The organism is Sphingomonas sp. GW821-FHT10F09, from assembly GCF_058809195.1.
Window position 1 is genome coordinate 613,941 of record NZ_JBXASI010000001.1, and the last position, 902,193, is coordinate 1,516,133.

The following is a 902,193-nucleotide window of genomic DNA, read 5'->3' on the forward strand; positions in this document are numbered from 1 at the left end:
TGGCCGCGCAGAATCCGAACCTCGCGCAGGTCCGCCCGCTCAGCCTCGACGACGCGCCGCAGCTCAAGGTGCAGGTCGACGAGGACAAGGCCCGCGCGCTCGGCCTCGACCTCGCCGACGTCAATTCGACGATTTCGACGGCCTGGGGCGGCACCTACATCAACGACTTCATCGATCGTGGCCGCGTCAAGCGCGTCTACATGCAGGCCGATGCCCCCTACCGGCTCGCGCCCGATGACGTCGGCGACCTGTACGTGCGCAGCACCAGCGGCCAGATGGCACCGTTCACCGCCTTCTCGACGCTGGAATGGGCGAACGCGCCGGTGCAGCTGACCCGCTACAATGGCCAGCCGGCGATGCAGATCCAGGGTTCGCCCGGACCGGGGCTGAGCACGGGCGCGGCGATGACGGCGATGGAGGAAATCCATGCCAAGCTGCCCCCGGGCACCGCGCTCGAATGGACCGGCCTGTCGTTCGAGGAGCGGCTGTCGGGTGGGCAGGCACCGGCCCTGTACGGCCTGTCGCTGCTGATCGTGTTCCTGTGCCTTGCCGCGCTGTACGAAAGCTGGTCGGTGCCGATCTCGGTGCTGCTGGTCGTGCCGCTCGGCGTGCTCGGCGCGGTGCTGGCGGCGTGGCTGACCGGCCTGAACAACGACATCTACCTGCAGGTCGGCCTCATCACGACGATCGGCGTGTCCGCGAAGAATGCGATCCTGATCGTCGAATTCGCCGAGGAGCGGATCAACGAGGGGATGAAACCCTTCGAGGCCGCGGTGGAGGCTGCGAAGCTGCGCCTGCGTCCGATCCTGATGACCAGCCTCGCGTTCATCTTCGGCGTGTTGCCGCTGGCGCTGTCGACCGGCGCGGGTGCGGGCGGGCAGAATGCGATCGGGCGCGCGGTGGTCGGCGGCATGCTGTCGGCGACGGTGCTCGCGATCTTCTTCGTGCCGATGTTCTTCGTCGTCGTGCTGCGCCTGTTCGGCCATGGCGGCGAGGCGAAGCCGGTCGCGGAGGATCGGCCGCACGACGACCATGACGATGACGCGCGTGACGATGGCGGACGGGGTCCCCATCCCGCGCCGCAGGGAGCCTGAGTGGTGATGAACAGCAAGTGTGTCCTGGGTCTGCTCGCGGCCACCGCGCTCGCCGGGTGCAATCTGGCGCCCAAATACGTGCGGCCGGTGGGCGCGGTGCCGGCGGCATTGCCGCAGGGCGGCGTCTATCCGGCGGCGGCGACCGACGCGCCCGACGTCACCAGGATCGGCTGGCGGACGTTCTTCACCGACGACCGGTTGCGCAACACGATCGCGCTGGGCCTCGAGAATAACCGCGATCTGCGGCTCGCGGCGGCGAACGTGTTGCAGGCGCGGGCGCAGTATCGCGTCCAGCGTGCCGATCTGGTGCCGTCGACGACGCTGTCGGGGTCAGGGACCTACACCAACAACATCTTCGGTGGCGCGGGCGCGGCCGGCGGCGGTGCGGCAGCCGGCGGGGCCGGCGCGGGTACCGGAGCAGGGGCCGGCGCCGGCGCCGGCGCGAACGTCGGCAGCACCTCGTCGAACCTCGAATTCTATTCGGTCAACGCCGGTTTCTCGGCGTTCGAGCTCGATCTGTTCGGTCGCGTGCGCAATCTCAGCCGGGCGGCGCTGGAACAATATTTCGCGACCGAGGAGGCGCAGCGGTCGACGCGGATCAGCCTGATCGCAGAGATCGCGACGGCATGGCTGACGCTGGCGTCGGATCAGGACCAGATGCGGATCTCGCAGGATTCGCTCAAGTCGTTCGCGCAGACGCTGGAGCTGACGCGGGCGCAGTTCCGCATCGGCGTGGCGTCGGAGCTGGAGGCGCGGCAGGCGGAAACGACCTACCAGACCGCGCGCAACGACATCGCGGTGCTGAAAACGCGGGTGGCGCAGGACCGGAATGCGCTCGACCTGCTGGTCGGCGCACCGGTAACGCCCGAACTGCTGCCGCAGGGTCTTGGCAACGGTGATGCCGCGTTGCAGGTGCTGCCCGCGGGCGTCGCCTCCGACGTGCTGCTGCGGCGGCCGGACGTGCTGCAGGCCGAGCACCAGCTGATCGCGCAGAACGCCAATATCGGCGCGGCGCGCGCGGCGATGTTCCCGAGCATCTCGCTGACCGCGACGCTGGGAACGATCAGCACCGCGCTGAGCGGCCTCTTCGCGGGCGGCAGCTTCACCTATACCGGGTCGCCGGCGGTGTCGCTGCCGCTGTTCGACGGCGGGCGGCTGCGCGGCAACCTCGAATCGGCGCGGGCGCAGCAGCAGGGCGCGGTCGCGACCTATGAAAAGACGGTGCAGACCGCCTTCCGCGAGGTCGCCGATGCGCTGGCGCAGCGCGGCACGATCGACGAACAGATCGCCGCGCAGACGGCGCGGGCCGATGCCGCGAACGTCGCATTCCGGATCTCCGACGCGCGCTATCGGGCGGGGGTGGATTCCTTCCTCACCACGCTCGATTCGCAGCGGAACCTCTACACCGCGCAGCAGCAGCTGGTGACGACGCGGCTGTCGCGGGGCAGCAATCTGGTCGAATTGTACCGGTCGCTCGGCGGCGGTCTGGAATAAGCGCCCGCCGCGTCGGACGGTCAGGCCGCCTGCGCGGTGCAGGCGCGGATCGGCGCGAGGCTGTCGAGGAACTGGCGCGCGCTGTTCGCCCAGGTGAAGCGCGCCGCATAAGCGGCACAGGCGGCGCGGTCGCGGGTCAGCGCCAGCACGATCGCCGCCGCCAGATCGTCGTCGATCGCCCCGACGCTGCCGTCGAGCACGTCGACCGGGCCGGGCGCCGGCAGGGCGGCGACCGGGGTGCCGCAGGCGAGCGCCTCGATCATCACCAGCCCGAACGTGTCGGTGCGGCTCGGAAAGACCAGGACATCGGCGCTGCGATAGGCGGCGGCGAGTGCGTCGCCGAACTTCGGCCCGAGGAAATGCGCCGACGGATAGCGCGCGGCGAGCATCGCGCGGGCGGGGCCGTCGCCGACCACCACCTTGGTGCCGGCGACATCGGCCTCCAGAAACGCCTCGACGTTCTTCTCCACCGCGACGCGGCCGACATAGAGCAGGATCGGGCCAGCAAGCGCCGTGATCGCCGGATCGACCGCACCCGCGGTGGAGAAGGTGGCAAGGTCGACGCCGCGGCCCCAGCGGCGCAGCCGGCCGAGGCCGTGGCTGCGCAACACCGCATCGACCGAAGGGGTCGAGGTCAGGATCGCGTCGGCGGGGGCGTGGAACCAGCGGATATAGCGCCAGATCCATTCGGCGTTCACGCCGGTACGCGCGGCGACGTAATCGGGAAACTGCGTGTGATAGGCGGTGGTGAAGCGCAGCCCTTCGCCGAGGCACCAGCGGCGCGCGGCGAGGCCGAGCGGCCCTTCGGTGGCGATGTGGATCGCATCGGCGTCGAAGGCGCGGATCAGCCGGCCGATCGTGCTGCCGCGGGCGAGCGCCAGCCGGATCTCGGGGTAGCTGGGGCAGGGCAGGCTGGCGAAGCGGTCGGGCGAGACGACCAGCAGCTCATGGCCCTGCGCCTCCAGCTCGCGCTTGATCGAGGTCAAAGTGCGGACGACGCCGTTGACCTGCGGCTGCCACGCGTCGGTGACGAGCGCGATCCGCATCAGGCGGCGATCGCCGCTGCGGCCCGCGCATCCGCATCGCGCCGCGCGATCTCGTCGGCCCAGTGGAGCAGCTCCATTCGCCCGTCGAAATGCTCGACCAGCGCGGTGCAGCCCTCCACCCAGTCGCCGTCGTTGTAATAAGCGATATCGCCGATCTGGCGGATTTCCGCGGTGTGGATGTGCCCGCAGACGACGCCGTCGACGCCGCGCGACCCGGCGGCATGCGCGACGACCTCCTCGAAATGCGAGATGAAGGCGACGGCATTCTTGACCTTCGCCTTGGCGTGCTTCGACAGCGACCAATAGGGCATGCCGAGCCGGCGGCGCGCGACGTTGAGCCACTGGTTGACCACCATCAGCGCGGTGTAGGCGCTGTCGCCGACGAACGCGACCCAGCGGTGCGCCAGCGTGATCGCGTCGAATTCGTCGCCGTGCAGGACGAGCAGGCGGCGGCCGTCGGCGGTGGTGTGGATCGCCTTGCGCCGGATCTTCACGCCGCCGAAGTCGAGCCCCGCGAACTGGCGGAACACCTCGTCGTGGTTGCCGGGAATATAGGTGACGCGGGTGCCGCGCTTGGCGCGTTTCATCAGGCGCCAGACGACGTCGTTGTGCGCGGCGGGCCAGTAGAAGCGCTTCTTCAGCCGCCAGCCGTCGATCATGTCGCCGACGAGGTACATGTGCTCGCTGTCGACATGGTCGAGGAAGTCGATCAGCATCTCCGCATTGCAGCCGCGCGTGCCGAGATGGACGTCGCTGATCCAGATCGTGCGGAAACGGCGGCGGGCGCCGTCGGTGCGTTCCGGCACGGCCGGCCGCTGCGGCAGGAAGGCGAGGATGTCGGCGGTTTGGTCGCTCGTGCAATCTTTGGTGGTCATGATCGGCCCCCCGGAACGCGCTGTTCCTTGGGGATGCCTATGCCCGTGCGATGTTACGCGGCCGTCACGGGAGCGTGACGGATCTGTGGCGGTCGGCGGTGCCGCCATGGACGGCATGAACCCCTTGGTGAAAACGATCGACCCCGATCGTTTCCATTCCCGATACGATCCTTACCGATGAGGCAGATCCGTCGACGATGGCAGGGACGCTATCGAATGCCCGGCCGATCGACCGCCCCGCGGTTTCCGCCTTATCGCGCAGGGGAAGCCGCAGGCGGCGTCCAGTGCCCCTATGCCATCGCGGTGCGCAGCACCGTCAGCAGCAGCCAGTAGAGCGTACCGGCGAGCAGCATCGCTGCCGGCAGCGTCATCACCCAGGCGAGCGCCATGTTGCGGATCGTGCGCCATTGCAGCCCGGCGCCGTTCGCGACCGAGGCTCCGGCGACGCCCGACGAGAGGATATGCGTCGTCGACACCGGCATGCCGAAGCGTTCGGCGAGCAGGATCGTCGCGGCGGTCATCAGCTCGGCGGACATGCCCATGCCATAGGTGAGGTGCGTCTTGCCGATGCGTTCGCCGACGGTGACGACGATGCGGCGCCAGCCGACCATGGTGCCGAGGCCCAGAGCGATCGCGACGGTGACCTTCACCCACAGCGGGATGTAGCGGGTGCCGCGTTCCAGCGCGCTGCCATAGCCCTTGATCCCCTGGATCTCCTGCGCGGTGAAGCGGGCCTGCGCGCCCTCGTCGGCGACGACCATCTTGCTGGCGTCGAGGACGAGATACATGTCGCCGCGCAGGTTGGGCGTGGCGGCGGCGGGAACCTTGCCGAGCGAGCCGTAGCTGGCGAGCCGGTCGCCGACGTCGCGCGACAGCGACGACAGCGCGCCGTACATCGCCTGGCTGTCGACGCGGCGGGCGGCGAGGCCCTGCGTCACGGTGGCGCGGGCGGCGTCGATCGAGGTCGGTTCGGGCCCGGGCTGGCGCGCGAAGATCGCCTCGGCGGTGCGCGCCTGCTGGACGAAGGCCGGCGTGGCGCTTTCCGGCACGGTGCGGTTGAGCGCATAGGCGGTGGGCGCGCAGCCGATCAGGATGAGCATGATGAGGCCCATGCCCTTCTGCCCGTCGTTGCCGCCATGCGCGAAGCTGACCGCGGTGCAGGTGAGGATCAGCGTGGCGCGGATGCCGCGGGGCGGGGGCGCATTGGTGTCGGGCGCGCGGTACAGCTTGGGATCGCGCAGGAAGCGCTTCATCACGAGCAGCAGCAGCAGCGCGCCGCCGAAGCCGATCAGCGGGCTGACCATCAGGGCCGACAGCACCTTTTCCGCCTGATGCCAGTCGACGCCCGACGTGCCGCCGGTGTTCGACAGCAACTGGTTGGCGAGGCCGACGCCGAGGATCGAGCCGATCAGCGCGTGGCTGGAGGAATTGGGCAGGCCGACGTACCAGGTGGCGAGATTCCACAGCACCGCGGCGAGCAGCAGGGCGAAGATCATCGCGAATCCGCCCGCCGAGCCGATGTGGAGGATCAGCTCCACCGGCAGCAGCGTGATGATCGAATAGGCGACCGCGCCCGACGACATCAGCACGCCGAGGAAATTGAAGAAGCCGGACCAGACGACCGCGAGCGGTGCGGGCATGGCGTGGGTGTAGATGACCGTGGCCACCGCATTGGCGGTGTCGTGGAAGCCGTTGACGAATTCGAACCCCAGCGCGATCAGCAGCGCCAGCCCGAGGAACAGGAAGACGCCGGTCGCGAGCGTTTCGCCGACCTCCGCCGTGTCGGTGACGATGCTGACGCCCGCATAGCCGAGTGCGCCGACCAGTACGGCGAGGAACACCCAGCGGCTTGCGGGGTGCAGATTGCCGTCGAGACGCGGGCCGCGGGCAGCCGTGGGGGAAGGTGCTGCAGAGACCATGGTAGCCATGACGCTGCCGGTGGACCCGCAATGTGACGGGTTCGTGACAGGCGTGTTGCGGCGGTGGGATCGACAGGGCTTTCCGGCCGCGCTCTGAGGCGATGACTTGGCGCGCCGGCTCCCCTAGGATGGCGGGCGTGACCGCCCTGCGCCGCCTGTCGCTGAATCACCGTACGCTGGCCCTGTGGCTGGCGCTGGTGGTGCTCGGCGTGAAGCTGCTGGTGCCGGCGGGGTTCATGGTCGGCGTGGTCGATGGCCGCGTCGCGTTGCAGATCTGCAGCGGCTTCGGTCCGGTCGCGGCGGCGCCGATGGCGCATCATGCGATGGCGGATGATGCCATGGCGGGTGACGCGATGGCGGATCATGCCATGCCGGACCATGCCATGCCGAAGCACGCGGCATCCGGCGACCCCGCTACGCGGCATGGCGGGGTGGACCATCCCGCTGCCGACATGCCCTGTCCGTTCGCCGCGCTGGCGCATGGCGCGGCGATGCCGGTCGATCCGGTGCTGCTCGCCGTCGCTTTGGCATTCGTGCTGACGCTGGGCTTCGTCGCCGTCGTTCCTATCCGCCTGCGATCCGTGCCGTTCCTGCGGCCGCCGCTCCGGGGACCGCCGCTCCCCGCCTGATCCGCCCCTATGCACATTGACGGCGCCGTCCCTCCCAAGCGGGAACGCGCGCCCGGATCGGGATTCTCTCATGACCTATCTTCGAACCGCCGCGGCGGCAGGCCTGATGCTTGCCGTCTGTCCGGCGGTGGCGGCGCAGACCGCCCATACCGACCATACCGACCAGGACCACGACCCGCGCGCAGCGCGCGACACCAGCTTCTCGGTCGGCGACATCGTCGTCACCGCGCGCGACATGGCGGGATCGAGCGCGACCGTGCTGACCTCAGTCGACCGGCTCGGCGGCGACATCGCGCAACGGCAGAGCGTCGATAATACATGGGAGCTGTTCGCGCGGCTGCCCGGCGTGACGCTGACCGATTTCAACCAGGGGACGACGTCGGGGCGCTTCTCGATCCGCGGTTTCAACGGGGAGGGGGAGATCAACGCGGTCAGGCTGTCGATCGACGGCATCCCCGCCAACGCCAATGACGGCGGCATGGCCTATATCGATGCGGTGATGCCGCTCGACATCGCGCGCGTCGAGCTGGTGCGCGGCACGGCGGACCCGCGCTACGGCCTGCATGCGATCGCCGGCAGTGCCGATATCGCGACGCGGATCGGCGGCGACTATCTGGACGTGCGCGCGCTGGCGGGGGCGTTCGGCACCGCGGAGGGGCAGCTGTCCGCCGGGGTGGAGACGGGGCCGCTCAGCCAGAACTACTTCGTCGGCTATCGGCGCAGCGACGGCTTCCGCGACCATGCCGGGCTCGATCGGGTCAGCCTTGCGGGCAAATGGTTCTACGACCGGGGGGCGGTGCGGATCGGCGGGATCGCGCGCTATGCGGCGGCGGAGGCGGACGAGCCGGGCTATCTGACCGATGCCGACGCCTATACCGACCGGCGCCGCTCCTATGCGGTGTCGGCGAGCGATGGCGGGCGGCGGCGGTTGAGCCAGTACAGCCTGCATCTCGACGCCGACCTCGGCGACGATCTGGCGCTGAGCGCGAAGGGCTATGCCAACGGCTTCCACGACGACCGCTACGTCCGCTTCTCCGCCACCGTCGCGCAACAACGCCGCCTGACCCACGAAAACCACTACGGCGCGATGGCCGTTCTACATTACCACCCCAAAATCGCCGTCCTGCACCGCCTGATGCTGGAGGCGGGGGGCGACGTGCAGGTGCAGGACAATGAAAGCCTGCGCTGGCTGACCGCCGACCGCCGCATCACCAGCCGGACGCGCGACCAGGCGTTCGGGCTGACCGTGGCGGGCGGCTATGCGCAGGCGGTGGTCGAGCCGACCGGCTGGCTCAGCATCACCCCCGGCTGGCGTTTCGACATTGCGTCGGGAACATTGCACAACCGGCTGAACGGACAGCGTTATCCGATCAACGATTATGGCACGATCAGCCAGCCCAAGGTCAGCGTCGCGATCACCCCGGCGGCGGGAGTCACCGCTTATGCCAATTACGGGCGGACGTTACAGATCGGCGTCGGCGCGGGCGCATACAAGGTGCCGCCGCGGACCACCGACCTCGATTCGTCGATCAATGAAGGCTGGGAGGCGGGCGTCAGACTGGCGCGGGGGCGCTGGCTGGAGGCGCGCGTCGCGATGTGGAAACAGACCGCGAGCGGCGAGATTAAGCGGCGGCTCAACGACCCCTCGGGCGACAGCGACAATCTGGGCGCTACGCGGCGGTCCGGGCTGGACGTGCAGACAAGCGTGACGCTGGTCCGGGCGGCCAGCATGTGGGGCGCCTATTCCTACCAGCGCGCGCGGATCGTCACCCCCGATCCGGCGACACCGTCGCAGGCGGGCAACTGGATCGACCATGTGCCGCGCCATCTGTTCTCGGCCGGGCTGGACGTGGTGCTCCCCGAGCGCTGGCGCGTGTCGCTGTGGGGGAACGGCCAGTCGCGCTATGAGCTGACGCCGGCCAACACGCTGCCGCGCTACGGCGCCTATCTGGTCGTGAACGGCGAGGTCGCATGGCGGGTGCTGCCGCGGCTGGAGGTCGCGGCGCAGCTCAAGAACATCGGCGATCGCGCCTACGAATATGTCTGGTTCGACGGCAGCCAGGTGCTGCATGCGCCGGCGGACGGGCGCGCGCTGTACGGCAGCGTGCGGCTGACGCTGTGACGACGCCGGCGCAGCGGGTGCGCGTCATGGTGCGGCGCATCCATCTGTGGCTGGGGTTGGGCATCGGCCTGCTGTTCGCGGTCACCGGGCTGACCGGCAGCGTGCTGGTCTTCTACCCGGCGATCGACGGCGCGCTGCACCCGGGGCTGGCTCGCGTCGCAGCTGGCGCGCGGCCGCCGTCGTGGCAGGCGGTGTATGACGCGCTGCGGCGCGACAATCCGGGCCGCGACGGCGCTTGGCGGATCGAGGTGACGCCCGATGGCGGTCCGATCCCGATCCGCTATTACCAACCGGTCGAGACGCGCGGGCGGGACTTCGCGCCGCTGATGCTGTGGCTCGATCCGGTCGGGCTGCATGCCGTACGCCGCGGCTATTGGGGCGATTACTGGACGACGTGGATCTACGACCTGCATTACCGGCTGCTGCTGCAGAAGCCCGGCGGCATCGCGATGGGGATTGCGGGGATCGCCATGTTGGGGCTGCTGGTCAGCGGCCTGTGGGCGTGGTGGCCGCGCACCGGCGGCTGGCGCCGTTCGCTGGCGTGGAAGCGCGCCGCCGCGCGGTCGCGGCGATTGTACGACCTGCACAAATGGATCGGGATCGGTGGCGCGATCGTGCTGATCGTGGTGACGGCGACGGGGGTGATGCTCGACCTGCCCGACCAGGTGCGGCCCGTGGTGGCGCGCGCCTCGCCGCTGTTCGCGACGCCGGTGCTGGAGAGCGTGCCGCGGGCGGGCGGCATGCTGCCGCTGGACGGGCTGGTGGCGCGGGCGAGGGCGGTGCTGCCGGGGGCGTCGCTGGCGTGGATCGAGACGCCGGCGGGCGCACGCGGGGTGGTGCGGGTCAACCTGTCCGCACCGGGCGAGCCGAGCCGGCGGTTTCCGCGCAGCAACGTCTGGCTCGACCCCTATGGCGGGCGCGTGCTGGCGGTGCGCGACGCGCGCCAGGACGGCGGCGGCGACACGGTGCTGACGTGGCTGCACCCGCTACACGACGGCGAAGTGCTCGGGCTGGCGGGGCGGTGGCTGGTGTTCGCGTCGGGGCTGCTGCCGGCGGTGCTGTTCGCGACGGGGGTGTGGCGCTGGTGGGGGCGGCGGGGGGTGGTTCGAAATTAAAGAAAAGGCCGCCCGGTGTGATCCGGACGGCCCTTTCGTGCAGTATGCGGATCGGATCAGAGGCCGATGCGAACGCCTGCATAATAGCGACGGCCGAGCGCATCATATGTGCCGGCATCGGTATCTTGCCCTGCCGACGCGCCGATATCGGCGAGGTAGGGCGGCTTGTTGTTCAGCAGATTGTCGCCGCCGACATAGAATTCGAAATTGTCGGCAGTGCGGAAACGGATTTGCGAGTCGAGGTAGAATTGCGGACGGACGCGGTACAGCGGGTTGCTGCCCGGGCGGGCCCCGGTCAGCTGATCGTCGAGGCTCGACTGGCTGATCCATGTACCGGTCGTCGTGAGTCCGACCCCGTCGATATCGAACGAGCCGTTGATCGTGAACTTGTCACGCGGCGCGCCGATTTCCCCGGCGAAATAGTCGCGATCCGAATCCGGCAGCGGGATCGAATAGCCGCTGATGAGGTGCGTGTACGAGCCACGCAGTCCGAGCGTGCCGCCAAGACCCCAATCGGCCAGATTCTGGCGCCACGTCACCGTCGTGTCGATGCCCGACGTCTTCACACCGCCGCTGTTCGACGGACCCGAATTCACCTCGTCCAGCGAGCCAGCGCTGTTCGGACCGACCACGGCCGAGCGGCGGGTGACGAGGTCGCAATAGGACTGGATCGAGTTGGCGTAGCATTGGTTCAGGATGAACTGCAGCGGCGTCGAGACGATCGCATCCTTGATGCGGATGTTGAAATAGTCGACCGTGACGACGAGGTTGCGCAGGCCGCGGATCGAGCGAGGGTTGATGACCACGCCCGCGGTGAACGAATCGCCCTTTTCTTCCTGCAAGTTACGATTGCCGCCGGCGAAGCTGGTGATGCCCTGAAGATCGGCCTGGTTGGCGACGAACGCCCCGTTCGCGGCGATGTTCGCGTTGACCCCGGGTGCCGCGCGGCAGTTGGTCGACACGGTGCCGGTGCTCGTGGCGGTGACGCCGACGCACGGGTCCTGCAAGCCGGACGGGAAGTCCTGCTGCGGGGCCTGGAACAGTTCGTTGATATTAGGCGCGCGCACCGACCGTGCCTTGATGACGCGGAAGCGGATGTCCTCGATCGGCGCCCATTCGCCACCGTAATTGTAGCTGAACGTCGTGCCGACCGTCGAATAGTCGGACACGCGAACCGCGCCGCGCAGGCTGAGCGAATGGAAAAACGGCCGGTTCTGAACGATCGGTACGATCGCTTCGCCGAAGCCTTCCCAGAGGTCGAACTTGCCATAGGTTGACGGCAGCGCATTGTTGCCGTTCAGGCCCTGTTGGGTCAGCAGATCGAATACATTGCTGCTGGTTTCGCGGCGGTATTCGGTGCCGACGTTGATCCCGATCGGATCGGCGCCGAACAGCGAGAACAGCTTGCCGGTGACGTTGGCGCCGGCGACGGTCTGTGTCACCTTCGTATCCAGCGTCGTCGGTGCGGCCAGATAGGATGCGGTGTTGGCGAGCGTGCCGACACCGTAGATGTTGGCGGGGATGCAGCCGGCCGCACGCGCCGCCGGATCGGCACAGACGATCTGGCCGGTGGCGGGATCGCGGTAGGAGTTCAGCGCCTGCACGAAATTGGCGCTGTTGAACTGGCCGTTGCCGTTCTGCTTTTCCTTGGTCTCGCCGTAGATGCCATAGGCTTCGTAGCTGAAGCGATCCTCCAGGAAACTGCCGTTGATGCCGCCGGCGATGCGGAACAGGTCACGGCTGGCCGATTGCGTGCGATTGCCGAAATCGGCGAGGCGACGATCGAAATAGATATCGCGGAGGCCATCGCCATCGGTGTCGGTCGCGGCGTTGAAGATCGCGTCCGGGACGAAGGGGTTGCGATAGGTCACACCACCGACGACGGTCTGGATCGGCACCTGACCGCCCGATGCGATCGCCACCAGGTCAGAGCTGAGCGGGAACGGCTCGATGACCGTCTGTACCTTGGTCTTGGCGTAATTGCCCTCGAGCCACAGGTTGGCGGCGTCCGACACCTCGAAGTTGGCACGACCTGCGGCGACATAGCGCTCGACCGGGACAGCGAGGTAGCGGAAGTCGGACCGGTTGAACCCGCCGCAATCAGCGCCCGAGCAATTGACCAGCGAGCCCGTGTTGTAGCTGAACGTCTGGTCACCCGCGTAGATGCGTCCGCCCGGCGCGAAGCCCGACAGCAGGGTTCGCGGCGTGAACAGATCCTCGTCGCGACCGTTCGACAGACCCAGGCTGCTCGAATCGATCGCGCTGGAACCGGCCTCGGTCGAACGGTCCTTCTTGAGGACGGTGCCTTCCTTCGAATAGCCACCGAACAGCATGATGTTGCCGCGACCGTCGGCGAAGTTCTTGCCGGCGAGGATGTTCACCTGCCGGTCGAAACCGTCGCCCCGCTCGGAGATGCCGAGCTGACCGTCCATCTGGAGGCCGTCGAACTTGGTCTTGTAGACGAAGTTGACCACGCCCGCGACCGCGTCAGAACCGTAGACGGCCGAGGCACCGCCGGTCAGCGTGTCGATCCGCTCGATGAACTGCGTCGGAATGACGTTGAGGTCGACCGCCTGGCTGCCCGGCTGGCCGGACACGAACCGCCGGCCGTTGACCAGCACCAGCGTGCGATCCTCGCCGAGGTTGCGCAGATTGACCGTCGCTGAGCCGGCGCCCTGCGTAGCGAAGCTGGAATTGGTGCGGCTGATCCCCGGCGTGCCGAAGGCTGGGTTCTGCAACAGCACTTCCTGCACGTTGATCGCGCCCTGCTGCTGGATCTGCTCGGCACCGATCACCTGCAGCGGCGAGGCGGATGCCGCCGCGGGCGAGGCGATGCGCGAACCGGTGACGACGATGTCGGCCCCACCGGCATCCGCGCCGACGGCCGTGGCGCCGTCGCCGGCCGGCGTCACGCCGGTCGCGGACTGGCCGGCGGCCTGATCGTTGGTGGTCTGTGCCGGCGTGCAATCCGGGGGCGTGGTGTTCGGGGGACAAACCGTCTGCGGCGCGCCGGGCTGGCCGGCATCCTGGGCCACGGCAGGCGTCGCGAGCATCGCGGCGCCGACGAAGAGGGAGGTTGCCAGCAGCTGCCGGCGGTACGCGAGGGTCATAATCATCGTCCTGTCACTAGCGCTTCAGAAGGGCAGCAAACCTGTCCTGAGCCACAGGGCGGGTAGCTTCGCCAAATCGCGCCGACGAGGGCAAAGTATCCGATATGTTGCAGATTTCGCCTTGGTGTTGCGTCCGTGTAACAGCGACAGGAGAGGAGATTAGGTCAGTATCATTACAACGAGCAAATTTCCGAAGATGCGGCGAATGGAGGCCCTTCGTTCAGCTTTTCGCAAGGTTTCCAGTAGGGTGGATCACCGTTCGCAGTGTATGCCGCATATTGCTGCAAACGATGGGGCTGTTCCGACATTTTATATCCGGCAATCATATTGACCTAACATGATCGGTCCCGATGCGCTTTCTTTCGCGCCTGCAGCAAAGTTCGATCGCAACGCGGGACCCTTCGCCACCCTCAAGCGTGGTAGCGCGATGCACATCCCCTATCTCGACATCGACCTGCCCGGATGGGCGCAGCGGCTCGCCGGAGTCGCGGCGTTCGTGCTGGTGCTGGCGCTGCTGCACCGGGTGCTGCTCGCCGGGCTGCGGCGACTCGCGCGGCGGACGACGACGAAGACCGACGATATCCTGATCGACCGGCTGGGGCGGCCGTCGTTCTGGCTGGTGGTGGTCGTCGCGCTGGCGGCGTCGGGGCCCGGGCTGGACCTGCCGCGCTATTGGGAGACGATCTGGCAGCGGGTGCTCGGGCTGCTGACGCCCGGCGTGTTCGGCTGGATGCTGCTCGCGGCGCTGACCGTCTATCGCGACATCAGCGAGGTGCGGTTCGATATCACCGCGTCCGACAATCTGCGCGCGCGGCGGCGGCGGACGCGGATCAGCATCCTGCACCGGATCGGGGTGTTCGTTCTGGTCATGCTGACGGTGATGATGATGCTGATGAGCATCCCGTCGGTGCGGACGATCGGCGTCACACTGGCCGCGTCCGCCGGTGTCGCGGGCCTCGCGATCGGTGCGGCCGCGCAGCCGGCGCTGAAGAACGTGATCGCAGGGATCCAGATGGCCTTTACCGAACCGATCCGGATCGACGACGTCGTCATCATCGACAATGAATGGGGACGGATCGAGGACATCCGGCTGACCTATGTCGTGGTCCGCATCTGGGACGACCGGCGCCTGGTGGTGCCGGTGTCCAAATTCCTGGAGAACAGCTTCCAGAACTGGACGCGCGAGACGAGCGCGCTGCTGGGATCGGTGTTCTGGTATCTCGACCCCGCCGCGGACGTGCCGCGGATCAGGGCGAAGCTGGAAGAGGTGGTGCGCGCCAACCCGCGCTGGGACCAGCGGTTCTTCAACCTGCAGGTCACCGATTCCAAGCCCGACGGGACGATGGAGGTGCGCGGGCTGATGACCGCCAAGGACGCCTCGACCGCGTTCGACCTGCGATGCGACGTGCGCGAGGCCATCTATGCCTTCATCCGCGCCGAGATGCCCGAAGCGCTGCCCCGGGAGCGGTTCATGCGTGCGCCGTCTGGTCCTGCGGCGGTTCCATCTCCAGCGGACTGGCCATCAGCGTCTCGGTGAAGGTCTTGCGCCACCAGCCGATATCCTCACGCAGGATGGTATCCATCATCTTCTGCCAGCGCTCGATCCGTTCCTCGCGCGGCATGCGCAGCGCCAGCATGATCGCGTCGGACATCTCTTCGGCAGAATAGGGATTGATGAGCACCGCGTCGGTGAGCTGGCAGGCGGCGCCGGCGAAGCGCGACAGGATGAGGACGCCCGGGTCCTCCGGGTTCTGCGCGGCGACATATTCCTTCGCGACGAGGTTCATGCCGTCGCGCAGGGGGGTGACGAGCCCGATTTTGGCGGCGCGATAGATGCCGGCGAGGACGTCGCGCGGATAGCCTTGGTTGACGTAGCGGATCGGCACCCAGTCGATATCAGCATAGGCGCCGTTGATCCGGCCGGCAAGCCCCTCGAGATTGCTGCGGATCTTCTGGTAGCTGCCGACGGTGGCCCGGCTCGGCGGCGCGATCTGGAGGAGGGTGACCTCCTTGCGCTCTTCCGGATGCTCGACGAGGAAGCGTTCGTAGCCGAGGAAGCGTTCCTCGAGGCCCTTGGAATAGTCGAGCCGGTCGACGCCGACGATCATGTCGCGGCCGACCGCGGCATCGCGCATCTGGCGGAACGCGAGGCGCGCGCGCGTGCTGGTGGCGAGGTCGGCGAATTCCTTCGCATCGATGCCGATCGGGCAGGCCATCACCTTGACGCGGCGATCGTCGAGGACGAGTTCGCCGTCCTCCATATGGGCGCCGAGTTCGTGCGTTGCATAGTCGCAGAAGGACTGGAGCCATTCGTCGGTGTGGAAGCCGATGACGTCATAGGCGAACAGGCTGCGCACCAGCGCCTGCGCCTCCGGCAGGATCGCGAGCAGGCGGCGCGGCGGCCAGGGGATGTGGAGGAAGAAGCCGAGGCGGTTGTTGGCGCCGCGCTTGCGCAGCTCCTCGCCGAGCGGGAACAGGTGGTAATCCTGGATCCAAACCGCGTCGTCCTCCTCGATCAGCGGCTGGACGGTGTCGGCGAAGCGTTCGTTGACGCGCTGGTAGCCGCCGGCAAATTCGCGTTCATATTCCGCCAGATCGACGCGGTAATGGAACAGCGGCCACAAGGTCCGGTTGGCGTAGCCGTTGTAATATTCCTCGATATCCTGCTCTTCGAGGTCGACCGTCGCGGTGGTGACGCCTTCGTTGCGCTGGAAGGTGATCTGGCCGGTATATTCGTCGGTCTGCTCGCCCGACCAGCCGAACCACATGCCCTTGTATTCGCGCAGAGCCGAGGCGAGCGCCACCGCGAGGCCGCCCTGCGCGCCGGATTTGGAGCCCGACGGGGCGGATACGCGGTTGGATATGATGATGAGACGGCTCAGCGGATCGAACTCCAGGGTTTGGACAGCAGGGCGGCGCAGTTGATCATGCCGACCAGCGAATAGGTCTGGGGATAATTGCCCCACAGCTCGCCCGATGTCGGGTCGATATCTTCGGAAAGAAGGCCCGCTGCGGTGCGGCGTGCCAGCATCTCGTCGAACAGCGCGCGCGCATCGGCCTCGCGACCGGTGAAGTGCAGCGCCTCGATCAGCCAGAAGGTGCAGACGTTAAACGCGGTTTCGGGCAGGCCGAAATCGTCTTCCGTGTCGTAGCGGAGCATGTGGCTGCCGCGGCGCAGGCCCTTTTCCACCGCCTCCAGCGTGCCGATGAAGCGCGGGTCGCCGGGTTCGAAGAAGCGCAGGTCGAGCAGCTGGATCAGGCTGGCGTCGAGGTCGTCGCCTGAGAAGGTCGCCGACATGCGGTTGGTGTCGGGGCGCCAGGCGCTGACCTCGATATGCTTGCGGATCGTGTCGGCACGCGCCTGCCAGAAATCGCGGCGGTCGGGCAGGTCGAGGACGTGCGCGGCATTGGCGAGCCGGTCGCACGCCGCCCAGCACATCGCGCTGGAATAGGTGTGGACGCTCTGCCGGGTGCGCAATTCCCACAGGCCGGCGTCGGGCTGGTCGTGGAACTGCCACGCGCGCTCGCCGACATGCTCCAGCCGCTGGAAATCCTCGATGCCGGACTGGCGGAACAGGCGCTGGTCGAAGAAGGCGTGGACGCTGCACAGCACGATCTGGCCATAGGCATCGTGCTGGATCTGCTCATAGGCCTGGTTGCCGACGCGGACCGGGCCCATGCCGCGATAGCCGGGCAGGGCGGGGGCGAAGCGTTCCTCCAGCGTCGCCTCGCCGAGGACGCCGTAGAGCGGCTGGATATGGCCGCCGGCGGCGCTGTCGACGATATTGCGGAGATAGCCGAGATAGCCCTCCAGCACGTCGAGCGCGCCGAGCCGGTTGAGCGCCTGCACGGTATAATAGGCATCGCGGACCCAGCAATAGCGATAGTCCCAGTTCCGCTCCGACCCGGCATGTTCGGGGATCGAGGTGGTGAGCGCGGCGACGATCGCGCCGGTTTCCTCATGCTGGCACAGTTTGAGCGTGATCGCCGAGCGAATGACGACATCCTGCCATTCGAGCGGGATGGCGAGGCCGCGCACCCATTCCTGCCATTCGGTGGTGGTCTGGGCGAGCATCGCGTCGAGCGTCTCGGCGAGGTCGCCGCTGAAGCTCTCGTCCGGGCCAAGGAAGAAGTGGAGCGGGCGTTCGAGGCGGAAGGTGCGCTCTTCCTGCACCATGCCGATCGGGGCGGTGGTGGTGAGGCGCAGCTGCATCGAATCGAGCAGGATACGCAGATGGTTCGACCCGCCGATCTGTTCGCGGCAGGTGCCGCCCCAGCCGCAGGTCGTGCGCAGCTGCATCGTGACGCGGGGGCTGCCGCGCAGCGGGCGGACGATGCGGGCGAAGGCGACCGGGCGATAGGTGCGGCCCGAGCGGACGAGGCGCGGGCAGAAGTCGATGACTTCCAGCGCGTTGCCGGCATCGTCGGTATGGACGCTGACCAGGATCGGGGTGTTGCGGATGTAATGCTGTTCGACGCTGACCGAATTCTCGATCGCGATGCCCCAATAGCCGCTGTCGGGCTCGGCGCCGCCGATCAGAGCCGAGAACAGGGGATCGCCGTCGACGCGGGGCACGCAGGCCCAGACGAAGCGGCCGGCGCGATCGATGAGGGCGCTGACCTGGCAATTGCCGATCGGCCAGAGATCGACGCTGGTGGTCGGGGGCGTGCTGGTCGGCGCGGCGGTCATCGGGCAAGGCTTTCGGTTGCGGCGGCGAGCCAGGAGAGGGTCTGCGGCACGCCGTCGAGGCGCCAGGCGGCGGCGGTGGCACGCGGCGCGCCGATCAGGATGCCGGCGCCGCCGAGGTCGCGCGCAGCGACCATCGCGGGCTCGTCGGTGTCGTCGTCACCGAGGAAGACGGGCGTGCGGCCGGCGAAGACCGGTGCCTGCATCAGCGCATGCAGCGCGGTGCCCTTGTCGGCGCCCGGAACGCGGACCTCGATCATCATCTTGCCGGTCTGCAAATGAAGGCCTGCATCGGCGGCGAGGCCGCGGGCGAGGTCGGTCGCCGCCGTCTCTGCTGCGGGCGCGGCACGATAATGGAGCGCGGCCCCGAGCGGCTTTTCCTCGACCAGCACGCCGTTTGTTGCGGTTGCGAAGGTTTTCATCTGATCGACTATACGGTCGAGGGCGGCGGGACGTTCCGCACGGTCGTGCCGCCCGTCGGGCCAGGCGACCTCCAGACCATGGCTGCCGGAGATGGCGAAATGCGGATCGCCGAACAGCGCACGGATGCCCGCGACCGGCCGGCCGGAGATGATCGCGACCCGCCCGTCGAGCGCGGCGCTGAGCCGGTCGATCAGCGCAGCGAGATGCGCATCCACCGCGACGGCGTCGGGATGATCCTGCAGTTCGACGAGCGTGCCGTCAAAATCGAGGAACAGCGCGGCATTTTGCAGCAGGTCGGCCGGGGGCGGGAAAAGGTGCGTCACGCAGCGGCGTGTCGGGGATCGGGCCGGGAGGGTCAAGCCGGCTATGGTGCGAAGCCGACGCAGGCGTGCCCGCAGCGATCACGGCGCGGCAATCGATCCGACCGGCGATCGATGCGTGATGAACACGCCCTGCTGCACCCAGCGGTCGCGGGTCCGGCAGGTCGTTCCTGGGCCGCCGGGGCGGGGGTCTGCTGCCAGACCGTCGGAAAACAAGCGGATGCAATAGACGCCGCGCCGTGCGTCGTAGGAGGCGCGGTACGGGCGGTCGTCGGCCGGCTTGCGCGCGATGGACGGCGTCGCGGCGGCGAGGATGGCGGCACCGGCGACGACGACAGGAAAGGCGTTGCGCATGTCATTCTCCCTTGTCCGCAGCACGTGGCCGCTGCGGGTGTGGCGAATTCCATGCGAGATGTGTGACATTTGGATAACACACCCTGTCTGCCGGGCGGGCGGGGTGATGTGCCCGCGCCAAGCGCCAGATGTTGGCGTAGAGCGCCTGAAACTCGATCGTCAGCCCTGCCGCCAAGCTCCCGATTCCAGTCCGTCCAGCGTCCAGTCGCCGATGCGCCAGCGGATCAGGCGTAGCGTCGGGTGGCCGACCGCGGCGGTCATGCGGCGGACCTGGCGGTTTCGGCCTTCGGTGATGGTGAGTTGCAGCCAGGTGTCCGGTATGGACTGGCGGACGCGGATGGGGGGTGTTCGGGGCCAGACGGCCGGTGGGTCGATGCGGGTCGCCCCGGCGGGGCGGGTCGGGCCGTCGTTGAGGGTGACGCCGCGTCGCAGGCGGTCGAGCGCGGCCTCGTCGGGCAGCCCTTCGACCTGCACCCAATAGGTTTTCGGCAGTTTGAACTTCGGGTCCGCGATGCGCGCCTGCAGGCCGCCGTCGTCGGTGAGCAGCAACAGCCCCTCGCTGTCGCGGTCGAGGCGCCCGGCCGGATAGACGCCCGGTACGTCGATGTGATCCGACAGCGTGGCGCGGGTGGTCGGGCTGCCGCGGTCGGTGAACTGGCTGAGGACGTCGTAGGGCTTGTTGAACAGGATGAGCATGCGCCGCAGTTACGCCGCGAGTTTCGTCATCCAGCCCTCGGCGTGGGCGAATGCGGGGGCGTCGTCGACGTCGAGCCAGTCGAGGTCGCTGCAATCGACGATCCGGGCGTTGCCCTCGGCGGCGAGGATGCGGACGCCCTCGGTCAGCGACGGGCTGTCGAGCGTCGCGAGTGCGGCGAAGAAGGCCTGCGACACGGCGAAGATGCCGGTGTCGTAGCAGTCGTGCGGCTCGAGCCCCTTGCCGATGGCGGTGATCGCATCGCCGCGGGTCGCGACGCAGGTGACGTCGAGCGGATCGATCCAGGCATGGCCGAGCCGGCGGTCGATGCCGAGCCGCAGGCCCGCCCCCGCACCCGCCTTGGCGAGGCGGCGGTAGTGGCGTGGCTGGACGAGGTGGTCGCACATCGCGAGTACCGCGCCCTCCGGCCCGACCAGCGGCCGCGCGGCGAGCGCCGACACGCCGTTGGGCTGGAGATAGTCGGTCATCACCGTCACCACCTCCAGCGGCCACGACCGGCTCGCCAGATGCGCGGCGATCGCGTCGGCACCATAGCCGAGCGACACGATCGCGCGTGTCAGGCCCGCCGCGGCCATGCCGTCGAGCGCATGATCGATCAAGGCGCGCCCTGCGACGAGGCAGAGCGGCTTGAACGGCGTGACCGAACGGAGCCGACTGCCCTGTCCGGCGGCGAGCAGCAGGCCCGTGCGGATCATCAGGCGGCCTTGATGAAGTCCTCGACCGCGATCTGGGCGAGGTCGTCGGTCATCTGGTGCCGCGGATGCTTGCAGAAATAAGCGGATGCCGGGTCGATGACGCCGGCGATGCCGCGGTCCTTGGCGATCGCGGCGCAGCGGATCATGTCGATCGCGACGCCGGCGCTGTTGGGCGAATCCTCGACCGACAGGCGCAGTTCGAGATTCATCGGCACGCCGCCGAACAGCTGGCCTTCCATGCGCAGGAAGCAGACCTTGTTGTCGTTCTGCCACGGCACGTAATCCGACGGACCGATGTGGACGTTGTCGTCGTCCATGCGCTCGGCCGCGACAGACTGCACCGCCTCGGTCTTCGAGATCTTCTTCGATTCGAGGCGGCGGTGGTTCGACATGTTGAGGAAGTCGGTGTTGCCGCCGGTGTTGAGCTGGTAGGTCCGGTCCAGCTTGACGCCGCGCTTGGCGAACAGGTCGGTCAGCACGCGGTGGACGATCGTCGCGCCGAGCTGCGCCTTGATGTCGTCGCCGATGATCGCCACGCCGGCGTCCTCGAACCGCTTCGCCCAGACCGGGTTGGACGCGATGAAGACGGGGATGTTGTTGACGAAGGCGACGCCGGCTTCCAGCGCGCATTCGGCGTAGAATTCGGTCGCTTCCTGGCTGCCGACGGGCAAATAGTTCATCAGCACGTCGGTGCCCGATGCCTTTAGCTCGGCGACGATCTCCGCCTTCGATGCCTGGGTGTCGTTGGCGACGATGAAGGTACGGTCGTCCTTATAGTCGGCCATATGCTCGGCGACGCCGTCGAGCACTGCGCCCATCTTCACGATCGTGCCGGTGGCGGGCAGGTTGGCGGCGAAAACCGCGGTGCAATTGGGCTTGGCGAAGACCGCCTCGGCGACGTCCTTGCCGACCTTGCGCGCGTCGACGTCCCAGGCGGCGACGACCTTGATGTCCGACGGCTTATAGCCGCCGAGTTCCCAGTGCATCAGCCCGACGAGATCGTTGGCGCCTTCGCGATAATGCTCCAGCCCCTGGACGAGCGAGCTCGCGCAGTTGCCGATGCCGACGATGGCGATGTTGATGCTCTTCATGAATGACCCTGTTCGCTTGGAAGTAGAATGGAGTGCGGCGCGAGGCCGTGGACGAAGCGGCGCTCGATGCGCCGGTGACGGTAGAGGCCGACCGCGGTGACCAGCGTCAACGGGACGATCTCGAACCACCAGAAGATGCGCGGATTGCCCGCGAGGCAGGCGATGCAGATCGCCCAGACGCGCACGTTGGCGGTCAGCAGGGATTGCAGCCGCATCACCGGCACGGCGGCGGCGGCATAGGCGGCGGCGAAGGCGGTGCGATCCTCGGCCGCGCCGAACCGGCGCTCGAACGGCATCGAGATGCGATCGACGCTGCCGGCGACGCTGTCGTAGAGGCGGACGAGCACCATCCCGGTTGGCGTCGGCACCGCCGCCAGCGGCGTGCCGCGGATGCGCCGGTGGAAGCGGGCGCGCTCGCCCTCGTACAGGCTCGACTGGACGGCATGGCAGGCCGCGGCGGTAAGCGCGAGCACCCAGCCTTCGACCGTGCCGACGGTCCAGGCGAGCGAGAGATAGATCAGCGCGAAGACGCCATGGTCGCACAGTCCGTCCAGCGTGCGGCCAAGCGCGCTCGCGGTCTTGGTCGCGCGTGCGATCATGCCGTCGAGCCCGTCGGCGATCAGCCAAGCGACCGAGAAGACGAGGCCGACCAGCGCCAGCGCCGGCACCTGCCAATTGGCATAGGCGATCGCCGCGACGGTGCCGCAGGCGAGCCCGATCAGCGACACCGCATTCGCCGACACCCCATGCCGCAGGGCAAAGGGGAGCAAGGCGTGAGACGCGGGGTGGATCAGGTAGAGATTCGATGGGTCCTCGATCCGGCGATCGCGTGAGCCATCCCGGGGCGGCGGTGTCATCAGGCCTTCATATTGCGCCTCTATAGGCGCAAAGGCAATATTTATGGGGCGATCGCGGGAACGTTTCGCCGCAACTCGTCCAGCCATGGCGCTGCGGTGCCATCCGACGGTGCCCGCCAGTCGCCGCGCGGGCTCAGCGCCCCCCCGCCCGAGACTTTCGGGCCATTGGGGATCGCCGAGCGCTTGAACTGGCTGAGCTGGAAGAAGCGCAGTAGGAACCGTTCCAGCCAATGGACGATCGTCGGCAGGTCGTAGGCGACGCGCGCCGCCTCGGGGAAGTCCTCCGGCCATGAGCCCGCCGCCGCATCGCGCCACGCGTGCCAGGCGAGAAAGGCGACCTTTGACGGGGCCAGTCCGTAGCGGATGACGTAATGCGCGAAGAAGTCGTTGAGGGCGTAGGGGCCGATCATCGATTCGGTGCTTTGCATCGCGCCGGTTTCGGCATCGGCGGGCACCAGTTCGGGCGAGATTTCCTGCGCGAGGATGGTCGACAGGATGCGGTCGGTCGCCGCGTCATATTGCGCGGTCCGGATGCACCAGCGGATCAGGAACTGGATCAAGGTCTTGGGCACGCCGCTATTGACCGCATAATGGCTCATCTGGTCGCCGACGCCATAGGTGCACCAGCCGAGCGCCAGTTCGCTGAGGTCGCCGGTGCCGAGCACGATGCCGCCGCGCTGGTTGGCGAGGCGGAAGAGGTAATCGGTGCGCAGGCCCGCCTGCACGTTCTCGAACGTCACGTCGTAGACCGGCTCGCCCTGCGCATAGGGATGGCCGATGTCGGCGAGCATCTGGCGCGCGGCGGGGCGGATGTCGATCTCGTCCGCGGTGCAGCCGAGCGCGCGCATCAGCGCCCAGGCGTTGGCCTTGGTCGCGTCGCCAGTGGCGAAGCCGGGCATGGTGAAGCCGAGGATGTCGCTGCGCGGCCGACCGAGCCGGTCCATCGCCTTGGCCGCGACGATCAGCGCATGGGTCGAATCGAGGCCGCCCGAGACGCCGATGACCAACGTCTTAGATTGCGTCGCGGACAGGCGTTTGGACAGCGCCTCGACCTGGATGTTGAAGGCTTCGTAGCAATCCTCGTCGCGCCGGGCGGGGTCGTCGGGGACGAAGGGGAAGCGCGCGATCGCGCGTACAAGGCCGGTGTCGGCGAACGCCGGCGCATGGGTGAAGCCGATGCGGCGGAAGCGCGTCTCGGGATGGCCGGCGGCGGTCGCGGAATCGTTGAACGTGCCGTTGCGCAGCCGCTCCTGCACGATGCGTTCGAGGTCGATCTCGGCGGCGACTAGTTCGGGTTCGGCGGAGAAGCGGTGCGATTCGGCGAGCAGGTCGCCCAATTCGTGGATCATGCCCTGGCCGTCCCAGGCGACGTCGGTGGTGCTCTCCCCCGGGCCGGCGGCGGCATAGACATAGGCGCATGCAGCGCGGGCGGATTGCGCCGCGGCGAGCAGCATGCGCTCGCGGCCCTTGCCGATGACGATGTTGGAGGCCGACAGGTTGCAGCAGACCGTCGCCCCCGCCAGCGCGCCGGCGGTGGAGGGCGGGACCGGCGCCCAATAATCCTCGCAGATCTCGGCATGGACGACGAAGCCCGGCAGGTCGTCCGCGGCGAAGATCAGGTCGGGACCGAAGGGCACGTCGGCATCGCCCAGCCGGATCGTCAGGCCGTGCAGGCCAAGGCCGGGGGCGAACCAGCGCTTCTCGTAATATTCACGGTAGTTGGGCAGGAAGCTCTTGGGCACGACGCCGAGGATGCGACCGCGCGACAGCACGGCCGCGCAATTGTAGAGCCGGCCGTTGCGGACCAGCGCGACGCCGACGAGCAGCATGGGGGCGAGGCCGGCGGTCCGATCCGCCACCGCGAGCAGGGCGGCTTCGCTGGCACGCTGCTGCGCCGATTGCAGGTGCAGGTCGTCGATCGCGTAGGAGGTCAGGTTGAGTTCGGGGAAGACGACGAGGTCGATCCCGCGCGCATCGGCCTGCTCCGCCATGGCGACGGTCGCGGCGATGTTCGCGGCAACGTCGCCGACGGTGGCGAGCGGGGTCGCTGCGGCGACGCGGACCATCTGGTGGCGGTGGATCGAATAAAAGGCGTGCGTCATCGCCTGCGATGCTAGCCCGGTTGGTCGACGGGTGCCACCGTTGCGCGTGTTTGCACGGGAGACGATCGCCGGCGTGGGCGGAAGGAGAGAGGTGCGATCGCGCGAATCACCCATTCGGGTGTTCCCCGGCGAAGGCCGGGGCCCAGTTGGGAAGGCCGTTGCGGATCATCGCGACCATTCGCCCAACTGGGCCCCGGCCTTCGCCGGGGAACTGAAGGGCCGTTCCAGAAGGCGACACTTGTCCCGGCATGCACCGCGCGGCAGATGGCGCCTTTAAACCGCCCGCCGCACGCTTGCGGTGGGCGACGGGGAACTGGGCGATGACGACGCTGTACGGGATCAGGAACTGCGACACCGTGAAGAAGGCGCGCGCATGGCTGGATGCGGCGGGCGTCGCCTATGATTTCCACGATTACAAGACCGCCGGCGTCGATCCCGACCGGCTCAGGGGCTGGGTCGACCGGCTGGGGTGGGAAACGTTGCTCAACCGGGCGGGGACGACGTTCCGCAAGCTGCCCGACGCGGACAAGGCCGGGCTGGATGCGGACCGGGCGATAGCACTGATGCTTGCGCAGCCGTCGATGATCAAGCGACCGGTGGTCGAACAGGGCGGGACGCTGCTGGTCGGGTTCAAGCCCGATGCCTGGACGGTGCTGCGCTGACGGTCACGCCTTGTAGAGCGCGTCCAGCCGCTCGCCATAGACGCCGCGGATGACATGGCGGCGGATCTTGAGGCTGGGGGTCAGCTGTTCATTCTCGATTGCGAAGGGTTCGTCCGCCAGCACGAAGCGGCGGATGCGCTCGGTGACCGACAGATCCTTGTTCACCCGCTCCACCGCCTGCCCGATCACGGTGCGATAGGCGCTGTTCTCCGCCAGTCGTTCGAACTTGCACGATGTGCCGTTCGCGGCGCACCATTCCTGCGTCCAGTCGGGGTCGGGGACCAGCAGCGCCACCATATACGGCCGCCTGTCGCCGGCGATCATCGCCTGCACGATCTCGGGCTGCAGCGTCAGCATCCCCTCGACCTTCTGGGGCGCGACATTCTCGCCCTTGTCGTTGATGATGAGGTCCTTCTTGCGGTCGGTGATCGTGATCCGGCCGGCGTCGTCGATCTCACCGATGTCGCCGGTGTGCAGCCAGCCGTTCTTGAGCACGCGCGCCGTCTCCGCCTCGTTGCGCCAGTATCCGTGCATCACCAGTTCACCGCGGACGAGGATCTCGCCGTCGGGGGCGATCACCACCTCGGTATCGTCGAGCGCGGGGCCGACCGAATCCATGCGGATGCCCGCCTTCGGCCGGTTGCACGAGATCACCGGCGCCGCCTCGGTCTGGCCATAGCCCTGGAGGAAGGTGACGCCGAGCGACTGGAAGAACAGTCCGACCTCCGGCGTCAGCGGCGCGCCGCCCGACACCATCGCCTTCATCCGCCCGCCGAATTTCTTCGCGATCTTCGGCTTGAACAGCGTTGCCACCAGCAATTGCGCCGGACGGTCGGTCAGCCGCAGCGTGCCACCGTTCGCCTTCGCGCCGACGTCGAGCGCCCTGGCGAGCAGATAGGACGACATCCCGCCTTGTTTCTCGATCGCCTTGCTGATCCGCGTGCGTAGCACCTCGAACAGGCGCGGCACCACGAACATGATCGTCGGACGCACCTCCTCGATATTCGACGCGAGCTTGTCGAGACCCTCGGCGTAATAGATCTGGCCGCCGAGCCCGATTGGGAAATGCTGGCCGCCGGTGTGCTCATAGGCGTGGGATAGGGGGAGGAACGACAGGAACACCTCGTCGTCCCAGCCGAAATCCTCCGAGATCACGGCCGCGCAGCCCTTGACGTTGTGCAGGATCGCGCCGTGGTGTTGCATGACGCCTCGCGGCGCGCCGCCGGTGCCGCTGGTGTAGATGATGCAGGCGAGGTCGCCGCGCTCGAACGTCGCCGCCGCCGCGGTCACCGCCGGGTCGGTCGGGTGATCCGCGATCAGCGCGTGCCAGTTGTGGAAGTCGATGCCGGCGGACGGCGCGCGGATCGTGTCGATGCCGATCACCGGCTGGCCGCGGTTGGAGCGCAGCACCGCTTGCAACAGCGTCCGCGCCAGCTTGTCGGTCGAGACGATGACCGCGCAGGCACCCGAATCGGCGATGATATGCGCATGGTCGCGCTCGGTATTGGTGATGTAGGTCGGCACCGTGATCGCGCCCGCCGCCATGATCGCGAGGTCGCTGATGCACCATTCGGGGCGGTTTTCGCTGACCAGCATCACCCGGTCGCCCGGCTTGATGCCGATCGCCCTGAGCCCGGCAGCGAGGCTGGCGACCTGTCGCGCCGCCTCCGCCCAGCAGGTCGAGACCCAGGCGCCGTTGGTCTTGGCCCAGAGGAACGGCGCGTCGCCTTTTTCGCGGGCGCGCGTGAAGAACATCGTGACGAGATTGGGGAAATGTTCGAGGCTGCGGGGGCGGGACGCCTTGGGGCCGGTCATCATGTCTCTCCTGCCGCGGCGGGCTCATGGCCCGCCGTCGTCGTTCATTCCGAAGGGCGATTGGTGACCGGCGCCATCCGCGATACGTCGCTGACGCTGCCGTCCTCGCCGATCGCGACGCCTTCGCTGCGCGGATCGGCGGCGCCGACCCAGCGGCCGCGGCGCCATTCGATCGCATTGGCCTTCAGCCCCATCGGCGCGACCTGCACCCGCTCGCCGAGTGCGGCCAGCCCCGCCTGCAACGCGACGGCGGACGATCCGGTTTCCAGCGTCGCGCCCGGGCCCGGCGCATAGACGAGGCCGAGCGCGATCGCCTCCTGCGCCGACAGGTTCCAGTCGAGCACGCCGACCAGCGCCTTGGCGATCTGTGCGATGATCGTCGACCCGCCCGCCGCGCCGACCGCCAGCCGGACCTTGCCGGCGGCATCGTAGACGATCGTCGGCGCCATCGAGCTGCGCGGCCGCTTGCCGCCCTCGACCCGGTTGGCGACCAGATAGCCCGCATCGACCGGCACGGTGTCGAAATCGGTGAGTTCGTTGTTGAGGACGATGCCGTTCATCACCAGCCCCGACCCGAACGGCCCCTCGACCGTCGTCGTCACCTCGACGACATTGCCGTCCCGATCGGCGACGGCGAGGTCGGTGGTGCCGGCGACCTCGCTCACCGGTGCCGGCGTCCGCGCCGGCGCGCCGGGCGGTGTGCCCGCAGCGACGCGCGCCATCGTCACGGCGGGCGAGATCAGGGCGGAGCGCGATGCCAGATAGGCGGGGTCGAGCATGCCCGCGACCGGCACGCGGACGTAATCGGGATCGCCGACGTACAGGTTGCGATCGGCATAGGCGAGGCGCGAGGATTCGGCGAACAGATGCCAGGCGACGGGCGAATCCTTGCCGAGCCCGGCCATGTCGAAGCGTTCGAGCTGCTTCAGGATCATCATCACCGTGACCCCGCCCGACGACGGCGGCCCCATGCCGCAGATGCGGTAGCTGCGGTAGGGCACGCACAGCGGGTCGCGCGGCTTGGCATCGTAGCTGGCGAGGTCGCCGGTCGTCATCTTCGACGGGTTGCGCGCGGCGCCGTTGACCGTCGCGACCAGCGTCTGCGCCTGCGGGCCGACGTAGAAGCTGTCGGGGCCCTGCGCCGCGATCCGCCGCAGCAGCGCCGCCTGCGCGGGATTGCGGACGATGCCGTCGGCGGGGATGGTGAACGTCGCCTGCGCCTCGGGCGACAGGTGCCTGCCATAGGAGGAGACCGAGTTGCGGAACCGCGGCGTCGCCTGAAACCCGTCGCGCGCCAGCCGGATCGCCGGTTCGAACAGCCTGGCCCAGGGCAATCGGCCCGACTGGCGATGGGCCAGTGCCATGCCGCGCAGCGCGCCCGGCACGCCGACGCTGCGCCCGCCGGGAACCGCCTGCATATGGTCCATCGGCGTGCCGTCGGGCGTGTAGAACCAGCGCGTGTCGGCCGCGGCGGGAGCGGCCTCGCGCGCGTCGATCGTCGTCACCTTGCCCGTCGTCGTCGCATGGCTGACCCAGAAGCTGCCGCCGCCGATGCCCGAACTCTGCGGTTCGACGACGTTGAGCGCCAGCATCGTCGCGATCGCCGCATCGGTCGCGCTGCCGCCCGCCTTCAGGATCTCGACGCCCGCCGCTGATGCGCGCGGATCGGCGGCGCTGACCATGCCTGGGGCTTTGCCGGGCATGGTGCGGGCCGTCTGCGCGGCACAGGCGGTGAGCGGCAGCGTCGCGATGACGAGGGCGATCGACAGGGTCTTCATTGCGGCAAAGCCTAACGGCTGGCCCGGCTAGGGCAACCGATTATGCCGCTACGGCTTCGGCAACATTCGCAAAGCCGTCGCGCGCGAGCCGCGTGCCGAGGTCGCGCAGGATGCGGCGGGGCAGGCCCGGCCCCTCGAACACCAGCGCCGAATAGAGCTGGACGAGGCTCGCACCCGCCCGGATTCGCGCGTACGCCTCCGCGCCGCTGTCGATCCCGCCCGCGGCGATCAGCGCGATGCCGCCGCCGCCGGCGCTGCGCACGTCCGCCAACCGCTGGCGCGCGAGCATGGCGAGCGGAGCGCCCGACAGGCCGCCGGTCTCGCCGGCCTCCGGCGCGCGCAGGGCGGGGCGGGAGATGGTGGTGTTGCCCATGATGAGCGCGTCGATCCGGTTGCCGATCGCGGCGCGGACGATGCCGTCGATCGCCGCGGCGTCGAGATCGGGCGCGATTTTGAGGAACAGCGGCGTGTTCCCCCGCGCCGCGGTGCAGGCGGCGAGCAGGTCGTCCAGCGCCGCGCCATGCTGCAGGTCGCGCAGGCCGGGCGTGTTGGGCGAGGAGATGTTGATCGTGACGTAATCGGCGATCGGCGCGGCGGCGGTGACGCCCGCGACATAATCGGCGACGCGGTCCGCGGCGTCCTTGTTGGCGCCGACGTTGATCCCGAGCCGCCCGCTGCCGCGCGCCGCGACCCGCGCCCGCGCCAGCCCCGCTTCGAGCCCGCCGTTGTTGAACCCCATCCGGTTGATGACCGCGCGATCGGCGACCAGCCGGAACAGCCGCGGCTTCGGATTGCCCGCCTGCGGCACCGGCGTCAGCGTCCCCATCTCGACCGCGCCGAAGCCGAGCCCGAACAGGCCCTCGATCGCGACGCCGTCCTTGTCGAGGCCGGCTGCGACGCCGAGCGGATTGGCGAAGGCGAGCGCGCCGATCCGGGTGGCGAGACGCGGGTTGGCCTTCGCGGCGGGGTAGGGGAGTGCCGCCCGGACCGCCAGCGCCCGCAGCGTGAGGGCATGGGCGCGCTCGGCATCGAGGGCGAAAAGCAACGGGCGTAGGGCGTAGGACATGCGGGCGCCCATCGCATCGCGGTCGACGAAGGTCAAAGCGCGGCGTCGTTTCGCTCTGTTCACCCCCCCCTTTCGTAACACCTCGTCGTCATGCCCGCCTGCGCGGGGATGACGGCAGGCAGACTATCGATGGTCTCCTGCCACCCCGATCGCTCCCCCACCTTGACCGCAGCGCACAAAGGCTTATCTGGCAATCGGATCGAATTGATCCGATTTGCGAATTGCTCGCAACAACAGACCCGGAGCCGATGCGTCTCAGCAGCCTAGCCGATTATGCGGTCGTGATGATGTCCGCCGCCGCGCGCCATTGCGGCGGTGCGGCACGACTCAACGCGACCCTGCTCGCCGAGGAAACCGGGGTGCCGCTGCCGACCGCGCAGAAGCTGGTCAGCCGGCTGTCGGCGGCCGGGCTGATCGAGAGCGCGCGCGGCACCGGCGGCGGCTTCCGCCTCGCGCGGCCCGCGGCGGCGATCAGCCTTGCCGACATCATCGAGGCGGTCGAAGGACCGATCCAGATGACCTCCTGCGTCGAGGGCAGCCGCCACGATTGCGCGATCGAGGGCAATTGTCAGGTCCGCCCGCATTGGGGCGTGGTCAACGAAGCGGTCCGCGGCGCGCTCGCCGGCGTGTCGCTCGCCCGCCTCTCCCGCGCGCCCGCTCCGACCCACGATATCGTGTCCAGCCCCATTCCCGCCCTTCTCGGCGAACAGGTGTAACCATGGCGACCAAGAACGCAGAGGCCTATGCGGCCGTCTCCAAGACCTACGAATGGGGCTTTTCGTCCGATATCGAACAGGATTTCGCGCCCAAGGGCCTGAACGAGGACACCGTCCGCTACATCAGCGCCAAGAAGGGCGAGCCGGAATGGATGCTCGACTGGCGTCTGAAAGCGTTCCGCCTGTGGCAGACGATGGCGCCGCCGGACTGGGCCAAGCTCAACGTGCCCCCGATCGACTATCAGGACGCCTATTATTACGCCGAGCCCAAGGCTAAGCCCAAGCTCGGTTCGCTCGACGAGGTCGATCCCGAGATCCTGCGCGTCTACGAAAAGCTCGGCATCCCGATCGCCGAGCAGAAGATGCTGGCCGGCGTCGAGGACCTCGATGCGGAGGGCAGTCCCAGGCGCCGCGTCGCGGTGGACGCCGTGTTCGACAGCGTCTCGGTCGCCACCACCTTCCGCAAGGAGCTGGAAGCCGCCGGCGTCATCTTCCGTTCGATCAGCGAGGCGATCAAGGAATATCCCGACCTCGTCCGCAAGTGGCTGGGCAAGGTCGTGCCGCAGCGCGACAATTATTTCGCGACGCTCAACTCGGCGGTCTTCTCGGACGGCACCTTCGTCTACATCCCGGAGGGCGTGCGCTGCCCGATGGAGCTGTCGACCTATTTCCGTATCAACGCGGAAAACACCGGCCAGTTCGAACGTACGCTGATCGTCGCCGACAAGGGGAGCTACGTCTCCTACCTCGAAGGCTGCACCGCACCGATGCGCGATGAGAACCAGCTCCACGCCGCGGTGGTTGAGCTGGTCGCGCTGGACGATGCCGAGATCAAATATTCGACCGTTCAGAACTGGTATCCGGGCGACGAGAACGGTGTCGGCGGCATCTACAATTTCGTCACCAAGCGCGCGCTGTGTCAGGGCCGGAACAGCAAGGTGTCGTGGACGCAGGTCGAAACCGGCAGCGCGATCACCTGGAAATACCCCAGCTGCGTGCTGGCGGGCGAGAACAGCGTCGGTGAATTCTATTCGGTGGCGGTCACCAACAACCGCCAGCAAGCGGATACCGGCACCAAGATGATCCACCTCGGAAAGGGATCGCGCTCGACGATCGTGTCGAAGGGGATCAGCGCCGGTCGCAGCGACAACACCTACCGCGGTCTGGTACGCGTCGGTCCTACGGCCGAGAACGTTCGCAACTTCACGCAATGCGACAGCCTGCTTTTGGGCGACCAGTGCGGCGCGCACACCGTGCCATATATCGAGGTGAAGAACCCCTCGGCGCAGATCGAGCACGAGGCGACCACGTCGAAGATTAGCGAGGACCAGCTCTTCTACGCGATGAGCCGCGGCCTCGACCAGGAAGCGGCGGTTGCCCTGATCGTCAACGGCTTCGCTCGCGAGGTTCTGCAACAGCTGCCGATGGAGTTCGCGGTCGAGGCGCAGAAGTTGCTGGGGATCAGCCTCGAAGGCTCGGTCGGGTGATTGGGCCGATCGCCGTGGCGTTGTTGGCAGTGGCACAGGCTCCGCCCGCCGATGAGATCAGCGTCGTCGGCAGACGGCTTCGCAAGCTGCAACTGGACCTGAATTCCGACGCCGGGCACTTGCGCGGCTGTCGGGCGCGGGTGTCGAGCGGCGATCGATTTATCGATGAAGCGGCCTGCTCGGCTGCGCGCATCTGTGTCGGCGAACGTTCCGTCGCCCACACCGGATTGCTGAACTGCATTAATGAAGGCGTCTTCGCAGCCGTGGCTCGCGATCGTGCCAAGGAAGAAAGCCGCAATGCTCAAGATTGAAAACCTCCACGCCGAGATCGACGGCAAGCCGATCCTCAAGGGCCTCAGCCTCACCGTCAACGCGGGCGAGATCCACGCCATTATGGGCCCGAACGGCGCGGGCAAGTCGACGCTCGGCTATGTTCTCGGCGGCCGTCCCGGTTACGAGGTAACCGAAGGATCGATCACCTTCGACGGCCAGGACCTGCTCGAACTCGCCTCCAACGAGCGCGCCGCGGCGGGCGTGTTCCTCGGCTTCCAGTATCCGGTCGAGATTCCCGGCGTCAGCAACGTCCAGTTCCTGCGCGAGGCGCTCAACGCCCAGCGCGGCACCCGCGACGAAAAGCCGCTGTCCGGCGCCGAATTCCTCAAGCTCGCCCGCGAGGAAGCGCGTAAGCTCGACATGGATGCCGAGATGCTCAAGCGCCCGGTCAACGTCGGCTTTTCCGGCGGCGAGAAGAAGCGCAACGAGATGGTGCAGATGGGCGTCGTAAACCCCAAGTTCGCGATCCTCGACGAGACGGACAGCGGCCTCGACATCGACGCGCTGCGCATCGTCGGCGACGGCATCAACCGCATCATGCGCGCGCCCGACAAGGCAGTGCTGCTCATCACCCATTACCAGCGGCTGCTCGATTACGTGCAGCCCGACTTCGTCCACGTCCTCGCCGACGGCCGCATCGTCCGCTCGGGCGGTGCAGAGCTGGCGCACGAGCTGGAGCGCGAGGGCTATGCGGGGGTGGTGGCGGCGTGATGGTTCACGCGAAGACGCGAAGGTGCGGAGAGGGCCTCGCGCAGACGCTGCTCCCGCGCATCATCACGCCGATGTTCAACGCGCTGACGTGCGCGGTCAAGCCGCGCGCCGCAGGCATCGAAACTCCCCTTCTTCTCCGCGTCTCCGCGCCTCCGCGCGAAAAAAAGCCTACTCTTCGCCCCTTCGCGCCTTCGCGTGACACCATCATCCAGCGAGTCGCCGCATGACCCTCGACCTCCCCACCACCCGCGAGGAAGCGTTCCGCTGGGCCGACATGCCCGCGCTCGAAGCCGCCCGCGCGCTGCCCGCGGCATCGACCGGCACGCCCGATCCGATCCTCGCCGACGCGGCGCGACTGGTGTTCGTCGGCGGCGAACTGGTCGATCACATCGGTGACCTGACGATATCCGCCGAAACTGTCACCAGCGACCATGCGCTCGCCCGCTTCGTATCAGGGCCGGGCCACCGCATCACGCTCGCGCCGCGCACGGTTACGACGCTGGAGATCGCCCGCATCAACGCCGGTGCCGACTGCCAAATGCCGCTCGTCATCACCTTGGGCGACGACGCCGTCCTGACATTGGTCGAAAGCTATACCGGCGCGGGCTGGACCAACACGCTGACCCGGTTCGAACTTGGCAAGGGCGCGCGCGTCATGCGCGCCGTCCGCGTCGTCCAGACCGCGGGCTTCGTCTCGACCCGCGACGAGGTCGCGATATCCGAAGCCGCAAGCTTCGTATCGGTCGCGCTGGGCGCCACTGCCGCCGGCACGCGCTTCGATGCCGCGCTGACGCTCAACGGCGACGGCGCCTATGCCGAACTCGGCGGCGCGCTGCTGACCCGCGACGACCAGCGGCAGGAATGCGCGGTCCGCGTCCGGCATGCCCACCCCAACGGTCAGTCGCACCAGCTGTGGCGTGCGGTCGCCGCGGATCGCTCGACCGTCAGCCTCGCCGCCGCGGTCGAGGTCGCGCGCGACGCGCAGAAGACCGATGGCGAACAATCGCTGCGCGGCCTGCTGCTCCAGCGCACCGCGACGGTGAACCTCAAGCCCGAGCTCGAGATCTTCGCGGACGACGTCAAATGCGCGCATGGCGCGACGGTCGGCGAACTCGATGCGCGCGCGCTGTTCTACATGGAGAGCCGTGGCATTCCCGCCGCGCGCGCCAAAGCGCTGCTGACGCGCGCGTTCGTCGCCGATGCGATCGACCGCATCGCCGACGAGACGGTGCGGGAGGCGTTCGCCGCCGATGCCGACGCGTGGCTGGACGGGGCCTTGTGACCGCCATCGAAACCCCGCTCGACGCGCTCGCCGATTTCCCGGCCATCCCGCAAGGCTGGGCGTATCTCGACACCGCCGCCACCGCGCAGAAGCCGCAGGTCGTCATCGACGCGATCACGCGCGGCTATGCCGAAACCTATGCCACCGTCCATCGCGGCGTCTACCAGCGCAGCGCCGACATGACGCTCGCCTATGAGGCCGCCCGCGGCAAGGTGGCGCGCTTCATCGGTGCGACGACGCCGGACGAGATCGTCTTCGTCCGCGGCGCGACCGAGGCGATCAACCTCGTCGCGCACAGCTGGGCGACGACGCAGCTCAAGGCGGGCGACCGCATCCTGCTGTCGATGCTGGAGCACCACAGCAATATCGTGCCGTGGCAGATGGCGGCGGAGCGCGTCGGCGCGGCGATCGACGTCGTACCGTTGACTGCGGACCATCGCATCGACCTCGACGCGTTGGAATCGATGCTGACCGAGCGTCACAAACTGGTCGCGCTGGCGCATGTCTCGAACGTGCTCGGCTCGGTCCTCGATGCGAAGCGGGCGACCGATCTGGCGCACCGCGTCGGCGCGAAGATCCTGCTGGACGGCTGTCAGGCGGTGCCCCGCATCGCCGTCGACGTCGCCAAAATCGGTTGCGATTTCTACGTCTTCTCCGGCCACAAGCTGTACGGCCCGACCGGGATCGGCGTGCTGTGGGGCCGGGGCGATCTGCTCGCGCAGATGCCCCCCTGGCAGGGCGGCGGATCGATGATCGACCGCGTCACCTTCGCGAAGACCACCTATGCCCCCCCGCCGGGCCGGTTCGAGGCGGGGACGCCGCATATCGTCGGCGGCCTCGGCCTCGCCGGGGCGATCGATTACGTCGAGGGGATCGGCATCGACCGCATCCATGCGCACGAGACTGCGCTGGTCCGCGACGCCCGCGCCGCGCTGTCGTCGCTCAACTCGGTCCGCCTGTTCGGGCCGGAGGACAGCGCCGGCATCGTCAGTTTCGCGGTCGAGGGGGTGCATCCGCACGACGTCGGCACCATCTTGGACGAGGGCCGGGTCGCGATCCGCGCCGGGCATCATTGCGCGCAGCCTCTGATGGAGGCGCTGGGCGTTGATGCCACCGCGCGGGCGAGCTTCGCGGTCTATAACGGGCCGCAGGATATCGAGGCGCTGGTCCGCGGCGTCGAACGGGTAACGAGGATTTTCGGATGAGCGATACGATCCGTGTCGAGGAAGTGGAGGCGGTGACCCCGCCGCCGAGGGCGCGCGTCGAGGATGCGGCGGATGCCCAGAGGGCGGTCGGCCGCGAACGCGACTATCTGTCGGGCTTCCTCCAGCAACAGCCACAGGGCGACGCGCCGGGCGAACCCGGCGGCGCGCTCTACGAAGCCGTCATCGACGCGCTCAAGGAAATCTACGACCCGGAAATCCCGGTCAACATCTACGACCTCGGCCTGATCTACGGCGTCGAGGTCGGTGCGGAGGGGCAGGCGGTCGTCACAATGACGCTGACCACGCCGCATTGCCCGGTCGCCGAATCGATGCCCGCCGAGGTCGAGATGCGCGTCGCCGCGGTGCCGGGCATCGCCTTTGCCGACGTCAACCTGATCTGGGATCCGCCCTGGGACCCGCAGAAAATGTCGGACGAGGCGAAACTCGAACTGGGGATGCTGTGATGGCCACCACCCTGCGCCAGCGCCCCGCGCCGCTGATCCTCACCGCCGCCGCCGACGCACGCATCGCCGACCTGATGGCGCGCGCGCCGGACGGGGCGATCGGCGTCAAGCTGTCGACCCCGCGCCGCGGCTGTTCGGGCCTCGCCTATTCGGTCGATTACGTCACCGAGGCGAAGCCGTTCGACGAACGGATCGAGACGCCGGGCGGCACGCTGTTCGTCGACGGCGGATCGATCCTCTACCTCGTCGGCTCGACGATGGACTGGGTCGAGGACGATTTCACCGCCGGCTTCGTCTTCGCCAACCCCAACGCCAAGGGCGCCTGTGGATGCGGGGAGAGCTTCACGGTCTGACCCCGTCCCCGGCACGGGGAGCCGCCTACAGGTCCTTGCCGTAGACGTTGTAGACCTTGTTGACCTGGCTATCGAGCGTCGTCGCGATCGATCGCATGCCCTGATTATCGTCGAGGATCCAGCCGATCTCGCCGCGGCTCGCGCCATAATGCGCGACCGAGGCGCGGCGGATGTACTCGATCATCATGAAGGCCAACTGGCTCGCCATCCGTGATGCCTGCAATTCCTTCACCACGCCCATCAGCGGCACGCGCATCGTCCGCACCTTCGGTTTGCGCAGCCAGAGCAGCAGCTTCGCCCACCCGAACGGCAGCAGCGAACCGTTGAGCGGCTTCAGCGGCTCGTTGAGGTCGGGCAGGGTGATCATGAATGCGACCGGCTTGCCGTCGAGTTCGGCGATACGGATCAGGTCGTTGAACACGATCGGCTTCAGCTTGACGCCGACGTCCTTGATCTCTGGCGGGGTGAGGGGGACGAAGCCCCAATTGTCCGACCATGCATCGTTGAGGATCGACAGGATGATCGCCGCCTCTTCCGCGAACTTGCGCTTGTCGACCTCGCGCACGACGATGCGCGGGTTGCTTTCGCCCGACCGGATGATCCGCTTCACGATCGGCGGAAATTCCTGCGTGATGTCCAGCTCATAGGTGAACAGCTGCTTCACCGTTGCGTAGCCCGCGCGTTCGATCCAGCCCTGATATTCGGGCTTGGCATGGCCCATCATGATCGTCGGCGCATGGTCGTGGCCCTGCACCAGCAGCCCCGGCTCTTCCCAGATCGACTGCGAGATCGGGCCGAGCGCCCGCGTCATTCCCTGCTCACGCAGCCAGCCTTCGGCCGTCGCCAGCAGCGCGACGAAGATATCCTCACGCTCGGCATCCATCAGCCCCCATTGGCCGACGCCGGGGCCGAAGCCCTGTTCGACCGGCATCGTCAGCGCCAGCGTATCGATATGCGCGGAAATGCGCCCGACGACCCGTCCGCCCTCATGCGCCAGGAAAAGCTGTGCTTTCGCATGGCTGTACCAGCCGTTCTTCTCGGGCGTCAGCAGCCCCAGCGCCTCGCCCTTCAGCGGTGGCACCCAGGCCGGATCGTTCTTGTAGAGCCGGAACGGCAGGTCGACGAACGCCTTGCGCTCGCGCTTGGTGGTGACGGGCGTGATCGTCAGGTCGCTCAATTCGGGCCTCCCATTTGGGCTGCGATCTAGCACGCCGCAGCGGCGAAGCGAGTGACGATTCCGTCATCTGTGATCGGAACGTTGCTGCGGCGCGCAACCGCGCCGACCTGTAAATGCCACGCTGTCGCCACTATCTGGGGGCAATGGAACAGGCCATGGAACACTCGCTGACCCTATCGCGCGCGCCCGCTGCGGCGGATGCTCAGGTACGCGCCCCGCGCCAGCGCATCGCCGACGACAAGGCGATGCTGCGCACGGCCGCCGAGCTGACCCGCGACCTGATCGCGCCGCGTCCCGGCATCTATTGGGCCGACCTGATCGCCTCGGCGCTGGTCGGTTACGGCGCGCTCGCGGTGGCGGTGACCGTGCAGGGGACAGGCTGGGTGGTGCTCGCCGCAATCGTGTCGGCGCTCGCGCTCTACCGTGCGCTGAGCTTCATCCACGAGGTCAGTCATATGAAGCACAGCGCGCTGCCCCGCTTCCGCGGCCTGTGGAACGTGCTGGTCGGCGTGCCGATGCTGGTGCCGAGCTTCATGTACGAAGGGGTGCACAACCTCCACCACGCCAAGACGCGCTACGGCACGTCGGAGGACCCCGAATATCTGCCGCTCGCGCTGATGAAGCCGTGGACGCTGCCGGCGTTCGTGGTGATTTCCGCGCTCGCGCCGGTCGGGCTGCTGATCCGCTATGCGATCCTGTCGCCGCTGTCGCTGCTGTCGCCGAAGCTGCGCACGATCGTGATGGAGCGCTATTCGGCGCTGGCGATCAACCCCTCGTTCCGTCGCCGTGCACCGGAAGGCGCGGCGCGCACGATGTGGAACCGGGTCGAGGCTGCCGCCAGCCTGTGGGCGATCGCCGTCGTCGGGCTGACCGCGACCGGTATCTTTCCGCTGCGCAGCGTCCTGATCGCTCTCGGAATCGGCTCGGCGGTCGCCGTCGTCAATCAGGTGCGCACGCTCGTCGCGCATCTCTGGGAGAATGACGGCGAGGCGATGTCGGTCACCGCGCAATATCTCGACTCGGTCAACGTGCCGCCGCCGTCGCTGCTGCCCGCGCTGTGGGCGCCGGTCGGGCTGCGCTATCACGCGCTCCACCATCTGCTGCCGAGCCTGCCTTATCACGCATTGGGCGAGGCGCACCGCCGCCTCACCGCGGCGCTCGATCAGGCCTCGCCTTATCACAAGGCGAGCTATGCCGGCCTGCCCGGGCTGGTGAACAAGATCGTGCGGAGCACGTTGGTCGCCCGCTGACGCCCGGACCGGCGCGGGCCTGTTGGTCGAGGCCCGGCCTAACCCATTCCCATTCCTGCACGAAACAGTCGCCCCTGTCCTACGCACGGGAGGGCGGCTAGGCAGGGTGAACCCGATCTCCCGTTCGCCGTAAGCCTGTCGAAGGACTGGCATCGACGGGCGTCCAGCGCCAGGGTCAGGGTCAGGGGTTTGTGGTGACGCCCCGGTCTTTCTCATCGGTGCGGAAACGGAAACGATAGTCCGGGATCGTTTTCGTCAAGGTGTTCATGTTGTCCATGTTGCCCGCACCGGCGACGGGCGTGCGCCTTATTCCTCGGTCCGGATCAGCACCGCCTCGCCGATCAGCAGGAACAGCAGGAACGGCGCCCAGGCGGCGAGGAAGGGCGGGTAGGCACCCAGATTGCCCATCGCCAGCGCGAAATTGTCCGCGACGAAATAGGCGAAGCCCAGCCCCATGCCGATCACCGCGCGCACGAACAATTGCCCCGATCGGGCGATGCCGAACGCCGCGACCGCGCCGAGCAGCGGCATCAGCACCGCCGACAGCGGCCCCGAGAATTTGTGCCACAACGTGCCCTCGAGCGATTTGGTCGGCCGGCCGGCGTCGCGCAGGTCGCCGATCGCCGCCGCCAGCGCGGTGAAGTCGAGCCCCTCGGGATTGACCTTGCCGAGCGTGAACTGGTCGGGTCGCACCCCCGGCGCGACGTTGACCGTGCCGAGGCCGGAGAGCTGGCCGGTCGCGACGTCGAAGCGGGTGGCGGGGCCGATCGCCCAGCCGTCGCCGGCATGGCGGCCCTGCGGCGCGCGGATGATCGCGACCAGCTCGCCGCCGGTCCGGTCGTAGACGGTGACGGTGCCGAGCCGGGTCTGCTCGCCGCGTCCGCGCACCTGCTGCACCGCGATCAGGTCGTCGCCGTCGCGCACCCAGACGTTGGTCCGCTCGCCGCGATCGATCGGCAACGGGCCGTAATCGACATCCTTCCATTGATCCAGCGTCGCGGTGGCGCGGGTGACGATCCGTTCGTTGAAGACGAAGCTGACGGCGGCGACGCCGAGGCTCGCGACCAGCAGCGGCGCGAGCACCTGGTGCGCGGACAGCCCCGCCGCCTTGAGCGCGATGACCTCGCTGTTCTGGTTCATCGTGATGAGCGTCAGGATCGTGCCGAGCAACACGGAGAAGGGGAGGAGGAAGGCGACGATCTGCGGCGCGCGCAGCCCGACATATTCCCACACCTGCGACTGGGTGTTGCCCGGATGCGCGAGGATCGCGCCCGATTCGCTGAGCAGGTCGAGCGTCTGGAGGATCAGCAACAGCGCGGCGAGCAGGCCGAACGTGCGCACCAGGAACATCCGGCCCATGTAGATCGCGACGGTCCGCGACGGGAAGAAGCTGGTCATGCCGCGGCCCCCTTCTTGCGGCCGCGGCCGGGCAGGTAACGGGTCAGCAGCTTGGCGACCTTCGAGAAGGCCCGCTCCAGCGCGCCGATCGGCTGGCCGCCAGGGACATAGGCGATCTGATAATACATCCAGAGGATGATCCCGGCAAAGATGCAGAACGGCACCCACAGGGCGATCAGCGGGTCGATCCGGCCCAGCTCGCCGATCGACGCGGCATATTCGTTCACCTTGTGATAGGCGACGATCATCACGATCGCCAGGAATACGCCGAAGCCGGAATTGGATCGCTTCGGCGGCACGCCCAGCGCGATCGCGAGCAGGGGCAGCAGGAACATCGTCGCCACCTCGACCAGCCGGAAATGGAATTCGGACCGGCTGCTGTCGCGCTGTTCCTCGCTCGACGAGGCGTGGCCGAGCCGGGCGAGCTCGGGCAGGGTGAATTCGAGGTTGCGGCCACCGCGCGACCGGAAGTTCTCGTAGCGCGGCAGCGGGATCGGCAGATCGTGTGAGGTGAAGGTCAGCACGCGCGGCACCGCGAAATTGGGCGCCTTGTGCACCAGGGTGCCCTTGGTCAGGCGAAAGATGATCGTGTTGGGATCGTCGGTCGCGAGGAACTGGCCCGACTGCGCGGTGACCGAGTAGCTCGTGCCCTTGTCATTGTAATAGACGAAGATGCCGTCCAGCTTGCGGCCCTTGTCGTGGCTCTGCTCGATGCGCAGCGTCATGCGGTCGCCGAAATGGGTGAACTCGCCGACCTTGATCGACGCGCCCAGCGCACCGGTGCGCAATTCGAAGCGCAGCTGCTCGTAATAATAGCGCGCCTTGGGCTGGACGAAGCCGACGATCGCGATGTTGAGCGCGGCGAGGATCAGCGCGTACATGAAGGGGACGCGCAGCATCCGGGTATAGCTGACCCCGACCGCGCGCAGCACGTCGAGTTCGGAATTGGCGGCGAGGCGACGGAACGCCAGCAGGATGCCGAGCAGCAGCCCGATCGGGATGCCGAGGCCGAGATATTCGGGCAGCAGGTTGGCGAGCATCCGCCACACGACGCTGATCGGGCCGCCTTCGGTCGCGACAAAGTCGAACAGTCGCCGGATACGATCGAGCACCAGCAGCATGGCGGCGATCGTCAGCGTCGAAAACAACGGCAGCGCGATCAGCCGGGCCATGTAGCGGTCGAGGGATGTCATGCGGGAAGGGGCTCGGGCCGGGATAAGAAGAAGCCGGTATAGGCGCAGGGCGGGCGGGCGTCAGCTAGAAAAGCCGGGTCATTCCGCGGCGATCTGGTGCGGTGGCGCAGGGCGGTCGTCGGCCATCGCCCGGCCGATCGCCCGTTCCAGCCCGACGAGCGTGAACGGCTTGCGCAGCAGCTGGTGCGCGCCGAACTCGCTTGCATTCGCCTCGCCGGCGAAACCGGTGACGAACAGCACCGCGATATGCGGATATTGCGGGCCGAGGCTCGCGATCATCTCCGGACCGGTCTGCCCGGGCATCAGCACGTCGGAAATGATGAGGTCGACGTCGTCGTGCGCGGCAAGCAGGCCGGCGGCCTTCGCCGGTGCATCGCAGCCGATGCCGTGATGGCCCAGTTCCTCCAGTGCGCCCAGCGTCGCGGTCAGCACCCGCGGATCGTCTTCGACGACGAGCACGCGCAGGCCCGCGGCGGCCGGCTCCGCCGGCGTGATATCGACCACGGCGGTGCGGCCGATGCCGTCGGCCGCGGTGTCGCGCGGCAGGTAGAGTGCCACCGTCGTGCCCCGGCCGGGGGCGGTGTCGATCGTGATCGCGCCGAGCAACTGGCGGACGAGCGCGAATATCTGGCTGAGCCCCAATCCGGTGCCCTTGCCGGCCTCCTTGGTGGTGAAGAAGGGTTCGTAGACGCGCTCGACCACGTCGGGGGTCATGCCGGCGCCGTCGTCGGTCACCGCCAGCGTTACATATTCGCCCGCAGCGCACTGGTCGACCTGATGCTCGGTCAACGTCGCGGTGCCAGTCGCGATCACCAGCCGGCCGCGTCCGTTCATCGCGTCGCGCGCATTGACCGCGAGGTTGAGCACCGCATTCTCGAGCTGGACGCGATCCGCGCGCACCTGCCACCCGCGCGCATCGTCGCGGGTGACGACCGTGATCGCATCGCCTAGCGTCCGGTCGAGCAGCTCGGACATGCCCGATACCAGCTGCGCCGCCGCGATCGCTTCTGGCTTGAGCGATTCCTCGCGGCTGAAGGCGAGCAGCCGGCGGGTGAGCGCTGCGGCGCGGTTGGCACCGTCGGTGGCATTGTCCAGATGCCGCGTCACCGCGGCGGGATCGCCCGCGACCGAGCGTTTGGCGAGCTCGAGTCCGCCGAGGACTACCGCCAGCATATTGTTGAAATCGTGCGCGATGCCGCCGGTCAGCTGGCCGACCGCCTCCATCTTCTGCACCTGCCGCAGCTTGGCTTCCTGCACGCGCAGTTCGTCGGTCGCCTGCGTCACCGCGGCGGACAGCTCCTCGGCGCGCTCGCGTTCGGCATCGGCCTCGGCGCGGGCGAGCGCGCGCTCGCCGACCGCCTGGAGCGTGAACCAGCCGAGCACCAGCGCGCCCAGCACGATCAGCACGCCGAAGATCGCGAGCACGCCGGCGATCCGACTCGACCGGTCGACGGTCCGCATCGCATCCGCGGTGCGCGCATCGAGCAAGGCGCGTTCGCCAGAGATGATCTCGTCCAGCGTCCGGTCGATCGCGGTGAGCGTCGGCGACGAGCGCGACGCATAATAGCGCGCCAGCGCCTGGCTGTTCTTGCCATAGGTGGTGCTGAGCGCGGTCAGCGACAGCTCCTCGCCGCGCCGCATATAGGCGTTGCGCAACTGCGCGACGCGCGCGCTCTGCTCGCCGGTTGCCCGCGTCAGCCGTTCGAGCCGGCCGAGCTGCGTGCCCGCCAGCCGCCATTGGTCGAAATAGATCTGGCCGAGCGCCTGCTGCCCCTTGCCGCTGATGACGTAGCGGCCCAGCGACGCCTCCGATCGCGCGATCGTGCCCGACACGGTGCGCGCGAGGATCATCACGTCGTAGCTGTGCGCCTGCGCCTGCAGCGCGCGGTCACGCTGCCGGTTCGCTTCGCCGAGGGTCAGGATGAGCGCGACCAGCACCACCGCGCCGAGCAGACCCATCACGACCAGCGTAATCATCCGCCAGGCCGCGTCGCCTCCCAGGGCCCCCCCCGGGACCGTTTCGGCGTCATCCCGCATCATGGCAGCGATGCTAACGCGTTTCGCTACGCCTGGAAAGCGCCTGCGGGAAGCGTCAGCCGATCGCGCCCACGGCCTGTCCCGCGGCGCGGAAATGGGCGAGCACGGTGTCGAGCTGCGCGCTGCTATGCTCCGCGCACAGCGAACAGCGGAGCAGGAAGGTGCCAGCCGGCGTCGCGGGCGGGCGCGCCATGTTGACGTAGACGCCCGCCTCCAGCAGCCCCTGCCACATCGCGACCGCCTGTTGCTGGTCGTCGAGGATCACCGCGACGATCGCGCTGTCGGGCGCCTCGGTGCCGAGCCCGAACCCCATCGCCTTGAGGCCGCCGTGCAGCTGGCGTGCGTTTGCCCACAGTTGCTCGCGCTTGGCATGCGCGGTCTTCAGCTTGCGGATCGACGCGGCGGCGGTGGCGACCACCGACGGCGGCAGGCTGGCGGTGAAGATGTACGGGCGGCAGGCGAGGCGGATCGCCTCGAACTTCGGATGGTTCGACACGCAGAAGCCGCCGACGGTGCCCACCGATTTGGAGAAGGTGCCGACGACGAAATCGACGTCCGCCTCCAGTCCCTGCGCCTCGTACACGCCGCGCCCGTTGGGGCCGTAGAAGCCCATCGAATGCGCCTCGTCGCTCAGCACCATCGCGCCGTGCTTCTTAGCAACCGCGACCATTTCCCTGAGCGGCGCGATATCGCCGAGCATCGAATAGACGCCCTCCAGCACCACCAGCTTGGCCGGCTCCTTGGGCAGGCGGCCAAGCCGCTTGTCGAGGTCCTCGACGCTGTTGTGGCGGAAGCGGACGATCTCCGCATTGCCCTGCTGGCAGCCGTCGTAAATCGAGGCATGGCTGTCGGCATCGAGGATGACGTACTCGCCCTTGCCGGCGAGCGTCGAGATCATGCCCAGATTGGCCATATAGCCGGTCGAGAAGACGATCGCACCGGTCGTGCCGTAGAATTCGCGCAGCGCCGCCTCGGCGTCCATATGGTCGCGGAAGGTACCGTTGAGCATCCGGCTGCCGTTGGTGCCGGACCCGAACTGGTCGAGCGCGGCATGACCGGCGGCGATCACGTCGGGATCGAAGGTCATGCCCATGTAATTGTAGGTGCCGAGCAGGATCGTGTCGCGACCGGCGATCACCGCCTCGGTCGGGGACTTCACCTGATCCATCACGATCGCAAACGGGTCAGTGACGCCGGTGTCGATCAGCGCCTGACGTTCGGCGATCAGCGCGTCGAACTTGCTCATCAGGTCGCGTTCGGGCGCGATCGCCGGGGGATCGACGGGAAGCGCCTCGGCCTGCAGTCCGGTCTCGGTCATGTCAGCCCTTCAGTTTCTCGACGGCGTCGGTCAGTTGGCCGATATTCTCGATCTCGGCCTGCATGTTCATCGTGATGATGATCTCGAATTCGTCCTCGATCGCCGCGACGAAGTCCATCACGGTCAGGCTGTCCCATTCGAGGTCGCCCTGGAAGGTGGTGGTTTCGGTCAGCGCGACGCCCTTCTTGTTGAAGGGTTCGATCTGCGCCTTGATGGTGTCGAGGATCTGGGTGCGGTCGGTCATGATGCTTATCCGTCTGACGGCCAAATACGGCAGGGGTGCGGCGCTATAGCAGCCCGTTGGCGCGATACCATCGCGCGGTTGCGGCCAGCCCCTCCGCCAGCGGGATCGCCGGAGTCCACACGGCCGCGGGCGGTCGGCGGGCGGGATCCGCGGCCCAGTCGGGGTGGACCAGATAGGACACCCGGTCTTGCGTCAGCCGCGCGCCGTTGCCGCGCAGTCGCCGGTCGATGCGCGCACCCGCCGCGAGCAGCGCGCGTGGCAGGTGGATCGTCAGCACGCGCCGCCCGACCGCCGCACCGATCGCCCGATGGAAGGCGCGATGGCTCCACGCCCGCCCGTCGTCGACCTCGTAGATCGCTTGGGCGGCGGCGCCGTCCGCGAGGATTAGCAGCAGTCGCGCCAGATCGTCGACGTGGACCAACCCGACCTTGCTCGGCGGCGGCATCAGTGCCAGCCCGTAGCGCGCGACGCGAAAGATATCGCGCATGTCCATGTCGCCGGGCCCATAGACCCCGCTCGGGCGGACGATCGTCCAGTCGAGCCCGCTGTCCTTGACCCGCGTCTCCGCCTCCGCCTTCGACCAGCCGTAGTTGGACAGCTGTGGTTCGCGCGCGGAAAGCGACGAGACATGGACGAAGCGGCGGACCCCGCCGTGCGTCGCGGCGGCGAGCATCGCGCGGGTGCCCTCAATATTACCCGCGGCAAAGCCGGCGCGGTCGCGGGCGTTCACCACCCCGGCGACATGGACGATCGCATCGGCGCCGGAGACGAGCCGCGCAAGGCTGTCGGGACGATCGAGCGCACCCTCGACCCAGGTGATGCCGTCGCGCGGCGGCTGCGCGCGGCGGGTGAGCGCGCGGACGTGGTGACCTGCGGCGAGCGCCCTCGCGACGAGCGCGCTGCCGACGAAGCCCGTCGCGCCGGTGATGGCGAGAATGGTCATGCCCGTACGGTCACCCTGGCATCACCGTCGCTCGCGTGCCGGCGGGGAACCGGAACCGCGAACGTCAGTGCCGGGGTCGTATGGCCAACCCGTCTGGATCCCCGCCTGCGCGGGGATGACGGCCTCTTGATTGCCGTCGCCATCGTAACATCAGCGCCACGCACGGCGCGTAGCCAGCCATCAGCGCCCGCTCGCCCGGCCGCCAACCGGACAGACACACCGCCGCGTCGCCGCACCTCCCGATCTGTAGTTCCATGGCGAAGGCCGAGGCCCAGTTGGCAAACGGTCGTTGATAAAGCCGCGACGGCACCCCAGCCGGACCCTAGCCTTCGCCGGGGAACCGAAACGCCCGACGTCATCACACCAGCGCCAGATGATTGCGATGCACCAGCGCCGCGCGCGGTGCATAGCCGAGGATCGCCGCCTGCTCGTCCGACCGGGTGCCGATCAGGCGCACCGCCTCACCGGCATCATATTCGGACAGGCCACGCGCGAGCAGGCCGTGCGGTCCCTCGATCGTTACAAGATCGCCGCGAGCGAACCCGCCCTCGATCCGCGTCGCGCCCGCCGCGAGCAGACTGCTGCCCGCCGCCAGCGCCCGCGCCGCGCCGGCATCGACGTGGATCGCGCCCTTCGCGGTCAGCCCGCCTGCCAGCCACGCCTTGCGCGCCGGTGCTGCGCGTTCCGCCACGAACATCGTATGGCGTTGCTCGCCGGACAGCGGGTGGTCGAGCCGCCCGCTCGCGATTGCTAGATTCGCGCCGGCGCCGGTCGCGATCCGCGCCGCGGCAATCTTCGACACCATCCCGCCCGACCCCATGCCGGATGCGGATCCGGCATCCGCCATCCCCGCCACCGCGTCGATCCGCTCGACGGTCGCGATATGCCGCGCCGCCGGATGGGTGTGCGGATTGGCGTCGTACAGGCCGTCCACGTCGGACAGCAGCACCACGCCTTGCGCGCCCGCCGCCTGCGCGACGCGTGCGGCGAGCCGGTCGTTGTCGCCGAAGCGGATTTCCTCGGTCGCGACGCTGTCGTTCTCGTTGATGACCGGCACCACGCCCAGCCCGAGCAGCCGGTTGAGCGTCGCCGCCGCATTGAGGTAGCGCCGGCGATCCTCAAGGTCGTCGAGCGTTACCAGCATCTGCGCGGCGGTGATGCCGTGCGTGCCGAGCAGCTCCGCCCAGGTCTGGCTGAGCGCGATCTGACCGGTCGCGGCGGCGGCCTGCGCATCCTCCAGGCTGGCGCGTCCGCCCCTGGCGAGGCCGAGCCGCCGTGCGCCCAGCGCGATCGCGCCCGAAGAGACGATCGCGACCTGCTGCCCCGCCGCAACCCGCGCGGCGATATCCGCCACCAGCGTCGCCAGCCACGCCCGCCGCACCGCGCCATCGGGCGCGACGAGCAGCGCCGACCCGACCTTAACGATCAGGCGCGGGCAAGTGGCGAGCGGGAACAGCATCGTCACACGGGGGACCAGGTCAATTCGTCCTCGCCCTCGTCGTTGTCGGGGACGGTTTCCGGACCCGGCCCGATCGCCTCCAGCAGCCGGTCGAGCACCCAGTCGACGCCAGTGCCGGCCGCGCCGGACAGCGGGATCACGTCCGCGCCGCTTTCGTCTGCCAGTTCGGCCGACAGCGCCTCGATCAGCTCGTCGTCGAGCATGTCGATCTTGTTGAGCGCGACGATGTGCGGCTTGTCGATCAGGCCGCCGCCATAGGCGGCCAGCTCCTCGCGGACGATACGATAGCTTTCGGCGACGTCGTCATCATTGGCGTCGACCAGGTGCAGCAGCACGCGGCAGCGCTCGATATGGCCGAGGAAGCGGTCGCCGATGCCGGCGCCGTCCGCCGCGCCCTCGATCAGGCCGGGGATATCGGCGACGACGAACTCGCGCTGCTTGTGGCGGACGACGCCGAGCTGAGGGCGGGTGGTGGTGAACGCATATGCGCCCACCTTCGCCTGCGCGTTGGTGACGGCGTTGATGAAGGTCGATTTGCCGGCATTGGGCAGGCCGACGAGGCCGGCGTCGGCGAGCAGCTTCAGCCGCAGCCAGACCCACGCCTCCTCATAGGGCCAGCCGGTGCCGTGCTGGCGCGGCGTCCGGTTGGTCGAGGTCTTGTAGCTGGCATTGCCGCGACCGCCGTCGCCGCCGCGCAGGAACATCTCGCGCTGGCCGACCTTGGTGAAGTCGAGCAGCACCTCTTCCTTGTCCTCGGACAGCACCTGCGTGCCGACCGGTACCTTGATGAGCAGGTCGTCGCCGCCGCCGCCGGTGCGGTTGCTGCCCGAGCCGCCCGAACCGCGCGGCGCGCGGAAATGTTGCGTATAGCGGAAGTCGATCAGGGTGTTGAGGCCCGCGACCGCCTCGAAGATGATGTCGCCGCCCTTGCCGCCGTTGCCGCCGTCGGGGCCGCCATATTCGATGAACTTTTCGCGGCGGAAGCTGACGGCGCCGGGGCCGCCCGCGCCGGAGCGGACGAAAATCTTGGCCTGATCGAGAAAATGCATGGCGCCTCTTTAGCGCGATGGGCGGGAACGGCCACCCCCGGCGGCGGTGGAGCCCGCCAGCGGCGGTACGACAAGCCCGCTGGACCACGGGGCTGGCAACGTTATGAGGATATTAGTGAAGTACGCGCCCGAATCCATCGTGCCCGCGGGGCCACAGCCGGGGTCGCAGCCGCCTCTGGCGTGGGGACGGCTGTTCGAGAGCGACGTGTTGCCCGAATCGCAGCGCTACAGCTGCTGGCGCGATTCCGACGTGGGCGGGTATCGGCGGCGGTTCGATACGGATCCGCACGAACCGTTCGCGGCCACGATCGACGCGCTCGATCTGGGTGCGCTGGTGATCGGCCATGCGCGCTTCACCGCTCAGGACTGGATTCGCGATCGGGCCAATATCGTCGCGGACGATTGCGACGATCTGGTCGTCAACATCCGCCATCGCGGCGGCGCCGTGGGCGAGATGGAGGGGCGGACCGTCGTCGCCCCGGCCGGATCGATCGTACTCGCCGACATGGCGCAGGTCGGCCGCCATACGTCGGACGCGTCGGTCACCTCGGGCTTCGTTCTGCCGCGCGCGCTGGCGGAACGGATGCTGCCGTCGGTGCGCAGCCTGCACGGCCATGTCATCGCGCCGCAGCACGCTGCGCTGCTGGCGTCGCACCTGACGATGATCCGCCATCACGCGGGGCAGCTGCCGGCGAGCAGCGGGCCGCTGCTGGCGCAGACCATCCTCGACCTGTTCACCGTCGCCGTGACCGCCAGCCTCGGCGGCGTGCCGGCCGATGCCGGGCAGCATGACCGCGGCCTGCGCCACCAATTGTGCGCTTCGATCGAACGGCATCTGGGTTCGCCCTCGCTCAACACCGCCCGACTGAGTCGGATGCTCGGCGTGTCACGCTCGACGCTCTACCGCCTGTTGCAGGCGGAGGGTGGCGTGCAGGCCTATATCCGTGCGCGCCGGCTGGCCCGCGTCGCCGAGACGTTGCGCGGGGACGGCGATCGCGAGACGATCGCGGCACTCGCCGAACGGTGGGGATTCTGCGACGCGGCCTATCTCGGGCGGGCGTTTCGCGAGGTCTATGGCGTGACGCCGGGCGACTATCGGGCGCTGCACGGCGGCGGGCGATCGTAGCAGGCCGAGAGCGGGCGCAACGAGAAAACCGCCGGCCGACCCCGCGACCCCCATCGCGAACATCGACCGACGGCTTCTTCGGGCGGGCGCCGGGAGCACCCGCCGGTCCGAACATCCTCTCCCGATTGCGTCAGGCTGCGCTGACGTCGCGTTCGGCTCGAGCCGGGGGCATCCACTGGCGTGCCGTTCGGTCTGGAGCCGGTCATCGGCGCGCGATTCCGCGACCCGTCCGACCGGACGCGGCACGCGCACGCTTCTGACCGACAGGCCGTGAAACGACCCCTCTGCTCGAGCCATGTCCATAGCGCAGCGGCCATGGCAAAAGGAGGGGCGGGGCCATTGCCCCGGTGCCAGCGGCTATTGCCGACAGTTCAGCCGCATCCCGCGCCGTCCGCATCGCTGGTCAGCATCGCCACGGCGAGGTCGCGCGCCTTGCTGCGCGGCAGGTCGAGCGCCCGGGCCATCGGCGCACCGAGCAAGGTATCGCCGAGCGCGAGCAGGACGAGGTGCAGCGTTTCGTCCTGGATCGGCCGTTCCGCCGGCTGCATCCCGACCGCGAGTTCGTCGACCAGATCGTGCACCGCCGACAGGATGGGATCGAGCGCGTCGCGATTGCCGGACAGGATCATCCAGCTCGCCAGCGCGCCCGCGCCGCCGCTGTCGAACGCATCGAAGACGAGGTCGACGATCCGCCGTGGATCGGGATCGCCGTCGCGATTGCTCAGCACCGCATCGCGGATGGTCGAGGTGATATAGGTCGCCATGCGGGCGATCAGCGCGCGCTGCAGCCCCTCCGCTGAGCCGAAATGGTGGAGCAGGTTGGCGTGCGTCCGGCCGATTCGCGCGCCCACCGCCTTCAGCGTCACCGCCTGCGGGCCGCTTTCGATCAGCAATTGCTGCGCGGCCGTCAGCGCGGCATCGCGGCTCTCGCCCGGGGACAGGCGGCGACGGGGAGGTGCGGTGGGGGTTGCAGCGGACAGGGCAGGGGCCTATTTACAATGATGTCAGTAAGCAGTGTAGCCTTGTGTTCGGAGGATTCTATGGCGAAAGCAACCACCCCGCACGATCTGGTCATCACGCCGCGCGACCGCCGCTTCGGTCGCGGCGTCCGCATGAGCCGCTGGTGGCTGAACGACGACCCGATCGCGACTGCCTTTTACAACGCGTTGTCGGTGACCTTCCCCAAGGGCGAGGGTTATTTCGTCGACAGCGTCCGTAAATTTCGCGAGGGCACGCCGCTGCGACTGACCGCGGAGATCAACGCCTTCATCAAGCAGGAGGTGATGCACACCCGCGAACATGTCGCGTTCAACCGGCACGTCACCGATCAGGGCTATGACGTCGGCCTGCTCGACCGCGACGTCGACGCGGCGCTGGCGCTGACCCGCGACCGGCCGCCGATCGCCAGCCTCGCGGCGACCACCGCGCTCGAACATTTCACCGCGATGCTCGCCCACGAACTGATCGTCGATCCCCGCCATCTGCGCGGTGGCGAGGAGCAGGCCAAGGCGCTGTGGCTGTGGCATGCCGCCGAGGAGATCGAGCACAAGGGCGTCGCCTATGACACCTGGCTGCACGCAACGCAGGACTGGTCGCGATTTACCCGCTGGCGGATCAAGTCGCTCGTGATGCTGGTGACGACGTGGCGGTTCTTCGGCGGGCGGACGCGCGGGATGCTCGAACTGCTGCGGCAAGACGGGCTGACCGGGCCGAAGGTGTGGGCGCGGCTGTTCTGGTATGCGTTCGGCAATCCCGGCATGGCGCGCAAGGTCGCGGGGGTCTGGGCGGCCTATTTCCTGCCCGGCTTCCATCCGTGGAAGCATGACGACCGCGCGCTGATCGGTCTCGCGGAAAGCGATTACGAGGCGGCGGTGTTGCCCCGCGCCGCCTGATCGCGCCGTCGGGCTTCAATCGCCGGCGGCAAAGGCGCTAGGGTCGCGGCATGACCCGATATGCGAAACGCTTCTGGATCCTTGGTGCAGCGACGTCCGGCCTCGCCGGCTATGTCGATGCGATCGGATTCCTGAAGCTCGGCGGGCTGTTCGTGTCATTCATGAGTGGCAATTCGACGCGGCTTGCGGTCGGACTGGCGACGGAGGCAGCGGTGGCGGGCATCGCCGCGGGACTGATCGCGGCATTCGTCGGCGGGGTGGTGGTCGGAACGATCGTGTCCGCGATGGCGGGCCCGTGGCGCAAGCCTGCCGCAATGATCGGGGTCGCGATCCTGCTCGCCGGGGCGGCGGCGACCGATGCACGCGTGCCGGCCGGCGTCACCACCGCCTTGCTCGCCGCGGGGATGGGGATGGCGAACACCCTGTTCCAGCATGACGGCGAGGTGAGCGTCGGCGTCACCTATATGACCGGCGCACTGGTCAAGTTCGCGCAGCGGCTGGCGATGGCGGTGCTCGGCGGACCGCGCTGGGCGTGGCTGCCCTATTTGTTGCTCTGGTGCGGCCTCGTCGTGGGTGCCCTGGTCGGCGCTTTGGTCTATCCACGCTTCGGCACCGCGGCGATCGCCGCCGCCGCCGGCGGTGCGGCGCTGCTGACGCTCTATGCCGTATGGCTCGGCCCCGCCGACCGTCTTGCGGTACGGCAGGGCGCGGCCGCCTAGGCGGCGATCGGCATCGGTTCGCATCGGTCGACCAGGTCGAGGTCGTAGCTGACCGCCGGTGCCGCCTCGCGGCGTGCCGCCGATTCGCGCATCACCGTCTTGCCCGAAGCGCGGAAGCCGAGCTTGCGCAGGACTGCTCCGGATGCCGGATTGTCGGCGAAATGCCAGGCGGTCAGGCGGCGCAGCGGCAGCGCATGCCGTGCCATGTCGACGACCGCACGGCCCGCCTCGGTCGCATAGCCGCGTCCCCATGCGGATGGCGTGAGCCAATAGCCGAGCAGCATGTCGCCGCCGCCCTGATCGTCGATGGCGATGCCGCCGATCAATGCCGGTGCCGCACCATCGTGCGATTCGATCAGGAATCGAGGTTCGTGCGCCCCACGCGGCAGGGTGCAGAACGCCTCCGCGTCGGCGACGGCATAGGGGAAGGGCACGCGCATCAGCATGCGGGTGACCGTTTCGTGGCCGATCGCCCGCGCCAGCGCCGGCGCATCCTCTGGCCATGCGGGCCGCAGCGTCAATCTGTTGGTTCTGGCGAACATTCTTGCTCTCTCCTTGGCCACGCCGCTGCCACGCGCCTGTGACGCGGCAGGGACAAAGGGTTGGGGAGCAAGAAAAAAGGGAGCCGGGGCGGACCCGTCTCCCTTGTTGGCTGGTCCCTCGCTGCCGAGGAACCCGGGTCACCCTGGTGGGCAACCCGTCTGGTTACCCGATTATTCGGCGGCTTCCGCCATAATCTGCACCGAGCAGAATTTACGGCCGAGCTTGCCCTCGTGGAACGCCACGCGGCCGTCGACGAGCGCGAACAAGGTGTGATCCTTGCCGATGCCGACGTTGGCGCCCGGATAGAATTTGGTGCCGCGCTGACGCACGAGGATGTTGCCCGCGATCGCTTCCTGACCGCCGAACTTCTTCACGCCAAGACGACGGCCGGCCGAATCACGACCGTTGCGCGACGAACCGCCTGCTTTCTTATGTGCCATGCTGCTCTAACTCCTGTTCGCTGCGCTGGGCTCAGCCGACCGAAACGATCTTGAGGATCGTGTGGTTCTGGCGATGACCGTTCTTGCGGCGGTAATTGTGACGGCGACGCTTCTTGAAGACGATGACCTTCTCGCCCTTCGCCTGTGCGACGATCTCGGCGGCGACGGTCAGGCCCTCGACGCTCTTCAGCTCGGAGCCTTCGCCCGCGAGCAGGACGTCACCCAGCGTGATCGATGCGCCGGCTTCGCCGTCCAGCTTCTCGACGACGATTTTGTCTCCGGCGGCGACGCGATACTGCTTGCCGCCCGTGCGCACGACTGCGAACATGGCTCTAGTCACTTCCCAAAAAACTTGCGCCCGCTCGGGTAGACCCCGGCGGGATGAGGGGTGGCAGCTAAGGAAAAGCCGCCAGCCTGTCAACCTCCCGCCGCGGTGATTCTGCGGCGGGGGCGGATTTCGAACGACCTAGTGGCGATGCTCGCGACGCAAGGCGTACCGTCCGTCGGCGAATTCGTTGAACAGCCCGGGAATCGCGGGATGATCGATCGGCTCGTCGCTTTCATCCGGCACCAGGTTCTGCTGGCTGACATAGGCGACGTAGCTCGATTCCATATTCTCGGCGAGCAGGTGGTAGAAGGGCTGGTCCTTGTCCGGCCGCACCGCCTCGGGAATCGCCTCATACCATTCGTCGGTATTGGCGAAGACCGGATCGACGTCGAAGATCACCCCGCGGAAATCGAACAGGCGGTGGCGGACGACCTCGCCGATCGAAAATCGCGCATGCGCGATCGCAGGCGCGTCGATCCCGATATGGGGTGACGTGACGCCGGAGGACGTGCCGATAGGATCGTGGCGGGGCATGCTGGCAATTTAGTGGTCTTTCTGCGCTGCACAAGCGCAAGGGTGCTTGCCTCCTGAAAACGAACCCGTTAGAGGCGCGCCCTCGACCGACCGACCGGAGCCTTCGCGGCCCCTGGAAACGTCTTCTGCGGAGAGGTGGCAGAGTGGTCGATTGTACCGCACTCGAAATGCGGCGTGCCTTTGCGGGCACCGAGGGTTCGAATCCCTCCCTCTCCGCCACTTTCTTTACCGATCGGTAGATCCGGCGCGATGCGCCTCAGCGCGTCGCTGTGGTCTGCCCCGCGAGATAGCGCGCGACCGGATCGATCATGTCCTTGGGGATACGGCGCGCGATGACGGGCATCGTCGCCGCGCTCTTGCGCGCGTCGACGATCGTGTCATCGCCCTGCCAGTGGCGCAGGCGCTGCGCGATATAGTCGGCGCGCTGGCCCGCGATGACGGGGTAGGGCTTGCCCGGCGCGTGGCAGCTCGCGCAGGCGGGCAGCTGGATGCGGGCGATACCCTGCGTCACGATCCTGGCGGCGTCGGCGTTGCCGGCGGGTGCCGCGCCGAGGCCGGGCATCGCGGCGAAGCGGCGCGCGGTGTCGGCCATGGCGGCGGGTGCCATGCGCATTGCGACCTGTTGCATCACGGCGCTGGAGCGGGTGCCGTCGGCATAGCCCTTGAGCGCGGCGAGCAGATAGGCGGGGTCCTGGCCGCCGAGCACGGGAATGTCGGGCGCGCCGCGGCCCTTGCCGTCGGTACCGTGGCAGCCGGTGCAGGCGGCGAGGTCGGCGCCCAGGTTCGCCTCGTTCACCAGCGCCCTGTATTGCGCGGGCGTCATGCCCGGCAGGCTGCGAACGAAGGCGACCATGCGGCGCACCTCGTCGGGGCGGTCCTGCACCGCCCAAGCGGGCATGCCGGTGTATTTGACGCCGTGCTGAAGGATCCAGAACAGCTGTTTGTCGCTCCATTCACGTGCGTTGACGGCAAGGTCGGGCGCGGGCGGCGTGGCGGACTGCATCACCGGCGCGGGCTTCACCCCGGGCGCGCCGTGGCAGACGGCGCAGGCATTGGCGAAATGGCCCGCGGCGCTGACCAGCCCGGTCGCGTCGGCGGGATCGTCGGGGCTGGTGAAGGCGGCATGGGTGCGCACCGAATTGCGCATCGTCCAGTGCAGGAACCAGTCGGTGATCGGCCAATGTCCGCTGGACGCGGCGATATTGAACAGCCCGGACCAGGCGAACAGCAGGCCCGCTGCGCCGAGCCCGACCAGCGTGACGATGGCGCGCGCCCAGGTGATGCGGATCGTCATGCGGCGGGTGCCTCCGGGCGGGTCTGAAGCAGGCGGCCGAGCATCGCGAGCCCGCCGACGAGATAGGCGATGCCGCCGACCAGCAGCATGACGACGCCTGCAACGTGCTGGTCAGTGAGCGCGTCGGGGCCGTGGTGCATGTACAGGGGCCGGGGGGCGAGGCCGATCAGCGCGCCGAGCAGGGTCATGTGCATCGAGGTAACGAGCAGGGCGCCGACGCCGGCGGCGCGGTGGCGCGGGGAAAGGACGGCGGACCAGAGCAGCAGTCCTGCGGCGAGGAAGCTGGCCTGTTCAACGACCAGTGCCAGCGGATGATGCGCAGCGAGGCTGCGCAGTGTCGGTACATGCCAGCCCCAGACGATGATCGCCTCGATCAGCGCGGCGGGCAGGGGGGTGGCGAGTCGCGGCCAGCGCATGGCCGGATCGCACCGGCCGCCCTGCAGGCCGATCGCAATCAACGGAGCGGCGATCGCGACCGCGATCATATGCGCCGCCATATGGCCCGACATGCCGTAGCGGCTGAGCGTCCAGCCGATCGGCAGCAGCGCGAGGCCGGCGACGAGCATCGGCGGTTTCATCGGCAATCGCTCAGCACGATGACTGGCGCGGCGGTGAACAGCACCGCGATGAAGCTCAGCCCGGACAGCAGCAACGTCGAATAGGCGAGGAAGCGCAGGCGATCGATTTCGGTGCCCTCGTCGTGCGGGGCCGGTGCGCCGGGGGTGCGCGCCTGCTGCCACGCGATCAGCCCTGCCGCGACGATCACGAGCAGCGCCGCCACCGTCCCGATCGCGAAGGCGGTGGGGAAGCGCGCCCAACTGCCCAGCTTCGCGCAGGACACGGCCGCCCACAGATAGGAAAACAGGAAATGCACCGCCCAGGTCGTCGGCGGGACGATCAACGTCCACAGCGTGACGCGCAGGTCGCGCGCGCGCCGCAACCAGCGCCTCACAGCCCCGCCTCCGGGAACAGGCCGATCGTCAGATAGGCGACCAGCGCCGTCAGCGCGAAGAAATGCTGGTAGACGGTGATGTTGCGCAGGTCGGCGTCATGCGCGGGGTCCATGCGGCCGGCCAGGCTGCGCGCGAGCGTGTAGAGCTGCATGATCGCGCCGACCGCGGCATGGACCACGGTCCAGATCACCAGCACCCAGACGATCGCCGGATAGACGTTCGCCTTCGGATCGAGCCCGTCGAGGCAGCGCAAGCCCACGGCGAGGCTGGCGAACGCGGCGACCGCACCGGCGACCAGCAACGCGCGTGCCGGTTGCACTGCGCCGCGCGTGTGGACTTCACGGGCGGCGAGCGTCGCGGCCCAGCTGGTGAGCGACAGCAGGAGCGCGACGATCGGCCAATAGCTGCCCGGTCCGTCGAAGCCGGCGCCGAAATCGGGGTGGATCGTCCAGTAGAAGTAATAACCGAAGACGAGGCCGGAGAAGGCGGTGGCGTCCGCCATCATCGTGATGAACATCGCCCACCAGCCCGGCGCGGCGGGGCCGGAGATATAAAGCGGCATATGCATGCCATGGCCGATCGGCTTTTCGGGCTTTTCCGGGATCTCGGCCGTGTCCCACAGCCACCAGAGCACGCAGGCAAGCGTCACAACACCGCTGAGCGCCGACAGCAGGTAGAGGTGGTAGGTGGTGAGGATAAAAACCGCACCAAGCGCGACCGCGGTCATCATCGGCTTGACGCTGGGGGTGCCGAGCCGAATCACCGACACCGGCTTCGCATCGAGGACGGAGGTGATGATCGTCTCGCGACGCCCTTCCTCGGCATCGGGCAGGAAGAAGCGGCCCTCGTCGACCTTGGCGACGAAACCGGGCTGGTCCCAGATCGGGTAGCGGCTTTCGATCAGCGGCACCGACCGGATGCCCCAGTCCTCGTCGTCCGGATGCGCCAGCCATTCGAGCGTGCCGGCGTTCCACGGATTGCGGACTGCCTTCTTCCGCGTCGGCGACAGCGCGAGGTCGATCACCAGCACCAGCACGCCGGTGGCGAACAGATAGGATCCCGCAGTCGAGGCGAGGTTGAGCCAGCCGATGTTGAGGTCGGCGGGATAGGTGAAGACGCGGCGCGGCATCCCCTCCAGCCCCGACAGGTGCATGGGGAAGAAGGTCAGGTTCACGCCGACGAACATGATCCAGAAGGCGATGCGGCCGAGCCGGTCGCTCAGCTTCTTGCCCGTGATGAGCGGCCAGTAATAATACAGGCCGCCGAACAGGGGCAGCAAGGTGCCGCCGATTAGCACGTAATGGAGATGCGCAACGATGAAGTAGGTATCGTGCGCTTGCCAGTCAAAAGGCGCGATCGCGACCATCACGCCGGTCAGGCCGCCGATGACGAAGATCGCGAGGCTGCCCGAGGCATAGAGCAGCGGCGTCGACCATTTGACCTTGCCCGCCCAGAGCGTCGCGATGAAGGCGAAGATCTGTACGCCGGTCGGGATCGCGACGGCTTCGGACGCGGCCGAGAAGAAGGCGAGGCTGATCTTGGGCAGCCCGGTCGCGAACATGTGATGGACCCACAGGCCGAACGACAGGAAGGCGGTGCCGACCGCGGCGAGCACGATCCACGGATAGCCGAGCAGATGCCGCTGCGCGAAGGTCGGGATCAGCATCGCGAACAGCGCGATCGAGGGGAGGAAGACGATATAGACTTCCGGGTGGCCGAAGATCCAGAAGAGGTGCTGCCACAGCAGCGGATCGCCGCCCTTCGCCGCGTCGAAGAACGGCCAGCCGAGCAGCCGCTCCATCTCGAACAGCAGGTCGCCCGCGATCAACGGCGGGAAGGCGAACAGGATCATCACCGCGACGACGAGGATGTACCAGGCGTAGAGCGGCATCAGGTTGAGGCGCATGCCCGGCGGACGGCACTTCAATACGCCGACGATCAGCTCGACCGCGGCGGCGACCGATGACACCTCGATAAAGCTGAGGCCCAGCATCCAGATGTCGGCGCCAAGGCCCGACAGGTCGGTGCGCGTCGTCAGCGGCGGGTACATGAACCAGCCGCCATCGGGGGCGGCGTTGAAGAAGATCGATCCCCCGACGAAGATGCCGCCGAGCAGGAAGCTCCAGTAACCGAACGCCGACAGACGCGGGAAGGGCAGGTCGCGTGCGCCCAGCAACTGCGGCAGCAGGATGATCGACACCGCCTCGAACATCGGCACCGCGAACAGGAACATCATCATCGAGCCGTGCAGCGTGAACAGCTGGTTGAAGGTGTTCGCGGAAACGAGGTCGTTGTCCGGCACCGCCAGCTGCGTGCGCATGATGAGCGCGAGCACGCCGGCGAACAGCATGAAGCCGAACGCGGTCAGCGTGTACCAGACGCCGATCCGGTTGTTGTTGACGTCGGTCCAGCGGAAGAACCAGCCCGAGGGTGGCTTCCACACCTCGCGCAGGCGCGCTTCCTGCTCGCGGCGAAGCTGCGGATCGTCTTGCGCGTGGAGGCTCATTTCAGGCCCTGGAGATAGCGGGCGATGGCGGTGGCCTCACCTTGCGACAGTTGCGGGAAGGCGGGCATGCGCACGCCGGGTTTGGTCGCCTGCGGATGGCGGATGAAGGCCGCGACATTGGCGGTGGTCATCGGCAGGATGCCCGCGGCGAGCGTCGGCCGCGCGCCGAAATGGGTGAGGTCGGGGCCGATCCGCCCGGTCGCGGAGGTGCCGCGGATGGCGTGGCAGGCGTTGCAGCCGTTGGCGGCGAACAGCGCCGCGCCCTCGCCGGACGCGGTGGCGAGCCGGCGCTGGTCGGCGAGCCAGGCGTCGAAGGCGGCGGGCGGCATCGCGACGACGTCGAGCGCCATCAGCGCATGGCTCAGCCCGCAGAATTCGGCACATTGGCCGCGATAGCGCCCGGCCTTGTCGGCGCGCACCACGAGCGTGTTGGTGCGCCCGGGGATCATGTCCATCTTGCCGCCGAGGCCGGGTATCCAGAAGCTGTGAACGACGTCCGCTGCGCTCAGGCGGAAGGCGACGGTGCGCCCGACCGGGACGCGTACCTCGTTGGCGGTTTCCACCGGAGCGGCACCGGCCGGGCGATAGACGACGCGCCACCAGAATTGCTCGCCCTCGACCGCGATGGTGAGGTCGGCGGGGCCGACCGGCCGCGGCTTCATATAGGGGAGCGAATAGACGAGCAGACCGAGCAGTACGACCGTCGGCACGATCCCGCCCAGCCACAACACCAGCCGCATGCCGCCGGCGTGCGTCAGCTCCCCCTCGGGCGCGCGCACCGCATGCCGCATCAGCAGGGCGACGGCGATCGCGATCACCAGCGCACCGCCGAGCATGATGAGGAACAAATAACGGATATCGGCCGCGTCCGCGCCGAAAGGCGCGAGCGTCGATTGATGCGTGTTGCAGCCGGCAAGCAGCATGGCTGCGCCGCCGAGCGACGATGTTCTGAGCCCCCTCATCCGCATCGTAACGCGTCGGGTCCGGAACGGTTCGTTTTTTCCGGGCGTTTTGTTGTGACGAAGTGTTTCCGTCTATTGACCCGCGGCGGCAAGTTCCTCGCCGTTGCGGGTCGCGAAGTGCAGCGGCATGTCGTTCGCCCCGCCCGACGCGACCAGCGCAAGGTCGCTGGCGCCCTGCATCAGCCCGTCCTCGATCTCCGGTTCATGCGCCTCCGCGGCAGCGACCGTCGCGGCAAGCAGGCTGCGCGCCTCCGCCTCGCCATAGGTCATGGCGAAGGCGGTGTGGGCGATGGTGAAGCATTCGTGATCGCTCGCCGGTGCCGCGCTCTGGTGCTGGAGCGAGGCGCAGGCCGCGCCGAGAACATAGCCGCGCGACCATGCCGAGCCGGTCGGCCCGTCGTGCGGCAGTTCGCCGGCGGGCAGGTGCAGCCGCTCGAACTGCGGCAGCAGCAGCGCGCCGAGCGGCGACCGCAGCGTCGCGGCCAGCGTCTTGCGCTTCGGCCGCTTCGGCGCGATCAGATGGTCGAGGACCCCCATCGGTCAGATTCCCTATCAATGTGCTGGCGACTGCTGTGCACGAACGAGGTTAACCGACGCCTAAGCGGTGCCGCCGTCGCGACCATGGCATTCCGGTGCGGATCGCAATTCCTTCGCATCACCGCATCCTTCTTGTATAGCCGGTCGTATTTACCCCCCGGGATGAGGTGACGTTTTCCGTGTTCAAGGGCCTGAAGCCGATCGTGTACAATGGCCGTGAGGTCTGGCCGCTGGTCGAAGGAGGCAAGGGCGTCGCCGCGACCAACCACGCCTCCGCCGGTGCCTGGGCTGCCGCCGGAGGGATCGGTACGGTATCCGCCGTCAACGCCGACAGCTACGACCCCGACGGCAAGATCATCCCCCAGGTCTACAAGGCGCTGACCCGCCGCGAACGCCACGAGGAACTGGTCGAATATGCCATCGAAGGCGCCGTGCAGCAGGTGCAGCGCGCGCACGAGATTTCCGGCGGCAAGGGCGCGATCAACATCAACGTGTTGTGGGAGATGGGCGGAGCGCAGCGCATCCTGCACGGCGTGCTCGAACGCACCCGCGGCATGGTGTCGGGCGTCACCTGCGGTGCGGGCATGCCATACAAGCTGTCCGAGATCACCGCGTCCTACGGCGTGTCCTACCTGCCGATCGTATCCTCGGGCCGCGCCTTTCGCGCGCTGTGGAAGCGCGCCTATTCGAAGGCCGCGGACTGGCTGGCGGCGGTGGTCTATGAGGACCCGTGGCTCGCCGGCGGGCATAACGGTTTGTCCAACGCCGAAGACCCGCTGAAGCCGCAGGATCCGTTCCCGCGCGTCGCCGAGCTGCGCGCGGTGATGCGCGAGGGCGGCATCCCCGACACGACGCCGATCGTGATGGCGGGCGGCGTCTGGTATCTGCGCGACTGGAACGACTGGATCGACAATCCCGAACTCGGCACGATCGCCTTCCAATATGGCACGCGGCCGCTGCTGACGCAGGAGAGCCCGATCCCGCAGGACTGGAAGGACCGGCTGACGCAGATCGAGGAAGGCGAGGTGCTGCTGCACCGCTTTTCGCCGACCGGTTTCTATTCGTCGGCGGTGCGCAACCCGTTCCTGCGCAACCTCGAAGCGCGTTCGGAACGCCAGATCGCCTTTTCGACTCAGGAGGCGGGGGACCACGTCTTCCAGCTCGACGTCGGCGTGAAGGGCAAGAACTTCTGGGTCACGCGCAACGACCTGCTGCGCGCGCGGCAATGGTTCGGCGAGGGCTATACCGACGCGCTGAAGACGCCGGACAATACGCTGGTGTTCGTGTCGCCGACCGAAAAGGGCATCATCCGCAAGGATCAGGCGGATTGCATGGGCTGCCTGTCGCAATGCTCCTTCTCGAGCTGGGCGGATACCGAAACCAATTCGACCGGGCGGCTCGCCGACCCGCGCAGCTTCTGCATCCAGAAGACGCTGCAGGACATCGCGCATGGCGGCGACGTCGACCAGAATCTGATGTTCGCCGGCCATGCCGCGTACAACTTCAAGCGCGACCCCTTCTATTCCAACGGCTTCGTGCCGAGCGTGAAGCAATTGGTCGATCGCATCCTGACCGGCGACTGAGTGTGGCGGCGGTCGCACCGCCGGCATACTGGCGTGACGCCGGTGATTGAGACGGGTGTCGCGACGGCGCTGGCGGCGGTCGCTGCCGTGATGCGCGACGCCCGTGGTCCGTGGTGGGTGATCGGCAGCGCCGCGGTCGCGCTGCATGGCGCCGTGACCGATGTCGCCGATATCGATCTGCTGGTCGGCGAAAAGGATGCAGCTGACCTGGTGTCGCGATTGGGACTGAGGGCGGAGCGGCTTGATCCGCATCCGCTGTTCCGGTCCCGAATCTTCGCGCGCTGGCCCCGGTCCGACCGCACGGTCGAGATCATGGGGGGCTTTGCGATCTGCGAAGGCGGCGCTTGGCAACCGCTGGTTCCCGTCACCCGGATTGCCTTGGGTGACGTGTACGTGCCGGATCGCGATGAACTGATGGCAATTTTGACCCGGTTCGGCCGGGCCAAGGATATCGAGCGCAGGCGTCTGCTCGCCGCGCTGTAGATGTACGGGAGCGCCGGGTTGAGGCGCTCGACGCTCCCGAACCTCGTCAGTCGGCGACCGTGCCGACCACCGCGCCACCGGTGCCGCCGATCGCGGCGCCCTTTTCGACGCTGCCACCGGTCGCCGCGGCGACGCCCGCGCCACCCGCTGCACCGATCCCTGCGCCCTTCAGCGTCGAACAGGCCGACAGGCTGACGGCGGAGGCGAGCAGGAGGGCGGTGGCGGCGATGGGCTTGATGGACATGGCTAATTCCTTCGTTGCGGGGATGCGGGGGTAATGTCGCGGCGCAGCAAAGGTTTCCGTTCAGCAATCATTTATCACGAACGATGCGGGCGTTACGCCCAGCCTTCGAGCACCTGATCGGGCGGGCGGTGGCCATCCGCCCACATGCGGATGTTCTGGATCACCCGCTCGCCCGACGCCTGCCGCCCCTCCAGCGTCGCGCTGCCCATGTGCGGGGTCATCACGACGTTGTGCAGTGCGAGCAGGCGCGGATCGATGCGCGGTTCGTGCTCCCATACGTCGAGCCCCGCGCCGGCGAGGCGGCCGGCCTCCAGCGCGTCGACCAGCGCGGCTTCGTCGACGATGCCACCGCGGGAGGTGTTGATGAGATAGACGTGGGGCCGTATCAGCCCGATGCGGCGGCGGTCGATCAGATCGCGGCTGTCGGCGTTGAGCGGCGTATGGATGCTGACGATGTCCGCCGCCGCCAGCATCGCGTCGAGATCGGCGTGGAAGGTCGCGCCCAGCTCCGCCTCGACCACCGCGGGCAGGCGATGGCGATTGTGATAATGGATCGACAGGCCGAACGCGCGGGCGCGGCGCGCCACCGCCTGGCCGATGCGACCCATGCCGACGATGCCCAGCGCCTTCCCGCCGATGCGATGGCCGAGCATGCCGCCGGGGCTCCAGCCATGCCATTCGCCCGACCGCACCAGCTTCTCGCCCTCCGCCAGCCGGCGCGGGACGGAGACGATCAGCGCCATCGCCATGTCGGCGGTATCTTCGGTCAGTACGCCGGGCGTGTTGGTGACGATGATGCCGCGTGCGCGTGCCGCCTTCAGCGCGATGTGGTTCACGCCCGCGCCGTAATTGGCGATCAGGCGCAGCCGCTCGCCGGCGCCGGCGATCAACGCGGCGTCGATCTCGTCGGTGACGGTCGGCACCAGCACGTCGCAATCCGCCATCGCCGCGGCAAGCTGATCGCGGGTCAGCGGGGCGTCGCCGCGGTTGTTCGTGGTGTCGAACAGCGCCTCCAGCCTGTCCATCACCGTATCGGCGAGTTCGCGGGTCACGACGACCTTGGGGGTGCGGCGGGAATCTGACATGGCGCCACCGGCTTGGCGAAGCGCGCGGCGGGCGTCAACGGATCGTTGCTGTTCATCCGCGCCGCGCTAGAGAGGGCGCAGAGGAAAAGGACAGGAACGATGCGGTTTTGGGCTTTGGGCGCGATGGCCATCGCCGGACTGGCGATGGTGACGGCGGACGGCCGTGCGAGCGCCGCCGACGCCAGGAAGACGCTGCCCTATTTTGCGTCGATCAACGCCGGCCGCGCGCGGATGCGCACCGGGCCGGACAAGACCTATCCGGCGAGCTGGCTGTACCAGCGCGCCGACCTGCCGGTGCGGGTGATCGCGACGTTCAAGCAATGGCGCAAGGTCGAGGACCCCGACGGGACGCAGGGCTGGATGCTCGCCGCGCTGCTCAGCGAGCGCCGCACCGGGATCGTGCGGAGCGCGCAGCCGGTCGAGATGTATGCGCGTCCGTCGGCCGGGGCGAAGCTGTTGTGGCGCGCCGCGCCGGGTGTGGTCGGGCGCCTGTCCGAATGCGGCGGCGGATGGTGCCGGCTCGACGTGAAGGGGCAGGCGGGCTTCGTCGAGGTCGCCGACCTGTGGGGCGTCGAGGGCAGCGAACGGCTGCCGTGATCCGGGACCCTAACCGGATGTTAGGACCGGGACGGTAGCGATCGCGCTCCCCGTGCGAAGGGCCACGATCGTGACGCCAACCGAACCGTTTCAAATGCATCACAGCTGGCCGTTGGCCGAGGCCGACCAGAGGTTCGATCTGGGGCGCCTGCTCGACGATCCACCCGCCGCGGACGGTGCGGCCGTCCGGTTCGTTTCGCCGGATGCGACGCCGGGGCTATGGGCCTGTGATCTCGCCGACAATCGCCTCAGCTGGTCGCGCCAGGTGTTTCGCCTGTTCGGCCTGCCCGAGCATGCGGCGCCTGCGCGCTGTGCGACCGTCGCGCTCTATGCCGAGGCGTCGCGGGTGGCGATGGAGCGGTTGCGCGCGCACGCCATCCGCCATCGCCGCGGCTTCACGCTGGACGTCTCGGTCTTTCCGCACGACGCGGGCCAGCGGTGGCTGCGGCTGATCGCCGCGCCGGTGTGCGAGGGCGGGCAGGTCGTCCGCCTGCACGGCAGCAAGTCGGACGTCTCGCACCTGTATCGCCGCTGAGCTACTGCATCAGTTCCACCGCCATCGCGGTCGCCTCGCCGCCACCGATGCACAGCGACGCGAGCCCGCGTCTCTGTCCGGTCGTCTGCAGCGCCGACAGCAAGGTCGCGAGGATCCGCGCGCCGCTCGCGCCGATCGGGTGACCGAGCGCACAGGCGCCGCCATGGACGTTGAGCCGCGCCGGATCGAGGCCGAGGTCGTGGACCGCGATCATCGACACCGCGGCGAACGCCTCGTTGACCTCGAACAGGTCGATGTCGTCGCGGCTCCAGCCGGCCCGCTCCATCGCCTTGCGCATCGCGAACACCGGCGCGGTGGTGAACTTCGCCGGATCGTGCGCATGCCCGGCATGCGCGACGACGCGCGCGATCGGCGTCAGCCCCAGCCGCTCCGCCACGCTGGCGCGCGTCATCACCAGCGCCGCGGCACCGTCGGAGATCGACGAGGCGTTGGCGGCGGTGATCGTGCCGTCGCGCGAAAAGGCGGGCTTCAGCGTCGGGATCTTGGCGACGTCGCCCTTGGCGGGCTGTTCGTCGAGCGACACATTGGTGCTGCCCTTGCGGCCCTTCACCTCGACCGCGACGATCTCTCGGTCGAAGGCGCCCGCCCGTTGCGCCTTTTGCGCACGGTTGAGCGATTCGATCGCATAATCGTCCATCGCGGCGCGGGTGAACTGATAGTCGGCCGCGGTATCTTCGGCGAAATTGCCCATCAGCTTGCCGGGTTCGTAGGCGTCCTCGAGCCCGTCGAGGTACATATGATCGTAGAGCGTGTCATGGCCGATGCGCGCGCCGGCGCGATGCTTCTTCGATAGATAGGGTGCGTTGGTCATGCTCTCCATGCCACCGGCGACGAGCATCTCGACCGAGCCGGCGGCGAGCGCGTCCGCGGCGAGGATCGCCGCCTGCATACCAGACCCGCACATCTTGTTGACCGTCGTCGCCTCGACATGCGTGCCGAGGCCGGCACCGATCGCCGCCTGCCGCGCCGGCGCCTGGCCGAGGCCGGCGGGCAGGACGCAACCCATGTAGATGCGCTCGATCGCTGCCGCCGATGCGCCGGACCGGTCGACCGCGGCCTTCACCGCCGCCGCGCCGAGTTCCGTCGCGGATGCACCGGCGAGGGCGCCCTGAAACGAGCCCATCGGGGTGCGGGCATAGCCGAGGATGACGACGGGATCGGTGGACATGGGCTCTCCGGTGTTTTGGGTTGCCAGCAATCTAGGATGCGGGGCAGGGCGGGGCAATGAGCGCGCCGGCCCGAGTCTGTCCTGCACATAGGGAATCCCGCCGGATCGATCCGCAGCGCCGTGCGCTGGGCGAAGATGGAAGAATTTATCGAGCCAGTACGGTGGTTTGCATCGATCAGCGGGATGATCGCCGCCGGCGTGGTCGCGCTGGACTGGGGACGCCGGGATACCGGCTGGGCGATGGTGCTGTTCTGCCTGTCGGCGGTGGCGTGGATCACCGGCGCGGTCCTGATGCGCGACTGGGCGCTGGGGTCGCAGAACATCGTGCTGCTCGGCATCGATGTGCTGGGCGTCTATCGCTATCTGATCCGCGAACCGGACCCCGGCGAAGCCTGACATGAGCGCGGCCGTCGTCTGGCCGCTGGCGCTGGGCGTTGCGGGGGCGATCTTCGGCAGCTTCATCGCCGCGCTGGTGATCCGCTGGCCGCAGGGGCGATCGGTGATGCACGGGCGTTCCGCTTGCGATGCGTGCGGGCGGACGCTGGGCGCGGGGGAATTGGTGCCGTTGCTGAGCTTTACCGTGCAGCGCGGGCGTTGCCGGGGTTGCGGCGCGCGAATCGATCCGCGGCATGCGGGAATCGAGCTGGCCGCGCTGGGGATCGGTCTGGCTGCCGGCATCGTCGCACCCGATGCGGACGGGATCGCCGGGGCCGTGTTCGGCTGGCTGCTGCTCGCGCTCGCGGCGCTCGACCTCAGCGCATTCTGGCTACCCGACCGGCTGACCGGCCTGCTCGCCGCAGCCGGGCTGGCGGCGGGAGCCGCGGGACTCGACCCGCCGCTGATCGACCGGCTGATCGGCGGCGTCGCCGGTTACGCGAGCCTCGCGCTGATCGCATGGGGCTATAAATCGGCACGCGGGCGCGACGGCATGGGCGGCGGCGACCCCAAATTGTTTGGTGCCATCGGGCTCTGGCTCGGCTGGCGGATGCTGCCGGCGGTGCTGGTGATCGCCAGCCTGATCGGACTCGGCGTGGCGCTGTTCGCGCACCTGACCGGCCGGGGCATCGCCCGCGACACCGCTCTGCCGTTCGGCGCGCTGCTGGCGGTGGCGGCTTACCCTGCGTGGATCGCCATGATATCCCTCGCGTCATGATCGCGCTGTTGCTCGCCGTCGCGGCCCAGGCCGCCCCCGCCGCCCCGGTGTTGGGGGCGATCGGCCGCCAGCAACTGCCCGACAAGGGGTGCGCCGCCTATCTGTGGAGCGCGACCGACCGTCAGCTGGTCGCGATGGCGACCGCCGATCCGGCGACGATCCGCATCGCGATCGGCGGCCGGACGATCGATCTCGCGCGCAGCGCCGGCGACGGGCCGGGCAAGCTCGGCTTCGCCGACGCCGCCGAATATCGCCGCGACGACATCACCGCGCGGCTGACGATGGATATCGTCCAGCAGGAGGGGCTGACCGCGGGGGCGAAGGTGCCGACGGGGTCGTTGCAAATCGACCGGCCGGGGCAGGACGGCATCGTCGTCCCCGTCGCCGGACTGATCGGATGCCGCGCATGACGATGGACGCATTGCTGGAGGCGCAGCGCGCCGCCTTCATGGCCGAACTGCCGGTGACGCTCGCGGTGCGCAAGGACCGCCTCACGCGCGCGGCGGCGATGATCCGCGACCATGCCGTCCGCTTCTGCGACGCGTTGAGCGAGGATTTCGGCCATCGCAGCCGCGACCAGTCGATGCTGACCGATATCGGCGGATCGATCGCGCCGATCGCGCACGCGCTGAAGAAGCTCGATGGCTGGGCGAGGCCGGAGAGGCGTGCGGTCCAGTTCCCGCTCGGCCTGCTCGGTGCCCGGGCCTGGGTCGAATATCAGCCCAAGGGCGTCGTCGGCGTGATCGCGCCGTGGAATTTCCCGGTCAACCTCGTGATGGGGCCTGTCGCGGGCGCCTTTGCCGCGGGCAATCGCGTAATGGTGAAGACGAGCGAATTCACCCCGGCCACCGCGGCCTTGTTCGAGGAGGTCGTCGGCGGCTATTTCGCGCCCGACGAACTCGCCTTCGTGTCCGGCGGGCCGGAGGTCGGCAAGGCGTTCGCCGCGCTGCCGTTCGACCATTTGCTGTTCACCGGCGCGACCGGGGTCGGCCGCCATATCCTCCACGCCGCGGCGGACAATCTGACGCCGGTGACGCTCGAACTCGGTGGCAAGAGCCCGGCGATCATCGGCGCGGATGTCGACCTAGCCCGCGCGGCGGAGCGGATCGCGCTCGGCAAGATGCTCAATGCCGGGCAGATCTGCCTCGCGCCCGATTACGTTCTCGTCCCCGCCGCGCAGGAACGCGCGCTGGTCGACGGGCTGAAGGCGGCGGCGAGCGCGATGTATCCGACGCTGCTCGCCAACCCCGATTACACCGCGATCATCAACGACCGCCACCACCGGCGGCTGAGCGACTGGCTCGACGACGCCCGCGCGAAGGGTGCCCGGATCGAGACGGTCAATCCCGCCGACGAGGATTTCAGCAACTCGAACGGCCGGAAAATGCCGCTCCACATCGTCACCGATGTCACCGACGACATGGTGCTGATGCAGGAGGAGATTTTCGGGCCGATCCTGCCGGTCGTCCGCTACGACGGGATCGACGCGGCGATCGCGCGCGTCAATAAGGGTCCGCGCCCGCTCGGCCTCTATCATTTCGGCCGCGATGGCGACGAGCGCCGCCGGGTGCTCGACCGGACGATCTCGGGCGGGGTGACGCTGGACGATGTCGTCTTTCACGTGTCGATGGAGGACCTGCCGTTCGGCGGGGTCGGGCCATCGGGGATGGGCAGCTATCACGGCGTCGACGGGTTCCGGACCTTCAGCCATGCCAAGGCGGTGTTCAAACAGGCGCGGCTCGACGTCGCGAAGATCGCCGGCCTGAAACCGCCGTACGGCAAGGCGCTGGCAGCGTCGATAAAGCGGCAGATGAAGGCCTGATTCTACCGACGACAGCATGTCGTACAAATAGGCCGCCTCCCATCCCGTTGATCGCCCAGCGGAAATCCGGGCAGTTGCGACAAAAGTCCTCGCTGCGATGCAACCAAGATGCGGGCGGCGGCGTTATCGGCGTGCTTGGGGGTGGATTCGAACGCGAACGCTCTCACAAAGGGGAACGGACACGCGTGCGAGTATCGACCGGACGACATTACTGGCTTGCCATCGCTCTGGTCGCCGCGGCCCCGGCATATGGCCAATTCAACCAGCAGCAGGGCGTTGCACCGGCTCGAGGGCCGGATGCGCCCAAGGTAGAGCGCGACAAGGCGAAGGCCCCGGCCGATGGCGTCCAGACCGGCGTCACCGACCCCAATGGTAACGCGCCGATCGTTCCCGACAGCGAATTCAATGCCGCGCTGCCGCCGCTGAGCGGTGACATCAATGCGCCGCTCGAACCGATGCCGGCCCAGTCTTCGGCTGCCCAAACGACGTCCCCCGCCACCCAAACGACGCCGACGCCGGGATCGACCGTGGCGCAACAGCCGCTGGTCAACCCGGACGGTACGCTGCCGCCCCCCGCGGCGGAAAATCCGGAGCTGGCGCAGCCGCTCCAGCCGCTCGGCACCTTTGATTCGGCGCCGCTGCAGACGGTGGCCGACGTCAAGGACGCCGACGCGCCGCAAATCCGCTACGACACCGAGCTGAAGGGGCTGGAGAAGCTCGATCTCGCCTCGCAGTTCAAGTCGCTGTCGGCCTTGCAGGAAGGCGGCGGCAAGGCTGCCAATGCGACGCAGGTCGCCGCCCGGGCGCGCGAGGACGAGGCGCTGGCGGTGCGGCTGATGAAGTCGCTGGGCTATTATGACGGCACCGCGATCTCGATGGTCGAGACGGTGCCGAACGCCGATGCGACCAAGGCCGGTCGCCTGCGCGCGACAGTGACCGCAACGCCGGGCCGGCTCTACACGCTGTCGTCGGTGGTGATCGAGGCGCAGCCGGTGACCCCGCCGGACCTGCTCAGCCGCAATCTGCCGTTGCGCGTCGGCGATCCGATCGAGGCGGCGCGCATCCAGGGCGCGGAGGCGAACGTCAGCCTCGTCCTGCCGCAGCAGGGCTATCCCTTCGTCAAGCTCGGCGATCGCGACATCCTGCTCGACGACCAGTCGGAAAAGGCGACCGGCGCCTATACGCTGCCGGTCGATACCGGTCCGCGGTCCAGCTTCGGCAACCTCGTCACCACCGGCGACCCGGTGTTCGACCTGAAGCATCTCAACGTCTTCCCGCGGTTCGACGCGGGCGACCTCTACGACAGTCGCAAGCGCGACGATTTGCGCGACGCGCTGGTCGCGACCGGCCTGTTCTCCAGCGTTTCGGTCGAGCCGCAGCGGACCGGCCGCACCAATGCCGACGGCACCGAGGCGGTCGACCTGCTCGTCCGCCAGAGCAAGGGGCCGGCACGGACGCTGGCGGGCAGCGCGGGCTATTCGACCGGGCAGGGCTTCAAGGCCGAGGGTAGCTGGACGCACCGCAACCTGTTCCCGCCGGAGGGAGCGCTGATCGGCACGGTCGTCGCCGGTACGCAGGAACAGGGCGCTTCGGGCACCTTCCGCCGCTCCAACGCCGGCCGGCGTGACAAGACGTTCACCGCGATCGCCAGCGCGGTCCACCAGAATTACGACGCCTTCGACGCGTTCACCGGCACGCTGTCGGCGCGCTGGAGCTATGTCTCGACGCCGATCTGGCAGAAGCGATTCACCTATTATTACGGCGGCGAACTCGTCGGCACCAACGAGAGCGTCTACGATTTCACGGAAGGGCGGAACGTCCGCCGGACCTATGGCATCGTCGCGCTGCCGGGGCAGGTCGAATGGGACACGTCCGACAGCCTGCTCAACCCGACGCGCGGCTATCGCCTGCGCCTGAACGTCAGCCCGGAAGGCGCGGTGAGCGGCGGGTTCAAGCCCTATGTCCGTACGCAGATCGAGGGCACGCTTTATTATCCGGTGTCGAACAGCCTGGTGATCGCGGGACGCGCGCGTGCCGCGTCGATCCAGGGCATCGCGCGCGACGATCTCGCGCCCTCGCGCCGCTATTACGGCGGCGGCGGCGGATCGGTGCGCGGCTATGGCTATCAGCGGCTTGGGCCGTTCGATCCCAACGGCGATCCGGTCGGCGGCCGCAGCCTCAACGAATTCGCGCTCGAGGCGCGCTACCGGTTCGGCAATTTCGGCATCGTACCGTTCGTCGACGCCGGCAACAGCTATGAATCGAGCCTGCCCAAGGGGTCCGAACTGAAGTTCGGCGCCGGCATCGGCGGCCGCTTCTACACCAATTTCGGGCCGATGCGCATCGACGTGGCGACCCCGCTCAACCCGCGGCCCGGCGACGGCAAGGTCGCGCTCTACATTTCGATCGGGCAGGCATTCTGATGGCGCAGGACACGCCCGTGACCGAAACGACCGACGCCGCCGTCGTGGCCAGGCGGCCGCTGTGGCAGCGCATCCTCAAGTGGATCCTGTTCCTTGTCCTCGGCCTTGTCATTCTGGTCGGGGCGGTCGTGCTGGGGATCAACACCGATCCCGGCCGCCGCTTCGTCGCCAACCGGATCGGCGGCTATACGACCGCGTCCGGCCTTAACATCAAGGTCGGGCGGATCGATGGATCCCTCTATGGCCGGATGGTCCTGTCCGACGTGCGCGTCGCCGATCCCAAGGGCGTGTTCCTCACCAGCCCGCGGTTGAGCGTCGACTGGCGCCCGTTCGCGTTCGTGGACAATCACGTCGACGTGCGCGCGCTGTCGACCGAACTGGTCACGCTCGCGCGCCGACCCGAACTCAAGCAGACGCCGAGCGACCCGAACGCGCCGCTGCTGCCCGATCTGGATATCGACGTGAACCGCCTGCACGTCGGCCGGCTGGTGCTGGCCAAGCCGGTGACCGGTGAGACGCATATCGTCCGCATCGACGGCGCGGTGCATATCGCCGATCGCCGCGCGCAGCTCGTCACCGATGCTGCGGCGCTGCGCGGTGCCGGTGTCGCCGGGGGCGATACGCTGCACCTGAAGCTCGACGCGGTGCCGGAGCGCAACCAGCTCGACATCGACCTGAAACTGGACGCGCCGGTGGGCGGCGTCGTCGCCACGATGGGGGCGCTCAAGGCGCCGCTGACCGCGACCGTCGACGGCCGCGGCAGCTGGAAGGCGTGGCAGGGCAAGGCACGCGCCACGCTGGGCGGCGGGCAACTCGCCGACCTCGACGTCACCGCGCGCAACGGGCGTATCGCCGTGCGCGGCTTCGCGACGCCAGGCCTGTACCTGCAGGGGCCGGTCGAGCGTCTGACCGCGCCGCGCCTCGACCTGGCGCTCGATACCACGCTCAACGACCGCAAGGCGGATACGCGGCTGACGCTGAAGTCCGATGCGCTGGCGGTGGATGCGGGGGGGCTGATCGACCTTGCCAACAACACGTTCGGCAATTTCGCGGTCAACGCGCGCCTGCTCACCCCCGGGGCGATCGCGCCCAACCTGCGCGGCCGCGACGTGATGGCGCGTGTCGTGCTCGACGGGGCTTTCGGGACGCCGACGGTCGATTACAAGATCAACGCCGCGGCGATCGGCTTCGGCACGACGACGGTCGAGAACGTTTATGCCGAGGGCCTCGCCCGGGTGAACGCCGACCGCATCCTGGTACCGGTCAAGGCGCGCGCGCGTCGTATCACCGGCCTCAACGCCGCAGTCGGCGGGCTGGCGAACAACGTCCGTATCGAGGGCGACTTCGCCATTTCGATGCCGAACATCCTGTCGGACAATCTGCGGATCCGGTCGGACAATATCGATGCGACCGCGATCGTCGTCGCGAACACGCAGACCGGCCGCTACACCGGCGCGCTGAAGGGCCGGGTCAACAACTACCGGCTGGAGAGCATCGGCATCCTCGACCTGTCGACCGACGCCAAGCTGGTGCCGGGCGCCAATGGCGGGTTCGGCATCACCGGGCGCGTCGTCGCGCAAACGAAGCAGCTGTTCAACAGCGGCGTGCGCGATTTCCTGGGCGGCAATGCGATCGTCCGCAGCGACATCGGCTACAGCCCCGAGGGCATCGTCACCTTCCGCAACCTGCGGATGAACGCGCCGCAGTTCCGCATCACGCGCGGCGAGGGTCGGTTCAACCCCGCGAACGGCGGCGTGCTGGTCAATGCCGATGCCTATTCGACGCAATATGGGCCGCTGTCCGCGCGCGTCACCGGCAGCGCCGATGCGCCCGTCGTCGTGCTGCGCGCGGCACGCCCGGGCGTCGGCATCGGCCTCGTCGATCTCAATGCGCGCGTCGTCGGGCGGGGCGGGGCCTATGCCGTCACCGCAACCGGCGGCACCGACTACGGACCGTTCACCGCGGACGTGCTGGTGCGTCCGAGCCCGCAGTTGACCGTCGACGTCAATCGGGTCGTCCTCGCCGGCATCACCGCGCGCGGGCGCATCGCCGCCACCGCGGCGGGGCCGTTCGCCGGTGCGCTGCAATTCGCCGGTCGCGGCGTCAGCGGCAACGTGCGCCTCGGCAACCAGGGCGGCTACCAGCGTGCCGACGTCGCGGCGCGCGCCTACAACGCCAGCATCCCGGGCATCGCCGACTTCAACATCGGCCGCGCGATCGTCGATGCGAACGTCGTCATGTTCCCCAAGGCGCCGCAGGTGATCGCCGACGTGCAGGTCGCCGACACGCGCTACAATGCGTTCGTCATCCAGGCGATGCGCGCCAAGGTGAACTATGTCGGCGGCCGCGGCACCGCGCAGGCGCTGCTGACCGGATCGAGCGGCGTGCCGCTGCGGATCGCGCTCAACGCGCAGCTGTCGCCGGGCAATTACCTCGTCGCCGCGCAGGGGCAGGCGAACAACATCCCGTTCCGCACCGTCAATCCGGCGCGGATCACCGCGGCGGGCAATGCCTATCGCCTCGCCGCGACGCGGATCGATTTCGGTCAGGGGCCGACCGCCGGTTCGGCGCGGGTCGCGGGATCGTTCGGCGGCGGCGTGACCGCGGCGCAGGCGCGGCTCGATCGGCTCAACCTGTCGATGCTGTCGGCGTTCGTGCCGAACCTCGGCCTGTCGGGCGCGGTCACCGGCAGCCTCGACTATCGCCAGCAGGGCAGCGCCATTCCCGCCGCCGATGCGCGGATGACGATCGCCGGCTTCCAGCGCACCGGCCTTGCCGCGGTGTCGGAGCCCGTCGACGTCCAGTTCGTCGGCCGTCTCGTTCCCGACGGGGGCGAGGCGCGGGCGTTGGTCAAGCGTGGGCCGAACACGATCGGCCGGATGCTCGCAACGCTGCGGCCGCTGCCGCCGGGCGCCGGATCGTGGACGACCCGTCTGATGCAGGCGCCATTGTCGGGCGGCATCCGCTACAACGGTCCGTCGGGGGTGCTGTTCAGCCTCGCCGCGCTGCCCGAGCAGCAGCTGACCGGGCCGATCGCGGTCGCGGCGGACTTCTCCGGCCGGGTCGCGGCACCGCGGCTCAACGGGCTGATCCGTGCGGACAACCTCACCTATGACAACGAAACCTTCGGGACGCGCCTGTCGCAGATGAAGATCGCCGCCCGCTTCACCAACGACCGGCTCGACCTGACGAGCCTGACCGCGCGCGCCGGCAACGGCACAGTGCAGGCGCAGGGCAGCGTCGGGCTGGCGGCGGACAGCGGCTTCCCGATCGACCTGCGTGCGAAGCTCAACAATGCGCAGCTTGCCAAGAGCGACGCGCTGGCAGCGACGACGTCGGGTGACATCCGCTTCACCTATGGACGCGATGGTGGCCTGCTGCAGGGCAACCTGAACGTGCCCGAGGCGCGCTACCAGATCATCCGCCAGGGTTCGGCGGAGGTGCCGGAACTGACCGGCATCCGGCGCAAGAGCCAGCTGGTCACCCCGCGCCCGACCGACCGGGCAAAGCCGGCGCCGGTCAGCCTGATCCGGCTCGACCTGACGGTGCGTGCGGAAAACCAGCTGTTCGTGTCCGGCATGGGCCTCGAATCGGAATGGGAGATGAACCTGAAGGTCGGCGGCACTTCGGCGGCGCCGGTCATCACCGGCGGGCTGGACCTCGTGCGCGGCACCTATTCCTTCGCCGGCAAGCGCTTCGAGGTGACGCGTGGCACGATCCGCTTCCGTGGCGGCGCACTGACCGACCCGGATATCAACATCCAGGCATCGACCACGGTCAACGGCATCACCGCGCTGATCGCGGTCACCGGCACCGGCCAGCGTCCGCAGATCGCCTTCACCTCGACGCCGGCGCTGCCGCAGGACGAAGTGCTCAGCCGCCTGCTGTTCGGGACGAACCCGGAAAACCTGTCGGCGACCGAGGCGATCCAGCTGGCGAGCGCGCTCAACTCGCTGCGCGGATCCGGCGGCGGCGGGTTGAACCCGCTCGGCAAGCTGCGCTCGGCGACCGGTTTCGACCGGTTGCGAGTGCTGGGCGCCGACGAGGCTAGCGGGCGCGGCACCAGTCTGGCGGCGGGCAAGTACCTGACCGACGACATCTATGTCGAGATCGTCACCGACGCCCGCGGCTTTACCGCGACGCAGCTGGAGATCGCGCTGACGCGGGCGCTGAGCCTGCTTACCTCGACCGGTTCGGCGGGCGGGTCCGACGCCCGACTGAAATATTCGAAAGACTATTGAGGGCGATTAGGGTAGGTCTCTCCACTAAACCGAATAACGGGTATGGTGGAGGGGCCGATGGCCGAGCATGTCGATGTGGTCGTGGTGGGCGCCGGTATTTCGGGCGTGGGCCAGGGGTATCACCTGCAGACGCGGTGCCCGGACCGCAGCTATGTCATCCTCGAGGGGCGGGCGGCGCTGGGCGGAACATGGGACCTGTTTCGGTATCCGGGTATCCGATCCGACAGCGACATGCATACGCTCGGCTTCTCTTTCCATCCCTGGACGGCGGCCAGATCGATCGCGGACGGCCCGTCGATCCGTGCCTATGTCGAGGAGACGGCGCGGACGTACGGCATCGACCGTCACATCCGCTTTCGCCACCACGTCACCAGCGCCGCCTGGTCGACCGAGGACGCACGCTGGACGGTCGAGGTCACCGGACCCGACGGTGAACCGCTGACCTTTACCTGCAATTTCCTGTGCATGTGCTCGGGCTATTACAATTACACCAAGGGCTACACGCCCGAGTTCGCCGGTGCCGAGCGTTTCGGCGGCCGCATCGTCCACCCGCAATTGTGGCCCGATGATCTGGACTATGCCGGCAAGCGCGTCGTCGTGATCGGCAGCGGCGCGACCGCGGTGACGCTGGTGCCCGAGATGGCGAAGACGGCCGCGCACGTCACCATGTTGCAGCGATCGCCGACCTATGTCGTCTCCCGTCCCGGGGAGGACAAGATCGCCAACTGGCTGCGGACCAAGTTGCCCGCCAAGGCGGCGTACGGCGTCACCCGCTGGAAGAACGTGCTGACCAGTATGGTCTTCTATCGCATCGCAAAGAAGCGGCCGGAGAAGTTCAAGCAGCGCCTGATCGGCATGGTCCGCGACCATCTCGGCCCGGACTATGACGTCGATACGCATTTCACCCCGCGCTACAATCCGTGGGACCAGCGGCTGTGCCTCGTGCCGGATGCCGACCTGTTCGAAAGCCTCAAGCGTGGCGATGCGTCGGTGGTCACCGACACGATCGAGGGCTTCACTGAATCCGGCATTCGGCTGCATTCGGGCGAGGAATTGCCTGCGGACGTCATCGTCACCGCGACCGGCCTCGAACTGCAATTGCTCAGCGACGTGCGCTTCAGCACGGACGGTGTGCCGATCGATCTGTCCAAGGCATTGCAATATAAGGGGATGATGTTCTCGGACGTGCCGAACCTCGCCTATACGTTCGGTTATACTAATGCGTCGTGGACGCTGAAGGCGGACCTGGTGGCGATGTACGTCTGTCGCCTGCTCAACACGATGAAGAAGCGCGGCCTGCGACAGGCGACGCCGCACAACAGCGATTCGACCATGGCGACCGAGCCGTTCGTCGATTTCAGTTCCGGGTATATCCAGCGCGCGGAACACACGCTGCCGAAACAGGGTTCGCGCAAGCCGTGGAAGCTCAACCAGAATTACGCGCTGGACGTGCTGGCGCTACGGCTGGGGTCGGTGGACGACGATATGGTGTTCGGGAATCCGGCACCCAAGGCGGGGAGACTGGCGGCTTAGGGCTGGGGTCGGGGGACATCGCGTCCCCGATTCGCCTGCCTCATGCAGACAGCGTCAGCGCACCATGCGGACCGCTTGGTCGTGCCGCGAGTATATCACGGCAACAGGATCGGGAAGTGTGATTTCGCCCCTGCTCGCGCGAGGAATTCTCGCGCGAGCAGGGGCGAGCTAAAAAATGACGCCTTTACAGAGATTTCCGGCCCGGACGTCTTCAGCGGAGTCGCGTGACTCACGCATCGGAGAGACCGAGCCGGGATCGATCTCACCAGGGCTTGATGTTGATCGAGATGGCGGCGAGCACCAGAGCGAAAAGAACCGACATGCTTATCTCCCTATTTGGCATCTTTGGGATGCGTGCCAACGTTAACAGAAAATTAAGCATTTTCCAATCGCATTCCCCGGCAGTGGGCCCCGTCAGGGGGAGTTAATGCATTCTTCAACACTCGGGCTTAGTCGGGACGGGTCATGACCGTTGCGCAACGCCCGGAAACCGTGGAAAAGTCCGCCTCCCAGGCCCGGGGAGAAACCGCGCAGGCGGCGACGGACGCATGGCGATTTCACCTGCTGCTCGAAATCGCAAACTTCACCGATCTGCGTCGCTGCCTTGGCTGCCAGCGCGCGGACTTGCTGGTCGGGCTGGTCTCGGACCGGATCGGGCGGGTGGTTCCGGTCGCGAGTGTTGCTCCCATCGGACGGACGCAGATCGCCTGCGGGTTTCGCGATGCCCGACCGGATGCGGCCGACACGATCGTCGCTGCGATCAAGGGGGCTTGCGAACGGCCGTTCGTGATCGACGATCAAAACGTCATCGTTACGATCACGTCGGGCGCAGCCAGTGCGCCCACATCCAATGTCGACGAAGTGGCGATGGTCGAACAGGCGGAGGCAGCGCTGGCCGAGGCGCGTGCGGGATATCGTGCGGTGACGCATGCGCTCCCCCCACGCGCGCTGCCGGATGCGCTGCAACTGGCGAGTGAACTGGCGATTGCGATCGACGACGAACAATTGGTGCTGCATTACCAGCCCAAGGTGCATGTACGCCGGCAGGAGATCACCAGTGCAGAAGCATTGGTGCGCTGGCGTCATCCGACGCGAGGGCTCGTCATGCCCAACGACTTCATTCCGATCGCTGAAGACAGCAATCTGATCGGGGCGATGACGTTGTGGACTATACGTCAGGCTATAGAAGATCAGCGCAAGCTCGCCGCGCGGGGGCATCAGTTGCGGCTGTTCATCAACATCGCAGGGCAACTGCTTGGCGATGCGGCATTTGTGCGCGAGGCGTGCGACCTCGTCGGCGGCAGCGATGCCAAGCTGGGGTTCGAGATCACCGAGACATCGGTCATTCGCGATCCGGCCGGCGCGATCGCCAACCTCAACATCTTCGCCGACTTCGGCATCACCATCGCGATCGACGATTACGGCGCCGGCCTGTCGTCGCTCGCCTATCTCAAGCAATTGCCCGCGCGCGAACTGAAGATCGACAAATTGTTCGTGACGCAGCTGACCAGCTCCAACCGCGATCCGCTGATCGTGCGGTCGACCATCGATCTTGCGCATGCGCTGGAGATGGAAGTGGTCGCCGAGGGCGTGGAGACGCATGCGGCGCTCGCGCTGCTGACGGTGATGGGCTGCGACATGGTGCAGGGGTTCCTCATCAGCCGCCCGGTGGTGCTCGAATCGCTGTTCCAGTATCTCGAAGAGGGGCGGCATCGCGCGCCGACGCCCGACCCGCTTGCCGCATTCGCAGGTTTCGCCACGCCACGCCGCATGGCCTGAACGATGGCGTTGCGCATCGTGATGTTCGTGTGCGCCCTGCTGCTGCTGCCGACTGGCGCCGCCGCCCTGGACAGCCGGACCGCGGCGTTCGATGCCCTGATCGCCGATGCGAAAGCGGCGATGCTGACCGATCCGCGCGAGGCGGAGACCAAGGCGCATGCCGCCGAGCGTCTGGCGGAGCGCCAGCCGCCGACGCGGGGGCATGCCGTGCAGCGCGCGACGGCGATGTGGCTGCGGGGCGAGGCGCTGTCGCGGCTGAACGATCTGGCGCGCGCCGAGCCGTTGATTACCGGTGCGGTCGAACTGACATCGCGGGTCGCGCCCGGATCCAACCTGCAGGGTGACGCCTTGCTGGCGAGTGGGTGGATCAACACCGCGCAGGGCGATGTCGCGGCGGCGCTGAGCGCCTATCAGCGCGGCTATGCGATCTTCCGCGCGCTGGGCGAGACGCGCAGCCAGGCGAAAGCGCTCCAGTCGATCGGCTCGCTCTATGCCGATGCGAACGACTATGCGAATGCGCTGCGCTATTACGGGCAGGCGCTGGACGCGTACAAGGCCGATCCGATGCTGGCGATGACGTTGTACAACAACCGCGGCAATGCCTTCAAAGACCTCAAGCGCTATCGCGATGCCGAAGGACAATTCCGGCAGGCGCTGGCATTGACCCGGGAGATGGGCAGCCCGTTGCTGCGTATCGTCGTCCTCGCCAATATCGCGGAAGCGCGATTGCTGGGCGGCGATGTCGCCGGTGCGCAACAGGCGATCGACGAGGGGTTGCGGCTGGCGGAGCGGGGCGAGGCGGCGTCGTATCGCAAGTTCCTGATCGGCCTCGCCGCGCAGGCGGCCTATCAGCGCGGCGACCTGCGCCATGCCGCAACGCTGATCGACGAGCGCTTCGCAGGCGAGGATCTGGCCAGGACGACCCTGATCGACCGGACCGCCCATCAAAGCGCCTACACCATCTACAACGCCACCGGGGCGCATGACCTCGCGCTTCGGCATCTGGTCGCGTTGAAGCGGCTGGATGACGAGGCGACGACGCTGGCGCGGTCGACGGGGGCGGCGCTGATGGCGGCGCGGTTCGATTTCGCCAATCAGGAACTCAAGATCGCCAACCTGCAGCGCGACGAGGCGCGGCGGAACGTGGCGTATGAACAAACGCGGGCCCGGACGCAGCGCGATATCTTCCTCGGCGTCGCGGCGGCAGCGGTGTTGATCGTGGCGATGCTCGCCTTCGGCCTCGTCACGCTGCGCCGCAGCCGCAACAAGGTGCGTGCGGCCAACGCCGACCTCGCCGTGACCAACACCGCACTCGGCAAAGCGTTGGCGGCGAAGACGGAATTCCTCGCGACGACCAGCCATGAGATTCGCACGCCGCTGAACGGGATCCTCGGCATGACGCAGGTGATGCTCGCCGATCAGGGCGTGGCGGGGGCGACGCGCGACCGGCTGACCGTGGTGCACAGCGCGGGGGTGACGATGCGCGCGCTGGTCGACGACATCCTCGACGTCGCCAAGATGGAGACGGGCAATCTGGTGATCGAGGCGGCGCCGTTCGACCTCGATGCGATGCTGCGCGATTCGACGCGGCTGTGGGACGATCAGGCGCGCGCGAAGGGGCTGACCTTCGCGCGCGATCTGGACGACTGCCCGGGCATGATCGTCGGCGACGCGGTGCGACTGCGGCAGGTGGTGTTCAACCTGATGTCGAACGCGTTGAAGTTCACCGCGACCGGCGGGGTATCGCTGAGCGTCGCCGCCACCGCCGACGACCGGCTGCACATCGTCATCGCCGATACCGGCGTCGGCATCGCGCCCGACAAATGCGAGGAGATCTTCGAATCGTTCCGGCAAGCGGACACGAGCACGACGCGCCAGTTTGGCGGCACCGGGCTGGGCCTGTCGATCTGCCGCAACCTCGCGCGCGCGATGGGCGGCGACGTCACCGTATCGAGCACGCCGGGCGCCGGATCGCGCTTCACGGTCGACCTGCCGCTGGTTCTCGCGCCGGCCGCCGATGCGCAGGGCGCCGGGGCGGCGCCGACGCCGGCGCTGCTGATCGTCGATCGCAGCCCGATCACCCGCAGCATGCTGAAGACGCTGCTGGCGCCGCATGCCGGCGAGGTCGCGCTGGCGGCGTCGCTGGACGACGCGCTGCCGATCCTCGATCGCGGCGGCGTCGAGCGGATCCTGATCGACGCGGCGGTGCTGTCGGCGACCGGCGATGCCGCCATGGCGGCACGGCGGCTGGCGCAGCAGGGCGGCGGCGCGCGGATCGTCATCCTGTGGCCCGCCGGCAGCGATCCTCATTGTGACGGTATCGCAACGACCCCGTGTTTTACTAACGTTATCAAACCGGTCAGCGGCGTGTCATTGGTCGCATCCTTATATGCGTCGGGTGACGACGCCCTTGTATCGCAGGCGGCATGAAGCGTAGACGCAAGACCATGCTTCCGACGAAACCGCCTACCAAGCAGATGTCCGGGCGATGAACGTCCTGTTCATCGAGGACGACCGGATGAATCGGCGGGTCGTACGGGACATGCTGGACGTCGCCGGCGCCAGCATGACCGAGGCGGAGAGCGCCGAGCAGGGTTTGGCGACGCTCGATGCGCAGACGTTCGACATGCTGCTGATCGATCTGCGGATGCCCGGCATGGATGGCATCACCGCGATCGAGCACATCCGCGCCCGCGACGATGCCAAGGCGACGGTGCCGATCATCGTCATCACCGCCGACACCGCGCTCGACCTGCGCGAACGTTGCATAGTGGCGGGGGCGGACGAGGTGTTGTTCAAACCGGTTGCGATGGACGCGCTGTTCGAGGCGATGGGCCGTATCCTCGCGCGCGGTGCGCAGGACGGCATGATCGCCTGATCGTCAGTCCTGTGCGGGCGGTACCTGCAAGGCGGCGGCCAGCGAGGCGGTGGCGCTGCCGCGGCGTGCCGGCTTCGGCTGCGAGGCGTCCGGCGCCCAGCCGGTGACGAACACGATCGCAAACCGTTCGGTGGTGCGCCCGTCCGGGCCGGCGGCGTCGGCAAAGGCCGCGGCGGCGCGGGCCAGCGTGCCGCGCGTCATGCCCGACCGGCCGGTCAGGATATTGCTCGCCGCCATGCCGCGCAGGTCGTCGAGCAATCGTCCGAGATGCGCGTAGCGGACGTCGAAGGTTTCGACATCGGCGACCGGCAGCGCTAAGCCGGCGCGCATCAGCAGGTCGCCGGCGGAGCGGACGTCGATCTGCGGATGCAGCCGCGCCGCGGGACGATCGCCCTCGGCGACGCGTAGCGCCGCACGGAGCGCGGGCAGACTGCCCCCGCCGAGGAAGGCGCCGAGGAACAGGCCGTCGGGACGCAGCACGCGCCGGATCAGGGTCAGCGCGCCGGGCAGGTCGTTGACCTGATCGAGCACGCCCGCGCTGAGCACGCCGTCGAAACTGGCATCGGCGAAGGGTAGGCGATCCTCGTCGCCCTGCACCCCGCCGATGCCGCGCGCGAACCCGAAGCCGGGGTCGACGCGGGCGATCCGCGCGCCGGGTACGCGGAGGCCGGCATCGGGCGCACCGATGTCGAGCACGTCGTCGAAACTGCGTTTCACCGCGTCGAGCCGTTCGAGCAGCCCCTCGACCATCACGTCGCGCAGGAAAGCGTGGGCGGGATAGTCGCCCGCGGCGGCGCGGTCGCGGCGCCGGCGACGGGACGGGCGGTCGAAGATGTCGGCGGGAGTGGGGGCGGCGTTCACGGCGCGGCTTGTGCCTGCTCCGGCGGTGCGCGACAAGCGGCCATGCGGACGGGGGGCGGCGCGATCGGACGGGCGGCGGTGGTGGCGCGACGGGCCGTCGGCGCCGTATCGGGTGCCGTACTGGGCTGGGCGTTGCCGCCGCGCTGCCCCGGTTGCGGCACGCCGGTCGCCGCCGATCACCGCTTCTGCGCCGCCTGCTGGAGCGGGTTGCGGTTGCTGGCCCCGCCATGGTGCGCCGGCTGCAACCGGCCCTTCGCCTTCGACCGCGGTGAGGATGCGCGCTGCGCGGCCTGTATCGCCGAGCCGCCGCGGCATCGGGGCGTGCGCGCCGCGGTCGCCTACGGCCCGGTGGCGCGGCAGCTGGCGCTGAAGCTGAAATACGGGCGCCGGATCGGCGTCGCCGCGACGATGGCGGAGCGGATGGTGCCGGGGATGCCGGAGGGGCTCGACCTGCTGGTTCCGGTGCCGCTGCACCGCTGGCGGCTGTGGTCGCGCGGCTACAACCAGGCGGGGCTGATCGCGGCGGCGTTGCATCGAAGCATCGGCGTGGCGCACGATCCGTTCGCGCTGGTCCGCCATCGCCGGACCGTCGCACTGAAGGGGCTGGGCGGGCGCGCGCGGCGCAAGGCGGTGGCGGGCGCGTTCGCGGTTGCCGACCGCGACCGGGTGCGGGGCAGGGCGATAGGGCTGGTCGACGACGTCTACACCAGCGGCGCGACCGCGGCCGCCTGCACCCGCGCCTTGCTGGCGGCCGGCGCGGCGTCGGTCACGATCCTGTGCTGGGCGCGCGTGATCGAGGACGAGGCGGCGGCGGCCGATTGACAAGCCCGGTCACAGCCCACACTTCCTGACCATGGCAAAGGTCGAAATCTATACCAAGGCATTCTGCCCCTATTGCTCCCGTGCGATGCGGTTGCTCGCGTCGAAGGGCGTCGAGGCGCAGGAATATGACATCAGCATGGGTGGCCCGCAGCGGCAGGAGATGATCCAGCGCGCCAACGGCCGCACGACGGTGCCGCAGGTCTTCATCGACGGCAGGCATATCGGCGGGTCCGACGATCTCGCCGCGCTGGATGCCCGCGGGGGGCTCGATCCGCTGCTGACGGCGTGATGCCGGCATGAGGATCGCGCTGCTGCAGATGACGAGCGGGATCGACCCCGCCGTCAACGCCGCCGATCTGCGTCACGGCATCGCCGCTGCGGCGGCGAACGGCGCGGGCATGATCTTCGTGCCGGAAATGGCCGGGCTGATCGACCGCGATCGTACCCGCGCCGCCGCGGCGATCCATGCTGAGGCCGACGATGCCGTCCTCGCCACCGTGCGCGATGCGGCGGCGGCGGCGGGGATTTGGGTCCAGCTCGGGTCGCTCGCAGTGCGGCGCGCGGACGGACGGTTCGCCAACCGCAGCTTCGTCATCGATGCCAGCGGGGCGATCCGCGCCCGCTACGACAAATTGCATCTGTTCGACGTCGATTTGCCGACCGGCGAGAGCTGGCGTGAATCCGCCGCTTATGCCCCCGGCGACAGTGCGGTGGTGGCGGACACGCCGGCCGGCGCGCTCGGCCTGTCGATCTGTTACGACCTGCGCTTCCCGGCGCTCTATGCGGCGCTGGCGGAGGCGGGCGCGGCGCTGCTCGCCATTCCGGCCGCCTTCACGCGGCCGACCGGTGCGGCGCACTGGCATGCGCTGATGCGCGCGCGCGCCATCGAGAACGGCTGTTTCGTCATCGCCGCCGCGCAGGCGGGCGCGCATGAGGACGGCCGCAGCACCTATGGCCATTCGCTGGTCGTCGACCCGTGGGGCGAGGTGCTGCTCGACATGGGCACGGCGCGCGGGCTGGGTTTCGCCGAGATCGACGTGGCGCAGGTCGCCGAGGTGCGCGGCCGCATCCCGGTGCTGGCGCATCGTCGCGCCATTCCGCCGATCACGCGGGCATGATCGTCTTCGACCTGCGCTGCAACACGGGCCATGTTTTCGAGGCATGGTTCGCGTCGAGCACGGCCTATGCCGACCAGGCGGCGGCAGGGCAGGTCGCCTGTCCGTTCTGCGGCGACACCGCGATCGAAAAGGCGGTGATGGCGCCAAGCATTCCCGCCAAGGGCAACCGGCGTGGCGAGGCGCCGCCGCCCGCGCTGGTCAAGCAGGCGCTACACCAGCTGGCGGCGGCGCAGGCCAAGGCGCTGGAGGGGTCGCAATGGGTCGGCAATGCCTTCGCCAGCCGCGCGCGGGCGATGCATCAGGGCGAGGAAGACCATAAGCCGATCCATGGTCAGGCAAGCATCGCGGAGGCGAAGGCGCTGGTCGACGAAGGCGTGAAGGTCGCACCGCTGCCGCTGCCGGTGGTGCCGCCCGAAAAGACCAACTGAGGCCGGCGCGACGTGGCTAGACCGGCGCGGCGGCGGCCGGTATCATGGCGCTCGACGGCCCCGTAGCTCAGCAGGATAGAGCGCCAGATTCCTAATCTGTAGGTCGCGCGTTCGAATCGCGCCGGGGTCACCATCGTCTCGCGCGTGCCCGCGTCCGTCGCAGGCGAATCCCGCTGCGGTACAGCCGGTTAATTTTCCAGCAACACATTGGCTTGCCCTGGATCAGGATCGGGGTCATAGCTTTGCGGGCACGGCGGTCGGGTCTCCCCCCGGTGCTCCCGCCGTGCCACTGAAAGATCGCCGCAACAATCCGGTGCTAGGGCGCAGGTCAGGCTGACAGGATCATCGCCATGACGCGCGGCGCATTGCCGGGACCGAATTCGATTGCCACCACCCTCTCGGCCGCGCCGGTCGCGTGGCTGGGGTCGGGTGCGCGCCGATGAATCTGCGTCCGATCGGGTTCTGGCTCTATGTCGCGGCGGGTGTGGTGATGATCGTCGCATCGACGCTGGCGATGCCGTTCATGGCGTCGCGCACGCGCTGACGCCGCGTCGCGGAGACGATCCGCGGTAAATTACTCGAAATTTTGCGCAAGCGTAATGGCAGGCCGCTATCCTGTCGGGAGCATCGTCGGCCGGTCGCGGCGCGATGCTCCCGATGAAATGCCGTTTCGGGTCAGGCCTTCACGTGCTGCGAGATGTATTTGTTCATCTCGAACATGGTGACCTTGTCCCGGCCGAACACCTTCTGCAGCTTGTCGTCTGCGAGGATCTCGCGCTTGTTCTCAGGGTTCTGCAGGTTGTTGGACTTGATATATTCCCACACCTTGCTGATGACCTGGCTGCGCGGCAGCTTCTCGTTGCCGACGATCGCGCCGAGTTCGGGCGAGGGCTGCACGGGGGCGTGGATGCCGCCGGTTTTGGGTGGTGTCGTAGCCATCGCATTCCTTCCTGTCTGCGCCCGGTCCAGCCCGGACGCGCTTGAGTGTCACGCCTTTTTGAGCGCGGCCGCCTTGTGCGCCGCCTTTCCCCCGTTGTCACTCTTTACAATATATTGCGGCTCGTCCTCCGAGGCGCGGACGGTATGACCCTTGATCTGGGTGTCGCTCGTCTGTTTCTTCTCGACCTTGCCGTGGGTGGTGCCGCCGTGGCTTTTCCAGGTCACTTCGTCGCCTACCTTCACATCCGCCATCGTCCATCTCCTGCTGGCCCCCGCACGATGGAATCGCGCGGGGTGGCAAAGGGTTGCAGGGGCGGGACGGGGATCAGAACTTGAACCCGACCGCGGCGCCGTAGCGGCGCGGCTCGATCGTGAAAATGTTGGTGTAGAGGCCGGACGACTGGTCCGCCACGGCCTGGCCGGTGATCGCATCGTTGTCGGTCAGGTTCTGCACGAACGCACGCAGGTAGAAGCGGTCGTCGGGCGCGTTGACCTGAATCTGCGCATTGACTACCTCATAGCCCGGCACGCGGTCGACGTTGAGGTTGAACACGCTCGCCGAGAAATTGCCGGTATAGTTGAGGTCGGCGCGCGGCACGACTGTCCAGCCGCCGGCGAGATCGACGGTATATTGCGCGCCGATCGCCCATTTGTAGGTCGGCGCCTGGGGCAGCTTGTTGCCGTTCAGCCCGACCGGCACGCCATCGGTGACGGTGAACGGCAGTGCGCCGGTCGGCACACCGAACGCCGCGCGCAACGCCGCCGACGGCGATGCCGCGGAGGCGGCGAGCGCGGAGCAGATGCCGTACGCCCCGGTCGTGCCGGTCGCCGGGATCGCGGTCGGCGCGCGCAGCCCGATCGCGCCGTTGACCGCGCCGACATAGGCGTTCGCCGCTGCAGCGCCGCCCGCATTGGGGATGACGACGCAGTTGGACGCGTTGGTGATGTCCTTGATGATGACGGTGTCGCTGCGTCCGCCCGACGGCAGGCGCGGGTTGATGAGCGCCTTGTCGCCGGTAATCTCGGTCTTGAGGTAGCTCGCGTTCATGTTGACCACGAAGCGCGCGATCGGCGAGATGATCGCCTCCGCCTCGACGCCGTAGATGTTCGCATCGACATTGTCGTTCACTGCCGTGCGCGCGACGATGCGGCTCAGCTGCAACCCCTTGTACTTGTAGTAGAAGCCGGTGAGGTTGAGGCGCAGCGTGCCGTTGCCGAACGTGTTCTTCGAACCGATCTCGAACGCGTCGACCTTTTCCGGGGTGAAGGTCTGCGGTACCGAGAAGCTGGCGGCGACCGGCGGGTTGATGCCGCCCGATTTATAGCCGCGCGAATAGGACGCGTAGATCAGCTTGTCGTCGTCGATCTTGTAATCGAACACCGCGCGGCCGGTCAGCCGCCCGAACGCGACATCGCGCCGCGCATAATCCTGGATGCCTGCGGTAGTGGGGTCGAAATCGATTGCGGCGTAGTTCAGTCCGTTTTCGATGCCGCCCGCATTGTACGGCGTCAGCACGTTCAGCGTCAGGTTGCGCGCCTGCACTTCCTTTTCGTCGTGATTGTAGCGCAGCCCCAGCGTCAGCTTGGCCCGGTCGCTGAACGCGACATAGGTTTCGCCGAAGATACCGTAGGATTTGAGGCGGAAGCGCCGGGTGTCGTTGCGGTAGAAGGGTGGGCCGACGAAGGCGTTGCCGCCGACGCCGGGGATCGCCGCGGACGAGGCCGCGCCGAGGATGCCGGAGGCGTAATCGAGGCCGAAGGCGTTGACGAAATAGTCGTTGTCGCGGCTCAGGCTGTCCAGATAGATGCCGCCGAGCAGGAAGTTGAACGGGCCTTCGAAGTTGCTGTCGATATGCGCCTCGGCGGTGAATTGCCGGTTGCGGATCCGCGACCGGTCGAAATCGAGGCTCTGCGGGAAGCAGCCGATGCTGTTGCCGCCGAACACGCCGACGTTGCTCGGGTCGGCAGAGGACTGGCAGACGCCGCCGGCGGGGCCGTTGGGGATCAGCGTCTGGCGGACGCCGTTGAGGAACGGTGCCGCACCGCCGGGTCGCCCGACGGCGTTGAGGGCGGCCAGCCCCGGATTGGTGGCGAGCGATCCTTCGACCGCGAGGTTATAGTCGACCGTGCTGTCGACCGAATTGCGGGCATAGCCGCCGGTGAAATTGAAGCTCACCGGACCGAAATCGTGGAAGATCTTGGCGGTATATTGCTCTTCGTCGGCGAAATAGGTCGGGTTGTAGTCGATCCGCACGGTGCGCACGTCGGTCGGGTTGACCACGCCGGCATAGGGATCGGTGCCGTAGAGGCTCTGCAGCGCGAACGGCGCCAGCGCGGCATTGTTGACGCGGAAGAATTCGGTCGAGGTCAGCACCGCCGCCAGCGTCGACAGGCCGTTGGTCGTCTCGAACCCCTTGGTATCGGGCAAACAGCCGAGCACGCCGGTGGGATCGCGGTGGCACAATTGCTTCTGGATGCGGCTGCGATTGTCCTTTTCGCGGAAATAGTAACCGATCAGGTCGATGCGCGTGTCGGCGGACGGCTCCCACGACAGCGTGCCGCGGATCGAATAGAGGTCGCGGCCGTCGATCCGGCTGTTGTCGTAGGTGTTGAAGGTATAGCCGTCGCGCTTGAGGTAGGTGCCGGCGACGCGGATGCCGAGCGTGTCGCCGATCGGCAGATTGAACATGCCGCGCGCACGCTTCGAATCGAAATTGCCATATTCGAATTCGCCCGCGGCATGGACGCCGCTGAGGTCGGGTTTGGCGGTGATGAAGTTGACGACGCCCGACGTCGCGTTGCGGCCGAACAACGTCCCCTGCGGCCCGCGCAGCACCTCGACACGCTCGAGGTCGAAGAATTCGCTTTCGAACAGGCGAGTCGTCGACAGCGGCATGTCGTTGACGTGAATCGCGGTCGCCTGATCGCAGGTCGCGCCGACGCACAAGTCGCCGATGCCGCGGATCGTGAAGCTCGACGTCGTATAGCCGGTCTTGGTGAAGGTGACGTTGGGCAGTGTCTGCTGCAAGGCGATAGGGTTGACGATCTGCTGCTTTTCGAGATTCTGCGCGGTGAAGGCGCTGACCGCGATCGGCACGTCCTGCAGGCGCTGCGACTGGCGCTGGGCGGTGATGACGATGTCGCCGACGTTGCTGTCGGTCGCGGCGCCGGCGGGTGCGGAGGGCGCTTCCTGGCCGGGGCCGTTGGTGGGTGCCGTGTTCTGGGACGACGTGGTATCGGCCGTCTGTGCGGCGGCGGGAATCGCCGCCAGCATGACGAGGGCCGATGCCGCAAGCAGGTCGTACTTCTTCATGATGGCGTCCTCTCCCGGTCCCGCTCCTCCGGTCTGTCGCCGGTGATACGGAAGTTCCTGTTTTGGGTATGGCGAAACTAGCGTCGGAAATTTTCTCGCGTCAACCGAATTCTCCTACGCAAATGCGTAATGTCGGGCCGCGGCGTCAGGGTGGAACAGTTGCAGAATCGAACTTAAGGTCGGGTGCAATGCAGCGACGCGGTCGTATCGAAAGGCTTATCACATGATTGATCCCATCGCTTCGCCGGACGACGGCGACCTGATCGACACGGCCGCGGCAGGGACCGTGCCCGCGGACGTCGCCGAGGCGATCCGCACGCTGATCCGCTGGGCCGGCGACGATCCCACGCGCGAAGGACTGGTCGACACGCCGCGCCGCGTCGCCAAGGCGTGGAAGGAATATTGCGCGGGCTATGGCGACGATCCCGCCAGGCACCTCGAACGCGTGTTCGAGGAGGTCGGCGGCTATGACGAGATCGTGCTGCTCAAGGACATTCCGTTCCAGTCGCATTGCGAGCACCATATGGCGCCGATCATCGGCAAGGCGCACATCGCCTATCTGCCGAAGGACCATGTCGTCGGGATCAGCAAGCTCGCCCGTGTCCTCCACGGCTTCGCGCGCCGGTTGCAGGTGCAGGAGCGGCTGACCGCCGAAGTCGCCGACTGCATCTGGGACAATCTCAAGCCGCAGGGCGTCGCGGTGGTGATCGAGGCGAGCCATGCCTGCATGACCGCGCGCGGCGTCCGCACGCCCGGCGTGTCGATGGTGACCAGCCGGATGATGGGCGTGTTCCGCGAGGACGACCGCAGCCGCAAGGAAGTGCTGGCACTGATGGGATGCTGATGCCGGGAACGATCCTGGTCACCGGTGGCGCGAAGCGGCTGGGGGCGGCGATCGCGCGCGCCATCGCGGCGGCGGGCGCGCGCGTCGTGATCCACTACGGTCGGTCGGCGGCGGAGGCGGAGGCGCTGGCCGCGGAACTGGGCGGCGCGACCGTGCAGGGCGACCTTGCCGATACGGCGGGCGCCGCGGCGCTGTTCGCGCGGGCGCGGGCCGCCGCGGGCGGTCCGATCGCCGGGCTCGTCAACAGCGCTTCGATGTTCGAGTATGACCGGCCCGAATCGATCGATCCGGCGCTGGCGGCGCGTCTGCATGCGGTCAATGCGGTGACGCCCGCGCTGCTCGCCGCCGCGCTGGCGGCGCAGGACGACGTGGACGATGGCGCGGTGGTGGTCAACCTGCTCGACCAGAAGCTCGCCAATCCCAATCCGGATTTCTTCAGCTATTCGCTCAGCAAATATGCGCTGGCCGGCGCGACCGAGATGCTGGCGCAGGCGCTCGCCCCCCGGGTGCGCGTCAACGCCGTGGCGCCCGGCATCACCCTGCCGAGCGGCGACCAGAGCGAGGCCGAATTCGCCGCGGTCGCGCGCGACAATCTGCTCCGCCGCCCGGTCGGCGCAGCGAACGTCGCCGAAGCGGTGGTCTATCTGCTCGGCGCGCGGAGCGTCACGGGACAGACTTTGTATGTGGATGGCGGCCAGCGTTTCGTAAAGCGCGACGGCGACGTGATGTTCGAGAAGCGCGATGGCTGAATATACCATCATCCTCGAAGGGCTGGAGGTCGCGATGCGGCTCGGCATCCACCCGCACGAAGCCGTCCCGCAGCGCGTCCGCCTGTCGGTGTGGATGACGGTCGACTATGCCGCGCCGCCGGGCGCCGACCGGATCGAGGAGGTGCTCGATTACGACTTCGTCCGCGACGGCATCCGCGCGCTGGTCGAGGGGCCGGGCTTTGCGTTGCAGGAAACGCTGGTCGATGCGGTCGCCGCGCTCTGCCTCGCCGACCGTCGCGTCCGCGCGGTGCGGGTCCGGTCGATGAAGCCGGACGTCTATCCCGATGCCGCGGTGGGGTGCGAGATCGTGCGGGAGCGCAAGGCCGGGTGAGCGGCGGATCGGATCGCGGCGCCACCGGCCGGGACCGATAGCGCCGGTCCGGTCGAATCCTTATGGGCGCAGGAATCCCCGCCGGACGATGGCGTCCGCGGGGCGGGGGTGATTCGGTGATGCGCGGGATGATGACGGCAGCGATGTGCGGGCTGATGCCGCTGCTGTCCGGTTGCGGGGGCGGGGGAGCGGGCGACGATGTCGTGGCGGTGACGCCCGCGCCCCCGTCGACATCGGCACCAACACCCACACCGACGACGGCAGCGCCGCAGCCCGGCGCGACGCCGACGACTCGCTGGACGCCGCGCGTATCGGACACGTGGCAATGGCAGTTGAGCAGTACGATCGACGCGCGCCACGACGTCGCAATCTATGACGTCGACCTGTTCGATACGCCGCGTGCGACCGTGGCGGCGCTGCATGCGCAAGGACGACGGGTGCTGTGCTATTTCTCCGCCGGCAGTGCGGAAAACTGGCGGCCCGATTATGCCCGGTTCGCCGCTGCCGATCTCGGCAATCCGCTCGACGGCTGGGCGGGCGAACGCTGGCTCGACATCCGCCGCGCCACTGTGCGGAGCATCATGGCCGCGCGTCTGGTCGAGGCGGCCGGCAAGGGCTGCGACGGCGTCGAACCGGACAATGTCGACGGCTTCGAAACCGACAACCGGTCCGGCCTGTCGTTCACCGCGAGCGACCAGCTCGACTTCAACCGCTTCCTCGCGACCGAGGCGCATCGGCTCAATCTGGCGATCGCGCTGAAGAACGATCTGGCGCAGATCCCGGCGCTGGTCGGCGAGTTCGATCTGGCGGTCAACGAGCAGTGCCACGAATATGACGAATGCGGCGTCTATCGGGTGTTCGTCGCGGCGGGCAAGCCGGTGCTCAACGCCGAATATCGTGCCGGCTACCGGTCCAACGCCAGCGGTGAGCGGGACCGGCTGTGCATCGCCGCGCGGAGCGAGGGGTTGCGTACCCTCGTCCTGCCGGTCGCGCTCGACGGCAGCTTCCGCTTCGCCTGCGACTGATCAGCAAGGCCGGCGGAGCGGGGCGAGGGCGCCGCTCCGCCGGATGCATTTTACGCCCGGTTCGCCGCGCTGAGGACGGCGCGGACGCTGGCGGTGGCGATGTCGGTGTCGAGGCCGACGCCGAACACGGTGCGGCCGTCCGCGGTGCGGCATTCGACATAGGCGGCGGCCTGCGCATCGGCGCCATGGCCGATCGCATGTTCGCTGTAGTCGACGACGTCGAGGTCGGGTCCGGTTTCGCCCAGCGCGGCAATGACGCCGGAGATCAGGCCGTTGCCGCGACCGGAAATCGAACGTTCGACTCCGTCGACCGCGACGCGGCCGACGAACAGGCGCGCCCCGGCGCTCCCGGTTTCCTCATAGTCGCGCAGCACGAACCGGTCGCCGTCGCGCGGCAGATAGGTCGCTTCGAACCGGCCCCAGATGTCGGCGGCGCCGAGTTCGCGGCTGGTCTCGTCGGCGAGCGCCTGGACGTGACGGCTGAAATCGGCCTGCAGGCGCTTGGGCAGCTTCAGCCCCTTGTCCTGTTCGATCACCCAGGCGACGCCGCCCTTGCCCGACTGCGAGTTGACGCGGATCACCGCTTCGTAGCTGCGGCCGAGGTCGGCCGGGTCGATCGGCAGATAGGGGACTTCCCACAGGGCGTCGTTGCGTGCCGCCTGCGCGGCGAAGCCCTTCTTGATCGCATCCTGATGGCTGCCGGAAAAGGCGGTGAAGACCAGATCGCCGGCATAAGGCGTGCGCGGGTGGACGGGGATGTTGGTGCAATAGTCGACCGTCTTCACGATGGCGTCGATGTCCGACAGGTCGAGATTGGGCGATACGCCCTGCGTGTACATGTTGAGCGCGACGGTCACGAGGTCGCAATTGCCGGTGCGCTCGCCGTTGCCGAGCAGGCAGCCCTCGACCCGGTCGGCACCCGCCATCAGTCCCAGTTCGGCGGCGGCGACGCCGGTGCCGCGATCGTTGTGGGTGTGGAGCGAGATCACGACGCACTCGCGGTTGGGGATGTTGCGCGCGAACCATTCGATCTGGTCGGCATAGACGTTCGGCGTCGCGCATTCGACCGTCGCGGGGAGGTTGAAGATGATCGGGCGGTCCGCCGTCGGCCGCAGCACGTCCATCACCGCGGCGCAGACCTCGACCGAGAAATCGAGTTCGGCGGTCGAGAAGGTTTCGGGGCTGTATTCGAAGTGCCAGTCGGTGTCCGGGCGCTTGCCGGCTTCGTCGCGCAGCACCTTGGCGCCCTCGACCGCGATCCGCTTCACCTCGTCGCGGGTCATGCCGAACACGATCTTGCGCCATGCCGGCGAAACGGCGTTGTAGAGGTGGACGATGCCCTGCTTCGCGCCGTCGAGCGAGGCGAAGGTCGTCTCGATCAGGTCGCGGCGCGACTGGGTCAGCACCTGCACGAACACGTCGTCGGGAATGCGGCCGGTCTTCACCAGCCCGCTGATGAAGTCGAATTCGGTCGCGCCGGCGGAGGGGAAGCCGACCTCGATCTCCTTGAGGCCGGTCTTGACCAGCAGGTCGAAGAAGCGGGTCTTCTTTTCCGCATCCATCGGGTCGATCAGCGCCTGATTGCCGTCGCGCAGGTCGGTCGACAGCCAGCGCGGCGCGCGCGTGATGACGTTCGACGGCCAGCGCCGGTCGGGTAGATCGATGGTGGGGAAGGGGCGGTATTTGGTCGATGGATCGCGGAGCATGTGTCGGTCCCGTCTTGGCGCCGCGGACCATCGGGTCATACGCGGCGGGGGTGGCGCTGAAGCGTTATCCGGCCCTTAGGGAAGCGTGCACGAGCAATCGCCGCCCTAAGGGCGGATAAGTCGAAGCAGGGTGCAGGCGCGGTCCATAGGAGCGGGTTCATGGCCGAGCCGGTCCGGCTTGTCTACCCCCGGGCGGTGGCATGGCGGCGCGTGCGCCATGGCCGTGGTGACCAATGGTTAACCCGGCCGCGGTATCGGCAGCAGGGACGGTCGTTCGTCCCCTTAACCTGTGTTGGGAACGACTTACGATGCGGCAACTCGTCTATATCAGCAGCATGCGGCGTCAGGCGGACGTCGATCCGGCCACGATCCTTGCCCAGTCGCGCCGCAACAATGCCGCCGCGGGGATCACCGGATTGCTGTTTTTCGACGGCAAGCGGTTCCTGCAGGCGCTGGAGGGCGAGGAGGCGGCGGTCGACGCGACCTTCGCACGCATCCAGCAGGACGAACGGCATCACGCGCTCGTGCTGCTGTCGAACCGCGATATCGCGGCGCGCGAGTTCGGCGTCTGGGCGATGGCCTATAAGGCGCCGGGCGAAGAGGATGCCCCGGCGCTCGATCGCGTCGCGCATCTGACGGCGAACGCCGATCCGGCGGTGCGCGCCACGTTCGAGGGATTCGCCAAGGTCCGACGCGCGGCGTGATGCCGCGCGCCGGCGGGGATCATTGTGCGGCGAAGGCGGCGTTGATGTCGAGCTTCACCGAATCGGCGACGACCGGCGTCGCATAGCCGAGGCCGAAGTCGCTGCGCTTGATCGTCGCGGTGCCGCGGAAGCCGAAGTTGACCTTCTTGCTCATCGGATTGGTGCCGGCGCCGACGAAGGTCGCGTCGATCGTGACCGGCTTGGTCTGGTCCTTGATCGTCAGGTTGCCGGTGATCTTCGCGGTGTTGCCTCTGGCGACGACGCCGGTCGAGACGAAGCGCGCGGTCGGATAGGTCGCGGCGTCGAAAAAGTCCTTCGACTTCAGATGGCCGGCGAACTGCGCCGAGGTGACCGACAGCTGGTCGATCGCGAAGGTGACGTCGAGCTTGGTCGCGGCGGGCTTGGCGGGGTCGATCGTCAGCGTGCCGTCCTGCGCGCCGAACTGGCCGCTGAGCATGCTGAAGCCCATGTGATTGAGCGTCCACGTCACCTGCGTATGCGCGGTATCGACCTTGTAGGTGCCGGCAGTGACCGGTGCCTTGGTCTGCGTGCCGGGCAGGCCGGTCTGGGCGATGGCGGGGACCGCCGCGGCGGCGATGAGGGCGGCGAGGATGAGGCGCATGGTGGAAGCTCCGAAGGATTGTTTCGGAGGTTTAACCATGGCTTGGCGCGCGGAGGAAGCACTAAAGCCGAAACGGATCGTTCGAGGCGGACATCGCCCGGGACGGCGCGGTCCGGCGTGCGGTGTCGCCCTCCGATGGGAGGGCGACACGCGGACGGATTAGTTCTTGTCCTTGTCGACCAGCTTGTTGGCGCCGATCCACGGCATCATCGCGCGCAGTTCGGTGCCGACCTTCTCGATCGGGTGGGCGGCAGCCTGCTTGCGGCTCGCCTTGAGCTCGGGCTGGCCGGCGCGGTTGTCGAGGACGAAGTTCTTGACGAAGCGGCCCGACTGAATGTCGGCGAGGACGCGCTTCATCTCGGCCTTGGTCTCGTCGGTGATGATCCGCGGGCCGGTGACGATGTCGCCATATTCGGCGGTGTTGCTGATCGAATAGCGCATGTTGGCGATGCCGCCCTCATAGAGCAGGTCGACGATCAGCTTGGTTTCGTGGAGGCATTCGAAATAGGCCATTTCCGGCGCGTAGCCAGCCTCGGTCAGCGTCTCGAAGCCCGCCTGGATCAGGTGGGTGATGCCGCCGCAGAGCACGGCCTGCTCGCCAAACAGGTCGGTTTCGCATTCCTCGCGGAAGTTCGTCTCGATGATGCCCGAACGGCCGCCGCCGACGCCGCTGGCATAGGCGAGCGCGACGTCATGCGCATTGCCGCTGGCGTCCTGATGGATCGCGATCAGGCAGGGGACGCCGCCACCGCGGACGTATTCGCTGCGCACGGTGTGGCCGGGGCCCTTGGGCGCGATCATGATGACGTCGATGTCCTGCGGCGGCTCGATCAGGCCGAAATGCACGTTGAGGCCGTGCGCGAAGGCGAGCGCGGCGCCGGGCTTCATGTTGCCCTTGAGATCCGCGTCCCAGATCGCCGCCTGATGCTCGTCAGGGGCGAGGATCATGACGATGTCGGCCCATTGCGCCGCTTCCTTGTTCGACAGCACCTTGAAGCCGGCGTCGATCGCCTTCTTCGCGGTCGCCGAGCCTTCGCGCAGCGCGATCGCCACGTCCTTGACGCCGCTGTCGCGCAGGTTCTGCGCATGGGCGTGACCCTGCGACCCATAACCGACGATCGCAATCTTCTTGTCGGTGATGAGATTCAGATCGGCGTCGCGATCGTAATAGACCTTCATGTCATGTCCCTTTGCTTGTCTGCCTCTCCCGGGGGAGAGAATACGAAGGCTTGGCAGCTCGGCTGCCCAGCCGGAGTTGGTGAGGGCAGGGGCGTTCGTTGGCTGCCCTCACCCTTCCGGCGCGTCGCGCCGAGGATGTACTACGCCGCTTCCTTGCCGCGGCTGATGGCGACGATTCCGGTGCGGGCGACCTCGATCAGGCCGACCTCGCCCATCAGTTCGACGAACTTGTCGATCTTCTCGATCGAGCCGGTCACCTCGAACACGAAGCTGCTGGTCGTCGCATCGACGACGCGGGCGCGGTAGACGTCGGCGAGGCGCAGCGCCTCGATTCGGTGGTCGCCGGTTCCGCGGACCTTGATGAGCGCCAGTTCGCGCTCGACGTGCGCGCCCTGCGCGGTCAGGTCGGTGACCTTGTGGACCGGCACGAGGCGATCGAGCTGCGCCATGATCTGTTCCATCGTCGCCGGCGAGGCGCTGGTAACGATGGTGATGCGGCTGACCGATTTGTCCGCGGTGATCTCCGACACCGTCAGGCTCTCGATATTATAGCCGCGCGCGGTGAACAGGCCGGCGATCCGGGCGAGGATGCCCGGTTCGTTGTCGACGATCACCGCCAGCGTATGGCGTTCGGAAGCTTCGGTCTTGATGTGCATGTTCGTCTCTCGCTCCCCTCCCTTGCGGGGAGGGGTCGGGGGTGGGTGCCGTCTGGGGATGTACGGCCGGGCGGGTGCCATCGGCACCGTATCGCGAGCACGCCATCCACCCCCAGCCCCTCCCGCAAGGGAGGGGGCAGGTTCGGTCAGACCAGCGCCTTGGCCTCGTCGTCCATCGTGCCCGACACTTCGTTGGCCTGCAGGATCATGTCGGTGTGCGCCGCACCCGACGGGATCATCGGGAAGCAGTTCGCCAGCTTGGCGACGCGGCAGTCGACGATCACCGGGCCGTCGTGGTCGAGCATCGCAGCGATGCCGTCGTCGAGTTCGCCCATCGTGTCGATGCGGATGCCCTTCCAGCCATAGGCCTCGCCCAGCCGGACGAAGTCGGGCAGCGAGTCCGAATAGCTTTCGGCATAGCGGCTCTCATAGGTCAGCTCCTGCCACTGGCGGACCATCCCCATATATTCGTTGTTGAGGATGAAGATCTTGACCGGCAGCCGGTATTGCGTCGCGGTCGCCAGCTCCTGGATGTTCATCTGGATGCTGGCTTCGCCGGCGATGTCGATGACCAGCGCCTTCGGGTTGCCGAGCTGCGCGCCGATCGCAGCCGGCAGGCCATAGCCCATCGTGCCGAGGCCTCCGCTGGTCAGCCACTTGTTGGGCTTTTCGAAGCCGAAATGCTGCGCGGCCCACATCTGGTGCTGGCCGACCTCGGTCGTGATGATCGGATCGCGGGCATGCGTCGCCTCCCACAGCGCCCGGATCGCGCGCTGCGGCATGATCGCCTCGCCATTTTCCGGGAAGTCGAGGCTCTTGACCGCGCGCCAGCCCTGGATGCGGTTCCACCAGTCGCGCGTATCCGGCTTGGGATGCTGGCGCGATTTCCAGATGCGGACCATGTCCTCCATCGCATGGCCGGCATCGGCGATGATCGCGAGGTCGACGCGGACGTTCTTGTTCACGCTCGACCGGTCGATATCGATATGGACCTTGCGGCTGTTCGGGCTGAACGCGTCGAGCCGACCGGTGACGCGGTCGTCGAAGCGGCTGCCGATCGCGACGACCAGATCGGCCTGGTTCATCGCCATGTTCGCCTCATAGGTCCCGTGCATGCCGAGCATGCCGAGGAACTGGTCGGACGAGGCGGGGAAACAGCCGAGGCCCATCAGCGTCGAGGTGACGGGCGCACCGGTGATCCGCGCCAGTTCGCGCAGCAGTTGCGACGCCGCCGGCCCCGCATTGATGATGCCGCCGCCAGTGTAGAGGATCGGGCGTTCGGCCGCGGCGAGCATGTCGACGACCTGCTCGATCTGCGTCTGCGGCGCCTTCACCTGCGGGCGATAGGTCTTGTGCTGGATCGGGCCGGGCCGGGTGTAGCGCGCGGTCGCGACCTGCACGTCCTTGGGGATATCGACGACGACCGGACCGGGGCGGCCCGAGGTCGCGATATGGAACGCCTCATGGATCGTGTCGCCCAGCTTCGCCGGGTCCTTGACCAGATAATTGTGCTTCGAACAGTGGCGCGTGATGCCGACCGTGTCGGCCTCCTGGAACGCGTCGGTGCCGATCAGCGCGGTCGGGACCTGCCCGGTGATGACGACCATCGGGATCGAATCCATCAGCGCGTCGGTGATGCCGGTGACCGCATTGGTCGCGCCGGGGCCGGAGGTGACGAGCACGACGCCGGGCTTGCCGGTCGAGCGGGCATAGCCCTCCGCCGCATGCGTCGCCGCCTGTTCGTGGCGGACGAGGATATGCTTCAGCCGTCCCGACCGGAACATCGCGTCGTAGATCGGCAAGACCGCCCCACCGGGGTAGCCGAACACGACCTCCACGCCGAGATCGCACAGCGCCTCGACCAGGATGTCTGCTCCGCTCTTTTCGCCCACGGTTCGTCTCCACTCATGTTGCACGGGGTTGATGGCAGGGGCGGGTAGACGTGCCGCACCGCGGGGTCAACCCTGTTCTTGTAACAAACTTGCTATCGAGGCGTATAATTGGACTGAATCTGTCGTCCTTGTCCAATCGGGCGGCGGTTGGTTGCGGAACCATGTGTACTGCCGCTTGGCATAGCGGCGCGTGTCCAACTGCACCTGCGCAAGGGCGTCCGCGCGGGAGCAGGCGTCCGACAGCATCGCGGCGATCGGGGGGACGCCGATCGCGCGGCGGATCGGCGCGTCGGCGGCGATGTCGTCGCGCGCGAGCAGGGCCTCCACCTCCTCCACCGCGCCGCCGGCGAACATCGCTTCGCAGCGCGCGTCGATGCGGGCGAACAGCGTGTCGCGGTCGGGGAGCAGGATGGTCGGGGCGAGCGCGATGGCGTCGCCGATCCCGCCGACGCGCGCCTGTTGCCATGCGCCGAGCGGACGACCGGTGGAGCGCACGACCTCGAGCGCGCGGGCGACCCGCGTCGTGTCGGCGGGGGCGAGGCGGCCGGCGGCCTCCGGGTCCTCGATCGCGAGGCAGCGGTGTGCCTCGGCGACGGGGAGCGCCCGCACCGTAGCGCGGACGTCGGTGTCGATCGCGGGGACGGGGGCGATGCCGTCGAGCAAGGTGCGCAGGTAGAGGCCGGTTCCGCCGACGAGGATCGGCAGCCGGCCCGCCTCATGGGCCGCGGCGATGGCATCGCGTGCCTCGGTGGCCCAGCGCGCGGCGGAATAGCCGGCGTCGGCGGCGTCGACATGGCCGAACAGGCGGTGCGGCGCCTGCGCCTCCTCCGCCGCGTCCGGGCGCGCCGTCAGGATGCGGAGATCGGCATAGACCTGGCTGGCGTCGGCGTTGACGACGATGCCGTCATGGGCCCGTGCCAGTGCGATCGCCGCGGCGGACTTGCCGCTGGCGGTCGGCCCTGCGATGAGCGCCACCGGCAATTTTGGCCCCGGTTTCGGGTGGGAGGCAGCGATGTTCACGGCGACGCTCATAGGCGATGCACTTGCCGCAGGCGATATCCCGGCGGCGGTCGATCGGCTGGCGGCGGCCGGCTGCGCACCGGGCACGGGCGCGTGGCTGGAGGAGGGCGTCGCCGCCGACCTGCCGTTCGCCGCCGATCCCGCCGCGGCGCGGATCGCGCTGGAGGGGGTGTTCGCGGCGGTCGACGTGGTGGTCCAGCCGACCGCGACGCGGCGCAAGGCGCTGATCGTCGCCGATATGGATTCGACGATGATTACTGTCGAATGCATCGACGAACTGGCCGATTATGCCGGGATCAAGGCCGAGGTCGCGGCGGTGACGGAGGCGGCGATGCGTGGCGAACTCGATTTCGAGGGCGCGCTGGATGGGCGCGTCGCGCTGCTGGAAGGGTTGAGCGAGAGCGTCATCGCGCAATGCCTCGCCGAGCGGGTGCAAATCATGCCGGGCGCCAGGGCGCTGGTGCGGACGATGCGTGCGCATGGCGCGGAGGCGGTGCTGGTGTCGGGCGGCTTTACCCGTTTCGCCGAACCGGTGGCGGCGGAGATCGGCTTCGACCGGGCGATCGCCAACGTGCTGCTGATCGCGGACGGCCGGCTGACCGGCAAGGTCGCCAAGCCGATCGTCGGCTCGGCGACGAAGGAGGAGACGCTGCTCGCCGCGATCGATCGCCGCGGGATCGATCCGGCGGTGTCGCTGGCGGTCGGCGACGGCGCGAACGATCTGGCGATGATCCGGCGTGCCGGGCTGGGCGTGGCCTATCACGCCAAGCCGATCGTCGCGGCCGCGGCCGGTGCGCGGATCGATCACGGCGATCTGTCGGCGCTGTTATATGCGCAGGGGTACAGCCGCTCGGAATGGGTGGACTAGGGCCAATCGACATTCAGCCCTGACGGCCTGCAAACGGCGGTTTCGCGTGCTTCCGGTGGTCACGTACCGTCAGTACGCTGCGTTCCGGGTCACGCAAAACCACCGTTTTCGGCACGTCATCTTCTGTCGATCGGCCCTAACGGTCGGCGCCTGACCTCACCCTGCGCCGGCAGCGCCATCTCTCCCTCTCCCGATAGGAAAGGGAGATAAGCGCGCGGGCGTTATGGCGCGACCACGACGCACGACACGCCCGACGCGGTACATGCCTTTTGCGCCGCCGCCTTCGATGCGAATCCGCCCGCCTGCAGTCGGATGACGTTGCCCGCTTTGGCATAGACGGGCTGCGCGTTGCCGAGCTTGGCGCGGACGCGCGACCATTGCGTCTGGGCGTTCGCCTGCGTGCTGAAGGCGCCGAGCTGGATCTTCCATGCGCCGCCGGTCGCGGCGGGGGCGGGCTTTGCCGGGGTCGGCCGTGCCGGGGCGGGGCGCGATTCGTGTGCGGCGATACGATCGTTGACCGGGCGGTCGGGGGAGGGCGCCGGCACGCGCTCGGGTCCGCCGCGGGGCGGCAGCTTGACGGGGCGCGGCTGCGCGGCAGGGATGGTCGCGACCGGGCGGCGCGGAGCGGTGGACTCGATCGCCATCATGCCGCCGCGGCTGCCCTGCGCGGGTGCATTGCGCAGATCGGCGGCGTAACGCCGGGTGAGCGCGGTGCCGCGCTCGCGGTCGGCGGGGGTGATATACTGGTCCATCTGCGCGAGCGTTTCCGACGCGGACTTCAGCCCCGCCTGCGACGCCAGCGTCATCAGTGCATAGGCGCGGGGATAGTCGCGGGCGACGCCGTCGCCGTTGAACAGCATCGTGCCGAGCACCAGCTGGCCGCGCGGTTCGCCGCGCTGCACCGACTTTTCCAGCCACGCCGCGGCTTCGGATTTGCGACCCGCCTGAAACAGCGCGAGGCCGTAATTGTCCTCGGCCTGCTGGTGCCCCTGTAACGCGGCCTTGCGGAACCAGCTTTCCGCCAGCGCCGGGTCGAGCGGCACGCCGCGGCCGAGCTTGTACGCCTGCCCGAGGTTGAACTGCGCATCGGCATCGCCCGCCACCGCGGGACCGCGCCACTGGGTCACCGCCGCGTTGAAGTCGCCGCGCCCCCAGGCATCGACGCCCGCCTTGACGTTCTGCGCCGCCGCCGGCGCCCCTCCGGCGAGGCTCGCGGCGAGCATGGCGCCCGCGATCCAACCCGTATTCCGCATGCCTGTCACCCTTTTGACCGTCCCGGCCGCATCATGCCCCGGCTGTCCCCGCAGGCAAAGCGCGATCGCACGATAGCCCCCATTAACCGGTTCTTAGCGCCGGTCTGGCAGGTCTGCGTCCGGAAATAGCGATAATTTTTAAAGGGGGCCTATGCGCGTTCTCGCGATGGCATCGCAAAAGGGTGGATCGGGCAAGACGACCTTGTCCGGGCATCTGGCCGTGCAGGCGCAGCTGGCGGGGCATGGCCCGGTCGTGCTGATCGACATCGACCCGCAGGGCAGCCTGTCGGAATGGTGGAACGAGCGCACGGCGGAATATCCCGCGTTCGCGCAGACCACCGTCGCGCGCTTGCAGGCCGATCTGGAGGTGCTGCGTCAGCAGGGCTTCAAGCTGGCGATGATCGACACGCCGCCCGCGATCACCATGGCAATCCAGAGCGTCATCAACGTGTCCGAACTGGTCGTCGTGCCGACCCGCCCCAGCCCGCACGACCTGCGCGCGGTCGGCGCCACCGTCGACCTGTGCGATCGCGCCGGCAAGCCGCTGATCTTCGTCGTCAATGCGGCGACGCCCAAGGCGCGGATCACGTCCGACGCCGCGGTCGCGCTGTCGCAGCACGGCACCGTTGCGCCGATCACCGTCCACCAGCGCACCGATTTCGCCGCGTCGATGATCGACGGCCGCACGGTGATGGAGGTCGATCCGAACGGCAAGTCGGCGGGCGAGATCGCGCAATTGTGGACCTATGTCGCCGACCGGCTGGAGAAGAACTTCCGCCGCACCGTGTTCAGCGTGCCGACCGTGTCCGGCGGCCCAGGCTTCGGCCAGCGTCCTGCGGCGAGCGGCTTCGGCCGTCGCGTGGTGGGAGGGTGAGCATGTTCGGATCGTCCAAGCCGATGGCATCGCTGTCGTCGGGCCTGCTCGCCCGCAAGGGACAGGCGCGGCCGGCGATGCGCAGCCAGGGGTTCGGCGGCTTCGGCGGCGGCCAAGCGACCGACGATCTCGGCTGGAACGACATGGGGACCAGCGAGGCACCTGCGCCAGTCGCGGCACCTGCGCCGGTCGCGGCGCCCGTGGTCGCGGCACCGGTCGTGTCGACCGGCCCGGTGTCGGCCGGTCCGGTGCCGACCGTGCTCGTCCAGCGCGAATTGCTCGCCGCACAGATCGGATCGCCCGAAGCGACCAAATCGGTGTCCGTCGCCACCGCGACGCGCATCCGGCGCGAGACGCAGCATGGCGGCAAGGCGGCCTTCACATTGCGGGTCGATGCCGACCGGCACCTCCGGTTGCGGCTCGCCTCCGCGATCACGAACCGCTCCGCGCAGGACCTGGTGACCGAGGCGCTGGACGCGCTGCTCGGCGCCGTACCGGAGGTGGAGGCGCTCGTCGCGCAACTGCCGCCGGCCAAGGCCGCCCGGTAACCGACCGAGATCTGGGGAAACACCCGATGACACCACGTCTGATCCTGACCTTTGGCATGTCCGCGCTGGTGCTCGGCGGCACGATGGTCGGCTGCACCGGTTCGACCGGCCGCATCGCCTCGGCGAGCGACCGCAACGACGCGCAGGCGGCGAAGGCCGCGGCGCGCAACGCCGACAAGGCGGCGCGCGCGCTTGCCAGGCGCGACGTCGCCACCGCCGTGCGCTTCGCGGAGGATGCGGTGGCGCTGGCGCCGCGCGACGCGGGCTATCGCATGCTGCTCGGGCAAAGCTATCTGCAGGCGGGGCGTTTCCCGTCGGCGCGCGACACGTTCGCGGACGTCGTCCAGCTGTATCCGGCGAACGGCAAGGCGGCGCTCAACCTCGCGCTGACGCAGGTCGCCACCGGCGACTGGGCGGCGGCGCAGGCGAGACTGCACGCCAATGCGGCGGCGATTCCGGTCGGCGACCTCGGCCTCGCGACCGCGCTCGCCGGCAATCCCGCAGCCGCGATCGAAATCCTCAACGCCGCGGCGCGCGCGCCGGGGGCGAACGCCAAGATCCGGCAGAATCTCGCGCTCAGCTATGCGCTGGCCGGGCAGTGGAACATGGCGCGGGTCGCGGCGGCGGCGGATCTGTCGGCCGCCGACCTCGACGCCCGGCTGGAACAATGGGCGTCGTTCGCACAGCCGCGGGGGGCGTCCGATCAGGTCGCCGCGCTGCTCGGCGTGACCCCGGTCGCCGACGGCGGCCGTCCGGTCGCGCTCGCGCTCAACGCCGCGGTGCCGGTGACGCCGGTGCAGGAGGCGCCGGTGCAGGTTGCCGCCGCCGCGCCGGCGCCTGCCGAAACGGCCGAGGCCCAGTTCGCCAAGCTGTCGCTCGCCAGGGTGACGTTCGGACCGCGGAGCGAAATGGCGCAGCCGTTGCCCGCGCCGCTGATCCGCGCCGACTCCGCACCGACCCGCGTCGCGCTGGCGACCCCGGCCTCGTCCGCCCGGGTCGTGCAGATGGTGCCGGCCGCCAAGCCGTTCGTCCGCGCGCGTGCCGCGGCCGGCGGCGACTGGTTCGTCCAGATCGGCGCCTTCCGCAACGCCGCGGTCGCACGGTCCGGATGGGACAGCGCGACGCGCCGCTTCGCCATCCTGTCGGGTCATCAGCCGACCGGCACGACGGTCGCGGCGGCGCAGGGGGCGCTCTACCGCCTGTCGGTCGGGGGTTTCACCCGCGATGCGGCGGACCAGATGTGCCGCGCCTATCGCGCCAAGGGCGGCGCCTGCTTCGTCCGCCGCGAGGCCGGCGACCGCATGGCGCAATGGCTGCGCACCCCGGTGCAGCTGGCCTCGCGCTAGGCGATTTCCCGGCCCGCCTTCCACAGCCGCAGCACGCGGCCCTGGACGGGCAGGCCGTCGAACGGGGTGTTGCCCTCCGACCCGACGAAGGCAGTGCCGTCGATCTGCCATGGCGTGTCGGCGTCGAACAGCATCAGGTCGGCGGGCTTGCCTGCCTCCAGCGTGCCGGTGTCGAGCCCGAGCACCCGCGCGGGGTTGGCGGACAGCATCGCCAGCAGCCGTTCGAGCGGCAGCAGGCCGTCGCGCACCAGCATCAGCCCCAGCGGCAGCAACGTCTCCGCTCCCGCCATGCCCGCCGCCGAATCGGCGAAGGGCAGGCGCTTCTCCTCCGGTCCGTGCGGATCGTGGCCCGAGGCGAGCACGTCGATCGTTCCGTCCTTCACCGCCGCCAGCGCCGCCTGCCGGTCGCCCTCGCTGCGCAGCGGCGGCGAGAGATGGGCGTAGGTGCGAAAATCGCTCATCGCGATGTCGGACAGGTGGAGGTGCGCGGGCGTGATGGCGCAGGTAACGCGCACGCCGCGCCGTTTGGCGGCGCGGATCAGGTCGAAGGCGGCGGCGGTGGTCGCCTGACGGATATGCAGCCGCGCGCCGCTCTCCTCCGCCAGCATCAGGTCGCGCGCCACCGCCAGCGCCTCCGCCACCGCCGGCGCGGAGGGCAGGCCGAGCCGCGTCGCCGTCTCGCCATCGGTGGTCACCGCGCCCGCGGTGAGGCCGCCGTCCTCGGCATGCGCGACGACCGCGATGTCGAGGTCGCGGGCGTAGGCGAGCACGCGCAGCATCACGCCGCTGTCGGCGATCCAGTGCCGCCCGGTGCCGACCGCGCGTGCGCCGGCGGAGGCGCAGACCGCCATTTCGGCCATGTCTCGGCCCTCGAGGCCGCGCGTCGCCGCGGCGATCGGGTGGATCCACAGGTCGGGCTTGCCGATCAGCGCGGCGCGCTGGACGATGCCGGGATCGTCGAGCACGCGGTTGCCGTCGGGCATCAGCGCGACGCGGACGATGCCGCCGGCGCGGAAGGCGGCGCGATCGATCCGGAAGACGCCGAGGTCGACGATGCCTGGCGCGAGCGTCCGGCCGCCGCAGTCGACGGTCGTCGCGTCGGCCGGCATCTCGAACGTCCCCGATGCGAGAATCGCGCCGTCGCGGACCAGCAGTCCGCCGGGCGTGACGCCGGCGACCGGGCAGGCGAGGCGGGCGTTCAGGAAGGCGATCGTGCTCATGCCCAGCCCTCCACGCCGCGTGCCCGGCGGGTGAGGACATCCAGACACGCCATCCGCACCGCCACGCCCATCTCCACCTGTTCCGTGATCGCCGATTGCGGCCCGTCGGCGACGGCCGAATCGATTTCCACCCCGCGGTTCATCGGGCCGGGGTGCATGACCAGTGCATCCGGCAGCTTCGCCAGCCGCTCCGGCGTCAGGCCGTAGCGCATCCGGTATTCGCGGCTGGACGGGATGTAGCCGCCCGCCATCCGCTCGTTCTGGACCCGCAGCATCATGACGACGTCGGCACCGGCCAGCGCCGCGTCGAAATCGGTGAACGGCGTCACCCCCATCCGCTCGATCGCGGCGGGCATCAGCGTCGACGGTGCGCAGACCCGCACCTCCGCCGCGAGCGCGGTCAGCGCGAGGATGTTCGATCGCGCGACGCGGCTGTGCAGCACGTCGCCGCAGATCACGACGCGCTGCCCGGCGATGCTGCCGCGGCGGCGGCGGATCGTCAGCGCATCGAGCAGCGCCTGCGTCGGATGTTCGTGGCGCCCGTCGCCGGCGTTGAGCACCGGGCAATCGACCTTGTCCGCGATCAGCCGCACCGCGCCCGACGACATATGGCGGATCACGATCACGTCGGCGCGCATCGCGTTCAGCGTCTGCGCGGTGTCGATCAGCGTCTCGCCCTTCTTCACGCTCGACGTCGCGGCATGCATGTTGACGACGTCCGCGCCGAGCCGCTTGCCGGCGATCTCGAAGCTCAGCAGCGTGCGCGTGCTGTTTTCGAAGAAGGCGTTGATCTGCGTCAGGCCGGCGAGGCGCTTGTCCGGCGCGGCGTGGCTGCGGTTGGCGCCGACCCACGTCTCCGCCTCGTCGAGCAGGAACGCGATCTCATGCGGCTGAAGCCCGTCGATGCCGGTCAAATGCCGGTGCGGGAAGACGGCGCCCCCCTCGATCAGGGCGGCGGGGCGGTGGTCCGAGCGTTGCATTAGGCGCGCCGGGTAGCGCCCGGACGGGGCGGGGGCAAGCGGGGGACGGCCGGCGATGCGGCGGGCAACATGGACAACATGAACACCTTGGCGGAAACGATCCGTCCCGATCGTTTCGATGTCTGCGATGATAGGGGAGAGAGGTGCCGCGCCATCCCGGGCGGTGTGGCATATCCGGGGTGTGTAGGACAGAGCGGGAACGGGCGTTCCGGGGCGGGGGCGTGTTGCGGCGGCGCTATGGGGCCGGCGCCGCTGCCGGCGGGTGGGCGGACGGGCGATCCGCGTCGGTGAAAGTCGCCATCCGTTCGGAGCGGTCTTTCCCGTTTCCCTGTCTCGGGGCGGCGATGTCGAGAAAGCATAATCGGGAACGGGTTCTGAAAAAGATAAACCGTTTGGACGGTTGCGCGGCAGGTTGCCTGGACATTTTTCTCGGCATGGTTCCCGAACGGGATTTTGCAGCCACCGCTATTGGCCGGGGCCGATCGTCTTTCGGGATGGGAGCACCGCCGAGTTGGTTTCCATAGCGACACCTGCCTCTGAAAGACTCCCAAGTGGCGCCGAGCATGGTCCGACAATCGGGGTTGCCGGGAATGACGCCAAGCTGACCGCGTCGTTCAAACCAATGCATTCCCCGAAATCGATCTTGATAAGAAAAGCTCCGACCAGTTTAATCTCCGTTCCTTCGGACAGGAAGCCCCGCATGATGTCGGCTATCGACCAACAGCGGACACCCGAGACTCGGCGTGGATCGCAACTTGCGAAGGTTGGGCTAGTGAGCGATCACTCGCGGATGCGGTTGTCTTCTCACTTCGCGACCCATTTACGCCTGCGCACGGCAGCAATGCTGTTGGCCGTAACCGGTTTCCTTTCGCTAGGCGCATGCTCCATGGCCCCAGCCGATCGAGCCTCGGACTATGTCCTAAGGTCGCCCGTCTTCGTCAAAGTTGCCGATCAAGTATTCAAGGTGCGCGTGGCAGAGGTGCAGCTCGTAACGAAACGGGACGAATCCGGTGTAATGTCATACTACCCCCGAGATGAGGACACGGGGAAGTTTCAGGCTGAAAAGCTCGCGCGAGACGCCTCTAGATCATCAGCGCCTGTATCCGGCTATCTCCTAGTAATTGTTCCCACCTCAGTCTACGAAGGGCGACCTCCAAATATTGAATGTATAAGCTGGCGCTGCAGGTCAGGACGAGCTGGGGTTGCCAACGATCTTCCGGCACGCTTTTTCCTCGTAGACCCAATACATCTTAGGCAGTTAGAGTCTTACAAAAACGGAGACAAGAACGTTTTCGAACTTTTGTCCGTGGTTGAGCCGTTCGACATTAAGCCTAAAGTTTCGTGTCCGAAGCAGGATGGCGAGCCGTCGGTTCCGGCTGTCAAGGCGCCAATGATCGTTTCGTCTTGTTACGCGGTCATGAAGCTGTTTCCCCGTGTTCTGGCAGTCTGGCCGCTTTCTGTCAGAAGGCCAGAAACCGCTGAAGGGGCAGCGGCACGACAAGGTCGAGCCCTTGCACTCGCCTCTAAAAGGAAATCTTTATCGACGTACGAACGTCAGCTTACCCCCAATCCCGGGCATTCCAGCTCTCGATTTCGCTCGACAAAGGAGTAGGGCTGCATCCCGCCGAAATTAGGCTGATCGACATGGTCCGTCAGCGCCACATGCCACTGGACGGCGCGGCCGGCGGTCGTCCCGTATTGATCGAGTGTCGAGCGCGGCATCTTACGTCGTATCGTGGCGACGAGACACAGCTGCAGCCGTCTTGACCGCTCCCGATCCGGCCATAAAGTTGGGACGGTAGGGAGGCGCATATGCGGGATGGACGATGGGCGGCCGGGGTCGCGCTGGGGGCGATGCTTGCCGTGGCGGGCTGTGGTGGCGGGGACGGGTCGGGTGGCGGGGTGCCGGTGGCCGGCGTCGCACCTACGCCGACGACCGCGCCCAGCCCGGGGCCGACCTATGCGCGCGTCGCCGACCTGGCCGGGGATCAGCGCTTTGCGACCGCCTGTGCGTCGATCGCCCTCAACGGCGCGCCGCCGCAGCCCAGTCCGTCGAGCGCGTTCGGCACCGGGCTGACGCTCGAGTCCACCGCCGCCGCGGGCAGCTATTGGGTGAGCGGCGAGACGATCGATCTTACGTTCGCGGCCGCCGATCTCGATGCCGCGGCGCCGGCCGGCACGCGCAGCTATCTGCGGCGGATCGACGGCGTCCCCCATCGCCTGACCTTCGGCACGCCGATGGCGGGCGGCAGCGCGCTCGACTATACCCGCGGCTTCACGCTGGGGACGGTGCGCAGCGGGATCACGGTGCAATATGGCTGCGCCTATGGCGTGCCGACGCTGGCGACTGACCTGCCGGCCGGAGCCAGCGTTCCGTTCGGCAAGGTCGCGGTCAACGGTACGGCCTATGCCGTCGAGGGCGCGGGCGGGACGCCGCGCACCTATTCGGTCGCCGCGAGCACGGCGACGTTGACGCTGGAGCCGGCCCGCGGCGTGGCGACGTTGCGCGTCGTGCTGCTCGGCAACCTCCTTACCGCCACCGGCACGGCAGCGACCAGCACCGAACTCGGGACGTTCGAGGGATCGCTGCCGATCGACCGCAGCCTGCCGAGCGCCGCGGGGCAGCTCGGCAGCAGCAACCGGTCGACCCAGACCTCATCCGTCGCTGGCTGGTTCTTCGGCCCGCATGCGAGGGAGGCGGCGCTGCTGTTTTCGCTCTATGCGATCGATCCCCCCACCGATACGCGCATGACGGTGACCGGGCGCGTGCTCGCCATCCAGTGACTGGCGGCGCCGGGTTGGCGCCGCTAGGGCCAATCGACATTCAGCCCTGACGGCCTGCAAACGGCGGTTTCGCGCGCTTCCGGTGCTCACGTACCGTTAGTACGCTGCGCTCCGGGTCACGCAAAACCACCGTTTTCGGCACGTCATCTTCTGAATGGCGATCGGCCCTAGATCATCACCAGTGCGTCGATCGCGGCTTGCAGGATGTGCGCGGCGGCGAGGTTGTCGATGCGTTCGGCCCGCTTCGCGCGGCTCATGTCCTGTTCGATCATCGTGCGTTCGACCGCGACCGTCGACCAGCGTTCGTCCCACAGCAGGATCGGCAGACCGAGGTCCTGGCAGTTCCTGGCGAAGGCGCGGGTCGACTGGCTGCGCGGGCTTTCGGTGCCGTCGAGGTTGAGGGGCAGGCCGAGCACCCAGCCGCGGACGTGCTGCGCGGTGGACAGCGCGACCAGCGCTGCCTTGTCCTGCGTGAACTTGCTGCGGCGGACGAGGTCGGCGGGGCTGGCGAAGCTCCACCCGGCGTCGCACAAGGCGGTGCCGATCGTCTTGGTGCCGAGGTCGAGGCCGAGCAGCCGACCGCCCTGCGGCAGCGCCTCGCGAAAGACGGCGCGGTCGAGCGTGATCATCGTTTCGCCCCGAACGCCGCCAGCCGGCGCAGTGCATCGGCGCGGACGTTCGCCCAGAACAGGCTGTAATCGTAGACGTGGTAATTGTTGCCGGGCAGAACGTAGCCGCCGACCTCCGGCGCCTCGCCGATCAGCAGGATACCGCGCGGGCCGCAGCGGGCGGGGACCTTGCCCGGCGCGATCGTCGCGGTGGTGAGGTCTTCGGAGGGGTAGAGCGTGCCCTGGTTGGCGGTGGCGGGCGCGGCGACGCCCGGCGTGCCGGTCAGCGGATTGGTGCAGACCATGTCGGTGTCCTTGCGGGGGCGGCCGTCGAAGCCCCGCGTGCGGTCGTAGAGGTCGGTAATCATGCTCGGGTCGGCGGGCTCGGCGAAGCTTTCCCACGACAGCAGGCAGCGCGCCTCGTCGGGGCGGGTGCATTGCGGCAGGCCGAGCGCGGCGAGGTCGGTGCTTGCCGACACCGGCCAGCCGACCACGTACGCCGCGACCACCCGCTTCGCGATCGGCTTGCCGGCGACCTGCTCGCGCAGCAGGCGGGTGAGGTGGAGCGCGCCCTGGCTGTGGCCGGCGAGGATGATCGGGCGTTTCCGGTCGACCTGCTTGACGAAGGCGGCGAAGGCGGCGGCGACGTCGCCATAGGCGAGGTCGAGCGCGCGATTGGCGTCGGCGACGCTGGTGAGGAAGGCGCCGAACGTCGCCTGGCGATAGCGCGGCGACCAGATGTCGCCGGCGGCGTTGAACGCGCTCGCCTGCCCGCGCAGGAAGATCGCGGCGCGGGCGTTGGTTTCGGCATCGTCCAGCGCCGCGTTCCAGTGGTCGCGGCCGATATAGGAGGTCGGGTGGATGAAGAAGACCGCGGCCTTCGGCTTCGCCTCCGGCGTGTAGCCGGCGGGGGTCCAGAGCGCGGGGTTGCCGGGGATGTCCGGACGGGCGATCCACATCGCCTTGTCGGCATAGACTGCGGGATCGACGCCGGGCTGCGCCCGGAACGCCTCCGACGGGACAAGCGCCATGCGCAGGATCTCGGTGCCGTAGATCCGGTAGGCGAAGGCGCCGGCGATGACGAGCGCGATCAGGAACGCGAAGACGTAGAGGAATTTGCGGGCCAAGGCGTCGGGTTCCGGACGGGACGGGGAAGCGGCTCTGATGGACGAGGGGCGGGGAACTGGCAACATGCGGTTGCGCAGGGCAAGCCGCCGCTGCTAGGCGCAACCGCATGTCCGTAGACACCGCCACCGTGAAGAAGGTCGCCGCGCTCGCGCGCATCGCGATCACCGAAGAGGATGCGACCCGCCTCGCGCCCGAACTGTCCAACATCCTCGGCTGGATCGAGCAACTGGGGGAGGTCGATACGTCGGGGATCGAGCCGATGACCGCGGTCATTCCCAACCATCTGCGGCTGCGCGACGACGTCATCAACGCCGATCCGCTGACCGGCGGCGGCATCCGCGATGCGCTGATGGCCAATGCGCCCCAGGCGGAGCATGGCTTCTTTACCGTTCCCAAGGTGATCGAATAATGGCCGACGTAACCGATCTCGGCATCGCCGGCATCCGCGATGGCGTGCGCAGCGGCGCCTTCTCCGCGGTGGAGGTGGCCGACGCCTTCGTCGTGAAGGTCGCCAAGGCCAAGCCGCTCAACGCCTTTCTGGTCGAGACGCCCGATCATGCGCTCGCCGCAGCGCGCGCCGCCGATGCCGCGCGCGCGGCCGGCGAGACGCTGAAGCCGCTGGCCGGCGTACCGATCGGGATGAAGGACCTGTTCTGCACCAAGGGTGTAGCCACCACCGCGGCGAGCCATATCCTCGAAGGGTTCGTGCCAACCTACGAATCGACCGTCTCCCAGAATCTGTGGGATGCGGGCGCGGGGATGCTGGGTAAGCTCAACATGGACCAGTTCGCGATGGGATCGTCGAACGAGACGAGCGCGTTCGGCAATGTCATCTCGCCGTGGCGCAAGGCGGGCAGCAACGCTCCCCTCGCGCCGGGCGGTTCGTCGGGCGGCAGTTCGTCGGCGGTCGCCGCGGGCCTGTGCCCGGGGGCGACCGGCACCGACACCGGCGGCTCGATCCGCCAGCCGGCGGCATTCGTCGGGATCAGCGGGATCAAGCCGACCTATGGCCGCTGTTCGCGCTGGGGGACGATCGCCTTCGCCTCCAGCCTCGATCAGGCGGGACCGATGGCGCGCGACGTGCGCGACTGCGCGATCATGCTGGAGGCGATGGCGGGCTTCGACGCGAAGGATGCGACGTCCCTGAAGCTCGACGTGCCGCGCTGGGAGCAGGGCCTGTCGGCGAGCCTCGCCGGCAAGCGAGTCGGCATTCCGAAGGAATATCGCGTCGACGGCATGCCCGGGGAGATTGAGGCGCTGTGGCAGTCGGGGATCGACTGGCTGAAGGACGCGGGCGCGGAGATCGTCGAGGTGTCGCTGCCGCATACCAAATATGCGCTGCCGGCCTATTACATCATCGCACCGGCGGAGGCCTCGTCCAACCTCGCGCGCTATGACGGCGTGCGCTACGGCCTGCGCGACCTGCCCGAGGGGGCGGGGCTGCAGGACATGTATGCCGCGACCCGCGCCGACGGCTTCGGCGCCGAGGTGAAGCGCCGGATCATGATCGGCACCTATGTGCTGTCGGCGGGTTTCTACGACGCTTATTATACGCAGGCGCAGAAGGTGCGGGCGCTGATTGCGCGCGATTTCGAGGCGGCGTGGGCCACATGCGACGTGCTGCTGACCCCGACCGCGCCGTCGGCGGCGTTCGCGCTGGGCGAAAAATCGGCGGATCCGATCGCGATGTACCTCAACGACGTGTTCACCGTGCCGTCGAGCCTCGCCGGCCTGCCCGCGATGAGCGTGCCGGGCGGGCTCGACAAGGACGGGCTGCCGCTGGGGTTGCAGATCATCGGCCGGCCGCTGGACGAGCAGGGCGTGCTAAACGCAGGCCTCGCGATCGAGCAGCGCGCCGGCTTCGTCGCGCGGCCGGAGGCGTGGTGGTAGACCGACAGCGCCTGAAGTGTTACCTTGGTAACACTGGAGGCAGGCGATGAACGCACCGCTCGACAAACGCACCACCACCAACATGACCAGCAAGGGGCAGGTGCTGATCCCCAAGGACGTTCGCGATGCGATCGGGCTGGTGCCGGGACGTCCCGTCGATGTCGGCGTCAACGATCGCGGCGAGGCGGTGGTCGTACCCGTCAAGCGCTGGCCGGACGAAACGCCGGCGGAACGTCGCGACCGGATCGATGCGGCCTTCGCCTATATTCGCGCCAATCCAATGTTCACTCGACCGACCGACGAGATCATGCGCGAGCTGCGTGGCGACGAACCGCTGCCGTGATCGTGCTGGATACCAACGTTCTGATCGACCTGTTCGGAATCGACGATCACGATGGCGCGCGGTGGTCGCGGCGTACCTATAGCCGCATTGCCGGAGACGCGCCTTTCGGCTGCAATCTGATCGTGCTGGCCGAGGTGGCGGCGCAAGGCGGCGCGGTCGAGACATTGCTGGGAAATATGGAGCGTTTCCAAATCCAGCTGCTTGATCTGGACCTCGACGTCGCGATGGCCGCAGGCAAGGCGCATCGATCGTACCGCGAACGTGGCGGCAACAGGCAGACGATCTTGCCCGACTTTCTGATTGCGGGGCATGCCGCCGCGATCGGCGCACATTTGATGACTCGCGACCGCCGGCTCGCCAGCTATTTCCCCGACCTCACCCTCATCACGCCAGAGACCCATCCATGACCGACACCAGCTATCGCATCCAGGGCGCCACCGGCGAGTGGGAGGTCGTGATCGGGCTGGAGGTCCATGCGCAGGTCACTTCGAACGCCAAGCTGTTCTCGGGCGCGGCCACCGAATTCGGTGCGGAGCCGAACACGCAGGTGAGCCTGGTCGATGCGGCGATGCCAGGGATGCTGCCGGTGCCGAACATGGAGTGCATCCGTCAGGCGGTGCGCACCGGCATGGCGATCGACGCGCAGATCAACCGCTGGTCGCGGTTCGATCGCAAAAACTATTTCTACGCCGATCTGCCGCAGGGCTATCAGATCAGCCAGCTCTACCATCCGCTGGTGGGCGAGGGTTCGGTCGAGATCAGCCCGGACGACAAGAACCCCGACGCGACCAAGGTGATCGGTGTCGAGCGCATCCATGTCGAGCAGGATGCGGGCAAGCTGATGCACGACCAGCATCCGACGCGCTCCTATGTCGACCTCAACCGTTCGGGCGTGGCGCTGATGGAGATCGTCAGCCGGCCGGACATGCGGTCCCCCGCCGAAGCGGGTGCCTATCTGCGCAAGCTGCGTGCGATCCTGCGCTATGTCGGGTCGTGCGACGGCAATATGGAAGAGGGGTCGATGCGCGCCGACGTCAACGTCAGCGTGCGCAAGCCCGGCGACGACCTTGGCACCCGCACCGAAACGAAGAACGTCAATTCGGTGCGTTTCGTGATGGCCGCGATCGAATATGAGGCGAAGCGGCAGGTCGAGGTGCTGGAGGACGGCGGCAGGATCGTCCAGGAAACGCGGCTGTTCAACGTCGAGAGCGGCACGACCCGGTCGATGCGGTCGAAGGAAGACGCGCACGATTACCGCTACTTCCCCGATCCCGATCTGCTGCCGCTCGAACTGGAGGAGGATTTCCTCGACCAGTGCCGCGCTTCGCTGCCCGAACTGCCCGACGCCAAGCGCAAGCGGTACGAGGCGCTCGGCATTTCTGCCTATCAGGCGAACGTGCTGACTGCGGAAGTCGAGGCGGCGCGCTGGTTTGACGCCCTGTTGGAGGCGGGCGCGAAGCCGGTCGCGGCCGCGAACTGGACGACGTCGGAACTGTTCGGCGCGCTTAACCGGACCGGGCGCGATATCGCCACGTCGCCGGTGTCGCCGACGCAGGCGGCGGAGCTGCTCGCCCTGGTTGCGGACGGCACGCTGTCGGGCAGCCTCGCCAAGCAGGTGTTCGAGGTGATGCTGGAGACGGGCGACGCGCCCGCCAAGATCGTCGAGGATCGCGGCCTGAAGCAGACCAGCGACACCGGCGCGATCGAGGCGGTGATCGCCGAGGTGATCGCCAAGAACCCCAACCAGCTGGCGCAATATCGCGGCGGCAAGGAGACGCTGTTCGGCTTCTTCGTCGGCCAGACGATGAAGGCGATGGGCGGGAAGGCCAATCCGGCGGTGGTCAACGCGTTGCTCAAGAAGGCGCTCGGCTGATCGGTGACGCGGATCGAGCTGGATGCGGGCGGGTGGCGGACGCGGGCAGATTTCTACGCCGCGCTGCTGCCCCGGCTGGGGGCGCCGGACTGGGTCGGCGGCAATCTGGACGCGCTGTTCGATTGCCTCGGCGGCGGGATCTGTACTTTGCCTGTGCCGTTGCGAGTGACCGTCCGTAACAGCGCGGGCATGCCGGCGGACGAGCTCGCCTATATCTGCCGCGCCGAAACCGTGTTCGACGATGCGCGTGCGGAATTCGGGCAGGACGTGTATCTGCGCTTCGCATGACGGTGGGAGCAGGGATATGAGCGGATTGCGTTTGGGCCTGGCGCTGATGGTCGGACTGGCGGGCGGTGCGGTGTCGGCGCAGCAGGTCCCGCCCGCTGCGGCGCCCTTGCCGCGGGTGGCGCTGGAGACGACCGCTGGGCGGATCGTGATCGAGGCGGATATTGCGCATGCGCCGGTCACCGCGGGCAATTTCCTGAAATATGTCGACGGCAAGCGACTGGACGGGGTCGTCTTCTATCGCGCGGTCAAGGTCGCTGACCGGTTCGGCTTCGTGCAGTTCGGCACGAATGGCGAGGCCAAACGGGTGCTGCCGCCGATCAAGCATGAACCGACGACGCAGACCGGCCTGCATCATACCGAGGGCGCGATCTCCGTCGCGCGGTTCGGCCCGGGGACGGCGACCGGGGATTTCACGATCAGCGTCGGCGACCAGCGCGCCGCGCTCGACGCCGACCCGGGCAAGCCGGTCGACAACCTCGGCTATGCGGCGTTCGGTCGGGTCGTGGAGGGGATGGATACGATCGTCACGATCCTCGATGCGCCGGTGTCGCCGACCGCGACGGTGCGCGGATCGTTCAAGGGTGAGGTGCCGGTGACGACGGTCAAGGTGTTGACGGCGCGGCGGGTGGCGGCGAAGTAATTTGTCCGGCCGACTGCTCTTGCCGCTTCTTGCCTTTGTGAACTGAGCGTTTGCCGTCAATTGGGCGAAGGCCGGAAACCATAGTTTTGACGGCATGATGTAGCGGACTAGCAGTACCGTCAGCGCGTCCATGGGTCCCGACGTTCGTCGGGATGACGGAAGAGGGAGCATGGGCCGTCGGGATGACGGGCTTCTCTCTGCGTCCTCCGCGCCTCCGCGCGCGAAGAACAAGGGGCAGCCCGGGTACGGACCGCCCCTCAGTACGGGAACAACGCAACTATTGCTGCGTCAGGTCCTGGTTCTTCACTTCACCGCCGGTGCCGCTGTTGCCGTCGAATTCGCCGGTATCGGTGAAGCGGACGGGTTCGTCACCGCCTTCGCCGCGGGCGACGGCGTCGGCACGCGCCTCGACCGCCTGCTGGATGTCGGAGCGTTCGTCCTCCCGGGTGTCGTCGGGGTGAGGATCGGCTTTGGGGTCGGTATCGCTCATCGTCAGATCTCCGCAGGCTGCGAGGTGCCGGGGTCGCCGGCAGGCGTGCCGGGCGAGGGGATATCGACGTCCGGGGCGGGCGTCGTCACCTCGGGCGGCGGGCCGTCAGGCTGGACCGGCTGCGGCGTCGGTGCGGGCGTCTCGGGTGGGGGCTGGGTGGCCATGGTCGTCTCTCCTTCATTCCACCCAACGCCCGGGAACCGGCCGGGTTGCCTCTTTGCTTGCTAGACGACGCCACGCTGGTATAGACGCGCGCCCAAGGGAATGCCCGACGCATGTCGTGCAGGCCTACGGCGGGTCCTTCGTGCGGGCGTGGCGGAATTGGTAGACGCAGCAGGTTTAGGTCCTGCCATCGCAAGATGTGGGGGTTCGAGTCCCTTCGCCCGCACCAGTCCCGTCGCTTGCGGCGCGGGGCGGCAGCCTTAAAGAATTTTCGTCAGATTTCTCAAGATTGAAGGCCGGATATGCAGACTGTCGAGACGTTGAACGAGGGCCTGAAGCGCGCCTATACCCTGACCATCACCGCGTCGGATATCGATGCGAAGGTCGATGCCGAAGTGAAGCGCGTCGCGCCGCAGGTGAAGATGCCCGGCTTCCGCCCCGGCAAGGTGCCGGCGAACCTAGTGCGCAAGATGCACGGTGAATCGCTCGCCGCCGACGCGCTCAACACCGCGATCCAGCAGGGCGTGCAGCAGATGCTCGCCGACAACGCGCTGCGTCCGGCGATGCAGCCTTCGGTCGCGCTCAACGATGATTATGCGCCCGGCAAGGATGCGGTCGTCACCGTCGAGCTGGAAGTGCTGCCGACGGTGCCGGCTCCGGCGATCGACGCGCTGAAGCTCGAGCGCCTGACGGTGCCGGTCGCCGACGAGGCGGTCGACGAGCAGCTGCAGAAGTTCGCCGACCAGTCGAAGAAGTGGGACGACGCCGACGACAAGACCGCCGAGATGGGCGATCTGGTCACCGTCGATTTCGTCGGCAAGACCGCCGACGGCGTCGCCTTCGAGGGCGGCACCGGCACCGACATGGGCGTCGAGCTGGGTTCGGGCCGCCTGATCCCCGGTTTCGAGGAGCAGCTCGTCGGCGTGACGCTGGGTGAAGAGAAGACGCTCAACGTCACCTTCCCCGAGGATTACGGTGCCAAGGAACTCGCCGGCCAGCCCGCGACGTTCGACATCACCGTCAAGAAGATCCAGATCGCGGCCGAGAGCAAGATCGACGAGGATCTGGCCAAGAACCTCGGGCTCGAGAGCCTCGAGCAGCTGCGCGGCCTCATCAAGGGGCAGATCGAGCAGGAGCATAACGGCCTGACGCGCACCCATATGAAGCGCAAGCTGCTTGACCAGCTGGCCGAGGGTCACGATTTCGAAGTGCCGCCGTCGATGGTCGAGGCCGAGTTCGCGCAGATCTGGCAGCAACTGGAGCATGAGGCGACGCACGAGGAAGATCCCGCCGCGGCGCTCGCCGAGATGGAATCGGAGCGTGACGACTATCGCAAGATCGCCGAGCGCCGCGTGCGTCTGGGCCTGCTGTTGTCCGAGATCGGTCAGGCGAACGGCGTCGAAGTGTCGCAGCAGGAGATGAACCGCCTGATCGCGCAGGCTGCGCAGCAGTATCGCGGCGAGGACCAGCAGCGCTTCATCCAGTACGTCCAGCAGGAGCCGATGGCGGCCGCCCAGCTGCGTGCGCCGCTGTATGAGGACAAGGTCGTCGACTTCCTGTTCGAGAAGGCGGAAGTGACCGACCGCGACGCGACCCGCGAGGAGCTGGAAGCCGCGATCGAGAGCGAGGACGGTTTCGCGACCGGCACGCACAGCCACGATCATGACAATCACAAGCCGCGTGCCAAGAAGGCCAAGGCGGAGGGCGAGGCCAAGCCCGCCAAGAAAGCGGCGGCCAAGAAGCCGGTCGCGCAGGATGACAATGCCGGTGCCGGTGCCGAGGCCGAGCCGGCAGTGACGGCCGACGAGGCGCCCGCCAAGAAGCCGCGCGCCAAGAAGGCCACCGCGCCGGTCGAGGCCGAGACCGCGGTGACGGAATCGTCGCCGGTCGCTGCCGAAGCCGCAGAAGGCACCGAAGCTGCCGACGCACCGGCCAAGAAGCCGCGCGCGAAGAAGGCGGCTGCGAAGACCGAGGGCTAACACTGATGGGGGAGGGGCGTCGTCCCTTTCCCGCCATCGTCATCCCCGCGGAGGCGGGGATCCAGACGCGCAGCTCCCCGACGGAGCCGCAGCGTCAGCGTCCATGGATCCCCGCCTGCGCGGAGATGACGAACCGGGTGGTGCGGGCGGTCCCACACCCTTGCTGGCCCAAAGAGGACGGACGTGACGCAACCGACGATCGCAGTCCTGCTGCCCTGCTACAACGAGGCTGCGGCGATCGCGCAGACCGTCGCCGGCTTCCGCGCCGCGTTGCCGGATGCGACCGTTTACGTCTACGACAACAATTCGACCGACGACACCGTTGCGGTCGCGCGCGCCGCGGGCGCCGTGGTCCGCACCGAGCGGATTCAGGGCAAGGGCAATGTCGTCCGCCGCATGTTCGCCGATATCGACGCCGACGTCTATGTGATGGCCGATGGCGATGCGACCTATGACGCCGCCTCCGCGCCCGCACTCGTCGCGCGCCTGCTCGACGAGCAATGCGACATGATCGTCGGCAGCCGGATCAGCCAGGTGCAGGACAGCTATCGCCGCGGTCATCGCTTTGGCAATGCGGTGCTGACCGGCATGCTTGCGCGGCTGTTCGGGCGCAGCTTCACCGATATCCTGTCGGGCTATCGCGTCTTTTCGCGCCGTTTCGTCAAGAGCTTCCCGTCGCTGTCGTCGGGGTTCGAGATCGAGACGGAGATCAGCGTCCACGCGCTCGAACTGAAGATGCCCTGCGCCGAGATCGAGACGCCTTATTATGCGCGCCCCGAGGGATCGGCGTCGAAGCTCAGCACCTACGGCGACGGCTTCCGCATCCTCGGCACGATCCTGACGCTGTACCGGATCGAGCGGCCGCTGCTGTTCTTCGGCGCGATCGGCGCGCTGTTCGCCCTGTTCGGCGTCGTGCTCGGCATCCCGCTGGCGCTTACCTATATGCAGACGCATCTGGTGCCGCGCTTCCCGACCGCAATCCTCATCACCGGGCTGATGATCATCGCCGCTTTGTGCGTGTTCGCGGGTTTGATCCTCGACACGGTCGTCCGCGGCCGGCGCGAAGTGCGGCGTTTGGCGTATCTGGCACATCCCGCCCCCTCCAGCGGGGGTTGAACTCCCCTGCGGGAGCGCCGATGTTGGCGTCTCTGAGGGCATAAGAGAGACACCCATGCACAATCCGTTCGAGACCGGCGACTTCATGAGCCCCATCGCCCACGCCGGCCTTGGCTTGCAGCAGACCCAGTCGGGTCTGGTGCCGATCGTCATCGAACAGTCGAACCGCGGCGAACGCTCGTTCGACATCTTCAGCCGCCTGCTGCGCGAGCGGATCATCTTCGTGACTGGCGGGGTGGAGGACGGCATGGCCAGCCTCATCACCGCACAGCTGCTCTTCCTCGAGTCCGAGAACCCGAAGAAGGACATCTTCATGTACATCAACTCGCCGGGAGGCGTCGTCACGGCGGGCATGGCGATCCATGATACGATGCAGTACATCCGACCGCGCGTCGGCACGGTGTGCATCGGCCAGGCGGCATCGATGGGCAGCTTCCTGCTCGCCAGCGGCGAACCGGGCATGCGCGTCGCGCTTACCAACGCCCGGATCATGATCCACCAGCCCTCGGGCGGGGCGCAGGGCATGGCGTCGGACATTGAGATCCAGGCCAAGGAAATTCTGCGTATCCGGGCGCGGATGAACCAGCTGTACGCGCAGTATACCGGCCAGCCGATCGAGGAGATTGAGCGCCGCATGGACCGCGATACGTTCCTCGAGGCGCATGAAGCCAAGGCTTTCGGCCTCGTCGACGAGGTGTTCGACAAGCGTCCCGCGCCGACCGAGGACATGGCGAAGGCGGCGTAAAGGCGCTGATGCGCGCCCGGCCGTGTCCATTAAACACGTTTGGGCGTTGTGGTTTGCGTATCGGCCGGGCTACCATACCCGGCCTCACCGGCGGGTCCGATCCCGCGACAAGGAAGTGTGAATGACGAAACTGAGCGGTGGCGACTCGAAGAGCACCCTCTACTGCTCGTTCTGCGGCAAGTCGCAGCACGAGGTGCGCAAGCTCATCGCAGGGCCGACCGTGTTCATCTGCGACGAGTGCGTGGAGCTGTGCAACGACATCATCCGTGAAGAGACCAAGTCCGCACTTGTCTCCAAGAAGGACGGCGGCGTGCCGACTCCGCAGGAGATTTGCGACGTCCTCGACGATTACGTCATCGGCCAGAAGCAGGCGAAGCGCGTGCTGTCGGTGGCGGTCCACAACCATTACAAGCGCCTGAACCACGGCGCCAAGGGTGCGGACGTCGAGCTCGCCAAGTCGAACATCCTTCTCGTCGGCCCGACCGGTTGCGGCAAGACGTTGCTCGCGCAGACGCTGGCGCGCATCCTCGACGTGCCGTTCACGATGGCGGATGCGACGACGCTGACTGAGGCGGGCTATGTCGGTGAGGATGTCGAGAACATCATCCTCAAGCTGCTGCAAGCGTCCGACTATAACGTCGAGCGCGCGCAGCGCGGCATCGTCTACATCGACGAGATCGACAAGATCAGCCGCAAGGCGGAGAATCCGTCGATCACGCGCGATGTGTCGGGCGAGGGCGTGCAGCAGGCGCTGCTCAAGCTGATGGAAGGCACCACCGCGAGCGTCCCGCCGCAGGGTGGTCGCAAGCATCCGCAGCAGGAATTCCTGCAGGTCGACACGACGAACATCCTGTTCATCTGTGGTGGCGCGTTCAGCGGGCTCGAGAAGATCATCGGCGACCGCCTGCAGGGCAAGTCGATCGGCTTCGGCGCCTATGTCGCCGCGCCGGAAGAGCGTCGCACGGGCGAGATGCTGCGCCAGACCGAGCCGGAGGATCTGCTGAAGTTCGGGCTGATCCCCGAATTCGTCGGTCGCCTGCCGGTGATCGCGACGCTTGAGGACCTCGACATCGACGCGCTGGTCAAGATCCTGAAGGAACCGAAGAACGCGCTGGTGAAGCAGTACCAGAAGCTGTTCGAGATGGAATCGGTCGACCTGGGCTTCACCGACGACGCGCTGGTCGCGGTTGCCAAGAAGGGCATCGAGCGCAAGACCGGCGCCCGCGGCCTGCGGTCGATCCTGGAGGCGATCCTGCTCGACACGATGTTCGACCTGCCCGGCATGGACGGTGTCGACGAGGTAATGATCGACAAGGACGTGATCGAGGGCCGCAAGGAGCCGATCCGCGTCTATGCTGAAAAGAAGAAGGATGGGGCGGGCGCCGCCGCCTGATCTGTCCGCATGATATCGGGAAGGGGCGTCGCGAGAGCGGCGCCCTTTTTCGTGACGGCGGAGACGCGCTCCTCATGGGACGTTAACGCCGCGCGGGCGATGACCCGCCGGCAAGCGACAGGATGACGATGACAGCGACACGGATCGAACCGGCCCCGGAGATCAGTTCCGGCTGGCAGGCGGGCAGGGGACCGCTTGCGATCCTGCCACCCGCTCTGTTCCGCGATGCGCGGCCGTGGCTCGCGATCCTGATCGGCTGGGTGCTGACGATCGTCGGCAGCACGATGCTTAGCTATGCGATCGCCTGGCTGGTCCCGGACAATGCGGGCCCGGATTTGGCTGATGCCTCCGGGGCGATGAAGCTGTTTCTGATCGCGGGGTTCAGTCCAGTGGTCGAGACGCTTCTCATGGCCGCCATTCTCGCGATCCTGTTGCGGTTTCTTGCCGGCTGGCAGGCGGTGATCGCGAGCGCGGCGATCTGGGGCGTGTTGCACAGCCTCGCGTCACCCTTGTGGGGCGCGGTGATCTGGTGGCCGTTTCTGATTTTCTCGACGCTTTACGTCACCTGGCGCCCACGCGGCTTCTGGACCGCGGTCGGCATCGTCATCGCGGTCCACGTCCTCCAGAACCTCTTCCCCGCGCTCCTCATCGTACTGGGGCATTGACGCGGCGACCGTGATTCGATGTGCGGATCGTGTCAAAAGGTAAACCGGCCTGCGTGCCACGCCCGCAATGGACCTTTCGGTGCGCCGAAGCATTGGCTTTGCGTAACGATATCGGGGACAGGCATGACCGCAACGACGAACGAGGCCATCACGAGGCATGCGGCGCCGAAGGGCTGGATGGGGCTGCCGCTTTGGGCGATCCTGTTTCCGGCGCTTGGCGTGCCGGCGGTGTTGCTGTCGATCTACGCGATGGGCACCGTCGGCACGATCATTGCCGCGCTGGTGCTGATCGGGTCGGTCGTCGCAGCTGTCCACCATGCCGAGGTCGTCGCGCATCGCGTCGGCGAGCCGTTCGGCACGCTGGTGCTGGCGGTCGCGGTGACGGTGATCGAGGTGTCGCTAATCGTCTCGCTGATGCTGTCGGGGTCGGGCGACGTCGCGGCGCTGGCGCGCGACACGGTGTTCGCCGCGATCATGATCATCCTCAACTTCATCATCGGCCTCTGCCTGCTGACCGGCGGGATGAAGCATGGCGAACAGCGTTTCACGCTGCGCGGGATCAGCGCGGCGCTGGCGACTCTGGCGGCGCTGGTCGTGCTGTCGCTGATCCTGCCCAATTACACGACGAGCGCGGCGGGACCGACCTATGCGCCGTCGCAGCTGATCTTCGTCGCGATCGTCAGCCTCGTCCTCTACGGCACGTTCGTACTCGTGCAGACGGTGCGCCACCGCGATTACTTCCTGCCCGCGGGCGATGTGGAGCCCGAGGCGCATGCCGCCCCGCCGAGCGACCGCACCGCCTGGACCGCGTTCGGCATCCTGCTGCTCGCGCTGGTCGTCGTCGTGATGCTCGCCAAGGGCCTATCGGCGCAGGTCGAGGAGGCGATCCTCGCGGCGGGCCTGCCGCTGGCGATCGTCGGCGTGGTGATTGCCGCGCTGGTGCTCGCGCCCGAAAGCCTCGCTGCCTATAATGCCGCACGTCGCGACCGACTGCAGACCAGCCTCAATCTGGCGCTGGGATCGGCACTGGCGACGATCGGGCTGACCATCCCGGCGGTAGCGATCGTCAGCCTCGTGCTCGACCTGCCGCTAGCGCTTGGTATCGGCGCCAAGAGCATGACGTTGCTCGCGCTGTCGCTGTTCGTGACAACGATCTCGCTGGGGACGGGACGGACGACGGTGTTGCAGGGCGTCGTCCATCTGGTGATCTTCGCCGCCTATCTGTTCACCACCGTCATTCCCTGACGATCCGGAGATCGAAGCGGGGTCGGCCGGCGCCCGCGACGTTCAGCGCGGGCGCTGGCGGCTGGCGAGCCACAGCCCGGCGGCGATCTGTGCCGTCGCATACAGCCGCCGCCGCCCCGGCCGGTCGACGAACGGCGCGACCATCACCTCGGTGCCGAGCGCATCCTCCTTCCACAGGTCGACATGGCGGCGCGGCTGGGCGAGGCCGATCAGGCCGTCGCCGACCATGAAGATCGCCGCCATTTCGGCGGTGCGGGCGAACCAGTTCGCCATGATGTCCTTCTCCCGTCCGCCGCGATGCCCCGTCATTTCGCCGGCTTCTGTTCCGCCTTCCACGCCTGGAAGGCGTCGACGGCATCGTCCTGCTTGAGCAGCCGCGCCATCGGATCGACGACGACATGCGCGTCCGCCGGCACGGTGATCGTGGCGAGGCCACCGGTCATCGGGACCTTCTGTACGACGTCGTCGACCGCGACCTCGACCGGCAGGGGGAAGGGCTTGGGCAAGGGCGTCACCCATTTCAGCGTCAGCTGGGTCGCGTTGCGGTTCACCACCAGCTTGGGTAGCGCCGCCTGATAGAGGTAGACGTCGAAGAACCACTGCCAGTCCTGCCCGGTCACCTGATTGACGATCGCGATGAACTCCGGCGTCGTCCGGAACTGCGGCGTGAAGTTACCCGGGGCAGGATCGGGGCGGCCATAGACCTCGCGCCGCAGGATCTCGGCGAACGCCTTGTCGCCGACCGAATTTCGCAGCGTATGCAGGATCCACGAGCCCTTGGTGTAGATGTCACCACCGCGTCCCGGTGCGCGTTCGTAGACGTCTTCGGCGCTCTGCGGCTTGCCGGTCACCAGCGGCGAGGTGTTCTGGATGCCGGTGCGGCTCGCCAGCATCATCGCGGTGTAGCGCCCGTCGCCCTCGCGCCAGCGACCGTAGAGCGGCTGCATATAGGCGGTAAAGCCTTCGTGCAGCCAGAAATCGTCCCAGTTGCTTGCGGTGAGCTGGTTGGCGAACCATTCGTGGCCGAATTCATGCTGGAACAGCCAGTCGAACCCTTCCGGCGCCTTGGCATATTCGTTGCCGTAGGCGTTGATCGTCTGATGCTCCATGCCCTTGTGCGGGGTTTCGACGACGCCGACCTTTTCGTCCGCCCAAGGGTATGGGCCGACGACGCTTTCGTAGAAATCCAGCGTCGGTGCGAATTCGGCGAACAGCTTTTCCGCCTTGTCCTTCTCGCCGGGCAGGTACCAGTAGAACATCGGGATCTCGTTGCCGAACTTGCTCCTGTAGGTGCCCGTGATCTCCTCATACGGCCCGACGTTGAGCGCGATGCCATAGAGGTTCGGCCGCTTCACCTCCCAGTTCCAGGTGCTGCGCCCGTCGTCGAAGCGGTCGATACCGAGCAGCTTGCCGTTCGACGGCGCCTTCAGCCCCGCCGGCACGGTGATGTGCAGCGTGACCTTCTCGGGCTCGTAGGTCGGATAGTCGATGCACGGCCAGATCAGGTCGCACCCTTCCATCTGCACCGCCGTCGCCATCCAAGGCTTTCCGTCGCGTGTCTTCGACCAGACGAAGCCGCCATCCCAGGGCGCGCGCACCGCGGTGTGCGGACGGCCGCCATAGACGATTTTGACCGACAGCTTGGCATCCTTGGCGACCTTCTTCGCCAGGGTGATAGTCATCCGCCCTTCGGAATTGGCGAAGCCCGCATCGACGCCGTCGACCTGTACCGACGTCACGGTATAGTTCTTGTCGAGATCGACGACGATCCTGTTGGTCTTTTCCAGCGCGGTGAAGGCGAGGGTCGCCGTGCCGTTGATGACCTCGCGCACCGGATCGACCTCGATCTGCAGGTCGGCACTGTCGAACGTCACCTTCTTCTGCGCCGGGTCGAGGGGGCCGCCCGACATGGCGGTCTGCGGCGTGATCGGCGGCTGGCCCCTCTCCGCGGCGATCCCCGCGGTCGACAGCAGCAGCAAGGCGGCGAACGGCAGGCGAAGCGACATTCTGTACTCCCGATTGGGCGTTGCGGGTTTCGGCGCAAGCGCCGGGGCCGGTTTCGACGCTCGCCCCGGCGATGACAAGTCCCGCCGTGCCGTACGCGCGACGATTGATGGATGCCGTGGCATCACCATATAGTGTACCAAAGCCGCCCCGTTCGAAGCGGCACCGGAGTATCCATGACCACTTTCCCCGTTCTGCCGCTGCGCGATATCGTCGTCTTTCCGCACATGATCGTGCCGCTGTTCGTCGGACGCGACAAATCGGTCGCCGCGCTGGAAGCGGCGATGGGCGCCGACAAGGAGATCTTCCTCGTCGCGCAGCTCGATCCGGCCGAGGACGATCCCGGTCGCGAGGACCTGTACGAGGTCGGCGTCACCGCCACCGTGCTCCAGCTGCTGAAACTGCCCGACGGCACGGTCCGCGTGCTGGTCGAGGGCAAGGCGCGCGGCCGGCTCGGCGAGCTGAGCGAGGGCGAGGACTATCTGCAGTCCACCGTCGAGATGATGGAGGAGCGCGAGGCCGAGGGGATCGAGGTCGAGGCGCTGATGCGCTCGTCGGTCGAGCAGTTCGAGGCCTATGCCAAGCTCAACAAGAAGCTGCCGGCGGAAACCGCGGTGCAGCTGTCCGAGCTGACCGATGCCGCCAAGCTGTCGGATGCGATCATGGCGAACGTGCAGGTCAAGGTCGCCGACAAGCAGGCGCTGCTGGTCGAGCCCGATCCCGTCAAGCGGCTGGAAATGGCCTATGCGCTGATGGAGGGCGAGCTCGGCGTCCTGCACGTCGAGAAGAAGATCAAGAGCCGCGTCAAGCGCCAGATGGAGAAGACGCAGCGCGAATATTATCTCAACGAACAGCTCAAGGCGATCCAGCGCGAGCTGGGCAACAGCGACGACGAGAGCGACGGCGACGAGATCGCCGAGCTGACGCAGAAGATCGCGACGCTCAAGCTGTCCAAGGAAGCGCGGACCAAGGCGACGTCGGAGCTGAAGAAGCTCAAGACGATGGCGCCGATGAGTGCCGAGGCGACGGTGGTGCGCAACTATCTCGACGTGCTGCTTGGATTGCCCTGGGGCAAGAAGTCCAAGATCAAGAAGGACATCGCCGCCGCGCAGGCGGTGCTGGACGAGGATCATTACGCGCTGGAGAAGGTCAAGGACCGTATCGTCGAATATCTTGGCGTGCAGGCGCGCACCAACAAGCTGAAGGGGCCGATCCTGTGCCTCGTCGGCCCGCCGGGCGTCGGCAAGACCAGCCTCGGCAAGTCGATCGCCAAGGCGACCGGGCGCGAGTTCATCCGCCAGAGCCTCGGCGGCGTGCGCGACGAGGCCGAGATCCGCGGCCATCGCCGCACCTATATCGGCTCGCTGCCGGGCAAGATCGTCACCAACCTCAAGAAGGCCGGCACCAGCAACCCGCTGTTCCTGCTCGACGAGATCGACAAGCTCGGCCAGGATTTCCGCGGCGATCCGGCATCGGCACTGCTCGAGGTGCTCGACCCGGAACAGAACGGCAAGTTCAACGACCATTATCTCGAGATCGACATCGACCTCAGCGACGTGATGTTCGTCTGCACCGCGAACACGCTGAACCTGCCGCAGCCGCTGCTCGACCGGATGGAGATCATCCGGCTGGAAGGCTATACCGAGGACGAGAAGGTCGAGATCGCCAAGGGGCATCTGATCGAGAAGCAGATCGAGGCGCACGGGCTGAAGCCGGGCGAGTTCACGCTCACCGACGAGGGGCTGCGCGCGCTGATCCAGAAGTACACCCGCGAGGCGGGCGTGCGCACGCTGGAGCGCGAGATCGCGCGGCTGGCGCGCAAGGCGCTGCGCCAGATCCTCGAGGGCAAGGTGACCAGCGTCACGGTAACGCCCGACAATCTGGGCGAGTTCGCGGGGGTACAGAAGTATCGCCACGGCCTCGGCGAGACGGAGCATCAGATCGGTGCGGTCACCGGCCTCGCCTGGACCGAGGTCGGCGGCGAATTGCTGACGATCGAGAGCGTCACCGTGCCGGGCAAGGGCGGGATCAAGACGACCGGGAAGCTCGGCGACGTGATGAAGGAATCGGTGCAGGCCGCCTTCAGCTTCGTCCAGGCGCGCAGTCCAAGCTATGGCATCAAGCCGTCGCTGTTCCATCGCAAGGACATCCACATCCACCTGCCCGAAGGCGCGGTGCCCAAGGACGGGCCGTCGGCGGGCATCGGGCTGGTCGTGTCGATCGTCTCGACGCTGACCGGCGTGTCGGTGAAGAAGGACGTCGCGATGACCGGCGAGGTGACGCTGCGCGGTCGCGTGCTGCCGATCGGCGGATTGAAGGAAAAGCTGCTCGCGGCGCTGCGCGGCGGCATCACCACGGTGTTGATCCCGCAGGAGAACGAGAAGGACCTTGCCGACATCCCGCAGAACATCAAGGACGGGCTGGCGATCGTGCCGGTGAGCCATGTCGACGAGGTGCTGAAGCTTGCGCTGACCGAGCCGCTCGAGGCGATCGACTGGACCGATGCCGACGAACTCGCCGCTTTGCCGCCGGCAGGCGTCGCTCCGGCCGGTGGCGAGTTGCATCACTGATCGGGCAACCTTAGGATCGGGTCATTAACGTTTTGGAACCGCCGTGCCTGCCAAGGCGCGGCGGTATCCATTGACTCCGCCGGTCCGGACAGCATTACTTGCCGTTCTGGCTTGGTAACGATTCTTCTAAAGTATACGAAGGGGGCAGTATTTCCATGAACAAGCAAGAGCTGATCGCGACGGTCGCGGACACCTCGGGCCTCGCCAAGGGCGATGCGATCAAGGCGGTCGAGGCGGTGTTCGACGCGATCTCGGCGAGTCTGAAGAAGGGCGACGAGGTTCGTCTCGTCGGCTTCGGCACCTTCTCCGTCTCGAAGCGCAAGGCGTCGACCGGCCGCAACCCGCGCACCGGCGAGCCGATGACGATCAAGGCATCGTCGCAGCCGAAGTTCAAGGCCGGCAAGGGTCTGAAGGATTCGGTCAACTAAACACCCCGAGGCCCGCGAAATCCGGGCTGGACAGGCGAGGCGGCGCCCCGTAAAGGCCCGCTTCCCGACGGCTTATGTCACGGCGTGGCCGAGGATCGGGGGCGCGTAGCTCAGCGGTAGAGCACACCCTTCACACGGGTGGGGTCACAGGTTCAATCCCTGTCGCGCCCACCATGACAGCCCGCCAGGTCGATCGACCGGCGGGCTTTCTGGTTTCTGGGGCCGGTCGCATCGGCCGGCAGCCCGACCGTCTTCGTAGCCATCCCTATCAATGTTAACCGTGTGCGTCCGGCCATGTCCGCTTTGGTCGTTGCGGATCGGGAACAATCTGCTTTGATCGGGATTAAGTCTCTCACAAATCGATCAAAGGGAGAGTGAACATGGTGGAATATACGACCGACCGTAACGGCGACCGCGTGGTGGTGGAACGTCGTGGCGGCGCGGGCCGCGTGCTCGGGATCGTCGCCATCGTCGCCGTCGTCATCGTCGCCCTGCTGTTCCTGACCGGCTTCTGGAGCGCCGACGTCAAGAAGGGTGCACTCCCCGACGTCGATATCAGCGCCAAGGGCGGCGCGCTCCCCGATGTCGACCTCGATTCGAAGAAGGTCGTCGTCGGCACCAAGGAAACCACCGTCGAGGTCCCCAAGGTGCAGACCGAAAAGGAGACCGTGTCGGTCCCCGTCGTCGGCGTGAAGGACAATGGCGAGAAGTAATCGCCGCTCGACATTGCTGCCTGACGAAAGGGCGTCCCTCGCAGGAGGGGCGCCCTTTTTCGCGTGCCGCAACGGGCGTTGTCACAAATACGTCCCACGGGCGTAACGTGATCGTCTCGAAATCCTCACGCAGGCGTAATGTGCCGCTCCTAACGGCGGCATCAGGGATCGGCAGAGGGGGAGCCTTGGCCGGTCGCGGACAACGACGTCCGACCATCAGCAACGATCTTCGACCCGGGAGCTTTTCGACATGGCGAGCAACATGCGTATCGGCACATTCCTCATGGCCTCGACGGCCTGCCTCGCGCTGTCGGGCTGCGGCGGTGCCGACAACGTCGCCTCGCCGGGTGCCGGCAGCGTCGTCATCACCCAGCCGATCGCCACCCCGACGCCGACCGCGCCGACCCCGACGCCGTCCGCGATCACCGCCGCGCAGTTCGCTGCCGTCACCAGCGTCAACGGCATCTCGGTCACCGCCGACGAACAGCTCGCCATCGTCAATGCCGGCACCAACAACAACGTCAACGGCACCGGCGCCACCCTCAACGGCCTCTACCCGGTCGGCACCGCGCCGCTGACCACCGCGACCGACCCGTCGTCGATCAACAGCTTCTTTACCAGCACCAACTTCGTCGGCGCGCTGAACGGGCCGAGCGACACGAGTTTTCAAGGATGGACATGTAATTCGACCTCCGCGGAATTCGGCGGTTCGGGTGCGCGCTGCACGGCGGTGCCGAACGTCGGCGCCCGCGTCGCCGTCTCGGTCTGCCCGACCGGCACGACCACCAGCGACGTCGTCGGAGGGTTCCAGGGCTGCCTGATCCCGCAGAACATCACCACCAACCTGACGCTGCCGAAGATCCCGGGCGTCTATTACCGCCTGCGTGGCCAGACCGAGGTCGGCACCGATCTCGGCACCACCGGCGCGGCCGGCGTCACGCTGACGATCGAGCCGGGCGTCGTCATCGCCGCCGATTCGTCGGAGCCGACCAACGACCTACTGCTCGTCAACCGCGGGTCGAAGATCAATGCCGTGGGCAACCGCGACAACCCGATCATCTTCACCTCGCAGCAGAACCTCGCCGTCAACGGCGTGTCCGACGCGACGCAGGGCCAGTGGGGCGGCATCATCCTGCTCGGCCGCGCGCCCGTCGGCGTCTGCGCCGCCGGCACCGGGCCGAACAATGCGGGCGGCACCTCGACCACCTGCCAGCAGGCGATCGAGGGCGTCACCGGCCGCTTCTACGGCGGCCCGACCGCGGCGGATTCGAGCGGCCAGATGTCCTATGTCCAGATCCGCTATTCGGGCATCGCGATCAGCGACGGCAACGAATTGCAGGGCCTGACGCTGGGCGGTACCGGTTCGGGCACCGTGCTCGACCATATCCAGAGCCACAATTCGGCGGATGACGGCATCGAGATCTTCGGCGGCAACACCAACATCAGATATATCGCGGTCACCGGTGCGGACGACGACGGCTTCGACATCGACAACGGCTATCGCGGCTTCATGCAGTTCATGATCGCGGCGCAGCGCACGCTGGGCGCGACGCCGGACAGCTTCTCGACCGAGATCGACTCGAACAACGCCGAGGACCTGCTGCCGCGCACCTTCTCGACCTACGCCAACTTCACCTTCATCCAGACCGCGCTGGCCCCCGCCGCGATCCGCCAGCGTGGCGGTTCGGACATGCGCTTCGTCAACGGTGTCGTGAAGACGGTCAACACGGTCGCCTGCGTCAACATCATCGCCGGCGAACAGACCAGCGGCGGTCGCTCGACGGTCCGTCCGGCCGACTCGGCGCTGCAGGACTTCGGCCCGCCGTCGTTCAACTCGGTCTACTTCGCCTGCCAGGGCCGCTGATGACCGGGGGCACGCCGCCCCCGCTCACAGCATCGGGTCCGGGGTGGCGGCAGCGCCGCCCCGGATACCTTTATAACAGCCTCTTGATCCGGGATTGACGGTCATGCCGCAGCGGCTCGCTTTCGCCACCCTTCTACTGATGTCCTCCACCCTCGTGGCGCCGGCGGTCCTCGCGCAGGCCGGAGGCACCGCGTCGCCGGCCCCCGCCGCGCCGCCGCCCGCGCAGACCTCGACCCCCGCCACCGCCAGCCCGAACGGCGCGACCGATCCCCAGGCCGCCGAGCCGACCGCGGCCGACCAGCAGGACGCGCCGGTCGAGATCTCCGCGCCGGGCGCGAGCGGCGACGGTGCCGATATCGTCGTCGTCGGCCGCAACATCCCCAATGTCGTGCGCGCCACGCCGCAGATCGTCGCGGTGCTGTCGAGCGCCGACATCGCCCGCACCGGCGAGGGCGACATCGCCGGCGCGCTGACCCGCGTCACCGGCCTGTCGGTGGTCGGCGGCGGCTTCGTCTACGTGCGTGGCCTCGGCGACCGCTATTCGTCGTCGCTGCTCAACGGCTCGCCGCTGCCGTCGCCCGAGCCGCTGCGCCGGTCGGTGCCGCTCGACATCTTCCCGACCACGATCGTCGGATCGGCGCTGGTCCAGAAGACCTATTCGGTGAACTATCCGGGCGAATTCGGCGGCGGCGTCATCAACCTGACGACCAAGGCGATCCCGGACAAGAACTTCATCTCGGCCGGCGCGACCATCTCGGCGGACGACGCGACGACCAGCGAGCTGGGCTATACCTATTACGGCGGCGATGCCGACTGGATCGGCTTCGACGACGGCACGCGCAAGGTGCCCTCGTTCATCAAGAACGCGCCGACCGGCACCGGCATCATCCCGGCCACGCAGGTCGCGCAGCTGTCCAACGCCTCCACCACGCTGCTCCAGCGCAACAACCAGCTGCCGGCGAACTGGTCGGGCGAAATCAGCGGCGGCTCGGTCTACGACATCGGCGGGTCGCGTCTCGGCGTGATCGCCTCGCTCAGCGCCAGCAACACCTTCCGCACCCGCTCGGCGATCCAGCAGGATACGGTGTCGGCGGACGGCACGCTCCGCAACGACTATCGCACACTGCTGACCGACAACCGTATCGTCGCCAATGCGCTGATCGGCCTCGGCCTCGAATTCGGTGAGAACACGATCCGCTGGACCAACGTCTACATCCACGACACGCTGAAGCAGGGCCGCGGCTCGGCGGCGACGCTGTACAACAACGCCAGCGGCCTGCGTTTCCAGCAGAACACCAACTGGTTCGAGCGTCAGCTGATCGAGAGCCAGCTGGTCGGCGAATTCAAGCTGACCGACGCGCTCAAGCTCGACGGCCGCTTCGCCTATGCCAATTCGAAGCGCAACGCTCCCTATGAGCGCCAGTTCGACTATCTCTGTTCCGCGACCACGTCGAACGGCCTGCCGATCACCAGCGACGGCGGCCAGCAGGCCGAGGGCTTCCAGTGCAGCGGCGCCTATCAGGTGTCGCAGCGCTTCACGCCCTTCGCCTCGATCGTGTTCAGCGAGCTGAACGAAGACCTGTTCACCGGCCAGGCCGACGCGTCGTACAAGATCGACGGCGATCGTCCGATCACGCTCTCGGCGGGCTATTTCTACCAGGGGACGGATCGTACGTCGTCGCGCCTCCAGTTCAACTACCAGACCTCGGCCGGCGGCGGCACCGCGCCGGGCTATCCCTACAACCTGCTGCGCCCGGACTATCTGCTCAGCCCGGACGTGCTCAACAACGCCTGCCCGTTGCAGGGCACCGGCGCCTGCACGATCCAGCTGCAGTTCAACACGCCGCTCGGCGCCTATGCCTATGACGCGTCGCTCGACGTGCATGCCGGCTATCTGCAGGCGGAAGCGGAGGCGTTCGACGGCCTGCGTGCGGTGATCGGCCTGCGCTACGAGACCGGCACCGAAAAGGTGACGCCGGTGCAGACCGCGACCACCCGGCTGAAGAACAATTACTGGCTGCCGGCGGCGACGCTGACCTGGAACTTCGCGTCCGACATGCAGCTGCGCGCCAGCGCCGCCAAGACGATCTCGCGCCCGCAGTTCCGCGAGCTTGCGCCGCAGCAGTTCCGCGACCCCGATTCGGACCGCCTGTTCTTCGGCAACCCGCTGTTGCAGGACAGCGAGCTGTACAATCTCGAAGCGCGCTACGAATGGTTCTTCAAGCGCGACCAGCGCTTCACGTTGGCGGGCTTCTACAAGCGGATCGACAATCCGATCGAGCAGGTCGGCTTCTACACCGGCGCCGACGACCGGTTGCAGACCGGCTTCACCAACCTGCCCAAGGCGACGCTGTACGGCGGCGAGGTCGAGCTGCAGAAATACTTCCGCCTCGCGGACGTGTTCCAGGGCGACTTCTTCGCCACCCGCCGCGCGCTGTTCGTCGCCAACTACACCTACACCAAGTCGAGCATCACGGCGGACGGTTCGTGCGTCCCCAACGTGCTCAACCAGACGCTGGGCGGCTGCCGCACCGGCTTCGGCCCGGCCGCGCTCCAGTTCCGCGATGGCGCGCCGCTGACCGGCCAGTCGGACCATCTGGTCAACGTGCAGGTCGGGCTGGAGGACACCGCCTCGCTGTCGCAGATCACGATGCTGTTCAACTATGCCAGCGACCGCGTCACCAACCGCGGCCCGTCGAACCTGTCGGGCGTCGGCTTCCAGCCGGACGTGATCGAGCATCCCGGCATCCGCCTCGACCTCGTCGCGCGGCAGGGCGTCGAGCTGATGGGCGGCAAGTTCGAGATCAAGGCCGAGGCGCGCAACCTGACGCGCACCAAGTATCGCGAGAGCCAGACCTTCCCGAGCGGGAACGAGGTGTTCATCAACAAGTACAATCTCGGCCGGGTGTTCAGCCTCGGCGTCAGCGCAACCTTCTAGGTCATACGTCTCCCCGGTACGGGTAGGTGGCACCGCACGAGCGGTGACGGAGGGGGCTTTCCACGCGCGTGCCGCGGGTGGAAAGCCCCCTTTTCATGCCGGGGAGGTCAGCCCCAGGGCAGCTCGCGATACCATTTCGTAATCACGTATTTCACCCCCGCGCGCACCTTCATCCCCTGATGCAGCGTCGCCGGATTGAGCGATCCGTCCGGCCGCCGGTTGTTCCACGCGACCAGTTTGCCCGTTTCCGGCTGGACGATCTTGTCGACCGCCTTGAACCGCGTCGCCCCGCCTGCCTCGGGGGCGTTCAGATAGACCATGACCGTCCAGGTGCGGTTGCCCGCGACCGAGCAATAGCGTGCATAGTCCGCGCCCTGCGGCTCGAAATAATCGGTGTGGCCCTTGAACTCCTGCCCGACGGCATAGCGCTGGCCCTGCAACGGCTCGCCGTGCGCGGGGTCGAGGCCGGTGAACATCGCGAGCCGCCGTTCGACCGCCTGCACGACCGGGTCGCCCGCGAACAGGTCGCCCGTCTCGCTGGTCCGGAACGCCGAATCACCGTTGGCGTCGGCGATCGTCGACGGGCGGCGCACCGCGTCGATCCGCTCGATCAGGGCGGCGCACAGCTCGGGGCCGATGAAGTTGCGCGCCAGGAACAGGTCGAGCTTCGGGCTCGGCACCTTCTGCACGCCGGGCTGCGCGAGCAGGCGCGCGGCGATCGGGGCGGGGTCGAGCCCGCTGCCGAGGAGAGGGGGGTCATCCATGCGCCGCATCCTACCGCCGCTGATCCGCCCAAGGGAAGACGGCAGAACGGGGCGACGTGCATCTCACCCCTTTGACGCAAAAGCGTAACATGGCATGCGTAGGCGCTAGGGTGCGGGACGGGACTGATACATGCGCTTGAACATCGACGCGCGCACGCGGCGTATCCTGCGCCGCCTGCCCGTCGTGAACGTCTATTCGCTGGCCGAGCTGCTCCTGATCGCAGGGCTGGCGACGCAATGTGCGCGCCTGTTGTGGACGCTGGTGACGCCGGTGTCGCCGCTGGGCGACTGGCGCCCGGCGGAGATCAGCGTGCCGGGGCGCCCCTATGACGTGCTGGCGGGCTTCGATCCCTTCTTCCGGCTGGGCGGCGCGCAGCCGGGCCCGGCCACCGTCACCGCGCTGCAGCTGACGCTGTTCGGCATCCGCGTCGACGAGGCGTCGGGGCGCGGATCGGCGATCGTCGCGGGGCCCGACAACGTCCAGAAGAGCATTGCGGTCGGCGAGGAGATTCAGCCCGGCGTCCGGCTGAAGGCGGTCGCCTTCGACCACATCACCATCGATCGCGGCGACGCGACCGAGAACCTGTTCCTCGTCCAGTCCGACGCGCCGCAGGGCGTGCCGCCGCCCGGCGCGCCGTCCCCGGCGGGCGCGCCGCCGGTCGTCGGCCAGGCCGCGCCGCCGCCGATCGCCGCCAACCAGATCCGGGGCGAAATCGGCTTCATCCCCCGCATCGACGGCGGCCGCATCTCCGGCCTCGTCGTCCGCCCGCAGGGCACCGGAAACCTGTTCCGCACCGCCGGCCTGCGCGAAGGCGACGTCGTCACCGCGATCGGCGGCCGGCCGGTCACCGGCCCGCAGGACCTCGACCGCGTCACCGCCGATTTCGCCGGCGGCGGCAACATCCCCATCACCGTAGAGCGCGGCACGCAGACGCTGGCGCTCGCCATCACGATCGCGCAAAATCCATGACATTGGCCATGAAGACGCTCGCCCCCGCCCTGATGCTGTCCACCGCCGCGCTGACGCTGCCGGTGCAGGCGGTCGCGCAGACCACGCTCAACGTGCGCGATGCCGATATCCGCGCGTTCATCGCCGATGCCGCGCGGGTGACGGGGCGCACCTTCATCATCGATTCGCGGGTGCAGGGCAAAGTCACCGTCGTCACCGACCGCCCCTTGAGCCGCAGCGAATATTTCGAGGCGTTTCTGTCGACGATGCGCGCCAACGGCCTCGTCGCGGTGCCGACCGGCAACGGCGCGTTCCGCATCCAGCCGATCGACAATGCCGCCTCGCAACCGAGCCGCGTCGGATCGGCGGGCGCGAGCCGCAACAGCTTCGTCACCGAGATCGTCCGCCTGCGCGCGATCGACGCGACGCAGGCGATCGAGACGGTCCGCCCGCTAGTCAGCGCGCAAGGATCGGTCAGCGCCAATCGCGGGTCGAACGCGCTCGTCATCGTCGATTTCGCCGACAACATCCGCCGCATCCGCGAGGTGCTGCGCCGCGTCGACAGCGACAATGCCGCGACCCGCGTCGTCGCGCTGAAGAACGCCTCCGCCAAGGAGATCGCGGCGGCGTTGCAGGGCCTCGCCGCCGGCGTTCCGGGCGGGCAGGGCGTCGGCGCGCCGGGCGGTGTCGGCAGCAGCGTCACCGCGGTCGACAGCAGCAATTCGGTCATCATCCGCGGCGATGCCAACAGCGTCGCGCGCCTCGTCGCGGTCGCGCAGGACCTCGACCAGAAGGCGAAGAACGGTACCGAGATCCGCGTCGTCTTCCTCGAAAACGCCGATGCGGCACAGCTGCTCCCCGTCCTCCAGCAGCTCGTCGGGCAACAGCCGGATGCGGTGCAGGACACGCAGCTGTCGCGCTCGCAGAGCGGCTTCGGCGGCGCCAGCGGTGCGAATACCAACAGCGCCGTCCAGCAGCGCACCGTGACGCAGGCGCCCGCGGTCAGCACCGGCGGCGGCACCAACGGCAGCGGCCAGCCCGCGATCACCACGCAGGGCGGGCGCACCGCCGCGGTCGTCACCCGCTTCCAGGGGGCGAATGCGATCGTCATCGCCGCGCCCGCCGATATCCAGCGGCAATTGTCCGACGTCGTCCGCCAGCTCGACACGCGCCGCGAACAGGTGCTGATCGAGGGGATCGTCGCGGAGGTGTCCGACGCGACCGTCAACCGGCTGGGCGCGCAGTTCATCCTCGCCAACCCGTCGGGCGGGGCCTTCGCCGCCTCGACCTTCTCGAACAGCGCGCCCAACATCCTCCAGATCGCGGGCGCGATCGGCGCGCGCGAACTCGGCCGCAACACCACGACGACGATCGCCAACGGCGTTACCACGACGGTGACGACCAACACCGCCTCGGACCAGCTGACCCAGTCGGCAATCAGCTCGATCATCGGATCGTCGGGCGGGTTCGGCGGGTTCGGCGGCCAGATCGGCGATTTCATCTTCGGCGCGATCATCAACGCGGTGAAGAGCGACACCACCTCCAACCTGCTCCAGGTCCCGCACCTCGTTACCGTCGACAATCAGGAGGCGCACAGCCTCGTCGGGCAGGAGATCCCGATCACCACGGGCCAGGCGCTGTCGAACAATTTCGACAACACGTTCCGCACCACCCAGCGGGAGAATGTCGGCATCGAGCTGACCGCGCGGCCGCAGGTCAATTCATCCGGCACGGTCAAGCTCAACCTTCGCCTCGAAGTCAGCTCGATCGCCGGTCCGGTGTCGAGCGACAACAGCGACCTGATCCTCAACAAGCGCGAGATCGAGACGACGCTGACCGTCGACGAAGGGCAGATCGCGGTGATGGGCGGCCTGCTGAGCGACGAGGAGCGCCGCACGATCGAGAAGATCCCGCTGCTCGGCGATATCCCGCTGCTCGGCAATCTGTTCAAATCGAAGGCGAAATCGCGTAACAAGACCAACCTGATGATCTTCATCCGGCCGACGATCCTGCGCAGCGCCGCCGACAGCCGCAAGCTGGCGGAACAGCGCTACGGCTATCTCCGCCTGCAACAGGGGCTGCAGTCGCCGAACGAGGAGCCGTCGATCGACCAGCTGGTCCGCGACTACATGGGCGCCGCCCCGCCGATCCCGTCCGCGCCGATCCCCGGCAACATCGAGGACCCGCGCATCGCCGTCCCGATCCAGACCAACACCACCAAGGTCATCCGCCCGAGGGACCGGTGAGCATCGCCCTTCACCCATCGCTATCCCGCCGGTCATCGCGGCAAATGCCGGGAGCCATGGACGCGGTAAACCCGGCGTGCGCGCGCACCGTCAGCGTCCCGCAACCATGGATCCCCGCCTTCCCGGGGATGACGATCGAGCGGAGCGAGCGCGCATGATGATCCGCACCGGCGAGGAACTCGACGCGGCGCCCGTCCTGCCCGCGATCGACGTGCCTGCGGACCCGCTGCCGATGCTCGCCATCCCCTATGCCTTCGCGCGCCGGTTCGGCGTCGTCGTCCAGCATACCGACACCGACGCGCATCTGACCGTCGCGATGCGCGCCGGCGCGGATCCCAAGGCTCTGCTCGAGATCCGCCGCTACCTCGCCCGTCCGTTCGACATCGCGATCGTCGAGGCGCCCGCCTTCGACCGTCTGCTCTCCGACAATTATGCGATGGACGGGCAGGCGAACGCGCTCGCCGCGGTCGGCATGGGCGACGAACTCGACAGCCTCGCCGAGGGGTTGCCGACCGCGGAGGATCTGCTCGACACCGCCGACGACGCGCCCGCGATCCGCCTCATCAACGGCATCATCGCCGATGCCGCGCGCAACGGCGTGTCCGACATCCATATCGAGCCGTACGAAACCGGCCTGATCGTCCGCATGCGCATCGACGGCGTGCTGCGCGAGACGCTGCGGATGCCGCCGCACGTCGCCCCCGTCGTCGTCAGCCGGATCAAGGTGATGGCGCGGCTCGACATCGCCGAGCGCCGCGTGCCGCAGGACGGCCGCATGGGCCTGACGCTCGGCGGCAAATTGCTCGACGTCCGCGTCTCGACCCTGCCGAGCCGGGCGGGCGAGCGCGTCGTGCTGCGTATCCTCGACAAGGACAATGCCGGCATCGACCTCGACGCCCTGGGCATGGATGCGGGCATGTACGCGCTGCTGCGCGGTGCGCTGTCCGAACCCAACGGCATCATCCTCGTTACCGGCCCGACCGGATCGGGCAAGACCACCTCGCTCTACGGGGCGCTGCGCCTGCTCAACGACGGCAGCCGCAACATCCTGACGGTCGAGGACCCGGTCGAATATGCGGTGGAGGGCGTCGGCCAGACGCAGGTCAATCCGAAGGTCGGGCTGACCTTCGCGGCCGGCCTGCGCGCGATCCTGCGCCAGGACCCCGACGTCGTCATGGTCGGCGAAATCCGCGACCGCGAGACGGCGGAGATCGCGGTGCAGGCGTCGCTGACCGGCCACCTCGTGCTGTCCACCGTCCACACCAACGACGCGATCGGTGCGATCACCCGCATGCGCGACATGAAGGTCGAACCCTTCCTGCTCGCCTCGACGCTGCGCGCGGTGATCGCGCAGCGGCTGGTGCGGCGGCTGTGCCCCGTCTGTCGCCGGCCGGTCCCCGCCGCGGGCGGCGTCGCGGCGTTGCTCGGCATCGAGCCAGAGGCGATCGTCCACGAAGCGGTCGGTTGCGGCGAATGCAACCACACCGGCTTCAAGGGGCGGATCGGCGTGTTCGAGGCGGTGCGGGTCGACGACACGATTCGCCGCTTCATCAACGACGGCACGGATGAAACCGCGATCGCCGCGCACGCCTTCGCCCGCACGCCGAACCTCGCGCAGGCGGCGGAGACACTGGTGCGTCGCGGCCTGACCACGGCGGAAGAGGCGATCCGCGTGTCGAGGCGCGATGCGACCGACCCGGTGGTGGATGAGCCATCGGATGCGTAGACCTCCGCCTCGCACCGTGGACGGGTGCGGCGACCACCCCGCCGGGACCTGCATGTCCCGTCGTCATCCCCGCGCAGGCGGGAATCCGTCTCGGCGAAACGTGCGGCTTTATCCACGGCGTCGGCGTCCGGCGTTCCCAGCCTGCGCGTGGATGACGACGACATGGCTGGTGGGGACGATCGCCGACATGGTCCGGAGTTCGGACCGTGGCCGGGTGCGGCACCTTGAGGCGCTTGCCCTGCGATTGCGGATGGGCGGACCACGGGCGAGGTCCGGGGCGATGCCTCGAACGGTCGTCATGACCAGGGCCGGCACCCATCATGGCTGACTTCGACTATCTCGCCATCGACACTCGCGGGCAGGAGCAGCGCGGCCATGTCGCCGCCGCGACCATCGACGCCGCGCGCTCGACGCTCGACCGGCGCAAGCTCTACGTCGTCCGCCTCGAACCCGGGGCACCGCCCGCCACCACGACCCGGCCGCTGTTCGGCATCCGGCTCGGCCGCGGCAAGATGAGCAACAAGCAGCTGACGCTGTTCACGCGCCAGCTCGCCACGCTCAACCGCGTCTCGCCGCTCGAGGAATCGCTGCGCACGATTACCCGCCAGACGGAGCAGGACAGCGTCCGCACCATCGTCGCGCAGGTCCATGCCGGCGTCGTCGAGGGCCGCCGCCTCGCCGATTCGATGGCGCGCGAGGCGAAGAGCTTCCCGCCGCTCTACCGTGCGATGGTGTCCGCGGGCGAAAGCTCGGGCAGCCTGCCGACGATCCTCGACCGCCTCGCCGCGCTGCTCGAACGGCAGGCGGAAATCCGCGGCAAGCTCATCACCGCGCTCGCCTATCCGACGATCCTCGCGGTCGTCGCGCTGGGCGTCGTCACCGCGCTGATGATGTTCGTTGTGCCGCAGGTGGTCGAACAGTTCGACACCGTCGGGCAGGAACTGCCGTTGCTCACCCGCGTGGTGATCGGCCTGTCCGATATCCTCGTCGGCTATTGGTGGGTGATGGTGCTGGTCGTCGCGCTGGCGGGGGCAGGGGGCTGGTATGCGTTGCGCGATCCGGCGCTGCGCCTGTCGTTCGACACCGCGGTGCTGCGCATCCCGCTGCTCGGCCGTCTGTTGCGCGACCTTCACGCCGCGCGCATGTCGCGCACGCTCAGCACGATGGTGGCGAGTCGCCTGCCGCTGCTCGAGGGGCTCGCGCTCACCGCGAGCACGATCCACAACCGCCGCCTGCGCGCCGCGTCGGACGAGATCGTCGATGCGATCCGCGGCGGCGGCAGCCTGTCGGCGGCGATGCGCCGCACCAACGTCTTCCCGCCGCTGCTGACCTATCTGGCGGCATCGGGCGAGGCGGCGGGCCGGCTCGACGAGATGCTCGAACGCGCCGCCGATTATCTCGAACGCGAATTCGACCGCTTCACCGCCACCGCGCTGTCGCTGCTCGAACCCGCGATCATCGTCGTGATGGGCGGCATCGTCGCCACCATCGTGCTATCGATCCTGCTGCCCATCCTCCAGCTCAACACGCTGGCCGGACAATGAGGAAAGTCATGCGTACCGAAGCCAAGAAGCGCCATCGCAACGAAGAGGGTTTCACGCCCGTGAGGCGTTCCGCCGAGCACGGCTTTACGCCCGTGAGGCGCTCCGCCGAACACGGCTTCACGCTTGTCGAACTGATGGTCGTCATCGTCATCATCGGCCTGCTCGCCGCGATCGTCACCTTCAACGTCCTGCCCGCCGGCGACAAGGGCAAGATCACCAAGGCGAAATCGGACATCAGCACGATCGAGGGCGCGCTGGAGATGTACCGGCTCCAGATGAACAGCTACCCGACGACGAGCCAGGGCCTGCAGGCACTGGTGACCGCGCCCGCCGGCGTCAACGCCGCGGAATACCAGCGCGGCGGCTATATCAAGAAGCTGCCGCCCGATCCCTGGGGCCGCCCGTACCTCTACGCCTCGCCCGGCCAGCACGGCGAGGCCGACGTCTGGAGCCTCGGCGCCGACGGCAAGGACGGCGGCGAGGGCGTCAACGCCGACATCACCAGCTGGCAATAGGCATGCGCCCGCGCCGCAACGGTTCCACGCCCGTTCGGCGTTCTGCCGAACACGGCTTTACGCTGGTAGAGCTGATGGTGGTCGTCACCATCATCGGCCTCGCCGCGGCCGTGGCGGTGTGGAACATGCCCGATCCGCGCGGCCGGGTCGCGGACGAGGCCGCACGCTTCGCGCTGCGCGCCCGCGCCGCGCACGATGCCGCGATCGTCGAGGCGCGCCCGGTCAGCCTGTGGGTGACGGCCGGCGGCTATGGCTTCGACCGGCGCGCGGCGGGGCAATGGACCGCGATGGCGGAGAAGCCGTTGCGCGTCGAACGCTGGTCCGATGGCACGCAGGCTGCGACCGGCGAGGCGAGCGGCCGGCTGCGCATCGTCTTCGACCCCACCGGCCTCGCCGACCGCGATGCGCAGGTGACGCTGACCCGCAACGGCGCGCGCGCGGTGATCGACATGGCCGCCGACGGCACCGTCCGGATCGCGAGCTGATGCGCCGCAACGGCTCAGGCATCTGGGGGCGTTCCGCCGAACACGGCTTCACGCTGATCGAGATCATGGTTGCGCTCGCGGTGTTCAGTCTTGCGGTGCTCGCGTTGCTCCGGCTCGAGACCGCGACGATCCGCGGCGCGACGACGCTGGACGACAGCCTCGTCGCCGGGCTCGTCGCGCGCAACGTCGCCAACGACGCGATCACCGAGGCGCAGCCGCCCGTCGCCGGCCGCACCGCCGGCAGCGAGGTCAACGGCGGCAAGAGCTGGAACTGGGTGCGCAACGTCCGCGGCACCGGCAACGCCAGCATCGTCCGCATCGACGTGGCGGTGACCAACCGCAGCGGTCAGGTCGTCGGCAAGACCACCGCGATCCGCCCCGCGGACACGCCGTCGTGATGCGGCGCAACGGACACGATGTCATCCCCGGCAAGCGTTCCGCCGAACACGGCTTTGCCTCCGCCAGGCGTTCCGCCGAACACGGCTTCGCTTCTGTCAGGCGTTCCGCCGAACACGGCTTCACGCTGGTCGAGGTCATGATCGCCCTCATGATCTTCGGCATGCTCGCCGCGGCGGGAGTGGCGATCCTTACCTTCAGCGTCCGCGCGCAGACCGCGACCGGCAAGCGCTTCGACGATATCGCCGCGCTCAACCGCACCACTGCGCTGCTCTCGGGCGACCTCGGCCAGGCGATCGACCGCCCCGCGCGCGACGAGGGCGGCACCGTCCTTCCCGCCTTCACCGGCGAACCCGACGGGCAGATCCGCTTTGTCCGCACCGGCTGGGCCAATGTCGACGCCGCGCCCCGCGCCAGCGCGCAGAAGGTCGCCTATGCCGTTCAGGACGCCGCGCTCGTCCGCATCGCCTATCCGATGATCGACGGCGCCGCGCCGCTTCCCCCCGTGACGCTGCTGGGGAAGGTCGCCGGCGTCTCCGCCCGCTACCGCTACAAGGGCGCGTGGAGCGACCGCTGGGACGGCACCCAGGGCGCGAGCCTGCCGCAGGCCGCCGAGATCGTGCTGCGCCGCACCGACGGCAGCGCCTTTCGCCTGATGCTGCTGGTCGGCTCCGGCTACGGCCCCGCGGCCCAGCCCAACGGGCTCCCCGGCCCGCAACCCACCGCCACGGCCACCCCCAATGGTTCCTGAGCGCGAACGCGGCGCTGCGCTGCTCACCGTCCTGCTGCTGGTCGCGATGATCGCCGTGCTCGCCGGCACCGCGCTCGAACGGCTGCGCCTGACCACCCGCCTCGCCGGCAATGCGCTCGGCGGCGAGCAGGCGCGCGACTATGCCCGCGCCGCCGAGGCGCTCGCCACCAGCAAGGTCACCGACATGCTCGGACCCAGCCGCGATCGCGTCACGCTGGCGGGCGGCTGGAGCAACCGCCCGTTCGGCCTGCCACTCCCCGGCGGCGGCCTCGCCGTCGCGCGCGTCACCGACGGGGGCAATTGCTTCAACCTCAACAGCCTCGTCAGCCGCCAGGGCCCCAATGTCTACACGTCGACGCAGAGCTTCACCCAGCGCCTCCAGTTCGTCCGGCTGATGCGGCTGGTGGGCGTGCCGGCACAGGCGGCCGAGCGGATCGCGCCTGCCACCGCCGACTGGATCGACACCGATGCCGACCAGCAGGGCGGCGGCGCGGAGGATCCGGCCTATCTGGCCAAGGCGACACCCTATCGCACCGCCGGCACGCTGATGGCTGATCCCAGCGAATTGCGCGCGGTCGACGGCGTCACGCCGGAGATCTACGCGACGCTGCGCCCCTGGGTCTGTACCCTGCCGGTCGCGGAAACCTCGCCGATCAACATCAACACGCTGACCCCCGAACAGGCGCCGCTCGTCGCGATGCTGTTCGCCGATACCCTCTCGGTCGATGCGGCCCGCGGCATGATCCTGCGCCGTCCGCCGCAGGGCTACAAGGACGCCTCCACCTTCCTCAACTCTGCCGGCAACGGCGCCACGCCGGAGGGCGGCGCGGGCCTCGCCGTCACCTCCAAATGGTTCGCGCTCGGGATCGACGTCACCAACGGCACCGCGCGTCTGCAGGAAAGAGCCTTGATCGACGCAAGCATGCTTCCCGCGCGGCTCGTGGCACGGCAATGGGGCGACGAATCATGACGACGCTGCTGTTCCTTCCCGCCGCCACCCAGGGCTATCGCTGGCTGCGTATCGCCGACGACGGTGCGATCACCGAAGGCGAGGGCGTTCCCGCGCTCGCCGACGAGCCGGTCGTCGCCGTCGCGCCTGCCGAGGCGGTGACCCTGCACTGGGCGGACCTGCCCGCGCGCTCGCCCGCGCAGGCGAACGCCGCCGCCCGCCTGCTGGTCGCAGAGGCAAGCGCAACGCCGGTCGCCGAACTCCATGTCGCGGTCGGTGACGATGGTGAGGGCGAACGCCCGATCGCGGTCGTCGGCATGGGCACGATGGCGGGCTGGCTCACCGACCTCGCGCTGCACGGTATCGATCCGGCGGCGATCCTGCCCGCCGCATTGCTGCTGCCCCGCCCGGACGAGGGCTATGTCCGTGGTATCGTCGCCGGCGCGGCGCTGGTGCGCAGCCGCACCACCGGTTTCGCCGACGAGGCACGGCTGACCGACATGATCGTCGGCGACGCGCCGATGGCCACGCTCGACCGCGCGAGCCTCGACATCGCGGTCGCCACCGCCGCGGCGACGCCGCCGCTCGACCTGCGGCAGGGACCGTTCGCACGCCGCCGCCGCATCGGCATCGACTGGGCGCTGATCCGCCGGCTCGTCCTGCTCGGCGCTGCGATCCTTGCGGTGACGCTGGCGATCGACCTCGTCCGCATCGCCAAATACAGCTTCGGCGCCGATGCGCTGGAGGCGCGCGCCGAGGCGCTGGGCCGCACCGGCCTCGCCCGCGGCGAGACGGTGACCGATGTCGACCGCCAGCTCGACGAGCGGCTGTCCGGGGTGCGCGGTCCAGGTCTGGGGTTCAGCACCACCACCGCCGCGGTCTATGCCGCGGTGCGAGCGACGCCCGGGACGGAACTGACATCGCTCGATTTCCAGTCAAACGGCACGTTGCGCATCGGTGTCGGCGCGGCGCGCGAATCGCTGCCGACCGATCTCAAGCGGACGCTGGAGGCGGCGGGGTTCACCGTCACCGCCGGCACCTTCCAGTCCGCCAACGGCAGGGTCACGGGTGAGATGACGGTGGAGCGGCCATGACCGGATTGCGCACATGGTTCGCCGGCCGCGCGCTGCGCGAACGCCGGCTGATCCTCGTCATGCTGGCGCTGCTGGCGGTGACGATCGTCTGGGGCGGGATCATCCTGCCAGTCCGCGACGGCCTGTCGGGCGCGCGCGAACGCCATGCCGGCGCGGTGGTGCGGCTCGGCGCGACGCAGGCGGAGGTCGACCTGATCCGCGCCGCCGGCCGCCGCGTGCCGCTGACCGGGAGCCTCGCCGACACGCTTCGCCTGCGCGCGGAGGCGGCGGGCTTCGCGCTGGCGAGCGTCGAGGACAGCGCCGGCGGCCGCGTCCATGCGACGATCCAGGCGGCTCGGCCCGCGGTGCTCGGCCGTTGGTTCGCCGGGCTGGAGGCGAACGGCATCCTCGTCGAGTCGGCGGCATGGCGCGACAATGCCGACGGCAGCGTCGCCGCCGATTTCGTCGTCCGGGCGCGCGCGTCGTGAGGCGCATCCGCCTCGCCACCGGTCCCGCCGCGCTGTTCGGCGGGCTGATGCTGGTCGCATTGCTCGTCTTCCTGCCGATGCGGCTGGTGCTCGGCTGGGCCGGGCTCGGCGATCAGGGGTTCAGCGCGCGCACCGTGTCGGGCAGCATCTGGGACGGGCGGCTCAACGAGGCGCGCTTCGGCGACCTCGCCCTGGGCTCGCTCGACGCCAGCGTGTCGCCCTTCGCCTTGCTGATCGGCCGCGCACGCATCGCGCTCGATGGCGATCCCGGCCTGCTGCACGGCGCGATCACCCTCAGCCGGCACGGGCAGGGGGTGGACGACATGACGGCGACGCTGCCCACCGGCCGCGCCTTCGCGCCGCTGCCGGTGACCGAACTGGGCCTCGAGAACGTCACCGTCCATTTCGCCGACGACACCTGCGACAGGGCGGAGGGCCGCGTCCGCGCGAAACTGGTCGGCGAAGCGGCGGGGGTCGCGCTGCCGTCGGAATTGTCGGGCATCGCACGCTGCGACGGCGGCACCCTGCTGCTGCCGCTCGCCAGCCAGGCGGGGACGGAGAGCATCGAGCTGCGCATCACCGGCGCCGGTCGCTACACCGCCGCACTCCGCATCGCGCCCACCGACCCGACCGCCGCCCAACGCCTCGCCGCCGCGGGGTTCGTCGCCGGGCAGGGCGGCTACCGCCTGTCGATCGAGGGCCGGTTCTAGGGCCAATCGCTATTTAGCCCTGACGGCCTGTAAACGGCGGTTTGGCGTGCTTCCGGTGCTCACGTACTGATAGTACGCTGCGCTCCGGGTCACGCCAAACCACCGTTTTCGGCACGTCATCATCTGAATGTCGATCGGCCCCAGGGCGCGGTGACCGCACGCGACCTCGTCCTGCGCATCTATCCGTCTCCCGTCGGGCGCGCCGGGCAAACAGCGCGGAAGGGTGAGGCCATTGCCTCCTGTGTGGCTTGCCCTTCGTTTTTCTCCACCGCAACTCCGCCTTCCGTCTTGACGCGCCGCCTCCACCCCCGCTAGGGGCGCAGCCTTCGCGGCGACCGTAGTTCAATTGGTTAGAGCGTCGGCTTGTGATGCCGGAAGTTGCGGGTTCAAGTCCCGTCGGTCGCCCCATTTTTTCACCCGATTCCGGATCTTGCCGCCCGATGCGGCGCCGGTGCCGATCGGGACTAGCCAAAGCGGCTCTGAAATAATATTACCGCCGCTCGCAATATTCAGCCAAGCGGAGCAGGCCATGACCTCGGTGTGGGATCTTCCCGATTTCGACAGCCATGAAGGCGTCCATACCTTCACAGATCGCGAATCGGGCCTGCGCGCGATCATCGCGGTCCATTCCACCCATCTCGGCCCGGCTGCGGGCGGTGCCCGCTTCTGGCATTACGCCTCGGGCGATCAGGCGGTGACCGACGCGCTGCGCCTGTCGCGCGGCATGAGCTTCAAGAATGCGATGGCCGGCCTCGCGCTGGGTGGCGGCAAGGGCGTGATCCTCGCCGACCAGCCCGGTGCGGTGATCGGCGACGAACGGCTCAAGGCCTTCGGCCGCGCGGTCGAATCGCTCGGTGGCCGCTATGTCACCGCGGAAGACGTCGGCATGTCCGAAGCGCGCATGAAGGTGATCGCCGGCGAGACGAAATACGTCAGCGGCCTGCCCGTCGAAAGCGGCGCGGCGGGCGGCGATCCCGGCCCTTACACGGCGCACGGCGTCTACCTCGGCGTCCGCGCGGCGGCGAAGCGCGGCCTCGGCACCGACGACATGCGGGGCGTCCATGTCGCGATCCAGGGCGTCGGCTCGGTCGGCGGCGGCCTCGCCCGGCTGTTGGCGAAGGACGGCGCGCGCCTGACCCTCGCCGACGTCGATGCGGAGCGGGCGAAGGCGCTCGCCGCGGAGCTGGGGGCGGAAACGGTCGCCGCCGGTGCGATCCTCGGCGTCGAGGCGGACATCTTCAGCCCCAATGCGCTCGGCGCGATCCTCACCGAGGCGACGATCCCGACGCTGGTGGCGAAGGTCGTTGCCGGCGGCGCGAACAACCAGCTCGCGACGCGCGAGGATTACGACCGCCTCCACGACCGCGGCATCCTCTACGCACCCGATTACGTCATCAATGCCGGCGGCATCATCAACGTCGGCCTCGAATATCTCGGGCAGGGCGACGAGGCCGAGGTGATGGCGCGCATCGCCCGCATCCCGGCGCGGCTCGACGAGGTCTGGGACGAAAGCGAACGCACCGGCCGCCCCGCGGCGGAGGTCGCCGACACGATCGCGCAACGGCTGATCGGCCGCGGCTGAATTGGCCGCCGAAATCCTCCCTCGCACCGCAGCGGGGGAGGATCGACGGCCTGTTACGCTGCGAACATGCGCCACGGCGCACATGCGTTGGGCAGTCCGCCACGTAATGCCTTGGTATAGCGGCCGAAAGTCGCCACCGCTGTCCTATTCGACCCCGCCACACTATCGCGCGGAGCGCCACGACCGCCGCTCCTTCTCAGCGCGAATCGTCGCCAGAATCGAAACGATAGGTCCCGATCGTTTTCGCCAAGGTGTTCATGTTGCCCATGTCGGCGGTCATCGTCCCGCCGCGACCACCAACGCAGGTGACGCCGCCCATAAAGCTTCGTATGGCGGATGCAGCCGTGTCGACCCTTCATGCCCTTGCCAACCCTGCGCGATTCCTGAAGCTCGCCCGTCCGTTGACGCCGGCGCTGCTGATCGGCGGCTGGCTGCTGCTCGCGATCGGCTGCTGGGCGGGACTGACGCAGACGCCGCCCGACTATCTGCAGGGCGAGAGCGTCCGCATCCTCTACATCCACGTCCCCGCCGCCTGGCTCGGCATGGGCGGATGGAGCGGCCTCGCGATCAGCAGCATCGCCTTCCTCGTCTGGCGCCATCCGCTCAGCCATCTCGCCGCGCGCGCGATCGCGCTGCCCGGTGCGACCTTCGCCGCAGTCTGCCTCGTGACGGGGTCGATCTGGGGCCGGCCGACGTGGGGCACGTGGTGGCAATGGGACGGGCGGCTGACCTCGATGCTGCTGCTCTTCTTCGTCTATTGCGGCTATATGGCGCTCGCCCGCGCCGATGCCGATCGCGGCGGCGATGGCCGCATCCCGGCGCTCTACGGCATCGCCGGCACCGTGCTGCTGCCGATCATCCGCTATTCGGTGATCTGGTGGAACACACTGCACCAGGGGCCGTCGATCGGCCTGACGCGGTCGAGCATCGCCGGCAGCATCCTGTGGCCGCTGGGCTTCACCATGGCCGGCTTCACCCTGCTGTTCGCCGCCATCGTGCTGATGCGGATGCGCGCCGCGCTGGCGCGGGTGAAGGCCGAGGCGCGGCTGCGGCGGATGGCGCGCGCATGAACGCCTGGCCGTTCATCGCCGCCGCCTATGCCGTCACGATCGGCGCGGCCGCGGTGCTGACCCTCGTCAGCTATGTCGCGATGAAGCGCATCGAGAAATGAAGGCCAAGCATCAACGGCTGACGCTGGCGCTGCTCGGCGTCGCGGCGGTGGTCGCCGCGGCGCTGCTCGCCATGTCGGCGCTGAAGGATCAGGCATCGTTCTTCTACGCGCCCGCGGACGTGCAGCGGCAGGGCCTGCCGCTGGGCCGCGCGGTCCGGCTCGGCGGGATGGTGCAGGCCGGCTCGATCCGCCGTGCACCCGATGGCGTCACCGTCCATTTCGTCGTCGGCGACGGCATCGCGACCACCCCGGTCACCTTCGCCGGTATCACCCCCGACCTGTTCCGCGAACGCTCCGGCGTCGTCGCGGAGGGGCAGTTCAACCGCGACGGCAGCTTCACCGCGACCAACCTGCTCGCCAAGCACGACGAAAAGTACATGCCGCCCGAACTGGCCGGCAAGATGCACGAAACCAAGACGCTGGAGCCATGATCGCCGAAGGCGGCCTCGCTGCGCTGTGGTTCGCCGCCGCGCTCGCCGCGCTGCAACTGGCGATGGCGGCCCTGGGCCTGTGGCGCGGCCAGCCCGAGCCGGTCGCCGCCGTCCGCCCGATCGCGATCGTCCAGGGCGGGCTCGCCGCCGTCGCGATGGCGGCGCTGATCGCGCTCTTCCTCGCCAGCGACATGTCGGTGCGACTGGTGGTCGAGAACAGCCATGCGGCGAAGCCGTGGCTGTACAAGTTCGCCGGGGCGTGGGGCAATCACGAAGGGTCAATGCTGCTCTGGGTGACGATCCTCGGCCTCGCCGGCGGAGCGGTCGCGATCCTCGAACGGCGGCTGCCCGAACGGACGTTGATCGCCACCCTCGGTGCGCAGGCGGGGATCGCGCTCGGCTTCTACGCCTTCCTGCTCTTCGCCTCCAACCCCTTCGCGCGGGTCAGCCCGGCGCCCGCCAACGGCCTCGGCCTCAATCCGCTGTTGCAGGATCCGGGTTTGGCCTTCCATCCGCCGACGCTCTACATCGGCTATGTCGGCATCTCGGTCGCCTTCTCCTTCGCGGTCGGCGCGCTGGTGACGCGCGACGTCGGCCCCGCCTTCGCCCGTGCGATGCGGCCATGGGTGCTGGCGGCGTGGATTTTCCTGACGCTCGGCATCACCGCGGGCAGCTATTGGGCCTATTACGAGCTCGGCTGGGGCGGCTGGTGGTTCTGGGACCCGGTCGAGAACGCCTCGCTGATGCCGTGGCTGGCGGCGACCGCGCTGCTCCATTCGGTGACGGTGCTCGCCACCCGCGACGGCCTGCGCGCCTGGACGGTGATGCTCGCCGTGGTCGCCTTCTCGATGTCGATGATCGGCACCTTCCTCGTCCGCTCCGGCATCCTCACCAGCGTCCACGCCTTTGCCGTCGATCCCGAACGCGGCGCCTTCATCCTTGCGCTGCTCGCCATCTATATCGGCGGCGCGCTCGCGCTGTTCGCCGCCCGCATCGGCACCGTCCGCGCCGGCACCACCTTCGCCCTCGTCAGCCGCGAGGGCGGGCTGGTCGTCAACAATCTGCTGCTGTCGGTCATCCTCGGCATCGTCCTGATCGGCACGCTCTACCCGCTGGTCGCCGCCGGCTTCGGCGTACAACTGTCGGTCGGCCCGCCCTTCTTCAACAAGGCGGCCGGCCCGATCGCGCTCGCGCTCGTCGTGGCGATGGCGGTCGGACCGCTGCTGCGCTGGCGGCGCGACGATGCCGGCGCGTTGCTCGACCGGCTGATCTGGCCGATCGCCGCGGCCGGCTTCACCGGTGCGGCCCTGGTCGTCCTCGCGCCGCCGGGCGTGCTGCCGCTGTTCGGCCTGTCGCTTGCCGCCGGCCTCGCGGTCGCCAGCGTGCTGCCGCTGGTCGGGCGCAATCTGCGCCGCACGCCGCTGTTCACATGGGGCATGGTCGTCGCCCATCTGGGGATCGCCGTCAGCCTTGCCGGCATGGCCTGCGACAGCGCCTATACCAGCGAGACGCTGGTTGCTGCCGCTGTCGGCCAGCCGGTCCGCGTCGGCCCCTATGTGGTGAAGCTGGACGGCATCAAGCCGGTCGTCGGACAGAATTGGTCGGCGCTCGAGGCGCGGCTTAGCGCCACCCGCGACGGCGAGACGATGGTCCTGCGCCCGCAGTCGCGCTATTTCTCCGATCCCGTCACTACCACCAGCGAGAGCGCGATCGCGACCGAATGGGACGGCCAGCTTTATACGGTGCTCGGGCAGGCGGACGGGCAGGGGCGCTGGCAGCTGCGGCTGTGGTGGAAGCCGTTCGTGACGCTGATCTGGTTCGGCGGCGTGCTGATCGCGCTCGGTGGGGCGCTGTCGCTGGTCGGCCGCTGGCGCCGCGAACGCCGCACCGCCGCGCGGGAGGCCTACGCGTGAGGCGCTGGCTGATCTGGACGCCGCTGGTGCTGTTCGCGTTGCTGTTCGCGATCGTCGCGGGCGGCCTCTTCAAGCCTGCCGATCGCGTCGTCCGCTCGGCGTTGGTCGGCAAGCCGCTGCCCGATTTCACCCTGCCGCCGATCGCGCCCGGCAAGCCCGGCCTGTCGAGCGCCGCCTTCCGTCAGGGCCAGCCGCGCCTGCTCAACATCTTCGCCAGCTGGTGCATCCCCTGTGCCGCCGAATCGCCACAGCTCGTCCGGCTAAGGGCGATGGGCGTACCGGTCGACGGACTAGCGATCCGCGACACCGCGCCTGCGCTGGGCGATTTCCTGCGCCGCAACGGCGATCCCTACGACCGGATCGGCGACGATCGCCAGAGCGCGGTCCAGCTCGCGCTCGGTTCGTCGGGCGTCCCCGAAAGCTTCGTGATCGACGGCCGCGGCCGCATCGTCCTCCAGCATGTCGGCGACATCCGCGCCGACGACGTCGCGACGATCGCCGCCGCGATCCGGGACGCGAAATGAAGCGGCTGTTGCTCCTGGTCGCGCTTGCTGCGGCGACGCCCGCGTCCGCCGATCCGTCGACTCCGCCCGCGGCACTCGCCTATACGCAGTTGCGCGACCCGGCGCAGGAAGCACAGGCGCGCGACCTGATGGCGACGTTGCGCTGCGTCGTCTGCCAGGGACAGTCGATCGCCGACAGCGACGCCAGCATGGCCGGCGACATGCGCGCGCTGGTCCGCAGTCGCATCGCCGCGGGGGACACGCCCGAGGCGATCCGCGCATGGCTGGTCGAACGCTATGGCGATTACGTCACCTACGATCCGCCAATCGGTGCGGCGACCTGGCCGCTGTGGCTGGCACCGATCGCGCTGCTGGTGCTGGGCGTGGTGATCGCCCGGTCGAGTTTCCGGCGGACGCGGCGCTGATGGGCTGGTTGATGCTCGTCCTGATTGCGCTCGCCGCCGCCGCGGCGTTGGTGCTGCTGCGCGTGAACCGGCTGTTGTGGTCGATGATCGGTTCCGCGCTGATGCTCGGCGCGGCGGGCTATGCGTGGCAGGGGTCGCCGTCGCTGCCGGCGAGCGATGCCCGAGCCGACGCGCAGCGCCTCGCCGACGATCCGTCGCTGATCGACCTGCGCGAACGCATGCTCGGCCGCTTTACCGCCGATTCCGCCTATCTCACCGCGTCTGACGCGATGGCGCGCGCAGGTGACCGGCGTTCGGCGGTTCGCGCGATCCTCGGCGGGCTGAACCGCTATCCGCGCAGCGTCATGCTATGGACCGCTCTCGGGACGACGCTGGCCGCGCATGACGGCAACGTCCTGTCACCGCCGGCGCAATTCGCCTTCGATCAGGCGATCCGCGTCGCGCCGCTGCATCCCGCGCCGCATTTCTTTCTGGGTCTGGCCCATATCCGCGCCAACGACTACCGTGCCGCACGTGGCCAATGGGCCAAGGCACTCGCGCTATCGCCCGAAGGGGCGTCGTACCGCCGCGACATCGCGCTGCGCCTGCAACTGCTCGACCGTTTGCTCGCCGAGCAGGCGGGGTAAGGCGACGGATCGGCACCCGGTAAACCGTCCCGTCCCCACCGCATCGGCGGCGGGGACGGAGCGCCGGATCACTGACCGCGGCCGGTCTTGTCCTGCAGGGCATCGATCCGCTTCGACGCATCCGCCTTGGTCAGCGTGTCTTCGAACGCCTCGCCGGCTTCCTCGCTCAGCGTCTTGAGATAGCTCGCCTGCGCGCCGGTCATCGCCTCGTCGCCGGTCGTCCAGTCGTCCGGATCCTTCTCGGCGTTCGAGGTCGGGTGCGTCTTGGGGTTCTCGGGTTCGGACATGGTTGAAGCCTTCCTTGGTTCGAAGGCTTCAACCATCGTGTTCCTTATCCGTTCCACGCCTCGTACGGCAGCGACAGGTCGTCGGCGACCGCCTTGAACGCGATCTTGCCCTTGTAGACGTTGAGGCCGTTGGCGAGGTGCGGGTCGGCCTTCATCGCCGCTTCTGCCCCCAGATTGGCGAGCTTCAACACGAACGGCAGCGTCGCATTGTTGAGTGCGAATGCGGAGGTACGCGCGACCGCGCCGGGCATGTTGGCGACGCAATAATGGATCACGCCGTCGACCTCGAACACCGGGTCCTCGTGCGTCGTCGCATGGCTCGTCTCGAAACAGCCGCCCTGGTCGATCGCGATATCGACCAGCACCGCGCCGCGCTTCATCGTCCGGACCATTTCGCGCGTCACCAGCTTGGGCGCCGCGGCACCCGGCACCAGCACGGCGCCGATCACCAGGTGCGCATTCTTCACTGCCGCCGCGATCGCCGCCTTGCTGGCATATGCCGTCTTGATCTGACTGCTGAAGAACATGTCGAGCTCGGCGAGGCGATCGTTCGAGATGTCGTAAATCGTCACGTCGGCGCGCATGCCGACCGCCATCTGCGCCGCATTGACGCCCGACACGCCGCCGCCGAGGATCGCGACCTTTGCCGGCGCCACGCCCGGTACGCCGCCGAGCAGCACGCCGCGGCCGCCCTGCTCCTTTTCGAGGTAATGCGCGCCGACCTGCACCGACATGCGGCCCGCGACCTCGCTCATCGGCTTGAGCAACGGCAGGCCGCCGCGCGCCGCGGTGACCGTCTCATAGGCGATGCAGGTCGCGCCCGACCTCATCAGCCCCTCCGCCTGCGGCTTGTCCGCGGCGAGATGGAGGTAGGTGAACAGCACGTGCCGCGGTTCGAGCAGCGCGATCTCGCTCGCCTGCGGTTCCTTGACCTTCACGATCATGTCGGCGGCGGCGAACACCGCAGCGGGATCGGGCAGGATCGTCGCGCCGGCGTCGATATAATCCTGATCCTCGAAATCGATGCCGCTGCCGGCCTTCGTCTCGACGACGACCTCGTGGCCCGCCGCGACCAGCTCCGCCACCGACGGCGGCGTCAGGCCGACGCGATATTCGTGGTTCTTGATTTCCTTGGGAACGCCGATGCGCATGTTTATCTCCTCTTCCGCTGCGGGTCATACAGCGTGTCGGGCGGGAGAAGGTCGCAATGTCATCCAGCGGGCAGCATGCGGACAGGATATCCTCGCGCAGCAATCGGGTGTAGCGCGAAATCCATGCTCGACGCCCTCGACAACCGGATTCTTGGCCAGCTGCTCGCCAATTCCGACCTCACCAGTGCCGAACTTGGCGAGGCGGTCGGCCTGTCGCCCAGCGCGGCGCACCGCCGCGTCGGCTCGCTGAAGGAGCGCGGCTATATCGCCGGCTTCCGCGCGGTGCTGACCAAGGCGGCACGCGGCAATCCCAGCGTCGTCCTCGTCAACGTCACCCTGCGCGACCAGCGCGAGGAGACGATGGCTGCGTTCGAACGCGAGATCGCAGAGATCCCCGAAATCCGCGACTGTTTCCTGATGAGCGGCGAGGCGGACTATATGCTGCATGTCGAGGTGCGCCGCGACGACACCTTCGAACGCATCCACCGCGAAACGCTCGCCCGCCTGCCCGGCGTCACCCGGCTCGCCTCGCATTTCGTGATTCGCGAGGTGTTTAGGCGTCCCTGACCGGCACGGAACGTCCGCGCGATCGACGCGGATCGGCGGCGTCGGCGTTGCTCCCGTCGTTCAGCCCATGCTAAGGCACGCGGTTATGGAACAGGTTGGGAACAGCGCCGGTCTTCGCGTCTTGTCGGATCGGCCGGACCGCTCGTGAGCGCTCCCGTACCGGCCGCGCTCCCCGCCGCGCGCAGCGAAGAGGGGGATCACGGCCACCACGACGGCATGGTCAAGCTGGCGGTCGGCGCCATCGGCATCGTCTTCGGCGATATCGGCACCAGCCCGCTCTACGCGTTCCGCGAAACCTTTGCCGGGCATCACCAGCTCGCGCTCGACCCGCTGCACATCATGGGCGTGCTCAGCCTGATGTTCTGGTCGATGATGATCGTGGTGACGATCAAATATGTCGCGATCATCATGCGCGCCGACAACAAGGGCGAGGGGGGCAGCCTTGCCCTGCTCGCGCTCGTCTCCGGCCGGACGAAGAGCAAGCGCTGGTCGACCGGGATTATCCTGCTCGGCGTCTTCGCGACCTCGCTCTTCTACGGCGATTCGATGATTACGCCCGCGGTCACCGTGCTCAGCGCAGTCGAGGGCCTCGCCGTCGCCGCGCCTGCCTTCGCCGGGCTGGTCCTGCCGATCGTCATCGCCATCCTGATCGCCCTGTTCTGGGTGCAGAAGAGCGGCACCGCGCGGATCGGGCTGGTGTTCGGGCCGATCATGCTGGTCTATTTCAGCGTCATCGCCGTGCTCGGCCTCATCAGCGTGGTGCAGACCCCGGAAGTGCTCTGGGCCTTCTCGCCCCACCATGCGGTCGAATTCTTCCTGCTTGATCCGGTGCGCGCCTTTCTGGCGCTGGGGTCGGTCGTGCTCGCGGTGACCGGAGCCGAGGCACTCTATGCCGACATGGGGCATTTCGGCCGCAAGCCGATCGGCCTGTCGTGGCTGGTGTTCGTCCTCCCGGCGCTGATGTGCAACTATCTGGGGCAGGGCGCCCTGCTGTTCCGCGAGGGGCAGGAGGCGCTGAGGAGCCCGTTCTACATGCTCGCGCCCGACAGCCTGCAGCTGCCGCTGGTGATCCTCGCGACGATGGCGGCGATCATCGCCAGCCAGGCGGTGATTTCCGGCGCCTTCTCGGTGACGCAGCAGGCGATCCAGCTGGGCTTCATGCCCCGGCTCCGTATCGAGCATACCAGCGCCGCCACCGCCGGGCAGATCTACATTCCGCTCATCAACTGGATGCTGATGGTGATGGTGATCCTGCTGGTGCTGTTCTTCCGCACCTCGTCCAACCTCACTTCGGCGTACGGCATCGCCGTGACCGGCGCGATGTTCATCGATTCGTGCCTGCTCGGGGTCGCGCTGACCCGGCTGTGGAACTGGCCGCTCTACGCCGCCGCGCCGCTGCTGGCGTTGTTCTTCCTCGTCGACGGCGCCTATTTCTCGGCGAACCTCACCAAGGTGCCCGACGGCGGCTGGTTCCCGCTGATGGTCGGCTTCATCATCTTCACCTTCCTGACGACCTGGTCGAAGGGGCGGCAGCTGATGATGGACCGGCTGCGCGAGGCGGCGATGCCGATCAAGGTGTTCATCACCTCGGCCGCCAATTCCGCCAGCCGCGTGCCGGGCACGGCGGTGTTCATGACCTCGACCGCCGATGGCGTGCCGCACGCGCTGCTCCACAACCTCAAGCACAACAAGGTGCTGCACGAGCGCGTCATCCTGCTGACGGTGAAGATCGTCGCCCAGCCCTATTGGCCCGAGGCGGAGCGGGCGACGAACGATGCGATGGGCGAGGGCTTCTACCGCCTCGTCCTGCGCTATGGTTTCATGGAGGAGGTCGACGTGCCGGCCGCGCTGAAGCGGGTCCACGAATGCGGCGCCGACTTCAAGATGATGGACACCAGCTTCTTCCTGTCGCGGCAGACGCTGCTGCCGTCGGAACGGCCCGGCATGATGCTGTGGCGCGAAAAGCTGTTCGCCTGGATGCTGCGCAACGCCGAAAGCGCGATGGAATTCTTCCGCCTGCCCACCAACCGCGTGGTCGAGCTCGGCAGCCAGGTCGAGATTTGAGCGACGCGTCGGGGCCCGCGCCGATCCCTGCGCCGATCCCTGCGCCGATCATCGTCACCGCCGTCTTCGGGCGGCGCGATCAGGGCTGGTTCGACGCGCAGCGCGCCGCGCATTTTCCGCCCGAACGCAACCAGCTCGCCGCGCATTTGACGCTGTTCCACCACCTGCCGCCCTCCGCGGCGGACGAGCTGAAGCATCGCCTGTCGGCACTGACGCGCGGCGTGCGTGCGCCCAGGGCGCGTGTCGGCGGCCTGATGTCGCTCGGCCGCGGCGTCGCCTATCGGATCGAATCGCCGGAACTGGTCGCGATCCGCCGCGATCTCGCCGAGGCGTTCACCGGCCTGCTGACCCCCCAGGACGCCGGCGGCTGGCGTCCGCACGTCACCATCCAGAACAAGGTGCAGCCGAACATCGCCAAGCTGCTGATGACCGCGCTGGGCCGCGATTTCAAACCCTGGGACGTCGAAATCGCCGGCCTGGCGACCTGGTGGTATCGCGGCGGGCCGTGGGAGGCGCTTTCCCGTCACATGTTCGCTTGACGGACGCCGCATCCCCCACTTATAGGCGCGCCCTCACACGGCGGGGCGGAGTAGCTCAGCTGGTTAGAGCACGGGAATCATAATCCTGGGGTCGGGGGTTCAAGTCCCTCCTCCGCTACCATTTTTGGTAGTGCCGCCGTCGTGATCCGAACGATTTGGTAACGCTCGCCGTGCGAGGATCGGGACAGGTCCCGGTCGAGGCGCGACGATGTCGTATCATTTTCCCAACGAGCGCCGTCGCATCGAGCGGCGCGTCCTGCCCGCCACGGGCCATGGCGGACCCGAGCGTCGGCTGGCGCAGCGCCGCGCGACCGAAGTGAAGCTGGTCCGCAAGTCCGAACCGATGCACCGCGGCGTATTGTGGGCCGCCGTGCTCATGACGATGGTCCTCGCCGACAGCGTCTTCCTCGAGGGTGCCTATCGCCACATGGTGCTGGACTGGATTTCCGCCTGTGCCGCCAGCGTCCGCGAATGGTCCGCGCACGTCTGGGACTGGGGGCACTAGCCGAACACGCCCCAGGGGTCGTTCAGCGCCAGCATCGTATCCGCGCGGGCGAGCGCGACCAGCGTCAGGCCATGGGCGCGGGCGTGATCGATCGCGAGGCTGGTGGGCGCGGAGATGCCGACCAGCAGCGGCGTCGCCGATACCAGCGCCTTGTCGACCATCTCGAAACTGATCCGCGACGTCACCAGCGTGAACGCCGCCGCCTCCACGCCCGCGCGATGGCCGATCAGCTTGTCGAGCGCGTTGTGGCGGCCGACATCCTCGAACAGCGACAGGATCGCGCCTGCCTCGGACGCGGCGGCGGCGGCATGGACCGCGCCCGTCGCCGCATTCAGTCGCTGGTGGTCGCGCAGGTTGGCGAGCGCGGCGAAGATCGCGCCCGAACGCACGGCGGGGCGGGGCGGGCGGCTCGCAACGGGGCGGACCAGCTGTTCCAGACTGGCGATGCCGCACAGGCCGCAGCTGGTATCGCTGGTGCGGTGGCGGATGCGATCGCGGATGCGGTCGCGGCAATGGTCGGCGAGCGCGATGCGGACGATCCAGCCCGCCGGCGCTTCGAAGGCGTCGACGGCGATCACGTCCGCCGACGTATCCGCCAGCCGCTCGGTCAGCATGAAGCCGGTCGCGAACGCCTCCAGATCGGTGGGCGTCATCATCATCACCGCATAACCGAGCCCGTCGACCTCGATCGCTACCGGGGCCTCGACCGCGATCTCGCGGGTGCCGGGGGCCGTGGTGCCGTCGGGGTAGAGGATGCGGGTGGGTTCGGGGCGGGATGGCGTCATAGCGCCGCCAGATCCTCCGGCGTGTTGACGTTGGCAAGCGGTGCCGGCGAAGCAAGCGGCAGCGCGCCGATGCTCCGCGCCCAGCCCTGCACCGACCGGCGATCGGACGCAGCGATATGCGCGAGCAACCCGTCCGCCAGCGCCGCGGGCCAATGGCCGAGGATCGGTGCATCGATGCAATAGCTCGGCGCCCGCCGCAGCAATGCGTCGAGCAGGTCGGGCGGCAGGCGCGGCATGTCGCAGCCGATGGTCAGCACGGTGTTAAAGCCGTGACGCGCCGCATGATCCAACGCGCCCGCGATCCCCCCCAATGGCCCGAGGCCGGGGTCGGGCAAGTCGGCGACGCCGCCCGCACGCCCGACGACGATCACCGCATCTACCCGCGCGCCGACGACGTCCCGCGCATGCGTCAACAGCGCCTTGCCATCGAGCATCGCCGCCGCCTTGTCGCTGCCGAAACGGCTGGAGCGGCCGCCGGCGAGGATCGCGCCGAGGATCAGCCTGCCTTCTCCAGCCGCACCGGCACCGACTTTGCCGCCGGCACATGGCTCTGTTCGGCCTTGTGGGTGACGGGGATCAGCACGTTGCATTCCGGATAATAGCCGCCGACGCAGCCGCGCGGGATGTCGTACGGAACGACCAGCAGCTTGGCGACGCGGCGGTCGGCATTGGCACCGGCATCGCCGACCATATCGACATGATCATGCTCGGCGAGGCCCATCTCGGCCATGTCGGCGCGGTTCATCAACACCACGTCGCGGGTGCCCTTGATGCCGCGGAAGCGGTCGTGATACCCGTAGACGGTGGTGTTGAACTGGTCGTTTGAGCGCAGCGTCATCAGCCGGAACCGGCCCGGCGCCTCGTCGAAACCGGTCGCGTTCAGCGCGGTCGGCACGTTGAATTCCGCCCGGCCGCTCTCGGTCTCCCATTCGCGATGCGCCGCCGGCACGCCCTTCCAGAACCCGCCCGGCGTCCACATCCGTTCGTTGAACCGGTCGAACTTGTCGGGATAGGTCGCCTCGATCGCGTCGCGCACCAGCCCGTAATCGCCGACCCATGCGTCCCAGTCGACCTTGGGGTTGGGCGCCAGCGTCGCCTTGGCGATCCCCGCGACGATCGCGGGTTCGGACAGCAGGGTATCCGCCGCCGGCGTTGCCCGGCCGCGCGATCCGTAGATGCGGCTGAAGCTGTCCTCCATCGTCACCGCCTGCGCGCCGCCCGCCTGTTCGTCGGTTTCGATCCGGCCGAGGCAGGGCAATAGGTAACAGGTCTTGCCGGGCAACAGGTGCGTGCGGTTGAGCTTGGTCGCGATGCTGACGGTCAGGCCGAGGCGCTGCCACGCTGGCTCGATCGTCGCCGTGTCGGGAACGGCACGGGCGAGGTTGCCGCCGAGACCGACGAACGCCTGTGCGCTGCCGTCGATGATATGCTCGCACGCCGCGACCGTATCCCAGCCCTTTTCGCGGGGCGGTTCGAAATCGTACAGCGCCTTCAGCCGGTCGAGCGGCGCGAGCTCGGGCTTTTCGGTGATCCCCACCGTCCGCTGCCCCTGCACGTTGCTGTGCCCACGCACCGGTCCGAAGCCCGCGCCGGGTTTGCCGACGTTGCCGCGCAGCAGCATCAGGTTCACCAGCGTGTGGATATTGTCGATGCCGTGGACGTGCTGGGTCAGCCCCATGCCATAGACGCAGATCACCCGTTCCGACTTGGCATAGACCGCGCCCGCCGCCTCTAGGCCCTGTCGCGTCAGCCCGCTTTCATGCTCGATCGTCGCCCAGTCGGTCGCGCGGGCCTTGTCGGCGAAGGCCTCGAACCCTGTCGTGTGCCGGGCGATGAAGGCGTGATCGAGGATCGCAGGCGCGCCGATCCGCTGGCACTGGTCGTCCGCCTCGATGACATATTTGCAGATGCCCATCAGAGCGGCGATGTCGCCGCCCGCTTTCACCTGATGATATTGGCTGGCGATCGGGGTCGACTTGCCGGTCGCCATCTCGATCGGGTTCTGCGGATCCGTGAAGCGTTCTAGGCCGCGTTCCTTCAGCGGGTTGAACACGACGATCTTGACCCCGCGCTTGGCGCAGTCGCGCAGGGGATGGAGGAAGCGCGGGCTGTTGGTGCCGGGATTCTGCCCAAAATAGAAGATCGCGTCGCACGTCTCGTAGTCCGACAGGTGGATCGTGCCGACCGGCGACCCGATCGCCGACTTCAGCCCGACCGAGGTCGTCTCGTGGCACATGTTCGACGAATCGGGCAGATTGTGGCTGCCGTACATCCGCGCCATCAGCGCCCACATATAGCTCGTCTCGAGGCTGGCGCGGCCGGAGGCGTAGAAGACCACCTTGGTCGGGTCGTAACCCTTGAGGTGCGTGCCGATGTCGGCGAACGCCTCGTCCCAGCCCACGGCGACATATTTGTCGGTGGCGGCATCGTATTTCAGCGGATGGGTCAGTCGCCCGGCCTGTTCGAGGTCGAAGTCCTTCCAGCCGCGCAATTCGGTGACGGTGTGCTCGGCAAAGAAGGCGGGGGTGTTGCGGTAGTTGGTCAGCTCCCACGCAGTCGCCTTGGCACCGTTCTCGCAGAATTCGGCGATGTGGGGATGCGCGGGCTTTCCCCAGGCGCAGGACACGCACATCACGCCGCCCGGCTTGTTCAGCCGGGTAAGCTCGCGTGCGGTTTCCGGCCCGACCTTCTCGCGCAGCGAGATTTCCGCGAGGGATTTCATCGATCCCCAGCCCCCCGCCGCGCCGGTGTAGGGTTTGGTATCGATCGTATCGTCGCTCACGGTGCGCACCCTTTTCGTCATCGATCCTGCAACGCCCCGCGGACGGAGCGGTTCAAATCCGCGTCGCGATCTCCTAGATCATGGACCGAATCCCTTCCTGACGACAGGCACCCGTTTCCATGACGACTCACACCACGCGCATGCTCATCCTCGGTTCGGGTCCGGCCGGGCTGTCGGCGGCGATCTATGGCGCGCGCGCAGGGATGGCGCCGATCGTCGTGCAGGGCATCCAGCCGGGCGGCCAGCTGACGACGACGACGGACGTCGAGAATTATCCCGGCTTCGCGGACGTGATCCAGGGGCCGTGGCTGATGGAGCAGATGCAGAAGCAGGCCGAACATGTCGGCACGCGGCTGATGTGGGACACGATCGTCGACGTCGATCTGTCCGGCCGGCCGTTCCGCCTGACCGGCGACGGCGGCGACGTCTATGAGGGCGACGTGCTGGTCATCGCCACCGGCGCGCAGGCGAAGTGGCTCGGCATCGACAGCGAGGAGGCGATGAAGGGCAAGGGCGTCAGCGCCTGCGCGACGTGCGACGGCTTCTTCTATCGCGGCAAGAAGGTCGCGGTGATCGGCGGCGGCAACACCGCGGTCGAGGAGGCGCTGTACCTTACCAATCATTCCGACGACGTGACGCTGATCCACCGCCGCGACACCCTGCGGGCGGAGCGCATCCTGCAAGAGCGGCTGCACGCGCATCCCAACATCACCGTGCTGTGGAACAAGGAAGTGCGCGAATTCGTGGATGGCGGCGGCAATGCCGGGCTGGTCGCGCTTGCGCTTGAGGATACGGTGACCGGCGAGGCGTCGCGGCTGGACGTCGAGGGCGGCTTCGTCGCCATCGGCCACCATCCCGCGACCGAACTGTTCCGCGGCCATCTCGCGCTTGACGACGACGGCTATATCGCGGTGGAGACGGGATCGACCCGCACCAGCGTGCCGGGCGTGTTCGCCTGCGGCGACGTCGCCGACAAGATCTATCGCCAGGCGGTGACCGCCGCCGGCACCGGCTGCATGGCCGCGCTCGACGCCGAACGCTTCCTCGCCACAGCGGAGTTCGAGGAGATGGCCGAAGCGGCGGAGTGATTCGCGGTCAGGTTAGGGTTATTAGGATGGCATCGTACAACGCCTGCTGGTCCGTTTCGCGGGCGAAGCTGTGCGATGCCGTTTCGATCCGCGTCGCCGGCAAATGCCGCGCGGCGGCGGCATAGGCCTGGGCGGTCGCATCGCCGGTCGCGAGGATGACCTGCGCGGCGCCGTCCCATGTCGCGATCGCCTGGACGATCTGTGTGGCGAACGGTTGTTGCGAATCCTGAGATAGCTTGCGCAAGCCCCTGATCGCCTTGCCGATGGCAATCCTGCCGGTCAGCAGCCGCCGCCATGCCGCGGGACTGGTCAGCCGCTGGCGATAGGTGGCCCGGATCGCGGCGGCGGGCGGCAGGTCGTCGGTGTCGGCGACCGTCCACGGGTTGGCGAGCAGCAGCCGGTCGATGCCGGCGGCGCGGCCGTGAACCGCCAGCGTGCTCGCCGCATCGCAATTGCCGAAGCCGACCAGCGTCGTGACCTGCGGCGCGTGGCGGCGAACTACGTCGGCGGCGGCGATCAGGTCGGGACCGGCGGTCAGGAACCCCTGGTTCCGGCCCGTCGAATCGCCGATTCCGCGCCGGTCGTAGCGGAACACCGGATGCCCCGCCGCGGCGATCCGTTCAGCAAGCAGCGCCATGCCGCGATGCGCCCCGCAGCGGATCTCGTTGCCGCCGGACACGATCAGCAGCGCGGTGGAACCGGGCGCGGCATCGAGCGTGCCGACCAACGTTTCGCCTTCACACACAAAGGCGATCACGCTTCGCATGATGCGATCCATTCCGAAATATCGTCGGCAAGCTGTTGCACCAGCAAGGGATCGGTGTCGGGCTCGGCGCGATGCCACAAGGGGGCGGCGTCGATCTTGCGGTCGGCTCCGGCCGGATCGGCGGCGAGGCGGACGACCCGATCGGCCGGGCATTGCGCGGCGGACAGCGACGACAGCAGCCCGGAGGACAGGCGGTTGCCCGCGACCTCGACCGCGTTGGTGCGCAGCATGCCGTCGCGATCCCCGCTGTTGCCGGCGGCGCGCCACGTCCGGTGCAGGTCGCGAAGCAGCGCCTCGCCCGTCTGGGGACTGAAATGCCACCGGCCGTGGTGCGGCGTGGCATGATCGAGCAGCGCGCCGCTGCGGATGCCGACCGCATAGGTGCGGCGGTCCGGCGCGACCGCGGCAAGCGCCCCGGCCATGCGCGGCAGCGTCAGCCCGGCGAGCGGCGTCACGCTTTCGTTCTGGCCCGGCACGTCGGGCAGCAGGCCGGCGATGCCGCGTGCCGCCAGCGCGCGCAGCAGCGCGACGGCGAAGGTGCGGGTGCGGTTTGCCTCCTCGAACAGTGGCAGCGCGGCGACGACGGCGGGGCCGGTGTCGGGGCCGAAGCGCAGCAGCATCTCGCGGCCGCCGCTCCAGTCGTAATGATCGATCCGCGGGGCCATGCCGAAGGCAGGCTAGACGAGCGCCTTGCCTGCGGCAAATTCGGTGAGAGCGCCGAAGGTTTCGAGCATGTCGCCGTCGACCTCGTCGTCCTCGATCAGGATGCCGAGCCGGTCCTCGATCTCGGTCAGCACACCGGCGACCGCCATCGAATCGAGTTCGGGCAGCGCGCCGAACAGCGGGGTGGCGGGATCGAAGGCCGCGACGCGTTCCGCGCTGAGGCCGAGCACGTCGGCGAGCACGGCGCGGACGGTCGATTCGACGTTCTGATAGCCTTCGGGAAGCAAAGCGGCGGCCCTGATCGGTTGCGGATCGCGACCCGTTAGAGGCTGGGGCTGCATTCGGCAACGGGGTGGCGCTATGAGGGACCTATGGCGCCGCCCGACCCCCGTCCCGAACCGATCGATCACCTGCTGCGCGGACGCGCCGGCGACCCGGCGCTGATCGAGCGCGCACGGACGTGGAGCTTCGGCGAACTTGAGGCGGCGGTGGCGAGCGCGGCGGGGTGGCTGGCGGGGCAGGGGCTGACCCCCGGCGCGCGCGTCGCGACCTGGCTGCCCAAGACCGCGCTCGCCTGCGTCCTGCCGCTGGCGACGGCGCGGGCCGGGCTGGTGCACGTCCCGGTCAACCCTGCGCTGCGCCGCGCGCAGGTCGCGCATATCCTCGACGACAGCGGCGCGGCCATGCTGGTGACGCAGCCCGCGCGGGCCGCGACGCTGGCGCCGGGCGACGTGCCGGAGGGATGCCGGGTGGTCGAAGACGCCGCGGTGCCGCTGGCCGGTCCGGGGCCGGGCGCGTCGGATCACGACCCGCGGGCGCTGGCGGCGATCCTCTACACCTCCGGATCGACGGGCCGTCCGAAGGGGGTGATGCTCAGCCACGCCAACCTGTGGCTCGGGGCGGTGTCGGTCGCGCATTACTTGCGGATCGCGCCGGAGGATCGCGTGCTCGGCGTGCTGCCCCTGTCGTTCGATTATGGCCAGAACCAGCTCTTCTCGACCTGGTATGCCGGGGCGGCGGTCGCCCCGCTCGATTATCTGACCGCGCGCGACGTGGTGAAGGCGGTCGAGCGGGTCGGCGCGACGACGCTCGCCGGCGTCCCGCCGCTGTGGGTGCAATTGCTCGAGGCGGACTGGCCCGCCGAGACGGCGGCGCGGCTGCGGCGACTGACCAATTCCGGCGGCGCGCTGACCGAACGGCTGGTGCGGGCCCTGCGCGCGCGCTTCCCCGCGGCGGAGGTGGTGGCGATGTACGGCCTGACCGAGGCGTTCCGCTCGACATGGCTCGACCCGGCGCTGATCGATGCGCATCCCGATGCGATGGGCCGCGCGATTCCCTTTGCCGAGGTGATGGCCGTCGGGGCGGACGGATCGCGCGCGATCGGCGCGCCGGGGGAGCTGGTCCATGCCGGTCCGCTGGTCGCGCAGGGCTATTGGCGTGACCCGGAGCGGACGGCCGCGCGCTTCCGCCCCGCCCCCGACTGGTCGGCGAGCGGCGGCATGGCGGTGTGGTCGGGCGATACCGTTATCGAGGGGGCGGACGGGCTGTTCCGCTTCGTCGGCCGCGATGATGAGATGATCAAGAGCGCGGGCAACCGGATCAGCCCGCTCGAGGTGGAGGAAGCGGTGCTGGCAGGCGGGGAAGCGCGCGAGGCGGTGGCGATCGGCGTCGCCGATGCGCGGCTGGGGCAGGCGATCGTCGTCGCGCTGGCGGGCGATCCGGCGGGCGAGGACGCGCTGCGGGCGCGGCTGCGGACGCTGCTGCCGAGCTTCATGCAGCCGGTGCGCTACGACTGGCACGCCACGCTGCCGCGCAACGCCAACGGCAAGCTCGACCGCGCCGCGATTCGCGACGGGGTGCGCGCATGAAGCCGATGGGGCCGCTGCCCGCCGAATTCGCCGCCCAATCGGGCATGCTGACGATCGCCGGTACGACCGCGGCGGACTGGGCGACGACGACGCCGGTCTTCGTCTACGACGCGGGGATCGTCGCGGCGCGGGTCAACCGGTTCCGCGCCGCCTTTGGCGGCGTCGACCTCCATTATGCGATCAAGGCCAATCCGCTGCCCGCGCTGCTGGAGCGGGTGGCGCCGATGGTCGACGGGCTCGACGTCGCCTCGGGTGGCGAGCTGGAGACGGCGCTGGCGGTGAAACCGGCCGCCGCGATCAGCTTCGCCGGGCCGGGCAAGCGCGATGCGGAGCTGATCGGCGCGATCCGCAGCGGCGCCACGTTGAACGTCGAATCCGAAGGCGAGGCGGAGCGCGCGCTGCGGCTGGGCGAGGACCTCGGCGTCGCGCCGCGGCTGGCGGTGCGGGTCAATCCCGACATCGAACTGCGCGGATCGGGGATGAAGATGGGCGGCCGACCGTCGCCGTTCGGCGTCGACGCGGTGCGCGCGGCGGCGCTGGTGCGGCGCATCGTCGCCGCCGGCGCGGACTGGCGCGGCTTCCACATCTATGCCGGCAGCCAGGCGCTTGATGCCGGCGCGATCGCGGAAACGCAGGCGGCGACGCTGGCGCTGGCGGCGCGGCTGGCGGAGGAGGCGGGGGAGGCGCCGCCGCTGGTCAATCTCGGCGGCGGGTTCGGCGTGCCCTATTTCGCCGGCGACGTGCCGCTCGACGTCGAGCGGGTCGGCGCGGCGCTGGCGGTGGCGCTCGACGTGCGTGCCGACGTGCTGCGCGACGCGCGCTTCGCGATCGAACTCGGCCGCTGGCTGGTCGCCGAGGCGGGCGTCTATCTGACGCGGATCGTCGATCGCAAGCAGAGTCAGGGCGAGACGTTCCTCGTCACCGACGGCGGGCTCAACCACCAATTGGCGGCGTCGGGCAATTTCGGCACGGTGGTGCGGCGCAACTATCCGCTGGCGCTCGCCCGCGACATCGGCGGGGCGGCGGCGGAGACGGTGTCCGTGGTCGGGCCGCTCTGTACGCCGCTCGACCGGCTCGGCGACCGCATCGGCCTGCCCGCCGCCGAACCGGGCGACCTGATCGCGGTGTTCCTCGCCGGCGCCTATGGCGCCTCCGCCAGCCCCGCCGGCTTCCTCGGCCACCCGGCCGCGCTGGAGATCGTCGCCGGCTAGGGCCAATCGACATTCAGCCCTGACGGCCTGCAAACGGCGGTTTTGCGCGCTTCCGGTGCTCACGTACCGTTAGTACGCTGCGCTCCGGGTCACGCGAAACCACCGTTTTCGGCACGTCATCTTCTGAATGTCGATCGGCCCTAAGCAGTATCGACAGACAGGGTTCGCGCAGAGGCCGCAGAGGTGGTGCGCGCGCGGCACCGAACATGTCTCCCTCAACGATGGCGATGACAGGACCACGCCGCCCGGCGCGATACCTCCGCGTCCTCCGCGCCTCCGCGCGGACATCATCCTTTCATCGCGGCGCCCCGCCTCAGTCGATCGTGATCTCCGCGGTCAGCGTCTGGGCCGGCAGGTTCGCCGACATGTCCTGCACCGTCACGATCGTGCCAGGCGGCAGCGCGCCGAGGTGGTAGGTGGTCTCGACCCCCGTCGTGACCTCGCCCGGCCGGCACGCGCCCGCGGTCACCGCCGCGCCGCACAGGGCGCGGGTCGTCGATTGCGGCGCGGCCGGTGCGCCGTTCAGCCGCAGCATGCGCGCGCGGCCGATGCCCTTGCCGCGCACGACCAGCGTCACCGGGCCGCTGTGGCGCCGCGCAGTGGCGCTCTGGCCGGGCGCGATCCGCTCCGCCTGGCTGGCCGAGGTGACCGCGACGATCTGCAATTCGGTCAGCGGCGGCGCGGACTGGCCCGCGGCGGGTGCGGCGAGGATCGTCAGGGCGAGCGGCAGGATACGGGTCATCCGCCGATCCTAACGCCTTGTGCCGAGGGGGGAAGGGGCCCCCGGCGGGTCGTGGTGACCAGGCGTTCCTAACGCTATCTTCACCTCTCCCGCCGCATAGCGCGCTGGAAGCCCGTGCCGCGTTCAGGCGCGCCGGGCGGCCAGGAGAAGACTCAATGCGTTCCGGTGTTTCCGTCCGTGTCCTGCTTGCCGTCGGCGCCGCGGCGTCGGTGCTGTCCGGCTGTGCGGGCAGCAGCGGCCGCCCCGCACTGCCGCCCGCCTCCTATGTCGCGAGCAAGGAACAGCCGGGCGAGGAATATGTGATCGGCCCGCTCGACCAGCTCAACATCTTCGTCTGGCGCAACCCGGAACTGTCTGCGAAGATCCAGGTGCGCCCCGACGGCCGCATCACCACGCCGCTCATCAACGACATGCCCGCGGTCGGCAAGACGCCGTCGATGCTCGCCGCCGACATGAAACAGGCGCTGGGCCAATATGTGAAGGACCCGATCGTCTCGGTCATCGTCGAGAATTTCTCGGGCACCTACAGCCAGCAGGTGCGGATCATCGGCGCGACCGAAAAGCCGGCGTCGATCCCGTATCGCGCCAACATGACGCTGCTCGATGCGATGATCGCGGTCGGCGGCCTCAACCAATATGCCGCGGGCAACAAGGCGAAGCTGGTCCGGCACGACCGCGACACCGGCGAACAGCACGAATACAAGCTCCAGATCGCCGACCTGCTGAAGAAGGGCGATTCGAGCGCCAACGTCGGTTTGCAGCCGGGCGACGTCATCATCATCCCCGAATCGATGTTCTGAGGCAGCCGCGGATGAACGGCCTCTACGACGAAGCGCGCCTCGCGCTGCATGCGATCTGGACGCGGCGCTGGCTGGCGCTCGCCGTCGCCTGGGGCGTGTGCGTCGCCGGCTGGTTCGTCGTCAGCCAGATGCCGAGCCGCTACGAATCGCGCGCCCGCGTCTTCGTCCAGATGCAGTCGATCCTGCCCGCGTCGATGGATGCCCCCGCGCAGACGCAGCAGAAGGACGTCGACACGATCCGCCAGACGCTGATCAGCGCGGTGAACCTCGAAAAGGTCGTGCGCGGCACCGACCTGGCGCAGACCGTGTCGAGCGACCGCGACGTCGCCGACCGCGTCGCCGGCCTCGCCTCCGCGATCAAGATCGACAGCCAGCAGGACAATCTGTTCCAGATCACCACCACGGCCGCCTCGCCGAAGCTGGCGCGGGCGATCACGCAGAAGCTGATCGACATCTTCGTCGAACAGAATCTGGGCCGCGACCGCAGCCAGACGACGCAGAGCCTCGATTTCCTCAACAAGCAGCTCGACCAGTTGCAGAAGCAGCTTGCCGATGCCGACGCCAAGCGGTCGGATTTCCAGACCCGCTATCTCGGCTCGCTGCCCGGCACCGGCTCGGTGAGCGACCGGATGGGGGCGTCGCGCAGCCAGATGGCGCAGGTCGACGGCGATCTCGCCGCGGCGCAGTCCAGCCTCGCCGCGGTGCAGGGGCAGATGGCGGGCACGCCGCAGACGGTGCCGGGCATGGGCGGCGTCGCCGCCGGGCCGGCGCGCGCGGCGCTGAACGCGATCCAGGGCCAGCTCGCCGATGCGCGCGCGCGCGGCTATACCGACCAGCATCCCGACGTCGTCGCGTTGAAGCGCCAGCTCGCCGCCGCGCAGGCTGCGGCGAAGGGCGAGCCGATGGGCGGCGGCACGGCCGGTACACCCAACCCGCTGTACCTCTCGCTGCAGTCCATGCTCGCCGACAAGCAGTCGGCGGTCGCCGCGCTGCGCATGCGCAAGGCGCAGCTGCAGGGCGACCTCGACCAGCTCAATGCCAAATTGTCGGGCGATCCCGAGGTCGCAGCGGAGCAGGGCCAGATCGATCGCGACTATCAGGTGCTGAAGGACCAGTACGACCAGCTGCTCACCCAGCGCCAGCAGATCGCGCTGCGCGGTCAGGCGCAGACGCAGACCGACAACGTCAAATTCTCCGTCATCGACCCGCCGACGATGCCGCGCGCGCCGACCGCGCCCAACCGGATGCTGTTGCTGACCGGCGTGCTGATCGTCGGGCTGGGCGCGGGCGTCGGCGCGGCCTTTGCGCTGGGGCAGCTGCGCGCGACCTTCGCGACCGGCCCGCGGCTGGAAAAGGCGACGGGCATGCCGGTGATCGGCTCGATCGGCGAGGTGGTGACCCGCATCCAGGCTGATCAGCGCGCGAAGCGGCTGAAGCTGTTCCTCGGCGGGGTCGCGGGCCTCGCCGCCGCCTATGTGCTGCTGCTGGGCGTCGAAGTGCTCCAGCGCGGCATGGCGGCGTGAGCGCGGGGAAGGACGAGATGATGCACAAGCCGATCCGTCGCGATTCGCTGCTCGAGCGTGCGGCGAAGACCTATGATTTCGGGGCGCAGCTGGGCGCCCGTACGCCGCGCCACGCGCCGGTGCCGGATCTGCCCGAGCTTCGCGAGCAGCGCGCGGTCGTCGAGCCGGTCGCGCCGATCGACCGGCCCGACGCGCCGGAGATGGACCCGACCTTCCTCGCCATTCCGGCGGAGCTGCGCGCGCCGGTGGGGCAGGAACTGCCCGATTCCTTCTATGACACGCCCGAATTGAGCGACATCGCCGGGATCGACCGCGGCATGCTGGCCGAAGCGGGGATGATCGTGCCGGGTGCGCCGGTCGGGCCGCTCGCCGAGGAATTCCGCCTCATCAAGCGGCAGCTGCTCATCACGCGGGAGCGGGTCGCGCAGGCGTCCGGCGGACCGGGGCAGGCGGACAAGGCGCGCACCGCGCTGGTCTGTTCGGCGCGGCCGGGCGACGGCAAGACCTTCTGCGCTGTCAATCTCGCGCTGTCGCTGGCGGCGGAGCGGGATACCGAGGTGCTGCTGGTCGATGCCGATTTCGCCAAGCCCGACGTGCTGGCGCAACTCGGCATGGCGGAACAGCCCGGGCTGCTCGATGCGCTGGCGGATGGCAGGATCGACGTCGAGTCGCTGGTGATCCGCACCGATGTCGGCGGCCTGTCGATCCTGCCGGCCGGGACCAAGACCGCGACCGACACCGAATTGCTCGCCTCCGCACGCACCCGCACGGTGCTGGCGCGGCTGCTGGAGGCCAATCCGCGCCGCATCGTCATCTTCGATTCGCCGCCCGCGCTGGCGGCGTCGCCCGCGGCGGTGCTGGCGATGCTGGTCGGGCAGGTGATGCTGGTCGTGCGCGCCGATCGCACGCCCGAAAGCGAATTGCGCGAGGCGGTGCAGCGGCTGGACGGCTGCGACGAGATCGCGCTGGTGCTCAACGCCGTGTCGTTCGTGCCGGGGGGGCATCGCTACGGCACCTATTACGGCCAGGAGTCGGTCAAGTGAGGGGGCTTCTTGCCATCGGCGTCGCGCTCGGCGCGCTGGTCGCCGCCACCGGGGCGCAGGCGCAGAGCCGCCGCGTACAAGTGACGCCCTATATCGAGGTCGGGCAGGTGCTCGACGCCGATCTCAACAGCGGCGACGTGCTGACCTATTCGACCATCGCGGCGGGGATCGACGTCGCCGCCAGCACCGCGCGGGTGACCGGGCAGCTGTCCTATCGCTACGAACGGCGGATATCGTGGGACGACGATATCGGCGACGACGACATCCACACCGGGCTGGCGCGCGTCTCGGCACAGGTCGCGCGCGGTCTGACGCTGGAGGCGGGCGGCATCGCGACGCGCACCCGTTCGGACATCCGCGGCGCGGCACCGGGCGTGCTGGTCGGCAACGTCGACAACATCAGCCAGGTCTATGCCGTCTATGGCGGGCCGAGCTACGCCACCCATGCCGGCCCGGTCGCGGTCGCGGCAAGCTATCAAGCGGGCTATACCAAGGTCGAGAGTCCCAGCTTCGTCGCGGTGCCGGCGGGGCAGCCGCGGCTGGACTATTATGACGATTCGTTCGGGCAGGCGGCGGGGCTGAGCCTCGGCGTGCAGCCGGGGCAGATCCTGCCGGTCGGCCTGACCGCGAGCGGCGGCTGGGAGCGCGAGGATGCGGGGCAGCTCGACGGACGGTACGAGGGCTGGCGCGTGCGCGGCGACGTGCTCGCCCCGGTGTCGCCCTATGTCGCGCTGACCGGCGGCGTCGGTTACGAACGGATCGAGACGAGCGGCCGCGCCGCGCTGACCGATGCCGCCGGCGCTCCCGTGGTCGATCGCGACGGCCGCTTCGTCACCGACGAGGCGTCGCCGCGGCGGATCGCCTATCGCACCGACGGCGTCTATTACGATGCCGGCGTCATCTGGCGGCCCAACCGCCGCACCTCGGCGGAGGCGCATGTCGGCCGGCGCTACGGCTCGACCAGCTACACCGGCCTGCTGACCTATCGGGCGTCGGAGCATGTCGGCCTCGCCGCCGACGTCTACGACAGCGTGACGACCTTCGGGCGGCAGCTGCGCACCGGCCTGTCGAACCTGCCGACCAGCTTCATCGCGACCCGCGACGCCTTCACCCAGCAGTTCAACGGCTGCGTCTTCTCGACCAGCGGGGCGACCCCGGGCGGCTGCCTCAACGACGTGTTCCAGTCGATCTCGACCGCCAGCTATCGCGCGCGCGGCGCGGATGCGGTGCTGTCGGTGACGCGCGGGCGGTCGGTCTATGGCGGCGGCGTCGGCTATGCCAACCGCAAGCTGTTCAACCGCGACGACGTGCCGGGCGTGACGCTCTACGGGATCGAGGACGAGAGCTATTACGGGCAATTGTTCTTCAACCGGACGCTGACGCCGGTGTCGAGCGTCGACGCCAACCTGTTCGTCAACTATTACGAATCGGGCGTCGCGCAGTCGTTCGGCGTCTGGTCGTACGGCGGCACCGCGAGCTACGGGCACAGCTTCGGCCGCCTGACCACCACGGCGAGCGCAGGCGTTTACGCGTTCGATACCGGTGACGTGGATACCACATGGTCGGCGCAGGCTTTGCTCGCCGCGCGCTACTCGTTCTAGGGACGACAGGATGTACGACGAGCATTTCGGACTGACGGGCCGCCCGTTCCAGCTGACGCCGGACGCGCGCTTCTGGTATGAAACCGCGACGCATCGCAAGGCGATGGCCTATCTCGGCTACGGCCTCGCGCAGGGCGAGGGCTTCGTCGTCGTCACCGGCGATATCGGTGCGGGCAAGACGACGTTGGTCGGGCATCTGATCGCGCTGCTCGATCCCGCCGCGCTCAACGTCATCACCATCGTGTCGACCGCGATCCCCGCCGACGACCTGCTGCGCATCGTCGCGACCGGGCTCGGCGTCGATCCGGCGGGCCTCGCCAAGGCGCAATTGCTCACCGCGATCGAACGCGGCCTGCACGCGGTGGCGCGGTCGGGGCGGCGCACGCTGCTGATCGTCGACGAGGCGCAGGCGCTGCCGGTCGACGCGCTCGAAGAGCTGCGCATGCTGTCCAACTTCCAGGCAGGCGGCCATGCGCTGCTCCAGATCCTGCTGCTCGGCCAGCCCGAATTCCGCGAACGGCTTCACGGCTCCGAACGACTTGAACAGCTACGCCAGCGCGTCATCGCAATCCACCATCTCGAGGCGATGGAGCCGCACGAGGTCCCCGATTACATCGCGCACCGCCTGTCGGTGGTCGGCTGGCAGGGGCGCCCCGACTTCGTCGACGACGCGTTCGAGGCGCTGTACCAGGGGTCGGGCGGCGTGCCGCGGCGGCTCAACCAGCTCGCCGGGCGGGTGATGCTGCAGGCGGCGATCGAGGGGCTGGAGATCATCGACGGCCGCGTCGTCCGCAGCGTGCTGCGCGACCTGCATGCCGACCTGCCGATGCTGGCGGTGGATGCGCCGCCGGCTCCGGCGCCCCAACCAGAGCCCGAGCCCGAGCCCGAGCCCGAAGTCGAGGACACCACGGTGCGCCGCTTCGTCCCGCGCACGGTGCAATGGCTTGATCCGATCGCCGAGCCCGAACCCGAACCTGAACCCGCCGCCGACGACGCCCCCACGGCCGTCGATCCCGCGGTGACCGAGGATCGCATCGCCGCGCTGGAAGCGCGGATCGCCGAGCAGGAGGCGGCGTTGCGCCGCGTGCTGACCCTGCTGGTCGACTGGGTCGAGGCGGATCGCGGCGAGGTCGCCGCCGCCGCCTCCGCCATGGTCGCCGGCGTCGCCGACATGATCGAGGACCACGTCCCGATCCGCCCTCCGGCCGCGTGGGACCATGCAGCTTAGCATGCTCAACGGCCTGTCGGTCGATGTCGAGGAATGGTTTCAGGTCGGTGCGTTCGAACGCGTCATCGCCCGATCCGACTGGGATTCGCACGCGAGCCGCGTCGAGGCCAACACCGCCGCGGTGCTCGACCTGTTCGCCGAAAGCGGGGTGAAGGCGACCTTCTTCACGCTCGGCTGGGTCGCTCAGCGCCATCCGCGGCTGGTGCGCCGCATCGCCGACGCGGGCCATGAGGTGGCGAGCCACGGCTGGGATCATCAGCGCGTCTTCACGATGGATGCCGCCGCCTTCCGCGGCGACCTCGCCCGCGCCCGCGCAGCGCTGGAGGATGCGGGCGGGCAGGCGGTCACCGGCTATCGCGCGCCGAGCTTCTCGATCGACACGCGCAACCTCTGGGCGTTCGACGTGCTGGCGGAGGCGGGCTACGCCTATTCGTCCAGCGTCGCGCCGGTGCGCCACGACCATTACGGCTGGCCCGACGCGCCGCGCTACGCCTTCCGCCCGCTCAAGGATTCCGCGTTGATCGAACTGCCGGTGACGGTGGCGAAGCTTGGTGCGAAGCATCTGGCGACCGGTGGCGGCTTCTTCCGCCTGCTCCCCGCCGCGCTCACCGATTTCGCGGTGCGGCAGGTCAACGGCGAGGGGCATGGCGGCATCTTCTATTTCCACCCGTGGGAGGTCGACCCCGGCCAGCCGCGCGTCGCCGACGCGCCGCTGCGGTCCAAGGTGCGGCATTATGCCCGGCTCGGCGCGATGGCGGGCAAGCTGCGCGGCCTGATCGCGCGGCACGACTGGGGGCGGGTCGATGCCGTCGTCGCGCGCGAAGCGGCTTTGCTGTCGTGATGCCGCTGCTGGCGATGCCGCTCGGCGTGCGCGAGGCGCAGCTGTCCGACATCGGCGACTGCGGTGCGATCGACGCCTTCGTCCGCGGCACGGCGGGCGCGACGCCCTTCCACCTCACCGCATGGAGTCGCGCGGTCGAGCGCGGCTGCGGCCAGCGCGCCCGCTATCTGGTCGCCGAACGCGCCGACGGCGGTATCGCCGGCGTCCTGCCGCTGACCGAGATGCGATCGCCTTTGTTCGGCAAGGCGCTGGTATCGACCGGTTTCGGCGTCGACGGCGGCGTGCTCGGCGAGGGCGCGGATGCGCTGGGATCGGGCGCATGGGAACTGGCGCAGCGGATCGGCTGCCCCGGCGTCGAGCTGCGCGGCGGACCGGCACCGGCGGGATGGGAGACGGACGACACCGCCTACCTCGGCTTCGCGCGCGATCTCGCTGCGACCGAGGAGGGCGAGTTGCTCGCCATCCCGCGCAAGCAGCGCGCCGAGGTGCGGCGCTCGCTCGGCCTCGACCTGGAGGTGGTGACCGGCGGCGAACCGCTGCTCGCCGAACATCATCGCGTCTATGCCGAATCGGTGCGCAATCTCGGCACGCCAGTCTTCCCGGCGGCGCTGTTCCGCAGCGTCGCGGCCGCGATGGACGCCGACGTCCTCACCGTACGCCATCAGGGCCGGGCGGTGGCGAGCGTCCTCAGCCTGTATTTCCAGGGGACGGTCTTCCCCTATTGGGGCGGCGGCACCGCGGCGGCGCGGGCGTTGCGCGCCAACGACCGGATGTATTTCGCGCTGATGAACCATGCGCGCGGGCGGGGCTGCGCGCGCTTCGACTTCGGACGGTCGAAGACCGGCACCGGCGCGGCGGCGTTCAAGAAGAACTGGGGCTTCACGCCGGTGCCGCGCAGCTATGCGACGCGCAGCGCGGGCGCGTTGCGTGAGGTCAATCCGCTCAATCCGAAATTTGCGCTGATGGTGCGGACGTGGCAGCGCCTGCCGCTGCCGGTCGCCAACATCCTGGGGCCGTGGATATCGCGCGGGCTGGGGTGATGGACCTGCTGTTCCTCGCCCATCGCGCGCCCTTTCCGCCCGATCGCGGCGACCGGATCCGCAGCTATCACGTGCTGCACCATCTCTGCCGCCGCGCGCGGGTGCATCTGGTCGCGTTCGGCGAGAGCGCGGCGGACGTCGCCGTGCCGCCCGATCTCGCCGCACGACTAGCCAGCGTGGCGATCGTGCCGCGCCGCAAGGCGCAGCCGGTCGCGGCGCTGGAGGCATTGGCGCGCGGCCTGCCGGTGTCGCTGACCGCCTTCGGATCAGCGGCGATGCGCGCGGCGGTGGCGCGGGTCCGCGCCGATGCGGTCTATTGTTTCTCGGGTCAGATGGCGCAGTATCTGCCCGCGGGCGTGCCGGCGGTGATGGATTTCGTCGACGTGGATTCGGCCAAGTTCGCCGGCTTCGCCGACAGCGGCACGCCGCCGATGCGCTGGATGATGCGGCGCGAGGCGCGGCTGCTCGGCGCGTTCGAACGCCGCGTCGCGGCCGACGTGGTTGCTAGCGTCTTCGTCAGCGAGGCCGAGGCCGCGCTGTTCCGGGCCGGCGGTGCGACCGGTCGGATCGCGGCAGTGGAAAACGGCATCGACGCCGCCGCGTTCGATCCCGCCGCCGTCGCTGCGCGCGTGCCGAACGACCCCCCGGACGTGCCGGGGGCGACGGGCAGGGGCGCGGGACCCCTCGTCGTCTTCACCGGCCAGATGGATTACCGGCCGAATATCGAGGCGGTGACGTGGTTCGCCGCGACCGTGCTGCCGGATCTGCGCGCCATCCATCCCACGCTCCGTTTCGCGATCGTCGGCCGCGCGCCGACGGCGGCGGTGCAGGCGCTCGCCGGCGATGGCGTCATCGTCACCGGTGCGGTCGCCGACGTCCGCCCCTGGCTCGCCGCGGCCGATGTCTGCGTCGCACCGCTCCAGCTCGCGCGGGGTATCCAGAACAAGGTGCTGGAGGCGATGGCGATGGCCCGGCCGGTGGTCGCATCCGTCGCCGCCGCGGAGGGGATCGACCACGCCGGCACCCTGTGCGTCGCCGACACCGCCGCCGATCACGCCGCGCAGATCCTGACGCTGCTCGCCGATCCGGTCGCCGCCGCCGCGCTCGGCGCCCGCGCCCGCGCCCGCGTCCTCGCCCGCTACGACTGGGATGCGCGGCTCGCGCCGCTCGACGCGCTGCTGGGGCTTTCCGCTTGACCGCGGCGCGGGCGTGGCGGCGGCATGGCGTCGCGCTGGCGCTCGCCGCCGCGGCGATCCTGCTGCTGCTCCGCGACGACGTCGCGCATCTGCTGTCGATCTGGTGGACCAGCACCACCTTCGGCCATTGCCTGTTCATCGGCCCGGTGATCGCCTGGCTGGTGTGGCAGCGCCGCCGCGAACTCGCCGCGCTGACCCCGGTCGGCTGGTGGCCGGGGCTGGCGCTGGTCGCGCTGGGGGGGCTCGGCTGGCTGATGGGCGATGCCGGTTCGGTCAGCTTCGTGCGACAGTTCGGGCTGGTGGTGATGCTGCAGGGCGCCGTCGTCACGCTGCTCGGGCCGCAGGTAGCGCGCGGGTTGCTCTTCCCGCTCGGCTATGCGCTATTCCTCGTCCCGTTCGGCGAGGAACTGGAGCCGCCGTTGCAGGCGGTGACGGTGCGGATCGTCATGCCGCTGCTGCATCTGGCCGGTGTGCCCGCCACCTCCAACGGCGTGCTGATCCACGCCGGCCGCTATTGGTTCGAGGTGGCGGAGGCCTGCTCGGGCGCCAAGTTCGTGATCGCGATGCTCGCCTTCGGCGTGCTCGTCGCCAACGTCTGCTTCGTGTCGTGGCGACGGCGCGCCGGGTTCATGGTCGCGGCGATCGTCGTGCCCGTGCTCGCCAACGGCCTGCGCGCGTTCGGGACCATCTATGCAGCCGAGCTGACCAGCGTCGAGGCGGCGACGGGGTTCGACCATATCGTCTACGGCTGGGTGTTCTTCGGCCTCGTGATGGCGGCGGTGCTGGGCATCGGCTGGCGCTGGTTCGATCGCGCGCCCGATGCGCCGGCGTTCGATCCGGCGCGGCTGCCTGCGGTCGGGCGCGGTATCGTCGCGCTGCCGCTGGCGACGCTGCTGACGGTCGCGACCGCGGGCGTCTGGCCGCTGTGGAGCAGTGCGATCGCGCACCGCGCGGCCCCGCTGCCGGCACACATCGACCTGCCGCCGGTCGCCGGCTGGACCCGCGTGCCGCTCAGCCGCGCCGCGCCGTGGCAGCCTTATTATCCCGGCGCCGACCATGTCCTGTTCGGCCGCTACGCCCGCGACGGCGCTGCGGTCGACCTCGCCATCGCGCTGTTCGGCAGCCAGGGCGAGGGCCACAAGATCGGCGCGTTCGGTACCGGTGTGATCCGCGAGGAGGATCGCTGGGTCCGCATCGCCGACGACGCGCCGATCGCCGGTGGCGCGGCATTGCGGATGACCGCCCCCGGCGGCGCCGGACGATCGGTGGAGCGCATCGTCGCGACATGGTACGTCGTCGGCGACAGGATAACGGCGGACGAACGCGTGGTGAAGATCGAGACGATGAAGGCGAAGCTGCTCGGCGGTCCGCAACGCGCGGTCGCGGTGCATCTGTCCGCGGAGGTAGTGCCGGGCCGCGACGCGCGCGCCGATATCGCCGCGCTGGCGGCGGCGCTCGGGCCTGTTCCCGTATTGGGCGACCATCTCGCGGCACCGCGCTGATGTGCGGCATCGCCGGCATCTTCCATCCCGGGACGCCCAAGCCGGTCGATCCCGCCCGCATCGCGGCGATGATCGCAGTACAGGCGCATCGCGGCCCCGACGGCGACGGCATCTGGACCGCGCCGGGCGTCGGGCTCGGCCATCGCCGGCTGTCGATCATCGACCTCGCCGGATCGCCGCAGCCGATGCAGGCGGGCGCGCTGACCGTCACATATAACGGCGAGATCTACAATTTCGCCGAACTGCGCGCCGAGCTGGAGCTGAAGGGCGCGCATTTCGTCACCGCCGGCGATACCGAGGTGTTGCTGCACGGCTGGCGCGCCTGGGGGCCGGCGATGCTCGACCGGCTCAACGGCATGTTCGCCTTTGCGCTCCACGATGCGGAGACGGGAACGCTGTTCCTCGCCCGCGACCGGATGGGGGTGAAGCCGCTCCATTATGTCGAGCTGTCCGACGGCAGTCTCGCCTTCGCGTCCGAACTGAAGGGGCTGCTCGCGCACCCGCTGCTGCGCCGCGTGCCGGACGTCACCGCGGTCGAGGATTTCCTCGCTTATGGCTATGTCCCCGACGATGCCTGCCTCGTCGCCGGCGTGAAGAAGCTGCCGGCGGGGACGTTCCTGTCGGTGCAGCGCTGGCAGGGCGTGCCGCGGCCGAAGCGCTGGTGGGACGTCAGCTTCGCCAACCGGGCGACGGGATCGGCGAAGGTGCTGGGCGAGGAACTGCTGGCGCGGATGCGCGACGGCGTACGCAGCCGCATGGTCGCCGACGTGCCGCTCGGCGCCTTCCTGTCGGGCGGCGTCGACAGCTCCGCGGTCGTCGCGCTGATGGCGGAGGCGAGCAAGGCGGCGGTCAGCACCTGCACGATCGGCTTCGACGAGGCGGGACATGACGAACGCGCCTATGCCGCCGCGGTGGCGCAGCGCTTCGCCACCGATCACCATGCGCAGGTGGTGCGGCCCGACGATTTCGGCCTGATCGATACGCTGGTGCACCATTTCGACGAACCCTTCGCCGACGGCAGCGCGCTCGCCACCTATCAGGTCGCGGCGCTGGCGCGGCAGAGCGTCACCGTGGCGCTGTCGGGCGACGGCGCGGACGAGGCGCTCGCCGGCTATCGCCGCTACCGCTTCCAGGCGGCGGAAGAGCGCGTGCGCGGGCTGTTGCCCGCCGGATGGCGGAGCGCGGCGTTCGGAACGCTCGGACATTATTATCCCAAGGCCGACTGGGCACCGCGCCCGCTGCGCGCCAAGGCGACGCTGCTCGCGCTCGGCACCGATGGCGACGAGGCCTATGCGCGCGCGGTCGGGGTGACGACGCCGGAGCTGCGGTCGCGACTGCTGAGCGCGGAGGCGCGGGCGGCGCTGCAGGGTCATCGCGCCGAGGATCGCTATGTCGCGGCGATGCGGGCGGCGCCGGCGCGCGATGCGCTCGACCGCGCGCAATATGCCGACATCCGGATCTGGCTGCCCGGCGACATTCTGACCAAGGTCGATCGCACCAGCATGGCGGTGGGGCTGGAGGCGCGCGAGCCGCTGCTCGACCACCGGCTGATCGAATTCTGCGCGACGCTGCCGGCCGGCATGCGGCTGCACCGCGGTACGGGCAAATGGCTGATGAAGCGCAGCCTCGAACGCCATCTGCCCCGGGATATCCTCTACCGCCCCAAGATGGGGTTCGTGACGCCGATCAGTGCGTGGTTCCGCGGCCCGCTCGCGGCGGAGGCGGCGGGGCTGGCGCGGTCGCGGACCCTGGTCGACAGCGGCTGGCTCGACATGGCGACGGTGGCGCGGCTGGCGGAGGATCACCGCGCCGGCCGCGCCGATCACGGCCGGACGCTGTGGCAGTTGCTGATGCTGGATCGCAGCGCGAAGCGGCTGTTCGGGTGAAAAACCGCCGCTGTCATCCCGGTGTCACCAAACCCTAACCCGGGGTTTACCAGCCGCGGCCTAGCTGGTGGGCATGTTCTTCGATCTCGACCTGCTGCGGGACGGCTCCGTATCGCTCGCGGCGCGGCCACAGGGCGACGGCCGTTGCCTGCCGCGCAATGCGACGCTGGCGGCGGCGATCGACCTGTTCCGCGGTTCGCCGGACCTGCGCCTGCTCGCGATCGTCGACGAGGCACGGCGCCCGGTCGGCGTCATCCGCGAAAGCGACGTCCGCAGCATTCTGTTCAACCCTTACGGCCACGCCCTGATGCAGAACCCCACCATCGGCGGCTCGCTGGACGGGGTGATACGGCCGTGCGGCACCGCCGACGTCGGGCTGTCGATCGACGCGCTGCTGGCGGCCTATCTGCGTGCGCGCAGCGAGGGGCTGGTGCTGACGCAGGGCGACAGTTTCCATTCGGTCATGGATGCCATGGCATTCGAACGACTGGCGGCGGAGCGGCAGACGCAGATGGCGGCGGAGCGCGAGGCGCGGGCGGCACGGATCGACGCGGCGGGGCAGGCCTTTACCGCCGATGTCGCGGTGCTGGCCGGCGAACTGGCCGACGCCGCCGGCCGGATCGGGTCGATGGCGGCGCTGCTGGTCGAGCGCGCGGGCGCCTCGCGCGAAGATGCCGCCTCGGTCGCGGGGGCGACGGGGCAGATGGTCGGCGCGCTCGACACGATCGCCGGGCTCGGCCGCTCGCTGGCGGCGACGCTCGACGGCATCGCCGGGGATACCGCGTCGGCCGATGGCGTCCGCCGCCATGCGCGCGGGGCGATGCAGGTGGCGGGCGAACGCGTCGCCGCCCTCGTCGCCAGCGCCACCGCGGTCGACGACATGCTCGGCCTGATCCAGGCCATCGCCGCCAGAACCAACCTGCTTGCCCTTAACGCCAGCATCGAAGCCGCCCGCGCGGGCGACGTCGGGCGCGGCTTTGCGGTGGTGGCGAACGAGGTCAAGATGCTAGCGAACCAGACCAGCGCGGCGGCCAAGGACGTCGCGACGCGGGTCGCGGAGATGCATCATCTGCTCGGGGAGGTCGTCGGCGGGCATCACGTGCTCGACGCGGCGATGGCGACGATCTCCGACACCGGCATCTCGATCGAGGGCGCTCTGGCCCGGCAGAGCGACGCGACGCGGCAGATCGCGATGAACGTCGAACACTCGGTCGACGCCGGCGGCGACATCGGCGTTCGGGCCGCGGCGATCAGCGGTCAGTCGGCGGCGCTGGGCGCGGATGCCACGGCACTGGCGGAGGTGTCGCGCGTGCTCGCCGACACGACCGCGCGGCTCCGGACGCGGGCGCAGGCGTTCGTGGCCCTGGCCGGCAGCGTCTGATCGGTCAGCGCAGCTTGGCGATCGACAGGCCGTCGGCCTTGGCGCGGTCCTTGGTCGATTCCTCGCTGCGGGTCAGCGCCTTGGCGATCGCCTTCAGCGCCATGCCCTTCTTGGCGAGCGTATGGAGTTTCTGGATCTCGTCCTGCGTCCAGGCCTGGCGGTGACGCTCGAAGCCTTCTCCCCTGGCCATCAGAACGCCGCCATGGTGGCGAGGGGCGTCGGGGCGGCGAGCGCGACTATGGGGGCGAGATACGACATGGGCCGGGTTCTACCCCGTTCACCGCCGCCTGTACCAGCGAATGTCGCATGCCCACGCGACATAGATCGGCGGCAGGATCGCCATGCATGTCGGTGGAAACCGTGCAGACGATAACGACGGGGCGGAGTATCGTCTCCGCCCCGTCCCTTGGTGTTACTTGTCGAACAGCGTGCCCCAGCGGTGGACCGGGCGGTCCTTCCACAGGCCGCGGTGATAGGCGTCGGACGCCAACAGCGGCATCACCGAGCCGGCCTCCGCGAAGACCATCTGTTCGATGCCCGTGTTGACCTTGCCCCAGCTCGCCGCTTCCTGCAGCGTCGAGGACGAGCAGGCGCCGTCGCGCACGTCGGCGACGGTGATCTGCACCGCATATTTGTGCACCTGGACGTCGTCATGGCCGAGGATCTCGGCGCAGACGACGGTGTCCTGGATGAAGTTCTTCGGCACGCCGCCGCCGATCATCAGCAGGCCGGTGGTGCCGGCGGCGATCTTGATCTCGGTCAGCTCGCGGAAGTCGGCGACCGCGTCGATCATCAGATACGGGCGGCCTTCCTTGGCCGCATCGACCTGATGCTTGACGAGGCCGAAGCCGGCCGAGCTGTCGACGAACGCCGGGCAGAAGATCGGCACGTCATGCTCGTAGGCGAGCTTGACGAGGCTGTTGTCCTTCTTGCCGTGCTCGACCAGATACTTGCCCATCTCGCGGATGAAAGCGCGGCTGGAATAGGCGCGCGGTTCCAGGCTCTCGGCGATCTCGAAGATCGTGTGGTCGACGTTCTGGAGCGCTTCCTCGTCGATATACGTATCGTAGATGCGGTCGATGTAGAGCGAGCGCAGCGTGTCGTCGTCGGGGATCTCGAGCGCCTGATAATGCTTGTGGCCGAGGCCCTCGAAGAAATCCATGTCGACGATGGTCGCGCCGGTCGCGACGATGCCGTCGACCATGTTGTTGCGCACCAGCTCGGCATAGAGGTCCATGCAGCCGCCGGCCGAGGTCGAGCCCGCGATGACGAGGAAGATCGAGCAGTCCTTATCGGCGAGCATCTGATTGTAGATGTTGGTCGCGCGGCCGAGGTCGCGGCTGGTAAAGCTCATGTCCGCCATCGCATCGACGATCGGGCGCGCGTCGAAGCTCTTGATGTCGATATGCTTGACCTGCTTCGACAGCAGTTCGGCCTTGCGATTGTCGTTGATCGGCGCGTTGGCGCCGGCGGTCTTGGTCAGGGTGTCGGTCATGGTTCGCCCTTGGCTATCCAGAACCCGTCGTCATTCACCGTTGGGGACGCGGAAACCCAAAAACCGCCCCTCCCGCACTGTCGCGGGAGGGGGGAAGATCATCGGTATAGAGCAGGCGTTACAGCTTGACGACGTTGGTCGCGCGCTGGTCCAGCCGGTCGTCCTCGATATAGACCGACAGCATCGGCTCGTCGCTGACGATCACGGTCTCGCTGACGCCGAAGCCGTTGAAGGCGGTGCGCATCGCCGAGCCATAGGCGCCGAGCATGCCGATCTCGAAATAGTCGCCGGTGTTCGTGTCCGCGGGCAGCGGGAACGGACCCTGCATATAGTCGAGGTCGTCGCAGGTCGGACCCCAGAAGGCGAAGTCCATGTCCCGTGCGTCGCTGTCCGGCTGGCGGAGCAGCTGCACCGGATACTTCCAGCCGATATGCGCCGCATCGAACAGCGTGCCATAGGCGCCGTCGTTGATGTACAGCTCGGTACCGCGGCGCCGCTCGACGCGGACCACGACCGAGGCATATTCGGCGCACAGCGACCGGCCCGGCTCGGCCCACAATTCGGCCGAATAGCTGATCGGCAGGCTCTCGAACGCGCGATGGATCGTCTCGAAGAAACGCTCCAGCGGCGGCGGGGTCATGCCCGGATAGGCCGAGGGGAAGCCGCCGCCGACGTCGATGACGTCGACCGTCACCGCCGCCTCGACGATCGCCGCGCGGGCGCGCTCCATCGCGTTGGTATAGGCGTCGGGCGACATCGTCTGGCTGCCGACATGGAAGCAGATGCCGAGCGCATCCGCGACCTGGCGGGTCGCCATCAGCAGTTCCTTCGTCTCGCCCGGACCGACGCCGAACTTCGAACCGAGGCTCAGCTTGGCATATTCCGACGACACGCGCAGCCGGACGCAGAGCGTCAGGTCGCTCGCGCCACGGGTGGCGGCGACGATCTTGTCCAGCTCTTCCATGCTGTCGAGCGAGAAGGTCTTCACGTCGTGCGTGAAATACGCCTCCGCGATCGCCTCCTCCGACTTGACCGGATGCATGAAGCAGCAGGTCGCGTCCGGAAGGGTGGCCTTGACCAGCCGGACTTCGGCGATCGAGGCGGTATCGTAATGGGTGATGCCATTGTCCCAGAGCACACGGAGCAGGTCCGGGCTGGGGTTCGCCTTCACCGCATACATCGAGCGACCCGGAAACTTCTCGACGAAGAATCGGGCCGCGCGCGCGGCGGCGTGCGGACGAACGAGCGTGACCGGATCGACCGGTTTGCTCCTGGCGATGTCGATGCCCCCGCGGATGATAGCGGAACGGGCGGTCGAGAGGGGCGCTAACCCCAACGCGCTATGGTGCTTGGCCAATTCAAGGGACCTCCAATTGCCTTACGGCATACGGTGACAAAAGCTGCCTTGCGGTTGGAAGTCCCATGGGGCAGCGGAGGCGCGATCTATGGTCGCTGGCCGTTCATGTAAAGTGGCTTGGCGCACGAAAGGACGAAAAGTGACGATTCTGCGACAGCCGACACGGGCGGGGGTGCGCGACGCCGCCGAGAAAATCGCCAGGATCCTGCCGCCGACGCCGCTTTACGTACGGGAATTCAAGGGGATGGAGGTCGCTTTCAAGGCGGAATCGCTGCAGCCGATCGGCGCGTTCAAGATTCGCGGCGCATGGCATCGGCTGACTGCGCTGGACGAGGATGCGCGGCGTCGCGGGGTGGTCGCCTTCTCGTCAGGGAATCACGCGCAGGGGGTGGCGTGGGCGGCGAAGCGGCTGGGCATCGCCGCGACGATCGTGATGCCGGCGGACGCCCCGAAGGCGAAGCTGGAAGGGACGCTGGCGCTGGGAGCGGAGGTGGTCCGCTACGACCGCGCGACCGAGAGCCGTGAGGCGATCGCGGGCCGGTTGGCCGAGGCGCGGGGCGCGACGTTGGTGCCGAGCTTCGACGATGCGTGGATCATCGAGGGGCAGGGCAGTGCGGGGATCGAGGCGGAGGCGCAGATGGCGGCGCTCGGGCTGGGTCCGGTCGCGCGCGCGGTGGTGCCCTGCGGCGGCGGCGGCCTGTCGGCGGGGATCGCGCTGGGGCTGAAGGATGCGGCCGTCACCGTCGTCGAGCCGGAGGGCTGGGACGACATGCGCCGCTCGCTTGAGGCGTCGTGGATCGAGCCGGTGGGACCGAACCCGCCGCCGACCGCCTGCGATGCGCTCCAGACCACGCGCGTGTCGCCACTGACCTTCGACGTGCTGTCGCGGCGCGATGCGACCGGCGTCGCGGTGAGCGAGGCGGAGACGGCGGCGGCGCAGCGCTGGGCGGCGGAGCATCTGCGGCTGGTGATCGAGCCGGGCGGCGCGGTCGCGCTGGCGGCGCTGCTGGCGGGCAAGGTCGCGGTGGAGCGCGGGCTGCTCGTCGTGCTGTCGGGCGGGAACGTGGACATCGACGCCTATGCGCGGGCAATCGGGTAGGCGTTCGTGGTTCGGCGGCGGGTGGACGCTTCGACGCATGGCCGGACGGCGATGCTGGCGAGGACGGTCGCTTTAGCGCGCGGGCTGCCGGGTAGGGTCCGACGGTACTTTCACGTCAGTTCCCCGGCGAAGGCCGGGCCCCAGTTGGGATGTCGGGTTTTGGCTGATGCCGGGGGACGCCATGATGGTTCGTCCGACTGGGCCCCGGCCTTCGCCGGGGTACTAGGTGGGAGGGGTCGACTTTTGCGCACGACCGGGCGGCGATGCCGGCGAGCAAGGTCGCGTCAGCGCGCGGGCTACCGGGCAATGTCGCACAGGATCCATGGCACAGTTCCCGAGCGCAGGCCGGGGCCCAGTTGCGATGTCGGATCTTGAGTGATGCCGGGCGCGGCCACGACATCTCTCCCCAACCGGGCTCCGGCCCTGCTCGGAAACCGGAAACGGCAGCGCTCGACATCCCGCATCGGGCACGGCACACTTGCCGGATGGATGGCCCGCTCGGATCGATCGCCAATGCCGCCCCCGCCATCGCGATGCTGGGGTGTTTCGCCTGCCTGATCGGTGGCGGGGCGCTGATCGCGCGGGGTGGCGACCGGCGGAAGGGCGTGCTGCTGCTGGTGATGGCGGCGGTGCTGCTCGGCAACGTCGTCATCTGGCAATTGTGATGCGGGCCCCGCCTAGGGCCTGTGGGGATTCATCGTGAGTTGATGACTGCGGCGGCGAGGTAGATCATGGCCTTGAAGCTGCGGTCGGTCTTGCAAGCACGCATGGCGATGCGCTTGAACTCCTTAAGCCGGCAGAAGAAGTTCTCGATGAGATGGCGCCATGTATAGATGGCGGCGTCGATCTTGCGCGCGCCTATGCGCCGTGAGTGCTGCGAGATAATGACCGCCGCTCCACGCTCGTCGAGGTCGGCGATGATGGCATTGCTGTCGAATGCCTTGTCCGCGATCAGGCCATCGAAGGCGATCCCGTCGATCAACGGCGGAACGCCGACGGTGTCGAAACGGTGTCCCGGCATCAGGTGGAAGCGCACGAGGTTGCCCAGCGCATCGGTCAGCGCGAGGATCTTGGTCGTCATGCCGCCTTTGGAGCGACCAATGGCCTGGCTCTGAGTCCCCCTTTTGCGCCCTGACCGTGACGGTGGACCTTGACGATGGTGGCGTCGACCATGGCGTATTCGAGGTCCGGCTCGTCCGACAGCGCGTCAAATATCCGCTGGAAAACATCGGCTTCGCGCCAGTCGCGAAAACGCCGGAAGGCCGTACTCCAGTTGCCAAAGCGTTCAGGCAGATCGCGCCACGGGCTGCCTGTGCGCGCGATCCACAGCACCGCCTCCACAAACAGCCGATTGTCCCTGCCACTCCGGCCAGGGTCAGTCCGCTTGCCCAGACAATGCGGCTCCATCCTCGCCCACTGGGCGTCCGTCAGTACGTCGCGATCCATCCAAAGTGTGAATCACATCCATCACACTTTGTGAATCCCCCAGGCCCTAGGGCAGCGTGAGCGTCGCCGTCGCGGCGGAGGCGGGGTCGAAGCGTTCGGTCAGCGATGCCCGGATCGCGGTGGCGGTGCGCGGCACGCGGCCGGAGAAGACCTGCCGGCCCTCGACCGTGACGCGGACCGGCCGGTCGAGGTCGACCAGCCGGTCGGACAGGCGCAGCGTCATGCCGGCCGGAACCGCGCCGGTCAGCGCGATCGTCTGCCCGTCGACCGTCGCGTCGATGCGGTCGCCGGTCTTCGCCGCCGCCGCGTCGGGGATGCGCAGCCAGTAGAAGCGGTCGGCGGTGACGTCGTCCTGCACCCAGACGATGCGGCGTGGCCACGGATCGCGGGTGAAGCGCGCCATCCACGGCACCGCTTCGGCGTCGCGCCGGTTCATCCAGTGGGGCAGCCCTTCGTAGATGCGCGACAGGACGACGTAACCGCCCGGATGGGCGGCGTGGAGGCGGGCGAGGTCCGCGGTCTTCTCCGCCGCCAGCCGGTTGCGATCATAGGCGTCGTCGGCACCACCCATCAGGATCGCGAAGGGGAGGTTGCGCAGCGGCAGCAGCGAGGCGTCGCCGGGATGCCCCGCCATCATCGCGGCAGCGGCGAACCGGTCCGCCATCCGTGGCGCCAGCTGCCAGACGCCGTCGCCGCCCGCCGAATAGCCCATCAGATAGACGCGATCGGGATCGACGCCGTTGATCGCGACCTGCGCGTCGATCAATCGCTGCAGCAGCGGATCGATATGACGCTCATGCCACAGGTTCCACGTGTCGGTCGGCGCGCGCGGCGCGAGATAAAGGCCCTCGGCCGGCTGGTAGAGACGGATCTGGTTGTGCCACTGGTCCTCGTTGACCTCGGGCGGGGCGTTGCCGCCGCCGTGGAGCGATATCCACAGGCTGCGACCCTGCGCGGGGGCGGTGCCGAACGTGCGGTCGCCCCATTTCATCGTCTTGCCGCCGACCGTGATCGTCTTCGCGGCGATCGCCGGGCCATAGGCGGCGCGGATCGCCTGCCGGCGTTCGGCCGTGATCCGCCCCAGCGCCTGCGCCGCCCCGGCCCGGGTCAGGCCTCGCGTAGGGGACGGCGCGGACCGATGCCGGTCTGCCGGCTGGCGGGGCTGGGCGGGCGCAAAACCGGAGACGGCGGTCACCGACAGGCCGATAGCGGCCGATACGATCGAACGGAGCATATTGGTACCATACCAATATGTCCAATGCTGTCCATTCCCCGATCAGCGGATCGGCGAATTCGGGTCCAGCCGCATGTCGAGATAGCTGTCGACCGAGCGCATCAGCTCCGGCGTCTCGTTCTCGAAGAAGTGGTTCGCCTTCGGGATCGTGTCGTGGTGGATGGTGATGTGCTTCTGCGTGCGCAGCTTGTCAACCAGCTTTTGCGTCGCGCCCGGGGTTGCGACCTCGTCGGCCTCGCCCTGGATGATGATGCCCGACGACGGGCAGGGGGCGAGGAAGCTGAAATCGTACATGTTCGCGGGCGGCGCGACCGAGATGAAGCCGCGGATCTCCGGACGGCGCATCAGCAGCTGCATGCCGATCCACGCGCCGAAGCTCACCCCGGCGATCCAGGTGGTCGAGGCTTCCGGGTGGAAGCTCTGCACCCAGTCGAGCGCGCTCGCCGCGTCGGACAGTTCGCCGACGCCGTTGTCGAACGTCCCCTGGCTCTTGCCGACGCCGCGGAAGTTGAATCGCAGCGTGGCGAAACCGCGGCGCTGGAACGTCTTGTAGAGTTCCTGAACCAGCCGGTTGTTCATCGTGCCGCCCGCCGACGGGTGCGGGTGGAGGATCATCGCGACGGGCGCGCGGGGACGGGGAGCCGGGGCGAAGCGCCCTTCGAGACGGCCTTCGGGACCGGGGAAAATGACTTCGGGCATGAGCCTCGCCACATAAGAAGGGGCGCGCTGGTGGAGCGCAGAATGTTGCGCGCTATATAGGCGTGACGCTCCCTTGCGCAATTGGAACGAATCCTGCCCCATCGTATCTATCTGGATCATGCCGCGACCACGCCGATGACCGCCGCCGCGCGCGATGCGGTCGCGCGCGGGCTGGCGCTGTGGGCGAACCCGTCGTCGCCGCATGCCGAGGGGCGGGCGGCGCGGGCGGCGCTGGAGGCGGCGCGGCGGGCGATCGCGGCGGCGCATGGCTGGCGGGGCGAGGTGCTGCTGACCAGCGGCGCGAGCGAATCGCTCGGCATCGCGCTGGGGCGGACGACGCTGCCGCGGCGGCTCATCACCGCGGTGGAGCATGATGCGGTGATGCGCGCCGGCGCCGATGCGGGGGTGGTGCCGGCCGGTGGGGATGGGATCGTCGACCTCGACCGGCTAGCGGCGATGCTGGCGGACGGGCCGGCGCTGGTCTGCGTGCAATGGGCGAACAGCGAGACGGGCGTGCGCCAGCCGATCGCGGCGATCGCCAATGCCGTGCACGCGGCGGGCGGCATGCTGCTGGTCGATGCGGCGCAGATGCCCGCGTCGGACGAACTGGCGGCGGTTGCTGACATGGTCGCGCTGTCGGCGCACAAGCGCGGCGGGCCGCCGGGCGTCGGCGCGCTGCTGGTCCGCGATCTGGGGCTGCTCCATCCGAGCGGCGGGCAGGAGCGGGGCTATCGGCCCGGCACCGAGAATTTGCCGGGCGTGCTCGGCTATGCCGCGGCGCTGGCCGAGCCGGAGCCGGACCATGATGCGCTGCGCGCGCGGCTGGACGATGCGATCTTGCGGTCGGGGGGCGAGATTGTCGCCGCCGACAGCCCGCGCCATCCGGCGATCGGGTCGTACCGGCTGCGCGGTGCTGCGGCGGCGGCGCAGCTGATCCTGCTCGACGGCGCGGGCTTCGCGGTGTCGGCGGGCAGCGCCTGTTCGAGCGGCAGCATGAAGCCGAGCCACGTCCTCGCCGCGATGGGCTGGGACGAGGCGGCGGGGCGCGAGGTGATCCGGGTGAGCTTCGGGCGAACCACGACCGCCGCGGAGGTCGACGCCTTCGTCGCGGCATGGCGGCAGATGGCGCGCACGACGCGGCGTGCCGCATGATCTACCTCGACTATCAGGCGACGACCCCGCTCGCGCCCGAGGCGCTGGCGGCGATGCTGCCGTGGCTCGAATCGCAGCATGCCAATCCGCATTCGGCGCACCGGCCGGGGCGCGGGGCGAAGGCCACGGTGGAGGTGGCGCGCGAGCAGGTCGCGGCGCTGCTGCCGCCGGGCGGGCGCGTGGTCTTCACGAGCGGCGCGACCGAGGCGCTCAACTGGGCGATCAAGGGCAGCCGCGGGCCGCTGGTCACGCTGGCGACCGAACATGCCGCGGTGCTCGATACGGTACGGCATCTCGCCGCGAACGGTCGCCCCGCGACGGTGCTGCCGGTGGACGCACGCGGGCTGGCCGGGCCTGCGGCGATCGCGCCGGGGACGGGGCTGGTCGCGGCGATGCTGGTCAACAACGAGATCGGCGTGATCCAGCCGATCGCGGTGCTGGCGGATGCGGCGCATGATGCGGGGGCGCTCTTCCTGTGCGACGCGGTGCAGGGCTATGGCCGGGTCGCGATCCCCGACACGGTCGATCTGGTCGCGCTCTCCGCACACAAGATCCACGGACCCAAGGGGATCGGCGCGCTGTGGATCCGCGACGGGGTGACGCTCGATCCGTTGCTGCATGGCGGTGATCAGGAGGGCGGCCGGTCGGGCACGCTGTCGCCGGCGCTGTGCGCGGGGTTCGGCGTTGCGGCGCGGCTGATGGCGGAGCGGCGCGAGGCGGATGCGGCGCATGTCGGGCGGCTGTGGGCGATGGCGACCGAGCGGTTGCGCGGCTGGGCGGTCAACGGGCCGGTCGAGCCGCGCTACCACGGCAACCTCAACGTCCGGCAGGACGGGCTGGATGTGGCGCGGCTGATGTCCGACTGCCGCGACATCGCCTTTTCGGCGGGATCCGCCTGCGCCAGCGGATCGGGCCGGTCGAGCCACGTGCTGCGCGCGATCGGCCTGACCGAGGCGCAGGCGCGCTCGAGCATCCGGCTGGGGTTCGGGCGCTGCACGACGGAGGAGGCGCTGCGGACCGCACTCGACGCGATCCTCGCGGCGGCGGATCGGCAGCGATCGTGATCCGGGTGCGCTTCGTGGCGGCGGACGGCAGCGTGCGCGAGGCGGCGGGCGTGGCGGGCGTGCGCCTGCTCGACGTCGCGCAGGCGGACGGCCAGCCGCTGGAGGGGACGTGCGACGGCGATCTCGCCTGCGCGACCTGCCATGTCATGGTGGCGGCAGAGGATGTCGCGCGGCTGCCGGCCGCGGCGGAGGAGGAGGAGGACCTGCTCGACCTCGTCCCCGCCGCGACGCGGACGAGCCGGCTGGCGTGCCAGATCCGGCTGACCGCCGCGCTGGACGGGCTGACGGTGCGGGTGCCGTCAGCCTGACCGGCATGGTCCGGCAGTCAGTCTGACATTTCGACAACGGCGAATTCAGGAACCGTGCATGGCCGCGGCGCGATGGTGCGTCATGCCCGGTCCGCCGGGCGCGTGAAAGGAGTATCCATCATGAAGCTGATTGCACTGTTCAGCGCCGCCGCCCTCGCCGCGGGAACGCTCATGGCGCCCGCGCCGGCCGAGGCGCAGCGGCACGGTTACGAACGCGGGTACGATCGCGGCCATCATCGCGGCTACGATCGCCGGTGGAACCGCGGGCCGGACCGGCGCTGGGATCGCGGCCGCCATTATGGCTATGATCGCGGCCGGGGCTATGGTCGCGGGCGCGGCTATGGCCGCAGTCGGGTCGTCTGCCGGGTTCAGCGCGGCTATTACGGGCCGGTGCGGCGCTGCTTCCGCGTCTATCGTTGATCTGAACGCTTGATCCCGCCGCCCGACCCCGCCATATGGCCCGCGGGAGTCGGGCGGACGTGGTCGTCGCCAACCCGGTCAGGTCCGGAAGGAAGCAGCCGCAACGATTTCGCCGCGGGTCGTCCCGGCTCCCACCGCATCGCATCGGCAAGCCGATGCCAGCGGCGCACAGCGCCTGCTGACCCCCACCAAAGCCGTTACCGCTTGAGCCACGACCGCTCGCGGAACCACTTGGTCACGATATATTTCGTCCCCTCTACCACCGCGGTGCCTTCGTGCAGCGTCAGTGCGTTCGGCGTGCCATCCGGGTTCATGTTGTTCCAGGCGAGCAGCAGCCCGCGACGCGGCGCGATCTTGAAGCCGGCCTGCGGGAACCAGGTCGCGCCGCCGTCGGCGACGTCGTTGAGGTAGATCATCGTCGTCCACGTCCGCTGGCCGCCGGAGGCCTGCATCTGCTGCCAGTAGCTTTCGGTATCGTGGAAATAATCGTGATGCGCGCGGAAATGCTGGCCGGGGGCGTAGCGCTGGCCCTGCATCGTCTCGCCATGGTCGGGCGCCATGCCGAGCAGGCCGGCGATCGCCTCGTCGATCGGCTGCACCTCGGGAGCGTAGCGGTTCATGTCGCAGCTGTCGCTGGTACGGAAATCGGGATCCTGGCGATCGGACAGCAGCGACGACGGCCGCCGGTTGGCGTCGATCAGCGCGATCAGCGTGTCGCACTGGGCCGCGTCGAGGAAGTCGAGATGATAATAGACCTGCACGCCGGCGATCCCGGCCGCGATCATCGCCGGATTGGCGTCGAGCCGCGCGGCGACCCGTGCGCCGATCTGCTGGCGGAGAGGGGAGGCGGCGGGCGCTTTCTTGCGAGCGAACATGGCGCGAGAGATGCCGCCGCGGTTCGCCGATGACAAGGGGGCGATGACCGGGGGGCGATGACAGGGGGCGCAATGACAGGGGGCGCAATGACAGGGGGCGCAATGACAGGGGGAGGCCCGGCGCCGATGCCGGACCTCCCGCCCGATCAGTAGAAGATGCCGTAGACGCTATCGACGACTTGTCCGGTGCGGATGTCGACCAGCAGCGCGTCGTCGTAATAGCGCACCCAGCGATACGGGCCGTACGCCTCGGGCAGGCGATAGGTGTAGGGATCCTCGATCCAATAGTTGCGATTGAACAGGATCGAGGACAGCGAGACGCCGACCGAGAAGCGGCGATAGCCCTGGCCCCAGCCCGACGGCGCGTAATAGCGCGGCAGGCGATAGGCGCCGCGGTTCAGCTGGCGATTGCGGTTCCAGTCGTACCGGTTGTCGTTGCGCCAGCCCCGGTTCCACGCGCCGCTGCGGTTGTCGTAGCGGCGGCCGTCGTTCCAGTCGTTGCCGCGGCCGTTATTGCCGCGCCAGTCGCCCCGTCCCGGATCGAAGTTCTGGCCGTAGCCGGGACGGCGATCGTCCTGCCGGCCTTCGCGGAAGCCGGGACGGACCTGGTCGCGCCCGTTGCGGTCCGGCTGGCGCCAGCCGTTGCCGGCCTGTCCACGATCGCCGTTCCAGCGACGGTCGTCGCCACGCTCCGGCCGGTCGCTGCCGCGGTTCCAGTCGCGCTGGCTGCCATCGGGGCGATTGCCGTCCGCGCGGTTCCAGCCGCGGCCGTCGCGGTCGCCGCGTGGCGTGTCGGGGCGGGCTTCGGGAGCCGGCTGCTGGCGCCCGGCGCGGAATTCGGCGCGCTGCGGCCGTTCGGCGCGCACCTGCGCGTCGACGCCGACCTCCGCCGATCGATCCGGGCGGTCCGCGCGCTGGCCCCATTCGCCGCGACGGCCCTGGCCCCGTTCGCGGCCGTCCTGCTCCTGCGCCTGGGCGGCGATCGGCATCAGCATGGATGCCGCCAGCAGGGCCTTGATTACGCTCTTCATGACGATCCCGTCCTCAATCCGCCGGCGCACGAGCCGGCTCCGATGATGGGACCCGTCTACGCCCGCCGTCGTGTGCCGAAGCTGAATTGGTTCGTCAGCGTTCCGACAGCTATTCGCCCGTCGTCTCGCGCGGCGGCGGCACGAGCGCGGGGACGATGCGCGCCGCATCGGCGGGGTCGATGCCGGGGCGGGCGCCCGCGGCGATCGTCTCCTCGCCGCGCGCGGCGCGGCCGGCGCGCTGGATCGCCTCGATCAGGCGCGGATAGATGCCGCAGCGGCAGATGTTGCGGATCGCGGCGCGGATATCCGCCTCGCCGGGGTCGGTATTATGTTTGAGCAGCACCGACGCCGCCATGATGATGCCGGGGATGCAGAAGCCGCATTGCGGGACGCTGGCGGCGATGAAGGCGAGCTGGAGCGGATGGTTGCGCTCGCGCGACAGCCCTTCGATCGTGGTGACGTACGTGCCCTCGACGCTGCCGACCGGGACTTGGCAGGACAGAACCGCGCGGCCGTCGATATCGACCGTGCAGGCGCCGCAATGGCCGGTGCCGCAGCCGTATTTGGTCCCCGTCAGGTTCGATGCGTCGCGCAACGCCCATAGCAGCGGCGTCGCGGGGTCGAGGCGATATTCGACCGGCTGGTTGTTGACGGTGAGGCGCGACATGGCGCCCTCTTAGGCGAAACGCGGCGTTTCGATCCAGACGATTGCAGCAGGCATCGATCGCGCCGACCTTGGCACGATGACGCTTCCGACGCTGTTCGTGCCGCATGGCGGCGGCCCCTGTTTCTTCATGGACCCGGACGGCGGCCCGCCCGATCCGATGTGGCGGCCGATGCAGGCCTATCTGGCCGGGCTGATCGGGTCGCTGCCCGAACGGCCGCGCGCGATCCTGATGGTATCCGGTCACTGGGAGACGCAGGAGGTGACCGTGCATGTCGGCGAGCAGCCGGCGTTGTTGTTCGATTACCACGGCTTTCCCAACCACACCTACCGCCTGCGCTGGGACGCGCCGGGGGCGCCGGCGGTGGCGCGCCGGGCGGCGGACCTGCTGCGCGGTGCGGGCCATGCCGTCGCCGAGGAGGCGGAGCGGGGCTGGGACCATGGCGTCTTCATCCCGATGATGGTCGCGAACCCCGCCGCGGATATCCCGCTGGTGCAGATGTCGCTGCGCGCCGACCTCGACCCCGCGGCGCATATCGCCATCGGCCGCGCGCTGGCGCCGCTGCGCGACGAGGGGGTGCTGATCGTCGGATCGGGGATGAGTTTCCATAACATGCGCGCCCGTGGATCGCAGGTGACGCCGGTGGCGACGCAATGGGATGCGGCGCTGGCCGACGCGGCGACCGATCCCGACCCGGCCCGTCGGGCGGCGCGGGTCGCCGACTGGGAGTCGCTGCCGCATGCCCGCTTCGCGCATCCCGAGGCGGAGCATCTGCTCCCGCTGATGGTGGCGCTCGGCGCAGGGGGCGACGGGCCGGCGGTGCGCGACTATCGCGACGTGGTGATCGGCTGGGCGGTGTCCGGATTCCGCTTCGGCTGAACGGCTTGCCAGCGGCGGTGGACGCCGCCTATGCCGGGGCAAACGATCCCAAGAGGCTGCCTTTCCTATGGCCATGCACATCGATACCAGCACTGCCGGCGCGTCGGGCGACGCGAGCCACGGCTATGACGCCCCCGACCTGCGCGTGTTCGTCATCGCGCTGTTCTTCATCTTCGGCGGCATCACCAGCCTCAACGACATCATCATCCCGAAGCTGAAGGAGCTGTTCACGCTCGACCACGCGACGTCGATGCTGGTCCAGTCGGCGTTCTTCCTCGCCTATGCGCTGTTCTCGCTGCCGGCCGCGGCGATCGTGCGGCGGGCGGGCTATATGCGCACCGCCTCGATCGGCCTCGTCACGATGATGGTCGGCTGTTTGCTGTTCATCCCCGCCGCCAAGAGCGCGACGTTCGGCATGTTCCTGGTCGCGCTGTTCGTGCTCGGGGCGGGGATCACCATCGTGCAGGTGGTGGCCAATCCGCTGATCTCGCTGCTCGGCAAGCCCGAGACGGCGTCGAGCCGGCTGACATTCGCGCAGGCGTTCAACTCGCTCGGCACGACGATCTTTCCGCGCGTCGGGTCGGCGCTGATCCTCGGCGGCCTCGCCAGCGTCAGCGCGGCGTCGCTGTCCGGCGCGGCGCTGGTTGCCTATCGGCAGGAAGCCTCGCAGGTCATCGTCCACACCTATCTGGGCCTCGCGGTCGCGCTGGCGGTGATCGCCGCGGTGGTGTGGACCCGTCGCAACCGGCTGAACGAGGAACAGGATCACACCGGCAGCATCTTCCACGCCTTCACCCTGCTCAAGCGCCCGCGCTTCGCGATGGGGGCGGCGTGCATCTTCCTCTACGTCGGGGCGGAAGTGGCGATCGGATCGGTCATCGTCCTCTATCTGATGCAATCGTCCGTGTTCGGGATCAGCGATCAGGCGGCGGGCAATTACGTCGCTTATTACTGGGGCGGTGCGCTGGTCGGCCGTTTCATCGGGTCGTACGTGCTGACCCGCGTCGCGCCGGGCAAGGTGCTGGCGACGGTGGCGACCGGCGCGATCGCGCTGATCCTGATCTCCGCCAACACCACCGGCGTGCTGGCGGGCTATACGCTGCTGGCGATCGGGCTGATGAACGCGGTGATGTTCCCGACGATCTTCAGCCTCGCGAGCGAGGGGCTGGGCAAGCGCGCGGCCGAGGGATCGGGCGTAATCGCGACGGCGATCGTCGGCGGGGCGATCGTGCCGCCGCTGACCGGCCTGATCGCCGACATCACCGGGTCGATGCAGTTTTCGCTGCTGCTGCCCGCGGTCTGCTACGCGATCATCTTCGCTTACGGCCTCTACGCACGGCGTCCGGTGGTCGAGGCGGAGCGGGCGGCCTAAAGCCCGAGTTCGGCGATCTCCGCCGCCGAGAAGCCCAGATCGGCGAGCGCCGCGGCATCGTCGCGGGCGGTCGCCATCATCGGCGGGACGGTGGTGCTGGCGGAATAGCGCGGTGCCGGGGCGGGCTGGGTGACGCCGCCCGCCGTCGGCAGCATCGCGCGGTGCCGGTTGTGGGGATGCGCTGGGGCTTCGGCCGCATCGAGGACCGGCGTGACGCAGGCCTCGCTGCCCACGAAGGCCGCGACCCAGGCGTCGCGGCTGCGGGTCAGGAAGCGCGCGGCGAGCGCCTCGCGCATCGCGGGCCATGCGGCGGGATCGAACTGGCGGGTCCAGATCGGGTCGTCGAGCGCGAGGACGCGGCGGAGCGCGGCGTAGAAGGCGGGCTCGATCGCGCCGACCGCGATCCATTTGCCGTCGGCGCACGCATAGGTGTCGTAGAAGGGCGCGCCGCCGTCGAGCAAATTGGTGCCGCGCGCGTCGTTCCACCGGCCCATCGCGCGAAAGCCCCAGATCATGCTCATCAGCAGGGCCGACCCTTCGGTCATGGCGGCATCGACGACCTGCCCCTCGCCGCTGCGCTGCGCGTGGAGCAGGGCGGCGAGCATGCCGAAGGCGAGCAGCATGCCGCCGCCGCCGAAATCGCCGACCATGTTGATCGGCGGCATCGGCCGGTCGCCCGCCCGCCCGAAGGCGTGAAGCGCGCCCGACAGCGCGATATAGTTGATGTCGTGGCCCGGCTCCTGCGCCAGCGGGCCGTCCTGCCCCCAGCCGGTCATGCGGCCATAGACGAGGCGCGGATTGTCGGCGAGCAGCCGGTCGGGGCCGAGGCCGAGCCGCTCCATCACGCCGGGGCGGAAGCCCTCGATCAGGCCATCGGCGGTGGCGGCGATGCGGCGGACCGCGGCGATGCCCTGCGGCGTCTTGAGATCGAGCGCGATCGACCGGCGCGAGCGGAGCAGGGGGTCCTTCGTGGGATCGCTGAAGGCGGGCTGGATGCCGCGGTCGATGCGGATGACCTCCGCGCCGTGATCGGCGAGCATCATGCCGCAGAACGGGCCGGGGCCGATCCCGGCCATCTCGACGATGCGCAGGCCGGCAAGCGGGGGCGGGGCCATGGTGTCTCTCCCTGTTTTTCCGAAGAGACTAGGTCGGGTCGCGACCGAGCACAACAAATGTTATGGCTGGGGTCGATGCCGTGACGGACGCTGGCCGCGCTATGCTATCGGGACGTATCCAATCCCGTACGTGCCCCGGAATTCAGCGCCGGAGCGGGGCGGCCGGTGGCGAGGTCCGCGTCGGAGAAGCGGATCGGGGTGCGCAGACCCTTGATCGGTTCGAGGTCGAGAACCATGCCGCGGGCGACGACCTGCGGGTCGTGCAGGGCCTGTTCGACGGTGTTGATCGGGCCGGCGGGAACGCCTGCGGCCTCCAGCCGGGCGAGCAGGTCGTCGCGGTCGAAGCGGCGGGTGGCGGCGGTGATCGCGTCGAACAGCGGTTCGCGATGCGCCAGCCGGAGCGCGTTGGTGGCGTAGCGCGGGTCCGCCGCGTCGAGGCCGACGACGGCGCAGAAGCGGCGGAACTGGCCGTCGTTGCCGACCGCGAGGATGAACCATCCGTCGGCCGTCTCGAACACGGCATAGGGGCAGACGTTGACATGCGCGTTGCCGACGCGGGTCGGGGTAACGCCGCTGCCGAAGTAGTTCGCCGCCTGGTTGGCGAGGACGCCGGTCATCGTGTCGAGCAGCGCCATGTCGATCTGCTGGCCGCGGCCGGTCCGCTCGCGCATCGCGAGCGCGGCCTGGATGGCGATGACGGCATAGAGGCCGGTGGTGATGTCGGCCATGGCGACGCCGATCTTCTGCGGGGCGCCGGCGGGTTCGCCGGTCAGGTCCATCATCCCGCTCATCCCCTGCACGATGAAATCGTAGCCCGCGCGCGGGGCATAGGGGCCGTCCTGCCCGAAGCCGGTGATCGAGCAATAGACGAGGCGCGGATTGAGGGCGGAGAGGCTGGCGTAATCGAGGCCGTATCGGGCGAGGCCGCCGACCTTGAAATTCTCGATCAGCACATCGGCCTCGGCGGCGAGGGCGCGGACCTGCGCCTGCCCGTCGGCGGTGGTGAAGTCGATGACATGGCTGGTCTTGCCGCGGTTGCAGGCGTGGAAATAGGCGGCGTCCTGCGTCCCGTCCGCAGTGTCGACGAAGGGCGGCCCCCAGCGGCGGGTGTCGTCGCCGGCGGGGGATTCGACCTTGGTGACGGTCGCGCCGAGGTCGGCAAGGACCTGGCCTGCCCATGGCCCGGCGAGGATGCGGGCGAGTTCGAGGACCTTGAGGCCGGAGAGGGGGTGGTCAGGCATCGGCCGGCCGCCGTTCGTCATTGCGGGCGTAGCGCGGCAATCCAGCGCGTCTTGGTTCGGCTCCGGATTGCTTCGCTTTGGTCGCAATGACGGACACCGTCAGAACGCCGCGATGCCGGTGATCGCGCGGCCGAGGATGAGGGCGTGGACGTCGTGCGCGCCTTCGTAGGTGTTCACCGTTTCGAGGTTCATCGCGTGGCGCATGACCTGATATTCGCCCGAAATGCCGTTGCCGCCGTGCATGTCGCGCGCCATCCGGGCGATATCGAGCGCCTTGCCAACGTTGTTCCGCTTGACGATCGACACCATTTCGGGCGCGAAGCGGCCTTCGTCCATCAGCCGGCCGACGCGCAGCGACGCCTGCAGGCCGAGCGCGATTTCCGTCTCCATGTCGGCGAGCTTCTTCTGGTAGAGCTGGCGACCGGCGAGCGGCGTGCCGAACTGCTTGCGGTCCAGGCCATATTGCCGCGCGGCGTGGAAGCAGAATTCGGCCGCGCCGAGCGCGCCCCAGCTGATGCCGTAGCGGGCGCGGTTGAGGCAGCCGAACGGCCCCTTCAGCCCGGCGACGTTGGGCAGCAGCGCGTCTTCGCCGACCTCGACGTCCTCCATGACGATGCCGCCGGTGATCGAGGCGCGCAGGGACAGCTTGCCCTCGATCTTGGGCGCGGACAGGCCCTTCATGCCCTTGGTCAGGATGAAGCCGCGGATCGCGCCGTCGTGCGCGTCGGATTTGGCCCAGACGACGAAGACGTCGGCGATCGGCGAATTCGAAATCCAGGTCTTGGCGCCGGAGAGGACGTAGCCGCCCTCGACCTGGCGGGCGCGGGTGGTCATGCCGCCGGGATCGGAGCCGGCGTCGGGTTCGGTCAGGCCGAAGCAACCGATATATTCGCCGCTGGCGAGCTTCGGCAGGAAGGTGCGCTTCTGCTCTTCGGAGCCATAGGCATGGATCGGATACATGACGAGGCTGGACTGGACGCTCATCATCGAGCGATAGCCCGAATCGATCCGCTCGACCTCGCGCGCGACGAGGCCATAGGCGACGTAACCCGCACCGACGCCGCCATATTCCTCCGGCACCGTCGGCCCAAGCAGGCCGAGCTCGCCCATCTCGCGGAAGATTTCGGGGTCGGTGTGCTCATGCTGGAACGCCTCGACGATCCGCGGCGCGAGCCTGTCCTGCGCATAGCTGCGCGCGGTGTCGCGGATCATCCGTTCGTCCTCGCTCAACTGATCGTCGAGCAGGAAGGGATCGGCCCAGTCGAACTTGCCCATGCCGGCCATCGCATCGTCTCCTTTTGAAGATGCGGTACGGGGGAATGAGGGAGGGGGCAAGGGGTGCGTGTCTCCCGCCACCCCGGACCACGTCCGGGGTGACGGGGGTGTTCGGAGAGGCCTTACAGCCCGAAGCGGAGCGTCACGCGGATGTCGCGGCCGGCGAGCGGTGCGAAATCCTTGAGGAAGCTTGAATGGCGGCGCGCGACGACGTCGAACAGGTTGTTCGCCGAAAGCAGCAGGCTGGTCTTGCTGTCCTTGCCGAACGGGCTGATCGAGGCGCTGGCATTGACCATCGTGTAATCGTCGGTGCGCGTCTCGAACGCGGCGAGGCGGTTCTGCGGGAAGACGTGCTCGACCTCGACCCGGCCGCCGAGGCGGTCGCCCTGCGCCTCGATCCCGCCGAGCACGCGCGCGGGCGGGATGCGGGGAACGGGGCCGGAATCGACGATATTGGCGTGGACGTAATCGCCGAGCAGGTCGGCGTTGATCGCATAGCCGCCGATCTGCGCGAGGCGCACCGAGGCGTCGGCCTCGAACCCGTAATAGCGCGCGTCGCCCTGCTGATACTGGAAGCAGGGCAGGCCATCGAGTTCGTCGGTGCGGGTCAGGCAGACCGAGGGATCGACGCGGTTTTCCGAGATATAGTTGGAGAACCAGTTGTAATAGGCGGAGGCATCGAAGCTGTAGCCGTCGCCATGCGCGTGCAGCGTCGCCTCGAGGCCCCATGATTTTTCGAGGCGGAAGTCGGGGCTGCCAAGCTCATAGGCCTGCGTGCCGGCATGCGGACCGTTAGCGAGCAGTTCTTCTGCCGACGGCGCGCGTTCGGTGCGCGAACCGTTGAGGCCGATGCGGATGCCGTCGCTGATCGCGTAGGACGCGCCGATCGAGCCGGACAGCGCCTCGAAATGGCGGTTGCCGCCGAAGAAGCGGTCGTTGCCGGCCGGTACGCGCCCGGCGACGTCGGTCAGTTCGTAGCGCAGGCCACCCTCGGCGCGGAACGGACCCGCGCTATATTGTTGCAGCGTGAAGAAGCCGGTCTGGTTGGTTTCGTTCTTCGGCAGGAAGGCCTCGTCGCCGACGACGTTGAAGATGCGGTTGAAATACTGGACGCCGCTCGCGCCCTGCCAGCCGCCGCGATTGGCCTGGACGACCTCGAGCCGCCCCTCGAGCCCCTTGTTGTAGAAGGCGGTGCCGACGCTGCCGTCCTCCTCCAGCTCGAAATGGCGGTAGGTCGCCTGGCCAGCGCGAATGCGGATCTTGTCGAGGAAGCCGCCGCCGGTGTTGACCTCGCCGCGCAGGTCGACGCGGTTCTGGACGACGGAGAGGCGGGGGGCCTCCTGCTCCTGGCCGACCGCGGTCGCGTAGCGGATGGGGACGCCGTAGAGGCTGTCGTAATGGCTGTAGGAGACGCCGAGGTTGCCGGTGTCGGTGATGATCGACGCGCCCGCGCCCGCGGTCCACGTCTCCGCCGCCGAATTGGGCAGGCGGTTGCGCAGCGCGGCGGAGGCGGCGAAGTCGATCGGTTCGTCGCCCTCCTGCGGCAGGCCGACCTGGCTCAGCGCGGCGGCGCGGGCGGCGGGGGAGAGCAGATAGCCCTTGCCGGTGCGCAGGTCGTTCGCCTTGAGGTACGATCCGTCGGCGTGGAGGACGAGGTGCTCGCCGACCGCGACATCGCCGGCGGCACCGCCCGAGCGTTCGTCCGCGGCCGAGCCGTAATTGGCGATGCCGTTGAGGCGATAGCCGTTCTCGGGGACGCTGCGCGGGATGCGGGTGTCGATGACGTTGACGACGCCGCCGACCGCGGACGAGCCGAACAGCAGCGCCGACGGGCCGCGCAGCACCTCGATCCGCTCGGCGAGCAGGGGGTCGATGATGACGGCATGGTCGACGCTGGTGTTGCTGACGTCGATCGAGCCGATGCCGTCGGTCAGCACGCGGATGCGATCGCCCTGGAAGCCACGCAGGATCGGCCGCGACGCGCTGGGACCGAAGGACGTCGCCGACACGCCGGGCTGGCGGGCGAGCGTTTCGCCGATCGTCGGGCGCAGGTTGCGGGTCAGTTCCTCGCCCGAGATGACCGAGGTGCCCTGCAGCACGTCGCGCTCGCTCTGCGGCAGCGCGGCGGTGACGATGATGTCGCGGCCCTGCGGCGCGGCGGCGGTCGCCGGAGCGGGCTGTTCCGCAGTTTGCGCGACGGCGGGACTGGCGATGAGGGCGGCGCCGGCGAGCAGGGTGAACTTCAGCATCGATACTCCGGGAAACAGGCTGGGGTGCGAATGCGCCGTCTCTTACCGGTCATGTTACGTTATATCAAAATGAAATCCGCGTCATGTTGGGTGCAGTGCAGCACTGTGGTTTTCGGGTCACATGCCGGGGCGTCACAGGCTGGTGCGGACGTCGAGCAATTCGGGGAAGAAGCGCTGTTCGACGACGCGCGCGAGATAGGGCACGCCCGCGGTGCCGCCGGTGCCGGTCTTGAAGCCGATGACGCGCTCCACCGTCTTGAGATGGCCGAACCGCCAGAGCTGGACGTGATATTCGAGGTCGACCAGTTTCTCGGCGAGTTCGTACAGGTCCCACCAGGCGGACGGATCGCCGTAGACGGTGGCCCAGCATGCCTCGACCGCGCGCGACGGCGCGGCGATGGTGGCGAAGTCGCGGTCGAGCCGGTCGGGCGGCACCGGCAGGCCGCGGCGGGCGAGCAGGCGCAGCGCCTCGTCGTACAGGCTCGGCCGGGCCAGTTCGGCGGACAGGCGGTCGCGGACCTCCGCCTCCTCGAACACCGCGACCATCGCCGAATTGCGGTTGCCCATGATGAATTCGAGCTGGCGATACTGGTCGGACTGGAAGCCCGAGCTGGTGCCGAGGCTGCCGCGCATCGCCGCGTAATCCGCCGGCGTCATCGTCGCCAGCACCTCCCACGACTGGATCAGCTGCGTCTGGATGCGGCTGACGCGCGCCATCATCTTGAGCGCCGGCGGCAGGTCGTCGGCGGCGATGCGGCGGCGCGCCTCGCCCAGCTCGTGGAGGCAGAGTTTCATCCACAGCTCCGACGCCTGATGGATGGTGACGAACAGCAATTCGTCATGGACGTCGCTGAGCGGCGTCTGGACGGCGAGCAGTTCGGGCAGGCGCAGGTAGCTGCGATAGGTGATCGTCATGGCGGGCAGCTGTAGCGGGCCTTCTCTCATGTCTCCAGCAGCAGCACCTCCAGCGTCGCGGTGGTGGCGGTGGCGGCGACGACGGCGAGGTCGGCGACGAGCCGGCCGGGGACCGGCAACTCGGCCTCGGGCAAGGCGGCGAGCCATGCGGCGGGATCGGCGCCGTCGATCGCGAGGACGAGGTCGAGCCGCGCGCCGGTGAAGGTGGCGCTGGACCATGGCCGCTCGACGGCGTCGCACAGGGCCAGCGTCATGCCATGGGGCCGCGCGTCGGCAGCCAACGCGCGCAGGATCATGCCTGCCGCCCGGCCATGAAGCGTTCGATCCGCGCGACATTCTCCGGCCCGATCACCCGGCCGCGCATCATGTCGGTGACGAGGCGCGGATCGTTGATCGAAAGGCGGCCGAACTGGCTGCGCGACATGCCGGTGTGGCGGAGATAGCGGTCGATCTTGATGAGCAGGCACATCGATTCCCTCACGAGTCCATCTGTTCTGTTCGCGATCTGTTCCGGTCGATCCAACTTGTCTAGGAAAATTTCCTACGCTATCGCATCCCATGTGGAGACGATCGATCCCAGAGGCCGGTTGACGGCGCTGGCGGCGGCGCGGGGCGACAGCCTGGCGGCGCTGTCGGCGATGCTGGGGCGCAACGCGGCCTATCTCCAGCAGTTCGTCGCGCGCGGATCGCCGCGGCGGCTGGCCGACGACGACCGGCGCCGGCTGGCGGATTATTTCGGGGTCGACGAGGTGGAACTGGGCGCGGCGCCGGGGCGGCGGCCGTTCACGCTGCCGCGCCTCGCGATCGCCGCGTCGGCGGGGCCGGGCGCGTTCGTCGATGGCGAGATCGCGATCGGCGCGGCGGCGATCGACCCGGCGCTGGCGACGCGACTCGGCCTGCGCGAGGGGCAGGCGGCGATCGTGCGGGTGCGCGGCGATTCGATGGAGCCGGGGCTGGTCGACGGCGATCTGATCGTGGTCGACCGCGCGCGGCGCCTGCCCGATGCGCGTGGCGCGGTGTTCGTGGTGCGGATCGACGATGCGGTGATGGTGAAGCGCGTCAGCCGCGCCCGCGCCGGGCTTGCGGTGGTCAGCGACAATCCCGCGGCGGCGGCGGTCCCGGACGGCGCGGTCGAGGTGATCGGCCGCGTGGTGTGGCTGATGCGCGAACCGCGCTGATCAGCGACGCCGGTCGCGCAGCCAGATCGCCACAGCGCCCGCACTGCCGATGACGAGGCCGGCGAGGAAGCCGATCGTCACCTGGCCCTGGGTCAGGCCGACGACGGTGCCGCCGATCGTGCACAGCGCGATGAGGATGCCGCCCGCGGCGGAAGGAGGAGTGTCGGCCATGCCCGGCGCCCTGCCACGTCCCGTCGCGGGACGCCAGCGTGCCGCGACGGGACAGGCGGCACAAGGGCGGGGCGGGCATGGCGATGCCGTTTACCATCGATGCGCGCCGGGTGGGGGCGATGCGGTTGAAGTGGCACGGCAATTGTAGGATGGGCGACGTCCGTACCGTTCCCCGGGAGTATCGCATGTCCGCCCTTTATCTCGCCGACGCCCAGCAGGTCGTCGAGGCTGCGGAGCTGATCGCGACCTTCGGCGACGAGGCCCCGGTCGAGGCGGCGATCCGGGCGGGACGGATGCGCGACATCGGCAACCACCTGCATTTCTGTCGCTGGCGCCAGACCGAACGGTTGATCGCGCTGATGGCGTCGGACGAGGCGGTCGGCACGGTGCACTGATGGGCGGGACGGCGCGGAGTCCAGTCGCAGCCGCCGGCGGTCGACCCCAAAGCCCGTCACTGCCCCCTTGGAAGGGGAGTAAGTGGCGGCGCGCTGCGAGGCCGCCGTCGCCGTTGGACGGTCGCCGTGCCCGCTTGATCCGAAAAGGGTCTGATATGGGACTGTTGCGGCGGGATCGCGCACGCTAGGACCGTCGCCATGGTGGCGCGTGTGGGGTGGTTCGGGCTTGGCGCGACTGCCATGCTTCTTCTCTCCGGACCGGCCGCGGCGCAGACCATGCCCGCCGAGCCCCTTCCGCGCGACCCGGCGACGCCGCTCGATCCCAACGCACCGCTGGCGCCGCTGCCCGATATCGGCGTCGCCTGGCCCGATCTGGGCGCGGAGGCGGGCGCGACCGTCGCGACGCAGGCGACCGACGGCGCTGCCGAGACGCGCTATGCGTGGCGGATCGACGGGGTCGACGCGGCGGCGACGCCGCTGCTGCGCCAGCGCTTCGACGATCTGTCGACGCTCAACGCGAACGACGGCAGCGCCGCCAATGCCGCGCAGATCGACCGCCGCGCGCGCGAAGACGCGGACCTGCTCCAGTCGCTGCTGCGCGGCGAGGGCTATTATGATGCGCGGGTGTCGACGCGGGTCGAGCCGGGGGCGAAGCCGCTCGTCGTGCTGCAGGCGGAGCCGGGGACGCTGTATCGCTTCAAGGGCGTGACGCTGGGCGGGGTCGCGGCGGCGGAGGACAAGGCGGGGACGCTGCGTGACGCTTTCGGCGTGAAGGCGCAGGACGCGGTCAATGCCGATGCGATCGTCGCGGGCGAGGCGCGGCTGAAGACCCGGATCGGGCAGGAAGGCTTTCCCTTCGCCGATGTCGGCGAATCGCAGATCGTCGTCGATCATGCGACCAAGACCGCGACGCTCGACCTCGCGGTGGCGCCGGGGGCGGAGCGGCGGTTCGGCAGCGTCGTCGCGCTGCCCGGCAACGGCGTGTTCGACGCGCATCACGTGCAGGAGATCGCGCGCTTCGTGCCGGGCGAGACCTATGACGCCTCATCGCTCGACGACCTGCGGCGGGCGCTGATCCAGACCAGCCTCGTCTCGTCGGTCGTGCTGAAACCGGTCGAGGGGACATTGCCCGGCACGGTCGATATCGGCGTGAAGCTGGAGCCGGCGCCGCCGCGGACGATCGCGGGCGAGGTGGGGTATGGCACCGGCGAAGGCGCGCGTGCGGAGCTGAGCTGGACGCATCGCAACCTGTTCCCCCCCGAAGGCGCGCTGACCGTGCGCGGCGTGGCGGGGACGCGCGAACAACTGGGCAGCCTGGTGTTCCGGCGCAACAATTTCGGGGGTCGCGACCGGGTGCTGACCGCGCAGGTCGCCGCCGCGCACCTCCAGCGCGATGCCTATGAGGCCAACACCTTTTCGCTGTCGGCGACGCTGGAGCGGCAGACGACGATCTTCTTCCAGAAGGCATGGACCTGGTCGCTGGGCGGCGAGCTGGTCACCTCCGACGAGCGCGACGTCATCGCCGCGACCGGGCAGCCACGGCGGCGTACCTTCTACATCGCGGCGGCGCCGACCAGCCTCAATTACGACGGCACCGACGATCTGCTCGATCCCCGGCGCGGGTTCCGGCTGGGCGGGCGGATCAGCCCCGAATTCTCGTTGCAGGGCGCCGCCTTCGGCTATGCGCGCATGCAGCTGGACGGCAGCGCCTATCAGCCGGTGAAGAGCGGGCTGGTGCTCGCCGAGCGGATCCGGCTGGGATCGATCCTGGGGGCGTCGCGCGACAGCATCGCGCCGTCGCGGCGGTTCTACGCGGGCGGCGGCGCGTCGGTGCGCGGCTATGGCTATCAGGCGATCGGACCGCGCGACGTCAACAACGATCCGATCGGCGGGCGCAGCCTGGCCGAATTCTCGATCGAGGCGCGGGTCAAGGCGTTCGGCAATTTCGGCATCGTGCCGTTCCTCGACGGCGGCACGATCTATACCAGCGCGCTGCCCGGGCTGAGCGACTTCCAATATGGCGCGGGCGTCGGCGTGCGCTATTATTCCAACTTCGGGCCGATCCGCCTCGACGTCGGCACGCCGCTCAACCCGCAGCCGGGCGATAGCCGGGTGGCGGTCTATGTGTCGTTGGGACAGGCGTTTTGAGCCGCTGGCTGCGCCGGATCGGGCTGGCGCTGGCGGCGCTGGTGGCGGTGTTCGCCGCCGCGCTGCTGATCGTCGATACCGATATCGGCCATCGCTGGGTCGCGGAGCGGATCGGCGCGATCCGGACCACCAACGGGCTGCGCTTCACCATCGGGCGGATCGACGGGTCGCTGTACGGCCGGGCGCGGCTGAAGGACGTGCGCGTCCATGATCTCGACGGACTGCTGGTGCAGGCGCCGGCGGTGACGCTCGACTGGACGCCGTGGCTCTGGTTCCGCAACCGGCTGGAGATCCGGGCGCTGGCGATCCCGCAGGCGACGCTGTTCCACGCGCCGCGCACGCGCGCACCGGCGAAACGCGGGCCGATCCTGCCCGATTTCGACATCCGCATCGGCCGGCTGGCGATCGACCGGCTGGTGCTGGCGAAACCCGTGCTCGGCACCGAACGGATCGGGCGGGTCGCGGGCCGGGCGGATATCCGGCGCGGGCGGGCGCTGGTGCGGCTCGATGCGGCGGTGGCGGGATCGGACCGGCTGGCGCTGCGCATCGATGCCGAGCCGGACCGCGACCGGTTCGACATCGACGTGCGCGCGGCGGGCGCGGCGGGCGGCGTGCTGGCACGCAGCATCGGCGTCCGCCGCGCGCTGAGGCTCGATATCGGCGGCGACGGCAGCTGGTCGCGGTGGCGTGGCCGCGCGGTCGGGCGGGCGGGCAAGGTTCGCGCGATCGACCTCGCGCTGGCGGCGGACGCGGGGCGCTATACGCTGTCGGGGCAGCTGGCACCCGGCGGGCTGGTCGGCGGACTGGCCCAGCGGCTGGCAAGCCCGCGGGTGCTGGTGAACGGCAGCGCGACCTTCGCCGGGCGCCGGCTGGACGGCACGCTGTCGCTGCGCAGCCCGGCGATCGCGGCGGAGGCGACCGGGCTGATCGATCTGGGCGCGAGCGCCTTCCGCAACGTGCGGGTCCGGACGCGGCTGCTGCGCCCCGCCGCGGTGATCCCGGCGATGAGCGGCAGCGGCATCGAACTGCGCGGGGTGATCGACGGCGGTTTCGATACCGCGCGGTTTGATTATCGGCTGCGGGCCGACCGGCTGGGCGTCGACCGGACCGGGATGCGCGGCGTGCGGCTCGCCGGCAGCGGGCGGCTGGGGCAGCGCGCGCTGACGATGCCGGTGCGCTTCGCCGCCGCGGAGGTGACCGGCGTCGGCAATGTCGCGGGCGGTATCCTGCGCAACCTCAGCCTCGACGGGCCGCTGACGCTCAAGGGCTCGCTGCTGACCGGGGACGCTTTGCGGCTGCGCTCGGACAAGCTGGCGGGGCGGATCATGCTGGCGGTGGATTTCGCCACCGGCCGCTATGAGGTCGGGCTGAACGGCACGCTCAACCGATTGTATATCAAGGGGCTTGGCGTCGTCGACCTGCGCAGCGACCTGCGCGTCGTGCCGGGCGCGGGCGGACGCGGCACGCGGATCGTCGGGCGCGGCACGGTGCAGGTGGTGCGGCTCGACAACGGCTTCCTGCGCGCGCTGACCGGCGGCCTGCCGCGGATCGTCACCGGGCTGGAGCGGACCCCCGACGGCGTTCTCCATTTCGCGGACATGGTGCTGACCTCGCCGCGGCTGACGCTGCGCGGCAACGGGCTGCGGCGGCGCGACGAGACCTTCCATCTCGAGGCGGTCGGGCGGCACACGCAATACGGGCCGGTGACGCTGAAGCTGGACGGCAGGATCGACCGGCCGACGCTCGACCTGCTGCTGGCGCGGCCCAACGACACGCTGGGCCTGTCGCAGGTGCGCGCGCACCTCGACCCGACGGCGCAGGGCTTTGCGTGGCGGGCCGAGGGCGGGTCGCGGCTGGGGCCGTTCAGCGGCGCGGGCGCGATCCTGCTGCTGCCGCCCGGTGTCGACGACCTGATCCAGGTCGACCGGCTGGCGGTGAGCGGGACCAATGCATCGGGGCGGCTGGCGATCGTCACCGGCGGGTTCGCCGGGCGGCTGGGCGTCGCCGGCGGCGGCCTGTCGGGCGAATTGCTGTTCCGGCCGGTCGGGACGGTGCAGCGGATCGAGATGCACCTCGACGCGGCCAATGCGCGGCTGGATGCCGCGACGCTGCGGCGCGGGCGGCTGGATGCGACGATGCTGCTCGACCCGGCCGGCACGTCGATCGACGCGACCGCGACGGGGCTGGGCCTGCGGCAGGGGCGGTTGAGCCTCGCGCGCTTCGCGGGCAATGCGCGGCTGCGCGGCGGGATCGGCGAGGTGCGCGCGTCGATCGCCGGGTCGCGCGGGCGGGCGTTCGACATCCAGACGGTTACGCAGGTGTCGCCCGACCGCTATGTCGTCGCGGCGGAAGGCACGCTCGACCGGCGGCCGCTCAAGCTGCTGACCCCGGCGGAGATCGTGCGCGACGGCGACGGTTGGCGACTGGCGCAGACCAGACTGGCCTTCGCCGGCGGCGAGGGCGCGGTGAGCGGGCGGTTCGGGGCGGGAGGACTCGCGGTGGATGCGTCGCTGACGCGGATGCCGCTGGCGATCCTCGACATCGGTTTTCCCCGGCTGGGGCTGAGCGGCACCGCGTCGGGCACGTTCAGCTACGACGCGGTCGACGGGCAGGCACCGACCGGCAAGGCGAACGTCACCGTCCGCGGGCTGAGCCGCGCCGGGCTGGTGCTGTCGTCGCGGCCGATCGACGTCGGGCTGGCGGCGGCGCTGTCCGCGGACCGACTGGGCGTGCGCGCGGTGATGGCGTCGGGTGGCAAGACGATCGGGCGCGGGCAGGCGCTGCTGCGGCCGCTGGGCGCGGGCGACCTCGCCAGCCGGATCGTCGCGGCGCCGCTGTTCGCGCAGCTGCGCTATCAGGGGCCGGCGGATACCCTGTGGCGGTTGACCGGGGTCGAATTGTTCGACCTGTCCGGTCCGGTCGCGATCGGCGCGGACGTCAGCGGCCGGATCGGCGCGCCGGTGATCCGCGGCGTTTTGCAGGCGAGCGGCGCGCGGATCGAGAGCGCCAACACCGGCACCGTGCTGACCAACGTCGTCGCCAACGGGCGGTTCGGCGGATCGCGGTTGCAGATCGACCGCTTCGCCGCCGACGCCGGCAAGGGCGGACGGGTAACCGGCAGCGGCGGGTTCGACTTCGCCGCGGCGCACGGGATCGGCATCGACATCCGCCTCGCCGCCGATCGCGCGGTGATGATCAACCGCGACGATATCGGCGCGACCGTGACCGGGCCGCTGACCTTCACCTCCGACGGGTCGGGCGGGCGGATCGCGGGCGACGTCGTGCTCAACCGCAGCCGCTACCGGCTGGGACAGGCGACTGCGGCGACCGCGGTGCCGCGGCTCAACATCCGCGAGATCAATCTGCCCGACGGCGGCGAGGAGGACGAGGCCCCGGTCGCGCCCTGGACGCTGGCGATCCGCGCCAGGGCGGCGGACAAGGTGATCGTCAGCGGCCTCGGCCTGTCGAGCGAATGGTCGGCGGACCTCGAAATCGCGGGCGAACCGGCCAATCCGGCGATCACGGGCACGGCGACGATGGTGCGTGGCGATTACGAATTCGCCGGCCGCAAGTTCGAATTGAGCCGCGGCATCATCCGCTTCGCCGGCGAGGTGCCGGCCAATCCGGCGCTGGATATCGAGGCGAATGCGGACAGCACCGGGCTCAGCGCGTCGATCCGGGTGACGGGGACCGCGCTGAAGCCAGAGATCGGCTTTTCGAGCGTGCCGGCGCTGCCGCAGGACGAATTGCTGTCGCGGTTGCTGTTCGGCACGTCGATCACCAGCCTGTCGGCACCGGAGGCGTTGCAGCTCGCATCGGCGGTGGCGGCGCTGCAAAGTGGCGGCAATGGCCTCAACCCGATCAATGCGGTGCGGCGGGCGGCGGGGCTCGACCGCCTGCGGATCCTGCCGGCCGATCCGCAGACCGGGCAGGGGACGTCGATCGCGGCGGGCAAATATGTGACGCGGCGGCTGTATGCGGAGATCGTGACCGACGGTCAGGGCTATTCCGCGACCCAGGTCGAATTTCAGGTGACGCGCTGGCTGTCGCTGCTGTCGAGCATCTCGACGCTGGGGCGGCAGAGCGCCAACGTACGGGTGTCGAAGGATTATTGAGGGGGCGGGGATGGCCCGTTCGCGCGACGCGCTATGTCATGTGTGAGTCGCCACGCCTCCCGCGCATGATCAGTCACCGCGGAACGGGTGCGTAATGGCGGTTAGTGGGGTGACGGTCGTGGGTCCCGCGGCCGTACCGCGGGACCCGACGCACTGTCAGCGCTTGCCGACGCGCTGCTTGCGGGCGGCGTAGCGGGCGTCGCGGGCAGCCTTCATCTCGGCTTCGGTCGGGATCTTGGGCTTGGCCTTGGCGGCGGCTTCGGCAGCGGCGAGCGCCGCGGCTTCCGCGGCGGCCTTCTTCTCGGCGATTTCGCGTTCGCGGGCGGCCTGCTTTTCCGCACGCTTCTGGGCGAGCGCGGCTTCCTTCGCGTCCGCCGCAGCTTTGCGCTCGGCGACGATCGCCGGGTCGAGCGGGGGCTTGGCGCGCAATTTGTCGAGCGCGGCCTGCTTGGCCTGGGCGGAAAGGGCGGCGCGCTCCTGGAACGTCTGGGGCTTGTAGGCTGGCATGTGGGTAGTGAAGATCCTGTCGGTTTTATGCGGCGACCACGCGGCGTGCGTGGTCGTCCGGACTGTCCGTTAGAGCAAAACGCCCCATTCTCCAAAAACGTGCCATCGCCATGACGGATGGGGCGCGGTACGGGCGCGGTTACAGCACGAGGGAGTGACACGGGCATGACGCCGCGCGAATTGTTGGGGACGGCCGAAGTACCGGGCGGCGAGCCGCTGCGGCTGTTCCGGCGCGGGGGCGATTTCATGATCGTGCTCGAGCGCAACGAGTTGATGAACAGCCGGATGAGCGGGTCCGAAGAAGCGCTGGCGGTGATGACGATCGACCGGCTGCGCACGCCCGCGCCGCATCTGCTGGTCGGCGGGTACGGGATGGGATTCACGTTGCGCGCGGCGTTGGCCAGACTCGGCGGACAGGCGCGGGTGACGGTGGCGGAACTGGTGCCGGAAATCGTCGACTGGGCCCGCGGGCCGATGGCGGCGCTGACCGACGGCTGCCTCGACGATCCCCGAGTCGCGGTGGAGTTCGCCGACGTCGCCGAACTGATCGCGGCCGGGCGCGGCAGCTATGATGCGATCCTGCTCGACGTCGACAACGGGCCGGACGGGCTGGTGCGCGCGGCGAACGACCGGCTTTATTCCGCCCGCGGCCTCGCGACGGCGCGCGCGGCGCTGCGGCCGGGCGGCGTGCTGGCGGTGTGGTCCGCGGCCAAGGATGCCGCCTTCGCACGGCGCCTGCGCGAAGGCGGGTTCGAGGTGGACGAGGTGACGGTGTGCGCGCGCAGCAACGGCAAGGGCGCGATGCACACGATCTGGTTCGCCAAGGGGCGGTGACGACCCGATCGGCCCCCTCGGGAGAAAGGGCCGATCGTCGCGTCAGGCCGGTTCGCCGACGATCGTCTTCAGCTCCATGAAGTCGGCGATGCCGTATTTGCCGCCTTCGCGGCCGTTGCCGGACTGTTTGTAGCCGCCGAACGGGGTGCCGCTGGGGCCGCTCCAGGCGTTGATGGTGACCAGCCCGGCGCGCAGGCGCGGCGCGACCCGCGCGGCGGCAGCGGGGTCGCCGGAGATGGCGGCGGACAGGCCGTATTCGGTGGCGTTGGCGAGCGCGATCGCTTCGTCCTGCGTGCCGTAGCGGGTGATCGTCGCGACCGGGCCGAACGTCTCCTCGCGCGCGATCCGCATGTCGGGCGTCACGTCGGCGAAGACGGTCGGGCGGATGTAATAGCCCGCGTTGCGGCCGTCGGGCCGGCCCGGTCCACCGGTGACGAGCGTCGCGCCCTCGTCGATCGCCGACTGGATCAGCTCCTGGATCTTGTCGAACTGCGCTTTGTTGACGACGGGGCCGATGTGCGCGCCCATCTCGGCGGGGTCGCCGATCGGCGTCGCCTCGAAGATCGCCCGCGCGACCTGCGCCGCCTCGTCGGCCTGGCTTTCGTGGACGAGCAGGCGGGTGGGGGCGATGCAGCTCTGCCCCGAATTGGCGAGCACGCCCTGCAAGGTCGGTGGCAGCACCGAGGCAAGGTCGGCGCCCTCCAGCACCAGATTGGGGGCCTTGCCGCCCAGTTCCTGATGGACGCGCTTGACGGTCGCGGCGGCGGCCTGCGCCACCGCGATGCCGGCGCGGGTCGATCCGGTGAAGCTGACCATATCGACGTCGGGATGCGTCGACAGCGCCGCACCGACGGTGGGGCCGTCGCCGTTGATAAGGTTGAAGACGCCTGCGGGCACGCCTGCATCGTGCAGGATCTCGGCGAGGATCATCGCGCAGCTCGGCGCCTCCTCGGACGGTTTGAGCACGATCGTGTTGCCGCCGGCGAGGGCGGGGGCGACCTTGGCGCAAATCTGGTTGAGCGGCCAGTTCCACGGCGTAATCATCGCGACGACGCCGATCGGTTCATGGACGACGCGCGCCTTGCCGACCTGTTCGGAGAAGGTGAATTCGCGCAGCGCCTTCACCGCCCCCATGATGTGGCCGAGCCCGGCGGGCGCCTGCGCCGCCTGGGCGAAGCCGATCGGCGCGCCCATTTCCTGGCTGACCGCCTTGGCGAGATCGGGAATGCGCGCCTTATACGCCTCGACGATGCGGTCGAGCAGGTCGGCCCGCTCGTCCGGGCTGGTCTGCGAGAAGCTGTCGAACGCCTTGCGGGCGGCGGCGACCGCCTTGTCGACGTCGGCCTGCGTGCCGAGCGTGATCGTCGTCACCGGCTGTTCGGTCGACGGGTCGATGACCTGATGGCTTCGGCCGCCCTCGCTGGGAACCCAGGCGCCGTCGATGTAGAAGTCTTGGGCATTCATCGCATCGCTCTCCATATATGTTTGCCAGCGGTGTGCGGCGCGACGGGAACAGTTGCAACCCGAAACGCGTATGCCCGGACGAGCGAAAGGAAAAGCGGCCGATGAGCGAACGGGTAGCGCGGATCGAGCGGACGGGAGGTCCGGAGGTGATCGAATGGGTCGACGTCGATCTGCCGCCGCCGGGGCCGGGCGAGGTGCGGATGCGGCACCGCGCGGTCGGGCTGAACTATATCGATACCTATCACCGCCGTGGCATCTATCCGATCGACCTGCCCGCCGGGCTGGGCAGCGAAGCGGCGGGCGTGGTCGAGGCGGTCGGCGACGGCGTCGCGGACTTCGCGGTCGGCGACCGGGTCGGCACCTTCGGGCCGGCGCGTGGCGCCTATGCGACCGCGCGCAACGTCGCCGCGACGCAATTGCTGCACCTGCCGGACGACGTCGACGACGAGACCGCGGCGGCGCTGCTGCTGAAAGGCTGCACGACGGAGGTGCTGGTCGAACGCTGTGCGCGGGTCGAGGCGGGGCAGACGGTGCTGGTCTGGGCGGCGGCGGGCGGCGTCGGCCAGTTGCTGGTCGGCTGGCTGAAGGCGATCGGCGCGACCGTGATCGGGACGGCGGGATCGGCGGACAAGGCGGCGCACGCGCGCGATGCCGGCGCCGACCACGTCATCCTGCATCGCGACGAGGATGTCGCGGCGCGGGTGCGTGAGATCACCGGCGGGCAGGGCGTCGCGACGGTGTTCGACGGCGTCGGCATGGCGACGTGGCAGGCGACGCTGGCGGCGGTCGCGCGGCGCGGACTGATCGTCAGCTATGGCAATGCCGGCGGGCCGGTGAACGGCGTCGACCTGGGCATACTGGCGGCGAAGGGGTCGCTGTTCGTCACCCGGCCGACGCTGTTCGACTATTACGTCACCCCCGAGGAACGTCGCGCCGGCGTCGAGCGCGTGTTCGCGATGCTGCGCGACGGGGCGATCCGGCCGGCGATCGGCCAGCGGTTCGCGCTGGAGGATGCGGCAGCGGCGCACCGGGCGCTGGAGGCGGGCGAGACGCACGGGAGCAGCATCTTCACCGTCGATTGATCCGCCGGTCGTCACGGCCATTGCGGGATCGCCCGACGGCTGGGATAAGCGGGAACGTTGCGTCGGCGCGGGGGCGTCGGCGCCCTGCGATGGGAGCGGCGGGACATGGGCGTCTGGGGATCGATGCGGGTGGCGGCATTCGCCGGCGCGATGCTGGCGACGGCGGCGGCGGCGACGGGAGTCAGCGCGCAGACCGCGCCGCCGGCCGATCCCGGCACCGCCGCCGACCCGATCGTCGTCGAGGGCCGCGCCCTGCCCGACGAGGCGAAGATCCGGGCGCTGGCCCGCGCGATCTCGCCACGCGTCGGCTTCGACCAGCCGCTGGCGCGCTTCACCGATCCGGTCTGCTTCGCGACGGCGGGGCTGCCGTTGCCGATGCTGCGGACGATCGGCGCCCGGCTGGCCGAGAATGCCGATGCGGCGGGGATCGCGCTGGCCGGGGAGGGCTGCACGCCCAACATCCTCGTCATGGTCGTCGAGGACAGTCGGGCGGAAGCGGAGCGGCTGATGAGCCGCCGGCCCTGGATGTTCCGCGATTACCAGCCGAGCGAGATGCGCGAGATCCTGAAGGAACCCGGGCCGGTCCACGTCTGGAGCGTCAGCGAGGTGCGCAGCCGCGACGGCGATCGCCTGTTCCAGAGCATCGATGGTCCGCCGACGCTGCAGGTGCCGATCGCGACGCGGATCGCGCTGGCGATCCGCCGCGACATGCTGTCGACGGTGATGCTGATCGATCGCAAGGCGGTGCCCGGCCGCAGCCTGCAGCAGATCGCGGACTATGCCGCGATGCGGACGCTCGCGATGATCCGTCCCAAGGGCGCGACCGGCGGCGACACGATCCTGACGTTGTTCGATCCCGCCGCCGCGCCGCCGACGGAGATGACGGCGTTCGACCGCGGCTATCTGAAGGCATTGTACGACGGATCGGGTACGCAGCGCGGCGCGACCAAGGTGGCGATGATCGCCCGCAGCATCGTCAAGGCCGCGGATGCGGACCGGGCGGACGCACCGGCCGGCAAACCCGCCGATGGCAAGGGTGCCGGGGGCAAATGACCATCGGCGCGCCGGGCCAGATGACGGGCCAAATGACGTCCCCGAATGACGTCGCAAATGACGTCTTTGTCATCACGGTGACGTGATCGCGCCATCGGCCGCGGTGCAAGGCGGTCGGCGGAGTGTCGTCTATGTCTCAATTGCCCGTGTTCTTCGATGCCAGCGGTCGGCGCAAGCGGCGGTTCACGCTCGGCGTGGTCGCCTTCGTGCTGCTGCTGCTGCTGTCGGTCGCCGCCTTCGCGGTGTCGATCGGGGCGGTGCCGGCCGCGCCGCTGCTGCCGGTCGAGGCGGAGCACCATCTGCTGCACCGGCTGTCGCCACCGCATGGCGTGATCCGCCGCGCCAGGCGGGGGCTGGACTATTATGCCGGCCGTCTGTTCGGCACCGGGCGGGGCAAGGCGGGGGCGTCGGGCAATCCGGCGCTCGCCATCGCCTTCCACACCCCATGGGACCCGTCGAGCGCGGCGAGCCTCGAACGGCATGTCGAACAGCTCGACTGGGTGATCCCCGGCTGGGTGTCGGTGACGGGCGCGGATCATCGCATCACCGTGTTCCGCGATACCGCGGGGCGCAGCATCCTCAACCGCGCGGTACACCGGCCGGTGATCGTGCCGATGATCCAGAATGCGATCGGCGGGACGTGGGACGGCGCCGGCACCGCCGCGCTGCTCGCCGACCCGCGCGCGCGGGCCGCGCTGCTCGACCGGCTGGTGCCGTGGCTGGCGGCGAACCGCGCGGGCGGCGCCTTCTTCGACTTCGAGGACCTGCCGGCGGGCGCGCAGGGTAACTACCGGACATTCCTCGGCGAGGCGCAGCGGCGGTTCGCACCGCGCGGCTGGGTGGTGGCGATCGCCGCGCCGGTCGGCAATCCGGACTGGGACCTGCCCGCCTATGCGCGGGTCACCGACAAGATCTTCCTGATGGCCTATGACGAGCATGAGACCGCGGGGCCGGCGGGGCCGATCGCGTCGCAGCGCTGGTTCGCCGAACAGGTCGCGACCGCCGCGCGCGGCATCCCCGCGGCGAAGCTGGTCGTGGCGGTCGGCTCCTATGCCTATGACTGGCACGACGGGGGCGGCGACGCGATGAGCGTCGACGAGGCGTGGCAGGCGGCGCGCGATTCGGCGACGGTGCCGGCGTTCGACCGGGCGAGCGGCAACAGCGGCTTCGCCTATTCGGACGGCGATACGCGCCATGTCGTCTGGATGCTGGACGCGGCATCGGCCTACAACCAGATCGCCTTCCTCCACCGCGCCGGGGTCGGCAGCGTCGCGCTGTGGCGGCTGGGGTCGGAGGATCCGGGCCTGTGGGCGCTGTTCGGGCGCGACCACCGCACCCTGCCGCCGCCATCGGCGATCGACGCGATCCCCGCCGGCACCAACGTCGATATCGAGGGGGCGGGCGAGATCCTGAAGATCGGCGCGACCCCGGTGGCGGGCGCGCGCCACGCGGTAGCGGGGGCGGACGGGATGATCGCCGACGTCCGCTTCACCCGGCTGCCGTCGCAATATGAGGTCGACCGCACCGGCTATCGCCCCCGCCAGCTGGCGCTGACCTTCGACGACGGTCCCGATCCGACCTGGACGCCGCAGATCCTCGACGTGCTGAAGCGCGAAGGCGTGCCGGCGACCTTCTTCATCGTCGGGGAGAATGCGCTGACCCAGCGCCCGCTGCTCCAGCGGATGGTGGCCGAGGGGCATGAGATCGGCAGCCACACCTATACCCATCCCAATCTGGCGACGGTGTCGCCCGAACAGGTGCGGTTCGAACTCAACGCCAACCAGCGCCTGTTCCAGGCGTTCACCGGCCGGTCGCTGCGCCTGTTCCGCGCACCCTATTTCGGCGATGCCGAGCCGACCACCGCGGATGAGATCGTGCCGGCGCTGCAGGCGCAGGAGCGCGGCTATGTCTCGGTCGGGCTGCACGTCGATCCCGGCGACTGGAAGCGGCCGGGCGTGCAGGCGATCATCGACGCGACGATCGCGCGGGTGACGAGCGCGCCCGCGCAGTGCGACGGCGATTCGGACGCCGATTGCAGCCGCAACATCATCCTGCTGCACGATGCCGGCGGCAACCGCGCGCAGACGGTCGCGGCGCTGCCGGTCATCATCGACCGGCTGCGGGCGCTGGGCTACAGCTTCGTCCCCGTCTCGACGCTCGCCGGCATCTCGCGTGAGGCGGCTATGCCGGCGATCTCGTCGGGCGACCAGCTGGCGGCGCGCGCCGACCTCGCGCTGTTCACGACGCTGGGCGGGCTGGTGGTGGCGCTGCACTGGCTGTTCGCCATCGCGATCACCGTCGGTATCCTGCGCGCGCTGGCGCTGTCCGGCCTGGCGCTGGTGCAGGCGCGGCGCGAATCGCGCACCGTGTTCCCGGCGATCGATCCCGACCGGTTCGTCACGGTGATGATCCCCGCCTATAACGAGGAGCGGGTGATCGAACGCGCGGTGCGCGGCGTGCTCGCCAGCACCGAGGTGCGGATCGAGGTGATCGTCATCGACGACGGTTCGAAGGACGCGACCTCTGCCGTCGTCGCCGCCGCTTTCGCCGACGATCCGCGCGTGCGGCTGCTGACGCTGGTGAATGGCGGCAAGGCGCGCGCGCTCAACACCGGGCTGGAGGTGGCGAAGGGCGAGATCGTCATCGCGCTGGACGCCGATACGCAGTTCGAACCGACCACGATCGCGCGGCTGGCGCGCTGGTTCGACGATCCGGCGCTGGGCGCGGTCGCGGGCAATGCCAAGGTCGGCAACCGCGTGAACCTCATCACCCGCTGGCAGGCGCTGGAATATATCACCGCGCAGAATCTGGAGCGGCGCGCCTTCGCTCGCCTGAACGCGATCACCGTCGTGCCCGGTGCGGTCGGCGCGTGGCGGCGCGCGGCGATCGCGGCGGTCGGCGGCTATCCGCACGACACGCTGGCGGAGGATCAGGACCTGACCATTGCGATCCAGCGGGCCGGCTGGCGGGTGCAATACGACCAGTACGCCGTCGCCTGGACCGAGGCGCCCGAGACGCTGCGCGCGCTCGCCAAGCAGCGGTTCCGCTGGGCGTTCGGGACGCTCCAATGCCTGTGGAAGCATCGTTCGGCGATCGGGCGCAGCGCCCCGCGCGGGCTCGGCTGGGTCGGATTGCCGCAGGCGATCGTGTTCCAGATCCTGCTCGCTGCGATCAGCCCGATCATCGACCTCGCGCTGCTGGTCAGCTTTGTCGTGACCTATCTCGACGTGCAGGCGCACGGCTGGGCGCAGACCAGCCACGACGTCTATACGATGCTCGCCTTCTGGATCGTGTTCACCGCGATCGACCTGCTGGCGGCGACGATCGCCTTCGCGCTGGAACGGCGCGAGCGGTGGCGGCTGCTGTGGCTGCTGATCCCGCAGCGTATCGGCTATCGCCAGGTGATGTATTATGTGGTGCTGAAGGCGATCGCGCAGGCGCTGCGCGGCCCGATGGTGGGCTGGGGCAAGTTGCAGCGGACCGGGCGGGTGACGTCGGGGTGAGGGGGAAGGGGAATGAGGACACATATCGGTATCGCGGCGATCCTCGCCCTGGCCGCGCTGGCATCCTGCGCGACGACACCCGCGGAGAAACCGGTCCTGACGCGGTCGGCGGTGCAGTCGATCGCCCGGGACTGCCGGGCCATCAAGGGGGAGTTCCATCCCGACGGCAAGGCGCTGCCCTATGTCGTCTTCGTGGTTCGTGGCGAGGATGTTCGCGACAATATGGGCGACATGTGTTTCGCCAGACGACTGTCCGCCTACCGCTATGCGATGATGAGTTACCGCGAAGAGGGGCCTTCGCCGGTCGAGTGAGGCCGCCGCCAAAACGAAGGTCGCGTCGCGACGATGCGTCGTATACGACGGAATATATTCCCGATGTTGCGAGGCCAAGATGATCCGCCCCCTGTTGCTGGCCATGTCGCTGACGCTATCCGTCCCTGCCGCAGCGCAGACGCGGGCGCCGCTGGTGCTCGCCGCGGCGAGTCTGCAGGAATCGCTGACCGCCGCCGCGGAGGCGTGGGCGAAGACGGGGCATCCCAGACCGGTGATCTCGTTTGCGGCGTCGTCGGTGCTGGCGCGGCAGGTCGAGGCGGGGGGCGGCGCGGACCTGTTCGTGTCGGCCGATCAGGAATGGATGGACGCGCTGGCCGCCAAGCGGCTGATCGTCGCGAACACGCGGGTGACGTTCCTCGGCAACCGGCTGGTCGTCGTCGCGGCGAAGGGTAATCCGGTGCGCATCCCCGTCCGTCCGCGCGCCGCGCTGGCGCGGGTGCTGGCGGCGGGACCGCTGGCGATGGCGGACGCGCCGGTGCCGGCGGGTCGCTATACCGAGGCGGCGTTGCGCAGCCTCGGCGTGTGGACCGCCGTCGCGCCCAAAGTGGTGCGCGGCGACAGCGTGCGTGCGGCGCTGGTGCTGGTCGAGCGTGGCGCCGCGCCGCTGGGGATCGTCTATGCGACCGACGCCCGCGCGTCGCGGACGGTGCGGGTCGCGGGCGTGTTTCCCGTATCGAGCCACCCCGCGATCACCTATCCGATCGCGCGGATCGCCGGTTCGCGGAACCCGGAGGGCGAGGCGTTCCGCCGCTTTCTGGTCAGCGCCAAAGGCAAGGCGATCTTCGTCCGCTACGGATTCACCGCGCGCTGATGTTGTCGGCGGAGGAATGGACGATCCTGGCGGTGTCGCTGAAGGTCGGGGGCGTCGCGATGGCGGCGGTGCTGCCGCTCGCCTTCGTGCTCGCCTGGGTGCTGGCGCGCGCGCGATTCCCGGGGAAGCTGTTGCTCGATGCGGTCGTGCATCTGCCGCTGGTTGTGCCGCCGGTGGTGACGGGCTGGGTACTGCTGCTGGCGTTCGGGCCGAATGGGCCGATCGGCGGCGTGCTCGAACGCTGGTTCGGCGTCACCGTGCTGTTCCGCTGGACGGGTGCGGCGATCGCGGCGGGGATCATGGCGCTGCCGCTGATGGTGCGCGCGATGCGGCTGTCGATCGAGGCGGTCGACAGGCGGCTGGAAAGCGCGGCGCGGACGCTGGGGGCGGGACCGGCACGGGTGTTCTGGACGCTGACGCTGCCGCTCAGCCTGCCCGGCGTGCTGGCGGGCGCGGTGCTCGGGTTTGCGCGATCGATCGGCGAATTCGGCGCGACGATCACCTTCGTCTCCAACGTGCCGGGGCAGACGCAGACGCTGCCGCTGGCGATCTATTCGGCGTTGCAGCAGCCGGGGGCGGAGGCGATGGTATGGCGGCTGTCGGCGATCTCGGTGGCGCTCAGCCTCGTCGCGCTCGTCGCGTCGGAACTGCTCACACGGCGTGTGAGGCGGGGGCTGCATGTCCTTTGACATCCATGTCGAAAAGCGGCTGGGCGAGGCCGCGGTCGCGCTCGACCTGACCGCGGGCGCGGGGCTGACGGTGCTGTTCGGCCCGTCGGGGATCGGCAAGACCAGCATATTGAACATGGTCGCCGGGCTGCTGCGGCCCGACCGGGGGCGGATCGCGGTCGCCGGGCGGGTGCTGTTCGACGCCGCGGCGGGGGTGGACATCGCGCCGGAGCGGCGGCGCGCGGGCTATGTCTTTCAGGAGCCGCGGTTGTTCCCGCACCGGCGGGTGCGCGCGAACCTGCTGTACGGCGCGCCCGACGACGGCGCGCTGGCGGCGACCGCGGCGATGCTGGGCATCGGCCACCTGCTCGACCGCTGGCCGCGGACGCTGTCGGGCGGCGAGGCGCGGCGCGTCGCGATCGGCCGCGCGCTGCTCATCGATCCCGCTTTCCTCCTGCTCGACGAGCCGCTGTCGTCGCTGGACCGCGCGCGGCGGGGCGAGATCATGGACGCGATCCAGCGCGTCCGCGACGAGGCGGGCCTGCCGATCCTGATGGTGACGCACGACCCCGAAGAGGCGGAGCGACTGGGGACGCGGATCGTGCGGATCGACTGACCTCAGGCCAGCTCGAATTCCTTGCGCTCGCCGTTGGTCGAATCGGTCGCCACCCAGACATGGAACGTGCCGGGCTCGACCACCCACTGGCCGTCCATCCAGAAGCGCAGATCCTCGCGCGACAGCGTGAAGCGGACCTGCTTCGACTGGCCGGGCGCCAGCGAGACGCGCTGGAACCCCTTCAGCTCGCGGATCGGCCGGGTGTGGCTCGCGACGACGTCGTGGATGTAGAGCTGCACCACCTCGTCGCCGGCGCGCGTGCCGGTGTTGGCGACGGTCGCGGTCACCTCGATCCGGTCGCCCATCCGCGCCGGCACGACGACGTTCGACACGGCGAAGCTGGTGTAGCTGAGGCCGTGGCCGAACGGGTACAGCGCCTCGTTCTTGGTTTCGCGATAGCGCGCCTTGTAATCCTGCGCGCCGGTTTCAGGTGCGCCGCGGCCGGTGTTCTTGTGGTTGTAGAAATAGGGTTGTTGACCGCTGAAGTGCGGGAAGCTGGCCGACAGCTTGGCGGACGGATTGACCTCGCCGAACAGCACGTCGGCGATCGCATTGCCGCTCTCGGTGCCGAGGAACCAGGTCGCGAGGATCGCGGGCGCGTCCTTCACCGCGCCCTCCAGCGCGAGCGCGCGGCCGTGGCGCAGCAGCACGACGACCGGCTTGCCGGTGGCGGCGAGCGCCTCGGCCAGCGCCATCTGCGCGGGCGGCACGGTGATCGAGACGCGCGCCTGCGCCTCGCCCGACATCAATTGCGTCTCGCCGATCGCGAGCAGCACGACATCCGCCCCGCGCGCGGCGGCGACCGCGGCGTCGATGCCGCCGGGGATCGCCGCCTCGACCTCCGACCCCTTCACCACCGTCACGTTCGCCTTGCGGTTGCGCAGGCCGGCGGCGACCGAGACGTTCAGCTTCGCGTCCGACATGAACGCCCAAGTGCCGACGACATTCTCGACATCCTCGGCAAAGGGGCCGACCAGCGCAATTTTGGCGGTCTTCGCCAGCGGCAGGACATTGCCCTCGTTCTTCAGCAGCACGATCGAGCGCGCACCCGCCTCGCGGCTCAGCTTGAGCATCGCGGGGGTCGACACGCTGGTCCGCTCTGCCTTCTGGCTGACCGAGCGATAGGGATTGTCGAACAGGCCGACCTGTTCCTTGAGGTGCAGCACGCGGCGGACGCCCTCGTCGAGGCGTGCGATCGGCACCTCGCCCTTCTCGACCAGATCGGGCAGCCACAGATTGTAGAGGTTCGACTGCATGGCCATGTCCATGCCCGCCATGAACGCCTTCTTCGCGGCGTCGCGGCCGTCCTTCGCATAGCCGTGCGCGATCAGCTCCTCGTCGGCGGTATAGTCGCCGACGACCATGCCGCCGAACGTCCATTGCCCGCGCAGCAAGTCGGTCATCAGCCAGCGGTTCCCCGAGGCGGGCACGCCGTCGATGTCGTTGAACGCGCTCATCAGCGTCGCGACGCCGGCATCGACCGCCGCCTTGAACGGCGCCAGATGCACCTCGTGCAGCGTCGACGGGCTGATCTCGGTGAAGTTGTACTCCATGCCGCCCGACACCGCGCCATAAGCGGCGAAATGCTTGGCGCAGGCGGCGACGCGCGTCGGGTCCTTCAGATCCGAGCCCTGGAAGCCGCGGATGCGCGCGACGCCGAGCGCGATGCCGAGATACGGGTCCTCGCCCGATCCTTCGGCGACGCGGCCCCAGCGCTGGTCGCGCGCGACGTCGACCATCGGCGCGAAGGTCCAGTGGATGCCGAGCGCGGTGCTCTCCAGCGCCGCGGCGCGGGCGGTGCGCATCGCGAGGTCGGGATCGAAGGCGCAGGCCTCGGCGATCGGCAGCGGATAGGCGGTGCGCAGCCCGTGGATGACGTCGCCGGCGAAGATCAGCGGGATCCGGAGCCGGGTCTGCATCGCCGCGTCCTGCGCCGCCTTCGCGCCCGCATAGCCGACGCCGTTGAACAGCATGCCGATCGCGCCGGTCCTGATCCGCGCGAGCTGTTCGCTGGCGCCGCCGGTGGCGAGGCCGGGATTGAACGGCACGCCGATCGGGCGGATCTGGTCGGAGAAGCAGGACAGCTGCCCCGCCTTTTCCTGCGGCGTCATCCGCGCGATCAGGCTTTCGATCCGGTCGCTCTGCGCGAGCACGGGGGCGCCGAGCGTCAGCCCGGCGATGGTGGCGCCGCCGCTGAGGACCTGACGGCGATCGAGGATGGCGGGCATGACGGGGTCTCCTGGCGCGTTTCTGTCGTTGCGGAAACGGCTAGACCGCGCGTCCGGCGGGGGCAACCCGCCCGGGCGCATCGCCGAGCCCCAGTTGCTGCCGCATCTGCTCCAGCGGGACGCCCTTTGTCTCCGGGAAATAGAACAGCACGACGACGAATTGCAGCGCCATCATCCCCGCAAAAAACAAAAACGGCGCCCCGGCGGAATACGCGGCGACCGCGGGGAAGGCGGCGGCGATCACCGCGTTGAGCCCCCAATGTGTGCTCGCGCCCACCGCGCTGCCGCGGCTGCGGACCGAGGTCGGGAACACCTCCGAGATATAGACCCAGATGACCGCGCCGGTGCTGGGGGCGAAGAAGGCGATGAAGGTGATGAGGGCGGGCAGGAGGAGCCACGAGGGGATCGTGCCGAGCAGCGACAGACCGCCGACGAGCAGCGATGCGGCCATGCCGAGGCTGCCGACCATCAACAGCGTCCGGCGGCCCAGCCGGTCGATGAGGAGCATGCCGACGAAGGTGAAGATGCCGTTGACGATGCCGATGATGATCGCCTGCACGTCCGCCGACAGCGCGGTCGACGAGCGCGAGAAGATGTCGTTGAGATAGTAGAGGAAGGCGTTGATGCCGGAGAGCTGATTGAAGCCGGCGACGAGCATCGCGAGCAGGATCGGCTTGCGGTGCAGGCGCCACGACAGGCGCTCGCCCACCGGCTGTCCGGCGAGGTCGGCGTGGACGCCGGCGATCTCCCGCTCCGCCAGCGCGCCGGTCATGCCGATGCGGGCAAGCGAGCCCTTGGCCTCCGCATCGCGGCCGTGCATGACCAGCCAGCGCGGGCTGTTGGGGATCCGGAACAGCAGGCCCATGAACACGAGCGCAGGCACTGCCGAAATCCCGAGCTTCCACCGCCAAGCGACGTCGCCGGGCTCGACCGCGGCGATGATCGCGTTGGAGACATAGGCGAGCAGGATGCCGAAGATCACCATGAACTGGAAGGCGGCGACAAGCTGGCCGCGGCGCGACGGCGGTGCGATCTCTGCGATATAGACCGGCGCCAGCACCGACGATCCCCCGACCGCTAACCCGGCGAGGACGCGGAACAGCACGAGCGACCCCCAGTCCCAGGCGAAGGCGCAGCCGATCGCCGAGACGACGTAGAAAAGTGCGAGGATGCGCAACGTGTCGCGGCTGCCGTAGCGATCGCCGGGAATGCCGGCGAACAGCGCGCCGACCAGCGTCCCCCACAGCGCCGCCGAGACGGTGATGCCGAGCCAGCCGGGGGTGAGGCCATATTCGCGGGTCAGCGCATCGGTGACACCGGAGATCACTGCGGTATCGAAGCCGAACAACAGCCCGGCGAGTGCCGCGGTGGCGATACAGGCGAGCAGCCCGGGATTGAGGATCGAGGGCTCGCGGCCGGCTGTCTGCGTCGCCAAGGCGGGTTCCTTATGTCGTTGCTGCGGCCACAACGCGCGGGATCGGCGGTGGGGTCAACGGGGTTCGTTTTCGGCGTGACGGGGGCGGGCGGTTATGTGTGCTTCGTTGCCCCGGACCGGTTCGGGGTCCACGAGGCGCTCGGGATGGCTCATGTCGGAGCGCGCGTCGCCGCGCAGTGTACCCGGAACACGTCCGGGGTGACGGGGAGGGGTGAGCGCTGCCGGCCAGCGCATCGCGGTGCGCACATACGAGAAGGGCGGCCCGTTGCCGGACCGCCCCATCGTGGCTGTATCGCATGGGCCACGCCGTCGAACGTGGACGGCTTCGCCGCCCCCGCCGCCTGCCGTGGCCAGCCTCCGGATTGCTGTCGCGATCCGGAGTGCCCCGCACTTAGCGCTTCGAGAACTGGAAGCTGCGACGTGCCTTCGCACGGCCGTACTTCTTGCGCTCGACGGTACGGCTGTCGCGGGTCAGGAACCCGGCGGCCTTGACCGGCGCACGCAGGATCGGTTCGAAGCGGGTCAGCGCCTGGCTGATGCCATGCTTGACCGCGCCGGCCTGGCCCGAGAGGCCGCCGCCCTTGACGGTGCAGACGACGTCATACTGACCTTCGCGCTCGGTGATGCCGAACACCTGGTTGATGACGAGGCGCAGCGTCGGACGCGCGAAATAGACTTCCTGATCGCGACCGTTGATCGTGATCTTGCCCGAACCCGGCTTGATCCACACGCGGGCGACGGCGTCCTTGCGACGGCCGGTCGCATAGGCGCGGCCGAACTTGTCGAGGATCTGCTCACGCAGCGGCGTCGTCGGCAGGACCTGGACCGGCGCGGCAGGCGCTTCGCCGTCGGTGGTGACGGCCGGCGCGGCGTTCGCAGCCGGTGCCGGCTGCTGCGTCAGCGACGCGAGGTCGGAAAGGGACTGGCGATTGTCGGTCATTACGCGCCCACCTTGTTCTTGCGGTTCATGCCCGCGATATCGAGAACTTCCGGGTTCTGAGCTTCGTGCGGATGCTCGGTGCCCTTGAAGATGCGCAGGTTGCGCATCTGCTCGCGACCCAGCGGGCCACGCGGGATCATGCGCTCGACGGCCTTTTCGAGAACGCGCTCCGGGAAGCGGCCTTCGAGAACCTTGGCGGCGGTGACGCCCTTGATGCCGCCGGCATAACCGGTGTGCTTGTAATAGATCTTCTTCTCGGCCTTGTTGGACGTGAAGCGGATCTTGTCGGCGTTGATGACGATGACGTTGTCACCGCAATCGACGTGCGGGGTGAACGACGTCTTGTGCTTGCCGCGCAGGACGTTGGCGATGATCGACGCGGTGCGGCCGACCACCAGGTCGGTGGCGTCGATAATGTGCCACTTCTTCTCCACCTCGTGCGGCTTGGCCGACTTGGTGGTCTTCATGAGCGCCTTCATGGCGTGGACCTTTCGGTTTGAAACGATGCACGCCGCCCCAGGGGACGGCGTGATTGAGTGGCCCAATGATCGAACCCACCCGCGAAGTCAAGCAAACCGCGGCTTTGCTGACGGGTAAAATGATACCATGCGGGACGGGTGGGCTGGATCGAGGGGGGTGGCGATCAGGCGGTGCGGCGTCCGCAGGCATGGGCGGCGACGACGGTCGCGATCAGCAGCAGGGCGGCATTGGCCTGATGCGCGACGGCGACGTCGATCTGCACCCCGGTCATCAGCGTGGCGATGCCGAGGATGATCTGGAGCGTGACGAGCCCGACGACCCAGAAGCCGGCCTTCGACCCCGCACGGGTCGCGGCGACCGCGAGCCAGGTGAGCGCTGCGGCGGCGGCGAAAGCCCACCAACGGTGGATGAACTGGACGACGACGGGATTGTCGACGGCATTGCGCCACGCCGGATCGACCAGCGGCACGCCGGCGGGGAACAGCGCGTCGCCCATCAGCGGCCAACTGGCGAAGGCATAGCCGGCATCGAGGCCGGCGGTGAACGCGCCATAGACGAGCTGGACGAACAGCAGCGCCAGCGCCGCGACCGCGACTCGGGTGAGGCGCGCCGGGCAGGACAGCGGATTGCGATGGAGCGCGATCAGGTCGAGCGCGGTCCAGACGATGCCGGCGAGGATGGTCAGCGCGGTGAGCAGATGGACCGCGAGCCGGACGTGGCTGACGTCGGTCCGCTCCGACAGGCCGGAGGCGACCATCCACCAGCCGATCGCACCCTGGAACCCGCCGAGCGCGAGCAGCGCGACCAGCCGCCAGCCATAGCCTGCCGGGATCTGCCGGCGGACCGCGAACCACAGAAGCGGCAGGGCGAAGGCGAGGCCGATGATGCGGCCGAGCACGCGGTGCAGATATTCCCAGAAGAAGATGCCCTTGAACCCGGCGAGCGTCATGCCCTGGTTGAAGGCGGCATATTCGGGGATCTTGCGGTAATTGGCGAATTCCGCCTGCCAGTCCGCATCGGTCAGCGGCGGGACGATGCCGCTGATCGGCTTCCATTCGGTGATCGACAGGCCCGATTCGGTCAGGCGGGTGATCCCGCCGATGACGACCATCGCGACGATCAGCCCGGCGACGGCGAACAGCCAGCGCGCGCCGCTGCGCGGCCGGGCACGGGAGAGGAAGGCGGCGCTAGGCTGGAGCATGCGAGCGCGATACACCCGGCGCCGCCACGCGCCAAGTGTCAAGCCGTGCGCGGGGGGGAGAGAGCCGATGCTACCGGGATTGATCGCAATGATGTTGCAGGCGGCGACGAACGGGCGCGCGCCGCCAATACGCTTAGGGAATTGGGTGAATTTCGTGCTGCCGAGGCCATGCGACAGCGGGCGATCGCGACGTTTCGCGGCATGACGGACCCGGCGGGTTGGGACGGCTTCCTTGCCGAGCTGGGGCCGGCGATCGCCCGTCGCGACGCGACCTCGGAGCCGCTCGACCTTCTCCCCAAGTCCCAGGCGGCGATGCGATGCGCGGGCGAACCCGATCACCTCAGCGCCTTCGATCGTGGGGTCTGCGCGACGCCGGCAATAGCCGACATGGTGGCCACCTTTCGAAAGAACGACGCCGAGCGCAATCGGGCGGCGCAAAAAACGACGATGTGATGTTGTAACCTGCCGCGCCCCGGCCTAGATGGTCGCTACGGATGCCCCAGATGACTCACCCCGTACGCCGCCTCGGCTGGGCCGGCCTCGACCGCGCGGCGATCGCGCTGTCGGGTCTGTGCGTCGTGCATTGCCTGGCGAGCGCAGTGCTGCTGGCGATGCTGTCGGCGGCGGGCGGGCTGCTGCTCAATCCGCTGTTCCACGAGGTCGGACTGACGATCGCGATCCTGCTCGGCGCGATCGCGCTGGGGCGGGGCGTGATGGAGCATGGCTATATCATGCCCGCGTCGATGGGCGCGTTCGGCCTGGGGATCATGGCGGGGGCGATGACCCTGCCGCACGAGGGCGGCGGCGGGGCGGAGACGCTGTGGACGGTGATCGGCGTCGGCCTGCTCGCCTTCGGTCACGACCTCAACCGGCGCGCGGTCGTCTGACGCGGCTTGCCGTGGGCCGCGTGGCTCCCTAAATTTGGCCGATGGCCCATGCGCATCACACCCATCACGAACCGCAGGGCGACGACCTGACCAGGGCCGCGCAGGCGACGCTGGAAAAGTCCGGCGAGCAATGGACTCAGATGCGCGCCAACGTGTTCGAGGCGCTGGCCGGATTCGCCAAGCCCGCGAGCGCCTATGACATCGCCGAGGCGCTGTCGAAGCGTGAGGGACGCCGCGTCGCCGCCAACAGCATCTATCGCATCCTCGACGTCTTCGTCGCCTCCAACCTCGCGAGGAAGGTCGAGAGCTCGAACGCCTATGTCGCCAACGCGCACCCCGACTGCCTGCACGATTGCATCTTCCTGGTGTGCGATTCCTGTGGACAGACGGTGCATCTGGACGACGACGTGGTGACGCGCGGCGTCAGGAATGCCGCGCAAGCCGCTGGATTCTCTCCGGTTCGTCCCGTCATCGAGGTGCGGGGAAAATGCGCCGACTGTGGTTGATCGGGCGTTCGCCGACAATCGACACGTTCCGACTTAGCGCGTAGACGGGCCTGATGGCCGAACTACCCGAAACGCCGTTGCTCGATACCGTCAAGACGCCGGAAGAGCTGCGAAAACTGAAGCCCGAACAGCTCCGCCAGCTCGCCGACGAGCTGCGGCAGGAGACGATCTCCGCGGTCGGATCGACCGGCGGACATCTCGGGTCCGGACTCGGCGTGGTCGAGCTGACCACTGCGATTCATTACGTGTTCGACACGCCGCGCGACCGGCTGGTGTGGGACGTCGGCCACCAATGCTATCCGCACAAGATATTGACCGGGCGGCGCGATCGCATCCGCACGCTGCGCCAGGGCGGCGGCCTCAGCGGCTTCACCAAGCGCAGCGAGAGCGAATACGACCCGTTCGGCGCGGCGCACAGCTCGACCTCGATCTCCGCGGCGCTGGGCTTCGCGGTGGCGAACAAGCTCGCCGGCACGCCGGGGCGCGGCATTGCGGTGATCGGCGACGGTTCGATGTCCGCGGGCATGGCGTATGAGGCGATGAACAACGCCGAACAGGCGGGCAACCGGCTGGTCGTGATCCTCAACGACAACGACATGTCGATCGCACCACCGGTCGGCGGGCTGTCGGCCTATCTGTCGCGGATGGTGTCGAGCCGCGAATTCCTGGGGGTGCGCGACATCCTCAAGAAATTCGCCCGCCGCCTGCCGCGGCCGTTCCACCAGGCGGCGCGCAAGACCGACGAGTTCGCCCGCGGCATGACGATGGGCGGCACGTTGTTCGAGGAGCTGGGCTTCTATTACGTCGGCCCGATCGACGGTCATAACCTCGACCATCTGATCCCGGTGCTGGAGAACGTCCGCGACGCCGAGGAAGGGCCGATCCTGATCCATGTCGTCACCAAGAAGGGCAAGGGCTATGCCCCGGCCGAGGCGGCGGCGGACAAATATCACGGCGTCCAGAAGTTCGACGTCATCACCGGCGCGCAGGCCAAGGCGCCGCCGGGACCGCCGCAATATCAGAACGTCTTCGGCGACCAGTTGGTCAAGGAAGGGATGCGCGATCCGACGATCGTCGCGATCACCGCGGCGATGCCGTCGGGCACCGGCGTCGACCGGTTCGCCAAGGCATTCCCTGATCGCGCGTTCGACGTCGGCATCGCCGAACAGCATGGCGTCACCTTCGCCGCAGGGCTTGCCGCTCAGGGGATGCGGCCGTTCTGCGCGATCTATTCGACCTTCCTCCAGCGCGCCTACGATCAGGTCGTGCACGACGTGGCGATCCAGAACCTGCCGGTGCGCTTCGCGATCGACCGCGCGGGGCTGGTCGGCGCCGACGGGGCGACGCACGCCGGGTCATTCGACGTCACCTATCTGGCAACCCTGCCGAATTTCGTCGTGATGGCGGCGGCGGACGAGGCCGAACTGGTCCATATGACGCACACCTGTGCGGTGCATGACAGCGGCCCGATCGCGGTCCGCTATCCGCGCGGGGCCGGGACCGGCATCGCACTGCCCGAGGTCGCGCAGCGGCTGGAGATCGGCAAGGGCCGTATCGTCCGCGAGGGCAAGACGGTGGCGATCCTGTCGCTCGGTACGCGACTGGAAGAGGCGCTGAAAGCAGCCGAGGTGCTGGAGGCGAAGGGTCTGTCGACGACCGTCGCCGACCTGCGCTTCGCCAAGCCTCTCGACGAGGCGTTGATCCGCCGGCTGCTGACGTCGCACGAGGTCGCGGTGACGATCGAGGAGGGCGCGGTCGGCGGCTTCGGCGCGCACGTGCTGACGCTGGCGAGCGACGAGGGGCTGATCGACGGCGGGCTCAAGCTGCGCACGATGCGCCTGCCCGACACGTTCCAGGACCAGGACAAGCCCGAGAAGCAATATGCCGAGGCCGGCCTCGACGCCGATCATATCGTGCAGACCGTGCTGACGACGCTGCGTCACAATAGCGCGGGCGTGAGCGAGGGCGTGCGGGCTTGAGCGGACCGGTGAAGGCGGCGATCATCATCGCGCTAGCGGTGGTCGTGCTGGTGGCGCTGAACGTGCGCATGTATCGCGCGATGAAGGCGGCGACCGCGAAGGGGCGCGAGACCGAGGCGGGCGGTGACTGACCTGCCCGGCGCCGCTTCGCTCAACGAGGCGGAGCGGCGCGTGCTGGCGATGCTGGCCGAGGGGCACACGGCCAAGACGATTGCGGCGGTGCTCGGCACCAGTGTCCATGCCGTCAACGAGCGGCTGCGCGAGGCTCGGCGCAAGACCGGCGCGGCGAGCAGTCAGGAACTGGCGCGGGCGCTGGCAGCACAAGAAAATCGGGACGACAAAATCGGGGTGGCGACAACGCGGCCTGTCGAGGAGCGGGACCTGCCGCCGTCGCATGGTGCGACGGTCGGTCTGCGAAAGGGTCTTCATCCCATGACCGTCCTCATCAGCCTTGGCTTGGCGGGAGCGTTGCTCGCCGGTGTCATGACACAAGGCGGCCAAACGGCGCGCGATTCGCTGCTCGGCGATCTGGTGGAAGACAAGGGTGGCCAGCCGGGCGATCTGTACCGGAAGCTGCGTGGCGAACCGCGTGACGCGGTATGGGCGGGCGAGAGCGAGGCGGCGCTGCTCAACCGCTTCGGCGCGGTTCCGGGCATCGCCAGGCTGCGCGTCACCTGCGGGGCGACGCTGTGCGAGGTCGCGGGTGTGCTCAGGCCGGGATCGGCATCGGGTCCGGCGTTGCTCGCGGTGCAGGAGGTCGCCTTGCGCGGCCTGCGCGATCTGGGGTTCGCCGACGTCGCGAGCCTGGCCGCGGGCGGAGAAGGGGCCGGCGATGGCGCGCCCTTCGTTGCCTATCCGGTGCGCCTGCCCGCCGACGTGCCGCACGTCGTCGCCACCGTGCCAGTTGCCGGGGCCCGGATCGTACCGGGGCCATATGTTCTGTCGGTGACGTTCGATCGGGCGATGCGCCCCGGCAGCTTTTCGTTCGTCACCCGCGATCAGGGCGCCTATCCCGATTGTGATGGCAGACCGCGCCAGTCCGCGGATGGTCGTACCTTTTCGATGACGTGCACGGCGCGACCCGACACGGTCTATGCGATCGGCTTCAATGCCCCCCGTTTCCGCAACTTCGTAAGCGCGACCGGCGGTGTCGCAGCGGAACCGGCGATATTGTGGTTCCAAAGCGGGCGGTAGTGCCGGGTGCTGTCGGCCGCCGCTTGTGGGAACACGCCAACGCCCGTTGATCCGAGGGCTTCCACGCCGGCCTCCTGATCGACGGGCGCCCCGGAGCCGTGAACCCGTTCGCGCCCGTCGGGTGAGTTGTCACCGCCCGAGGTAATGGTCCTGCGCGGCGTCGGTGGCGTTGATCGCGAGGATCGAGCGGGCATCGCTGGCGGCGCGGGCATGACCGTGGCCGTCGGTGCTGGCGGCGATGACGCGGCCGAGCAGTTCCTGCCCCTCGTGCCACCAGCCGATGCCGCTCGCCGCGTTGAGATGGCCCTGCGGTCCGGCGTCGACGAAATGGCTGCCCCATTGCGCCGCGAGGCTGTGTGCGCGGTCGATGCCGATCCAGGGATCGTCGCTCGAGGCGACGACGATCGAGGGGAAGGGCAGGGGCGTCTTCGGCGTCGGCGCGAAGGTGCGCAGTTCGTCGGGCGCCTCGGGCCGGTCGACGTCCGCCGGCGCGACGAGCAGGGCGCCTGCCACCGGCCAGCCATAGGGCTGCGGGCTCAGTTCCGCCCACCACGCGACCGCGAGGCAGCCGAGGCTGTGCGCGGCGAGGATCACGGGCGCCTCGGCACGCGCGATCGCCTGGTCGAGCTTGGTCACCCAGGCGTTGCGGTGCGGCGTGTTCCACATGCCGAGTTCGACACGGACGGTGTCGGGGCGGGAATCCTCCCACAGCGTCTGCCAGTGCGAGGGGCCGGAGCCGCCCAGGCCCGGCACGGTCAGAATGGTCGGTTGCGCGGCGTCGAAACTGGAAAATCCGGTCATGGCTGCATCTCCTTCCGTCGCGGGAACCGTGTCGATGCGGCGGTCCGGGACACGCCGTTGCACACGTCCCTCAAGCCCCGAAGATAATCCTACTACGATGGTAGGCAATAGCGGTTGCGCCAGTCCGACGAGCGACAGCGGCGGACCGAATGGGGTGACGCGGCGGCATCATCCGGGATAGGGAGCGACGATGGCAAAGACCCGCGCAGACCAGATGCTCGTGACCCGCGGGCTCGCCGAATCGAAGACGCGGGCGCAGGCGCTCATCATGGCAGGGCTGGTGTTCGCGGGGACGCGCAAGGTCGACAAGCCGGGGCAGGCGTTCGCCGACGACGTCGTGCTCGACGTGCGCGGTCGCGACCACCCCTGGGTGTCGCGCGGCGGGATCAAGCTGGCGCACGGCCTCGACCATTTCGGGTGGAATGTCGCGGATGTGGTGGCGATCGACGTCGGATCGTCGACCGGCGGCTTCACCGACGTGCTGCTGACCCGCGGTGCGGTGCGCGTCTATGCGGTCGACAGCGGCACCAACCAGCTGGCGTGGAAGCTGCGGCAGGACCCGCGGGTGATCGTCCACGAACAGACCAGCGCGCGGATCCTGACCGCGGCGCATATCCCCGAACCGGTCGACCTGATCGTCTGCGACGCGAGCTTCATCGGCCTCGCCAAGGTGCTGGAGCGGCCGATGGCCTTCGCCCCCGCCGGCGCGCGGCTGATGGCGCTCATCAAGCCGCAGTTCGAGGCGGGGCGCGACGAGGTGGGGAAGGGCGGCGTCGTCCGCGATCCCGCGATCCGTGCGCGCGTCTGCGACGACGTGGTCGCGTGGCTGGCCGGGGCGGGCTGGACGGTGGCGGGCGTCGTCGAAAGCCCGATCACCGGGCCGGAGGGCAATGTGGAATATCTGGTCGCCGCGTCCCGAAACGAACCGTTGACGGAACGATAATCGGATCGGACGCTTTACGAAACCTGCGCGACGCGGCAAGGCGACGGCATCATGTTCGAGGAGCATCGGGTGGGCGGCATCGCATCCAGGGGTCAGTTGCGGATGTCGTTCCTGCGCTGGGCAGTGTTTACCGTACCGTTGATCCTGCTGCTCGGTTTCGCCTCGGGCCGCGCGGTGCCGTCGGGCAGCGAGAACGGCTGGTACATGGCGCTGCAGAAACCGGCACTGACGCCGCCCGGCATCGTCTTTCCGATCGCCTGGACGTCGTTGTACATTCTCATGGGTTTCGCAGCCGCGCTGATCCTGCATGCGCGCGGCGGCAAGGGGCGCGGGCTGGCGCTGGCGCTGTTCGCGGCGCAATTCGCGCTCAACCTCGCGTGGACGCCCTTGTTCTTCGGTATGCATCAGGTCGGTGCCGCGCTGCTGGTGATCGTCGCGATGCTGGTGCTCGCGATCCTGACCACCATCCTGTTCGGGCGCATCCGCCCGCTCGCGGCCTGGCTGATGGTGCCCTATCTGGTGTGGATCAGCTTCGCCGGCGTGCTGACGTGGCGGATCGGGCAATTGAACCCCGATGCGGAAACCCTTGTGCCGGCGGCGCATACCTCCCAGATGCTGTGACGCAACCAGACGCCGGGAAGAGAAATATGCAGTCCGACAACCGCCTGTTCGATGATTTCGTGAAGCTGGTGAACGGCGCCGCCGGCACGCTGGCGGGCGTCGGCCGCGAAGCCGAATCCGGGGCGCGGTCGCGCGCACGCGAATGGATCGGCGGCCTCGATTTCGTCAGCCGCGACGAATTCGAGGTGGTGAAGGCGATGGCCGTCGCCGCGCGCGACGAGAATGACGCGCTGAAGGCGCGACTCGACGCGCTCGAGGCCAAGGCGGGGGCATCGGCGCCCGTCGGCGACCCGGTCCCCACCGCCTGACCGACTTTTCCACAGCTTTATCGACACCTTTGTCCACGACGGGGTTGCCGGGGCCTTTTTGCCTCGGCAGCCTTGTCGTGCGATAAGAGGCGTAACGATGCTCGACCACGCTGAACACGACCAGGAACCCGCCGCCCCCATCGACATGCTCGAGGCGTATTACGCCGCGCATGGCTGGGAGTTCGAGCGCCACGACGATGAGATCGTCGCTACCGTCAAGGGCAGCTGGACGAGCTACGAATTGCGCGCGCTCTGGCGCGAGGACGACAGCGTCCTGCAGTTCCTCGCCTTCCCCGACATCAAGGTCACCGACGACCGTCGGAGTGCGGTCTATGAGGCGATCGGGCTGGTCAACGAACAGCTGTGGATTGGCCATTTCGAACTCTGGTCGACCTCCGGCGTCCTGCTGTACCGGCATGCGGCGATGATCGACGGCGAGGACGAGGGCACGATGTCGCTCGGCGCCACCGAATTGTTGGTCGAATCGGCGATCGAGGAATGCGAGCGCTTCTATCCGGTGTTCCAGTTCGTCCTCTGGGGCGGCAAGTCGCCCAAGGATGCGCTGGCGGCGGCGCTGATCGAGACGCAGGGCGAGGCCTGAATAGATGCGGCTGCTGATGGTCGGCGCCGGCAATATGGGCGGCGCGATGCTGCGTCGCTGGCTCGATGCCGGCGTGATCGTCCCTTCGGAGGTGACGGCGGTGAGCCCCAGCGGCCGCACGATGCCCGACGGTGTGCGCGTGGTGCCGACGATCCCCGCCGCCGCGGAGGGCGCATTCGACACGATCATGCTCGGCCTGAAGCCGCAGCAGCTCGCCACCTTGCGCGACGGTCCGCTGGCCGGCCATGCACCGAGTCTGCTGGTATCGATCCTTGCCGGGGTCGAGGTGGCGACGCTTGCCCCGCTCTGCGGCGCCGCGGCGGTGGTGCGGGCGATGCCCAACCTGCCGGTGGCGATCGGCAAGGGCGTGGTGGCGCTCCATTCCGCGACCGCGGATGCGCCGGTGCGCGCGGCGTTGACGACGCTGATGGAGCCGCTGGGCCACGTCGAATGGATCGCGGACGAGGCGCGGTTCGACGACGTCACCGCGCTGGCGGGCTGCGGGCCCGGTTTCGTCTTCCGCTTCGCCGATGCGCTGGCGCAGGCCGGCGCGGCGCTGGGCCTGCCCGGCGATCAGGCGGCGCGGCTGGCGCTGGCGACGCTGGCGGGTTCCGCGGTTATGGCGGCGGCGGCCGATGCCACGCCTGCGGTGCTGGCCGATCGCGTCGCCAGCCCCGGCGGATCGACACGGCAAGGGCTGAACGTGCTCGATGCCGACGATGCGCTGGTGGCACTGCTGACCGAAACACTCGCCGCATCGGCGCGGCGCAATCGCGAGATGGCGGCGGCGGCGCGCTGAACCGGCGCGCCGCGCCGGTCCGTCAGGCCGGGTGGATCAGGATCGCAGCCCTTCGACCTGCGCGCGATCCGGTTCGGGGATCATCCCCTCCAGCACCGCCCAATAGCCCGATACCGCATCCTGGCCCGCGGCCTGATAGGCGTGCGACATCTTGATCCGGACCGATTCGAACAGATCGCTCTCCATCCGCGCGCCATCCTCGGTCAGCCGCAGCAGCCGCTGGCGCCGGTCGCGCTCTCCGGGGCGGGTGGTGACCAGCTTGCGGTCGGTGAGTTCGTTGAGTACGCGGCCCAGAGATTGTTTGGTGATCGCCAGCAGATTCAGCAATTCGCTGACCGTCAGGTCGGGTTTGCGGGCGATGAAGTAGAGAGCACGATGATGCGCGCGGCCCAATCCCTGTGCTGCGAGCCCCTGATCGACGGAGCGGGTGAGATGGCTGTGGCCAAAATACAAAAGCTCCATGCCGCGACGGAGTTCGGGCTCGCGGAGGAACTGGGCGGAAGCGGTGGGAGCTGTGGCAGCCATGTTGACCGGTTTAGACACCGCCCGTACGCATCCGCAACCCCTGATGCCTGAGAGAAATCGATGAACGCCCCTTTCACGTCCGGTTCCGCCGCATTTCGTTTCGATCCCAGCACGTCGCCGGTCGACGCCAACGAGCGCGCCGCGCGCCTCGCCGACCCCGGGTTCGGGCGGGTCTTTACCGATCACATGGCGGTCGTCCGCTATAACGAGACGAAGGGCTGGCACGACGCCGCGATCACCGCGCGCGTGCCGATCACCGTCGATCCGTCGACCGCGGTGCTGCATTACGCGCAGGAGATCTTCGAGGGGCTGAAGGCCTATCGGCTCGACGACGGGGCGATGGCGCTGTTCCGGCCCGACGCCAATGCGCGGCGCTTCAACAACAGCGCGCGCCGGCTGGCGATGCCCGAACTGCCCGAGGAGCTGTTCCTCGAATCGTGCCGCCAGCTCGTGCTGACCGAGCGCGAGTGGTTCCCGGCGATCGACGGCGGCGCGCTCTACCTGCGCCCGTTCATGTTCGCGAGCGAGGCGTTCCTCGGCGTGAAGCCCTCGTCCGAATATCTCTACATGGTCATTGCCTCCTCGGTCGGCGCCTATTGGAAGGGCGGCGCGCGCGCGGTGTCGATCTGGGTCAGCCAGGATTACACCCGTGCCGCCCCCGGCGGCACCGGCGAGGCGAAGTGCGGCGGCAATTACGCCGCCAGCCTGCTCGCCCAGTCCGAGGCGATCCGGCAGGGCTGCGACCAGGTCGTCTTCCTCGACGCGGTCGAGCGCCGCTGGGTCGAGGAACTGGGCGGCATGAACGTCTTCTTCGTCTTCGACGACGGATCGATGGTGACGCCGCCGCTGACCGGCACGATCCTGCCCGGCATCACCCGCGATTCGATCATCCGTATCGCGCGCGACCAGGGCATCGAGGTGCGCGAGGAATTGTACGGCATCGACCAGTGGCGTGCCGACGCCGCCAGCGGCCGCCTGACCGAGGCCTTCGCCTGCGGCACCGCCGCGGTCGTCACCCCGATCGGCGAGGTCGCCAGCCCCGACGGCCGCTTCACGATCGGCGCCGGCGGCACCGGCCAGCTGACCCAGCGCATGCTCGACGTCCTGTCGGCTATCCAGCGCGGCCGCGCGCCCGATGCGCACGGCTGGCTGCAGCGTCTCGGCTGAGCTTTTGCGGGGCGGCGTGAAAAGACCTGTCGCCGGGGCTTTTCACGCCCGTGGACCCGGCTATAAGGCCGCCTCCGTTGGGGCGTCGCCAAGTGGTAAGGCAGCGGCTTTTGGTGCCGCCATCCGCAGGTTCGAATCCTGCCGCCCCAGCCAGTTCTGTAATCTCAGTTCCACCTTGATCGGCCGCGACCAGTTTGGTCATGACCCAGGTTGGGCTGGCCTGGACGGGTTCCGCAGCGGTCTGCCTCATCAATTCACCTGCCGATCGGTGCCGGTCCAATAGGCCTTGCGGAGTTCGGCCTTCTGGACCTTGCCGGATGCGTTGTGCGGGAGCCCTGCGACCACGTCGACGGACTTGGGCGTCTTGAAGTCGGCGATGCGGCACCGCACCCAGGCGATGACCGATGCCGGATCGATCGCGCGGCCGTCGACCGGTACGACGATCGCCTTCACCGCCTCGCCCCAATGCGGATCGGGCACGCCGATGACCGCGACCTCGGCGATGTCGGGATGCCCGGCGAGCGCATTCTCGACCTCGGCCGGATAGATGTTCTCCGCGCCCGAGACGATCATGTCCTTCACCCGGTCCTTGATGAACAGATAGCCGTCGTCGTCGAAATATCCCGCGTCGCCGGTCCGGTACCAGCCGTCCGCGCCGAGCACCTGTGCGGTCGCCTCGGGCATGTTCCAATAGCCGGTCATCACCGAGATGCAGCGGATCAGGATCTCGCCGACCTCGCCGGGCGGAAGCGGTCTGCCGGCAGGATCGATGATGCGGACTTCGGTGCCCGGCAGCGCGCGCCCGGCGGATCGCATGCGCGGCGTCGGGGTGACGGCGTGATCCTGTGGCGGCAACGCGATGCAGGTGCCGCTGGTCTCGGTCATGCCGTAGCTCTGCGCGAACTCGCACCCGAATACGGCGATGGCCTCGCGCAGCAGCTCCGCCGTGATCGGCGCGGCGCCGTAGACGATCGTGCGGATGCGCGCATAATCGACCGCGCGCGATCGTGGATGATCGATCACCATCTGCAGCGCGGTCGGGACGAGGCCGAGCTTGCTGATCCGCTGGTGCTCGATGGCGTGCAGGACGTCGCCCGGATCGAAGCCCGGCTGGATGACCACCTCGCCGCCGAAGAACAGCGTGCGCGCGAGCATCCCGAACCCGCCGATATGCGCGAGCGGGACGGGGACCAGCGTGACATCCTCCACGCTCCAGTCGTCCCATGCGACCGCGGCGGCACTGCGCAATGTGCTCGTACCGAAAAGGCTGCGGTGCGACAGCATGACGCCCTTGGGCAAGCCGGTCGTGCCCGAGGTGTAGATCATCAACGCGGTATCGGTGGGCGCGACGATCGTCGCGGGCGCGACGTCGTCACCTAGCCAACGTGCGTCGAACACGCGTTCGACCAGCAGCGTCGCGATACCGGGGGACGGCGTGTCGAATCCGTCGGCGAGGATCAGCAGCGCCGCGCCCGAATCCGCCAGGATATGCGCTATCTCAAGGGGGGCGAGACGCCAGTTCAAGGGCACGAAGATCAGGCCGGCCCGGGAGAGCGCCAGCGCGAGCAGCGGTATCGCGTCGTGGTTGCGACCGAGATAGGCGATCCGCTGACCCGGGGCGAAGCCGTCACGGAGCAGCGCGTTCGCCATCCGGTTCGCATGCGCGTCGAGCGCCGCGTACGTCCATGATCGCGCGCCGAAACGCAACGCGATCGCGTCCGGGCGCTCCGCCGCGTGACGCGATACGATCGCCCCGAACGTTGGCACATCGGTCCAGGGCAAGCTTTCCATCGCGCTCTCCGGTTTTCGCGATGCTTGACGACCGCTGAACTCCAGATATGATACGTAAGTGAACAATATGCAACAACACCGTATGTCGGGGGGATCATCGTTGGATGTCGCGCTGCCGCCTGATCCCGTTGCGTATCCGGGCGCGATCGGCGCGTTCATCGACCATCGCCGCGAACATGCGCGAAGCGATCGGGACAATGATGGTCTACCGCGGCTTACGTGAGAGCGCTGCTCGCCGGGGCCGCGGCGGCCGTTTTGCCGGACTGAACCGCGTCCATTGAGAACAGGGGACCGAACATGGGGATCGATTACGACGCGTTCATGGCGCTCCGCGACGACGGGCGGCGCTTCGCCTATGACGACCGCGACACGATGCTGTACGCGCTCGCGGCGGGCATGGGGCGCGATCCGCTCGACGCGCGCGAACTGACGTTCGTCTATGAGGGGCCGGGGTTCGTCGCGATGCCGACGCTGGCGGTCGTGGTGGCCCGCAGCATGCTGGCACGGACGTTGCCCATCGACTTCGCGCAGGTGCTGCACGGCGAGCAATCGCTGACGATCCACCAGCCGCTGCCGACCGCCGCCGAGCTTATCGCCGACACGCGGATCGTCCGGATCCTCGACAAGGGGGCGGGGAAGGGCGCGCTGATCTATCATGAGACGGCGGCGCGGCTGGCCGACGACGACACGCCGTTGTTCACCGTGGGAGGCAGCCTGTTCGCGCGCGGCGATGGCGGGTTCGGCGGGGCGGCGGGGCCTGCGCCCGTCGTCCACGCAATCCCCGACCGCACGCCGGATCATGTCCACGTCACCGGGACGCGTGCCGACCAGGCGCTGCTGTATCGGCTGACCGGCGACCGGAACCCGCTCCACGCCGATCCCGCGCTTGCCAAAAGAGCCGGGTTCCCGGTGCCGATCCTCCATGGGCTGGCGAGCTATGCGATCGCGTGCCGCGCGGTGCTGGCGACGGTGTGCGACTATGATCCCTCGCGGATCGCCGGGTTCGACGTGCGCTTCACCTCGCCGGTGTTTCCCGGCGACACGATCGAAACCGATATCTGGGTCGATGGCGGAATCGTGTCGTTTCGGTGTCGCGTGCCGGCGCGGGGGGTGACCGCGCTCAATAATGGTCGGTGTCTGCTGGCCTGAGGACATAGGGGATCTGACCAGGCCGCATTGCCGGACCTTTCTGGAGTATCGATGCGCTGCGCTCGCAGAAGACCGGATGGCCGCCGGAGCGCGCAAGGAGCGGGGTGCATCGACATCAGGTCCGTGACCTCGCCCATGCGCGATGCGGGTCCGGGGCCGCTGCGCGGCGAACCCGTCGTGGAGCGGGGCGAAGGATATCGCCGTGTCGTCGGGAGGCGACACGGCGATATCCTTCGGATCGGGGTCAGGCGGGGACGGCGACCGGTGCGGCAACGGACTTCCTGCTGACCGCTACAGTCTGCGCATTGGTGTAGGCGAGCAGGCCGTCGAGCGCCGATTCGACGCCGACCCCGGATGCTTTGTGTCCGCCGAACGGAGAATGGGCGTAGATGGCTTGGGTTTGGTTGATGAAGACGTTGCCCGTATCGAGCAGCGAGCCGATCTCCAGCGCCTTGTCCGCATCGCCCGACCAGACCTGACCGCCGAGCCCGTAGGGGGAATCGTTCGCGCGGCGGACGACGTCGGCGATGTCGTCGAACTTCAGCAGCGGCAGGACCGGGCCGAATTGCTCTTCGGCGACGATTCGCGAATCCTCGGGCGGATTGTCGATCAGCGTGAGCGGCAGGAAATAGCCCGGACGGTCCATCGCCTCGCCGCCGGTCAGGAACCTGTATCCGTTCGCCTTCGCATCCTCGATGAGTTCGACGACACGGTCATATTGCGCCGCATTCTGCATCGGGCCGAAGCGCGTGCCCTGTTCTGCGCCATCGCCGACCTTCGCCGCACGGGCGAGGTCGGTCAGCGCGGCGGCGAACCGGTCGTAGATGTCGGCATGGATGTAGAGCCGCTTCACCGCGACGCAGATTTGGCCGGAATTGCCGAAGGCCGCCGCGAACACCTGCTTGGCGACCCGGTCGACATCGACGTCTGGCAGGACGATCGCGGCGTCGTTGCCACCGAGTTCGAGTGTCACGCGCTTGAGCGTCGCGGACGCGCTTTCCATGACCTTGCGGCCGGTCGCGGTGGACCCGGTGAAGCTGATCTTGTCGATGCCGGGATGCGCGGTCATCAGCGGACCCAGCGCGTCGCCGCCGCTGATCACGTTGAACACACCCGCGGGCAGGATGTCGCGCGCCAGTTCGCCGATGCGCAGCGTGGTCAGCGGTGTGAACGGCGACGGCTTCAGGACGACCGTATTGCCCGCGACCAGCGCCGGCGCCGCCTTCAGCATCGCGAGGATGACGGGGAAGTTCCACGGGGCGAGGGCGCCGACGACACCGATCGGCGTCCGACGCACCTCGACACGGCGGTCCTCGCTGTCCTCCGTCACCTCGACGGGGATCGCCATGCGGCCGAACACCTTGCACCAGTGCGCGCCGCCCAGCACGTCGCCGAGCGCATCCTGATGCGGCTTGCCCTGTTCCTGCGTGAGCAGGCGCATCAACTCGTCCTTGTGCTCCGCGATCGCGGCGCTGAGGGCGAGGATCATCGTCTGGCGTTCGGCGATCGGCGTTGCCCGCCAGCCGGGGAAGGCCGCGCGTGCAGCGGCCACGGCGGCGTCGAGTTCGGTCGCGCCGCAATCCGGCGCCTCGGCGACGACCTGTTCGGTCGCGGGATTGATGACGGTCAGGTGCGCGGACGTGTCGACGGGCTTGCCGTCGATGGTGGCGGTAAAGGTCATGCGGGTTCCTTCGAAGTGGCGTGATGGTCGTCGATCAGGCGGCGGCGAAGAAGCTTGCCGTTGGGATGTCGCGGGAGTGCGTCGGTGAACCCGATGCTGCGCGGCGCCTTGAAGCCGGCAAGATGGACGCGACAATGCGCGATCAGCTCGGCTTCGGAGGGTGTCGGCGCGGACGGCAGGAGCTGGACGATCGCGCGCACCTGCTGGCCGAAATCGTCATCCGGGATCCCGATCACCGCGGCGTCGGCGACCGCGGGATGCGCCGTGAGGACGTTCTCGATCTCCTGCGGATAGATGTTGACGCCGCCCGACAGGATCAGGTCGGACCGGCGATCGGAGAGATAGAGATAGCCGTCGTCATCGAGATGGCCGACATCGCCGTGCGTGCCCCAGCCTTGCGCGCTATACGCGGCCGCGGTCTTGGCCGGATCCTTGTGATAGGCGAACGGCACTGGGTTCTCGAAATAGATCGCGCCGACCTCGCCATGGGGCAGCTCCATGCCGGTTTCGAGGTCGAGGATGTGGATCGCGCCGGTGCGGCTTCGCCCGACCGATCCGGGATGCGCGAGCCATTCCGCGCTGTCGATCGCGGTGAAGCCGGACCGCTCGCTGCCCGCGTAATATTCGAAGACGATCGGGCCGAACCAGTCGATCACCGCGCGCTTCACGTCCGGCGGGCAGGGGGCGGCGGCATGGACGAGGACGCGGAGCGACGACAGGTCGTAGCGCGCCTTCACCGCATCCGGCAGGCGCAGCATGCGGATCAGATGCGTCGGCACGAACTGTGCGTGCGTCACGCGGTGGCGCTCGATCGCGGCGAGTGCGGCTTCGGCGTCGAAGCCCGGCATCGTCACGATCGTCCCGCCGTTGACGAGGACGGTGCCGGTGAAGCCGATCGGGGACGCGTGATAGATCGGCGCAGGCGACAGATAAACCGTCGTCCGCTCGATCGCGTATGTATCCCGAAGCATGCGTTCGAGGCTGTTGGGCGTGCCGAAGCGGTCGTCGGTCAGATCGCGCAGGATGCCTTTGGGCTGGCCCGTAGTGCCCGACGAATAGAGCATCGATCCGCCATCGCGTTCGTTCGCGAGCGGCGTGTCGGAATGCTTCGCGAGCGCCTTCGCGAAATCCGAGAACCCGTCACGGTCCGCGCCGACCGCGAGCCGTACCGCGATACCGGGGAGCCCGTCGCTGGCCTCACGGGCAAGATCGAGCAGGCGGACGCTGGTGATGACCGCCCGCGCATCGCTGTTCCCGACGACGTAGCGGATTTCGGCGGGCGTCAGATGCCAGTTGACCGGTACGAAGAACATGTTCGCCCGACGAACGCCCCACATCGCGACGAACCATGCGAGAGTGTTCTCCATGATCACCGCGACCCGGTCGCCCTCGACCAGGCCGTGCGCGCGCAGCAGGTGCGACAGCCGGACCGACTGCGTTTCGAGTGCGGCATAGGACAATGCGTCGCCGGTATCCGACATGATCGCTGCCGTCCGCGCGCCTGTCTGCTCACCTCGGGGGGTGTTTCCAGTCATGCTCTCTCCTACCGCAAATCTAGACACCACCCAAACAGTACGCAAACGAATTATATTGATCATCACCACAAACTGCGCGATAACCCGTACGCAAGCTATCCAATGAGATGGCGGCGAAGGAGAGCCGAATGCTGAAAACGCGCTTCACCGAATTGTTCGGTGTCGAACACCCGATCGCGCAGGGTGGCATGCAGTGGGTCGGTCTAGCGCCGCTCGTATCAGCGGTCGCCAACGCCGGTGGCCTCGGCTTCCTGACCGCGCTGACGCAGCCGTCGCCCGGCGCGCTGTCGCAGGAGATCGCGAAGACCCGGGCGCTGACGGACAAGCCGTTCGGCGTCAACCTGACGGTGTTCCCGACGATCAATGCGCCCGATTACAACGGCTATGCGCAGGCGGTCATCGACGCGGGCATCACCATCGTCGAGACCGCGGGGACACCCGCTGTCGCCGAGCAGTGGGCGATGTTCAAGGCGGCGGGGATCAAGGTGATCCACAAATGCACGTCGGTGCGCCACGCCCTGTCCGCCGAGCGCAAGGGCGTGGATGCGGTGTCGATCGACGGCTTCGAATGCGCCGGGCATCCCGGCGAAGACGACATCCCCGGCCTGATTCTGATCCCGGCGGCGGCGAACGTGTTGACGATCCCGATGCTGGCGAGCGGCGGCTTCGGCGATGCCCGCGGCTTGGTCGCCGCGCTCGCGCTGGGGGCGGACGGCGTCAACATGGGTACGCGGTTTTGCGCCACGCAGGAGGCGCCGATTCACGAGAATTTCAAGACCGCGATGGTCGAGAACGACGAACGCGCGACCGACCTCGTCTATCGCAGCTATCGCAACACCGCCCGCGTCGCGCGCAACCCGATCAGCCAGCAGGTTCTGGAAAACGAACGCGCGGGCAAGCCGTTCGCCGACATCGCGCATCTGGTGCGAGGCGTGCGCGGCAAGGAGGGGCTCGACAGCGGCGATACCACGCACGGGATCTGGTCTGCGGGCATGGTCCAGGGGCTGATCGACGACGTGCCGACCGTCCGGGTGCTGATCGACCGGATCATCGGCGAGGCGGAGGACATCATCCGCAACCGCCTGACCGGGATGATCGAGCGGGAGGCCGCGTTCGCCGACTGAGACGGCGACACCACACGTCCACAAAGCAGCCCGGCATAGAATCGGGCGAAAGGGAGGATCATGATCGTGAAGACCTTGTTCGCATCGGCGTCGACCACCGCGCTCGTGGCGTCGATGGCATGGAGCCTGCCCGCCACGGCGCAGGTCTCGCCCGCGGAAGTCCCCGCGCGCGCCACGTCCGGCGCGGACCCTACGCAGAATGCGGACGACCAGAATTCGACCGCCGCGCCGTCGGCGACGGACCCGGCCGTGCCGGATACGCAGGTGGGCGACATCATCGTGACCGCGCAACGTCGTGCCGAGTCGCTGTCGCGGGTCGGCGTGTCGGTTACCGCGCTGGGGGCGGAGCAGCTGGTCCGGCAGCAGGTCAACGATCCGACCGACCTGGTCGGGCTGGTGCCCGGATTTCAGGCGACGTCGAGCTATGGCGGCGCAACCGTCTACACGTTGCGCGGGATCGGCTTCAACACGCGCAACCCGTCATCGACCGCACCGATCGGGCTGTATCTGGATCAGGCGGCGCTGCCCTATCCGTACATGGCGCAGGGCGTGTCGTTCGACATCGACCGGGTCGAGGTGCTTAAGGGACCGCAGGGGACGCTGTACGGCCGTAACGCGACCGGCGGGCTGATCAACTACGTCACCGGCAAGCCAACCTCGACGTTCACGGCGGGCCTCACGTTCGAGGCGGGCAACTACCAGACGGTCAATGCCAGCGGGTTCGTCAGCGGGCCGGTGTCCGACAGCGTCCGCGTCCGCGTCGCATTCGACAGCCAGCACCGGAACGAGGGGTGGCAAAGGAGCGTCACGCGCAACGAGCGGATCGGCAAGATCCATCAATACGGGCTGCGCTCGACGATCGACTTCGGCAATGGCGGGCCGTTCACCGCGACGCTGACCGGGACCGCCTGGGCGCGCTATGGCGACAGCCTCGTGCCGCAGGCGACGTTCTACATCTATGGCGGTCGCCCGGTGGCGAACCCGCTGACCGCGGCGAGCATTATCCCGAACCCGACCAGGAATACGCAGGCAGACTGGAATTCGATCGGCAACCAGCCGCAGGCGGACATCGGCATCCTGCATCCGGGGCCGCTGACCGATTCGCGGTTCGGCGCGGGCTCGCTCAACCTGTCCTATGCGTTCACCGATACGGTCAGGCTGGTGTCGCTCACCAGCTATAACGAACTGCACCACCGCGACGTGTCGGACGCGGGCGGCGTGCAGACCGAAAGCATCTTCCAGGACACGACCGGGCGGATCCGCTCGGTATCGGAGGAACTGCGCCTCGTCGGTGAGTCCGATCGGTTCAACTGGTCGGTCGGCGGCTATTTCGCGGACGATCGCGCGACCGAGCGGGACATCGGCTACAACGATCAGAACGGGCAGATCGCGACGCTGCGCGGCCTCGCGCAGATCCTGCCGCAGACCCGGTACACGCCAGCGCAGCTTCGCCGCAGCTTCGGCAACTACGACGTACGCGGAGCGATCAATTCTAACGTCTACGCGGGGTTCGCGAACGCGGAATACAAGTTCAACGACCTTTTCAAGCTGTCCGCGGGCGGGCGCTACACCAACGACAAGCAGGATTTCGAAGGGTGCGTGCGCGATTATCGCGGCGGCAACGTCGCGCTGGTCAACACCGTCTATCCGATCCTGACGCGGACGGGGGGCCGGTACGACCTGCAACCCGGGCAATGCTATACGCTGGCGACCGACCTGACGCGGTTCGTCGACATCGTCAGGCGCGACCAGAGCGAGACGAACTTCTCGTGGAACGTCACCGGCACCGTGACGCCGAGCAGCACGACATTGTTCTACGGTTCGGTCGCGCGCGGCTATAAGGCGGGGGTGTTCCCGATCTTCGCGGCCAGCGTCGAGACGCAGCTCAACCCCGTGCAGCAGGAAGAGCTGACGTCATACGAGGTCGGCACGAAGCTCGGCCTGTTCGACCGGCGTATCCAGCTGAACGTCAACGGCTTCTACTACGATTACAAGAACAAGCAGATCTTCGGCCGGGTCACCGATCTGATCTTCGGCACGCTGTCGCGCATCCGCAACGTGCCCAAGAGCCGGGTCTATGGCATCGAGGGCGACCTGACGTGGCGGATCGTCCCGGCGCTGACCTTCTCCGCATCGGGCGCCTGCCTCAATTCGAAGATCCAGAGCAGCTTCCCCGACTTCACCGAACTCGGCACCGCGACCAATTTCCAGGGTCGTCCGTTCGCCTACACGCCGAAATATCAGGGTACGTCGACGCTGGCCTATGATGCGCCGCTGACCGGCAATCTCAGCCTCAACGCGTCGGGGACGGTGATCTACCAGAGCAAGACCAACGCCGACTTTGCCGGGCTCGACCAGTTCCGGATCAGGCAGCGGACGCTGGTCAACGGCACGCTGGGGATCGGATCGGCCGACGGTTGGGCCATCTCGCTGTACGGCAAGAACCTGTTCAACAAATACTATTGGACCGGGGTGACCTCCGCGATCGACACGATCGTCCGCTATCCGGGCATGCCGCGCGAATACGGGCTGCGCACCAGCTTCAAGTTCTGAGCTCCTCCTGCGGGCGGTCGTTCCGGCGACCGCCCTTTTTTGCGCGACGTCGTCTAGAATGCGACGCGGTCGGCGCCCTTCAGTTGCAGTATTGCCCGGGCCTCGTCCGGGGTCGCGATCTCAAGGCCGAGGCCTTCGACGATCTGGCGAACCTGTCGCACCTGCGCAGCATTGCTCCCGGCGAGCTTGCCGCGGCCGATCCACAGCGAATCCTCCAGGCCGACGCGGACGTTGCCCCCCATCGCAGCACCCATTGCCGCGATCCCCATCTGGCTCTTGCCTGCACCCAGCACCGACCAGTGATAGGCATCGCCGAAGAGGCGGTCGGCGGTCCGCTTCATGTGCAGCACTTCCTCGGGATGCGGGCCGATACCGCCGAGCAGGCCGAACACCGTCTGGATGAACAGCGGCGCCTGCACGAGGCCCTCGGTGTAGAAATAATGCAGGTTGTGGAGGTGGCTGGTGTCGTAGCATTCGAACTCGTAGCGGGTGCCTGTCTCGTTCAGCGTTTCCAGAGCGTAGCGGATGTCCTTGAAGCTATTGCGGAAGACGAGGTCGTGGCTGCCCTCCAGCATGTTGGGCTCCCACTGGTGCCGGAAGTCGGTGAACCGCCTCAGCATCGGGAACAGCCCGAAGTTCATCGATCCCATGTTGAGGCTCGCGACTTCCGGCTTCCAGACCGCGGCGGGGCGGACGCGTTCCTCGACCGACATATAGGGCGAGCCGCCGGTCGTCAGGTTCACGACGACGTCGGAGGATTGCTTGATGACCTTCAGGAACGGCTCGAACGCCTCCGGACTCTGGTCGGGGCGGCCGTCGGCGGGGTCGCGGGCGTGGAGGTGGACGATCGCGGCCCCGGCTTCCGCCGCACCGAGCGCGGCGTCGGCGATCTCCTGCGCCGTGACGGGCAGGTGGGGCGACATGGACGGCGTATGGATCGATCCGGTGACCGCACAGGTGATGATGACCTTGGCCATGGTGGCTCCTTTGGGGCTGATATCAGGGGGACCCGTCGCGCCATGCGCGGGCCAGCGTCTCGCGATGATCCGGCGCCGCGACCGCGATCAGCGCCGCGGCGCGTCCGTCGTGGGTCAATCCGCGCAGGTCGGCGGCACCATGTTCGGTGACGACGATATCGATATCCATGCGGCCGAGCGACACGGGGCCGCGCGCCATGCCGGGGGAAACGATCCGGCTGCCGGTCCTGGCGGTGCTCGGCAGCGCGACGATCCGCACGCCGCCGGCGGCACGCGCACCACGCGCGAAATCGGTGGCGCCGCCTGACCCGGAAATCCAGCCCTGCCCGGTCGTTTCGGCAAAGGCCTGACCATAGAGATCGACCGCGATCGCCGCATTCACGGTGACGAAGCGGGGGATCCGCGCGAGCACGGCGGGGGCGTGCGTCTGCGAAACCGGATGGAAGCGGATGCCGCTGCCGGGCAGCGCATCGTACAGCCGCCGCGTGCCGATCGCGACGCCGGCGGTGACATGCGCGCCCTCGGCGATCGCGCCGCCGTCGAGCAGGTCGAGCACCGCGTCGCCGATCAGGCCGCTATGGATATGCAGGTCGCGGCGGTCCGCCAGCAGGCGCAGGACCGCACCGGGCAGCTTGCCGAGGCCGGTCTGGACGGTCGATCCGTCGCCGATCGGCGCCGCGACGTGCCTGGCGATCGCGAGGCTGACCGGATCGGCTTGACCGTCGGGGGCTTCCGGCACGGCGGCCTCGCCCTCGATCACGGCATGGATAGCAGCGAACGGAATGCCGGTCGGACCCGATGTCGGCGGCAACAGCGGGTTGATGTGGGCGATCCGGCGCGGGATCGACGGCCAGATCTCGGCGAGGAAATCGACGGTCGGGCCAAAGCTGCACAGGCCGTTCGCGTCCGGCGGCGACACGCTAAACAGCGCCGCATCGATCGGCGTCGCGCGCAGGTGGGACAGGATATCGGCGTAGCAGAACGGCAGGAATGTCACCGCGTCGCCGGCCGCCTGCAACTCGGGCGTCATGAAGAACGTCTCGAAGCGGCAGTCGGGATTGGCGAGCCAGTCGTCGCGGTTGATCCCGGGAACCTGGATACCGGTGAAGGTCATCGCGCCCAGCGCGTCTCCAGCGATCGCAACGGCTTCGGCCAGGATCGACGATTGCGCCGAACAGCCCTGCACGAACGTCCGTCCCCCCGGCGGCAGGACCGCAGCGAGATCGTAGATCGTGAACCGGGTCGGCGTCATGGCCGCACGCTAGGCGATACGATCCGGCGCGACAAGTCGTGATGTTAATAACGATATGCTTGCTTACTGATACGGGGGCGATAGAAAGGTGGTCGAGGATCGGCGACCGGAGGCGGCATGGACAGCCCGGCGTCGAACGACAGGAGAGCAGGATGCCCGGACTCTGGTTCGACGATTTCGAGGTCGGTCGCGTGTTCGACCATGAGGTTCGGCGCACCGTGACCGACATGGACAACATGCTGTTTTCGTCGCTGACCTATAATCCGGCGGCGATCCATATCGATCATGCCTATGCCGCCACGACGGAGTTCGGGCGTCCGCTGATGAACTCGATCTTCACGCTCGGCCTGGTGATCGGGTTGACCGTGCAGGATACGACGTTCGGCACCACGGTCGCCAATCTGGGCATGACCGATACGGTGTTTCCGAAACCCGTCTTTGCGGGCGACACGATCCGCAGCCGGACCGAGGTGAAGGCGCTGCGGCCATCGACGTCACGGCCGGGGCAGGGGATCGTCACGTTCGAGCATGTCGGGCTGAACCAGCAGGACGATATCGTATGCCGGACGACGCGCGCCGCGCTGATGATGGCGCGGCCGGCATGAGGCTGCGGTCGCTGCTGTTCGTCCCGGGCGACAGCGAGCGCAAGTTCGCCAGGGCACAGGGATGCGGTGCGGATGCGCTGATCCTCGACCTGGAGGATTCCGTCGCACCGGGCGCGAAAGATGCGGCGCGCGCGCATGTCACGAGCCTGCTGGCAAACGGGGGTGCGCGCAACTGGCGCTTTTTCGTGCGCATCAATCCGTTCGATACCAGGCTGACGCTCGCCGACCTCGCCGCGGTCGTCCGCGCCGGCCTCGACGGCATCCTCGTTCCGAAAGTCGACAGTGCCGCGGACGTCGTCCGCGTCGGGCATTATCTGGACGCGTTCGAACAGGCCGCCGGCCTGCCGATCGGGTCCGTGAAGATCGCGGTAGTCGCGACCGAAACGCCGCGCGCCATGTTTGCGCTCGGCTCCTACACGCCGGCGCATCCGCGACTGGTCGGAATGACTTGGGGGGCCGAGGATCTCAGCGCGGCGATCGGCGCGACCGACAACAGGGATACGGCGGGCGACTGGACGCTGCCCTACCGCGTCGCGCGGGCGCAATGCCTGTTCGCGGCGGCCTCCGCCGGGGTGGCGCCGATCGATACGCTGTACGCGGACTTTCGCGATACCGGGGGACTGGCCGCGGATTGCCGGGCCGCCCGACGCGACGGTTTCACCGGGCGGATCGCGATCCACCCCGATCAGGTCGCGACGATCAACGCCTGCTTCAGCCCGTCCGAGGAAGGCCTCGCACACGCCCGTCGCCTCGTTGCGGCATTTGCCGCCGAGCCGGGGGCGGGGACGCTCGGGATCGACGGGAAGATGTACGATATTCCGCATTTGAAGGCGGCCCGGCGCACACTTGCCGCGGCAGGGGAGGCATGATGGACCAGCGACACGAGAGCGACGATCTGGCCGTGATCCGCGAAGGCGTGCGATCGATCGTCACCCGCTTCGACGACGAATACTGGCTTGCCCGCGACGAGGACGGCGCCTTTCCGCGTGACTTCCACCGGGCGATGGCGGACGGCGGCTGGCTCGGCATCACCATGCCCGAAGCCTATGGCGGCGCAGGGCTCGGCGTCACCGAGGCGGCGGTGATGATGCACGAGGTGGCGAGCCACGGCGGCGGCATGACCGCGGCGTCGGCGGTCCACATCAACCTGTTCGGGCCGCATCCGATCGTCGTGAAGGGGACGCCCGAGCAGAAGGCGCGCTGGGTGCCGCGGCTGATCGCGGGCGACGACCAGGTGGCGTTCGGCTTCACCGAACCCGACTCCGGGCTCAACACCACGCGGATCAAAACCTTCGCCGAGAAGGTCGACGGCGGCTATCTGGTGAAGGGGCAGAAGGTCTGGACCTCGACCGCGCAGGTCGCCAACAAGATCATGTTGCTGACGCGGACCACGCGGTATGAGGACTGCGCACGCCCGACCGACGGCATCACCATCTTCTACACCGACCTCGATCGTAGCAAGGTCGACGTCCACAAGATTCCTAAGATGGGCCGCAAGGCGGTCGATTCGAATGCGATCTTCATCGACGGGCTGTTCATCCCGGACGAGGACCGGATCGGCGAGGAAGGGAAGGGCTTCAGCTATATCCTGCATAGCCTGAACCCCGAACGGATCCTGATCGCGGCGGAGGCGATTGCGATCGGTCAGGACGCGCTGCGCCGTGCCGCCGCCTATGCGCGCGAACGGGTCGTGTTCGATCGGCCGATCGGCCAGAATCAGGGGATCCAGCACCCGCTCGCCGAACGCTGGATGTATCTGGAGTCCGCATGGCTGATGGCGATGCAGGCGGCCAGGCTATACGATGCCGGGCTGGCCTGCGGTGCGGAGGCGAACAGCGCGAAATTTCTCGGCGCACGGGCGGGGCATGACAGCTGCTGGCAGTCGATCGCGACGCATGGCGGGTTCGGCTATGCCAAGGAATATCATGTCGAGCGGCTCTACCGCGAGGTCGCCGTCACCCGCCTCGCGCCGATCACCGAGCAGTTGATCCTCTCGTTCGTCGCCGAGAAGGTGCTCGACCTGCCGAAGAGCTATTGAGCGGTCCGGACCGTCAGCTCCTCGTGCCTCCCGCAGGCGGGGGAGGCATGCCGCTTCCTACTCCGCGGCGACCGGTTCGGCGGCGGGCTTGCGGCGCTTCCTCGGCACTGTGGAGGGCAGGGGGTCGGCGACCGTTTCGTCCTTCAGCGCGGCGCGGATATTGGCCTTGGTGCGCGCGAGTACGTCAGCGGCGGCGGCGAGTTCTTCGTCGGCGATCCCGTCGAACAGCGTGTGGTCGAGGTCTTCGCTGACCTTCACCATATGGTCGATCAGTTCGAAGCCCTTGGGCGTTATGAAGATCCGCTTCACCCGGCGATCGACCTTGTCCGCCTGACGGAAGACCAGACCCGCCTCCTCAAGGCGATCGATCAACCCGCCGACCGAAACCTTGCCGGTTTCGAGGATCCGCGCGAGTTCGGTCTGGATCATGCCGTCGTCGGCGTGGCGCGAGATGTTGCCGAGCGCCCACCATTGCGCGCGCGTGATACCGAGCGGTTTGAGCGCGGCATCGAAGAAGGTGCGACGCATCCGCGACACGTCGTGGATCAGGAACCCGAATTTCTGGTGCGGCGTCGCTGGACGCATGGACTGTACCTTCACGCTGCTTACCGTAAGCATTCGCACCATGCCGCATAGCGGTCAAGCAAGGGGGCCATCGGGCGATGCCCGCGCCTACGCCTGATACGCCAGCCGCAGGCCGGGGCGCGGCCAGCGCGTCCTGTAGAGCCGGCCGGTGCTCGACGCGGTGATCCAGGCATCCGCCATGTCGTGCCCGCCGAAACAGATGTTGGTCGTGGCGAGATCGGGGACGGGATAATGCGTGGTCGTGCTGCCGTCAGGTGCGAAGGCGGTGATGCCGCCGTTGATGAGCGTCGCGACGCAGACGTTCCCCGCGGCATCGACCGCAAGGCTGTCGAGCAGTTGATACCCGGGCAGCGGGCCGAGCACGTCGCCGGGCGTCCAGATATCGCCCGACGCGCCGATCTCTCCGGGCGCGACGATGGCATGGCACCAGACGCGGCCGGTCACGGTTTCGGCGAAATAGAGCCGGTCGCCCGCGGGGGAGAGGCCGATGCCGTTGGGGCTGTGCAGGCCGCCGCGTATCTTGCGAATGCCCGAGCCGTCGGCGCGCGCGTAATAGACGGCGCCCGCATCGTGTCCCGTCGGCAGCGTGCGGCCCATGTCGGTGAACCAGAAACCGCCATGCGTGTCGAACACCAGGTCGTTCGGGCTGTTGAGCGGCTGGCCCTCGCAGGTCGTGTAGAGCGTGGTGATGGCGCCGGTCGCGAGGTCGACGCGTTGGATCGAGCCGCCGGCATGATCCGCCGCGGCGCCGATCGGGATGCCCGCTCCGTCGGGCAGGTCGACGAACGCCATGCCGCCGTTGTTGCAGATATGGACCGCGCCATCGGGACCGATCGCGGCGCCGTTCGGCCCGCCTTCGAACTGCGCGACGACCGAATAACCGCCGTCCGCCGCGATCCGCGACAATCGCTTGGCACGGATCTCGACGAGCAGGACCGAGCCGTCCGCCATAGCGATCGGCCCCTCGGGGAAGCCCAGCCCTTCGGCGACCAGAGTCAGGTCGAGCGTGCCGGTCAGGTGCGCGATCACGGGTTCATCACCGTGTCGCGGTCCATGCCGGCATTTGGGCGGGCGGCGTCGAGGATCGCGTTCAGTCGCGGGCCGATCTCGGTCGGATCCTGCGAGGCGTCGGTCATCGGGCCGTGCTGCCACCCTTCGGCGACGCCGAAGCCATAGCCCCAGGCCTCGAACACGCGGCCGCTGACATGCGCGGCTTCGGGGCTGGCGAGCCATGTCACCAGCGCGGCGATCCAGTCCGGCGAGCGTCTGGTGCGTTCCTCGTCCGTCCATTCGCGCAGGCCTTCGGTCATCCGCGTGTTCGCGCGGGGTGCGACCGCGTTGACGGTCACGCCGATGCGCTGAAGCTCACGTGCGGCGACGATCGTGAACGCGGCGATGCCGCCCTTTGCCGCCGCATAATTGACCTGGCCGATATTGCCGAAGATCGCGGAATGCGACGTGGTGTTGATGACCCGCGCGTCGACCGGTTCGCCGGCCTTGCTTTGCCGTCGCCAGTGGTTGGCCGCGTGATGCGTCGGCGCGAATGTGCCCTTGAGGTGGACCCTGATCACCGCATCCCATTCGTCCTCGCTCATGTTGACGAGCATGCGGTCGCGCAGGATGCCGGCGTTGTTGATGAGGATGTCGAGCCGGCCGAACGTGTCGACGGCATTGGCGATCAGCGCCTCGGATGCCTTCCAGTCGGAAACGTCGGCGGTGTCGACGATCGCCTCGCCGCCCGCCGCGCGGATCGCGGCGACGACCTCTTCCGCCGGGGTCGTGTCGCTGCCCGATCCGTTGGCGGCCGCGCCCAGATCGTTGACGACGACTTTCGCGCCGTGTTTCGCGAGCATCTCGGCATAGGCCCGGCCGACGCCGCGACCTGCGCCGGTAACGACGGCCACCCGGCCTTCGCATAACCTCATCATCGTCTCCCATTCTGTTGACCTAAGCGTATCGTACGCTGGCGAACTATCAAGGGGCTTTTCGGGATGACCCGGGCAATCAAACAGGTAAGCCTCATTATCGTCAACATTATTATAGTTCGTGCTTGACGGTGTGACCCATCGATCCATAAGCAGATTGTACGCAACCGTCCTATCTCGAGAGACGGGCGCAGGAGAGAGGGCATGGCGAGGATGCTGGACGGCAAAGTGGTGATCGTCACCGGCGGCGGACGCGGCGTCGGTCGCGGGATCGCGCTGGAGGCGGCGCGAGCCGGCGCGGCGGTGGTCGTCAACGATCTAGGCGTGTCGCCGGGCGGCGATGCATCGGACGAGGCCCCGGCCGCGCAGGTCGTGCGCGAGATCGTCGACGCCGGGGGGCGTGCCGTCGAGAATACCGACAGCGTCGCGACCTACGAAGGGGCGCTCAGGATCGTGGCGTGCGCGATGGATCATTTCGGGCGCGTCGACGGCGTCGTCAACAATGCGGGGATCCTGCGAGACACGATCTTCCACAAGATGGACCCGGACGATTTCGACCTGGTGATCGACGTCAACCTGAAGGGGCCGTTCTACGTCGCGCGCGCCGCTGCGCCGCAGATGAAGGCGCAAGGGGCCGGCGCGTTCGTGCACATGACGTCGAGTTCGGCGCTGATCGGCAATCTCGGCCAGGCCAATTACATGGCGGCGAAGATGGGCGTGGTCGGCCTGTCGACCTCGATCAGCCTAGACATGGAGCGATTCGGCGTGGTGTCGAACTGCATCGCGCCGTTCGCGTGGACGCGGATGGTCGGCACCATTCCCAACGAGACTCCCGAGCAGAGAAAACGCGTCGAGGGGCTGATGACGATGGTGCCCGAGCGGATCGCACCGCTCGCGGTCGCGCTGATGTCCGATGCGGCACGCGCCAGCGTCAACGGCCAGATCTTTGGCGTGCGCAACAATGAGATCTATTTCTTCAGCAAAACGCGCCCGGTGCAGATCATGCACACCGCCGACGGGTGGACGCCCGAAAGCGTACTCGACCGCGCGATCCCGGCATTCTCACCGGCATTCCTGCCACCGACCAAATCGGGGCAGGTGTTTTCGTGGGATCCGGTCTGATGGCGTACGGGATTACCGGGTTCGGGGCCTATGTGCCGCGCCTCAGGATCGAACGCGCGGCGATCGCGGCGGCGCATGCATGGATGAACCCGTCGCTCAAGGCAGCGGGCAAGGGCGAGCGCGCCTTCTGCAGCTGGGACGAGGATGTCGTGACGATGGCGGTCGAGGCCGCGCGCGACTGCCTTGCCGGAAGGCGGCGCGATGCGATTTCCGCGATCAGCCTGGCCTCGACCACCTTTCCTTATGCCGACCTGTCGAATGCCGTGATCGTCGCATCGGCGCTGGGGCTGGATCACGACACGCGGACGTCGAACGCCGCCGGATCGCAGCGGGCGGGAACGACCGCGCTGATCCAGGCGCTGGAAGCGGCGGACGGCGATGCCCTGATCGTCGCCAGCGAAAAGCCGCGTGCGTTGCCGGCCAGCGTCGCGGAGATGCAGACGGGGGCGGGCGCTGCGGCGGTGACGACGGGCAGCGAGGGCGTGATCGCCACGCTGCTCGCGGCGAGCTCACGTCAGGCGCATTTCGTCGACCGGTTTCGCAGCGCCGACCAGCCGTCGGACTATGCCTGGGAGGAGCGGTGGATCCGCGACGAGGGCTATGCCAAGCTGGTGCCCGAGGCGGTGAAGGCGGCGCTCGCCGTCGCAGGCATCGCGGCGGCGGATGTCCAGCATCTGGTCCTGCCGGCACCGGTCCGCGGTATCGGCGCGACGATCGGCAAGCAGATCGGGTTCGCCGGAACCGTCGCGGGCGCGTTCGAGCCGGCCATCGGCTATTGCGGCGTCGCGCACGGGTTCCTGATGCTGGCGGAAACGCTCGCGGTGGCAAAACCGGGCGAGCGGATCCTGATGATCGGGTTCGGGCAGGGCGTCGACGTCCTGCTGTTCGAGGCGACCGACCTGTGCGGCCGACCGACGGCGGCGCGCGGCGTCGCGGGGGCGGTCGCGGACAAGATCGTCACGCGCGACTATCTGCGGATGCTCAGCTTCTACGACCAGATCGCGCTCGACTGGGGGATGCGCGGCGAGAAGACCGGCAAGGCGGCGCTGACCGAGCAATACCGGGTCTCCGACCAGCTCGATACCTTCACCGGCGGCAAGTGCGCAATGTGTGGCACCGTGCAGTTCCCGGTGCTCGCCTATTGCGTCAACCCGGCGTGCAACGCGCCGTCGGACGCACTTGCCCCGATCAGCCTTGCCGATGAACCGGCGGCGATCTTCACGGTGACGTCGGACTGGCTCTCCTATCACCCCGCACCGCCGCTCGCCGTCGGGTTCGTGGCGTTCGACAACCATGCGCGGCTGTTGATGGAGATCGTCGATGCAGCGCCCGAACAGCTCGAGACGGGAACGCCGCTGCGCATGGTCTACCGGATCAAGGAGCGCGACAAGGCGCGGGGCTTCAACCGCTATTTCTGGAAAGCGACACCCGTCGCGGAGGCGCATCATGGCTAGTGGCATCAAGGACAAGGTCGCGATCCTCGGCATGGGATGTTCGAAGTTCGGCGAGCGTTGGGACGCCGGGACGCACCAGTTGCTGGCGGAGGCGTTCGACGAGGCACTGGCCGATGCGGGCATCGAGCGCGGCCAGATCGACGCGGCCTGGTACGGGTCGGCGCTCGATTCGGTGAATGTCGGCAATTCGGCGATCCCGGCGGCAGTCGCGCTGAGGCTGGACGGCATTCCGGTCACGCGGCTCGAGAATATGTGTGCGACCGGCACCGAGGCGTTGCGCGGTGCCGCCTATGCGGTGGCGAGCGGCGCGTGCGATATCGCGCTGGCGATCGGTGCGGAGAAGCTGAAGGATACCGGCTATGGCGGGCTGCCGTCGCCATACAAGGGCACGTTCAACGACCTCTGGCTGCCTCTCGGCTCGGCACCCGCGGGGTTCGCCCAGCTGGCGGCCGGGTATCGCGGCAAGCACGGGACGAGCCGCGAGGATCTGAAGCAGGCGATCGCGCATGTATCGTGGAAGAGCCACCAGAACGGCCAGCACAGCCCGAAGGCGCATCTGCGCAAGGCGGTGTCGATGGAGCAGATCCTGGCGGCGCCGATGATCGCCGAGCCGCTCGGGCTGTTCGACTGCTGCGGCGTGTCGGACGGCGCCGCGTGCGCGATCGTGACGACGCCTGAGATCGCGCGCGCGCTGGGCAAGCGTGATCTGGTGACGATCAAGGCGATCCAGCTGTCGATCAGCTCGGGCACCGAGACGACGATGTCCGACTGGGACGGCAGTTACGTCCGCAACACGCGCAACGCGGCCAAACGCGCCTATGCCGAAGCGGGGATCGACAATCCGCGCGAGCAATTGTCGATGATCGAGGTGCACGATTGTTTCTCGATCACCGAATTCGTGACGATGGAGGACCTCGGCATTTCCGCCGAGGGCCGCGCGGCGACCGATATCCTCGACGGGTTCTACGATGCGGACGGCGGCGTTCCCTGCCAGATCGATGGCGGGCTCAAATGCTTCGGTCATCCGATCGCGGCGTCCGGGCTGCGGATGGCATATGAGACGTATACCCAATTGCTCGGTCGTGCGGGCGAGCGGCAGTTGAAGGACCCGTCGCTCGGGCTGACGCACAATCTCGGCGGCGTGCCGTATCAGGGGATCGCGGCGATCTCGATCCTCGGACGGTTGTGAGCGGCGTCGGCGCGCTCGATCGCGTCGGTGCGGTCTGGGGCGGTCATGCATTCGATCGGCCGGCGCTGGAAACCTATTGCCGCGGCGTGCTGGAGGGGTTCGTCGGACCGCTCGAGATCGCGCAGTTCCACGGTGGCGCGTCCAACCCGACCTTCCTGCTGACCGATACCGCGACCGGTGCGCGGTATGTCCTGCGCAAGAAGCCGCCGGGCGCGCTGCTGGCCAGCGCGCATGCGGTCGATCGCGAATACCGGATCATGGCCGCCCTGCGCGATACCGCGGTGCCCGTGCCCGAGATGCTCGCCTATTGTGACGATCCAGGCGTGATCGGGACGCCGTTCTACCTGATGCTGTTCCTCGAAGGGCGGATCTACAAGGACAATCGTTTCGCCGACATGGCCCGCGACCAGCGGGCGGCGGCGTATGACGCGATCGCCGCGACGATGGCCGCGCTTCACGCAATCGATCCGTCGAGCGTCGGTCTTGGCGATTTCGGGCGGCCGGGCAATTATTTCGAACGCCAGATCGCGCGCTGGTCGCGCCAGTATCGTGATGCGCAGACCGACGACATCGCCAGCATGGAGCGCGTCATGGCGGCATTGCCGACGCGTATTCCGGCGGACGAACGGGCGGGGATCGTCCACGGCGATTTCCGGCAGGAAAATATCATGTTCGCGCCCGCGGGGCCTGATGTGATCGCCCTGCTCGACTGGGAGCTGTCGACGCTCGGCGCGCCGCTGGCGGATCTCGGCTTCTTCTGCCTCTTCTACCATGCCGACTTCATGCACTGGGGCAGCAATGCGACGATCGACTTCGCCGCGACCGGTATTCCGACGGAAGCCGAATTCGTGGACGCTTATTGCGCGGCGAGCGGGCGGGGGCAGATCGACGATTTCGCCTTCTACCTCGGCTTTTCCGCCTTCCGTTTGGCGTCGATCGCGCAGGGCGTGCACAAGCGGACGCTGGCCGGCAACGCGCGTGCGCTGCATGATGGACGCAACGGCGCACGCGACTGGGCCGACCTCGCCGAACGACTGCTCGACGATCATCGATAAAAAGAACGCTTGCGAACTATATGCAGGCGTTGTTGTATGCGGCCAGGGCGGAACACCGCTGCCGACCTTGGAGAGAAGCATGGCCGACTATCTGATCGCGGACGTGACCGACGGCGTCGGGTCGCTCGTCATCAACCGTCCCGAGCGGCGCAACGCGTTCACTGCCGAGATGGCGCAGCAGATGACCGAGATCGTCCATCGCTTCGAGCGTGACGATGCGGTGCGCGCGGTGCTGATCCGCGGCGAGGGCGAGACCTTCACGGCTGGCGGCGACGTGCACGGCTTTCACGATGCGCTGACCGCGGATCGGTTCGGTCATGCGTCCGGCATGGAGCGGCGGATCGTCAGCGGGCATCTTACCTTTCACCGGCTGCGGCGGATGCCCAAGCCGGTCGTGGTCGCCGCGCAGGGCATCACCGCGGGGATGGGGATCAGCCTGATGTGCTGCGCCGATTTCGCGCTGGCGGCGGACGATGCGCAATTCACGCTCGCCTATCGGCATATCGGGCTCAGTCCCGACGGCGGGGTCAGCTATTTCCTGCCGCGGATCGTCGGCGAGCGCCGCGCGCTGGAGATCACGCTGCTGGGCGAACGGTTCACCGCGGCGCAGGCGGTCGAATGGGGGCTGGTCAACCGGACCTTCCCCGCGGACAGCCTGAAGGACGAGGCGATCGCGTTCGCGCGCAAGCTGGCCCGCGGGCCGACGTTGGCGATGGGGGGTGCCAAGCAGCTGATCCGCCAGTCGCTCGAATCGACCTGGGACGAACAGTCCGCGGCGGAGGCACGGACGCTGTCCGACATCGCCGCCAGCGACGACCATCTGGAAGGGGTCACCGCGTTCGTCGAGAAACGCCGGGCCGCGTTCACCGGTCGCTGAAGGGAGACGCGGGATGCGCGCCGAGGATTACGTCACGCTCGCCGACGTCGTGCGACCGATCGGGGGGGCGGTGCGCGACAAGACCGCGCTGATCGTCGAGGATCGCGCGTTCCCCTATGCGGAGATCGACCGCCGGACGTCGGCGATGGCGAACCGGCTCGTGCAGGCCGGTGTGAAGCCCGGCGACCGGATCGCCGTGCTGTCGAAGAACAATGCCGGCTTCGTCGAACTGATCTTCGCCATCGCCAAGGCAGGCGCCGTGCTGGTGCCGCTGAACTGGCGCCTGTCCTCGACCGAGATCGGCTATATCGTCGGCGACGCCGCGCCCTCGATGCTGTTCATCGAGCGCGGGCTCGAGGGCCTCGTTCCGGCCGACGCGATAGCGGGGCGGACGGTGATCGGGTTTGCGGACACCGATTTCGATCTGGGCGGCAGCGCGTCCGACAAGCAGCCGGACATCGCCGTGGAAGCGGACGACGTCGCGATGCTGATCTATACGTCGGGGACGACGGGGCATCCCAAGGGTGCGATGATCACGCACCGCAACTTCATCCGCCATTGCGGGCTCGACGCACCCGAAACCCCGTCGTGGTGGGGTATCTCGCGCGATGAAATCTGTCTCGTCGTGCTGCCGCTGTTCCATGTCGGCGGGCTGGAATTGCTGTTGCGGCCCTTGTTCACGGGCGCGACCGTCGTGTTGCACCGCGAGTTCGATATCGAGCGCATTCTCACCGACATCGATCGCCATAAGGTGACGATGACGGGCCTCGTCCCGACCGCGCTGCAGATGATGCTGGCGCATCCCAGGTCGGCCGAGGTGGATTTCACCAGCCTCGACAAGTTCCTCTACGGCGCCGCGCCGATCCCGGTCGGGTTGTTGAAGGAAGGGCTCGACCGGATGCGCTGCGACTTCGTCGGCACCTACGGCATGACGGAATCGAACGGCGTGATGGCGATGCTGGCACCGGCCGATCACCACGACCGCGATGCGGATCGGTTGCGCTCGACCGGCAAACCGACCTTCGCGACCGAAGTGCGGATCGTCGACGACGAAGGCGCGGATTTGCCGGCGGGCGAGATCGGCGAGATCCTGGTCCGCGGATCGGGCGTCATGAAGGGGTATTGGAACCGGCCCGACGCGACCGCGGAGGCGATCGATGCGGACGGCTGGCTGCGGTCGGGCGACGCGGGCTACCTCGATGCGGACGGGTTCCTGTATATCAAGGACCGCGTGAAGGACATGATCTGCTCGGGCGGCGAGAACATCTATCCCGCCGAGGTCGAGAGCGCGATCTACGGGCATCCGGCGATCGCCGAGGTCGCGGTGGTCGGCGTGCCGCACGATCGGTGGGGCGAATGCGTCCATGCGGTCGTCGTCGCCAAGCCGGGCATGGTCGTCGATGCGGACGACGTGCTCGCCTGGGCGCGCGCGCGGATCGCCAGCTACAAGCGGCCCAAGACGCTGGAAGTGGTCGACATGCTGCCGAAGAACGCGGCCGGAAAGATCCTGCGACGCGCGGTGCGCGATCGCCTCAAAACCCTGCCGGAGAGTGTGTGATGAAAGCTGCCGTCCTGTTCGAACGCGGCCAGCCGTTCCAGATCGAGGAACTGAACGTCGATACGCCGGGCCCCCGCGAAGTGCTGATCCGGGTCGCGGCGACCGGCGTTTGCCATTCCGACCTGCACATGGCGGACGGATCGTTCCCGGCGCCGATGCCGGCCGTGCTGGGCCACGAGACGGCGGGGGTCGTCGAGGCGATCGGCGACGAGGTCCGCGGGGTGAAGGTCGGCGATCATGTCGTCACCTGCGTCTCGGGCTTTTGCGGACACTGTCAGGATTGCGTGACGGGGCATCTGTCGATCTGTCAGGTCAAGGAGATCGACCGGCCGCGCGGTGCGCCGCCGCGGATGACCAATGCCGCAGGCAAGCGCGTCCATCAGGTCGGCGGGCTCAGCGGGTTCGCCGAGATGATGCTGGTGCACGAGCGATCCTGCGTCGCCATACGCCGCGACATGCCGCTCGATCTCGCCTCCGTGATCGGCTGTGCGGTGACGACCGGCTATGGCGCGGTCGTCCATACCGCGCGGATCGAGGCGGGGTCGACCGTCGCGGTGATCGGCTGCGGCGGTGTCGGGTTGATGATCGTCAACGCGGCGTTGATCGCCGGTGCCGCGCGGATCATCGCGATCGACCGGGTGCCCGGGAAACTCGCGCTGGCCCAGACGATGGGCGCGACCGACATCATCGACGGATCGACCGGAGACGTGGTCGAGATGGTGCGCGAGCTGACGGGTGGCGGCGTGCATTACAGCTTCGAGGCGATCGGCCTGAAGCCGACCGTCGAGCAGGCGTTTCGCATGCTGCGGCAGGGGGGCACGTGCACCGTCGTCGGTGTCGCGCCGATCGGGACCAGCTTCGATATCGGCGCGATGGACCTGCTGATGGAGCGCAAGCTGCAAGGCTCGTTCATGGGATCGAACCATTTCCCGGTCGACATGCCGCGACTGGTCGATCTGTACATGCAGGGCCGGCTGAAGCTCGACGCGCTGGTGTCCGCGCGGGTCCCGCTGACCGGCATCAACGATGCGCTGGCGGAGCTGAAGACGGGCACGCTCGCACGGTCGGTGGTGACGTTCTGACGTCCTTCGATCCTCCCCCCGGCGGGGGAGGATCGGACGTCCGCCCCTATGCGGCGGCGGCGAGTTCCTCGAACAACCGGTCCTTCCACGCCTGCGGGCTGCCGAGATTCAACGAGCAGTGATGCGCGCGGCGGTAGAACAGATGCGCGTCGTGTTCCCAGGTATAGCCGATCCCCCCATGCAGATGGATCGCCTCCTTCGACGCGAGCCAGCCCGCATCGCAGGCCGCGGCGCGCGCCGCCGCCGCCGCCTGCATCAGCCGGTCGGGCGCGTCGGTCATCGCCCAGACCCCGTGGAAGACGTGGCTGCGGGCCAGCTCGTTCGCGACGTAGAGGTCGGCGAGCTTGTGCTTGACCGCCTGGAACCGCCCGACCGGGCCGCCGAACGCCTGCCGTTCCTTCACATAATCGGTCGTGATCCGCAGCCAGCGATCGGCCGCACCAACCTGTTCGAAGCCATACAGGACGGCAGCGCGCGCCAGCACGGCCTCGATCTGCATGCGGTCCGAGGTGAGGCATTCCGCGGCAACGTCGGCGAAGTCGAGCCGCGCGACGGTCATTGAACCGTCGATCGCGTCCAGCGCGGTGCGCGTGACGCCCGCCTCGTCCAGATTCACCAGATACAGTCCGACCGCGTCGCCATCGCGTGCGAGGACGATCGCGGTATCGGCGATGCTGCCATCGACGACCGGTCGCTTGGTTCCGCTGAGGCGACCGTCGGCGACGGTGGTGGCGATCCGGGCGTAATCGAGGTCGCCCGGACCGTCGAACAACGCCGCGCACCCGATCATGCGACCCTCTGCGATGGCGGGCAGGATCGCGCGTTTCTGCTGTTCCGAACCGGCGAGCATCACCGCCTCGGCCAGCAGATAGAGCGTCGATCCGAACGGAACCGGGGCAAGCGCGGCGCCGATCTCCTCGGCGATCGCGCCCAGTTCGACCGCGCCGAGCCCCAGCCCGCCATGGCTTTCCGGGATGGTGATCCCGAGCCAGCCCTGCTCCGCGATCTGCTGCCAGAGCGCCGCATCATGCGTCGTGCCGGCGTCATCGAGGACCGTGCGGACGCGCGACAGCGGACAGTGCGCGGTCAGGAAACGACGCGCCTCGTCGCGGAGATAGCGCTGGTCCTCGCTATAGTCGAAATCCATCAATCCATCCCCCGTTGCGGTGTGCGGCAATTAGGTCGCTTGAATAAGGTACGCAACCAAACTAATATCTGATCAAACGGAGGATGCAATGGCCGAACGAGGCTCCAACACCGGCGACTTCGCGATCGCGCGCGACATGTTCCTGCCCGAGCACGATCAGTATCGCGACAGCGTGCGGCGCTTCGTCGAGGCCGAACTCGTCCCTCATCATGCCGAATGGGAAGAGGCGGGGATCGTCCCGCGCGAGGTCTGGCGGAAGGCCGGCGAAATGGGGATGCTCTGCCCCAACATTCCTGAGGAATATGGCGGATTCGGCGGCGACTGGCTCTATAACGTCGTGGTGATCGAGGAACTCGCGCGCGCCGGAATCACCGGGCCGGGCTTCATGATTCATTCCGATCTCGTCGCGCCCTATATCCTCGCCTGGGGCAGCGAGGAGGTGAAGCGCCGCTACCTGCCCAAGATGGTGACCGGCGAGATGATCGGCGCGCTCGGCATGACCGAGCCCGGTGCCGGCAGCGATGCCAAGGGCATCCGCACGCGCGCGGTGCGCGATGGCGACGACTACGTCATCGACGGGCAGAAGGTCTATATCTCCAACGGCCAGTTGTGCGACCTGATCGTGCTGGCGTGCAAGACCGACCCGGACGCCGGCGCGCGCGGCGTCAGCCTGATCGTCGTCGAGACGGATACGCCGGGCTTCGAGCGTGGGCGCAACCTCGACAAGATCGGATTGAAGGCACAGGACACGTCCGAACTGTTCTTCTCGGGCGTTCGCGCGCCGATCGGCAACCGTCTCGGCGACGAGGGTCGCGGCTTTGCGATGATGATGACCAAGCTGGGACAGGAGCGCCTGGCCCAGGCGGTCCGCAGCGCCTGCGTCTGCGAGGCGGCGATCCGCTGGACGGTGGAGTATACGCGCGAGCGGAAGGCGTTCGGCGGGACGATCGCCGACTTCCAGAATACGCAGTTCGTGCTGGCGCAGCTGGCCGCGGAGACGATGGCGGCGCGAATCTTCACCGACTGGTGCATCAAGCGGTTCGGCGAGGGCGAACTGACCGCGGTCGATGCCGCGAAGGTGAAGCTCATCGTCACCGACCTGCACTGCAAGGTGGTCGACCAGTGCCTGCAGTTCTTCGGCGGCTATGGCTACATGACCGAATATCCGATCGCGCGCGCCTATATCGATGCGCGGATCACCCGGATCGCTGGCGGAGCGGCCGAGGTCATGAAGCAGATCATCGGCCGGGACCTGTACGCATGAACTTCGACGATACCGCAGAAGAAGCCGGATACCGCGCGCAGGTACGGGACTGGATCGCGGCGAACCGCATCGCGTTGCCGCAGACCCGGCGCCGGCGCGATGCGACGCCCGAATGGCTGGCGCTCGCGCGGCAGTGGCAACGGATGAAGGCGGATGCAGGCTATGTCGGCATCGCTTGGCCCAAGGCCTGGGGCGGACATGAAGGCACCGTCGCGCAGGCGCTGATCTTCGATCAGGAGGAGGCTGCGGCGGGGCTGCATTTCCCGTATTTCGAGATCGGTATCGGCCTGTGTGTCCCGACCGTCGCGAGCTTCGCCGATCAGGCGACGATCGACCGGATGGCGACCCCGGCGATGCGCGGCGACGAGATCTGGTGCCAGCTCTTCTCCGAACCGTCGGTCGGCTCCGATCTGGCCGGCGTACGGACGCGCGCGGTTCCCGACGGTGACGACTGGATCGTCGACGGTCAGAAGGTGTGGACGACCGGCGGGCAATTCTCCGACTTCGCGATCCTGCTCACGCGCACCAACCCGGATGTGCCCAAGCATCGCGGCATGACGATGTTCTGGCTCGATATGCGGACCCCGGGCGTCGAGGTGCGACCGATCCGGCAGATGTCGGGGTTCGCCAATTTCAACGAGGTGTTCCTGAGCGGCGTTCGGATTCCGGACACGCAGCGGCTCGGCGCCGTCGATGCCGGCTGGGGGACCGCGATGACGACCCTGATGAACGAGCGCGTCTCGATCGGCGATGTCGGCGGGCCGGATATCGCCGCCGCGATCCGGCTGGCGCGGGCGACGCCCGGCCGGTTCGGGACGGCGGCGGATCATCCTGCGACCCGCAACGCGATCGTCGAGCATCATATCCGCTATGAAGGCGTCCGCCTGACCCGCAGCCGGCTGCTGACCGCGGTGTCGCGCGGCGAGAAGCCCGGCCCGGAAAATGCGATCACGAAGCTGGTGACCGCCAACGAGATGCAGGGGCTGGCCCGCGATACGTTGTTGTCGCGCGGGCCGATGGGGCTGGTGATGGAACGCGGCGACGATGTGGCCGAGGGGATATTCCACGACAGCTTCACCTGGGCGCCCGGCTACCGGATCGCCGGCGGCACCGATGAGATCCTGCGTACCGTGATCGCCGAACGCGTGCTGGGCCTTCCCGCCGAACCGCGCGCCGACAAGACCGCGCCGTTTCGCGCCAGGACGGAGAGCAGGGATGCGTGACGTCGATTGCGTCGTCGTCGGCGCGGGCTTTGGCGGGCTCTATATGCTCCATGCGCTGCGCACGGCGGGGTTCAGCGTGCAGGGGTTCGAACGCGGATCGGGGGTCGGCGGGACGTGGTTCTGGAACCGCTATCCCGGCGCGCGCTGCGACGTCGAGAGCTTCGACTACAGCTATTCCTTCGATCCCGCGCTGGAACAGGATTGGGACTGGAGCGAGCGGTTTGCGACGCAGCCTGAAATCCTGCGCTATCTGGAGCATGTCGCCGACCGGTTCGATCTGCACCCGCTGATCGCGTTCGATACCGAGGTGGCGGCGGCGGACTGGTCGGAGGCGGCCGGGCGCTGGCGGATCACGACCAGCGCGGGCGAATGGTCCGCGCGTTACCTGATCCTCGCGACGGGCAGCCTGTCGGCGGCGAAGACGCCGGATATCGCCGGGCTCGACGATTTCTCGGGCGAGACGGTCTCGACCGCCAACTGGCCCGAAGACGGCGTCGATTTCGCGAACAGGCGCGTCGGCGTGATCGGCACCGGATCGTCCGGCATCCAGGCGATCCCGTTGATCGCTGCGCAGGCGGAGCATCTCACGGTGTTTCAGCGGACGCCGTCGTTCACCGTACCCGCGCGCAACGCGCCGCTGGCGCCGGACCAGATCGCGACGCGCAAGGCGGCGTATCGCGATCACCGCGCCACCCTCCGGCAGACCGCGCCGGGCGTGATCTTCCGCATGACCGGAAAGTCGGCGTACGAGCTTGCGGAGGCCGACCGCATCGCCGCCTACGAAGATGCCTGGGCGCATGGCGGCGCCGGGTTCGCGCAGGTGTTCAACGACCTGATCCTCGACGAAGCCGCCAATGCGACGGCGGCGGACTTCGTCCGCGCGAAGATCCGCGACACCGTCGCCGATCCCGCAACCGCGGCGAGCCTGACGCCGGACGACTATCCGATCGGGTCGAAGCGGATCGCGGTCGATACCGACTATTACGCCACCTTCAACCGGCCCAACGTGACGCTGAAGGACCTGCGCAAGGACCCGTTGCTACGCATCGTCGCGCAGGGCGTGGAGACGGCCGAGGGTATCACGCCGCTCGACGTGCTCGTGCTCGCGACCGGGTTCGACGCGATGACCGGCTCGTTCCTGCGGATCGCGATCACCGGCACGGAAAGTACGCTCAAGGAGAAATGGAGCGCGGGTCCGCGGACGTATCTGGGCCTGATGACGGCGGGGTTCCCCAACCTGTTCCTGATCGCCGGGCCGGGCAGCCCGTCGGTGCTGACCAACATGGTCGTGTCGATCGAGCAGCATGTCGAATGGGTGCGCGATTGCCTGACGGCGCTGCGCGATCGCGGCGAAACCCGGATCGAGCCCCTGCGCGAGGCCGAGGACCAATGGGTCGACCGCGGCAACGCGATGGCCGCCCGGACGCTCTTCATGTCCGGCAACTCCTGGTATCTGGGGGCGAACGTACCCGGCAAACCGCGCGTGTTCATGCCGTTCATCGGCGGCGTCGCGGTGTACCGCGCGATCTGCGAAAAGGTGGTCGCGGACGACTATGCCGGGTTCGACCGGCGTGCCACAATCGAGGCCTGATCCGCACAAGCGGACGCGAAGGAGACGGGATGCGGATTCGGCGGGAAGCGCTCGGGCTGGTGTTGCTGGCCGGCTGCACGGTATCTCAGGACAAGGCGACGGGACCAACGGCAACCGGCGTCGGCAAGATCGACGGCGCGTTTCTGACGACCGGCGGCAACGGCAGCGACTGGGCGGCGACCGGGTATAATTACCAGGAGCAGCGCTTCAGCCCGCTGACCCAGATCAACGCCTCGAACGTCGGCAAGCTCGGCCTCGCCTGGTTCGCCGACCTTCCCGATGCGCGCGGGCAGGAGGCGACACCGATCATCATCGACGGCACGCTGTTCGTGACCGGACCGTGGTCGAAGGTGTTCGCCTATGACGCGGTGACGGGCAAGCCGCTGTGGACCTACGATCCCGGCGTCGACAAGGCGAAGGCCGTCGATGCATGCTGCGACGTCGTCAATCGCGGCGTCGCGGCGTGGAAGGGCAGATTGTATGTGGGCACGCTCGACGGCCGGCTGATCGCGCTCGACGCCCGTACCGGCAAGCCCGCCTGGTCGGTCCAGACCACCGATAATGCGAAGCCCTACACGATCACCGGCGCACCGCGCGTCGTGAAGGACATGGTCCTGATCGGCAATGGCGGCGCGGAGTTCGGCGTGCGCGGCTATATCACCGCCTATGACGCCGCGACCGGCGCGAAGAAATGGCGGTTCTACACCGTCCCGAACGCAACCGGGGCGGCGGATGGCGAGGCGTCCGACGCCGTCCTGAAGGCGAAGGCGGGATCGACATGGTCGGCCGGCGGGCAGTGGAAGCAGTCGGGCGGCGGCGGTACGGTGTGGGATGCGATCGTCTACGATGCCGAACTCGACCAGCTCTATATCGGGGTCGGTAACGGCAATCCGTGGAACCACGGCCTGCGCAGCGAAGGCAAGGGCGACAATCTGTTTCTGTCCTCGGTGGTCGCACTGAATCCGGCGACCGGCAAGTATCTCTGGCACTATCAGGAGACGCCCGCGGAAAGCTGGGACTTCACCGCGACGCAGCCGATCATCCTCGCGACGATCCCGATCGGCGGCGCACCGCGCAAGGTGCTGATGCAGGCACCCAAGAACGGCTTCTTCTTCGTTGTCGACCGCACCAACGGCAAACCGATCGCCGCGAATAAATTTATCAAGTCGGTGAACTGGGCGGATCGCTATGGACCCGACGGGCGTCCGGTCGAGACGGCGGCGGCGCGCTATTACCGGACGCAGAAGCCGTTCGTCGGCGTGCCGTCCGCGCTCGCCGCGCATAACTGGCAGCCGATGAGCTTCAGCCCGAAAACCGGGCTCGTCTACATCCCGGCGCAAGAGGTCGGGCTGGCGTATATCCCGCCGCTGACGCCGCAGGATGCCGCGCGCCAGCCGCTGGGGTTCAACGTCGGACTGAATTTCTCCGAAGGCATGTTGCCGCATGATCCCAAAGTCATTGCGGGGGCAACCAAGGCGACCGTCGGTGCGCTGGTGGCGTTCGATCCCGTCGCGGGGAAGGAACGCTGGCGGGTCGATTATCCGGTGCCGTGGAATGGCGGTACGATGGCCACGGCGGGCAATCTGGTCTTCCAGGGCACCGCGCTCGGCGAATTCCGGGCCTATGCCGCCGATACCGGCAAGCCGATGTTCGCCTATCCGGTGCAATCGGGCATCATGGCGGGGGCGAGCAGCTTCGCGGTGAACGGCGTGCAATATGTCGCGGTGACAACCGGGCGGGGCGGGTCGTTCCCGCTGGCGGCCGGCTATGCGGGCGGTGCCGCGCGGACCGTCCCGAACATCCCGCGCGTGCTGGTGTTCAAGCTCGGCGGCACGGCCAGGCTGCCGGCGCTGCCGGCGACCGCACCGGTCGAGTTCACACCGCCGCCACCCGCCGGAACACCGCAGCAGATTGCCGAGGGCAAGGCGCTGTTCGCGCGCAACTGTCAGGTTTGCCACGGCGGCAATGCGGCGGGCGGCGGGGTGACGCCCGACCTGCAACGTGCGGCCACGCTGGCCAATGCGGAGGCGTGGAAATCGGTGCTGATCGACGGCGTGCTGAAGGATCAGGGCATGGTCAGCTTCGCTCGCGTGATGACGCCGGAACAGGCGGAATCGGTGCGCTACTACGTCATCGGCGAGGCGAACTGGGCGAAGGCCAATCTGCCCGACGCAGCGAAGAGGTGACCGGCGGGCCGCCGGGAGGCGTCCGCGTCGTCGCGTCTGGCGCGATCGGCCCGGTGCCGCTGGCGGCGATGGGCTTTGCGGATTTCAGTTGAGATGTCGTTCGGACCGGCCGGCAGGGCGCCTCCGGTCCCAGCGCCGAGGGTCCTATCCCGGCAAGGGGGCGTCGTTACATCACCCCCGACCTCAGGAGCACGGCGGATCGCGACCTGATGCGCGTCGGAGCCCGATGTCATCTCCATGGGGCCAATTTTCATGCCGTCCGTTTCACCCGCATGTTCCGCCGCGTCATCTACACCAGCCGCTCTCTAATCGGAGCTGACCCGGGCGCGCTCGATGCGATCGTATCGACGTCGATCAGGCGCAATGCCGAAGCCGACGTCACCGGCATGATGTGGGCGGACGTCGAGAATTTCGCGCAGGTGATCGAGGGTGGCGCGGAGGTGGTTGCCCGGACCATGGATCGCATTCGCGCCGATCGCAGGCACACCGACATCGTCATGGTGCTGGATCGAGCCGTGTCGTCGCGGCAGTTCGGAAGCTGGTCGATGCGACGTGCCGGTCACGACGATGACAGCGCATCGGGCACCAGCTTCATGGTCGGCTTTGCGCTGGGCGAAGGGACGCCGGCCGCCAGACGCCTCTACGATATCGTTCTCGCGAACGGCTAAGCCTTTCAACGGCTTGACACCGTTCAGCGAAGTACGGCTTACCCTCAACCATGGCCGCCGGGGGGCGGGCGCACGAAAGCGAGACACAGGTGGGCAGCGAGCAGGACGCAAGGCGAGCGAGGGCTGTGGCAGGGCTTGTCGTGCTCGATACCCCAGAGGAGCAGGCGTTCGACGACATCGTCTTCATCGCCTCGCAGACGTGCGGCGCCCCGATCGCCCTTATCAGCCTGCTCGATACCGACCGTCAGTGGTTCAAGGCGAGGGTCGGCCTCGACGTGACCGAGACGCCGATCGACCAGTCGGTGTGCCGCGTCGATATCGACGATGCCGGTTTGCTCGAGATCGTCGATCTGACGCAGGACGAGCGTACCAGCGTCAATCCGCTGGTGACCGGCGCGCGAGCGTTCCGCTATTACGCCGGTGCCCCCTTGAAGCTGCGGTCCGGCGATGTCGTCGGCCGGCTCTGCGTCATCGATACCGAGGCTCGACCCGGCGGCCTGAGTGAAACCCAGAGAACCCTGCTGGGCGCGCTTGCACGCCAAGCGAGCGACCATCTGGAGCTGCGGCGGATCGCGTGTGCGAGTGAACGGCTGGCCGAACTGCAGACCGCCCTGGTCGAGATCGGCGAGTGTATCCGCAACAGCGCTGACGTCGCGATGATGACCCATCGGACTTCGGCCGTCATCGGACGGGCCCTCAAGGTCGATCGGGCCGGCTTCGGCTTCGTCGATGACAAGGTCTTCAGCGTCGAAATCGAGCAGGACTGGACCGCTCCCGGCGTCGACAGCATCGCCGGCCGGCATCGCTTCGAAGACTATGGCACCATTCGCGATCACCTTGCCAAGGGTGAACCCCTGGTCATCGAGGACGTGGCGACCGACTGGCGAACCGCGGACGATCCTTCTGCCATGCAAAACGTCGGGATCGGGGCGCTGGTCAACATGCCGGTGCGTCAGAACGGACGCACGATCGCGGTGCTGATTACCCATTCAGCCGTACGCCGCGTCTGGCTGCCGGAGGAAATGACCTTCCTGCGCAGCGTCGCCGATCGCCTGGAGGCGGGCGTGTCGCGCATCCGCGGCGCGCAGCAGCAGGATATGCTCAACGACGAGATCTCTCACCGGCTCAAGAACATGCTGTCGATGGTGCAGGCGATCGCCAGCCAGACCCTGCGGGACATCCCCGATCGCAGGCCGGTCGAGACGTTCGAGCAGCGGCTGGTCGCGCTCAGCGCGGCGCATGACGTGCTGCTCCAGCAAAGCTGGTCGAATGCCGATCTTCGCGCCGTCGCGGAAGCGGTGATCGACACCGTCGGATTTGGCGATCGCGTCAGCCTCGATGGTCCGGCCGTGGCACTCGGTCCGCGCGCGGCGCTCTCCTTCTCGCTGGTCATGCACGAGCTGATGACGAATGCGTGCAAATATGGCGCGCTGTGCCGGGGTGACGGTCGTGTGGCGGTGACCTGGTCGATCGACGCTGCCGACGACGAGGAGACGCTGTTCCTTCGCTGGCGCGAGCAGGGCGGTCCACCTGTCGTCACGCCATTGCGTCGGGGCTTCGGCTCCAAGCTGATCCGGCTGGGCCTGGTCGGAACGGGCGGGGTCGATCTTCGCTACGAACCTTCCGGGTTCGAGGCCGACCTGCGCGCGTCGATACGCCATCTGGCCGAAGCCTGAGCAGGACGTTGATGATACCCAAGCCTGTCGTGCTGGTCGTGGAGGACGAACCTCTCCTCCGGCTGTTTGCCACCGATATGATCGAGGATGCCGGATTCGAGGTGATCGACGTCGCGAACGCGGCCGAGGCGATCCTCGTGTTGCAGAGCCGGTTCGACGTCCGGATCGTCTTTACCGACGTCGATATGCCCGGTGGCATCGACGGCATCACGCTCGGTGCCTGCATCCGCGACCGCTGGCCACCGATCGAGATCATCATCACGTCGGGAAAACCCTGGCCGATCGGTGTCCGGGCCCCGGAAAGGTCTGTCTTCTTCTCCAAACCCTACCGGCAGGACAGGGTGATCGAGACGATCCGGCGTATGGCGGCGTGACGGCCTGCGTCCCGTCAGACCTGCGCAAGCCGTCGCCGAGGTCGTGATTGCGATCACCGCAACGGTCTGCCGATCTCGGGAGTGACTGAAACGGCGCAATGCCGTGCTCATTCTCTCGTGTCGGCACCGGGCATGTACGAACAACTGAGATCGGGGAAGCGAGCAGGCTGGCCCGGGCGTCCGCAATCGGCTCGCGTTGCAAACCATCAGGCAAACGTGGTGATTGATGTATGTCGACGCGTTAGCGCTTCACCCCCGTGCGCCACGACATTAGACACGATCGACAATTATCGGGGGATCACAATGCGCAAACTGCCCTGGCTCACAGCCGCCGCTCTCGTGATCGCCGTACCCGCCGGCCTTGCCGCACAGGCGCCAGCCGTCGCGCCAGCGCCGGCCGAGGATGCCCGGCTCTATGCGTTTCTGGACAAGGAGTTCGCCGAAGAGCTCCGCGATCGTCCGCAACTCGCCACGCAGCTCGGCATGAAGGACGGGCAGGACCGGCTGGACGACAACAGCGACGCCGCCGTGCTGCGCCGCCTCGAAGCGCGCCGGGCCAGCGTCGCGCGGATGAAGGCGGCGTTCGACCGGGCGAAGCTCTCGCCCGATGCCCAGGTCAATTACGACATCTGGGCGCTCGAACTCGACCGCGCCGAACTCGGCTATCGCTTCCGGCTGCAGACCCCGCCCTTTTATTCCTTCCTCTATTCGGCGCATGCCCAGCTGCCGAACTTCCTCATCAATACCCATACCGTGCAGGACGCGGAGGGCATGCGCGCCTATGCCGCGCGGGTGCGGGCGATCCCGGCGGTGCTGGACACCGCGATCCAGCAGAGCCGGGCGTCCGATGCCGCCGGCGTCCGCGCGCCGAAGTTCCAGGTCGAGCGCGTCATCAGCGGCAGCCGCGCGGTCATAACCGGCGCGCCGTTCGACAATGGTCCCGCGTCGCCATTATGGGCCGATGCGCAGGCCAAGGTCGCCAGGCTGCAGGCGGCAGGAAAGGTCGATGCGGCGACGGCGGCGACGCTGCTCGCCGATACGCGTGCGGCACTGCTGACGATCAAGCCGGCCTATGACCGCGTGATCGTCTGGGCGCAGGCGGACTTGCCGACCGCGCCGAGCGGCCGCGTCGGCGCGCTGACGCTGCCCGATGGCGCTGCCTGGTATGCGGCCGCGTTGAAGCTCAACACCACCACGGACCTCACCGCCGCCCAGATCCACAAGATCGGCCTGGCCGAGGTGAAGCGGATCGAAGGGGAGCAGGACGCGCTCGCCCGTACCGCCGGATTGAAGGACCGCGAGGCTTTCTATGCGGAGATTGCGCGCCGTTTCCCGGTGGTGCCGTGGACCGACGACCTGCGCGCGACATATCTGAAGGCCGCCAACGCCGCGCTCGCCTTCAACCGCACGTTGCTGCCGAAGTATTTCGGCAAGCTGCCGGTCCATTCGATGGAGGTCGTCCGCGAGCCCGCGTTCAGCGAAGTGGCCGGCGGCGCGGCCCATGCCGCAGGACCAAGCCGCGACGGCGCGCGACCGGGTCGCGTCTACGTTCACCTGCTCGGCACCACCGATGCGACGCCGCCATCGGCGCTACGCGACCTGATGTGCCACGAGGGGGTGCCCGGTCACGTGATGCAGGGCGATATCCAGGTCGGTCAAAGCGGCGGTCCGAAGTTCCGCCAGAGCACACGCTATGTCGCGTTCGGCGAGGGCTGGGGGCTGTATGCCGAGGCGCTGTGCAAGGAGATGGGCGCCTTCCCGGAACCGTCGGACGATTTCATGCGACTCGATGCGGAACTGTTCCGCGCCGCCCGACTGGTGGTCGATACCGGCATCCATGCCGAGGGGTGGACCGAGCAAAAGGCGATCGACTATCTCGTCAAGACCGGCCGCGCCGCACCCGATCAGGGCCGGTCGGAGGTGCGCCGCTACATCACCCTGCCGGGACAGGCGACGGGCTACAAGATCGGCATGCTCAAGATCGTCGAGCTGCGGCGCAAGGCGGAACGCGAACTCGGGCCAAAGTTCGACATCCGCAGCTTTCACGACCTGCTGATCGGCTCGGGCTCCCTGCCACTGCCGATCCTGGAGCGCCAGGTCGATGGCTGGATCGCATCGCGTCGCCGTATGTGACGAACGCGCGGCGATTGTTTGGGCGATGGCCGGTTCCGCTGTTCGACTGACCGCACCCGGACCGGTGAAGCCGGGCAAACGTCTGGCGTCGGAGGCGGGATGCGGCAGGCGAATGTCGGTTTCGGTTTGATGGCGTCCCGCAACCATGTCTTCGGGCAGCCCGCGCACCGGATCCGGCCACCGCAGTGATGTCCCGCGTGAAGCCGGCATTCGCGCGCTCGACTGTGTTTGTTACGTTTTATGTCGACGCGATGGCAATGGACATATGTCCGGTCCGGATAGTTCCGGGCTTACCAAGCCGGAGCTGTCATGACCAAGTCGACCTTTGCCCAACTCCTTCTCGTATCGACCTTTTTTGCGGGAGCGGCGCAGGCCCAGACCGCGTCGAACGTGGTCGGGCTTGCGCCCCAGCCCGAACCCTATGCGACGGAATCGGTGGTCCGCCACCCGCGCACGATCGGCTGGCCTGCCGGGCGCAAGCCGGTCGCCCCGCGCGGCTACGAAGTGACGCGATTTGCCGGAAACCTCGACTATCCGCGGCAGGCGTTGCTCCTGCCCAACGGCGACGTGCTGGTGTCCGAGGCCCGCACCAAGCCGAAGCTGGACGCCGATCCCGAGGTGCAGCGCGGTCAGGCGCTGTCGAAGACGACCGGCTTCAGTGCGAACCGCCTGACGTTGCTGCGCGACGCGAACCGCGACGGCATCGCCGAGCAGCGCTTCGTCCTGCGTGAAGGGCTCAATCAGCCGTTCGGCATGCAATATGCCGATGGCCGGCTTTATGTCGCCAACACGGACGGGGTGGTGAGTTTCCCTTACCAGCCCGGGCAGACGAAGATCACCGCCGCACCCAGGCCGCTCGTCACGCTGCCGGCAGGGGGCTACAACAATCACTGGACGCGCAATCTGCTGCTGAGCCCCGATGGACGCACGCTCTACGTCTCGGTCGGCTCGGCGTCGAACGTCGGCGAACATGGCATGGCGGAGGAAAAACGCCGTGCCGCGATCCTCGCGGTGGATATCGCGACCGGGCGCGAGCGGATCTATGCATCGGGCCTGCGCAACCCGGTCGGGATGGCATGGGCGCCGACCGGCGGCACACTGTGGACCGCGGTCAACGAACGCGATGAGATCGGCGACGATATTTCGCCCGACTACCTCGTCGGCGTGCGCGAGGGCGGCTTCTACGGCTGGCCCTACAGCTATTACGGCAAGCAGGATCCGCGACATGCCAACGAGCGGCGCGACCTGCTCGCGACCACGCTGATGCCCGATGTCGCAGTGGGGGCGCATGCCGCCGCGCTCGGCCTCGCGTTCGCCAAGGGCATGAATGGGCAGACCGCCTATGTCGCGCGGCACGGGTCGTGGAATCGCTCCAGCTTCAGCGGCTATGACGTTCTCGCGGTACCGTTTGCCGAGGGGCGGCCGACGGGGGAGCCGCAGCCGTTTCTGACCGGCTTCGTCGCCGATGCGAAGAAGAGCGAGGTCTATGGCCGCCCGGTCAGCGTCCAGACCCGTGAGGACGGCGCCGTGTTCGTCGTCGACGATGCGGGCGATACCGTCTGGCTGGTCCGCCGCACGTCGTGATCCGCCGCTACACTGCCGTGATACCGGTCGCCGCGATGCTGCTCGTCGCGGCGCCGGCCGCGGCGCAGTCGATTCCCTTTGCCGATACCGAGGACGCGACGCTGTCCGAGATCGATATCGCGGACCGACAGGCCGATTGGCATCCCGTCCTCTCGTTCGACCTGCGCAACGGCGACTATGCCCGTGGCTCGCTGGACGACGATGACGCCTCGCTCGGCCGCTTGCCCGTCCATGTCGCATTCGGCGGTGTCGTTATCGTCCACCGCGGGGCCGACGGTAGCGGCAGGCTGTTCGTGATCGGACAGAGTTCGAACGGCTTCCACGCGCCTTCGGCTGAGGAACGGACACGCCCGCGCGTCTGGTATGAGAGCAACAATCTGGTCGGTGTCGCCTGGCGTCCGGCCGACGGGCTCACCACGGCGGTGACCTATACGATCAAGACCAGTCCGAACGGCATCGCCCCGACGACCCATGAGGCGAGCCTGACCGGCCTCTACACCGCAGAGACGCCTTTGGGACGGCTGAAACCGCGTATGGCGGTGACGCGGCGCACGCAGGGGGAGGGAGGAATCTACACGATCGCAGGTATCGCGCCGTCCTTCGACCTGACGCAACGCGAGAACGGCATGACGCTGAGCCTCCCGGTTACCGTGGGGATCGGCTGGAATGGCTTTTACGCGGCCGGCAGCGGGGATCGGTTGTTCGGCAACGGCGGGATCACGCTATCACAGCCACTGCGTATCGCAGGCGCACTGGCAACCGTGCAGGCCGAATTGCTGGCCCTGATCCGTGACGAGCGGCTGCGCCGGCTTGACGGTCCGGACGGCACCACGGCGCCAGTGGTGCCTTATGCGACGCTTTCGCTGGCGCTGGCGTGGTGAGCGAATGACGGTCGGATCGCACTTGGGCGTTCGGTGATCGTCGGCTCAGATGACGTGGCCGGTTTTGCCGGATGGTCTGCGGTGCGCCGGGAGCGACGCCCGTCAGCTTACCCGTCGTGATCCGGCCCGAGCGTCCTGACCAGTGCGGCGATCGTCCGACTGCGTGGCAATGCGTCGTGGTCGACATGGGCGGCGTAGACGAGGCCGATGTCGCGAGTGAAGTCGAAGCCGTCCAGCCGGACCCGGGCGATGCCCGCATCCCGGAAGCTGTCGGGCATCACCGTGAGGCCGAGGCCGGCGCGCACATAGCCGAGCGCCTTGTCGTCGCTGGTCGTGCGGGCGGGAAAGAACGGCCGGATCCCCTGTGCGGTGAAGAAGCGGCTCGTTTCGGGCAGCAGTTCGCAGTGGCGGCGCACGATCATGGGATCGTTGGCAAGCTCCTCGGCGCCTACGCTCTTGCGGGCGGCGAGCGGGTGAGAGGTGCCGAGGGCGAGCGAATATCCCTCGGTCAGGAGGTGGTGCCCCCCACCGGCGCCGTCGCCGTCGCGCAGGATGGTCAGCGCCACGTCGATGCGGCCCCGGGCAAGCCGGCTGCGCAGATCCTGCTCCTTGCCCTCGACGATCTCGATGCGGTCGCCATCGGGAGCGGCGCGCTGGACCGCCAGAAACGCCTCGATCCACCGGCGCGGTGTCGTCGCCAGCACGCCGAGACGAACCGTGGTGAGCGATACCGAGCCCACCACCTCGCGCTCCGCCGTCGCGAACCCGGTCTCGATCATCCTGGCGTGCGACACCAGCCGGCTGCCGGCATCGGTCAGTTCCACGCGGCGGTTCGTGCGGTTGAACAGGGTCTTGCCGAGCGACGCCTCGAGCTTGGCGATACCGACCGACAGGGTGGGCTGGGAAACGTTGCAGGCGGTCGCCGCGCGCGAGAAATTGCCGCTGTCCACCACGGCCAGAAAATAGCGCAGATGGTAGCGATCGATCATAGACGATCTCTATGCCGTTCATCCGTTTATTTCAATTTTGCACCGGTCGCGCGCTGATCTACGATCGCGACAACGATAATCGGAGAGAGATATGGCGGACCTGGATTATGGTCTCGGCGAGATGGCGGACACGATCCGTGAATCGACGCGACGGTTCGCGCTGGAGCGGATCGCGCCGATCGCCGCCCGCGTCGACGCCGACGACCGCTTCCCGCGCGAACTCTGGCCTGAGATGGGGGCGCTCGGCCTGCACGGCATCACGGTGGAGGAGGCGGACGGTGGCCTCGGGCTCGGTTATCTCGAGCATCTGGTCGCGGTCGAGGAGGTCAGCCGCTGCTCGGCGTCGGTCGGGCTCAGCTATGGCGCGCATTCCAACCTGTGCGTCAACCAGATCCGGCGGTGGGCATCGCCCGAACAGAAGGCGAAATACCTCCCCGGGCTGATCTCCGGCGAACATGTCGGCAGCCTCGCGATGTCGGAGGCAGGCGCGGGGTCGGACGTCGTCTCGATGAAGCTGCGCGCGGACAAGGTCGACGGCGGCTATCGCCTCAACGGCACCAAATTCTGGATCACCAACGCCGCATATGCCGACACGCTGGTGGTCTATGCCAAGACGATCCCCGATGGCGGGTCGAAGGGGATCACCGCCTTCCTGATCGAAAAGGGCATGCCGGGTTTCTCGATCGGGCAGAAGATCGACAAGGTCGGCATGCGCGGGTCGCCGACTGCGGAGCTGGTCTTCGACGATTGCTTCGTTGCCGACGAACAGGTCATGGGGCCGCTGAACGGCGGCGTGAAGGTGCTGATGTCGGGACTCGACTATGAGCGGGTCGTGCTGTCGGGCATCCAGCTGGGCATCATGCAGGCCTGTCTCGACGTGGTTCTACCCTATGTGCGGGAACGCAGGCAGTTCGGCCGCCCGATCGGCGACTTCCAGCTGATGCAGGCGAAGGTCGCGGACATGTACGTCGCGCTCAACGCATCGCGGGCCTATGTCTATGCGGTGGCGAGGGCCTGCGATGCGGGACAGACCACCCGTTTCGACGCCGCGGGCTGCATCCTGCTCGCGTCCGAGAATGCGGTGAAGGTCGCGGGCGAGGCGATCCAGGCGCTGGGCGGCGCGGGCTATACCAGGGACTGGCCGGTCGAGCGCTATTGGCGCGACGCCAAGCTGCTCGACATCGGCGCCGGCACCAACGAGGTACGCCGCATGCTGATCGGCCGCGAGCTGATTGCCCATGACGCACCGCGCGCGCAGTAGGCCGGCATGACCACGCTACGCTCGCTGGCCGACACCGGGTCGGAGGCCTTCACCGCCAACGCCGCGCGCAATCGTGCGCTGGTCGAGACGCTGCGCGAGATGACCGCCCGGACCGCGCTCGGCGGTTCGGAGCAGCATCGCGCCCGCCATGTCGCCCGCGGCAAGCTGCTGCCCCGCGACCGGGTCGAACGGCTGCTCGATCCCGGCTCGCCGTTCCTCGAGGTCGGGGCGCTGGCCGCGAACGGCATGTATGACGACGGCGCGCCGGGCGCGGGGATGATCTGCGGCATCGGGCGCGTTTCAGGCCGCGAGTGCATGATCGTCGCCAACGACCCGACGGTAAAGGGCGGTGCCTATTATCCGATGACGGTGAAGAAGCATCTGCGCGCGCAGGAGATTGCGCAAGCGAACCGGCTGCCGTGCATCTATCTGGTCGACAGCGGCGGCGCCAATTTGCCGCATCAGGCGGAGGTGTTTCCGGATCGCGATCACTTCGGCCGGATCTTCTTCAACCAGGCGCAGATGTCGGCGGAGGGCATTCCACAGATCGCCTGCGTGATGGGCAGCTGCACTGCGGGCGGCGCCTATGTGCCCGCGATGTCGGACGAAAGCGTGATCGTGCGCGATCAGGGCACCATCTTCCTCGCCGGCCCGCCGCTGGTGAAGGCGGCGACGGGCGAGGTCATCTCCGCCGAGGAACTGGGCGGGGCCGAGACGCATGGGCGCCGGTCGGGCGTGGTCGATCACGTCGCGGAGAATGACGAGCATGCGCTGCTGATCGTCCGCGACATCGTCGCGACGCTCAACCGGCCGAAAGCGGTCGATATCGAGATCGCGACGCCGCGCCCGCCCACGCTCGACCCGCAGGAGCTGTACGGCATCGTGCCGCAGGACGTCCGCGCGCCATATGATGTCCGCGAAGTGATCGGACGTATCGTCGATGGCTCCGAGTTCCACGAGTTCAAGGCGCTCTACGGTACGACGTTGGTCTGCGGCTTCGCGCGCATCTGGGGCATGCCCGTCGCGATCCTCGCCAACAACGGCGTGCTCTTCTCGGAATCCGCGCTGAAGGGCGCGCACTTCATCGAGCTGGCGTGCCAGCGGCGGGTGCCGCTGCTGTTCCTCCAGAACATCTCCGGCTTCATGGTCGGCGGCAAATATGAGGCGGAGGGGATCGCCAAGCACGGCGCCAAGCTGGTGACCGCGGTCGCCACCGCTTCGGTGCCCAAGATCACCGTGCTGATCGGCGGCAGTTTCGGCGCCGGCAATTACGGCATGTGCGGCCGCGCCTATTCCCCGCGCTTCCTGTTCACCTGGCCCAACGCGCGCATCAGCGTGATGGGCGGCGAGCAGGCCGCAAGCGTGCTCGCGACCGTGCACCGCGACGCCGAGACGTGGACGCCGGAGCAGGCGGAGGCGTTCAAGGCACCGGTCCGCCGGAAATACGAGGACGAGGGCAATCCCTACTACGCCACCGCCCGGCTGTGGGACGATGGCGTCATCGATCCCGCGCAGACCCGCGACGTGCTGGGCCTCGCCTTCTCCGCCACGCTGAACGCGCCCATTCCCGAGCGCGCGCAGTTCGGCCTGTTCCGGATGTGACGGCGATGATCGAGAGCCTCCTCATTGCCAACCGCGGCGAGATCGCACGCCGCATCATCCGCACGGCGAAGGCGCTCGGCGTCCGCACCATCGCGGTCCATTCCGACGTCGACGCGGACATGCCCTTCGTGCGCGAGGCCGACGCCGCCGTCTGCATCGGCACGGCGCCCGCGAGCGACAGCTATCTGCGGCAGGACCGGTTGCTCGCCGCCGCGCGCGATACCGGCGCGGCGGCGATCCATCCCGGCTACGGCTTCCTGTCAGAAAATGCCGAATTCGCCGAAGCGGTGATCGCCGCCGGCCTCGTCTGGGTCGGTGCGCCGCCCGCCAGCATCCGCGCGATGGGACTGAAGGATGCCGCCAAGGAACGGATGATCGCGGCGGGCGTGCCGGTGACGCCCGGCTATCTCGGCGCCGACCAGAGCCCCGAGCGGCTCCGCGCGGAAGCGGATGCGATCGGCTATCCCGTCCTCATCAAGGCGGTGGCGGGCGGCGGCGGCAAGGGGATGCGCAAGGTCGATGCCGCCGGCGACTTCGCCGACCTGCTCGAAAGCTGCCGGCGTGAGGCCGCCGCCTCGTTCGGCAACACGCAGGTGCTGATCGAGAAGTATATCCTCTCGCCCCGCCACATCGAGGTGCAGGTGTTCGGCGACACGCACGGGCAGGTCGTCCACCTGTTCGAGCGCGACTGTTCGCTGCAGCGCCGTCACCAGAAGGTGATCGAGGAGGCGCCCGCGCCCGGCATGGACGAGGACACGCGTGCGGCGGTCTGCGATGCGGCCGTGCGCGCGGCGAAAGCGGTCGATTACGTCGGCGCCGGCACGATCGAGTTCATCGCCGACGGATTGGAGGGCCTGCGCGCCGACCGCATCTGGTTCATGGAGATGAACACCCGGCTTCAGGTCGAGCATCCGGTAACCGAGGCGATCACCGGGCAGGATCTGGTCGAATGGCAGCTACGCGTCGCCTCCGGCGAGCCGCTGCCGAAGCGTCAGGACGCCTTGTCGATCACCGGCTGGGCGATGGAAGCACGGCTGTACGCCGAGAATCCGGGTAACGGCTTCCTGCCGTCGACCGGCCCGCTCGACCGGCTGCGCTTTCCGCCCGGCGTACGGATCGACAGCGGCGTCGAGGAGGGTGGGGCGGTCACGCCTTATTACGATCCGATGATCGCCAAGCTGATCGTCCACGGCGCGACGCGGCGCGATGCCGCGGCAAGGCTCGCGGCAGCAGCGCGCGGCACGCAGGTGTGGCCGGTGCGCACCAACGCCGCCTTTCTGGCGCGTGCCGCAGCGCATCCCGACTTCGTCGCGGGCCGGGTGGATACCGGTTTCATCGAACGCCATGCCGATCGATTGATCCCGCCGGCGGAGCCGTCGCCCGCCGTTCTCGCCGCGGCGGCCATGGCGATCCTGCCGCCGCCGAGCGCCGATCCGTGGGGCAGCCTGCGCGGGTTCCGCAGCAACGCGGCGCCCTCGCTGACCGTCGAGGTGGAGGTCGCGGGCAAGCCCTATCTGGTCACCCCCGGCGTCGACGCCGCCGCATCCACCGCCGATGGCGTGCTGTTCCTCGACGGCGAGGCATGGCCGTTCGGTCCCCGTCGCGCGGATCACGTCGGCGGGGCGGGCGAGGGCGATGGCGCGGTGCTGTCGCCGATGCCGGGTCGCGTCATCGCCGTGCTCGTCGAGGCGGGGCAGACGGTGGCGAGGGGCGAGCGGATGCTCGTCCTCGAGGCGATGAAGATGGAACAGGCGCTGCTGGCGCCGTTCGACGGAATCGTCGCCGAGCTGCGGGTCGCAGAGGGCGCGCAGGTGCCCGAAGGCACGTTGCTGGTCCGCATCGACAAGGGAGAGGGGTGATGGCGGGCCGGTTCTTCGACGCATGGACGGTCGGCGATCGGATCGTCCACGACATCCGGCGGACCGTGACCGAAACGGACAATCTGCTGTTCACGACGATGACCCACAATCCGCAGCCGCTGCACCTCGACGCCGAGGCGGCGAAGGCGAGCGAATTCGGCCAGATCATCGTGAACGGCACCTTCACCTTCGCGCTGATGGTCGGTTTGTCGGTCGGCGATACGACGCTGGGGACGCTGGTCGCCAATCTCGGCTACGACCAGCTGGTCATGCCCAAACCCGTCTTTCTCGGCGACACGTTGCGGGCCGAGACGGAGGTCCATGCGCTGAAGGACAGCAGGTCGCGGCCGGACGCCGGCATCGTCACCTTCGCGCATCGGATGCTGAACCAGCGCGACGAGATCGTCTGCCGGTGCCTGCGCACCGCCTTGCTCAAGAGGTCGGGCGGATAGGTTCGCGCGTCCGCCGCCTCGGGCGGTTGCGTTGACAGGATTCAATCACGCGTCCCGAATTTCGGGCAACTGTTGCGCTCCGGCCACGAGGTAACCTCAAGGCCTGGATTGCTATTGTTTTGGTATCATCTTTGTGACAGCATCGTGCTGCCTACGTCGGGGGGATGGGGCATAACCGGCATGTCGGTATCGAACCGCGCGCATCGCGACGGGACGGACCGACCGGGAACAAGGCAGATCATGCCACGCCGATCCCTCCGACGCTTCAGGCGGGCTGAGGGGAGTAAGAGAATGCTGTTCAGGGGATTGTTGACCACCAGTTGTAGCGTGGCGGCGTTGTTCGCCTTGCCTGCCGCCGCGCAGACGTCCGCAGGTACGGATACCGATGCGCAGGCGCAGGACGCACCCGCCGTCGCCGGCGATCCGGTCGCCGCGGCGAGACTGTCCGCCTCCGCCGATCGCGCCGGCGGTACCGAAGGTGGCGACATCGTCGTGACCGGCACGCGCATCGTGCGTCCCAACAACCGGTCGGCGGCGCCGATCGTCACCACGACCTCCGCCGACATCGCCGCGCAGGGCGCGACGACGATCGAGGAGGTGCTGAACCGGCTGCCGCAGGTGCAGGTCAATTCGGAACAGAATTTCAGCGATTCCGAAGGGCGCCAGCGCATCAAGCTGCGCAGCCTGGGATATGAGCGGACGCTGACCCTGATCGACGGCCTGCGCGTCGGCCTCGCCAACACGGTCGACGTCGGCATCATCCCCAACGCGCTGGTCGACCGGATCGACGTGCTGACCGGCGGCGCTTCGTCGGTCTATGGCTCCGATGCGGTGTCGGGCGTCGTCAACTTCGTCCTCAAGAAGAACTTCGAGGGCATCCGTCTGGATGGCAATTACAGCCTGTACAACCACGACAACGGCAGGAGCGCGATTACCGACGCCGCCACGCGCGCCGGCTTCAACGCCGCGAACGGCCTGACCAACGATGGCGGGCGCAGCGAGATCAGCCTCGCGGCGGGCGTCAACCTGTTCGACAATCGCGTCAATTTCACCAGCTTCATCAACTACCGGCATTCCGACCTGGTCCGGCTGGTCGATCGCTCGAATTCGGTGTGCGAGGTGGTGCAGCCCACCAACCAGTCGCCCCTCGCCTGTTCGCGCGCCAGCTATACCCCGGCAGGGACGATCATACCGCAAGCGGGGACGCGGGCTGGCCAGCTCCTCGTCAACAACCCGGCCGGCAACGGCACCTTCATCCCGATCAACAGCGGGCCGGCGGGCACCTCCGCCAATCCGTATGACGACTTCGCCTATCAGCGGCCGTTCGACCGGGTCAACGTCGGCGGCTTCCTCACCGCCGAGATCAGCGACGATATCGAGCTGTACAGCAACGCCCTGTTCTATCGGGACAAGTCGTACAACACGCTGCTCAACCGCGTTTATTCCTATACGGCATTCGGCAGCGACCCGTACCGGGTGAACTGCGACAATCCGTTCCTGTCGGCGTCGCAGGCGCAGACCCTGTGCGGCGCCAATGCCGGACGGGCGGGTCAGTTCGCCCCGCTCGACGTCCGGTATCGCTTCGACGGCTTGCCGCTGGTGCAGCAGCGCTTCACCAACGAGGGCTATCGCATCGTGACCGGGCTGCGCGGGCGCGGGTTCAACGACGTCTGGTCCTACGATGTCGCGGGCATGATCTCGCGGGCGCGGCTCGACACGATCGACGTGCCGTTCGCGCCATATGACAACGTCAACCGCTCGCTGGACGTGGTCAGCGTCAACGGCACGCCGACCTGCCGCTCGGTGGTCAACGGCACCGATCCCCGGTGCGTGCCGTTCAACGCGTTCACGCCCTTCAATCAGGACGTCGCGCTGAACCGGTATCTCTACGGGGCTGCATCGGGCGGGATCAGCACGCGCATTCCGCGCCTGCTCCAGTTCGTCGGCACGGTCAGCGGCGATCTCGGCAAGTACGGGATCGTCTCGCCCCTCGCGCAGCAGGGCGTCGCGATCGCGCTCGGCGCCGAATATCGCGACGAGATGGAACGCACCGACGTCAACGACATCTACATCCAGAACAACGGTGGCCAGAACCAGCGCTTCACGCAGAATATTCTGGAGGCGAATGCCGAGTTGCAGGTGCCGTTGGTCGAGGACCGCTCCTGGACCAAATTGCTGCAGGTCAACACCGGCTATCGCGTGTCCAAGTACAACCGCCTCAACGGCAAGTTCGATACCTGGAAGGTCGAGGGGATCTGGTCCCCGATCGCGGACATCACGCTGCGCGGCTCCTACAACAAGTCGCAGGCCGCACCCGGTGTCGGAGCGGCGGCCGGTGCCGCCAACATCTTCTGGAACCAGGGCTTCTACGCCGATCCCTGCGCGCCGCAGATCAACTCGGCCAATCCGGGCGGCGCCCGCCTGGCACCGTCGGCCTCGCTCCAGCAATGCCGCAACACCGGTCTGCCCGACAATCTGTACGGCAGCGCATCGCTGATCTGTCCCGACGACCGGTGCACGGTGCGGGAGGGCGGGTTCAACCTGACGCCCGAAAGCGCCTATACCAAGACGTTCGGCGTCGTGCTGCGGCCGCGCTTCCTGCCGGGGCTGACGGTCTCGGTCGATCGCTACCTCATCGATCTGCGCGACCAGCTCGAATTCCTCAATCCGAACGACTGGCTCAACGGCTGCCTCACCACCGGCAACGATTATTTCTGCCGCGGCATCATCCGCAATCCGGGGACGGGCACGCTGTCCAGTTCGCCGGCGTCCAGCCCCGCGACCGGATGGGTCTCGCGCGGGTCGACCAACGGGTACAAGTCGCAGTCGCATGGCTGGGATTTCCAGGGCCAGTATAATGTCGGGCTCGGTTCCGTCGGCAAGCTCGACGTCGGCTTCAACGGCACGCTGACGACGCGCGTCGGTTCGCAGGGGGCACCGACCATCACGCCGCGCGACTGCACCGGCTATTTCGGCAACCAGTGCGGCGAGAGCCTGCCCCGCTGGGCGCACCAAATGCGCACGACCTGGATCCTGCCGGAGCGGTGGGCCAGCGTCTCGCTGAACTGGCGCCATCGCGCCGGCATGCCGCTCGACGTCTACGCGCCGGCCGACACGGGCATCCCCGCGCAGCCGGACAGCGCCCGTCGCGATCAGTATCCGGGCATCAAGGCCTATGACTGGTTCGATCTTGCCGTCACGTTCGACATCAACAAGCAGATGACGTTCAGGCTCGCCGCGAACAACATCTTCGATCGCGATCCCCCGATCGTCCCGGACAGCCGCGCCCGCATCGGGCTGCTGCGCGGCAACACGATCATGGGCTACGACCTTCTCGGTCGCCAGATCGTGGCGGGCGTGTCGCTCCGCATGTGACGCATGGCAGGGTTGCTCCCCGGGATATTCCTCCCGGCGGAGCAACCCCGCGTTTCCTTTATCGAGGTCCGGCCCCTCGAACCGGGCACCGGCATGGCGTGGATGGCCTCGGCGTGACAGGGCAGCCGACCGCCGCGTACGATCTCCCGCAAGGATGGCGTACGCCGCACGACGCCGCTAACGGCGACACCATGTCGTCCGACCCGCTGCATATCCTCGTCGTCCTGCATGATTTCGCGCTCGGCGGTACGGAGCGGGTGGCGGTTCGCCTCGCCGGCGCCTGGGCGAAGGCGGGCGCGCGGGTCACGATCTTCGCGGGGTCGGACGCGGGACCGTTGCGGTCGCTGGCGGAGAACGCGATCAAGATCGCGGTGGCGCAGCCGCCGATCCCGCGGCGGCGGGGCTCGCGCGTGCGGCTGGGGCGGGCGGCGCGCAGCTTTGCCGGGGTCGGCCGGTTCGATGCCGTCTTCGTGCCCGGCAATTACCATTGGCCGGTCGCCGCGGCGTTCGAAGGGGCGGGCATCGCGGTCGTCGCACAGGTGAGCGCCGCGCTCGACAAGCCGCAGCGCGGGCGGGTGCGGCAATGGGGGTTCGAGCGGCGGATGCGATGGCTGCTGCGGGATGTCGCGGCCGTCGCGACGCTGTCCGACGGGGCGCGGCGGCAATCGGATCGCATCCTGCGCCGGCCGGTCGCGACGACGATCGCGCTGCCGGCGCTGGGCGATGCCGTCGCACCGCCGGCGCCGGTGCCGGACGATGCGGCACCGATTGTCATGGCGGCCGGGCGGCTCGTGCCCGAAAAGGGCTTCGCCCGGCTGATCGCGGCCTTCGCCGCGGTGCCCCGACATGACGCGCGGCTGGTGATCGTCGGCGACGGGCCGCAGGCGCAGGCGTTGCGCGATCTGGCGGCGCGCGAAGGCGTGGCGGACCGGGTAAGCTTTCCGGGCTATGTCGCCGATATCCGCCCGTGGCTGGACCAGGCACGCCTGTTCGTGCTGCCGTCCGATTTCGAGGGGTTTCCGGCGGTACTGGTGGAGGCGCTGGCCGCCGGCCGCCCGGTCATCGCCACCGATTGCACGCCGGCGACGCAGCTGCTGACGGCGACGCCCGGTGCCGGCGCGGTCGTGCCGATCGGCGCGGTCGACGCCCTGACGCAGGCGATTGCCGCCATGCTCGACCGCGCGCCGCCCGATCCGCAGGCGCTGGCGGCGGTGGTGGCGCATCATCGGATCGGACCGGTGGCGCACGCCTATCTGGACCTGTTCGCCGCGGTCCGGCGATGACGGTGCGGGGCGTGCGCATCGCCTATGTCATCAATTCGGTCGAGGGCGGCGGGGCGGCCTCGCCGGTGCCGGCGGTGCTCGGCGTGCTGCGCGATGGCGGCGCGGAGGTCGCGGTCTTCGCGCTGACCGCGCGCGACCGGCGCGGCGAGGCGGCGATGCGCGCGGCCGGGTTGGCGGTGCACGTGCGCGACGGTGGCGAGCGCGATCATGTCGCCGCGCTGCGCTGGCTCGACGACGAGCTGCGCAGCTGGGCGCCGACGCACCTGTGGACGTCGCTGACCCGCGCGACCTTGCTCGGGCAGCTGATCGGATGGCGGCGGGGCTGGCCGGTTGTCAGCTGGCAGCATGCGGCGTTCCTGAAGCCTGCCAACCGGCTGCTGCTGCGGTCGATGCAGCGCGCGTCGCGGCTGTGGATCGGCGACAGTGCGGCGGTTACCCGGCTGACCGCGCAGCGCCTGCGCGTGCCCGCCGCGCGGCTGGTGCAATGGTCGATCTTCCGTGCCGATCCCGCCGCGCGGCAGGCGCCACCGTGGCGGCCGGGCGAGACGCTGCGGATCGGGACGCTCGGCCGGCTGCACCCGGTCAAGGGCTATGACGTGCTGATCGAGGCGCTCGCGCGGGTGACGACGGCCACCCCCTTCGAGGTTGCGATCGCCGGCGATGGCGCGGAGCGGGCGACGCTGGAGGCGCTGGCGGCGGCGCGGTCGGTCACCGGCGTCCGCTTCATCGGTTACGACGCGGATCCGGTCGCATTCCTCGCCACCTGCCACCTCTACGTCCAGCCGTCGCGATCGGAAGGGCTGTGCGTGGGCGCGCATGAGGCGATGCAGGCCGGGTTGCCCGTCGTCGCATCGCGCGTCGGCGAGCTGGCGGAGAGCATCGTCGATGGCGTGACCGGCCGGCTGGTGCCGCCGGGCGATGCCGCGGCACTGGCGCGCGCGCTGTCGGAATGCCTCGCCGATCCCGCAGCGCTGGCGGCCATGGGGCAGGCCGGGCGGACGCGCGTGCTCGAACGCTTCGGCCCGGACCGGTTCGAGGCGACGGGGCTGGCTATCCTCGACCGGCTCGCGGCGTTCGGACCCGGCGCGCGAGCTTCCTGACCTCGCGGATCGCCTCGATCGACAGGCCGTGCGGCGACAACTCGGTGCGCTTCATGTCGACCAGCGTCACCGGCCCGGCGGCGGCGAGCGTGTGCAGCCCCTCGACGTACGGCGCCGCACCCGCCGGGGCGACCAGCGCGGGGCCGGCGGTGGCGGCGAACCGGTCGGGGGTCAGCGTCGTCATCGTCAGCGGCCGGATCGCGCCGCCATAGGTCCGGCTGCAATCCTGCACCGGCAGCACGATCCGCCCGTCGACGACGATCGGCAGGCCGCCCGGCCGCGCGCTGGCGACATCGACGCGCACCGGATTGCCGGGATGCGGCGTCCACGGCCCCGCCAGCCGGTCGGCGAAGGCGACGTGGAGCGCGCTCATCTTGTCGGGCTCGCGGCTCGCCGAGGTGTAGAACAGCCACCAGTGCCCGTCGTGGAACACCGGCGTCGCATCGACCGCGACATGATCGAGCGCGATGACGTGCGCCGCCTCCCACCGCCGGGGAAAGTCGGTCGCGCGATACAGCGTCAGCCGGCCGGAGCGATGCGCCTCGGGCAGCATCCACGTCTCGCCCTCCGCCTCGAACACCAGCGGGTAGGAGAGGTGCCAGGGTTCGTTCAGCACCGGATGGCGTTCGATCAGACGCAGCGCGGCATCGTAGACCAGCACCTCGATCGCGCCGACGCGGACGCGATAGTCATAGGTCTCGACGAACACGTACAGGCGATCCTCGCGCCACAGGCCGAACGGATCGGCGAGGAAGCGGAAGCTGCCCATCGGCGGCAGCCAGTGCAGCGGCAGGCCCTCGATCGATCCGCGGGCGACGATCTCCTGCGCCGTCGCCTGCACGATCGCCGGGCGCCAGATGTCCTTGCGTAAAGCCACGGTCGTGCATCATCCCAAAGTGGCCGCCCGGTGCCGAGTCGGCGATGGCGCCCCTGTCGCGCCCGTTCAGGCGACGCGCAATCCCTCATCCGCACGCGGCGCGGCGACCGGCCGGTGCAGCGGTGCGTTCGATCCCGTATCCCCCAGCACGCTCATCACCGCGCGCGCGGCCCGCGTGGCGGAGCGTTCGTGGGTGAGTTCGAAGCTGCGCTGGAACAGCGCGCGCTGCACCGGGCGATAGCTCGCATGGCGCGCCACCGCGCGGTCGAGCGCGTCGCCGAGCCCGTCGGTGGTCGTCACCACCTCGCCCGCCTGCCAGTGCGCATAATTGGGATCGCCCGCCCAGGCGGTGGCATGCGCATCGAGGAACAGGCAGGGCCGCGGCCGGTGGAGGAATTCATAGACCTGGCTGCTGACGTCGCCGAGGTAGATGTCGGCGGCGGCCGTATAGGTCATGTCGGTCGACGCCGCGCTGCCGAGGTCGATGTGGATGTTGGGTGCGTCGCGCCACGCCTGCGCGATCGTGCCGGCGCGATCGATCCGGAACCGGTCGATGGTCACGACGAAGCGCCGGTGGAACAGCATGACGTGCGGCGCGAAGATCAGATTGTAGCGGTCGTCGCGCAGGAAATGGTCGAGCACGGCGCGCCCCTGCGCATACCATGACGACAGATGCGGCGAGGGGTGGGGGTTGTAGAGCACGGTCGGCTTGCCGTTCGCCTGGAACGGCAGGCGCGGCGCGGGATCGGGCATCAGGTCGAACTTCGGATAGCCGATCAGGCTCATCCGCTCGGGCGCGACGCCGGCGTCGTGGATCAGCCGCTGGCGGATCTTGCTGCCCGACACCAGCACATGGTCGAACATCGCGCTGTGCCGGTTGAAGCCGATCGCGCGGTCGCCGGCGCCGTGCCGGGTGTGGATGATCTTGAGATCGTCGAGCCCGTAGCGCGTCTTGAGCAGCAGCGACGTCTTTTCGGCGACGACCAGCGCATCGAGCGAGCGAAAGAAATCGAGGTTGTCGCGATAGATGCCGATCTTCGTCACCGGCAGGCCCCATTCCAGCGTCGCGGCGAGCGCCTTCGTCGACGGGCGGCGCAACCTCAACTGCACCAGCGGCACGGTGACGCAGAGCCGTGCGCACAGCCGCTCGACCTCGGCGGTGAGCCGGTCGTTGGTGGTGGCGACGACGATCTCGGCCTGCGGATAATCCTGCGCCATGGCGAGCGCGGTCGGCAGGGCGTGCGCGACCTGATGGACCTGGTCGTGATTGAACAAGAAACCGATCTTCATGCCGGTGAGACGCCGACGCCGCCCGCGACCCTCATTAAATTTTTTGTCATCTGGCGCGGCGGAGGGAACTTTCCGGTCGTCGCCGTAACACGGCTGTCTTATTGGCTGCGCGATGCGTCCTTCCTTCCGCAGGCCCGCCGATCGGCCCGATGCCCCGCCGCCCCCGAAGACCGGGGTATGGCTGGTGCTCGCCAATCTCGGCCATCTGCTCGGCGGCAAGGCGGCGGCGGGGGTGATGAGCCTCGTCTACCTCGTGCTGGTGACGCACCGGCTGGGGGCGGCCGATTATGGCGTGCTGGTGCTGGTCAACGCCTATGCGGTGCTGATCGGCAGCCTGCTGGCTTTCTCAGGGTTCCACGGCGTGGTCCGCTATGGCGGGATCGCGCTGGAAAGCGGCGACCCTGTAGGCTTCGCGCGGATCGTCCGTTTCATGGCGGTCGTCGAACTCGGCTGTGGCGCGGTCGCGATCCTGATCGCGGCGATCATCGCGCCGCTGGTCGGGCCGCGGCTCGGCTGGTCGGCGGATACGATCCGGATCGCGACGGTCTACAGCCTCGCGGTGATCGCCACCGTGCGCGCCACCCCGCAGGGGCTGTTGCAGATCGCCGGGCGGTTCGACCTGATCGGCCTGCATCAGGCGGTGTCGCCGCTGATCCGCCTGGTGGGCGCGCTCGGCGTTTGGGCCGCCGGTGGCGGCCTGATCGGCTTCCTCACCGTGTGGCTGGTCGCGGCGGTCGCGGAGGGGCTGGCGATGTGGGGCTTCGGCCTCGTCGCCTGGCGGCGGCTGGCGCAGGGCGAGCGGCTGCGCGGGCCGTGGCGCGGCGCGGCGCGGCAGACCGAGGGGTTCACCCGCTTCATCCTCATCACCAATTTCGACATCACGGTGCGCGAACTCGCGCCCAATCTGGCGCCGCTGACCGTCGGCTGGCTGCTCGGCCCCGCCGCCGCCGGGCTGCTCGCGCTCACCCAGCGCGCGACCGCATTGCTCGCGCAGCCGACGGTGCTGCTGAGCCAGGCGAGCTATGCCGTGCTGGCGGGTCAGGTCGCCCGCGGGGAACTGGCGGCGTTGCGCCATACCGTGTGGCGCAGCGCCGGCCTCGCGCTGGCGGTGGCGGTGCCGATCATGCTGGTGCTGGCGCTGCTCGGCGACCGGCTGCTGATCGCGTTCGGCGGCAGCAGCTTCGGCGGGGGGACGACGCTGCTGGTGCTGGTCGCGGCGGCGCGGACCGCGGGCCTCGCCAGCGCGCCGCTGGCGGCGGGGCTGACCGCGCTTGGGCTGCCCGGGCGGTCGATGGCGGTCGGGCTGGTGACCAGCCTCGCGCTCTATCCGTTGCTGCCGGTGCTGCTGTGGGTCGGCGGGACCGACGGCGCCGGTTGGCATGCCCTGCTCCAGAACCTGATCGCGATCCTCGCGCTGGCGGCGATGTTCCTGCGCGATGCCCGCGCGCCGGCGGCGGCGGTCGCGGTGTGAACGGCGCCGGGCACGAAAGCGGGCTACGCGCGGTGTTCCTCGCCGAACGGCCGGCGTTCCTGCGCATGCTGGTCGCGCGGCTGCGCAACGTCGACGAGGCGGAGGAGGTGCTGCAGGACCTGTGGCTGAGGCTAGATACCGCCGCCGGCGGTCCGATCGCCGATCCGGTCGCCTATCTGTACCGGATGGCCAACAACATGGCGATCGACCGCCGCCGGCGCGCGGCGCGGCGGCTGGACCGGGACGGCGCCTGGTCGCACAGCCGCCCGGGCGCTGCCGAGCACCCCGATGCCGAACGGATGATGATCGCGCGCGACCGGCTGGCGCAGGTCGAGGCGATCCTCGCGCGGCTGCCCGAACGCGTCGCCACCGCCTTTCGCCTGTACCGGTTCGAGGAGCTGCCGCAGAAGGCGATCGCGGAGCGGATGAACATCTCGGTCAGCGGCGTCGAGAAGCTGCTGTACCGCGCCTATGCGAAAATCCACCTGCGGCGGGACCCGGCGGGTGAGGATGACGGTCGGGCAGCGCGTCTTACCCATGAGGAGGACCGCTGCGATGGCCGTTGAACGCGAGGACGAGGCGCATGCCGCTGCGATCGCTTGGCATTTGCGGCTGCCAATGGCGACGGCGGCGGAGTGGCAGGCGTTCACCGACTGGCTGGAGGCGGACGCGGACCATGCGCAGGCCTATGACGCGCTGACGCTGGCGGATGGCGCACTGGACGCCGCGATCGTGCCGCCGGACTGGACGCCGGTCGCCCCCGCGCCCGCGCCGCAACCCGCGTCCCGCCGCCACCTTTGGGCCTATACCGGCGTTGGCGGGCTGGTCGCGGCGGGGATCGCCGCGGCGGTGATCGTCCCGCAGCTGACGACGCCGGCGGCAGGCCGGATCGTCGAGACGCGCGCGGGCGAACGGCGCGCGCTGACGTTGGCGGACGGCAGCCGGGTCGAAATGAACGGCGGCACCCGGCTCGCGATCGCCGGTGCCGGCGAACGGTCGGTGGTGCTGGAACGCGGCGAGGCGGTGTTCGACGTCGTGCACGACGAAGCGCATCCGTTCGTCGTCCGCTCCGGCGATATGCGGATGCAGGACGTGGGCACCGTCTTCGACGTGGCGCGGGTCGGGCCGCATCTCAGCGTGCAGGTCGCCGAGGGCGCGGTGCTGTTCCAGCCGCAGGAGGCGCGCATCATGCTGACTGCGGGCGCCGCGCTGTCGCATGTCGACGGCGGATCGGCGCGGATGGCAGGCGTGGCGGTCGAGGATGTCGGTGGCTGGCGGCGGCAGCGGCTGGTGTTCCGCGAGACGCCGGTGCGGCTGGTGGCGGCGGCGCTGGAGCGTGGCACCGGCGTCGCGGTGACGGTGACGCCCGACCTGCAGGACGTGCCGTTCACCGGATCGATCCGGATCGCCGGCCCGGCGGAGCGGATGATGCCGCGCGTCGCCGCGCTGATCGGCGCGCGCGCGGTCCGCAACGGCGGACGCTGGACGCTGGCGCAGCGGGAGACGCGCCTTCCCTAGGCGTCCGGTCATGACGATCCTCGTGGCGGCAGCGGCGCTCGGCGTGCCGGTGGCGGCGGCGGCGCGTGCCGGGGCGCGCCATGCGGTAAGCGTGCCGGCGGGGCCACTCGACCGCGCGATCGGGATACTCGCGGGACAGACGGCAAGCGACATCGGCAGCGCGGAGCCCGATCTGCGGCGCATCGTCGTGGCGGGCGTTCGCGGGCGGCTGACGGCGGCGGCGGCGCTCGACCGGCTGCTGCGCGGCACGCCGTTCGTCGCGCAGGATCTGGGTGGCGGCGTCTATCGGGTGATCCGCCGGCCGCGCGCGCGCGTCGTCCGGATCGCGCCGCGGCCGGCGCCGCCGCCGGTCGAGCCCGTCGAACTGCCGGCGGACATCGTCGTCACCGCCTCGAAACGCACGGTATCGCTGCTGCGCTTTCCCGGCGCGATCACCGTGCTGCGGTCGGGCAGCGGGCCGGGGTTGGGCGACACCGCCGGCGACACGATGGACCGCGCGCTGGCGGCGACGCCGATCCTGCAGGGGACGGCGCTGGGTGCGGGCCGCAACAAGCTGTTCGTCCGCGGCGTCGCCGACAGCAGCTTCACCGGCCCGACCCAGGCGACGACCAACGTCTATTTCGGCGAGGTGCCGGTCGCCTATAACGGCCCCGATCCCGGGCTGAGCCTGTACGACATGGACCGGGTCGAGGTGCTCGAAGGACCGCAGGGCGCGCTTTACGGCGCCGGTGCGATCGGGGGCATCATCCGGCTGGTGCCGCATCCGGTCGATCTCGATCGCGTCGCCGCCGCCCTGTCCGGCGGGGTCAGCGCGACGCGCGGCGGCGCGGCGGGTGGCGATATCGCGGGGATGGTCAACCTGCCGCTCGCGGATGGCGTCGCCGGGCTGCGCGCCGTCGCCTACCGGACGCGCGACGGCGGCTATATCGCCGACGTGCGCCGCGGCCGGCGCGACATCAATACCGCGACCGTCTCGGGCGGGCGTGCCGGGCTGCGCCTGCTTGTCGGGCCGGCATGGACGGTGGACGCCGGCCTCGTGTTGCAATCGGTCGCCTCGGCGGACCTGCAATATGCCGAACGCGGCGCGCCGCCGCTGGCGCGCGCGTCGCTGCTCGCGCAGCCGTTCGACCAGCGCTATCTGCTCGGGCGGCTGGTCGTCGCCCGATCGTGGCACGACGGCCTGCGCCTCGTGTCGGCGACCGGCGTCGTCCATCGCGATGCGGAGGGCCGCTTCGACGCAACGCGGCGCAACCGCCCGACGCAGCCGATCGCCTATGACACGACCGAGCGCAGCCGGCTGCTGTCGCACGAGACGCGCCTGTCGCGGACGCGCGACGATGGCGTCGGCTGGCTGGTCGGCGTGTCGCTGATCGAGGCGCGCGACGTCTACGAACGGACCTATGGCCCGCCCGACCGGCTGCGCGACATCGTCGGGGTCAGCAACCGCACGATCGATGCGGCGGTGTTCGGAGAGGCGGGGCTGGCGCCGACGCCGCAGCTGACGGTCACGCTCGGCGGGCGGCTGACGCATCAGCGCACCGACGGCGAACCGATCGCCGGTCCGCGCGCCAACGCCTTCATCCGCGGACGCAGCGTCACCCGGATCGACCCGACCGTCGCCGCATCCTGGGCGCTGCGGCCCGACCTTGCCGCTTATGCGCGGGTCCAGTCGGGGTTCCGCACCGGCGGGATCACCGTCGCCCCCGGCGTCGGCCGCGTCGCCGACCTGCGCCCGGATACGATCCGCGTCGCCGAAATCGGCATCCGCGCGGAGCGCCGCGGGCCGACTGGCGTCGCCGGATCGGCGGGCGTCTCGATCGCCGACTGGCGTCATGTCCAGGCCGACCTCGTCGACCGCAGCGGCTTTCCGTTCACCACTAACCTCGGCAACGGTCGCATCCACGGGCTGGAGGCGGCGGTGAACTGGATCCCGGTGCCGGGCCTGCGCGGCGATCTGGCGATGTTCCTCAACGACGCGCGGGCGCTGGAGCCCGATGCGACGATCGGCCGCGCGGTGCGCGTGCGGCTGCCCAATACGCCGCCCTTCGCCTTGTCGGCCGGCCTCGCCTATACCCGGCCGCTCGCCGGCGACCGCAGCCTCGGCCTCGACGCTAGCTGGCATTATGTCGGGCAGTCGACGGTGGGCACGCAGGCGCCGTTCGACGTCGCGCAGGGGGGCTATGGCACCACCCGGCTGGGCGGCGAGTGGCGGGACGGCCGGGTCCGCCTGACCGTATCGATCGACAATCTGTTCGACGTCACCGGCGACCGCTTCGCCGGCGGCAATCCTTTCGCCCAGGCGATGCGCGACGAATATACCCCCCTCCGGCCGCGGACGATCCGCCTGGGCGGCGCGGTGCACTGGTAGCGGTGCGCGATCTGGACAAGGCGGCGGCGATTGCGCACACCGCAGCCGTGCAGCGTGCGATGTCAACTGAGGAGCGCCTGCCGGTATCGCTCATGCTGCTCTACGAGCTCGCCGCGGCGGGCGGGGTGATCGGCTATGTGCCGCTGCTGACCCTGCTGCTGCCGATCCGGCTCGAGGGGTTTCCGGACGCCGTCCGCTATGGCGTGCTCGCCGCCTGCGGCGTGGCGGGGGCGATCGCGGCGGGGCTCGCGAACATCGCCTTCGGCTGGCTGGGGGACCGGTCGGTCGCGCGGGGCAGGGGGCGGCGCGGCTGGCTGCTGGCGGGTGCGGTCGCGACGATGCTGTCGTTCGGGATATTCCTGACGGTGCGCGACGCGGCGGCGATCGTCGTCGCGGTCGTGCTGTTCCAGATCGCGATCAACGCGATGCTGGCGCAGGTCGGGGCGCTGATCGCCGAGGAGATCCCGACCGCGCAGAAGGGCACCGCCGCGGCACTGCTGACGCTCGGCGGGCCGCTCGCGGCGGGCGCATCGGCGGTCGTCGTCGCCGCCGCGGCAACGGAGGGGTGGCGGCTCGCGATCGTCGCGACGCTGATGACGGGCTGCATCGTGCCGCTGCTGCTCGCCGGTACGCGCCGCATCGCCCCGGTCGCGGCGCCGGCGACGGTGCGCGTCGCGATGCGCCGCGACCTCGCGGTCGCATGGGCGGCGCGGCTGCTGATGCAGATCGCGGGCAGCGGCGTCGGCCTCTACCTCTTCTTCTATTTCGAGGGGCTGTCCGGCGGGCGTGGCGACATGGCGGCCGCGATCGCCCGCCTGCTCTTCGTCGCGACGCTGGTGCCCGTCCCCATCGCCCTCGTGCTCGGCCGCTGGTCCGACCGGATCGGTCGGCGCAAGCCGTTCCTCGCCGGCACCGCATTGCTGGCGACGCTCGGCCTCGCGGGGATGGGGATCGCCTCGTCGTGGACGATGGGGGCGATCGCCTATGTCGCCTTCGCCAGCGGCGTCGCCGCCTTCGTCGCGCTCAACACCGGCCATGCCATGCTGCTGCTGCCCGACGGCGCGAAGCGGGGGCGGGACCTCGGCCTGCTCAACCTCGCCAACACCATTCCGCAGATCGTCGCGCCCGTCCTCGCCTGGGGGGCGGGGCCGGCGAACGGATTCGGGACCGCGCTGGCGATCATGGCGGCGGTCACGTTGCTGGCGGGCGGGCTGCCGCTGCTGGTCGGCGACGGCGACCGCTGAGCCGCGCGGCCCGGATCAGGGCAGCGAGCGCGGCATGCAGGTGGACCGGACGATCAGCTCGTAGGGCAACTCGCGACACGTGTCGTCCGCGGCGGCCCGCGCCGGGTTGCGGCGGTCGATGAGCAGGTCGATCGCGGCGGCACCCATTTCGAAATTGGGCTGGCGGATCGTCGTCAGCTGCGGCCACGCCATGCGCGCGATCTCGGCATCGTCGAAGCCGACGATCGAGACGGACCGCGGCACCGCGATCTGGTTGCGCATCGCCGCGACCAGCACGCCGAGCGCCATCTCGTCGTTGCTCGCGAACACCGCTGTCGGATGCGGATCGGCCCCGAACAGCACGTCGGCCGCCTCCAGCCCCGAACGGAACTTGAAATCGCCCTGGATCACCCGCCGCGAATCGGGGGTGAGGCCGGCGGCGGTCATCGCGTCCTGAAACCCGAGCCAGCGCCGCTCGGTCGCGCTATGCTGCGGATTGCCGAGCACGAAGGCGATGTCGCGATGGCCGAGCGACAGCAGATGCTCGGTCATCGTCCGCGCCGCGGCGCGATCGTCCATCCGCACCTGCGGCGTCCGGTCGAGCGCCGCGCCGGGGGCGATGCGGACGACCGGCACGTCATGCTGTTCGAACGCCTCGATCAGGTCGATGCGGTCGCAGATCGGCGAGGTCAGGATCGCACCGTCCAGCCGCAGCCCCTGCACCGTATCCTCCAGCAGCCGCCGCCAGTCCGACCGTTCGAAGCTGACCGGCTCGATGACCAGATGGCGCCCGAGCGCCCGCGCCCGCTCCAGCGCGCCGCGCTGGATGCTGGCCGCATAGCCGGAGGCGGGATCGTCGAAGAACAGCCCGATCAGGAACGAGCGCGAGCTCGACAGCCCGCGCGCGAAGGCGTTCGGCCGATAGTTCATCTCGGCGACGACACGCGCCACCGTCTCGCGGATCTCGGCGCGGACATGCGCCTCGCCGTTGATGACGCGCGACACCGTCTTTGGCGAAACACCCGCACGACGCGCGACGTCCGTGATCGTGATCGCCTTCAACCGCCGTATCCCATTGAGAGCCTGCGCCGTCTCTCGGCCGATAATCGGGCGACGTCCAGCCCCTGATATGGCGTGCCGGGCATGACCGGGGCGGCGCTCAGCGGCAGTCGACCAGCCCCTCCGTCGCGCTGCCGAAGCGGACGGCGGAGATCGTCAGGTCGAGCGCGCCGGCGGTGGTCATCGCCAGCGGCCGGTCGACGGCGCGGGTGTCGCCGAGGCAGCGCAGCGGCACCGCGACCTTGCCCCAGCGCCCGGCGAGCTGGCGCAGCCGGTCGGTGACGACGACGCCGTTCAGCGTCACCGGTGCGGCCGGTGGGGTGTCGACGCGCAGGTCGACGACGAGCGCGACGTCGCCGTTCGCCTCGCGCGACAGGTCGACCGGCTGGCCGACGAACGCCGCGGTCGCGGGCGCGCGCCCGGTCCAGGCGATGCGCACGCTATCCTCCTGGCCGAGGCGATCGGCGGCACGCTGCGCGATCAGATCCGGGCCGGGGTTCGCCGCCAGCGGCTGGCCGGCCGCGCCGAGCAGCAGCCGCCGCCCGCCGGTCACCTTGCCGCGCGCGAACAGCAGGTTGCGATCCCCGCCGCCGCCGCTGCGCGTCTCGGGCAGCGCCGCAAGCCGGCCGTCGTCCCGCGTCGTCAGCCCGAATCCATAGGCGAAGAGCGGGTCGTAGCCGGGATCGCCGACGTTGAGCGGCGTCTGGTCGGAGCGGCGCGGCCAGCTGTAGGGCAGCCTGCCGCGGAACTCCCGCTTGCCGAACAGCACGTCGGCGACGCCCGCGCCCTCCGAGCCCGGCAGCCAGGCCGCGACGAAGGCGTCGGCGGCGTTGAGATAGGGGTTCACCCACAAGGGCCGACCCGACAGGAACACCGCGACGACGGGGATGCCCGCCGCCTTCAGCCGCCGCATCGTCGCGAGCGTATCGGCACCGTCGTCGAAGGCGACGTCGCTGCGGTCGCCTTGGAATTCGGCATAGGGCGTCTCGCCGAACACGACGATCGCGACGTCGGGCTTCGCCGCGAAGCGCCCGTCGGGGCTGAGGCGCGCCCGCCCGCCCGCGGCCGTCGCCGCCGCCTCGAGCCCGCGCCAGATCGTCGTCGCATGGGGGAAATCGGCCGGCCGGGTGTCGGTGCCCTGCCACGACAGCGTCCAGCCGCCGGACTGGCGCGCGACGTCGTCGGCGGCGTCGCCGGCGACCAGGATGGATGCGCCCCGCTTCAGCGGCAGCACGCCCGTGTTCTTGAGCAGCACCAGCGATTCCGCGACCGCGGTGCGGGCGATCGCCCGGTGCTCGGGCGAGGCGAGCAGGTCGAAACGGCCCGCATAGGGGCGTGCCGACGGCTTGACCGCCTCGAAGATGCCGGCGCGCATCTTGACGCGCAGCACGCGGCGGACGGCATCGTCGAGCCGCGCCATCGGGATCGTCCCCGCCTTCGCGCCCGCCAGCGTCGTCTCCCATATCCCCTTCCAGCTGTCCGGCGCCATATAGACGTCGAGCCCCGCCTTCAGCGCCGCCGGGCAGGCGGTGTTGGTGCAGCCGTCGACCTGGCCATGGCCGTTCCAGTCGCCGACGACGAAGCCGTCGAAGCCCATCCGCTGCTTCAGCACGCCGGTCAGCAGGCTGGCGTTGCCGGTCATCTTGGCGCCGTTCCAGCCCGAAAAGCTCGCCATCACCGACTGCACGCCCGCCTGCAGCGCGGCATAATAAGGCGGCGAGAACAGGTCGCGCAGCGTGCCTTCGGGCAGTTGCGCATCGCCCTGGTCCTTGCCGCCGGTCGTGCCGCCGTCGCCGAGGAAATGCTTGGCGGTGGCGATGACGTGCGGACCGCGCAGCCAGTCCCGGTCGCCGATGCGCCCCTGCAGCCCCTCGACCAGCGGGCCGGCATAGCTGGCCGCGATCTCCGGCGTCTCGCCGAACCCTTCGTAGGTGCGCCCCCAGCGATCGTCGCGGACCACCGCGATCGTCGGCGCGAACGTCCAGTCGATGCCGGTCACGCGCATCTCGACCGCGGTGGCGGCGCCGATACGGCGCATCAGCGCGGGATCGCGCATCGCGCCGAGCCCGATATTGTGTGGGAAGAGCGTCGCGCCGATCACGTTGGAATGGCCGTGGACCGCGTCGATGCCCCAGATCGCGGGGATGCGCGGCAGCGCCGGATCGTCGCCCGTGGAGGCGTCCCAGAAGGCGTCGGCGAGCGCCAGCCAGTCGCGCGCCGGGGCGTTATACTTGCCGCCCGGGTCGGAATTGCCGCCGTTGAACACCGATCCCAGGTGATAGCGGCGCACGTCGTCGGGGGTGATCGAGGCGATGTCGCCCTGCACGACCTGGCCGACCTTCTGTTCCAGCGACATCCGCGCGATCAGCGCGTCGATCCGCCGCTCCATCGCGGCATCGCGCGGGATCGGTGCGGTCGCGGCGGGCCATTGGCCCGGATGCGCGACCTGCGCGGCGAGCGGGGCGCCCATCGTCGCGGCGCCCAGCAACAGCGACAGTCTTCGGCAACGATCCGGCATACGCACCCCCTCACGACTCTTGTTGACATCGATGTCGGATATTCGGATCATTGCGTCAAGCAAGGTGAGGGGGGAGGATATGCAGGACAGCCGGATTCCGGCGGCATGCCATCGGCATCGCCGCGCGCCGTTCGTCCCCGCCGCCGTCACCATCCCCGCCGCCGCGCCGTCCCGGCCGCGCCCCCGGCGCGCCGGCCGTCCCGCAGGAGTCCCGATCATGTCGTTCAAGCTCGTCCTCGCCATCGCGCTGCTCGGCGGCGTCGCCCCCGCCGCGTTGTCCGCTCGCGAATCCGCCAGCAAGCCCGCCCCCGCACCGGCCGGCGCGGGGCCCCGCGGGGCGGCCGCGGCATGGCGCGACCCCCGCCTGCCCGCGGCGGACCGCGCGCGCGCTCTGGTCGCGGCGATGACCCGCGCGGAAAAGCTGCGCTACGTCCACGGGCTGTTTCCGCCGATGACGAAGGAACGCCATGCCGACATGATCCCGTCGGCAGGCTATGTGCCGGGGGTGCCGCGGCTCGGCATCCCGACGCTGCGCGAAAGCGACGCCAGCCTCGGCGTCGCCAACCAGATCGAACAGCGCAAGGGCGACACCGCCACCGCACTGCCCGCCAGCCTCGCCACCGCGGCGAGCTTCGATCCCGCCATTGCCTTTGCCGGCGGCGCGATGATCGGCGCGGAGGCGCGCGCCAAGACGTTCAACGTGCTGCTCGCCGGCGGCGTCAACCTGACGCGCGACGCGTGGAACGGCCGCAACTTCGAATATCTCGGCGAGGATCCGCTGCTCGCGGGGCTGATGGCGGCCGAATCGATCCGCGGCGTGCAGACCAACAACATCGTCTCGACGGTGAAGCATTACGTGCTGAACGCGCAGGAAACCGGCCGCAATATCCTCGACGCCCGGATCGACGAAAAGGCGTTGCGCGAAAGCGACCTGCTCGCCTTCCGCATCGCGATCGACGGCGGCCGGCCGGGATCGGTGATGTGCGCCTACAACCGGATCGGCGGCGACTGGGCGTGCGAGAACCGCTTCCTGCTCACCGACGTGCTGCGCGGCGAATGGCGCTATCCCGGTTTCGTGATGAGCGACTGGGGCGGCGTCCATTCGACCGAAAAGGCCGCGCTTGCCGGGCTCGATCAGGAATCGGGGCAGGAGCTCGACAAGGCGATCTACTTCGGCCAGCCGCTCGCCGACGCGGTCGCCGCCGGCCGCGTTCCCGCCGCGCATCTCGACACGATGGTCGAACGGATCCTGACCGGCGTCATCGCCAGCGGGCTCTACGACCATCCGACCCCCGCGACGGCGCAGCCGATCGACTATGCCGCGCATGCCGACGTCGCGCAGCGTGCGGCCGAGGCCGGCATCGTCCTGCTCAAGAACGACCGCGACGTGCTGCCCCTCGCGCGGACCGCCCGGCGTATCGTGCTGATCGGCGGCCATGCCGACGTCGGCGTGCTGTCGGGCGGCGGGTCGAGCCAGGTGCGGTCGGTCGGCGGCGTGCCGATCGAGATTCCGCTGACCGAGGGCGCCGCCGCCTCGTTCGCGCGGCTGACCTATCACAATTCCTCGCCGCTCCGCGCCATCCGCGCCCTCGCGCCCGGCGCCGACGTCCGCTTCGTCGACGGCCGCGATCCCGCCGCCGCCGCCGCGGCGGCGCGCGATGCCGACGTCGCGATCGTCTTCGCGACGCAATGGCAGACCGAGGCGCAGGACGCGCCCTCGCTGGCGCTGCCCGACGGGCAGGACGCGCTGATCGCCGCGGTGGCAAAGGCCAATCCCAAGAGCGTCGTGGTGCTGGAGACGGGCGGTGCCGTGCTGATGCCCTGGGTCGACGACGTCGCCGGCATCGTCCAGGCCTGGTATCCGGGGCAGCGCGGCGGCGAGGCGATCGCGCGCGTGCTGTTCGGCGCGATCGAGGCGTCCGGGCGGCTGCCGCTCAGCTTCCCCCGAAGCATCGCGCAACTGCCGCGGCCGCGGCCGGTGCTCCCGCCCGGCATGACCGTCTTGTCCGACGCCGCGAGCAACGCCGGCAGCGGCGATGCCGCGCCGTTGCCCTATCCGGTCGCCTATCAGGAGGGCGCCGACGTCGGCTATCGCTGGTATGCCGCCCGCGGCGAACGCGCGCTGTTCCCGTTCGGCTACGGGCTCAGCTACACGCGCTTCCGCTTCGCCGACGTCCGCTTTACCGGCGGCGCGCATCCGGGCGCCAGCGTCGCGGTGACCAATATCGGGTCGCGTGCCGGCGTCGCGGTGCCGCAGCTCTATGCGAAGGGGCCGGACGGTACGCCGCTGCGGCTCGCCGGCTTCCGCCGCGTGACGCTCGCCCCGGGGCAGACGACCCGCATCGTGCTCGCCGCCGATCCGCGCATCCTCGCCCGCTGGACCGCGGGGCAGGGCTGGGCGGTGGCGCCCGGCCGCTACCGGCTGGCGGTGGCGACCGATGCGACGCGCGAGGTCGCCGGCGGCGACGTCACCGTGGCGGGCGTCGTCGTCGCACCGCGCTGACGCGTTTCGTGCCGGCGCCGCAATAAGCGTTGACATCGATGTCGGTTTCGATACGAAGCACAACGGTAAGATAATATGCCACAACCAAGGCAGTCGCCGCGAAGAACGGCTGCCGGGTTACAAGGGGATGGATGATGAAGGGGATGAAGCTGTCGGCCGCGCTCGTGCGCTCGACGTCGGTGCTCGGCCTGGTGGCCGGGCTCGCGATCGCAACGGGAGCCGGCGCGCAGACGACGCCCGCCGATCCGCAGCAGGGGACGCCGCAGGCGGACACGACCAGCCAGGCGGCGACGCCCGGTGCGGCGAGCCCGACCAATGCCGTGCCCGACAATGGCCCCGACGAGATCGTCGTCACCGGCGTGCGCGCCTCGCTGGAACGCTCGATCGCGATCAAGCGCGAATCCTTCGGCGTCGTCGATGCGATCAGTGCCGAGGATATCGGCAAGTTCGCCAACACCAACCTCGCCGAATCGCTGCAGCGCATCACCGGCGTGTCGATCGACCGCCGCAACGGCGAGGGCTCGACCGTCACCGTGCGCGGCTTCGGCGCGCAATATAACCTCGTGACGCTCAACGGCCGCCAGCTTGCGACCTCGAACATCGTCGCGGTCGGCGGCGATCAGGGCGGTGACGGCGCCGGCGGCTTCGGTCGCTCGTTCGATTTCTCCAACCTCGCCTCCGAAGGCGTCAAGACGCTCGAAACCTACAAGACCGGGCGCGCGGCGATCCCCTCGGGCGGGATCGGCGCGACGATCAACGTCGTCAGCCGCCGCCCGCTCGATGCGCGCGAAAGCGGCCTGCTCGGCTCGATCGGCGTCAAGGGCAGCTACGACAACAGCGCCTCCGACTGTTTCGACTGCGGCGCGCGCGTGACGCCTGAGGTGTCGGGCACCGCCAGCTGGAGCGATCCCGACCAGCGCTTCGGCGTGTCGCTGTTCGGCAGCTACCAGAAGCGCAACTTCAGCTTCTCCAGCGTCGCGCCGGACAATTGGAACATCCGGTCGCTGACCGATTTCCTGAACCCCGCCAACGGCTTCATCAACGCGGCGACCAAGATCAACAACCGCCCGACCAACGCCAACGTCCTCGTCTCCGTCCCCAACGATTCGCGCTATCATTTCTCGGAAGCGAGCCGCGAACGGATCAACGGCCAGGGCATTCTACAATTCCATCCCACCGACACCCTAACCTTCACCGCCGATGGCCTGTATGCTCAGTTGCGCCAGTCGGAACGGCGTTCGACCCAGTCCAACTGGTTCAACCGCCCCTTTGGTGAAGTGACGTTCGACGACGCCAGCAACGGCATCGCCACCACCTCCTTCCTCGCCGAGACGATCAACGGCGTGAAGGACGAGGCGTTCGAACAGGCCTATCGCGCGCAGAAGAACAAGCTGTACGATTTCGGCGGCAACATCGAATGGAAGCCGAGCGATCGCTTCACCTTGGCGGTCGACGGCCATATCGGCCGCGCCGACAGCGCACCGGACAATCCCAACGGCCAGACCTCGACCACCGTCGCGTTCAACGCCCCCGTCGTCGCCGCGCATTCGCTGACGCTCGGCAAGAACGGTTTTCCGCAGCAGACGCTGACGATCAACGATCGCTCTCCGAGCGTGACACCGAGCGGGCAGGCGTTCATCAAGGGCAACAGCAATGGCGTGATCGACCTCGGCGACCTGTCGAGCGCGGTCCAGCGCCAGTTCGCCTCCAACCAGACGCAGCGGATCAAGGAATTGCGCGCCGATGCCGGGTGGGAATTCAACGACGAGCTGCGCCTTGACGCTGGCGGCAATTACCGCACCACCAAGACGCGCCAGACGCAGTATAACACGCGGCAGGTGCTGGGCGACTGGGGCAATTCCCTGCCGCCCGACGTCGCGCGGCTGGCACCGGGCCAGGTGTTCCAGTTCTGCAACGTCTGCAAGTTCGAGCACAACGATCCGAAGGCCGATGCCAACACGCTCGTGGCGTTCCGCACCGCCGATGCGACCAAGCTCTACAACACGCTCTACGATTATTACATCGGCGTCACCAACGACGGCGTGAACCACGCCAACAACATCGACGCCAACGACGACAACCGGGTCAAGGAAGACATCTGGTCGGGCTATCTGCAGGGGTCGTGGAGCGGCAAGCTGTTCGACCACAATGCGCAGCTCGTCGCCGGCGTCCGCTACGAGAATACGAAGGTGCGAGCGGTGTCGCTGCAGCCGGTGCCGACCGCGATCGTCTGGACGGCGGACAACGACTTCTTCGTCGCTAACACGACCGAACGGCAGACGCTGATCTCGAACGGCAAATACAGCAACTGGCTGCCCTCGGTCGACGCGAAGTTCGAGGTGTTCGACAATTTCTTCGCCCGCGCCTCGTACAGTAAGACGATCTCGCGTGCCGGCTATGGCGACCTGTTCGCCTCGACTGGGGTCAGCGGCCCGGGCCGTCCGACCGCGATCGGCGGTATCGCCACTGGCTTCGCGCACAACACTGATCTCGATCCGCTGTCGTCGAGCAACATCGACGTCTCGCTGGAATGGTATCCCCGCAAGGACATCTTCCTGTCCGCCGGTTTCTTCGACAAAAAGGTGAGCAACTTCATCGGTAACACGGTCGTCAACCGCAACCTGTTCGGCCTGCGCGACCCCACCTCGGGGACGGCGGGAACGCGGTCGGGTGTCGCCCGGCAGCAGCTGACCGGCACGTTCGGGGCGGACATCACCGACGTGAACCTGTTCACCTATACCGCGCTATTGCAGCAGAACAGCGGCAACGTCGCGGCGACTAACGCGCAGTTCGCGGCCAATTATAACATCCAGAACCGCGCGCTCAACCAGGGCTTCGTCGACCAGATCCTCGGGCAGTACGACATCACCGCGAATGCGCAGGACCCGCTGTTCAACTTCGCGGTCAACACGCCGATCAACAACCGCGACGCGCATATCTATGGCTTCGAATTCGCCGGCCAGTATTTCCTCGGCAACACCGGCTTCGGCGTCGCGGCGAGCTACACCCTAGTCCGCGGCAATATCGGCATCGACGTCGCCGCCGATCCGACCGTCAACACCTTCGCGCTGGTCGGCCTGTCGGACACCGCCAACGCGACGCTGATCTACGACAAGAGCGGTATCTCCGCCCGCCTGTCGTACAATTGGCGCGACAAGTTCCTCAGCGGCATCAACCGCGGCGGCGATCGCAACCCGGTCTTCACCGCACCCTATGGCCAGCTCGACCTGTCGGTCAGCTTCGACCTGACGCCGCGCTTCGCGCTCGGCTTCGAGGCGATCAACCTGACCGAGGAGGGCGTGCGCTCCTACGGCCGCGACGAAAACAACATCTGGTATCTGTCGGAAGGCTCCGCCCGCTACCTCGTCGCCGCCCGCTACCGGTTCTGACGGTACGAAGAAGGTCGCTCACACGGGCGGCCTTCTTCGGCTAAGAGGGTGTCATGGCTGCGGTTCTGCTCAACAACATCGATCATCGCGACCTGCGCGTCGCGGTGGGGCATCACGCGCGCTACGGCGACGCGATCAACCAGGCGCGCGTGTTTCCGGCCGAATATGAGGAATTGCAGCGCGACTATGCGATCTTGCTGCGCCGCGACGAGCGGGGCGACCTGTTCGCGACGGTCCAGCTCGGGCTCGATCCCGACGAAAACCTGTTCCTCGACGGCGAACGCTGGGACGCGCGCTACGTCCCCGCGACGTGCGCGCGCGGGCCGTTCTCGATCGGCGTCGACGAGCAGGGCGAGCCGATGATCCACGTCGAGCCCGACCATGTCCGGATCGTCGCGGACGGCGAACCAGTGTTCCTGCCGCTCGGCGGCAATGCGCCGCTGCTCGACCATGTCTCCGCGATGCTCCAGCGCATCTATCTCGGCCTTCAGACCGAACGTGCGATGTTCGACGCCTTCGATGCTGCAGGCCTGTTGGAACCGGCCACGCTGCAACTTGATCTGGGCGAGGGGCGGCGCTACAACATCCCCGATCGCTTCACGATCGACGCGGGGCGGCTCGCGGCGCTGGACGGCGCGGCGCTGGAGCGGCTGCACCGGCACGATCACCTGCGCCCGGCGCTGTGGATCGCCTCGTCGCTCGGCAATCTGCGCCACCTGATCGACCGCAAGCTACGGAGCGAGGCCCGTGGCTGAACCGTTGCGCGTTTCGCGTCCCGTCCGCGAGATCCACGAGGCGAACGTCTTCGATCCCGCGGCGCTGGTTGCCGCCGGCGAGCCGGTGATCCTGCGCGGGCTGGCCGCCGACTGGCCGCTGGTCCGTGCCGGGCGGCGCTCGGCGCGGGACGCCGCGAACTATCTGCGCGGGTTCGACATCGGCCGGCCGGTCACCGCCTATGTCGGCGATCCCGCGATCGGCGGCCGTTTCCATTATGACGCGACGGTCACGGCGATGAACTTCACCGCCGAACGCCCGACGCTGGGCGCTTTTCTCGACCGCGTCCTGGGCCATTGCGGCGACGACGCGGCGCCATCCCTGTACATAGGCTCGACCGACCTCGACACCTATCTGCCCGGCGTCCGGCAGGACAATGTGCTGCGCCCGGAGACCGGCTTGTTCGACGCCTATCCGCCGGTCGCGAGCATCTGGATCGGCAACCGCACGATCGCCGCGGCGCATCACGACATGTCGAACAACGCTGCGGTCTGCGCGGTCGGGCGGCGGCGCTTCACCCTGTTCCCGCCCGATCAGGTCGCCAACCTCTACCCCGGCCCGCTCGCGCCGACGCCCGGCGGGCAGGTGGTGAGCATGGTCGATTTCGCCGCGCCCGATCTCGCCGCCTATCCGCGCTTCGCCGAGGCGGTCGCGGCCGGATCGGTGGCGGAGCTGGAGGCGGGCGACGTCCTCGTCTATCCGGCGCTCTGGTGGCACCATGTCGAGGCGCGCGACGATTTCAACGTGCTGGTTAACTATTGGTGGAATGCCGCGCCGGCGTTCCTCGACACGCCGATGGACACGCTGCTGCACGCATTGCTCAGCTTGCGTGACCGCCCCGATCACGAGAAGCGCGGCTGGCGCGCGATGTTCGACCATTATGTGTTCGGCGATGCCGAAGCGGTCGCGGCGCATCTGCCCGCCGCCGCCCGCGGGCCGCTGGCGCCGCTCGACGAGGCCGGCGCCCGCCAGCTGCGCGCCTATATGCTCCACCGGCTGAACCGATGACCGACGCAAGCGACACCTCCCAGCCCACGCCCACCCGGGTCGTCGTCGCCGGCGGCGGCACCGCCGGCTGGATCGCCGCCGCCGCGCTGACCCGCCAGCTCGGGCCGCTGGTCGCGGTGACGTTGGTCGAGTCGGATGAGATCGGCACCGTCGGTGTCGGCGAATCGACGATCCCCACCGCGCGCAGCTTCCACGCCTTCCTCGGGATCGACGAGGCGGCGTTCATGCGCGCGACGCAGGCGACCTTCAAGCTCGGGATTTCATTCGAGAACTGGCGGCAGGTCGGCGAGCGCTATTTCCACCCGTTCGGCAGCGTCGGGCGATCGGTGATGATTGCCGACTTCCAGCATTTCTGGCTGGAGGCGCGGGGGCGCGGCTTCGGTGGCGATTACGGCAGCTATTCGCTGGAGCAGCAGGCGGCTGGTGCCGGGCGGTTCGGTCAGGACGCGGAACAGTCGCTGGCCTATGCCTATCACCTCGACGCAAACGCTTACGCCCGCTTCCTGCGGCAGGCGGCCGAGCCGTGGGGCGTGACCCGCGTCGAGGGGCGGATCGAGCGGGTCGAGCGCGATAACGACAGCGGCGATATCGCGGCATTGGTCCTCGCGTCGGGCGAGCGGATCGCGGGCGACCTGTTCATCGACTGCACCGGTTTCCGCGCGCTGCTGATCGAGGGCGCTTTGGAGACGGGCTTCGACGACTGGTCGCAATGGCTCGCCACCGACCGGGCGCTGGCGGTGCAGACCGAGGCGGTCGTCCCGCCGGTCCCCTACACGCGCGCGATCGCGCACCGCGCCGGCTGGCGCTGGCAGATCCCGTTGCAGACGCGCGTCGGCAACGGCCTCGTCTATGCCAGCCAGCATATGAGCGACGACGAGGCGCATGCGACGCTGGCCGCGGGGCTCGAAAGCCGTCCTCTGTTCGAACCGCGGCCGCTCCGCTTCACCGCGGGGATGCGCCGGCAGAGCTGGAACCGGAACTGCGTCGCGCTGGGCCTTGCCGCGGGGTTCATCGAGCCGCTCGAATCGACCAGCATCCACCTCATCATGAATGCGGTGACGCGCCTGCTGCAGCTGTTCCCGTTCCGCGGCGGCGACCATCGCGCGCTGGCCGGACGCTTTAACGCGCAATCCCGCCACGAATGGGAGCATATCCGCGACTTCATCATCCTCCACTATCACGCCACCGCCCGCGAGGATTCGCCCTTCTGGAGGGATTGCGCGAACCTCGCGATCCCGGACAGCCTCGCCGAACGCATCGACCTGTTCGCGGCCAGCGCCGGCGCGTGGCAGGGGCAAGACGACCTGTTCCGGATCGATTCCTGGGTGTCGGTGATGCTGGGGCAGGGGATCGCCCCACGAGACCATCACCGGATCGCCGGCGTCATCGGGACGCCGGCCCTGCAAGCGTCGTTCGACGACCTGCGCGGCGGCATCGCTCGGACGCTGCAGACCTTGCCGCGGCATGACGACTTCCTCGCGCGATATTGCCGGGCATAGGCGTTTCAGCCCAGCGGAAATCGCCATCGACCATCGGCAGTTGCGCAGAACCACGTTATAGTGGATCACGCTTCCGAAATATGGGAACTGCGTGGCAGGCCTTCGCTGCCGGATCGACAGGATCCCCGGGAGGATGACCATGCGCTTCCACTGGCTGGCGGCCACTGCCGCGACCGCTATCGCCCTCGCCGCACCGGCCGATGCGCATGATGCGTCCACCGTCGTGGCGTCCGGGCGCAGCAGCTTCAACCTCAACCCCGCGTGGCGGATGACGACCGGCGATCCGCAGGGGGCGCAGCAGATCGGCTTCGACGATCGCAGCTGGGGCGAGGTGACGCTGCCCAACGCCTTCAACGAAAAGGAGGCCTTCGCCCGCGACATCAAGGACCTGTCGACCGGCATCACCTGGTATCGCAAGCGCATCACGCTGCCCGCGGGCGCGGAGGCGGGCAAGGCGTTCCTCGAGTTCGAAGGCGTCCGTCAGGCGGCCGAGGTCTGGGTCAACGGCCGGTCCGTCGTTCTTTCCGAACGCGGCGCGATGGCGTTCGGCGCCGACATCTCGCGCGCGATCATGCCGGGGGAGAATGTCATTGCGGTGCGCGTCGACAACGACTGGCGCTACAAGGAGCGCGCCACGGGCAGCGGCTTCCAGTGGAACGACCGCAACTTCAACGTCAATTACGGCGGCATCACCCGCAACGTGAAGCTGCACCTGACCCCGCACACCTATCAGACGCTGCCGCTGTTCTCCAACCTCGGCACACTCGGGCAATATGTCTGGGCCGACGCCTTCGACCTCGCCGCCCGGTCCGCGACGATCCACGCCGAAACGCAGGTGCGCAACGAGCAGGCCGAACCGCGCAGTCTGTCCTACCGGGTCGAGGTGCGCGACCGTGACGGCCGGGTCGTCGGCCGGTTGGACGGCGGCACGGTCACGCTGGCGCCGGGCGAGACGCGCACGCTCGCCGCAGTGGGCCGCATCGGCGACCTGCATTTCTGGAGCTGGGGCTATGGTTATCTCTATCGCGTGACGACCAGTCTGGTCGAGCGGGGCCGGGTCATCGATGCGGTCGACACGCGTACCGGCTTCCGCGCGACGCAGTTCGGCGATGGCATGATCCGGCTCAACGGCCGCGTCATGCAGGTTCACGGCTATGCGCAGCGCACCTCGAACGAATGGCCTGCGGTCGGCGTGTCGATCCCACCGTGGATCAGCGACTTCTCCAACGCGCTGATGGTTGAGAGCGGCGGCAACATGGTGCGCTGGATGCACATCACGCCGTCGAAGCAGGACATCGAATCCGCCGACCGCGTCGGCCTGCCGCAGGCGATGCCCGCCGGCGACGCCGAGCATGACGTCGAGGGCCGGCGCTGGGACCAGCGCAAGGAGCAGATGCGAGACGCGATCGTCTACAACCGCAACAACCCGTCGATCCTGTTCTACGAAAGCGGCAACGAGAGCATCAGCGAAGGCCATATGGCCGAGATGAAGGCGATCCGCGATCTCTACGATCCGCACGGCGGCCGCGCGATCGGGTCGCGCGAGATGCTCGACAGCCGCACCGCCGAATATGGCGGCGAGATGCTCTACATCAACAAGAGCGCCCGCCTGCCGATGTGGGCGATGGAATACAGCCGCGACGAGGCCGCGCGCGCCTATCAGGACGACCAGACCCCGCCGTTCCACAAGGACGCGCCGGACTATAACCGCAATCAGGATAGCCAGGCGCGCGAGGACGTGCGCCGCTGGTGGGACTATTACCGCATCCGCCCCGGCACCGGGCGACGGGTGAGTTCGGGCGGCGTCAACATCATCTGGTCGGACAGCAACACGCACTATCGCGGCGACAACAATTACCGCCGCTCGGGCGAGGTCGATGCGATGCGGCTGCCCAAGGAGAGCTTCTACGCGCACCGGACGATGTGGACCGGCTGGGTCGATGCGGAGACACCGGCGACCCATATCATCGGCCACTGGAACTACGCTCCAGGCACGACGAAGGACGTCGCCGTCGTTTCGAATGGCGAGCGGGTTGAGCTGTTCCTCAACGGCCGGTCGCTGGGGCAGGGGACGCGATCGAGCGGCTTCCTGTTCAGCTGGCCCGGCTTGCGCTGGCAACCCGGATCGCTGCGCGCGGTCGCCATCGGCGCGGACGGCCGCCGGTCGGAACATGGGGTGGAGACCGCCGGCGCGCCGGCCGCGCTGCGGCTGGTGCCGCATACGGGGCCGCGCGGCTTCGTGATGGACGGCGCCGATCTGGCGCTGGTCGATGTCGAGATCGTCGATGCGAAGGGGCGGCGGGTGCCGACCGCCAATGACATGGTCACCTTTAGTCTGGCTGGGCCGGCGGAGTGGCGCGGCGGCATCGCGCAGGGCGACAGCTCCGGGAAGCCGCGCTCGGCAGTTGCGGTGCAGGCGGAGGCGATTCCCGGCACGACGCCGACCGCCGGCACCGCCCGGGGCGAGGACAATTACATCCTGTCGCAGCGGCTGCCGGTCGAGGCCGGGGTCAACCGCGTGCTGCTGCGCGCGGGCACGGCGCCGGGGCCGGTGCGGGTCACCGCCACCGTGGCGGGACTGAGGCCGGTGACGCTGACCATCCCGACCGTCGCCGCGCCGCCGGTGCGGGGCGGCCTGTCGCGCGTCTTCGCCGATACCGCGCAGCCGGGCCTCCTCGGCCGCGGACCGACGCCGCCGGGGCCGTCCTATCGCGTCACCCGAACGACCCATCTGCCGGCGCAGGTCGTCGCCGGCGCCAATCAGGCGGACAGCGCGAAGACGATCGACGACAACGAACTGACCCGCTGGGCGAGCGACGGCACGCCGAGCAACGCCTGGATTGAATATCGTTTCGCCACGCCGGTGACGCTCGACGCGGTCGAGCTGAAGCTCGTCGGCTGGCGCTCGCGCGCCTATCCGATCCGGATCACGCTCGATGGCCGGGAGGTATGGCGGGGGGAGACGGAGCGCCAGCTCGGCTATGCCCCGGTCGGCTTCCCCGCCGCCACGGGCCGAGTCCTGCGGATCACGCAGGTCGCGCCGACGCAGGACCGCGATGCGTTCGGCAAGATCGTCGAGGTCGGCAACGCCAGACAGGCGGGCGACACCGGCGCCGACGCGGTGCCTGCCGGCTGGCGCCTCGCGATCGTGGAGGCGGACTTCCACGGCCCCGTCGCCGCGGCCAGACCATGAGGGCCGCGGCCATCGCCTCGATCGCGCTCGCGCTCGCGCTGCCGATGTCGGTCGCGGCTTCGTCCCCCGGGACGGGGCCGTACGACGTCTATGTGCTGGCGGGGCAGTCGAACATGTCCGGCCGGGGCGCGCTGGCGGATCTGACTGCGGCGGACCGCGTCGCCGATCCCCGTATCCGCCTCTACGGCAACGACGGGCGCTGGCGGGTGGCGGTCGATCCGCTCGACGATGCCGCCGGGCAGGTCGATCCCGTCTCGGCCGACCGGCAGGCGGCGGTCGGTCCCGGCCTGCCCTTTGCCCGCGCGATGCTGCGCGGCCGCGGCCGCCCGATCGTGCTCGTGCCGTGCGCCAAGGGCGGCAGCGCGATCACCGAATGGACGCCGGCATCGGCAAGCAGCACGCTCTACGGCTCCTGCATCCGGCGCATCCGGGCGGCGGGCGGCCACCTTGCCGGCCTGCTCTGGTATCAGGGGGAAAGCGACGCGCGGACGCCGGTCGGGACGGCATGGGGCGAACGGTTCGCGACGTTGGTCGCCGCCGTCCGCAGCGACCTAGGAACCCCGACGTTGCCGGTCGCCTTCGTCCAGCTCGCCGACACGCCGGTGGCTGACGGCGCGCGCTATCCGAACTGGGCGGCGGTGCAGGCGCAGCAGGCGCAAATGGCGCTGCCATGCGTCGCGATGGTCCCGGCGGCGCGGCTGGCGCGCAATCCTGACGAGCTTCATCTGTCCACCGCTGCGCAACGCACGCTCGGCCGACGGCTGGCGCGGGCGATGACGCGGCTGATCCGCAGCGGCTGCTGAGCGCGGATCGGCATCAAGCCAAGAGGCGCATCGATCGAGCGCGGCTTTGGTTTGGACGCTGCAACGGCACCATCCTACGACAGGCTCCAAGACCCGCGATGCATCGTCGGCGAGAGAATGACAGGAGAGCCCGAGTGACTGACATGAGCCCGACCGATATGGCACGCCACCTTGGCGGGGGGCTGCTGTCGTTCCCGGTCACGCATTTCGACGAGGATGGCCAGTTCCTTGAGGCGCCCTATCGCGAACATTGCGCCTGGATGCTGCAGCATGAGCTGACCGGCCTGTTCGCCGCCGGCGGCACCGGCGAATTCTTCTCGCTGACCCCGGCGGAGGTCGCGACGGTGGTCGCCGCCGCGGTGGCCGAAGCGGGCGGCAAGCTGCCCGTCATCTCGGGCTGCGGCTATGGCACCGCGATCGCCACCGGCATCGCCCGCGACGCCGAAAAGGCGGGGGCGGACGGCCTGCTGCTGCTGCCGCCCTATCTGGTCGGTGCCAAGCAGGAGGGGCTGGAACGCCATATCGAGGCGGTGTGCCGCGCCACCGGCCTCGGCGTGATCGTCTATAATCGCGACAATGCGGTGGTGAACGACGAGACGCTCGCCCGCCTCTGCGATCGCAACCCCAACCTCGTTGGCTTCAAGGACGGCGTCGGCGACATCGAGCTGATGACCCGCATCTATGCGCGGATGGGCGACCGGCTGACCTATATCGGCGGGCTGCCGACCGCGGAGACGTTCGCGACGCCCTATCTGACGATGGGCGTCACCACCTATTCCTCGGCGATCTTCAACTTCATGCCGGAATGGGCGCTCGCCTTCTACAAGGCGGTACGTGCCGGCGACCAGCTGGAGGTGATTCAGCAGCTGCGCGACTTCGTGCTGCCGTATATCACACTGCGCAACCAGGGCCGCGGCTATGCGGTGTCGATCGTCAAGGCGGGCATGCGCATCGTCGGGCGCGATGCAGGTCCGGTCCGCTCGCCGCTGACCGACCTGTCCGATGCCGAGCACGAAAGCCTGCGCGTCTTGATCGAGCGGGTCAGCCCGAGAGCCCTCGCCGCCGCCGCCTGAGCCGGTTAGGCTGGGCCATGTTCGAACTCAGCCAGCTCCGCTGCTTCGTCGCCGCCGCCGAGGAACTGCACTTCGGCCGCGCGGCGCAGCGGCTCAACATGACGCAATCGCCGCTCAGCCGGCAGATCCAACTGCTCGAGCGCATTCTCGACGTCACCCTGCTCGAACGCACCAGCCGCAACGTGGCGCTGACCCCGGCGGGGCGCGTGTTCCTGATCGAGGCGCGGCGGATCGTCCGGCTGGCGGAAAGCGCGCAGCTGTCCGCGCGGCGCGTGGCCAAGGGCGATGCGGGCAAGGTCGCGATCGGCTTCACCGCGGTATCGGGCTACAATCTCGTGCCGCAGATCGTCGCGCAGGCGCGCGCGGCGCTGCCCAATATCGACCTCGAACTGCGCGAGATGGTGACGACCGATCAGGTCGATGCGCTGCTCACCGGGCTGATCGACATCGGCTTCGTCCGGCCACCGCTCGCCCGGCAGGAATTCGACACCGCTCTGGTGCTGCACGAACCGCTGGTGGTGGCGCTGCCCGCCGGCGATCCGCGTCAGGCGAAATCGGTGCTGGAGCCGGCGGATTTCGACAGCCAGCCGCTCATCATGTACGCGCGTCAGGGCGCGGGCTATTTCCACGACATGCTGATCCGGCTGTTCGACGAGGCGGGGGTCAATCCGCACTATGTCCAGCACGTGACGCAGATCCATTCGATGCTCGGCCTCGTCCATGCCGGGCTGGCGGCGGCGATCGTGCCGGAATCGGCATCGGGGCTGCACCTGATGGACGTCCAGTATCGCCGCTTCGCGACCGAGCCGGAGCGGCCGGTCGAACTCTACATGGCGTGGCGGCGCGACAACCATAACCCGGCGCTCGCACCGATGCGGCGGCTGTGTGCGGAGACGGCGGGATGACGATCGATCGGCGCACGGTTCTGGCCGGGATGGCGGTACTGCCCGCGGCGGCGGGGGCGCGCGGCACCGATCCGGTCGCGACGACGCGGTACGGCCGGGTGCGGGGGCTACGCGAGGACGGGGTGCTGGTGTTCCGCGGCATCCGCTACGGCGCCGACACCGCCCCCCGCCGCTTCCGCCGCGCCGTGCCGCCGCAGCCGTGGAGCGGGGTGGCGGATGCGACCCGCTACGGGCCTGCGGCGCCGCAGACCAAAGCGGATGAGCGGACGTCGGAGGATTGCCTGTTCCTCAACGTTTGGACGCCAGCGCTCGACGCCGGGCGGCGGCCGGTGATGGTCTATCTGCACGGCGGCGCGCATGCGCACGGATCCGGTTCGGATCCGCTCTACGACGGCAAGATGCTGGTACGGCGCGGCGATGTGGTGGTGGTGACGCTCAACCACCGGCTGGCGGGACTCGGCTATGGTTATCTCGCGCAGGCGGGTGGGCCGGCGGAGAGCGGCAACGTCGGCAACCTCGACATCACCCTCGCGCTGCAATGGGTGCGCGACACGATCGCGGCGTTCGGCGGCGATCCGGCGCGGGTGATGATCTTCGGCCAGTCCGGCGGCGGCGCCAAGGTGGTGACGCTGATGGCGATGCCGGAGGCGCGCCCGCTGTTCCACGCCGCCGCGACGATGAGTGGCCAGCACGTCACCGCCGCCGGCCCGAACCACGCCACCGCGCGGGCGAGGGCGTGGATGGCGAAGGCCGGCGCGCGCGATGCAGCGGAGCTGGCGACCCTGCCCGTCGAGCGGCTGGTCGCGGCGATGGCGATGACCGATCCGTTGGAGGGGAAGGGGGAGATCAGCTTCACCTCGACGCTCGACCACGGCATCCTGCGGCGCCACCCCTTCTACCCCGACGCCCCGCGCGAGGCGGCACACATCCCGCTCGTCATCGGCAACACGCATGACGAGACCGGCCTGTGGATCGAGGCGATGCTGAAGCGCGGCGACACGACATGGTCGAACCTGCCCGAACGGTTGCTGTCGCAGATGACGCGCGACGTCGGCGTCGACCACGTCATCGCGCGCTACCGCCAATTATACCCGCAGCGGACGCCGGGGCAGATCCTGCTGGCGGCATCGACCGCGGGGCGGTCGTGGGCCGGGCATCTGATCCAGGCGGAGGAGCGCGCGAGGATTGGCGCGCCGACGTGGATGTATCAGCTCGACTTTCCCGCGCCGGAGGCGGGCGGCGTGCTCGGTGCCTTCCATTCGCTCGACATCGGGCTGGTGTTCGACAACACCGCGGTCCCGAATGCGCGAACCGGCAACGATGCCGGGGCGCAGCGGCTCGCCGGGCAAATGGCGGACGCGTTCATCCGGCTCGCACGCACCGGCGATCCTAATGGCGCGGGCCTGCCGGCATGGCCGCACTACGATCTCGCGCAGCGGCGGACGATGATCTTCGACCGGCAGGTGCGCGTGGAGGCCGATCCCCGCCGCGAGGAACGGCTGCTGTTCGCGGTGGCGCCCTACGTCAAGCCGGGCGGCTGACGCATACTCGTCATTGATCTATCGTATATCCGTACCCTCACCGGTCCCACGGAAAGGCCAGCGTCGGCAGGTTGGCGTAGCGCGTCATCGCCAGCGTCAGCCGCGCGCCGCAGCCCGGCTCCAGCCGCACGGTAAATTCCCGCCCGTCCAAATCCCGCGTGACGTCGTCGACCGTCACCGCATCGATGCGATGCTCGGCATAGCTCCCGCCCTGCACCGTCACCGTTCGCGCGACACGGCCGGTGTTGACCAGCGTCACCTCGGTCGACCGGTCGCCGAGCGCGTGGACCAGCGCCGCAACATCCTCTGGCACCCCCGCGCGCCGTCGTTCCGCGTCGAAATAGCGCAGCCGGCAATGCAGTGGCACGCCTCCCTGTGGCGGGCTGGTCGGCGACCATGGCGGCCGGGCGATGTGCATGCCGCCGGTCATCGTCTGGATGAGTGCGGTCGCGCTCGCCGGATTGATGTCGATCGTCCAGTCGGCCAGCCGCTCGAGCCGCGTCGTGCGATCCGCCTGCCGCTTCGTCACCCGCGCCGCGACTCTGGCGAGGTCGGCGGTCAGCGCCTGCTCGGCATAGCCCTCGTTGCGGCCGTGGAGGAAGGCGATCCACGGATGGTCGCCCGCTGCCGCCAGATCGGCGGGATCCTGCGTCGCATACCAGATCTCGAACCCGCCCGTGCGGTACGGGCCGGGCTTCCACCCGTACCAGCCGTCCGCGCCATACATGGTCGGTGCCGCCATCGCGCCGTCGACCCGCTTCGACGCGGCGTTGATCCGCGCCGATTGCCGCCGCCAGAGGTGGATATACTCCCGGTCGCCGGTCAGCAGCAGCCCGTTGTAGAAAGCGGTGATCGATCGCGGCACGCGGTTGCGGTTCTCGCGCTTGCCGGTCTGCGGCACCTTGGGCGAGAAGCCCCAGCCATAGACGCCGCTCCACCAGTTCCTGCCGACCTTGCCGTCGAGGCCGACATGGCTCGGCACGATATCGCCATTGGCCCGCGCCCGCTCCATCCACGCATCCAGATAGTCGAGCGCCCAGCCGCGGAACCGCTCGCCCGCGCCGAGCGCAAAGGCGTTGAGGCCCAGCGTCGTCGCCTGCAGGTTCAGCGGATTGTCGCCGACCACGGCGCCATATTCGTCGTAATGGCTGAGGGTCTGCGCGTAATTCTGCTCGCCATGCTCCATGTGGAACGCGCTGGTGTCGAACGGATCGCCGGTCCAGTCGAGCGGCGTCGCCTGTCGCAGCATTGGCCCGCGGCTGCCGTTCAGTACGCTGCGGATCACACGCGCTTGTGGATCGTAGTTGGTAACCGAGCGGTCCCGCCCGGTGTAGAAATCGGCGTAGCGGCGGGTGCGCGCGATCAGCGTCGCGTCGCGCGGCGCGCTCAGCCCCATGACGTTGAAGCTGGTCAGCCCCTCGCTGTTGTGCTGCCAGTCCATCTGCACGGGGAATTCGCGATAATACATGCCGGCCCGCGCAATCGGCACCTCTACCGTGCGCGCCGCGGTATATTGCCGCAGGTGCCCCTCCCAGAAGCGCTGCGCCAGCGTCAGCAGCCGGTCGGGCGCGCCGAGCGCATGCAGCGTCACCCAGTCATTGGTCGCCTCCGCCGCATCGTCCGGCCCGTCGTTCGCGCCCCAGCGTTCGAACACCTGCAAGGCGTCGCCCGGCCCGACATATTTCGCGAAGAACGCCTCGCACGCCGCGGCATTGGCGGCGAGCAGTTGGCGTTGCAGCAGCGCCCAGCGCGGCGCGGCCATCGGCGTGGCGATCCGCAGCGGCGGCGCCTTCCCCCGGGCCGCGGCGGGCAGCAGCGTCAGCGCCGCCCCGGCGGTCAGCAGCGCGCGGCGATCGATCGTCATGCCAGCAGCTCCAGCCGGCGGATCGGCCCGACGATGACGAGGAAGGCAAAGATCGTCAGCAGGCAATGCGCGCCGACGAACACCAGCGCCCAGTCGAACGACCCGGTCGCGCCGACGATGAAGCCGACGACGATCGGCGTGACGATCCCGGCGATATTGCCGAACATGTTGAACACGCCGCCCGACAGGCCGGCGAGCTGCTTCGGCGCGACGTCCGCCATCACCGCCCAGCCGAGCGAGGCGACGCCCTTGCCGAAGAAGGCGACCGCCATCAGCACGATGACCAGCCATTCCGCCTCCACCCAGACGCAGGCGATGATCGCGGTGGCGAGCAGCATGCCCGCGACCAAAGGCCCCTTGCGGGCGAGGTCGATGTTGCCGGTCCGCTTCAGGATCGCATCCGATGCGAACCCGCCGACGAGGCCGCCGACGAAGCCGCACATTGCCGGCGCGGCGGCGGCGAACCCCGCCTCCATGATGTTGAGGCCGCGTTCCTTGACCAGATAGATCGGGAACCAGGTCACGAAGAAATAGGTGAGCACATTGATGCAATATTGGCCGAGGTAGATGCCCAGCATCATCCGGTTGGCGAGCAGCCGCCGCACGTTGGGCCAGGTGAAGCTGCGCGTCGTCGCCTTCGCCTCTTCCATCCGGATCAGCCCGCCGCCGGCCTCGATATGGTCGAGTTCCGTCTGGTTGATCGAGGGGTGCCGGACCGGGCTGTGGATGTAGCGCACGAACGCGAGCGCGGCGAGGATGCCGAGCAGCCCCATCGCCCAGAACACCGATCGCCAGCCGAAGCTGTGCGCCAGCCAGCCCATCAGTGGTGCGAAGGCGACCAGCGAGAAATATTGCGCGCTGTTGAAGATCGCCGAGGCGGTGCCGCGCTCCGGCCCCGGAAACCATGCCGCGACCAGCCGTGCGTTGCCGGGGAAGGACGGCGCCTCGGCGAGGCCGACGAGGAAGCGCAGCACGAACAGCGTCGCGACCGCGGAGATGATCGGAAACCAGCCGACGAAGCCCTGCATCGCGGTCATCAGCGACCAGAGCGCGATCGCGCCGGCGTAGATGCGCTTGGTGCCGAACCGGTCGAGCAGCGCGCCGCCGGGGATCTGCGCGAGCACATAGGCCCAGGCGAAGGCGGAGAGGATGAAGCCGGTCTGCACCGGCGACAGGCCGAGTTCGCCCGATGCCTGCGTGCCAGCGATCGAGAAGGTCGCGCGGTCGGCATAGTTGATCGAGGTGATGAGGAAGATCAGCGCGATGATCCGGTAGCGCACCCGCGTCGGGCGTTGCCCGGTCGCGGGGCTGGCGTCGGCCTTGATGGCGGCGGCGTTCATCGGGCACTCTCCTGTGCGGTGCATGCTCCCGTCTTGTCGCGGGTCGGACCGACGCTAGCGACGGCGGGGGGCAGGGTCCAAGTCGAAAAGCGGGATGATCGAGTTACGACGTGGCTGGATACGTGCCCGTTCGCCCACGATCCCCGCCGCCCCGGGCGGGTTCCGGGGTCTACGGTGCAGCATGGGAACGGCAGGCGCCTCCTGCGGCGCCCTTGCGGATGAGGGATCCCAAAACCGGTCCGGGGTGACGACCACGCCACCCATGCACGACCCGCAACGATCCATGCCGTTTTCAGGTTGGCTTTGCGCATCCCCGCGGCGCTACCCCAGCATGACAGAACCGACCCCGGATACGGCAAGGTCGGACATTTTAGTGAGGGGATCGATGATGGGCATGTCCGGCATCCGTGGACTGAAGATCGCGCTGGGGCTGACCACGGCGGCGATCGGCCTCACCGTGGCGCCCGCCTTCGCGCAGAAGGCGCCCGAGACGAATGCGGAAAAGGCCGCCCGCGCGCCGGGCAACCAGCAGGATACCGACGCACCGCCGGCCTCGCCCGCGGTCGCGCCCGTGGCCCAGGTCGCCGATGCGCCGCAGCTCGACGACGGCGCGCAGGACATCGTCGTCACCGGCTTCCGCGAGAGCCTGAGCAGCGCGATCAACATAAAGCGCAACCAGACCGCGACCGTCGACGTCATCAAGGCGGAGGATATCGCCGAATTCCCCGATCTCAACCTCGCTGAATCGCTGCAGCGCATTCCCGGCGTCGCGATCAGCCGGGTGAACGGCGAGGGCCGCAACATCTCGGTCCGCGGCCTCGGCCCCGACTACACCCGCGTCCGCATCAACGGCATGGAAGCGATCGGCACCACCGGCGGCACCGACAATTCGGGCGGCGTCAACCGCGGCCGCGGTTTCGACTTCAACATCTTCTCCTCCGACCTGTTCAACAGCCTCGCCGTCCGCAAGACCGCGACGGCAGACGTCGAGGAAGGCTCGCTCGGCGCGACCGTCGACCTCCAGACCTCGCGCCCGTTCGACTACAAGAAGCCGACCGCGGTGATCTCCGCGCAGGCGAGCTACAACGACCTGCGGCGCAAGGCGACGCCGCGCTTCTCGGGCCTCGTCACCACCTCGACCCCCGACGGCCGGTTCGGCGTGCTGCTGTCGGTCGCCTATGAAGAGCGCAAGCTGCGCGAGGAAGGCGCCAACATCACGCGCTGGACCTATGGCGGCTTCAACGGCGGCTTCAACGCCGCCTCGACGCTGGCGGGCTATACGCTCGGCCAGATCAACTACGGATCGACGGCGGCGCAGACCGATTATGCCGGGCAGGCGCTGTTCCACCCGCGCATCCCCGGCCTCGTCACCTATGAGATCGACCAGAAGCGGCTCGGCGCGGCGGGGTCGGTGCAGTTCCAGCCGACCGACGCGACGCTGATCTCGCTCGACGGCCTTTATTCGCGTCTCGACGGCACCCGCGCGGAATCGCAGATCCAGGCGATCAGCTTCAGCCGTTCGGGCACCGGCAAGCCGCAGACGATCATCCGTTCGGGCGTGGTGGACGAAAATCGCAACATCATCAGCGGCACGTTCGACAATGTCGATGTCCGCTCGCAGAGCCGCTACGACATCCTGCGTACCGATTTCTATCAGGGCACCGCCAACCTCGAACAGAAGTTCGGCGATGCGGTGAAGTTCGTCGGCACCGTCGGCTATGCCAAGTCCGAATTCACCAACCCGACGCAGACCACGGTGACGATCGACGCGGTCAATTCGAACAACTTCTATTACGACTTCTCCACCCGCTTCCCCACGATCCGCCCCGGGTTCGACGTCACCAGCGCGGCGAGCTACACCTTCACCAACGGCAACAGCGAGGTGCGCGTCCGGCCGCAGACGGTCGACAACAGCTTCAAGACCGCCAAGGGCTATCTGGAATGGACCGCGAGCCCGGTCATCAAGCTGAAGGCGGGCCTCGACTGGCGCGAATTCCAATATGCCTCGACCGAGGGCCGCCGCAACGCGGGCGAGACGGTGGTGCAGACGCTGACCCCGGCCCAGATCGCCGCCGCGACGACGCTGCACACCGACTTCGGTCGGGGGATCGACCTGCCCAGCGGCACGCCGACGTCATGGCTGGTGCCGGACATCAACAAGTTCGCCGAGCTGTACGGCATCTACACCAACCCGCTCTACGCGGTCGGGCGGCTCGACAATGCGACCGCGCGCGGATCGTACATCACGGTGCGCGAGCGCGACACCGGCGCCTGGGGCATGACCGAATTCAACCTCGCCGATGCGGGGGTGCCGCTGCGCGGCGATGCCGGCCTGCGCTACGTCCACACCAACCAGCTCTCGACCGGCTATGCGGGGCAGGGGACGTCGGTGAACCTCGTCACCGCCGAGCGCAGCTACAATCGCTGGCTGCCGTCCGCCAACCTCGTCTTCGACATCACCGATACGCTGCTGATCCGCGCCGGTGCGGCGAAGACGCTGGCGCGTGCCGGCATCGCCTCGCTGACGCCGGGCGGCAACCTCAACATCTCGGGCAGCAACCGCGGCTTCAGCTCGGGCAATCCGGATCTGAAGCCAACCGAATCGACCAATATCGACGCCAGCCTCGAATGGTATCCGACCAAGGGCGCGGTCTATGCGATCTCGGGCTTCCAGAAGGACATCGGCACCTTCGTCCAGTCGCTCAGCGTCAACGTGCCGTTCGCCGACCTCGGCCTGCCCGCATCGCTGCTGACCGGCAGCGCGGCGTCGCCGAACGACATCTTCACGGTGACGCAGCCGGTCAATTCGAGCGGCGGCAAGCTGCGCGGGTTCGAGGTGAACGTGCAGCAGCCGCTCACCTTCCTGCCGGGCTTCCTGCGCGACTTCGGCGTGCTGGCGAACTACACGTTCGTGAAGTCGGACATCAAATATCTGCTGTCGGCGACCAGCACCGCGACCGTGACGCAGCCGCTCGTCGGCCTCTCGCGCCACGCCGCCAACGCGACGGTCTATTACGAGACCAAGCGCTTCTCGATCCGCGGCTCGATCGCCTATCGCGACAAGTATCTGACCGCGGTGCCGGGCACCGAGGGCAACAGCTACAATGGCACCAATTCGACCACCAACGTCGATGCGCAGGTCAGCTACAACATCACCGATGCGCTGAAGCTGAGCCTCGAGATGATCAACCTCACCGACCAGTTCAACGACCAGTATGTCGATGCCACCAACCGCCTGAACGTCCTCACGCACAGCGGCCGGCAGTTCATCTTCGGCGCGCGCTACGCCTTCTGATCGACGCGCGGGGCGCGGTCAGTCCTGACGGACGCCGCGTCCCGCGACGGTTTCATACGCCGACAGTTCGTCGCCGATCGCCACCTTCGCCGCCAGATCGTCGGCCCGCGCCTGATCCTTCGCCGCCGCCTTCGCATCGTCGGGATGGCCGTCCGGATCGGCGGCGCCGACATTGGGGCTGGCGGGGACGTAGAGGATGCGGTCGTCGGTCTTCGGGTCGGCCATGATGGTATCTCCTTCTTGCCCAACCAACGCGTCGGCGAGGCGCCGGTGCCGCGGCGCGCGGGAGTCCGTCCGACCCACGGCTCGGCACGGCGCCATCGCCGCGCCGATCAGCAGCAGGGCGGGGTCTCGATCGCCGATCGTCCGCACCAGGAACGACAGCGCATCGAGCCGCCCGTGGATCAGGCGCTCGTCGGGCAGCGAGACGTTGACCGCGACCAGCACCGGCGTGTCGGGCGACAGGCCGGCGTGGATCAGGTTGCGTGCGACCTCCGCCGCGGCGGCGCGACCCATATAGACGCCGAGCGTCGCGCCGGTGCGCGCCAGCATCGGCCAGTCGAGGTCGAGCGGCTCGCCGGCGCGCGCATGCGCGGTGACGAGGGTCAGCGAGCGGGCCTGACCGCGCAGCGTCAGCGACAGCGTGGCGGAGGCCGCGGCGGCGCTGGCGGCGGTGATGCCGGGGCAGATGCGAACGGGGATGCCGTGCGCCGTGCAGGCCGCGATCTCCTCGGTCGACCGGCCGAAGACGGACGGGTCGCCGCCCTTCAGCCGGACGACGCGCCGCCCCGCGAGCGCCGCGGCGACGATCATGTCGTCGATCGTCCCCTGGTCCTTCGAATGGCGGCCGGAGCGCTTGCCGACGCTGATCCGCGCGATCCCGGCGGGGATCAGGTCGAGCACGCCGGGGCCGACCAGAGCGTCGTGGAAAACGACGTCGGCGGCGGCGATCAGCCGTTCGGCCTTGCGGGTCAGCAGCTCCGGGTCGCCGGGGCCGGCGCCGACCAGCCAGACGGTGCCGGGGGCGATGATGTCATGCGGCATGGCTGGAGCCTTCCTGGAGCAGCTTGGCGAGGGCGGGGCGGCAGGACCCGCAATTGGTCCCGGCCTTCAGCGCGATGCCGATCGCGGCGACATCGGTCGGGCGCTGGTCGGCGATGCAGGTCAGGATGGTCTTGAGCCCGACGTCGAAACAGGCGCAGACGATCGGCCCGCGGTCGACCTGCACGCCCGGCGCGCGGCCGGCAAGCAACGTCGGGGCGGCCTGTGGCTCGGCGAGTTGCGCGACCAGCCAATCGCGCGGCGGCAGCGTCCCGTCGCGGGTGACGAACAGTGCGGCGGCGAGGCGACCGTCGCGCAGGATCGCGATGCGGCGGGTGCCGCGCGCGGCGTCGATCGCCTCCAGCCGCTGGCCGGCGGGCAGCAGCGCGTCGAGGGCGGCGGGGTCGCCGTCGCCGGCAAGGTCCCAGGCGGTGCCGCACGGCACCGCGACGCGCGTCGCCCACAGGCAGTCGGGGCGGGCGGCAAGCTCCCCGGCGACGATCACGAACCCGCGCCACGCGCTCGCGACCGGGGCGATACGTGCCGGCGTCGCCTTGAAACCGGGCTGGCCCGAAATCGGGTCGGCGAGCGGGCGCGGCAGCAAGCCGGTGCGCCCGCCGGTGGCATTGCGATCGGTCCAGTGGATCGGGGCGAACAGCTCGCCGACGCGCTGGGTGGTCGCGACGCGCACCCGGAACAGGCTGTCGCCCTGCGGCGTGGCGACCCGGGCGAGGCCGCCGTCGGTCAGCGCCAGCGCGGCGGCATCGTCGGGGTGGACCTCGACCAGCGGCTCCTCGCGATGGCGCGCGAGCTTCGGGGACAGGCCGGTGCGGGTCATGCTGTGCCACTGGTCGCGATAGCGCCCGGTGTTGAGCGTCATCGGCCAGTCGGCGAGCGGTGGGGCGAGCGGTTTCTGCGCGACCAGCACCAGCCGCGCGCGCCCGTCGGGCGTCGGGAAGCGCCCGTCGGCGAACGGCGTGCCGCCCCAGCGGAACGGCGCCATCGCGTCATAGGCGGCATTGCCCAGCGCGGCATGGCCGGGGAGGGCGAACAGGCGTTCGCCGTGATTCTCATAGGCCGACAGGCGGCAATGCTCGCGCCAGATCTCCGCGGGGCGATCATAGGCGAAGGCGGTCTTCCACCCCATCCGCCGCGCGACCTGCGTGACGATCCACCAGTCGGGTTTCGCCTCGCCGGGCAGCGGCAGGAAGGCGCGCTGGCGGCTGATCGTGCGGTCGGAATTGGTGACGGTGCCGTCCTTCTCGCCCCAGGCGGCGGCGGGCAGGCGGACGTGGGCGTGGACGCTGGTATCGGTCTGCGCGATCACGTCGCTGACCACGACGAACGGGCAGGCGGCGAGCGCCTCGCGCACCCGGCCGGCGTCGGGCATCGACACGGCGGGATTGGTCGCCATCACCCACAGTGCCTTGATCCGGCCGTGGCCGAGCTCGCGGAACAGGTCGACCGCCTTCAGCCCCGGTTTGGCGGCCACGTCCGGCGCAGCCCAGAAGCGGGCGACGCGGGCGACGTTGTCGGGCGCGAAGTCCATATGCGCCGCCAGCGTCGAGGCGAGGCCCCCGACCTCGCGCCCGCCCATCGCATTGGGCTGGCCGGTGATCGAGAAGGGCGCCGCGCCGGGCTTGCCGATGCGCGCCGTCGCGAGGTGCAGGTTGACGATCGCATTGACCTGATCGGTGCCGGCCAGCGACTGGTTCACGCCCTGGCTGAACAGCGTCACCGTGCGCGGGGTGGCGGCGAACAGGTCGAAGAAGCGCCTGAGGTCGTCCGGCGGCACATCGCATGCGCGCGCCGTCGACCACAGGTCGCTGCCCTCTCCGAACGAATCCCAGAAGCGGTCCGGCACCGCGACGTAGCGCGCCAGATAGGCGTCGTCGACGACGCCCGCCGCGCGGCACCAGGCGAGCAGCCCGTGCATCAGCGCGACGTCGCTGCCGGGACGGATGGCGAGGTGCAGGTCGGCCTCGTCCGCCGTCTCAGTCCGGCGCGGATCGATGACCACCAGCTTCGTACCGCGGGCGGCGCGCGCGGCCTGGATGCGCTGATAGACGATCGGGTGGCACCAGGCGGTGTTGCTGCCGACCAGCACGATCAGGTCGGCGGCGTCGAGGTCGTCGTAGCTGGCCGGGACGATATCCTCGCCGAAGGCACGGGTGTGGCCCGCGACCGCGCTCGACATGCACAGCCGCGAATTGGTGTCGATGTTGGCGGAGCCGATGAAGCCCTTCATCAGCTTGTTGGCGACGTAATAATCCTCGGTGAGCAGCTGGCCGGACACGTAGAAGGCGACGCTGTTGGGGCCATGCCTGGCGATCGTGTCCCGAAACTTGCGGGCGACGAGGTCGAGCGCCTTGTCCCACGACGCGCGGCGCTGGCCGATCATGGGGGTGAGCAGGCGGCCGTCGAGGCCGATCGTCTCGCCGAGGTGCGTGCCCTTGGAACAGAGCCGGCCATGGTTGGCGGGATGGTCCGGGTCGCCGGCGATGGTGGCGGTGCGATCGCCGGTCGGGGTGGCGAGGACACCGCAGCCGACGCCGCAATAGGCGCAGGTGGTGCGGACTCCGTTCGCCCCGAGCGTCACGCCGCCGCTTTCAGCACGCTGGTGCGGCAGATCAGCACCCGCCCCGCCGATACCTTTACCGGCACGACCGGCGTGCAGCCCTTGTCCTCGCCCAGCGCCTCGCCCGTCGTCAGCGATATCCGCCAGTTGTGCAGCGGACAGGCGACCGCCCCGCCGTGCACGATCCCCTGCGACAGCCGCCCGTGCTTGTGCGGACAGCGGTCGAGCAGGGCGAAGACCTTGCCGTCGCCGGTGCGGAACACCGCGATGTCGTCGCCGCCGGTGACCTGCACCGTGCGGCTGCCGCGGACGGGGATCTCGTCGACCCAGCCGATGTCGAGCCATTCGCCGGTCATGCCATTTCCCTCCATGATTCGACTGGCGCGCTGTCCAGAGGTGTGAAGACCGCCATCGGCGCATGCTGTTCGCGCGCATCGCCGGCGGCGCGGGCGGCCCAGGGGTCGTCCTGCATGAAGGTCTGCGAATAGCGGAAGCGCGCGGCCAGCGCGTCGCGGCCCTCCGCGTCGTCGGCGATGCGTTCGCGGATATAGTCGACGCCGATCCGCTCGATCCACGGCGCGGTGCGCTCCAGATAGCGCGCCTCCTCGCGGTACAATTGGATGAAGGCGGCGCAATAGTGCATCGCCTCCTCCTCGGTGGCGACCTTGCACAGGAAGTCGGTGGCGCGGACCTTGATCCCGCCATTGCCGCCGACGTGCAGTTCGTAGCCGCTGTCGACGCAGACCACGCCGAAGTCCTTGATCGTCGCCTCGGCGCAGTTGCGCGGGCAGCCGCTGACCGCGATCTTGAACTTGTGCGGCATCCAGCTGCCCCAGGTCATCCGTTCGACCTTGACGCCGAGCCCGGTCGAATCCTGCGTGCCGAAGCGGCACCATTCGGATCCGACGCAGGTCTTCACCGTGCGTAGCGACTTGCCATAGGCATGGCCGCTGACCATCCCGGCGGCGTTGAGATCGGCCCAGACCGCGGGCAGATCCTCCTTCTTGATCCCGAAGATGTCGAGCCGCTGGCCGCCCGTCACCTTCACCATCGGCGCGTCGAACTTCTCGACGACGTCGGCGATCGCGCGCAATTCCTTCGGCGACGTCAGGCCGCCCCACATCCGCGGCACGACCGAATAGGTGCCGTCCTTCTGGATGTTGGCATGAAGGCGCTCGTTGACGAAGCGGCTCTGCTGGTCGTCCTTATATTCGCCGGGCAGTGCGCAGAGCAGATAGTAATTGAGCGCCGGCCGGCACGACGAACAGCCGTCGGGTGTGCTCCACGTCAGCTGCTGCATCACCTCCGGGATCGACCGCATGCCCTGCGCGACGATCTCGCGGCGGACGTCGTCGTGGCCGAAGCTGGTGCATTTGCACATCGTCCGCACGGTGCGCTCGCCGGAATAATCGTCGCCCAGCGTCACCGCGAGCAGCGTCTCGACCAGTCCGGTGCAGGACCCGCACGAGGCGGACGCCTTGCAGGTCGCGCGCACCGCATCCAGCGTCGTGTTGCCGGCGCCGATGCAGGCGACGACCTTGCCCTTGGTGACGCCGTTGCAGCCGCAGATCTCCGCATCGGCGGAGAGCGCCGCAACGGCCGCCCTAGGGTCCGCCTGCCCCCCTCCCGAGGCGAAGGCCTGACCGAAGATCAGCATGTCGCGGATCGCGGAGACGTCCTCCTCGCGCTTGAGCAGGTCGAAATACCAGCCGCCGTCCGCGGTATCGCCGTACAGCACCGCACCGACGACGCGGTCGCCCTTGACCACGACGCGCTTGTAGACGCCGCGGCTGGCGTCGCGCAGCACGATGTCCTCCGCCCCGTCGCCGCCCGAGAAATCGCCCGCCGAGAAGACGTCGAGCCCGGCGACCTTCAGCTTGGTCGAGGTGACCGAGCCGCGATAGCCGGTGTGGCGTTCGGTCAGCCCGTCGGCGAGTGCGCGGCACATGTCCCAGAGCGGCGCGACCAGCCCATAGACGTTGCCGTCATGCTCGACGCATTCGCCGACCGCGAGGATCGACGGATCGGAGGTGACCATATGGTCGTCGACCTGGATACCGCGACCGACCGCGAGCCCAGCGTCGCGCGCCAGCGCCACCGACGGGCGGATGCCGACCGCCATCACGACGAGGCTGGCGGGAATGACCGTGCCGTCCTTCAGCGCGACGCCCTCGACATGCGTGTCGCCGAGGATCGCGGCGGTATGCGCCTCGGTCAGGATCGTCTGCCCCCGCGCCTCCAGCGCCGACTTGAGCAGCCAGCCCGCCGCCTCGTCCAGCTGCCGCTCCATCAGTGTCGGCATCAGGTGGATGACGGTGACCTTCATGCCACGCAAGCTCAGGCCGTGCGCCGCCTCCAGCCCGAGCAGCCCGCCGCCGATCACCACCGCATCGCCCCCGCGCCCGGCCGCCGCGAGCATGTGGTCGACGTCCGCCATGTCGCGGAAGCTGATGACGCCGGGCAGGTCCTTGCCCGGCACCGGGATGATGAACGGATCGGACCCGGTCGCGATCAGCAGCCGGTCGTAGGCGACGCTGCGCCCCGATCGCGCCGTCACCGTTTTCGCCGCGCGGTCGATTCCCTGCACCGGATCGCTCGCGATCAGTTCGATCGCGTTCGCGGCATACCAGGCGGCATCGTTGATGACGATCTCGTCGAACGTCTTCTCGCCCGCCAGCACCGGCGACAGCATGATCCGGTTGTAGTTCACATGCGGTTCGGCGCCGAAGATCGTCACGCGATAGCGGTGGGGATCGCGGGCGATCAGTTCCTCGACGGCGCGGCAACCGGCCATGCCGCTGCCCACTACGACCAGATGTTCACGCGTGTCTGTCATATCGTCCAGTCCATTTGGAGCCAGAATTTGCGGGTGTTGGTGGCGAAGCGGTCCGCGTCATAATCGGCGTAGCGGACGCTGGCGGTGGTGCGGCCCAGCTTGGCCTGCGCGAGCAGGTCGATCTCGTTGCCGTAATGGCGGACCAGCCGGTCGCTCTCGAAGCGGTGATAGACCGCCTGCAGCGACACGTTGCGCAAGCTGCCGACCTGCTTCCAGCCCCAGCCGGCGCTGGCATAGAGGTCGCGGATGCCGTCGGCCGGGGTGGTGGTGAACTTGTCGGCCCAGCCCTGGAACTTGAAGATCGCCGACAGCGGCGTCTGGAAGCTGGTCAGCGCCGTGCCGCGGTCTGCGCCGAGCACCTCGTAGCCCGCACCCAGCTTCGGCCCGGCCCCGGGTCCGGCCCCCACTCCTGCAAAATCGATGCCGACGTCCACCAGCCAGTAATCGGCCTTATAGTCGTTGGGGTTGCGGTGGTAATCCGACTGGCGGGCGTGGCTCGCCTGCCAGCTCAGCGTCGGCCTGCCGAGCTTGCGCGATCCCGCCAGCCGCACGCCATAGCTCTGGCTCGACAGGCGAAAGCCCTGCACCGGCGCCTCGTCCTGGTCGACCAGATAGGCGAAGCCGGTCAGCGTGCCGATCGGCGAGGCCCAGCCCAGCGTCGCGAAGACGTTGTCGCCGCCCACCGCCTGCGGCCGCGCGCCGGCCCCGTCGATGCCCCAGATCGTCCGCAGGCTCCACGCATAGGTGACGTCGGCCTTGATCCCCGTCACCGGCACGACCTCGGCGCGAACCGCGTCGAAGGTCTGGCCGTTGTTGCGGATCGCCGCCGCGCCGACGAAGCGTTCGTCGTCGAGCTGGATACGCTGGCGCCCCGCGGTGAGCGTCAGCGGCGCGGTGCGATATTGCAGCTGTGCGCGGTACAGGGCGATGCTCTGCGGATCGTTGATCGACGGGCGCAGCGCCGCGGAACCGTGCAGGCCGTCGTAATAGTCGCCGACGATGGCGAGGTTGCCCTGTGCCTCCGCGAGCGCCGACCATGGTCCTTCGCTCACCTGCACGCCGGCGCGGATGCGCGCGGTCACCGCATCGGACCGGTCGGGCAGGCCGTCCTGCGCGACATGTTCGTGGCGCAGGCGGGCGTCGATCAGCGGCGTGATCGTCTGTGCCGTGGCCGGAACCGTGCCGACGAGCGAGAGGAGGGGGAGAGCGAAGGAATAGCGCATATCAGATCCGGACCGTATCGGCGGCGCCCCAGCGCGCCCGCCATCCGCGCTTCACTAGGGTCAGACCGGTTAAGGCCACCAGAGCGAGTGCGGCGAAGATCAGGAAGCCCGACGAAAAGCTGCCGGTCAGCTGCTTGGCGATGCCGAGCGAGGAGGCGAGGTAGAAACCGCCGATGCCGCCGGCGAAGCCGACCAGCCCGGTCATCACGCCGATCTCCGCGGCGAAGCGCTGCGGCACCAGCTGAAACACCGCGCCGTTGCCGGTGCCGAGCGCCAGCATGGCGAGGACGAACAGCGCCAGCGCCGCCTCGACGCTGCCCGCCATGCTGACCCCGGCGAGCGCCAGCGCGGCGACGACGAACACCGCGGTCAGCGCCTTGACCCCGCCGACCGCATCGGCAAGCGCGCCGCCCATCGGCCGCACCAGCGACCCGGCGAAGACGCAGGCGGCGGTGCAATAGCCGGCCTGGATCGTGGTCAGCCCGAACCGGTCCGTGAAATAGATCGGCAGGCTGGCGGCGAGCCCGACGAAGCCGCCGAAGGTCACCGCGTAGAAGCCCATCAGCGACCAGGCGTCGCCCGATTTCAGCGGCGTCAGATATTGCGAGAGGCTCTTGGGCGCGGGCGCGTCCGGCGCATCCTTCGCCATCAGCATATAGGCGACGAACACGAGGGTCAGCGGAATGCAGGCAAGGCCGAGCACCGCGTTCCAGCCGAACAGCTTGGCGAGCGCGGGCGCGAACAATGCGGCGAGCACGGTCCCGGAATTGCCCATGCCGGCAAGGCCCATCGCCTTGCCCTGATGCTGCGGCGGATACCAGCGGCTGGCGAGCGGCAGCGCGATCGCGAAGCTGGCGCCGGCGAAGCCCAGCACGACGCCCAGCGCGAGCGTGCCGGCGAAACTGTTCACCCCCAGCGTCCAGGCCGAGAACAGCCCGGCGATGACGATGATCTGGCTGATCGCGCCCGCCTTCTTGGGGCCGATCCGGTCGACCAGCAGCCCGTTGACGACGCGCAGGATCGCACCCGCCAGCGTCGGTGTCGCGACCATCAGCCCCTTTTCGGCCGGGGTGAGCGCCAGCGTCCGTGCGATGTCCGGCGCGAGCGGGCCGAGCAGCACCCACACCATGAAGGCGAGGTCGAAATACAGGAATGCCGCGATCAGCGTCGGCGTGTGGCCGCTTGCCCAGAAACCGGTCTTGTCGCTCGTTCGATCGTCTTGCCAGAGTGCCGTGGCCATATGCCGTCCCCCATCTGCGCTGGACAAAGAAAAAGCCGCCAGGACGTCGACCATCGCTGGTTGCATCCTGGCGGCTTCGTTGCCGTATAGGGGAGGGCGGTCGCCGACCCCTTGCCGTCGATCCCGCCCCCCGTTGGACAGTCCCGACGTCTATTTCGTGTCCGGCTTCATCGCCCGACCATGCGAAAAATGCCTGATTCGTATCGGCAGCGCAAGGGTATTTCGCGCATGCAGCAAAAGTGGTTCAGGCGCAGCGTACTAGCTATCCCCGCCGTCACGGGGAAGGCAACGACCTTACCCCGCCAACCCCTTCAGATAGGCCGGTATCTCGTCGGGGTCGAAGGCGCGCCCGTCGAAGAAGCGGTCGCTCCCGAGGATCAGCCGCCCCTGCGTCGCACCGACGCCGGTCGCCGAATCGATCGATCCTTCCATCTTCGAACTCGCCCCCGGCAGCGTCGCCGACGATCCGGCGAGCGCCGCGCGATAGAGATCGGGCCGGAACACGCCCTCCGCCGCCTTCGCCTCCTCGGGCGAAAAGGGGGTGCCGTCCCAGCGCGTCATCTGCGAATAGAGCCACGCCGCCTGGCTGCGCCATGGGAAGTTCGCCGCCTCGCGATACTGGAACATGAAATCGGGGATGTGCAGCGCCTCGGCATCCCGCGCCAGCCGCACCCGGTCGGTGATCGCGCGCAGAACCGTCGCGGCGGGGGCGGCGCAATATTCCGGTCGCGACAGGATCGCCGCACTGTCCTCCGCCGTGTCGGGCGCGACGAAATGCGCGGCCGCCCGGTGCAGCGCGCGCAGCAGCGCCGCGACCTCGTCGCCGCGCTCCGCCATCGTGTCGTCGCGCAGCGCCAGCACCTTCTCGACCCCGCGCCGCCAGATCTGCGCGGTGACCAGCGCGATGCGACCGACGCCGCGGTCGACCGCGATGCTGTTCCACGGCTCGCCGACGCAGATGCCGTCGACCTCGCCCGCGGCGAGCGCGTCCGCCGCGAAGGGCGGGCTGGTGACGACGATCTCGATATCGCGATCGGGCTGGATGCCGACCGCGGCCAGCCAGTAGCGCAGCATGTAATTGTGACTGGAATAGCGGTGGACGACGCCGAAGCGCAGCGGCGTTCCCGCCGCGAGCCGTACTGCCGCCACCACGCGCAGCCGCGCGCCGAGCGCCACCGGATCGGCGAGCCCGTCGCCCAGCTCCACCGCCTGGGCCAGCCCGGTCGACAGCGTCACCGCATTGCCGTTCAGCCCGAGCACGAACGGCACGCTCAGCGGCACCGCCGGCCGGCCGCGGCCGAGCGTGGTCGCGATCGCCAGCGGGGCGATCAGATGCGCGGCATCGGTATGGCCGTAGAGTAGCCGGTCGCGCACCGTCGCCCAGGTCATGTCGCGGACCAGCTCGATGCCGACGCCTTCGGCCGCGGCAAAGCCCTGTTCGTGCGCCAGGATCGGCAGCGCGGCGTCGACCAGCGGCAGGAAGCCGATGCGGAACATCACAAATCTCCCATCAGCGCGTCGCTGGTGACGATCGCCTCGGCGATCTCGGCGATGCGCCGGTTCGATTGCATCGCGTGGCTGCGCAGCAGCGCATAGGCGGCGGGCTCGTCCAGCCCGCGCCGTTTCATCAGGATCGCCTTGGCCCGGTCGACCGCCTGCCGGTCGGCGAGCGCGCTCTTCGCCTCGGCCAGTTCGTTCTGGAGCCGCGCGAACGCCTGGAAGCGGCGCACCGCGAGGTCGAGCACCGGCTTGATCCGCTGCTTGGCGAGGCCGTCGACGATATAGGCGGACACGCCCGCATCGACCGCGGCGGCGGTGGATTCGGCATCGCTCTGGTCGACGAACATCGCGATCGGGCGGGCGAGCGCGCGGCTCATCGCGAAGAAATCCTCCAGCACGTCGCGGCTGGGGTTTTCGAGATTGACCAGCACCACCTCGGGCCGTGCCGCCTCCAGCTGCGCGAGCAGCGGCCCGGCGGGATCGATCAGCGCGAGGTCGCCGAGACCCGCTTCGCGCAGCCCTTCGGAGATGATCGCGGCGCGCGTCGTGCTGGTGTCGATGATCGCGATCCGCATCGCGCCACTATGCTGCCCTGCGGCATAAAGCCAAGCGCGACGTGCGGCGACGGGCGACATCCGCGGTTCATCGGCGCGCGCTATGGCCGGACAGGCCGGTTGCTTTCGCCGGGCACCTCCCGGACAAGGACGCGCATGAACACTTCCGGTGCGACGATGATGACGGTGACGCCCCAGCGACGCGCCGGGCGACCGAGCCGCGAAGAGGCGCGCGCGCTCGAGACGCTGATCCTCGAACGGACGATCGACGCGTTGCGCGACGCCCGCTACGCGACGCTGTCGATCGATGCGCTGGCGCAGGACATCGGCGTCACCAAACAGACGATCTACCGCCGCTTTCCCAGCAAGGATGCGCTGATCGACGCCGCGATCCAGCACCGGATGGACGAACTCTACGCCTTCGCCCGCGATACCGCCGACAGTGCCGACGACCCGATCGCGGCGCTGCGGACCTTCACCCGGCACATGTTCACCCTGCTGCTCAAACCCGAGAATATCGGATTGAGCATCTTCATCAACCACACCGCCCTGACCAACCCCACCTTTGCGGTGCGGCAGCGGCACTGGCATGCGATGCTGATGGCGCCGATCACCTGCGCGATCGCGACGGCGCAGCGACAGGGGCTGCTAGCCGCCGGCGATCCGGGCTGCATGGCGCACATGCTGTTCGACCTCCTCTCCGGCCCGGTCAACCGGTCGCGGATCGCGCTCGACCCGCAGGCTGCGCTGGACGGATTGTGCGAGGATGGCGCGTTCGACCACCGGTTCCGCGCCTTCCTGACGCTGTACGGCGTGCCCGGCTAAGCGTCAGTGGTCGCGGGGTCCCGGTGCGTCTTTAGAGACGAGTTCCAGCCGCTGCGGCACGGTGCCGAGATCGACGCCTTCGCGGCGCATCCGGCGTAGCAGCTCGAGCAGCACGTCGCTCTTCGCCGCGCCGGTGTTGCGAGGGCTGGAGACGTGACCATAGCAATTGAACAAGATGCGTCCGTCGGCGATGCCGTCGAGCTGGACGAGCGGCGCGGGCGCGTCGAGGATCGCGGGTTCGTTGGCGAACGTCTCCAGCACCAGTGCCTTCACCCGGTCGGCATCGGTGGCGATCGGCACGGAAAACTGGATCTGGATGCGCCCCAGCGGGCCGGCGAGCGTCTTGTTAAGCACCGATTTGGTGATGAGCTCCGAATTCGGCACGATCAGCGTCGAATGGTCGCCCAGCTCGATCTCGGTCGATCGCACGCTGATCCGCTTGACGTCGCCCTCGTCGGTGCCGACGCGGATGAGGTCGCCGATCTTGATCGGCCGTTCGGCAAGTAGGATCAGGCCGGACACGAAATTCTGCGTGATCGCCTGCAGGCCGAAGCCGATGCCGACCGACAGCGCCGACAGCAGCAATGCGATCCGTTCCATGCCGATGCCGAGCGATGCCAGCGCCCACACCACCGCGAGCGCGATGGCGAGGTAGCGCGCCACCAGCCGGATCGAATTGCGGACCGATCCGTCGAGGTCGGTGCTCGGCAGATACCGTTGGTCGAGCCAGCCGGTGAACTGCCGGACGAGGAACAGGCCGAGCGTCAGCACCGCGACGAAGCGCAGGATGGTGCCGGGCGAGATCGAGACACCGCCGACCTCGACCCCGCGGGCGAGGCCGCCGACCCGGTCGAGGAACGACCCAAAGCCCGCCCCGAACGGATAGAGCAGCAGCCCGAGTGCGATGACGACGATCGCCAGCCGCAGCATCGCCGACAGCAGCACGCCGAACTGGTCGATCGCGCTCGCGCCGACGCCCATGCCGTGGCGCAGCGTCTGCCCGATCCGGCTGTCGCGCTGGAAGAGGCTGGTGGCGACGTCGTCGACCACGACCATCAGCAGATAGGTGCATACCGCCAGCAGCGTCGCCCAGACGACGAACTGCGCCACGGTGATGGCGAGGCCGACATAGCCGATCAGCAGCGACAGGCCGGCGCCCGCGACGACCAGCCACAAGGTCAGCGTGATCGCGCCGACACCGGCACTGGTGGCGGCCTCCCGCTCGCTTTCGCCGTCCGCGGCTTCGGCGGCACGCAGCCGCCCGACGATCAGCAGCGTCGCGCCGATCAGCAGCAGGTGGACGACGACTTCGGCGACTTCCAGTCCCAGCAAGGCGGTCGGGCTGGCGCCGATCGCGCTGTTGAACGCGCCGAGCAGGATGACGACGAAGGTGAGGGCGGCGAAAGCCCAGCCGACCGGCCGCAGCGCGGTCGCCGCAGCATCGGACAGGGGCACGACCCGCCACGACGGCTGGCTCGCCATCAGGAAGGCGGCGGCGACGGCGGCGGTGAAACCGGCGAACCCCGCCGCGCCGACGAAGGCGTCGGCCAGCCCGCTCCAAGACGGGGCGATCAGCGCCGACCAGCGCAGCCCCTGAACGAACAGAAAGGCGGCGGCGGTCGGCATCGCCGTGCCGATCAACACCCGCCACAGCGCATTGGCCGATCGCCGCACCCGATGGCCCGGCGCATCCGCGATCAGATACCGCTGCCCCATGCGCCGCAGCAGCTGCCGGACCGGCAGCAGCAGCGCGATCGCCAGCAACGTGCCCAGCAGCGCGCCCCAGGGCAGGCCGCCGCGCAAGCCCGTCTCGACCTGCGTCCATTCGCGGCCCATGAAGGTCGTGATCCGGCGCGCATCGCGGGGCAGGGCGGCGAACAGCTCGCTCCAGAACCGCGGCGCGAGCGGGGAGGCGGAGCGGACTGCGATCCGTTCGCCGATCTCCGCGGCGTCGGTCTGATCGATCTCGGTGACCAGCTGCCCGGCCTCAACCGCGATCAGCTGGCCGCGCTTCACCTTCGAATCGAGCGAGTTGCGCGCCAGCGCCAGCGCGCGGCGTTCATTGCGGATGTCGGCCGCCTCGACCACGCCGGCGACGGGTGGTCCGAGGCCCGCAATCCGGGCATCGACGAGCGCCAGCTGCCCGCGCAACTGGTCCGCCGCCTCGCGCGCGGCGCTCTGCGCACCCAGTGCGTCGTCGCGCAGCTTGCCGCGGGCGGCGCGGTCGGTGCGCGTGTCGAGTGCGCGGTCGACCGCGTTCAGCGCGGTTTCGGCCGTGGTCAGCTGGCCGGTGGCGGCATCGATCGGCGAGGGCTGCGCCGTCGCGGGCATCGCCAGCGCGAGCAGCAGCAGGACCCATAGCCGCGCCACCGTCGCCATCGCCCGTCTGCCCACGCTCAGCCTCTTTCGTCCATGCCGCTCATGCGAAGCGCCTTGGTCGAAGATGCGGCGAAAGTCACGGCCGGCGCGCTGGCCGTGGCTATCACCGCCAGCCGGCGTCCATCCAGTAATTGTGTGCGGTGCACATGCGCGCATCGTCGGCGGCGAGGAACAGTACCAGTGCGGCGACGTCGGCAGGTTCGATCCGGCCGTCGAGACATTGCGCCGCGACGATCTCCGCCTCGCCCTCCGGCGTGTACCATTTCTCCTGCCGCGGTGTCTTCACATTGCCCGGGATCACCGCGTTGACGCGGATATTGTCGCGGCCGAGATCGCGCGCGAGGCTGCGCGTCAGGCCTTCGATCGCCGCCTTGGCGGTCTGGTAGAGGATCAGGTCCTCAAGCCCGAGATGCCAGCTGATCGACCCGAAATTGACGATCGACCCGCCACCCGCCGCCTTCATCGCCGGGATCACGGCCTGCGCGGCGAAGAATTGATGGCGCAGGTTGACGTTCATCCGCTCGTCCCAATAGGCCGGGGTGACATCGGCGATGGCATGGCGATCGTCGTTGGCGGCATTGTTGACGAGCACGTCGACGCCGCCCAGCGCCGCCTGCAGGTCGGCGAAGGTGGTGGCGAGCGCCGCGATATCGGTGAGGTCGAGCCGCCGGAACAGCGGCACGTGATCGACGTCCGCAAGACGTTCGATCAGCGCATGGCTGTCCGCTTCGGCGATATCGACGAAGCCGACCTTGGCGCCCTGCCGGGCGAAGGCCTCGACCAGTCCGGCACCGATTCCCGATCCGCCGCCGGTGACGATCACGCGCTTGCCGCGCAACGAGGGGTATTGCGCGCGCCAGCCATCGGCAGCGGCGGTCGTGTCGTTCACATTCGTCTCCATCGTCATCATGCCCGGAGCAGTCCGCGGCCGGCGAGGTTGCGGATCAGCGCCGACAGGCCGAAACGCCAGGCGGGCGCATCCTTCGAGGTCGTCACGCGGTTGACGAGCCGGCCCAGCCCGGGCGTCGCGATCGCGACGGTGTCGCCAACCTTGTGCGTGAAGCCCTGTCCGACGACGTCGCGATCCTGCGTCGGGGCGAACAGGGTGCCGAGGAACAGGACGAAGCCATCGGGATATTGGTGCTCGCTCAGCGCCTGCCGCACGAGGTCTTCGGGATCGCGGCTGATCTGGTTCATCGCGCTGGCGCCGTCGAGCGTATAGCCGTCGGTGCCCTCGATCCGCAGCGTGATCTCGGCCCGCCGCACGTCGTCGATCGTGAAGCCGTCGTCGAACAGGCGGACGAACGCGCCGAGCGAACAGGATGCGTTATTGTCCTTCGCCTTGCCGAGCAGCAGTGCGGAGCGGCCCTCGAAATCGCGCAGATTGACGTCATTGCCCAATGTCGCCCCAACGGCGCGGCCGGTGGGGTCGGCGAGCAGCACGACTTCCGGTTCGGGATTGTTCCACGTCGAATCGGAGCGGATCCCGACGTCCGCGCCCCAGCCGACCGTCGCCAGCACCGGTGCCTTGGTAAAGATCTCGGCGTCGGGGCCGATCGCGACCTCCAGATATTGCGACCAGAGGCCTTCGTCGATCAGCGCCTGTTTCAGCGCGGCGGCCTCGGGCGATCCCGGCACCACCGCGCGCATGCTGCCGCCGATCCGCCCCTCCAGCCGCGCGCGCACCGCCGCTGCCGCACCGGCATCGCCGCGCGCGCGCTCCTCGATGACGCGCTCCATCGCCGATACGGCGAAGGTGACGCCGGCCGCCTTGACGCATTGCAGGTCGATCGGGCTGAGCAAGCGCATCTCGCCGTCGACGCTCAGGCCGATCGCGTCCAGCGCACCGATCGCCTCGCCCGCCGCAGGATCGAACGCTGCATCAGCCACCAGTTCGGCGACCGTCGGCGCGACGCGGCTCATGTCATGGACGATGCCGCCGACGACCAGGACCGGGCAGGGCCCCTCGCCGCGATCGATACGGCCGATCCAGCGCCCGGCGCGCCAGTCGCTGCCGAGCGCGTCGGCGGGATCGAAGGGTATCGGCATGGTCAGTATCTCCATCGAAGGGGGGCGGATGAGCGATGGCCGGCATGCGCCGTGATGCGGTCGCACCGGCACGGCGTCGGCCCGGACGTCCTCCGGCAGGCGATCGTCATGCTGCCCGTCATCCCCAGCTACGCCAGGACCTGCGCCCTGTTAGCGATACCATTGATCCCGGCGACGATCGCTGTCAATGTGACCACGGATCGTGTATCCCGCCTGCCAGGGCAACGGGATCTGCACGGGTTGCCAATCGCCGGGTGCGCTGCTAGGGGGCGGCGTTCATACGGCGCGGACCTATCGTCCGCGGCCGCTTTAGCTATTGACCGGAGTGATTGGGTTTTATGCAGATCGTCGTCCGCGACAACAATGTCGACCAGGCTCTTCGCGCGCTTAAGAAGAAGCTGCAGCGCGAGGGTGTGTATCGCGAGATGAAGCTGCGCCGTCACTACGAGAAGCCGTCGGAAAAGCGTGCGCGCGAGCGTGCCGCCGCGGTGCGTCGTGCCCGCAAGCTCGAGCGCAAGCGCGCCGAGCGCGATGGTGCGCGTTAAGTTCTTCTGATCGTCGCGACGGTCGCGCCTGCATCAGGGCGGCCATCGCGACGTTTCGACACAACCAACCGGTGACGGTCGGCCCGGCACCACAACTCCAGGTGCCTCGATGTCGACCGTCACTGCCGTCCCGCTGCAGCCCGTCAAACGCAGCTATCTCGTCTATCTCTGGGTCGGCATCGTGCTCGCCTGCGTCGCGGCCTTTCTGCTGGCGCGGCAGGGTGATGATTTCCTGACCCGCAATGCCCGCGCCAGCGGCGTGATGACGACGCCTTCGGGCCTTCAGTACAAGGTGCTGCAGCCCGGCCAGCCCGGGGCGGCCAAGCCGACCGACACCGACGTCGCGCTCGTCAATTACGAGGGCAAGCTGCTCGACGGCACGACCTTCGACAAGTCGCAGCAGCCGACGCCGATGCCGGTCGCGGGGGTCGTTCCCGGCTTTTCCGAAGCGCTGAAGCTGATGGCCAAGGGCGCGAAATATCGCGTCTGGATCAAGCCGTCGCTCGGCTATGGTGCAGAAACCAAGGGGCCGATCCCCGGCAATTCGACCTTGGTCTTCGATGTCGAGCTGATCGACTTCCTGCCCGAATCGGTCGTTCGCCAGATGCAGGCGCAGGCACAGCAGCAGGGTGCGATGGGCGGCATGCCCGGCGGCGCACTCCCGCCCGGCGCGCTTCCTCCCGGTGCCCCTGCCGGCCGCTGAACGCCCGACATCGCTTTGATCGAAAGCCGGCGCTGGTAACAGTGCCGGCTTTTTTCGTCTCCGTGGTCCTGAGAGGTGAGGGGGCGTCGCATTGCCGAGCATGGCGACTGCTCGACATTCGCCGCAAGGAGATCATGTTCGTGCGGAGGCGCGGAGGGAGATCTATGCGGCGACATCGGCCTGCGATGGCCGGAAGCGCCGCCGAGGACATGCGCGGTGAACCTCCGCGTCCTCCGCGCCTCATGTCTTCCTCGGCTGGCGCAGAGGCCTGCAGCGCCCGGACATCCACGACATGTCTGCGCTAAAATCCGCATCGCTTCGATCGGAGGGCAAAGCGCGGTAGCTCATCTGCGCCGGACAAAAAAATAGCGGCCCGAAGGCCGCTATTTCCTAGCCGAAGCTATCGGTCAGCTTAGTTGCTGTCCGCGTCGTCGTCGCTGTCGGCGACAACAACGATACCGGCGACAACGGCAGCAGCCGCGACCAGTGCGATGATGATGCCGCCACCGGCGAGCTCGTTCTTCTTCGACGACGCCGAACCGGTACGGACCGACTTCGACACCGACAGGCTGGCAGCCGGGTTTGCCGGAGCGGCAACCGCCGGAGCAACCGTCATCGTCGCGGCAGCAGCAGCTGCGAGATACTTCCCAAGACGCATAATGAACTCCCTCTTGTGCTCGTCACCGGTCGCCTTGCCAGAACTAGGTCAGCAGGACAACCGCTTATCGGCCGCGAACCCCGAATGATCCGCAACCGTTGCGGCGATGCAACATGGCACCGCCACGGCTCGGCATAGCATGACGGGTATCGCTGTGAAGCCCCAATCACGCCAGCACCGCTTCCTGCGAACGCGAAATTCAACCGGCTCGTATGGTCCATCGCGAAGTGCCTTCGAGCCCCAGCGCAGTCAAGCGCCCGGTTTCGTAGGCGCCCGTATCTACGCCGATGCGATGTGGCTGTATGTCCAAGTCTTGGCTGATCGTATGACCATGAACGACCATCTTTTCCAATGGACGTTCATGATTCAAGAACGGATTGCGTATCCATCGCAGATCCGCGCTGCGCTGGTTCGACAGGTCGGTGCCGGGCCGGATGCCCGCATGCACGAAGACATAATCGCCGATGACGATGAGATCCTCGAACTGTGCCAGGAACTCCTGATGCGCGATCGGGATCCGCTCACCCATGGCGGCGTGCAATTCCTCGTAATCCATCCGGTCGTAATCGGCCGCGTCGATGCCGTAGCTCATGATCGTCTCGCGTCCACCGATGCGGCAGAACATGCGCAGCGCCTTGGGTTCGCCCTTGAGCGATTCGAGGAACACCTCCTCGTGGTTGCCGAGCAGGAAACGGGTATCGGGGCGCGTCCCGGCCAGCTGGCGGAGCCGTTCGATCACGGCGGCAGAGGCGGGGCCGCGGTCGACGAGGTCGCCGAGGAAGATCAGCGTCGTCCGCGCCGGCCCGCGCGCCGCATCGTCTTCGGCGATCAGCGCCAGCAATTGCCCGAGCAGATCGTCGCAGCCGTGGACGTCGCCGACCGCATAGACGCGTTCGCCGTCGGGTATGGCGGGAGCGGGGGATGCCGACGCGCGGCGCGCACCCAGCAGCTTTTTAAGCATGTCATCCTGTCGATCGAGGCGGAGCATTCAGTTAGGCTCACAGGCCATAGGCCGCAACACCCTGAACGGCACGTGAAAGCGTCAGCTCGCCAGACGAAGCGCCGTCGGAACAGAGGCGGGGGCGGGCTGATCCGGCCAGATTCCGCGCGTGTCGAGCACGGCCTTGTCGCGCCGTTCCTCGACCGGCACCGAGCGGAACACGTCATGGTCGACCAGCACGACCATGATCGGGCACGTCTCGATCGCGGTGTCGATGTCGATCAACCGCGCGCCGGTGCCGTCGAAGGCGGCGGGTAAAGTATCGGCATAGGGCTCGACGATCCGCACGCGGTCGCCGAACTGCGCGGCGAGCCGCTGCGCCACCTTGAGCGCCGGGCTTTCGCGGAAATCGTCGATGTTGGCCTTGAAGGCGAGGCCGAGGCAGGCGACCGGTGCGCCGGGTCTCGCCTCGATCAGTGCGGCGGCCTGCGCGACGACATGGTCGGTCTTGCCGTCGTTGACGATCCGCGCAGTGCGGATCAGCGGCGTGTTGGCGGGATCGGCATGGACGAGGAACCACGGGTCGACCGCGATGCAATGGCCGCCGACGCCAGGGCCGGGCTGGAGGATATTGACGCGCGGGTGCCGGTTGGCGAGGCGGATCACCTCCCACACGTCGACGCCCATCGTATCCGCGATCAGGCTGAGTTCGTTGGCGAAGGCGATGTTGACGTCGCGGAACGCATTCTCGGTCAGCTTGGTCATTTCCGCCGCGCGGGCGGTGGTGGTGACGCAGGCGCCGCGGACGAAGCGGCGGTAGAAGGTCAGCGCCTTGCGCGCGCATCGCGGGGTGATGCCGCCGATGACGCGGTCGTTGTCGATCAGCTCGACGAGGATGCGGCCGGGCAGCACGCGTTCGGGACAATAAGCGATCGCGATGTCCGCCGCCTCGCCAGTGCGGCCGGGGACGCGGAGGTCGGGGCGCAATTGCGCGAGCAGATCGCGGACCTTTTCCGTCGTGCCGACCGGCGACGTCGATTCGAGGATGATCGTGTCGCCGGCCTTCAGCACTGCGGCGATGCTGGTCGCGGCCTGCAGGACATAGCCGATGTTGGGGGCATGATCGTCGGCGAAGGGCGTCGGCACCGCGATGACGAAGACGTCGGCGGGTTCGATCGTCGTCGAGGCGCGAAGCGATCCCCGCGCGACGACGCCGGAAACGAGGCCGTCGAGGTCGACCTCCTCGATATGGACCCTGCCCGAGTTGACGGTGTCGACCACCGATGCGGTGACGTCGACACCGAGCACGCGCGCACCGGTGCGGGCGATCACTGCCGCGGTCGGCAGGCCGATATAGCCGAGACCGAGGACGACGACCTTCAGTTCAGAGTCCGAAACCATCGGCGACGATCCTTGCGATCCGGTTGCTGGCCTGGCCGTCCCCGAACGGATTGTGGGCGCGCGCCATGGCGGAATAAGCCGCCTTGTCGTCCAGAAGCGTGAAGACTTCGGAAATGATGCGCGCCTCGTCGGTGCCGATCAGTTTCGCGGTGCCGGCGACCACGCCCTCGGGGCGTTCGGTGGTGTCGCGCATGACCAGCACGGGCTTGCCGAGCGCGGGGGCCTCTTCCTGGACGCCGCCCGAATCGGTCAGCGCGATATCGCACAGCTCCAGCACGCGGATGAAATGCGGATAGTCGAGCGGCGCGATCCGCGCGACATTGGCGGCATCGCCGAGCACCGCATCCATGACCGCACCGACATTGGGATTGGGGTGCATCGGGAACAGCACGGCGACATCGTCGCGGGCGGCGATGCGGGCGATGCCGCGCGCGATCGCCGCCATGCCGTCGCCGAAATTCTCACGCCGATGGGTGGTGACGAGGACGATCCTTTTGCCCGCGAACCGCGCGGCGAGGTCGTCGAGCCCGGCGGCAAGCGCCGGTTCGGCGGCGATCCGCCCCCGCGTCCAGTGCAGCGCATCGATCACCGTGTTGCCGGTGACGTGGACGCCGGCAGTGACGTTCTCGCGCGCCAGTGCTGCTGCCGCCGTATCGGTCGGCGCGAAGTGGAGATCGGCGATCGGCGCGACGATGCGGCGGTTCACCTCCTCGGGCCAGGGGTGGTAGATGTTGCCCGACCGCAACCCGGCCTCGACATGCGCCACCGGGATCTTGCGATAGTAACCGGCAAGCGCGCCGACCATCGCGGTCGCGGTGTCGCCCTGGACGACGATCCGGTCCGGCGCGACGCGGTCGATCACCTCGCCAAGACCGGTGAGCAGCCGCGCGGTGAGGCGGTCGAGCGATTGCCCCGGCTCCATCAGGTCGAGATCGATGTCCGGCGTCAGGCCGGCGATCGCAAGCACCTGGTCGAGCAGGCCGCGATGCTGCGCGGTGACGCAGGTGACGGTGTCGATGCCGCCCATATCCTCCAGCGCACGGATCACCGGAAACAGCTTGATCGCTTCCGGACGCGTGCCGAAGACGATCAGAACTTTGGGGCGCGATGGCGATGTCATGCCCGGGGGCTTAATCTGTTTGCCTTAATGTGAGACTAAGCACTGCATGTGCATGTTTGCTAGGGCGCGCGGCAGCCTCTACACGCCGACAGACTTACGAGAAGGGTGACAATGACGATCAAGCGGGTACGCAAAGCGGTATTTCCGGTGGCGGGTCTCGGCACGCGATTTCTGCCGGCGACGAAGGCGATGCCGAAAGAAATGCTGACGGTCGTCGACAAGCCGTTGATCCAATATGCGGTCGAAGAAGCGCTGGAAGCGGGCATCGAGCAGATCATCTTCGTGACCGGGCGCAACAAGCATGCGCTGGAGGATCATTTCGATATCTCCTACGAGCTCGAAGATACGATGCAGGCGCGCGGCAAGTCGCTCGACCCGCTGCAGGGGACGCGGATGAAGCCGGGCAGCCCCGTCTATATCCGTCAGCAACAGCCGCTCGGCCTCGGCCATGCCGTGTGGTGCGCCCGCGAGATCGTCGGCGACGAGCCGTTCGCGGTGCTGCTGCCCGACGAATTGATGGTCGGCAAGCCGGGCTTCATCAAGCAGATGGTCGAGGCCTATGAGCGGGTCGGCGGCAATATCGTCGGTGCGCTGGAAGTGCCCGACAGCGAGACGGACAAATATGGCATCATCTCGCCGGGTGCGATCGACGGCCGCCTGACCGAGGTGAAGGCGCTGGTCGAGAAGCCCGCCAGGGGCAGCGCGCCGTCGAACCTGATGATCCCCGGCCGCTATATCCTTCAGCCCGAGGTGATGCGCATCCTCGAAGGGCAGGACAAGGGCGCGGGTGGCGAGATCCAGCTGACCGACGCGATGGCGCAGTTGATCGGACAGCAGCCGTTCCACGGCTTCACCTTCGACGGGCAGCGCTACGACTGCGGCGACAAGGCGGGCTATATCCAGGCGAATCTCGCGCTGGCCCTCGACCGTGCCGATATCGGACCTGCGGTGCGCGATTTCGCGACGACGCTGTTGAAGTAAAGGCGATGCGCCGCTTTCCCCGACGGGAAGGCGGCGCCGCTCACGTTCGCGGCGCTTGGCCGCAGGTGTTGCAGCCCGGGTCCTTGGGCAGGCGCAGCGTCCGGAAACGCAGGCTCAACGTGTCGGCGAGTAGCAGTTTGCCCGCGCTGTCATCTCCGAACGGATGGACGGCGCGCAGCACCTCGAGCGCCGCGAGGCTGCCGATCGCGCCGGCCATCGGCCCCAATACGCCATCCTCGGCGCAGCTGACGCCGGCACGATCGGGATTGTCTCCGACGAAACAACGGTAGCAGGGCTTGTCCGCCTCCCAGCCGCGGAAGACACCGAGCTGGCCGTCGAACTGGCCGATCGCGGCGGATACGAGCGGGATATGTGCCGCATGAGCGGCATCGGCCACGCACAGCCGCGTCGGGAAATTGTCGCAGCCATCGAGGATCGCGTCCGCACCGGCGAGGATGTCGGTGACGTTGGTCGCGTCGATCCGGACGGCGTGCGCCTGCGCAACGATATGCGGATTGAGCCGCTGCGCCGCCGCTGCCGCCGCGTCCGCCTTGCCCAGGCCGATGTCACCGGTGGCGTAGATCGTCTGGCGTTGCAGGTTGGACAGGTCGACCGCGTCGTCATCGACGATCGTCAGGCGTCCGATCCCGGCGGCGGCGAGATACTGGATCGCCGGTGAGCCGATCCCGCCCGCGCCGATCACCACGACATGCGCGGCGCGGAACCGCTGCTGACCGGCGCCGCCGACCTCCTTGAGGACGATATGCCGGGCGTAGCGGGTGAGTTCGTCGTCGGAGAGCGTCACGCCGGCCAGGAGAAGGTCAGGCTGGTGCGATACCAGGTGTCGGGATCGGTCGCCGTGGCCGCGATGTTGCCGCGTGCCAGACTGGAGACGAGCCCGGCGGCATATTGCTCCACCGACGGGCAGGCGATCGCGCGCGGGACAACGCGGCGCGGCTGCGCGCCCGGTCCGACGAGCACAGCGAGATCGATCCGGAGCGTCCAGCCCTGCGCTGACGCCATCGCCGCGGTGCAGCGGCCGGCCTTTACCTCGGCACGGACGAAACCCGACAGGTTGGGGCTGTCATCCGCGCTCCGTATCAGCGGCAGGGGGCGCAGCACGCTCCAATCCTGCGGCGGCATCGGCAAGGGTGATGCGCCGGCCAATTGGGCCGCCAGTACGAGCATGTCGATCATCGGCCGGTCGATCCGAACCCTCCGCTTCCACGCGCAGTATTGTCGAGTGCGTCGACGATGGCCAGCGTGGCGCGTTGAACCGGGGCGGGGACAAGCTGGGCGATCCGCTCGCCGCGCGCGATCGCGAAGGGCGCTTCACCCAGATTGATCAGGATCACTTTCACCTCGCCGCGATAGTCCGAATCGATCGTGCCGGGGGTGTTGAGGCAGGTGATGCCATGTTTGAGCGCAAGGCCGGAGCGCGGACGCACCTGCACCTCGTACCCCTCGGGGATCGCGATCGTGAAGCCGGTCGCGACCGCGGCCCGCGCCCCCGGTGCCAGCGTCAGCGCCTCGGCGGCGACGACGTCCATCCCGGCCGCGCCCGCGGTGGCATAAACGGGGACGGGCAGCCCTTCGCCGTGCGGCAGGCGGCAGAGGCGGATGGCGATCGCTTCGGTCATTGTGCTGCCCTATCGTCGGTGTGGCGCATTTGTCGATCGATCATGCGCTACGGATTATGCACGATCGCCAGCTTGTTGCCCGAGGGATCGCGGACATAGGCCGCATACCAGTCCGGGCCGTAATGGGGTCGCAGACCGGGGGCGCCATCGTCCTGGCCGCCATGCGCCATAGCCGCCCGATGGAAGGCATCGACCTGATCGCGGGTCGTCGCCGCGAAGCCGGTCATCGCGCCATTCCCGGCACTCGCCGGTGCCCCGTCGAACGGCTTGCAGACCCACAGGGTCATGCCTTTGCCCGTGCCATCGCGCGAATAGGCGCGCCACCCGGGGAAGGCGACATGCGATGACCAGTCGATCGTGGCGAGCACGGCATCGTAAAAGGCGTTGGAAATCTCGGAGTCGTTCGCGCCGAGGGTCACATAATGGTCCATGACAATATCCTCCCTGCGGCAGGGGCTATCGCATCCACTAGAACATATCAAGAACTGCGAAGGGTGTCCGCGATCCGCTGCGCCAGCCGGCGGGCCACCTCGTCCTTGGGCAGACGTTCCCAATGTTCGACGCCGGTGGCGGTGGCGAGGTGAACGGTGTTGGAGTCGCCGCCGAAGACGTCGCCCGACACGTCGTTGGCGACGATCCAGTCCGCGCCCTTGCGCAGCCGCTTGGCGGTGGCGTGTTCGACCACCTGCTCGGTTTCCGCTGCGAAGCCGACGACGAGGCGCGGGCGCCGGTCCGAGCCCGCCACGGTCGCGAGGATGTCGACATTCTCGGTCAGGGTAAGGACGGGGGTGGCATCGCCCTTCTTGACCTTCTGCGGGGCGGCATCGACGCGCCAGTCGGCGACCGCGGCGACCATCACTGCGGCATCGGCGGGCAAGGCCTGCGCGACGGCGTCGGCCATGTCCTGTGCGGTGACCACGTCGACGCGGGTCACGCCGGCGGGGGTGGCCAGCGTCACCGGGCCGGCGACCAGGGTCACGCGCGCACCGAGACCGGCAAGCGCGCGGGCGATGGCGAAGCCCTGCCGCCCCGACGAACGGTTGGCGATATAGCGAACCGGATCGATCGGTTCATGCGTCGGGCCGGCGGTGACGAGCACGTGTCGCCCCGCGAGCGGTCCGGCGGGCGGTGCCAGCATCGCCTCGATCGCGGCGGCGATGGCGGCGGGTTCGGGCAGACGGCCGGGGCCATATTCGCCGCACGCCATCGCGCCTTCGTCCGGGTCGAGCACGGTGATGCCGTCGGCGCGCAGCCGCGCGACGTTCCGCTGCGTCGCGGGGTGATTCCACATCCGCACGTTCATCGCCGGCGCGGCGAGTACCGGCGTGTCGGTGGCGAGCAGCAGGGTGGTCGCGAGATCGTCGGCGATGCCTGCCGCCATCCGCGCCATCAGATCGGCGGTCGCGGGCGCGACGACGATCAGGTCGGCCTGGCGGCTGAGCTGAATATGGCCCATCTCCGCCTCGTCCTTGAGGTCCCAAAGCGTCGTATAGACCTTGTCCTCCGACAGTGCCGCGAGTGTCATCGGCGTGACGAAATGGCTCGCGCCCTCGGTCAGCACGCAACGGACCGCATGACCGCGCTTGCGCAGCAGGCGGATCAGCTCGGCGGCCTTGTAGGCAGCGATGCCGCCGCCGACGACCAGCAGGACACGCTTCATCTGACGATCCTCTTCACGGTGATCCGCCGCCGGTCCGACAGACCGGCGAACAGGTCGCGCACGCCGTCTGGTACGAACGCCAGCCCGACCAGCAGCAACGGCGCCACCAGCAGACCCCAATAGAAGGTGTCGAGCCGCCCGAACAGGCTGAGCACTACGGCATAGGCGGCGAGCAGCAGGGCGACGCGCAGGCCGAGCGGATCGCGCCATGCCGCCCAGCCGAACAGCGCGAGGCCGACGAGCGGCGCGGCGAGCCACAGGGGCGCCAGCGCCAGCGCGGTGGACACGGTCATCGTCCGCACGAAGAAGCCGAAGCCGAGCTGGCCCGACCAGCCGGGCGAGCTGGGATCCAGCGGGCGGACCACCGCGGCGACGGCATGCGCATGCGCCGCCAGCGCGAGCGCGAGGACCGCGCCGGCGACCAGCCAGCCGGTCGCCTCGCGCCGCTGCCCGCCGAGCAGGGCGAGGACCGCCATCAGCGCGAGATACAGTCCTGCCGTCTCGCGGATCAGCGCCGCGGCGAGCCCGAACGCGACCGACGGCAGCCATGCGGCGGGGCGATAGACGGCGAGCGACAGCGCGATGAACAGTCCGGCCCAGATCTCGTGAAAGGCGATCAGGTCGCGCTGCACGAACGCCATCAGCCCGCCGGCGAGCAGCGCCACCGCGACGATTCGTGGCGGCGTGCGGGCGAAAGCGGGGGCGAGCCGCACATACCAGGCGAGCGCCACCGCTGCGGCCAAGACGTAGAGCAGCAGGACGACGACGCCCTGCGGCACTGACGCCTGCACACGGGCCAGCGTCGGCAGGCGGAAGGTGACGAACGGCTTCAGCGGGTAATTGCCGCTGCGCATCGCGTCGGCGGCGACGGCGTAATATTGGCCACCGTGGCGGACATTCTCGACGATCGTTTCGTAGAGCATCACATCGGCCTGATCGTCCGCCCGGTTAGCAGCATCGCCGCTGGCCGCGGGTGGCGCCGGGGTGGAGAACACCAGCAATGTCGCGAGCAGCAGCGCCGCCAGCGCCGCCAGCGCCGCCCCGGCGTTGCGCGGCGACAGGCCGGCGAAGCGCGAGGGCCGGGTCAGCCACACCGGAGCGAGCGGCCGGCGCATCGGCTCAGTGGACGATCAGCCAGGTCGCCGCGACGCTGGCGACCGCGGTGACGACCGCGACCGCGGCATAGCGCCAGCCGCCACCGATCCGGACCACTTCGATCTCGCGCAGCGGTGGCGCGGGCGGTTCGCCGCCGGGAGCGGGATAGCGTGCCTCGATCCGGCGGAGCAGGTCCGGCAGGGCGGCGATCGTCCGCACGTCCCGTATCAGCCGGTCGGCGATCGCCGCTTCGGGACCGAGTTCGGTCCTGATCCATTCGCGGACGAACGGTGCGGCCGATTCCCACAGGTTGATGTCGGGATCGAGGCCGGTGGCGACGCCCTCGACCATCACCATCGTCTTTTGGAGCAACAGCAGGTGCGGCTGCGTCACCATGTCGAAATCGCGGGTGATCGAGAACAGACCGTCGAGCATCATGCCGATCGACATGTCCTTGACCGGCAGGCCGCGCATCGGCTCGCCGACTGCGCGCAACGCCGTCGCGAACTCGGCGACATTGTGATGGCTGGGCACATAGCCCGCCTCGAAATGGATCTCGGCGACGCGTTTGTAGTTGCCGGTTATGAGGCCATACAGGATTTCCGCCAGCCACACGCGGGCGCGGCGGTCGATGCGGCCCATGATGCCGAAGTCGATCGCGGCGATCTTGTTGCCGGGCAGGGCGAACAGATTGCCCTGGTGCATGTCGGCGTGGAAGAAGCCTTCCGCGATCGCCTGGCGCAGGAACGCCTGCACCAGGGTGTTGGCGAGCCGGGGCAGATCATACCCCTGCGCGACCAGCGTCGCACGATCGGACAGTTTGATCCCGTCGACCCATTCCACGGTCAGCACGCGCGCGGTCGAGCGCTGCCAGTCGATCGCCGGGACCATGAAATCGGGCTCGGCGGTCATCGATTCGGCGAGTTCGGAGGCGGACGCCGCCTCGCGCCGGAAATTGAGCTCGCGCGCCGTCCAGCGCTTGAAATTCTCGACCGTCAGGCGCGGGCGGAGGCGGCGCGCCTCGACGCTCATCCCCTCCAGCTGCGCCGCGGCCCATTCGTAGGTCGCGATCGCGCGCGTAAAATCCGCCTCGACTCCGGGTCGCAGCACCTTGACCGCGACGGTGCGGCCGTCGGTCGTCACCGCGCGATGGACCTGCGCGATCGAGGCGGCGCCGACCGGCGCTTCCTCGATACTGGCGAACAGGTCCGACGGCGGCCGGCCGAAGCTCGCCTCCATCGCCGCGGCGATCACCGCATAGGGGACGGGCGGCAGCTGGTCCTGCAGGCGCAACAGGTCGTGCGTCGCCTCGTCCCCGACGAGGTCGGGACGGGTGGCGAGCGTCTGGCCGAGCTTGATCGCGGCCGGGCCGATCGCCTGGAAGGCGTCGGCGTAGCGCGGCACCTTCGGCACGCGCGCGCCGAAGCGGGCGATGCGCGCCAGCCGGCGGACGGGGGCGGGGGTGTTGGGATCGCGTTCGATCCCCCGCAGCGCGCCGTGGCGAGCGAGGATGCGACCCCATTTCAGCAGGCGCCAGACGTGGACGACGGAAGCGGTCACCGGGAAAGCCCCTCCCCCTCAGGGGAGGGGTTGGGGGCGGGGCGTGTCTCACCGAGCGTGACGCCCGTGTCCCCCAGCCCAACCCCTCCCCCGAAGGGGAGAGGCTTGTCTGCACGCCCCATCAGATCTTCCAGCCCGAATGGATCGCGACGAGCCCGCCGAGGATCGGTTCGGCCTTGGTGCGCACGAAGCCGGCGTCGGCGATCATGCCCTTGAAGGTCGGCATGTCGGGGAAGCGGCGGATCGATTCGATCAGATAGCGATAGCTGTCGGCGTCCTGTGCGAGCAGCTGCCCGAGCTTCGGCACCAGTGTGTGCGAATAGCTGTCATAGACCTCCTTGAACCCCGGCCAGGTCGTGGTCGAGAATTCGAGGCAGTAGAAGCGCCCGCCGCGGCGCAGGACGCGATGCGCCTCGCGCAGCGCCCTGGGGATATCGGTGACGTTGCGGATGCCGAAGGCGATCGTATAGGCGTCGAAGAAGCGGTCGGGGAAGGTCAGCGTCTCGGCATTGGCCTCGGTCCATACCAGCCCGTCGATGCCGCGCTTGGCGGCGCGTTCCATGCCGACCTCGAGCATCTGCGGATTGATGTCGGCGACCGTCACCGATGCGCCCGCCGCCGCGAGGCGGAAGGCGATGTCGCCGGTGCCGCCCGCCATGTCGAGGATCTGCTGCCCCTCCTGCGGCTGGACGCGACGGACGAAACGGTCCTTCCACAACCGATGCATGCCGCCGGACATGGCGTCGTTCATCAGGTCGTAGTTCTTGGCGACGCTGGAGAAGACGCCGCCGACGCGGGCGGTCTTTTCCTCGGGCGCGACGTCTTCATAGCCGAAGGAGACGGTTCCGGTGGGGGCGGTGTCGGTCATGGGCTTGCCCTAGCGGCCGCTTGTGGCCGGGGCAAACGCAACCTAGCTGATCCGTGTGCCAGAACTTCCCGAAGTCGAAACCACCGTCCGCGGGCTGACCCCCGTCCTCGCCGGCCAGCGGCTGACACTGGTCGAGCCGCGCCGCGCCGACCTGCGCAAGGCGATCCCCGTCGATCTGCGCCAGCGGATGACGGGCGCGACCGTGACCAGGCTGGGGCGGCGGGCGAAATACGGACTGATCGACACCGATCGCGGCGATACGTTGATCTTCCACCTCGGCATGTCGGGACGCTGGCGGGTCGATCCGACCGAGCGGCTGGCGCACGACCATCTGCTGATCGAGACGGCGGAGGGGCGCAGCCTCGCGCTCAACGATCCGCGGCGATTCGGCTTCCTCGATCTGGTCGAGACGGCGGCGCTCGACGCCTATCCGCCCTTTGCCGCGATGGGGCCGGAGCCGCTGGGGGACGACTTCACCGGTGCCGCGCTGCATGCCGCGCTGAAGGGGCGGGTGGCGCCGATCAAGGCGATGCTGCTCGACCAGCGAATCGTCGCGGGGCTGGGCAACATCTATGTGTGCGAGGCGCTGCACGTCGCGCGGATCGCCCCGACGCGGGCGGCGGGGCAGATCGCGCTGCCGCGGCTCGAGCGGCTGGCGGTGGCGGTGCGCGAGGTGCTGCTGGCGGCGATCGATGCGGGCGGATCGACGTTGCGCGACTATGCCCGGCCTGATGGCGAGCTGGGCTATTTTTCCAAGCAGTTCCTCGTATATGGACGGGAGGGCGAACCCTGCCATTGCGGTGGCACGGTACAGCGGCGGGTGGATAGCGGGCGATCGACCTTCTATTGTCCCCGATGCCAGCGCAATTGAGCGGTCGTGGTTGACCCGCATCGCCACAATCGCTAAGGGCGCTGCCTTCGAGACGGCGTAGGGATGACCGGCGCCTCTTTATATCGACCACATTACTCGCAAGGACGTACCGAATGGCGAATACGCCGCAAGCCAAGAAGCGCATCCGTCGCAACCAGCGCCGTGCCGACATCAACGGTGCCCGCGTCGGCCGCATCCGTACCTTCATCAAGAAGGTCGAATCGGCACTTGCTTCGGGCGACAAGGCTGCGGCGACCACGGCGCTTGCGGCGGCTCAGCCGGAGTTGCAGCGCGGCGTCGCCAAGGGCGTGCTGCACAAGAACACTGCCAGCCGGAAGTTCTCGCGTCTGACCAAGGCGGTCACCACGCTCGCCTGACCCACGTCGCGCGTCAAATATTGCAACCCGTCGGGACCCGTCCCGGCGGGTTTTTTGATGTCCGGATCGGGCGCAAAAAGAACGAAAAGGGGAAAGGCAGGAGTCACCGCGATTCGTGTCCTCTCGATCACGGCGCGCTGGCGATAAAGTCAGCATAAACAGTGGCTTGTTCGATTTCTCGACGCATTTCTGCGGGCCAGGGGCTGTCAATCCCGTTTATTTCAGGAATGTGACCCGGCGGGGGCTTGATCGACTCGGCCTAGGCTTCATAACTCGCCCTCACCGCGGCGACATTCATCGCCATCGGGGACCTGAACAGCGTGGGCATGCCGAACGGCCATTGGCCGTAAGGGGGATTTGTCTGTCTTGAATACGACCGCCGGCCCGCCAGTGCGTGGTTCCGGCAACGGAGAGTTGTGCGTTGAACGATTGGCAGGCAGCGGTGGGGACGGAGAGCGAGGCGCATCGCGCCTGGGCCCGTGTCCGCAGCAACCTGCGTGAATCGGCGGGTGCGCGGTTGTTCGAGCAATGGCTGAAGCCGATGGAGCTGATCGAGGACGGCGATGCCGACACGATCCGGCTCGGCCTGCCGTCCGCGTTCATGACCAACTGGGTCCGCAACCATTATGCCGACCGGCTGATGCTCGAATTCCGCACGCTGCTGCCCAACGTGCGCGGCGTGTCGATCGAGACGCGCATCGTCGCGCCGGCCGCGGTCAAGCTGGTCGCCGAGGCGCCCGCGGCTCCAGCCCCGGCCGCGCCGGCGCCGGCGCCGACGCCGGTCGTCCAGCACGCGCTGCCGCTCGTCGCGGCGAAGCCGGCCGGCGAACGCCCGTCGCTCGATGCGCGCTTCACCTTCGACCGGTTCGTCGTTGATGCCGCCAACCGCGTCGCGTTCAACGCGGCGCGTGCGCTCGCCGAGCCGGGCGTGCCGCGGTTCAGCCCGCTGTTCCTCCATTCGGGGACGGGCCAAGGCAAGACGCATCTGATGCATGCGATCGGCCATGCCTTTCTGGCGCAGCATCCCGATGCCACCGTCATCTGCATGTCGGCCGAGCGCTTCATGTTCGATTTCGTCGCGGCGATGCGCGCGCGCGACACGCACAGCTTTAAGCAGCGGCTGCGCGGCGCCGACCTGCTGTTGATCGACGACCTCCAGTTCATCGCCGGCAAGGACGCGACGCAGGAGGAATTCTTCCACACAGTCAACGAGATCATGAGCGCGGGCAAGCGGCTGGTGATCTCCGCCGACCGCTGCCCGCAGGCGCTGGACGGCGTCGAGGCACGGATCGTCAGCCGCATGTCGGTGGGGCTGGTGGCGGACATCAAGGCGCCCGACCTCACGTTGCGGCGTGCTATACTGGACAGGAAACTCAGCGACCTGCCGGAGGCGAAGGTCCCTGCCGAGGTGCTCGACCTGCTGGCGGCGCGCATCCACGCCAATATCCGCGAGTTGGAAGGCGCGCTGAACCGCGTCGTCGCCTATGCGCAACTGACCGGGGACAGCATCGACATGGACTTCGCGGTGGCGACGCTCGGCGACGTGCTGCGCGGCGCGCAGCGGCGGGTGACGATCGACGAGATCCAGAAGCTGGTCAGCCAGCATTTCGAACTGAAGCCGCTGGACCTGGTGTCGGCGCGCCGCAGCCGCGCGGTCGCGCGCCCGCGGCAGATCGCCATGTATCTGGCCAAGCGGCTGACGACGCGGTCGCTACCCGAGATCGGCCGCAAGTTCGGTGGGCGCGATCATTCGACGGTGATCCACGCGGTGCGCAAAATCGAGGAATTGCGCGACCAGGATCGCGATATCGATGCCGCGGTGCGCACGCTGATGCGGGAGCTGGAGGCTTAGGCGGTTCGTCGGTGCATGGACGGATTGTTCATGCGAAGACGCGAAGATGTTTCGTTCGCGCGGAGGCGCGGAGAAGAAGGTCGGCTGCGCGAGCAGCTATTCTGCTCTTTGACGCAGGCTTGGCGTTGACGGGCGCTTTGCGCCGACTTGGCCCTCTCTACGCCGTCGCGTGATCCGAACGTCTTCGCGGCTTTGCGTCTTCGCGTGAACTCATCGTTTTAGAGCACCAGCCCCATCGCTTCCTGTGCCTGACGGAGGACCGGGGCGGACAGTTCGCGTGCCTTTTCGGCGCCCTTGTTCAGGATCGCATCGATCGCAGCGCGGTCGTCGAGCAGGCGGACCATCGTGTTGCGGATCGGGCCTAGCTTCGCGACGGCGAGGTCGGCGAGGTCGGGCTTGAAGGCGCCGAAGCCCTTCCCGGCGTAATCGCCGAGCACGTCCGCGGGTGTGCGATCGGCCAGCGCGGCGAAGATCGTCAGCAGGTTCCTCGCCTCCGGACGGTCGGCGAGTTCGTCGATCGTGTCGGGCAGGAAGCCGGCGTCGGTCTTCGCCTTCCTGAACTTCTCGGCGATGACCTCGTCCGGATCGACCAGCTTGACCACCGACTGTTCGGACGGATTGGACTTGGACATCTTCGCCGACGCATCGCGCAGCGACATGATCCGCGGCGCGGCGCTGCTGACCAGGGGCTCGGGGAGGGTGAAGAGGTTGGTTGCGTAGTCGTTGTTGAACTTGGTTGCGATATCGCGGGCGAGTTCAAGATGTTGCTTCTGGTCCTCGCCGACGGGCACGTGCGTCGCGTTGTAAAGCAACACGTCGGCGGCCATCAGCACCGGGTAATCGTACAGGCCGACGCTGGCGCCTTCGCGGTTCTTGCCCGCCTTGTCCTTGAACTGTGTCATCCGGTTGAGCCAGCCGACGCGGGCGACGTTGTTGAGCAACCACGACAATTCGCTGTGCGCGGGCACCCGCGCCTGGTTGAACAGGATCGAGCGGTCGGGATCGATGCCGGCGGCGACCAGCGTCGCGGTCATCTCGATCGTCTGGCTGCGCAGGTCCGCCGGCGCGATCCACTCGGTCAGCCCGTGCAGGTCGGCGATGAAGTAGAGCGTCTCGCCACCCTCCGCCTGGATCGCATCCTGCATCGCGACCCATTGCTTCACCGCCCCCAGATAATTGCCGAGGTGGAGGTTGCCGGTGGGCTTGATACCGGAGACGACGCGCTTTGCGGACATGAACGGGCTTTCAGGACTTTGAACGGAGGAGCTGGCGGATGTCGCGGGGCCGAAGCGCGCCGGTTGCGAACACCGCGAGGGCATAGACCAACATGCCGGTGCCGACCAGCACGACCATCGCGCCCCAACGCGCAAGGTTCGCGCCGGTGGTGTAGGGCTGGAACAGGTCGTTGAGGAAATACATGACGCCGCCCATCAGCAGGGCGGCGACCAGCAGCCGCGGCGCGCGGCGCCTGAGCTGCGCGTCGGGGACGAACTGGCCGCGGCTGGCCAGCGTGCGATAGAGGAGCGCGACGTTGACCGTGCTGGCGATCGCGGTGGCGAGCGGCGGCCCCATATGCCGGAGGGGAACGATCAGCGCGAGGTTGAGCGCGAGGTTCACGCCCATCGAGATCGTCGCGTAACGCACCGGCGTCCGGGTGTCGGAACGGGCATAATAGCCGGGCGTCAGTACCTTGACGAGGATGTAGGAGGGCAGGCCGATCGAGAAGGCGGCGAGCGCCTGCGCGGTGAACTGCGTGTCGGTGGCGTCGAACTTGCCGTGCTGGAACAAGGCGGCGGCGATCGGCGTGCCACAGATGACCAGCGCCACCGTCGCGGGCAGGGTGAGCAGCAGCGCAAGCTCCATGCCGCGGTTCTGCATTGTCATCGCCGCCGCCTCCTCGCCGCGGCCGAGCAGCCGCGAGATGGTGGGGAGCAGAACGGTGCCGAGGCCGATGCCGATCAGCCCGAGCGGCAGCTGGTTGAGGCGATCGGCGGCATAGATGTAAGACACCGATCCCGACGGCAGCAGGCTGGCGGCGAGCGCGGTCGAGACGACGAGGTTGATCTGCACCGCGCCCGCGCCGGCGGCGGCGGGGCCGATCAGCGCCATCAGTCGCTTGACGTCGGGTCCGAGGCGCGGGCGCTTGATCCGCAGCGTCACGCCGGCGCGGCGGCAGGCATACCACAGCCACAGCAATTGCAGCGCGCCCGAGACGGTGACCGCGATCGCCTGATTGCGCGCGGTGAGCAGGGGCACGTCGTCGTGGAAGAACAGCAGCGCCGCGATCAGCGTCGCGTTGAGCAGGATCGGCGCAGCGGCATTGACCCAGAATTTGTGCAGCGAATTGAGGATGCCGCCGAGCAGCGACACGAGGCTGATGAACAGCAGATAGGGGAAGGTCAGCCGTGCGAGTTGGACGGCGAAGTCGAACTGCTTCGGATCGACGCCGTTGAACCCGCCCGATAGCGCATAGGTGACGGGCCAGGCGGCGATTTCCATCACCGCGGTCATCACGATCAGGATCGGCAGCAGGATCGACAGCGCGTCCTCGGCGAAGGCGATGCCGTGGGCGAGGCCGGTGCCCTCCGCCGCCTTGTCACCCTCGGCCACCTTGCGGTTGAACATCGGGATGAAGGCGGCGGAGAAGGCGCCCTCCGCGAACAGCGCGCGGAACAGGTTGGGCAGGCGGAACGCGATCATGAACGCGTCGGATGCGAAGCCCGCCCCGACGAAGCGGAAGAACAGCGAATCGCGCAGCAATCCCAGCACCCGGCTGGCGAGCGTCAGTCCGCCCACCGAGCCGAGCGCCTTGGTCAGGTTCACCGGCGTCCGCCCCCCGCTTGATGGATCAGGCGTGGCCGACGTCGCCGACCGAGAAGGCGCCGCCGTTATTCTGTTCGGACTGCTGCAGGTACAGCTGCGCGAAGTCGATCGGCTCGAGCAGCAGCGGCGGGAAGCCGCCGTCGCGCACGCAATCGGCAAGCACGCGGCGCGCGAACGGGAAGAGCAGGCGCGGTGCCTCGCCGAGCAGGAACGGCTGGATCGCATCGGCGGGGACGTTGCGCAGGCCGAAAAGGCCGGCATAGGTCAGGTCGACTATGAACGCGGTCTGGCCCTCGGCCTCCGCCTTGACGTCGATCTTGAGCAGGACCTCGTGCACTTCCTCGCCGACCTGCGCGGTGCCGATATTGAACTGCACGTCGATCGCGGGCGGGTTCGGGTTCTGGAAGATCGCCGGCGCGTTCGGATTCTCGAACGACAGATCCTTCACATATTGCGAGATCAGGCCGGCCGCAGGCGCGGTGTCTTCGCCGTTCATCGGCTGCGTATCGATCGTGGTGCCGTTGTCCTGGTCGGCCATGCAAATGATCCTCGAATGAAGCGGAAAGGTGGGGACCGAAGCAGCCCGTCGGGCGTTCGATGCCGATGGCGCCCGCGCCTAGCAGCGCCTGCCCGGACTTTCAACGCCGGGCGGAAGGGCATGCGGACGAATAGTGTCGTCCGAATAGTGTGGTTTGAATAACAGGGGCTTTCGGCCTATGTATCGGTCAAGATCGGAGGCACGGTGTTCTACGTAGTTCTTCTCGCGATGGTGGCGGCCTTTCTGGCGCTCCGTCTCTACAGCGTGCTCGGCAAGCGCACCGGCCACGAGCAGCAGCCGTTGCCGCGTGCCGCCGAGGATCGGCCGTCGGCTCTGCCGGTCGCGCCGCGCGCGGTCGATGCGGCGCCCGAGGCGCGCGATCCCGTTAACCGCAACATCGAACCGCGCGCCGAAGCCGGCCTGCGCGCGATCATCGCGGGCGAGCAGGGCTTCGACGTCAACCAGTTCCTGGGTGGCGCGCAGGCAGCGTACCGGATGACGCTGGAGGCGTTCTGGCGGGGTGACGATGCCGCGCTGGCCGACCTTGCCGAACCCGATGTCGCGCATGCTTTCGGCGAGGCGATCACCGCACGGCGCGATGCCGGCGAGACGCTGGAGAACCGGCTGGTCTCGATCGAGCGGGCGGTGATTTCCGACGCGTCGCTGGACGGTCGCGAGGCACGGATCACGGTACGCTTCGATGCCGACATCGCCGCGGTGACGCGCGATGCCGAGGGGCAGGTGATCGCCGGGTCGCTGACCGACGCGGTCGAGACGCATGACGTCTGGACCTTCGCCCGGACGCTCAAGAGCCGCGATCCGAACTGGAAGCTGGCGGACACCGACGAGGAATAGGCCCGGCGGGTCGATCGGCCTGACCCGGCGGCGGAAAGGTGACGTCGCCGGCTTTCGCCGACGCCGGTAAACAGGCGATGTCGGCAAACAAGCGCTTGTCCCCATCGGCGCGCTTCGGCAGAGCTTCGCATCACGCCAGCCGCCGACGACAGCGGACCAACGGGGACCAGGATGACCGGTAATCGCGTACTTGCCAGCATCGCGCTGGCCCTCGCCCTCAATGCCTGCGGCGGCCGCGTCGTGCCGCTCGCGACGGGCAATGCGCCGACCGCGCAGCCGCCGCGCGGCAACGCCGGCCAGCCGGGCCGGCCTGCACCGCGGCCCATCGCCCCCGGTCAGCAGATCGCGAGCGGGCGCGGGTTCGATGGGCGCATCCAGCCGGCGGTGCCGTTGCTCGCCGCGCCGGTCGTCGCCAATCCCGGCGCGACCACGGCGGCGACCGCGGGGATCGTGCCCGGCCCGGCGCTCGACACGCTGCCGATCTCCGAGGCGCAGGCCGAGGCGGCACGGCGTGCCTTTCTGTCGAGCTGTCCCGGGCTGATGCGGCGCGCCGATACCTCCGGCCTGACGCGCGGGACCGACTGGCAGCCCGCCTGCGCCGCCGCGGCGAGCGTACCGCCGGGCGGCGCGCGCGCATTCTTCGTCGGCTATTTCGAGGCGGTGCAGGTCGGCGACGGCAAGGCCTTCGCCACCGGCTATTACGAGCCGGAGATCGCCGCCTCACGCGAACGGCGCGCCGGTTACGAGGTGCCGATCTACGCGCGGCCCGACGACCTGATCGACGTCGATCTCGGCCAGTTCAGCGAGGCACTGAAGGGCAAGAAGGTGCGCGGCCGCGTCTCGGGCAGCAATCTCGTGCCCTATTACGACCGTGCCGCGATCGACACCGGCGTGCTCGACGGCAAGGCGCCGGTGCTCGCCTGGGGCGCGGACGAGGCGGCGGTGTTCTTCCTCCAGATTCAGGGGTCGGGGCGGCTGCGGCTGCCGAACGGCGACATCATGCGCGTCGGCTACGACACGCAGAACGGCCGCGACTATACCGGCATCGGTGCGCTGATGAAGACGCGCGGGCTGCTCCAGCCGGGGCAGACGTCGATGCAGGGGATCGTCGCCTGGCTGCACGCGAATCCCGTCGAAGGGCGCGCGATCATGGCGGAGAACAAGAGTTTCGTGTTCTTCCGCGAACTCAACACGCCCCCGGTCGGTGCGATGGGTTATGTCGTCAATGGCGGGATCAGCGCGGCGGCGGACGTGAAATACGTGCCGCTCGGCGCGCCGGTCTTCCTGTCGATGGACCGGCAGGACGCGAGCGGCCTGTGGGTGGCGCAGGACACCGGTGGCGCGATCAAGGGCAGCAACCGCTTCGACACCTTCTGGGGCGCGGGCGCGACCGCGGAGGCGACCGCGGGCGGCATGGCGGCGCGCGGCACCGCGTTCCTGCTGCTGCCGATCGGCACGCTCGCGCGCACGCGGGCCGTCCCCTATGGAGCGGGGTCCGTTGCGCCAGCTCAACGCTGACGAAGCCGACCTGTGGGCGCGGGTGATGGCGACGGTGAAGCCGTTGCGGCCGGTGCCCGTCGCGGTGGCGAAACCGGTCGCCGCTGCGCCTGTGCCGGTGAAGGCGACCCGGCCATCCAAGGCGTTGACCCGTGCGGTCGCGGCGGCGCGGCCGATAGCGGCGAAGCCGGTGATCGCCGCGCCGTCGCCGCGGCAGAATACGCTCGACGGCAGCTGGGACAAGAAGCTGACCCGCGGCATCGTCAGCCCCGACAGCTCGATCGACCTGCACGGGCACACCTTGTCCTCCGCCCACGCGATGCTCGACGATGGCCTGTCGCGGGCGATCGCGCGGGGCGACCGCGTGCTGCTGCTGGTGACGGGCAAGCCGCCGCGGCCGGAGAGCGAGCGCCCGCATGCGCGCGGCGCGATCCGCGCGGCGATCGCGGACTGGCTGGCGGCCTCGCGGCATGCGGATGCGATCGCGGCGGTGCGCGGCGCGCATCCGCGGCATGGCGGGCAGGGCGCGCTTTATATCGTGCTGCGGCGGGGCGGGCGTTAGAGCGGAGGGGCTGAGGTCTCGGCGTCGAGTGGAAGAAGAGGTGGTTCGCGCGGAGGCGCGGAGGGCGCAGAGGTGTTGTAGATGCCGCGCGGGCGATACTTTCCCTCCATCATCGCGATGACGGCGCCGCGCCGGGCGGCCCCCCCCCCCCGCGAACCCGATAGTCGGATCAGGCGACCGCGAGCCGCGCGATCACGTCCGCGTAGATCGCGGTCAGCGTGTCGAGATCGGCGACGGCGACCGCCTCGTCCACCTGGTGCATCGTCGCGTTGACGAGGCCGAATTCCACCGTCGGGCAGAGCTTCGACAGGAAGCGCGCGTCGGAGGTGCCGCCGGAGGTGGAGAGCTCCGGCACCAGCCCTGTCTGCGCCTCGATCGCGGCGCTGACCAGGGCGGTGAAGGCGCCGGGTTCGGTGAGGAACGCCTCGCCCGATACCTTGCCGGTGACGATCGCGGCGGGGGCGTGTTCGTGGACGAGGGCGCGGACGCGTTCGATCAGGTCGGCGCCGCGCTGTTCGTCGTTGAAGCGGATGTTGAGGCGGGCGCCGGCGCGGGCGGGGATGACGTTGTGCGCGGGATTGCCGACCGCGATGTCGGTGATCTCGAGGTTCGACGGCTGGAACCACGCATTGCCGTGGTCGAGCCCCATCGCCTGCAGCGCCGCCAGCGCCTTTGCGAGCTTGCCCGCCGGATTGTCGGCGAGGTGGGGGTAGGCGACATGACCCTGCCGGCCGGGCACGTCGATCCAGATGTTGACCGAGCCGCGCCGGCCGATCTTCACCATGTCGCCGAGCCGGCGCACCGAGGTCGGCTCGCCGACGAGGCACAGGTCCGGCGCGATGCCGCGCGCCGCCATCCGTTCGATCAGCGCGGGGGTGCCGTAGGTCGCCGGGCCTTCCTCGTCGCCGGTGATGAGCAGGCTGAGCGTCGGGCCGGCGGCGCGCGAGGCGGCGGCGGCGAAGGCGGCGACCGCGCTCTTCATGTCGACCGCGCCTCGGCCATGGAGCAGGTCGCCGCGGATCGCGCCCGACCAGGGCGAGCCGGTCCAGCCGTCGCCGGGCGGGACGACGTCGACATGGCCGGCGAAGGCGAGATGCCGCCCCGCACCGGGCCGGAGCGCGATCATATTCTCGACCGGGCCATCGGGCGCCGTGCCGACGACGAAGCGATCGACCGCGAAGCCGATCGGCACCAAGGCGGATTCGAGCACGTCGAACACCGCGCCGCGCGCCGGGGTGACACTGTCCGCCCGCAGCAGCGCCTGCGCCAGCGCCAGACCGTCGATCACGCCGCCGGCCTCACGTCGAGGGCTGTTCGTATTGCTGGATCACCCAATCCTCTTCCTGCGCGCCGGCGATCCAGTCCTGCATCCACGGATGCTGGACGACCGCGTCGATATAGGCGGCGGCGAAGCGCGCGATCGGCAATTGGTAGGTGATGATCCGGGTGCAGACCGGCGCGAACATGATGTCCGCCGCGCCGAACTGCCCGAACAGGAACGCGCCGTCACCGCCCCAGCGCGCGCGGGCCTGCGCCCACAATTCCATGATCCGGCCCAGGTCGGCGATGACGTCTTCGTCGGGGCGGTTCGCGGGAAAGACCTGGCGGATGTTCATCGCATGCTTGCGGCGCAACGCGGTGAAGCTGGAGTGCATTTCCGCCGCCATCGATCGTGCCATCGCGCGGGCCGGTTCGTCCTGCGGCCAGAAACGGTCGCGCCCGACCTTGTCGGCGAGATAATCGACGATCGCGAGGCTGTCCCACACCACCGATTCGCCGTCCCACAGGATCGGCACCTTGCCCGACGACGGCGCGAACTCCGCACCTTCGCGGCGGCGATCCCATTCCGCGTCGTAGAGCGGCACGACGACCTCCTCGAACGGAAGGCCGGACTGTTTGCACGCCAGCCAGCCGCGAAGCGACCAGCTGGAATACGCCTTGTTGCCGATGATGAGCTTCATGCCGCCGACCTATATCGATTGGACGACGGCACGGAAGCCGCCTTCGTGGACTCAGCTTGATCGCTGGGCGAATTCCGTCCAGCGCAGGGCTGATTCCGCGAGATACGCTCGGACAAAGCTGGTTCCTGCCGTGGCCGGGAATGCCTTGGAGGTCGAGCATGCTGGGGCAGCTACCAGAAGGATTTTTACGGCCTGCCGTTCTTCGGCTGACCCATGCTTGCTCAGGAGGACCGAACGGGTAGCGCCCGGCGCTTGAACAACCATACAATTCGCGATGGCGGTGTAGGAGCGGTCATCCGGCAATCGTGCCTTGCCCCTCAGGAGTTCGTCGGCACGGAAGGCGTCCAGATCCGATTGGGTCGTCCCGGTGCTATGCAACGCCCGGCCGGCGGGCTGCCGTTTGTACAACGCTTCGGCAAGGCTGCCTCTCAAAAACACGACCGGTGGGCGATAGGCATAGGGGAGGCACGCCTTCGATACGCCTACGAGTTGGCGTAGTTCGGTAAGCTCGGTCCGGGTATTTGGTGGTGTTTCCAACACGGACCGCACACGGGCCGGGCTGACGTTTGCGGCGCAACGTCCGTATTGCTGCGCAAGCTCATACGTCTGTTGATAATATTTACTTTGCGCGAAAGGACCGGAGCCCGGGAAACCACCCAAGGGCAAGAATGACTGCGGTACGATCGGCAACCGCATCGGCAGTGTGGTTGGGACGACATTCGGGGTCGCAGGAATGGCGGACGGTGGGGCGGTCGGTGCCGTCTGTGCGAACGCGGCAGGAAGGCTGGCAGTGAACGCAGCTACAGATGCGAAACAGAACAGTGCCTTGTTCATCGACGTTCTCCCGGATCCGCCGTTCGTCACGGCGATATAATCATCAACGCTCGTGATGTACGAATCCTGAACCGATGAATTCAATCCGCTAGCCGATCGCTTCCATCACCGCGGCCCGGAGTTCGGGGATGCCCATGCCGCCTTCGCTCGAGGTGGCGAGGATGTCGGGGTGGGCGGCGGGGCGCTTGCGGGCCTCGGCGGCAACGCTGGCCATGACGTCGGCGAGCTCGGTCGCCTTCACCTTGTCCGCCTTCGTCAAGACGAGGCGGTAGCTGACCGCGGCCTTGTCGAGCATCTCGAGGATCTCGCGGTCGACGTCCTTGATGCCGTGGCGCGAATCGATCAGCACGAGGGCGCGCTTCAGCGTGTCGCGGCCGCGCAGGAAGTCGTTGACCAGGAAGCGCCATTTCCTGACGACATCTTTGGGCGCCTTGGCGAAGCCGTACCCGGGCATGTCGACCAGCCGGAACGCCAGCGGCGCGCCGACGTCGAAGAAGTTGAGCTCCTGCGTCCGGCCCGGCGTGTTCGACGTGCGGGCGAGGCCGTTGCGCCCGGTGAGCGCGTTGAGCAGCGACGACTTGCCGACGTTCGAACGCCCCGCGAACGCGACCTCCGGCACCACCGGCGCGGGGAGATGCTCGAGCGCCGGCGCGGACTTCAGGAAGCTGATCGGCCCCGCGAAGGTCTTGCGCGCATGCTCGATCAGCTCGGGGGTGAAGCCATCGTCCTCGGGGGTGGTGACGTCGTCGCTCACTTCGCGGGCGCCGTCTTGAGGTCGGGATGCCGGGCATACAGCACGCGCTGTTGCAGGATCGCGAGGAAGTTGGAGGCGATCCAGTAGACCTGCAGGCCGACCGGATAGCTCGCCATCACGAACATCAGCACCCAGGGGATGATCGCGAACACCTGCTTCTGGGTATCGTCCATCGGCGCCGGGTTCATCTTGAACTGGAAGTACATCGAGATGCCGAGGATGATCGGCACGACGCCGATCGCGATCATGTGCGGCGGGGTGAAGTGCAGATAGCCGAACAGGTTGAGCGGCGTCAGCGGATCGGGCGCCGACAGGTCCTTGATCCAGCCGAAGAACGGCTGGTGCCGCATCTCGATCGTCAACATCAGCACCTTGTAGAGCGCGTAGAAGATCGGAATCTGGAGCAGGGTCGGTAGGCAGCCGGCGACGGGATTGACCTTTTCCGTCTTGTAGAGGCCCATCACCTCCTGCTGCATGCGCGGCTTGTCGTCCTTGAACCGCTCCTGGATCGCCTTCATCTTCGGCTGGATCGCGCGCATCTTCGCCATGCTGGCGAACTGGCGCTGGGCGATCGGGAACATCAGTCCGCGGATCGTCACCGTCAGCAGGATGATCGCGACGCCGAAATTGCCGACCATGCGGAACAGCCAGTCGAGATAGGTAAAGATCGGTTTTTCGACGATCTCGAACCAGCCCCAGTCGATCGCCTTGTCGAGCTTGGTAACGCCGGCGTCGTTCTCGTAATGCTGGAGCGCCTTTACCTCCTTCGCACCGGCGAAGAAGCGGCTGGTCTGCGTGATCGCGCGGCCCGCGGGCAGCAGCTTGGGGGCGAAGGCGTAGTCCGCCTGATACGCCGTGTTGGTGCCGGCGCGGAACTGGCCGTTGAACAGCGCGGCCTGATCGGGGACCAGCGCCGTCAGCCAGTATTTGTCGGTGAAGCCGAGCCAGCCGCCGGTCGTAGTAAACTTCGCGGGTGCCTCGTCGAGGTCCTTGAACTTGGTGCCGTAATCGGCGCCGCCGCCATGAACAGACATCGGCCCGGTGTGGATCTGCCACGTGCCGGGGTCCTTCGACACGCCGACGCGATTGACATAGCCGTAGGGCGCGACGGGCACGGGCGCGCCGCCGGCATTCTGCACCGTCTGCTTGACGGTGAACATATATTGGTCGTCGACCGACAGCTCGATCGCGAAGCGCTGGCCGCTCGCATTGGCGGCAGTCAGCGTCACCGGGCGGCCGGGCGCAAGCAGCGGCGCCGAGGCGGTCCAGACGGCGTCGGCAGCGGGCGGCTTCAGCCCGTCGTCGCGCCAGCCGAAGCCGGCGAAATAGGCCTCGGGCGCGCCGGCTGGCGACAGCAGGCGGATCGGCGGCGAATCCTTGGCGATCGTTTCCTTGTACCGGACCAGCACGAGGTCGTCGATCCGCGCGCCCTTGAGGTTGATCGAGCCCTGCAGCGTCGGCGTCTGGATGCGGACGCGCGGGGATTCGGCGAGCACGACCTGCCGGTTGCGGACCGCCCCGGGATTGTCGACGGTGGGATCGGCGCTGTCGCGCGCCGGGATCGGCTGCGACTTGCCGTTGACGATCTTCGTCACCGGCGGGTTCGCGACGGGGAAGAACTTGCCCTGGATCAGCGGCCACGCGAACAGGATCAGCGCGGCGATGACCGCGAACAGGACGAAATTCTGGCGTTCTTTGTTCAAGGTCTTGCCCCGTCTTGGCTCAAGGGACGGGATCGGGTCCGTACCCGCCCCAAGGATGACAGCGCGCGATCCGCTTCGCCGCCAACCAGCCCCCTTTGGCCGCGCCATAGCGGCGAAGGGCGGTGATTGCATAGGCGGAACACGACGGCTGGTAACGACAGGTGTCGGGCATCAGCGCGGATGGCCCCAATTGCCAGCCGCGCGCGATGAGGATCAGCAGCTTCGCGATCACCGTTTCGGCTTTCGCGGGCCACGCGGGCGTGCCGGCGCGCTCTCGCCGCGGGCGATCTTCGCCAGCGCCTTGCCGAGTTCCGCCTTCAAGGCCGCATGGTCGCGCTCGATGCCGCCGTCGCGGCCGATCAGCACGTGATCCGCACCGCGGATGCCGGCGGCGGGCAACAGCTCACGCGCCAACGCCCGCAGCCGCCGTTTCATGCGGTTGCGGACGACGGCGTTGCCGACTTTCTTGGTGACGGTGAAGCCGACGCGCATAACGGGGTCACCGTCGTCGCGGTCGCGCACCAGCAGGACGAATCCCGGCATCGGTGCGCGCCGTCCCGCATTCGCCGCGAGGAAATCGCGGCGGACCGTCAGCGTCTGTATGTCGGCGCCGCCGACGGGAGGTCGAATTACGCCGACAGCTTCTTGCGGCCGCGGGCCCGGCGTGCGTGGATCACCGCACGGCCGCCGACCGTCGCCATCCGGGCGCGGAAGCCGTGGCGACGTGCACGCACCAGATTGCTCGGCTGAAAGGTCCGCTTCATGATTCATTCCCTGATCGTCTGAATAGAAAACGGCCGCCACGCGGGACGGCCTTGATGGGGAGCGCATACCGAGGGGGATCGCGGAAGTCAACGCGAGCCGATCCGCTTGTCGCGCGCGTGCCGCTTGTCGCGGGCATGGCGGCGCAACGCGCTCTGTCGCCGCATCGTCCGGTCGACCAGACCGCCGATCCGCGGCCAGCGCCGCTTCACCCGCGCGAACCGGACCTGCGCGGATCGCGAGTTGCGCAGGATCAGCACCAGCCCGCCGGCAAACAGGAAGATGCCGCCCGGTCCCGGCAGCGGCGCGACCGCCGCGGCGCCGAGGATCAGCAGGCCGCCGAGCAGGAGCTGCAACAGGCGACTGACGGGATGGCGATCCTGCATAACGCTCACTTGGGGGCTGTGTGTTGTTCGGACAAGGCAGTTGAGGAATGTTCGAAACGGACTCTTTCTCACCATGCAAAGCGCGCTATGAACCCGGCGTGACGCCGACGTGACATCGGGGGAGCGACTGGGGGGAATGACATGGTGGCGACCGTCCAGACGGTGGCGTATCTCGGTCTGGAAGCGCGCGGGGTCGAGGTGCAGGTGCAGCTGATCCCCGGCCTGCCGAACTTCATCGTCGTCGGGCTGGGCGACAAGGCGGTCGCGGAAAGCCGCGAGCGGGTGCGGGGTGCGATCTCCGCTTTGGGCCTCGCGCTGCCGCCCAAGCGGATCGTCGTCAATTTGTCGCCCGCCGACCTGCCCAAGGAAGGATCGCATTTCGACCTGCCGATCGCGCTGGCGCTGCTTGGGGCTATGGCGGTGATCGACGTCGAGGCGCTGGCGGACTATGTCGTCGTCGGCGAACTGGGCCTCGACGGGCGGATCGCGTCGTCGCCGGGCGTCCTGCTCGCCGCATTGCATGCCGCGGCGGAGGGCAGGGGGCTGATCTGTCCCGCGGCGCAAGGCGCGGAGGCCGCCTGGGCCGGATCGGTCGAGGTGCTCGCCGCGCCCGACCTGCTGGCGCTCATCAACCATTTCAAGGGCCATGGCCTGCTCTCGGCGCCGGCCGCGGGCGAGGTCGAGGCGGCGTCGCACGGCCCCGACTTGCGCCAGGTCAAGGGGCAGGAGGTCGCCAAGCGCGCGCTGGAGATCGCCGCGGCGGGCGGCCACAATTTGTTGATGGTGTGAAAGGTGTGTAACCGAGCGTTCGGGGTCGATCCGCACTCGGGTGACCCGTTTTGTTCTTACTTCAAACGCATGAAAGCCGCAGAAGAGCGGCGAAAACGGTCGGCACAAGCCGTGCTTCAAAAAATTTTCGTTCCCTCGTTGTTCCCTTGCGCTTTCCGAAACCCGCAGAAGTCCACGCGTCGTTCGGTCCGGCCTGCTGTCATAATCGAGGTTGTAAAGGAACGGCATCTACTGCGCATCATTAAGCCCCTTGCCTGCTGCGCCGCTTTGCCACAATTTGTGGGGGTTGAGTTCGGGGGCGGACCCGTTTGCTGGTAGGCAACGGAGCATTCGCCCACATCTCGGCATCCCACTCACGTGGGTGCGGTAGGAAGGGTCTCGCAAGGGGCGCAGCGATTTGGTTTCACCACCATCCGCGCACGCCTTTGGTTGGACGCCATGCCCTTCCTACCGTTGTGGGATGCTACTCCTGCTGACTGGCCAACCGCAAGTGAGATTTTGGCCAAAACGGTAAACGGCATTTACGGCACACGTGCCGCTGCTCACGCTTCCCGACGATCCTGACCGCGCGGTATGCTGAGAAAACCTCGGACGATCCATCCGATTAGGAATTGCAGGGCAAACAGTAAGCCGCACGCCAAAGCCGTGGTTCCGGCTACGGTTCCGAACCAGCTTCGGCGCTCTTTCCACCACTCAGAGCGTTCGAAGGCTTTGGCCTGCGCTTCCTCTTCGGGCAACAGGCTGAAACTCTTTTGCCGCTGGTCCATGTAGCGAGTGACTTCATCGGTCCAAGACGCGTAGCCTTGGCCATCGGCGCTAGTCACGATGATGCTGTCGCCGTTGGTTGCGGGGACTGCACGAAAGCACAAATCCACGTTTGATTTCATGCCGTTTGCGAAGTTATAGCCAAAGATTGTGCGTCTCTGATCATTAAACGAGCATTCGGTTTTAGACAGCCTGAAGGGCGCTTCAGCGCCCGACGCTTCGAAAGTGAGCGTTTGGCGATCTCCCGACCCGAATAGAAAAATCGCGCCGCCGATAAGCAAGACGCCAGCCCGTACAACGGTCCCGATCCGCCGCGCACCTTCGAATGCATTGAACGCCATTTGCTTCCCCCACCTTCGGGAAAGTCATCGCTTGTTGTGCTGGCTTTCGCAACGGGTCAGTCGTCTATCCCACGCTCTTCCATCGCCCGCGCCAACGCGTCCTGCCACGGGTCTCCAGCCTCTGCATCGCTCGCGATATATGCAGCCCGACCTCTTCATCTGACATGGTCGCGATACGATCCTGCAATTCCAGCGCTGTGGCCTCGTGGTCGTCGGGTTCCATGGTCATCCTCGCAATCTTCGCTGCACCGTTTGCCAGCCTCGATCATCGCGCTGGAAAAAGCCAGTGGTCGTTATGGCTGCTTCTGTTGGGTGGGCGCGCGCCGCAGGATTACCGCAGGCCATGCATCTGAACCGCCGCAGCGCTTCACCCTCCAGCGCGTCTGGCCAGCGATGCAGCAGGAACCATTTCAGCGCATCGTTCTTGTCGACCACGCCTTTGTGCCTACATGCGCCGCATTCCAGTTGGATGCGCATCTGGTGGCGTGAAAAGTCGCTGATGGATCGGAACGTCTTGCTGCCCATCGTCAGAAGGGAAGAGGAAGCTGCCCATCAGATGAAACGGGCCGACAAAGCGCGTCCTAAACGTGCTGTGCAAGCTGGCGCTGACCGTCTGCGCGTAGCCTATCCTGCGCCATCGTTAAGGCGATTTGCGCCCATGCAGGGGCGGTGCTGATCGCTTGCGCGATGGATTCGGGGCTGATGATCATGGGGCGACTCCGTGGCCGCCCGAGTTGGAACGAAACAGGAACGCGCCGCAAGCCTCCTACTCGATATTAGGCTGGGGGATGTTCCACACCTGCCGCTCACCCTTTTTGGGTTTTCCGGGCGTTATGTTAAAGTCGTCAGTCTTTATGAGTTTGACTTCGACATCCTTGGTAGCGACATAATAAACCTTGCCGTCCGTAAATATTGGATAGCCTATTACCTCGTCGTTTCCATACCGTCCGCAATTTTCGCACCCATTATCCGCATTGACGTTTAGCATGATCCGAGCGGCTGCTCGCTGGCCCTCTGCAAAAGCTCGCATGGGAACCATATAGACAGCCTGATAGAGTCCGAAGCTTATGGTAATCAAGCAAGCTACTAAAATACCACATATTATGATGGTATTTGCTAACTTGCCTTTTTTATCATCGAACTGTGGATTTCGGAGCCGAAATGCGAGTCCCACAATAACCCATGCTATAAAAAGATATGCCAGAATCGTCGGAAAAATGAAAATCATTAGACCCACGCTTTTCGAGGACTCTAAAACCGTAGAATAGCCGGTAGATAGTAGGTGTTTATCGTCAGGGGTAAATGTCCCCTCTGGCAGACCGAATGAGGTGCTTAAGCCGTCATGGAATCGAATTCCAAGGTCCATTAGCCAACCACGGATCGCGGTGGCTCCGCCAATCAGATTGACCAAACCAGCCACTAAAGCGGTGATGGTTACCTTGTCGAAGCCAAATCGGTTGCCCCCGGACGTATTAGATTCTGCTTCGTCCGACATCGTTCCTCCGAGATGCATAAATAGGCGGTGATGGCAAAGAGCAGTGGCATATGGGGCGAATACGATCCAGACACCAAGGTGATGACCGTCCATTTCCGAACGGCACCTACAACCTGCCCAACGTTTCTTTCTACGTTTGGAGTGGTTTCAACGGGCATGCATAAGGGGACGTACCGGAAGCAGTATCTGAAGGGAAACTACTGACGCGCGTCAATTAACCGCCAGCGCGAAATATGATGTCACCGCCGAGGTCCACCCTGTACGCACGTTGGCATTGCTCAATAATCAGCGCTCAGTAAGTCGCTTTTCCAAGGCTTGGAGGTCAGGCCCTTCGAGCCCGGCCCATTCGTCTTACGCTACCGCACTACGGACGGTTAAAACAATCGCCTCTGCCGCCTCCGCCCGGTTGCGCCAGTCGTCTGCCTCTGCCTGCATGGCCTCTGCTTCGCGCAGCCGCTGTTCTGCGGCTTCTGCACGACCCTCCAACGCCTGCATCTCCAAAACCGTCTTGCGACGGTCTAGCTGGACAGCACTGGCGACCAGCTTGGCGATATCCGCGTCCTGCACTTCGTCGAGTTGTTGCCGCAAGCTCACGACCTCCGCCTCCAGCCGCTGGACTTCATGGCGGAGGACGCGACCGCGTCCAGTGGACGCGGCCTGTGCCACTGGACGCAGGCTGACGTCGTGCAGATCAAGCTTAAATGCAGCCAGCTTCCGCAGGATCGCAGACCGGGCAGCGATGACTGCGGTACCATCCTCCGCGCGCAGCAGATTCGTCACCAGCTTATCGACGACGTTAAAGTCCGTAGCGTCGGTCATGCTGCTGCACTCCCAAGCTGCTGCGCGATTTCGCGCGGAATCGTCGTCAGGTCATCGTGGCTGTCGATCACGTCCCAAGCCCCGTGGCCGTCCGGGATGCATTCGATGATCGAGCGGTTCGGCGTGTAGGCGAACATCGCCACCTGCACGCCATGTTCGAGCAGAAAGGCAGGGGCGGGTTGTGCCTTCTGATCGTCGGCTTCCCGACGCGTCCAAGACGGCTCGCGATCCCGAAAGCGCCAGCCCTTCGTCGTCGCGGCGCTCCGCTTCGGATGCATCACCTGTTCGCGGTTCGCTTCCCACTCTTCATCGTTGATCGTCTGCACCCACGCATCGTAGCGCTGTTTCAGGTTGTCTATCCTCAGCTTCACGTCAGCCAACTGGCGCAAAGTGTGGCAAACGACGTGGTTGAGGGGTTCTGCAGACGTCACCAACGTGGCAAGATACACACCAAGCTGCGTCATGCGCTCCTTCCACGCTTCGATGACTTCATGGATTGCGACGCGGCTGTTTTCATACGGGCGCTGGCGCGACCCATCGCAGCCAGCCGTATTCATACCAGCTTGGCGCTTGAATCCATGATGCGCGATGAAGCCTTCAAGGCAGTTGTAGAGACCGCCGCAAATCTGACAGGTCAGGCCAGCAGGGCTGTTGAACGGCGTGATGATGCGGGTGGCGGAATCACATTTCGTGAGATTTTGCATTTGGGTACACCTCGGGCTTGGTTTCGAAAAACCGCCCACGTGTTCCGGAGCGCGTATAGCCTCTGGAACCGTCACGCCCGGCGACCCGGCGTTTTAGTTGGGTCTCTAAACCCCAACTTCGGTGGCTGCATTACCGCCACTCGCAAAGCCGCAGTACATCAACATCACTTTGGGTGCAATCCCCCTCCAAGCATCTTTTTTCAAAAGGGCATTACGAGCAGGGATGGTTGCTTGCTATCCCTACGAAATGTCAATCATGGCGGAAGGCGTATAGCAGATGAACTACAATGATCGCGCCTTGGCGGCGTGTTGGGGGAGAAACGGACTTCCTCGAAGTCTCCTAAAGGAGGTAGATCAGGCGCGTTGCGGTCAGGATGTTGGCGACACCTTGGGAGGTGACCACAGTAACATGAACGGGTCGTCAGGAATCTGACGGAAGCCAAGCCAGTACAGGATCAATTAAGTTTTGCGCTGGCTGACGGTCGCAACGATCGTCCGTCCAAGATGCACGTCGATCCACGCCAGCATATCCCGTGCGATTTTAAAACCGTCACGCCCCTCACGATCCGAGGCGATGATGAGGTAGGCCATGATCGGTGCGCCATATGGGTGCAGCAGGCACCACGATCCACCGTCTTCGCTAATCGGGTTAAGGTTATACTGTCGCAACCATGCTGGCTAGTTGATGGACTGCCATTCTCCATACGACGCTGCGAGGGCGCAGGTTGAGACTTAATGCACCGGGCTGCCCCTCGCATTGCAGAGCGATGCGCAAATGTGTCGTTTCGACGCTTCTCGTAGCGATTGCGACCTTCGCTGGCTGCAATGTAGATTTGGACATCATCTGAATGGAAGCTTCGGGTCGGGCTCTAGGCATATGGGCGGCGTCAGACATGGGCGTCCGTTGGTGCAAGGCGAAGGTTGGTGGTCAGGTTCCGCCCGACAAACGAGGTCACGCTCTGGTCCGGCCATATGATCCAGCGTTTGAGGCCGTCTCGTCGAACCGCTTCTCGAACGCACTCTGTCATCCACGCGCGAAGGGCTGGGGCAGGGTTGTTGGCGTCCGCATTGGGAAAGCGAAAGGCGGATCGGTTGGCATTTACCTCGGCGAAGGGTTCGCCCGGCTCGACGGTCGGGACATGCCACGCGATGGCTCCGGGTGCGGCGCGGACCGATATACGGATATGCTGCGAGATCACGATCCTCCGCTGATTGGGTGAGCGTCGTATGTGCTGTCGCAGGCGATGTTCGCGACGATCATCGTGACGGTGATGTTCGACGGTCCGGCGACGCTGGTCAGGATGGTGCCGTGGCAGCGTTGATAGAGGACAGTGCTCGGTAAACGCTTGCGCGACTGATCCCCATGACGGCTGCGATTTCGTTAGGTCTCATCCGCCCATGAAGCTGGCGAACACGATCAAGATCGATGGAGGACTTCCGACCTTCGTAGACACCCTTCCGCTTCGCGGCCTCGATCCCCTCCCGCTGGCGTTCGGCCCTGATGTCGAGTTCGAACGCTGCCACCGCCCCAAGGATCGAGATCGTCAACCGTCCCGTGCTGGTGGTCGTGTCGATAGCCTGATCGAGACAGCGGAAGCCGACACTCTTCTGGTCGAGACTGGCGAGGATGTTGTGCAGGTCGCGGACCGAGCGCGCGAGGCGGTCGAGCTTCGTGACGATTACGGTGTCGCCGTGGCGGGCGAACTCGATGGCAGCTTGGAGTTCGGGGCGATCGTCGGCGGATCGACCGGACTTCTTCTCCTCAAATAGCTTGTCGATGCCCGCTTTGGCCAGAGCTTCCCGTTGGACGTCGAGATTCTGGGTCGTATCCGACACGCGTGCATAGCCAATCAGCAAGCCGTTCTCCTGTTTAATCTGGGTGTCATCTCCGCGACCGTCTCAACAGGGTAGTTTCCGCTAACCCTCTGAGACAGTTCGAGGATTATACCACAGATCGCAGCAGAGCATACATGACGGACAGTCCCGATGAGCACGTGAGGATCGTCAGCGAAAAGACGGTAGGAGGCGAAGGCTGGAGCGGCACGCTCCAGGCGCTTCGCGCCTGCCACCGTCGCTGGTCACAATCCGGGAGATCAACGTAGAGCCGAAGATATGCCGTCAGGCGTTCTAAAAAACGCTTCAGTCACACCGAACCGGAGATCGCGCGAAAAGCGGCGGAAGGACATCTTTGGTAGGCCATCGCAGATAGACAGATTTGTAGTCTTGCGGACAACGCTGTTTATGTTAGCCTAATCTAACAGAAAAATAGGTTGAAGAACGCCTTTCAATTCTGTGATTCAATCTTAAATTTTGTATAAACTTATTTAGTAATTGCATGATATCGTTTTCTACTCGAAAGCTTTTAACATTGCGCGGGAGTTGTGCGTGAGAATCTTACAGATTTTTGTCACTGCGGCGGCGCTTGTTTCATGCTCATCCAACGAGAATCAATCAAACAGCGTGGCTGAGAGTTTCGAAGAATCGTCAAATGCAAAGGAGCATCGATTTGATTTGTTAAAACAAGGCGATGCAGAGCGAGCGAGGTCGCGCGCTCTTCGTGACAAGGAAGATCAACTTGCTCGGGATAATGCTCAAAGGGAAACCGATGAACTGGAAGAAAGCATCCGAAATTTGCTTTTGCCGATACCTAAAAATATAGTATCTTCAGTTCTTAATCACCCTGAAAAGCTTTTACATAACGATCTAATGATGAATCCTTCCTTCACTGTATGTAGGGCCGGTTCAGAAGATGGAAAAAGAACAATTGTTCTACAAATTGATGGTAATGGCGAGCTATACGTGGTTTACAATCTGGCGGGTAAGATTCAGATCAACCGAGGAAGTCAGGACCCAGTCGTCCGCGAGGTCGATAACCCTTTCATAGGAAATGCCAGCGTCGGGTTTACGGTCGGTGATAGGTTATTCAAAAACTTCACCTTGGATAAAATCCAATGGATCGAAGATACTGCCTATATACCAATTGTAGTTTCGCAAGACAGAAAGCCCTCGCTAATAAAGACTACATTGACGCAACTCGGAAGTTGCGAGCCATTGGCGTCACGTTCGGAGTAATAATGGCGGTTTGCGCGATAACACACGTGCTCTCAACGCAAACTACGGAATTAAATTAACTTTTAGTCCGTTATGTATCCAGTTCTCGAATGATGGATCATGTTGCCACGGAGTTCGGTCGTGCGCCGGTGGCAACGAAAGCCACCTAAACGACATTCTTCCCGCGCGTGCAGCACTGGTCGGCACGACAGGCGCTTCGCGCCTGTTCAACGGTTGCGCAGCGCGGGCGGCGCGACGATGCGAAAGCGTGCGATCCAAAGTGCCTCAAGCGGCTGGCAGATTCTGGTACACTGACGCCGCTCGTCGGAGGGCAACCTCGATTGGTTCCAGCGGCAGCTTGGCCAAAATCTGTTCGATCTCTGCTGCCGAACAGCGACGTGAAGTCAACCGTTGCCGGATGGCACGGGTCATCCGATCGAGGTAGTGCTGGTGCTCAGCGATGCGGTGCTGAAGGTCTTGGTTCATCATCGGGTATTTAGGTGGCGATGTTTGGCGGTCAGTCCGTATCAAAATCGATGTGGCCGGAGAGGCGGCGCATGCACGACCATTCTCGCTCGATGTAGCGAGACGCCCGTCGCGACACGCCGTGCCGTGCGAGATGCAGCATAACGCCAGACTCGACTGCGCCGTCCGGATGGCAGTTCGCCGCACCATAAAGTCCGTCGATTTCCCAGCCGTCACCGCTTTTCGACAGGTGAACCATCGCCTCGGCACCCTCGTAGAATGCGACCGCGAATGCCGAGCGCTGCTCCATAACCCTTGGAATGTAGTCGCGCGCGCAATTCCGTAGCCGGATCGCCGTCTCAATGAGCATCGCCCCATTGGTGACTGGTCGGTAACCGGGTGCAGCGGGGATCGGATGGTCCGGGAAGGTCACGCGCCTCCCCCATGAGCTTACCAACCGTCGCACGTCTGCCATGGTCTTGATCGTCGACATCGCCTGCGTCAGCGCGGATTGCTCTACACCTGCTCGGATTAGCAAGCGATAAAGCCGGGCGACGTCGCGTGCGTCATCGGCGCACCGGAGTGCTGTCACGAGACCGGACTTGCGCAGAGGCACGGGAAGTGCCCGCACGATCTGGAGACGCTCGGGTGTAATCTCATCCAACCTGTGAAGGACCGCACACATGCCGCTGCGTCCTTCACTCGCCAGCAGCCCGCACAGATAACGGTAGTGTCGGGGCGGGTGTGGAGCATCGCCGCTCCGGCGTAAGCACGAGCGAAGACCTAGCGGAACCTTGCCAATGGCGGCGCTCAGAATTTCGTCGTGACCTGCTTTCGTGAGGAATGCGCCCATAGCACCGTCATTGCTGAACGTCCTGACGGGGCCGGGTATGGACAGATAGGTGAAGATGACATGACGACGCTCTCGCGACGAGCGGAACAGCGCCCCGAGGAATCCGGGGTTCGCTGCATCAATCTCGCACGCACGATCGAGTGCCCAGCCGGTAAAACTTCTAATCATCCCACAAACTCCGATCAGCGTATTCGGAGGCGCGGAGCCTTTCTTGCGGATTTGGCGTGGATCATCATCATCGTATTATAGCACAAAGCTCGGCATGAAGGCGGCAATATCTCCGCTGACGTTTCGGTGGCGGCGCGAAGCGCCAGGCGCAAGCGCCTGTCAACTCGCCACCTAAGCACAAGTAGCTGGGAGAATTCGGAGGCGCGGTTTGGCTCGCGCGCACGCAGACGACGCATCTACCCGACGTTTACCTCCAGCGATGCCTACTCTCGTGAACGGCGGTAGTCTCGTAGAGCATCGGCTCGTTACTTGGCAGACACGGCTCGCACCCGAGCCGCGCGTTTGACACGGATCATATGGTTCGTGGTTGGCACTACCTGCGGGTCTAAATAGCTCCGGATGGGGGCGAGGAAGTGCGTGCGAATTTGTTGATCGTATCAGCACGTTGTGCCCTCCAACCGTTCGCCCGTCATCGTCTCGGTTCCGAAGACATTTTCGGATGCAACCGGAACTGCCCGGCAGTCGAGGTCGATCGTGCCTTTCTCGTCTGCTGCTAATTAATCGGTGCAGATGGAGCGACGAAAGTGAAGCCACTTTCATCCGGGAATCCGGAGGGCTCAAATTGTCGCGCCGCCCAGTCATGTCCAGTAACGTGACCACTTGCATCAAAGGTCACGGAGGAAATGTTCGCCAGATTGGTTCTGATGCACGGCTGGTTGACCGTTGCACTATTAAATGCATCAAGTTCTAACTAATTTTAGGATTATTTAACGAACTAAATCTAACTCATCGAAATATTTATTAGTGTATATTTTTTTATGGACAGTGTCTTTTGTTTCAGCGTAAATAGAGATGTGATTAGGGTAGCCGCAAGGCTCTTGTGGATGACCCGTCCAACAACTGCTGCCGATGGCTGTGTAATCACCGCTCTTAGATGAGGGGTTCGCCCGGACAGGAAGCCTCCCAAGATCAGGGAGCAAATTGGGATTACATGCCCGTCTCCCTTTTCTGGTGGGAGGATAAAATAATCAGAATATAGAAGGGACCTATGTGTCTAACAACTCACAAGTCCCTGTCCATCGCTTGTCGTGATAACAAGAGCTTGCGATGGATGCTTCGACGATAGTCGATAACCGCGATGCTCCACACAACGTAAGACTGAAATCCCCTCGGGTAGACGTAAGCAGGGAGCGGATAGTTGCAGTAAAGGCCGGTCACGGATCGCCACGAGCCAGTAGGGTAATGCCTACAAGCTGCATCTCACTGTCAGACCTAACCGCATGACAAACCTATCCCCCCGTCCAATACATCTAACTCTATGCAGATTCTGTCATTCAGATTTTCTTTGTGTTACGTCGTGTACTGGATGGGGGGAATAGAGTTGTGTCAACTTTCCTCCCGCAAAACAGATTCTAAATCGCTTAGCGATCAGATAAGCAAAACGCTTTAGCGTTGAGTGTTCTGATGCTAAGCTGGTGAGGCGTTAGCCTCGCCGTCTCATTGATCTATTCGATTATGAATCTCACAGATTTTGTATGTGAGTATCACGTTGCTGAGAGATATCCGATGACGGCAACCAGCACCAACAGAACACCAGCGATTACCAGTTGCTGTTTATCCAGCCCCTTGGCGGGTTCGTATGCAACTCGTTCTACCGGCTCCGCTGCATCCATGGATTTAACATGCGCTGGCGCAGCGTAGCGCCCATCCGATGCCTGCGGACGATCCCAACGGATGGCCGCGACGATCAACAGCGCCAGCCCCACGTGCAACGTCATCATCTGCTGTTGCAGAAGTCCAAGGTTGTGGGTCCCAGCGGGTGCCGTGTCAGTGACGAACGCTCCACCCACAGCAAACAGACCAAATATTAAGGCCAAAACCGGCATATTATACCCCCTAATGAAACGCGCTTAGAAATTTACCGGCGTGGGTTCGCTTTTAGGTGCGTTCGCAAGGTAGAAAAATTGGAAGTCGGAGTCGTCACGCGACGATCCCATAGATTTCAGAACAAGGTCCCCACCCTTGAAATGCCACGTCGAAACCATGTTGTCGTAAACTGCACCAGCTTTCGACTGCCACTTTTCAGACTTCTCGGACGCTGGCGATCCCCACTTGGCCTGAAATGCTGCACGCAATTCCGCGTAGTTGTCTGATTTCACTGAACCATCCACCGCGTATAGCTTTCCATCGTTGAATGAAAGAAGCAGGATGTACAGCGGAGCGTTGCCAAGTTTCATTTCTTGGCCATACGGCTTTGAACACTGGGTCTTCCCGCTTGCGTTCACAGCACAGGCGTTCGTCGCCACGTTCGCAGTCTGGACAGCAGCGTCCGGCGTCAGGCCAAGGAAGCTAAAGATAGGTCGTGCAGGCGCGGCCTTTGCTTGAGCATGTGCAGCCCGCTTCTGCGCCGCAGCAGGTGCCACAGCCATCAGGATGCACGCAGCACCTATAGCAAACTTCGTCATTAATCCCCCTGTATCAACATTGGACGCATCTACCGACGCGCCTACGCTTTATCTGTCTGGACGCTACGCCTTTGCAACCACGCAACTGACCGGCAGCATCTACGGACGCCAAACGCCTCGACGGCTGCGCCTATGACTGTTGGACCCACCATCACCTTGGTACGGCTCGCACGCAATGCCGTCGCCGTCGCCGTCCATTTGGATGCGATATCCGGGCTGACCTCGATACAACGGGGCTTTGCCTGCGGCTCGCACGGCTTTGCATCCTGTATAGTAGACGTCGTCTGTGATGGCGGTTGCAGCGCTGCGATCCTTGGGCAGCATCGCCAACGATACACCCCCGAACGTCGCGGCAGACAGAACGGCGGTCAGCATGACGAATTGACGGTCCATATGCGGGTCTCCTCACCCTCGCTGGTATCGATCACCGGTTGATGGATCGTTGACACGTCACGTGCCGGATGGTCGCATGGTGCTCATGACCGACGATCCCGGCAAACCATCTGCATTCAAACGGCTACTGGAGGCAGGTGCGGGACCGGCGATCGGCGTCCTGTTCTTCGCCATCGTCTTCATCATCGCGACGATCGCCACCGCACGAAGCAAATCGCCGTGGGATACTGCCATCGCAGCGATGGCCATGGGATCGCAGGCATTCTTCGCGTTCGTGGTCTGGCGATTGGGGCAGGCGCAATATGCATTCACGCAGCGCGTTACGGAACGGCAGCACAAGATTGACGCTTACCCACTGCGTGAGAAAGCGGCGAACGACCTTGCGGCATTAGGGGATACCTACGTCATTGCGGTTCGGCCATTGGATCGTGATGATGTGGAAGCTTTCCAGCTTCTGCACCAGCGAATATCACGTCTCTTTTCCTCCCGTGCGTCAGACCAATCTTTTGAATTGTATGGAATCATGCTGGAGGTGGAGACGCTGATCGCGCCGGTCCCGGCAGTTTTAGATGACGGCGGCAGCATAGTTGTTCCCGGGTTTGACGGTATCACCTCGGAGGTCAATGTGTTGTTCAACGTAGCCTTCGATGTCTACACCGATCTGCAAAACACTTTGGAAGAGGAAATTCACATTGGCTAAGCCTCCGTCTTCTATCGCCGCTGAGAAGCCATCCGAGAGAAAGAAGTGCTTTATCGTCGGACCCATCGGGGAAGAGGGCACGCCTGTACGCCAGCTTGCCGATTGGCTTCTTAAAGGTATAATCATGCCGGTCGTCGAGGACGCTGAATTCAACTACCTCGTCAAACGCGCAGATCATGATACGGACCCCGGTTCCATCACCAGCGCGGTGATCGATGATCTGGTCAACTCTGATCTCGTTATAGCGGACTTAACCGGATTCAATCCAAATGCTTTTTATGAACTTGGCATCCGCCATGCTATTCGTAAGCCCGCGATCCATATGATTGCGGAGTTCGTCAAACTACCGTTCGATAATGCTGATCAGCGCACCATCTTTGTCAATATCGCTGACTTTGAAAGCGTAGAGAAGGCCAAAGCACGGCTACGTAACGCGGTCCAAGCAGTAAATAAAGACGGTTATAAGGTCTCTAATCCAGTCGTGCAGTCAGCCGCAGTTAGTGCACTGAAAGATAGTGATGACCCGAGAGACCAACTTATTGCCAGACTGGAAGAACGACTGGCGCTCATTGAGCAGGACCGCACCTACGAGCGGGTTCGCCGTGCGCTGATTGGCAATGGAGCGAAAGCCATTACTTGGGAGCAGATTCAGAAATCGGTAAATCCCATCAATATGGATGATGAATCAGTTAATGATGCTTTGACACGTACAAAAGTAGAAGCGTTGATGGGTAAATCAACCGTGAATAAACTAAACGCAATTAGACTTAATAAGGCTGGTGAAATTTTATCCGCAACCCTAAATAATCCCGAAAAAGGCGGTTCCGGCGTTGAATAGTTTAAGACCCCGTCTCCGTATTAATAATGGATGACATCGTTCAGCAAGGCCACCCTATCGATCGGTGACGACCTTCAAACACTTACCAACGTCGACGCTCTTCCCAATCATCTGCCGCGCAACCTCCGCAATGGCCATTCCGTCATTGTTTCGGGTCAGATTGAACCCAGCGACGAGAATGACGGCATGTACATCTGGCAAAAGGGCAACACCAAAGACGATGATGGATTGAATGTCGTCAAGCCCGCCACGTCGGTCGCCTCGGGACGATAAATGCTGTCAGTGGGTCACTGCATCACCGGGCAGACCGGCGATAAGGGCGATCGTGAATTCCAAGGGATCAAGGGCGATCTCGGCGACGGTCTCGCCACGGTCATGGCACCCGGTGGCTCTGCGCTGGTTTGATTCAAAGCAAACTCCACAAGGGCCATTACTCGGACTGTTGCGTCCAAGCTTCGGGATAGCGCATCGGTCGCTGATTTTCGGGGCAGTGGGTGACGGTGGCACGAACAACGAGGTTGCGCTTGCCGCAGCCCTCGGATGGGCCGGTGAGCGTTCGACAGCCGGGAATACACTTAAGCTGCGTTGGTCAGCCGGTCGTTATGTCTATTCTGCTGAAGTCAATTGCGCGATCAACCGCCTTCATATGCGCGCAGATGGCGAAGTCTGATTGATCAGTACAAGCGTTAGCAACGCATTATTGCTCGACGGTGGAGCTACCGGACCCGGCGTTTACGAGATAGTCGCGTCCAATAATACTGCTTATCGGACAGTCGCATCGACTATTCAATAAGGGGTTCGCAAACATCATTTCGGCACGTCGCCAACGGAACTGTTGCGATGACTGTCAACCTCGTATGATTGTGCTGGAACCTATTTTTCAAAGGGTTGTTAGTTGTTGATACTGAATCAGAGTTAGCGTGTCGATAACTCCGTAAAAAAGCTTCCGTAATGCTGTTTACACAGATTTAAAGTATTTGGTTGTAGCTTTGGCGGACAGTGTAGCATGTTGCGCAACGATCTTACTCAGCCCGTAAGAAAATTACACCCACTAGTGGCATTTCCGTATCGGACTGATTCGAAAAAACGGCCAGTGCCAGCCTTTTGGCGAGGTATTTTTTTAGACTTTCCGGGTTAATCTGCATCCATGATCCGCACCACCATCGCAGCGATGATTGCCGCTACAGTCGTCGCGACACCGGCGAGTGCAGACCGTTTCGTTCCTCTCGGCGCAGATGCGGACAAGGGGACGTTCGTAGCGATCGATCTGGACACGATCCGGTTTGTCAACGGCATGCAGCGAGCATGGGTCATGACGGTCATTACGAAGGGTGAGGCGCAGGGTCTGCCGCTGTATGTCCAGTCCCTAAATGAATTCGACTGCCGTCAGGAACGTTCGCAAGTGCTTAGCCAGAGCGTTTACGACGCCAAGGGCAACGTCACCGGTAAGCTGCCTGCGGAAACGTGGGGGTATCCGCCCGTTGGAACGACTGCATCTGAAACGCTGGCGATCGCCTGTGGCCGGGTCGTAAAGGATGCGGACATCGGCCACATGACAGCGCTGGAGCTATTCCGCGTCGTCGTCTCCACGATGCGCAACAAGGGGCAAGTAGGGGGCTCGCAGAAATGACATGGCCATTCGTCCTATGCGTCGCGGTCGCATGCGCATTTGGTGGCTTCATCTGGGGATGGAAGCAGCGGGAAGAAAATACAAGATCGCGGAGCAGTTGCGTCTTCCGACCGCTGATAAAGACCACCGGGGTGACGCATGATCGTCACCGCGTCCAACCTTTCAGCCTACTCGATATGCATGCAATCGGCGCTGACGCTCCCGGTGGTTCCGGTACAATCCGGGATGCATCTATCGATCAGGACAACTCGGAAGTCACGATCGACGGCACCTACGATCTCAAAGCTGTAGCTAAAACGCTGGATGACGACCGTGCTGCGGAGTTGGCGGCCATCTTCGCAAGCCGGGGTACAGAACAGCATCGGATGCACAAGGTATGGTGTGGACAGCGGCAATCGTCTTTGCGGTCATGCTGTATTTGATCCTGCGGTAACCAACTACTTAATGCCCTCACTCAAAAGCGCGGCGAACGCAGCGTCGGTTTCACGTTCGGCAGCGGCTTTCGTCCGGTCGTGCTCTTCCTGCTCCAGCATCTGAAAGATGACAGCTTTTACCACCGGGAACAACTTCGTGCATTGTTCATCGGTAAGCTCATGTATGCCAACGCTCAGCACCGAAAAGACGGCTTTGTTGCGCACAAGTCGTTCCGGTAATTCGTTCTTCAATGCGGCGATTCTCTCGTCCATCCGCATGGTTTCAAAGCCGTCGATCACTCCAGAATGTTCCGCGTGCCGCTCGTGGGCGCGCCCGATCATTCTTTCGAATACTCGACGAAGATAAACGAACGCTCCGGACGCAGCATCGTGAGCAAACAGGCCGATAGCTTGTCCAAGCTCTTTGCGGTCCAGTGAGTCTAAGTGTTTGTCGAAGCTCTTGAGTTCACCAAAAGCAATATCAGCCATGGATGGATGTTGGCCGATTTTGATCAGCAGGTCGCCCACCTTATGGAATACATACAGGTATGTTGTTAGGTCACGCTGGCAGACCGCTTGAAGGCCGATAATCTGCGGAGGGTATAGAGGCGCGTCGCCATCTCGCAAACCACCGCCAACACTTGCGACCTCCTTAGATTTGATAAAGAACGGCGTCTCTTTCTTGCAGCCAACGCAGTAGCAGTCCAGTGTTCCAACACTCGCGTTCCGTATACGCGTTTCTACCGACGTGCCGATTACACCTTTGGTATCGACATAGCTGTAGAGCCCCTTGTTGAGCAACAGATCATGGATTCTGGCAATAACGATTTGGGCTTGCTCAACAACGAGAGCGTGGCGCTCCTGAGCATCATTCGGAATAACCTGCATCCAAGTAACGTAGCCGTATCAACTGCGGCTGAGAAGGGGAGGGCGCGAGCTCAACGCCTATCCCTTCCGCCGCTGGTATGCATCCACCACCGGTCCCGCGTCCGTGACCCACTCCGGCTTCATTTCCGTCCAATCCACGTCCAGACCCTTGGACCCATCCATGTTGAACGTCACCGTCCTGACGTGATCGACCAACGCCAGCGTCCACCGGCGCTTGCGGCCATTGAACGCGATCGTCTCCACCAGATCGTTCAATGCCAGTTTGACCCTCTGACGGGCCTTGTAGCGCGTGTCTGGATCATCGGCCTGCATCATAGCCCGGACCTCCGAAACGCGCCGTAAATGCTCTGTAGGCGTCACAGCGCCACGCAATGTCGCAACCTCACTCTCCAGCCGTTCAACCTCGACCTTGGCGGCTTTGAATTCATCCCGACGCTTTCGGTACAGCCCCTTGGCCATCTCATCGTCAGGGTCATCCTCGCGTTCCTCTAAGGCGACGCGCATCCGCTTTTCAGCGACGGTCAGCCCACGCTTGGCTTCCGCCAGCGCCTTTTCAACCGTTCCCCCCGCGCTTGGTGCAGCGAAATGCTGATCGTCCATCGCGAGGTGCAGCAGTTCGTCCAGAACCAAAGTTTCCACCATCTTGTAGCCAAAGCGGACCCGGTTCGTGCATCCATGGCTACGGTAGGCGCTTGTGCACATAAGGTAGCGGCGGCTGACCACGGTTCCATCGGCCAGCTTTTCCACCCCACAGTTGATGGCGGTCATGGCCTTTCCGCAGGCTGTGCAAGTAGTCAGGCCGGACAGAATATTAACCAGCTTTTCCCGCCCACCTTGGACTGCCGCGACAGCGCGCGCTTTCACGTCATTGACGCGTTCGAATTGTTCGATGGGCACGACGGCAGGAAAGTAGTCGGGGATGGCTTCACCCACCGGCGTCCGCGTCTCGCCTTTGGGCTTCGTATGGGGTTGATACTCGCCAATGACAGCCCGGTTGCAGAGTATTTTCTGCACATAACTGGCATACCAGCCGTTGCCCGTTCCGAACGTCTCGATGCGCTCCCGGTTGAACGTCGCGGCGATCGTGGCCTTACCTAAACCCTGTTCCGTCATATCGAAGATGCGTCGGACGATTGCGACACGTTCGGGGATGGGCTGGTAGGTCGCGGTCGCGTTGGTGCCGGATTTAAATCCGGTGTCTTTTTCGCTGATGGTCAGCCAGCCGGGGCAGCGAGTTGTCATGGGCGCTCCGCGTTCCCGCTTCTGCTGCCATGCATTAGCAACCCGGATCGATTTGGTTTCCGACTCTTCGTATCCCCGGAAAGCCTCGAAAATTAGCGACATATAAGTCATCGGGTTATCAAGCGCGGCTTCCGTCAGCACGTGGCGACCATCGCCGGTTGCGATCGTCAGCCCCGTTAAAACCATCGTTTCAATCCATCGCGCCATCACGCGCGGTTTCTGTCTGGACAGGCGATCGAGTTTTTCTACGATCAGCACCAGACCAGTCCCGCCATCGCGTTGGACCCGTTCAGCAAACTGGCCAAGGTTACCCACAGTCAGGTTTTCGCCGGTCCATGCAGAGCGTCCCGAGTCTACCAACCTTTCGCCAACGTCCCAGCCTTTCGCCCGCGCGAACGCCTCGCATAGTTCAAGCTGACGGGGCGCTGACGTCGTGCCGGACTGTTCAAGGCTCGACCAACGGCTGTAGAGAATGGCTTGCATAACGGTCTCTTACGATCTCCGACACCGCTAACATAACCTGCTGATGGTGGGCCCGCCCGGCGCCGGCAAGTCGCTGATGGCGTCATGCCTGCCCGGCATCCTGCCGCCGCTCGACGCGGCCGAGGCGCTGGAGGTGTCGATGGTGCAGTCCGTCGCCGGCACGCTGGCGGGCGGGCGGCTGACGCGCAACCGGCCGTTCCGCAGCCCGCATCACAGCGCGTCGATGGCGGCGCTGACCGGCGGCGGGTTGCGGGTGAAGCCGGGCGAGGTCAGCCTCGCGCATCTCGGCGTGCTGTTCCTCGACGAGCTGCCGGAATTCCAGCGCGGCGTGCTCGATTCGCTGCGCCAGCCGCTGGAGGCGGGCGTGGTCAGCGTCGCGCGCGCCAATGCCCACGTCACCTTTCCGGCGCGTGTCCAGCTGATCGCGGCGATGAATCCGTGCCGCTGCGGCCACCTCGGCGATGCCAGCCTCGCCTGCGCCCGCGCACCCCGCTGCGCCGCCGACTATCAGGCGAAGGTGTCGGGGCCGCTGCTCGACAGAGTGGACATCCATCTGGAGGTGAACGCGGTTTCAGCAGCGGACCTCATATTGCCGCCGCCGACCGAAGGATCGGCGGAGGTGCGCGCGAGGGTGGCGGCAGCGCGTGCTATTCAGACCACGCGATATGCGGGCTCCGGTATTCGCACGAACACCGAGGCAGATGGTGACTTGCTGGAGCGGGTCGCCGTTCTTGACGAGCCTGCGCGAAAGTTGCTCGCGCAGGCGGCGGACGGGGCTCGGCTGTCAGCGCGCGGTTTCCATCGCGTGATCCGCGTGTCTCGCACTATTGCCGATCTAGCTGGAACCGAGACGATCGGTCGTGTCCATGTAGCAGAGGCTTTAAGCTATCGCCGGAGGTCGCCTGTAGCGTGAGGAATAGATAATGAACAAAGATATGGCACGCATCATGGCCACTGCTGGCTTGCGAGCGGGACGGGAACTTGGCGAACTTGTTCGCCTTCTCAACGAGCACGAGCCCGATAGTAAGGACCTGAAATTAGGAATTGCGTCGGTCGTCGCCGAGATAGGGTTCGCGGTCATGGACCCTGCCTATGACGCAGATCCAGAGTTAAAAGCGGAGTTTGAAGGGCGCATCGAGCGATACGGCCGGGCCACCTGACGACTTGAAGACAATTCTCTTACACGATGACATCGGCGTGCACGTCGAGGTCGTCGCGGTGAGCGCCGCCGATCTGGTGCTGCCGCCACCGTCCGAAGGGTCTGCCGAGGTCGCGGCGAGAGTGGCAGCGGCGCGGAGGATCCAGACGGCGCGCTATGCCGGTCATCCGGTCCGCACCAATGCGGAGGCGGACGGCGCGGTGCTCGACACGGTCGCCACCCCCAACGCGGCGGGGCGTCAGCGGCTTGCACAGGCGGCGGAGGCGATGCGGATGTCGGCGCGCGGCTATACCCGCGTCCTGCGCGTCGCCCGCACCATCGCCGACCTCGCCGGTCGGGACGGGGTCGGCCGCGTCCATGTCGCCGAGGCGCTGAGCTACCGCCGCCGCGCGCCCACCGCCTGACCCGCGCGGGTTTTGCGGGCCGGCCCGTCACGCACCCTTGCGGGACCGCAGCCCGCCCGCTATCGGGCGATGCTTCGCTGCCCCTGTGGCGAAATTGGTAGACGCATTCGACTCAAAATCGAACGCCGAAAGGCATGCTGGTTCGAGTCCGGCCAGGGGCACCACATTCCCTCCCATTCTGTTCTGACTGACCCCGGAAGGGGCAGGGTCGTTCTGGTTGCAGGATTATCGGGTGTCTCACATCGTCGTCACTCAGCGCGAGGGTTCTGCGCGGCCCATCAGGCGCGCCATTTCGCCCGAATGTGAACCAATACAACCTGCCGCAAGGGGAAGCTGGCGAAAACGCACTACAAGCTGGGGCACCATTCTCCCGAAACTGACTGCCGGCAGGGCAGCGCAAAGCACCCGTCCACGAGCGATGCTATAGTCCGATCTTGACATTTCTGTGCGTGTTCTCTCTATGTTCGTGAGCTACAATCGGTGGGGCGGCATGACGGAGACATCTCGCGATAGGCAATCCAACGGTTTTTCCTTCTGGTTGCGGATGGGAAGGCCGCCACCGGCGCTCGTTCCCAGCGGTCTCGAATCAAATTCAATCACTCGCACGATCCCGGGGCCGGCCGGTTTATCTTCGCCGGCGGCGGCGCTGTCCAAGACCGCCGCATTGCGTCGACTGCGCATGGCGAGGCCGCGCCCGACCTACGATCCGCCGCAGATCGGCGGGTTAAGGAGACGACCAGAACCGCCAAACCCTGGAAGGCATATAACGACACGGCGGCCGGCGCACTTCCCAGCCAGGCGCCGACGTTGATGCGTACGATGGCCGATGGCTCAAAGCGACCCATGAAGTTCGATGGCATCCAAGGCAATTACGTGATCGATCGAAAATGGTCGGTCGTTGACAGGCCGGGCGCGGGCGCAGATCTTGCGTCAGTCGCAGGTGCTGGCAGAACATCGCCTGATCGGGACACGGGAGGTACCTATGCCTGTCCAGAAGCTCGAGGCTCTGAAGCTCAACATCACGAATATCCATGTAAAGGTCGTCAAGCCATAATTGCCATGCAGGTTGCGAGCATTATCGCGAAGTATGTCGTGTTCCTCGAGCTTACCTCCGAGGAGGAACTGAATCTCGATAGCGCTGTGAAGATGATGGAGGCTCTCGGCGGACAACTTGAAGACATGGACAAGGGATTTCTCCGCGAGCTGGTGGATGCATTTCCGGTTGTAGCGGAGGGATATAGCGGAGAGGCGCAGGAGGTAGTGCGCAATATCGCTTATGGTTTCTATCTTGAAGAGGCGCTTGCAGTGGACGATCCCGTGAGGATGGCCGAGTTGGAAGCGCTGCGCGACGCGCGAGATTGAACGGCAAACCAGCGCTGACCAATGTAAAGGCCGCGTAACATCGGTGTCGATTCATTTCTATCAACGACGACTGACCGGAGTTATTCGATGATCCGAATGCCCATCTTATAACTTGTGAGGCATCGGGCACGATCTCAACCCGTTTTAGGCTCGCCCCGGAAGGGGCTGGGTTGTCCTGGTTGATCCGTCAGCGATATGCCCAACGCGCGGGCCCTGAATTTGCGTCAGTCGGCGGTCCTGGCAGAACACCGCCTGATCAGGCTGTGGGAGGTTCAAGCCTGTTCAGAAGAACAAGGCCTTGAAGATATTTAGTAGGATGAACATCGCCAACATTCATGTAAAGGTCGTGAAGCCATGATCGCTATGCAGGTTGCGAGCATTATCGCTGAGTATGTCGTGTTCCTCACATTGACCGATGAGGATGAGCTCAATCTCGATACTGCTGTAAAAATGACCGAATCGCTTGCCGACCATCTTGAGGAGATGGACAAGGGATTCCTGCGGGAGTTGGTGGACGCATTCCCGATCATATCCGCAGGCTATAGTGATGAGGCGCGGGAGGTGGTGCGCGACATACCGTATGCCTTCTACCTCGAAGAGGCGATCGCGGCCGACGATCCTGTCAGACTGGCCGAACTGGAAGCGTTGCGCGAGGCGGGGGAGGAACTGGCGGTGGCATCACCCGGACATTCCTGAAGCCGTGCGAAATCGAAATAGATACGCTTCGATCACAGGCGGCTAATAGATTTGCCCATGATCTGAATGCCCGGCTTCGTCTGCCGCGGGGCCCCGTGCCGGGCCGGGCCGCGCCGCGCCACGCCCCGCATCCGCCGGTATCGCCGTTCACACGCAGGTCGTCCGGGCAGCGCCGGGACGCCGCCTAGTCGCGCTTGCGTAGCCGGCCGCGGAACAGGCCGCGCTGCGTCGTCGCTTCGAACATCTCGCCGGGGCCCTCGGGGTCGAGCACCTCGTTGTCCGCCAGCCATTTCTGGATGCCGTCGAGGTCCGGCACCTCATAGGGGCGCAGCGAACGGCCGGGGCCACGGAGGCGTTCGATCGTCTCGATCAGGGATCCCGTCTGCTCCATCAGCTGCGCGACGCGTTCCGGCGCGACGTCGAGATGTTCGGCCATCAGGTCGTGGCGGGTGGCAAGGATCCTGTCCTCCAGACCGGCGCCGGGATGGCGCTCGGTGTCGAGCACCACGTCGCATTCGGTGTCGAGCCGGAGCGAGCGGTTGTTGATGTTCGCCGACCCGATGCGCAGCTGCGTGTCGTCGATGATCGTGATCTTGGCATGGCAATAGATCGCCGTGCCGCCACGGGTGAAGGGATGGTAGAGGCGGAACCGGTCGTGCTTGTCGCGGCGGCGCAGCGTCTCGACCAGCCGCGCCCGCGCCGTGTCCATCGCCAGTGGCTCGAGCCAGCCCTGTGCGGTCAGCGGATTGACGATGACGATCTCCGGCCCGTCCGGTTCGTCGAGCCGCGCGGCGATCGCCTCGGCGATGCGGCGCGAGGCGAAATACTGGCTTTCGCAATAGATGTGGCGTTTGGCCGCCTTGATCTGGTCGAGGAACAGCGCCTCGACCTCGGTCACCGGCGCCTCGCCCGGCATCTCCGGCTGGCTGCGCGCGATGCCGAGGTCGACGTTCTCGAACGTCGGGTCGAGCGAGGCGGGCCAACAGCTGCCGCCGCCCTCGACCGGGGTCAGCGTGTGGCCGGCCGCGAGATGCCAGCGGTCGCGGCACAATTCGCCGAGCGCGGCGGCGGCCGGGCCGGTGATCGCGGTGGTCGCGTCGTGCCACGGCTTGTAGGGCTTGCCGCCGCCGGGCAGGCGGCGTCCCGGATCGTCGTCGCGGTGGGCGCGCGTGTCCCAACGTTCCGCGGTCATGTCGATGCCGCCGCAAAAGGCGAGGCAATCGTCGATCGAGACGATCTTCTGGTGATGCGACGAGGCGGTCGGATGATGGCCGTCGAGCTTCACGTGGATGCGCGGATGGCGCATCCATTTGAGCACGGTGAACATCGTGCTGCCGCGGAAAGCCGCCTTGACCGCGCCGACGTCCCAGCGGAGCAGGTAGAGCTCCAGCTCGGGATTGCGCTGGATCAGCCAGTAGAGGAAGTCGCCGACCGTCTCCGGCCCTTCGGTCATCCCGGTGCTGCCGACCAGTCGGATGCGCGCGTCGAAATCCCAGCCGACCAGCATGATCCGTTTCCGGGCTTGCAGGAACGCTTCGCGGGCGACCCCGAAATAGCGATCGGCATCGACGATCACCGACAGGCGGTCGGCACGTTCGATACGCCAGACGTTACGGGCTGGGTCGAGCATCGGGGGCGTGTGGTCCTTCTGTCGGTCGTGGGAAACGGTCGAGCACGGCATTGCGCACGAAGCACGCCGCCGCGGGGTCGAAACGGGGGGACCAGCAAGCTGTTCCGTGGGGAGGGGCGCCGACCGTCGCCTCGGAGGGAGGCTCGGCCCGCATGGCTGCGGTGCGTACCGGCGAAATGCGGCGCCGTGAAGTCATAGAAGGCGCGCGAGGCGGGGGCGGGGAGCCCGGGCTCGCACGATCGGCACCGATCCGGCGGAATAGGTCCGGGCCACGGAACGTTACGCGGCCGATCCGGGTTTTACCGTATCGATGAGAGACGATCCCGCACCCTCCGCGGCGCTTGCCGCCACCCTCGGCCGTTTTCCGATGACCGGCCGGTTCCTGCTCGGACGGGGCAGGGACCGCATGACCGACGAGGAACGCGACGTCCTCGAAAAGGCGGCTTATGCGGTGAAGGACTATCCCGCGCGCCATCACCTCGTGCGCCGCGGCGAGCCGGTCGACACCAGCATGATGCTGATCGACGGCTATGTCTCGCGCTACATGGACGACCGCGAAGGCTATCGCCAGCTGGTGTCGGTGCATATTCCCGGCGATTTCGTCGATTTGCACGGCTTTCCTACCGGGCGGCTCGACCATGATATCGGGACGCTGGGGCCGATCCGGATGGCACTGTTCGATCACCAGACGTTGGTCGGCATCACCGAACGGCATCCGCGGCTCACTCGCTTCCTGTGGTTCGCGACCCTCGCCGATGCCGCGATGCATCGCGAATGGATCTTCCGGCTGGGGCGGCTCGGCGCGGACGGGCGGCTGGCGCATTTCTTTTGCGAGCTCAACGCGCGGCTGGAACTGGTCGGCCTCGCGCGCGACGGAAAGTTCGAACTGCCGCTGACCCAGCCGGACCTTGCCGAGGCGTGCGGGCTCACCGGCGTGCACGTCAACCGCACGCTGCGCCGGCTGCGCGAAAAGGGCCTGCTCCTGTTCCGGAACGGACAGGTCGAGATCCTCGACCAGCGTGGCCTGTGCGTCGCGGCGGAGTTCAACAGCGACTATCTCTATTCGGATTTTGGTGCATGGAAGACGACGTGAACGAGCCCGCCGGCGGGCGTGCCCATGATCCGGAGACCCAGCCGGGGTCGGTGTCGCTGCAGGAGGGACAGGTCATGCTGGACGGGCCCGATGGCGTGGCCGTGGCGATGACCCCGGAGGCGGCGCTGGAGACCGGTCGCCGCCTGATCGCGGCGGCGGAACGCGCGAGCGCGCACCGACCGGGGTGACGTCGGCGGATCAGAGGCTATGCTGCGCATAGTCATGATCCGGAGAGTATCTTGTACCACATCCTTCTCGCCACCGGCGCGGTCGCGCTGATGGCCGGCAGCGTCGCTGCCCAGACCGGCCCTGCGGCGACCGCGCCGGCCGCCAATCCGCTGCTCGCCGACTGGACCGGCCCCTATGGCGGCGTGCCCCCCTGGGATAAAGTGAAGCCCGAGCTGTTCCCGGCCGCGTTCGAGGCGTCGCTGGCGGAGCGCGCCGCGGACTACCGCCGGATCGCCGACAATCCGGCGGCGCCGACCTTCGCCAACACCTTCGTGCCGATGCAGCTCGCCGGCCAGCGCTATGGCCGGGTGATGACGCTGTTCGGCGTGATGACCGGCAATATGAACACGCCCGCCTATCAGGCGCTCGACCGCGAATGGTCGCCGAAGTTCGCCGCGGCGTCGGATGCGATCACCTTCGATCCGAAATTGTTCGCGCGGATCGAGGCGGTCTATGCTGCTCGGGCGAAGCTCGATCCGCAACAGCAGCGCCTCGTCACCCGTACCTACGACAGCTATGTGCGGCAGGGCGCGAAGCTGACGCCGGCGCAGAAGACGCAGCTGTCCGCCTATAATCAGGAGCTGGCGAGCGCGTTCAGCGACTTCTCCAGGCGCCTGCTCGCCGATGAGAACAAGGCGATCCTCGTCACCGATGCCGCGCAGCTCGCAGGCATCCCCGACAGCGTCAGGGCGGTGGCGAAGGCCGCGGCGGCGGAGCGCGGCCAGACCGGCTGGGCGATCGTCAACACGCGTTCGGCGGTCGATCCCGTGCTCACCTTCGCCACCGATCGCGCGTTGCGCGAGAAGGTGTGGCGCGCGTTCGTCGACCGCGGCGACAATGGCGATGCGAACGACACGAACGCGACGATCGCGCGGATCGTGAAGCTGCGGGCGGATCGGGCGCACCTGCTCGGCTTCAAAACGCATGCCGACTGGCGGATGCAGGACACGATGGCGAAGACGCCGGCCGCGGCGATGGACCTGATGATGCGGGTCTGGCCGGCGGCGAAGGCGCGGGTCGGCGAAGAGGTGCGCGACATGCAGGCGATCGCGGACAAAGGCGCGACGAAGATCACGATCGAGCCCTGGGACTATCGCTTCTATCAGGAGCAGGTCCGCAAGAGCCGCTACGACCTCGATCAGGCGCAGCTGAAGCCCTATTTCGAGCTCGGCAACATCATCCAGGGGTCGCTCTACGCCGCCAACCGGCTGTACGGGCTGAACTTCAAGGAGATCACCGGCACCGTGCCGGTGTTCGAGCCGAACATGCGCGTCTGGCACGTCACCGACCGCACCGGCAGGGAGGTCGGCCTGTTCTATCGCGACGATTTCGCGCGGAGCGGCAAGAGGTCGGGCGCATGGGCCAACACCTATCGCGGCCAGCGCAAGCTGGCGCCCGCGCAGACGGTACTGTCGTCGAACAACAACAATTTCGCGCGTGGTGCGAAGGGGGAGCCGATCCTCATCAGCCTCGACGATGCGCAGACGCTGTTCCACGAATTCGGCCACGCGATCCACGCGATGCTGCAGGACGTCACCTATCCGGGCCTCGCCGGCACGCCGCGCGACTTTGTCGAATATCCCAGCCAGGTGAACGAGCATTGGCTGCTCACCCGCGACGTGCTCGACAAATATGCGCGCCATTACCAGACCGGCGCACCGATGCCGCAGGCGCTGCTCGACAAGATCGAGGCGTCGAAGACGTTCAACCAGGGGTTCGCGACCGCCGAATATCTGTCCTCGGCGATCGTCGACATGAAACTGCACACGGTGGCGGACGGCGTCGTCGACCCCGATGCGTTCGAACGCGCGACGCTGACCGGGATCGGCATGCCGAAGGAGCTGGTGATGCGGCACCGCCTGCCGCAGTTCAATCACCTGTTCTCGTCCGACAGCTATTCGGCGGGCTATTACAGCTATTTGTGGTCGGAGACGATGGACGCGGACACGTTCGCCGCATTCGAGGAGGCGGGCAGCCCGTGGGACAAGCCGACCGCGGAGCGGTTCGCGCAAATCCTGCTGTCGACCGGCAACGAAACGGACCGCGCCGCCGCCTATCGCGACTTCCGCGGTCGCGACCCGGACGTCAACGCGCTGCTGAAGAAGCGGGGGTTCCCGACCACCGCCGCCAAGTGATGCGACGGGCGGTGCGCCGGCGTCCGGTGCATCGCCCGCCGTCTCTGTCGGGAAGGGGGTTTATTGTCGGGCGGAGGCGCGGAGGACCCAGAGGTGTTGCGCCCGCGTCACCCGCATGCATCCCTGTCGAGCCGTGGAGATGGGAGGGCCACGCTGCCCGTATACGGAACACACCTCTGCGTCCTCTGCGCCTCCGCGCGAACCCTCTCTGCCTCTGGTGCAACCTTCAGCGCCGTCCGCGATCGCAATCCGGACGTGAAGAAGCGGGGGTTCCCGACCAACGCCGCCAGTGATGCGACGGGCGGTGTGCCGGCGTCCGGTGCATCGCCCCCCGTCTTCGTCGGGATCATGAAAACGGGTTTGTTTTCGCGCGGAGGCGCGGAGGCCGCAGAGATGCTGCGCCCGCCTTCCCCGCACGCATCCCTGTCGGGCCGTAGAGATTGCGGGGTGACGCGCCCCCTGTACGGTACACCTCTGCGTCCTCCCCGCCTCCGCGCGAACCATCTCCATCTCTAGTGCAATCTTCAACGCCGTAAGTCTGGTCAACGACGATCGGCGTTCATGCTAACGCGGCAATTCGATCGTCGCGCACAGGCCGCCGTCGGGGCGGTTCGCCAGCCGGACGTCGCCGCCCGCCTCGCGCACGATCGACCGCGCCAGCGCCAGCCCCAGGCCGATCCCGCCGGTGTCGCGGTTGCGCGAGGTTTCCAGCCGGGTGAACGCCTCGAACACGTCGGTCAGCCGTTCCTCGGGGATCCCCGGCCCGCGGTCCGCCACCTCGATCCGCACCGCCGCGCTGTCCGGCACCAGCCGCACCGCCGCCCCGCCGCCGTATTTCACCGCATTCTCGATGAGGTTGCGGATCGCGCGGCGGATCAGCGACGGGCGCAGCCGCATGCGCAGCCGGTCGGCCTCCTCGAAGCTGACGTCCTGCCCCAGATCGCGGAAATCCTCGACCACGGCATCGACCAGGGCGGCGAGGTCGACCTCGGTCAGCGGCTCGCTCGGCCGGCCGAGCCGCGCCAGCGACAGGATGTCGTCCAGCGTCCGGTTCATCTCGGCGATGGTTTCCGCCATGCGCGTGCGGTCGGTGTCGTCCTCGACCGATTCGACCCGCACGCGTAGCGCGGCGAGCGGCGTGCGCAGGTCGTGGCCGATCGCACCGAGCATCCGGTCCTTCTCGTCCAGCATCGCGGTGACGCGCAGCTGCAGCGCGTTGAACGACTGGACGAGGCTGGCGATATCCGCGGGGCCGCGCACCGTCACCGCCACCGGCGCGTCGCCGCCGCGGCCGAAGCGCTGCGCCGCCGCGGTCAGGTCGCGCAGCGGCCGCGAGATATGGCGCGCGATCCACAGCACCGGCAGCAGCACGACGCCGTAGAGGATCAGCGTCTGCGCGAAGAGGCGCCAGAACAGGCGGACCCCGCCATTGCCGCTCCATGGCACGATCACCGCCAGCCAGCCGTGCCCCGGCTGTTCGACCGCGATCAGCAGCGCCTGTTCGGGACGATCCTGCGCCCGGCGCTGGCGATTGCTGCGCGACGCATTGCGGTTGAGCACGGCATCGTCCATCGCCGTCCAGCCCCGCACGCCGGTGTCGATCCGTCCGACCTCGACGCCCTGTTCGCGCAGCTGGTTGCGCAGTTCGGCGGCGATCTCCGGCATCCGCGGCAAAGCGGCGGGGATGCCGTCGGCGTCGGCCCGGCGGATGCGGCCGCGGTCGCGCGGGATCGTGCGCAGCCCCTGCGTCTCGCGATCGATCGCGTCCGCCAGCCGGATCGCGACCGGCCGCGTCGCCTGCGCCAGCCGGAACTCCGCCCGGTCGCGCAGGGCGAGCGCGAAATTGACCATCTGCGCGACCAGCAGCGCCAGCGCGATCAGCACCGCCATCTGCCCGGCGAGGCTGCGCGGCCACAGCCGCAACGTCACAGCCGCACCCTCACAGGCGCGTCACCTCGGCGGCGAGCGTATAGCCGCCGCCCCATACGGTCTTGATGATCTCCGGCAGCTTCGCGTCCGCCTCGATCTTGCGGCGCAGGCGGCTGACCTGGTTGTCGATCGCGCGGTCGAAGGCGGCAGCCTCGCGGCCCTGCGTCAGGTCGAGCAGCTGGTCGCGGGTCAGCACCTGCCGCGGCCGCGTCACCAGCGCGAGGAGCAGATTGTACTCGCCCGTCGACAGCGGCACCGACACGCCCTCGCGGTCGACCAGCGCCCGCTCGCCCGTCTTCAGCACCCAGCCGGCAAAGGCGTAGGAGCCACTCTCGGGCGCATGCTGGCGCGCGCCGCCCGCGGTCAGCCGCCGCAGCACCACCTTCACCCGCGTCGCCAGTTCGCGCGGCGAGAAGGGCTTCACGACATAATCGTCCGCGCCCATCTCCAGCCCGACGATCCGGTCGGTCTCCTCCGCCTTGGCGGTCAGCAGGATCACCGGCGTGTCGCTGGTCGCGGCGATGTGCCGGCATAGCGACAGGCCGTCCTCGCCCGGCATCATCACGTCGAGGATGACGAGGTCGATCGCATAGGCGGCCAGCCGCGTCCGCGCGCTTTCCGCATCCGCCGCCTGGGTGACGCGAAATCCCTGTTTGCCGAGATATTGCGCCAGCGGCTCGCGGATCGAACGCTCGTCATCGACGAGCAGCAGGTGCGGCATGTCTCCCATCGGTTCGGCATTAGCCATGCGATCGCGCTCCTGCCAGACCGGACGGGGCACACCCGCCCCGCCGCGTCGTCACTGTGCCGGGGTCGGCGTGGGAAGCGGTGGGTTGCGGAGGCCGCGCATCGGCCGGACCGCGGCCAGTTCGGTCGCATCCAGCCTGCCGTCGCGGTTGGTATCGAGCCGGTCGAAGCGCGCGCCGGCCCGCTGTGCCGCCTCGGCACGGGTCAGCGCGCCGTCGCCGTCCGGATCGCCGCGCATGCCGAAGCCGCCACCACCGCGCGGACCGCCGCCGTTGCCGCCGCGCCGCTGCGCCCGCATCGCGTCGCGCGCCGCATCGCGTTCGGCCGCGGTCACCTTGCCATCCTTGTCGGTGTCCATCGCCACGAACCGCGCATCGGCGTCCGCGAGCATCTCCGCCCGCGTGATCGTGCCGTCGCGATTCGCGTCCGCGCGCATCAATCCGCCGCCTTGGGCGGGCGGAGGCGGGGGCGGGGCCACCGACTGCGCCAGCGCCGTCGTCGCGAGCCATCCGCCCGCCGCCGTCATCAAAGCCAGAGCCACACGCATCGTCGAACCTCCACCCGCAGGGCCGATCCCTGTACCGACCGATGCGACGTATGGGGCGTGTCTGTCGCCGCCATATGTCCGGCGCATACAAAAGTGTCGCAATCTGTCGCACCGAGCGCCTCGGGTGTGACGACCCCGGATCGTCAGGCGAACACCGCCACGCTCTGCATATGGTCGGCGACCGGCGTGCCGTCCGCCGCCCAGATCCCCATCCGCTGGCTCGAATGCCCCGCCCGCGCATAGTCGCTCGTCGCCTGCAATAGCCACCAGCCGTCGTCCGTCGCCGGCGCATCGCCGAGCAGGTTGAGCTGCCACGTCATCGAGCTGACCGGCGCCGTCCGCCCCAGCATCCTGAGCGCCACCGGCGGCAGGCAGTCCGCCACCGCCATCAGCTCGACCATCGGGTGCAGCCCGTCGCGCGCCTTCAGCCGGACCCAGCGCAGCCATTCCGCCCGTTCGGCCTGACGCCGCTCGACCAGTTCGAAATTCTGCGAAAAGGCGACCGCGGGGTGGCCGCGCAGCACCGTGTCGTCGGGCCCCGGCGGCGCGACCGACGGCGCAAAGCCGGTATGGACGTCGAGCGCCGATGCCACCGTGCCCATGAACACGAAGGTCGCGCGTAGCCCCAGCCCCGCCTCGCTTTCCACGTCCACCTGTACGAACGCCGCGTTGCGACCCCGGCGCAGCCGGCTCGCGCGGATCGTGACGTCGCCGCTCAGCGGACCGATGAACGCCACCAGCGCCGATCGCAGCGGCGGCAGATCCGTGTCCGATCCCATCGCGGCATGCAGCGCCAGCGCCGCGGACAGTCCGCCATAGGCGGTGCGCCCCTGCAACCAGCCATCGGGCACCCGGCCGCGCCAGCCGCCCTCGACCGGCTCCAGTCCGGCGATCACATCCCGCAACGCCGTCATGCGAAGGCCTCCAGCCGGTCGCGCAACTCGCGTTTCAGCACCTTGCCGATCGCGCTGCGCGGCAGTTCGTCGATCCGGTGCAAGGCCGACAGCCGCTGCGTCCGGCCGAGCTGGTCGTTGACCCAGGACAGGATCGTCCCGGCATCCTCGCCCTCGAACCCCGGCCGCGCGACGTAGAAGCCGACCGGCGTCTCGCCCCACGCCTCGGACGGCGCACCGATCACCGTGCCGTCGCCGACCGCCGGATGCCGCAGCAGCAGCACCTCCAGATCGGACGGGTAGATGTTGAACCCGCCCGAGATGATGAGATCCTTCTTGCGGTCCATCAGGATCAGGAACCCCTCCGCGTCGAAGCGGCCGACGTCGCCGTGGCGGATGTAGCGGTTGCCGTCCGCGTCATGCCATTCCGCCTCGCGCGTCGCCCCGTCGCGACCGTGATAGCCGGTCATCATCGTCGGCGACCGGCCGACGACTTCGCCCGTTTCGCCCGGCGGCACCTCCCGCCCCTCGTCGTCGATCAGGCGGATCTCATGGCCCGGCAACGGCTGGCCGACGGTGTGCAGCTTGTCGGGATGGGCGCTGGCGTTGAGCCCGCACGAGGCACCGCCCTCGGTCATGCCGTAATATTCGACCAGCAGTCCCGGCCAGCGCGCGACGACATCGGCCTTCAGCGCCGCCGAGAACGGCGCGCTGGTGCTGGTCTTGAAGCGGAAGTGCGACAGGTCGAAGGCGGCGAAATCGTCAAGCGCCATGATCCGCTGATATTGCACGGGGACCAGCATCGTGTGCGTCGCGCGATGCCGCTCGGCGAGCGTCAGATAGGTGCGCGCGTCGAACTTGCCCATCAGCACCGCGGTGCCGCCCCAGCCGAGGGTGGGGAGGAAACTGACCAGCGTCGTGTTCGAATAGAGCGGCGTCGCCACCATCGTCACCGCGGTGTCGAAGCCGGCGGCGGCGTTGCGGGCGATATGCGCCCAGCGCATCGCATGGCTCTGGACGATGCCCTTGGGCGTGCCGGTGGTGCCGGACGAATAGATGATGTTGAACGGATCGTCGGGCCGGATCGCCACGGGTGAGGGGCGGGCGTCCTCCGCTCCCAGCCACGCGGCGAAGCCGGCGCCGAACACGATCCGCCGCGCCGGAAACGCCTCATCCGCCAGCATTGCGGCATTGGCGTCGTCGAGGAACACCAGCGGCGCACCGCAATCGACGATCATCGCCGCGATCGCCGCCGGTGTCGCCGAGGGCGCGAGCGGCGTCGCCACGCACCCCGCGCGCAACGCCCCCAGAAACACGACCGCATAGTCGACGCTCGCCTGCGCCACGATTCCCACGGCCGCGCCCGGCGCCACGCCATCGCGTTGCAGCGCCGCGGCGACGCGGTCCATCGCGCGATCCAGCGCGGCATAGTCCATCGTCCCCCCGCCGTCGGCGAGCGCGACCCGCTCCCCCCGTTCGCGGGCGTGGGCGGCGATCAGGTCGGGAAGCGTCGCGAAGTCGGACGCGAGCATGTCGGCGGAGGTCTGCATCGCGCGACGCTAGGTGAACGTGCGCGGCGACGCCATACGCAATCTTCGAAACGCTCTGCGCCGACGCTGGTACGTTGGAAAAATGATTCACGCGAAGACGCGAAGACGCGACGATCGTGCATCCGGCGATTGACCGGTTCTCTCCATGCCATCGTGGCGAAGCAAGCTGACGCCCGCCAGGAACACGGCCTCTTCGCGCCTTCGCGCCTTCGCGTGAACTCGCTCCTGCGCCGCAGGCCGTCAGCTCCGGTTATGAAGAGCAAGAAGGGATTTCACGCGGAGGCGCGGAGACGCGGAGGTGTCACGCGAAAGGCGCCGCAGGCACTCCATCATGAACGGTGCAATCGGCGGCGTGCGGGGAGAGGATCGGTGCGCTCACCCCCGGCGCACCATCTCCGCGTCTCCGCGTCTCCGCGTCTCCGCGCGAGCCAACCCTTCTTACGCAGCAGCCACGCGGCCGTCGGCTCCGGGCATGAAGAGCAAGAAGGGATTTCGCGCGGAGGCGCGGAGACGCGGAGACGCGGAGACGCGGAGGTGTCACGCGAAAGGCGCCGCAGACACTCCTTTATCAATGGTGCAATCGGCGGCGTGCGGGGAGAGGATCGGCGCGCTCACCCCCGGCGCACCATCTCCGCGTCTCCGCGTCTCCGCGCGAACCAACCCTTCTTACGCAGCAGCCACGCGGCCGTCAGCTCCGGTTATGAAGAACAAGAAGGAATTTCACGCGGAGACGCGAAGACGCGGAGGTGTCACGCGAAAGGCGCCGCAGGCACCCCATTATGAACGGTGCAATCGGCGGCGTGCGGGGAGAGGATCGGCGCGCTCACCCCCGGCGCACCCCCTTCCGCGTCTCCGCGTCTCCGCGCGAACACACCCTTCTTACGCGGCAGCCACCCGCACCCGAGCCACCACGATTCCCGCGGCAGCCAACCCGAGCACCCCCGCGATCACGAACGCCGCCCCGGGAAAGCCATGGTCGATCCCCCACGCCAGCACCTGCGTCAGCAGCAACGGCGCGATGATCGCCGAGACGCTGCCCATCGAGCCGAGCCCGCCCTGCAACTGCCCCTGCCGCGTCGCATCGACCATGCGCGACATCAGCCCCTGCATCGCCGGCATCGCGAAGCCCGACAGCGCGCTGGTGCAGAACAAGAGATACACCTGCCAGCTCGCGCTCACCGCCGCGAACGCGAGGAACGAACCGCCGCCCGCGATCAACCCGATCAGCAGCGCCCGCCGCTCGCCGAAGCGGGTGATCGCCCGCCCGGTCAGGCCGCCCTGGACGATCGTCGACACCAGCCCGACGAAGGCGAGGCTCCAGCCGATCGCCTTGGCATCCCAGCCGAATCGCGCAGTCGCCCAGAAGCTCCAAGTCGCCGGATAGACCATGTGCGCCAGCTGCCAGAGGAACATCGCGAGCAGCAGCGGAGCGGCATGGCCGGCGTGGAACAGCGGCCGGAACGCGCCGACGACATGTGCGTCGCGCGGGCGGAACGGGCGCCGGTTCTCCACCGCCAGCGTCTCCGGCATCGCCACCAGCATCACCGCGGCGTTGACCAGCGCCAGCGCCGCCGCGGCGTAAAAGGGTGCGCGCGGTCCCCACAGGGAAAACAGCCCGCCCAGCGCCGGCCCGATGATGAAGCCCAGCCCGAACGCCGCGCCGATCAGCGCGAAGGTCGCGCCGCGCCGTTCGGGCGGCGTCACGTCGGCGATCACCGATCCGGCCGGGCCGTAGACCGCGCCCGCGATGCCGGCGACCGCGCGCCCGACGAACAGCCAGGCGACGCTGGGGGCGACCGCCATCACCGCATAGTCGATCCCGAAGCTCAGCATCGATGCGATCAGCACCGGTCGCCGCCCGAACCGGTCGGACAGGTTGCCGAGCACCGGCCCGGCGACGAATTGCGCCGCGGCATAGACGACCAGCATCCAGCCCGCGATCCGCGTCGCATGTTCGATGTCGGCATGGCCCAGGCTGGTCAGCAACGCCGGAAACACCGGCGCGACGATGCCGAAGCCGATCGTGTCGATCAGCACCGCCGCCAGCGCCATCGGCACCGCTTTATGCCCGAACCGCATGTCGATCTCCCGCCCAGCCCGGCAGGGTTGTGCCCGATCGTCGCGGCGGAGCCAATGGCGGGGCTTTGCATGTCCGATCTTTCGTGGCATGGCCTCCCACGACATACCCGATCTTCAGATTCGGGTTTCAGGAGATCCCGATGGCAACCGCCGCCGAACTCGACCCGCTCGCCGCCTTTCGCGAAGAGGCGCGGACCTGGCTCGCCGATCACTTTCCGAAAAGCCTCGCACATCGGGATGCCGGCCTGTCCGCGCTGGAAGGGCCGCACGATCCGACCCCGGACGAGGCCGCCTGGACGAAGGCGATGGGGGAAAAGGGCTGGGGCGTCCCGACCTGGCCCCGCGCCTATGGCGGCGGCGGCCTGTCGCGCGCCGAGGCGCGGGTGTTGCAGGACGAGATGGCGCGCATCGGCGCCGCCAATCCGATCGGCGGCATGGGCGTGATGATGTTCGGCCCGACGCTGCTCGAATATGGCACCGAGGAACAGAAGCAGGAGCATATCCCGGCGATCGCGCGCAACGCCGTGCGCTGGTGCCAGGGCTATTCCGAACCCGGCGCCGGCTCCGACCTCGCAAGCCTGCAGATGTCCGCCGAGGACAAGGGCGACCATTATCTCGTCAACGGGCAAAAGACGTGGACCAGCGGCGGGCAATGGGCCGACAAATGCTTCGCGCTGGTCCGCACGGACCGGACGAAGAAGCATGAGGGCATCAGCTTCCTGCTGATCGACATGGATTCGCCGGGCGTGGAGGTGAAGCCGATCCGCCTCATTTCCGGCGCGTCGCCCTTCTGCGAAACCTTCTTCACCGACGTGAAGGTGCCCAAGGGCAATCTCGTCGGGCGCGAGGGCGAGGGCTGGACGATCGGCAAGCGCCTGCTCCAGCACGAACGCTCCAGCCTGTCCGGCGGCGGCGGCTCGGCCGGGCGCCTGCTCGCCGGCAAGCCGCTCAGTCAGGTCGCCAAGGACTATCGCGGCACCGACGACGCCGGTCGCCTGTCCGACGCCGATCTGCGCATGCGCCTCGTCCGGCACGAGATGGACACGCGCGCCTTCATGCTCACCCTGCGCCGCGCCGCGCTGGAGGCGAAGTCCAATGCCGGCCCGTCGGCCGCGACCTCGATCATGAAGAACGTCGGCGCCCGCATCACGCAGGATCGCGCCGAACTCGGCATCGAGATCATGGGCATGAACGGCCTCGGCTGGGAGGGCGAGGGCTTCTCCGAGGCCGAACTCGCGCAGACCCGCACATGGCTGTGGGGCAAGGCGGTTTCGATCTACGGCGGCAGTTCCGAAATCCAGAACAACATCGTCGCCAAACGCATTCTCGGCATGCTGGACCACCAGTAACCGGGCACCCGTTGGAGAGGAGCGGGAGGACGGCGCAAGCCGATCCTCCCGCCAATTTTGCAGGAACAGACATGGCCGTCCTCACCGAAGAACAGACGATGCTGCGCGACATGGCGCGGGAATGGGCGGACAACGAATCGCCCGTCACCGCCTTTCGCAAGCTGCGCAACGCCGCGCCGGCCGAGGGCTATGACGCCGCCGCCTGGACCGAGATCGGCCAGATGGGCTGGGGCGGCATCGTCATTCCGGAGGAGCATGGCGGATCCGCGCTCGGCTATCTGTCGCTTGGCATGGTCGTCGAGCAGTTGGGGCGCAATCTCGCCGCCAGCCCGCTCGCCTCGACCGGGCCCGCCGCCAGTGCGATCGCGCTCGGCGAAAGCGATGCGGCGAAGTCCGACTGGCTGCCGCGCATCGCCGCGGGCGAGGTCGTCGCGACGCTCGCGATCGACGAGGGCCCGGTGCACGGCGGCCCGATCGCGACGCGCGTCGAGGATGGGCGCCTGACCGGCACCAAGCTGTTCGTTGCGGAGGGCGACAGCGCCGCTCTGTTCGTCGTCGCTGCTGCGGACGGCCTGTATCTGGTCGCCGGCGACGCGGGCGTCAGCCGTTCTCCGCGTCGGATGGCCGATGCGCGCAGCCATGCCGAGGTGCGCTTCGACGACGCCCTCGCGGTCCGGCTCGGCGGTGTCGATCTGACGGCGCGCGTGGTCGATTATGCCACGGCGCTGGTCACCGCCGAAATGCTCGGCCTCGCCGAACAGGCGTTCGCCACCACCAACGACTATCTCAAGACCCGCGTCCAGTTCGGTCAGGCGCTCAGCACCTTCCAGGCGCTGCAGCATCGCATGGCGAAGATGCTGACCGAACTCGAACTGATGCGCTCGGTGGTCGAGGGCGCGCTCGAGGCGATCGATTCTGGCCGCTCCGACCGCGATCAGGCGGTCAGCCTCGCCAAGGCGGTCGCCGGCGACACCGCGAAACTGGTGACGCGCGAGATGATCCAGCTTCACGGCGGCATCGGCATGACCGACGAACACGACGCCGGCTTCTACATGAAGCGCGCCGCGGTGCTGGAGGCGATGTGGGGCAACGCCGCCTTTCACCGCGAACGCTTCGCCCGCCTCAACGACTATTGATCGCGCCGCGGGTATTCCGTTTTCGCACGAACAAGGCAGATGTTCGCGCGAAGACGCGAAGGTGGACGACCGCGCGTCGCAGCAACATCTTCGCGCTTACGCGCCTTCGCGAGCCATCAAGCCGCCGGCAAAGCCCGATCATCGAACAGTCCGAACAGCAACGTCGAGGCATACATGCCGATCGCGCGCTCGCGTGGCATAGTTGCTGCCCATTTGCGCATATCGAAGGCCGCGTTTTGCAATGCCATCAGCGCCTGCGCCGCCACCAGCGCATCGACGGCGCGGATCGATCCTTCTGCAATCCCATCCATGATCGTTCCCGCGAACCGCCGCGCGATGCGGTTCGAGCGGTCGACCATCGCGGTGCGGACGACCCCCGGCAGGCCGCTCAGCGCGGTCGTCCGCAACAGCGGCGCGCGTTCGGCGAATTGGACGTCGAGCAGGGTCGCGATCGTGCTCGCCAGCCGCTCCCAATGCGAACCGCCCGCCTCGTCCGCCAGCCGCTGCGCATCGCTGATCGTGTCGAAGCTGCGGCGGTAGCAGGCGATCACCAGATCGTCCTTGGCGTCGAGATGGTGGTAGAAGCTGCCCTTGGTGACGTTCAGCTCCGCCGCGATCCGCTGCACCGACGCGCCGCGATAGCCCAGTTCGTTGATGAGTCGGGTGGCGGCGAGCAGGAAGGCGGCGCGCCCGGGCTCGATCTCCTCATGCTCCAGATCGATCGGCACCGGCGCCCAGCGGACGTCCGCCCCCGCGATGCCGCGCTCGAACACGTCCATTAGCCGCGCCTCGACCCGGCCATATTGGTCGGGCTCGTAGCGCACCAGCCACACCGGCAGCCAGAAGGTGTTCTCGAGCAGTACGTGCGCCCGCGCGCCGAACAGGTCCGTCTGCGCCCGCGACGTCGCCGGGCCCCACAGCGCGCGCGTCCGCCGGAACACCTCGCGCCAGCGATTCAGCAACCGGGTACGGTTCGGGTCCTCGGTGGCGCGCAGGTCGGACAGCACCGCCATCGCGCGGTCCTCGCCGCGCTGCACCCGCGCCAGCCGGTCCATGTTGAGCGACAGATAGCGGCGGACGCGCTCCCGCGGCGTCGGTGCCGCCATCGCCTCGTCGATCATCGCCAGCAATTGTTCGAGCGTATGCTCGAACGCCGCCGCCGCCAGATCCTCCTTGCGCTTGAAATAATAGGTGACGCTGGTGGTGTTCAGCCCTACCCGCCGCGCGACGTCGGCGAAGGTCATGCCCTTCGCGCTCTGTTCGTTGATCGCCTCCGCCGCGGCGGACAGGATCGCGTCACGCTTCGCCCGGAAGCGCTTCGTCCCCTGTTCTTCCCCGTTGCCGATCTCGCTCCCGCCGCTGCCGGCGTCCGCCCCCGTCTGGTCCATCCCGCCAGTGTATCGACTGCGCTTTCGAAGAAACAGTGTTTTCTAGCGAGGCATGCGTTCAGGGGTGAAAAAGCGGCCATCGACCGCTCTACGGGACTTTACCGAATGTACGGTACGGCCTAAACCCCCGGTCAAAGACGTTTGGAGAGAGCCACATGGACTTCACCCTCAGCGAACGCGAAACCTATTTCCGCGATCGGGTGCGCAGCTTCATCGACCAGGAGATCCGGCCCCGGATCCCCGAACATGACGCGCAGGAACATGAGGGCGAGCGCTGGAAAGTGATCCCGGTCATCGAGGCGTGCAAGGAAAAGGCGAAGGCCGCCGGCCTGTGGAATTTCTTCATGCCGCCCAATTCCGGCCAGACCCATGTCGATGACAGCTTTGCCTTCGAAGGGACGCAGCTTACCAATCTCGAATATGCCCTCTGCGCGGAGGAGATGGGCAAGGTCGGTTGGGCATCGGAGGTGTTCAACTGCTCCGCGCCCGACACCGGCAACATGGAGGTGTTCCATCGCTACGGCACACGCGCGCAGAAGGAGCAATGGCTCGGCCCGCTGATGCACGGGCAAATCCGCTCCGCCTTCTTGATGACCGAACCCGCGGTCGCCTCGTCCGATGCGACCAACATCGAGACCTCGATGGTCCGCGACGGCGATCATTACGTCATCAACGGGCGCAAATGGTGGTCCTCGGGCGTCGGCGATCCGCGCTGCAAGGTCGCGATCGTCATGGGCAAGACCGATACCTCGGCCAAGCGGCATGCGCAGCAGAGCATGATCCTGATGCCGATGGACGCGCCCGGCGTCACGATCGAGCGTATGCTCACCGTCTACGGCTACGACCATGCGCCGCATGGTCATGGCGAGGCGGTGATGAAGGACGTGCGCGTGCCGGTCGAGAACGTGCTGCTCGGCGAGGGGCGGGGGTTCGAGATCGCGCAGGGCCGGCTCGGGCCAGGGCGCATCCATCACTGCATGCGTACGATCGGCGTCGCGGAGACGGGGATCGAGGCGATGGCCAAGCGTCTGCTCGGCCGCGTCGCCTTCGGCAAGCGGCTCGCGGATCATTCGATCTGGGAACAACGGATCGCAAAGGCCCGTATCGACATCGAAATGACGCGCCTGCTTTGCCTCAAGGCGGCGGACATAATGGACAAGGCCGGCAATAAATCGGCGCAGCTCGAGATCGCGATGGTCAAGGTCGCCGCACCGACGATGGCGCTTCAGATCCTCGACGATGCGATCCAGGCGCATGGCGGCGGCGGCGTCAGCCAGGATTTCCACCTCGCCCACGCCTGGGCCGCGATGCGCACGTTGCGCTTCGCCGACGGCCCGGACGAGGTCCACAACCGCGCCATCGCCCGCGCCGAGTTCGGCAAATACAGCGATTATGCTGCGGAGCGGCCGGCCCGGTGAAGGGGGGCACAAGCTTTTTACCCGATCGTCATCCCGGCGAACGCCGGGACCCATGGACACGGTGCGTCGGCGACGGCGCGCAACCACGGCCCTCTGCAGCCATGGGGCCCGGCGTACGCCGGGACGACGGAACAGGCAGACGGGTCGCCCAGCAAGAAGGCTTGGTACGATGAAAGCCGCCGTCCTCTTCGAACCGAAACAGCCGCTCAGCATCGAGGAGGTCGCCGTCTCGAACCCGGCGGCGCATGAGGTGCTGATCCGCACGGTCGCGGTCGGCGTCTGCAGATCGGACCTGCACTTCGTCGACGGCATCTATCCGCATGCGCTCCCGACCATTCCCGGTCACGAGGCCGCCGGCCTGGTCGAGGCGGTCGGCAGCGAGGTGCGCACGGTCAAGGTCGGCGACCATGTCGTCACCTGCCTCAGCGCCTTTTGCGGCCATTGCGAATTCTGCGTCACCGGCCGCATGTTCCTGTGCGTCGATGCGGGCGTACGTCGGCCGAAGGGCGCAGCCCCGCGGCTGACGCTCGGCGACCGGCCGGTCGCGCAAATGCTCAACCTGTCGGCTTATGCCGAGATGATGCTGGTCCACGAACATGCCTGCGTCGCGATCGACCCCGACATGCCGATGGACCGCGCCGCGCTAATCGGCTGTGCGGTGACGACCGGCGCGGGCGCGGTGTTTAACACCACCGACGTGACGCCAGGCGAGACGGTGTGCGTCGTCGGTTGCGGTGGCATCGGCCTCGCCGCGGTCAACGCCGCGAAGATCGCCGGCGCGGGCAAGATCATCGCGCTCGATCCCGTGCCCGAGAAGCGCGCGCTTGCCGAGAAACTCGGCGCCACCCACAGCATCGATGCGCTGTCCGACACCGCGGCGGACGAGGTGGTCGAGATCACAAAGGGCGGCGTCCATCATGCGATCGAGGCGGTCGGCCGCCCGCAAAGCGCCGCCACCGCGGTCAAGGTGCTGCGCCGCGGCGGCACCGCGACGATCCTCGGCATGCTGCCGCCGACCGAGAAGGTCGGCCTGTCGGCGATCGACCTGCTGTCCGGCAAGAAGCTGCAAGGCGGGCTGATGGGCAGCAACCGCTTCCCGGTCGACATCCCGCGTCTGGTCGACTTCTACATGCGCGGGCAGCTCGACCTCGACACGATCATCGCCGATCGCATGTCGTTGGAGCGGATCAACCACGCCTTCGACGAACTGCGCAAGGGCGATGCCACCCGCAGCGTGATTACCTTCGGATGATGCTTTCCCATACCACGACCGTCATCCCCGCGCAGGCGGGGATCCATAGATGCAACGCTAGGGAACGATGTGAGACGCCAGCTGCTCCGGATCTCTGCCCGCGCGGGGATGGCGCCCTGTACGCAAAGACCCCGTCATGACCGATACCATCCCCGTCGCGGACAAAGACCGGCTGAACGAGGCAAACCTCACCGCCTGGATGGAGGCGAATGTCGCCGGCTTCACCGGCCCGCTCACCTACGCCAAGTTCGCCGGCGGCCAGTCGAACCCGACCTATCGCATCGACAGCCCGTCGGGCGCCTATGTCCTGCGCCGCAAGCCGTTTGGGCCGCTGCTGCCGTCCGCGCATGCGGTCGATCGCGAATATCGCCTGATCGCCGGCCTGTATCCGACCGGCTTTCCCGTCGCCAAACCCTATGGCCTGTGCACTGACGACACCGTCATCGGATCGATGTTCTACGTGATGGCACTCGCCAACGGGCGCAACCTGTGGGACGGCACGCTCCCCGATTATGCGCCGGCGGAGCGCACCGGCATCTATGACGCGATGGTGGATACGCTCGCCGACCTCCACAACACCGATCACGTCGCCGCCGGCCTCGGCGATTACGGCAAGCCGGGCAATTACTTCGCCCGGCAGGTGGAGCGCTGGACGAAACAGTATCGCGCCAGCGAAACCGAACATATGCCGGAGGTGGAGAGCCTCATCGCCTTCCTGCCGCGCACGGTGCCCGAACAGACGCGGACGTCGATCGTCCATGGCGACTATCGCATTGACAACATGATCTTCGCACCCGACCAACCGCGGGTTGTTGCTGTGCTGGACTGGGAATTGTCAACGCTCGGGGACCCGCTGGCGGATTTCAGCTATTTTTTGATGAGTTGGGTGACCGAACCCGAGGGGCGGTCGGGCGTGAAGGGGCGGACCGGGGCGGACACCGGCATCCCGACGATCGAGGCGATGACGCAGCGTTACTGCGCGCGCACCGGTCGCGACGGCGTGCCGGATCTCAACTGGTATTTCGCCTATAACCTCTTCCGCCTGACCGGCATCGTCCAGGGCATCAAGAAGCGGATCGTCGATGGCACCGCCTCCAGCGCGCAGGCCGAACGCTCCGCGGCGCAGGTCCATCGTCTCGCCGCCGCCAGCTGGCATTTCGCCCAGGCGGCCGGGGCATAATTCACCTATTCGAGAGGGTTACATGTCGCTCTTCGATCTGACCGGCAAGGTCGCCGTCATCACCGGTTCCTCGCGCGGGATCGGCAAGGCCAGCGCGGTCGAGCTCGCCCGCGCCGGGGCCCGCGTCGTCATCAGCAGCCGCAAGCAGGACGCCTGCGACGCGGTCGCGGCCGAAATCAATGCGGAGTTCGGCGAAGGGCGCGCGATCGCGGTCGCCGCCAGCATTTCCTCGAAAGAGGCGCTCCAGCATCTGGTCGACGAAACCCGCCGCGCGTTCGGCCGCATCGACGTGCTCGTCTGCAATGCCGCATCCAATCCCTATTACGGGCCGCTGGAGGGTATCGCCGACGACCAGTTCCGCAAGATCCTCGACAACAACATCCTGTCCAACCACTGGCTGATTCAGATGGTGGTGCCGGAGATGCGCGAACGCCGCGACGGATCGGTCGTCATCGTCTCGTCGATCGGCGGCCTGCGCGGATCCGACGTGATCGGCGCCTATAACGTGTCGAAGGCGGCGGACTTCCAGCTCGCGCGCAATTATGCGGTCGAATACGGCCCCGACAACGTCCGGGTGAACTGCATCGCGCCGGGCCTCATCAAGACCGACTTCGCCCGCGCCTTGTGGGACACGCCGGAGGCGGAGACGCGATCGAGCCAGCACACGCCGCTGCGACGGCTCGGCGATCCGATCGATATCGCCGGCGCGGTCGTCTATCTCGCGTCCGATGCCGGCCGCTACATGACCGGGCAGGCGATGGTCGTCGACGGCGGGGTGACGATCTGATGGCGCGCTTCACCGGCAAATCGATCGTCGTCACCGGCGCAGGCAGCGGCATCGGCCGTGCCGCGGCGATCCAGTTCGCCGGCGAAGGCGGGCAGGTCGTCGTCGCCGACCGGACGGACGGGGCCGACGAGACCGCGGCGACGATCGTCGCCAACGGCGGCACCGCCCATGCCATCCGCATCGATGCGGGCGTCGAAGAGGATGTCGTCCGCGCCATCGCCCTGGCATGCGACCGGTTCGGCGGGCTGGACGTGATGTTCGCCAATGCCGGCATTTCCGGGGGCATGGCCAATATCTTCGATACCGACGTCGCGCTCATCACCGACGTGCTGCGCGTCAACCTGATCGGGCCGTTCCTGGCGATCAAGCATGCCGCGCCGCGGATCGCCGAACGCGGGCAGGGCGCGATCGTCCTCACCGCGAGCGTCGCCGGCATCCGCTCGGGCGCAGGCTCTCCCGCCTATTCCGCGTCCAAGGCGGGGGTCATCAATCTGGCGGCGGTGGCAGCGCAGCAGCTGTCCGGCAGCCACGTCCGCGTCAACGCGATCTGCCCCGGCCTGACCGAGACGGGGATGACCCGGCCGACGTTCGACTATGCTCGCGACGCCGGCAAGATGGACCGGCTCGGCCGCCTCAACCCGTTGCGCCGTGGCGCCCAGCCCGAGGAGCTGGCGAAGGTCGCGCTCTTTCTGGCGTCGGACGATGCCAGCTATGTCAACGGACAGGCGATCGCGGTCGACGGCGGCCTGTCGTCGAGCCATCCGGTGACGCGGCAGGACTATGGCAAGACAGCGGTCTGAATGACTTGAAGCGGTAACCCATGCGGGTCAGGATGTCGGAATGAGCCTGATCCTCGCGACCGCCCTCCTTGCTGCCCCCGCCGTCCAGAGCGTGGGGCCGATCATGCTGGTTCCCCGCTCCGCTGGCCCGAACGCCGCTATCGCGGCACCGCCACGGCAGCAGCTCGGCCGTTGGGTGATGAGCCCGGTGCTTTGCGCCGATACCGCCGGCACCGCGCTTGCGGCGCAGGCGGTGGTCCGCGCGCCGGAGCCGCAGCGATTCCTCGGCTGGAGCGGTGCCAGTCCGCGACGCACGCTGACGCTGGACTTCCGCATCGACGCGGACGGACGCCCGTTGTCGATCGCGCGCCGCACCGTCGGCAGCGTGGTCTACATCCCCGACGCGGAGGACGTGGTCCCCGCCTTCGCCGCGAGCCGGTTCGCGCCCGGCGCGGCGCGGACGCGATGCACCGCGACGTTCACTGCCGATCTCACGCCGATCGCCGCGGCCCCGATCGAGGACGTGATGGCCTATTCGGTGTTTGCGGCGACGCCGAACAAGGCGATCTGGGATCGGTTGAAGGTGACCGGCGGCGATTGCACCGATCCCGCGCCCGACGTGCTGCTCCGCGCCTTTCCGGCGTTCCGGGCGATGCCGGACCAGCCGGGATACCGAACGTGGAGCATGACCGGCTATGACCTCGACCGATCGGGCAGGCCGCGCAACGTGCGGACGATCGGCGGCAGCGGCACGCCGGTGCTCGACCGCGCCTCGCGCGAGGCGGTGGCGCGCTCCCGGTTCGAACGCGGTGCGCGGACGGGATGCTTCTATCCCTATCGCAAGCATGCCACGATCCTCGCTGCACCGGCGGCGCCGACCGAGGACGAGATGCGCCCGGCCGGGGCGACCTGTCCGCACGACCATGTCTGGAACCAGGCGCCCGCGCTCCGCTATCCGGCGCCCTATTGGCGGCGCAGCATCGAAGGGTGGGCGGTGGTCGCCTATGACGTCGCGCCATGGGGGCAGACCGGCAACGTCCGCGTCCTGAAGGCGGAGCCGAGCGGGGAATTCGGCGACGCGGCGATGGCCATGATCCGCAGCGCCACGCTGAAGACGGCGGGCACGGGCTATGTCGGCTGCGTCGATCGCGTCCTCTACGTCATGCGCAAGCCGGGCGTTCCTGCAAACGCCGGCGTGCCGGACGTGGTCGTCGACTGACCGCTCAGTCCCGCGGCACGCGGCGGCGGATCAGCCCCTCCTGCGCGACGCTCGCCACCAGCCGTCCGTCGGCGGTGAAGATGCTGCCGCGGTTCATCCCGCGCGCGTGGCCGGCCCAAGGGCTCTGCGTCGTGTAGAGCAGCCACTCGTCGGCGCGAACAGGCTCGTGGATCCACAGCGCATGGTCGAGGCTGGCGGTCTGCATCTCCGGCATCAGCCAGTTGACCCCGTGCGGCATCATCGCCGTCGCCAGCAACGCCATGTCGGAGGCATAGGCGAGCGCCGCGCGGTGCACCGCCGGATCGTCGCCGATGGCGGCGGCGGTGCGGAACCAGGCGGCGTTGCTCGGCGGGCGCTTCTCCGGCGCGAACCAGCTGCGTGGATAGAGCGGCCGCATCTCGATCGCATTCTGTCGGCGCGTGAAGAAATCGCGGTACTTCTCCGGCACCTGATGCGCGACCGCCTGCCGCAATTCGCGCTCGGACCTCAGCGTTTCGGGACCCGGCACGTCGGGCATGACATCCTGATGGTGCAGGCCGTCCTCGGGCGTCTGGAACGAGGCCGCCATGGTGAGGATCGGCTGCCCCTGCTGCGTCGCGACCACCCGCCGCGTCGCGAAGCTCTTGCCCTCGAAATCGCGGGTGACCTGATAGACGATCGGGAAGTTCTCGTCGCCCGGCCGCATGAAATAGGCGTGGAGCGAATGCGCGTCCTTGCCCGCGACCGAGCGCTGCGCCGCCTGCAACGCCTGCGCGATCACCTGTCCGCCGAACACGCGGCCCCGCCCGCCGGGTTGACGCGAACCGCGGTAGAGATCGGTGTCGATCTCCTCGACGTCGAGCAAAGCGACGAGCATCGCCGCCAGCTCTTCGGGCGAGCGTTCGGTGAACGCCGCCATCAATAGCCCGCCGCTTTCGCCAGCCGGTCGGCGTGGAAGCCGACGTCGCCGAACATCTCGGCGAGGACGCGCGCGCGCTTCATGTAGAAGCCGATGTCATATTCGTCGGTCATGCCGATGCCGCCATGCATCTGGATGCCCTCCTGCACGCTCAGCGTCGTCGCCATGCCGGTCATCGCCTTGGCGATCGACACCGCATCCTCCGCGTCCGCGCCGCCGTCGAGCAGCTGCTGTGCCTTCAGCACGGCGGCGCGCGCCACCTCCATCTCGGCATAGAGATGCGCGGCGCGGTGCTGGAGCGCCTGGAAGCTGCCGATCGCGACGCCGAACTGCTTGCGCTCCTTGAGGTAGCCGACGGTCATGTCCATCGCGCCGCCACCGACGCCGAGCAGCTCCGCCGCCGCGCCGGTACGCCCGGCGCGCAGCAGCCGTCCGAGCGGGTCGCGCCCCGCATCGACCTCGCCGATCACCGCATCGGCATCCACCTCGACCCCCTCGAACGCGATCCGCGACGCGAGGCTCGAATCGGCGAGGCGTTCGGGCGTGGCGGTCAGGCCGGCGGCATCGCGCGGGACGGCGAACAGCGTGACGCCGTCCGCATCGTCGGGCGACCCCGCCGTGCGGGCCGCGACGATCAGCAGGTCGGCGACATGGCCATGGGTGACGAACTGCTTGGTGCCGGTCAGGCGAAAGCCGTTGCCCGATCGCGCCGCGGTCATCGCGATCCGATCGCGATGCTTGGCGCCCTCGTCGATCGCCAGCGCGGCGACGGTATCGCCCGCGACGATGCCGGGGAACCAGCGCTCCGCCTGCGCAGAGCCCTCCAGCGCGGCGACCGCCGCGACCGCGGTGGCGAGGAAGGGGGAGGGGGACAGGTTGCGTCCGATCTCCTCCAGCACCACTCCCGCCTCGACATGGCCGAGGCCGAGGCCGCCCTGCGCCTCGGGGATCAGGATGCCGTTGAGGCCCATCTCCGCGAACTGCTTCCACAGGTCGCGGCTGAAGCCGGTCGCATCGTCGGCATCGCGCAGCGCGCGCAGATGCGACACCGGGGCATGTTCGGCGACGAAGTCCTTTGCGGTATCGCGCAGCATCGTCTGTTCGTCATTGAGGTAGAGAGGCATTGATCGTCTCCTGAGCCCCCTCCGCGCGGGAGGGGGACCGATGGTCTACGCGCCCGGCAGCTCCAGGATGCGCTTGGCGATGATGTTGAGCTGCACCTCGGATGTGCCGCCCTCGATCGAGTTCGCCTTGGTCCGCAGCCAGGCGCGCGGGCCGGCGCCGGTGTTCGACCGCTCGCTTTCCCATTCCAGCGCGTCCGATCCGCCCGCCGCCATCAGCAGTTCGTGGCGATCCTTGTTCAGCTCGGTCCCGACATATTTCATCATGCTCGGCTGCGCCGGATGCGCGCGCCCCGCCTTCAGCTCGTCGATGAAGCGTTCGGACATCGCCGCGAACGCCTTGGCCCGCACCTCGAACAGCGCGATCTGCGTGCGCAGCACCGGGTCCGCCAGCCGTCCGTCGTGGTCCAGCCCGATCGTCGCGATCGCCCCCTCGATCAGCGGATTGCGCCCGCCATGGCCGAGGCCCATGCCCGAGATCATCTCCCGCTCATGGCCGAGCAGATATTTGGCGACGTCCCAGCCCTTGTTCTCGTCGTGAATGCGGTTCGCCTTGGGCACCTTCACATTGTCCATGAAGGTTTCGCAGAAGGGCGAATAGCCGCTGATGAGCAGGATCGGCTTGGTCGAGACGCCCGGCGTCTCCATGTCGAACAGGACGAAGCTTATACCGCCCTGCTTGGACGCCTTGCTGGTGCGGACGAGGCAGAAGATCCAGTCCGCCTTGTCGGCATAGCTGGTCCACACTTTTTGCCCGTTGACGATATAATGGTCGCCGCCATCCTCCGCGCTCGCCGCCAGCCCGGCGAGGTCGGAGCCCGCATTGGGTTCGGAATAGCCCTGGCACCAGCGGATCTCGCCGCGCGCGATCCTGGGCAGATGCTCGAGCTTCTGCTCCTCCGTGCCATATTTGAGCAGCGCCGGCCCGAGCATCGAGATGCCGAAGGAATTGAGCGGATTGCGCGCGCGGATCGCCGCCATTTCCTCGCGCAGGATCTTGGTTTCGGCCGGCGACAGCCCGCCGCCGCCATAGGCCGTGGGCCAGTCCGGCACCGTCCAGCCGCGCGCCGCCATCCGGTCGAGCCAGTCCTTCTGCGCCGGCGACGATGGCGTGAAGTGGCGTCCGCCCCAGCAGACGTCGGCGTCCGAGCGCACCGGCTCGCGCATTTCGTGCGGGCAGTTTTCCGCCAGCCATGCGCGGGTCCGGTCGCGGAAGGTGTCGAGTTCGGTGTCGGTCATGGTCACTCTCCGAACGGGTTACTTGATGCTGCCCGACTTCAGGCTTTGCGCAGGGGTGAAGCCATGCTTCTCAAGCCCTGCCACGACCTTTTCGTAACCCTCTGACTTCGCCCAGAACATCGGGCCACCGCGATAGACCGGCCAGCCATAGCCATAGATCCACACGACATCGACGTCGGACGCGCGCTGCGCCATCCCCTCCTCAAGGATCAGCGCGCCCTCGTTGACCATCGTGTAGAGCGTCCGCTCGACGATCTCCTCGTCGGTCACCGCATGCTGGGGCGTGGCGGTCTTCTCGCGCCATTCCGCGATGATCTCGGCGACGCGGGGGCTGGGGGAGGGGTTCCGCTTCTCGTCGTAATCGTAGAAGCCCGCCTGCTTCTTCTGCCCCCAGCGCCCTTCGGCGGCGAGCGCGTCGCGGACGTTCTCGATCCGGTTCGGGTCGCGATGCCAGCCGATGTCGACGCCGGCGAGGTCGGCCATCTGGAACGGCCCCATCGGCATGCCGAACGCGACATGGACGCGATCGATCTGTTCCGGCGTCGCGCCCTCCAGCAGCAGCTTGTTCGCCTCGACCTGGCGCGGCATCAGCATGCGATTGCCGATGAAGCCATAGGTCACGCCGGCGACCACCGCGACCTTCCGGATCGTCTTGGCGAGGTCCATCACCGTGGCGAGCACGTCGGGCGCGGTCTTTGCGCCGCGTACCACCTCCAGCAGTTTCATGACGTTGGCCGGGGAGAAGAAGTGCATGCCGACGACATCCTGCGGCCGGCTCGTGCAGGCGGCGATCTCGTCCACATTGAGATAGGAGGTGTTCGACGCGAGGATCGCGCCCGGCTTGGCGATGCCGTCGAGACGCGTGAAGATCTCCTTCTTCACGTCCATATTCTCATACACCGCCTCGATGATGAGGTCGCAATCGGCGAGCGCATCGAAATCCAGCGTCGGGTTGAGCGCGCCCATCGCCGCCGTGACCTGCTCGGGCTTCATCCGGCCCTTCGCCGCGGTCGCCTCGTAATTCTTGCGGATCGTCCCCGTACCGCGGTCGAGCGCCTCCTGCTGCATCTCGACGATCGTCACCGGGATGCCGGCGGACAGGAAGTTCATCGAGATGCCGCCGCCCATCGTGCCGGCGCCGATTACACCGACGCGCTTGATCGGGCGCCGCTGCGTATCGGCGGGAACGTCGTCGATCTTCGCGGCCTGCCGCTCGGCGAAGAAGATGTGGCGCTGCGCGGCGGACTGCGTCCCCATCATCAGCTTCATGAACTCCTGCCGCTCGAAGGCGATGCCCTCGGCGAACGGCGTTTCCGTCGCCTTGACCACGCAGGCGATGTTCGCGGCGGGCGCCTCGAAACCGCGGAAGCGGCGGGCGTTGTCCTTCTGGAAGGCGGCGACCGCCTCGGGATCGGGCTTCGCCTCCTTCTCGGACGCGCGCGGGATCGGCCGCGCCGCCTTGATTTCGCGGGCGAAGGCGATGGCGTCCGCCTCCAGACTGTCCTCGCCGACGATCCGGTCGATCAGGCCCGCCTCCTGCGCCTTCTTCGCCGGGATCGGATCGCCCTTGGCGGTCATCTCCAGCGCCATGCGGACACCGGCGATGCGCGGGATGCGCTGCGTGCCGCCCGCGCCGGGCAGCAGGCCGAGCTTCACCTCGGGCGTGCCGATCTTCGCCGAGGGGACGGCGACGCGATAATGGCACCCCAGGGCGACCTCGCAGCCACCGCCCAGCGCGGTGCCGTGGATCGCGGCGACTACCGGCTTGGTCGACGCCTCGATCAGGTCGACGACGGTCGGCAGGCCGGGTTCGACCATCGGCTTGCCGAACTCGGTGATATCGGCGCCCGCGAAGAAGGTGCGGCCGTCGCAGCGGATCACCATCGCCGCGATCGACGCGTCGGCAACGCCTTCCCGGATCGCGGCGTCCAGTCCCTGCCGCACCGCAGCGCCAAGTGCGTTGACGGGCGGGTTGTCGGAAATGATGACGAGCACGTCGTCATGGCGTTCGGTACGGATCGGCGAGGTCATGGGAAACACTCCGGTGACGAAGAAAGGGGAAGGGGTCAGTTCAGCACGGCGTAGATCATCGTCTTCAGCTCGCGGCGGATCGGGTACAGGCCGGACGGGCTCAGCTGGGTCATGAACACCATGTGGAGCCGCTCGACGGGATCGATGAAGAAGGCGGTCGAGAACATGCCGCCCCAGTAATATTCGCCGTGCGACCCCGGGATCATCGTCCGCGCGACGTCCTGCGTCACCGCGAAGCCGAGGCCGAAACCGGTGCCGGCATTCTGCGTCTCGCTGAACAGCGATCGCGACAGGCTGGCGAGGTCCTTGCCGCCGGGCAGATGGTTCATCGTCATCAGGTCGAGCGTCTTGCGCCCGACGATGCGCACGCCGTCCAGCGTCCCGCCATTCTCGCACATCCGGCAGAAGCGGTGATAGTCGAGCGCGGTCGACACCAGTCCGCCACCACCCGAAAGTAATTTCGGCCGGCGGCTCCACGCGCTCGCCGCGCCGGTGTCGTACATCACGCGGCCCTTGCCCTCGACCAGCGCGTAACAGTCGGTCAGGCGGTCGATCTTGTCCTCGGGCACCTGGAAGAAGGTGTCGTCCATACCGAGCGGCGCGAAGATGCGGCTTTGGAAGAAGACATCGAGCGTCTGCCCCGACACCCGCTCGATCACCGCGCCGAGCACGTCGGTGGACACCGAATAGTTCCAACCCTCACCCGGCGAAAATTCCAGCGGCAGTTTGCCGAGCGCGGCGACGAAGCCGTCGAGGTCGAGGTTGCCGTGCCAGTTCTCCATCTTCGATTCGCGATAGGCGGCATCGACGTTCGACCGGTTCTGGAAACCATAGGTCAGGCCGGCAGTGTGGCGCAGCAGGTCGAGCATCCGCATCGGCTCGCTGGTCGGCCGGGTGACGAACGGCACGCCGCCGCCGCCGCCATTGTAGACGCCGAGGCCCCTGAACTCCGGCAGGATGTGATGGACCGGGGTGTCGACCGCGACCTTGCCCTCCTCGACCAGCATCATGAACGCGATCGAGGTGATCGGCTTGGTCATCGACGCGATGCGGAACAGCGACCGCTCGTCTACCATCCCGCCGCCCTCGCGCGCCGCGCCCTGATGCGAGAAATGCACGATCTCGCCCTCGCGTGCGATCAGCAACTGCGCGTGCGGCAACAGGCCGGTGTCGAGGTAGCGCGCCTTCAGGAACTGATCGATCGCGGCCAGTCGCCCGCTATCCATGCCCTGAACGCTCGCGGCGGTGTCGGTCATCCTCTGCCATACCCCAGTTTCTAACTTTCCTATCCTATTGCCTTGAGCGGCAGCGGAATCAACTATAACCTTTCATCGAAACGCGGGTTTTCGACGACCCGCTCGACAGGTGAGAGAGGAAGCTGATTGTGGCGAGCGAACCGATCGTGGCCCTGCCGCCCTCGTGGCCGGCGATGTCGCTGCCGCAGGCGCAGGCGCTGCTGACCGCCCCCGGCGCGAAGTTCGAGATGGCACAGGCCGACATCCGCGGCGTGCCGACCCGCGTCTGGAAGAATGCGCCGCCGACGATGCGCGTCCTGCTGGAGGCGAGCCGCGGCCATGCCGATCGCCTGTTCGTGATCTACGAGGACGAACGGGTGAGCTATGAGGCGCATTATCGCGCCGTCGCCGCGCTCGCCGCGCATCTCGTGGCGCTCGGCATCGGCAAGGGCGACCGCGTCGCGCTGGCGATGCGCAACCTGCCCGAATGGCCGGTCGCGTTTTTCGCGGGCGTGTCGATCGGTGCGATCATGGTGCCGCTCAACGCGTGGTGGACGGGGGCGGAGCTGGAATACGGCCTGCGCGACTCGGGCGCCCGCGTGCTGATCGTCGACGGCGAGCGCCACGGGCGGCTGGAGCCGGTCTATGCTGCGCTGCCCGGGCTCGAACGGGTGATCGTCGCACGCGCGACCACGCCGCTGGCGGCGGGGACCGAGCGGCTGGAGGAGGTGATCGGTACGCCGCACGACTGGACGGCGCTACCCGAAGCGGCGCTGCCGGCGGCGGAGATCGCGCCCGACGACGATGCGACGATCTTCTACACCAGCGGCACCACCGGCGCGCCCAAGGGGGCGCTCGGCACCCACCGCAACTTCATGACCAACATCATGTCGAGCGGCTTCACCGCCGCGCGCAGCTATCTGCGCCGCGGCGAGACGCCGCCCGAGCCGACCCCGCGCGTGTCGCTCACCGTCATCCCGATGTTCCACGTCACCGCCTGTTCGGCGGGGATGATGGGGTCGATCGCCAGCGGATCGACGATGGTCTTCCTGCGCAAATGGGATGCGACGCGCGCGCTGGAGATCATCGAGCGGGAACGCGTCAACATGACCGGCGGCGTGCCGACGATCGCCTGGCAGTTGCTCGAGCATCCGGATCGCGCCAGCTACGACCTCTCGTCGCTCGACACGATCGCTTATGGCGGCGCCCCGTCCGCGCCCGAACTGGTCCGCCGCATCTATCAGGAATTCGGAGCCTTGCCGGGCAACGGCTGGGGCATGACCGAGACGACCGCGACCGTCACCCAGCATGGCGGCGAGGATTATCTCAACCGCCCCGACAGCGCCGGCGCACCGGTCGCGACGGCGGATATCGAGGTGCGGGGCAGGGACGGCGTCACCGTGCTGCCGCCGGACACGATCGGCGAGCTGTGGGCGCGCGGGCCGATGATCGTCAGCGGTTATTGGAACAAGCCCGAGGCGACCGCGGCCACGTTCATCGACGGCTGGGTGCGCACCGGCGACCTCGCTCGCATCGACGGGGAAGGATTCCTGTTCATCGCCGACCGCGCCAAGGACATCGTCATTCGCGGCGGCGAGAACATCTACTCGATCGAGGTGGAAAACATCCTCTACGCCCATCCGTCGGTCACCGACGCCGCCCTCGTCGGCATTCCGCACCGCACGTTGGGCGAGGAGCCGGCGGCGATCGTCCATCTCTGCCCCGGCTGCGAGGCGACCGAGGCGGAACTGCAGGCGTTCGTGCGCGAGCGGCTGGCGGGGTTCAAGGTGCCGGTGGCGATCCGCTTCCTGCCCGCGCCGCTGCCCCGCAACGCCAACGGCAAGATCCTGAAGAAGGACCTCAAGGCGCTGTTCGAGGACCGGGTCGCCGCCATCGCCTGACGCACCCTCAAGAAGCAGGATGGCGGGGCGCGAAAATGCGCTAGAGCATGGGGATGGCCGACACTCCCGATCCCGCGTCCAGCGCGCCTCCCATGTCTTCCGAAGAGCAGGTGGCGCTGGGTGCGCCGCTGCTGCCGGGGACGCGATCCGAGATCGGGCGGATCGCGTTGCGGCGCGACCGGCTGCTCGCCGCCTTCACGCTGATCTCGGGCGTCGGCCTCGCGCTGGGTACGCCATTCGCGCTCAAGTCGGGCGCGGAGTTCTTCATGCCGCTCACCGCCGCGCTGGTCATCGCCATCGCTCTGGTGCCGGTGCTCGAATGGCTGGAGCGCCGCCGCCTGCCGTCGGCGCTGGCGGCGCTGTTCTGCGTCCTCGTCTTCCTCATCATCGCCAATATCGCGATCGCGGCGATCGTGGTGCCCGCGACCGACTTCTTCCAGCTGCTCCCCAGCCGGATTAGTCGTATCCAGCATAATCTGTCGCCGCTGCTCGACCTCTATTCGACGCTCGAAAAGTCGGTGAACAAGATGTTCCGGCAGATCGCCTCGACCCCGGTCCGCCAGCCGCAGACCGCGGCGGTCGCGCCGCCCAGCTCGATTCTGGAATTGGCCGCCACCTCGGCGCCGACGGTCATCGTCCAGTTCTTCTTCGGCATCCTCATCGTCTTCTTCTTCCTGTCCGGCTGGACCGGCATGCGCAAGAAGACGATCACCGGTCGCACCAGCTTCGACGGCGCGATGGCGACCGCGCGGGTGATCCAGGACGTCGTCGACGACGTGTCGGCCTATCTCGGCACGATCACGCTCATCAACCTGACGCTGGGCGGCATCGTCGCGGGCGCGCTGTATTTCATCGGCATGCCCTCGCCGCTGATGTGGGGCGGCATCGTCGCCCTGCTCAACTACATCCCCTATTTCGGGCCGATCATCGCGATGTTCCTGCTCGCGATCGGCGGGATGATGACCTTCACCGACATATGGGTGGCGATGCTGCCCCCCGCGGTGATGATCGGTTGTCACCTGGTCGAGGCGAATGCGATCACGCCGCTGATCGTCGGGCACCGGCTGACGATCAGCCCGTTGATGATCCTCATCTCGATCAGCTTCTGGGGCTGGGTGTGGGGGACGGCGGGGGCGCTGCTGGCGGTGCCGCTGCTCATCATCATCCAGACCGTGCTCGGCGCCGCGGGCAAGCCCGATATCGCCGGTTTCCTGTTCGAACACGGCACGCTGGTGCAGCAGGAACGCGCGCGTCGGCGGCGAAACGACGGCGACGGCGAATAGGCCGTTGACACCCCCGATGCCCTCGCCTAGTTGGCGCGCCTCAACGCTTTCAGCGGGTGTAGCTCAGTTGGTTAGAGCGCCGGCCTGTCACGCCGGAGGTCGCGGGTTCGAGCCCCGTCACTCGCGCCACTTTCCTTTCCGGAAAGCGGGATAAGCTAATCGGAATATGCGGGAACAGCGCATCGCCGGATCGGCGAAGGTCGCGTTCCGACCGCTTTCAGCGGGTGTAGCTCAGTTGGTTAGAGCGCCGGCCTGTCACGCCGGAGGTCGCGGGTTCGAGCCCCGTCACTCGCGCCACCGGTCATCGACCGGGGCACTTCATCGAACATTCCCACGCATCGCTCAGCGCCAGCGCCCGGTCTCCATCCACAGCAGCAGCGGCCGCAGCGGCATGATCCAGACGATCCCGGTCACCAGGTAGAAGGGCAGTTGCAGCCACCACGGCCATGCGCCGACGATCGCCGACGCGCTGACGATCCCGATGCACCAGATCGCGATCAGCGCGAGGATGATGAACATACCGGCCGGCTTGCGCCACGAAGGGGTCATGGGACGATCCAGTCTGCTTCGGTGGCGATGGCGTGGAGAGGGACGTCCCAGGGATCGGGGACGAGCGTATCGACCTGCTGCACCGACCAGGCGATGCCGACCCGCCACGCCGCCGGATGCGCGGCGAAGGCGCGATCGTAATGACCCGCGCCTTGCCCCAGCCGGTTGCCGCGGAGGTCGAAGCCCAGCAGGGGCGTCAGGATGATATCCGGCCGGATCTCGGTCGCCGTCGCATCGGGCTGGCGCAGGCCGAACGGGCCGTCGCCGAGCGTGACAGCCTGGTCCCAGACGAGGAAGCGGAACGGCGCGGCGCGTGTCGTCACATGGGGCAGGGCGATCGTGCAGCCGGCGGCGCGTGCCGCGGCGACCAAGGGGGCGGGGTCCGCCTCGCTGCCGATCGGGATATAGCTGGCGACCACCGGCCGGTCGGCGAGCCGCGCGACGAATGCGTCCGGCACCATGATCGCTGTGTCGCGGGCGAAGCCGTCGCGGGCGGCACGCAGGCGGGCGCGGAGGGCGAGCTTGTCGGTCATCGCTCCGGACTGCGTGCGGGAGGGAAAAGCGGGTGGCGGGACCGCCGTGGCCGTGTGCCAAAGTATCCGCCGACGCCTGTTAACGTCAGGTGGGGACCATATGCATCGGACCAGGGTCCGGACAGGGACAGCCCCCTTGGATGATGAATAGCCTCAGGGATAAAGTAAGGCTCGTACCGGGCAGAACCCGCCACCGCCAATCTAGGGTGTCCGGGCTCCCGTGGCAATGCCCGGCGACAATGGTATCATCCCGCCGCGGGGGCATGCTCCAGCGCCTCGGCCAGCGCCTCCAGCCGGTCCGCGATGCGCGCCAGCGCAGGCTCGCTCACCGCGGCACCCTCGGGCGGGCGCTGCTCGATTTCCTCGAGGTCGTCGGCCAGCATCAGCGCGACGAACAGCATCGCCCGCTCGCCCGGCACCCCGGCCGCGGCGCGCAGTGCGGCAGGCCAGCGTTCCTCGATCATCGCGCCGAGCTTTTGCAGGCGTGCCTCCTCGCCGTCGCGGCAGGCGATCGTGTGGGGACGGCCGCCGATCGGGAGCGTGACGTTCGCCATCAGGACGCGGTGCCGCGGGCGATGACGTCGTCCAGCGCGCTGACCGCTTCGGCCATGCGTGCCTTCAGCGCGGCATGGCGGCGGGCGAGCGCATCGCCGGCCGTGGCGCGGGCGTCGATCGCGGTTTCGATACGGGCGATCGCGGCGTCGATACGTTCGACGGCGGTTGGGGTGTCAGCCATCGCGACGACGTAGGCGTGCGGCCGATGACCGGCAAGACGCCAAACCGGTGCGGCCATTCGTCTCGCCGCGGGAAGCCAACAAGTGAAGGCTGCGGTTGACAGAATGGGTCCCCCCCTCGCAAAGGCTGCGCGCCCGGCGCGGCCCCATTCCGTCGCGCACGCAGACCCACGCGAGGAGAGACCAGATGACGGTGAAGGTTGCGATCAACGGCTTCGGACGCATCGGACGCCTCGTGGCGCGTGCGATCATCGAGCGCAATTCGAGCGAACTCGAACTGGTCGCGATCAACGACCTCGCCGACGCCAAGTCCAACGCCTGGCTGTTCAGCCGCGACAGCGTCCACGGCAAATATCCCGGCACGGTCAGCGCCGAAGGCAACGATCTGGTCATCGACGGCAAGCGCATCCGCGTCACCGCCGAGCGCGATCCCGCCAATCTGCCGCACAAGGAGCTGGGCGTCGACCTGGTGCTGGAATGCACCGGCTTCTTCACCGACAACGTCGCCTGCCAGAAGCATATCGATGCCGGCGCGAAAAAGGTGCTGATCTCGGCTCCCGGCAAGGGCGTCGACCTGACCGTCGTCTATGGCGTCAACCACGACAAGCTCACGGCCGAGCATACGATCGTCTCGAACGCCTCGTGCACGACCAACTGCCTTGCGCCGGTCGCCAAGGTGCTGAACGATTCGATCGGGATCGAGCGCGGCCTGATGACCACGGTCCACGCCTATACCAACGACCAGAAGATCCTCGACCAGATCCACCCGGACCTGCGCCGCGCCCGCGCCGCCGCGATGTCGATGATCCCGACCACCACCGGCGCCGCCCGCGCCGTGGGTGAGGTGCTGCCCGAACTGAAGGGCAAGCTGGACGGTTCGGCGATCCGCGTGCCGGTGCCGGACGTCAGCCTGATCGACCTGACCTTCACGCCGAAGCGCGACACGACGCGGGACGAGGTCAATGCGATCCTGAAGGCCGCCGCCGACAGCGGCCCGCTCAAGGGCGTGCTGGTCTATTCGGACGAACCGCTCGTTTCGATCGACCTGATGCACAGCCCGCAATCCTCGACCGTCGACAGCCTCGAAACCGCGGTGCTCGACGGCAAGCTGGTCCGCGTCGTCAGCTGGTACGACAACGAATGGGGCTTCTCGAACCGCATGGTCGACACCGCGACCGTGATGGCGAGCTTCCTCTGAACCGAGGACGATCCCCTTGGCTCGTCGTTGCGAGGAAGGCAGCGACGCGGCAACCCAGGGCCGCGCGCACGCCGCTCTGGATTGCCCCGCTTCGCGCGCGATGACGATGTCGGATACCGGCGTGCTGGTCGGCATCGCCCGGCATGCCTTTCCGAAAGCGCCGATGGAGCTGGTCGACGCCGTCGAGGTGACGGTCGAGGGCGGGCTCCACGGTGACTTCCGGGGCGCCGTGAAGCCGGGCGGGCGCGGCAAGCGTCAGGTCACGATGATGGAGCGCATCGACTGGGATGCGGCGATGGCCGAGTTCGGCCATACGATTCCGTGGCAGGAGCGGCGGGTCAACCTGCTGCTCGACGGCATCGACATCCCGCAACTGCCCGGCACGCGCATCCGTATCGGCGCGGCCGAATTCGAGATCACCGTGGAGTGCGATCCGTGCAGCCGCATGGAGACGGTCGCCACCGGGCTGAAGGCCGCGCTGACCCCAGACTGGCGCGGCGGTGCCTGCACGCGCGTCAAGGTCGCCGGGCGGATCGCGATCGGCGATACCGTGGCCATTCTCCCCTGACATTTCAGACACGAAGGAAGACGACGTGACCAAGCCCTTCAAGACGCTCGACGATATGGGTGAGATCAGCGGCAAGCGCGTGCTGGTCCGTGAGGATCTGAACGTGCCGATGGCGGATGGCGCGGTGACCGACGACACGCGGCTGCGCGCGACGCTGCCGACCGTCACCGAGCTCGCCGACCGCGGCGCGATCGTGCTGATCCTCGCCCATTTCGGCCGGCCAAAGGGTGTGCCGAGCGCCGACATGTCGCTGTCGATGCTCGCGCGGCCGTACAGCAACGTCCTCGGCCGCGAGGTCCGCTACATCGACTGGGAGGGCGCCGACGCGGCAGTCGCGACATTGCAGCCCGGAGACATCGCGATCCTGGAGAACACGCGCTTTTTCGGTGGCGAGGAAAAGAACGATCCGGCGGTGGTCGCGCGCTTCGCGAAGCTCGGCGACCTCTACGTCAACGACGCCTTCTCCGCCGCGCATCGCGCCCATGCCTCGACCGAGGGGCTGGCGCGGGCGTTGCCCGCTTATGCCGGCCGCGCGATGGAAACCGAGCTCGACGCGCTCGAAAAGGCGCTGGGCAAGCCCGAGCATCCCGTCGCGGCGGTGGTCGGCGGCGCGAAGGTGTCGACCAAGCTCGACGTGCTAAAGCACCTCGTCACCCGCGTCGATCACCTCATCATCGGCGGCGGCATGGCCAACACCTTCCTCGCGGCGCGCGGGGTCAACGTCGGCAAGTCGCTGTGCGAGCATGACCTGACCGGCACCGCGGACGAGATCCTCGACGCGGCGGACAAGGCGAACTGCACCGTCCATCTGCCCTATGACGTCGTCGTCGCGAAGGAATTCCGCGCCAACCCGCCGGTCCGCACCGTCAACGTCCACGAGGTCGCTGCGGACGAGATGATCCTCGACGTCGGTCCAAGCGCGGTCGAGGCGCTGGGCGACGTGCTCAAGAACTGCCGCACGCTGGTGTGGAACGGCCCGATGGGCGCGTTCGAGACGCCGCCGTTCGACGTCGCCACCGTCAGCCTCGCGCGCACCGCCGCGGCGCTGACGCAGGACGGCAGCCTCGTCTCGGTCGCGGGTGGCGGCGACACCGTCGCCGCGCTCAATCAGGCGGGGGTCGCGGATCGCTTCACCTTCGTCTCGACCGCGGGTGGCGCCTTCCTGGAATGGATGGAAGGCAAGGACCTGCCCGGCGTCGCCGCGCTGATGGGCTGAGCGGGCGGCGCCGTTCAGGCGGGCGGCGCTTCCTTCAGCAGCGGAATGAGGGTGGCGTTCAGATCGTCGAGATCGAGCGCCGCCGCCTTGGCGTAGCGCACCACGCCGGCGCGATCGATGATGTAATTGGTCGGCACGGCGCCGTCGATCAGCGGATAGCGCCCCTTGATCCGCTTTGCTGGCGTGATCGGCAGCGCCGCGAACAGTGGCTTCATCCGGAACGCCGGCACCGAATCCTCCGTCGCGATGGCGAACACGCGGAGCCCGTATTGCTCGTGTGCCGGTAATAGCCGTCGAGCAGCGGCAGTTCGGCACGGCACGGCACGCACCACGTCGCCCAGAAGTTCAACACCACCACCTGCCCGCGCAGGCTCGCCAGCGTCACCTTGCTGCCGTCGATCAGCGTCACCTCGAAATCGGGGGCGGGCCGGCCGACCGGCGTTTCGGCCGGCGGCGTCGACGACGCGGTAAGGGTCCATAACGCCGCAGCGATCGCGGCGCGGAACAGGCTCATGATCGGTCTCCCTGTCGCCAGCAGGAGACGGCAGGGGCACGACGTCAAGCCTTGCTCCTAACCGGTTGATCCGGCGGGTCGACCGGGCTATGTTAAACGCGTTAAACAGGAGCCGACATGCTCGGAGTGCGACTCGACACCGAACTGGAAGAGCGGCTCGCCGCCGTCGCGCGCACCCAGGGTCGCAGCAAGAGCGACATCGCGCGCGAGGCGGTCCGCCGTTACGTCGACCTTCACGACGACGCCTATCGGCGTGAGGCGCGGCGCCAGTCGACGCGCGCCTCCGCCCGCGATTCCGCCAGCGATACCGCCTTCTGGCAGGATGCCGCCGCGTGGAAGTGAAGCATGGCGGCATCGTGCTGGTCGATGGACCCGATGGCGCGCCGGCGCGACCGTGCGTGGTCGTCCAGTCGGACCTGTTCAACGCGACGCATGCGACGATCACCGTCTGCCCGCTGACCGGCGTGATGGGCGGCGAGGCGCTGTTCCGCGTCGCCATGTCGCCGCGTGAACACAATGGCCTGACCGCGGAATGTGAGGTGCAGGTCGATCGCATCGCCAGCATCGCGCGCGAGCGGATCACCGCGGTGATCGGCCACGCCAGTCCCACCCGCATGGAGCAGATCGATCAGGCGCTGCGGCGCTGGCTGATGCTCTGACCCCAGAACTGTCCCCAAGGAGCCGACCCATGACCACCGTCACCCCCGCCGTAAAAGCGATCCTCGACAAATATGAAGCGACCAGCCCCGCGGTGAAGGCGAACCTCGCCCGCATCCTGATGCAGGGCGAGCTGGGCGGCACCGGCAAGCTCGTCATCCTGCCGGTCGACCAGGGCTTCGAACATGGCCCGGCGCGCTCGTTCGCGGTCAATCCCGCCGCCTATGATCCCCATTATCACTATCAGATCGCGGTCGACGCCGGCCTGTCCGCCTATGCCGCACCGCTCGGGCCGCTCGAGGCGGGCGCCGACACCTTCGCCGGCCAGATCCCGACGATCCTCAAGGTCAACAGCTCGAACAGCTGGGCCACCAGCATCGACCAGGCGGTGACCGCCAGCGTCGGCGACGCGCTGCGCCTCGGCTGCGCCGCGATCGGCTTTACCATCTATCCCGGCTCGGACGGCATCTTCGAACAGATGGAGGAGATCCGCGAGCTTAGCGAAGAGGCGAAGTCGGTCGGCATCGCCACCGTCATCTGGAGCTATCCGCGCGGCGGCAAGCTGTCGAAGGACGGCGAGCTGGCGCTGGATGTCGGCGCCTATGCCGCGCACATGGCGGCGCTGCTCGGCGCGCACATCATCAAGGTGAAGTTGCCCTCGGCGCATATCGAGCAGGACGAAGCCAAGAAGGCCTATGAGGGCACGGACTGGTCGAAGCAGTCCGATCGCGTCAAGCACGTCGTCCAGTCGAGCTTCGCCGGACGTCGCATCGTCGTCTTCTCGGGCGGCGCGGCGAAGGGCAGCGACGCGGTCTATCAGGACGCGCGCGACATTCTGGCGGGCGGCGGCAACGGTTCGATCATCGGCCGCAACACCTTCCAGCGCAATCGCGAGGACGCGCTGGAGATGCTCGCCAAGATCATCGCCATCTACAAGGACGAGGCGGCCTGATCCGATGACCGGGGCGGGGGACGGCCGCGGCAACGCGACCGACCTCCGCTTCGCCTATCATCGGTCCGTCGCGCCGATGGTCTGGATGCTGGTCGCGTGCGGGACGGTCGAACTGCTCGTCACCCATGCGCTGATCGCCTTCTGGTATCCGACCGCGGCGCTGATCGTCTCGTTGCTGACGCTGGGCGGGCTCGCCTGGCTGGTGCGGGGGCTGCTGCTGATGAAGCACCGGCCGGTCCTGCTTGGGCACGGCCGGCTGGTGCTGCAGGTCGGGACGATCCGCCGCGTCGATGTCCCGCTCGATGCGGTCGCCGGCATCCGGCCGTCGATCGATATGCAGGCGGTCAAGCGGCGCTCGGTGCTCAACCTCGCGCTGCTCGCCTATCCGAACATGGTCATCGATCTGGTCGCGCCGCTGCCCGGCCGACGGGGGATCGTGACGATCGCGCATCGTCTCGACGACCCGGCCGCTTTCGCAACCGCGCTGGAGCGGCTACGGGCGTCGTCATGACAGAAGACGATCCCCTCGGCCCGCTCGATCCCGATTTCGCCAGCCATTTCCAGCGATCCGATCGCCGCCCGCCGTGCCAGCTCTATCTGGTCTCGCCGCTCGACGTGACCGGCGGCTTCGCCGACCGGCTGGCGCGGGCGCTCGACGCCGGGCCGGTCGCGGCGTTCCAGTTCCGCGTCAAGGACGTGGACCAGCATGCCGCCGCGACGCTGGCGGAGCCGCTGCAACGCATCTGCGCGGATCGCGAGGTCGCGTTCATCGTCAACGACAGCATCGCGCTCGCCAAGCGGCTGGGGGCGGACGGCGTCCATCTCGGCCAGGACGACGGCGACCCGCGCGAGGCGCGCGATATCCTCGGGCCGGACGTGCAGATCGGCGTGACCTGCCACGACAGCCGCCACCTCGCGATGGAGGCGGGCGAGCGCGGCGCGGACTATGTCGCGTTCGGCGCCTTCTTCCCGACGACGACCAAGGCGGTGGAGCATCAGCCCGACCCGTCGATCCTGTCCTGGTGGGCATCGATGTTCGAGCTGCCGAGCGTCGCGATCGGCGGGATCACCCCGGTCAACGCGCCGGCGCTGGTCAAGGCGGGGGCGGATTTCCTCGCCGTGTCGGGTGCGGTGTGGGGCGGCGACGAAGCCGCGGCCGTGAAGGCGTTCGCCGGGGTGCTCGCCAGATAGGCGTCCCCGGCCCGCCGGTACCATCGTGCCGCTGCGACGAAACCTCCGCCCCCGCCGACCGTTCAGTCCGCAAGCGTAACGGTAAAAGGGACACGGCGGATGAAGGCGTTAGTCGCAACGGCACTCCTGGCGGGCGCCACGCTCGCCGCCCCGACGACGGCACAGGCGCCGCAGCCGGTCGATCGCAACATCCTCCACGTGCAGGTCATCCTCGATTCGCTCGGCTTCGGCCCGGGCGTGCTCGACGGCAAGGGCGGACAGTCGCTGACTGCCGCGTTGAAGGGGTTTCAGGAGGCCAAGGGTCTGCCGCGCACCGGCAAGCCCGACGCGGCGACGCTCCGTGCCCTCTATCCCTATCGCGCCAAGCGCCCGACCGCGCGCTTCGTGCTGACCCGCGAGGCGCTCGCCGGGCCGTACATCAACCCGCTGCCCAAGGATTATGGCGAGCAGGCGAAGCTGCCGACGATCGGCTATGCCACGCCGATGGAAAAGCTGGCGGAGATGTTCCACACTCAGCCCGCGGTGCTGATCGCGCTCAATTCGCCGACGACGCGGCTGAAGGTCGGCGACGCGATCACCGTCCCCAATGCGCTGCCGGCCTCGCGCGATTATGATCCCAAGTTGCCCGACCACTGGCGCCAGACGCTCAACATGCTCAACGTCGATGCGACCCAGCCGGTCGCCGATCACATCGTCGTCGACAAGTCCGACAGCGTCCTGCGCGTGCTCGACAAGGACGATCGCCTGATCGCGCAATTCAGCGCGACGATGGGGTCGAAATACGATCCGCTGCCGCTGGGCACATGGAAGATCAACGGCGCGGACTATAATCCGAAATTCCACTACAATCCCGCCTTGTTCTGGGACGCCAAGAAGGGCGACGAGAAGGAGATGCTGCCGCCCGGGCCGAACGGTCCGGTCGGCGTGGTCTGGCTCGACCTGTCGAAGGAGCATTACGGCATCCATGGCACGCCGCACCCGGAGCTGATCGGGCGGACCGAAAGCCATGGCTGCATCCGCCTGACCAACTGGGACGTCGCCCGCCTCGCGCAGATGGTGAAGCCCGGGACCAAGGCGGTGTTCCAGGCGTGATGCGAGCCGGGGAGGTGCGCCGATGACCCGCCTCGGCTGGAGCATCCTCGCGCTCGTGCTGGTCGTCGTCGCCGCCTTCCTGTCGATGACCAGCTTCGGCACCGCCTCCCGCCGGTCCGCCCGCGTCGAGGTCGCCGTCGGGGAGCCGCAGCCCGCACGCGACGGCGGGCCGCTCACCGTTCCCGTCGCGGGTGTCCCGCGCGGCACGATCGTCGACAGCTGGAACGACCCGCGCGGCGGCGGCAGTCGCGGCCATCACGGCACCGACATCCTCGCCCCCGCCGGAACGCCGGTGCTCGCCGCGGCGGCGGGCCGCGTCGAGAAGCTGTTCCAGTCCGACCTCGGCGGCACCACGGCCTATATCCGCTCGCCCGATCGTCGCTGGATCTATTATTACGCACATCTCGCAGGTTACGTGCCGGAGTTGCGGGAGGGAATGAGCGTCCGCGCCGGGCAGCAGATCGGCTATGTCGGGGATACCGGCGATGCCGGTCCCGGCAACTACCATCTCCATTTCGGCATGCAGCGGATGCGCCCCGATGAGCGCTGGTATCAAGGCGAGGACGTCAACCCGTACCCGATGCTTGCCGCCCGCGCCTCGCCACGATAAAGGACGCGGCACCAAGGCGCGCGCTGACCTGCGCGCCGCAATCGCTCTTTCCTATAGGTTCAGACCATGAAGATCAGCGGCGTGGACATCCGTCCCGGCAACATCATCGAATATGAGGGCGGCATCTGGCGCGCCGTCAAGATCCAGCACACGCAGCCTGGCAAGGGTGGCGCGTACATGCAGGTCGAGATGAAGAACCTGATCGACGGTCGCAAGAACAACGTCCGCTTCCGCTCTGCCGAGACGGTCGAGCGCGTCCGCCTCGATACCAAGGACTTCCAGTTCCTGTTCCGTGACGGCGAGGCGCTGACGTTCATGGACAAGGACAATTACGAACAGATCACGCTCGACGCCGGCATCCTCGGCGATGCCGCGGCGTTCCTGCAGGACGGCATGGACGTCGTGCTCGAACTGTACGACGAGCGTCCGATCTCGGTCGAACTGCCGAGCACAATCGAGGCGATGATCGTCGAGGCCGACGCGGTGGTGAAGGGGCAGACCGCCTCGTCCAGCTACAAGCCGGCGATCCTCGACAATGGCGTCCGCGTGATGGTGCCGCCGCATATCGGCGCCGGCACGAAGATCGTCGTCGACGTCTACGAACAGACCTACGTCCGCCGCGCGGACTGAGCTAACATCCCTCTCCCTGCGGGAGAGGGTGGCCGAGTGTAGCGAGGTCGGGTGAGGGCAGGGCCTTCGCCGATCCTCACCCTCCCACCGCCTGACCGCGGCGGGCCCCTCCCTCTCCCCATGGGAGAGGGGTAAAGAGATTGCCCCATGCCCAGCCATTCCGGCCTCTTCACCGTCATCGAACGCGCCGCCCGCAAGGCCGGCACGGCGCTGCGCCGCGACTTCAACGAGGTGCAGAACCTGCAGGTCAGCCGCAAGGGGCCGGCCGACTTCGTCTCGATCGCCGACAAACGCGCCGAACAGACGCTTTACGAGGAACTGAGCCGCGCCCGCCCCGACTGGGGCTTCCTGATGGAAGAGGGCGGCGAGGTCGCGGGCGATCCGAACAAGCCGCGCTTCATCATCGATCCGCTCGATGGCACGTCCAACTTCCTCCACGGCATGCCGCATTTTGCGATCTCGATCGCGGTCGAGGAGCCGACGCCCTCCGGCAAGCGCGAGATCACCACGGGCCTCGTCTATCAGCCGCTGACCGACGAGAGCTTCTGGGCGGAAAAGGGGCGGGGGGCATGGCTCACCGACCAGCGGCTGCGCGTCTCGGGGCGGCGTGACCTGTCGGAGGCGCTGATCGCCACCGGCATCCCGTTCCTCGGCCATGGCGATTTCGTCCAGTGGAGCCGTATCTTCGGTGCGATCGCCCCCGAAGTCGCCGGCATCCGCCGCTTCGGCGCGGCGGCGCTCGACCTCGCCTGGGTCGCGGCGGGGCGGTTCGACGGCTATTGGGAATCGGGCCTGAAGCCCTGGGACACCGCGGCGGGCATGCTGCTGGTCAAGGAGGCCGGCGGCTACGTCACCGACTTCCGCGGTGCCGATCGCGCGATGGAGCGCAACGAATTCCTCGCCGCCAACGACGGCCTGCACGTCAAGCTGCACAAGCTGGTGGCCGGCGCGCTGCGCTGACGCAGACGTCCCTGTGCCCTCACCCTTTCCGCGAAGCCGGTGCAGGGGTGAGGGCCGGGGGAAGGCCGGGCTAAGTCATTCACCCTCGCTTAATTGCGAGTGATTCTCACACCCTCCCGGCCTTGCCCGTGCCACCCCACGGGCCTAAAGCGACCCCACATCCTTCGCACCTGCGAGAAGCCCATTGGTCGATCTGTCGCAATACCTGCCAATCCTGCTGTTCCTGGGCATCGCCCTGGCGCTGTCGAGCACGTTCGTGTTCCTGCCCATGGTCGTCGCCCGCCTGACCGGCGCCGACAAGCCGAACGAACAGAAGCTGTCGGAATATGAATGCGGCTTCCCCGCGTTCGAGGACCCGCGCAGCCAGTTCGACGTGCGATTCTATCTCGTCGCCATCCTGTTCATCATTTTCGATCTCGAGGCCGCGTTCCTCTATCCATGGGCCGTCTCGGTGTTCAGCATCGGCTGGAGCGCCTGGATCTCGATGATGATCTTCATCGGCGAATTGGCCCTGGGCCTCGTCTACGCCTGGAAAAAGGGAGCGTTGGATTGGGAATGACACCCATGTCCGGACCCGTCGAACTCGATCGCCCGGCCACCGCCACGTCGCTGGTGCCGCCCGATCAGGGATTTTTCGATAGCCTGAACGGCGAACTGACCGACAAGGGCTTCCTCGTCACCTCGACCGAGGAGCTGTTCCAGTGGGCGCGTACCGGCTCGCTGTGGTGGATGACCTTCGGCCTCGCCTGCTGCGCGGTCGAGATGATCCACGTCAACATGCCGCGCTACGATCTCGAACGCTTCGGCGCCGCGCCGCGTGCGTCGCCGCGCCAGTCGGACGTGATGATCGTCGCGGGCACGCTGTGCAACAAGATGGCGCCTGCGCTCCGCAAGGTCTACGACCAGATGTCGGAGCCGAAATACGTCATCTCGATGGGCAGCTGCGCCAACGGCGGCGGCTATTATCATTATAGCTACAGCGTCGTGCGCGGCTGCGATCGCGTGGTTCCGGTCGACATCTACGTGCCCGGCTGCCCGCCGACCGCGGAGGCGTTGCTGTACGGCATCATGCAGCTGCAGCGGAAGATCCGCCGCGCCGGGAGCATCGAACGGTGAGGGCGCCCGCTCCCGCCTATGCGGCCGACCTCAACGGCGAGACGATCGACTCCGCGCGGGTCACGCTCGGTGCGGCGCTGATCGACGCTGTCGACCAGGTCGGCGAGGTCGCGCTCTATGTCGAGCGTGAGGCGATCGTGACCGCGCTCACCGCGCTGCGCGACACGCCCGGCCTCGAATATCAGCAGCTGATGGAGATCGCCGGCGTCGACTATCCGGAGCGCCCAGAGCGCTTTGAGGTGGTCTATTGCCTGCTGTCGCTGACGCGCAACCACCGCCTGCACGTCCATGTCGCGACCGACGACGTCAAGCCGGTGCCGTCGGTGACGGGCATCTGGCCGGTCGCCGGCTGGCTGGAGCGCGAAGTGTACGACATGTACGGCGTGCTCTTCACCGGCAACGCCGACCTGCGCCGCATCCTCACCGATTATGGCTTCCGCGGCCATCCGCAGCGCAAGGACTTCCCGCTCTCGGGCTTCGTCGAGATGCGCTATTCGGAAGAGCAGAAGCGCGTCGTCTACCAGCCGGTCAGCCTTGCGCAGGACTTCCGCAACTTCGACTTCCAGAGCCCGTGGGAAGGCGCGCAATACGTCCTTCCCGGCGACGAGAAGGGCATGGTGCCCGAGGCCAAGGGCGCGCCGACGCCGCTGAAGGCGGACGAGATCGTTAAGGCCGATGCGCCCGCGAAATCGCAGCCGGCAGCCGCGACGAACGAGCCGAAGACCACCGAAACCACCGCGCAGACCGGCGCCGGCGAACCCGATCCCGGCAACCAGCGGCAGGATAAGCCCAAGGATTCGGACGTCGTGCCGACTAAGGGTGGAGGACAGAACCAGTGAGCGACTATGTCGACGAACTGATGCACGTCACCGATGCGGCCGATCCGACCACCGGCGACGTCACCATATCGAACTATACGATTAACTTCGGTCCCCAGCATCCGGCGGCGCACGGCGTGCTGCGGCTGGTGATGGAGCTGGATGGCGAGATCATCGAGCGGATCGACCCGCACGTCGGCCTGCTGCATCGCGGCACCGAAAAGCTGATCGAATACAAGACCTATGCGCAGGCGATCCCCTATTTCGATCGGCTCGATTACTGCTCGCCGATGTGCATGGAGCACACGTTCGTGCTCGCGATCGAGAAGCTGCTGGATATCGAGGTGCCGATCCGCGCCCAGTATCTGCGCGTCTTCTTCGCCGAGCTGACGCGTATCTCGAACCACATGCTCAACCTCGGCAGTCACGTGATGGACGTCGGCGCGATGACGCCGAACCTGTGGCTGTTCGAGATTCGCGAGGATTGCTACAATTTCTTCGAGCGCGCGTCGGGCGCGCGCATGCACCACAATTACATGCGGCCGGGCGGCGTCCATCAGGACGTGCCGCTCAAGCTGTTGACCGACATTGCCGACTGGCTCGACACGCGCTTGCCGCGCCTGTTCGAGGATGCGATCAGCCTCGTCGCCGACAACCGCATCTTCAAGCAGCGCAACGTCGATATCGCGACGGTGAGCCGCGAGGATGCGATCGCCTGGGGCTTCTCGGGTCCGATGATCCGCGCGGCGGGTATCCCGTGGGACCTGCGCAAGTCGCAGCCCTATGACGTCTACGACCGGATGGAATTCGACATTCCGGTCGGCACCAAGGGCGATTGCTACGATCGCTTCATGGTGCGCGTCGAGGAGGTCCGCCAGTCGGCCCGGATCATGAAGCAGTGCCTGCGCGATATGCCGGAGGGGCCGATCGCCTCGACCGACCGCAAGGTGGTGCCGCCCAAGCGCGCCGAGATGAAGCAGTCGATGGAAGCGCTCATCCACCACTTCAAGCTCTACACCGAGGGCTATCACGTCCCCGCGGGCGAGGTGTATGTCGCGACCGAGAGCCCGAAGGGCGAATTCGGCGTGTTCCTCGTCTCCGACGGTTCGAACAAGCCGTATCGCTGCAAGATCCGCCCGACCGCGTTCAGCCACCTGCAGGCAATGGACTTCATGTCCAGGGGCCACATGCTGGCGGATACGACCGCGATCCTCGGCGCGATGGATATCGTTTTTGGTGAATGTGACCGCTGATGGCTGAAGCACCCCAGATCCCCGACGAAGCAGAGACCCGCGCCCGCTGGGGTGCCTTCGCCTGGAACGAAGAGAACCAGCGCAAGGCGAACGAGATCCTGTCGCGCTACCCCAAGGGTCGCGAACAGTCGGCGTCGATCCCGTTCCTCGACCTCGCCCAGCGGCAGGTGGGCAGCGAGACGCAGACGCAGGGCTGGCTACCCGTGCCGGTGATCGAATTCGTCGCGCGTGCGATCGGCGTGCCGTACATGCGCGTGTACGAGGTCGCGACCTTCTACACGATGTTCAACCTCGCGCCGGTCGGCCGCTATCACGTCCAGGTCTGCGGCACGACGCCGTGCATGCTGCGCGGGTCGGACGACGTGCTCGCCGCGTGCAAGAACCGTGGGCTGGTGAAGGGCGGTACGACCCCCGACGGCCTGTTCACGCTGACCGAGGTCGAATGCCTCGGCACCTGCGCCAACGCGCCGATGGTCCAGATCAACGACGACAATTACGAAGACCTCGATTATGACCGCACCGTCGCGGTGCTCGAGGCGCTCGCCAAGGGCGAGCAGCCGAAGACGGGGTCGACGATCGGTCGCCAGACCAGCTGCCCCGAGGGCGGCCCGACGACGCTGACCGCGATGGTCGATGCCAACCACGATTATCGGAGCGAATGGGCCTGATGCTCGCCGACAAGGACCGCATCTTCACCAACGTCTACGGGTTCCAGCCCTGGAATCTCGAATCGGCGTTGAAGCGTGGCGACTGGGACAATACCAAGGCGCTGATGGCGCTCGGCCAGGACGCGATCATCGACGTCATCAAGGCGAGCGGCCTGCGCGGCCGTGGCGGTGCGGGCTTTCCGACCGGCACGAAATGGTCGTTCATGCCCAAGGAGCCGAAGCCGGACCGGCCGAACTTCCTCGTCATCAACGCCGACGAATCCGAACCCGGCTCGTGCAAGGACCGCGAGATCATCCGCCACGATCCGCACAAGCTGATCGAGGGCGCGCTGATCGCCGGCTATGCGATGCGCGCGCGCGCGGCCTATATCTATATCCGCGGCGAATATATCCGCGAGGCGGAGACGCTGTTCGCGGCGGTCGCCGAGGCATATGATCGCGGCCTGATCGGCAAGAACGCCAGCGGCTCGGGATATGACTTCGACGTCTTCGTCCACCGTGGGGCCGGCGCGTACATCTGCGGCGAGGAAACCGCGATGCTCGAAAGCCTCGAGGGCAAGAAGGGCCAGCCACGGCTGAAGCCGCCGTTCCCGGCGGGTGCGGGCCTCTATGGCTGCCCGACGACAGTCAACAACGTCGAATCGATCGCGGTCGCGCCGACGATCCTGCGGCGCGGTGCCTCGTGGTTCTCGAGCTTCGGCCGCGAGAACAACAAGGGCACGAAGCTCTACCAGATCAGCGGTCACGTGAATAAGCCCTGCGTCGTCGAGGACGCGATGGGCCTGACCTTCCGCGAACTGATCGAGACGCATTGCGGCGGTATCCGCGGCGGCTGGGACAATCTGCTCGCGGTGATCCCGGGCGGATCGTCGGTGCCGCTGGTGCCGGCGAAGGACATCATCGACGCACCGATGGACTTCGACGGGCTGAAGGCGGTCGGCTCCGGCCTCGGCACCGCGGCGGTGATCGTCATGGACAAGTCGACCGACATCGTCCGCGCGATCAGCCGTATCTCCTACTTCTACAAGCACGAGAGCTGCGGCCAGTGTACGCCGTGCCGCGAGGGCACCGGCTGGATGTGGCGCGTGATGGAGCGGCTGCGGACCGGCGATGCCGACATCGCCGAGATCGACACGCTGCAGCAGGTGACCAAGCAGGTCGAGGGCCACACCATCTGCGCGCTCGGCGACGCGGCGGCCTGGCCGATCCAGGGCCTCATCCGCCATTTCCGCCCCGAACTGGAGCGCCGGATCAACGAACGTAGCGGCGGCGATCTGACGCCGATGCAGGAAGCTGCTGAATAATGCCCAAGCTGAAGGTAGACGGGATCGAGGTCGAGGTGCCGCAGGGCGCGACGGTCCTCCAGGCATGCGAAGCCGCGGGTAAGGAAATCCCGCGTTTCTGCTATCACGAGCGGCTGTCGATCGCCGGCAATTGCCGCATGTGCCTCGTCGAGGTGAAGCCGGGGCCGCCGAAGCCGCAGGCCTCGTGCGCGCTGCCCGCCGCGGACAACCAGGAGGTGTTCACCACGACGCCGATGGTGAAGGCCGCGCGCGAAGGCGTGATGGAATTCCTGCTCATCAACCATCCGCTCGATTGCCCGATCTGCGATCAGGGCGGCGAATGCGACCTGCAGGACCAGTCGATGGCCTATGGCAAGGGCCATAGCCGCTACACCGAGAACAAGCGCGCGGTCACCGAGAAGTATATGGGGCCGATCGTCAAGACGATCATGACCCGGTGCATCCAGTGCACGCGCTGCGTCCGCTTCGCCGAGGAAGTCGCCGGGGTCGAGGAGATCGGCGCGATCTATCGCGGCGAGGACATGCAGATCACCTCCTATCTCGAACAGGCGGTGACCAGCGAACTCAGCGGCAACGTCGTCGATCTGTGTCCGGTCGGTGCGCTGACCAGCAAGCCCTACGCCTATGAGGCGCGGCCGTGGGAGCTGAAGAAGACGCTGACGATCGACGTGCAGGATGCCGTCGGTACCAACATCCGCCTCGACAGCCGCGGCCGTCAGGTGCTGCGCTGCGTTCCGCGCATCAACGAGGACGTCAACGAGGAGTGGGCGACCGACAAGACGCGCCATCACGTCGATGGTCTGGTCCGTCGCCGTCTCGACCGGCCTTATGTCCGTCGTGACGGCAAGTTGGCACCGGTCAGCTGGGACGAGGCGTTCGCGGTCATCAAGGCGAAGGTCGATGCCGCCGGGTCGAACGTCGCGGCGGTGGCGGGCGATCTCGTCGACTGCGAAACCATGTATGCCGCCAAGGCCTTGCTCGCGAAGCTCGGTTCGTCGCTGCTCGAGGGGCGGCAGACGGGCATGGATTACGACACGTCCAGCCTTGCCGCGGTGAATTTCAACACGACGATCGCCGGCGTCGAAGAGGCGGACGCGATCCTGCTGGTCGGGACCAACCTGCGCTGGGAAGCGCCGCTGGTGAACACCCGCATCCGCAAGGCGATCAAGAAGGGCGCGAAGGTCTTCGCCATCGGGCCGGAAACCGAGCTGACCTACAAGGTCGAATGGCTTGGTGAAGACCTGTCCCTGCTCGGCAACCTGCCGGAGGCGGCCGCACAGCTGTTCACCGACGCCAAAAAGCCTTTGGTCATCGTCGGCGGTGGCGCGCTGAAGGGTGGCCATGGCGCAGCGCTGGCCTTTGCGCGGCAGTTCAACCTCGTCCGCGAGGGCTGGAACGGCTTCAACGTCGTCCACATGGCGGCGAGCCGGATGGGCGGGTTGATGCTCGGCTATGCACAGAAGGGCGGCATCGCCGACCTGACCGGCGCCGGCGTCACCTTATTCCTCGGCGCGGACGAGGTGGATTACCCCCGGTTCGCCGGGTTCAAGGTCTATATCGGCCATCACGGCGACACGGGCGCGCATCATGCCGACGTGATCCTGCCGGGTTCGACCTATGCCGAGAAGTCCGGCACCTGGGTCAATCTGGAAGGGCGCGTCCAGCGCGGCGAGCGCGCGGTGTTCGCACCGGGCGACGCGCGTGAGGATTGGGCGATTATTCGTGCCCTGTCCGACGTGCTCGGTCACACGCTGCCGTTCGACAGCCTTGCCGGGTTGCGCGAGGCGATGGGCGTGGATGTGCCGGCGCTGCGCGCGCCGGGTCTGGCCAGCTTCGACTGGAACCCGCCGGCGCTCGACGCGACCGGGCAGGGCAGCCTGTCGGGCTATCCGATCAAGGATTTCTATCTGACCAACGCCATCTGCCGTGCGTCGCCGACGATGCAGCGCTGTTCGGCCGAACTGGTCCATGGCGAGACGTTCGCGGAGGCCGCGGAGTGACCGACTTCTTCAATTCCACCGTCGGCATGTCCTACGAATGGGCGTGGTTCACCGCGACCATCGTCGGCATCCTCGTCATCGCGCTGCCGCTGATGCTGGCGGTCGCGATGATCATCTACGCCGATCGCAAGATCTGGGCGGCGATGGCGCTGCGCCGTGGCCCGAACGTGGTCGGGCCGTTCGGCCTGCTCCAGTCGTTCGCCGATGGCCTCAAGGTCTTCCTGCAGGAAACCATCGTACCTGCCGCCGCCAACCGCGGCCTGTTCCTGATGGCGCCGATCATTACCTTCACGGTCGCGCTGATCGTCTGGGCGGTGATCCCCTTCGGCGACGGCGTGGTGCTGTCGAACATCAACGTCGGCCTGCTCTACGTGCTCGCGGCGTCGTCGCTTGGCGTCTACGGCATCATCCTGTCGGGCTGGGCGTCGAACTCGAAATATCCCTTCTATTCCGCCCTGCGTGCCGCGGCGCAGATGGTCAGCTACGAGGTCGCACTCGGCTTCGTGCTCATCACGGTCGTGTTGTGGGCCGGCAGCTTCAACCTGTCCGCGATCGTCCTGGCGCAGCAGAACATGTACGGGCTGCCGATCAACGGCTTCGTGCTCAACCCGTTGCTGTTCCCGATGAGCATCGTCTTCCTGATCTCCGGCATGGCCGAAACCGGGCGTGCGCCGTTTGACCTCACCGAGGCGGAGTCGGAACTCGTCGCGGGCTATCAAACCGAATACAGCTCAATGAGCTTCGCGCTCTTCTGGCTGGGCGAATATGCCAACGTGTTGCTGATGTGTGCGCTCAACGCGACGCTCTTCTGGGGTGGCTGGTTGCCGTTCTTCAACTTCGCGCCGTTCACCTGGGTGCCGGGGATCATCAATCTCTTCATCAAGATCCTGATCTTCTTCTTCATCTTCAGCTGGGTGAAGGCGACCGTACCGCGCTACCGCTACGACCAGCTGATGCGGCTGGGGTGGAAGATCTTCCTGCCGCTGTCGCTGTTCTGGGTGTTCCTGGTGTCGGGCGTCCTGATGTGGATGCGGGTCGGGCTGTGAGCCACGTCTCCACCTGGCTGTCGTATCGCGGGTTCGACCCGCAGGCAGTGTACCGGCGTGCGCTTGGCGGCGTCGTCATCGGATTGACGGTCGTATCGATCGACCGAATATTGGGGTTTGGGTCTTGAGCGTCGCACAGATCATCAAGTCGTTCACGCTGTGGGAGTTCGTGAAGGCGCACGCCCTCACGCTGCGGTATTTCTTCAAGCCGAAGGCGACGATCAACTACCCCTACGAACGCAACCCGATCAGCCCGCGCTTCCGGGGCGAGCATGCGCTGCGCCGCTATCCGAACGGCGAGGAACGCTGCATCGCGTGCAAGCTGTGCGAGGCGGTGTGCCCGGCGCAGGCGATCACGATCGAGGCCGAACCGCGCGACGACGGCAGCCGCCGCACGACGCGCTACGACATCGACATGACCAAATGCATCTATTGCGGTCTGTGTCAGGAAGCATGCCCGGTCGACGCGATCGTCGAGGGGCCGAACTACGAATATGCGACCGAAACCCGCGAGGAGCTCATCTACGACAAGGCGAAGCTGCTCGATAACGGTGACCGCTGGGAAAGCGCGATCGCGGCGAACCTTGCCGCCGATGCGCCCTACCGTTAATGCGCGCCGCACTCGATTCAGGGCTTAGGGGGCCGACCCAATCGTGATTCAGGCAATTGCCTTTTACCTGTTCGCCATCGTGGTGATCGGATCGGGCGCGATGACGATCTCGTCGCGCAATCCGGTACATTCGGTGATGTGGCTGATCCTCGCGTTCTTCAACGCCGCGGGGCTGATGGTGCTCGTCGGCGCGGAATTCATCGCGATGCTGCTCGTCATCGTCTATGTCGGCGCCGTAGCGGTGCTGTTCCTGTTCGTCGTCATGATGCTGGATATCGAGGTCGCGCAGCTGCGTGCCGGCGTCGCGCAATATGCCGCTTTGGGCCTGGCGCTCGCGGTGGCGCTGGCGGCGGAAATCCTGATCGGCATCGGCGCCTGGAGCGCCGGCGGCCTCAAGATCAGCCAGCGTATCGCACCGATCGACACGGCGGTGCCGAACGTGCAGGCGATGGGGCAGCTGCTCTACACGCGCTATCTCTTCGTGTTCGAGGCGGCGGGCTTCGTCCTGCTCGTCGCGATGATCGGTGCGATCGTGCTGACGCATCGCCAGCGTGGCGGGGTCCGCGCGCAGTCGCCGTCCCGTCAGATCGCGCGCCGTCCCGAGGATGCGACGCGCAACGTCCAGCCGCCGGTCGGCCAGGGGGTCCAGCTGTGATCGGTCTTACCCATTATCTCGTCGTTGCGGCGGTGCTGTTCACGATGGGCGTGCTCGGCATCTTCCTCAACCGGAAGAACCTGATCGTCATCCTGATGGCGATCGAGCTGATCCTGCTCGCGGTGAACCTCAACCTCGTCGCCTTCTCGGCCTATCTCCACGATCTGGTCGGCCAGATCTTCGCGATGTTCGTGCTGACCGTCGCCGCCGGCGAGGCGGCGATCGGGCTCGCGATCCTCGTCATCTATTTCCGTGGCCGCGGCACGATCGCGGTCGACGACGTCAATCGGATGAAGGGCTAAATACCGGTGACCTCCATCCTCTTCATCGTATTCCTGCCGCTGCTCGCCGCGATCGTCGCCGGGCTCGGCAACAGGGCATTGGGCGTCGTCCCGGCGAAGGTCATCACGACCGGCGCCCTGTTCGCATCGTGCCTGCTGTCGTGGCCGATCTTCCTCGGCTTCCTCGCCGGCACCCACACGGCGAGCGTCGTGCCGGTGCTGACCTGGATCGTCAGCGGCGACATGGCGGTCGATTGGAGCCTGCGCGTCGATCAGCTGACCGCGATCATGCTGGTGGTCATCACCAGCGTGTCGGCGCTCGTCCACCTCTATAGCTGGGGCTATATGAGCGAGGACCCGGATCAGCCGCGCTTCTTCGCCTATCTGTCGCTGTTCACCTTCGCGATGCTGATGCTCGTGACGGCCGACACGCTGGTGCAGATGTTCTTCGGCTGGGAAGGCGTCGGCCTCGCCAGCTACCTGTTGATCGGGTTCTGGTTCCGCAAGCCGTCGGCCAATGCCGCCGCGATCAAGGCGTTCGTCGTCAATCGCGTCGGCGATCTCGGCTTCATGCTCGGTATCTTCGGCACCTTCCTGGTGTTCGGCACCGTCTCGATCCCCGCGATCCTCGCCGCCGCCCCGGGTATGACCGGTTCGACGATCGGCTTCCTCGGCATGCGCGTCGATACGATGACCGTGCTGTGCCTGCTGCTGTTCGTCGGCGCGATGGGCAAGTCGGCGCAGCTCGGCCTGCACACCTGGCTGCCCGACGCGATGGAAGGCCCGACCCCGGTGTCGGCGCTGATCCACGCCGCGACGATGGTCACCGCCGGCGTCTTCATGGTCTGCCGCCTGTCGCCGATGTTCGAAACCTCGCCGGCCGCGCTGCATGTCGTCATGTTCGTCGGCGCCGCGACCTGCCTGTTCGCCGCGACCGTCGGCATGGTGCAGACCGACATCAAGCGCGTTATCGCCTATTCGACCTGCTCGCAGCTCGGCTACATGTTCTTCGCCGCGGGCGTCGGCGCCTATGGCGCGGCGATGTTCCACCTGTTCACGCATGCCTTCTTCAAGGCGCTGCTGTTCCTCGGTGCCGGTTCGGTGATCCATGCGATGCATCACGAGCAGGACATGCGCTATTACGGGGGCCTCAGGAAAAACATCCCGCTGACCTTCTGGGGCATGATGATGGGGACGCTGGCGATCACCGGCGTCGGCCTGCCCGCGGTGTTCGGCAACCCGCTCGGCATCGGTTTCGCAGGCTTCCATTCGAAGGATGCGATCATCGAGGCCGGCTGGGCTGCGGGCGAACCCGGTGTGTGGTTCGTCGGTGTCCTCGTCGCTCTCATTACCAGCTTCTATTCGTGGCGGCTGATGTTCCTCACCTTCTGGGGCAAGCCGCGCTGGGCGGCCTCCGAGCATATTCAGCACGCGCTACACGATGCGCATGGCCATCACGGCCATGACGATCACGGCCACGGCCATGACGTGCATCATGCCGACGAGGCGCACGCCAGCCCGGCTAAGGCCGAGGACAGCGGCGATCATCCCTCGACGCATGGCGCGTCGCAGCAGGATCTGCCCGCCGGCACCGGCGGCTATCACCCGCATGAGAGCCCGTGGCCGATGCTGGTGCCGCTGATCCTCCTGTCGATCGGCGCGATCGCGGCGGGCTTCGTCTTCCACGGCTATTTCATCGAGCCGGAAGCGGGCGAGACCTTCTGGAAGGGCGACATCGCATTCCGCGAGCATCTGATGCACGCGATGCATGAGGTGCCGACGATCATCAAACTGTCGGCGACGATCGCGATGCTGCTCGGCCTCGGCACGGCGTGGTATGCCTATATCAAGGCGCCACGCTTCCCGGCCGCGGTCGCGGACCAGTTCCGCGTCCTGTACCGCTTCCTCGTCCACAAATATTATTTCGACGAGCTCTATCACCTTATCTTCGTCCGTCCCGCCTTCGCCATCGGCCGCCTGTTGTGGCACCGGGGTGACGAGCAGACGATCGACCGGTTCGGACCGAATGGTTCGGCCTGGGTGGTGCAGCTCTCCAGCCGTCTCGCCGGCCGGCTCCAGAACGGATATGTCTATACCTATGCCTTCGTCATGCTGATCGGTCTGACCGCCGTCGTCACTTGGGCGATCGCACAATGAGCGGGCTGCCCATCCTTTCGATCATGCTGCTGATCCCTGCGGTCGCAGCGATCGCCTGCCTGTTCGTCCCCGCGGCGACCGCGCGCATGGTCGCGCTGGCCGCCACGCTGGTCGATTTCGCCCTCGGCGTGCTGCTCTGGGCGAATTACGACATCGGCGGCGCGCAGTGGCAGTTCGTCGAGCAGGGCCCGCGGCTCGGCTTCTTCGGCTGGGACCTCGGCATCGACGGCTTCGCGCTGATGCTGATCATGCTCAGCGTCTTCCTGATGCCGATCTGCATCGGGGCGAGCTGGCGGTCGGTGACCAACCGCGTGCCGGAATATATGGCGGCGTTCCTGCTCACCGAAACGCTGATGATCGGCACCTTCGCGGCGCAGGACCTGTTCCTCTTCTACCTGTTCTTCGAAGCCGGCCTGATCCCGATGTATCTCATCATCGGAATCTGGGGCGGCGCGAACCGGATTTACGCGTCGTACAAGTTCTTCCTGTACACCCTGCTCGGCTCGCTGCTGATGCTCATCGCGATGCTCTACATGGCGCAGACCGCCGGTACGTCGAGCATCCCGGCGCTGCAGGCCTATGACTTCCCGGCCGGCGTCCAGACCTGGCTGTGGCTTGCCTTCTTCGCCTCGTTCGCGGTGAAGATGCCGATGTGGCCGGTCCACACCTGGCTGCCCGACGCGCACGTGCAGGCGCCGACCGCGGGGTCGGTGATCCTGGCGGGCGTGCTGCTCAAGCTCGGCGGCTACGGCTTCCTGCGCTTCAGCCTGCCGATGTTCCCGGAAGCGAGCGGCGAGCTGACCTGGCTGATCTTCGGCCTGTCGGCGGTGGCGGTGATCTACACCAGCCTCGTCGCGCTGGTGCAGGCCGACATGAAGAAGCTCATCGCTTATTCGTCGGTCGCGCACATGGCGATCGTCACCATCGGCCTCTTTGCCTTCAACCGGCAGGGGATCGAGGGTGCGATGATCATGATGCTCAGCCACGGGTTGGTGTCGGGCGCGCTGTTCCTGTGCGTCGGCGTCATCTACGACCGGCTGCACACGCGTGAGATCAGCCGTTACGGCGGGCTCGCGATCAACATGCCGCGCTACGCGCTGTTGTTCCTGTTCTTCACCATGGCATCGATCGGCCTGCCGGGAACCAGCGGCTTCGTCGCCGAATTCTTGGCGCTGATGGGCACCTATCAGGTGTCGACCTGGATCGCACTGCTCTGCACGACCAGCATCATCCTCGGCGCGGCCTATATGCTGTACCTGTATCGCCGCGTCGTCTTCGGTGAGATCAAGTCGGACGACGTGCGCGAGATGCAGGACCTGTCGCATCGCGAACTCTGGCTGCTCGCGCCGATCGCCGCTGTGGCGCTGTGGATGGGTGTCTATCCCGAAAGCTTCCTCAGCCCGATGCGCAAGGATGTCGGCGTGCTGCTCGCCCGGATCGACCGTGCGACCCCGCCGTCCGACTCGCAGCCGACCGCCGGCAAGCCCCTACCTGCGGCCCACGCCGCCGCCCACGGACAAGCGCACTGATGGATTACGCCGCCAATCTCGCCATGACCCTGCCCGAGGTGATCCTCGGACTGGGTGCCGTCGCCCTGATGCTGGTGTCCGCCTGGGGCGGCCCCGCCTCGACGCGCGCGGTGTCCTGGACCGCGGTCGCGATCCTTGCCGGTGCCGGCGTCGCATTGCTCGGCCCCGCCAGCTACGGTGGTTCCGCCTTCGACGGCTTATACCGGGCCGATGCCTTTGCGGCGTTCGCCAAGGTGCTGATCTTCATCGCCGCGGCGGTCGCGATCCTGATGGCGCCGGACTTCTTCCAGCGGACCAGCGGCGACGATCTGCGCCCGGAATATCCGGTGCTGATCTTGCTGTCGGCGGCCGGCATGGGCATGATGGTATCGGCGAGCGATCTGCTGACGCTCTACGTCGGCCTCGAACTGCAGAGCCTGTCGGCCTATGTCCTCGCCAGCTTCATGCGCCGCGACACGCGCTCGGCTGAGGCGGGCCTCAAATATTTCGTGCTCGGCGCGCTCGCCAGCGGTATCCTGCTCTACGGTATCAGCCTGGTGTATGGCTTCTCGGGCACGACGCTGTTCGGCGGCATCGCCGCGGCCTATGCGCAGGGCAATTCGCTTGGCCTGTTGTTCGGTCTGGTGTTCGTCTTCGCGGGGATCGCGTTCAAGATTTCGGCGGTGCCGTTCCACATGTGGACGCCCGACGTCTACGAAGGCGCGCCGACGCCGGTCACCGCCTTCTTTGCGTCCGCGCCGAAGGTTGCGGCGATGGGCCTCGCCGTCCGTGTCGCGGTCGAGGCGATGGGGCCGGCCACCGACCAGTGGCGCCAGATCGTGATCTTCGCCGCGCTCGCCTCGATCGTGTTGGGTGCGGTGGCGGCGATCGGCCAGACCAACATCAAGCGCCTGCTCGCCTATTCGTCGATCAACAACGTGGGCTTCGCGCTCGTCGGCCTCGCCGCGGGAACGCCCGAGGGCGTGTCGGGTGTGCTCGTCTATATGACGATCTACGTCGCGATGACGCTCGGCTCGTTCCTCGTCGTGCTGCAGATGCGCGATGACGAGGGCCAGCCGGTCGAGGAGATCGTCGCACTGTCCGGTATGTCGCGGACCCGTCCCGGCCTCGCCGCGGCGCTCGCGATCTTCATGTTCAGCCTCGCAGGCATCCCGCCGTTGTTCGGCTTCTACGCCAAGTTCGCGGTGTTCGACGCCGCGGTGCAGGCCGGCCTGTTCCCGCTGGCGGTGATCGGTATCGCCGCCTCGACGATCGGTGCCTATTATTATCTGCGCGTGGTCAAGACGATGTACTTCGACGAACCCGCAGCGGCCTTCCCCAAGGGCAACAGCTCGGTCGAGGGTGGCCTGATCGTCCTGACCGCGGCCTTCGTCTCGCCGCTCGGCTATCTCGCCATTCCGCTGCTCGGCGGCTGGACGATGGCAGCCGCCCGCGCGCTGTTCCCTGCGATTTGACGATCCGCACCGTCGCGGAGACGGGATCGACCAACGCGGACATGCTCCTTCTCGCCCGGCAGGGCGGGGAGGAGGGGCTCTGGCTTCGCGCCGAACGCCAGACCGCCGGGCGCGGGCGGCAGGGCAGGGCGTGGACCGCGCCGCCCGGCAATCTCTCCGCCTCGACGATCGTCCGGCTGCGGCGGGGTGATCCGCCCGCCGCGACGCTGGCGCTGGTCGCCGCGATCGCGCTCCACGACGCCGTCGCGGTGTTTGGCGTGGCCACGCAACTCAAATGGCCGAACGATCTGCTGCGCGATGGCGCCAAGCTGTCGGGCATCCTGCTCGAACGCAGCGACGATGCAGTGGTCATCGGAATCGGCGTCAATCTGGCGTACCATCCCGACCTTCCCGATCGTCCGGCCACCAGCCTTGCCGCCCATGGCGCGCCGGTCGCCCCGGACGCGTTCCTCGAGGTGCTGGCCGAGGCCTTCGCCCGATGGCTCGCGCGCTGGCGGGGCGAGGGGCTGGCCGCGGTACGCGCCGCATGGCTGGCCGCGGCGCATCCCGTCGGCACCGCACTGACCGCGCGGATGCCGGATGGCAGAACGCATGACGGCCTATTCGACGGGCTCGACGCCGACGGCGCGCTGATCCTGCGCTTGGCGTCGGGGCAACGGCATGTCATTCACGCCGCCGACGTGTTCCTCCTGTGAAGGATTGACGATGCTGCTCGCCGTGGATGCCGGCAACACCAATGTCGTGTTCGCGCTGGTGGAGGGCCGTACCATCAAGGCGCGCTGGCGTATCGCTACGGACCCGCGCCGGACCGCGGACGAATATGCGGTCTGGCTCAGCCAGCTGCTCGCGCTCGAGGGCTATGACCGTGGCCGGATCGATGCGGTCATCATCGCCACCGTCGTGCCCCGCGCGCTCCATAATCTGCAGGTGCTGGCGCAGAAGTATTTCCGGACGGAGGCGCTGATCGCCGGCCGTGCGCCGGTCGAATGGGGCATCACCATCGACGTCGACGAACCCGCCAGCCTCGGCGCGGACCGTGCGGTGAACACGATCGCGGCGCATGCGCTGCACGACGGCGACCTGATCGTCATCGACTTCGGCACCGCCACCACCTTCGACGTCAGCGACTATAGTGGAGCCTACAAGGGCGGGATCATCGCACCGGGCATCAACCTGTCGCTCGACGCGCTCGTCAGCGCCGCGGCCAAGCTGCCGCGCATCGCGATCGAGGCGCCGGCGACCGACAGCGTCATCGGCCGCAACACCGTCGACCAGATGGCCATCGGCGTCTATTTCGGCTATATCGCGATGATCGAAGGGCTGGTCGCGCGGATGAAGGCGGAAATCGGCCGCCCTGCCAAAGTCATCGCAACCGGAGGCCTCGCCACCCTCTTCGAACAGCATACCGACGTGTTCGACGTCATCGAGCCGGACCTGACTATCCAGGGGCTGGCGATCATGTACCAAAACGCCCATATCGAGTGAGACGCGCTCGCGCCATCAATCGGCCTGCGGGCGCCACGATATTCCTTGAAAGACATAAATGACACCTAAGAACAACGAGCTTCTCTTCTGCGCCCTCGGCGGTTCCGGCGAGATCGGCATGAACGTCAATCTCTATGGCCACGCCGGCAAATGGCTCATGGTCGATTGCGGCGTGACCTTCGCCGATGCGGCCTATCCCGGCATCGACATCGTGCTGCCCGACCTGTCGTTCATCGAGGATCGCATCGACGACCTCGTCGGCATAGTCCTGACCCACGGGCATGAGGATCATATCGGCGCGCTGCCGTATCTGGCCGAGGACCTCGGCGTGCCGCTCTATGCGACGCCGTTCACCGCAGGGCTGATCCGCGGCAAGCTGGAAGAGGAAGGCAACGCCAACCGCGTCAAGCTGCGCGTCATCCAGCCGAACAAGGATACCGGCGTCGCCGGCGTGCAGATCGGGCCGTTCGGCGTCAGCTTCGTCGAACTGTCGCACTCGATCCCCGAGCCCAATGCGCTCGTCATCGAGACCAAGGCCGGCCGCGTCTTCCATACCGGCGACTGGAAGCTCGATCCGACCCCGGTGATCGGCAAGCCGGTCAGTGCCGAGCATCTGACGCGGATCGGCGATGCCGGCGTCGACGTGCTGGTCTGCGATTCCACCAACGTCTTCAACAAGGAGGCGTCGGGCTCCGAGGCTTCGGTGCGGCAGGGGCTGGCCGAACAGGTCGCCAAGGCGAAGGGCCGCGTGCTCGTCACCACCTTCGCCTCCAACGCCGCGCGCCTCCACACGCTCGGGCAGGTCGCGCGTGAGACGGGGCGCAAATTGTGCGTCACCGGCCGCTCGCTCGACCGGATCCTGAAGGTGGCGCAGGCGACGGGTTACCTCACCGACTTCCCGGACACGGTCGATCCCGACACGGCGATGCGCCTGCCCAAGAACAAGATTCTGATCGTCGCCACCGGCGGCCAAGGCGAACCGCGCGCTGCCCTGGCCCGCGTGGCGGACGGATCGCACACGATCAAGCTCGACATGGGCGATACGGTGATCTTCTCGTCCAAGCAGATCCCGGGCAACGAGGTCGCGATCGGCAAGATCCAGAACACGCTGGCGGGCAAGGGCGTGGTGATGATCACCGAGCGCCAGGCGCATGTGCACGTCTCCGGCCATCCGGGTCGCCCTGAGCTCGCGCAGATGTACAAATGGATCCGCCCGCAGACGCTGATCCCCGTGCATGGTGAGATGCGCCACATGATGGAGCATGCCCGCTTCGCCCTGACCGAGGGCGTGCCGCAGTCGCTGGTGCAGAGCGACGGCGACGTGATCCGCCTGATCCCCGGCAAGCCCGAGAAGATCGGCAACGCCGGCGTCGGCCGGCTCGTGCTGGACGGCGACGTGATCCTGCCCGCCGACGGCTCGACGATCAACGAACGCCGCAAGCTCGCGATCAACGGCCAGATTTCGGTCGCGGTCGCGATCGGGCGCAATGGCCAGCCGCTCGGCCGGCCGCAGATCCGCGTTAACGGCGTACCGGTCGAGGAAGATCGCGCCGCCTTCGTCGAGGACGCCGCCGATGCCGCCGCCGAGGCGCTGAAGGGCCAGAAGCGCGAGATCGACCGGCGTCGCGAGGACGTGCGCCTCGCCGTCCGTCGTATCGCGACGCGCTGGACCGGCAAGAAGCCGATCGTCGACGTATTGATCGTCGAGGCCTGACGCCGCCATGAAGTGGACGTCGATGCTGGCGATCTACGTCCTCTTCTGGGCGTTTTCGGTGTTCCTCGTGCTGCCATGGGGCGTGCGCACCACGGATGAGGCCGGTGGCGACTATGTCGCCGGCCAGGCCGAGAGCGCACCGCACGAATTCCGGCTCGGCCGGCTTGCGTTACGGGTGACGATCGTAGCGACGGCTCTGTTCGCGCTGTTCGTCGCCAACTACCGGTTCGGCTGGGTCACGCCGCAGATGCTCGACCTGTTCAACCGCGACTCGGTCTACAATCAGGGCTGAGGCGCGTTACGGACGGCGTGAGGGCATTCGGCGCACGTGAGTGCGCCGCCTGCTTTACGATCGTCGCGCGATCGGTTGCCAGCCGGTAACCGGTATGAGGTTCGATAGCGGCGCAGTCCAATAATGTCCTTGGAAGGGTTGGTCGAACGTTCTGCTGATGGGCTTTCCCGTCAGCGCGCAAAACAGCAGCGTACCCACCGCACCATGGGCGACGATCGCAAGGTCGCCGCCATTATGCACTGAGATAATTTGCGAGACAGCGTCGTGAACGCGCGTCTGGGCGTCGACCGCCCGCTCCCACCCGCGGACGCCGACTGCCGGTTCCGCAAAGAACCTATCCGCGACCTGCTCGAATTCAGCCGGAGGTAGAAAGCCCGTCGCGCTTCGGTCGTTTTCGCCGAGCGCCTGGGAGACGGATACGCCAAGCCCCCAAACCGCCGCCAGTATGCCGGCCGCCTCGATCGCTTTCGTTTCCGTACTCGACCATATGGCACGCAGACCCGCGAGTTTCGGCAAACGGGAGAAGGTGCGCATGCGCTCGATGCCGGACGGGCTCAAGTGCCAGCGTTCGACGGGCTTTCGCGCATCGACCACCACCTCCGGGTGGGTGATGAAGTAGAGACAGCCATTCCGGTGTTCTAGCCGATTCTCGCGAAACGTGGGATCATGATGGCCCCCGTGTCGCTGCGGTTGCCTCGACGGGGTACGGGGCTCATCGCCGCGGCTGTCCGATTAGCGTAACCGCTCGATCGCCTGCGCAAGTGCCACGTACAATTTGCCCATATCCGACGACAGCAAGGTGACGCTGAGCGGCGAGCCGTCGCGCTGGGCGAGGATCGTGCGGAGCATGCTCTCGAAATCGTGGATGTAGCGGTTGACCGCCTCGCGGAAGCCGGTGTCGTCGTCGTAGAGCCGCGCGATGTCGCGGGCATCGCCCGGCTCCAGCACGCGCACGGCGCGCCTCGTGAACACGCCGCGATCGCCCTTCAGATAGGCCGCCCAGGCGCTGTCCGATACCTCCGGCGCGAACGCCTTGGTGATGTCGATCGAGGCGCTGTGAAGCGATTCGATCAACAGCGAGGCCCGGCGCGCGAAGGTGTCGCGTTCGGCCTCGTCGCGCTCGGTGCGCGTATCCTCGATCCGCGTTTCGACGATCGCGGTCTGGTCGAGGATCTGCTGTACCTGATGCGAAAGCCGTTCGGTCGCCCGCGTCGCGGCATCGACGGCGTGGCCGGTGGCATCGGCGATCGCGCGCACCTGTCGCTCGACCGTGTCGGTGGTCGCACGGCGCATCGCCTCCGCGCTTGCCGTCTCCAGCTGGCTGGCGGCATCGGGAATGACGGTTGCCAGCGTCTCGCGCGCCTTGTCCGCCGCCACCGCGGCGGTATCGCGGACGCGGAGCAGCGCATCGACCAGCCGCGGCGCGGCCTCTTCGGCGAAACGGTGCGTGCGGTCGATCGTCTCGTCGACCATCATCCCGAGCGCATCCGCCTTGGCGCGCCCGTCGGTCAGCGTCTGGAGCAGCGTGCCCGACAATTGATCGAGCGTGCGCCGCTGTTCGGCGATCACACCGGCGATCGCCTCGATCGCGTCGTGCGTGCTCTCCGCCGCGGTGACCAGCGCGAGCAACTCGGGCTTCGCCGCGATCACCACCTGCTTGCTGCCGGCGATCTTGGCGTCGAGCCGGGTCAGCGCGTCGGGCAGGGTCTCGTCGATCTCGCGTGCCGCGGCGTCGAGCGCGATCAGCAGCGATTCGGTCGTCCCGATCGTCCGCGTCGCCATCGCGTCGCCGGCGCGCAGGGCCTCGGTCATCGCATCGGCCGACCCACCGAGCGCGCTGATCGAGGCGGCGAGCAGCTGCGAACGTTCGACGCCCTGCGTATGGAGCGTGTCCAGCCGCGTCTCGACCCGGCCGATCCCGGCGTCGAGCCCGGCAAGCAGCGAATCGCTCGCCGAACGCTGCCCCTCGAGCCGCAGGGTGACGCGGTCGATCACGTCCTCCACCGCGGTGATCCGCTCGGCGAGGGCGTCTGCGCTGTCCCGCGCGGCACTGTCGAGTGCCGCCTGGTTGGCGCGCAGCATCGCGAGCATCGCATCACCCTGTGCGGCGATCCCCTTGCGTGCCTCGTCCACGGCGTCGGCGGTGCGGCCGAGCAGCGCGTCAACCGCGGACGACATGTCGCTGGTCACCGCCTCCAGCCGTGCGCCGGCGGTTTCGCTGGTCGCTTCCATCCGTGCGATATGCGCCGCGAGCTTCTGCGCGGCGCCGCCCGCGACCAGATCGGCGTCGCGGCCGCGTTCGGTGAGTGCGGCGAGCTGCGCTTCCAGGGCGGCGGCATGGCCGCTCGCCGACAGGCCGGTATCGTCGAGCAGGCGCTGGACCTCCGCCACCTCCGCATGCGCGCGCGGCAGCGAGGCGAGCAGCACGCCGAGGCTGCCCTGTGCGTCGGCCGCCGCACGCGACAGCGCGCCCGCATGCGCGTCGGCCTGACCGATTTCCGCGGCCAGACCACGCCCGATCCCCGCCAGCCGCTCGTTGGCGCCGTCGCCCATCGCCATCAGCGTGGCGATCTGTCCCGCGAGTTCGCGCCGGTTGGCATCCAGCGAACGCGACAACAGCGCCACGGTGCGTTCGAGGTTCGCCGCTTCGGCACGCATGCCCTGTGCGGTACCGCGGAAGCGTCGCGCCTCGCGGCGACTGGTCCGCATGCCAAGCAGGTAGACGATGCCGACCAGCGCCGGGACGACGGCGAGTGCCGCGAGGAACTGCACAAGCGCGACGGGGGCGAGCAGGGGGATCTGGTCGCGGGCGATCCATGCCATGCCGCCCAGCCAGGCAACGCAGACCAGCACCGCGATCAGCGGTGCGATCCAGGCGTTGGTGCGACCCGGCTCGGGCTCGACCGCCTCGGTCCACACATGCGTGCCGTCGTCTGCATCGGCGGCGGCGACCCCGTGATGGTCGCCATAACCGTGGACGTCGCTGTGTGCGGCGGCTTCCGCCCGCATGTCGATTATCATGGAACCCCCGTTCTTCGGCGGCGAACTTAACCGGCTTCGCCCCCACCATAAAGCGAAACCGCAACACTTGGTTAAGCACCGTCGCGTTACAGGCTCGTCATGGCTTATGATCCGGGAGCGATCGATGCGGCACTGGCCGCGGCAGTGGGGGACGAACCCGCGCTGATCGCGGAGCTGCGGCTGGCGTTCGTCGAAAGCGCGCAGCGGGCGCTGGCGGCGATGGAGGCGGCCGATGGGCGCGATGCGTGGCGTGAGGCGGCGGCGCGAATGAAGGGGCTGGCGGCGAGCTTCGGTGCGGTGCGCCTGATGGCGCTGGCGGCGCAGGCGGCGGACCTGCCGCACGACGGCGCGATCCTGGCGAAGCTGCGGCGCTCGGTCGCCCGGCTCTGACGGCGGACCGTCACGATCGCTCGGGCGAGGCTTCGTAATCACCTAGGCATCGGCCGCATCACCGCCTAACAGCGGCGGGATGCTCGCCGGCCTTCTCTTCGCCATGCACGATGCGGACGATCGGCCCGCGCTGTTGACCGCCACGCTGCCGTTCGGCGGCGTGACCCTGATCGAATATCAGGCGCGCCTGCTGATCGCGGCGGGGGCGTCGCAGATCGTCATCCTCGTCGCGCGTCTGACACCCGAACTGCTTGGTGCGATCAGCCGCATCGGCAAGCGCGGCGTCGCCGTCGACACGGTGCGTACCGCGGGGGAGGCGGCGGCGAAGCTGCACCCGCTCGCCCGCGTGCTGATGCTCGCCGACGGACTGACCACGACCGAGGACGTACTGGCGGTACTGGCGCGCGAGGGCGGCGATGCGCTGCTGGTGATGCCGGAGGATCAGGCGACCGGCGGTTACGAACGCGTCGGCAGTGGCATGGTCTGGGCGGGCGTCGCGCGGCTCGACCCCGCGCGGCTCGGCGAGCTCGCCGTCATGCCGCGCGATTACGACGTGCAATCGACTCTGGTCCGTCTCGCCTCGCAGGCACGAGCCGTGCACGTGATGTTGCCGCAGGAGGCCGTGCGCGGCGGTCATGGCGTCGGCCATGCCGGTGCGGCGCTCGAGGCGCGGGGCCGGACGGTGATGGCCGCGATGATCTCCGGTCGCAACGGCTGGTTCGAACGGTTCGTCACCGCGCCGCTGGCGCGTGCCGTCATTCCTCTGCTGGTGCCGCGGACGGTGCCGGTGGCCGCGGTCGCCGGCGGCGCCGGGGCGATCGGCGTGGCCGGACTGGCGCTGACCCTGTTCGATCAGCCCGTGGCGGGGCTGCTGCTGACGCTGTTCGCCGCGCTCGGCCTGTCGCTGGCCGCGACGCTGGCCGACCTGCGCGACGAATCGGCCAGCGCGCGCCTGCTCGATCTGTCGGCGAAGCTGCTGCCGGCGGGCGCGGCGATCCTCTACGGCTTTCAGGCGACGCAGTTCAGCGGCGACCGGGCGGCTGAGATCCTCGGGATCGGGCTCGTGCTGCTCGCCGTGCTCGGCGAACGCGCGCTCGGCACGCGGCCGCGCCGGTTGTGGTGGGGCAGTGCGCCTGCCTACCTCGGCTGCACATGGCTGGCCGCGCTGTTCGCCGCGCCGGTGGCCGGGCTGGGCCTGGCGGCGATCTATGCCGCCGCGACATTGACCGCCGCGATCGAACGATTGCGGCGGCAGCCTTAGCGCTGTCTTAATGATGGAAGGGTAGTCGTCAGGCCATGTCGGTCGGACCGGAACAGGCGGAGCGCGAGGCGCTCGGCATACGCATCACCGCTGCACGCCGGCTCGGCGGGCTGGCGGACGCGCGCCTGACCGGGGCGATCGCCGATTTCTTCCTCGCGGATGACGGCCGCCTCGACGAACGCACCCGGATCGATCTGGGGCGGGTGCTCGCTGCGGTGGTGCAGGGAATCGAAACCGCGATCCGCCGCCATGGCGCCCGCGTGCTGTCAGCGCACGGCGCGGATGCGCAGGCGGAGCGGCTGCTGCGCGGGCATGAGGACGTGATGCGGCGCCTGTCGCGCGCCGGCCTGCTGCGCGACCGGCAGCTGATGGACGAATTGATCGCGCAGGTCCGGTGCGAGCGGATCGCCGCCGAACTGCCGGCCGCGGCGGCCGCGCGCGAGCAGGCGAGCCTGCTGGTCCGCCTCGCCGAGGTCGACGACGGCGTCGTCGCGGCCGCAGCGCGCGCGCTGCTCGCCGCCGAGGCCCGTCGCCGGTCCGCGGCCGAACAGGGCCTGTTGCCGGCAGAATTGCATCACCAGTTGCTCTGGTGGGTCGCCGCCTCGATCCGCGAGGGGCAGGTCGCGGCGGGTGGCGAAGATCCGGCGGTGGATCGCGCGATCGTCGAGGCGGCGCAGCGCAGCCTCGCCGCGCACGACGAAGGCCAGCGGCCGGAGGCGATCGCGATGCGCCTCGCCTCGGCCATCGATGCGCGGGCGGATGAACTCGGCGACCTGCTGGTCGACGCGCTCGGCGATCGGCGCCTGCTGCTGTTCGTCGCGGTACTGGGCCGTGCCGTCGATCTCGATTTCACCGGTGCGCGGGCGATCGTGCTCGAACCGGAAGGAGACCGGCTGTGGCTCGCGCTGCGCGCGGCCGATCTCGACCGGCAGACGATCGCGCGCATCGCGCTGGCGCTCGCCGATGCCGATCCGCGCCGCGATATCGAAAGCTTCGCCGACGATCTCGATGCGATCGCCGCGATCGCGCCGGAGGCGGCGCGATCGGCGCTGGCCCCGCTGACGCTGCACCATGATTTGCGGCTGGCGATCGACGCGCTCGCGCGGGAGGCGGTGCGATGAGGGCGGACGGCATTCCCGACCTGCCGGTCAGTCACGCGACGCTGGATGCGGACGGGCGTCTGCTCACCGCCGACCCGGCACTGATGGCGCTCAATGACAATGCCGGCGGGGCGCCGGGTGCGATGCTGGCGATCCCGCAACTCGCGACGGTGGCGCGACTGGCACGGCGGCTCGGGATCCTCGTATCGCGCGGGGTGACCGTTGCCGATCTCGACACCGACCTCGACCTTTGGGTGCGCGTGCAGCCCGAGGGCGACGGTCTGCGCATGGCGGTGAGCGGATGGCGCGAGGTGCGCCCCCGCTTCGTCGCGACGGCTCCGGCCGCGCCGTTGGTCGAGGACGGCGATCTGACGTGGGAAACCGATGGCGCGTTGCGTCTGACCTTCGTCGCGATCGATCCCGCGCGGCGGCTCGGCATCGACGCCTTTTCGCTGCTCGGACAGCCCCTGACCGCGCTGTTCGCACTGGATGCGGCGGGCGATGGCGCGCTGCCGATCCTCGCCGCCGTCGCACAGCGCAAGGCGCTGCGCGAGCAACGGGCGACGCTGCGCCCGGATGGCGCGCCGATGCTGCTGACCGCGCAGGTCAGACAGGATGCGAGCGGCGAGTTCGCCGGCCTTTCGGGGATCGCCCGTGCCGCCGACGTACCGGCGCCAGCCGAGCCGCCCGCTCCGGCGATCTCCGCCGCGTTCACCGGGGGCCTCGACAAGGCGCTGCGCGCACCGCTCGCGCGGATCATCGCCCATGCCGATACGATCCATGCCGAGGCGGAGGGGCCCGTCCAGCAGGATTACGTCGCTTATGCCTCCGACATCGCCAATGCGGGGCGGCATCTGCTCGGATTGGTCGACGATCTGGTCGATCTGCAGGCGGTCGAACGCGAGGATTTCGCGCTGATCCCGGAAGCGGTCGATCTGGCCGATGTCGCGCGCCGGGCCGCGGGGCTGCTCGCCGTGCGGGCCGGCAACGCCGGTGTCGCCATCGCCCGGCCGCTGCCCGACCTGCGCGTCGGTGCGTCGGGGGACTTTCGCCGGGCGTTGCAGATCATGGTCAATCTGATCGGCAATGCCGTCCGCTATTCGCCCGAAGGGGGCGTGGTGACCGTCACCGCGACCCGGCTGGGCGACCGGGCGGAGGCGATCGTCGCGGATCAGGGCAAGGGCATCGCGCCAGAGGATCAGGCACGCATCTTCGAAAAGTTCGAGCGGGTCGATCCGTCGGAGGCGGGTGGTAACGGCCTCGGCCTCTATATCGCGCGGCGACTGGCGCGGGCGATGGGGGGCGATCTGACGGTGGAAAGCGTGCCGGGCGATGGTGCGCGGTTCACGCTGACGCTGCCGGTTTGAGGTTCTGCGGCCGGCGCGACATCTCACCCGCTACTGACTGAGCCGAGGGCGTTGCCCGGGGTAGCGGCTGCCGCCTAGCGGCGCATCCGCCGCGCGACGAGGATCAGCAACAGCCCGGCGACGGCCAATGCCGTGCCGCGGTCCGCCCATGGCCGCTGGTCGAGCATGAAGCTCGACTGCGGCCAATGGACGTAGCCGAGGCCCTGACCGATCCAGAGCATCCCCATCAGCGTCAGGAGGACGCCGATGGAAAGCAGGACCGGCCGGGCGCGGCGCATCAGCGCTGCTCGACCGGAACGTAGGACCGCTGCGTCGGGCCGGTGTACAGCTGGCGCGGGCGACCGATCTTCTGGTCGGGATCGGTAATCATCTCGTTCCACTGCGCGACCCAACCGACGGTGCGGGCGAGGGCGAACAGCACCGTGAACATCTCGGTTGGGAAGCCGATCGCCGACAGGATCACGCCCGAATAGAAATCGACGTTCGGGAACAGCTTCTTCTCGATGAAATATTCGTCGTTGAGCGCGAGTTCTTCCAACCGCAGTGCGGTGTCGAACAGCGGATCGTTGACCTTCAGCGCGTCGAACACCTCGCGCACCGTCTTCTGCATCACGGTCGCGCGCGGATCGTAGTTCTTGTAGACGCGGTGACCGAAGCCCATCAGGCGGAACGGATCGTTCTTGTCCTTGGCGCGGGCAATATATTCCGGGATGCGCTCGGGCGTGCCGATCTCGCGCAGCATGTTGAGCGCCGCCTCGTTTGCGCCGCCGTGCGCGGGGCCCCAGAGGCAGGCGATGCCGGCCGCGATGCAGGCGAACGGATTGGCGCCCGACGAACCGGCGAGACGCACGGTCGAGGTCGAGGCATTCTGTTCATGGTCGGCATGGAGGATGAAGATCCGGTCCATCGCCTTTTCGACCGCCGGATTGACCTCATACTGCTCGGCGGGGACGCCGAACGTCATGCGCAGGAAGTTGCCGGTGTAGCTGAGCGAATTGTCCGGATACAGGAACGGCTGGCCGACGCTATACTTGTAGGCCATCGCCGCGATCGTCGGGATCTTGGCGATCAGGCGGTGCGACGCGATCGTGCGCTGCACCGGATCGTGGATGTCTGTCGAATCGTGATAGAAGGCCGACAGCGCGCCGACGACGCCGCACATGATCGCCATCGGATGCGCGTCGCGACGGAAGCCGCGGAAGAAGGCCGCAAGCTGCTCGTGCACCATCGTATGGCGCGTGATCGTGTTGTTGAAGCCGCTCAGCTCGTCCGCGGACGGCAGTTCGCCGTTGAGCAGCAGATAGGCGACCTCCATGAAACTGGAATTCTCGGCCAGCTCGCCGATCGGATAGCCGCGGTGCAACAGCACGCCTTCGTCACCGTCGATATAGGTCAGCGCCGACTGGCACGACGCGGTCGAGGTGAAGCCCGGATCGTAGGTGAACGACCCCGTCTGGGCATAGAATTTGCGGATATCGACGACGTCAGGACCGACAGAGCCGGACATGACCGGATATTCGAGGTCCTTACCGTCCAGGTTAACTTTGGCGGCTTCGGTCATGTCGTTGTCCTTCCTATCAGGCTGCCATTTTGTCCGCGATCCGGCCGAGGCTTTCCTCTTGGCCGAGAAGCGCGAGCACGTCGAAGATGCCGGGCGATGTCTTGCGCCCGGTGAGAGCGGCGCGGAGCGGCTGGGCGACCTGGCCGAGCTTGACGCCCTGGCTGTCGGCCACCTGCCGTACCGCTGCTTCGGTCGCCTCCTGATCCCACTGCTGCACCGCGTCAAGCGCGGCGTGCAGTGCAGCGAGAACGCGGGGCGCGTCGCCGCCGAGCAGGTCCAGAGCGGGCTGATCCATATCGAGCGGGCGAACCGCGAACAGGAAGCGCGCACCCTCGCTCAATTCGTTGAGGTTGGCGGCTCGCGCCTTCAGCACCGGCATCGCGCGGGTCAGCAGGTCGATGTCGGGATAGCCGCCAATGGCCGCAATCAGGCCGGCAAGGCGGGCATCGTCTGCGGCGCGGATGTAATGGCCGTTCAGGTTCTCGAGCTTCTTGAGGTCGAAGCGCGACGGGCTCTTGCCGACACCGGCGAGGTCGAACCATTCGGTCGCCTGTTCGCGGCTGATGATCTCGTCGTCGCCATGGCCCCAGCCGAGGCGCAGCAGGTAATTGTCGAACGCCTCCGGCAGGATGCCGAGTTCGTCGCGATACGCCTCGATCCCCACCGCGCCGTGACGCTTCGATAGCTTGGCGCCGTCGGTGCCGTGGATCAGCGGGATGTGCGCGTAGACCGGCTCTGGCCAGCTGTTCGCCTTGTAGATCGGCAACTGGCGGAAGGCGTTGTTGAGATGGTCGTCGCCGCGGATGACGTGCGTCACGCCCATGTCGTGATCGTCGACCACCACCGCGAGCATATAGGTCGGCGTGCCGTCGGAGCGCAGCAGGATGAGATCATCGAGTTCGGCGTTCTGCACAGTCACCGAGCCCTGCACGCGGTCCGCAATCGTCGTCGCGCCCTCGCGCGGGGCCTTGAGGCGGACGACGAACGGCTGTCCTTCGGGATGGTCGGTGCGGTCGCGCCACGGCGAGCGGATGCGCAATGGCGCCTTCGCCGCCTGCGCCTCGGCACGCTGCGCCGCAATCTCCTCCTGCGTCATGTAGCAGCGATAGGCGTGGCCGTTCGCCACCATCTGGTGCGCGACCTCGGCATGGCGATCGGCGCGGGCGAACTGGAAGACGGCGTCGCCGTCCCAGTCGATGCCGAGCCATGTGAGGCCCGACAGGATCGCATCGATCGCCGGCTGCGTCGAACGGGCGCGATCGGTGTCCTCGATCCGCAACAGGAACTTGCCGCCGTGATGGCGCGCGAACAGCCAGTTGAACAGCGCGGTCCGCGCGCCGCCCAGATGCAGATAGCCGGTCGGCGACGGCGCGAAGCGCGTGACGATGCCATTCGTATCGGATGACGCCGGGGCCGCAGCCTGGTCGGTGCCGAGATTGTCAGTTGCGCCCAACCGCGCGTGCTCCCAAGGTTCGAAATGTGATGGCCAGTCCAGCCGCCGCGGCCCCTAGCACGCGCTCGGTGCGCCTTCAAATGCCGCGCGCGCTCCACGGGTTGCGCGACGGTATCGAAGCATGGCTGGAGGCGGAGCGCGACCAGATCGTCCTGTGGGCGCCGGTCGCGTTCGGTGGCGGCATCGCGATCTGGTTCCTGCTGCCCGATGCGCGCGGCTGGCTGGCGGCGATGCTGTCATGCGTCGCCGTCGCGCTCCCTGGTGCGGCGGCCGGTACGGGCGGACGACTGGCGCGAATGCTCGTTGTCGGCGGGCTCCTTTGTGCGGCCGGGATCGCGCTCGTCTGGTGGCGAGCGGACCGGGTCGCGGCGCCGGTCCTCGCGCGGCCGGCCGTCGTCGCCTTCACCGCCACCGTCGAGCGGGTCGAGGCACTGGCCGCCCGCGATCTCGTGAGGCTGACCGTGTTGACCGATACCGGGTCGGGCCTGCCGCGGCGGGTGCGGGTCAATCTGAAAACCGGCGACGTGCCGGCGGGGGCAGGCGAGGCGGCGCGGATCGCCTTGCGCGCCCGGCTGATGCCGCCACCCGCGGCTGCCGTGCCGGGTGCGCATGATTTCGCGCGCGTCGCCTGGTTCGCCGGGATCGGCGCGACCGGCCGTGGCTTCGCACCGGTCACGGTGATCGCTCCCGGCGCGGGGCAGGGCGGGCTGCGGACGCGGCTGACCGCGCATATCACGTCGCGGCTCGACGGCAGCCGCGGCGGCATCGCGGCGGCGCTCGCCACCGGCGACGAGGGCGCGATCGCGCCGGCCGATTCGGAGGCGATGCGCCGCGCCGGCCTCGCCCATCTGCTGTCGGTCAGCGGCCTGCACATCACCGCGGTGGTGGCGGCGACGATGCTGCTCGTCCTGCGGCTGCTGGCGCTGTCACCGTGGCTGGCGATCCGCCTGCGCCTGCCGCTGGTCGCAGCGGCGGCGGGCGCGCTGGCGGCGATCGGCTATACCTTGCTGACCGGCAGTCAGGTGCCGACGATCCGGTCGTGCGTCGCGTCGCTGCTGGTGCTCGTCGCGCTGACGATGGGACGCGAGGCGATGACGCTGCGGCTGGTCGCGGCGGGCGCGATGATCGTGCTGCTCGCCTGGCCCGAGGCGCTGGTCGGCGCGAGTTTCCAGCTGTCCTTCGCCGCGATCGCCGCGATCGTCGTACTGCACGAGCATCCCGTCGTGCAGGACTGGTTCGCGCCGCGGCAAGAGGGGTGGGGGCCGCACCTGTTGCGGGGGCTGGGATCGCTGCTGCTGACCGGGCTGGTGGTCGAGGCGGCGCTGATGCCGACCGCGGTTTATCATTTCCATAAGGCGGGCATGTACGGCGCGGCGGCGAACATCGTGGCGATCCCGCTGACCACCTTCGTGGTCATGCCGCTGGAGGCGGCAGCGTTGTTGTTCGACGCGGTCGGGCTTGGCGCGCCCTTGTGGTGGTTGACCGATCTGGCGCTGCAACTGTTGCTCGGTCTTGCCCATCTGGTGGCGAATGCGCCGGGCGCGTCGGTGGCGCTGCCGTCGATGCCGGTCGCCGCATTCGGGACGATGGTCGCGGGCGGGCTGTGGCTGGCGCTGTGGCGGACACGCGTGCGGTGGTTCGGCTGGCTGCCGCTGGTGGTAGGTGCATCCTGGGCGGTGCTGACCCCCGCGCCCGACCTGCTGGTGACGGGCGACGGGCGGCATCTGGCGGTGCGGGTGGATGGCGGGCTGGCGCTGCTGCGTGATCGGGCCGGGGACTATACGCGCACGATGCTGGCCGAGAATGGCGGGATCGATGGCGAGCCGGCGTTGCTCGCGGATCAGGCGGCGGCGCGCTGTACGCCGGATGCGTGCGCCGTCGATGTGCTTGCGGAAGGGCGGGCGTGGCGGGTGCTGGCGACGCGCAGCGGCTATCCGGTCGCATGGCGGACGTTGGTGGCGGCGTGCCGATCCGCCGACATCGTGGTGAGCGAACGCCACCTGCCAAGGGGATGCGTCCCGCGTTGGCTCAAGCTCGATGCGCCGATGCTGCGCACGACCGGCGGCGTCGCGGTGACGTTTGCCGGTGGCCGGGTGCGTACCGTGCGAGCGCCGGGCGACCGGCATCCCTGGATCGTGCCCGCGACGGTCATGCCGTTGCGGACGGCGCGGTTCGATGGCGGGCGCGAGGTGCGACGCCACGCGCTACAGCGACGCCGCGAGTGATCGGCCGTCGTTGCGAGCGCCGCGAAGCAATCCAGACCCGGGCTCAGGATGTCCTCGTTTCACTTGCGGCGCTCGCGACGACGGTTCGAGAGGCCGAGCTGTGTCCCTGACTATGCTCTCGATGAGGCGCGGTTGGGGGGGCGTCGGACGGTCGCAGGCGACGGTGGACGTGTGTCATTCCGGGGCAGGGGGATCCCGTGGGCGCTACCGCTAAGCTTTGTCCGGTAGGCTGGTGGATATGCGCTTCCGCCTGCCCGGGCGTGACATCGAATGCGAACCTCAGGACGGGTGTAGGGCGACGCATATTGCCCCGACGAAGACAGACCGGACGTCACCCCACCGTCGTCCTTGCGGGCGCGGCGAAGCAATCCAGAGCCGAGCTCAGGACGTCCGGGATTGCTTTGCGGCGCTCGCGATGATGGTTCGAGAGACCCAGCTGTGTGCCTGAGTGTGCTCTCGATGAGGCGCGGTGGGGGCGTCGGACGGTCGCAGGCGACGGTAAACGTGCGTCATTCGGGGGGGCAGGGGGATCTTCTGGGGCGCTACCGGTTCCGCTATATCCGGTGGCTGGTGGGTATGCGCTCCCGCCAGCCTGAGCGTGACGCTGAGGGTTACGGAGAGCGATCCATGCTATCGAATGCGAATCTCAGCACGGGTGTAAGGTAACGCGTATTACACCGACGGGGACAGACCGGACGTCACACATCGTCGTCTTTGCGAGCGCAGCGAAGCAACCCAGAGGCGGATCGGGACGCCGTGGATCGCTTAGCTGCACTCGCAATGACGATTCGCTGCCTGCGGGGCATCCTTGAGTATGGTCGCGATCCGGCGGATATGCGGTGGGTCGCGGCTATGATACGGGACAGACGATGAAGCATCTCGCCATTCTCGCCGCCGCACTGGCGAGCCTTTCGGTCGCAGCGCCGGCCGGGGCGCAGGATGCCGCGCAGCGGCGGCTGTGGAATGCGCCCGCTGCGCCGTTCCGTATCGTCGGCAACGTTTTTTATGTCGGGACGGCGGGGCTGTCGTCGTTCCTGATCGCCGATCCCGCCGGGCTGGTGCTGATCGACGGGGCGTTACCGGAGAGTGCGCCGCTCATCGCCGCGAACATCCGGCGCCTCGGTTTCCGGCTGCACGATATCCGTTACCTGCTCAACAACCATAGCCATGTCGATCATGCCGGCGGCCTCGCCGCGCTTCAGCGGGCGAGCGGGGCACGGGTCGTGGTGAGCGCGGGCGATCGTGCCGACCTGATCGCGGGGCGCACCATCGACCGAACGGACATCAGCGGCTTTCCGCCGGTGCGTCCGTCGATGACGATCCCCGACGGCGCGACGATCGCCGTCGGCAAAACGCGCCTCGTCGCGCATCTGACCCCGGGACATACCGACGGCGCAACCACCTGGAGCCTGCGCACCAGCGAGCGAGGCAAGCCGCTCGACGTGCTGTTCGTGTCGAGCCTCAGCGTCGCCGGCCGGCGGCTCGTCACCCGCCCCGACCCTGCCGACCCGGTCCCCGGCAGGCCGCCGCACGATACCGCAGCGGTCGCGCAGTTCCGCGGCACGTTCCGCCGGCTCGCCACGATGCATGCCGACGTGGTGCTGAGCTATCATGCCGAGCTGTTCGACCTCGCGGCAAGGCGCGAGGCGCAGCGGGCGGGCAATCCGACGAGCTTCGTCGATCGCACCGCCCTGCCGCGAATGGTCGCCGACGCCCGCACCTCCTTCGAACGCGCGCTGGCGGAGCAGCGCCGTTCGCCTCAATCGTAGCGGCGGAGGATACCCGACAACCGGCCCTGCACCCGAACGTGCGACGGGACGTAGCGCTGCGGCTCGTAGGAGCGGTTGGCCGGGTCAAGCCGGATCATCGCGCCCTCGCGGCGGAAGTATTTGAGCGTCGCCTCGGCATCGTCGATCAGCGCGACGACGATCTCGCCGTCCCGCGCCACCTCGGTCCGCCGGATCAACGCGTAATCGCCATCGAGGATGCCGGCCTCGACCATCGAATCGCCCGACACTTCTAGCGCATAATGTTCGCCCGAGCCGAGCAATGCCGCTGGCACGGCGAGCATCGAGCTGCCCTCGAACGCCTCGATCGGCACGCCCGCGGCGATCCGGCCGTGCAACGGGATCTCGATCACGTCATTGGCGGGCGAGGCGGCCGCGCGGACGTTGCCGGCCTTCGTCGGCGACGGCGTCGGTACGGGGGGCGCGACCTTGCGCTCCGACCGCTCCGGCATCCGCAGCACTTCGAGTGCGCGGGCGCGGTTGGGCAGGCGACGGATGAAGTGGCGTTCCTCCAGCGCGCTGATGAGGCGATGGACGCCGGATTTCGACTTGAGGTCGAGCGCTTCCTTCATCTCCTCGAACGAGGGGGAGATGCCGGTTTCTTCCAACCGGTCGTTGATGAAGCAAACGAGCTCGTGCTGCTTGCGCGTGAGCATAGGCGGTCTTCCCCGTCAGAACAGACGCGGAACTTCTAGGGAACGAAACTGCTCTCGTCAAGCGATGACGAGGATTTCCGCCGAGTCGCCCGCCCGCGCCGGCGGCGCATCGACGGGACGCACGATCAGGCAATGCGAGCGCGCCAGCGTCAGCAGCATCGAACTGTCCTGAATGGTCGAGGCGAAGGCCCGCCCGTCGCGCAGTTCTGCACGCAGATAGTCGGTGCGGGGGCCGTTGGCGGGCAGGTCCTCGCCGAGGATCGCGTGGGTGGTGCGCGGATGGGGATCGGCCGCCCCGCCGAGATGCGCGATCAGCGGCCGCACGAACAGAGTCGCGGTGACGAAGGCGGAGACAGGGTTACCGGGCAGGCCGAGCACGCTGGTGCGGCCGATCCGCCCGGCCATCATCGGCTTGCCGGGCCGCAATGCGATCCGCCAGAAATCGATCGATCCGCCGGCGGCCTCGAGTGCCGGGCGGACGAGGTCGTGGTCGCCGACCGAGGCGCCGCCGGTGGTGACCAGCAGGTCAGCGTCGACTGCGGCGAAGGCGTCACGCAACGTGTCGAGGTGGTCGGGCAATATGCCGAGGTCGATCAGCTCAACCGGCAGATCGGCGAGCATCGCGGCGAGCATCGCGCGATTCGATTCGGGCAGGGCGGCGGGATCGTGCGCGCGCCCCGGTTCGACCAGTTCGTCCCCGGTCGCGCAGATCGCGACGCGGACGCGGCGATTTACCGCCAGCGTGCCGACGCCCCCGGTCGCGGCGACCGCGATCCGGGCGGGGGTAAGTCGCTCGCCGCGGGCGATCAGAGGATCGCCCTGCGTGAAGTCCAGCCCGCGCCGCCGGGTGTTGCGTCCGCGAGCCGGCGGGCCTTCGCCGGTCAGGCAAATCGCGGTGCCGTCGGCGGCAACCTCTTCCTGGATCATCACCGTGTCGGCACCGGCGGGCATCGCGGCGCCGGTGAAGATGCGCACGGTCTGGCCCGGCTCGATCCTGCCGGCAAAGGCGCGTCCGGCGGCACTCTCGCCGATCAGCGTCCAGGGGCCGGGCAGATCGGCATGGCGGATTGCATAGCCATCCATCGCCGACAGGTCGGTCGCTGGCTGCGTGCGGCGGGCGTGGATGTCGGCGGCGGCCCAGCGCCCCCGCGCGTCCGCGAGCGCGACGTCCTCCGCGGCGACCGGCCCGGCGAGCGCGAGCAGGCGGGCAAGTGCGTCGGCGATCGGCAGCAGCGTCATGCGCGCCAGTCGCCGGATTTGCCCCCGGCCTTCTCCAACAGGCGGATGCCGGTGATCGTCATGCCGCGGTCCATCGCCTTAGCCATGTCGTAGATCGTCAGCAGCGCGACCGAGACCGCGGTCAGCGCCTCCATCTCGACCCCCGTCTTGCCGTCGGTAGCGGTCAGCGCGGTGGCGGTGACGCCGGTGTCGTCGAGCACAAGGTCGAGCGTCACGCGGGTAAGGGGCAGGGGGTGGCAGAGCGGGATGAGGTCCGCGGTCTTTTTCGCCGCCATGATCCCGGCGACGCGCGCGACGGCGATCACGTCGCCCTTTTTCGCGCTGCCCTCGCGGATCGCCTGCAGCGCGTCGGCGGCGATGGCGATATGGCCGATGGCGACCGCGCGACGGCTGGTCACCGCCTTGTCGCCGACATCGACCATATGCGCGGCGCCCTCGGCATCGAGATGGGTAAGGCGGCTCATGCGGCCGGCGCGATCAGTGCCCGGGTCGCTGCCTCGATGTCCGGCTGGCGCATCAGTGCCTCGCCGATCAGGAAACAGCGGACGCCGTGCGCGGCCATCGCGTCGAGGTCGGCACGCGTCTCGAGGCCGCTTTCGGCGACGAACGTGCACCCCTTGGGCGCCTTGCCGACGAGTTCGTAGGTGCGCGCGAAATCGACGCTGAAATCGCGCAGGTCACGGTTGTTGACGCCGATCAGCCGTGAATTGAGCTTCAGCGCACGGTCGAGTTCGTGCGCGTCGTGCACCTCGACCAACACGTCCATGCCGCAATCCGTCGCCGACGCCTCGATCTCGGCCATCTGGTTGTCGTCCAGCGCGGCCACGATGATGAGGATGGCGTCGGCGCCGATCGCGCGGCTTTCGGTCGCCTGCCACGGATCGACCATGAAATCCTTGCGGATCACCGGCAGGTCGCAGGCGGCGCGCGCCGCGATCAGATAGTCGTCATGGCCCCGGAACCATTGTTCGTCGGTCAGCACTGACAGGCACGCCGCGCCGCCCGCCTGATAGGCGCGGGCATGCGTCGGCGGATCAAAATCCTCGCGGATCAGGCCCTTGGACGGGCTTGCCTGCTTGATTTCGGCGATCAGGGCGTGGCCGGGCTTCGCGTCCAGCGCGGCGCGGAAGCCGCGTGGCCGGGTGACGGCGGCGATGCGCGCGTCGAGGTCGGCGAGGCTGGTCGTCGCCTTGCGCGCGGCGACCTCGGCCCGCTTGGTTTCGATGATACGGGACAGGATGGTCATCGATAGGCAATCCAGCGATCGAGCAGTGCGGCCGCGGCACCGTCGTCGATCGCGGTGGCGGCGGCGATCGCGCCTGCGGAGAGGGAGGGGCTGTGCGCCGCGACGACCAGCGCCGCGGCGGCGTTGAGCAGGACGGCGTCGCGATAGGCGCCGCGTTCGCCGTCGAGCAGGCGGCGCAGCGCAGCGGCGTTATAAGCGGGGTCGCCGCCCCGAATCGCGGCGAGCGGGTGACGCGGCAGGCCGGCGTCGTCCGGCATGATGCGGCGCGGCAGGTCGGCGCTGCCGACGTTGACCGCGAGGCTGGGACCGGCGGTGGAGAGTTCGTCGAGCCCTTCCTCGCCGGAGATAACCGCGGCGCGTTCGGTGCCCAGCTGTTCCAGCGCCTCGGCATAGAGGCCGGCGTAATCGGGGCGTGCGATGCCGATCAGCTGGCGGGTGACGCGGGCAGGATTGGCGAGCGGACCCATCAGGTTGAAGATCGTGCGCTTGCCGATGCGGCGGCGGATCGGGGTGATCCGCTTCATCACCGGATGATGGTTGGCCGCGAAGAGGAAGGCGATGCCGAGGTCGGCGAGGCTCCCCTCCGCGGTCGCGCCGGCGACCTCCATGTCGAGGCCGATCGCCTCCAGCGTGTCCGCCGCGCCCGCCTTGGAACTGGCGGCGCGGTTGCCGTGCTTGGCGACGGGCACGCCGCAGGCCGCGACGACCAGCGCCACCGCGGTCGAGACGTTGAGCGTGTGATGGCCGTCGCCGCCGGTGCCGCAGACGTCGATCGCACCGGCGCGGGCCGCGATCGGGATCATCCGTTCGCGCAGCGCGCGCGCCGCCTCGGCGATCTCGACGCTGGTTTCGCCGCGGTCGGACAGCGCGATCAGGAAGTCGCTGATAGCCTCTTCGGACACGCGCGCGTCGAGCACGTCGGCAAAGGCCTGCGCCGCGCTGTCACGCGACAGCGGCGCCGCCGGATCGGGCAGCAGCGTGACGACGGTCACGCGTGTTCCTTCACCGGGATGCCGGCGATGCGCAGGAAATTGGCGAGCATCGCATGGCCATGCTCGGTCGCGATGCTCTCGGGATGGAACTGGACGCCGTGGATCGGCAGGCTTTCGTGACGGAAGCCCATGACATTGCCGTCCTCCGCACGCGCGTTGACCACCAGCGGGGCCGGCACGTCATTGACGATCAGGCTGTGATAGCGAGTCGCGGTGAAGGGCGAGGGCAGGCCCTCGAACAGCCCGGTGCCGTCGTGCATGACGGGCGAGGTCTTGCCGTGCATCAGCCCGCCGCGTTCGACGCGGCCGCCGAAATGGTGGCCGATCGCCTGATGCCCCAGGCACACGCCGAGCAGTGGCCGGCCGGCATCGGCGGCGGCGGCGACGAGGTCGAGGCTGACCCCCGCCTCCGTCGGCGTGCACGGGCCGGGCGAGATCAGGAACGCCTGCGCGCCCGACGAGAGCGCCTGCCCCGCGGAAATGGCATCGTTGCGCACCACCTCGACCTCGCTGCCCAGCTCCATCAGGTAGTGGACGAGGTTCCAGGTAAAGCTGTCGTAATTGTCGACGACGAGGATCATGGGGACGCCATAGCCGATGACCGCTGCGGTGCAACGCCTGTTGCGCGCTCGCAATCCTGCGGCAATGTGGCGGGGGCTAATGTGATCTTGTGTGACACCGGGAGCAACGGTGTCGGCCGCTCGTTATCCCCACGAAGGAGATGCTTACCATGATCCGCCCGTTGCTTTTCGCCGCTCTGGTCGCACTGCCCGGCCTCGCCGGTGCGCAGACCGCCCCGCCGGCCACGGAGGGCGCGTCGTCGGGAACGCCGCCGCAGCGCGTGCGGAGCGTTACCCTTGGCGCTGGCCAGAAATGTCCGCAGAGCAGCGATACGGAAATCGTCATCTGCTCGACGCTCGACCAGCCCTATCGCATCCCCAAGCAGTTCCGCGACAGCGGGCCCATCCCGGCGCAGAACCAGGCTTGGGGCAATCGCGTCGCGACGGCGGATCAGGTCGGCCGCGTCGCCGGCGGCCTGCCCGATACCTGCTCCGCGGTCGGCAGCGGCGGCCAGAGCGGCTGCGCGCTGGCGACCAACCGGCAGTGGGCGGCCGAACGGCGTGCGCAGCGCGATGCCGAGTCGACGGTTCCCTGACGGGCGTATGCTTGGTCGTGTGGTGGCCGGATGACGTATGCAGATACGGATACGCCTGATCGACTTGAGCGCTCTGCACTTATCGGATGATGGGCTTACTGTTGTCCGGCTTTCGACCGGTAGCCCTGAGGGACACGGCACGACGTAGTCGATAATCGATTGTTATGTACGCGGAGACGCGGGTGAAGCGACTGCGGCAGAGTATTGCCTTAGCCCTTACCGTTTGATGGGGAGGCCGCAGCTGCGGCAAGCGCCACATCTCTGCGTTCTCCGCGCCTCCGCGTGAACCCAATTGTCTTCTGTTTCGCGGACCGCCGCGAGGGGGCAGGCCTTACCGAAGGCGCGGCACGCGCGGCTCTGCAAGACTTCGCCGATCATTGAGGCCGCGCTTTGCCTCTTCGTCTCGCCGTTGAAAACGTCCGCAAGCATGGGTCGGGTCACGCAGTGCGCCCTCGCGCACAGGCGATCTACTGACCGAAGCCGCCGGCTGCTGCGCGGGCGACCGCGTCGCGGGCGGCGGCGAGGATGGCGCCGGCCTTCGCCTCGCATTCGCGCTGTTCGTATTCGGCGACGCTGTCGGCGACGATACCTGCGCCGGCCTGGGAATGTACAATGCCGTCCTTCACCACGGCGGTGCGCAGCACGATGCACGAATCCATCGACCCGTCCGGCGAGAAATAGCCGACGCCGCCCGCATAGGCGCCGCGCCGTTCGGGCTCCAGTTCGGCGATGATCTGGCAGGCGCGCACCTTAGGCGCGCCGCTGACCGTGCCGGCCGGGAAGCCGGCGAACAGCGCGTCGATCGCGTCGGCCGAGGGCGACAGTTCGCCGACGACGTTCGAGACGATGTGCATGACGTGGCTGTAGAGTTCGATGCCGTAGCTCGCCGTCACTCGCACCGATCCCGGCGCGGCCGAGCGGCCGACGTCGTTGCGGCCGAGGTCGAGCAGCATCAGATGCTCGGCACGCTCCTTGGGGTCCGCGAGCAGGCTGATCCGGTTCGCCTCGTCCTCGGCGGCGGTCTTGCCGCGCGGGCGGGTGCCGGCGATCGGACGGATCGTCACCTGACCGTCGCGGACGCGCACGAGGATCTCGGGACTCGACCCGATCAGCGCAAAGCCGGGCAGGTCGAGGTGATAGAGGAAGGGCGACGGGTTGATCCGTCGCAGGCTGCGGTAGAGTTCGAAGGGTGGTAATGCAAATGGCGTCGAGAAGCGCTGCGCCAGTACCACCTGAAAGATGTCGCCGGCGGCGATATAGTCCTGCGCCCGGCCGACCATCTGCGCATAATGCGCCGGGGTCACCGCGGGTGTGTAGGCGAGGTCGCGGGCCTCGCCGCGCACCGGCGCGGGCAAGGCGGTGTGCGCGAGCCGGGCGGCGGTGGCGTCGAGGCGCTCCTCCGCCGCGGCGACCAGAGCCGCCGGATTGCGCGCCGCGTCCGGCCACACCGGCGCGACCAGATAGAGGGCATCCGCCAGCCGGTCGAAGACGCAGATCACCGTCGGGCGCACGAACAGCATGTCGGGCAGGCCGAGCGGATCGGCCGCCGGCTGATCGAGCCGCTCGACCAGTCCGATCGTCTCATAGCCGAAATAGCCGACCAGACAGGCGAGCGCCCGCGGCAGGTCCGCCGGCACGTCGCCGCGGCATTCGGCCACCAGCGCGCGCAACGCCGCCAGCGTCGGCTGCCCGGCGGGTTCGAACGCGTCGCGATCGGTCGCCCAATGCCGGTTGATCTCCGCCCGGTCGCCGGAGGCGCGAAAGACGAGGTCGGGGGCCAGCCCGATCAGGCTGTGCCGCCCGCGCGTCGCGCCGCCCTCGACCGATTCGAGCAGATAGTCGCCGCGCCCCGGCTCGATCAGCTTCAGCGCGGCGGCAACCGGCGTTTCGGTGTCGGCGATCTGGCGCCGCCAGACGAACGCCGGGCGGCCGGCGGCGACCGCCGCGATCGGATCGTCCATCGCGGCGCTCACCTCAATTGCCGTTGCCGGTCAGGTCGGCGCGGACCTTGGCGACGGCGGCGGCATCGGTCTTGACGCCGACCGCATTGCGCACCGCACGGGCGAACTGCTCGGCATATTCGCGGCCGACCAGCTGCGCGATGCTGCCCCGCGCCCCGGCGATGGCGGCGGGTGTGCCGGCGGCGTTGCCGGGCACGACGGTGTCGAGCTTGACGATCAGCCAGCCGGCATTGTCCGGCGCCTCGAGCAACTTGGCATTGCCCTTCGCCATGCTGAACATCAGTGCGAGCGCCGGCTGGACGTTGCCCTGCTGCTGCGCGAGCTGGGCACGCGTCGCGCTGGCGGGCTGGACCGGCGGCAGCGCGCGACCCGATCCGGCCAGCGCCTGCGCGAGCGGGGTGCCCTTGTTCACCTTCGCCAGGATGTCGCTCGCCAGCTTGCGCGCGGCGGCGCGGGCACGATCGGCGGTGACGTCGGCTGCGACCTGCGCGCGCACCTGCGCGAGCGGGCGGGGCGCTGCGGCGACGACGCGACCGATCGCGACCACCGCGAAGCCGCCGTCGGTGCCGACCGGCACCAGCTGCGCCGGGTCGCCCTCGGCCATCTGGAACGCCGCGGCGACGACCGGCGTCACCGCCGGATCGGGCTGCGTCGTCGGCGCATCGGGGTTGATGCCATTGGCGAGCAGCGCCGGCGTGGTCTGCGCCGACAGCTTCTGGTCGGCGACCGCCTCGTCGAAGGTCGCATTCTTGGCGAGCGCATCGTCGAGCTTGTCGTGGACGTCCGACAGCGCCTGTTGCAGCTTCTGCTTCGACAGTTCGGCGACCAGCTCCGGTCGCGCCTGTTCCAGCGTCTTGCCGGCGACCTGCTCGATCGCATCGACGCGCGCGACCACCCAGCCGAGCGGCCCGCGGACCGGCCCGATCACGCCGTCGCGCTGCGCGGCGAAGGCGGCATCGGCGATCGCCGGCGTCGTCGATGCGGCATAGGCCGCTTTGGTGACGCCGGTCTGTACCGCGGGCTCCAGCCCGGCGGCGCGGGCGGCGTCGGCGATCGACGTGCCGCCCTTCACCCTGGCGGCGAGCGTGTTGGCGCCGCCCTGATCGGCGATCACCACCTGGCTGATCGTGCGCTTCTCCGCCGCGGCGAAGCGGCTCGCCTGCTGCCTGTAGGCGGCCGCGACCTCCGCGTCGGTCGGCACCGCCCGCGCCTTCACCTGATCGGGCGCAACGAGCGCGTAGCGGACGACCCGGCGTTCCGGCACGGTATAGCGCGCGATGTTGCGGCGATAGAAGGTCTGGAGATCGGCGTCGGTCGGCGCCGCACCGGTATCCACCGCGCGGGCGGGAATGAAGCCGACCTGCCCGGTGCGCTTCTCGAGCAGCAGCGAGGCATAGGGGAGCGCGACCTTCATCGGCACCTGCGTCGCGCCCTGCGTCGGCAGCATCAGCTGCTGGGCGACGATGTCGCGCGCGATATCGGTACGGATCTGCGCGTCGGTCAGCTTCTGGTCGGCGAGCAGGCGCTGGTAATTGGCTGGATCGAACTGGCCGTTGGGACCGCGCAGGCCGGGGATGCTGGCGATCACGCCATCGATCGAGCGCTTGCTGACGACCATGCCCTGATCCTGGCCGAAGCGTTCGAGCGCGAGGCCGTTGATCGTACGGTCGAGCACCGACTGCAGCCCGCCCTGTGCGAGCAACTGCTCCATCGTCGCGGTCGGCTGCTGCTGGCGCGCCGCCTGCAATTCGGTCTGGACGCGGTTGCGCAGCTCGGCGGCGGCGACCTTCTGCCCGCCGACGGTCGCGACGCTGCCGCCCGACAATGCGCTGGTGCTGCCGCCCAGGCCGGTGATGTCACCGGCGGCGAAGGCGAGCGCGATGACGCCCAGCACGATGAAGGTGACGACGATGCCGGCCTTGGAATTGATGATCCGGCGAAAGAAGCTGAGCATGAAAAGGCCGATCGTCCCTTGAACAATTGGCCTCGCTTTAGGGGGGCTGCGCCTTGCCATCAAGCACGGGCGCGGGCATTGCGTGTTTAACGTGTAAAACAGGAGGCGGGATGACGCGGCGCAAGCTCGTGGCGGGCAACTGGAAAATGAACGGGTCGCGGGCCAGCCTCGCCGAACTCGACGGCATCGCCGCGGCGGCCGCCGCCGCACCGGGCGTCGACGTCGCCGTTGCCGTACCGTCGACGCTGATCGCCCCCGCGGCCGAACGCGTGCCGGGGCTGCAGATCGGCGCCGAGGACGTGCACGAGGCGGAAAGCGGCGCGCACACCGGCTGCGTCTCGGCGGCGATGGTCGTCGAGGCGGGCGCGCGCTTCACCATCGTCGGCCATAGCGAACGCCGGATGGACCAGGGCGAGACCAGCCACGACGCCTGGGCGAAGGCGGCGGCGGCGCGCCGCGCCGGGCTCCACGTCATCTCCTGCTGCGGCGAGACCGAGGCAGAGCGCGATGCCGACCGCGCCGAGCGCGTCGTGCAGGCGCAGATCGAGAAATCCGTGCCCGACAATGCCGACGGCAGCTGGTTCACGCTCGCCTACGAACCGCGCTGGGCGATCGGCACCGGCCGCACCCCGACGCTGGAACAGATCGCGGCGATCCATGCGATCGCCCGCGCCAAGCTGCGCATGCTGATCGGCGATGCCGCCGATGGCGTCCGCATCCTCTACGGCGGATCGGTGACGGGCGAGAATGCCGCGACGATCCTCGCCTGCGAGAATGTCGACGGCGCTCTGGTCGGCGGCGCCAGCCTGACCGCGGCGAAGTTCGTCCCGATCATCGAGGCCGCGGCAGGACTGTAGGGCGGGGGTACGCGCCCCGGTCAGCGTTGCGAAAGCTGTGGTGCGCCATCATCTCGGGATGGTGATCGCGCCCACACCCTTACGCGAACGGATCGGTGCCGCCGTGCTGACCGCGGGCATCGTCGCCGCGCTCGGCTATGCGCTGCTGCTCGGGCTGGCGTTCCACGGCGCCGCGGGGCCGGCGCAGCAGGCGCTCGCCACCTTCGACCTCGCGCCCGATCCCCCGCCGCCCGAGCGGATCGTGCCGCCGCCGCGCAAGGTCAACCGGCCGAGCGGCAAGGCATCGCCGCCCAACCTCCGCTCCAAGGCGACGGAGGTCACCGCGCCGGTCCCGATCATCCAGATCGCGCCACCGCCGCCGATCGTCGTCGCGCCGCTGCCCGATATCGGGGTGCAGGCGACGTCGGGCGCGTCGGATCGCGCCGGGCCGGGCACCGGTGCGGGCGGGATCGGCGATGGCCATGGGGCGGGAGGCGACGGCGATGGCGACGGCAGCGGTCTGGAACGCGTGCCGCGGCTCATCACCGGTCGGATCAAGGGTTCGGATATCCCCGATGCGATCCTCGACATCGGCTTTCGCGGCGTTGTCGGCGTCCGCTACCGGGTCGGAACGGACGGCCGCGTCACCCAGTGCGCGGTGGTGCGATCGAGCGGCAACGCGCTGATGGACCAGGCGACCTGCGCCGCGATCGAAAAGCGCTTCCGCTACGATCCGTGGCGCGATGCCGCCGGGCGGCCGGTGCGATCGACGGTGTTGCGCGACCAGCAATGGGACATCGATCCGCCGACGATCGACGACTGAGCGCGATCACCGCGGGTAGCGCTGCCTGAGCATCGCGTAGCAGGCGCGCAGGGCGTAAGCGTCGCCGCCCTTGGGACGACCCGGTTTGGCGCCCGGCCGCCACGCGAAGACGTCCATATGCGCCCATGCCACGCCCTTCGGCACGAAGCGGCGCAGGAACAGCGCGGCGGTGATCGCGCCCGCGAATCCGCCGTCCGGCGCGTTGACCATGTCGGCGATGTCGGATTTCAGCATCTCGTCATAGGCATCCCATAGCGGCAGCCGCCACAGGGGATCGTCGAGCGCGGTGCCCGCGGCGAGCAGGTCGGCGGCGAGGCCGTCGTCGTCGGTGAACAGCGGCGGCAGGTCGGGACCGAGCGCGACCCGCGCCGCGCCGGTCAGCGTGGCGAAATCGAGGATCAGTTCGGGCTTGCCCTCGCCGGCCCTGGTGAGCGCGTCGGCGAGGATCAGCCGGCCCTCGGCATCGGTGTTGGTGTTCTCGACGGTCGGCCCCAGCCGGCTGCGCAGCACGTCGCCGGGACGGAAGGCATTGCCCGCGATCGCATTCTCGACCGCGGGGATCAGCAGGTGCAGCCGCACCGGCAGCCGCGCGGCCATGACGAGGCCGGCGAGCGCCAGCGCATGCGCCGCACCGCCCATGTCCTTCTTCATCAGCCGCATGCCCGCCGACGGCTTGATGTCGAGCCCGCCGGTGTCGAACACCACGCCCTTGCCGACGATCGCGATGCGGGGATGCGCCGGGTCGCCCCATGCGAGCTCGATCAACCGCGGCGCGCGTTCCTTGACCGCCGCCTGACCGACCGCGTGGATCAGCGGATAGCCGGTGGCGAGCGCATCGCCGCGGGTCACCGTGACGGTGGCGCCATGCTGACGGGCGAGTTGTTCCGTCGCCGCCTCGAGCTCCGCCGGGCCGAGGTCGCCGGCACCGGTGTTGACGAGGTCGCGAACCAGCGCGGTCGCCGCGGCGATGCGCAATGTCTCGTCGATCCCGGCCGCGTCGGCGGTAAGCAGGATGCGCGCGGCGGGGTCCTCCGCCTTGCGGTAGCGTTCGAACCGATATTGTCCGAGCAGCCAGCCGAGCGCGGCCGGGCCGATGTCGCCGGCGACGCGATACGTTCCGGCGGGCAACGCATCGGCGACCCTCGCCAGCGTCCACGGACCCATGGCGCCGGCGACGACCACCGCCTGGACGTCGTCGTCGGCATAGACCGCATGGCTACCCGCCTTGCCGGTGAAGCGTTGCGCGGAAAGGGCGGCGCGCACCCGCGGCGGCTGGGTGCCGAGCCAGGCGTCATAGCCATCGGCTGCGACGAGGTGGATCGGATGCGCAGGCTGGCCGCGGTCGGGCTGGAGCAGGATGTCGGGCATGTCAGTTCGCCGGGCTCACGAGGAATTGTTCGTAGCGCTGCCGGCCGTCGGGCTCGGCGAAGGTGCCGATCGACAGCTTCCGCGGCTTCACGAACGAGACCTTGTCCCAGGGACGGTGGCGATCTGTGCCGGCGGCGGATAGCGCGTCGGCGACGACCTTGTCCGCCGCCCGCGATCCGGTGGGCGGCAACGTCTGCGACCTGGCGATGGGAGGGGCGGGGGAGAGCGCCAGCGCGACAGCGAACGACCGGAGAGACATCGGCCATAGCTGCCACATCGGACTTGCGGGATGATAGCGAAATCGTCGTCAGCGTGCGGGCCATTGCCACGACGGCCCTGACCGGTGCTGCGAACGGGTTTCGCCCATGTCCTTTTCCAGCGCCACGTCGCCGATATCCCCGCTGTCCCGCAACGCATCGAGCAGCGTATCGCTGTGCGAGACGACGAGGATCTGGCAGGTTCGCGCGCTGGCGATCAGCAGGCGGGCAAGCGCTGGCAGCAGCGAGGGGTGGAGATTCGCCTCCGGTTCGTTGAGGACCATCAGTTCGGGCGGACGCGGCGACAGCAGCGCCGCGACCAGCAGCACGTAGCGCAGCGTGCCGTCGGACAATTCGCTAGCGGTGAGGGGACGCAGCATGCCGGGCTGGCGCAGTCCGAAGGTCGGGCGCCCGTGCTCTTCCCCGACGAAGGCGATGGTGGACCCCCCGAACGCGTCGTCGATCGCTTCCGCCAGCGCATCGGCGTTGCCGAACGCTTCGATCGTCGCGATCGCGGCGACGAGGTCCGACCCGTCGCCCGCCATGACCGGCGTGTAGGTCACGACCTGCGGCCGCCGCACGGGGGCGTCCTGATCGGTGCGCAGATTGTCGTAGAAACGCCAGTTGCGCATGCGTTCCCGCATCAGCAGCAATTCCAGACCATCGACGGGATCGGCAGCATGGGTGACCATCGATTCGAACCCCGACAGGTCGATCGGCGTGCGCTGCCATTCGCCGCTCGCGGCGGCGCGCAGCCGGACCACGGAGCCCCGGCGTTCGGCATAGACGTTGCTGCGGCCGAGCCGTTCGCCGGTCCACATCGCCTCGACCTTGATTTCCGGGTCGCCGGCGAAGCCCGTGCCGGGGATCGGCGGGCCGATATCGATCGCGTAGCCGAAATCCGGCCCCGAAAAGCCGAGCCTGAGGCTGACGGGGCCGGTCCGGACTGTCCCCTGTACCGGCACGCGGCCGGCGCGCATGTCGCGGCTGATCGTTTCCGGGCCTGCCCACAGCACCGATGACAGGCCGCCGTCACGGGCAAGCGAGGCGATCAGCCGCCCCTGCGCGATATCTGCGAGCAGGCGCAACGAACGGTAGAGGCTCGACTTGCCGGACCCGTTCGGCCCCGTGACGATCGTCAGCGGCGACAGGCCCAGCGTCAGGTCGCGGATCGAGCGATAGCCGGCGATCGCCAGCCGCGTCATCATTCCCCGTCCCCCCGCAACCCGGCCGCCACCCTGACGCCATGGCGACCGGACGTAAAGTGTGGGCCGGCGACGTACTAGACCGGCACGCCGTACAGATCGTGCTCGTCGGCGTCCTCGATTGCGACCGGAACGATGTCGCCGACCGAGAGGTGGGCGGCGTCGCGGAGGAAGACCTGGCCGTCGATCTCGGGCGCGTCGGCCTGGCTGCGGCCGGTGGCGCCTTCCTCACCGACCTCGTCGATGATGACGGGCAAAGTGCGGCCGACCTTGGCGGCGAGCTTGGCGGCGCTGATCGCGGCGGTCTTGGCCATGATCCGCTGGTAGCGTTCTTCCTTCAGTTCCTCGGGCACATGGTCGGGCAGGTCGTTCGCCGCCGCGCCCTCGACGGGCTCGAAGCGGAACGCGCCGACGCGGTCGAGCTGCGCCTCGTCGAGCCAGTCGAGCAGATACTGGAAGTCCGCCTCCGTCTCGCCGGGAAAGCCGACGACGAAGGTCGAGCGGATCGCGATGTCGGGGCAGATGTCGCGCCACTGGTGGATGCGTTGCAGTACCTTGGCGTCGTTGCCCGGACGCTTCATCCGCTTGAGCACCGACGGCGCGGCATGCTGGAACGGGATGTCGAGATAGGGGAGGACCAGCCCCTCGGCCATCAGCGGGATGACCTGGTCGACATGGGGGTAGGGGTAGACGTAGTGGAGCCGGACCCATGGCGCGATCTTGCCGAGTTCGCGGGCGAGGTCGGTCATGTGCGGCACGACCTCCTGCCCCTTCCACATCCGCGGTTCCTTGCGGATGTCGATGCCATAGGCGCTGGTGTCCTGGCTGATGACCAGCAGTTCGCGGGTGCCCGCGGCGACCAGCTTTTCCGCCTCGCGCAGGATCGCGTCGGGGCGACGGCTGACGAGGTCGCCGCGCAGCGACGGGATGATGCAGAAGGAGCAGCGATGGTTGCAGCCCTCCGAGATCTTGAGATAGCTGTAATGCCGCGGCGTCAGTTTGAGGCCGGCGTCCGGGATCAGGTCGATATAGGGCGACAGGTTCGCCGGCGCGGCCTCGTGCACCGCCTCGACCACCTGTTCGTACTGATGCGCGCCGGTGACCGCGAGCACCTGCGGGAAGCGGGCGCGGATCACCTCCGCCTCCTTGCCCATGCAGCCCGTCACGATGACGCGGCCGTTCTCCGCGATCGCCTCGCCGATCGCCTCGAGGCTTTCCTCCTTGGCGGAATCGAGGAAGCCGCAGGTGTTGACCAGCACGACGTCGGCGCCGGCATAGTCGGCGGACATCTGATAGCCGTCGGCGCGCAGCTGGGTGAGGATGCGTTCGCTGTCGACCAGATTCTTGGGACAGCCGAGCGAAACCATGCCGACGCGCGGCGGGGAGGGGAGTCGAGTTGCCATGAGAGCGGCTCACATAGTCGTTTTCGCATGGTTTCGCCAGATGGTCCCGCTAGAGCACGCGGCAGGGAGTGCGCGACTATGCTGGCAGTGGGTCTGATGTCCGGAACGTCGCTCGACGGGATCGATGCGGCGCTGATCGAGACGGATGGCGAGGGGCAGGTCCGGCCCATCGCATTCCGCGGCGAGCCGTTCTCGGACGCGGCACGGGCGCAGCTGGAGGCGGCGACGGCGCTGGCGCTGACCTTCGACCGGCCGCGGGCGAGCCCGGATCTGGTCGCGGCGGGCGAGCTGATCGACCGGACGCATGCCTTTGCCGTCCACAAGCTGCTGCGCGAGGCGGGGGTCGAGGCGGCGGCGATCGATGCGATCGGCTATCATGGCCAGACGGTCGCGCACCGGCCCGACCGCGGCTGGACGTGGCAGATCGGCGATGGCGCGGTGCTGGCGCGGGCGACGGGCGCGACGGTGGTGAGCGATTTCCGCAGTGCCGACGTCGCCGCGGGCGGACAGGGCGCGCCGCTGCTGCCGGTCTATCACGCCGCGCTGGTTGCCGGGCTCGATCTGCCGGTGGCGGTGCTCAATCTGGGCGGCGTGGCGAACATCACCTTCGTCGGCCGCGACGGGGCGCTGGTGGCGTTCGACACCGGGCCGGCGAACGGGCTGATCGACAGCTGGGTCGCGGCGGAGACGGGCGCACGCTTCGACGACGGCGGCGCGCTGGCGGCGGCGGGCCGGGTCGACGAGGCGGTGCTGACCGGCATGCTCGACCATGGCTTCTTCGAACTGGCGCCGCCCAAGAGCCTCGACCGCAACGATTTCACCATGCAGCCGGCGCGGGGCCTGTCGGCCGCGGACGGCGCCGCGACGCTGACCGCCTTCACGGCGGCGAGCGTCAACGAGGCGATCGACCGGCTGCCCGAACGGCCGCGGCGGCTGATCGTCGCGGGCGGCGGGCGCCACAATCCGACAATGCTGCGGATGATCGCCGAGCGTAGCGGCCTGACGCCGGAACCGAGCGATGCGCTCGGCTGGAACGGCGATGCGATGGAGGCGGAGGGCTTCGCCTATATGGCGGTGCGGACGCTGAAAGGGCTGCCGATCAGCTTTCCCGGGACCACCGGCGTCGGCGCGCCGCTGGCCGGCGGGGTGGTCCACCGGCCGGCCTGAGGCTGCGACATGGACGACATGAACATCTTGACGGAAACGATCCGTTCCCATCGCCTAGGCTCCTAAACGAAGAGATAGAGCGGCAATGGTCGTACCCTGTCTGAGCGAATAGCCAAGGATAGGAAAGGGGCGACCGATCCACTTCCGATCAGGGAGTCACAGCGGGTGTCGGCCAACGGCCGATCCCCGGCTCGCGTCACCAGAAGAATTGCGACATTGGCCCGATCGTCCCGCCGAATGACGGCGCGATCAGTGCCGGCGGACGCTCACCGGAATGGGGCAGCCCTCGATCTCGCGGACGACGGTGTAGATCGGCGTGGCGGGCGGCATGTCGCCGAGCTTGCGGGCCGCCGGGGGTGGGAGGTCGCCGACGCGGCGGGCACCGGGCAGCACGCAGTCGGGCTTGCCCTTGTGGATGACCGGCGTGTTCGATGGAGGGATCGCACCGGGCTCTGCCAGCGCAGCGGCAGGCAGCAGGACGGCGAGGAGCGGCAGGCGGCGCATGGTATGTCTCCCGAGGGGGATTTATTATCCCATCGCGCCCGCCGACGCCAGGGCCGATCGCCATTCACCCCTCACGGCCTGCAAACGGCGGTTTCGGCACGTCATCATCTGAATGGCGATCGGCCCTACCGCTTCCGCGTCAGTTCGCGCATGGCGTCGTCGAGTCCGGCGAGCGTCAGCGGGTACATGCGGTCGGACATCAGCTCACGGAGGATGCGGGTCGACTGGCTGTAGCCCCATTGCCCGTCCGGCACCGGATTGAGCCACACCGCGGCGGGATAGGTGTTGGTCAGGCGCTGCATCCACACCGCGCCCGCCTCCTCGTTGAAATGTTCGACCGAGCCACCGGGATGGGTGATCTCATAGGGGCTCATCGCGGCATCGCCGACGAAGACCAGCTTATAGTCGTGGCCGTATTTGTGCAGCACGTCCCACAATGGCGTCCGCTCGGCGAAGCGGCGGCTGTTGTCCTTCCACACGCCCTCATAGGGGCAATTGTGGAAGTAGAAGAATTCGAGGTTCTTGAACTCCGCGGTCGCGGCGCTGAACAATTCCTCGCAGAGCCGGACCCACGGGTCCATCGACCCGCCGACGTCGAGGAACAGCAGCAGCTTGACCGCATTGCGCCGTTCGGGCCGCATGCGGATGTCGAGCCAGCCGGCGCGTGCGGTGCCGTCGATCGTGCCGTCGATGTCGAGTTCGTCCGCCGCCCCTTCGCGCGCGAAGCGGCGCAGGCGACGCAGCGCGACCTTGATGTTGCGGGTGCCGAGTTCGCGGGTCGAATCGAGGTTCTTGAATTCGCGCTGGTCCCAGACCTTGAGCGCGCGGCCGTGCTTGCCCTCGCCGCCGATCCGTACCCCTTCGGGATTGTAGCCCGCATTGCCGAACGGGCTGGTGCCGCCGGTGCCGATCCATTTGTTGCCGCCCTGGTGGCGCCCCTCCTGCTCGGCGAGTCGCTGCTTCAGCGTCTCCATGATCTCGTCCCACGAGCCGAGCGACTTGATCTGCTCCATCTCCTCGGGCGTCAGGAATTTCTCGGCGACCGCCTGCAGCCAGTCGGCGGGAATGTCCTCCGCCTGCGTGCCATAGGTGGTGGCGATGCCGCGAAAGACCTTGGCGAAGACCTGGTCGAAGCGGTCGAGCAGCCCCTCGTCCTTCACATAGGTCGCGCGGGCGAGATAGTAGAAGGCCTCCGGCCTGCGATCGATCACCTCGGCATCGAGCGCTTCCAGCAGGATCAGATGTTCCTTGAGGCTCGCCGGGATGCCGGCGGCGCGAAGCTCGTCGAGGAAGTTGAGGAACATCCCGGCATCCTAGCCGCGCCGGGCGGCGTGTCCAGCGCGTGACGACCGGATGATCGGTCCGTCCGGTGGCGTATATCCTAGCGCCCGGCGTCCGGGACGTAGGCGTCGATCAGCGCGCCGACGTAATCGGGATTGCGGCTGGTCAGCTGCGCCGAGGGGCGGCCGCCGTAGATGAAGCCTTCCACCGGATAGACGCTGCCGCCGAGGCCGTCGGCATCGCGATACCAGACCTTCACCTCGCTCCAGTCGTTGCGGTCGGAGACGTCGTAGAGCGTCACATCCTGTTCGGCATGGCCGCGTTCGCCGTTCTGGCGCGACCAGTTGGCGTGGGTCAGCATCAGCACGCGCTTCTCGACCACCCGGCTGACCACGGCGACATGGCCGAGCGGCAGGCGGCCGGTCTTCGAAAAGACGATGACCGATCCGATCCGCGGCGCGTGGCCACGATCGTAGCGGCCCTTCGCCTGTCCCCACCAGGTCCAGGCGTCGCCATAGATCCGGATGCCCGAGGCTTCGCGCGCGAAGGGGACGCACTGGCCGACGTAATCGAGCAGGCCGGCAGAGGCGCCGAGCGGAGCGGCAATCAGCGTTGCCGCCAATGTTGCCGCGGCCACACTGCCGCATCTGGGAAGAAAACCCCGCATGACTATGGGTTACCGCCGCAGCGATGACCACAGCATTGGCAGTTACGGTTAACGAGCCGTAAAACCGGCAATTATTTGCCGGTCGTTGCAGAGCCGAAACGGCTCGTCGTGGGATCGGTGGTATCGTGCGCGCGAAGCCGAATTGCTTCGCGTCGCGCGCAGTGATGGAGGGGGCGTGACGGGCCGGGTGTCAGCGCCCTTGTCGTTTTGCCATGAAGGCGAGGCGTTCGAACAGCATGATGTCCTGTTCGTTCTTGAGCAGCGCGCCGTGGAGCGGCGGGATCGCCTTGGTCGGGTCGCGGTTCTGCAGCACGTCGAGCGGCATGTCCTCGTGCAGCAGCAGCTTCAGCCAGTCGAGCAGCTCGCTGGTGCTCGGCTTCTTCTTGAGGCCGGGGACGTCGCGGACGTCGTAGAAGATGTCCATCGCCTTGCCGACGAGGATCTTCTGGATGCCGGGGAAGTGGACGTCGATGATCGCCTGCATCGTGTCGCGATCGGGGAACTTGATATAGTGGAAGAAGCAGCGCCGCAGGAAGGCGTCGGGCAGTTCCTTCTCGTTGTTGCTGGTGATGACCACGATCGGGCGTTCGACCGCGCGCACCGTCTCCTTCGTCTCGTAGACGTGGAATTCCATGCGATCGAGTTCCTGCAACAGGTCGTTGGGGAATTCGATGTCCGCCTTGTCGATCTCGTCGATCAGCAGCACGGGCGGCGTCGGGCGGGTGAACGCCTCCCACAATTTGCCGCGGCGGATGTAATTGGCGATGTCGTGGACGCGCGCGTCGCCCAACTGGCCGTCACGCAGGCGGGCGACGGCGTCATATTCGTACAGGCCCTGCTGCGCCTTGGTCGTCGACTTGACGTTCCATTCGATCAGCTCGGCACCGGTCGCCTTGGCGATCTCATAGGCCAGCACGGTCTTGCCGGTGCCGGGTTCGCCCTTGACCAGCAACGGCCGGCGGAGCGTCACCGCGGCGTTGACCGCGACCTTCAGGTCGTCGGTGGCGACATAGTCTTGCGTGCCTTCGAAGCGTTTCATGACCGTTCCCGTCAATCGAATGTCGGGTACGTCGTTGGCGGATCGAGGCCAGCCTTGCAAGGTCAGCCTTCGCGGGCGCTCGCCCTTGCTTCCAGCAGGTCCCACAGCGCGCGGTGCTGGGCGAGCAGCTGCTGCGCGCCGAAACTGACCGCGCGCTCGGTCGCCGGGGTGCCGCCGAGCATCGCGATGCTGGCGGCGGTTTCGGCGAGCGGCGGGAAGGCGGCGGGCACCGGCTCGACCCCGAACCGGGCGGCGGCATGGTCGAGCAGCAGGCGGATCGTCGACCAGTCCTGCACCAGCGCGGCGACCGCGCCGGTGGCGCAGCCGCGCCGTTCGGACTTGGCCAGCATCTCGATCGCATGATGGCTGGTGATGAGCGCGGCTTCGGTTTCGGCCTGGCCGGGGGTGGAGGGCAACGGGCCGGCGGCGGCGGCGAGCTGCGCGATATAGCTGCGTTCCGCGACGAACGCCTCGGCGACCGCATCCAGCCATTCGCAGGCGTCGGGCTGGACGCAATGGGTGCGCGCCTCCGCCGCGAGGCCGGGATGGTCGCCATGGACGGCGCAGAGCGCGTGTACGGCGTCGGACAGGTCGCGCGACGATGCGGCGGGGGAGATCAGGATGCCGAGATGCGGGTGCGCGGCACTGCCGTCGGCGTCACCCAGCTGGGTCACCAGGTCCCATGCGCTCGAGTGCCAGCCTGTCTGTGCCGTATCCAACATGTTACCCCGGAAATGATCCCTGCCGTCCCGCCCATCCGTCACGACATGGGCCTTGTCCGACCATGACCTATACCGAACCACGTAAAGACACGGTTTACGGCGCGTTAACCCCGGCGCAATCCACCTTTACGTCGCCGGAACGTGGCCTAAGAACGACGGCACGTTGATTGGAGCAAGGTGATGCGGAAATGGATCGTGGCGTTGGCGCTGGCATCGGCGGGGACCATGATGGTGGCCGGTGATGCGGGCGCGCAGGTGGCGAGGCCGGCCGCGGCGGGCGACCTGACGCTGGCGCGGGTGTTCGGCAGCCCTGACCTGTCGGGATCGCAGCCGCGCGGCGTGCGGCTGTCGCCGGACGGCACGTTGCTGACCTTCCTGCGCCCGCGTGCGGACGAGAAGGAGCGCACCGACCTGTGGGCGCGCGATACGCGCAGCGGCACGGAGCGGATGCTGGTCGACAGCAAGAAGGTCGGCAGCGGCGCGGAATTGACCGAGGCGGAGAAGATGCAGCGCGAACGCGCGCGGATCGGAGGGTCGAAGGGCATCGTCGCCTATGACTTCGCGCCGGACGGCGGGTCGATCCTCGTGCCGCTCGACGGCGACCTGTATCTCGCGACGCTGGACGGCACGGTGCGGCGGCTGACGCAGACCCCGGGCGGCGAACTCAATCCGGTGGTGTCGCCCAAGGGCGGCTATGTCAGCTTCGTGCGCGACCAGAATCTGTTCGCGCAGCCGCTGGCGGGTGGCGAGGCGCGCGCGGTGACGCAGGGCGGCGGCGGCACGATCCACTTCGGCGAGGCGGAGTTCGTCGCGCAGGAGGAAATGGATCGCCGCACCGGCTATTGGTGGTCGCCGGACGAACGCTTCATCGCGGTCGAGAAGTTCGACGAGGCGCCGGTCCATGTCTTCACCCGCGCCTCGATCGGCGCCGCGGGGACCAAGACCTACGAACAGCGCTACCCGGCGGCGGGCACGCCCAACGTGCTGGTCGAGCTGTATGTGATGCGGCCGGACGGGTCGGGACAGGTCAAGGTCGACCTCGGCAGCAACCCCGACATCTATCTGGCGCGGGTCGACTGGACGCCCGACGGCAAGACCCTGCTGGTGCAGCGCCAGAGCCGCGACCAGAAGACGCTCGACATGCTGCGCGTCGATCCGGAGACGGGCAAGGCGAGCGTGCTGTTCACCGAAAAGGCGGGCGCGAAGAGCTGGCTCAACCTCAGCGACGATTACAAGCCGATGAAGGACGGCAGCCTGATCTGGCGGTCCGAGCGCGACGGCTACGGGCATCTGTACCGCTGGACGCCGGGCGGCAAGTGGACGCAGCTGACCAGGGGGCCGTGGGTGGTCACCGGGCTGACGGGCGTCGACGAGGCGAAAGGCCGTCTCTACTTCACCGGGTTGAAGGACGACGTGCTCGAACAGCATCTCTATGCGGTCGATATCGCGAAACCCAACGTCATCACTAGGCTGACCGAGCTCGGCTGGACCAATGGCGCGAGCATGGATCATGCCGCGAGCCGCTTCATCGTGTCGCGCTCCAGTCCGTCGCAGCCGACGCAGGTCTATATGGCGGATACGACCGGCAAGCGGATCGCGTGGATCAACGAGAATGCGATCGTGGCGGGCCATCCCTACCAGCCGTTCCTCGCCAGCCATCAGCCGACGAAGTTCGGCACGATCAAGGCCAAGGACGGCACGACGCTCTATTGGGAGATGATCACGCCGCCGCTGGTCGCGGGCAAGACCTATCCGGTGTTCTTCGAACATTACGGCGGCCCCGGCACCGGGCAGCAGGTGACGCGCGGCTGGCAGGGCGCGCTGCCGCAATTCCTGGTCGATCAGGGCTGGATCTACTTCAAGATCGACAATCGCGGGTCGTACAACCGCGGCAAGGCGTTCGAGGACCAGATCTATCACGCGATGGGAACGGTCGAGGTCGAGGACCAGCTCGCGGGCGCCAATTACCTGAAGTCGCTGCCGTTCGTCGACGGATCGAAGATCGCCACTTATGGCTGGTCCTATGGCGGCTATATGTCGCTGAAGATGCTGGAAAAGACGCCGGGCGTCTATGCGGCGGCCGTCTCCGGCGCGCCGGTGACCGACTGGCAGCTCTACGACACGCATTATACCGAACGCTATCTCGGCGATCCGGCGAAGGATCCGAAGAGCTATGCCGCGTCGGCGGCGGTCGAGGAATCGGTCGGCATCCGCGACCCGCTGCTGCTGATCCACGGTATGGCCGACGACAACGTCTTCCTCGACAATTCGACCAAGGTCGCCGCCAGGATGCAGGGCGCGGGGACGCCGTTCGAGATGATGTTCTATCCCGGCTACACGCACCGCGTCGCCGGACCGGGGGTGAGCCAGCATCTCTGGGGGACGATCCTCGAGTTCCTCGACCGCAACGTGAAGAACAAACCGGCCAGGTGACGGCCCGCGGCGGGGCGGGGCCGCGGCGGGGCTTCGGCTCCGCCGCCGGGCGATGCTATGTGCGCAATAAAGCGAAAGCGGATGGACCTCGCCACGCAACGCCGATAGGGGGCGCGGCGTACGAGTGGAGGGTTTCATGGGTTATCGGGTGGTGGTCGCGGGCGCGACGGGCAATGTCGGGCGCGAGATGGTCAACATCCTCGCCGAGCGCGAATTCCCGGCGGACGAGATCGCGGTGCTGGCGTCGAGCCGCAGCCAGGGCGAGACGATCGAATACGGCGACACCGGCAAGATGCTCAAGGTGCAGAACATCGAGCATTTCGACCCCGCCGGCTGGGACATGGCGCTGTTCGCGATCGGCAGCGACGCGACCAAGGTCTATGCGCCGAAGTTCGCCGCAGCCGGCTGTACGGTGATCGACAATTCGTCGCTGTACCGGATGGATCCCGACGTGCCGCTGATCGTGCCGGAGGTGAATGCCGCGGCGATCGACGGTTACAAGGCCAAGAACATCATCGCCAACCCCAATTGCTCGACCGCGCAGATGGTCGTCGCGCTGAAGCCGCTGCACGACGCGGCGAAGATCACGCGCGTCGTCGTCTCGACCTATCAGTCGGTGTCCGGCGCGGGCAAGATCGGCATGGACGAACTGTTCGAACAGAGCCGCAACATCTTCGTCGGCGACCCCGCCGAGGCGAAGAAGTTCACCAAGCAGATCGCATTCAACGTGATCCCGCACATCGACAGCTTCCTGGACGACGGATCGACCAAGGAAGAATGGAAGATGGTGGTCGAGACCAAGAAGATCCTCGATCCGAAGATCAAGGTCACCGCGACCTGCGTCCGCGTGCCGGTGTTCGTCGGCCATTCGGAATCGATCAACATCGAATTCGAGAACGAGATTTCGGCGGAGGACGCCAAGCGCATCCTGCGCGAGGCGCCGGGCATCATGCTGATCGATAAGCATGAGGACGGCGGCTATATCACCCCGATCGAGGCCGCCGGCGACGACGCCACCTACATCAGCCGCGTCCGTGAGGACCCGACGGTGGAGAACGGGCTGAACCTGTGGTGCGTCAGCGACAATCTGCGCAAGGGCGCGGCGCTGAACGCGGTGCAGATCGCGGAACTGCTGGGCCGCCGGCACCTCAAGAAGGACGGTTGAGGCTGGACTTCGTCTGCATCCGCGTTTGTGCTATACAGCGTGGATGCACGACGGGTTTCACGATCGGATTGACGCCATTGCCGCCGACGCGATCGCGGAGCGTGCGTCCGCTTACGGTCATTCGATCGAAGAGGAGGTCGCCGCGGTGCGCCGCGGGGTGCGGCCGTTGACCATCGAGGAAAAGCTGGCCTTGTCGGCGAGACAGCGGGCGATGGCGCCGACGGATTGTCTGTCCGACGACAGCACCCTCATTATCCGCTGGTATCGTGACACCAATCATGGGCGCGATACCGACGATGGCTGGCCCGATGACGACGGTCGTTGACGCCAGCGTCGCGATCAAACTGTCGGTAGAGGAACTGGGGTCGGCGGCGGCGCTCGAGCTGGTAAGGATCGAGCCAGTTCTCGTCGCGCCCGACCTGATCCTGACCGAGGCGGCCAATGCCTATTGGTCTATGGTCCGCACCAGCCGTCTGCTGATGGTGCATGCCGAAGATAATCTGGAGGACCTGCCACGGTACTTTAGCCGCCTGTACCCAACCGGCGGCTTGATACAGGACGCCTTGCGCATTGCGTTCCTGCTGCGCCATCCGGTCTACGACTGCGTCTATCTGGCGCTGGCCGAACGCCTGCAATGCCGCCTGATAACTGCCGACCGCAAATTTCAGATCAAGGCGGCGGAGCGCTTCAACGTCGATCTGCTGCCGTTCGAGACGGACTGACCAGACGGGTCAATGCCCGATATACCGCCCCGGGCGATGCCAGGCGATGAGGATCAGGCTGATCGCCGCGGCGCTCAGGGCCGACCAGGCGAGCTGGACCGCGCCGATGACCGGGATCGACGCGCAGAGAATGACGACGTCGATCGCGATCTGGGTGCGGCCGGCGTTCCAGCCGCGGGTGTTCTGGAGCCAGAGCGTGATGACGCCGGTGCCGCCGACGCCGGCCTGATGGCGGGCGAGGACGAGGATGCCGAGCCCGATGACGGTGCCGCCGACCAGCGCGGCGAAGGCGGGATGGACGTGGACGACGTCGATCGACAGGCGCGAGACGGTCGAGAGTAATGCGATGCCGAGGTTGACCAGCAGCGACTTCACCGCGAACTTCGTGCCCATGACCCGGTGCGCGAAGACGAAAAACGGAATGTTGATGAGCGTGAACAGCACGCCCGCCGGGATCGGCAGCCAATAGGAGAGCAGCAGTGCGATGCCGGCGACGCCGCCGGTCACCAGCCCGGCCGTCTTCAGGAAGACGAGACCGAGCACCAGCAGGATGCAGCCGATCGCCAGCGCATAGGCGTCTTCGGCGACGCTGTGCGGACGACCGATCGGAAGGGCGCCGGAGGGAAGGGAATCGTCGCGGGGCTGCATCGGACCTCATGCGTGATGGGTCAGGCGCCTCTCCCGGTCCGCCGCTCTGCCGGCGGTGTTCCTGTCATACAGCAGTCGACGGCGAACGGAAGGCCGCCGTCGGGGTCCCGATCAGATGCGACGGTGCTTTCCGCCGTAATGCTGGCCGACATAGGTGCCGATCCGCGCCATCTCGCGCGCCGCCGCCTGCGTCGCCTCGGCGCAGCAGGGCAGGGGATCGCGCTCCGCCTGCGCCGCGCGCATCGCGACGCGATCGGTCAGTTCCTCGATATCGGCGCGACTGAGCAGGTTTTTCTCGCGCAGCAGGCACACCAGGCTCTGGAGGATCACCAGGCTTTCATCGCCGGCGCGGGATCGTAGACCATCGTCCATCATCGCTCTCCTTATGTCTTTGAATAGAGAGTATGCCGTTATTCGTCCGGTGAAAAGACCAAATCGGTCCTGCCCCGTCCGCCGATCGGACCACGGCATCCGCTATGGCTGGACATGCGCGCGCATTCGACCCAACGAGCGGGGCGCCGCCAACAGATGGAACGAGACCCTTGGCCGACTCTCCTACCGACACGCAGTATTTCGCCAGCTTCGACGGCACCCGCATCGCCTGGCGCGAACTGGGCGAGGGACGGCCGGTGGTGCTGATCCACGGCTATTTCTCGAATGCGGAGGTCAACTGGCTGAAATACGGCCATGCCGCCGCGGTCGCCGCACGCGGCTTTCGCGTCATCATGCCCGACCTGCGCGGCCATGGCGCGAGCGACCGGCCGCACGATCCCGCCGCCTATCCGCGCGATGCACTGATGCGCGACGGGCTGGCGCTGATCGCGCACCTCGGCCTGACCGACTATGACCTGGGCGGCTATTCGCTTGGTGGGCGGACGACGCTGCGGATGCTGGTCAACGGCGCGCGACCGGGCCGCGCGGTGCTGGCGGGGATGGGGCTGACGGGAATCCTGCAGACCTCCGGCCGCGGCGAATACTTCCGCAACATCCTGACCAACCTCGGCAGTTTCGAGCGCGGCACCAACGAATGGATGACCGAGGCCTTCCTCAAGACGACCAAGGGCGATCCGGTCGCATTGCTCAACGTGCTGGGGACGTTCGTCGATACCCCGCGCGCGGCGCTGGCGGCGATCGACGTGCCGGTCGCGGTCATCACCGGGGCGGAGGACGACGACAACGGGTCTGGCGCCGACCTGGCCGCGGCGCTGCCGCAGGCGGTGTTCCGCGAAGTGCCGGGCGGGCATATGAGTGCGGTGGCCAAGCCCGAACTGGGGCAGGCGATCGCGGACTTTCTGGGCGCCGACCGGCCCGCTTGACCTGCGGGGGGTGAGGCGCGCATCCTGACGGCAACACGATGTTTGTCAGGGGTTTTTCGTCCATGCGTCTCGTTTCCACCGCCGCGATCGCCGCGGCGCTGTTCGTCATGCCCGCCGCCGCCCAAGGTACGGGCCAGAATACGGGCCAGCCCGCGCAGCCGTCGGCAGCCGCGCCGACCGCTGCCGAGGCCGACGCCTATGTCGCCGCGGTCGAGAAGGAGGCGGCGGCCCTGTCGATCCCCGCCAACCAGACCGCCTGGGTCAACGCCACCTATATCACCGACGACACCGACGCGCTGGCCGCGAAGTCGGGCGCCGAGCTGACCGAAAAGGCGGTGCAATGGGCGAAGGGGGCGGCGCGCTTCAACGGCGTCGCCGGCGTGTCGGGCGACACCCGCCGCAAGCTCGACCTGCTCAAGAACGGCGTCGGCCTGCCCGCGCCGACCACGCCCGGCGCCGCGACCGAACTGGCGACGCTGACCACGCGCATGTCGTCGAGCTACGGCAAGGGCAAGGGCACGCTCGACGGCAAGCCGATCAACGGGTCGGATATCGAGGCGGCGATGGGCGAAACGCGCGATCCCGCCAAGTTGCAGGAGATGTGGGTCAGCTGGAACGATCATGTCGGCGCGCCGATGCGGCAGGATTACACCCGCATGACCGCGATCTCCAACGCCGGGGCGAAGGAGCTGGGCTTCGGCGACGTCGGCGCGATGTGGCGGTCGGGCTACGACATGACGCCGCAGCAGTTCGAGGCGCTGACCGACCGGATCTGGAAGGAGGTCGAACCGCTCTATATGTCGCTGCACACCTATGTGCGGTGGAAGCTCAACGAGAAATACGGCGATGCGGTGCAGGCGAAGACCGGGCCGATCCGCAGCGACCTGCTCGGCAATATGTGGGCGCAGGAATGGGGCAACATCTATGACATCGTCGCGCCCAAGGGGGCGGGCGACGTCGGCTACGACACCGGCGAACTGCTGAAGGCCAAGGGTTACGACCCGGTCAGGATGGTCAAGCAGGGCGAGGCCTTCTATTCCTCCCTCGGCTTCGCGCCGCTGCCCGGGACGTTCTGGCAGCGCTCGCAGATCACCAAGCCCGCCGATCGCGAGGTGATCTGCCACGCCTCGGCATGGGACATCGACAATGCCGACGATATCCGCATCAAGATGTGCACCAAGGTGAACGGCGACGATTTCGTCACGATCCACCACGAGCTCGGCCACAATTACTATCAGCGCGCCTACAAGGGCCAGCCGTTCCTCTACAAGAACGGCGCGAACGACGGCTTCCACGAGGCGATCGGCGATACGGTCGCCTTGTCGATCACGCCCGATTATCTGGTGAAGATCGGCCTGCTCGCGCCCACGCAGGTGCCGAGCTCGGACAAGGACATCGGCCTGCTGCTGCGGCAGGCGATGGACAAGGTCGCGTTCCTCCCGTTCGGCCTGCTGGTCGACAAATGGCGGTGGGACGTCTTTTCGGGCAAGATCGGATCGGGCGACTATCAGAAGGGCTGGGACGCGCTGCGCCTGCGCTATCAGGGCATCCGGCCGCCGGTCGCGCGCGACGAGACCAAGTTCGACGCGGGCGCGAAATATCACATTCCGGCGACGGTCCCCTACACGCGCTACTTCCTCGCGCGGGTGCTGCAATTCCAGTTCTACAAGGCGGCATGCGATCAGGCCGGCTGGAAGGGGCCGCTGCATCGCTGCTCCTTCTACGGCAACGCGGCCGTCGGCGAGAAGCTGAACGCGATGCTCGCCATGGGCCAGTCGAAGCCGTGGCCGGACGCGCTGCAGGTGATGACCGGCAGTCGGCAGATGTCGGGCAAGGCGCTGGTCGACTATTTCGCGCCGCTGAAGACGTGGCTCGACGCGCAGAACAAGGGCAAGCCGACCGGCTGGTGACGGCTGACGTTTCCTCCCCTCCCCGCAAGGGAGGGGAGGAGGGGGCTCAGATCTTGTCGGGGATCGTGTTCTCGTCGGCGATGCCGGCCTGGAACGACTTGGACGCATCCTGTCCGTCCGCGGTGTGCGCCTTTTTGCCGCCCTCCTTGGGCGTGCTGCTGCGGAGCGTCAGCAGCGCAGCCGCGGCAGCCGCGCCGACTGCAGCGACGCCCGCACCGACCGCGGCGATGCCCCATTTGCTGGTGCCGCCATCCTTGGTCGCCTTCTTCGGCGCCGGCTTCTTCGCGGTGGCGGCACGTGGCGTCGCGCGCTTGGTGGAGCGTGGCTTCACCGCCTTGGCGGCCGAAGCGACCGTGCCCTCGGCCTTGGTCGCCGCGGCCTTGACCCGGCGCGTCGTCTTGGCGGCGGTGTCGGCGACCGCGGTCTCGACCTTTTCCACCGTCGACGGCTCGGGCTTGGCGCGCGGCGTGCGCGGCTTGGCGGTGGCCGTCTTGGCGGGCGTGCTGCGCGTCGTGCTGGTCTTGCGCGGCGCGCGGCGGCGCGGCGTGGCGGCGGGCGATTCGGTCTTCGGCGTGTCGGTGGTGTCGTCGGCCACGGGCATGGACTCCCTGATTGGTTCGGGGGCGTAACGCATTGCCGACGGTTCGGCTCCGACTCCTACCGGAACGGCGGCTCGTCGAAGGCGCGCAGCTTGCGGCTGTGGAGTTTCGCCCCCTCCAGCCGCAGCTGTTCGCACGTCTCGATCCCGATCCGCATATGCTCGCTGATCGCGCGTTCGTAGAAGCGGTTGGCCTGTCCGGGCAGCTTCAGCTCGCCATGCAGCGGCTTGTCCGACACGCACAGCAATGTCCCGTAAGGGACGCGGAAGCGATACCCCTGCGCGGCGATCGTCGCCGACTCCATGTCGATGCCGACCGCGCGGCTGAGCGAGAAGCGCAGCGCCGAGGCGGAATAGCGCAATTCCCAGTTGCGATCGTCGGTGGTGACGATCGTACCGGTCCGCAGGCGGCGCTTCAGCTCCTCGCCCGACTGGCCGCTGACGATCTCCGACGCGCGGGCGAGCGCCTGCTGCACCTCGGCGATGGCGGGAACGGGGATCTCGGGCGGCAGCACGTCGTCGAGAACATGGTCGTCGCGCAGATACGCATGGGCGAGCACATAGTCGCCGATCCGCTGCGAGGGCCTCAGGCCGCCGCAATGGCCGATCATCAGCCACGCTTCGGGCCGCAATACCGCAAGATGGTCGCAGATCGTCTTGGCGTTGGACGGGCCGACGCCGATGTTGACCAATGTGATGCCGGTGCGGTCGTCCGCCATCAGGTGATAGGCGGGCATCTGGTGCCGCCGCCACGCGCTGTCGTTGACCAGCTTGTCGACGTCGCCCGGGTTGTCGATGACGATATTGCCCGCGCCCGACAGCGCGGTGAACCGGCTTTCCGGCCCCAGTTGCGACGCGCCCCAGCGGACGAATTCGTCGACGTAGCGGTGATAGTTGGTGAACAGGACGAAGCGCTGCGTATGCTCCGACGGCGTCCCCATGTAATGGCGCAGGCGGGCGAGGCTGAAATCGGTGCGCAGGGCGTCGAACAGCGCGAGCGGGCGGCTGCCGCCGTCCGAGATCCACAGGCCGTCGGCGATCTCGTCGCCGATATGCGCGAGTTCGGTCGCCGGGAAATGCCGCGCCAGCTCGGTCGCCGACACCGTGTCGAGGCTGAGCGCATGGCCGGGGTCGAGCACATAGGGGAAGGGGATTTCCTGCCGCCCCTCGATCGCCTCGACCGTCACGTCGTAATCCTCGAGCAGCAGGGTCAGCTGCTCGGTCAGATAGTCGGCGAACAGGGCGGGCTTGGTGACGCTGATCGTATAATCGCCGGGCGAGACGAGGCGGCCGAACGAGCGCAGCGGCGTCGGGCGGTCACCGACGGTGGCGTAGCGCAGGCGAATGACCGGATAGGCGAACGACCCGTCGATGCGGCTCTGCGGCGAGGGCGGCGTGCCATCGGTGAGATAGGCGGTCAGCGCGGCCTGAAGGCGATCGACCGAGGCACGGTACAGGCGGTCGAGGTCCGCGACGATCTGGGATGCGGTTGTCATTGCGGATGGTTACGCAATGGGCGTGACGGAGGCAAGACGGGGAGGCGCGATCCTCCCTCGCACGGCGAGGGGGACCGGCAGGTTGGCGCAGGGGGGCTCCCACAAACGGCCGTCGCCGGCGGAGCCCCCCCTCGTCACCGCGTCGCGATGCCACCTCCCCGCGCCGGGAAGGATCGGACGATTACAGCTCGCCGAGCAGATATTCGGCGCTGCTGACCTTGAACTCGCCGGGCGCCTCGACGTGGAGCTGCTTCACGACGCCGTCCTCGACCAGCATCGTGTAGCGCTGGCTGCGCTTGCCCATGCCGAACTTGCTGCCGTCCATCGTCAGGCCGAGCGCTTCGGCGAAGTCGCCGTTGCCGTCCGCCAGCATGGTGATGCCGTCCGCGTCCGCCGACTTGGCCCAGGCGCCCATGACGAAGGCGTCGTTGACCGAGGTGCAGGCGATCTCGTCGACGCCCTTCGCCTTCAGCTCCTCGCGCTTCTCGACGAAGCCGGGCAGATGCTTGGCGGAGCAGGTCGGGGTGAAGGCGCCGGGGACGGCGAACAGCGCGACGGTGCGGCCGGCGAAGAAGTCGGCGGCGCTGACCTGGTCGGGGCCGTCGGGCGTGACCTTCACGAGGGTGGCGCTGGGCAGGGTGTCGCCGACGGTGATCGTCATGGGGTCAGTCTCCGGATAGCAGCGGCCGCCGGTCGGCGGTGCGCCGCACAGGTCGGGCGGATCGATGGCGATTTCAAGCATGGCGTGTCGCCGCGCGGCGCCTATGTTGCATGACGATGCAAACGCCCGCTTATCTTTCTGGCCAGTTCCTCCTCGCGATGCCGGGTATGATCGATTCCCGTTTCGACCATGCGGTGATCGCGATCTGCGCGCACGACAAGGATGGCGCGATCGGCATCGGCGTCGGCGCGACGATCGACGGCCTCGGCCTGCACGACCTGCTCGACCAGTTCGAGATCGCGCATGGCGTCGCCCCCGACGCGCCGGTGCATTTCGGCGGGCCGGTCGAACCGCGCCGCGGCTTCGTCGTCCATTCGAACGACTGGGGCGGGCAGGACACGATCGACGTCGCCGGGCGCTGGTGCCTGTCGAGCACCGTCGACGTGCTGCGCGCGATCGCGGAAGGCAGCGGCCCGACCCGCTGGCTGGTGGCGCTGGGCTATGCCGGCTGGGGCGAGGGGCAGCTCGACGGCGAGCTGCTGCGCCCGGGCTGGTTCCACGTCGAGGGCGATGCCGGCCTGCTGTTCGACGCGCCGGCGGAAACGCGCTGGACCAGCGCCTTCGCACAGGCGGGGATCGACACTAGGCTGCTCGCGCCGACGACGGGCACCGCCTGATTCACATATAAAGATATCTTTATATTTGATCCGGGCGGCCGGGGCGGCTAAGGCCTGCGGCATCCATTATCTTCAGGAGCATGACTCGTGGCTACTGCGCTCGCGGTCGAAAACACCGATTACGTCATCAAGGACATCGCGCTCGCCGACTTCGGTCGCGCCGAGATCCGCATCGCGGAGACCGAGATGCCGGGCCTGATGGCGCTGCGCGACGAGTTCGGTGCGGCACAGCCGCTCAAGGGCGCGCGCATCACCGGCTCGCTGCACATGACGATCCAGACCGCGGTGCTGATCGAGACGCTGACCGCGCTGGGCGCCGACGTGCGCTGGGCGACGTGCAACATCTTCTCGACGCAGGACCATGCCGCCGCCGCGATCGCCGCGACCGGCGTGCCGGTGTTCGCGGTGAAGGGCGAGAGCCTGGCCGATTACTGGGATTATGTCGGCGACATCTTCTCCTGGGATCACGATGTCGACGGCCAGACCGCCAACATCATCCTCGACGACGGCGGCGATGCGACGATGTTCGCGCTCTGGGGCGCGAAGCTCGAGGCTGGCCACACGCTCGGCGAGCCGGAGAACGAGGAAGAGGTCGAATTCCAGCGCGCGCTCAAGGCGTTCATCGCCAAGAAGCCGGGCTATCTGACCGAGACGGTCAAGAACCTGAAGGGCGTTTCGGAAGAGACGACCACCGGCGTCCACCGCCTGTACGAGATCGCCAAGAAGGGCGAGCTGCCCTTCCCGGCGATCAACGTCAACGACAGCGTCACCAAGTCGAAGTTCGACAACCTGTACGGCTGCAAGGAATCTTTGGTCGACGCGATCCGTCGCGCAACCGACGTCATGCTCGCCGGCAAGGTCGCCTGCGTCGCCGGCTTCGGTGACGTCGGCAAGGGCTCGGCGCAGTCGCTCCGCAACGGCGGCGCGCGCGTGATGGTGACCGAGGTCGATCCGATCTGCGCGCTTCAGGCCGCGATGGAAGGCTTCGAGGTGGTGACGATGGACGAGGCGGTGAAGCGCGCCGACATCTTCTGCACCGCGACCGGCAACGCCGACGTCATCACCGCCGATCACATGAAGGCGATGAAGCCGATGTCGATCGTCTGCAACATCGGCCACTTCGACAGCGAGATCCAGATCGCCGCGCTGTCGAACTACAAGTGGACCGAAGTGAAGCCCGGCACCGACCTAGTCGAATTCCCGGACGGCAAGCAGATCATCGTGCTCGCCAAGGGCCGCCTGGTGAACCTGGGCTGCGCGACCGGCCACCCGTCGTTCGTGATGTCCGCGTCGTTCACCAACCAGACGCTGGCGCAGATCGAGCTGTGGACGAAGGGCGAGAACTACAAGAACGACGTCTACGTCCTGCCCAAGCATCTCGACGAGAAGGTCGCCGCGCTGCACCTCGAGAAGCTCGGCGTGAAGCTGTCGCAGCTGACCGCGAAGCAGGCGAGCTACATCGGCGTGCCGGTCGAAGGGCCGTTCAAGCCGGATCACTATCGCTACTGATCGGACGCGATCGGTTTCGATGAGACGAGGGGCGGTGCCGCGAGGTGCCGCCCTTTTTCGTATCGCGCCTCTCCCCTCCCGATCAGGGAGGGGAGCAGGAGGCCCCGGATCAACGACATTGCCGCTGCCGTATGTTCCGTTCTACAGCTTGGCGCGAGCATGCCGTCGGGAGGCATGACGAGGGGTAAGCGTTGATCCAGCTCTCAGTGATGGCGGCGGTCGTATGCGGTGCGATACTCGCGCTGCTGCTCGGCGGGGCCGGCTATGCGCTGTTCGTCGGCTGGCGCCTCCACGGCGAGGCGGCGGCGGTGCTGGAGCGCAGCCGCGAGACGGAGGCGCTGCGCAGCGTCTCGCCCGCCATGGCGATGCTGGTGCGTGCCGACGGCCGGGTCGAGATGCCGCCGCGGCTGGTCGACTGGTTCGGGCTGGATGCGGCGCCGCGTTTCCTGCAGGATCTCGCGGCGGACGGATCGGGGCTGCATCCGGTCGAGGCGCAGGCGCTCGCCAACGATATCAAGGCGGCGCAGCGGGCCGGCCGCGGCTTCGAACGCGCGCTGCATCCACAAGGGTCGGGCCGCGCGATCACCGTGCGCGGTAGCCGCGCGCCGGGCGAGCTGGGGGCGACCGGCGCGGTCGTGGTGTGGACGCTCGACGCGACCGACAGCGAATCGGAGATCACGCGCCTGCGCGACGAGGTCGGGTCGCTGTCGATCGCCTTCGACGCGCTGACCGGGCTGATCGAGGCGGCACCGCTGCCGATGTGGTATCGCGGGTCCGACCTGCGGCTGGCGATGGTCAACACCGCGTACGTGCGGGCGGTCGAGGGCGCGGACGCGGCCGACGTCGTGGCGCGGCAACTGGAGCTGGTCGAGGGATCGGGGCGCGGGGGGCCGCGTGCGGGTGCGCAGGCGGCGCGCGCGATGGGGACGCCGCAGCGCGAGGTGCTGCCCGCGACGATCGAGGGCGAACGCCGCTCGCTCGAGGTGCACGACGTGCCGCTGCCCACCGGCGGCGTCGCCAGCTTCGCGGTCGACATCGAAGATCTCGAACAGTCGCGCGCCGGCGCCAAACGCTTCGCCGAGGCGCAGCGCGCGATGCTCGATCGGCTGTCCGCGGGGGTCGCGCAATTCGGTCCCGATCGCGGTCTGGTGTTCTGCAACCAGCCGTTCCGCCGGATGTTCGCGATGCGCGCCGAATGGCTCGCCGACCGCCCCGAATTCGACCGCGTACTGGAGCGGATGCGCGAGGCGAGCCGGTTGCCCGAGGTGCGCGACTTTCCGAGCTGGAAGGTCGAGCGGCGGGCGTGGTTCGTCCCCGGCGATACCGCGATCGAGGAAAGCTGGCACCTGCCGGGCGGGACGCACCTGCGCGTCGTCGCCCAGCCGTTGCCCGACGGCGGGCTGCTCGCGATCTTCGAGGACCGCACCGAGCAGGTGCAACTGGCGAGCGCGCGCGACACGCTGTTGCGGGTGCGGACCGCGACCTTCGACAATCTGTTCGAGGCGTTGGCGGTGTTCGCGGCGGACGGCAAATTGCAATTGTGGAACAACCGGCTGCGCGCGGTCTGGGGGTTCGAGGAGGAATTCCTGGCGGGCCATCCCCGCGTCGATGCCTTTGCCGAAGCGGCCGCGTCGAAGCTCGCGACGCCCAACCGCGCGGCATTGATCCCGGAACTGGTCCGATCGGCGACCGGGGACCGGCAGCAGCGCGCCGGGCGCGTCGCCTTCGCCGACGGGCGGCATTTCGAATTCGCCGCGGTGCCGTTGCCGGACGGGAATGCGCTGTTGACGATGCTCGACATCACCGACAGCCGGCGCGCGGAACAGGCGCTGCGCGACCGCGCGAATGCGCTGGAGGCGGCGGATCGGGTCAAGACGCAGTTCGTCGCCAACATGAGCTACGAATTGCGCACGCCGCTGACCTCGATCAGCGGCTTCGCCGAGATGCTGCACGCGGGCTATGCCGGCCAGCTGAGCCCCGACGCCGGTGGCTATGTCGAGGCGATCCTGCAATCGGTCGAGCGGCTCGGCCTGCTGATCGACGACGTGCTCGACCTGACGCAGGGCGGCGACGATGCCGAGATCGAGCGGATCGACGTCGATCTTGCCGCGACCGCGCGGGCGGCGGCGGAGACGATCATGCCCGCGGCGAAGCGGCGGAAGCTCGATTTCGCGGTGGAGCTGGCGCGTTCGACCGGGCGGGTCAGCGGCGATCCCAAGCGGCTGAAGGAAGTGGTCGAGCATCTGCTGCGCCATGCGGTCGCCTCGACGCCGGAGGGCGGGCGCATCCTGCTGCACAGCGACGGCAATGCGACGGGCGCACGGATCATCGTGTCCGACGACGGTTTCGGGATGGACGCGGAGAGTGTCGCCCGCGCGTTCGACCGGTTCGGCGAGCCCGGCATGCAGCCGACCGGCGAGCGCGCGCTGGGGCTGGGCCTGCCGCTGGCGAAGCAGTTCGTCGAAGCGCACGGCGGGCAGATCGATCTGGTGTCGGAGCCGGGCGAGGGGACGCTGGTGACGGTCGAATTGCCGCGGCGGTGAGGCTATGACCCCCATCCATCTGCCAGACGCGGCGGCGACCGAGGCGTTCGGCGCGGCGCTCGCCGGCCATGTCCAGCCCGGCGACGTCATCACGCTTGCCGGCGATCTCGGCGCGGGCAAGACCAGCATCGCGCGCGGGCTGCTCGCGGCACTGGGCCTCGCCGGCGAGGCGCCGAGCCCCAGCTTCGCGATCGTCCAGCCTTATGACCGGCCCGAGGTGCGGATGCCGGTGTTGCACGTCGACCTGTACCGGATCGACGACCCGGGCGAGATGGCGGAACTGGGGCTGGACGAGGCATTGTCCGACACGCTGCTGCTGGTCGAATGGCCGGAGCGCGCGCCCGGTTACTGGCCGCACGCGCTGGCGCTCACCCTGTCGCCGGCACCGGACGGCGGACGAATCTTGACAGCGGACGTGCCGGCGGGTTGGAGGCGGCGATGGCCGATATGACCCCGCCCGCCGGCGCCCCCGCTTTCCTCGCGCAGCACGGCTGGGCCGGCGACCTGTCTCCGGTCGCGGGCGATGCCTCGTTCCGCCGCTATTTCCGGGTGGCGAGTGCGGGGCGGACCGCGATCCTGATGGATGCGCCGCCGCCGCACGAGGATCCGCGGCCGTTCATCGCGATCGCCGGATGGCTGCGCGATCACGGCTTCGCCGCGCCGGCGATCCATGCGACCGACCTCGACCAGGGACTGGTGCTGCTGGAGGATTTCGGTGACGCCCGGCTGCGCGAGGCGGCGGATGCGGACGAGCCGGCGGCCCTGCCGCTCTACGCTGCGGCGATCGACCTGCTGGTCGCACTGCGCGCGCATCCGGCCGAGGGGCTCGCGCCCTACGACCGTGCCGTGCTGCATCGCGAGGCGGGATTGCTGGTCGAATGGTATGCGCCGGCGCTGGGGCTCGATGTCGATGTCGCGGGCTATCACGCCGCCTGGGACGCGGTGTTCGACCATGCGCTGACCGACGAGCCGGTGACGGTGCTGCGCGATTATCATGCCGAAAACCTGATGCTGGTCGGCGCGGCGCAGTCGCTGGGACTGCTCGATTTCCAGGACGCGCTGGCGGGCCATCCGGCCTATGATCTCGTCTCGCTGTTGCAGGACGCGCGGCGCGACGTCGATCCGGGCGTCGAGGAGGCTATGCTGCAACGCTATCGCGCGGCGACCGGTGCGGGCGAGGATTTCATGGCGGCCTATCACGTGCTCGGTGCGCAGCGGAACGCCAAGATCATCGGCATCTTCACCCGCCTGTGGAAGCGCGACGGCAAGCCGCGCTATCCGACGCTCTGCCCGCGGGTCTGGGCCTATCTGGAGCGCGACCTGTCGCATCCCGTGCTCGGCCCCGTCGCGCGCTGGTTCGACGACAATGTGCCGCCCGAACTGCGCGGCGATCCTGCGATGCTGGCCGCCGCCGCGGAGGCAGGGGCATGAACCGGCAGAGGTCGCTGCGCCCCGATCCGGGCGGCGTCGTGCCGGACACGGCGATGGTGATGGCGGCGGGCCTTGGCAAGCGGATGCGGCCGCTGACCGCGACGCGGCCCAAGCCGTTGGTCGAGGTGGCGGGCAAGCCGCTGATCGACCATGTCTTCGACCGGCTGGCGAGCGCCGGCGTCAAGCGTGCGATCGTCAACGTCCATTACCTCGCCGACACGCTGGAGGCACATGTCACCGACCGGTTCGAGGGGATCGAGGTGATCGTCAGCGACGAGCGGCGTCAGTTGATGGAGACGGGCGGCGGGCTGGTGCAGGCGCGCGACCTGCTCGGCGATGCGCCGGTGCTGGTCGTCAACAGCGACAATCTGTGGCTCGACGGGCCGATCGACGCGATCCGGTTGCTCAGCCATCGCTGGGACGATGCGATCATGGACGCGCTGCTGCTGGTCGTCCCCTATGCCCGTGCCAACAACCATCACGGCCAGGGCGATTTCCGCGTCGCTGCCGACGGGCGGATCATCGGCCGGCGCAAGGAAGGCGCGACCGCGCCGTTCGTCTACACCGGGATCCAGATCCTCCACCCGCGCATCATCCGCGACTGGCCCGAGGGGCCGTTCTCGACCAACCTGTTCTGGAGCCGCGCGATCGAGGCGGGCCGCGCCTATGCGCAGGTGCATCAGGGCCTGTGGTTCGACGTCGGTACGCCGGCTGCCATCCCGAAGACGGAGGCGGTCATCGCCAATGGCTGAGGCGCGCAAGCCCCGGCTGTTCACGATCCCCTCGCACAAGGCGTTTGCCGATACGCTGGTCGCCGGACTGATGCGGCGGACCGCGGGCGACGCGATGGCGCTGGCCCGCGGGCTGGTGCTGTTGCCCAACAATCGTGCCGCGCGGGCGGTGACGGCGGCGTTCGTGCGGGCGAGCGGTGGCGGGCTGCTGCTGCCGCGGCTGGTGACGCTGGGCAGCCCCGATCTGGGCGAGGCGGTCGGCGCGGCGCTCGATCCGGTCGACGATCCCAGCCCGCCGCCGCCCGCGGTCGACCCGATGCAGCGGCGGATGATCCTCGCGCGGCTGGTGTTCGAGGAGCGGGCCCGCGCCGGTGCGTCGATCGACGCGGCGGAGGCGGTGCGGCTGGCGGGCGAATTGTGCCACACGCTCGACCAGCTGCTGGTCGAGGAGGTCGCGCCAGAGGCGTTGCGCGATATCGATCTCGCGCCTGAACTGACCGAACACTGGCAACGCGCGCTGTCGACCTTCGCGGTCGTGCTCGAACGCTGGCCGGTGGAGCTTGCCGCGCTGGGCCGGATCGATGCCGCCACCCGGCGGCGGCTGCTGCTCGACCGGCTCGAGCGGCGCTGGCGCGCGACGCCGCCGACGTGTTTCGTGTGCGCGGCCGGGATCACCGATCCGGCGCCCGCCGTCGCGCGACTGCTCCGCTGCGTTGCGGAGGCGCCGCAGGGGATGACGGTGTTCGCGGGCCTCGACCTCGCGATGCCGCAGGAGGAATGGGATGCGCTCGGGCCGCATCGGCCCGATCCCGTCACCGGCCATATTCGCCGTGCGATCGAGACGCACCCGCAATTCCACCTGAAGCTGATGCTCGACCGGATGAGCGTCGGTCGCGGTGAGGTGGCGAACTGGCCCGGCACCGCGGGTCCCGATGCGGGCGCGGCGCGTGGCCGGGCGATCGCCAATGCGCTGGCGCCGGCCGCCTTCACCGGCAAATGGACCGAGCTGAAGGCGGAGGACCGCCGGTTGACCGGCGTCGTCGCGGCGGAACTCGCGACACCGGCGGAAGAGGCGCAGACGATCGCGCTCGCGCTGCGCGGCGCGCTGGAGCAGGAGGGGCAGACCGCGGCACTGGTGACGCCGGACCGGGCGCTGGCGCGACGGGTGGCGGTGCATCTGAAGCGCTGGGGGATCGACGCCAACGATACCGCGGGCCGGCCGCTGTCGATTCTGCCGCCCGGGACGCTGCTGCTGGCATTGGCAGAGGCGGCGGCGCAGCGGTTCGCGCCGATGGCGTTGCTCGCGCTGTTGAAGCACCCGCTGGTACGCGTCGATCCCGAGGACCGCGGCGTGCGCGGCGCGTGGCTGGACGGGACGCGCAGTGTCGATCGCTGCCTGCGCGGCCCGCGTCCGGCAGCGGGGCTTGACGGGATCACCGCGCATCTGCTCGCCAACCGGCGCGATCACGCGGCGGCGTGGTTCGCCGAGCCCGTAGCGGCGCTGAAGCCGATCGAAATGGTGTTCGAACAGGGGATGCAGCCTCTGTCCGCGCTGCTGAGCGTGCTGCGCGAGACGGCGCAGGTGCTGTGCGGCGATGGCCTGTGGTCGGGACCGGCGGGGCGGGCGGCGGCGGAGTTCCTCGATGCGTTGGAGGCCGAAGCGCCGCTGGGGCCGCCGCGCGTTTCGCCCGACGGGCTGGTGCCGCTGCTGCGCGGACTGATGGATGAGGTCGCGGTCCGTTACGGCTCGCGTGTCGGCCATCCGCGCATCGCGATCTACGGCCTGCTCGAGGCGCGGTTGCAGACCGCCGACCTGATGGTGCTCGGCGGGCTGAACGAAGGCGTGTGGCCGGGGCGGCCGGCGCCCGATCCGTGGCTGGCGCCGCGCATCCGGGCGACGCTTGGCCTGCCGGGGCTGGAGCGCGCGGTCGGCGTGGCGGCGCATGAATTCGGGCAGGCGCTGGGCGCACCGCGGGCGATCGTGACGCGGGCACGCCGCGACGCCGCCTCGCCGGCGCTCGCGTCGCGATTGTGGCTGCGGTTGCAGGCGATGGCGGGCGACCGGTTCGTGCGGGCGCACGATCTGGAAGGCTGGGCGCGGGCGCTCGACGATCCGCAAGCGCACGAACCCGCCGACCGGCCGGCACCGATGCCGATACCGGCACTCCGCCCCAGAATGATTTCGGTGACCGAGATCGACCGGCTGAAGGCGGACCCCTATGCCTTTTACGCCCGCCGGGTGCTCGGGCTGATGCCGCTCGATCCGGTCGATGCCGATCCCAGCGCGGCGTGGCGCGGCACCGCGGTGCACGACATCCTCGAACAATGGTGGAAGCTGGATCGCTGCGCCGCCGATGCGCTGATGGATCGCGCGAACGCGATGCTGGAGGACGAACGGACGCATCCGATGATGCGCGCGCTCTGGCGACCGCGGCTGGTCGAGGCGATCGACTGGATCGCGCGCACCGTCGCCGAACAGGATGCGGAAGGCCGCAAGGTCGCCTCGGCGGAGGGACAGGGACATATCGAGATCAACGGCGTCAAACTGTCGGGCCGCTACGACCGGGTCGACCGGCTCGCCGACGGCAGCCTCGCGATCGTCGATTACAAGACCGGCAAGCCGCCCTCGTCCGCCGCGGTGCGGGCGGGTTACAGTCTGCAACTGGGGCTGCTCGGCGCCATCGCCGAACGCGGCGGCTTTCCCGACGTCGCGGGCCGGGCCGGCGGGTTCGAATATTGGTCGCTCGGCAAGAAGCGCGACCAGTTCGGCTATATCGAAAGCCCGGTCGATGCCGAGGGCAGGCGCGAGAAGATCGTGACGGGCGAATTCACCGCGATCGCGGTCGCCAATTTCGTCGATGCCGCGGCGAAATGGCTGACCGGCGACGAAGCCTTCACCGCCAAGCTGGTGCCGGAATATGCGCCTTATGCCGAATACGATCAGTTGATGCGCAGGGATGAATGGTATGGCCGGGACTGACCTCGCCACCCTGCCGCGGCTCAAGGGCGCGCAGGCCGCGGCCAGCGATCCCCAGGCGCACGTCTGGCTGTCGGCGTCGGCGGGCACCGGCAAGACGCAGGTGCTGGCCGCCCGCGTGTTCCGGCTGCTGCTGGGGGGAACGCAGCCCGGCGCGATCCTGTGCCTGACCTTCACCAAGGCGGGTGCGGCGGAGATGGCGCAGCGGATCAGCAACCGGCTCGCCGCCTGGGTGCGGATGCCCGGGCCGCAGCTGGCCGCCGATCTGGAGGCGCTCGGCGAGCGTGCGACGCCCGACCTGCAGGCGCGGGCGCGCACGCTGTTCGCGGGCGTGCTCGATGCGCCGGGTGGCGGGCTGCGCATCCAGACCATCCATGGTTTCTGCCAGAGCCTGCTCGCCGCCTTCCCGGTCGAGGCGGGGCTGACCCCCGGTTTCCGGCCGTTGGAGGCGCGCGAAGAGGCGGTGCTGGCGCGCGAGACGCTGGCGACGCTGCTGGTCGAGGCCGAACGCGACGGTCGCAGCCGCCCGATCGAGACGATCGGTGCATTGTCGTTGCGGATGGGCGAGGGCGGTGCCGAGGGGTTCCTGCTCGCCTGTGCCCGCTCGCTGGCGGCGCTGGAGGCGCTGCCCAGTGGCATCGGGCCATGGCTGCGCCGCGCGCTCGACCTGCCGCAGGGCGATATCGGCGAGGCGCTGGCGTCCGGCTGCGACGATATCGACGAATCGCTCGTCGAGCGGCTGGCGGCGGCGAACACGTCATGGGCGACCACGACCGGCATCGGCCATGCCGATACGCTGAACCGCTGGCTCGCGTCCGCACCGGAGGATCGCGCGCTGACCCTGTCCGATCTCGCCGGCGTGGTGCTGACCGGCAAGAACGAGCCGCGCAAGGCGTCGAAGAAGCTCGTCGATCTCGAGCCGGACTATGCCGAACTTGCCGGCGCGCTGGGTGCGCATTGCCTCGACCTGCTGTCGCTGACGCAGCGCGCCGCCTATGCCGACCTGCTCGCCGATGCGCTCGACGTCGGCCGCGATTATGCGCGCGCCTATGCGGCGGCGAAGCGGCGATCGGGGGCGGTCGATTTCGACGATCTGATCGGCGTCACGGTGCGCCTGCTCGAACAGCCGGGCATCGGCGAGTGGGTGCGCTACAAGCTCGACCAGGGGACCGAGCATGTCCTGATCGACGAGGCGCAGGACACCAACCTCAACCAATGGCGGATCGTCACCGCGCTGGCGGGGGAATTCTTCGTCGGGCGCGGCGTCCACGCGCCCTCGACGCGGACGCTGTTCACGGTCGGCGATTTCAAACAGGCGATCTTCGGCTTCCAGGGGACCGACCCGATCAACTTCCGCTGGGCGGAGGGGCATTTCGCCACCCGTGCTGCCGAGGTCGAGGGGGATGACGACTGGCCCGATCCGGAACGCGGCCTGCCGTTCCAGCGGCTGTCGCTGACCCACAGCTTTCGCTCGACGCGGCCGATCCTCGAATTCGTCGATGCCGCCGTCGCCGCGGCGGGCGAGCCGGGGCTGGGCGCGATCGGCGACGTGCAGGAGCATGCCAGCGAGGTGCCGGGTCCCGGCACCGTCGAATTGTGGCCGCCCGTCGTCGCCGGCGGTAGCGACGAGGACGAGGAAGCGTGGATCGACGACACCGTGCGCGAACAGGCGGTGCGCGTCGCCCGTGCGGTGTGCGACTGGATCCACGGCGGTCTGATGCTCGAGAGCAAGGGCCGTGCGCTCCGGCCCGAGGATGTGATGATCCTCGTCAAGCGGCGCGGCGACCTCGCCTCGCTGATCGTCGCGCGATTGTATGCGGAGGGCGTGCCGGTCGCCGGCGTCGACCGGCTGCGGCTCAACGCGCCGCTGGCGGTGCAGGACCTGCTCGCGGCGGTGCGCTTCGTGTTGCAGCCGGAGGACGATCTGTCGCTGGCGTCGCTGCTGGTGTCGCCGCTGATCGGCTGGACGCAGGATGAGCTGATGCACGCCGCGCCGCGTGAGCATGGCAGCCTGTGGCGGCATCTGACGCTGACCCAGCCCGACGAGCGGCTCGCGGCGTTGCGCACGATGCTGCTCCGCGCGGACATCGCCACCCCCTATCAGTTCCTCGAGGAGCTGTTGTCGGGGCCGCTCGACGGGCGCCGCAAGCTGTTGCGGCGGCTGGGGGCGGAGGCGCGCGACCCGATCGAGGAGTTGCTCAACGCGGCCCTCTCGTTCGAGACGAGCTCGACCCCGTCGCTGCAACGCTTCCTCGACTGGTTCGATCGCGGCGATGTCGAGATCGTGCGCGATCCGTCGGCGCCGCTGGATGCGGTGCGGGTGATGACCGCGCATGGGGCCAAGGGCCTGCAGGCGCCGCTGGTAATCCTCGCGGATGCGACGGTCGATCCGACCGCGGCACCGCGGGCGCTGGTGCGCTGGTCGCCGGAACCGGGCGCGCAGCCGATCCCGATCTTCCGCCCGCGTTCCGCCGAACGCGGCGGGCCGCTCGACGAGGCGATCGCGACGATCGAACGGCGCGAACTGGAGGAGCATTGGCGGCTGTTCTACGTCGCCGCCACCCGCGCCGAAGAGCGCCTCGTGATCGGCGGTGCGCTGGGGCCGCGCGCCAAGGGCGAGCCGCCGGTTTCCAGCTGGTATGCCGCCGCGGCGCGCGCGCTGACCGATCTGGGGGTCGCGGGCGAGGGCGTGCGCACCTTTACCGGCAGGGCGGTGCATGCCCCCGTCAAGCCCCGACCGGCCGCCAGGGCTTCGATCGTGGAGCGGGTCGCGCTGCCCGACTGGGCGCATCGCGACGCGCCGGTCGAATCGCGTCCGTCGCGACCGCTGGCGCCGTCGCAGCTCGGCGAGGACGAGGTCAGCGATCCGCCACCCGGCCCGGCGATGCGCGCCGCAGCGGAACGGGGGCGGCTGATCCATGCACTGTTCGAACGGCTGCCACCGGTACCACCACGCGATCGCCTGGCCGGCGCGGAGCGCTGGCTGGCGCTGGCGGGCGGCGTCGCCGATCCGGCCATGCGGGCGGAGATCGCCGGCAGCGTGGTCGCGATCCTCGACGATCCGCGCTTCGCCGATCTGTTTGGCCCGGAGGCGCTGGCCGAGGCGCCGATCGCGGCGACGCTTGCCAACGGGCTCGTCGTGTCCGGCACGGTCGATCGGCTCCTGATCGCCGACGACGATGTGCGCGTCGTCGATTTCAAGACCGGTCGCCGCGCGCCCGCGACGATGGCGGACATCCCGCCTTATCATCTCGACCAGATGGCGGCCTATGCCGCGGCGCTGGCGACGATCTTTCCGGGGCGACGGATCGAGGCGGCATTGCTCTATACCGCCGGTCCGACGCTTCACCCGCTCGACCCCGCGACGCTGGAACGGCACAAGCCGCGCTTTCGGCCACGGGAGCAAAGCTAGGCCGCGGACGGTTGAGCCGGGGTCCGCGCCATCCTAGATGGGCTGCAAAGGAGAACATTGATGGCTACCAAGGCAATTACCGACGCCAGCTTCGACAGCGACGTGCTCAAGGCCGAGGGCCCCGTGCTCGTCGATTTCTGGGCGGAATGGTGTGGCCCGTGCAAGATGATCGGACCGAGCCTCGAGGAACTGTCCGAGGAACTGGGCGAGCAGGTGACGATTGCCAAGCTCAACATCGACGAAAACCCCGATGCGCCGGGCCGCTATGGCGTGCGCGGCATTCCGACGATGATCCTGTTCAAGGGCGGCGCTCCGGCCGCGACCAAGGTCGGTGCCGAGCCCAAGGGGCGGTTGAAGGCGTGGCTCGAAGGCGCGCTGGCGTAATCACCGTCTGACAAGGGCGCCTTTTCTTCGGGGAAGGGCCCTTCGGGTGCAGGATGATCGGCCGATGAGTCCTGCACGCCCTCCTCCTATAGAGGAGGAACTTGTCCCGCGTTTACGCAAACAGCGCCTGCGCCGCCTGCTCCCATAAGGCGGGTGACGCCGCGGCGATCATGCCCTGGCGCTGGTCGCCGACGCGATAGTCGATCCCGTCGGGCCGACGCACGACACCGCCCGCCTCGCGGAGGAAAAGCGAACCCGGCGCGTGATCCCATGGCAACGTCTTCTGGAACAGCGCGACGTCGTTGGTGCCGAGCACCAGCCGCGGATATTGCTCCGCGGCGCAACGCGGCATCGGCGCGACCGTGAACGCCACCTCCGCCCGGGCGATCAGCGCGGCACGCGCCGCATCGTCGAGATGATAGGTCGCGATCACCGACGACGGCCGTGCCGCGCCGCTCGGTCGCGTATGGACGCGGACGCCATCGATATGGGCGCCACCGCCCAGTACGGCATGGCACAGCCGGTCGGTTACCGGATCGAGGATCCAGCCCGCCTGCGTCTCGCCGTCCGCGACCAGCGCGATCATGATGCCGAAGGTCGCGATGCCGCTCGCATAATTGTTGGTGCCGTCGATCGGGTCGATGATCCACACCGCGCCGCGATCGATGCCGTCGACCAGCGACGCATCCGCGGCCACCGCTTCCTCGCCGACGACCCGGATCGCGGGATCGAGCGCCGCCAGCCCCGCGGTCAGCGCCGCCTCGCTCATCCGGTCGGCCACCGTCACCATGTCATCCGCCGCCTTTTCCTCGATCTCATCGGCCGCAAGGTTGCGGAAGCGGGGCATGACGATGTCCGCCGCCACCTGCCGCATCAGCGCGACGACGGCGTCATGGTGCCGGTGCTGCATGTCAGCTCCTGTAATCGGCGTTGATCGCGATATAGCCGTGGGTCAGGTCGCAGGTCCAAACCGTGGCCTCGCCATCGCCGAGGCCGAGGTCGACGCCGATCTCGACCTCCTGCCCCTTCAGATGCGCGGCGACCGGCGTCTCCTCATAGCCCTCGACCGCGAGGCCGTCGCGCGCCACCTGCGTCTCGCCGAAGCGGATCGACAGCTGGTCGCGCTCGGCCGGTTCGCCCGCCTTGCCGACCGCCATGACGACGCGACCCCAATTGGCGTCCTCGCCGGCGATCGCGGTCTTCACCAGCGGCGAATTGGCGATCGACATGGCGATGCGATGTGCGCTGCGGTCGCTCTCCGCGCCGGTGACCGCGATTGCGATCAGCTTGGTCGCACCCTCACCGTCGCGCACCACCAGCAATGCGAGCTGCGCACACAAATCGGCGAGTGCCGCGGCGAAGGCGTCCGCGCCGTCGCTGTCCGGGCCGGTCAGCGGCGCATTGCCCGCCGCGCCGGTCGCGAAGGCGAGCACCGTGTCGCTGGTCGAGGTGTCGCCGTCGACGGTGATGCAGGAAAACGTGTTGCGGTTGGCCGCATTCATCGCGGCCTGCAGGAAGCCGGGGTCGATCGCGGCGTCGGTGAAAATGAAGCCGAGCATCGTCGCCATGTCCGGCGCGATCATCCCCGACCCCTTGATGATGCCGACCAGCGTCACCGTCCGTCCATCGACGATGGCCGTCGTGGAGGCGCCCTTGGGATAGGTGTCGGTGGTGCCGATCGTCTCGGCGGCCGCCTGCCAGTCGCACGGGCTGGCCGCATAGGCGGCATCGAGCCCGGCCTCCGCCTTGTCGATCGGCAGCGGTACGCCAATGACGCCGGTCGAGGCGACGAAGACGTCGGAGGGCTGGCAGCCGAGATGCTGCGCGGTGCGCGCGGCGATCGCCTCGACCGCAGTCCGCCCGCGATGACCGGTAAAGGCGTTGGAATTGCCGGCATTCACCACGAGCGCCCGGGCATGGCCGAGCGTCAGCGCCTTGCGGCACCATTCGACCTCGGGCGAGGGGCAACGGCTCTGCGTCAGGACGCCGGCGACGGTCGTCCCTTCGGCGAGCGTCACGAAGGTGAGGTCGCAGCGATCCCAGGTCTTGTAATGCGCGCGTGCGACATGCGGCACGACGCCGGGGATGGCGGGCAGGGCGGGGAAGGGAGTGGCGAGCGGCGAGATGGACGAGGACATGGCGGTGCCATAGGCCGGTTCCGAGACGCTTCCAAGACAGCTCCAGGACAGGGCAAGGACGGTGGATCGGGCAACGGCCGTGGCGAGCCACGTCGGCTGATCGCTCCATTGGGGCATCGTGGCGCTACACGCGCAGTGGACGCGCCCGCCGGTCCGCCTTATGGCCAGCCCTGTGAACCTGCTGCTGCTCCTGTCCGCACTGCTGTCCGCCATCACCGGCGGGGCATCGGCGATGCGCGCGCCGACGGCGGCGCATGCGGTGGCGAGCGCCGCTGCGGCGGTGCAGGCGGAGGTCCGTTCGGCGCGGATCGCCAGCCGTCCGCAGCAGCCGTTGCCGACGCGCGTGCAGGCGGCGGCGCTGTCCGCACCTGTCCTCCTGCCGCCCGTCGCGGTCGAATCGCTCTACGCGAGCCGCCGGCGCGAATAGCGCGCACCCGACGTTGCACCGGCTGCGGCCGATCCCTTAGTTCGTGACCAACGACGCTGCGCGCGCCCGTGATCGACCGGGCCGCGCGCGCTCTCCAGATCCAGGAATACGCTTATGTTCGGCGGCATTGCCAAATCCCTGTTCGGTTCGTCCAACGACCGGTACGTCAAATCCCTCAACCCGCTCGTGGCCAAGATCGCCGCGTTCGAGCCGACGCTGCAGGCACTGTCCGACGAGCAGCTCGCCGCGCAGACGACCAAGTTCCGCGAGCAGCTGGCGAACGGCACCAGCCTCGACGACCTGCTGCCCGAAGCCTTTGCGACGGTGCGCGAGGCCGCGGTGCGCGTGCTCGGCATGCGGCATTTCGACGTGCAGATGATCGGAGGCATCGTCCTCCACCGCGGCGAGATCGCCGAGATGCGGACGGGCGAGGGCAAGACGCTGGTGGCGACGCTCGCCACCTATCTCAACGCGCTGCCCGGCGACGGCGTCCATGTCATCACGGTCAACGACTATCTCGCCGCGCGCGACGCGGAATGGATGGGGCAGGTGTACCGCTTCCTCGGCCTGACCGTCGGCACGATCATCCCCAACCTGACCGACGAACAGCGCCGCGCCGCCTATAACAGCGACATCACCTATGGCACGAACAACGAGTTCGGCTTCGATTACCTGCGTGACAACATGAAGTACGAGCGCAGTTCGATGGTGCAGCGCGCCTTCGCCATGGCGATCGTCGACGAGGTCGATTCGGTGCTGATCGACGAGGCGCGCACGCCGCTCATCATCTCGGGGCCCACCGACGACAAGTCGGAGCTGTACATGAGCGTCGATGCGATCGTGAAACAGCTGAACGACGACGATTACGAAAAGGACGAGAAGCAGAAGTCGATCATCCTGACCGAGAGCGGCACCGAGCGGATCGAGCGGATGCTCGAGGCGGCGGGCCTGCTGGAGGGCGCGAACCTCTACGATTTCGAGAACACGCAGGTCGTCCACCACGTCAACCAGTCGCTGCGCGCGAACATGATGTTCAAGGCGGACACGGATTATATCGTCAAGGACGACAAGGTCGTCATCATCGACGAATTCACCGGCCGCATGATGGACGGGCGCCGCTGGTCCGACGGCCTGCACCAGGCGGTCGAGGCGAAGGAGGGGGTCAACATCGAGCCCGAGAACCAGACGATGGCGTCGATCACCTTCCAGAACTATTTCCGCATGTATCCGAAGCTGTCGGGCATGACCGGCACCGCGGCGACCGAGGCGGCGGAATTCTACGACATCTACAAGATGAACGTCGTCACCATCCCAACCAACGTCGGCGTCCGCCGCGTCGACGAGGAGGACGAATTCTACAAGGACACCAACGACAAGTTCCGTGCGATCGCCAAGAAGATCCGCGAGCACGCCTCGCTCGGCCAGCCGGTGCTGGTCGGTACGGTGTCGATCGAGAAGTCGGAGCTGCTCAGCGAATTCCTGACCCAGGAGGGCGTCGAGCATAAGGTGCTCAACGCGCGCTACCACGAGATGGAGGCGCATATCGTCGCGCAGGCCGGCCGCAAGTCGGCGGTGACGATCGCGACCAACATGGCAGGCCGCGGCACCGACATCAAACTGGGCGGCAACCTCGAATTCCGCATGCTCGACGAACATCCCGAATTCGACGAGGGCACGCCCGATTACGAGGCGATCGCGGCGCGCATCCGCGACGAGATCGAGGCGGAGAAGCAGGAGGTGCTCGCCGCGGGCGGCCTGTTCGTGCTCGGCACCGAACGCCACGAATCGCGCCGCATCGACAACCAGCTGCGCGGCCGTTCGGGCCGCCAGGGCGATCCCGGCCTGTCGCGCTTCTACCTCAGCCTCGACGACGACCTGTTGCGGATATTCGGTCCGGACACTTTGTTCGCCAAGATGATGCGCAACAATATCGAGGATGGCGAGGCGATCGGCAGCAAGTGGCTGTCGAAGGCGATCGAGACCGCGCAGAAGAAGGTCGAGGCGCGCAATTACGACGTCCGCAAGCAGGTCGTCGAATATGACGACGTGATGAACGACCAGCGCAAGGTCATCTACGAACAGCGCGCCGACATCATGGATGCCGATGCGGTCGGCGACGTCGTCACCGACATGCGGGCCGAGACGGTCAACGTCATCGTCGGCGGTGCCTGCCCGCCCAATTCCTATCCCGAGCAATGGGACATCGCCGGCATGAAGACCGGCCTTGCCGAGATCCTCAACCTCGACGTGCCGGTCGACGACTGGCTGAAGGAAGATGCGATCGACCCGGAAGTGGTCGAGGAGCGTGTCCGCGAGGCCGCCGATGCCGCGATCGCCACCAAGGCGACCGAGCTGGACCCCGAGACATGGACGCAGGTCGAGAAGTCGATCCTGCTCCAGAACCTCGACCATCACTGGAAGGAGCATCTGGCGACGCTGGATGCGCTGCGCCAGGTCGTCCACCTGCGCGCCTATGCGCAGAAGACGCCGATCAACGAGTATAAGCAGGAGGCGTTCTCGCTGTTCCAGCGCATGCTCGATGCGATCCGCGAGGATGTGACCAAGACGATCGCGCATGCACAGTTCCAGCTGCAGGCGGCGCCGGAACTGCCCGAACTGCCGGACTTCATCACCACGCACTTCGATCCGTTCACCGGCGAGGACAATTCGAACGACATCGACGCCGGTACGATGGGGCGGATCACGACGCAGATGCCGCCGCTGCAGATGATGCAGCCCGACGTGCCGAGCGAGCTCGGTGACAATCCGGAGCATTGGGAAGGCCGCGTCAATCGCAACGCGCCATGCCCGTGCGGGTCGGGCCGTAAGTACAAGCACTGCCACGGTGCGGTGACCGCCTGAGCCGGGGCTCACCTGACCGCATAACGAAAAAGGCCGGATCACCCTGCGGTGACCCGGCCTTTTTTATGCGGAACGCGTCTCGCTTACTTCGGCAGCACCACGGTCGGGCCGATGCTGTCGACGACCGCGCGGGCGTTGAACGCGCGCAAATTGTCGCGCGGGATCGGGCCCTTGCGCATCACGATCTCCGCGGTCGCTTCATAGCGGTCGATCGTGCGGATATCGAAGTCGTTGCCCCAGGGACCGAAGCCGCCGCCGAACCACGGGTCCCAGCTGCGCCAGCCGAACCCGCGGCCGTAATAGCGCCACGACGGCCCCCAATAGCCGCCGAACCCGCCATAGCCGAAGCCGCCGCCGCCCAAGCCCGGAGTGCTATAGGTGCGCGATTGCAGGTCGGTGTCACGATTGGCCATGACGAAATAATCATAGCCGCTCTGCAAGGTCAGCTCCGCGGCGCGGAACAGCAGATAGCGTTCGACGGTGTCGCGCGATGTAACGCTGTTGCCGGCGAAGCTGACGAGGAAGCGGTTGGGTTCGACCTGACGATCGCTGTAGCCGGTGCGGTTGAAGCCTTGTCCGGTGGCGGGGCGGTAGGTGGTTTCGGTCGCGCAGCCCGCGACCATCAGGGTGGAGGCGGCGAGGGCCGCGACCACAGCCTTGCGGCCTAGATGCATCATCACTCCAATTCTCCATTCGCTCGCGGATGCGGCGAACCATGCCGCGTCTAACCCATCACAGTGGAACGAGCGATGAACGACTTGGCTCCGTCAGGCAACGGCTCGCCGCGCGTCATTCGCCGATCAGGTGGAGCGCCAGCGTCCGGCGGTGCGGGCTGGTGCGGTGTTCGAAAAGATAGAGGCCCTGCCACGTGCCGAGCGCCATCGCGCCGTTCATCACCGGTATCGACAACTGGACGCCGGTCAGCGCGGTCTTGAGGTGGGCAGGCATGTCGTCCGGCCCCTCGTCGTCGTGCTGATAGGCGCGGCTTTCCGGGGCGAGGCGGTTGAAATAGGCCTCCATGTCGCGGCGCACCGCGGGCGCGGCATTCTCCTGGATCACCAGCGATGCCGAGGTGTGACGGCAGAAGACCGTCAGCAGCCCGTCGCTCAGGCCCTGTTCGTGTAGCCAGTTCCGGACCGTCCCGGTGATCTCCACCAGCCCCTGTCGTCGCGTGTCCACGGCCACCATGCCGAGCGCCTGTCGCATCACCAACCCTTTCGCTGCGTCGCGACGTCAACCCACGGCGGTACGGTCGCGATCCGTCGGCTGTTGAGGGTCCGTCAGCTGTCCAGAGCGAGGGCGGCGATCGCGGCGGCGTTGAGCGTGCGGCGCGCGCTCGGCTCCGGGCCTTCGAGCACCAGATAGGCGGACGCCTGTGCCGTACCGTCGAGCCGGCGCCAGCGTTCGACGCAATCCTGCACCGACGCCCGCCACGGCTGGTGGATCGAAGCGACGAGCTGCGCGGAAAGGGCGTGGGGATGCGGGTCCACCGGGCGGGTCCAGAGCAAGAGGGCGTGATCTGGTCACTGCCCTATACGGGAGCCGCTATCGTCCGGTTAACATCGCAATGGGGGAGGGCGGGTCAGCCCGACGGGCGCTCGCTGGCATCGCTTTTGCGGCCGGTCACTGCCATCAGCACCGGCACCGCCAGCAAGGCTGCGGCCATCGCGCCGATCGCCACTTCCAGAAAGATCATCATGCATCGCCCTCCAGCGGGAGCGTCAGCGCTCCTCGTCTTGGCGGCGATGATGTCGCGTTGGACGAAGGGCTGCAAGCGCAAACTGTAGCGCGAGCCGTAAGTCACTGACGATGTTGGAAAAAATGGCTCCCTGAGTAGGATTCGAACCTACGGCCGCTCGATTAACAGTCGAGAGCTCTACCGCTGAGCTATCAGGGAACGTCGTCGTGGAGGGGGTCTATACCCGGCAAAAATCGCGATGCAACCCCGTTGTCATGCTTTTTCGAAGGTTCGCGACCGGAAAGGCGGTCAGGCGACGAACTGCTCCATGGTGATGCGATCGTCGAGCGCGTGTTCGGGGTCGAACAGCAACGTGAGCTCGCGCGCGCGATCGATGCCGATCGCCACTTCGGCGACGTCGCGGAATTCGCGCTGGTCGGCGACGGCCGACACCGGTCGCTTCGCGCCGTCGAGCACACGCAGCGAGATGCGCGCCTTGTCGGGCAGGATCGCGCCGCGCCAGCGCCGCGGGCGGAACGGGCTGATCGGGGTCAGCGCGAGCATGTTGGAGCCGAGCGGCAGGATCGGGCCCTGCGCGGACAGATTATAGGCGGTCGACCCTGCCGGGGTCGCGACGAGGATGCCGTCGCAGGCGAGTTCGGGCATGACGATGCGATCGTTGACCGACACCTCCAGCTTCGCGGTCTGGCGCGTCTCGCGGAGCAGCGACACCTCGTTGATCGCGGGCGCGTGATGGATCCGGCCATCCATCCCGGTCACCGTTGCGGCGAGCGGGGTGACCTTGAAGGGCTTGGCACGGTCGAGGCGCTCGCCGATGCCGTGGCGGCGCCATTCGTTCATCATGAAGCCGACCGTGCCGAGGTTCATGCCGAACACCGGCACCGTCGGTCGGCGTCGGTCGAGCAGGCCGTGCAGCGTCTGGAGCATGAACCCATCGCCGCCAAGCGCGATGATGACGTCCGCGTCGGCGGGGTCGACCCAGTCGGCGGCGTCCGCCAGCTCGGCCGCCGCGGCTTGTGCCGGCGCGGTGGGCGAGGCGACCAGTGCCCGCCGCTCATACTGGCTCATCCGCCGGTGACGCTCATGTGCCGCGACACCGCCGGCGCCGCGCCCGCCTCGATCCGGAAATCGTGGCGAGCGGGCTTGCGGAGCAGGCCGCGGTCGATCGCCGCGTCCAGCCCGGCGATGCCGCCGTCGCGCAACGCACCCTTCAAATCGACCTGATCCTCATGGCCGAGGCACAGGTACAATTTTCCTTCGGTGGTCAGCCGCACGCGGTTGCAGCCATCGCAGAAATTCGCGGTGAGCGGGGAAATCAGGCCGAGCTTCGTCCCCGTCCCCTCGACCCGCCAGTACCGCGCCGGGCCGCCGGTGCGATGCGCGTCGCGGACCAGCGGGAACTGCGTCTTGAGATGCTCGAACACGCGGGTCAGCGGGACGAAGCGGTCGGTGCGGTCCTCGTCGATCGCGCCGAGCGGCATCGTCTCGATCAGCGACAGGTCGTGGCCCTCGTCGATGCACCATTGCAGCATCGCCGGGATCTCGTCCTCGTTGAGGCCGGCGAGCGCGACCATGTTGATCTTCACCGCCAGCCCCGCCGCTTTCGCTGCGGCGATCCCGCCGAGCACCTGCGCGACATCGCCGTGGCGGGTGATGTAGCGGAAGCGGTCGGCATCGAGGCTGTCGAGACTGACGTTGATGCGCCGGATGCCGGCGTCCGCCATCGCCTGCGCGTGCACGTCGAGCCGTGTCGCATTGGTGGTCATCGTCAGCTCGTCGAGGCCGGCGCCGACATGCCTGCCCAGCCGCCGCATCAGGTCGCCGACGTCGCGACGCACCAGCGGTTCGCCGCCCGACAGCCGGATCTTGGTCACCCCGCGCGCGATGAAGCGTTCGGCGATGATCGCGATCTCGTCGAGGCTCAGCAATTTGGCGCGGGGCAGGAAGGTCATCTGCTCCGCCATGCAATAGCGGCAGCGCAGGTCGCAGCGGTCGGTCACCGAAATGCGCAGATAGCGGATGGTGCGACCCTGGGGGTCTACGAGCGGCGGATCGACCGGACGGTCGACCAGCGGCTGATCGGATTGGGGAAGGACGCTGGTCATGTCTAGGAGCTAGGCAGTCAACCGTCCGCCGACAAGTCCGTTCCATCTGCGGTACGATGGCGACCGTCTCCATTGCCGGTTAACGGTCTGCCGCCTAGGTTCGGGCCGATGAAGGACCAGGCCGACCGCAGGACGCTGTTCATCGTGTCGGCCCGCGCAGGCGACGCGCTTGCCGCGTGCGCACGCGACGACGGATGGCGCACGATCGTCGACGGTGGCGGCGAGGATGTCGCCGCGCGCGCGCTGGCGAGCCGGGCGGAGGTGTTGTTGGTCGACGCGCGTCGCGACGGCGTGGACGACGTGCAGGCGCTGGGGGGGCTGGCCGCGGCGACGGGATGCGCGCTGATCGCGCTGACCGACGACAGCGCGGCATTGGATGAGGTGCATGCCGCCGGCGCCACCGATTTCCTGATCGATCGCGGCGATGCCGACGAGCTGCGCCAGACGATCCGCTTCGCCGCGCGCCCGTCGCTGCGCGACCAGAACGAGCGGCGCGGCCCGAGCTTCGGCGAGAGCGTCGATCCGGCGGACATGGGCGAATGGATCGATGCGCGGTTGCAGGCCGGCGAGCATGTCGGCGTCTCGATCATCGCGCTGTCGCGGCTCGATATCCTCAACGCCGCGCGCGGCCGGGCGGCGGGCGATGCGCTGATCGCGGAGGCGCGCGTGCAGGTGGAGGCGGTGGCCCGGGCGTTGCTCGGTCCCGCGGCGATCATCAACGCGCCCGGTGGCGGCGACATGATCGTCGCCTCCGCCGCGTCGCCGGCCGTCCTCGCCCGCCTCGCCGCCGCGCTGGATGCCGCGCTGGCGCGTCCGCTGGCGATCGCCGGACGGCAGGCGGTGCTGGGCAGCCGCTGGGGCATGGCGGAGAGCGGCGCGGCGGACGATGCCGCCAGCCTGTTGCGCCGCGCCGGCGAGGCCCTGGTCGCGGCCAAGGCGAGCGATGGGGCGACGGTGCGCGTCGCCGGTCCCGAAGGCGCCGCCCCGCTCGATTCGCTGGCGATCGACCTGCACCTCGCGATCGAGCGCGGCGAGATCGACGTGCTGTTCCAGCCGCAGGCGCCGATCGACGGCCGCCATGTCACGGGAGTGGAGGCGCTGGCGCGATGGCGGCACGGCCGGCTCGGCCCGCTCGGTGCCGATGCCCTGTTCGCCGCGGCGGACCGCGCCGATCTGGGCATCGCCTTGTCCGATCATATCCAGGAACTGGTGCTGGCGCGGGTCGCACGCTGGCCGCGACCGCTGGCGGGGTTGCGCATCTCGCTCAACCTCACCGCCAGCGACCTCGGCCGACCCGGTTTCGCGGCGCTGTTCCTCGACCGCGTCGCGGCGAGCGGCGTGCCGTTCGACCGGCTGACCGTGGAGATCACCGAGACCGGGGCGATCCGCAATCTGGAGGCCGCCGCGGCGGTGCTCGCCGCGCTGCGTCAGGCGGGCGTGCGGGTGGCGCTCGACGATTTCGGCACCGGCTATTCCAGCCTCGCCTATCTGACCGCCCTGCCGCTCGACTATCTCAAGCTCGACAAGGCGCTCGCCTGCGGGATCGAGGCGACGCCGCGGCATCGCGGCGTGATCCGCGCGGTGATGACGCTGGCGCGCTCGCTCGGACTGAAGGTGATCGCCGAGGGGATCGAGACGGAAGCGCAGCGCGCGCTGCTGGCGGCGGAGGGCTGCACCTTCTATCAGGGGTTCCTGCTCGCCCCGCCACTGGACGAGGCGGCGTTGACCGCGTTGATGGAGACGGAACGATGCTGATCCTGCCGCTGTTGCTGACGATCGTCGCGCCCGCGGCGCATGCGCCGGAGGCGGCGATCCGCGCGGCGATGGAGGACAGCGCGGCCGGCTGGAGCACGGGCGACATGCCGCGGTTCCTTGCCATCTATGCCGACGACGCCGTCTTCGTCACCAAGGACGGCCTCGTCCGCGGTAAGGCGGCGATCGCCGCGCGCTACGACCGGAACTATGGCGCGGACGCAGCCAAGCGCGGGCGGCTGTCGTTCCGGATGCTCGGCTTCCGCCGGGTCGATGCGACGCACCAGATGGTCTGGGCGCGCTGGACGCTGGATTACGACGGCGGCAAGCAGGTCGGCGGCATGACCTCGCTGCTGTTCGCGCGGCAGGCCGGCGGCTGGAAGATCGTCTCCGACCACAGCAGTTGAGCCGGCCTGCGCGCGCGGCTCACCCCGCCGCCTTGGCCAGCCCCTTCGACAATTGCAGCGCGCCGTGCAGCCGCGACTTCGCATCGGGCCAGGCGCGTTGCAGCACCAGCTTGCTGTCGGGGCGCAGCTTGGCGACGCCGTTCAGCCGGTCGACATAGGCGAGCAGGCCCGCCACGTTCGGCGGCGTATCGTCGTGGAAGGCGACGAGCACCCCGCGCGGACCCACGTCCATCTTGGCGATGCAGGCCTTTCGCGCGTTCAACTTTATCATGATGACGCTGATGAGGTTTTCGGTCGCATCGGGTAGCGGGCCGAAGCGGTCGATCATCTCGGCGGCGAACGCCTCGATCTCGCGATGCTCGTCGAGTTCGTTGAGGCGGCGGTAGAGGCCCATGCGCAGGTCGAGGTCCGGCACGTAATCGTCGGGAATCAGGATCGGCGCATCGACGGTGATCTGCGGGCTGAAGTCGCGCGGGCGGGTGGCGAGGCCGCCGGCCTTGGCGTCCATGATCGCCTCTTCCAGCATCGCTTGGTAGAGTTCGTAGCCGACCTCCTTGATATGCCCCGATTGTTCGTCGCCGAGCAAATTGCCGGCGCCGCGGATGTCGAGGTCGTGGCTGGCGAGCTGGAAGCCGGCGCCGAGCGAATCGAGGTCGGACAAGACCTTGAGCCGCTTTTCCGCCGTCTCGGTCATCTGGCGTTCGGGCGGGGTGACGAGATAGGCATAGGCGCGGGTCTTCGACCGGCCGACGCGGCCGCGCAGCTGGTACAATTGCGCGAGGCCGAAGCGGTCGGCACGGTTGACGATGATCGTGTTGGCGGACGCGATGTCGATGCCGCTCTCGATGATCGTGGTGGAGACGAGCACCTCGAACTTCTTGTCATAGAAGGCGCTCATCCGCTCCTCGACCTCGGTCGGGCTCATCTGGCCGTGCGCGACGACGTAGCGGATCTCGGGCACCTCGTTGCGCAGATATTCCTCGAGATCGGGCAGATCGGCGACGCGGGGGGTGACGATGAAGCTCTGCCCGCCGCGATAATGTTCGCGCAGCAGCGCCTCGCGCAGCACGACCGGGTCCCAGGGGATGACATAGGTGCGCACCGCGAGGCGATCGACCGGGGGGGTCTGGATCACGGACAGCTCGCGGATACCGCTCATCGCCATCTGCAAGGTGCGCGGGATCGGCGTCGCGGTCAGCGTCAGCATGTGCACGTCCGCCCGCAGCGCCTTCAGCCGCTCCTTGTGGGTGACGCCGAAGCGCTGCTCCTCGTCGACGATGACGAGGCCGAGCCGCTTGAAGTCGATGTTCTTTGCCAGCAGCGCGTGGGTGCCGATGACGACGTCGACCGTGCCGCCGGCAAGCCCTTCCTTGGTCGCCTTCGCCTCGCCCGCCGGCACCAGCCGCGACAGGCGGCCCATGTTCATCGGGAAGCCTTCGAACCGCGTGGTGAAATTGTTGTAATGCTGGCGCGCGAGCAGCGTCGTCGGGCAGACGACCGCGACCTGCTTGCCCGCCATCGCCGCGACGAAGGCGGCGCGGAGCGCGATCTCGGTCTTGCCGAAGCCGACGTCGCCGACGATCAGCCGGTCCATCGGCTTGCCCGCCGACAGATCGCCGAGCACGTCGTCGATCGCGCGGTCCTGATCGTCCGTCTCGGCATAGGGGAAGCGATCGACGAAGCTGGGATAACCGCTGGCGTCGGGTTCCAGCACGTCGCCCGGGTGGAGCGCGCGTTCGGCGGCGGTCTTGATGAGTTCACCCGCGATCTCGCGGATGCGCTCTTTCATCCGCGACTTGCGGCGCTGCCATGCCTCGCCGCCGAGACGGTCGAGCGACGCGCCTTCCTCGTTCGAGCCGTAGCGCGACAGGACCTCGAGGTTCTCGACCGGCACGAACAATTTGTCGCCGCCGGCATATTCGACCGCGACGCAATCGTGCGGGCTCTTGCCGACCGGGATCGACGTCAGGCCGAGATATTTGCCGATGCCGTGGTCGGAATGGACGACGAGGTCGCCCGGGGTCAGCGCCGCGAGTTCGGCGAGGAAGGCGTCGGCGGATTTCTTGCGCTTGGCGCGGCGCACCAGCCGGTCGCCGAGCATGTCCTGTTCGGTCAGTACCGCGACGTCGGGCGCGGTGAAGCCATGGTCGAGCGGCAGCACGACCAGCGCGACGCCGGCGCTTTTCGCCGTATCGGCGACGCCGAGCGCCTCCTGCCAGCTGTCCGCCGCCTTGCCGCCGTGGAGGCCATGGTCCTTCAGCAGATTGCCGAGCCGTTCGCGTGCGCCGACCGAATAGCTGGCGAGGACCGGCTTCCGGCCCGCCTTGCGCAGCGCCTTGAGGTGGTCGACCACCGCCTCGTAGACGTTGGCGCTCGCGGACCGTTCCGGACCGAAGTCGCGCGGGCCGTCGACCCCGAAATCGAGGACGGTCGTGCTTTCGGGCTCGTGGAACGGCGTCGTCAGATGCGCGCGACCCGCGTCGAGGCCGGCGGCCCATTCCTTGGCGTCGAGGTACAGGGATTTCGCCGCGAGCGGGCGATAGCTGCCGGGCTGCGCGGCCTCGGCGCGCTGGCGGTTCTCGTAATAGTCCGCGATCGATTCCATCCGCGCATCGGCGGCACCGGTCACGCCGAAGTCGCGGACGATGACGTCGTCGGAGGAAAGATGGTCGAACAGGGTGGCGAGCTTGTCCTCGAACAGCGGCAGCCAATGTTCCATGCCGGCGAGGCGGCGCCCGTCGCTGATCGCCTGATAGAGCGGGTCGCCGGTCGCGGTCGCGCCGAACTTGTCGCGGTAGCGAGTGCGGAAGCGCTTGATCGATTCCTCGTCGAGCAGCGCCTCGGAGGCGGGAAGCAGGGTGAAGCCCTCGATCCGCCCGGTGGTGCGCTGGTCCTCGGGGCTGAAGGTGCGGACCGTCTCGATCTCGTCGCCGAAGAAGTCGAGGCGCAGCGCCTGTTCCTCGCCGCTCGGATACAGGTCGACGATGCCGCCGCGGACGGCATATTCGCCCTGGTCGTGGACGGTTTCGGTGCGGACGTAGCCGTTCGCCTGCAACAGCCGGGCGAGATCGTCGCGATCGATGCGCGCGCCCGGTTCCAGCGTCGCGACCAGCTGGCGGATGCGGAACGGGGTCGGCACGCGCTGGGTCGCGGCATTCGCCGTCGTCAGGAACAGCTGCGGTCCTTTGGCCTTCTGTTGCAGGCGGTAGAGCGCGGCGATCCGTTCGGCCATGATCCGCAGCGTCGGGCTGGCGCGATCATAGGGCAGGCAGTCCCAGGCCGGAAAGCTGACGATGTCCAGCTCGGGCGCAAAGAAGGCGGCGGTGGCGGCGATCGCCCGCATCGCGGCGTCGTCGGGCGCGATGAAGACGGCGCGGCCGCCCTTGCCGGAATGCGCGGCGGCGCGCGCGAGATCGGCGAGCAGCGCGGGCTGGAACCCGGCGGGGACGCCCGACAGGGTGAGCGGGGCCTTGGCGCCGAGGATGGTCTTCAGGTCGGGCATGCTGTCTCCCCCCTCCGTGGAAGGGAGGGGTCGGGGGTAAAACGTCACCTCTCCCTTGCAAGGGAGTGGCTATCCTTGGCCTATCGCGCCACCGGCACGTAGCTCAGCGAGCGCATCGCTGCCATCATCGGCCCGTCCCATTCGGGCGGGCAGGGCAGCGATCCGATCGCCCAGCCCATGATGTCGACGTCCTGCTCCTCCAGCAGCGCCTCGAACCAGTCGAGCTGGTCCGGGGTCCAGCCGGCGCCATGCGCGTCGAAGAAGCCGCCGATCATCAGATCGGCCTCCTTGGTGCCGCGATGCCAGCTGCGGAACTTGAGGCGTTTCAGGCGGATGGCGTGATCCATACGGGCGTCCCATGCAAAGCGCCCGGTAACCGCTGGCGGCGGTTACCGGGTCGGGTATAGCGGTCATGTAGTCATGCGCCCCGATATCCTCAATCCGCTGTTCGCCGAAGTCACCGCCCTGAAGGGCGTCGGCCCCGCGCTCGCCAAGCCGCTCGACCGGCTGGGGCTGGCGCGCGTCGTCGATGTCGCCTTTCACCTGCCGAGCGGATGGATCGACCGGCTGCCGCGCGAGGAGCTCGACATGGCCGACGCCGGCCGGGTGATCGCGATCACGCTGACCCCCCGCGACTATCGCACCGGCAGCGGGCGCGGGCCGACGCGGGTGCAGGCGACCGATGCGCGGGGCAATGTCGTATCGCTCGTCTATTTCGGCGGGTCGTCGGGCTGGGTGAAGAAGCTGCTGCCGCTGAACGAGCCGCGCCGGGTGTCGGGCAAGCTCGAAAGCTATGGCGAGACGTTGCAGATCATTCATCCCGACATTGCCGGTGCAGGGGGGGGGGAACCGGACGAGCCGTTCCGCGAGCGCGAGGCGATCTATCCGCTGTCGGAGGGGCTGACCTCGCGCCGGCTCGGCGGGTTCGCCGCACAGGCGCTGGAGCGAGCGCCCGACCTGCCCGAATGGATCGAACCGGGGCTGAAGGCGAAGCGCGGCTGGCCCGACTGGCGCGCGGCGTTGCAGCGGATCCACGACGATCCGGCCGACAAGGTCGCGCGCGAACGGCTGGCCTATGACGAGATCTTCGCCAACCAGCTGGCGATGACCTTGGTCCGCGCCGACACGCGCAAGCGGCGCGGGCGGGCGCTGGTCGGCGATCGCCGGCTGCGCGACCTGCTGCGGCTGCCCTATACGCCGACCGGCGCGCAGTCGCGGTCGGTGGCGGAGATCGAGGGCGACCTCGCGCAGACCGCGCCGATGCTGCGGCTGCTGCAGGGCGATGTCGGTTCGGGCAAGACGCTGGTCGCGGCGATGGCGCTGCTGATCGCGGTGGAGGCGGGCGCGCAGGGGGCGATGCTGGCGCCGACCGAGATCCTCGCGCGCCAGCATTACGAGACGCTGCGCAAGATGCTGTCCGGCCTGCCGCTCAGCATCGCGGTGCTGACCGGGCGCGACAAGGGCAAGGTGCGCGAGGCGACGCTGATGGCGCTGGCCGCGGGCGAGATCGACATCCTCGTCGGGACGCATGCGATCTTTCAGGAGGCGGTCGGCTATCGCGATCTCGCGCTGGTCGTGGTCGACGAGCAGCATCGCTTCGGCGTCGCCGAACGGATGATGCTGCAGGCCAAGGGCAAGGCGCCGCCGCACCTGCTGGCGATGACCGCGACGCCGATCCCGCGCACGCTGACGCTCGCGCAATATGGCGAGATGGACGTCAGCCGGCTCGACGAGATGCCGCCCGGCCGCGAGCCGATCGAGACGCGGGTGGTGTCGGAGGACCGGCTGGACGAGGTGGTCAATGCGATCGGTCGCCACATGGCCGACGGCGGCCAGGCCTATTGGGTGTGCCCGCTGGTCGAGGAGAGCGAGAAGAGCGACCTCGCCGCCGCGGAGATGCGCGCCGAATCGCTGCGCGCGCGCTTCGGGGACCGGATCGGCGTCGTCCACGGGCGGATGAAGCCCGCCGAGAAGGACGCGGTGATGGAGGCGTTCGCCGGCAACCGGCTGAGCGTGCTGGTCGCGACGACGGTGATCGAGGTCGGTGTCGACGTGCCGAACGCCACGCTGATCGTGATCGAACATGCCGACCGGTTCGGGCTCGCCCAGCTTCACCAGCTGCGTGGCCGGGTCGGGCGGGGCGGGGGCCTGTCGCGCTGCCTGCTGCTGCGCGGCAATGCGTTGAGCGAGACGTCGCGGGCGCGGCTCGCGCTGATGCGGGAGACCAACGACGGCTTCCGCATCGCCGAGGAGGATCTGCGGCTGCGCGGCGGCGGCGAATTGCTGGGTACGCGGCAGTCGGGGGAGGCGACGTTCCGGCTCGCATTGCCCGAGATGCTCGGCGACCTGCTGCAATGCGCGCAGGACGATGCGCGGTTGCTGATCGATCGCGACGGCGGGCTGGAGGGGCCGCGCGGGCAGGCGGCGCGGGTGGCGCTGTATCTGTTCGATCGCGATGCCGGCGTGGCGCTGCTGCGATCGGGCTGATCCCCGATCAGCCGCCTCCCGGATCAGCCACCCATCGCGGCGAGCACCGCATGGTAGCGATTCGCAGGGATCGGCTTTTCGAGCTGGCAGCCGATCCGGCCGCCGAGCGCCCAGCGCACCGCCGCCTGTACCTCGCCCACCACCGGCAGCTGGATGCGCAACCATTCGCCCGCGCCGACCGGTAGGTCGCTGCGGATCATCAGCCCCTGCGGCGAGAGGTTGACGATCAGCACCGGCACCGTCCGCCGATCCGCGAGCGTCACGCGGCTGCGGTGATGCACCTCGTCGCGCGGTTCGGCACGATCATCGACCGAGAACGAAGCTCCTGGGGCCAACACGCAACTCCTTATGGTCCCGACGCCGGACCATTTCGGACTTTTTTACGTCCAACCCGTTTACAGAGACTTACCGGGCCGGGTTGAGCAGGCCATGGTTCTTCTTGCCGGCGGAGATCCGTACCGCGTCGCCGTCGACCGGGATCGCGAGCATATCGTCGTCGATGCGCTCGCCGTTCACCTTCGCCCCGCCGCCCGCGACGAGTCGGCGCGCCTCGCCCTTCGATTTGGCGAAACCCAATGCGATCAGCGCATCGACGATGCCGATCGATCCGCCGTCGACGGTGATCGCGGGCAGGGCATCGCCGCTGCCGCCTTCCTCGAAGGTGCGGCGCGCGGTTTCGGCCGCCTGGTCCGCCGCGTCCCGACCACGGCACATCGCCGTCGCCGCATTGGCGAGCACCTTCTTCGCCTCGTTGATCCCGGCGCCCTCGCGCGCTTCCAGCGCGGCGATCTCGTCCAGTGGCAGGTCGGTGAACAGCCGCAGGAAGCGACCGACGTCGCGGTCGTCGGTGTTGCGCCAGAACTGCCAGTAATCGAAGTGCGACAGCTGGTCCTCGTGCAGCCAGACCGCGCCGGCCATGGTCTTGCCCATCTTGCCGCCGTCCGCGGTGGTGATGAGCGGCGTGGTGACGCCGAACACCTCGGCCCCGTCCATCCGGCGCGCCAGTTCGATGCCGTTGACGATATTGCCCCATTGATCGCTGCCGCCCATCTGCAACCGGCAGCCGGCGCGGCGCGACAGCTCCAGGAAGTCATAGGCCTGGAGGATCATATAGTTGAATTCGAGGAAGCTGAGCGACTGTTCGCGGTCGAGCCGCAGCTTGACCGAATCGAAGCTGAGCATCCGGTTGACGCTGAAATGCTGGCCGACGTCGCGCAGGAACGGGATATATTCCAGCGCGTCGAGCCATTCGGCATTGTCGAGCATTACCGCATCGGTCGGGCCGTCGCCGAAGGTCAGGAAGCGTTCGAAGATCCGTTTGATCGACGCGACATTGGCCTTGATGCCCTCTTCGCCGAGCAGCTTGCGTGCCTCGTCCTTGAAGCTCGGGTCGCCGATCTTGCCGGTGCCGCCGCCCATCAGCACGATCGGCTTGTGGCCGGTCTGCTGGAGGCGGCGCAGCAGCATGATCTGGACGAGGCTGCCGACGTGCAGCGACGGCGCGGTCGGGTCGAAGCCGATATAGCCCGGCACGACCTGCTTCGCCGCGAGCGCATCCAGCGCGGTCGCGTCGGTCAGCTGGTGGATGTAGCCGCGCGAGGCGAGCGTGCTGAGCAGGTCGGACTGGTACGTCATGCGCGCCGGTTAGCAAGCGCAGCGGGCGACGTCACCTGTCGACGCGCGTGCGTCAGCGGCGCGGCAGCTGCCCGAGCGGATCGACCGGCGTGCGGCCTTTGCGCAGCTCGAAATGCACCTCGGGCCGGTCGGCGAAGCCGGAATCGCCCGACAGCGCGACCGTCTGGCCGCGCTTCACGCTCTGGCCGCGCTGGACGAGCAGCTTGCTGGCGTGGCCGTAGACGCTGGTCCAGCCGTTGCCGTGGCGGACGATGACGAGCCCGCCCAGCGCCGCGATACCGTCGCCGGCATAGGCGACGACGCCGTCCGCCGTCGCGTGGATCGGGGTCGCGACGGGCACCGCGATCTTGATCCCGTCGTTGCGCTCGCCGCTCTTGCCGGGGCCGAAGCGGCGGACGACCTGTCCGTCGGCGGGCCAGACGAAGCCGCCCTGCAACCGTGCCGGCGCCGCGACCACTGCGGTCGGCGGCAGCACCCGGCGCGGGCTCGTCACTGGCTTGGCGGGGGCCTGGCGCGGTGCGGGCGCCGGCTCGCCGCCGGTCAGGATGTCGTCGATGTCGAGGCGGAAGGCGGCGGCGCGATCGGCGCGGCTCGGCGGCTGCGCGGGATCGCCGGGGATCAGCACGCGCTGCCCGGCGCGCAGCACATAGGGTTCCGCGAGCTGATTGGCGCCGACGATCCGCGACCATTCGACGCCATAGGCCCGCGCGATGGCGATGCCCGTCTCGCCCGGACGGACGAGGTGGTAGCGGCCGCCGGGGATGGCCAGCGTCTGGCCGGTGCGGATGGTGAAGGGCGGCGCCAGTCCGTTGGCGCGCGCGATCGCCTCCGATGCGGCGCCCGTGCGCTCGGCGACGCGGCGCAGCGAATCGCCCGGGGTGACGGTGTAGGTCTGGCTGGCGACGACCTGCGCGTCCGGGCGCACCGGCCGCGCCTCCCACGCCGGCCGTGCGGTGCGCGGCATCGCGACGTCGCCGCGCTCGACCATGTCGCGGCCGGGGATGTCGTCCGCCGGCCGGTTCGGTGACGGCGTCGCGGCCGGGGGCGGGTCGCGCCGCGGCGGGGCCGCGCCATCATAGGCGGGCGCATAGTCGCCGCCCTCGATGCTCGGGATGCAGCCGGACAGCGTCAGCGCGGCCAGTGCCGTGCAGCCGATGATCCGCCAGCCTCGCATGCCCCGCCCTCCTAGCCGCGCGGTGCGAGCCGGGTCAGCCCGCCCAGATAGGGCTGCAGCACCGCCGGCACCGCGACCGATCCGTCCTCCTGCTGATAATTCTCCAGCACCGCGACCAACGTCCGGCCGACCGCCAGACCCGAACCGTTGAGCGTATGGACGAAGCGCGTCGCCTTCTCCCCCTCGGGCCGGTAGCGCGCGTTCATCCGCCGCGCCTGGAAATCGCCGCAGGTCGAACAGCTCGAAATCTCGCGATACGTGTCCTGCCCGGGCAGCCAGACCTCGAGGTCGTAGGTGCGGCGCGCGGTGAAGCCCATGTCGCCCGCGCATAGCAGCATGCGGCGATACGGCAGTTCGAGCGCGTCGAGGATGCCCTCGGCGCAGGCGGTCATCCGCTCGTGCTCGGCGTCCGACGCCTCCTCGGGAACGATCGACACCATCTCGACCTTGTCGAACTGGTGCTGGCGGATGTAGCCGCGCGTGTCGCGGCCCGCCGCACCCGCTTCCGAGCGGAAACAGGGGGTCAGCGCGGCGAAGCGCAGCGGCAGTTCGCCCGCCGGCAGGATCGCCTCCCGCACGATATTGGTCAGCGACACCTCCGCGGTGGGGATCAGCCAGCGCCCGTCAGTGGTGCGGAACAGGTCCTCGGCGAACTTGGGCAACTGGCCGGTGCCGAACACCGCCTCGTCCTTGACGAGCAGCGGCGGCGCCACCTCCTCATAGCCGTGACGCTGCGTCAGCGTGTCGAGCATAAACTGGCCGAGCGCGCGTTGCAGCCGGGCGGCGGGGCCGCGCACCAGCGTAAAACGCGCGCCGGCGATCGCGACGCCGGTTTCGAAATCGAGGCCGATGCCCGGGCCGATCGCGTCATGCTCCTTTACCGGGAAGGCGAACCGCGGCGGCGTACCGCGCTGATGGACGACGACATTGCCGCTCTCGTCCTCGCCCTCCGGTACGTCGGCGGCGGGACGGTTGGGAAGGGCGGCGAGCGCATCGCCGAGTGCCGCCTCCGCCGCGGCTTCCTCCGCCTCCAGCCGGGGCAGCGCGTCCCTGAGCGCGGCGACTTCGGCCATCAGCGCCTGCGCGCGCGCCTCGTCCTTCTGCGCCTTGGCCTGGCCGATCTGCTTCGACACGTCGTTGCGGCGAGTCTGCGCGTCCTGCGCGGCGGCGATGGCGGCGCGGCGCGCATCGTCGAGCGACAGCAGGCCGGCGGCCGGCGCGGCGACGCCCCGGCGGGCGAGGGCGGTATCGAAGGCGGCGGGATCGTCCCGGATGGCGCGGATATCGTGCATGGTCCCGCGGCTATGGCGGCGCGCCCGGGCTGGCGCAAGCCGGCAACCCTCTCGTGCCCCGCTGCGTTGAGCCCCCGATTGCAACGATCAGGAGTAAGCGACGATGCAGGTTCCCCATAACGCGTTCGTGCTGGTCGCGGATGGCCGCAAGGCGCTGTTCTTCCGCAACGAGGGCGATGCCGAATATCCCAACCTGCAGGTCGAGCATGCCGAGGAACAGGCGAACCCCGCCGATCGCGACCAGAAGACCGACGCCGCCGGCGCCGCATCCTCGACGCGCGGCGGCGGCCAGTTCTCGTCCGGCGGCGGTTCGATGGGCGAAACCGATTTCCACCAGCAGGAGGAGGATCGCTTCGCCGCCGAGACCGCGGACATGCTGAAGCGCCGCGCGCTCGCCAACGATTTCGAGGCGCTCATCATCGTCGCACCGCCCAAGACGCTGGGCGAGCTGCGCAAACATTACCACAAGGAAGTCAGCGACCGACTGACCGGCGAACTCGCCAAGGACCTGACCGGGCATCCCGTGCCGGACATCGAACGCGCGCTGCGTTCGGCCTGACCGCGACGCCGACGAAAAAGGGCTGCCTCACCCCCGGGTGCGGCAGCCCTTTTTCATGTTCATCACGTTCAGGCGGCTTGCGGTCTGGCGAGCCGCTTGCGGGCGACCAGTGCCGCCGCGGCGGCGCCGAACAAAAGCACCATCGGCGGTGCCGGCACCGGTGCGGGCGGGCCGCCCGACGATCCGGTCGAGCCCGTCGATCCGTGATGTCCGCTCGACGTCCAGCCGCCGTTCGACGACCAGCCGCCGCTGGTGCTCCAGCCCTTCGAACTCGACCCGTACGACGAGCTGCTCGACGAGGTCGAGCTGGAACCCGACGACGACCCGCTGCTGCTCGACGAGGAGGAAACGTTGCCGCTGGAGGACGAGGACGACGAGGAGGACACGTTGCCGCTCGACGAACTCGACACGTTGCCGCTGGACGACGACGAGACGTTGCCGCTCGAGGACGAGGTGCTGCTGACGTTGCCCGACGACGACGTGCTGCTGACGTTGCCGCTCGATGTGGAGGAGGTGCTGCTGACGCCACCGGTCGAGGTCGACGACCCGCCCGTCGACGTGGAGGACCCGCCCGTCGAGGTCGAGGACCCGCCGGTCGAGGTCGACGATCCGCCGCTCGACGTCGACGAGGACGACCCGCCCGACGAGGTCGAGGACGATCCCCCGCTGGAGGTGGAGGAGATCACGACGCTGCCGCTCGATCCCGACGATCCGCCCCCGAAGAAGCCGCCGCCGAACCCTCCGCCGAAGCCGCCGCCCCAGCCGCCGCTGCCGCCGACGACCACCGGCACCGCGCCGCCGCCACCGCTGACGAAGCCGTCGGCGGCGGGCAGGGGGATGGGAATCGGTGCGGCCTGGCTGGCGACGGTGACGACCGTCGGATCGCACGTCGTCCGCGTGGTGGTGACGATTCGCCGCTTCACGCCGTGGTGGACCGCGGCGACCTGCCGGCGGACGACGACGCGCTTTTTCGCCTGCTTGACATAGGCCGGGCGGTTCGGTCGCTCGGCGACATGGACGGCGCCCCCGCCGATCAGCGCTCCCCCACATGCGCAGGCGCACAGTTTTGCCAATGCCATCCGTACGGACATAACGTCACTTTCTCTTTGCCGGCGTCGCCGCCCGGATATGCCGGGTTTAGCGGAGCCTCGCTGCCTTACGACCAAGTGCAAAACAAACGGTGAAGCGCAACAGCGTTAATCATCTTCTGCGTTGATTCGTCCGCTTTTCTTCATGCGGCGGCGGGGTGATTGACGTTAACGTGCCAGAGTGGAACACAAGCCATGGCTATGGTTAACGGCCGCCGCAACCCGGGGTTTTGGTGCCGGTGGGACATAAATGACGCTAATCGCAACAAAAGGTCGCATCTTTGTTCGATTCGGCAACTCTCATCGCTTGTGGTTCTTTTCGCGCACGATTATAGGCGCCTTCACCATTTGGGGGCGGCCCCGAGGTCATCATGGGGCCGGAGGGAGAGTGGTATGGCAACGCAAGTCAGTCGCGTACACGATGTGAGTTCGAACCCGATGCCGGCAAACGATGCGGGGGCTTTCGACGACGACGGTTATCGGCCGGGTGCCGACGAACCGTTCATGAGCCTGCGTCAGCAGGCGTATTTCCGTAACAAGCTGCTGCGGTGGAAGGACGCGATCCTTCAGGACGCGGCCGGCACGCTCAACCAGCTCCAGCTCGATTCGCTGCGCGAATCGGATCTGACCGATCGGGCATCGAGCGAGACTGACTGGTCGATCGAGCTGCGCACCCGCGACCGGCAGCGCAAGCTCGTCTCCAAGATCGAGGCGGCGGTCCGTCGCATCGACGAGGGCGAATACGGCTATTGCGAAGTGACCGGCGAACCGATCAGCCTCGGCCGGCTGGAGGCACGCCCGATCGCGACGATGACGCTGGAGGCGCAGGAGCGTCACGAGCGCAACGAGAAGATCTCGCGCGAGGATTAGGCGGCGGCGCGCGGATTAAGGAATTCGCTACCGGTCCGCGGCTACGCGCGGACGCTATTGTCGGTGGCCCGGTGGGCGCCGACGATCCGCCCATGCCGACAAGCCGGCGAACGAGAGTGGCTTTGCTTATGGATAGCTTTTCCTACGACCCGTTCGCCAAGGTCGACGAGATCGGCGGGTCGCAGCGTAGCCGTTCGCGAGACAGCCTGTTCCTGATGGCCCAGCTTTGCTTCGTCGGCGATACGAAGGTCCGCGAGGTGCGCGTCCGCAACCTGTCCGAGGGCGGGCTGATGGTCGATTGCACCTCGGTCAAGGAACCCGGCACCGCGGTGTCGCTCGACCTGCGCGGGATCGGCGCGGTGTCGGGCAAGGTCGCTTGGTGCACCGAAGGGCGGATCGGCATCGCGCTCGACCGGCCGATCGATCCCAAGAAGGCCCGCAAGCCGGTCGTCCAGCCGCGCTGATACGAAAAGCCCCTCCGCGAAGGGAGGGGCCGGGTTAAGCCTAGAGGCCGGTGAGCGCTTCCTTGAGCTTCAGCTTCTGCCGTTTCAGGTCGGTGAGGATTGCGGAGTTGGGCATCGGGCGGTGGGCTTCGTCGGCGATGCGGCGGTCGAGCGCGGCATGCTTGGTTTCCAGTGCCTGTTGATGCGTCGTCTGCATTTCGGTGTACCTCCTGATGCATGCGTGTTGGGGGGAATGAGTAAACCACCGACGCGTCGAAAAGTCCTCATCGAAATCGCCCGAACGCGATTAGCCGAGGCATATCGTGCGACGACCCGGGGCCGGTCCGCGCAATCGCTCGACGGTGCCGCGACGCGCTTGGTCCGGCGCCGCGGCTGGGGTAGGGGGACGCAGGCTCTGGGGGTATTGGCATGGACGAAGCGCAGATCATCGCCCGGCTCGACCTGTTGCGGACCGAACACCGCGATCTCGACGCGGCGATCGACGCGCTGGCGACCAACGGCATCCCCGACCAGTTGCAGATCGCCCGGTTGAAGAAGCGCAAGCTACGGCTGCGCGACGAAATCTTCAATTGCGAGGACCAGTTGATCCCCGACATTATCGCCTGACGCCGGTGCCGGGCGGCGATCGGTTCGCTTTGGTACAATCCGCCGCGACGAGCCGCTGTGCAGCGCGGCACCGCTGTGCCACCAGCATCGCATGACCGGCCGCAGCACCGAATCCCGCATCCACCGTCGCCTGATCGACTCGCTCTATACCGAGGCGATGCTGCTCGCCGACGAAGCCCGCGCCTATTTCGACGAGGCGGGCCGCGCCGAGCGCGAATCACTCGATCCGCTGATCCGGGTCGGCTTTTCGTGCGAATCGCTGAAGGTGACGACGCGGCTGATGCACGTCATCGCCTGGCTGCTCACCCAGCGCGCGGTCGATGCCGGCGAACTGCGCCCGCGCGAGGCGCTCGACCCGGCGCGCCGTTTGGGTAGCGCCCCGCAATTCGATGCGAACCTGATCGACGCGCTGCCGCCGCGCGCCCGCACGTTGGTGGAGGCGAGCGCCAATCTCCACCGCCGCGTCGGCCTGCTCGACACCGCGCTCGAGGTGCAGCTCGCGCCCAGCCCGGTCCATCGCCTCCACGACCGGCTGGCGCTCGCCTTCTAGGCGGCGGGGGAGGCGATCACCCCCGCATCGTCACGCGGCCATCCGGCGCCGCCGACGTAGCGCCCCGATCCTCTCAGCCGAGCAGTCGCGCCTTCGCCGCCGCATATTCGGCGCCCAGCCGCGCGACGCGATCGGCGACGCTCTCCACGCGATCGACCACGCCGATCCCCTGGCCCGATCCCCAGATGTCGCGCCATGCCTTGGCCTTCGATCCCCCATCCTTGTTGGCGCCGCCGCCGAAGTTCATCGTCTTGAGGTCGCCCTCGGGCAGATTGTCGGGGTCCAGTCCCGATGCCGCGATCGAGCTGCGCAGGTAATTGCCGTGCACGCCGGTGAACAGGTTGGAATAGACGATGTCCGCGGCGCGGCTGGCGACGATCGACGCCTTGTAATCCTCCGCCGCATTCGCCTCGGTCGTCGCGATGAAGGGCGAGCCGATATAGGCGAAGTCCGCCCCCATCGCCTGCGCCGCCAGCACCGCGCCCCCGGTTGCGATCGATCCGGACAGCGCCAGCGGCCCGTCGAACCACTGGCGGATCTCCTGCACGATCGCGAAGGGCGACAGCTTGCCGGCATGGCCGCCCGCACCCGCCGCGACCGCGATCAGGCCGTCCGCGCCCTTTTCCACCGCCTTGCGCGCGAACCGGTCGTCGATGACGTCGTGCAGCGTGATCCCGCCCCAGCCGTGGACGGCGGTGTTGAGGTCCTCGCGCGCACCCAGCGAGGTGATGACGATCGGCACCTGCCATTTAGCGCAGGTTTCGAGGTCGGCCTCCAGCCGGTTGTTCGACTTGTGGACGATCTGGTTGACCGCGAACGGCGCGGCCGGCCGGTCGGGATGGTCGCGGTTGTGCGCGGCCAGTTCCTCGGTGATGCGATGCAGCCATTCGTCGAGCAGCGTCTGCGGCCGCGCATTGAGCGCCGGAAACGATCCGACGATCCCCGCCTTGCACTGCGCGATCACCAGATCGGGACCGGAAATGATGAACAGCGGCGACCCGATCACGGGCAGCGCCAGACGGTCGAAGATCTTGGGTATCATGGTGTCGGCGTCCTCTCGGGATCGGTTGTTTACCGAAACCGATCTGCCTGTCCAGCGCGTGCGAAGCCGGTTGCGAACCGCCGATCCCTTGCCGTTACGGAACAAAGGCGTATGGCCGCGGCCATACACGCGATCCGGAGTCGATCCCCCCATGAAGCTTGCCGTCGTCACCGCCCTTGCGCTCACCGTATCGACCCCGGCGCTCGCCGCGGGCAGCCTGCCGACCAATGTCGTCCCCGTCGTCTACGACATTTCGGTGACCCCGAATGCGCAGGCGATGACCTTCACCGGCAGCGAGACGGTCACGATCGACGTCAAGGCGCCGACCGCCACGATCACACTCAACGCCGCCGATCTGGCGCTGTCGGCGGCGACGTTCGACGGCAAGCCGGTCGCCTATGCGCTCGACAAGGACCGCCAGCTACTGACGCTGACGCTGCGCTCCGCCGCGCGCGTCGGCCGGCACACCGTCGGCTTCCGCTGGAGCGGCAAGATCGGCCAGTCGGCCGCCGGCCTGTTCGCGATCGACTACACTAATCAGGACGGGTCGAAGGCGCGGATGCTCGCCACCCAGTTCGAGGCGCCCGACGCGCGCCGCTTCGCGCCGATGTGGGACGAGCCGGCGTTCAAGGCGAAGTTCCGGCTGAAGGCGGTGGCGCCTGCCGGGCAGCTCGCGCTGTCGAACATGCCCGTCACCTCGGTCGCGAAGCAGGCGGACGGCACGCAGCTGTACAGCTTCGCCGAGACGCCGATCATGTCGAGCTACCTCCTGTACCTCGGCATGGGCGATCTCGAGCGCAAGACGGTGAAGGCGGGCAATGTCGAGATCGGCGTCGTCACCCGGCGCGGCGTGTCGGACCAGGGCGATTATGCGCTGGAGCAGGCGAAGCGACTGCTGCCCTATTACAACGACTATTTCGGCCAGCCCTATCCACTGCCCAAGCTCGACATGATCGCCGGCCCCGGCTCCAGCCAGTTCTTCAGCGCGATGGAGAATTGGGGCGCGATCTTCTATTTCGAGCCCGAACTGCTGTTCGACGCGAAGCGCGCCACCGAGAGCGGTCGCCAGCGCATCTTCACCGTCGTCGCGCATGAGATGGCGCACCAGTGGTTCGGCGACCTCGTCACCATGCGCTGGTGGGACGACCTGTGGCTCAACGAGGGCTTCGCCTCGTGGATGGAGAACAAGTCGGCCGCCGATCTCAATCCGGCGTGGCAGGCCGATGCCGCCGCGGTATCGTCCGACCGCGAGGCGGCGATGGGGATCGACGCGACCGCCGCGACGCATCCGATTATCCGCAAGATCGATACCGTCGACCAGATCGGCGAGGCGTTCGACGGCATCACCTATATGAAGGGGCAGGCCGTCATCGGCATGCTCGAGTCGACGTTGGGCGCCGAGGCGTTCCGCGACGGCATCCGCCGCTACATGGCGAAGTACAAATACGGGAATACGGTGACCGAACAGCTGTGGGCGGAGCTGTCCGCCGCGGCGGGGCAGCCGGTTTCCGATATCGCGCACGGCTTCACGTTGCAGGGCGGCGTGCCGCTGGTGACGCTGACCGGCGCGCGCTGCGTCGGCGGCACCACCACCGCGACGCTGGCGCAGGGGCGGTTCGGCCTCGACGCCGCCTCGAAGGCGCCGCAGACGTGGAAGGTGCCGCTGGTCGCCGGCACGCTCGGCGGCGGCGAGACGCGCAGCGTCGTCACCGGCCCCGCGACGACGGTGTCGGTGAAGGGCTGCGGCACGCTGCTGCTCAACAAGGGCAAGGGCAGCTACACCCGCGTGATGTACGACCAGCCCGCGCATGACGCGCTGGTCCGCGACTATGTCCGCCTGCCGCTGCCCGACCGGCTCGGCACGCTCGCCGACGATTACGCGCTAGCGGCGGGCGGCTATCAGGACCTGTCGCGCTTCTTCGCGTTGATGGCGAAGGTCGGGCCGGACGCCGATCCGCTCGAATGGTCGCTGGTGTCGGGTCGCCTCGGCGGCCTTGCCGGTACGTTCGAGGGCACGCCGATCGCCGCGCCGCTCGGCCGCAAGACCGCTGCGATCCTCGCACCGGTGCTCCAGCGGGTCGGTTTCGCCGCGACGCCGGGCGAATCGCCGCTGGTCGGCAATCTGCGCGAGGGGCTGATCGGTGGGCTGGGCCGCAACGGCGATCCCGTCGTGCTGCGGCAGGCGCGCAACTATGTCGCCAAACTGGCCACCGACCCTACCGCGATCCCGCCGGCGATCCGCCAGCCGATCCTCTCGACCTTCGCGATCCATGCGACCCCGGCCGAATGGGACCAGTTGCTCGCTTTGACGAAGGCGGAGACCAATCCGGTCGCGAAGAACCGCTTCGTTTCGCTGCTCGGCGCCGCGAAGGACGATGCGATCGCCACCCGCGCGCTCGGCCTGCTCAGGACCGACACGTTCACCGCCCCGCAGAAGGCGGCGCTGCTGCGCGCGGTCGCGGGCAGCCATCCCGACATGGCGTTCGACTGGGCGGTCGCCAATCGGCCGCTGGTCGATGGCTTCATCGAAGAAAGCAGCCGCTCGGGCTATATCGTCGGTCTGGGGGCGGGATCGAAGGATCCGGCAATGCCCGGGAAGATCGAAGCCTTCGCACAGACCTTGCCCGAAACGTCACGCGGCGCCGCTCGTCGGGTGATCTCGGGCATCGCGGTGCGTAAGGCGACCGCCGACCGGCTGCGCCCGGCAGTCGAGGCGTGGATCGGATAAGCCGCGGGGCCCGGGCTCCCGTCGCGACTGGAGCCCGGGTATCGGGGCGGGGCGGGCGATCAGCCCCCGCCGTTGCCGGGAATGCCGGTGACGTCGGCCATGCCGTCGTCCGCCAGCGCGACCAGCCAGGCGCTGTTGTCGACGCAGCGCACCGCCCACACTGGCTTGCCGTTGCGGTCGCTCTGCCGGGTCGCCTCGGCGATGCCCTGGCACGGCTGCTTGGCATCGTCGATCGCGCGATACAGCACGCCGTTGAGCTGGCGCGGGGGCAGGGCGAGGACCTTGGCGATATAGCCGGTCTCCGTCGGCGCGGCGGCGGTGGTGTTGGCGGCGACCGGCTCGGCGGGCTGCGATCCGCATGCCGCCAGCATCATGGCCAACCCCAGCCCCGTTCCCAGCCCCGTCATCGTCAACGCACGCATCGCCGTATCTCCCCTCGTTGCCACCGCCGGCATAACCGGCACCCGGATTGAACGACAAGCGCCGCCGCTCCGTTCCGGTTGATCTGCGCAGGCCGGCGATGGCAAGGACGAGGGATGGACTGGCAGCTATCGATCGAGCGGCATGGCGCGGAGCAACAGCCGGTCGTCGTCATCGACGGCTTCGCGGATGCGGAGCGGTTTCGCGACGATGCCGCCTTCCTGTCGTTCGCGCCGATCGGCCCGCATTATCCCGGTATTCGCGCGATCGTCGCCCCGGCGCTGCTGCGCGACCTGCTCGCCCGGCTGGAACCGGTCGCGGCGGAGGTGTTCGGCAGCGCCGGGCTGGAGGTGGTCGACGCTTTCTATTCGATAGTCACCACGCCACCGTCCGCGCTCGCCCCGATCCAGCGGTTGCCGCATTTCGACGAGGTGTCGTCCACCCGGCTCGCGCTGCTCCATTATCTGTCGCCCGACGAACGCAGCGGCACTGCTTTCTATCGCCATCGCACCACCGGGTTCGAATCGATCGATGCGGGGCGATTGCCGTCCTACCGCACGGCGCTCGACGCCGATCTGCGCCTACACGGCATACCCGATCCTCGATATATCGGCGGCGACACGCCGGTGTTCGAACGCGTCGCGCTCCACCGCGGCCGGTTCAACCGGGCGATCCTGTATCGCTCCAACACGCTGCACTGCGCGCATCTGCCCGAGGGAATGGTTTTCGATCCCGATCCGGAGACGGGCCGGCTGACCGTGAATACCTTCCTCGATTCACGCCATTAGCGGCGTCCTGTTGCACAAAAAGCACGTACCCCCGGGCGGTATGTGAATACGTATGTGGCCGACTTCACTCCTATCGGCCTCGCGTTCACAAGCCGGCACCACAGTCAGCCGATCATCCGCGATGGAGCGGGCGGGGGCATGGCGCCACGCAGGGGGAGGATCTTTCATGTCCCACATCGATACCACGTTTTCCATGCGCGCGCGGATCGCGCTGCGCTCCACCTCCGTCGCGATCGGTAGTATCCTGCTGGTGACCGGTGGCGCGGCGTTCGCGCAGGAAGCGCCGAACCCGCAGTCGCCCACCGCCAACCCGTCCGCCGCCGCCACCGTCCAGTCGCCCGCCCCCGCCGCCGAGCCGACCCCGAACCAGGACGCTGCCGCCACCCAGACGGTCGAGAATGCGGTCGCCGACGATGCCGACATTGTCGTCACCGGCATCCGCGCCAGCCTCGCCAATTCCGCCAAGATCAAGCGCAACTCGACGCTGATCGTCGACAGCGTCTCGGCCGAGGACGTCGGCAAGCTGCCCGACGTGTCGATCGCCGATTCGCTCGCCCGCCTGCCCGGCGTCACCGCGCAGCGGCTCGAAGGGCGCGACCAGCGCCTGTCGATCCGCGGCCTCGGCCCCGATTTCTCGACCACGCTGCTCAACGGCCGCGAACAGGTCACCGTCGGCGACAACCGCGGCGTCGAATACGATCAGTATCCGTCGGAATTCTTCCGCAACGTCAACGTCTACAAGTCGGCCGACGCCTCGCTGATCGCGGCGGGCATCTCGGGCACCGTCGACCTACGCATGCTGCGCCCGCTGGAACAGTCGGGCCGGATCTTCGCGATCAACGCGCGCGGCCAGATGAACGGCATCGACAATCTCAACCCGGATTCATCGCGCTACGGCTATCGCGCCTCGGCGACTTATGTCGACAAGTTCGCCAACGACACGCTCGGCATCGCGATCGGCGTGTCGGGTTCTCAGACGCCGACGCAGAACGAGCGCTACAACGCCTGGGGCTATAGCGGCACCGGCACGACCGCCGATCCGTTCCTGCTCAACGGCGCCAAGCCCTACGTGCAGTCGAACGAGCTGAAGCGCTACGGCGGCGTCGCGACGATCGAATGGGCGCCGTCCGACAGCTTCCATTCGACCTTCGACGCGCTCTATTCGGACTTCACCGAGGAACAGCGCCTGCGCGGCATCGAGTTTCCGCTTGCCGGGCAACTGGCCAATGCGACCAACCCGACCGGTACGGTCGTCAGCAGTGTCGCCGGCACCAACGGGTTCGTCGATTCCGCGACCTTCTCGAACGTCTATGCGGTTCAGCGCAACGACTTCAACCGCCGCAAGGCGAAGAACCTGTCGCTCGGCTGGAACAACGATTTCAAGCTGACCGACACGATCCACTTCAACGTCGATGCGAGCTGGTCGCGCGCCAAGCGCACCGATTTCCTGCTTGAAACGAACACCGGCACCGGTTTCGCCAAGAGCGGCGTGTCCGACACCGTCCGCATCACGCAGAACGGCAACGGCACCTATTCGATCGTCCCGACGCTCGATTACACCAATCCGAACATCTTCAAGCTGACCGACCCGCAGGGCTGGGGCAACAACGGCACGCAGCAGGTCGTCCAGTCGGGCTTCCTCGGCAATCCGAACTTCAAAGACGACCTGAAGTCGCTGCGCGCGAGCCTGAACGGCGAATTCGAGGGCAGCCTGTTGAAGGGCTGGGAAGTCGGCGCCAACTATAGCCGCCGCAAGAAGACCAGCGCCTACAAATCCTACTTCCTGTGCCCGCGCGGCACCGGCACGGGTTGCACCGTGACCAGCGGCACGCCGCTGACGGGGAACGTGCCCAACGAGGCACTGCTCGGCACCAACATCCCGCTCGACTATCTCGGCGTCCCCGCGATGCTGACCTACGATCCGCTGTACGTGTTCGATAACGCGCTCAATTCGGCGTTCGACAACCGGCCGTCGGCGCTGGTCCGCGACAATCGCGTGATCGAGGACGTCTACACCGGCTATGCCAAGCTCAGCATCGACGGCGATCTCGGCGGCAAGGCGGTCAAGGGCGCGCTCGGCGTGCAGGTCATCCGCTCCGAGCAGCGCTCGGTCGGCCAGATCGCCAGCCTCGTCGGCACCGTCGTGACGATCGCTCCGGCGGACCAGCGCGAAAAGTACACCAACGTGCTGCCGTCGGCGACGCTGTCGGTCGAGCTGATCCCCAACGGCTTCGTCAAGATGGGCGCCTCGCAGACGATGGTGCGCCCGCGCCTCGACCAGGAGCGCGTCACGCAGGACGTGTCGATCAATCTCAACAACATCGGCCTCCAGCCCATCGGCAGCAACCCGGTCTTCTCGTCCACCGGCGGCAACGTCGCGCTGCGGCCGTACCAGTCGACCAACATCGACCTGTCGTTCGAGAAGTATTTCGACGTCGGCGGCTATGTCGCGCTGTCGACCTACTTCAAGGACCTGACCGACTTCGTCGATCCGAACAATTCGCTGCCCTATGACTTCAGCGGCCTGCTCGGCGCGCTGACGCCGGCGCAGCAGGCGCAGGTGATCGCGTCCGGGCAGCAGATCGGCAACGTCAGCACGCCCGCCAACACCGGCCGCGGCAACATCCTGGGCGTGGAGGCGACGCTGTCGCTGCCGTTCAAGGCGGTGACCAGCGCGCTCGACGGCTTCGGCATCTTCGTCAGCGGCAACTACACCGAATCGACGATCAAATACGCCAACGCACCGACGCCGATCACGCTGCCCGGCCTGTCCAAATGGACCGGCAGCGGCACGATCTACTTCGAGAAATGGGGCTTCCAAGCGCGCGCGAACTATCGCTACCGTTCGTCGTTCCTGGCCGAGATCGCCGGCCTGTCCGCCAACCCGGATTATTATACGGCGCGCCCGGAGGGCATCCTCGATGCGCAGATCGGCTATGAATTCCAGGAAGGCTTCCTGCAGGGCCTGTCGATCCTGGCGCAGGCGAAGAACCTGACCGATCGCCCGTTCACGACCTACTTCAACGGCAACCAGCGTCTGGTCCGCGACTATCAGCGCTACGGTCGCGATTACTATGTCGGCATAACCTACAAGTTCTAAGGGTTTTCCAAGAGGTTCCTCCCCGAACCACCTCGGGCTGCCGTCGCAGGACGGCAGCCCATTTTCTTGTTAGGACCACCGCCATGACCGACCGGCCCATCACCACGATCGTCATCGCCGGCGGCGGCACCGCGGGCTGGATGGCGGCGGCGACCTTTGGACGGTTCCTCGAGAGCGGCTATCGCATCCGGCTGGTCGAATCCGAGGAGATCGGCACCGTTGGCGTCGGCGAGGCGACCATCCCGCAGATCCGCCTGTTCAACCAGGCGCTCGGGCTGGACGAGGATGCCTTCCTCCGCGCGACCGGCGGCACGTTCAAGCTCGGGATCAGCTTCGACGGCTGGCGCGTGCCCGAGCATAGCTACATGCATGCGTTCGGCGACGTCGGCCGTGATGTCGGGCTGATCGCCTTCCAGCATTACTGGCTGCGCGCCCGCAGGCTCGGCCTCGCCAAGCCGCTCGATGCCTATGCGCTCAACGACATCGCCGGGCGCGCCGGACGGATGCATCGCGGCGGGCCGCTGACCGCGGCGACGATCCCCGCGATGCCCTATGCCTTCCACTTCGATGCCGGGCTCTACGCCGCCTACCTCCGTCGCTTCGCAGTCAATCGCGGCGTCGAGCGGACCGAGGGCCGGATCGCCACCGTCGAGCGGGATGGCGAGAGCGGCGACGTTGCCGCGCTCGTCCTCGCCTCCGGCGAACGGATCGCGGGCGACCTGTTCCTCGACTGCACCGGGTTTCGCGGGCTGCTGATCGAGGGCGCGCTGGCCACGGGGTACGAGGACTGGACGCACTGGCTGCCCTGCGACCGTGCGGTCGCGGTGCCGAGCGCCAACGTCGGCGCGCCACTACCCTATACCCGTGCCATCGCGCGCGCGGCGGGGTGGCAATGGCGCATCCCGTTGCAGCATCGCGCCGGCAACGGCCACGTCTATTGCAGCGCCTTCACCAGTCAGGAGGCCGCGACCGACACGCTGCTCGCCAATATCGAGGGCGCGCCGCAGGCCGATCCCCGCCACCTGCGCTTCACCACGGGCCGGCGCCGGCGCGCGTGGAACCGCAACGTCGTCGCGATGGGGCTGGCGAGCGGTTTCCTCGAACCGCTGGAATCGACCAGCATCCACCTGATCCAGTCCGCCATCGCGCGGCTGGTCAAGTTGTTGCCCGCGCTCCCGGTCGCCGCCGCGCTACGTGACGAATACAACCGCCAGACCGATTTCGAGATCGAGCGTATCCGCGATTTCCTGATCCTGCATTATTGGGCGAACGGCCGGTCGGAGCCGTTCTGGCAGGCGTGCCGGTCGATGACGCTGCCCGATACGCTGGAGGCGAAGATCGCGCTGTGGCGCGAAGCCGGGACGATCACGCGCGAGCATGAGGAATTGTTCACCGAGGACGGCTGGCTGCAGGTGCTGGCCGGGCAGGGGGTGGAGGCACAGGCGCATCACCCGCTCGCGGACCAGATCGCGAGGGGCGACCTTGGCGAATATATGGAGACGCTCGAACTGCTCTACCGGCGCGAGGCGCAGGCGATGCCCGCGCATGGCGAGTTTATCGCGCAGCATTGCGCGGCAAGACCCTAGGCCGACCCGCGCACGATCAGCCGCGGTTGCAGCAGCGCCGTATCGGTCGGCTCCTCCGCGATCCGGCGCAACAGCGTGTCGACCAGCACCTCGCCCGCCTTGCGGTAATCCTGTGCGATCGTCGTCAGCGGCGGCTGCGTCGTCGCCGATGCGGGGATATCGTCGAAGCCGATGATCGCCACGTCCTCCGGCACGCGCAGCCCCGCCTCCGCCAGCGCCCGCACCGCGCCCAGCGCGATCAGGTCGGATGCCGCGAACAGCGCGTCGAACGGCAGGTTGCGCGCCAGCAGCCGCCGGGTCGCGTCATAGCCCGATTGCTCGACCGACAGCGCATCGGCGTGCAGCCCCGGATGCACCGGCAGCCCCGCCTCGCGCAGCGCAGCGCACAGCCCGCGATAGCGGTCGCGAAATTCGGGATAATGGTCGTCGGCATCGCCGATGAAGCCGATGCGCCTGGCGCCGCGCGCGATCAGATGCTCGCCCGCCATCCGCCCGCCCGCGACATTGTCGCAGCCGATCGTCACGCCGATATTGTGGCTGTCGACCGATCCCCAGCGGACGAAATGCGTGCCCTGCGCGACCAGCGCCTCCAGCCGCGCCTTGTAGAGTTCGTAATCGCCATAGCCGAGCAGGATGATCCCGTCCGCCTTGCGGCTGTCCTCGAAATCGCGGTGCCAGTTGGCCGACAATTGCTGGAACGAGGTCAGCAAATCGTATCCCCGCGCCGCGCAGGTGCGCAGGATCGATCCCAGCATCGACAGGAAGAAGGGGTTGATGAAGCTGCCGTCGTCGAGCGGGTCTTCAAAGAACAGCAGCGCCAGCGTCATGCTCTGTCCTCGGCGCAGCGAGGAGGCGTTCTTGTCGACCTTGTAGTTGAGCTGCCGCGCGATCGCCTCGATCCGCATGCGGGTGGCGCCGCTTACCGTCCGGTCGCCGCGGAGCGCGCGGCTGACGGTTGGTTGCGAGACGCCCGCGAGCGCGGCGATATCGAACGACGTCGGTTTGTCGCCGGCCCCCGACGCGCCCCGGCCTCTGGTTTTCACGGCCATCGCCCGATCCTACAGGAGAGCGGCGCCACGCGAAAGCGCCGCGACCACCGATGTGGAACCGCCGATGTGAATACGTATGCCCTATGCTTGGCTTGGCGCGCCGCTGTCCGCACAACGCCGCCACGGATGCGGCCGGCGAAGGATCGGACGCGCGGGACCCGAGGGGATCTATGCTGAAGCTGGCCACCAAGACCGCGACCGCGCTCGCGCTGCTGTTCGCCGCGCCCGCGGTGACGGCCCAGACCACCGACTATCGCGCGCGCCTGCCGCAGGACGAGGTGATCTATTTCCTCCTCCCCGACCGGTTCGAGAATGGCGACACTGCCAATGACCGCGGCGGGCTGACCGGCGGGCCGGTGACCACCGGCTTCGATCCCACCGCCAAGGGTTTCTATCACGGCGGCGACCTCAAGGGGCTGACGCAGCGGCTCGACTATATCCAGGGGCTCGGCGCGACCGCGATCTGGGTCGGGCCGGTGTTCAAGAACAAGCCCGTGCAGGGCGGCCCCGGCCAGCAATCCGCCGGCTATCACGGCTATTGGATCACCGATTTCACCGCGGTCGATCCGCACCTCGGCACCAACGCCGATTTCGACGCGCTGGTAAAGGCGGCGCATGCGCGCGGGATGAAGGTCTATATGGACATCATCATCAACCACACCGCCGACGTGATCCAGTATCGCGAATGCGCCGGAAAGCGCGAATGCCCCTACCGCAGCCGCGCCGACTATCCCTACCAGCGGCAATCGGGCGCGAAGGGCAGGCCGATCAATCCGGGCTTCCTCGGCGACGACGTCCGCACGCCGGCGAACTTCGCGAAGCTGACGCGCAGCGACTACGCCTATACCCCCTTCGTCCCCGCGAAAGAGAAGGGGATCAAGGTCCCGGCTTGGCTCAACGACGTGACGCTCTACCACAATCGCGGCGACACGACCTATCGCAACGAAAGCTCGACGATGGGCGATTTCGTCGGTCTCGACGATCTGATGACCGAAAATCCGCGGGTGGTCGCCGGGATGATCGACATCTTCGGCGGCTGGATCGATCGCTACGGCGTCGACGGCTTCCGCATCGACACCGCCCGCCACGTCAATCCCGAATTCTGGGCCGAGTTCGTACCCGCGATGGAGGCGCGGGCTAGAGCGAAGGGCATCCCCAACTTCCACATCTTCGGCGAAGTATCCGATCATGAGGTCCGCCCGGCGGTGCTGGCGCAGCATACCATCGTCGACAAGCTACCCGCGGTGCTCGATTTCTCGTTCCGGCAGGCGGTGGTCGAGACGGTCGCCGGCACGCGCGGCACCGACGCGTTCGAGGCCCTGTTCGACGGGGACGCGCTCTACGCCAGGGGCGCCGACACCGCGGCGATCCTGCCGACCTTTACCGGCAACCACGACGACGGCCGCTTCGCCACCTTCGTCCGCAAGGCGTTCCCGCAGGCGAGCGACGACGAGGTGTTGCGCCGCGTGATGCTGTCGAACGCGATGCTGCTGACCCTGCGCGGCGTGCCGACGATCTATTCGGGCGACGAACAGGGCTTCGTCAGCGACGGCAACGACCAGGACGCGCGAGAGGACATGTTCGCGAGCAAGGTCGCGGTCTATAACGACAACCGCCTGCTCGGCACCGACACCACGACCGCGACCGCGCATTTCGGCACCGACAACCCGCTGTTTCGCCAGACCGCCACGCTGGCGCGTCTGCGCGTCGCGACGCCCGCGCTGACCCGCGGCCGGCAGCAATTGCGCGCGCGCGAGGAGGCGCCCGGCCTGCTCGCCATCTCGCGCTTCGACCCCGCGACCGGCGCCGAGACGCTGCTCGCGTTCAACACCTCGACCGCGCCGATCGAACGGCAGGTGGAGGTCGGCGTCGATGTCGCGACCGCCACCACGCTCGCCGGCACGGGCTGCGCGGCACGTGTCACCGCGCCCGGCAGCCTGACCGTCACGCTTCCTCCCCTTGGCTATGCCGTCTGTGCTTTGAAGGCGACCCGATGAACCCGAATGACCGCCCGTGGTGGCACGGCGCGACCATCTATCAGATCTATCCGCGCAGCTTCGCCGATGCGAACGGCGACGGCATCGGCGATCTTGCCGGGATCACGCAGCATCTCGATCACGTCGCCAGCCTCGGCGTCGAGGCGATCTGGCTGTCGCCCTTCTTCCGCTCGCCGATGGCTGATTTCGGTTATGACGTGTCCGACTATTGCGACGTCGATCCGATCTTCGGCACGCTCGCCGACTTCGACGTACTGGTCGCCCGCGCGCATGCGCTGGGGTTGAAGGTGATCGTCGATCAGGTCTGGGCGCATACCAGCGACCAGCACCCCTGGTTCGTCGAGAGCCGGTCGAGCCGCGACAATCCCCGCGCCGACTGGTACGTCTGGCGTGATCCCAAGCCCGATGGCTCGCCGCCCAACAACTGGCAGTCGGTGTTCGGCGGCCCGGCATGGACGTGGGACGCGCGCCGCAACCAATATTACATGCACAATTTCCTGAAGGAGCAGCCGCAGGTCAACGGGCATCACCCCGACGTGCAGCAGGCGTTCCTCGACGTCGCGCGCTTCTGGTTGGAGCGCGGCATCGACGGGTTCCGCATCGATGCGATCAACTTCATGATGTTCGATCCCGACCTGCGCGACAATCCGCCCGCGCCGCTCGACGACGGCATCCCGCGCACGCGTCCGTTCGACTATCAGCTCCACACCTTCAACCAGAGCCATGACGCCATCCCCGGCTTCCTCGAACGCGTCCGCGCGCTGTTCGACAGCTATGACGCGCGCTTCACCGTGGCGGAGGTCGGCGGCGCGGACAGCGACCGCGAGATGAAGCTGTTCACCGCGGAGGGGCGGCGCCTGCACAGCGCCTATGGCTTCGACTTCCTCTATGCGCCCGACCTGAGCCCGCGCGTCGTCGCGGATGCGATCGTCAAATGGCCCGAACAGCACGGCGTCGGCTGGCCGAGCTGGGCGTTCGAGAACCATGATGCCCCGCGTGCGATCAGTCGCTGGGTTGCCGCAGACCGGCGCGATGCGTTCGCGCGGATGAAGATGCTGCTGCTCGCCTCGCTGCGCGGCAACATCTTCCTCTATTACGGCGAGGAACTGGGACTGACGCAGGTCGACGTGCCGTTCGAGCATCTGCAGGACCCGGAGGCGATCGCCAACTGGCCGCGCACCCTGTCGCGCGACGGTGCGCGGACGCCGATGCCCTGGCGCGCGGAGGCGCCGCAGCTCGGCTTCTCCACCGCCACGCCCTGGCTGCCGATCGGCAACGATCACGCCGCGCTGGCGGTCGACCGGCAGGAGCGCGACCCGCATGCGCTGCTCCACTGGACCCGCGACGTGCTCGCGCTGCGCAAGCGCCACCCGGCACTGCTGACCGGCGATATTCGCGTCATCGAGGCGAACGATACGATGCTCGCGATCGAGCGGCGGAGCGTGGGGGAGACGATGCTGTGCGTGTTCAACCTGTCTGCTGAGCCGCAGCGCTGGGCACCGGCGGAGCCGGACGCGTGGGAGCCGGTTGCCGACAGCGCGACGCAGGGCTGGCATTTCGACGGATATGGCGCATTGATCGCCACACAGACGGGACGAGGATAATGAAATACCTGCCTTATGGCGCCGCCATGGCGTTGGCGCTGCTGGCGACCGCCGCCACCGCGCAGACCGATGCCAATGCCGTCGCGCAGCTTCCGACGACGCAGTTCAAGCCGGTCGCCACCGCCACCTCGCCCGACGGGTCGATCGTCGTCACCATCGCCTTCGACAACGACGGTCGCCCAACCTATGCCGTCACCCGCAAGGGCAAGCCGGTGCTGCAGCCCGGCAGGCTGGGCGTGATGTTCACCGACGCGCCCAAGATCGAACGCAACATGACGCTGATCGGCCAGTCGCAGGCGAGCGCCGACAGCAGCTGGACGCAGCCGTTCGGCGAATGGAAGACGATCCGCGACCGTCACAACGAACTGACGCTGCGCTTCCGCGAAAAGGCGGGGTTGCAGCGCGAGATGGACGTCGTCTTCCGCGTCTTCGACGACGGCGTCGGCTTTCGCTACAGCTTTCCCGATCAGCCCAATCTGCATCAGGCGAACATCGCCGATGAACTGACCGAATTCGCCTTCGCGCAAGGTGGTACGGCGTGGTGGAAGCCCGCCTATCAGTGGAACCGCGAGGAATATCTGTACAACCGGACGCCGCTCGACGCGGTCGGCACCGCGCAGACGGTGATGACGGTGAAGCTGGCGGACGGCACCCACGCGGCGCTGCACGAGGCGGCGCTGGTCAATTATGCCGCGATGAACCTCGCACGCGGCGAGGGCAACACGTTCAGGGCGTCGCTGACCCCCGGTGCGGGGGCGCCCAAGGTGACGCGCATGGCGCCCTTCGCCTCGCCGTGGCGGACGCTGATCCTGTCGGACCATGCGCCCGGCCTCTACATGAGCCACCTCGAGCTCAACCTCAACGAACCGAACAAGCTGGGCGACGTCAGCTGGATCAAGCCCGCGAAGTTCGTCGGCGTGTGGTGGAAGATGATCAAGGGCGACTGGAGCTGGGCGACCGGGCCGATCCACGGCGCGATCAATGCCAACGTCCGCAAGTATATCGACTTCGCCGCGGCCAACCGGATTCCCGGCGTGCTGGTCGAGGGCTGGAACGTCGGCTGGGACGGCGACTGGTTCGGCAACGGCAATGCGATGCGTTTCGACACGCCGACGCCCGACTTCGATGCCGACGCACTCGCCGCTTATGCGAAGGCGAAGGGCGTCTATTTGATCGGCCATCACGAGACGGGCGGATCGGCCAGCCATTACGATGCGCAGCTCGATCGCGCCTTCGCTTGGGCAGCCGCGCATGGCGAACCGGTGGTGAAGACCGGCTATGTCACCGATGCCGGCCAGATCGAGCGCGTCGATGCCGATGGGACGAAGAAGCGAGAATGGCACGAGGGCCAGTGGATGGTGAACCACTATCTGCGCGTCGTGCAGGCCGCGGCGAAGCACAAGGTCGGCATCGACAGCCACGAACCGGTCAAGGACACCGGCCTCCGCCGCACCTATCCCAACTGGCTGAGCCGTGAGGGCGGGCGCGGAATGGAATATAACGCCTGGCCGGGCAAGAATCCGCCCAATCACGAAGCCAATATGTTCTTCACGCAATGGCTCGGCGGCCCCATGGACTTCACCCCGGGGATGCTCAGCCTCGAAGGGCAGGGCGGCAGCGCCTTGCTGTCGACCGAGGCGAAGCAGCTCGCGCTTTACGTGGTGATCTATTCGCCGGTGCAGATGGCGGCGGACACGCCCGAAAACTACGCCAGGCATATGGACGCCTTCCAGTTCATCCGGGACGTGCCGGTCGACTGGTCGGATACCCGCGTGCTGAACGGTGACGTCGGCGAGTTCGTCACCGTCGCGCGCAAGGACAGCGCGAGCAACGACTGGTATCTGGGCAGCGTCACCAACGAAGCTGGCCGGACGCTGTCGGTGCCGCTCGACTTCCTCGATGCCGGCCGCAGCTACACCGCCGAAATCTACCGTGACGGCGCGGGCGCGGATTACCGCACCGACGCGCGCCATGCGATCGCGATCGAGAAACGCCCGGTGAAGCGTGGCGACACGCTGTCGCTGGCGCTGGCGCCGGGCGGCGGACAGGCGATCCGCTTCGTCGCGGGCGGCGGGAAGCGGCGGCGGTAGGTGTCTTCTCGGTGACCGCCGCTCCCCCTCCCGCCAGCATCGCGATCCTCGGCGGCGGCACCGCGGGGTGGATGGCGGCATGTCTGCTGGCCAAGGCCTGGCCGCGCTGCGCCATCACCGTCGTCGAATCGCCGGAGATCGGCATCGTCGGCGTCGGCGAGGGGTCGACCCCGCAGCTGAAGGCGCTGTTCGACACGCTCGGCGTTGCCGAGGCCGCGTGGATGCCGGCGGCGGACGCGACCTACAAGACCGGCATCGCCTTCTACGGCTGGGCCGACGGCACGCCATCCTATTTCCACCCCTTCGCCGGGCAGATCGACCTGCATACGCAGGGAGCGTTCTTCGCCAGCACGCGCGCGCGGCGGCTGGGGGCGGACGTTCCGGCGCACCCCGATCGCTTCTTCCTCAACGCCCGGCTGGCAGTGGCGGGCAAGGCGCCGCTCGCACCGCCCAATTTTCCGTTCCACATCGGCTACGGCTATCATTTCGACGCGCATAAGGTCGGCGCGGTGCTGCGCGACCATGCGCTGGGGCGCGGCGTCGTGCACCTCGCCCGCCGCGTGACCGACGTCGCTATCGTCGACGGGCGGGTCATACGCCTCGATCTGGAGGGCGACGACGCCCTCGTCGCGGACCTGTTTGTTGATGCGAGCGGTTTCCGCTCCGTCATCGCGCAGGCGGCGCTCGGCGTGCCCTTCCGCTCCTTCGCCGGCAATCTGTTCGCCGATCGCGCCGTGGTCATGCCGACCCCGCGGGCCGGGCAGCTGCCGGTGCAGACCCGGGCGACCGCGCTGTCTGCCGGCTGGGCGTGGGACATTCCGCTGACCACGCGCACCGGCAACGGCTATGTCTATTCCTCGCGCCATCTGTCGGCCGACGCCGCGGAAACCGAACTGCGCAGCCATCTCGGCCTGCTCGACGCCGAGGTCGCCGCGCGGCACCTGATGATGAAGGTCGGCCGCGTCGAGACGACATGGACCGCCAACTGCCTCGCGATCGGCCTCGCCCAAGGGTTCATCGAACCGCTGGAGGCGACCGCGCTGCACATCGTCCAGGCGACGATCGAGGGCTTCATCGCCGCGCATGACGGCGGCGAGCGCGACGCGTTCAACGCCGCCATCGCCCGCCGCTACGAGGGGATCCGCGACTATATCGTCGCCCATTACCGGCTCAACCGCCGCTCCGGCGATTTCTGGCGCGAGAATGCCGCCAACGACGACCTGTCCGAAGATCTGAAGGCGATCCTGTCCGCCTGGTTCACCGGCCGCGACGTGGGCGACGTGATCGCGGCGCGCGACCTCGGCGGCTATTATGCGCCGATGTCGTGGGAGGTGCTGCTCGCCGGCTACGGCACCTTCCCCGACGCCGCCCGCCTGCGCGCGGCTGCGCCCGTCGTCGATCTCGCCGGGATCGACGCGCTGCTCGACGGCTGCCTACTTAACTTTCCGCCCGCCCGGAGGACATCATGACTGCGACCCTGACCCGACCGCGGCAGAGCTGGGCCGGCCTGTTCAACATCTCCTTCGGCTTCTTCGGCATCCAGATCGGCTTCGCCCTGCAGAATGCGAACATGAGCCGGATCTTCCAGTCGCTCGGCACCAGCCTCGACGATCTGCCCGCGCTCTGGGTCGCGGCACCGCTGACCGGATTGCTGGTGCAGCCGGTGATCGGGCATCTCAGCGACCGCACGTGGCTCGGCCGCCTCGGCCGGCGGCGGCCCTATTTCCTCGCCGGAGCGATCCTCGCCGCCATCGCGCTGCTGTTGATGCCGGAAAGCCCCGGGCTGTTGATGGCGGCGTTGCTGCTGTGGATGCTCGATGCGTCGCTCAACGTCTCGATGGAGCCGTTCCGCGCCTTCGTCGGCGACATGCTCGACAAGGACCAGCACGCCGCGGGCTATGCGGTGCAGACCGCCTTCATCGGCGCGGGCGCCGTGTTCGGGTCGATCTTCCCGTGGCTGCTCGAACATCTCGGCGTGTCGAACGTCGCGGCGGGCGGCGGCATTCCCGATACGGTGCGCTACGCCTTCTGGTTCGGCGGCGCGGCGCTGTTCCTCGCGGTGCTGTGGACGGTGCTGACGACGCGCGAATATTCGCCTGTCGAGATGGCCGGCTTCCACGGTGCCGTCGCGGACGATCAGGCGCACACGACGCAGGTGCTGGCGGCGCGCGGCTTCGGCGGCAGCCTCGTGTGGATCGTGATGGGTGGGGCCGTCATCGCCACCGTCGCGGCGCTGGGGCTGGAAAAGGAAGTGTATCTGCTCGGCGCGCTGCTCGCCGCCTACGGCCTTGCCAGCATCATCGCCATCGCGCGGGCGCGGAGCGGCCGGCCGGCGGACATGCTGGGGCATATCGTCGGCGATTTCGGCGGCATGCCGGCGCTGATGAAGCGGCTGGCGGTCGCGCAATTCTTCAGCTGGTCCGCGCTGTTCATCATGTGGATCAACACCACGCCGATCGTCGCCGGCGCCTTCTATGGCGCGCTCGACGCGCAGGGCCCGGCCTATCAGGCGGGGGCGAACTGGGTCGACGTGCTGTTCGCAACCTATAACGGCGTCGCCGCCGTGGCCGCGCTGACGCTGCTACCGCTGCTGGCGAAGCGGATCGGACAGGCCGGCACGCATATCGTCGGGCTGCTGTGCGGCGCAGCGGGGTTCGCCAGCTTCTTCGTCATCACCGATCCGCAATGGCTGTTGCTAAGCGAGATCGGCATCGGCATCGCCTGGGCGTCGATCCTCGCCATGCCCTATGCGATCCTTGCCTCCAGCCTACCGCAAGCCAAGCTGGGCATCTACATGGGCCTCTTCAACGTGTTCGTCGTGGTGCCGCAATTGCTGGTGGCGACGGTGATGGGGTCGATCACCAAGCATTTCTTCCCGGCCGAACCGATCTGGACGCTGGCCTTTGCGGCGGGCGCGCTGCTGCTGGCGGCGGTGGCGATGCTGCGGGTCAACGCCAGCCGGTAATCGCCCGGCCGCGGTCGACGTCATGTTCGACCATCTGCTGCGTCAGGCGCAGGAACAGGCGTTGCGCCTGCCGCCAGGCGACCAGCCCCGTGCCCCGGTCGCGCGGACGCTCGCCGACGACCAGCCGGCTGCCCCAGCCCGCGATGGTTGCGCCCACGTCCCCCTCCACGTCGGCATCCGCGCCGGGCTGGATGACGAGCGAGGGGAAGGGCAGCCGCGCCTGCGGGGAGGCGAACAGGTCGCCTGCCTCCGGCTGCGGGGCGAACAGCAGCGCGCCGGCGATCCGGCCGACGTCGTCGGCGGGCGACAGCCGCGCCCACCAGGCACTCGCCGCGCAGCCGATGCCGTCCGCGATCAGCAGCACCCGCGCATCCGCCTCGCGCACCGCCCGGTCGAGCCGCGCCGCCCAGATATTGCGCTCCCCGCGCGACCGCACGTCGATCGGCACCGCCGTCGCGCCCTCCGCGGGCCAGCCGAACATCCGTTCCCACGACGGCGCGGGTCGATGCGCCTCGCCGATGGTGACGACGGAAAAGAGGTCGGTCGGAAAGCCTCCGGCGATGACGGTCATGCGCGTCCCACTCCCTGTTGATCTCGGCCATCGTGATCATGCGCGCTTTTTCGCGATGCGCCAGCCAAGGAAAACTTCGCGCGGGGTGAGTGGAGGCACGGCCGTGTCGTGCTGCGGCCCGTTCCGCCGTCGGGGCTTTGCCGATAAGGCGAGGCGGCAGGCAGCATGGGGACGGAATGACGATGCCGACGATATTGGTGACCGGAGTGGCGGGCTTCATTGGCATGAGCGTCGCCGACGCCCTGCTGGCGCGGGGCGATACCGTCGTCGGGATCGACGTCCTCAACGATTATTACGATCCCGCGCTCAAGCAGGCGCGGCTGGCGCGGCTGACGGAGCGCCATGGCGAGCGCTTCACCTTCCTGCGCGTCGATTTCGCCGATGCCGCGGCGTTGCGCAGCGCGCTCGCGCCCCATGCCTTCGACCGGATCGTCCATCTCGGCGCGCAGCCGGGCGTGCGCTACTCGATCGATAACCCGGAGGCCTATGGCCAGTCCAACCTCGTCGGTCATCTCAACCTGCTTGAAGTGGCGCGGGCGCGGAACGTCGCGCATTGCGTCTACGCCTCCTCCTCCTCGGTCTATGGCGGCAACACCACGGTTCCGTTCCGCGTTGAGGATCGCGTCGACCGGCCGGTGTCGCTCTATGCCGCGACCAAGCGCGCGAACGAGGTGATGAGCGAAAGCTACGCGCATCTCTATCGCCTGCCGCTCACCGGGCTGCGCTTCTTCACCGTCTACGGCCCGTGGGGCCGGCCGGACATGATGATGTGGATCTTCACCAAGGCGATGTTCGAGGGCAGCCCGATCCCGGTGTTCAACCATGGCAGGATGGAGCGCGACTTCACCTTCATCGACGATATCGTCGCGGGCGTGGTCGCGGCGCTGGACAATCCGCCGCCTGACGACGGGCAGGAGAAAGCGGGCGGCAGCATCGCGCCGCACCGGCTCTACAATATCGGCAACAACAAGTCCGAGCCGCTGGGGCGGGTGATCGGCCTGCTCGAAGCGGCGACGGGGCGGCCGGCGGTACGGCAGAACCTGCCAATCCAGCCCGGCGACGTGGTCCGCACCGCGGCGGATATCGATGCGATCGCGCGCGATCTCGGCTATCGGCCGACGACGTCGATCGACGTCGGGGTGCCGCGCTTCGTCGACTGGTACCGCAGCTACCACGGGATATAGGCACGCGCTTCAGGGCGCTGCCGTCGCCCATGGCGCTCCCGCGAGCGTCCGCGCCAGATGGTCGATCAGCACCTGCACGCGCAGCGGCCGCAACGGACTGGGCGGGGTCATCAGGTGGAGCCCGAGCGCCGGCACGCTCCAGTCCGGCATCGCGACCTCCAGCCGTCCGTCGCGTATCTCGCGCCAGACGAGGAATTCCGGTTGCAACGCCAGCCCCTGACCGGCGAGCAGCGCCGGGTTGAGCAGGTCGGCATTGTCGGTCCACAGCCGCACCGGCGGCTCGACCGTCTCCTCGCCGAAGCGGGGATGACGAAAGCGCCACAGCCCGCGCGTCGCCCCGCCGGTATAGCCAAGCGCATGATGGTCCCTCAGCTGTGCCGGATGGCTGGGACGGCCGTGGCGATCGAGATAGGCGGGGGAGGCGACCAGCAGGATGCGCACCGTGCACAGCCGCCGCGCCAGCAGCGAACTGTCCTCCAGCGCGGCGATGCGCAATGCGATGTCGAACCCCTCGGCGACAAGGTCGACCCGCCGGTCGCTCAGCGCGAAATCGAGCGTCACCTCCGGATAGGCCTCGAGGAAGGCGGGCAGCGTCGCGCCGACATAAGCGGTGCCGAACGACAGGGGGGCGCTGATCCGGACGAGGCCGCGCGCGACGTCGGACTGTTCCGCCGCCTCGTCCTCCAGCGCCTCGCCGTCCTGCAGGATCCGGCCGGCGCGGGCCAGCGCGGCGCGCCCCGCCTCGGTCAGCGACAGTCGCCGCGAGGTACGCGACAGCAGCGCGACGCCCAGCCGCGCCTCGAGCCGGGCGATCGCCTTCGACACCGTCGGGTTGGACAGGCCGAGCGCCTGCGCCGCGCCCGCGAACGAACCGCGTTCGGCGACCTTCGCGAAGATCGCCCAGGCTTCGAGGTCGGGCAGGCGGCGTGTCATTATCGGCAATGATGAGATGCCATCATTGCTATTTCGTCAAGTGCCGTTCGCCCTCATCTAGGGCCCAACGGAACGATACGGAGACAGAGCATGATCGAACGTCGCCCCTTCGCCACCCTTGGCGGTGCCAACCACGGCTGGCTCGATGCCAAGCATCATTTCTCCTTCGCGAGCTATTACGATCCCAAGCGGATGGGCTGGGGGTCGATCCGCGTCTGGAACGACGACACGATCGCCGCCGGCACCGGCTTTCCGCCGCACCCGCATGCCGACATGGAGATCGTCACCTATGTCCGCAGCGGTGCGATCACGCATCAGGACAGCCTCGGCAATATCGGCCGCACCGAGGCGGGCGACGTGCAGGTGATGAGCGCCGGGTCGGGCGTGCGCCATTCGGAATACAATCGCGAGAGCGATGCGACGACGATCTTCCAGATCTGGATCGAGCCGAAGACCCGCGGTGCGGCCCCGTCCTGGGGCGCCAAGCCCTTTCCCAAGGGCGAACGGTCGGGCAGGTTCGTGACGCTGGCGAGCGGGTTCGAGGCGGATGGCGACGCGCTGCCGATCCGCACCGACGCCCGCATCGTCGGTGCGACGATCAAGGCCGGCGAGACGGCGGAATATGCGCTCGGCGCCGGCCATCACGCCTATCTCGTTCCCGCGACGGGGCGGATCGAGGTCAATGGCGTCGCGCTCGACGCACGTGACGGCGCGGCGATCGTCGATGAAAGCGTGATCCGCGTCACCGCCACCGAGGATGCCGAGATCGTGCTGGTCGACGCCGCCTGACCCCATCCTCCCGCCCGGATCGCTTGCGCTTTCTGGGCGGGACCACGAAGGTGACCCGATGAGCGACAATATCCTGATCTTCTACGGCTCCTACCGGTCCGACCGGCAGGGCATCCGACTGGCCGACTATCTGGTCGAGGCATTCCGCGCACGCGGTGCCAGCCCCGAGCTGATCGACGCCAAGGCGCTCGACCTGCCGATGCTCGACCGGATGTACAAGGAATATGCCCCCGGCGAGGCGCCGCCCGCGCTCGAGGCACTGGCGGGCAAGATCAAGGCGGCCGACGCGTTCGTTTTCGTCGCCGGCGAGTATAACTGGAGCGTCCAGCCCGGCCTCAAGAACCTGACCGATCATTTCCTCAAGGAATGGTTCTGGCGCCCCGCGGCGATCGCCAGCTATTCGGCGGGTCGTTTCGCGGGCGCCCGCGCCGGTCTGGCGTGGCACGGCATCCTATCGGAGATGGGGATGGTCGTCGTGTCAAGCACGCTCGCCGTCGGCGGCATCGGCAAGGCGCTGTCCCCCGACGCGGAGCCGACCGGCGACGGCGGCGCGAGCCTCGCCAGGGCGTTTCCCCGCTTTGCCGACGATCTGGCGTGGTGGACCGAGGCGGCGCGGATACAGCGCGCCGCCAAGGCCCCGCCTTACTGAGCGTCCGCCGCCTTGCGCTCGGCCCGGAAGCGGTGGAGCAGGGGTTCGGTATAGCCGCTCGGCTGCGCGATCCCGTCGAACACCAGCGCGTGGGCGGCGCGATAGGCGATGCTGTCCGCCTCGTGGCCGCGCATCGGGCGATACAACGGGTCGTCGGCGTTCTGGCCGTCGACCTTCGCTGCCATGCGACCGAAGGCGGCATCGACCTCGGCCGGCGTGGCGATGCCGTGGAGCAGCCAATTCGCCATATGCTGCGACGAGATGCGCAGCGTCGCGCGGTCCTCCATCAGGCCGATGTCGTGGATGTCCGGCACCTTCGAACAGCCGACGCCCTGATCGATCCAGCGGACGACATAGCCCAGGATGCCCTGCGCATTGTTGTCGAGCTCGGCACGCACCGTATCGGCCTGCCAGTTCCGCCCGGCCTCGGCGACCGGGATGGTCAGCAGGTCCGCCAGCGGCGCGACGGCTTCCGCCGCGCGCTCGCGCTGACGGGCGAAGACGTCGACGCGGTGATAATGCGTCGCGTGCAGCGTCGCCGCGGTGGGCGAGGGGACCCAGGCGGTGTTCGCCCCCGTGCGCGGATGGCCGATCTTCTGGTCGAGCATGTCGGCCATCCGGTCCGGCGCCGCCCACATGCCCTTGCCGATCTGCGCCTTGCCCGACAGGCCGCAGGCGAGCCCGATCTGGACGTTGCGATTCTCATAGGCGGTGATCCAGGCGGCGGTCTTCATCTCGCCCTTGGGGATCATCGGCCCGGCGTGCATCGCGGTGTGCATCTCGTCGCCGGTCCGGTCGAGGAAGCCGGTGTTGATGAACACCAGCCGGTGACGGACGGCGTGGATACACGCGGCGAGGTTGGCGCTGGTGCGGCGTTCCTCATCCATCAGCCCGACCTTGATCGTGTGGCGCTTGAGCCGCAGCAGGTCCTCGACCGCGTCGAACAGCCGGTCGGTGAAGGCGGCTTCGGCCGGTCCGTGCATCTTGGGCTTGACGATATATATCGATCCGGCGCGGCTGTTGCCGCCCTTGTCGTGCAGCGCGATCAGCGACGTGACGATCGCATCGAGGATCCCCTCCGGCGCCTCGCTGCCGTCGGGCAGGCGGATCGCCGGGTTGGTCATCAGATGGCCGACGTTGCGCACGAACAAAAGGCTGCGTCCGGGCAGCGGCAGCGTCTCGCCGGCGGGCGTGGTGTAATGCCGGTCGGGATCGAGCGCGCGGGTGACGGTGCGGCCGCCCTTGGCGAAGCTGGCGGTCAGGTCGCCCCGCATCAGGCCGAGCCAGTTGGCATAGGCCGCGACCTTGTCCTCGGCATCGACCGCGGCGACCGAATCCTCGAGGTCGCAGATCGTGGTCAGCGCGGATTCGAGCATGACGTCGGCGATGCCGGCGGGATCGTCGCGTCCGATCGGATGGCTGCGATCGATCACGACCTCGATATGCAGGCCGTTGTGGCGGAACAGCAGCGTATCGCCGGCGCGACCGACGAACTGCGCGGGATCGGCCAGATTGGGCGTGCCGCCGGTCCAGTCGGTCCAGCTGCCGCCCGCCAGCGGGACGGCGTCGTCGAGAAACACCTTCGCCCAGGCGATCACCTGCGCGCCGCGTGCCGGGTCGTAGCCGCCGGGCTGCGCCGTGCCGGGGAGGGCATCGGTGCCGTAGAGCGCGTCGTACAGGCTGCCCCACCGGGCGTTGGCGGCGTTGAGCAGGAAGCGGGCATTGAGGATGGGCACGACCAGTTGGGGCCCGGCCATCTGCGCGATCTCTGGATCGACGTTCGTCGGGTCGATCGCGAACGGGGCGGGCTCCTCGACCAGATAGCCGATCTCTTTCAGGAACGCCTCATATCCCGCCGGATCCGCACCATGGCCGCGGTGCCAGTCGTCGATCGCCGCCTGCAACCGGTCGCGTTCGGCGAGCAGCGCCCGGTTCTCCGGCGCGAACCGCGCGTAGATCGCGGCGACACCCGCCCAGAAGGCATCGGGGGCGATGCCGGTCCCGGGCAGGGCGCGATCCTCCAGGAACGCAGCGAGTTCGGGGGCGATCTCAAGGCCGGCGCGGTTCGTCATCAGTCTGTCCTCTCACAGTGACGCGACGATAGGGGGTGGATCATCCGTTCGCTAGCGGGCAAGATGTTAAAACACTTTGTCGTCAGGAGAACGAATGGCCTTCGATCCCGACTACGCTCTGTTCGTCGCGGTGGCGGAGGGCGGCAGCCTGTCGGCGGCGGCGCGGAGCCTGCGGATCTCGCCGGCGATGGTGTCGAAACGGTTGCAGCGGCTGGAGGGACGGCTGGGCGTCACGCTCGTCCACCGGACGACGCGGCGCCTCGCGCTGACCGAGGCGGGGGAACGGTTCCGCGGCGACCTCGGCGCGATCCTCGCCGCATTGGGCGAGGCGGAGACGCGGGTCACCGGCGCGCGCGGGGTCGCTACGGGGCCGCTCCGCGTGTCGGCGCCGACCTCGTTCGGGCGGCTGCACGTCGCGCCGCATCTCGCCGCCTTCCTGACCGCGCATCCCGCGGTGGAGCTGACCTTCGACCTCGGCGACGGCTTCGTCGACCTGCTCGGCGACCGGGTCGATTGCGCGATCCGGATCGCCTCGGCGGTGCCGCCGACCGTCGTCGCGCACCGGCTGGCGAGCAGCCGGCGCATCCTCTGCGCGGCACCCGCCTATCTGGCGGCGCGGGGCATGCCGATGGCTGTCGAGGACCTTGGAGCGCATCGCCTGCTGGCGGCGGCGGGGCAGATGCCGTGGCGGCTGGTCGCCGACGGGCGCACGCTGCAGGTCGAGCGCGACAGCCACGTTCGGACCAATTCGAGCGAGATGGTCCGCGAACTCGCGATCGGCGGTGTCGGCATCGCGCTGCGATCGTTATGGGACGTCGGCGACGCGCTGCGCGACGGCCGGCTGGTCCGGGTGCTGCCGGGCTGGGAGGGTTCGCAGGACGTCGGCATCTACGCCGTCCATCTGCGCAGCCCCGCGGTCTCGCCCGCGGTGGCGGCGTTCGTCGCCTTCCTGCGCGGCGTCGTCGACGAGGCGGCGTGGGACGGCTGATCCCGCGCATTCATCCCCGGTCGCGACCGCTCAGCTCCGCCCCGGCACGCGGATCGAAGCGCATGTTGACGAAGATCGCGAGCAGCGAGATCGCCGTCACCGTCCAGAAGGCGAAGGTGAAATCGGGGAACGCCACCGCCTGGCGGCCCTGCCACAGCATCGAGACGTGGAGCGCCGTCGCACCGATGCAGATGCCGAGCGACAGCATCAGCTGCTGGAAGGTCGAATAAAAGCTGGTCGCCGCGCTCATCCGCGCCTTGTCGATCTCGTCATAGGCGATCGTGTTGTAGGCGGTGAACTGGAACGACATCAGGAATCCCGACACGATCAGCACTGCGAAGACCGCCGGCAGTGGCCAGCCGGGGCGGAACAGGCCGCAGGCGGCGTAGCCCGCGGTGGCGCCGAGCCCCATCACGATCAGGCTGTTGCGAAAGCCAAAGCGTTTGAGGATGCGCCGCGCCAGCCCCTTCATCCCGAACGAACCGATCGCTGTGGCGACGGTCATCACCCCGCTCTGCGCGGCGGACAGACCGAAGGCGAGCTGCATCATCAGCGGCAGCAGGAACGGCTGCGCGCCCTGCGTGATCCGGGTCAGCGAACCGCCGAGCACCGACAGGCGGAACGTCGCGATCCGCATCAGCGACAGGTCGAGGATGGGATGCGCGGCGTGGCGGGCATGACGCCAATAGGCAATGCCGAACACCGCGCCGATCCCGACCAGCGCCGCGGCGAGCGTGCCCTCGCCCGGCCGGCTCGCCATCTCGAACCCGAACAGCATGCAGCCGAGCGCCGCGCCCGACAGGACGAAGCCGGCGGGATCGAACGGATGTGGCGCCTCCTCGCGGATATCGGCGATGAACCGGCCGACGAGGACGATGCCGAGGGTGCCGATCGGCAGGTTGAGCCAGAAGATCCAGCGCCAGTCGAGATAGGTGACGATCAGGCCGCCGAGCGGCGGACCGAGAATCGGCCCGATCAGCGCCGGCATGATGAGCCACGACATCGCCGACACCATGTCGCGCTTGGCGACCGATCGCAGCAGCACGAGCCGCCCGACCGGCATCATCATCGCGCCGCCGACGCCTTGCAGGAACCGCGCGACCGCCATCCATTCGAGACTGGGGGCAAGGCCGCAGGCGAGGCTGCCGAGCACGAAGACGCCGATCGCGGCGCGGAACACCGGCCGCGCACCGAACCGGTCCGCCATCGTGCCGGAGGCGGGGATGAACATCGCGAGTGCGAGCAGGTAGGAGGTCAGCGCGATGCTCATCGCCGGGGCGGCCACGCCGAAATCGCGCGCCATCGTCGGCAGCGCGGTGGCGAGCACGGTCGCGTCGAGATGCTCCATGAACATCGCGGTCGCGATGATGAGCGCGACGGTGCGGTAATTGCGGGTCGGCGTCGCGCCGCCCTCGTTATCCGCGGTCGTCGCGATCCCGTCGCCGGCGGGGACGATGCCGTCGCGAACCTCGGCGTTGACCGACGCTATTCCCCGTCGTCGCGGCCGTAGCAACTGGCGCGGATCGAGGGCGGCGGGGATGTAGAGATGCATGACGGGCGTAACGACTTTCTCGCGCGGATCGGGCCTCTCCGGACATGCGGGGGTCGATCGTTGTCATGGGGCCGTATCGCTGTCCTATCCCCATATAGGCATGATCGGCCGTCAGACGAGGGGCCCGACGCCTAGTGACGCGATCAGGACAGCGTCGCGGCCGCGGCGAGCGCGCGCTCCCGCGCCTCGCGATGGCCGATCAGCTTGGGCGGATAATCCTCCGGGCGGACACCGGCCTCGTCGGGATCGTGGATCGTCGCATCGGTAAGATCGCGCAGTTCCGGCACCCATTCGCGGATATAGTCGGCGGCATCGAACTTTTCCGACTGGCCGAGCGGCGCCATGATCCGGCCGAACATGTTGGCGTCGACGCCGGTGCCGGCGATCCACTGCCAGTTGACGGCATTGTTGCCGTAATCGGCATCGACCAGACAGTCCCAGTACCAGCGTTCGCCCTCACGCCAGTCGATCAGCAGGTGTTTGACGAGGAAGCTGGCGGCGATCATCCGCACGCGATTGTGGATCCAGCCGCTGGTCCACAATTGGCGCATGCCGGCATCGACGATCGGATAGCCGGTGCGGCCCTGTTGCCACGCCTCGAGGTCGCGCTTGGCCGCGGCACCCTTGCGCCACGGCAACGCGTCATATTTGGGCCGGCCGTTGACGTCGCCATAATCGGGCAGGGCGAGCAGCACGCCCGAGGTGAAGTCGCGCCACGCGAGTTCGCGCAGGAAGGCGCCGGCGTCCTTCCGGTTTCCCAGCGCATGATAGACGCTGCGGGGCGAGATCTCGCCATGATGCAGATGCGGCGACAGGCGCGACGTCCCTTCCTCCGACGGCAGGTTGCGGCGCCGGTCGTAGTCGGCGACGTCGTGCGGCCAGTCCTTCGCCTTGGCCAGCGCTTCCGCCTCGCCGGGCGTCCAGTCGCGCCCGAAGCCCAGCGACCAGTCGGGTGAGGTCGGCAGCAGCGCCCAGTCGCCGAGGCGGTCGCTCGCCGGCCATCGCGACGGCGCCGGGATGGTGTGCGGGACGGGCAGGGGTTCCTCGGGCAGCAGCTGGGTCTGCAGCGCCTTCCAGAAGGACGAAAAGACCTTGAATGGCGTGCCTGCGCCGGTGGTGACGTCCTCCAGCCGGACGAAATGGTTGCCGTCGTGCAGTTCGATCGCGTCGCCGAGCGCCGCTTCCGCCTTACGCCACCAAGGTTCGTAATGGCGGATGGCATGGATACGGGTCGCGCCCGTCTCCTCCATCAATGCCTTCAGCACGTCGACCGCGTTGCCGCGGCGGAGGATCAGGCGGCTGTGCTTGGCCTTCAGCGCCTTGTCCAGCGCGGCGAGACTGTGGTGCAGCCACCAGCGTTGCGCGCCGCCGATCGCCCATGGTCCGGGCGCATCGTCGTCGAGGATATAGACGGGGATGACCGCGCCGTCATGCGCGGCGGCGACGAGGGCGGGCTGGTCGTGGAGGCGAAGGTCCTGCCGTAGCCACAGGAGGGTCGGATCTGTCATGCGCCTGTCCAAGCGGCTGGCGGTCGGGGAAGTTCCTGTCGGTCGTCACACCCGGCTTGTTCGCGCGCGGCGGGGCGCGCAGGAGGGGGCATGACACGATCCCTGGCCTTGTTGCCGCTGGTGCTGGCGGCCTGTTCGCCCACCGCACCCGATCCCGCCCCGCCGCGCCTGCCGGTGCCGATCCGCGGGGCCGACGCCATGACGTTGGTGCGCGGTCCGGCGCTCGAACGGCTGGTGCGGGGCAGCGTGCAGAGGCGCACCGCGGTCGGGGCCGCGGCGCCGCCGACCGAACGGTTCGCCGCGACCGGCGATGGCTATACGCTGCGCTACGACCGGCCCGACACCAGCGGCCGTTACCGGATCACCCCCGACCGGGTCTGCCTGCGCTTCACCGGCGATCGCAGCGCCTATTGCCGCTTCTACCTCACCGATGCGCAGGGCAGGGTGTGGATGGCTGAGGACGACCGCGACTATCCGCTACACATTGCGGCGGTGACTGTTACCCGCGGGAGTTAGGACATGGCCCACCCCCGCGGGTGACGGTTACGCGACCATCGCGGCGCCCGCGATGATCTTGTCGAGGGTGATCGGATATTCGCGGACCCGCACGCCGGTGGCATTGTAAATCGCGTTGGCGATCGCCGCGCCCACGCCGCACAAACCCAGCTCGCCGACGCCCTTCGCCTTCATCGGCGACGACATCGGATCGACCTCGTCAAGGAAGATCACCTCCTGATGCGGGATGTCGGCATGGACCGGCACCTCATAGCTGGCGAGGTCGTGATTGACGAAGAAGCCGAAGCGCTTGTCGACCGCCAGTTCCTCCATCAACGCCGCGCCGACGCCCATGGTCATCGCGCCGATCACCTGGCTGCGCGCCGCCTTCGGGTTGAGGATACGCCCGGCAGCGCACACCGCGAGCATCCGCCGGATGCGGATCTCGCCGGTATAGGCATCCACCGCCGCCTCGACGAAATGACCGGCGAAGGTCGATTGCTGTTCCTTCTTGGCCAGATCGCCGAACTCGATCGCATCCTCCGCCGACAGGCCGGCATTGCCCGCCGCCTCGGCCAGCGGTACGCTGCGGTTGCCCGCGGTGACCTTGCCGTCGGCGAACTGGACGTCGGCCGAATTGAAGCCGAGCTTCTGCGCCACCGTCTCGCGCAGTTTCATGCAGGCGGCATAGACGCCTGCGGTCGAGCTGTTCGCGCCCCACTGGCCGCCGGACCCCGCCGCAGCCGGGAACGAGCTGTCGCCGAGCAGGACGATCACCTTGTCGAGCGGCACGCCCATCACTTCCGCGGCGGTCTGCGCGATGATCGTATAGCTGCCGGTGCCGATGTCGGTCATATCGGTGGCGACCGTCACCATGCCCTTCTTGTCGATGCCGACGCGTGCGGCCGACTTCATCGTGATGTTGTTGCGGAAGCCCGCGGCGACACCCATACCGACCAGCCAGCGGCCGTCGCGAACCGACCGCGGCTTCGGGTTGCGCTGCGACCAGCCGAACTTGTCGGCGCCGATCCGCAGGCATTCGACCAGCTGCCGCTGCGAGAACTTCCGCTCCGGCTTTTCGGGATCGACCTGCGTGTCGTTGACGATCCGGAACTCGACCGGGTCCATGCCCAGCTTCTCCGCCATCTCGTCCATCGCGACCTCGAGCGCCATCAGGCCCGGCGCCTCGCCCGGCGCACGCATGGCATTGCCTTCGGGCAGGTCGAGTACGGCGAGCCGCATCGACGTCAGCCGGTTGGCGCCGGCGTAGAGCAACCTGGTCTGCGCGACCGCCGTCTCGGGACCGCCGCCGGGCAGATCGCCCGAACCGCTCTCATGCGCGATCGCGGTGATCGTTCCGTCTTTTCCGGCACCCAGACGGATCCGCTGCCGTGTCGCCGGCCGGTGCGTAGCATTGTTGATCATCAACGGCCGCTGCAACGCCACCTTGACCGGACGATTGGCCTGTCGGGCGCCGAGCGCCGCAAGGATCGCGTCGGCGCGGACGAACAATTTGCCGCCGAAACCACCGCCGATATAGGGCGAGATCAGCCGGACGTTCTCCTTGGGGATGCCGAGCGTCTTGGCGACCTCGCCCTTGCCCCAGGCGATCATCTGGTTCGAGGTCCACAGCGTCAGCTTGTCACCCTGCCACGATGCGATGCTCGCATGCGGCTCCATCATCGCGTGGCTCTGATCGGGCGTTTCGTACAGCGCGTCGAGCTTGACCGGCGCACCGGCGAAGGCCTTCTCGAAATTGCCGACGCGATCGACGGGCGGCTGCCCCTCTTCCGCGGGCTTCAGCGGCGCGGTCTTGAGTGCCGCGTCGAGGTCGAAGCGGCCCTGATCGCGCGCATAGTCGATGCGGATCAGCGCGGCGGCGGCGCGTGCCTGTTCGAACGTCTCGGCGACGACCAGCGCGATCGCCTGATGGTAGTGATCGACCTGCGGGCCACCGAGCAGCTTGGCGGTGTTCATATTGCCCTTCGCGAGCGTTCCCGCGGTGTCGGCGGTCACGATCGTCAGCACGCCCGGCGCCGCCTGTGCCGCGCCGAGGTCCATGCTCGCGATCCGGCCCTTGGCGATGCCGGCACCGACGACATAGCCATAGGCCGCATTGGGGGCGACGTCATGGCGTTCATAGGCATAGGGCGCCTTGCCGGTCGTCTTGAACTTGCCGTCGATGCGGTCGGTGGGCTTGCCGATGACCTTGAGCTGGTCGATCGGGTTCTGGCCTGCGGGGGTGTCGAACTTCATGCTACGTCTTTCGCTTCGGCCATCACCGCGGCGAGCGTACGCTCGACGAGGGGGACCTTGAAGGCATTGTCCTGGGTCGGGCGGGCGCCGGCGAGCAATCGCGCGGCAGTCGCCTTGGCACCCTGCGGCAGGGCGGCCTCTGCCGCCTCGACCCGCCACGGCCTGGGGGCGATGCCGCCGATCGCGACATGGCCGGTGCCGTCGCGCTGGAGGATCGCCGCCACCGACACGAGTGCATAGGCGTAGGACGCGCGATCGCGGACCTTGTGGTAGATGTGCGTGCCACCGACCGGCTTGGGCAAGGTCACCGCGGTGATAAGCTCGCCCGCGCGCAAATTGGTGTCGACATGCGGCGTATCGCCCCACAGCCGGTGGAAGTCGGCGATCGGGATGCGGCGGGTCTGGCCGTCGGGCTGAACCGTCTCCACCGTCGCGTCGAGCACGCGCATCGCCACGGCCATGTCGCCGGGGTAGGTGGCGATGCAGGCGCTGCTGGTACCGATGATGCCGAGCTGCCGGCTGTAGCCGCCGATCGCCGCGCAACCCGAACCGGGCTTGCGCTTGTTGCACGGCTGGTTGGTATCATAGAAATAGGGGCAACGCGTCCGCTGGAGCAGGTTGCCCGCCGTGGTCGCCTTGTTGCGCAGCTGCCCGGATGCGCCGGCGACGATCGCGCGCGACAGTACGCCGTACTCGCGCCGGACGCGCTGATCTGCGGCGAGATCGGTGTTGCGAACGAGCGCGCCGATCCGCAGGCCACCGTCCGCGGTCGGTTCGATCTTGTCGAGCGCCAGCCGGTTGACGTCGACCAGATGCACCGGCTCCTCGATCTGGAGCTTCATCAGGTCGAGCAGGTTGGTGCCGCCCGCGATGAACTTCGCGCCCGGCCTGGCGGCAACGGCCGCTGCGGCGGCGGCGGGGCTTTCCGCCCGCTCATAGGTGAACGCCTTCATGCCTTGGTCCCCGCGACGTCGCTCATCGCCTCGATGATGTTGGAGTAAGCGCCGCAGCGGCAGATGTTGCCACTCATCCGCTCGCGCATTTCCGCAGCGGTGGCGGTCGGCTTGCCGGTGATATCCGCCTGCACATGGCTGGGAACGCCGCGCTTGATCTCGTCGAGTACCGCGACCGCCGAGCAGATCTGGCCCGGCGTGCAATAGCCGCACTGATAGCCGTCATGCTTGATGAAGGCGGCCTGCATCGGGTGCAGGTCGTCGGGCTTGCCGAGCCCCTCGATCGTCGTGATCTCGTCGCCGTCGTGCATCACCGCGAGCGTCAGGCAGGAATTGATCCGGCGGCCGTCCACCAGCACCGTGCAGGCGCCGCACTGGCCGTGATCGCAGCCCTTCTTGGTGCCGGTCAGCTTCCAATGTTCGCGCAACGCGTCGAGCAGCGTCGTCCGCGTGTCGAGGTCCAGACGGTTCACTCGCCCGTTCACCTTCAACGTCACCGGCATCGTCGGCGGTGCGCTGCGATCCTGCAGGGGCGGCGGCGCCGCCTCGGCGGGCAGCGCGGTCGCCGCCACACCGATCGTCCCGCCTGCGATCACGCCGCGGCGGGATAGTCGTAGTTCATCCTGGCTCATAAGAGGCCCCCTGATACAATTGAAAACGCCGCAGTATCGCGACCGCGGCGTTCACTGGCTTTGGAGGTGCTCTACCGTGCCGAATCCATCCAAAGCAAACGCTTGCTGGAGATACGCGGCGAGATAGGTCCGGGTTCCACCTATCGCAGGCGGAACCCGGAATTAGCCGGTCAGAAGCCGATATGGGCGCCCGCGGACACGATCAGCGCACTTGCGTCGCGCAGGAAGCCGTTGGTGACGATCGGCGTCTGCACCGCGGTGCCGGCGTAAGCGGCGGTCACGCGATCGATCGACGAATCGTCGATCTTGACGTAGTTCGCGGCCAGATCGATCCCGAAGCGCGGCGTCAGCTGGAAGGTGCCGCCGGCACCGTAGTTCCAGCGGTTGCCGTCCGGCACGCGCGCATCGCGCAGGCCGTTGCGGGTCGGCGTCGTGCCATGCTGGACGCCGGCGCGCAGCGTCAGCTGCGGCGACACGGTATAGTCAATACCGCCGGCGAGGCTGTAGCTGTCGCGATAATTCTCGGGCAGCGCGGTGTTGAGCGGCGCACCGAGGCGGATTGCGTCGAACTTGCTCCAATTGTAGCGGACGGCCTGGCCGTTGAGGGTCAGCGCCGGGGTTGCGCGGATGCGTGCGCCGACGATGACCTGCGCCGGGGTGTAGAAACTCGCCTCGACGCCATCCAGCGTGCGGTTCTGCGCGGCGAGCGGCCCCTGCAGCCCCTCGACCAGCAGGTCGCCCTTCAGCGTATGCTCGATGCGCGACTTGTAGCTGACGCCGACCGTCGCCCAGTCGTTGTGCATCTGGAAACCGGCGGTCCAGCCGAGATCCCAGCCGTCACCTTCGAGCCGCTGACGGCCGTCGGGTAGCGCCGCCGACAGGTTGGGCAGGGCATTGCCGAGGCTGGCATAGACGTGCTCGACGTTGGCGGCACCGCCGACGCGCAACCAGTCGGTCAGCGCGACCGCGATCGACGGCTGGATGTCGAACGTACGCAGCTTGGTGCGGGTCGCGCTGTAGCGGGTCCAGCTGGTCGAATCATAATCGGTGGTGAAGCTGTACGGCGACGTCACCGCGAGGCCGAGCGCGACCGGGCCGAACGGCAGCGCGATCTGGCCCGAGGGCAGGATGCCGTTGTCGATCGGGTCCTTGGCAAGCTGGTCGCCGCCGATCGGGGCGAACTGGCCACCGGGACGACGGATGACCGTGCCGTTGTTGACGACGTCGCCCTTGGGACGGATCACCGATGCGTTGATCGCGGCCTCGCCACGCTCCATGCCGGCGATCGAGGCCGGGTTCCACCACAGCGACTGCGGGCCGGTATCGGCCACCTCACCCGAAAAGGCACGGCCGGCGCCGCGCGCCGACTGTTCCTGCAGATAGAAGGCCTGGGCGTGCGCGACGGTGGCGAAGCCGAACGAACCGATGAGGGCGGAGGCGAGCAAGGGAGCCTTGAGACGCAATGACATAGTGACAGTTCCTGAATCTGGTTGGGAAATGATGGCGTGCGGACGATAGCGGGCTGCCGTGCCCGATCGACCGACCGGGCCGGACACGCCGGCAGACGGGGAGGCGACCGTTTAGCGGACGCGGGTCCAGGTCTGCGTCTTGCAAAGCGGGACGAACACGCAGCCGCGGACCTTCAACGTGTTGGCGTCGACCGGGGTTACCTTGGCCTTGTAGGTCTTGCCATCGTCGGGATTGTAGATCTGGCCGCCGGCCCAGGCATTGCCGTCGGCGGTAAAGCCGCTGATGAGCAGCAGGCCGCGCAGCGGGCGGTTGCGCTGGGCGGCGTTCTGGTTGTTGGCGTCCTTGAGGTCGGGCTGCTGGCGGAGCAGCTCCGAGGAGATCAGCCGGCCGCAGATGGAGGCGCCGCAGCGCTGGATCTCGACGATGCCGTTGCGGGTTTCCGTCTTCCAGCGGCCGATGGCGGTGTCGGGGGCGGGCGCCGGTGCGGCGGCGGCGAGCAGCGCGCCGAGGATAAGAATGGACATGGTGTAATCTCCTCTCCATGGCCCCGCTAACAGCCGCGGGCGCCGGTCCAGCCGGGGGTCAGCTTCGCGCCGTATCTGTACGGTCGCGGTTATGGGTCGATCATGACGCCGGCCACCTGAACGGTAACCTAATGGCGAGCGCCCTGCCGTATACGGCAGTTAGCGGCCCGCCTAAGCCGTCCAGCACATGTGTCAAGTGACATGACGTTCATCTGCGCCGTCCGGCACGGCGACTGCCCCCTTCGCGGGCCGCACGGGACGGCCGGCGAAGGGGAGGGCGCTCAATTGCGCAACGGCTTACCCGTGGTCAGCGTCTGCTGGATGCGCGCCTGCGTCCGCGGGTCCTTCACCGCATCCATGAAGGCTTCACGTTCCAGCGTCAGCAGATCGTCCTCGGCGACGATATCGACGACGTCGGCCTCGCCGCCGGTCAGCACGTTGGCGAGTCGGCTGGAAACGACCTCGTCATATGCGGTCGCCATGCCCTTCTTGCGGAAGCCGTCGACCACGCCGGCGATGCCCGTGCGGCCGCTCTCGCCGGGCAGGCGGAACGTCGGCTTCTCCGGCGCTGCATAGCCGGCGACGAGGCCGAGCGCCTTCGCCTTGGCGTCCGCCAGCAGGCGATCGCGATTCATCGTGATGCCGTCGGTGGGGCGCAGGAACATCATCTCCTTCGCCAGCGCCGCGGACTTGGACACCTGCGCGGTCGAGATCGTCTCGAACGCCTTGGCGACGGCGGGCATCGGCCCGCGCGGCATCATCGGCGCCTTCGATATCCGGTCGAGCATCTCGCCGTTGCCACCCCAGCCGGGCAGCAGGCCGACGCCGCATTCGACCAGCCCGACGTAGGTTTCGGCATGTGCCTGGACCGCATCGCTGTTCAGCAGCACCTCGCAGCCGCCACCCAATGCCATGCCGGCCGGCGCCGCGACGACCGGGAAGGGGGCGTATTTCAGCGCCTTCAGCGCCTGTTGTCCGCCCGCGACGAGCTTTTCGATCTCGCCCCACATTCCCGCGGCGACGGCGAACATCGCCATGCCGAGGTTGGCGCCCGCCGAGAAGTTCGAGCCTTCGTTATAGATCACCAGCGCCTTGAACCGCGCCTGCACCAGCGGGATGGCCTGATGGATCAGCGCCATGATCTCGCCGTCGAGCGCGTTCATCTTGGTAGTGAATTCGAGCGCGGCGACGCCATCGCCGACATCCCAGAGCGCCGCGGAGGCGTTCCGGAGCAAGGGTTCGGACGCCAGCTTGATATCCTCGAGCAGCAACACGCCCTCGCTGCGCACGACGTCGCGATATTCGCCGTCGAGGGTCAGGAACTGCCGCTTGCCCTCGACGACACGGTAGAAGCTGCGATCGCCGACGGTGTCGAGGATCGCCGGTACGGTGCGCCCTTCGTCCCGCAGCCGCGCGGTGAAGGCGGCGGCACCGATCCGGTCGAGCAGCTCGAACGGCCCGAACTTCCAGTTGTAGCCGAGCTTCATCGCGTCATCGATCGCGACGACGTCGTCCGCCGCCTCGCCGACCAGCATCGCAGCATAGGAGAGCGTCTTGCCGAGCACCTCCCAGGCATAGTCACCGACCTTGCCCGGCGTGGCGATCAGCGTGGCGAGGTCCTTCTCCGCCTTGGGCGGCAGCGCGGCGGGCTTCTGCCCCTCGCGATAGTCGCCGGTGGCGAGGTCGAGCGCCAGCTTGGTCTTCGTCGCCTTGTCGAAGCGGTAGAAGCCGCCCTTGCCCTTGCGACCCGTAAAGCCCTCGGCGATCATCCGGTCGACCAGCGGCATCGGCCGGACGGTGTCGAAATAGGGGTCGCCCTGCGGCAGGGTCGACGTCAGGCTCTTCGACAGCAGCGGCATCAGATCGACGCCGACCAGATCGACCAGCCCGAAGATCCCCGTCTTGGGCACGCCCATCGGACGGCCGCCGATCTGGTCGGCCTCCTCGACGGTCAACCCCTGGTCCATCGCTGCGTTGATCGCGACGGCGAGCCAGTAGGTGCCGATGCGATTGGCGATGAAGCCCGGCGTGTCCTTCGCCCGGACGATCCGCTTGCCCATGAAGCGATCGACGAAATCCTCGACGCGATCCGCGACGGCGGCGTCGGTATGCGCGCCGCGGACGATCTCGATCAGCCGCATGTAGCGCGGCGGATTGAAGAAGTGGGTGATGAGGAAGTCGGCCTTGAACTGGTCGGAGCGTCCCTCGACCAGATTCTCCAGCGGGATCGTCGAGGTGTTCGACGATACCGCCGTGCCGGGGCGCTTCAGCGCCTCCAATTTCGCATAGAGCGCCTGCTTGATGTCGAGCCGTTCGACGATCGCCTCGACGATCCAGTCGCATTCGGCGACGCGGTCGAGATGGTCGTCGATGTTGCCCGTCTCGACCAGCTTCGCCGCGCCCTTCGACATGAAGGGGGCGGGATCGGTCTTGAGCATCCTGGCGACCGCGCCCTTCGCCACGGCATCGCGATCGTTCCCCTCGCGGGGCACGATGTCGAGCAGCAGGACGGGCACGCCGGCATTGGCGACCTGTGCGGCGATGCCGGCGCCCATGACGCCCGCACCGATCACGCATACCTTCTTGATGGGATCGCTCATGTTATACGCGCTCCAGCACCGTGGCGATGCCCTGACCGCCGCCGATGCACTGGGTCGCCAGCGCATAACGGCCGCCCTCGCGCTCGAGCAGCGCCGCCGCCTTGCCGACGATGCGCGCGCCGGTCGCGCCGAGCGGATGGCCGATCGCGATCGCACCGCCGTCGAGGTTGATCGTCTCGTCCTTTAGGCCGAGGTCGCGGATGCAGGCGATCGCCTGGCTGGCGAAGGCCTCGTTGATCTCGACCACGTCGAGGTCGGCGACCGAGACACCGGCACGGGCGAGCGCCTTTTGCGACGCGCTGATCGGGCCGAGGCCCATCGTCGATGGCTCGATGCCCGACACGCCGACCGCCTTGATCCGGGCGAGGATCTTGAGGCCATGCTTCTTCGCGAATTCCTCCGACGTGACCAGCACCGCCGATGCGCCGTCGGTCAGCGGCGACGAGGTGCCGGCGGTCACCGATCCGTCCAGGCTGAAGGCGGGCTTGAGGCCGCCGAGCGCCTCGACGGTGGTGTCGGGACGGATCGTGCCGTCCTCGCTGACGGTGCCGGTCTTGGTCGTGATCGGCACGATCTCATCGGCGAGCCGGCCGTCGGCACGCGCGGCCGCGGCCTTCTTCTGGCTGGTCACCGCGAACGCATCCTGCTCGCCGCGGGTGATCTGATATTTGGTCGCGACGTTCTCCGCGGTTTCGCCCATGCCCATATAGGCACCCGGATTCGCCTTCGCGAGCGCCGGATTCGGCATCGGATTATAGCCGCCCATCGGGATGCGGCTCATCGATTCGAGGCCGGCGCAGATGAACGCCTCGCCCGCGCCGATCTGGATCTGGCCCATCGCGATATGGATCGCGCTCATCGACGATCCGCAGAAGCGGTTCACCGTCATGCCACCCACCGACAGCGGCAGGTCGGCAAGCAGGCCGATCAGCCGCGCGACGTTAAGCCCCTGCTCCCCTTCCGGAAAGGCGCAGCCGAGGATGATATCCTCGATCTCGGCGGCGTCGACGCCGGTGCGTTCGATCAGCCCGCGAATCGTCTGCGCGGCGAGATCGTCGGGGCGGACGCGGGCGAGCGCGCCCTTGCCGGCGAGATGAAAGGGGGAGCGCGCATATCCGGCGATGACGACGTTGGTCATGAAATCCTCTCTCTGATGGGCATTCGAGCTTGCGATATGCCGTATAGGTGCGATACCTTCCCATTACGTCAAGTAGCACGAGCGGACAATATGCTCGATGATCGACTTTGAGAGGAAGCATGGATGAGCGACACCGCCAAGGCAGACGTGGCCACCGCCGATGAGGCCGTAACGGCACCGCTGGCGATCAAGCAGGGCGTCGCGCTGTCCGCCCGGCCGCGCCTGCTCGGCGAGATGCTCGACCGGTCGGTGGCCCGCTTCCCGAGTCGCGCGGCGATCGACTTTATGGGGCGGGTGACGCGCTGGGGCGATCTCGGCGCGGCGGTGGATCGCGCCGCGGCGGGGCTGCAGGCGCTCGGCGTGGTGAAGGGGACGCGCGTCGCGCTCTGCCTGCCCAACACGCCATATTATCCCATCCTGTTCTACGCGACGCTGAAGGCGGGCGGCATCGTCGTCAACGTCAACCCGCTCTATGTCGAACGCGAGCTGACGCACCTGATCCACGATTCGGGGGCGGAGATCATCGTCACCTGCGATATCGCCGAGATCCAGGCGCGCGTGCTGAAGGTCGCGGGCGAGACGGGGCTGCGCCACGTCGTCACCTGTTCGATCGCGGACGCGCTGCCGACCGTGAAGAAATTCGCCTACAAGCTGGTCAAGCGCAAGGAGATCGGCCGCGCGCCGCGCAGCGCTCAGCATCTGCATTTCCCCGACCTGATGGCGCACGGGCAGCGGCAGACGCCGGTGCCGGTCGCGCCGGACGAGATCGCGGTGCTGCAATATACCGGCGGCACCACCGGCGTGCCCAAGGCGGCGATGCTGAGCCATGCCAATATCGTCGCCAACACCGATGCGATGCTGGTCCATGTCGGCGGCGAGAGCGCCGAGCAGGATCGCGTCCTCGGCGTGCTGCCGCTGTTCCACGTCTTCGCGCTGACCAACGTGCTGACCTTCGCCACCCTGGTGGGTGCGGAGATGATCCTGTTGCCGCGGTTCGAATTGAAGCAGCTGCTCGCTACGCTCAAGCGGACGCGGCCAACCTATTTCCCCGCGGTGCCGACGATCTACAATGCGCTCGCCAATCTGGGTACGAACCAGCGGCCCGACCTGTCGTCGGTGAAGGTCTGCATTTCGGGCGGCGCGCCGCTGCCGATCGAGGTCCGGCACGCGTTCGAGGCGAACACCGGCGCGAAGCTGGTCGAAGGCTATGGCCTGTCCGAAGCCTCGCCGATCATCACCTGCAATCCGTTCGAGGGCGTCAACAAGGAGGGGTCGGCGGGCCTGCCGTTCCCCGGCACGACGATCGAGATCCGCGACCGCGAGGATCCGACGCGGATCGTGCCGGCGGGCGAGAAGGGCGAGATCTGCGCCCGCGGGCCGCAGGTGATGGCGGGATACTGGCACAAGCCCGCCGAGACGGAGGCGGCGTTCGCCGATGGCGCGCTGCGCACCGGCGACGTCGGCTATCTGGACGCGGACGGCTATCTGTTCATCGTCGACCGGATCAAGGACCTGATCCTGTGCGGCGGCTACAACGTCTATCCGCGCGTGATCGAGGAAGCGCTGTACGAACATCCCAACGTGGTCGAGGCCGTGGTGATCGGCGTGCCCGATGCGCACCGCGGGCAGGCGCCCAAGGCCTTCGTCGTGCTCAACGAGCCGGGGGCGATCACCGGCCCCGGCTTGCGCGATTTCCTGCGCGACAAGATCAGCAAGATCGAGCTTCCCCGCGAGGTCGAAATCCGCGACACTCTCCCCAAGACTTTGATCGGCAAGCTATCCAAAAAGGAACTGGTCGAGGAAGAGTTGCAGAAGGCGGCACGTTAGACCGCGCGTCGGGAGTGGGTGATGGACGGTCCGGGGGACGACAGGGGAGAGTTGCAGGGAATCCAGGAGGTGGCCGACATGCTCGGCATCACGCCCCGGACCTTGCGCTTCTACGAGGACAAGGGGCTGATCGAGCCGTGCCGGATCGGGACGACGCGCGTCTACCGTCGGCGCGAGATCGCGCGAATGCAGTTGATCCTGCGCGGCAAGCGGCTCGGCTTCTCGCTGACCGACATCGCCGAATTCCTCGACCTGTACGATGCCGACCCGCAGCATCTGGAGCAGATGCGGGCGCTCGCCGAGCGGGTGCGGATGCGGATCGACGAACTGGAACAGCAGCGCGATGCGCTCGACCAGACGCTGGCGGACCTCGCTAAGCTGGAGGGCGAGGCGCTCGCCCGCGTCCATGCGCACGAACCCGAGGCGCAGCGGGCGGCGGGGTGAGGGGCGTACCGCGCCGGCTTGGTCTGGCCCCCTCTCCGCTGTAGAGCAAGGCGATGGCCGACCCCCGCGAAACCGAACTCCGCCTCGATCCGAAATATGACGCCGCCGGCCTCGTCACCGCGGTCGTCACCGATCGCGCGGGCGCGCTGCTGATGGTCGCGCACATGAATGCCGACGCGCTGGCGGCGACGCAGGCGACGGGGGAGGCGACCTTCTGGTCGCGCAGCCGGGCGCGGTTGTGGAAGAAGGGCGAAAGCTCCGGCAACGTGCTGCGCGTCGTCGAGATGCGGATCGACTGCGATCAGGATGCGCTGTGGATCATCGCCGATCCTGCCGGTCCGGCCTGTCACACGGGCGCGACCAGCTGCTTCTATCGCCGGATCGACGGCGCGCGGCTGGTCCCGATCGGGTGAGGCGCGTGCTGGTGCTCGCCGCGCTGTTGACCGGCTGCGGCGCGCCACCGCAAGCGGCGCAGGACAGTGCCGGTGCGCGGCTCGAGGCGGCGGCGGAGCAGGCGGGGCTGGTCGCCGATCCCGCGCGGGCGTCGCTGGTCGGTTCGTGGGCATTGGATACAGACCGGGTTTGCGTCGTGCCCGGCACGGACGGTGCGTACCGGATCGGCGTCGCGATCGACTATGGCGAGGGGCAGGGGTGCGCGGCGTCCGGCAGCGCGCGCCGCAGCGGCGACCGGGTCGCGGTGACGCTCGGCGCCTGTCGCTTCGATGCCCGGTTCGAGGGCGACCGCATCGTCTTCCCCGCGACGGTTCCCGCCGCCTGCGATCGGCATTGCACCGGACGCGCCTCGCTCGCCGCGCTGGCGGTCGAGCATCTCAGCGGATCGGTATCCGAGGCGGAAACGCTGCGATCGCCGGGCGGGAATCTACTCTGCGCCACACGTCAATAGATTGACGTTGACGTAAACGTGATGTAACCGCATCGCCATGGCCTCGACACCTGCCTATGCGCTGATCGAACCCCGCCACGATCGCGAGAATTTCAGCATATCGGATCTCTCCGATGAGTTCGGGGTGACCGCGCGGGCGCTGCGCTTTTACGAGGACGAGGGGCTGATCGCCCCCGAACGTCGCGGCACGCAGCGCATCTACTCGCACCGCGACCGCGCCCGGCTTGCCTGGATCCTGCGCGGCAAGCGCGTCGGTTTCTCGCTGGGCGAGATCCGCGAGATGATCGACCTCTACGACCTCGACGACGGCCGCCGCGTCCAGCGCGAGGTGTCGATCGAGCGCTGCCGTGCCCGCATCGCGCTGCTCGAACGGCAGAAGCAGGACATCGACGCCGCCATCGCCGAACTCAACGCCTTCGTGACGGTCGTAGAAGCCGTCCATACGTCTGACACACAAGGATAACAGGATGCCTCAGTACACGCCCCCCGTCCGCGACACCCGCTTCATCCTCGAGCATGTCGTCGGCCTGCAGAACTTCAACAACCTCCCCGGCTTCGACGCCGCCACCCCCGACGTGGTCGAGGCAGTGCTGGAAGAGGGCGGCCGCTTCGTCGCCGAGGTGCTGTTCCCGATCAACCAGTCGGGCGATCAGGAGGGCTGCACGCGCCACGAGGACGGCAGCGTCACCACGCCTGCCGGCTTCAAGGAAGCCTATAGCCAATATGTCGAGAGCGGTTGGGCGACGCTGGGCAATGCGCCCGAATATGGCGGGCAGGGTATGCCGCACGTCGTGTCGATCGCGTTCCAGGAATATATGATCTCGTCGAACATGGCGTTCGCCATGTACCCGGGCCTGACGCATGGCGCGATCGCCGCGCTGGTCGCAAAGGGCAGCCCAGAGCAGCAGGCGATGTACGTCCCCAAGATGGTGTCGGGCGAATGGGGCGGCACGATGAATCTGACGGAGCCGCAGTGCGGCACCGATCTGGGCCTGATCCGCACCAAGGCGGAGCCGCAGGCGGACGGATCCTATGCGATCACCGGCACCAAGATCTTCATCTCCGCGGGCGAGCACGACCTGACCGACAATATCATCCATCTCGTGCTGGCGAAGACGCCGGGCGCGCCGGACAGCTCGAAGGGCATCAGCCTGTTCGTGGTGCCGAAGGTGATGGTCAATGCGGACGGCTCGCTGGGCGAGCGCAACGCGGTGACCTGCGGCTCGATCGAGCACAAGATGGGCATCCACGCCAATTCGACCTGCGTCATGAACTATGACGGCGCGAAGGGCTGGCTGGTCGGCGAGGAAATGAAGGGCCTCGCCGCGATGTTCATCATGATGAACGCCGCACGCCTCGGCGTCGGGCTGCAGGGCCTCGCGATCGCCGAGGTCGCCTATCAGAACGCGGTCCAGTATGCCGAGGATCGCCGGCAGGGCCGCGCGCTGACCGGCCCGAAGGAGCCGGGCGAGAAGGCGGACACGCTGTTCGTCCATCCCGACATCCGCCGCATGCTGATGGAGGGGAAGGCCTGGACCGAGGGTCTGCGCGCGCTGTGCCTGTGGGGAGCGCTCCAGGTCGACCTCGAGCATCATGGTGCGACCGAGGAAGAGCGTGAGATGGCGGGCGATCTGATCGGCCTGCTGACCCCGGTCATCAAGGGCGTCGGCACCGACAAGGGCTATGAGGTCGCGACCAACGCGCAGCAGGTCTATGGTGGCCACGGCTATATCGCCGAATGGGGCATGGAACAGTATGTCCGCGATGCCCGGATCGCGATGATCTACGAAGGCACCAACGGCGTGCAGGCGATGGACCTCGTCGGCCGCAAGCTCGCCACCAAGGGTGGCCGTGCGGTGCAGGCGCTGTTCAAGATCGTCGCGCAGGAAACCGCCGCGGCCGAGAGCGTCGAGGCGACCGCGCAGATCGCTACCGCGCTGAAGAAGGCACTCGGCGAACTGCAGGCGGCGACGATGTGGTTCATGGCCAACGGCATGAAGAACCCGGAGAATGTCGGCGCCGGCGCGGTGCCCTACATGCACCTGATGGGGATCGTCGCGACCGGCCTGATGTGGCTGCGCATGGCGAAGGCCGCGGCCGAGCTGAAGACGGCGGGCGCCGAAAATGGGGGGAGCGATACCGCCTTCCTCGACGCCAAGCTGGTCACCGCGCGCTTCTTCGCCGAGCGGATCGTGCCGGATGCCGGCGCACTGCGGCGCAAGATCGAGGGTGGCGCCGAGAGCCTGATGGCGCTGCCGCCCGAGATGTTCCGCGCGGCATAAGCCGATGGAGGGGCGGCCGGCACGCAGGTTGCGGCCGCCCCTCGTCACCGACCGCGCGCGCTCGCTTTCCATGGCGCGATAGCGCATCTTTGCGTCCGGTTCGGAACCTTGCTGCATTGCAGGGGTTCGCCGCGCCATGACCGACAACAACGCCGCCAACACCGCCAGCAGATACCCCCTGCTCGCCTTCCCCCACATCCAGCTGCATGGTGTCGTCGACGACATGATGTACGCGCGGTTCAAGACCCAGCTGGCCGACGCGCCGCAGGACGGGCCGCTCGTTGTGTCGATCACGACGCTGGGTGGCGATCCGGAGATGGGGCGCGCGATGGGCGCCGACATCCGCCTGCTGCGCGACTATACCGGCCGCGAGATCCTGTTCGTCGGCAAGGTCGCGGTCTATTCCGCCGGCGCGACGTTCATGTCGGCGTTCCCGGTCGAGAAGCGCTTCCTGACGCGCGGGACGCGGCTGATGCTGCACGAACGGTCGATGACCAGCACCATCCAACTGTCCGGCCCGCTGACGACCCTGCCCGCCATGCTCAAGGCGAAGCTGCACGAGATCGAGGAATCGGTGAAGATTCAGGAGGAGGGATTCCGCGACATCGTCCGCGGGTCCGGCGTGACCTTCGAGGAATTGCAGAGCAAGGCGCCGTCCAACTGGTATATCGAGGCGGACGAGGCGCGCGACCGCGGCCTCGTTCTCGATGTGATCTGATCGCGGCTTTGTCGCTCCGGGGGTTGCGCCGCGCCCCCGAAAGGCATAGCCGCACGTGCAGCATTCAATAGGAGCGTTGCGGCGATGGCCGAGTTCACCCTGCCCAAGAACAGCAAGGTCAAGGCGAAGGGCAAGGTCCATAAAGCGACCGGGGACGCCAAGCGGATCAAGACCTTCAAGGTCTATCGCTACGACCCCGACACCGCCGAGAACCCGCGCTACGACACGTTCGAGATCAATCTCGACGAATGCGGCCCGATGGTGCTCGACGCGCTCATCAAGATGAAGGCGGAGCAGGATTCGTCGCTCACCTTCCGCCGCTCGTGCCGCGAGGGCATCTGCGGATCGTGCTCGATGAACATCGATGGCCGCAACGGTCTCGCCTGCACCACCGCGATCGAGGACGTGAAGGGCGAGGTGAAGATCACGCCGCTGCCGGCGATGGACGTCATCAAGGATCTGGTCCCCGACTTCACGCACTTCTACGCGCAGTACAGCTCGATCAAGCCGTGGATGCAGACGGTCAGCCCGCCGCCCTCGGGCAAGGAGCGGCTCCAGTCGCCGGAGGATCGCGCCAAGCTGGACGGCCTGTACGAGTGCATCCTGTGCGCCTGCTGCTCGACGTCCTGCCCGAGCTATTGGTGGAATGCCGACAAGTTCCTGGGTCCGGCGATCCTGCTCCAGGCCTATCGCTGGCTGGCGGACAGCCGCGACGAGATGACCGGCGAGCGGCTCGACCAGCTCGAGGATCCATTCCGCCTGTACCGTTGCCACACGATCATGAACTGCGCGAACACCTGCCCCAAGGGCCTCAACCCGGCCAAGGCGATCGCCGAGGTCAAGAAGATGGAAGCCGAGCGCATCCTGTAACCGGCGGTGACGGACACGCCCTCACCGGTCTTCAGCTACGAGGACGATTCGGAACTGCCGGGCTGGAAGCGCTGGCAGTTTCGCGACGCCACGCGTTACAATGCCTTCATCGAGCCGCTGCACGTCCGCGTCGAGGGCGACATCGCCCGCGTGCGGATGCTGCCGCGTCGGGCGCATTCCAACATGCGCGATAACGTTCATGGCGGGGCGCTGCTCGGCTTCATGGACGTCGCCTTGTTTGCGGCGGCGCGCGGCTTCGGCGTGCTGGGGGCAGGAGGCGCGGTGACGCTGGACCTGTCGGCGCAATTCATCGGCGGCGGGGTGGTCGGCGTGCCGCTGGAAGCGCGGATCGAACTGCTGCGCGAAACCGGGCGGATGCTGTTCCTGCGCGGGCTCGTCGTGCAGGACGACGTGCCGACGATCGCCAGCTTTACCGGGACCTTGCGCAAGGTGACCGAGCGGGGTTGATCCGACCCGCTTGCGTCCGGCCCTCACTCTCCCGGTGCGAAGCCTGCGCCGGGCGAAGGCAAGGCGGGGCCTGGTTTTCCCTATCCCGAACGCGCGCGGCCGCGTGCGCAGGAGCACGACGAATGACGAAAGTCCTCAACGCCTATGATGCGCTGGTCGCTGCGGGCGAACTGCGTACCGACCCGGAGCAGCGTGCCGCCGCGACCCGGCTGGACACGCTGGCGGCCGAACTGGAGGCGCCGAGGCGGGCCGGGCTGTTCGCGCGCCTGACCGGTCGCGGCGGTGGCAGTCCGCGCGGCGTCTACATGTTCGGCGACGTCGGTCGCGGCAAGTCGATGATGATGGACCTGTTCTTCGCGAACGTCGCCGTGGAGCGCAAACGCCGTGTCCATTTCTCCGAATTCATGCTCGAGGTCCACGGCCGCATCGCGATCGAGCGCCGCAAGGAAGCGGGCGATCCGATCGCCCCCGTCGCCGCGGCGCTGGCCGAGGAGACGCGGCTGCTCGCCTTCGACGAGATGATGGTTACCAACTCGCCCGATGCGATGATCCTCAGCCGGCTGTTCTCCGGTCTGCTGGAGGCGGGGGTGACCGTCGTCACCACCTCCAACCGCGCGCCCGCCGATCTCTACAAGAACGGCCTCAACCGCGAGCATTTCCTGCCCTTCATCGCGCTGATCGAGGCGCGGCTCGACGTGGTGACGCTCAACGGGCCGATCGACTATCGACGCGACCGGCTGGGGCAACAGAACACCTGGCTGGTCCCCAATGGTCCGGCGGCGACCGCGGACCTTTCCGCCGCCTTCTTCCGCCTGACCGATCACGAGGTGACCGAGCCGATCCCGGCGGAGGATATCGTCGTGCAAGGTCGCACGCTGCATGTCCCCAAGACGCTGAAGGGGGTCGCGGTCTTCTCGTTCCGCAAGCTGTGCGGCGAGGCGCGGGGGGCGGCGGACTATCTCGCCGTTGCGCGGCGCTATCACACCGTCATCCTCGTCGGCGTGCCCAAGCTCGGGCCGGAGAACCGCAACGAGGCGGCGCGGTTCGTCGCGCTGATCGACGCGCTCTATGAGCATAAGGTCAAGCTGCTCGCCGCGGCGGATGCCGAGCCGGACGCGCTCTATCCGGAGGGCGACGGGCGGTTCGAATTCCAGCGCACGGTCAGCCGGCTGGAGGAAATGCGTTCTGAGGATTACCTCGCGCAGGGCCATGGCAGTGCCTAATTGCACTTGCGAACCATTATCAACTAAAGGCTTAATCCTTGGCGATTAGCGGTTGCCGGGCGTCGAAAAGGGGCGTAGGCGGCATGGCCAATCAGGACCTGCCTTTACGGAGATGGATTGGATGGCTCGCAAGAAGATCGCGCTGATCGGCGCCGGCAATATCGGCGGCACGCTCGCGCACCTCGCGGCGCTCAAGAATTTGGGTGATATCGTCCTCTTCGACGTCGCCGAAGGCGTGCCGCAGGGCAAGGCGCTCGACCTGTCGCAGTGCGGCCCGGTCGAAGGCTTCGATGCGAAGATCATCGGTTCGAACGATTATGCCGACATCGCCGGCGCCGACGTCATCATCGTCACCGCCGGTGTCGCCCGCAAGCCGGGCATGAGCCGCGACGATCTGCTCGGCATCAACCTGAAGGTGATGAAGGCGGTCGGCGAGGGCATCAAGGCCAATGCACCCGATGCGTTCGTGATCTGCATCACCAACCCGCTCGATGCGATGGTCTGGGCGCTGCGCGAATTCTCCGGCCTGCCGCACCATATGGTCGTCGGCATGGCGGGCGTACTCGACAGCGCGCGCTTCAGCCACTTCCTCGCCGAGGAGTTCCAGGTGTCGGTCAAGGACGTCACCAGCTTCGTGCTCGGCGGCCACGGCGACACGATGGTCCCGGTCATCAGCTATTCGGCGGTGTCGGGCATCCCCGTTCCCGACCTCATCGCGATGGGCCGCTCGACGCAGGAAAAGATCGACGCGATCGTCAAGCGCACCCGTGGCGGCGGCGGCGAGATCGTCGCGCTGCTCAAGACCGGCTCGGCCTATTACGCGCCGGCGACCAGCGGCATCGCGATGGCGGAGGCCTATCTCTACGACCAGAAGCGCGTCCTGCCGGCAGCGGCCTATGTCGACGGCCAGTATGGCGTGAACGACCTGTACGTCGGCGTACCGGTGGTGATCGGCGCAGGCGGTGTCGAGCAGATCGTCGAGATCGCGCTGGACGACGAGGCGAAGGCGAACCTTACCGTGTCGGTGGATGCGGTGAAGGAGCTGCTGGTGGCGTGCAAGGGGATCGACGAGAGCTTGGCATAACACGTCGTGAGTTACGACCTGCTCGTCTTTGATCCAAGCGCTGCTCCCCGGGATCGGGCGCGGTTCATTGATTGGTATCGGCAACAGACCAATTGGTCCGCCGACATCAATGATGAGGGCTTGTTGTCGGAAGGCTTGCAGTGCTGGCATCGCGCCATGCTGCCAAACTGGCCCGACATGCAGACGGTCGATGACGAGCGGGTCGATGATCCTCACGTGACGGGCTACAGTTTCGGCAAGCATCTGATCTACGTCGATTTCCGTTGGTCGGTTGCAAAAGAGGCATATGAAGCGGTGCGACGTTTGGCGATCGAGCATCGGGTTGGATTTTATGACGTGAGCGGCGACGAGGGGGATGGAGAAATCTATTTTCCGGGCGACGCGCCAATGCCGCCATCGGGTGGCGTCTGGCGTGAGGTTGCCGATAAGTTCAGGTCGCTTGAAATTGATCCAGCGAAGCCGAAGGCGGGCTGGTTCAGCATATTCCGGAGAACGCAATGAGCATCCTCGTCAACAAGAACACCAAGGTCATCACGCAGGGGATGACCGGCGAAACCGGCAGCTTCCATACCAAGGCGGCGCTGGAATATGGTACGCAGATGGTCGGCGGCGTGACGCCGGGCAAGGGCGGGACCGAGCATCTCGGCCTGCCGGTCTACAACACCGTCGCCGAAGCGAAGTCGAAGACCGGCGCTGATGCGTCGGTGATCTACGTGCCGCCGCCCTTCGCTGCGGATTCGATTCTCGAGGCGATCGATGCCGAGATCCCGCTGATCGTCGCGATCACCGAGGGCATTCCGGTGCTCGACATGGTCCGCGTCAAGCGCGCGCTGTCGGGCAGCAAGTCGCGCCTGATCGGCCCGAACTGCCCCGGCGTGCTGACGCCCGGCGAGTGCAAGATCGGCATCATGCCGGGCAGCATCTTCAAGCAGGGCAGCGTCGGCGTCGTCTCGCGCTCCGGCACGCTGACCTATGAGGCGGTGTTCCAGACCTCGAACGCCGGCCTCGGCCAGACCACCGCGGTCGGCATCGGCGGCGATCCGGTCAACGGCACCAACTTCATCGACGTGCTCGAGCTGTTCCTTGCCGACGAGGCGACGCAGTCGATCATCATGATCGGCGAGATCGGCGGCGACGCCGAGGAGCAGGCCGCGCAATTCCTGATCGACGAGGCCAAGCGTGGCCGCAAGAAGCCGATGGCCGGCTTCATCGCGGGTCGTACGGCGCCTCCGGGCCGTCGCATGGGCCATGCCGGCGCGATCGTGTCGGGCGGCAAGGGCGATGCCGAGAGCAAGATCGCGGCGATGGAAGCTGCCGGGATCAAGGTCGCGGCGAGCCCCAGCGAACTGGGTTCGACGCTGCTCGAGGTGTTGAACGGTTAAACCATTACCCCTCTCCCATCGGGAGAGGGAGGGAGCGGCGGAGCCGCGGAAGGGTGAGGGCAGGTGGGCCTTCCCCTTCGACCCTCACCCTCCCACCGCCCTGCGGGCAGTGGGCCCCTCCCTCTCCCATCGGGAGAGGGAAATAGGAAGAAGACCATGGGCTACGAAGGTCAGGATTTCGGCGACATCGCATCCGGCGTGTCGCCTGCGTTCATCGAAGCGCTCTACGCCAAGTATCAGGCCGACCAGTCGTCGGTCGATCTCGGCTGGCGCGGGTTCTTCGAGGGGCTGGAGGGCGGCACCGGCGGTCCGAGCTGGACCAACAAGCGCTGGCCGCTGACCACGACCGACGACCTGACCGCGGGCCTCGACCCGACGCAGATGGAGCCCGCGCCCAAGCCCGCCAGGGGCGGCAAGTCCGCCGCGGCGCCTGCGGCTGCGCCGTCCAAGGACGATATCATCAAGGCGGCCGGCGACGCGATCCGCGCGCAGCTGCTGATCCGCACCTATCGCGTCCGCGGCCACCTCGCCGCCAATCTCGATCCGCTCGGCCTGTCGCACCGCGACATGCCCGAGGATCTGCGCACCGAATATCACGGTTTCACCGACGCCGACCTCGATCGGCCGATCTATCTCGGCGGGACGCTGGGCTTCGAATGGGCGACCGTCCGCGAACTGGTCGATACGCTGCGCCGCAATTACTGCGGCAACGTCGGCCTCGAATACATGCACATCGTCGATGTCGAGGAGCGCCGCTTCCTGCAGGACCGCATGGAGGGCAAGGACAAGGCGATCGAATTCAGCGTCGATGGCAAGAAGGCGATCCTCAGCAAGGTCATCGAGGCCGAGCAGTGGGAGAAGTTCCTCGGCAAGAAGTATGTCGGGACGAAGCGCTTCGGCCTCGACGGCGGCGAGAGCATGATCCCGGCGCTGGAAAGCGTCATCAAGTACGGCGGTCAGGCCGGCGTGCGCGAGATGGTGTTTGGCATGGCGCATCGCGGCCGGCTGAACGTGCTCGCCAACGTCATGGCGAAGCCGCTGCGCGTGATCTTCCACGAATTCGCGGGCGGATCGGCGCAGCCCGACGAGATCGGCGGATCGGGCGACGTGAAATATCACCTCGGCACCTCGACCGACCGTGAGTTCGACGGCCACAAGGTCCATATGTCGCTGGTCGCCAACCCGTCGCACCTCGAGGCGGCGGACCCGGTCGTGCTTGGCAAGACGCGTGCGATCCAGACGATCGCCAACGATCTCAAGGACCACACCGGCGCGCTGCCCGTGCTGATCCACGGCGACGCGGCGTTCGCGGGGCAGGGGATCGTCTGGGAATGCCTCGGCTTCTCGGGCATCCGCGGCTACAACACCGGCGGCTGCGTCCACTTCATCATCAACAATCAGGTTGGCTTCACCACCAGCCCGCAGTTCGCGCGCTCGTCGCCCTATCCGTCGGACGTGGCGAAGGGCGTGCAGGCGCCGGTGTTCCACGTCAACGGCGACGACCCCGAGGCGGTGACCTTCGCCACCAAGATGGCGATCGAATTCCGTCAGAAGTTCCACCGCGATATCGTCATCGACATGTGGTGCTACCGCCGCTTCGGCCATAACGAGGGCGACGAGCCGGGCTTCACCCAGCCGCTGATGTACAACAAAATCCGGTCGCACCCCGGGGTCAGCGAGATCTACGGCAAGCGCCTGATCCAGGAAGGCGTGATCGACCAGGCGTGGCTGGACGAGAAGGTCCATCAGTTCACGACCTTGCTCGAAGGCGAGTTCGAGGCGGGCGCGAGCTACAAGCCGAACAAGGCGGACTGGTTCGCCGGTCGCTGGTCCGGCCTGTCGGCGCCGACCGATGGCGGCACCGAACGGCGCAACGTCGAAACCGGCATCGAGCTCAAGCTGTTCGACGCGCTCGGCCGGACGCTGACGACGGTGCCGGAGGGTATCCAGATCCACAAGACGCTGTCGCGCGTGATCGACGCCAAGCGGCAGATGTTCACCACGGGCGCGAATTTCGACTGGGCGACCGGCGAGGCGCTGGCGTTCGGGTCGCTGCTGTCGGAAGGCTATGGCGTCCGCTTGTCGGGCCAGGATTCGGGTCGCGGCACCTTCTCACAGCGGCACGCGGTGTGGGTCGACCAGACCGACGAGCACAAATACGTGCCGCTGACGACGGTCGAGCATGGCCGCTTTGAGGTGCTCGACAGCCCGCTGTCGGAATATGGCGTGCTCGGCTTCGAATATGGCTATGCGCTCGCCGACCCCAAGACGCTGGTGATGTGGGAGGCGCAGTTCGGCGATTTCGTTAACGGCGCGCAGATCATGATCGACCAGTTCATCACGAGCGGCGAGTCCAAGTGGCTGCGCGCCAACGGCCTCGTGATGCTGCTGCCGCATGGCTACGAAGGGCAGGGCCCGGAGCATAGCTCGGCACGTCCCGAGCGCTTCCTGCAGAATTGCGCGCAGGACAATATCCAGGTCGCGAACTGCACCACACCGGCGAACTATTTCCACCTGCTGCGCCGGCAGATGCACCGCAATTTCCGTAAACCCCTGATCGTGATGACGCCCAAGTCGCTGCTCCGCCACAAGCTGGCAGTGTCGGCCGCAGCCGATTTCCAGGGCGACAGCCACTTCAAGCGCATCCTGTCCGACACCAACGGTGCGGCGGATGCGGAGACGAAGCGGCTGGTGCTCTGCACCGGCAAGGTCGCCTACGACCTGATCGAGGCGCGCAACGCCGCGGGCGATACGGATACGCAGATCGTCCGCATCGAGCAGCTCTATCCGTTCCCGGGCGATGCACTCGCCCGCCGGATCGCGCGGATGCCGCAGCTGCAGGACGTGGTGTGGGCGCAGGAAGAGCCGAAGAACAACGGCTACTGGTTCTTCGTCGAGCCGCTGATCGAGGAATCGCTGACGGCCGCGAACTGCGCCGTGAAGCGCGCGCGCTACGCGGGCCGGCAGGCGTCCGCCTCGCCCGCGACCGGCCTGATGAAGCGGCATACCGCGGAGCAGGGTGCGCTGGTCGCCGATGCGCTCGGCCACAATGTCCGCGAGGAAATCCGCCGCACCCGCAGCGAGAGTTCGACGACCACCGCCCGCCCCACGCAGGCGCCCAGCAGCTAAGAACGTTACCGACTACACCCCCTCCCCGGGGTAGAAGGATTGAGAGATGGCAACCGAAGTCACCGTCCCCGTATTGGGCGAATCGATCACCGAAGCGACCGTCGGCGAATGGCTGAAGCAGCCCGGCGACCCCGTGAAGGTCGATGAGCCGATCGCCAGCCTCGAAACCGACAAGGTGTCGGTCGAGGTGCCGTCCCCCGTCGCCGGCGTGATGGGCCAGCATGCGGTACAGGTCGGCGACACCGTACAGGTCGGCGCGATGCTCGCGACGATCGACGCCGGTGACGGCTCGGCCGCCGCGGCGCCTGCTCCGGCAGCGGCACCCGCTGCCGCCCCCGCGCCGGCTGCTGCGCCTGCACCGGCCGCTCCGGCTCCGGCTGCTCAGCCCGAGGCATCGAGCGATTCCCCCGCTGCGCTGTCGCCTTCGGTGCGCCGTGCCGTGCTGGAATACGGCCTCGACCCGGCGTCGATCACCGGCACCGGCAAGGACGGCCGGATCACCAAGGAGGACGTCGCTGCAGCGGCCGCGTCCAAGCCTGCCGCCGCACCGGCACCCGCCGCGGCACCGGCGCTTGCCGCCGCCCCGACGGGTGGTCGCAAGGAAGAGCGCGTCAAGATGACGCGCCTGCGCCAGACGATCGCCAAGCGCCTGAAGGAGGCGCAGAACACCGCCGCGATGCTGACGACGTTCAACGACGTCGACATGACCGCGGTGATCGAGGCGCGCGCCAAGTACAAGGACCTGTTCGAGAAGAAGCATGGCGTCCGCCTCGGCTTCATGGGCTTCTTCGTGAAGGCCGCGACGATGGCGCTGAAGGACATTCCGTCGGTCAACGCCAGCATCGAGGGCGACGAGATCGTCTATCACGATTATGCCGATATCTCGGTCGCGGTGTCGTCGCCCGGCGGTCTCGTCGTGCCGGTGATCCGCGATGCGCAGGACCTGACCGTCGCGGGGATCGAGAAGACGATCGGCGATTTCGGCAAGCGCGCCAAGGACGGCACGCTGAAGATGGACGAGATGAAGGGCGGCACCTTCACCATCTCGAACGGCGGCGTGTTCGGCTCGCTGATGTCGACCCCGATCATCAACCCGCCGCAGTCGGCGGTGCTCGGCCTGCACCGGATCGAGGATCGCCCGGTCGTCCGCGACGGCCAGGTCGTGGTGCGCCCGATGATGTACCTGGCGCTGAGCTACGATCACCGCCTGATCGACGGTCGCGAGGCGGTGACCTTCCTCGTCGCGCTCAAGAATGCGATCGAGGATCCGACGCGCATCCTGATCGACCTGTAACGCCCGTCCACGCACCAACCACCCCGGCGGAGGCCGGGGTCCAGTTGGGAAGGTGGTGGTGACGAAGCGCCACGCTCTTCCCATATGTTACCCAACTGGGCCCCGGCCTCCGCCGGGGATGTGAGAAGATCATGGCAGATACCTACGACTATGACGTCCTCGTGATCGGCGCCGGCCCGGGCGGCTATGTCGCCGCGATCCGTGCCGCGCAGCTCGGGCTGAAGACCGCCTGCGTCGAGAGCCGCGAGACGCTGGGCGGCACCTGCCTCAACGTCGGGTGTATCCCGTCGAAGGCGATGCTGCACGCGTCGGAATATTATGATGCCGCCGCGAACGGCACGATGGCCAAGATGGGCATCAAGGTCACCGCCGAGCTCGATCTCGACACGATGCACGCGCAGCGCCGCGATGCGGTGAAGCAGTTGACCGGCGGCATCGAATATCTGTTCAAGAAGAACAAGGTCGAATGGCTGAAGGGCCGCGCCAGCTTCACCGGCAAGGATACGCTGGACGTCGCCGGCAAGTCCGTGCGCGCCAAGAACATCGTCATCGCGACCGGTTCGTCGGTCACACCGCTGGCCGGGGTCGAGGTCGACCAGAAGGTCGTCGTCGACAGCACCGGCGCGCTGGAGCTGGCCAAGGTGCCGCAGCATCTGGTCGTGATCGGTGGCGGCGTCATCGGGCTCGAGCTCGGCAGCGTCTGGCGCCGGCTCGGCGCGAAGGTGACCGTGGTCGAATATCTCGACCAGATCCTGCCCGGCTTCGATGGCGACGTCCGCAAGGAAGCGCAGAAGATCTTCAAGAAGCAGGGCATGGAGTTCAAGCTGTCGACGAAGGTCACCGGCGTGACCGTGTCGGGCGACACCGCGACGCTGACGGTCGAACCCGCCGCGGGCGGCGAGGCACAGACGATCGAGGCAGACAGCGTGCTGCTCGCCATCGGCCGCAAGCCGAACACCGACGGCCTCAACCTCAAGGCGGCCGGCCTGGCGGTCAACGGCCGTGGCCAGGTGGAGATCGACCATGATTTCGCCACCAGCGTCCCCGGCATCTGGGCGATCGGCGACGTCGCGCCCGGCCTGATGCTCGCGCACAAGGCCGAGGACGAAGGCATTGCGGTCGCCGAGAATATCGCCGGCCTGACCGGCATCGTGAACCACGACATCATTCCGAGCGTCGTCTACACGATGCCCGAATTCGCCGGCGTCGGCCTGACCGAGGAAGCCGCCAAGGCGAAGGGCGAGATCAAGGTCGGCAAGTTCCCGATGATGGCGAACAGCCGTGCCAAGACCAACCATGAGCCGGACGGCTTCGTGAAGATCATCGCCGATGCCAAGACCGACCGCGTCGTCGGCGTCTGGGCGATCGCCAGCGTTGCCGGCACGATGATCGCGCAGGCCGCACAGGCGATGGAGTTCGGCGCGACCAGCGAGGATATCGCCTACACCTGCCATGCGCATCCGACGCATTCGGAAGCGATCAAGGAAGCGGCGATGGCGGTGACCGGCAAGCCGATCCACATCTGATGACTGCCGGCGCGGGTTCCATCGACCCGCGCCGGCCGCGAGCGCTCAGGCGGCGGCTTGCAGCATGGTGCCCCGGATCATGTCGGCGGCCTTTTCCGCGATCATGATCGTCGGCGCGTTGGTGTTGCCGCTGACCAGCGACGGCATGACCGAGGCGTCGATCACGCGCAGGCCGTCGATCCCGCGCACCCGCAGCGATCCGTCCACCACGGCGTTGCGATCGTCGCCCATCCGGCAGGTGCCGACCGGGTGATAGATAGTCTCCGCGGTGGCACGCACCCAGGCATCGATCGCGTCGTCGCTGCGCACGTCCGCCCCCGGTGCCAGTTCGGCGTCGCGATAGGGATCGAGCGCCGCCTGGGCCGCGACCTCGCGCCCGATCTTCACGGATTCGCGCAGCACGCGGCGATCCTCCGGCGTCGCGAGATAGTTCGCCTCGATCAGCGGATCGGCGAGCGGATCGGCCGATTGCAGCCCGATACGGCCGCGGCTTTCCGGGCGCAGCTGGCACAGGTGGAGTGAGAAGCCGTCCTCGGTCGCCTTGGCCTTGCCGTGATCGCGCATGATCGCGAGCACGGCGTGGATCTGGATATCGGGATGCTCAAGCCCGGTGCGCGAGGGGATGAAGGCGCCCGTCTCCAGGAAATTCTGCCGGCCGACGCCCTTGCCGGTGAGTGCGTAGCGCAGGCCGACGCCGAGCTGGCGCAGGCCCTTTACCTCGCTGAACACGGTCCGCAGGCCGCGGCTGCGCCAGTTCATGATGACGTCTAGGTGATCCTGCAGGTTCTCGCCGACGCCGGGCAGGTCGTGCACCGCAGGTACGCCCGCCGCGCGCAGCCGTTCGGGATCGCCGATGCCGGAGAGCTGTAGCAGTTGCGGCGACTGCACCGCACCGGTGGCGACCAGCACTTCGGCCCGCGCGTCCGCCTGAAGCAACGTCCGTCCGACGGCATAATCCACCCCGATCGCGTGGCCGCGCTCGATGCGGATACGGGTCGTCCGCGCACCGGTCGCGATGGTGAGGTTGGGGCGGCCGAGTGCGGGGACCAGATAGGCTTCGGCCGCGGTCCAGCGCCGGCCGTCGCCGATCGTCAGGTCATAGGGGCCGAATCCTTCGGGTGCGGCGCCGTTGAAATCGTCGGTGACCGGATAGCCCGCCTGCCGTCCGGCCTCGATGAAGGCGGCGTTGAACGGGCTGTCGCTCTCGCCCGCCGAGACGCGCAACGGGCCTGCGCTGCCGTGCAGGTCGCCGCCGCGATGATGGCCCTCCAGCTTGCGGAAATAGGGGAGGACGTCGTCCCAGCCCCATCCGGCAAGGCCCGCCTGTCGCCAGCGGTCATAGTCGCGCGGGTGGCCGCGCGAATAGATCATGCCGTTGATCGCCGAGCTGCCACCCAGACCGCGACCGCGCGGCCACCACAGGCGCCGGCCGTCCAGATGCGGTTCCGCGGCGGTCCAGAATCCCCAATTGTGCTTGCTCTTCGCCTTGATGAGTTCGCCGACCCCCGCCGGCATGCGCACCAGCAGCTCGCGATTGCGCCCACCCGCCTCGATCAGCAGCACGCTCGCCGCCGGGTCTTCGGACAGGCGCGCGGCGAGGACGCAGCCGGCCGAACCGCCGCCTATGACGATATAGTCGAAACTCCCTTTGGACATGTTCTCTCCTGTGCGGCCGTCGGGGCCGTCGTATCGGTGGGCGGGTAGCAGAGGAGGGCGATCATCTCCTCCATCAGCGTGGCGCGATCGAGCTCGGGCGCGTGGACCTTGCTGAGGCCGAGCGTCATCAGCGCATAGGCCCGCACCATCGCGTCATGCCGGTCGAGGCGATTGGCCTGCAGGCAAGCGACGAGGAAACCGATCACCTGTTCGTCGTGCCGTTCGACCGCGTCGCGGGCGCGCGGGTCGCTCTCCGCCCAGGCCCGCATCGCGATCGACAGGCGCGACATGCCACGCCGGCGGACGACGTGCGCGAGCAGGCGGATGCGGCCGACCGGATCGGCCTCCGCGCGAGCGATCGCGTCGATCAGCTCGGCAATCTGCGCGCCCGCGAAATAGTCGGCGAGTTGACCCTGATAGCCGTCGAAGTCGGTGAAATGGTGATAGAAGCTGCCGGTCGATACGCGCAATTCGCCGGCAAGCGGGCGCAGCTTCAGCGCCCGCAGCCCGCCACGGCGGAGCAGGGACTGCCCCGCCTCCAGCCAGTCGCGGGGCGACAGGTCCGCAGCGCGCGATGATACCGGGTCGCTCGTCACCATGACGAATGTTATGCCGGCCGGGACGGACGGTAAAGGGGCTGCCGGCTCTCGATGCCGGTACGGTGCAGCAGCGCGACGTCGCGCCGGCGCCGGTCGATCCGCAGTGCTACGTCGCCGATGCGCAGCTCGAACCCGTCGGCGCCGTCCCAGTCGGTCGCGCGCATCGGTTCGCCGTCGAGCCGGCGCCAGTCCGGTGCGGGATAGGGGGCGACGCCATCGAGGCGGTGGCGCGCGCGGAACTCCGCGAGTGCCACCACGAAGGTTTCCAGATCCCGGTCGCGCCGCTCCCAGTCGACCCAGCCGATCGCATTGTCCTGCGCGTAGGCGTTGTTGTTGCCGCGCTGGCTGCGGCCGAACTCGTCGCCGGCGGTCAGCATGATCGTGCCGCGCGAGGCGAACAGCGTCGCGAGCAAGGCCCTTGCGTCGCCATTGCGGCGCGACAGGACGGCTGGATCGTCGGTCGGGCCTTCGGCGCCGTTGTTCCAGCTGTGATTGTCGCCATGGCCATCGCGATTGTCCTCGCCATTGGCATGGTTGTGGCGTTCGGCGAACGCAACCGTGTCGACGAGTGTGAAGCCGTCGTGCGCCGCGATGAAATTGACGGTGCGCGTCGCGCCGGGGCCGAACAGGTCGTCCGATCCGGCAATCCGCGTCGCCAGCGCACCGGCGGCCCCGTCGCCGCGCCAGAAGCGGCGGACATCGTCGCGATAGCGGTCGTTCCATTCGAGCCAGTCGGCCGGGAACTCGCCGAGGCGGTAGCCGCCCGGCCCGATGTCCCAGGGCTCGGCGATCATGATGCGGTCGGCGAGCAGGGGATCGGCCGCGATCTCCGCGAAGATCGGCGCATGGGGATCGAAGCCGGGAGAGCGCGCCAGCACCGGCGCGAGGTCGAAGCGGAAACCGTCGACGCCCAGAGCGGCGAAGTGGCGCAGGCTGGCGAGGATCAGCGCGCGCACCTCGGGCCGGCCGCAATCGAGCGTGTTGCCGGTCCCGGTGTCGTTTATCAGCGTGCCGTCGGGCCCGTGAGCGTAATAGAGCGCCTCGTCCAGCCGGCGCATCGACAGCTTCGGGCCGTGTACGTCGCTCTCGCCCGTATGGTTGAACACGAGGTCGAGGATCACGCCGATCCCGGCCGCGCGCAGGGTGGCGACGGTGTCGCGCAATTCGGCGACGCCGCCCGGGGCAAGGCGCGGATCGATCGCCATCGGCACGACCGGATTATAGCCCCAGGCGTTGGTCAGCCCCAGCGCGGGCAGGTGCCGTTCGTCGATCCACGCGACGATCGGCATCAATTCGATCGCGGCGACCCGCAGCCGTTGCAGGTGCGCGATCACCGAAGGGTGCGCCAGCGCCGCGATCGTGCCGCGTTGTGCCACAGGCACGTCCGGATGCAGCATCGTGAAACCGCGGACGTTGAGTTCGTAGATCAGCCCGCCGGGTGCGAACAGCGGGGCGCCGGCCGGTTGCGGGACGGTTGGCGTGGGGACGATCGCGCGGGGGACGAGCGAGGTGGTGTCGACCCCGGCTTCCCCGAGCGCGGGACCGTATCGAAAGGGACGATCGAGTTCGACCGCATGGGGATCGACCAGCAGCTTGGCGGGATCGACTGCGGTACGGTAGCCGTAGCACTGGCCGGGACGGACGCTGGGGACGTCAGCCGACCAGATGCCGCCCGTGCCGGTCATGGCGATGCGCCGTTCGCCGCTGGCGTCGAACAGGCACAAGGTCGCTTCGGTCGCCGAACGGATGGCGAAGCGGGTGCCGGCATCATGGGCGTGCGCGCCGAGCGCGGGAACGGTGGAATCCTGGCTGGTCATGCTGTCCCCCGGCGCGCCTGTGCCGCCCGCGGGACTATGCGGGGCGGTGGCTCCCGGAACAAGTCCGGGGCCGGGACTCGGCAGAAACTGCGCTTACGTCACCACGTCCGGCGCGGTGCGGCCGGTATGGCGCGTAATGCCGGCGATCTCGTCCGCCGCCGCGACGATGTCGGCGAGCATGTCGCCCGTCTCGCGGTCGAGGTCCCCGGACGCGGGTTCGTAGCGTTCGAGGTAGACGCGCAGGGTGGCACCGGTGGTGCCGGTGCCGGACAGGCGGAACACGACGCGGTTGCCGCCTTCGAACAGGATGCGGACGCCCTGGTTGCGGCTGACCGAGCCGTCGGTCGGATCGGTATAGGCGAAATCATCCGCGCCGGCGATCGTCAGCCCGGACACCTGCACGCCCGCCAGCGTCTCGAGCTTGCCGCGCAATTCGGTCATCAGCGCATCCGCGCGCTCCGTCTCGACGCCTTCGTAATCGTGGCGGGCGTAATAGTTGCGACCATAGGTCGCCCAATGGTCGCGGGCGATCGCATCGACCGAGGCGCCGCGCGCCGCGAGGATGTTGAGCCACAGCAGCACCGCCCACAGGCCGTCCTTTTCACGGACATGGTCCGACCCGGTGCCGGCGCTTTCCTCGCCGCAGATCGTCACCATGCCGGCGTCGAGCAGGTTGCCGAAGAACTTCCACCCCGTCGGCGTCTCGAACACCGGCACGCCGAGCTTGTCCGCAACGCGATCCGCGGCGGCACTGGTCGGCATCGACCGCGCGATCCCCTTCAGCCCGGCGGCATAGCCGGGGGCAAGATGCGCATTGGCGGCGAGCATCGCGAGGCTGTCGGACGGGGTGACGAAGCGGCCGCGGCCGATGATGAGGTTGCGGTCGCCGTCCCCGTCGGAGGCTGCGCCGAAATCGGGCGCGTCCGCCGCCATCATCGTCTCGTACAACGCATGCGCATGGACGAGGTTGGGATCGGGATGATGGCCGCCGAAATCCTCCAGCGGCGTGCCGTTGCGCACGGTGCCGGCCGCGAAGCCGAGCCGCCGTTCCAGGATTTCCGTCGCATAGGGACCGGTGATCGCGTTCATCGCGTCGAACGCCATGGTCAGGCCGGCGGCACGGATCGCGGGAAAATCGAACAGTGTCTCCATCAGCGCCGCATAATCGGTGACCGGATCGATCACCTCGACCGTCATCGCGCCGACCGTCACCTCACCAAGGGCATCGAGATCGAGATCGTCCGTATCGACCGTCAGCCAGCGATCGATCGTCTTCGTCCGCGCGTAGAGCGCGTCGGTGACCTGCTCGGGCGCGGGGCCGCCATTGGCGATATTATATTTGATCCCGAAATCCTCGTCGGGACCGCCGGGATTGTGGCTTGCCGACAGCACCAGCCCGCCCAGCGCCTCGCGGATGCGGATCAGGTGGCTCGCCGCTGGTGTCGAGAGCAGCCCGCCGCGTCCGACCACGACGCGGGCGAAGCCGTTCGCCGCGGCGATACGGATCGCCTTGTGGATCACCTCGCGGTTGAGGAAGCGGCCGTCGCCGCCGATCACCAGCGTCGCACCCGCCTTGCCGTCGATCACGTCGAAGACCGACTGGACGAAGTTCTCGGCATAGTTCGGCTGCTGGAACACCTTCACCTTCTTGCGCAGGCCGGAGGTTCCCGGCTTCTGATCGGTGTAGGGCGTGGTCGCGACGGTCGTGGTCATGCGGCTCCTGTCAGGCTCTTGTACAGTTCGGCGTAGCGGCGACCGCTTTCCGCCCATGAAAAATCGGCGCGCATCCCGTTGCGCTGGATCGTGCACCACAGGTCGGGCCGTGCATAGGCGGTGATCGTCCGGCGGATCGCATGCGCAAGCGTGTGATAGCCGGTTTCGCCGTGCTGGAAACCGGTCGCGACCCCGGCCGCAAGCGCCGCCGCATTCGCATCGATCACCGTGTCCGCCAGCCCGCCGGTTCGAGCGACGACGGGGACGCAACCATAGGCGAGGCCGTAGAGCTGGGTCAGCCCGCACGGTTCGAACCGCGACGGGATCAGGATCGCGTCGGCGCCGCCCTGCAACAGGTGCGACAGCGGCTCGTCATAGCCGATCGTCACCCCGATCCGCCCCGGATGCCGCGCCGCGGCGGCGAGGAACGCCGCCTCCAGATGCGCATCGCCCGAACCGAGCAGCGCCAGCCGCCCGCCGAGCGACACCAGTTCGTCGAGGCACTGGACGAGCACATCCATGCCCTTCTGCCAGGTCAGCCGGCTGATAACGGTGAAAATCGGTCCGTCGCCCGTGTCCAGGCCGAACATCGCCTCGACCGCACGCTTGTTCGCCTTGCGGCGGGCGAGTGCACGCGCGGTGTAGCGGCTGGGCAGCGCCGTGTCGGTCTCCGGGTTCCACACCGCCGGATCGATGCCGTTGACGATGCCGTGCACCCGGCCGCGCCGCGTCTCGATCAGCCCTTCCAGCCCCATGCCGAACCGGCCCTCACGGATCTCGGCGGCATAGGTCGGGCTGACGGTGGTGATCGCATCGGCGGATTCGAGACCCGCCTTGAGGAAGCCGACGCCGCCATAATATTCGACACCGTCGATCGCATAAGCGGCGTCGGGCAGGCCGAGTTCGGCAAAGATCTCCGCACCGAACTGCCCCTGGAACGCGATATTGTGCACGGTCATCACGCTCGCGACCGGCCGCGCCTCCACCGGGCGATAGCGCAGATAGGCGGGCGCCAGCGCCGCCTGCCAATCGTGTGCGTGCAGCAGGTCGAACCGCATGCCGTCCGCCACCTCCGCCGCCGCCCGCGACAGCGCGGCGAAGCGCCGCCAGTCGTCGTCCGCCCCGTACAATCCGCCCGTGCGGGCGAACAGGGCAGGGGCATCGAGCACCAGCAGCGGATGCACCCCGATCTTCGCGGACAGCAACCGTGCCTCCGCGCCCATCAGGTCCTTCCACCGGTGGACGACCTTCGCGCCCTTCACCGCCTTGCCCACCGCGGGATAGCCCGGGATCAGCGTCGTCGTCGCAACGCCATGCGGCGTCAGCGCATCCGGCAGCGCGCCGACGACATCGGCGAGCCCGCCCGTCTTGACGAGTGGAAACGCCTCCGACGCGACGGAGAGGACCTTCAGCGGCACGTCGGCGGTCACGATTGCAGGCGGTCGATCATTGGTTGCGTGATGAGGCAGATGCCCTTGTCCGTCCGGCGGAAGCGGCGGCCATCCAGCTCGGGGTCCTCGCCGACGACGAGTCCGTCGGGGATGACGACGCCGCGGTCGAGTACGACGCGCTTCAGCTGTGCGTTGCGGCCGATATGGCAATATGGGAGGACGACGGCCTCATCCAGCGACGAGAAACTGTGCGCGCGGACGCCGGTGGACAACAGGCTGCGCTGGATCGACGATCCCGACACGATGCAATTGCCCGAGACGAGGCTCGACACCGCCGAGCCGCGGCGACCGTCCTCGTCATGGACGAACTTGGCCGGCGGGGTGATCTCCGAATAGGTCCACAGCGGCCATTCGTGATCGTAGACGTCGAGCTGCGGGATGACGTCGGTGAGGTCGATGTTCGCCTCCCAATAGGCATCCACGGTGCCGACATCGCGCCAGTAAGCGGCGGGTTCCTCGCTGGTCCGCACGCAACTGGCGGAGAAGCGGTGCGCCTGCGCGTGGCCGTGCTTGACGAGATAGGGGATGATGTCCTTCCCGAAATCGCGCGCCGATCCCGGCGTGTCGGCATCGCGGCGCAATTCCTCGATCAGGAATTTGGTGCGGAAGACATAGATGCCGAGGCTGGCGAGCGCGGTGTCGGGCTGGCCAGGGATCGAGGGCGGATCGGCGGGCTTCTCGACGAAATCGATGATCCGGTCGGTTTCGTCGACGTGCATCACGCCGAACGCCACCGCCTCCATCCGCGGCACCTCCATACAGGCGACGGTAACGTCGGCACCGCTGTTGCAATGCTGCTGGAGCATTACCTCGTAATCCATCTTGTAGATGTGATCGCCCGCCAGGATCACCATATATTCGACGTTATACGCCTCGATGATGTCGATGTTCTGGAATACGGCATCGGCGGTACCCTCATACCACTGGAACTCGCTGACGCGCTGCGAGGCGGGCAGGATGTCGAAGCTCTCGTTGCGTTCGGGGCGCAGGAAGTTCCAGCCGCGCTGGAGATGGCGGATCAGCGAATGCGCCTTGTACTGCGTCGCGACGCCGATGCGGCGGATGCCCGAATTGATCGCGTTCGACAGCGCGAAATCGATGATCCGGCTCTTGCCGCCGAAATAGACCGCCGGCTTGGCGCGCGTGTCGGTCAGCTCCATCAGCCGGCTGCCGCGCCCGCCTGCCAGCACATATGCCATCGCGTCGCGCGACAGCGGCTGTCCTCGTCTGTCTACCATTCGCACCCTCCTGTTGTCGTCACCGGCCGTTTCAGCCTTCGTATTCCAGCATCACCGTGGCGAGCGGCGGCAGCGTCACCCAGGCCGCGCCGTCCTTCGCCTCGACCCCGCCCAGATTGCCCAGTCCCGATCCCCAATAGTCATGGGCATCGGAGTTCATCACCTCGCGCCAGCGGCCGTCATGCGGCAGCGGGACGCGATAGGGCGCGCGGGCAACCGGTGTCAGGTTGGCGATCACGGCCACGGGCCTCTCGCCCGGTGCCTTGCGCAGCCAGGCGAAGACCGAATTGGTGGCATCGTCGCCGATCAGCCATTCGAACCCTTCCGGCTCGCAGTCGCGCGCGTGCAGCGCCGGCGTGTCGCGATAGACGCAATTGAGGTCGCGGACGAGCTTGCGGACGCCGTCGTGCGCCGCCGAATTGCGCAGATGCCAGTCGAGCGCGCGTTCCTCGCTCCACTCCTGCCGCTGCGCGAACTCCTGCCCCATGAACAACAGCTTCTTGCCGGGATAGCCCCACATGAAGGCGTAATAGGCGCGCAGGTTGGCGAATTGCTGCCAGTCGTCGCCGGCCATCTTGGTGAGCAGCGACCCCTTGCCATGGACCACCTCGTCATGGCTGAGCGGCAGGACGAAATTCTCGTCGAAGGCATAGACGAACCCGAAGGTGATTTCGCCGTGATGATGCCGGCGGTGGATCGGCTCGCGCGCGAAATACTGGAGCGTGTCGTGCATCCAGCCCATGTTCCATTTGAAGCCGAAGCCGAGGCTTTCCTTCGGTCCTTCCTCGAACGCCGGCGTCGACACGCCCGGCCAGCTGGTCGATTCCTCGGCGACGGTGAACACGCCGTCCTGCTTGCCGTAGACCGCGCGGTTCATGTCGCGGAGGAAGGTGACCGCCTCCCAATTCTCGCGCCCGCCCTGTTCGTTCGGGATCCATTCGCCGGGTTCGCGGCTGTAGTCGCGGTACAACATCGACGCGACGGCATCCACGCGCAGGCCGTCGACATGATAGCGTTCGGGCCAGAACAACGCGTTGTTGATGAGGAACGAGCGCACCTCGCGCCGTCCGAAATTGTAGATCGCGGTGTTCCAGTCGGGGTGGAAGCCGAGCCGCGGGTCCTCATGCTCGTACAGGGCCGTGCCGTCGAAGCGGGTCAGGCCATGCGCGTCGACCGGGAAATGCGCCGGCACCCAGTCGAGCAGCACGCCGATGCCGGCACGATGCGCGCCATCGACGAACCGGGCGAAGCCGTCGGGATCGCCGAACCGGGCGGACGGCGCATAGAGGCCGGTGGTCTGGTATCCCCATGACGGATCATAGGGATGCTCGCTGATCGGCATGAACTCGATATGCGTGAAGCCCATATCGACGACATAGGGGATCAGCCGGTCGGCGAGCGCGTCCCACGACAGATACCAGCCGTTCTCGTCCTTGTCCCAGCTGCCCGCATGCACCTCGTAGATGCTCATCGGCACGCGGCGCGGATCGACCTTCGACCAGATGTCGCGATGCGCAGCGTCGCCCCAGACATGCGCGGGCGGTGCGGTGGTGATCGACGCGGTCTTGGGGCGCAGTTCCGCGGCGAAGGCGTATGGGTCCGCCTTCAGCGGCTGCAACTGGCCATCGGGGCCATGGATCGCGAATTTGTAGCTGCGGCCGGCGCCGATGTCGGGAACGAAGATCTCCCATACGCCGACGTCGCTGCGCCGGCGCATGACGTGGCGGGCGTGGTTCCAGTCGTTGAAGTCGCCGACCACGGACACGCGCTGCGCGTTCGGTGCCCAGACCGCGAAGTGCACGCCGGATGCGCCCTGATGCTCGATCAGATGCGCGCCCATCTTGTCGTAGAGGCGGAAGTGCGACCCCTCCGCGATCAGATAATCGTCGGTCGGTCCCAACACCGGCCCGAAGCTGTACGGATCGGTCACCCACCATTCCGCGCCATAGCCCTGCGCGCGGTACTTCACCGGCTGCGGCGCCCCGGTGACGATCCCCTCGAACAGATCGTCGGTGCCGACACGGGTCAGCGGCCCGAGCGATGCACCATCCAGGTCATGGGCCTCCGCGGATTCCGCCCCCGGTATCCACGTACGCGCGAAGGTGCCGCCCGGTCCGGCGAACACGCCGAGCAGCGAGAACGGATCGTCGTGGCGCCCGTCGAGCAAGGCGGCGATGGCGCCACGCGGTGGTTTCACATGACACCCCAGATCTGTTTTGCATATTCGCCGATCGTCCGGTCGGACGAGAACCAGCCCATATTGGCGACGTTGAGCACCGCGGACCGGCCCCAGGCGGCGGTGTCGTTCCACTTGGCGTCGACGTCGCGCTGCGCGGCGGCATAAGCGTCGAAATCGGCCGCCAGCATGAACCAGTCATGATCGTACAGGCCGTCCATCAGCCCGGTGTACCGGCCGGGATCGTCGGGCGAGAACACGCCGGATCGAATCGCGTTGACCGCCTGCGCCAGCTCGCGCGACCCCTCGATCACGTCGCGGCCGCGATAGCCGCTGGCGCGCGTCTCGGCGACCTCGTCGGCGGTCAGGCCGAAGATGAAGATATTGTCGTCGCCGACATGATCCTTGATCTCGATATTCGCGCCGTCGAGCGTGCCGATCGTCAGCGCGCCGTTGAGCGCGAACTTCATGTTGCCGGTGCCCGACGCCTCCATGCCCGCGGTCGAGATCTGTTCGGACAGGTCGGCGGCGGGGATGATCCGTTCGGCCATGCTGACGTTGTAGTTCGGCACGAACGCGACCTTGAGCAGGTCGCCCACCGCCGGATCGGCGTTGATCCGCTTGGCGACGTCATTCGCCAGTTTGATGATGAGCTTGGCGTTATGATAGCTCGACGCGGCCTTGCCCGCGAACAGTTTCACCCGCGGCGTCCATTGCCGTTCGGGGTGGCTGCGGATCTGGTCGTACAGCGCCACCGTCTCGACGATGCCGAGCAGCTGGCGTTTGTATTCGTGGATGCGTTTGATCTGGACGTCGAAGATCGCATCGGGGTCGAGGGTCAACCCCATGCTTTCCTTGATATAGGTCGAGAGCGTCACTTTGTTCGAACGCTTCACCGCGGCGAAACGCTCCCGAAATGATGCGTCGTCGGCAAAAGGAATCAGCGCGGTCAATTTGGTCGCATCGTCGCGGAAATCCGGGCCGATCGCGTCAGTTAGCAGCCCGGTCAGCCCCGGGTTGCATTGCTGCAGCCAGCGCCGCGGGGTGATGCCGTTGGTCTTGTTGTTGATCCGGTCGGGATAGAGGCGGTGGAGATCGGCGAACACCGTCTTCTTCATCAATTCGGTGTGCAGCGCGGCGACGCCGTTGACGCTGTGGCTGCCCGCGAAGGCGAGGTTCGCCATCCGCACCCGCCGCTCGCCGCCCTCGTCGATCAGGCTGATCGCGGCGATCGCGCGATCGTCGATCCCCTCGACGCCGCGCGCCTCGCGCAGCAGCTTGGCGTTGATCGCATAGACGATCTGCATGTGCCGCGGCAGCAGCCGTTCGAACAGCGGCAGCGGCCAGCTTTCCAGCGCCTCGGGCAGCAGCGTGTGGTTGGTGTAGCCGAACACCTGCCGGGTGATGTCCCATGCCTCCGGCATCGTCAGCTCGTGATGGTCGACCAGCAGCCGCATCAGCTCCGCCACCGCGACCGCGGGATGGGTGTCGTTGAGCTGGATCGCCGCCTTGTCGGGCAGGGTCCGGATATCGTCGAAATACTGGATATGCCGGCGAACGATGTCCTGGATCGACGCCGACGAAAAGAAATACTCCTGCCGCAGCCGCAGCTCCTGTCCGGCGGGCGTGCTGTCGTTGGGATAGAGGACGCGGGTCAGCGTTTCGGCGCGCATCTGTCCGGCGAGCGCACCCTCGAAATCGCCGGCGTTGAACTGGTCGAGCTTGATCGGATCGAACGCGCGCGCATTCCACAGCCGCAGCGTGTTGACCCGTTTGCCGCGCCAGCCGACCATCGGCGTGTCGAACGCGACCGCCTCCACCGCCTCCGCCGGCGACCAGTGGACGCGGCCCTCCGCAACGCTGGTCACCTCGCCGCCGAAGCCGACGAAATAGGCACTTTCGCGGCGTTCGAATTCCCAGGGGTTGCCGTGCGCCAGCCAGTTTTCCGGCAGCTCGATCTGCCAGCCGTCGTCCAGTCTCTGGCGGAACATGCCGTTCACGTAGCGGATGCCATAGCCATAGGCCGGCAGGTCGAGGCTCGCGAGGCTCTCCATGAAACAGGCCGCAAGGCGACCGAGCCCGCCGTTGCCCAGCGCCGCGTCGGGTTCGATCTCCTCGATCTCGGCGAGGTCGACGCCCAGCGTCGCGAGCGCCGCCGCCACCTCGTCGTTGTGACGCAGGTTCGACAGCGCATCGCGCAGCAGCCGTCCGATCAGGAATTCGAGGCTGAGGTAATAGACCCGCTTGGCCCCGGCGGCATGCGCCGCCTTGGTCGATTCCATCCAGCGTTCGATGATCTCGTTGCGCAGCGTCAGGATCGTCGCCGCCAGCCAGTCGTGCGGCCGTGCGGCCTGCGCATCCTTGCCGATGCGGTGGACGAGCGTGTCGACGATGGTGGAGGCGAGTTCGTTGCTGGAAGCGGTCGGGGAGGCGGCGGCTGGGCTGTCTGTCACGGCATGTCCGGAGCAAGAGGAAGGCGCAATAGACGACGCCCGGCAGCGAAAGTCACCTGCCAAAACGTCCGCATCGGGATCACAGCATGCCGAACAGCAAGGTGCAGTTGAGCGCGATGATGACCGAAGCGATGCCCCAGGCGAGCAGCCGCAGCCACGCCGGGCTGACGAAGCGGCCCATCACCCGGGACTGGCCGGTGAACAGCACCAGCGGCACCACCGCGAACGGCAGCTGCAGGCTGAGCACGACCTGGCTCAGCACCAGCAATTGCGTCGCGCCGCTGTCGCCCGACGCGCCGACGACGATCACCGCCGGCACGATCGCCAGCAGCCGCGTCACCAGCCGCCGCAGCCACACCGGCAGGCGCAGGTTGAGGAACCCCTCCATCACGATCTGGCCCGCCAGCGTGCCGGTGACCGTGGAATTCTGGCCCGAGGCGAGCAGCGCCACGCCGAACACGACGCTCGCCGCCCCCACGCCCATCATCGGCGCGAGCAGGCGATAGGCTTCGTCGATCTCGGCGACCTCGGTGCGGCCGGCGGTGTGGAACACCGCGGCGGCGACGATCAGGATCGCAGCGTTGATGACGAAGGCAAGGCCGAGCGCGATCGTGCTGTCCAGCGTCGCCATCTTCGCCGCCTCCGCCTTGCCCTCGTCGGTATGGGCGAAGGCGCGGGTCTGGACGATGGAGGAGTGGAGGTAGAGGTTGTGCGGCATCACCGTCGCGCCGAGGATGCCGATCGCGAGGTAGAGTTTGGCGGGGTCGGTGACGATGCCGGGCGAGGGGATGAAGCCGGTCATCAGCGCGCCCATGTCGGGCTTTGCGTGGAACAGCTCATAGGCGAAACAGCCGGCGATGATGACCAGCAGCGCGAGGATGAACGCCTCGATCTTGCGGAAGCCGAAGCGTTGCAGCGCGAGGATCAGGAACACGTCGAGCGCGGTCAGCACCACGCCCCAGACCAGCGGCATGCCGAACAGCAGCTTCAGCGCGATCGCGGTGCCGAGCACCTCGGCAAGGTCGCAGGCGATGATCGCGATCTCCGCCAGCACCCACAGGGCGAGCGACACCGGCTTCGAATAATAAGCGCGGCACGCCTGCGCGAGGTCGAGGCCGGCGGCGACGCCGAGCCGCACCGACAGCGCCTGCAGCACGATCGCCATCAGGTTCGACAGCAGGATGACCGACAGCAGGGTATAGCCGAACGCCGATCCGCCGGCGATGTCGGTCGCCCAGTTGCCGGGGTCCATATAGCCGACCGCGACGAGGAAGCCCGGCCCCATGAACGCACCCAGCCGTCGCCAGCCGGTGGCGCCGACCGGTACGGCGACGCTGCGGTGGCTGCCGCCGAGCGAGGCGGGATGGGAATAAGCGGGAAGGGCGGCAGTCGTCGGCGTGGCTGTCGTCATGCGCCGATCTCTGGACGAAGCCGACGGGCGGGGCAAACCCAAAAGCGGCGAATGCCTAGCCTATGTCAGACCGTCCGGTCAGACCGGCGCGGCATCCGTATCCGGCCCGGCGCCGTAATGATGCCAGGTAAAGATCGCGAGCGCGCCGCGATGCGGCCGCCACGCCTCCGCCAGCGCGCGGGTGAGCTTTTCGGACGGCCGTTCGTCATGGCCGAGCAGGCGGCCGACCTCGATCTGCACGGCGAGGTCGCCGGCCGGCCAGATGTCGGCGCGCCCCTCGGCGAACAGCAGGTAGATTTCCGCGGACCAGCGGCCGATCCCCTTCACCCGGACGAGCTGCGCGATCGCCGCCTCGTCGTCGGCGGGCAGATCGTCGAGGTCGAGCCGGCCGCTGGTCACCTCCTCGGCAAGGCTGCGGGCGTAGCTCGCCTTCTGCCGCGACAGGCCGGCGGCGCGCAGCGTCTCGTCGCTGGCGGCAAGGATGGTGTGCGGATCGCCGGGATCGCCGACCAGCCCCTCGAGCTTGCGATAGACCGCGGCGGCCGACGCGACGCTGACCTGCTGGCCGAGGATCGTGCGCAGCAGCGTCGCATAGCCGCGTTCGCGGATGCGGGGCGGCGGATAGCCGACGCGCGACAGCCCTTCGGCGAAGGCGGGTTCGGCGGCGGCGAGTGCATCCATTGCGACGCGGATCTGTTCCGCGGTCAGGCCCATGCTTGATCCCCGGCGCGGGGCGCGGCATGGCCGGTTGCAACTTGATCGGAGACTGACATGCCCAAGCTTATCGTCGTGACGCGTGAGGGGGAAGAACGCGAGATCATGGGTGAGGCTGGCCTGTCGGTCATGGAGGTGATCCGCGACGCCGGTATCGACGAATTGCTGGCGCTGTGCGGCGGGTGCTGCAGCTGTGCCACCTGCCACGTCCATGTCGACCCGGAATTTGCGGACAAACTGCCGCCGATGGGGCCGGACGAGGACGACCTGCTCGATTCGAGCGACGAACGCAACGCGACGTCGCGCCTGTCGTGCCAGTTGCAGATGACGCCGGCGCTCGACGGCCTGAAGGTGACGATCGCCGGCGAGGACTGATCGTCGCTGCCGTCACCCCGGAACCGGTCCGGGGTGACGGCAGGATCAGCGCGCCGCGACCGCGTAGAGCGCGATCGCCGCGGCGTTCGAGACGTTGAGGCTTTCGACCTTCTCGCTGATCGGCAGCTTGGCGAGTTCGTCGCAATGCGCCTCGGTATTCTGGCGCATGCCTTCGCCTTCCGCGCCCAGCACGATGCAGATGCGCTGGGTACCCATCGCCTGCGCCAGCGTCTGGTCGGCATGGCCGGTCAGGCCGATGCGCCAGAAGCCTGCCTCGGCGATCTCCTCCAGCGCGCGCGCCAGATTGACGACGCGCACCCAGGGCACCGTCTCCAGCGCGCCCGAGGCCGCGCGGGCGACCGTGCCGCTTTCGGGCGGCGCATGGCGGTCCTGCGTGACGATGCCGAGCGCATCGAACGCCGCCGCCGAGCGCAGGATCGCGCCGACATTGTGCGGATCGGTGACCTGGTCGAGCACCACCAAGGGCCGCTGGTCGTCCTTGCCCGCGATCAGCAGGTCGGCGAGCCAGCTGTCCTCCAGCGGCTCGACTTCGGCGACGAGGCCCTGATGCGGCGCATCCGCCGGCACCAGCCGGCCGAGGTCGGGCGCCTCGGCATAGACCACGGGCAGGGTCGACGGAATGTCGAGCGACGCCAGCGCCTCGCGCGTGCCCCAGATCTTGCGCACGACGCGATCGGGGTTGGCGAGCGCCGCCGTCACCGGGTGGCGGCCCCAGAATTTGGGACGGTTGGCGGTGCCCGTCGACGGGCGATGGCCCTTGCGCGCCATCAATTGGCGCCCGGCAGGCAGGCGGTGAAAGCAGGATCAGTCATCATTGGTATCGCTATAGGCAAAGGGATCGGTGACCACCGGCTGCGTCGGCAGCGGCGGGCGGGGCAATGCCTTGTCGGCATTGGCGGCGGAAAGCAGGACGGAGGCGAGGACGATCGAGCCCTGGCGCAGATCCTCCGGCTTCAGATGATCGAACGTGTCGACCGAGCTGTGATGGACGCGGCTGCCGTAATCGAGCGGGTCCTGGATGAACTGGAAACCGGGGATGCCGATCTGTTGCAGGCTGACATGGTCGGTGCCGCCGGTCTGGCGCGCGACGACGTTGCCCGCCCCCATCGAGGCGAACGGCGCGAGCCATTCGCGGAAGATCGGCATGACGGCCGGATTGTTCTCGGCATAGAGTCCGCGCAGCTTGCCCGACCCGTTGTCGATGTTGAAATAGGCGGCAAGCTCGCCGTGGCCGGGCAGCGGCACGATCGGCCAGCGATAGGCGAAGCCGTAATCGACGCCGGCGGGCTGCGCTCCGGTGCCGCGGCGGGCGAGGTGCGCGCGCGTGTAGGCGGCCGAGCCGAGCAGCCCCTCTTCCTCCGCGCCCCACAGCACGAACCGGATCGTCCGCTTCGGCCGCACGCCGCTCGCCGACAGGATGCGCGCCGCCTCCATCACCTCGGCGGAGCCGGCGGCGTTGTCGGCGGCGCCGTCGCCCGCGACCCAGCTGTCCAGATGCGCGCCGGCCATGACGTACCCCGCCTTGGGATCGGTCCCGGGAATTTCGGCGATGACGTTATAGGCGTTCACGTCGCTGTCGTCGAAGCGGACGTCGCTGACGATCTCCAGCACCGGCGCCGGCCCCGTCTTGGCGAGCCGGGCGAGGCGGAGGTAATCCTCCTGCGCGATCTGCACCGCCGGCAGCGATGCGGTATCGCCGACGCCGAACAGATAGCCTTCGCCATGCACCAGCTTGCCGTCGCGATAGGACATCGTCGCCACCGCCACGGCGCCCTCTTCCTTCAGGAAGGCGTCGAGCTTCTTGGTATAGTCCAGCCGCTTCATCCGGCGATCGGCGGCGGCGGGATCGTAGCTGGGCTGCTGGAACTGGTCGAGCTTGCCGATATCCTCGCCCGTCAGGCGGCGGAAGGCGGGTTCGGTCGGGTCGCCGGCGGCGCGGGGCAGGGTGACCATGACGATCTTGCCGCGCAGCTGGCCGCGATATTTCGCGAAATCGCGTTCGCGGGCGATCGGCGCGACGATCACCGGCGCGGTGAGCGTGCCGGTGGTGGCGGGCGTCCAGGCGACGGGGATGGCGGTCAGCTGGATCGGCCGCGGGCTGATCATCCGCACGCTGGACCGTTCGATCGACCAGCCGCGGCCGAACGCGAAGCCTTCCTTGCGGACGTTCTTCAGCCCCCAGGCACGCAGCTGGCCTTCCGTCCACGCCTCCGCGGTGCGGGCGCCGGGCGAATTGGCGAGGCGCGGGCCGATCACGTCGGTCAGATGCTGCACGGTCTGCACGACCTGGCTGTGGTTCGTCCCCTGATCGATGATCGTGGCGATGGCGGCGCGATCCTGCGCGGCGTCGGGGGTGGCGCGATCCCGCGCCGGGGCAGGCGTCGCGACGACGAGGGCGGCAGTGGCAAGCAGCAGGTGGCGCATCGATGTCCCCGGTGGTGTGTCGTCCGGGTGCTAGGCGGCGTCCGGCTTTCGCGCAAGCATCCGCGATTTGGCGGAAAGCGGCGTTGACAGCCGCGTTTCGCTTCGCCAATAGGCCGCCTCGCTTCGGCGAACTCGCATCCGGACAGGTGGCCGAGTGGTTAAAGGCAGCAGACTGTAAATCTGCCCGTGCAAGCGTACGCTGGTTCGAATCCAGCCCTGTCCACCACCTTCCCGCGCCACCGGGAAGGGTGCGGCCCGATCGGTCACCGACCATTCCCCAGTTATCGGCCATTCTGCCGTCGGATCGTAGAAACTAGGCTTATCTAGTTGAATCTGCACGCGTAACGACTGGAACGGGCTGCTCTGCGCCGGGTTAGAGGTCTTCCCAAGGGAGATCCGCATGACCCAAGCCCATGACGATGCGCCTGCCGCGACGTCGAAACGACGCGGCGTCGCCGACACCGTGACCGAATCGCTGACCGGGGGGCAGGGCTCTTCCGTTGTCGCGCGATCGGTGACGATTAACCGCCCCGCGAGCGAATTGTACGACTATTTCCGCGATTTCGCGAACCTGCCGCATTTCATGGAAAATGTGATCGCGATCGAGGTGCGTGACCCGACGCATTCGCACTGGACCGTCAAGGCGCCGGCGGGTGCGAAGGTCCAGTGGGACGCGCGCGTGACGGAAGAGCAGCAGGACCGGCTGATCGCCTGGACTTCCGAACCCGGGGCCGACGTTGCCAATTCCGGCCGCGTCGAGTTTCGCGAGGCCGGCGACCGAGGCACCGTGGTGACGGTGACGATTGCCTACGATCCGCCGGGCGGCGTCATCGGCAAGGTGATCGCCAAGATGTTCCAGCGCGAACCCGCGATCCAGGCGCGCCGCGACCTGCGCCGCTTCAAGCAGCTGATGGAAACCGGCGAGATCGCCACGCCAGCGATGAACCCCGCACAATTTGAGGAGATGGGGCTATGAAAGCATTGGCCTGGCACGGAAAGCACGACGTCCGCATCGATACGGTGGACGATCCCGAGATCGTCAACCCGCGCGACTGCATCATCAAGGTCACTTCGACCGCGATCTGCGGATCCGATCTGCACCTCTACGATGGTTACATCCCGACGATGCAGGCGGGCGACATCCTCGGCCACGAATTCATGGGCGAGGTGGTCGAGGTCGGCGCGAAGTCGACGCTGAAGAAGGGGCAGCGTGTCGTGGTGCCGTTCACCATCGCCTGCGGCAGCTGCTACCATTGCGGCAAGCACCAATATTCGGCCTGCCCCAACGGCCTGCCCGCCGACAATCAGGATATCGCGCAGGAGCTGTACGGCCATGAGATGTCGGGCCTGTTCGGCTACAGCCACATGACCGGCGGCTATGCGGGCGGTCAGGCGGAATATGTCCGCGTGCCGTTCAGCGACGTCGGTCCGATCGTCATTCCCGACGGCGTCGAGGACGACAAGGTGCTGTTCCTGTCCGATATCCTGCCGACCGGTTGGCAGGCGGCAGAATATGCGCAGATCGAGCCGGGCGACACCGTCGCGGTCTGGGGCTGCGGCCCGGTCGGGCTCTTCGCGGTACAGTCCGCGTTCCTGATGGGCGCAGAGCGCGTCATCGCCATCGATCATTTTCCGCATCGGCTCGAGCTGGCCAAACGGTTCGGCGCAGAGACGATCAACTTCGAGGAAAGCGCGACCTACGAGGCGCTGATGGAGATGACCGGCGGCATCGGCCCCGACGCGGTGATCGATGCGGTCGGGCTGGAGGCGCACGGCATGTTCGTCGACAACATCATCGATCAGATCAAGGCGTCGACCTTCCTCGGCACCGATCGCCCGCATTCGATCCGACAGGCGATCATCGCCTGCCGCAAGGGCGGACGCGTGTCGATGCCCGCGGTCTATGGCGGGTTCGTCGACAAGTTCCCGCTCGGCGCGTTCATGGAAAAGGGGCTGACGCTCAAGACCGGCCAGACCCACGTCCAGCATTATATGCCCGGCCTGCTCAACGCGATCATGGAGGGGAAGATCGACACCGAATTCCTCATCTCGCACCGCATGCCGCTGACCGATGCGCCCAAGGGCTACGACCTGTTCAAGAACCACCAGAACGAAACGACGAAGATCGTGCTGAAGCCCGGCATGACCGCCACCGCCTGAAGGATATCGAACCATGGCTGACAAACTTGCGATCATCACCGGTGCCTCGACCGGCATCGGCTTCGAACTGGCGACGCTGGCGGCGAAGGACGGCTACGACCTCATCGTCGTCGCCGACGAGGCGCTCATCAATGCGGCGGCGAACGACTTCGAACAATTCGGCACGACGGTGACCGCGATCGAGGCGGACCTGTCGACGATCGAGGGCGTCGACCGGGTGCTCGAGGCGGCGAACGGGCGACAGATCGATCTGCTCTGTGCCAATGCCGGCCACGGCCTCGGCCATGCCTTCCTCGACCAGGACGTGCGCGACTGGCGATCGGTGGTCGACACCAACATCACCGGCACCGCCTATCTGCTCCAGAAGGTGCTCGGGCCGATGGTCGCCCGCAACACCGGCCGGGTGCTGGTGACCGGGTCGATCGCCGGTTACATCCCCGGCAGCTTCCAGGCGGTCTACAACGGCACCAAGGCGTTCGTGGACAGCTTCGTCGCGGCGATCCAGAACGAGATCAAGGACGCCGATGGCGTCACGCTCACCAACCTCATGCCGGGGCCGGTCGACACCGAATTCTTCGCACGCGGTGACATGCTCGATACCGACGTCGGTTCGGATCCGAACAAGAGCGATCCGGCCGATGTTGCGAAGGACGGCTGGGACGCGCTGATGGCAGGCAAGGCTTCGGTCGTGTCGGGCTGGAAGAACAAGATCCAGTCGGCGGTCGCCAACATCACGCCGAACGCGATCCTCGCGGAACAGCATCGCAAGATGGCGGAACCGGGAACGGCGAAGGAATAGGGCCGATCGCCAATTAGATGATGACGTGCCGAAAACGGTGGTTTTGCGTGACCCGGAGCACAGCGCACTTTCGGTAGGTGAGCACCGGAAGCACGCGAAATCACCGTTTGCAGGCCGTCACGGCTGAATGTCGATTGGCCCCAAGCGCGATCCACCGGGCGGCGGGTGGAGCGGGTAACGGGAATCGAACCCGTGTATTCAGCTTGGAAGGCTGCTGCACTACCATTGTGCTATACCCGCGCACGCCGTGCGTCAGCGCCATTACCGTCCCCGGCGGGCAGGTGCAAGCACCTGTTCCGCCGGGGCGCATGGTTCACGACTTGCTTACCGTTCGTCGGCTAGACGGGCGCGCATGTATCATGATCCTGCGCTGGCGGCCCGATCCGCTGCCGATCCACGGCCCCGCTCCGCGGTCAGCCACGGCGTCGGCCTTGCCGGGCTGGCGGGGCTGGCCGCCTGGATCGGAATCGCCTGCGCGGTCGGCATGGACGGTCCCTATGCGGCGCTCGTCGGACTGATTGCATGCGGCGTGCCGATGGTCGGCTGGTCGCTGCTCGTCGACAAGGTCCATCGCAGCCCGACGACGGGGATCGACTGGAGCCTGACGCGCCCGCTGGCCGAGACGCGCGACGTCAGCCTGACCAAGCTCGCCGGCCTCTACGTCACCTGGGGCGGCATCGCGATCGTCTATGGCGTCGGGCGCTTCTATTGGGAGGGCAATTTCGCCTTCGCCATGTGGTGTTTCAGCTGGACGATCCCGGTCGTCGCGGTGGTCGCCGTCCCCTATGTGCTGTGGCTTGACCGCCATCTGGTCGAGCCGCGCGACGGGGCATGGCATCTGGGCGCATGGCTGACCGGGCAGCAGGGCGTCGACCGCACGGCGATCCACGGTCACTTGCGCAGCTGGGCGGTGAAGGCGTTCTTCCTCGCCTTCATGCTGGCGGTGGTGCCGGGCAATTTCGGCGGCTTCGTCCGCAGCGACCTGTCGGCGCTGCGCGATCCCGTCGCCTGCGCGCACTGGCTGATCGCGCTGATGTTCGTCATCGACGTCGCCTTCGCGACCGTCGGCTATATCCTCACGTTACGCCCGCTCGATGCGCATATCCGCAGCGCCAATCCGTTCGCCGCGGCATGGACGGCGGCGCTGATGTGCTATCCGCCATTCATCCTCATGGAGGCGGGCGGTCCGCTCGATTACCATCCGGGGACGCAGGAATGGACCGACTGGTTTGCCGGCCATCCGCTGCTGATGGCCGTCTGGGGTGCGATACTGGTCGGGCTGACCGCGATCTATGCCTGGGCGACGGTGGCGTTCGGGTTGCGCTTCTCGAACCTCACGCATCGCGGCATCCTGACGCACGGCCCCTATGCTTGGTCGCGCCACCCGGCCTATCTGTCGAAGAACCTGTTCTGGTGGCTGTCGACGCTGCCGATCCTCACCACCGGCAGCCTGATCGACGCCGTCCGCGCGACCGCGCTGATGGGCGTCGTCAGCGGCATCTATTACTGGCGCGCCCGCACCGAGGAACGCCATCTGGGGCTCGACCCCGTCTATCGCGACTACAGCGACTGGATCGACCGGCGCGGCGCGGTGCCGCGCTTCCTGCGCTGGATGGTCGCCCGCTAGAGCGCCTTCGCCCACAAGGCGTCGACGCGCGCCTGGCTGCCGCCGCTTTCGCGCAATCGCAGGTCGAGCAACTCGACCTTCCGCCCGCGCAGCATCTGCCCCTCGGTCTTCCAGACCAGATCGTAGATCGCCTGCCGCGTCGTCGGCTGGTCGTCGGTGAAATAGGTGTAGCGGATCAGCACCGGCAGCCGGCCGGTCCGCTCGTCCGCGCCGCCGTCGGTCGCCTTGCGCAACGCGTCGTCGAACCAGCCCGCCTCGATCGTCTGCGTCACCGAATCCTGCGGCGCCACGCCGAGCGCGGTCGGGAAGGTCACGCGGATGTCGCCCAGCGGATGCGCTTCCTCGCGCGCCAGCACGATCGATCTCTTGTCGCTGGCCACCGTGCCGCGCAGCGTGAAGCGCGTCTTGTCGCGGCTTGCGCTCGCCTGTTCGATGGCCTTGTCGGCGGCGGCGTCGCGGCGTTCCTGCCAGTTGCCGTACAGCGTCAGTGCGGCGATCACGACGCCGGCGACCGCCACCACCTCCGCCAGCGTGATCCAGCGGCGGCGCGTCTGTGCCTGATCCTTCGTCTCGCTCATCGGCCGCCCGCCTCGAGCAGCCGGCGCGGCGCGGCCAGTTCCCAGCTGCGCGCGATCCGGTCCTCGATCAGCGCCCAGTCGGGATCGCCGTCCAGCGTCACCCCGACCCAGCCCGACGGCCCCAGATAGGCGGGCCGGCTATAGGTGTCGGGCGCCGCGTCGATCAGCATCGCCTGCTCGTCCGTCCCGCTGGTCCGCACGCAGACGACGTTGAGGCCATCGCCATGATGGTTCTCCCGGACCTGCGCGAACGACTTGTCCGCGACGAAGAAGGTCGGCTGGCCGTGGCTCGGCCGCTCCTCCACCTCGGGCAGCAGCAACGCGATCTCGCGCACGCGGGTCAGTGCAGAAGAGGCAGGGGTCATCGGCTGGCGAACTCCTTCAGCACCTGCGGGTAGAGCCGGTGCTCGGCCGCCAGAACGCGTGCGGCCAGGGTTTCGGGTCCATCGTCCCGCAGCACCGGCACCTCGGCCTGTCCCAGCAGCGCGCCGCCGTCGAGTTCCTCGGTGACGACATGGACCGAACAGCCCGCCACCACATCGCCCGCCGCGATCGCGCGGGCATGGGTGTCGAGCCCCTTGTATTTGGGGAGCAGCGAGGGGTGGATGTTGACGATCCGCCCCCGCCAGCGCGCGACGAAATCGTCCGACAGCAGCCGCATGTAACCGGCGAGCGCGATCAGGTCGCATCCCGCCGCACGCAAAGCGGCGTCGATCTGCGCCTCATAGGCGGCCTTGCCGATCCCTTTGGGCGACAGGGCGAAGGTGGCGATGCCGCGCGCCTCCGCCCATGCCAGCCCGGCCGCGTCGGGCTTGTCCGAGGCGACGAGCCCGACCGGGATGCCGGCCTCGACCAGCGCCATCATGTTCGATCCGCGCCCGGAGATGAGGATGCCGACGGTCTTCACGCCGCCTCAGCCCTCATGCGTCGCGGTCCAGTCGGCGCGCGCGCTCCACGTCTCGGTCGAACCGCGGACGGTGCAGCCGCGCGGCCCCGCCTCGACCGTGCCGATCCTATGCACCGTCTCGCCCGCCGTGCGCAGGGCCGCGGCGACCGTGTCGGCGCGCTCCGCCGCGACGACCACGGCCATCCCGATCCCGCAGTTGAAGGTGCGCGCCATCTCCTCGGGCTCGATCGCGCCCTGCGCCTGCAGGAATGCCATCAGCCGCGGCTGCTCCCATGCATCGGCGTCGATCACCGCATGCGCGTCGCCCGGCAGCACCCGCGGGATATTCTCGAGCAGGCCGCCGCCGGTGATGTGCGCCAGCCCCTTGATGTCGCCCGCGCGCAGCAGCGGCAGCAGGCTGGCGACATAGATGCGCGTCGGCGCCATCAGGATATCGATCAGCAGCCGGTCCGAATCGAACAGCGCCGGCCGGTCGAGCTTCCACCCGCGATCCGTCGCCAGCCGGCGGACGAGCGAGAAGCCGTTGGAATGCACGCCCGACGAGGCGAGGCCCAGGATGACGTCGCCCGCGCCGATCTCGCGCCCGGTCAGCACCCGGTCGCGCTCGACCGCGCCGACGCAGAAGCCGGCGAGGTCGTAATCGCCGGGGGCATACATGCCGGGCATCTCGGCCGTCTCGCCGCCGATCAGCGCGCATCCCGCCTGACGGCAGCCCTCCGCGATCGAGGCGACGACCCGCTCGGCGATCGCGTTGTCGAGCTTGGCGGTCGCGTAATAATCGAGGAAGAACAACGGCTCTGCGCCCTGGACGATCAGGTCGTTGGCGCACATCGCAACGAGGTCGACGCCGACGCCCTCATGCCGGTCCCATTCGATCGCGAGCTTCAGCTTGGTGCCGACGCCGTCGTTCGCCGCGACCAGCAGCGGGTCGTCGAACCCGGCGGCCTTGAGGTCGAACATGCCGCCGAAGCCGCCCAGTTCCGCATCCGCGCCGGGGCGCCGCGTCGCCTTGGCGAGCGGTCCGATCGCGCGGACCAGCGCGTTGCCCGCGGCGATCGACACGCCGGCATCGGCATAGGTGTAGGACTGGTCGCCGGAGGCTGACGGAGAGGCCGGGGTGGGGGAGGATGGCGGGTTGCTCATCCGGCCAGCCTGCTAAAGTTTGTGGCGCGCGGTGGCAATCCTTCCCCGCACGGTGCGCGGCGGTACACAAGCTGCTTGGTTTTCCGGCGCCGCTTCGCCAAAAGGCGCAACGATGCGTGTCCGTACCCTGTTTTCCTCGCTGGCCGGTGCCGCATTGCTGCTCGGCGCGGGCGCCTATGCGCAGATCGAGGGCGGCCGCGGCGTCGCGCCGGTCGACAGTTCGGGCGATTTCGAGGTCAGCGGCGTCAGCGTCGACGTCGCCGCAAAGACCGCCGAATCAGCACGGCTCGGCGGCTGGCGGCTGGCGCAGCGCAAGGCCTGGGTCCAGCTCTCCCGCCGGCTGGGTGCGGGCGGCGGGCTGGTGTCCGACGGCACGCTCGACCAGCTCGTGTCCGGCATCGTCGTCGAACATGAACAGATCGGCCCGACGCGGTATATCGCCCGGCTCGGCGTGCTGTTCGATCGCGGCCGCGCGGCCTCGGTGCTGGGGATCAGCGCCTATTCGGACCGGTCGCGGCCGATGCTGCTCGTGCCGCTGCAGGTGTCCGGCGGGGTCGAGACCGTCTTCGAACAGCGCAACGACTGGCAGCAGGCGTGGGCGCGATTCCGCACCGGGAACAGTGCGATCGACTATGTCCGCCCGTCGGGCACGGGCGCCGATTCGCTGCTGCTCAACGCCGGCCAGATATCCCGGCCGGGGCGCGGCTGGTGGCGGACGATCATCGACCAATATGGCGCCGCGGATATCCTCATCCCGGTCGTGCGGCTGTACCGCAGCTATCCCGGCGGCCCGGTCATCGGCGTGTTCCAGGCGCGCCACGGCCCCGACAACGACCTGATCGGCAGCTTCACCCTGCGCGTCGGCAGCGCGGCCGGCCTGCCGCAACTGCTCGATACCGGCGTCGCGCGGATGGACGCGCTGTTCCAGCAGGCATTGCGCGGCGGCGCGCTCGGCCTCGATCCGACGCTGTCGCCGCCGCCCGAGCCCGAACCGGTCATCGATCCCGACGCGATCGACGACACCGCGGGCGGCGAGACGCTGGCCGAGATCGTCGGCGACACCGCGTCCGCCAATGCCGGGATCGCGATCACGGTCCAGTTCGACACGCCGGGCGCCAGCGCCGTCGCGAATACGGAAGGGCTGATCCGCGGGATCGCCGGCGTCCGCTCCGCGACCACCACCAGCCTCGCGCTCGGCGGCCTGTCGCTGATGCGCGTCACCTATGACGGCGACCCCGATGCGCTCCGCGCGGCACTGGAGGTGCGCGGCTATCAGGTGACGGGGTCGGGCCAGACGCTGCGCATCCGACGCGCGCCGCAATTGCTGCCGCCCAACCTGCCGTCCGACGAAAAGCCCGCAGGATAACCCGCATGACCAGCCAGCTCGCGCTGCCGTTGGGGTGGCCGGCGGACCCCAGGGACGACGCCTTCCTCATCACCAATTCAAACCTGCGTGCCGCGCAGACGCTGGAACATTGGGCGACATGGCCGGTCATGGCCGCCGTCCTCACCGGCCCGCGCAAATCGGGGCGCAGCCTGCTCGCGCGCATCTTCGCCGCCAAGAGCAACGGCAGCATCATCGACGACGCCGAAAACGTGCCGGAGGCGCAGATCTTCCACGCCTGGAACGAGGCGCAGGCGGAGCATCGCCCGCTCGTCATCGTCGCCGACGCGCTGCCGCCGACCTGGGGGGTGCGCCTGCCCGACCTGAAATCGCGCCTTGCCGCCAGCCCGCATGCCGCGATCGGCGCGCCCGACGACGAACTGATCGCGGCGCTGCTCGACCATCTGTTCCAGCGTCGGGGCCTCGATGCGCGGCCCGATCTGGTGACGTGGCTCAGCACCCGGATCGAACGCAGCCATATCGTCGTCCAGCGCGTCGTCGATGCGCTGGATCAGGAGGTGCTGGAAAGCCGCAAGCGCCTGTCGATTCCGCTCGCCCGAACAGTTTTGACCGCGGCCGGGATCGTCACGCAACCGCAACCGTTCCTGCCTATGACCTGATTATGACACGCCCAGCTCACCTTTCGCACCTGTCCGCGGCCGACGACGATCCCTTCGTTCCCGAGATCAACGATCGCTATTTCAACCGCGAACTGTCGTGGCTGGCGTTCAACCGCCGGGTGCTCGAGGAAGCGTGCAATCCGGCGCATCCGCTGCTCGAACGGCTGCGGTTCCTGTCGATCTCGGGCAACAACCTCGACGAATTCTTCATGGTCCGCGTCGCCGGCCTGAAGGGGCAGCAGATGAAGGACGTCGATCGCCGCTCGTCGGACGGTCTGACGCCGGGTCAGCAGCTTGCGGCGATCACCACCGAAGCCGACGCGCTGATGGCGAGCCAGCAGGCGGTGTGGGGCGACCTGCGCACGCTGCTCGACGAAGCCGGCCTCCACGTCCTGCGCCGCGACGAGGTCGATCCGCAGGCGGCGGAATGGCTCGAAACGCATTTCCGCGAACAGATTTTCCCGATCCTCACCCCGCAGGCGCTCGACCCCGCGCATCCCTTCCCGTTCATCCCCAACAAGGGGCTGTCGGTGATGTTCGACGTCGTCCGCGATTCGGACGGCGAGCCGGTGCGCGAGCTGGTGATGATCCCGGCGAGCGCGCCGCGCTTCGTCCGCCTGCCGGGGGAGCCAGCCCGCTACGTCTCGATCGAGGCCTTGCTCAAGCGGTTCGCGCCGGTGCTGTTCCCCGGCTATACTTTGGTCGGTGCCGCCGCCTTCCGCGTGCTGCGCGACAGCGATATCGAGATCGACGAAGAGGCGGAGGATCTCGTCCGCTATTTCGCCAACGCGATCAAGCGCCGCCGGCGTGGACGCGTCATCCGTCTGGAACTCGAAACCGGCATGCCCGATGCGCTCGCACAGGTGCTCCGCAACGAGCTGGGCGGCGCCGATGCGACGATCACCGAAAGCGGCAATCTGCTCAGCATCGGCGATCTGGATGCGGTGATCGACGAGGATCGCCCCGACCTCAAGTTCCTGCCCTTCGTCCCGCGCTTTCCCGAACGGATCCGCGAATTCGGCGGCGATTGCTTTGCGGCGATCCGGTCGAAGGACATCGTCGTCCACCACCCCTATGAGACGTTCGACGTCGTCCTCGCCTTCCTCAAGCAGGCGGCACTCGACCCCGACGTCATCGCGATCAAGCAGACGCTGTACCGCGCCGGCAAGCAGCCCGCGGTCATCAACGCGCTGATCGCCGCGGCGGAGGCGGGCAAGTCGGTCACCGCCGTCGTCGAACTGCGCGCCCGTTTCGACGAAGAACAGAATATCTTGTGGGCGAGCGCGCTCGAACGCGCCGGCGTGCAGGTCGTCTACGGCTTCCTCGAATGGAAGACGCACGCCAAGGTGTCGATGGTCGTCCGCCGCGAAGGGGGGCAGTTCCGCACCTATTGCCACTTCGGCACCGGCAATTACCATCCGGTCACCGCGCGCATCTACACCGATTTGTCGTTCTTCACCGCCGACCCGCGCATGGGTCGCGACGCCGCGCAGATGTTCAACTACGTCACCGGCTATGTCGAACCGACCGACATCACCAAGCTGAGCCTTTCGCCGCGCGACTTGCGCCAGAAACTGCTCGACCTGATCGACGTCGAGATCGCCAACGCCCGCGCCGGCAAGGAGGGCGCGGTCTGGGCCAAGATGAACAGTTTGGTCGACCCCGCGATCATCGACAAATTGTACGAGGCGAGCGGCGCGGGGGTGGAGATCGAGCTCATCATCCGCGGTATCTGCTGCCTGCGCCCCGGCGTGCCGGGCATGTCGGAGAATATCCGGGTCAAGTCGATCATCGGGCGTTTCCTCGAACACAGCCGGATCTTCTGCTTCGGGAACGGCGCCGCGCTGCCCAACGACGGCGCGCAGGTGTTCATCTCCTCGGCCGACTGGATGCCGCGCAACTTCGACCGCCGCGTCGAATATATGCTGCCGATCGAAAATCCGACCGTCCACGACCAGGTGCTCGATCAAGTGATGGTCGCCAACCTGATCGACAGCGAACAGAGCTGGGAGCTGGAACCGGACGGCCGCTACGTGCGCGAGGTGCCGGGGGACAAGCCGTTCAACCTTCATCGCTATTTCATGACCAATCCGTCACTGTCCGGACGCGGCACGGCGCTGGCGGAAAGCGACGCGGTGCCGACGCTGGCCCTGCGACGGCGGCGATAGCGGGTTGTTGCTCACCACCGAACCCGCCACAACGCCGCGAATGGTCCTCCCCACCCTGCCTCGCCGTCCCCGCCACCCCGACGCCGCTTCGTGGCGAGGCGTGACGGCAGGACGGTCGCGATGAGCAGCGCCTATCCCCGCACCGGCATCATCGATATCGGCTCCAACTCGGTGCGGCTGGTCGTCTATCAGGGGCATCCGCGCGTACCGGCAACCCTGTTCAACGAAAAGGTGATGGCCGGCCTCGGTCGCAGCCTCGCCGCGACCGGGGCGATCGACGCCGACAGCCTCAGGCTCGCGGTCGGTGCGCTGCGCCGCTTCGCCGCGGTCGCGCGCGAGATGGACGCGCGCCTGCGCACCGTCGCCACCGCCGCGGTCCGTGACGCCAGCAACGGCCAGCGCCTGATCGAGGCGGCGAGCGACCTCGGCCTCAAGGTCGAATTGCTCTCCGGCGAGCAGGAGGCGACCGCGTCCGGCATGGGCGTGCTCTCCGCCATCCCCGATGCGGACGGGATCGTCGGCGATCTCGGCGGCGGCAGCCTCGAACTCGTCCGCGTCGTCGCCGGCACCGTCACCGATCGCGTGTCCTTTCCGCTGGGCGTGCTGCGCATCGCAGGCTTGCGGCAGGGGCGCGGCCCCGGTTTCGACCGTCATGTCACCCGGCTGATCCAGGAGGCGGGCTGGACCGGGCGGGGCAGGGGCCTGCCGCTCTACATGGTCGGCGGATCATGGCGCGCGCTCGCCCGGCTCGACATGAGCCTGACGCATTATCCGCTGCCGATCATCCATGGCTATGCGCTGGCACCCGAGACCGTCGGGCGACTGGGGCGCAGCATCGCGCATCTGTCGAAACAGCGTTTGCGCGCAGTGCCCGGCATGTCGTCGGTTCGCGCCGGGCAGCTCGGCGATGCCACCGCCCTGCTCGCCGTGGTGATGCGCGAACTCGGCTCGGGGAGCGCGATCGCGTCCAGCTCGGGCCTGCGCGAAGGGCTGCTCCACGCCGCGCTCGATGCGCCGACGCGCGCGCTCGATCCGCTGATCGTCGCCACCCGCGAAGAGGGGCGGCTGCTGGGGCGCTTCCCGGAGCATGGCGACCTGCTCGCCGACTGGATCGCGCCGCTGTTCGCCGACGACGATCCGCAACTGGTCCGCATCCGCCACGCCGCCTGCCTGCTCGCCGACACCGGCTGGCGCGCCAATCCGGAATTCCGCGACGAACGCGGGTTCGAGATCGCGCTGCATGGCAATTGGGTGGCGATCGACATCGCCGAACGCGCGATGCTGGCGCAGGCGCTGCACACCAGCCTCGGCGGCAGCATCGTCCCCCATCCGGTCCTCACCGGCCTCGCCAACGCCGGCCAGATCGCACTGGCGATCCAATGGGGCCTCGCGATCCGGCTCGGCCAGCGCTTCAGCGGCGGCCTTGCCGGCCCCTTGCAACGCGCGACGCTGGCCCTTCGGCCGGGGCAGGTCGCGCTGGCATTATCGGACAGCGATCGCGCGCTCTACGCCGAGACGGTCGAACGCCGCCACGCGGCCCTGGCGACGGCCCTCAGGCGGAAGGCGGTGGTGGCGACTGCCGGGTAAAGAAGGCGGGTTCGCGCGGACAGTGGACTGCGCCAGGCGCCCTTCCTCTCCCGTCTGCGATCACCCGCAGCGCAGCCCGTCGATCTGCCCGCCGTCGTCCAGCAGGATATTCAGCCGCTCCGCCCGGAAGTCCATCGTCGCCGCATCGTCCGGCCGCAGCACGCGCGACATCGCCGCATTTGCCGCAATCTCGATCTCGGGCCGCATCCGTTCGCGGAACTTGACGCCGGCGAATTGCATCTTCACCCGCCCATCAACCACACACGGCCCCCGCGCCGCCATCGGCGGCTGCATCGTCGCACAGCCGGCGATCAGCACCGGCACCGTCACCAATATCGCCCGCATCATGCCACATCCTCCGTCCGCGTCATCTTGAGCTTGCCGCCCTTGACGGCAAAACCCAGACGACCCTCTACAAGATCCACCGCATCGCGCCCGAACTGGTCGTAGCGCCAGCCCTCCAGCATCGGCAGGCCGGTACGGACCCCCGCGGCCAGCGCCTCCAGCTCGTCGGACCGCGCCAGCAACCGCGAGGCGACGTCGATGTCGCGCGAGCGGATCTTGAGCAGCAGCTTGAGCAGGTCGGCGACCAGCGCGCCGTCCTTGCCCAGCCCCGGCTTGCGGTCGTCGCGCGGCGGCAGCTCGTCGCCCGATAGAGGCATCGCGCATTCGATTGCCGCCATCAGCCGCCCGCCGATATCGTTCGACGCCCAGGTCGCCGACAGACCGCGCACCTTGGCGAGGTCCGCCTGCTTGCGCGGCGGATGGCCGGCAAGGTCGCCGAGCGTTTCGTCCTTGACGATTCGTCCGCGCGGCAGGTCCTTGCCCTGTGCCTCCAGCTCGCGCCAGCGTGCCAGCGCCTTGAGCCGCCCCAGCACCTCGGGCTTGCGCCCGGAAATCCGCACCCGCTTCCACGCCTGATCGGGATCGTTGGCGTAATTGGCGGGATCGGCGAGTCGCTCCATCTCCTGGTCCAGCCACACGCCGCGTCCGGTCTTGCGCAGCCGTTCCAGCATCATCGGGAAAATCTTGGCGAGGTGGGTGACGTCGCCGATCGCATATTCGATCTGGCGCGCGTCCAGTGGCCGCCGCGCCCAGTCGGTGAAGCGCGCGCCCTTGTCGACGACGATGCCCAGCCAGCTGTCGACCAGGTTCGAATAGCCGATCTGTTCGCCTTGCCCCAGCGCCATCGCCGCGACCTGCGTGTCGAACAGCGGATGCGGCGTCTTGCCGGTCAGATTGTAGATGATCTCGATATCCTGCCCGCCGGCGTGGACGACCTTCAGCACGTCCTGGTTCTCGGTCAGCAGCTCGAGCAGCGGCGTCATGTCGAGTCCCGGCGCCATCGGGTCGATCGCCGCCGCCTCGTTCACGTCGGCGATCTGGATCAGGCAGAGTTCCGGATAATAGGTGCTCTCGCGCATGAATTCGGTATCGACCGTAATGAAGTCGGCTTCGGCGAGGCGGGCACACAGATTGGCGAGGGTCGCGCTGTCTGTAATCAACGGGTGGATATGCATCGCCTGTCCATAGCCATAGCGGCGCGGGTTGACAAAGAGGGGATGGGGAGGGAAGCGCCGGCCCATCATACAGCCCGCATCTTGCCGGAAGAAAACGACCATGCACGCCTATCGTACCCACACCTGCGCCGCGCTCACCGCGAGCAACGTCGGCGACACCGTTCGCCTGTCGGGCTGGGTCCATCGCAAGCGCGACCATGGCGGCGTGCTGTTCGTCGATCTGCGCGACCATTACGGCATCACCCAGATCGTCGCGAAAGCCGGCACCGAGACGATGGAACTGCTCGAGCGCTTGCGCGTCGAATCGGTCGTCACCGTGACCGGCGAGGTCGTCTCGCGCGGGCCCGAGGCGACCAACCCGAACCTGCCGACCGGCGAGATCGAGGTCGTGGCGAACACGATCGAGGTGCAGAGCCATGCGCAGGAACTGCCGATGCCCGTCGCCGGCGACGCGGAATATCCTGAGGATATCCGCCTGCGCTATCGCTTTCTCGACCTGCGGCGCGAGCGGCTGCACCAGAACATCATGCTGCGGTCGAAGGTCATCTCCTCGATCCGCCAACGCATGATCGGGCAGGGCTTCACCGAATTCCAGACGCCGATCCTCACCGCCTCGTCGCCCGAGGGCGCACGCGACTATCTCGTCCCCAGCCGCGTCCATCCGGGCAAGTTCTACGCGCTGCCGCAGGCGCCGCAGATGTTCAAGCAGCTGCTGATGGTCGCCGGCTTCGACCGCTATTTCCAGATCGCGCCCTGTTTCCGCGACGAGGACGCACGCGCCGACCGCAGCCCGGGTGAATTCTACCAGCTCGATTTCGAGATGAGCTACGTCACGCAGGAAGACGTGTTCCAGGCGATCGAGCCCGTGCTGCACGGCGTGTTCGAGGAATTCGCCGACTGGCAGGGCAAGGGCCGGCAGGTGTCGGCGCTGCCGTTCAAGCGCATCCCCTACCGCGAGTCGATGCTGAAGTATGGCAACGACAAGCCCGACCTGCGCAACCCGATCCTCATCAGCGACGTGTCCGAACAGTTCGTCGGCTCGGGCTTCGGCCGCTTCGCCTCGATCGTCGAGGCCGGCGACGTCGTCCGCGCGATCCCCGCGCCCGGTACCGCCGACCGCAGCCGCAAGTTCTTCGACGACATGAACGCCTGGGCGCAATCCGAAGGCTTCGCCGGCCTCGGCTATGCGACCCGCAAGGGTGGCGAATGGGGCGGCCCGATCGCCAAGAACCATGGCGAGGACAAGATGTCGGCAATGGCCGATGCGCTCGGCCTCGGCCCGGACGACGGCCTGTTCTTCGCCGCCGGCAAGGAAGGGCAGGCGGCGAAGCTTGCCGGGCTCGCGCGAACCCGCGTCGGCGAGACGCTGGGACTGATCGACCAGAACCGCTTCGAATTCTGCTGGATCGTCGATTTCCCGATGTTCGAATATGACGAGGACGCCAAGAAGGTCGACTTCAGCCACAACCCCTTCTCGATGCCGCAGGGCGGGATGGCCACGCTGGAAACAAAAGACCCGCTCGACATCCTCGCCTATCAATATGACATCGTCTGCAACGGCGTCGAATTGTCGTCGGGTGCGATCCGGAACCACCGGCCGGAGATCATGTACAAGGCGTTCGAGATCGCCGGCTACACGCAGGCGGACGTCGATAGGAACTTCGCGGGCATGATCAACGCCTTCAAGTTCGGCGCGCCGCCGCACGGCGGTTCGGCTCCCGGTATCGATCGCATCGTCATGCTGCTCGCCGACGAACCCAACATCCGCGAGGTGATCGTCTTCCCGATGACGCAGAAGGCGGAGGATCTGATGATGGGCGCGCCCAACTTCGCGACGCCGAAACAGCTCAAGGAATTGAACCTGCGCCTCGCCCCGCAGGTCGAGGCGCCCAAGGCCGGGTAAGGCCTGGGCGCGCCCGACCCGCTTCCCCCGCCGGGTTAACCATGTCACTACCCCGGCGGGGCTAGACGCGGGGGACGATGTTAGACGATCTGATGCAGCCCCAGCCGCCGACCCCGCTCGTCCGCAGCCTGGGCGTCACCGGCGTCTTGTTCCTGACGCTGTCGGTCGCGACGCCGGCATCCTCGGTTTTTGTCATCATCCCGGGCATGCTGCAGGTCGCCGGCACGGGGGCGATCTGGGCGATGATCCTCGCCGGGATCGTCTGCGTCGCCACCGCCTTCGTCTATGCCGAACTGTCGAGCGCCTGGCCGGTCGCGGGCGGCGAATATGTCGCGGTCGCCAAGACGCTCGGCCCACTCGCCGGCTTCGTCATGCTCGGCGTCAACGTCTTCAACAATCTGTTCTTTCCCCCAGTCGCCGGACTGGGGATCAGCGCGGTGCTGTCGACGGTCTGGCCCGGCTTGCCGGAGGTGCCGGTCGCGGTCGCCGTCGTCGCCGCCTCGACCCTCGTCGCGTTGCTGCAGATCCGTATCAACGCCTGGGTCACCGGCCTCTTCCTGCTGGGAGAGGTGCTGGCGCTGGTCGCGATCGTCGTGCTCGGCTGGAGCGACAGCGTCCGCCCGTTCGCGGCGTTCCTGACCGCGCCGATGATGCCGCAGGCGGCCTCGCTGGTCCCCGCATCGCCCGCGGCGATCGGACTGGCGACGTCGATCGCGATCTTCGCGCTTAACGGCTATGGTGCCGCGGTCTATTTCGGCGAAGAGATGCGCGAACCCTCCCGCCTGATCGCCCGGGCGATCCTAGCCAGCCTCGTCCTCACGCTGTTGTTCGAAATCGTGCCGATGGTGGCGGTGCTGATGGGCGCGCCCGACCTTCACGCATTGCTTACCGCCGACGATCCGTTCGGCCTCGTCGCGCGGATGCGGGGGCGGGGCTGGCTGGCGGATGCGATCGCGGTCGGGGTGGTGATCGCGATCGTCAACGCGATCATCGCCTGTATCCTCGCTTGCTCGCGCTTCTTCTACGGCACCGCACGCGACGGCAGCTGGGGCCGCCCGCTCGATCGCTGGATGACGCAGATCCACCCGCGCTTCGGCTCACCGTGGATCGGTACGTTGATCGTCGGCGGGGTGGGGGTAGCATGCTGCTTCCTGCCGTTGACGTTGCTGCTGGTGCTCAGCGGCACCGGGCTCGTCGCCATCTATGCCGGCATCGCGGTCGCGGCGATGGTCGGGCGGCGGAGTGGCGCGACCGCGCATGCGCGCTATCGCATGCCCTTCTATCCGCTCGCGCCGGTCATCACGCTGATCGCGCTGGCTTATGTCGTGTGGACGAGCTGGCTCGATCCCGAGGAGGGGCGCCCCGGCCTCATCATGACCGCCATGCAGATCCTCGGGTCCGCCGCTTATTACTGGTTCGTTCTGCGCCCACGCGGCGCGTGGAACGTTCATGTGCCCGACGAAGGATGAGGAGCGCGTGGTGATCGATCTGGCCGATTTCGAGAAGAACAAACCCTACAAGGGGCATTACAAGCGCGATCTCGCCGCGGTGCAGGACCGGCTGGAGCGGATCCTCGTCGCGCATATCATTCACGGTCGCCGCGCCGTCGTCATGCTCGAAGGGTGGGATGCGGCGGGCAAGGGCGGTATCATTCAGCGCCTCACCGCCGAATGGGACCCGCGCCATTTCGAGGTTCATCCGATCGCCGCACCGACCGCGGTCGAGAAGGCGCAGGACTTCCTGTGGCGCTTCCGCAACCGCCTTCCCGAACCGGGCGACATCACGATCTTCGATCGCAGCTGGTACGGCCGCGTCCTCGTCGAGCGGGTCGAGAAATATGCGAGCGACGACGAATGGCGCCGCGCCTATGACGAGATCAATGCCTTCGAGGCCGAACTGGTCGAAAGCGGCACGACCCTCGTCAAGCTGTTCGTCCACGTTTCGCAAAAGGAGCAGGACAGGCGGCTCAAGGACCGACTCGACGACCCGTGGAAGCGCTGGAAGACCGGGCTCGACGATTACCGCAACCGCTCCCGCCGCGAGGATTATCTGTCGGCGATGCACGACATGTTTGCGCGGACCGATACCGGCGGCGCGCCCTGGGTGGTCATCAACGGCAACGACAAGAAATCGGCGCGCATCCACGCACTAACCGCGGTGGCGGACCAGCTCGAAGCGCATGTAGACATGACCCCGTTGCCGCTCGACCCTGAGTTGGAGCGGGTGGCTAAGGCCGCGCTCGGGCTGGACTGACTCCTAGAAGCTAGCCTCGTCATAGACGCGGTTGAGGTCGCCCGCCCATTCGCCGTTATAGCGGTCGAGCAGCACCTGTGCGGGCACCTTGCCCGACCGCACGATCTCGCGCAGCGGGTCGAGGAAGCCGGTTTCGTTGTCGCCCATCGCATTGGCGCGCCCGCGCGCCGCCAGTCCGGCATGGGCGATGTCGAGCACCTGGCCGGCGATATCGCCCAGCCGTCTGCCACCCGGCAACGGCGCGTCGAGCGCCAGCTTCGGCACCGCATCGCGCAGCGTCTGGCGGTCCTCCAGACTCCAGTCCTTGACCAGATCCCAGGCGGCATCGAGCGCGGCGTCGTCGTACAGCAACCCGACCCAGAAGGCCGGCAGCGCGCAGATCTTGTTCCATGGCCCGCCATCGGCGCCGCGCATCTCGAGGAACGTCTTGAGCCGCACCTCGGGGAAGGCGGTGGACAGATGGTCGTTCCAATCGTCGAGGCTGGGCTTCTCGCCCGGCAGGACGGACAATTCGCCCTTCAGGAAGTCGCGGAACGACAGCCCCGCCGCATCGATATAGCGCCCCTCGCGGTAGACGAAGTACATCGGCACATCGAGCATGTAGTCCGCATAGCGTTCGTAGCCGAAGCCGTCCTCGAAGACGAACGGCAGCATGCCGGTGCGTGCCGGATCGGTGTCCGACCAGATGTGGCTGCGATACGACAGGAACCCGTTGGGCTTCCCCTCGGTAAACGGCGAATTGGCGAACAATGCGGTCGCCAGCGGCTGCAACGCCAGCCCGACGCGGAACTTCTTCACCATGTCCGCCTCGGACGCATAGTCGAGGTTCACCTGGATCGTGCAGGTCCGCAGCATCATATCGAGGCCCATGCTGCCGACGCGCGGCATGTGGCGCAGCATGATCGCATAGCGCCCCTTGGGCATGATCGGCAGCTCGTCGCGGCGCTTGTCGGGCCACATACCGAGGCCGAGGAAGCCGATCCCCAGCTTTTCGCCCGCCGCCTTCACCTGTTCCAGATGCCGGCCGGTCTCGGCGCAGGTCTGGTGCAGATTGTCGAGCGGTGCGCCCGACAGCTCGAACTGCCCCGCCGGCTCCAGGCTGACGCTGCCGTCGGCGCCGTTCAGCGCGATCAGGTTGCCGCCTTCCTCCACCGGCTGCCAGCCATGTTGCTGCAGCTCGATCAGCAGCGCGCGGATGCCGCCCGCTTCGCCCCAGCTCGGCGCGCCATGATCGCGGTTGCGATAGACGAACTTCTCGTGCTCCGTCCCGATCCGCCAGCGGTCGCGCGGCTTTTCACCCCTGGCGAAACTGGCGATCAGCTGGTCCCGCGACTCGATGATCGGCGAGTCCTTGGCGCTTTCGGTCTTGGTCGTCATGAGCGCGCCCTTACGCGCGGATCAGCGGGTACGCCAGCCAGACTTCCTACCAGTCGCCGTTCGCCGCCATCCATAGCGATACCGCCGCTGCGGCTGCGGTGTCGGCGCGCAGGATCCGCGGCCCGAGGCTGATCGCAACCCCTTGTTCCAGCGCGCGAATGGCCTGCCGCTCGGCGTCGGTGAAGCCGCCCTCCGGCCCGATCAGGATCGCCGCCGGACCGGGATGGGCGCGCATCGCTTCCATCGCCGGGGCGCCACCCGCCTCGTCGGCAAAGAACAGGTGGCGATCGCGCGGCCAGTCGCGCAGCAGCGCGGCGAGCTTCATCGGCTCCGCGAGGCTCGGCAAAGCGGTGCGCGCACATTGCTCGGCCGCCTCGATCATGTGGCTGCGCAGCCGTTCGGTCTTCGGACGGTCGACGATCGTACGCTGGGTGATGACCGGCACCAGGCGGTCGACGCCGAGCTCGCACGCCTTTTCCGCAAGCCAGTCGACCCGCCCCTTCTTCAGCGGCGCCGCGCACAGCCACACGTCCGGCACCGGCTCGCGCGGGCGTAGAAGTGTCGACACGTCCACAATGAGGTCGCGCTTGCCGACCTGCGCCGCGGTGGCGAGCCATTCCCCGGTCACGTCGTCGAACAGCTTCACCGGATCGCCCGCCGCCATCCGCATCACCGACACCAGATAATGCGCCGCCGGCCCGTCGATCCGCAGCGGCCCCGCGGCGAGCGGCTGCTCGACGAACAGGCGCGGGGTCGATTGCGGCGGCCAGGCCGGTGTCGCGGTCATGGTCGCTCTCCCTTGCGCTTCTGGCGCGCCCATAATTTGCGCGCGACGATCCAGGCGAGCACGGCCGCCGCCGCCACGGCGACGACCGCAACGGTCACCACCCCCGCGACGCGCAGGATCGCCCAGAACAGCGCCTCCACGAACCGTCCGACGGCTACCGATAACCCGATCATCACCTGCGAGTGCCGCAAGTTCGCGGCGATAGCGAGGCAAAAGCCCAACCCGCTCGAAAAGCCCGCTTGCCGCCAAGGCCCGCCCCGCGGCAAAGGCAGGGCATGTCAGCCGAGATCGTCCCCGACAGCGAACACCGCGGCCTCGTCGCCCGCCTGCCGTCCTCGCTGCGGGGGCTGGCGCTGCTCGCCCGGTTCGACCGGCCGATCGGCTGGTGGCTGCTGTTCTGGCCGGGAGCGTGGGCGGTGGCGCTGGCCGGCGGCCTTCCGCAGCGCTGGCCGCTGATCCTGTGGATCCTCGCAGGCAGCATCGCGATGCGCGGTGCGGGCTGCGTCTACAACGATATCGTCGATCGCGACCTCGATGCGCAGGTCGCCCGTACTCGGGCACGGCCGATCCCCAGCGGCCTCGTCTCGCTGAAGCTCGCCTGGGCGTGGCTAGCCGTCCTGTGCCTCGTCGGCCTAGTCGTGCTCGTCCAGTTGCAGGCGCTGGCGGCGATCGTATCGCTGGCCAGCATCGCGCCGGTCGCCGCCTATCCGTTCATGAAGCGCATCACCTGGTGGCCGCAGGCGTGGCTCGGCCTCGTCTTCTCCTGGGCGGCGCTGGTCGGGTGGAGCGAGGTGGCCGGCGACCTCTCGCTGCCGATGTGGCTGCTCTACGCCGGCTGCATTGCCTGGGTGATCGGCTATGACACCATCTATGCGTTGCAGGATCGCGAGGACGATGCCCTGATCGGCGTCCGCTCGTCGGCCCTGCGAATGGGCGCGCATGTCAGGGGCGGCACCGCGGCTTTCTACACCGCTGCCATCGCCTTCTGGGCCGCGGCGCTCTGGCTGGTGCGACCCGATCCGCTCGCCCTGCTCGCGCTGGCGCCGATCGCCGCGCATCTCGGCTGGCAGGTCGCGACGTTGTGTCCCGAGGATGGCCGCAACCCGCTCGACCGCTTTCGCAGCAACCGCTTCGCCGGCCTGCTGATGTTCCTCGCCTGCGCGGTCGTCGGCACGTCGCTGTGACGCCGGTACGATTCGATCGCGCGCGGGGCCTAGCATCGCCGGCGCCACGCCCTTAAGTCGGGGCGATGCTGACCCCAGATCAGGCGCGGGATCGCGCCGCCGATATCGTTTCCCGTGCCACCAGCGCCGGCGCGGATGCCGCCGATGCCGTGTTCGCCGCCGATGCCTCGATCGATCTGTCCGTCCGGCTCGGCGTGCTGGAGGACGTCGGCCGGTCCGAAAGCGAGGAACTCGGCTTGCGCGTCTTCGTCGGTCGCCGCTCGGCGAGCGTGTCGACCTCCGACCTTTCCGACGATGCGGTCGCCGCGCTGGTCGAGCGCGCGGTGGCGATGGCGCGCGAGGCGCCGGAGGATCGCTGGTCGGGGCTCGCCCCGCAGGATCGGCTGATGCACGGCGCGCCGCCGCTGCTCGATCTCGACGACGGCGGCACGCTGACGCCGACCGAGTTGCGCGAACTCGCACTGGCGGCCGAGGATGCTGCACGCGCGGTGCCCGGCGTCACCAACAGCGAAGGCGGCGGCGCGAGCGCGTCGCGCTCGGTCTGGGCGCTGGCGACCAGCCACGGCTTCGCCGGGGCCTATGCTGCCACCGCCTACAGCCTTTCGGCCAGCGTCCTCGCCGGCGATGCCGCGGCCGGGATGGAGCGCGATTACGCGCATCACGCCGCCCGCAAGCGCGCGCACCTCGAAAGCGCGGAGGAGATCGGTCGCCGCGCCGGCGAACGTGCGGTGGCGCGGATCAATCCCGGCCGCGTCACCAGCGGGCCGATGCCCGTCGTCATGGACCCGCGCGTCGGCGCGTCGCTGCTCGGTCATCTGACCGGATCGATCTCGGGGCAGGCGATCGCGCGCAAGACCAGCTTCCTGCTCGAAGCGCTCGGCACGCAGGTCTTCGCATCCGGCGTCACGATCCGCGACGATCCGCACCGCCCGCACGGCCTGCGCTCGCGGCCGTTCGACGGCGAAGGCCTGCCGGTGTCGCCGGTCGCGCTGGTGGAGAACGGCATGCTCGAAACCTGGCTGCTCGACAGCGGCTCGGCCCGCCAACTCGGTCTCGAACCGACCGGCCACGCCGCCCGAGGCGTCGGCGGCTCCCCCGGCGTGTCGCCGAGTAACCTCTACATGCAGGCGGGCGCGGTCCCCGTCGCGACGCTGATCGAGGACATCGCCGACGGCGTCTACGTCACCGAACTGATCGGCCAGGGCGTTAACGGCGTTACTGGCGATTACAGTCGCGGCGCGGCGGGTTTCCGTATCGTGGGCGGACAGATCGCCGGGCCGGTCGCGGAATTCACCATCGCCGGCAACCTCAAGGATATGTTTCGCGCGCTGACGCCGGCCAACGATCTGGAGTTCCGCTACGGCACCAACGTGCCGACGCTCCGCATCGACGGGATGACCGTCGCGGGTGGCTGATCCGCGCGCCGATCTGACCGCAGCGGTAGCGCAGGTCGCGCATGAGGCCGGGCAGATGGCGCTCGCTCGCTGGCGTACCGATTTCTCGCGTTGGGAGAAGACGCCGGGCAGCCCGGTGTGCGAGGTCGATCTCGACGTCGACCGTATGCTGCGTGCGCGGCTGGAGGGGTTGCTCCCCGATGCCGGCTGGTTGTCCGAAGAGACGGTCGACAGTCCCGGGCGGCTGTCGCAGGCGCAGGTCTGGGTCGTCGACCCGATCGACGGCACGCGCGACTATATCCGCGGGCGCGAGGGCTGGGCGGTATCCATTGCGCTGGTCGAAGATGGCCGCGCGACGATCGGCGTGCTCGACGCTCCCGCGCGCCGCGAGCGGTGGACCGCGACCGTGGGGCAGGGCGCGCAGCGCAACGGTGTGCCGCTGCGCGCCGGCAACCGCATCGATCTGGACGGCGCGCGGGTGCCGACCGACGCCTTGCCGAAGATCGACCGTCACCTGACCATGGTCCACAAGCCCAATTCGATCGCGTTGCGGATGGCGATGGTGGCGGCGGACGAGGCGGACCTCGTCGCGACGCTGCGCTGGGGCAACGAATGGGATATCGCCGCGGCGGCGGTGATCGCGGCGGAGGCCGGCGCGGCCGTCACCGATGCCGTGGGTGCGCCGCTGCGCTACAACAAGCCGAACCCGACCGCATTCGGGGTGATGGTCGCCGCACCCGGCATTCACGCCGCCGCCGTCGACTGGCTGGCTCCGCGGGCGCAGGCGATCCTGTCCGCCTGATCGGTTGCGCTTCGTCGCGCCCGGCGGAACTCGCATCGCCTCCGTAACGTTTTATTGCCCGACGCCGGCCCTGTCGGTCAGGCGCTCGGGAAGGGACCCTGTACGATGTTGTGGACGATCGCCGTTATCCTGCTGATCCTCTGGCTGCTGGGCTTCTCGCTCCACGTCGCCGGCGGCCTGATCCACATCCTGCTGGTGATCGCGATCATCGTCGGCCTCGTCCAGCTCTTCACCGGCCGTCGCTCGATCTAGTCCGCCAGGGCGGTCCTCAAGGGGAGGACCGCCCCAGCGATCAGTGGACGAACCGCGCCACCACGTCGCGATAGCTGCGGCTGACCTTCACGCTCGCACCCGAATCGAGCACCAGGAAGCACTCGCCATTGGTGTGCGGCTTCACCTGCTTGACCAGATCAAGATTGACGATCGTCGAGCGATGCACCCGCTGGAACCGCCGCGGGTCGAGCCGCTTTTCCAGATCCTTCATCGTCTCACGCAGGATCAGCGTGTTGTCGCCGGTGTAGATGCACATGTAATCGCCCGCCGCGTCGATCCGCTCGATCGTGTCGACGTCGACGCGGAAGATCTGGCCGCGATCCTTGATGTTGATGAGCTTTTCGAAGCGATTGGCGCTGACCGCATCGCCGCCGTCGACCATGTCCGCCGCGGCTTCCGGCGCGTGCTCGGCGAGCACCTCCTTCAGCTTCTCGACCTCTTCGACGCCCCGCTTCTCGCTGAGCCTTTGCCGCACCCGCTCGATCGTGTCGGCCAGCCGCGCTTCCTCGACGGGCTTCATCAGATAGTCGACCGCCTGCGCCTCGAACGCGCGCAGCGCGTGGTCGGAATAAGCGGTGACGAACACGAACAGCGGTGGTTCGACCTCCATCAGGCCTTGCACCACCGAAAAGCCGTCGAACCCGGGCATCTGGATGTCGAGGAAGACGAGGTCGGGCTTGTGCGTCTTGATCGCCCGGATCGCCTCGCGGCCGTTGGAGCATTTCTCGATGATCTCGATGTCATCATGTGCCTGGAGCCTGAGCTCAAGGCCCTGGATCGCGAGTGGTTCGTCGTCCACCAGGATGGTTCTGATCGTCATGCGGCCTCTCTACTCAGATCGTCGAGCTGGAAGGGGATCTCGATCTCCACCGAAAAGCCTCCAGCCGGCGCGGTACGCGTCTCGAAACGGTGGTCCGGGCCATAAGCCTGCACCAGCCGCTCCCTAATATTGGGGAGACCTACGCCGGTTGAAAGGCTTGGCATCGGACGACCGTCCTGCAAACCCGGTCCGGTGTCGGATACGCCGATCTGCACGCGATCCCCGGCGAGCCGCACGCGAACGCAGATTTCGGCGCCTTCCTCCTGCGTGCTGACCGCATATTTGATCGCATTCTCGACCAGCGGCTGGAGCAGCAGCGAGGGCAGGCGGGCCCGTTCGGCGGCCTGGTCGATCTCGAACTTCGGCCGCAGCCGCTCCTCGAACCGCATCTTCTCGATCTCGAGATACAGTTTCAACGTTTCCACCTCCTGCGCCACCGTGACGTGCGCGGTCGGTTCGTTGGCCAACGTATACCGCAGGAACGACGACAGCCGGCTCAGCATCGCATTCGCCCGCTCGGTCTGCTTGAGCAGCACCAGCGTCGAGATGGAATTGAGGGTGTTGAACAGGAAATGCGGGTTGAGCTGGTAGCGCAGCATCGCCAGCTGTGCGGACGACGCCTGGTTCTCCAGATGCTGCATCTGGTCGATCTGATCCTCGACGATCAGATAGAAATTGATCCCGAAATACAGCGCCGACCAGCCGAACAGCGCGGTGAAGGTGACGTAGAACGACACCAGCATGCGCGGCAGGGTGACGCCGGGCTGCCCGTTCTGGATCAGCGACCAGGTGAACGCATCGAGGAATGCCGAGAACAATGTCGCGAAGGCGAAGGCGACGATCGTCAGCACCAGCCCCGCGACGCGCGGCAGGCTGCGGAAATAGCCGTAGAAGGTCGAGAGCAGCAGCGTCACGCAATAGCCGACGATCGCCTCGAACAGGACGGGGATGATCGCGTCGAGCGAAAGGTTGCTGAGCGTCGATGCGCCGCGGAGCAGCAGATAGCCGGTCCAGCCGACCGCCTGCAACGTCCAGAACGCACGGCTCTTGTTCTCGAAAAACGGACGCACGTTGAGCGCCGGGCGGTGTGGGGCGGGAAGGGTCGCCATGTCGCCGCGGTCTCTACACGCGCCGGGCCAAGGGTGCAAAAAAGAAGGGCCGCCGCTTCCGAAGGGGAGCGGCGGCCCGTCAATCGACGAACGGGTTTGTTTAGATACCGACGTTCAGCGACAGGATGAATGCCCGCGGGCTGCCGATCTGCACGAACGGAATGGTGTTGTTCACGCTGAGCGTCTGACCGCCGGTGAAGCCGCCGACGTAGAACTTGTTGAACGCGTTCACGACGTTGAGCTGCAGGTAAGTCTTGTTGTTGCCACCGATGCCGGCCCAGTCGAGCGACAGCCGCGCGTCGAAATCGACGACGGTGTAACCCGAAGCGAAAGCGTCATACGTCTGGTACTGAATGCCGCGCGTGCCGGTATAGGCCGCCGATACGTTGCTGACGGTCGGGCAGACGTTGTTCACAAGCGCGACCGTGCAGGCGAAGTTGCCCAGGTTCTGATCGTTGACGTAGCGGCGGCCGGTCCGCTTCGCCTGCGCCCCGAGCTCAAGCGGGCCAAGCGTCGCCTGCACACGGCCACCGAACGTGTAGACCGGAGCACCCGATTCACGCTTGCCGGCAGTCTGCGCCAGGATTGGAGCGCCTGCGACGGTGCAGTTTGCGGTCGTGTTCGCTGCCGTCAGAGTCGTCGGGCAACGGCCGATCTCGACGTCGTTCTTGATCTCCGACTTCAGATACGAACCGTAGACGTAGAGCAGCAGCTCGTTGATCGGACGATAGGACAGGCTGCCATCGACGCCATACTTATCGACCCGACCGAGGTTGCGGTAGATCGTCTGCTGGGTATCGATGTCGTACGCGCTTGCCAGGCGGTTCTGGAAGCGGGTGTACCACGGCCCGACCGATGCCTGGATGCGGCCACTTTGATAACGCACGCCGGCGTCGAAGTTGTCGGTCGTTTCCGGCGTCGGGTTCGCGGGGGTGGTGTTCTGCGGATAGTAGAATGCCTGATACAGGTTGTCCGTACCCGGAACCTGAATACCCTTCGAATAATTGCCGAAGATCGAGAAGGCACCGCTGACAGTGTAGGTCAGTCCGCCGGCAGGCAGCAGCTTGTCGTACTTATACGTACGCTGCTGCGGAGCCGCATAGCCGGTGATCGTCGGAACGGCTGCCGTTCCGCCCACGACATAGGGGTTTGCTGCCGCATAGGCGGCGTTCTGCGCCGGGCTGGCAAGACAATCGAGATTGCCGTTGGCACCCGTGACAAAGCAGTTGTTCGTGAGATCACGCTTGAACCACTTGCCCGTGAGCGACGCTTCGATACGCAGAGCGTCATCGAAGAAATTGCCGATGTACTGTGCAAAGCCCTGGTTCAGGATCGCCTTGGACAGACGGTTGCGCTTTTGGACGATACCACCGTTGACCGCAGCGATGCCGTTGTTGACGGGGAACACGTCGAACGGCACGCCGTTGGCCTGCAGATAACCAAGCTCGCCCGTCTGATGGTGACGGCCATAGTCGAGCGTGTAGCCGACGCGGATGCTCTGCGATTCCGAGAAATCGTAACGCATTGACGCGATCACACCGTAGCGATTGGTTTCGGTTTGGCTCGGCGCGAGCAGCGTGATCTGATCGAGTACGTCGCCATCGCCGTTCAGGTCGCGGCCAAAGTAATATTGGCCACCGATGAAGCCGTATTGTGGCGTTGCGATCGGCACACCCGTCGTGCGGGTAAAACCGGTCTCACGCGCAGTAACCGTGCCACCGCCGTTCGCCTTCGTATACTGATAGCTGGGGTCAACGAACAGCGTCAGCTTGTCCGTCAGCGAGAAACGCGAGTTGATACGGATGTTGCCGGTGTTCGACGGATTGTAGCGTTCGTCGAACGTCGTGCCGCAGCCGTTGCCGTTGTTCGACGCACCTGGGATGTTGACGATCGCGGGCGTGTCGGCGACGCCAGCCTGCGGCGTGTCGATCTGGCAGCGACCGACCGAGTACGGCAGTTCATCGCGGCTGTTCGGGAAACGGCTGAGGTTGCTGGTGCCTGCAACGCGAGGTGCTCCCGTCACGAGGACTGGAGCGGCAGCATTTGCGCCTGCCCCGCCGGTCGACGAAAAGGCATTCGTGTCGTAGCGCAGCGGCGCCGAACCAAAGAAGTTGTTACGGTTCTGGTTGTAGTGACCCGAAACCGAAACGAAGTCCTTGCCGCTGCCGATCGGCTGGTAGACCTTGGCGTTATACTGCTGCTTGTTGATCTTGCCGAAATTGTTGAACACAACGTCGTTGGTCGCACTCGACCCGGAAAACCACGCTTTGGTGCCGAAGGGCGTGAAGACGCCGGTATTAACCATGCCGAACACGCGGAAGAAGCTGTAATCGCCGATTGACCCGACCATCCGCGCGCCGAACTCGTCGGTGGGGATGAGGGTGCGGTAGTTGACCGTCGAACCCGAGGCGGAGGCCGTTGGCGAATCGGGGTCGGTCGAACCGAGGTTGACGTTGACCTGCTCGATCAATTCGGGGTCGAGCTGCTGGTTCGAGTAGATGGCATAGTTGCCAGTGTCGTTTAGCGGAATGCCGTCGAACGTCTGGCTGATGCGGCTGCCGTCGAAGCCACGGATGGTGAGCGTGCCGCCTGCCGAACCGAACGGATCATTGTTCTGGAAGCTGACGCCCGGCAGCTGATTGATGATGTCGTTGACCGTCTGTCCCGGCGTCTGACGCGAGATGAACGTCTGGGTCAGGACCTGCTTGTTCTTCGACGTGTTGGGGACGTCGACGCCGCCGACGCCCGCCTCACGCGAGCCGGTGACGACGATGTCGGTCGTTCCGACGCTGTCGGCTTCGGCGGAACCGGTCGACTGGGCAAAGGCCGCGCCCGGAATCATGAGCGCGGCAAAGGCCACGCCACAGGCGAATGTCATACGCATCTGATCTAGTCCCCTTTGAGCATCATGCTCTGAAGTCGCGGCTCGTCTTATTGCCGTTGCCGCGGCCCATGGGTCTTGAATATTGCGAGTTTGTGACATTGGCGAGGCCGCAACGACGACAGCGACTCTTCCCTTTTTGTGCGTTGCAAAAACGCCACGGTTTCAGGCCCTGATCGTCGCGCCAGTCGATGCCGTTAAACGCCAGATCACACCGTTTCGGCCACGATTTCAGCCCATTGCGCCTCGCTGATGACCTCCACCCCCAAGTCGCCGGCTTTCTTCAGTTTGGACCCCGCATCGGCGCCGGCGATAACCATGTCGGTCTTGGCGGAAACCGATCCCGACACGCGGGCACCTAGCGCTTCGGCCTGCGCCTTGGCCTCGTCGCGGCTGAGCGTTTCGAGCTTGCCGGTGAAGACGAGTGTCTTGCCGCTGACCCGCGAGGCACGCGTTTCCCAGACGACGTCCGCCGGGCGGACCTGGCGCAGCAGGTCGAACACCGCGGCGCGGTTGTGGGGTTCGGCGCAGAAGCCGATCAGTGCGCCGGCGACTTCGGGGCCGATGCCGGGCGTCTCGATCGCCGTCACCAGCAGCTTGTCGCGGCGCAGGACGAACTTGCGGTCGCTCTCGCCGATCGCAGGCTGCGTCTGGTGGTGGAGGAACACGGCGTGGCGCAGCATCGCGCCCAGCGCACGCGCGGAGCGATAGCGGCGGGCGAGGTCGCGCGCGGTGATTTCGCCGACGTGGCGGATGCCGAGCGCGAACAGGAACCGGTCGAGCGCAATGGTCCGCCGTGCCTCGATCGCGGCGATGACGTTGGCCGCCCATACCCGTCCGTCCTTCTTGCGCGCGACGAGTTGCTCCTCGCTCAGACGAAAGATATCGGCCGGTGCCTGGATCAGCCCATCGGTGAAGAACGCCTCGATCAGCGTCGCGCCGAGCCCGGTGATGTCGAACGCATGGCGCGAGACGAAATGGATCAGCCGCTCGACGCGCTGCGCCGGACAGATCAGGCCGCCGGTACAGCGATAGACGACCTCGCCCTCCTCGCGCTCGACGGCCGATCCGCAATCGGGGCAGGTGCGGGGGAAGGGCCATGCCGGGCGATCGACGTCGGGGGTGAGGTTCTGGACGATCTGCGGGATGACGTCGCCGGCGCGCTGCACGATGACGCGGTCACCTTCGCGGACGCCCAGCCGTTCAACTTCGTCGGCGTTGTGGAGCGTCGCGTTGGTGACGACGACCCCGCCGACGGTCACCGGCTCCAGCCGCGCGACCGGGGTCAGCGCGCCGGTGCGGCCGACCTGGATGTCGATCCGCTCCAGCGTGGTCTGCGCCTGCTCTGCGGGAAACTTGTGCGCGATCGCCCAGCGGGGCACGCGGCCAACCGTGCCGAGCCGTTCCTGCCAGTCGAGCCGGTCGAGCTTGTAGACCACGCCGTCGATGTCGAACGGCAGGTCGGCACGCTGCGCCTCGATCGCCCGATAGGTGCCGAGCGCCGCCTCTGCATCGCCGGCCTCGGCGATATTGGGGCGGACCGCGGCGACCAGATCGTCGTCGGCGACGCGGAACCCCCATGCGCGGATACGCTGCATCATGTCTGCCTGCGTCGTCGCGGGCAGCGCGCTGTGATCGCCCCAGCCCCAGGCGAAGAACCGCAAAGGCCGGCCGGCGGTGACCTGCGGATCCTTCTGACGGAGAGACCCCGCCGCGGCGTTGCGCGGATTGGCGAACTGGCGCGCCTTAGCCGGGTCCGCTGCCTCGTCGCGCAGCCGGGCGTTGAGCGCGGCGAATGCGGGTTTCGCCATATAGACCTCGCCGCGGATCTCGAACACGGCAGGGGCATCGGGCAGCGACGCCGGAATGTCGGGGATGTGGCGGACGTTGGCGGTAACGTCCTCGCCGATGCGACCATCGCCGCGCGTGAGCGCCTGATCAAGTACGCCATCGACATAGCGGAGCGAGCAGGAGAGGCCGTCGATCTTGGGTTCTGCGGTTAGCATGACCGGTTCGTCGTCGGCGAGCTTCAGAAAGCGCCGGATCCGGCCGACGAATTCGCCGACGTCCACGTCGGCGAAGGCATTGTCGAGGCTGGTCATCGGCCGCGCATGCGGGGCCTTGGCCAGATGCGCGGCGGGGGCGGCGCCGACCTGCCGGTTCGGCGAATCGGCGCGGACGAGATCGGGAAACGCCGCCTCCAGCGCGCTGTTGCGGCGGACGAGCGCGTCATAGTCCGCGTCCGAAATCTCCGGCGCATCCTCGGTATGATAGCGCCGATTGTGATGGGTGATCGTTTCGGCGAGCGCCGCCAGTTCGTCGGCAGCCTGCTGGGGCGTCTTCGGCAGATCGGTCATGCCGCCGGGGTAGGAGAGAGCATGGCGGTCCCGCAAGGCCTCACAGCCACCAGAACGGGCAGGCGGACGCCACCACCGCACCGACGACCAGCGGCGCGACCGCCGTGCGCCAGTCGAAGGTGCTCATCGTCTCGATCCCCCTGCGAAGCACGTATAGCGCGGCGATCGCAGCGGCCGCGGTCCACGTCAGCCACCAGCCCGCATCGGCCGGCCAGCACCAAAGCAGCATCCCCGCCAAGCCGATGGCACCGATCAGCGCGACCGCGGAGATCAGCGTCAGGACCGCGCCGAGCGGCAGCATCGCCAGAGCGATGCGGGATTCGATATCGCGAGCGGTCATCGCCGCTCCCCTTGCGGCCGGGCATGAAATTGGCAAGTCACATCATTTGTCCGGCGCAGATGAACCATCCGGCCCTGCGGACGATTGTGGGGAAGATATCCCGGGAGCCTCCGCCATGACCGACCAGACCAATCGCCGCGACCTGTTCAAGGGCGCCGCCGTCGCCGGCGTGGCTGCCGCCGCGGCGCCGGCCTTCGCGCAAACCCCGGCGCCCGCGTCCGACCCGCAGACGAAATACACCAGCCAGCCCTTCCCGGAGCAGCGGCAGAAATGGCCGGCGTTGCAGCGGGAGATGAAGCCGGTGCCGGACTGCGGCGAGACGAGCTATCGCGGATCAGGCCGGCTCGCCGGGCGCAAGGCGCTGGTGACGGGCGGCGATTCGGGCATCGGTCGCGCTGCGGCGATCGCCTTCGCGCGCGAGGGCGCGGATATCGCGATCAATTATTATCCAACCGAGGAGCCGGACGCGCAGGACCTCGCGCGGCTGCTCCGCGGCGAGGGGCGCAAGGTCGTGCTGATCCCGGGCGACCTGACCGACGAAAAGTTCTGCCGCGACCTGATCGCGCGTGCCGACCGCGAGCTCGGCGGGCTCGACATCCTCGTCAACAACGCCGCCTATCAACAGTCGAAGGCATCGATCGCGGAGATCAGCGCCGAACAGTTCGACCGGACGATGAAGACCAATCTCTATGCGATGTTCCACCTTTCGAAGGCGGCGCTGCCGTTGATGAAGCCGGGCGCGTCGATCATCAACACCGCCTCCGTCAATTCGGTCGATCCGGGCGAGGAACTGCTCGACTATGCGACCACCAAGGGCGGCATCCTGATCTTCACCAAGGGGCTGGCGAAGCAGGTCGCCAAACAGGGGATCCGCGTCAACGCCGTCGCGCCGGGACCGGTGTGGACGCCGCTGCAGGTCGCGGGCGGGCAATTGCCGGGCAAGATGGGCGAGTTCGGGCAGGACACCCCGCTCGGCCGCGCCGGCCAGCCGGTCGAACTCGCCGGGCTCTACGTGGCGCTGGCGGACCCGGCGATCAGCTTCACCAGCGGCAGCGTGTTCGGGGCGACCGGCGGCACCGGCACGCTCTGACCGACGCGCGGCTCCGTCACCCCGGACCATGTCCGGATGGCGGAGCGATCATGGAGGAGGTCGGCCCTGACAGGTACCGGTCCGGCCTATGCCGTTTCCAGCAGCCGCTCCGCCTGCGCGCGCGCCTCGTCGGTCACCGTCGCACCCGACAGCATGCGCGCGATCTCCTCGCGGCGTTCCGCCTCACCGAGCACGCGGACGCCGGTGCGGGTGACCGTGCCGTCGTGGCTCTTGGCGATCAACAGATGCTCGGCACCACGCGCCGCGACCTGCGGCGAATGGGTGACGACGAGCAACTGGGTATGCTCCGCGAGGCGCGCGAGCCGTTCGCCGATCGCGCTGGCGACGGCACCGCCGACGCCGCGGTCGATCTCGTCGAAGATCATCGTCGCCGCGCCGCCCTCTTCGGCCAGCGCCACCTTGAGCGCGAGGATGAAGCGCGACAATTCGCCGCCCGACGCGATCTTGGCGAGCGGTGCGAAGGGGGCGCCGGGGTTGGTCGCGATCTCGAACTCGACGCGGTCCTTGCCGTGCGACGACCAGCCGTCCTGCGGCGCGGTGATGACGACGGTGCGAAACCGCGCGGCGTCGAGCTTCAGCGGCGCGAGTTCGCCCGCGACCGCCGCGTCGAGTCGCTCGGCGGCGGCATGGCGGCGCTGCGACAGCACGTCCGCGGCGGCATCGTAATCGGCGCGCGCCGCGGCGACCGCGGTTTCGAGCAGGGCGATTCCGCCCTCGCCCGCGTCGAGCCGCTCGAGCCTGGTGCGAAGCTCCTCGGTCAGCGCCGCGAGATCGTCCGGCTGGACGCGGTGCTTGCGCGCCATCCCGCGCAATTCGAACAACCGCGCCTCGTCATCTTCCAGCGCGCGGGGATCGAAGGCGAGGTCGCGCCGCGCCTCGGCCAGTTGGTCCTCCGCCGCCGACGCCTCGATCACCGCCCGGTCGATCGCCGCCAGCGCTTCGGCCAGCGCGGCATGGTCGGCGGCGACCCGCTCCAGCACCCGCGCCGCCTGGCGCAAGCGGGCGAGGCCGCCGTCGGACCCTTCCAGATACGTATCGATCGCGGCGAGATCGTCGGCGACCTTCTCGGCGCGCTGCATGCCGCGGCGCTTGTCGGCGAGCGCCTCTTCCTCGCCGGGTTCGGCGGCGAGCGCGGTGAGTTCGCCGACCGCATGTTCCAGCCATTCGCGGTCACGCGCCGCGGTTTCGATTTCCGCCCGCGCCGCCGCAAGCTGCGCCTCGGCCGCGCGGTACGTCGCCCAGGCCCGGGCGGTGTCGCCCGGATCGACGCGGCCGAACGCATCGAGCAGCGCGCGATGCCCGCGCGGATTGAGCAGGCCGCGATCGCCGTGCTGGCCGTGGATCTCGACCAGCATCGGCGCCATTTCGCGCAACAGCGCGGCACCGGCGGGCTGGTTGTTGACGAAGCCGCGGCTGCCGCCATCGGCCTTGACGATCCGGCGGATCAGCAGCGGTTCGCCGGGCTCGATCTCGACGCCATTGTCGTCGAGCACCGCCGCGAGCGGGCCGGTCGGAGGATCGAAGGTGGCGGTGACGACCGCCTGCGTCGCGCCGTGCCGCACCAGACCGGTCTCGCCGCGACCACCGAGCGCGAGGCCCAGCGCGTCGAGGAGGATCGACTTGCCCGCACCGGTCTCGCCGGTCAGCACGTCGAGCCCCGCACCGAATTCCAGATCGAGCGCCTCGATCAGCACCACATCGCGAATGGACAGCGCAGTCAGCATCGCCGCCGGTATAGCGCGCCTTGCGGCGATGTTGATCCTTAAATGTTCTGTTTCCGCGCGAAAGTGCGGACGGGCGGCACGCGCCGGCCCGTTCCGTCAGGTCGTCGGCGTTTCCGTGGTCGGCAATGGCGCGCCGACGGTGCCGCCGCTCGGCGCGACCGGGGTCGGCGGCGCGGGCGCTTCCGCCTTGGGCGTCGCGGTACCGGATTCGCCCGGCAGCGACAGCGTCTGTGCGCCCGGCGTGCCGACCGGCACGATCTGCTGCCCCGGCGGGATCGGTGCGACCGCCTGCGGCGGATGCTTCTGCATCAGCTTGTAGGCCTGATCGTACCATGGCGTGTCGGGATAGTTCGCGCCGAGCACCGCGGTCGCCTTCTGCGCCTCGTCGGGCAGGCCGAGCGACAGATAGCTCTCGGTCAGGCGCATCAGCGCCTCGGGCGTGTGGGTGGTCGTCTGATATTTGTCGATGACGGTGCGGAAGCGCAGCGTCGCCGACAGCCACTGGCCGCGCGTCTCGTAGAAGCGGCCGATCTCCATCTCCTTGCCGGCGAGGTGATCGTTGACGAGATCGATCTTCAGCCGGGCGTCGGAGGCGTAGCGCGTGTTCGGATAGCGGCGGGTCAGCTCGCCGAGCGCATTCAGCGCCTGCAGCGTGATCTTCTGGTCGCGCGTGACGTCGCGGATCTGTTCGTAATAGCTCAGGGCGACGAGGTAATAGGCATAAGGCGCGTCGCGGTTGCCCGGATGGACCGACAGGAAGCGCTGCGCCGACTGGATGCTCTCGGTATAATCTCGGTTGAGGTAATAGCTGAACGCGCTCATCAGCTGCGCGCGGCGTGCCCAGACCGAATAGGGATGCTGGCGCTCGACCTCGTCGAACAGCACCGCCGCCTCCTTGTACCGCCCCTGATCGAGCCGCTTGCGCGCGGTCGAATAGAGCGTGCCGACGTCGCGGGCGACATAGGGCAGGTCGGATTTCGCGCGATTGCGGGCGCAGCCCGCGATGGGAAGCGCGAGGACGGCGATCAGCGCTGCGGCAAGCGCCTTGGACTGTGGGGTACGCATCGGCTAAGGCTCTTAGCGTAAGCCCGGCCTTGCGAACAATCCCTTCCGTCGCACGTTGGCGCTCACTGGTTTCGATCACGAAAGGACCCGCATGCCTGCTACGTTGCTCCACACCCATCGCGTCGAAAAGCCGTGGGGCCGGCACGACCTGGGCTTCGGGTTCGAGGATGCGCCGAAGGACGGCGAGCCGGTGGGCGAAATCTGGTTCCAGGAGCCGGGCGACACGACGCCCGACCTGCTCATCAAATATCTGTTCACCGGCCAGAAGCTGTCGGTGCAGGTCCATCCCGACGACGAACAGGCGCATGCCCGCGGCTTGCCGCGCGGCAAGGACGAATGCTGGACGATCCTCGCGGCGAAACCCGATTCGACGATCGCGCTAGGGCCGAAGGCGCCGATGACCGCCGACCAGTTGCGTCGCGATGCGCAGGACGGCTCGATCGAGGACGACCTCGACTGGGTGCCAATCAAGGTCGACGATTTCTATTATGCGCCGTCGGGCACGATCCACGCGATCGGTGCCGGGCTGACGCTGATCGAGGTGCAGCAGAATTCGGAGACGACCTATCGCCTCTACGATTACGGCAGCGATCGCGAGTTGCACCTCGACGACGGCGTCGCGGTGTCGCACCTGACGCCCTACCAGCCGATCACCTCGCCGGGGCCGGCGGGCGAGGGGCGCGACATCCTCGTCGAGGGGCCGAAGTTCGTGCTGGAACGCTGGACGGGCGGGACGCGCGACGTCGCGCTCGCCGACGGGCAGACCGGGTGGCTGGTGCCGATCCGCGGATCGGGCGAAGTCGCGGGCGTCGCGTTCAAGGCGGGCGAATGCGTCACCGTCACCGGCACCGAGACGGTGACGACCGGCGCCGACGCCGACCTGCTGTTCGCCTATCCCGGCACCGCGCGACTCTGACGATCCGGGGTGGGGAAGCGTTAACCCCGATGCGCTAGCGTCGCCGCGCATGCTTCGGGTCCTGACGCTCTCCACCCTGTTTCCGGACGCGACGCGGCCCAATTTCGGCATCTTCGTCGAACGGCAGACCGCCGGGCTTGCGGCGTCCGCGGACGTTGCGGTCAAGGTGGTGGCGCCGGTCGGCCTGCCGCCGGGACCGCTGGCGCTGATCCAGCATGGCGACAAGCTGACGCTGCCCGCGCGCGAGACGTGGCGCGGGCTGGACGTGTTCCGGCCGCGCTTCACCAGCATTCCGGGCGTCGGCGGGCGCTGGCACGTCCATCATCTGCTCCGTGCGCTCGAACCGCTGCTCGATTCGATCCGCCGCGACTTTGCGTTCGACGTCATCGACGCATCCTTCTTCTTTCCCGACGGTCCCGCGGCAGTGGCGCTCGGCACGCGCTACGGCGTGCCGGTATCGATCAAGGCGCGGGGCGCCGACATCCATCACTGGGGGACGACCGGTCCGACCGCGGCGCAGGTCGTCGCGGCGGGGCAGGCGGCCGATGGCGTGCTGGCGGTCAGCGCGGCGATGCGCGCCGACATGGCGTCGATCGGCATCCCGCACGAGCGCATCCGCGTCCATCACACCGGCGTCGACCTCGACCGCTTCCGTCCGGTCGATCGCCGCGCGGCGAAGGTCGCGATGGGCGTCGACGGGCCATTGGTGCTGTCGCTCGGCAACCTTATCCCGCGCAAGGCGCATCATCTCGTCCTGCGCGCAGTCGCGGCGCTGCCCGGTACGACGCTGGCGATTGCGGGCGAGGGGCCCGACCGCGCGCGGCTGGTGGCGCTGGCGGCGGAGCTGGGGGTGGGGCACCGGGTCCGGCTGCTCGGCGGCGTCGCGCATGCGGACCTGCCGGCGATCGTCGCGGCGGCGGACGTCATGGCGCTCGCCTCGACGTCGGAAGGGCTCGCCAACGCGTGGCTGGAGGCGCTGGCCTGCGGTACGCCGATCGTCATTTCGGATGCCGGCGGTGCGCGCGAGGTGGTGCGGACGCGCGATGCGGGGCGGATCGTCGCGAGCAATCCGGCGAACATCGCAGTGGGTATCGCCGACGTGCTGGCGAACCCGCCCGTGCCCGAGGCGGTACGTGCCGCGGCGACCGCATTCACTTGGGAGGCCAATCGCGCCGCGCTGGTCGATCACCTCACCGGGCTGGTCGCGCGGGGCCGCCGCAGGACGGTACGCCGGGGTCAGGCGTCCAGGGGATAGAGCGCGGCGCCGATGATGCGGCCCTCGCCGCGCAGCACGCCCCAGGCACGCGCGGCGGCGCGGCTGTCCATCGCCTCCACGCCGATCTCGCGGTCTTCGAGCGCACGGACGAGGGCGACCGGCGGGCGCACGAGCGCGGTGCCGGTGCCGATCAGCACGAACTCCGGCTTGAGGTCGATCAGCGGCTGCAGGGCCGCCAGCGTCAAGGCGGCGAGCGGCGGCGGGGACCATTCCACCGCCGTCTCGGGCGTCAGCAGCAGCGCGCGATAGACCCTCTCGTCATCGACGCGAAAGCCGTTGCCGACAAAGCCGCGGACGATCGGTCCGCCGGCCTGCTGCTCCCGCTCCATCCGCATCGCGTCAGCCCTCCCGCGGGCCGACGCGCTCGGCATTGTCGACGCCGCCCCGACGCGGCTTGTCGATGCCCTCCGGCTCGGCGCGCAGGCCGAGCGTGATGAGCAACGACGACGACACGTAGATCGACGAATAGGTGCCGACGACGATGCCGAGGATCATCGCGGCGGTGAAGCCGCGCAGCACGTGGCCGCCCAGCGCCAGCATCGCAACCAGCGCGAGCAGGATCGTGACCGAGGTCATGACCGTGCGCGGCAGCGTCTCGTTGACCGACAGGTTGATGATCTCGCGCATCTCCATCTTGCGATAGCGGCGCATGTTCTCGCGGATGCGATCGTCGATGACGATCTTGTCGTTGATCGAATAGCCGATGATGGTCAGCACCGCGGCGACGATGTTGAGGTCGAATTCGAACTGCGTCAGCGCGAAGAAGCCGACCGTCATCAACAGATCGTGGACGATCGCGACGATGGTCGAGACGCCGAACTGCCATTCGAACCGCACGATCGCGAACAGGCCGATGCCGAGCACCGCGAGCACGACGGCGAGCACGCCGTTGCGGATCAACTCGCCCGACACCTTGCCCGACACCGTCGAATAGCGGCTGAAGGTCGCGCCGGGGAAGGCCTGCCCCAGCGCCGTCTCCACCTTCTTGACGACGGCGTTGGTCGCGCCCTCGTCGGCGCCCTCCTGCACGGGCAGGCGGATGACCAGCGTCTGCGGGCCGCCCTGCTGCTGGAGCGCGGCCTCGCCGACGCCGAGGCTGTCGACGACCGAGCGGACCTTGTCCTGGTCGGGCGGGCTGGCGAACTTTTCCTCGATCATCAGGCCGCCGACGAAGTCGACGCCGAAGTTGAGGCCCTTCACGCCGGTCAGCCCGACCGCGAGCAGGCTGAGCAGCAGGGTGAGCCCGAAGGCCCAGCCGCGCAGCGAGACGAAGTCGATATTGGTATGATCGGGTACGATTTTCAGGAGGCGCATGTCTTGGCCTTTCGCCTCAGATGTTGATCGTCTTGGGCTTCTCGCGCCGGATCCACTGCGCGACGAGCATGCGCGTGAACGTGACGGCGGTGAAGACCGAGGTGACGATGCCGATCAGCAGCACGACGGCGAAGCCCTTCACCGGGCCGGAGCCCAGGATGAACATGATGATGCCGGAAATGGCATGCGTCATATTGGCTTCGAAGATGGTGCGGCTGGCTTCCTTGTAGCCGAGTTCGACCGCCTGGACGACGCTGCGGCCGCGGCGGCGTTCCTCGCGGATGCGCTCGTTGATGAGCACGTTGGCGTCCACCGCCGTACCGATCGTCAGCACGAAGCCGGCGATGCCGGGCAAGGTCAGCGTGCCGTTGAGCAGCGCGAGCACGCCGAGGATGACGAACACGTTGATGACGACCGCGAGGTTCGCATAGAGCCCGAACCGGCCGTACGTCACGAACATGAACGCGACGACCAGCGCCACCGCCACCGCAGAGGCGAGGATGCCGGCGCGGATCGAATCGGCGCCGAGATCGGGTCCGACGGTCGATTCCTCGATCACCTTCAGCGCGACGGGCAGCTTGCCCGAGCGCAGCGCGATCGCGAGCTGATTGGCGCTCTCGACGGTGAAGCCGCCGTTGATGACCGCATTGCCGCCGAGGATCGGCTCGTTGATGTTCGGGGCGGAGATCACCTTGTTGTCGACGATCATCGCGAACGGCTTGCCGGTGTTCTGCTGCGTCACCCGCGCGAAGCGGTTGCCGCCGACCGCATTGAACGTGATCTGCACGTTCGGCTGGTTGGTCTGCTGGTCGAACGCCTGCCGCGAATCGGCGAGCTGGTCGCCGGAGATGATGACCGAACGCTTCACCGCGATGAAGGGAATGCCCGACGGATTGCCCGGATAGGGGAGCACCTGGCTGCCGATCGGGGCGATGCCCTTCACGAGGTCGGCGGGGTTGGTCGCGGTCGTGTCGACCAGCTTGAATTCCAGCCGCGCGGTCTTGCCGAGCAGGTCCTTGAGCGCCTGCGGGTTCTGGAGACCCGGCACCTGCACGAGGATGCGGTTGTCGCCCTGGCGGACGATGGTCGGTTCGCGCGTGCCGAGTTCGTCGATGCGGCGACGGACGACGTCGGTCGCGTCCTCCATCGCGGTCTTGATCGCCTCGTTCATCCCGGCCTGCGTCGGGCTGAGCACGAAGCGGCTCGAGTCCACGACCTGGATGTCCCACTCGCGCTGGCCGGTCATGCCGGCACCGCCGCCGGTGATGCCGAGCAGCCGCTCGCGCGCCGCGTCCACCTGGCTGGGATCGCGCAGCATGAAGCTGATCTGGTTGTTGCGCGTCGAGATGTCGCCGATCAGGATCCGCGGCGTGCCGTTGCGCATCGTCCCCTGGATCTGCTCGCGCAGCGCCTCGATCCGCGTGTTCGCGAGATCCTGCGTATCGGCTTCCAGCATCAGATAGCTGCCGCCGGCAAGGTCGAGGCCCTTGTTGACGCGCGGGTGGAACGGCCAGTTCGCCGTGGTCGATTCAGGCAGGAACGTCGGGATCGCCAGCGCGCACAGCACCGCCAGCACCGCCCAGATCGACACCACCTTCCAACGCGGGAAGTCCAGCATCAGTCGTTCGCCGGTTTCGAATTCGGGCTGGTCACTTCGGCGATCGTCGCCTTGACCACCCGGATTCGCGTGTTGAGCGCGATCTCGACCTCGACGATCGTGTCCTCGACCTTGGTCACGCGGCCGATGATGCCGCCGGCGGTGACGACGCTGTCACCCTTTTTGACCGCCGCGACCGCCGCCTGCAGTGCCTTCATGCGGCTCTGCTGCGGGCGAATCATCAGGAAGTAGAAGACGATGAAGATGAGCAGCAGCGGTGCGAAGCTGATGAGCGAGGCGAACCCGCCGGCTTCGGCGGCGCCGCCCGCGGTCTGGGCATAGGCTGGGGAGATGAACATCTGATCCGTGCATGGCTGATCGGCAGGAGAAATCCCCCCGCACCTGAAGCGCCGCGCGCTAGCATCGCTTGGGGTTTCGCGCAACGCCGCGACGCGGCCGCCGGGCGGTCGAACGTCGATGATGCAAAGGCGGCTTGCATCGCCGCACCGACCCGCCTACAGGCCCCGCTCCGGGATCGATGGCCGCTTGGCCGACGGTCCCGTCGGTCGGGGCGTAGCGCAGCCTGGTAGCGCATCACACTGGGGGTGTGGGGGTCGCAGGTTCGAATCCTGTCGCCCCGACCATTTATCTTCCGCGGCGATACCATCCCGCGACAACGATCCGGCGATATCCGCCTTTCCCACGACATCCGCTTCGGGCGGCAGCCCTTACCGGCCGCGCAGTTCCGCCTGAAGGTCGGCGCGGGTCGAGGCGAGATGCTGGATCATCCCCCGTTCCACCGCATCGGCATCGCCCGCGATCCACGCGCCCAGCATGTCGCGATGCTCGCGGTCGGCGCGGGCGTAGCGGCCATCGGGCTGCATATGGGCGATGACATAGCGTTCGGCGAGCATCGCCAGCCGCTCGACGAGGTCGGTGGTCAACGACCGGCCGGCGGGGCGGACCAGCGCGAGATGAAACTGGCGGTGGCGCACCGCGATCTCGCTGGCGGTGCTGTCGCGCGCATCCTCCAGCGCGGCCAGCGCCGCCTCGGCATGGCGGTGCGCGGCGGTGTCCGCCCCGAGGGCGCCCGCCGCCGCGGCGGCCGGTTCGATCGCAAGGCGCAATCCGTAGATCTCGTCCGCCTGTTCGGCCGACAGCGGCAGCACCGAATAGCCGCGATTGGCCTGCCCCTGGATCAGCCCCTCATGCTCCAGCCGGGCGAGCGCCTCGCGCAGCGGGATCTTGCTGACACCCAATTCGGCCGCCAGCGCATCCTGACGGATCGCGGCTTCGGGACGGATCGATCCGTCGACGATGCGCTCGCGCACGATCGCGAAGACCTGCTCCGACAAGGTCCGGACAACGATGCTCATCGGCTTACTTCCTCAGGCGACGGGCATGACGCACGGAAGGGCCATTCCAGAATGTGGAGGCGCGATCAATGCCTTACGCGCACATCATTCCTTGCGGCGTCAACAGTTCGCGTTCACCGCGCCGGCACGGGCTGCGGCGCGCTCCATCCCAGCCCCAGCGCCTTTTGTAGGGCGACGTAATCGCCGGTCAGCCCGGCGACGCCGGACGAGAGGTTCTGGTCGGCGGCGACCCGGCTGCGCTCGGCATCCAGCGTGTCGATCAGCGTCGCGGTGCCGGCGTGGAAGCGCTGCTGCATCAGCGCCGCGGCGCGATCCGCGCTCGCCTTGCTGCGCATCAGGCTGGCGACCGTCTCGCGGCGATGGCCGAAGCGCGACAGCGCATCTTCGGCATCGCGCAACGCGCTCAGCACCGCGCCCCGATATTGCGCCTCCGCCTCGTCGCGCTGCCCCTCGGCCTGATCGATGCGGGCGCGGTTGCGGCCGAAGTCGAGGAAATTCCATTGCAGCATCGGCGCTGCCACCCCGAGCAGCTTGTCCGGGCTGATGTCCGACAGCTGCGTGCCGCCGAGCCCGATCAGCCCGAGGATGTTGAGCCGCGGGAACCGTGCCGCATCGGCGACGCCGACCTGCGCGGTGCGTTGCGCGAGCTGCCGCTCCGCCGCGCGGATGTCGGGACGTCGCTGCAACAATGCGGCGGGATCGCCAACCGCGACCTGCGCCGGCGGCAACGGGACCGGCGTCACGGTGGCGAGCATCGTATCGAGCGTCCCGGGCTCTGCGCCGGTCAGCACGGCGAGCGCGTCGAGATAGGACTCGAGCTCCGCCTGCAGCGGCACGATCTGCCCGTTGGTCGCCTCCACCTGTCCGCTCAGCCGCTCGACGTCGAGGGCCGAGGCGGCACCGCGATCGAAACGCTGCCGGGTCAGCGTCAGCATCTGTTGCTGCATCTGTGCCGATCGCCGCGCCAGGTCGATCCGCCGCTGCCGGTCGCGCAGATTGACATAGGCCTGCGCGACCTCCGCGGTCAGGCTGACCTGCGCGTCGGCGACATTCGCCTCCGCCGCCTGCGCCTGTGCGCGCGTCGCCTCGACGGAGCGCCTGCGACCGCCGAACAGGTCGACCTCCCAGCTCGCGTCGAAGCCGAGATTGTAGACGTCGACCGCGCTGGCGCCGGTGTCCCCGGCGGTCTGCGTGTTGCCGAGATCAAGCCCGGGCACGCGGGCGTGCAGATAGGTCGCGGACGCATTGGCGCTGGGGGCCTGGTTGGCCCGTTCCAGCCGCAGCGAGGCGCGTGCCTGCCGCAGCCGCGCCTGCGCGACCGCGATGTTCGGATTGGCGGCGAGCGCGCGGCCTTCGAGGTCGTTCAGCGTCGCATCGTTCAGCTGCGTCCACCAGTCGGCGACCCCCGGCGCGGCGGGGCCGGCGCTCCGGCCGCCGCGGACGAAGCCGCTTTTGCCGGGCGTGGCGGACAGCGTCTGCGGCGGCCCCGCATAGTTCGGGCCGACGGTGCATGCACCGAGAAGCAGGGCGAGGGAGAGGAGGGGGAGGGTACGCATCATCGCCTCAATGCATCGCCACGGGGCCGCCCTGCGGCAGCGGGCGGAGGAACAGGACGAGCGGCACGACACAGCAGATGCCGACCGACAGGAGCCAGAACAGGTCGTTATAGGTCATCACCAGCGCCTCGCGCTGGATGGTGCCGCCAAGCGATTGCAGCGCGGTCGCGGTGCTGCCGAGCGACTGCGCCATGCCGGCGACATAATCCTGCACCGCGACCGAATTGGCGTTGAGCACCTCGTCGATGCGGCGGCTGTGAAGATAGCTGCGCTGGTCCTGCAGGGTCGCGATCCCGGCCAGCGCGAACGACCCGCCGATGTTGCGCGCGGCGCTGAACAGCCCCGCGGCATCGCCCGCTTCCTCCGGCCGGACCGACGCGATCGCCGCCTGGTTGAGGAAGACGAAACCGAGGATCGTACCGACGCCGCGCAGCAGCTGCGAATCGGTGAAGGCGCTGCCGACCGACTCCGCGGTCAGCGTCGTATCGAGATGACAGCTCATCGCCATCAGCAGCAGCCCCGATCCCACCGCGACGCGGATATCGAGGTGCCGGATCATCAGCGGCACCAGCGGCATCATCAACAGGCTGGGGATGCCGCTGAGCAGCACGATCTTGCCCGATTGCAGCGCGTTGTAATCGGCGATCGCCGCGAGGAACTGGGGAATGACGTAGCTGCTGCCGTACAGCACCATGCCGAGCACCAGTCCCATGATCGCGACGCTGCCGAACTGACGGTCGAGCAGCAGGCGCAGCTTCACCACCGGCTTCTCCGCGATGAACTGCCCCGCGAACAGCATGCCGAGGCCGAACACGGTCAGCACGGTCAGCTTGATGATCGTCGCCGACTGGAACCATTGCTCTCGCTGCCCCTCCTCGAGCACGACGGTCAGGCCGCCGAGGCCGAGCGCCAGTCCGGCGATGCCCAGCCAGTCCGCCTTGAGCAGCTCGCCCAGATGCGCCTTCTGATGCGGCAGGCCGACGAGCAGCAGCACGAGCAGGACCGCACCGACGGGGATGTTGAGGAAGAAGGCGTAATGCCAGCTGACGTTCTCGGTCAGATAGCCGCCGATCAGCGGCCCCATGACCGGGCCGAGGATCGCGGTAACGCCGAACAGCGCGGTGCCGATCGGCTGCTGCGACCGCGGCAATCGCGTCGCGATGATCGTCATCGCGGTCGGGATCAGCGCGCCACCGGTGATGCCCTGGCCGGCGCGCCCGATGATCATCATCGTCAGCGTCGTCGACAGGCCGCAGACCACCGAAAAGGCGGTGAACAGCACCGATGCGATCAGCAGGAAGGTGCGCAGCCCCAGCACCCGCTCCAGCCAGGCGGCGAGCGGGATGATGATGATCTCCGCGACCAGATAGGATGTCGCGATCCAGGTGCCCTCGGTGCCGCTCGCTCCGATCTCGCCCTGGATCACCGGCAGCGCCGAATTGACGATCGAGATGTCGAGCGTCGCCATCAGCGCGCCGAGGCTGCCCGCGGCGACCGCGAGCCACGCGCCGAGATCCGCCTTTTCCGGCGGAGCGGCGTGAGCCGTCGCGGCGCCGCGGCCGGCCGGGGCCGCCGCCGCGCTCATCGGGTGCGCCGCTCGTTATGCCGTTCCTGTTCGTCCCTGATCCGCTGCACCGATCCCTTGGCGGAGCGGGTGTCGACGGTGACGTCGACCGACATGCCGGGGACGAGCAGCTTGCGCGTCTCGGGGCCCGCATCGAGCGCGATGCGGACGGGCACGCGCTGGACGATCTTGGTGAAGTTGCCGGTCGCATTCTGCGGCGGCAACAGCGAGAATTGCGCGCCGGTGCCGGGCGAGACGCTCTCGACATGGCCACGGATCTCGACGCCGGGCAGCGCATCGACCTCCAGCGTCACCGGCTGGCCGACGCGCATCAGGCCGAGCTGCGTTTCCTTGAAATTGGCCTCGATATAGATCTGCTGGACCGGGACGACCGACATCAGCCGGGTGCCGGCCTGGACGAACTGGCCGATCCGCGCCGTCTTGTCGCCGACGCGGCCGTCGATGCTGGCGCGCAGGATGGTCGCGCCGACATTGACCTGCGCGGCGTCGAGCTGTGCGCGGCTGGCCTTGCCCTGCGCCTGCGCCTGCGCGACCTGCGCCTGCAGCGTGCCGACGCGGCGGGTCGCGCTGGTCAGCGCCGCGCTGGCGGCGGCGACCTGCGCGTCGGCCTGACGCGCCTGATTGACGAGCTGCGACAGCTTCTCGCGGGTCTCGGCGCCCGAAGCGGCGAGCGGCTGGTAGCGGACGACCTCGGCATGGGCGAAGGCGGCATCGCTGCGCGCGGCGGCGAGATCGGAGCGCGCCTTGTCGATCGCGGCCTGCTGCTCGCGGATCTGCGCCCGGACGCCATCGGCATTGGCGCGGGCGACGTCGATCTGCGCCTCGACCTGCGCGGCCTGCGCGCGATAGTCGCGGGCGTCGATGCGGAGCAGCGGATCGCCGGCCTTCACCTGCTGGTTGTCGGCGACGAACACCGCATCGACATAGCCCGACACCTTGGGCGAGATCGTCACCGCATCCGCCTGGATATAGGCGTCGTCGGTGCCCTGCATGAACTTGCCGACGCTCTGGTAGCGGACGTACCACAGCACCCCGCCGATCACCGCGGCGGCGAGCACCAGCAGCAGGATCAGGCGGACCCTTCGCTTCTTCAGCGGCGATGCCTTTGCCGGCGAATCGTCGGTCGCTTCGCTGCGATCGTCCGGCTGTTGCTCGTGTTCGGCCATGCGCTTCATCTTCATCGGTCAGGAATGCCGGCGTAGATGCTCGCACTTGCAGCATAGTGCAAGACCATTTAATGAGGGTCCTCACATATGTCCGCACCCGATCAGCTCGCCTCCAGCGTTTTCAGCCTCTTCCTGAGGATGCACCGCCTGATGAACCGCCGGATGGCGGATCAGGGCGCGTCGCTGGCGCGGACCAAGCTGCTGCTCTTCCTCGATCGCCGCGGGCCGGCGCGCGCTGCGGACATCGCCGAATTCTTCGACAATGCGCCGCGCACGGTGACGGAGGCGATCGACGGGCTGGAACGCGACGGGCTGGTGGTGCGCGCGCCGGACGCACACGACCGGCGGGTGAAGCGCGTGTCGATCACCGAATCGGGCCGGCGCGTCATCGGCGAGACGGAGCCGCTGCGGCAGGGACTGATCGACAGCGTCTTCGGGGTGCTCGACGCCGGGGAGCAGACGATCCTGTCGGGCATGATGACCCGGATGCTGGCGGCGCTCGACGAGCAGGAACGGCGCGAGCGGGACTGAAGCCTGTTGCATCCGGATCGGCCTGTGTTAGCCTCTCCTCCGCCGCCGACAGAGCGGTGGATAGAGGAGAGGTGCTATGGACCGGTATCAGCCGACCTTGTGCCAATGCGGGTTCGGCATGCTGTGCGCGGCGAGCGGCGCGGCGCTGTCGATCTGCGCGATGACGTTCCTGCTGCTGGGCTGATCCGCCCGGCGTCACTGCCGTCCCTTGCGCTGCGCGTCAGCAGCAACGCCCGCCGTTGCGCCCGCCGTATCGCGCCTCCTGCCGGTTCCTAAAGAACGCGGCCTCGCTCATCACCGGCTGGTCCGGGTGCGTCGCCGCCATATGTTCGACATAGGCGCGGTAGGACGGCACGCCGACCATCAGCCGGCCGGTCGCGGCAAGGCCATGCCAGAGGCCGGCGACGCTCATTCCGCCGCCACCGCCAGCGCGGGAATCTCGCTCGTGCTCGGCCCGTCGAGGCGCCGCGCGATCAGGCAGGTGCGGATGCCGTAACCGATGATCGACACCACCACCGCCAGGAACAGCGCGCACAGGGCCGCGTCGATCCGGTCGTTCATCACCACCCGGCCCATCTCGGCAAGCGATTTGGCCGGCGCCAGCACCTCGCCCCGCGCCGCCGCATCGGAAAAGCGACTGGCGTGCGCGAGGAAGCCGACGCGCGGATCGCCAGAGAACAGCTTCATGAGGCTGGCCGTCACCGTACACAGGACCAGCCACGACGCGGGCAGGATCGTGACCCAGGCATAGCGTTCGCGCTTCATCCGGAACAGCACGACCGTCGCCAGCACCAGCGCGACCGCGGCGAGCATCTGGTTCGATATGCCGAACAGCGGCCACAGCGTGTTCACGCCGCCCAGCGGATCGGTGACGCCCTGATACAGGAAGAACCCCCAAGCCGCGACGCACAGCGCGGTGCCGACCAGCCCCGGCACGAACGAGGTCGCATTGCGGAAGCCCGGCACCGCCAGCCCGATCAGGTCCTGCAACATGAAGCGGCCGGCGCGTGTGCCGGCATCGACCGCGGTCAGGATGAACAGCGCCTCGAACAGGATCGCGAAATGATACCAGAAGGCCATCATCGCGCGCCCGCCGATCAGGTTGCTGAAGATATGCGCCATGCCGACGGCCAGCGTCGGCGCCCCGCCCGCACGACTGATGATGGTCGTTTCGCCGACGTCCTTCGCCGTCGACGCGATCGTATCGGCGGTGATCGGGAAGCCCATCGCGGTCACCGCCGCAGCGGCGCTGGCGGGGTCGGTGCCGACGATCGCCGCCGGGCTGTTCATCGCGAAATAGACGCCCGGATCGATGATCGACGCGCCGACCAGCGCCATGATCGCGACGAAGCTTTCCATCAGCATCGCGCCATAGCCGATGAAGCGGGCATCGCCCTCGCTGGCGATCAGCTTGGGGGTGGTGCCGCTGGCGATGAGCGCGTGGAAGCCCGACACGGCGCCGCAGGCGATGGTGATGAACAGGAAGGGGAACAACGACCCCGACCAGACCGGGCCGCTACCGTCGACGAAACGGGTCAGCGCCGGCATCCGCATCGGCGGCGCGACGACGATGATGCCGATCGCCAGCGCCGCGATCGCGCCGATCTTGAGGAAGGTCGACAGATAGTCGCGCGGGGCGAGCAGCAGCCACACCGGCAACAGCGAGGCGATCGCGCCATAGCCGATCAGGATCCAGCACAATTGCACCGGCGTGTAGGTGAACCACGGCGCCCAGGTCGCCGATGCCGCGATATCCTGTCCGTAGACGATCGCGAGGATCAGCCCGACGAGGCCGAGCAACGACACCTCGCCGATCCGCCCCGGCCTGATCCAGCGGGTGTAGACGCCCATCATCAGCGCGAGCGGAATGGTCGCGGCGACGGTGAACATGCCCCACGGGCTGTCCGCCAGCGCACGCACGACGATCAGCGCCAGCACGGCGAGGATGATGACCATGATCATGAACGCGCCGAACAGCGCGATCGTCCCCGGCACCGCGCCCATCTCCATCCGGATCAGTTCGCCGAGCGAGCGCCCGTCGCGCCGCATCGACAGGAACAGCACCATGAAGTCCTGCACCGCGCCGGCCAGCACGACGCCGGCGAGCAGCCACAACATGCCCGGCAGATAGCCCATCTGCGCGGCGAGCACCGGTCCGACCAGCGGCCCGGCGCCGGCGATGGCGGCGAAATGGTGACCGAACAGCACGCGGCGGTCGGTGGGAACGAAATCGAGCCCGTCGGGATGCCGCATCGCGGGTGTAGGGCGCGACGGATCGATCCCGACCACCACCTTCGCAAGGTAGAGCGCATAGAAGCGATAGGCGATCAGATAGACCGATACCGCCGCGACGACGATCCAGATCGCGCTGATCGCCTCGCCCCGCGCGGTCGCGATCACGGCGAGCGCGCCTGCGCCGATGAGCGCGAGAACGATCCAGCCCAGCCTGCTTGCGATGGTCATGCGTGCCGTCCCCCCGAGATGCGCCGCGTGCCTAGCCGTTCTACGCCGCTCACTTCAAGGGAGGGAGGGATCAGATCACCCGGTTCGCGACCAGATCGTCGACCACCGCAGGATCGGCGAGCGTCGACGTGTCGCCCAGGCTGGCGACGTCGTTCTCGGCGATCTTGCGCAGGATGCGGCGCATGATCTTGCCCGATCGCGTCTTGGGCAGCCCCGGCGCGAACTGCAGCTTGTCGGGCGTGGCGATCGGGCCGATCTCCTGCCGCACCCAGCCGACCAGCGCCTTGCGCAGATCCTCCGAGCCGTCGCGACCGGCGTTGAGCGTCACATAGGCGTAGATGCCCTGGCCCTTGACGTCGTGCGGCATCCCGACGACCGCCGCCTCCGCCACCGCTTCGTGCAGCACCAATGCGCTCTCGACCTCGGCAGTGCCCATGCGATGGCCCGAGACGTTGATGACGTCGTCGACCCGGCCGGTGATCCAGTAATAGCCGTCCGCATCGCGGCGGCAGCCGTCGCCGGTGAAATACTTGCCCTCATAGGTGGTGAAATAGGTCTGGAAGAAGCGTTCCTCATCACCCCACACGCCGCGCATCTGGCCGGGCCAGCTCTGCGTGATACACAGATTGCCCTGCGCCGCACCGACCAGCACGCTGCCCTGATCGTCGACCAGTTGCGGCGCGACGCCGGGCATCGGCTTCGATGCGGACCCCGGCTTCATCGGCACGGCACCCGGCACGGGCGCGATCATGATGCCGCCGGTCTCGGTCTGCCACCAGGCATCGACGATCGGCGCGCGTCCGCCGCCGACGACGTCGTGATACCAGCGCCACGCCTCCGGATTGATCGGTTCGCCGACCGAGCCCAGCAGCGTCAGCGACGACCGGTCGGTCTTGCGGACGTAGTCGTCGCCCTCCTTCATCAGCGCGCGGAGCGCCGTCGGGGCGGTGAACAACACATTGACCTTGTGCCTGTCGACGACCTGCCAGATGCGGCTGGCGTCGGGCCAAGTCGGCAGCCCTTCGAACATGACCGTGGTCGCGCCGTTCGAGAGCGGGCCGTAGAGGATGTAGGTGTGCCCGGTGACCCAGCCGATATCGGCGGCGCACCAGAAGATCTGCCCGGGCTTGTAGTCGAACGCGGTCTTGAAGGTGAAATCCGCCCAGAGCAGATAGCCCGCCGAGGTGTGCAGCACGCCCTTCGGCTTGCCGGTCGATCCGCTGGTGTAGAGGATGAACAACGGGTCTTCCGCCGCCATCGGTTCGGGCGCGCAATCGGCAGCAACGCCGGCGGCGGCGTCATGATACCAGACGTCGCGGTCGCCCATCGCGACATCGGCACCGGTCGCCCTGACGACGATCACCTTCTCCAGCCCCGGCGCACGCGCCGCGGCCTCGTCGACGCACGCCTTCAGCTTGATCCGCTTGCCGCCGCGGCGGCCCTCGTCGGCGGTGACGACGATCTTCGACCCGCAATCCTCGATCCGGCCGGCGAGCGCATCCGGGGAAAAGCCGCCGAACACCACCGAATGGACCGCACCGATCCGCGCGCAGGCGAGCACCGCATAGGCCGCCTCGGGGATCATCGGCATGTAGAGGGTGACGCGGTCGCCCTTCACCACGCCCTGGCCCTTCAGCACGTTGGCGAAGCGGCAGACCTCGGCATGCAATTCGCGATAGGTGATGTGGCGCGCATCCTCGCCCGGCTCGTCCGGTTCCCAGATGATCGCGACGGTATCGCCATGCTTCGCGAGATGCCGGTCGAGGCAATTGGCGGCGACGTTGAGCGTGCCGTCCTCGAACCATTTGATGTGGAAGTCGGCCTTGGCGAACGACCAGTCGCCGGCGATCGTGGGCGCGCTGATCCAGTCGAGCCGCTTGGTCGCCTGATCGAGCCAGAAGCCGCCCGGGTTGCTCGCCGCCGCCTCGTACAGTTCGGCGTAGCGCTTGGGATCGAGGCTGGCGTTGGTCCAGTCGCCGCTGATAGGATAGATTTCTGGATCGGTCATCACGCATCCTCGACTCAAAACCGCGGGCGCTCTGGCGGCACCCGCGGGTCTGACTAATCACGCGGCGGCCAAGATGCCAGCCGCCTTTCCCTACCGTCCGAGGAAGGTGAGCAGGTCGCTGGTCAACCGGTCGCCATGGGTGGCGAACAGGCCGTGCGGCGCGCCGTCATATTCGACCAGCTGGCTGTTCGCGATGCCCACCGAGGCGGCGCGCCCGGCGGCATCGATCGGCACCGTCGCGTCGTCGGTGCCGTGGATGATGAGCGTCGGCACCGAGAAGGCGGCGAGATCCGGCCGGAAATCGGTGTGGCCGAATGCCTGCGCGCAGGCGAGCGTCGGCTTGAGGCCTGCCTGCATCGCCGTCGTCGTCGCCCAGTCGAGCACGTCGTCGCTGACCGGATGGCTGATGACGCCGACGCCGAAGAACTGCTTGAAAAAGGTATCGCGAAAGAAATGCGCGCGGTCCTTCTGGATCGATTGACCGATCCCGGCGAGTGTCTCCTCGGGCGTGCCGTGGGGATTGTCCTCGGTCTTGAGCATGTACGGCACCACCGATGCGACCAGCCCGGCGGCGACCACGCCCTTGCCGCCGTGGCGGCTCATGTAGCGCGCGACTTCGCCGCCGCCCATCGAGAAGCCGACGATCGCGGCGTCGCTGTCCGCGCCGGTCGCCGCCATGACGTCGGCGAGGTCGTCGGCGAGTGTGTCGTAATCATAGCCGTTCCACGGCTGGCCGGACCGCCCGAAGCCGCGCCGGTCATAGGCGATGGCACGGAAGCCCGCATCGGCCAGCGCGATCATCTGCGGGTCCCAGCTGTCGGCGGAGAGCGGCCAGCCGTGTAGCAGGATCACCGGGCGCCCCGACCCCCAGTCCTTGACGTACAGGTCGGTGCCATCGCGGGTTTTGACATAAGGCATGATGGTAAGTCCTTGCAGGCGTTTACCATGCGTCAACGATGCCGGCGGACGGCCGTTCCTTGCCGGGTCGCCCCGGGGGCCGGGGCGGGGTGGCATTCCGGCGGCGTGGCTGTCAGCATCGGCGGCAAGATCGAATCGAGGAGTAGGACATGCGTATCATCCTGACGGCGTCGCTGCTGGCCATGGCCGCGGCAGGCTGTTCGCCGGGCAAGCCGGCCGCATCGAACGAGGCCGCACCGGCGGCGGCCGCCACCCCGGCGCGGCCGAGCAACTGGGCGCAGTTCCGCGACGGCTTCGTCGAGGGCTGGTTCAAGCTCGATCCCGCCAATGCGGTCTATCAGGGCCGCCACGACTTCGACGGGCAGTTGCCGGACTGGAGCGCGGCGGGGCTGAAGCGCCAGTCGGAATTCCTGCATCAGGCGATCGACCGCGCCCGCGCGTTCGGCGACGCCGACCTGAAGCCCGAGGAGCGGTTCGAGCGCGACTATCTGATCCGCGTCGCCGAGGGGAAGATGTTCTGGCTCGACGATGCCGACCAGCCGCACGGCAATCCCGCATATTACGTCGGCGGCGGGCTGGACCCGAACGTCTATATCGCCCGGCCCTATGCCGATGCGCCGACGCGGATGAAGGCGCTGATCGCCTTTCTGCAGCGCGTGCCGGCGGCGGCGGGGAATATCCGCGCCAATCTGAAGACGCCGATGCCGCGGTCGTACATCGATTACGGGGTGGCGGGCTTCAACGGCTTCGCGGATTATTATGTCGGCGATGCGAAGCAGGCGTTCGCGGGCGTCGCCGATCCGGCGCTGCAGGACCAGTTGACGCAGGCCGCCACCGCGGCGAGCGGCGCGATGCGCGACCTCGGCACATGGCTGGCGAGCCAGCGGGCGACCGCCACCGGCGACTTCGCGCTCGGCGCGGATCGCTTCCAGCGGATGGTGCGCGCGACCGAGGGCGTGGACACCTCGCTGGATGCGCTCGAGGCGGCGGGTCGCGCCGACCTGAAGCGCAATCAGGACGCGCTCGCGGCGGCGTGCCGGCTGTTCGCCAAAGGCCGGACGATCCCCGAGTGCATCGACCGGATGAACGCGAACAAGGCCGCCGACGGTCCGGTCGCCGAGGCCCGCCGCCAGATCCCGACGCTGCGCGCGTTCGTGGTGAAGAACGACCTCGTCTCGATCCCCGGCACCGAAGAGGCCAAGGTCGAGGAAAGCCCGCCCTACAACCGGCAGAATTCCGCCTATATCGATCCCGCCGGGCCGTTCGAGACGAACATCCCCTCGGTATATTACATTTCCCCTCCCGACCCCTCATGGAACCAAACAACGCGCGATGCCTTCGTGCCTGGCAAGAAGGATCTGTTGTTCACCTCCATCCACGAGGTAATGCCGGGGCATTTCCTCCAGTTCCTGCATGCCAACCGGTCGCAATCGATGTTCGGCCGGATCTTCGTCGGCTACGCGTTCGCCGAGGGCTGGGCGCATTATGCCGAGGAGATGATGTGGGAGGCGGGGCTCAACAAGGGCGATGCCGAGACGCATATCGGCCAGATCAGCAACGCCCTGCTGCGCGACTGCCGGTTCCTGTCGGCGATCGGCCTGCACGCGCGGGGCATGACCCAGGAGCAGAGCCTGCAGATGTTCCGCGAGCAATGCTATCAGGACGAGGGCAATTCGCGCCAGCAGGCGGCGCGCGGCACGTACGATCCCGCCTATCTCAACTATACGCTCGGCAAGCTGATGATCCGCAAGCTGCGCGACGACTGGACCGCCTCGCGCGGGGGGCGCAAGGCGTGGAAGGCGTTCCATGACCAGTTTCTGAGCTACGGCGGCCCCGCCATCCCGCTGGTCCGCCAGCAGATGATGGGCGAGCCGGAAGCGAAGGCGGTGTTCTAGGGACGGGTCGCCGTAGCGAAACCTGCGTTTCCGGCTGCCCGTCATCCGCCTCGTCGCTGCGCGTGTCGCGTTCTGCCGGCATGCATTGCGCCGCAACGCTTTGGCCGGCAAGACTGGCGTATCCAGGGAGATGCCCACCGATGATCCTCCGTACGCTGCTGATCGCTTCCACCATGCTTGCCGCCGGCCCGGCGCTCGCCCAACTGAAGCCCGCCCCAATGAAGCCTGACATGACCACCATGACCGACACCGATCCCTATATCTGGCTCGAGGACAAGGACGGCAGCAAGCCGCTCGCCTGGGTCGAGGCAGAGAATGCGAAGACGCTGCCGCGCCTGCAATCCGACCCGCGCTACCGGACCTTCTATGCCGAGGCGCTGGCGATCGCATCCGCCAAGGATCGCATTCCGATGCCGAACCAGCTGTTCGGCCGCATCTATAATTTCTGGCGCGACGCCGATCATCCGCAGGGCATCTGGCGCTGGACGACCGAGGCCGGCTACGCCGCCGCGCAGCCGCAATGGACGACGGTGCTCGACCTCGACGCGCTGTCGCAGGCGGAGGGCAAGAAATGGGTCTGGAAGGGCGCATCCTGCCTGCAGCCCGACGAGCGGTTCTGCCTCGTGGCGCTGTCCGAAGGCGGAGAGGATGCGATCAGCTATCGCGAGTTCGATCTCGCCGCGGGCCGGTTCGTCGACGGCGGCTTCGCGTTGCCCAAGTCGAAGCAGGGCGCGGCGTGGCTCGACAAGGACACGCTGCTGGTCAGCCGCGATTGGGGGCAGGGGACGATGACCGCGTCGAGCTATCCCTTCGTCGTCAAGCTGGTGAAGCGCGGCCAGCCGCTCGAACAGGCGCAGGAAATCTTCCGCGGGCAGCTGACCGACCAGCTCGGCACCTATGCCGGCGTTATCACCGACGGGCAGGGCAACCGGCTGGTCGCGATCGAGCGGCGCACGACCTTCTTCGGCGGCGAGACGCATGTCTGGACGCCGCAGGGGACGAAGAAGCTCGACATTCCGGCGCGGACCTTCCCGGCCGGTATGGTCGCCGGGCAGGTGCTGTTCCAGACCAGCGACCCCTGGGGCGCGGTGCCGGCCGGTGCGGTCGCCTCCGCGTCGCTCGCCGACGTGCAGGCGAATGCGATCCGGCCGACCGTGCTGTTTGCGCCGACGCCGCGCCAGTCGGTCGACGAGGTGGTGACGACGAAAGGCAATGTCGTCCTGATCTACAACGACAATGTCCGCGGCCGTGCGGCGATCTATACGCCCGGTACGGCGGGCTGGACGTCGCGGCCGGTGGCGCTGCCCGACAACGCCTCGCTCGGCGTCGCCAGCGCCGACGACAAGAGCGACCATGCCTATCTGACCGTCACCGGCTTCCTGACGCCGACGACGCTGCTGCCGCTCGATGCCGCCGCGGCGACGGCGGCGCGACCGGTCAAGACGTTGCCGGCGAAGTTCGACGCGAGCGGCTTGGTGGTCGAGCAGCATGAGGCGACCTCGACCGACGGGACGAAGGTGCCGTATTTCATCGTCCACAAGAAGGGCGTCGCACTCGACGGCACCACGCCGACGATCATGACGGCCTATGGCGGGTTCGAACTGCCGATGCTGCCCAGCTACAACGCCTCGACTGGCAAGCTGTGGCTGGAGCGCGGCGGCAGCTATGTCCTCGCCAACATCCGCGGCGGCGGCGAGTTCGGGCCGAAATGGCATGACGCCGGCCGCAAGACCAAGCGGCAGGTGATCTACGACGATTTCGCCAGCGTCGCGAAAGACCTGTTCGCGCGGAAGCTGACCAGTCCTCAGACGCTCGGCATTTATGGCGGGTCGAACGGCGGGCTGCTGATGGGCGTCGAGTTCAACCAGCACCCCGACCTGTGGAAGGCGGTGACGATCCAGGTGCCGCTGCTCGACATGATCCGCTACGAACAGATCGCCGCGGGCGCGTCCTGGGTCGACGAATATGGATCGGTGAGCGTGCCGGAGGAAAAGGCGTTCCTCCAGACGATCTCACCCTACCAGAATATCCGCAAGGGCGTCGCCTATCCCGAACCCTATATCTGGACGACGACCAAGGACGACCGCGTCGGCCCGCAGCACGCGCGCAAGTTTGCAGCGCGCCTGAAGGAATATGGGCTGCCTTATCTGTTCTACGAGGACACCGCCGGCGGCCATTCGGGCGATGCGGATATCGAGCAGGGCGCAAGGTTGCAGGCGCTTCAGATGACCTATTTCGCGCAGAAGCTGATGGGGCCGGCAAAGACGGCGACCACGGAGAAGTGACGGGCGCCGCCACCGCGGGCCAAGCCCTGCGGTGGCGCGTCGGTACCGATCAGTGGGTGGCCGCCGGCGGCAGCGATTCGAGCACCTTCGCCCGGCAGACGTTCAGGATCTCATCGGCGAGCGGCGAATCGTCCGGACAGGCGCGCGACAGCACGACCGCACCGAGTAGGTGCGCGAACATATCGATCGCCGTCGCCCGCACCAGGTGCTGCTCCCCGTCGCCGAGCATGCCGCCGCGTTCCACGGTGTTGAGAATGCTTTCGATGCCGGTGGCGAACGTCGCCTTGATATCGCCCGACTGGCGCGCGGCATCGCCGGACAGCGCCGCCATCGTGCAGCCGGCACCGCGACCGTCGCGGTGCTCCCTCGACGTATAGAAGTCGATGAACTGGCGGATGTCACCGCCGCCGGCCTGACCGAGGATCTGCAGGACGCCGCTCGCCGCCGCCTCGGACATCAGGTCGGCCTTCGAGCCGAAATGCTTGTAGAAGCCGCCATGGGTGAGCCCGGCCGCCCCCATGAGATCCGCCACGCTCACCCCGTCATAGCCCCGCTCGCGGAACATGGCCGACGCCGTGTCGACGATACGCGCCCGGTTCTCCTGCGACTGCGCCTTGGTGATCTTCATCGGGGACCTCGTTTCCAACAGCTGTCCCTATACATTGATGTCATCCATAATCAAACTTGTTGACGAGTTTGATTATGGATGACATCATAAACGCATCGAGACCATATGCGGGGGCCGCCCTGTGGGTTTCATCACCAGCGCTTGAGGGATATCCACATGAAAACACCGAAGAAAGTGGCGCTCGTAACCGGCGCATCGTCGGGAATCGGCGAAGCGGCGGCATTGCAGCTGCTGGCAGCGGGTTATGCGGTCTACGGCACCAGCCGGCGCGGGGCGGAGGCGGGGGACCGGGCGTTTCCCCTGATCGCGCTCGACGTGACCGACGACGCGTCCGTCGACGCTGCGATCGCGCAACTGGTGCAGCGCGAGGGGCGGATCGACCTGCTGGTCAACAATGCGGGTGTCGGCGTGACGGGAGCGGCCGAGGAAAGCTCGATCGCGCAGGTCCACGCGCTGTTCGAGACCAACTTCCACGGCGTGGTTAGGGTCACCAATGCGGTCCTGCCGATCATGCGCCGACAGGGGCAGGGGCGCATCCTCAACATCGGGTCGGGCCTCGGGCTGATCCCGGCGCCGTTCAACGCTTATTATTCCGCGACCAAGCATGCGCTGGAGGGATATTCCGAATCGCTCGACCATGAGGTGCGCGGGTTCGGCGTGCGGATCGTGGTCATCGAGCCGGGCGCGACGCGGACCGCGTTCGAGACCAGCACCGTCTCGTCGGACAAACCGATGGCCGACTATGATGCGATCCGTGCGACGTATCTCGCCGCGTACGATCAGGCGATCACCAATGCCGGCAGTGCGCAGGACGTCGCGGCGACGATCGTCCGCGCCGCGACCGCCCCGAACCCGAGGCTACGCTACCCGTCCGGGAAGGATGCGAAGCAGGGCGCATTCGCCCGCCGGTTCCTTCCCCAATCCGTCTTCGACCGGGTGCTGCACAAGCAGTTCGGGCTGGCGTAGTTCGGGGCCCCGACGGACCTTATCGTCTCAACCTATCACCGCATCTCAAGGAAATAGCATGAAAGCCGTTCGATTTCACGCGACGGGTGACGCCGGCGTTCTGACCTATGAGGACGTGCCCGAGCCGACGCCGCAGGACCATGAGGTGCTGGTGCGGGTCGAGGCGACGGGGGTCAATTTCGCTGATGTCATGCGCCGGCGGGGAGACGATTACCCGGAAGCCTCGCCGCTGCCTTTTACGCTCGGTGCAGAGATTGCCGGGACGATCACCGCGGTTGGCAAGGCGGTGACCTCGCTGCATGTCGGGATGCCCGTGCTGGCCGTTACCGGAGCGGGAGGATATGCGCAGTATCTGTGTGTGCCGGAGGCGATCGTGGTGCCTTTGCCCGAGGGCGTGGCGCCGGTTGAGGCCGCGGCGATGATGGCCAACGGCCTGACCGCGGCGCTCGTGCTGCGCAATGCGGCCCGGCTGGTGCCCGGTGAAACCGTGCTGATCGAGGCGGCGGCCGGGGGCCTCGGCTCGTTCGCGGTGCAGCTCGCCAAGATCTACGGCGCCGGCAAGGTCATCGCCGCCGCCAGCACCCCGGAAAAGCGCGCCATCGCCCAGCGTCTGGGTGCGGACGCGACCGTTGACTATACCGCCCCCGACTGGGCCGATCAGGTGCGCGCGCTGACCGACGGCAAAGGCGTCGACATCATCGTCGAAACCGCCGGCGGCGACAATGTCGCCGAGGCATTCCGGGCGCTGGCGCCGTTCGGCCGGATGATCTTCGTCGGCCAGTCGAGCGGCAAGACGAGCCTGATCGATCCGTGGGACCTGATCGTTGCCAACCACACGCTGACGAGCTTCTACGTCGGCGCCTATTCGGCCTTCCCCGACGTGATCCAGTCGATGCTGAGCGAGATCTTCGGACTGATCGTCTCCGGGCGGATCGCGCTTCAGGTGAACACCGTCCTGCCGCTGTCACAGGCCGCCGAAGCGCATCGCCTGCTCGAAGGCCGCCAGACGGCAGGCAAGGTGGTGTTGCAGCCCTGGGCCGACGTTTGATCCGCGAACGCGGTCGAGGCGCGGAGCCGCAGGGAAGGGGGACCAATGGGCACCTAGCCTACGCTCGATCGTGGTAACGCAGTCCAGCACGAGCCAGGTGTTCGCTGACCTTCTGACAGCTCGGTGATCGACTCACGTTACTGCTTGAATATTCCCTGCCGGCGGCCTCCAATCAGTGGTCCTCGATTTTCCGCACCAGGGTATCGTTCCACTCCAAAGGCCGCCCATCCTTTGCGAAGAGTTCCAGTCGGGCGACCGGAGCGCCTGTTTCGATGTCCACCAGTGAGGATTTCGGTTCGTCAGGGCGGTAGAGATGGCCTTCGCCCCATTGACGCAGCGCGACAATAACGAGGAAAAGGCCACGCCCCTTCTCCGTCAGGACATACTCCCGGTACGCACTGCCGTCCGATGCGGGGGCCATCTCCAGGATACCGCGTTGGGTCAGGTCGCGTAGCCGCGTCGCCAGCACCCCCTTCGCGATGCCGAGCCCCGCCTGAAACGCGCTGAAGCGCCTCACGCCGTCGAAGGCGTCGCGGATGATCAGCAGTGACCACCAGTCGCCGATGACATCCAGCGCGCGCGCTACCGGACATCCTGCATCCCATTGGCTGACCCGCTTGACCATATCGTCGATCCCCATGCGGCAAATCCGGTTCTAAAATAGAACTGGAATTGCGTTCGCACAAGCAGTCTTAAGATGGAACCGGGTGGGATCCACGGATGGAATAGCGATGCAGCACGGAAACGAAGATGGGGCGCGTCGCGCAACAGGCGGGGGACTATCGCGGATCGCCACGTTGGTCTTCGCGGTCGCGGCAGGCCTCAGCGTCGCCAATGTCTATTACGCCCAGCCGTTGCTCGGTTCGATCGCGCAGGATTTCGGCATTTCTCCGTCCGTGGTCGGTCTCGTCGTGACGCTGACGCAGGTGGGTTATGCGCTCGGGTTGATCTTCCTTGTCCCGCTTGGCGATCTGGTGGACCGCCGACGGCTGATCGTCGGCCAATGCATCTTATTGGTCCTCGCTTTGGTCGCCGTCGCGACGGCGAGACACGAAACGATCCTGTTCGCCAGTCTGGTGGCGATGGGCGTGCTTGCCGTGGTCGTGCAGATCCTGGTGGCCTTCGCGGCGATACTGGCGACCGCCGAAGAGCGTGGCAGGGCGGTTGGCGTGGTGACGAGCGGCGTGGTGATCGGCATCCTTGCCGCCCGCGTCATCGCTGGATCGCTGGCCGATCTCGGTGGCTGGCGCGCGGTCTATCTGACCTCCGCCATTCTGACGGCGGTAATGGTCGGACTGCTGATCCGCGTCCTGCCGCGCCAGCTGTCGCCGGGCGGCACCGAAAGCTACGCCGCCATTTTGCGGTCGATCCCCGTCCTGTTCCTGCGCGACCGTATATTGCTGGTTCGCGGCCTGCTGGCGCTGTTGATCTTCGCGTCGTTCAGCACCTTCTGGACCGCCCTGCTCCTGCCGCTCGGTGCCCCGCCATTTTCCTATTCCCATACGCAGATCGGCGTGTTCGGCCTCGTCGGCATGGCAGGGGCGATCGCCGCAGCGGGTGCAGGCCGGCTTGCGGATCGGGGTTTCGGGCAATGGACGACGGGAGTGTCGCTCGCGATCTTACTGGCGTCATGGGCGCTGATCGCGATGCTGCCGGTATCGTTGCTCTTCCTCCTCGCCGGGATAGTTCTGCTCGATCTGGCCGTGCAGGCCGTTCACGTCACCAATCAGAGCATTCTGTTCCACCGTCATCCCGAGGCGAGCAGCCGTCTCGTCGGGGGCTATATGGTGTTCTATTCCATCGGCAGCGCCATCGGGGCGATCGCTTCCACGACAGCCTATGCCCGCGCGGGATGGTCCCGCGTGTCGATGCTGGGTGCAGGTTTCAGCGCCGTCGCCTTGCTGGTCTGGGGGACCAGCCTTCGCCAAACGAGTCGCTGAGTGCGCGCGATGTTCGCAGGCCTCCGAACCGCGCGGGTCGATGCGACTTCGTGCCGACTATCTGGGAGCCCAGTTGGGGGCCGAAGTGGCGGAGAGAGTGGGATTCGAACCCACGGTAGGCTTCCACCTACGGCGGTTTTCAAGACCGCTGCCTTAAACCACTCGGCCATCTCTCCGTGGTTGGCCCCGGATAGTCGCACCGCGGCTGCCCGTGCAAGCCCTGCGACGATAAGAGGTTCCCGTCTCCGCCCCCCTGTGGCACCACGATCGGCATGTGGGGGCAAATGACACGGGGCTTGCGGGCCGGTATTCTGGCAACGACGCTGGCGCTGGCTTCGGCCAGCCCGGCGGCGGCGCAGGACGAGGCGGGGTTCCAGGCGTATCTACAGACGCTGCGCCAGCAGGCGGAAGCGGCGGGCGTCTCGCAGCGCACGATCGACGCGGTGTTTCCGACGCTGACGCTCAGCGAGCGCACGATCCAGCTCGACCGCGCGCAGCCGGGCAATCCGGGCAGCACCGCCACCCCGCCGTTCGCGCCGTACAAGGCGAGCCATGTCGATGCGGCGCGGATCGGCCGCGGGCGGACGACCTATCAGGCGCAGCGCGCGCGGCTGTCGCAGGTCGAGCGCGAGACGGGCGTGCCCGAATCGATCATGGTCGCGATCTGGGGGCATGAGACCAATTACGGCGCCTATACCGGCAATTTCGACCTGCTGCGCAGCCTCGCCAGCCTTGCCTATGAAGGGCGACGGCGCAGCCTGTTCGCCGGCGAATTCGTCGCAGGGCTCAAGATCCTCGACCGCGGCATCCCGCGCGAGCGGCTGGTTGGCAGCTGGGCGGGGGCGACCGGCAACCCGCAGTTCCTGCCCTCCGTCTACCTCCGCCTCGCGCGCGACGGCGATGGCGACGGGCGTGCCGATATCTGGACCAGTCCTGCCGATACGCTCGCCTCGATTGGCAATTATTTCCAGAACGCCGGCTGGCGTCCGGGCCAGCCCTGGGGTGTCGCGGTCACCGTGCCTGCCGGGTTCGATCGGTCGGACATTGCCAACCGGCTCGTCTCGCCGCGCTGCCCGCGCGTGTTCGAACGCCACAGCCGCTGGCGGACGATGGCCGAATGGCGCGCGGCCGGCGTCGTGCCGCAGGGCAGGGCCTGGCCGGCGGACGGCGTGCTGGCGACGCTGATCGAACCCGACGGTCCGGGCGCCACCGCCTATTTGCTGACCGGCAATTACCGCGTCATCCTCGATTACAACTGCTCCAATTTCTACGCGCTGTCGGTCGGCCTGCTCGCCGATGCGGTAGAGGGCTGACGCCACGCGCTTGCGGCGCTATGCCTGCTCCATTCCCGCTACACGTCCCCGGAAAGTCAAAGACGACGTCATGAACAAGCTGATCGCCGCTCCGCTCGCCATCGTTGCGCTGGCCGTCCCCTCGGTCGCGGCCGCACCGCAGTTCCAGGGGACCGCGCCGATCGCCTATATGGAGGATCTGTCGTCGGGCGCGGTCCTGTACCAGCGGGACGCCGATCGCCGCATGCCGCCGGCGTCGATGGCCAAGATGATGACGGTCTATGTCGCGTTTGACATGATCAAGAAGGGGGAGCTGAAGCTCGACCAGACCTTCACCGTCCGGCCCGAGACGTGGCAGCGCTGGCATGGTCCGCAGGCGGGTTCGACGATGTTCCTGTCGACCGGCGAGAGCGTCAGCGTCGAGAATTTGCTCAAGGGCATCGTCACGCTGTCGGGCAACGATGCCTGCGTCGTGCTGGCGGAGGGGATTTCGGGTACGGAACAGACCTTCACCGACCGGATGAACCAGCAGGCGCAGAAGCTCGGCCTGACCAACAGCCATTTCGGCACGTCGAACGGCTGGCCTGACAATGGCGTTACCTACGTCACCGCGCGCGATCTGGCGCATCTGGCGACCTCGACGATCAAGGACTTTCCGGACCTCTACAAGCGCTTCTATTCGCTGCGCAGCTTCACCTGGGGCAAGACGCTGGGCGCGGGCGCGGACATCACCCAGGCGAACCGCGATCCCCTGCTCGGCCGCGTCGCCGGTGCTGACGGGCTCAAGACCGGTCACACCGAAGAGGCGGGCTATGGCTTCACCGGATCGGCAGAACAGAACAACCGCCGTCTCGTCATGGTCGTCGCCGGGCTGACCTCGTCCAATGGCCGCGCCGAGGAGTCGGTGCGCTTCATGGAATGGGGCTTCCGCGCATGGCAGGCCAAGCCGGTCGTCGCGCAGGGCAAGCAGGTGTCGACCGCCGAGGTGCAGATGGGCAGCGCGAGCAGCGTCGGGCTGGTGGCGCCGAAGCAGCTGACGGTGACGCTGCCCGCCGGTGCGGTGCCGCAGATGAGCGCGAAGGTGGTCTACGAAGGGCCGATCCGCGCGCCGATCAAGGCAGGGCAGCATATCGCAGATCTGGTGGTGAAGTCGCCCGAGATGCCCGAACAGCGCTTGCCGCTGGTCGCTGCCGAGGATGTGAGCGAAGCCGGGTTCTTCGGCCGTGCCTGGGCAGGGCTGACCTCGCTCTTCGGGTGATGGCGACCGACCGGGGCCTCGTGCGGCCATGACCGAACTCTTCGGCCAGGCCGATGCGCATGCCGCCTTCACCGCGGCCCTGCGCAGCGGCGTATTGCATCACGCGTGGCTACTGGTCGGACCGGAGGGCGTCGGCAAGGCGAGCTTCGCGCAGGCGGCGGCGTTGCGCATGCTCGCCGAGGCGAGCGCGACCGGCGTCACCGCGCCCGGCCTGATCGTGCCGGAGGGGCATCCGACGCGGGCGCTGGTCGATGCCGGGTCGCACCCCGATCTGCGGGTCCTGCGGCGTCTGCCCAAGGATGCCGAGAAACCCGATCAGGATATCGCGCGTAGCGTCACGATCGCGCAGGTCCGCTCGCTCCAGCCGATGTTCGCGACGACGCCGTCGATGGGCGCGCGACGCGTCGTCATGATCGATGCCGCCGACGATCTGGAACGCAACGGCGCCAACGCCCTGCTCAAGAACCTCGAGGAACCGCCGGCCGGAACGATCTTCCTGCTGGTCAGCCATGCGCCGGGGCGGTTGCTGCCGACGATCCGCTCGCGCTGCCGCGTGCTGCGCTTCGCCACGCTCGACGAGGGCGAGATGGCGAAAGCGCTGCGCGGTGCCTTGCCCGATGCGGAGGCGGACGAGATTGCTGCACTGGTGCGGACGGGGGAGGGCGCGCCCGGCCGTGCGATCCGCTATGCCGGGCTCGACATCGACGCACTGGACAATGCCATCGCCGGCATCGCGAGCGACGGCGATCCGATGAACGCGCGCCGCGCCGCGCTGGCCAAGGCGCTGGCGGGGAAGGGCAATGCCGCGCGGTACGAGGCTTTCCTCGATCGCGTGCCGGCGATGATCGCGCACGAGGCGCGGAGCCGGTCGGGCATGCGGCTCAAGACGGCGCTGGATGCGCAGGCCGCGGCACGCGATCTCGCGGGCGCGGCGCTCGGCCTGTCGCTCGATGCGCAGGCGACGGTGTTCGAGATGGCGGCGATCGTCGCGACGCTGCGCTGACGCCGCTTCACCTCACGGGATCGATCGACTAGGACGCGCGGCATGGCCGATCCCTATTACATCACCACCGCGATCCACTATCCGAACGGGCGCCCGCATATCGGCCACGCCTATGAAATGATCTGCGCCGATGCGATCGCGCGGTTCCAGCGTCAGGCTGGGCGCGACGTCCGCTTCCAGACCGGCACCGACGAACACGGGCTGAAGATGGCGCAGACCGCGCGGACGCGCGGCGTCGAAACGCGCGCCTTCGCGGATGAGATGTCGGCGCATTTTAGCGCGATGGCGGACACGCTCAACATCTCCTACGACCGCTTCATCCGCACGGTGGAGCTGGAGCATTATGCCGCCAGCCAGGCGATCTGGCGGGCGATGCGCGACAAGGGCGACCTGTACCTCGACCGCTACGAGGGCTGGTATTCGGTCCGCGACGAAGCCTTTTACGACGAAAAGGAACTGGTCGAGGGGGAAGGGGGCGTCAAGCTCTCGCCGCAGGGCACCCCGGTCGAATGGACCGCAGAGGAGACGTGGTTCTTCCGTCTGTCCAAATATCAGCAGCCGTTGCTCGATCTCTTCGCCGCGAACCCGGACTTCATCCGTCCCGAGGCGCGCCGCAAGGAGGTGATGCGCTTCGTCGAGGGCGGGTTGTCGGACCTGTCGGTGTCGCGGACCAGCTTCGACTGGGGCGTGCCGGTGCCGGACAGCCCCGGTCACGTCATGTACGTCTGGGTCGATGCGCTGACCAACTACCTGACCGGTGCAGGTTATCCGGACGATGCCGCCACAATGGCCCGCTTCTGGCCGGCGGATCTGCATCTGATCGGCAAGGACATCACGCGGTTCCACACCGTCTACTGGCCCGCGTTCCTGATGTCGGCGGACCTGCCGCTGCCGAAGCAGGTCTTCGCGCACGGCTTCGTGCTCCATCGCGGTGAGAAGATGTCCAAGTCGGTCGGCAACGTCGTCAGCCCCGACGAACTGACCGATGCCTTCGGGGTCGATGCGGTGCGCTATTTCCTGCTGCGCGAGGTCAGCTTCGGGCAGGACGGCAGCTATTCAGCCGAGGCGATCGTCACGCGAGTCAATGCGGAGCTGGCCAACAGCTTCGGCAATCTGGCGCAGCGGACATTGTCGTTCATCGCCAAGAACCTGGGCGGCGCGTTTCCGGATGCCGGCCGGTCGGACCCCGCGGATGCGATGCTGATCGAAGAGGTCGTCGTCGCCTGCGCCGGGTTCAAGACCGCATTCGGCGACCTGCTGCTCAGCCAGGGGATCGAGGCATGGATGCGCGGCGTCTTCGCTTGCAACCAGTATATCGACGCGCAGGCGCCCTGGGCGTTGCGCAAGACCGATCCCGATCGGATGCATGCGGTGTTGGGGACGCTGGTGCGTGCGATCCGCATGCTGGCGATCGCGATCCTGCCGGTGGTGCCGGACTCCGCCGCAAAGGTGCTCGACCAGATCGGCGCAACGGAGCGCGACCATGCGGCGGTCGACGACGATGGCTGGTATGCGCGGCAGGCCGCGTCTGGCTTCGTCATCGCACCGCCGTCGCCGGTCTTTCCGCGGCTGGAGATGCCGGCGGTGGTGGAGGCGTGATGTTCGCCGACAGCCATTGCCACCTCAACTACAAGGGGGTGTTCGAACAGCAGAGCGAGGTGCTCGCCCGTGCCCGGGCGCGCGGCGTCGGTGCGATGCTCAACATCTCCACGCGCGAGGGCGAATGGGATGCGGTGGTCGCCACCGCCGAGCGGGAGCCCGACGTATGGGCGTCGATCGGCATCCACCCGCATGAGGCCGACCAGCATCCCGATATCGATACCGCGCGGCTGGTCGAACGATCGGTGCACCCGCGGATCGTCGGCATCGGGGAATCGGGGCTCGACTATTATTACGATCATTCCGACCGCGTTCGGCAGCAGGCGAGCTTTCGCACGCATATCGCCGCCTGCCGCGCCACCGGCCTGCCGCTGATCGTCCACACCCGCGACGCCGAGGAGGACACGCTCGCCATCCTGCGCGAGGAGATGGAGGAGGGGGCCTACAAGGGCGTCATCCATTGTTTCACCGCCAGCGGCACGTTCGCCGACGCCGCGCTGGACCTCGGTTTCTATATTTCGATCTCAGGGATCGTGACGTTCAAGAATGCGCGGGATCTGCAGGACACCGCGGCGCGGCTGCCGATCGAGCGGCTGCTGATCGAAACCGACGCGCCGTTCCTCGCGCCGGTGCCGAACCGCGGCAAGCAGGGTGAGCCGGGCTTCGTCGCCGATACCGCCGCCTTCCTCGCCAAGCTGCGCGGCGAACCGATCGAGGAACTGGCGGCGCGGACTGTGGATAACTTTTTTGCGTTGTTCGACAAGGCGCAGCGAGGGACGCCGCAATGAAGGTCCGCATCCTCGGCTCCGGCACCTCGTCCGGTGTGCCGCGGATCGGGAACGATTGGGGGGCGTGCGACCCTGCCGAACCGCGCAACCGTCGGACCCGCGCCTCGTTGCTCGTCGAGCACGACGGCACGCGCATTCTGGTCGACACCGGCCCTGACATGCGCGAGCAGCTGCTCGCCGCGGACGTCGCTGCGGTCGATGCGATCATCTGGACGCACGATCATGCCGACCATTGCCATGGCATCGACGATGTCCGGCAGATCTTCCACGCTCTGGGTCATCCGGTGCGCGGGTTTGCCCGGTCGCGGACGCTGGGGGCGCTGAAGACGCGCTTCACCTATGTCTTCGCGGGTCGGCAAGGATATCCGCTGACGGTCGATGCAGCGGAATTGCCCGATCGCCTGACGATCGGCGGGATCACGATCGACGTCGTCGACCAGCCGCATGGCAGCATCACCTCCGCCGGGCTGCGCTTCTCGGCAGGTGGCATGAACGTCGGCTATGCCACGGATTTCCATGAACTGACGCCGGCGATGCGGGCGCTCTACACGGGGTTGGACGTCTGGATCGTCGACGCGCTGCGCTATGCGCCGCATCCGACCCATCCCGATGTGCCGACCGTCCTCGACTGGATCGGGGAGCTGGCGCCGCGTCGGTCAGCCTTCATACACATGGACCATAGTATGGATTATGCGACATTGGTGGCGATGCTGCCCGCCGGTGTCGAGCCAGGCTATGACGGATTAGAATTCGCGCCATGACGATCGACCTGGGCGGCAATACGCTGCTCTATCTGCTGTTGCTCATCCTGCCGGTGTCGGCGCTGATCGCGCGCCGGGTGCCGATCCTGCGGGTGCTGCTGTCGCTGGCGAGCTGGGCGATCATCGCCGGGTTGCTGCTGATGGTGGTGAGCCAGCGCGAGAAGTTCGATCCGTATCTCCAGCGCGTCGCGCGCATGCTGAAGCTGGAGGACCAGAATGTCGTCGGCCGCGAAACGCGCATCCGGATGGCGCCGGACGGCCATTTCTGGGCGCGCGTGACTTTGGATGGGGTGTCCCGGCGAATGCTGGTCGACAGCGGCGCGACGGTCACCGCCGTGTCGACGCGGACCGCGCAGGCGGCATCGCTGGACCTGACCAAGAGCATGTTCCCGATCGTCCTCAACACCGCCAATGGACGGATCAGCGCGCAGACCGCGACGGTGCGGGAATTACGACTGGGCGATATCGCCGCGCGCGATCTGGGCGTCGTCGTGTCGCCGGCGTTCGGCGATACCGACGTGCTTGGCATGAACTTCCTGTCCAAGCTGAAGTCGTGGCGGGTCGAGGGAAACGTGCTGATCCTTGAACCCCACCACCATCAGAATTTTACATAATGCATATTATCGGTTTTGATGGTGAGTGCGGAAGGGGGCTGTCGTGATCGATCGGATCGTCGCGATCATGGCGCGGTTGCGCGATCCCCGGGACGGTTGCGAATGGGATGTCGCGCAGACCTGGGCGTCGATCGCACCCTATACCATCGAGGAAGCCTACGAGGTGGCGGACGCGATCGCCCGGGACGATGCCGACGATTTGAAGGACGAGCTCGGCGATCTGCTGTTGCAGGTCGTATTCCACAGCCGGATTGCCGAGGAAGCCGGTGCCTTCACGCTGGCCGACGTCGTGACCGCGATCAGCGACAAGATGGAACGACGCCATCCGCATATCTTCGGCACTGCCGATCACAGTCCCGGCTGGGAAGAACTGAAGGCCGCGGAGCGGACGGATAAGGACGATACCAGCGCGCTGGCCGGCGTCGCTACCGGATTGCCGGCGCTGATGCGCGCAGTGAAGCTACAGAAACGCGCCGCCCGTGTCGGCTTCGACTGGCCCGACGCCGACGGGTCCCGTGCCAAGGTTCACGAGGAAATCGAGGAGGTTGCCGCGGCGCCTTCGGATGAGATCGAGGAAGAGGTTGGTGACCTGCTGTTCGCGGTCGTCAACTGGGCGCGGCATCTGGGGATCGATCCGGAGGCGGCGCTGCGATCGGGCAATGCCAAATTCGAGCGCCGTTTCCGAGCGATGGAGAAGCTTGCCGGCGCTGATTTCCCGACACTGACCCTCGACGCCCAGGAAGCGCTCTGGCAGCAGGTTAAGCGCCGCTAGCGTTGCAGGAAACGTTCGTAGTCGCGTTCGGCGAGCCGCACCTCATATTGCGTTTCGAGCTCCTCGCTGACCTGACCGAGCACTTCGCCATGCGCGTGAAGCCACGCCGCACCGGCGCCGTCGCCGGCCTCCAGCGTGATCCAGTAGCGCCGGTGGCCGGCGGTCAGCTTGCCGGCGACCTGCTCGATCAGGGCATCGACCCCTTCCCCGCTGAGTGCGGAGAGCGCCACGACGTCGTCGCGACGATCGGCTTCCGCGAGCATCGCATCATGCCGTTCGGTGTCGAGCAGGTCGAGCTTGTTCCACGCCTCGAACCGCGGCGTCATCTCGGACACGCCGATCTCGTCGAGCACCGCCTCGACGTCGCTGCGCTGCGCTTCGGTATCGGGATGCGCGATATCGCGGACGTGGATCAGCAGGTCGGCGGATACCACTTCTTCGAGCGTCGCCTTGAATGCGGCGACCAATTGTGTCGGCAGGTCGGAAACGAAGCCGACGGTGTCCGACAGGATCGCTTTGTCGATGCCGGGTAGCGCGATCTGGCGCAGCGTCGGGTCGAGCGTGGCGAACAGCAGGTTCTCGGCCATGACATGCGCGCCGGTCAGCCGGTTGAACAGCGTCGACTTGCCGGCGTTGGTGTAGCCGACGAGCGCGATGATCGGCCATGGTGCGCGCTGGCGCCGGTCGCGATGGAGGCCACGGGTGCGGCTGACCTGCTCCAGTTCGCGGCGCAGGCGCGCCATCCGGTCGCGGATCAACCGGCGATCCGCCTCGATCTGCGTTTCGCCCGGGCCGCCGAGGAAGCCGAAGCCGCCGCGCTGCCGTTCGAGGTGGGTCCAGCTGCGCACCAGACGACCGCCCTGATAATCGAGGTGGGCGAGTTCAACCTGCAATCGCCCTTCGGCCGTCGCCGCGCGCTCGCCGAAGATTTCGAGGATCAGCCCGGTACGGTCGATCACCTTGGCTTCGAGCGCGGTTTCGAGGTTGCGCTGCTGCACCGGCGTCAGGCTAGCGTCGAACACGACGAGATCCGCCTCGTCCTGACGGACCTGGACCGCGAGCTGTTCGACCTGACCGCTGCCGATCAGGGTCGCGGGCTTGGGCGCACGCACCCGCACCGCGACCTTGTCGGTCACGACCAGCCCGATCGCCGCGGCGAGGCCCGCCGTCTCGTCCAGCCGGGCGTCGGCGTCGCGATGCGCGTCGCCCTGATCCGGCAGGACGATCAGCGCACGCCCACCGCGCGCGAATTCGTCCCGATCGCGATTGAAGCCGGTGCTCATGCTCAGTCTTCCGTCTCGCCCTCATCGGCGAGATTGAGCGCCCGCGCCGGCTGAATCGTCGATACCGCATGCTTGTAGACGAGTTGCGCCATGCCCTCGCGCTGGAGCAGCATGCAGAACAGGTCGAATCCGGCGATCTGACCTTGCAGCATGACGCCGTTGATAAGGAACATCGTCACCGAATCTTCGGACTTGCGCACCGCGTTGAGGAAGATCTCCTGCAACAGCGGCTGCTTGCGCTGCGCTTCTCCGACGGAATCGACGATCGCGGCGATATCCATCGGACCCGACGGCATGATGGTGGAGATGGCATGCTTGTAGATCAGCTGCGACTGGCCGTCGCGGCGCAGCAATACCGAGAAATTGTCGAACCAGGTGACGATGCCCTGAAGCTTGACGCCCTTCACCAGGAACATGGTGACCGGGGTCTTCGAGCGGCGGAGGGCATTGAGGAACAGGTCCTGAAGGGACCCTTGCTTTTCGGCCATGACGAGCCTTTCGTGTTATTGGCGAGCCGTTTGCCCGCAATCGCGCCGTTTCCCGGCGTCGGATGCCGCCCTGACCGGGCGGCTACGTCCATCTATGAACGAAGGTGCTCCACGTCCAGCGGTCAATCCTCGCGCATGTCGGTGATGCCGAGCAATTTGAGCTTCCGGTGCAATGCCGACCGCTCCATGCCGATGAAGCTGGCGGTGCGGCTGATGTTGCCCGAAAACCGGCGGATCTGGACGCGGAGATATTCGCGCTCGAACGTCTCGCGCGCCTCCCGCAACGGCGCGCCCATGATCGCGCCCCCGCCCCCGCTGCCCAGATCGCCCTGATCGCCGAGCACCTCGGCGGGCAGCAGGTCGAGGTCGATGCGGCCGATGCGGTCGCCGGGCGCGAGGATGATCGTGCGTTCGACGACGTTGCGCAGCTGGCGGACGTTGCCCGGCCAGTCATAGGATTGCAGCGCCACCATTGCGTCCGCGGCGATCTCCGGCGTCGGCACGCGGCGGTCGGCGGCATAATGAGCCATGAAATGCTCGACCAGCGCGGGAATGTCCTCGCGCCGCTCGGACAGCGCCGGGATCAGCACTGGCACGACGTTGAGGCGGTAATAGAGATCCTCGCGGAACCGCCCCTCCGCGATCTCGTGGGTCAGGTCGCGCGAGGTGGCGGAGACGACGCGAACGTCGACCTTGACGATTCGCGTGCCGCCGATGCGGCTGAAGCTCTGGTCGGTCAGCACGCGCAGGATACGCGCCTGTGTCGCGACCGGCATGTCCGCGATTTCGTCGAGGAACAGGGTGCCGCCGTGCGCCTGTTCGAGAAGGCCGGGGCGGACGAGGTCGCCGCTTTCCTCGACGCCGAACAGCTCTTCCTCGACCCGTTCCGGCGTCATGCGCGCGGCGCTGACGATGACGAAAGGCGCCTGGGCGCGGTTGCTCCACCCGTGGAGCAGGCGGGCCGCGACCTCCTTGCCGACGCCGGCGGGGCCCATGATGAGCACGCGGCTGCCGGTCGCGGCGACCCGCTTCAGCGTGGCGCGGACGCCGTTGATCGCCCCGGAACTGCCGGTGAGGTCGCTTTCCCGGCCGGCGTAGACGCGCAGGCTGGCGACCTCGCGGCGAAGACGCTCGGTTTCGGTGGCGCGGGCGACGAGCAGCAGCAATCGCTCGGCCTCGAACGGCTTTTCGATGAAGTCGCTGGCGCCGCGGCGGATCGCCGCGACCGCGGTGTCGAGATTGCCGTGGCCGGAGATGACCAGCACGGGGATCGAGGGATCGCGGCGCTTGATCTCGTCGAGCAGTTCGAGCCCGTCGAGGCGCGAGCCCTGCAACCAGACGTCGAGCAGCACCAGCGACGGGCGGCGGGTGGCGATCGCCTCCAGCGTCGCATCGCTGTCGGCGGCCGAACGGGTGTCATAGCCCTCGTCTTCGAGGACGCCCGCGACGAGCTCGCGGATGTCTTTTTCGTCGTCGACGACGAGGATGTCGAGCGCCATATACTAATTCCGATTGCGTGTGAGTGCTGCGAGCTGGCCGTCCTCGGCAGGCTCGGGTGCCGCGGCGCCCTGGTCGAGGGTGGCGAGCGCGGCGGCATCGAAGGTCATGCGAACCACGGTGCCGCCACCGTCGCGGTCGGCGAAGGTCATGACGCCGTGATGATCCTCGACGATCTTCTTGACGATGGCGAGGCCGAGGCCGGTCCCCCTCGCCCGCGTCGTCATATAGGGTTCGACGATCCGGTCGCGGTCGGGCGGCAGGCCGACGCCGGTATCGGCGACCTCCACGATCGTCACGTCGCCGTCCTCGCGCACGGTCATGGTGACCGATCCCCATTCGCTGCCTTTGCTTTCGATCGCCTCGACCGCATTCTTGACGATGTTGGTGAACGCCTGGCTGAGCTGGCGGCGGTCGCAGACCAGCGCCGGCGCCGGGATCGTATGGTCGAGCTCGAAGCGCGTGCCGGGATGCGCGACCTCGTGCAGGAAGAGCGACTGGCGCGCGATCTCGACGAGCGATTCCTCGCGGAACACCGGTTTGGGCATGCGGGCGAAGGACGAGAATTCATCGACCATGCGGCGCAGGTCGCCGACCTGGCGAACGATCGTGTCGGTCAGGCGTGCGAACGTCGTGTCGTCGGCATCGACCTTGCTGCCGTAGCGGCGCTGGAGACGTTCGGCGGCGAGCTGGATCGGGGTGAGCGGATTCTTGATTTCATGCGCGATCCGGCGCGCGACGTCGGACCATGCCGCGCGGCGCTGGTCGAGCAGCTGCTGGGTGATATCGTCGAACGTCAGGATCGGCCCGGAATCGGTACGGGCGATACGCACCGCGAGCGTCCGCGGCTCGCCGTTGCGGACGACCTGAACGATCGCCTCGCGCTCGCGCCCCTGCACGAGATCGGCGAGTTCGGGCGCGATCGAGGTCAGCGGGTGGCCGACCAGCCCGTCGTCGCCCGATCCGATCAATTCGGTCGCCGAGCGGTTGGCGATCCGGACCGTGCCGTCCTCCGCGACCGCGATGACGCCTGCCGACACGCCCGCCATCACCGCCTCGATGAGCGCGCGGCGATTGTCGAGCTGATCGTTGGCGGTGACCAGTGCGCTGGTCTGCTCCTGCAGCCGCACGGTCATCTGGTTGAAGGCGTTGGCGAGGGTGCCGACCTCGTCCTTGCGCCGCGGATCGGGGACGCGCGCGGTAAGATCGCCCGTCGCCACCTTGCGCGCGGCGTGGACGAGTTCGGTGACCGGGCGGACGAGGCGATCGGCCACCGCCAGCGCCGCCCAGACGGCGATCGCGACGACGAACAGCGACGCGAGCAGCAGCGCCGCGTTGAACTTCAACTGGAGCGCGCGCGACCGGCTTTGCAGGCTCTGATAGTCGCGGATAATCGCGTCGCCGCGCCGGATCTGGCTGGCGAGCTGCGGATCGAAGATGCGCGCCGAATAGAGATAGGCGCCCTTGCCATAAGCAAGGGGCACGACCGCCCCAATCCGATCGCCGCTGCGGACGAGGACATAGGATCGGCCTGCATCGAGCGCGCGTTCCATCGCCGGCGTGACGATATTCTGCAGCGGCCGATCATAGGGGTTGAGGACGATCAGCGGATCGACCTCTCCCCGGCGGATGATCATGCCCTCCGACTGTTCGCGCCGATAGGTCTGGACGAGCAGCACTTGCTGGAAGACCTTGCTGTCGACCGCATGGATACGCAACTCGGCAGAAAGGTCGCCGCTCATCGCCTGCACCTGCGCGACGACCCGATCGGCCTCGCGCTGGTAATTCTCGCCGACCAACGTCCGCGCATTTTCCAGCATGCCGCTGGCGCGATCGGAGGACCAGAATTCCGTCCCGATCTGGAACAGCAGCGAGGCGAAGATTGTCACCAGCAGCGCCGGAACGGCGGCGATGATCGAGAAGATCGCCACCAGCCGGACGTGGAGCACGCCCTCCCCCCCGACCAGCGACGCGGCGGCGCGCCTGCGTGCGATCCGGCGGCCGACCAGCATCAGCAGGGCGATGCCCGGTACGAGGTTCGCGACGAGCAGCGCGGCGATCGACGGGGGCGACAGTGGCACCTGCGGCCGGTTGCTGCCGGCGATAATGAAATAGGTGGTCGCGGCGATCCCGATGGCCAATGCCACCACGAACGCTTCCACCGCGGGCGTGATGCGCAGCCGGCGTTCCAGTGGAGTGTCCGTCAGATCGGGCGTTGGTCCCGCGTTCATTGCGACTTACGTACAACGCGGATTGTTGCACGGAAACCACATAATTTGCCGTTGGCGATGGTTTGTGGTGACGGTCGGACGAGCGCCCCGCCCTATGCGCGCGTCATTCGTCGCCGCGGGCGCTGATCCCCAGCGTGTCGAGCCGCTTGCGCAAGGTGTTGCGATTGAGGCCCAAAGCACGCGCGGCGCGCAGCTGGTTGCCGCCATGGCGGGCGAGCATCGTCTCGATCAGCGGCCGTTCGACCTCGCCGATGACGCGGTCGTAGAGGCTGCCGTCCTCCAGCGCATCGGGGCGCTCGCGGGCGATCCTTTCGACGAGATGGCGGACGGCTTCGGCGATGCCGGGATCCGCCGCCTCCCCGCCCGCTGTGCCGGGGGCGCCGAGCAGGTCGCGGATCGTCGGCGCATCGATCAGTTCGTCGCGGGCGAGCACGGCGAGACGGCGCATGAGATTTTCGAGCTCGCGGACGTTGCCCGGCCAGTCGTGCGCGGCGAGCGAGGCCTGGGCTTCGTCGCTCAGCTGGCGCCGCGGCAAACCCTGCGACGCGGCGCTTTCGAGGAAATGCCGGGCGAGCAGCGGAATGTCCTGCCGCCGTTCGCGCAGCGCGGGCAGCGCGATGGGGACGACGTTAAGCCGGTAGAACAGGTCCTCGCGGAACTGCCCGGAACCGACCTGTTGCGTCAGGTCTCGGTTCGTGGCGGCGACGACGCGGACGTCGGCGCGCAGCGGGCGGGCGCCGCCGACCGTGGTGAACTCGCCCGACTGGAGCACGCGGAGCAGCCGCGTCTGCGCCTCCATCGGCATGTCGCCGATCTCGTCGAGAAACAGGGTGCCACCGGCCGCCTGTTCGAACCGCCCGGCATTGCGCACCGCCGCGCCGGTGAAGGCGCCGCGTTCGTGGCCGAACAATTCGGCCTCGATCAGTTCGCGCGGAATCGCGGCCATGTTAATCGCGACGAACGGCGCCGAACGGCGCGCGCCGAGATCGTGGATCGCGCGGGCGACGAGTTCCTTGCCAGTCCCCGATTCGCCCGAGATCAGCACGGTGAGGTCGTTGGACAGCACGCGCGCGATGATCCGGTAGACGTCCTGCATCGCGGGCGAGCGACCGATCAGCGGCAGCGCCGGGTCCTCCCCCGCCTCCGGTTGCGGCATCACGGCGCCCCGTGCGAGCGCGCCGGTGACCGCGCGGGTCAGGTCGTCGAGATCGAACGGCTTGGGCAGATATTCATAGGCGCCGACCTCCGCCGCGCGGACCGCGGTGGTCAGCGTGTTCTGGGCGGAAAGAATGATGATCGGCAGCTGCGGCAGGCGCTGGCCGATCTCCTTCACGCGTTCGATGCCGTCGCCGTCGGGAAGGATGACGTCGGTGACGAGCACGTCCGGCACCCGCGTCGCCAGCGCGCGGTCGAGCTGCTGGAGCGTCTCCGCCGTCTGCACCTCATGACCGGCACGGCGCAGCGCCTGCGCGACGACGGTCCGGATCGCGGCGTCGTCGTCGACCACCAGAATACGGGTCATGCGGCGACCGCCCGTGGCAGCAACAGGCGCAGGATCGTCATCTCGGGGCTTCCTTCGCGTGCGTATTGGACGATGCCGCCCATGTCGCGCATCAGCTTGTCGACCAGTGCGAGGCCAAGGCCCTGCCCCTCCGGCCGCCCCGATACGAACGGGTCGAACAGGTGATCGACGATGTCGGCGGGGGCGCCGGGGCCGTTGTCGATCACGCATATCTCGATCGGCAGCGGCACGCGCGGCTTGCCCGGGGCGGCGACGGACATGCCATGGCGATAGGCGGTGGTGATGAGGATACGCGGATTGCGTTCCAGTCGAGCTGCTTCGCGGGCGTTCTTCAACAGGTTGATGAGGATCTGGAGCAGCGCGTCGCGGTTGATCGCTGCGGGAGGCAGTGACGGGTCGAACCGCTCCTCGATCGCGACGCCGCGCGCGAAGCCGGCGAGCGCGAGCCGGCGGGCGTGGCCGATCAGGGGATAGATGTTCTCGGGCGCGACCTCCAGCGGGCGGGTGTCACTGAAATCCTGCATCCGGTCGATCAACGCGGCGATGCGATCGACTTCGGTGACGATCAGCGTGGTCAGTTCGCCCGCGCCGAGCAATTGTGCGGCACCGCGGATGCCGGACAGAGGGTTCTTGATCTCATGCGCCAGCATCGCCGCGGCCCCGCTCGCGGCGCGCGCGCTCGCACCCCGCGCGCTAGGGCCGAGGCCGCGCGTGCTGGCGGCGGTATGCAGCGTGATCGCGCGCCAGCCGGGATGATCGGGCACCACCGCCTCGACGAAATCGACGCGGATCTTGGGGCCGTGCGGGGTCGCGATCTCGGTATCGTAAAAGGCCATCCCCTGCCCCTCGCGCCGGTCGCCTGCGGCGGGCGGCGGCAGGATCGCGGCGAGCGGCTGGCCGAGCATCACCCGTTCCGACAGGTTGAGCAATTGCTCCGCCAGCGCGTTGGCATGCGCGATGCGGTCGTCGGGATCGACCACGACGACCGCCACGGGCAGCGCGGCGAACAGCTCGGCGAACCCCGGACGACCGGCCATAGTGCGGTCAGGCGGCTTGCTGAACGGGCGGCTGGTCGCGATACGGCGCGTAGAAATCGGCAAGCATGCGCTTGACCGTTCGCGCGTCCGGTTGCTGGTTCACCGCATTGCGGAACTCGGCCGAACCGGTCAGCCCCTTGGTGTACCAGCCGATATGCTTGCGCGCCATGTTGACGCCGGTAACGTCGCCATAATGGTCGAGCATCGCGTCATAATGTTCGACGATCACGCGATATTGCTCGTCGAGCGACGGATCGGGCCGGCGCGTGCCGGTCGCGAGATAGTCCATCACCTGGCCGAGTATCCACGGCCGGCCATAGGCACCCCGCCCGATCATGATGCCGTCCGCGCTCGACTGGTCGAGCGCGGCGACCGCGTCCTCGATCGTGCAGATGTCGCCGTTGGCGATGACCGGGATGCTGACCGCGTCCTTGACCGTGCGGATGAAGCGCCAGTCAGCGCTCCCCTTGTACATCTGGTTGCGGGTGCGGCCGTGAACGGTGATGAGCTGGACGCCGAGGTCCTGCGCGATGCGCGACAATTCCGGTGCGTTGAGGCTGTCGAGATCCCAGCCCATCCGCATCTTGAGCGTCACCGGCGCCTTCACCGCCTTCACGACGCTGTCGACCAGCTGCGCGGCGAGCTTGAGGTCGCGCATCAGCGCCGATCCGGCGTCGCCGTTGGTCACCTTGCGCACCGGGCAGCCCATGTTGATGTCGATGATCGCCGCGCCGCGATCCTCGGCAAGCTTCGCCGCCTCCGCCATCTCATAGGGCGTGCAGCCGACGAGCTGCATCGACACGGGCTCTTCGGAGAGATGCCACGCCGCCTTCTGGACCGACTGCCGCGTCTCGCGGATCGCCGCCTGACTGGCGATCATCTCCGTGACGTTGAGGCCGGAGCCATAGCGGCGCACCAGCGTCCGGAACGGCATGTCGGTGACGCCGGTCATCGGGGCCAGCACGACGGGGCTGTCGATCCGCACGGGACCGATCTGGATGGGCGTGAGGTGAGCCATGATCTGCCTGAAAATTGGGCAGACCCCTACCCGCTTCTCACCGCTCTGGCAAGGTTGGCATGGCTGCGCTAGGCGGCGGCGATGACGGATCGACCACGCACGGTGGCGCTGATCGTGGCGGCGGGCAGTGGCTCGCGCGCCGGCGGCGCGGTTCCCAAACAATATGCGCGTCTGGCGGGCAAGGCGCTGATCGCACATGCCTATGCGGCCTTCGCTGGACATCCTGCGGTGGACGAGGTGGTGGTGGTGATTGCCGAGAGTGCCGAGGACATGGCGACGGCCGCGCTGGGACCGGTGCGGACGGTGATCGGCGGCGCGACGCGACGCGAGTCGGTAGCGCACGGACTGGCGGCGATCGCGGCCGATCGCGTGCTCGTCCACGATGCCGCCCGCCCGTTCGTTCCCGCAGGCGTCATCGACCGGGTGCTGGCGGCGCTCGAGACGGATGACGGCGCGATGCCGGTGCTCGCCGTTGCCGATACGCTGGTGCGCGACGGAGCGGTCGTCCCGCGCGATGGCCTGTCGCGCGTGCAGACGCCGCAGGGGTTCCGTCTCGGCGCGCTGCGGGCGGCGCATGACGGCTGGCCGACGGGCGAGGAGGCGACCGACGACGCGCAGATGGTGCGACGGCTTGGCGGGACGATCGCTTTGGTGCAGGGCGATACGATGCTCGATAAAGTCACGCATCCCGACGATTTTGCCGCGGCCGAAGCCAGAGTGGCATGGGAGACGCGCAGCGCGTCCGGTTTCGACGTCCACCGGCTGGAGGTCGGCGAGGAATTGTGGCTGGGCGGCGTGCTGATCCCGCACGACAAGGGATTGTCGGGGCATAGCGACGCCGACGTCGGCCTTCACGCGCTGACCGATGCATTGCTCGGCACGATCGCTGCGGGCGATATCGGAACGCACTTCCCGCCCAGCGATCCGCAGTGGAAGGGCGCCGATTCCGCTCAATTTCTGCAGCATGCCGCCAGCCTGATCGCCGAGAAGGGCGGTCGGATCGATTTCGTCGATCTGACCCTGATCTGCGAGGCACCGAAGATCGGGCCGCATCGGGAGGCGATGCGCGCGCGGATCGGCGACCTGCTGGGGCTGAGCGCGGACCGGGTGAGCATCAAGGCGACGACGACCGAGCGGCTGGGCTTCACCGGCCGCGGCGAAGGCATTGCGGCACAGGCGGTCGCGACCGTGAGCCTGCCGCGATGAGGGCGCTGATCGCCGCCGTCGCGTTGCTCGCCAGCCCCGCGCAAGCGCAGACGCGGTGCATCACGACGCCCGAGGCGGAGGCGATGACCTTGGTCGCGCTGCCCGATATCGTCCAGCAGACCGGCATCGTCTGCGCGACGCGGCTGCCCCCGAGCAGCCTGTTGCGGCGGACCGACAGCGATTTCCTCGCCAAGTATCAGGACGCCGCCAACCGCGCGTGGCCGAACGCGCGGGCGGCGATCGTCAAGCTGTCCGATCCGATGATCGATTCGCTGCTCCAGTCCGAATTCGCACGCCCACTGCTGACCGCGGCGCTCGCGCCGGTGCTGGTCGGGCGGATCAATCCTGCCGATTGCGGTACCATCGACCGGTTCGTGACGCAGCTCGCACCGTTGCCGCCCGCGAACACCGCGGGCGTGATCGTCACCACATTGCGCTATTTCAAGGCGGAGAAGGCGAAGGGCAAGGCGATCAACGTCCCCGACCTGCCGCTGTGTGCGGAAGCGTTGCGATGACCGAGACGCTGCTGCCCCCCGAACTGCTTGCCGCCGCCGCGCATGTTGTCGAGGTGAACCGTGCCGCGGGGCGGACGATCGCGCTCGCCGAAAGCTGCACCGGTGGTCTCGTCGCGGCGGCGATCACCGAAATACCGGGATCGTCGGACGTGTTCGGGGCCGGCTTCGTCACCTATTCGAACGAAGCAAAGATGAAGCTGCTCAAGGTCAATTCCGACGTGCTGGAAACCTTCGGCGCCGTCTCGATCGCGGTGGCGTGGAGCATGGCGCAGGGTGCACTCGCCAACAGCGGGGCCGACGTCGCGGTCGCGATCACCGGCATCGCCGGGCCGGGCGGCGGATCGGAGAAGAAGCCGGTCGGCACGGTCGTATTCGCCCGCGCCGAAAAGGGCGGAGATCCTTCGGACGTCCATGCCGATCGCAAGATGTTCGGTGACCTCGGCCGCGGTGGCATCCGCCTTCAGGCGGCGCTGGTCGCGCTGGAACTGCTGTTGCCGTAAAGCACCTTGGCGCGATCCTCGAACGCGCCGATCATCCGGCGCAGCGCGACGCCGAACACCTGCCCGGCCAGCATCTCGAACATCCGGTTCTTGAACTGGAAATCGACCGCGAAATCGACCGCGCAGCCGCCTTCCTCGCTGCGGAAGCGCCAGTCGTTGTGCAAATATTTGAGCGGCCCGTCGATATATTCGACGTGGATGTGATCGGGCCGCGCCTTCTCCACCTTCGACGTGAAGGTTTCGCGCAGGCCCTTGAAGCCGACGATCATGTCGGCGAGCGTCGCGGTGTCGCTGTCCTGGCGCACGCGCATCGCGCTGACCCAGGGCAGGAACTCCGGATAGCGCTTCACGTCCGCGACCATGTCGAACATCTGCTCCGGCGTGTAGGGCAGATGGCGGGTTTCGGCGTGCTTAGGCACGGACGTCCTGCGTCTTGCCGAGCTTCGCCTCGCGGTTGGCGCGCATCTTCGCGAAATCGTCGCCGGCGTGATAGCTCGACCGGGTCAGCGGCGAGGATGCGACCAGCAGGAAGCCTTTGGCACGCGCGATCGCGGCATAGCTGTCGAACGCCTTGGGCGTGACGAATTCCTCGACCTTCGCATGACGCGGCGTCGGCTGGAGATACTGGCCCATCGTCAGGAAATCGATGTCGGCCGAGCGCATGTCGTCCATCACCTGATGCACCTCGAGCCGCTGTTCGCCCAGACCCAGCATCACGCCGGACTTGGTGAAGATCGACGGATCGAGCTTCTTGACGCTCTCCAGCAGGCGGATCGACGCATAGTACCGCGCGCCGGGACGGATCGTCGGATACAACCGCGGCACGGTTTCGAGATTGTGGTTGTAGACGTCCGGTCGCGCCGCAACGATCGCCTCGACCGCAGCCTCATGCTTGTTGCGGAAATCGGGGGTCAGGATCTCGATCGTCGTGCGCGGGTTGGACCGGCGGATCGCCTCGATCACCTTGACGAACTGCTTCGCCCCACCGTCGGGCAGGTCGTCGCGATCGACCGAGGTCACCACGATATGCTCCAGCCCCATCTGCGCCGCGGCGTCGGCGACGTTGTTGGGCTCCATCGGGTCGACCGCGCGCGGCATGCCCGTCTTGACGTTGCAGAAGGCGCAGGCGCGGGTGCAGGTGTCGCCCAGGATCATGACGGTCGCATGTTTCTTCGACCAGCATTCGCCGATGTTCGGGCAGGCGGCCTCCTCGCAGACCGTCGTCAGGCTTTTCAACCGCATCAGCTCGCGCGTCGCGGCAAAGCCGGCGCTGGTCGGCGCCTTCACGCGAATCCAGTCGGGCTTGCGCAGGCCTTCGGGGCGGGCGAGCGGCGTCATCTCGTTCATGGGCGCGAGATAGCGATTCCCCCTATTGTGAACAACCGTCATGAGTTTTGTGAGAAAGCTTTTCGCGCCGACATCAGCCGGCAACTCCATCGCCGACATGCGTTATGCACCCAAATCGACACGATTCTGGAGGACGCATGACCGATTTTTCCGACATGGTTAAGGGCTATGGCCGGTTCCGCGAGCAAAGCTGGATTGAACAGCGCGAGCGCTGGGAAGAGCTCGGCCGCGGCCAGAGCCCCAAGGTCATGGTGATCGCCTGTTCGGACAGCCGCGTCGACCCGATGCAGATTTTCGACGTGGCGCCGGGCGAGATCTTCGCGGTGCGCAACGTCGCCAATCTGGTGCCGCCCTATGAGACGTCGAAGGGCTATCACGGCGTCTCCGCGGCGATCGAATTCGCGGTGACGCAGCTCGAGGTGCCGGAAGTCGTCGTGCTCGGCCACGGCTCGTGCGGCGGTTGCGCAGCGGCGCTGTCCGGCGGGTTCGCCAATGCCGAGCATGGCGCAGGCGGGTTCATCTCCGACTGGGTCGGCCTGCTCGACGAAGCACGCGACAAGGTGAAGGCGGAGTTCGGCGACAGCCCCGAAGCGAAGACCGAGATGGAGCATGAGGCGGTGCGCGTCAGCCTCAAGAACCTCATGACCTTCCCGTTCGTCGCCGAGCGCGTCGAGGCCGGCTCGCTGAAGCTGCGCGGCGCCTATTTCGCGATCGCCGACGGCGTGCTGCACGTCATGGACGACGACGGCACGTTCAAGCCGGCCGCGTAACCCGTATCAGGCCCCTCTCTCCCGCGGAGGGAGGGGCATCGCCTACAGCGGCAAAGCGTAGATGAAGTCGTCGCACAGCGTCGCGCCGACCCGATATTGGCGGCGGCCGGCGATCACAAAGCCCTGCCGCTCGTAGAACGCCCTTGCCCGGGCATTGCGGCCAAGCACGCCGAGCAGCAACCGGCTCCGCCCCATTGCGCGGGCATCGCCGATCGCCCGTGTCATCAGCAGCTTGCCGAGACCGGTGCCCTGCGCCAGCGGCAGCGTATAGATACGGCGCAATTCGATATCGCCCGCGCCAACGGGGATCGGGAATTCCGGATCCGTCAGCAGCGTATAGCCGACCGGCGCTCCACCATCGGGATGTTCGGCGAGCGTCACGACGCTGTCGGGATCGATGCTCCAGGCGGCGAATTGCGCCGCCGAGCTATTGCGGGTGACGTGCGCGACGATGTCGGCGCCGGCCAATATACCCGCGAAGGTGTCGAGGAAGCTTGCCCCCGCCACCAGCGCGACCGCGGGCGCATCCGCAGGGGACGCACGCCGCAGCCGCCACATGGTCATCAGCCGACGATTTCGTTCGGCTGGAAGAAATAGGCGATCTCGATCTCGGCATTCTCGTCCGAATCCGAACCGTGGACGGTGTTCGCCTCGATCGATTCGGCGAGTTCCTTGCGGATCGTGCCGGGCTCTGCGTTCGCCGGGTTGGTCGCGCCCATGATGTCGCGGTTGCGCTGCATCGCATTCTCGCCCTCGAGCACCTGCACGACGACCGGACCCGAGATCATGAATTCGACGAGGTCGTTGAAGAACGGGCGCTCGCGATGCACGTCGTAGAAGCCCTCGGCCTGGTCGCGGGTCATCTGGATGCGCTTCGAAGCGACGACGCGCAGGCCGGCCTCCTCGAGCATCTTGGTGACCGCACCGGTCAGGTTGCGGCGGGTGGCATCGGGCTTGATGATCGAAAAGGTACGGTTCGCGGCCATGATGGTCACGGGCTCCTGTGGTTTTGTGGCAGGTTTTGAAGTGGCGCCGCCCTAGTCGGGGGTGACTGCCTTTGCAACCGGTTCGGACGGCGCGGCGCGCTCAGGCGGCTTGCTCCCAGCGGCCGGCGTCATTCTGTTTCCAGTAGCGGCGCTCGACGCCCTCGCGTGCGCCGAGGTCGCGCCATGCTTGACGCGCCGGTTGGATGTGGCTGTCTTCGAAGAAGTGGAAGGCGCGATCGAAATCGAGCGCTCCGTCGCGCCATTCGCCGTCAACCAGTGCGACGTGGCGGGCCTGATTGGCCGGGCGCACGTCCGGGGCGATGAGGATCGGCTGGAGCGCGTCGTCGCCGGCCCCGGCCTGCGCGTGCGGCAGGAAGCTGTCGGGGCGATAGGTCCACAACAGGCGGTCGAGGTCCGCGCGCTGCTCGTCGCGGGCGCTGACGATCAGCAGGCGCGCACCGCTCTCCACCACCTTCGCGGCGATCTGCGGCAGCGCGCGATCGAGCGGGGTGGCGGTGAGATGATAGAAGTCGACCTGCATGGCACCGTGGTAGCGCGCCATGCCGGTCGACTCCAGTGGCCGTCAGCCCTCGAAATGCTCGGCAATGACCCGGTCGAGCAGCTTGACGCCATAGCCCGTCGCGCCCTTGTCATAGGTCGCGCCCGGCTTGTCGCTCCACACCATGCCGGCGATGTCGAGGTGGGCCCATTGCACGCCCGCATCGACATAGCGCTGGATGAACTGCGCCGCGGTGATCGAGCCGGCGCCACGCGGGCCGACGTTCTTCATGTCGGCGATCGGGCTGTCGATCAGCTTGTTGTAGGTGTCCGACAGCGGGAAGCGCCACAATTTGTCGCCGGTCGCCAGGCCCGCGGCGAGCAGCTTGTCGGCGAGCGCATCGTCGTTCGCGAACAGGCCGCCATATTCGTTGCCGAGGCTGACGATCATTGCGCCGGTCAGCGTGGCGAGGTCGATGATCGTCTTCGGCCGGAACGTTTTCTGCGTCCAGGTGATCGCATCGGCGAGCACCAGCCGGCCCTCGGCATCGGTGTTGAGGATCTCGATCGTCTGGCCGGACATCGACGTCACGACATCACCTGGGCGCTGTGCATTGCCGTCGGGCATGTTCTCGACGAGGCCCATGACGCCGACGACGTTGACCTTCGCCTTGCGGCCGGCGAGCGCCTTCATCGTGCCGGCGACGGCACCGGCGCCGCCCATGTCCCACTTCATGTCCTCCATGCCCGCGCCCGGCTTCAGCGAGATACCGCCGGTGTCGAAGGTGACGCCCTTGCCGACCAGCGCCAGCGAGGGGTCGCCCTCGCCCGCCCCGTTCCACTTGAGCGCGAGGATGCGCGCCTCGCGCACCGAACCCTGGCTGACGCCGAGCAGCGCGCCCATGCCGTGGCGGGCCATCTCCGCCTCGTCGACGACCACGATCTCGAGGCCGAGGCCCTCGACGTCCTTGCGGACCTGCTCGACGAAGCTCTCCGGATAGAGGATGTTGGGCGGTGCCGCGACGAGGTTGCGGGTCAGCTCCAGCCCCTTGGTCAGCGCGTCCTGATCGGCCCATGCCGCATCGGCACCCTCGGGTGCGCCGACGATGGTGAACGAAGCGAGCGTCGCCTTCTGCTTCTCGGGCAAGGTGGTACGATACTGGTCGTACCGCCACGCGCGCTGGGCGGCGGCTCCGGCGAAGCGTGCCGCGGCCTTCGGTGTCGGGCTTGCCGCGGACAGATCGGCGGTCAGTTCGGTCGCCCCCGACCGCAGCAGCTTCGCGACCAGCGCGCCGCCCGCCTTCTCCCAGTCCGCCTCGCCGCCGGAGCCGACGCCGACCAGCAGTGCGTGCGACGCGCCGTCGCCCTCGGTCAGGAACAGCTCGACGATCGCGCCGGCCTCCCCGTCGAAACGGGCGGCACGGGCTGCGGCACTTGCCTGCGCCTGATGCCGTTCCCCGACGCCAGGCCAGCCGGCGCGGCCGGCGAGATCCTTTTCCACCGGCAGCGCGAGGATCGCGGGCGCGGTGGCGGCGGTGGGGGAAAAGGCGATGTGCATGAAACGGGACTTCCTGAACTGAAAGACAGGCAAGCGATCTAGGGTTCCGGGGGCCGAAGCACAACGATTGCGGCGGCGCGCCGGTGATGCGATAGGCGGGAAGAGTGGGGTGCCGTTCAGGGCGGCACCGGTCACGCCGAAAGGGTGTTCGAATCATCGTGTTGCGTTTCGACCTTCTGGCCGGCTGTGCGTCAGCGACGGCGATCGCCGCGGTTTTGTTCGCCATGCCCGCCGCGGCGCAGGATCTGCAGAACCGCCCGGTGGCACCGCCCGCGGCGAGCGATCCGGCGATCACCGCCCCGGCAGCCGACGATCAGGTGCAGTTCAGCGCCGGCAGCCTGGAATATGACACCAACACCGATATCGTCACCGCGCTGAGCGAGGTCCGCATGTTCCGGCAGGGCGACCGCCTGCGCGCAGACAAGGTCGTCTGGAACCGCAAAACGGGCCAGGTCGTCGCGACCGGCAATATCGCGGTGACCAACCCGCAGGGCGACGTCGCCTACGGCGATTCGATCGAGCTGACCGATTCGCTGAAGGACGGCATGGTCGACAACATGCTCGTCGTGCTCGAACAGGGCGGACGGATGGCGGCGGAGCGCGGCACGCGCCTGCCCGACGGGACGATGCAGCTCGACAAGGCTGCCTATACGCCGTGCGCGGTGTCGACGTCGGACGGCTGCCCCAAGGAACCGTCGTGGAAGATCACGGCGGTGCGCATCACCTATCGCCCGGAACGCGAGCGCGTCTTCTTCGGCGGCGGCCAGTTCCACCTGTTCGGGCTGCCCGCGCTGCCGCTGCCCGCCTTTTCGATGCCGGTCGGCAAGGGGTCGGAGAGCGGATTGCTCGCGCCCGATTTCCAGCTCGACCGGGTCAACGGGCTGGAGTTCGTGACGCCGTATTATTTCCGGCTGGCGCCCAACAAGGGGCTGACGCTGACCCCGCACATCTTCACCCGCGTGCTGCCGATGATGGAGGCGCGGTACGAGGCGCTCGGCACGCATGGCGCGTTCCGGGTCACCGCCTATGGCACCGAGAGCCGGCGGAGCGACGACCTCAACACGATCACGCCGACCGACACCGAACGTGCCTTCCGCGGCTATATCGACGGTATCGCCCGCTATCAGCTGTCGCCCTATTGGAGCATCAGCGGATCGGCCCGCATCGCCAGCGATCGCACCTTCCTGCGCCGCTACGACATCTCGCGCGACGACCGGCTGCGCACGACCGCGGCGCTGGAGCGGATCGATCCCAACACCTATTTCGCGCTGACCGGCTGGTACGTGCAGACGTTGCGGGTCAACGACCCGCAGGGCAACCAGCCGATCGCTCTGCCGCAGCTCGATTTCCGCAAACGGATCGATCTCGGCGGCGGCAAGTTGCAATTGCAGGCGAACACGCTGGCGATCACCCGGACGGCGGGTCAGGATACGCAGCGCGCCTTCGTAGCGGGACAATGGGATCTGCGCCGCCTGACCAATTGGGGCCAGGAGGTGACGCTGACCGCCTATGGTCGCGCCGACGCCTATAACACCAACGATTCGCTGCTGACCTCGATCGTCAGCTATCGCGGCAACGAGGGATTCCAGACACGCGCGATCGGCGCGCTGGCGGCCGACGTCAAATGGCCATTCATCGGGCAGTTCCTGGGCGGCACGCAGCGACTGACCCCGCGGGTCCAGATCGTCGCGTCGCCGAAGATCGCCAACCTCGACGTGCCGAACGAGGACGCGCGCGCGGTCGACCTCGAGGATTCGAACCTGTTCGCGCTCAATCGCTTCGCCGGCTACGACCGGTTCGAGGATAGCAGCCGCGTCACCTATGGCGCCGAATGGGCGCTGGCTCTGCCGGGCATGACGCTGGATACGGTGATCGGCCAGAGCTATCGCCTGTCGACGCGGCCGACGATCCTGCCCGACGGCACCGGGCTGAGCGATCGCTTTTCCGATTACGTCGGCCGCACGACGTTGCGGGTGCGCGACTTCGTCTCCCTCACCCACCGCTATCGCCTCGACAAGGACGGGTTCGCGGTTCGCCGTAACGAGATCGACGCCACGGTCGGCTCGCGCTCCACCTATATCCTGGCGGGCTATCTCCGGCTCAACCGCAACATCTTCCCCGCCTTCGAGGATCTGCAGGATCGCGAGGAGGCGCGCGTCGCCGGACGGGTACAGTTCGCGCGCTTCTGGTCGGTGTTCGGCTCCGCGGTGTTCGACCTCACCGACCGCAGCGAGGACCCGCTGTCGCTGTCCGACGGGTTCGATCCGATCCGCCACCGGCTGGGCGTGCAATATGAGGACGATTGCATCCGGCTGGGTGCGACGTGGCGCCGCGATTACCAGGACACCGGCGACGCGCGCTCGGGTAACAGCTTCCTGTTGACGCTGGCGTTGACCAATCTCGGTCGCTAAGCCGCAGTTCAGCTGGATCGGGGCAAGACCGGGACAAGAGGGCGCTCCGTCGTGCGCGCCCGAGCTTTGGGGTAACGGAACAACGTGACGCACAACATTCGACGCAACGCCCGCATCGCACGCCTGTCGGGCTGGGTCGCCTTGGCGGCTTTCGGCACCGGTGCGGTGGCGCAGACGGTGCGCGACAACCAGGTCCCGGAAACCAACCTCAACATCCCCACCAACCTTCAGATCTTCGGCAAACTCGATCCCAACGTCCGCAAGCCGACCGCGATCGTCAACGATACGGTCATCACCGGCACCGACGTCGACCAGCGGCTGGCGCTCACCGTGTTCAACAACGGCGGCCGCGCGCCGGCGCCCGAGCAGATGGACGAGTTCAAGCTCCAGATCCTGCGTCAGCTGATCGACGAGACGCTGCAGATCCAGGAGGCGAAGACCGCCGACGTCACGATCTCGGCGGCCGAGCTCGACCAGAGCGAGGCGGGTCTCGCCAAGCGGTTCAACATGACCGTGCCGCAGCTGCGCGTCGCCCTGCGCAAGGCGGGATCGTCCGAGCGTTCGCTGCGCCGCGCGATCGAGGGCGAGCTGGTCTGGAGCCGCTATCTGCGCAAGAAGATCGAGCCGTTCGTCAATGTCGGCGAGGAGGAGGTCACCGCGATCCAGAAGCGGATCGAGGCGTCGCGCGGGACCGAAGAGTACAACCTTCGCGAAATCTACCTGAGTGCCAACGATGGCAACCGGGCGGAGGTGTTCGCCAAGGCCAAGCAGATCATTGGTGAGATCCAGAAGGCGCAGCAGCCGTTCGAACTGTTCGCGCGCAATTATTCCGAAGCCTCGACGCGCGGCGTCGGTGGCGATCTCGGCTGGATCCGGCTGGTGACGCTGCCGCAGCCGCTCGCCGATGCGGCGACGCAGATGCAGGTCGGCCAGGTCGCGGGTCCGATCGAGACGCCGGGCGGCTTTTCGATCCTGTACCTCACCGACAAGCGCACCATCGGTGCCGCCGATCCGCGCGACGCCAAGCTCAGCCTGAAGCAGCTGACCGTGCAATTCCCCGCCGGCACGACGCAGGCGCAGGCACAGGCGCGCGCCGCGACCTTCGCCAAGACGGTCCAGTCGATCCAGGGCTGCGGCACGGTGGAAAAGGTCGCCGCGACGATCAATGCCGAGGTGGTCGACAACGATTCGATCCGCATCCGCGATCTGCCGGTGCCGTTGCAGGAGATCATGGTGAAGCTGCAGGTCGGCCAGTCGACCCCGCCGTTCGGTTCGCCGACCGAGGGCGTCCGCGCGCTGGTGCTGTGCGGCCGCGACGATCCGCAGCAATCGGCGGTGCCGGGCGCCGCGCAGATCCAGGGACAGCTCGAACAGCAGCGCGTTAATCTGCGCGCGCAGAGCAAGCTGCGCGATCTGCGTCGCGACGCGGTGATCGAGTATCGCTGACATGAGCCTCGCCGCCCCGCTCGCGATCCCGATGGGCGATCCCGCCGGGATCGGGCCCGAGATCATCGCCAAGAGCTGGGCGGTGCGGACGCTGCGCAGCCTGCCGCCCTTCGCCTTGGTGGGCGATATCGATGTGGTGACACGGGTGTGGAGCGGGCCGGTCGAGGCGGTCGACAGCCTCGATGACGCGGGTGCGGTGTTCGACCGCGCCCTGCCCGTCCTCAGCGTGACGGATGCCGGCGCGGTGACGCCCGGCGAGCCGGACATCCACGGCGCACGCGCGGCGTTGCAGGCGCTCGAACGGTCGATCGATCTCGTCCGCTCGGGGGCGGCCCATGCGCTGGTGACCGGACCGGTGTCGAAGGCGCAGCTCTATGGCATCGGCTTCAACCAGCCGGGCCAGACTGAGTTCGTCGCCGAACGCTGCGGCGTGGCGGCGGAGGATGCGGTGATGATGCTCGCGGGGCCGTCACTGCGTGTGGTGCCGATCACCGCGCACGTGCCGCTGGCACAGGTGTCGTCGCTGCTGTCGATCGAGCTGATCGTCGCGAAGGGTCGCGCGACCGCATCGGGCCTGCGCCGCGATTTCGGCATCGCCGCGCCGCGCCTCGCCTTCGCCGGCCTCAACCCGCACGCCGGCGAGGGTGGTGCGATCGGCCGGGAAGAGATCGACCTGATCGCGCCCGCGATCGCCCAGCTCCGCGCCGAGGGCATCGACGCGACCGGCCCCTTCGCCGCCGACACGCTGTTCCATGCCCGCGCGCGGGCCGGCTATGATGCGGTGCTGTGCTGCTATCACGACCAGGCGCTCGTCCCGATCAAGACGCTGCACTTCGACGAGGGCGTCAATATCACGCTGGGCCTGCCGATCGTGCGCACGTCGCCCGATCACGGCACCGCCTTCGGCATCGCCGGCCAGGATCGGGCCCACCCCGGCGCGATGATCGCGGCGATCGCGATGGCGGGTCAGGCGGCGGACCGCCGCGCCGCGGCATGAGCGTGGCTCCCGTGGGCGGCGCGCTGCCGCCGCTGCGCGAGGTGATCGCGAAACACGGACTCAACGCCAGCAAGGCGCTGGGGCAGAACTTCCTGTTCGACGGGCAGCTGCTGGCACGGATCGCGGCGGTGCCGGGCGATCTGCATGGCGCCGAGGTGCTGGAGGTGGGACCGGGGCCCGGCGGGCTGACCCGCGCGCTGCTGGCGGCGGGGGCGCAGGTGACCGCGATCGAACGCGACCGGCGCTGCATCCCCGCTCTCGCGGAACTGGGCGATGCCTATCCCGGCAAGCTCCACGTCATCGAGGGCGACGCGCTCGCTGTGGACGCGCCGGCGCTGTTTTCGGGGCGACCGCATATCGTGTCGAACCTGCCCTATAACGTCGGCACCGCATTGCTCGTCGGCTGGCTGACGTCGTCATGGCAGCCGTGGTGGCAATCCTGCACGCTGATGTTCCAGAAGGAGGTCGCGGATCGGATCGTCGCCTCCGCCGGAGACGATGCCTATGGCCGGCTGGCGGTGCTGAGCCAGTGGCGCTCGTCGGCCCGGATCGCGATGCCGGTGCACCGTTCGGCCTTCACGCCGCCGCCGAAGGTGATGTCGGCGGTGGTCCATATCGTGCCGGGCGAGGCGCCGGAGGGCGTCGACGTGCGGGTGCTGGAGCGGATCACCGCCGCAGCCTTCGGCCAACGCCGCAAGATGCTGCGCCAGAGCCTGAAGGGGGTGCCGGGCGCGCTCGACGCTTTGGCGCGGATCGGGGTGGATGCGACGCGGCGAGCGGAAACGGTCAGCGTCGCCGAATTCGTCGCCCTGGCGCGCGACGTGGGGCATCGATAGGCGACCGGCTGTATCGGACGCTCGTTCCTGAGAACGCCGATGAGGCGACCGCTATTCCTTCACGACCGGCTTCGTCTCCGGCGCCTTCGTGTCGGCTTGCGCGGTCGTGACCGGCGGCCCCTTGGCGATCACCGCCGCCAGCTGGTTCGCCTCGGGGCAACCCGCCTTGCAGAGCGTGCGGATCTTGGCGAGATTGCCTTTGGCGACTGCGACGGCACCCTTGGCGACCAGCGCTTCGCCCTGCCCGCGCAAAGCGGCCACGTCGTTCGGCTCCAGCGTCAGCGCCTCGCGATAGAGGCGGATCGCCTTGCCGGGCAGGCCGCGGGTCTCCGCCACCTCGGCGAGCGTGACGAACGCCTGACGGTTGCGCGGATCGACCGCCAGCGCGGTTTCGAGCAGGTCGGTCGCGCCATCGAGATTGCCCGCCGCACGCGCGGCACGCCCCTCCGCCAGCAGTTGCAGCGAGCGGGCATCGATCTGGGTGTCGGGTCGCTGGCCGCTCAACGAGGTGGAGACGCATACCAGCGTCAGTGCTGCGGCGATGGCGACGGACGTAACGCGCATGAAGGTCTCCACTCGGGGCATCGCAGCGAGGATTAGCAGGGCCTTATCAGGCGCGCGACAAAAAAGCCGTCGGTGCCGTGGTGCAGCGGATCGAGGCGTAGGCCCTGCCCCCGCGCATTGCCTGCGGGCAAGTCGAGCGGTTCGGCGACCCAGCCGGGGTGGTCGGCGAGGAACGCATCCACCTGCTCCGCCCCCTCGGCATCGAGCAGCGAGCAGACGATATAGATCAGCACGCCGCCAGGGCGGACCAGCGGCGCGCCGATGGCCAGCACATGGCGCTGCTGTGCGACGAACCGGGTTAGCCGGTCGGGGGTGAGCCGCCACCGCGCCTCGGGATTGCGGCGCCACGTGCCGGTGCCCGAACAGGGCGCATCGATCAGCACGCAATCGGCGAGCGCATTCCAGTCGCTCAACGCATCGGCTTCGCGCTGGGGATCGAGCAGTCGCGTCTCGACGATCGTGACGCCGGCGCGGGCCGCCCGCGGCGCCAGCCGGGACAGTCGGCCGCGATCGATATCGGCGGCAAGGATGCGTCCCTCGTTCGCCATCGCTGCGGCGAGCGCGAGCGTCTTGCCGCCGCCGCCGGCGCACAGGTCGACGACCGCTTGACCGGGTACGGCGCGGGCGGCGAGGCTGACGATCTGGCTGCCGGCGTCCTGTACCTCGATTTGCCCGGCGAGCGGATCGACATTGGTCCCGGACGGCAGCCGGAGCGCATCGGCAAGGCCGGCGATGGCGACACCGCCGAGTGCCTCGATCGCCGCCGTGTCGGCCGCCAGCCGGTTGATGCGGACGTCGAGCGGTGCGCGCTCGATCAGCGCCGCCTGCTGATCGGGGGCGATGTCCGACCGGCCGAGCGCCTCTGCGAGCCATGCGGGCACGACCCCGCCGGCGGCGATCGCTTCGTCCGGCGCGATCGGCGCCGGGCCATGGGTGGACCCGTCGAAGGTCGTCGCGACGTCACCATCGTCGGCGGCGACCGAGAGCATCGCGGCCCGACCCGACGCGGGTATCTCGCCGGCGCGCCGGATCGCGGCATAGACCAGTTCGCGCACGGCGCGCCGGTCCTTCGATCCGGCATAGCGCCGCGTCGCGAAATAGCGCGCGATCAGCGTGTCGGCCGCGGCCCCGCCCCCGCGGGCGGCCGCAATCACCTCGTCGAGCAGTTCGATCGCAGCCTGCGTGCGCGCGGCGGGCGTCACCTAGCGGGTCGGATAATTGGGGGCTTCGCGCGTGATCGTCACGTCGTGGACGTGGCTTTCCTTGAGGCCGGCACCGGTGATCTGGACGAACTGCGCGCGGCTCTGGAGATCGGGGATGGTCGCCGATCCGGTATAGCCCATCGCCGCCTTGATACCGCCGACCAGCTGGTGGATCACGTCCTTGGCAGGGCCCTTATAGGCGACCTGCCCCTCGATCCCCTCCGGCACCAGCTTCATCTGATCCTTGATATCGCCCTGGAAATAGCGATCCGCCGAACCGCGACCCATCGCGCCGACCGAGCCCATGCCGCGATAGGATTTGTAGGCGCGGCCCTGATACAGGAACGTCTCGCCCGGCGCCTCTTCGGTGCCGGCGAGCAGCGAGCCGACCATGCAGGTCGATGCGCCCGCGGCCAGGGCCTTGGCGAGATCGCCCGAAGTACGCAGCCCGCCGTCGGCGATGACCGGAACGCCATGCTTCGCCGCAGCCTCGGCGCAGTCCATCACCGCGGTCAGCTGCGGCACGCCGACGCCGGCGACGACACGGGTGGTGCAGATCGATCCGGGGCCGATACCGACCTTGATCCCGTCCGCCCCTGCATCGATCAGCGCACGCGTCGCCTCGCCGGTCGCGACGTTGCCGGCGACGACCTGCACCGAATTGCTGAGCTTCTTGACCCGCTCGACCGCCCTTGCGACATCGCGGTTGTGGCCGTGCGCGGTATCGATGACGATCAGGTCGCATTCGGCATCGACCAGCGCCTCGGTCCGCTCGAACCCCTTGTCGCCGACCGTCGTCGCCGATGCGACGCGCAGGCGGCCGGCGGCATCCTTGGTCGCGGTGGGATAGGTCACCGCCTTCTCGATATCCTTGACGGTGATGAGACCGACGCAGCGATAGGCATCGTCGACGACCAGCAGTTTCTCGATCCGGCGCTGGTGGAGCAGCACGCGCGCCTCCTCCTGCCCGACGTCGGTCGAGACGGTGGCGAGATCATCGTGCGTCATCAGTTCTGCGACCGGCTGCTTGGGGTTGCCGGCGAAGCGGACGTCGCGGTTGGTGAGGATGCCGACCAGCTTGCCGTCGCTCTCCACCACCGGGATGCCACTGATCTTGTGATGCGCCATCAGCGCCTGCGCCTCGGCCAGAGTCGCGGTCGGCGCGATCGTGATCGGGTTGACCACCATGCCCGACTCGAAGCGCTTGACCTGACGCACCGCGGCGACCTGCTCCTCGATTGACAGGTTGCGATGCAGCACGCCGATGCCACCCAGCTGCGCCATCACGATCGCCATGTCCGCCTCGGTAACGGTGTCCATGGCCGAGGAAAGGATGGGGATATTCAGCGCGATGCCGCGCGTCAGCTGCGTGCGCGTGTCGGCGGTGCTCGGCAGGATGTCGGACTCGGCTGGTACGAGCAGGACGTCGTCGAAGGTGAGGCCGAGCCGGATATTCAAGTTGCCGTTCCTCGTGGGAGGGGAGAAGTGGCGGGCCATGTAACCGCAGTGCGGCGCGAGCGCTAGAGGGCGGACGCGCTGTGTCGGCGCTGCGGGTGTGCTATGCACCCATGACGGCACGGGGGAATCGTGCCGGCGGAGGCCATATGGGTATCACGATCGCTGCATTCGCCTTGCTTCTGGTGCTGTTCTACCTGTTCACCAGCATCAAGATCGTCCGGCAGGGCTATCAATATACGATCGAGCATTTCGGCCGCTACACCACCACCGCGAGTCCGGGCTTCAACTTCTACCCCGCCTTCTTCTATCGCGTCGGCCGCAAGGTGAACATGATGGAGCAGGTGATCGACATCCCGGGTCAGGAGATCATCACCAAGGACAATGCGATCGTCTCCACCGACGGCGTCGTCTTCTTCCAGGTGCTCGATGCGCCCAAGGCCGCCTATGAGGTGTCGGACCTGTATGTCGCGCTGCTCCAGCTGACGACGACGAACCTGCGCACGGTGATGGGGTCGATGGACCTCGACGAGACGCTGTCGAAGCGTGACGAGATCAACGCGCGGCTGCTGTCGGTGGTCGATCACGCGACGGTGCCGTGGGGCGTCAAGATCACCCGCGTCGAGATCAAGGACATCCGCCCGCCTGCCGACATCGTCACCGCGATGGGCCGCCAGATGAAGGCGGAGCGCGAGAAGCGCGCCAACATCCTAGAGGCCGAGGGCACGCGCGCGTCGGAGATCCTGCGCGCCGAGGGCCAGAAGCAGGCGCGCATTCTCGAATCGGAAGGGCGCAAGGAATCCGCCTTCCGCGATTCGGAAGCGCGCGAGCGTGCCGCCGAGGCGGAGGCCAAGGCGACGCTGGTCGTGTCCGAGGCGATCGAGCGCGGCGGTACGCAGGCGATCAACTATTTCATCGCGCAGAAGTACGTCGAGGCGATCGGCAAGTTCGCGACCAGCCCCAATGCCAAGACGATCCTCTTCCCGGTCGAGGCGACGCAGTTGATCGGCACGTTGGGCGGGATCGGCGAACTCGCCAAGGACGCGCTCGGCAAGGCCCCTGCCCCGTCGTCGCCCAAGCCGGACGCGAAGCGCGGGCCGTTCGAGCTGCCGCAGACGTGACGCTGGATGCGATCGGCGGGGCGGGCGGTGCGTGGCTGATCGCCGCGCTGGCGCTCGGCATCGCCGAACTGCTGATCCCCGGCGTCTTTGCGGTGTTCCTCGCCATCGCTGCTGCGGTGGTGGGGCTGGCGGTGCTGGTGGTACCGGATATGCCGGTGGAGGCGCAGATCGCCGCCTTTGCGGTGTGGAGCGTGGTGACGGTAGCGGTCGGCCGGCGCTGGTACGTCGACTTTCCCGTCGCCAGCAGCGATCCGCAGCTCAACGACCGGGCAGCGCGAATGATCGGCCAGACCGTCGTCGTCGATGTCGCGATCGATGCGAACGGTGGCCGGGTGCGGATCGGCGACGGGTCCTGGCCCGCCGATGGCCCGGCCGCCGCGGCTGGCGACCGCGTGCGGATTGTCGCGGTGCGCGGCGGGCTGGTCGTGGTCGAGCCGATCGACGGCTAAATGATTTCTATCGCCGCTTGGCAGGTGCCAGACGACGCCCGACATGCTATATTGCATGGTGTGACGCAGAGTATCCCCCACCAATATCCGATCGGCATCGATCCGGCCGACATCGACTTCATGGGGCACGTCAACAACGCCAGCTATCTGAAGTGGGTGCAGGATGCGGTGGTCAGCCACTGGCAGAAGCTGGCGCCGGCCGAGGCAGTGACGGCGCACCTCTGGGTCGCGCTGAAGCATGAAATCACCTATCGCAAGCCGACCTTCCTCGGCGACGACGTGATCGCGACGGTGCTGCTCGAGAAGGTGCAGGGCGCGCGCGCCTTCTACGACACCGTCATCCGCCGTGGCGAAGAGGTGCTCGCCGAGGTCAAGTCGAGCTGGTGCTGCCTCGATGCGGAAACGCTGAAGCCGGCACGGCTGGCACGCGATATCGTCGAGCAATTCTTCCAGCGGGGCGACGGGCCGATGCCGGCGACTGGGCTGGTCGACCGCTGAGGCTGTACCGCGTCGATCAGTAGACCACGGCCTTGCACGCATAACCGTTCCACAGGATTTCCGTCTCCCCGCGGCGATTATGACGATCTGCCAGCCCGGCGATTTCCATTCCCATATCGCCCCGCGGCCTCACCCCGAACCGGTTGAGCCAGGCGAGGAATGATCTCCGCCAGACCAGCGGCCATCCGGACTGGGTACCGAAATCGACGATCGTCATGCGGCCGGTGTCGGCGGTGATCGCCAGACCCTGCGCCAGCGCCGCGCGCCATGGCGGGATCATCGACAGCGTGTAACTGAACAGAACGCGATCGAACCGCGCCGATCCGAATAGCGCAACCGCGTCGAACCCGGCCGCATCGCCCTGCGCGAGCATGATCCGGTCCGACAACCCGGCCGCCGCAATCTTCGCGCGTGCGGTTGCGAGCATCGCTTCGGAGATGTCAAGGCCGTAAAAGCGCGCCTCCGGCCACGCCCGTGCCGCGCGGATCAGGTTGCGGCCGGTGCCGCAGCCGATCTCCAGCACCGTATCGCCGCGACGCACGTCCAGCTCGTCGATCAGGCGATCGCGACCGAACAGATAATATTTGCGGGTGAGATCGTAGATATGACGCTGCACGCCATAGATGCGGTCCATGCGGGCGGCGTGATCCACCTCACGCCTCCGCGAGGATGTAGAGGTGGACCCCGCCGTAGATGGCGGAGCGATCTCGCGCGGTGAACGCGCGCGAGGCCTCAGCCTGATAGCGCCAGCGCGACAGGATCGCGTCGGGGATACGGCCGGGAATGATGTCCGCCTCCCCTGCCGTCCGGAACAGGATGCGCGAGCCGGGTCGGGCGGTGCGGGTAATCTGTGTCCACAGCGCCTCCAGTTGCGCGTCGGTCATCCAGTCCTGCGCGTCGAGCAGCACGTAGCGGTCGCACGATGCGACCGGCAGCGTCGCCAGATGATCGGTGAGGTTGGCGTGCATCAGCACGATCCGGTCAATCCGGTTCACCACCGACGCATAATGCTGCGCCTGCAGATAGGGCGGCAGCGGTGCGGATGGCCCCTCGCCATAGCGCCGGCCGAATGCCTGCCAGGCGAAGTAATTGTCGGTGAGGTGGAAATCGCAAGCGAGCTTTTCCAGCCGCTGGCGCAGCACGTCGGCCATCCGCCCGTCACCGGCGAGCGCATCGAATTGCGCGGGCGGAATGCCGAGCCCGAACAGCGATGCGGGCTGATCGGTCAGCCATTTGACGAGGCCCCGGTCGAACACCGGCGCGACGTCGCGTTCAAAGATGATCCGCTGTTCCTCCAGCGTCTGCGCCTCCAGAAGCAGACGTGGGTCGACGCCATGCAGCCGCGCCAGCAGATGCGCCGCGCCGATGAAGCGGCCCAGCAGGCCACGCTTGTGGACGCCGTGCGCGAACACGCTGATCCGGCGCCGGCCGATCAGGTCGCGACCCTCCCAATATCGGCGGGTTGGTTCGCCGATGTGCGGCCGGATATGGCGCTGATAGGCATGCAGATTGTCGCGGCTCGCCGCATTGCCGAAGAAGCGCAGGAAGCTCGCGTGATCCGGCAGGTGCCGCGCCGCGGCGAGCTTCAGCGTCCCGAGCGCGATATGCGCGGTGTTGAGGTCGACCGCGGTGATCGCATCCGGATTGGCGGTGAGATAGGAGAGCGCGTTGCACCCGCCCGAAGCGATCGTCACGACATGGCAGTCGGGCGTGATCGCCAGCGCCGCCATGTCGACGACCGGATCCTCCCAGATTTGCGCATAGACGAGCCCGCGAAACGCCCAGGTGAAGGCGCGTTCCAGCAGCCCCTGTTTCGACAATTGCCCGTGCCGCTGCATCGCGGCGGCCACCGCCTTCTGCGTCTCGCCCGTCATCGTCCGTTGCCCCGTTGCCCGTCGGCGGCGACTTGCGCCCGCATTGTGACGCGGCGGGGTCGATCGTGCGATGCTGGCGTGACAGTCACGGGGCAAGATAGGTCCGTCGCGCCGCGACCGACGTCAGCCGTTCGCGCGTATAGGTGCGCAGCGGCCAAGCCCGCGCGCCGCATGGCGCGGCCAGTAGCGCGTTCACCGTATCGACCAGCGGCTCGTCCGGCGGCCGCGCCGACACAAACGCCCGCACATCCGGATCAGCCAGGCGCTGCGGCCAGATGCGCCTCGTGCTTCCATGCCGCGGGCGGCAGGGTGGCGGCGAGCAGCCCCCCCCCCACCACTCGCCGCGATGTCGGCGGTCGTAGAGGAAGAAGCGGATCGGGGAAACGGCATGACAGGGGCCTCTTCGGCGCCCGGTCATGACTGGGTGGGGTCAGGCGGTTTCGGCGACGCGGGGCGCGGATTGTCGCACGCCCTCGTCGACATGCTCGGCGAACTGCGCGAAATTCTCCACGAACAGATCGACGAGCTTCGCCGCGGTCGCGTCGTAATCAGCACGATCCGCCCAGGTTTCGCGCGGGTCGAGGATCGCGGGATCGACGCCCGGCACCGCCACGGGCACCGCGAAGCCGAAATTGGGATCGGTGCGGAATTCGGCATCCTGCAGGCTGCCGTCGAGCACGGCGTTGAGCAGTGCACGCGTCGCCTTGATCGGCATGCGGTTGCCGGTGCCGTATTTGCCGCCGGTCCAGCCGGTGTTGACCAGCCAGCAATGGACGCCGCCTTTCGCGATCCGCTCCTTGAGCAAATTGCCGTAGATCGACGGATGGCGCGGCATGAACGGCGCGCCGAAGCAGGTGGAGAAGGTCGCGTCCGGTTCGGTGACGCCGATCTCGGTGCCGGCAACGCGCGCGGTATAGCCGGACAGGAAATGGTACATCGCCTGATCCGGCGTCAGCAGCGCGATCGGCGGCAGCACGCCATAAGCATCCGCGGTGAGCATCACGATGTTCCTCGGCACCCCGCCTATGTTCTGCGCGGAGGCATTCGGTATGAAGTCGATCGGATAGGCACCGCGGCTGTTTTCGGCGAGGCTGTTGTCGTCGAGGTCAAGCTGGCGGGTGATCGGGTCCATCACGACGTTCTCAAGCACGGTGCCGAAGCGCTTGGTGGTCGCGAATATCTCAGGCTCGGCATCGCGGGAGAGGCGGATCATCTTGGCGTAGCAGCCGCCCTCGAAGTTGAAGACGGCGGTGTCGGACCAGCCATGCTCGTCGTCTCCGATCAGCGTGCGGCTGGCGTCGGCGCTCAGCGTCGTCTTGCCGGTACCCGACAGGCCGAAGAACACCGCAGTCGATCCGTCCGCGCCCATATTGGCCGAGCAATGCATCGGCATCACGCCGGTGGTCGGCAGCAGATAGTTGAGCAGGCCGAACACCGACTTCTTCATCTCGCCGGCATATTTGGTGCCGCCGATCAGGATCAGCTTCTCCGTGAAATTGACCGCGATCACCGTTTCGCTGCGGGTGCCGTGCCGGGCGGAATCGGCGCGGAAGCTCGGCAGGTCGATGATCGTATATTCCGGCTCGAACCCGGCGAGCTCATGCTCCTCGGGGCGGACGAGCATCGTGCGGATGAACAGGTTGTGCCAGGCGAGTTCGTTGATGACGCGTACCCGGACGCGGTTCTCCGGCTGCGATCCGCCGTACAGGTCCTGGACGAACAGATGCTCCCGGTCGCGGAGGGCGCCGAGGACATCGGCCTTCAGCGCAGCGAAATGCGCCGGGCTCATCCCCTTGTTGGACTTGCCCCACCAGACGGTATCCTCGGTCCCGGCATCGCGGACGATGAACTTGTCCTGCGCGGAGCGGCCGGTGTGCTGGCCCGTTTCGACGACCAGCGGCCCATCGGCGGACAGCTTGCCCTCGCCACGTGTGACCGCGGCCTCGACCAGCCGAGCTGTGACCAGATTCCAGTGCAGATCGGCGCGGGTCTCGATACCCTGCGCGGCCAGTCCGGCGTGCGGAATGCGCTCGTTCACAAACATCCTCCCAATGTTACGGCCTTACGCACGCATCCTGGGGAGGGTCTGCACGTACGCCGGCGATGTGGCCGGCATAAGCGGCACGGCTGCGGCCGTCAAACCGCCCGGGCGGCAACCCATGGTACCGCGGTCGACGGGCGGTTGAGCCGGCGCCCGCTTTGCCCTACCGCGGGGCGATCATGGGCCTGAGGCTTTTCCCCGCATGACGGCGACGATTGCGCTGGTCGACGATGACCGCAACATCCTGACATCCGTTTCGATCGCCCTCCAGACCGAGGGGTTTCTGACCCGCGTCTATTCGGATGGCGAGACGGCGCTGAAGGCGCTCACCGACAATCCGCCCGATCTGGCGATATTCGACATCAAGATGCCGCGGATGGACGGGCTGGAGCTGCTGCGCCGATTGCGCGAGAAGAGCCAGATTCCGGTCATCTTCCTGACCAGCAAGGACGACGAACTGGACGAGGCGCTCGGCCTCGCGATGGGCGCCGACGATTACATCGCCAAGCCGTTCAGCCAGCGCCTGCTGATCGCGCGAATCCGGGCGATCCTGCGCCGGACCGAACTCGCCGCCTCGCCTGTCGAGGAAAGCGATGCCGCCGGGGCGGGGCCGCTGGTGCGCGGGCGCCTGTCGATGGACCCGGCGCGGCATCGGACGGCCTGGGGCGACGAACCGGTGACACTGACCGTCACCGAATTCCTGATTCTCGAAACGCTGGCGCAGCGGCCCGGCATCGTGAAGACGCGCAACCAGCTGATGGATGCCGCCTATCACGACGACATCTATGTCGACGACCGCACGATCGACAGCCACATCAAGCGCCTGCGCCGCAAGTTCCGGCAAGTCGACCCGACCTTCGATTCGATCGAGACATTGTATGGCGCCGGCTACCGATTCTCCGAGGAGTGAACCGCGGCTGGAGGGCGCCGACCTAGCGCTGCGCTGGTCGGGGCAGATTTCGCTCACGCGGCGTATCCTCGCGGTCAACATCTTCGCGCTGCTCCTGCTCGCCGGCGGCTTCTTCTACCTCGATTCCTACCGCAGCCGGATCGTCGACGGGCGCGTCGCGCAGGCGAGCCGCGAGGCGCGGCTGATCGGGGAGGCGCTGGCGATGGTCCGCGCCGACCAGCGCGACGACCTAATCGCGCGGCTCGCCGACGATACCGGCGCGCGGCTGCGGGTGTTCGCCGCCGACGGGCGGACGGTGGTCGATAGTCGCGCTCTGGGAATGTACAACGCCGTCCTGCTCGACCCCGACAAGCAGCAATGGGACCAGACGGTCGCGCGTTTCCTCGATGCCGGAATCGACACGGTCGTCGGCGCCGAGCGTCCGCCGCTCTACCGCGAGCGCAAGGACGGGCGGCAATGGCCCGACGTCGCCGCCGCCTGGCGGCAACGCCGCCCCTCGGCGAGCGTGTGGCGGGCGCCGGACCGCACCCCGGTCATCACCGCGGCGGCGCCGCTGCCCGGCGGGGTGGTGATGACGACGGTCAACGCGCGCGACATCACGCAGACGGTGCGGATCGAGCGATTCCGGCTCAGCCTCGTGCTGCTGGTCGTGACGATCGTGTCGGTGCTGCTGTCGCTGTTCCTTGCGCGGACGATCGTGCGGCCGCTGCGGCGCCTCGCGCGGGCGGCGGTGCGCGTCCGGCTCGGTCGCGCGCGAGAAGTGGTGGTGCCGCGCCTGCCCTCGCGTCGCGACGAGATCGGCAGTCTCGCGCGCGCGCTGTCGGACATGAGCCTCGCGCTGCGGGCGCGGATCGACGCGACCGAGGCGTTCGCCGCCGATGTGACGCATGAGATGAAGAACCCCCTCGCCTCGCTGCGGTCGGCGGTGGAGGGGCTGGGCGCGGTCAGGGATCCGGAATTGCAGGCGCGGCTGCTGGCGGTCGTCCGCGACGACGTCCATCGGCTCGACCGGCTGATTACCGACATCTCCGAAGCCTCCCGCCTCGACGCGCAATTGAGCCGCGCCAAGTTCGAGCCGCTCGACGTCGCGGCGATGATCGATGCGCTGGTCGGCCAGCGGATCGCGCGCGAGGTCGAGCGCGGCGTGCGGTTACGCTTCGACCATCAGGGCGGCGCGCTGGTCACCGTCGGCGAGGGCGCGCGGCTGGAACGGGTGTTCGAAAACCTGATCGACAACGCGCTGTCCTTTTCGCCGGACGAAGGGCTGATCGCGATCGCCGTCGGGCGAGAGGGCGGCGATATCGTCGTCCGGATCGAGGACGAGGGGCCGGGTGTGCCGGAGGAGGCGCGCGAGGCGATCTTCCGCCGTTTCCAGTCGATCCGTCCCGAGAGCGAGGCGTTCGGCCAGCATTCCGGCCTCGGCCTCGCCATTGCGCGAACCATCGTCGAGGCGCATCAGGGCAGCATCGCCGTCGAATCGCGCGAGGATCGGCTGAGCGGGGCGCGCTTCGTCGTCCGACTGCCGCTTGCCGACGGCCCCTAGACGGTACGGAGCCATGGCCACTCTCTCATCGGAAACCCTCTACGCGACCAGCGTGGCGATCGACGGTCGTGCCGTGCTGCTCGAGGGCCAGTCGGGGACGGGCAAGTCCGACCTCGCGCTGCGCCTGATCGATCGCGGCGCGGTGCTGGTCAGCGACGACCAGACCCTGCTGGTGCGCAGGGACGGGCAGCTTCTGGCCCGCGCGCCCGGCACGATCCGCGGGCAGATCGAGGTGCGCGGGCTCGGGATCGTCACGATGAACCATGTCGAGGACGTGCCGGTCGCGCTGATCGTGCGGCTCGGCGTCGAGCCGATGCGGATGCCCGAACGGCGCCAGCGCCGCCTTGCCGGCGTCGTCGTGCGCGAGATGGCGTTCGAGGCCTTCCATGCCTCCACGCCGCTCAAGATCGAATGGGCGTTGCGCCAGCCCGGCGCCACCCCGGCATGAAGGCGTCGGCATGACCAAGGACATCCTGCTCGTCACCGGCCTATCGGGGGCCGGCAAGTCGACCGTACTGAAGACGCTGGAGGATCTGGGGTGGGAGGTCGTCGACAACCTGCCGCTGGTGCTGCTCGACCGGCTGCTCGAGGCGCCGCTGTCGGCGGGGCGTTCGGACGAATCGCAACCGCTCGCGATCGGCATCGGCACGCAGACGCGCGATTTCGTGCCGGAGCGGATCGTCGAGCGCATCCGCACGCTGCGGTCGGTCCACGGCCTCGACGTCGGCATGCTGTTCCTCGACTGTTCGGGTGCCGAGCTGGAGCGTCGTTATTCCGAAACGCGGCGCCGGCATCCGCTCGCGCCCGACCGCCCGGCCCAGGACGGCATCGCCCGCGAACGCGAGCTGCTGCGCCCGCTGCGCGATTGGGCGAACCGGCTGATCGACACCACGGATCTCAACGCCAACGCGCTGGCGCAACAGATCCGCACGACGTTTCCGGCATCGGGCCGCGATGCGCCGGTGCTGTCGATCCAGTCGTTCGGCTTCGCGCGCGGCCTGCCGCGCAACGCTGATCTGGTGTTCGACATGCGATTCCTGCGCAATCCGCATTGGGACGCGGCACTGCGGCCGGGCACGGGGCTGGACCCGGAGGTCGCCGCCTATGTCGCCGGGGATCCGGCCTATCCGGCGGCGATGGAACAGATCGGCGCGCTGCTCGAACTGCTGATCCCGCGCTATCGCGCGGAGGGGAAATCCTACGTCAGCGTCGCGATCGGCTGTACCGGAGGGAGACACCGGTCGGTCCATGTTGCGGAGCATCTGGGTACGCGGTTGCGCGCAGCGGGTTTTTCGCCCACCATCACGCATCGCGACCTGGGGGCCGCGCCGCAGGACTCGCTCGAGGGGCCGCCGGCCAGCAAATGAGTAACGTATCTGAGATGATTGGCCTCGTTCTGGTGACGCACGGACGGCTCGCCGAAGAGTTCGTGACCGCGATGGTCCATGTCGTCGGCCCGCAGGAGCGGATCGCGACGATTTCCATCGGTCCCGACGACGACATGGAGGAGCGCCGCGCCGACATCGCCGCGGCGATCGCCGCGGTCGACGGCGGACGGGGTGTGATCGTGCTGACCGACCTGTTCGGCGGCACGCCGTCCAACCTCGCCATCTCGCTGATGGAGCGCGGCCGGGTCGAGGTGATCGCGGGGATGAACCTGCCGATGCTGATCCGTCTCGGATCGGCGCGCAAGGCGATGCGGGTGGTCGAGGCGGTCGCGGCGGCGCGCGAGGCCGGGCGGAAATATATCTCAGTCGCGTCCGAGGTTCTGGGCGAGGCGGCGGCGTGAGCGAGATCGCGCGCACGGTGCTCATCACCAACAAGCGCGGCCTGCATGCGCGGGCGAGTGCCAAGTTCGTCACCCTCGCCTCCAGCCAGCCGTGCGAGGTGCAGGTCCGCAAGGATGACGGTGCGGTCACCGGCACGTCGATCATGGGGCTGATGATGCTCGGCGCGGCGAAGGGCGACGAGATCACGATCAGCGCGACGGGCGACGGCGCCGAGGCGGCGGTGGGTGCGCTGGTCGAACTGGTCGAGGCGAAATTCGGCGAGGATTGATCGCGGTACGTACCGCCGGCCGAACGACGCCGGCCGGTCGGATCGTTTTGGCCTTGCGTCCGCCTGCGGCTGGCGCGAAGGCCAAGCGATCATGCCCCGTGAAATCACCGCCTTTTCGAACCCGCTCGTCAAATATGCGCGCGAGTTGCGCGACAAGAAGCATCGCCGCGGCGCGCGCCAGTTCATGGCGGAGGGGCTGCGCATCCTGACCGAGGCGCGCGATACCGGGCGGCTGCCGAGCATCCTCTTCTATGCCGCGGGCAATGCCGACCATCCGCTGGTCCACGCGCTGTCGATCGATGTCGAGTTGGCGGGCGGCGAATCGATCCAGACGACGCCCGATATCCTGTCCAAGCTGTCGGGGAAGGACAATCCGCAGGCGGTGGTCGGCGTGTTCGACGAATTCGACGCCGGGCTGGACGACCTCGACCGGTCGACGGCCGGCATCTGGCTGGTCGCGGAACGGCTGCGCGATCCCGGCAACCTCGGCACGATCCTGCGCACCGCCGATGCGGTCGGCGCGGGCGGGCTGATCCTGATCGGCGAATGCGTCGATCCCTTTTCGGTCGAGGCGGTGCGCGCAAGCATGGGCGCGCTGTTCACGATCCCGGTGGTGAAGAGCGAATGGGCGCCCTTCCTCGCCTGGCTGCGGCAGGGGCCGGGGCAGCTGGTGGGGCTGAGCCTCGATACGGAGCACGATTATCGAAGCGCAAACTACGAGGCGCCGACGTTCCTGCTGACCGGGAACGAGGCGCAGGGCATGCCGGCGGACTATGCCGAGGCCTGCGATCTGCTGGTCAAGATCCCGATGCTGGGGAAGGCGGACAGCCTGAACGCCGCGGTGGCGACGGCGGTGATGGCCTATGAGGTGCTGGCACAGCAGCGCGTGGCGGCGTCCGCAACATAGACGACATGAACACCATGACGGAAACGATCCGGGCCTGTCGTTTCGTTTTTGGCGATGATCGGGGTGGCAGCGATGAGAAGGGGCGTGGCGACCGGTGCTACGCCGTCATCCGGCTGTAGGATAACGCCTGGCCAATCGACGTTGGTCGTCAGGGCGCTGCGGGGCGATGCTTCCTATGCCGATCGAGGCCTAGCCGCCTAGCCTCGCCGCCATCGGGTGGCGTCAGCCGCGGACCATGCCGGAGACGCGGATCCGGCCGCCGTGATCGATGATCCGGCCGGATACCATGCCGGTGATGCGGACGCTGGCATCCGGTTCGACGATGACGTCGCCGGCGATCATGCCGCTGATGCGGACGTCGCAGCCCGACTTCACGATCACGTCGCCCGCGATCATCCCGGATATGCGGCCGTCACCATCCATGACGACATCGCCAGCGTGCATGCCGCGCATCCGGTCGTCTCCTATTTTGCTGCGTCGGACAGGCGCAGCGCCTCGTCGCCATAGCGCGCCATCGCCTCGACCGGTTCCACGACGGAGATCTCGCGCGCGCCCGGTTCGATGTTGAGGTCGCGGAACTTGCGCGCCGAGACAAGCGCACGGCTTTCGAAGCTGGAAACGAAGCCGTTGTAATTGTTGACCGCGGTGGTGAGGCCGCTGCCGACCTTGCGCAGGTCTTCGCCGGCCTTTGCCAAGCGGTCGTAGAGTTCCTTGCCCAATGCGCCGATCGCACGCGCCTCGGTCGCCAGCTTCTCCTGCCGCCAGACCGCCGCGACGGTGCGGGCGATCGCGACGAGGTTGGTCGGCGTCGCGAGCAGGACGCGCTTGTCGAAGGCGAACTGCCAGATGTCGGCGTCATATTCGAGCGCGGCGGACAGGAAATGTTCGCCGGGGATGAACATGATGACGTAATCGGGGGCGTCGGTGAACTGCGACCAGTAGCTCTTGGCGGACAGGCCGGCGACGTGCGCGCGGATCGAGGCGGCGTGCGCGGCGAGGCCGGTGCGGCGATCGGCATCGTCGACTGCACCGAACGCGTCCTGATAGGCGTTGAGCGATACCTTGGCATCGATGATGAGCGATTTGCCGCCCGGAATGGTGACGATCGCGTCGGGCCGCAGGCGCCCGCCCTCCCCGTCCGCGACGCTGACCTCCATCGCGAAATCGGTGTGTTCGGCGAGGCCGCAGCTTTCGAGCACGTTGCGCAGCTGCTGTTCGCCCCAGCGGCCGCGCGCCTTGGGGGCGTTGCGCAGCGCGTTGACGAGCTTGGCGGCTTCGCCCGAGACGCGCTCCTGGCCGAGCCGCATCTGTTCGATCTGGCCCTTGAGGTCGCCGAAGGCGTCGCGGCGTTCGGCCTCGACCTTGGCGACGCCCTCCTCGTAGCGGAGCAGGCGGTCGTTGACCGGCTGGAGCAGCGACTTGAGGTTGGTGCCGGCGAGTTCCTCGGACTGGCGGAAGCGGGCTTCGGCACGGTCGAGGAACGCCTTTTGCGCGTCGGTCAGCGCCTTGTTGGCGAGGTCGTTGAACTGCGTCGCCATCAGCTCCTTCGCTTCGCGCATGTCGGCGAGGCGCGCCTCGAAGGCTTCGTGCTGCGCGCGCATCGTCGCGAGATCGGCGCGGGCGGCGTCGCGATCGGCACGGATGTGGACGAGTTCACCGCGGAGCGATTCGGCGGCGGTGGTGCGATCCTCGTGCTGCGCGCGCAGCGCGGCGAGGTCGCGGATCGCGTCGTTGCGCTCGCGCTCGACCGCGTCGCGGGTCTGGCGGATCAGCTCGGCGTCGGCGGCCTTGCTCTGCGCGACCGCGAGGTCGGCGGCGAGCGTGCCGGCCTTGCGGTTGGCGAGCAGCCAGCCGATGACGAGGCCGGCGACGAGCGCCAGGACGGCGATGATGAGCGACTGATCCAACGATGGCGTTCCCTTGTTACGACGGGAACATAGGTCGAACGGACCGCCGGGGACAGGGGAAAAATGCGGGCCGGCGGCCGATCAGCCGCGGCGCAGCTTGGTCAGCTTCTTCATCACCATGTCGCGCTTCAGGCGGCTGATATGATCGATGAAGAGCACGCCGTTGAGATGGTCGATCTCATGCTGCATGCAGGTGGCGAGCAGGCCGGTGAGGTCTTCCTCATGCGTCGCGCCCTGTTCGTCCTGCCAGCGGACGCGGCAGGCGGCGGGGCGGGCGACGTCGGCATATTGTTCGGGGATCGACAGGCAGCCTTCGTTGTAGGTGCTTGTCTCTTCGCTGACCGACAGGACTTCGGGGTTGATATAGGCGTGCGGCGCCTTGACCGGCTTGTCGTCCTCGTCCTTCTCGTCCTGCAGGTCGATGACGAGGATGCGGCTGTCGACGCCGACCTGGATCGCCGCGAGGCCGATGCCGTTGGCATCGTACATCGTGTCGATCATGTCCCGAACGAACGCGCGCGTCTCTTCGGTGATCGCCGCGACGGGCTTGGAGATCAGGCGCAGGCGCGGATCGGGGACTTCGACGATGGGAAGGACTGCCATGCGGCCGTCCGCTAGGTCGCGAGGCGTTTGCCGTCAAGATTGACCGGATCAGGCGACCGGGCGGCGGGCCCTGAGCGCCTGCGCCAGCGTGCCTTCGTCGAGATAGTCGAGCTCGCCGCCGACCGGCAGGCCGTGCGCGAGCTGGGTGACGCGGACCGGGAAGCGTTCGATGCGGTCGGCGAGGTAATGCGCCGTCGTCTGCCCCTCCAGCGTCGCGTTCATCGCGAGCACGACCTCGTCGATGCCGCCCGCCTCGATGCGGGCGACCAGGGCGTCGATCGCGAGATCCTCGGGGCGGATGCCCTCGAGCGCGGACAGGCGGCCGCCGAGGACGTGGAAGCGGCCGGGGAACAGGCGCGAGCGTTCGAGCGCCCAGAGATCGGCGACCTCCTCGACGACGCAGAGCGCACGCTGGTCGCGGCGGGGATCGGCGCAGATCGCGCAGGGGTTGGCGGTATCGACGTTGCCGCAGACGGCGCAGGTTTCGAGCCGTTCGTCGACCGCCTCGAGCGCGGCGCGCAACGGGCCGAGCGCCGCCTCGCGCTTCTTGAGCAGGTGGAGCACGGCGCGGCGGGCCGAGCGCGGGCCGAGGCCGGGAAGACGCGCCAGCGCCTGGGTCAGGGCTTCGATTTCGGGAGACGCCATATTCGGAACAGATAGGGGGTTGCGCGCCCGCCCGCCAGCGCGTTGAAGGCATCCCCATGCGGATCATCTTCATGGGAACTCCCGACTTCGCCGTGCCGACGCTGGAGGCGCTGGTGGCGGCCGGGCATGACGTCGTGGCAGCGTACAGCCAGCCACCGCGCCCCGGCGGGCGACGCGGGCGCGAAACGGTCGCCTCGCCGGTGCAGACGCGGGCGGAGGCGCTGGGGATCGCGGTGCGGCATCCGGTCAGCCTGAAGGACGCGGAGGCGCAGGCGGCATTCGCGGCGCTGGACGCGGACGTGGCGGTGGTGGCGGCCTATGGGCTGATCCTGCCGCGCGCGGTGCTGGATGCGCCGCGGCTCGGCTGCCTCAACGTCCACGGATCGCTGCTGCCGCGCTGGCGGGGAGCGGCGCCGGTGCAGCGCGCGATCCTCGCCGGCGATGCCGAGACGGGGGTCGGGATCATGCAGATGGAGGCCGGGCTCGACACCGGGCCGGTGCGGCTGGAGGGGCGCGTCGCGGTCGAGGGCAAGACGGCGGGTAAGCTGACCGGCGAACTGGCGGCGCTGGGTGCGCGGCTGATGGTGACCGTGCTGGCCGATCCGGACGCGCATCCGGCGGTGGCGCAGCCGGCGGACGGCGTCACCTATGCCGCCAAGATCGACAAGGCGGAGGCACGGATCGACTTCACGCAGAGCGCGGTAGCGGTCGAGCGGCTGGTGCGCGCGGTGAACCCGGCGCCGGGCGCGTGGTTCGAGGTTGCGGGCGAGCGGGTCAAGGTGCTGGCCGCCGACGTCTTGCCGTTCAGCTTTCCGGGCGGCGAAGGGACGACCGTCGATGCGACGCTGGCCATCGCCTGCGGGGACGGGGCGATCCGGCCGACGCTGGTGCAGCGCGCCGGGCGCGGCGTGACCACGGCCGACGAGATGCTGCGCGGCTTTCCGGTGCGATCGGGGACGCCGCTGAACGAGGGCGGGCGTTGACGCGATTCGCGCTGCGGGTCGAATATGACGGCCGCCCCTTCATGGGCTGGCAGCGGCAGAAGCACGGGCCGAGCGTGCAGGCGGCGCTGGAGGAGGCGGTGTTCCTCGTCACCGGCGAGCGCGCCGCGGTCCATGCGGCGGGGCGGACCGACGCGGGTGTGCACGGGCTGGGGATGCGCGCGCATGTCGACATCGCCAAGCCGATCGCGCCGTTCCGGCTGATGGAGGCGCTCAACGCCCGGGTGCGGCCGGCGCCGGTGGCGGTGCTGGAGTGCGTCGCGGTCGCCGACGACTGGCATGCGCGCTTCTCGTGCCTGGGGCGGTCGTACGAATATCGGATCGTCAACCGGCGCGCGCCGCTGACGTGGGAGGCGGGGCTGGCGTGGCAGGTGCCGCAGCCGCTCGACGACGCGGCGATGGCGGCGGCCGCGGCGATGCTGGTCGGCCGGCACGACTTCACGACGTTCCGATCGGCACATTGTCAGGCCGATTCGCCGGTGCGGACGCTGGACGTCCTGTCCGTGGAGCGCATCGGCGAGCGAATCGCGGTGCGGGCGGCGGCGCGGTCGTTCCTGCATCATCAGGTGCGTTCGATGGTGGGGTGTCTGGCGCTGGTCGGCATGGGGCGCTGGTCGGCAGAGGATGTGCGGGTCGCTCTGGAGGCGCGGGACCGGGCGCGACTGGGGTTGAACGCGCCGCCGGACGGGCTGTTCTTCGTGTCGGCGGTCTATTGAGTATCGCGCAGACGCGCGACGATCCCGCTCTGGGCGCAGGTCGCGCGATCGGGAGGCGTCGGCGCGTGCGGTTGCCGTGACCGGAAGGTCGGCGAAGAACGGTGACCCGGCCGCGGGCGCGACTCTCCGCGTCTCCGCGTCTCCGCGCGAACCATCTTTCTTTTCAGGCCGATGATATGTGCACGCGAAGACGCGAAGGCGCGAAGGTGTTGCGACTGAAACATCCGCAGCATGTTTCCCATGCCGTGGTGCGTCTTCCGATCGCTGCGGTCACCGCTAGATGAACCTCTTCGCGTCTTAGCGTCTTCGCGTGAATCCAGCTTACCGCACGAAACGCGCCGCCAGTTCGACATGGGTGGACCAGCGAAACTGGCCGACGGGCTGGATCCAGTCGATCCGCCAGCCGCCGTCGATCAACAGTTTGGCGTCGCGGGCGAAGCTCGACGGGTTGCAGGAGACGTAGCCGATGACCTTCGACTGGCAGGCGGCGAGCGCTTCGGTCTGATCGCGGGCACCGGCGCGGGGCGGATCGATGACGATGGCGTCGAAGCGGTCGAGCTCCACCACGGTCAGCGGGCGGCGGTAGAGGTCGCGGTGTTCGGTGAAGACCTGCATCTGGCGGCTGCCGGCAGCGGCCTTGAGCGAAAAGAGCGCATCGCGGGCGCCTTCTGCGGCATAGACGCGCGCCGGGAGTGCGAGGGTGAAGGTGCCGAGGCCGGCGAACAGGTCGGCGATCGTACCGGCGCCCTTGGTCGCCTCGCGCATCGCGGCGACGAGCGCGTCTTCGCCCTCCTGCGTCGCCTGCAGGAACGAAGCGGGCGGCAGCGGGACCGGGTGGCCGCCGAGCGTGATCGTCACCGGCTGCGGCTCCCAGCGCGTTTCGGGGCCGTCGCCGCTGTCGAGCGTGAAGCGGGCGATGGCGTGGCGTTCGCAGAAGTCGGTGATCTTTTCCGCAGCGGCGAGGCCGTCGGCGGTGAGGTTGGTGACCATCACGTCCGGCCCCTGATCCGACAGGGTCAGGTGGACGTCGCCGCGGCGTTTGAAGCCGAGCTTTTGCAACAGCGTGCGCAGCGGCGCGACGACCGCGAACAGATCCGGCGCGAGGATGTGGCATTCGCGCATGTCCACGATGTCGTGGCTCTTCTCGGCGGTGAAGCCGAGGGTGACGCGGCCACCCTTCCCCTCCGCGTGCAGCGTCGCGCGGCGGCGGGTGTTGGGGGGGGAGACGAGCGGCGGACGCAGCGCTGCCGATAGCTCCTGCCCGTCGAGCGCGCTCGCGACGCGATCGGTAACGAAGGCGGCGTAGGATTCGTCGTCGAGGTGCTGGAGCTGGCAGCCGCCGCATTCCGGAAAGTGGCGGCAGGGCGGCACCTGATGGTGCGGGCCGTGGGTGAGCGTGCCGTCCTCGCCCAGCAGGTCGCCGGGGGCGGCGAAGGCGGCGTGGCGGCCATCCGCGGTGACGCCGTCGCCGCGAGCCGCGACACGCAGGATCCTATTGTCTGAAGTCATGCGCCGGCTCTGGCCGGGGTGAGCGCATTTGCCAAGTCGTCGGCGATGAAGCTTCGGCCGCACAATGCCGCGGCGCGGGCGTGGAGCCAGGTGCTGGCGCTGGCGGCGGCGAGCGGATCGGCGCCGGGATGCGCGAGTTGCGCGGCGATCGTCCCGGCAAGGACGTCGCCAGTGCCGGCGGTGGAGAGCCAGGCATTGCCGGCGGGGTGGACGAGGGTGCGGGTGGCGCCCGCGACGATCGTGGTCGGGCCTTTCAGGACGACGATCGCCTTCGCACGGGCCGCGGCGGTGCGGGCCTGATCGAGCAAAGATCCGGCAGGCGTTCCGAACAGCGCCTTGAACTCGCCGGCATGGGGGGTGAGCACGACCGGATGGAAGCGACCGTCGAGCGCATCCGGGTCAAGCAGGTGCAACGCGTCGCCGTCGATGACGAGCGTATGGGTGTCGGCTTCGATGAGTGCCGTCAGTCGCGCGCGGGCTTCGTCGTCACGGCCGAGCCCGGGGCCGATCAGGATGGCGCCGATGCGCGTGTCGGTCAGGGCCTCGGGATCGTAGGGGCGGTGGACGATGGCGTCGGGGCCGCCCTGCCCGCTGCCGCCGTAGAGCGCGACATAGCCGGCGCCGCTGCGCAATGCGGCGATGGCGGCGAGACGCGCGGCCCCTTCCATCGCGCCGGCGAGCACCGCGACCATGCCGCGGGTGTATTTGTGCGATTCGGGGCCGGGCTTGGGCAGCAGCGGAGCGGCGGCGATGGCGACGTCGTCGGGGCGATCGAGGCCGAGGTCGATCAGCCGGATCGCGCCGCAGGCCGTGGCGGCGGGGTGGAGGACGTGGGCGGGCTTGAGCGCGCCGAGCGCAAGCGTGAGGGTGGCAGGCGTCTGCCGGGCCCAGAGCGGAGCGTCGCCGGTGTCGGCATCGGTGCCGCTGGGGAGGTCGGCGGCGATGACGATCCGCGCCGCCTGTGCGAGGCCCGCAAGCCGCGCGTCGATGGCGCCGTGCAGCGGTCGGGTGAGGCCGGTGCCGAACAGGCAGTCGATCAGGATCGGGCCGGACCGCGCCTGATCGAGCGGTTCGATCGCGCCGCTCCAGCGGCTACGGGCATCGCGGGCGGCGTCGGTCTGCGGATCGGCGCTGGCTGCCAGCCGCACCGACAGGCCCGCGGCGCGCAGGGCGGCCGCAGCGACATAGCCGTCGCCGCCGTTGTTGCCGGGGCCGCACAGGACGAGGATCTCGGCACCCGCGGCGAGGCGGCGGGCGGCCTGCGCGATCCCCTTCCCCGCGCGGTCCATGAGCGTTGCGACCGACGCCCCGGCGGCGATCGCGGCATCTTCGGCGGCGCGCATCCGGGCCGCCGTCAGGATCGGCTGGCCCGCGATCGGGATCATGCGCCGCCCTTGATCGTCGCGGGCAGGCGATAGCGGCTGTCGCCGATCGCGACGTCGATCGACCGCGCGTCGGGAATGGTGACCTGCGCCGGTTCGGCGCCGTCCGCCGCGACCACGCCGCGACCGTCCCTGGTAACGAGCAGGCGGTGGAAGCCGCCGTCGGCGTGGCGAAGGGTCAGGATCAGGCCGCGGTCGCCCTGCGCCTGTTCGACGGTGCAGGTGCGCTGGAGCGCGCCCTGCCCTCGCGCGCACAGGATGTTGCCGTCGTCCTCGGCAGCCTTGGCCTGCTCGGCCTCGACCTGCGCGAGGACGTTGGTGTCGGCCGTCTGCGTCGCGGGATCGCTGCATGCGGCGAGGAGCAGGAACGCCCCCGCCGCACGGCTGCGATCAAATGTCGGCATAGACGTGGGTTTCGGCCTTCGCGCCGGGATGGGTGACGGCGCCTTGCCATGCGGGTCCGACGTTCTGGGCATAGCGCCACAATGCGCCCGATCCGTAATCGTTCACCCGCGGCTGCCATGCGGCACGGCGCGTGGCGAGGATGGCATCGTCGACGACGAGGTCGATCGTGCCCGCCTCCGCGTCGATCCGGATCGTGTCGCCGTCCTCGACCAGCGCGATCGGGCCACCCTCCGCGGCTTCGGGACCGACGTGGCCGATGCAGAAACCACGGGTCGCACCCGAAAAGCGGCCATCGGTGATGAGCGCGACCTTCTCGCCCATGCCGAGGCCGTAGAGCGCGGCGGTGGTCGACAGCATCTCGCGCATGCCGGGGCCGCCCTTCGGCCCTTCGTAGCGGATGATGAGGACTTCGCCCTCGTTGATCGAACGCGCCTCGACCGCGGCGAAGCAATCCTCCTCGCAATCGAAGACGCGCGCCGGCCCTTCGAACTGGAGGCGGTGCATGCCGGCGACCTTCACGATCGCCCCATCGGGGGCGAGGCTGCCGCGCAGGCCGACGACGCCGCCGGTGGGGCTGATCGGCGTCTGCACGTCGTAGATGACCTTCTGGTCGGGGTTCCACGTCACCTGATCGATGTTCTCGCCCAGCGTCCGGCCCGTGACCGTCATGCAATTGCCGTCGAGCAGGCCGCCGGTCAGCATCGTCTTCATCAGCATGTAGACGCCGCCTGCCTCGTACATGTCCTTCGCGACATATTGCCCGCCCGGCTTGAGATCGGCGATGTACGGCGTCGACTTGAACGCCTCGGCGACGTCGAACAGGTCGAAGTCGATCCCCGCCTCGCTCGCCATCGCGGGCAGGTGGAGCGCGGCGTTGGTCGACCCGCCGGTGGCGGCGACGACGCGGGCGGCATTGATGAAGGCCTCGCGCGTGCAGATGTCGCGCGGGCGCAACTGCTTCGCGACCAGCTCCATCACCTGTGCACCCGCGGCGACGGCGATCTGTTCGCGCGTGGTATAGGGCGCGGGCACCATGTTGCTGTTGGGCAGGCTGAGGCCGATCGCCTCGCCGACGCAGGCCATGGTGTTGGCGGTGAACTGGCCGCCGCACGCACCGTGGCCGGGACAGGCGACCTTTTCGAGCTCGTGCACCTCGGACAACGGACAGGCGCCGGCGGCATATTTGCCGACGACCTCGAACACGTCGACGACGGTAACGTCGCGGTTGTGGAAGCGGCCGGGCAGGATCGATCCGCCATAGACGAAGATCGAAGGGATATTCAGGCGCAGCATCGCCATCATCATGCCGGGGAGCGACTTGTCGCAGCCGGCGAAGCCGACCAGCGCGTCGTAGCAATGGCCGCGGACGGACAGCTCGACCGAATCGGCGATGACCTCGCGGCTGACCAGCGAGGCCTTCATCCCCTGATGGCCCATGGCGATGCCGTCGGTGACGGTGATCGTGTTGAAGCGGCGCGGCATGCCGCCGCCGTTGATGACGCCGGCCTGTGCCGCATCGGCCTGCGCGTCGAGCGTGGTGTTGCACGGCGCGGAATTGTTGCCGGCGCTGGCGAGCGCGACGAAGGGCTTGGCGATATCCTCCTCGCCGATGCCCATGGCATAGTAATAGCTGCGGTGCGGAGCGCGTTCCGGGCCGACCGAGACGTGGCGGCTCGGCAGGCGGGTCTTGTCGAACTGGGTCATGGCGACAGGCTATTGCGTCGGCGAAGCCCGCGACGCAAGTCTGTTACGCCAGATTTTCGCTCAGAGCGCTTCGAGCGCCCTTGCGACCCCGTCCATGGTGAACGGCTTCTGCAACACCGGCCGGTCGCGGAACTGCGCGTCGACGCTGTCGTCGCTGCCGCCGGTGGCGAAGACGAACGGGATGTCGCGCGCCGCGAGCGCTTCGGCGACGGGGGTGCTCTTCTCACCGCCGCGCAGGTTGACGTCGAGGATCGCGGCGTCGATGCCGCCATCCTCGACCCGCGCCAAAGCGGTCGCCACGCTGTCGACGGTGCCGACGGCGGTCTTGTCGAGCACCTCGAGGAAATCCTCGAGCATCATCGCGATCAGCGGTTCGTCCTCGACGATGAGGATCTGGGTCGGAGCAGCCATCCATGGCCCTTACCCGCGGTTGTTGCGCAATGCCAACATGTTGTTTTCGGTCTGTACCGGTCGGGTGGTGCGACGACCGGCCCTAGCGCCCGACGAGCACGTCCCGTGCGGCCTCCGCGAGCTGTTGCACGCTGAACGGTTTGGGCAGGAAGGCGACGTTGTCGAGGTCGATCGACTTGCGCAATTGCTCCTCGGCATAGCCCGACATGAAGATGATCGGCAGGTCGGGATAGCGGTCGCGGGCATGGCGGACCATGGTCGGGCCGTCCATCGTCGGCATCACCACGTCGCTGATGAGCAGGTCGGGGCGTCCGTTCCGGTCGAGCAGGTCGAGCGCGGCCTCGCCATTCTCCGCGGTCATCACCGTATAGCCCTGCCGCGTCAGCGCGCGCTCGGCGACGGCGCGGACCATATCCTCGTCCTCGACCAACAGGATGGTGCCGGTGCCCCACATCTCGACCGGCTTGGCGGGCGGCCGGGCGAGCGGCGGCCGCGTCACCGTTCCCGCGGCATGGACGGGCAGGTACATGGTGAAGGTCGCGCCCTGACCGGGACGCGAATCGGCGAAGATCCAGCCGCCCGACTGTTTGACGATGCCATAGACGGTGGACAGGCCGAGTCCGGTGCCCTTGCCGACCTCCTTGGTGGTGAAGAAGGGTTCGAAGATCTTGGGCAGGATTTCGGGCGGGATGCCGCCGCCGGTGTCGGTGACGACCAGCGCGGTGTAATCGGCGACCGGCAGGATGTCGGACGCCATCGCGCGCACCTCGCTGGCGGTCACCGCCTTGGTCTGGATCGTCAGCGTGCCGCCGCCGCGCGGATTGTGGGTCAGCATCGCGTCGCGCGCATTGACCGCGAGGTTGACGACGACCTGTTCGAGCTGGCCTGGATCGGCACGCACCGCCCCCAGATTGCGGCCGTGGGTGACGTCGAGCGTGATCTGTTCGCCCATCAGCCGCTTGAGCAGGTTCGACACCTCCGCGACGACATCGGGCAGCTGCAGCGTCTGCGGGCGCAGCGTCTGCTGGCGGCTGAACGCGAGCAGCTGGCGGGTCAGGCTGGCGGCGCGGTTCGAATTGGTGCGGATCTGCTGGATGTCGTCGTAATCGCTGTCGCCGGGCGAATGGCGCATCATCATCAGGTCGCAATGGCCGATGATGGCGGTGAGGATATTGTTGAAGTCGTGCGCGACGCCGCCGGCGAGCTGGCCGACCGCCTGCATCTTGGTCGCCTGCGCCACCTCGCGCTTCAGCCGGCTTTCCTCGCTATTGTCCTTGAGGCTGAGCAGCACCGCGGCATCACCGAGGCCACGCGCGCCGGCGATGGTGAGCGCGACCGGTTCTTCGGGATGACTCTTGAGGCGGACCGCCATGTCCGAGGAATGCGTCGCCCCCCCGGCGAAGCGGCGGATCGCATCGGCGACCGCGGTCTTGTCCTCGCGCACGACGAGGTCGCCGGGGTAGAGCGGCGGCGCATGCGGATCGACGCCGGCGGCGCGGATGAAGGCGTCGTTCATCTGCAGGAAGCGCCCCTCGCGATCGACCAGCGCCATGCCGAACGGCATCAGGCTGACGAGGCTGCGGACATGCGCCGAGGCGCTGGCGCCGATCGCCGGGGCGGTATCCTCGTCGTCGAGCAGCGCGACCAGCACGGGCGCGTCCTCGCTGTCCATGAAGGGGATCTGGACGACGCGCAGCGGCGTACCGTCGAGCCCCTCGCGTTCGAAGCGGACGAGGCCGCGGCTGTCGGTGATGAGCAACCGGGCGAAGTCGCGCCCGTCGATCGGCCCCACCGCCCCCAGCGCGCGCTCGGCGAGCACGCGGTTGGTGGCGCGGACGCGGCCGTCGGGGCCGATCAGTGCCGCCATCACCCCTGCCCCGCCGAGCCGGTCGCCGGTCGCGCCGCCGATCAGCGCCTCGGTCGACGCGGCGAGATCCTGCCGCTGGAGGACGACGAAGCGCCAGACGAGCATGTCACCGTCGTCGCCGGCGCGGGTGATATGCGCGGTGATGCGGTGGCGGCCGATGACGAGGCCCGCGATCTCGCCGCTGCCGTCCCGCCATGCAATGCGGCCGGCGTTGCCGAGCAGCGCGACGCCGTCGCCTTCCAGTGGCAGGCCGGGCGGCGTCGGAAAGCCGCCGAACAGCGTTTCGAATGCGTCGTTGGCGCAGACGAGGCGACCGGCGCGATCAGTGATCGCCACCGCATCGCCGCTCGCCTGCGCGACGGCGCGGGTGAAGGCCCAGTCGATCGCATGGGGTTCGGCCGTGGCCTGCTGGCGCAGCAGCCGCCAGCCGATGACGGCACCGGTGGCGACGATGCCGACGCCGAGGAAGCCGGCAGCGACGGCGATGCTGCCGACGAGGAACAGGACGAGGCCGGCCGCGGCGATCGTCGCCCCGCCGGCGACGAGGATCGCGGCACGCTTCGGGTCGAGGCCGGCGGGGAGCGGAAGGGACGCCATGTCGGCGCCGTCATCGCGGGATGTGGCGCCCGCCGTCAAGCGATTGGTTTGGCGGGTAGAGGCGCGCGCATGCATGCACGAGGCATACGGACCCTTGCTACCCTTTTGCCGTAGGTCGCCCGTCACCCCGTGCCTGGTGCCGGGGTGACGGGCGGACGGACCCGGGGCCTTACCAGATCTTGATGCGGTCGGCGGGGGCCAGATAGTATTTCTGCCCCGGCTTCACGTTGAACGCCGGATACCAGGCGTCGAGGTTGCGGACCACATAGGCGCGCCACTGGCCCGGCGTGTGCGGATCGGTGGTGAGCTGGTTCTTGATCGACGCCTCGCGCGCCTTGGTCTGCCAAACCTGCCCGAAGCCCATGAAGAAGCGCTGGTCGCCGGTGAAGCCGTCGCGCACCGGCGCCTTCTTGCCCTTCAGCGACAGTTTGTACGCGTCATAGGCGACGTTGATACCGGCGAGGTCGGCCATGTTCTCGCCCAGCGTCAGCTGGCCGTTGACGTGGCTACCCGGGATCGGCTCGTAGGCGGCATATTGCGCGACGACCTTGTCGGTCAGCGCGTTGAAGCGCTTGACGTCCTCCGCGGTCCACCAGTCGGAGAAATTGCCCTTCGGATCGAACTTGCGGCCCTGGTCGTCGAAGTGGTGGCTCAGCTCGTGGCCGATCACCGCGCCGATCGCGCCATAGTTCACCGCCGGATCGGCGTTGGGATCGAAGAACGGCGGCTGGAGGATCGCCGCCGGGAAGACGACCTCATTCATCAGCGGATTGGCATAGGCGTTGACCGTCTGCGGGGTCATGAACCATTCGCTGCGATCGACCGGCTTGCCGATCTTGTCGAGCTGGCGCTTGTATTCGAACTCCGCGACGCGATCGGCGTTGCCGAGCACGTCACCCTTCACCACGCGCAGGTTGGTGTAGTCGCGGAACTTGTCCGGATAGCCGATCTTGGGCGTGAACGCCGCCAGCTTGGCGCGCGCCTTCAGCTTCGTCGCCGGCGCCATCCATTCGAGGCGGGAGAGCCGCGCATCCATCGCCGAAATCAGGTTGCGGACCAGTTCGTCCGCCTTGGCCTTCGCCTCGGGCGGGAAATATTTCTGGACGTAGATCTGGCCGACCGCCTCACCCAGGCTGCCGTTGACGAGATCGACGCCGCGCTTCCAGCGCTCCTTGAGCTGCGGCGTGCCCGACAGCGTCGTGCCGTAGAAGGCGAACTGGGTGTTGACGAAGTTGGACGACAGCAGCGGTGCGGCGTTCGAGATGGTGTGGAACGCGAGATATTCCTTCCACACCGGCAGCGGCGTCGCCGCGACGATCTTCGCGGTTGCGGTCAGCGCCGAGGGCTGGCCGACGATGACGCGGGTCTGGCTGCCGAGGCCCTGTGCGGCGAGCATCGCCTTCCAGTCGAAGCCGGGCATCGCGGTGGCGAGCTGTTCGACCGGCATCGGGTTGTAGCCCTTTTCGACCTGACGCAGTTCGGCGCGCTCCCAATGGACCTGCGCGATGCTCTTCTCGAGATCGAAGATGCGCTGTGCCGAGCCCTGCGGATCGGGCTGACCAGCCATGCGCAGCATGTCGGCGATATAGGCGACGTACTTGGTGCGCGCCTCGGCGAACTTGGGGTCGTCCTTGAGGAAATAGTCGCGGTCCGGCAGGCCGATGCCGCCCTGGCCGAGGTAGACGGCGTAGACGGTATTGTCCTTGAGGTCCTGCTGCACGCCCGCGCCGATCGGCACGTCGATGCCGTGCATCGTCGCCTCGCCGAACGCCTTGGCGAGATCGGCCGGCGTGGCGATCGCGGCGATCTTCGCGAGATAGGGCTTCAGCGGTGCGGCACCGGCAGCCTCGATCGCGGGCGCGTCCATGAAGCTCGCGTATGTATCGCCGATCTTCGCCGAGACGGGATCGTTGCCCGGATTGGCGGCAGAGCCCTCGATCACCGCGCGGGTGCGCTCGTCGGACAGGTTGCGCAGGATCGCGAAGCCGCCCCAGCTCGACCGGTCGGCCGGGATCTCGGTGCGGGCCATCCAGGCGCCGTTGACGTAATTGTAGAAATCGTTGCCCGGCAGCACCGCCTTGTCCATCGCGGTGAGGTCGACGCCGAAATCGCCGAGCTGCGGCTTGCCCGGCACGGACTTCGCCGTGGGGGCGGCCGGCGTGGCGGTCTGGGCGTAGACGACGCCGGATGCGGCGGAGGCGAGCAGAAGAGCGGCGAGAACCGGTTTGCGCATGAATGGCCCTTTAGAAGGAAAAGACGGAAGATTCAGACTCGGGATGGCCGGTGTTGTAGCCGGTTAGAACGCCTCGTCAAATATGGTTTCCATTGTGACGATGTCGCCATTTGCGCGCGATCCACAGCCGCCAGCCGAGCGCCGACAGCGCATAGCCGAGGATCGCGCAACCCGTGGTGAGGACGATGAGGCCGAGGCCGAACGCCGGCCCCTGCGACCACAGCCAGTGGAGCGCGCCGGTCAGCCATTGCAGCCAGCCGGTCGCGGCCTCGGTGACGGGCTGGGTGATCGCGGGCGCGTCGCTGCGCAGCAGCCACGTACCGATCTTGTAGGCGACGAACCACAGGAACGGCGTGGTGAACGGGTTGGTGATGAAGGTGGTCAGCGCTGCCACCGGCACGTTGGCGCGGAACGGCAGCGCGAACAGGGCGGCGATGGCGATCTGCGCGACCGGAAACAGGAACCCCGCGACCATGCCGAGCGCGACGCCGCGCGGCACCGAACGGCGATTGAAGCGCCACAGGCCCGGCTCCATCACGCGATGGGCGACGGGCCGCAGCAACCGGTTCGATTCCATCGAGTCCCGCGTCGGCATGTTGCGCCGGCACCAGGCGAGACTCTTGTGGACCATGCCCGGAGCCGGGGACGTCATCAGCCCCGATCGCGCATGATTCGTCCGGCTTCCCGCTTCCATTCGCGCTCCTTGATCGCGGCGCGCTTGTCGTGGTCCTTGCGTCCCTTGGCCAGGGCGAGTTCCACCTTCGCGCGGCCGCGGCCGTTGAAATAGACGCTGAGCGGCACGAGGGTCATGCCCTCGCGCGCGACCGCGCCGTGGAGCTTGTTTATCTCGCGTTCGTGAAGCAGCAATTTACGGGGCCGTTTGGCCTCGTGGTTGTAGCGGTTGCCGTGGCTGAATTCGGGCACGTTGGCGTTGACCAGCCAGACCGACCCGTCGCGCACCTCGGCATAGCTTTCGGCGATGCTGCCCTCGCCGAAGCGGAGCGACTTCACCTCGGTGCCGGTGAGCGCGATGCCCGCCTCGTACACGGTATCGATGCTGTATTCGAACCGTGCCTTGCGATTCTCGGCGACGATCTTCTTCTTGTCGAAGGTGGCGGGTTTGGGACGCGACATGTCGGGGCGATGTAGGGGGTGATGGGGGGCAAGGGAAGCGGGGGCGTTTCATTCCTCCCGATACGGGCGTTGACGTCGTACCGGGTGGCGGGCCCCCTCCACCCTTCGCTCGAGCGGACGGTCCCCCTCCCCGTACCGGGCAGGATTTCAGATCAGGCCGGCATGCGCCAGCGCCGCGTCGACCGCGGCGCGCGAGGCGTCCGATGGCCAGGTCATCGGCAGGCGGATACCGTCGGGGAAGCCGGGGCGGACGCGGGTCATGGCGTATTTGACCGGGCCGGGGGATGCGTCGGTGAACAGCGCGTCGTGGAGCGGGTAGAGCCGGTCCTGCAACGCCAGCGCCGCCGCATAATCGCCGGACTGGCAGGCCGCCTGGAAGTCGGCGCACAGGCGCGGCGCGACGTTGGCGGAGACGGAGATGCAGCCCCTGCCCCCCATCGCGTTGAACGCCAGCGCCATGTCGTCGTTGCCGGACAGCTGGACGAAATCCGGGCCGCAGGCGTCGCGATGCGCGGAGACGCGGGCGATGGCGCCGCTGGCGTCCTTCACCGCGACGAACACCTTCGGGAAGGCGTTGACGATCCGGGCGAGCGTCGTGGGCTGGATGTCCGTCACGGTGCGGGCGGGGACGTTGTAGAGGACGATCGGCAGTTCGGCCGTCTCCGCCAGCCTGGCGAAATGCTGGTAGATCCCCTCCTGGCCCGGGCGGTTGTAATAAGGCGGGACCATCAGCGCGGCATCGGCGCCGGCATCGCGGGCGCGGGTGATGTTGGCGGCGGCGACCGCGGTGTCGTTCGATCCGGCGCCGGCGATGACCGGCACGCGGCCCGCGGTCTGGTCGACGCAGACGCGGACGATGGCGAAATGTTCGTCGGCGGTCAGCGTCGCTGCCTCGCCGGTGGTGCCGCAGGGGACGAGCGCGGACGAGCCCTCGGCGATCTGCCAGTCGATCAGCGCGCGATAGGCGGCTTCGTCGAACGCGCCGTCGGCGGTGAACGGCGTGACGAGGGCGGGGATGGAACCTGAAAACATGAGGTAATTCGCGCTCCTGCTGCGCCGGGACGGGTTTTCGTTCAGGACAGATACGGGTGGAGGCCGTATGATGTCCACATGCACCCAGCCACGCTTCCGATCGGACTTCTTCTCGCCACCTTCGCCGGGGTCTCCGCGGCTCCCCTCCAGATGCAGGTCCAGCCCGTGCCGCAGGCGCCGGCGGATCAGGACCAGCTCGACCGGTATCGCACGCAGATGGCGAACATGTCGCCGCGCGCGCCCCAGAGCCCGGCGGATGGGGCGATCGCCGCCGCCATCGCGCAGTGGAAGGCGATCCAGCAGACCGATGCGCTGCCGTTCGACAGCTATGCCGGGTTCCTGATGGCGCATCCCGGCTGGCCCGGCGAGCCCGCCAACCGCCGCGCGGCAGAAAAGCAGGCGGTGAACGCCGCGCCCGCCAATGCCATCGCCTATTTCACCCGCTTCGCGCCGCAGAGCGGTGCGGGGCTGGTCGCGCAGGCACGGGCGTTGCAGGCGACCGGACGGACGGTCGAGGCGCAGGCGGCGGCGCGGGCGGCGTGGCGCAAGGGCGGACTGTCGGCGAACGACGAGGCGACGGTGCTGACCGGCTTCGCCGGCGCGCTGACCCCCGACGATCACGATGCCCGGATGGACGCTCTGCTGTGGCAGAATGCGACCGGCGTCGCCGCCCGCCAGATCGCCTATACCAGCCCGGCGCGGCGGCCGGCGTTCGAGGCGCGACTGGCGTTCCGGTCGAACGCCGCCAATGCCGCGGATCTCGCGATGCGGACGCAGGACCAATATGCGAGCGATCCCGGCTATGTCGCCGACCGCGCGACCTGGCTGCGCAACACCGGCGCGTCGCCGACCGCGCGGTCGTGGCTGGCGCGGCCGCGGGCGCTCGCCAGCCGGCCGGGCGACGTCGAGAAATGGTATGAGGTGCTGCTGGTCAACGCCCGCGCGGCGCAGGCGGACGGTCAGTATCAGCTCGCCTATGACATCGCGCGGCAGGTCGACGATGCCTATCCCGCCGGGACCGACGTCTCGACCAAGCCCTATGGCGAGCGCGACGATTACACGAGCCTCGCCTGGCTGGCCGGGCAGGTCGCGATGAAGTCGCTCGGGCGACCCGCCGACGCGATGGTGATGTTCGAACGCTACGGCCGCGGCAGCCAGTCGCCGCAGACGCGGGCCAAGGGCTTTTACTGGGCCGGGCGCGCGGCGGAGGCTGCCGGCAAGGCGGCGGAGGCGGCGGGCTATTATGCGCGCGCCGGCGGCTATCGCGATCAATTCTATGGGCAACTGGCGCTCGAGCGGACGGGCAAGCCTTTGGTCGCACCGCCCGCGATCGGATCGCCGGCGATCGCCCCGGCGGTGCGGCAGGCGTTCGCGGCGCGCGAGACGGTGCGCGCGGTGCGGTTCCTGGGCATGATCGGCCAGTGGCAGGACCAGACCGCCTTCGTCCGGCAGATCGCCGCGCAGGCGACCAGCGACACCGATCATCTGCTCGCCGCGGAACTGTCGCGCGAGATCAACCGGCCGGACCTGGGCGTGATGGTCGGGCGCAGCGCGATGCAGAACGGCCTGTCCGACTATTCGGCGACGGGCTTTCCGACGGTGAGCGTGCCGACCGGTTACGAGGACAATTGGACGCTGATCCATGCGATCGCGCGGCAGGAGAGCCAGTTCGACAAGACCGCGGTCAGCCATGCCGGCGCACGCGGGCTGATGCAGCTGATGCCCGCTACCGCGCGGGAACAGTCGGGCAAGATCGGCATCTCCTACGACCCCGCCTCGCTGACCAGCGATCCCAATCTGTCGATCATGCTGGGATCGAGCTATTTCCAGCGGATCTTCGGCATCTACGGCAGTTATCCGCTGGCGATCGCCGCCTATAATGCGGGCGGCGGCAACGTGAACAAATGGCTGCGTGCCAACGGCGACCCGCGCACCGGCGGCGTCGACATGGTCGACTGGATCGAGGCGATCCCGTATCAGGAAACGCGCAACTACGTGCAGCGCGTGCTGGAGAATGCGGTCGTCTACGACCTCATCAATCCCGCCCGGGCGAAGAGCCGGGGCCCCGCGAACCTCAGCTGGTATCTGGGCAAGCGGCCGGGCTGATCCGTGGAGCAGCGACCGAATTACATCACGCCGGCGGGCTATGCGACGCTGCGCGCGGAGTACGAACAATTGTTCGGCACCGAGCGGCCCGCGCTGGTCGAGACGATCGCCTGGGCGGCGGGCAACGGCGACCGGTCGGAAAACGGCGACTATATCTACGGCCGCAAGCGACTGCGCGAGATCGACCGGCGGCTCGGCTGGCTGTCGAAGCGGATGAAGGCGGCCAAGGTGGTCGATCCGGCGCAGGCGCAGGACCGGACGCGAATATGGTTCGGCGCGACGGTGACGATCGCGGACGAGGATGATGCCGAACGCGTGCTGACGCTGGTCGGCGACGACGAGGCGGAGGCCGGCGCGGGGCGGATCGGGTGGAACGCGCCGATCGCGCGGGCGCTGCGCGGTGCGACCGTCGGCGACCTGCGCCGCGTCACGCTGCCCGCGGGCGAGAAGGAATATGAGGTGGTCGCGGTCACCTATCCCGCCGGCTGACGATCGCGCGAAGTGACGCCAGGACCATGCTTAGCGGTTGACCGTCGGCGATCGGGCCGCGAGGTTCGCGCGCATGGAAGATACTATGCGCAACATCGCCCTGCTCATCGACGCGGACAATGCGTCCTGGCACGCGATCGATCCCGTCCTGACCGTGCTGGCCGAGCTCGGCACCGTCAACATCCGCCGCGTCTACGGCAATTGGTCGAAGCCCGCGCTGAAGGGCTGGCGCGACATGACGGTCAAGCACGGCATCGAGCCGCAGCAGCAGTTCGACCTGACCAAGGGCAAGAACGCCACCGACATGAAGATGACGATCGATGCGATGGACCTGCTGTTCCGCGGGCGGATCGGCGGGTTCGGGATCATGTCGTCGGACAGCGACTTCATGCCGCTGGCGATGCGCATCCGGCAGGACGGCATCCCGGTCTACGGCTTCGGCAACGCCAAAACGCCCGAGGCGTTCAAACAGGCGTGCACGCGCTTCATCGACGTCGGCGCGCTGGTGAGCGAGGCGAAGGCGGAGGCGATGGCGCCGGTGGCGGCCAAGCCGGCCAGCGTCGACGTGCCGATCGGCGATTCGCTGCCGCCATCGATCGCGAGCGCCCCCAAGACCAAGAAGCCGATCGATCCCGAGCTGATCGCGCTGCTGATCGATGCCTATCAATCGGTGAAACGCGACGAAAAGGGCTATGTCAGCCTGTCGGCGATGGGCCAGCTGGCCGGCAACCGGTCGAGCTTCGATACGCGCAACTACGGCTACCAGCGCCTGTCGGACCTGATCCTGGCGGTGCCGAACTTCCAGTCCGAACGCCGCGAGAGCGGGGTCTTCGTCAAGCGCGTGCGCTAGAGGCGGAGGCGTGATAGGATGGTGACATGACCAAGATGTCGTCTCTCGTCACGGCCCCGCAGCGGGTCAAGCTGCGCATCGACGACTATGTGCGTCTGGACGCGGCGGGGGCCTTCGACACCTATGGCAAGACCGAACTTCTGGACGGGGAGGTCGTCTTCATGAACGCGCAATATCGTCCCCATGCGCGGATCAAGTCGCGACTGTACCTGCTCATGTCACGCGGATTGACCGACATCGACAGCGCGCTGGAGGCATTGGTCGAAGGATCGGTGGCGATGCCGCCACATAACGTCACCGAACCGGACATCGCGGTGACGGCCGAACCGGAAGGGGACGGGCTGATCCCCCTCGCCTCGCTCGCCATGGTGGTCGAAGTGGCCGATTCGACGCTGGACAACGATCTAGGCCGAAAGCTGGCCATCTATGCCGCCGCGTCCGTCCCGGAATATTGGGTGGTGGACGTGCAGGGCGAGGTCATCCACCAGATGTGGAAGCCCGAGGGGGAGGCCTATGCGGAAACGCGCCAGATCGCCTTCGGTCAGCCGATCGACGCAGTCACCATTCCCGGCCTGACCGTCGCGACCGACCGCTTGTAGTCACCTCGCCCGCGGATCGGGCATCACCAGCAGCGCGCGGGTGCCGGGGCCGGCATCCGCATAGACCAGCTCGCCGCGCAACTGGCGCGCGAGGCTGGCGATCATGCGCATGCCGAGGCTCTGCCGCGAGGCCGATTTGAGATCGAAGCCGGCCGGCAGGCCGTGGCCATGGTCGCTGACGGTGAGGTGCAGTTCGCCCGCGCGATCGGCGATCGCGACGACGATCTCGCCGCCCTCGTCATAAGCGTATTTAATCGCATTTGTGACCAGTTCGGTGACCAGCAGGCCGATCGGGATCGCCGAATCGGCGCTGATCTGGACGCGCGCGATATCGCAATGGATGGCGTGGAGCGGCGCCTGTTCGCGCAACTGCTCGACGATACCGCCGATCAGATCGTCGAGCGCGACGATGCCGACCTGCTCGCCGCGCCACAACCGGTCGTGCGCCTGTGCGATCGCGGTGATCCGCGCCTGCGCATCGCCGAGCAGGCGGGTGATGCGCTCGTCGGGATCGGCCTGCATCTGCAGGTTGAGCAGTCCCGATACCATCGCCAGACTGTTCTTGACGCGATGGCTCGCCTCGCGCGTCAGCAGTTCCTGATGCTCCAGCGCATGGTTGAGCCGGCGCTCGGCCTCCTGCCGTTCGATCGCGACGCCGATCAGATTGGCGAAACCCTGCATGAAGGCGAGGTCGGACGCCTCGAACTTGCCCTCGTCGGGGCTGTCGACCTCGAGCACGCCGAACCGGCGGCCGCCGGCCTCGACCAGGACGTTGATCGCGCGACGGATATTGTGGTCCGCCATGAAGGCGGGCGTGCGGAAACGGGTTTCATTCTCGAGGTGGTTGGAGATCACCGCCTCGCCGGTGTGATAGGCATAGCCCGCCGGCGAACCGAGGTCCGCGCGCATCTCGGTGCCGCCGACGACGCCCTCGCGCCAGCCGACGCCGTTGCGGACGAGGAGCACGTTTTCGTCGGTGCTATGCTCGAGGAACTTGCAATAGCGCGAGCGCATCCCCTCGGCGCACAGCTCCACCGCGCGTTGCAGCATCGGCTGCAGGTCGCGCGCGCGCAGCGCCTCGATCCCGAACCGGGCGAGGACCGATTGCTGTTGCAGCCGATATTGCAGTTCACCGGCACCGGGAGGTTCATCCCCGCCGGGCGATCGTTCGACCACCGCCAACCCCGCTTCTTCCCCTTGCATGCGGGTCCGCGCCCGCCTGTAACCAGACACGCACGTAGAACCGATCCAAAGGTTTTCAACCGGAAACGGGACGGTCCGCCCGATCTCGCAGGTTCGGCGCCAGATCCCGCAGGATTTACGACCGTTTCGGATATGTTTTCGTCCCGACGCCGCCCGATTGCGGGCAGTGTCGATCCTGCACGTAGCCTGACGTGCCGGTTCGGGGGAACGATGAAACTAAAGATCGAAGATGTCGTCATCTGTCTTGCACTGCTGCTCGGCTTTTCCACATCTCTGCTGATGGCGATCGCCAACGAATCCTGGGGGACGCATTTTCCATCCAGCCTGATCGCCTTCTTTGCCGCGGTATCGGTCGCGGCGCTGATCTACCGCTTCCTTGGCGGATCGGAGGGATCGGAATTCAAGATGGGGGTGCTGAAGGTGACCGGCTCCGCCGCGATCCTGTTCGGCGCGACGTGGTTTCTCGGCGACCGTATCCGGAGCGAAACGCTGATGTATCAGACCGATATCGGTTACCGGACGGTGCTGGCGGAAAAGGCGAAGGCGGTGGCGGACCTGACCACGCTGAACGCCGATCTGACGTCGAAAATCCAGCACCTCGAAACCCGCGTCGCCGACCTCAGTGGCGCGCGCAGCGGCTATACGATCGAACAGATCCGCCGGATGAAGGCCGACGACGCCTTCGTATCCACCATCCGCCGAATGTTCGTGAACGAGGACGATCCGTTCCGCCAGACCCTGCGTGAGATGCCGGCGCTCGTGACGCTCAACGATGCGATGACCGATGCGAACGTCTATCGCATCTGCGTCGACACGCAGCTGGCGCTGTTCAAGGATCTGGAAACGCAGAAGGACCGTATCCGCATGCGCCGCAACGGCGGTGACGGCGATACGCATGCGGTGGACATCATCCGCGGCGGCACGATCGCATCCGATGCGACCGTGTGTTCGAAGACGATGCCGCGCAGCTTCGATATCCAGATCACCTGCGCCGACGCGGCCAAGCTGTTTCCGGATCGCATCCAGCGCTGCGCGGGGCTGAAGCCGGTATACCAGCCGGGGATCACGTCGATCCGCGGCGAGAGGGTCACGCTGGGTGCCCTCCCGCCGCGGTAACGATCAGCGCGTCAGCTTCTTGTAGGCGAGGCGCGTCGGACGATCGGCGGCGTCGCCCATGCGGCGACGCTTGTCCTCCTCGTAGCTTTCGTAATTGCCCTCGAACCATTCGACGTGGCTGTCGCCCTCGAATGCGAGGATGTGCGTGCAGAGGCGATCGAGGAAGAAGCGATCGTGGCTGATGACCACGGCGCAGCCCGCGAAGGTCTCCAGCGCCTCCTCGAGCGCGCGCAGCGTCTCGACGTCGAGGTCGTTGGTCGGTTCGTCGAGCAGCAGGACGTTGCCACCCTCCTTGAGCATCTTGGCCATGTGGACACGGTTGCGCTCGCCGCCCGACAGCTGGCCGACCTTCTTCTGCTGGTCCGGCCCGCGGAAGTTGAACGCGCCGACATAGGCGCGCGTGCCGAGTTCCTGCTTGCCGAAGCGGAACACCTCCAGCTCGTCCGAAATTTCCTGCCAGACGTTCTTGTTGGGATCCAGATCGTCGCGGCTCTGGTCGACATAGCCGAGCTTGACCGTCGAACCGACCTCGATCGTGCCGCTGTCGGGCTGCTCCTGACCGGTGATCAGCTTGAACAGCGTCGACTTGCCCGCGCCGTTCGGCCCGATGACGCCGACGATGCCGCCCGGCGGCAGCGTGAAGTCGAGGCCGTCGAACAGCAATTTGTCGCCATAGGCCTTGGTCAGGCCCTTCGCTTCGATCACCTTGCCGCCGAGACGCTCGGGCAGCTGGATAAGGATCTGCGCCTTGCCGGCGACGCGATTCTCCTGCTTCGCCATCAGCTCGTCGAACGCGCGGATACGCGCCTTGGACTTGGTCTGGCGGGCTTTCGGGGTCTGGCGCATCCAGGCGAGCTCGTCGGCGATAGCCTTCTGCTTGCCGGCTTCCTCGCGCTCTTCTTGCTCGAGGCGCTTGGCCTTCTTCTCGAGATAGCCCGAATAGTTCGATTCGTAGGTGTAATAGCGGCCGCGATCGAGTTCGAGCACCCAATTGACGACATTGTCGAGGAAGTAGCGATCGTGCGTCACGAGGATGACGTTGCCGGTATATTCCTTCAGGTAGTTTTCCAGCCACGACACGCTTTCGGCGTCGAGGTGGTTGGTCGGTTCGTCGAGCAGCAGGATGTCGGGCTTTTCGAGCAGCAGCTTGCAGAGCGCGACGCGGCGCTTCTCGCCGCCCGACAACTTCGAGACGTCGGCATCGCCCGGCGGGCAGCGCAGGGCCTCCATCGCGACCTCGAGCTGGTTGTCGAGCGTCCAGCCGTCGACCGCGTCGATCTTGCCCTGAAGATCGCCCATCTCCTCCATCAGCGCGTCGAAGTCGGTGTCGTCCTTGGGATCGCCCATCTCCGCCGAGATCGCGTTGAAGCGATCGACGAGGTCGGCGACCGGGCGCACGCCGTCCTTGACGTTGCCCATGACGTCCTTGGTCGGATCGAGCTGAGGCTCCTGCGCGAGATAGCCGACGCGCACGCCTTCGGCCGCCCAGGCCTCGCCGGTGAAGTCGGGGTCCATACCCGCCATGATCTTCATCAGCGTCGACTTGCCGGCGCCGTTGGGGCCGATGATCGCGATCTTCGCCGAAGGAATGAACTGCAGGTGGATGTTGTTGAGCACCGGCTTGTTCGCGCCGGGGAAGGTCTTGGTCAGGCCCTTCATGACGTAGGTGTACTGGACGGCCATGGTCGGCACGCGCTCCTGATCGATACGGACGGGAAAATCTGTCCGCGCATGTAGCGAGCGCGAGGGCCCGGTGCAAATGCCCGGCGCTTGTGCCGGACGCCGCCATCGCTCACACCGTGGCGATCAGAACATGCCAAGGGGATTGACCGAATGACCCGCCTCGCGCTTGCGCTCCTCGCCCTCGCCTCCTCGACCGCCGTGTCGGCCTCCGCGGCCGCGCAGCGCGTCGCGCCGCCCCTGCCCGCTCCCGTCGATCCGAAGGTCGCGGCGTTGCGCGATGCGGCGCTGAAGGACGACGTCGCCTATGACATCGTCGAAGGGCTGACGACCGAGATCGGGCAGCGGCTCGCGGCGACCGAGGCGGAGGCCCGGGCACGGTCGTGGAGCGTCGCCAGGCTGAAGGCACTGGGGTTCAAGAACGTCCACGTCGAAACCTATCAGATGCCGGTGTGGCTGCGCGGTGAGGAGACGGCGGAGGTGGTCGCGCCTTTCCCACAGAAGCTGAAGCTCGTCGCGCTGGGCAATTCGGGCGCGACGCCGGCCGCCGGCCTGACCGCACCCGTCGTGGTGTTCCGGAGCTATGGCGAACTCGCCAACGCGCCGGCCGACAGCGTGCGCGGGAAGATCGTTTATATCGGCAATGCGATGCGGCCGACGCAGGACGGATCGAGCTACGGCGCCTATGGCCCTGCCCGCTTCGTCGGACCGGCGCTGGCGGCGAAGCTGGGTGCGGCGGCGGTGGTCATCAAGTCGATCGGCACCGATCATCACCGCAACCCGCATACCGGCGGCACCAACTTCCCCGCGGGTGTCGCACCGATCCCCGCCGCCGCGCTGTCCGTGCCCGACGCGGAACTGCTCGAACGCATGGCCGAGCGCGGCAAACCGATCACGCTGAAGCTGGTGCTGACCCCGCGCTTCGCCGGGACCGGCACGTCTGGCAACGTCATCGCCGAAGTGCCCGGCAGCGATCCCAAGGCGGGGATCGTGCTGATCGGCGGACATCTCGACAGCTGGGATCTCGGCACCGGTGCGATCGACGACGCATCGGGCGTGGCGATCACCGCCGCGGCGGCGAAGCGCATCCTCGACGGGCCGAAGCCGCGGCGGACGATCCGCGTCGTCTGGTTCGGCGCGGAAGAGCCGGGCGGCTATGGCGGCAAGGACTATGCCCGCGTCCATGGCGGCGAGCGTCATGCCACCGCCGGCGAGAGCGACTTCGGCGCGGATCGCATCTGGCGGTTCGAGGTCAACCTGCCGGAGGGCGCCACGGCGATCGCCGACCGGTTGCAGACCGCGCTCGCCCCGCTCGGCATCGCGCGCGGCGCTGGCGTCGGCGGCGACGGCACCGACGTCGGCCCGACGCTGGCGTTGGGCGTCGCGGCGATCGACCTCAACCAGGACGGTACCCGCTATTTCGATACGCATCACACGCCGGACGATACGCTCGACCGGATCGACCCTGAACAATTGCGCCAGAACGTCGCGGCTTGGACGACGATGCTCGCGGTCGTTGCCAACGCGCCGGAGGATATCGGCCCCGTCACGCCGCGTCGTTGAGCGTCTCAAGGATGGCCGCAGATGACCCCCGGATGAATTTGGTGATTGACCGGGGGGAGTCGTGCGGTATTTGGGCTGTCTCGCGACGGCGATCGGGCCGGCCGCGATTTTTGCTTTGCTTGGGAGCATTCGAATGAAGAAGATCGCTTTCGTTCTCGCTGCCGCCGGCCTGATGTCCGTCGCTGCCTGCTCGAAGTCGCCTGAAGCCGCTGCCGTCGAGAACAACGCGGACCTGCTGGCGGACAACCTCGAAGCGCAGGCCGATAACATCGACGCGCTGGCCGACAACACCTCGAACGCGACGGCCGAAGCCGTGCTCGAGAACAAGGCCGACAACATCAACGCGGCTGCGGACAACGTCCGTGACGCGGCTGAGGAAAAGGCCGACAACCTGTAATCGCGCTGCGCCGGGCCTCGCCCGGCGCGCCGATCATGCTGTCGCACGATCCGAAAAGGGGCGCTTCCCATGCGGGAGGCGTCCCTTTTTCCGTATCGGCGCCCAACCGGTGGCTTTTTCTTTGGCGATGGGTGCGCTAGCGAACGCGGCACGGTGGGGCCTGTAGCTCAATGGTTAGAGCTGGCCGCTCATAACGGCTAGGTTGCGGGTTCGAGTCCTGCCGGGCCCACCATTCCATCCCCGGCCCGTTCCGCGTTTGCGGAAAGGTGCATCGCCAGACCGGATCGGTGCATTGCACGGCTTGCCAGAACGCGCATCGCGATCTACTGCCCTCCCGTCCGCGGTTCTTCGCCGATGCGCCGCTCGCGCATCCGCATCGATGACGGCGGACCCGTCGGGGAGTGGCGCAGGCTGGTAGCGCACCTGGTTTGGGACCAGGGGGTCGCAGGTTCGAATCCTGTCTCCCCGACCACAATATCGAACAGATCGTAACGCGCGGCGCCGCGCCGTCGCTTGCCAGCGGCCGGCGGATCGGCAAGCATCTCCCCCAATAGGGGAGATACCATGTTCACGACATTTCTGGCGGCACTGGCGACGACGACGGCCATGTCTGCGCCTCTGCAGGCCGCGGCGCAGGATCGGACGGGCGGCACCACCTATATCCAGGCAGGGACGTTGCTCGACCGGCCGGGTCAGGCGCCACGCGGGGCGAGCACCGTCATTGTTCGCGATGGCAAGGTTGCCGAGATCCGCGACGGCTTCGTCGCGCCCGAGGCCGGCGCCATGCTGGTCGATCTGCGAGATGCGTTCGTGCTGCCGGGCATGGTCGACATGCATGTGCATCTGTGGGGCATCGGCGGCGATCCGATGCGCGCGCGGCTGGAGGCGATGACGCGGGATCGATTCGATGATGAAATGACCGCGGTAGCAAACGCGCGCACGACCCTGGCGGCAGGCTTCACCTCGGTTCGCGATCTGGGTGGCGATCCGCGTGGCATCCGCGCGCTGCGCGACGCCATCGAGTCCGGCACCGTTGACGGGCCGACGATCACCAATGCCGGCGAGATGCTGTCGGTCACCGGCGGGCATGGCGATGGCGGCAACGGGCTGGCCGAGGAATTCGCCGGCCTCGCTCATGCGCGACAGGTCAATGTCTGCGACGGCCCCGACGATTGCCGCCGTGCGGTGCGCGCGCAGGTGGCGCTCGGCGCGCGCGTCATCAAGTTCGCGGCAACCGGCGGCGTGCTGTCCAACGTCAGCGGTGGGCTCGGCCGGGCGATGACGCCGGAGGAGATGCGCGCGATCGTCGAAACCGCGCATACGCTCGGCCGCAAGGTTGCGGCGCACAGCCATGCGGCGGAGGGGACCCGAGCCGCGCTGGAGGCCGGAGTCGATTCGATCGAGCATGGCACCTTCCTCGATGAAGAGACGATCCGCCTGTTCAAGGCGAAGGGCGCCTATCTGGTGCCGACCGAGATCGCGCCGGTCGCCGCACTGGCGCAGGCACGCGGCGGGGCGCTGCCGCCCGCGACGATCGCCAAGGCGGAAGCGGCGGCGGCAGCGATGGCGGCCAGCCACAGGCGCGCCTATGCGGCGGGGGTCAAGGTCGCCTTCGGCACCGATACCGGCGTGTCGAAGCACGGCGACAATGCAACCGAGTTCGCGTTGCTGGTCAGGAACGGGCTGACGCCAGCGCAGGCGATCGCCACCGCGACGGTGGCGGCGGCCGATCTGCTCGGACGCGACGATATCGGTGTGCTCGCGCCGGGGAAGACCGCGGACATCATCGCGGTGGCAGGGTCGCCGCTACAGGACGTGACACGGCTGGAACGGGTCCGGTTCGTCATGCATCGCGGCGCGGTGGTGAAGACGACGGCGGGCGTTCAATAGGCGCACGCTGTCAGATCGGCTGCGCGGCGGGTGATGGCGTCGCTAGCAGCCCATTCACGTCGGCGGGGGCGCGCATGTTACGCATGCTATCCCGCATATGGCGCCGCAGGATAATCGCCCTCGACCAGTTCCGGAATCAACAAGGGGAGCCGAAGCTCCCCTTGCCTGCGTATTCCAGTGTCCGGCGAGCGTCTTGGGAACTCCGCCGGGCGCCTGCGATACTTAGTTGCTGTCGCTATCGTCGTCGGCAACGATCACGATGCCCGCAACGACCGCAGCCGCCGCGACCAGCGCGATGATGATGCCGCCGCCGGCGAGCTCGTTGCTCTTCTTCGACACCGAACCGGTACGAACCGACTTGGCCACCGACAGGCTCGCTGCGGGGTTCGCAGGAGCAGCCGCGGCGGGCGCCACGACGAGAGCGGCTGCAGCTGCAGCCATCAGATACTTGGCAACCATGATGGTCCCCCCTCATAAAGTGAGCGTCACCCATGGCACAATCGAGCAAAAACACAAGCGAAATCGGCAATGGCTAAGGATGAAGCCGCGTTACAATTTGAAGTCACTGCATCGCGCGGCCATCCGAGGCCATCTCGCAAAGACGAGCGGCAAAGGATCCGGTATCCGAGGGTCGCAGCATTAAGTTGTTGTTAGCACTCGACTGGCTGGAAGCGCAGATCGAAAGCCATCAACTGTCCGACAGGTCGCGTAGCGAGCCATCACATCGCAGAGCGAGGCGCATCGGCCGCAGCGAGCAGCGCATCGATACCGACCGGGGCGACCTTCAACCGGTCGAGACAGGCGAACATACGCTCCCACCAGACCCAGAAAGCCGCGAGGTCCGACGCGCTGCGGACATAGGGGGTGTGGCCGGGCTCCAGCGACGGCGAATGGAACGAGAAACTGAGCAGTTGCTGTTCGCCTTCGCCGATCGCGATCCGGACCGCCTCCAGCGCATCGTCGATCGGCATGTCCTCCGGCGTCAGCGCGATCCGTTGCAACAGACCCGATCGGGCGAACAGGCCACGCGCATGCGATACCCGGCCGAGCAGCGGGTGAAGCATAGGACCGGCCCGGCGCAGGCGTCCCGTAAAGATCGTCGTCAGCGGAACTTCGATCAGCGACCCCATCCGATACGCCACGCTGCCGATCGCGGTGAAGTCCGGGCCGCCATCCGCGCTATAGTCGTAACGCGCCCGCACCGACGCATCGACGCGATAGCCACGGGCGGCGAGCATGGCGGCCGTCGCCGGGCCGATCCCGTAGCGCCCCGCCCGATAGGCGAGCGGCGGCGTGCCGAAGGTGTCGCGCAACAGGTCGGTCAGCGCGTCGAGCTTCGCGGCCTCCAGCGCGGGCGGCAGGTTGCCCGCATAGCTGTCCCCCGGCTGCGGCGCTGCATAGGGCGGGGTCACCCAGGGGTGCAGCTGCGCGCCGATCGACGACCGGCCGTCCGCCGTGATCGCCTTCAGGATGTCGACCGCGGCGGGATCGCTGGCGACCGGATGGTCGACCATGCACATAAGGCCGATGCCGCGTTCGGCGAAACGCGCATGGGCGGCTGGCAGCGCGTGCATCGCAGTGACCGACCGGTTACGCGGATCGGGCGGCGCCGACCAGTCGAACTCCTCCTCGACGTCGACGAAGACGATGAAGCGTTTGCCGAATGTCGCCGGCCAGCGGATCAGATCGCCCGATGCCGGCCGCGGCGCCCGATATGGCGTTACGGCGCCGTCCGCCACGATCAGTTGGTCGCCTGCCCCACCGCGTCATCTAGGGCGGCGGGCAGCCGCAGTGTCAAGAGATGCTCGCCGAAGATCAGCTCGCCGCCGAGTTCGCGCGCCAGATTGCGCGCCAGCCGCAGCGCGAAGCCGGTGCCGAGCAGGGGCGCGCCGCCACCGGCTTCGGCATGGTCGGGCGTGTCGCCGTCGATGCTGAGCAGCACGTCCTCGCCGCCCGTACCGAGCGACTGCGGGCGCGCGAAGCAGAGCGCAACCTGACCGGCCGGCGCCGGCGCCTCGGCGATGTCGATCCGTTCGCCTGCAACCGCAGCCGCGGTGAGCGCGGCGAGCAGACGCGACAGCAGCCGTTCGACAGCACGGTCGTCGGCGAGCGCGGCGTGATCCCCCATCGGATGGATATCGAGCGCGGTGCCGCGCAGCGTCGCGAGCGGTTCCAGATCCTGTGCGATCCGCGCCAGCATCGGTTCGATCGCGATCGGGCCGGCACGTAGCTCGAGCGCCTTGCCCTCGATCCGCGCCGCGGTGTCGAGGTCCTCGATCGCGCCGAGCAGGCTCGCGGCCTGATCGCGGATCGTCAGGGCATGCTGGCGATAGACGGGGGCGACCGGCCCCAGCAGCTGCGCCTCGATCAGCTCGGCGAAACCGGCGATGGCGTTGGTCGGCGTGCGCAGTTCGTGGACGAGCTGGCGCAGCGAATCCGACGCCGCCTTGCGGGGCGCGGGGGCGACGTCCTCGTCGCGGCGCGGACGGCGCGCAATCGCGGCATAGCCGGTGAAGCGGCCGGTGGCGGCATCGAACTGTGGCGTGCCGGTGACCCGCCACGCACCCGCCGCGTCGGACCGCCCGCCGATATCGAGGCGGGCACCCGCGAACCGCTGGCGCTGCCGCAGCGCGCCGTTGATGACCGCATCGATCCGTACGTCGCCCTGCGGCGCGCCATAAGCGAGCGATGCGCCGATCAGCGTGCCGCGCGAGACGCCATCGACGGCGCAGATCACGCCATGGGCATCGGTATCGAACCGGAAGCTGGTCGCCGCGCTACCCGGCTCGGGCAGATCGGACGGAGACGCCGGCGCGTCGGGGACACGCTGGCGCTGGAACGCATCGATCCGCGCGACGAGGTCGGCGATCTGGAAGCCGCCGTCGGCGACCGGGCGCGGTTCCGGCGGTGCGGCGGGGATAGCGGCGAGCGCCGGGGGGGGCGCCGGCTCCGCGACGATCGCGGGCGTCGCGTCGGGGAGCGACGCGGGGGCCGGCATACCCTCGTCGTTGGCGGCGACCGGCGGGTCGTAGGGAAGGATGAAGTCGGTCGGCCCGAAGCTCTCCAGCCCGCGCGTCACCGTCGCGGGCAGATCGCGGCGGTGGCGCAGCAGCGCGCGGCCGTGCGGATCGAGGCGCGGCAACAGCGCCAGCCAGGCGGCGTCGTCCATTCGCGCGGTGCGCAGCACCGGTGCGGCGACGGCAATGACGTCCTCGGCAAAGAAGGCGATCAGCGGCGCGGGCGGGGTCGCGAAGGCCAGCGCTCGCGCACTCGCCGATCGCACCGTGACCGGCACGGCCTGACGCAACAGGCGCAGGCGGGCGAGCGACGGTTCGTCGGCAGGAATGCGTCCGCGGCCCATCAGGTCGATCAACTGCCGCCACGCGGATTGCGCGCCGAAGCCACTCTCCATATCGGCCGAGAGCACGGTTTTCAGGCTGTCGTCGAAACGCACATCAACTCCCGCAGGGCCGCTTACCGGACGATAAGCGTCGCCCGTCCTTATCGACGGGGACTCACGGTGGAAACCGCTCATTTGTGCGACCCGATCGCCACGTCGCATAGTGGGACAATTGCGTTGCGCCGCAATTTTCTTATGATTAAGGGATTACGCCGCCTTCGATCGGCCTGTTTCCGGAGTTTCCTACGCAATGTCCTTCGATCGGATCGATCGTCAGATCCTCGCCCACCTGCAGCAGGACGGGCGGATGACCAATGTCGAGCTGGCCGAACGCGTCGGGCTGACCGCCCCGCCCTGCCTGCGTCGCGTCCGCGCGCTCGAGGAGGCGGGTGTGATCCGCGGCTATCACGCCGATCTCGATCCCGCCAGCCTCGGTTTTCCGATCACCGTCTTCGCGATGGTGTCCCTGCGCAGCCAGGCCGAGCACGACCTCGCCGCGTTCGAGGCGCATGTCGCGGAAATCCCCGAGATTCGCGAATGCCATATGCTCAACGGTGAAATCGACTTCATCCTGAAGATCGTCGCCAGCGATCTCAAGAGCTTTCAGGAAATCCTGACGACCCACCTGACGCCGGCACCCAATGTCGCCAGCGTGAAGACGTCGCTGACCATCCGCACCGCCAAGTCGACGTCGGGGATTCCCGTCATCATCGACTGACCGATACGAAAAAGGGCGGCCCGTTTCCGGACCGTCCCCTTTCCTTGTATGATCGAGCCCGATTACGCTGCCGGAGCAGCCGCCGCGGCCGGCGACGAACCGACCTGCGTCCAGGTCGTCCACAGCGCCGCGATGCCCGCACGCGGATTGCCGGTGACGGCACCGAACGCCGCCTGCGCACCGGCCTTGTCGCCCGACCGCGCCAGCGCGATGCCGAGACGGGTGTTCACCTCGTTCGCATCCACACCGCCCTTGCCGAGCGCCGCACGGTAGAGTTCGGCCGCCTTGGCATAATTGTTCTGGCCAAGGTAAGCGTCGCCCGTCGATGCGGCGATCTTGCCGTCCTTCGCCGCCAGCGCCTGCTTCTCGCTGTTGGCGAGCGAACCTTCCGCCTTGATCGCGGTGTTCGCGGCGGTCAGCAGCCCCTTGGAGAAGGTGCTCGACGCCGGGATCCGGCCCGCCGCCATGCCTTCCTTCAGCACCGCGGCCGCCTCATAGGGGTTGCCGCGATCGTAGACGCTCTTCGCGTAATCCTCGTACATCGCCTGGTCCGGCATCGCACCGGCGGCGCGCATCAGGCGGTACAGGTCGACGTTCTGCGCCTTGTCGGGCGCGGCGAGGCTGTTCTGCGCAAAGGCATATTGCAGGATGACGTCGCGCCACACCTTGGCATTCGGATAGGCCGCCACATACTTCTGCATCCAGGCGAGCGTTTCCGGCGCCATCTTCTTGCCGTTCGCCGTCGCGATGCCGAAGCGGTAATAGGCTTCCGGCACGGGCTGGCCAGCCGCCTTCTGCGCGGCGATGAACCGGTCGAGGTCGGCGAGGCCGCCTGCGGTGTCACCCGCCTGCACCTTCACCTTGGCGAGCTGCAGGTCGAAATCCGGGCTGGAATAGCCGGCCTGCTTCGCTTGCGTGAAGTATTGCGTCGCCACCGGATACTGGCCACTGTTGTAGGCGAGCTGGCCGCGGCGGAACAGATAGCGGCCACGATCGGCGGCCGGCGTCGACTTGGCGGTCAGCAGCGCGTCGAGCGGCTTGGCGAGGACGGTCTCGTCCAGCGGCGCCTTCGGATTGGCCGCCTGGGCGATCGCCAGCTTGGTGTTCTCAAGGTCGTAGCGGAGCGCGGCGGCGATATACTTGTCGTCGTCGGTCGTCGCCGCGGTTTCGATCTGCGCGACGAGCGGCTCGGCGGTGGCGGGGGTGCGCGCCTTGATCGCTTCCTGCGCCTGGAAGGCGATCGCCTGCACCGGCTTGCTGAGCTTGAAGCCCGGTGCCGCCTGCTCTTCCTTCTTGTCCTTGGCCGCCGCGGGAGCGACGATCGCAAGGCCACTCACGCCGGTGGCCAGCACCGCGGCAAGCGCGAGCTTCGAAAGGGTCTTCATGCTAACTCTCTCTCCAACAAGTAGGGACATCGCTGCCGCTAACGTTCGCAGGCCTCTAACGGTCCGTCGCGGGCCATTCAAGCAAAGCGATGGAGCGTTTTGCATGGCGCAGGGCCGCTGAACGACGATTGAACGCGCCCGCCATGACCGCTACCGGCGGTGGCGATGATCGCGATTATCTCCCCCGCCAAGACGCTCGACTATGAGACGCCCCTGCCCGACCTGACGCCGACGACGCCGCGCTTCGCGGCGGAAGCGGACAGGCTAGCGGCGGCGGCATCGCATCTGACCCAGAAAAAGCTGTCCGAGCTGATGCATATCTCGCCCGCGCTGGCGAAGCTGAACGCCGACCGGTTCCGCGATTTCGCCGACGCGCCCGAACGGCCGGCGCTGTTCGCCTTTGCCGGCGACGTGTACACCGGGCTCGATGCCGGCACGCTGGAGCCGGAGGCGCTGCCGTTCGCGCAGGATCATCTGCGGATGCTGTCGGGACTTTACGGCCTGCTGCGGCCGCTCGACCTGATGCGCCCCTATCGGCTGGAGATGGGGACGCGCTGGGCGCCGCGGGTCAAGAAGCTGACCGACTGGTGGGGCGACCGGATCGCCGGGGCATTGGCCGAGGACGTCGTGGCGGATGGCTCGGGCGTGGTGCTGAACCTCGCCAGCCAGGAATATTGGGCGGCGGTCGACGGCAGGCTTCCCGCCGGGATCCGTGTCGTCGCGGTGGACTTTCGCGACGGCGATCGCTTCGTCAGCTTTCACGCCAAGAAGGCACGCGGGCTGATGGCACGCTGGATGATCGAGCATCGCATCACCGATATCGAGGCGATGAAGGGCTTCGACAGCGCCGGCTATGCCTATGACGCGGACGCCAGCACCGCCGACCAATGGCGGTTCGCGCGATGAGCGGCGGCAGCACCAGCGCGGTGATCGTCGGCGCGTCCGGCGGGATCGGCGCGGCGGTGTGCGAGGCGATCGTCGACGAGGGCGCCTATGACGTCGTCCATGCGCTGTCGCGGTCGGGCGAGGCGTCGATCGACATCGAGGACGAAGCGAGCGTCGCCGCTGCTGCCGCGCGAATCGCCGCTGGTCCCGCGCCGTCGCTGGTGATCGTCGCCACCGGCCTGCTTCACGACGGCGACCGCGCGCCCGAGAAGAGCTATCGCGAGCTGGACGCGGCGTGGCTCGCCAAGACGCTGGCGGTCAATGCGATCGGTCCGGCGCTGGTCGCCAGGCATTTGCTGCCGCTGATGCCCCGGCAGGGCCGCACGGTATTCGCCGTGCTGTCGGCACGGATCGGCAGCATATCCGACAACCGGCTGGGCGGCTGGTACGGCTATCGCATGGCCAAGGCGGCGCTCAACCAACTGGTCCGGACGCTGAGCATCGAGGAGAAGCGGCGCAACGATCGCGCGATCGTCGTCGGACTGCACCCGGGCACGGTCGATACCGCGCTCTCGAGGCCGTTCCAGGGCAACGTCCGCCCCGGCACCCTGTTCGCGCCCGATCGCGCCGCATCGCAGCTGCTCGACGTGATCGACGGGCTGAAGGTCACGGACAGCGGCCGGTTGTTCGATTTCGAGGGAAAGGAGGTCGCGCCCTGATCGCGGCCCGGCGGAAATGACGCAAACGTCATGGTCCGGCCACTTCCCCGTCAGTCGCATCGGCGCACCCCGTCCTCACGACGACGCGGCCCCTGCCGCGTCCGCCGGTGGAGATGATCCCATGACCAGATCCCTGCCCTTCGCCCTGCTCGCCGCCGCCTCGCTGTGCTGCGGGTCCGCCGCATTTGCTACCGGTGGTCAGACGGCCGTGCGAACGACCGCAACCAGCCGCACCACCACGACCACCAGGCCCGTGATCGGCAAGCCGACCGTCGCGACCCGGACGACGACGAAACCGACCACCGCGGCCAAGGGGCGGATGGTGACCGTCAAGACCAGCACCGGCAAAACCGTGACCTATGATTGCGGGAAGGCGGGCAACGCCGGCAAGACCGCCTGCAAGAAGTGAGCGTCGCCCGCGCTTTGTGAGCCCCCACGCGCACGTACGCGCAGGTGCGTACGTGCGCGTGACTTTCGCGTCACGGCGGCTTACAGGATCGGCACACATCTGTAACAATCCGAAAGCGTATTGCCTTGGCCGACGAGACCACACTCGCCGAACCCCCCTCCCATCACGATGGCATCTCGACGATCTCCATCGTCGATGAGATGAAGACGAGCTATCTCGACTATGCGATGAGCGTCATCGTCGCGCGCGCGCTGCCCGACGTGCGCGACGGCCTGAAGCCGGTGCACCGGCGCATCCTGTTCTCCGCACAGGAAAACGGCTTCCTGTTCAACCGCCCATATCGCAAGTCCGCGCGCATCGTCGGTGACGTGATCGGTAAATATCACCCGCACGGCGACCAGTCGATCTACGACGCCTTGGCGCGGATGACGCAGGACTGGGCGATGCGGCTGCCGCTGATCGACGGTCAGGGCAACTTCGGCTCGATGGACCCCGATCCGCCCGCCGCGATGCGCTATACCGAGGCGCGTCTGGCGCGGTCCGCCAGTTACCTGATGGACGATCTCGACAAGGATACCGTCGATTTCCAGCCGAACTACGACGCCAGCGAGCGCGAGCCGCAGGTGTTGCCGGCACGCTTCCCCAACCTGCTGGTCAACGGCGCGGGCGGCATCGCCGTCGGCATGGCAACCAATATCCCGCCGCACAATCTCGGCGAAGTCATCGACGCCTGCTTGGCCTATATCGACAATGGCGCGATCACGATCGACGAATTGATCGAGATCGTGCCGGGGCCGGACTTCCCGACCGGCGCGATCATCCTCGGCAAGGCGGGCGCACGCTCGGCATACCATACCGGCCGCGGCTCGATCATCGTCCGCTCGCGCCACATCGTCGAGGAGAGCCGCGGCGACCGGCGCTCGATCGTGCTGACCGCCATCCCCTTCCAGCAGGGCAAGAACGCACTGGTCGAGAAGATCGCCGAGGCGGCGAAGGACAAGCGGATCGAGGGCGTCAGCGACATCCGCGACGAGTCGAACCGCGAAGGCGTGCGCATCGTCATCGACCTGAAGCGCGACGCGACGCCGGAAGTGGTGCTCAACCAATTGTGGCGGCACACGCCGGCGCAGGGCTCGTTCCCCGCCAACATGCTCGCGATCCGCGGCGGCCGGCCGGAAACGCTGAACCTCAAGGACATCATCCAGGCGTTCGTCCAGTTCCGCGAACAGGTCATCACCCGCCGGTCGAAGTTCGAGCTCAACAAGGCGCGCGACCGCGCCCACATCCTGCTCGGCCTGGTGATCGCGGTCACCAATCTCGACGAGGTGGTGCGAATCATCCGCGGCTCGGGCAGCCCGGCCGAAGCCCGCGCCGCGCTGCTGGCGCGCGAATGGCCGATCGCCGAGATCGCGCCCTATCTCAGTCTGGTCGAGGCGGTCGAGGGCACGCAGGCGGGCGACGGCTACACGCTGTCGGACACGCAGGTTCGCGCGATCCTCGACCTGCGCCTGCATCGCCTCACCGCGCTGGGGCGCGACGAGATCGGTGAGGAACTCAAGGGGCTGGCCGATTCGATCGCCGCGCTGCTCGAGATCCTCGGCAATCGCGTTCGCCTCTACGAGGTGATGCGCGAGGAGCTGGTCGACGTCCGCTCGATCTTCGCGACGCCGCGCCGCACGGAGATCGCCGCGGCGGCCGACGGCATCGACGACGAAGACCTGATCGAGCGCGAGGAGATGGTCGTCACCGTCACCGTGCAGGGCTATATCAAGCGTACTCCGCTCGACGCCTTCCGCGCGCAGAAGCGCGGCGGCAAGGGCCGCGCCGGCATGGCGACGAAGGAAGAGGATGCGATCACCTCGCTCTTCGTCACCTCGACGCACACGCCGGTGCTGTTCTTCAGCAACCACGGCAAGGTCTACCGCAAGAAGGTCTGGCGCCTGCCCGAGGGCGGACCGGCGACGCGCGGCCGGCCGATGATAAACCTGCTCCCCCTCGCCGAGGGGGAGACGATCTCCACCGTGCTGCCCCTGCCAGAGGACGAGACGCGCTGGGGCGACCTGCACGTCATGTTCGCGACCGCCAACGGTACGGTGCGGCGCAACGCGATGGACGCGTTCGCCAACATCCCGACCAACGGCAAGCTGGCGATGCGCTTCGACGAGGGCAGCGACGACAAGCTGATCGGCGTCGCTGTGCTGACCGAGACGGACGACGTGCTGCTGGCGACGCGCAACGGCAAGGCGATCCGCTTCGCCGCGACCGACGTCCGCGAATTCCAGAGCCGCACCTCGACCGGCGTGCGCGGCGTCAGCCTGATCGGCGACGACGAGGTCATCAGCCTGTCGATCCTGCGCGGCTTCGCGGCGACCACCGAGGAGCGCGAGCAATATCTGAAGGCCGCGGCGTGGAAGGAGGGCGAGCGCGAAGCCGCGCTGCCCCCCGAGCGGATGGCGGAGTTCGAGGCGGCGGAGGAATTCATCCTCACCGTCACCCAGAACGGCTTCGGCAAGCGGACGTCGGCCTATGAATATCGCCGCACCAACCGCGGCGGCCAGGGCATCACCAACATCGTCTCGGCCGGGCGCAACGGGCCGGTCGTCGCGAGCTTCCCCGCGCATTCGGGCGAGCAGCTGATGCTGGTCACCGATCAGGCGAAGCTGATCCGCATGTCGGTCGGCGACGTCCGCGTCACTGGGCGCAACACGCAGGGCGTGACGCTGTTCAGCGTGGCGAAGGACGAGCATGTCGTCTCCGCCGCCCGGATCGACGAGGAGGAAGAGCCCGAGAACGAGGCCGAGGCGATCGTCGCCGAGGAGCTTGGCGATGCGCCTGCCTCGCCGGCCGAGGATGCGCTGATCGTCGACGACGGCACCGGGCCGCAGACGATGGACGAGGCAGTCGACGAGACGGACGACGGGGAGGACGAGGCGTGAGCGACCTTCCCACCACCGCCTACAAGGTGCTGACCGCCGAGCAGATGGCGACGCTGGAGCGTGAAGGCAGCTTTGCGGGCGCGCCGGTCGATCTGGCGGATGGCTACATCCACATGTCGACCGCGGCGCAGCTGACCGAAACCGTCGACAAGCATTTCGCGGGGCAAAGCGACCTGCACGTCGCCGCGGTCGATCTGGGCAGCTTCGGCGAATCGCTCAAATGGGAGGAATCGCGCGGCGGCCAGCTGTTCCCGCATCTGTACGAGCCGCTGCTGCTCGAAACGGTGATTGCCTACTCGCCGCTGAGACGAGCCGAGGACGGGACGGTCCGTTTACCCGTAACCGGCTGATCCCGTTAGGAACTCCGCTCGCCGATCAGGGCGGGCGGAACCGCATCGGACATACCATCGTTTCCCTGTCACAACGACAGAAGATGGAGAATCCCCATGCGTACCCTAGCCCTGACGATCGGCAGCCTGATGATGGTGCCCGCCGCGGCTCTGGCACAGCAAGCCACGCCGGCCCCGGGCGCCGCAGCGCCTGCCGCCTCTGCCGCCACCGCCCCGACGGTCGGCGCGACGATCTATGACAGCGCCGGCGTGTCGCTCGGCACCGTTGCCAGCATCACGCCCCAGGCCGTGATCCTCAACACCGGCACCGCGCAAGTCCCGGTTCCCCCCGCGTCGATCGGGAAGACCGACAAGGGCTTCGCGATGGCGATGACGAAGGCCGATCTCGACGCGGCGGTCGCCAGTTCGCAGGCTCAGGCGCAGGCCGCGGTGAAGGCGAAGCTTGTCCCCGGCACGGCGGTGTCCGGCCTGCAGGGCGCGCCGCTAGGCACGATCAAGTCGGCGGACGCGCAGTTCGTGACGCTCACCACCACCAAGGGCGACGTCAAGCTGCCGATCGCGGGCTTCTCGGCTGACGCCAGTGGCAAAGTGATCGCCGGCATCACCGCGGACCAGCTGGCCGCCGCCACCGCCGGGGCGAGTGCGAACGCCACGACGAGCAGCGCCGCACCCAAGTAAGCGGTTCGCGTTCGACGACGATACGGGGAGGGTTAGCGCCCTTCCCGTTTCTGTTTCAGCCGCCATAATTTCAAATGGGTGATGGGATCACAGTCCGTTCCCATACACCCCGGCCCGGCCTCACGCCGCCAGCGGCTGCTCCGCCAGCGCAGCGCGGATCGCGTCGACCGCGTCGGCCGCCTTCGACCCGTCCGGTCCGCCGCCCTGCGCCATGTCGGGCCGGCCACCGCCACCCTGCCCGCCGAGCACCGACACCGCCTTGCGGAGCAGATCGACCGCGTTGAAACGGCCCGTCAGGTCGTCGCTCACCCCGACCGCGATCGAGGCACGCCCGTCGTTGACCGCGACCATCACCGCGATGCCCGATCCGTCCAGGCGCTGTCTGGCGTCGTCGACCGCGCCGCGCAGGCCCTTGGCCTCGAAGCCGTCGAGCACCTGTCCGATGAACGCGACGCCGCCGATATCCTCGGGACCTGCCGCCGCGCCGCCGCTGCCGCCGCCCATCGCCAGCGCCTTCTTCGCCTCGGCGAGTTCGCGCTCCAGCCGGCGACGCTCGTCGAGCAGCGCGACAACGCGCGCCGGCACCTCGTCGGGCGTCGTCTTCAGCGCGGTCGCTGCCTCGCGCAGGCGGTCGTCGCGCGCGGTCAGATAGGCGCGCGCCGCCTCGCCGGTCAGCGCCTCGACGCGGCGGACGCCGGACGACACCGCGCCCTCGCTCACCACCTTGAACAGGCCGATATCGCCGAGCGCATTGACGTGGGTGCCACCGCACAGCTCGACCGAATAGGTCTTGCCGCCGTCCTCGCTGCCCATCGACACGACACGGACCTCGTCGCCGTATTTCTCGCCAAACAGCGCCATCGCGCCCTCGGCGATCGCCTCGTCCGGGGTCATCAGCCGCGTGGTGACGCTGCCGTTGCCGCGGATCTGCGCGTTCACCGCCGCTTCCGCATCGGCGAGTTCCGCCGGCGTCATCGCGACCGGATGCGACACGTCGAAGCGGAGGCGCTCGGGCGCGACGAGCGAGCCCTTCTGCGCGACATGCGTGCCGAGCCGCTGACGCAACGCCTCGTGCAGCAGATGCGTCGCCGAATGGTTGGCGCGGATCTGCGCGCGGCGCGCCACGTCGATCTGGAGCCTCACGGCATCGCCGACCTTGATCTCGCCCGCCTCGATGCTGGCGTGATGGACGGAGATGCGGCCGAGTTGCTTCGACGTCTCGCCGACCTGCGCACGCAGGCCCGCCTCGGTGGAGATGGTGCCGGCATCGCCGACCTGTCCGCCGCTTTCGCCGTAGAAGGGCGTCTGGTTGACGATGATCGCGACGCTGTCGCCGGCGCCGGCCCGATTTACGCGCGCGCCATCCTTGACCAGCGCGACCACCTCGCCCTCGCCGACGTCGGCGCTATAACCGATGAATTCGGTCGAGCCGGTTTCTTCGGCGATGTCGAACCACAGATCGTCGGACGCCTTGGCGCCCGAGCCCTTCCATGCGGCGCGGGCGGCGCGCTTCTGCTCGGCCATCGCCACGTCGAAACCGGCGCGATCCACGGACAGGCCACGCTCGCGCAGCGCATCCTCGGTCAGATCATAGGGGAAGCCGAACGTGTCGTAGAGACGGAACGCGGTTTCGCCGGCGAGCGTGTCGCCGGTCTGCATTCCCGCGGTCGCCTCATCGAGCAGCTTCAGGCCCTTGTCGAGCGTCTTGCGGAACTGCGTCTCTTCCTGCCGCAGCGTCGCCTCAATCAGCGGCTGCGCGCGAACGAGCTCGGGATAGGCGGCGCCCATCTCGGCGACCAGCGCCGGGACCAGCCGGTGCATCAACGGTTCCTTCGCGCCGAGCAGATGCGCGTGCCGCATCGCACGCCGCATGATCCGGCGCAGCACGTAGCCACGGCCTTCGTTCGCCGGCAGCACGCCGTCGGCGACGAGGAACCCGGACGAACGAAGATGATCGGCGATGACGCGATGCGACGCCTTGCGCGGCCCCTCCGCATCGGTGCCGGTCAGCGAGGTCGAGGCCGCAATCAGCGCCTTGAACGTATCGGTGTCATAATTGTCGGTGACGCCCTGCAGCACCGCCGCGATCCGCTCCAGCCCCATGCCGGTGTCGATCGACTTCTTGGGCAGCTCGCCGACGATCTCGTTGGCATCCTGCTCATATTGCATGAACACGAGGTTCCAGATCTCAACGAAGCGATCGCCATCCTCGTCCGGGCTGCCGGGAGGGCCGCCGGGGATATGGGCGCCGTGATCGTAGAAGATCTCCGAACAGGGGCCGCACGGGCCGCTGTCGCCCATCGCCCAGAAATTGTCCTTCGTCGCGATGCGGATGATCCGCTCGTCGGGCAGATATTTCGTCCAGAGCGCGTGCGCCTCGTCATCGGTGTGATAGACGGTCGCGGTCAGCTTCTCGGCCGGAATGCCCCAGACACCGGTCAGCAGCGTCCAGGCATGATGGATCGCCTGTTCCTTGAAATAATCGCCGAACGAGAAATTGCCGAGCATTTCGAAGAAGGTATGGTGGCGCGCGGTATAGCCGACATTGTCGAGGTCGTTATGCTTGCCGCCGGCGCGGACCGACTTCTGGCTGCTCGTCGCCGTGACATAGGGGCGTGATTCAAGCCCGGTGAAGACGTTCTTGAACGGCACCATCCCCGCATTGACGAACATCAGCGTCGGGTCGTTCTGCGGCACGAGCGGCGCGGACGGCACGATCGTATGCCCCTGCGATGCGAAATAGTCGAGGAAGCCGCGGCGGATGTCGTTGGTCGAGGTCATAGCGGTAGCGACTTAGGCGAGAGACGGCCCGCCCTCAAGCGCCGTTCGTTGCGCATCCGCCGCCCAGCGCAGACCACCCGGCAGATCGCAACCCGCGATGTCCATTTGCAGGACGCGGCGTCGCGACCCGGATGCCGCGCGCGCCGAACCGTGGAGGATCGGCGTCGCATAGAACCAGACGCTGCCCGCTTCCGCCAGACACACCGCGTGTCCAGAGTGGCCGACGACGCCGTCGATCGCTTCCTCCGCGACATAGCCGAGCCGGTGGGACCCCGGCGCGACGCACAACGGCGCATTGTCCTGCCCGACGGGATCGAGGTGGATGCGGATGGTCAGCATCGTGGCGAGAAGCTCGATCGGCGGCGCGGTGTGCAGGCGGCCCTGTTTCACCGTCCATGGACCGTAGCCGGGGACGTCGATCCGCTCGGCGACCTCGATCGTGCGGTCCTGATGCCAGCCGAGCGCCCAGTTCGCGCCATCGCGCTTGTCGAACAGCAACGCGCGGACCGGCCTCGCCCGCGGGCCGAGCAGATCGCGCAACGCCGGCCGGATCGCCCGAAAGGCGGCAAGGCCATCGCAGATCGCCGGATCGATCCGCAGTCCTGGCCGGTCGACCATCAACTGTGCAAACAGCCGTTCGATCTCAGCGCGGCCGACCGCGTCGATCCGCCCCGGCCATAGCACAAAGCCCGCATCGGCGAGCGCTGCCCTCATGCCAGTGGCGCATCGATCGACGTCGGCGGGGTGCTGAACCAGCTAGGTCCCTCCGCGGTCATGTGGAAGCAATCCTCCAGCCGGACGCCGAAGCGGCCGGGCAGATAGATGCCGGGTTCGTTGGAGAAACACATACCGGGCGCCAGTCGCGTCGGTTCGCCGCGGACGAGATTGACGGGTTCGTGCCCGTCCATACCGATACCGTGACCGGTACGATGCGACAGACCGGGCAGCTTGTAGTCGGGGCCGTAGCCGAGCGCGGTGTAATAAGCCCGCACCGCATCGTCGACGCTGCCCGCACTGGCGCCGAGCTTCGCCGCGGACAGCGCGACCTGCTGGCCGCGAGCGGCATCGGCCCAGACCTTGCGCTGGTCGGCGGTGGCGCGGCCCTTCGGCACCCAGGTGCGCGACACGTCGGACTGATAGCCCTGCACGGTACAGCCGCAATCCATCAACAGGATCTGGTCGGGCGCGATCCGATGCACCTCGCGGCTGCCATGCGGTAGCGCGGCGGCGGGACCGATCAGGGCGAGGGCGAACTGGGGGTCGCCACCAAGCCTGCGTGTCGCCGCGGTCATCAGCGCGCCGATCTCCGTGCCGGTCATCCTCGTTTCGATCCGGGGCGCGAGCCAGCGATAGGCCGCCAGCGTCACGTCGGTCGCCGTCTGCATCAATGTCAGCTCGGCCGGCGTCTTGACCATGCGGCAGCCGCGCACGACCGGGTTGGCGCTGACCTGACGCATGGCCGGCGCGAAGCGGGCAAGGTCGGCGGGGATGAAGGTGCGCGTCGTCTCCTCGATGCCGATCGGCAGGCGGTCGAGGCGGCGCTCCTTCAGCCAGGCGGCGACGATCGCCAGGGCATTGCCGTCCTCCTGCCACACCCGCACCTCGGCGGGAACGGCCAGCGTCTGGCGGACCGAGGGTTCCTCGAAGAAGGGCGTGACGATCAGCGGCTGGCCCTCGCGGGGCAGGATCGCCAGCGTCGGGCGTTCGCTGCGGCCCCAGCGGACGCCGGTGAAATAGACCATCGACGATCCGGGCTCGATCAACACCGCGCCCATGCCGTTCGCGCGCATCAGCGCCTGCGCGCGCGACAGGCGACGGGCGCGTTCGTCCGGGCCGATCGGCACCGCGCCGGTCGTGATATCGCGCAGGTCGGACAGGTCCGGTTCGGCGGCACGCAGCACGCCGGTAGACAGCAGCGGTATCGCGGCTAAACCGGCGAGCAACGTGCGGCGGGAGGGGGAGACGACCATCGCAGATCGATAGGGCGCTTGACCCTGGACCCGCAATCCCCTTCCCTGCCGGCAAATTTGGGAGTGCGTGCATGGCCAAGCGGCTGACTGTGTTTATCGTGATCGGCCTGCTGCTCGGCATCGTCACGGGATTGGCGATCAACGGATGGCTCGACGATGGCACCCCCGTCGCTGCCGAGCGGCTGAAGGCGATCGCCGGCTATTTCTCGATCGGCACGACGATCTTCCTGCGTCTCATCAAGATGATCATCGCGCCGCTGGTGTTGGCCACGCTGGTCAGCGGCATCGCGCAGATGGGCGACACCGCGGCGCTGGGGCGGGTCGGCGCCAAGGCGATCGGCTGGTTCGTCTGCGCCAGCCTGCTGTCGCTCGGTCTCGGGCTGATCCTCGTCAACGCGATCCAGCCGGGGGTCGGTATCAACCTGCCGCTGCCGCCGGTCGGGGCGGATGCGGGCGTGTCGACCGACGCGTTCAGCCTCGCCAAGTTCATCACCCATATCGTGCCGGCGTCGATGATCGAGGCGATGGCGACCAACGAGATCCTGCAGATCGTCGTCTTCTCGATCTTTGTCGGCGTCGCGATCACCGCGGTCGGCGACGTCGCCAAGCCGCTGGTCCGCGCGGTCGAGGCGCTGGTCGCGATCATGCTCCAGATCACCGACTACGTCATGCGCTTCGCGCCGATCGCAGTGTTCTGCGCCGTCACCGCGACGCTCGCCGAGCGCGGCGCCGGGGTGATCGGGCAGCTCGCCTTCTTCATGGGCAGCTTCTACCTCGCGCTGATGATCCTGTGGGCGATCCTGCTGGGGATCGGCTTCCTGTTCATCGGGCCGCGCATCCGCGAGCTCGTCCGCTATATCCGCGAACCGTTGCTGGTGGCGTTCACCACCGCCTCGTCGGAGGCCGCCTATCCGCGCATGCTGGAGGCGCTCGACCGGTTCGGGGTGCCGCCGAAGATCGCCAGCTTCGTGCTGCCGCTGGGCTATTCGTTCAACCTCGACGGATCGATGATGTACGTGACGTTCGCGTCGATGTTCATCGCCCAGGCCTATGGCATCGACATGCCGCTGGGGACGCAGATCGCGATGCTGCTGTTCCTGATGATCTCGTCCAAGGGGATCGCCGCGGTGCCGCGTGCCAGTCTCGTCGTGATCGCGGCGGTGCTGCCGGTGTTCGACATTCCGGAGGCGGGCTTGCTGCTGATCCTCGCGATCGACCATTTCCTCGACATGGGCCGCACCGCGACCAACGTGATCGGCAATGCGGTGGCGAGCGCGGTGGTGGCGAAGTGGGAGGGCGGATTCGATCCCCGCGAACCCGCCGAGATCGATCCGCCGCGGGCACCGTCGCATGTGCCAGAACCGCCCGCGCCGACCAGCTTCCGCTGATCGGCAGCGGGGGCGTCACGCGTAGGCGTAGGGGCCGCCCTTGGCGAGGGCGGCCTGATAGGCCGGGCGGGCGTGAACCTTCTCCAGCCAGGCGATCGTCGCCGGGCGCGAGGCGTCGAGCCCCGCCCGGCTGCGCGCCGCCTCGATCGGGAAGCTCATCATGATATCGGCGGCCGTCATCTCATTGCCCGCGAACCAGGGACGCTGCGCCAGTTCCGATTCGACGTAATCGAGGTGGACGTCGATCATCGGCTGGATACGCTTGATGGCCGGCTTGCCCATCAATGGAATGCGGCTGAGCACCAGCTTGAGGAACAGCGGCGGCATCATCGATCCTTCCGCATAATGCAGCCAGAACCGATACCGCAGCGCCGAATCGCGATGCGCGGGCGGGCCGAGGCGGCCGTCTGCCTTCTCGACCAGATATTCGACGATCGCGCCGGTTTCGGCGACGACATGACCGGTGCCGTCATCGTCCTCGATCACCGGCGACTTGCCGAGCGGATGCACGCGCTTCAGTTCGGGCGGCGCGAGCATCGTCGTCCGATTGCGCTCGTAGCGCTCGATCCGATAGTCGAGGCCGAGTTCCTCGAGCATCCAGAGCACCCGTTGCGACCGGCTGTTTTCGAGATGGTGGACGACGATCATGCTCTCTCCCTTTGTCAGGCGGTGGCCCGCCAGATCCATGCCGACGCCGGAAAGGCGACGGTGCTGCCGGTGCGATAACGTTCCAGCACGGCTTTGAGCCGCGCGTCCAGCGTGACGGGATCGGCGGTCTGTTGCAGCATGGAAGCGAGCGGACCGATACGGCGGAAGAAGGCGGCGGCGTCCGCCACCGGATCGTCGCCCTCGCCGGCGAGATAGCTGAAATCGACACGGGCGTGGCTGCCGATCGTCCAGCCGGCGTGTTCGAGGATGGCGGCGGTGACCGATGGATCGGAGAAGCCGAACGGGCCGGGCGCATAGCCGGTCGGGACCGGCGGGCGAATGCCGGCGACCTCTTCGACGAGGTCGGACGCCCAGACATTGTCGGCGCGGTCGCGGAAGCAGGAGAAGACCAAGGCCGCACCCGGTCGGCTCGCCGCCCGCAAGTCGGTGAAAGCGGCGACGGGGTCCGCGAAGAACATGACGCCGTGGCGCGACACCAGCAGGTCGAGCGGCGCCAGCGTCCGGGCGACGTCGGTCGCATCGCCGAGGCGGAAGGCGAGATTGCCATGCCCTGCTCCGCGACCACCGGCGACCGAGACCAGTTCGGGAGACAGGTCGACGCCGGTGACGCTCGCTTCCGGGCGGGAACGAGCCAGCGCGAGGCTGGTCGAGCCTGCGCCGCAACCGATATCGAGGCTGCGAAACGCGCCGGCCGGCGCGGACGCAAGGATCGCGGCGTCGAGGTGCGGCGTCAGGCCGGCGAAGGACCGGTCGGTCCGCTCCCATTCGGTCGCCCAGGTCTGACCGACGCGGCCTGTCCAGTCGAAGGCGGAGGTCATCGCAGGGGCTCCAAACAGGGTAACGGGGAAGGCGGCGCCAGCAAGCAGGCTCTCCGGGGTTGGTGGGGATACACATGCAGAACCAAGGCTAGTTCGCGCAATGCAAGACGGTTGCACGTCACCCGTTGGAGGAACGTGTCGCCCTCTTCGGCTATCGAACGAATCATCAGCGCACTGTTCCGGTCAGGGACACGATCGTTGCGGGCGTTCCAAGATCACACCAATACGCTTCACCGCCAGAGCCGAACGATATCAGGCGACACCAGCGCATGTCCGTCGTTTGCGCGCAGACGGAAATCCATGGCACCAGCATGTCGATACCAGTTTGCGAGGTCGATGTGCACGGATTCCCGCCAACGGGCACGATGGGGCCGATCCAGGCATCCACGCTGAATAACAATTGTTCGAGCTAACCCGGCGACCATCGGTCCGGCTTTGATCCGGATCGACATTCGGCTTCGGGGCTTTCTTTAGCGACAGAAGACAGTTCGGGCCGAGACGGAGGTGTCGCACTCGGCAAAACAAGGGCCTTTCCGGTCATCGCATCGAAACATCACGGCCACGCGGCCACGCGGCCACGCACGAAACACCTCCGCGTCCTCGGCGCCTTCGCGCGAACACCAAAACCTTTTCCAACACGCGGCGATGAGCATGAATATCGATGCGCCCCGACATCCTCCGCCCCGGCAGCACCATGGATGCCGGAATATAGCCCGCATGACAGACCGAACGACATGGCGGTTCACCGCCAATCAGGCGTCACCAGCGCTCGCCACGAAAAAGGCCCGCCGTTCCCGGCGAGCCCCTTTTCGTATCCCGACAGGATGCGACCGCATCAGATGTCGTCTTCGGCGTCCGGACCGGTCATCATCTCTTCGGCGACCTTCTCGGTGCGCTGGCGGATCGCCTTTTCGAGGCGGTCGGCCATCTCCGGATGCTCGCGCAGATAGGTCTTCGAATTCTCGCGGCCCTGGCCGATGCGCACGCTGTCGTAGCTGAACCAGGCACCCGATTTCTCGACGAGGCCTGCCTTGACGCCGAGGTCGAGAATCTCGCCGATCTTGGAGATACCCTCCCCGTACATGATGTCGAATTCCACCTGCTTGAACGGCGGCGCGACCTTGTTCTTGACGACCTTCACGCGGGTCGCGTTGCCGGTCACCTCTTCCTTGTCCTTGATCGCACCGGTGCGACGGATATCGAGACGGACCGAGGCGTAGAACTTGAGCGCATTGCCGCCCGTCGTCGTTTCCGGATTGCCGTACATCACGCCGATCTTCATGCGCAGCTGGTTGATGAAGATCACCATGCAGCGCGAACGGCTGATCGAGCCGGTCAGCTTGCGGAGGCTCTGCGACATCAGGCGCGCCTGCAGGCCGACGTGGCTGTCGCCCATCTCACCCTCGATTTCGGCGCGCGGCACCAGCGCGGCGACCGAATCGACCACCAGCACGTCGATCGCGTTGGAGCGGACGAGCGTGTCGACGATCTCCAGCGCCTGTTCGCCCGTATCAGGCTGCGAGACGATCAGTTCGTCGATGTTGACGCCCAGCTTCTTGGCATAGACCGGGTCGAGCGCATGTTCGGCGTCGACGAAGGCGGCGGTGCCGCCCCCCTTCTGCGCCTCGGCAATGACGTGCAGCGCAAGTGTGGTCTTGCCCGAGGATTCAGGACCATAGACCTCGATCACGCGGCCGCGCGGCAGGCCGCCGACCCCGAGCGCGATATCGAGCCCCAGGGATCCGGTGGAGATCGTCTCGACCTCCATCGATTGTTTCGCGCCGAGCTTCATCGCCGAGCCCTTGCCGAAGGCACGGTCGATCTGGGCCAGGGCGGCGTCGAGCGCCTTCTGGCGGTCGGTGGATGCGGTTGCCATGCCGGTATCGATCACTTTCAGATTGGCGGCCATCGGGAGCTTCCCTCGCTAGAGCAAGCGCGCCATCGGGGCAACGCGTCTGTTCGCTATGTACGATGTTTGTTCCTGCGGAACAAGAGGGGAACTTCTGTCGACGATCGAACAGGTTGGACCCGTCGTCCTAGGTCAGCGTGGTGGCGAGCGTCCACCATTGCGGCATCGCCGCCGCCGCCGAGTCGCGTGCGCCGGCGTCGTCGAACAGCGCGAAGCAGGTGGCGCCGCTGCCGGACATACGCGCGAGCCGCACGCCGTCAGCCCCCTCCAACGCCGACAGTACGTCGGCGATCAGCGGCGCCAGCGCCAGCGCGGCTGGCTGGAGGTCGTTGCGGCCGGCGATGGCGCGGGCGAGCAGGTCGCCTTCGCCCGCGATGCCGCCGCGATCCTCCCCGTCCCAGCGGGCAAAGACCGCACCGGTCGACACCGCGACGCCGGGGTTGACCAGCAGCAGAGGCGTGCCGGCAAGCCCCTGCACCGGGATCAGCGCCTCACCCTTGCCGGTGCCGAGCGTGGTGCGCCCGAGCAGGCAGGCGGGAACGTCGGCACCGAGGCGTTCGGCAATGACGAACAGGCGGGGGTCCACGGGCGCGATCGCGTGCAGCCTTGCGAGCGCGCGGAGCGTGGCCGCGGCATCGGCCGAGCCGCCGCCGATGCCGCTGGCGATCGGCAGATGCTTGTCGAGCGTGATCGCATGGCCCTGCCGGACGTCGAAGGTGTCGCAAAAGGCACGCGCCGCCGTCTCGACCAGATTCCCCGCGCCATCGACGGGCGCATGCAGCGCCGCGGCGAAGGGACCGGTGATTGCGAAGCTGTCGATCGCCGCCGGCGTCACCGTCACCGTGTCGCCATCGGCGGCGAAGGCGAACAGCGTCTCCAGTTCGTGATACCCGTCCGGGCGGCGATGGCGGACGTGGAGGGCGAGATTGATCTTGGCGGGGGCGCGTTCGACGATCACTTGGCGGGCAATCCCTGGACGATCTTGGTGGACAGGCGCGCCTGATCGGCCGCCACCGCCGTCAGCGCGGCGGCGCGCCAGGCGTAGCGCGCCTCGTACCGGCGGCCGACGGTCCAGTACAGATCGCCGAGGTGTTCGCCGATCTCCGCGTTGATCGGGTCGCCCGCGGCAGCGCGCTCGATCAGCGGCATCGCCCGCGCGGTATCGCCGTTAATGAAATAGGCCCAGCCCAGCGAGTCGGCGATCGACGCATCGTCAGGCTTGAGCGCGCGGGCACGTTCCAGCATCGCGATCGATTCCCGCACGTCGATCCCGCGTTCCGCCTGCGCGTAACCGAGATAGTTGAGCGCCAGCGGTTCGCGCGGCGCGATGGCGACCGCCTTCTGCAGCGCCGCCCGCGCGCCGGGCCAGTCGCCCGCCTGTTCCAACGCACCGCCATATTGCAGCCAGCCGGTCCATTCCGCCGGATCGGCATCGAGGACACGGCGATACCAGGCGGCGGCGTCGGCATGGCGGTTCGCATTGGTCAGCCGGTCGGCATAGGTCTGCCAGTCGGCGACGGTCGCACCGTCGCGCGTCGCGGCGCTGCGGGCGAGCGCCAGCGCCTCGTCGTCGCGGCCCGCATTGGCGAGGATCGTGATCCGCGCCGCCGCCGCGGTTGTCGCGAAGGGGCTGGCGGCCGGCATCTTGTCCAGCGTCGTCAGCGCCAGCGCAGTGGCGCCATCCTTGGCGAGCGCCGAGGCGAGGAGCAGCCGCGCACGGTCGTTGGCGGGGCTGGCGATCAATGCGGTCCGGGACAGCGCGATCGACAGCGTCGGCGCATCCTGTTCGGCAAGATCGCTGGCGATCCGCCCGAGCAGCCGCGACACGCCGAAGCCGAGCGTCGGCTTCGCCGGCGTTCCCTGCCGCAGCGCCGCGAAGACGGGATCGCCGCCCGCGAGCAGCGTGCGCGCCCGATCGGCATGGCCATTGCCGAACAGCAATTGCGCCGCGGACAGGCGCAGGTCGATCGGCGATCCGGTTTCGCGCAGCGCCTGCACCGCCGCCAATCCGCCGTCGACATCGCCACGCGCAATCTGGAGCAACGCGGCGGTTTCGGCAGCTAGGCGCTGGGCGACCGGGTTCTTACCCGCGCCGGCGGAGGCGAGCGCAGGCGCCGGGTTCTGCCCACGACCATAAGCGATCCAGGCACGCAACGAGGGGCCGAGCACCGCGAGCGGCGTCGCGGCGAGCGCGCCGACCGCCTGTTCCGCCGCGACGGCATCGTTGCGCGCGGCGGCGATGGCGAGCGGCAGCAACGGCAGGTCGGCGGGGGCATCGGTGGTGCCGCGCAGCACCGCGGCGGCGCGCGTCGCCAGCGCGATATCGTTCGTCGCCAGCGCCTCGCGATAGGCGCGGGCGGCGATCGCGGTGCTGGTCGGCGCGCCGGCCAGCGCGCGGGCGTACCCTGCGGCGGCGATCGCGCTATGGCCGTCCGCATCGGCGGCGCGCGCCTTCAGATAATCGGCGATACGGGACGTATCGGCCCCCGCCGGCGCGATCGCACCAAGGCTGAGGACCGATGCGAGGAACAGACGCTTACATGTTGGGATAGTTCGGGCCTCCACCGCCCTCGGGTACAACCCAGTTGATGTTCTGGGTCGGGTCCTTGATGTCGCAGGTCTTGCAGTGGACGCAATTCTGCGCGTTGATGACGAACTTGGGGTCGCCGGTATCCTGACCCACGATCTCGTAAACGCCGGCGGGGCAATAGCGTTGCGCGGGCTCGTCGTACATCGGCAGGTCGTATTCGACCGGCACGTCGGGATCCTTCAGCGTCAGGTGGACCGGCTGATCCTCCTCATGGTTCGTGTTCGACAGGAACACCGAGGACAGGCGGTCGAAGGTCAGCACACCGTCGGGCTTGGGATAGATCGGCGGCTTGACCATGTCCTTGCGCCACAGGCTCTCGTGGTCGGGATGATGCTTCATTGTAAACGGCATCCTGATGCCGAAATGCTCGAGCCACATGGTGACGCCGGCGAGACCCGAACCGAGGAAATCGCCGAACTTCTTGACGAGCGGCACGACGTTGCGGACGACCGACAGCTCCTTGTGCAGCCACGATGCCTCGAACGCCACCGTATAGGCGACCAGTTCGTCATGCTCGCGCTGCGACAGGATCGCGTCCGCTGCGGCCTCCGCCGCCATCATGCCCGATTTCATCGCGCCGTGCGTGCCCTTCAGCCGCGGCACGTTGAGGAAGCCCGCCGAACAGCCGATCAGCGCGCCACCCGGGAAGACCAGCTTTGGGATCGACTGCAGGCCGCCGTCGTTGATCGCACGCGCGCCATAGGAGACGCGCTTGCCACCCTTGAGGATCGCCGCAATCTCGGGATGCGTCTTCCACTTCTGCATCTCCTGGAACGGCGACAGATAGGGGTTGCTGTAGTTGAGCCAGGTGACGAAGCCGAGGCTCACCTGCCCGTTCGCCTGATGATACAGCCAGCTGCCGCCATTGGCGTCGTCGCTGAGTGGCCAGCCCTGCGTATGTATAACCCGCCCGGGGCTGTGCAGTGCGGGATCGATATCCCACAATTCCTTTATGCCGAGGCCATAGACCTGCGGCTGCGCATCCTTCGCCAGATCGAAGGTGCGGATCACCTCCTTGGTCAAATGGCCGCGCACGCCCTCGGCGAAGAAGGTGTATTTGGCATGAAGCTCCAGTCCCGGCGTATAATCGCCCTTGTGCGTGCCGTCGCGGGCGACGCCCATGTCGCCGGTGGCGACGCCCTTCACGCGGCCCTGTTCGTCGAACAGGATCTCCGCCGCGGCGAAGCCCGGGAAGATCTCGACGCCCAGTTCCTCGGCCTTGCCCGCCAGCCAGCGGCACAGATTGCCGAGGCTGCCGGTATAGGTGCCCTTGTTGTGCATGAACGGCGGCGTGAGGAATTCCGGCAGCGTGCGCTTCGCCGTTGCGGTCAGCACCCAGTGATGGTTCTCCGTCACCGGCACCTCGGCCAACGGACAGCCCTGCTCGCGCCAGTCGGGCAGCAGCTCGTCGAGGCTGCGCGGATCGATCACCGCCCCCGACAGGATATGCGCGCCGACCTCCGAGCCCTTTTCCAGCACGCAGACCGAAAGGTCCGCGCCCTGTTCGGCCGCGACCTGCTTGAAGCGGATCGCCGCGGACAGCCCCGCAGGGCCGGCGCCGACGATCACCACGTCATAGGGCATCGATTCACGTGTCGACATCATTCCACTCCCGCGGGACCAATTCTTGCTGTTGTCGGCGGCTTGAAAAGCGTTCAGGCGCAGGGCGACAACGTCTCGTCTCCGAACCGCGATCGGACAAGTTGACGAAAACGTCAACCTACAGAAAAAGGGAATGCGTGGGGGCCGATCAACATCTCGACTGGATGAGCAGCGCTGCAAGCGCGCTCGACTGGTGGCAGGAAGCGGGCGTCGACGTGCTCGTCGAGGATGCCCCCCGCGACTGGCTGGCCGAACCGATGGCGGCACCGGTGGCGTTCACCGCTTTGCTCCCGGCCGTGCCCGTGCATGTGCCGGCGGCGCTACCCGACACCTTGGCCGATTTCATCGCATGGCGGCTGGGCGATGCGGTACCGGAGGTCGAATGGCGCGGGGTGTCGATCGCCGCATCGGGTCCGGCGGACGCCAATGTGATGGTGCTGGTCGATTGTCCGGACAAGGACGATGGCGCGGCGGGAATGCTGATGACGGGCCAGACCGGCGCGCTGTTCGACCGGATGCTGGCCGCGATCGGCCTGTCGCGCGAGACGATCCACCTCGCCGCGGTGTGCGCGAGGCGCCCGGTGGCGGGGCGGATGCCGCGCGAGGTCGAGGCACGGCTGGCCGAGATTTCGCGACACCATATCGGCCTCGTCGCGCCCAAACGGCTGCTCCTGCTCGGCAATGCGGCGAGCCGTGCCATTCTGGGGGCGGAAATGCCGGGGACGCGCGGATCTTTACACCCGTTTAACCATAGACGTGGTGAAACCGGCGTGGTCGCCAGCTTTCATCCGCGCTTCCTGATCGAGAAGCCGGCGGCGAAGGCGGAAGCCTGGAAGGATCTGCAATTGCTGATGGGGGGAGTATCCGCGTGACCCGCAAGCTGGCGCTGACGTTTGGAACGGCCGCGATGATGATGGCGGCGCTGCCCGCCGGCGCGGACCCGTCCGCGGCCCCTGCGGGAGACGCCAGGCTGGCGGCGACCGGCACCCCCGATCGCATCCCCGACCAGCTCGATGCCGGTCAGCGCGAGGGCTATCGCGCGGTGTTCCAGGCGATCCGCGACGGCAAGTGGCAGGATGCGCAGATCGGGCTGGACGCGATGAAGCCCGGTCCGCTGCATGCCATCGCCCGCGCCGAACTCTACACCGCCAAGGGATCGCCGCGGATCGAGCTGGAACCGCTGATGGCGGTGCTCAACGAGGCACCCGAACTGCCGCAGGCGGCCGACCTCGCCCGGCTCGCCAAGGCACGCGGTGCGAGCGAACTGCCCCCCCTGCCCCAGGCACAGCGGCTGATCTGGCAGGATGGCGCCCCCCGCCGGGTGCGCGCGAAGGCGACGAAGAGCGACGAGATCGCCGCCGATCTCGCGACGAAGATGCAGCCGTTCGTCAAGGCGGACATGGCGCTGGACGCACAGGCGTTGCTCGACGGCACGCAGGGGCTGACGCCGGAGGCGCAGACCGAATGGCAGGCGAAGGTCGCCTGGATGTATTTCCTGACCGGCGACGACGCCAGCGCGCGCAGCATGGCGGCGAAGGCGGCGAACGGCGCGGGCGACTGGGCGGTGCAGGGTCGCTGGACGGGATCGCTGGCGGCGTGGCGGCAGAACGACTGCGCCGCGGCGGAAAGTGGTTTCGAGGGCGTCGCGGCCCGGGCGACCGACGTCGATCTGCGCGCGGCGGCGCTCTATTGGGCATCGCGCGCCGACATCGTCTGCGGCCGGCCCGACAGGGTGCAGGCGCGGCTGCAGTCGGCGGCGCAATTCTCCGAGAGCTTCTACGGCCAATTGTCGCGTCAGGCGCTGCTCATCAAGGACAAGGGCAAGCCCTCGACGCAGGTCGTCGCAGCGGACTGGGCGCGGCTCGACAAGCGGCCCAACATCCGCGTCGCCGCGGCACTGGCGGAGATCGGCGAAACCGACCTCGCCGACAGCGTCGTGCGGCAGCAGGCGCGGATCGGCGATCCGTCCGAATTCGGCAGCCTCGTTCGCGTCGCCGAGGCGCTGAGCTTGCCAGCGACGACGGTGTGGCTGGCGCACAATTGTCCGCAGGGTGTCGTCGCGACCGCGGAGGCACGCTATCCGACGCCGAACTGGACCCCGTCGAGCGGCTGGCGCGTCGACAAGGCGCTCGTCTACGCCCACACGCTGGAAGAAAGCGGCTTCCGCAACAAGGTGGTCAGCCCCGCCGGCGCCTATGGCCTGATGCAGATCATGCCCGCGGCAGCAACAGACTATTCGCGCGAAAAGGGCCTGCCGCTCGACAAGTCGGCGCTGACCCGGCCGGCGACCAACATGGACATCGGCCAGCGGCATCTGGAGCGGCTGCGCGACATGGCGGGCGTCACCGGCGGACTGCTGCCCAAGGTGATCGCCGCTTATAACGCCGGCCCGCGACCAGTCGGCGACTGGAATGCGATCGTCCACGATAACGGCGATCCCCTGCTCTATATCGAGAGCATCCCCTATTGGGAGACGCGCGGCTATGTGACGACGGTGCTGCGCAATTACTGGATGTACGAGGCGCAGGGCGGGCGGAAGGCCTCGGTCAGCCGCTCCGCGCTCGCGCAGGGCCTGTGGCCGCGCTTCCCCGGCCTGCCGGGTGCCGCCGCGGTGCGCGTCGCCGCGCGCCCGACCGCGACGGCGATCGCGGTGAACGGCAGCGTCAGCCCGCAGTCGACCACCGTCTCGACGAACTGATTCCCCGCCGGTCCGCGCGGGAGGCACGGATATCTCGGCGGCGTGTCACGGTTGCTGCACGACCGTCATCACCCCCGCACTCCCCTCGCGCTTCGGCCGCAGCACCAGGCGGAACCCGCCCCCGGCCGGCCGCCGGCCGACCAGGATACGCGCGGTCGATGACGTCTCATAGCCCGCCCGGCGCGCCGCGACGGCATAAGCGGCGCGGAACGCCGCCGGCGGCAGCGGGCTCGCGATGCGGTATACGTCCGTCTGCGCGCGGCCCCTGGACGCCGGCGCGATGTCCATGCCGACCAGCAATGTGCCGTCGGGCGGCGTGATCCCGCCGATCGGGGGCAGCAGCGCGGCTGCGACCAACGCCAGCCATGCAAGGGTCATCACCCGCTCCTTCTGAGGCATTGCAAGCCTAGGCCCGCTCCCTCGCCGGAGCAACGCCGGCCCGCGGCAATCATTCATCACGCGCACGGGATTGCCCTCGCTGATGCGTCCGGTATGGTTTCACCGATGAGGAGGCGCGATCAGCGCCCTGTTCTTAGGAGGAAGCGATGCTCGGCGGGATGCAGGATTTCGAACTTCGGGTATCGACGCTGATCGACCATGCCGCGCGCGAGCACGGAGCCCGCGAGATCGTCACCCGCTGGGCCGACGGCACCGAATCCCGCAGCGACTGGCGCGGCGTGGCGCATGACGCGCGGCGGCTCGCGCAGGCGCTCGAACGGCTCGGCTGCAGGCCCGGCGACCGGATCGCGACGCTGGCGATGAACCACGGCCACCACCTCGCCGCCTGGTATGGCGCGATCGGCATGGGCGGGGTGATCCACACGATCAATCCGCGCCTGTTCGACGACCAGCTCGTCTATATCGCCAACCATGCCGAAGACCGCGTGCTGTTCTACGACCGCGCCTTCCAGCCGATCGTCGACCGATTGCGCGATCGCTGGACGACGATCGACCATTATGTCGTGATGGACGGCGACGGCCCCGGCACCTTCCGCGCGCTGATCGAGGCGGAGGACGGCGATTACGCCTGGGTCGAGGGCGGCGAGCGCGAACCATGCATGCTCTGCTACACCAGCGGCACGACGGGCCATCCCAAGGGCGTGTTGTACGAGCATCGCTCGACCTTGCTGCACGCGATGCTGGTCGTGTCCCCCGCCGTCCTGTCGCTGTCGTCGGCGTCGGTACTGCTACCGGTGGTGCCGATGTTCCACGCCGCGGCCTGGGGCACGCCGTTCGCCGCGCCGCTGGCGGGGGCGAAACTGGTCTTTTCCGCGGTGAACGACGCAAAGGTGCTCTGCGACCTGATGAACCGCGAGGGCGTCACCATCTCGTCGGGCGTGCCGACGGTATGGCTGGCGTTGTTCGCGCATATCGACGCGACCGGCGACACGCCGCGCGCGCTCCGGCTGGCGACGATCGGCGGGTCGGCGGCGCCGCGCGCGATGATCGAGCGGCTGATGGATATGGGTGTCGAGGTGAAACACCTGTGGGGGATGACCGAAACCTCGCCGGTCGCGACCGCGGGGGCGCCGCCGCTCGGCTGGGAAGACTGGCCAAAGGATCGCAAGCTCGATTTCCTGATGAAACAGGGTCAGATCCCGTTCGGCATCGAACTGACGGTGATCGGCGACGACGGCAGCCACCTGCCCCGCGACGGGAGCAGCGCCGGGCGGCTGCACATCCGCGGGCCGTGGATCGTGAAGCGCTATTTCGGCGCCGAGGCGGAGGCGATCGATGCGGACGGCTGGTTCGACACCGGCGACGTCGCGGTGATTCACCCGGACGGCACGATGCAGATCACCGACCGGTCGAAGGACGTCATCAAATCGGGCGGCGAATGGATCAGCTCGGTGGACCTCGAAAATGCCGCGATCGGCTGCCCCGGGGTCGCCGAAGCGGCGGCGATCGGGATCGCGCATCCCAGATGGGACGAACGCCCGCTGCTGATCGTCGTCCGCAAACCGGACAGCGACGTGGGCGAGCATGAGATCGTCGCCCATCTGTCAGGCGTCGTGGCGAAATGGTGGTTGCCCGATGCGGTCGTGTTCGTCGACAGCCTGCCGCACACCGCCACCGGCAAGCTGCTCAAGACCGCGCTACGCGACCAGTTCAAGGATTACCGGCTGGTCGCCGCCTGAACGCCCGGGCCGCCGCCCGACGCTGGTGCTGGTGCCGTCGATCGTGAAGCTTTGGTTTGCCGTCGCCTGTCGATCAAGGGCTGACTTTTGTCGCAGCCGGCCTCTAAGGTCCGTGCATGGCGATCGGACTGGATAATGCAGGCTTCAGCGATGCGCTGGTGATCCTGGGGGCGGCGGGGCTGGTGATCCCCGCCTTTGCGCGATTCCGGGTGAGCCCCGTGATCGGCTTCATTCTGGTGGGAATGCTGGTCGGGCCGTTCGGACTGGGCCAGCTGACCGACCGGGCGCCGTGGCTCTATTATCTCACCATATCCAATCCGCATTCGATCGAACCCTTCGCCGAATTCGGCATCATCCTGCTGCTGTTCTCGATCGGGCTGGAACTGTCGTTCAAGCGATTGTGGTCGATGCGCGCGCAGGTGTTCGGCACCGGGCCGGCGGAGCTGATCGGGTCGGCGGTGCTGATCGCGATCGCGGTGCACCTGCTCGGTCAGGACTGGGGCGGTTCGGCCGGCCTCGGCCTCGCGCTCGCGCTCTCGTCGACCGCACTGGTGCTGCCGCTGGTCGGCACGACGAGCCCGGTCGGGCGCAGCGCCTTCGCGATGCTGCTGTTCGAGGATCTGGCGCTGGTGCCGATCATCTTCGCATTGGGTGCGATGGCGCCGACCGCGACCGACGAAGGCTGGGTCGGGATCGCCGGCGTCGCGCTGCGTGGGGCAGCGACGGTCGTCGTCATGTACCTCGGCGGCCGGCTGGTGCTGCCGCGCCTGTTCGCGCAGGCGGCGCGGACCAAGAGCCCCGAACTGTTCCTCGCCGCATCGCTGCTCGTCGTCATCGTCGCCAGCGTCGCCACCACCGCGGCCGGCCTGTCGCCGATCGTCGGCGCGTTGCTCGCCGGCCTGCTGATCGCGGAGACGGAATATCACACCGAGGTCGAGGTGATGACCGCGCCGTTCAAGGGGCTGGCGCTCGGTGTGTTCCTCATCACCGTCGGCATGAGCGTCAACCTCGCCGAGGTGGTGGCCAACTGGTCGTCGCTCCTGATCGCGGTGGTCGCGGTGGTCGGGGTCAAGGCGGTGGTGACCTATCTGCTGCTGCGCGTCGCCCAGACCGGGCGCGGCACCGCGGCGGAAACCGGCCTGCTGATGGGCAGCCCGTCGGAGACGACGCTGATCGTGCTCGCGACCGCGGCGCAGGCACAGCTGATCCTGCCGTCCACCGCCGCCTTCTGGCAGACGGTGACCGCGATCGGGCTGACGATCACGCCGCTGCTCGCCAAGGCGGGCAAATCGCTGTCGCGCGGGATCGAGGGCAGCATCGCCGGCGACGGCCTGCCCCCGGACGACGGCGGCGATGGTCCCGGCACGGTGCTGATCGGGTTCGGCCGCGTCGGGCGGATGGTCGCCGACATGCTCACCGTCCACGATCAGCGCTTCATTGCGGTCGAGGCGGATATCGACACCGTCGCCGAGGCACGGCGCGGCGGCTATCCCGTGCTGTTCGGCGACATCTCGCGCAACGAACTGGTCGACCGGCTCGACCTCGCCCGCGCCCGGGCGCTGATCCTGACGATGGACGATCCGGTGCTGACGGTGCGGCTGGCGCGACGCATGCGCGCGCTCGCACCGGACCTGCCGATCATCGCCCGCGCGCGCGATCCGCGCCATGCCGCCGAACTCTACAAGGCGGGGGTGACCGACGCGGTGCCGGAAACGCTGGAAAGCTCGCTGCAATTGTCCGAGGCGGTGCTGGTCGACCTCGGCGTGGCGATGGGGCCGGTGATCGCCTCGATCCACGCCAAGCGCGACGAACTGCGCCAGTCGATCCGCGCCGAGGCCGACCTAGACCGCGAACCGCGCATCCGGCGGGTGCGGCGGCTGGGCGACGTTCCCAACCCCGGCACGATCGTCTGACCGGATGCCCCGCCCGCTCGCGATCGTTCTGCTGGCGGTGGTCGGCGCGCTCTACTGGCAGCTGGTCTGCCGCACCGGCGGCGTCACCGAACCCTGGGACGCCGCGCCTTATTGGCGGCTGTGGTATCCCCTGTCGTTGGCGATCGCCGCGCTCGGCGGCGTGGGCCTCGGCAGTCGCGCGTGGCTGGCGGGGGTGATCGTCACCTTCGCGCAGCTGCCGGTGATGTGGTTCAATGCCGGTACTGCCGAATCCTGGATCGTCGGCGTCGCCTTCTGCGCCGCGCTGGCGATCCCGACCGCCCTCGTCTCGGCCGTCGCGGGCCGGCTCGTCCGACGTCAGGCGTAAAGGTCCACCACCGTCGCCCCCTCGCCCACCGCATCGAGCAGCAGCGTCCGGTGGCAATGCTGCGGATCGCGTTCGTAGCAGAGCAGCGCACTCGGCCTCTCCTCGGCGAGGCCGAGCATGATCGCAGCCGCCGCCTGCGCCTCGGGCAAAGCAAGCTGGTCGTCGTACACCGCCTCCAATGTCGCCACGTCGCCCTTCTTGGCGGCGTCGCGCCCGCGCTTGGGGGTGCCGAGCGCCTTGAGATGGACATAGTCGATGCCCGCCTCGGCCAGGCTGGCGGCGAGGCTGGACTTGGAGAAGCCGGGCCGGCGCGACAAGGGCAGCGCGCGGACGTCGATCACGCGTTCGACCCCCGCGTTGGTCAGCGCCGCAAGGAAGTCAGCCATCGTTGTCGCTTCGTAGCCGATGGTATAAATTGTCGTCATAACGACAACGTAGGTGGGAGCGAGGCCGATGCAATCGACCGCGATCATCGAGGGCCGAGGTATCGCATGGGCGGCGGCGGCCTTTTCGGCAGGGCCGATCTATACATGTCTGGTGATGGACGCGGCCCTCGTTCATGCCAACGGAGCTTTGCCCGCGGCCTTGCTGTTCCTTCTGCCAATCGCAATTATCTTCGGACTGGTGCTGGCCGGTCCGCCCATCGGCGCGCTGATATGGCTGGGCGGGTGGCTTGGAACGAGATGGGCGGTCTGGCGTAACCCCGCCATATGGGGCGTGATCGGAGCTGCCGGCGGGGCCGCTGCGGGGCCGGCCCTCGATGTGACGAGGCTTGGGAGCCTTGGCAGTGGAGCACTCGCGGGCGGGCTTGTGGCGCTGATCGCGCGACGACTGGTACGATGGCGCGAACCGGCTGTTTTATAGCGCTCAAGCCGCCTAGAGGCGATACCATGAAGTATGACATTCACATCGTCGGTGGCGGCCTCGCCGGGTCCGAAGCCGCCTGGCAGCTCGCCGAGGCTGGCTATCACGTTCGTCTGTCCGAGATGCGCGGCAGCGGCGAGGCGACCCCGGCCCATCACACCGACGGGCTCGCCGAGCTCGTCTGTTCCAACAGTTTCCGCTCCGACGATGCGGAGAGCAACGCGGTCGGGCTGCTGCATCAGGAGATGCGTCGGCTAGGCTCGCTCATTATGACGCAGGCCGACATCCACAGGGTGCCCGCGGGATCGGCGCTCGCGGTCGATCGCGACAACTTCTCTGCCGGCGTCACCGCCGCGCTGGAGGCGCATCCCAACGTCACCATCGTCCGCGAACGGATCGACGCGCTGCCCGACGGCCCGGCGATCATTGCGACCGGGCCACTCACCGCGGCGGGCCTCGCGACCGGAATCAGTGCTGCGACCGGCAGCGACGCCCTCGCCTTTTTCGACGCGATCGCACCGATCGTCCACCGCGACAGTATCGACATGGACACGGCCTGGTTCCAGTCGCGCTGGAACAAGGGAACATCGGGCCGTTTGCCCTCCGGGCAGACTGAAGACAGCGGGGGGCTGTCTTCACCGGAGGTTGGGCACGATTACATCAATTGCCCGATGAACAAGGAGGAATATCTCGCCTTCCATGCCGGACTGGTCGGCGGCGAGAAGACCGAGTTCAAGGAATGGGAGAAGGACACGCCCTATTTCGAGGGCTGCATGCCGATCGAGGTCATGGCGGAGCGCGGCGTCGATACGCTTCGCTACGGCCCGATGAAGCCGGTCGGGCTCGACGACCCGCGCACCGGCCGCTGGCCCTATGCCGTCGTGCAGCTACGCCAGGACAATGCGCAGGGGACGCTCTGGAACATCGTCGGTTTCCAGACCAAGCTGAAACATGCCGAACAGGTCCGCCTGTTCCGCACCATCCCCGGCCTGCAGAATGCCGAATTCGCGCGCCTGGGCGGCCTCCACCGCAACACGTTCATCCGTTCCCCCGAGTTGCTCGACCCGACGCTGCGGCTCAAGAACCGGCCGAACATCCGCTTCGCCGGTCAGATCACCGGCTGCGAGGGCTATATCGAGAGCGCTGCGGTCGGGCTGATGGCTGGGCGCTTCGCCGCGGCGGAGTTGGCCGGCGAAACGCTGGCACCGCCGCCGGTGATGACCGCGCTCGGCGCGCTGCTGCATCACATCACCGGCGCCGCGGTGGCGGAAACCTATCAGCCGATGAACGTCAATTTCGGCCTGATGCCGCCGATCGAGGGCCGCACCAAAAAGGCCGACCGCAAGCGGATGTACACCGATCGCGCCCGCGCCGCCTTTGCCGAATGGCTTAGCCCTCGTCCGACTGAGCCGGTTGCGGCGGACATTTTGCCCGAGCCGGTGCCTTACGCCTGACCGCGGTCGTGGCGAATTCGGCCGCGTTCATCGCGCCCGACTTGTCACGGTCCGCCGCGGCAAATTTGGCAGTCGCCTTGACCGCCCATTCGTCGAAATCGAGCCGGCCGTCGCCATTGACGTCCAGCTTCGCGAACGCCTTGCGCCGCGCGGCGAGATATTCGTCGCGCGTGATGCTGGCGTCGCGATCCTTGTCGTAGCGGTTGAAGCGCTTTTCCTCGCGCGTCGCGGGCGAGGCTTCGGGAACGTCGCCCTCGCTTACCGGCGCATCCGCCGCAGCGACGGCGCGTTGCGGTTGCACAGGCAGGGCCGGACCAGAGCCGGCATCGCCGCCGAGAAAGACGAAGCCCGCCGCAACCGCCGCCAGCAACGCGCCACCCCCTGCCAGATATCGCCACATCTCACCGCCCCCACGATTGCAGTCAGGCTAGCACTGCGATCCCGCGGCGCAAGTGTTCAGCGACCCGTCAACCGGAAAGTGGTAACCCGCGCGAAGTTGCGGATCGGGCTTTTGCCTTCGAGTTCAAGCATCTGGAGCAACGCCAGTACGCCGATCGGCCGTAAGGATTTCGGCCATGCCTGTGCGAAACCACGAGCGAAGGCCTCCTGTGCCGCGAATCGCGCCCGCTCCGCAACGGCGACTTGCGACACGTGCGTCGACAGGTCTGCGAGCGCCCAGCCCTCGCCCGCTGTGACCAGCGCCGCAAGGTCCTCGCCAGCCGCCCGCCCCAGCAGCGTGAACAGGCGACCGCCCCGCCCCGCGGCATAGGTCGCGATCCCCGCCTCCTCCAACGGATCGAGCAGCGCCTCCCATCCGTCGGTCAGCGCGGCGATGTCGCCGCCCGTCAACCCGAGCGGCAGGCAAGTCCGCTGGATCTCCTGCAGCAGAGGCTCGGCCGGCGCCGGCGCAGCATCGAGCCGGCCCAGCGCCTCATGCCACCACGTCAGCCGCATCTGCCCGACCAGCGGCTCGCGCGTCGTGCGGACGATGCCCGCTAGCCGCTGGTCGAGCGTCAGCAGCGCGGTCATCGCGGGGCGCAGGCGCGGCGCCGCTAGGCTGATCGCAAGGTGCCGGTCGGCGGGAAGGTCGTCGCTCATCCTGCCCCGCTGCCCTGCGGGCAGCGATCGTGCAAGCGCCTTGCCCCGCGCCAGGCAAAGCATGGTGAATGCCCGTTAAGCACATTTCTTGACGTGATTTGAGAGGGCTACGGCGCATGACGGCGGTGGTCGGGAGCGATCGCAGTCAGGCAAAGGACGTCATGGGTAGAGGTTTGTGCAGGTCGACGGCGGAGGTTGGGCGCGTGTTCCGCCGACTCTCGGACGATCGACGGGGCAATGTCCTCGCGATGACTGCCGCCGCGATCTTTCCGCTGATGGCGATGATTGGCGGCGCGATCGACCTCAGCCGCCTCTACATGACCAACACGCGGTTGCAGCAGGCTTGCGACGCCGGCGCACTTGCCGCCCGGCGCACCATGGCCGACGTCAACACGCTGTCGGACAACGAACGCAAGATCGCCGTCAATTATTTCAAGTTCAACTTCCCCGACAACGCCTATTCCGCCGGCACCCCGGTCCCGACCTATACGCGCGGCGCTGTGGGGACGGTGGCCGGCGCGGTATCGCTCGCGGTGCCGATGACGATCATGAAGATGTTCGGGTACAACACGGTCACGCTTAACGTTACCTGTCAGTCGACGCTGGTGGTGCCCAACACCGACGTGATGTTCGTGCTCGATGTGACGGGGTCGATGAACGATCCCGCCAGCAGTACAGATACCCAATCAAAAATCGCCGGATTGAAGCAAGCTGTGAAGGATTTCTACAGCGCCTTAGGTCCTGGTACGGCGACCGGCGCCGGCCGGATTCGATATGGCTTCATGCCTTATTCCAGTAACGTCAACGTCGGCAAGATCGTCTATAAGTTGAATGCAAGTTATATAGCCGGCGGCGGCGCTTCGGAGTTGGTGCCGTATCAGACTCGCGTCGCCAAGCTGTCGGACGAATATTATGCGACGTCCTATGGCCCGGAGAGTGCCCGGACGCCGGCAGGGTCATCGGATTCCGCCCCCAGCTATGGCGCATGGGCTAACCTCAACAAGGCATACGGATCCTATCCGGCGACCACGAGCGATAGCGATCCCAACTGCTCGAATAAGAGCGCTCCGCCGGCAGAGACAACGGCCACGGGATCACCGGGGGCAACATCCGGTTCGACGGAAACCGTTATCTACCCCGATTCCTCCCAGACAACCACCTACAGTACACCCACGTCCAAGACGATGCGCAAGTACCGCTATGCGCGGAACACTAATTCTTGCCGACTGCAATATGCCGACGGCAGTTACACGACGACCAGCAACGAGACCACCCAGCGGTCGGTGACGTGGCAGCAGAAATTCCTGTCGTGGATATATCAGCAGAAATCTTGGGACGTGTCGCAGATCGTTCAGAATAGCACTGCCACAAATCCGGCATATTTCAGCGGCTATGCGCCGGATACGACGCCCAACATTAATCCGGGCACGAACGATAACGGATATTATTATACGACCACGACCGACCAATTGATGACGTGGGGCGGATGTATCGAAGAGGCGCAGACGGTCAACACAATCACGTCGACAACGGCACTGGACGACACCGGCGGGGCGAACGATTTGAATATCGACCTGGTACCAACCAGCACCGAGACGCGCTGGAAGCCGTATTTGCCGCAGCTGCAGTATCAGCGGAACGGTTATTGGCTGGGTCGCGGGTCAGGTTGGATCAATTTGGGGTATGCCGCCTGTCCTCGCGAGGCATCTTCTCTGACCCAGTACCAATCGGATTATAGTTCCACGACGAAGCTATCCGCCTCATTCGAATCGTATGTCAACTCCCTCAACGCTGTCGGTGGAACCTACCACGATATCGGGCTCATTTGGGGCGGGCGGTTCTTGTCGCAAAGCGGGATTTTCTCTGCGACCAATGCCGATTCCACGGGCCCGGGTGGCTTCCAGATTTCCCGGCATATCGTGTTCATGACAGATGGAACATTGGACACCAAGCCAAACGCCAACGACCCATGGGGTATCAATAACTTGGATGGCCGTATCGCCCCGACGAGCACCAACGAAACGGGTCTGGAGGCTATTCACAAGCGCCGAACGAGCATGATCTGCAACGCGATGAAAAGCAAAGGTTTCACCGTCTGGGTCGTAGGCTTTGGTATCAGCACCATGCCTCAGGAATTGCAGGACTGCGCGAGCGATGCCGCACACTGGTCGCTCGCGTCGAATTCCGCCGCGCTCAAGACGCGCTTCCAGCAGATCGCGCAGACGATCGGCGGATTGCGGCTGTCGCAATGATGATCCGCCTATTCCATCGCCTGTTGCGCGAGCGGCGGGGTGCCACGCTGCCCGAATTCGCGATCGTCCTCGTGCCGTTCCTCACGCTCGTGATGGGGTCGCTCGATCTTGGCTATCAGGGCTATCTCCGCGCGACGGTCACCGGCGCGCTCGAGAAGGCGGCGCGCAAGGCGACCGTCGGCGACCGGACCCGTGCGCAGATCGTGACGATGATCGACAACGAGGTCCGCGCCGTCCTGCCGGTCAATTCGCGTACCGATCCGAACGCCGTGGTGGTGACGCCGCAAAGCTATTTCAACTTCTCCGCGGTCGGCGGCGGCGAGCGGATCACTGGCGATACCGCGCCGGTCGGCACCTACAATTCGACCGATTGCTACGAGGATCGCAACGGCAACGGCCGCTATGACGCGACCGGCGGCGGCGGCGACAATCTGGGGACCGCGGACGACATCGTCTACTACACCGTCTCGGTGGACGTGCCGCGGCTGTTCCCGATCTGGCGGGCAATCGGCTGGAGCAACGACGTCACCGCGACGGCGAAGACGCTGATCCGCAACCAGCCCTTCGGCGCGCAGCAGGTGGTGATCCGATGCTCATGACGCCGCCCCACGCCCTGACGCGCCTGCGCCGCCTCGCCCGCGACCGGTCGGGGCTGGCGCTGATCGAATTCGCCTATGGCCTGCCGCTGTTGCTCACGGTGGGACTGGCGGGTGCGGAAACCGCGAATCTCGCGATCGTCACGTTGCGGATCAACCAGATGGCGATGCTCGCGGCGGACAATGCCGCGCGCGTCCGCATTTCGATGGACGAAACCGACGTCAACGAGGTCATGGTGGGCATGCGCTTCTCGGGCACCGGCATCAAGTTCGGCGAACGCGGCCGCGTCATCATCAGCGACATCGAGGCGAACGGCCAGAGCGGCAGCAACGCGGGCTACAAGATCACGTGGCAGCGGTGCTTCGGCGCCAAGAACGTCACGTCGATCTACGGTGCGGAAGACACAGGCAAGACGGGACCGGCGCTCAAATACGGCATCACCACCAGCGGCCCCGCCGCCACCGACACCGCTGGCACGATCCCGGTCACCGGCGGCGCGCTGATCGTCGCGGAGGTGCGCTACACCTATACGCCGCTGGTCGCGGCGCTGTTCATGGGCAATCGTGAGTTGCGCGCGGTGCAGACGTTTCCGGTGCGCGACCGCGCCACCCAGACGCTGCTCAACGGCACCAGCATGACGTCGGCAGCGAAGCGGTTGTGCGATGCCGCGCATTTGAGCGCGACGTGATACGGTCATGACCGGCGGGCGACAACGCCCGCCGGTCATGCAGGGTCAGACGATCTTCTTGACCGTCGCGACGATCTTCTTGGCGTCGATCAGCGCCTTCTTCTCCAGGTTCGCCGCATAGGGCAGCGGCACGTCCTCGTTGGTGACGCGCAGCACCGGTGCGTCGAGGTCGTCGAAGCCCTCTTCCATCACGATCGCGGTGATTTCCGATGCGATCGAGCAGGTCGGCCAACCTTCCTCGACCACGACGAGGCGGTTGGTCTTGGCCAGACTCTTCAGCACCGCCTGCTTGTCGAGCGGACGCAGCGTGCGCAGATCGATCACCTCCGCCTCGATGCCCTCGCCCGCCAGCGTCTCGGCGGCTTCGAGCGCGAGGCCGACGCCGATCGAATAGCTGACCAAAGTGACGTGCTTGCCCTCGCGCATGATCCGCGCCTTGCCGATCGGCAGGACGTAATCGTCGAGCTTGGGCACCTCGAACGACCGGCCGTACATCAGCTCGTTCTCGAGGAAGACGACCGGATCCTCGGACCGGATCGCCGCCTTCAGCAGGCCCTTGGCGTCGGCCGCGTCATACGGCGCGATGACGATCAAGCCGGGGACGGATGCGTACCACGGCGCATAGTTCTGGCTGTGCTGCGCGCCGACGCGGCTCGCTGCGCCGTTGGGTCCGCGGAACACGATCGGGCACCGCATCTGGCCACCGGACATATAGTTGGTCTTGGCCGCCGAATTGATGATGTGGTCGATCGCCTGCATGGCGAAGTTGAACGTCATGAATTCAATGATCGGCTTCAGGCCGCCCATCGCCGCACCGGTGCCGACGCCCGCAAAGCCATATTCGGTGATCGGCGTATCGATGACGCGGCGGTCGCCGAACTCGTCGAGCAGGGCCTGGGTGACTTTGTAGGCGCCCTGGTATTGCGCAACCTCCTCGCCCATTACGAAGACTCGGTCGTCTTTTCGCATTTCTTCCGCCATCGCGTCGCGCAGCGCTTCGCGGACGGTGGTCTTCACCATCTCGGTGCCCTCGGGGATCGCCGGGTCCTGGACGCCGTCGTTCTTCGCGGCGTCGAACAGCTGGCGGGCGCCGGTCTCGACCTTCTCCTGCGCCGGATGCGCCGAATCCTCGACCGCATCGGCGGGCTTCTGCTCGTCCGCCTTGGCGTCGGACTTCGGACTGTCGTCCTTGGTCGCCGCATCGGCGCTTTCGCCCTCTTCGAGCAGCACGGCGATGACGTCGCCGACCTTCACATTGTCGGTGCCCTCGGCGATGACGATCTTGCCGATCATGCCTTCATCGACGGCTTCGAACTCCATCGTCGCCTTGTCCGTCTCGATCTCGGCCATGATGTCGCCGGACTTGACGGTATCGCCTTCCTTCACGAGCCACTTGGCGAGCGTGCCTTCCTCCATGGTGGGGGACAGCGCGGGCATCTTGATCTCGATCGCCATCTCAGTAGCTCTCCACCAGCACGTCGGTATACAGCTCGGCCTCGTCTGGCTCGGGCGTGCCTTCGGCGAAATCGGCGGCTTCGTTCACGGTTTTGCGAATTTCCTGTTCGATGGACTTGAGGTCGGCCTCGGTGACGCCCTCGGCTTCCAGCAGCTTCTTGACGTGCTCGATCGGGTCGGACTTGTCGCGAACCCCCTGCACCTCCTCACGGCTGCGGTACTTGGCGGGGTCGGACATGGAATGGCCGCGATAGCGATAGGTCTTCATCTCGAGGATGACCGGCCCCTTGCCGGCGCGGACCCAGGCGAGCGCCTCCTCGGCGGCACCGCGGCACGCCAGCACGTCCATGCCGTCGACCTGGATGCCGGGGATACGGAAGCTTTCGCCGCGGCGATACAGCTGGTCCTCGGCCGAGGCGCGATTGACCGAGGTGCCCATGGCATACTGGTTGTTCTCGATCACGAAGATGATCGGGAGCTTCCACAGCTCCGCCATGTTGAAGCTCTCGTAGACCTGGCCCTGGTTGGCCGCGCCATCGCCGAAATAGGCGAGGCAGACGCCGCCGTCGTTGCTGTACTTGTGGCCGAAGGCGAGGCCGGTACCGAGGCTGACCTGCGCGCCGACGATGCCGTGGCCGCCGTAGAATTTATGTTCGGTCGAGAACATGTGCATCGACCCGCCCTTGCCGCGGCTGATGCCTGCGGCCCGGCCGGTCAGTTCGGCCATGATGACCTTGGGATCGATGCCATAGGCGAGCATGTGGCCATGGTCGCGATATCCGGTGATGACCGAATCCTTGTCGCCGTCCAGCGCCGACTGCAGGCCGACCGCGACCGCTTCCTGACCGATATAGAGGTGGCAGAAGCCGCCGATGAAACCGAGCCCGTACAACTGGCCCGCCTTTTCCTCGAAACGGCGGATCAGGAGCATGTGCTTGTAGAAGTCGAGCAACTGCTCCTTGTTCGCCTCGAACGGCTTGGGATCGGCGGGACGCTCGCGATTGCTGAGCGGTACGGCGGGAGGAGCAGGCGATTTGGCCACGTAATACCTCAACGGTCCTGGGGATGTGACGCAGCCTATAGGCCGGGTTCCGCCAGAACATCAATTCCCTGGCGCACGTTGGCTGTGACGTAGCGTTTCCGGGCGGGACACGTCCGCGGCGGAACCGCACGGATCATCGGCGATGGATAGACCAACTATGTTGCCCTTCCCCCGCTCCCGCGCCAAAGCTTCGCGCGACATGGCCACCCATCCGTTCCGTATCGCCAACTTCCGCCGCTACTGGCTGTCGCGGCTGTCCGGCACGATCGCGCAGACCGCGCTCGCCATCGTCATCGGCTGGCAGGTCTATGGCCTGGCGCGCGAGACGATGGACGTGCGCGGATCCGCCTTCATGCTCGGCATGATCGGCGCGGCGCAGTTCGTGCCGCTGTTCCTGCTCACCCCGATCACCGGCCTCGTCGCGGACAGCGTCGACCGACGCTGGATCGTGCGCGCCACGACGGCGCTGATCGGGATCGTCGCGGCGATGCTGGGCGTGCTGACCTATCTGGGCGACCTCTCGCTGCCGTTCCTGTTCGGGGCGGCGGTGCTGATCGGCATCGCCCGCGCCTTCACCGGTCCCGCCTATTCGGCGCTCGCCCCCAATCTGGTGCCGCGCGAGAGCCTGCCGACCGCGATCGCGATCTCCTCGATCGCATGGCAGGTCGGGTCGATCGCCGGGCCGAGCGTCGGCGGCCTGCTCTACGCGATCCACCCCGACGTCGCCTATGCCACGATCACCGGCCTGTTCGTCCTCGCGCTCGTCACGATGTTCACGATCGGTCCGGTGCCGCAGCCCCCGGCGCAGAAGGATCGCCGGCCGCTCGCCCGCATCCTCGACGGCTTCCAGTATGTCGCCAACAACCGGCTGGTGCTGGCGGCGATCACGCTCGACCTGTTCGTCGTGCTGCTCGCGGGCGCGACCGCGCTGCTGCCGATCTACGCCCGCGACATCCTGCATGTCGGCGCGCAGGGGCTGGGGCTGCTCGCCGCCGGCATGGGCATCGGGGCCGCGACGACCGCGATCTGGTTCTCGTTCCGGCCGATGAATTCCAACGTCGGCGTCAAGATGCTGGTCGCGGTGATCGTCTTCGCGCTGGCGATCCTGACCTTCGGCGTGTCGACCTCCTTCCCGCTCAGCGTCGCGGCGCTGATCGTCGCGGGTGGCGCGGACATGGTGTCGGTCTACGTCCGCCAGTCGCTGATCCAGCTGCATACCCCCGACGCGATGCGCGGCCGGGTCAGCGCGGTGTCGCAGCTGACCATCTCGGCCTCGAACGAGCTCGGCGAGGCGGAAAGCGGCCTGCTCGCCTCGCTGCTCGGCCCGGTCGGCGCGGTCGCGTTCGGCGGCGTGGCGGCGATCTGCGTCACCCTGCTATGGGCGCGTCTGTTCCCCGAGCTCAAACGGGCGCGGACCTTCGATCCCCCCGACATGTTACAGGTCGAACCCCAACACGGAGAAGCCAAGCCATGAAGGCCAGAACCATCCTGGAAACGATCGGCAACACGCCGCACGTCCGCGTGTCCAAGCTGTTTCCCGATTCCGAAGTGTGGATCAAATCCGAACGCTCCAACCCCGGCGGCTCGATCAAGGATCGCATCGCGCTGGCGATGATCGAGGCGGCGGAGGCGAACGGCGACCTCAAGCCCGGCGGCACGATCATCGAGCCGACCAGCGGCAACACCGGCGTCGGCCTCGCGATGGTCGCCGCGGTGAAGGGCTACAAGCTCGTCCTCGTCATGCCCGAATCGATGTCGCTGGAGCGCCGCCGGCTGATGCTGGCCTATGGCGCGACCTTCGACCTGACGCCGCGGGAGAAGGGCATGAAGGGCGCGATCGAACGCGCGCTCGAGCTCGTCCACCAGACGCCCGGCGCATGGATGCCGCAGCAGTTCGAGAATGGCGCGAACATCGACGTGCACGTCCGTACGACCGCGCAGGAAATCCTCAACGACTTCCGCGACACGCCGATCGACGTCATCATCACCGGCGTCGGCACCGGCGGCCATATCACCGGCGTCGCCGAGGCGCTGAAAAGGCACTGGCCGGATCTCAAGGTGTTCGCGGTCGAACCCGCCGCATCGCCCGTCATCGCCGGCGGCCAGCCCGGCCCGCACCCGATCCAGGGCATCGGCGCCGGCTTCATCCCGCGCAACCTGCATACCCAGGCGCTCGACGGCGTGATCGAGGTCGACGCCGCGGTCGCCAAGGACATGGCGCGCCGTTCCGCAGCGGAAGAGGGCATGCTCGTCGGCATCTCGTCCGGCGCGACGCTGGCGGCGATCCTGCAGAAGCTGCCCGATTTGCCCGATGGCGTCCGCGTGCTCGGCTTCAACTACGACACCGGCGAACGCTATCTGTCGGTCCCGGACTTCCTGCCCGAACAGTGAGCATCACCCCCGAAGCGCGCAGCCCGACGTGGCTGCGTGCCGTGCTGACGGCGACCGCTGCGATAGCGGTCGCCGTTCCGGCGCTGATCGTCACCCATCCGCCCGCGATGCCCGTCCCGGCGCACAAGCGCCTCGTCCTGCCGCGCCGCGTCGTGCCGGCGGCCGAGCTGCCGCCGGTCGAGCCGGTGGAATTCGTCGACCTGTCGCCGGAGGATGCCAAGGCGTTCAACGCCGGCGTGCCGTTCTCGACATTGCCCAACCCGCCGGCGCGGCCGTTCCGCTTCGCGGGGAGCGAGGAGGATCGCGCCCGCGCGCTCGACTGCATGGCGGCGGGCGTGTTGTACGAGGCCGGCGACGACAGCGAGGGCGAACGCGCGGTCGCGCAGGTCGTGCTCAACCGGCTGCGCCACCCCGCCTTTCCCAAGACCGTCTGCGGCGTGATCTTCGAGGGCGAGGAACGCAGCACCGGCTGCCAGTTCAGCTTCAGCTGCGACCATGCGCTGACCCGCTGGACGCCCACCGGCGACGCATGGCGCCGCGCCCGCGACGTCGCGACGCTGGCGCTCAACGGCTCGGTCTACCGGCCGGTCGGCTATGCGACGCATTACCATACCGACTGGGTCGTGCCCTATTGGCAGGCGAGCCTCGACAAGGTGGTCGCGGTGCACAGCCATCTGTTCTTTCGCTGGACCGGCTGGTGGGGCACCCCGCCCGCATTCAACCGCACGGTCAGCTCGTCCGAGCCGGTGATCGCGCAGCTTGCGCCGCTGTCGGACGCGCACAAGACCGCGGTCGCGATGGCGGATGCCGATGCGGCACTGTTCGAGGCATCGGCCGCGCTCGGCCTGCTCGACGGGGAGCCTGCCCCGCCCGAGGCGGCACCGGTCACCGGCGGCGCGGCGGACCCCGACAGCCTGCTCGTCACCCTGCCCGCCAACGCGCTGCCCGGCATCTATCCGCTGATCGCCACCCATGCCTGCGCGTCGCGCAAGGTCTGCAAATTCTCCGCCTGGTCCGATGCCGCGGCGACCCCGACCAGCCTGCCGCTCTCCCCCGAACAGGTCGCGACGATGACCTTCAGCTATTATCGCGACCGCGATGCGGGGATCGACAAGATGCTGTGGAATTGTGCGCAGGCGAAGCGCGTCGACCGGCGCGAGTGCATGAAGCAGCAGGTGCTGCTGACCGCGACGCCCGCGGCACGGGACACGGAGGTGCTCGGCGGCGTCCGGCGCAAGCCGGAGCAGGCCCCCGCTCCGGCACCGACCCCGCCGGCCAAATAGGCATCGTCACCGTGCAACGGGCCTCCCCCTCCCCCCGAAAGGAGAGGGAGGCCCGAAGTGGTTCAAGCCTATCGATGACGCAGTGACGGACCGTCACCGATGCCCGCGGATCGCCTTCGCCAGCGCCGCCTTGTCCATCGTCGAGCGCCCCGCGATCCCGATGTCGCGCGCCTCCTTCAACAGGTCGGCCTTGGTCCGCTCCTCCAGCCGGTCGCCGCGATGGTCGAGCGAGCCGTTCGCCTTGGCATTGGCGATCCGCGCCGCCTTTTGCTTCGATGCCCCCTGCTTTCGCAATTCGTCGCAGAGCCCGTCGTCCTTGATCTGCGCGCCGTGATCCTTCGCCATGCGATCTCTCCTCGTGGGCGCCCAGAACGCGGCAATCGCGGAACGGTTCGATTTTTCCGTGTTACAAGCAGGCGACAAACGCGGAATGCGTTTCTATATGGCCACCCGCACGAAGTGAGCCCCCGCCACCATGCTGACCACACATCCCTTCGACGACGACAAACTGCACGAGGAGTGCGGCGTGTTCGGCGTATCCGGCAGCGACAGCGCTGCGGCCCTCGTCGCGCTCGGCCTGCACGCCCTGCAGCACCGGGGGCAGGAGGCCGCCGGCATCAGCAGCTTCGACGGCCATCATTTCCACACCCATCGCGCGATGGGCCATGTCGCCGGCAATTTCGACCGCGACGACGTGATCCGCGCGCTGCCCGGCGAATCGGCGGTCGGCCACGTCCGCTATTCGACCACCGGCGAAACCGCGCTGCGCAACGTCCAGCCGCTCTATGCCGAACTGGCCAGCGGCGGCTTCGCGGTCGCGCATAACGGCAACATTTCCAACGCAATGAAGCTGCGTCGCGAGCTGATCCGGCGCGGTTCGATCTTCCAGTCGACCAGCGATACGGAAACGATCATCCACCTCGTCGCGACGTCCAACTACCGCACGCTGCTCGACCGTTTCATCGATGCGCTGAAGCAGATCGAGGGCGCCTACAGCCTCGTCGTGATGACGCCCGAGGGCATGATCGCCTGCCGCGATCCGCTCGGCATCCGGCCGCTGGTGATGGGCAAGCTGGACGGCGCGGTGATCTTCGCCTCCGAAACCGTCGCGCTCGACGTCTGCGGCGCGACCTTCGAACGGCAGGTCGAACCGGGCGAGCTGGTCATCGTCCAGAACGGGGAGGTCCGCTCGATTCGCCCGTTCGCGCCGATGGCGCCGCGGCCGTGCATCTTCGAATGGGTCTATTTCAGCCGCCCCGATTCGATCGCGGGCGACCAGTCGGTCTATACCGTCCGCAAGGAGATCGGCGCGCAGCTCGCGATCGAATCGCCGGTCGAGGCGGACCTCGTCATCCCGGTGCCCGATTCGGGCGTCCCCGCCGCGATCGGCTACGCCCAGCAATCGGGCATTCCGTTCGAACTCGGCATCATCCGCTCGCATTACGTCGGCCGCACCTTCATCCAGCCGGGCGACAAGGTCCGCCATCTGGGCGTCAAGCTGAAGCACAATGCCAATCGCGCGCTCATCAAGGGCAAGCGGGTCGTGCTGGTCGACGATTCGATCGTGCGCGGCACCACCAGCCTCAAGATCGTGCAGATGATGCGCGATGCCGGCGCGGCGGAGGTGCATATGCGCATCGCCAGCCCGCCGACCCGGCACAGCTGCTTCTACGGCGTCGACACGCCCGAACGCGCCAAGCTGCTCGCCGCCAAGCACGACGTCGGCGGCATGACCGACTTCATCCACGCCGACAGCCTGTCGTTCGTCTCGATCGACGGCCTCTACAAGGCGCTGGGCGAGGCGAAGCGCGCGGACATCCGCCCGAAATATTGCGACGCCTGCTTCACCGGCGACTATCCGACCTCGCTGACCGACCAGGACGACAGCGTCACCGTCGACCAGTTCGCGATGCTCGCCGAGCGGGTCAACTGACGCACCACCGATGACCAAGCCACTTGCAAACCAACTCGCGCTGGTGACCGGCGCGAGCCGCGGCATCGGCGCCGCCACCGCCATCGCTCTGGGCGCGGCGGGCGCGCATGTCGTGCTCACCGCCCGCACCGCAAAGGATCTGGAGGCGGTCGAGGAGACGATCTTCGATGCCGGCGGATCGGCGACGATCGCGCCGCTCGACATGACGCAGACGGACAGCATCGCGCGGCTGGCCTCGGCGGTCGGCGAACGCTGGCAGGCGCTCGACGTGCTGGTGCTCAACGCCGGCATGCTCGGCAGCCTCGCCGCGGTGCCCGCGATCGATCCCAAGGAGCTGGCGCAGGTGCTGACGCTCAACGTCAGCGCGCAGGTCGCGATGATCCAGGCGTTCGACGCGATGCTGCGCAAGGCCCCGGCGGGGAAGGTGATCGGAGTCACCTCCAGCGTCGGCCGCAACGCGCGCGCCTATTGGGGTGCCTATGGCGCCTCCAAGGCGGCGTTCGAGACGATCCTCGGCGCCTATGGCGACGAGACGAGCGACATCAGCGGCATCCGCACCGCGATCCTCGATCCGGGCGCGACCCGGACCAAGATGCGCGCCCGCGCCTATCCGGGCGAGGATCCGGCATCGGTCAAGCCGCCCGAGACGGTGGCGGAGCGGATCGTCGCGCTGGCGATCGCCGGGTTCAGCGCCGGGCATCGCGAGCGGGTGGGCTGACGATCCGGGTCCGGCGGCTCAGCCCTGCCGGACCAACGTCACCTGCGCGACGTCGATGCCGCGACCGCGGAAACCCCCTTCGCAATACATCAGGTAATAGCGCCACAGATCGCGGAACCGCGCATCCAGCCGCACGGGCAATTGCCCGGCCTTGTCGGCATTGTCGAACCGCTCGCGCCAGTGGCGCAGCGTCTGCGCATAATCGAGGCCGAAGCTGTGATGGTCGGTCCACGCCAGCCCGCGCGCCTCGCACAGGCTGCGGAACCGGCTTTCGGACAGCAGCATGCCGCCCGGGAAGACGTAGCGCTGGATGAAGTCGACGCCCTGCGCATAGCGTTCGAACACGTCGTCGGCGATGCTGATATACTGGATCGCGGCACGGCCGCCTGGCTTCAGCAGCCGCGCCAGCGTGTCACAATAGACCGGCCAATAGGCCTGGCCGACCGCCTCGACCATCTCGATGCTCGCGATCGCATCGAAGGTTCCGGCGACGTCGCGATAATCGGTCAGCGCCACCGTGACGCCGCGCAGCGCCATGGCGTCGACCGCCGCCTTCTGCTCGGTCGACAGCGTCAGTGCGTGGACGTTGCGTCCCCCCGCCGACGCCGCGGCGGCGAACGATCCCCAGCCGCAGCCGATCTCCAGGATCGTTTCACCCGGCGCCGTCCCGGTCCGGTCGAGGACCGCGGCGAGCTTGCGCGCCTGCGCCGTGGCGAGCGTATCGCCGGTCTCGAAGATCCCGCTCGAATAGGTCAGGCTGGGGTCCAGCCATGCGCGGTAGAAATCGTTGCCCAGGTCGTAATGCTCGGCGATGTTGCGGCGCGATCCGTCGCGGTCGTTGCGGCGCAGCGCATGCCAGCCGCGCAGCAGCAGCTTCGACAGCCCGCCCGCCCGCGCGGTCCCGGCGAGCGCGACGCGGTTGCGCATGAACAGGTCGAACAGCGGCACGGGATCGGGACTCGACCAGTCGCCGTCGGCCCAGGCGCGATACCAGCCAACCGACCCGCCGGTCGCCAGCCGGACCAAGGCGCGCCAGCGATGCAGCGTGACGATCGGCACCGGCCCGGGCTTGCGCCCGCCGAGCAGCCGGTGCGTGCCGTCGGGCAGGCGCGCCTCGATCCCCCCAGTCGCCAGTCCGGCATCGATCCGGTCGAGGAAACGGTGGAAGACGGGGGCGAGCGCGCGTTGCTGTACTGTGTCCCGGGGCATGTCGGGCGCGCTCATGCCGCAGCTTGGCGGAATGGGAAAGGGCCAAGCGCGCCCGGGTCAGCGCGCCCGTGCGTCGGCGAACGCTTCGCCCAGCGTCAGGATCGCGGCGACGTGGCGGTGCGCGATCTCCAGCGCGTCGTCGCCATAGCCGCCGCCGACCGTGCTCGCGAGCGGCACCCCCGCGGCCAGCCGCGCGATCAGCCGCTCGCGCCGGGCGAGCCCGTCGAGGGTCAGCGACAGCCGGCCGAGCCGGTCGCCGGCAAAGGGATCGACCCCCGCCTGATACAGGATCAGCTGCGGCCGGTGCTCGGCGAGGAACGGCGCCAGCGTCTCGGCCAGCATCGCGCAATAGGCATCGTCGCCCAGCCCGTCCGCCAGCGGCACGTCCAGTGTCGAGCGGGCCTTGCGCGCCGGGAAGTTCTTTTCGGCATGGATCGAATAGGTCGCGATCCCCGGTCGGCCGGCGAGCAAAGCGGCGGTGCCGTCGCCCTGATGCACGTCGCAATCCACCACCACCAGTCGGTCGACGCTGCCCTCCTCGATCAGTCGCACCGCGGCGACGGCAAGGTCGTTGAACACGCAATAGCCCGCGCCGGTATCGCTGAGCGCATGGTGGCTGCCCCCCGCGGTGTTCGCGGCGAAGCCATGCTCCAGCGCCAGTCGCGCCGCCAGCCACGTGCCGCCCGGCACCGCCTGCGCCCGCGCCGCCACCTCCGGCGTCACCGGAAAGCCGATCCGCCGCGTCTTGGGCGCAGGCACGCGCGCCTCCAGCACCTCGGCGACGTAATCGGCGTCGTGCACCGCCTCCAGCCACGCCGCCGGCATCGGCTCGGGTGTATGCCACGCCACCCGATCGCCCTGCGCGCGCAGCAGGTCGCGGATCAGGCCGTTCTTGTTCCAGCGGTAGGTGGAGCGCGCCGGAGCGGGCGCGACATAGGCGGGATGATGGACGATCGCGATCACGCCACCTAATTAGGGTCGCAACCGGCGCCACCCAAGCGCCACTGGAGAGAGAACCGCATGACCGATACGCCCTACGTCCGCCCCGACGTCCGCGGATTCCTCGATTATCTCAATGCGATGCCCGGACCGCGCACGCACCAGATGACGCCGGAGGCGGCGCGGCAGGTGTTCACCGCCATGAAGGACGTCGCCGATGTGCCGGTGGGCGATCTGGCGGTGATCCGCGACCTGTCGATCCCCGGCCCCGCCGGCGCGATCCCCGCCCGCCTGTTCGACGCGCGCGAGCGCCGCGAGCCGGGGCCCGCGATGGTCTTCTATCACGGCGGCGGCTTCGTCATCGGCAATATCGACACGCATGCGAGCCTCTGCGCGGAGATGGCGCGCGTGCTCGACCTGCCCGTCGTCTCGGTCGACTATCGGCTCGCCCCGGAGGATCGCTGGCCCGCGGCGCCGGACGATTGCGAGGCGGCGGCGCGCTGGGTGGCGGACAGCCCGGCAGACCTCGGCCGCAGCGTCACCGGGCTGGTGCTGTGCGGCGACAGCGCCGGCGGCACGCTGACGATCGTCGCGGCGATGGACCTGCGCGACCGGCCCGCCGCGGTGCCGGTGATCGTGCAGGCACCGATCTATCCCGCCGCCGACACGTCGAAGCCCTATCCCTCGTTCGACGAATTCGCCGATGGCTTCCTGCTCACCCGCGACACGATGCTGTGGTTCTCGGACGCCTATGCCGCCGACGTGGCGAACAGCCGCGGATCGCCGCTGATCGGCCGGCTGGAGGGGCTGCCGCCCGCGGTGATCGTCACCGCCAGCCTCGATCCGATCCGCGACCAGGGCCGCGCCTATGCCGCCGCGCTGGTGCAGGCCGGCGTCCCCGTCACCTTCCGCGAGGCGATCGGCAACGTTCACGGCTTCGTCACGCTGCGCAAGGCGATCCCGTCCAGTGCGGGCGACGTCGCCGGCTATCTCGCGGCGCTGAAGGATGCGATCGGCGAGGCGGAGGGTGCGCGGGTCATGGCGCAGGCGGCGGGGGCATGAGCGACCTGCCCTATCGCCCCTGCGCGGGCGTCATGCTGGTCAATCGCGCGGGTCAGGTGTTCGTCGGCCAGCGGATCGATTCGACGCTGGAGGCCTGGCAGATGCCGCAGGGCGGGATCGATCCCGGCGAGGACGCCTATACCGCCGCCATCCGCGAGCTGGGTGAGGAAACCGGCGTCGCGCCCGATCATGTCGCCCTGATCGCCGAGGCCCCCGACGAGCTGTTCTACGACCTGCCCGAGGATATGATCGGCAAGGTGTGGAAGGGCAGATGGCGCGGCCAGCGCCAGCGCTGGTTCCTGTTCCGCTTCCTCGGCGAGGACAGCGACGTCGATATCGCGACTGCGCACCAGGAGTTCCGCGCGTGGCGGTGGAGCGATCCGGCCGACCTGCCGGCGATGATCGTGCCGTTCAAGCGTGCCCTGTACGAGGACGTGCTCGCCGCATTCGCGCCTCATCTCGCCGCAGACGAAACGACCTGAGGCGTTTTGGGGTTTCCTGAGCAAACGCAGGCGGTAGAGCCACGGGCGTGCGTGCTCTCCTCCCCCTGATCGCCGCCCTGCTGGCCTCGTTCCCGTCCGTTGCCGCTGCCGCCGACGATGCGCCCGACGAGAGCCGCGTGCCGATCCCCGCGGCGATCCGCTCGATGCTGGACGCGGCGATCGACAGCGGCAACGACGGCGATGTCTCGGTGGTGGTGAAATACGCGCGCCTCGCGGACCCGGCGAGCGCCGACGCGGTGCTCGCCATCGCACAGAAATGGCGCAACGACCGGGCGCAGGCGCGGCAGACGACGATCCGGCAGGCGAGCATGTTCGACCTGTGGAGCGGTCGCGCCGAACTGGGCGGCTACATCACCACCGGCAATACCGACAGCAAGGGCGGCTCGGCGGTGCTCGACCTGACGCGCGAGGGGCTCCAATGGCGCCACAAATTCCACGCGCAGGCGGATTATCAGGAAAACGCCAATATCACGACGCGCGAACATTACCTTGCCAGCTACGAACCCAATTACAAGATCGACGACCGCCTCTACGTCTATGGCGCCGCGCAATATGAGGCGGACCGGTTTCTCGGTTATTTCAATCGTTATTCGGCATCGGCGGGGGTCGGCTATAGCGCGATCAAGTCGCCGGCGATCCGCCTCGACGTCGAACTCGGCCCCGCCTTCCGCCAGACCGCGTTCACCGACCAGACCGAACAGAGCAACGTCGCCGCACGCGGCACGCTGGCGTTCAACTGGAAGCTGCTGCCCGGCCTGTCGGTGACGCAGAATGCCGCGGCCTATGTGCAAAGCTCGAACTCGACGCTCAGCGGCACCACCGCGGTCAACGCCAAGCTGATCGGCCCGCTCTCCGCGGCGCTGTCCTACAACGTCCAGTATGAAAGCATGCCGCCGGCGGGATCGGTGTCGACCGACACCACCAGTCGTGCCTCGCTGGTCTACAGCTTCTAGGGCCGATCGACATTCAGCGCTGACGGCCTGCAAACGGCGGTTTCGGCACGTGATCATCTGAATGTCGATCTGCCCTGGGGACCGACGGTTCCCCCCGCCCGCCGCTTCGTCTAGCATCGGCGCAATGAGAGGATTGCCCGACAACGAACGCGCGCTGGTCGACCAGATCGACCAGGCGGTGATGCTGCATCAGGTCGAGCGCTGGGCGGCGGTGAACAGCGGCACGCGCAACCTTGCCGGCGTCGCGCGGATGGCGACCCTGCTCGGCGACGCCTTCTCCCCCCTGCCCGGCACGATCGCGCTGGTCGAGGCGGAGCCGGTGCAGGCGATGGGCGCGGACGGGAGCGTCGCGACGCTGGAGCATGGCCGCCATCTGCATCTGTCGGTGCGGCCGCAGGCACCGGTGCAGATGCTGTTCACCGGCCATATGGACACGGTCTACCCCGTCGATCACCCGTTCCAGACGCTGACCGTCCGCGACGACGGCACGATCAACGGACCCGGCACCGCCGACATGAAGGGCGGCCTCGCCGTGATGCTGGCGGCACTGACCGCGATCGAGGCGTCGCCGGCCGCCGCGCAACTGGGGTATGAGGTCGTCATCAACGCCGACGAGGAGACCGGTTCGCTGTCGTCCGCCGCGCTGCTCGGACGCGCCGCGGCGGGCAAGGTAGCGGCGCTCACCTACGAACCCGCGCTCGCCGACGGGACGCTGGCGGGCGCGCGCGGCGGCACCGGCAATTTCTCGATTCTCGTGCGCGGCCGCAGCGCGCATGCCGGGCGCAACCCCGACGACGGCCGCAACGCGATCGTCGCCGCCGCAGCGCTGGCGGTACGGCTCGCCGACGCGCGCGGCCCGGAACTTGCGGTCAATCCGGCGCGGATCGACGGCGGCGGCCCCAACAATGTCGTGCCCGATCTGGCGATCCTGCGCATCAACTTCCGCCCCGTCGCCGCAGCCGCGATCGCACAGGCGCGCGCGGCGATCGACGACGCCGTCGCCGCGATCGGCGCCGCGCACGACGTCGCCATCACCGTGCATGGCGGCTTCAACCGCCCGCCCAAGCCGATCGACGCCGGCGCGGAGCGATTGTTCGGGCTGGTCGCCGATGCGGGTGCCGACCTTGGCCTCACCATCGGCTGGCGCGCGACCGGCGGGGTCTGCGACGGCAACAATATCGCCGCCGCGGGCGTCCCGGTGGTCGACACGATGGGGGTACGCGGCGGCGCGATCCATTCGCCCGACGAATATATGATCGTCGCCAGCCTTGCCGAACGCGCCGCGCTGTCGGCGCTCACCATCAGCCGCATCGCAGCCAAAGGACGGCCATGACTTTCCGGATCAGGGCCGCCCGTGCCGGCGACCTCCAGCACCTCTACGAAATGGCGAAGCTGACCGGCGGTGGCTTCACCAATCTCCCGCCCGATCGCAAGGCGCTCGGCGCCAAGCTCGACCGCAGCGGCGCCGCCTTCGCACGATCCGACGGGCCGGTGACGGACGAACTGTTCGTGCTGATGCTGGAGAACGCCGCCACCGGCGAGGTGCGCGGCACCTGCCAGCTGTTCACGCAGGTCGGCCAGCAGCATCCCTTCTATTCCTATCGTCTCGGCACGCTGACCCAGCACAGCAGGGAACTGGCGCGCACGTTCCGCGCCGAGATGCTGGCGCTGACCACCGATCTGGAAGGGGCGTGCGAGGTCGGTGGGCTGTTCCTGCATCCCGGCGAGCGTGCCGGCGGGCTCGGCCTGTTGCTGGCGCGCAGCCGCTACCTGTTCATTCGCGCGCACCGCGCACGCTTCGCCGACCGTATCCTCGCCGAATTGCGCGGGATTATTGACGAGGCGGGCGGATCGCCGTTCTGGGACGGCCTCGCCGGGCGCTTCTTCGGGATGAATTTCCAGGACGCGGACCAGTTCAATGCGACCAACGGTCACCAGTTCATCGCCGACCTGATGCCCAAGCACCCGATCTATACCGCGATGCTGTCCGAGGCGGCACGGTCCGCGATCGGCCTGCCCCACCCCAGCGGCCGCGCGGCGATGCGGATGCTGGAGAACGAGGGGTTCCATTACGAGAATTACGTCGACATCTTCGATGGCGGCCCGACGATGACCGCACGCACCGATCAGGTGCGGTCGATCACCGAGGCGCGCGAGCAGTCGATCGTGGCGATCGACAGCGATGGCGGCAGCGAATCGCTGGTCGCGGTGGGCCGGCTGGGTGCGTTCCGCTGCGCCTTCGGACTGGTGCGCGAGGTGGGTGACGGCATCGTCCTGTCGCGCGGCTGCGCGGACACGCTGGCGGTGACGGAGGACGACGTTGTCCTCCACGTCCCGCGCTGGTGACCGCGATGCTGACCGAGATCAACTTCGACGGGATCGTCGGGCCGAGCCATAATTATGCCGGTCTGTCGGCGGGCAATCTGGCGGCGACCGCGCATGCCGGCCTGGTGTCGCAGCCGCGCGCTGCGGCGCTGCAGGGTCTGGACAAGATGCGCGCCAATCTGGCGCTCGGGCTGGTGCAGGGCATCCTATTGCCGCACCGCCGGCCCGACCATCGCTGGCTGGCGGCGCTCGCCACGACACATGCCGGGGCGTCGCCGCTGTTGCAGGCGCAGGCGATGTCGGCCTCGGCGATGTGGGCGGCGAATGCCGCGACCGTCTCGCCCGCGCCGGATACCGCGGACGGGCGCTGCCATCTGTCGGTCGCCAATCTGATGACGATGCCGCACCGCAGCCACGAATGGCCGGAGACGCTCGCGCAATTGCGCACCGCCTTCGCCGACGACGCCTTCGCGGTCCATGGCCCGGTGCCCGCGCCGTTCGGCGACGAGGGGGCGGCCAACCATATGCGGCTCGCCGCCTCGCACGATGCCGCGGGGGTGGAGGTGTTCGTCTATACCCTCCCCGGCGGGCCGTTTCCCGCCCGCCAGCATCCCCAGGCCAGCGCGGCGATCGCCCGCGCCCATCGGCTCGATCCGGCCCGCACCCTGTTCGTCGAGCAATCCGCGGACGCCATCGCCGCGGGGGCGTTCCACAACGACGTCGTCGCGGTCGCCAACGAACGCGTGCTGTTCGCGCATGAACAGGCCTTTGCCGACAAGGCAGGATTTTACGACGACCTCACCCGGCTGCTGCCCGAGGTCGAGATCGTCGAGGTGCCGGCGAGCGCAGTCAGCCTCGCCGATGCCATCGCCTCCTATCTGTTCAACGCGCAACTGGTGTCGACCGCGGCCGGACCGACGCTGATCGTTCCCACCGAAGCGCGCGCCAACGCCGCGGTCTGGGGCTGGCTGCAACGGCACCTTGCCGGCAACGGGCCGATACGCCGGGTCGAAACGGTCGACGTCACCCAGTCGATGGCGAACGGCGGCGGCCCCGCCTGCCTGCGTCTGCGCGTCGTCGCCGACCCCGCGACGATCGATCCGCGCTTTCTCGTCGACGCGGCACGGCTCGATGCGATCGGCGCGGTGGTGCGGCAATGGTGGCCCGAGACGATCGATCCGGCCGAGCTCGGCGATCCGGCGCTGGTCCGGGCCATCGAGACGGCGCATGCCCGGCTGCTCGACGCGCTCGACCTGTCGGATTACCTGACGATTAACCACGTCCGCTAACCCGCAAACGACGGTTTTCCGCCATTGGTCCGCGGCTTGCTTAACCGTTTGGCATGTGGACCCGGATCAAGCGCCTCTTCACCATCAAGACCAAGTTCGAGGCCTTCCTCATCATCTACGGCCTCGGCCTCGGCGCGGTGGAACGCGGCGTGCATTATCTGCAGCAATATCCCGGCGTCGGCGGCTGGCTGCTGTTCGCCTGCTGCCCGGTCGCGGTGTTCATGGTCGGCGGCGTCCTGCTCGACGCGGTAGAGCGGCGGCAGGAAGACTAGAAGCGCCCCCAAGGATAAGTTCGTCGCATCCCCCGTCGGGGCCCTTATCTGCAACGTCATGACCGGGCTTACCCATTTGCAGCGGCTCGAGGCCGAGAGCATTCACATTCTGCGCGAAGTCGTCGCCGAGGCGGAACGCCCGGTGATGCTCTATTCCGTCGGCAAGGATTCGGCGGTGATGCTGCACCTTGCCAAGAAGGCTTTCTTTCCGGCCAGACCGCCCTTCCCGCTGCTCCATGTCGATACGACGTGGAAATTCCGCGCGATGTACGACCTGCGCGACAAGGCGGCGGCGGATGCCGGGATGGACCTGATCGTCCACAAGAATCCGGACGCGGTGGCCGCGGGCATCAACCCGTTCGACCATGGTGGCCGCCATACCGACCTGTGGAAGACCGAGGGGTTGAAGCAGGCGCTGAAGGCGGGCGGCTATGACGTCGCCTTCGGCGGTGCCCGCCGCGACGAAGAGAAGAGCCGGGCGAAGGAGCGCATCTTCTCGTTCCGCTCGGCAAGTCAGAGCTGGGACCCCAAGGCGCAGCGCCCTGAATTGTGGAATCTCTACAACGCCCGCATCCACCGCGGCGAGAGCATCCGCGTCTTTCCCATCTCCAACTGGACCGAACTCGACATCTGGCAATATATCCTTGCCGAGGGGATCGAGATCGTCCCGCTCTATTTCGCCGCGCCGCGGCCGACGGTCGAGCGCGACGGCATGCTGCTGATGGTCGACGACGACCGCTTCCGCCTTCATCCGGGCGAGGTGCCGGTCGAACGCTCGATCCGCTTCCGCACGCTCGGCTGCTATCCGCTCACCGGCGCGGTCGAGAGCGAGGCGGCGACGCTACCCGCGATCATCCAGGAGATGCTGCTGACCACCACCAGCGAGCGGCAGGGCCGTGCGATCGATCACGATCAGGCGGCGAGCATGGAGAAGAAGAAGCGCGAGGGGTATTTCTGATGACCGCCTATACCCCCGATGCGCTGATCGCCGAGGACATCCACGCCTATCTCGACACGCATGCGCACAAGACGATGCTGCGCTTCATCACCTGCGGGTCGGTGGACGACGGCAAGTCGACGCTGATCGGCCGCCTGCTGTACGACTCCAAGACGATCTTCGAGGACCAGCTCGCTGCGCTGGAGGCCGACAGCCGCCGCGTCGGGACGCAGGGGCAGAATATCGACTTTGCCCTGCTGGTCGACGGCCTTGCCGCCGAACGCGAACAGGGCATCACGATCGACGTCGCCTATCGCTTCTTTGCGACCGACCGGCGCAAGTTCATCGTCGCCGACACCCCCGGCCACGAACAATATACCCGCAACATGATTACCGGCGCCTCGACCGCCGACTGCGCGGTGATCCTGATCGACGCACGCAAGGGCGTGCTGACGCAGACGCGGCGCCATTCGTTTCTCGCGCACCTGATCGGCATCCGCCAGATCGTGCTGGCGGTAAACAAGATGGATCTGGTCGGCCACGACCAGGCAAAGTTCGATGCGATCGTCGCCGATTATGCCGAGTTCGCCGCCAGCATCGGTATCGCCGCCTTCACCGCCATCCCGCTATCGGGCCTGAGCGGCGCGAACGTCACGACGCGGTCGGACGCGATGCCCTGGTATGACGGTCCGGCGCTGCTGCCGCATCTGGAGACGATCCCGGTCGATACCGATCGCGCCGCGGCGGGGCCGTTCCGGCTGCCGGTGCAATGGGTCAACCGGCCCGACCTCGATTTCCGCGGCTTCGCCGGCACGATCGCCGGTGGGCAGGTTAGCGTCGGCGATACGGTGCGTATCGTCCCGTCGGGCAAGACGACGACGGTCGCGCGGATCGTCACGCTGGACGGCGACCGCGACGGCGCCGTGGCGGGCGAGGCGGTGACATTGGTGCTTGCCGACGAGGTCGATTGTTCGCGCGGCGATGTGATCGCGGCCGCCGATGCCCCGCCCGAAGCCGCCAATCAGTTCGAGGCGACGATCGTCTGGCTCGCCGACACGGCGCTGGTGCCGGGCCGCGGCTATTGGCTGAAGCTCGGCACGCGCACGGTCGGCGCGACCGTGCAGCCGCCAAGCCATGTCGTCGACGTCAACACGCAGGCGCATTTGTCCGCCAAGACATTGGCGCTCAACGACATCGGCGTGGCGGAGGTCTATACCGACGCGCCGCTCGTGTTCGCGCCTTATGCCGACAGCCACGAACTCGGCGGCTTCATCCTGATCGACCGCGAAACCAACGCCACCGTCGCGGCGGGCATGATCCACCACGCGCTGCGGCGCGCGCAGAACGTCCACTGGCAGTCGGTCGACATCACGCGCGAGGCGCATGCGCGGCAGAAGGGCCAGTCGCCCCGCCTGCTCTGGTTCACGGGTCTGTCGGGCTCGGGCAAGTCGACGATTGCCAATCTGGTCGAAAAGAAGCTGCATGCGCTCGGCCGCCACAGCTTCCTGCTCGATGGCGACAATGTGCGTCACGGCCTCAACCGGGACCTGGGCTTCAGCGACGCCGACCGGATCGAGAATATCCGCCGCGTCGGCGAGGTCGCGCGGCTGATGACCGATGCCGGGTTGATCGTGCTGACCGCCTTCATCTCGCCGTTCCGTGCCGAGCGCGACATGGTCCGCGGCCTGATGCCCGCGGGCGAATTCGTCGAGATCTTCGTCGATACGCCGATCGAGGCGGCGGAGGCGCGCGACGTGAAGGGCCTGTATGCCAAGGCACGGGCCGGCCAGATCGCGCATTTCACCGGCATCTCCAGTCCGTACGAAGCGCCCGAGCGTCCCGAGATCCGCATCGACACGCGTTCCGAAACCGCCGAAGCTGCGGCGGAACGGATCGTCGAGCATGTGCTCGGCGTATGGAGTTTCGAACTGTGACCGCCCTTGAGCAGAGCGACGTCGATCTGGCGCGTGGCGTCGCACAGGAAGCCGGTGCGCTGCTGCTCGCGATCCGCGACCGCGGCACCGAACAGGGCAAGGCACTGGGCGACGCCGGCGACCGCGAGGCGAACGCGCTGATCCTCGACCGCCTGCGCGCCGCCCGGCCGGACGATTTCATCCTGTCCGAGGAATCGATCGACGACACCGCTCGCTGCGCGGCACAACGGGTCTGGATCGTCGATCCGCTCGACGGCACGCGCGACTATGCCGAGGGGCTGGACGACTGGGCGGTCCACATCGGGCTGGCGATCGACGGCCGGCCGGCGGTGGGCGCGGTCGCGGTGCCGACGACGGGGCGGATCTACACGACGGCCGATGCCGCCTGCGGTGCGCGCGCCTGCGCGATGCCGCCGCGGATGGTGGTCAGCCGCACCCGCGCGACCGACATGGTCGAGCGCGTCGGCGTGGCGCTGGCGACGACGCGGGTCGGCATGGGATCGGCGGGGGTCAAGGCGATGGCGGTGGTCGACGGCCGCGCCGACATCTACCTCCACGACGGCGGCCAGTATGAATGGGACAATTGCGCGCCGGCCGCGGTGGCGCTCGCCGCCGGCCTTCACGCCTCGCGGATCGACGGCAGCCCGCTCGTCTACAATTGCGCCAACCCGCTGCTGCCCGACCTGCTGATCTGCCGCCCGGAACTGGCGGAACAGGTCCTCGCCGCGATCGCCGCTACGCGATAGCCTCGCCCTCGGCGACGCTCGCCGCATCGGCGTAACGGCGGGCGATCACCGCACAGGCGATCAGCTGGATCTGGTGGAACAGCATCACCGGCAACAGCACCGCGCCGACTTGCGCTGCCGGGAACAGCACGCCCGCCATCGGCACGCCCGAGGCGAGGCTCTTCTTCGACCCGCAGAACAGCAGCACGATCGCATCCTCGCGGGTGAAGCCGAGCGCGCGCCCGGCAAACCACGTCACCGCCAGCACGATGCCGAGCAACAGGATGCAGACGATCGCGATCAGCGCGAGGTCCAGCCCCGATACCCGTGTCCACAGGCCCTCGACCACCGCCGCACCGAAGGCGGTATAGACGACGAGCAGGATCGAACCGCGATCGACGAAGGTCAGCAAGGTCTTCTGCCGCGCCACGAAACCGCCGATCCACGGCCGCAGCAGATGTCCTGCGACGAACGGCACCAGCAGTTGCAGCACGATCGATTCGACCGCCGACAGCGAGATGCCGCCCCCCTGCCCGCCGATACCGTGCATCAGCAGCGCGACGAGGGCGGGGGTGAGGATGATACCGATGAGGTTCGAGAAGGATGCGCTGCACACGGCGGCGGCGACGTTGCCGCGGGCGATGGCGGTAAAGGCGATCGAGGATTGCACCGTCGACGGCAGCAGCGTCAGAAACAGCAGCCCCGACGCGACCGGCCCGGCCAGCCCCGGCATGTTGGAAAAGGCGATGCCGAGCAGCGGAAAGACGATGAAGGTCGTGGCGAACACCGCCGCATGCAGCCGCCAGTTGCGCGCCCCCTCCCAAATCGCCGCGCGCGACAGCTTGGCGCCGTGGAGAAAGAACAGCAGCACGATGCCGATGTCGGCGGCATAGCCGGCGATGACCGCCCATTGCCCGCGCGCCGGCAACAGGCTGGCGAGCAGCACCGTGCCGAGCAGCATCAGGATGAAGGGTTCGAAGACGGAGAGGATGCGGCGGATCATGCCGACGGTCTAACGTGCCGGCCCGGCGATGCCACCCCGTCGCCCGTGCAAAAACCGTCGGACCGCTTGCGCGCCGCGTACGCCGGATACGAAAACCCCCGCCAAGCGAAAGGCTTGAAGCGGGGGAATTCCTGGTGCGCCCGGAACGATTCGAACGTCCGACCCTCAGATTCGTAGTCTGATGCTCTATCCAGCTGAGCTACGGGCGCACATCGGAGGCGCGCTGATAGCAGACGCTTGGGAAGGCGCAAGTGCGTTGCGTCATTTTCTTGGCTCCCATAGACGCATATTCATGAAAACCGCCGCGCCCCTCGCCCTCGTCGCCCTCTCGCTCGCCGGGTGCACGCGCGACACGACGGCCTATCCCTCGCTCGCCCCGCGCGCGGTCGAGCAACTGGGCTTCGCCGAACCCGAGGTGCCGATCGTCGAAGCCAAGCCCGATCCGGCGCTCGACGCACGGATCGTCGCGCTCGGCCGGTCGCTGGACGGCACGACCAGGGGATTCGCGGCCGATGCCGCCAAGGCGGAGGCGGCCGGTGCACGCGCGCGCGGCAAGCCGGTCGGCAGCGATGCATGGCTCGATGCGCAGACCGCGCTCGCGCAGCTCGACGACTGGCGGGCGCAGACCTCGTCGCTGCTGACCGACGCCGACCAGATCGCCAGCGACCGCGCCGCCCGGCTGCTGCCCGCCTATCCGTCGCTCGCCGCCCTGCACGACCGGATCGCCGCCGAGGCGCAGCGGCAAGGCACGACGATCGACCGGCTGCACGCCGCGCTTCCCGCCGCCTAGGGTTTCCACTTCAGCAGCGGCAGGATCGTCGAATAATCGTCGGTCCACGCCGTCAGCCCCGCCCGACGGGTCAGCGGCGCCCATTGCGGGTCACCTGCCGTCAAGGCCGCAAGCGTCGCCGGATCGCGCGATACCGCGATCCACTGGCTCGCGGAGGCGACCGCTGTATACTTCGGCGGCTGGTAATAGAGCTTCGCGGCATGCCACCCGCCATCCGCGGCAAGCGCCGCCACCACCGGCTCCAGATCGAGGAAGCGGTTGGAGATATGGACGAGCAGCAGCCCGCGCGGCTGCAGCACCCGCGCATAGGCCGCGAACGCCTCCCGCGTCATCAGGTGCATCGGGATCGCATCGGAGGAAAAGGCGTCAAGCGCCAGCAGATCGAGGCTCGCCGGTGCATCGCGCTCGATACTGAGGCGGGCGTCGCCGATCCGGATGACCGGATCGGGCAGGCAGTTCCTGAGATAGGTGAACTGGCCGGTGTCGCGCGCGATGCGGATCACCGCCGGGTCGATCTCGTAGAAGCGCCAGCGCTGCCCCGGCTGCGCATAACAGGCGAGCGTCCCCGTCCCCAGCCCGACGACGCCGACCCGGGCGCCGCGGCCGTACAGCCGGTCGAGCGCCCCCATCGCCTGTCCGATGCCCGACGGTGGCGCATAATAGGTGGTCGGCAGCCGTTCGAGCACCGGATTGCCGGTGAACTGGATACCGTGGACGGTGGTGCCATGATCGAGCTCACGCACGCCGGTACGGTCGCGAATGGTGTAGACGCCGAAATAGCTCCGCGTCCGCGCACCCGTCTCCAGCGACAGCTCGACCGCACGCCAGCCGCCGAAGATCACCAGCGTCACCGCGAGGATCAGCGCATAGGTCCAGCGCGCGCCGACCGAGACGATCCCGATCGCCGCGATGGCGATGAAGGTCAGCCCCTGATGACCGTCGCCGAACATTTCCGGCGGCCCCCGGAAGGTGAGCCCTGCGAACAGCAGCAGCACCGCGACGATCACGCCCTGCGCGATCCGCCGCCGCGACGGCGTCATCCACAGACGGCGTATACCGGCGGTCAGATAGACCTGCGGCACCAGCAGCCCGGCTGCGAAGATCAGGATCGGATATTCATAGGTCCAGTCGAACACCACCGGCGCGACCAGTCCGGCGAACACCCCGCCCAGCGCACCGCCGAACGCCATCGCCAGATAGAATCCGGTCAGCCGGTCGGGATCGGGCCGCAACCGGTACATCCGCGTGTGCAGGGCGACCGAGACCATGAAGAGCAGGATGAGCGCGATGCCGAGGTTGGCGAGCGGCATCTGGCTGACGCCGCCGATCATGATCCCGCCGAACAGCAGGATGGTGATCGGCGCGATCCGCGTCAGCAGGTCGGCGATCTCGCGATTGGCGGCGAAGGCGATGGTGAAGCTGAGCAGATACAGGCCGAGCGGCAGCACCCACAGCAGCGGCATCGCGACGATATCGGTGGTGATATAGGTCGACGTTGCCAGCATCAGCCCCGACGGCACCAGCGCGAGCACGATCCAGTGCAATACCCGGGCGCGCGTCGCCGGCACGCTGGTCGGCCGCGCGGTTTCGCCGGTCGCGGCGCGGGGCAGGCGGAGCGCACACAGCGCGACCAGCGCGATCAGCAGGACATAGCCGCCGGTCCACAGCCAGCTCTGCTGGCGCAGCGGCAGCAGCGGTTCGACCAGCAAGGGATAGGCGATCAGCCCGCCGAAACTGCCCAGGTTGGATGCGGCATAGAGCGCATAGGGGTCGCCGCCGCGGCTGGCGATGCTGAACCATCGTTGCACCAGCGGCGCCTGCGCGGACACCGCGAAGAACAGCGGCCCGATCGACGCGCCGAGCAGCCACGGAACCCACAGCGCCGGGGTCACCGCCGCCGGCCCGTCGCCGAGGGTGAGCCCGATCGGTAACCAGATCACGCCGAGCAGCAGCACGCCGAGATGCACCGCCGCCTGCACCCACGGCCGTATCCGCGCCAGCGCATGGGCATAGGCGTAACCGCCGAGCAGCAGCGTCTGGTAGACCAGCATCGCCGAATTCCACACCGCCGGCGCCCCGCCCAGCCGCGGCAACGCCATCCGCGCGACCATCGGCTGAACGAGGAACAGCAGGAACGATCCCGTCAGGATCGTGCCGACGAACGTGATCCGGTAGGCGCGGGTTGAAACCATCGCGCTCATCCGGCCCGGTCGATCGCATAGACGACGTGACGGCAGAGCGGATGACCGCTGGCGAATTGCGGGTGATCGAAATCAAGCTCCGGCCGCGGGGTCATGCCCAGCCGCAACATCAGGCCCCAGGACGGCGCGTTGCCGGGAACGGTCCAGGCGACGATCCGGGCACGATCCGTGTTGGCAAACCCCCAGGCGATGCTCGCCTCCGCCGCCTCGCGGGCATGGCCCTGCCCCCAGCAATCCGCTGCGAAACGCCAGCCGATCTCCAGCTCGTCACGCACCGGCGTGCCGGAATGACCGCCGATCCGCAGGCCGCAGAAGCCGATCAACCGGCTGTCGTCGCGGCGTTCGACCGCCCAGAAACAATGCCCCCGATCGGCCTGCATCGCCCGCTGGCGATCGACCATCGCATCGCTGTCCGCAGCGTCCTTCGGGCCGCCAAGCCACCGCGTCACTGCCGGATCACGATTGATTTCGGCGAACGGCGTGCGATCGGAGTCGCGCCACGGCCGCAGGGTCAGGCGCGCCGTCGCGATCATGCGTTAAGCAGCCGCGCCGCGTGCGCCGCATGATAGGTGAGCACGCCCGAACAGCCGGCGCGTTTGAACGCCATCAGCGTTTCGAGCACCAGCGCGTCGCGCTCGCCGGCGCCCGCTGCGACCGACGCCTCCAGCATCGCATACTCGCCGGACACCTGATAGGCGAACACCGGCACCGCGAATTGCTGCTTCACCCGCACGATGATGTCGAGATAGGGCAGCCCCGGCTTGACCATGACGCTGTCCGCGCCCTCGGCCAGATCGAGAGCGACCTCGCGCAACGCTTCCTCGGCGTTGGCGGCGTCCATCTGATAGGTCTTCTTGTCGCCCTTGAGCAGCCCGCGGCTGCCGACCGCGTCGCGGAACGGGCCGTAGAAACCACTGGCATACTTCGCCGCATAGCTCATGATCTGGACGTTATGCGCGCCCTCGCCTTCCAGCGCGGCGCGGATCATGCCGATGCGGCCGTCCATCATGTCGGACGGCGCGATCACGTCGGCACCCGCCCGCGCCTGGTTGACTGCCTGATGGATCAACAGGTCCGCGGTCGTGTCGTTAACGACATAGCCCGCCGCATCGACCAGACCGTCATGGCCATGGCTGGTATAGGGATCGAGCGCGACGTCGGTCAGCACGCCGACCTCCGGCACCGCATCCTTGATCGCGCGCGTCGCCCGGCACATCAGATTGTCGGGATTGAGCGCCTCGCGTCCGTCCTCGGTCTTGAGATGCGCCGGCGTGTACGGGAATAGCGCGATGCACGGGATGCCGAGGTCGCGCGCCTCCCTGGCCCGGGCGACGATCTGGTCGACCGACCAGCGCGATACGCCGGGCAGGCTGGCGATCGGTTGTTCGACGCCCTCGCCCTCGACGATGAACAGCGGCCAGATCAGGTCGGCCGGCGTCAGCACGGTTTCGGCATGCATCCGGCGGCTCCACGCGGAGGCACGGGTGCGGCGCAGGCGCAGCGCGGGATAGGCAGCGGTCATGACGTATCCACTTGTAGATGTGCGGCGGCTTTGAGGGATCGCAGCGCACTTGCCAAGCGTTGCGCAGGCGTAACCGATCGGAACCCCATGACCCAATTCACGTCTGCCGCTCTGATCGTCAACGCCAAGTCGCGCCGGGGACAGAAGCTGTTCAAGCGCGCCTGCGCGGCAATGAAGGGCCTGCCCTTCCCGGTCGATGCGCATGCGGTCGAGGATCCCGAGGATCTGGAACGGACGGTCAACGCCGCACTGGCGGAAAAGCCGCAGCTGGTGATCCTGGGCGGCGGCGACGGCACGGTCAGCGGTCTCGTCGACCTACTCGTCGGCAAGGGGGTCGTGCTGGGCGTCCTGCCGCTCGGCACCGCCAACAGCTTCGCACGGACGCTCGGCCTGCCGCTCGACGTCGAGGGCGCGGTCGAGGCGATCCGCACCGGCCGGCCCAAGCGCATCGACCTCGGCATGATCGACAAGGATTATTTCGCCAATTGCGCCGCGATGGGAATCAGCCCGCAGATCGCCGAGACGGTGCCGCACGGCCTCAAGAAGATACTGGGGCGGATCGGCTATCTCGGTTGGGCGACGTGGCAGTTTGCTCGCTTCAAGCCATTCATTCTCACCGTCGACGACGGCAATGCGGTGAAGACGATGCGCGTGGTCGAGGTGCGGATCAGCAACGGCCCGTATCACGGCGGCACCTGGCTGGTGGACGAGGCGAGCATCAATTCGGGTGAGATCGTCGTGCAGGCGGTGACCGGTCGCTACAAGAGGACGCTGGCGAAGAACTGGGCGGCAAGCTTCTTCGGCCACGATTCGCGGCATCAGGACACGGTCACCTTCGCAGGCAAGTCGCTCAAGATCGATACGCGGCCGTCGATGCCGATCTCGATCGACGGCGAGGTGCTGGCACATACCCCGGTCACGGCGACGGTCGCTGCCGGGGTGATCGAGGTGATGGTCCCGGCCTGACAGGACGCGTCCTCTCCCGGCAGGAGGTCGATGACGACCGCGCTCAGCCGCTCGGCTGCAACCGCCCGCCCGGCTCCGCCACCGTATGGCTGTGTTCGTGCGCCTCCTCGGCATCGGGCGCGACGACCAGATTGCCGCGCCGCCAGTTGCCGTAGCGATAATAGAGCCCGGCCATCGCCAGATTGACCACCGATCCGACCGGGAAGCTCCACCACAGCGCATCCACCCCCAGCCAGCCGCGCGCACCGAGCGCGAAGCCGATGCGGACCGGATACATCGAGATGAACAGGAACAGCAGCGGCGCCAGCACCGCGCCGTTCGCTCGGACGGTGGAGAAGAGCACCATCGTCACCCCGAAGACGACGAAGTTCCAGCTCGCGATCAGCTGGATATGGCGCGCGATCGGCAGCGCCGGGCTGGTATCGGGGACGAACAGCGTCATCACCTGCCGATCGAACAGGATAACCATCGCGACCATCACGCCGGTCAGCGCGATATTGTAGAGCACGCCGAAGAGGGTGATGCTGGCGACGCGATCCCAGCGGTTTGCGCCGATATTCTGCGCCGCCATCGCGCTGACCGCGGCGCCGATCGCCAGCGCCGGCATCTGGATATAGGTCCACAATTGCTGAGACACCGCATAGGCCGCCGCGGTATCGACACCCTGCCGGTTGACCAGCCCGACCATCGTCAGCCCCGCCGACGACATCACCAGCATCTGCGCGCCCATCGGCAGGCCCTTGCGGACGATCGTGCCCGCAAGTTCGCGTCCCGGCCGGATCCAGCCAAGCTCGTGACCGCGCAGGCGGATCGGCAGGTCCCTCGCATAGAGATAGGCGACGAGGCCGGCGAGCGCGAGGTGGTTGGCGATCAGCGTCGCCCAGGCCGAGCCGGCGATGCCGAGCCGCGGGAACGGCCCGATCCCGGCGATCAGCAATGGGTTGAGACCGCTGTCAAGCAACACGCTCAGCGCCATGAACCACAAGGGCGTCAGCGAATCGCCGGTGCCGCGCAACCCCATCATGACGAGCACGAGCAGCATCGAGGCGGGCAGGCCGAGGAAGATGACCTGAAGATACGCCTCAGCCAGCGCCATCGCATCGCCGGGCGTGGCGAGCAGGCGCAGGATCTCCGCCGAAAACAGCCAGCCGAGGATCGCGATCCCGACCGATCCCGCCAGCACCAGCCCGATCGCGGCGCCGAACGCGCGGCGCCCGCCCTCGACATCGCGGCGGCCGAAGCTCTGCCCGACAAGGATGGTCGCGGCCATGCCGAAGCCGAACACCGCGCCGAACATCAGGAACATGATGATGTTGGCGTTCGACGTCGCCGCCAGCGCGCCCTCGCCGAGGAAGCGCCCGACCCAGATCGCGTTGATCGAGCCGTTGAGCGACTGGAGGATGTTCGACCCCAGCGTCGGCAGCGCAAAGGCCAGCAAGGTGCCGCCGATCGCACCGGAGGTCAGGTCGCGCTGCGGTTTCGGCACGTCGGCATCCTATCGGTCAGAGCGCAGGGGTCGGAAAGGTTGGTCCGCGCGGTCCGCGGGTCGACGCGCCACCTACCCCAAACGCGCCAGCGCCGCCGACAGCCGCTCGGCCTCCGCGGCCTTGTCGGCATGGTCGGCCCGCGCCTTCTCGACCGCTTCCGGCTTGGCGCGCTCGACGAAGCTCGGATTGCCGAGGCGGCCGGCGAGGCCGTCGCGCTCCTTCTCCGCCGCGGCGATCGCCTTGGTCAGGCGCGTGCGTTCCGCATCGAGGTCGATGACGCCCTCCAGCGGCAGGACGAAGGTCGCCTCGTCCACCACGACCTGCGCCGCGCCGCCGGTGGCGTCGCCGTCGGCGCGCTCGACCCGGGCGAGCCGCGCCAGCACCGCCGACTGGCGCGCCAGACGATCCGCCGTCTGCGTGCCGGCGTCGCGCACGTACAGCGGCAGGCGCGCACCCGGCGGCACGTTCAGCTCGGTGCGTGCCGCGCGGATCTCGCCGACCAGCCGGATCAGCCAGTCGATCTCCTGCTCCGACGCCGGATCGAGGCTGCGCGCATCCGCCATCGGCCATCGCGCGACGATCAGGTCGTGGGTCCGCGGCGCCATCGCATGCCACAGTTCCTCGGTGATGAACGGCATGAACGGGTGGAGCAGCACGAGGATCTGGTCGAGCACCCAGCCGGCGACCGCCTTGCTCTCGGGATCGATCACCCCGCGCTCGTCGCCGACCGACACCGGTTTGATGAGTTCGAGATACCAGTCGCAGAAGCGGCTCCAGACGAACTGGTAGATCGCATTCGCCGCGCCGTCGAACCGGTAGTCGGCGAGCGCGAGGTCGACCGCCTGCACCGTCCGCACCGTCTCGGCGATGATCCACTTGTTGACCGCCAGCAAAGCCCCCGGCGCCTCCAGCGTGGTCGATCCGCCGATGCCATTCGCCTGGGCGAAGCGGCTGGCGTTCCACAGCTTGGTCGCGAAGTTGCGATAGCCCTCGACCCGCTTCTCATCCATCTTGATGTCGCGGCCCTGGCTTTCCATCGCCGCCATGAAGAAGCGCAGCGCATCGGCGCCGTATGTGTCGATCAGCCCGAGCGGATCGACGGTATTGCCCTTCGACTTGGACATCTTGGCGCCATCCGCCGCGCGCACCAGCCCGTGGAGGTACAGCGTCCGGAAAGGGACATCCTTCATGAAGTGGATGCCCTGCATCATCATCCGCGCATCCCAGAAGAACAGGATGTCGAAGCCGGAAATCAGGACGTCGTTCGGGTAGCGTCCGCCGAGCGCCGTATCGCCGTTCTCCGGCCAGCCCAGCGTCGCGAACGGCCAGAGTGCCGAGGAGAACCACGTGTCGAGCACGTCGGGATCGCGCCAAATCTCAACCGTATTTCCTGCAACAGCTCGATTATCTTCCTTGGGATTTACACCCTGAGCTTGGACTCCAATTTCCGGACCGTAGTATTCAGCAGCCTGCGCAAGAGCTTCCTCTTCCGTCACCGCAACGAAAATTTTAGCGCTAAAAATTTTCATCTCCCCCCGCTGCTGCACGGGAGCTTCAATGTCTGGTCGAGCAGGCCCAAACCATGCCGGGATCTGATGGCCCCACCACAATTGCCGGCTGACGCACCATGGCTGGATGTTCTCCATCCAGTTGAAGAAGGTCTTCTCCCACGTCTTTGGCACGATCTGGATCGCGCCCGACCGCACCGCCTCGATCGCGGGCTTCGCCAGCGTCGCCGCATCGACATACCACTGATCGGTCAGCCACGGTTCGATCACCACGCCCGACCGGTCGCCATAAGGCGTCTGGATCGTCCGCGGCTCGGCGTCATGTTCCGCGCCATCTTTGTCGACGTGCGGGATCAGGTAGCCGTCCGCCTTGAGCCGCGCGACCACCGCCTTGCGCGCCTGCGCCGTCGTCAGGCCGAGCAGCTCGTCGGGGATCAGGCCGTCGCGGGTCTGGACGACCTGCGCCTTGGCATCGAGCATGTTGAGCATGTCGCGCGCCTCGATCCCGGCGCGGCGGCCGACCTCGAAATCGTTGAAGTCATGCCCCGGCGTGATCTTCACCGCGCCCGACCCCAGTTCGGGATCGGCATGGTCGTCGGCGACGATCGGGATCAGCCGGCCGGTGATCGGCAGGCGCACGTGTCGCCCGATCAGCGCGGTATAGCGCGCATCCTCGGGGTTCACCGCGACCGCCATGTCGGCGAGCATCGTCTCGGGCCGCGTCGTCGCGACCTCGATGAAGCCCGATCCGTCGTCGAGCGGATAGCGCAGATGCCAGAACTGGCCCTTGATCTCGCGCGTCTCGACCTCGAGGTCGCTGATCGCGGTGCCGAGGCCCGGGTCCCAGTTCACCAGACGCTTGTCGCGATAGAGCAGCCCCTGGCGGTGCAGCTCGACGAACACCTTGAGGACCGCCTTCGAAAAGCCCTCGTCCATCGTGAACCGCTCGTTCGCCCAGTCCATCGAACAGCCCAGACGGCGGAGCTGGCGCGTGATCTCGCCGCCGCTCTCCGCCTTCCAGTCCCACACCTTCGCGACGAATTCCTCGCGGGTGAAGTCGGTGCGCTTCTGCTGGCGGAGCGCCATCTGCCGCTCGACCACCATCTGCGTCGCGATGCCGGCATGGTCGGTACCGACCACCCAGAGCGCGTCCTTGCCCTTCAGCCGCGCATGCCGCGTCAGGATGTCCTGCAGCGTGTTGTCGAGCGCATGGCCGATGTGAAGCGAGCCGGTGACGTTGGGCGGCGGGTTGACGATCGTCCACGGCTCCGCACCCGGACGGTCCGGCCGGAACAGCCCCTCGGCTTCCCAATGGTCGTACCAGCGCGATTCGATGGCGGCGGGGTCGAAGGTCTTGGCGAGCTCGGTCATCCCCGCCCCTTAGCGGGGGTGCGTGCGGTTCGTCACCCCCTGCGCATCGTCACTGCGCCACGGTCCAGCGGTCCATCCAGCCGATCACCTCGCGATACCATTGCCGCGAATTCTTGGGCTTGAGCACCCAATGGTTCTCGTTGGGGTTGACCAGCAGGCGCGACGGGATGCCGCGGCGCTGCAACGCGGTGAACGCGGCCAGCCCCTGCGTATAGGGGATGCGGAAGTCCTTCTCGCCGGTGATGACCAGCATCGGCGTCTTCCAGTTCTGGACGTAATGGACCGGGTTCCACTTCTCGTAGGCCGCGGGGTCCTGGAAATAGGTCTTGCCGCCATGCTCCCATTCGTCGAACCAGAGTTCCTCGGTTTCATACGCCATGGCGCGCGCGTCGAAGACGCCGTCGTGCTGGACGATGCAGTCGAACCGGTCGGGCCACTGCCCCGCGATCCAGTTCATCATATAGCCGCCATAGGACGCCCCGAGCGCGCAGGCGCGGTTGCCGTCGAGCCAGCCGAACCGGTCCGTCGCCGCCTTGAGCCCGGCCTTCAGGTCGTCGAGCGGCCAGCCGCCCCAATTGTTGCTGATCGCGTCGGTAAACGCCTGGCCGTAGCCGGTGCTGCCGTGGAAATCGACTGCGACCAGGCCGTATCCCGCGCCCGCGAACACCGCCGGGTTCCAGCGGTACGACCAGCTGTTGTCGCTCGATCCCTGCGGCCCGCCATGGACCATGAACGCGACCGGCACCTTACCCGTGCTGCCATAGGGCTTCACCGCATAGCCCCAGACGGTGTCGTTGTTGGCCCCAGTGAAGCTGAACCGCGAGACGGTGGGCATGTCGATCCCGGCAAGCTTCGCGGCGTTGACCTGCGTCAGCCGCGCGGGCTTGCCCCTGCCCGACACGGCGTAGAAATCGTCGGGCGCGGTCAGGCTGTTCATCGCGATCACCACGCCCTTCGCCGTCGGCACGACGGCGGAGACGTGGCCCGCCTGCGTCAGCCGCGTCACCTTGCCGCTCGCCGGATCGACCGCGAACAGCGGATTTTCCTGCGTGTCTTGCGCGGTGACGTAGATCCGCCGCGAATCGGGCGACCAGGCGATCGACCCGACAGACCGGTCCCAGCCCTCGGTCAGCGCGCGCACCTGCCCGGTGGCGAGATCGCGCAGCATCAGCACCTGCCGGTCGGCCTCGAACCCGGGCCGCTTCATCGCGAACCAGGCGAGGCTGCGCCCATTCGGCGACACCGTCGGCAGATTGTCGGTCGCCGGATTGGCCGCGGTCAGGTTGACCGGCGCCGCGGATCCGTCGGCGGGCGCGGACCAGATGTCGAGGTTGGTCGACAGCGGCTCGGTCGTCCCGGCGATGCGGAGTGCGAAGTAGATCGTCCGGCCGTCCGCGCTCCACGACACCTCCTCGCCGCCGCCGAACGGACGCGAGGGCGCATCGCCGTAGATGCCGTGACCGATGGCGACGCCGTCGCCGGGCGCCCCCGCCGCGGTCAGCGGCAGGACGAACAGCTGCGAATGCGTACCGTCGACCCAGCGATCCCAGTGGCGCACGAACATCCGGTCGTAGACGCGGCCCTCACCGGCATTGGGGTCCTTCTTCTCCAGCGCCGGCGCGAGGCTCGGCGCGTTGGGCTTGCGATCCGCCCAGACGAGGATGCGGTCGCCGGTGGGCGCGACCTTGAACCCGCCGAAGCCGCCCTGAAAGCCGGTCAGCTTGCGCGGCGCGCCGCCGGTGACGGGGACCGACCAGATCGCATCGTCGCCACCCTTGTCGGAGCTGAAATAGACGGTCGCGCCGACGATCTGCGGATCGATCTCGTTGACCTCGGCCTCGTTGAGCAACGGTTCGGGCCGGGCATTCTTGCGCGACAGGTCGAGCCGCCACAGGTCGTAGCGACCGCGATTGGCGGCAAGATCGGTTTCGCGCTGCGCCCAGACCAGCCACCTGCCGTCCGCGGACACGCTCGGCGCACCGACGCGGCTGAGCATGGAAACATCGTCGATGGTGAGCTGGCGGGCGGAGGCGGGAGCGGCGGACAGCGCGGCGGTGGCGAGCAGGCTCGCGACGAGAAAGGTCTTCATGCGCGGCAGGTTAAGCACGTCGGTCGGCATGGGGCAACGCCGTGCCGCCGCGCACCGCCCGCCCGGCGTGGGCCCAGGGACGGTGCGCGGCGATCGGCGGCTCAGCGCATCTGCGAGGTGATCTTCGCGATCTCGCGCGCGACCAGCGTCTCCACCATGTCGGGGAGATGCGTGTCGAGCCAGTCGCGCAGCATCGGGCGCAGCATCTCGCGCACCAGCCCCTCGAGCGTACCGTCGCTCTCCGGCTCCGGTTTGACGAGCAATTTGCTCAGGGTTTCCAGCGAACCGAGGCTGGCGGCCGCGGTACGCTGGGACAGGATCGGTTCTTCGGTCATCGCGGGTTGAACGGGTGCCGCGCGCGTCGGTTGCGGCGCGGCTTCAGCCGGCGCTGCGATCGGCTGCGGCGCTGCCGGCTTGTGGACCGCGGGCTGCGGCGCGGCCGCCTGCACACGCGGCGCGACGGGCTCCGGCTCGGGTTCGAAACGGTGTTCGGGAATCGGGTCGCTCAGTTCCAGCACCTCTTCGGGTTCCGGCTCGATCGGCTGCGGCACGGCGCGCGGACGGCGGCTGCGCGCTTGTGTGCCTTCACCCTCCTCGGCGATGATGCGTTTGATCGACGAGAGGATCTCCTCCATCGACGGTTCGGCGCTCATATCCCCCATTGCCCTGACGTCCCTGCCCTTTTCCGTGACCGGTCCCGGCAGATCACTGTCGGTTCGGCGAAGACGCACCTGTGGTTAACCCGGGGCTCCTGTCAACCGGCGTATCGAGCATCGGGTCGAGCGGACGCGACACCGCAGCGGTTTGCGCCGGCGTCTGCGCGGTCGTGACCGCGACCGGCACCGGTTCCGGATCGCTGTCGAAATCGTTGATGCGGTGGCGCACGCGCTGGTAATTCGCCACCGGATCGTAGAGCGCGCCGCCCTCCAGCCCCAGATCGCGCGCCTCGGCATTGCCCATCGCCGCGAGCAGTGCGAAGCCCGCGACATAGGCATCGCGCCGCGCCGTCACCAACGTCACCTGGCTGTTGAGCAATTCCTGTTCGGCGTTGAGGATGTCGAGGATCGTCCGCGTGCCGACGCTGTTCTCGGCGCGCACGCCCTCGAGGCTCAGCTTGTTGGCGTTCACCGCCGTCTCCGACGATGCGATCACCTGTTGCGACGATTGCCAGATGGCATAGGCCGACCGTGCCTGCGCGATGACCGCGCGTTCGGTCGCGGTCGCATTCTCCAGCGCCTGGCTGCGCTGCGCCTGCGCCTGCCGCACCTGCGCTGCCGGGCGACCGCCCTGGAACAGCGGCAACGTCAGCTGGACGCCGGCCGACGCCGAGGTGCCCGAGTTGGGGGCGATACTCGCGACGGGCAGCGACCCGAGGTAATTAAAATAGTTGGCGCCGGTGACCACCGACACGCGCGGCAATCGATTCGCCCGTGCGACGTTGATATCGTAGCGGCTGGCATCCGCCTGTCGGCGCGCCGCGATCAGGTTGGGATTGTTGTCGAGCGCGACGCCGACCGCGGTGGCGGGCGAATTGGGCAGATTGGGCAGGATCGGCGGTTCTTCCAGCGCGACCGGGGGCGTGCCGACGATCTGGATATAATTCTCGCGGCTGGAGATCAGCTGTGCCTCGGCCTGCTGCAATTGCGCACGCGCCAGCGCCAGTCGCGCCTCCGACTGCGCGACGTCCGTCCGGGTCAGGTCGCCGACCTGAAACCGGTCGCGGCTGGCGCGCAGATTCACCTCGAGCACGCGGACGTTCTGCTGGTTGAGCGACGCGACCGCCTCGTCGCGGATCACGTTCATATAGGCGGCGACGACGTTGGTGAAGGTCGTCGCCTCGGTGCCGCGCAGCGTCGCGCGACCGGCATCGACGCGCGTCTCCGCCGCCCGCACCGCATTCTTCACCGCCCCGCCCTGAAAGATCGGCACCGACAGGTTGAGCCCGCCGGCCGCGTTGCGCTCGGGATTGAGGAAGTTGTTATTCGCCTGCAGGAAGTTGTCCGTCACCGACCCGGTGGCGTTGACCCCCGGCAGGCCGCTGGCGCGGGCGATCGGCACGGTCTCATCGGTGGCGCGCTGGGCCGCGCGCTGTCCGGTGATCGTCGGGTTGGATGCATAGGCCTTGGCGAGCGCCTCGCGCAGCGTTTCCGCCTCCGCGGGCGCGGCGAGCCCCGCCAGCGCCGCGCCGCCCAGCAACAATCCCCGCATCATCCCCCCGCTACGCATAGACTAGAACCTGAAACCCTGCGGCACCGCAAAGCCCGGCAACACGATGCAGTCGCTGTCCAGGAATGCCGACAGGCCGAACCCGCCATCGGTCTTGCGACCGGTGGCAAGGCGGGTGACGCCATTCTCGACCAGCCCGGTGACGACGCGCCCGCCGGTCTTCACCTGACCGACCAGCGCGTCCGGGACATGCTCGATCGCGCCGTCGATCACCAGCACGTCATAAGGACCATGATCCGCGGCGCCCGCGGCGAGCGGCGCCTCGACGATGCGGACGTTCGCGGTGCCGGCCAGCGCCTCGCGTGCCAGCGCCGCGAGCGCCGCATCCTCCTCGACCGCGACCACCTCGGCGACGATCTCGGCGAGGATCGCGGCGGTATAGCCGCCCGCGGCGCCGATCAGCAGCACGCGGTCGCCGCGTTCCAGATAGGCTTCGGTCAGCAGCCGGCCGGTGACCATCGGCAGGTTGATCGCCCGACCGCCCGCGACCGGCAGCGCCGTATCGCGATAGGCGATGCCGCGGACTTCGGCGGGCACGTAATCCTCGCGCGGTAGCGTGTTCATCGCGACCAGGATACGCTGGTCGCTGACCGCATTGGTGCGCAACTGGCTCGACACCATCGCATGGCGCATCGTCTCCGACGCCGTGCGGTCCAGATTGTTGTTATCGAGGCTGATGTTCATGATGACCCCTCTCGCACAACCGTATTAGCTGCGCAATACACTTCGTGACAAAGCGGCTTGTATCGTGCGCATCGTCCCGCGCCAAGCGAAGGAACGGTGCGGATGGCCAGCACCGCCGCCACGGCTTAAGGGGCGCGCATGATTCCTGCGACCTATCATCAATTCATCGACTGGATCGGCGACGGCACCGGCCTGCCCGACACCATCCTGCACATCCACGCCGGCATGGCGGTGCTGATGATCGCCCGCATCCTCACCCGGCGCTCGCTGGGCAGCTTCGTCCCCTGGTCGATCGTCGTCCTCGCCGAAGCGTTCAACGAAGTCATGGACCGGCTGCAATTCGGCTCGTGGCGCTGGGAGGATACCACCATGGACATCCTCAACACATTGTTCTGGCCGACGGTGATCTGCCTCGGCATCCGGATGCGCCCGATGCTGCTCCACCGCGACCGCAACCGCGTGACGATCCGTTCCGAGAGCGACGCCTGACCGCATCGCGGACAAGAATGGAGGCCCGACCGGGAATCGAACCCGGGTGCAAGGATTTGCAGTCCTCTGCGTCACCACTCCGCCATCGGGCCTCGACGTCGGGAGGCGCGCAGATGATCGGTTTTGCGCGACCCGTCAACCGTCGATTGTCGTGATCCGGGCCCGGGATTTCACAACAGGCGCTCGAGCATCGCGACCAGCGGCACGTCGGCGGGCGGCATCGCGAGGTCGTGCATCGCCGACGGATGCACCCAGGCGAGCGCGCTCGCCTCCAGCGGCTGCGGCTCACCCTGCCAGTCGCGGACCAGATACAGCAACAGGAGCAGATGCCGGTCGCCAAGGCCCGCACTGGCGAAGGTGAGCGGCGTCGCCGCCGCGGGATCGACATCGATCGCCAGTTCCTCGGCCAGTTCGCGCACCAGCGCCGCCTCGGGGGCCTCGCCCGGTTCGATCTTGCCGCCGGGAAATTCCCACAGGTCGGCCATCTGCTTGCCCGGCGGTCGGCGCTGCAACAGCACCCGCCCCTGCCGATCGACCAGCGCCGCGGCCACCACCGGCAACAATCGCACTGCACCCGCCATCGACCAAGCCGTTGTGTCGTCAGCCATTCCTTAAGCCTTCCCCGTTATCCAGCCCGATCATGATCCCGCGTTCGATCCTTCGTCGCCTGTCCGGCCGGTTGCGCCCCGCACTGCGCGATGCGCGCGGCGCCACCGCGGTCGAATATGGGCTGATCGTCGCGCTGATCGTCATCGTCATGGTCGTTGCGCTGAAGCAGGTCGCCAACGCCAATAGCAACATGTGGAATAACGTCAGCAGCAAGGTCGAGGCCGCCGGTTGACCGCAGGCGGCCGGCAAAAAACCATATCCGGCTTAAATCTTTGGAAACCTTGGCCTCGTACATCTGCCGTCGCTGCTCCGGTTCACCGGTTCAGCCGGGTGATTGAAGTTTCGAACATGGAGACCGGAATGCAGACGATTCGCAAGTTCATCAAGAACAGCAAGGGCGCGACCGCCATCGAGTACGGCCTGATCGCGGCGCTGATCGCCGTCGCCGCCATTGCTGCGATGCAGGGCCTGGGCAACAAGCTGACCAAGACGTTCAACAATGTTTCGTCGAACATGAACACGGCGGGCTAATCACCGACACGATCGATTTAGCTAAAGGGCGGCGGAACTCCGGTTCCGTCGCCCTTTTTCGTGGCCGTTACAGCCTGCCCATCGCCAGGAACTTGTCGCGCCGTTCCTGCCGCAGCGTGGTCGCGTCGCGATGGTCGAGCGAATCAAGAGCAGTCGCGAGCGCATCGCCCAGCAGGCGGATCGCCTCCGCCGGATCGCGGTGCGCGCCGCCGAGGGGCTCGGACACGATCGTATCGATCACGCCGAACGTCTTCAGGTCCTGCGCGGTCACCCGCATCGCCTCCGCCGCATCGGCCGCCTTGTCGGCGGTGCGCCACAGGATTGAGGCGCAGCCTTCGGGGCTGATGACCGAATAGATGGCATGTTCGAACATCAGCACGCGGTTGCCCGCGGCCAGCGCGACGGCGCCGCCCGAACCGCCTTCGCCGACGATCGCGGCGATCACCGGCACGCTCGCCGCGAGGCATGCCTCGGTCGAGCGCGCGATCGCTTCGGCCTGACCGCGTTCCTCGGCCTCGATGCCGGGAAAGGCGCCCATCGTATCGACCAGCGTCACCACCGGCAGCCCGAATCGGTCGGCCAGTTCGACCAGCCGGATCGCCTTGCGATAACCCTCGGGCTTGCCCATGCCGAAATTGTGCCGCAGCCGCGTCGCGGTGTCGGAGCCCTTCTCATGGCCTAGCACCATCACCTTGCGCCCGCGAAACGTCGCGAAGCCGCCCATGATCGCCTGATCGTCGGCGAAGGCGCGGTCGCCCGCCAGCGGCACGAACTCGTCGAACAGCCCGGCGACATAATCCTTGAAATGCGGCCGTTCGGGATGCCGCGCGACCTGCGTCTTCTGCCACGGGGTCAGCTTGGCGAAGGTATCGCGCAACAGCTTGTCCGATTTCGCCTGCAACCGCGCCAGGTCCGCGCCGATATCGATCGTGCCGTCCGCCGCCGTCGCCCGGAGTTCGTCGATCCGGCCCTGCAGCTCGGCAATCGGTTTTTCAAATTCGAGAAAGCTCGCCATGACGCGCCGGTTACGGGCGCCGCGGCGTCCCGTCAACGCAAGGGCGGGTCGGCGAGCGGATGGCGGGTGTTGACCAGCTCGACCAGCCGGCTGGCGTCGACATGCGTATAGATCTCGGTCGTCGCGATATCGGCGTGGCCGAGCATGGATTGCAGCGCCCGCAGATCGGCCCCGCCGGCGAGCAGATGCGTGGCGAAGGCGTGGCGCAACACGTGCGGGCTCACCCGGTCGGGCGGGATGCCCGCGTCCGCCGCCAGCGCCTTCATCAGCTGATACAGGCGGATGCGCGACAGATGGCCCTTACCCGACGGGAACAGCCAGACGCGGTCGGCAGCGACATGCGCCCGCCATGCCGCGACCGCCGCCCGCGCGCGATCGGAGATCGGCACCAGCCGCTCGCGTCCCCCCTTGCCCTTCAGGATCAGATACGGCCGGTCGGGATGGATCGCGTTGCGCGGCAGGCTGACCAGCTCGGTCGCGCGCAATCCCGATCCGTAGAGCAGCTCGACCAGCGCCGCGAGCCGCAGGTCGCCCGGCAGCGGATGCGCACGCCCGGAGCGGTCCGCGATCGTCGCGAACAGCCGGTCGACGTCGGCATGGCTCAGCACCTTGGGCAGTGCGCGGGCGGTGCCGGGCCGCGGCAACGCCTTGCCCGGGTCGTCCGCGCGATGGCCCTCGTCCATCAGGAACGCATAGAACCGCCGCAAGGCCGCGGATTTGCGGGCCACCGTGCTGCGCGCCAGCGGGCGCCACTCCTCGGCCAGCGCCTGCAACCGTGCCGCGTCCGCCGCGACCAGCCTGCCCTCCAGCGCCACCGACGCCAGCGTCAAATCGCTGCGATAGGCCGCGAGCGTGTTGGCCGCCGCGCCCGATTCCGCCGCCATCATCTCGAGGAACCGCTCGATCGCCGTGCGGTCCGGGGCCATGGTCACACCCGCGCCAGCGCCTCGGCGGCGATCATCCGCGCCTCGCCCTCCAGACCCACCAAGCGCAACGCGCCGACGATCCGGTAGAGCATCGCGGGCGGCACGCCGCGCCATGCCGGCGACTGCATGCCGATCGCCGCGAGCAGCACCACCGTCCCCTGCTGCCCCTCGGCAGCGGCGCGGTCGATCGCGCGCGTCCAGCTGTTCTGTGCGCCGATCCGCACGTCCAGCGCCGCCGCGGCGCGTTCGATATCCTCGGCGGACAGTCGCCCCAGCCCCGCCAGCCCGGCGAAGAACAGCCGCTGCTTCAACGCCGCATCGCCACGCCCGGTGTAGGACGACAGCGCGCGATAGCTCAGCCGGCCGCCGGCATCCGGATCGGCGAGCGCGATCATCGCCCATGCGTCACCGCCTTCGTCCACCGCCGCCCGCCACCGCGCTGCGCTGCGGTCCAGCCCCGCGGTCAGCATCGATGCGACCAGATAGCGCGCATCCTCGATACCCTGCCGTGCGGGCAACCGCGCCGCGGCACGCGCAGTCAGCACCAGCCGGGCATAGGCCGGTGCCTTGTCCGCCGTGCGATCCCCATTGCCCCACAGGCTGCGCATCGCGGTCAGCCGCGCGTTGATGTCCGTGCCGGTATAGGCCGTCTGCAACTCGTTCGCGGCGCCGGTTGCCGCACCCGGCATGTCGTTCGCGGCATCGACCGCGCCGTACAGGTCGACCAGCGCCGCCGCGGACAGCACGCCCTGCGCCGCCGCCGCCTCGGCAGAGGCGAGCCGGTCGGCGAGCGGGATGCCCGGCGATAGCGCATACCAATAGCGCGTCTGCGGCCCGACCGTGGCGAGCATCGAATCGGGGATGGTGACGCCGGTCGCGGCCGCCAGCCCGAACCGCCACGCGTTGAGCGTATCGACGCCCGCCCATTCGATCGTCACCGCCTGCCCGCCGCCGGGGCCGGCGCCGACCACCTTCTGCGCGAGTTGCAGGTCGATGCCGGTCGCCAGCTTGCGGCGACGGGCGACGGTGATCAGCGCCTTCGCCCGCGCCGGTTCGCCCGCCAGCCCCGCGCACATCGCCTGCGCGAGCGACCAGCCCCGCTCGCGCGTCACCGCCAGCCCGGCATCGGCGATCGGGCACAATTCCGCCGGATCGCCCGTCGCCAGCGCGCTGTTCATCGCGACCTGATACAGTTTGGGCGTGTAATGGGCGTTGTCGACGCTCTGCACGACCGCGCGCGCGCCCACCGCCTCGCCCATCCGCAGCAGCAGCCACGCCCGCTCGGCGGCGAAATCCGCGCCGTTGACGTGCAGCGGCGTGTCGAGCCGCGCCACCAGTGTCCGGCGCAACAGGATCGACAGCCAGCGCGACGGCAGCGGCGCGGCGACGCGGCGCATCAGCGCCTCGACGAACGGGCCGTCCGCATCACGGAACGCGTCCGCGGTCAGGGCGCCCTCGCGCGGGCCGGCGGGGCCGACCTGGTCGAGCGACCGGCGCGCGAAGTCCGGCATCTCATATTGTGCCAGCACCGCCGGATCGACCGTCGGGGTCGGGCTGGGTGTCGTGCTCGCCACCGGCGTCGGGGTGTCGCCGGGCAGCGGCTGCACGAAGCCGGTCGCAGCCGGCGCCGGGACGGCCGTACCGACCGGCGCAGGCGCGCTGGCCCCGGGGCGCGGCGTCGCCGTCGTCCGCGGCGCCGGCTGGCTCGCCGGTTCGCCGAAGCCCGGCGGCAGGATCGATTCGGGACGTTCCTGCCCGCTCGCCGGGCCATAGGCCGACAGGCCCGCCGCGATCAGGGCAACCGCGGCAACGCCGCAGCGCAGGAAGAGCGTCCCCCGCGCCTTAGCTGAGGTTCGCAAGCGTCACGGCCTTCTCGACATGGGTCTGCGGCCGTTCCGATGCCCGCCCGGCGAGCAGGAACAGGCCGCCGACCACCACCACGAGGAGCACGATGACGGAGAGCAGCAAGCGGGACATAGCGTACCTTGGAAGACGAAAACGCGACCGGAGCTTTTGCCCCGTCCTCACCTGCTGTATAGCGCCCCTGTCCATGTTGCAAAGCGCTCATCCCCCCATCGCCGGCCCCGACCGGTCCGCGCGGCAACGGCCCATCGTGCTGGTCGGGCTGATGGGCGTCGGCAAGTCCACCGTCGGCCGCCGCCTCGCCGGGCGGCTGCGCCTGCCCTTCGTCGACGCCGACACCGCGATCGAGGAGGCGGCCGGCATGACCGTCGCCGAGATTTTCGAACGGTTCGGCGAACCCTATTTCCGCGACGGCGAACGCCGCGTCATCGCCCGTCTGATGGACGGCCGGCCAAAGGTGATCGCCACCGGCGGCGGCGCGTTCATCAACGACGACACACGCGCGCTGATCCTCGCCGAGGCGACCGCGGTCTGGTTGCACGCGCATCCCGACGTGCTCGCCGAGCGGGTCGGACGCCGCGATACCCGTCCGCTGCTGCGCGGCCGCAACCCGCGACAGGTACTCGCCGAGCTCGCCACCATCCGCAACCCGATTTACGCCGAGGCGCATATCCACATCACCAGCAACAAATCGCCGCACGAAACCACGGTCAACGCGATCCTGACGGCGATCGGCCTCGACCGCGCGCCCGATACCGCCGGGGACGTCGCCGGGGCATGACCCGCCGGATCGAGGTCGCGCTCGGCGATCGCAGCTACCCCATCCTGATCGCGGCCGGCCTGCTCGCCCGCGCGGCGGATCACCTCGCACCGCTTGCCCGCGGACGCACGATGGCGATCGTCACCGACGAGAACGTCCGCCCGCATTGCGCGACGCTGCAGGCCGCGCTCGCGGAGGCCGGGGTGCGCAGCGAGGCGATCGTGCTGCCCCCGGGAGAGGCGACCAAGAGCTGGAGCCAGCTCGCCGCACTGTGCGACCGCCTGCTCGACCTCGGCATCGAACGCGGCGATCATGTCGTGGCCTTGGGGGGCGGCGTGATCGGCGACCTCATCGGCTTCGCCTGCGCCATCCTCAAGCGCGGCTGCGGCTTCGTGCAGATCCCGACGACGCTGCTCGCGCAGGTCGACAGCTCGGTCGGCGGCAAGACCGCGATCAACACCCGCGCCGGCAAGAACCTGATCGGCGCCTTCCACCAGCCCGCCATGGTGCTGATCGACCCCGACGTGCTCGACACGCTGCCCCCGCGCGAGGTTCGCGCCGGCTATGCCGAGGTCGTCAAATACGGCCTGATCGACGATCCCGCCTTCTTCTTCTGGTGCGAGGCCAACGGTGCCGCGCTGATCGCCGGCGACCCCGCCGCCCGCGACCATGCGATCGCGCACGCCGTCTCCGCCAAGGCGCGGATCGTCGCCGCCGACGAACACGAAACCAACGGCACCCGCGCGCTGCTCAACCTCGGCCACACCTTCGGCCATGCGCTGGAGGCCGAAGCCGGCTTCTCGCAACGCCTGATCCACGGCGAGGGCGTCGCGGCTGGCTGCGCGCTCGCTTTCGCCTTTTCCGCCGCGCAGGGCATCTGCCCCGCCGCGGACGCGGATCGCGTCGCCGAGCACTGGCGCCACGTCGGCCTGCCCGACGGCCTCGCCGCGGCCGGCATCGCCGCATCGGGCGCGACGCTCGTCGACCATATGCGCCACGACAAGAAGATGGCGGCGGGCACCCTCCCCTTCCTCCTCGCCCGCGGCATCGGCGAAACCTATCTCGACAAGAGCGTCGACCTCGCCGACGTCCAGACCTTCCTCGACGCGCAGCCACGCTGATGCCCAACGGCATCGCCAAGCAGAACCTGCCGACAAAGATCTGCCCCGCCTGCGAACGCCCGTTTGCATGGCGCAAGAAATGGGCGAAGGACTGGGACAATGTCGTCTATTGCTCGGATGCCTGCCGCCGGAAGCGGTGATCGCGCGCTATTCGTGCCGCGATCGCAGGCTGGGGGTGTAGACCCGGCGCGGGCGTTCCGCCCCGAAGGATGAAGCCGATGGCCAAAAGCCAGCGCAAGTCGAACAAGGAAGTCCGCAAACCCAAGGCGGAAAAGGCGAAGACGATCGCCGCCAACGCCTCGACCAAGGACAATCCCGTCGCCATGGTCACGATCCGCAAATGACGATCGCGTGCGTCGCATCCCGCGGCGCACCCGCATCGCGCCCTTATCATCGACCCCGTCCGCGCCTATATGCGATCCATCGCAGGCAACCGATCGTAGGCGCCTCCGGCTGAGAGACCATCGTGCTCCCGCTTACGGCCGGGAGATGCATCATCGATCTCAACTATCTCTTCCATCGTCATCAGCTGTCGCTGGTGGCGTCGACCGACGCATCGTCCAGCGAAGCACGCGCGGCACATCGTGGCCTGACCGCCGGCTATGCGACCCGCATCGCCCGCCTGCGTGCGGCGAGCGGCGGCTCCGCCATGTCCGCGGCGCGCGTCAGTTGAGCACGCCCGTCGACGACGCCGTTCCCGCCGTCCGGAGCAAGCCCGGCCGCGTCTTCCGCAAATCGCGCCCGCCGATGCCGCGGCTCGACGCCGCACGACAGGCCCGCGTCATGTCGCTCGCCTGGACGACGCTGGGCGACCGCGATCGGGTGATGGCCTTCCTCAACGCCGATCATCCCCAGCTCGGCGCCCGCCCGCTCGATCTGGCGATCGCCAGCGATGTCGGCCTCGCCCGGGTCGAGCGTGCGCTGGCCGATCTGGCCACCGGTGCGCAGGCCTGACGACGGCATGGACACCGCCGATCTGCCGCCCGTCCATCGCCGCTGGACGCAGGGCGACATCACCGCGTTGCGTCAGGCGCTCGGTGCCGGGGATACGATCGACCGCATCGCCGAAAAGCTCGGACGCGATACGGATGCGGTGATGCTGATGATGAAACGGTTGCACCTGCGCCTCTGACGCCACGCGGCGCCGGCGACCGGCAGGATCAGTGCCGCAGCGTCCAGGCCAGCCACAGCCATCCGCCGATCAGCGCCGCGCCGCCGATCGGCGTTATCGCGCCGAGCCAGTGCGGCGCGCCCAGCGCCATCGCGTAGAGCGTCCCCGCGAACAGCGCGCCGCCGACCACGAACAGCCAGCCCGCCCCGGGCGCGTTCATCCGCAACGCCACCAGCGCCGCGACCGCATGGATCAGCTGATACTGCCCGCCGGTCTTCAGCCATTCCTGCGCGACGCCGCTCGCGCTATGCGCGCCGAACGCGCCCGCCGCGACTGCGATCGCGCCGGACAGCGCCGCCAGAATACCGAGGATCATCGCGGGTCGTTCCCCCAGGGTTGCTGCTCCGCCACCATCGACCGCGCCGCGCGAATGTCGCCCGCCTCGATCTGGATGCGCAGCCGTTCCTTGTCGCGCGACCGGTACTTTTCCTCGGCGCGATCGATGTCGGCGCCGGCGATGCCGAGGTCGCGCATCGCGACCCGCGCCATCTTCACCGCCGATTCGAGCACCTCGCGCACGACATAGACCGCCGACGTCTTCTTGAGCTTGATGAGCGAGCGCCGGTCATAGGCGCGCACGTAGATCGCAGCGTCCGGGAACGCCTCGTGCACGCCCTCCAGCGTGTCCGGCTCGATCTGGTCGCCGTCGATGCAGAACAGGATCAGCTCCGCCTCCGCCGCGCCCGCCTGCCGCAACAGGTCGACCCGGGTGCCGTCGCCATAATAGACCTTGGCGCCGAATTCCCCGGCGATGTCGATTATCTCGATATCGGTGTCGATCAGCGTCACCGGAATGTCCTGCGCCAGCAGCATCTGGCCGACCGTCTGGCCGAACCGCCCATAGCCGACGATGATCGCATTCGCCCCGTCCGCCTTTGGCCCGTCGCGCGCCTGGTCCTTGGCGACCGGCTCCTCGCGGAACCGCTTGGTCGCGCCCATCAGGAACGGCGTCGTCGCCATCGAGAGCGTGATGATCGCCCCGAACAGGCTCGCCGCCTCCGGTGCGACGAGGAACCCGGCCTGCGCCTGCGCGAACAGCACGAAGCCGAATTCGCCGCCCTGGCTCAACAGCAGCCCCAGCGCCAGCGCGCTGCGCCACGTCATCTTGAACGCCATGCCGATCAGGGTGATGACCGCCGTCTTGGTCGCGATCAGCGCCAGCGCCATCGACAGCACGAACAGCGGCCGGTCAGCGATCGCCTGCAGGTTCAGCAGCATACCGACGGCGAGGAAAAACAGGCCGAGCAGGATCGACCGGAACGGATCGACATCCGCCTCCAGCTCGTGCCGGTACGGGCTGTCCGCCAGCATCACGCCCGCGATGAACGCGCCGAGCGCGGTCGACAGCCCCAGCGATTCCATCAGCGCCGCGCTGGCGATGACCGTGAACAGCGCGGCGAACACGAACATCTCGCGCTCGCCGAGATTGCCGATCAGCCGGAACAGCGGCCGCAGCAGGAACCGCCCGGCAAGGATCAGTCCCGCCACCGCGAGCAGGGTATAGACTGCAAGCAACCACCCCGGCGGGCCGTTGGCGTCCGCGGGATTGCGGCTCATCGCCGCGACGATCGTGATGAGCGGCACGATCGACAGGTCCTGGAACAGCAGGATCGAGAACGCCCGCTCCCCGAACGGCGTCCGCATCCGGCCCGAGGATTGCAGCATCGGCAGCACCTGCGCGGTCGACGACAGCGCCAGCGGCAAGCCCAGCGCGAACGCCGCCGGGACGGAGAAGCGCGCCAGCCCCCACACCACCGCGGTGATCGCGAGGCCGCAAGCGACGACCTGCAACAGCCCCAGCCCGAATATCTCCTGCTTCATCCGCCACAGCCGCGTCGGATTGAGCTCCAGCCCGACGACGAACAGCAGCAAGGTAATGCCGAGTTCGGCGATGCCCATCTTCGATTCGGCATCGCCGACGAGGCCGAGCACATGCGGCCCCACCACCGCGCCCGCGACGAGGAACCCCAGCGTCGCACCCAGCCCCAGCTTGCGGAACAACAGGACGAAGGCGAGGCCGAAGCCGAGCAGGATCATCCCGTCGCGCAGCATCGACACGCCCTCGGCCGCCTCATGCATGCGCGCGTGCCTCGCGGGCAGCGAATGCGGCCTCGGTCGCCGCCTCGAACGCCAGCCGGATCGAGGGATGTCGCGCGCTATAGGTCAGCGCCGGTTGGAACACGCCGATCCCGGGCCAGTCCGGCATCGCGCCCTCCCCCGCCAGCCAGGCGGTCAGCGCATCGCGCGCGTCGGCCAGTTGCTCGGGCGTCTTGCCGAGGATCTGCGCGGCGAGCAGCGACGACGACGCCTGCCCCAGCGCGCAGGCCCGGACCAGCAGCCCGACCTCGCTCACCCGGCCATCGTCGTCGACGCCGACGTCCACCGTCACCCGGCTGCCGCAGATCGGCGAGCGCTTTTCGGCGGTCGCCGCCGCATGTTCGAGCCGCGCATGATGCGGGATCGACGCCGCCAGCCGCAGGATCTCGGCATTGTACAGGGGGGCGTTCATGGCTGGCCACTCGCATTGTCGGGTCGCTCGAGGCTTTGCCGCGAGCCGAACACCGGCTGGCCGCGCCGGCGGCGGTCAACGAAATCGGCGATCCCCGCGCTCGTCGCGTTGAGCAGATTGTAGCTGCGCGAATCGGTCATCCATGCCGGTCGCCGCGCCGGCCCACCGCGCGCGGTATCGACCAGCAGCGCCGCGACCAGAAAGCCAAGACTGGCGATGATGAGCCCCTTCAACGCGCCGAAGCCGAAGCCCAGCGCGCGATCGACCGGCCCCAGGATCGACTGCCGCGTCCGCTTGCCGATCGCATTGGCGACCAGCTTGCCGCCCAGATAGGTGCCGCCCGCGATCACCGCGAACGCCGCCACCGCCGCGCCAGACGGCGTGCCGATCACGCCCGACAGCCGCGCGGCGAGCGCGACGTGGAACAGCTTGAGCATCGCGACGATCGCCACCCAGGCGAACAGCGACAGCACCTCGGTAACGAAGCCGCGCTTCAGCCCCATCAATGCCGCGCCGCCCACGGCGACGAGTACGATCATGTCCAGTGCGGTCAGCCCCATGATGGGGGGAATAGGGATGCACGGGCGCTGCGGCTAGTCCCGGGCATGCAGATCGCCATCCGATCGCTGACGGAGCGAACCGGGTCGCGCCTCACCCCCGCCCCAGCATATGGTCCACGAACTGCCCCAGCGTGCGAAACCCCGTCAGCCGCAACGGGCTGTCGTCCTTCGCCACCGCCGCCGGCACCAGCGCCCGCTCGAACCCCAGCTTCGCCGCCTCCTTCAGCCGCAGCGCGCCATGCGCGACCGGGCGCACTTCGCCCGACAGCGCCACCTCGCCGAAGGCCACCGCATCCACCGGCACCGGCCGCTCCGACAGCGCCGAGATCAGCGCCGCCGCGACCGCCATGTCCGCCGCCGGGTCCTGCACGCGATAGCCGCCGGCGATGTTGAGATAGACTTCGGCGCTGGAAAAGCTCAGCCCGCACCGTGCCTCGAGCACCGCAAGGATCATCGCCAGCCGGCCGCTGTCCCAGCCGACCACCGCGCGCCGCGGCGTCGCCCCGCTCGCCAGCCGCACGACCAGCGCCTGGATCTCGACCAGCACCGGCCGCGTCCCCTCCAGCGCGGGGAACACCGTCGTCCCCGTCACCCCCTCGTCGCGCTGCGTCAGGAACAGCGCGGACGGGTTGGACACTTCCTCCAGCCCCTCGCTCTGCATCGAGAAGACACCGATCTCGTCGGTCCCGCCGAAGCGGTTCTTGATCGCGCGCAGGATGCGATACTGGTGGCTGCGCTCGCCCTCGAACGCCAGCACCGTGTCGACCATATGTTCGAGCACGCGCGGCCCGGCGATCGACCCGTCCTTGGTGACATGGCCCACCAGCACCAGCGCGGTGCCGCGTTCCTTGGCGAAGCGGATCAGCTCCTGGCTCGACGCGCGGACCTGGCTCACCGTCCCCGGCGCACCCTCGATCAGGTCGGAATGCATCGTCTGGATCGAATCGATCACCAGCAGCGCCGGCGGCGGCCCCAGCGACAGCGTCGTCAGGATGTCGCGGGTCGAGGTCGCCGCGGCGAGCTGCACCGGTGCATTGCCCAGCCCCAGCCGCCGCGCACGGAGCCGCACCTGATCCGCCGCCTCCTCGCCCGAGACATAGGCGACGCTGCGCCCGGCCAGCGCCAGCTTCGCTGCCGCCTGCAACAGCAGGGTCGACTTGCCGATCCCGGGGTCGCCACCGATCAGCGTCGCCGACCCCTCGACAAAGCCGCCGCCCAGCGCGCGATCGAGTTCGGCGATCCCCGTCGCCATCCGCTCGGGCAGCACGATGTCGGCGTCCAGCCCGACCAGCTGCACGGTCCGTCCGCCGGTGCGCAGGTCGTGCTTGGCCTGAAACGGCGTCACCACCGCGCCCGCCTCCTCGACCATCGTGTTCCATTCCGCGCAATCGCCGCACTGCCCCGCCCAGCGCGGCGACACCGATCCGCATGCCTGACACACGTAACGCTTCTGGGGTTTTGCCATGCGCGAGACCCTAGCCCAACGAGAACGGGAGGGGAACAGAAAACCGACTGCGGGCTACGCCGGATCGGCCGGGGCCCCGTCGACAGACGTCGCCCTCCCCCCGATCACCCCGGGATCTTCAACCCCCGCTGCACCGCCGGCCGCGCCAGCCCGCGCTCCAGCCAAGCCCTCACGTTACCGAACCGTTCGAACCCGACCAGATCGCCCGCGCCGTAGAACCCAGTCAATCCATTGACCCAGCCCAGCATTGCAATGTCGGCGATCGAATAATCGTCGCCGAGGAACCAGTCGCGCCCGTCGAGCGCCGCGTCCATCACCCCCAGCAGCCGTGCCGCCTCGGCGACGTAACGGTCGCGCGGCCGCTTGTCCTCAAAGTCCGCGCCGGCGAATTTGTGGAAGAAGCCGACCTGCCCGAACATCGGCCCCACGCCGCCCATCTGGAACATCAGCCACTGGATCGCCCGCCAGCGTCCCGCCGGATCGATCGGCACGAACCGGCCCGTCTTGTCCGCGAGGTACAGCAGGATCGAGCCACTCTCGAACAGGCCGAACGGCGCGCCGCCGGGTCCGTTGGGATCGACGATCGCGGGGATCTTGCCATTGGGATTGAGCGACAGGAACGCCGGCGATTTCTGGTCGTCGCGCGCGAAGTCGACCTTGTGCGCCTCGTAGGGCAGCCCGGTCTCCTCCAGCATGATCGACACCTTCACCCCGTTGGGCGTCGGCAGCGAATAGAGTTGCAGGCGATCGGGATGCTGTGCCGGCCAGCGTTCGCTGATCGGAAAGGCGGACAGATCGGTCATGAAGATAGCCTCCGTCGTGGAAGCACCCGACATAGCCACGCCACATTCGCGACGCTATGGCCCGCGCCAGCATGCAACCTTCAGACCTTCGTGTCGCGCTGTTCAGCGGCAATTACAATTACACCCGCGACGGCGCCAATCAGGCGCTGAACCTGCTCGTGCGCCACCTGCTCGCCCATGGCGTCGCGGTGCGCGTCTATTCGCCGACCACCGAACGCCCGGCCTTCGCCCCGGTTGGCGACCTCGTCTCGGTCCCGGCGATCCCGATGCCGGCAGGGCGCGAGGAATATCGGCTGGCGCGCTATCTGCCCGCCGCCACCCGCGCCGATCTGGAGGCGTTTGCGCCCAACATCGTCCACGTCTCCGCCCCCGACCTGCTCAACCATGGCGCGGTCAGCTGGGCACGCCGGCAGGGCATCCCCAGCGTCGCCTCGTTCCATACCCGCTTCGAAACCTATTTCCGCTATTATCGCATCGGCTTCGTCGAGCCGGTCATCAAGGCGATCATGACCCGCTTCTACAACCGGGTGGACCGCGTCATGCCGCCGAGCCCGAGCATGGGCGCGCTGTTGCGGGACTGGGGCGTCACCACGCCGATCACCATCTGGTCGCGCGGGATCGATCACGACCGCTTCAAGCCGGCGCGTCGGGACGATGCGTGGCGCCGCAGCCTCGGCATCGCCGACGACGAGATCGCGATCGGCTTCCTCGGCCGGCTGGTGAAGGAAAAGGGCCTCGACGTCTTCGCCGACGTCGTCAAACATCTCACCCGCCGCGGCGTCCCCCACAAGGTGCTCGTCGTCGGCAAGGGGCCGGCGCAGGACTGGTTCGCCGAACAGGCGCCGGGCGCGATCTTCGCCGGCTTCCAGTCGGGGAACGACCTCGGCCGCGCGGTCGCGTCGATGGACGTGTTCTTCAACCCGTCGATCACCGAGACGTTCGGCAACGTGACGACCGAGGCGATGGCGGCGGGCGTCCCCGTCGTCGCCGCGCGCGCGACCGGCGCGGTCGATCTGGTCGAGGACGGCGTCACCGGCTTCCTCGTCGAACCGACCGACGTCGCCGGCTATGCCGACGCCATCGCCCGCATCGTCGCCGATCCCGCCCTCAAGCATGCCATGGCCGCCGCCGGTGCGGCACGGGCGGACGGCTATCGCTGGGACACCGCCAACCAGACCGTGCTCGACACCTATCTGCAGCTGCACCCCTGCCGATAACCGTCGAAGCCCGAGGGGAGGCCAGGTCCGCGATTGCCCCGAAAGCGCACCGTCATCCCGGACCCGGCCCGGGTTCCTCCGTTGCGCCTGGTCATCGGGTGCCGCATCCTATCCGCCATGACGGGGGAAGCCCCCTAGCCCTCCCGCCAGTCGAAGGTCAGCGGCGCTTCGCGGAACGCGAACCGGTCGAGGTGGCTCGCCACCACGCCGCGCATCCGCTCGACGTCCTCGCCGTCCGGCACGTGCAGCACCACGTCCAGCGTCGCGCTGTCCGCCTTCATCTCCAGCCGCGATCCGTTGGGAAAGGCGATCGTCCCCTCCTCCGCGGTGAAGGTCACCTCCATCTGGTGGCTCCAGTGCTTGGCGAGTTGCTGGAGGTAGCGGCTCGCCGATCCGGTCGGCACCCGTGCGACGGAGACGCTCACTTCAGCCGCTCGATCTTCTGGACGACCGCATCGATCATCGCGCTCACCTCATGCACCGCGTCGTCGGATAAATCGCCGCTTTCCAGCCGCTCCATCACCACGTCGCGCAGGTTGCGCATCGACCGCCGGATCGGCGCGCGGTCGCTGCGCGCGCGGTGCTCGCCCGCCGCCGCCAGCCGCGCCAGCATCGCCGCGACCAGCTCCGCCTGCTCCGCCAGGTGCGCGGCACCCGCCTCGGTCACCCCGAACCGCTTGCGCGTCGTCTCCGACGGCTGTTCGGCGATCAGCTCCATCTCGGCGAGCATCGTCAGCGCCGGATAGACCATGCCGGGGCTCGGCGCATAGGCGCCCCCGGTCAGTTCCTCGATCGCCTTGATCAGCTCATAGCCATGGCGCGGTTCATCGGCGATCATCTTCAACAACACCAGCCGCAGCTCACCACCATCGAACATCCGCCGCCGCCCGCCGCCGCCTCCACCGCCGCGTCCATAATCGCGAAACGTCTCGAAGCGTCCCTCGGCACGCGCCGCCCAATGCTCCCAGCCGCCGCGCGGCCCGCAGCCGCGTCCATCGCGGCCAACCATATGTCCAAACATCGCGAGTCCTTTTCCCATCTCGATGCGATCAAGATATATCTTATAGACTGCAGCACAAGAGTGCTCAAGATATATTTTATGACGTTTGATGCACGTGTCGGACGAACCCATTTTGAAGTCGTTATCCGAGAGCAGTGATATGCACCCGACTATGCCACCCGCCAGCCCCGTATGCGCCCCGCCATGGCCCGATCCGCAGATCACCCGACCCGATCGGAACTGGGAACGACCGACCGCGAGTGTTTCGCTCGAGGTGGTCGGGGCATCATCGTCCTGCAGGCGGTCGCAGGGGTGACGTCACCGCAGCGCGCCTCTATCTGGTCGTCATGGCAGACCTGCTCGCCGGCCTCGAACCGGAGCCCACCCCCAACACCGCGGCTGCCGATGCGCCGCTCGCCGACCGGCTGCGGCCGCGCGTGTTGGCGGACGTCGTCGGCCAGGAACATCTCACCGGCCCCGAGGGCGCGATCGGGCGGATGGTCGCCGCCGGACGCCTGTCGTCGATGATCCTCTGGGGGCCGCCCGGTACCGGCAAGACCACCATCGCCCGCCTGCTCGCCGATGCGGTCGACCTGCGCTTCGTCGCGATCTCCGCGGTCTTCTCGGGCGTCGCCGAGCTCAAGAAGGCGTTCGCCGAGGCGCGCGACCACGCCCGGATCGGCAAGCGCACCCTCCTGTTCGTCGACGAGATCCACCGCTTCAACCGCGCGCAGCAGGACGGCTTCCTGCCCTATGTCGAGGACGGCACGGTGACGCTCGTCGGCGCGACCACCGAAAACCCCTCGTTCGAACTCAACGCCGCACTGCTCAGCCGTGCGCAGGTGCTGATCCTCGAACGCCTCGGCCGCACCGCGCTCGAACAATTGATCGACCGGGCGGAGGCGCTGGAGGATCGCCCCCTGCCGCTCACCCCGCCGGCGCGCGACGCCCTGCTCGCCAGCGCCGATGGCGACGGCCGCTTCCTGCTCAACCAGGCGGAGACCCTGTTCTCGGTCGACCTGCCCGAACCGCTCGACCCCGCCGGCCTGTCGACCTTCCTGCAGCGCCGCGTCGCGATCTACGACAAGGATCGCGAGGGGCATTACAACCTCATCAGCGCGCTCCACAAATCGATCCGCGGCTCGGACCCGCAGGCGGCGCTCTATTATCTCGCCCGGATGCTGACCGCCGGCGAGGAGCCGCTCTACCTGCTCCGCCGCCTCACCCGCGCCGCGGTCGAGGATATCGGCCTCGCCGACCCGCAGGCGCTGGTCCAGTGCATCGCCGCGAAGGACACCTACGACTTCCTCGGCAGTCCCGAGGGCGAACTCGCGATCGCGCAGGCCTGCCTCTACCTCGCTACCGCCCCCAAATCGAACGCCGCCTATATGGCGCAGAAGAAGGCGTGGCGGTCGGCGAAGGAGACGGGATCGCTGATGCCCCCCGCGAACATCCTCAACGCCCCGACAAAGTTGATGAAACAGATCGGTTACGGCGCGGACTATGCCTACGACCACGATGCCGAGGATGCCTTTTCGGGCGCGAACTACTGGCCCGACGAGCTCGCACCGCAGCGCTTCTACGAACCGACCGGGCGCGGGTTCGAGGCGCGGCTGAAGGAGCGGCTGGCGCATTGGGATGCGCTGCGACGCGAACGGCGGCCGTGACGCTCGCGTCGCACGACCCCTCTGGACTAGTCGCCCCGCTTGTCGCATGGGGCGACCCAACGCCGGTTTAGCTCAGCTGGTAGAGCAGCGGTTTTGTAAACCGAAGGTCGCGGGTTCGATTCCTGCAACCGGCACCACACCTCCCCTACAATCGCGCACTGTCAACGACCTGTCGCGCCGCGGCGAGGCTGCGATCGTAATAATGCAGCGCCGGCGCCTCATAGGTGATGAGGTAGAGCCGGCCGCCGATCATCGCCCCGCGCGCCTCCCCGCGTCGACGGAGCGTTTCTCCCTGCCGGGCGAAGGCATAGGTGAAGCGTACGCCCTTGGCGCCGGCGAAATCGATCGGCTCGACCGCGCCGATACTCATCGATGCCGTCCCCAGCGCGATACGATAGCTGTTCTCGACCAGCGCCGGAATGTCGGTGACCAGCATCGTCGCCGACACCTGCGGCAGCGGCTGGTTCTTCCTGTCGGTTTCGCGGAACAGCGTCTTGCCGCTTTCGATCCCTCCATAGAAGGTGAGGTCGTTGAGCGCGTCGCCGTCCAGCGTCCAGGTTTCCGCGTTGCGGCCCGGCCGCGCGCCGAGCCGGTTCCACTCCGCCGCCGGTTGCACGGTCAGCGTCGACTTCGCCACCGCGATCCGCGCGCCGGGCAGGATCAGCTTGTTCCCGGCGACGGCGGGGGTGACGAGCAGCACGGCGGCGGCGGTGGACAGGGCGAAGCGGCGAAAAGACATCACGAACCTCATGAAGCAACCAGTGTGGCGATGAGCGGGGCATCGGCGGCGTCGGGCTTGCGCCGCAGATATTCGCGCAGTGCGACCCTGGCCGGATCGGCCTGCTGGCCGCGCAGCAGCGACAGGCCGAGCCCGCGATACGCCTCCGCCGGGGCGTCGCCGCGATCGATCGCCTGCTGATAAAAGCCGGCCGCGCTGACCAGATCGCGCGGATTGCCGCGCTCGCGATACAATTCGCCGCGGGCGAACAGCAGCGGCGTCGTCCACCCCTCCGCCGCCAGCTGTCCGAGCAGGAATTCACTGCCACCGAAATCGTTGAGCTTCACCTGATCGGCGAGGAAGGTCGGCAGCCACGGCGCCAGCGCGGCGCGATAGGCATCGCCCGCCGCCGACCCGCCATCGGCGATCTCCAGCGCGGCCTCGCGCAGATAGGTCGCGCGCGCCAGACTGGTGGGATGGGTGGCGAAGAAGCCCGCGGCATAGCGCTGGTTCGCCTTGCGGTGCCGCCCGATCGCGGTCGCGTCCGCCTCCCCCATAATCCGTTCCCACACGTCGGCCGCGGCGGCGGAGGGATAGCGGGACGTCGCCAGATAGCGCACGCCGATCATGTCCGCCGACGTTTCCTGCGCGCGGTCGAAGGCGTAGAAGCCGCCGATCGTGCTCATCTGCAAGGCACTGCTGTTCGCGATCAGGATCGACGCCCAGGCCATCAAATCGCTGCCGCTGCGCCGGTTGCGAAAGCCGCTGAGGGTATGGCGCAATTCGAAATGGCCGAATTCATGGCCGAGCACCGCGCCCAGCTCTGCCTCGCTGCGCAGCCGCAGCAACGCGCCCGACCAGATCGTCATCGTGCCGTTGGCGCTCATCGTCGCGTTGAACGCGGGCACACGCAGGATGTAGAGCCGCACCGCGTTGCAGCGGTCCTCCCCCACCGTCCGGCACAGCACGCCGCGCACATAGGCGTTGAGCGCGGGGTCGCGGATCACGTCGGCGGCGTCGCGCAGATGCCGTTCCTCCTCGTCCGCCATCATCCACACGCCGCGTTCGTCGACGTTGCCCGGCTGATAGGCGGCGACATAGGGCGGCAACGGCGGCACCTTGTCCGCCGCCCATCCCTGCACCGGCATCGCGACGCACCCGAGCGCCGCCGCCGCGATCCGCCACCGCTTCACGTCAGTGCGCCGACGCGACCGCCACCGGCGCCTCGGCCGGCTTGCCCGGAAAACCCTCCAGCAACTGGCGGACGCGTTTCTGCGCGCCATCCGCCTCGCGGACGTCGCCGCCCATCTGCATATCGGCATTCAGCCACACCAGTTCGCCGGTGCGCAGGTCGACCAGCCCGGCGAACCCCTTGTGGAGGCCCGCGGTCACCGGCACCCGGGCGAGTGCCGCGAAGATCTGCAACACCTTGCGCCCGGTCGAACCGAAATGATCCTCGGTCGTCACGAACAGCGCATAATCCGCATCGGCCAGACCCGGCAGCCGCGCGATCTCGGCGCCGAGGCCCCATTCGAACTGGCCGTCGCGCTTCTTTGTGGGCAGGCGATTGCCGGGAAAGAACTGATATTCGATCACCGACTGGGCCACCGCATCGAACAAAGCTTGATATTCCGACAGCATCGCGGGGTCGGCATTCACCGGTTCGACATAGTCGCGGACGGTGTTGCCGAGACTGTTCTGTGCCTGCGCCAGTGCCGCACCGATGTTTTCGCGCGCCTGCGCCGTCCAGTCGGCGTTCGGTTCGAACAGCCCCGCGGTCGATTGCGCGCCGACCTTGATCGACGGGCGCAACACGATGATCCGCGCAGTTCCCGGCCTGAGTTCGAAGCCCGGCTTTATGCCCGTCTTCTCCTGCGCCTGCACGGGAACAGCAACCAGCATGGCCGAAACCACCGCCGCCAGGACCGCGCATACCATCCGTCTCATGATGTCTCCCCCGAATCACATGCCCCCATGCGATTCGCCGGCACGGTATCACGTTGGCGACGGCAGCCAAGCCGGCTCATCTATCCATATGATCGCACTCGACTTGCCGGCGACTTTGCGCCGTTTCGCCATCAAACCGCGCGGTTCGTCCGGCACCAATCGCGTCGACCGGCGTTACGCCTCCGCAATGGTTTCACGCTCCCTGAAGGTCGCCAGCTACAACATTCACAAGGGTATCGGCCTCGATCGTCGCCGCAATCCCGAGCGCGTGATCGAGGTGCTGCGCGAGATCGACGCCGATATCGTCGCGCTGCAGGAGGCGGACCGCCGCTTCGGCACGCGCGAATCGGTGCTGCCGACGCATCTGCTCGACGAACACAGCGATTGGAAACCGGTCGAATTCGGCATGCGGGCGCTGTCGATGGGCTGGCACGGCAACGTCATCCTCGTGCGCAAATCGGCACAGGTCGTCGACCGGGAGGCGATCCACCTCCCCTCGCTCGAACCGCGCGGCGCGGTGATGGCGGACGTGCGCACCGATGCCGGCATCGTCCGCGTCGTCGGCATGCACCTCGATTTGTCGGGGCTGTGGCGGCGACGGCAGGCGGCGGCGATCATGGCGCATGTCGATGCCTCGACCCACCGGCATCCGACCGTGCTGATGGGCGACCTCAACGAATGGACCGCCGCCGCCGGCTGCCTGCGCGACTTCTGCCGCGATTATGCGATGGCGACGACCGGTCCCAGCTTCCATGCGCGCCGTCCGGTGGGTAGGCTCGACCGCATCATGGTATCGCGGGAGCTGACGGTGACGGATTGCGGCGTGCATGCCAGTGCCGCCGCGCGCAAAACGTCGGACCATCTGCCAATCTGGGCGACGGTGTCCCCCGCCTGATGCGCGAAAAGGAGCTGCGCCTCGCCCTCGTCTGCTACGGCGGCATCAGCCTCGCGGTCTACATGCACGGCATCACCAAGGAGGTGTGGCGCATGGTCCGCGCCAGCCGCGCCTGTCACGCCGGCGAACCCGCCGCCGGGGGCAGCCAGGGCGTCTATCGCGCGCTGATCGAGGAAATCGAGGCGCTCGCCGATCTCAAGGTGCGGGTGCTCGCCGACATCATCGCGGGCGCGTCGGCGGGTGGTATCAACGGCATCTTCCTCGCCCAGGCGATCGCCACCGGGCAAAGCCTCGAACCGCTCACCGACCTTTGGCTGACCTCCGCCGATGTCGAGGCGCTGATCGATCCGGAGGCGGCGCCCGCGTCGCGCTTTTCCAAGATGTGGGCCTTGCCGCTCGCCTGGGTCGCGGCGGGGCGCAGCGCCGACAAGGTCGAGGCGCTGGACGAGGCGACCCGCGACGAGGTCCGCACCAAGCTGTCGCATTTCGTCCGCTCGCGCTGGTTCGAACCGCCTTTCGGCGGCGCGACCTTCACCGGCCTGCTGCTCGACGCATTCGATGCGATGGCGAAGAGCGCGGCGGGACCGCGCCTGCTCCCCGACGGCCAGCCGCTCGACCTGTTCGTCACCTGCACCGACTTCACCGGCCATCCCGAACGTCTGCGCCTCAATTCGCCGCCCGAGGTGATGGAGACGGAACACCGCGTCGTGTTGAGCTTCACCGACCATGCCTCCGGCGGCCCGATCGGCGCGATCCCGGACTTGGCCTTCGCCGCGCGGGCGACGTCGAGCTTTCCCGGCGCCTTCCCGCCGTTCACGGTCGGCGAGCTCGACGGCGTGCTGGCGGATCGCGGCATCGCCTGGCCCGAACGGGCCGACTTCCTCAAGCGCGCCTTGCCCCGCCAGTTCGCCGCCAACCAGGTCGACCGCGCGGTGCTGATCGACGGATCGGTGCTCGCCAACGCGCCCTTCCGCCCGGCGATCGACGCGCTCAAGGAACGTCCGGCGCGGCGCGAGATCGACCGGCGCTTCGTCTACATCGACCCCTCGCCCGGCATCAAGATCCGCCTCGGCTCGGGCGTCGAGAAGCCAGGCTTCTTCCAGACCATCCTCGGCGCGCTCAGCGACCTGCCGCGCCAGCAGCCGATCCGCGACAATCTCGATGCGATCGCCGACCGGTCGGCGCGGATCGACCGGATGCAGGGAATCGTCACCGCGCTGCGCCCCGCGGTCGAGGAAGAGATCGAGCAATTGTTCGGCCACACCCTGTTTCTCGACCGGCCGACGCCGGCCCGGCTGGTCGCATGGCGCCGCCGCGCACAGAGTGCGGCCGCCACGCGCGCGGGCTACAGCTATGCCGCCTACGGCCACCTGAAGCTCAGCGGAGTCGTCGAGGCGATCACCGCTTTGCTGTATCGCGTCGGCGGCGAACCCGGCCAGCAGCGCTGGCGCCGCATCCGCACGGCGATCGAGGCCGCCATCGCCGAACGCGGCTTCGGCGGGGTCGCGCCGTCCTTCTCCGGCAAGGAGAGCGCGGCGACGATCGATTTCCTGCGCACCTTCGACACCGGGTTCCGCATCCGCCGCCTGCGGCTGATGGCGCGCCGGCTGAGCGAGATCGAGGCGGACGGCACCGATGCGGGCGCGATGCGCGAGGCGATCTATGCTTCGCTCGCCGCCTATCTCGATCGGCAGCGCGCGGACGATCACCCGCATCTGGGGTTGCAGGTCCGCCGGCTGCGCAAAGCGGATGCGGGGCCGCTGCTCGATGCGCTGGCGCAGACGCTCGACCTCACCGCGCTGGACGCGGACACCGACACCCGGCTGGCGGAGGCGTTCGCGACGCTCGACCGGCCGACGCGGCGGGCGCTGCTGCTCGCCTATCTCGGCTTCCCCTATTTCGACACCGCGACGCTGCCGCTGCTGCAGGGCGAGGGGCTGGACGAATTCGACCCGATCAAGGTCGATCGCATCGCGCCGGACGACGCCACGGCGATCCGCTCGGGCGGCGCGGAGGCGACATTGAAAGGCATCCAGTTCAACAGCTTCGGCGCCTTCTTCAGCCGCGCCTATCGCGAGAACGACTATTTGTGGGGCCGGTTGCACGGCGCCGAACGGATGATCGACATCTGCGTGTCGACGCTCCCCGCGACGGTGCGGATGAAGGCCGGCCGCGTCGCCGCGATCAAGCGCGCCGCCTTCCGCGCAATCCTCGACGAAGAGGAACCGCGGCTGACCACGATCGCCGCGTTGATCGTGACCCTGCGAACCGAAGTGGGCTGACCCGCGCCAGAGGCTGGCCATTCCGGCCGCCTGCCGCTACCCTCGTCGCCCTCGGGAGTATTGCATGCAGTTCCTCAAGATCCTGTTCTGGTTCCTGCTCGCCTTCGTCGCGGCGCTGTTCACCTATAGCAATTGGACCAGTATCCAGATCAACATGTGGAGCGGGCTGATCGCCGACGTGAACCTGCCGCTGCTGCTGCTGGTGACCTTCCTGATCGGTTTCCTGCCGACCTATCTCTACCTCGGCACGGTGCGCTGGCGGCTGCGGCAGCGGCTCGCGACCTGCGAGCGGATGCTGGCGGACAGCCGGGCGCTCGCCGCTGCGCCCGCGACGCCGCCCGCCACGCCGATCATCGGCGATCCGCCGGGCGACCCGGTGCCCGAGGGGCGGCTGGTATGAGCCCGATATATGTCGCGATCGACACGCCCGACATCGCGCGTGCCCGGACGATCGCCACCCGCACCCGCGCGCATATCGGCGGGATCAAGCTCGGCCTCGAATTCTTCTGCGCGCACGGCCAGCATGGCGTGCGTGAGATGGCGGAACTCGGCCTGCCGATCTTCCTCGATCTGAAGCTGCACGACATTCCCAATACCGTCGCCAAGGCGGTACAGGCGCTCAGCCCGATCGAACCCGCGATCCTGACCGTCCACGCCAGCGGCGGCCGTGCGATGCTGGAGGATGCCAAGGCGGCGGCCCCGATCCATACGAAAGTCGTCGCCGTAACGATGCTCACCAGCCTCGATGCCGCGGACCTCGCCGCGACCGGCGTCGGCGGCAGCGCGCACGATCAGGTGCTGCGCCTGACCGCGCTCGCGCACGAGGCCGGCATCGACGGCATCGTCTGTTCGGGGGCGGAGGTCGCCGCGGCGAAGGCGGCGTGGCCCAAAGGCTTCTTCGTCGTGCCCGGCGTCCGTCCGGCGAACGGCCCGGCCGGCGACCAGAAGCGCGTCGTCACGCCCCGCGCCGCGCTGGATGCGGGCGCGTCGGTCCTCGTCATCGGCCGCCCGATCACGCAGGCCGACGATCCCGACGCCGCCGCCCGCGCGATCGGCGCGACGCTATAGCGCCGACGCCTGCCGAGGCTTGAGTTTGCCGCGGCGAAGGCCGAAGGGCTGAACCATGCCAGTCCACGCCAAGATCTGCGGTCTTTCGACCCCCGGCACGCTCGACGCGGCGCTCCGCCACGGCGCCGGCCATGTCGGGTTCGTCTTCTTCCCGCCGTCGCCGCGCCATCTCGGCTTCGCACTGGCCGAGCAACTGGCCGCGCGCGTGCCGGACCATGTCGGCCGCGTCGGCGTATTCGTCGATCCCGATGACGAGACGGTCGAGCGCGCGGTCGCGAGCGGCCGGCTGAGCGTGCTGCAACTCCACAAGACCGCGCCGGCGCGCGTCGCGGCGATCCGGGCGCGCATGGGCCTCGCGATCTGGGCCGCGGTCGCGGTGAAGACGAGCGCCGACCTCGATACGGCGCAGGGCTTCGCCGGCGCCGCCGACATGATCCTCTACGACGCCAAGACGCCGGACGACGCGTCGCTGCCCGGTGGCATGGGCGTCCGGTTCGACTGGTCGCTGCTCGACGGCTTCCGCCATCCCCTGCCCTGGGCATTGTCGGGCGGACTGGATGCGGACAATGTCGCCGGGGCGGTCGCGCGCACCGGCGCGACCCTGGTCGATGTTTCCTCGGGCGTCGAAGGCGCGCCGGGGGTCAAGGATGTGGACAAGATCGCCGCCTTCCTTAAAGCGACGCGGCTATGAACGCCCCCAACACCTTCCGCGCACAGCCCGACGACCGCGGTCATTTCGGCCAGTTCGGCGGCCGCTACGTCGCCGAGACGCTGATGCCGCTGATCCTCGACCTCGAGCGCGAATATCGCGCCGCCAAGGCCGACCCCGCCTTCGCCGCGCAGTTCGACGATCTGATGGAGCATTATGTCGGCCGGCCGAGCCCGCTCTACCACGCCGAACGCCTGAGCGCCGCGGTGCGCGAGGGTGCCGAGCCCGGCAGGGGCGCGCAGGTCTGGTTCAAGCGCGACGAGCTCAATCATACCGGCGCGCACAAGATCAACAATTGCATCGGCCAGATCCTGCTCGCGATCCGTATGGGCAAGACGCGGATCATCGCGGAGACGGGCGCGGGCCAGCACGGCGTCGCGACGGCGGCGGTCTGCGCGCGCTTCGGCCTGCCCTGCGTCATCTACATGGGTGCCAAGGACGTCGCGCGGCAGCAGCCCAACGTCTTCCGCATGAAGCTGCTCGGCGCGGAGGTCCGCCCGGTGACCAGCGGCGCGCAGACGCTGTCCGACGCGATGAACGAGGGCCTGCGCGACTGGGTCGCGAACGTCCACGACACCTTCTACATCATCGGCACCGCCGCCGGCCCGCATCCCTATCCGGAACTGGTCCGCGACTTCCAGAGCATCATCGGGCGGGAAGCGCGTGCGCAGATGCTCGCCCGCACCGGCAAGCTGCCCGACCTGCTGGTCGCGGCGATCGGCGGCGGATCGAATGCGATCGGGCTGTTCCATCCGTTCCTGGACGATGCGGACGTCGCGATGCTCGGCGTCGAGGCGGCCGGCCACGGACTGGAGGGCAGCGAACATGCCGCCAGCCTTGCAGGGGGTTTCCCCGGCGTGCTCCATGGCAACAAGACCTATCTGTTGCAGGACGAGGACGGGCAGATCGCCGAGGGGCATTCGATCTCCGCGGGTCTCGACTATCCCGGCATCGGCCCGGAGCATGCATGGCTGCGCGACATCGGCCGCGTCGAATATACCAACGCGACCGACAAGGAAGCGCTCGACGCCTTCCAGCTGCTGTGCCGGACCGAGGGCATCATTCCCGCGCTCGAGCCGGCGCATGCGATCGCCGCGGTGGCGAAGCGCGCGCGGACGATGCGCGACGACCAGATCATCCTCGCCAACCTGTGCGGGCGCGGCGACAAGGACATCTTCACCGTCGCCGACGCGCTGGGGGTGGCGATATGAGCGAGCGGCTCGCCCGCGCCTTCGCCGAGCATCGCCCCGCGCTGGTGACCTTCGTCACCGCCGGCGATCCGACCCCGGGTGCCACGGGGGCGATCCTCGACGCGCTCGTCGAGGGCGGCGCGAACGTGATCGAACTCGGCATGCCGTTCACCGATCCGATGGCGGACGGTCCGGCGATCCAGGCGGCGAACATCCGCAGCCTCGCCGCCGGGACGCGCACCGCCGACATCCTGTCGATCGCCACCGCCTTTCGGCAGCGTCACCCGGACGTACCGCTGGTGCTGATGGGCTATGCCAATCCGATGCTGCGCCGCGGTTCCGAATGGTTCGCCGCCGCCGCCGCCGATGCGGGCGTCGACGGGGTGATCTGCGTCGATATTCCGCCCGAAGAGGACGATGCGCTCGGTCCTGAACTGCGCGCGCGGGGGATCGACCCGATCCGCCTCGCGACGCCGACCACCGACGCGACGCGGTTGCCGCGCGTGCTGGATGGCGCATCGGGCTTCCTCTATTACGTCTCGGTCGCCGGGATCACCGGCCTGCAGCAGGCGGTCCAAGGCTCGATCGATCAGGCGGTCACCCGGCTGAAGGCGTCGACCGACCTGCCGATCGCAGTCGGCTTCGGCGTGCGCACCCCCGAACAGGCCGCCGCGATCGGCGCCGTCGCCGATGGCGTCGTCGTCGGGTCGGCGATCGTCGAACTGGTCGCGCAACATGGCGCCGATGCGCCGGCTGCCGTCAGCACCTATGTTCAGTCGCTGAGCGGAGCGCTCGACTCCGTGCGAAAGGTTACCGCATGAGCTGGATCAGCAACGTCCGCAACGCCCTTCCCTTCGTCGCCAAGCGCGAATCGTCGGACGAGAATCTGTGGCACAAGTGCAAGGGCTGCGGGCAGATGATCTTCACCCGCGAGCTGGAGGAAAACCTCTACGTCTGCCCGAAGTGCGACCATCACGAGCGGATCGGGCCTAAGGAGCGCTTCCGTCAGATCCTCGATGACGGCAGCTGCGCCGAACTGCCGGTGCCCAAGGTGCCGGAGGACCCGCTCAAGTTTCGCGACTCGAAGCGCTATTCCGATCGGCTGAAGGCGGCGCGTACGTCGGCGCAGGAGCAGGATGCGCTCATCAACGCACGTGGCACGATCCTCGGCCATCGCGTCGTGATGGGCGTGCAGGACTTCGGCTTCATGGGCGGATCGATGGGCCTCGCGGTCGGCGAGGCGTTCGTCCGCGGCGTCGAGACGGCGATCAAGGACAAGGCGCCCTATGTGATCTTCACCGCCGCGGGCGGCGCGCGCATGCAGGAAGGCATCCTCAGCCTGATGCAGATGCCGCGCAGCACCGTCGCGATCCAGATGCTGCACGATGCCGGCCTGCCCTATGTGGTGGTGCTGACCGACCCGACCACCGGCGGCGTCACCGCCAGCTATGCGATGCTGGGCGACGTGCAGATCTCCGAACCCGGCGCGCTGATCGGCTTCGCCGGCCAGCGGGTGATCGAAAGCACGATCCGCGAAAAGCTGCCCGAAGGCTTCCAGCGGGCGGAATATCTGCTGGATCACGGCATGCTCGACATGGTCGTCCATCGCAAGCAGCTGCGCGAGCAGCTGGCGACGGTGATCGGCTATCTGACGGCGGCACGCGCCGCCTGATCGAATCGGACCGGGAGCGGTCGAGCCATGCCGGACCACGCCACCTCCACCGATCCCGCCGTGCAGGCACAGCTCGACCGGCTGTGGGCTTTGTCGCCCGGGGCCGACGTGCTCGGGCTGGAACGGATCACCTGGCTGCTGGCGCGGCTGGGCGATCCGCACCTGTCGCTGCCGCCGGTGTTCCACGTCGCCGGCACCAACGGCAAGGGATCGACCTGCGCCTTTCTGCGTGCCGCGCTCGAAGCCGCGGGGCATGATGTCCATGTCTTTTCCAGCCCGCATCTGGTCCGCTTCAACGAGCGTATCCGAATCGCCGGACGGCTGATCGACGATGCGACGCTCGCCGCGCTGCTGCGCGAGGTGCTGGACCGCAGCGACGGCAGCGGCGCCAGCTTCTTCGAGGTGACGACCGCCGTCGCCTTCCTCGCCTTCGCCCGCACCCCCGCGGCGGCAACGATCGTCGAGGTCGGCCTTGGCGGGCGGCTCGATGCGACCAACGTCATCCGGACCCCGGCGGTCACCGGCATCGCCGCGCTGGGGATGGATCACGAGGCGTTCCTGGGCAACCGGATCGTCGATATCGCCGCGGAGAAGGCGGGGATCGCCAAGGCCGGCGTGCCGCTGGTGACGATGAACTATCCGGCACCCAGCCGCGCCCGGATCGCACAGGTCGCGGCCGATGCCGGCGCGCCGGTCGTCGCCCGCAACGACAGCTGGTGGAGCGAAAGCGCGCGCGGCACGATGCGCTATCGCGACGGCGGTTTCGCCGTCGTCACGCATCGGCCGCGGCTGGTCGGGCCGCATCAGTCACGCAATCTCGCGCTCGCCATCGCCATGCTGCGGCATCAGGGGGCGGTCCATGTGCCGGAAGCGGCCATGCGTGCCGCCGCCGACTGGGCGCATTGGCCGGCGCGGATGCAGCGACTGGGCGCCGGTCCGCTCCGCGATCGCCTGGGCGGGGGCAGTGCATTGTGGCTGGACGGCGCGCACAATCCCTCTGCCGCGCAGCCGGTCGCGCGCGCGCTGCGCGAGGTCGCCGCGGGGCGCCCGGTGGTGCTCGTGCTCGGCATGCTCGCCAACAAGGATGCGCCCGGAGTGCTGCGGGCTCTGGCCCCGGCGGTATCGCGGGTGATCGCGGTGCCCGTACCCGGTCACGCCCATTACGCGCCCACGGCGCTGGCCACGATCGCGGAGGAATGCGGCCTTCCCGGGGAAGCGGCGGATGGCCTCCCGGACGCGCTCGATCGGCTTGCCGTACAGGGTGATGCGGTCGTGTTGATCGCCGGTTCGCTCTACCTTGCCGGTGAAGCGCTCGCGCTGAACGACGAGGCGCCGGACTGACGTTATAATTGCGATTGACTTGCAATAGCGGATTCGGGACTGTCGGGGACGAACACTGGAGTCGCCGTCATGACCGAACTCACCACCACGATCGCCGCCCTGCCCTATGCGCTCCCCGCCTGCCCCAATGCGCGGATCGCGTTGTTCGCATTGCGGCGGATGGGCGCGCACGGCCTGCACGATGCGCGGGCGAGCCACGCCCTGTTCACCGCCTTCGGGCAGGATTTCCGCCGGCCGCTGGTGTTGATGCGTGCCTTGATGGCCGAACTCGCCGGCACCGCGGCGGGGACGATCGCGATCGCGCCCTGCTGCTGCGCGCGGATGACCGCGGCGGAACGGACGATGCTCATCGTCCTCGCCCGTGTCGAAACGGCGCCCGAGACGGCACGTTACCTGCTCGGCGACCTGCTCGGCGTCCGCCGCGTCGATGCGGTGCTCGCGAGCGCTGCGATCGTCGCGACCGCCTTCGCCGACGACGGCCGCCCGATCTGCGTCTGATCGGTCAGGCGCGGGCCTGCGGCTCGTCGGCGCGGACGTCGCCTTCGCCGGCGATCCCCGCGCTGCCGATCGACCGGTCGATCAGGCCCGACCGGCTCATCCACCAGAACAGCAGCACGCCGGGCAGCGCCGCCACCGTCGTTCCCCAGTAAAAGGCGACATAGCCGAAGCTGTCGACCAGCCGCCCGGTCGTGGTCGCGGTCAGCACCCGCCCGACGATGCTCGCCGCCGCGGAGATCAGCGCATATTGCGCGGCGGTGAAGCGCAGATCGCACAGGGCCGAGAAATAGGCGATGACGGTCACGCCGCCGATCCCGCTCGACATGTTCTCGAACGCCATCGCGCCGGCGAGGCCGATGTTGCTGTGCCCCGCGGCGGCGAGCAGCGCGAAGCTGGCGTTGGAGATCATCATCAGCACGAGGCTGAGCAGCACCGACCGCTTCAGCCCCAGTTTCGCGTAGAGCACGCCGCCAATCGCGAGCCCGACCCAGAATGCCCAGAAGCCGATGACGACGTCGTAGATCGCGATCTCGTCGTTGCTGAAGCCGAGGTCGTCGAGCATCAGCCGCAGCGCCTGCTGCCCCAGCGTATCGCCGATCTTGTGGACGAGGATGAAGGCGAGGATGATCCAGGCACCGTGGCGGCGGAAGAATTCGGTGAACGGCCCGACGATCGACGCGCCGAGTTCGGACAGGCCGCGCCGCCGGATCGGCTCGCGCCGCCGCTGCGGTTCGCCGCGCAGCAAGGCGACGATCATCGCCGGAAAGGCGAACGCCACGCAGGCGAGATAGGCGACGTGCCAGTTCGACCGCGCCGCGATGACCAGCGCCAGCGACCCCGCGAGTACCGACCCGATCTTCCACCCATATTGCGTCATGCCCGAACCGACGCCCATCTGCGCCGGCTCCAGCGTTTCGATGCGATAGGCGTCGATGACGATATCGTAGGTGGCGCCGGCGAACCCGACGAGGATCGCACCGATGATCGTCGCCTGCAGATTGGCGGCGGGATCGACCAGCGCGAGATTGATGACGGCGAGCGCGACCAGCACGCCCGACAGCAGGATCCACGACACCCGCTGCCCCAGCCGACCGATCACCGGCAGGCGGACGCCGTCGACCATCCATGCCCAGAGCGGCTTCAGATTGTAGACGAGGAAGCCGAGCGTGAAGGCGGTGATCGTCGCCTTGTCGAGCCCGTCCTGCTTCAGCCGGGTGGTCAGCGTCGCGCCGATCATGGTGAAGGCGAGGCCCGAGGAGATGCCCATGAAGAACACCGCGACCGGCCCGCGTTCCGCATAGGGCGCCAGCGGCGCGAGCCGGGCGCGGACCGCGGGCGAGCGGCGCATCGCGACGACGACGAGCACGGCGATCGCCGCGACGATCAGGAAATAGAGGTTATTGCCGGTCAACATCGGCCGGACACTAGCGCCAATTTCGCCAGCGACCAGCCGCTACGTGGCGATCAGGCGGCGGGCGCCGCGAACAGGCGCAGGCCGCTCGGCAGCCGCTTCTGCTTGCGTCCGCCGATCTGCGCGTCGATCGCCTCGATCGCGCCGATCAGGTCGCGCTGCTGATAGGGTTTGGCGAGGCACCCCGCCGCCAGCATCGTCGCCTCGACCGGGCAATTGCCGGTGACGAACAGCACCGGCACCCCGGTTTCCGCCGCGGCCCGCGCCACGTCCAGCCCCGAACCGTCGGCGAGATGCACGTCGACCAGCACCAGATCGACACCGGCGTCGGAGCGCAGCACGTCGATCGCATCGGCGACGCGATCGACCGTGGCGACGACCTGATAGCTCGCCTCGATCAGCACGTGTTCCGTGTCGAACGCGATCAACGGCTCATCCTCGACGACGAGCAGACGCACGATCTGGCGCTTCTTTTTCCCGAACAGCATTCGCCCGCTCCGATCGGCGCGCAGTCATTGTTACGCCTCCGCTACATAACGCGCGCAGGCTGCTCCGGGCGCAAATATTTTCACGCGCATGACGAATGAGCGTTATGGGCGGGGGATGGCCCAGATATCAGAACCCCGCACCGGCGACCGGATCGCAAAACTGCTCGCGCGTGCCGGCGTCGCCAGCCGGCGCGAAGTCGAACGGATGATCGCCGAAGGGCGCGTCGCGCTGAACGGCACGGTGCTCGATACGCCGGCGACGGTGCTGCGTTCGCTGCAGGGCGTCACCGTCGACGGACAACCCGTCGCGCTGCCCGAACCGACGCGCTTGTTCCTGTATCACAAGCCGACCGGGCTGCTGGTGACCGAGCGTGATCCGAAGGGGCGCACGACGATCTACGACCGCCTGCCGCGCGACCTGCCGCGGCTGGTGCCGGTCGGCCGGCTCGACCTCAACACCGAAGGGTTGCTGCTGCTCACCACCGATGGCGGGTTCAAGCGTCAGCTGGAGCTGCCCTCGACCGGGGTCGAGCGCAGCTATCGCGCCCGCGCCTATGGCAACGTCACGCAGCAGCAGCTGGAGGAACTGGCGGAAGGGGTCGAGATCGAGGGTATCCGCTACGGCTCGATCGACGCCAATATCGAGCGGCGGACCGGCGCCAACGTCTGGATCGAGATCACCATCACCGAAGGCAAGAACCGCGAGGTGCGGCGCGTCCTCGAACACCTCGGCCTGCAGGTGAGCCGGCTGATCCGGACCCGCTATGGCCCGTTCGTGCTCGGCGACCTGCCCGTGGGCGAAGTCGGCGAGGTCAAGCAGCATGAGGTGGTCGCGTTCCGCCGCACGCTGAAGGGCGGCGCGCCGGACGAGCCGGTCGTCGAGACGCCGCGCGACGGCTTCCGCAGTGCGCCGACGGTCGATCGCACCGTCCGGGCGCGGACCCGCGCCGAACAGGCGCCCCGCCCGGTCACCCCGGCCCGGTCGCCGGAAGCCTTCAAGCCGCGCCGCGAACCGGAGCGGAGCGGCAGTCAGGCGCCGCGGGCCGGCTTCCGCAGCGCCGCCACCACCGATCGCGCAGCGCGAACGCGCACCCGCCCCGATGCGGCACCCGACACGCGGGAAGCACGCGGACGCAGCGATACGGGGCGCAGCGATACGGGGCGGGGCGACGTCTCCGCCCGGCCCGAGCGTCAGGGCGGCCGATCGAACCGTGACGGTGCCGCCCGGCATGACGAACGCGCCGCCCCGCCAGGCGGGCGCGCCCCCCGCCGCGATGGACCGCCGGCGGATCGCCATGCGCCGCGGAGCGGTGGCGCCGGTGCCGCAGGTCCGCGCACGCCCAAACCCGGCGCGCGGCCACCACGTCGCGACGGACCGCCGTCCGGCGGCACGCCACGGCCCTCCACGCCCGGCGGCCGCCCGCCGCGGGGGCGCCGCCCATGAGGGTGATCGCAGGCCAGTGGCGCGGCCGGCCGCTCGTCGCGCCCAAGGGCGACGCCACCCGTCCGACTGCGGACCGGACGCGCGAGGCGTTGTTTTCGATGCTGACCAGCCGGCTGGGCAGTTTCGAAGGGCTCGCGGTCGCCGACCTGTTCGCCGGATCGGGCGCGCTCGGAATCGAGGCATTGTCACGCGGCGCGGGGTCGTGCCTGTTCGTCGAACAGGACGGCGCGGCGCTGGATGCGCTCAAGGGCAACCTCGCCAAATTGGGTACGCGCGGCGATGTGCGCGCAGGGTCGGTGATGGCACTGGGACCGGCGATCAAGCCGCTCGACCTCATCATGATGGATCCGCCCTACGGCACCGGCGCGGGGCTGGTCGCGCTCGACAAATTGGCTCGGCTCGGCTGGACCTCGCCCGCGACGTGGGTGAGCATCGAGACGGCAAAGGCGGAAGAGGTCGCGCCTGCGGGCTTTGCCGTCGACGTCAGCCGCGTCCATGGCAAGGCCCGGCTGACGTTGCTCCGTCAGCTCTGACGCAATAGCGCCAGCCCGCCGAGGCTGAGCAGGCCGGCGCCGACGAGATACAGGCCGACCCAGCTCAATCCATGCGGCGCGAGCGCCTCCGCCGCGAGCGGGGCGAGCGCGCCGCCGATGATGCCGCCGAGGTTGAAGGTCATCGACACGCCGGTGTAGCGGACCCCGGCGGGGAACAGGCTCGGCAGCCAGCCGCCGAGCGGCCCGTAGGCGAAGCCCATCACGAACAGCGCGAAGGCGAGCCACAGGAAGATCACGAACAGCGATCCCGCGCCGAGCATCGGCCCCATCGCCAGCCCGGCGACGATGCAGCCGAGGAAGCCGATGACCAGCATCCGCCGCGCGCCCGTGCGATCCGCCATGACGCTCGCGACGATCACCCCGGCGGCGAGGAACAAGATCGCCGCCAGTTCGACGCCGAGCATCGCCTGCCGGCCATAGCCCAGCGTCTTGGTACCGTAGCCCAACGTGAAGGCGGTCGCGAGGTAGAAGAGCGCGAAGCAGGCGACGACCCCGCCGGTGCCCGCGATCAGCGCGCGACCATGGTGGCGGACCAGCGTCGCGATCGGCACCTTGGGCAGCGCCTCCGCCTCGGCCGCTTCGAGGAACACCGGCGTCTCGGTCAGCTTCAGCCGCACCCACAGGCCGAGCGCGACCAGCACCGCGCTGACGAGGAACGGCAGGCGCCAGCCCCAGTCGCGGAATTGCTGCTCGTCCAGTGCAAGGCCAAGGATCAGGAACAGGCCGTTGGCCATGATGAACCCGACCGGCGCGCCGAGCGGCGGGAACATGCCCCAGGTGTTGCGACGATGCGGCGGCGCATTCTCCACCGCGAGCAGCGCCGCGCCGCCCCATTCGCCGCCGAGGCCGAGCCCCTGCCCCAGCCGCATCAGGCAGAGCAGCAGCGGCGCGACCCAGCCGACCTGATCGTAGGTAGGCAGGAAGGCGATGGCGACGGTCGATCCGCCCATCAGCATCAGGCTGGCGACCAACGTCGACTTGCGCCCGACCCGGTCGCCGAAATGCCCGAAGACGATCGCGCCGATCGGCCGCGCGACGAAGGCGAGGCCGAAGCTGGCATAGCTCAGCATCTGTTGCGCGGTGCCGCTTTCCGCCGGGAAGAACAGCATGCCGAACACCAGCGCCGCGGCGGTCGCGTAGATATAGAAATCGTAGAATTCGACCGCGGTGCCGACCAGACTGGCGGTCAGGATGCGGCGCGGAGAGGCTTTTGCGACGGGCTGAGTCATGATCGCCAGCTTAAGCGCGAAATAATCGCCTCGGGCAACAGCAGTGAAATGTGTCCGCAACAAACCCTTCCTACATGGGGGATGTCGCTGCTCCTCTCCCCCTGTGGGTAGCGACGTGCCGGTCGTCTCCCCTGTCGACCGGTCCTCCCTGAACTACGGGGCGGTCGCATCGCGGCTGCCCCGATTTTTCGTCGGGACGCTCCGCGGAGCGAAGAACAGGGGCGACCCGCATGGCAAGCCGCCCCTCTCTTCGTATCGGATCAGCGCGACAGGCTGGCCAGACGCAGCGCGCCGCCTTCGGTCCGCTTCGCGAGCTGGCGCCGGGCATCCTGACGCAGTTCGTCGGTGCAGCGCGCCGCATGCTGATACGCCTCGAGCGACGCGCCACGCATCGTGCAGGCCCAGCGAGCGGCGCGACGCACGCGCGCGTCGAAGCCGGCGCGACCGGCCGCCGTGCCGAGGTCGAGGCCCTGATGCGACACGCGGATGGTGAACGTCTCGCGCTGCTCGGCCGCAGCGGCGCCGGCCGACAGGCATGACAGGGCGAGCGCCGCCGCAGCGACGCGATGGAAGGTCTTCATGATGCACACTCCTGCGAATGATGGTCCGACGAGCCGGACCCGCCGCCACGTCTCTGCCGGACGGGCTGTGCACGGGCCGCCTCTCGTCGGCAGGATGGCGCTTAGCGCCGTGGCGTTTCGCTGGCGCGACGATGGCAAGTCAATGATGTGGCAGTGCCGCGGGGCGGATCGGACTTGCCCGCGCGCGCGGCGTTCCCTACCTGTTCACCGGTGACCGATACCGCCACCCATCTGCAAGACCCGCCCTATCTCAAGGGACTGAACCCGCCGCAGCGCGAAGCCGTGCTGACCACCGAGGGCCCCGTGCTGATGCTGGCCGGCGCCGGCACCGGCAAGACGGCGGCGCTGACCGCGCGGCTCGCGCATCTGTTGTGGACGCGCAAGGCGTGGCCGTCGGAGATCCTGAGCGTCACCTTCACCAACAAGGCGGCGCGCGAGATGCGCGAGCGCGTCGGCCGGCTGGTCGGCGATGCGGTCGAAGGCATGCCGTGGCTCGGCACCTTTCACGCGATCGGTGCCAAGATGCTGCGCCGGCATGCCGAACTGGTCGGGTTGCAGAGCAATTTCACCATCCTCGACACCGACGACCAGTTGCGATTGCTCAAGCAATTGATCGTTGCCGCCGATCTCGATGAAAAGCGCTTCCCTGCGCGCAGTCTCGCCGGGCTGATCGACGACTGGAAGAACAAGGGCCTGGTCCCCGCCGATATCGATGCCGGCGAAAGCGAACGCTACGCCAATGGTCGCGGCGGCGAATTGTACGCGCAATATCAGGCGCGGTTGAAGTCGCTCAACGCCTGCGATTTCGGCGACCTGCTGCTGCACATGCTGACCATCCTGAAAACGCATGCCGACGTGCTGCGGGTGTATCAGGAGCGGTTCAAGTTCATCATGGTCGACGAATATCAGGATACCAACGTCGTCCAGTACCTCTGGCTGCGGCTGCTCGCGCAGCAGCACAAGAATATCGCCTGCGTCGGCGACGACGACCAGTCGATCTATTCGTGGCGCGGTGCGCAGGTCGAGAATATCCTGAAGTTCGAGAAGGACTTCCCCGGCGCCACGGTCATCAAGCTCGAACAGAATTACCGATCCACCCCGCATATCCTCGGCGCCGCGTCGGGAATGATCGCCAACAACGGCGGGCGGCTCGGCAAGACGCTGTGGACCGAGCTGGATGCGGGCGAGAAGGTGCGCGTGCTCGGCGTGTGGGACGGGCCGGAGGAAGCGCGCCGCGTCGGCGAGGAGATCGAGGCGCACCAGCGCAACGGTCGCAGCCTCGACGATGTCGCCATCCTCGTCCGCGCGCAGCATCAGACGCGCGAGTTCGAGGACCGCTTCATCAACATCGGCATGCCGTACCGGATCGTCGGCGGCTATCGCTTCTACGAACGCGCCGAAATCCGCGACGCGCTCGCCTATCTGCGCATCGTCAACCAGCCGTCGGACGACCTCGCCTTCGAACGGATCGTCAACGTGCCGAAGCGCGGCCTCGGCGACAAGGCGCTGGCGAAGATCCACCAGCTTGCCCGAATCGAGGGCGTGCCGCTGACGATCGCATCGGCGCGCATCCTCGACACCGACGAGCTGACCCCGCAGGCGCGCCGTGCGCTCGGCAATCTCGTCGGCGATATCGCGCGCTGGCGGGACATGGCGCGCGACCTGCCGCATGCCGAACTCGCCCGCCAGATGCTCGACGAGAGCGGCTATACCGCGATGTGGCAGGCCGAAAAATCGGTCGAGGCGGCGGGGCGGCTGGAGAATCTGTCCGAGCTGGTCCGCGCGATGGAGGAATATGAGTCGCTTGGCGCATTCCTCGAACACGTCAGCCTCGTCATGGACAAGGAGGGCGCGGCGCAGGACCCGCAGGTGACGATCATGACGATCCACGCCGCCAAGGGGCTGGAGTTCGACACGGTGTTCCTCGTCGGATGGGAGGAGGGGCTGTTTCCGTCGCAGCGGTCGCTGGACGAGGGCGGCACCAAGAGTCTCGAGGAGGAGCGGCGGCTCGCCTATGTCGCGATCACCCGTGCGCGCCGGCGCGCGGTGATCCTCCACGCCGCGAATCGGCGCATCTACGGGCAATGGACGTCGAGCATCCCCAGCCGCTTCGTCGGCGAGCTGCCGCCCGAGCATATCGACAGCGACACGACCATGTCGGGCGGCGAGAGCCTGTGGCGGGCGAACTGGAGCGAGCGGGCGGACCCGTTCGCCAATGTCGCGCGGGGGTCCGGGCGCGGGCCCGGCTGGCAGCGTGCCGCCGGATCGGGATCGGGCTTCAGCACCGCACCGACGCGGGTCGTCGAAAGCCGGTCGAGCGCGGTCAGCATCGGCAACAAGGGGCGCAGCGACCTGTCCGTGGGCCTGCGCGTCTTCCACCAGAAGTTCGGCTATGGCGCGATCGCGGAGATCGAGGGCAACAAGCTGGAGATCGATTTCGAGGCGGCCGGCCGCAAGCGGGTGATGGACAGCTTCGTCACCATCGGGTGACGGGCACCGTTCCCGCCCCTTGCGGCCAGGACGTCAGGCGTTGCCCGGGCGGCGCGGCCCCGCCGGTCGATGCGGCACGGATGCCGCGACGTCGCGGTGGGGGAAGGCGCTGCGATCGAGCGCCTCGCCGTACATCCTGGCGAGCCCGGCGTGCGCGGCGCGCGCCTCAGGGCAGTTCGCCTCACGCGCCTTGACCAGCGAGATTTGCTCGCGCGACAGCAAGTAGTTGATGTCCATCACGGATTCCTCCGAATGTAAGCGAGGGCCCGGCCATGCAGGCCACCATCACGAGATGCTTACGGAACGATCGGGTGATGGGGCAACCATAACAGATTTCGTGGGGGCCGTCGCCCTGCCCCCGCCGCAGCCACGGCGCCGGTCGTCGCGTCCGTCGACACAACGCCATCGGGGACCATTCAGCAACCAACAACCTGACTTCAGTGTATAACCATCGCACGCCCGACTCACCGGGCCGCTCCGAGGGTCATTTTCATGTTCAGGTCCCTGTCGCTTTCCGTCGCCGTCGCGGCGTTGCTCTGCGGCGGCGCGCCAGCGGTTGCGCAATCCGCTGCCGACGATGCGCGCTTCGCTGCCGCCCAGCAGCGCTTCGATGCCGAGCTTGCCCGCTATCGCGCCGAATTCGACCGCTATCGGTCGGGCCGCGGCAGCGCCGGTCCGGGCGGCTATCGCCAGGCGCCGGTGCCCAACGCCTATGACGGTCCGCGCGACGCCGGCTACGCCGACGAACGCGACGAGAATGGCTATGACGCCTCGCGCTATTATAGCTCCGGCGCGAACTATCGCGAACGCGTGCTGAGCAACGACGAGCGGGTCTATGCCGGCAACGACGGGCGCTATTATTGCAAGCGCGGCGACGGCACCACCGGCCTGATCGTCGGCGGCGCGGCGGGCGGTATCCTGGGCAACGTCATCGACGGCGGACGCAGCCGCATCGTCGGCACCCTGCTGGGCGGCGCGGCGGGCGCGCTCGCCGGCAAGGCCGTCGATCAGAACCAGTCGCAAGTCCGCTGCCGCTGAGCCGCAGCGCTGGTGGCGGTCAGCCCTGCTCGACCGCCATCAGCGTCACGCCCTCGTACTTTTCGGCGGCCGGTTCGAACAGGGTGTTGGGCTTGAACGCGCGCGCGGTCAGCGTGGGATCACCCAGCCCGTCCAGCTTGAACGTCCCGAGTTTCTCCTCACGCGGCGGTTTGCCGTCGCGTTCGACGGTGATCGCGTCGACATAGATCTCGCCGTGGCGCGTGTAGAGAATGTGGGGGGCTATCGTCACCGTGCCCTTGTTGTAGGTGGCGGTAACGGCAAGCTGGCGGACGATCGCTTCGAACATCGTCGGCACCGGTCCGGTCGGCGCGACGGTCGCGGCTGGAGTGTCGGTCATGGCGTGCCCCTTAGCGAACCGTGCTGCGTTGCAGCAAGCACCGATTCGTTCGTGAAGCGTATCACATGGTCAGCGGTTGAGCTCGACCAGATGCTCGAACACATCCATTTCAAGCGGTTGCTTGAACTGACAGCCGGCGGAAAAATCGTCCGCCCATTTGACGTCGGCGACGACCGAGCCCGCGCCGGGCAAGGTCAGCCAGATCGTGCTGCCCTTGGCGAGCGGGCAATAGGTCTGAAGGCGGGCGCCGTGAATCGAGATGTCGACCACCCGGCACAAGGTCCGGACCCCCTTGCCGATATGCGCATCCAACGAAACCGGCGCACGCGCGGAGCGGCGCCGGCCGTTGGTGTCTGCTGGTTCGAATTCCGCTGCGAACATGAACCAAGGCCTAGATGGCGATGGTTAAGGCCGGGTATACGAAGCCGCGCTGGTACCGGAAAATCCGGACCGGATCAGCCCTTGCGCAGGGTCAGACCACCGCCGAACCGCTTGTTGAAGCGTGCGACCTGGCCACCGGCGTCCAGCAGCTGACCGCGACCACCGGTCCAGGCGGGGTGCGCCAGCGGATCGATATCGAGCGTCATCGTGTCGCCTTCTTTGCCCCAAGTGGAGCGAGTCTCGAACACGGTGCCGTCGGTCATCTGGATTTTGATCATGTGGTAGTCGGGATGGGTATCTTTCTTCACGTCACACGCTCCTGAAACGGCTGGTTCCGACCAGCCTGGAAGAGAAGCGGCGCCCCTAACGGAGCGCCGCCGGAATGTCAAAGTCGGCAGCCGGTCACGCCTTGGGCGGGTCGGCGATCATCGCGGTGAAATTCGCCTCGGCCACCACCACGCCGTCGATCTTCGCGACGCCGGCGAACTTGCAAACGCTCGCGCGCTTCTGGACGAAGGTCGCCTCGAGCCGGAGCAGCACGCCGGGTTCGACCGGCTTGCGGAACTTCGCGCCGTCGATCGCCATGAAATAGACGAGCTTGCCCGATCCGGCGAGGCCGAGGCTTTCGACCGCGAGGATGCCGGCGGCCTGCGCCAGCGCCTCGACGATCAGCACGCCCGGCATGATCGGCCGGCCAGGGAAATGGCCTTGGAAGAACTGCTCGTTGATCGTCACCGCCTTGATCGCCGCGATCGACCGGTCGAGGATCAGCTCCTCGACGCGATCGACCAGCAGCATCGGGTAGCGATGCGGCAAGGCTGCCATGACCCGCCCGATATCGAGCGGGCCGAGCGTCCGCGGTGCGTCTTCGCTCACCCGGATAGCGCCTTAACGGCCCTGCGGGGTTGCGCGCGGCGTCGCGGCGGGGGCCGCGGCCGGAGCGGGCGTACCGGCGGCAGGTGCGGGCGCGCCGGCCTGCTGACGACGGGCGGCGTTCGCGTACACGAGCTGACGATATTGCTGGAGCAGTTCGACGGTCTGCTGCTGCGGCTGCCAGTTCGCCGGCGGCGCGATCGGCACGCTCGGGGTAGTGCGATCGATCTCGGCGATGATGTCGCGGGTGACGTCGGTCGCCGGCGGTGCGAACTGGATCGCGTTCGGGGCGAGGACGATGCTGATCTTCTTCGCGGCGACGACGGCGCGCAGCGCGGGATCGTACTTGTTCACGATCTGCTCGAGCGCATAGGCCTGCGCCTTGATCGCCGGACCCTGCGCGGCCTCGATGCCGGGCTGCGCCTTCTGCTGCGCGGCGCGGACCTGGTTGCCGATCGCGCTGTTCGGCGCTTCGGCGGCGGCGGCTTCCGCCTGGCTGACCTGGCCGTCCTTGTTAGTGTCGAGCAGCGTGCGCAGCTGCGTGTTCAGCGCGGTCTGCGCGGCGGCGGCCTGATCCAGCTGCGCCTTGTAGGTGGTCGAGATCTGCTGGTTGGCAGCATCGAACGCCTTTGCGCTGAAGATCGCCGCATCGGCCTGTGCCGTCGCGATCCCGGCGGTCTGCGCCGATGCCGTGCCGGCGAGCAAGGCGACGGAAGCGACGGCGATCGCCGACGCGCAAGTCTTCGTGATGGTCTTCATTAGAACTGCGTCCCTACGTTGAAGGTAATGAGCTTGGGGTCGTCGCCCTTCTGCTTGACCAGCGCCTTGGCGAGATCGATGCGGAGTGGGCCGAAAGGCGAATTCCAGTTGACGCCGACACCGATGCTGACGCGCGGCGTCGCGCTGGAGGCGTAATAGGTTTCCTTGAACGGCGTGATCGGCGTGTCGTAGCCGATGGTGTTGGTCGTGTCGCCGGCGCAGGCGCCGCCTGCCGTCGCCGAATAGCCGATCGAGCAGGTTGTCGGCGCGCCCGCGTTGGTCGCGGCGTTGGTCGGCACGTAATAGATCTGACGGCCCGCCGAGTCGGTGAGCAGCCGCTGGATCGGCAGCACGGTGACGTTGCCGGCCGCATCCGTGATCGTCGGGAAGTCGGCGGTCGGTCGCGGCCGGGTCAGCGCGAACAGGCTGCCCGCCTGGACATAGACCGACGGCCGCAGGCCGAGCTCGCGCGCACCGGCGCCGAGCGGAATCTCCAGTTCGGCGCGGACGAGGTAATAGGCGCGGCCGCCGAGCGCATCGTCGACCAGCTGGTCGCGATCAGTAACCAGCACCTGCTTGCCCGTGGTCGTGTCGGTCGTGTAATATTGGCGCTGCACGCGCGGGCCGATGCCGCGGATGTCGAAACCGCGGAACTGCGGCTCGCCGAGATAGAAGCGGTCGGTGATGCGGATCTTGTCGACGCCCTCGGGCCGTGCGCCCTCGAGCGAGTGGATATAGCCCGCCTCGCCGACCAGCGAGCCGATGAAGCCCGAGCCGACGTTGACGAACTTCGACCCCTCCAGACGGGTGCGAATGTATTTCACGTCGCCGCCGAGGCCCGCGAAGTCCTGGCTGAAGCTGAGACGCTGGCCCGCGGTCGGGCGCAGGCGGCTGTTGAGGCTGTCGTAGATCAGCGAATAGCCGGCCGACGACGTCCAGCGATTGCCGATCGCCTCGCAGAGATAGCGGCCCGCCTTGAGGATGTCGCACCGGCCGCCGGTGTAATAGGTGCTCTGGTCGAGCCCGACTTCATCATAGGACAGGCCGTAACGGCCGGCGAGCGACCAATATTCGGTCAGCGGCACGCCGGTACGGACCTGGAAGCCGGTCGACACCTGCGAATAGGTGGTGCGGCGGTCGGTGCCGATATAGTTGAAGGAGTTGAAATCGCGGCGGAACACGTCAACGCCGATCGCGACGTTCTTGTCGAACAGATAGGGCTCGGTGAAGCCCAGCTCGATCGATTTCGAATAGGTCGAATAGTTGACGCCCGCACGCAGCACCTGCCCCTTGCCGCGGAAGTTGTTCTGCGTGATGTTGGCCTGGATGATGAAGCGTTCGAGGCTGGAATAGCCGACCGACAGCTGCAGTTCGCCGGTACTCTTTTCCTCGAGATTGGTTTCGAGGACGATGCGATCGGGGGCCGAACCGGGGTTCTGCTTGATCTCCATCTTGTCCTGGAAGAACCCGAGGCTGTTGATGCGATCCTGCGAACGCTTAACCTGGAAGCTGTTGAACGCGTCGCCTTCGGCCAGACGGATCTCGCGGCGGACGACCTTGTCCTGCGTCTGCGTGTTGCCGTTGATATCGATCCGCTCGACATAGGTGCGCTGCGCCTGCGCAATGTGGAAATTCATCCCCATCGTCAGCGTTTCGGGATCGCGCTGAAAGTCCGGCGACACGTCGGTGAAGGCATAGCCGAACAGGCCGGCCGATTCGCTCAGCTGGTCGACCGAATCCTCGACCAGCTTGGCGTTGTACCATTCGCCCTTTTTGATCGGCAGCGACGAGGCCAGCTTCTTGTTGTCGAAATCGCGGATCTCGCTGTCGACGGTGACGTCGCCGAATTTGTAGCGCTTACCCTCCTCGACGACATAGGTGATGATGAAGTCGCGCTTGTCCGGCGTCAGTTCGGCGACCGCGCTGGTGACGCGGAAATCGGCATAGCCCTGCGTCAGGTAGAACTGGCGGAGCTTCTGCTGGTCGTAGTTCAGGCGATCCTGATCGTAGGAGGTGTTGGATGAGAGCAGGCGGAACCAGCGCGATTCCTTGGTGACCATCTCGCCGCGCAGCTTGCCGTCGTTGAACACCTCGTTACCGATGATGTTGATCTGACGGACCTTGGACTTCGGTCCCTCGGTAATCTCGAACACCACGTCGACGCGGTTCTGGTCGAGGCTCACCATCTTGGGACTGATGACCGCGGCGAAGCGGCCCTGCCGGCGGTACAGCTCGATGATCCGCGACACGTCCTGGCGGACCGCGGTGCGCGTGAATATCTGACGCGGCGCGAGCTTGATCTCCTTGGTGATCTTGTCGCTCTTGAGCGCCTTGTTCCCTTCGAGGATCACGCGGTTGATGATCGGGTTCTCGCGGATGCGCAGCACGATGTCGCCGGTTTCGACGCCGGAGATCGAGAAATCGACGAACAGGTCCGACGCCTGCAGATCCTTCAGCGCCTGATCGAGCGTTTCCGCGGTATAAGGGATGCCGACACGCAACTTTGTGTAGGACAGGACCGTTTCAGATTCGATGCGCTGCGACCCCTCGACGCGGAGCGTCTTGATCGTGCGCGCCGGGGCGGGCGTCGCGGCCGGCGCCGCGGGCGTCGGAGTCGCGACGGGCGCGGGTGCAGGCGCCCTCTGGGCCAGAGCGGGCACGCCCGACAACATGGTGCCGGCGAGCAGCGCGGCGCCCTTCGCCACGAACATGGAACTCTTCATCGCTGTCACTCAACCCACCCCAAATACGTCAGGATACCCAATATGCACCGGGAGACGCAGAAACCTGCCCTGCCCCAACCCGGTCAGCCGATCAACCCGGCCAGCCGCTGCCACAGGCCCACGGCGCTCAAATCGTTGAAGGTCACGACCAGCATCAGCGTCAGCACGAGCGCCAGTCCGCCGCGAAACGCCCATTCCTGCACTCTGGGTTCAAGGGGGCGGCGGCGTATCGCCTCGATCGCATAGAAGAACAAATGGCCGCCATCCAGCATCGGTACTGGCAGCAGATTGATGAACCCCAGATTGATCGACAGCATCGCGACCAGCCAGACGAAGGCGGACAGGCCCAGCGCCATCTGCTCGCCGCTGATCTTGGCGATGCGGATCGGCCCGCCAAGTTCGTCGATCGAACGCCGGCCGCTGATGATCTGGCCGAGCGTTTCCAGCGTGCCTGCGATGATCTCGCCGGTCATGCGCACGCCCGCGGCCGGGGCGGCGGCAAGGCCGACCGGCTCGAGCACGGGATCGCCGCTGCCGATGCCGATGCGGCCGATGCGATAGTCATTGCCGAAGCGGTCGCGCTGGCGGATCACCCCGAATTCAAGCGGACGATCGCAGGCGGCGCCGCCGCGTTCGATACGGACCGTCGCCTGCTGGCCCGGCCGGATCAGCGCATAGCGTGCGATGTCGGAGAAGGTCTCAATCCCGCGGCCGTCGATGGCGACGATGCGGTCGCCCGGTTGCAGGCCGGCCTTCGCGCCCGGTCCGCTCGCAATCACCGTGCCGACCACCGCCGGCGTGCGATCGACGCCATAGGTATGCGCGAAGCCGGCGAGGATGAGGACGGCGAGAGTCAGGTTGATCGCCGGGCCGGCGCCGACAATAATCGCCCGCTGCCACAGCGGCTTGGCCTGGAAGGTCTGCGCGCGCTCGGCGGCAGGCAGCGCCAGCCACGCCGCGTCGGGCTGGCTCGCCGGATTCATGTCGCCAGCGAAGCGAACATAGCCGCCCAGCGGCAGCCAGCCGAATTTCCAGCGGGTGCCGCGGCGGTCGGTGAAGCCCGCGATCTCGCGACCGAAGCCGATAGAGAAGGCCTCGGCCTTCACGCCGAACAGCCGGCCGGCCAGATAATGGCCCATTTCGTGGATGAAGACGAGCGGGCCGATCGCGCAAAGGAACGCGAGGATGGCCATCGGAACGCCGGGGGACTGGATCAAGCTACGCAATCCTTCACGCGTGGACCTTTACACGCCCCTGAGCACGTCCCTGTACTTGTTTGTCCGCCATTCGTCGCGCCTCCCCGTCGATGAAGAGGACCGCCTCCAGCGTGTCCGGAGCCGGCGGATCGTAACGCTCCAGCGTATCGGCGACGATTGCGGCAATTTCGAGGAAGCCGATCCGCCGCGCGAGAAAGGCCGCGACCGCGACCTCGTTGGCGGCATTGAGGATCGCCGGACGCGCGCCGCCCGCCTCCAGCGCGGTACGGGCGAGCGCCAGCGCGGGGAAGCGGACGGGGTCGCAGGCCTCGAAATCGAGACGGCCGATCCCGACGAGATCGAGCGGCGCCATCGGCGTCGCCATCCGGTCGGGCCAAGCGAGCGTATGCGCGATCGGCACGCGCATGTCCGACGGGCCGAGCTGCGCGAGCATCGACCCGTCGACGTAATCGACCATAGAATGGATCACCGACTGGCGATGGAGCACGACCTCGATCCGGTCGTGCGCGACCGGGAACAGGCGCGCGGCCTCGATCAGTTCGAGCCCCTTGTTCATCATCGTCGCGCTGTCGATGCTGATCTTCGCGCCCATCGACCAATTGGGATGCGCGACCGCCTGTTCGACGGTGACGTCCGCCATACGATCGAGCGACCAGTCGCGGAACGGACCGCCGCTGGCGGTGAGGATGATGCGGCGGACGCCCTCGGGCCGGACGAAGTCGAAACATTGGTAGATCGCGTTATGCTCGCTGTCCGCGGGCAGCAGCGTCGCGCCGGAGCGGGCAGCGGCGGCGAGGATGACCTCGCCCGCGGACACGAGCGGTTCCTTGTTGGCGATGACGACGGTGCCGCCATGTTCGATCGCCGCCATCACCGGCCTCAGCCCGGCGCATCCGACGATCGCGCCCATCGTCCAGTCGGCGCCGGCGGCGGCATCGCAGATCGCCTGCGCGCCGCCCGTCGCCTGGGTCGACGTGCCGGCGAGCGCCTCACGCAGGGCGGGCAGGCAGCTTTCGTCGGCGACGACGGCGATTTCAGCGCGGGTGCGGATCGCTGCCGAGGCAAGGCTCGCGACATCGCAATTGGCGGTGAGCGCACGGACGCGGAACCGGTCCGGCTCGCGTTCAACGAGATCGAGGGTGGAGGTACCAACCGATCCGGTCGCGCCCAATATGGTGACGGTTTTCATGTCAGAATGCCAGCGGCACGACGACGAGCAGCGCGGCGAGAGGCAGCACGGGCACCAGCCCGTCGAGCCGGTCGAGGACGCCGCCATGGCCGGGAATGACGCTGCCCGAATCCTTGACGCCGGCGCGGCGCTTCAACCAGCTCTCGTACAGGTCGCCGCCCTGCGCGACGATCGCGAGCAGCGGCGTCGCAGCCACGAAGCGCAACGGCAGGAGGTAGAAGGTTTGCATCAGCAGCGCGACCAGCGTCGCCACCACGATGCCGCCGATCAGGCCGGCCCAGGTCTTGTTGGGGCTGATCGTCGGCGCAAGCTTGGGACCGCCGATGCCGCGGCCGGCGAAATAGGCGCCGATATCCGTCGCCCAGACGATCGCCAGCGCCCAAAGCGCGTTGCGGATGCCGTCGGGCTCATGCCGGATCAACAGCAACGCATAGATCGGCAAGCCGCAATAGAGCACGCCGAGGCCGAGCTGCGGCCGGCGGGTGACGATGGTGAGGAAGAAGAACGCGCCGACCAGCAGGCCGAGCGCGAAGAAGTTGGGCCCCGCGGCGATCGGGCACATGATCGCGAGCGGCACGAACAGCACGTATTGGCCGAGGCGCTTGGTTTTGGGTTCGGCAAGGTGGAGTTCGCTCCATTCCGCCATCATGAACACGCCCGCGGTCACCGCGAGCAGCCAAAAGGGGAAGCCGCCGAACGCAAGCGCGACCAGTGCCAGCGCGATAAGGCCAAGGCCGGTCAGCGTGCGGGTCGCAAGCTCCGACGGCCGTTTGGCCGGAGGCGTGTCGCTCACAGGCCGCCGTAGCGCCGCTGGCGCTGGCCGAACGCGGCGATCGCGTCGGCAAGCGTATCGCCTGTGAAATCGGGCCAGAGCGTGTCGATGAACAGCAGTTCGGCATAGGCCGCCTGCCAGAGCAGGAAGTTGGACAGCCGCTGCTCGCCCGACGAGCGGATGACGAGGTCGAGCGGCGGCAGGTCGGCGGTGTCGAGCTCCGCCTCGATGCTGCCGGCGGTGATCGCGGCGGGGTCGATCTCGCCCGCCGCGGCGCGGGCCGCGAGGCGCTGCGCGGCCGCGACCAGCTCGGCGTGCGAACCGTAATTGAGCGCGATCACCAGGATCGGCCCGGTGTTGGCCGCGGTCTTTGCCACCGCATCATCGACGAGGGCGACAAGATCGGGCGCGAAGCAACGATAGTCGCCGATCACGCGCAGGCGGACGTTTTCCTCGACCAATTCGGCAAGGTCGCTGCGGATAAAGAGCCGGAGCAGCCCCATCAGCGCGCCGACCTCGTCCTCCGGCCGGCGCCAGTTCTCCGAGGAAAAGGCATAGAGCGTCAGCGCCTCAACCCCCAGCGCGCGCGCGGCGCGGGTGACGCGGCGCACAGCCTCGACGCCGGCCTTGTGACCGGCGACGCGCGGCAGCATCCGCGCCTTCGCCCAGCGCCCGTTGCCATCCATGATGATGGCGACGTGCCGCGGCACCGGCCCCGTATCAGGGACCGCGACGAGGGACGCGGCAGAGGACGCCGATGGGCTCACTTACCCAGGATTTCCTTTTCCTTCGCCGCGGCGGCCGCATCGAGATCGGCGACGGTGGCGTCGGTCAGCTTCTGCACCTCGGTTTCGTGGCGCTTGCGCTCGTCCTCGCTGATGACGCCCTTCTTCTCGTCGGTCTTCAGGCTGTCCATGCCGTCTCGGCGCACGTTGCGCACCGCGATGCGCGACGCCTCGGCATATTTGCCGGCGAGCTTGGCGAGCTCCTTGCGGCGCTCCTCGGTCAAGTCGGGGATCGGCAGGCGCAGCGTCTGGCCGTCGTTGATCGGGTTGAGGCCGAGGCCCGCCGAACGGATCGCCTTTTCGACGGGCCCGACGTTCGACTTGTCCCAGACCTGCACCGACAGCATGCGCGGTTCCGGCACCGAGACGGTGGCGACCTGCACCAGCGGCATGTGGCTGCCGTAGACCTCGACCGTCACCGGATCGAGCAAGGCGGTGGAGGCGCGGCCGGTGCGCAGGCCGTTTAGGTCGTGCTTCAGCGATTCGACGGCGCCGGCCATGCGGCGTTCGAGGTCGGCCTTGTCATAGGCTGCCATGATCTACTCCTGTTCGCTCTGGACGATCGTCGAGACACCATCACCGCCGAGGACCGCGGCGAAATTGCCGTGCTCCCGGATGTTGAAGACGACGATCGGAATATTGTTGTCGCGGCACAATGCGATCGCGCTGGCGTCCATGACCTTGAGGTCGTCAGACAGCACGGTCGAATAGCTCACGGTATCGTAACGGGTCGCGGTCGGCACCTTCTTGGGATCGGCATCGTAGACGCCGTCGACCGAGGTGCCCTTGAACAGGGCATCGCACTTCATCTCGGCGGCGCGGAGCGCGGCACCGGAATCGGTGGTGAAGAACGGGCTGCCGACGCCGGCGGCGAAGATCACCACGCGCCCCTTTTCGAGGTGACGCTCGGCACGGCGGCGGATGAAGGGTTCGCAGACCGACTGCATCGGGATCGCCGACTGGACGCGCGTATCGACGCCGATCTGCTCCAGCGCATTCTGCACCGCGAGGGCGTTCATCACGGTCGCGAGCATGCCCATGTAATCGGCGGTCGCGCGCTCGATGCCCTTGGCGGCAGCGGACAGACCACGGAAGATGTTGCCGCCACCGACGACGACGCACAGTTCGTAACCCTGGTCGCGCACGCCCGCAATCTCCTGCGCGACGCGCGCGGTGATCTCCGGATCGATGGCGAGGCCGCCTTCTCCCATCAGCACTTCGCCGGAGAGTTTGAGCAGGATACGTTTGAAGCGGGGGCCGGCGGTCATGGGGTCCTGACGGTAAGGGAAAGCGGCGCGGACCTTAGGGCGCGCGCACCGCAGGAGCAACCTCGACTGGACGCGTCGACGCGCGGTGCACGGGAATTTGTCGGGGCATGCACCGGACATGCACCCGGTGCCGCCCCGGAGCCCGTCCGGGGCGGCAGGGGTCGGGGGAGCAAATACGCCCCCTTGCCTTACTTCTGGGCGACGCCCGAAGCGGCCGCGACTTCGGCGGCGAAGTCCGACGCTTCCTTTTCGATGCCCTCGCCGAGCTGGAAGCGGACATAGTCGACCAGCTTGATCGTGGCGCCGGCGTCCTTGCCCGCCTTGGCGACGACGTCGCTGATCTTGGTCTTGCCGTCCATCACGAACAGCTGGCTGACCAGCGCGTGCTCCTTGCGGTACTTGGCGATGCCGCCCTCAACCATCTTGGCGATGATGTCGGCGGGCTTGCCCGATTCGGACGCCTTTTCGGTCGCGATCGCGCGCTCGCGCTCGATCTCCGCCTCGTCGAGGTCCTCCTCGTTCAGTGCCTTCGGGAAGGCCGCGGCGATGTGCATCGCCAGCTGCTTGCCGAGACCCTGCAGCACCTCGTCCGACGCGTCCGATTCAAGCGCGACGAGCACGCCGATCTTGCCGAGGCCTGGCGATGCCTGGTTGTGGACGTAGGACACGACTGCGCCCTTGGTCACTTCGAGGCGCTTGGCGCGACGCAGCGACTGGTTCTCGCCGATCGTCGCGATGTTGTTGGTCAGCACGTCGGCGACGCTGGTGCCCGACGGCATCGTCTCGGCCTTCAGCGCCTCGACGTCGCCACCAGTGGCGAGCGCAATCTGCGTCACTTCGCGGACGAACTGCTGGAACTGGTCGTTCTTCGCGACGAAGTCGGTTTCTGAGTTCACCTCGACCGCTGCACCCTTGGTGCCCGCGGTGGCGACACCGACGAGCCCCTCGGCCGCGGTGCGGCTGGACTTCTTCTGCGCGGCGGCCAGACCCTTGGTGCGCAACCAGTCCAGGGCGGCGTCCATGTCGCCGGCGGCCTCGTTCAGCGCCTTCTTGCAATCCATCATGCCCGCGCCGCTTTTCTCGCGCAGGTCCTTGACCATCGCTGCGGTAACTTCAGCCATGTGCGTAATCCTTTTACTCGAATGTGATTGCGGGCGAGGAAGGGCATAGCCGCCCTACCCCGCCCGCATGACGTTTCAACGACGGGCGTTACGCGTCGATCTGACGCTCGGCTTCGGCGCCTGCGCCCTCGACGTTGGTCGCGGCCTGAGCTTCGGGCTCGGCAGCCGGCGTAGGAACGGTCAGCGCCTCCTCGTCCGGCGCGACGTCCTGCGCACCCAGATCGACGCCACGGCGCGACTGCTGCTCCTGGTTGCCGCGGGTCGCCGCGATGGCGATTGCTTCGCAATACAGGCGGATGGCGCGGCTGGCGTCGTCGTTCGCGGGGACCGGGAAGGCGATGCCGTCAGGCGACACGTTCGAATCGAGGATCGCGACGACGGGGATGCCGAGCGTGTTGGCTTCCTTGATCGCCAGCTCTTCCTTGTTCGCGTCGATCACGAACATGACGTCGGGCACGCCGCCCATGTCGCGGATGCCGCCGAGGCTGAGTTCGAGCTTGTCCTTCTCACGGGTCAGCTGCAGCACTTCCTTCTTGGTCAGGCCGTGCGTGTCGCCCGACAGCTGCTCCTCGAGGCTCTTGAGGCGCTTGATCGAGTTGCTGATCGTCTTCCAGTTGGTGAGCATGCCGCCCAGCCAGCGGTGGTTGACGAAATGCTGGCCCGAACGGCGCGCCGCATCGGCGACGGCATCCTGCGCCTGGCGCTTGGTGCCGACGAACAGCACCTTGCCGCCACCGGCTACCGACGACGAGACGAACTCGAGCGCGCGGGCGAAGAGGGGAACGGTCTGCGACAGGTCGAGGATGTGAACGCCGTTACGATCGCCGAAAATGTAAGGCTTCATCTTCGGGTTCCAGCGGTGCGTCTGGTGGCCGAAGTGCGCACCAGTCTCGATGAGCTGCTGCATGGTGACGACGGGTGCCGCCATAGGATAATTCCTTCCGGTTGAGCCTCTGGGAAGCGGATGACGTCGCACCTTGCGGAGCGGCGCACCGGGCTATGATGCTTCCCATGCGGGGTTGAGGGGCGCGCCATTAGCCGAACGGTCGCGCAAAGGCAAGAGTCCGGATCCCGCTTGACAGCGAGAACACATGTGGAACATACAGCGGTCAGACAGTGGACGCGAACGGTCCGGTTCTGGTTAAGACACTGTAAAGTGTCCAAAACGGAAGAATCCGGCGCAGGTGCGGAACTCACTGACAAATCATTGGTTTAGTGAGTTATCCACAGGTTGCTCGCTAACCTGACCGGGAGTTGGTTCGATGGTTGCAGCATTCAGTGTTCTGGTGTTCGTCGGTGCGTTTCTCGCTGCCGTGGGCGTAATCGCTATTACGGTTGCGCCGCAATGGCGGCGGATCGTTAGCCTCGCGTCGGGCAATACCGAACCCGCTTTCGCTCCCCTCTCGCACCTAGCCTCCGCCGAGCGCCGCATCGCCGTCAGGCGCTGGGCGTCGGCTCCGATCCCCGCGGCCGTTCGCCGGTTGCGCGCAGCCGCTTGACCCGCGCGTAGCTGGCGATGCTGAAGGGAATAGTGACGAGGTAGCCGACGCAGATCGCGCTGAGCGTATGCCACGGTGCCGATACCAGCGCCGCACCGAGCAAGACGACGCCTGCGATCGCTTCGAACCGGACCGTGCGACGCAGTTTGAGCGACGTCCATGAGAAGGTGGCGACGCTCGACACCATCAGCATCGCGATGAACGCAACCCATGGCGCGACCAGCCATGGCGAGGCGAAAAACGGATGGTCGGTCCAGAACCAGAAGTACATCGGCAGCATCGCGAGGCCTGCACCCGCAGGCGCGGGGACGCCGGTAAGGAAGCCGGCGGATTTGTGCGGCTGATCGGTTTCGTCGATCTTAGCGTTGAAGCGCGCGAGGCGGAGTGCGCAGAAGACGGCGAGGATCAGACTACTGATCCAGCCCAATCGCGGCAGGGCGGCGAGCGACCATAGATACATGATGAGCGCCGGCGCGACCCCGAAGGAGATGGCGTCGGACAGCGAATCGAGCTCCGCACCGAACCGGCTCTCTCCGTGCAGCAGGCGAGCGATACGGCCGTCGAGGCCGTCGAGCACGCCCGCGACCATGATCATTGCCACCGCGCTCTGCCATTCGCCGCCGATCGCGAAGCGGACGCCGCTGAGGCCGGAGCACAGGGCCAGCGCGGTGACCGCATTGGGGGCGACGGCGCGCAGCGGCAGACCGCGCGGGCGGCGTGGCAGGCGGCGGCGGGGGGAGACGCTCAGGTCGCGCTGGTCCATTACTGGGCGATACCGGTGACGGGCACGCCGCCGACGCGGCCGATCACCGTCTCGCCGGCGATGGAGCGCTGGCCGAGCGTCACCTGCGGGATGATGTCGTCGGGCAGGAACACGTCGACGCGGCTGCCGAAGCGGATCAGGCCGACGCGCTGGCCGGTTGCGACCATGTCACCCGGCTTGACGAAGGGCACGATGCGGCGCGCGACGAGGCCGGCGATCTGCGTGAAGCCGATGCGGCGGCCGTCCCTCCCCTCGACGACGATATGCTGTCGCTCGTTCTCGTCGGATGCCTTGTCGAGATCGGCGTTGAGGAACTTGCCGCTGATGTAGACGACCTGGCGGATCGTCCCGGCGATCGGCGTGCGGTTGATGTGGACGTCGAACACCGACATGAAGATCGAGACGCGGGTCAACGGCGCATCGCCGAGGTCGCCGATCAGTTCGCGGGGCACCGGCACCTTCTGGATCATCGTGACGAGCCCGTCGGCGGGCGCGATGATGAGACCATCGCCGACCAGCGTGGTGCGGATGGGATCGCGGAAGAAGGTGAGCACCCAGACGACGACCGCGAGCAGCGGCCAGAACAGCACCTTGGTGATGATCGTCGCGATCAGGGTGACGCCCAGCGCTATGGCCGCATATTTATGGCCTTCAGGGTGGACGGACGGGAAACGCCACTTGACCGTCGTCGTCGGCAGCGGCGTGTGGGGGGGCTTTTCGAGCGATGGCATAACCACGGGGTGTACCCGTGTCGTTCATGCAACACAACGTTCGGACGCCACGTACTTACGCCGACGGTTGATCCCCTGCCCGCTTGTCCCTAGACGCATCGCCAAATTCCCCTCCCATAGGACGAGAAAATGGCCAAGATTCAGGTGAAGAACCCGATCGTCGAGATCGATGGCGACGAAATGACGCGGATCATCTGGGAATGGATCCGCGAGCGCCTCATCAAGCCCTATCTCGATATCGAACTCGACTATTACGATCTGGGCATCGAGCATCGCGATGCGACCGAGGATCGCGTGACGGTCGAGGCCGCCAAGGCGACGCAGAAGCATGGCGTCGCCGTGAAGTGCGCGACGATCACCCCCGACGAGCAGCGCGTCGAGGAATTCGGCCTTAAGAAAATGTGGAAGTCGCCGAACGGCACGATCCGCAACATCCTGGGCGGTGTCGTCTTCCGCGAGCCGATCGTCATCAAGAACGTCCCCCGCCTGATCCCGGGCTGGACGCACCCGATCGTCGTCGGCCGCCACGCCTTCGGCGACCAGTATAAAGCGACCGATTTCCGCGTGCCGGGCCCGGGCAAGCTGCGCCTCGTCTTCGAGGGCGACGACGGCACGCTGATCGACGAGGAGGTGTTCCAGTTTCCTTCGTCGGGTGTTGCTATGGGGATGTACAATCTGGACGATTCGATCCGCGATTTTGCCCGTGCGTCGATGCATTACGGCCTGAATCTCAAGTGGCCGGTGTATCTCAGCACCAAGAACACGATCCTCAAGGCCTATGACGGCCGCTTCAAGGATCTGTTCGCGGAGGTGTTCGAGGCCGAGTTCAAGGACAAGTTCAAGGAAGCGGGCATCGTCTACGAGCACCGCCTGATCGACGACATGGTCGCATCGGCGCTGAAGTGGAACGGCGAGTTCGTGTGGGCGTGCAAGAACTACGACGGCGACGTCCAGTCGGACCAGGTCGCGCAGGGCTTCGGGTCGCTCGGCCTGATGACCTCGGTGCTGCTGACGCCGGACGGCAAGACGGTCGAGGCCGAGGCGGCGCACGGCACCGTCACCCGCCACTTCCGCCAGCACGAGCAGGGCAAGGCGACCAGCACCAACCCGATCGCCTCGATCTTCGCCTGGACCGGCGGCCTCAAGTATCGCGGCAAGTTCGACGAGACGCCCGAGGTGGTGAAGTTCGCCGAGACGCTGGAGCGGTGCTGCATCGAGTGCGTCGAGAACGGCCAGATGACCAAGGATCTCGCGATCCTGATCGGCCCGGACCAGCCGTGGATGACCACCGAGCAGTTCTTCGAAGCGGTCCGCGCCAACCTCGAAGGCAAGATGGCGAACTGGGCATAAGCCTTTCGTCACGTTGAAAAGGGGACCCGGGCGCCACGGCTTCCGGGTCCCTTTTTTATGCTTGGGCCAAGGCGCACGCATCATGGTGTCGCCGGTCGTCTTGCTCGCGTAACATTTCGCACTTGCACAAAGCGCCGGGTTGGGTTCAGCTTGCGCGGATGGCCGATGGCGAACCGATCCTGCGTACCGGGGCTGACGAGGCCCGTGCCGTCACCCTGCCCGCGCGCCCGGAAGCGCTGCGCCTCGATCCCGCCGAAACCGCGGTGGTCGTCATCGACATGCAGAACGCCTATGCAAGCCACGGCGGCTACGTCGATATCGCCGGGTTCGACATCAGCGGATCGGCAGGGGTGATCGGACGGATCGCGACGGTGCTCGACACCGCGCGGGGTGCCGGGATGCCGGTGGTGTTCCTGCAGAACGGCTGGGACCCCGATTATGCCGAGGCGGGCGGGCCGGGATCGCCCAACTGGCACAAGTCCAACGCGCTCAAGACGATGCGCGCGCGGCCCGAACTGCACGGGCAATTGCTGGCCCGCGGCGGCTGGGATTACGAGCTGGTCGATGCGCTGACGCCGCAACCGGGCGACATCCGGGTGCACAAGACCCGCTATTCCGCCTTCTTCAATTCGCAGCTCGACAGCGTCCTGCGCGCCCGCGGCATCCGCAACATCGTCTTCGTCGGGATCGCCACCAACGTCTGCGTCGAATCGACGCTGCGCGACGGCTTCCACCTCGAATATTTCGGCATCATGCTCGAGGATGCGACGCATCACCTCGGCCCGCCGATGATGCAGGAGGCCAGCGTCTACAATATCGAGAAGTTCTTCGGCTGGGTAAGCGACGTCGCGGCATTCTGCGGCAGCTTCGGCCAGACGCCCCGGGAGTAGAAAATGCCGTTCGACGCGATCAATCCGCCCGAGTTTCCGACGCCGATCGCACCGTATTCGGCAGGGGCGAAGGCGGGCAACACCGTCTATGTGTCGGGCGTGCTCGCGCTCGGAGAGGGCGGCGTGGTGCTCCATCCCGGCGATGCGGCGGCGCAGACCCGGGTCGTGCTCGACACGATCGCGACGACGCTCGCCGCGGCGGGGGCCAGCCTGACCGACGTCGCGATGAACCACATCTTCCTCAAGGACTTCGCAGACTACGCCGCGTTCAACGCGGTCTATGCCGAGTATTTCCCGGGTGCGAAGCCGGCGCGCTATTGCATCCGGGCGGATCTGGTGAAGGCCGATTGCCTCGTCGAGATCGCCAGCGTGGCGCATATCGGCTGATGCCCGAGGCTGGGGGGCTTCATTACGAACTGCATGGGCCGGAGGATGCGCCGCCGGTGCTGCTGTCGCCGGGGCTCGGCGGATCGGGGCATTACTGGGCGCCGAACCTCGCCGCGCTCGCCAGGCGGCATCGGGTCATCGTCTACGACCATCGCGGCACCGGGCGATCGGCGCGCGAGGTGCCGGGCGACCTGACGCTGGAGGGACTCGCGCGCGACATGGTCGTGCTGCTCGAGGCGCTGGGGATCGATCAGGTGACGCTGATCGGCCATGCGATCGGCGGGATGGCCGGGCTGGCGCTCGCACTGTCGCAGCCCGAGCGACTGGCGCGGCTGGTCGTCATCAACGGCTGGGCGAAGCTCGACCCGCATAGCGCGCGCTGTTTCGACACGCGCCTCGCGCTGCTGCGCGACAGCGGGCCGCGGGCGTTCCTGCACGCGCAGCCGCTGTTCCTCTATCCGGCGCAGTGGATTTCGGATCACCATGAGGCGCTGCAGGAGGAGGAAGAGCGGTTGCTCGCCCATTTCCCGGGGGCGGAGATGGTGCAGCGGCGCATCGCGGCGGCGCGGCGGTTCGATATCGCGGGACGGCTGGGCGAGGTGCGCGTGCCGACGCTGATCGTCGTCAGCGAGGACGACATGCTGGTGCCGCCCGCGCAATCGGAACGGCTGGCGGCGGGAATCGCGGATGCGCAGCTCGCGCGGATGGCGACCGGCGGCCATGCCTGCAACGTCACGCGGGCGGATCATTTCAACATGTGGCTGCTCGACTGGCTCGACAGCTGACGGACGGTATCGCGGGGGAGCAGGGGCATGCAGGTCGGCGTTTTCGTACCCATCAACAACAACGGCTGGCTCATCAGCGAAACCGCGCCGCAGTACAAACCGAGCTTCGACCTCAACAAGGCGATCGCGCTGAAGGCGGAGGAGCACGGGCTCGATTTCCTGCTGTCGATGATCAAGCTGCGCGGGTTCGGCGGCAAGACCGAATTCTGGGAATATGGCCTCGAGAGCTTCACGCTGATGGCGGGCCTCGCCGCGGTGACCGAGCGGATCAAGATCTACGCGACCTGCCCGACACTGGTCATCCCGCCCGCCTTCGCCGCGCGGATGTGCAACACGATCGATTCGATCAGCCATGGGCGGTTCGGACTGAACCTCATCACCGGCTGGCAACCGCCCGAGTATACGCAGATGGGGATGTGGCCGGGCGACGAGCATTTTCGTAACCGCTACAAGATGCTGGACGAATATGCGCACATCCTGCGCGAACTGTGGGCGGACGGCGTATCCGACTTCAAGGGCGATTATTACCAGATGGAGGATTGCCGAGTGCGGCCGCAGCCGACCGGCGAGATGAAGATCATCTGTGCCGGATCGTCGGACGAGGGCCTCGCCTTCTCCGCGAAATGGGCGGATTATGCCTTTTGCCTCGGCAAGGGGGTGAACACGCCGACCGCCTTCGCCGGCAACAACGACCGGCTCGCCGCGGCGACCGCCAGGACCGGGCGGGACGTATCGGTGTTCGTGCTGGTGATGATTATCGCCGCCGAAACCGACGAGGAGGCGATGGCGAAGTGGCGGCTGTACAATGACGGCGTCGATCTGGATGCGATCGCCTGGCTCGCCGAACAGGGGGCGAAGGATACGGTCAACGCCAGCACCAACGTCCGCCAGCTCGCCGCGCCCGAAGGGGCAGTCAACATCAACATGGGGACGCTGGTCGGCAGCTATGCGAGCGTCGCCCGGATGCTCGACGAGATGGCGGCGGTGCCGAACACGGGCGGCGTGCTGCTGACCTTCGACGATTTCCTGCAGGGCGTGGAGGATTTCGGGACGCGCATCCAGCCGCTGATGACCAGCCGGCGGTGATCGCGCCGGGCCGCCAGACGCAAAACGGGAGCCGCAGGGGCTCCCGTTTCGTATGTCCGTAGTGACTCGAAGGAACGTCAGCGGCGATCGGTGTCGCTGCCGTCGTCCCGATCGTTGACGGCGTCCTGACCGCCCTCGCCATGGTTGCCATAGCCGGCGCCCGATTCGCCGCCGTCGCGGCTGCGATTGGGATCCTGCCCCGCGCCCTGATCGCGGTTCTGCTGGTTCTGCTGGCGATCGATGCCCTGATCGCGATCCTGGTCCTGACGGTTCACGTCGCCGCCCTGATCCATGCCGCCTTGCGTGTCCTGCTCTGCCATCATCGTCTCCTGTCGTTCTGCCGAAGCCCCGTCGTTCGCGAGGTAAAGTGTCAACGCCGGTGACGGCGCGAATATCCTCGCACGGCCGCGACATTGAGCAGGATCAATGATTTGGCTTGTCGATCCGGATCAGTCGCGCCGGGCGTAGACGGTGACGCCGAGGCGCCGCGCGACGGGGCGGTAATGATCGGCGATGGCGCGTGCGACGAGCGGGATCGTGCGGTCGTTGCCGTCGCGCACGGCGTGGCCGGTGACGATCACCGGCGGTCTGCCGGCGAGGATGCGGGCGACCTCGCTCGCCGGATCGACGCCGATCGCATCATTCTCGCTCGCCTGGATGAGGTGCGAGGGGAAGGGATAGCGGGTCGGCAGGCAGAACTCGCCGGTCGTGTAGAGCGCGGGGGGCGCGGCGAAGACGAAGGGGCAGCCGGTACCGGCGTGCCGGGCGATCACCGCGGCGAGCGTGGCGAGGTCGCGGCGTGCGGCGGTGGTGTCGCCGCGATGCGGATAGCCGCTCATGAGCAGTAGTCCGGCGCCGCCGATCGCGACCAGCAGGCGCATCGGGCCGCGATCGCAGGCGAGGCCCGCCGCGACGGCGATCGGCACGAGCAACGGGAGGGCGTAATGGTTGAAATAGGGCGGGACCAGCAACCAGCCGAGCAGCGCGGAACCCAGCCATGCCGCGACGAACCCGCGCGCCGGCCGCGGCGCGCCGATCAGGCCGCGGATGGCGACGACGAGCGGGATCGCCAGCACCAGCAATGCCCCGGCAAGGCGGCCGGCAATCGGGTCGTGCGGCGTCACCCGGCGGAGGAAGATCGAATCGACGTTGGCGAACCACCACGCATCGCCATGCCCCATCCCGATATAGGCGCCATATGCGACCATGGTGGGGACCAGCGCGACGATCCCATAGAGCGCGGCGGCGGCGATCACCCGGGTCGGCGCGCGCGTGTCGCGCCAATGCGCCACCAGCAGCGCGATGCCGAGGAAGGCGCCTTCGAACAGGACGGTCGGCTTGATCTGCAATGCGATCCCGACGAGCAGCATCGCGAGTGCGCCGGTGCGCCGCCGCCCGGCGACCGCGCGCCAGACCAGCACGGCGGCGGCGGCGATCAGCAGGTTGTAAAAGACCGGCGACTGCCCGCCCCGCCCGCCGATCAGTTCCAGCCAGACGAGATAGAGCAATCCGGCGGGCAGCGCGCCGGCGGGGCTGCCGAGGCGACGGACGAGTCCCGCGATCAGCCCGGCGGTGGCGACCGCCGCGGCCCCGGCGACGAGGTGATAGGCGACCACCGGATCGACCGGCAGCGCCTGCGTCGCCGCATAGATCAGGAACAGGCCGACCGGCTTGCGATCCCAGATGTCGACATAGGGGATCGCCCCGTCCCACATCCGCCGGCCGACGAGCAGGTACATCTGTTCGTCGAGATCGACGAGCGGGTTGCCGAGATCGGGCAGTCGCAACGCCACCGCGGCGAGCAGCAGGATCAGCCAGATGCGGTACCGGGTCATAGGGGGCCGGGTCATTCGCCGCCGTACATGCCGCAATCTGGTTAGCGCGGCGATAAGATCAGAACAATTCGCCCTGCGGACCGGCGGGCGGACGGAACAGGTCGGTGCGCAGCGGCGCGCTGCGCTGGTCGAGGCCATGTTTGCGGACGGCGATGCGGAAGCGGGTGCGCATCAGATCGGCCCAGGGGCCCGCGCCCTGCATACGGGTAAAGAAATTCGGATCATTGTCCCTGCCGCCGCGGAGCGAATGGATCGTCGCCATCACCTTGGCAGCGCGATCGGGGAAATGCGTGTCAAGCCACGCGCGGAACAAGGGCGCGACCTCATGCGGCAAGCGGACCGGAATGAAGAAGCAGGCGCGCGCGCCGGCCCCGGCAGCGCGCTCGACGAGATGTTCGAGCTCATGGTCGGTGATCGCCGGGATGACCGGCGCGATCGAGACATAGACCGGCACGCCCGCATCGGCGAGCGCGCGCACCGCCTTCAGCCGGCGTTCGGGATGTGGCGCGCGCGGCTCGAGCGTCGCGGCGATCTTCGGGTCGAGCGAAGTGATCGACAACGCGACCCCGGCGAGGCCCTGCGCCGCCATCGGCGCGAGCAGGTCGAGGTCGCGCAGCACGCGGTCGGACTTGGTGGTGATGGTGAGCGGGTGGCGCGTCTCGGCGAGCATTTCGATGATGCTGCGGGTGATCCGCCAGTCGCTCTCGATCGGCTGATACGGATCGGTGTTGGTGCCGAGCGCGATCGGCGCGACGGCATAGCCCGGCTTGCGCAATTCTGCGCGCAGGAGCGCGGCGGCATCGGGCTTGGCGAAGAGGCGCGATTCGAAATCGAGCCCGGGCGACAGATCGTGATAGGCATGCGTCGGCCGGGCGAAGCAATAGATGCAGCCGTGCTCGCAGCCGCGATACGGGTTGATCGAGCGGTCGAAGCCGATGTCGGGCGAGGCGTTGCGGCTGATGATCGTGCGCGGCTGTTCGACGGTGACGCTGGTGCGCAGCGGTGGCGGTGCGCCGTCGATCGCCTCGCGTTCATCCAGCCAGTCGCCGTCCGCCTCGGTCCGGGGCAGGTTGAAGCGACGGCTCTCCGCATTGACGGTGGCGCCGCGGACCGGGCGTTTGACGTGTGGCTGGGCCATTGCCTGATGCTATGACGCGATGTAGAACATAGCAAGAACCAAGGGGGTGTGGATACGATGGCACGGTTGAATTATCTCGAACTGCCGGTGACGGACGCGGGCCGGGCGAAGGCGTTCTACGCGGCGGCGTTCGGCTGGACGTTCAGCGATTTCGGGCCGGATTATGCGGCGACGACCACCGGGGACACCGACGTCGGCCTCGACGCCGCGCCGGACCGGGTCGCCAGGCCGCTGCCAGTGATCGAGGTCGACGACCTCGAGGCGGCGTTGGCAGCGATCGAGGCGGCCGGCGGGCGGGTGACGGTGCCGATCTTCGCCTTTCCGGGCGGGCGGCGGTTTCACTTCGCCGATCCGGACGGGCATGAGCTGGCGGTGATGCAGGCGGGGTGACGGGCTGCGGGGGGAGCGGTCAGCCCAGGGCGCCCGGGCGGCGCAGCGCCTCCGCATAGAGGGCGCGATAGCGGGCGATCATCACGCGCTCGTCATAGTCGGCGAGGGCCTTCGCCCGGTTCGCCGCGCCGACCCGGGCGCGCAGGTCCGGGTTGAGCACCAGCGCCTGCAAGGCGTCGCGGAGCAGCACCTCGCCGCCGCCGGTGACGAACGGGGCGTTCTCCGCGGCGACCATGCGGGGGACGTCGCCGACCGGGGTGCTGACGACCGGCAGGCCCGCGGCCATGCCCTCGACGACGCTGATCGGGAATTGCTCGCTCTTCGACGACAGCGCGATGATGTCGAAGGCGCCGACGAAACGATAGGGCCGGTCGAGGAAGCCGGGCAGCACCAGCCGGTCGGCGATCCCCATCGCCTGTGCCGCGGCGAGGATCGCGTCGCGTTCCGGCCCTTCGCCGACGATCACCAGCCGGAACCTGCCCGACAGGCCGCCACAGGCGCGCACGAGCAGCGGCAGGTCCTTGACCGCGCGCAGGCCGGCGAGCGCGCCGATCACCACCTCCTTCGGATCGCGGGCGAGGCCGGGGATCGCACGCGGATCCGGCTTTTGCGCATAGAGCGCGGTGTCGATGCCGTTGGCGATGCGATGGATACGGGCGGGCGGCTGTTTCCAGGTCTTGCGGGCGATACCCTCCAGCACCTCGGACGGGACGACCAATGCGTGCGCCGCGCCCAGCGCGATGCGGCGATAGACGTTGCGTTCGACCTTCAGCCCCCTGGCCTCGTCGGCGTTGAAGCCGTCCTCGTGGTGGACCAGCGGCGGGGCGCCCCGGGGGAACACCCGCCGCGCCATCACGCCGTCGATCGCGCCCCAATTGTAGGTCAGCACCAGGTCGAAGCGGCGCATGAACGTCGCCAGCGCCTCGTAGCGGGCGACCGACGGGCGGCCGGTCAGCGACGGGGCGTCCTGCGCGATCTCGTACCGGATGCCCCTGGCGATCGACGCGCGGGCGCCGAGCTGGTCGGCGACGCCGCTGACGATCGTGTGCCGCGCCGCATCGCCGAAGGCGTTCATCAGCCGGACGGCGCGCGCCTCCTTGCCGCCCAGGCTGAAGCTCGAATGGAGGTGGAGGATATGGATCGGTTGCGGCATGCGCGCGGGTCTAGCGGCGTCGCGGCGGGCAAGGAAGAACGCATCAGCGGAACGGCAGCCGGCGCACCTCGACCAGCGAACGCCACGCCCATTCGACCGGGGCGATCCGGTAGCGACGCAGCCAGAGGTTCGCCCCCCAGAGCAGCACGGCGTCGACCGCCAGCGCCAGCGCCATCAGCCACGCCCAGCCGAACGCGCCGTACAGCCCGAGCCCGAACGGCGAGAAGATCAGCCACGACACGATGAGCGTCTGCGCGACATAGAGCGTCAGCGCGGTACGTCCCGCCGCGACGAACGGGGCGAGCAGCCGCGCGCCGGCGACCGTCGTCACCGCGAGCGCGATGGCGGCGACATGGCCGCAGGTCATCGCCAGCCGCGCGATATCCTCCCAGATCCAGGCGACCTCGACACGGCCGTCGAACCGCGTCGCCTCCCATGCGCCATAGATGCGGAGCGGCAGGCCGAGGCCGTATCCGCCCGCGAGCAGCCAGCGATAGCGCCGCCGCGACCAGCCGCCCTGCAACGCGCCCCAGCGGAACAGCGCCGCGCCGACCAGCATCGTCGCCGCCGCTTCCCAGACGAAGACGATTTCGTCGTGCGCCAGCCGCTCCAGCCCGACCCGCCGTTGCCCCGCGACCCACGCCGCGCGGTCGCCATGGCCGAAGGCGTCCTCGCCGGCGACGGCGGCGGCATCGGCGGCGATCCGCGCGGTTTGCGCCCCGGCCGGAGCGTGGATCGCGACCATGCCGGTGACCAAAGTGAAGGCGGCATAGGACAGGCCCACCGCCAGCAGGGCTCGCGCCGGCAGCGTGCGGAACGCGTAGGCGAGCAATGCCGCAAGCGCATAGGTGTGGAGGATATCGCCGGGCCACAGCAGCAGGACCATATGTGCGATGCCGAACGCCCATAGCACGATGTTGCGCCAGCCATAGCGGAGCGGCACCGCGATCACGGCGTCGGAGGCCGCCGCGATCCGTTCGGTCAGGATCACCATACCCGCGCCGAACAGCATCTCCAGCAGCGCGCGCGCCGTCCCCTCGACCAGCATGGTCCGCAGCCACCATGCGATCCGGTCCGCGCCGGTCCAGCCGATGTGGCGGATGTCGGACCAGTTGGCGGTCATCGACGCGCCCATCTCGCTGACGTTCATCAGCAGGATGGCGAGGATCGCGACCCCGCGCAGGATGTCGAGGAAGGCAATCCGCGGCGCGCCATCGGGCTCGGCCGCCGCCGTGCCGCTCACGCCTGCGCGCGCTCCAGCAGGCGATCGATCGGCCCGTGCAGCGCATGCTCCGCCAGCGTCGGCGCATGGCCGACGCCCGGCAGCGTCATCAGCTCCGCTTCGTCCAGCGCCGCCACCATCCGCTCCGCGACCGGCTGCGCCAGCACGTCCGATCGCCCGCCGCGCACGACCAGCACCGGCGTGCTGCGCAGGGCGGACAGGGCGGCCCACATGTCGGGCCCCGTCTCGTTCCCGGGGGTGCGGAACGGTTCGGCGATCTTGAGATCATAGTCGAGCACGATCCGGCCGCCGCTGTTGAGGCGATAGACGCGCTTGGCCATCGCCAGCCATTCCTCGATCTGCCAGTCGGGATAGACGTCGCCATGCGCGTCGGCGAGGTTGCGCGCGGCGTGCATCCACGTCGGGCAGCTGCTGCCCTTGCCGACATAGCCCCTGATCCGGCTGATCCCGGCGGGGTCGATCTCCGGCCCGACATCGTTGAGCAGCGCCGCCGCGATCCCCGCGCCGGCCTGCGCCAGCAGCATCGTCACGATCCCGCCCAGCGAGGTGCCGATCGCGACGAAGCGGGCGATATCGCGTTCGCCGAGCAACGCCTGCACGTCGGCGACATAGGTCGCGGGCACATAGGTCATCGGGTCCTTCGCATATTCGCTGCGGCCGCGGCCGCGGAAATCGACCGCGATCACCTGCCGCCGACCCGCCAGCCGGGCGGCGAGCGCGTCATAGTCGCGTGCGTTGCGGGTGAGCCCCGGCAGGCACAGCACCGGCGGCAGCGACGGGTCGCCCGGGTACAGGCGATAATGCAGCTTCAGCCCGTCGGCCGACATCCAATAGCAATTCTCATAGGCGGCCATCGGTCAGATCCTCGGGGTTGCGCCCGGTGGCGGGCGACCTCCATATCCACACATGCCCATCGCCCCGCAAGCATACCGCCCCGCCACCGCCCTGCTCGATCTCGGCCCGACCCTTTGGGACCCGGTCGCGGCGGCGGATTTCCCGCAGACGATCCTGCGCTTCCGCAACGACCGGGCGGCGGCCGGGGTCGGGCTCGACACGCTGACCGATGCCGAATGGACAGAGGCGTTCGGCCGGTTCGCGCCCCTGCCCGGCACGCTGCCCCAACCGCTGGCGCTCCGCTATCACGGCCACCAGTTCCGTCAGTACAATCCCGACATCGGCGACGGCCGCGGCTTCACCTTCGCGCAGATGCGCGACGACCGCGACCGGCTGATGGACCTCGGCACCAAGGGGTCGGGGCAGACGCCGTACAGCCGCTTCGGCGACGGCCGGCTGACGCTGAAGGGCGGCGTGCGCGAGATCCTCGCGACCGAGATGCTGGAGGCGCTCAACGTCCCCACCAGCCGCACCCTGTCGCTGATCGAGACGGGCGAGGCGCTGACCCGCGGCGACGAACCCTCCCCCACCCGGTCGGCGGTGATGGTCCGGCTGAGCCATGGCCATATCCGCATCGGCACCTTCCAGCGGCTCGCCTATCTGCAGGACGAGGAGGGGATGCGCGCCGCGGTGCGCTACGTCCTCCACCACCTGTATGGCGAGGAATCGGACGATCCGGTGCGCCTGCTCGACCATGTCGTCACCCGCACCGCGACGCTGGCCGCACGCTATATGGCGGCGGGGTTCGTCCACGGCGTGCTCAACAGCGACAATATCAACGTGACCGGCGAGAGCTTCGACTATGGGCCGTGGCGGTTCGCGCCGACCTGGGACCCCGCCTTCACCGCCGCCTATTTCGATCACGCCGGCCTCTATGCATTCGGCCGCCAGCCCGAGGCGATCCACTGGGACGTGATGCAGCTGGCGGCATCGCTGCGGCTGATCGCCGAGAGTGATCCGCTGGTGGCGCTGATCGAACAGTTTGGGCCGCGCTATCAGCCGCGGATCACCGAGGCGTTGCTCTGGCGGATCGGCGTCCTGCCACGCTCGCCGGAGGAGGATCGCGCGCTCGTCCAGACGATGGAGCGCGCCTTGCGGACCACCGAAGTGCCGATGGACCGATTCTTCTTCGACGTGTTCGGCGGCGATCTGCCGGCCGATTATGCCCCGGAATGGGACGGTGTCCGCGCCGCGCTGGCGCCCTATGCGCCCCGCAAGGACCGCAGCCATGCCTATTGGCAGGGTGCGCCGTGCAGCATGCTGATCGAGGAGGTCGAGGCGATCTGGGCGCCGATCGCCGCGACGGACGACTGGTCGATGCTGCATGCCAAGGTCGATGCGATCCGCGCGATGGGCAAGGCGCTGGCGTAGGGCCAATCGACATTCGGCCCTAGTTCGCCTGCCCCGCCGCCCCGTCTTGCCGCCCCGTCTTGCCGCCATGGCGCCATTCCCCTAACCCTCGCGCCCGGAGGCAGACAGGGCAAGCATGACGGACGCGATCATCTCCTACGAACCCGCGACGGGTGCGGAACTGTGGCGTGCCGAGGCCGGCGATGCCGATGCCGAGGTGGCGGCCGCACGATCGGGCTGGGCCGCCTGGGCGGCGTTGCCGCTGACCGTGCGGATCGAGACGATGCGCCGCTTCGGCAATGTCGTCCGCCAGCGCCACGAGCCCTTCGCCGACCTGCTCGCGCGGGAAACCGGCAAGCCGCTGTGGGAAGCGCGGACCGAGATCGATACGGTGATCGCCAAGGTCGACATCTCGATCACCGCCTATGCGGAACGCACCGCGCAACGCCGGCTCGACGCACCGATGGGCAGCCGGATGGCGCTGCGCCACAAGCCGCATGGCGTGCTGGCGGTATTGGGTCCGTATAATTTTCCCGCGCATCTGCCCAACGGGCATATCGTCCCCGCATTGCTGGCCGGCAACGCCGTCGTGTTCAAGCCGTCCGAGAAGACGCCCGCGACCGGTGCGTTCCTGGTCGATTGCTATCGCGCCGCGGGCGTGCCGGAGGCGTGCATCCGTGTGCTGATCGGCGGCCCGGCCGAGGGCAAGGCGCTCGCCGAGCATCCCGGGATCGACGGCCTGCTGTTCACCGGTTCGGCACGTACCGGGCTGGCGCTCAACCGCGCCTTTGCCGGCAAGCCCGAGAAGATCCTCGCGCTCGAGATGGGCGGCAACAACCCGATCATCGTCTGGGACACGCCCGACCTGCATTCGGCGGCGGTGCTGGTGATCCAGTCCGCCTTCACCACCGCCGGCCAGCGCTGCACCGCCGCGCGCCGCCTGATCGTCGAGGACAGGCTCTACGATCCGCTGATCGAGACGATCAACACGATGGTCGGCCGGCTGATCGTCGGCGGGCCGCACGACGATCCACAGCCGTTCATGGGGCCGGTGATCGACAATCAGGTCGCCGACCAGTTGACCGAAAGCTTCCTCGCGCTGCTGATGCGCGGCGGCCGGCCGATCCGGCATCTCGAACGCCTGCGGGACGACCGCCCGTTCCTGATGCCGGCGATCATCGACATGACCAACGCCACCGAGCGCCCGGACATCGAACTGTTCGGCCCGATCCTGCAGGTCTATCGCGAACAGGAATTCGACGCGGCGATCGCCACCGCCAACGACACCCGTTACGGCCTGTCGGCCGCGCTTATCAGCCAGACCCCGTCGCTCTACGACCGGTTCTGGGCGGGCATTCGCGCCGGCATCGTCAACTGGAACCGCCCGACCAACGGCGCATCGTCCTCCGCACCGTTCGGCGGCATCGGCTGGAGCGGCAACCACCGCCCCAGCGCCTATTATGCGGCGGATTATTGCGCCTATCCGGTCGTCAGCAACGAGGCCGAGGCGGCGCGCGCCAATATCGGCATCGGCCTGCGCGACGCCTGACGGCGCACGCGCGGCCGACGCCCGGTCAATAGGCCGCGGTGAAGCGGGTGCGGCTGTGGCGATGCTGTTCCAGCTCGTCGACCATCGCGATGGCATAATCGGCGAAGCTGATCGTGCTCTGCCCCGCCGCGTCGGTCACCAGCGCGTCCTTGCCGAGGCGATACTGCCCCAGCCGCGGCCCCTCGACGATCAGCGCGGGCGGCGAGAAGAACGTCCAGTCGATCTCGCGCTCGTCGCGCAGGGCGTCGAGGAACGTGATGCCGCCCTGTGCGAAATCCTTCCACTCCGCCGGGAAATCGGGGGCGTCGATCACCCGCTGCCCCGGTGCGACCTCGAGACTGCCCGCACCGCCGGTCACCAGCAGCCGGCCGACGCCCGCCTGCCGCAGGGCGGACAGGATCGTGTCCGCCGTCACGTCGAAATGCAGCGCGCTGACGACCGCATCGGTGCCGCGGACCAGATCCGCAAGCGTCGCGGCATCGGACGCATCTCCGGCGATCGCCTCGACCCCGTCGGCGGCCGGTATCGCTTCGGGCTTGCGGGCGACGCCGCGGACGCGATGACCGCGCGCCGCCAGCTCGCGGGTGATCTCTGACCCGGCGCGGCCGCTGGCGCCCAGAACGGTGACGTACATCTGCAATTCTCCGGTGGTTTCCAATGGTGACCAGGTCGTCTATGGCTACCGATCATGCAAGACGGCACTTTCACGGCACCTGGTCACTCGTGCGTAACCGACCTGCGCGGCGACGCCTTCGCGATGGACTGTCCGACCCGGCAGCTGCTCGATCGCATCGCCGACAAATGGAGCGTGCTGATCCTGCTGCTGCTCGGTGACGGCGACACGCGGTTCAACGCGTTGCGGCGGCGGATCGGCGGCATCTCGCAGAAGATGCTCAGCCAGACGCTGCGCTCGCTGGAACGCGACGGCCTCGTCAGCCGGACGGTGGAGGCAAGGATGCCGGTCACCGTCACCTATGCGATCACGCCGCTGGGCGACGAGCTGCTCGCCTCGCTGCGCGCGATGATCGACTGGGCGGAAACGCGCATGGCGCGCGTGGCGGAATGCCAGCGGGCGTTCGACATGCGCGAGGCCGCCTGACCGCCGGAAAAGCTCGTCTAACCCGCGGCAAAGCATCGCTGGCTTGTCCCGCAGGCGGCCGGGGGCCATCTCCCGGATCATGGCTACGCTTCTCGATCCCAGCGCCCGCGGGCGCGTCATCCTGGTCGGGGCCGGTCCCGGCGACCCGGGCCTGCTCACCGTCCGCGCCGTCGCCGCGCTGGAAAGCGCCGACGTCGTCGTCCACGACGGGCTGATCGATCCGCGCGTGCTCGATATCGCGCCCGCGACGGCGCAGCGCATCTCGGTCGCCAAGCAACGCGCCCGCCACACGCTGCCGCAGGAGGCGATCAACGCGCTGATCGTCGCGCATGTGAAGACGGGCGCGATCGTCGTGCGGCTGAAGGGCGGCGATCCGTTCATCTTCGGGCGCGGCGGCGAGGAGGTCGAGGCGGTCCGCGCCGCCGGCCTGCCGGTCGAGGTGATCCCCGGCGTATCCGCGGCCCTGGGCTGCGCGGCGGAGGCGATGCTGCCGCTGACGCACCGCGACCATTCGAGCGCGGTCAGCTTCGTCGCCGGCCAGTGCAAGGGGCTGAGCGAGCAGGACTGGTCCGGGCTCGCCGGCCAGGGCCGCACGCTGGTCATCTACATGGGCGTCGCGACCGCCACCGACATCGCCGACAAGTTGATGGCCGACGGGGTCGCCCCCGACATGCCGGTCGCCGTGCTCGAGCGCGGCACGCTGCAGGGCAGCCGCGCGATCCGCACGCTGCTCGCCGACCTCGGCCCGATGGTGACGCGCGAGGCGGTGCAGAGCCCGGCGATCATCGTCGTCGGCGAGGTCGTCGAACTGTCGGATGCCGAGGACAAGCTCGCCCGCTGGGCGCGGATCGCCGAGGAGACTGCGGCATGAGGCTGTTGACGGGTAACGACCTTCCGACCGGCGACGTCGTCTGGTGGACCGGTTCCAGCTGGTCGCGGCACGTCGAGGATGCGGTGGACGTCGGCAGCGAGGGCGAAGGCATCCTGCGCAGCGAGGAAGGCGCCCGCCGCGTCAACGTGCCCTATCTGATCGATGCGGTGCCGACCGCGGACGGTCCGCGACCCGCGCATATCAAGGACCGGATCCGGGCGCTGGGGCCGACGGTACGGCCCGACCTGACCCTGAAACCGGCGGATCCGTCCGCGGGAAGCTGGGTGATCTGATGCGCGCCGACGCACAATTGGCGAAGCCGCCTGCGATCGCTGCCGCGGCGGATGCTTCCCATCGTCTTTTCTTCGCGTCGTCGCGGCTTCGTGGACACGCACTCAAGGCCTGCCAGAATGTATAAATACGACCAGTACGACCAGGCGATCGTCGATGCCCGCGTCGACGAATTCCGCGATCAGGTCGAACGCCGCCTGTCCGGGCAGCTGACCGAGGACCAGTTCAAGCCGCTGCGCCTGATGAACGGCCTGTACCTCCAGCTGCACGCCTACATGCTGCGCGTCGCCATTCCGTACGGCACACTCGACAGCCGGCAGATGCGGATGTTGGGCAGCATCGCGCGCGATTACGATCGCGGCTACGGCCATTTCACCACGCGGCAGAACCTGCAGTTCAACTGGATCAAGCTCGCCGACACGCCCGACATCCTCGCCAAGCTGGCGACGGTGGAGATGCATGCGATCCAGACCAGCGGCAATTGCATCCGCAACATCAGCGCCGATCAATATGCCGGGGCCGCCGCGGACGAGGTCGCCGATCCGCGCCCCTGGGCCGAGCTGATCCGCCAGTGGAGCACCTTCCATCCCGAATTCAGCTATCTGCCGCGCAAGTTCAAGATCGCGGTCATCGCCGCGGACGAGGACCGCGCCGCGATGCGCCTGCACGACATCGGCATCCAGCTGCTCGAGCGGGACGGCGAACTGGGCGGGGCGATCTACGTCGGCGGCGGCATGGGCCGCACCCCGATGATAAGCCATCTGATCCGCGATTTCGTCACCGCGGACGACCTGATGAGCTATCTCGAGGCCGCGCTGCGCGTCTACAATCGCTACGGCCGGCGCGACAATATCTACAAGGCGCGGATCAAGATCCTGCTGCACGAGATTGGCCCCGACGAGTATCGCCGCCAGGTCGAGGAGGAATTCCTCGCGGTGAAGCAGCTCGGGCTCGACCCGCCGCGCGCGGAACTGGAGCGGATCACCGCGATGTTCGCGCCGCCTGCGTTCGATGCGGATGCCGACGCGCACGTCGACCGCAGCGATCCCGACTTCGCGGTCTGGCTCGACCAGAATGTCGTCGCGCACAAGCAGGCCGGCTATGCGATCGTCAACATCAGCCTGAAACCGGCGGGCGGCATCCCGGGCGATGCGAGCGCCGACCAGATCGACCTGATGGCCGACTTAGGGGAGCGGTATTCGTTCGACGAACTGCGCGTCACGCATGCGCAGAACATCGTGCTGCCGCATGTCGCGATCCGCGACCTGAAGGCGGTGTGGAGCGCGCTGGCGGAGGCGGGGCTGGCCGAGGCCAACCTCGACCTCATCACCGACATCATCGCCTGCCCCGGCCTCGATTATTGCAGCCTCGCCAATGCGCGCTCGATCCCGCTGGCGCAGAAGATCGCGGCGCGCTTCGCCGATCGCGACCGCCAGCGCGATCTCGGCGAGCTGAAGCTCAAGATCAGCGGCTGCATCAACGCCTGCGGCCATCATCATGCCGGGCACATCGGCATCCTCGGCGTCGACAAGAAGGGCACCGAAAACTACCAGCTGTCGCTCGGCGGTTCGGGGGCGGAGGACGTCAGCCTCGCCAAGATCACCGGCCCCGGTTTCTCCGAGGACGGCGTCGTCGATGCGATCGAACGGGTGACCGACACCTATGTCGCGGTCCGTACCGAGGGCGAGCGCTTCCTCGACACCTATCGCCGGGTCGGCTTCGAACCGTTCAAGGAGGCGATCTATGGTTGATGCCCTGTTGCGCTTCCGCGACGACGAGCCGCATGACGAACCGGCGGTGACGCTCGACGCCTTCCTGGGCCAGAGCAATGCCACCGCCGTCCGTCTGGAAGCGGGAGAGGACGCGCGTGCGCTGTTGCCGCAGCTCGGCCAGCTGGCGCTGGTCGAGGTCAGTTTCCCTACGTTCCGCGACGGTCGCGGCTACAGCGCCGCGCGCGTGCTGCGCGAGGCGGGCTATAGCGGCGAATTGCGCGCGGCGGGCGACGTGCTGGTCGACCAGTTGCCGCTGATGCGCCGCTGCGGCTTCGACAGTTTCGCACCCGAAGCCCCGATCGACGGCGCGGCGCTGCAACGCAGCCTCGATCGCTACGACTATCGTTATCAGGCCGCTGCGGACGCGACCGTACCCGTCTGGAAATTACGCCATGGCTAGCCGCGCGCTCGACACGATCGATGTCGCCCCTCCCTTCACCACCGCCGATGCGGCGGCGATGCAGATCCGCTTCGCCAGCGTCGCCGCGGCGGACATGCTGCGCGAACTGCTGACCGGCGAGCTCGCCGGCCGCATCGCATCGGTGTCGTCCTATGGCGCCGAGTCCGCGGTGCTGCTGCACATGGTGGCGCAGATCGACAAGGACATTCCGGTCATCTTCACCAACACGCAGAAGATGTTCGGCGAAACACTTGCCTATCGGGACGAGCT

At 68.0% G+C, this 902,193-nt stretch carries 831 protein-coding genes, 20 tRNA genes, 1 other RNA gene and 5 pseudogenes (2 of these 857 running past the window's edge); 462 read left to right on the forward strand and 395 right to left on the reverse strand.

Annotated features, from left to right (window positions below):
* Both AC1RTO_RS02925 and AC1RTO_RS02930 read left to right on the forward strand, forming a co-directional pair.
* Window positions 1-1,094 carry the end of an efflux RND transporter permease subunit gene (locus AC1RTO_RS02925; RefSeq protein ID WP_493159430.1) on the forward strand. It extends 2,119 nt beyond the left edge of the window, so only the last 1,094 of its 3,213 coding nucleotides appear in the window; its start codon lies off the left edge, out of view; its stop codon occupies window positions 1,092-1,094.
* A 6-nt stretch (window positions 1,095-1,100) separates the two neighbouring features.
* A complete protein-coding gene (locus AC1RTO_RS02930) occupies window positions 1,101-2,588 on the forward strand; it encodes an efflux transporter outer membrane subunit (protein WP_493159431.1) in 1,488 nt (495 codons plus the stop codon).
* 20 nt (window positions 2,589-2,608) lie between these two features.
* Here the strand turns inward: AC1RTO_RS02930 and AC1RTO_RS02935 are convergent, their stop codons facing one another.
* From AC1RTO_RS02935 to AC1RTO_RS02945, 3 genes are all read right to left on the reverse strand, one after another.
* Entirely contained in the window at window positions 2,609-3,634 is a 1,026-nt protein-coding gene (locus AC1RTO_RS02935; RefSeq protein ID WP_493159432.1) for a glycosyltransferase family 4 protein, read from the reverse strand.
* Window positions 3,634-4,509: a UDP-2,3-diacylglucosamine diphosphatase gene (locus AC1RTO_RS02940; protein ID WP_493159433.1), complete on the reverse strand. Its 876-nt coding sequence runs from the start codon at window positions 4,507-4,509 to the stop codon at window positions 3,634-3,636. Before AC1RTO_RS02940 ends, AC1RTO_RS02935 begins: the two co-directional genes overlap by 1 nt.
* Window positions 4,510-4,799: 290 nt before the next feature.
* Window positions 4,800-6,437: an inorganic phosphate transporter gene (locus AC1RTO_RS02945; RefSeq protein WP_493159434.1), complete on the reverse strand. Its 1,638-nt coding sequence runs from the start codon at window positions 6,435-6,437 to the stop codon at window positions 4,800-4,802.
* A 128-nt stretch (window positions 6,438-6,565) separates the two neighbouring features.
* On the opposite strand from AC1RTO_RS02945, the gene AC1RTO_RS02950 reads away from it, so the two are divergent.
* The 3 genes from AC1RTO_RS02950 (at window position 6,566) to AC1RTO_RS02960 (ending at window position 10,294) form a co-directional block, all read left to right on the forward strand.
* Window positions 6,566-7,057: a hypothetical protein gene (locus AC1RTO_RS02950; RefSeq protein WP_493159435.1), complete on the forward strand. Its 492-nt coding sequence runs from the start codon at window positions 6,566-6,568 to the stop codon at window positions 7,055-7,057.
* A 70-nt stretch (window positions 7,058-7,127) separates the two neighbouring features.
* Complete coding sequence (locus tag AC1RTO_RS02955; protein ID WP_493159436.1) at window positions 7,128-9,179, forward strand: TonB-dependent receptor; 2,052 nt, start codon at window positions 7,128-7,130, stop codon at window positions 9,177-9,179.
* Complete coding sequence (locus tag AC1RTO_RS02960) at window positions 9,176-10,294, forward strand: PepSY-associated TM helix domain-containing protein (protein WP_493159437.1); 1,119 nt, start codon at window positions 9,176-9,178, stop codon at window positions 10,292-10,294. The genes AC1RTO_RS02955 and AC1RTO_RS02960 overlap by 4 nt, the downstream gene beginning before the upstream one ends.
* A gap of 56 nt (window positions 10,295-10,350) precedes the next feature.
* Here the strand turns inward: AC1RTO_RS02960 and AC1RTO_RS02965 are convergent, their stop codons facing one another.
* Window positions 10,351-13,404 (reverse strand): TonB-dependent receptor domain-containing protein, encoded by a 3,054-nt coding sequence (locus AC1RTO_RS02965; RefSeq protein WP_493159438.1) that lies wholly within the window; start codon window positions 13,402-13,404, stop codon window positions 10,351-10,353.
* 427 nt (window positions 13,405-13,831) lie between these two features.
* On the opposite strand from AC1RTO_RS02965, the gene AC1RTO_RS02970 reads away from it, so the two are divergent.
* Window positions 13,832-14,941, forward strand: coding sequence for a mechanosensitive ion channel family protein (locus AC1RTO_RS02970; protein WP_493160315.1), 1,110 nt, complete (start codon window positions 13,832-13,834; stop codon window positions 14,939-14,941).
* On the opposite strand, the gene otsA is transcribed toward AC1RTO_RS02970, so the two are convergent.
* The 9 genes from otsA to AC1RTO_RS03015 form a co-directional block, all read right to left on the reverse strand.
* A complete protein-coding gene (gene otsA, locus AC1RTO_RS02975; protein WP_493160316.1) occupies window positions 14,874-16,286 on the reverse strand; it encodes an alpha,alpha-trehalose-phosphate synthase (UDP-forming) in 1,413 nt (470 codons plus the stop codon). The two genes, AC1RTO_RS02970 and otsA, sit on opposite strands and share 68 nt — an antisense overlap.
* Window positions 16,283-18,094: a glycoside hydrolase family 15 protein gene (locus AC1RTO_RS02980; RefSeq protein WP_493159439.1), complete on the reverse strand. Its 1,812-nt coding sequence runs from the start codon at window positions 18,092-18,094 to the stop codon at window positions 16,283-16,285. Before AC1RTO_RS02980 ends, otsA begins: the two co-directional genes overlap by 4 nt.
* Window positions 18,091-18,837 carry a trehalose-phosphatase gene (gene otsB / locus AC1RTO_RS02985; protein WP_493159440.1) on the reverse strand — a complete coding sequence of 249 codons (747 nt, stop codon included), beginning with the start codon at window positions 18,835-18,837 and terminating at the stop codon, window positions 18,091-18,093. Before otsB ends, AC1RTO_RS02980 begins: the two co-directional genes overlap by 4 nt.
* A 78-nt stretch (window positions 18,838-18,915) precedes the next feature.
* Window positions 18,916-19,188, reverse strand: a complete 273-nt coding sequence (locus AC1RTO_RS02990) for a hypothetical protein (protein WP_493159441.1) — start codon at window positions 19,186-19,188, stop codon at window positions 18,916-18,918.
* Window positions 19,189-19,347: 159 nt separating this feature from the next.
* Window positions 19,348-19,884, reverse strand: coding sequence for a pseudouridine synthase (locus AC1RTO_RS02995; RefSeq protein WP_493159442.1), 537 nt, complete (start codon window positions 19,882-19,884; stop codon window positions 19,348-19,350).
* Window positions 19,885-19,893: 9 nt separating this feature from the next.
* Window positions 19,894-20,598 (reverse strand): phosphocholine cytidylyltransferase family protein, encoded by a 705-nt coding sequence (locus AC1RTO_RS03000; protein WP_493159443.1) that lies wholly within the window; start codon window positions 20,596-20,598, stop codon window positions 19,894-19,896.
* Complete coding sequence (locus AC1RTO_RS03005; protein WP_493159444.1) at window positions 20,598-21,689, reverse strand: inositol-3-phosphate synthase; 1,092 nt, start codon at window positions 21,687-21,689, stop codon at window positions 20,598-20,600. Before AC1RTO_RS03005 ends, AC1RTO_RS03000 begins: the two co-directional genes overlap by 1 nt.
* Entirely contained in the window at window positions 21,686-22,459 is a 774-nt protein-coding gene (locus AC1RTO_RS03010) for a CDP-alcohol phosphatidyltransferase family protein (RefSeq protein ID WP_493159445.1), read from the reverse strand. Before AC1RTO_RS03010 ends, AC1RTO_RS03005 begins: the two co-directional genes overlap by 4 nt.
* Window positions 22,460-22,587: 128 nt before the next feature.
* Window positions 22,588-24,648, reverse strand: coding sequence for an NAD(+) synthase (locus AC1RTO_RS03015; protein WP_493159446.1), 2,061 nt, complete (start codon window positions 24,646-24,648; stop codon window positions 22,588-22,590).
* A gap of 320 nt (window positions 24,649-24,968) precedes the next feature.
* Between AC1RTO_RS03015 and AC1RTO_RS03020 the strand changes: the two genes are divergently transcribed.
* Window positions 24,969-25,310, forward strand: coding sequence for an ArsC family reductase (locus AC1RTO_RS03020; protein WP_493159447.1), 342 nt, complete (start codon window positions 24,969-24,971; stop codon window positions 25,308-25,310).
* A 3-nt stretch (window positions 25,311-25,313) separates the two neighbouring features.
* On the opposite strand, the gene AC1RTO_RS03025 is transcribed toward AC1RTO_RS03020, so the two are convergent.
* From AC1RTO_RS03025 to AC1RTO_RS03035, 3 genes are read right to left on the reverse strand one after another with little or no spacing between them, the layout of a single operon-like run.
* Entirely contained in the window at window positions 25,314-27,125 is a 1,812-nt protein-coding gene (locus AC1RTO_RS03025; protein ID WP_493159448.1) for an AMP-dependent synthetase/ligase, read from the reverse strand.
* A gap of 44 nt (window positions 27,126-27,169) precedes the next feature.
* Window positions 27,170-28,903 carry a gamma-glutamyltransferase gene (gene ggt / locus AC1RTO_RS03030; protein ID WP_493159449.1) on the reverse strand — a complete coding sequence of 578 codons (1,734 nt, stop codon included), beginning with the start codon at window positions 28,901-28,903 and terminating at the stop codon, window positions 27,170-27,172.
* 40 nt (window positions 28,904-28,943) lie between these two features.
* The gene (locus tag AC1RTO_RS03035) at window positions 28,944-29,969 is read right to left on the reverse strand and encodes a quinone-dependent dihydroorotate dehydrogenase (RefSeq protein ID WP_493159450.1); all 1,026 of its coding nucleotides are present in this window, start codon (window positions 29,967-29,969) and stop codon (window positions 28,944-28,946) included.
* Between the two features lie 248 nt (window positions 29,970-30,217).
* On the opposite strand from AC1RTO_RS03035, the gene AC1RTO_RS03040 reads away from it, so the two are divergent.
* From AC1RTO_RS03040 to AC1RTO_RS03075, 8 genes are all read left to right on the forward strand, one after another.
* Window positions 30,218-30,685: an SUF system Fe-S cluster assembly regulator gene (locus tag AC1RTO_RS03040; RefSeq protein ID WP_493159451.1), complete on the forward strand. Its 468-nt coding sequence runs from the start codon at window positions 30,218-30,220 to the stop codon at window positions 30,683-30,685.
* Window positions 30,686-30,687: 2 nt separating this feature from the next.
* The gene (gene sufB / locus AC1RTO_RS03045) at window positions 30,688-32,172 is read left to right on the forward strand and encodes a Fe-S cluster assembly protein SufB (protein ID WP_493159452.1); all 1,485 of its coding nucleotides are present in this window, start codon (window positions 30,688-30,690) and stop codon (window positions 32,170-32,172) included.
* The gene (locus AC1RTO_RS03050) at window positions 32,169-32,483 is read left to right on the forward strand and encodes a hypothetical protein (protein ID WP_493159453.1); all 315 of its coding nucleotides are present in this window, start codon (window positions 32,169-32,171) and stop codon (window positions 32,481-32,483) included. Before sufB ends, AC1RTO_RS03050 begins: the two co-directional genes overlap by 4 nt.
* Window positions 32,470-33,216 (forward strand): Fe-S cluster assembly ATPase SufC, encoded by a 747-nt coding sequence (sufC, locus tag AC1RTO_RS03055; protein ID WP_493159454.1) that lies wholly within the window; start codon window positions 32,470-32,472, stop codon window positions 33,214-33,216. The genes AC1RTO_RS03050 and sufC overlap by 14 nt, the downstream gene beginning before the upstream one ends.
* A gap of 223 nt (window positions 33,217-33,439) precedes the next feature.
* Complete coding sequence (locus tag AC1RTO_RS03060) at window positions 33,440-34,498, forward strand: SufB/SufD family protein (protein WP_493159455.1); 1,059 nt, start codon at window positions 33,440-33,442, stop codon at window positions 34,496-34,498.
* Window positions 34,495-35,703 (forward strand): cysteine desulfurase, encoded by a 1,209-nt coding sequence (locus AC1RTO_RS03065; RefSeq protein ID WP_493159456.1) that lies wholly within the window; start codon window positions 34,495-34,497, stop codon window positions 35,701-35,703. The genes AC1RTO_RS03060 and AC1RTO_RS03065 overlap by 4 nt, the downstream gene beginning before the upstream one ends.
* Entirely contained in the window at window positions 35,700-36,167 is a 468-nt protein-coding gene (locus tag AC1RTO_RS03070; protein WP_493159457.1) for an SUF system Fe-S cluster assembly protein, read from the forward strand. The genes AC1RTO_RS03065 and AC1RTO_RS03070 overlap by 4 nt, the downstream gene beginning before the upstream one ends.
* Window positions 36,167-36,520: a HesB/IscA family protein gene (locus tag AC1RTO_RS03075; RefSeq protein WP_493159458.1), complete on the forward strand. Its 354-nt coding sequence runs from the start codon at window positions 36,167-36,169 to the stop codon at window positions 36,518-36,520. The genes AC1RTO_RS03070 and AC1RTO_RS03075 overlap by 1 nt, the downstream gene beginning before the upstream one ends.
* Window positions 36,521-36,545: 25 nt before the next feature.
* On the opposite strand, the gene AC1RTO_RS03080 is transcribed toward AC1RTO_RS03075, so the two are convergent.
* Window positions 36,546-37,697, reverse strand: a complete 1,152-nt coding sequence (locus AC1RTO_RS03080) for an N-acetyltransferase (RefSeq protein ID WP_493159459.1) — start codon at window positions 37,695-37,697, stop codon at window positions 36,546-36,548.
* 155 nt (window positions 37,698-37,852) lie between these two features.
* Here AC1RTO_RS03080 and AC1RTO_RS03085 point away from each other — a divergent pair, with 155 nt between their 5' ends.
* On the forward strand, window positions 37,853-38,947 hold the full coding sequence (locus AC1RTO_RS03085; RefSeq protein WP_493160317.1) for a fatty acid desaturase family protein: 1,095 nt from the start codon (window positions 37,853-37,855) through the stop codon (window positions 38,945-38,947).
* 306 nt (window positions 38,948-39,253) lie between these two features.
* Here the strand turns inward: AC1RTO_RS03085 and lptG are convergent, their stop codons facing one another.
* The 8 genes from lptG to obgE all read right to left on the reverse strand — a co-directional run bounded on the left by lptG (window position 39,254) and on the right by obgE (window position 48,588).
* Complete coding sequence (gene lptG / locus AC1RTO_RS03090) at window positions 39,254-40,345, reverse strand: LPS export ABC transporter permease LptG (protein WP_493159460.1); 1,092 nt, start codon at window positions 40,343-40,345, stop codon at window positions 39,254-39,256.
* Window positions 40,342-41,538, reverse strand: a complete 1,197-nt coding sequence (gene lptF / locus AC1RTO_RS03095) for an LPS export ABC transporter permease LptF (protein ID WP_493159461.1) — start codon at window positions 41,536-41,538, stop codon at window positions 40,342-40,344. The genes lptG and lptF overlap by 4 nt, the downstream gene beginning before the upstream one ends.
* A gap of 78 nt (window positions 41,539-41,616) precedes the next feature.
* Window positions 41,617-43,575 (reverse strand): ATP-binding protein, encoded by a 1,959-nt coding sequence (locus AC1RTO_RS03100; protein ID WP_493160318.1) that lies wholly within the window; start codon window positions 43,573-43,575, stop codon window positions 41,617-41,619.
* Between the two features lie 55 nt (window positions 43,576-43,630).
* Window positions 43,631-44,893, reverse strand: a complete 1,263-nt coding sequence (spt, locus tag AC1RTO_RS03105) for a serine palmitoyltransferase (RefSeq protein ID WP_493159462.1) — start codon at window positions 44,891-44,893, stop codon at window positions 43,631-43,633.
* Window position 44,894: 1 nt separating this feature from the next.
* Window positions 44,895-45,137 carry an acyl carrier protein gene (locus AC1RTO_RS03110; RefSeq protein WP_293877897.1) on the reverse strand — a complete coding sequence of 81 codons (243 nt, stop codon included), beginning with the start codon at window positions 45,135-45,137 and terminating at the stop codon, window positions 44,895-44,897.
* A gap of 43 nt (window positions 45,138-45,180) precedes the next feature.
* Window positions 45,181-46,080, reverse strand: a complete 900-nt coding sequence (locus tag AC1RTO_RS03115; RefSeq protein WP_493159463.1) for an NAD-dependent epimerase/dehydratase family protein — start codon at window positions 46,078-46,080, stop codon at window positions 45,181-45,183.
* Between the two features lie 358 nt (window positions 46,081-46,438).
* Window positions 46,439-47,539, reverse strand: coding sequence for a glutamate 5-kinase (gene proB, locus AC1RTO_RS03120; RefSeq protein WP_493160319.1), 1,101 nt, complete (start codon window positions 47,537-47,539; stop codon window positions 46,439-46,441).
* A gap of 2 nt (window positions 47,540-47,541) precedes the next feature.
* A complete protein-coding gene (gene obgE / locus AC1RTO_RS03125; protein WP_493159464.1) occupies window positions 47,542-48,588 on the reverse strand; it encodes a GTPase ObgE in 1,047 nt (348 codons plus the stop codon).
* Window positions 48,589-48,703: 115 nt separating this feature from the next.
* Here obgE and AC1RTO_RS03130 point away from each other — a divergent pair, with 115 nt between their 5' ends.
* Window positions 48,704-49,714 carry a helix-turn-helix domain-containing protein gene (locus tag AC1RTO_RS03130; protein WP_493159465.1) on the forward strand — a complete coding sequence of 337 codons (1,011 nt, stop codon included), beginning with the start codon at window positions 48,704-48,706 and terminating at the stop codon, window positions 49,712-49,714.
* Window positions 49,715-50,085: 371 nt separating this feature from the next.
* Here the strand turns inward: AC1RTO_RS03130 and AC1RTO_RS03135 are convergent, their stop codons facing one another.
* The gene (locus tag AC1RTO_RS03135; protein WP_493160320.1) at window positions 50,086-50,694 is read right to left on the reverse strand and encodes a TetR/AcrR family transcriptional regulator; all 609 of its coding nucleotides are present in this window, start codon (window positions 50,692-50,694) and stop codon (window positions 50,086-50,088) included.
* A 60-nt stretch (window positions 50,695-50,754) separates the two neighbouring features.
* Here AC1RTO_RS03135 and AC1RTO_RS03140 point away from each other — a divergent pair, with 60 nt between their 5' ends.
* On the forward strand, window positions 50,755-51,606 hold the full coding sequence (locus tag AC1RTO_RS03140; protein WP_493159466.1) for a metal-dependent hydrolase: 852 nt from the start codon (window positions 50,755-50,757) through the stop codon (window positions 51,604-51,606).
* 50 nt (window positions 51,607-51,656) lie between these two features.
* Window positions 51,657-52,325: a YoaK family protein gene (locus tag AC1RTO_RS03145; protein WP_493159467.1), complete on the forward strand. Its 669-nt coding sequence runs from the start codon at window positions 51,657-51,659 to the stop codon at window positions 52,323-52,325.
* Here the strand turns inward: AC1RTO_RS03145 and AC1RTO_RS03150 are convergent.
* From AC1RTO_RS03150 to hspQ, 4 genes are all read right to left on the reverse strand, one after another.
* A complete protein-coding gene (locus AC1RTO_RS03150) occupies window positions 52,322-52,867 on the reverse strand; it encodes a GNAT family N-acetyltransferase (protein WP_493159468.1) in 546 nt (181 codons plus the stop codon). The genes AC1RTO_RS03145 and AC1RTO_RS03150 overlap by 4 nt on opposite strands.
* Window positions 52,868-53,038: 171 nt before the next feature.
* Window positions 53,039-53,308 carry a 50S ribosomal protein L27 gene (gene rpmA, locus AC1RTO_RS03155; RefSeq protein ID WP_037534549.1) on the reverse strand — a complete coding sequence of 90 codons (270 nt, stop codon included), beginning with the start codon at window positions 53,306-53,308 and terminating at the stop codon, window positions 53,039-53,041.
* Window positions 53,309-53,339: 31 nt separating this feature from the next.
* Complete coding sequence (gene rplU, locus AC1RTO_RS03160; protein WP_017979337.1) at window positions 53,340-53,636, reverse strand: 50S ribosomal protein L21; 297 nt, start codon at window positions 53,634-53,636, stop codon at window positions 53,340-53,342.
* Window positions 53,637-53,774: 138 nt separating this feature from the next.
* Complete coding sequence (gene hspQ, locus AC1RTO_RS03165) at window positions 53,775-54,170, reverse strand: heat shock protein HspQ (RefSeq protein ID WP_493159469.1); 396 nt, start codon at window positions 54,168-54,170, stop codon at window positions 53,775-53,777.
* Window positions 54,171-54,299: 129 nt separating this feature from the next.
* Between hspQ and AC1RTO_RS03170 the strand changes: the two genes are divergently transcribed.
* A tRNA-Ser gene (locus tag AC1RTO_RS03170) sits at window positions 54,300-54,389 on the forward strand.
* A gap of 37 nt (window positions 54,390-54,426) precedes the next feature.
* Here AC1RTO_RS03170 and AC1RTO_RS03175 read toward each other — a convergent pair.
* The 6 genes from AC1RTO_RS03175 to AC1RTO_RS03200 all read right to left on the reverse strand — a co-directional run bounded on the left by AC1RTO_RS03175 (window position 54,427) and on the right by AC1RTO_RS03200 (window position 60,422).
* The gene (locus tag AC1RTO_RS03175; RefSeq protein WP_493159470.1) at window positions 54,427-55,464 is read right to left on the reverse strand and encodes a c-type cytochrome; all 1,038 of its coding nucleotides are present in this window, start codon (window positions 55,462-55,464) and stop codon (window positions 54,427-54,429) included.
* Window positions 55,461-56,042, reverse strand: a complete 582-nt coding sequence (locus tag AC1RTO_RS03180; protein WP_493159471.1) for a cytochrome c oxidase assembly protein — start codon at window positions 56,040-56,042, stop codon at window positions 55,461-55,463. The genes AC1RTO_RS03175 and AC1RTO_RS03180 overlap by 4 nt, the downstream gene beginning before the upstream one ends.
* Complete coding sequence (locus tag AC1RTO_RS03185) at window positions 56,039-56,416, reverse strand: hypothetical protein (RefSeq protein WP_493159472.1); 378 nt, start codon at window positions 56,414-56,416, stop codon at window positions 56,039-56,041. Before AC1RTO_RS03185 ends, AC1RTO_RS03180 begins: the two co-directional genes overlap by 4 nt.
* Complete coding sequence (gene ctaD / locus AC1RTO_RS03190; protein ID WP_493159473.1) at window positions 56,413-58,923, reverse strand: cytochrome c oxidase subunit I; 2,511 nt, start codon at window positions 58,921-58,923, stop codon at window positions 56,413-56,415. The genes AC1RTO_RS03185 and ctaD overlap by 4 nt, the downstream gene beginning before the upstream one ends.
* Window positions 58,920-59,885 (reverse strand): cytochrome c oxidase subunit II, encoded by a 966-nt coding sequence (gene coxB, locus AC1RTO_RS03195; RefSeq protein ID WP_493159474.1) that lies wholly within the window; start codon window positions 59,883-59,885, stop codon window positions 58,920-58,922. The genes ctaD and coxB overlap by 4 nt, the downstream gene beginning before the upstream one ends.
* Window positions 59,886-59,957: 72 nt before the next feature.
* Complete coding sequence (locus tag AC1RTO_RS03200; protein ID WP_493159475.1) at window positions 59,958-60,422, reverse strand: hypothetical protein; 465 nt, start codon at window positions 60,420-60,422, stop codon at window positions 59,958-59,960.
* Between the two features lie 179 nt (window positions 60,423-60,601).
* Here AC1RTO_RS03200 and AC1RTO_RS03205 point away from each other — a divergent pair, with 179 nt between their 5' ends.
* Together AC1RTO_RS03205 and AC1RTO_RS03210 are read left to right on the forward strand one after the other, a co-directional pair.
* Entirely contained in the window at window positions 60,602-62,005 is a 1,404-nt protein-coding gene (locus tag AC1RTO_RS03205) for an NAD(P)H-dependent flavin oxidoreductase (protein WP_293878492.1), read from the forward strand.
* 33 nt (window positions 62,006-62,038) lie between these two features.
* The gene (locus AC1RTO_RS03210) at window positions 62,039-62,488 is read left to right on the forward strand and encodes a nucleotidyltransferase domain-containing protein (protein ID WP_493159476.1); all 450 of its coding nucleotides are present in this window, start codon (window positions 62,039-62,041) and stop codon (window positions 62,486-62,488) included.
* Between the two features lie 46 nt (window positions 62,489-62,534).
* Here AC1RTO_RS03210 and AC1RTO_RS03215 read toward each other — a convergent pair whose 3' ends face one another.
* Entirely contained in the window at window positions 62,535-62,732 is a 198-nt protein-coding gene (locus AC1RTO_RS03215) for a YMGG-like glycine zipper-containing protein (protein WP_293877931.1), read from the reverse strand.
* Window positions 62,733-62,824: 92 nt separating this feature from the next.
* Window positions 62,825-63,817, reverse strand: coding sequence for a 2-hydroxyacid dehydrogenase (locus AC1RTO_RS03220; protein WP_493159477.1), 993 nt, complete (start codon window positions 63,815-63,817; stop codon window positions 62,825-62,827).
* Window positions 63,818-63,916: 99 nt separating this feature from the next.
* Between AC1RTO_RS03220 and AC1RTO_RS03225 the strand changes: the two genes are divergently transcribed.
* A complete protein-coding gene (locus tag AC1RTO_RS03225; protein WP_493159478.1) occupies window positions 63,917-64,414 on the forward strand; it encodes an SH3 domain-containing protein in 498 nt (165 codons plus the stop codon).
* A gap of 94 nt (window positions 64,415-64,508) precedes the next feature.
* The gene (locus AC1RTO_RS03230; protein WP_493159479.1) at window positions 64,509-64,949 is read left to right on the forward strand and encodes a hypothetical protein; all 441 of its coding nucleotides are present in this window, start codon (window positions 64,509-64,511) and stop codon (window positions 64,947-64,949) included.
* Window position 64,950: 1 nt separating this feature from the next.
* On the opposite strand, the gene AC1RTO_RS03235 is transcribed toward AC1RTO_RS03230, so the two are convergent.
* Complete coding sequence (locus tag AC1RTO_RS03235; RefSeq protein WP_493159480.1) at window positions 64,951-66,138, reverse strand: acetyl-CoA C-acyltransferase; 1,188 nt, start codon at window positions 66,136-66,138, stop codon at window positions 64,951-64,953.
* A 183-nt stretch (window positions 66,139-66,321) separates the two neighbouring features.
* Between AC1RTO_RS03235 and AC1RTO_RS03240 the strand changes: the two genes are divergently transcribed.
* The 10 genes from AC1RTO_RS03240 (at window position 66,322) to AC1RTO_RS03285 (ending at window position 81,967) form a co-directional block, all read left to right on the forward strand.
* Window positions 66,322-66,534: a hypothetical protein gene (locus AC1RTO_RS03240; protein WP_493159481.1), complete on the forward strand. Its 213-nt coding sequence runs from the start codon at window positions 66,322-66,324 to the stop codon at window positions 66,532-66,534.
* Between the two features lies 1 nt (window position 66,535).
* Entirely contained in the window at window positions 66,536-67,291 is a 756-nt protein-coding gene (locus AC1RTO_RS03245; protein ID WP_493159482.1) for a prepilin peptidase, read from the forward strand.
* Complete coding sequence (locus tag AC1RTO_RS03250; protein ID WP_293877941.1) at window positions 67,288-67,701, forward strand: hypothetical protein; 414 nt, start codon at window positions 67,288-67,290, stop codon at window positions 67,699-67,701. The genes AC1RTO_RS03245 and AC1RTO_RS03250 overlap by 4 nt, the downstream gene beginning before the upstream one ends.
* On the forward strand, window positions 67,698-69,113 hold the full coding sequence (locus tag AC1RTO_RS03255; protein WP_493159483.1) for a coniferyl aldehyde dehydrogenase: 1,416 nt from the start codon (window positions 67,698-67,700) through the stop codon (window positions 69,111-69,113). Before AC1RTO_RS03250 ends, AC1RTO_RS03255 begins: the two co-directional genes overlap by 4 nt.
* Window positions 69,114-69,298: 185 nt before the next feature.
* A complete protein-coding gene (locus AC1RTO_RS03260) occupies window positions 69,299-71,536 on the forward strand; it encodes an autotransporter assembly complex protein TamA (RefSeq protein WP_493159484.1) in 2,238 nt (745 codons plus the stop codon).
* Complete coding sequence (locus tag AC1RTO_RS03265; RefSeq protein WP_493159485.1) at window positions 71,536-75,777, forward strand: translocation/assembly module TamB domain-containing protein; 4,242 nt, start codon at window positions 71,536-71,538, stop codon at window positions 75,775-75,777. The genes AC1RTO_RS03260 and AC1RTO_RS03265 overlap by 1 nt, the downstream gene beginning before the upstream one ends.
* A 57-nt stretch (window positions 75,778-75,834) precedes the next feature.
* Window positions 75,835-77,310 (forward strand): flavin-containing monooxygenase, encoded by a 1,476-nt coding sequence (locus AC1RTO_RS03270; RefSeq protein WP_493159486.1) that lies wholly within the window; start codon window positions 75,835-75,837, stop codon window positions 77,308-77,310.
* Window positions 77,311-77,775: 465 nt separating this feature from the next.
* Entirely contained in the window at window positions 77,776-79,089 is a 1,314-nt protein-coding gene (locus AC1RTO_RS03275; protein WP_493159487.1) for an EAL domain-containing protein, read from the forward strand.
* A gap of 3 nt (window positions 79,090-79,092) precedes the next feature.
* Window positions 79,093-81,519, forward strand: coding sequence for an ATP-binding response regulator (locus tag AC1RTO_RS03280; protein ID WP_493159488.1), 2,427 nt, complete (start codon window positions 79,093-79,095; stop codon window positions 81,517-81,519).
* Window positions 81,520-81,577: 58 nt separating this feature from the next.
* On the forward strand, window positions 81,578-81,967 hold the full coding sequence (locus AC1RTO_RS03285; protein WP_493159489.1) for a response regulator: 390 nt from the start codon (window positions 81,578-81,580) through the stop codon (window positions 81,965-81,967).
* A 3-nt stretch (window positions 81,968-81,970) separates the two neighbouring features.
* Here AC1RTO_RS03285 and AC1RTO_RS03290 read toward each other — a convergent pair whose 3' ends face one another.
* Window positions 81,971-82,828, reverse strand: coding sequence for a class I SAM-dependent methyltransferase (locus AC1RTO_RS03290; protein ID WP_493159490.1), 858 nt, complete (start codon window positions 82,826-82,828; stop codon window positions 81,971-81,973).
* A 42-nt stretch (window positions 82,829-82,870) separates the two neighbouring features.
* Here AC1RTO_RS03290 and AC1RTO_RS03295 point away from each other — a divergent pair, with 42 nt between their 5' ends.
* From AC1RTO_RS03295 to AC1RTO_RS03315, 5 genes are all read left to right on the forward strand, one after another.
* A complete protein-coding gene (locus AC1RTO_RS03295; protein ID WP_493159491.1) occupies window positions 82,871-83,650 on the forward strand; it encodes a ComF family protein in 780 nt (259 codons plus the stop codon).
* Window positions 83,651-83,681: 31 nt separating this feature from the next.
* Window positions 83,682-83,939, forward strand: a complete 258-nt coding sequence (gene grxC, locus AC1RTO_RS03300) for a glutaredoxin 3 (RefSeq protein WP_293877957.1) — start codon at window positions 83,682-83,684, stop codon at window positions 83,937-83,939.
* Between the two features lie 7 nt (window positions 83,940-83,946).
* Window positions 83,947-84,768 carry a carbon-nitrogen hydrolase family protein gene (locus AC1RTO_RS03305; protein WP_493159492.1) on the forward strand — a complete coding sequence of 274 codons (822 nt, stop codon included), beginning with the start codon at window positions 83,947-83,949 and terminating at the stop codon, window positions 84,766-84,768.
* On the forward strand, window positions 84,765-85,196 hold the full coding sequence (locus AC1RTO_RS03310; RefSeq protein ID WP_493159493.1) for a DUF1178 family protein: 432 nt from the start codon (window positions 84,765-84,767) through the stop codon (window positions 85,194-85,196). Before AC1RTO_RS03305 ends, AC1RTO_RS03310 begins: the two co-directional genes overlap by 4 nt.
* A gap of 56 nt (window positions 85,197-85,252) precedes the next feature.
* A tRNA-Arg gene (locus AC1RTO_RS03315) sits at window positions 85,253-85,329 on the forward strand.
* 542 nt (window positions 85,330-85,871) lie between these two features.
* On the opposite strand, the gene AC1RTO_RS03320 is transcribed toward AC1RTO_RS03315, so the two are convergent.
* The 3 genes from AC1RTO_RS03320 to AC1RTO_RS03330 all read right to left on the reverse strand — a co-directional run bounded on the left by AC1RTO_RS03320 (window position 85,872) and on the right by AC1RTO_RS03330 (window position 89,448).
* Complete coding sequence (locus AC1RTO_RS03320; RefSeq protein WP_493159494.1) at window positions 85,872-86,135, reverse strand: SWIB/MDM2 domain-containing protein; 264 nt, start codon at window positions 86,133-86,135, stop codon at window positions 85,872-85,874.
* A 48-nt stretch (window positions 86,136-86,183) separates the two neighbouring features.
* Window positions 86,184-86,387: a hypervirulence associated TUDOR domain-containing protein gene (locus AC1RTO_RS03325; protein WP_493159495.1), complete on the reverse strand. Its 204-nt coding sequence runs from the start codon at window positions 86,385-86,387 to the stop codon at window positions 86,184-86,186.
* A gap of 73 nt (window positions 86,388-86,460) precedes the next feature.
* A complete protein-coding gene (locus AC1RTO_RS03330) occupies window positions 86,461-89,448 on the reverse strand; it encodes a TonB-dependent receptor (RefSeq protein ID WP_493159496.1) in 2,988 nt (995 codons plus the stop codon).
* Window positions 89,449-89,671: 223 nt separating this feature from the next.
* Here AC1RTO_RS03330 and folE point away from each other — a divergent pair, with 223 nt between their 5' ends.
* From folE to AC1RTO_RS03350, 4 genes are all read left to right on the forward strand, one after another.
* On the forward strand, window positions 89,672-90,292 hold the full coding sequence (gene folE / locus AC1RTO_RS03335) for a GTP cyclohydrolase I FolE (RefSeq protein WP_493159497.1): 621 nt from the start codon (window positions 89,672-89,674) through the stop codon (window positions 90,290-90,292).
* Window positions 90,292-91,041, forward strand: a complete 750-nt coding sequence (locus tag AC1RTO_RS03340) for an SDR family oxidoreductase (protein ID WP_493159498.1) — start codon at window positions 90,292-90,294, stop codon at window positions 91,039-91,041. Before folE ends, AC1RTO_RS03340 begins: the two co-directional genes overlap by 1 nt.
* Window positions 91,034-91,393: a dihydroneopterin aldolase gene (locus AC1RTO_RS03345; protein WP_493159499.1), complete on the forward strand. Its 360-nt coding sequence runs from the start codon at window positions 91,034-91,036 to the stop codon at window positions 91,391-91,393. Before AC1RTO_RS03340 ends, AC1RTO_RS03345 begins: the two co-directional genes overlap by 8 nt.
* Before the next feature lie 119 nt (window positions 91,394-91,512).
* Complete coding sequence (locus tag AC1RTO_RS03350; RefSeq protein WP_493159500.1) at window positions 91,513-92,418, forward strand: endo alpha-1,4 polygalactosaminidase; 906 nt, start codon at window positions 91,513-91,515, stop codon at window positions 92,416-92,418.
* 50 nt (window positions 92,419-92,468) lie between these two features.
* On the opposite strand, the gene leuA is transcribed toward AC1RTO_RS03350, so the two are convergent.
* Complete coding sequence (gene leuA / locus AC1RTO_RS03355) at window positions 92,469-94,124, reverse strand: 2-isopropylmalate synthase (protein ID WP_493159501.1); 1,656 nt, start codon at window positions 94,122-94,124, stop codon at window positions 92,469-92,471.
* 308 nt (window positions 94,125-94,432) lie between these two features.
* Between leuA and AC1RTO_RS03360 the strand changes: the two genes are divergently transcribed.
* Complete coding sequence (locus AC1RTO_RS03360) at window positions 94,433-94,828, forward strand: BLUF domain-containing protein (protein WP_493159502.1); 396 nt, start codon at window positions 94,433-94,435, stop codon at window positions 94,826-94,828.
* Window positions 94,829-94,847: 19 nt separating this feature from the next.
* Here AC1RTO_RS03360 and AC1RTO_RS03365 read toward each other — a convergent pair whose 3' ends face one another.
* From AC1RTO_RS03365 to miaA, 5 genes are all read right to left on the reverse strand, one after another.
* Complete coding sequence (locus AC1RTO_RS03365) at window positions 94,848-95,450, reverse strand: YceI family protein (protein WP_493159503.1); 603 nt, start codon at window positions 95,448-95,450, stop codon at window positions 94,848-94,850.
* 159 nt (window positions 95,451-95,609) lie between these two features.
* A complete protein-coding gene (gene ilvC, locus AC1RTO_RS03370; RefSeq protein ID WP_163958189.1) occupies window positions 95,610-96,629 on the reverse strand; it encodes a ketol-acid reductoisomerase in 1,020 nt (339 codons plus the stop codon).
* Window positions 96,630-96,769: 140 nt separating this feature from the next.
* Window positions 96,770-97,285, reverse strand: coding sequence for an acetolactate synthase small subunit (gene ilvN, locus AC1RTO_RS03375; protein WP_293877987.1), 516 nt, complete (start codon window positions 97,283-97,285; stop codon window positions 96,770-96,772).
* Window positions 97,286-97,431: 146 nt separating this feature from the next.
* The gene (locus tag AC1RTO_RS03380) at window positions 97,432-99,177 is read right to left on the reverse strand and encodes an acetolactate synthase 3 large subunit (protein ID WP_493159504.1); all 1,746 of its coding nucleotides are present in this window, start codon (window positions 99,175-99,177) and stop codon (window positions 97,432-97,434) included.
* A gap of 66 nt (window positions 99,178-99,243) precedes the next feature.
* On the reverse strand, window positions 99,244-100,209 hold the full coding sequence (gene miaA / locus AC1RTO_RS03385) for a tRNA (adenosine(37)-N6)-dimethylallyltransferase MiaA (RefSeq protein ID WP_493159505.1): 966 nt from the start codon (window positions 100,207-100,209) through the stop codon (window positions 99,244-99,246).
* On the opposite strand from miaA, the gene serB reads away from it, so the two are divergent.
* The gene (serB, locus tag AC1RTO_RS03390; RefSeq protein ID WP_493159506.1) at window positions 100,190-101,065 is read left to right on the forward strand and encodes a phosphoserine phosphatase SerB; all 876 of its coding nucleotides are present in this window, start codon (window positions 100,190-100,192) and stop codon (window positions 101,063-101,065) included. The genes miaA and serB overlap by 20 nt on opposite strands.
* A gap of 221 nt (window positions 101,066-101,286) precedes the next feature.
* On the opposite strand, the gene AC1RTO_RS03395 is transcribed toward serB, so the two are convergent.
* A complete protein-coding gene (locus AC1RTO_RS03395; protein ID WP_493159507.1) occupies window positions 101,287-102,318 on the reverse strand; it encodes an SPOR domain-containing protein in 1,032 nt (343 codons plus the stop codon).
* Window positions 102,319-102,469: 151 nt separating this feature from the next.
* On the opposite strand from AC1RTO_RS03395, the gene AC1RTO_RS03400 reads away from it, so the two are divergent.
* Genes AC1RTO_RS03400 through AC1RTO_RS03410 form a run of 3 tightly spaced genes read left to right on the forward strand, consistent with a single transcriptional unit; the run spans window position 102,470 to window position 105,086 of the window.
* A complete protein-coding gene (locus AC1RTO_RS03400; protein ID WP_493159508.1) occupies window positions 102,470-103,192 on the forward strand; it encodes an AAA family ATPase in 723 nt (240 codons plus the stop codon).
* Window positions 103,193-103,194: 2 nt separating this feature from the next.
* Window positions 103,195-103,740, forward strand: a complete 546-nt coding sequence (locus AC1RTO_RS03405; RefSeq protein ID WP_493159509.1) for a hypothetical protein — start codon at window positions 103,195-103,197, stop codon at window positions 103,738-103,740.
* Window positions 103,741-103,766: 26 nt separating this feature from the next.
* Entirely contained in the window at window positions 103,767-105,086 is a 1,320-nt protein-coding gene (locus AC1RTO_RS03410; RefSeq protein WP_493159510.1) for an SPOR domain-containing protein, read from the forward strand.
* Here the strand turns inward: AC1RTO_RS03410 and AC1RTO_RS03415 are convergent.
* The 3 genes from AC1RTO_RS03415 to AC1RTO_RS03425 all read right to left on the reverse strand — a co-directional run bounded on the left by AC1RTO_RS03415 (window position 105,083) and on the right by AC1RTO_RS03425 (window position 109,008).
* Window positions 105,083-106,306, reverse strand: a complete 1,224-nt coding sequence (locus AC1RTO_RS03415) for a dihydroorotase (RefSeq protein WP_493159511.1) — start codon at window positions 106,304-106,306, stop codon at window positions 105,083-105,085. The genes AC1RTO_RS03410 and AC1RTO_RS03415 overlap by 4 nt on opposite strands.
* On the reverse strand, window positions 106,303-107,286 hold the full coding sequence (locus tag AC1RTO_RS03420; protein ID WP_493159512.1) for an aspartate carbamoyltransferase catalytic subunit: 984 nt from the start codon (window positions 107,284-107,286) through the stop codon (window positions 106,303-106,305). Before AC1RTO_RS03420 ends, AC1RTO_RS03415 begins: the two co-directional genes overlap by 4 nt.
* 1,554 nt (window positions 107,287-108,840) lie before the next feature.
* The gene (locus tag AC1RTO_RS03425; RefSeq protein WP_493159513.1) at window positions 108,841-109,008 is read right to left on the reverse strand and encodes a hypothetical protein; all 168 of its coding nucleotides are present in this window, start codon (window positions 109,006-109,008) and stop codon (window positions 108,841-108,843) included.
* Between the two features lie 90 nt (window positions 109,009-109,098).
* On the opposite strand from AC1RTO_RS03425, the gene AC1RTO_RS03430 reads away from it, so the two are divergent.
* Complete coding sequence (locus tag AC1RTO_RS03430) at window positions 109,099-110,070, forward strand: hypothetical protein (protein ID WP_493159514.1); 972 nt, start codon at window positions 109,099-109,101, stop codon at window positions 110,068-110,070.
* Between the two features lie 167 nt (window positions 110,071-110,237).
* Here AC1RTO_RS03430 and ruvX read toward each other — a convergent pair whose 3' ends face one another.
* Together ruvX and AC1RTO_RS03440 are read right to left on the reverse strand one after the other, a co-directional pair.
* The gene (gene ruvX / locus AC1RTO_RS03435; protein ID WP_493159515.1) at window positions 110,238-110,699 is read right to left on the reverse strand and encodes a Holliday junction resolvase RuvX; all 462 of its coding nucleotides are present in this window, start codon (window positions 110,697-110,699) and stop codon (window positions 110,238-110,240) included.
* Window positions 110,696-111,805: a DUF3089 domain-containing protein gene (locus AC1RTO_RS03440; protein ID WP_493159516.1), complete on the reverse strand. Its 1,110-nt coding sequence runs from the start codon at window positions 111,803-111,805 to the stop codon at window positions 110,696-110,698. Before AC1RTO_RS03440 ends, ruvX begins: the two co-directional genes overlap by 4 nt.
* A 107-nt stretch (window positions 111,806-111,912) precedes the next feature.
* Here AC1RTO_RS03440 and gatC point away from each other — a divergent pair, with 107 nt between their 5' ends.
* The 7 genes from gatC to AC1RTO_RS03475 are packed head-to-tail and all read left to right on the forward strand — an operon-like array spanning window position 111,913 to window position 116,840.
* On the forward strand, window positions 111,913-112,215 hold the full coding sequence (gatC, locus tag AC1RTO_RS03445) for an Asp-tRNA(Asn)/Glu-tRNA(Gln) amidotransferase subunit GatC (protein ID WP_493159517.1): 303 nt from the start codon (window positions 111,913-111,915) through the stop codon (window positions 112,213-112,215).
* Window positions 112,215-113,696 carry an Asp-tRNA(Asn)/Glu-tRNA(Gln) amidotransferase subunit GatA gene (gene gatA / locus AC1RTO_RS03450; protein ID WP_493159518.1) on the forward strand — a complete coding sequence of 494 codons (1,482 nt, stop codon included), beginning with the start codon at window positions 112,215-112,217 and terminating at the stop codon, window positions 113,694-113,696. Before gatC ends, gatA begins: the two co-directional genes overlap by 1 nt.
* A gap of 46 nt (window positions 113,697-113,742) precedes the next feature.
* Window positions 113,743-114,039 (forward strand): AbrB/MazE/SpoVT family DNA-binding domain-containing protein, encoded by a 297-nt coding sequence (locus AC1RTO_RS03455; RefSeq protein WP_493159519.1) that lies wholly within the window; start codon window positions 113,743-113,745, stop codon window positions 114,037-114,039.
* Window positions 114,036-114,446, forward strand: coding sequence for a type II toxin-antitoxin system VapC family toxin (locus tag AC1RTO_RS03460; protein WP_493159520.1), 411 nt, complete (start codon window positions 114,036-114,038; stop codon window positions 114,444-114,446). The genes AC1RTO_RS03455 and AC1RTO_RS03460 overlap by 4 nt, the downstream gene beginning before the upstream one ends.
* Window positions 114,443-115,912: an Asp-tRNA(Asn)/Glu-tRNA(Gln) amidotransferase subunit GatB gene (gene gatB, locus AC1RTO_RS03465; protein ID WP_493159521.1), complete on the forward strand. Its 1,470-nt coding sequence runs from the start codon at window positions 114,443-114,445 to the stop codon at window positions 115,910-115,912. Before AC1RTO_RS03460 ends, gatB begins: the two co-directional genes overlap by 4 nt.
* Before the next feature lie 3 nt (window positions 115,913-115,915).
* Entirely contained in the window at window positions 115,916-116,200 is a 285-nt protein-coding gene (locus tag AC1RTO_RS03470) for a barstar family protein (protein WP_493159522.1), read from the forward strand.
* Window positions 116,201-116,216: 16 nt separating this feature from the next.
* The gene (locus AC1RTO_RS03475; RefSeq protein WP_493159523.1) at window positions 116,217-116,840 is read left to right on the forward strand and encodes a peptidylprolyl isomerase; all 624 of its coding nucleotides are present in this window, start codon (window positions 116,217-116,219) and stop codon (window positions 116,838-116,840) included.
* A gap of 277 nt (window positions 116,841-117,117) precedes the next feature.
* On the opposite strand, the gene AC1RTO_RS03480 is transcribed toward AC1RTO_RS03475, so the two are convergent.
* Complete coding sequence (locus AC1RTO_RS03480; RefSeq protein ID WP_493159524.1) at window positions 117,118-117,330, reverse strand: hypothetical protein; 213 nt, start codon at window positions 117,328-117,330, stop codon at window positions 117,118-117,120.
* Between the two features lie 2 nt (window positions 117,331-117,332).
* Window positions 117,333-117,494, reverse strand: a complete 162-nt coding sequence (locus tag AC1RTO_RS03485) for a hypothetical protein (protein ID WP_493159525.1) — start codon at window positions 117,492-117,494, stop codon at window positions 117,333-117,335.
* Window positions 117,495-117,636: 142 nt separating this feature from the next.
* Here AC1RTO_RS03485 and AC1RTO_RS03490 point away from each other — a divergent pair.
* From AC1RTO_RS03490 to AC1RTO_RS03520, 7 genes are all read left to right on the forward strand, one after another.
* Window positions 117,637-117,721, forward strand: a tRNA-Leu gene (locus tag AC1RTO_RS03490).
* 73 nt (window positions 117,722-117,794) lie between these two features.
* Complete coding sequence (tig, locus tag AC1RTO_RS03495) at window positions 117,795-119,471, forward strand: trigger factor (protein ID WP_493159526.1); 1,677 nt, start codon at window positions 117,795-117,797, stop codon at window positions 119,469-119,471.
* A gap of 183 nt (window positions 119,472-119,654) precedes the next feature.
* Complete coding sequence (locus tag AC1RTO_RS03500) at window positions 119,655-120,587, forward strand: glycosyltransferase family 2 protein (protein WP_493159527.1); 933 nt, start codon at window positions 119,655-119,657, stop codon at window positions 120,585-120,587.
* 55 nt (window positions 120,588-120,642) lie between these two features.
* Window positions 120,643-121,332 (forward strand): ATP-dependent Clp protease proteolytic subunit, encoded by a 690-nt coding sequence (locus AC1RTO_RS03505; RefSeq protein ID WP_493159528.1) that lies wholly within the window; start codon window positions 120,643-120,645, stop codon window positions 121,330-121,332.
* 121 nt (window positions 121,333-121,453) lie between these two features.
* Complete coding sequence (gene clpX / locus AC1RTO_RS03510; protein ID WP_293878033.1) at window positions 121,454-122,725, forward strand: ATP-dependent Clp protease ATP-binding subunit ClpX; 1,272 nt, start codon at window positions 121,454-121,456, stop codon at window positions 122,723-122,725.
* Between the two features lie 128 nt (window positions 122,726-122,853).
* Window positions 122,854-123,390: a hypothetical protein gene (locus AC1RTO_RS03515; RefSeq protein ID WP_493159529.1), complete on the forward strand. Its 537-nt coding sequence runs from the start codon at window positions 122,854-122,856 to the stop codon at window positions 123,388-123,390.
* Window positions 123,391-123,513: 123 nt separating this feature from the next.
* Window positions 123,514-124,635, forward strand: a complete 1,122-nt coding sequence (locus AC1RTO_RS03520) for a calcium:cation antiporter (protein WP_493159530.1) — start codon at window positions 123,514-123,516, stop codon at window positions 124,633-124,635.
* 42 nt (window positions 124,636-124,677) lie between these two features.
* Here AC1RTO_RS03520 and AC1RTO_RS03525 read toward each other — a convergent pair whose 3' ends face one another.
* Together AC1RTO_RS03525 and AC1RTO_RS03530 are read right to left on the reverse strand one after the other, a co-directional pair.
* On the reverse strand, window positions 124,678-124,908 hold the full coding sequence (locus AC1RTO_RS03525) for a hypothetical protein (RefSeq protein ID WP_493159531.1): 231 nt from the start codon (window positions 124,906-124,908) through the stop codon (window positions 124,678-124,680).
* A 32-nt stretch (window positions 124,909-124,940) separates the two neighbouring features.
* Window positions 124,941-126,641 (reverse strand): M1 family metallopeptidase, encoded by a 1,701-nt coding sequence (locus AC1RTO_RS03530; RefSeq protein WP_493159532.1) that lies wholly within the window; start codon window positions 126,639-126,641, stop codon window positions 124,941-124,943.
* Between the two features lie 174 nt (window positions 126,642-126,815).
* Between AC1RTO_RS03530 and lon the strand changes: the two genes are divergently transcribed.
* From lon to AC1RTO_RS03560, 6 genes are all read left to right on the forward strand, one after another.
* Entirely contained in the window at window positions 126,816-129,209 is a 2,394-nt protein-coding gene (gene lon, locus AC1RTO_RS03535) for an endopeptidase La (protein ID WP_493159533.1), read from the forward strand.
* Between the two features lie 155 nt (window positions 129,210-129,364).
* On the forward strand, window positions 129,365-129,637 hold the full coding sequence (locus AC1RTO_RS03540) for an HU family DNA-binding protein (protein WP_163958216.1): 273 nt from the start codon (window positions 129,365-129,367) through the stop codon (window positions 129,635-129,637).
* A gap of 99 nt (window positions 129,638-129,736) precedes the next feature.
* Window positions 129,737-129,811, forward strand: a tRNA-Val gene (locus AC1RTO_RS03545).
* A gap of 206 nt (window positions 129,812-130,017) precedes the next feature.
* A complete protein-coding gene (locus AC1RTO_RS03550) occupies window positions 130,018-130,350 on the forward strand; it encodes a hypothetical protein (protein WP_493159534.1) in 333 nt (110 codons plus the stop codon).
* Between the two features lie 262 nt (window positions 130,351-130,612).
* Complete coding sequence (locus tag AC1RTO_RS03555; RefSeq protein ID WP_493159535.1) at window positions 130,613-132,214, forward strand: beta-helix domain-containing protein; 1,602 nt, start codon at window positions 130,613-130,615, stop codon at window positions 132,212-132,214.
* 103 nt (window positions 132,215-132,317) lie between these two features.
* The gene (locus AC1RTO_RS03560; RefSeq protein ID WP_493159536.1) at window positions 132,318-135,152 is read left to right on the forward strand and encodes a TonB-dependent receptor domain-containing protein; all 2,835 of its coding nucleotides are present in this window, start codon (window positions 132,318-132,320) and stop codon (window positions 135,150-135,152) included.
* Window positions 135,153-135,259: 107 nt separating this feature from the next.
* On the opposite strand, the gene AC1RTO_RS03565 is transcribed toward AC1RTO_RS03560, so the two are convergent.
* Entirely contained in the window at window positions 135,260-135,916 is a 657-nt protein-coding gene (locus tag AC1RTO_RS03565) for a prolyl hydroxylase family protein (RefSeq protein ID WP_493159537.1), read from the reverse strand.
* Between the two features lie 130 nt (window positions 135,917-136,046).
* On the opposite strand from AC1RTO_RS03565, the gene AC1RTO_RS03570 reads away from it, so the two are divergent.
* The 14 genes from AC1RTO_RS03570 to AC1RTO_RS03635 all read left to right on the forward strand — a co-directional run bounded on the left by AC1RTO_RS03570 (window position 136,047) and on the right by AC1RTO_RS03635 (window position 149,330).
* The gene (locus AC1RTO_RS03570; protein ID WP_493159538.1) at window positions 136,047-136,886 is read left to right on the forward strand and encodes a type II secretion system protein N; all 840 of its coding nucleotides are present in this window, start codon (window positions 136,047-136,049) and stop codon (window positions 136,884-136,886) included.
* The gene (gspD, locus tag AC1RTO_RS03575) at window positions 136,883-139,111 is read left to right on the forward strand and encodes a type II secretion system secretin GspD (protein WP_493159539.1); all 2,229 of its coding nucleotides are present in this window, start codon (window positions 136,883-136,885) and stop codon (window positions 139,109-139,111) included. The genes AC1RTO_RS03570 and gspD overlap by 4 nt, the downstream gene beginning before the upstream one ends.
* 232 nt (window positions 139,112-139,343) lie before the next feature.
* A complete protein-coding gene (locus AC1RTO_RS03580; RefSeq protein WP_493160321.1) occupies window positions 139,344-140,837 on the forward strand; it encodes a GspE/PulE family protein in 1,494 nt (497 codons plus the stop codon).
* Between the two features lie 320 nt (window positions 140,838-141,157).
* A complete protein-coding gene (gspF, locus tag AC1RTO_RS03585; protein WP_293878058.1) occupies window positions 141,158-142,381 on the forward strand; it encodes a type II secretion system inner membrane protein GspF in 1,224 nt (407 codons plus the stop codon).
* Window positions 142,382-142,389: 8 nt separating this feature from the next.
* Entirely contained in the window at window positions 142,390-142,896 is a 507-nt protein-coding gene (gene gspG / locus AC1RTO_RS03590; RefSeq protein ID WP_493159540.1) for a type II secretion system major pseudopilin GspG, read from the forward strand.
* Window positions 142,897-142,898: 2 nt separating this feature from the next.
* Window positions 142,899-143,381, forward strand: coding sequence for a GspH/FimT family pseudopilin (locus AC1RTO_RS03595; RefSeq protein ID WP_493159541.1), 483 nt, complete (start codon window positions 142,899-142,901; stop codon window positions 143,379-143,381).
* Window positions 143,381-143,779 (forward strand): type II secretion system minor pseudopilin GspI, encoded by a 399-nt coding sequence (gene gspI / locus AC1RTO_RS03600; protein ID WP_493159542.1) that lies wholly within the window; start codon window positions 143,381-143,383, stop codon window positions 143,777-143,779. Before AC1RTO_RS03595 ends, gspI begins: the two co-directional genes overlap by 1 nt.
* On the forward strand, window positions 143,779-144,528 hold the full coding sequence (gene gspJ / locus AC1RTO_RS03605; protein WP_493159543.1) for a type II secretion system minor pseudopilin GspJ: 750 nt from the start codon (window positions 143,779-143,781) through the stop codon (window positions 144,526-144,528). The genes gspI and gspJ overlap by 1 nt, the downstream gene beginning before the upstream one ends.
* Window positions 144,518-145,498, forward strand: coding sequence for a type II secretion system minor pseudopilin GspK (gene gspK, locus AC1RTO_RS03610; RefSeq protein ID WP_493159544.1), 981 nt, complete (start codon window positions 144,518-144,520; stop codon window positions 145,496-145,498). The genes gspJ and gspK overlap by 11 nt, the downstream gene beginning before the upstream one ends.
* Complete coding sequence (gene gspL / locus AC1RTO_RS03615; RefSeq protein WP_493159545.1) at window positions 145,495-146,571, forward strand: type II secretion system protein GspL; 1,077 nt, start codon at window positions 145,495-145,497, stop codon at window positions 146,569-146,571. The genes gspK and gspL overlap by 4 nt, the downstream gene beginning before the upstream one ends.
* On the forward strand, window positions 146,568-147,038 hold the full coding sequence (locus tag AC1RTO_RS03620) for a type II secretion system protein M (RefSeq protein WP_493159546.1): 471 nt from the start codon (window positions 146,568-146,570) through the stop codon (window positions 147,036-147,038). Before gspL ends, AC1RTO_RS03620 begins: the two co-directional genes overlap by 4 nt.
* On the forward strand, window positions 147,035-147,748 hold the full coding sequence (gene gspN / locus AC1RTO_RS03625; protein ID WP_493159547.1) for a type II secretion system protein N: 714 nt from the start codon (window positions 147,035-147,037) through the stop codon (window positions 147,746-147,748). Before AC1RTO_RS03620 ends, gspN begins: the two co-directional genes overlap by 4 nt.
* Before the next feature lie 331 nt (window positions 147,749-148,079).
* A tRNA-His gene (locus AC1RTO_RS03630) sits at window positions 148,080-148,156 on the forward strand.
* A 121-nt stretch (window positions 148,157-148,277) separates the two neighbouring features.
* A complete protein-coding gene (locus AC1RTO_RS03635; protein WP_493159548.1) occupies window positions 148,278-149,330 on the forward strand; it encodes a Glu/Leu/Phe/Val dehydrogenase family protein in 1,053 nt (350 codons plus the stop codon).
* A 196-nt stretch (window positions 149,331-149,526) separates the two neighbouring features.
* Here the strand turns inward: AC1RTO_RS03635 and AC1RTO_RS03640 are convergent, their stop codons facing one another.
* Window positions 149,527-149,649 carry a hypothetical protein gene (locus AC1RTO_RS03640; protein ID WP_493159549.1) on the reverse strand — a complete coding sequence of 41 codons (123 nt, stop codon included), beginning with the start codon at window positions 149,647-149,649 and terminating at the stop codon, window positions 149,527-149,529.
* Between the two features lie 10 nt (window positions 149,650-149,659).
* Between AC1RTO_RS03640 and ccmC the strand changes: the two genes are divergently transcribed.
* The 6 genes from ccmC to AC1RTO_RS03670 all read left to right on the forward strand — a co-directional run bounded on the left by ccmC (window position 149,660) and on the right by AC1RTO_RS03670 (window position 154,399).
* Complete coding sequence (ccmC, locus tag AC1RTO_RS03645; protein WP_493159550.1) at window positions 149,660-150,400, forward strand: heme ABC transporter permease CcmC; 741 nt, start codon at window positions 149,660-149,662, stop codon at window positions 150,398-150,400.
* A 97-nt stretch (window positions 150,401-150,497) separates the two neighbouring features.
* The gene (gene ccmE, locus AC1RTO_RS03650; protein ID WP_293878078.1) at window positions 150,498-150,932 is read left to right on the forward strand and encodes a cytochrome c maturation protein CcmE; all 435 of its coding nucleotides are present in this window, start codon (window positions 150,498-150,500) and stop codon (window positions 150,930-150,932) included.
* On the forward strand, window positions 150,929-152,845 hold the full coding sequence (locus tag AC1RTO_RS03655; protein ID WP_493159551.1) for a heme lyase CcmF/NrfE family subunit: 1,917 nt from the start codon (window positions 150,929-150,931) through the stop codon (window positions 152,843-152,845). Before ccmE ends, AC1RTO_RS03655 begins: the two co-directional genes overlap by 4 nt.
* On the forward strand, window positions 152,842-153,369 hold the full coding sequence (locus AC1RTO_RS03660) for a redoxin family protein (protein ID WP_493159552.1): 528 nt from the start codon (window positions 152,842-152,844) through the stop codon (window positions 153,367-153,369). Before AC1RTO_RS03655 ends, AC1RTO_RS03660 begins: the two co-directional genes overlap by 4 nt.
* Window positions 153,366-153,773 carry a cytochrome c-type biogenesis protein gene (locus tag AC1RTO_RS03665; protein WP_493159553.1) on the forward strand — a complete coding sequence of 136 codons (408 nt, stop codon included), beginning with the start codon at window positions 153,366-153,368 and terminating at the stop codon, window positions 153,771-153,773. Before AC1RTO_RS03660 ends, AC1RTO_RS03665 begins: the two co-directional genes overlap by 4 nt.
* A gap of 11 nt (window positions 153,774-153,784) precedes the next feature.
* A complete protein-coding gene (locus tag AC1RTO_RS03670) occupies window positions 153,785-154,399 on the forward strand; it encodes a tetratricopeptide repeat protein (RefSeq protein ID WP_493159554.1) in 615 nt (204 codons plus the stop codon).
* Window positions 154,400-154,467: 68 nt separating this feature from the next.
* Here the strand turns inward: AC1RTO_RS03670 and AC1RTO_RS03675 are convergent, their stop codons facing one another.
* Both AC1RTO_RS03675 and ald read right to left on the reverse strand, forming a co-directional pair.
* Entirely contained in the window at window positions 154,468-154,686 is a 219-nt protein-coding gene (locus AC1RTO_RS03675) for a DUF3072 domain-containing protein (RefSeq protein WP_493159555.1), read from the reverse strand.
* Between the two features lie 44 nt (window positions 154,687-154,730).
* A complete protein-coding gene (gene ald / locus AC1RTO_RS03680; protein ID WP_493159556.1) occupies window positions 154,731-155,837 on the reverse strand; it encodes an alanine dehydrogenase in 1,107 nt (368 codons plus the stop codon).
* 123 nt (window positions 155,838-155,960) lie between these two features.
* Between ald and AC1RTO_RS03685 the strand changes: the two genes are divergently transcribed.
* From AC1RTO_RS03685 to AC1RTO_RS03705, 5 genes are all read left to right on the forward strand, one after another.
* Window positions 155,961-156,404 carry an Lrp/AsnC family transcriptional regulator gene (locus AC1RTO_RS03685; RefSeq protein WP_493159557.1) on the forward strand — a complete coding sequence of 148 codons (444 nt, stop codon included), beginning with the start codon at window positions 155,961-155,963 and terminating at the stop codon, window positions 156,402-156,404.
* A 144-nt stretch (window positions 156,405-156,548) separates the two neighbouring features.
* Entirely contained in the window at window positions 156,549-158,468 is a 1,920-nt protein-coding gene (locus AC1RTO_RS03690; protein ID WP_493159558.1) for a potassium transporter Kup, read from the forward strand.
* Complete coding sequence (locus tag AC1RTO_RS03695) at window positions 158,465-159,007, forward strand: 2'-5' RNA ligase family protein (RefSeq protein WP_493159559.1); 543 nt, start codon at window positions 158,465-158,467, stop codon at window positions 159,005-159,007. Before AC1RTO_RS03690 ends, AC1RTO_RS03695 begins: the two co-directional genes overlap by 4 nt.
* A 44-nt stretch (window positions 159,008-159,051) precedes the next feature.
* Window positions 159,052-159,128 (forward strand) — tRNA-Met (locus AC1RTO_RS03700).
* An 87-nt stretch (window positions 159,129-159,215) separates the two neighbouring features.
* Window positions 159,216-159,512, forward strand: a complete 297-nt coding sequence (locus tag AC1RTO_RS03705) for a hypothetical protein (protein WP_493159560.1) — start codon at window positions 159,216-159,218, stop codon at window positions 159,510-159,512.
* On the opposite strand, the gene fdhD is transcribed toward AC1RTO_RS03705, so the two are convergent.
* The 3 genes from fdhD to AC1RTO_RS03720 are packed head-to-tail and all read right to left on the reverse strand — an operon-like array spanning window position 159,509 to window position 163,079.
* Complete coding sequence (gene fdhD / locus AC1RTO_RS03710) at window positions 159,509-160,297, reverse strand: formate dehydrogenase accessory sulfurtransferase FdhD (protein WP_493159561.1); 789 nt, start codon at window positions 160,295-160,297, stop codon at window positions 159,509-159,511. The genes AC1RTO_RS03705 and fdhD overlap by 4 nt on opposite strands.
* Complete coding sequence (gene mobA / locus AC1RTO_RS03715; protein WP_493160322.1) at window positions 160,294-160,797, reverse strand: molybdenum cofactor guanylyltransferase; 504 nt, start codon at window positions 160,795-160,797, stop codon at window positions 160,294-160,296. The genes fdhD and mobA overlap by 4 nt, the downstream gene beginning before the upstream one ends.
* Window positions 160,794-163,079: an FdhF/YdeP family oxidoreductase gene (locus tag AC1RTO_RS03720; RefSeq protein ID WP_493159562.1), complete on the reverse strand. Its 2,286-nt coding sequence runs from the start codon at window positions 163,077-163,079 to the stop codon at window positions 160,794-160,796. Before AC1RTO_RS03720 ends, mobA begins: the two co-directional genes overlap by 4 nt.
* A 119-nt stretch (window positions 163,080-163,198) precedes the next feature.
* Between AC1RTO_RS03720 and trxB the strand changes: the two genes are divergently transcribed.
* Complete coding sequence (gene trxB / locus AC1RTO_RS03725; RefSeq protein WP_493159563.1) at window positions 163,199-164,167, forward strand: thioredoxin-disulfide reductase; 969 nt, start codon at window positions 163,199-163,201, stop codon at window positions 164,165-164,167.
* 7 nt (window positions 164,168-164,174) lie between these two features.
* On the opposite strand, the gene AC1RTO_RS03730 is transcribed toward trxB, so the two are convergent.
* The 3 genes from AC1RTO_RS03730 to AC1RTO_RS03740 are packed head-to-tail and all read right to left on the reverse strand — an operon-like array spanning window position 164,175 to window position 165,883.
* A complete protein-coding gene (locus tag AC1RTO_RS03730; protein ID WP_493159564.1) occupies window positions 164,175-164,933 on the reverse strand; it encodes a hydrolase 1, exosortase A system-associated in 759 nt (252 codons plus the stop codon).
* Window positions 164,921-165,598, reverse strand: coding sequence for a hypothetical protein (locus AC1RTO_RS03735; RefSeq protein WP_493159565.1), 678 nt, complete (start codon window positions 165,596-165,598; stop codon window positions 164,921-164,923). Before AC1RTO_RS03735 ends, AC1RTO_RS03730 begins: the two co-directional genes overlap by 13 nt.
* 12 nt (window positions 165,599-165,610) lie before the next feature.
* Window positions 165,611-165,883, reverse strand: a complete 273-nt coding sequence (locus AC1RTO_RS03740) for an acyl carrier protein (RefSeq protein ID WP_493160323.1) — start codon at window positions 165,881-165,883, stop codon at window positions 165,611-165,613.
* Between the two features lie 84 nt (window positions 165,884-165,967).
* On the opposite strand from AC1RTO_RS03740, the gene AC1RTO_RS03745 reads away from it, so the two are divergent.
* Window positions 165,968-167,464, forward strand: a complete 1,497-nt coding sequence (locus AC1RTO_RS03745; protein ID WP_493159566.1) for an AMP-binding protein — start codon at window positions 165,968-165,970, stop codon at window positions 167,462-167,464.
* A complete protein-coding gene (locus tag AC1RTO_RS03750; protein WP_493159567.1) occupies window positions 167,461-168,675 on the forward strand; it encodes a pyridoxal-dependent decarboxylase, exosortase A system-associated in 1,215 nt (404 codons plus the stop codon). Before AC1RTO_RS03745 ends, AC1RTO_RS03750 begins: the two co-directional genes overlap by 4 nt.
* 313 nt (window positions 168,676-168,988) lie before the next feature.
* On the opposite strand, the gene AC1RTO_RS03755 is transcribed toward AC1RTO_RS03750, so the two are convergent.
* Window positions 168,989-169,417 (reverse strand): DUF4879 domain-containing protein, encoded by a 429-nt coding sequence (locus tag AC1RTO_RS03755; RefSeq protein WP_493159568.1) that lies wholly within the window; start codon window positions 169,415-169,417, stop codon window positions 168,989-168,991.
* A gap of 155 nt (window positions 169,418-169,572) precedes the next feature.
* Between AC1RTO_RS03755 and AC1RTO_RS03760 the strand changes: the two genes are divergently transcribed.
* The 11 genes from AC1RTO_RS03760 to AC1RTO_RS03810 all read left to right on the forward strand — a co-directional run bounded on the left by AC1RTO_RS03760 (window position 169,573) and on the right by AC1RTO_RS03810 (window position 183,458).
* Window positions 169,573-170,217, forward strand: a complete 645-nt coding sequence (locus AC1RTO_RS03760; RefSeq protein WP_493159569.1) for an XrtA/PEP-CTERM system exopolysaccharide export protein — start codon at window positions 169,573-169,575, stop codon at window positions 170,215-170,217.
* 11 nt (window positions 170,218-170,228) lie between these two features.
* Complete coding sequence (locus AC1RTO_RS03765) at window positions 170,229-171,740, forward strand: XrtA system polysaccharide chain length determinant (RefSeq protein WP_493159570.1); 1,512 nt, start codon at window positions 170,229-170,231, stop codon at window positions 171,738-171,740.
* Between the two features lie 17 nt (window positions 171,741-171,757).
* Window positions 171,758-172,783, forward strand: a complete 1,026-nt coding sequence (locus AC1RTO_RS03770) for an AAA family ATPase (protein ID WP_493160324.1) — start codon at window positions 171,758-171,760, stop codon at window positions 172,781-172,783.
* Window positions 172,780-174,384 carry a hypothetical protein gene (locus AC1RTO_RS03775; protein WP_493159571.1) on the forward strand — a complete coding sequence of 535 codons (1,605 nt, stop codon included), beginning with the start codon at window positions 172,780-172,782 and terminating at the stop codon, window positions 174,382-174,384. The genes AC1RTO_RS03770 and AC1RTO_RS03775 overlap by 4 nt, the downstream gene beginning before the upstream one ends.
* A gap of 10 nt (window positions 174,385-174,394) precedes the next feature.
* Window positions 174,395-175,612 (forward strand): ExeA family protein, encoded by a 1,218-nt coding sequence (locus AC1RTO_RS03780; RefSeq protein ID WP_493159572.1) that lies wholly within the window; start codon window positions 174,395-174,397, stop codon window positions 175,610-175,612.
* Window position 175,613: 1 nt separating this feature from the next.
* Window positions 175,614-176,453, forward strand: a complete 840-nt coding sequence (locus AC1RTO_RS03785; protein ID WP_493160325.1) for an XrtA system polysaccharide deacetylase — start codon at window positions 175,614-175,616, stop codon at window positions 176,451-176,453.
* Window positions 176,453-177,493, forward strand: a complete 1,041-nt coding sequence (locus tag AC1RTO_RS03790; RefSeq protein ID WP_493159573.1) for a FemAB family XrtA/PEP-CTERM system-associated protein — start codon at window positions 176,453-176,455, stop codon at window positions 177,491-177,493. Before AC1RTO_RS03785 ends, AC1RTO_RS03790 begins: the two co-directional genes overlap by 1 nt.
* Window positions 177,493-178,689: a TIGR03087 family PEP-CTERM/XrtA system glycosyltransferase gene (locus AC1RTO_RS03795; RefSeq protein ID WP_493159574.1), complete on the forward strand. Its 1,197-nt coding sequence runs from the start codon at window positions 177,493-177,495 to the stop codon at window positions 178,687-178,689. Before AC1RTO_RS03790 ends, AC1RTO_RS03795 begins: the two co-directional genes overlap by 1 nt.
* Entirely contained in the window at window positions 178,686-180,191 is a 1,506-nt protein-coding gene (gene xrtA / locus AC1RTO_RS03800) for an exosortase A (RefSeq protein ID WP_493159575.1), read from the forward strand. The genes AC1RTO_RS03795 and xrtA overlap by 4 nt, the downstream gene beginning before the upstream one ends.
* A complete protein-coding gene (locus AC1RTO_RS03805) occupies window positions 180,191-182,077 on the forward strand; it encodes an XrtA/PEP-CTERM system amidotransferase (protein ID WP_493159576.1) in 1,887 nt (628 codons plus the stop codon). Before xrtA ends, AC1RTO_RS03805 begins: the two co-directional genes overlap by 1 nt.
* 73 nt (window positions 182,078-182,150) lie before the next feature.
* On the forward strand, window positions 182,151-183,458 hold the full coding sequence (locus AC1RTO_RS03810; RefSeq protein ID WP_493159577.1) for a methyl-accepting chemotaxis protein: 1,308 nt from the start codon (window positions 182,151-182,153) through the stop codon (window positions 183,456-183,458).
* 4 nt (window positions 183,459-183,462) lie between these two features.
* Here the strand turns inward: AC1RTO_RS03810 and AC1RTO_RS03815 are convergent, their stop codons facing one another.
* From AC1RTO_RS03815 to AC1RTO_RS03825, 3 genes are all read right to left on the reverse strand, one after another.
* Window positions 183,463-183,648, reverse strand: coding sequence for a hypothetical protein (locus AC1RTO_RS03815; protein WP_493159578.1), 186 nt, complete (start codon window positions 183,646-183,648; stop codon window positions 183,463-183,465).
* Between the two features lie 222 nt (window positions 183,649-183,870).
* Entirely contained in the window at window positions 183,871-184,953 is a 1,083-nt protein-coding gene (locus AC1RTO_RS03820; RefSeq protein ID WP_293878132.1) for a 1,9-bis(guanidino)-5-aza-nonane synthase, read from the reverse strand.
* Window positions 184,954-185,071: 118 nt separating this feature from the next.
* A complete protein-coding gene (locus AC1RTO_RS03825; RefSeq protein WP_493159579.1) occupies window positions 185,072-186,310 on the reverse strand; it encodes a type III PLP-dependent enzyme domain-containing protein in 1,239 nt (412 codons plus the stop codon).
* A 139-nt stretch (window positions 186,311-186,449) separates the two neighbouring features.
* Here AC1RTO_RS03825 and AC1RTO_RS03830 point away from each other — a divergent pair, with 139 nt between their 5' ends.
* Window positions 186,450-187,409, forward strand: a complete 960-nt coding sequence (locus AC1RTO_RS03830; RefSeq protein WP_493159580.1) for a threonine ammonia-lyase — start codon at window positions 186,450-186,452, stop codon at window positions 187,407-187,409.
* A gap of 485 nt (window positions 187,410-187,894) precedes the next feature.
* Entirely contained in the window at window positions 187,895-188,074 is a 180-nt protein-coding gene (locus tag AC1RTO_RS03835) for a hypothetical protein (protein WP_293878136.1), read from the forward strand.
* Between the two features lie 29 nt (window positions 188,075-188,103).
* Here AC1RTO_RS03835 and AC1RTO_RS03840 read toward each other — a convergent pair.
* The 3 genes from AC1RTO_RS03840 to AC1RTO_RS03850 form a co-directional block, all read right to left on the reverse strand.
* A protein-coding gene (locus tag AC1RTO_RS03840; protein ID WP_493159581.1) for an IS5 family transposase occupies window positions 188,104-188,855 on the reverse strand; the annotation gives its coding sequence in 2 pieces (ribosomal slippage) (window positions 188,104-188,525 and window positions 188,525-188,855; 753 coding nt in all).
* A gap of 46 nt (window positions 188,856-188,901) precedes the next feature.
* Entirely contained in the window at window positions 188,902-190,089 is a 1,188-nt protein-coding gene (locus tag AC1RTO_RS03845) for a hypothetical protein (protein WP_493159582.1), read from the reverse strand.
* A 42-nt stretch (window positions 190,090-190,131) separates the two neighbouring features.
* Window positions 190,132-190,788: an alpha/beta hydrolase gene (locus AC1RTO_RS03850; RefSeq protein WP_293878140.1), complete on the reverse strand. Its 657-nt coding sequence runs from the start codon at window positions 190,786-190,788 to the stop codon at window positions 190,132-190,134.
* A 135-nt stretch (window positions 190,789-190,923) separates the two neighbouring features.
* On the opposite strand from AC1RTO_RS03850, the gene AC1RTO_RS03855 reads away from it, so the two are divergent.
* The 5 genes from AC1RTO_RS03855 to ffs all read left to right on the forward strand — a co-directional run bounded on the left by AC1RTO_RS03855 (window position 190,924) and on the right by ffs (window position 193,870).
* Window positions 190,924-191,940, forward strand: coding sequence for a cysteine desulfurase family protein (locus AC1RTO_RS03855; protein WP_493160326.1), 1,017 nt, complete (start codon window positions 190,924-190,926; stop codon window positions 191,938-191,940).
* The gene (locus AC1RTO_RS03860; RefSeq protein WP_493160327.1) at window positions 191,937-193,004 is read left to right on the forward strand and encodes a cysteine desulfurase family protein; all 1,068 of its coding nucleotides are present in this window, start codon (window positions 191,937-191,939) and stop codon (window positions 193,002-193,004) included. Before AC1RTO_RS03855 ends, AC1RTO_RS03860 begins: the two co-directional genes overlap by 4 nt.
* Window positions 193,001-193,312 carry a 2Fe-2S iron-sulfur cluster-binding protein gene (locus AC1RTO_RS03865; RefSeq protein WP_493159583.1) on the forward strand — a complete coding sequence of 104 codons (312 nt, stop codon included), beginning with the start codon at window positions 193,001-193,003 and terminating at the stop codon, window positions 193,310-193,312. The genes AC1RTO_RS03860 and AC1RTO_RS03865 overlap by 4 nt, the downstream gene beginning before the upstream one ends.
* Before the next feature lie 120 nt (window positions 193,313-193,432).
* Complete coding sequence (locus tag AC1RTO_RS03870; RefSeq protein WP_493159584.1) at window positions 193,433-193,732, forward strand: hypothetical protein; 300 nt, start codon at window positions 193,433-193,435, stop codon at window positions 193,730-193,732.
* A 42-nt stretch (window positions 193,733-193,774) separates the two neighbouring features.
* An RNA gene (ffs, locus tag AC1RTO_RS03875) (signal recognition particle sRNA small type) lies at window positions 193,775-193,870 on the forward strand.
* Between the two features lie 59 nt (window positions 193,871-193,929).
* Here the strand turns inward: ffs and AC1RTO_RS03880 are convergent.
* The 3 genes from AC1RTO_RS03880 to AC1RTO_RS03890 all read right to left on the reverse strand — a co-directional run bounded on the left by AC1RTO_RS03880 (window position 193,930) and on the right by AC1RTO_RS03890 (window position 196,305).
* A complete protein-coding gene (locus AC1RTO_RS03880) occupies window positions 193,930-194,607 on the reverse strand; it encodes a prolyl hydroxylase family protein (RefSeq protein WP_293878147.1) in 678 nt (225 codons plus the stop codon).
* 146 nt (window positions 194,608-194,753) lie between these two features.
* Complete coding sequence (locus tag AC1RTO_RS03885) at window positions 194,754-195,638, reverse strand: RcnB family protein (protein WP_493159585.1); 885 nt, start codon at window positions 195,636-195,638, stop codon at window positions 194,754-194,756.
* Window positions 195,639-195,747: 109 nt separating this feature from the next.
* Window positions 195,748-196,305 (reverse strand): (2Fe-2S)-binding protein, encoded by a 558-nt coding sequence (locus AC1RTO_RS03890; protein WP_493159586.1) that lies wholly within the window; start codon window positions 196,303-196,305, stop codon window positions 195,748-195,750.
* 76 nt (window positions 196,306-196,381) lie between these two features.
* Here AC1RTO_RS03890 and AC1RTO_RS03895 point away from each other — a divergent pair, with 76 nt between their 5' ends.
* Both AC1RTO_RS03895 and AC1RTO_RS03900 read left to right on the forward strand, forming a co-directional pair.
* Window positions 196,382-197,182 (forward strand): DODA-type extradiol aromatic ring-opening family dioxygenase, encoded by an 801-nt coding sequence (locus AC1RTO_RS03895; protein WP_493159587.1) that lies wholly within the window; start codon window positions 196,382-196,384, stop codon window positions 197,180-197,182.
* A 67-nt stretch (window positions 197,183-197,249) separates the two neighbouring features.
* A complete protein-coding gene (locus tag AC1RTO_RS03900) occupies window positions 197,250-198,554 on the forward strand; it encodes a sugar MFS transporter (RefSeq protein ID WP_493159588.1) in 1,305 nt (434 codons plus the stop codon).
* Here the strand turns inward: AC1RTO_RS03900 and AC1RTO_RS03905 are convergent.
* The 7 genes from AC1RTO_RS03905 to AC1RTO_RS03935 form a co-directional block, all read right to left on the reverse strand.
* Window positions 198,551-199,669, reverse strand: a complete 1,119-nt coding sequence (locus tag AC1RTO_RS03905) for a CaiB/BaiF CoA transferase family protein (RefSeq protein ID WP_493159589.1) — start codon at window positions 199,667-199,669, stop codon at window positions 198,551-198,553. The genes AC1RTO_RS03900 and AC1RTO_RS03905 overlap by 4 nt on opposite strands.
* 104 nt (window positions 199,670-199,773) lie before the next feature.
* Complete coding sequence (locus tag AC1RTO_RS03910) at window positions 199,774-200,910, reverse strand: CaiB/BaiF CoA transferase family protein (protein WP_493159590.1); 1,137 nt, start codon at window positions 200,908-200,910, stop codon at window positions 199,774-199,776.
* A 99-nt stretch (window positions 200,911-201,009) separates the two neighbouring features.
* On the reverse strand, window positions 201,010-202,194 hold the full coding sequence (locus tag AC1RTO_RS03915; protein WP_493159591.1) for an acyl-CoA dehydrogenase: 1,185 nt from the start codon (window positions 202,192-202,194) through the stop codon (window positions 201,010-201,012).
* 113 nt (window positions 202,195-202,307) lie between these two features.
* A complete protein-coding gene (locus tag AC1RTO_RS03920; RefSeq protein ID WP_493159592.1) occupies window positions 202,308-204,434 on the reverse strand; it encodes a TonB-dependent receptor in 2,127 nt (708 codons plus the stop codon).
* Window positions 204,435-204,566: 132 nt separating this feature from the next.
* Window positions 204,567-205,349, reverse strand: a complete 783-nt coding sequence (locus AC1RTO_RS03925) for a tryptophan 2,3-dioxygenase (RefSeq protein WP_493159593.1) — start codon at window positions 205,347-205,349, stop codon at window positions 204,567-204,569.
* 26 nt (window positions 205,350-205,375) lie between these two features.
* The gene (locus tag AC1RTO_RS03930; protein WP_493159594.1) at window positions 205,376-205,645 is read right to left on the reverse strand and encodes a hypothetical protein; all 270 of its coding nucleotides are present in this window, start codon (window positions 205,643-205,645) and stop codon (window positions 205,376-205,378) included.
* On the reverse strand, window positions 205,642-205,818 hold the full coding sequence (locus AC1RTO_RS03935; protein ID WP_493159595.1) for a hypothetical protein: 177 nt from the start codon (window positions 205,816-205,818) through the stop codon (window positions 205,642-205,644). The genes AC1RTO_RS03930 and AC1RTO_RS03935 overlap by 4 nt, the downstream gene beginning before the upstream one ends.
* A 91-nt stretch (window positions 205,819-205,909) precedes the next feature.
* Between AC1RTO_RS03935 and AC1RTO_RS03940 the strand changes: the two genes are divergently transcribed.
* Window positions 205,910-206,527, forward strand: a complete 618-nt coding sequence (locus tag AC1RTO_RS03940; RefSeq protein ID WP_493159596.1) for a S24 family peptidase — start codon at window positions 205,910-205,912, stop codon at window positions 206,525-206,527.
* Here AC1RTO_RS03940 and AC1RTO_RS03945 read toward each other — a convergent pair whose 3' ends face one another.
* Complete coding sequence (locus tag AC1RTO_RS03945; RefSeq protein WP_493159597.1) at window positions 206,528-206,698, reverse strand: hypothetical protein; 171 nt, start codon at window positions 206,696-206,698, stop codon at window positions 206,528-206,530.
* Between the two features lie 77 nt (window positions 206,699-206,775).
* On the opposite strand from AC1RTO_RS03945, the gene AC1RTO_RS03950 reads away from it, so the two are divergent.
* The 3 genes from AC1RTO_RS03950 to AC1RTO_RS03960 all read left to right on the forward strand — a co-directional run bounded on the left by AC1RTO_RS03950 (window position 206,776) and on the right by AC1RTO_RS03960 (window position 213,356).
* On the forward strand, window positions 206,776-207,093 hold the full coding sequence (locus AC1RTO_RS03950) for a hypothetical protein (protein WP_493159598.1): 318 nt from the start codon (window positions 206,776-206,778) through the stop codon (window positions 207,091-207,093).
* Window positions 207,094-207,291: 198 nt separating this feature from the next.
* The gene (locus AC1RTO_RS03955; protein WP_493159599.1) at window positions 207,292-209,241 is read left to right on the forward strand and encodes an autotransporter assembly complex protein TamA; all 1,950 of its coding nucleotides are present in this window, start codon (window positions 207,292-207,294) and stop codon (window positions 209,239-209,241) included.
* Window positions 209,238-213,356 carry a translocation/assembly module TamB domain-containing protein gene (locus AC1RTO_RS03960; RefSeq protein ID WP_493159600.1) on the forward strand — a complete coding sequence of 1,373 codons (4,119 nt, stop codon included), beginning with the start codon at window positions 209,238-209,240 and terminating at the stop codon, window positions 213,354-213,356. The genes AC1RTO_RS03955 and AC1RTO_RS03960 overlap by 4 nt, the downstream gene beginning before the upstream one ends.
* 156 nt (window positions 213,357-213,512) lie before the next feature.
* Here AC1RTO_RS03960 and AC1RTO_RS03965 read toward each other — a convergent pair whose 3' ends face one another.
* Window positions 213,513-213,863: a DUF6481 family protein gene (locus AC1RTO_RS03965; protein ID WP_293878176.1), complete on the reverse strand. Its 351-nt coding sequence runs from the start codon at window positions 213,861-213,863 to the stop codon at window positions 213,513-213,515.
* A gap of 165 nt (window positions 213,864-214,028) precedes the next feature.
* Here AC1RTO_RS03965 and AC1RTO_RS03970 point away from each other — a divergent pair, with 165 nt between their 5' ends.
* Entirely contained in the window at window positions 214,029-214,697 is a 669-nt protein-coding gene (locus tag AC1RTO_RS03970; RefSeq protein WP_493159601.1) for a spermidine synthase, read from the forward strand.
* A 42-nt stretch (window positions 214,698-214,739) separates the two neighbouring features.
* Here the strand turns inward: AC1RTO_RS03970 and AC1RTO_RS03975 are convergent, their stop codons facing one another.
* Window positions 214,740-216,161 carry an aldehyde dehydrogenase family protein gene (locus AC1RTO_RS03975; RefSeq protein ID WP_493159602.1) on the reverse strand — a complete coding sequence of 474 codons (1,422 nt, stop codon included), beginning with the start codon at window positions 216,159-216,161 and terminating at the stop codon, window positions 214,740-214,742.
* Window positions 216,162-216,262: 101 nt separating this feature from the next.
* Between AC1RTO_RS03975 and AC1RTO_RS03980 the strand changes: the two genes are divergently transcribed.
* The 7 genes from AC1RTO_RS03980 to AC1RTO_RS04010 all read left to right on the forward strand — a co-directional run bounded on the left by AC1RTO_RS03980 (window position 216,263) and on the right by AC1RTO_RS04010 (window position 224,227).
* On the forward strand, window positions 216,263-217,243 hold the full coding sequence (locus AC1RTO_RS03980) for a quinone oxidoreductase family protein (protein ID WP_493159603.1): 981 nt from the start codon (window positions 216,263-216,265) through the stop codon (window positions 217,241-217,243).
* A 105-nt stretch (window positions 217,244-217,348) separates the two neighbouring features.
* Complete coding sequence (locus AC1RTO_RS03985) at window positions 217,349-218,296, forward strand: hypothetical protein (RefSeq protein WP_493159604.1); 948 nt, start codon at window positions 217,349-217,351, stop codon at window positions 218,294-218,296.
* Between the two features lie 131 nt (window positions 218,297-218,427).
* Complete coding sequence (locus AC1RTO_RS03990; RefSeq protein WP_493159605.1) at window positions 218,428-221,799, forward strand: polysaccharide deacetylase family protein; 3,372 nt, start codon at window positions 218,428-218,430, stop codon at window positions 221,797-221,799.
* A gap of 12 nt (window positions 221,800-221,811) precedes the next feature.
* Entirely contained in the window at window positions 221,812-222,111 is a 300-nt protein-coding gene (locus AC1RTO_RS03995) for a hypothetical protein (RefSeq protein WP_493159606.1), read from the forward strand.
* A 79-nt stretch (window positions 222,112-222,190) separates the two neighbouring features.
* Entirely contained in the window at window positions 222,191-222,943 is a 753-nt protein-coding gene (gene modA, locus AC1RTO_RS04000) for a molybdate ABC transporter substrate-binding protein (protein WP_493159607.1), read from the forward strand.
* Window positions 222,943-223,632 (forward strand): molybdate ABC transporter permease subunit, encoded by a 690-nt coding sequence (modB, locus tag AC1RTO_RS04005; RefSeq protein ID WP_493159608.1) that lies wholly within the window; start codon window positions 222,943-222,945, stop codon window positions 223,630-223,632. Before modA ends, modB begins: the two co-directional genes overlap by 1 nt.
* Window positions 223,622-224,227, forward strand: a complete 606-nt coding sequence (locus AC1RTO_RS04010) for an ATP-binding cassette domain-containing protein (RefSeq protein WP_493159609.1) — start codon at window positions 223,622-223,624, stop codon at window positions 224,225-224,227. Before modB ends, AC1RTO_RS04010 begins: the two co-directional genes overlap by 11 nt.
* A gap of 2 nt (window positions 224,228-224,229) precedes the next feature.
* Here AC1RTO_RS04010 and AC1RTO_RS04015 read toward each other — a convergent pair whose 3' ends face one another.
* The 5 genes from AC1RTO_RS04015 to AC1RTO_RS04035 form a co-directional block, all read right to left on the reverse strand.
* On the reverse strand, window positions 224,230-226,455 hold the full coding sequence (locus tag AC1RTO_RS04015) for a glycoside hydrolase family 3 N-terminal domain-containing protein (RefSeq protein WP_493159610.1): 2,226 nt from the start codon (window positions 226,453-226,455) through the stop codon (window positions 224,230-224,232).
* Between the two features lie 40 nt (window positions 226,456-226,495).
* Window positions 226,496-227,890 carry a sugar porter family MFS transporter gene (locus AC1RTO_RS04020; protein WP_493159611.1) on the reverse strand — a complete coding sequence of 465 codons (1,395 nt, stop codon included), beginning with the start codon at window positions 227,888-227,890 and terminating at the stop codon, window positions 226,496-226,498.
* A 391-nt stretch (window positions 227,891-228,281) separates the two neighbouring features.
* Window positions 228,282-228,830 (reverse strand): 30S ribosomal protein S9, encoded by a 549-nt coding sequence (gene rpsI / locus AC1RTO_RS04025; protein WP_493159612.1) that lies wholly within the window; start codon window positions 228,828-228,830, stop codon window positions 228,282-228,284.
* On the reverse strand, window positions 228,830-229,309 hold the full coding sequence (rplM, locus tag AC1RTO_RS04030; protein WP_493160328.1) for a 50S ribosomal protein L13: 480 nt from the start codon (window positions 229,307-229,309) through the stop codon (window positions 228,830-228,832). The genes rpsI and rplM overlap by 1 nt, the downstream gene beginning before the upstream one ends.
* Before the next feature lie 164 nt (window positions 229,310-229,473).
* Complete coding sequence (locus AC1RTO_RS04035; RefSeq protein ID WP_493159613.1) at window positions 229,474-230,511, reverse strand: COX15/CtaA family protein; 1,038 nt, start codon at window positions 230,509-230,511, stop codon at window positions 229,474-229,476.
* A gap of 45 nt (window positions 230,512-230,556) precedes the next feature.
* Here AC1RTO_RS04035 and AC1RTO_RS04040 point away from each other — a divergent pair, with 45 nt between their 5' ends.
* From AC1RTO_RS04040 to AC1RTO_RS04065, 6 genes are read left to right on the forward strand one after another with little or no spacing between them, the layout of a single operon-like run.
* On the forward strand, window positions 230,557-230,964 hold the full coding sequence (locus AC1RTO_RS04040) for a hypothetical protein (protein ID WP_493159614.1): 408 nt from the start codon (window positions 230,557-230,559) through the stop codon (window positions 230,962-230,964).
* Window positions 230,965-231,014: 50 nt separating this feature from the next.
* A complete protein-coding gene (locus tag AC1RTO_RS04045) occupies window positions 231,015-231,398 on the forward strand; it encodes a MerC domain-containing protein (protein ID WP_493159615.1) in 384 nt (127 codons plus the stop codon).
* A 41-nt stretch (window positions 231,399-231,439) separates the two neighbouring features.
* Window positions 231,440-231,904, forward strand: coding sequence for a Fur family transcriptional regulator (locus AC1RTO_RS04050; RefSeq protein WP_293878207.1), 465 nt, complete (start codon window positions 231,440-231,442; stop codon window positions 231,902-231,904).
* A gap of 53 nt (window positions 231,905-231,957) precedes the next feature.
* Window positions 231,958-233,883: a 1-deoxy-D-xylulose-5-phosphate synthase gene (dxs, locus tag AC1RTO_RS04055; protein WP_493159616.1), complete on the forward strand. Its 1,926-nt coding sequence runs from the start codon at window positions 231,958-231,960 to the stop codon at window positions 233,881-233,883.
* Complete coding sequence (locus AC1RTO_RS04060) at window positions 233,880-234,014, forward strand: hypothetical protein (RefSeq protein WP_293878211.1); 135 nt, start codon at window positions 233,880-233,882, stop codon at window positions 234,012-234,014. The genes dxs and AC1RTO_RS04060 overlap by 4 nt, the downstream gene beginning before the upstream one ends.
* On the forward strand, window positions 234,007-235,077 hold the full coding sequence (locus AC1RTO_RS04065) for a LuxR C-terminal-related transcriptional regulator (protein WP_493159617.1): 1,071 nt from the start codon (window positions 234,007-234,009) through the stop codon (window positions 235,075-235,077). Before AC1RTO_RS04060 ends, AC1RTO_RS04065 begins: the two co-directional genes overlap by 8 nt.
* 129 nt (window positions 235,078-235,206) lie before the next feature.
* Here the strand turns inward: AC1RTO_RS04065 and AC1RTO_RS04070 are convergent, their stop codons facing one another.
* The gene (locus AC1RTO_RS04070) at window positions 235,207-235,878 is read right to left on the reverse strand and encodes an RBBP9/YdeN family alpha/beta hydrolase (protein WP_493159618.1); all 672 of its coding nucleotides are present in this window, start codon (window positions 235,876-235,878) and stop codon (window positions 235,207-235,209) included.
* Window positions 235,879-236,068: 190 nt separating this feature from the next.
* Between AC1RTO_RS04070 and AC1RTO_RS04075 the strand changes: the two genes are divergently transcribed.
* From AC1RTO_RS04075 to AC1RTO_RS04095, 5 genes are all read left to right on the forward strand, one after another.
* Window positions 236,069-236,821, forward strand: coding sequence for a TlyA family RNA methyltransferase (locus AC1RTO_RS04075; protein ID WP_493159619.1), 753 nt, complete (start codon window positions 236,069-236,071; stop codon window positions 236,819-236,821).
* 51 nt (window positions 236,822-236,872) lie between these two features.
* Window positions 236,873-237,442, forward strand: coding sequence for a TspO/MBR family protein (locus tag AC1RTO_RS04080; protein ID WP_493159620.1), 570 nt, complete (start codon window positions 236,873-236,875; stop codon window positions 237,440-237,442).
* Window positions 237,443-237,468: 26 nt separating this feature from the next.
* Window positions 237,469-237,750, forward strand: a complete 282-nt coding sequence (locus AC1RTO_RS04085) for an accessory factor UbiK family protein (RefSeq protein WP_493159621.1) — start codon at window positions 237,469-237,471, stop codon at window positions 237,748-237,750.
* Window positions 237,751-237,847: 97 nt separating this feature from the next.
* Window positions 237,848-238,351 (forward strand): type III secretion system chaperone family protein, encoded by a 504-nt coding sequence (locus tag AC1RTO_RS04090; protein WP_293878224.1) that lies wholly within the window; start codon window positions 237,848-237,850, stop codon window positions 238,349-238,351.
* Between the two features lie 4 nt (window positions 238,352-238,355).
* Window positions 238,356-239,150, forward strand: a complete 795-nt coding sequence (locus AC1RTO_RS04095) for a pyrroline-5-carboxylate reductase family protein (protein ID WP_493159622.1) — start codon at window positions 238,356-238,358, stop codon at window positions 239,148-239,150.
* Window positions 239,151-239,186: 36 nt separating this feature from the next.
* On the opposite strand, the gene AC1RTO_RS04100 is transcribed toward AC1RTO_RS04095, so the two are convergent.
* Window positions 239,187-239,675 carry a MarR family transcriptional regulator gene (locus tag AC1RTO_RS04100; RefSeq protein ID WP_493159623.1) on the reverse strand — a complete coding sequence of 163 codons (489 nt, stop codon included), beginning with the start codon at window positions 239,673-239,675 and terminating at the stop codon, window positions 239,187-239,189.
* A 60-nt stretch (window positions 239,676-239,735) separates the two neighbouring features.
* Here AC1RTO_RS04100 and AC1RTO_RS04105 point away from each other — a divergent pair, with 60 nt between their 5' ends.
* Both AC1RTO_RS04105 and AC1RTO_RS04110 read left to right on the forward strand, forming a co-directional pair.
* Window positions 239,736-240,842, forward strand: a complete 1,107-nt coding sequence (locus AC1RTO_RS04105) for a branched-chain amino acid aminotransferase (RefSeq protein WP_493159624.1) — start codon at window positions 239,736-239,738, stop codon at window positions 240,840-240,842.
* A 78-nt stretch (window positions 240,843-240,920) separates the two neighbouring features.
* Window positions 240,921-240,995, forward strand: a tRNA-Gln gene (locus AC1RTO_RS04110).
* A 96-nt stretch (window positions 240,996-241,091) separates the two neighbouring features.
* On the opposite strand, the gene AC1RTO_RS04115 is transcribed toward AC1RTO_RS04110, so the two are convergent.
* The gene (locus AC1RTO_RS04115; RefSeq protein WP_493159625.1) at window positions 241,092-242,633 is read right to left on the reverse strand and encodes an AMP-binding protein; all 1,542 of its coding nucleotides are present in this window, start codon (window positions 242,631-242,633) and stop codon (window positions 241,092-241,094) included.
* Between the two features lie 297 nt (window positions 242,634-242,930).
* On the opposite strand from AC1RTO_RS04115, the gene AC1RTO_RS04120 reads away from it, so the two are divergent.
* A complete protein-coding gene (locus AC1RTO_RS04120) occupies window positions 242,931-243,782 on the forward strand; it encodes a MaoC family dehydratase (RefSeq protein WP_493159626.1) in 852 nt (283 codons plus the stop codon).
* 244 nt (window positions 243,783-244,026) lie between these two features.
* Here the strand turns inward: AC1RTO_RS04120 and AC1RTO_RS04125 are convergent, their stop codons facing one another.
* Window positions 244,027-245,463: an aldehyde dehydrogenase family protein gene (locus tag AC1RTO_RS04125; protein WP_493159627.1), complete on the reverse strand. Its 1,437-nt coding sequence runs from the start codon at window positions 245,461-245,463 to the stop codon at window positions 244,027-244,029.
* Window positions 245,460-246,998 carry an acyl-CoA synthetase gene (locus AC1RTO_RS04130; protein ID WP_493159628.1) on the reverse strand — a complete coding sequence of 513 codons (1,539 nt, stop codon included), beginning with the start codon at window positions 246,996-246,998 and terminating at the stop codon, window positions 245,460-245,462. The genes AC1RTO_RS04125 and AC1RTO_RS04130 overlap by 4 nt, the downstream gene beginning before the upstream one ends.
* A gap of 128 nt (window positions 246,999-247,126) precedes the next feature.
* Here AC1RTO_RS04130 and AC1RTO_RS04135 point away from each other — a divergent pair, with 128 nt between their 5' ends.
* Together AC1RTO_RS04135 and AC1RTO_RS04140 are read left to right on the forward strand one after the other, a co-directional pair.
* Window positions 247,127-248,122, forward strand: coding sequence for an NAD(P)H-dependent flavin oxidoreductase (locus AC1RTO_RS04135; RefSeq protein ID WP_493159629.1), 996 nt, complete (start codon window positions 247,127-247,129; stop codon window positions 248,120-248,122).
* 60 nt (window positions 248,123-248,182) lie between these two features.
* A complete protein-coding gene (locus AC1RTO_RS04140) occupies window positions 248,183-250,675 on the forward strand; it encodes a TonB-dependent receptor (RefSeq protein WP_493159630.1) in 2,493 nt (830 codons plus the stop codon).
* Between the two features lie 53 nt (window positions 250,676-250,728).
* Here AC1RTO_RS04140 and kce read toward each other — a convergent pair whose 3' ends face one another.
* Both kce and AC1RTO_RS04150 read right to left on the reverse strand, forming a co-directional pair.
* Window positions 250,729-251,652, reverse strand: a complete 924-nt coding sequence (gene kce, locus AC1RTO_RS04145) for a 3,5-dioxohexanoate:acetyl-CoA acetone transferase (protein WP_493159631.1) — start codon at window positions 251,650-251,652, stop codon at window positions 250,729-250,731.
* A 22-nt stretch (window positions 251,653-251,674) separates the two neighbouring features.
* Window positions 251,675-252,904: an acetyl-CoA hydrolase/transferase family protein gene (locus tag AC1RTO_RS04150; RefSeq protein ID WP_493159632.1), complete on the reverse strand. Its 1,230-nt coding sequence runs from the start codon at window positions 252,902-252,904 to the stop codon at window positions 251,675-251,677.
* Window positions 252,905-252,945: 41 nt separating this feature from the next.
* Between AC1RTO_RS04150 and AC1RTO_RS04155 the strand changes: the two genes are divergently transcribed.
* From AC1RTO_RS04155 to AC1RTO_RS04165, 3 genes are read left to right on the forward strand one after another with little or no spacing between them, the layout of a single operon-like run.
* Window positions 252,946-253,509 carry a MaoC family dehydratase gene (locus tag AC1RTO_RS04155; RefSeq protein WP_493159633.1) on the forward strand — a complete coding sequence of 188 codons (564 nt, stop codon included), beginning with the start codon at window positions 252,946-252,948 and terminating at the stop codon, window positions 253,507-253,509.
* The gene (locus tag AC1RTO_RS04160) at window positions 253,506-254,378 is read left to right on the forward strand and encodes an HpcH/HpaI aldolase/citrate lyase family protein (protein ID WP_493159634.1); all 873 of its coding nucleotides are present in this window, start codon (window positions 253,506-253,508) and stop codon (window positions 254,376-254,378) included. Before AC1RTO_RS04155 ends, AC1RTO_RS04160 begins: the two co-directional genes overlap by 4 nt.
* Window positions 254,375-255,547, forward strand: a complete 1,173-nt coding sequence (locus AC1RTO_RS04165; RefSeq protein WP_493159635.1) for an acyl-CoA dehydrogenase family protein — start codon at window positions 254,375-254,377, stop codon at window positions 255,545-255,547. Before AC1RTO_RS04160 ends, AC1RTO_RS04165 begins: the two co-directional genes overlap by 4 nt.
* Before the next feature lie 57 nt (window positions 255,548-255,604).
* On the opposite strand, the gene AC1RTO_RS04170 is transcribed toward AC1RTO_RS04165, so the two are convergent.
* The 3 genes from AC1RTO_RS04170 to AC1RTO_RS04180 form a co-directional block, all read right to left on the reverse strand.
* Complete coding sequence (locus AC1RTO_RS04170; RefSeq protein ID WP_493159636.1) at window positions 255,605-256,132, reverse strand: MarR family winged helix-turn-helix transcriptional regulator; 528 nt, start codon at window positions 256,130-256,132, stop codon at window positions 255,605-255,607.
* Window positions 256,133-256,219: 87 nt separating this feature from the next.
* The gene (locus AC1RTO_RS04175) at window positions 256,220-257,161 is read right to left on the reverse strand and encodes an SMP-30/gluconolactonase/LRE family protein (protein ID WP_493159637.1); all 942 of its coding nucleotides are present in this window, start codon (window positions 257,159-257,161) and stop codon (window positions 256,220-256,222) included.
* The gene (locus tag AC1RTO_RS04180; RefSeq protein ID WP_493159638.1) at window positions 257,158-258,036 is read right to left on the reverse strand and encodes an SDR family NAD(P)-dependent oxidoreductase; all 879 of its coding nucleotides are present in this window, start codon (window positions 258,034-258,036) and stop codon (window positions 257,158-257,160) included. The genes AC1RTO_RS04175 and AC1RTO_RS04180 overlap by 4 nt, the downstream gene beginning before the upstream one ends.
* A 225-nt stretch (window positions 258,037-258,261) precedes the next feature.
* Between AC1RTO_RS04180 and AC1RTO_RS04185 the strand changes: the two genes are divergently transcribed.
* The 7 genes from AC1RTO_RS04185 (at window position 258,262) to AC1RTO_RS04215 (ending at window position 266,394) form a co-directional block, all read left to right on the forward strand.
* Entirely contained in the window at window positions 258,262-259,179 is a 918-nt protein-coding gene (locus tag AC1RTO_RS04185) for an SDR family NAD(P)-dependent oxidoreductase (protein WP_493159639.1), read from the forward strand.
* Window positions 259,179-260,633 carry a 3-hydroxy-3-methylglutaryl CoA synthase gene (locus AC1RTO_RS04190; protein ID WP_493159640.1) on the forward strand — a complete coding sequence of 485 codons (1,455 nt, stop codon included), beginning with the start codon at window positions 259,179-259,181 and terminating at the stop codon, window positions 260,631-260,633. Before AC1RTO_RS04185 ends, AC1RTO_RS04190 begins: the two co-directional genes overlap by 1 nt.
* The gene (locus AC1RTO_RS04195) at window positions 260,626-261,822 is read left to right on the forward strand and encodes an acetyl-CoA acetyltransferase (RefSeq protein ID WP_493159641.1); all 1,197 of its coding nucleotides are present in this window, start codon (window positions 260,626-260,628) and stop codon (window positions 261,820-261,822) included. Before AC1RTO_RS04190 ends, AC1RTO_RS04195 begins: the two co-directional genes overlap by 8 nt.
* On the forward strand, window positions 261,819-262,877 hold the full coding sequence (locus tag AC1RTO_RS04200; RefSeq protein WP_493159642.1) for a phosphotransferase family protein: 1,059 nt from the start codon (window positions 261,819-261,821) through the stop codon (window positions 262,875-262,877). The genes AC1RTO_RS04195 and AC1RTO_RS04200 overlap by 4 nt, the downstream gene beginning before the upstream one ends.
* A gap of 79 nt (window positions 262,878-262,956) precedes the next feature.
* The gene (locus AC1RTO_RS04205; protein ID WP_493159643.1) at window positions 262,957-263,754 is read left to right on the forward strand and encodes an enoyl-CoA hydratase/isomerase family protein; all 798 of its coding nucleotides are present in this window, start codon (window positions 262,957-262,959) and stop codon (window positions 263,752-263,754) included.
* A gap of 13 nt (window positions 263,755-263,767) precedes the next feature.
* Entirely contained in the window at window positions 263,768-265,312 is a 1,545-nt protein-coding gene (gene menE, locus AC1RTO_RS04210) for an o-succinylbenzoate--CoA ligase (RefSeq protein WP_493159644.1), read from the forward strand.
* Window positions 265,312-266,394, forward strand: a complete 1,083-nt coding sequence (locus AC1RTO_RS04215) for a Zn-dependent alcohol dehydrogenase (protein ID WP_493159645.1) — start codon at window positions 265,312-265,314, stop codon at window positions 266,392-266,394. Before menE ends, AC1RTO_RS04215 begins: the two co-directional genes overlap by 1 nt.
* Before the next feature lie 46 nt (window positions 266,395-266,440).
* Here the strand turns inward: AC1RTO_RS04215 and AC1RTO_RS04220 are convergent, their stop codons facing one another.
* Window positions 266,441-267,541 carry an acyl-CoA dehydrogenase family protein gene (locus AC1RTO_RS04220; RefSeq protein ID WP_493159646.1) on the reverse strand — a complete coding sequence of 367 codons (1,101 nt, stop codon included), beginning with the start codon at window positions 267,539-267,541 and terminating at the stop codon, window positions 266,441-266,443.
* 88 nt (window positions 267,542-267,629) lie between these two features.
* Between AC1RTO_RS04220 and AC1RTO_RS04225 the strand changes: the two genes are divergently transcribed.
* The 10 genes from AC1RTO_RS04225 (at window position 267,630) to AC1RTO_RS04270 (ending at window position 281,121) form a co-directional block, all read left to right on the forward strand.
* On the forward strand, window positions 267,630-268,805 hold the full coding sequence (locus tag AC1RTO_RS04225; protein WP_493159647.1) for an acyl-CoA dehydrogenase family protein: 1,176 nt from the start codon (window positions 267,630-267,632) through the stop codon (window positions 268,803-268,805).
* Window positions 268,802-270,028 (forward strand): acyl-CoA dehydrogenase family protein, encoded by a 1,227-nt coding sequence (locus AC1RTO_RS04230; RefSeq protein ID WP_493159648.1) that lies wholly within the window; start codon window positions 268,802-268,804, stop codon window positions 270,026-270,028. Before AC1RTO_RS04225 ends, AC1RTO_RS04230 begins: the two co-directional genes overlap by 4 nt.
* Window positions 270,021-271,619: a flavin-containing monooxygenase gene (locus AC1RTO_RS04235; RefSeq protein WP_493159649.1), complete on the forward strand. Its 1,599-nt coding sequence runs from the start codon at window positions 270,021-270,023 to the stop codon at window positions 271,617-271,619. Before AC1RTO_RS04230 ends, AC1RTO_RS04235 begins: the two co-directional genes overlap by 8 nt.
* Before the next feature lie 29 nt (window positions 271,620-271,648).
* Window positions 271,649-273,805 (forward strand): PQQ-dependent dehydrogenase, methanol/ethanol family, encoded by a 2,157-nt coding sequence (locus AC1RTO_RS04240; protein ID WP_493159650.1) that lies wholly within the window; start codon window positions 271,649-271,651, stop codon window positions 273,803-273,805.
* A gap of 272 nt (window positions 273,806-274,077) precedes the next feature.
* On the forward strand, window positions 274,078-274,473 hold the full coding sequence (locus AC1RTO_RS04245; RefSeq protein ID WP_493159651.1) for a BLUF domain-containing protein: 396 nt from the start codon (window positions 274,078-274,080) through the stop codon (window positions 274,471-274,473).
* 125 nt (window positions 274,474-274,598) lie between these two features.
* Window positions 274,599-276,149: a sensor histidine kinase gene (locus tag AC1RTO_RS04250; protein WP_493159652.1), complete on the forward strand. Its 1,551-nt coding sequence runs from the start codon at window positions 274,599-274,601 to the stop codon at window positions 276,147-276,149.
* An 11-nt stretch (window positions 276,150-276,160) separates the two neighbouring features.
* Window positions 276,161-276,523: a response regulator gene (locus AC1RTO_RS04255; protein ID WP_493159653.1), complete on the forward strand. Its 363-nt coding sequence runs from the start codon at window positions 276,161-276,163 to the stop codon at window positions 276,521-276,523.
* 303 nt (window positions 276,524-276,826) lie between these two features.
* Entirely contained in the window at window positions 276,827-278,656 is a 1,830-nt protein-coding gene (locus tag AC1RTO_RS04260) for a DUF885 domain-containing protein (RefSeq protein ID WP_493159654.1), read from the forward strand.
* Between the two features lie 309 nt (window positions 278,657-278,965).
* Window positions 278,966-280,240, forward strand: coding sequence for a PQQ-dependent sugar dehydrogenase (locus tag AC1RTO_RS04265; protein WP_493159655.1), 1,275 nt, complete (start codon window positions 278,966-278,968; stop codon window positions 280,238-280,240).
* Window positions 280,237-281,121, forward strand: coding sequence for a hypothetical protein (locus tag AC1RTO_RS04270; RefSeq protein WP_493159656.1), 885 nt, complete (start codon window positions 280,237-280,239; stop codon window positions 281,119-281,121). The genes AC1RTO_RS04265 and AC1RTO_RS04270 overlap by 4 nt, the downstream gene beginning before the upstream one ends.
* 107 nt (window positions 281,122-281,228) lie before the next feature.
* Here the strand turns inward: AC1RTO_RS04270 and AC1RTO_RS04275 are convergent, their stop codons facing one another.
* On the reverse strand, window positions 281,229-282,110 hold the full coding sequence (locus tag AC1RTO_RS04275; protein WP_493159657.1) for a LysR family transcriptional regulator: 882 nt from the start codon (window positions 282,108-282,110) through the stop codon (window positions 281,229-281,231).
* Window positions 282,111-282,201: 91 nt separating this feature from the next.
* Here AC1RTO_RS04275 and AC1RTO_RS04280 point away from each other — a divergent pair, with 91 nt between their 5' ends.
* From AC1RTO_RS04280 to AC1RTO_RS04310, 7 genes are all read left to right on the forward strand, one after another.
* Entirely contained in the window at window positions 282,202-283,371 is a 1,170-nt protein-coding gene (locus AC1RTO_RS04280; protein ID WP_493159658.1) for an isovaleryl-CoA dehydrogenase, read from the forward strand.
* A 6-nt stretch (window positions 283,372-283,377) separates the two neighbouring features.
* Window positions 283,378-284,973, forward strand: a complete 1,596-nt coding sequence (locus AC1RTO_RS04285) for a carboxyl transferase domain-containing protein (RefSeq protein ID WP_493159659.1) — start codon at window positions 283,378-283,380, stop codon at window positions 284,971-284,973.
* A 5-nt stretch (window positions 284,974-284,978) separates the two neighbouring features.
* The gene (locus tag AC1RTO_RS04290; protein WP_493159660.1) at window positions 284,979-286,832 is read left to right on the forward strand and encodes an acetyl/propionyl/methylcrotonyl-CoA carboxylase subunit alpha; all 1,854 of its coding nucleotides are present in this window, start codon (window positions 284,979-284,981) and stop codon (window positions 286,830-286,832) included.
* Window positions 286,832-287,284: a MaoC family dehydratase gene (locus AC1RTO_RS04295; protein WP_493159661.1), complete on the forward strand. Its 453-nt coding sequence runs from the start codon at window positions 286,832-286,834 to the stop codon at window positions 287,282-287,284. The genes AC1RTO_RS04290 and AC1RTO_RS04295 overlap by 1 nt, the downstream gene beginning before the upstream one ends.
* 327 nt (window positions 287,285-287,611) lie before the next feature.
* Window positions 287,612-290,659 carry a TonB-dependent receptor plug domain-containing protein gene (locus AC1RTO_RS04300; RefSeq protein ID WP_493159662.1) on the forward strand — a complete coding sequence of 1,016 codons (3,048 nt, stop codon included), beginning with the start codon at window positions 287,612-287,614 and terminating at the stop codon, window positions 290,657-290,659.
* 191 nt (window positions 290,660-290,850) lie between these two features.
* Window positions 290,851-291,942, forward strand: coding sequence for a glycosyltransferase (locus AC1RTO_RS04305; protein ID WP_493159663.1), 1,092 nt, complete (start codon window positions 290,851-290,853; stop codon window positions 291,940-291,942).
* On the forward strand, window positions 291,939-293,042 hold the full coding sequence (locus AC1RTO_RS04310) for a glycosyltransferase family 4 protein (RefSeq protein ID WP_493159664.1): 1,104 nt from the start codon (window positions 291,939-291,941) through the stop codon (window positions 293,040-293,042). Before AC1RTO_RS04305 ends, AC1RTO_RS04310 begins: the two co-directional genes overlap by 4 nt.
* Here AC1RTO_RS04310 and AC1RTO_RS04315 read toward each other — a convergent pair.
* Window positions 292,993-293,919: a glucosamine inositolphosphorylceramide transferase family protein gene (locus AC1RTO_RS04315; protein ID WP_493159665.1), complete on the reverse strand. Its 927-nt coding sequence runs from the start codon at window positions 293,917-293,919 to the stop codon at window positions 292,993-292,995. The two genes, AC1RTO_RS04310 and AC1RTO_RS04315, sit on opposite strands and share 50 nt — an antisense overlap.
* Before the next feature lie 66 nt (window positions 293,920-293,985).
* Window positions 293,986-295,209, reverse strand: coding sequence for a CDP-glycerol glycerophosphotransferase family protein (locus AC1RTO_RS04320; protein ID WP_493159666.1), 1,224 nt, complete (start codon window positions 295,207-295,209; stop codon window positions 293,986-293,988).
* A 112-nt stretch (window positions 295,210-295,321) separates the two neighbouring features.
* Here AC1RTO_RS04320 and AC1RTO_RS04325 point away from each other — a divergent pair, with 112 nt between their 5' ends.
* Genes AC1RTO_RS04325 through AC1RTO_RS04345 form a run of 5 tightly spaced genes read left to right on the forward strand, consistent with a single transcriptional unit; the run spans window position 295,322 to window position 301,810 of the window.
* A complete protein-coding gene (locus AC1RTO_RS04325; RefSeq protein ID WP_493159667.1) occupies window positions 295,322-296,680 on the forward strand; it encodes a lipopolysaccharide biosynthesis protein in 1,359 nt (452 codons plus the stop codon).
* Window positions 296,677-297,246 (forward strand): RNA polymerase sigma factor, encoded by a 570-nt coding sequence (locus AC1RTO_RS04330; RefSeq protein ID WP_493159668.1) that lies wholly within the window; start codon window positions 296,677-296,679, stop codon window positions 297,244-297,246. The genes AC1RTO_RS04325 and AC1RTO_RS04330 overlap by 4 nt, the downstream gene beginning before the upstream one ends.
* On the forward strand, window positions 297,236-298,198 hold the full coding sequence (locus tag AC1RTO_RS04335; RefSeq protein WP_493159669.1) for a FecR family protein: 963 nt from the start codon (window positions 297,236-297,238) through the stop codon (window positions 298,196-298,198). The genes AC1RTO_RS04330 and AC1RTO_RS04335 overlap by 11 nt, the downstream gene beginning before the upstream one ends.
* 10 nt (window positions 298,199-298,208) lie before the next feature.
* On the forward strand, window positions 298,209-300,566 hold the full coding sequence (locus AC1RTO_RS04340; RefSeq protein ID WP_493159670.1) for a TonB-dependent receptor: 2,358 nt from the start codon (window positions 298,209-298,211) through the stop codon (window positions 300,564-300,566).
* 2 nt (window positions 300,567-300,568) lie between these two features.
* Entirely contained in the window at window positions 300,569-301,810 is a 1,242-nt protein-coding gene (locus AC1RTO_RS04345) for an MFS transporter (protein WP_493159671.1), read from the forward strand.
* A 15-nt stretch (window positions 301,811-301,825) separates the two neighbouring features.
* Here the strand turns inward: AC1RTO_RS04345 and AC1RTO_RS04350 are convergent, their stop codons facing one another.
* Window positions 301,826-302,851, reverse strand: a complete 1,026-nt coding sequence (locus AC1RTO_RS04350; protein ID WP_493159672.1) for a LacI family DNA-binding transcriptional regulator — start codon at window positions 302,849-302,851, stop codon at window positions 301,826-301,828.
* Between the two features lie 97 nt (window positions 302,852-302,948).
* Complete coding sequence (locus tag AC1RTO_RS04355; protein WP_493159673.1) at window positions 302,949-305,336, reverse strand: glycoside hydrolase family 3 protein; 2,388 nt, start codon at window positions 305,334-305,336, stop codon at window positions 302,949-302,951.
* A 247-nt stretch (window positions 305,337-305,583) separates the two neighbouring features.
* On the opposite strand from AC1RTO_RS04355, the gene AC1RTO_RS04360 reads away from it, so the two are divergent.
* The 10 genes from AC1RTO_RS04360 to AC1RTO_RS04405 all read left to right on the forward strand — a co-directional run bounded on the left by AC1RTO_RS04360 (window position 305,584) and on the right by AC1RTO_RS04405 (window position 322,054).
* The gene (locus AC1RTO_RS04360; protein ID WP_493159674.1) at window positions 305,584-307,869 is read left to right on the forward strand and encodes a beta-glucosidase; all 2,286 of its coding nucleotides are present in this window, start codon (window positions 305,584-305,586) and stop codon (window positions 307,867-307,869) included.
* 131 nt (window positions 307,870-308,000) lie between these two features.
* The gene (locus AC1RTO_RS04365) at window positions 308,001-311,258 is read left to right on the forward strand and encodes a TonB-dependent receptor (protein WP_493159675.1); all 3,258 of its coding nucleotides are present in this window, start codon (window positions 308,001-308,003) and stop codon (window positions 311,256-311,258) included.
* Window positions 311,259-311,311: 53 nt separating this feature from the next.
* Window positions 311,312-312,013 (forward strand): SapC family protein, encoded by a 702-nt coding sequence (locus AC1RTO_RS04370; protein ID WP_493159676.1) that lies wholly within the window; start codon window positions 311,312-311,314, stop codon window positions 312,011-312,013.
* Between the two features lie 4 nt (window positions 312,014-312,017).
* Window positions 312,018-313,040 carry a cupin-like domain-containing protein gene (locus AC1RTO_RS04375; protein WP_493160329.1) on the forward strand — a complete coding sequence of 341 codons (1,023 nt, stop codon included), beginning with the start codon at window positions 312,018-312,020 and terminating at the stop codon, window positions 313,038-313,040.
* Entirely contained in the window at window positions 313,037-314,539 is a 1,503-nt protein-coding gene (locus AC1RTO_RS04380) for a tryptophan halogenase family protein (protein ID WP_493159677.1), read from the forward strand. The genes AC1RTO_RS04375 and AC1RTO_RS04380 overlap by 4 nt, the downstream gene beginning before the upstream one ends.
* A 133-nt stretch (window positions 314,540-314,672) precedes the next feature.
* Window positions 314,673-317,732: a DUF4982 domain-containing protein gene (locus AC1RTO_RS04385; protein ID WP_493159678.1), complete on the forward strand. Its 3,060-nt coding sequence runs from the start codon at window positions 314,673-314,675 to the stop codon at window positions 317,730-317,732.
* A complete protein-coding gene (locus AC1RTO_RS04390; protein WP_493159679.1) occupies window positions 317,729-318,535 on the forward strand; it encodes a sialate O-acetylesterase in 807 nt (268 codons plus the stop codon). The genes AC1RTO_RS04385 and AC1RTO_RS04390 overlap by 4 nt, the downstream gene beginning before the upstream one ends.
* 143 nt (window positions 318,536-318,678) lie before the next feature.
* Window positions 318,679-319,608, forward strand: coding sequence for a 5-dehydro-4-deoxyglucarate dehydratase (gene kdgD / locus AC1RTO_RS04395; protein WP_493160330.1), 930 nt, complete (start codon window positions 318,679-318,681; stop codon window positions 319,606-319,608).
* Window positions 319,609-319,625: 17 nt separating this feature from the next.
* Window positions 319,626-320,513, forward strand: a complete 888-nt coding sequence (locus tag AC1RTO_RS04400) for a LysR family transcriptional regulator (protein WP_493159680.1) — start codon at window positions 319,626-319,628, stop codon at window positions 320,511-320,513.
* Window positions 320,510-322,054 (forward strand): carboxylesterase/lipase family protein, encoded by a 1,545-nt coding sequence (locus AC1RTO_RS04405; protein WP_493159681.1) that lies wholly within the window; start codon window positions 320,510-320,512, stop codon window positions 322,052-322,054. Before AC1RTO_RS04400 ends, AC1RTO_RS04405 begins: the two co-directional genes overlap by 4 nt.
* A 37-nt stretch (window positions 322,055-322,091) precedes the next feature.
* Here the strand turns inward: AC1RTO_RS04405 and AC1RTO_RS04410 are convergent, their stop codons facing one another.
* Together AC1RTO_RS04410 and AC1RTO_RS04415 are read right to left on the reverse strand one after the other, a co-directional pair.
* Window positions 322,092-323,918: a DUF8034 domain-containing protein gene (locus tag AC1RTO_RS04410; protein WP_493159682.1), complete on the reverse strand. Its 1,827-nt coding sequence runs from the start codon at window positions 323,916-323,918 to the stop codon at window positions 322,092-322,094.
* On the reverse strand, window positions 323,915-325,258 hold the full coding sequence (locus AC1RTO_RS04415; RefSeq protein ID WP_493159683.1) for an MFS transporter: 1,344 nt from the start codon (window positions 325,256-325,258) through the stop codon (window positions 323,915-323,917). The genes AC1RTO_RS04410 and AC1RTO_RS04415 overlap by 4 nt, the downstream gene beginning before the upstream one ends.
* Window positions 325,259-325,652: 394 nt before the next feature.
* Between AC1RTO_RS04415 and AC1RTO_RS04420 the strand changes: the two genes are divergently transcribed.
* Window positions 325,653-328,553: a TonB-dependent receptor gene (locus AC1RTO_RS04420; RefSeq protein WP_493159684.1), complete on the forward strand. Its 2,901-nt coding sequence runs from the start codon at window positions 325,653-325,655 to the stop codon at window positions 328,551-328,553.
* A gap of 315 nt (window positions 328,554-328,868) precedes the next feature.
* Here AC1RTO_RS04420 and cobA (AC1RTO_RS04425) read toward each other — a convergent pair.
* The 8 genes and pseudogenes from cobA (AC1RTO_RS04425) to AC1RTO_RS04460 all read right to left on the reverse strand — a co-directional run.
* Window positions 328,869-329,597, reverse strand: a pseudogene (gene cobA, locus AC1RTO_RS04425) (uroporphyrinogen-III C-methyltransferase); the annotation flags it as partial.
* Window positions 329,587-332,193, reverse strand: a complete 2,607-nt coding sequence (locus AC1RTO_RS04430) for a molybdopterin-dependent oxidoreductase (RefSeq protein ID WP_493159685.1) — start codon at window positions 332,191-332,193, stop codon at window positions 329,587-329,589. The pseudogene cobA (AC1RTO_RS04425) and the gene AC1RTO_RS04430, both read right to left, overlap by 11 nt.
* Window positions 332,190-332,528 carry a nitrite reductase small subunit NirD gene (gene nirD, locus AC1RTO_RS04435; RefSeq protein WP_055846773.1) on the reverse strand — a complete coding sequence of 113 codons (339 nt, stop codon included), beginning with the start codon at window positions 332,526-332,528 and terminating at the stop codon, window positions 332,190-332,192. The genes AC1RTO_RS04430 and nirD overlap by 4 nt, the downstream gene beginning before the upstream one ends.
* Window positions 332,525-335,008 carry a nitrite reductase large subunit NirB gene (nirB, locus tag AC1RTO_RS04440; RefSeq protein ID WP_493159686.1) on the reverse strand — a complete coding sequence of 828 codons (2,484 nt, stop codon included), beginning with the start codon at window positions 335,006-335,008 and terminating at the stop codon, window positions 332,525-332,527. Before nirB ends, nirD begins: the two co-directional genes overlap by 4 nt.
* Window positions 335,005-336,231, reverse strand: a complete 1,227-nt coding sequence (locus tag AC1RTO_RS04445; RefSeq protein WP_493159687.1) for an alginate export family protein — start codon at window positions 336,229-336,231, stop codon at window positions 335,005-335,007. Before AC1RTO_RS04445 ends, nirB begins: the two co-directional genes overlap by 4 nt.
* A gap of 1 nt (window position 336,232) precedes the next feature.
* Window positions 336,233-337,471: a nitrate/nitrite transporter gene (locus tag AC1RTO_RS04450; RefSeq protein WP_493159688.1), complete on the reverse strand. Its 1,239-nt coding sequence runs from the start codon at window positions 337,469-337,471 to the stop codon at window positions 336,233-336,235.
* A gap of 294 nt (window positions 337,472-337,765) precedes the next feature.
* Window positions 337,766-338,968: a CmpA/NrtA family ABC transporter substrate-binding protein gene (locus AC1RTO_RS04455; RefSeq protein ID WP_493159689.1), complete on the reverse strand. Its 1,203-nt coding sequence runs from the start codon at window positions 338,966-338,968 to the stop codon at window positions 337,766-337,768.
* A complete protein-coding gene (locus AC1RTO_RS04460; RefSeq protein ID WP_493159690.1) occupies window positions 338,968-339,546 on the reverse strand; it encodes an ANTAR domain-containing response regulator in 579 nt (192 codons plus the stop codon). Before AC1RTO_RS04460 ends, AC1RTO_RS04455 begins: the two co-directional genes overlap by 1 nt.
* A 135-nt stretch (window positions 339,547-339,681) precedes the next feature.
* Between AC1RTO_RS04460 and AC1RTO_RS04465 the strand changes: the two genes are divergently transcribed.
* Window positions 339,682-340,350, forward strand: a complete 669-nt coding sequence (locus AC1RTO_RS04465) for a TetR/AcrR family transcriptional regulator (protein WP_493159691.1) — start codon at window positions 339,682-339,684, stop codon at window positions 340,348-340,350.
* Between the two features lie 3 nt (window positions 340,351-340,353).
* Here AC1RTO_RS04465 and AC1RTO_RS04470 read toward each other — a convergent pair whose 3' ends face one another.
* From AC1RTO_RS04470 to AC1RTO_RS04480, 3 genes are all read right to left on the reverse strand, one after another.
* Entirely contained in the window at window positions 340,354-342,744 is a 2,391-nt protein-coding gene (locus tag AC1RTO_RS04470) for a DUF3772 domain-containing protein (RefSeq protein WP_493159692.1), read from the reverse strand.
* Window positions 342,745-342,832: 88 nt separating this feature from the next.
* A complete protein-coding gene (xylB, locus tag AC1RTO_RS04475; RefSeq protein WP_493159693.1) occupies window positions 342,833-343,618 on the reverse strand; it encodes a D-xylose 1-dehydrogenase in 786 nt (261 codons plus the stop codon).
* A 17-nt stretch (window positions 343,619-343,635) separates the two neighbouring features.
* On the reverse strand, window positions 343,636-344,778 hold the full coding sequence (locus AC1RTO_RS04480) for a fumarylacetoacetate hydrolase family protein (protein WP_493159694.1): 1,143 nt from the start codon (window positions 344,776-344,778) through the stop codon (window positions 343,636-343,638).
* A gap of 338 nt (window positions 344,779-345,116) precedes the next feature.
* On the opposite strand from AC1RTO_RS04480, the gene rpsU reads away from it, so the two are divergent.
* Complete coding sequence (rpsU, locus tag AC1RTO_RS04485; RefSeq protein WP_017978269.1) at window positions 345,117-345,323, forward strand: 30S ribosomal protein S21; 207 nt, start codon at window positions 345,117-345,119, stop codon at window positions 345,321-345,323.
* A gap of 109 nt (window positions 345,324-345,432) precedes the next feature.
* Entirely contained in the window at window positions 345,433-346,026 is a 594-nt protein-coding gene (locus tag AC1RTO_RS04490) for an FKBP-type peptidyl-prolyl cis-trans isomerase (protein WP_493159695.1), read from the forward strand.
* A gap of 412 nt (window positions 346,027-346,438) precedes the next feature.
* Here the strand turns inward: AC1RTO_RS04490 and AC1RTO_RS04495 are convergent, their stop codons facing one another.
* From AC1RTO_RS04495 to wecB, 4 genes are all read right to left on the reverse strand, one after another.
* On the reverse strand, window positions 346,439-346,684 hold the full coding sequence (locus AC1RTO_RS04495; protein ID WP_293877049.1) for a hypothetical protein: 246 nt from the start codon (window positions 346,682-346,684) through the stop codon (window positions 346,439-346,441).
* Between the two features lie 199 nt (window positions 346,685-346,883).
* The gene (locus AC1RTO_RS04500) at window positions 346,884-347,645 is read right to left on the reverse strand and encodes a metallophosphoesterase family protein (RefSeq protein ID WP_493160331.1); all 762 of its coding nucleotides are present in this window, start codon (window positions 347,643-347,645) and stop codon (window positions 346,884-346,886) included.
* 81 nt (window positions 347,646-347,726) lie between these two features.
* Window positions 347,727-349,025, reverse strand: a complete 1,299-nt coding sequence (gene wecC / locus AC1RTO_RS04505; RefSeq protein WP_493159696.1) for a UDP-N-acetyl-D-mannosamine dehydrogenase — start codon at window positions 349,023-349,025, stop codon at window positions 347,727-347,729.
* Window positions 349,009-350,145 carry a non-hydrolyzing UDP-N-acetylglucosamine 2-epimerase gene (gene wecB / locus AC1RTO_RS04510; protein WP_493159697.1) on the reverse strand — a complete coding sequence of 379 codons (1,137 nt, stop codon included), beginning with the start codon at window positions 350,143-350,145 and terminating at the stop codon, window positions 349,009-349,011. Before wecB ends, wecC begins: the two co-directional genes overlap by 17 nt.
* Before the next feature lie 111 nt (window positions 350,146-350,256).
* Between wecB and galU the strand changes: the two genes are divergently transcribed.
* Window positions 350,257-351,126, forward strand: a complete 870-nt coding sequence (galU, locus tag AC1RTO_RS04515; protein WP_493159698.1) for a UTP--glucose-1-phosphate uridylyltransferase GalU — start codon at window positions 350,257-350,259, stop codon at window positions 351,124-351,126.
* A 40-nt stretch (window positions 351,127-351,166) separates the two neighbouring features.
* Here the strand turns inward: galU and AC1RTO_RS04520 are convergent, their stop codons facing one another.
* The 8 genes from AC1RTO_RS04520 to AC1RTO_RS04555 all read right to left on the reverse strand — a co-directional run bounded on the left by AC1RTO_RS04520 (window position 351,167) and on the right by AC1RTO_RS04555 (window position 357,949).
* Window positions 351,167-351,931 (reverse strand): HesA/MoeB/ThiF family protein, encoded by a 765-nt coding sequence (locus AC1RTO_RS04520; protein ID WP_493159699.1) that lies wholly within the window; start codon window positions 351,929-351,931, stop codon window positions 351,167-351,169.
* Window positions 351,928-352,323, reverse strand: coding sequence for a hypothetical protein (locus AC1RTO_RS04525; RefSeq protein ID WP_493159700.1), 396 nt, complete (start codon window positions 352,321-352,323; stop codon window positions 351,928-351,930). Before AC1RTO_RS04525 ends, AC1RTO_RS04520 begins: the two co-directional genes overlap by 4 nt.
* Window positions 352,320-352,766 (reverse strand): dUTP diphosphatase, encoded by a 447-nt coding sequence (gene dut, locus AC1RTO_RS04530; RefSeq protein WP_493159701.1) that lies wholly within the window; start codon window positions 352,764-352,766, stop codon window positions 352,320-352,322. Before dut ends, AC1RTO_RS04525 begins: the two co-directional genes overlap by 4 nt.
* A gap of 47 nt (window positions 352,767-352,813) precedes the next feature.
* Window positions 352,814-353,197: a VOC family protein gene (locus tag AC1RTO_RS04535; protein ID WP_493159702.1), complete on the reverse strand. Its 384-nt coding sequence runs from the start codon at window positions 353,195-353,197 to the stop codon at window positions 352,814-352,816.
* Window positions 353,198-353,244: 47 nt separating this feature from the next.
* Window positions 353,245-354,426 carry a bifunctional phosphopantothenoylcysteine decarboxylase/phosphopantothenate--cysteine ligase CoaBC gene (gene coaBC / locus AC1RTO_RS04540; protein WP_493159703.1) on the reverse strand — a complete coding sequence of 394 codons (1,182 nt, stop codon included), beginning with the start codon at window positions 354,424-354,426 and terminating at the stop codon, window positions 353,245-353,247.
* On the reverse strand, window positions 354,423-355,541 hold the full coding sequence (locus AC1RTO_RS04545) for a hypothetical protein (RefSeq protein WP_493159704.1): 1,119 nt from the start codon (window positions 355,539-355,541) through the stop codon (window positions 354,423-354,425). Before AC1RTO_RS04545 ends, coaBC begins: the two co-directional genes overlap by 4 nt.
* Before the next feature lie 4 nt (window positions 355,542-355,545).
* Complete coding sequence (ubiB, locus tag AC1RTO_RS04550; protein WP_493159705.1) at window positions 355,546-357,081, reverse strand: 2-polyprenylphenol 6-hydroxylase; 1,536 nt, start codon at window positions 357,079-357,081, stop codon at window positions 355,546-355,548.
* A gap of 121 nt (window positions 357,082-357,202) precedes the next feature.
* A complete protein-coding gene (locus tag AC1RTO_RS04555; protein WP_493159706.1) occupies window positions 357,203-357,949 on the reverse strand; it encodes a class I SAM-dependent methyltransferase in 747 nt (248 codons plus the stop codon).
* Between the two features lie 55 nt (window positions 357,950-358,004).
* On the opposite strand from AC1RTO_RS04555, the gene mutM reads away from it, so the two are divergent.
* The 3 genes from mutM to dnaA all read left to right on the forward strand — a co-directional run bounded on the left by mutM (window position 358,005) and on the right by dnaA (window position 361,049).
* A complete protein-coding gene (gene mutM, locus AC1RTO_RS04560) occupies window positions 358,005-358,820 on the forward strand; it encodes a bifunctional DNA-formamidopyrimidine glycosylase/DNA-(apurinic or apyrimidinic site) lyase (protein WP_493159707.1) in 816 nt (271 codons plus the stop codon).
* Window positions 358,821-358,933: 113 nt separating this feature from the next.
* Window positions 358,934-359,197: a 30S ribosomal protein S20 gene (rpsT, locus tag AC1RTO_RS04565; protein ID WP_493159708.1), complete on the forward strand. Its 264-nt coding sequence runs from the start codon at window positions 358,934-358,936 to the stop codon at window positions 359,195-359,197.
* A 421-nt stretch (window positions 359,198-359,618) separates the two neighbouring features.
* Window positions 359,619-361,049, forward strand: coding sequence for a chromosomal replication initiator protein DnaA (gene dnaA, locus AC1RTO_RS04570; RefSeq protein ID WP_493159709.1), 1,431 nt, complete (start codon window positions 359,619-359,621; stop codon window positions 361,047-361,049).
* 218 nt (window positions 361,050-361,267) lie between these two features.
* Here the strand turns inward: dnaA and trpS are convergent, their stop codons facing one another.
* From trpS to secB, 3 genes are read right to left on the reverse strand one after another with little or no spacing between them, the layout of a single operon-like run.
* Window positions 361,268-362,284 carry a tryptophan--tRNA ligase gene (gene trpS, locus AC1RTO_RS04575; protein WP_493159710.1) on the reverse strand — a complete coding sequence of 339 codons (1,017 nt, stop codon included), beginning with the start codon at window positions 362,282-362,284 and terminating at the stop codon, window positions 361,268-361,270.
* A gap of 10 nt (window positions 362,285-362,294) precedes the next feature.
* Window positions 362,295-363,872: a murein biosynthesis integral membrane protein MurJ gene (gene murJ, locus AC1RTO_RS04580; protein ID WP_493159711.1), complete on the reverse strand. Its 1,578-nt coding sequence runs from the start codon at window positions 363,870-363,872 to the stop codon at window positions 362,295-362,297.
* A 25-nt stretch (window positions 363,873-363,897) separates the two neighbouring features.
* Window positions 363,898-364,410 carry a protein-export chaperone SecB gene (secB, locus tag AC1RTO_RS04585; RefSeq protein ID WP_493159712.1) on the reverse strand — a complete coding sequence of 171 codons (513 nt, stop codon included), beginning with the start codon at window positions 364,408-364,410 and terminating at the stop codon, window positions 363,898-363,900.
* A 204-nt stretch (window positions 364,411-364,614) separates the two neighbouring features.
* Between secB and AC1RTO_RS04590 the strand changes: the two genes are divergently transcribed.
* The 3 genes from AC1RTO_RS04590 (at window position 364,615) to AC1RTO_RS04600 (ending at window position 367,324) form a co-directional block, all read left to right on the forward strand.
* Window positions 364,615-365,265, forward strand: coding sequence for a Tim44/TimA family putative adaptor protein (locus tag AC1RTO_RS04590; protein ID WP_493159713.1), 651 nt, complete (start codon window positions 364,615-364,617; stop codon window positions 365,263-365,265).
* Window positions 365,266-365,436: 171 nt separating this feature from the next.
* Window positions 365,437-366,783, forward strand: coding sequence for a murein transglycosylase A (mltA, locus tag AC1RTO_RS04595; protein WP_493159714.1), 1,347 nt, complete (start codon window positions 365,437-365,439; stop codon window positions 366,781-366,783).
* A gap of 25 nt (window positions 366,784-366,808) precedes the next feature.
* Complete coding sequence (locus AC1RTO_RS04600; RefSeq protein WP_493160332.1) at window positions 366,809-367,324, forward strand: Smr/MutS family protein; 516 nt, start codon at window positions 366,809-366,811, stop codon at window positions 367,322-367,324.
* Window positions 367,325-367,493: 169 nt separating this feature from the next.
* On the opposite strand, the gene dapE is transcribed toward AC1RTO_RS04600, so the two are convergent.
* The 9 genes from dapE to AC1RTO_RS04645 all read right to left on the reverse strand — a co-directional run bounded on the left by dapE (window position 367,494) and on the right by AC1RTO_RS04645 (window position 373,733).
* A complete protein-coding gene (dapE, locus tag AC1RTO_RS04605) occupies window positions 367,494-368,612 on the reverse strand; it encodes a succinyl-diaminopimelate desuccinylase (RefSeq protein ID WP_493159715.1) in 1,119 nt (372 codons plus the stop codon).
* A 10-nt stretch (window positions 368,613-368,622) separates the two neighbouring features.
* Complete coding sequence (locus tag AC1RTO_RS04610) at window positions 368,623-369,285, reverse strand: glutathione S-transferase family protein (protein WP_493159716.1); 663 nt, start codon at window positions 369,283-369,285, stop codon at window positions 368,623-368,625.
* A gap of 51 nt (window positions 369,286-369,336) precedes the next feature.
* Window positions 369,337-370,119, reverse strand: coding sequence for a hypothetical protein (locus AC1RTO_RS04615; RefSeq protein ID WP_493159717.1), 783 nt, complete (start codon window positions 370,117-370,119; stop codon window positions 369,337-369,339).
* 88 nt (window positions 370,120-370,207) lie between these two features.
* Window positions 370,208-370,873 carry a ribosome biogenesis GTP-binding protein YihA/YsxC gene (gene yihA / locus AC1RTO_RS04620; RefSeq protein ID WP_493159718.1) on the reverse strand — a complete coding sequence of 222 codons (666 nt, stop codon included), beginning with the start codon at window positions 370,871-370,873 and terminating at the stop codon, window positions 370,208-370,210.
* Window positions 370,870-372,576: a membrane protein insertase YidC gene (gene yidC / locus AC1RTO_RS04625; RefSeq protein ID WP_493159719.1), complete on the reverse strand. Its 1,707-nt coding sequence runs from the start codon at window positions 372,574-372,576 to the stop codon at window positions 370,870-370,872. Before yidC ends, yihA begins: the two co-directional genes overlap by 4 nt.
* Before the next feature lie 19 nt (window positions 372,577-372,595).
* A complete protein-coding gene (gene yidD, locus AC1RTO_RS04630) occupies window positions 372,596-372,808 on the reverse strand; it encodes a membrane protein insertion efficiency factor YidD (RefSeq protein WP_293877102.1) in 213 nt (70 codons plus the stop codon).
* On the reverse strand, window positions 372,805-373,206 hold the full coding sequence (gene rnpA / locus AC1RTO_RS04635; RefSeq protein WP_493160333.1) for a ribonuclease P protein component: 402 nt from the start codon (window positions 373,204-373,206) through the stop codon (window positions 372,805-372,807). The genes yidD and rnpA overlap by 4 nt, the downstream gene beginning before the upstream one ends.
* The gene (rpmH, locus tag AC1RTO_RS04640; RefSeq protein ID WP_031393806.1) at window positions 373,206-373,340 is read right to left on the reverse strand and encodes a 50S ribosomal protein L34; all 135 of its coding nucleotides are present in this window, start codon (window positions 373,338-373,340) and stop codon (window positions 373,206-373,208) included. The genes rnpA and rpmH overlap by 1 nt, the downstream gene beginning before the upstream one ends.
* 87 nt (window positions 373,341-373,427) lie before the next feature.
* A complete protein-coding gene (locus AC1RTO_RS04645; RefSeq protein WP_493159720.1) occupies window positions 373,428-373,733 on the reverse strand; it encodes a hypothetical protein in 306 nt (101 codons plus the stop codon).
* Window positions 373,734-373,865: 132 nt separating this feature from the next.
* On the opposite strand from AC1RTO_RS04645, the pseudogene AC1RTO_RS04650 reads away from it, so the two are divergent.
* A pseudogene (locus AC1RTO_RS04650) lies at window positions 373,866-374,510 on the forward strand (magnesium chelatase domain-containing protein); the annotation flags it as partial.
* Window positions 374,511-375,055: 545 nt separating this feature from the next.
* Here AC1RTO_RS04650 and AC1RTO_RS04655 read toward each other — a convergent pair.
* The 8 genes from AC1RTO_RS04655 to AC1RTO_RS04690 form a co-directional block, all read right to left on the reverse strand.
* On the reverse strand, window positions 375,056-375,619 hold the full coding sequence (locus tag AC1RTO_RS04655; RefSeq protein WP_493159721.1) for a hypothetical protein: 564 nt from the start codon (window positions 375,617-375,619) through the stop codon (window positions 375,056-375,058).
* Between the two features lie 225 nt (window positions 375,620-375,844).
* Window positions 375,845-376,144 carry a hypothetical protein gene (locus AC1RTO_RS04660; protein WP_493159722.1) on the reverse strand — a complete coding sequence of 100 codons (300 nt, stop codon included), beginning with the start codon at window positions 376,142-376,144 and terminating at the stop codon, window positions 375,845-375,847.
* 56 nt (window positions 376,145-376,200) lie between these two features.
* The gene (locus tag AC1RTO_RS04665; protein ID WP_493159723.1) at window positions 376,201-376,329 is read right to left on the reverse strand and encodes a DUF6771 family protein; all 129 of its coding nucleotides are present in this window, start codon (window positions 376,327-376,329) and stop codon (window positions 376,201-376,203) included.
* A 56-nt stretch (window positions 376,330-376,385) separates the two neighbouring features.
* Window positions 376,386-377,114 carry a hypothetical protein gene (locus AC1RTO_RS04670; protein ID WP_493159724.1) on the reverse strand — a complete coding sequence of 243 codons (729 nt, stop codon included), beginning with the start codon at window positions 377,112-377,114 and terminating at the stop codon, window positions 376,386-376,388.
* 351 nt (window positions 377,115-377,465) lie between these two features.
* A complete protein-coding gene (locus AC1RTO_RS04675) occupies window positions 377,466-377,933 on the reverse strand; it encodes a hypothetical protein (RefSeq protein WP_493159725.1) in 468 nt (155 codons plus the stop codon).
* Entirely contained in the window at window positions 377,930-378,637 is a 708-nt protein-coding gene (locus AC1RTO_RS04680) for a hypothetical protein (protein ID WP_493159726.1), read from the reverse strand. The genes AC1RTO_RS04675 and AC1RTO_RS04680 overlap by 4 nt, the downstream gene beginning before the upstream one ends.
* A gap of 459 nt (window positions 378,638-379,096) precedes the next feature.
* Complete coding sequence (locus AC1RTO_RS04685) at window positions 379,097-379,228, reverse strand: hypothetical protein (protein WP_493159727.1); 132 nt, start codon at window positions 379,226-379,228, stop codon at window positions 379,097-379,099.
* Window positions 379,229-379,933: 705 nt separating this feature from the next.
* Window positions 379,934-380,494 carry a recombinase family protein gene (locus AC1RTO_RS04690; RefSeq protein ID WP_493159728.1) on the reverse strand — a complete coding sequence of 187 codons (561 nt, stop codon included), beginning with the start codon at window positions 380,492-380,494 and terminating at the stop codon, window positions 379,934-379,936.
* A gap of 528 nt (window positions 380,495-381,022) precedes the next feature.
* On the opposite strand from AC1RTO_RS04690, the gene AC1RTO_RS04695 reads away from it, so the two are divergent.
* The gene (locus AC1RTO_RS04695) at window positions 381,023-381,709 is read left to right on the forward strand and encodes a hypothetical protein (RefSeq protein ID WP_493159729.1); all 687 of its coding nucleotides are present in this window, start codon (window positions 381,023-381,025) and stop codon (window positions 381,707-381,709) included.
* Window positions 381,710-381,973: 264 nt separating this feature from the next.
* On the opposite strand, the gene AC1RTO_RS04700 is transcribed toward AC1RTO_RS04695, so the two are convergent.
* From AC1RTO_RS04700 to AC1RTO_RS04720, 5 genes are all read right to left on the reverse strand, one after another.
* Window positions 381,974-382,174, reverse strand: a complete 201-nt coding sequence (locus AC1RTO_RS04700) for a hypothetical protein (protein ID WP_493159730.1) — start codon at window positions 382,172-382,174, stop codon at window positions 381,974-381,976.
* Between the two features lie 31 nt (window positions 382,175-382,205).
* Window positions 382,206-383,174 carry a hypothetical protein gene (locus AC1RTO_RS04705; protein WP_493159731.1) on the reverse strand — a complete coding sequence of 323 codons (969 nt, stop codon included), beginning with the start codon at window positions 383,172-383,174 and terminating at the stop codon, window positions 382,206-382,208.
* A gap of 1,544 nt (window positions 383,175-384,718) precedes the next feature.
* Window positions 384,719-385,060: a hypothetical protein gene (locus AC1RTO_RS04710; RefSeq protein WP_493159732.1), complete on the reverse strand. Its 342-nt coding sequence runs from the start codon at window positions 385,058-385,060 to the stop codon at window positions 384,719-384,721.
* 24 nt (window positions 385,061-385,084) lie between these two features.
* The gene (locus AC1RTO_RS04715; protein ID WP_493159733.1) at window positions 385,085-385,639 is read right to left on the reverse strand and encodes a hypothetical protein; all 555 of its coding nucleotides are present in this window, start codon (window positions 385,637-385,639) and stop codon (window positions 385,085-385,087) included.
* 99 nt (window positions 385,640-385,738) lie between these two features.
* Window positions 385,739-386,032 carry an excalibur calcium-binding domain-containing protein gene (locus AC1RTO_RS04720; RefSeq protein ID WP_493159734.1) on the reverse strand — a complete coding sequence of 98 codons (294 nt, stop codon included), beginning with the start codon at window positions 386,030-386,032 and terminating at the stop codon, window positions 385,739-385,741.
* A 76-nt stretch (window positions 386,033-386,108) separates the two neighbouring features.
* Here AC1RTO_RS04720 and AC1RTO_RS04725 point away from each other — a divergent pair, with 76 nt between their 5' ends.
* From AC1RTO_RS04725 to AC1RTO_RS04740, 4 genes are all read left to right on the forward strand, one after another.
* Entirely contained in the window at window positions 386,109-386,732 is a 624-nt protein-coding gene (locus AC1RTO_RS04725; protein ID WP_493159735.1) for a hypothetical protein, read from the forward strand.
* Window positions 386,725-387,570 (forward strand): hypothetical protein, encoded by an 846-nt coding sequence (locus AC1RTO_RS04730; RefSeq protein ID WP_493159736.1) that lies wholly within the window; start codon window positions 386,725-386,727, stop codon window positions 387,568-387,570. The genes AC1RTO_RS04725 and AC1RTO_RS04730 overlap by 8 nt, the downstream gene beginning before the upstream one ends.
* 30 nt (window positions 387,571-387,600) lie before the next feature.
* Complete coding sequence (locus AC1RTO_RS04735) at window positions 387,601-387,843, forward strand: hypothetical protein (RefSeq protein ID WP_493159737.1); 243 nt, start codon at window positions 387,601-387,603, stop codon at window positions 387,841-387,843.
* Window positions 387,844-388,717: 874 nt separating this feature from the next.
* Entirely contained in the window at window positions 388,718-389,200 is a 483-nt protein-coding gene (locus AC1RTO_RS04740; protein WP_493159738.1) for a surface-adhesin E family protein, read from the forward strand.
* Between the two features lie 437 nt (window positions 389,201-389,637).
* Here AC1RTO_RS04740 and AC1RTO_RS04745 read toward each other — a convergent pair whose 3' ends face one another.
* Together AC1RTO_RS04745 and AC1RTO_RS04750 are read right to left on the reverse strand one after the other, a co-directional pair.
* Entirely contained in the window at window positions 389,638-390,501 is an 864-nt protein-coding gene (locus tag AC1RTO_RS04745; protein WP_493159739.1) for a hypothetical protein, read from the reverse strand.
* A 57-nt stretch (window positions 390,502-390,558) separates the two neighbouring features.
* Window positions 390,559-392,226, reverse strand: coding sequence for a recombinase family protein (locus AC1RTO_RS04750; RefSeq protein ID WP_493159740.1), 1,668 nt, complete (start codon window positions 392,224-392,226; stop codon window positions 390,559-390,561).
* A 31-nt stretch (window positions 392,227-392,257) separates the two neighbouring features.
* Here AC1RTO_RS04750 and AC1RTO_RS04755 point away from each other — a divergent pair.
* The 6 genes and pseudogenes from AC1RTO_RS04755 to AC1RTO_RS04780 form a co-directional block, all read left to right on the forward strand.
* Window positions 392,258-393,139: pseudogene (locus AC1RTO_RS04755) on the forward strand (YifB family Mg chelatase-like AAA ATPase); the annotation flags it as partial.
* Window positions 393,140-393,149: 10 nt separating this feature from the next.
* A complete protein-coding gene (locus AC1RTO_RS04760; protein WP_493159741.1) occupies window positions 393,150-393,386 on the forward strand; it encodes a hypothetical protein in 237 nt (78 codons plus the stop codon).
* Window positions 393,387-393,405: 19 nt separating this feature from the next.
* A pseudogene (locus AC1RTO_RS04765) lies at window positions 393,406-393,789 on the forward strand (magnesium chelatase subunit ChlI family protein); the annotation flags it as partial.
* 79 nt (window positions 393,790-393,868) lie between these two features.
* Window positions 393,869-393,953, forward strand: a tRNA-Leu gene (locus tag AC1RTO_RS04770).
* 646 nt (window positions 393,954-394,599) lie between these two features.
* The gene (locus AC1RTO_RS04775) at window positions 394,600-395,151 is read left to right on the forward strand and encodes a hypothetical protein (protein ID WP_493159742.1); all 552 of its coding nucleotides are present in this window, start codon (window positions 394,600-394,602) and stop codon (window positions 395,149-395,151) included.
* Between the two features lie 354 nt (window positions 395,152-395,505).
* Window positions 395,506-395,847, forward strand: a complete 342-nt coding sequence (locus tag AC1RTO_RS04780) for a hypothetical protein (protein WP_493159743.1) — start codon at window positions 395,506-395,508, stop codon at window positions 395,845-395,847.
* Between the two features lie 184 nt (window positions 395,848-396,031).
* Here the strand turns inward: AC1RTO_RS04780 and AC1RTO_RS04785 are convergent, their stop codons facing one another.
* Window positions 396,032-397,477: a phospholipase D-like domain-containing protein gene (locus tag AC1RTO_RS04785; RefSeq protein ID WP_493159744.1), complete on the reverse strand. Its 1,446-nt coding sequence runs from the start codon at window positions 397,475-397,477 to the stop codon at window positions 396,032-396,034.
* Window positions 397,478-397,787: 310 nt separating this feature from the next.
* Between AC1RTO_RS04785 and AC1RTO_RS04790 the strand changes: the two genes are divergently transcribed.
* Genes AC1RTO_RS04790 through AC1RTO_RS04800 form a run of 3 tightly spaced genes read left to right on the forward strand, consistent with a single transcriptional unit; the run spans window position 397,788 to window position 400,933 of the window.
* On the forward strand, window positions 397,788-398,570 hold the full coding sequence (locus AC1RTO_RS04790; RefSeq protein ID WP_493159745.1) for a Crp/Fnr family transcriptional regulator: 783 nt from the start codon (window positions 397,788-397,790) through the stop codon (window positions 398,568-398,570).
* The gene (locus tag AC1RTO_RS04795) at window positions 398,555-398,758 is read left to right on the forward strand and encodes a hypothetical protein (RefSeq protein ID WP_493159746.1); all 204 of its coding nucleotides are present in this window, start codon (window positions 398,555-398,557) and stop codon (window positions 398,756-398,758) included. The genes AC1RTO_RS04790 and AC1RTO_RS04795 overlap by 16 nt, the downstream gene beginning before the upstream one ends.
* Window positions 398,759-398,809: 51 nt before the next feature.
* Complete coding sequence (locus tag AC1RTO_RS04800) at window positions 398,810-400,933, forward strand: M3 family metallopeptidase (protein ID WP_493159747.1); 2,124 nt, start codon at window positions 398,810-398,812, stop codon at window positions 400,931-400,933.
* Between the two features lie 564 nt (window positions 400,934-401,497).
* On the opposite strand, the gene AC1RTO_RS04805 is transcribed toward AC1RTO_RS04800, so the two are convergent.
* From AC1RTO_RS04805 to AC1RTO_RS04830, 6 genes are all read right to left on the reverse strand, one after another.
* Window positions 401,498-402,823 (reverse strand): sensor histidine kinase, encoded by a 1,326-nt coding sequence (locus AC1RTO_RS04805; protein ID WP_493160334.1) that lies wholly within the window; start codon window positions 402,821-402,823, stop codon window positions 401,498-401,500.
* Window positions 402,824-402,872: 49 nt separating this feature from the next.
* Window positions 402,873-403,592, reverse strand: coding sequence for a response regulator (locus AC1RTO_RS04810; protein WP_293877644.1), 720 nt, complete (start codon window positions 403,590-403,592; stop codon window positions 402,873-402,875).
* A gap of 69 nt (window positions 403,593-403,661) precedes the next feature.
* A complete protein-coding gene (locus AC1RTO_RS04815; RefSeq protein WP_493159748.1) occupies window positions 403,662-404,045 on the reverse strand; it encodes an EF-hand domain-containing protein in 384 nt (127 codons plus the stop codon).
* 254 nt (window positions 404,046-404,299) lie between these two features.
* Entirely contained in the window at window positions 404,300-405,070 is a 771-nt protein-coding gene (locus AC1RTO_RS04820; protein WP_493159749.1) for an acyl-CoA thioesterase, read from the reverse strand.
* Window positions 405,067-406,599: a class I adenylate-forming enzyme family protein gene (locus tag AC1RTO_RS04825; protein WP_493159750.1), complete on the reverse strand. Its 1,533-nt coding sequence runs from the start codon at window positions 406,597-406,599 to the stop codon at window positions 405,067-405,069. The genes AC1RTO_RS04820 and AC1RTO_RS04825 overlap by 4 nt, the downstream gene beginning before the upstream one ends.
* A gap of 879 nt (window positions 406,600-407,478) precedes the next feature.
* On the reverse strand, window positions 407,479-408,678 hold the full coding sequence (locus AC1RTO_RS04830; protein ID WP_493159751.1) for an MFS transporter: 1,200 nt from the start codon (window positions 408,676-408,678) through the stop codon (window positions 407,479-407,481).
* A gap of 140 nt (window positions 408,679-408,818) precedes the next feature.
* On the opposite strand from AC1RTO_RS04830, the gene AC1RTO_RS04835 reads away from it, so the two are divergent.
* Both AC1RTO_RS04835 and AC1RTO_RS04840 read left to right on the forward strand, forming a co-directional pair.
* Window positions 408,819-410,027 (forward strand): acyl-CoA dehydrogenase family protein, encoded by a 1,209-nt coding sequence (locus AC1RTO_RS04835; protein WP_493159752.1) that lies wholly within the window; start codon window positions 408,819-408,821, stop codon window positions 410,025-410,027.
* 71 nt (window positions 410,028-410,098) lie between these two features.
* A complete protein-coding gene (locus AC1RTO_RS04840; protein ID WP_493159753.1) occupies window positions 410,099-411,163 on the forward strand; it encodes an acyl-CoA dehydrogenase family protein in 1,065 nt (354 codons plus the stop codon).
* Between the two features lie 116 nt (window positions 411,164-411,279).
* On the opposite strand, the gene AC1RTO_RS04845 is transcribed toward AC1RTO_RS04840, so the two are convergent.
* On the reverse strand, window positions 411,280-412,551 hold the full coding sequence (locus AC1RTO_RS04845) for a TetR/AcrR family transcriptional regulator (RefSeq protein ID WP_493159754.1): 1,272 nt from the start codon (window positions 412,549-412,551) through the stop codon (window positions 411,280-411,282).
* Window positions 412,552-412,706: 155 nt separating this feature from the next.
* Between AC1RTO_RS04845 and AC1RTO_RS04850 the strand changes: the two genes are divergently transcribed.
* The 6 genes from AC1RTO_RS04850 (at window position 412,707) to AC1RTO_RS04875 (ending at window position 419,186) form a co-directional block, all read left to right on the forward strand.
* Window positions 412,707-413,969 (forward strand): acyl-CoA dehydrogenase family protein, encoded by a 1,263-nt coding sequence (locus AC1RTO_RS04850; protein WP_493159755.1) that lies wholly within the window; start codon window positions 412,707-412,709, stop codon window positions 413,967-413,969.
* Between the two features lie 169 nt (window positions 413,970-414,138).
* The gene (locus tag AC1RTO_RS04855; RefSeq protein ID WP_493159756.1) at window positions 414,139-415,221 is read left to right on the forward strand and encodes a Zn-dependent alcohol dehydrogenase; all 1,083 of its coding nucleotides are present in this window, start codon (window positions 414,139-414,141) and stop codon (window positions 415,219-415,221) included.
* A gap of 136 nt (window positions 415,222-415,357) precedes the next feature.
* Window positions 415,358-416,401: a phosphotransferase family protein gene (locus AC1RTO_RS04860; RefSeq protein WP_493159757.1), complete on the forward strand. Its 1,044-nt coding sequence runs from the start codon at window positions 415,358-415,360 to the stop codon at window positions 416,399-416,401.
* A 22-nt stretch (window positions 416,402-416,423) separates the two neighbouring features.
* Window positions 416,424-417,188, forward strand: a complete 765-nt coding sequence (locus AC1RTO_RS04865; protein WP_493159758.1) for an SDR family oxidoreductase — start codon at window positions 416,424-416,426, stop codon at window positions 417,186-417,188.
* Window positions 417,188-417,988 (forward strand): SDR family NAD(P)-dependent oxidoreductase, encoded by an 801-nt coding sequence (locus tag AC1RTO_RS04870; protein WP_493159759.1) that lies wholly within the window; start codon window positions 417,188-417,190, stop codon window positions 417,986-417,988. Before AC1RTO_RS04865 ends, AC1RTO_RS04870 begins: the two co-directional genes overlap by 1 nt.
* A 40-nt stretch (window positions 417,989-418,028) precedes the next feature.
* Window positions 418,029-419,186, forward strand: a complete 1,158-nt coding sequence (locus tag AC1RTO_RS04875) for a TonB family protein (protein ID WP_493159760.1) — start codon at window positions 418,029-418,031, stop codon at window positions 419,184-419,186.
* A 4-nt stretch (window positions 419,187-419,190) separates the two neighbouring features.
* On the opposite strand, the gene AC1RTO_RS04880 is transcribed toward AC1RTO_RS04875, so the two are convergent.
* From AC1RTO_RS04880 to AC1RTO_RS04900, 5 genes are read right to left on the reverse strand one after another with little or no spacing between them, the layout of a single operon-like run.
* A complete protein-coding gene (locus AC1RTO_RS04880) occupies window positions 419,191-420,084 on the reverse strand; it encodes an acyl-CoA thioesterase (RefSeq protein ID WP_493159761.1) in 894 nt (297 codons plus the stop codon).
* The gene (locus AC1RTO_RS04885) at window positions 420,084-421,208 is read right to left on the reverse strand and encodes an acyl-CoA dehydrogenase family protein (RefSeq protein ID WP_493159762.1); all 1,125 of its coding nucleotides are present in this window, start codon (window positions 421,206-421,208) and stop codon (window positions 420,084-420,086) included. The genes AC1RTO_RS04880 and AC1RTO_RS04885 overlap by 1 nt, the downstream gene beginning before the upstream one ends.
* Before the next feature lie 45 nt (window positions 421,209-421,253).
* A complete protein-coding gene (locus tag AC1RTO_RS04890) occupies window positions 421,254-422,444 on the reverse strand; it encodes an acyl-CoA dehydrogenase family protein (protein ID WP_493159763.1) in 1,191 nt (396 codons plus the stop codon).
* Window positions 422,445-422,462: 18 nt separating this feature from the next.
* Window positions 422,463-424,475, reverse strand: a complete 2,013-nt coding sequence (locus tag AC1RTO_RS04895; protein WP_493159764.1) for a 3-hydroxyacyl-CoA dehydrogenase NAD-binding domain-containing protein — start codon at window positions 424,473-424,475, stop codon at window positions 422,463-422,465.
* A 35-nt stretch (window positions 424,476-424,510) separates the two neighbouring features.
* On the reverse strand, window positions 424,511-425,731 hold the full coding sequence (locus AC1RTO_RS04900) for a serine hydrolase domain-containing protein (RefSeq protein ID WP_493159765.1): 1,221 nt from the start codon (window positions 425,729-425,731) through the stop codon (window positions 424,511-424,513).
* A gap of 173 nt (window positions 425,732-425,904) precedes the next feature.
* On the opposite strand from AC1RTO_RS04900, the gene AC1RTO_RS04905 reads away from it, so the two are divergent.
* The 4 genes from AC1RTO_RS04905 to AC1RTO_RS04920 all read left to right on the forward strand — a co-directional run bounded on the left by AC1RTO_RS04905 (window position 425,905) and on the right by AC1RTO_RS04920 (window position 429,191).
* Complete coding sequence (locus AC1RTO_RS04905; RefSeq protein WP_493160335.1) at window positions 425,905-427,611, forward strand: class I adenylate-forming enzyme family protein; 1,707 nt, start codon at window positions 425,905-425,907, stop codon at window positions 427,609-427,611.
* A gap of 53 nt (window positions 427,612-427,664) precedes the next feature.
* Complete coding sequence (locus tag AC1RTO_RS04910; protein ID WP_493159766.1) at window positions 427,665-428,894, forward strand: AI-2E family transporter; 1,230 nt, start codon at window positions 427,665-427,667, stop codon at window positions 428,892-428,894.
* A gap of 52 nt (window positions 428,895-428,946) precedes the next feature.
* Window positions 428,947-429,023 (forward strand) — tRNA-Asp (locus AC1RTO_RS04915).
* Between the two features lie 91 nt (window positions 429,024-429,114).
* Window positions 429,115-429,191, forward strand: a tRNA-Asp gene (locus tag AC1RTO_RS04920).
* A 45-nt stretch (window positions 429,192-429,236) separates the two neighbouring features.
* Here AC1RTO_RS04920 and AC1RTO_RS04925 read toward each other — a convergent pair.
* From AC1RTO_RS04925 to AC1RTO_RS04940, 4 genes are all read right to left on the reverse strand, one after another.
* Window positions 429,237-429,443: a DUF2842 domain-containing protein gene (locus tag AC1RTO_RS04925; RefSeq protein ID WP_293877150.1), complete on the reverse strand. Its 207-nt coding sequence runs from the start codon at window positions 429,441-429,443 to the stop codon at window positions 429,237-429,239.
* On the reverse strand, window positions 429,440-429,976 hold the full coding sequence (locus AC1RTO_RS04930) for a 5-formyltetrahydrofolate cyclo-ligase (RefSeq protein ID WP_493159767.1): 537 nt from the start codon (window positions 429,974-429,976) through the stop codon (window positions 429,440-429,442). The genes AC1RTO_RS04925 and AC1RTO_RS04930 overlap by 4 nt, the downstream gene beginning before the upstream one ends.
* 245 nt (window positions 429,977-430,221) lie before the next feature.
* Complete coding sequence (locus AC1RTO_RS04935) at window positions 430,222-430,530, reverse strand: cell division protein ZapA (protein ID WP_493159768.1); 309 nt, start codon at window positions 430,528-430,530, stop codon at window positions 430,222-430,224.
* A complete protein-coding gene (locus AC1RTO_RS04940; RefSeq protein ID WP_493159769.1) occupies window positions 430,530-430,712 on the reverse strand; it encodes a hypothetical protein in 183 nt (60 codons plus the stop codon). The genes AC1RTO_RS04935 and AC1RTO_RS04940 overlap by 1 nt, the downstream gene beginning before the upstream one ends.
* A 185-nt stretch (window positions 430,713-430,897) precedes the next feature.
* Between AC1RTO_RS04940 and gap the strand changes: the two genes are divergently transcribed.
* The 3 genes from gap to AC1RTO_RS04955 all read left to right on the forward strand — a co-directional run bounded on the left by gap (window position 430,898) and on the right by AC1RTO_RS04955 (window position 433,692).
* Window positions 430,898-431,908: a type I glyceraldehyde-3-phosphate dehydrogenase gene (gap, locus tag AC1RTO_RS04945; protein ID WP_493159770.1), complete on the forward strand. Its 1,011-nt coding sequence runs from the start codon at window positions 430,898-430,900 to the stop codon at window positions 431,906-431,908.
* A 106-nt stretch (window positions 431,909-432,014) separates the two neighbouring features.
* On the forward strand, window positions 432,015-432,476 hold the full coding sequence (locus tag AC1RTO_RS04950) for an MOSC domain-containing protein (RefSeq protein WP_493160336.1): 462 nt from the start codon (window positions 432,015-432,017) through the stop codon (window positions 432,474-432,476).
* Window positions 432,477-432,501: 25 nt separating this feature from the next.
* Window positions 432,502-433,692, forward strand: coding sequence for a phosphoglycerate kinase (locus AC1RTO_RS04955; RefSeq protein ID WP_493159771.1), 1,191 nt, complete (start codon window positions 432,502-432,504; stop codon window positions 433,690-433,692).
* 14 nt (window positions 433,693-433,706) lie between these two features.
* Here the strand turns inward: AC1RTO_RS04955 and AC1RTO_RS04960 are convergent.
* A pseudogene (locus AC1RTO_RS04960) lies at window positions 433,707-434,206 on the reverse strand (TlpA family protein disulfide reductase).
* A 117-nt stretch (window positions 434,207-434,323) separates the two neighbouring features.
* Between AC1RTO_RS04960 and relB the strand changes: the two are divergent.
* From relB to AC1RTO_RS05095, 27 genes are all read left to right on the forward strand, one after another.
* The gene (gene relB, locus AC1RTO_RS04965) at window positions 434,324-434,548 is read left to right on the forward strand and encodes a type II toxin-antitoxin system RelB family antitoxin (protein WP_493159772.1); all 225 of its coding nucleotides are present in this window, start codon (window positions 434,324-434,326) and stop codon (window positions 434,546-434,548) included.
* Window positions 434,539-434,865, forward strand: coding sequence for a type II toxin-antitoxin system PemK/MazF family toxin (locus AC1RTO_RS04970; protein WP_493159773.1), 327 nt, complete (start codon window positions 434,539-434,541; stop codon window positions 434,863-434,865). The genes relB and AC1RTO_RS04970 overlap by 10 nt, the downstream gene beginning before the upstream one ends.
* Before the next feature lie 29 nt (window positions 434,866-434,894).
* Window positions 434,895-435,815 carry a class I fructose-bisphosphate aldolase gene (locus AC1RTO_RS04975; protein WP_493159774.1) on the forward strand — a complete coding sequence of 307 codons (921 nt, stop codon included), beginning with the start codon at window positions 434,895-434,897 and terminating at the stop codon, window positions 435,813-435,815.
* Between the two features lie 4 nt (window positions 435,816-435,819).
* Window positions 435,820-436,326, forward strand: coding sequence for a hypothetical protein (locus tag AC1RTO_RS04980; RefSeq protein WP_493159775.1), 507 nt, complete (start codon window positions 435,820-435,822; stop codon window positions 436,324-436,326).
* Window positions 436,323-437,006 (forward strand): thiamine phosphate synthase, encoded by a 684-nt coding sequence (thiE, locus tag AC1RTO_RS04985; protein ID WP_493159776.1) that lies wholly within the window; start codon window positions 436,323-436,325, stop codon window positions 437,004-437,006. The genes AC1RTO_RS04980 and thiE overlap by 4 nt, the downstream gene beginning before the upstream one ends.
* 99 nt (window positions 437,007-437,105) lie before the next feature.
* On the forward strand, window positions 437,106-438,098 hold the full coding sequence (locus tag AC1RTO_RS04990; RefSeq protein WP_493159777.1) for a L,D-transpeptidase family protein: 993 nt from the start codon (window positions 437,106-437,108) through the stop codon (window positions 438,096-438,098).
* A 22-nt stretch (window positions 438,099-438,120) separates the two neighbouring features.
* Window positions 438,121-438,708, forward strand: coding sequence for a M23 family metallopeptidase (locus AC1RTO_RS04995; protein ID WP_493159778.1), 588 nt, complete (start codon window positions 438,121-438,123; stop codon window positions 438,706-438,708).
* A 66-nt stretch (window positions 438,709-438,774) separates the two neighbouring features.
* Entirely contained in the window at window positions 438,775-439,338 is a 564-nt protein-coding gene (gene efp / locus AC1RTO_RS05000) for an elongation factor P (protein ID WP_254287374.1), read from the forward strand.
* 147 nt (window positions 439,339-439,485) lie between these two features.
* The gene (locus AC1RTO_RS05005; RefSeq protein WP_293877177.1) at window positions 439,486-440,298 is read left to right on the forward strand and encodes an inositol monophosphatase family protein; all 813 of its coding nucleotides are present in this window, start codon (window positions 439,486-439,488) and stop codon (window positions 440,296-440,298) included.
* 184 nt (window positions 440,299-440,482) lie between these two features.
* Window positions 440,483-440,857 (forward strand): NADH-quinone oxidoreductase subunit A, encoded by a 375-nt coding sequence (gene ndhC, locus AC1RTO_RS05010; RefSeq protein ID WP_293877179.1) that lies wholly within the window; start codon window positions 440,483-440,485, stop codon window positions 440,855-440,857.
* Between the two features lie 5 nt (window positions 440,858-440,862).
* Complete coding sequence (locus AC1RTO_RS05015; RefSeq protein ID WP_293877181.1) at window positions 440,863-441,414, forward strand: NuoB/complex I 20 kDa subunit family protein; 552 nt, start codon at window positions 440,863-440,865, stop codon at window positions 441,412-441,414.
* On the forward strand, window positions 441,411-442,253 hold the full coding sequence (locus tag AC1RTO_RS05020; RefSeq protein ID WP_493159779.1) for an NADH-quinone oxidoreductase subunit C: 843 nt from the start codon (window positions 441,411-441,413) through the stop codon (window positions 442,251-442,253). The genes AC1RTO_RS05015 and AC1RTO_RS05020 overlap by 4 nt, the downstream gene beginning before the upstream one ends.
* Before the next feature lie 20 nt (window positions 442,254-442,273).
* On the forward strand, window positions 442,274-443,485 hold the full coding sequence (locus AC1RTO_RS05025) for an NADH-quinone oxidoreductase subunit D (RefSeq protein WP_493160337.1): 1,212 nt from the start codon (window positions 442,274-442,276) through the stop codon (window positions 443,483-443,485).
* A complete protein-coding gene (locus tag AC1RTO_RS05030) occupies window positions 443,485-444,153 on the forward strand; it encodes a complex I 24 kDa subunit family protein (RefSeq protein WP_493159780.1) in 669 nt (222 codons plus the stop codon). The genes AC1RTO_RS05025 and AC1RTO_RS05030 overlap by 1 nt, the downstream gene beginning before the upstream one ends.
* Window positions 444,153-445,457, forward strand: a complete 1,305-nt coding sequence (nuoF, locus tag AC1RTO_RS05035; protein ID WP_493160338.1) for an NADH-quinone oxidoreductase subunit NuoF — start codon at window positions 444,153-444,155, stop codon at window positions 445,455-445,457. The genes AC1RTO_RS05030 and nuoF overlap by 1 nt, the downstream gene beginning before the upstream one ends.
* Entirely contained in the window at window positions 445,457-447,457 is a 2,001-nt protein-coding gene (gene nuoG, locus AC1RTO_RS05040) for an NADH-quinone oxidoreductase subunit NuoG (RefSeq protein WP_493159781.1), read from the forward strand. Before nuoF ends, nuoG begins: the two co-directional genes overlap by 1 nt.
* 26 nt (window positions 447,458-447,483) lie before the next feature.
* Window positions 447,484-448,503: an NADH-quinone oxidoreductase subunit NuoH gene (nuoH, locus tag AC1RTO_RS05045; protein WP_493160339.1), complete on the forward strand. Its 1,020-nt coding sequence runs from the start codon at window positions 447,484-447,486 to the stop codon at window positions 448,501-448,503.
* Between the two features lie 124 nt (window positions 448,504-448,627).
* Complete coding sequence (gene nuoI, locus AC1RTO_RS05050) at window positions 448,628-449,113, forward strand: NADH-quinone oxidoreductase subunit NuoI (protein WP_293877193.1); 486 nt, start codon at window positions 448,628-448,630, stop codon at window positions 449,111-449,113.
* A 43-nt stretch (window positions 449,114-449,156) separates the two neighbouring features.
* Window positions 449,157-449,768 carry an NADH-quinone oxidoreductase subunit J gene (locus AC1RTO_RS05055; RefSeq protein ID WP_293877195.1) on the forward strand — a complete coding sequence of 204 codons (612 nt, stop codon included), beginning with the start codon at window positions 449,157-449,159 and terminating at the stop codon, window positions 449,766-449,768.
* Entirely contained in the window at window positions 449,765-450,070 is a 306-nt protein-coding gene (nuoK, locus tag AC1RTO_RS05060; protein WP_293877197.1) for an NADH-quinone oxidoreductase subunit NuoK, read from the forward strand. Before AC1RTO_RS05055 ends, nuoK begins: the two co-directional genes overlap by 4 nt.
* Window positions 450,071-450,076: 6 nt before the next feature.
* Complete coding sequence (gene nuoL, locus AC1RTO_RS05065) at window positions 450,077-452,206, forward strand: NADH-quinone oxidoreductase subunit L (protein ID WP_493159782.1); 2,130 nt, start codon at window positions 450,077-450,079, stop codon at window positions 452,204-452,206.
* Complete coding sequence (locus AC1RTO_RS05070; protein ID WP_493159783.1) at window positions 452,203-453,735, forward strand: NADH-quinone oxidoreductase subunit M; 1,533 nt, start codon at window positions 452,203-452,205, stop codon at window positions 453,733-453,735. The genes nuoL and AC1RTO_RS05070 overlap by 4 nt, the downstream gene beginning before the upstream one ends.
* Window positions 453,735-455,189 (forward strand): NADH-quinone oxidoreductase subunit NuoN, encoded by a 1,455-nt coding sequence (nuoN, locus tag AC1RTO_RS05075; protein ID WP_493159784.1) that lies wholly within the window; start codon window positions 453,735-453,737, stop codon window positions 455,187-455,189. Before AC1RTO_RS05070 ends, nuoN begins: the two co-directional genes overlap by 1 nt.
* Window positions 455,186-455,884 carry a biotin--[acetyl-CoA-carboxylase] ligase gene (locus tag AC1RTO_RS05080; protein WP_493159785.1) on the forward strand — a complete coding sequence of 233 codons (699 nt, stop codon included), beginning with the start codon at window positions 455,186-455,188 and terminating at the stop codon, window positions 455,882-455,884. Before nuoN ends, AC1RTO_RS05080 begins: the two co-directional genes overlap by 4 nt.
* A 10-nt stretch (window positions 455,885-455,894) precedes the next feature.
* On the forward strand, window positions 455,895-456,674 hold the full coding sequence (locus AC1RTO_RS05085; RefSeq protein WP_493159786.1) for a type III pantothenate kinase: 780 nt from the start codon (window positions 455,895-455,897) through the stop codon (window positions 456,672-456,674).
* A 58-nt stretch (window positions 456,675-456,732) separates the two neighbouring features.
* Entirely contained in the window at window positions 456,733-458,388 is a 1,656-nt protein-coding gene (locus AC1RTO_RS05090) for a ribonuclease J (RefSeq protein ID WP_293877209.1), read from the forward strand.
* 7 nt (window positions 458,389-458,395) lie between these two features.
* Window positions 458,396-458,680 (forward strand): DUF1467 family protein, encoded by a 285-nt coding sequence (locus tag AC1RTO_RS05095; protein ID WP_493159787.1) that lies wholly within the window; start codon window positions 458,396-458,398, stop codon window positions 458,678-458,680.
* 54 nt (window positions 458,681-458,734) lie between these two features.
* Here AC1RTO_RS05095 and AC1RTO_RS05100 read toward each other — a convergent pair whose 3' ends face one another.
* Window positions 458,735-459,277: a histidine phosphatase family protein gene (locus AC1RTO_RS05100; RefSeq protein WP_493159788.1), complete on the reverse strand. Its 543-nt coding sequence runs from the start codon at window positions 459,275-459,277 to the stop codon at window positions 458,735-458,737.
* A gap of 135 nt (window positions 459,278-459,412) precedes the next feature.
* Entirely contained in the window at window positions 459,413-461,701 is a 2,289-nt protein-coding gene (locus tag AC1RTO_RS05105; protein ID WP_493159789.1) for a hypothetical protein, read from the reverse strand.
* A 99-nt stretch (window positions 461,702-461,800) separates the two neighbouring features.
* Between AC1RTO_RS05105 and AC1RTO_RS05110 the strand changes: the two genes are divergently transcribed.
* From AC1RTO_RS05110 to AC1RTO_RS05125, 4 genes are all read left to right on the forward strand, one after another.
* A complete protein-coding gene (locus AC1RTO_RS05110) occupies window positions 461,801-462,091 on the forward strand; it encodes an Hpt domain-containing protein (protein ID WP_493159790.1) in 291 nt (96 codons plus the stop codon).
* Window positions 462,092-462,170: 79 nt separating this feature from the next.
* Entirely contained in the window at window positions 462,171-463,352 is a 1,182-nt protein-coding gene (locus tag AC1RTO_RS05115; RefSeq protein WP_493159791.1) for a nucleotidyltransferase family protein, read from the forward strand.
* Between the two features lie 35 nt (window positions 463,353-463,387).
* Window positions 463,388-464,473 carry a hypothetical protein gene (locus tag AC1RTO_RS05120; protein ID WP_493159792.1) on the forward strand — a complete coding sequence of 362 codons (1,086 nt, stop codon included), beginning with the start codon at window positions 463,388-463,390 and terminating at the stop codon, window positions 464,471-464,473.
* Window positions 464,470-465,819: a sensor histidine kinase gene (locus tag AC1RTO_RS05125; RefSeq protein ID WP_493159793.1), complete on the forward strand. Its 1,350-nt coding sequence runs from the start codon at window positions 464,470-464,472 to the stop codon at window positions 465,817-465,819. The genes AC1RTO_RS05120 and AC1RTO_RS05125 overlap by 4 nt, the downstream gene beginning before the upstream one ends.
* A 74-nt stretch (window positions 465,820-465,893) precedes the next feature.
* Here AC1RTO_RS05125 and AC1RTO_RS05130 read toward each other — a convergent pair whose 3' ends face one another.
* The 3 genes from AC1RTO_RS05130 to gltX are packed head-to-tail and all read right to left on the reverse strand — an operon-like array spanning window position 465,894 to window position 468,767.
* Window positions 465,894-466,097, reverse strand: a complete 204-nt coding sequence (locus tag AC1RTO_RS05130; RefSeq protein WP_493159794.1) for a hypothetical protein — start codon at window positions 466,095-466,097, stop codon at window positions 465,894-465,896.
* Window positions 466,097-467,380: a citrate synthase gene (locus AC1RTO_RS05135; protein WP_493159795.1), complete on the reverse strand. Its 1,284-nt coding sequence runs from the start codon at window positions 467,378-467,380 to the stop codon at window positions 466,097-466,099. Before AC1RTO_RS05135 ends, AC1RTO_RS05130 begins: the two co-directional genes overlap by 1 nt.
* 16 nt (window positions 467,381-467,396) lie before the next feature.
* Entirely contained in the window at window positions 467,397-468,767 is a 1,371-nt protein-coding gene (gene gltX, locus AC1RTO_RS05140) for a glutamate--tRNA ligase (RefSeq protein WP_493160340.1), read from the reverse strand.
* A 146-nt stretch (window positions 468,768-468,913) separates the two neighbouring features.
* Between gltX and AC1RTO_RS05145 the strand changes: the two genes are divergently transcribed.
* Window positions 468,914-471,058 (forward strand): ComEC/Rec2 family competence protein, encoded by a 2,145-nt coding sequence (locus tag AC1RTO_RS05145; RefSeq protein ID WP_493159796.1) that lies wholly within the window; start codon window positions 468,914-468,916, stop codon window positions 471,056-471,058.
* Window positions 471,059-471,927: 869 nt separating this feature from the next.
* Complete coding sequence (gene bla, locus AC1RTO_RS05150) at window positions 471,928-472,827, forward strand: subclass B3 metallo-beta-lactamase (RefSeq protein WP_493159797.1); 900 nt, start codon at window positions 471,928-471,930, stop codon at window positions 472,825-472,827.
* On the opposite strand, the gene lexA is transcribed toward bla, so the two are convergent.
* The 6 genes from lexA to AC1RTO_RS05180 are packed head-to-tail and all read right to left on the reverse strand — an operon-like array spanning window position 472,818 to window position 477,559.
* Window positions 472,818-473,501: a transcriptional repressor LexA gene (gene lexA, locus AC1RTO_RS05155; RefSeq protein ID WP_493159798.1), complete on the reverse strand. Its 684-nt coding sequence runs from the start codon at window positions 473,499-473,501 to the stop codon at window positions 472,818-472,820. The genes bla and lexA overlap by 10 nt on opposite strands.
* A gap of 57 nt (window positions 473,502-473,558) precedes the next feature.
* A complete protein-coding gene (locus AC1RTO_RS05160; protein WP_493159799.1) occupies window positions 473,559-474,740 on the reverse strand; it encodes a molybdopterin molybdotransferase MoeA in 1,182 nt (393 codons plus the stop codon).
* Window positions 474,737-475,204: a cyclic pyranopterin monophosphate synthase MoaC gene (gene moaC, locus AC1RTO_RS05165; protein ID WP_493159800.1), complete on the reverse strand. Its 468-nt coding sequence runs from the start codon at window positions 475,202-475,204 to the stop codon at window positions 474,737-474,739. The genes AC1RTO_RS05160 and moaC overlap by 4 nt, the downstream gene beginning before the upstream one ends.
* On the reverse strand, window positions 475,201-475,986 hold the full coding sequence (trpC, locus tag AC1RTO_RS05170) for an indole-3-glycerol phosphate synthase TrpC (protein WP_493159801.1): 786 nt from the start codon (window positions 475,984-475,986) through the stop codon (window positions 475,201-475,203). The genes moaC and trpC overlap by 4 nt, the downstream gene beginning before the upstream one ends.
* On the reverse strand, window positions 475,983-476,978 hold the full coding sequence (trpD, locus tag AC1RTO_RS05175) for an anthranilate phosphoribosyltransferase (RefSeq protein WP_493159802.1): 996 nt from the start codon (window positions 476,976-476,978) through the stop codon (window positions 475,983-475,985). The genes trpC and trpD overlap by 4 nt, the downstream gene beginning before the upstream one ends.
* Entirely contained in the window at window positions 476,975-477,559 is a 585-nt protein-coding gene (locus AC1RTO_RS05180) for an anthranilate synthase component II (RefSeq protein WP_493159803.1), read from the reverse strand. The genes trpD and AC1RTO_RS05180 overlap by 4 nt, the downstream gene beginning before the upstream one ends.
* Window positions 477,560-477,708: 149 nt before the next feature.
* Here AC1RTO_RS05180 and AC1RTO_RS05185 point away from each other — a divergent pair, with 149 nt between their 5' ends.
* Window positions 477,709-478,134, forward strand: coding sequence for a hypothetical protein (locus AC1RTO_RS05185; protein ID WP_493159804.1), 426 nt, complete (start codon window positions 477,709-477,711; stop codon window positions 478,132-478,134).
* A 467-nt stretch (window positions 478,135-478,601) separates the two neighbouring features.
* Here the strand turns inward: AC1RTO_RS05185 and AC1RTO_RS05190 are convergent, their stop codons facing one another.
* Complete coding sequence (locus tag AC1RTO_RS05190; protein WP_493159805.1) at window positions 478,602-480,095, reverse strand: anthranilate synthase component I family protein; 1,494 nt, start codon at window positions 480,093-480,095, stop codon at window positions 478,602-478,604.
* Between the two features lie 13 nt (window positions 480,096-480,108).
* Window positions 480,109-482,049: a peptidylprolyl isomerase gene (locus AC1RTO_RS05195; protein WP_493159806.1), complete on the reverse strand. Its 1,941-nt coding sequence runs from the start codon at window positions 482,047-482,049 to the stop codon at window positions 480,109-480,111.
* 110 nt (window positions 482,050-482,159) lie between these two features.
* Here AC1RTO_RS05195 and tpiA point away from each other — a divergent pair, with 110 nt between their 5' ends.
* Both tpiA and AC1RTO_RS05205 read left to right on the forward strand, forming a co-directional pair.
* Window positions 482,160-482,906: a triose-phosphate isomerase gene (gene tpiA, locus AC1RTO_RS05200; RefSeq protein WP_293877247.1), complete on the forward strand. Its 747-nt coding sequence runs from the start codon at window positions 482,160-482,162 to the stop codon at window positions 482,904-482,906.
* A gap of 58 nt (window positions 482,907-482,964) precedes the next feature.
* Window positions 482,965-483,708: an energy transducer TonB gene (locus AC1RTO_RS05205; RefSeq protein ID WP_493159807.1), complete on the forward strand. Its 744-nt coding sequence runs from the start codon at window positions 482,965-482,967 to the stop codon at window positions 483,706-483,708.
* 6 nt (window positions 483,709-483,714) lie between these two features.
* Here the strand turns inward: AC1RTO_RS05205 and AC1RTO_RS05210 are convergent, their stop codons facing one another.
* The 4 genes from AC1RTO_RS05210 to rimO all read right to left on the reverse strand — a co-directional run bounded on the left by AC1RTO_RS05210 (window position 483,715) and on the right by rimO (window position 487,941).
* Window positions 483,715-485,076 carry a leucyl aminopeptidase family protein gene (locus AC1RTO_RS05210; protein WP_493159808.1) on the reverse strand — a complete coding sequence of 454 codons (1,362 nt, stop codon included), beginning with the start codon at window positions 485,074-485,076 and terminating at the stop codon, window positions 483,715-483,717.
* Between the two features lies 1 nt (window position 485,077).
* Window positions 485,078-485,335: a hypothetical protein gene (locus AC1RTO_RS05215; RefSeq protein ID WP_493159809.1), complete on the reverse strand. Its 258-nt coding sequence runs from the start codon at window positions 485,333-485,335 to the stop codon at window positions 485,078-485,080.
* A 48-nt stretch (window positions 485,336-485,383) separates the two neighbouring features.
* On the reverse strand, window positions 485,384-486,541 hold the full coding sequence (locus tag AC1RTO_RS05220) for an AAA family ATPase (RefSeq protein ID WP_493159810.1): 1,158 nt from the start codon (window positions 486,539-486,541) through the stop codon (window positions 485,384-485,386).
* Window positions 486,542-486,615: 74 nt separating this feature from the next.
* The gene (rimO, locus tag AC1RTO_RS05225) at window positions 486,616-487,941 is read right to left on the reverse strand and encodes a 30S ribosomal protein S12 methylthiotransferase RimO (protein ID WP_493159811.1); all 1,326 of its coding nucleotides are present in this window, start codon (window positions 487,939-487,941) and stop codon (window positions 486,616-486,618) included.
* A 78-nt stretch (window positions 487,942-488,019) separates the two neighbouring features.
* Here rimO and AC1RTO_RS05230 point away from each other — a divergent pair, with 78 nt between their 5' ends.
* Window positions 488,020-489,108: an anhydro-N-acetylmuramic acid kinase gene (locus AC1RTO_RS05230; RefSeq protein WP_493159812.1), complete on the forward strand. Its 1,089-nt coding sequence runs from the start codon at window positions 488,020-488,022 to the stop codon at window positions 489,106-489,108.
* Window positions 489,109-489,357: 249 nt separating this feature from the next.
* On the opposite strand, the gene AC1RTO_RS05235 is transcribed toward AC1RTO_RS05230, so the two are convergent.
* From AC1RTO_RS05235 to AC1RTO_RS05255, 5 genes are all read right to left on the reverse strand, one after another.
* On the reverse strand, window positions 489,358-489,612 hold the full coding sequence (locus tag AC1RTO_RS05235) for a hypothetical protein (RefSeq protein WP_493159813.1): 255 nt from the start codon (window positions 489,610-489,612) through the stop codon (window positions 489,358-489,360).
* 125 nt (window positions 489,613-489,737) lie between these two features.
* On the reverse strand, window positions 489,738-490,916 hold the full coding sequence (locus AC1RTO_RS05240) for a vWA domain-containing protein (RefSeq protein WP_493159814.1): 1,179 nt from the start codon (window positions 490,914-490,916) through the stop codon (window positions 489,738-489,740).
* A 77-nt stretch (window positions 490,917-490,993) separates the two neighbouring features.
* Window positions 490,994-491,560: a CHAP domain-containing protein gene (locus AC1RTO_RS05245; protein WP_493159815.1), complete on the reverse strand. Its 567-nt coding sequence runs from the start codon at window positions 491,558-491,560 to the stop codon at window positions 490,994-490,996.
* A 190-nt stretch (window positions 491,561-491,750) separates the two neighbouring features.
* Window positions 491,751-492,599 carry an AAA family ATPase gene (locus AC1RTO_RS05250; RefSeq protein WP_493159816.1) on the reverse strand — a complete coding sequence of 283 codons (849 nt, stop codon included), beginning with the start codon at window positions 492,597-492,599 and terminating at the stop codon, window positions 491,751-491,753.
* Between the two features lie 62 nt (window positions 492,600-492,661).
* The gene (locus tag AC1RTO_RS05255) at window positions 492,662-493,273 is read right to left on the reverse strand and encodes a DUF6975 family protein (RefSeq protein WP_493159817.1); all 612 of its coding nucleotides are present in this window, start codon (window positions 493,271-493,273) and stop codon (window positions 492,662-492,664) included.
* Between the two features lie 228 nt (window positions 493,274-493,501).
* Here AC1RTO_RS05255 and AC1RTO_RS05260 point away from each other — a divergent pair, with 228 nt between their 5' ends.
* The 4 genes from AC1RTO_RS05260 (at window position 493,502) to AC1RTO_RS05275 (ending at window position 497,641) form a co-directional block, all read left to right on the forward strand.
* Window positions 493,502-495,754 carry a S9 family peptidase gene (locus AC1RTO_RS05260; protein WP_493159818.1) on the forward strand — a complete coding sequence of 751 codons (2,253 nt, stop codon included), beginning with the start codon at window positions 493,502-493,504 and terminating at the stop codon, window positions 495,752-495,754.
* Window positions 495,755-495,890: 136 nt separating this feature from the next.
* The gene (locus tag AC1RTO_RS05265; RefSeq protein ID WP_293877269.1) at window positions 495,891-496,919 is read left to right on the forward strand and encodes an aspartate-semialdehyde dehydrogenase; all 1,029 of its coding nucleotides are present in this window, start codon (window positions 495,891-495,893) and stop codon (window positions 496,917-496,919) included.
* 43 nt (window positions 496,920-496,962) lie between these two features.
* The gene (locus tag AC1RTO_RS05270) at window positions 496,963-497,244 is read left to right on the forward strand and encodes a hypothetical protein (RefSeq protein ID WP_493159819.1); all 282 of its coding nucleotides are present in this window, start codon (window positions 496,963-496,965) and stop codon (window positions 497,242-497,244) included.
* The gene (locus tag AC1RTO_RS05275; RefSeq protein ID WP_493159820.1) at window positions 497,228-497,641 is read left to right on the forward strand and encodes a type II toxin-antitoxin system VapC family toxin; all 414 of its coding nucleotides are present in this window, start codon (window positions 497,228-497,230) and stop codon (window positions 497,639-497,641) included. Before AC1RTO_RS05270 ends, AC1RTO_RS05275 begins: the two co-directional genes overlap by 17 nt.
* A gap of 9 nt (window positions 497,642-497,650) precedes the next feature.
* Here AC1RTO_RS05275 and AC1RTO_RS05280 read toward each other — a convergent pair whose 3' ends face one another.
* Entirely contained in the window at window positions 497,651-498,289 is a 639-nt protein-coding gene (locus AC1RTO_RS05280) for a YitT family protein (protein ID WP_493159821.1), read from the reverse strand.
* A gap of 111 nt (window positions 498,290-498,400) precedes the next feature.
* Window positions 498,401-498,619 (reverse strand): hypothetical protein, encoded by a 219-nt coding sequence (locus AC1RTO_RS05285; RefSeq protein WP_493159822.1) that lies wholly within the window; start codon window positions 498,617-498,619, stop codon window positions 498,401-498,403.
* Window positions 498,620-498,831: 212 nt separating this feature from the next.
* On the opposite strand from AC1RTO_RS05285, the gene AC1RTO_RS05290 reads away from it, so the two are divergent.
* Together AC1RTO_RS05290 and AC1RTO_RS05295 are read left to right on the forward strand one after the other, a co-directional pair.
* Window positions 498,832-499,605 (forward strand): alpha/beta fold hydrolase, encoded by a 774-nt coding sequence (locus tag AC1RTO_RS05290; RefSeq protein WP_493159823.1) that lies wholly within the window; start codon window positions 498,832-498,834, stop codon window positions 499,603-499,605.
* Between the two features lie 62 nt (window positions 499,606-499,667).
* Complete coding sequence (locus AC1RTO_RS05295) at window positions 499,668-501,515, forward strand: M2 family metallopeptidase (protein WP_493159824.1); 1,848 nt, start codon at window positions 499,668-499,670, stop codon at window positions 501,513-501,515.
* A 46-nt stretch (window positions 501,516-501,561) separates the two neighbouring features.
* Here the strand turns inward: AC1RTO_RS05295 and AC1RTO_RS05300 are convergent, their stop codons facing one another.
* From AC1RTO_RS05300 to AC1RTO_RS05310, 3 genes are all read right to left on the reverse strand, one after another.
* Window positions 501,562-502,110, reverse strand: a complete 549-nt coding sequence (locus AC1RTO_RS05300; RefSeq protein ID WP_493159825.1) for a hypothetical protein — start codon at window positions 502,108-502,110, stop codon at window positions 501,562-501,564.
* Between the two features lie 62 nt (window positions 502,111-502,172).
* A complete protein-coding gene (locus AC1RTO_RS05305; RefSeq protein WP_493159826.1) occupies window positions 502,173-503,609 on the reverse strand; it encodes an AMP nucleosidase in 1,437 nt (478 codons plus the stop codon).
* A 181-nt stretch (window positions 503,610-503,790) separates the two neighbouring features.
* Window positions 503,791-504,270 (reverse strand): peroxiredoxin, encoded by a 480-nt coding sequence (locus AC1RTO_RS05310; RefSeq protein WP_493160341.1) that lies wholly within the window; start codon window positions 504,268-504,270, stop codon window positions 503,791-503,793.
* 116 nt (window positions 504,271-504,386) lie between these two features.
* On the opposite strand from AC1RTO_RS05310, the gene AC1RTO_RS05315 reads away from it, so the two are divergent.
* The 9 genes from AC1RTO_RS05315 to trxA all read left to right on the forward strand — a co-directional run bounded on the left by AC1RTO_RS05315 (window position 504,387) and on the right by trxA (window position 517,934).
* Window positions 504,387-504,947 (forward strand): YqgE/AlgH family protein, encoded by a 561-nt coding sequence (locus AC1RTO_RS05315; RefSeq protein WP_493159827.1) that lies wholly within the window; start codon window positions 504,387-504,389, stop codon window positions 504,945-504,947.
* An 87-nt stretch (window positions 504,948-505,034) separates the two neighbouring features.
* A complete protein-coding gene (ahcY, locus tag AC1RTO_RS05320; RefSeq protein ID WP_493159828.1) occupies window positions 505,035-506,456 on the forward strand; it encodes an adenosylhomocysteinase in 1,422 nt (473 codons plus the stop codon).
* 209 nt (window positions 506,457-506,665) lie between these two features.
* Entirely contained in the window at window positions 506,666-508,999 is a 2,334-nt protein-coding gene (locus tag AC1RTO_RS05325; protein WP_493159829.1) for a PAS domain-containing sensor histidine kinase, read from the forward strand.
* A gap of 4 nt (window positions 509,000-509,003) precedes the next feature.
* Complete coding sequence (gene tsaE / locus AC1RTO_RS05330) at window positions 509,004-509,450, forward strand: tRNA (adenosine(37)-N6)-threonylcarbamoyltransferase complex ATPase subunit type 1 TsaE (protein WP_493159830.1); 447 nt, start codon at window positions 509,004-509,006, stop codon at window positions 509,448-509,450.
* The gene (locus tag AC1RTO_RS05335; protein WP_493160342.1) at window positions 509,447-510,430 is read left to right on the forward strand and encodes an aminoglycoside phosphotransferase family protein; all 984 of its coding nucleotides are present in this window, start codon (window positions 509,447-509,449) and stop codon (window positions 510,428-510,430) included. Before tsaE ends, AC1RTO_RS05335 begins: the two co-directional genes overlap by 4 nt.
* The gene (locus AC1RTO_RS05340) at window positions 510,427-511,182 is read left to right on the forward strand and encodes a nucleotidyltransferase family protein (RefSeq protein ID WP_493159831.1); all 756 of its coding nucleotides are present in this window, start codon (window positions 510,427-510,429) and stop codon (window positions 511,180-511,182) included. The genes AC1RTO_RS05335 and AC1RTO_RS05340 overlap by 4 nt, the downstream gene beginning before the upstream one ends.
* The gene (gene addB / locus AC1RTO_RS05345) at window positions 511,175-514,141 is read left to right on the forward strand and encodes a double-strand break repair protein AddB (RefSeq protein WP_493159832.1); all 2,967 of its coding nucleotides are present in this window, start codon (window positions 511,175-511,177) and stop codon (window positions 514,139-514,141) included. The genes AC1RTO_RS05340 and addB overlap by 8 nt, the downstream gene beginning before the upstream one ends.
* Window positions 514,128-517,550, forward strand: a complete 3,423-nt coding sequence (gene addA, locus AC1RTO_RS05350) for a double-strand break repair helicase AddA (protein WP_493159833.1) — start codon at window positions 514,128-514,130, stop codon at window positions 517,548-517,550. Before addB ends, addA begins: the two co-directional genes overlap by 14 nt.
* A gap of 60 nt (window positions 517,551-517,610) precedes the next feature.
* Window positions 517,611-517,934, forward strand: coding sequence for a thioredoxin TrxA (trxA, locus tag AC1RTO_RS05355; RefSeq protein WP_493159834.1), 324 nt, complete (start codon window positions 517,611-517,613; stop codon window positions 517,932-517,934).
* A 112-nt stretch (window positions 517,935-518,046) separates the two neighbouring features.
* Here the strand turns inward: trxA and AC1RTO_RS05360 are convergent, their stop codons facing one another.
* Together AC1RTO_RS05360 and argJ are read right to left on the reverse strand one after the other, a co-directional pair.
* The gene (locus AC1RTO_RS05360; protein WP_493159835.1) at window positions 518,047-518,844 is read right to left on the reverse strand and encodes an inositol monophosphatase family protein; all 798 of its coding nucleotides are present in this window, start codon (window positions 518,842-518,844) and stop codon (window positions 518,047-518,049) included.
* 1 nt (window position 518,845) lies between these two features.
* A complete protein-coding gene (gene argJ / locus AC1RTO_RS05365) occupies window positions 518,846-520,072 on the reverse strand; it encodes a bifunctional glutamate N-acetyltransferase/amino-acid acetyltransferase ArgJ (RefSeq protein WP_493159836.1) in 1,227 nt (408 codons plus the stop codon).
* Window positions 520,073-520,232: 160 nt separating this feature from the next.
* Here argJ and AC1RTO_RS05370 point away from each other — a divergent pair, with 160 nt between their 5' ends.
* Together AC1RTO_RS05370 and secA are read left to right on the forward strand one after the other, a co-directional pair.
* Complete coding sequence (locus tag AC1RTO_RS05370; protein WP_493159837.1) at window positions 520,233-520,499, forward strand: hypothetical protein; 267 nt, start codon at window positions 520,233-520,235, stop codon at window positions 520,497-520,499.
* A gap of 114 nt (window positions 520,500-520,613) precedes the next feature.
* Window positions 520,614-523,361, forward strand: coding sequence for a preprotein translocase subunit SecA (secA, locus tag AC1RTO_RS05375; RefSeq protein ID WP_493159838.1), 2,748 nt, complete (start codon window positions 520,614-520,616; stop codon window positions 523,359-523,361).
* A gap of 83 nt (window positions 523,362-523,444) precedes the next feature.
* Here secA and AC1RTO_RS05380 read toward each other — a convergent pair whose 3' ends face one another.
* The 6 genes from AC1RTO_RS05380 to moaA all read right to left on the reverse strand — a co-directional run bounded on the left by AC1RTO_RS05380 (window position 523,445) and on the right by moaA (window position 527,165).
* Window positions 523,445-524,038 carry a CC0125/CC1285 family lipoprotein gene (locus AC1RTO_RS05380; RefSeq protein WP_493159839.1) on the reverse strand — a complete coding sequence of 198 codons (594 nt, stop codon included), beginning with the start codon at window positions 524,036-524,038 and terminating at the stop codon, window positions 523,445-523,447.
* Between the two features lie 112 nt (window positions 524,039-524,150).
* Window positions 524,151-524,567, reverse strand: a complete 417-nt coding sequence (locus tag AC1RTO_RS05385; protein WP_493159840.1) for a secondary thiamine-phosphate synthase enzyme YjbQ — start codon at window positions 524,565-524,567, stop codon at window positions 524,151-524,153.
* A gap of 74 nt (window positions 524,568-524,641) precedes the next feature.
* Entirely contained in the window at window positions 524,642-524,851 is a 210-nt protein-coding gene (locus tag AC1RTO_RS05390; RefSeq protein ID WP_493159841.1) for a hypothetical protein, read from the reverse strand.
* A gap of 332 nt (window positions 524,852-525,183) precedes the next feature.
* Window positions 525,184-525,258: transfer RNA gene (locus AC1RTO_RS05395), tRNA-Asn, on the reverse strand.
* Window positions 525,259-525,348: 90 nt separating this feature from the next.
* Window positions 525,349-526,128 carry an NAD kinase gene (locus tag AC1RTO_RS05400; RefSeq protein ID WP_293877309.1) on the reverse strand — a complete coding sequence of 260 codons (780 nt, stop codon included), beginning with the start codon at window positions 526,126-526,128 and terminating at the stop codon, window positions 525,349-525,351.
* On the reverse strand, window positions 526,125-527,165 hold the full coding sequence (gene moaA, locus AC1RTO_RS05405; protein ID WP_493159842.1) for a GTP 3',8-cyclase MoaA: 1,041 nt from the start codon (window positions 527,163-527,165) through the stop codon (window positions 526,125-526,127). The genes AC1RTO_RS05400 and moaA overlap by 4 nt, the downstream gene beginning before the upstream one ends.
* 108 nt (window positions 527,166-527,273) lie before the next feature.
* On the opposite strand from moaA, the gene AC1RTO_RS05410 reads away from it, so the two are divergent.
* Window positions 527,274-528,920, forward strand: coding sequence for an EAL domain-containing protein (locus AC1RTO_RS05410; protein WP_493159843.1), 1,647 nt, complete (start codon window positions 527,274-527,276; stop codon window positions 528,918-528,920).
* A complete protein-coding gene (locus AC1RTO_RS05415; RefSeq protein ID WP_493159844.1) occupies window positions 528,914-529,324 on the forward strand; it encodes a YybH family protein in 411 nt (136 codons plus the stop codon). The genes AC1RTO_RS05410 and AC1RTO_RS05415 overlap by 7 nt, the downstream gene beginning before the upstream one ends.
* A 19-nt stretch (window positions 529,325-529,343) precedes the next feature.
* Here the strand turns inward: AC1RTO_RS05415 and mfd are convergent, their stop codons facing one another.
* Together mfd and AC1RTO_RS05425 are read right to left on the reverse strand one after the other, a co-directional pair.
* The gene (mfd, locus tag AC1RTO_RS05420) at window positions 529,344-532,826 is read right to left on the reverse strand and encodes a transcription-repair coupling factor (protein WP_493159845.1); all 3,483 of its coding nucleotides are present in this window, start codon (window positions 532,824-532,826) and stop codon (window positions 529,344-529,346) included.
* A gap of 80 nt (window positions 532,827-532,906) precedes the next feature.
* On the reverse strand, window positions 532,907-533,173 hold the full coding sequence (locus tag AC1RTO_RS05425; RefSeq protein WP_493159846.1) for an FAD assembly factor SdhE: 267 nt from the start codon (window positions 533,171-533,173) through the stop codon (window positions 532,907-532,909).
* Window positions 533,174-533,246: 73 nt separating this feature from the next.
* Here AC1RTO_RS05425 and recG point away from each other — a divergent pair, with 73 nt between their 5' ends.
* Window positions 533,247-535,313, forward strand: coding sequence for an ATP-dependent DNA helicase RecG (gene recG / locus AC1RTO_RS05430; RefSeq protein WP_493159847.1), 2,067 nt, complete (start codon window positions 533,247-533,249; stop codon window positions 535,311-535,313).
* A 23-nt stretch (window positions 535,314-535,336) separates the two neighbouring features.
* Here recG and AC1RTO_RS05435 read toward each other — a convergent pair whose 3' ends face one another.
* From AC1RTO_RS05435 to serS, 4 genes are all read right to left on the reverse strand, one after another.
* Complete coding sequence (locus tag AC1RTO_RS05435; RefSeq protein WP_493159848.1) at window positions 535,337-535,651, reverse strand: PilZ domain-containing protein; 315 nt, start codon at window positions 535,649-535,651, stop codon at window positions 535,337-535,339.
* A 67-nt stretch (window positions 535,652-535,718) separates the two neighbouring features.
* A complete protein-coding gene (tyrS, locus tag AC1RTO_RS05440) occupies window positions 535,719-536,948 on the reverse strand; it encodes a tyrosine--tRNA ligase (protein WP_493159849.1) in 1,230 nt (409 codons plus the stop codon).
* A 52-nt stretch (window positions 536,949-537,000) separates the two neighbouring features.
* Window positions 537,001-538,122, reverse strand: a complete 1,122-nt coding sequence (locus AC1RTO_RS05445; protein ID WP_493159850.1) for a peptidoglycan DD-metalloendopeptidase family protein — start codon at window positions 538,120-538,122, stop codon at window positions 537,001-537,003.
* Window positions 538,123-538,133: 11 nt separating this feature from the next.
* Window positions 538,134-539,414, reverse strand: a complete 1,281-nt coding sequence (serS, locus tag AC1RTO_RS05450; RefSeq protein ID WP_493159851.1) for a serine--tRNA ligase — start codon at window positions 539,412-539,414, stop codon at window positions 538,134-538,136.
* Window positions 539,415-539,517: 103 nt separating this feature from the next.
* Here serS and AC1RTO_RS05455 point away from each other — a divergent pair, with 103 nt between their 5' ends.
* The 4 genes from AC1RTO_RS05455 to AC1RTO_RS05470 all read left to right on the forward strand — a co-directional run bounded on the left by AC1RTO_RS05455 (window position 539,518) and on the right by AC1RTO_RS05470 (window position 542,395).
* Window positions 539,518-539,973 carry a host attachment family protein gene (locus tag AC1RTO_RS05455; RefSeq protein WP_493159852.1) on the forward strand — a complete coding sequence of 152 codons (456 nt, stop codon included), beginning with the start codon at window positions 539,518-539,520 and terminating at the stop codon, window positions 539,971-539,973.
* 252 nt (window positions 539,974-540,225) lie between these two features.
* Entirely contained in the window at window positions 540,226-540,960 is a 735-nt protein-coding gene (locus tag AC1RTO_RS05460) for a hypothetical protein (protein WP_493159853.1), read from the forward strand.
* A gap of 539 nt (window positions 540,961-541,499) precedes the next feature.
* Window positions 541,500-541,931: an RNA polymerase-binding protein DksA gene (gene dksA / locus AC1RTO_RS05465; protein ID WP_293877336.1), complete on the forward strand. Its 432-nt coding sequence runs from the start codon at window positions 541,500-541,502 to the stop codon at window positions 541,929-541,931.
* A 128-nt stretch (window positions 541,932-542,059) separates the two neighbouring features.
* Window positions 542,060-542,395 carry a PilZ domain-containing protein gene (locus AC1RTO_RS05470; protein ID WP_493159854.1) on the forward strand — a complete coding sequence of 112 codons (336 nt, stop codon included), beginning with the start codon at window positions 542,060-542,062 and terminating at the stop codon, window positions 542,393-542,395.
* Window positions 542,396-542,435: 40 nt separating this feature from the next.
* On the opposite strand, the gene AC1RTO_RS05475 is transcribed toward AC1RTO_RS05470, so the two are convergent.
* Window positions 542,436-542,591, reverse strand: a complete 156-nt coding sequence (locus AC1RTO_RS05475) for a YdcH family protein (RefSeq protein WP_293877340.1) — start codon at window positions 542,589-542,591, stop codon at window positions 542,436-542,438.
* Window positions 542,592-542,803: 212 nt separating this feature from the next.
* Here AC1RTO_RS05475 and AC1RTO_RS05480 point away from each other — a divergent pair, with 212 nt between their 5' ends.
* Both AC1RTO_RS05480 and AC1RTO_RS05485 read left to right on the forward strand, forming a co-directional pair.
* A complete protein-coding gene (locus AC1RTO_RS05480) occupies window positions 542,804-543,001 on the forward strand; it encodes a YdcH family protein (RefSeq protein WP_293877342.1) in 198 nt (65 codons plus the stop codon).
* A gap of 91 nt (window positions 543,002-543,092) precedes the next feature.
* Entirely contained in the window at window positions 543,093-543,551 is a 459-nt protein-coding gene (locus AC1RTO_RS05485; RefSeq protein ID WP_493159855.1) for a DUF1465 family protein, read from the forward strand.
* Between the two features lie 73 nt (window positions 543,552-543,624).
* On the opposite strand, the gene AC1RTO_RS05490 is transcribed toward AC1RTO_RS05485, so the two are convergent.
* Entirely contained in the window at window positions 543,625-544,593 is a 969-nt protein-coding gene (locus AC1RTO_RS05490; protein WP_493159856.1) for an NAD(P)H-dependent flavin oxidoreductase, read from the reverse strand.
* Window positions 544,594-544,744: 151 nt separating this feature from the next.
* On the opposite strand from AC1RTO_RS05490, the gene AC1RTO_RS05495 reads away from it, so the two are divergent.
* The gene (locus AC1RTO_RS05495; protein WP_493159857.1) at window positions 544,745-547,321 is read left to right on the forward strand and encodes a M1 family metallopeptidase; all 2,577 of its coding nucleotides are present in this window, start codon (window positions 544,745-544,747) and stop codon (window positions 547,319-547,321) included.
* Between the two features lie 59 nt (window positions 547,322-547,380).
* On the opposite strand, the gene AC1RTO_RS05500 is transcribed toward AC1RTO_RS05495, so the two are convergent.
* Window positions 547,381-547,743, reverse strand: coding sequence for a hypothetical protein (locus AC1RTO_RS05500; protein ID WP_493159858.1), 363 nt, complete (start codon window positions 547,741-547,743; stop codon window positions 547,381-547,383).
* A 114-nt stretch (window positions 547,744-547,857) separates the two neighbouring features.
* On the opposite strand from AC1RTO_RS05500, the gene AC1RTO_RS05505 reads away from it, so the two are divergent.
* From AC1RTO_RS05505 to AC1RTO_RS05515, 3 genes are all read left to right on the forward strand, one after another.
* Window positions 547,858-548,529 carry a DUF6445 family protein gene (locus AC1RTO_RS05505; protein WP_493159859.1) on the forward strand — a complete coding sequence of 224 codons (672 nt, stop codon included), beginning with the start codon at window positions 547,858-547,860 and terminating at the stop codon, window positions 548,527-548,529.
* A 166-nt stretch (window positions 548,530-548,695) separates the two neighbouring features.
* A complete protein-coding gene (locus tag AC1RTO_RS05510) occupies window positions 548,696-551,629 on the forward strand; it encodes a TonB-dependent receptor (protein ID WP_493159860.1) in 2,934 nt (977 codons plus the stop codon).
* 83 nt (window positions 551,630-551,712) lie between these two features.
* Entirely contained in the window at window positions 551,713-553,215 is a 1,503-nt protein-coding gene (locus AC1RTO_RS05515; protein WP_493159861.1) for a tryptophan halogenase family protein, read from the forward strand.
* On the opposite strand, the gene AC1RTO_RS05520 is transcribed toward AC1RTO_RS05515, so the two are convergent.
* Window positions 553,212-554,264: a LacI family DNA-binding transcriptional regulator gene (locus AC1RTO_RS05520; protein ID WP_493159862.1), complete on the reverse strand. Its 1,053-nt coding sequence runs from the start codon at window positions 554,262-554,264 to the stop codon at window positions 553,212-553,214. The two genes, AC1RTO_RS05515 and AC1RTO_RS05520, sit on opposite strands and share 4 nt — an antisense overlap.
* Before the next feature lie 170 nt (window positions 554,265-554,434).
* Here AC1RTO_RS05520 and AC1RTO_RS05525 point away from each other — a divergent pair, with 170 nt between their 5' ends.
* Genes AC1RTO_RS05525 through AC1RTO_RS05545 form a run of 5 tightly spaced genes read left to right on the forward strand, consistent with a single transcriptional unit; the run spans window position 554,435 to window position 562,920 of the window.
* On the forward strand, window positions 554,435-556,261 hold the full coding sequence (locus AC1RTO_RS05525; protein ID WP_493159863.1) for an alpha-amylase family glycosyl hydrolase: 1,827 nt from the start codon (window positions 554,435-554,437) through the stop codon (window positions 556,259-556,261).
* Complete coding sequence (locus AC1RTO_RS05530; RefSeq protein WP_493159864.1) at window positions 556,258-557,865, forward strand: alpha-glucosidase; 1,608 nt, start codon at window positions 556,258-556,260, stop codon at window positions 557,863-557,865. The genes AC1RTO_RS05525 and AC1RTO_RS05530 overlap by 4 nt, the downstream gene beginning before the upstream one ends.
* Window positions 557,865-559,955, forward strand: coding sequence for a glycoside hydrolase family 97 protein (locus AC1RTO_RS05535; RefSeq protein WP_493159865.1), 2,091 nt, complete (start codon window positions 557,865-557,867; stop codon window positions 559,953-559,955). The genes AC1RTO_RS05530 and AC1RTO_RS05535 overlap by 1 nt, the downstream gene beginning before the upstream one ends.
* An 11-nt stretch (window positions 559,956-559,966) precedes the next feature.
* Window positions 559,967-561,424 (forward strand): tryptophan halogenase family protein, encoded by a 1,458-nt coding sequence (locus AC1RTO_RS05540; protein WP_493159866.1) that lies wholly within the window; start codon window positions 559,967-559,969, stop codon window positions 561,422-561,424.
* Window positions 561,421-562,920, forward strand: a complete 1,500-nt coding sequence (locus tag AC1RTO_RS05545) for an MFS transporter (RefSeq protein WP_493159867.1) — start codon at window positions 561,421-561,423, stop codon at window positions 562,918-562,920. Before AC1RTO_RS05540 ends, AC1RTO_RS05545 begins: the two co-directional genes overlap by 4 nt.
* Here AC1RTO_RS05545 and AC1RTO_RS05550 read toward each other — a convergent pair.
* The gene (locus AC1RTO_RS05550) at window positions 562,904-563,491 is read right to left on the reverse strand and encodes an alpha/beta hydrolase (protein WP_493159868.1); all 588 of its coding nucleotides are present in this window, start codon (window positions 563,489-563,491) and stop codon (window positions 562,904-562,906) included. The two genes, AC1RTO_RS05545 and AC1RTO_RS05550, sit on opposite strands and share 17 nt — an antisense overlap.
* 182 nt (window positions 563,492-563,673) lie before the next feature.
* On the opposite strand from AC1RTO_RS05550, the gene AC1RTO_RS05555 reads away from it, so the two are divergent.
* Complete coding sequence (locus AC1RTO_RS05555; RefSeq protein WP_493159869.1) at window positions 563,674-564,675, forward strand: NAD-dependent epimerase/dehydratase family protein; 1,002 nt, start codon at window positions 563,674-563,676, stop codon at window positions 564,673-564,675.
* Between the two features lie 9 nt (window positions 564,676-564,684).
* On the opposite strand, the gene AC1RTO_RS05560 is transcribed toward AC1RTO_RS05555, so the two are convergent.
* Window positions 564,685-565,608, reverse strand: coding sequence for a LysR family transcriptional regulator (locus AC1RTO_RS05560; RefSeq protein ID WP_493159870.1), 924 nt, complete (start codon window positions 565,606-565,608; stop codon window positions 564,685-564,687).
* Window positions 565,609-565,698: 90 nt separating this feature from the next.
* Between AC1RTO_RS05560 and AC1RTO_RS05565 the strand changes: the two genes are divergently transcribed.
* Window positions 565,699-566,397 carry a pirin family protein gene (locus tag AC1RTO_RS05565; RefSeq protein ID WP_493159871.1) on the forward strand — a complete coding sequence of 233 codons (699 nt, stop codon included), beginning with the start codon at window positions 565,699-565,701 and terminating at the stop codon, window positions 566,395-566,397.
* Window positions 566,398-566,455: 58 nt separating this feature from the next.
* Window positions 566,456-567,046 (forward strand): NADPH-dependent FMN reductase, encoded by a 591-nt coding sequence (locus AC1RTO_RS05570; protein WP_493159872.1) that lies wholly within the window; start codon window positions 566,456-566,458, stop codon window positions 567,044-567,046.
* On the opposite strand, the gene AC1RTO_RS05575 is transcribed toward AC1RTO_RS05570, so the two are convergent.
* A complete protein-coding gene (locus AC1RTO_RS05575; RefSeq protein ID WP_493159873.1) occupies window positions 567,040-569,118 on the reverse strand; it encodes a malate synthase G in 2,079 nt (692 codons plus the stop codon). The genes AC1RTO_RS05570 and AC1RTO_RS05575 overlap by 7 nt on opposite strands.
* 94 nt (window positions 569,119-569,212) lie before the next feature.
* Between AC1RTO_RS05575 and AC1RTO_RS05580 the strand changes: the two genes are divergently transcribed.
* On the forward strand, window positions 569,213-570,106 hold the full coding sequence (locus tag AC1RTO_RS05580; protein WP_493159874.1) for a LysR family transcriptional regulator: 894 nt from the start codon (window positions 569,213-569,215) through the stop codon (window positions 570,104-570,106).
* A gap of 10 nt (window positions 570,107-570,116) precedes the next feature.
* Here AC1RTO_RS05580 and AC1RTO_RS05585 read toward each other — a convergent pair whose 3' ends face one another.
* Window positions 570,117-571,658, reverse strand: a complete 1,542-nt coding sequence (locus AC1RTO_RS05585; protein ID WP_493159875.1) for an MFS transporter — start codon at window positions 571,656-571,658, stop codon at window positions 570,117-570,119.
* A 143-nt stretch (window positions 571,659-571,801) separates the two neighbouring features.
* Window positions 571,802-573,166 (reverse strand): cryptochrome/photolyase family protein, encoded by a 1,365-nt coding sequence (locus AC1RTO_RS05590; RefSeq protein ID WP_493159876.1) that lies wholly within the window; start codon window positions 573,164-573,166, stop codon window positions 571,802-571,804.
* Between the two features lie 90 nt (window positions 573,167-573,256).
* Here AC1RTO_RS05590 and AC1RTO_RS05595 point away from each other — a divergent pair, with 90 nt between their 5' ends.
* Window positions 573,257-573,682: a hypothetical protein gene (locus tag AC1RTO_RS05595; protein WP_493159877.1), complete on the forward strand. Its 426-nt coding sequence runs from the start codon at window positions 573,257-573,259 to the stop codon at window positions 573,680-573,682.
* A gap of 27 nt (window positions 573,683-573,709) precedes the next feature.
* On the opposite strand, the gene paoC is transcribed toward AC1RTO_RS05595, so the two are convergent.
* The 7 genes from paoC to AC1RTO_RS05630 form a co-directional block, all read right to left on the reverse strand.
* The gene (gene paoC / locus AC1RTO_RS05600; RefSeq protein ID WP_493159878.1) at window positions 573,710-575,917 is read right to left on the reverse strand and encodes an aldehyde oxidoreductase molybdenum-binding subunit PaoC; all 2,208 of its coding nucleotides are present in this window, start codon (window positions 575,915-575,917) and stop codon (window positions 573,710-573,712) included.
* On the reverse strand, window positions 575,914-576,870 hold the full coding sequence (locus AC1RTO_RS05605; protein WP_493159879.1) for an FAD binding domain-containing protein: 957 nt from the start codon (window positions 576,868-576,870) through the stop codon (window positions 575,914-575,916). The genes paoC and AC1RTO_RS05605 overlap by 4 nt, the downstream gene beginning before the upstream one ends.
* Window positions 576,867-577,502 carry an aldehyde dehydrogenase iron-sulfur subunit PaoA gene (gene paoA / locus AC1RTO_RS05610; RefSeq protein ID WP_493159880.1) on the reverse strand — a complete coding sequence of 212 codons (636 nt, stop codon included), beginning with the start codon at window positions 577,500-577,502 and terminating at the stop codon, window positions 576,867-576,869. Before paoA ends, AC1RTO_RS05605 begins: the two co-directional genes overlap by 4 nt.
* A 170-nt stretch (window positions 577,503-577,672) precedes the next feature.
* Window positions 577,673-578,971 carry an OmpP1/FadL family transporter gene (locus AC1RTO_RS05615; protein WP_493159881.1) on the reverse strand — a complete coding sequence of 433 codons (1,299 nt, stop codon included), beginning with the start codon at window positions 578,969-578,971 and terminating at the stop codon, window positions 577,673-577,675.
* A gap of 111 nt (window positions 578,972-579,082) precedes the next feature.
* Window positions 579,083-579,496, reverse strand: coding sequence for a DUF2147 domain-containing protein (locus AC1RTO_RS05620; RefSeq protein WP_493159882.1), 414 nt, complete (start codon window positions 579,494-579,496; stop codon window positions 579,083-579,085).
* 281 nt (window positions 579,497-579,777) lie between these two features.
* A complete protein-coding gene (locus tag AC1RTO_RS05625) occupies window positions 579,778-582,096 on the reverse strand; it encodes a 3-hydroxyacyl-CoA dehydrogenase/enoyl-CoA hydratase family protein (protein ID WP_493159883.1) in 2,319 nt (772 codons plus the stop codon).
* 1 nt (window position 582,097) lies between these two features.
* Entirely contained in the window at window positions 582,098-583,234 is a 1,137-nt protein-coding gene (locus AC1RTO_RS05630) for a thiolase family protein (protein ID WP_493159884.1), read from the reverse strand.
* Window positions 583,235-583,357: 123 nt separating this feature from the next.
* Between AC1RTO_RS05630 and AC1RTO_RS05635 the strand changes: the two genes are divergently transcribed.
* From AC1RTO_RS05635 to lpdA, 16 genes are all read left to right on the forward strand, one after another.
* On the forward strand, window positions 583,358-585,061 hold the full coding sequence (locus AC1RTO_RS05635; RefSeq protein ID WP_493159885.1) for a long-chain-fatty-acid--CoA ligase: 1,704 nt from the start codon (window positions 583,358-583,360) through the stop codon (window positions 585,059-585,061).
* Window positions 585,062-585,082: 21 nt separating this feature from the next.
* A complete protein-coding gene (locus tag AC1RTO_RS05640) occupies window positions 585,083-585,505 on the forward strand; it encodes a MerR family transcriptional regulator (RefSeq protein WP_293877401.1) in 423 nt (140 codons plus the stop codon).
* Between the two features lie 53 nt (window positions 585,506-585,558).
* Entirely contained in the window at window positions 585,559-585,918 is a 360-nt protein-coding gene (gene hisI / locus AC1RTO_RS05645; protein WP_493159886.1) for a phosphoribosyl-AMP cyclohydrolase, read from the forward strand.
* A gap of 5 nt (window positions 585,919-585,923) precedes the next feature.
* Entirely contained in the window at window positions 585,924-586,409 is a 486-nt protein-coding gene (locus AC1RTO_RS05650; protein WP_493159887.1) for a hypothetical protein, read from the forward strand.
* Between the two features lie 37 nt (window positions 586,410-586,446).
* Window positions 586,447-586,872 carry a MerR family transcriptional regulator gene (locus AC1RTO_RS05655; protein ID WP_493159888.1) on the forward strand — a complete coding sequence of 142 codons (426 nt, stop codon included), beginning with the start codon at window positions 586,447-586,449 and terminating at the stop codon, window positions 586,870-586,872.
* A 4-nt stretch (window positions 586,873-586,876) separates the two neighbouring features.
* Window positions 586,877-588,691, forward strand: coding sequence for an acyl-CoA dehydrogenase C-terminal domain-containing protein (locus AC1RTO_RS05660; RefSeq protein ID WP_493159889.1), 1,815 nt, complete (start codon window positions 586,877-586,879; stop codon window positions 588,689-588,691).
* Window positions 588,692-588,827: 136 nt separating this feature from the next.
* On the forward strand, window positions 588,828-589,409 hold the full coding sequence (locus AC1RTO_RS05665) for an ATP-dependent Clp protease proteolytic subunit (protein WP_293877411.1): 582 nt from the start codon (window positions 588,828-588,830) through the stop codon (window positions 589,407-589,409).
* Between the two features lie 84 nt (window positions 589,410-589,493).
* Window positions 589,494-590,279: a succinate dehydrogenase iron-sulfur subunit gene (locus tag AC1RTO_RS05670; RefSeq protein WP_163958972.1), complete on the forward strand. Its 786-nt coding sequence runs from the start codon at window positions 589,494-589,496 to the stop codon at window positions 590,277-590,279.
* Window positions 590,280-590,285: 6 nt separating this feature from the next.
* Entirely contained in the window at window positions 590,286-590,747 is a 462-nt protein-coding gene (locus AC1RTO_RS05675; RefSeq protein ID WP_493159890.1) for a PaaI family thioesterase, read from the forward strand.
* A 122-nt stretch (window positions 590,748-590,869) separates the two neighbouring features.
* Window positions 590,870-591,970, forward strand: a complete 1,101-nt coding sequence (zapE, locus tag AC1RTO_RS05680) for a cell division protein ZapE (RefSeq protein ID WP_493159891.1) — start codon at window positions 590,870-590,872, stop codon at window positions 591,968-591,970.
* 121 nt (window positions 591,971-592,091) lie between these two features.
* Window positions 592,092-593,054, forward strand: a complete 963-nt coding sequence (gene mdh / locus AC1RTO_RS05685) for a malate dehydrogenase (RefSeq protein ID WP_493159892.1) — start codon at window positions 592,092-592,094, stop codon at window positions 593,052-593,054.
* 6 nt (window positions 593,055-593,060) lie between these two features.
* Window positions 593,061-593,555 carry a hypothetical protein gene (locus AC1RTO_RS05690; RefSeq protein WP_493159893.1) on the forward strand — a complete coding sequence of 165 codons (495 nt, stop codon included), beginning with the start codon at window positions 593,061-593,063 and terminating at the stop codon, window positions 593,553-593,555.
* On the forward strand, window positions 593,552-594,436 hold the full coding sequence (gene sucD, locus AC1RTO_RS05695; RefSeq protein ID WP_293877422.1) for a succinate--CoA ligase subunit alpha: 885 nt from the start codon (window positions 593,552-593,554) through the stop codon (window positions 594,434-594,436). Before AC1RTO_RS05690 ends, sucD begins: the two co-directional genes overlap by 4 nt.
* Window positions 594,437-594,592: 156 nt before the next feature.
* The gene (locus tag AC1RTO_RS05700; RefSeq protein WP_493159894.1) at window positions 594,593-597,565 is read left to right on the forward strand and encodes a 2-oxoglutarate dehydrogenase E1 component; all 2,973 of its coding nucleotides are present in this window, start codon (window positions 594,593-594,595) and stop codon (window positions 597,563-597,565) included.
* 46 nt (window positions 597,566-597,611) lie between these two features.
* Entirely contained in the window at window positions 597,612-598,859 is a 1,248-nt protein-coding gene (gene odhB, locus AC1RTO_RS05705; protein WP_493159895.1) for a 2-oxoglutarate dehydrogenase complex dihydrolipoyllysine-residue succinyltransferase, read from the forward strand.
* A 131-nt stretch (window positions 598,860-598,990) separates the two neighbouring features.
* Window positions 598,991-600,385, forward strand: a complete 1,395-nt coding sequence (gene lpdA / locus AC1RTO_RS05710; protein WP_493159896.1) for a dihydrolipoyl dehydrogenase — start codon at window positions 598,991-598,993, stop codon at window positions 600,383-600,385.
* A gap of 45 nt (window positions 600,386-600,430) precedes the next feature.
* Here the strand turns inward: lpdA and AC1RTO_RS05715 are convergent, their stop codons facing one another.
* From AC1RTO_RS05715 to AC1RTO_RS05760, 10 genes are all read right to left on the reverse strand, one after another.
* Window positions 600,431-602,041, reverse strand: coding sequence for a choline dehydrogenase (locus AC1RTO_RS05715; RefSeq protein ID WP_493159897.1), 1,611 nt, complete (start codon window positions 602,039-602,041; stop codon window positions 600,431-600,433).
* A complete protein-coding gene (locus tag AC1RTO_RS05720; RefSeq protein ID WP_493159898.1) occupies window positions 602,008-602,640 on the reverse strand; it encodes a TetR/AcrR family transcriptional regulator in 633 nt (210 codons plus the stop codon). Before AC1RTO_RS05720 ends, AC1RTO_RS05715 begins: the two co-directional genes overlap by 34 nt.
* Before the next feature lie 8 nt (window positions 602,641-602,648).
* Window positions 602,649-604,457 carry a glycogen debranching protein gene (locus tag AC1RTO_RS05725; protein WP_493159899.1) on the reverse strand — a complete coding sequence of 603 codons (1,809 nt, stop codon included), beginning with the start codon at window positions 604,455-604,457 and terminating at the stop codon, window positions 602,649-602,651.
* A gap of 93 nt (window positions 604,458-604,550) precedes the next feature.
* Window positions 604,551-606,170, reverse strand: a complete 1,620-nt coding sequence (locus AC1RTO_RS05730; RefSeq protein ID WP_493159900.1) for an alpha-D-glucose phosphate-specific phosphoglucomutase — start codon at window positions 606,168-606,170, stop codon at window positions 604,551-604,553.
* On the reverse strand, window positions 606,167-607,588 hold the full coding sequence (glgA, locus tag AC1RTO_RS05735; RefSeq protein ID WP_493160343.1) for a glycogen synthase GlgA: 1,422 nt from the start codon (window positions 607,586-607,588) through the stop codon (window positions 606,167-606,169). The genes AC1RTO_RS05730 and glgA overlap by 4 nt, the downstream gene beginning before the upstream one ends.
* Window positions 607,589-607,596: 8 nt before the next feature.
* Window positions 607,597-608,859 (reverse strand): glucose-1-phosphate adenylyltransferase, encoded by a 1,263-nt coding sequence (gene glgC / locus AC1RTO_RS05740; RefSeq protein ID WP_493159901.1) that lies wholly within the window; start codon window positions 608,857-608,859, stop codon window positions 607,597-607,599.
* A gap of 31 nt (window positions 608,860-608,890) precedes the next feature.
* Window positions 608,891-611,056: a 1,4-alpha-glucan branching protein GlgB gene (gene glgB / locus AC1RTO_RS05745; protein ID WP_493159902.1), complete on the reverse strand. Its 2,166-nt coding sequence runs from the start codon at window positions 611,054-611,056 to the stop codon at window positions 608,891-608,893.
* Window positions 611,053-613,488 (reverse strand): glycogen/starch/alpha-glucan phosphorylase, encoded by a 2,436-nt coding sequence (locus AC1RTO_RS05750; RefSeq protein ID WP_493159903.1) that lies wholly within the window; start codon window positions 613,486-613,488, stop codon window positions 611,053-611,055. Before AC1RTO_RS05750 ends, glgB begins: the two co-directional genes overlap by 4 nt.
* A gap of 79 nt (window positions 613,489-613,567) precedes the next feature.
* Window positions 613,568-614,899: an Nramp family divalent metal transporter gene (locus AC1RTO_RS05755; protein ID WP_493159904.1), complete on the reverse strand. Its 1,332-nt coding sequence runs from the start codon at window positions 614,897-614,899 to the stop codon at window positions 613,568-613,570.
* 78 nt (window positions 614,900-614,977) lie between these two features.
* On the reverse strand, window positions 614,978-615,613 hold the full coding sequence (locus AC1RTO_RS05760) for a DNA-3-methyladenine glycosylase family protein (protein WP_493159905.1): 636 nt from the start codon (window positions 615,611-615,613) through the stop codon (window positions 614,978-614,980).
* Window positions 615,614-615,670: 57 nt separating this feature from the next.
* Here AC1RTO_RS05760 and AC1RTO_RS05765 point away from each other — a divergent pair, with 57 nt between their 5' ends.
* On the forward strand, window positions 615,671-615,988 hold the full coding sequence (locus tag AC1RTO_RS05765) for a 2Fe-2S iron-sulfur cluster-binding protein (protein WP_293877447.1): 318 nt from the start codon (window positions 615,671-615,673) through the stop codon (window positions 615,986-615,988).
* A gap of 45 nt (window positions 615,989-616,033) precedes the next feature.
* On the opposite strand, the gene rlmB is transcribed toward AC1RTO_RS05765, so the two are convergent.
* The gene (gene rlmB, locus AC1RTO_RS05770) at window positions 616,034-616,777 is read right to left on the reverse strand and encodes a 23S rRNA (guanosine(2251)-2'-O)-methyltransferase RlmB (RefSeq protein WP_293877448.1); all 744 of its coding nucleotides are present in this window, start codon (window positions 616,775-616,777) and stop codon (window positions 616,034-616,036) included.
* A gap of 36 nt (window positions 616,778-616,813) precedes the next feature.
* Window positions 616,814-618,433, reverse strand: coding sequence for a M20/M25/M40 family metallo-hydrolase (locus AC1RTO_RS05775; protein WP_493159906.1), 1,620 nt, complete (start codon window positions 618,431-618,433; stop codon window positions 616,814-616,816).
* A gap of 140 nt (window positions 618,434-618,573) precedes the next feature.
* Between AC1RTO_RS05775 and AC1RTO_RS05780 the strand changes: the two genes are divergently transcribed.
* The 4 genes from AC1RTO_RS05780 (at window position 618,574) to AC1RTO_RS05795 (ending at window position 621,392) form a co-directional block, all read left to right on the forward strand.
* Window positions 618,574-618,659, forward strand: a tRNA-Tyr gene (locus tag AC1RTO_RS05780).
* A 174-nt stretch (window positions 618,660-618,833) separates the two neighbouring features.
* The gene (locus tag AC1RTO_RS05785; protein ID WP_493159907.1) at window positions 618,834-619,409 is read left to right on the forward strand and encodes an SRPBCC family protein; all 576 of its coding nucleotides are present in this window, start codon (window positions 618,834-618,836) and stop codon (window positions 619,407-619,409) included.
* Window positions 619,406-620,593, forward strand: a complete 1,188-nt coding sequence (locus AC1RTO_RS05790) for a zinc-dependent alcohol dehydrogenase (protein ID WP_493159908.1) — start codon at window positions 619,406-619,408, stop codon at window positions 620,591-620,593. The genes AC1RTO_RS05785 and AC1RTO_RS05790 overlap by 4 nt, the downstream gene beginning before the upstream one ends.
* A 13-nt stretch (window positions 620,594-620,606) precedes the next feature.
* Window positions 620,607-621,392 carry an SDR family NAD(P)-dependent oxidoreductase gene (locus tag AC1RTO_RS05795; RefSeq protein WP_493159909.1) on the forward strand — a complete coding sequence of 262 codons (786 nt, stop codon included), beginning with the start codon at window positions 620,607-620,609 and terminating at the stop codon, window positions 621,390-621,392.
* Between the two features lie 166 nt (window positions 621,393-621,558).
* Here the strand turns inward: AC1RTO_RS05795 and AC1RTO_RS05800 are convergent.
* Window positions 621,559-621,632, reverse strand: a tRNA-Gly gene (locus tag AC1RTO_RS05800).
* A 112-nt stretch (window positions 621,633-621,744) separates the two neighbouring features.
* Here AC1RTO_RS05800 and AC1RTO_RS05805 point away from each other — a divergent pair.
* The gene (locus AC1RTO_RS05805) at window positions 621,745-623,019 is read left to right on the forward strand and encodes a methyltransferase family protein (RefSeq protein WP_493159910.1); all 1,275 of its coding nucleotides are present in this window, start codon (window positions 621,745-621,747) and stop codon (window positions 623,017-623,019) included.
* Here the strand turns inward: AC1RTO_RS05805 and AC1RTO_RS05810 are convergent.
* The 4 genes from AC1RTO_RS05810 to purM are packed head-to-tail and all read right to left on the reverse strand — an operon-like array spanning window position 623,016 to window position 625,647.
* Entirely contained in the window at window positions 623,016-623,597 is a 582-nt protein-coding gene (locus AC1RTO_RS05810) for a hypothetical protein (RefSeq protein WP_493159911.1), read from the reverse strand. The two genes, AC1RTO_RS05805 and AC1RTO_RS05810, sit on opposite strands and share 4 nt — an antisense overlap.
* Window positions 623,594-623,962, reverse strand: coding sequence for an MmcQ/YjbR family DNA-binding protein (locus AC1RTO_RS05815; protein WP_493159912.1), 369 nt, complete (start codon window positions 623,960-623,962; stop codon window positions 623,594-623,596). The genes AC1RTO_RS05810 and AC1RTO_RS05815 overlap by 4 nt, the downstream gene beginning before the upstream one ends.
* Complete coding sequence (gene purN / locus AC1RTO_RS05820; RefSeq protein ID WP_493160344.1) at window positions 623,959-624,462, reverse strand: phosphoribosylglycinamide formyltransferase; 504 nt, start codon at window positions 624,460-624,462, stop codon at window positions 623,959-623,961. Before purN ends, AC1RTO_RS05815 begins: the two co-directional genes overlap by 4 nt.
* Before the next feature lie 48 nt (window positions 624,463-624,510).
* A complete protein-coding gene (gene purM, locus AC1RTO_RS05825; RefSeq protein ID WP_493159913.1) occupies window positions 624,511-625,647 on the reverse strand; it encodes a phosphoribosylformylglycinamidine cyclo-ligase in 1,137 nt (378 codons plus the stop codon).
* A 112-nt stretch (window positions 625,648-625,759) separates the two neighbouring features.
* On the opposite strand from purM, the gene AC1RTO_RS05830 reads away from it, so the two are divergent.
* The 4 genes from AC1RTO_RS05830 (at window position 625,760) to AC1RTO_RS05845 (ending at window position 631,406) form a co-directional block, all read left to right on the forward strand.
* Window positions 625,760-627,013, forward strand: coding sequence for a heavy-metal-associated domain-containing protein (locus tag AC1RTO_RS05830; RefSeq protein WP_493159914.1), 1,254 nt, complete (start codon window positions 625,760-625,762; stop codon window positions 627,011-627,013).
* Between the two features lie 5 nt (window positions 627,014-627,018).
* Window positions 627,019-627,651, forward strand: a complete 633-nt coding sequence (locus AC1RTO_RS05835; protein WP_493159915.1) for an HdaA/DnaA family protein — start codon at window positions 627,019-627,021, stop codon at window positions 627,649-627,651.
* 2 nt (window positions 627,652-627,653) lie between these two features.
* A complete protein-coding gene (locus AC1RTO_RS05840) occupies window positions 627,654-629,819 on the forward strand; it encodes an RNA degradosome polyphosphate kinase (RefSeq protein ID WP_493159916.1) in 2,166 nt (721 codons plus the stop codon).
* A gap of 120 nt (window positions 629,820-629,939) precedes the next feature.
* Window positions 629,940-631,406, forward strand: coding sequence for a Ppx/GppA phosphatase family protein (locus AC1RTO_RS05845; protein WP_493159917.1), 1,467 nt, complete (start codon window positions 629,940-629,942; stop codon window positions 631,404-631,406).
* A gap of 60 nt (window positions 631,407-631,466) precedes the next feature.
* On the opposite strand, the gene AC1RTO_RS05850 is transcribed toward AC1RTO_RS05845, so the two are convergent.
* Together AC1RTO_RS05850 and rnd are read right to left on the reverse strand one after the other, a co-directional pair.
* On the reverse strand, window positions 631,467-631,751 hold the full coding sequence (locus tag AC1RTO_RS05850; protein ID WP_493159918.1) for an I78 family peptidase inhibitor: 285 nt from the start codon (window positions 631,749-631,751) through the stop codon (window positions 631,467-631,469).
* Window positions 631,751-632,926, reverse strand: coding sequence for a ribonuclease D (gene rnd, locus AC1RTO_RS05855; protein WP_493159919.1), 1,176 nt, complete (start codon window positions 632,924-632,926; stop codon window positions 631,751-631,753). The genes AC1RTO_RS05850 and rnd overlap by 1 nt, the downstream gene beginning before the upstream one ends.
* Window positions 632,927-633,026: 100 nt before the next feature.
* Here rnd and aspS point away from each other — a divergent pair, with 100 nt between their 5' ends.
* The 3 genes from aspS to AC1RTO_RS05870 all read left to right on the forward strand — a co-directional run bounded on the left by aspS (window position 633,027) and on the right by AC1RTO_RS05870 (window position 637,082).
* Window positions 633,027-634,829: an aspartate--tRNA ligase gene (gene aspS / locus AC1RTO_RS05860; protein ID WP_493159920.1), complete on the forward strand. Its 1,803-nt coding sequence runs from the start codon at window positions 633,027-633,029 to the stop codon at window positions 634,827-634,829.
* 92 nt (window positions 634,830-634,921) lie between these two features.
* Entirely contained in the window at window positions 634,922-636,298 is a 1,377-nt protein-coding gene (locus tag AC1RTO_RS05865) for an APC family permease (RefSeq protein ID WP_493159921.1), read from the forward strand.
* 7 nt (window positions 636,299-636,305) lie between these two features.
* Window positions 636,306-637,082 carry a polyphosphate kinase 2 family protein gene (locus AC1RTO_RS05870; RefSeq protein WP_493159922.1) on the forward strand — a complete coding sequence of 259 codons (777 nt, stop codon included), beginning with the start codon at window positions 636,306-636,308 and terminating at the stop codon, window positions 637,080-637,082.
* 3 nt (window positions 637,083-637,085) lie between these two features.
* Here the strand turns inward: AC1RTO_RS05870 and AC1RTO_RS05875 are convergent, their stop codons facing one another.
* From AC1RTO_RS05875 to AC1RTO_RS05885, 3 genes are read right to left on the reverse strand one after another with little or no spacing between them, the layout of a single operon-like run.
* Complete coding sequence (locus AC1RTO_RS05875) at window positions 637,086-638,459, reverse strand: glutamate--cysteine ligase (RefSeq protein ID WP_493159923.1); 1,374 nt, start codon at window positions 638,457-638,459, stop codon at window positions 637,086-637,088.
* A 46-nt stretch (window positions 638,460-638,505) separates the two neighbouring features.
* Window positions 638,506-639,246, reverse strand: coding sequence for a 16S rRNA (uracil(1498)-N(3))-methyltransferase (locus tag AC1RTO_RS05880; RefSeq protein ID WP_493159924.1), 741 nt, complete (start codon window positions 639,244-639,246; stop codon window positions 638,506-638,508).
* A complete protein-coding gene (locus tag AC1RTO_RS05885) occupies window positions 639,243-639,419 on the reverse strand; it encodes a hypothetical protein (protein ID WP_493159925.1) in 177 nt (58 codons plus the stop codon). The genes AC1RTO_RS05880 and AC1RTO_RS05885 overlap by 4 nt, the downstream gene beginning before the upstream one ends.
* A 102-nt stretch (window positions 639,420-639,521) precedes the next feature.
* Here AC1RTO_RS05885 and ubiA point away from each other — a divergent pair, with 102 nt between their 5' ends.
* The 4 genes from ubiA (at window position 639,522) to AC1RTO_RS05905 (ending at window position 642,878) form a co-directional block, all read left to right on the forward strand.
* Entirely contained in the window at window positions 639,522-640,430 is a 909-nt protein-coding gene (gene ubiA, locus AC1RTO_RS05890; protein WP_493159926.1) for a 4-hydroxybenzoate octaprenyltransferase, read from the forward strand.
* Window positions 640,431-640,495: 65 nt separating this feature from the next.
* The gene (locus AC1RTO_RS05895; RefSeq protein WP_493159927.1) at window positions 640,496-641,845 is read left to right on the forward strand and encodes a TldD/PmbA family protein; all 1,350 of its coding nucleotides are present in this window, start codon (window positions 640,496-640,498) and stop codon (window positions 641,843-641,845) included.
* A complete protein-coding gene (locus tag AC1RTO_RS05900; protein ID WP_493159928.1) occupies window positions 641,838-642,626 on the forward strand; it encodes a 3'(2'),5'-bisphosphate nucleotidase CysQ in 789 nt (262 codons plus the stop codon). The genes AC1RTO_RS05895 and AC1RTO_RS05900 overlap by 8 nt, the downstream gene beginning before the upstream one ends.
* 105 nt (window positions 642,627-642,731) lie before the next feature.
* On the forward strand, window positions 642,732-642,878 hold the full coding sequence (locus AC1RTO_RS05905; RefSeq protein ID WP_293877494.1) for a lmo0937 family membrane protein: 147 nt from the start codon (window positions 642,732-642,734) through the stop codon (window positions 642,876-642,878).
* Window positions 642,879-642,918: 40 nt separating this feature from the next.
* Here AC1RTO_RS05905 and AC1RTO_RS05910 read toward each other — a convergent pair whose 3' ends face one another.
* The 5 genes from AC1RTO_RS05910 to AC1RTO_RS05930 form a co-directional block, all read right to left on the reverse strand.
* Window positions 642,919-643,719: a LytR/AlgR family response regulator transcription factor gene (locus AC1RTO_RS05910; protein WP_293877496.1), complete on the reverse strand. Its 801-nt coding sequence runs from the start codon at window positions 643,717-643,719 to the stop codon at window positions 642,919-642,921.
* On the reverse strand, window positions 643,716-644,828 hold the full coding sequence (locus AC1RTO_RS05915) for a sensor histidine kinase (RefSeq protein ID WP_493159929.1): 1,113 nt from the start codon (window positions 644,826-644,828) through the stop codon (window positions 643,716-643,718). The genes AC1RTO_RS05910 and AC1RTO_RS05915 overlap by 4 nt, the downstream gene beginning before the upstream one ends.
* A 100-nt stretch (window positions 644,829-644,928) precedes the next feature.
* Window positions 644,929-647,706, reverse strand: coding sequence for a TonB-dependent receptor (locus AC1RTO_RS05920; protein ID WP_493160345.1), 2,778 nt, complete (start codon window positions 647,704-647,706; stop codon window positions 644,929-644,931).
* 212 nt (window positions 647,707-647,918) lie between these two features.
* The gene (gene ligA, locus AC1RTO_RS05925) at window positions 647,919-650,066 is read right to left on the reverse strand and encodes an NAD-dependent DNA ligase LigA (RefSeq protein WP_493159930.1); all 2,148 of its coding nucleotides are present in this window, start codon (window positions 650,064-650,066) and stop codon (window positions 647,919-647,921) included.
* 40 nt (window positions 650,067-650,106) lie between these two features.
* Entirely contained in the window at window positions 650,107-650,406 is a 300-nt protein-coding gene (locus AC1RTO_RS05930) for a hypothetical protein (RefSeq protein ID WP_493159931.1), read from the reverse strand.
* A gap of 115 nt (window positions 650,407-650,521) precedes the next feature.
* Between AC1RTO_RS05930 and AC1RTO_RS05935 the strand changes: the two genes are divergently transcribed.
* Window positions 650,522-651,496, forward strand: coding sequence for an SDR family oxidoreductase (locus AC1RTO_RS05935; RefSeq protein WP_493159932.1), 975 nt, complete (start codon window positions 650,522-650,524; stop codon window positions 651,494-651,496).
* 86 nt (window positions 651,497-651,582) lie between these two features.
* On the opposite strand, the gene recN is transcribed toward AC1RTO_RS05935, so the two are convergent.
* Window positions 651,583-653,241: a DNA repair protein RecN gene (gene recN / locus AC1RTO_RS05940; protein WP_493159933.1), complete on the reverse strand. Its 1,659-nt coding sequence runs from the start codon at window positions 653,239-653,241 to the stop codon at window positions 651,583-651,585.
* Between the two features lie 96 nt (window positions 653,242-653,337).
* The gene (locus tag AC1RTO_RS05945) at window positions 653,338-654,306 is read right to left on the reverse strand and encodes an outer membrane protein assembly factor BamD (protein ID WP_493159934.1); all 969 of its coding nucleotides are present in this window, start codon (window positions 654,304-654,306) and stop codon (window positions 653,338-653,340) included.
* Window positions 654,307-654,397: 91 nt separating this feature from the next.
* Here AC1RTO_RS05945 and AC1RTO_RS05950 point away from each other — a divergent pair, with 91 nt between their 5' ends.
* Together AC1RTO_RS05950 and AC1RTO_RS05955 are read left to right on the forward strand one after the other, a co-directional pair.
* On the forward strand, window positions 654,398-655,222 hold the full coding sequence (locus AC1RTO_RS05950) for a class I mannose-6-phosphate isomerase (protein WP_493159935.1): 825 nt from the start codon (window positions 654,398-654,400) through the stop codon (window positions 655,220-655,222).
* A 49-nt stretch (window positions 655,223-655,271) separates the two neighbouring features.
* Entirely contained in the window at window positions 655,272-656,477 is a 1,206-nt protein-coding gene (locus AC1RTO_RS05955) for a glycosyltransferase (RefSeq protein WP_493159936.1), read from the forward strand.
* Here the strand turns inward: AC1RTO_RS05955 and AC1RTO_RS05960 are convergent.
* Genes AC1RTO_RS05960 through yajC form a run of 4 tightly spaced genes read right to left on the reverse strand, consistent with a single transcriptional unit; the run spans window position 656,459 to window position 659,768 of the window.
* A complete protein-coding gene (locus tag AC1RTO_RS05960) occupies window positions 656,459-656,833 on the reverse strand; it encodes an MTH938/NDUFAF3 family protein (RefSeq protein ID WP_493159937.1) in 375 nt (124 codons plus the stop codon). The genes AC1RTO_RS05955 and AC1RTO_RS05960 overlap by 19 nt on opposite strands.
* 4 nt (window positions 656,834-656,837) lie before the next feature.
* Entirely contained in the window at window positions 656,838-657,812 is a 975-nt protein-coding gene (gene secF / locus AC1RTO_RS05965) for a protein translocase subunit SecF (RefSeq protein ID WP_293877514.1), read from the reverse strand.
* Window positions 657,813-657,828: 16 nt separating this feature from the next.
* Window positions 657,829-659,430 carry a protein translocase subunit SecD gene (gene secD, locus AC1RTO_RS05970; protein ID WP_493159938.1) on the reverse strand — a complete coding sequence of 534 codons (1,602 nt, stop codon included), beginning with the start codon at window positions 659,428-659,430 and terminating at the stop codon, window positions 657,829-657,831.
* Window positions 659,430-659,768, reverse strand: a complete 339-nt coding sequence (gene yajC, locus AC1RTO_RS05975; RefSeq protein WP_293877518.1) for a preprotein translocase subunit YajC — start codon at window positions 659,766-659,768, stop codon at window positions 659,430-659,432. Before yajC ends, secD begins: the two co-directional genes overlap by 1 nt.
* Window positions 659,769-659,976: 208 nt before the next feature.
* Here yajC and AC1RTO_RS05980 point away from each other — a divergent pair.
* Window positions 659,977-660,053 (forward strand) — tRNA-Pro (locus tag AC1RTO_RS05980).
* A gap of 84 nt (window positions 660,054-660,137) precedes the next feature.
* On the opposite strand, the gene AC1RTO_RS05985 is transcribed toward AC1RTO_RS05980, so the two are convergent.
* From AC1RTO_RS05985 to AC1RTO_RS06000, 4 genes are all read right to left on the reverse strand, one after another.
* Complete coding sequence (locus AC1RTO_RS05985; protein WP_493159939.1) at window positions 660,138-660,785, reverse strand: GntR family transcriptional regulator; 648 nt, start codon at window positions 660,783-660,785, stop codon at window positions 660,138-660,140.
* Window positions 660,786-660,898: 113 nt separating this feature from the next.
* On the reverse strand, window positions 660,899-662,341 hold the full coding sequence (locus AC1RTO_RS05990; RefSeq protein WP_493159940.1) for an efflux transporter outer membrane subunit: 1,443 nt from the start codon (window positions 662,339-662,341) through the stop codon (window positions 660,899-660,901).
* Window positions 662,342-662,348: 7 nt separating this feature from the next.
* Window positions 662,349-663,926, reverse strand: coding sequence for an MDR family MFS transporter (locus AC1RTO_RS05995; protein WP_493159941.1), 1,578 nt, complete (start codon window positions 663,924-663,926; stop codon window positions 662,349-662,351).
* Window positions 663,923-665,101: an HlyD family secretion protein gene (locus tag AC1RTO_RS06000; RefSeq protein WP_493160346.1), complete on the reverse strand. Its 1,179-nt coding sequence runs from the start codon at window positions 665,099-665,101 to the stop codon at window positions 663,923-663,925. The genes AC1RTO_RS05995 and AC1RTO_RS06000 overlap by 4 nt, the downstream gene beginning before the upstream one ends.
* A 78-nt stretch (window positions 665,102-665,179) precedes the next feature.
* On the opposite strand from AC1RTO_RS06000, the gene AC1RTO_RS06005 reads away from it, so the two are divergent.
* Window positions 665,180-665,623, forward strand: a complete 444-nt coding sequence (locus tag AC1RTO_RS06005; RefSeq protein ID WP_493159942.1) for a MarR family winged helix-turn-helix transcriptional regulator — start codon at window positions 665,180-665,182, stop codon at window positions 665,621-665,623.
* 220 nt (window positions 665,624-665,843) lie between these two features.
* Here the strand turns inward: AC1RTO_RS06005 and AC1RTO_RS06010 are convergent, their stop codons facing one another.
* The 4 genes from AC1RTO_RS06010 to AC1RTO_RS06025 all read right to left on the reverse strand — a co-directional run bounded on the left by AC1RTO_RS06010 (window position 665,844) and on the right by AC1RTO_RS06025 (window position 671,012).
* Window positions 665,844-666,035: a YbdD/YjiX family protein gene (locus tag AC1RTO_RS06010; RefSeq protein ID WP_493159943.1), complete on the reverse strand. Its 192-nt coding sequence runs from the start codon at window positions 666,033-666,035 to the stop codon at window positions 665,844-665,846.
* Entirely contained in the window at window positions 666,032-668,086 is a 2,055-nt protein-coding gene (locus AC1RTO_RS06015; RefSeq protein ID WP_493159944.1) for a carbon starvation CstA family protein, read from the reverse strand. The genes AC1RTO_RS06010 and AC1RTO_RS06015 overlap by 4 nt, the downstream gene beginning before the upstream one ends.
* Before the next feature lie 70 nt (window positions 668,087-668,156).
* Window positions 668,157-670,094, reverse strand: a complete 1,938-nt coding sequence (gene acs, locus AC1RTO_RS06020) for an acetate--CoA ligase (RefSeq protein ID WP_493159945.1) — start codon at window positions 670,092-670,094, stop codon at window positions 668,157-668,159.
* A 90-nt stretch (window positions 670,095-670,184) separates the two neighbouring features.
* Window positions 670,185-671,012 (reverse strand): alpha/beta fold hydrolase, encoded by an 828-nt coding sequence (locus AC1RTO_RS06025; RefSeq protein ID WP_493159946.1) that lies wholly within the window; start codon window positions 671,010-671,012, stop codon window positions 670,185-670,187.
* 149 nt (window positions 671,013-671,161) lie between these two features.
* On the opposite strand from AC1RTO_RS06025, the gene AC1RTO_RS06030 reads away from it, so the two are divergent.
* Both AC1RTO_RS06030 and AC1RTO_RS06035 read left to right on the forward strand, forming a co-directional pair.
* Window positions 671,162-672,907, forward strand: coding sequence for a DUF885 domain-containing protein (locus AC1RTO_RS06030; RefSeq protein WP_493159947.1), 1,746 nt, complete (start codon window positions 671,162-671,164; stop codon window positions 672,905-672,907).
* 140 nt (window positions 672,908-673,047) lie between these two features.
* Window positions 673,048-675,192: a prolyl oligopeptidase family serine peptidase gene (locus AC1RTO_RS06035; RefSeq protein WP_493159948.1), complete on the forward strand. Its 2,145-nt coding sequence runs from the start codon at window positions 673,048-673,050 to the stop codon at window positions 675,190-675,192.
* 49 nt (window positions 675,193-675,241) lie between these two features.
* Here AC1RTO_RS06035 and AC1RTO_RS06040 read toward each other — a convergent pair whose 3' ends face one another.
* Window positions 675,242-675,820, reverse strand: coding sequence for a TetR/AcrR family transcriptional regulator (locus AC1RTO_RS06040; RefSeq protein WP_493159949.1), 579 nt, complete (start codon window positions 675,818-675,820; stop codon window positions 675,242-675,244).
* Between the two features lie 156 nt (window positions 675,821-675,976).
* Here AC1RTO_RS06040 and AC1RTO_RS06045 point away from each other — a divergent pair, with 156 nt between their 5' ends.
* On the forward strand, window positions 675,977-676,786 hold the full coding sequence (locus tag AC1RTO_RS06045; protein ID WP_493159950.1) for an oxidoreductase: 810 nt from the start codon (window positions 675,977-675,979) through the stop codon (window positions 676,784-676,786).
* Between the two features lie 58 nt (window positions 676,787-676,844).
* On the forward strand, window positions 676,845-677,834 hold the full coding sequence (locus tag AC1RTO_RS06050; RefSeq protein ID WP_493159951.1) for a quinone oxidoreductase family protein: 990 nt from the start codon (window positions 676,845-676,847) through the stop codon (window positions 677,832-677,834).
* A 172-nt stretch (window positions 677,835-678,006) separates the two neighbouring features.
* On the opposite strand, the gene AC1RTO_RS06055 is transcribed toward AC1RTO_RS06050, so the two are convergent.
* Window positions 678,007-678,474, reverse strand: coding sequence for a winged helix-turn-helix transcriptional regulator (locus AC1RTO_RS06055; RefSeq protein ID WP_493159952.1), 468 nt, complete (start codon window positions 678,472-678,474; stop codon window positions 678,007-678,009).
* A 157-nt stretch (window positions 678,475-678,631) separates the two neighbouring features.
* Between AC1RTO_RS06055 and AC1RTO_RS06060 the strand changes: the two genes are divergently transcribed.
* Window positions 678,632-679,774 (forward strand): MFS transporter, encoded by a 1,143-nt coding sequence (locus AC1RTO_RS06060; protein ID WP_493159953.1) that lies wholly within the window; start codon window positions 678,632-678,634, stop codon window positions 679,772-679,774.
* A gap of 86 nt (window positions 679,775-679,860) precedes the next feature.
* On the opposite strand, the gene AC1RTO_RS06065 is transcribed toward AC1RTO_RS06060, so the two are convergent.
* Window positions 679,861-679,950: transfer RNA gene (locus tag AC1RTO_RS06065), tRNA-Ser, on the reverse strand.
* 96 nt (window positions 679,951-680,046) lie between these two features.
* Between AC1RTO_RS06065 and AC1RTO_RS06070 the strand changes: the two genes are divergently transcribed.
* The 8 genes from AC1RTO_RS06070 to mazG all read left to right on the forward strand — a co-directional run bounded on the left by AC1RTO_RS06070 (window position 680,047) and on the right by mazG (window position 687,861).
* Window positions 680,047-681,087 (forward strand): lytic murein transglycosylase, encoded by a 1,041-nt coding sequence (locus AC1RTO_RS06070; protein WP_493159954.1) that lies wholly within the window; start codon window positions 680,047-680,049, stop codon window positions 681,085-681,087.
* Between the two features lie 70 nt (window positions 681,088-681,157).
* On the forward strand, window positions 681,158-682,324 hold the full coding sequence (locus AC1RTO_RS06075) for a D-alanyl-D-alanine carboxypeptidase family protein (protein WP_493159955.1): 1,167 nt from the start codon (window positions 681,158-681,160) through the stop codon (window positions 682,322-682,324).
* Between the two features lie 28 nt (window positions 682,325-682,352).
* Complete coding sequence (locus AC1RTO_RS06080) at window positions 682,353-683,327, forward strand: DNA polymerase III delta subunit-related protein (protein ID WP_493159956.1); 975 nt, start codon at window positions 682,353-682,355, stop codon at window positions 683,325-683,327.
* 42 nt (window positions 683,328-683,369) lie between these two features.
* Complete coding sequence (gene metG, locus AC1RTO_RS06085) at window positions 683,370-684,926, forward strand: methionine--tRNA ligase (RefSeq protein ID WP_493159957.1); 1,557 nt, start codon at window positions 683,370-683,372, stop codon at window positions 684,924-684,926.
* On the forward strand, window positions 684,926-685,714 hold the full coding sequence (locus AC1RTO_RS06090; RefSeq protein ID WP_493159958.1) for a TatD family hydrolase: 789 nt from the start codon (window positions 684,926-684,928) through the stop codon (window positions 685,712-685,714). Before metG ends, AC1RTO_RS06090 begins: the two co-directional genes overlap by 1 nt.
* Window positions 685,711-686,475: an MBL fold metallo-hydrolase gene (locus AC1RTO_RS06095; protein WP_493159959.1), complete on the forward strand. Its 765-nt coding sequence runs from the start codon at window positions 685,711-685,713 to the stop codon at window positions 686,473-686,475. The genes AC1RTO_RS06090 and AC1RTO_RS06095 overlap by 4 nt, the downstream gene beginning before the upstream one ends.
* Complete coding sequence (locus AC1RTO_RS06100; RefSeq protein WP_493159960.1) at window positions 686,472-687,089, forward strand: retropepsin-like aspartic protease family protein; 618 nt, start codon at window positions 686,472-686,474, stop codon at window positions 687,087-687,089. Before AC1RTO_RS06095 ends, AC1RTO_RS06100 begins: the two co-directional genes overlap by 4 nt.
* 43 nt (window positions 687,090-687,132) lie before the next feature.
* The gene (gene mazG / locus AC1RTO_RS06105) at window positions 687,133-687,861 is read left to right on the forward strand and encodes a nucleoside triphosphate pyrophosphohydrolase (RefSeq protein WP_493159961.1); all 729 of its coding nucleotides are present in this window, start codon (window positions 687,133-687,135) and stop codon (window positions 687,859-687,861) included.
* Here mazG and hflX read toward each other — a convergent pair.
* The 7 genes from hflX to dusB all read right to left on the reverse strand — a co-directional run bounded on the left by hflX (window position 687,858) and on the right by dusB (window position 696,937).
* A complete protein-coding gene (gene hflX, locus AC1RTO_RS06110; protein ID WP_493159962.1) occupies window positions 687,858-689,144 on the reverse strand; it encodes a GTPase HflX in 1,287 nt (428 codons plus the stop codon). The two genes, mazG and hflX, sit on opposite strands and share 4 nt — an antisense overlap.
* A 2-nt stretch (window positions 689,145-689,146) precedes the next feature.
* Complete coding sequence (gene hfq / locus AC1RTO_RS06115) at window positions 689,147-689,632, reverse strand: RNA chaperone Hfq (RefSeq protein ID WP_493159963.1); 486 nt, start codon at window positions 689,630-689,632, stop codon at window positions 689,147-689,149.
* Between the two features lie 122 nt (window positions 689,633-689,754).
* Window positions 689,755-691,131 carry a nitrogen assimilation response regulator NtrX gene (gene ntrX / locus AC1RTO_RS06120; protein ID WP_293877564.1) on the reverse strand — a complete coding sequence of 459 codons (1,377 nt, stop codon included), beginning with the start codon at window positions 691,129-691,131 and terminating at the stop codon, window positions 689,755-689,757.
* Between the two features lie 3 nt (window positions 691,132-691,134).
* The gene (locus AC1RTO_RS06125) at window positions 691,135-693,360 is read right to left on the reverse strand and encodes a sensor histidine kinase (protein ID WP_493159964.1); all 2,226 of its coding nucleotides are present in this window, start codon (window positions 693,358-693,360) and stop codon (window positions 691,135-691,137) included.
* A gap of 103 nt (window positions 693,361-693,463) precedes the next feature.
* Complete coding sequence (gene ntrC, locus AC1RTO_RS06130; protein ID WP_493159965.1) at window positions 693,464-694,882, reverse strand: nitrogen regulation protein NR(I); 1,419 nt, start codon at window positions 694,880-694,882, stop codon at window positions 693,464-693,466.
* The gene (locus tag AC1RTO_RS06135) at window positions 694,879-695,919 is read right to left on the reverse strand and encodes a two-component system sensor histidine kinase NtrB (protein WP_493159966.1); all 1,041 of its coding nucleotides are present in this window, start codon (window positions 695,917-695,919) and stop codon (window positions 694,879-694,881) included. The genes ntrC and AC1RTO_RS06135 overlap by 4 nt, the downstream gene beginning before the upstream one ends.
* 7 nt (window positions 695,920-695,926) lie before the next feature.
* The gene (gene dusB / locus AC1RTO_RS06140; RefSeq protein ID WP_493159967.1) at window positions 695,927-696,937 is read right to left on the reverse strand and encodes a tRNA dihydrouridine synthase DusB; all 1,011 of its coding nucleotides are present in this window, start codon (window positions 696,935-696,937) and stop codon (window positions 695,927-695,929) included.
* Between the two features lie 81 nt (window positions 696,938-697,018).
* Here dusB and AC1RTO_RS06145 point away from each other — a divergent pair, with 81 nt between their 5' ends.
* From AC1RTO_RS06145 to AC1RTO_RS06155, 3 genes are read left to right on the forward strand one after another with little or no spacing between them, the layout of a single operon-like run.
* Window positions 697,019-698,143, forward strand: a complete 1,125-nt coding sequence (locus AC1RTO_RS06145; RefSeq protein WP_493159968.1) for a bifunctional 2-C-methyl-D-erythritol 4-phosphate cytidylyltransferase/2-C-methyl-D-erythritol 2,4-cyclodiphosphate synthase — start codon at window positions 697,019-697,021, stop codon at window positions 698,141-698,143.
* Window positions 698,140-698,658 carry a hypothetical protein gene (locus tag AC1RTO_RS06150; protein ID WP_493159969.1) on the forward strand — a complete coding sequence of 173 codons (519 nt, stop codon included), beginning with the start codon at window positions 698,140-698,142 and terminating at the stop codon, window positions 698,656-698,658. The genes AC1RTO_RS06145 and AC1RTO_RS06150 overlap by 4 nt, the downstream gene beginning before the upstream one ends.
* Window positions 698,655-699,158: a CinA family protein gene (locus AC1RTO_RS06155; RefSeq protein WP_493159970.1), complete on the forward strand. Its 504-nt coding sequence runs from the start codon at window positions 698,655-698,657 to the stop codon at window positions 699,156-699,158. The genes AC1RTO_RS06150 and AC1RTO_RS06155 overlap by 4 nt, the downstream gene beginning before the upstream one ends.
* Here AC1RTO_RS06155 and AC1RTO_RS06160 read toward each other — a convergent pair.
* Together AC1RTO_RS06160 and lipA are read right to left on the reverse strand one after the other, a co-directional pair.
* Window positions 699,119-699,577 (reverse strand): type II toxin-antitoxin system RatA family toxin, encoded by a 459-nt coding sequence (locus AC1RTO_RS06160; protein ID WP_493159971.1) that lies wholly within the window; start codon window positions 699,575-699,577, stop codon window positions 699,119-699,121. The genes AC1RTO_RS06155 and AC1RTO_RS06160 overlap by 40 nt on opposite strands.
* On the reverse strand, window positions 699,570-700,505 hold the full coding sequence (gene lipA / locus AC1RTO_RS06165; protein ID WP_493159972.1) for a lipoyl synthase: 936 nt from the start codon (window positions 700,503-700,505) through the stop codon (window positions 699,570-699,572). Before lipA ends, AC1RTO_RS06160 begins: the two co-directional genes overlap by 8 nt.
* Before the next feature lie 137 nt (window positions 700,506-700,642).
* On the opposite strand from lipA, the gene AC1RTO_RS06170 reads away from it, so the two are divergent.
* Window positions 700,643-701,275 carry a carbonic anhydrase gene (locus AC1RTO_RS06170; protein ID WP_293877584.1) on the forward strand — a complete coding sequence of 211 codons (633 nt, stop codon included), beginning with the start codon at window positions 700,643-700,645 and terminating at the stop codon, window positions 701,273-701,275.
* Window positions 701,276-701,317: 42 nt separating this feature from the next.
* On the opposite strand, the gene AC1RTO_RS06175 is transcribed toward AC1RTO_RS06170, so the two are convergent.
* The 4 genes from AC1RTO_RS06175 to AC1RTO_RS06190 all read right to left on the reverse strand — a co-directional run bounded on the left by AC1RTO_RS06175 (window position 701,318) and on the right by AC1RTO_RS06190 (window position 704,317).
* On the reverse strand, window positions 701,318-701,839 hold the full coding sequence (locus AC1RTO_RS06175) for a GNAT family N-acetyltransferase (protein WP_493159973.1): 522 nt from the start codon (window positions 701,837-701,839) through the stop codon (window positions 701,318-701,320).
* Window positions 701,839-702,261 (reverse strand): nucleoside-diphosphate kinase, encoded by a 423-nt coding sequence (ndk, locus tag AC1RTO_RS06180; RefSeq protein WP_293877669.1) that lies wholly within the window; start codon window positions 702,259-702,261, stop codon window positions 701,839-701,841. Before ndk ends, AC1RTO_RS06175 begins: the two co-directional genes overlap by 1 nt.
* 100 nt (window positions 702,262-702,361) lie before the next feature.
* Window positions 702,362-702,802, reverse strand: coding sequence for a DNA polymerase III subunit chi (locus tag AC1RTO_RS06185; protein WP_493160347.1), 441 nt, complete (start codon window positions 702,800-702,802; stop codon window positions 702,362-702,364).
* Between the two features lie 42 nt (window positions 702,803-702,844).
* A complete protein-coding gene (locus AC1RTO_RS06190) occupies window positions 702,845-704,317 on the reverse strand; it encodes a leucyl aminopeptidase (RefSeq protein WP_493159974.1) in 1,473 nt (490 codons plus the stop codon).
* Window positions 704,318-704,475: 158 nt separating this feature from the next.
* Here AC1RTO_RS06190 and AC1RTO_RS06195 point away from each other — a divergent pair, with 158 nt between their 5' ends.
* The 4 genes from AC1RTO_RS06195 (at window position 704,476) to rsmA (ending at window position 710,007) form a co-directional block, all read left to right on the forward strand.
* Window positions 704,476-706,728 (forward strand): LPS-assembly protein LptD, encoded by a 2,253-nt coding sequence (locus AC1RTO_RS06195; protein WP_493159975.1) that lies wholly within the window; start codon window positions 704,476-704,478, stop codon window positions 706,726-706,728.
* 84 nt (window positions 706,729-706,812) lie between these two features.
* Window positions 706,813-708,174 (forward strand): peptidylprolyl isomerase, encoded by a 1,362-nt coding sequence (locus AC1RTO_RS06200; protein WP_493159976.1) that lies wholly within the window; start codon window positions 706,813-706,815, stop codon window positions 708,172-708,174.
* Between the two features lies 1 nt (window position 708,175).
* Window positions 708,176-709,171: a 4-hydroxythreonine-4-phosphate dehydrogenase PdxA gene (gene pdxA, locus AC1RTO_RS06205; RefSeq protein ID WP_493159977.1), complete on the forward strand. Its 996-nt coding sequence runs from the start codon at window positions 708,176-708,178 to the stop codon at window positions 709,169-709,171.
* Window positions 709,168-710,007, forward strand: a complete 840-nt coding sequence (gene rsmA, locus AC1RTO_RS06210; protein WP_493159978.1) for a 16S rRNA (adenine(1518)-N(6)/adenine(1519)-N(6))-dimethyltransferase RsmA — start codon at window positions 709,168-709,170, stop codon at window positions 710,005-710,007. Before pdxA ends, rsmA begins: the two co-directional genes overlap by 4 nt.
* Window positions 710,008-710,058: 51 nt before the next feature.
* Here the strand turns inward: rsmA and AC1RTO_RS06215 are convergent, their stop codons facing one another.
* Genes AC1RTO_RS06215 through guaB form a run of 3 tightly spaced genes read right to left on the reverse strand, consistent with a single transcriptional unit; the run spans window position 710,059 to window position 713,231 of the window.
* Entirely contained in the window at window positions 710,059-710,571 is a 513-nt protein-coding gene (locus AC1RTO_RS06215; RefSeq protein ID WP_493159979.1) for a tetratricopeptide repeat protein, read from the reverse strand.
* 32 nt (window positions 710,572-710,603) lie between these two features.
* Window positions 710,604-711,773 (reverse strand): RsmB/NOP family class I SAM-dependent RNA methyltransferase, encoded by a 1,170-nt coding sequence (locus AC1RTO_RS06220; protein ID WP_493159980.1) that lies wholly within the window; start codon window positions 711,771-711,773, stop codon window positions 710,604-710,606.
* The gene (guaB, locus tag AC1RTO_RS06225) at window positions 711,774-713,231 is read right to left on the reverse strand and encodes an IMP dehydrogenase (RefSeq protein ID WP_493159981.1); all 1,458 of its coding nucleotides are present in this window, start codon (window positions 713,229-713,231) and stop codon (window positions 711,774-711,776) included.
* A gap of 146 nt (window positions 713,232-713,377) precedes the next feature.
* Here guaB and AC1RTO_RS06230 point away from each other — a divergent pair, with 146 nt between their 5' ends.
* The 3 genes from AC1RTO_RS06230 to AC1RTO_RS06240 are packed head-to-tail and all read left to right on the forward strand — an operon-like array spanning window position 713,378 to window position 715,296.
* The gene (locus AC1RTO_RS06230; protein ID WP_493159982.1) at window positions 713,378-714,349 is read left to right on the forward strand and encodes an SPFH domain-containing protein; all 972 of its coding nucleotides are present in this window, start codon (window positions 713,378-713,380) and stop codon (window positions 714,347-714,349) included.
* The gene (locus AC1RTO_RS06235) at window positions 714,346-714,798 is read left to right on the forward strand and encodes an NfeD family protein (RefSeq protein WP_493159983.1); all 453 of its coding nucleotides are present in this window, start codon (window positions 714,346-714,348) and stop codon (window positions 714,796-714,798) included. The genes AC1RTO_RS06230 and AC1RTO_RS06235 overlap by 4 nt, the downstream gene beginning before the upstream one ends.
* A 60-nt stretch (window positions 714,799-714,858) precedes the next feature.
* Window positions 714,859-715,296: an acyl-CoA thioesterase gene (locus AC1RTO_RS06240; RefSeq protein ID WP_493159984.1), complete on the forward strand. Its 438-nt coding sequence runs from the start codon at window positions 714,859-714,861 to the stop codon at window positions 715,294-715,296.
* Between the two features lie 16 nt (window positions 715,297-715,312).
* Here the strand turns inward: AC1RTO_RS06240 and AC1RTO_RS06245 are convergent, their stop codons facing one another.
* The 4 genes from AC1RTO_RS06245 to AC1RTO_RS06260 all read right to left on the reverse strand — a co-directional run bounded on the left by AC1RTO_RS06245 (window position 715,313) and on the right by AC1RTO_RS06260 (window position 719,214).
* On the reverse strand, window positions 715,313-715,930 hold the full coding sequence (locus AC1RTO_RS06245) for a class I SAM-dependent methyltransferase (protein ID WP_493160348.1): 618 nt from the start codon (window positions 715,928-715,930) through the stop codon (window positions 715,313-715,315).
* 19 nt (window positions 715,931-715,949) lie between these two features.
* A complete protein-coding gene (locus AC1RTO_RS06250; RefSeq protein WP_493159985.1) occupies window positions 715,950-717,170 on the reverse strand; it encodes a BtaA family protein in 1,221 nt (406 codons plus the stop codon).
* Between the two features lie 85 nt (window positions 717,171-717,255).
* Window positions 717,256-717,417, reverse strand: a complete 162-nt coding sequence (locus AC1RTO_RS06255; protein ID WP_493159986.1) for a hypothetical protein — start codon at window positions 717,415-717,417, stop codon at window positions 717,256-717,258.
* A gap of 183 nt (window positions 717,418-717,600) precedes the next feature.
* Complete coding sequence (locus tag AC1RTO_RS06260) at window positions 717,601-719,214, reverse strand: phosphoenolpyruvate carboxykinase (RefSeq protein ID WP_493159987.1); 1,614 nt, start codon at window positions 719,212-719,214, stop codon at window positions 717,601-717,603.
* Between the two features lie 199 nt (window positions 719,215-719,413).
* Between AC1RTO_RS06260 and AC1RTO_RS06265 the strand changes: the two genes are divergently transcribed.
* From AC1RTO_RS06265 to AC1RTO_RS06295, 7 genes are all read left to right on the forward strand, one after another.
* Entirely contained in the window at window positions 719,414-720,121 is a 708-nt protein-coding gene (locus AC1RTO_RS06265) for a response regulator (protein ID WP_493159988.1), read from the forward strand.
* Window positions 720,090-721,664 carry a sensor histidine kinase gene (locus AC1RTO_RS06270; protein ID WP_493159989.1) on the forward strand — a complete coding sequence of 525 codons (1,575 nt, stop codon included), beginning with the start codon at window positions 720,090-720,092 and terminating at the stop codon, window positions 721,662-721,664. Before AC1RTO_RS06265 ends, AC1RTO_RS06270 begins: the two co-directional genes overlap by 32 nt.
* Window positions 721,665-721,677: 13 nt before the next feature.
* On the forward strand, window positions 721,678-722,112 hold the full coding sequence (locus AC1RTO_RS06275; RefSeq protein ID WP_493159990.1) for an HPr kinase/phosphorylase: 435 nt from the start codon (window positions 721,678-721,680) through the stop codon (window positions 722,110-722,112).
* A gap of 10 nt (window positions 722,113-722,122) precedes the next feature.
* Window positions 722,123-723,031 (forward strand): RNase adapter RapZ, encoded by a 909-nt coding sequence (gene rapZ / locus AC1RTO_RS06280; RefSeq protein WP_493159991.1) that lies wholly within the window; start codon window positions 722,123-722,125, stop codon window positions 723,029-723,031.
* A gap of 14 nt (window positions 723,032-723,045) precedes the next feature.
* The gene (locus AC1RTO_RS06285; RefSeq protein ID WP_293873835.1) at window positions 723,046-723,453 is read left to right on the forward strand and encodes a PTS sugar transporter subunit IIA; all 408 of its coding nucleotides are present in this window, start codon (window positions 723,046-723,048) and stop codon (window positions 723,451-723,453) included.
* Window positions 723,450-723,722 carry an HPr family phosphocarrier protein gene (locus tag AC1RTO_RS06290; protein WP_293873838.1) on the forward strand — a complete coding sequence of 91 codons (273 nt, stop codon included), beginning with the start codon at window positions 723,450-723,452 and terminating at the stop codon, window positions 723,720-723,722. The genes AC1RTO_RS06285 and AC1RTO_RS06290 overlap by 4 nt, the downstream gene beginning before the upstream one ends.
* Window positions 723,723-723,813: 91 nt before the next feature.
* Window positions 723,814-724,629, forward strand: a complete 816-nt coding sequence (locus AC1RTO_RS06295; protein ID WP_493159992.1) for a TrmH family RNA methyltransferase — start codon at window positions 723,814-723,816, stop codon at window positions 724,627-724,629.
* Between the two features lie 222 nt (window positions 724,630-724,851).
* On the opposite strand, the gene AC1RTO_RS06300 is transcribed toward AC1RTO_RS06295, so the two are convergent.
* From AC1RTO_RS06300 to recR, 4 genes are all read right to left on the reverse strand, one after another.
* Complete coding sequence (locus tag AC1RTO_RS06300) at window positions 724,852-725,073, reverse strand: hypothetical protein (RefSeq protein WP_493159993.1); 222 nt, start codon at window positions 725,071-725,073, stop codon at window positions 724,852-724,854.
* A gap of 20 nt (window positions 725,074-725,093) precedes the next feature.
* Window positions 725,094-726,536 carry a DNA recombination protein RmuC gene (locus tag AC1RTO_RS06305; RefSeq protein WP_493159994.1) on the reverse strand — a complete coding sequence of 481 codons (1,443 nt, stop codon included), beginning with the start codon at window positions 726,534-726,536 and terminating at the stop codon, window positions 725,094-725,096.
* 81 nt (window positions 726,537-726,617) lie between these two features.
* Window positions 726,618-727,139, reverse strand: coding sequence for a peptide deformylase (gene def, locus AC1RTO_RS06310; protein ID WP_493159995.1), 522 nt, complete (start codon window positions 727,137-727,139; stop codon window positions 726,618-726,620).
* Window positions 727,140-727,187: 48 nt separating this feature from the next.
* Window positions 727,188-727,784, reverse strand: a complete 597-nt coding sequence (gene recR / locus AC1RTO_RS06315) for a recombination mediator RecR (RefSeq protein ID WP_493159996.1) — start codon at window positions 727,782-727,784, stop codon at window positions 727,188-727,190.
* Between the two features lie 56 nt (window positions 727,785-727,840).
* On the opposite strand from recR, the gene fmt reads away from it, so the two are divergent.
* Together fmt and truA are read left to right on the forward strand one after the other, a co-directional pair.
* Complete coding sequence (fmt, locus tag AC1RTO_RS06320) at window positions 727,841-728,767, forward strand: methionyl-tRNA formyltransferase (RefSeq protein ID WP_493159997.1); 927 nt, start codon at window positions 727,841-727,843, stop codon at window positions 728,765-728,767.
* Window positions 728,764-729,501 carry a tRNA pseudouridine(38-40) synthase TruA gene (gene truA, locus AC1RTO_RS06325; RefSeq protein ID WP_493159998.1) on the forward strand — a complete coding sequence of 246 codons (738 nt, stop codon included), beginning with the start codon at window positions 728,764-728,766 and terminating at the stop codon, window positions 729,499-729,501. Before fmt ends, truA begins: the two co-directional genes overlap by 4 nt.
* A gap of 321 nt (window positions 729,502-729,822) precedes the next feature.
* Here the strand turns inward: truA and AC1RTO_RS06330 are convergent, their stop codons facing one another.
* The 10 genes from AC1RTO_RS06330 to dapA all read right to left on the reverse strand — a co-directional run bounded on the left by AC1RTO_RS06330 (window position 729,823) and on the right by dapA (window position 741,775).
* Window positions 729,823-731,010 (reverse strand): class I SAM-dependent RNA methyltransferase, encoded by a 1,188-nt coding sequence (locus AC1RTO_RS06330; protein WP_493159999.1) that lies wholly within the window; start codon window positions 731,008-731,010, stop codon window positions 729,823-729,825.
* Window positions 731,007-732,395 (reverse strand): NAD(P)H-hydrate dehydratase, encoded by a 1,389-nt coding sequence (locus AC1RTO_RS06335; protein ID WP_493160000.1) that lies wholly within the window; start codon window positions 732,393-732,395, stop codon window positions 731,007-731,009. The genes AC1RTO_RS06330 and AC1RTO_RS06335 overlap by 4 nt, the downstream gene beginning before the upstream one ends.
* Window positions 732,392-732,796 (reverse strand): hypothetical protein, encoded by a 405-nt coding sequence (locus AC1RTO_RS06340; RefSeq protein ID WP_493160001.1) that lies wholly within the window; start codon window positions 732,794-732,796, stop codon window positions 732,392-732,394. Before AC1RTO_RS06340 ends, AC1RTO_RS06335 begins: the two co-directional genes overlap by 4 nt.
* Entirely contained in the window at window positions 732,783-734,501 is a 1,719-nt protein-coding gene (gene ilvD / locus AC1RTO_RS06345; protein ID WP_493160002.1) for a dihydroxy-acid dehydratase, read from the reverse strand. Before ilvD ends, AC1RTO_RS06340 begins: the two co-directional genes overlap by 14 nt.
* A gap of 60 nt (window positions 734,502-734,561) precedes the next feature.
* Complete coding sequence (locus tag AC1RTO_RS06350) at window positions 734,562-734,912, reverse strand: response regulator (RefSeq protein WP_493160003.1); 351 nt, start codon at window positions 734,910-734,912, stop codon at window positions 734,562-734,564.
* Window positions 734,913-734,994: 82 nt separating this feature from the next.
* Window positions 734,995-737,376: a hybrid sensor histidine kinase/response regulator gene (locus AC1RTO_RS06355; protein WP_493160004.1), complete on the reverse strand. Its 2,382-nt coding sequence runs from the start codon at window positions 737,374-737,376 to the stop codon at window positions 734,995-734,997.
* 169 nt (window positions 737,377-737,545) lie between these two features.
* On the reverse strand, window positions 737,546-739,609 hold the full coding sequence (locus AC1RTO_RS06360) for a M13 family metallopeptidase (protein WP_493160005.1): 2,064 nt from the start codon (window positions 739,607-739,609) through the stop codon (window positions 737,546-737,548).
* A gap of 76 nt (window positions 739,610-739,685) precedes the next feature.
* Window positions 739,686-740,261 carry a DUF2062 domain-containing protein gene (locus tag AC1RTO_RS06365; protein WP_493160006.1) on the reverse strand — a complete coding sequence of 192 codons (576 nt, stop codon included), beginning with the start codon at window positions 740,259-740,261 and terminating at the stop codon, window positions 739,686-739,688.
* On the reverse strand, window positions 740,261-740,743 hold the full coding sequence (smpB, locus tag AC1RTO_RS06370) for an SsrA-binding protein SmpB (protein WP_293873879.1): 483 nt from the start codon (window positions 740,741-740,743) through the stop codon (window positions 740,261-740,263). The genes AC1RTO_RS06365 and smpB overlap by 1 nt, the downstream gene beginning before the upstream one ends.
* Before the next feature lie 147 nt (window positions 740,744-740,890).
* On the reverse strand, window positions 740,891-741,775 hold the full coding sequence (gene dapA / locus AC1RTO_RS06375; RefSeq protein ID WP_493160007.1) for a 4-hydroxy-tetrahydrodipicolinate synthase: 885 nt from the start codon (window positions 741,773-741,775) through the stop codon (window positions 740,891-740,893).
* A gap of 78 nt (window positions 741,776-741,853) precedes the next feature.
* Here dapA and AC1RTO_RS06380 point away from each other — a divergent pair, with 78 nt between their 5' ends.
* From AC1RTO_RS06380 to AC1RTO_RS06395, 4 genes are all read left to right on the forward strand, one after another.
* A complete protein-coding gene (locus AC1RTO_RS06380; RefSeq protein ID WP_493160008.1) occupies window positions 741,854-743,881 on the forward strand; it encodes a lytic transglycosylase domain-containing protein in 2,028 nt (675 codons plus the stop codon).
* Window positions 743,882-743,884: 3 nt separating this feature from the next.
* The gene (gene greB, locus AC1RTO_RS06385) at window positions 743,885-744,370 is read left to right on the forward strand and encodes a transcription elongation factor GreB (RefSeq protein ID WP_493160009.1); all 486 of its coding nucleotides are present in this window, start codon (window positions 743,885-743,887) and stop codon (window positions 744,368-744,370) included.
* 73 nt (window positions 744,371-744,443) lie between these two features.
* Window positions 744,444-745,220 (forward strand): NYN domain-containing protein, encoded by a 777-nt coding sequence (locus AC1RTO_RS06390; protein ID WP_493160010.1) that lies wholly within the window; start codon window positions 744,444-744,446, stop codon window positions 745,218-745,220.
* A gap of 26 nt (window positions 745,221-745,246) precedes the next feature.
* On the forward strand, window positions 745,247-745,819 hold the full coding sequence (locus AC1RTO_RS06395; RefSeq protein ID WP_493160011.1) for a Uma2 family endonuclease: 573 nt from the start codon (window positions 745,247-745,249) through the stop codon (window positions 745,817-745,819).
* On the opposite strand, the gene AC1RTO_RS06400 is transcribed toward AC1RTO_RS06395, so the two are convergent.
* Window positions 745,820-747,022, reverse strand: a complete 1,203-nt coding sequence (locus AC1RTO_RS06400) for a sensor histidine kinase (RefSeq protein WP_493160012.1) — start codon at window positions 747,020-747,022, stop codon at window positions 745,820-745,822.
* 210 nt (window positions 747,023-747,232) lie between these two features.
* On the opposite strand from AC1RTO_RS06400, the gene AC1RTO_RS06405 reads away from it, so the two are divergent.
* Window positions 747,233-748,138, forward strand: a complete 906-nt coding sequence (locus AC1RTO_RS06405) for a hypothetical protein (RefSeq protein ID WP_493160013.1) — start codon at window positions 747,233-747,235, stop codon at window positions 748,136-748,138.
* A 3-nt stretch (window positions 748,139-748,141) separates the two neighbouring features.
* Here the strand turns inward: AC1RTO_RS06405 and ettA are convergent, their stop codons facing one another.
* Entirely contained in the window at window positions 748,142-749,821 is a 1,680-nt protein-coding gene (gene ettA, locus AC1RTO_RS06410; RefSeq protein ID WP_293873970.1) for an energy-dependent translational throttle protein EttA, read from the reverse strand.
* A 150-nt stretch (window positions 749,822-749,971) separates the two neighbouring features.
* On the opposite strand from ettA, the gene AC1RTO_RS06415 reads away from it, so the two are divergent.
* From AC1RTO_RS06415 to AC1RTO_RS06435, 5 genes are all read left to right on the forward strand, one after another.
* Entirely contained in the window at window positions 749,972-751,381 is a 1,410-nt protein-coding gene (locus tag AC1RTO_RS06415) for a M20/M25/M40 family metallo-hydrolase (protein ID WP_493160014.1), read from the forward strand.
* Window positions 751,382-751,514: 133 nt separating this feature from the next.
* Window positions 751,515-751,778: a hypothetical protein gene (locus AC1RTO_RS06420; RefSeq protein WP_293873901.1), complete on the forward strand. Its 264-nt coding sequence runs from the start codon at window positions 751,515-751,517 to the stop codon at window positions 751,776-751,778.
* Window positions 751,779-751,934: 156 nt separating this feature from the next.
* Window positions 751,935-752,010 (forward strand) — tRNA-Ile (locus tag AC1RTO_RS06425).
* A gap of 163 nt (window positions 752,011-752,173) precedes the next feature.
* Window positions 752,174-752,250: transfer RNA gene (locus AC1RTO_RS06430), tRNA-Pro, on the forward strand.
* 92 nt (window positions 752,251-752,342) lie between these two features.
* Complete coding sequence (locus AC1RTO_RS06435) at window positions 752,343-753,668, forward strand: metal-dependent hydrolase family protein (protein WP_493160015.1); 1,326 nt, start codon at window positions 752,343-752,345, stop codon at window positions 753,666-753,668.
* A 222-nt stretch (window positions 753,669-753,890) separates the two neighbouring features.
* Here the strand turns inward: AC1RTO_RS06435 and AC1RTO_RS06440 are convergent, their stop codons facing one another.
* The 3 genes from AC1RTO_RS06440 to AC1RTO_RS06450 all read right to left on the reverse strand — a co-directional run bounded on the left by AC1RTO_RS06440 (window position 753,891) and on the right by AC1RTO_RS06450 (window position 757,122).
* A complete protein-coding gene (locus AC1RTO_RS06440; protein ID WP_493160016.1) occupies window positions 753,891-754,109 on the reverse strand; it encodes a hypothetical protein in 219 nt (72 codons plus the stop codon).
* Window positions 754,110-754,387: 278 nt separating this feature from the next.
* On the reverse strand, window positions 754,388-755,407 hold the full coding sequence (locus tag AC1RTO_RS06445; RefSeq protein WP_493160017.1) for a polysaccharide deacetylase family protein: 1,020 nt from the start codon (window positions 755,405-755,407) through the stop codon (window positions 754,388-754,390).
* A 2-nt stretch (window positions 755,408-755,409) separates the two neighbouring features.
* The gene (locus AC1RTO_RS06450; protein WP_493160018.1) at window positions 755,410-757,122 is read right to left on the reverse strand and encodes a histidine kinase dimerization/phospho-acceptor domain-containing protein; all 1,713 of its coding nucleotides are present in this window, start codon (window positions 757,120-757,122) and stop codon (window positions 755,410-755,412) included.
* A 196-nt stretch (window positions 757,123-757,318) separates the two neighbouring features.
* On the opposite strand from AC1RTO_RS06450, the gene AC1RTO_RS06455 reads away from it, so the two are divergent.
* The gene (locus AC1RTO_RS06455) at window positions 757,319-757,786 is read left to right on the forward strand and encodes an Lrp/AsnC family transcriptional regulator (protein WP_293873910.1); all 468 of its coding nucleotides are present in this window, start codon (window positions 757,319-757,321) and stop codon (window positions 757,784-757,786) included.
* 62 nt (window positions 757,787-757,848) lie between these two features.
* On the opposite strand, the gene AC1RTO_RS06460 is transcribed toward AC1RTO_RS06455, so the two are convergent.
* Window positions 757,849-759,171, reverse strand: a complete 1,323-nt coding sequence (locus tag AC1RTO_RS06460; RefSeq protein WP_493160019.1) for a hypothetical protein — start codon at window positions 759,169-759,171, stop codon at window positions 757,849-757,851.
* A 165-nt stretch (window positions 759,172-759,336) separates the two neighbouring features.
* On the opposite strand from AC1RTO_RS06460, the gene yaaA reads away from it, so the two are divergent.
* The 6 genes from yaaA (at window position 759,337) to AC1RTO_RS06490 (ending at window position 765,148) form a co-directional block, all read left to right on the forward strand.
* Window positions 759,337-760,077 (forward strand): peroxide stress protein YaaA, encoded by a 741-nt coding sequence (yaaA, locus tag AC1RTO_RS06465; RefSeq protein ID WP_493160020.1) that lies wholly within the window; start codon window positions 759,337-759,339, stop codon window positions 760,075-760,077.
* The gene (locus tag AC1RTO_RS06470; protein WP_493160021.1) at window positions 760,059-760,775 is read left to right on the forward strand and encodes an SDR family NAD(P)-dependent oxidoreductase; all 717 of its coding nucleotides are present in this window, start codon (window positions 760,059-760,061) and stop codon (window positions 760,773-760,775) included. The genes yaaA and AC1RTO_RS06470 overlap by 19 nt, the downstream gene beginning before the upstream one ends.
* A 121-nt stretch (window positions 760,776-760,896) precedes the next feature.
* Window positions 760,897-761,184, forward strand: a complete 288-nt coding sequence (locus AC1RTO_RS06475; RefSeq protein ID WP_493160022.1) for a hypothetical protein — start codon at window positions 760,897-760,899, stop codon at window positions 761,182-761,184.
* 125 nt (window positions 761,185-761,309) lie between these two features.
* Entirely contained in the window at window positions 761,310-764,120 is a 2,811-nt protein-coding gene (gyrA, locus tag AC1RTO_RS06480) for a DNA gyrase subunit A (protein ID WP_493160023.1), read from the forward strand.
* Entirely contained in the window at window positions 764,117-764,470 is a 354-nt protein-coding gene (locus tag AC1RTO_RS06485; protein ID WP_493160024.1) for a DUF952 domain-containing protein, read from the forward strand. The genes gyrA and AC1RTO_RS06485 overlap by 4 nt, the downstream gene beginning before the upstream one ends.
* A gap of 96 nt (window positions 764,471-764,566) precedes the next feature.
* On the forward strand, window positions 764,567-765,148 hold the full coding sequence (locus AC1RTO_RS06490) for a hypothetical protein (protein ID WP_493160025.1): 582 nt from the start codon (window positions 764,567-764,569) through the stop codon (window positions 765,146-765,148).
* A gap of 120 nt (window positions 765,149-765,268) precedes the next feature.
* On the opposite strand, the gene alaS is transcribed toward AC1RTO_RS06490, so the two are convergent.
* From alaS to AC1RTO_RS06505, 3 genes are read right to left on the reverse strand one after another with little or no spacing between them, the layout of a single operon-like run.
* Window positions 765,269-767,929 (reverse strand): alanine--tRNA ligase, encoded by a 2,661-nt coding sequence (gene alaS / locus AC1RTO_RS06495; RefSeq protein ID WP_493160026.1) that lies wholly within the window; start codon window positions 767,927-767,929, stop codon window positions 765,269-765,271.
* Between the two features lie 12 nt (window positions 767,930-767,941).
* Window positions 767,942-768,643 carry a phytanoyl-CoA dioxygenase family protein gene (locus AC1RTO_RS06500; protein WP_493160027.1) on the reverse strand — a complete coding sequence of 234 codons (702 nt, stop codon included), beginning with the start codon at window positions 768,641-768,643 and terminating at the stop codon, window positions 767,942-767,944.
* Window positions 768,640-769,899: a M24 family metallopeptidase gene (locus tag AC1RTO_RS06505; protein WP_493160028.1), complete on the reverse strand. Its 1,260-nt coding sequence runs from the start codon at window positions 769,897-769,899 to the stop codon at window positions 768,640-768,642. The genes AC1RTO_RS06500 and AC1RTO_RS06505 overlap by 4 nt, the downstream gene beginning before the upstream one ends.
* 71 nt (window positions 769,900-769,970) lie before the next feature.
* Here AC1RTO_RS06505 and AC1RTO_RS06510 point away from each other — a divergent pair, with 71 nt between their 5' ends.
* Entirely contained in the window at window positions 769,971-771,287 is a 1,317-nt protein-coding gene (locus AC1RTO_RS06510; protein WP_493160029.1) for a dicarboxylate/amino acid:cation symporter, read from the forward strand.
* Between the two features lie 15 nt (window positions 771,288-771,302).
* On the opposite strand, the gene AC1RTO_RS06515 is transcribed toward AC1RTO_RS06510, so the two are convergent.
* The 6 genes from AC1RTO_RS06515 to AC1RTO_RS06540 form a co-directional block, all read right to left on the reverse strand.
* A complete protein-coding gene (locus tag AC1RTO_RS06515) occupies window positions 771,303-771,935 on the reverse strand; it encodes a glutathione S-transferase family protein (RefSeq protein WP_493160030.1) in 633 nt (210 codons plus the stop codon).
* Between the two features lie 14 nt (window positions 771,936-771,949).
* Window positions 771,950-772,774 carry a class I SAM-dependent methyltransferase gene (locus AC1RTO_RS06520; protein WP_493160031.1) on the reverse strand — a complete coding sequence of 275 codons (825 nt, stop codon included), beginning with the start codon at window positions 772,772-772,774 and terminating at the stop codon, window positions 771,950-771,952.
* An 835-nt stretch (window positions 772,775-773,609) separates the two neighbouring features.
* Window positions 773,610-774,683: a recombinase RecA gene (gene recA, locus AC1RTO_RS06525; RefSeq protein ID WP_493160032.1), complete on the reverse strand. Its 1,074-nt coding sequence runs from the start codon at window positions 774,681-774,683 to the stop codon at window positions 773,610-773,612.
* 127 nt (window positions 774,684-774,810) lie between these two features.
* Entirely contained in the window at window positions 774,811-775,641 is an 831-nt protein-coding gene (locus AC1RTO_RS06530) for a 4-(cytidine 5'-diphospho)-2-C-methyl-D-erythritol kinase (protein ID WP_493160033.1), read from the reverse strand.
* The gene (locus AC1RTO_RS06535) at window positions 775,638-777,248 is read right to left on the reverse strand and encodes a tetratricopeptide repeat protein (RefSeq protein ID WP_493160034.1); all 1,611 of its coding nucleotides are present in this window, start codon (window positions 777,246-777,248) and stop codon (window positions 775,638-775,640) included. The genes AC1RTO_RS06530 and AC1RTO_RS06535 overlap by 4 nt, the downstream gene beginning before the upstream one ends.
* A complete protein-coding gene (locus AC1RTO_RS06540) occupies window positions 777,220-778,875 on the reverse strand; it encodes an electron transfer flavoprotein-ubiquinone oxidoreductase (protein WP_493160035.1) in 1,656 nt (551 codons plus the stop codon). Before AC1RTO_RS06540 ends, AC1RTO_RS06535 begins: the two co-directional genes overlap by 29 nt.
* 164 nt (window positions 778,876-779,039) lie before the next feature.
* On the opposite strand from AC1RTO_RS06540, the gene AC1RTO_RS06545 reads away from it, so the two are divergent.
* Window positions 779,040-779,747 carry a uracil-DNA glycosylase gene (locus AC1RTO_RS06545; protein WP_493160036.1) on the forward strand — a complete coding sequence of 236 codons (708 nt, stop codon included), beginning with the start codon at window positions 779,040-779,042 and terminating at the stop codon, window positions 779,745-779,747.
* A 35-nt stretch (window positions 779,748-779,782) separates the two neighbouring features.
* On the forward strand, window positions 779,783-781,573 hold the full coding sequence (locus tag AC1RTO_RS06550) for a lytic transglycosylase domain-containing protein (protein WP_493160349.1): 1,791 nt from the start codon (window positions 779,783-779,785) through the stop codon (window positions 781,571-781,573).
* A 45-nt stretch (window positions 781,574-781,618) separates the two neighbouring features.
* On the opposite strand, the gene AC1RTO_RS06555 is transcribed toward AC1RTO_RS06550, so the two are convergent.
* The gene (locus tag AC1RTO_RS06555) at window positions 781,619-781,951 is read right to left on the reverse strand and encodes a hypothetical protein (protein WP_493160037.1); all 333 of its coding nucleotides are present in this window, start codon (window positions 781,949-781,951) and stop codon (window positions 781,619-781,621) included.
* Window positions 781,952-782,118: 167 nt separating this feature from the next.
* Between AC1RTO_RS06555 and AC1RTO_RS06560 the strand changes: the two genes are divergently transcribed.
* The 3 genes from AC1RTO_RS06560 (at window position 782,119) to AC1RTO_RS06570 (ending at window position 785,970) form a co-directional block, all read left to right on the forward strand.
* Window positions 782,119-783,711, forward strand: a complete 1,593-nt coding sequence (locus AC1RTO_RS06560) for a long-chain fatty acid--CoA ligase (RefSeq protein ID WP_493160038.1) — start codon at window positions 782,119-782,121, stop codon at window positions 783,709-783,711.
* Window positions 783,712-783,827: 116 nt separating this feature from the next.
* Window positions 783,828-785,624 (forward strand): cation:proton antiporter domain-containing protein, encoded by a 1,797-nt coding sequence (locus AC1RTO_RS06565; RefSeq protein WP_493160039.1) that lies wholly within the window; start codon window positions 783,828-783,830, stop codon window positions 785,622-785,624.
* 4 nt (window positions 785,625-785,628) lie between these two features.
* Window positions 785,629-785,970: a hypothetical protein gene (locus AC1RTO_RS06570; RefSeq protein ID WP_493160040.1), complete on the forward strand. Its 342-nt coding sequence runs from the start codon at window positions 785,629-785,631 to the stop codon at window positions 785,968-785,970.
* Here the strand turns inward: AC1RTO_RS06570 and AC1RTO_RS06575 are convergent.
* Entirely contained in the window at window positions 785,961-786,395 is a 435-nt protein-coding gene (locus AC1RTO_RS06575; protein WP_493160041.1) for a DUF488 domain-containing protein, read from the reverse strand. The two genes, AC1RTO_RS06570 and AC1RTO_RS06575, sit on opposite strands and share 10 nt — an antisense overlap.
* Before the next feature lie 28 nt (window positions 786,396-786,423).
* On the opposite strand from AC1RTO_RS06575, the gene AC1RTO_RS06580 reads away from it, so the two are divergent.
* Both AC1RTO_RS06580 and trmFO read left to right on the forward strand, forming a co-directional pair.
* The gene (locus tag AC1RTO_RS06580; protein ID WP_493160042.1) at window positions 786,424-786,834 is read left to right on the forward strand and encodes a hypothetical protein; all 411 of its coding nucleotides are present in this window, start codon (window positions 786,424-786,426) and stop codon (window positions 786,832-786,834) included.
* A 26-nt stretch (window positions 786,835-786,860) separates the two neighbouring features.
* A complete protein-coding gene (gene trmFO, locus AC1RTO_RS06585; RefSeq protein ID WP_493160043.1) occupies window positions 786,861-788,288 on the forward strand; it encodes a methylenetetrahydrofolate--tRNA-(uracil(54)-C(5))-methyltransferase (FADH(2)-oxidizing) TrmFO in 1,428 nt (475 codons plus the stop codon).
* On the opposite strand, the gene AC1RTO_RS06590 is transcribed toward trmFO, so the two are convergent.
* Both AC1RTO_RS06590 and AC1RTO_RS06595 read right to left on the reverse strand, forming a co-directional pair.
* On the reverse strand, window positions 788,224-788,688 hold the full coding sequence (locus AC1RTO_RS06590; protein ID WP_493160044.1) for an EF-hand domain-containing protein: 465 nt from the start codon (window positions 788,686-788,688) through the stop codon (window positions 788,224-788,226). The two genes, trmFO and AC1RTO_RS06590, sit on opposite strands and share 65 nt — an antisense overlap.
* Window positions 788,689-788,744: 56 nt before the next feature.
* Window positions 788,745-789,386, reverse strand: a complete 642-nt coding sequence (locus tag AC1RTO_RS06595) for a squalene/phytoene synthase family protein (protein ID WP_493160045.1) — start codon at window positions 789,384-789,386, stop codon at window positions 788,745-788,747.
* Between the two features lie 203 nt (window positions 789,387-789,589).
* Between AC1RTO_RS06595 and AC1RTO_RS06600 the strand changes: the two genes are divergently transcribed.
* The 3 genes from AC1RTO_RS06600 to AC1RTO_RS06610 are packed head-to-tail and all read left to right on the forward strand — an operon-like array spanning window position 789,590 to window position 792,923.
* Complete coding sequence (locus AC1RTO_RS06600) at window positions 789,590-791,638, forward strand: TadE/TadG family type IV pilus assembly protein (protein WP_493160046.1); 2,049 nt, start codon at window positions 789,590-789,592, stop codon at window positions 791,636-791,638.
* Window positions 791,638-792,237 (forward strand): TadE/TadG family type IV pilus assembly protein, encoded by a 600-nt coding sequence (locus AC1RTO_RS06605; RefSeq protein ID WP_493160047.1) that lies wholly within the window; start codon window positions 791,638-791,640, stop codon window positions 792,235-792,237. The genes AC1RTO_RS06600 and AC1RTO_RS06605 overlap by 1 nt, the downstream gene beginning before the upstream one ends.
* The gene (locus AC1RTO_RS06610) at window positions 792,234-792,923 is read left to right on the forward strand and encodes a TadE/TadG family type IV pilus assembly protein (protein WP_493160048.1); all 690 of its coding nucleotides are present in this window, start codon (window positions 792,234-792,236) and stop codon (window positions 792,921-792,923) included. Before AC1RTO_RS06605 ends, AC1RTO_RS06610 begins: the two co-directional genes overlap by 4 nt.
* A 45-nt stretch (window positions 792,924-792,968) precedes the next feature.
* On the opposite strand, the gene AC1RTO_RS06615 is transcribed toward AC1RTO_RS06610, so the two are convergent.
* Together AC1RTO_RS06615 and pdhA are read right to left on the reverse strand one after the other, a co-directional pair.
* Window positions 792,969-794,378 carry a pyruvate dehydrogenase complex E1 component subunit beta gene (locus AC1RTO_RS06615; RefSeq protein WP_493160049.1) on the reverse strand — a complete coding sequence of 470 codons (1,410 nt, stop codon included), beginning with the start codon at window positions 794,376-794,378 and terminating at the stop codon, window positions 792,969-792,971.
* 1 nt (window position 794,379) lies between these two features.
* Window positions 794,380-795,420: a pyruvate dehydrogenase (acetyl-transferring) E1 component subunit alpha gene (pdhA, locus tag AC1RTO_RS06620; protein WP_493160350.1), complete on the reverse strand. Its 1,041-nt coding sequence runs from the start codon at window positions 795,418-795,420 to the stop codon at window positions 794,380-794,382.
* Window positions 795,421-795,619: 199 nt separating this feature from the next.
* On the opposite strand from pdhA, the gene AC1RTO_RS06625 reads away from it, so the two are divergent.
* The 3 genes from AC1RTO_RS06625 to AC1RTO_RS06635 are packed head-to-tail and all read left to right on the forward strand — an operon-like array spanning window position 795,620 to window position 799,094.
* Complete coding sequence (locus AC1RTO_RS06625) at window positions 795,620-796,894, forward strand: MFS transporter (RefSeq protein WP_493160050.1); 1,275 nt, start codon at window positions 795,620-795,622, stop codon at window positions 796,892-796,894.
* Complete coding sequence (gene cysK / locus AC1RTO_RS06630; protein ID WP_493160051.1) at window positions 796,891-797,811, forward strand: cysteine synthase A; 921 nt, start codon at window positions 796,891-796,893, stop codon at window positions 797,809-797,811. Before AC1RTO_RS06625 ends, cysK begins: the two co-directional genes overlap by 4 nt.
* Entirely contained in the window at window positions 797,808-799,094 is a 1,287-nt protein-coding gene (locus AC1RTO_RS06635; protein ID WP_493160052.1) for a cell wall hydrolase, read from the forward strand. The genes cysK and AC1RTO_RS06635 overlap by 4 nt, the downstream gene beginning before the upstream one ends.
* A gap of 93 nt (window positions 799,095-799,187) precedes the next feature.
* Here the strand turns inward: AC1RTO_RS06635 and AC1RTO_RS06640 are convergent, their stop codons facing one another.
* Window positions 799,188-799,439, reverse strand: a complete 252-nt coding sequence (locus tag AC1RTO_RS06640; protein WP_493160053.1) for a DUF7218 family protein — start codon at window positions 799,437-799,439, stop codon at window positions 799,188-799,190.
* 130 nt (window positions 799,440-799,569) lie between these two features.
* On the opposite strand from AC1RTO_RS06640, the gene purF reads away from it, so the two are divergent.
* Both purF and AC1RTO_RS06650 read left to right on the forward strand, forming a co-directional pair.
* Window positions 799,570-801,027, forward strand: coding sequence for an amidophosphoribosyltransferase (purF, locus tag AC1RTO_RS06645; RefSeq protein ID WP_493160054.1), 1,458 nt, complete (start codon window positions 799,570-799,572; stop codon window positions 801,025-801,027).
* Window positions 801,028-801,037: 10 nt separating this feature from the next.
* Entirely contained in the window at window positions 801,038-801,745 is a 708-nt protein-coding gene (locus AC1RTO_RS06650; protein ID WP_493160055.1) for an SDR family NAD(P)-dependent oxidoreductase, read from the forward strand.
* An 18-nt stretch (window positions 801,746-801,763) separates the two neighbouring features.
* On the opposite strand, the gene AC1RTO_RS06655 is transcribed toward AC1RTO_RS06650, so the two are convergent.
* Window positions 801,764-802,954 (reverse strand): class I SAM-dependent methyltransferase, encoded by a 1,191-nt coding sequence (locus tag AC1RTO_RS06655; RefSeq protein WP_493160056.1) that lies wholly within the window; start codon window positions 802,952-802,954, stop codon window positions 801,764-801,766.
* Between the two features lie 57 nt (window positions 802,955-803,011).
* Window positions 803,012-803,917 carry a histone deacetylase family protein gene (locus tag AC1RTO_RS06660; protein ID WP_493160057.1) on the reverse strand — a complete coding sequence of 302 codons (906 nt, stop codon included), beginning with the start codon at window positions 803,915-803,917 and terminating at the stop codon, window positions 803,012-803,014.
* Between the two features lie 57 nt (window positions 803,918-803,974).
* On the opposite strand from AC1RTO_RS06660, the gene AC1RTO_RS06665 reads away from it, so the two are divergent.
* From AC1RTO_RS06665 to AC1RTO_RS06710, 10 genes are all read left to right on the forward strand, one after another.
* Complete coding sequence (locus tag AC1RTO_RS06665) at window positions 803,975-804,955, forward strand: alpha/beta hydrolase (protein WP_493160058.1); 981 nt, start codon at window positions 803,975-803,977, stop codon at window positions 804,953-804,955.
* Window positions 804,952-805,437: an RNA pyrophosphohydrolase gene (locus tag AC1RTO_RS06670; protein ID WP_493160059.1), complete on the forward strand. Its 486-nt coding sequence runs from the start codon at window positions 804,952-804,954 to the stop codon at window positions 805,435-805,437. Before AC1RTO_RS06665 ends, AC1RTO_RS06670 begins: the two co-directional genes overlap by 4 nt.
* 47 nt (window positions 805,438-805,484) lie before the next feature.
* On the forward strand, window positions 805,485-806,411 hold the full coding sequence (locus tag AC1RTO_RS06675; RefSeq protein WP_493160060.1) for a DUF481 domain-containing protein: 927 nt from the start codon (window positions 805,485-805,487) through the stop codon (window positions 806,409-806,411).
* 124 nt (window positions 806,412-806,535) lie between these two features.
* The gene (locus tag AC1RTO_RS06680) at window positions 806,536-807,744 is read left to right on the forward strand and encodes a hydrolase (protein ID WP_493160061.1); all 1,209 of its coding nucleotides are present in this window, start codon (window positions 806,536-806,538) and stop codon (window positions 807,742-807,744) included.
* On the forward strand, window positions 807,741-808,757 hold the full coding sequence (locus AC1RTO_RS06685; protein WP_493160062.1) for an arginine N-succinyltransferase: 1,017 nt from the start codon (window positions 807,741-807,743) through the stop codon (window positions 808,755-808,757). Before AC1RTO_RS06680 ends, AC1RTO_RS06685 begins: the two co-directional genes overlap by 4 nt.
* Before the next feature lie 5 nt (window positions 808,758-808,762).
* On the forward strand, window positions 808,763-810,025 hold the full coding sequence (locus AC1RTO_RS06690) for an N-succinylarginine dihydrolase (protein WP_493160351.1): 1,263 nt from the start codon (window positions 808,763-808,765) through the stop codon (window positions 810,023-810,025).
* Between the two features lie 53 nt (window positions 810,026-810,078).
* Window positions 810,079-810,297, forward strand: a complete 219-nt coding sequence (locus AC1RTO_RS06695; RefSeq protein ID WP_293875439.1) for a hypothetical protein — start codon at window positions 810,079-810,081, stop codon at window positions 810,295-810,297.
* Window positions 810,298-810,355: 58 nt separating this feature from the next.
* Complete coding sequence (gene cysD / locus AC1RTO_RS06700) at window positions 810,356-811,255, forward strand: sulfate adenylyltransferase subunit CysD (protein WP_293875441.1); 900 nt, start codon at window positions 810,356-810,358, stop codon at window positions 811,253-811,255.
* The gene (cysN, locus tag AC1RTO_RS06705) at window positions 811,255-813,168 is read left to right on the forward strand and encodes a sulfate adenylyltransferase subunit CysN (RefSeq protein WP_493160063.1); all 1,914 of its coding nucleotides are present in this window, start codon (window positions 811,255-811,257) and stop codon (window positions 813,166-813,168) included. Before cysD ends, cysN begins: the two co-directional genes overlap by 1 nt.
* Window positions 813,150-813,914, forward strand: a complete 765-nt coding sequence (locus AC1RTO_RS06710; RefSeq protein WP_493160064.1) for a 3'(2'),5'-bisphosphate nucleotidase CysQ — start codon at window positions 813,150-813,152, stop codon at window positions 813,912-813,914. Before cysN ends, AC1RTO_RS06710 begins: the two co-directional genes overlap by 19 nt.
* On the opposite strand, the gene AC1RTO_RS06715 is transcribed toward AC1RTO_RS06710, so the two are convergent.
* Together AC1RTO_RS06715 and AC1RTO_RS06720 are read right to left on the reverse strand one after the other, a co-directional pair.
* On the reverse strand, window positions 813,904-814,896 hold the full coding sequence (locus tag AC1RTO_RS06715) for a bile acid:sodium symporter family protein (protein ID WP_493160065.1): 993 nt from the start codon (window positions 814,894-814,896) through the stop codon (window positions 813,904-813,906). The genes AC1RTO_RS06710 and AC1RTO_RS06715 overlap by 11 nt on opposite strands.
* 132 nt (window positions 814,897-815,028) lie before the next feature.
* Window positions 815,029-815,105, reverse strand: a tRNA-Arg gene (locus AC1RTO_RS06720).
* Between the two features lie 83 nt (window positions 815,106-815,188).
* Between AC1RTO_RS06720 and AC1RTO_RS06725 the strand changes: the two genes are divergently transcribed.
* Entirely contained in the window at window positions 815,189-815,686 is a 498-nt protein-coding gene (locus AC1RTO_RS06725; RefSeq protein ID WP_493160066.1) for a hypothetical protein, read from the forward strand.
* On the opposite strand, the gene AC1RTO_RS06730 is transcribed toward AC1RTO_RS06725, so the two are convergent.
* The 3 genes from AC1RTO_RS06730 to hemB are packed head-to-tail and all read right to left on the reverse strand — an operon-like array spanning window position 815,683 to window position 819,409.
* The gene (locus AC1RTO_RS06730) at window positions 815,683-817,887 is read right to left on the reverse strand and encodes a hypothetical protein (protein WP_493160067.1); all 2,205 of its coding nucleotides are present in this window, start codon (window positions 817,885-817,887) and stop codon (window positions 815,683-815,685) included. The two genes, AC1RTO_RS06725 and AC1RTO_RS06730, sit on opposite strands and share 4 nt — an antisense overlap.
* Entirely contained in the window at window positions 817,884-818,420 is a 537-nt protein-coding gene (locus AC1RTO_RS06735; protein ID WP_493160068.1) for a GNAT family N-acetyltransferase, read from the reverse strand. The genes AC1RTO_RS06730 and AC1RTO_RS06735 overlap by 4 nt, the downstream gene beginning before the upstream one ends.
* Window positions 818,417-819,409 (reverse strand): porphobilinogen synthase, encoded by a 993-nt coding sequence (hemB, locus tag AC1RTO_RS06740; RefSeq protein ID WP_493160069.1) that lies wholly within the window; start codon window positions 819,407-819,409, stop codon window positions 818,417-818,419. Before hemB ends, AC1RTO_RS06735 begins: the two co-directional genes overlap by 4 nt.
* A gap of 87 nt (window positions 819,410-819,496) precedes the next feature.
* Here hemB and AC1RTO_RS06745 point away from each other — a divergent pair, with 87 nt between their 5' ends.
* On the forward strand, window positions 819,497-820,375 hold the full coding sequence (locus AC1RTO_RS06745; protein WP_493160070.1) for a diacylglycerol/lipid kinase family protein: 879 nt from the start codon (window positions 819,497-819,499) through the stop codon (window positions 820,373-820,375).
* A gap of 43 nt (window positions 820,376-820,418) precedes the next feature.
* On the opposite strand, the gene AC1RTO_RS06750 is transcribed toward AC1RTO_RS06745, so the two are convergent.
* The 6 genes from AC1RTO_RS06750 to AC1RTO_RS06775 form a co-directional block, all read right to left on the reverse strand.
* Entirely contained in the window at window positions 820,419-821,861 is a 1,443-nt protein-coding gene (locus AC1RTO_RS06750) for an MATE family efflux transporter (protein ID WP_493160071.1), read from the reverse strand.
* A 72-nt stretch (window positions 821,862-821,933) separates the two neighbouring features.
* On the reverse strand, window positions 821,934-824,741 hold the full coding sequence (locus tag AC1RTO_RS06755) for a valine--tRNA ligase (protein WP_493160072.1): 2,808 nt from the start codon (window positions 824,739-824,741) through the stop codon (window positions 821,934-821,936).
* 49 nt (window positions 824,742-824,790) lie between these two features.
* Window positions 824,791-826,830 (reverse strand): prolyl oligopeptidase family serine peptidase, encoded by a 2,040-nt coding sequence (locus AC1RTO_RS06760; protein ID WP_493160073.1) that lies wholly within the window; start codon window positions 826,828-826,830, stop codon window positions 824,791-824,793.
* Window positions 826,831-826,931: 101 nt separating this feature from the next.
* On the reverse strand, window positions 826,932-827,492 hold the full coding sequence (locus tag AC1RTO_RS06765; protein WP_493160074.1) for a DUF2497 domain-containing protein: 561 nt from the start codon (window positions 827,490-827,492) through the stop codon (window positions 826,932-826,934).
* A 43-nt stretch (window positions 827,493-827,535) separates the two neighbouring features.
* Complete coding sequence (locus tag AC1RTO_RS06770) at window positions 827,536-829,041, reverse strand: TolC family outer membrane protein (RefSeq protein ID WP_493160352.1); 1,506 nt, start codon at window positions 829,039-829,041, stop codon at window positions 827,536-827,538.
* Between the two features lie 18 nt (window positions 829,042-829,059).
* Window positions 829,060-829,740, reverse strand: a complete 681-nt coding sequence (locus AC1RTO_RS06775) for a protein-L-isoaspartate O-methyltransferase family protein (RefSeq protein ID WP_493160075.1) — start codon at window positions 829,738-829,740, stop codon at window positions 829,060-829,062.
* A 138-nt stretch (window positions 829,741-829,878) separates the two neighbouring features.
* Between AC1RTO_RS06775 and AC1RTO_RS06780 the strand changes: the two genes are divergently transcribed.
* On the forward strand, window positions 829,879-830,229 hold the full coding sequence (locus AC1RTO_RS06780; protein WP_493160076.1) for a hypothetical protein: 351 nt from the start codon (window positions 829,879-829,881) through the stop codon (window positions 830,227-830,229).
* 18 nt (window positions 830,230-830,247) lie between these two features.
* Here AC1RTO_RS06780 and AC1RTO_RS06785 read toward each other — a convergent pair.
* Both AC1RTO_RS06785 and AC1RTO_RS06790 read right to left on the reverse strand, forming a co-directional pair.
* A tRNA-Cys gene (locus tag AC1RTO_RS06785) sits at window positions 830,248-830,321 on the reverse strand.
* Window positions 830,322-830,399: 78 nt separating this feature from the next.
* The gene (locus AC1RTO_RS06790; RefSeq protein WP_493160077.1) at window positions 830,400-830,837 is read right to left on the reverse strand and encodes a (deoxy)nucleoside triphosphate pyrophosphohydrolase; all 438 of its coding nucleotides are present in this window, start codon (window positions 830,835-830,837) and stop codon (window positions 830,400-830,402) included.
* A gap of 32 nt (window positions 830,838-830,869) precedes the next feature.
* Between AC1RTO_RS06790 and AC1RTO_RS06795 the strand changes: the two genes are divergently transcribed.
* Together AC1RTO_RS06795 and AC1RTO_RS06800 are read left to right on the forward strand one after the other, a co-directional pair.
* Window positions 830,870-831,070 (forward strand): Flp family type IVb pilin, encoded by a 201-nt coding sequence (locus AC1RTO_RS06795; RefSeq protein WP_493160078.1) that lies wholly within the window; start codon window positions 830,870-830,872, stop codon window positions 831,068-831,070.
* A 128-nt stretch (window positions 831,071-831,198) separates the two neighbouring features.
* Entirely contained in the window at window positions 831,199-831,369 is a 171-nt protein-coding gene (locus tag AC1RTO_RS06800; protein ID WP_493160079.1) for a Flp family type IVb pilin, read from the forward strand.
* 67 nt (window positions 831,370-831,436) lie between these two features.
* On the opposite strand, the gene AC1RTO_RS06805 is transcribed toward AC1RTO_RS06800, so the two are convergent.
* From AC1RTO_RS06805 to AC1RTO_RS06820, 4 genes are read right to left on the reverse strand one after another with little or no spacing between them, the layout of a single operon-like run.
* Complete coding sequence (locus AC1RTO_RS06805) at window positions 831,437-832,384, reverse strand: acetyl-CoA carboxylase carboxyltransferase subunit alpha (protein ID WP_493160080.1); 948 nt, start codon at window positions 832,382-832,384, stop codon at window positions 831,437-831,439.
* Window positions 832,385-832,416: 32 nt separating this feature from the next.
* A complete protein-coding gene (locus tag AC1RTO_RS06810; protein ID WP_493160081.1) occupies window positions 832,417-833,310 on the reverse strand; it encodes a tyrosine recombinase in 894 nt (297 codons plus the stop codon).
* Window positions 833,311-833,312: 2 nt separating this feature from the next.
* Window positions 833,313-835,169, reverse strand: a complete 1,857-nt coding sequence (locus AC1RTO_RS06815; RefSeq protein ID WP_493160082.1) for a hypothetical protein — start codon at window positions 835,167-835,169, stop codon at window positions 833,313-833,315.
* On the reverse strand, window positions 835,153-835,287 hold the full coding sequence (locus AC1RTO_RS06820) for a hypothetical protein (protein ID WP_262826702.1): 135 nt from the start codon (window positions 835,285-835,287) through the stop codon (window positions 835,153-835,155). The genes AC1RTO_RS06815 and AC1RTO_RS06820 overlap by 17 nt, the downstream gene beginning before the upstream one ends.
* 73 nt (window positions 835,288-835,360) lie before the next feature.
* Between AC1RTO_RS06820 and AC1RTO_RS06825 the strand changes: the two genes are divergently transcribed.
* The 7 genes from AC1RTO_RS06825 to AC1RTO_RS06855 all read left to right on the forward strand — a co-directional run bounded on the left by AC1RTO_RS06825 (window position 835,361) and on the right by AC1RTO_RS06855 (window position 838,186).
* Complete coding sequence (locus tag AC1RTO_RS06825) at window positions 835,361-835,954, forward strand: shikimate kinase (protein WP_493160083.1); 594 nt, start codon at window positions 835,361-835,363, stop codon at window positions 835,952-835,954.
* Window positions 835,951-837,054 (forward strand): 3-dehydroquinate synthase, encoded by a 1,104-nt coding sequence (gene aroB, locus AC1RTO_RS06830; protein ID WP_493160084.1) that lies wholly within the window; start codon window positions 835,951-835,953, stop codon window positions 837,052-837,054. The genes AC1RTO_RS06825 and aroB overlap by 4 nt, the downstream gene beginning before the upstream one ends.
* Entirely contained in the window at window positions 837,054-837,194 is a 141-nt protein-coding gene (locus tag AC1RTO_RS06835) for a DUF2256 domain-containing protein (RefSeq protein ID WP_293875490.1), read from the forward strand. The genes aroB and AC1RTO_RS06835 overlap by 1 nt, the downstream gene beginning before the upstream one ends.
* Window positions 837,195-837,272: 78 nt before the next feature.
* On the forward strand, window positions 837,273-837,398 hold the full coding sequence (locus tag AC1RTO_RS06840) for a hypothetical protein (RefSeq protein ID WP_293875492.1): 126 nt from the start codon (window positions 837,273-837,275) through the stop codon (window positions 837,396-837,398).
* Window positions 837,399-837,520: 122 nt separating this feature from the next.
* Window positions 837,521-837,727 (forward strand): hypothetical protein, encoded by a 207-nt coding sequence (locus AC1RTO_RS06845; RefSeq protein ID WP_493160085.1) that lies wholly within the window; start codon window positions 837,521-837,523, stop codon window positions 837,725-837,727.
* Entirely contained in the window at window positions 837,724-838,008 is a 285-nt protein-coding gene (locus AC1RTO_RS06850) for an antitoxin Xre/MbcA/ParS toxin-binding domain-containing protein (RefSeq protein ID WP_493160086.1), read from the forward strand. The genes AC1RTO_RS06845 and AC1RTO_RS06850 overlap by 4 nt, the downstream gene beginning before the upstream one ends.
* The gene (locus AC1RTO_RS06855; protein WP_493160087.1) at window positions 837,995-838,186 is read left to right on the forward strand and encodes a hypothetical protein; all 192 of its coding nucleotides are present in this window, start codon (window positions 837,995-837,997) and stop codon (window positions 838,184-838,186) included. The genes AC1RTO_RS06850 and AC1RTO_RS06855 overlap by 14 nt, the downstream gene beginning before the upstream one ends.
* A 28-nt stretch (window positions 838,187-838,214) precedes the next feature.
* Here AC1RTO_RS06855 and AC1RTO_RS06860 read toward each other — a convergent pair whose 3' ends face one another.
* From AC1RTO_RS06860 to AC1RTO_RS06885, 6 genes are all read right to left on the reverse strand, one after another.
* Entirely contained in the window at window positions 838,215-838,541 is a 327-nt protein-coding gene (locus AC1RTO_RS06860; RefSeq protein WP_493160088.1) for a DUF423 domain-containing protein, read from the reverse strand.
* Window positions 838,538-840,304 (reverse strand): cation:proton antiporter domain-containing protein, encoded by a 1,767-nt coding sequence (locus AC1RTO_RS06865; RefSeq protein WP_493160089.1) that lies wholly within the window; start codon window positions 840,302-840,304, stop codon window positions 838,538-838,540. The genes AC1RTO_RS06860 and AC1RTO_RS06865 overlap by 4 nt, the downstream gene beginning before the upstream one ends.
* On the reverse strand, window positions 840,297-840,734 hold the full coding sequence (locus tag AC1RTO_RS06870) for an iron-sulfur cluster assembly scaffold protein (protein WP_493160090.1): 438 nt from the start codon (window positions 840,732-840,734) through the stop codon (window positions 840,297-840,299). Before AC1RTO_RS06870 ends, AC1RTO_RS06865 begins: the two co-directional genes overlap by 8 nt.
* Window positions 840,731-841,294 carry a CvpA family protein gene (locus AC1RTO_RS06875; protein WP_493160091.1) on the reverse strand — a complete coding sequence of 188 codons (564 nt, stop codon included), beginning with the start codon at window positions 841,292-841,294 and terminating at the stop codon, window positions 840,731-840,733. The genes AC1RTO_RS06870 and AC1RTO_RS06875 overlap by 4 nt, the downstream gene beginning before the upstream one ends.
* A 91-nt stretch (window positions 841,295-841,385) precedes the next feature.
* Window positions 841,386-842,759 (reverse strand): DNA repair protein RadA, encoded by a 1,374-nt coding sequence (radA, locus tag AC1RTO_RS06880; RefSeq protein ID WP_293875506.1) that lies wholly within the window; start codon window positions 842,757-842,759, stop codon window positions 841,386-841,388.
* A gap of 104 nt (window positions 842,760-842,863) precedes the next feature.
* Window positions 842,864-843,562 (reverse strand): glutathione S-transferase family protein, encoded by a 699-nt coding sequence (locus tag AC1RTO_RS06885; protein WP_493160092.1) that lies wholly within the window; start codon window positions 843,560-843,562, stop codon window positions 842,864-842,866.
* A gap of 71 nt (window positions 843,563-843,633) precedes the next feature.
* Here AC1RTO_RS06885 and AC1RTO_RS06890 point away from each other — a divergent pair, with 71 nt between their 5' ends.
* Complete coding sequence (locus AC1RTO_RS06890) at window positions 843,634-844,779, forward strand: glycosyltransferase family 4 protein (RefSeq protein WP_493160093.1); 1,146 nt, start codon at window positions 843,634-843,636, stop codon at window positions 844,777-844,779.
* A gap of 134 nt (window positions 844,780-844,913) precedes the next feature.
* Here the strand turns inward: AC1RTO_RS06890 and AC1RTO_RS06895 are convergent, their stop codons facing one another.
* Window positions 844,914-845,204: a DUF2218 domain-containing protein gene (locus AC1RTO_RS06895; RefSeq protein WP_493160094.1), complete on the reverse strand. Its 291-nt coding sequence runs from the start codon at window positions 845,202-845,204 to the stop codon at window positions 844,914-844,916.
* Window positions 845,201-845,788 carry a PadR family transcriptional regulator gene (locus AC1RTO_RS06900; protein ID WP_493160095.1) on the reverse strand — a complete coding sequence of 196 codons (588 nt, stop codon included), beginning with the start codon at window positions 845,786-845,788 and terminating at the stop codon, window positions 845,201-845,203. The genes AC1RTO_RS06895 and AC1RTO_RS06900 overlap by 4 nt, the downstream gene beginning before the upstream one ends.
* Before the next feature lie 338 nt (window positions 845,789-846,126).
* On the opposite strand from AC1RTO_RS06900, the gene AC1RTO_RS06905 reads away from it, so the two are divergent.
* On the forward strand, window positions 846,127-847,446 hold the full coding sequence (locus tag AC1RTO_RS06905) for a replication-associated recombination protein A (protein WP_493160096.1): 1,320 nt from the start codon (window positions 846,127-846,129) through the stop codon (window positions 847,444-847,446).
* Window positions 847,447-847,507: 61 nt separating this feature from the next.
* A tRNA-Thr gene (locus AC1RTO_RS06910) sits at window positions 847,508-847,583 on the forward strand.
* Between the two features lie 8 nt (window positions 847,584-847,591).
* On the opposite strand, the gene AC1RTO_RS06915 is transcribed toward AC1RTO_RS06910, so the two are convergent.
* Genes AC1RTO_RS06915 through AC1RTO_RS06925 form a run of 3 tightly spaced genes read right to left on the reverse strand, consistent with a single transcriptional unit; the run spans window position 847,592 to window position 850,066 of the window.
* Window positions 847,592-848,185 carry a hypothetical protein gene (locus AC1RTO_RS06915; RefSeq protein ID WP_493160097.1) on the reverse strand — a complete coding sequence of 198 codons (594 nt, stop codon included), beginning with the start codon at window positions 848,183-848,185 and terminating at the stop codon, window positions 847,592-847,594.
* A gap of 8 nt (window positions 848,186-848,193) precedes the next feature.
* Complete coding sequence (locus AC1RTO_RS06920; RefSeq protein WP_493160098.1) at window positions 848,194-849,357, reverse strand: M48 family metallopeptidase; 1,164 nt, start codon at window positions 849,355-849,357, stop codon at window positions 848,194-848,196.
* 1 nt (window position 849,358) lies between these two features.
* Complete coding sequence (locus AC1RTO_RS06925) at window positions 849,359-850,066, reverse strand: hypothetical protein (RefSeq protein ID WP_493160099.1); 708 nt, start codon at window positions 850,064-850,066, stop codon at window positions 849,359-849,361.
* 232 nt (window positions 850,067-850,298) lie between these two features.
* Between AC1RTO_RS06925 and AC1RTO_RS06930 the strand changes: the two genes are divergently transcribed.
* The 10 genes from AC1RTO_RS06930 (at window position 850,299) to AC1RTO_RS06975 (ending at window position 859,766) form a co-directional block, all read left to right on the forward strand.
* Entirely contained in the window at window positions 850,299-851,006 is a 708-nt protein-coding gene (locus tag AC1RTO_RS06930; RefSeq protein ID WP_293875621.1) for an endonuclease/exonuclease/phosphatase family protein, read from the forward strand.
* A complete protein-coding gene (locus tag AC1RTO_RS06935) occupies window positions 851,006-853,288 on the forward strand; it encodes a patatin-like protein (protein ID WP_493160100.1) in 2,283 nt (760 codons plus the stop codon). Before AC1RTO_RS06930 ends, AC1RTO_RS06935 begins: the two co-directional genes overlap by 1 nt.
* A gap of 64 nt (window positions 853,289-853,352) precedes the next feature.
* Window positions 853,353-853,688 carry a lipopolysaccharide assembly protein LapA domain-containing protein gene (locus tag AC1RTO_RS06940; RefSeq protein ID WP_493160101.1) on the forward strand — a complete coding sequence of 112 codons (336 nt, stop codon included), beginning with the start codon at window positions 853,353-853,355 and terminating at the stop codon, window positions 853,686-853,688.
* A complete protein-coding gene (pyrF, locus tag AC1RTO_RS06945; RefSeq protein WP_493160102.1) occupies window positions 853,685-854,356 on the forward strand; it encodes an orotidine-5'-phosphate decarboxylase in 672 nt (223 codons plus the stop codon). The genes AC1RTO_RS06940 and pyrF overlap by 4 nt, the downstream gene beginning before the upstream one ends.
* A 55-nt stretch (window positions 854,357-854,411) precedes the next feature.
* On the forward strand, window positions 854,412-855,047 hold the full coding sequence (locus tag AC1RTO_RS06950; RefSeq protein ID WP_493160103.1) for a phosphoribosylanthranilate isomerase: 636 nt from the start codon (window positions 854,412-854,414) through the stop codon (window positions 855,045-855,047).
* Complete coding sequence (gene trpB / locus AC1RTO_RS06955; RefSeq protein ID WP_493160104.1) at window positions 855,044-856,276, forward strand: tryptophan synthase subunit beta; 1,233 nt, start codon at window positions 855,044-855,046, stop codon at window positions 856,274-856,276. The genes AC1RTO_RS06950 and trpB overlap by 4 nt, the downstream gene beginning before the upstream one ends.
* On the forward strand, window positions 856,273-857,076 hold the full coding sequence (gene trpA / locus AC1RTO_RS06960; RefSeq protein WP_493160105.1) for a tryptophan synthase subunit alpha: 804 nt from the start codon (window positions 856,273-856,275) through the stop codon (window positions 857,074-857,076). The genes trpB and trpA overlap by 4 nt, the downstream gene beginning before the upstream one ends.
* Window positions 857,073-857,927 (forward strand): acetyl-CoA carboxylase, carboxyltransferase subunit beta, encoded by an 855-nt coding sequence (accD, locus tag AC1RTO_RS06965; RefSeq protein ID WP_493160106.1) that lies wholly within the window; start codon window positions 857,073-857,075, stop codon window positions 857,925-857,927. The genes trpA and accD overlap by 4 nt, the downstream gene beginning before the upstream one ends.
* Before the next feature lie 27 nt (window positions 857,928-857,954).
* Window positions 857,955-859,268 (forward strand): bifunctional folylpolyglutamate synthase/dihydrofolate synthase, encoded by a 1,314-nt coding sequence (locus AC1RTO_RS06970; RefSeq protein ID WP_493160107.1) that lies wholly within the window; start codon window positions 857,955-857,957, stop codon window positions 859,266-859,268.
* A gap of 69 nt (window positions 859,269-859,337) precedes the next feature.
* Complete coding sequence (locus AC1RTO_RS06975) at window positions 859,338-859,766, forward strand: DUF6628 family protein (RefSeq protein WP_493160108.1); 429 nt, start codon at window positions 859,338-859,340, stop codon at window positions 859,764-859,766.
* Window positions 859,767-859,770: 4 nt separating this feature from the next.
* Here AC1RTO_RS06975 and AC1RTO_RS06980 read toward each other — a convergent pair whose 3' ends face one another.
* Both AC1RTO_RS06980 and AC1RTO_RS06985 read right to left on the reverse strand, forming a co-directional pair.
* Complete coding sequence (locus AC1RTO_RS06980; RefSeq protein WP_493160353.1) at window positions 859,771-861,114, reverse strand: AmpG family muropeptide MFS transporter; 1,344 nt, start codon at window positions 861,112-861,114, stop codon at window positions 859,771-859,773.
* A gap of 116 nt (window positions 861,115-861,230) precedes the next feature.
* Entirely contained in the window at window positions 861,231-861,665 is a 435-nt protein-coding gene (locus AC1RTO_RS06985) for a response regulator (protein ID WP_493160109.1), read from the reverse strand.
* A gap of 115 nt (window positions 861,666-861,780) precedes the next feature.
* Here AC1RTO_RS06985 and AC1RTO_RS06990 point away from each other — a divergent pair, with 115 nt between their 5' ends.
* Window positions 861,781-863,109, forward strand: a complete 1,329-nt coding sequence (locus AC1RTO_RS06990) for a pseudouridine synthase (RefSeq protein ID WP_493160110.1) — start codon at window positions 861,781-861,783, stop codon at window positions 863,107-863,109.
* Window positions 863,106-863,642, forward strand: coding sequence for a 16S rRNA (guanine(966)-N(2))-methyltransferase RsmD (gene rsmD, locus AC1RTO_RS06995; protein WP_493160111.1), 537 nt, complete (start codon window positions 863,106-863,108; stop codon window positions 863,640-863,642). The genes AC1RTO_RS06990 and rsmD overlap by 4 nt, the downstream gene beginning before the upstream one ends.
* Here rsmD and AC1RTO_RS07000 read toward each other — a convergent pair.
* Together AC1RTO_RS07000 and AC1RTO_RS07005 are read right to left on the reverse strand one after the other, a co-directional pair.
* Window positions 863,633-864,892 (reverse strand): MFS transporter, encoded by a 1,260-nt coding sequence (locus AC1RTO_RS07000; RefSeq protein WP_493160112.1) that lies wholly within the window; start codon window positions 864,890-864,892, stop codon window positions 863,633-863,635. The genes rsmD and AC1RTO_RS07000 overlap by 10 nt on opposite strands.
* Window positions 864,893-865,152: 260 nt before the next feature.
* Window positions 865,153-865,473 carry a UrcA family protein gene (locus tag AC1RTO_RS07005; protein ID WP_493160113.1) on the reverse strand — a complete coding sequence of 107 codons (321 nt, stop codon included), beginning with the start codon at window positions 865,471-865,473 and terminating at the stop codon, window positions 865,153-865,155.
* Window positions 865,474-865,683: 210 nt separating this feature from the next.
* Here AC1RTO_RS07005 and AC1RTO_RS07010 point away from each other — a divergent pair, with 210 nt between their 5' ends.
* On the forward strand, window positions 865,684-867,963 hold the full coding sequence (locus tag AC1RTO_RS07010; protein ID WP_493160114.1) for an ATP-dependent helicase: 2,280 nt from the start codon (window positions 865,684-865,686) through the stop codon (window positions 867,961-867,963).
* A gap of 33 nt (window positions 867,964-867,996) precedes the next feature.
* Here the strand turns inward: AC1RTO_RS07010 and AC1RTO_RS07015 are convergent, their stop codons facing one another.
* Window positions 867,997-868,200 (reverse strand): hypothetical protein, encoded by a 204-nt coding sequence (locus AC1RTO_RS07015; protein WP_493160115.1) that lies wholly within the window; start codon window positions 868,198-868,200, stop codon window positions 867,997-867,999.
* Window positions 868,201-868,455: 255 nt separating this feature from the next.
* Here AC1RTO_RS07015 and AC1RTO_RS07020 point away from each other — a divergent pair, with 255 nt between their 5' ends.
* Window positions 868,456-869,001 carry a glycine zipper 2TM domain-containing protein gene (locus AC1RTO_RS07020; RefSeq protein WP_493160116.1) on the forward strand — a complete coding sequence of 182 codons (546 nt, stop codon included), beginning with the start codon at window positions 868,456-868,458 and terminating at the stop codon, window positions 868,999-869,001.
* Window positions 869,002-869,020: 19 nt separating this feature from the next.
* On the opposite strand, the gene AC1RTO_RS07025 is transcribed toward AC1RTO_RS07020, so the two are convergent.
* The 16 genes from AC1RTO_RS07025 to AC1RTO_RS07100 form a co-directional block, all read right to left on the reverse strand.
* Window positions 869,021-869,359 carry a WYL domain-containing protein gene (locus AC1RTO_RS07025; RefSeq protein WP_493160117.1) on the reverse strand — a complete coding sequence of 113 codons (339 nt, stop codon included), beginning with the start codon at window positions 869,357-869,359 and terminating at the stop codon, window positions 869,021-869,023.
* A 69-nt stretch (window positions 869,360-869,428) separates the two neighbouring features.
* Window positions 869,429-869,740, reverse strand: a complete 312-nt coding sequence (locus tag AC1RTO_RS07030) for a PilZ domain-containing protein (protein WP_493160118.1) — start codon at window positions 869,738-869,740, stop codon at window positions 869,429-869,431.
* Window positions 869,741-869,814: 74 nt separating this feature from the next.
* A complete protein-coding gene (gene rpmE / locus AC1RTO_RS07035; protein ID WP_293875659.1) occupies window positions 869,815-870,048 on the reverse strand; it encodes a 50S ribosomal protein L31 in 234 nt (77 codons plus the stop codon).
* A gap of 94 nt (window positions 870,049-870,142) precedes the next feature.
* Window positions 870,143-870,616, reverse strand: a complete 474-nt coding sequence (gene fabZ / locus AC1RTO_RS07040; RefSeq protein WP_493160119.1) for a 3-hydroxyacyl-ACP dehydratase FabZ — start codon at window positions 870,614-870,616, stop codon at window positions 870,143-870,145.
* Between the two features lie 12 nt (window positions 870,617-870,628).
* Complete coding sequence (locus AC1RTO_RS07045) at window positions 870,629-871,372, reverse strand: OmpH family outer membrane protein (protein ID WP_493160120.1); 744 nt, start codon at window positions 871,370-871,372, stop codon at window positions 870,629-870,631.
* Window positions 871,372-874,095: an outer membrane protein assembly factor BamA gene (gene bamA, locus AC1RTO_RS07050; RefSeq protein ID WP_493160121.1), complete on the reverse strand. Its 2,724-nt coding sequence runs from the start codon at window positions 874,093-874,095 to the stop codon at window positions 871,372-871,374. The genes AC1RTO_RS07045 and bamA overlap by 1 nt, the downstream gene beginning before the upstream one ends.
* Window positions 874,096-874,178: 83 nt before the next feature.
* Window positions 874,179-875,312: an RIP metalloprotease RseP gene (gene rseP / locus AC1RTO_RS07055; protein WP_493160122.1), complete on the reverse strand. Its 1,134-nt coding sequence runs from the start codon at window positions 875,310-875,312 to the stop codon at window positions 874,179-874,181.
* 13 nt (window positions 875,313-875,325) lie between these two features.
* Window positions 875,326-876,501, reverse strand: a complete 1,176-nt coding sequence (gene dxr, locus AC1RTO_RS07060) for a 1-deoxy-D-xylulose-5-phosphate reductoisomerase (RefSeq protein ID WP_493160123.1) — start codon at window positions 876,499-876,501, stop codon at window positions 875,326-875,328.
* A 1-nt stretch (window position 876,502) separates the two neighbouring features.
* Window positions 876,503-877,294 (reverse strand): phosphatidate cytidylyltransferase, encoded by a 792-nt coding sequence (locus AC1RTO_RS07065; protein ID WP_493160124.1) that lies wholly within the window; start codon window positions 877,292-877,294, stop codon window positions 876,503-876,505.
* Window positions 877,291-877,983 carry an isoprenyl transferase gene (locus AC1RTO_RS07070; RefSeq protein WP_493160125.1) on the reverse strand — a complete coding sequence of 231 codons (693 nt, stop codon included), beginning with the start codon at window positions 877,981-877,983 and terminating at the stop codon, window positions 877,291-877,293. The genes AC1RTO_RS07065 and AC1RTO_RS07070 overlap by 4 nt, the downstream gene beginning before the upstream one ends.
* A gap of 53 nt (window positions 877,984-878,036) precedes the next feature.
* Entirely contained in the window at window positions 878,037-878,594 is a 558-nt protein-coding gene (gene frr / locus AC1RTO_RS07075; RefSeq protein WP_293875675.1) for a ribosome recycling factor, read from the reverse strand.
* A 3-nt stretch (window positions 878,595-878,597) separates the two neighbouring features.
* Window positions 878,598-879,326 carry a UMP kinase gene (pyrH, locus tag AC1RTO_RS07080; protein ID WP_293875677.1) on the reverse strand — a complete coding sequence of 243 codons (729 nt, stop codon included), beginning with the start codon at window positions 879,324-879,326 and terminating at the stop codon, window positions 878,598-878,600.
* A gap of 188 nt (window positions 879,327-879,514) precedes the next feature.
* Window positions 879,515-880,447 carry a translation elongation factor Ts gene (gene tsf, locus AC1RTO_RS07085; RefSeq protein WP_493160126.1) on the reverse strand — a complete coding sequence of 311 codons (933 nt, stop codon included), beginning with the start codon at window positions 880,445-880,447 and terminating at the stop codon, window positions 879,515-879,517.
* Window positions 880,448-880,535: 88 nt separating this feature from the next.
* Window positions 880,536-881,375 carry a 30S ribosomal protein S2 gene (rpsB, locus tag AC1RTO_RS07090; RefSeq protein ID WP_493160127.1) on the reverse strand — a complete coding sequence of 280 codons (840 nt, stop codon included), beginning with the start codon at window positions 881,373-881,375 and terminating at the stop codon, window positions 880,536-880,538.
* A 509-nt stretch (window positions 881,376-881,884) separates the two neighbouring features.
* The gene (locus tag AC1RTO_RS07095) at window positions 881,885-882,709 is read right to left on the reverse strand and encodes a CDP-alcohol phosphatidyltransferase family protein (RefSeq protein WP_493160128.1); all 825 of its coding nucleotides are present in this window, start codon (window positions 882,707-882,709) and stop codon (window positions 881,885-881,887) included.
* Window positions 882,709-883,440: a phosphatidylserine decarboxylase gene (locus AC1RTO_RS07100; RefSeq protein WP_493160129.1), complete on the reverse strand. Its 732-nt coding sequence runs from the start codon at window positions 883,438-883,440 to the stop codon at window positions 882,709-882,711. The genes AC1RTO_RS07095 and AC1RTO_RS07100 overlap by 1 nt, the downstream gene beginning before the upstream one ends.
* Window positions 883,441-883,569: 129 nt before the next feature.
* Between AC1RTO_RS07100 and AC1RTO_RS07105 the strand changes: the two genes are divergently transcribed.
* The 5 genes from AC1RTO_RS07105 (at window position 883,570) to rutA (ending at window position 887,938) form a co-directional block, all read left to right on the forward strand.
* Window positions 883,570-884,790: an NADP-dependent isocitrate dehydrogenase gene (locus tag AC1RTO_RS07105; RefSeq protein WP_293875685.1), complete on the forward strand. Its 1,221-nt coding sequence runs from the start codon at window positions 883,570-883,572 to the stop codon at window positions 884,788-884,790.
* A 158-nt stretch (window positions 884,791-884,948) separates the two neighbouring features.
* Window positions 884,949-885,680 (forward strand): pyrimidine utilization protein B, encoded by a 732-nt coding sequence (gene rutB, locus AC1RTO_RS07110; protein WP_493160130.1) that lies wholly within the window; start codon window positions 884,949-884,951, stop codon window positions 885,678-885,680.
* Window positions 885,681-885,683: 3 nt separating this feature from the next.
* On the forward strand, window positions 885,684-886,067 hold the full coding sequence (locus AC1RTO_RS07115) for a Rid family hydrolase (RefSeq protein ID WP_493160131.1): 384 nt from the start codon (window positions 885,684-885,686) through the stop codon (window positions 886,065-886,067).
* Complete coding sequence (gene rutD / locus AC1RTO_RS07120; RefSeq protein ID WP_493160132.1) at window positions 886,067-886,852, forward strand: pyrimidine utilization protein D; 786 nt, start codon at window positions 886,067-886,069, stop codon at window positions 886,850-886,852. The genes AC1RTO_RS07115 and rutD overlap by 1 nt, the downstream gene beginning before the upstream one ends.
* 27 nt (window positions 886,853-886,879) lie before the next feature.
* The gene (gene rutA / locus AC1RTO_RS07125; RefSeq protein WP_493160133.1) at window positions 886,880-887,938 is read left to right on the forward strand and encodes a pyrimidine utilization protein A; all 1,059 of its coding nucleotides are present in this window, start codon (window positions 886,880-886,882) and stop codon (window positions 887,936-887,938) included.
* A 77-nt stretch (window positions 887,939-888,015) separates the two neighbouring features.
* On the opposite strand, the gene AC1RTO_RS07130 is transcribed toward rutA, so the two are convergent.
* The 3 genes from AC1RTO_RS07130 to AC1RTO_RS07140 form a co-directional block, all read right to left on the reverse strand.
* On the reverse strand, window positions 888,016-888,258 hold the full coding sequence (locus AC1RTO_RS07130; RefSeq protein WP_493160134.1) for a hypothetical protein: 243 nt from the start codon (window positions 888,256-888,258) through the stop codon (window positions 888,016-888,018).
* A gap of 129 nt (window positions 888,259-888,387) precedes the next feature.
* Window positions 888,388-889,773, reverse strand: a complete 1,386-nt coding sequence (locus AC1RTO_RS07135; RefSeq protein WP_493160135.1) for an ArnT family glycosyltransferase — start codon at window positions 889,771-889,773, stop codon at window positions 888,388-888,390.
* 58 nt (window positions 889,774-889,831) lie between these two features.
* Window positions 889,832-890,911 carry a PA0069 family radical SAM protein gene (locus AC1RTO_RS07140; RefSeq protein WP_493160136.1) on the reverse strand — a complete coding sequence of 360 codons (1,080 nt, stop codon included), beginning with the start codon at window positions 890,909-890,911 and terminating at the stop codon, window positions 889,832-889,834.
* Window positions 890,912-890,968: 57 nt separating this feature from the next.
* Between AC1RTO_RS07140 and AC1RTO_RS07145 the strand changes: the two genes are divergently transcribed.
* The gene (locus tag AC1RTO_RS07145; RefSeq protein ID WP_493160137.1) at window positions 890,969-891,301 is read left to right on the forward strand and encodes a VOC family protein; all 333 of its coding nucleotides are present in this window, start codon (window positions 890,969-890,971) and stop codon (window positions 891,299-891,301) included.
* 19 nt (window positions 891,302-891,320) lie between these two features.
* On the opposite strand, the gene AC1RTO_RS07150 is transcribed toward AC1RTO_RS07145, so the two are convergent.
* The 3 genes from AC1RTO_RS07150 to AC1RTO_RS07160 are packed head-to-tail and all read right to left on the reverse strand — an operon-like array spanning window position 891,321 to window position 894,551.
* Window positions 891,321-892,454 (reverse strand): glycosyltransferase family 4 protein, encoded by a 1,134-nt coding sequence (locus AC1RTO_RS07150; RefSeq protein WP_493160138.1) that lies wholly within the window; start codon window positions 892,452-892,454, stop codon window positions 891,321-891,323.
* A gap of 43 nt (window positions 892,455-892,497) precedes the next feature.
* Complete coding sequence (locus tag AC1RTO_RS07155; protein WP_493160139.1) at window positions 892,498-893,697, reverse strand: DUF418 domain-containing protein; 1,200 nt, start codon at window positions 893,695-893,697, stop codon at window positions 892,498-892,500.
* Window positions 893,694-894,551: an alpha/beta fold hydrolase gene (locus AC1RTO_RS07160; RefSeq protein ID WP_493160140.1), complete on the reverse strand. Its 858-nt coding sequence runs from the start codon at window positions 894,549-894,551 to the stop codon at window positions 893,694-893,696. Before AC1RTO_RS07160 ends, AC1RTO_RS07155 begins: the two co-directional genes overlap by 4 nt.
* Before the next feature lie 52 nt (window positions 894,552-894,603).
* On the opposite strand from AC1RTO_RS07160, the gene AC1RTO_RS07165 reads away from it, so the two are divergent.
* The gene (locus tag AC1RTO_RS07165; protein ID WP_493160141.1) at window positions 894,604-895,962 is read left to right on the forward strand and encodes a protein adenylyltransferase SelO family protein; all 1,359 of its coding nucleotides are present in this window, start codon (window positions 894,604-894,606) and stop codon (window positions 895,960-895,962) included.
* Window positions 895,963-896,077: 115 nt separating this feature from the next.
* Window positions 896,078-897,490 carry a succinylglutamate-semialdehyde dehydrogenase gene (gene astD / locus AC1RTO_RS07170; protein WP_493160142.1) on the forward strand — a complete coding sequence of 471 codons (1,413 nt, stop codon included), beginning with the start codon at window positions 896,078-896,080 and terminating at the stop codon, window positions 897,488-897,490.
* A gap of 25 nt (window positions 897,491-897,515) precedes the next feature.
* On the opposite strand, the gene AC1RTO_RS07175 is transcribed toward astD, so the two are convergent.
* Window positions 897,516-898,124, reverse strand: coding sequence for an NAD(P)-dependent oxidoreductase (locus AC1RTO_RS07175; RefSeq protein ID WP_493160354.1), 609 nt, complete (start codon window positions 898,122-898,124; stop codon window positions 897,516-897,518).
* Window positions 898,125-898,178: 54 nt separating this feature from the next.
* On the opposite strand from AC1RTO_RS07175, the gene AC1RTO_RS07180 reads away from it, so the two are divergent.
* The 6 genes from AC1RTO_RS07180 to AC1RTO_RS07205 all read left to right on the forward strand — a co-directional run.
* Window positions 898,179-898,589 (forward strand): winged helix-turn-helix transcriptional regulator, encoded by a 411-nt coding sequence (locus AC1RTO_RS07180; RefSeq protein WP_493160143.1) that lies wholly within the window; start codon window positions 898,179-898,181, stop codon window positions 898,587-898,589.
* Window positions 898,590-898,668: 79 nt separating this feature from the next.
* Entirely contained in the window at window positions 898,669-899,460 is a 792-nt protein-coding gene (gene cobA / locus AC1RTO_RS07185; protein WP_293875715.1) for a uroporphyrinogen-III C-methyltransferase, read from the forward strand.
* Window positions 899,457-899,753 (forward strand): DUF2849 domain-containing protein, encoded by a 297-nt coding sequence (locus AC1RTO_RS07190; RefSeq protein ID WP_293875717.1) that lies wholly within the window; start codon window positions 899,457-899,459, stop codon window positions 899,751-899,753. The genes cobA (AC1RTO_RS07185) and AC1RTO_RS07190 overlap by 4 nt, the downstream gene beginning before the upstream one ends.
* 117 nt (window positions 899,754-899,870) lie before the next feature.
* On the forward strand, window positions 899,871-901,502 hold the full coding sequence (locus AC1RTO_RS07195; protein WP_493160144.1) for a nitrite/sulfite reductase: 1,632 nt from the start codon (window positions 899,871-899,873) through the stop codon (window positions 901,500-901,502).
* Window positions 901,495-901,923, forward strand: coding sequence for a DUF934 domain-containing protein (locus AC1RTO_RS07200; RefSeq protein WP_293875721.1), 429 nt, complete (start codon window positions 901,495-901,497; stop codon window positions 901,921-901,923). The genes AC1RTO_RS07195 and AC1RTO_RS07200 overlap by 8 nt, the downstream gene beginning before the upstream one ends.
* On the forward strand, window positions 901,916-902,193 hold the 5' end (the start) of the coding sequence (locus AC1RTO_RS07205; protein WP_493160145.1) for a phosphoadenylyl-sulfate reductase. Its footprint extends 475 nt past the window's final position; the window shows 278 of its 753 coding nt (coding positions 1-278); its start codon is at window positions 901,916-901,918; the stop codon falls past the right edge of the window. Before AC1RTO_RS07200 ends, AC1RTO_RS07205 begins: the two co-directional genes overlap by 8 nt.

Bases quoted from the DNA above. Each gene is read 5' to 3' on its own strand.
- AC1RTO_RS02930 (WP_493159431.1), top strand. From the start codon at position 1,101: ATGAACAGCAAGTGTGTCCTGGGTCTGCTCGCGGCCACCGCGCTCGCC.
- AC1RTO_RS02935 (WP_493159432.1), bottom strand. From the start codon at position 3,634: ATGCGGATCGCGCTCGTCACCGACGCGTGGCAGCCGCAGGTCAACGGC.
- AC1RTO_RS02940 (WP_493159433.1), bottom strand. From the start codon at position 4,509: ATGACCACCAAAGATTGCACGAGCGACCAAACCGCCGACATCCTCGCC.
- AC1RTO_RS02945 (WP_493159434.1), bottom strand. From the start codon at position 6,437: ATGGCTACCATGGTCTCTGCAGCACCTTCCCCCACGGCTGCCCGCGGC.
- AC1RTO_RS02955 (WP_493159436.1), top strand. From the start codon at position 7,128: ATGACCTATCTTCGAACCGCCGCGGCGGCAGGCCTGATGCTTGCCGTC.
- AC1RTO_RS02965 (WP_493159438.1), bottom strand. From the start codon at position 13,404: ATGACCCTCGCGTACCGCCGGCAGCTGCTGGCAACCTCCCTCTTCGTC.
- AC1RTO_RS02970 (WP_493160315.1), top strand. From the start codon at position 13,832: ATGCACATCCCCTATCTCGACATCGACCTGCCCGGATGGGCGCAGCGG.
- AC1RTO_RS02980 (WP_493159439.1), bottom strand. From the start codon at position 18,094: ATGACCGCCGCGCCGACCAGCACGCCCCCGACCACCAGCGTCGATCTC.
- AC1RTO_RS02990 (WP_493159441.1), bottom strand. From the start codon at position 19,188: ATGCGCAACGCCTTTCCTGTCGTCGTCGCCGGTGCCGCCATCCTCGCC.
- AC1RTO_RS02995 (WP_493159442.1), bottom strand. From the start codon at position 19,884: ATGCTCATCCTGTTCAACAAGCCCTACGACGTCCTCAGCCAGTTCACC.
- AC1RTO_RS03000 (WP_493159443.1), bottom strand. From the start codon at position 20,598: ATGATCCGCACGGGCCTGCTGCTCGCCGCCGGACAGGGCAGTCGGCTC.
- AC1RTO_RS03005 (WP_493159444.1), bottom strand. From the start codon at position 21,689: ATGAAGAGCATCAACATCGCCATCGTCGGCATCGGCAACTGCGCGAGC.
- AC1RTO_RS03015 (WP_493159446.1), bottom strand. From the start codon at position 24,648: ATGACGCACGCCTTTTATTCGATCCACCGCCACCAGATGGTCCGCGTC.
- AC1RTO_RS03020 (WP_493159447.1), top strand. From the start codon at position 24,969: ATGACGACGCTGTACGGGATCAGGAACTGCGACACCGTGAAGAAGGCG.
- AC1RTO_RS03025 (WP_493159448.1), bottom strand. From the start codon at position 27,125: ATGACCGGCCCCAAGGCGTCCCGCCCCCGCAGCCTCGAACATTTCCCC.
- ggt (WP_493159449.1), bottom strand. From the start codon at position 28,903: ATGAAGACCCTGTCGATCGCCCTCGTCATCGCGACGCTGCCGCTCACC.
- AC1RTO_RS03035 (WP_493159450.1), bottom strand. From the start codon at position 29,969: ATGTCCTACGCCCTACGCCCGTTGCTTTTCGCCCTCGATGCCGAGCGC.
- AC1RTO_RS03040 (WP_493159451.1), top strand. From the start codon at position 30,218: ATGCGTCTCAGCAGCCTAGCCGATTATGCGGTCGTGATGATGTCCGCC.
- sufB (WP_493159452.1), top strand. From the start codon at position 30,688: ATGGCGACCAAGAACGCAGAGGCCTATGCGGCCGTCTCCAAGACCTAC.
- sufC (WP_493159454.1), top strand. From the start codon at position 32,470: ATGCTCAAGATTGAAAACCTCCACGCCGAGATCGACGGCAAGCCGATC.
- AC1RTO_RS03060 (WP_493159455.1), top strand. From the start codon at position 33,440: ATGACCCTCGACCTCCCCACCACCCGCGAGGAAGCGTTCCGCTGGGCC.
- AC1RTO_RS03070 (WP_493159457.1), top strand. From the start codon at position 35,700: ATGAGCGATACGATCCGTGTCGAGGAAGTGGAGGCGGTGACCCCGCCG.
- AC1RTO_RS03075 (WP_493159458.1), top strand. From the start codon at position 36,167: ATGGCCACCACCCTGCGCCAGCGCCCCGCGCCGCTGATCCTCACCGCC.
- AC1RTO_RS03085 (WP_493160317.1), top strand. From the start codon at position 37,853: ATGGAACACTCGCTGACCCTATCGCGCGCGCCCGCTGCGGCGGATGCT.
- lptG (WP_493159460.1), bottom strand. From the start codon at position 40,345: ATGACCAGCTTCTTCCCGTCGCGGACCGTCGCGATCTACATGGGCCGG.
- lptF (WP_493159461.1), bottom strand. From the start codon at position 41,538: ATGACATCCCTCGACCGCTACATGGCCCGGCTGATCGCGCTGCCGTTG.
- AC1RTO_RS03100 (WP_493160318.1), bottom strand. From the start codon at position 43,575: ATGCGGGATGACGCCGAAACGGTCCCGGGGGGGGCCCTGGGAGGCGAC.
- spt (WP_493159462.1), bottom strand. From the start codon at position 44,893: ATGACCGAGACCGGACTGCAGGCCGAGGCGCTTCCCGTCGATCCCCCG.
- AC1RTO_RS03110 (WP_293877897.1), bottom strand. From the start codon at position 45,137: ATGACCGACCGCACCCAGATCCTCGACACCATCAAGGCGCAGATCGAA.
- AC1RTO_RS03115 (WP_493159463.1), bottom strand. From the start codon at position 46,080: ATGACCATTCTCGCCATCACCGGCGCGACGGGCTTCGTCGGCAGCGCG.
- proB (WP_493160319.1), bottom strand. From the start codon at position 47,539: ATGCTGTTCCCGCTCGCCACTTGCCCGCGCCTGATCGTTAAGGTCGGG.
- obgE (WP_493159464.1), bottom strand. From the start codon at position 48,588: ATGCATTTTCTCGATCAGGCCAAGATTTTCGTCCGCTCCGGCGCGGGC.
- AC1RTO_RS03140 (WP_493159466.1), top strand. From the start codon at position 50,755: ATGGCGAAAGCAACCACCCCGCACGATCTGGTCATCACGCCGCGCGAC.
- AC1RTO_RS03145 (WP_493159467.1), top strand. From the start codon at position 51,657: ATGACCCGATATGCGAAACGCTTCTGGATCCTTGGTGCAGCGACGTCC.
- AC1RTO_RS03150 (WP_493159468.1), bottom strand. From the start codon at position 52,867: ATGTTCGCCAGAACCAACAGATTGACGCTGCGGCCCGCATGGCCAGAG.
- rpmA (WP_037534549.1), bottom strand. From the start codon at position 53,308: ATGGCACATAAGAAAGCAGGCGGTTCGTCGCGCAACGGTCGTGATTCG.
- rplU (WP_017979337.1), bottom strand. From the start codon at position 53,636: ATGTTCGCAGTCGTGCGCACGGGCGGCAAGCAGTATCGCGTCGCCGCC.
- hspQ (WP_493159469.1), bottom strand. From the start codon at position 54,170: ATGCCCCGCCACGATCCTATCGGCACGTCCTCCGGCGTCACGTCACCC.
- AC1RTO_RS03175 (WP_493159470.1), bottom strand. From the start codon at position 55,464: ATGACGATCCGCATCACCTGGGCGCGCGCCATCGTCACGCTGGTCGGG.
- AC1RTO_RS03180 (WP_493159471.1), bottom strand. From the start codon at position 56,042: ATGAAACCGCCGATGCTCGTCGCCGGCCTCGCGCTGCTGCCGATCGGC.
- ctaD (WP_493159473.1), bottom strand. From the start codon at position 58,923: ATGAGCCTCCACGCGCAAGACGATCCGCAGCTTCGCCGCGAGCAGGAA.
- coxB (WP_493159474.1), bottom strand. From the start codon at position 59,885: ATGAGGGGGCTCAGAACATCGTCGCTCGGCGGCGCAGCCATGCTGCTT.
- AC1RTO_RS03200 (WP_493159475.1), bottom strand. From the start codon at position 60,422: ATGGGGGTCCTCGACCATCTGATCGCGCCGAAGCGGCCGAAGCGCAAG.
- AC1RTO_RS03215 (WP_293877931.1), bottom strand. From the start codon at position 62,732: ATGTCCATCAAGCCCATCGCCGCCACCGCCCTCCTGCTCGCCTCCGCC.
- AC1RTO_RS03220 (WP_493159477.1), bottom strand. From the start codon at position 63,817: ATGTCAGATTCCCGCCGCACCCCCAAGGTCGTCGTGACCCGCGAACTC.
- AC1RTO_RS03225 (WP_493159478.1), top strand. From the start codon at position 63,917: ATGCGGTTTTGGGCTTTGGGCGCGATGGCCATCGCCGGACTGGCGATG.
- AC1RTO_RS03230 (WP_493159479.1), top strand. From the start codon at position 64,509: ATGCATCACAGCTGGCCGTTGGCCGAGGCCGACCAGAGGTTCGATCTG.
- AC1RTO_RS03235 (WP_493159480.1), bottom strand. From the start codon at position 66,138: ATGTCCACCGATCCCGTCGTCATCCTCGGCTATGCCCGCACCCCGATG.
- AC1RTO_RS03240 (WP_493159481.1), top strand. From the start codon at position 66,322: ATGATCGCCGCCGGCGTGGTCGCGCTGGACTGGGGACGCCGGGATACC.
- AC1RTO_RS03245 (WP_493159482.1), top strand. From the start codon at position 66,536: ATGAGCGCGGCCGTCGTCTGGCCGCTGGCGCTGGGCGTTGCGGGGGCG.
- AC1RTO_RS03250 (WP_293877941.1), top strand. From the start codon at position 67,288: ATGATCGCGCTGTTGCTCGCCGTCGCGGCCCAGGCCGCCCCCGCCGCC.
- AC1RTO_RS03255 (WP_493159483.1), top strand. From the start codon at position 67,698: ATGACGATGGACGCATTGCTGGAGGCGCAGCGCGCCGCCTTCATGGCC.
- AC1RTO_RS03265 (WP_493159485.1), top strand. From the start codon at position 71,536: ATGGCGCAGGACACGCCCGTGACCGAAACGACCGACGCCGCCGTCGTG.
- AC1RTO_RS03270 (WP_493159486.1), top strand. From the start codon at position 75,835: ATGGCCGAGCATGTCGATGTGGTCGTGGTGGGCGCCGGTATTTCGGGC.
- AC1RTO_RS03275 (WP_493159487.1), top strand. From the start codon at position 77,776: ATGACCGTTGCGCAACGCCCGGAAACCGTGGAAAAGTCCGCCTCCCAG.
- AC1RTO_RS03280 (WP_493159488.1), top strand. From the start codon at position 79,093: ATGGCGTTGCGCATCGTGATGTTCGTGTGCGCCCTGCTGCTGCTGCCG.
- AC1RTO_RS03285 (WP_493159489.1), top strand. From the start codon at position 81,578: ATGAACGTCCTGTTCATCGAGGACGACCGGATGAATCGGCGGGTCGTA.
- AC1RTO_RS03295 (WP_493159491.1), top strand. From the start codon at position 82,871: ATGCGGACGGGGGGCGGCGCGATCGGACGGGCGGCGGTGGTGGCGCGA.
- grxC (WP_293877957.1), top strand. From the start codon at position 83,682: ATGGCAAAGGTCGAAATCTATACCAAGGCATTCTGCCCCTATTGCTCC.
- AC1RTO_RS03305 (WP_493159492.1), top strand. From the start codon at position 83,947: ATGAGGATCGCGCTGCTGCAGATGACGAGCGGGATCGACCCCGCCGTC.
- AC1RTO_RS03310 (WP_493159493.1), top strand. From the start codon at position 84,765: ATGATCGTCTTCGACCTGCGCTGCAACACGGGCCATGTTTTCGAGGCA.
- AC1RTO_RS03320 (WP_493159494.1), bottom strand. From the start codon at position 86,135: ATGGCTACGACACCACCCAAAACCGGCGGCATCCACGCCCCCGTGCAG.
- AC1RTO_RS03325 (WP_493159495.1), bottom strand. From the start codon at position 86,387: ATGGCGGATGTGAAGGTAGGCGACGAAGTGACCTGGAAAAGCCACGGC.
- AC1RTO_RS03330 (WP_493159496.1), bottom strand. From the start codon at position 89,448: ATGAAGAAGTACGACCTGCTTGCGGCATCGGCCCTCGTCATGCTGGCG.
- folE (WP_493159497.1), top strand. From the start codon at position 89,672: ATGATTGATCCCATCGCTTCGCCGGACGACGGCGACCTGATCGACACG.
- AC1RTO_RS03340 (WP_493159498.1), top strand. From the start codon at position 90,292: ATGCCGGGAACGATCCTGGTCACCGGTGGCGCGAAGCGGCTGGGGGCG.
- AC1RTO_RS03345 (WP_493159499.1), top strand. From the start codon at position 91,034: ATGGCTGAATATACCATCATCCTCGAAGGGCTGGAGGTCGCGATGCGG.
- AC1RTO_RS03350 (WP_493159500.1), top strand. From the start codon at position 91,513: ATGCGCGGGATGATGACGGCAGCGATGTGCGGGCTGATGCCGCTGCTG.
- leuA (WP_493159501.1), bottom strand. From the start codon at position 94,124: ATGCTCCGCGATCCATCGACCAAATACCGCCCCTTCCCCACCATCGAT.
- AC1RTO_RS03360 (WP_493159502.1), top strand. From the start codon at position 94,433: ATGCGGCAACTCGTCTATATCAGCAGCATGCGGCGTCAGGCGGACGTC.
- AC1RTO_RS03365 (WP_493159503.1), bottom strand. From the start codon at position 95,450: ATGCGCCTCATCCTCGCCGCCCTCATCGCCGCCGCGGCGGTCCCCGCC.
- ilvC (WP_163958189.1), bottom strand. From the start codon at position 96,629: ATGAAGGTCTATTACGATCGCGACGCCGATCTGAATCTCATCACCGAC.
- ilvN (WP_293877987.1), bottom strand. From the start codon at position 97,285: ATGCACATCAAGACCGAAGCTTCCGAACGCCATACGCTGGCGGTGATC.
- serB (WP_493159506.1), top strand. From the start codon at position 100,190: ATGTTCACGGCGACGCTCATAGGCGATGCACTTGCCGCAGGCGATATC.
- miaA (WP_493159505.1), bottom strand. From the start codon at position 100,209: ATGAGCGTCGCCGTGAACATCGCTGCCTCCCACCCGAAACCGGGGCCA.
- AC1RTO_RS03395 (WP_493159507.1), bottom strand. From the start codon at position 102,318: ATGCGGAATACGGGTTGGATCGCGGGCGCCATGCTCGCCGCGAGCCTC.
- AC1RTO_RS03400 (WP_493159508.1), top strand. From the start codon at position 102,470: ATGCGCGTTCTCGCGATGGCATCGCAAAAGGGTGGATCGGGCAAGACG.
- AC1RTO_RS03405 (WP_493159509.1), top strand. From the start codon at position 103,195: ATGTTCGGATCGTCCAAGCCGATGGCATCGCTGTCGTCGGGCCTGCTC.
- AC1RTO_RS03410 (WP_493159510.1), top strand. From the start codon at position 103,767: ATGACACCACGTCTGATCCTGACCTTTGGCATGTCCGCGCTGGTGCTC.
- AC1RTO_RS03415 (WP_493159511.1), bottom strand. From the start codon at position 106,306: ATGAGCACGATCGCCTTCCTGAACGCCCGCCTCGCCTGCCCGGTCGCC.
- AC1RTO_RS03420 (WP_493159512.1), bottom strand. From the start codon at position 107,286: ATGCAACGCTCGGACCACCGCCCCGCCGCCCTGATCGAGGGGGGCGCC.
- AC1RTO_RS03425 (WP_493159513.1), bottom strand. From the start codon at position 109,008: ATGCCGCGCTCGACACTCGATCAATACGGGACGACCGCCGGCCGCGCC.
- AC1RTO_RS03430 (WP_493159514.1), top strand. From the start codon at position 109,099: ATGCGGGATGGACGATGGGCGGCCGGGGTCGCGCTGGGGGCGATGCTT.
- ruvX (WP_493159515.1), bottom strand. From the start codon at position 110,699: ATGATCACGCTCGACCGCGCCGTCTTTCGCGAGGCGCTGCCGCAGGGC.
- gatC (WP_493159517.1), top strand. From the start codon at position 111,913: ATGTCCGTAGACACCGCCACCGTGAAGAAGGTCGCCGCGCTCGCGCGC.
- gatA (WP_493159518.1), top strand. From the start codon at position 112,215: ATGGCCGACGTAACCGATCTCGGCATCGCCGGCATCCGCGATGGCGTG.
- AC1RTO_RS03455 (WP_493159519.1), top strand. From the start codon at position 113,743: ATGAACGCACCGCTCGACAAACGCACCACCACCAACATGACCAGCAAG.
- gatB (WP_493159521.1), top strand. From the start codon at position 114,443: ATGACCGACACCAGCTATCGCATCCAGGGCGCCACCGGCGAGTGGGAG.
- AC1RTO_RS03475 (WP_493159523.1), top strand. From the start codon at position 116,217: ATGAGCGGATTGCGTTTGGGCCTGGCGCTGATGGTCGGACTGGCGGGC.
- AC1RTO_RS03480 (WP_493159524.1), bottom strand. From the start codon at position 117,330: ATGAGCGATACCGACCCCAAAGCCGATCCTCACCCCGACGACACCCGG.
- AC1RTO_RS03485 (WP_493159525.1), bottom strand. From the start codon at position 117,494: ATGGCCACCCAGCCCCCACCCGAGACGCCCGCACCGACGCCGCAGCCG.
- tig (WP_493159526.1), top strand. From the start codon at position 117,795: ATGCAGACTGTCGAGACGTTGAACGAGGGCCTGAAGCGCGCCTATACC.
- AC1RTO_RS03505 (WP_493159528.1), top strand. From the start codon at position 120,643: ATGCACAATCCGTTCGAGACCGGCGACTTCATGAGCCCCATCGCCCAC.
- clpX (WP_293878033.1), top strand. From the start codon at position 121,454: ATGACGAAACTGAGCGGTGGCGACTCGAAGAGCACCCTCTACTGCTCG.
- AC1RTO_RS03515 (WP_493159529.1), top strand. From the start codon at position 122,854: ATGACAGCGACACGGATCGAACCGGCCCCGGAGATCAGTTCCGGCTGG.
- AC1RTO_RS03520 (WP_493159530.1), top strand. From the start codon at position 123,514: ATGACCGCAACGACGAACGAGGCCATCACGAGGCATGCGGCGCCGAAG.
- AC1RTO_RS03525 (WP_493159531.1), bottom strand. From the start codon at position 124,908: ATGGCGAACTGGTTCGCCCGCACCGCCGAAATGGCGGCGATCTTCATG.
- AC1RTO_RS03530 (WP_493159532.1), bottom strand. From the start codon at position 126,641: ATGTCGCTTCGCCTGCCGTTCGCCGCCTTGCTGCTGCTGTCGACCGCG.
- lon (WP_493159533.1), top strand. From the start codon at position 126,816: ATGACCACTTTCCCCGTTCTGCCGCTGCGCGATATCGTCGTCTTTCCG.
- AC1RTO_RS03540 (WP_163958216.1), top strand. From the start codon at position 129,365: ATGAACAAGCAAGAGCTGATCGCGACGGTCGCGGACACCTCGGGCCTC.
- AC1RTO_RS03550 (WP_493159534.1), top strand. From the start codon at position 130,018: ATGGTGGAATATACGACCGACCGTAACGGCGACCGCGTGGTGGTGGAA.
- AC1RTO_RS03555 (WP_493159535.1), top strand. From the start codon at position 130,613: ATGCGTATCGGCACATTCCTCATGGCCTCGACGGCCTGCCTCGCGCTG.
- AC1RTO_RS03560 (WP_493159536.1), top strand. From the start codon at position 132,318: ATGCCGCAGCGGCTCGCTTTCGCCACCCTTCTACTGATGTCCTCCACC.
- AC1RTO_RS03565 (WP_493159537.1), bottom strand. From the start codon at position 135,916: ATGGATGACCCCCCTCTCCTCGGCAGCGGGCTCGACCCCGCCCCGATC.
- AC1RTO_RS03570 (WP_493159538.1), top strand. From the start codon at position 136,047: ATGCGCTTGAACATCGACGCGCGCACGCGGCGTATCCTGCGCCGCCTG.
- gspD (WP_493159539.1), top strand. From the start codon at position 136,883: ATGACATTGGCCATGAAGACGCTCGCCCCCGCCCTGATGCTGTCCACC.
- AC1RTO_RS03580 (WP_493160321.1), top strand. From the start codon at position 139,344: ATGCTCGCCATCCCCTATGCCTTCGCGCGCCGGTTCGGCGTCGTCGTC.
- gspF (WP_293878058.1), top strand. From the start codon at position 141,158: ATGGCTGACTTCGACTATCTCGCCATCGACACTCGCGGGCAGGAGCAG.
- gspG (WP_493159540.1), top strand. From the start codon at position 142,390: ATGCGTACCGAAGCCAAGAAGCGCCATCGCAACGAAGAGGGTTTCACG.
- AC1RTO_RS03595 (WP_493159541.1), top strand. From the start codon at position 142,899: ATGCGCCCGCGCCGCAACGGTTCCACGCCCGTTCGGCGTTCTGCCGAA.
- gspI (WP_493159542.1), top strand. From the start codon at position 143,381: ATGCGCCGCAACGGCTCAGGCATCTGGGGGCGTTCCGCCGAACACGGC.
- gspJ (WP_493159543.1), top strand. From the start codon at position 143,779: ATGCGGCGCAACGGACACGATGTCATCCCCGGCAAGCGTTCCGCCGAA.
- gspK (WP_493159544.1), top strand. From the start codon at position 144,518: ATGGTTCCTGAGCGCGAACGCGGCGCTGCGCTGCTCACCGTCCTGCTG.
- gspL (WP_493159545.1), top strand. From the start codon at position 145,495: ATGACGACGCTGCTGTTCCTTCCCGCCGCCACCCAGGGCTATCGCTGG.
- AC1RTO_RS03620 (WP_493159546.1), top strand. From the start codon at position 146,568: ATGACCGGATTGCGCACATGGTTCGCCGGCCGCGCGCTGCGCGAACGC.
- AC1RTO_RS03635 (WP_493159548.1), top strand. From the start codon at position 148,278: ATGACCTCGGTGTGGGATCTTCCCGATTTCGACAGCCATGAAGGCGTC.
- AC1RTO_RS03640 (WP_493159549.1), bottom strand. From the start codon at position 149,649: ATGGGCGGCGTCACCTGCGTTGGTGGTCGCGGCGGGACGATGACCGCC.
- ccmC (WP_493159550.1), top strand. From the start codon at position 149,660: ATGGCGGATGCAGCCGTGTCGACCCTTCATGCCCTTGCCAACCCTGCG.
- ccmE (WP_293878078.1), top strand. From the start codon at position 150,498: ATGAAGGCCAAGCATCAACGGCTGACGCTGGCGCTGCTCGGCGTCGCG.
- AC1RTO_RS03655 (WP_493159551.1), top strand. From the start codon at position 150,929: ATGATCGCCGAAGGCGGCCTCGCTGCGCTGTGGTTCGCCGCCGCGCTC.
- AC1RTO_RS03665 (WP_493159553.1), top strand. From the start codon at position 153,366: ATGAAGCGGCTGTTGCTCCTGGTCGCGCTTGCTGCGGCGACGCCCGCG.
- AC1RTO_RS03670 (WP_493159554.1), top strand. From the start codon at position 153,785: ATGCTCGTCCTGATTGCGCTCGCCGCCGCCGCGGCGTTGGTGCTGCTG.
- AC1RTO_RS03675 (WP_493159555.1), bottom strand. From the start codon at position 154,686: ATGTCCGAACCCGAGAACCCCAAGACGCACCCGACCTCGAACGCCGAG.
- ald (WP_493159556.1), bottom strand. From the start codon at position 155,837: ATGCGCATCGGCGTTCCCAAGGAAATCAAGAACCACGAATATCGCGTC.
- AC1RTO_RS03685 (WP_493159557.1), top strand. From the start codon at position 155,961: ATGCTCGACGCCCTCGACAACCGGATTCTTGGCCAGCTGCTCGCCAAT.
- AC1RTO_RS03705 (WP_493159560.1), top strand. From the start codon at position 159,216: ATGTCGTATCATTTTCCCAACGAGCGCCGTCGCATCGAGCGGCGCGTC.
- fdhD (WP_493159561.1), bottom strand. From the start codon at position 160,297: ATGACGCCATCCCGCCCCGAACCCACCCGCATCCTCTACCCCGACGGC.
- trxB (WP_493159563.1), top strand. From the start codon at position 163,199: ATGACGACTCACACCACGCGCATGCTCATCCTCGGTTCGGGTCCGGCC.
- AC1RTO_RS03730 (WP_493159564.1), bottom strand. From the start codon at position 164,933: ATGCGAAGCGTGATCGCCTTTGTGTGTGAAGGCGAAACGTTGGTCGGC.
- AC1RTO_RS03735 (WP_493159565.1), bottom strand. From the start codon at position 165,598: ATGGCCCCGCGGATCGATCATTACGACTGGAGCGGCGGCCGCGAGATG.
- AC1RTO_RS03745 (WP_493159566.1), top strand. From the start codon at position 165,968: ATGGCGCCGCCCGACCCCCGTCCCGAACCGATCGATCACCTGCTGCGC.
- AC1RTO_RS03750 (WP_493159567.1), top strand. From the start codon at position 167,461: ATGAAGCCGATGGGGCCGCTGCCCGCCGAATTCGCCGCCCAATCGGGC.
- AC1RTO_RS03755 (WP_493159568.1), bottom strand. From the start codon at position 169,417: ATGACCCGTATCCTGCCGCTCGCCCTGACGATCCTCGCCGCACCCGCC.
- AC1RTO_RS03760 (WP_493159569.1), top strand. From the start codon at position 169,573: ATGCGTTCCGGTGTTTCCGTCCGTGTCCTGCTTGCCGTCGGCGCCGCG.
- AC1RTO_RS03765 (WP_493159570.1), top strand. From the start codon at position 170,229: ATGAACGGCCTCTACGACGAAGCGCGCCTCGCGCTGCATGCGATCTGG.
- AC1RTO_RS03770 (WP_493160324.1), top strand. From the start codon at position 171,758: ATGATGCACAAGCCGATCCGTCGCGATTCGCTGCTCGAGCGTGCGGCG.
- AC1RTO_RS03780 (WP_493159572.1), top strand. From the start codon at position 174,395: ATGTACGACGAGCATTTCGGACTGACGGGCCGCCCGTTCCAGCTGACG.
- AC1RTO_RS03785 (WP_493160325.1), top strand. From the start codon at position 175,614: ATGCTCAACGGCCTGTCGGTCGATGTCGAGGAATGGTTTCAGGTCGGT.
- AC1RTO_RS03790 (WP_493159573.1), top strand. From the start codon at position 176,453: ATGCCGCTGCTGGCGATGCCGCTCGGCGTGCGCGAGGCGCAGCTGTCC.
- AC1RTO_RS03795 (WP_493159574.1), top strand. From the start codon at position 177,493: ATGGACCTGCTGTTCCTCGCCCATCGCGCGCCCTTTCCGCCCGATCGC.
- AC1RTO_RS03805 (WP_493159576.1), top strand. From the start codon at position 180,191: ATGTGCGGCATCGCCGGCATCTTCCATCCCGGGACGCCCAAGCCGGTC.
- AC1RTO_RS03810 (WP_493159577.1), top strand. From the start codon at position 182,151: ATGTTCTTCGATCTCGACCTGCTGCGGGACGGCTCCGTATCGCTCGCG.
- AC1RTO_RS03815 (WP_493159578.1), bottom strand. From the start codon at position 183,648: ATGGCCAGGGGAGAAGGCTTCGAGCGTCACCGCCAGGCCTGGACGCAG.
- AC1RTO_RS03820 (WP_293878132.1), bottom strand. From the start codon at position 184,953: ATGACCGACACCCTGACCAAGACCGCCGGCGCCAACGCGCCGATCAAC.
- AC1RTO_RS03835 (WP_293878136.1), top strand. From the start codon at position 187,895: ATGGATGGCCCGCTCGGATCGATCGCCAATGCCGCCCCCGCCATCGCG.
- AC1RTO_RS03845 (WP_493159582.1), bottom strand. From the start codon at position 190,089: ATGCTCCGTTCGATCGTATCGGCCGCTATCGGCCTGTCGGTGACCGCC.
- AC1RTO_RS03850 (WP_293878140.1), bottom strand. From the start codon at position 190,788: ATGCCCGAAGTCATTTTCCCCGGTCCCGAAGGCCGTCTCGAAGGGCGC.
- AC1RTO_RS03855 (WP_493160326.1), top strand. From the start codon at position 190,924: ATGACCGCCGCCGCGCGCGATGCGGTCGCGCGCGGGCTGGCGCTGTGG.
- AC1RTO_RS03860 (WP_493160327.1), top strand. From the start codon at position 191,937: ATGATCTACCTCGACTATCAGGCGACGACCCCGCTCGCGCCCGAGGCG.
- AC1RTO_RS03870 (WP_493159584.1), top strand. From the start codon at position 193,433: ATGAAGCTGATTGCACTGTTCAGCGCCGCCGCCCTCGCCGCGGGAACG.
- AC1RTO_RS03880 (WP_293878147.1), bottom strand. From the start codon at position 194,607: ATGTTCGCTCGCAAGAAAGCGCCCGCCGCCTCCCCTCTCCGCCAGCAG.
- AC1RTO_RS03885 (WP_493159585.1), bottom strand. From the start codon at position 195,638: ATGAAGAGCGTAATCAAGGCCCTGCTGGCGGCATCCATGCTGATGCCG.
- AC1RTO_RS03890 (WP_493159586.1), bottom strand. From the start codon at position 196,305: ATGTCGCGCCTCACCGTCAACAACCAGCCGGTCGAATATCGCCTCGAC.
- AC1RTO_RS03895 (WP_493159587.1), top strand. From the start codon at position 196,382: ATGACGCTTCCGACGCTGTTCGTGCCGCATGGCGGCGGCCCCTGTTTC.
- AC1RTO_RS03900 (WP_493159588.1), top strand. From the start codon at position 197,250: ATGGCCATGCACATCGATACCAGCACTGCCGGCGCGTCGGGCGACGCG.
- AC1RTO_RS03905 (WP_493159589.1), bottom strand. From the start codon at position 199,669: ATGGCCCCGCCCCCGCTTGCCGGCCTGCGCATCGTCGAGATGGCCGGG.
- AC1RTO_RS03910 (WP_493159590.1), bottom strand. From the start codon at position 200,910: ATGCCTGACCACCCCCTCTCCGGCCTCAAGGTCCTCGAACTCGCCCGC.
- AC1RTO_RS03915 (WP_493159591.1), bottom strand. From the start codon at position 202,194: ATGGCCGGCATGGGCAAGTTCGACTGGGCCGATCCCTTCCTGCTCGAC.
- AC1RTO_RS03920 (WP_493159592.1), bottom strand. From the start codon at position 204,434: ATGCTGAAGTTCACCCTGCTCGCCGGCGCCGCCCTCATCGCCAGTCCC.
- AC1RTO_RS03925 (WP_493159593.1), bottom strand. From the start codon at position 205,349: ATGACGATCACCTATCGCAGCTACCTGCGCCTGCCCGAACTGCTCGCC.
- AC1RTO_RS03930 (WP_493159594.1), bottom strand. From the start codon at position 205,645: ATGATCCTGCGCGCGTTGGCTGCCGACGCGCGGCCCCATGGCATGACG.
- AC1RTO_RS03935 (WP_493159595.1), bottom strand. From the start codon at position 205,818: ATGTGCCTGCTCATCAAGATCGACCGCTATCTCCGCCACACCGGCATG.
- AC1RTO_RS03945 (WP_493159597.1), bottom strand. From the start codon at position 206,698: ATGGCCGACACTCCTCCTTCCGCCGCGGGCGGCATCCTCATCGCGCTG.
- AC1RTO_RS03950 (WP_493159598.1), top strand. From the start codon at position 206,776: ATGGCGATGCCGTTTACCATCGATGCGCGCCGGGTGGGGGCGATGCGG.
- AC1RTO_RS03955 (WP_493159599.1), top strand. From the start codon at position 207,292: ATGGTGGCGCGTGTGGGGTGGTTCGGGCTTGGCGCGACTGCCATGCTT.
- AC1RTO_RS03965 (WP_293878176.1), bottom strand. From the start codon at position 213,863: ATGCCAGCCTACAAGCCCCAGACGTTCCAGGAGCGCGCCGCCCTTTCC.
- AC1RTO_RS03970 (WP_493159601.1), top strand. From the start codon at position 214,029: ATGACGCCGCGCGAATTGTTGGGGACGGCCGAAGTACCGGGCGGCGAG.
- AC1RTO_RS03975 (WP_493159602.1), bottom strand. From the start codon at position 216,161: ATGAATGCCCAAGACTTCTACATCGACGGCGCCTGGGTTCCCAGCGAG.
- AC1RTO_RS03980 (WP_493159603.1), top strand. From the start codon at position 216,263: ATGAGCGAACGGGTAGCGCGGATCGAGCGGACGGGAGGTCCGGAGGTG.
- AC1RTO_RS03985 (WP_493159604.1), top strand. From the start codon at position 217,349: ATGGGCGTCTGGGGATCGATGCGGGTGGCGGCATTCGCCGGCGCGATG.
- AC1RTO_RS03990 (WP_493159605.1), top strand. From the start codon at position 218,428: ATGTCTCAATTGCCCGTGTTCTTCGATGCCAGCGGTCGGCGCAAGCGG.
- AC1RTO_RS03995 (WP_493159606.1), top strand. From the start codon at position 221,812: ATGAGGACACATATCGGTATCGCGGCGATCCTCGCCCTGGCCGCGCTG.
- modA (WP_493159607.1), top strand. From the start codon at position 222,191: ATGATCCGCCCCCTGTTGCTGGCCATGTCGCTGACGCTATCCGTCCCT.
- modB (WP_493159608.1), top strand. From the start codon at position 222,943: ATGTTGTCGGCGGAGGAATGGACGATCCTGGCGGTGTCGCTGAAGGTC.
- AC1RTO_RS04010 (WP_493159609.1), top strand. From the start codon at position 223,622: ATGTCCTTTGACATCCATGTCGAAAAGCGGCTGGGCGAGGCCGCGGTC.
- AC1RTO_RS04015 (WP_493159610.1), bottom strand. From the start codon at position 226,455: ATGCCCGCCATCCTCGATCGCCGTCAGGTCCTCAGCGGCGGCGCCACC.
- rpsI (WP_493159612.1), bottom strand. From the start codon at position 228,830: ATGACCGACAATCGCCAGTCCCTTTCCGACCTCGCGTCGCTGACGCAG.
- rplM (WP_493160328.1), bottom strand. From the start codon at position 229,309: ATGAAGGCGCTCATGAAGACCACCAAGTCGGCCAAGCCGCACGAGGTG.
- AC1RTO_RS04035 (WP_493159613.1), bottom strand. From the start codon at position 230,511: ATGCTCCAGCCTAGCGCCGCCTTCCTCTCCCGTGCCCGGCCGCGCAGC.
- AC1RTO_RS04045 (WP_493159615.1), top strand. From the start codon at position 231,015: ATGACTCACCCCGTACGCCGCCTCGGCTGGGCCGGCCTCGACCGCGCG.
- AC1RTO_RS04050 (WP_293878207.1), top strand. From the start codon at position 231,440: ATGGCCCATGCGCATCACACCCATCACGAACCGCAGGGCGACGACCTG.
- dxs (WP_493159616.1), top strand. From the start codon at position 231,958: ATGGCCGAACTACCCGAAACGCCGTTGCTCGATACCGTCAAGACGCCG.
- AC1RTO_RS04070 (WP_493159618.1), bottom strand. From the start codon at position 235,878: ATGACCGGATTTTCCAGTTTCGACGCCGCGCAACCGACCATTCTGACC.
- AC1RTO_RS04075 (WP_493159619.1), top strand. From the start codon at position 236,069: ATGGCAAAGACCCGCGCAGACCAGATGCTCGTGACCCGCGGGCTCGCC.
- AC1RTO_RS04080 (WP_493159620.1), top strand. From the start codon at position 236,873: ATGTTCGAGGAGCATCGGGTGGGCGGCATCGCATCCAGGGGTCAGTTG.
- AC1RTO_RS04085 (WP_493159621.1), top strand. From the start codon at position 237,469: ATGCAGTCCGACAACCGCCTGTTCGATGATTTCGTGAAGCTGGTGAAC.
- AC1RTO_RS04090 (WP_293878224.1), top strand. From the start codon at position 237,848: ATGCTCGACCACGCTGAACACGACCAGGAACCCGCCGCCCCCATCGAC.
- AC1RTO_RS04095 (WP_493159622.1), top strand. From the start codon at position 238,356: ATGCGGCTGCTGATGGTCGGCGCCGGCAATATGGGCGGCGCGATGCTG.
- AC1RTO_RS04100 (WP_493159623.1), bottom strand. From the start codon at position 239,675: ATGGCTGCCACAGCTCCCACCGCTTCCGCCCAGTTCCTCCGCGAGCCC.
- AC1RTO_RS04105 (WP_493159624.1), top strand. From the start codon at position 239,736: ATGAACGCCCCTTTCACGTCCGGTTCCGCCGCATTTCGTTTCGATCCC.
- AC1RTO_RS04115 (WP_493159625.1), bottom strand. From the start codon at position 242,633: ATGGAAAGCTTGCCCTGGACCGATGTGCCAACGTTCGGGGCGATCGTA.
- AC1RTO_RS04120 (WP_493159626.1), top strand. From the start codon at position 242,931: ATGGGGATCGATTACGACGCGTTCATGGCGCTCCGCGACGACGGGCGG.
- AC1RTO_RS04125 (WP_493159627.1), bottom strand. From the start codon at position 245,463: ATGACCTTTACCGCCACCATCGACGGCAAGCCCGTCGACACGTCCGCG.
- AC1RTO_RS04130 (WP_493159628.1), bottom strand. From the start codon at position 246,998: ATGACTGGAAACACCCCCCGAGGTGAGCAGACAGGCGCGCGGACGGCA.
- AC1RTO_RS04135 (WP_493159629.1), top strand. From the start codon at position 247,127: ATGCTGAAAACGCGCTTCACCGAATTGTTCGGTGTCGAACACCCGATC.
- AC1RTO_RS04140 (WP_493159630.1), top strand. From the start codon at position 248,183: ATGATCGTGAAGACCTTGTTCGCATCGGCGTCGACCACCGCGCTCGTG.
- kce (WP_493159631.1), bottom strand. From the start codon at position 251,652: ATGGCCAAGGTCATCATCACCTGTGCGGTCACCGGATCGATCCATACG.
- AC1RTO_RS04150 (WP_493159632.1), bottom strand. From the start codon at position 252,904: ATGACGCCGACCCGGTTCACGATCTACGATCTCGCTGCGGTCCTGCCG.
- AC1RTO_RS04155 (WP_493159633.1), top strand. From the start codon at position 252,946: ATGTTAATAACGATATGCTTGCTTACTGATACGGGGGCGATAGAAAGG.
- AC1RTO_RS04160 (WP_493159634.1), top strand. From the start codon at position 253,506: ATGAGGCTGCGGTCGCTGCTGTTCGTCCCGGGCGACAGCGAGCGCAAG.
- AC1RTO_RS04165 (WP_493159635.1), top strand. From the start codon at position 254,375: ATGATGGACCAGCGACACGAGAGCGACGATCTGGCCGTGATCCGCGAA.
- AC1RTO_RS04170 (WP_493159636.1), bottom strand. From the start codon at position 256,132: ATGCGTCCAGCGACGCCGCACCAGAAATTCGGGTTCCTGATCCACGAC.
- AC1RTO_RS04185 (WP_493159639.1), top strand. From the start codon at position 258,262: ATGGCGAGGATGCTGGACGGCAAAGTGGTGATCGTCACCGGCGGCGGA.
- AC1RTO_RS04190 (WP_493159640.1), top strand. From the start codon at position 259,179: ATGGCGTACGGGATTACCGGGTTCGGGGCCTATGTGCCGCGCCTCAGG.
- AC1RTO_RS04195 (WP_493159641.1), top strand. From the start codon at position 260,626: ATGGCTAGTGGCATCAAGGACAAGGTCGCGATCCTCGGCATGGGATGT.
- AC1RTO_RS04205 (WP_493159643.1), top strand. From the start codon at position 262,957: ATGGCCGACTATCTGATCGCGGACGTGACCGACGGCGTCGGGTCGCTC.
- menE (WP_493159644.1), top strand. From the start codon at position 263,768: ATGCGCGCCGAGGATTACGTCACGCTCGCCGACGTCGTGCGACCGATC.
- AC1RTO_RS04215 (WP_493159645.1), top strand. From the start codon at position 265,312: ATGAAAGCTGCCGTCCTGTTCGAACGCGGCCAGCCGTTCCAGATCGAG.
- AC1RTO_RS04220 (WP_493159646.1), bottom strand. From the start codon at position 267,541: ATGGATTTCGACTATAGCGAGGACCAGCGCTATCTCCGCGACGAGGCG.
- AC1RTO_RS04225 (WP_493159647.1), top strand. From the start codon at position 267,630: ATGGCCGAACGAGGCTCCAACACCGGCGACTTCGCGATCGCGCGCGAC.
- AC1RTO_RS04230 (WP_493159648.1), top strand. From the start codon at position 268,802: ATGAACTTCGACGATACCGCAGAAGAAGCCGGATACCGCGCGCAGGTA.
- AC1RTO_RS04235 (WP_493159649.1), top strand. From the start codon at position 270,021: ATGCGTGACGTCGATTGCGTCGTCGTCGGCGCGGGCTTTGGCGGGCTC.
- AC1RTO_RS04240 (WP_493159650.1), top strand. From the start codon at position 271,649: ATGCGGATTCGGCGGGAAGCGCTCGGGCTGGTGTTGCTGGCCGGCTGC.
- AC1RTO_RS04245 (WP_493159651.1), top strand. From the start codon at position 274,078: ATGTTCCGCCGCGTCATCTACACCAGCCGCTCTCTAATCGGAGCTGAC.
- AC1RTO_RS04255 (WP_493159653.1), top strand. From the start codon at position 276,161: ATGATACCCAAGCCTGTCGTGCTGGTCGTGGAGGACGAACCTCTCCTC.
- AC1RTO_RS04260 (WP_493159654.1), top strand. From the start codon at position 276,827: ATGCGCAAACTGCCCTGGCTCACAGCCGCCGCTCTCGTGATCGCCGTA.
- AC1RTO_RS04265 (WP_493159655.1), top strand. From the start codon at position 278,966: ATGACCAAGTCGACCTTTGCCCAACTCCTTCTCGTATCGACCTTTTTT.
- AC1RTO_RS04275 (WP_493159657.1), bottom strand. From the start codon at position 282,110: ATGATCGATCGCTACCATCTGCGCTATTTTCTGGCCGTGGTGGACAGC.
- AC1RTO_RS04280 (WP_493159658.1), top strand. From the start codon at position 282,202: ATGGCGGACCTGGATTATGGTCTCGGCGAGATGGCGGACACGATCCGT.
- AC1RTO_RS04285 (WP_493159659.1), top strand. From the start codon at position 283,378: ATGACCACGCTACGCTCGCTGGCCGACACCGGGTCGGAGGCCTTCACC.
- AC1RTO_RS04290 (WP_493159660.1), top strand. From the start codon at position 284,979: ATGATCGAGAGCCTCCTCATTGCCAACCGCGGCGAGATCGCACGCCGC.
- AC1RTO_RS04295 (WP_493159661.1), top strand. From the start codon at position 286,832: ATGGCGGGCCGGTTCTTCGACGCATGGACGGTCGGCGATCGGATCGTC.
- AC1RTO_RS04305 (WP_493159663.1), top strand. From the start codon at position 290,851: ATGTCGTCCGACCCGCTGCATATCCTCGTCGTCCTGCATGATTTCGCG.
- AC1RTO_RS04310 (WP_493159664.1), top strand. From the start codon at position 291,939: ATGACGGTGCGGGGCGTGCGCATCGCCTATGTCATCAATTCGGTCGAG.
- AC1RTO_RS04320 (WP_493159666.1), bottom strand. From the start codon at position 295,209: ATGAAGATCGGTTTCTTGTTCAATCACGACCAGGTCCATCAGGTCGCG.
- AC1RTO_RS04325 (WP_493159667.1), top strand. From the start codon at position 295,322: ATGCGTCCTTCCTTCCGCAGGCCCGCCGATCGGCCCGATGCCCCGCCG.
- AC1RTO_RS04335 (WP_493159669.1), top strand. From the start codon at position 297,236: ATGGCCGTTGAACGCGAGGACGAGGCGCATGCCGCTGCGATCGCTTGG.
- AC1RTO_RS04340 (WP_493159670.1), top strand. From the start codon at position 298,209: ATGACGATCCTCGTGGCGGCAGCGGCGCTCGGCGTGCCGGTGGCGGCG.
- AC1RTO_RS04360 (WP_493159674.1), top strand. From the start codon at position 305,584: ATGTCGTTCAAGCTCGTCCTCGCCATCGCGCTGCTCGGCGGCGTCGCC.
- AC1RTO_RS04365 (WP_493159675.1), top strand. From the start codon at position 308,001: ATGATGAAGGGGATGAAGCTGTCGGCCGCGCTCGTGCGCTCGACGTCG.
- AC1RTO_RS04370 (WP_493159676.1), top strand. From the start codon at position 311,312: ATGGCTGCGGTTCTGCTCAACAACATCGATCATCGCGACCTGCGCGTC.
- AC1RTO_RS04380 (WP_493159677.1), top strand. From the start codon at position 313,037: ATGACCGACGCAAGCGACACCTCCCAGCCCACGCCCACCCGGGTCGTC.
- AC1RTO_RS04385 (WP_493159678.1), top strand. From the start codon at position 314,673: ATGACCATGCGCTTCCACTGGCTGGCGGCCACTGCCGCGACCGCTATC.
- AC1RTO_RS04390 (WP_493159679.1), top strand. From the start codon at position 317,729: ATGAGGGCCGCGGCCATCGCCTCGATCGCGCTCGCGCTCGCGCTGCCG.
- kdgD (WP_493160330.1), top strand. From the start codon at position 318,679: ATGAGCCCGACCGATATGGCACGCCACCTTGGCGGGGGGCTGCTGTCG.
- AC1RTO_RS04400 (WP_493159680.1), top strand. From the start codon at position 319,626: ATGTTCGAACTCAGCCAGCTCCGCTGCTTCGTCGCCGCCGCCGAGGAA.
- AC1RTO_RS04405 (WP_493159681.1), top strand. From the start codon at position 320,510: ATGACGATCGATCGGCGCACGGTTCTGGCCGGGATGGCGGTACTGCCC.
- AC1RTO_RS04410 (WP_493159682.1), bottom strand. From the start codon at position 323,918: ATGACGATCGATCGCCGCGCGCTGCTGACCGCCGGGGCGGCGCTGACG.
- AC1RTO_RS04415 (WP_493159683.1), bottom strand. From the start codon at position 325,258: ATGAACGCCGCCGCCATCAAGGCCGACGCCAGCCCCGCGACCGGGCAA.
- AC1RTO_RS04420 (WP_493159684.1), top strand. From the start codon at position 325,653: ATGTCCGGCATCCGTGGACTGAAGATCGCGCTGGGGCTGACCACGGCG.
- nirD (WP_055846773.1), bottom strand. From the start codon at position 332,528: ATGACCGGCGAATGGCTCGACATCGGCTGGGTCGACGAGATCCCCGTC.
- nirB (WP_493159686.1), bottom strand. From the start codon at position 335,008: ATGACAGACACGCGTGAACATCTGGTCGTAGTGGGCAGCGGCATGGCC.
- AC1RTO_RS04445 (WP_493159687.1), bottom strand. From the start codon at position 336,231: ATGCGCTATTCCTTCGCTCTCCCCCTCCTCTCGCTCGTCGGCACGGTT.
- AC1RTO_RS04450 (WP_493159688.1), bottom strand. From the start codon at position 337,471: ATGGCCACGGCACTCTGGCAAGACGATCGAACGAGCGACAAGACCGGT.
- AC1RTO_RS04455 (WP_493159689.1), bottom strand. From the start codon at position 338,968: ATGTTCCGCATCGGCTTCCTGCCGCTGGTCGACGCCGCGCTGCCGATC.
- AC1RTO_RS04460 (WP_493159690.1), bottom strand. From the start codon at position 339,546: ATGCGGATCGCGATCATCGACACCAGCACGACGCGCGCCGCGATCATC.
- AC1RTO_RS04465 (WP_493159691.1), top strand. From the start codon at position 339,682: ATGAACACTTCCGGTGCGACGATGATGACGGTGACGCCCCAGCGACGC.
- AC1RTO_RS04480 (WP_493159694.1), bottom strand. From the start codon at position 344,778: ATGCCGATACCCTTCGATCCCGCCGACGCGCTCGGCAGCGACTGGCGC.
- rpsU (WP_017978269.1), top strand. From the start codon at position 345,117: ATGCAGATCGTCGTCCGCGACAACAATGTCGACCAGGCTCTTCGCGCG.
- AC1RTO_RS04490 (WP_493159695.1), top strand. From the start codon at position 345,433: ATGTCGACCGTCACTGCCGTCCCGCTGCAGCCCGTCAAACGCAGCTAT.
- AC1RTO_RS04495 (WP_293877049.1), bottom strand. From the start codon at position 346,684: ATGCGTCTTGGGAAGTATCTCGCAGCTGCTGCTGCCGCGACGATGACG.
- AC1RTO_RS04500 (WP_493160331.1), bottom strand. From the start codon at position 347,645: ATGCTTAAAAAGCTGCTGGGTGCGCGCCGCGCGTCGGCATCCCCCGCT.
- wecC (WP_493159696.1), bottom strand. From the start codon at position 349,025: ATGGTTTCGGACTCTGAACTGAAGGTCGTCGTCCTCGGTCTCGGCTAT.
- wecB (WP_493159697.1), bottom strand. From the start codon at position 350,145: ATGACATCGCCATCGCGCCCCAAAGTTCTGATCGTCTTCGGCACGCGT.
- galU (WP_493159698.1), top strand. From the start codon at position 350,257: ATGACGATCAAGCGGGTACGCAAAGCGGTATTTCCGGTGGCGGGTCTC.
- AC1RTO_RS04525 (WP_493159700.1), bottom strand. From the start codon at position 352,323: ATGATCGACATGCTCGTACTGGCGGCCCAATTGGCCGGCGCATCACCC.
- dut (WP_493159701.1), bottom strand. From the start codon at position 352,766: ATGACCGAAGCGATCGCCATCCGCCTCTGCCGCCTGCCGCACGGCGAA.
- AC1RTO_RS04535 (WP_493159702.1), bottom strand. From the start codon at position 353,197: ATGGACCATTATGTGACCCTCGGCGCGAACGACTCCGAGATTTCCAAC.
- coaBC (WP_493159703.1), bottom strand. From the start codon at position 354,426: ATGAAGCGTGTCCTGCTGGTCGTCGGCGGCGGCATCGCTGCCTACAAG.
- AC1RTO_RS04545 (WP_493159704.1), bottom strand. From the start codon at position 355,541: ATGCGCCGGCCGCTCGCTCCGGTGTGGCTGACCCGGCCCTCGCGCTTC.
- AC1RTO_RS04555 (WP_493159706.1), bottom strand. From the start codon at position 357,949: ATGACCGACACCGCCCCCACCGGAACCGTCTCCTTCGGCTATGAAGAC.
- rpsT (WP_493159708.1), top strand. From the start codon at position 358,934: ATGGCGAATACGCCGCAAGCCAAGAAGCGCATCCGTCGCAACCAGCGC.
- trpS (WP_493159710.1), bottom strand. From the start codon at position 362,284: ATGTCCGCAAAGCGCGTCGTCTCCGGTATCAAGCCCACCGGCAACCTC.
- secB (WP_493159712.1), bottom strand. From the start codon at position 364,410: ATGGCCGACCAGGACAACGGCACCACGATCGATACGCAGCCGATGAAC.
- mltA (WP_493159714.1), top strand. From the start codon at position 365,437: ATGACCGGTAATCGCGTACTTGCCAGCATCGCGCTGGCCCTCGCCCTC.
- AC1RTO_RS04600 (WP_493160332.1), top strand. From the start codon at position 366,809: ATGGCGACGGTGAAGCCGTTGCGGCCGGTGCCCGTCGCGGTGGCGAAA.
- AC1RTO_RS04610 (WP_493159716.1), bottom strand. From the start codon at position 369,285: ATGAAGCTCATCATCGGCAACAAGGCGTATTCCAGCTGGTCGCTTCGC.
- AC1RTO_RS04615 (WP_493159717.1), bottom strand. From the start codon at position 370,119: ATGAACAAGGCACTGTTCTGTTTCGCATCTGTAGCTGCGTTCACTGCC.
- rpmH (WP_031393806.1), bottom strand. From the start codon at position 373,340: ATGAAGCGGACCTTTCAGCCGAGCAATCTGGTGCGTGCACGTCGCCAC.
- AC1RTO_RS04655 (WP_493159721.1), bottom strand. From the start codon at position 375,619: ATGGCGTTCAATGCATTCGAAGGTGCGCGGCGGATCGGGACCGTTGTA.
- AC1RTO_RS04660 (WP_493159722.1), bottom strand. From the start codon at position 376,144: ATGGGCAGCAAGACGTTCCGATCCATCAGCGACTTTTCACGCCACCAG.
- AC1RTO_RS04665 (WP_493159723.1), bottom strand. From the start codon at position 376,329: ATGATCATCAGCCCCGAATCCATCGCGCAAGCGATCAGCACCGCCCCT.
- AC1RTO_RS04670 (WP_493159724.1), bottom strand. From the start codon at position 377,114: ATGTCGGACGAAGCAGAATCTAATACGTCCGGGGGCAACCGATTTGGC.
- AC1RTO_RS04675 (WP_493159725.1), bottom strand. From the start codon at position 377,933: ATGACCGACGCTACGGACTTTAACGTCGTCGATAAGCTGGTGACGAAT.
- AC1RTO_RS04680 (WP_493159726.1), bottom strand. From the start codon at position 378,637: ATGCAAAATCTCACGAAATGTGATTCCGCCACCCGCATCATCACGCCG.
- AC1RTO_RS04685 (WP_493159727.1), bottom strand. From the start codon at position 379,228: ATGGCCTACCTCATCATCGCCTCGGATCGTGAGGGGCGTGACGGTTTT.
- AC1RTO_RS04700 (WP_493159730.1), bottom strand. From the start codon at position 382,174: ATGAACCAAGACCTTCAGCACCGCATCGCTGAGCACCAGCACTACCTC.
- AC1RTO_RS04705 (WP_493159731.1), bottom strand. From the start codon at position 383,174: ATGATTAGAAGTTTTACCGGCTGGGCACTCGATCGTGCGTGCGAGATT.
- AC1RTO_RS04710 (WP_493159732.1), bottom strand. From the start codon at position 385,060: ATGCCGGTTTTGGCCTTAATATTTGGTCTGTTTGCTGTGGGTGGAGCG.
- AC1RTO_RS04715 (WP_493159733.1), bottom strand. From the start codon at position 385,639: ATGACGAAGTTTGCTATAGGTGCTGCGTGCATCCTGATGGCTGTGGCA.
- AC1RTO_RS04720 (WP_493159734.1), bottom strand. From the start codon at position 386,032: ATGGACCGTCAATTCGTCATGCTGACCGCCGTTCTGTCTGCCGCGACG.
- AC1RTO_RS04725 (WP_493159735.1), top strand. From the start codon at position 386,109: ATGGTGCTCATGACCGACGATCCCGGCAAACCATCTGCATTCAAACGG.
- AC1RTO_RS04735 (WP_493159737.1), top strand. From the start codon at position 387,601: ATGACATCGTTCAGCAAGGCCACCCTATCGATCGGTGACGACCTTCAA.
- AC1RTO_RS04740 (WP_493159738.1), top strand. From the start codon at position 388,718: ATGATCCGCACCACCATCGCAGCGATGATTGCCGCTACAGTCGTCGCG.
- AC1RTO_RS04745 (WP_493159739.1), bottom strand. From the start codon at position 390,501: ATGCAGGTTATTCCGAATGATGCTCAGGAGCGCCACGCTCTCGTTGTT.
- AC1RTO_RS04750 (WP_493159740.1), bottom strand. From the start codon at position 392,226: ATGCAAGCCATTCTCTACAGCCGTTGGTCGAGCCTTGAACAGTCCGGC.
- AC1RTO_RS04760 (WP_493159741.1), top strand. From the start codon at position 393,150: ATGAACAAAGATATGGCACGCATCATGGCCACTGCTGGCTTGCGAGCG.
- AC1RTO_RS04775 (WP_493159742.1), top strand. From the start codon at position 394,600: ATGCGTACGATGGCCGATGGCTCAAAGCGACCCATGAAGTTCGATGGC.
- AC1RTO_RS04780 (WP_493159743.1), top strand. From the start codon at position 395,506: ATGATCGCTATGCAGGTTGCGAGCATTATCGCTGAGTATGTCGTGTTC.
- AC1RTO_RS04785 (WP_493159744.1), bottom strand. From the start codon at position 397,477: ATGCTCGACCCAGCCCGTAACGTCTGGCGTATCGAACGTGCCGACCGC.
- AC1RTO_RS04790 (WP_493159745.1), top strand. From the start codon at position 397,788: ATGAGAGACGATCCCGCACCCTCCGCGGCGCTTGCCGCCACCCTCGGC.
- AC1RTO_RS04795 (WP_493159746.1), top strand. From the start codon at position 398,555: ATGGAAGACGACGTGAACGAGCCCGCCGGCGGGCGTGCCCATGATCCG.
- AC1RTO_RS04805 (WP_493160334.1), bottom strand. From the start codon at position 402,823: ATGGCGGTGCTGATCGCGCTGGCGCTGCTGGTCGCGCAGATGGTCAAT.
- AC1RTO_RS04810 (WP_293877644.1), bottom strand. From the start codon at position 403,592: ATGGGAGACATGCCGCACCTGCTGCTCGTCGATGACGAGCGTTCGATC.
- AC1RTO_RS04815 (WP_493159748.1), bottom strand. From the start codon at position 404,045: ATGCGCGCGGACGCGAATCGCGACGGCACGATCACGCGGGCGGAGATG.
- AC1RTO_RS04820 (WP_493159749.1), bottom strand. From the start codon at position 405,070: ATGACGGCGTTGCGGGATGTGATCGCCGGACTGGAGCCGGTCGAGGGC.
- AC1RTO_RS04825 (WP_493159750.1), bottom strand. From the start codon at position 406,599: ATGCAGACCTCCGCCGACATGCTCGCGTCCGACTTCGCGACGCTTCCC.
- AC1RTO_RS04830 (WP_493159751.1), bottom strand. From the start codon at position 408,678: ATGCGGTTCGGGCATAAAGCGGTGCCGATGGCGCTGGCGGCGGTGCTG.
- AC1RTO_RS04835 (WP_493159752.1), top strand. From the start codon at position 408,819: ATGGCAACCGCCGCCGAACTCGACCCGCTCGCCGCCTTTCGCGAAGAG.
- AC1RTO_RS04840 (WP_493159753.1), top strand. From the start codon at position 410,099: ATGGCCGTCCTCACCGAAGAACAGACGATGCTGCGCGACATGGCGCGG.
- AC1RTO_RS04845 (WP_493159754.1), bottom strand. From the start codon at position 412,551: ATGGACCAGACGGGGGCGGACGCCGGCAGCGGCGGGAGCGAGATCGGC.
- AC1RTO_RS04850 (WP_493159755.1), top strand. From the start codon at position 412,707: ATGGACTTCACCCTCAGCGAACGCGAAACCTATTTCCGCGATCGGGTG.
- AC1RTO_RS04855 (WP_493159756.1), top strand. From the start codon at position 414,139: ATGAAAGCCGCCGTCCTCTTCGAACCGAAACAGCCGCTCAGCATCGAG.
- AC1RTO_RS04860 (WP_493159757.1), top strand. From the start codon at position 415,358: ATGACCGATACCATCCCCGTCGCGGACAAAGACCGGCTGAACGAGGCA.
- AC1RTO_RS04865 (WP_493159758.1), top strand. From the start codon at position 416,424: ATGTCGCTCTTCGATCTGACCGGCAAGGTCGCCGTCATCACCGGTTCC.
- AC1RTO_RS04870 (WP_493159759.1), top strand. From the start codon at position 417,188: ATGGCGCGCTTCACCGGCAAATCGATCGTCGTCACCGGCGCAGGCAGC.
- AC1RTO_RS04875 (WP_493159760.1), top strand. From the start codon at position 418,029: ATGAGCCTGATCCTCGCGACCGCCCTCCTTGCTGCCCCCGCCGTCCAG.
- AC1RTO_RS04880 (WP_493159761.1), bottom strand. From the start codon at position 420,084: ATGGCGGCGTTCACCGAACGCTCGCCCGAAGAGCTGGCGGCGATGCTC.
- AC1RTO_RS04885 (WP_493159762.1), bottom strand. From the start codon at position 421,208: ATGCCTCTCTACCTCAATGACGAACAGACGATGCTGCGCGATACCGCA.
- AC1RTO_RS04890 (WP_493159763.1), bottom strand. From the start codon at position 422,444: ATGACCGACACCGAACTCGACACCTTCCGCGACCGGACCCGCGCATGG.
- AC1RTO_RS04895 (WP_493159764.1), bottom strand. From the start codon at position 424,475: ATGACCTCGCCGATCCGTACCGAACGCCATGACGACGTGCTCGTCATC.
- AC1RTO_RS04900 (WP_493159765.1), bottom strand. From the start codon at position 425,731: ATGACCGACACCGCCGCGAGCGTTCAGGGCATGGATAGCGGGCGACTG.
- AC1RTO_RS04905 (WP_493160335.1), top strand. From the start codon at position 425,905: ATGTCGCTGCCGCAGGCGCAGGCGCTGCTGACCGCCCCCGGCGCGAAG.
- AC1RTO_RS04910 (WP_493159766.1), top strand. From the start codon at position 427,665: ATGGCCGACACTCCCGATCCCGCGTCCAGCGCGCCTCCCATGTCTTCC.
- AC1RTO_RS04925 (WP_293877150.1), bottom strand. From the start codon at position 429,443: ATGACCCCTTCGTGGCGCAAGCCGGCCGGTATGTTCATCATCCTCGCG.
- AC1RTO_RS04930 (WP_493159767.1), bottom strand. From the start codon at position 429,976: ATGACCGACAAGCTCGCCCTCCGCGCCCGCCTGCGTGCCGCCCGCGAC.
- AC1RTO_RS04935 (WP_493159768.1), bottom strand. From the start codon at position 430,530: ATGGCGAACGTCACGCTCCCGATCGGCGGCCGTCCCCACACGATCGCC.
- AC1RTO_RS04940 (WP_493159769.1), bottom strand. From the start codon at position 430,712: ATGGCTGACACCCCAACCGCCGTCGAACGTATCGACGCCGCGATCGCC.
- gap (WP_493159770.1), top strand. From the start codon at position 430,898: ATGACGGTGAAGGTTGCGATCAACGGCTTCGGACGCATCGGACGCCTC.
- AC1RTO_RS04950 (WP_493160336.1), top strand. From the start codon at position 432,015: ATGTCGGATACCGGCGTGCTGGTCGGCATCGCCCGGCATGCCTTTCCG.
- relB (WP_493159772.1), top strand. From the start codon at position 434,324: ATGCTCGGAGTGCGACTCGACACCGAACTGGAAGAGCGGCTCGCCGCC.
- AC1RTO_RS04975 (WP_493159774.1), top strand. From the start codon at position 434,895: ATGACCACCGTCACCCCCGCCGTAAAAGCGATCCTCGACAAATATGAA.
- AC1RTO_RS04980 (WP_493159775.1), top strand. From the start codon at position 435,820: ATGACCGGGGCGGGGGACGGCCGCGGCAACGCGACCGACCTCCGCTTC.
- thiE (WP_493159776.1), top strand. From the start codon at position 436,323: ATGACAGAAGACGATCCCCTCGGCCCGCTCGATCCCGATTTCGCCAGC.
- AC1RTO_RS04990 (WP_493159777.1), top strand. From the start codon at position 437,106: ATGAAGGCGTTAGTCGCAACGGCACTCCTGGCGGGCGCCACGCTCGCC.
- AC1RTO_RS04995 (WP_493159778.1), top strand. From the start codon at position 438,121: ATGACCCGCCTCGGCTGGAGCATCCTCGCGCTCGTGCTGGTCGTCGTC.
- efp (WP_254287374.1), top strand. From the start codon at position 438,775: ATGAAGATCAGCGGCGTGGACATCCGTCCCGGCAACATCATCGAATAT.
- AC1RTO_RS05005 (WP_293877177.1), top strand. From the start codon at position 439,486: ATGCCCAGCCATTCCGGCCTCTTCACCGTCATCGAACGCGCCGCCCGC.
- AC1RTO_RS05015 (WP_293877181.1), top strand. From the start codon at position 440,863: ATGTCCGGACCCGTCGAACTCGATCGCCCGGCCACCGCCACGTCGCTG.
- AC1RTO_RS05025 (WP_493160337.1), top strand. From the start codon at position 442,274: ATGCACGTCACCGATGCGGCCGATCCGACCACCGGCGACGTCACCATA.
- AC1RTO_RS05030 (WP_493159780.1), top strand. From the start codon at position 443,485: ATGGCTGAAGCACCCCAGATCCCCGACGAAGCAGAGACCCGCGCCCGC.
- nuoF (WP_493160338.1), top strand. From the start codon at position 444,153: ATGCTCGCCGACAAGGACCGCATCTTCACCAACGTCTACGGGTTCCAG.
- nuoG (WP_493159781.1), top strand. From the start codon at position 445,457: ATGCCCAAGCTGAAGGTAGACGGGATCGAGGTCGAGGTGCCGCAGGGC.
- nuoH (WP_493160339.1), top strand. From the start codon at position 447,484: ATGTCCTACGAATGGGCGTGGTTCACCGCGACCATCGTCGGCATCCTC.
- AC1RTO_RS05070 (WP_493159783.1), top strand. From the start codon at position 452,203: ATGAGCGGGCTGCCCATCCTTTCGATCATGCTGCTGATCCCTGCGGTC.
- nuoN (WP_493159784.1), top strand. From the start codon at position 453,735: ATGGATTACGCCGCCAATCTCGCCATGACCCTGCCCGAGGTGATCCTC.
- AC1RTO_RS05085 (WP_493159786.1), top strand. From the start codon at position 455,895: ATGCTGCTCGCCGTGGATGCCGGCAACACCAATGTCGTGTTCGCGCTG.
- AC1RTO_RS05090 (WP_293877209.1), top strand. From the start codon at position 456,733: ATGACACCTAAGAACAACGAGCTTCTCTTCTGCGCCCTCGGCGGTTCC.
- AC1RTO_RS05095 (WP_493159787.1), top strand. From the start codon at position 458,396: ATGAAGTGGACGTCGATGCTGGCGATCTACGTCCTCTTCTGGGCGTTT.
- AC1RTO_RS05105 (WP_493159789.1), bottom strand. From the start codon at position 461,701: ATGATAATCGACATGCGGGCGGAAGCCGCCGCACACAGCGACGTCCAC.
- AC1RTO_RS05110 (WP_493159790.1), top strand. From the start codon at position 461,801: ATGGCTTATGATCCGGGAGCGATCGATGCGGCACTGGCCGCGGCAGTG.
- AC1RTO_RS05115 (WP_493159791.1), top strand. From the start codon at position 462,171: ATGCTCGCCGGCCTTCTCTTCGCCATGCACGATGCGGACGATCGGCCC.
- AC1RTO_RS05120 (WP_493159792.1), top strand. From the start codon at position 463,388: ATGTCGGTCGGACCGGAACAGGCGGAGCGCGAGGCGCTCGGCATACGC.
- AC1RTO_RS05125 (WP_493159793.1), top strand. From the start codon at position 464,470: ATGAGGGCGGACGGCATTCCCGACCTGCCGGTCAGTCACGCGACGCTG.
- AC1RTO_RS05130 (WP_493159794.1), bottom strand. From the start codon at position 466,097: ATGCGCCGCGCCCGGCCGGTCCTGCTTTCCATCGGCGTCCTCCTGACG.
- AC1RTO_RS05135 (WP_493159795.1), bottom strand. From the start codon at position 467,380: ATGACCGAAGCCGCCAAAGTTAACCTGGACGGTAAGGACCTCGAATAT.
- AC1RTO_RS05145 (WP_493159796.1), top strand. From the start codon at position 468,914: ATGCCGCGCGCGCTCCACGGGTTGCGCGACGGTATCGAAGCATGGCTG.
- bla (WP_493159797.1), top strand. From the start codon at position 471,928: ATGAAGCATCTCGCCATTCTCGCCGCCGCACTGGCGAGCCTTTCGGTC.
- lexA (WP_493159798.1), bottom strand. From the start codon at position 473,501: ATGCTCACGCGCAAGCAGCACGAGCTCGTTTGCTTCATCAACGACCGG.
- AC1RTO_RS05160 (WP_493159799.1), bottom strand. From the start codon at position 474,740: ATGACGCTGCTGCCGATCGCCGACGCACTTGCCCGCCTGCTCGCGCTC.
- moaC (WP_493159800.1), bottom strand. From the start codon at position 475,204: ATGAGCCGCCTTACCCATCTCGATGCCGAGGGCGCCGCGCATATGGTC.
- trpC (WP_493159801.1), bottom strand. From the start codon at position 475,986: ATGACCATCCTGTCCCGTATCATCGAAACCAAGCGGGCCGAGGTCGCC.
- AC1RTO_RS05180 (WP_493159803.1), bottom strand. From the start codon at position 477,559: ATGATCCTCGTCGTCGACAATTACGACAGCTTTACCTGGAACCTCGTC.
- AC1RTO_RS05185 (WP_493159804.1), top strand. From the start codon at position 477,709: ATGATCCGCCCGTTGCTTTTCGCCGCTCTGGTCGCACTGCCCGGCCTC.
- AC1RTO_RS05190 (WP_493159805.1), bottom strand. From the start codon at position 480,095: ATGGACGATCCGATCGCGGCGGTCGCCGCCGGCCGCCCGGCGTTCGTC.
- AC1RTO_RS05195 (WP_493159806.1), bottom strand. From the start codon at position 482,049: ATGCTCAGCTTCTTTCGCCGGATCATCAATTCCAAGGCCGGCATCGTC.
- tpiA (WP_293877247.1), top strand. From the start codon at position 482,160: ATGACGCGGCGCAAGCTCGTGGCGGGCAACTGGAAAATGAACGGGTCG.
- AC1RTO_RS05205 (WP_493159807.1), top strand. From the start codon at position 482,965: ATGGTGATCGCGCCCACACCCTTACGCGAACGGATCGGTGCCGCCGTG.
- AC1RTO_RS05210 (WP_493159808.1), bottom strand. From the start codon at position 485,076: ATGCCCGACATCCTGCTCCAGCCCGACCGCGGCCAGCCTGCGCATCCG.
- AC1RTO_RS05215 (WP_493159809.1), bottom strand. From the start codon at position 485,335: ATGTCTCTCCGGTCGTTCGCTGTCGCGCTGGCGCTCTCCCCCGCCCCT.
- AC1RTO_RS05220 (WP_493159810.1), bottom strand. From the start codon at position 486,541: ATGATGACGCGGCTGGCGATCGCCGGCTATCGCTCGATCCGCGACCTG.
- rimO (WP_493159811.1), bottom strand. From the start codon at position 487,941: ATGGCAACTCGACTCCCCTCCCCGCCGCGCGTCGGCATGGTTTCGCTC.
- AC1RTO_RS05230 (WP_493159812.1), top strand. From the start codon at position 488,020: ATGCTGGCAGTGGGTCTGATGTCCGGAACGTCGCTCGACGGGATCGAT.
- AC1RTO_RS05235 (WP_493159813.1), bottom strand. From the start codon at position 489,612: ATGCGCCGCCTGCCGCTCCTCGCCGTCCTGCTGCCTGCCGCTGCGCTG.
- AC1RTO_RS05240 (WP_493159814.1), bottom strand. From the start codon at position 490,916: ATGTTCCTCAACTTCCTCGACGAGCTTCGCGCCGCCGGCATCCCGGCG.
- AC1RTO_RS05245 (WP_493159815.1), bottom strand. From the start codon at position 491,560: ATGCGGGGTTTTCTTCCCAGATGCGGCAGTGTGGCCGCGGCAACATTG.
- AC1RTO_RS05250 (WP_493159816.1), bottom strand. From the start codon at position 492,599: ATGAAACGCTTCGAAGGCACGCAAGACTATGTCGCCACCGACGACCTG.
- AC1RTO_RS05260 (WP_493159818.1), top strand. From the start codon at position 493,502: ATGCGGAAATGGATCGTGGCGTTGGCGCTGGCATCGGCGGGGACCATG.
- AC1RTO_RS05265 (WP_293877269.1), top strand. From the start codon at position 495,891: ATGGGTTATCGGGTGGTGGTCGCGGGCGCGACGGGCAATGTCGGGCGC.
- AC1RTO_RS05270 (WP_493159819.1), top strand. From the start codon at position 496,963: ATGCACGACGGGTTTCACGATCGGATTGACGCCATTGCCGCCGACGCG.
- AC1RTO_RS05275 (WP_493159820.1), top strand. From the start codon at position 497,228: ATGACGACGGTCGTTGACGCCAGCGTCGCGATCAAACTGTCGGTAGAG.
- AC1RTO_RS05280 (WP_493159821.1), bottom strand. From the start codon at position 498,289: ATGCAGCCCCGCGACGATTCCCTTCCCTCCGGCGCCCTTCCGATCGGT.
- AC1RTO_RS05295 (WP_493159824.1), top strand. From the start codon at position 499,668: ATGCGTCTCGTTTCCACCGCCGCGATCGCCGCGGCGCTGTTCGTCATG.
- AC1RTO_RS05305 (WP_493159826.1), bottom strand. From the start codon at position 503,609: ATGACAACCGCATCCCAGATCGTCGCGGACCTCGACCGCCTGTACCGT.
- AC1RTO_RS05310 (WP_493160341.1), bottom strand. From the start codon at position 504,270: ATGACGATCACCGTCGGCGACACCCTGCCCAGCGCCACCCTCGTGAAG.
- AC1RTO_RS05315 (WP_493159827.1), top strand. From the start codon at position 504,387: ATGCAAACGCCCGCTTATCTTTCTGGCCAGTTCCTCCTCGCGATGCCG.
- AC1RTO_RS05325 (WP_493159829.1), top strand. From the start codon at position 506,666: ATGGCGGCGGTCGTATGCGGTGCGATACTCGCGCTGCTGCTCGGCGGG.
- tsaE (WP_493159830.1), top strand. From the start codon at position 509,004: ATGACCCCCATCCATCTGCCAGACGCGGCGGCGACCGAGGCGTTCGGC.
- AC1RTO_RS05335 (WP_493160342.1), top strand. From the start codon at position 509,447: ATGACCCCGCCCGCCGGCGCCCCCGCTTTCCTCGCGCAGCACGGCTGG.
- AC1RTO_RS05340 (WP_493159831.1), top strand. From the start codon at position 510,427: ATGAACCGGCAGAGGTCGCTGCGCCCCGATCCGGGCGGCGTCGTGCCG.
- addB (WP_493159832.1), top strand. From the start codon at position 511,175: ATGGCTGAGGCGCGCAAGCCCCGGCTGTTCACGATCCCCTCGCACAAG.
- addA (WP_493159833.1), top strand. From the start codon at position 514,128: ATGGCCGGGACTGACCTCGCCACCCTGCCGCGGCTCAAGGGCGCGCAG.
- trxA (WP_493159834.1), top strand. From the start codon at position 517,611: ATGGCTACCAAGGCAATTACCGACGCCAGCTTCGACAGCGACGTGCTC.
- AC1RTO_RS05360 (WP_493159835.1), bottom strand. From the start codon at position 518,844: ATGCAGCACCGGCACCATGACGCCGTCGTCGCGCTGATGCGGCAGGTG.
- argJ (WP_493159836.1), bottom strand. From the start codon at position 520,072: ATGTCCTCGTCCATCTCGCCGCTCGCCACTCCCTTCCCCGCCCTGCCC.
- AC1RTO_RS05370 (WP_493159837.1), top strand. From the start codon at position 520,233: ATGGCCAGCCCTGTGAACCTGCTGCTGCTCCTGTCCGCACTGCTGTCC.
- secA (WP_493159838.1), top strand. From the start codon at position 520,614: ATGTTCGGCGGCATTGCCAAATCCCTGTTCGGTTCGTCCAACGACCGG.
- AC1RTO_RS05380 (WP_493159839.1), bottom strand. From the start codon at position 524,038: ATGATGCATCTAGGCCGCAAGGCTGTGGTCGCGGCCCTCGCCGCCTCC.
- AC1RTO_RS05385 (WP_493159840.1), bottom strand. From the start codon at position 524,567: ATGCGACAGGCGCTCGGCATGGTGGCCGTGGACACGCGACGACAGGGG.
- AC1RTO_RS05400 (WP_293877309.1), bottom strand. From the start codon at position 526,128: ATGAGCCAGTATGAGCGGCGGGCACTGGTCGCCTCGCCCACCGCGCCG.
- moaA (WP_493159842.1), bottom strand. From the start codon at position 527,165: ATGACCAGCGTCCTTCCCCAATCCGATCAGCCGCTGGTCGACCGTCCG.
- AC1RTO_RS05410 (WP_493159843.1), top strand. From the start codon at position 527,274: ATGAAGGACCAGGCCGACCGCAGGACGCTGTTCATCGTGTCGGCCCGC.
- AC1RTO_RS05415 (WP_493159844.1), top strand. From the start codon at position 528,914: ATGCTGATCCTGCCGCTGTTGCTGACGATCGTCGCGCCCGCGGCGCAT.
- mfd (WP_493159845.1), bottom strand. From the start codon at position 532,826: ATGCCCGACCTGAAGACCATCCTCGGCGCCAAGGCCCCGCTCACCCTG.
- AC1RTO_RS05425 (WP_493159846.1), bottom strand. From the start codon at position 533,173: ATGGATCACGCCATCCGCCTGAAACGCCTCAAGTTCCGCAGCTGGCAT.
- recG (WP_493159847.1), top strand. From the start codon at position 533,247: ATGCGCCCCGATATCCTCAATCCGCTGTTCGCCGAAGTCACCGCCCTG.
- tyrS (WP_493159849.1), bottom strand. From the start codon at position 536,948: ATGACGTACCAGTCCGACCTGCTCAGCACGCTCGCCTCGCGCGGCTAC.
- AC1RTO_RS05445 (WP_493159850.1), bottom strand. From the start codon at position 538,122: ATGCGAGGCTGGCGGATCATCGGCTGCACGGCACTGGCCGCGCTGACG.
- serS (WP_493159851.1), bottom strand. From the start codon at position 539,414: ATGCACGATATCCGCGCCATCCGGGACGATCCCGCCGCCTTCGATACC.
- AC1RTO_RS05455 (WP_493159852.1), top strand. From the start codon at position 539,518: ATGCAGGTTCCCCATAACGCGTTCGTGCTGGTCGCGGATGGCCGCAAG.
- dksA (WP_293877336.1), top strand. From the start codon at position 541,500: ATGCCGGCAAACGATGCGGGGGCTTTCGACGACGACGGTTATCGGCCG.
- AC1RTO_RS05470 (WP_493159854.1), top strand. From the start codon at position 542,060: ATGGATAGCTTTTCCTACGACCCGTTCGCCAAGGTCGACGAGATCGGC.
- AC1RTO_RS05475 (WP_293877340.1), bottom strand. From the start codon at position 542,591: ATGCAGACGACGCATCAACAGGCACTGGAAACCAAGCATGCCGCGCTC.
- AC1RTO_RS05480 (WP_293877342.1), top strand. From the start codon at position 542,804: ATGGACGAAGCGCAGATCATCGCCCGGCTCGACCTGTTGCGGACCGAA.
- AC1RTO_RS05485 (WP_493159855.1), top strand. From the start codon at position 543,093: ATGACCGGCCGCAGCACCGAATCCCGCATCCACCGTCGCCTGATCGAC.
- AC1RTO_RS05490 (WP_493159856.1), bottom strand. From the start codon at position 544,593: ATGATACCCAAGATCTTCGACCGTCTGGCGCTGCCCGTGATCGGGTCG.
- AC1RTO_RS05495 (WP_493159857.1), top strand. From the start codon at position 544,745: ATGAAGCTTGCCGTCGTCACCGCCCTTGCGCTCACCGTATCGACCCCG.
- AC1RTO_RS05500 (WP_493159858.1), bottom strand. From the start codon at position 547,743: ATGCGTGCGTTGACGATGACGGGGCTGGGAACGGGGCTGGGGTTGGCC.
- AC1RTO_RS05505 (WP_493159859.1), top strand. From the start codon at position 547,858: ATGGACTGGCAGCTATCGATCGAGCGGCATGGCGCGGAGCAACAGCCG.
- AC1RTO_RS05510 (WP_493159860.1), top strand. From the start codon at position 548,696: ATGTCCCACATCGATACCACGTTTTCCATGCGCGCGCGGATCGCGCTG.
- AC1RTO_RS05515 (WP_493159861.1), top strand. From the start codon at position 551,713: ATGACCGACCGGCCCATCACCACGATCGTCATCGCCGGCGGCGGCACC.
- AC1RTO_RS05520 (WP_493159862.1), bottom strand. From the start codon at position 554,264: ATGGCCGTGAAAACCAGAGGCCGGGGCGCGTCGGGGGCCGGCGACAAA.
- AC1RTO_RS05525 (WP_493159863.1), top strand. From the start codon at position 554,435: ATGCTGAAGCTGGCCACCAAGACCGCGACCGCGCTCGCGCTGCTGTTC.
- AC1RTO_RS05530 (WP_493159864.1), top strand. From the start codon at position 556,258: ATGAACCCGAATGACCGCCCGTGGTGGCACGGCGCGACCATCTATCAG.
- AC1RTO_RS05535 (WP_493159865.1), top strand. From the start codon at position 557,865: ATGAAATACCTGCCTTATGGCGCCGCCATGGCGTTGGCGCTGCTGGCG.
- AC1RTO_RS05545 (WP_493159867.1), top strand. From the start codon at position 561,421: ATGACTGCGACCCTGACCCGACCGCGGCAGAGCTGGGCCGGCCTGTTC.
- AC1RTO_RS05550 (WP_493159868.1), bottom strand. From the start codon at position 563,491: ATGACCGTCATCGCCGGAGGCTTTCCGACCGACCTCTTTTCCGTCGTC.
- AC1RTO_RS05555 (WP_493159869.1), top strand. From the start codon at position 563,674: ATGCCGACGATATTGGTGACCGGAGTGGCGGGCTTCATTGGCATGAGC.
- AC1RTO_RS05560 (WP_493159870.1), bottom strand. From the start codon at position 565,608: ATGACACGCCGCCTGCCCGACCTCGAAGCCTGGGCGATCTTCGCGAAG.
- AC1RTO_RS05565 (WP_493159871.1), top strand. From the start codon at position 565,699: ATGATCGAACGTCGCCCCTTCGCCACCCTTGGCGGTGCCAACCACGGC.
- AC1RTO_RS05570 (WP_493159872.1), top strand. From the start codon at position 566,456: ATGAGCGACAATATCCTGATCTTCTACGGCTCCTACCGGTCCGACCGG.
- AC1RTO_RS05575 (WP_493159873.1), bottom strand. From the start codon at position 569,118: ATGACGAACCGCGCCGGCCTTGAGATCGCCCCCGAACTCGCTGCGTTC.
- AC1RTO_RS05580 (WP_493159874.1), top strand. From the start codon at position 569,213: ATGGCCTTCGATCCCGACTACGCTCTGTTCGTCGCGGTGGCGGAGGGC.
- AC1RTO_RS05585 (WP_493159875.1), bottom strand. From the start codon at position 571,658: ATGCATCTCTACATCCCCGCCGCCCTCGATCCGCGCCAGTTGCTACGG.
- AC1RTO_RS05590 (WP_493159876.1), bottom strand. From the start codon at position 573,166: ATGACAGATCCGACCCTCCTGTGGCTACGGCAGGACCTTCGCCTCCAC.
- AC1RTO_RS05595 (WP_493159877.1), top strand. From the start codon at position 573,257: ATGACACGATCCCTGGCCTTGTTGCCGCTGGTGCTGGCGGCCTGTTCG.
- paoC (WP_493159878.1), bottom strand. From the start codon at position 575,917: ATGAAGTTCGACACCCCCGCAGGCCAGAACCCGATCGACCAGCTCAAG.
- AC1RTO_RS05605 (WP_493159879.1), bottom strand. From the start codon at position 576,870: ATGAAGGCGTTCACCTATGAGCGGGCGGAAAGCCCCGCCGCCGCCGCA.
- paoA (WP_493159880.1), bottom strand. From the start codon at position 577,502: ATGAGCCAGGATGAACTACGACTATCCCGCCGCGGCGTGATCGCAGGC.
- AC1RTO_RS05615 (WP_493159881.1), bottom strand. From the start codon at position 578,971: ATGTCATTGCGTCTCAAGGCTCCCTTGCTCGCCTCCGCCCTCATCGGT.
- AC1RTO_RS05620 (WP_493159882.1), bottom strand. From the start codon at position 579,496: ATGTCCATTCTTATCCTCGGCGCGCTGCTCGCCGCCGCCGCACCGGCG.
- AC1RTO_RS05625 (WP_493159883.1), bottom strand. From the start codon at position 582,096: ATGAGCGATCCCATCAAGAAGGTATGCGTGATCGGTGCGGGCGTCATG.
- AC1RTO_RS05630 (WP_493159884.1), bottom strand. From the start codon at position 583,234: ATGACCAACGTCGTCATCGCCGGATATGCGCGCTCCCCCTTTCATCTC.
- AC1RTO_RS05635 (WP_493159885.1), top strand. From the start codon at position 583,358: ATGAGCGACACCGCCAAGGCAGACGTGGCCACCGCCGATGAGGCCGTA.
- AC1RTO_RS05640 (WP_293877401.1), top strand. From the start codon at position 585,083: ATGGACGGTCCGGGGGACGACAGGGGAGAGTTGCAGGGAATCCAGGAG.
- hisI (WP_493159886.1), top strand. From the start codon at position 585,559: ATGGCCGACCCCCGCGAAACCGAACTCCGCCTCGATCCGAAATATGAC.
- AC1RTO_RS05655 (WP_493159888.1), top strand. From the start codon at position 586,447: ATGGCCTCGACACCTGCCTATGCGCTGATCGAACCCCGCCACGATCGC.
- AC1RTO_RS05660 (WP_493159889.1), top strand. From the start codon at position 586,877: ATGCCTCAGTACACGCCCCCCGTCCGCGACACCCGCTTCATCCTCGAG.
- AC1RTO_RS05665 (WP_293877411.1), top strand. From the start codon at position 588,828: ATGACCGACAACAACGCCGCCAACACCGCCAGCAGATACCCCCTGCTC.
- AC1RTO_RS05670 (WP_163958972.1), top strand. From the start codon at position 589,494: ATGGCCGAGTTCACCCTGCCCAAGAACAGCAAGGTCAAGGCGAAGGGC.
- zapE (WP_493159891.1), top strand. From the start codon at position 590,870: ATGACGAAAGTCCTCAACGCCTATGATGCGCTGGTCGCTGCGGGCGAA.
- mdh (WP_493159892.1), top strand. From the start codon at position 592,092: ATGGCTCGCAAGAAGATCGCGCTGATCGGCGCCGGCAATATCGGCGGC.
- sucD (WP_293877422.1), top strand. From the start codon at position 593,552: ATGAGCATCCTCGTCAACAAGAACACCAAGGTCATCACGCAGGGGATG.
- AC1RTO_RS05700 (WP_493159894.1), top strand. From the start codon at position 594,593: ATGGGCTACGAAGGTCAGGATTTCGGCGACATCGCATCCGGCGTGTCG.
- odhB (WP_493159895.1), top strand. From the start codon at position 597,612: ATGGCAACCGAAGTCACCGTCCCCGTATTGGGCGAATCGATCACCGAA.
- lpdA (WP_493159896.1), top strand. From the start codon at position 598,991: ATGGCAGATACCTACGACTATGACGTCCTCGTGATCGGCGCCGGCCCG.
- AC1RTO_RS05715 (WP_493159897.1), bottom strand. From the start codon at position 602,041: ATGTCCAAAGGGAGTTTCGACTATATCGTCATAGGCGGCGGTTCGGCC.
- AC1RTO_RS05720 (WP_493159898.1), bottom strand. From the start codon at position 602,640: ATGGTGACGAGCGACCCGGTATCATCGCGCGCTGCGGACCTGTCGCCC.
- AC1RTO_RS05725 (WP_493159899.1), bottom strand. From the start codon at position 604,457: ATGACCAGCCAGGATTCCACCGTTCCCGCGCTCGGCGCGCACGCCCAT.
- AC1RTO_RS05730 (WP_493159900.1), bottom strand. From the start codon at position 606,170: ATGACCACGACCGTCGCGACCACGCCCTACACCGATCAGAAGCCGGGA.
- glgC (WP_493159901.1), bottom strand. From the start codon at position 608,859: ATGGTAGACAGACGAGGACAGCCGCTGTCGCGCGACGCGATGGCATAT.
- AC1RTO_RS05755 (WP_493159904.1), bottom strand. From the start codon at position 614,899: ATGACGACAGCCACGCCGACGACTGCCGCCCTTCCCGCTTATTCCCAT.
- AC1RTO_RS05760 (WP_493159905.1), bottom strand. From the start codon at position 615,613: ATGGGCCTGACCGCGGAACAGATCCGCGTCGCAATGGATGCACTCGCC.
- AC1RTO_RS05765 (WP_293877447.1), top strand. From the start codon at position 615,671: ATGCCCAAGCTTATCGTCGTGACGCGTGAGGGGGAAGAACGCGAGATC.
- rlmB (WP_293877448.1), bottom strand. From the start codon at position 616,777: ATGGCGCGCAAGGGCCATCGCCCGTCGACGGGCACCGCCAACCGTCCC.
- AC1RTO_RS05775 (WP_493159906.1), bottom strand. From the start codon at position 618,433: ATGCGCCACCTGCTGCTTGCCACTGCCGCCCTCGTCGTCGCGACGCCT.
- AC1RTO_RS05785 (WP_493159907.1), top strand. From the start codon at position 618,834: ATGACCCAAGCCCATGACGATGCGCCTGCCGCGACGTCGAAACGACGC.
- AC1RTO_RS05790 (WP_493159908.1), top strand. From the start codon at position 619,406: ATGAAAGCATTGGCCTGGCACGGAAAGCACGACGTCCGCATCGATACG.
- AC1RTO_RS05795 (WP_493159909.1), top strand. From the start codon at position 620,607: ATGGCTGACAAACTTGCGATCATCACCGGTGCCTCGACCGGCATCGGC.
- AC1RTO_RS05805 (WP_493159910.1), top strand. From the start codon at position 621,745: ATGTATCATGATCCTGCGCTGGCGGCCCGATCCGCTGCCGATCCACGG.
- AC1RTO_RS05810 (WP_493159911.1), bottom strand. From the start codon at position 623,597: ATGAGCGAGACGAAGGATCAGGCACAGACGCGCCGCCGCTGGATCACG.
- AC1RTO_RS05815 (WP_493159912.1), bottom strand. From the start codon at position 623,962: ATGACCCCTGCCTCTTCTGCACTGACCCGCGTGCGCGAGATCGCGTTG.
- purN (WP_493160344.1), bottom strand. From the start codon at position 624,462: ATGATGGCGCTGGTCGAGGCCGGCATCCCGGTCGGGCTCGTCGCCTCG.
- purM (WP_493159913.1), bottom strand. From the start codon at position 625,647: ATGAGCAACCCGCCATCCTCCCCCACCCCGGCCTCTCCGTCAGCCTCC.
- AC1RTO_RS05830 (WP_493159914.1), top strand. From the start codon at position 625,760: ATGCGTGTCCGTACCCTGTTTTCCTCGCTGGCCGGTGCCGCATTGCTG.
- AC1RTO_RS05835 (WP_493159915.1), top strand. From the start codon at position 627,019: ATGACCAGCCAGCTCGCGCTGCCGTTGGGGTGGCCGGCGGACCCCAGG.
- AC1RTO_RS05840 (WP_493159916.1), top strand. From the start codon at position 627,654: ATGACACGCCCAGCTCACCTTTCGCACCTGTCCGCGGCCGACGACGAT.
- AC1RTO_RS05845 (WP_493159917.1), top strand. From the start codon at position 629,940: ATGAGCAGCGCCTATCCCCGCACCGGCATCATCGATATCGGCTCCAAC.
- AC1RTO_RS05850 (WP_493159918.1), bottom strand. From the start codon at position 631,751: ATGCGGGCGATATTGGTGACGGTGCCGGTGCTGATCGCCGGCTGTGCG.
- rnd (WP_493159919.1), bottom strand. From the start codon at position 632,926: ATGCATATCCACCCGTTGATTACAGACAGCGCGACCCTCGCCAATCTG.
- aspS (WP_493159920.1), top strand. From the start codon at position 633,027: ATGCACGCCTATCGTACCCACACCTGCGCCGCGCTCACCGCGAGCAAC.
- AC1RTO_RS05865 (WP_493159921.1), top strand. From the start codon at position 634,922: ATGCAGCCCCAGCCGCCGACCCCGCTCGTCCGCAGCCTGGGCGTCACC.
- AC1RTO_RS05875 (WP_493159923.1), bottom strand. From the start codon at position 638,459: ATGACGACCAAGACCGAAAGCGCCAAGGACTCGCCGATCATCGAGTCG.
- AC1RTO_RS05880 (WP_493159924.1), bottom strand. From the start codon at position 639,246: ATGACCGCGACACCGGCCTGGCCGCCGCAATCGACCCCGCGCCTGTTC.
- AC1RTO_RS05885 (WP_493159925.1), bottom strand. From the start codon at position 639,419: ATGATCGGGTTATCGGTAGCCGTCGGACGGTTCGTGGAGGCGCTGTTC.
- ubiA (WP_493159926.1), top strand. From the start codon at position 639,522: ATGTCAGCCGAGATCGTCCCCGACAGCGAACACCGCGGCCTCGTCGCC.
- AC1RTO_RS05895 (WP_493159927.1), top strand. From the start codon at position 640,496: ATGCTGACCCCAGATCAGGCGCGGGATCGCGCCGCCGATATCGTTTCC.
- AC1RTO_RS05905 (WP_293877494.1), top strand. From the start codon at position 642,732: ATGTTGTGGACGATCGCCGTTATCCTGCTGATCCTCTGGCTGCTGGGC.
- AC1RTO_RS05910 (WP_293877496.1), bottom strand. From the start codon at position 643,719: ATGACGATCAGAACCATCCTGGTGGACGACGAACCACTCGCGATCCAG.
- AC1RTO_RS05915 (WP_493159929.1), bottom strand. From the start codon at position 644,828: ATGGCGACCCTTCCCGCCCCACACCGCCCGGCGCTCAACGTGCGTCCG.
- AC1RTO_RS05920 (WP_493160345.1), bottom strand. From the start codon at position 647,706: ATGACATTCGCCTGTGGCGTGGCCTTTGCCGCGCTCATGATTCCGGGC.
- ligA (WP_493159930.1), bottom strand. From the start codon at position 650,066: ATGACCGATCTGCCGAAGACGCCCCAGCAGGCTGCCGACGAACTGGCG.
- AC1RTO_RS05930 (WP_493159931.1), bottom strand. From the start codon at position 650,406: ATGACCGCTCGCGATATCGAATCCCGCATCGCTCTGGCGATGCTGCCG.
- AC1RTO_RS05935 (WP_493159932.1), top strand. From the start codon at position 650,522: ATGACCGACCAGACCAATCGCCGCGACCTGTTCAAGGGCGCCGCCGTC.
- recN (WP_493159933.1), bottom strand. From the start codon at position 653,241: ATGCTGACTGCGCTGTCCATTCGCGATGTGGTGCTGATCGAGGCGCTC.
- AC1RTO_RS05945 (WP_493159934.1), bottom strand. From the start codon at position 654,306: ATGCGTACCCCACAGTCCAAGGCGCTTGCCGCAGCGCTGATCGCCGTC.
- AC1RTO_RS05950 (WP_493159935.1), top strand. From the start codon at position 654,398: ATGCCTGCTACGTTGCTCCACACCCATCGCGTCGAAAAGCCGTGGGGC.
- AC1RTO_RS05955 (WP_493159936.1), top strand. From the start codon at position 655,272: ATGCTTCGGGTCCTGACGCTCTCCACCCTGTTTCCGGACGCGACGCGG.
- AC1RTO_RS05960 (WP_493159937.1), bottom strand. From the start codon at position 656,833: ATGCGGATGGAGCGGGAGCAGCAGGCCGGCGGACCGATCGTCCGCGGC.
- secF (WP_293877514.1), bottom strand. From the start codon at position 657,812: ATGCGCCTCCTGAAAATCGTACCCGATCATACCAATATCGACTTCGTC.
- secD (WP_493159938.1), bottom strand. From the start codon at position 659,430: ATGCTGGACTTCCCGCGTTGGAAGGTGGTGTCGATCTGGGCGGTGCTG.
- yajC (WP_293877518.1), bottom strand. From the start codon at position 659,768: ATGTTCATCTCCCCAGCCTATGCCCAGACCGCGGGCGGCGCCGCCGAA.
- AC1RTO_RS05985 (WP_493159939.1), bottom strand. From the start codon at position 660,785: ATGAGCATCGTTGTCCGGACCTTGTCGGAGCAGGTCTTCGCGATCGTG.
- AC1RTO_RS05990 (WP_493159940.1), bottom strand. From the start codon at position 662,341: ATGCGTACCCTCCCCCTCCTCTCCCTCGCCCTGCTTCTCGGTGCATGC.
- AC1RTO_RS05995 (WP_493159941.1), bottom strand. From the start codon at position 663,926: ATGAGCGCGGCGGCGGCCCCGGCCGGCCGCGGCGCCGCGACGGCTCAC.
- AC1RTO_RS06000 (WP_493160346.1), bottom strand. From the start codon at position 665,101: ATGAAGCGCATGGCCGAACACGAGCAACAGCCGGACGATCGCAGCGAA.
- AC1RTO_RS06005 (WP_493159942.1), top strand. From the start codon at position 665,180: ATGTCCGCACCCGATCAGCTCGCCTCCAGCGTTTTCAGCCTCTTCCTG.
- AC1RTO_RS06010 (WP_493159943.1), bottom strand. From the start codon at position 666,035: ATGAGCGTCGCCGGCCTCTGGCATGGCCTTGCCGCGACCGGCCGGCTG.
- AC1RTO_RS06015 (WP_493159944.1), bottom strand. From the start codon at position 668,086: ATGACCATCGCAAGCAGGCTGGGCTGGATCGTTCTCGCGCTCATCGGC.
- acs (WP_493159945.1), bottom strand. From the start codon at position 670,094: ATGACCGATCCAGAAATCTATCCTATCAGCGGCGACTGGACCAACGCC.
- AC1RTO_RS06025 (WP_493159946.1), bottom strand. From the start codon at position 671,012: ATGCCTTATGTCAAAACCCGCGATGGCACCGACCTGTACGTCAAGGAC.
- AC1RTO_RS06030 (WP_493159947.1), top strand. From the start codon at position 671,162: ATGCGTATCATCCTGACGGCGTCGCTGCTGGCCATGGCCGCGGCAGGC.
- AC1RTO_RS06035 (WP_493159948.1), top strand. From the start codon at position 673,048: ATGATCCTCCGTACGCTGCTGATCGCTTCCACCATGCTTGCCGCCGGC.
- AC1RTO_RS06040 (WP_493159949.1), bottom strand. From the start codon at position 675,820: ATGAAGATCACCAAGGCGCAGTCGCAGGAGAACCGGGCGCGTATCGTC.
- AC1RTO_RS06045 (WP_493159950.1), top strand. From the start codon at position 675,977: ATGAAAACACCGAAGAAAGTGGCGCTCGTAACCGGCGCATCGTCGGGA.
- AC1RTO_RS06050 (WP_493159951.1), top strand. From the start codon at position 676,845: ATGAAAGCCGTTCGATTTCACGCGACGGGTGACGCCGGCGTTCTGACC.
- AC1RTO_RS06055 (WP_493159952.1), bottom strand. From the start codon at position 678,474: ATGGGGATCGACGATATGGTCAAGCGGGTCAGCCAATGGGATGCAGGA.
- AC1RTO_RS06070 (WP_493159954.1), top strand. From the start codon at position 680,047: ATGTGGGGGCAAATGACACGGGGCTTGCGGGCCGGTATTCTGGCAACG.
- AC1RTO_RS06075 (WP_493159955.1), top strand. From the start codon at position 681,158: ATGAACAAGCTGATCGCCGCTCCGCTCGCCATCGTTGCGCTGGCCGTC.
- AC1RTO_RS06080 (WP_493159956.1), top strand. From the start codon at position 682,353: ATGACCGAACTCTTCGGCCAGGCCGATGCGCATGCCGCCTTCACCGCG.
- metG (WP_493159957.1), top strand. From the start codon at position 683,370: ATGGCCGATCCCTATTACATCACCACCGCGATCCACTATCCGAACGGG.
- AC1RTO_RS06090 (WP_493159958.1), top strand. From the start codon at position 684,926: ATGTTCGCCGACAGCCATTGCCACCTCAACTACAAGGGGGTGTTCGAA.
- AC1RTO_RS06095 (WP_493159959.1), top strand. From the start codon at position 685,711: ATGAAGGTCCGCATCCTCGGCTCCGGCACCTCGTCCGGTGTGCCGCGG.
- AC1RTO_RS06100 (WP_493159960.1), top strand. From the start codon at position 686,472: ATGACGATCGACCTGGGCGGCAATACGCTGCTCTATCTGCTGTTGCTC.
- hflX (WP_493159962.1), bottom strand. From the start codon at position 689,144: ATGAGCACCGGCTTCAATCGCGATCGGGACGAATTCGCGCGCGGTGGG.
- hfq (WP_493159963.1), bottom strand. From the start codon at position 689,632: ATGGCCGAAAAGCAAGGGTCCCTTCAGGACCTGTTCCTCAATGCCCTC.
- ntrX (WP_293877564.1), bottom strand. From the start codon at position 691,131: ATGGCGCTCGACATCCTCGTCGTCGACGACGAAAAAGACATCCGCGAG.
- AC1RTO_RS06125 (WP_493159964.1), bottom strand. From the start codon at position 693,360: ATGAACGCGGGACCAACGCCCGATCTGACGGACACTCCACTGGAACGC.
- ntrC (WP_493159965.1), bottom strand. From the start codon at position 694,882: ATGACCCGTATTCTGGTGGTCGACGACGACGCCGCGATCCGGACCGTC.
- AC1RTO_RS06135 (WP_493159966.1), bottom strand. From the start codon at position 695,919: ATGGCCGGTCGTCCGGGGTTCGCCGAGCTGTTCGCCGCGCTGCCCGTG.
- dusB (WP_493159967.1), bottom strand. From the start codon at position 696,937: ATGGCTCACCTCACGCCCATCCAGATCGGTCCCGTGCGGATCGACAGC.
- AC1RTO_RS06145 (WP_493159968.1), top strand. From the start codon at position 697,019: ATGACGGATCGACCACGCACGGTGGCGCTGATCGTGGCGGCGGGCAGT.
- AC1RTO_RS06150 (WP_493159969.1), top strand. From the start codon at position 698,140: ATGAGGGCGCTGATCGCCGCCGTCGCGTTGCTCGCCAGCCCCGCGCAA.
- AC1RTO_RS06155 (WP_493159970.1), top strand. From the start codon at position 698,655: ATGACCGAGACGCTGCTGCCCCCCGAACTGCTTGCCGCCGCCGCGCAT.
- lipA (WP_493159972.1), bottom strand. From the start codon at position 700,505: ATGAACGAGATGACGCCGCTCGCCCGCCCCGAAGGCCTGCGCAAGCCC.
- AC1RTO_RS06170 (WP_293877584.1), top strand. From the start codon at position 700,643: ATGACCGATTTTTCCGACATGGTTAAGGGCTATGGCCGGTTCCGCGAG.
- AC1RTO_RS06175 (WP_493159973.1), bottom strand. From the start codon at position 701,839: ATGACCATGTGGCGGCTGCGGCGTGCGTCCCCTGCGGATGCGCCCGCG.
- ndk (WP_293877669.1), bottom strand. From the start codon at position 702,261: ATGGCCGCGAACCGTACCTTTTCGATCATCAAGCCCGATGCCACCCGC.
- AC1RTO_RS06185 (WP_493160347.1), bottom strand. From the start codon at position 702,802: ATGCAGGTCGACTTCTATCATCTCACCGCCACCCCGCTCGATCGCGCG.
- AC1RTO_RS06190 (WP_493159974.1), bottom strand. From the start codon at position 704,317: ATGCACATCGCCTTTTCCCCCACCGCCGCCACCGCGCCCGCGATCCTC.
- pdxA (WP_493159977.1), top strand. From the start codon at position 708,176: ATGAGCCTCGCCGCCCCGCTCGCGATCCCGATGGGCGATCCCGCCGGG.
- rsmA (WP_493159978.1), top strand. From the start codon at position 709,168: ATGAGCGTGGCTCCCGTGGGCGGCGCGCTGCCGCCGCTGCGCGAGGTG.
- AC1RTO_RS06215 (WP_493159979.1), bottom strand. From the start codon at position 710,571: ATGCGCGTTACGTCCGTCGCCATCGCCGCAGCACTGACGCTGGTATGC.
- AC1RTO_RS06230 (WP_493159982.1), top strand. From the start codon at position 713,378: ATGGGTATCACGATCGCTGCATTCGCCTTGCTTCTGGTGCTGTTCTAC.
- AC1RTO_RS06245 (WP_493160348.1), bottom strand. From the start codon at position 715,930: ATGGACCGCATCTATGGCGTGCAGCGTCATATCTACGATCTCACCCGC.
- AC1RTO_RS06250 (WP_493159985.1), bottom strand. From the start codon at position 717,170: ATGACGGGCGAGACGCAGAAGGCGGTGGCCGCCGCGATGCAGCGGCAC.
- AC1RTO_RS06260 (WP_493159987.1), bottom strand. From the start codon at position 719,214: ATGTTTGTGAACGAGCGCATTCCGCACGCCGGACTGGCCGCGCAGGGT.
- AC1RTO_RS06265 (WP_493159988.1), top strand. From the start codon at position 719,414: ATGACGGCGACGATTGCGCTGGTCGACGATGACCGCAACATCCTGACA.
- AC1RTO_RS06270 (WP_493159989.1), top strand. From the start codon at position 720,090: ATGGCGCCGGCTACCGATTCTCCGAGGAGTGAACCGCGGCTGGAGGGC.
- AC1RTO_RS06275 (WP_493159990.1), top strand. From the start codon at position 721,678: ATGGCCACTCTCTCATCGGAAACCCTCTACGCGACCAGCGTGGCGATC.
- rapZ (WP_493159991.1), top strand. From the start codon at position 722,123: ATGACCAAGGACATCCTGCTCGTCACCGGCCTATCGGGGGCCGGCAAG.
- AC1RTO_RS06285 (WP_293873835.1), top strand. From the start codon at position 723,046: ATGATTGGCCTCGTTCTGGTGACGCACGGACGGCTCGCCGAAGAGTTC.
- AC1RTO_RS06295 (WP_493159992.1), top strand. From the start codon at position 723,814: ATGCCCCGTGAAATCACCGCCTTTTCGAACCCGCTCGTCAAATATGCG.
- AC1RTO_RS06300 (WP_493159993.1), bottom strand. From the start codon at position 725,073: ATGCACGCTGGCGATGTCGTCATGGATGGTGACGGCCGCATATCCGGG.
- def (WP_493159995.1), bottom strand. From the start codon at position 727,139: ATGGCAGTCCTTCCCATCGTCGAAGTCCCCGATCCGCGCCTGCGCCTG.
- recR (WP_493159996.1), bottom strand. From the start codon at position 727,784: ATGGCGTCTCCCGAAATCGAAGCCCTGACCCAGGCGCTGGCGCGTCTT.
- fmt (WP_493159997.1), top strand. From the start codon at position 727,841: ATGCGGATCATCTTCATGGGAACTCCCGACTTCGCCGTGCCGACGCTG.
- AC1RTO_RS06330 (WP_493159999.1), bottom strand. From the start codon at position 731,010: ATGACTTCAGACAATAGGATCCTGCGTGTCGCGGCTCGCGGCGACGGC.
- AC1RTO_RS06335 (WP_493160000.1), bottom strand. From the start codon at position 732,395: ATGATCCCGATCGCGGGCCAGCCGATCCTGACGGCGGCCCGGATGCGC.
- AC1RTO_RS06340 (WP_493160001.1), bottom strand. From the start codon at position 732,796: ATGCCGACATTTGATCGCAGCCGTGCGGCGGGGGCGTTCCTGCTCCTC.
- ilvD (WP_493160002.1), bottom strand. From the start codon at position 734,501: ATGACCCAGTTCGACAAGACCCGCCTGCCGAGCCGCCACGTCTCGGTC.
- AC1RTO_RS06350 (WP_493160003.1), bottom strand. From the start codon at position 734,912: ATGGCTGCTCCGACCCAGATCCTCATCGTCGAGGACGAACCGCTGATC.
- AC1RTO_RS06355 (WP_493160004.1), bottom strand. From the start codon at position 737,376: ATGGCGTCCCTTCCGCTCCCCGCCGGCCTCGACCCGAAGCGTGCCGCG.
- AC1RTO_RS06360 (WP_493160005.1), bottom strand. From the start codon at position 739,609: ATGCGCAAACCGGTTCTCGCCGCTCTTCTGCTCGCCTCCGCCGCATCC.
- AC1RTO_RS06365 (WP_493160006.1), bottom strand. From the start codon at position 740,261: ATGACGTCCCCGGCTCCGGGCATGGTCCACAAGAGTCTCGCCTGGTGC.
- smpB (WP_293873879.1), bottom strand. From the start codon at position 740,743: ATGTCGCGTCCCAAACCCGCCACCTTCGACAAGAAGAAGATCGTCGCC.
- dapA (WP_493160007.1), bottom strand. From the start codon at position 741,775: ATGTTTTCAGGTTCCATCCCCGCCCTCGTCACGCCGTTCACCGCCGAC.
- AC1RTO_RS06380 (WP_493160008.1), top strand. From the start codon at position 741,854: ATGCACCCAGCCACGCTTCCGATCGGACTTCTTCTCGCCACCTTCGCC.
- AC1RTO_RS06390 (WP_493160010.1), top strand. From the start codon at position 744,444: ATGGAAGATACTATGCGCAACATCGCCCTGCTCATCGACGCGGACAAT.
- AC1RTO_RS06395 (WP_493160011.1), top strand. From the start codon at position 745,247: ATGACCAAGATGTCGTCTCTCGTCACGGCCCCGCAGCGGGTCAAGCTG.
- AC1RTO_RS06400 (WP_493160012.1), bottom strand. From the start codon at position 747,022: ATGCAAGGGGAAGAAGCGGGGTTGGCGGTGGTCGAACGATCGCCCGGC.
- AC1RTO_RS06405 (WP_493160013.1), top strand. From the start codon at position 747,233: ATGAAACTAAAGATCGAAGATGTCGTCATCTGTCTTGCACTGCTGCTC.
- ettA (WP_293873970.1), bottom strand. From the start codon at position 749,821: ATGGCCGTCCAGTACACCTACGTCATGAAGGGCCTGACCAAGACCTTC.
- AC1RTO_RS06415 (WP_493160014.1), top strand. From the start codon at position 749,972: ATGACCCGCCTCGCGCTTGCGCTCCTCGCCCTCGCCTCCTCGACCGCC.
- AC1RTO_RS06420 (WP_293873901.1), top strand. From the start codon at position 751,515: ATGAAGAAGATCGCTTTCGTTCTCGCTGCCGCCGGCCTGATGTCCGTC.
- AC1RTO_RS06435 (WP_493160015.1), top strand. From the start codon at position 752,343: ATGTTCACGACATTTCTGGCGGCACTGGCGACGACGACGGCCATGTCT.
- AC1RTO_RS06440 (WP_493160016.1), bottom strand. From the start codon at position 754,109: ATGGCTGCAGCTGCAGCCGCTCTCGTCGTGGCGCCCGCCGCGGCTGCT.
- AC1RTO_RS06455 (WP_293873910.1), top strand. From the start codon at position 757,319: ATGTCCTTCGATCGGATCGATCGTCAGATCCTCGCCCACCTGCAGCAG.
- AC1RTO_RS06460 (WP_493160019.1), bottom strand. From the start codon at position 759,171: ATGAAGACCCTTTCGAAGCTCGCGCTTGCCGCGGTGCTGGCCACCGGC.
- yaaA (WP_493160020.1), top strand. From the start codon at position 759,337: ATGATCGCGATTATCTCCCCCGCCAAGACGCTCGACTATGAGACGCCC.
- AC1RTO_RS06470 (WP_493160021.1), top strand. From the start codon at position 760,059: ATGGCGGTTCGCGCGATGAGCGGCGGCAGCACCAGCGCGGTGATCGTC.
- AC1RTO_RS06475 (WP_493160022.1), top strand. From the start codon at position 760,897: ATGACCAGATCCCTGCCCTTCGCCCTGCTCGCCGCCGCCTCGCTGTGC.
- AC1RTO_RS06490 (WP_493160025.1), top strand. From the start codon at position 764,567: ATGCGTACCCTAGCCCTGACGATCGGCAGCCTGATGATGGTGCCCGCC.
- alaS (WP_493160026.1), bottom strand. From the start codon at position 767,929: ATGACCTCGACCAACGACATCCGCCGCGGCTTCCTCGACTATTTCGCA.
- AC1RTO_RS06500 (WP_493160027.1), bottom strand. From the start codon at position 768,643: ATGAGGGCAGCGCTCGCCGATGCGGGCTTTGTGCTATGGCCGGGGCGG.
- AC1RTO_RS06505 (WP_493160028.1), bottom strand. From the start codon at position 769,899: ATGGTCGTCTCCCCCTCCCGCCGCACGTTGCTCGCCGGTTTAGCCGCG.
- AC1RTO_RS06510 (WP_493160029.1), top strand. From the start codon at position 769,971: ATGGCCAAGCGGCTGACTGTGTTTATCGTGATCGGCCTGCTGCTCGGC.
- AC1RTO_RS06515 (WP_493160030.1), bottom strand. From the start codon at position 771,935: ATGATCGTCGTCCACCATCTCGAAAACAGCCGGTCGCAACGGGTGCTC.
- AC1RTO_RS06520 (WP_493160031.1), bottom strand. From the start codon at position 772,774: ATGACCTCCGCCTTCGACTGGACAGGCCGCGTCGGTCAGACCTGGGCG.
- recA (WP_493160032.1), bottom strand. From the start codon at position 774,683: ATGGCCGCCAATCTGAAAGTGATCGATACCGGCATGGCAACCGCATCC.
- AC1RTO_RS06540 (WP_493160035.1), bottom strand. From the start codon at position 778,875: ATGTCGACACGTGAATCGATGCCCTATGACGTGGTGATCGTCGGCGCC.
- AC1RTO_RS06545 (WP_493160036.1), top strand. From the start codon at position 779,040: ATGAGCAGCGCTGCAAGCGCGCTCGACTGGTGGCAGGAAGCGGGCGTC.
- AC1RTO_RS06550 (WP_493160349.1), top strand. From the start codon at position 779,783: ATGATGATGGCGGCGCTGCCCGCCGGCGCGGACCCGTCCGCGGCCCCT.
- AC1RTO_RS06555 (WP_493160037.1), bottom strand. From the start codon at position 781,951: ATGACCCTTGCATGGCTGGCGTTGGTCGCAGCCGCGCTGCTGCCCCCG.
- AC1RTO_RS06560 (WP_493160038.1), top strand. From the start codon at position 782,119: ATGCTCGGCGGGATGCAGGATTTCGAACTTCGGGTATCGACGCTGATC.
- AC1RTO_RS06565 (WP_493160039.1), top strand. From the start codon at position 783,828: ATGGCGATCGGACTGGATAATGCAGGCTTCAGCGATGCGCTGGTGATC.
- AC1RTO_RS06570 (WP_493160040.1), top strand. From the start codon at position 785,629: ATGCCCCGCCCGCTCGCGATCGTTCTGCTGGCGGTGGTCGGCGCGCTC.
- AC1RTO_RS06575 (WP_493160041.1), bottom strand. From the start codon at position 786,395: ATGACGACAATTTATACCATCGGCTACGAAGCGACAACGATGGCTGAC.
- AC1RTO_RS06580 (WP_493160042.1), top strand. From the start codon at position 786,424: ATGCAATCGACCGCGATCATCGAGGGCCGAGGTATCGCATGGGCGGCG.
- trmFO (WP_493160043.1), top strand. From the start codon at position 786,861: ATGAAGTATGACATTCACATCGTCGGTGGCGGCCTCGCCGGGTCCGAA.
- AC1RTO_RS06590 (WP_493160044.1), bottom strand. From the start codon at position 788,688: ATGTGGCGATATCTGGCAGGGGGTGGCGCGTTGCTGGCGGCGGTTGCG.
- AC1RTO_RS06595 (WP_493160045.1), bottom strand. From the start codon at position 789,386: ATGAGCGACGACCTTCCCGCCGACCGGCACCTTGCGATCAGCCTAGCG.
- AC1RTO_RS06605 (WP_493160047.1), top strand. From the start codon at position 791,638: ATGATCCGCCTATTCCATCGCCTGTTGCGCGAGCGGCGGGGTGCCACG.
- AC1RTO_RS06610 (WP_493160048.1), top strand. From the start codon at position 792,234: ATGACGCCGCCCCACGCCCTGACGCGCCTGCGCCGCCTCGCCCGCGAC.
- AC1RTO_RS06615 (WP_493160049.1), bottom strand. From the start codon at position 794,378: ATGGCGATCGAGATCAAGATGCCCGCGCTGTCCCCCACCATGGAGGAA.
- AC1RTO_RS06625 (WP_493160050.1), top strand. From the start codon at position 795,620: ATGGCCACCCATCCGTTCCGTATCGCCAACTTCCGCCGCTACTGGCTG.
- cysK (WP_493160051.1), top strand. From the start codon at position 796,891: ATGAAGGCCAGAACCATCCTGGAAACGATCGGCAACACGCCGCACGTC.
- AC1RTO_RS06640 (WP_493160053.1), bottom strand. From the start codon at position 799,439: ATGGCGAAGGATCACGGCGCGCAGATCAAGGACGACGGGCTCTGCGAC.
- purF (WP_493160054.1), top strand. From the start codon at position 799,570: ATGCTGACCACACATCCCTTCGACGACGACAAACTGCACGAGGAGTGC.
- AC1RTO_RS06650 (WP_493160055.1), top strand. From the start codon at position 801,038: ATGACCAAGCCACTTGCAAACCAACTCGCGCTGGTGACCGGCGCGAGC.
- AC1RTO_RS06655 (WP_493160056.1), bottom strand. From the start codon at position 802,954: ATGCCCCGGGACACAGTACAGCAACGCGCGCTCGCCCCCGTCTTCCAC.
- AC1RTO_RS06665 (WP_493160058.1), top strand. From the start codon at position 803,975: ATGACCGATACGCCCTACGTCCGCCCCGACGTCCGCGGATTCCTCGAT.
- AC1RTO_RS06670 (WP_493160059.1), top strand. From the start codon at position 804,952: ATGAGCGACCTGCCCTATCGCCCCTGCGCGGGCGTCATGCTGGTCAAT.
- AC1RTO_RS06680 (WP_493160061.1), top strand. From the start codon at position 806,536: ATGAGAGGATTGCCCGACAACGAACGCGCGCTGGTCGACCAGATCGAC.
- AC1RTO_RS06685 (WP_493160062.1), top strand. From the start codon at position 807,741: ATGACTTTCCGGATCAGGGCCGCCCGTGCCGGCGACCTCCAGCACCTC.
- AC1RTO_RS06690 (WP_493160351.1), top strand. From the start codon at position 808,763: ATGCTGACCGAGATCAACTTCGACGGGATCGTCGGGCCGAGCCATAAT.
- AC1RTO_RS06695 (WP_293875439.1), top strand. From the start codon at position 810,079: ATGTGGACCCGGATCAAGCGCCTCTTCACCATCAAGACCAAGTTCGAG.
- cysD (WP_293875441.1), top strand. From the start codon at position 810,356: ATGACCGGGCTTACCCATTTGCAGCGGCTCGAGGCCGAGAGCATTCAC.
- cysN (WP_493160063.1), top strand. From the start codon at position 811,255: ATGACCGCCTATACCCCCGATGCGCTGATCGCCGAGGACATCCACGCC.
- AC1RTO_RS06710 (WP_493160064.1), top strand. From the start codon at position 813,150: ATGGAGTTTCGAACTGTGACCGCCCTTGAGCAGAGCGACGTCGATCTG.
- AC1RTO_RS06715 (WP_493160065.1), bottom strand. From the start codon at position 814,896: ATGATCCGCCGCATCCTCTCCGTCTTCGAACCCTTCATCCTGATGCTG.
- AC1RTO_RS06725 (WP_493160066.1), top strand. From the start codon at position 815,189: ATGAAAACCGCCGCGCCCCTCGCCCTCGTCGCCCTCTCGCTCGCCGGG.
- AC1RTO_RS06730 (WP_493160067.1), bottom strand. From the start codon at position 817,887: ATGAGCGCGATGGTTTCAACCCGCGCCTACCGGATCACGTTCGTCGGC.
- AC1RTO_RS06735 (WP_493160068.1), bottom strand. From the start codon at position 818,420: ATGATCGCGACGGCGCGCCTGACCCTGCGGCCGTGGCGCGACTCCGAT.
- hemB (WP_493160069.1), bottom strand. From the start codon at position 819,409: ATGACCGCTGCCTATCCCGCGCTGCGCCTGCGCCGCACCCGTGCCTCC.
- AC1RTO_RS06745 (WP_493160070.1), top strand. From the start codon at position 819,497: ATGACCCAATTCACGTCTGCCGCTCTGATCGTCAACGCCAAGTCGCGC.
- AC1RTO_RS06755 (WP_493160072.1), bottom strand. From the start codon at position 824,741: ATGACCGAGCTCGCCAAGACCTTCGACCCCGCCGCCATCGAATCGCGC.
- AC1RTO_RS06760 (WP_493160073.1), bottom strand. From the start codon at position 826,830: ATGAAGACCTTTCTCGTCGCGAGCCTGCTCGCCACCGCCGCGCTGTCC.
- AC1RTO_RS06765 (WP_493160074.1), bottom strand. From the start codon at position 827,492: ATGGGGGATATGAGCGCCGAACCGTCGATGGAGGAGATCCTCTCGTCG.
- AC1RTO_RS06770 (WP_493160352.1), bottom strand. From the start codon at position 829,041: ATGATGCGGGGATTGTTGCTGGGCGGCGCGGCGCTGGCGGGGCTCGCC.
- AC1RTO_RS06775 (WP_493160075.1), bottom strand. From the start codon at position 829,740: ATGAACATCAGCCTCGATAACAACAATCTGGACCGCACGGCGTCGGAG.
- AC1RTO_RS06780 (WP_493160076.1), top strand. From the start codon at position 829,879: ATGATTCCTGCGACCTATCATCAATTCATCGACTGGATCGGCGACGGC.
- AC1RTO_RS06790 (WP_493160077.1), bottom strand. From the start codon at position 830,837: ATGGCTGACGACACAACGGCTTGGTCGATGGCGGGTGCAGTGCGATTG.
- AC1RTO_RS06795 (WP_493160078.1), top strand. From the start codon at position 830,870: ATGATCCCGCGTTCGATCCTTCGTCGCCTGTCCGGCCGGTTGCGCCCC.
- AC1RTO_RS06800 (WP_493160079.1), top strand. From the start codon at position 831,199: ATGCAGACGATTCGCAAGTTCATCAAGAACAGCAAGGGCGCGACCGCC.
- AC1RTO_RS06805 (WP_493160080.1), bottom strand. From the start codon at position 832,384: ATGGCGAGCTTTCTCGAATTTGAAAAACCGATTGCCGAGCTGCAGGGC.
- AC1RTO_RS06810 (WP_493160081.1), bottom strand. From the start codon at position 833,310: ATGGCCCCGGACCGCACGGCGATCGAGCGGTTCCTCGAGATGATGGCG.
- AC1RTO_RS06820 (WP_262826702.1), bottom strand. From the start codon at position 835,287: ATGTCCCGCTTGCTGCTCTCCGTCATCGTGCTCCTCGTGGTGGTGGTC.
- AC1RTO_RS06825 (WP_493160083.1), top strand. From the start codon at position 835,361: ATGTTGCAAAGCGCTCATCCCCCCATCGCCGGCCCCGACCGGTCCGCG.
- aroB (WP_493160084.1), top strand. From the start codon at position 835,951: ATGACCCGCCGGATCGAGGTCGCGCTCGGCGATCGCAGCTACCCCATC.
- AC1RTO_RS06835 (WP_293875490.1), top strand. From the start codon at position 837,054: ATGCCCAACGGCATCGCCAAGCAGAACCTGCCGACAAAGATCTGCCCC.
- AC1RTO_RS06840 (WP_293875492.1), top strand. From the start codon at position 837,273: ATGGCCAAAAGCCAGCGCAAGTCGAACAAGGAAGTCCGCAAACCCAAG.
- AC1RTO_RS06860 (WP_493160088.1), bottom strand. From the start codon at position 838,541: ATGATCCTCGGTATTCTGGCGGCGCTGTCCGGCGCGATCGCAGTCGCG.
- AC1RTO_RS06865 (WP_493160089.1), bottom strand. From the start codon at position 840,304: ATGCATGAGGCGGCCGAGGGCGTGTCGATGCTGCGCGACGGGATGATC.
- AC1RTO_RS06870 (WP_493160090.1), bottom strand. From the start codon at position 840,734: ATGAACGCCCCCCTGTACAATGCCGAGATCCTGCGGCTGGCGGCGTCG.
- AC1RTO_RS06875 (WP_493160091.1), bottom strand. From the start codon at position 841,294: ATGGGGCTGACCGCACTGGACATGATCGTACTCGTCGCCGTGGGCGGC.
- radA (WP_293875506.1), bottom strand. From the start codon at position 842,759: ATGGCAAAACCCCAGAAGCGTTACGTGTGTCAGGCATGCGGATCGGTG.
- AC1RTO_RS06885 (WP_493160092.1), bottom strand. From the start codon at position 843,562: ATGACCGATCTGTCCGCCTTTCCGATCAGCGAACGCTGGCCGGCACAG.
- AC1RTO_RS06890 (WP_493160093.1), top strand. From the start codon at position 843,634: ATGCAACCTTCAGACCTTCGTGTCGCGCTGTTCAGCGGCAATTACAAT.
- AC1RTO_RS06900 (WP_493160095.1), bottom strand. From the start codon at position 845,788: ATGGTTGGCCGCGATGGACGCGGCTGCGGGCCGCGCGGCGGCTGGGAG.
- AC1RTO_RS06905 (WP_493160096.1), top strand. From the start codon at position 846,127: ATGGCAGACCTGCTCGCCGGCCTCGAACCGGAGCCCACCCCCAACACC.
- AC1RTO_RS06915 (WP_493160097.1), bottom strand. From the start codon at position 848,185: ATGTCTTTTCGCCGCTTCGCCCTGTCCACCGCCGCCGCCGTGCTGCTC.
- AC1RTO_RS06925 (WP_493160099.1), bottom strand. From the start codon at position 850,066: ATGCTGGTTGCTGTTCCCGTGCAGGCGCAGGAGAAGACGGGCATAAAG.
- AC1RTO_RS06930 (WP_293875621.1), top strand. From the start codon at position 850,299: ATGGTTTCACGCTCCCTGAAGGTCGCCAGCTACAACATTCACAAGGGT.
- AC1RTO_RS06935 (WP_493160100.1), top strand. From the start codon at position 851,006: ATGCGCGAAAAGGAGCTGCGCCTCGCCCTCGTCTGCTACGGCGGCATC.
- AC1RTO_RS06940 (WP_493160101.1), top strand. From the start codon at position 853,353: ATGCAGTTCCTCAAGATCCTGTTCTGGTTCCTGCTCGCCTTCGTCGCG.
- pyrF (WP_493160102.1), top strand. From the start codon at position 853,685: ATGAGCCCGATATATGTCGCGATCGACACGCCCGACATCGCGCGTGCC.
- AC1RTO_RS06950 (WP_493160103.1), top strand. From the start codon at position 854,412: ATGCCAGTCCACGCCAAGATCTGCGGTCTTTCGACCCCCGGCACGCTC.
- trpB (WP_493160104.1), top strand. From the start codon at position 855,044: ATGAACGCCCCCAACACCTTCCGCGCACAGCCCGACGACCGCGGTCAT.
- trpA (WP_493160105.1), top strand. From the start codon at position 856,273: ATGAGCGAGCGGCTCGCCCGCGCCTTCGCCGAGCATCGCCCCGCGCTG.
- accD (WP_493160106.1), top strand. From the start codon at position 857,073: ATGAGCTGGATCAGCAACGTCCGCAACGCCCTTCCCTTCGTCGCCAAG.
- AC1RTO_RS06970 (WP_493160107.1), top strand. From the start codon at position 857,955: ATGCCGGACCACGCCACCTCCACCGATCCCGCCGTGCAGGCACAGCTC.
- AC1RTO_RS06975 (WP_493160108.1), top strand. From the start codon at position 859,338: ATGACCGAACTCACCACCACGATCGCCGCCCTGCCCTATGCGCTCCCC.
- AC1RTO_RS06980 (WP_493160353.1), bottom strand. From the start codon at position 861,114: ATGCGCCGCTCGCCCGCGGTCCGCGCCCGGCTCGCGCCGCTGGCGCCC.
- AC1RTO_RS06985 (WP_493160109.1), bottom strand. From the start codon at position 861,665: ATGCTGTTCGGGAAAAAGAAGCGCCAGATCGTGCGTCTGCTCGTCGTC.
- AC1RTO_RS06990 (WP_493160110.1), top strand. From the start codon at position 861,781: ATGGCCCAGATATCAGAACCCCGCACCGGCGACCGGATCGCAAAACTG.
- rsmD (WP_493160111.1), top strand. From the start codon at position 863,106: ATGAGGGTGATCGCAGGCCAGTGGCGCGGCCGGCCGCTCGTCGCGCCC.
- AC1RTO_RS07000 (WP_493160112.1), bottom strand. From the start codon at position 864,892: ATGACTCAGCCCGTCGCAAAAGCCTCTCCGCGCCGCATCCTGACCGCC.
- AC1RTO_RS07005 (WP_493160113.1), bottom strand. From the start codon at position 865,473: ATGAAGACCTTCCATCGCGTCGCTGCGGCGGCGCTCGCCCTGTCATGC.
- AC1RTO_RS07015 (WP_493160115.1), bottom strand. From the start codon at position 868,200: ATGGACATCAACTACTTGCTGTCGCGCGAGCAAATCTCGCTGGTCAAG.
- AC1RTO_RS07020 (WP_493160116.1), top strand. From the start codon at position 868,456: ATGTTCAGGTCCCTGTCGCTTTCCGTCGCCGTCGCGGCGTTGCTCTGC.
- AC1RTO_RS07025 (WP_493160117.1), bottom strand. From the start codon at position 869,359: ATGACCGACACTCCAGCCGCGACCGTCGCGCCGACCGGACCGGTGCCG.
- AC1RTO_RS07030 (WP_493160118.1), bottom strand. From the start codon at position 869,740: ATGTTCGCAGCGGAATTCGAACCAGCAGACACCAACGGCCGGCGCCGC.
- AC1RTO_RS07045 (WP_493160120.1), bottom strand. From the start codon at position 871,372: ATGAAGACCATCACGAAGACTTGCGCGTCGGCGATCGCCGTCGCTTCC.
- bamA (WP_493160121.1), bottom strand. From the start codon at position 874,095: ATGAAGAGTTCCATGTTCGTGGCGAAGGGCGCCGCGCTGCTCGCCGGC.
- dxr (WP_493160123.1), bottom strand. From the start codon at position 876,501: ATGAAAACCGTCACCATATTGGGCGCGACCGGATCGGTTGGTACCTCC.
- frr (WP_293875675.1), bottom strand. From the start codon at position 878,594: ATGGCAGCCTATGACAAGGCCGACCTCGAACGCCGCATGGCCGGCGCC.
- pyrH (WP_293875677.1), bottom strand. From the start codon at position 879,326: ATGACCGCCGGCCCCCGCTTCAAACGTATCCTGCTCAAACTCTCCGGC.
- tsf (WP_493160126.1), bottom strand. From the start codon at position 880,447: ATGGCTGAAGTTACCGCAGCGATGGTCAAGGACCTGCGCGAGAAAAGC.
- rpsB (WP_493160127.1), bottom strand. From the start codon at position 881,375: ATGGCGGCACCCGTCGTCACCATGCAGCAGCTCATCGAGACTGGTGCG.
- AC1RTO_RS07095 (WP_493160128.1), bottom strand. From the start codon at position 882,709: ATGGACCAGCGCGACCTGAGCGTCTCCCCCCGCCGCCGCCTGCCACGC.
- AC1RTO_RS07100 (WP_493160129.1), bottom strand. From the start codon at position 883,440: ATGCCATCGCTCGAAAAGCCCCCCCACACGCCGCTGCCGACGACGACG.
- AC1RTO_RS07105 (WP_293875685.1), top strand. From the start codon at position 883,570: ATGGCCAAGATTCAGGTGAAGAACCCGATCGTCGAGATCGATGGCGAC.
- rutB (WP_493160130.1), top strand. From the start codon at position 884,949: ATGGCCGATGGCGAACCGATCCTGCGTACCGGGGCTGACGAGGCCCGT.
- AC1RTO_RS07115 (WP_493160131.1), top strand. From the start codon at position 885,684: ATGCCGTTCGACGCGATCAATCCGCCCGAGTTTCCGACGCCGATCGCA.
- rutD (WP_493160132.1), top strand. From the start codon at position 886,067: ATGCCCGAGGCTGGGGGGCTTCATTACGAACTGCATGGGCCGGAGGAT.
- rutA (WP_493160133.1), top strand. From the start codon at position 886,880: ATGCAGGTCGGCGTTTTCGTACCCATCAACAACAACGGCTGGCTCATC.
- AC1RTO_RS07130 (WP_493160134.1), bottom strand. From the start codon at position 888,258: ATGGCAGAGCAGGACACGCAAGGCGGCATGGATCAGGGCGGCGACGTG.
- AC1RTO_RS07135 (WP_493160135.1), bottom strand. From the start codon at position 889,773: ATGACCCGGTACCGCATCTGGCTGATCCTGCTGCTCGCCGCGGTGGCG.
- AC1RTO_RS07140 (WP_493160136.1), bottom strand. From the start codon at position 890,911: ATGGCCCAGCCACACGTCAAACGCCCGGTCCGCGGCGCCACCGTCAAT.
- AC1RTO_RS07145 (WP_493160137.1), top strand. From the start codon at position 890,969: ATGGCACGGTTGAATTATCTCGAACTGCCGGTGACGGACGCGGGCCGG.
- AC1RTO_RS07150 (WP_493160138.1), bottom strand. From the start codon at position 892,454: ATGCCGCAACCGATCCATATCCTCCACCTCCATTCGAGCTTCAGCCTG.
- AC1RTO_RS07160 (WP_493160140.1), bottom strand. From the start codon at position 894,551: ATGGCCGCCTATGAGAATTGCTATTGGATGTCGGCCGACGGGCTGAAG.
- AC1RTO_RS07165 (WP_493160141.1), top strand. From the start codon at position 894,604: ATGCCCATCGCCCCGCAAGCATACCGCCCCGCCACCGCCCTGCTCGAT.
- astD (WP_493160142.1), top strand. From the start codon at position 896,078: ATGACGGACGCGATCATCTCCTACGAACCCGCGACGGGTGCGGAACTG.
- AC1RTO_RS07175 (WP_493160354.1), bottom strand. From the start codon at position 898,124: ATGTACGTCACCGTTCTGGGCGCCAGCGGCCGCGCCGGGTCAGAGATC.
- AC1RTO_RS07180 (WP_493160143.1), top strand. From the start codon at position 898,179: ATGCAAGACGGCACTTTCACGGCACCTGGTCACTCGTGCGTAACCGAC.
- cobA (WP_293875715.1), top strand. From the start codon at position 898,669: ATGGCTACGCTTCTCGATCCCAGCGCCCGCGGGCGCGTCATCCTGGTC.
- AC1RTO_RS07190 (WP_293875717.1), top strand. From the start codon at position 899,457: ATGAGGCTGTTGACGGGTAACGACCTTCCGACCGGCGACGTCGTCTGG.
- AC1RTO_RS07195 (WP_493160144.1), top strand. From the start codon at position 899,871: ATGTATAAATACGACCAGTACGACCAGGCGATCGTCGATGCCCGCGTC.
- AC1RTO_RS07200 (WP_293875721.1), top strand. From the start codon at position 901,495: ATGGTTGATGCCCTGTTGCGCTTCCGCGACGACGAGCCGCATGACGAA.